This window comes from Tsukamurella tyrosinosolvens (assembly GCF_900104775.1).
In the GTDB taxonomy this organism is placed as follows: Bacteria; Actinomycetota; Actinomycetes; order Mycobacteriales; family Mycobacteriaceae; genus Tsukamurella; species Tsukamurella tyrosinosolvens.
Genome location: NZ_FNSA01000003.1, coordinates 171288 through 1071084, shown reverse-complemented (window position 1 = coordinate 1071084; position 899797 = coordinate 171288). Strand labels below are relative to the sequence as shown.

Annotated in this window: 879 protein-coding genes, 9 tRNA genes, 6 pseudogenes and 4 riboswitches (2 of these 898 only partly in view); of the genes and pseudogenes, 360 read left to right on the top strand and 534 right to left on the bottom strand. The window is 71.7% G+C overall.

Going from position 1 to position 899797, the window contains the following annotated elements; translation table 11 throughout:
- Both BLW32_RS06770 and BLW32_RS06765 read right to left on the bottom strand, forming a co-directional pair.
- A protein-coding gene (locus tag BLW32_RS06770) for a cystathionine gamma-synthase (protein ID WP_068741035.1) crosses the window boundary here: on the bottom strand, window positions 1-222 show its 5' end (the start). 951 nt of this gene lie to the left of the window's left edge; 222 of the gene's 1173 nt are visible here — the first part of the coding sequence; its start codon is at window positions 220-222; the stop codon falls past the left edge of the window.
- 13 nt (window positions 223-235) lie between these two features.
- Window positions 236-1618, bottom strand: a complete 1383-nt coding sequence (locus tag BLW32_RS06765) for a cystathionine beta-synthase (protein WP_068741034.1) — start codon at window positions 1616-1618, stop codon at window positions 236-238.
- Window positions 1619-1688: 70 nt separating this feature from the next.
- Here BLW32_RS06765 and BLW32_RS06760 point away from each other — a divergent pair, with 70 nt between their 5' ends.
- Window positions 1689-2606, top strand: coding sequence for an SGNH/GDSL hydrolase family protein (locus BLW32_RS06760; protein WP_068524406.1), 918 nt, complete (start codon window positions 1689-1691; stop codon window positions 2604-2606).
- 60 nt (window positions 2607-2666) lie between these two features.
- On the opposite strand, the gene BLW32_RS06755 is transcribed toward BLW32_RS06760, so the two are convergent.
- The 3 genes from BLW32_RS06755 to BLW32_RS06745 form a co-directional block, all read right to left on the bottom strand.
- Window positions 2667-3581, bottom strand: coding sequence for a Bax inhibitor-1/YccA family protein (locus tag BLW32_RS06755; RefSeq protein WP_068524751.1), 915 nt, complete (start codon window positions 3579-3581; stop codon window positions 2667-2669).
- Between the two features lie 127 nt (window positions 3582-3708).
- Complete coding sequence (locus BLW32_RS06750) at window positions 3709-4248, bottom strand: Clp protease N-terminal domain-containing protein (protein ID WP_068524405.1); 540 nt, start codon at window positions 4246-4248, stop codon at window positions 3709-3711.
- A gap of 18 nt (window positions 4249-4266) precedes the next feature.
- Window positions 4267-4473, bottom strand: a complete 207-nt coding sequence (locus BLW32_RS06745; protein ID WP_068524404.1) for an RNA polymerase subunit sigma-70 — start codon at window positions 4471-4473, stop codon at window positions 4267-4269.
- 84 nt (window positions 4474-4557) lie between these two features.
- Here BLW32_RS06745 and BLW32_RS06740 point away from each other — a divergent pair.
- Window positions 4558-4631 (top strand) — tRNA-Leu (locus BLW32_RS06740).
- Between the two features lie 75 nt (window positions 4632-4706).
- On the opposite strand, the gene BLW32_RS06735 is transcribed toward BLW32_RS06740, so the two are convergent.
- From BLW32_RS06735 to BLW32_RS06720, 4 genes are all read right to left on the bottom strand, one after another.
- Complete coding sequence (locus BLW32_RS06735) at window positions 4707-5003, bottom strand: YciI family protein (RefSeq protein ID WP_068741033.1); 297 nt, start codon at window positions 5001-5003, stop codon at window positions 4707-4709.
- Window positions 5004-5129: 126 nt separating this feature from the next.
- Window positions 5130-5696, bottom strand: a complete 567-nt coding sequence (locus BLW32_RS06730) for a dihydrofolate reductase family protein (protein WP_068524402.1) — start codon at window positions 5694-5696, stop codon at window positions 5130-5132.
- 56 nt (window positions 5697-5752) lie between these two features.
- A complete protein-coding gene (locus BLW32_RS06725; RefSeq protein WP_068524401.1) occupies window positions 5753-6730 on the bottom strand; it encodes a mechanosensitive ion channel family protein in 978 nt (325 codons plus the stop codon).
- Between the two features lie 60 nt (window positions 6731-6790).
- A complete protein-coding gene (locus BLW32_RS06720; protein ID WP_068741032.1) occupies window positions 6791-7372 on the bottom strand; it encodes a dihydrofolate reductase family protein in 582 nt (193 codons plus the stop codon).
- A 68-nt stretch (window positions 7373-7440) separates the two neighbouring features.
- A riboswitch (guanidine-III (ykkC-III) riboswitch) is annotated at window positions 7441-7507 on the top strand.
- Between the two features lie 18 nt (window positions 7508-7525).
- On the opposite strand from BLW32_RS06720, the gene BLW32_RS06715 reads away from it, so the two are divergent.
- Window positions 7526-7840, top strand: a complete 315-nt coding sequence (locus tag BLW32_RS06715; RefSeq protein WP_068524399.1) for a DMT family transporter — start codon at window positions 7526-7528, stop codon at window positions 7838-7840.
- Here BLW32_RS06715 and BLW32_RS06710 read toward each other — a convergent pair.
- The 6 genes from BLW32_RS06710 to eno all read right to left on the bottom strand — a co-directional run bounded on the left by BLW32_RS06710 (window position 7824) and on the right by eno (window position 12613).
- Complete coding sequence (locus BLW32_RS06710) at window positions 7824-8957, bottom strand: DUF418 domain-containing protein (protein ID WP_068741031.1); 1134 nt, start codon at window positions 8955-8957, stop codon at window positions 7824-7826. The two genes, BLW32_RS06715 and BLW32_RS06710, sit on opposite strands and share 17 nt — an antisense overlap.
- Window positions 8958-9027: 70 nt before the next feature.
- Window positions 9028-9306, bottom strand: coding sequence for a hypothetical protein (locus tag BLW32_RS06705; RefSeq protein ID WP_068524397.1), 279 nt, complete (start codon window positions 9304-9306; stop codon window positions 9028-9030).
- Window positions 9307-9396: 90 nt separating this feature from the next.
- Window positions 9397-10350, bottom strand: a complete 954-nt coding sequence (locus BLW32_RS06700) for a Ppx/GppA phosphatase family protein (RefSeq protein WP_068741030.1) — start codon at window positions 10348-10350, stop codon at window positions 9397-9399.
- Window positions 10347-10871 carry a DUF501 domain-containing protein gene (locus tag BLW32_RS06695; protein ID WP_068741029.1) on the bottom strand — a complete coding sequence of 175 codons (525 nt, stop codon included), beginning with the start codon at window positions 10869-10871 and terminating at the stop codon, window positions 10347-10349. Before BLW32_RS06695 ends, BLW32_RS06700 begins: the two co-directional genes overlap by 4 nt.
- Complete coding sequence (locus tag BLW32_RS06690; protein ID WP_068524395.1) at window positions 10871-11290, bottom strand: FtsB family cell division protein; 420 nt, start codon at window positions 11288-11290, stop codon at window positions 10871-10873. The genes BLW32_RS06695 and BLW32_RS06690 overlap by 1 nt, the downstream gene beginning before the upstream one ends.
- A gap of 39 nt (window positions 11291-11329) precedes the next feature.
- Window positions 11330-12613: a phosphopyruvate hydratase gene (gene eno / locus BLW32_RS06685; protein WP_068741028.1), complete on the bottom strand. Its 1284-nt coding sequence runs from the start codon at window positions 12611-12613 to the stop codon at window positions 11330-11332.
- 151 nt (window positions 12614-12764) lie between these two features.
- Between eno and BLW32_RS06680 the strand changes: the two genes are divergently transcribed.
- From BLW32_RS06680 to BLW32_RS06595, 18 genes are all read left to right on the top strand, one after another.
- Window positions 12765-13739 carry an isopenicillin N synthase family dioxygenase gene (locus tag BLW32_RS06680; RefSeq protein ID WP_068524749.1) on the top strand — a complete coding sequence of 325 codons (975 nt, stop codon included), beginning with the start codon at window positions 12765-12767 and terminating at the stop codon, window positions 13737-13739.
- A gap of 28 nt (window positions 13740-13767) precedes the next feature.
- A complete protein-coding gene (locus BLW32_RS06675; RefSeq protein ID WP_068524393.1) occupies window positions 13768-14163 on the top strand; it encodes a response regulator in 396 nt (131 codons plus the stop codon).
- A gap of 142 nt (window positions 14164-14305) precedes the next feature.
- Entirely contained in the window at window positions 14306-14668 is a 363-nt protein-coding gene (locus BLW32_RS06670) for an NADH-quinone oxidoreductase subunit A (protein ID WP_068524392.1), read from the top strand.
- Window positions 14659-15213 (top strand): NuoB/complex I 20 kDa subunit family protein, encoded by a 555-nt coding sequence (locus BLW32_RS06665; protein ID WP_068524391.1) that lies wholly within the window; start codon window positions 14659-14661, stop codon window positions 15211-15213. The genes BLW32_RS06670 and BLW32_RS06665 overlap by 10 nt, the downstream gene beginning before the upstream one ends.
- Window positions 15210-15929: an NADH-quinone oxidoreductase subunit C gene (locus tag BLW32_RS06660; RefSeq protein ID WP_068524390.1), complete on the top strand. Its 720-nt coding sequence runs from the start codon at window positions 15210-15212 to the stop codon at window positions 15927-15929. Before BLW32_RS06665 ends, BLW32_RS06660 begins: the two co-directional genes overlap by 4 nt.
- Window positions 15930-15955: 26 nt before the next feature.
- On the top strand, window positions 15956-17215 hold the full coding sequence (locus BLW32_RS06655) for an NADH-quinone oxidoreductase subunit D (protein WP_068741238.1): 1260 nt from the start codon (window positions 15956-15958) through the stop codon (window positions 17213-17215).
- Window positions 17212-17934 carry an NADH-quinone oxidoreductase subunit NuoE gene (gene nuoE, locus BLW32_RS06650; protein ID WP_068741027.1) on the top strand — a complete coding sequence of 241 codons (723 nt, stop codon included), beginning with the start codon at window positions 17212-17214 and terminating at the stop codon, window positions 17932-17934. Before BLW32_RS06655 ends, nuoE begins: the two co-directional genes overlap by 4 nt.
- Entirely contained in the window at window positions 17931-19271 is a 1341-nt protein-coding gene (gene nuoF, locus BLW32_RS06645) for an NADH-quinone oxidoreductase subunit NuoF (RefSeq protein WP_068741026.1), read from the top strand. The genes nuoE and nuoF overlap by 4 nt, the downstream gene beginning before the upstream one ends.
- The gene (locus BLW32_RS06640; RefSeq protein WP_068741025.1) at window positions 19268-21610 is read left to right on the top strand and encodes an NADH-quinone oxidoreductase subunit G; all 2343 of its coding nucleotides are present in this window, start codon (window positions 19268-19270) and stop codon (window positions 21608-21610) included. Before nuoF ends, BLW32_RS06640 begins: the two co-directional genes overlap by 4 nt.
- Window positions 21607-22923, top strand: a complete 1317-nt coding sequence (gene nuoH / locus BLW32_RS06635; RefSeq protein WP_068524386.1) for an NADH-quinone oxidoreductase subunit NuoH — start codon at window positions 21607-21609, stop codon at window positions 22921-22923. The genes BLW32_RS06640 and nuoH overlap by 4 nt, the downstream gene beginning before the upstream one ends.
- Complete coding sequence (gene nuoI / locus BLW32_RS06630) at window positions 22916-23419, top strand: NADH-quinone oxidoreductase subunit NuoI (RefSeq protein ID WP_068524385.1); 504 nt, start codon at window positions 22916-22918, stop codon at window positions 23417-23419. Before nuoH ends, nuoI begins: the two co-directional genes overlap by 8 nt.
- The gene (locus BLW32_RS06625) at window positions 23416-24189 is read left to right on the top strand and encodes an NADH-quinone oxidoreductase subunit J (protein WP_068524384.1); all 774 of its coding nucleotides are present in this window, start codon (window positions 23416-23418) and stop codon (window positions 24187-24189) included. The genes nuoI and BLW32_RS06625 overlap by 4 nt, the downstream gene beginning before the upstream one ends.
- Window positions 24186-24485 carry an NADH-quinone oxidoreductase subunit NuoK gene (gene nuoK / locus BLW32_RS06620; RefSeq protein WP_068741024.1) on the top strand — a complete coding sequence of 100 codons (300 nt, stop codon included), beginning with the start codon at window positions 24186-24188 and terminating at the stop codon, window positions 24483-24485. Before BLW32_RS06625 ends, nuoK begins: the two co-directional genes overlap by 4 nt.
- A 3-nt stretch (window positions 24486-24488) precedes the next feature.
- Window positions 24489-26366 (top strand): NADH-quinone oxidoreductase subunit L, encoded by a 1878-nt coding sequence (gene nuoL, locus BLW32_RS06615; protein ID WP_068741023.1) that lies wholly within the window; start codon window positions 24489-24491, stop codon window positions 26364-26366.
- The gene (locus BLW32_RS06610; protein ID WP_068741022.1) at window positions 26363-27841 is read left to right on the top strand and encodes an NADH-quinone oxidoreductase subunit M; all 1479 of its coding nucleotides are present in this window, start codon (window positions 26363-26365) and stop codon (window positions 27839-27841) included. Before nuoL ends, BLW32_RS06610 begins: the two co-directional genes overlap by 4 nt.
- Window positions 27838-29283, top strand: coding sequence for an NADH-quinone oxidoreductase subunit NuoN (nuoN, locus tag BLW32_RS06605; protein ID WP_068741021.1), 1446 nt, complete (start codon window positions 27838-27840; stop codon window positions 29281-29283). Before BLW32_RS06610 ends, nuoN begins: the two co-directional genes overlap by 4 nt.
- Window positions 29284-29298: 15 nt before the next feature.
- The gene (locus BLW32_RS06600) at window positions 29299-29619 is read left to right on the top strand and encodes a hypothetical protein (protein WP_068741020.1); all 321 of its coding nucleotides are present in this window, start codon (window positions 29299-29301) and stop codon (window positions 29617-29619) included.
- On the top strand, window positions 29616-30308 hold the full coding sequence (locus BLW32_RS06595) for a TetR/AcrR family transcriptional regulator (protein ID WP_068741019.1): 693 nt from the start codon (window positions 29616-29618) through the stop codon (window positions 30306-30308). The genes BLW32_RS06600 and BLW32_RS06595 overlap by 4 nt, the downstream gene beginning before the upstream one ends.
- On the opposite strand, the gene BLW32_RS28095 is transcribed toward BLW32_RS06595, so the two are convergent.
- The 3 genes and pseudogenes from BLW32_RS28095 to BLW32_RS06585 all read right to left on the bottom strand — a co-directional run bounded on the left by BLW32_RS28095 (window position 30309) and on the right by BLW32_RS06585 (window position 32305).
- Window positions 30309-31040 (bottom strand): lipase family protein, encoded by a 732-nt coding sequence (locus BLW32_RS28095; protein ID WP_254779360.1) that lies wholly within the window; start codon window positions 31038-31040, stop codon window positions 30309-30311. It lies immediately after the preceding gene.
- Window positions 31041-31159: 119 nt separating this feature from the next.
- Window positions 31160-31210, bottom strand: a pseudogene (locus BLW32_RS28090) (hypothetical protein); the annotation flags it as partial.
- A gap of 708 nt (window positions 31211-31918) precedes the next feature.
- Window positions 31919-32305, bottom strand: a complete 387-nt coding sequence (locus BLW32_RS06585; RefSeq protein ID WP_068741018.1) for a DUF1761 domain-containing protein — start codon at window positions 32303-32305, stop codon at window positions 31919-31921.
- Between the two features lie 69 nt (window positions 32306-32374).
- Between BLW32_RS06585 and BLW32_RS06580 the strand changes: the two genes are divergently transcribed.
- From BLW32_RS06580 to BLW32_RS06565, 4 genes are all read left to right on the top strand, one after another.
- A complete protein-coding gene (locus BLW32_RS06580) occupies window positions 32375-33034 on the top strand; it encodes a TetR/AcrR family transcriptional regulator (RefSeq protein ID WP_068524376.1) in 660 nt (219 codons plus the stop codon).
- Between the two features lie 123 nt (window positions 33035-33157).
- On the top strand, window positions 33158-36736 hold the full coding sequence (gene mfd / locus BLW32_RS06575) for a transcription-repair coupling factor (RefSeq protein ID WP_231857353.1): 3579 nt from the start codon (window positions 33158-33160) through the stop codon (window positions 36734-36736).
- Window positions 36733-37695 (top strand): nucleoside triphosphate pyrophosphohydrolase, encoded by a 963-nt coding sequence (locus tag BLW32_RS06570; protein WP_074850397.1) that lies wholly within the window; start codon window positions 36733-36735, stop codon window positions 37693-37695. Before mfd ends, BLW32_RS06570 begins: the two co-directional genes overlap by 4 nt.
- Before the next feature lie 43 nt (window positions 37696-37738).
- Window positions 37739-38467, top strand: a complete 729-nt coding sequence (locus tag BLW32_RS06565) for a lytic transglycosylase domain-containing protein (RefSeq protein WP_068741017.1) — start codon at window positions 37739-37741, stop codon at window positions 38465-38467.
- 3 nt (window positions 38468-38470) lie between these two features.
- On the opposite strand, the gene BLW32_RS06560 is transcribed toward BLW32_RS06565, so the two are convergent.
- The 5 genes from BLW32_RS06560 to BLW32_RS27430 all read right to left on the bottom strand — a co-directional run bounded on the left by BLW32_RS06560 (window position 38471) and on the right by BLW32_RS27430 (window position 40606).
- Window positions 38471-38773: a MerR family transcriptional regulator gene (locus tag BLW32_RS06560; RefSeq protein WP_068741016.1), complete on the bottom strand. Its 303-nt coding sequence runs from the start codon at window positions 38771-38773 to the stop codon at window positions 38471-38473.
- 142 nt (window positions 38774-38915) lie between these two features.
- Window positions 38916-39254 (bottom strand): hypothetical protein, encoded by a 339-nt coding sequence (locus BLW32_RS06555; protein ID WP_068524373.1) that lies wholly within the window; start codon window positions 39252-39254, stop codon window positions 38916-38918.
- Window positions 39255-39309: 55 nt separating this feature from the next.
- Window positions 39310-40140, bottom strand: a complete 831-nt coding sequence (locus BLW32_RS06550; RefSeq protein WP_068741015.1) for a DoxX family protein — start codon at window positions 40138-40140, stop codon at window positions 39310-39312.
- A 34-nt stretch (window positions 40141-40174) separates the two neighbouring features.
- Window positions 40175-40384, bottom strand: coding sequence for a CsbD family protein (locus tag BLW32_RS06545; RefSeq protein ID WP_068524371.1), 210 nt, complete (start codon window positions 40382-40384; stop codon window positions 40175-40177).
- Between the two features lie 48 nt (window positions 40385-40432).
- The gene (locus tag BLW32_RS27430; RefSeq protein WP_156486391.1) at window positions 40433-40606 is read right to left on the bottom strand and encodes a hypothetical protein; all 174 of its coding nucleotides are present in this window, start codon (window positions 40604-40606) and stop codon (window positions 40433-40435) included.
- A gap of 272 nt (window positions 40607-40878) precedes the next feature.
- Between BLW32_RS27430 and BLW32_RS06540 the strand changes: the two genes are divergently transcribed.
- On the top strand, window positions 40879-41094 hold the full coding sequence (locus tag BLW32_RS06540) for a hypothetical protein (RefSeq protein WP_068524370.1): 216 nt from the start codon (window positions 40879-40881) through the stop codon (window positions 41092-41094).
- Between the two features lie 57 nt (window positions 41095-41151).
- On the opposite strand, the gene BLW32_RS06535 is transcribed toward BLW32_RS06540, so the two are convergent.
- Window positions 41152-41523: a hypothetical protein gene (locus tag BLW32_RS06535; RefSeq protein ID WP_175546288.1), complete on the bottom strand. Its 372-nt coding sequence runs from the start codon at window positions 41521-41523 to the stop codon at window positions 41152-41154.
- A gap of 116 nt (window positions 41524-41639) precedes the next feature.
- Here BLW32_RS06535 and BLW32_RS06530 point away from each other — a divergent pair, with 116 nt between their 5' ends.
- Window positions 41640-42080, top strand: coding sequence for a pyrimidine dimer DNA glycosylase/endonuclease V (locus tag BLW32_RS06530; protein ID WP_068741014.1), 441 nt, complete (start codon window positions 41640-41642; stop codon window positions 42078-42080).
- Between the two features lie 12 nt (window positions 42081-42092).
- On the opposite strand, the gene BLW32_RS06525 is transcribed toward BLW32_RS06530, so the two are convergent.
- Window positions 42093-42164, bottom strand: a tRNA-Gln gene (locus BLW32_RS06525).
- 131 nt (window positions 42165-42295) lie between these two features.
- Here BLW32_RS06525 and glmU point away from each other — a divergent pair.
- From glmU to BLW32_RS06500, 6 genes are all read left to right on the top strand, one after another.
- On the top strand, window positions 42296-43747 hold the full coding sequence (gene glmU / locus BLW32_RS06520) for a bifunctional UDP-N-acetylglucosamine diphosphorylase/glucosamine-1-phosphate N-acetyltransferase GlmU (RefSeq protein WP_068524308.1): 1452 nt from the start codon (window positions 42296-42298) through the stop codon (window positions 43745-43747).
- Window positions 43744-44721 carry a ribose-phosphate diphosphokinase gene (locus BLW32_RS06515; protein ID WP_068524307.1) on the top strand — a complete coding sequence of 326 codons (978 nt, stop codon included), beginning with the start codon at window positions 43744-43746 and terminating at the stop codon, window positions 44719-44721. Before glmU ends, BLW32_RS06515 begins: the two co-directional genes overlap by 4 nt.
- A gap of 7 nt (window positions 44722-44728) precedes the next feature.
- A complete protein-coding gene (locus BLW32_RS06510) occupies window positions 44729-45031 on the top strand; it encodes a DUF1905 domain-containing protein (RefSeq protein ID WP_068741013.1) in 303 nt (100 codons plus the stop codon).
- 10 nt (window positions 45032-45041) lie between these two features.
- Window positions 45042-45383, top strand: coding sequence for an arsenate reductase (glutaredoxin) (arsC, locus tag BLW32_RS26665; protein WP_068524305.1), 342 nt, complete (start codon window positions 45042-45044; stop codon window positions 45381-45383).
- 9 nt (window positions 45384-45392) lie between these two features.
- Window positions 45393-46280, top strand: coding sequence for a LysR family transcriptional regulator (locus tag BLW32_RS06505; RefSeq protein ID WP_068524304.1), 888 nt, complete (start codon window positions 45393-45395; stop codon window positions 46278-46280).
- A 134-nt stretch (window positions 46281-46414) separates the two neighbouring features.
- Window positions 46415-47593, top strand: coding sequence for an NAD-dependent formate dehydrogenase (locus tag BLW32_RS06500; RefSeq protein ID WP_068524742.1), 1179 nt, complete (start codon window positions 46415-46417; stop codon window positions 47591-47593).
- Window positions 47594-47629: 36 nt separating this feature from the next.
- Here BLW32_RS06500 and BLW32_RS06495 read toward each other — a convergent pair whose 3' ends face one another.
- Together BLW32_RS06495 and BLW32_RS06490 are read right to left on the bottom strand one after the other, a co-directional pair.
- Entirely contained in the window at window positions 47630-48658 is a 1029-nt protein-coding gene (locus BLW32_RS06495) for an FUSC family protein (protein ID WP_068741012.1), read from the bottom strand.
- Between the two features lie 24 nt (window positions 48659-48682).
- Window positions 48683-48874 (bottom strand): hypothetical protein, encoded by a 192-nt coding sequence (locus tag BLW32_RS06490; RefSeq protein ID WP_068524302.1) that lies wholly within the window; start codon window positions 48872-48874, stop codon window positions 48683-48685.
- Window positions 48875-49029: 155 nt separating this feature from the next.
- Here BLW32_RS06490 and BLW32_RS06485 point away from each other — a divergent pair, with 155 nt between their 5' ends.
- From BLW32_RS06485 to BLW32_RS06470, 5 genes are read left to right on the top strand one after another with little or no spacing between them, the layout of a single operon-like run.
- Window positions 49030-50055: a Dyp-type peroxidase gene (locus tag BLW32_RS06485; protein ID WP_255304313.1), complete on the top strand. Its 1026-nt coding sequence runs from the start codon at window positions 49030-49032 to the stop codon at window positions 50053-50055.
- A 3-nt stretch (window positions 50056-50058) separates the two neighbouring features.
- The gene (locus BLW32_RS06480) at window positions 50059-50856 is read left to right on the top strand and encodes a family 1 encapsulin nanocompartment shell protein (RefSeq protein ID WP_068627163.1); all 798 of its coding nucleotides are present in this window, start codon (window positions 50059-50061) and stop codon (window positions 50854-50856) included.
- Window positions 50857-50904: 48 nt separating this feature from the next.
- Window positions 50905-53445, top strand: a complete 2541-nt coding sequence (locus BLW32_RS06475) for an ATP-dependent Clp protease ATP-binding subunit (RefSeq protein ID WP_068524300.1) — start codon at window positions 50905-50907, stop codon at window positions 53443-53445.
- Window positions 53442-53597, top strand: coding sequence for a hypothetical protein (locus tag BLW32_RS27425; RefSeq protein WP_156486390.1), 156 nt, complete (start codon window positions 53442-53444; stop codon window positions 53595-53597). Before BLW32_RS06475 ends, BLW32_RS27425 begins: the two co-directional genes overlap by 4 nt.
- Window positions 53598-53599: 2 nt before the next feature.
- Window positions 53600-54340: a hypothetical protein gene (locus tag BLW32_RS06470; protein ID WP_068741011.1), complete on the top strand. Its 741-nt coding sequence runs from the start codon at window positions 53600-53602 to the stop codon at window positions 54338-54340.
- On the opposite strand, the gene BLW32_RS06465 is transcribed toward BLW32_RS06470, so the two are convergent.
- The 4 genes from BLW32_RS06465 to BLW32_RS06450 all read right to left on the bottom strand — a co-directional run bounded on the left by BLW32_RS06465 (window position 54337) and on the right by BLW32_RS06450 (window position 57793).
- On the bottom strand, window positions 54337-55497 hold the full coding sequence (locus BLW32_RS06465; protein ID WP_068741010.1) for a GGDEF domain-containing protein: 1161 nt from the start codon (window positions 55495-55497) through the stop codon (window positions 54337-54339). The genes BLW32_RS06470 and BLW32_RS06465 overlap by 4 nt on opposite strands.
- Window positions 55498-55627: 130 nt before the next feature.
- Complete coding sequence (locus tag BLW32_RS06460) at window positions 55628-56470, bottom strand: dienelactone hydrolase family protein (protein WP_225536046.1); 843 nt, start codon at window positions 56468-56470, stop codon at window positions 55628-55630.
- A 20-nt stretch (window positions 56471-56490) separates the two neighbouring features.
- Window positions 56491-57309: an LLM class F420-dependent oxidoreductase gene (locus tag BLW32_RS06455; protein WP_068741009.1), complete on the bottom strand. Its 819-nt coding sequence runs from the start codon at window positions 57307-57309 to the stop codon at window positions 56491-56493.
- A gap of 37 nt (window positions 57310-57346) precedes the next feature.
- A complete protein-coding gene (locus BLW32_RS06450; RefSeq protein WP_068741008.1) occupies window positions 57347-57793 on the bottom strand; it encodes a limonene-1,2-epoxide hydrolase family protein in 447 nt (148 codons plus the stop codon).
- Between the two features lie 238 nt (window positions 57794-58031).
- On the opposite strand from BLW32_RS06450, the gene BLW32_RS06445 reads away from it, so the two are divergent.
- Genes BLW32_RS06445 through BLW32_RS06430 form a run of 4 tightly spaced genes read left to right on the top strand, consistent with a single transcriptional unit; the run spans window position 58032 to window position 61399 of the window.
- Window positions 58032-58628 (top strand): 50S ribosomal protein L25/general stress protein Ctc, encoded by a 597-nt coding sequence (locus BLW32_RS06445; RefSeq protein ID WP_068524295.1) that lies wholly within the window; start codon window positions 58032-58034, stop codon window positions 58626-58628.
- Between the two features lie 5 nt (window positions 58629-58633).
- A complete protein-coding gene (gene pth / locus BLW32_RS06440; RefSeq protein WP_068524294.1) occupies window positions 58634-59212 on the top strand; it encodes an aminoacyl-tRNA hydrolase in 579 nt (192 codons plus the stop codon).
- On the top strand, window positions 59209-59751 hold the full coding sequence (locus tag BLW32_RS06435) for a GNAT family N-acetyltransferase (protein ID WP_068524293.1): 543 nt from the start codon (window positions 59209-59211) through the stop codon (window positions 59749-59751). The genes pth and BLW32_RS06435 overlap by 4 nt, the downstream gene beginning before the upstream one ends.
- 43 nt (window positions 59752-59794) lie before the next feature.
- On the top strand, window positions 59795-61399 hold the full coding sequence (locus tag BLW32_RS06430) for a peptide chain release factor 3 (protein WP_068524292.1): 1605 nt from the start codon (window positions 59795-59797) through the stop codon (window positions 61397-61399).
- Between the two features lie 10 nt (window positions 61400-61409).
- Here the strand turns inward: BLW32_RS06430 and BLW32_RS06425 are convergent, their stop codons facing one another.
- Together BLW32_RS06425 and BLW32_RS06420 are read right to left on the bottom strand one after the other, a co-directional pair.
- Complete coding sequence (locus tag BLW32_RS06425) at window positions 61410-61748, bottom strand: hypothetical protein (RefSeq protein ID WP_068741007.1); 339 nt, start codon at window positions 61746-61748, stop codon at window positions 61410-61412.
- Between the two features lie 113 nt (window positions 61749-61861).
- Window positions 61862-62491: a TetR/AcrR family transcriptional regulator gene (locus tag BLW32_RS06420; RefSeq protein WP_068741006.1), complete on the bottom strand. Its 630-nt coding sequence runs from the start codon at window positions 62489-62491 to the stop codon at window positions 61862-61864.
- A 50-nt stretch (window positions 62492-62541) separates the two neighbouring features.
- Between BLW32_RS06420 and BLW32_RS06415 the strand changes: the two genes are divergently transcribed.
- On the top strand, window positions 62542-62985 hold the full coding sequence (locus BLW32_RS06415) for a PaaI family thioesterase (protein WP_068741005.1): 444 nt from the start codon (window positions 62542-62544) through the stop codon (window positions 62983-62985).
- A gap of 78 nt (window positions 62986-63063) precedes the next feature.
- Here BLW32_RS06415 and BLW32_RS06410 read toward each other — a convergent pair whose 3' ends face one another.
- Together BLW32_RS06410 and BLW32_RS06405 are read right to left on the bottom strand one after the other, a co-directional pair.
- Window positions 63064-63708 (bottom strand): LysE family translocator, encoded by a 645-nt coding sequence (locus tag BLW32_RS06410; protein ID WP_414929956.1) that lies wholly within the window; start codon window positions 63706-63708, stop codon window positions 63064-63066.
- Window positions 63709-63776: 68 nt separating this feature from the next.
- Complete coding sequence (locus BLW32_RS06405; RefSeq protein ID WP_068741004.1) at window positions 63777-64304, bottom strand: DUF6790 family protein; 528 nt, start codon at window positions 64302-64304, stop codon at window positions 63777-63779.
- Window positions 64305-64359: 55 nt separating this feature from the next.
- On the opposite strand from BLW32_RS06405, the gene BLW32_RS06400 reads away from it, so the two are divergent.
- Window positions 64360-64797 carry a MarR family winged helix-turn-helix transcriptional regulator gene (locus BLW32_RS06400; RefSeq protein WP_068524287.1) on the top strand — a complete coding sequence of 146 codons (438 nt, stop codon included), beginning with the start codon at window positions 64360-64362 and terminating at the stop codon, window positions 64795-64797.
- Window positions 64798-64914: 117 nt separating this feature from the next.
- Here the strand turns inward: BLW32_RS06400 and BLW32_RS06395 are convergent, their stop codons facing one another.
- On the bottom strand, window positions 64915-65922 hold the full coding sequence (locus tag BLW32_RS06395; protein WP_074850393.1) for an enoyl-CoA hydratase/isomerase family protein: 1008 nt from the start codon (window positions 65920-65922) through the stop codon (window positions 64915-64917).
- Between the two features lie 70 nt (window positions 65923-65992).
- Between BLW32_RS06395 and BLW32_RS06390 the strand changes: the two genes are divergently transcribed.
- Window positions 65993-67804: an ABC-F family ATP-binding cassette domain-containing protein gene (locus BLW32_RS06390; protein ID WP_068741003.1), complete on the top strand. Its 1812-nt coding sequence runs from the start codon at window positions 65993-65995 to the stop codon at window positions 67802-67804.
- A gap of 149 nt (window positions 67805-67953) precedes the next feature.
- Here the strand turns inward: BLW32_RS06390 and BLW32_RS06380 are convergent, their stop codons facing one another.
- From BLW32_RS06380 to BLW32_RS06355, 6 genes are all read right to left on the bottom strand, one after another.
- Complete coding sequence (locus BLW32_RS06380) at window positions 67954-70533, bottom strand: heavy metal translocating P-type ATPase (RefSeq protein WP_148673239.1); 2580 nt, start codon at window positions 70531-70533, stop codon at window positions 67954-67956.
- A gap of 32 nt (window positions 70534-70565) precedes the next feature.
- Window positions 70566-71528 (bottom strand): DUF8832 domain-containing protein, encoded by a 963-nt coding sequence (locus BLW32_RS06375; RefSeq protein ID WP_068741234.1) that lies wholly within the window; start codon window positions 71526-71528, stop codon window positions 70566-70568.
- Between the two features lie 145 nt (window positions 71529-71673).
- Window positions 71674-72588 carry a 4-(cytidine 5'-diphospho)-2-C-methyl-D-erythritol kinase gene (locus BLW32_RS06370; RefSeq protein ID WP_068627157.1) on the bottom strand — a complete coding sequence of 305 codons (915 nt, stop codon included), beginning with the start codon at window positions 72586-72588 and terminating at the stop codon, window positions 71674-71676.
- Between the two features lie 10 nt (window positions 72589-72598).
- Window positions 72599-73492 carry a 16S rRNA (adenine(1518)-N(6)/adenine(1519)-N(6))-dimethyltransferase RsmA gene (gene rsmA / locus BLW32_RS06365; RefSeq protein ID WP_068741002.1) on the bottom strand — a complete coding sequence of 298 codons (894 nt, stop codon included), beginning with the start codon at window positions 73490-73492 and terminating at the stop codon, window positions 72599-72601.
- A gap of 18 nt (window positions 73493-73510) precedes the next feature.
- Window positions 73511-75016, bottom strand: coding sequence for a resuscitation-promoting factor (locus BLW32_RS28300; protein ID WP_068741001.1), 1506 nt, complete (start codon window positions 75014-75016; stop codon window positions 73511-73513).
- A 106-nt stretch (window positions 75017-75122) separates the two neighbouring features.
- Window positions 75123-75971 (bottom strand): TatD family hydrolase, encoded by an 849-nt coding sequence (locus BLW32_RS06355; protein WP_068741000.1) that lies wholly within the window; start codon window positions 75969-75971, stop codon window positions 75123-75125.
- 119 nt (window positions 75972-76090) lie between these two features.
- Here BLW32_RS06355 and BLW32_RS06350 point away from each other — a divergent pair, with 119 nt between their 5' ends.
- A complete protein-coding gene (locus tag BLW32_RS06350; protein ID WP_068524281.1) occupies window positions 76091-77278 on the top strand; it encodes a DUF7373 family lipoprotein in 1188 nt (395 codons plus the stop codon).
- Window positions 77279-77325: 47 nt separating this feature from the next.
- Here the strand turns inward: BLW32_RS06350 and metG are convergent, their stop codons facing one another.
- Complete coding sequence (gene metG, locus BLW32_RS06345; protein ID WP_068524280.1) at window positions 77326-78876, bottom strand: methionine--tRNA ligase; 1551 nt, start codon at window positions 78874-78876, stop codon at window positions 77326-77328.
- Window positions 78877-79036: 160 nt separating this feature from the next.
- Here metG and BLW32_RS06340 point away from each other — a divergent pair, with 160 nt between their 5' ends.
- Window positions 79037-80329: a DUF998 domain-containing protein gene (locus tag BLW32_RS06340; protein ID WP_068740999.1), complete on the top strand. Its 1293-nt coding sequence runs from the start codon at window positions 79037-79039 to the stop codon at window positions 80327-80329.
- Here BLW32_RS06340 and BLW32_RS06335 read toward each other — a convergent pair.
- Window positions 80286-80558 (bottom strand): hypothetical protein, encoded by a 273-nt coding sequence (locus tag BLW32_RS06335; protein WP_068524278.1) that lies wholly within the window; start codon window positions 80556-80558, stop codon window positions 80286-80288. The two genes, BLW32_RS06340 and BLW32_RS06335, sit on opposite strands and share 44 nt — an antisense overlap.
- Before the next feature lie 172 nt (window positions 80559-80730).
- Between BLW32_RS06335 and BLW32_RS06330 the strand changes: the two genes are divergently transcribed.
- Window positions 80731-81834, top strand: a complete 1104-nt coding sequence (locus BLW32_RS06330; RefSeq protein WP_068741233.1) for an aminodeoxychorismate synthase component I — start codon at window positions 80731-80733, stop codon at window positions 81832-81834.
- A gap of 35 nt (window positions 81835-81869) precedes the next feature.
- Window positions 81870-82373 carry a hypothetical protein gene (locus tag BLW32_RS27420; RefSeq protein ID WP_175546287.1) on the top strand — a complete coding sequence of 168 codons (504 nt, stop codon included), beginning with the start codon at window positions 81870-81872 and terminating at the stop codon, window positions 82371-82373.
- Here the strand turns inward: BLW32_RS27420 and rsmI are convergent.
- Complete coding sequence (gene rsmI, locus BLW32_RS06320; RefSeq protein ID WP_074850391.1) at window positions 82346-83188, bottom strand: 16S rRNA (cytidine(1402)-2'-O)-methyltransferase; 843 nt, start codon at window positions 83186-83188, stop codon at window positions 82346-82348. The genes BLW32_RS27420 and rsmI overlap by 28 nt on opposite strands.
- 15 nt (window positions 83189-83203) lie before the next feature.
- Between rsmI and BLW32_RS06315 the strand changes: the two genes are divergently transcribed.
- Window positions 83204-84805, top strand: coding sequence for a dolichyl-phosphate-mannose--protein mannosyltransferase (locus BLW32_RS06315; RefSeq protein WP_175546286.1), 1602 nt, complete (start codon window positions 83204-83206; stop codon window positions 84803-84805).
- Between the two features lie 150 nt (window positions 84806-84955).
- Here BLW32_RS06315 and BLW32_RS06310 read toward each other — a convergent pair whose 3' ends face one another.
- The gene (locus BLW32_RS06310; RefSeq protein WP_068740997.1) at window positions 84956-85861 is read right to left on the bottom strand and encodes a sigma-70 family RNA polymerase sigma factor; all 906 of its coding nucleotides are present in this window, start codon (window positions 85859-85861) and stop codon (window positions 84956-84958) included.
- 73 nt (window positions 85862-85934) lie between these two features.
- Here BLW32_RS06310 and BLW32_RS06305 point away from each other — a divergent pair, with 73 nt between their 5' ends.
- A complete protein-coding gene (locus tag BLW32_RS06305; RefSeq protein ID WP_068740996.1) occupies window positions 85935-87572 on the top strand; it encodes an MFS transporter in 1638 nt (545 codons plus the stop codon).
- Window positions 87573-87618: 46 nt separating this feature from the next.
- Here BLW32_RS06305 and BLW32_RS06300 read toward each other — a convergent pair whose 3' ends face one another.
- Window positions 87619-88821 carry an MFS transporter gene (locus BLW32_RS06300; RefSeq protein ID WP_068740995.1) on the bottom strand — a complete coding sequence of 401 codons (1203 nt, stop codon included), beginning with the start codon at window positions 88819-88821 and terminating at the stop codon, window positions 87619-87621.
- Window positions 88822-88913: 92 nt separating this feature from the next.
- Here BLW32_RS06300 and BLW32_RS06295 point away from each other — a divergent pair, with 92 nt between their 5' ends.
- Genes BLW32_RS06295 through BLW32_RS06270 form a run of 6 tightly spaced genes read left to right on the top strand, consistent with a single transcriptional unit; the run spans window position 88914 to window position 96640 of the window.
- Window positions 88914-89003 (top strand): potassium-transporting ATPase subunit F, encoded by a 90-nt coding sequence (locus tag BLW32_RS06295; protein ID WP_074850389.1) that lies wholly within the window; start codon window positions 88914-88916, stop codon window positions 89001-89003.
- The gene (kdpA, locus tag BLW32_RS06290; protein WP_068740994.1) at window positions 89003-90661 is read left to right on the top strand and encodes a potassium-transporting ATPase subunit KdpA; all 1659 of its coding nucleotides are present in this window, start codon (window positions 89003-89005) and stop codon (window positions 90659-90661) included. Before BLW32_RS06295 ends, kdpA begins: the two co-directional genes overlap by 1 nt.
- Window positions 90658-92784, top strand: a complete 2127-nt coding sequence (gene kdpB / locus BLW32_RS06285; protein ID WP_197467584.1) for a potassium-transporting ATPase subunit KdpB — start codon at window positions 90658-90660, stop codon at window positions 92782-92784. The genes kdpA and kdpB overlap by 4 nt, the downstream gene beginning before the upstream one ends.
- 11 nt (window positions 92785-92795) lie before the next feature.
- Entirely contained in the window at window positions 92796-93377 is a 582-nt protein-coding gene (gene kdpC, locus BLW32_RS06280; protein WP_068740993.1) for a potassium-transporting ATPase subunit KdpC, read from the top strand.
- A gap of 24 nt (window positions 93378-93401) precedes the next feature.
- Window positions 93402-95969: an ATP-binding protein gene (locus BLW32_RS06275; RefSeq protein ID WP_068740992.1), complete on the top strand. Its 2568-nt coding sequence runs from the start codon at window positions 93402-93404 to the stop codon at window positions 95967-95969.
- A complete protein-coding gene (locus BLW32_RS06270) occupies window positions 95966-96640 on the top strand; it encodes a response regulator (protein ID WP_068740991.1) in 675 nt (224 codons plus the stop codon). The genes BLW32_RS06275 and BLW32_RS06270 overlap by 4 nt, the downstream gene beginning before the upstream one ends.
- On the opposite strand, the gene BLW32_RS06265 is transcribed toward BLW32_RS06270, so the two are convergent.
- Window positions 96622-97626 carry a hypothetical protein gene (locus BLW32_RS06265; protein WP_068740990.1) on the bottom strand — a complete coding sequence of 335 codons (1005 nt, stop codon included), beginning with the start codon at window positions 97624-97626 and terminating at the stop codon, window positions 96622-96624. The two genes, BLW32_RS06270 and BLW32_RS06265, sit on opposite strands and share 19 nt — an antisense overlap.
- Window positions 97627-97887: 261 nt before the next feature.
- The gene (locus BLW32_RS06260) at window positions 97888-98325 is read right to left on the bottom strand and encodes a PaaI family thioesterase (RefSeq protein ID WP_068740989.1); all 438 of its coding nucleotides are present in this window, start codon (window positions 98323-98325) and stop codon (window positions 97888-97890) included.
- 36 nt (window positions 98326-98361) lie between these two features.
- Here BLW32_RS06260 and BLW32_RS06255 point away from each other — a divergent pair, with 36 nt between their 5' ends.
- The gene (locus BLW32_RS06255; RefSeq protein WP_068740988.1) at window positions 98362-98934 is read left to right on the top strand and encodes a TetR/AcrR family transcriptional regulator; all 573 of its coding nucleotides are present in this window, start codon (window positions 98362-98364) and stop codon (window positions 98932-98934) included.
- Between the two features lies 1 nt (window position 98935).
- Here the strand turns inward: BLW32_RS06255 and BLW32_RS06250 are convergent, their stop codons facing one another.
- From BLW32_RS06250 to BLW32_RS06230, 5 genes and pseudogenes are all read right to left on the bottom strand, one after another.
- Entirely contained in the window at window positions 98936-99901 is a 966-nt protein-coding gene (locus BLW32_RS06250; RefSeq protein ID WP_068524269.1) for an RNA polymerase subunit sigma-70, read from the bottom strand.
- A gap of 1 nt (window position 99902) precedes the next feature.
- Window positions 99903-100328, bottom strand: a complete 426-nt coding sequence (locus BLW32_RS06245) for a VOC family protein (protein ID WP_068740987.1) — start codon at window positions 100326-100328, stop codon at window positions 99903-99905.
- 116 nt (window positions 100329-100444) lie between these two features.
- Window positions 100445-101719, bottom strand: coding sequence for an aspartate aminotransferase family protein (locus BLW32_RS06240; RefSeq protein WP_068740986.1), 1275 nt, complete (start codon window positions 101717-101719; stop codon window positions 100445-100447).
- Window positions 101720-101723: 4 nt separating this feature from the next.
- A complete protein-coding gene (locus tag BLW32_RS06235) occupies window positions 101724-102659 on the bottom strand; it encodes a phosphotransferase enzyme family protein (protein WP_068524266.1) in 936 nt (311 codons plus the stop codon).
- Window positions 102659-103089, bottom strand: a pseudogene (locus BLW32_RS06230) (Lrp/AsnC family transcriptional regulator). The gene BLW32_RS06235 and the pseudogene BLW32_RS06230 overlap by 1 nt, the downstream one beginning before the upstream one ends.
- An 82-nt stretch (window positions 103090-103171) precedes the next feature.
- Between BLW32_RS06230 and BLW32_RS06225 the strand changes: the two are divergent.
- Genes BLW32_RS06225 through BLW32_RS06215 form a run of 3 tightly spaced genes read left to right on the top strand, consistent with a single transcriptional unit; the run spans window position 103172 to window position 104918 of the window.
- Window positions 103172-103840: an AzlC family ABC transporter permease gene (locus BLW32_RS06225; RefSeq protein WP_068627155.1), complete on the top strand. Its 669-nt coding sequence runs from the start codon at window positions 103172-103174 to the stop codon at window positions 103838-103840.
- The gene (locus BLW32_RS06220) at window positions 103833-104159 is read left to right on the top strand and encodes a branched-chain amino acid transporter permease (RefSeq protein ID WP_068524263.1); all 327 of its coding nucleotides are present in this window, start codon (window positions 103833-103835) and stop codon (window positions 104157-104159) included. The genes BLW32_RS06225 and BLW32_RS06220 overlap by 8 nt, the downstream gene beginning before the upstream one ends.
- Before the next feature lie 15 nt (window positions 104160-104174).
- Window positions 104175-104918: an alpha/beta fold hydrolase gene (locus BLW32_RS06215; RefSeq protein ID WP_068741229.1), complete on the top strand. Its 744-nt coding sequence runs from the start codon at window positions 104175-104177 to the stop codon at window positions 104916-104918.
- 7 nt (window positions 104919-104925) lie between these two features.
- Here BLW32_RS06215 and BLW32_RS06210 read toward each other — a convergent pair whose 3' ends face one another.
- The 6 genes from BLW32_RS06210 to BLW32_RS06185 all read right to left on the bottom strand — a co-directional run bounded on the left by BLW32_RS06210 (window position 104926) and on the right by BLW32_RS06185 (window position 109958).
- Entirely contained in the window at window positions 104926-105801 is an 876-nt protein-coding gene (locus BLW32_RS06210; protein ID WP_372456804.1) for a 3-hydroxyacyl-CoA dehydrogenase NAD-binding domain-containing protein, read from the bottom strand.
- A 153-nt stretch (window positions 105802-105954) separates the two neighbouring features.
- Window positions 105955-106848, bottom strand: a complete 894-nt coding sequence (locus BLW32_RS27415; protein WP_068740985.1) for a hypothetical protein — start codon at window positions 106846-106848, stop codon at window positions 105955-105957.
- Between the two features lie 128 nt (window positions 106849-106976).
- The gene (locus BLW32_RS26960) at window positions 106977-107975 is read right to left on the bottom strand and encodes a DUF2189 domain-containing protein (protein WP_068627232.1); all 999 of its coding nucleotides are present in this window, start codon (window positions 107973-107975) and stop codon (window positions 106977-106979) included.
- Window positions 107976-108050: 75 nt separating this feature from the next.
- Window positions 108051-108824, bottom strand: a complete 774-nt coding sequence (locus BLW32_RS06195) for a lysophospholipid acyltransferase family protein (RefSeq protein ID WP_068524258.1) — start codon at window positions 108822-108824, stop codon at window positions 108051-108053.
- A gap of 64 nt (window positions 108825-108888) precedes the next feature.
- Entirely contained in the window at window positions 108889-109530 is a 642-nt protein-coding gene (locus BLW32_RS06190) for an NAD(P)-dependent oxidoreductase (RefSeq protein ID WP_068524257.1), read from the bottom strand.
- Entirely contained in the window at window positions 109527-109958 is a 432-nt protein-coding gene (locus tag BLW32_RS06185; protein ID WP_068740984.1) for a DoxX family protein, read from the bottom strand. The genes BLW32_RS06190 and BLW32_RS06185 overlap by 4 nt, the downstream gene beginning before the upstream one ends.
- 101 nt (window positions 109959-110059) lie before the next feature.
- On the opposite strand from BLW32_RS06185, the gene BLW32_RS06180 reads away from it, so the two are divergent.
- Both BLW32_RS06180 and BLW32_RS06175 read left to right on the top strand, forming a co-directional pair.
- The gene (locus BLW32_RS06180) at window positions 110060-110392 is read left to right on the top strand and encodes a winged helix-turn-helix transcriptional regulator (protein WP_068524255.1); all 333 of its coding nucleotides are present in this window, start codon (window positions 110060-110062) and stop codon (window positions 110390-110392) included.
- Window positions 110393-110422: 30 nt separating this feature from the next.
- Complete coding sequence (locus tag BLW32_RS06175; RefSeq protein WP_068524254.1) at window positions 110423-111199, top strand: dioxygenase family protein; 777 nt, start codon at window positions 110423-110425, stop codon at window positions 111197-111199.
- Between the two features lie 8 nt (window positions 111200-111207).
- Here the strand turns inward: BLW32_RS06175 and BLW32_RS06170 are convergent, their stop codons facing one another.
- The 7 genes from BLW32_RS06170 to BLW32_RS06140 form a co-directional block, all read right to left on the bottom strand.
- Entirely contained in the window at window positions 111208-111393 is a 186-nt protein-coding gene (locus BLW32_RS06170) for a hypothetical protein (protein WP_068740983.1), read from the bottom strand.
- A 13-nt stretch (window positions 111394-111406) separates the two neighbouring features.
- Entirely contained in the window at window positions 111407-111745 is a 339-nt protein-coding gene (locus BLW32_RS06165; RefSeq protein ID WP_068740982.1) for a DUF1801 domain-containing protein, read from the bottom strand.
- Window positions 111746-111876: 131 nt separating this feature from the next.
- Window positions 111877-111949, bottom strand: a tRNA-Ala gene (locus BLW32_RS06160).
- 42 nt (window positions 111950-111991) lie between these two features.
- On the bottom strand, window positions 111992-113236 hold the full coding sequence (sepX, locus tag BLW32_RS06155) for a divisome protein SepX/GlpR (RefSeq protein WP_139286093.1): 1245 nt from the start codon (window positions 113234-113236) through the stop codon (window positions 111992-111994).
- A gap of 142 nt (window positions 113237-113378) precedes the next feature.
- Entirely contained in the window at window positions 113379-114011 is a 633-nt protein-coding gene (locus BLW32_RS06150) for a GNAT family N-acetyltransferase (protein WP_068524250.1), read from the bottom strand.
- Window position 114012: 1 nt separating this feature from the next.
- Window positions 114013-115254: a molybdotransferase-like divisome protein Glp gene (glp, locus tag BLW32_RS06145; protein WP_068740980.1), complete on the bottom strand. Its 1242-nt coding sequence runs from the start codon at window positions 115252-115254 to the stop codon at window positions 114013-114015.
- 20 nt (window positions 115255-115274) lie between these two features.
- Window positions 115275-116177 (bottom strand): UTP--glucose-1-phosphate uridylyltransferase, encoded by a 903-nt coding sequence (locus BLW32_RS06140; protein WP_068524248.1) that lies wholly within the window; start codon window positions 116175-116177, stop codon window positions 115275-115277.
- 60 nt (window positions 116178-116237) lie between these two features.
- Here BLW32_RS06140 and BLW32_RS06135 point away from each other — a divergent pair, with 60 nt between their 5' ends.
- Window positions 116238-116768, top strand: coding sequence for a 5-formyltetrahydrofolate cyclo-ligase (locus BLW32_RS06135; protein WP_068524247.1), 531 nt, complete (start codon window positions 116238-116240; stop codon window positions 116766-116768).
- Between the two features lie 72 nt (window positions 116769-116840).
- Here the strand turns inward: BLW32_RS06135 and BLW32_RS06130 are convergent, their stop codons facing one another.
- A complete protein-coding gene (locus BLW32_RS06130) occupies window positions 116841-117392 on the bottom strand; it encodes a TetR/AcrR family transcriptional regulator (RefSeq protein ID WP_068524246.1) in 552 nt (183 codons plus the stop codon).
- 73 nt (window positions 117393-117465) lie between these two features.
- On the opposite strand from BLW32_RS06130, the gene BLW32_RS06125 reads away from it, so the two are divergent.
- The 3 genes from BLW32_RS06125 (at window position 117466) to BLW32_RS06115 (ending at window position 119242) form a co-directional block, all read left to right on the top strand.
- On the top strand, window positions 117466-117720 hold the full coding sequence (locus tag BLW32_RS06125) for an FmdB family zinc ribbon protein (RefSeq protein WP_068524245.1): 255 nt from the start codon (window positions 117466-117468) through the stop codon (window positions 117718-117720).
- Window positions 117717-118520: an acyl-CoA thioesterase gene (locus BLW32_RS06120; protein WP_068740978.1), complete on the top strand. Its 804-nt coding sequence runs from the start codon at window positions 117717-117719 to the stop codon at window positions 118518-118520. Before BLW32_RS06125 ends, BLW32_RS06120 begins: the two co-directional genes overlap by 4 nt.
- Before the next feature lie 89 nt (window positions 118521-118609).
- Complete coding sequence (locus BLW32_RS06115; protein WP_068740977.1) at window positions 118610-119242, top strand: SAF domain-containing protein; 633 nt, start codon at window positions 118610-118612, stop codon at window positions 119240-119242.
- A 2-nt stretch (window positions 119243-119244) separates the two neighbouring features.
- Here the strand turns inward: BLW32_RS06115 and BLW32_RS06110 are convergent, their stop codons facing one another.
- The 3 genes from BLW32_RS06110 to BLW32_RS06100 are packed head-to-tail and all read right to left on the bottom strand — an operon-like array spanning window position 119245 to window position 121509.
- A complete protein-coding gene (locus tag BLW32_RS06110) occupies window positions 119245-119934 on the bottom strand; it encodes a GNAT family N-acetyltransferase (RefSeq protein ID WP_068740976.1) in 690 nt (229 codons plus the stop codon).
- Between the two features lie 52 nt (window positions 119935-119986).
- On the bottom strand, window positions 119987-120973 hold the full coding sequence (locus tag BLW32_RS06105) for a PrsW family intramembrane metalloprotease (protein WP_170181088.1): 987 nt from the start codon (window positions 120971-120973) through the stop codon (window positions 119987-119989).
- A gap of 11 nt (window positions 120974-120984) precedes the next feature.
- Window positions 120985-121509: a hypothetical protein gene (locus tag BLW32_RS06100; RefSeq protein WP_139286092.1), complete on the bottom strand. Its 525-nt coding sequence runs from the start codon at window positions 121507-121509 to the stop codon at window positions 120985-120987.
- A gap of 69 nt (window positions 121510-121578) precedes the next feature.
- Between BLW32_RS06100 and mscL the strand changes: the two genes are divergently transcribed.
- The gene (gene mscL, locus BLW32_RS06095; protein WP_068740973.1) at window positions 121579-122049 is read left to right on the top strand and encodes a large conductance mechanosensitive channel protein MscL; all 471 of its coding nucleotides are present in this window, start codon (window positions 121579-121581) and stop codon (window positions 122047-122049) included.
- Window positions 122050-122686: 637 nt separating this feature from the next.
- Here mscL and BLW32_RS06090 read toward each other — a convergent pair.
- The 12 genes from BLW32_RS06090 to mrf all read right to left on the bottom strand — a co-directional run bounded on the left by BLW32_RS06090 (window position 122687) and on the right by mrf (window position 133963).
- Window positions 122687-123394, bottom strand: a complete 708-nt coding sequence (locus BLW32_RS06090; RefSeq protein WP_068740972.1) for an MspA family porin — start codon at window positions 123392-123394, stop codon at window positions 122687-122689.
- 222 nt (window positions 123395-123616) lie between these two features.
- Window positions 123617-124963, bottom strand: coding sequence for a hypothetical protein (locus BLW32_RS27410; RefSeq protein ID WP_068740971.1), 1347 nt, complete (start codon window positions 124961-124963; stop codon window positions 123617-123619).
- A gap of 157 nt (window positions 124964-125120) precedes the next feature.
- Window positions 125121-125831 (bottom strand): MspA family porin, encoded by a 711-nt coding sequence (locus BLW32_RS06080; protein WP_068740970.1) that lies wholly within the window; start codon window positions 125829-125831, stop codon window positions 125121-125123.
- A gap of 66 nt (window positions 125832-125897) precedes the next feature.
- Window positions 125898-126557 (bottom strand): MspA family porin, encoded by a 660-nt coding sequence (locus tag BLW32_RS06075; protein WP_068740969.1) that lies wholly within the window; start codon window positions 126555-126557, stop codon window positions 125898-125900.
- A 632-nt stretch (window positions 126558-127189) separates the two neighbouring features.
- A complete protein-coding gene (locus tag BLW32_RS06065; protein WP_068524732.1) occupies window positions 127190-127798 on the bottom strand; it encodes a MogA/MoaB family molybdenum cofactor biosynthesis protein in 609 nt (202 codons plus the stop codon).
- 14 nt (window positions 127799-127812) lie between these two features.
- On the bottom strand, window positions 127813-129111 hold the full coding sequence (locus BLW32_RS06060; RefSeq protein ID WP_068740968.1) for a S1C family serine protease: 1299 nt from the start codon (window positions 129109-129111) through the stop codon (window positions 127813-127815).
- A gap of 95 nt (window positions 129112-129206) precedes the next feature.
- Window positions 129207-130727, bottom strand: a complete 1521-nt coding sequence (locus BLW32_RS06055) for a HAMP domain-containing sensor histidine kinase (RefSeq protein ID WP_068740967.1) — start codon at window positions 130725-130727, stop codon at window positions 129207-129209.
- A 4-nt stretch (window positions 130728-130731) separates the two neighbouring features.
- Window positions 130732-131418 (bottom strand): response regulator transcription factor, encoded by a 687-nt coding sequence (locus BLW32_RS06050; protein ID WP_068524231.1) that lies wholly within the window; start codon window positions 131416-131418, stop codon window positions 130732-130734.
- A gap of 80 nt (window positions 131419-131498) precedes the next feature.
- Window positions 131499-132155: a trimeric intracellular cation channel family protein gene (locus tag BLW32_RS06045; protein WP_068524230.1), complete on the bottom strand. Its 657-nt coding sequence runs from the start codon at window positions 132153-132155 to the stop codon at window positions 131499-131501.
- 70 nt (window positions 132156-132225) lie between these two features.
- Complete coding sequence (gene rpmF / locus BLW32_RS06040; RefSeq protein ID WP_013127873.1) at window positions 132226-132399, bottom strand: 50S ribosomal protein L32; 174 nt, start codon at window positions 132397-132399, stop codon at window positions 132226-132228.
- A 74-nt stretch (window positions 132400-132473) separates the two neighbouring features.
- On the bottom strand, window positions 132474-132737 hold the full coding sequence (locus BLW32_RS06035) for a type B 50S ribosomal protein L31 (protein WP_068524229.1): 264 nt from the start codon (window positions 132735-132737) through the stop codon (window positions 132474-132476).
- Window positions 132734-133963, bottom strand: a complete 1230-nt coding sequence (gene mrf, locus BLW32_RS06030) for a ribosome hibernation factor-recruiting GTPase MRF (protein ID WP_068740966.1) — start codon at window positions 133961-133963, stop codon at window positions 132734-132736. The genes BLW32_RS06035 and mrf overlap by 4 nt, the downstream gene beginning before the upstream one ends.
- Window positions 133964-134009: 46 nt before the next feature.
- Between mrf and rpmB the strand changes: the two genes are divergently transcribed.
- The 7 genes from rpmB to BLW32_RS05990 all read left to right on the top strand — a co-directional run bounded on the left by rpmB (window position 134010) and on the right by BLW32_RS05990 (window position 137902).
- Complete coding sequence (gene rpmB, locus BLW32_RS06025; RefSeq protein ID WP_068524227.1) at window positions 134010-134246, top strand: 50S ribosomal protein L28; 237 nt, start codon at window positions 134010-134012, stop codon at window positions 134244-134246.
- Window positions 134247-134411, top strand: coding sequence for a 50S ribosomal protein L33 (gene rpmG / locus BLW32_RS06020; protein ID WP_013127877.1), 165 nt, complete (start codon window positions 134247-134249; stop codon window positions 134409-134411).
- On the top strand, window positions 134411-134716 hold the full coding sequence (gene rpsN / locus BLW32_RS06015) for a 30S ribosomal protein S14 (protein ID WP_068740965.1): 306 nt from the start codon (window positions 134411-134413) through the stop codon (window positions 134714-134716). Before rpmG (BLW32_RS06020) ends, rpsN begins: the two co-directional genes overlap by 1 nt.
- A complete protein-coding gene (gene rpsR, locus BLW32_RS06010) occupies window positions 134716-134946 on the top strand; it encodes a 30S ribosomal protein S18 (RefSeq protein WP_068524224.1) in 231 nt (76 codons plus the stop codon). The genes rpsN and rpsR overlap by 1 nt, the downstream gene beginning before the upstream one ends.
- Window positions 134947-135085: 139 nt before the next feature.
- Window positions 135086-136024 carry an AEC family transporter gene (locus BLW32_RS06005; protein ID WP_068740964.1) on the top strand — a complete coding sequence of 313 codons (939 nt, stop codon included), beginning with the start codon at window positions 135086-135088 and terminating at the stop codon, window positions 136022-136024.
- A 138-nt stretch (window positions 136025-136162) separates the two neighbouring features.
- Window positions 136163-137143 (top strand): hypothetical protein, encoded by a 981-nt coding sequence (locus tag BLW32_RS28460; RefSeq protein ID WP_068740963.1) that lies wholly within the window; start codon window positions 136163-136165, stop codon window positions 137141-137143.
- 156 nt (window positions 137144-137299) lie between these two features.
- Window positions 137300-137902, top strand: a complete 603-nt coding sequence (locus BLW32_RS05990; protein ID WP_068524221.1) for a DUF1707 SHOCT-like domain-containing protein — start codon at window positions 137300-137302, stop codon at window positions 137900-137902.
- Here the strand turns inward: BLW32_RS05990 and BLW32_RS05985 are convergent, their stop codons facing one another.
- From BLW32_RS05985 to BLW32_RS05970, 4 genes are all read right to left on the bottom strand, one after another.
- On the bottom strand, window positions 137903-139882 hold the full coding sequence (locus tag BLW32_RS05985) for a vWA domain-containing protein (RefSeq protein ID WP_068740962.1): 1980 nt from the start codon (window positions 139880-139882) through the stop codon (window positions 137903-137905).
- On the bottom strand, window positions 139875-141287 hold the full coding sequence (locus tag BLW32_RS05980; RefSeq protein ID WP_231857332.1) for a sigma 54-interacting transcriptional regulator: 1413 nt from the start codon (window positions 141285-141287) through the stop codon (window positions 139875-139877). The genes BLW32_RS05985 and BLW32_RS05980 overlap by 8 nt, the downstream gene beginning before the upstream one ends.
- A gap of 75 nt (window positions 141288-141362) precedes the next feature.
- Window positions 141363-142223 (bottom strand): SCO6745 family protein, encoded by an 861-nt coding sequence (locus BLW32_RS05975; protein ID WP_068740961.1) that lies wholly within the window; start codon window positions 142221-142223, stop codon window positions 141363-141365.
- 42 nt (window positions 142224-142265) lie between these two features.
- Window positions 142266-142733 carry an SRPBCC domain-containing protein gene (locus tag BLW32_RS05970; RefSeq protein WP_068740960.1) on the bottom strand — a complete coding sequence of 156 codons (468 nt, stop codon included), beginning with the start codon at window positions 142731-142733 and terminating at the stop codon, window positions 142266-142268.
- 16 nt (window positions 142734-142749) lie between these two features.
- Here BLW32_RS05970 and BLW32_RS05965 point away from each other — a divergent pair, with 16 nt between their 5' ends.
- Window positions 142750-143100 (top strand): ArsR/SmtB family transcription factor, encoded by a 351-nt coding sequence (locus BLW32_RS05965; protein WP_068740959.1) that lies wholly within the window; start codon window positions 142750-142752, stop codon window positions 143098-143100.
- Window positions 143101-143260: 160 nt separating this feature from the next.
- Here BLW32_RS05965 and BLW32_RS05960 read toward each other — a convergent pair whose 3' ends face one another.
- The 6 genes from BLW32_RS05960 to BLW32_RS05935 form a co-directional block, all read right to left on the bottom strand.
- Entirely contained in the window at window positions 143261-144025 is a 765-nt protein-coding gene (locus BLW32_RS05960; RefSeq protein WP_225535941.1) for a class II aldolase/adducin family protein, read from the bottom strand.
- 154 nt (window positions 144026-144179) lie between these two features.
- A complete protein-coding gene (purH, locus tag BLW32_RS05955; protein ID WP_068524216.1) occupies window positions 144180-145727 on the bottom strand; it encodes a bifunctional phosphoribosylaminoimidazolecarboxamide formyltransferase/IMP cyclohydrolase in 1548 nt (515 codons plus the stop codon).
- Window positions 145724-146374, bottom strand: a complete 651-nt coding sequence (purN, locus tag BLW32_RS05950) for a phosphoribosylglycinamide formyltransferase (protein ID WP_068740958.1) — start codon at window positions 146372-146374, stop codon at window positions 145724-145726. The genes purH and purN overlap by 4 nt, the downstream gene beginning before the upstream one ends.
- A 44-nt stretch (window positions 146375-146418) precedes the next feature.
- A complete protein-coding gene (locus BLW32_RS05945) occupies window positions 146419-147867 on the bottom strand; it encodes a cell division protein PerM (RefSeq protein WP_139286091.1) in 1449 nt (482 codons plus the stop codon).
- A 58-nt stretch (window positions 147868-147925) separates the two neighbouring features.
- A complete protein-coding gene (locus tag BLW32_RS05940) occupies window positions 147926-149050 on the bottom strand; it encodes a DUF5336 domain-containing protein (RefSeq protein ID WP_068740956.1) in 1125 nt (374 codons plus the stop codon).
- 88 nt (window positions 149051-149138) lie between these two features.
- Window positions 149139-150005, bottom strand: coding sequence for a LysR family transcriptional regulator (locus BLW32_RS05935; protein WP_068740955.1), 867 nt, complete (start codon window positions 150003-150005; stop codon window positions 149139-149141).
- A gap of 76 nt (window positions 150006-150081) precedes the next feature.
- Between BLW32_RS05935 and BLW32_RS05930 the strand changes: the two genes are divergently transcribed.
- Window positions 150082-151296, top strand: a complete 1215-nt coding sequence (locus BLW32_RS05930; protein WP_068740954.1) for an MFS transporter — start codon at window positions 150082-150084, stop codon at window positions 151294-151296.
- 83 nt (window positions 151297-151379) lie between these two features.
- On the opposite strand, the gene sucD is transcribed toward BLW32_RS05930, so the two are convergent.
- Together sucD and sucC are read right to left on the bottom strand one after the other, a co-directional pair.
- Window positions 151380-152282 (bottom strand): succinate--CoA ligase subunit alpha, encoded by a 903-nt coding sequence (sucD, locus tag BLW32_RS05925; protein ID WP_068524209.1) that lies wholly within the window; start codon window positions 152280-152282, stop codon window positions 151380-151382.
- A 16-nt stretch (window positions 152283-152298) separates the two neighbouring features.
- The gene (sucC, locus tag BLW32_RS05920; protein WP_068740953.1) at window positions 152299-153462 is read right to left on the bottom strand and encodes an ADP-forming succinate--CoA ligase subunit beta; all 1164 of its coding nucleotides are present in this window, start codon (window positions 153460-153462) and stop codon (window positions 152299-152301) included.
- A 272-nt stretch (window positions 153463-153734) separates the two neighbouring features.
- Here sucC and BLW32_RS05915 point away from each other — a divergent pair, with 272 nt between their 5' ends.
- The 3 genes from BLW32_RS05915 (at window position 153735) to BLW32_RS05905 (ending at window position 156190) form a co-directional block, all read left to right on the top strand.
- On the top strand, window positions 153735-154520 hold the full coding sequence (locus tag BLW32_RS05915) for an LppX_LprAFG lipoprotein (protein ID WP_068524207.1): 786 nt from the start codon (window positions 153735-153737) through the stop codon (window positions 154518-154520).
- Window positions 154521-154576: 56 nt separating this feature from the next.
- A complete protein-coding gene (locus tag BLW32_RS05910; RefSeq protein ID WP_068740952.1) occupies window positions 154577-154960 on the top strand; it encodes a DUF4189 domain-containing protein in 384 nt (127 codons plus the stop codon).
- Between the two features lie 75 nt (window positions 154961-155035).
- The gene (locus BLW32_RS05905) at window positions 155036-156190 is read left to right on the top strand and encodes an endo-1,4-beta-xylanase (protein ID WP_231857331.1); all 1155 of its coding nucleotides are present in this window, start codon (window positions 155036-155038) and stop codon (window positions 156188-156190) included.
- Between the two features lie 6 nt (window positions 156191-156196).
- On the opposite strand, the gene BLW32_RS05900 is transcribed toward BLW32_RS05905, so the two are convergent.
- Both BLW32_RS05900 and BLW32_RS05895 read right to left on the bottom strand, forming a co-directional pair.
- On the bottom strand, window positions 156197-157372 hold the full coding sequence (locus tag BLW32_RS05900) for a DUF7373 family lipoprotein (protein ID WP_068524205.1): 1176 nt from the start codon (window positions 157370-157372) through the stop codon (window positions 156197-156199).
- A gap of 12 nt (window positions 157373-157384) precedes the next feature.
- Window positions 157385-158548, bottom strand: coding sequence for a DUF7373 family lipoprotein (locus BLW32_RS05895; RefSeq protein ID WP_139286090.1), 1164 nt, complete (start codon window positions 158546-158548; stop codon window positions 157385-157387).
- Between the two features lie 158 nt (window positions 158549-158706).
- Here BLW32_RS05895 and BLW32_RS05890 point away from each other — a divergent pair, with 158 nt between their 5' ends.
- Window positions 158707-159951 carry a DUF7373 family lipoprotein gene (locus tag BLW32_RS05890; protein ID WP_068740949.1) on the top strand — a complete coding sequence of 415 codons (1245 nt, stop codon included), beginning with the start codon at window positions 158707-158709 and terminating at the stop codon, window positions 159949-159951.
- On the opposite strand, the gene BLW32_RS05885 is transcribed toward BLW32_RS05890, so the two are convergent.
- The 8 genes from BLW32_RS05885 to BLW32_RS05850 all read right to left on the bottom strand — a co-directional run bounded on the left by BLW32_RS05885 (window position 159952) and on the right by BLW32_RS05850 (window position 170256).
- A complete protein-coding gene (locus BLW32_RS05885) occupies window positions 159952-161814 on the bottom strand; it encodes an acetoacetate--CoA ligase (RefSeq protein ID WP_068740948.1) in 1863 nt (620 codons plus the stop codon).
- A gap of 4 nt (window positions 161815-161818) precedes the next feature.
- Window positions 161819-163444, bottom strand: coding sequence for an AMP-binding protein (locus BLW32_RS05880; RefSeq protein WP_068740947.1), 1626 nt, complete (start codon window positions 163442-163444; stop codon window positions 161819-161821).
- Window positions 163445-163467: 23 nt separating this feature from the next.
- The gene (locus BLW32_RS05875; RefSeq protein WP_068740946.1) at window positions 163468-164310 is read right to left on the bottom strand and encodes an HpcH/HpaI aldolase/citrate lyase family protein; all 843 of its coding nucleotides are present in this window, start codon (window positions 164308-164310) and stop codon (window positions 163468-163470) included.
- A complete protein-coding gene (locus BLW32_RS05870; RefSeq protein WP_068524199.1) occupies window positions 164311-164814 on the bottom strand; it encodes a MaoC family dehydratase in 504 nt (167 codons plus the stop codon).
- Window positions 164811-165959 (bottom strand): acyl-CoA dehydrogenase family protein, encoded by a 1149-nt coding sequence (locus tag BLW32_RS05865; RefSeq protein WP_068740945.1) that lies wholly within the window; start codon window positions 165957-165959, stop codon window positions 164811-164813. The genes BLW32_RS05870 and BLW32_RS05865 overlap by 4 nt, the downstream gene beginning before the upstream one ends.
- 1 nt (window position 165960) lies before the next feature.
- Window positions 165961-167949, bottom strand: coding sequence for an acetyl/propionyl/methylcrotonyl-CoA carboxylase subunit alpha (locus BLW32_RS05860; RefSeq protein ID WP_068740944.1), 1989 nt, complete (start codon window positions 167947-167949; stop codon window positions 165961-165963).
- A gap of 42 nt (window positions 167950-167991) precedes the next feature.
- Entirely contained in the window at window positions 167992-169524 is a 1533-nt protein-coding gene (locus tag BLW32_RS05855) for a carboxyl transferase domain-containing protein (RefSeq protein ID WP_068524196.1), read from the bottom strand.
- A gap of 117 nt (window positions 169525-169641) precedes the next feature.
- Window positions 169642-170256 (bottom strand): TetR/AcrR family transcriptional regulator, encoded by a 615-nt coding sequence (locus tag BLW32_RS05850; protein ID WP_068524195.1) that lies wholly within the window; start codon window positions 170254-170256, stop codon window positions 169642-169644.
- 59 nt (window positions 170257-170315) lie between these two features.
- Window positions 170316-170491: riboswitch (M-box (ykoK) riboswitch) on the top strand.
- A 286-nt stretch (window positions 170492-170777) separates the two neighbouring features.
- Here BLW32_RS05850 and BLW32_RS05845 point away from each other — a divergent pair.
- From BLW32_RS05845 to BLW32_RS05830, 4 genes are all read left to right on the top strand, one after another.
- A complete protein-coding gene (locus tag BLW32_RS05845; RefSeq protein WP_068524728.1) occupies window positions 170778-171482 on the top strand; it encodes an MgtC/SapB family protein in 705 nt (234 codons plus the stop codon).
- On the top strand, window positions 171479-173245 hold the full coding sequence (locus BLW32_RS05840) for an ABC transporter permease (RefSeq protein ID WP_082791299.1): 1767 nt from the start codon (window positions 171479-171481) through the stop codon (window positions 173243-173245). The genes BLW32_RS05845 and BLW32_RS05840 overlap by 4 nt, the downstream gene beginning before the upstream one ends.
- A gap of 38 nt (window positions 173246-173283) precedes the next feature.
- Window positions 173284-174591 (top strand): ABC transporter ATP-binding protein, encoded by a 1308-nt coding sequence (locus BLW32_RS05835; protein WP_068740943.1) that lies wholly within the window; start codon window positions 173284-173286, stop codon window positions 174589-174591.
- A 196-nt stretch (window positions 174592-174787) separates the two neighbouring features.
- Window positions 174788-175795, top strand: coding sequence for a M23 family metallopeptidase (locus tag BLW32_RS05830; protein WP_231857330.1), 1008 nt, complete (start codon window positions 174788-174790; stop codon window positions 175793-175795).
- Between the two features lie 72 nt (window positions 175796-175867).
- Here the strand turns inward: BLW32_RS05830 and pcrA are convergent, their stop codons facing one another.
- The 4 genes from pcrA to BLW32_RS05810 all read right to left on the bottom strand — a co-directional run bounded on the left by pcrA (window position 175868) and on the right by BLW32_RS05810 (window position 184378).
- Window positions 175868-178300, bottom strand: coding sequence for a DNA helicase PcrA (pcrA, locus tag BLW32_RS05825; RefSeq protein ID WP_082791298.1), 2433 nt, complete (start codon window positions 178298-178300; stop codon window positions 175868-175870).
- 164 nt (window positions 178301-178464) lie between these two features.
- Window positions 178465-180291 carry a hypothetical protein gene (locus BLW32_RS27400; RefSeq protein ID WP_068740941.1) on the bottom strand — a complete coding sequence of 609 codons (1827 nt, stop codon included), beginning with the start codon at window positions 180289-180291 and terminating at the stop codon, window positions 178465-178467.
- Between the two features lie 262 nt (window positions 180292-180553).
- Window positions 180554-182362 carry a hypothetical protein gene (locus BLW32_RS27395; RefSeq protein ID WP_068740940.1) on the bottom strand — a complete coding sequence of 603 codons (1809 nt, stop codon included), beginning with the start codon at window positions 182360-182362 and terminating at the stop codon, window positions 180554-180556.
- Window positions 182363-182554: 192 nt separating this feature from the next.
- Entirely contained in the window at window positions 182555-184378 is a 1824-nt protein-coding gene (locus BLW32_RS05810; RefSeq protein ID WP_139286089.1) for a hypothetical protein, read from the bottom strand.
- 43 nt (window positions 184379-184421) lie between these two features.
- On the opposite strand from BLW32_RS05810, the gene BLW32_RS05805 reads away from it, so the two are divergent.
- Window positions 184422-184706 carry a chorismate mutase gene (locus tag BLW32_RS05805; protein ID WP_068524189.1) on the top strand — a complete coding sequence of 95 codons (285 nt, stop codon included), beginning with the start codon at window positions 184422-184424 and terminating at the stop codon, window positions 184704-184706.
- Window positions 184707-184712: 6 nt separating this feature from the next.
- Here BLW32_RS05805 and BLW32_RS05800 read toward each other — a convergent pair whose 3' ends face one another.
- Window positions 184713-185840, bottom strand: a complete 1128-nt coding sequence (locus tag BLW32_RS05800) for an FAD-dependent oxidoreductase (RefSeq protein WP_068740938.1) — start codon at window positions 185838-185840, stop codon at window positions 184713-184715.
- A 73-nt stretch (window positions 185841-185913) separates the two neighbouring features.
- On the opposite strand from BLW32_RS05800, the gene BLW32_RS05795 reads away from it, so the two are divergent.
- The 7 genes from BLW32_RS05795 to BLW32_RS05765 all read left to right on the top strand — a co-directional run bounded on the left by BLW32_RS05795 (window position 185914) and on the right by BLW32_RS05765 (window position 191986).
- Window positions 185914-186576, top strand: a complete 663-nt coding sequence (locus BLW32_RS05795; protein WP_068740937.1) for a TetR/AcrR family transcriptional regulator — start codon at window positions 185914-185916, stop codon at window positions 186574-186576.
- Window positions 186577-186671: 95 nt separating this feature from the next.
- On the top strand, window positions 186672-187469 hold the full coding sequence (stf0, locus tag BLW32_RS05790; protein WP_068740936.1) for a trehalose 2-sulfotransferase: 798 nt from the start codon (window positions 186672-186674) through the stop codon (window positions 187467-187469).
- Window positions 187466-188407, top strand: a complete 942-nt coding sequence (cysD, locus tag BLW32_RS05785) for a sulfate adenylyltransferase subunit CysD (protein WP_068524185.1) — start codon at window positions 187466-187468, stop codon at window positions 188405-188407. The genes stf0 and cysD overlap by 4 nt, the downstream gene beginning before the upstream one ends.
- 61 nt (window positions 188408-188468) lie before the next feature.
- Window positions 188469-190358: an adenylyl-sulfate kinase gene (gene cysC, locus BLW32_RS05780; protein ID WP_068740935.1), complete on the top strand. Its 1890-nt coding sequence runs from the start codon at window positions 188469-188471 to the stop codon at window positions 190356-190358.
- Entirely contained in the window at window positions 190355-191284 is a 930-nt protein-coding gene (locus BLW32_RS05775; protein ID WP_074850381.1) for a formylglycine-generating enzyme family protein, read from the top strand. Before cysC ends, BLW32_RS05775 begins: the two co-directional genes overlap by 4 nt.
- A gap of 25 nt (window positions 191285-191309) precedes the next feature.
- Window positions 191310-191561, top strand: a complete 252-nt coding sequence (locus tag BLW32_RS05770; RefSeq protein WP_068524183.1) for a hypothetical protein — start codon at window positions 191310-191312, stop codon at window positions 191559-191561.
- Window positions 191558-191986, top strand: coding sequence for a PIN domain-containing protein (locus tag BLW32_RS05765; protein ID WP_068524182.1), 429 nt, complete (start codon window positions 191558-191560; stop codon window positions 191984-191986). Before BLW32_RS05770 ends, BLW32_RS05765 begins: the two co-directional genes overlap by 4 nt.
- A gap of 1 nt (window position 191987) precedes the next feature.
- Here BLW32_RS05765 and BLW32_RS05760 read toward each other — a convergent pair whose 3' ends face one another.
- Window positions 191988-193430 carry a sulfatase family protein gene (locus BLW32_RS05760; RefSeq protein WP_068741224.1) on the bottom strand — a complete coding sequence of 481 codons (1443 nt, stop codon included), beginning with the start codon at window positions 193428-193430 and terminating at the stop codon, window positions 191988-191990.
- Window positions 193431-193564: 134 nt separating this feature from the next.
- Entirely contained in the window at window positions 193565-195028 is a 1464-nt protein-coding gene (locus BLW32_RS05755) for an NAD-dependent succinate-semialdehyde dehydrogenase (protein ID WP_068524181.1), read from the bottom strand.
- 111 nt (window positions 195029-195139) lie between these two features.
- On the opposite strand from BLW32_RS05755, the gene pgi reads away from it, so the two are divergent.
- A complete protein-coding gene (gene pgi, locus BLW32_RS05750; protein WP_068524180.1) occupies window positions 195140-196798 on the top strand; it encodes a glucose-6-phosphate isomerase in 1659 nt (552 codons plus the stop codon).
- Window positions 196799-196807: 9 nt separating this feature from the next.
- On the opposite strand, the gene BLW32_RS05745 is transcribed toward pgi, so the two are convergent.
- On the bottom strand, window positions 196808-197605 hold the full coding sequence (locus tag BLW32_RS05745) for an IclR family transcriptional regulator (RefSeq protein WP_068740934.1): 798 nt from the start codon (window positions 197603-197605) through the stop codon (window positions 196808-196810).
- Window positions 197605-198657: a D-2-hydroxyacid dehydrogenase gene (locus tag BLW32_RS05740; protein ID WP_068740933.1), complete on the bottom strand. Its 1053-nt coding sequence runs from the start codon at window positions 198655-198657 to the stop codon at window positions 197605-197607. Before BLW32_RS05740 ends, BLW32_RS05745 begins: the two co-directional genes overlap by 1 nt.
- Before the next feature lie 56 nt (window positions 198658-198713).
- Between BLW32_RS05740 and BLW32_RS05735 the strand changes: the two genes are divergently transcribed.
- Window positions 198714-199610 (top strand): NAD(P)-dependent oxidoreductase, encoded by an 897-nt coding sequence (locus BLW32_RS05735; RefSeq protein ID WP_068740932.1) that lies wholly within the window; start codon window positions 198714-198716, stop codon window positions 199608-199610.
- A gap of 4 nt (window positions 199611-199614) precedes the next feature.
- Here the strand turns inward: BLW32_RS05735 and BLW32_RS05730 are convergent, their stop codons facing one another.
- The 3 genes from BLW32_RS05730 to yczE all read right to left on the bottom strand — a co-directional run bounded on the left by BLW32_RS05730 (window position 199615) and on the right by yczE (window position 201413).
- Window positions 199615-199842 carry a hypothetical protein gene (locus BLW32_RS05730; protein ID WP_068524176.1) on the bottom strand — a complete coding sequence of 76 codons (228 nt, stop codon included), beginning with the start codon at window positions 199840-199842 and terminating at the stop codon, window positions 199615-199617.
- Between the two features lie 162 nt (window positions 199843-200004).
- Complete coding sequence (locus BLW32_RS05725; RefSeq protein ID WP_068524175.1) at window positions 200005-200742, bottom strand: SDR family oxidoreductase; 738 nt, start codon at window positions 200740-200742, stop codon at window positions 200005-200007.
- Window positions 200661-201413 carry a membrane protein YczE gene (gene yczE / locus BLW32_RS05720; protein WP_231857329.1) on the bottom strand — a complete coding sequence of 251 codons (753 nt, stop codon included), beginning with the start codon at window positions 201411-201413 and terminating at the stop codon, window positions 200661-200663. Before yczE ends, BLW32_RS05725 begins: the two co-directional genes overlap by 82 nt.
- A 61-nt stretch (window positions 201414-201474) precedes the next feature.
- Between yczE and yczR the strand changes: the two genes are divergently transcribed.
- Both yczR and BLW32_RS05710 read left to right on the top strand, forming a co-directional pair.
- Window positions 201475-202920, top strand: coding sequence for a MocR-like transcription factor YczR (gene yczR / locus BLW32_RS05715; protein WP_068740931.1), 1446 nt, complete (start codon window positions 201475-201477; stop codon window positions 202918-202920).
- 87 nt (window positions 202921-203007) lie between these two features.
- Window positions 203008-203628 (top strand): DoxX family protein, encoded by a 621-nt coding sequence (locus tag BLW32_RS05710; RefSeq protein ID WP_068524173.1) that lies wholly within the window; start codon window positions 203008-203010, stop codon window positions 203626-203628.
- A 181-nt stretch (window positions 203629-203809) separates the two neighbouring features.
- Here the strand turns inward: BLW32_RS05710 and efeB are convergent, their stop codons facing one another.
- The 3 genes from efeB to BLW32_RS05695 all read right to left on the bottom strand — a co-directional run bounded on the left by efeB (window position 203810) and on the right by BLW32_RS05695 (window position 208031).
- Window positions 203810-205072, bottom strand: a complete 1263-nt coding sequence (gene efeB, locus BLW32_RS05705) for an iron uptake transporter deferrochelatase/peroxidase subunit (protein WP_231857328.1) — start codon at window positions 205070-205072, stop codon at window positions 203810-203812.
- Window positions 205062-207092, bottom strand: coding sequence for an iron uptake transporter permease EfeU (gene efeU / locus BLW32_RS05700; protein WP_068740929.1), 2031 nt, complete (start codon window positions 207090-207092; stop codon window positions 205062-205064). The genes efeB and efeU overlap by 11 nt, the downstream gene beginning before the upstream one ends.
- Before the next feature lie 66 nt (window positions 207093-207158).
- The gene (locus tag BLW32_RS05695) at window positions 207159-208031 is read right to left on the bottom strand and encodes a DNA-formamidopyrimidine glycosylase family protein (RefSeq protein WP_068740928.1); all 873 of its coding nucleotides are present in this window, start codon (window positions 208029-208031) and stop codon (window positions 207159-207161) included.
- A gap of 22 nt (window positions 208032-208053) precedes the next feature.
- Here BLW32_RS05695 and BLW32_RS05690 point away from each other — a divergent pair, with 22 nt between their 5' ends.
- A complete protein-coding gene (locus BLW32_RS05690; RefSeq protein WP_068740927.1) occupies window positions 208054-208806 on the top strand; it encodes a 3'(2'),5'-bisphosphate nucleotidase CysQ in 753 nt (250 codons plus the stop codon).
- Window position 208807: 1 nt separating this feature from the next.
- Here the strand turns inward: BLW32_RS05690 and cobF are convergent, their stop codons facing one another.
- Both cobF and BLW32_RS05680 read right to left on the bottom strand, forming a co-directional pair.
- The gene (gene cobF / locus BLW32_RS05685) at window positions 208808-209566 is read right to left on the bottom strand and encodes a precorrin-6A synthase (deacetylating) (protein ID WP_068740926.1); all 759 of its coding nucleotides are present in this window, start codon (window positions 209564-209566) and stop codon (window positions 208808-208810) included.
- Complete coding sequence (locus BLW32_RS05680; protein ID WP_068524167.1) at window positions 209563-210186, bottom strand: TetR/AcrR family transcriptional regulator; 624 nt, start codon at window positions 210184-210186, stop codon at window positions 209563-209565. The genes cobF and BLW32_RS05680 overlap by 4 nt, the downstream gene beginning before the upstream one ends.
- A 143-nt stretch (window positions 210187-210329) precedes the next feature.
- Here BLW32_RS05680 and BLW32_RS05675 point away from each other — a divergent pair, with 143 nt between their 5' ends.
- On the top strand, window positions 210330-211433 hold the full coding sequence (locus BLW32_RS05675) for a hypothetical protein (RefSeq protein WP_068740925.1): 1104 nt from the start codon (window positions 210330-210332) through the stop codon (window positions 211431-211433).
- 9 nt (window positions 211434-211442) lie between these two features.
- On the opposite strand, the gene BLW32_RS05670 is transcribed toward BLW32_RS05675, so the two are convergent.
- Window positions 211443-212042, bottom strand: coding sequence for a pyridoxamine 5'-phosphate oxidase family protein (locus tag BLW32_RS05670; protein ID WP_068740924.1), 600 nt, complete (start codon window positions 212040-212042; stop codon window positions 211443-211445).
- A 37-nt stretch (window positions 212043-212079) separates the two neighbouring features.
- Between BLW32_RS05670 and rnhA the strand changes: the two genes are divergently transcribed.
- The gene (rnhA, locus tag BLW32_RS05665) at window positions 212080-212523 is read left to right on the top strand and encodes a ribonuclease HI (RefSeq protein ID WP_068524164.1); all 444 of its coding nucleotides are present in this window, start codon (window positions 212080-212082) and stop codon (window positions 212521-212523) included.
- Here rnhA and BLW32_RS26645 read toward each other — a convergent pair.
- A complete protein-coding gene (locus BLW32_RS26645) occupies window positions 212520-212969 on the bottom strand; it encodes a DUF2510 domain-containing protein (protein WP_068524163.1) in 450 nt (149 codons plus the stop codon). The genes rnhA and BLW32_RS26645 overlap by 4 nt on opposite strands.
- An 18-nt stretch (window positions 212970-212987) precedes the next feature.
- Window positions 212988-214130 carry a metallophosphoesterase gene (locus BLW32_RS05655; protein ID WP_231857327.1) on the bottom strand — a complete coding sequence of 381 codons (1143 nt, stop codon included), beginning with the start codon at window positions 214128-214130 and terminating at the stop codon, window positions 212988-212990.
- Between the two features lie 78 nt (window positions 214131-214208).
- Here BLW32_RS05655 and BLW32_RS05650 point away from each other — a divergent pair.
- A tRNA-Arg gene (locus tag BLW32_RS05650) sits at window positions 214209-214282 on the top strand.
- Between the two features lie 14 nt (window positions 214283-214296).
- Here the strand turns inward: BLW32_RS05650 and BLW32_RS05645 are convergent.
- From BLW32_RS05645 to BLW32_RS05630, 4 genes are read right to left on the bottom strand one after another with little or no spacing between them, the layout of a single operon-like run.
- Window positions 214297-215883 (bottom strand): VWA domain-containing protein, encoded by a 1587-nt coding sequence (locus BLW32_RS05645; protein WP_068740923.1) that lies wholly within the window; start codon window positions 215881-215883, stop codon window positions 214297-214299.
- A gap of 30 nt (window positions 215884-215913) precedes the next feature.
- Window positions 215914-216120, bottom strand: a complete 207-nt coding sequence (locus tag BLW32_RS05640; protein ID WP_068524161.1) for an antitoxin — start codon at window positions 216118-216120, stop codon at window positions 215914-215916.
- A 10-nt stretch (window positions 216121-216130) separates the two neighbouring features.
- Complete coding sequence (locus BLW32_RS05635; protein ID WP_068524160.1) at window positions 216131-217231, bottom strand: MBL fold metallo-hydrolase; 1101 nt, start codon at window positions 217229-217231, stop codon at window positions 216131-216133.
- A 1-nt stretch (window position 217232) separates the two neighbouring features.
- Window positions 217233-217967 carry an enoyl-CoA hydratase gene (locus BLW32_RS05630; protein ID WP_068524159.1) on the bottom strand — a complete coding sequence of 245 codons (735 nt, stop codon included), beginning with the start codon at window positions 217965-217967 and terminating at the stop codon, window positions 217233-217235.
- A gap of 23 nt (window positions 217968-217990) precedes the next feature.
- Here BLW32_RS05630 and BLW32_RS05625 point away from each other — a divergent pair, with 23 nt between their 5' ends.
- Window positions 217991-219091: an NAD(P)-binding domain-containing protein gene (locus BLW32_RS05625; RefSeq protein WP_074850377.1), complete on the top strand. Its 1101-nt coding sequence runs from the start codon at window positions 217991-217993 to the stop codon at window positions 219089-219091.
- A gap of 649 nt (window positions 219092-219740) precedes the next feature.
- Here BLW32_RS05625 and BLW32_RS05620 read toward each other — a convergent pair.
- On the bottom strand, window positions 219741-220550 hold the full coding sequence (locus BLW32_RS05620) for an aldo/keto reductase (protein WP_139286087.1): 810 nt from the start codon (window positions 220548-220550) through the stop codon (window positions 219741-219743).
- A 66-nt stretch (window positions 220551-220616) separates the two neighbouring features.
- On the opposite strand from BLW32_RS05620, the gene BLW32_RS05615 reads away from it, so the two are divergent.
- Window positions 220617-222125, top strand: coding sequence for a carboxyl transferase domain-containing protein (locus BLW32_RS05615; protein ID WP_068524156.1), 1509 nt, complete (start codon window positions 220617-220619; stop codon window positions 222123-222125).
- Here BLW32_RS05615 and BLW32_RS05610 read toward each other — a convergent pair whose 3' ends face one another.
- Entirely contained in the window at window positions 222126-222650 is a 525-nt protein-coding gene (locus BLW32_RS05610; protein WP_068740920.1) for a DUF4333 domain-containing protein, read from the bottom strand.
- A 115-nt stretch (window positions 222651-222765) separates the two neighbouring features.
- Entirely contained in the window at window positions 222766-223968 is a 1203-nt protein-coding gene (locus BLW32_RS05605; RefSeq protein WP_082791295.1) for an Nramp family divalent metal transporter, read from the bottom strand.
- 139 nt (window positions 223969-224107) lie between these two features.
- Between BLW32_RS05605 and BLW32_RS05600 the strand changes: the two genes are divergently transcribed.
- Complete coding sequence (locus BLW32_RS05600) at window positions 224108-224908, top strand: HugZ family pyridoxamine 5'-phosphate oxidase (protein ID WP_068740918.1); 801 nt, start codon at window positions 224108-224110, stop codon at window positions 224906-224908.
- Window positions 224909-224924: 16 nt separating this feature from the next.
- Here BLW32_RS05600 and BLW32_RS05595 read toward each other — a convergent pair whose 3' ends face one another.
- Window positions 224925-226538 carry a hypothetical protein gene (locus BLW32_RS05595; protein WP_068740917.1) on the bottom strand — a complete coding sequence of 538 codons (1614 nt, stop codon included), beginning with the start codon at window positions 226536-226538 and terminating at the stop codon, window positions 224925-224927.
- A 144-nt stretch (window positions 226539-226682) separates the two neighbouring features.
- Here BLW32_RS05595 and BLW32_RS05590 point away from each other — a divergent pair, with 144 nt between their 5' ends.
- Window positions 226683-226931, top strand: a complete 249-nt coding sequence (locus BLW32_RS05590; RefSeq protein WP_068740916.1) for a FitA-like ribbon-helix-helix domain-containing protein — start codon at window positions 226683-226685, stop codon at window positions 226929-226931.
- On the top strand, window positions 226928-227356 hold the full coding sequence (locus BLW32_RS05585; protein WP_068740915.1) for a type II toxin-antitoxin system VapC family toxin: 429 nt from the start codon (window positions 226928-226930) through the stop codon (window positions 227354-227356). The genes BLW32_RS05590 and BLW32_RS05585 overlap by 4 nt, the downstream gene beginning before the upstream one ends.
- Window positions 227357-227470: 114 nt before the next feature.
- Here BLW32_RS05585 and BLW32_RS05580 read toward each other — a convergent pair whose 3' ends face one another.
- The 4 genes from BLW32_RS05580 to BLW32_RS05565 all read right to left on the bottom strand — a co-directional run bounded on the left by BLW32_RS05580 (window position 227471) and on the right by BLW32_RS05565 (window position 230915).
- Window positions 227471-227830 carry an FKBP-type peptidyl-prolyl cis-trans isomerase gene (locus BLW32_RS05580; protein ID WP_068524149.1) on the bottom strand — a complete coding sequence of 120 codons (360 nt, stop codon included), beginning with the start codon at window positions 227828-227830 and terminating at the stop codon, window positions 227471-227473.
- A 51-nt stretch (window positions 227831-227881) separates the two neighbouring features.
- Entirely contained in the window at window positions 227882-229174 is a 1293-nt protein-coding gene (locus BLW32_RS05575) for a citrate synthase (RefSeq protein ID WP_068524148.1), read from the bottom strand.
- 87 nt (window positions 229175-229261) lie between these two features.
- Window positions 229262-230149, bottom strand: a complete 888-nt coding sequence (locus tag BLW32_RS05570; protein WP_068740914.1) for an aldose 1-epimerase family protein — start codon at window positions 230147-230149, stop codon at window positions 229262-229264.
- Window positions 230150-230252: 103 nt separating this feature from the next.
- The gene (locus BLW32_RS05565; protein ID WP_068740913.1) at window positions 230253-230915 is read right to left on the bottom strand and encodes a TetR/AcrR family transcriptional regulator; all 663 of its coding nucleotides are present in this window, start codon (window positions 230913-230915) and stop codon (window positions 230253-230255) included.
- 113 nt (window positions 230916-231028) lie between these two features.
- Here BLW32_RS05565 and BLW32_RS05560 point away from each other — a divergent pair, with 113 nt between their 5' ends.
- The gene (locus BLW32_RS05560; RefSeq protein WP_068740912.1) at window positions 231029-231946 is read left to right on the top strand and encodes an SDR family NAD(P)-dependent oxidoreductase; all 918 of its coding nucleotides are present in this window, start codon (window positions 231029-231031) and stop codon (window positions 231944-231946) included.
- 91 nt (window positions 231947-232037) lie between these two features.
- Here BLW32_RS05560 and BLW32_RS05555 read toward each other — a convergent pair whose 3' ends face one another.
- Window positions 232038-232703 (bottom strand): DsbA family protein, encoded by a 666-nt coding sequence (locus BLW32_RS05555; RefSeq protein WP_074850375.1) that lies wholly within the window; start codon window positions 232701-232703, stop codon window positions 232038-232040.
- 20 nt (window positions 232704-232723) lie between these two features.
- Complete coding sequence (locus BLW32_RS05550; RefSeq protein WP_068740910.1) at window positions 232724-233950, bottom strand: MFS transporter; 1227 nt, start codon at window positions 233948-233950, stop codon at window positions 232724-232726.
- A gap of 64 nt (window positions 233951-234014) precedes the next feature.
- Here BLW32_RS05550 and BLW32_RS05545 point away from each other — a divergent pair, with 64 nt between their 5' ends.
- Window positions 234015-235427, top strand: coding sequence for an amidohydrolase (locus tag BLW32_RS05545; RefSeq protein ID WP_068741222.1), 1413 nt, complete (start codon window positions 234015-234017; stop codon window positions 235425-235427).
- Here the strand turns inward: BLW32_RS05545 and pdxH are convergent.
- Window positions 235424-236044: a pyridoxamine 5'-phosphate oxidase gene (gene pdxH, locus BLW32_RS05540; RefSeq protein WP_068524721.1), complete on the bottom strand. Its 621-nt coding sequence runs from the start codon at window positions 236042-236044 to the stop codon at window positions 235424-235426. The two genes, BLW32_RS05545 and pdxH, sit on opposite strands and share 4 nt — an antisense overlap.
- 46 nt (window positions 236045-236090) lie before the next feature.
- Between pdxH and BLW32_RS05535 the strand changes: the two genes are divergently transcribed.
- The 5 genes from BLW32_RS05535 (at window position 236091) to BLW32_RS27390 (ending at window position 240393) form a co-directional block, all read left to right on the top strand.
- The gene (locus BLW32_RS05535) at window positions 236091-237194 is read left to right on the top strand and encodes a citrate synthase 2 (RefSeq protein ID WP_068524142.1); all 1104 of its coding nucleotides are present in this window, start codon (window positions 236091-236093) and stop codon (window positions 237192-237194) included.
- Between the two features lie 3 nt (window positions 237195-237197).
- Entirely contained in the window at window positions 237198-238322 is a 1125-nt protein-coding gene (gene serC / locus BLW32_RS05530; protein ID WP_068524141.1) for a phosphoserine transaminase, read from the top strand.
- A 25-nt stretch (window positions 238323-238347) separates the two neighbouring features.
- Window positions 238348-239148, top strand: coding sequence for a septation protein SepH (gene sepH / locus BLW32_RS05525; protein WP_068524140.1), 801 nt, complete (start codon window positions 238348-238350; stop codon window positions 239146-239148).
- 3 nt (window positions 239149-239151) lie between these two features.
- Complete coding sequence (locus BLW32_RS05520) at window positions 239152-239904, top strand: DUF6928 family protein (RefSeq protein ID WP_068524139.1); 753 nt, start codon at window positions 239152-239154, stop codon at window positions 239902-239904.
- A gap of 345 nt (window positions 239905-240249) precedes the next feature.
- Window positions 240250-240393: a hypothetical protein gene (locus tag BLW32_RS27390; protein WP_156486389.1), complete on the top strand. Its 144-nt coding sequence runs from the start codon at window positions 240250-240252 to the stop codon at window positions 240391-240393.
- Window positions 240394-240432: 39 nt separating this feature from the next.
- On the opposite strand, the gene BLW32_RS05515 is transcribed toward BLW32_RS27390, so the two are convergent.
- From BLW32_RS05515 to BLW32_RS05505, 3 genes are read right to left on the bottom strand one after another with little or no spacing between them, the layout of a single operon-like run.
- Window positions 240433-241740, bottom strand: a complete 1308-nt coding sequence (locus BLW32_RS05515) for an MFS transporter (RefSeq protein ID WP_082791294.1) — start codon at window positions 241738-241740, stop codon at window positions 240433-240435.
- A 36-nt stretch (window positions 241741-241776) separates the two neighbouring features.
- Window positions 241777-242058 (bottom strand): DUF2537 domain-containing protein, encoded by a 282-nt coding sequence (locus BLW32_RS05510; RefSeq protein ID WP_068740909.1) that lies wholly within the window; start codon window positions 242056-242058, stop codon window positions 241777-241779.
- Window positions 242055-242861, bottom strand: coding sequence for a TrmH family RNA methyltransferase (locus BLW32_RS05505; RefSeq protein ID WP_231857326.1), 807 nt, complete (start codon window positions 242859-242861; stop codon window positions 242055-242057). Before BLW32_RS05505 ends, BLW32_RS05510 begins: the two co-directional genes overlap by 4 nt.
- Window positions 242862-242885: 24 nt before the next feature.
- Here BLW32_RS05505 and BLW32_RS05500 point away from each other — a divergent pair, with 24 nt between their 5' ends.
- A complete protein-coding gene (locus tag BLW32_RS05500; RefSeq protein ID WP_068740908.1) occupies window positions 242886-244037 on the top strand; it encodes a GNAT family N-acetyltransferase in 1152 nt (383 codons plus the stop codon).
- A 98-nt stretch (window positions 244038-244135) separates the two neighbouring features.
- Here BLW32_RS05500 and BLW32_RS05495 read toward each other — a convergent pair whose 3' ends face one another.
- A complete protein-coding gene (locus tag BLW32_RS05495) occupies window positions 244136-244576 on the bottom strand; it encodes a MarR family winged helix-turn-helix transcriptional regulator (RefSeq protein WP_068524720.1) in 441 nt (146 codons plus the stop codon).
- 55 nt (window positions 244577-244631) lie between these two features.
- On the opposite strand from BLW32_RS05495, the gene BLW32_RS05490 reads away from it, so the two are divergent.
- A complete protein-coding gene (locus BLW32_RS05490) occupies window positions 244632-244901 on the top strand; it encodes a DUF2530 domain-containing protein (protein ID WP_068627131.1) in 270 nt (89 codons plus the stop codon).
- Here BLW32_RS05490 and BLW32_RS05485 read toward each other — a convergent pair.
- Genes BLW32_RS05485 through BLW32_RS05475 form a run of 3 tightly spaced genes read right to left on the bottom strand, consistent with a single transcriptional unit; the run spans window position 244840 to window position 248682 of the window.
- The gene (locus BLW32_RS05485) at window positions 244840-245436 is read right to left on the bottom strand and encodes a phosphatase PAP2 family protein (RefSeq protein ID WP_068740907.1); all 597 of its coding nucleotides are present in this window, start codon (window positions 245434-245436) and stop codon (window positions 244840-244842) included. The two genes, BLW32_RS05490 and BLW32_RS05485, sit on opposite strands and share 62 nt — an antisense overlap.
- The gene (locus tag BLW32_RS05480; protein WP_068740906.1) at window positions 245430-247952 is read right to left on the bottom strand and encodes a sacsin N-terminal ATP-binding-like domain-containing protein; all 2523 of its coding nucleotides are present in this window, start codon (window positions 247950-247952) and stop codon (window positions 245430-245432) included. The genes BLW32_RS05485 and BLW32_RS05480 overlap by 7 nt, the downstream gene beginning before the upstream one ends.
- Window position 247953: 1 nt before the next feature.
- Window positions 247954-248682: a DUF3027 domain-containing protein gene (locus tag BLW32_RS05475; protein ID WP_068524133.1), complete on the bottom strand. Its 729-nt coding sequence runs from the start codon at window positions 248680-248682 to the stop codon at window positions 247954-247956.
- 86 nt (window positions 248683-248768) lie between these two features.
- Between BLW32_RS05475 and BLW32_RS05470 the strand changes: the two genes are divergently transcribed.
- Both BLW32_RS05470 and BLW32_RS05465 read left to right on the top strand, forming a co-directional pair.
- Entirely contained in the window at window positions 248769-250487 is a 1719-nt protein-coding gene (locus BLW32_RS05470; protein WP_068524130.1) for an MFS transporter, read from the top strand.
- Window positions 250480-251019: a DUF2771 family protein gene (locus BLW32_RS05465; RefSeq protein WP_082791293.1), complete on the top strand. Its 540-nt coding sequence runs from the start codon at window positions 250480-250482 to the stop codon at window positions 251017-251019. The genes BLW32_RS05470 and BLW32_RS05465 overlap by 8 nt, the downstream gene beginning before the upstream one ends.
- Before the next feature lie 14 nt (window positions 251020-251033).
- Here BLW32_RS05465 and BLW32_RS05460 read toward each other — a convergent pair whose 3' ends face one another.
- Window positions 251034-252425 carry a DHA2 family efflux MFS transporter permease subunit gene (locus tag BLW32_RS05460; RefSeq protein WP_074850372.1) on the bottom strand — a complete coding sequence of 464 codons (1392 nt, stop codon included), beginning with the start codon at window positions 252423-252425 and terminating at the stop codon, window positions 251034-251036.
- 35 nt (window positions 252426-252460) lie between these two features.
- Between BLW32_RS05460 and BLW32_RS05455 the strand changes: the two genes are divergently transcribed.
- Window positions 252461-253075 carry a TetR/AcrR family transcriptional regulator gene (locus tag BLW32_RS05455; protein WP_068740904.1) on the top strand — a complete coding sequence of 205 codons (615 nt, stop codon included), beginning with the start codon at window positions 252461-252463 and terminating at the stop codon, window positions 253073-253075.
- On the opposite strand, the gene BLW32_RS28295 is transcribed toward BLW32_RS05455, so the two are convergent.
- Complete coding sequence (locus BLW32_RS28295) at window positions 253072-253497, bottom strand: cold-shock protein (RefSeq protein ID WP_068524124.1); 426 nt, start codon at window positions 253495-253497, stop codon at window positions 253072-253074. The genes BLW32_RS05455 and BLW32_RS28295 overlap by 4 nt on opposite strands.
- 79 nt (window positions 253498-253576) lie before the next feature.
- Between BLW32_RS28295 and BLW32_RS05445 the strand changes: the two genes are divergently transcribed.
- The 5 genes from BLW32_RS05445 to BLW32_RS05425 all read left to right on the top strand — a co-directional run bounded on the left by BLW32_RS05445 (window position 253577) and on the right by BLW32_RS05425 (window position 257192).
- Window positions 253577-253798: a hypothetical protein gene (locus tag BLW32_RS05445; RefSeq protein ID WP_068524121.1), complete on the top strand. Its 222-nt coding sequence runs from the start codon at window positions 253577-253579 to the stop codon at window positions 253796-253798.
- The gene (gene moaA, locus BLW32_RS05440; RefSeq protein ID WP_068524119.1) at window positions 253795-254784 is read left to right on the top strand and encodes a GTP 3',8-cyclase MoaA; all 990 of its coding nucleotides are present in this window, start codon (window positions 253795-253797) and stop codon (window positions 254782-254784) included. The genes BLW32_RS05445 and moaA overlap by 4 nt, the downstream gene beginning before the upstream one ends.
- A 4-nt stretch (window positions 254785-254788) precedes the next feature.
- Window positions 254789-255028 (top strand): MoaD/ThiS family protein, encoded by a 240-nt coding sequence (locus BLW32_RS05435; RefSeq protein ID WP_068524117.1) that lies wholly within the window; start codon window positions 254789-254791, stop codon window positions 255026-255028.
- A 150-nt stretch (window positions 255029-255178) separates the two neighbouring features.
- Window positions 255179-255340: riboswitch (cyclic di-AMP (ydaO/yuaA leader) on the top strand.
- Window positions 255341-255350: 10 nt separating this feature from the next.
- Window positions 255351-256013 (top strand): transglycosylase family protein, encoded by a 663-nt coding sequence (locus BLW32_RS05430; RefSeq protein ID WP_068524115.1) that lies wholly within the window; start codon window positions 255351-255353, stop codon window positions 256011-256013.
- A 204-nt stretch (window positions 256014-256217) separates the two neighbouring features.
- Window positions 256218-257192, top strand: a complete 975-nt coding sequence (locus tag BLW32_RS05425) for a hypothetical protein (protein WP_068740903.1) — start codon at window positions 256218-256220, stop codon at window positions 257190-257192.
- A gap of 74 nt (window positions 257193-257266) precedes the next feature.
- Here BLW32_RS05425 and BLW32_RS05420 read toward each other — a convergent pair whose 3' ends face one another.
- The 4 genes from BLW32_RS05420 to BLW32_RS05405 are packed head-to-tail and all read right to left on the bottom strand — an operon-like array spanning window position 257267 to window position 258863.
- Window positions 257267-257707 carry a molybdenum cofactor biosynthesis protein MoaE gene (locus BLW32_RS05420; protein WP_068740902.1) on the bottom strand — a complete coding sequence of 147 codons (441 nt, stop codon included), beginning with the start codon at window positions 257705-257707 and terminating at the stop codon, window positions 257267-257269.
- The gene (locus BLW32_RS05415) at window positions 257700-258200 is read right to left on the bottom strand and encodes a MogA/MoaB family molybdenum cofactor biosynthesis protein (protein ID WP_068524110.1); all 501 of its coding nucleotides are present in this window, start codon (window positions 258198-258200) and stop codon (window positions 257700-257702) included. The genes BLW32_RS05420 and BLW32_RS05415 overlap by 8 nt, the downstream gene beginning before the upstream one ends.
- On the bottom strand, window positions 258193-258672 hold the full coding sequence (gene moaC / locus BLW32_RS05410) for a cyclic pyranopterin monophosphate synthase MoaC (RefSeq protein WP_074850370.1): 480 nt from the start codon (window positions 258670-258672) through the stop codon (window positions 258193-258195). Before moaC ends, BLW32_RS05415 begins: the two co-directional genes overlap by 8 nt.
- Window positions 258669-258863 (bottom strand): hypothetical protein, encoded by a 195-nt coding sequence (locus BLW32_RS05405; RefSeq protein WP_068524106.1) that lies wholly within the window; start codon window positions 258861-258863, stop codon window positions 258669-258671. The genes moaC and BLW32_RS05405 overlap by 4 nt, the downstream gene beginning before the upstream one ends.
- 39 nt (window positions 258864-258902) lie before the next feature.
- Between BLW32_RS05405 and BLW32_RS05400 the strand changes: the two genes are divergently transcribed.
- A complete protein-coding gene (locus BLW32_RS05400; protein ID WP_068740900.1) occupies window positions 258903-261080 on the top strand; it encodes a helicase-associated domain-containing protein in 2178 nt (725 codons plus the stop codon).
- A gap of 1 nt (window position 261081) precedes the next feature.
- Here BLW32_RS05400 and BLW32_RS05395 read toward each other — a convergent pair whose 3' ends face one another.
- Together BLW32_RS05395 and BLW32_RS05390 are read right to left on the bottom strand one after the other, a co-directional pair.
- Window positions 261082-262293 carry an RNA polymerase sigma factor gene (locus BLW32_RS05395; protein WP_068740899.1) on the bottom strand — a complete coding sequence of 404 codons (1212 nt, stop codon included), beginning with the start codon at window positions 262291-262293 and terminating at the stop codon, window positions 261082-261084.
- Window positions 262290-262652, bottom strand: a complete 363-nt coding sequence (locus BLW32_RS05390; RefSeq protein ID WP_068741220.1) for a YciI family protein — start codon at window positions 262650-262652, stop codon at window positions 262290-262292. The genes BLW32_RS05395 and BLW32_RS05390 overlap by 4 nt, the downstream gene beginning before the upstream one ends.
- Window positions 262653-262844: 192 nt before the next feature.
- Between BLW32_RS05390 and BLW32_RS05385 the strand changes: the two genes are divergently transcribed.
- From BLW32_RS05385 to BLW32_RS05370, 4 genes are read left to right on the top strand one after another with little or no spacing between them, the layout of a single operon-like run.
- A complete protein-coding gene (locus tag BLW32_RS05385) occupies window positions 262845-263264 on the top strand; it encodes a DUF6069 family protein (RefSeq protein ID WP_068740898.1) in 420 nt (139 codons plus the stop codon).
- Window positions 263265-263299: 35 nt separating this feature from the next.
- A complete protein-coding gene (locus BLW32_RS05380; protein WP_068740897.1) occupies window positions 263300-263881 on the top strand; it encodes a TetR/AcrR family transcriptional regulator in 582 nt (193 codons plus the stop codon).
- Window positions 263878-264579 carry a YqeB family protein gene (locus BLW32_RS05375; RefSeq protein WP_068740896.1) on the top strand — a complete coding sequence of 234 codons (702 nt, stop codon included), beginning with the start codon at window positions 263878-263880 and terminating at the stop codon, window positions 264577-264579. The genes BLW32_RS05380 and BLW32_RS05375 overlap by 4 nt, the downstream gene beginning before the upstream one ends.
- A complete protein-coding gene (locus BLW32_RS05370) occupies window positions 264580-266247 on the top strand; it encodes a DNA repair helicase XPB (RefSeq protein WP_068740895.1) in 1668 nt (555 codons plus the stop codon). It abuts the gene before it with no gap.
- A 1-nt stretch (window position 266248) separates the two neighbouring features.
- On the opposite strand, the gene BLW32_RS05365 is transcribed toward BLW32_RS05370, so the two are convergent.
- From BLW32_RS05365 to BLW32_RS05350, 4 genes are read right to left on the bottom strand one after another with little or no spacing between them, the layout of a single operon-like run.
- Window positions 266249-267400: an HNH endonuclease gene (locus tag BLW32_RS05365; protein WP_331710746.1), complete on the bottom strand. Its 1152-nt coding sequence runs from the start codon at window positions 267398-267400 to the stop codon at window positions 266249-266251.
- 43 nt (window positions 267401-267443) lie between these two features.
- A complete protein-coding gene (locus tag BLW32_RS05360; protein WP_074850368.1) occupies window positions 267444-268913 on the bottom strand; it encodes an MFS transporter in 1470 nt (489 codons plus the stop codon).
- A complete protein-coding gene (locus tag BLW32_RS05355) occupies window positions 268910-269482 on the bottom strand; it encodes a TetR/AcrR family transcriptional regulator (protein ID WP_068740894.1) in 573 nt (190 codons plus the stop codon). Before BLW32_RS05355 ends, BLW32_RS05360 begins: the two co-directional genes overlap by 4 nt.
- 42 nt (window positions 269483-269524) lie before the next feature.
- Window positions 269525-269803, bottom strand: a complete 279-nt coding sequence (locus BLW32_RS05350) for a hypothetical protein (protein ID WP_139286081.1) — start codon at window positions 269801-269803, stop codon at window positions 269525-269527.
- A gap of 164 nt (window positions 269804-269967) precedes the next feature.
- Here BLW32_RS05350 and BLW32_RS05345 point away from each other — a divergent pair, with 164 nt between their 5' ends.
- Entirely contained in the window at window positions 269968-270345 is a 378-nt protein-coding gene (locus BLW32_RS05345; protein ID WP_068740893.1) for a hypothetical protein, read from the top strand.
- 1 nt (window position 270346) lies between these two features.
- Here the strand turns inward: BLW32_RS05345 and BLW32_RS05340 are convergent, their stop codons facing one another.
- The 6 genes from BLW32_RS05340 to BLW32_RS05315 form a co-directional block, all read right to left on the bottom strand.
- Window positions 270347-270892 (bottom strand): hypothetical protein, encoded by a 546-nt coding sequence (locus BLW32_RS05340; RefSeq protein WP_068524092.1) that lies wholly within the window; start codon window positions 270890-270892, stop codon window positions 270347-270349.
- A complete protein-coding gene (locus BLW32_RS05335; protein ID WP_074850366.1) occupies window positions 270889-271170 on the bottom strand; it encodes a helix-turn-helix transcriptional regulator in 282 nt (93 codons plus the stop codon). Before BLW32_RS05335 ends, BLW32_RS05340 begins: the two co-directional genes overlap by 4 nt.
- Window positions 271171-271244: 74 nt before the next feature.
- Entirely contained in the window at window positions 271245-272432 is a 1188-nt protein-coding gene (locus BLW32_RS05330; RefSeq protein WP_068740892.1) for a PucR family transcriptional regulator, read from the bottom strand.
- Between the two features lie 108 nt (window positions 272433-272540).
- On the bottom strand, window positions 272541-273311 hold the full coding sequence (locus BLW32_RS05325; RefSeq protein ID WP_170181090.1) for a helix-turn-helix transcriptional regulator: 771 nt from the start codon (window positions 273309-273311) through the stop codon (window positions 272541-272543).
- Window positions 273312-273373: 62 nt separating this feature from the next.
- Entirely contained in the window at window positions 273374-274072 is a 699-nt protein-coding gene (locus BLW32_RS05320; protein ID WP_082791291.1) for a sensor domain-containing protein, read from the bottom strand.
- Window positions 274069-277233: a DUF2156 domain-containing protein gene (locus BLW32_RS05315; RefSeq protein WP_231857325.1), complete on the bottom strand. Its 3165-nt coding sequence runs from the start codon at window positions 277231-277233 to the stop codon at window positions 274069-274071. Before BLW32_RS05315 ends, BLW32_RS05320 begins: the two co-directional genes overlap by 4 nt.
- Before the next feature lie 219 nt (window positions 277234-277452).
- On the opposite strand from BLW32_RS05315, the gene BLW32_RS05310 reads away from it, so the two are divergent.
- The 5 genes from BLW32_RS05310 to BLW32_RS05290 are packed head-to-tail and all read left to right on the top strand — an operon-like array spanning window position 277453 to window position 281044.
- Window positions 277453-278250, top strand: coding sequence for an LppX_LprAFG lipoprotein (locus tag BLW32_RS05310; protein ID WP_170181091.1), 798 nt, complete (start codon window positions 277453-277455; stop codon window positions 278248-278250).
- A gap of 22 nt (window positions 278251-278272) precedes the next feature.
- Window positions 278273-278638: a DUF4189 domain-containing protein gene (locus BLW32_RS05305; protein WP_068740889.1), complete on the top strand. Its 366-nt coding sequence runs from the start codon at window positions 278273-278275 to the stop codon at window positions 278636-278638.
- 35 nt (window positions 278639-278673) lie between these two features.
- On the top strand, window positions 278674-279615 hold the full coding sequence (locus BLW32_RS05300) for an alpha/beta hydrolase family protein (RefSeq protein WP_170181092.1): 942 nt from the start codon (window positions 278674-278676) through the stop codon (window positions 279613-279615).
- A 4-nt stretch (window positions 279616-279619) separates the two neighbouring features.
- Complete coding sequence (locus tag BLW32_RS05295) at window positions 279620-280486, top strand: DUF4436 family protein (RefSeq protein ID WP_170181093.1); 867 nt, start codon at window positions 279620-279622, stop codon at window positions 280484-280486.
- Window positions 280487-280540: 54 nt separating this feature from the next.
- Window positions 280541-281044: a hypothetical protein gene (locus BLW32_RS05290; RefSeq protein WP_068740886.1), complete on the top strand. Its 504-nt coding sequence runs from the start codon at window positions 280541-280543 to the stop codon at window positions 281042-281044.
- Between the two features lie 12 nt (window positions 281045-281056).
- Here the strand turns inward: BLW32_RS05290 and BLW32_RS05285 are convergent, their stop codons facing one another.
- From BLW32_RS05285 to BLW32_RS05270, 4 genes are all read right to left on the bottom strand, one after another.
- Window positions 281057-282826: a helix-turn-helix domain-containing protein gene (locus BLW32_RS05285; RefSeq protein WP_068740885.1), complete on the bottom strand. Its 1770-nt coding sequence runs from the start codon at window positions 282824-282826 to the stop codon at window positions 281057-281059.
- Window positions 282827-283990 carry a polysaccharide deacetylase family protein gene (locus BLW32_RS05280; protein WP_068740884.1) on the bottom strand — a complete coding sequence of 388 codons (1164 nt, stop codon included), beginning with the start codon at window positions 283988-283990 and terminating at the stop codon, window positions 282827-282829.
- Between the two features lie 259 nt (window positions 283991-284249).
- Complete coding sequence (locus tag BLW32_RS05275) at window positions 284250-284648, bottom strand: GlcG/HbpS family heme-binding protein (RefSeq protein ID WP_068740883.1); 399 nt, start codon at window positions 284646-284648, stop codon at window positions 284250-284252.
- Entirely contained in the window at window positions 284641-285417 is a 777-nt protein-coding gene (locus BLW32_RS05270) for an SDR family oxidoreductase (protein WP_068740882.1), read from the bottom strand. Before BLW32_RS05270 ends, BLW32_RS05275 begins: the two co-directional genes overlap by 8 nt.
- Window positions 285418-285536: 119 nt before the next feature.
- On the opposite strand from BLW32_RS05270, the gene BLW32_RS05265 reads away from it, so the two are divergent.
- Window positions 285537-286106 (top strand): TetR/AcrR family transcriptional regulator, encoded by a 570-nt coding sequence (locus BLW32_RS05265; RefSeq protein ID WP_068740881.1) that lies wholly within the window; start codon window positions 285537-285539, stop codon window positions 286104-286106.
- A gap of 4 nt (window positions 286107-286110) precedes the next feature.
- On the opposite strand, the gene BLW32_RS05260 is transcribed toward BLW32_RS05265, so the two are convergent.
- Window positions 286111-287418 carry a phytoene desaturase family protein gene (locus BLW32_RS05260; protein WP_068740880.1) on the bottom strand — a complete coding sequence of 436 codons (1308 nt, stop codon included), beginning with the start codon at window positions 287416-287418 and terminating at the stop codon, window positions 286111-286113.
- A gap of 38 nt (window positions 287419-287456) precedes the next feature.
- Here BLW32_RS05260 and BLW32_RS05255 point away from each other — a divergent pair, with 38 nt between their 5' ends.
- A complete protein-coding gene (locus BLW32_RS05255; protein ID WP_068740879.1) occupies window positions 287457-288629 on the top strand; it encodes a pyridoxal phosphate-dependent aminotransferase in 1173 nt (390 codons plus the stop codon).
- On the opposite strand, the gene BLW32_RS05250 is transcribed toward BLW32_RS05255, so the two are convergent.
- Window positions 288626-289612: an LLM class F420-dependent oxidoreductase gene (locus BLW32_RS05250; protein ID WP_068524078.1), complete on the bottom strand. Its 987-nt coding sequence runs from the start codon at window positions 289610-289612 to the stop codon at window positions 288626-288628. The genes BLW32_RS05255 and BLW32_RS05250 overlap by 4 nt on opposite strands.
- A gap of 60 nt (window positions 289613-289672) precedes the next feature.
- Between BLW32_RS05250 and BLW32_RS05245 the strand changes: the two genes are divergently transcribed.
- Window positions 289673-290266: an alpha-ketoglutarate-dependent dioxygenase AlkB gene (locus BLW32_RS05245; RefSeq protein ID WP_068740878.1), complete on the top strand. Its 594-nt coding sequence runs from the start codon at window positions 289673-289675 to the stop codon at window positions 290264-290266.
- A gap of 36 nt (window positions 290267-290302) precedes the next feature.
- A complete protein-coding gene (locus BLW32_RS05240; protein WP_068524074.1) occupies window positions 290303-291028 on the top strand; it encodes a GntR family transcriptional regulator in 726 nt (241 codons plus the stop codon).
- A 9-nt stretch (window positions 291029-291037) separates the two neighbouring features.
- Here the strand turns inward: BLW32_RS05240 and BLW32_RS05235 are convergent, their stop codons facing one another.
- The gene (locus BLW32_RS05235) at window positions 291038-291742 is read right to left on the bottom strand and encodes a MerR family transcriptional regulator (RefSeq protein ID WP_068740877.1); all 705 of its coding nucleotides are present in this window, start codon (window positions 291740-291742) and stop codon (window positions 291038-291040) included.
- Window positions 291743-291795: 53 nt separating this feature from the next.
- Here BLW32_RS05235 and BLW32_RS05230 point away from each other — a divergent pair, with 53 nt between their 5' ends.
- Window positions 291796-293046 (top strand): DUF418 domain-containing protein, encoded by a 1251-nt coding sequence (locus tag BLW32_RS05230; protein ID WP_068740876.1) that lies wholly within the window; start codon window positions 291796-291798, stop codon window positions 293044-293046.
- Here BLW32_RS05230 and BLW32_RS05225 read toward each other — a convergent pair.
- From BLW32_RS05225 to murQ, 3 genes are read right to left on the bottom strand one after another with little or no spacing between them, the layout of a single operon-like run.
- Window positions 293024-294067: a MupG family TIM beta-alpha barrel fold protein gene (locus BLW32_RS05225; protein WP_068524071.1), complete on the bottom strand. Its 1044-nt coding sequence runs from the start codon at window positions 294065-294067 to the stop codon at window positions 293024-293026. The genes BLW32_RS05230 and BLW32_RS05225 overlap by 23 nt on opposite strands.
- A gap of 21 nt (window positions 294068-294088) precedes the next feature.
- The gene (locus BLW32_RS05220) at window positions 294089-295570 is read right to left on the bottom strand and encodes a PTS transporter subunit EIIC (RefSeq protein ID WP_068740875.1); all 1482 of its coding nucleotides are present in this window, start codon (window positions 295568-295570) and stop codon (window positions 294089-294091) included.
- Window positions 295571-295591: 21 nt separating this feature from the next.
- Window positions 295592-296491 (bottom strand): N-acetylmuramic acid 6-phosphate etherase, encoded by a 900-nt coding sequence (murQ, locus tag BLW32_RS05215; RefSeq protein ID WP_068740874.1) that lies wholly within the window; start codon window positions 296489-296491, stop codon window positions 295592-295594.
- Between the two features lie 114 nt (window positions 296492-296605).
- On the opposite strand from murQ, the gene BLW32_RS05210 reads away from it, so the two are divergent.
- Window positions 296606-297478 carry a MurR/RpiR family transcriptional regulator gene (locus BLW32_RS05210; RefSeq protein ID WP_068524067.1) on the top strand — a complete coding sequence of 291 codons (873 nt, stop codon included), beginning with the start codon at window positions 296606-296608 and terminating at the stop codon, window positions 297476-297478.
- Between the two features lie 9 nt (window positions 297479-297487).
- On the opposite strand, the gene BLW32_RS28065 is transcribed toward BLW32_RS05210, so the two are convergent.
- From BLW32_RS28065 to BLW32_RS05190, 4 genes are all read right to left on the bottom strand, one after another.
- Window positions 297488-298324 carry an Abi-alpha family protein gene (locus BLW32_RS28065; RefSeq protein WP_225535889.1) on the bottom strand — a complete coding sequence of 279 codons (837 nt, stop codon included), beginning with the start codon at window positions 298322-298324 and terminating at the stop codon, window positions 297488-297490.
- Window positions 298321-299595, bottom strand: coding sequence for a DUF445 domain-containing protein (locus BLW32_RS05200; protein ID WP_068524065.1), 1275 nt, complete (start codon window positions 299593-299595; stop codon window positions 298321-298323). Before BLW32_RS05200 ends, BLW32_RS28065 begins: the two co-directional genes overlap by 4 nt.
- Before the next feature lie 159 nt (window positions 299596-299754).
- Window positions 299755-300210 carry a PTS sugar transporter subunit IIA gene (locus BLW32_RS05195; RefSeq protein WP_068524063.1) on the bottom strand — a complete coding sequence of 152 codons (456 nt, stop codon included), beginning with the start codon at window positions 300208-300210 and terminating at the stop codon, window positions 299755-299757.
- Complete coding sequence (locus BLW32_RS05190) at window positions 300207-300434, bottom strand: PTS sugar transporter subunit IIB (protein ID WP_068524062.1); 228 nt, start codon at window positions 300432-300434, stop codon at window positions 300207-300209. Before BLW32_RS05190 ends, BLW32_RS05195 begins: the two co-directional genes overlap by 4 nt.
- A gap of 183 nt (window positions 300435-300617) precedes the next feature.
- On the opposite strand from BLW32_RS05190, the gene BLW32_RS05185 reads away from it, so the two are divergent.
- Window positions 300618-301775, top strand: a complete 1158-nt coding sequence (locus BLW32_RS05185) for a PTS transporter subunit EIIC (RefSeq protein ID WP_231857350.1) — start codon at window positions 300618-300620, stop codon at window positions 301773-301775.
- Window positions 301772-302926 (top strand): N-acetylglucosamine-6-phosphate deacetylase, encoded by a 1155-nt coding sequence (locus BLW32_RS05180; RefSeq protein ID WP_068740873.1) that lies wholly within the window; start codon window positions 301772-301774, stop codon window positions 302924-302926. The genes BLW32_RS05185 and BLW32_RS05180 overlap by 4 nt, the downstream gene beginning before the upstream one ends.
- A 105-nt stretch (window positions 302927-303031) precedes the next feature.
- On the opposite strand, the gene BLW32_RS05175 is transcribed toward BLW32_RS05180, so the two are convergent.
- Genes BLW32_RS05175 through BLW32_RS05160 form a run of 4 tightly spaced genes read right to left on the bottom strand, consistent with a single transcriptional unit; the run spans window position 303032 to window position 306621 of the window.
- Window positions 303032-303862: a PhzF family phenazine biosynthesis protein gene (locus BLW32_RS05175; RefSeq protein WP_068740872.1), complete on the bottom strand. Its 831-nt coding sequence runs from the start codon at window positions 303860-303862 to the stop codon at window positions 303032-303034.
- 5 nt (window positions 303863-303867) lie between these two features.
- A complete protein-coding gene (locus BLW32_RS05170; RefSeq protein ID WP_082791288.1) occupies window positions 303868-304389 on the bottom strand; it encodes an MSMEG_1061 family FMN-dependent PPOX-type flavoprotein in 522 nt (173 codons plus the stop codon).
- A 31-nt stretch (window positions 304390-304420) separates the two neighbouring features.
- Window positions 304421-305176, bottom strand: coding sequence for an amino acid ABC transporter ATP-binding protein (locus tag BLW32_RS05165; RefSeq protein WP_068740870.1), 756 nt, complete (start codon window positions 305174-305176; stop codon window positions 304421-304423).
- A complete protein-coding gene (locus tag BLW32_RS05160; protein ID WP_074850364.1) occupies window positions 305173-306621 on the bottom strand; it encodes an ABC transporter substrate-binding protein/permease in 1449 nt (482 codons plus the stop codon). The genes BLW32_RS05165 and BLW32_RS05160 overlap by 4 nt, the downstream gene beginning before the upstream one ends.
- 161 nt (window positions 306622-306782) lie before the next feature.
- On the opposite strand from BLW32_RS05160, the gene BLW32_RS05155 reads away from it, so the two are divergent.
- From BLW32_RS05155 to BLW32_RS05140, 4 genes are read left to right on the top strand one after another with little or no spacing between them, the layout of a single operon-like run.
- Window positions 306783-307130: an ArsR/SmtB family transcription factor gene (locus BLW32_RS05155; protein WP_068740869.1), complete on the top strand. Its 348-nt coding sequence runs from the start codon at window positions 306783-306785 to the stop codon at window positions 307128-307130.
- Window positions 307127-307612 carry an SRPBCC family protein gene (locus BLW32_RS05150; protein WP_068524048.1) on the top strand — a complete coding sequence of 162 codons (486 nt, stop codon included), beginning with the start codon at window positions 307127-307129 and terminating at the stop codon, window positions 307610-307612. The genes BLW32_RS05155 and BLW32_RS05150 overlap by 4 nt, the downstream gene beginning before the upstream one ends.
- 16 nt (window positions 307613-307628) lie before the next feature.
- Window positions 307629-308402 carry an enoyl-CoA hydratase gene (locus tag BLW32_RS05145; RefSeq protein ID WP_068740868.1) on the top strand — a complete coding sequence of 258 codons (774 nt, stop codon included), beginning with the start codon at window positions 307629-307631 and terminating at the stop codon, window positions 308400-308402.
- A 20-nt stretch (window positions 308403-308422) separates the two neighbouring features.
- Window positions 308423-310045 carry an adenylate/guanylate cyclase domain-containing protein gene (locus BLW32_RS05140; protein WP_068740867.1) on the top strand — a complete coding sequence of 541 codons (1623 nt, stop codon included), beginning with the start codon at window positions 308423-308425 and terminating at the stop codon, window positions 310043-310045.
- On the opposite strand, the gene BLW32_RS05135 is transcribed toward BLW32_RS05140, so the two are convergent.
- From BLW32_RS05135 to BLW32_RS05125, 3 genes and pseudogenes are all read right to left on the bottom strand, one after another.
- Window positions 309943-310479 (bottom strand): GNAT family N-acetyltransferase, encoded by a 537-nt coding sequence (locus BLW32_RS05135; RefSeq protein WP_068740866.1) that lies wholly within the window; start codon window positions 310477-310479, stop codon window positions 309943-309945. The genes BLW32_RS05140 and BLW32_RS05135 overlap by 103 nt on opposite strands.
- Before the next feature lie 11 nt (window positions 310480-310490).
- A pseudogene (locus tag BLW32_RS05130) lies at window positions 310491-310832 on the bottom strand (RNA-binding S4 domain-containing protein); the annotation flags it as partial.
- 2 nt (window positions 310833-310834) lie between these two features.
- On the bottom strand, window positions 310835-311047 hold the full coding sequence (locus BLW32_RS05125; protein ID WP_068524038.1) for a hypothetical protein: 213 nt from the start codon (window positions 311045-311047) through the stop codon (window positions 310835-310837).
- 40 nt (window positions 311048-311087) lie between these two features.
- Between BLW32_RS05125 and BLW32_RS05120 the strand changes: the two genes are divergently transcribed.
- From BLW32_RS05120 to BLW32_RS05110, 3 genes are read left to right on the top strand one after another with little or no spacing between them, the layout of a single operon-like run.
- On the top strand, window positions 311088-311540 hold the full coding sequence (locus BLW32_RS05120; protein WP_068524035.1) for a SixA phosphatase family protein: 453 nt from the start codon (window positions 311088-311090) through the stop codon (window positions 311538-311540).
- A 10-nt stretch (window positions 311541-311550) separates the two neighbouring features.
- Window positions 311551-311982: a SixA phosphatase family protein gene (locus BLW32_RS05115; RefSeq protein WP_068740864.1), complete on the top strand. Its 432-nt coding sequence runs from the start codon at window positions 311551-311553 to the stop codon at window positions 311980-311982.
- Between the two features lie 9 nt (window positions 311983-311991).
- The gene (locus BLW32_RS05110; RefSeq protein ID WP_068740863.1) at window positions 311992-313626 is read left to right on the top strand and encodes a dihydroxyacetone kinase family protein; all 1635 of its coding nucleotides are present in this window, start codon (window positions 311992-311994) and stop codon (window positions 313624-313626) included.
- A gap of 15 nt (window positions 313627-313641) precedes the next feature.
- Here the strand turns inward: BLW32_RS05110 and mftG are convergent, their stop codons facing one another.
- The 7 genes from mftG to mftA are packed head-to-tail and all read right to left on the bottom strand — an operon-like array spanning window position 313642 to window position 319956.
- Window positions 313642-314913 (bottom strand): mycofactocin system GMC family oxidoreductase MftG, encoded by a 1272-nt coding sequence (gene mftG / locus BLW32_RS05105; protein WP_068740862.1) that lies wholly within the window; start codon window positions 314911-314913, stop codon window positions 313642-313644.
- Window position 314914: 1 nt separating this feature from the next.
- Entirely contained in the window at window positions 314915-316327 is a 1413-nt protein-coding gene (mftF, locus tag BLW32_RS05100; RefSeq protein ID WP_068740861.1) for a mycofactocin biosynthesis glycosyltransferase MftF, read from the bottom strand.
- Window positions 316324-317040: a mycofactocin biosynthesis peptidyl-dipeptidase MftE gene (gene mftE, locus BLW32_RS05095; RefSeq protein ID WP_068740860.1), complete on the bottom strand. Its 717-nt coding sequence runs from the start codon at window positions 317038-317040 to the stop codon at window positions 316324-316326. The genes mftF and mftE overlap by 4 nt, the downstream gene beginning before the upstream one ends.
- Window position 317041: 1 nt before the next feature.
- Window positions 317042-318259 (bottom strand): pre-mycofactocin synthase MftD, encoded by a 1218-nt coding sequence (gene mftD, locus BLW32_RS05090; RefSeq protein ID WP_068740859.1) that lies wholly within the window; start codon window positions 318257-318259, stop codon window positions 317042-317044.
- Between the two features lie 19 nt (window positions 318260-318278).
- A complete protein-coding gene (gene mftC, locus BLW32_RS05085) occupies window positions 318279-319517 on the bottom strand; it encodes a mycofactocin radical SAM maturase (protein WP_068740858.1) in 1239 nt (412 codons plus the stop codon).
- A 5-nt stretch (window positions 319518-319522) separates the two neighbouring features.
- Window positions 319523-319864, bottom strand: coding sequence for a mycofactocin biosynthesis chaperone MftB (gene mftB, locus BLW32_RS05080; protein ID WP_068524019.1), 342 nt, complete (start codon window positions 319862-319864; stop codon window positions 319523-319525).
- Window positions 319864-319956, bottom strand: coding sequence for a mycofactocin precursor MftA (mftA, locus tag BLW32_RS05075; protein ID WP_114515824.1), 93 nt, complete (start codon window positions 319954-319956; stop codon window positions 319864-319866). Before mftA ends, mftB begins: the two co-directional genes overlap by 1 nt.
- 152 nt (window positions 319957-320108) lie before the next feature.
- On the opposite strand from mftA, the gene mftR reads away from it, so the two are divergent.
- Window positions 320109-320735 (top strand): mycofactocin system transcriptional regulator MftR, encoded by a 627-nt coding sequence (gene mftR / locus BLW32_RS05070; RefSeq protein WP_068740857.1) that lies wholly within the window; start codon window positions 320109-320111, stop codon window positions 320733-320735.
- On the opposite strand, the gene BLW32_RS05065 is transcribed toward mftR, so the two are convergent.
- Complete coding sequence (locus BLW32_RS05065; RefSeq protein ID WP_068524014.1) at window positions 320736-321671, bottom strand: alpha/beta hydrolase; 936 nt, start codon at window positions 321669-321671, stop codon at window positions 320736-320738.
- A 132-nt stretch (window positions 321672-321803) separates the two neighbouring features.
- Here BLW32_RS05065 and BLW32_RS05060 point away from each other — a divergent pair, with 132 nt between their 5' ends.
- A complete protein-coding gene (locus BLW32_RS05060; protein WP_068740856.1) occupies window positions 321804-322649 on the top strand; it encodes a helix-turn-helix domain-containing protein in 846 nt (281 codons plus the stop codon).
- Between the two features lie 6 nt (window positions 322650-322655).
- Here BLW32_RS05060 and BLW32_RS05055 read toward each other — a convergent pair whose 3' ends face one another.
- Window positions 322656-323519: an SDR family oxidoreductase gene (locus BLW32_RS05055; protein ID WP_068740855.1), complete on the bottom strand. Its 864-nt coding sequence runs from the start codon at window positions 323517-323519 to the stop codon at window positions 322656-322658.
- Between the two features lie 124 nt (window positions 323520-323643).
- On the bottom strand, window positions 323644-324918 hold the full coding sequence (locus BLW32_RS05050) for a PucR family transcriptional regulator (RefSeq protein WP_068524010.1): 1275 nt from the start codon (window positions 324916-324918) through the stop codon (window positions 323644-323646).
- Between the two features lie 177 nt (window positions 324919-325095).
- Here BLW32_RS05050 and BLW32_RS05045 point away from each other — a divergent pair, with 177 nt between their 5' ends.
- Genes BLW32_RS05045 through BLW32_RS05035 form a run of 3 tightly spaced genes read left to right on the top strand, consistent with a single transcriptional unit; the run spans window position 325096 to window position 329887 of the window.
- Entirely contained in the window at window positions 325096-326559 is a 1464-nt protein-coding gene (locus BLW32_RS05045) for a class I adenylate-forming enzyme family protein (RefSeq protein ID WP_068740854.1), read from the top strand.
- 38 nt (window positions 326560-326597) lie between these two features.
- A complete protein-coding gene (locus tag BLW32_RS05040; protein WP_068740853.1) occupies window positions 326598-328427 on the top strand; it encodes a DUF3556 domain-containing protein in 1830 nt (609 codons plus the stop codon).
- Entirely contained in the window at window positions 328424-329887 is a 1464-nt protein-coding gene (locus BLW32_RS05035; RefSeq protein ID WP_068524005.1) for a phytoene desaturase family protein, read from the top strand. Before BLW32_RS05040 ends, BLW32_RS05035 begins: the two co-directional genes overlap by 4 nt.
- On the opposite strand, the gene BLW32_RS05030 is transcribed toward BLW32_RS05035, so the two are convergent.
- From BLW32_RS05030 to BLW32_RS05020, 3 genes are all read right to left on the bottom strand, one after another.
- Window positions 329877-331325: an acyltransferase gene (locus BLW32_RS05030; protein WP_139286077.1), complete on the bottom strand. Its 1449-nt coding sequence runs from the start codon at window positions 331323-331325 to the stop codon at window positions 329877-329879. The genes BLW32_RS05035 and BLW32_RS05030 overlap by 11 nt on opposite strands.
- Before the next feature lie 134 nt (window positions 331326-331459).
- On the bottom strand, window positions 331460-332179 hold the full coding sequence (locus tag BLW32_RS05025) for a 3-hydroxybutyrate dehydrogenase (protein ID WP_068741216.1): 720 nt from the start codon (window positions 332177-332179) through the stop codon (window positions 331460-331462).
- 5 nt (window positions 332180-332184) lie between these two features.
- Window positions 332185-333546 carry an MFS transporter gene (locus tag BLW32_RS05020; protein WP_068740852.1) on the bottom strand — a complete coding sequence of 454 codons (1362 nt, stop codon included), beginning with the start codon at window positions 333544-333546 and terminating at the stop codon, window positions 332185-332187.
- A gap of 121 nt (window positions 333547-333667) precedes the next feature.
- Here BLW32_RS05020 and BLW32_RS05015 point away from each other — a divergent pair, with 121 nt between their 5' ends.
- Complete coding sequence (locus BLW32_RS05015) at window positions 333668-334609, top strand: LysR family transcriptional regulator (protein ID WP_068523999.1); 942 nt, start codon at window positions 333668-333670, stop codon at window positions 334607-334609.
- A gap of 15 nt (window positions 334610-334624) precedes the next feature.
- Window positions 334625-337861 carry a DEAD/DEAH box helicase gene (locus BLW32_RS05010; RefSeq protein ID WP_068740851.1) on the top strand — a complete coding sequence of 1079 codons (3237 nt, stop codon included), beginning with the start codon at window positions 334625-334627 and terminating at the stop codon, window positions 337859-337861.
- Between the two features lie 17 nt (window positions 337862-337878).
- Here BLW32_RS05010 and BLW32_RS05005 read toward each other — a convergent pair whose 3' ends face one another.
- Genes BLW32_RS05005 through BLW32_RS04990 form a run of 4 tightly spaced genes read right to left on the bottom strand, consistent with a single transcriptional unit; the run spans window position 337879 to window position 340025 of the window.
- A complete protein-coding gene (locus BLW32_RS05005) occupies window positions 337879-338388 on the bottom strand; it encodes a GNAT family N-acetyltransferase (protein WP_114515002.1) in 510 nt (169 codons plus the stop codon).
- Between the two features lie 57 nt (window positions 338389-338445).
- The gene (locus BLW32_RS05000; protein ID WP_068523995.1) at window positions 338446-338820 is read right to left on the bottom strand and encodes a VOC family protein; all 375 of its coding nucleotides are present in this window, start codon (window positions 338818-338820) and stop codon (window positions 338446-338448) included.
- Window positions 338821-338853: 33 nt separating this feature from the next.
- Window positions 338854-339450 carry a dienelactone hydrolase family protein gene (locus BLW32_RS04995; RefSeq protein WP_068740850.1) on the bottom strand — a complete coding sequence of 199 codons (597 nt, stop codon included), beginning with the start codon at window positions 339448-339450 and terminating at the stop codon, window positions 338854-338856.
- Window positions 339447-340025 carry a TIGR03086 family metal-binding protein gene (locus BLW32_RS04990; protein ID WP_068523991.1) on the bottom strand — a complete coding sequence of 193 codons (579 nt, stop codon included), beginning with the start codon at window positions 340023-340025 and terminating at the stop codon, window positions 339447-339449. The genes BLW32_RS04995 and BLW32_RS04990 overlap by 4 nt, the downstream gene beginning before the upstream one ends.
- A gap of 63 nt (window positions 340026-340088) precedes the next feature.
- Here BLW32_RS04990 and BLW32_RS04985 point away from each other — a divergent pair, with 63 nt between their 5' ends.
- The gene (locus tag BLW32_RS04985; protein WP_068740849.1) at window positions 340089-341006 is read left to right on the top strand and encodes a helix-turn-helix transcriptional regulator; all 918 of its coding nucleotides are present in this window, start codon (window positions 340089-340091) and stop codon (window positions 341004-341006) included.
- Here BLW32_RS04985 and BLW32_RS04980 read toward each other — a convergent pair.
- From BLW32_RS04980 to BLW32_RS04910, 14 genes are all read right to left on the bottom strand, one after another.
- The gene (locus tag BLW32_RS04980; protein ID WP_211132814.1) at window positions 341003-341716 is read right to left on the bottom strand and encodes a FadR/GntR family transcriptional regulator; all 714 of its coding nucleotides are present in this window, start codon (window positions 341714-341716) and stop codon (window positions 341003-341005) included. The genes BLW32_RS04985 and BLW32_RS04980 overlap by 4 nt on opposite strands.
- A gap of 35 nt (window positions 341717-341751) precedes the next feature.
- On the bottom strand, window positions 341752-343473 hold the full coding sequence (locus tag BLW32_RS28060) for an SDR family oxidoreductase (protein WP_231857324.1): 1722 nt from the start codon (window positions 343471-343473) through the stop codon (window positions 341752-341754).
- Window positions 343470-344777 (bottom strand): enolase C-terminal domain-like protein, encoded by a 1308-nt coding sequence (locus tag BLW32_RS04965; protein ID WP_068740848.1) that lies wholly within the window; start codon window positions 344775-344777, stop codon window positions 343470-343472. The genes BLW32_RS28060 and BLW32_RS04965 overlap by 4 nt, the downstream gene beginning before the upstream one ends.
- A gap of 1 nt (window position 344778) precedes the next feature.
- Entirely contained in the window at window positions 344779-345630 is an 852-nt protein-coding gene (locus BLW32_RS04960) for a fumarylacetoacetate hydrolase family protein (protein WP_068740847.1), read from the bottom strand.
- 349 nt (window positions 345631-345979) lie between these two features.
- On the bottom strand, window positions 345980-347335 hold the full coding sequence (locus BLW32_RS04955; protein WP_068740846.1) for an alpha-L-fucosidase: 1356 nt from the start codon (window positions 347333-347335) through the stop codon (window positions 345980-345982).
- A 65-nt stretch (window positions 347336-347400) separates the two neighbouring features.
- Window positions 347401-348819 (bottom strand): hypothetical protein, encoded by a 1419-nt coding sequence (locus tag BLW32_RS04950; protein WP_068740845.1) that lies wholly within the window; start codon window positions 348817-348819, stop codon window positions 347401-347403.
- Window positions 348820-348830: 11 nt separating this feature from the next.
- Window positions 348831-350489, bottom strand: a complete 1659-nt coding sequence (locus BLW32_RS04945) for an ABC transporter substrate-binding protein (RefSeq protein WP_082791286.1) — start codon at window positions 350487-350489, stop codon at window positions 348831-348833.
- Window positions 350489-351592 carry an oligopeptide/dipeptide ABC transporter ATP-binding protein gene (locus BLW32_RS04940; RefSeq protein ID WP_074850362.1) on the bottom strand — a complete coding sequence of 368 codons (1104 nt, stop codon included), beginning with the start codon at window positions 351590-351592 and terminating at the stop codon, window positions 350489-350491. The genes BLW32_RS04945 and BLW32_RS04940 overlap by 1 nt, the downstream gene beginning before the upstream one ends.
- On the bottom strand, window positions 351589-352581 hold the full coding sequence (locus tag BLW32_RS04935; protein WP_068740843.1) for an ABC transporter ATP-binding protein: 993 nt from the start codon (window positions 352579-352581) through the stop codon (window positions 351589-351591). The genes BLW32_RS04940 and BLW32_RS04935 overlap by 4 nt, the downstream gene beginning before the upstream one ends.
- Window positions 352565-353440, bottom strand: a complete 876-nt coding sequence (locus tag BLW32_RS04930) for an ABC transporter permease (protein WP_161499520.1) — start codon at window positions 353438-353440, stop codon at window positions 352565-352567. Before BLW32_RS04930 ends, BLW32_RS04935 begins: the two co-directional genes overlap by 17 nt.
- A gap of 67 nt (window positions 353441-353507) precedes the next feature.
- Window positions 353508-354476, bottom strand: a complete 969-nt coding sequence (locus BLW32_RS04925) for an ABC transporter permease (protein ID WP_068740841.1) — start codon at window positions 354474-354476, stop codon at window positions 353508-353510.
- Window positions 354477-354773: 297 nt separating this feature from the next.
- Entirely contained in the window at window positions 354774-355472 is a 699-nt protein-coding gene (locus BLW32_RS04920; RefSeq protein WP_068740840.1) for an MspA family porin, read from the bottom strand.
- Window positions 355473-355533: 61 nt separating this feature from the next.
- Window positions 355534-356154 carry an MspA family porin gene (locus BLW32_RS04915; protein ID WP_074850360.1) on the bottom strand — a complete coding sequence of 207 codons (621 nt, stop codon included), beginning with the start codon at window positions 356152-356154 and terminating at the stop codon, window positions 355534-355536.
- 263 nt (window positions 356155-356417) lie between these two features.
- Window positions 356418-356648, bottom strand: a complete 231-nt coding sequence (locus tag BLW32_RS04910) for a hypothetical protein (RefSeq protein ID WP_139286075.1) — start codon at window positions 356646-356648, stop codon at window positions 356418-356420.
- Window positions 356649-356657: 9 nt separating this feature from the next.
- On the opposite strand from BLW32_RS04910, the gene BLW32_RS27385 reads away from it, so the two are divergent.
- Genes BLW32_RS27385 through BLW32_RS04900 form a run of 3 tightly spaced genes read left to right on the top strand, consistent with a single transcriptional unit; the run spans window position 356658 to window position 357996 of the window.
- Entirely contained in the window at window positions 356658-356813 is a 156-nt protein-coding gene (locus BLW32_RS27385; protein ID WP_156486388.1) for a hypothetical protein, read from the top strand.
- The gene (locus BLW32_RS04905; protein WP_068740837.1) at window positions 356810-357136 is read left to right on the top strand and encodes an L-rhamnose mutarotase; all 327 of its coding nucleotides are present in this window, start codon (window positions 356810-356812) and stop codon (window positions 357134-357136) included. The genes BLW32_RS27385 and BLW32_RS04905 overlap by 4 nt, the downstream gene beginning before the upstream one ends.
- Window positions 357133-357996: an amidohydrolase family protein gene (locus BLW32_RS04900; RefSeq protein ID WP_068740836.1), complete on the top strand. Its 864-nt coding sequence runs from the start codon at window positions 357133-357135 to the stop codon at window positions 357994-357996. The genes BLW32_RS04905 and BLW32_RS04900 overlap by 4 nt, the downstream gene beginning before the upstream one ends.
- 12 nt (window positions 357997-358008) lie before the next feature.
- On the opposite strand, the gene BLW32_RS04895 is transcribed toward BLW32_RS04900, so the two are convergent.
- A complete protein-coding gene (locus BLW32_RS04895; RefSeq protein ID WP_068740835.1) occupies window positions 358009-358344 on the bottom strand; it encodes a hypothetical protein in 336 nt (111 codons plus the stop codon).
- Between the two features lie 34 nt (window positions 358345-358378).
- Between BLW32_RS04895 and BLW32_RS04890 the strand changes: the two genes are divergently transcribed.
- Window positions 358379-358753, top strand: a complete 375-nt coding sequence (locus BLW32_RS04890) for a YccF domain-containing protein (RefSeq protein WP_068524709.1) — start codon at window positions 358379-358381, stop codon at window positions 358751-358753.
- A 15-nt stretch (window positions 358754-358768) separates the two neighbouring features.
- Here the strand turns inward: BLW32_RS04890 and BLW32_RS04885 are convergent, their stop codons facing one another.
- The 10 genes and pseudogenes from BLW32_RS04885 to BLW32_RS04840 all read right to left on the bottom strand — a co-directional run bounded on the left by BLW32_RS04885 (window position 358769) and on the right by BLW32_RS04840 (window position 373548).
- Window positions 358769-359194, bottom strand: a complete 426-nt coding sequence (locus BLW32_RS04885; RefSeq protein WP_068740834.1) for a DoxX family protein — start codon at window positions 359192-359194, stop codon at window positions 358769-358771.
- 787 nt (window positions 359195-359981) lie between these two features.
- Window positions 359982-363938 carry a DNA-directed RNA polymerase subunit beta' gene (locus BLW32_RS04880; protein WP_068523974.1) on the bottom strand — a complete coding sequence of 1319 codons (3957 nt, stop codon included), beginning with the start codon at window positions 363936-363938 and terminating at the stop codon, window positions 359982-359984.
- Between the two features lie 30 nt (window positions 363939-363968).
- Window positions 363969-367519, bottom strand: a pseudogene (rpoB, locus tag BLW32_RS04875) (DNA-directed RNA polymerase subunit beta).
- 435 nt (window positions 367520-367954) lie between these two features.
- Window positions 367955-369118: an ABC transporter ATP-binding protein gene (locus BLW32_RS04870; protein WP_068740832.1), complete on the bottom strand. Its 1164-nt coding sequence runs from the start codon at window positions 369116-369118 to the stop codon at window positions 367955-367957.
- Window positions 369119-369307: 189 nt separating this feature from the next.
- Window positions 369308-369700, bottom strand: coding sequence for a 50S ribosomal protein L7/L12 (gene rplL, locus BLW32_RS04865; RefSeq protein WP_068523969.1), 393 nt, complete (start codon window positions 369698-369700; stop codon window positions 369308-369310).
- Between the two features lie 99 nt (window positions 369701-369799).
- Window positions 369800-370330, bottom strand: a complete 531-nt coding sequence (gene rplJ, locus BLW32_RS04860) for a 50S ribosomal protein L10 (RefSeq protein ID WP_068523967.1) — start codon at window positions 370328-370330, stop codon at window positions 369800-369802.
- Between the two features lie 272 nt (window positions 370331-370602).
- Entirely contained in the window at window positions 370603-371088 is a 486-nt protein-coding gene (locus BLW32_RS04855) for a TIGR04338 family metallohydrolase (RefSeq protein ID WP_068740831.1), read from the bottom strand.
- On the bottom strand, window positions 371085-372005 hold the full coding sequence (locus BLW32_RS04850) for a hypothetical protein (protein ID WP_068740830.1): 921 nt from the start codon (window positions 372003-372005) through the stop codon (window positions 371085-371087). The genes BLW32_RS04855 and BLW32_RS04850 overlap by 4 nt, the downstream gene beginning before the upstream one ends.
- Complete coding sequence (locus BLW32_RS04845; RefSeq protein ID WP_139286073.1) at window positions 372002-372733, bottom strand: hypothetical protein; 732 nt, start codon at window positions 372731-372733, stop codon at window positions 372002-372004. The genes BLW32_RS04850 and BLW32_RS04845 overlap by 4 nt, the downstream gene beginning before the upstream one ends.
- Window positions 372730-373548, bottom strand: coding sequence for a DUF2786 domain-containing protein (locus tag BLW32_RS04840; RefSeq protein ID WP_068740829.1), 819 nt, complete (start codon window positions 373546-373548; stop codon window positions 372730-372732). The genes BLW32_RS04845 and BLW32_RS04840 overlap by 4 nt, the downstream gene beginning before the upstream one ends.
- A 150-nt stretch (window positions 373549-373698) precedes the next feature.
- On the opposite strand from BLW32_RS04840, the gene BLW32_RS04835 reads away from it, so the two are divergent.
- Entirely contained in the window at window positions 373699-374091 is a 393-nt protein-coding gene (locus tag BLW32_RS04835; protein WP_139286071.1) for a hypothetical protein, read from the top strand.
- Window positions 374092-374180: 89 nt separating this feature from the next.
- Window positions 374181-374549, top strand: coding sequence for a DUF4190 domain-containing protein (locus tag BLW32_RS04830; RefSeq protein ID WP_068740828.1), 369 nt, complete (start codon window positions 374181-374183; stop codon window positions 374547-374549).
- A gap of 72 nt (window positions 374550-374621) precedes the next feature.
- Here the strand turns inward: BLW32_RS04830 and rplA are convergent, their stop codons facing one another.
- The 11 genes from rplA to BLW32_RS04775 all read right to left on the bottom strand — a co-directional run bounded on the left by rplA (window position 374622) and on the right by BLW32_RS04775 (window position 379151).
- Entirely contained in the window at window positions 374622-375335 is a 714-nt protein-coding gene (gene rplA / locus BLW32_RS04825; protein ID WP_068523955.1) for a 50S ribosomal protein L1, read from the bottom strand.
- A 94-nt stretch (window positions 375336-375429) separates the two neighbouring features.
- A complete protein-coding gene (rplK, locus tag BLW32_RS04820) occupies window positions 375430-375861 on the bottom strand; it encodes a 50S ribosomal protein L11 (RefSeq protein ID WP_068523954.1) in 432 nt (143 codons plus the stop codon).
- Window positions 375862-375921: 60 nt separating this feature from the next.
- Window positions 375922-376752, bottom strand: a complete 831-nt coding sequence (nusG, locus tag BLW32_RS04815; RefSeq protein ID WP_068523953.1) for a transcription termination/antitermination protein NusG — start codon at window positions 376750-376752, stop codon at window positions 375922-375924.
- A 42-nt stretch (window positions 376753-376794) separates the two neighbouring features.
- A complete protein-coding gene (gene secE / locus BLW32_RS04810; protein WP_068524708.1) occupies window positions 376795-377184 on the bottom strand; it encodes a preprotein translocase subunit SecE in 390 nt (129 codons plus the stop codon).
- A 76-nt stretch (window positions 377185-377260) separates the two neighbouring features.
- Window positions 377261-377333 (bottom strand) — tRNA-Trp (locus BLW32_RS04805).
- Window positions 377334-377480: 147 nt separating this feature from the next.
- Entirely contained in the window at window positions 377481-377906 is a 426-nt protein-coding gene (hadB, locus tag BLW32_RS04800; RefSeq protein WP_068523951.1) for a (3R)-hydroxyacyl-ACP dehydratase subunit HadB, read from the bottom strand.
- On the bottom strand, window positions 377893-378459 hold the full coding sequence (hadA, locus tag BLW32_RS04795) for a (3R)-hydroxyacyl-ACP dehydratase subunit HadA (protein WP_068523949.1): 567 nt from the start codon (window positions 378457-378459) through the stop codon (window positions 377893-377895). The genes hadB and hadA overlap by 14 nt, the downstream gene beginning before the upstream one ends.
- Before the next feature lie 94 nt (window positions 378460-378553).
- Complete coding sequence (rpmG, locus tag BLW32_RS04790) at window positions 378554-378721, bottom strand: 50S ribosomal protein L33 (protein WP_013125415.1); 168 nt, start codon at window positions 378719-378721, stop codon at window positions 378554-378556.
- A gap of 34 nt (window positions 378722-378755) precedes the next feature.
- Window positions 378756-378829, bottom strand: a tRNA-Met gene (locus tag BLW32_RS04785).
- 32 nt (window positions 378830-378861) lie between these two features.
- Window positions 378862-378934, bottom strand: a tRNA-Thr gene (locus BLW32_RS04780).
- A 132-nt stretch (window positions 378935-379066) separates the two neighbouring features.
- Window positions 379067-379151: transfer RNA gene (locus BLW32_RS04775), tRNA-Tyr, on the bottom strand.
- A 94-nt stretch (window positions 379152-379245) separates the two neighbouring features.
- Here BLW32_RS04775 and BLW32_RS04770 point away from each other — a divergent pair.
- Window positions 379246-379737: a YajQ family cyclic di-GMP-binding protein gene (locus BLW32_RS04770; RefSeq protein ID WP_068740827.1), complete on the top strand. Its 492-nt coding sequence runs from the start codon at window positions 379246-379248 to the stop codon at window positions 379735-379737.
- A gap of 425 nt (window positions 379738-380162) precedes the next feature.
- Here the strand turns inward: BLW32_RS04770 and BLW32_RS04765 are convergent, their stop codons facing one another.
- From BLW32_RS04765 to BLW32_RS04730, 8 genes are all read right to left on the bottom strand, one after another.
- Entirely contained in the window at window positions 380163-381077 is a 915-nt protein-coding gene (locus BLW32_RS04765) for a type IV toxin-antitoxin system AbiEi family antitoxin domain-containing protein (RefSeq protein WP_074850915.1), read from the bottom strand.
- A gap of 238 nt (window positions 381078-381315) precedes the next feature.
- Window positions 381316-382176: a M48 family metalloprotease gene (locus BLW32_RS04760; RefSeq protein ID WP_225535887.1), complete on the bottom strand. Its 861-nt coding sequence runs from the start codon at window positions 382174-382176 to the stop codon at window positions 381316-381318.
- Window positions 382177-382188: 12 nt separating this feature from the next.
- On the bottom strand, window positions 382189-383181 hold the full coding sequence (locus BLW32_RS04755) for a polyprenyl synthetase family protein (protein WP_068740825.1): 993 nt from the start codon (window positions 383179-383181) through the stop codon (window positions 382189-382191).
- A gap of 4 nt (window positions 383182-383185) precedes the next feature.
- A complete protein-coding gene (locus BLW32_RS04750) occupies window positions 383186-383875 on the bottom strand; it encodes a demethylmenaquinone methyltransferase (protein WP_068740824.1) in 690 nt (229 codons plus the stop codon).
- 10 nt (window positions 383876-383885) lie between these two features.
- Window positions 383886-385040, bottom strand: coding sequence for a glycosyltransferase family 4 protein (locus BLW32_RS04745; RefSeq protein ID WP_068523940.1), 1155 nt, complete (start codon window positions 385038-385040; stop codon window positions 383886-383888).
- Between the two features lie 38 nt (window positions 385041-385078).
- Window positions 385079-385531 carry a DUF3592 domain-containing protein gene (locus BLW32_RS04740; RefSeq protein WP_068523938.1) on the bottom strand — a complete coding sequence of 151 codons (453 nt, stop codon included), beginning with the start codon at window positions 385529-385531 and terminating at the stop codon, window positions 385079-385081.
- On the bottom strand, window positions 385528-387213 hold the full coding sequence (gene menD / locus BLW32_RS04735; RefSeq protein WP_068627210.1) for a 2-succinyl-5-enolpyruvyl-6-hydroxy-3-cyclohexene-1-carboxylic-acid synthase: 1686 nt from the start codon (window positions 387211-387213) through the stop codon (window positions 385528-385530). Before menD ends, BLW32_RS04740 begins: the two co-directional genes overlap by 4 nt.
- A 21-nt stretch (window positions 387214-387234) precedes the next feature.
- A complete protein-coding gene (locus BLW32_RS04730; RefSeq protein WP_068627121.1) occupies window positions 387235-387648 on the bottom strand; it encodes a MarR family transcriptional regulator in 414 nt (137 codons plus the stop codon).
- A 74-nt stretch (window positions 387649-387722) separates the two neighbouring features.
- Between BLW32_RS04730 and BLW32_RS04725 the strand changes: the two genes are divergently transcribed.
- Both BLW32_RS04725 and BLW32_RS04720 read left to right on the top strand, forming a co-directional pair.
- On the top strand, window positions 387723-388808 hold the full coding sequence (locus BLW32_RS04725; protein WP_068740823.1) for an AbrB family transcriptional regulator: 1086 nt from the start codon (window positions 387723-387725) through the stop codon (window positions 388806-388808).
- Window positions 388805-390073, top strand: a complete 1269-nt coding sequence (locus tag BLW32_RS04720; RefSeq protein ID WP_068740822.1) for a saccharopine dehydrogenase family protein — start codon at window positions 388805-388807, stop codon at window positions 390071-390073. The genes BLW32_RS04725 and BLW32_RS04720 overlap by 4 nt, the downstream gene beginning before the upstream one ends.
- Here BLW32_RS04720 and BLW32_RS04715 read toward each other — a convergent pair.
- On the bottom strand, window positions 390070-390330 hold the full coding sequence (locus tag BLW32_RS04715; protein ID WP_068523933.1) for a metal-sensitive transcriptional regulator: 261 nt from the start codon (window positions 390328-390330) through the stop codon (window positions 390070-390072). The two genes, BLW32_RS04720 and BLW32_RS04715, sit on opposite strands and share 4 nt — an antisense overlap.
- Window positions 390327-390719, bottom strand: coding sequence for a DUF302 domain-containing protein (locus BLW32_RS04710; protein WP_068740821.1), 393 nt, complete (start codon window positions 390717-390719; stop codon window positions 390327-390329). The genes BLW32_RS04715 and BLW32_RS04710 overlap by 4 nt, the downstream gene beginning before the upstream one ends.
- A gap of 126 nt (window positions 390720-390845) precedes the next feature.
- Between BLW32_RS04710 and BLW32_RS04705 the strand changes: the two genes are divergently transcribed.
- Both BLW32_RS04705 and BLW32_RS27380 read left to right on the top strand, forming a co-directional pair.
- Complete coding sequence (locus BLW32_RS04705) at window positions 390846-391214, top strand: carboxymuconolactone decarboxylase family protein (protein WP_068740820.1); 369 nt, start codon at window positions 390846-390848, stop codon at window positions 391212-391214.
- Between the two features lie 10 nt (window positions 391215-391224).
- The gene (locus tag BLW32_RS27380) at window positions 391225-391386 is read left to right on the top strand and encodes a DUF8730 family Cys-rich protein (RefSeq protein ID WP_170181094.1); all 162 of its coding nucleotides are present in this window, start codon (window positions 391225-391227) and stop codon (window positions 391384-391386) included.
- Window positions 391387-391476: 90 nt separating this feature from the next.
- On the opposite strand, the gene BLW32_RS04700 is transcribed toward BLW32_RS27380, so the two are convergent.
- Window positions 391477-392913, bottom strand: a complete 1437-nt coding sequence (locus tag BLW32_RS04700; protein ID WP_068740819.1) for an amidase — start codon at window positions 392911-392913, stop codon at window positions 391477-391479.
- A 108-nt stretch (window positions 392914-393021) separates the two neighbouring features.
- Between BLW32_RS04700 and BLW32_RS04695 the strand changes: the two genes are divergently transcribed.
- Window positions 393022-393654 carry a TetR/AcrR family transcriptional regulator gene (locus tag BLW32_RS04695; RefSeq protein ID WP_068523925.1) on the top strand — a complete coding sequence of 211 codons (633 nt, stop codon included), beginning with the start codon at window positions 393022-393024 and terminating at the stop codon, window positions 393652-393654.
- On the opposite strand, the gene BLW32_RS04690 is transcribed toward BLW32_RS04695, so the two are convergent.
- A complete protein-coding gene (locus BLW32_RS04690) occupies window positions 393651-394127 on the bottom strand; it encodes a hypothetical protein (protein WP_068523924.1) in 477 nt (158 codons plus the stop codon). The two genes, BLW32_RS04695 and BLW32_RS04690, sit on opposite strands and share 4 nt — an antisense overlap.
- 97 nt (window positions 394128-394224) lie before the next feature.
- Between BLW32_RS04690 and BLW32_RS04685 the strand changes: the two genes are divergently transcribed.
- A complete protein-coding gene (locus BLW32_RS04685; protein ID WP_068740818.1) occupies window positions 394225-394689 on the top strand; it encodes a C40 family peptidase in 465 nt (154 codons plus the stop codon).
- Between the two features lie 90 nt (window positions 394690-394779).
- On the opposite strand, the gene BLW32_RS04680 is transcribed toward BLW32_RS04685, so the two are convergent.
- Complete coding sequence (locus BLW32_RS04680) at window positions 394780-395754, bottom strand: o-succinylbenzoate synthase (RefSeq protein WP_068740817.1); 975 nt, start codon at window positions 395752-395754, stop codon at window positions 394780-394782.
- A 24-nt stretch (window positions 395755-395778) separates the two neighbouring features.
- Between BLW32_RS04680 and BLW32_RS04675 the strand changes: the two genes are divergently transcribed.
- From BLW32_RS04675 to BLW32_RS04655, 5 genes are all read left to right on the top strand, one after another.
- Window positions 395779-396705 (top strand): 1,4-dihydroxy-2-naphthoyl-CoA synthase, encoded by a 927-nt coding sequence (locus BLW32_RS04675; protein WP_068523919.1) that lies wholly within the window; start codon window positions 395779-395781, stop codon window positions 396703-396705.
- 6 nt (window positions 396706-396711) lie between these two features.
- Window positions 396712-397131: an HIT family protein gene (locus BLW32_RS04670; RefSeq protein ID WP_139286069.1), complete on the top strand. Its 420-nt coding sequence runs from the start codon at window positions 396712-396714 to the stop codon at window positions 397129-397131.
- Window positions 397132-397175: 44 nt separating this feature from the next.
- Window positions 397176-397625 carry an SRPBCC family protein gene (locus BLW32_RS04665; RefSeq protein ID WP_068740815.1) on the top strand — a complete coding sequence of 150 codons (450 nt, stop codon included), beginning with the start codon at window positions 397176-397178 and terminating at the stop codon, window positions 397623-397625.
- A 115-nt stretch (window positions 397626-397740) separates the two neighbouring features.
- Window positions 397741-398184: a hypothetical protein gene (locus BLW32_RS04660; RefSeq protein WP_068740814.1), complete on the top strand. Its 444-nt coding sequence runs from the start codon at window positions 397741-397743 to the stop codon at window positions 398182-398184.
- A gap of 40 nt (window positions 398185-398224) precedes the next feature.
- Window positions 398225-398686 (top strand): Rv1443c family protein, encoded by a 462-nt coding sequence (locus BLW32_RS04655; RefSeq protein WP_068740813.1) that lies wholly within the window; start codon window positions 398225-398227, stop codon window positions 398684-398686.
- A 9-nt stretch (window positions 398687-398695) separates the two neighbouring features.
- Here the strand turns inward: BLW32_RS04655 and BLW32_RS04650 are convergent, their stop codons facing one another.
- Together BLW32_RS04650 and BLW32_RS04645 are read right to left on the bottom strand one after the other, a co-directional pair.
- A complete protein-coding gene (locus BLW32_RS04650) occupies window positions 398696-399040 on the bottom strand; it encodes a VOC family protein (protein WP_068740812.1) in 345 nt (114 codons plus the stop codon).
- 20 nt (window positions 399041-399060) lie between these two features.
- Window positions 399061-400200 carry a BTAD domain-containing putative transcriptional regulator gene (locus tag BLW32_RS04645; RefSeq protein WP_068740811.1) on the bottom strand — a complete coding sequence of 380 codons (1140 nt, stop codon included), beginning with the start codon at window positions 400198-400200 and terminating at the stop codon, window positions 399061-399063.
- Between the two features lie 206 nt (window positions 400201-400406).
- Between BLW32_RS04645 and BLW32_RS04640 the strand changes: the two genes are divergently transcribed.
- From BLW32_RS04640 to BLW32_RS04605, 8 genes are all read left to right on the top strand, one after another.
- Window positions 400407-401654, top strand: a complete 1248-nt coding sequence (locus tag BLW32_RS04640; protein WP_068523903.1) for an inorganic phosphate transporter — start codon at window positions 400407-400409, stop codon at window positions 401652-401654.
- Window positions 401655-401666: 12 nt separating this feature from the next.
- Window positions 401667-401969, top strand: coding sequence for a hypothetical protein (locus BLW32_RS04635; RefSeq protein ID WP_068523901.1), 303 nt, complete (start codon window positions 401667-401669; stop codon window positions 401967-401969).
- An 11-nt stretch (window positions 401970-401980) separates the two neighbouring features.
- Window positions 401981-402292, top strand: coding sequence for a DUF3349 domain-containing protein (locus tag BLW32_RS04630; RefSeq protein ID WP_068523899.1), 312 nt, complete (start codon window positions 401981-401983; stop codon window positions 402290-402292).
- A gap of 146 nt (window positions 402293-402438) precedes the next feature.
- A complete protein-coding gene (locus tag BLW32_RS04625; RefSeq protein WP_068523897.1) occupies window positions 402439-402798 on the top strand; it encodes a DUF3349 domain-containing protein in 360 nt (119 codons plus the stop codon).
- On the top strand, window positions 402795-403937 hold the full coding sequence (gene menE / locus BLW32_RS04620) for an o-succinylbenzoate--CoA ligase (protein WP_068740810.1): 1143 nt from the start codon (window positions 402795-402797) through the stop codon (window positions 403935-403937). Before BLW32_RS04625 ends, menE begins: the two co-directional genes overlap by 4 nt.
- A gap of 34 nt (window positions 403938-403971) precedes the next feature.
- Window positions 403972-405117 carry a DUF3089 domain-containing protein gene (locus tag BLW32_RS04615; RefSeq protein WP_068740809.1) on the top strand — a complete coding sequence of 382 codons (1146 nt, stop codon included), beginning with the start codon at window positions 403972-403974 and terminating at the stop codon, window positions 405115-405117.
- 103 nt (window positions 405118-405220) lie between these two features.
- Window positions 405221-407014: an acyl-CoA dehydrogenase gene (locus tag BLW32_RS04610; RefSeq protein ID WP_082791282.1), complete on the top strand. Its 1794-nt coding sequence runs from the start codon at window positions 405221-405223 to the stop codon at window positions 407012-407014.
- 20 nt (window positions 407015-407034) lie between these two features.
- Entirely contained in the window at window positions 407035-407910 is an 876-nt protein-coding gene (locus BLW32_RS04605; protein WP_068740808.1) for a 1,4-dihydroxy-2-naphthoate polyprenyltransferase, read from the top strand.
- A 1-nt stretch (window position 407911) separates the two neighbouring features.
- On the opposite strand, the gene BLW32_RS04600 is transcribed toward BLW32_RS04605, so the two are convergent.
- Entirely contained in the window at window positions 407912-408751 is an 840-nt protein-coding gene (locus BLW32_RS04600) for a helix-turn-helix transcriptional regulator (RefSeq protein ID WP_068523889.1), read from the bottom strand.
- A 119-nt stretch (window positions 408752-408870) separates the two neighbouring features.
- On the opposite strand from BLW32_RS04600, the gene BLW32_RS04595 reads away from it, so the two are divergent.
- Complete coding sequence (locus tag BLW32_RS04595; protein ID WP_068740807.1) at window positions 408871-409809, top strand: SDR family oxidoreductase; 939 nt, start codon at window positions 408871-408873, stop codon at window positions 409807-409809.
- Between the two features lie 33 nt (window positions 409810-409842).
- On the opposite strand, the gene cds1 is transcribed toward BLW32_RS04595, so the two are convergent.
- On the bottom strand, window positions 409843-410943 hold the full coding sequence (gene cds1 / locus BLW32_RS04590; protein WP_068740806.1) for an L-cysteine desulfhydrase Cds1: 1101 nt from the start codon (window positions 410941-410943) through the stop codon (window positions 409843-409845).
- On the bottom strand, window positions 410940-411239 hold the full coding sequence (locus BLW32_RS04585) for a DUF4229 domain-containing protein (RefSeq protein ID WP_068523883.1): 300 nt from the start codon (window positions 411237-411239) through the stop codon (window positions 410940-410942). The genes cds1 and BLW32_RS04585 overlap by 4 nt, the downstream gene beginning before the upstream one ends.
- 177 nt (window positions 411240-411416) lie before the next feature.
- Between BLW32_RS04585 and BLW32_RS04580 the strand changes: the two genes are divergently transcribed.
- Window positions 411417-411578, top strand: a complete 162-nt coding sequence (locus BLW32_RS04580) for a BldC family transcriptional regulator (RefSeq protein WP_074850913.1) — start codon at window positions 411417-411419, stop codon at window positions 411576-411578.
- Between the two features lie 82 nt (window positions 411579-411660).
- On the opposite strand, the gene ccsB is transcribed toward BLW32_RS04580, so the two are convergent.
- From ccsB to hemL, 6 genes are read right to left on the bottom strand one after another with little or no spacing between them, the layout of a single operon-like run.
- Window positions 411661-412659 (bottom strand): c-type cytochrome biogenesis protein CcsB, encoded by a 999-nt coding sequence (gene ccsB / locus BLW32_RS04575; RefSeq protein ID WP_068523879.1) that lies wholly within the window; start codon window positions 412657-412659, stop codon window positions 411661-411663.
- A gap of 2 nt (window positions 412660-412661) precedes the next feature.
- A complete protein-coding gene (gene resB, locus BLW32_RS04570) occupies window positions 412662-414254 on the bottom strand; it encodes a cytochrome c biogenesis protein ResB (RefSeq protein ID WP_068740805.1) in 1593 nt (530 codons plus the stop codon).
- Window positions 414254-415039, bottom strand: a complete 786-nt coding sequence (locus BLW32_RS04565) for a cytochrome c biogenesis CcdA family protein (protein WP_068523875.1) — start codon at window positions 415037-415039, stop codon at window positions 414254-414256. The genes resB and BLW32_RS04565 overlap by 1 nt, the downstream gene beginning before the upstream one ends.
- Window positions 415039-415629, bottom strand: a complete 591-nt coding sequence (locus BLW32_RS04560) for a TlpA family protein disulfide reductase (RefSeq protein ID WP_068523873.1) — start codon at window positions 415627-415629, stop codon at window positions 415039-415041. The genes BLW32_RS04565 and BLW32_RS04560 overlap by 1 nt, the downstream gene beginning before the upstream one ends.
- A complete protein-coding gene (locus tag BLW32_RS04555; protein ID WP_068523871.1) occupies window positions 415626-416255 on the bottom strand; it encodes a histidine phosphatase family protein in 630 nt (209 codons plus the stop codon). Before BLW32_RS04555 ends, BLW32_RS04560 begins: the two co-directional genes overlap by 4 nt.
- A 10-nt stretch (window positions 416256-416265) precedes the next feature.
- The gene (gene hemL / locus BLW32_RS04550) at window positions 416266-417591 is read right to left on the bottom strand and encodes a glutamate-1-semialdehyde 2,1-aminomutase (RefSeq protein WP_068740804.1); all 1326 of its coding nucleotides are present in this window, start codon (window positions 417589-417591) and stop codon (window positions 416266-416268) included.
- Window positions 417592-417716: 125 nt separating this feature from the next.
- On the opposite strand from hemL, the gene BLW32_RS04545 reads away from it, so the two are divergent.
- The 5 genes from BLW32_RS04545 (at window position 417717) to BLW32_RS04525 (ending at window position 422941) form a co-directional block, all read left to right on the top strand.
- Window positions 417717-417920 (top strand): ribbon-helix-helix protein, CopG family, encoded by a 204-nt coding sequence (locus tag BLW32_RS04545; RefSeq protein WP_068523867.1) that lies wholly within the window; start codon window positions 417717-417719, stop codon window positions 417918-417920.
- Complete coding sequence (locus BLW32_RS04540; RefSeq protein WP_074850356.1) at window positions 417917-418342, top strand: type II toxin-antitoxin system death-on-curing family toxin; 426 nt, start codon at window positions 417917-417919, stop codon at window positions 418340-418342. Before BLW32_RS04545 ends, BLW32_RS04540 begins: the two co-directional genes overlap by 4 nt.
- Before the next feature lie 11 nt (window positions 418343-418353).
- The gene (locus BLW32_RS04535; RefSeq protein WP_068740803.1) at window positions 418354-419772 is read left to right on the top strand and encodes a WS/DGAT/MGAT family O-acyltransferase; all 1419 of its coding nucleotides are present in this window, start codon (window positions 418354-418356) and stop codon (window positions 419770-419772) included.
- Between the two features lie 2 nt (window positions 419773-419774).
- Entirely contained in the window at window positions 419775-421265 is a 1491-nt protein-coding gene (locus tag BLW32_RS04530) for a carboxylesterase/lipase family protein (protein WP_068740802.1), read from the top strand.
- A 101-nt stretch (window positions 421266-421366) separates the two neighbouring features.
- Window positions 421367-422941 (top strand): alkaline phosphatase D family protein, encoded by a 1575-nt coding sequence (locus BLW32_RS04525; RefSeq protein WP_068740801.1) that lies wholly within the window; start codon window positions 421367-421369, stop codon window positions 422939-422941.
- Between the two features lie 10 nt (window positions 422942-422951).
- Here the strand turns inward: BLW32_RS04525 and BLW32_RS04520 are convergent, their stop codons facing one another.
- On the bottom strand, window positions 422952-424334 hold the full coding sequence (locus BLW32_RS04520) for an aminotransferase-like domain-containing protein (protein ID WP_068740800.1): 1383 nt from the start codon (window positions 424332-424334) through the stop codon (window positions 422952-422954).
- Window positions 424335-424412: 78 nt separating this feature from the next.
- Here BLW32_RS04520 and BLW32_RS04515 point away from each other — a divergent pair, with 78 nt between their 5' ends.
- Window positions 424413-425051 carry a pyridoxamine 5'-phosphate oxidase family protein gene (locus BLW32_RS04515; protein ID WP_225535882.1) on the top strand — a complete coding sequence of 213 codons (639 nt, stop codon included), beginning with the start codon at window positions 424413-424415 and terminating at the stop codon, window positions 425049-425051.
- Window positions 425052-425102: 51 nt separating this feature from the next.
- On the top strand, window positions 425103-427076 hold the full coding sequence (locus BLW32_RS04510) for an acyl-CoA dehydrogenase family protein (RefSeq protein ID WP_068523856.1): 1974 nt from the start codon (window positions 425103-425105) through the stop codon (window positions 427074-427076).
- Between the two features lie 48 nt (window positions 427077-427124).
- On the opposite strand, the gene BLW32_RS04505 is transcribed toward BLW32_RS04510, so the two are convergent.
- The 9 genes from BLW32_RS04505 to BLW32_RS04465 all read right to left on the bottom strand — a co-directional run bounded on the left by BLW32_RS04505 (window position 427125) and on the right by BLW32_RS04465 (window position 436402).
- The gene (locus BLW32_RS04505; protein ID WP_068740799.1) at window positions 427125-428045 is read right to left on the bottom strand and encodes a MetQ/NlpA family ABC transporter substrate-binding protein; all 921 of its coding nucleotides are present in this window, start codon (window positions 428043-428045) and stop codon (window positions 427125-427127) included.
- The gene (locus tag BLW32_RS04500) at window positions 428042-428752 is read right to left on the bottom strand and encodes a methionine ABC transporter permease (RefSeq protein WP_068740798.1); all 711 of its coding nucleotides are present in this window, start codon (window positions 428750-428752) and stop codon (window positions 428042-428044) included. Before BLW32_RS04500 ends, BLW32_RS04505 begins: the two co-directional genes overlap by 4 nt.
- Window positions 428749-429744, bottom strand: a complete 996-nt coding sequence (locus BLW32_RS04495; protein ID WP_068740797.1) for a methionine ABC transporter ATP-binding protein — start codon at window positions 429742-429744, stop codon at window positions 428749-428751. Before BLW32_RS04495 ends, BLW32_RS04500 begins: the two co-directional genes overlap by 4 nt.
- A gap of 92 nt (window positions 429745-429836) precedes the next feature.
- The gene (locus BLW32_RS04490) at window positions 429837-431249 is read right to left on the bottom strand and encodes a purine-cytosine permease family protein (RefSeq protein WP_068740796.1); all 1413 of its coding nucleotides are present in this window, start codon (window positions 431247-431249) and stop codon (window positions 429837-429839) included.
- Between the two features lie 131 nt (window positions 431250-431380).
- Window positions 431381-432082: a TetR/AcrR family transcriptional regulator gene (locus tag BLW32_RS04485; protein ID WP_068740795.1), complete on the bottom strand. Its 702-nt coding sequence runs from the start codon at window positions 432080-432082 to the stop codon at window positions 431381-431383.
- A gap of 4 nt (window positions 432083-432086) precedes the next feature.
- Window positions 432087-434252 (bottom strand): MMPL family transporter, encoded by a 2166-nt coding sequence (locus BLW32_RS04480; protein WP_068740794.1) that lies wholly within the window; start codon window positions 434250-434252, stop codon window positions 432087-432089.
- Between the two features lie 111 nt (window positions 434253-434363).
- Window positions 434364-434987 carry a CYTH domain-containing protein gene (locus BLW32_RS04475; protein ID WP_068523842.1) on the bottom strand — a complete coding sequence of 208 codons (624 nt, stop codon included), beginning with the start codon at window positions 434985-434987 and terminating at the stop codon, window positions 434364-434366.
- 14 nt (window positions 434988-435001) lie between these two features.
- On the bottom strand, window positions 435002-435208 hold the full coding sequence (locus tag BLW32_RS04470; RefSeq protein WP_068523840.1) for a heavy-metal-associated domain-containing protein: 207 nt from the start codon (window positions 435206-435208) through the stop codon (window positions 435002-435004).
- 69 nt (window positions 435209-435277) lie between these two features.
- Window positions 435278-436402, bottom strand: coding sequence for a serine hydrolase domain-containing protein (locus BLW32_RS04465; protein ID WP_068740793.1), 1125 nt, complete (start codon window positions 436400-436402; stop codon window positions 435278-435280).
- Between the two features lie 40 nt (window positions 436403-436442).
- On the opposite strand from BLW32_RS04465, the gene BLW32_RS04460 reads away from it, so the two are divergent.
- The 3 genes and pseudogenes from BLW32_RS04460 (at window position 436443) to BLW32_RS26940 (ending at window position 437952) form a co-directional block, all read left to right on the top strand.
- On the top strand, window positions 436443-436919 hold the full coding sequence (locus BLW32_RS04460) for an NUDIX hydrolase (RefSeq protein WP_068740792.1): 477 nt from the start codon (window positions 436443-436445) through the stop codon (window positions 436917-436919).
- Window positions 436920-437092: 173 nt separating this feature from the next.
- Window positions 437093-437224: pseudogene (locus BLW32_RS28420) on the top strand (type IV toxin-antitoxin system AbiEi family antitoxin domain-containing protein); the annotation flags it as partial.
- 533 nt (window positions 437225-437757) lie between these two features.
- Window positions 437758-437952 carry a putative endonuclease domain-containing protein gene (locus BLW32_RS26940; protein ID WP_139286065.1) on the top strand — a complete coding sequence of 65 codons (195 nt, stop codon included), beginning with the start codon at window positions 437758-437760 and terminating at the stop codon, window positions 437950-437952.
- Between the two features lie 68 nt (window positions 437953-438020).
- On the opposite strand, the gene BLW32_RS04450 is transcribed toward BLW32_RS26940, so the two are convergent.
- On the bottom strand, window positions 438021-439715 hold the full coding sequence (locus BLW32_RS04450) for an FAD-dependent oxidoreductase (RefSeq protein ID WP_068740791.1): 1695 nt from the start codon (window positions 439713-439715) through the stop codon (window positions 438021-438023).
- A 138-nt stretch (window positions 439716-439853) separates the two neighbouring features.
- Here BLW32_RS04450 and BLW32_RS04445 point away from each other — a divergent pair, with 138 nt between their 5' ends.
- Window positions 439854-440432 (top strand): TetR/AcrR family transcriptional regulator, encoded by a 579-nt coding sequence (locus tag BLW32_RS04445; RefSeq protein WP_225535879.1) that lies wholly within the window; start codon window positions 439854-439856, stop codon window positions 440430-440432.
- A gap of 3 nt (window positions 440433-440435) precedes the next feature.
- Here BLW32_RS04445 and mce1N read toward each other — a convergent pair whose 3' ends face one another.
- The 7 genes from mce1N to BLW32_RS04410 form a co-directional block, all read right to left on the bottom strand.
- Window positions 440436-440933, bottom strand: a complete 498-nt coding sequence (gene mce1N, locus BLW32_RS04440) for a transport-regulating membrane protein Mce1N (protein WP_068523828.1) — start codon at window positions 440931-440933, stop codon at window positions 440436-440438.
- Window positions 440930-441508 carry a hypothetical protein gene (locus BLW32_RS04435; protein WP_139286063.1) on the bottom strand — a complete coding sequence of 193 codons (579 nt, stop codon included), beginning with the start codon at window positions 441506-441508 and terminating at the stop codon, window positions 440930-440932. Before BLW32_RS04435 ends, mce1N begins: the two co-directional genes overlap by 4 nt.
- Window positions 441505-442497, bottom strand: coding sequence for a porphobilinogen synthase (hemB, locus tag BLW32_RS04430; RefSeq protein WP_068523824.1), 993 nt, complete (start codon window positions 442495-442497; stop codon window positions 441505-441507). The genes BLW32_RS04435 and hemB overlap by 4 nt, the downstream gene beginning before the upstream one ends.
- A 10-nt stretch (window positions 442498-442507) precedes the next feature.
- The gene (locus BLW32_RS04425; protein ID WP_225535878.1) at window positions 442508-444220 is read right to left on the bottom strand and encodes a bifunctional uroporphyrinogen-III C-methyltransferase/uroporphyrinogen-III synthase; all 1713 of its coding nucleotides are present in this window, start codon (window positions 444218-444220) and stop codon (window positions 442508-442510) included.
- Window positions 444221-444246: 26 nt separating this feature from the next.
- On the bottom strand, window positions 444247-445188 hold the full coding sequence (gene hemC, locus BLW32_RS04420; protein ID WP_102101070.1) for a hydroxymethylbilane synthase: 942 nt from the start codon (window positions 445186-445188) through the stop codon (window positions 444247-444249).
- A gap of 1 nt (window position 445189) precedes the next feature.
- Complete coding sequence (locus BLW32_RS04415; protein ID WP_068740790.1) at window positions 445190-446527, bottom strand: glutamyl-tRNA reductase; 1338 nt, start codon at window positions 446525-446527, stop codon at window positions 445190-445192.
- Between the two features lie 148 nt (window positions 446528-446675).
- On the bottom strand, window positions 446676-446933 hold the full coding sequence (locus BLW32_RS04410; protein WP_068740789.1) for a glutaredoxin family protein: 258 nt from the start codon (window positions 446931-446933) through the stop codon (window positions 446676-446678).
- An 83-nt stretch (window positions 446934-447016) separates the two neighbouring features.
- Between BLW32_RS04410 and BLW32_RS04405 the strand changes: the two genes are divergently transcribed.
- Window positions 447017-447910: an HAD family hydrolase gene (locus BLW32_RS04405; RefSeq protein ID WP_372456780.1), complete on the top strand. Its 894-nt coding sequence runs from the start codon at window positions 447017-447019 to the stop codon at window positions 447908-447910.
- 459 nt (window positions 447911-448369) lie between these two features.
- On the opposite strand, the gene BLW32_RS04400 is transcribed toward BLW32_RS04405, so the two are convergent.
- From BLW32_RS04400 to BLW32_RS04360, 9 genes are all read right to left on the bottom strand, one after another.
- The gene (locus BLW32_RS04400) at window positions 448370-449437 is read right to left on the bottom strand and encodes a lysophospholipid acyltransferase family protein (protein WP_068740788.1); all 1068 of its coding nucleotides are present in this window, start codon (window positions 449435-449437) and stop codon (window positions 448370-448372) included.
- Window positions 449438-449441: 4 nt separating this feature from the next.
- Complete coding sequence (locus BLW32_RS04395) at window positions 449442-450524, bottom strand: NAD-dependent epimerase/dehydratase family protein (protein ID WP_068523816.1); 1083 nt, start codon at window positions 450522-450524, stop codon at window positions 449442-449444.
- A 75-nt stretch (window positions 450525-450599) separates the two neighbouring features.
- Window positions 450600-450701, bottom strand: a complete 102-nt coding sequence (locus BLW32_RS04390) for a 30S ribosomal protein bS22 (protein WP_003402602.1) — start codon at window positions 450699-450701, stop codon at window positions 450600-450602.
- Window positions 450702-450862: 161 nt separating this feature from the next.
- Complete coding sequence (locus tag BLW32_RS04385) at window positions 450863-451108, bottom strand: helix-turn-helix domain-containing protein (RefSeq protein WP_068523814.1); 246 nt, start codon at window positions 451106-451108, stop codon at window positions 450863-450865.
- Window positions 451109-451236: 128 nt separating this feature from the next.
- A complete protein-coding gene (gene proC, locus BLW32_RS04380; RefSeq protein WP_068627104.1) occupies window positions 451237-452046 on the bottom strand; it encodes a pyrroline-5-carboxylate reductase in 810 nt (269 codons plus the stop codon).
- Window positions 452047-452078: 32 nt separating this feature from the next.
- Complete coding sequence (locus BLW32_RS04375; protein WP_068740787.1) at window positions 452079-452906, bottom strand: thioesterase family protein; 828 nt, start codon at window positions 452904-452906, stop codon at window positions 452079-452081.
- Between the two features lie 43 nt (window positions 452907-452949).
- Window positions 452950-453801, bottom strand: a complete 852-nt coding sequence (locus BLW32_RS04370; protein ID WP_068740786.1) for a sugar phosphate isomerase/epimerase family protein — start codon at window positions 453799-453801, stop codon at window positions 452950-452952.
- Between the two features lie 14 nt (window positions 453802-453815).
- Window positions 453816-455159, bottom strand: coding sequence for an Rv0497 family membrane protein (locus BLW32_RS27375; protein WP_068740785.1), 1344 nt, complete (start codon window positions 455157-455159; stop codon window positions 453816-453818).
- Window positions 455160-455320: 161 nt separating this feature from the next.
- Window positions 455321-456280, bottom strand: a complete 960-nt coding sequence (locus BLW32_RS04360; RefSeq protein ID WP_068523806.1) for a Ppx/GppA family phosphatase — start codon at window positions 456278-456280, stop codon at window positions 455321-455323.
- Window positions 456281-456328: 48 nt separating this feature from the next.
- Between BLW32_RS04360 and BLW32_RS04355 the strand changes: the two genes are divergently transcribed.
- Window positions 456329-457144 carry a DUF3109 family protein gene (locus tag BLW32_RS04355; RefSeq protein ID WP_068524698.1) on the top strand — a complete coding sequence of 272 codons (816 nt, stop codon included), beginning with the start codon at window positions 456329-456331 and terminating at the stop codon, window positions 457142-457144.
- Here BLW32_RS04355 and BLW32_RS04350 read toward each other — a convergent pair.
- From BLW32_RS04350 to BLW32_RS04315, 8 genes are all read right to left on the bottom strand, one after another.
- On the bottom strand, window positions 457141-457830 hold the full coding sequence (locus BLW32_RS04350) for a sterol desaturase family protein (protein WP_068740784.1): 690 nt from the start codon (window positions 457828-457830) through the stop codon (window positions 457141-457143). The two genes, BLW32_RS04355 and BLW32_RS04350, sit on opposite strands and share 4 nt — an antisense overlap.
- Window positions 457827-458552, bottom strand: a complete 726-nt coding sequence (locus BLW32_RS04345; protein ID WP_068740783.1) for a FadR/GntR family transcriptional regulator — start codon at window positions 458550-458552, stop codon at window positions 457827-457829. Before BLW32_RS04345 ends, BLW32_RS04350 begins: the two co-directional genes overlap by 4 nt.
- A gap of 144 nt (window positions 458553-458696) precedes the next feature.
- Entirely contained in the window at window positions 458697-459689 is a 993-nt protein-coding gene (locus BLW32_RS04340; protein ID WP_068740782.1) for an NAD-dependent epimerase/dehydratase family protein, read from the bottom strand.
- A 59-nt stretch (window positions 459690-459748) separates the two neighbouring features.
- The gene (locus BLW32_RS04335) at window positions 459749-460438 is read right to left on the bottom strand and encodes a response regulator (RefSeq protein WP_068740781.1); all 690 of its coding nucleotides are present in this window, start codon (window positions 460436-460438) and stop codon (window positions 459749-459751) included.
- A complete protein-coding gene (locus BLW32_RS04330) occupies window positions 460435-461631 on the bottom strand; it encodes a sensor histidine kinase (RefSeq protein WP_082791280.1) in 1197 nt (398 codons plus the stop codon). Before BLW32_RS04330 ends, BLW32_RS04335 begins: the two co-directional genes overlap by 4 nt.
- 63 nt (window positions 461632-461694) lie before the next feature.
- Window positions 461695-461991, bottom strand: coding sequence for a GNAT family N-acetyltransferase (locus tag BLW32_RS04325; RefSeq protein ID WP_068740780.1), 297 nt, complete (start codon window positions 461989-461991; stop codon window positions 461695-461697).
- Between the two features lie 96 nt (window positions 461992-462087).
- Window positions 462088-462834, bottom strand: coding sequence for a phosphoglyceromutase (locus BLW32_RS04320; RefSeq protein ID WP_068523796.1), 747 nt, complete (start codon window positions 462832-462834; stop codon window positions 462088-462090).
- Entirely contained in the window at window positions 462831-463400 is a 570-nt protein-coding gene (locus BLW32_RS04315) for a TetR/AcrR family transcriptional regulator (RefSeq protein WP_068523794.1), read from the bottom strand. Before BLW32_RS04315 ends, BLW32_RS04320 begins: the two co-directional genes overlap by 4 nt.
- 66 nt (window positions 463401-463466) lie before the next feature.
- Between BLW32_RS04315 and BLW32_RS04310 the strand changes: the two genes are divergently transcribed.
- Complete coding sequence (locus tag BLW32_RS04310; RefSeq protein ID WP_068740779.1) at window positions 463467-464312, top strand: class I SAM-dependent methyltransferase; 846 nt, start codon at window positions 463467-463469, stop codon at window positions 464310-464312.
- Here BLW32_RS04310 and ctaD read toward each other — a convergent pair.
- The 4 genes from ctaD to BLW32_RS04290 all read right to left on the bottom strand — a co-directional run bounded on the left by ctaD (window position 464309) and on the right by BLW32_RS04290 (window position 468640).
- On the bottom strand, window positions 464309-466018 hold the full coding sequence (ctaD, locus tag BLW32_RS04305) for an aa3-type cytochrome oxidase subunit I (RefSeq protein ID WP_068740778.1): 1710 nt from the start codon (window positions 466016-466018) through the stop codon (window positions 464309-464311). The two genes, BLW32_RS04310 and ctaD, sit on opposite strands and share 4 nt — an antisense overlap.
- Window positions 466019-466085: 67 nt before the next feature.
- A complete protein-coding gene (locus BLW32_RS04300) occupies window positions 466086-466499 on the bottom strand; it encodes a pyridoxamine 5'-phosphate oxidase family protein (protein WP_068523788.1) in 414 nt (137 codons plus the stop codon).
- A 123-nt stretch (window positions 466500-466622) separates the two neighbouring features.
- Window positions 466623-467399 carry an LLM class F420-dependent oxidoreductase gene (locus BLW32_RS04295; RefSeq protein ID WP_068523786.1) on the bottom strand — a complete coding sequence of 259 codons (777 nt, stop codon included), beginning with the start codon at window positions 467397-467399 and terminating at the stop codon, window positions 466623-466625.
- 14 nt (window positions 467400-467413) lie between these two features.
- Complete coding sequence (locus tag BLW32_RS04290; protein WP_068740777.1) at window positions 467414-468640, bottom strand: MFS transporter; 1227 nt, start codon at window positions 468638-468640, stop codon at window positions 467414-467416.
- A 71-nt stretch (window positions 468641-468711) separates the two neighbouring features.
- On the opposite strand from BLW32_RS04290, the gene BLW32_RS04285 reads away from it, so the two are divergent.
- A complete protein-coding gene (locus BLW32_RS04285) occupies window positions 468712-469611 on the top strand; it encodes a LysR family transcriptional regulator (RefSeq protein WP_068740776.1) in 900 nt (299 codons plus the stop codon).
- Here the strand turns inward: BLW32_RS04285 and BLW32_RS04280 are convergent.
- On the bottom strand, window positions 469593-470366 hold the full coding sequence (locus BLW32_RS04280; RefSeq protein WP_068740775.1) for a methyltransferase domain-containing protein: 774 nt from the start codon (window positions 470364-470366) through the stop codon (window positions 469593-469595). The genes BLW32_RS04285 and BLW32_RS04280 overlap by 19 nt on opposite strands.
- 36 nt (window positions 470367-470402) lie before the next feature.
- Between BLW32_RS04280 and BLW32_RS04275 the strand changes: the two genes are divergently transcribed.
- Together BLW32_RS04275 and BLW32_RS04270 are read left to right on the top strand one after the other, a co-directional pair.
- Window positions 470403-471203, top strand: coding sequence for an ABC transporter ATP-binding protein (locus BLW32_RS04275; RefSeq protein ID WP_197467582.1), 801 nt, complete (start codon window positions 470403-470405; stop codon window positions 471201-471203).
- 38 nt (window positions 471204-471241) lie between these two features.
- Window positions 471242-471475, top strand: coding sequence for a hypothetical protein (locus BLW32_RS04270; RefSeq protein ID WP_068740773.1), 234 nt, complete (start codon window positions 471242-471244; stop codon window positions 471473-471475).
- Window positions 471476-471517: 42 nt separating this feature from the next.
- Here BLW32_RS04270 and BLW32_RS04265 read toward each other — a convergent pair whose 3' ends face one another.
- Window positions 471518-473191, bottom strand: coding sequence for an HNH endonuclease signature motif containing protein (locus BLW32_RS04265; RefSeq protein WP_068740772.1), 1674 nt, complete (start codon window positions 473189-473191; stop codon window positions 471518-471520).
- Window positions 473192-473405: 214 nt separating this feature from the next.
- Here BLW32_RS04265 and BLW32_RS04260 point away from each other — a divergent pair, with 214 nt between their 5' ends.
- From BLW32_RS04260 to BLW32_RS04245, 4 genes are all read left to right on the top strand, one after another.
- Window positions 473406-473990: a DinB family protein gene (locus BLW32_RS04260; RefSeq protein ID WP_068740771.1), complete on the top strand. Its 585-nt coding sequence runs from the start codon at window positions 473406-473408 to the stop codon at window positions 473988-473990.
- 74 nt (window positions 473991-474064) lie between these two features.
- Window positions 474065-474586 carry a MerR family transcriptional regulator gene (locus BLW32_RS04255; RefSeq protein ID WP_068740770.1) on the top strand — a complete coding sequence of 174 codons (522 nt, stop codon included), beginning with the start codon at window positions 474065-474067 and terminating at the stop codon, window positions 474584-474586.
- Window position 474587: 1 nt separating this feature from the next.
- Complete coding sequence (locus BLW32_RS04250) at window positions 474588-475571, top strand: aldo/keto reductase (RefSeq protein WP_068740769.1); 984 nt, start codon at window positions 474588-474590, stop codon at window positions 475569-475571.
- A 95-nt stretch (window positions 475572-475666) separates the two neighbouring features.
- On the top strand, window positions 475667-476077 hold the full coding sequence (locus BLW32_RS04245; RefSeq protein WP_139286061.1) for a hypothetical protein: 411 nt from the start codon (window positions 475667-475669) through the stop codon (window positions 476075-476077).
- A gap of 11 nt (window positions 476078-476088) precedes the next feature.
- Here the strand turns inward: BLW32_RS04245 and BLW32_RS04240 are convergent, their stop codons facing one another.
- Genes BLW32_RS04240 through BLW32_RS04220 form a run of 5 tightly spaced genes read right to left on the bottom strand, consistent with a single transcriptional unit; the run spans window position 476089 to window position 479913 of the window.
- Window positions 476089-476580 carry an SRPBCC domain-containing protein gene (locus BLW32_RS04240; RefSeq protein WP_068740768.1) on the bottom strand — a complete coding sequence of 164 codons (492 nt, stop codon included), beginning with the start codon at window positions 476578-476580 and terminating at the stop codon, window positions 476089-476091.
- Window positions 476577-476906 (bottom strand): ArsR/SmtB family transcription factor, encoded by a 330-nt coding sequence (locus tag BLW32_RS27880; protein WP_231857323.1) that lies wholly within the window; start codon window positions 476904-476906, stop codon window positions 476577-476579. Before BLW32_RS27880 ends, BLW32_RS04240 begins: the two co-directional genes overlap by 4 nt.
- Window positions 476903-477364, bottom strand: a complete 462-nt coding sequence (locus BLW32_RS27875; RefSeq protein WP_068740767.1) for a VOC family protein — start codon at window positions 477362-477364, stop codon at window positions 476903-476905. The genes BLW32_RS27880 and BLW32_RS27875 overlap by 4 nt, the downstream gene beginning before the upstream one ends.
- A gap of 32 nt (window positions 477365-477396) precedes the next feature.
- The gene (locus BLW32_RS04225; protein WP_068523762.1) at window positions 477397-478521 is read right to left on the bottom strand and encodes a YbfB/YjiJ family MFS transporter; all 1125 of its coding nucleotides are present in this window, start codon (window positions 478519-478521) and stop codon (window positions 477397-477399) included.
- A gap of 9 nt (window positions 478522-478530) precedes the next feature.
- Window positions 478531-479913, bottom strand: coding sequence for an MFS transporter (locus tag BLW32_RS04220; RefSeq protein ID WP_068523760.1), 1383 nt, complete (start codon window positions 479911-479913; stop codon window positions 478531-478533).
- 60 nt (window positions 479914-479973) lie between these two features.
- Between BLW32_RS04220 and BLW32_RS04215 the strand changes: the two genes are divergently transcribed.
- Window positions 479974-480633: a TetR/AcrR family transcriptional regulator gene (locus BLW32_RS04215; RefSeq protein WP_082791277.1), complete on the top strand. Its 660-nt coding sequence runs from the start codon at window positions 479974-479976 to the stop codon at window positions 480631-480633.
- Window positions 480634-480640: 7 nt separating this feature from the next.
- On the opposite strand, the gene nagB is transcribed toward BLW32_RS04215, so the two are convergent.
- Entirely contained in the window at window positions 480641-481420 is a 780-nt protein-coding gene (gene nagB, locus BLW32_RS04210; RefSeq protein ID WP_068740766.1) for a glucosamine-6-phosphate deaminase, read from the bottom strand.
- A 65-nt stretch (window positions 481421-481485) separates the two neighbouring features.
- Entirely contained in the window at window positions 481486-481986 is a 501-nt protein-coding gene (locus BLW32_RS04205) for a hypothetical protein (RefSeq protein WP_068740765.1), read from the bottom strand.
- A 139-nt stretch (window positions 481987-482125) separates the two neighbouring features.
- Here BLW32_RS04205 and BLW32_RS04200 point away from each other — a divergent pair, with 139 nt between their 5' ends.
- Complete coding sequence (locus BLW32_RS04200; RefSeq protein WP_068740764.1) at window positions 482126-483613, top strand: MFS transporter; 1488 nt, start codon at window positions 482126-482128, stop codon at window positions 483611-483613.
- On the opposite strand, the gene BLW32_RS04195 is transcribed toward BLW32_RS04200, so the two are convergent.
- Genes BLW32_RS04195 through BLW32_RS04185 form a run of 3 tightly spaced genes read right to left on the bottom strand, consistent with a single transcriptional unit; the run spans window position 483561 to window position 486265 of the window.
- Window positions 483561-484067, bottom strand: coding sequence for a type III secretion system chaperone family protein (locus BLW32_RS04195; RefSeq protein ID WP_372456793.1), 507 nt, complete (start codon window positions 484065-484067; stop codon window positions 483561-483563). The two genes, BLW32_RS04200 and BLW32_RS04195, sit on opposite strands and share 53 nt — an antisense overlap.
- A gap of 5 nt (window positions 484068-484072) precedes the next feature.
- Window positions 484073-485386, bottom strand: a complete 1314-nt coding sequence (mshA, locus tag BLW32_RS04190; protein ID WP_068523749.1) for a D-inositol-3-phosphate glycosyltransferase — start codon at window positions 485384-485386, stop codon at window positions 484073-484075.
- A gap of 24 nt (window positions 485387-485410) precedes the next feature.
- Window positions 485411-486265 (bottom strand): alpha/beta fold hydrolase, encoded by an 855-nt coding sequence (locus BLW32_RS04185; RefSeq protein WP_170181095.1) that lies wholly within the window; start codon window positions 486263-486265, stop codon window positions 485411-485413.
- 170 nt (window positions 486266-486435) lie between these two features.
- Here BLW32_RS04185 and BLW32_RS04180 point away from each other — a divergent pair, with 170 nt between their 5' ends.
- Window positions 486436-487407, top strand: a complete 972-nt coding sequence (locus tag BLW32_RS04180; RefSeq protein ID WP_068740763.1) for a pirin family protein — start codon at window positions 486436-486438, stop codon at window positions 487405-487407.
- Window positions 487408-487421: 14 nt separating this feature from the next.
- On the opposite strand, the gene BLW32_RS04175 is transcribed toward BLW32_RS04180, so the two are convergent.
- The 4 genes from BLW32_RS04175 to BLW32_RS04160 form a co-directional block, all read right to left on the bottom strand.
- Window positions 487422-488168: a DUF305 domain-containing protein gene (locus tag BLW32_RS04175; protein WP_068740762.1), complete on the bottom strand. Its 747-nt coding sequence runs from the start codon at window positions 488166-488168 to the stop codon at window positions 487422-487424.
- Window positions 488165-489718, bottom strand: a complete 1554-nt coding sequence (locus BLW32_RS04170) for an LVIVD repeat-containing protein (RefSeq protein WP_068523738.1) — start codon at window positions 489716-489718, stop codon at window positions 488165-488167. Before BLW32_RS04170 ends, BLW32_RS04175 begins: the two co-directional genes overlap by 4 nt.
- A gap of 155 nt (window positions 489719-489873) precedes the next feature.
- Window positions 489874-490680, bottom strand: a complete 807-nt coding sequence (locus tag BLW32_RS04165) for a hypothetical protein (protein ID WP_068740761.1) — start codon at window positions 490678-490680, stop codon at window positions 489874-489876.
- 77 nt (window positions 490681-490757) lie between these two features.
- Window positions 490758-491315 (bottom strand): PadR family transcriptional regulator, encoded by a 558-nt coding sequence (locus tag BLW32_RS04160; protein WP_068523734.1) that lies wholly within the window; start codon window positions 491313-491315, stop codon window positions 490758-490760.
- Window positions 491316-491385: 70 nt separating this feature from the next.
- Between BLW32_RS04160 and BLW32_RS04155 the strand changes: the two genes are divergently transcribed.
- The 5 genes from BLW32_RS04155 to BLW32_RS04135 all read left to right on the top strand — a co-directional run bounded on the left by BLW32_RS04155 (window position 491386) and on the right by BLW32_RS04135 (window position 495218).
- Window positions 491386-491805, top strand: coding sequence for a nuclear transport factor 2 family protein (locus BLW32_RS04155; protein ID WP_068740760.1), 420 nt, complete (start codon window positions 491386-491388; stop codon window positions 491803-491805).
- Between the two features lie 107 nt (window positions 491806-491912).
- Window positions 491913-492809, top strand: a complete 897-nt coding sequence (locus tag BLW32_RS04150) for a metal ABC transporter solute-binding protein, Zn/Mn family (protein ID WP_068523730.1) — start codon at window positions 491913-491915, stop codon at window positions 492807-492809.
- On the top strand, window positions 492806-493561 hold the full coding sequence (locus tag BLW32_RS04145) for a metal ABC transporter ATP-binding protein (RefSeq protein WP_068740759.1): 756 nt from the start codon (window positions 492806-492808) through the stop codon (window positions 493559-493561). Before BLW32_RS04150 ends, BLW32_RS04145 begins: the two co-directional genes overlap by 4 nt.
- Window positions 493561-494463: a metal ABC transporter permease gene (locus tag BLW32_RS04140; protein ID WP_068523727.1), complete on the top strand. Its 903-nt coding sequence runs from the start codon at window positions 493561-493563 to the stop codon at window positions 494461-494463. The genes BLW32_RS04145 and BLW32_RS04140 overlap by 1 nt, the downstream gene beginning before the upstream one ends.
- Window positions 494460-495218, top strand: a complete 759-nt coding sequence (locus BLW32_RS04135; protein ID WP_068740758.1) for a LamB/YcsF family protein — start codon at window positions 494460-494462, stop codon at window positions 495216-495218. The genes BLW32_RS04140 and BLW32_RS04135 overlap by 4 nt, the downstream gene beginning before the upstream one ends.
- A gap of 14 nt (window positions 495219-495232) precedes the next feature.
- On the opposite strand, the gene BLW32_RS04130 is transcribed toward BLW32_RS04135, so the two are convergent.
- The 3 genes from BLW32_RS04130 to cysS are packed head-to-tail and all read right to left on the bottom strand — an operon-like array spanning window position 495233 to window position 498253.
- Complete coding sequence (locus BLW32_RS04130) at window positions 495233-495844, bottom strand: hypothetical protein (RefSeq protein WP_068740757.1); 612 nt, start codon at window positions 495842-495844, stop codon at window positions 495233-495235.
- 25 nt (window positions 495845-495869) lie between these two features.
- Window positions 495870-496835, bottom strand: a complete 966-nt coding sequence (rlmB, locus tag BLW32_RS04125; RefSeq protein WP_068740756.1) for a 23S rRNA (guanosine(2251)-2'-O)-methyltransferase RlmB — start codon at window positions 496833-496835, stop codon at window positions 495870-495872.
- 11 nt (window positions 496836-496846) lie between these two features.
- The gene (gene cysS / locus BLW32_RS04120; protein ID WP_068523718.1) at window positions 496847-498253 is read right to left on the bottom strand and encodes a cysteine--tRNA ligase; all 1407 of its coding nucleotides are present in this window, start codon (window positions 498251-498253) and stop codon (window positions 496847-496849) included.
- An 85-nt stretch (window positions 498254-498338) separates the two neighbouring features.
- On the opposite strand from cysS, the gene rarD reads away from it, so the two are divergent.
- Window positions 498339-499262 (top strand): EamA family transporter RarD, encoded by a 924-nt coding sequence (rarD, locus tag BLW32_RS04115; RefSeq protein WP_082791274.1) that lies wholly within the window; start codon window positions 498339-498341, stop codon window positions 499260-499262.
- Between the two features lie 403 nt (window positions 499263-499665).
- On the opposite strand, the gene ispF is transcribed toward rarD, so the two are convergent.
- Genes ispF through BLW32_RS04100 form a run of 3 tightly spaced genes read right to left on the bottom strand, consistent with a single transcriptional unit; the run spans window position 499666 to window position 501283 of the window.
- Window positions 499666-500133 (bottom strand): 2-C-methyl-D-erythritol 2,4-cyclodiphosphate synthase, encoded by a 468-nt coding sequence (ispF, locus tag BLW32_RS04110; protein ID WP_074850906.1) that lies wholly within the window; start codon window positions 500131-500133, stop codon window positions 499666-499668.
- A gap of 2 nt (window positions 500134-500135) precedes the next feature.
- The gene (gene ispD, locus BLW32_RS04105; protein WP_068740754.1) at window positions 500136-500798 is read right to left on the bottom strand and encodes a 2-C-methyl-D-erythritol 4-phosphate cytidylyltransferase; all 663 of its coding nucleotides are present in this window, start codon (window positions 500796-500798) and stop codon (window positions 500136-500138) included.
- Complete coding sequence (locus BLW32_RS04100; protein WP_068523712.1) at window positions 500795-501283, bottom strand: CarD family transcriptional regulator; 489 nt, start codon at window positions 501281-501283, stop codon at window positions 500795-500797. The genes ispD and BLW32_RS04100 overlap by 4 nt, the downstream gene beginning before the upstream one ends.
- A gap of 282 nt (window positions 501284-501565) precedes the next feature.
- Between BLW32_RS04100 and BLW32_RS04095 the strand changes: the two genes are divergently transcribed.
- Genes BLW32_RS04095 through disA form a run of 3 tightly spaced genes read left to right on the top strand, consistent with a single transcriptional unit; the run spans window position 501566 to window position 504664 of the window.
- Entirely contained in the window at window positions 501566-502156 is a 591-nt protein-coding gene (locus tag BLW32_RS04095) for a copper chaperone PCu(A)C domain-containing protein (protein ID WP_068740753.1), read from the top strand.
- A 21-nt stretch (window positions 502157-502177) separates the two neighbouring features.
- Entirely contained in the window at window positions 502178-503581 is a 1404-nt protein-coding gene (radA, locus tag BLW32_RS04090; protein WP_068740752.1) for a DNA repair protein RadA, read from the top strand.
- A gap of 9 nt (window positions 503582-503590) precedes the next feature.
- Window positions 503591-504664 carry a DNA integrity scanning diadenylate cyclase DisA gene (gene disA / locus BLW32_RS04085; RefSeq protein ID WP_068523707.1) on the top strand — a complete coding sequence of 358 codons (1074 nt, stop codon included), beginning with the start codon at window positions 503591-503593 and terminating at the stop codon, window positions 504662-504664.
- 21 nt (window positions 504665-504685) lie between these two features.
- Here the strand turns inward: disA and BLW32_RS04080 are convergent, their stop codons facing one another.
- Both BLW32_RS04080 and BLW32_RS04075 read right to left on the bottom strand, forming a co-directional pair.
- Window positions 504686-505495, bottom strand: coding sequence for a BsuPI-related putative proteinase inhibitor (locus tag BLW32_RS04080; RefSeq protein ID WP_068523705.1), 810 nt, complete (start codon window positions 505493-505495; stop codon window positions 504686-504688).
- 69 nt (window positions 505496-505564) lie between these two features.
- On the bottom strand, window positions 505565-506218 hold the full coding sequence (locus BLW32_RS04075; protein ID WP_068523704.1) for a carbonic anhydrase: 654 nt from the start codon (window positions 506216-506218) through the stop codon (window positions 505565-505567).
- Window positions 506219-506236: 18 nt separating this feature from the next.
- Here BLW32_RS04075 and BLW32_RS04070 point away from each other — a divergent pair, with 18 nt between their 5' ends.
- Genes BLW32_RS04070 through BLW32_RS04060 form a run of 3 tightly spaced genes read left to right on the top strand, consistent with a single transcriptional unit; the run spans window position 506237 to window position 508976 of the window.
- Window positions 506237-507148 carry an HhH-GPD family protein gene (locus BLW32_RS04070; RefSeq protein WP_231857322.1) on the top strand — a complete coding sequence of 304 codons (912 nt, stop codon included), beginning with the start codon at window positions 506237-506239 and terminating at the stop codon, window positions 507146-507148.
- Window positions 507149-507193: 45 nt separating this feature from the next.
- The gene (locus BLW32_RS04065) at window positions 507194-508123 is read left to right on the top strand and encodes an oxygenase MpaB family protein (protein WP_068740750.1); all 930 of its coding nucleotides are present in this window, start codon (window positions 507194-507196) and stop codon (window positions 508121-508123) included.
- Window positions 508124-508133: 10 nt separating this feature from the next.
- Window positions 508134-508976 (top strand): SDR family NAD(P)-dependent oxidoreductase, encoded by an 843-nt coding sequence (locus BLW32_RS04060; RefSeq protein WP_068740749.1) that lies wholly within the window; start codon window positions 508134-508136, stop codon window positions 508974-508976.
- Here the strand turns inward: BLW32_RS04060 and BLW32_RS04055 are convergent.
- Entirely contained in the window at window positions 508960-509967 is a 1008-nt protein-coding gene (locus BLW32_RS04055; RefSeq protein ID WP_068740748.1) for an NAD-dependent epimerase/dehydratase family protein, read from the bottom strand. The two genes, BLW32_RS04060 and BLW32_RS04055, sit on opposite strands and share 17 nt — an antisense overlap.
- Window positions 509968-510018: 51 nt before the next feature.
- On the opposite strand from BLW32_RS04055, the gene BLW32_RS04050 reads away from it, so the two are divergent.
- The 6 genes from BLW32_RS04050 (at window position 510019) to BLW32_RS04025 (ending at window position 514567) form a co-directional block, all read left to right on the top strand.
- Window positions 510019-510573, top strand: a complete 555-nt coding sequence (locus BLW32_RS04050; protein WP_068740747.1) for a TetR/AcrR family transcriptional regulator — start codon at window positions 510019-510021, stop codon at window positions 510571-510573.
- A 107-nt stretch (window positions 510574-510680) separates the two neighbouring features.
- A complete protein-coding gene (locus BLW32_RS04045) occupies window positions 510681-511046 on the top strand; it encodes a hypothetical protein (RefSeq protein WP_074850352.1) in 366 nt (121 codons plus the stop codon).
- 33 nt (window positions 511047-511079) lie between these two features.
- Window positions 511080-511721: a vWA domain-containing protein gene (locus tag BLW32_RS04040; protein ID WP_068740746.1), complete on the top strand. Its 642-nt coding sequence runs from the start codon at window positions 511080-511082 to the stop codon at window positions 511719-511721.
- The gene (locus BLW32_RS04035; RefSeq protein ID WP_068740745.1) at window positions 511718-513286 is read left to right on the top strand and encodes a GIY-YIG nuclease family protein; all 1569 of its coding nucleotides are present in this window, start codon (window positions 511718-511720) and stop codon (window positions 513284-513286) included. The genes BLW32_RS04040 and BLW32_RS04035 overlap by 4 nt, the downstream gene beginning before the upstream one ends.
- A 114-nt stretch (window positions 513287-513400) precedes the next feature.
- The gene (locus tag BLW32_RS04030; RefSeq protein WP_139286059.1) at window positions 513401-513805 is read left to right on the top strand and encodes a hypothetical protein; all 405 of its coding nucleotides are present in this window, start codon (window positions 513401-513403) and stop codon (window positions 513803-513805) included.
- A 54-nt stretch (window positions 513806-513859) separates the two neighbouring features.
- The gene (locus tag BLW32_RS04025) at window positions 513860-514567 is read left to right on the top strand and encodes a DsbA family oxidoreductase (protein WP_068740743.1); all 708 of its coding nucleotides are present in this window, start codon (window positions 513860-513862) and stop codon (window positions 514565-514567) included.
- 17 nt (window positions 514568-514584) lie between these two features.
- Here BLW32_RS04025 and BLW32_RS04020 read toward each other — a convergent pair whose 3' ends face one another.
- The 4 genes from BLW32_RS04020 to BLW32_RS04005 all read right to left on the bottom strand — a co-directional run bounded on the left by BLW32_RS04020 (window position 514585) and on the right by BLW32_RS04005 (window position 517726).
- On the bottom strand, window positions 514585-515178 hold the full coding sequence (locus BLW32_RS04020; protein ID WP_068740742.1) for a TetR/AcrR family transcriptional regulator: 594 nt from the start codon (window positions 515176-515178) through the stop codon (window positions 514585-514587).
- Complete coding sequence (locus BLW32_RS04015; RefSeq protein ID WP_068740741.1) at window positions 515162-516097, bottom strand: SDR family oxidoreductase; 936 nt, start codon at window positions 516095-516097, stop codon at window positions 515162-515164. The genes BLW32_RS04020 and BLW32_RS04015 overlap by 17 nt, the downstream gene beginning before the upstream one ends.
- A gap of 75 nt (window positions 516098-516172) precedes the next feature.
- On the bottom strand, window positions 516173-516964 hold the full coding sequence (locus tag BLW32_RS04010; protein WP_068740740.1) for a DNA-formamidopyrimidine glycosylase family protein: 792 nt from the start codon (window positions 516962-516964) through the stop codon (window positions 516173-516175).
- A gap of 3 nt (window positions 516965-516967) precedes the next feature.
- Window positions 516968-517726: an alpha/beta fold hydrolase gene (locus BLW32_RS04005; protein WP_231857321.1), complete on the bottom strand. Its 759-nt coding sequence runs from the start codon at window positions 517724-517726 to the stop codon at window positions 516968-516970.
- A gap of 349 nt (window positions 517727-518075) precedes the next feature.
- On the opposite strand from BLW32_RS04005, the gene BLW32_RS04000 reads away from it, so the two are divergent.
- The 3 genes from BLW32_RS04000 to BLW32_RS03990 all read left to right on the top strand — a co-directional run bounded on the left by BLW32_RS04000 (window position 518076) and on the right by BLW32_RS03990 (window position 520070).
- Window positions 518076-519098 (top strand): CPBP family intramembrane glutamic endopeptidase, encoded by a 1023-nt coding sequence (locus BLW32_RS04000; RefSeq protein ID WP_068740738.1) that lies wholly within the window; start codon window positions 518076-518078, stop codon window positions 519096-519098.
- Window positions 519099-519372: 274 nt separating this feature from the next.
- Entirely contained in the window at window positions 519373-519708 is a 336-nt protein-coding gene (locus tag BLW32_RS03995) for an antibiotic biosynthesis monooxygenase family protein (protein ID WP_068523688.1), read from the top strand.
- A gap of 56 nt (window positions 519709-519764) precedes the next feature.
- A complete protein-coding gene (locus tag BLW32_RS03990) occupies window positions 519765-520070 on the top strand; it encodes a hypothetical protein (protein ID WP_231857320.1) in 306 nt (101 codons plus the stop codon).
- A gap of 54 nt (window positions 520071-520124) precedes the next feature.
- Here the strand turns inward: BLW32_RS03990 and hsaB are convergent, their stop codons facing one another.
- The 3 genes from hsaB to BLW32_RS03975 all read right to left on the bottom strand — a co-directional run bounded on the left by hsaB (window position 520125) and on the right by BLW32_RS03975 (window position 522205).
- Window positions 520125-520676 (bottom strand): 3-hydroxy-9,10-secoandrosta-1,3,5(10)-triene-9,17-dione monooxygenase reductase subunit, encoded by a 552-nt coding sequence (gene hsaB, locus BLW32_RS03985; RefSeq protein WP_068523685.1) that lies wholly within the window; start codon window positions 520674-520676, stop codon window positions 520125-520127.
- A 127-nt stretch (window positions 520677-520803) separates the two neighbouring features.
- Window positions 520804-521592, bottom strand: a complete 789-nt coding sequence (locus BLW32_RS03980; RefSeq protein ID WP_068740737.1) for a phytanoyl-CoA dioxygenase family protein — start codon at window positions 521590-521592, stop codon at window positions 520804-520806.
- A gap of 67 nt (window positions 521593-521659) precedes the next feature.
- Entirely contained in the window at window positions 521660-522205 is a 546-nt protein-coding gene (locus tag BLW32_RS03975) for a hypothetical protein (protein ID WP_068740736.1), read from the bottom strand.
- A 135-nt stretch (window positions 522206-522340) separates the two neighbouring features.
- Between BLW32_RS03975 and BLW32_RS03970 the strand changes: the two genes are divergently transcribed.
- On the top strand, window positions 522341-523105 hold the full coding sequence (locus BLW32_RS03970) for a potassium channel family protein (RefSeq protein WP_068740735.1): 765 nt from the start codon (window positions 522341-522343) through the stop codon (window positions 523103-523105).
- A gap of 29 nt (window positions 523106-523134) precedes the next feature.
- Here the strand turns inward: BLW32_RS03970 and BLW32_RS03965 are convergent, their stop codons facing one another.
- The 15 genes from BLW32_RS03965 to ftsH form a co-directional block, all read right to left on the bottom strand.
- Window positions 523135-525717 (bottom strand): ATP-dependent Clp protease ATP-binding subunit, encoded by a 2583-nt coding sequence (locus BLW32_RS03965; protein ID WP_068523677.1) that lies wholly within the window; start codon window positions 525715-525717, stop codon window positions 523135-523137.
- Between the two features lie 286 nt (window positions 525718-526003).
- Complete coding sequence (locus BLW32_RS03960; protein ID WP_068523676.1) at window positions 526004-526348, bottom strand: histone-like nucleoid-structuring protein Lsr2; 345 nt, start codon at window positions 526346-526348, stop codon at window positions 526004-526006.
- A 184-nt stretch (window positions 526349-526532) separates the two neighbouring features.
- Window positions 526533-528305, bottom strand: a complete 1773-nt coding sequence (lysS, locus tag BLW32_RS03955; RefSeq protein WP_068740734.1) for a lysine--tRNA ligase — start codon at window positions 528303-528305, stop codon at window positions 526533-526535.
- Between the two features lie 36 nt (window positions 528306-528341).
- Window positions 528342-528716: a rhodanese-like domain-containing protein gene (locus BLW32_RS03950; RefSeq protein WP_068523672.1), complete on the bottom strand. Its 375-nt coding sequence runs from the start codon at window positions 528714-528716 to the stop codon at window positions 528342-528344.
- A 163-nt stretch (window positions 528717-528879) separates the two neighbouring features.
- Window positions 528880-529710: a type III pantothenate kinase gene (locus tag BLW32_RS03945; RefSeq protein WP_068523670.1), complete on the bottom strand. Its 831-nt coding sequence runs from the start codon at window positions 529708-529710 to the stop codon at window positions 528880-528882.
- Entirely contained in the window at window positions 529710-530117 is a 408-nt protein-coding gene (panD, locus tag BLW32_RS03940) for an aspartate 1-decarboxylase (protein WP_068523667.1), read from the bottom strand. Before panD ends, BLW32_RS03945 begins: the two co-directional genes overlap by 1 nt.
- Window positions 530117-531010, bottom strand: a complete 894-nt coding sequence (gene panC, locus BLW32_RS03935; RefSeq protein ID WP_068740733.1) for a pantoate--beta-alanine ligase — start codon at window positions 531008-531010, stop codon at window positions 530117-530119. The genes panD and panC overlap by 1 nt, the downstream gene beginning before the upstream one ends.
- Window positions 531007-531969, bottom strand: coding sequence for a Rossmann-like and DUF2520 domain-containing protein (locus BLW32_RS03930; RefSeq protein ID WP_068740732.1), 963 nt, complete (start codon window positions 531967-531969; stop codon window positions 531007-531009). Before BLW32_RS03930 ends, panC begins: the two co-directional genes overlap by 4 nt.
- 110 nt (window positions 531970-532079) lie before the next feature.
- On the bottom strand, window positions 532080-533336 hold the full coding sequence (locus BLW32_RS27370; protein WP_156486387.1) for a DUF6779 domain-containing protein: 1257 nt from the start codon (window positions 533334-533336) through the stop codon (window positions 532080-532082).
- A 36-nt stretch (window positions 533337-533372) separates the two neighbouring features.
- Window positions 533373-533900, bottom strand: coding sequence for a DUF3180 domain-containing protein (locus BLW32_RS03920; protein WP_068740730.1), 528 nt, complete (start codon window positions 533898-533900; stop codon window positions 533373-533375).
- Window positions 533897-534385, bottom strand: a complete 489-nt coding sequence (gene folK, locus BLW32_RS03915; protein WP_068523657.1) for a 2-amino-4-hydroxy-6-hydroxymethyldihydropteridine diphosphokinase — start codon at window positions 534383-534385, stop codon at window positions 533897-533899. Before folK ends, BLW32_RS03920 begins: the two co-directional genes overlap by 4 nt.
- Complete coding sequence (folB, locus tag BLW32_RS03910) at window positions 534382-534762, bottom strand: dihydroneopterin aldolase (protein WP_068740729.1); 381 nt, start codon at window positions 534760-534762, stop codon at window positions 534382-534384. The genes folK and folB overlap by 4 nt, the downstream gene beginning before the upstream one ends.
- Window position 534763: 1 nt before the next feature.
- Window positions 534764-535573 (bottom strand): dihydropteroate synthase, encoded by an 810-nt coding sequence (gene folP, locus BLW32_RS03905; RefSeq protein WP_068741208.1) that lies wholly within the window; start codon window positions 535571-535573, stop codon window positions 534764-534766.
- 26 nt (window positions 535574-535599) lie between these two features.
- Entirely contained in the window at window positions 535600-536196 is a 597-nt protein-coding gene (folE, locus tag BLW32_RS03900; protein ID WP_068523654.1) for a GTP cyclohydrolase I FolE, read from the bottom strand.
- On the bottom strand, window positions 536196-538634 hold the full coding sequence (gene ftsH, locus BLW32_RS03895; protein WP_068740728.1) for an ATP-dependent zinc metalloprotease FtsH: 2439 nt from the start codon (window positions 538632-538634) through the stop codon (window positions 536196-536198). The genes folE and ftsH overlap by 1 nt, the downstream gene beginning before the upstream one ends.
- A gap of 159 nt (window positions 538635-538793) precedes the next feature.
- Between ftsH and BLW32_RS03890 the strand changes: the two genes are divergently transcribed.
- The gene (locus BLW32_RS03890; RefSeq protein ID WP_231857319.1) at window positions 538794-539357 is read left to right on the top strand and encodes a DUF2628 domain-containing protein; all 564 of its coding nucleotides are present in this window, start codon (window positions 538794-538796) and stop codon (window positions 539355-539357) included.
- A gap of 96 nt (window positions 539358-539453) precedes the next feature.
- Here BLW32_RS03890 and BLW32_RS03885 read toward each other — a convergent pair whose 3' ends face one another.
- Genes BLW32_RS03885 through dacB form a run of 5 tightly spaced genes read right to left on the bottom strand, consistent with a single transcriptional unit; the run spans window position 539454 to window position 544663 of the window.
- Window positions 539454-540764, bottom strand: a complete 1311-nt coding sequence (locus tag BLW32_RS03885; protein WP_068740727.1) for an amidase — start codon at window positions 540762-540764, stop codon at window positions 539454-539456.
- Window positions 540761-541327: a hypoxanthine phosphoribosyltransferase gene (gene hpt / locus BLW32_RS03880; RefSeq protein WP_068524691.1), complete on the bottom strand. Its 567-nt coding sequence runs from the start codon at window positions 541325-541327 to the stop codon at window positions 540761-540763. Before hpt ends, BLW32_RS03885 begins: the two co-directional genes overlap by 4 nt.
- Complete coding sequence (gene tilS / locus BLW32_RS03875; RefSeq protein WP_068740726.1) at window positions 541324-542277, bottom strand: tRNA lysidine(34) synthetase TilS; 954 nt, start codon at window positions 542275-542277, stop codon at window positions 541324-541326. Before tilS ends, hpt begins: the two co-directional genes overlap by 4 nt.
- A complete protein-coding gene (locus BLW32_RS03870; RefSeq protein ID WP_068741206.1) occupies window positions 542256-543287 on the bottom strand; it encodes a zinc-dependent metalloprotease in 1032 nt (343 codons plus the stop codon). The genes tilS and BLW32_RS03870 overlap by 22 nt, the downstream gene beginning before the upstream one ends.
- Before the next feature lie 5 nt (window positions 543288-543292).
- Window positions 543293-544663 (bottom strand): D-alanyl-D-alanine carboxypeptidase/D-alanyl-D-alanine endopeptidase, encoded by a 1371-nt coding sequence (gene dacB / locus BLW32_RS03865; RefSeq protein ID WP_068740725.1) that lies wholly within the window; start codon window positions 544661-544663, stop codon window positions 543293-543295.
- A 107-nt stretch (window positions 544664-544770) separates the two neighbouring features.
- Here dacB and BLW32_RS03860 point away from each other — a divergent pair, with 107 nt between their 5' ends.
- Window positions 544771-545274, top strand: a complete 504-nt coding sequence (locus tag BLW32_RS03860; protein ID WP_068523642.1) for an inorganic diphosphatase — start codon at window positions 544771-544773, stop codon at window positions 545272-545274.
- 75 nt (window positions 545275-545349) lie between these two features.
- Here BLW32_RS03860 and BLW32_RS03855 read toward each other — a convergent pair whose 3' ends face one another.
- The 7 genes and pseudogenes from BLW32_RS03855 to BLW32_RS03830 all read right to left on the bottom strand — a co-directional run bounded on the left by BLW32_RS03855 (window position 545350) and on the right by BLW32_RS03830 (window position 551908).
- Window positions 545350-546024: a hypothetical protein gene (locus BLW32_RS03855; protein ID WP_068523640.1), complete on the bottom strand. Its 675-nt coding sequence runs from the start codon at window positions 546022-546024 to the stop codon at window positions 545350-545352.
- Window positions 546025-546059: 35 nt separating this feature from the next.
- A complete protein-coding gene (locus tag BLW32_RS28055) occupies window positions 546060-547370 on the bottom strand; it encodes a tRNA-guanine transglycosylase (protein ID WP_269451233.1) in 1311 nt (436 codons plus the stop codon).
- Between the two features lie 93 nt (window positions 547371-547463).
- Window positions 547464-549125: pseudogene (locus BLW32_RS28050) on the bottom strand (MDR family MFS transporter); the annotation flags it as partial.
- On the bottom strand, window positions 549122-549598 hold the full coding sequence (locus tag BLW32_RS03845; protein WP_068740724.1) for a MarR family winged helix-turn-helix transcriptional regulator: 477 nt from the start codon (window positions 549596-549598) through the stop codon (window positions 549122-549124). The gene BLW32_RS03845 and the pseudogene BLW32_RS28050, both read right to left, overlap by 4 nt.
- 104 nt (window positions 549599-549702) lie before the next feature.
- On the bottom strand, window positions 549703-550185 hold the full coding sequence (locus BLW32_RS03840) for a YbaK/EbsC family protein (RefSeq protein ID WP_068740723.1): 483 nt from the start codon (window positions 550183-550185) through the stop codon (window positions 549703-549705).
- 23 nt (window positions 550186-550208) lie between these two features.
- The gene (locus tag BLW32_RS03835; RefSeq protein ID WP_068523634.1) at window positions 550209-550592 is read right to left on the bottom strand and encodes a hypothetical protein; all 384 of its coding nucleotides are present in this window, start codon (window positions 550590-550592) and stop codon (window positions 550209-550211) included.
- Between the two features lie 14 nt (window positions 550593-550606).
- Window positions 550607-551908 carry an aminotransferase class V-fold PLP-dependent enzyme gene (locus BLW32_RS03830; protein ID WP_082791271.1) on the bottom strand — a complete coding sequence of 434 codons (1302 nt, stop codon included), beginning with the start codon at window positions 551906-551908 and terminating at the stop codon, window positions 550607-550609.
- A gap of 52 nt (window positions 551909-551960) precedes the next feature.
- Window positions 551961-552073: riboswitch (SAM riboswitch) on the bottom strand.
- Window positions 552074-552157: 84 nt separating this feature from the next.
- On the opposite strand from BLW32_RS03830, the gene BLW32_RS03825 reads away from it, so the two are divergent.
- Window positions 552158-552943 carry an HAD-IIA family hydrolase gene (locus BLW32_RS03825; protein WP_068740722.1) on the top strand — a complete coding sequence of 262 codons (786 nt, stop codon included), beginning with the start codon at window positions 552158-552160 and terminating at the stop codon, window positions 552941-552943.
- Window positions 552944-552965: 22 nt separating this feature from the next.
- On the opposite strand, the gene BLW32_RS03820 is transcribed toward BLW32_RS03825, so the two are convergent.
- The gene (locus BLW32_RS03820) at window positions 552966-554132 is read right to left on the bottom strand and encodes an RtcB family protein (RefSeq protein ID WP_068740721.1); all 1167 of its coding nucleotides are present in this window, start codon (window positions 554130-554132) and stop codon (window positions 552966-552968) included.
- 242 nt (window positions 554133-554374) lie between these two features.
- Here BLW32_RS03820 and BLW32_RS03815 point away from each other — a divergent pair, with 242 nt between their 5' ends.
- Window positions 554375-555049 carry a copper homeostasis protein CutC gene (locus BLW32_RS03815; protein ID WP_068740720.1) on the top strand — a complete coding sequence of 225 codons (675 nt, stop codon included), beginning with the start codon at window positions 554375-554377 and terminating at the stop codon, window positions 555047-555049.
- Window positions 555050-555086: 37 nt separating this feature from the next.
- Here the strand turns inward: BLW32_RS03815 and BLW32_RS03810 are convergent, their stop codons facing one another.
- The 3 genes from BLW32_RS03810 to BLW32_RS03800 are packed head-to-tail and all read right to left on the bottom strand — an operon-like array spanning window position 555087 to window position 557176.
- Window positions 555087-556289: an O-succinylhomoserine sulfhydrylase gene (locus tag BLW32_RS03810; RefSeq protein WP_068740719.1), complete on the bottom strand. Its 1203-nt coding sequence runs from the start codon at window positions 556287-556289 to the stop codon at window positions 555087-555089.
- Window positions 556290-556298: 9 nt separating this feature from the next.
- Window positions 556299-556712 (bottom strand): rhodanese-like domain-containing protein, encoded by a 414-nt coding sequence (locus BLW32_RS03805; protein ID WP_068524689.1) that lies wholly within the window; start codon window positions 556710-556712, stop codon window positions 556299-556301.
- Window positions 556709-557176, bottom strand: coding sequence for an Rv0361 family membrane protein (locus BLW32_RS03800; protein WP_068523620.1), 468 nt, complete (start codon window positions 557174-557176; stop codon window positions 556709-556711). The genes BLW32_RS03805 and BLW32_RS03800 overlap by 4 nt, the downstream gene beginning before the upstream one ends.
- A gap of 145 nt (window positions 557177-557321) precedes the next feature.
- On the opposite strand from BLW32_RS03800, the gene BLW32_RS03795 reads away from it, so the two are divergent.
- Entirely contained in the window at window positions 557322-558710 is a 1389-nt protein-coding gene (locus tag BLW32_RS03795; RefSeq protein WP_068740718.1) for an FAD-dependent oxidoreductase, read from the top strand.
- 568 nt (window positions 558711-559278) lie between these two features.
- On the opposite strand, the gene BLW32_RS03785 is transcribed toward BLW32_RS03795, so the two are convergent.
- Window positions 559279-559587, bottom strand: coding sequence for a winged helix-turn-helix transcriptional regulator (locus BLW32_RS03785; RefSeq protein WP_231857318.1), 309 nt, complete (start codon window positions 559585-559587; stop codon window positions 559279-559281).
- An 80-nt stretch (window positions 559588-559667) separates the two neighbouring features.
- Here BLW32_RS03785 and BLW32_RS03780 point away from each other — a divergent pair, with 80 nt between their 5' ends.
- Window positions 559668-560393 (top strand): SDR family oxidoreductase, encoded by a 726-nt coding sequence (locus BLW32_RS03780; protein ID WP_068740716.1) that lies wholly within the window; start codon window positions 559668-559670, stop codon window positions 560391-560393.
- Here the strand turns inward: BLW32_RS03780 and BLW32_RS03775 are convergent.
- Entirely contained in the window at window positions 560382-562223 is a 1842-nt protein-coding gene (locus tag BLW32_RS03775; protein ID WP_068740715.1) for an ABC transporter ATP-binding protein/permease, read from the bottom strand. The two genes, BLW32_RS03780 and BLW32_RS03775, sit on opposite strands and share 12 nt — an antisense overlap.
- A 114-nt stretch (window positions 562224-562337) precedes the next feature.
- On the opposite strand from BLW32_RS03775, the gene BLW32_RS03770 reads away from it, so the two are divergent.
- Window positions 562338-563060, top strand: a complete 723-nt coding sequence (locus BLW32_RS03770) for a siderophore-interacting protein (protein ID WP_074850346.1) — start codon at window positions 562338-562340, stop codon at window positions 563058-563060.
- Window positions 563061-563270: 210 nt separating this feature from the next.
- Window positions 563271-564047, top strand: coding sequence for a 23S ribosomal RNA methyltransferase Erm (gene erm / locus BLW32_RS03765; RefSeq protein WP_068740713.1), 777 nt, complete (start codon window positions 563271-563273; stop codon window positions 564045-564047).
- Here the strand turns inward: erm and purT are convergent.
- Window positions 564044-565822 (bottom strand): formate-dependent phosphoribosylglycinamide formyltransferase, encoded by a 1779-nt coding sequence (gene purT, locus BLW32_RS03760; RefSeq protein ID WP_231857317.1) that lies wholly within the window; start codon window positions 565820-565822, stop codon window positions 564044-564046. The genes erm and purT overlap by 4 nt on opposite strands.
- A gap of 32 nt (window positions 565823-565854) precedes the next feature.
- Here purT and BLW32_RS03755 point away from each other — a divergent pair, with 32 nt between their 5' ends.
- From BLW32_RS03755 to BLW32_RS03745, 3 genes are all read left to right on the top strand, one after another.
- The gene (locus BLW32_RS03755) at window positions 565855-567369 is read left to right on the top strand and encodes a sugar porter family MFS transporter (protein ID WP_331710744.1); all 1515 of its coding nucleotides are present in this window, start codon (window positions 565855-565857) and stop codon (window positions 567367-567369) included.
- A 1-nt stretch (window position 567370) separates the two neighbouring features.
- Entirely contained in the window at window positions 567371-568321 is a 951-nt protein-coding gene (locus BLW32_RS03750; protein ID WP_068523604.1) for a PfkB family carbohydrate kinase, read from the top strand.
- Window positions 568322-568428: 107 nt separating this feature from the next.
- Entirely contained in the window at window positions 568429-568788 is a 360-nt protein-coding gene (locus BLW32_RS03745) for a hypothetical protein (RefSeq protein WP_068740710.1), read from the top strand.
- Window positions 568789-568870: 82 nt separating this feature from the next.
- Here the strand turns inward: BLW32_RS03745 and BLW32_RS03740 are convergent, their stop codons facing one another.
- Window positions 568871-570157, bottom strand: coding sequence for an adenylosuccinate synthase (locus tag BLW32_RS03740; RefSeq protein WP_068523601.1), 1287 nt, complete (start codon window positions 570155-570157; stop codon window positions 568871-568873).
- A gap of 83 nt (window positions 570158-570240) precedes the next feature.
- On the opposite strand from BLW32_RS03740, the gene BLW32_RS03735 reads away from it, so the two are divergent.
- Window positions 570241-570885: a hypothetical protein gene (locus tag BLW32_RS03735; RefSeq protein ID WP_068740709.1), complete on the top strand. Its 645-nt coding sequence runs from the start codon at window positions 570241-570243 to the stop codon at window positions 570883-570885.
- A 9-nt stretch (window positions 570886-570894) separates the two neighbouring features.
- Here the strand turns inward: BLW32_RS03735 and BLW32_RS03730 are convergent, their stop codons facing one another.
- Window positions 570895-572073 carry an FUSC family protein gene (locus tag BLW32_RS03730; RefSeq protein WP_068523598.1) on the bottom strand — a complete coding sequence of 393 codons (1179 nt, stop codon included), beginning with the start codon at window positions 572071-572073 and terminating at the stop codon, window positions 570895-570897.
- A complete protein-coding gene (locus BLW32_RS03725) occupies window positions 572033-572452 on the bottom strand; it encodes a DUF3151 domain-containing protein (RefSeq protein ID WP_068523596.1) in 420 nt (139 codons plus the stop codon). Before BLW32_RS03725 ends, BLW32_RS03730 begins: the two co-directional genes overlap by 41 nt.
- A 98-nt stretch (window positions 572453-572550) precedes the next feature.
- On the opposite strand from BLW32_RS03725, the gene BLW32_RS03720 reads away from it, so the two are divergent.
- Both BLW32_RS03720 and BLW32_RS03715 read left to right on the top strand, forming a co-directional pair.
- Window positions 572551-574737 (top strand): Rv0361 family membrane protein, encoded by a 2187-nt coding sequence (locus BLW32_RS03720; RefSeq protein ID WP_068740708.1) that lies wholly within the window; start codon window positions 572551-572553, stop codon window positions 574735-574737.
- The gene (locus tag BLW32_RS03715; RefSeq protein ID WP_139286057.1) at window positions 574734-575240 is read left to right on the top strand and encodes a flagellar biosynthesis protein FlhF; all 507 of its coding nucleotides are present in this window, start codon (window positions 574734-574736) and stop codon (window positions 575238-575240) included. Before BLW32_RS03720 ends, BLW32_RS03715 begins: the two co-directional genes overlap by 4 nt.
- An 8-nt stretch (window positions 575241-575248) precedes the next feature.
- Here the strand turns inward: BLW32_RS03715 and fbaA are convergent, their stop codons facing one another.
- Window positions 575249-576277, bottom strand: coding sequence for a class II fructose-bisphosphate aldolase (gene fbaA, locus BLW32_RS03710; RefSeq protein ID WP_068523591.1), 1029 nt, complete (start codon window positions 576275-576277; stop codon window positions 575249-575251).
- A 47-nt stretch (window positions 576278-576324) separates the two neighbouring features.
- Between fbaA and BLW32_RS03705 the strand changes: the two genes are divergently transcribed.
- From BLW32_RS03705 to BLW32_RS03685, 5 genes are all read left to right on the top strand, one after another.
- Window positions 576325-578196, top strand: a complete 1872-nt coding sequence (locus BLW32_RS03705) for a Na+/H+ antiporter (protein ID WP_068740706.1) — start codon at window positions 576325-576327, stop codon at window positions 578194-578196.
- Window positions 578197-578215: 19 nt separating this feature from the next.
- Complete coding sequence (locus BLW32_RS03700; RefSeq protein WP_225535871.1) at window positions 578216-578938, top strand: DedA family protein; 723 nt, start codon at window positions 578216-578218, stop codon at window positions 578936-578938.
- Between the two features lie 9 nt (window positions 578939-578947).
- On the top strand, window positions 578948-579583 hold the full coding sequence (locus BLW32_RS03695; protein WP_068523587.1) for a DedA family protein: 636 nt from the start codon (window positions 578948-578950) through the stop codon (window positions 579581-579583).
- Window position 579584: 1 nt separating this feature from the next.
- The gene (locus BLW32_RS03690) at window positions 579585-581231 is read left to right on the top strand and encodes an ABC-F family ATP-binding cassette domain-containing protein (RefSeq protein ID WP_068740705.1); all 1647 of its coding nucleotides are present in this window, start codon (window positions 579585-579587) and stop codon (window positions 581229-581231) included.
- A 197-nt stretch (window positions 581232-581428) separates the two neighbouring features.
- A complete protein-coding gene (locus tag BLW32_RS03685) occupies window positions 581429-582319 on the top strand; it encodes an oxygenase MpaB family protein (protein ID WP_068740704.1) in 891 nt (296 codons plus the stop codon).
- On the opposite strand, the gene BLW32_RS03680 is transcribed toward BLW32_RS03685, so the two are convergent.
- Complete coding sequence (locus BLW32_RS03680; RefSeq protein ID WP_074850344.1) at window positions 582316-582783, bottom strand: sigma factor; 468 nt, start codon at window positions 582781-582783, stop codon at window positions 582316-582318. The genes BLW32_RS03685 and BLW32_RS03680 overlap by 4 nt on opposite strands.
- A 111-nt stretch (window positions 582784-582894) precedes the next feature.
- On the opposite strand from BLW32_RS03680, the gene BLW32_RS03675 reads away from it, so the two are divergent.
- Window positions 582895-583428, top strand: a complete 534-nt coding sequence (locus BLW32_RS03675; protein ID WP_068740702.1) for a PadR family transcriptional regulator — start codon at window positions 582895-582897, stop codon at window positions 583426-583428.
- Here BLW32_RS03675 and BLW32_RS03670 read toward each other — a convergent pair.
- The 6 genes from BLW32_RS03670 to BLW32_RS03645 all read right to left on the bottom strand — a co-directional run bounded on the left by BLW32_RS03670 (window position 583425) and on the right by BLW32_RS03645 (window position 588029).
- Window positions 583425-584279 carry an alpha/beta fold hydrolase gene (locus BLW32_RS03670; protein WP_068740701.1) on the bottom strand — a complete coding sequence of 285 codons (855 nt, stop codon included), beginning with the start codon at window positions 584277-584279 and terminating at the stop codon, window positions 583425-583427. The genes BLW32_RS03675 and BLW32_RS03670 overlap by 4 nt on opposite strands.
- A gap of 28 nt (window positions 584280-584307) precedes the next feature.
- Entirely contained in the window at window positions 584308-585423 is a 1116-nt protein-coding gene (locus BLW32_RS03665) for a glycoside hydrolase family 76 protein (protein ID WP_068740700.1), read from the bottom strand.
- 185 nt (window positions 585424-585608) lie between these two features.
- Entirely contained in the window at window positions 585609-586316 is a 708-nt protein-coding gene (locus BLW32_RS03660; RefSeq protein WP_068740699.1) for a TrmH family RNA methyltransferase, read from the bottom strand.
- The gene (gene pyrE / locus BLW32_RS03655) at window positions 586313-586861 is read right to left on the bottom strand and encodes an orotate phosphoribosyltransferase (protein WP_068523577.1); all 549 of its coding nucleotides are present in this window, start codon (window positions 586859-586861) and stop codon (window positions 586313-586315) included. Before pyrE ends, BLW32_RS03660 begins: the two co-directional genes overlap by 4 nt.
- On the bottom strand, window positions 586858-587553 hold the full coding sequence (locus tag BLW32_RS03650) for a TtfA family protein (protein WP_139286055.1): 696 nt from the start codon (window positions 587551-587553) through the stop codon (window positions 586858-586860). Before BLW32_RS03650 ends, pyrE begins: the two co-directional genes overlap by 4 nt.
- 32 nt (window positions 587554-587585) lie before the next feature.
- Entirely contained in the window at window positions 587586-588029 is a 444-nt protein-coding gene (locus tag BLW32_RS03645; protein WP_139286053.1) for a hypothetical protein, read from the bottom strand.
- A 118-nt stretch (window positions 588030-588147) separates the two neighbouring features.
- Here BLW32_RS03645 and BLW32_RS03640 point away from each other — a divergent pair, with 118 nt between their 5' ends.
- From BLW32_RS03640 to BLW32_RS03630, 3 genes are all read left to right on the top strand, one after another.
- A complete protein-coding gene (locus BLW32_RS03640; protein ID WP_068523574.1) occupies window positions 588148-588534 on the top strand; it encodes a YidH family protein in 387 nt (128 codons plus the stop codon).
- Complete coding sequence (locus BLW32_RS03635) at window positions 588531-588797, top strand: DUF202 domain-containing protein (RefSeq protein ID WP_068740697.1); 267 nt, start codon at window positions 588531-588533, stop codon at window positions 588795-588797. The genes BLW32_RS03640 and BLW32_RS03635 overlap by 4 nt, the downstream gene beginning before the upstream one ends.
- Window positions 588798-588859: 62 nt before the next feature.
- Window positions 588860-589780 (top strand): phosphotransferase, encoded by a 921-nt coding sequence (locus tag BLW32_RS03630; protein WP_068741203.1) that lies wholly within the window; start codon window positions 588860-588862, stop codon window positions 589778-589780.
- On the opposite strand, the gene BLW32_RS03625 is transcribed toward BLW32_RS03630, so the two are convergent.
- On the bottom strand, window positions 589777-590151 hold the full coding sequence (locus tag BLW32_RS03625) for a PPOX class F420-dependent oxidoreductase (protein WP_068523572.1): 375 nt from the start codon (window positions 590149-590151) through the stop codon (window positions 589777-589779). The two genes, BLW32_RS03630 and BLW32_RS03625, sit on opposite strands and share 4 nt — an antisense overlap.
- Window positions 590148-591173, bottom strand: a complete 1026-nt coding sequence (locus tag BLW32_RS03620) for an alpha/beta hydrolase (RefSeq protein ID WP_068740696.1) — start codon at window positions 591171-591173, stop codon at window positions 590148-590150. The genes BLW32_RS03625 and BLW32_RS03620 overlap by 4 nt, the downstream gene beginning before the upstream one ends.
- Before the next feature lie 65 nt (window positions 591174-591238).
- Between BLW32_RS03620 and BLW32_RS03615 the strand changes: the two genes are divergently transcribed.
- Window positions 591239-592708, top strand: a complete 1470-nt coding sequence (locus BLW32_RS03615; RefSeq protein WP_068740695.1) for an FAD-dependent oxidoreductase — start codon at window positions 591239-591241, stop codon at window positions 592706-592708.
- Between the two features lie 59 nt (window positions 592709-592767).
- On the opposite strand, the gene clpB is transcribed toward BLW32_RS03615, so the two are convergent.
- From clpB to BLW32_RS28290, 3 genes are all read right to left on the bottom strand, one after another.
- Window positions 592768-595320: an ATP-dependent chaperone ClpB gene (clpB, locus tag BLW32_RS03610; protein WP_068740694.1), complete on the bottom strand. Its 2553-nt coding sequence runs from the start codon at window positions 595318-595320 to the stop codon at window positions 592768-592770.
- A 198-nt stretch (window positions 595321-595518) separates the two neighbouring features.
- The gene (locus BLW32_RS03605) at window positions 595519-596160 is read right to left on the bottom strand and encodes an SGNH/GDSL hydrolase family protein (RefSeq protein WP_082791270.1); all 642 of its coding nucleotides are present in this window, start codon (window positions 596158-596160) and stop codon (window positions 595519-595521) included.
- A gap of 182 nt (window positions 596161-596342) precedes the next feature.
- On the bottom strand, window positions 596343-597194 hold the full coding sequence (locus tag BLW32_RS28290) for an SGNH/GDSL hydrolase family protein (protein WP_068740692.1): 852 nt from the start codon (window positions 597192-597194) through the stop codon (window positions 596343-596345).
- A 189-nt stretch (window positions 597195-597383) separates the two neighbouring features.
- Here BLW32_RS28290 and BLW32_RS03595 point away from each other — a divergent pair, with 189 nt between their 5' ends.
- On the top strand, window positions 597384-598532 hold the full coding sequence (locus BLW32_RS03595) for an FAD-binding oxidoreductase (protein WP_068523566.1): 1149 nt from the start codon (window positions 597384-597386) through the stop codon (window positions 598530-598532).
- Window positions 598533-598689: 157 nt separating this feature from the next.
- Here BLW32_RS03595 and BLW32_RS03590 read toward each other — a convergent pair whose 3' ends face one another.
- From BLW32_RS03590 to dnaK, 4 genes are read right to left on the bottom strand one after another with little or no spacing between them, the layout of a single operon-like run.
- Window positions 598690-599085: a heat shock protein transcriptional repressor HspR gene (locus BLW32_RS03590; RefSeq protein ID WP_068523565.1), complete on the bottom strand. Its 396-nt coding sequence runs from the start codon at window positions 599083-599085 to the stop codon at window positions 598690-598692.
- A 2-nt stretch (window positions 599086-599087) separates the two neighbouring features.
- Window positions 599088-600323 (bottom strand): molecular chaperone DnaJ, encoded by a 1236-nt coding sequence (gene dnaJ, locus BLW32_RS03585; RefSeq protein WP_068740691.1) that lies wholly within the window; start codon window positions 600321-600323, stop codon window positions 599088-599090.
- 15 nt (window positions 600324-600338) lie between these two features.
- Window positions 600339-600890 carry a nucleotide exchange factor GrpE gene (gene grpE / locus BLW32_RS03580; RefSeq protein ID WP_068740690.1) on the bottom strand — a complete coding sequence of 184 codons (552 nt, stop codon included), beginning with the start codon at window positions 600888-600890 and terminating at the stop codon, window positions 600339-600341.
- Window positions 600890-602734 carry a molecular chaperone DnaK gene (gene dnaK / locus BLW32_RS03575; RefSeq protein WP_068523562.1) on the bottom strand — a complete coding sequence of 615 codons (1845 nt, stop codon included), beginning with the start codon at window positions 602732-602734 and terminating at the stop codon, window positions 600890-600892. The genes grpE and dnaK overlap by 1 nt, the downstream gene beginning before the upstream one ends.
- A gap of 296 nt (window positions 602735-603030) precedes the next feature.
- Between dnaK and BLW32_RS03570 the strand changes: the two genes are divergently transcribed.
- Window positions 603031-603345 carry a hypothetical protein gene (locus BLW32_RS03570; RefSeq protein ID WP_068740689.1) on the top strand — a complete coding sequence of 105 codons (315 nt, stop codon included), beginning with the start codon at window positions 603031-603033 and terminating at the stop codon, window positions 603343-603345.
- A 240-nt stretch (window positions 603346-603585) separates the two neighbouring features.
- On the opposite strand, the gene lon is transcribed toward BLW32_RS03570, so the two are convergent.
- Window positions 603586-605925 carry an endopeptidase La gene (gene lon, locus BLW32_RS03565; protein ID WP_068523560.1) on the bottom strand — a complete coding sequence of 780 codons (2340 nt, stop codon included), beginning with the start codon at window positions 605923-605925 and terminating at the stop codon, window positions 603586-603588.
- A 239-nt stretch (window positions 605926-606164) separates the two neighbouring features.
- Complete coding sequence (locus BLW32_RS03560; RefSeq protein WP_068740688.1) at window positions 606165-608174, bottom strand: heavy metal translocating P-type ATPase; 2010 nt, start codon at window positions 608172-608174, stop codon at window positions 606165-606167.
- A 68-nt stretch (window positions 608175-608242) separates the two neighbouring features.
- Between BLW32_RS03560 and crtI the strand changes: the two genes are divergently transcribed.
- Entirely contained in the window at window positions 608243-609691 is a 1449-nt protein-coding gene (gene crtI / locus BLW32_RS03555; protein WP_068740687.1) for a phytoene desaturase family protein, read from the top strand.
- A 78-nt stretch (window positions 609692-609769) separates the two neighbouring features.
- Here crtI and BLW32_RS03550 read toward each other — a convergent pair whose 3' ends face one another.
- On the bottom strand, window positions 609770-612265 hold the full coding sequence (locus BLW32_RS03550; protein ID WP_068740686.1) for a polynucleotide kinase-phosphatase: 2496 nt from the start codon (window positions 612263-612265) through the stop codon (window positions 609770-609772).
- On the bottom strand, window positions 612262-613656 hold the full coding sequence (locus BLW32_RS03545) for a 3' terminal RNA ribose 2'-O-methyltransferase Hen1 (RefSeq protein ID WP_068740685.1): 1395 nt from the start codon (window positions 613654-613656) through the stop codon (window positions 612262-612264). The genes BLW32_RS03550 and BLW32_RS03545 overlap by 4 nt, the downstream gene beginning before the upstream one ends.
- An 83-nt stretch (window positions 613657-613739) precedes the next feature.
- Between BLW32_RS03545 and BLW32_RS03540 the strand changes: the two genes are divergently transcribed.
- On the top strand, window positions 613740-614522 hold the full coding sequence (locus BLW32_RS03540) for a nucleotidyltransferase domain-containing protein (protein ID WP_068740684.1): 783 nt from the start codon (window positions 613740-613742) through the stop codon (window positions 614520-614522).
- Between the two features lie 62 nt (window positions 614523-614584).
- On the opposite strand, the gene BLW32_RS03535 is transcribed toward BLW32_RS03540, so the two are convergent.
- Window positions 614585-615064, bottom strand: coding sequence for an SRPBCC family protein (locus tag BLW32_RS03535; protein ID WP_068740683.1), 480 nt, complete (start codon window positions 615062-615064; stop codon window positions 614585-614587).
- Between the two features lie 11 nt (window positions 615065-615075).
- Window positions 615076-615414, bottom strand: a complete 339-nt coding sequence (locus BLW32_RS03530; protein WP_068740682.1) for an ArsR/SmtB family transcription factor — start codon at window positions 615412-615414, stop codon at window positions 615076-615078.
- A 157-nt stretch (window positions 615415-615571) separates the two neighbouring features.
- Here BLW32_RS03530 and BLW32_RS03525 point away from each other — a divergent pair, with 157 nt between their 5' ends.
- From BLW32_RS03525 to BLW32_RS03510, 4 genes are read left to right on the top strand one after another with little or no spacing between them, the layout of a single operon-like run.
- On the top strand, window positions 615572-616468 hold the full coding sequence (locus BLW32_RS03525) for a metal-dependent hydrolase (protein WP_068523555.1): 897 nt from the start codon (window positions 615572-615574) through the stop codon (window positions 616466-616468).
- Window positions 616465-617601: a PDR/VanB family oxidoreductase gene (locus tag BLW32_RS03520; protein ID WP_068523554.1), complete on the top strand. Its 1137-nt coding sequence runs from the start codon at window positions 616465-616467 to the stop codon at window positions 617599-617601. Before BLW32_RS03525 ends, BLW32_RS03520 begins: the two co-directional genes overlap by 4 nt.
- A 10-nt stretch (window positions 617602-617611) precedes the next feature.
- Window positions 617612-618508 carry an alpha/beta fold hydrolase gene (locus BLW32_RS03515; protein WP_068627081.1) on the top strand — a complete coding sequence of 299 codons (897 nt, stop codon included), beginning with the start codon at window positions 617612-617614 and terminating at the stop codon, window positions 618506-618508.
- Window positions 618505-619377 carry an alpha/beta fold hydrolase gene (locus BLW32_RS03510; RefSeq protein ID WP_068740681.1) on the top strand — a complete coding sequence of 291 codons (873 nt, stop codon included), beginning with the start codon at window positions 618505-618507 and terminating at the stop codon, window positions 619375-619377. The genes BLW32_RS03515 and BLW32_RS03510 overlap by 4 nt, the downstream gene beginning before the upstream one ends.
- A 219-nt stretch (window positions 619378-619596) precedes the next feature.
- Here the strand turns inward: BLW32_RS03510 and BLW32_RS03505 are convergent, their stop codons facing one another.
- The 3 genes from BLW32_RS03505 to BLW32_RS03495 all read right to left on the bottom strand — a co-directional run bounded on the left by BLW32_RS03505 (window position 619597) and on the right by BLW32_RS03495 (window position 621921).
- Complete coding sequence (locus BLW32_RS03505; RefSeq protein ID WP_068523552.1) at window positions 619597-619923, bottom strand: PadR family transcriptional regulator; 327 nt, start codon at window positions 619921-619923, stop codon at window positions 619597-619599.
- Window positions 619920-620924 (bottom strand): hypothetical protein, encoded by a 1005-nt coding sequence (locus BLW32_RS03500; protein ID WP_068740680.1) that lies wholly within the window; start codon window positions 620922-620924, stop codon window positions 619920-619922. Before BLW32_RS03500 ends, BLW32_RS03505 begins: the two co-directional genes overlap by 4 nt.
- A 178-nt stretch (window positions 620925-621102) precedes the next feature.
- On the bottom strand, window positions 621103-621921 hold the full coding sequence (locus BLW32_RS03495; RefSeq protein ID WP_068740679.1) for a phytoene/squalene synthase family protein: 819 nt from the start codon (window positions 621919-621921) through the stop codon (window positions 621103-621105).
- A 59-nt stretch (window positions 621922-621980) separates the two neighbouring features.
- Between BLW32_RS03495 and BLW32_RS03490 the strand changes: the two genes are divergently transcribed.
- Window positions 621981-622850 carry an exodeoxyribonuclease III gene (locus tag BLW32_RS03490; RefSeq protein WP_068740678.1) on the top strand — a complete coding sequence of 290 codons (870 nt, stop codon included), beginning with the start codon at window positions 621981-621983 and terminating at the stop codon, window positions 622848-622850.
- A 70-nt stretch (window positions 622851-622920) separates the two neighbouring features.
- Window positions 622921-624177: an oxygenase MpaB family protein gene (locus BLW32_RS03485; RefSeq protein ID WP_068523548.1), complete on the top strand. Its 1257-nt coding sequence runs from the start codon at window positions 622921-622923 to the stop codon at window positions 624175-624177.
- On the opposite strand, the gene BLW32_RS03480 is transcribed toward BLW32_RS03485, so the two are convergent.
- The 3 genes from BLW32_RS03480 to BLW32_RS03470 all read right to left on the bottom strand — a co-directional run bounded on the left by BLW32_RS03480 (window position 624178) and on the right by BLW32_RS03470 (window position 625990).
- A complete protein-coding gene (locus tag BLW32_RS03480) occupies window positions 624178-624672 on the bottom strand; it encodes an FBP domain-containing protein (protein ID WP_068740677.1) in 495 nt (164 codons plus the stop codon).
- A 296-nt stretch (window positions 624673-624968) separates the two neighbouring features.
- Complete coding sequence (locus tag BLW32_RS03475; RefSeq protein WP_231857316.1) at window positions 624969-625487, bottom strand: TetR/AcrR family transcriptional regulator; 519 nt, start codon at window positions 625485-625487, stop codon at window positions 624969-624971.
- Entirely contained in the window at window positions 625484-625990 is a 507-nt protein-coding gene (locus BLW32_RS03470) for an SRPBCC domain-containing protein (RefSeq protein WP_068740676.1), read from the bottom strand. Before BLW32_RS03470 ends, BLW32_RS03475 begins: the two co-directional genes overlap by 4 nt.
- Window positions 625991-626122: 132 nt before the next feature.
- Between BLW32_RS03470 and BLW32_RS03465 the strand changes: the two genes are divergently transcribed.
- The 3 genes from BLW32_RS03465 to BLW32_RS03455 are packed head-to-tail and all read left to right on the top strand — an operon-like array spanning window position 626123 to window position 629392.
- Window positions 626123-627631: a flavin-containing monooxygenase gene (locus BLW32_RS03465; RefSeq protein ID WP_068740675.1), complete on the top strand. Its 1509-nt coding sequence runs from the start codon at window positions 626123-626125 to the stop codon at window positions 627629-627631.
- Between the two features lie 49 nt (window positions 627632-627680).
- Entirely contained in the window at window positions 627681-628349 is a 669-nt protein-coding gene (locus tag BLW32_RS03460) for a TetR/AcrR family transcriptional regulator (protein WP_068523544.1), read from the top strand.
- A 5-nt stretch (window positions 628350-628354) separates the two neighbouring features.
- Window positions 628355-629392: a DUF6670 family protein gene (locus BLW32_RS03455; protein WP_068740674.1), complete on the top strand. Its 1038-nt coding sequence runs from the start codon at window positions 628355-628357 to the stop codon at window positions 629390-629392.
- A gap of 4 nt (window positions 629393-629396) precedes the next feature.
- Here BLW32_RS03455 and BLW32_RS03450 read toward each other — a convergent pair whose 3' ends face one another.
- Together BLW32_RS03450 and BLW32_RS03445 are read right to left on the bottom strand one after the other, a co-directional pair.
- Window positions 629397-629753 (bottom strand): hypothetical protein, encoded by a 357-nt coding sequence (locus BLW32_RS03450; protein ID WP_068740673.1) that lies wholly within the window; start codon window positions 629751-629753, stop codon window positions 629397-629399.
- Between the two features lie 56 nt (window positions 629754-629809).
- Window positions 629810-630385: a SanA/YdcF family protein gene (locus tag BLW32_RS03445; protein ID WP_082791268.1), complete on the bottom strand. Its 576-nt coding sequence runs from the start codon at window positions 630383-630385 to the stop codon at window positions 629810-629812.
- Window positions 630386-630578: 193 nt separating this feature from the next.
- On the opposite strand from BLW32_RS03445, the gene BLW32_RS03440 reads away from it, so the two are divergent.
- Window positions 630579-633986 carry a (Fe-S)-binding protein gene (locus tag BLW32_RS03440; RefSeq protein ID WP_074850899.1) on the top strand — a complete coding sequence of 1136 codons (3408 nt, stop codon included), beginning with the start codon at window positions 630579-630581 and terminating at the stop codon, window positions 633984-633986.
- Window positions 633987-634032: 46 nt separating this feature from the next.
- On the top strand, window positions 634033-634704 hold the full coding sequence (locus tag BLW32_RS03435; RefSeq protein ID WP_281191562.1) for a hypothetical protein: 672 nt from the start codon (window positions 634033-634035) through the stop codon (window positions 634702-634704).
- Between the two features lie 72 nt (window positions 634705-634776).
- On the opposite strand, the gene BLW32_RS03430 is transcribed toward BLW32_RS03435, so the two are convergent.
- Entirely contained in the window at window positions 634777-635358 is a 582-nt protein-coding gene (locus BLW32_RS03430; protein WP_068740670.1) for a TetR/AcrR family transcriptional regulator, read from the bottom strand.
- A gap of 100 nt (window positions 635359-635458) precedes the next feature.
- Here BLW32_RS03430 and BLW32_RS03425 point away from each other — a divergent pair, with 100 nt between their 5' ends.
- The 3 genes from BLW32_RS03425 to BLW32_RS03415 are packed head-to-tail and all read left to right on the top strand — an operon-like array spanning window position 635459 to window position 639604.
- Window positions 635459-636490: an ABC transporter permease gene (locus tag BLW32_RS03425; RefSeq protein ID WP_068740669.1), complete on the top strand. Its 1032-nt coding sequence runs from the start codon at window positions 635459-635461 to the stop codon at window positions 636488-636490.
- 3 nt (window positions 636491-636493) lie between these two features.
- Entirely contained in the window at window positions 636494-637750 is a 1257-nt protein-coding gene (locus BLW32_RS03420) for a pyridoxal phosphate-dependent aminotransferase (protein ID WP_068523538.1), read from the top strand.
- A 9-nt stretch (window positions 637751-637759) separates the two neighbouring features.
- Complete coding sequence (locus BLW32_RS03415; RefSeq protein ID WP_068627079.1) at window positions 637760-639604, top strand: YibE/F family protein; 1845 nt, start codon at window positions 637760-637762, stop codon at window positions 639602-639604.
- Between the two features lie 78 nt (window positions 639605-639682).
- Here the strand turns inward: BLW32_RS03415 and dcd are convergent, their stop codons facing one another.
- Window positions 639683-640249, bottom strand: a complete 567-nt coding sequence (dcd, locus tag BLW32_RS03410) for a dCTP deaminase (protein ID WP_068524682.1) — start codon at window positions 640247-640249, stop codon at window positions 639683-639685.
- 80 nt (window positions 640250-640329) lie between these two features.
- Between dcd and BLW32_RS03405 the strand changes: the two genes are divergently transcribed.
- Window positions 640330-640914 (top strand): hypothetical protein, encoded by a 585-nt coding sequence (locus BLW32_RS03405; RefSeq protein ID WP_068740668.1) that lies wholly within the window; start codon window positions 640330-640332, stop codon window positions 640912-640914.
- Window positions 640915-640989: 75 nt separating this feature from the next.
- Window positions 640990-641063: transfer RNA gene (locus BLW32_RS03400), tRNA-Gly, on the top strand.
- A gap of 68 nt (window positions 641064-641131) precedes the next feature.
- Here BLW32_RS03400 and BLW32_RS03395 read toward each other — a convergent pair.
- Together BLW32_RS03395 and BLW32_RS03390 are read right to left on the bottom strand one after the other, a co-directional pair.
- Window positions 641132-641962, bottom strand: coding sequence for a hypothetical protein (locus tag BLW32_RS03395; RefSeq protein ID WP_068740667.1), 831 nt, complete (start codon window positions 641960-641962; stop codon window positions 641132-641134).
- 50 nt (window positions 641963-642012) lie between these two features.
- Window positions 642013-642384 carry a PLD nuclease N-terminal domain-containing protein gene (locus BLW32_RS03390; RefSeq protein WP_068523535.1) on the bottom strand — a complete coding sequence of 124 codons (372 nt, stop codon included), beginning with the start codon at window positions 642382-642384 and terminating at the stop codon, window positions 642013-642015.
- Between the two features lie 77 nt (window positions 642385-642461).
- On the opposite strand from BLW32_RS03390, the gene BLW32_RS03385 reads away from it, so the two are divergent.
- Together BLW32_RS03385 and BLW32_RS03380 are read left to right on the top strand one after the other, a co-directional pair.
- A complete protein-coding gene (locus BLW32_RS03385) occupies window positions 642462-642785 on the top strand; it encodes a hypothetical protein (RefSeq protein WP_068740666.1) in 324 nt (107 codons plus the stop codon).
- Window positions 642782-643561, top strand: a complete 780-nt coding sequence (locus BLW32_RS03380; RefSeq protein ID WP_068740665.1) for an S-methyl-5'-thioadenosine phosphorylase — start codon at window positions 642782-642784, stop codon at window positions 643559-643561. The genes BLW32_RS03385 and BLW32_RS03380 overlap by 4 nt, the downstream gene beginning before the upstream one ends.
- Window positions 643562-643632: 71 nt before the next feature.
- Here the strand turns inward: BLW32_RS03380 and BLW32_RS03375 are convergent, their stop codons facing one another.
- Together BLW32_RS03375 and BLW32_RS03370 are read right to left on the bottom strand one after the other, a co-directional pair.
- Window positions 643633-644124 (bottom strand): SRPBCC family protein, encoded by a 492-nt coding sequence (locus tag BLW32_RS03375; RefSeq protein WP_068523532.1) that lies wholly within the window; start codon window positions 644122-644124, stop codon window positions 643633-643635.
- A gap of 25 nt (window positions 644125-644149) precedes the next feature.
- Entirely contained in the window at window positions 644150-645535 is a 1386-nt protein-coding gene (locus tag BLW32_RS03370) for an aspartate aminotransferase family protein (RefSeq protein ID WP_068740664.1), read from the bottom strand.
- A 172-nt stretch (window positions 645536-645707) separates the two neighbouring features.
- Here BLW32_RS03370 and glsA point away from each other — a divergent pair, with 172 nt between their 5' ends.
- Complete coding sequence (gene glsA, locus BLW32_RS03365; RefSeq protein ID WP_068740663.1) at window positions 645708-646976, top strand: glutaminase A; 1269 nt, start codon at window positions 645708-645710, stop codon at window positions 646974-646976.
- A gap of 13 nt (window positions 646977-646989) precedes the next feature.
- Here glsA and BLW32_RS03360 read toward each other — a convergent pair whose 3' ends face one another.
- From BLW32_RS03360 to BLW32_RS03340, 5 genes are all read right to left on the bottom strand, one after another.
- Complete coding sequence (locus BLW32_RS03360; protein ID WP_068741201.1) at window positions 646990-648537, bottom strand: molybdopterin-dependent oxidoreductase; 1548 nt, start codon at window positions 648535-648537, stop codon at window positions 646990-646992.
- Between the two features lie 132 nt (window positions 648538-648669).
- Complete coding sequence (locus tag BLW32_RS03355; protein WP_231857315.1) at window positions 648670-650313, bottom strand: long-chain fatty acid--CoA ligase; 1644 nt, start codon at window positions 650311-650313, stop codon at window positions 648670-648672.
- A gap of 44 nt (window positions 650314-650357) precedes the next feature.
- The gene (locus tag BLW32_RS03350; RefSeq protein WP_068523529.1) at window positions 650358-651128 is read right to left on the bottom strand and encodes an SDR family oxidoreductase; all 771 of its coding nucleotides are present in this window, start codon (window positions 651126-651128) and stop codon (window positions 650358-650360) included.
- 105 nt (window positions 651129-651233) lie between these two features.
- The gene (locus BLW32_RS03345; protein ID WP_068740662.1) at window positions 651234-651611 is read right to left on the bottom strand and encodes a VOC family protein; all 378 of its coding nucleotides are present in this window, start codon (window positions 651609-651611) and stop codon (window positions 651234-651236) included.
- Between the two features lie 73 nt (window positions 651612-651684).
- Entirely contained in the window at window positions 651685-652524 is an 840-nt protein-coding gene (locus BLW32_RS03340) for a helix-turn-helix domain-containing protein (protein WP_068740661.1), read from the bottom strand.
- Window positions 652525-652601: 77 nt separating this feature from the next.
- Between BLW32_RS03340 and BLW32_RS03335 the strand changes: the two genes are divergently transcribed.
- Entirely contained in the window at window positions 652602-654050 is a 1449-nt protein-coding gene (locus BLW32_RS03335; protein WP_068740660.1) for an alanine/glycine:cation symporter family protein, read from the top strand.
- Between the two features lie 49 nt (window positions 654051-654099).
- Here BLW32_RS03335 and BLW32_RS03330 read toward each other — a convergent pair whose 3' ends face one another.
- Window positions 654100-654651: a TetR/AcrR family transcriptional regulator gene (locus BLW32_RS03330; RefSeq protein ID WP_068740659.1), complete on the bottom strand. Its 552-nt coding sequence runs from the start codon at window positions 654649-654651 to the stop codon at window positions 654100-654102.
- Window positions 654652-654742: 91 nt separating this feature from the next.
- On the opposite strand from BLW32_RS03330, the gene BLW32_RS03325 reads away from it, so the two are divergent.
- The gene (locus BLW32_RS03325; protein WP_068740658.1) at window positions 654743-656293 is read left to right on the top strand and encodes an MFS transporter; all 1551 of its coding nucleotides are present in this window, start codon (window positions 654743-654745) and stop codon (window positions 656291-656293) included.
- A gap of 192 nt (window positions 656294-656485) precedes the next feature.
- Here the strand turns inward: BLW32_RS03325 and BLW32_RS03320 are convergent, their stop codons facing one another.
- Window positions 656486-657616 carry an alpha/beta hydrolase gene (locus tag BLW32_RS03320; protein WP_068740657.1) on the bottom strand — a complete coding sequence of 377 codons (1131 nt, stop codon included), beginning with the start codon at window positions 657614-657616 and terminating at the stop codon, window positions 656486-656488.
- Between the two features lie 400 nt (window positions 657617-658016).
- Here BLW32_RS03320 and BLW32_RS03315 point away from each other — a divergent pair, with 400 nt between their 5' ends.
- The 6 genes from BLW32_RS03315 to BLW32_RS03290 all read left to right on the top strand — a co-directional run bounded on the left by BLW32_RS03315 (window position 658017) and on the right by BLW32_RS03290 (window position 665442).
- On the top strand, window positions 658017-658787 hold the full coding sequence (locus BLW32_RS03315) for a deoxyribonuclease IV (RefSeq protein WP_068523522.1): 771 nt from the start codon (window positions 658017-658019) through the stop codon (window positions 658785-658787).
- Window positions 658784-659497, top strand: coding sequence for a class I SAM-dependent methyltransferase (locus BLW32_RS03310; RefSeq protein WP_068740656.1), 714 nt, complete (start codon window positions 658784-658786; stop codon window positions 659495-659497). The genes BLW32_RS03315 and BLW32_RS03310 overlap by 4 nt, the downstream gene beginning before the upstream one ends.
- 115 nt (window positions 659498-659612) lie before the next feature.
- Window positions 659613-661445, top strand: a complete 1833-nt coding sequence (locus BLW32_RS03305; RefSeq protein WP_068523520.1) for an acyl-CoA dehydrogenase — start codon at window positions 659613-659615, stop codon at window positions 661443-661445.
- A 188-nt stretch (window positions 661446-661633) separates the two neighbouring features.
- Window positions 661634-662302, top strand: coding sequence for a hypothetical protein (locus tag BLW32_RS03300; protein ID WP_068523519.1), 669 nt, complete (start codon window positions 661634-661636; stop codon window positions 662300-662302).
- A gap of 83 nt (window positions 662303-662385) precedes the next feature.
- Window positions 662386-664344 carry a YhgE/Pip domain-containing protein gene (locus BLW32_RS03295; protein ID WP_068741199.1) on the top strand — a complete coding sequence of 653 codons (1959 nt, stop codon included), beginning with the start codon at window positions 662386-662388 and terminating at the stop codon, window positions 664342-664344.
- Window positions 664345-664350: 6 nt separating this feature from the next.
- Window positions 664351-665442, top strand: a complete 1092-nt coding sequence (locus tag BLW32_RS03290) for an acyltransferase family protein (RefSeq protein ID WP_074850338.1) — start codon at window positions 664351-664353, stop codon at window positions 665440-665442.
- Window positions 665443-665618: 176 nt separating this feature from the next.
- On the opposite strand, the gene BLW32_RS03285 is transcribed toward BLW32_RS03290, so the two are convergent.
- From BLW32_RS03285 to BLW32_RS03275, 3 genes are all read right to left on the bottom strand, one after another.
- A complete protein-coding gene (locus tag BLW32_RS03285) occupies window positions 665619-666119 on the bottom strand; it encodes a hypothetical protein (RefSeq protein ID WP_068740654.1) in 501 nt (166 codons plus the stop codon).
- Window positions 666116-666538 carry a CoA-binding protein gene (locus tag BLW32_RS03280; RefSeq protein WP_068523516.1) on the bottom strand — a complete coding sequence of 141 codons (423 nt, stop codon included), beginning with the start codon at window positions 666536-666538 and terminating at the stop codon, window positions 666116-666118. Before BLW32_RS03280 ends, BLW32_RS03285 begins: the two co-directional genes overlap by 4 nt.
- A 61-nt stretch (window positions 666539-666599) precedes the next feature.
- Window positions 666600-667883 carry an acetyl-CoA C-acetyltransferase gene (locus BLW32_RS03275; protein ID WP_068523515.1) on the bottom strand — a complete coding sequence of 428 codons (1284 nt, stop codon included), beginning with the start codon at window positions 667881-667883 and terminating at the stop codon, window positions 666600-666602.
- A gap of 105 nt (window positions 667884-667988) precedes the next feature.
- On the opposite strand from BLW32_RS03275, the gene BLW32_RS03270 reads away from it, so the two are divergent.
- The 3 genes from BLW32_RS03270 to BLW32_RS03260 all read left to right on the top strand — a co-directional run bounded on the left by BLW32_RS03270 (window position 667989) and on the right by BLW32_RS03260 (window position 670994).
- Window positions 667989-669347, top strand: a complete 1359-nt coding sequence (locus BLW32_RS03270) for a 3-oxoacyl-ACP reductase (protein ID WP_068740653.1) — start codon at window positions 667989-667991, stop codon at window positions 669345-669347.
- A 2-nt stretch (window positions 669348-669349) separates the two neighbouring features.
- On the top strand, window positions 669350-670240 hold the full coding sequence (locus tag BLW32_RS03265) for a MaoC family dehydratase (protein WP_068740652.1): 891 nt from the start codon (window positions 669350-669352) through the stop codon (window positions 670238-670240).
- A 190-nt stretch (window positions 670241-670430) separates the two neighbouring features.
- A complete protein-coding gene (locus BLW32_RS03260) occupies window positions 670431-670994 on the top strand; it encodes a hypothetical protein (protein ID WP_068740651.1) in 564 nt (187 codons plus the stop codon).
- Between the two features lies 1 nt (window position 670995).
- On the opposite strand, the gene BLW32_RS03255 is transcribed toward BLW32_RS03260, so the two are convergent.
- The 3 genes from BLW32_RS03255 to BLW32_RS03245 all read right to left on the bottom strand — a co-directional run bounded on the left by BLW32_RS03255 (window position 670996) and on the right by BLW32_RS03245 (window position 673786).
- Window positions 670996-671592 carry a TetR/AcrR family transcriptional regulator gene (locus BLW32_RS03255; protein ID WP_068523511.1) on the bottom strand — a complete coding sequence of 199 codons (597 nt, stop codon included), beginning with the start codon at window positions 671590-671592 and terminating at the stop codon, window positions 670996-670998.
- 79 nt (window positions 671593-671671) lie between these two features.
- A complete protein-coding gene (locus BLW32_RS03250; protein ID WP_068740650.1) occupies window positions 671672-672835 on the bottom strand; it encodes a glycoside hydrolase family 3 N-terminal domain-containing protein in 1164 nt (387 codons plus the stop codon).
- A 27-nt stretch (window positions 672836-672862) separates the two neighbouring features.
- Window positions 672863-673786 (bottom strand): SMP-30/gluconolactonase/LRE family protein, encoded by a 924-nt coding sequence (locus BLW32_RS03245; protein ID WP_068740649.1) that lies wholly within the window; start codon window positions 673784-673786, stop codon window positions 672863-672865.
- Between the two features lie 143 nt (window positions 673787-673929).
- Here BLW32_RS03245 and BLW32_RS03240 point away from each other — a divergent pair, with 143 nt between their 5' ends.
- The 3 genes from BLW32_RS03240 to BLW32_RS03230 are packed head-to-tail and all read left to right on the top strand — an operon-like array spanning window position 673930 to window position 678917.
- Window positions 673930-674430, top strand: a complete 501-nt coding sequence (locus tag BLW32_RS03240) for a universal stress protein (RefSeq protein ID WP_068524678.1) — start codon at window positions 673930-673932, stop codon at window positions 674428-674430.
- Window positions 674431-674440: 10 nt separating this feature from the next.
- Window positions 674441-674641, top strand: a complete 201-nt coding sequence (locus BLW32_RS03235) for a DUF2613 family protein (RefSeq protein WP_068740648.1) — start codon at window positions 674441-674443, stop codon at window positions 674639-674641.
- Window positions 674628-678917: an alpha-(1->3)-arabinofuranosyltransferase domain-containing protein gene (locus tag BLW32_RS03230; RefSeq protein ID WP_139286051.1), complete on the top strand. Its 4290-nt coding sequence runs from the start codon at window positions 674628-674630 to the stop codon at window positions 678915-678917. The genes BLW32_RS03235 and BLW32_RS03230 overlap by 14 nt, the downstream gene beginning before the upstream one ends.
- A gap of 189 nt (window positions 678918-679106) precedes the next feature.
- Here the strand turns inward: BLW32_RS03230 and BLW32_RS03225 are convergent, their stop codons facing one another.
- Both BLW32_RS03225 and BLW32_RS03220 read right to left on the bottom strand, forming a co-directional pair.
- A complete protein-coding gene (locus tag BLW32_RS03225) occupies window positions 679107-679784 on the bottom strand; it encodes a hypothetical protein (RefSeq protein ID WP_068740647.1) in 678 nt (225 codons plus the stop codon).
- 54 nt (window positions 679785-679838) lie between these two features.
- Entirely contained in the window at window positions 679839-681065 is a 1227-nt protein-coding gene (locus tag BLW32_RS03220) for an acyltransferase family protein (protein WP_068740646.1), read from the bottom strand.
- Between the two features lie 164 nt (window positions 681066-681229).
- Between BLW32_RS03220 and pgfA the strand changes: the two genes are divergently transcribed.
- Complete coding sequence (pgfA, locus tag BLW32_RS03215; protein ID WP_074850336.1) at window positions 681230-682579, top strand: cell envelope lipid trafficking protein PgfA; 1350 nt, start codon at window positions 681230-681232, stop codon at window positions 682577-682579.
- On the opposite strand, the gene BLW32_RS03210 is transcribed toward pgfA, so the two are convergent.
- Window positions 682509-683675: a polysaccharide biosynthesis protein gene (locus tag BLW32_RS03210; RefSeq protein WP_225535851.1), complete on the bottom strand. Its 1167-nt coding sequence runs from the start codon at window positions 683673-683675 to the stop codon at window positions 682509-682511. The two genes, pgfA and BLW32_RS03210, sit on opposite strands and share 71 nt — an antisense overlap.
- Before the next feature lie 62 nt (window positions 683676-683737).
- Between BLW32_RS03210 and BLW32_RS03205 the strand changes: the two genes are divergently transcribed.
- Complete coding sequence (locus BLW32_RS03205) at window positions 683738-685450, top strand: MmpA family trehalose lipid delivery protein (protein ID WP_068740644.1); 1713 nt, start codon at window positions 683738-683740, stop codon at window positions 685448-685450.
- Window positions 685451-685626: 176 nt separating this feature from the next.
- Entirely contained in the window at window positions 685627-687066 is a 1440-nt protein-coding gene (locus BLW32_RS03200) for a condensation domain-containing protein (protein ID WP_068740643.1), read from the top strand.
- Here BLW32_RS03200 and BLW32_RS03195 read toward each other — a convergent pair.
- The 9 genes from BLW32_RS03195 to BLW32_RS03155 all read right to left on the bottom strand — a co-directional run bounded on the left by BLW32_RS03195 (window position 687053) and on the right by BLW32_RS03155 (window position 695285).
- Entirely contained in the window at window positions 687053-687742 is a 690-nt protein-coding gene (locus tag BLW32_RS03195) for a hypothetical protein (protein WP_139286014.1), read from the bottom strand. The two genes, BLW32_RS03200 and BLW32_RS03195, sit on opposite strands and share 14 nt — an antisense overlap.
- Window positions 687743-687781: 39 nt before the next feature.
- The gene (locus tag BLW32_RS03190; RefSeq protein WP_068740641.1) at window positions 687782-688408 is read right to left on the bottom strand and encodes an MBL fold metallo-hydrolase; all 627 of its coding nucleotides are present in this window, start codon (window positions 688406-688408) and stop codon (window positions 687782-687784) included.
- Window positions 688405-689490 carry an S-(hydroxymethyl)mycothiol dehydrogenase gene (locus tag BLW32_RS03185; protein ID WP_068740640.1) on the bottom strand — a complete coding sequence of 362 codons (1086 nt, stop codon included), beginning with the start codon at window positions 689488-689490 and terminating at the stop codon, window positions 688405-688407. The genes BLW32_RS03190 and BLW32_RS03185 overlap by 4 nt, the downstream gene beginning before the upstream one ends.
- A gap of 68 nt (window positions 689491-689558) precedes the next feature.
- Window positions 689559-689909 (bottom strand): UBP-type zinc finger domain-containing protein, encoded by a 351-nt coding sequence (locus BLW32_RS03180; RefSeq protein ID WP_068523498.1) that lies wholly within the window; start codon window positions 689907-689909, stop codon window positions 689559-689561.
- On the bottom strand, window positions 689906-691390 hold the full coding sequence (locus BLW32_RS03175; RefSeq protein WP_068740639.1) for an ATP-binding protein: 1485 nt from the start codon (window positions 691388-691390) through the stop codon (window positions 689906-689908). Before BLW32_RS03175 ends, BLW32_RS03180 begins: the two co-directional genes overlap by 4 nt.
- Window positions 691387-693066 carry an NAD(P)/FAD-dependent oxidoreductase gene (locus BLW32_RS03170; protein ID WP_068523496.1) on the bottom strand — a complete coding sequence of 560 codons (1680 nt, stop codon included), beginning with the start codon at window positions 693064-693066 and terminating at the stop codon, window positions 691387-691389. The genes BLW32_RS03175 and BLW32_RS03170 overlap by 4 nt, the downstream gene beginning before the upstream one ends.
- Before the next feature lie 4 nt (window positions 693067-693070).
- Entirely contained in the window at window positions 693071-693706 is a 636-nt protein-coding gene (locus tag BLW32_RS03165; protein ID WP_139286049.1) for a hypothetical protein, read from the bottom strand.
- On the bottom strand, window positions 693706-693900 hold the full coding sequence (locus BLW32_RS03160; RefSeq protein ID WP_139286047.1) for a hypothetical protein: 195 nt from the start codon (window positions 693898-693900) through the stop codon (window positions 693706-693708). The genes BLW32_RS03165 and BLW32_RS03160 overlap by 1 nt, the downstream gene beginning before the upstream one ends.
- 242 nt (window positions 693901-694142) lie before the next feature.
- Entirely contained in the window at window positions 694143-695285 is a 1143-nt protein-coding gene (locus BLW32_RS03155; protein WP_068740636.1) for a glycosyltransferase family 4 protein, read from the bottom strand.
- 25 nt (window positions 695286-695310) lie between these two features.
- On the opposite strand from BLW32_RS03155, the gene BLW32_RS03150 reads away from it, so the two are divergent.
- On the top strand, window positions 695311-696075 hold the full coding sequence (locus tag BLW32_RS03150; protein WP_068740635.1) for a class I SAM-dependent methyltransferase: 765 nt from the start codon (window positions 695311-695313) through the stop codon (window positions 696073-696075).
- A gap of 71 nt (window positions 696076-696146) precedes the next feature.
- On the opposite strand, the gene BLW32_RS03145 is transcribed toward BLW32_RS03150, so the two are convergent.
- The 5 genes from BLW32_RS03145 to BLW32_RS03125 form a co-directional block, all read right to left on the bottom strand.
- Window positions 696147-698249 (bottom strand): magnesium transporter MgtE N-terminal domain-containing protein, encoded by a 2103-nt coding sequence (locus tag BLW32_RS03145; protein WP_068740634.1) that lies wholly within the window; start codon window positions 698247-698249, stop codon window positions 696147-696149.
- A 387-nt stretch (window positions 698250-698636) separates the two neighbouring features.
- A complete protein-coding gene (locus BLW32_RS03140; protein WP_068740633.1) occupies window positions 698637-699506 on the bottom strand; it encodes an RNA polymerase sigma-70 factor in 870 nt (289 codons plus the stop codon).
- Window positions 699503-700543 (bottom strand): NAD(P)/FAD-dependent oxidoreductase, encoded by a 1041-nt coding sequence (locus BLW32_RS03135; RefSeq protein ID WP_068740632.1) that lies wholly within the window; start codon window positions 700541-700543, stop codon window positions 699503-699505. Before BLW32_RS03135 ends, BLW32_RS03140 begins: the two co-directional genes overlap by 4 nt.
- Window positions 700544-700697: 154 nt before the next feature.
- Window positions 700698-703271: an ABC transporter permease gene (locus tag BLW32_RS03130; RefSeq protein WP_068740631.1), complete on the bottom strand. Its 2574-nt coding sequence runs from the start codon at window positions 703269-703271 to the stop codon at window positions 700698-700700.
- Window positions 703271-704050 carry an ABC transporter ATP-binding protein gene (locus BLW32_RS03125; protein WP_068740630.1) on the bottom strand — a complete coding sequence of 260 codons (780 nt, stop codon included), beginning with the start codon at window positions 704048-704050 and terminating at the stop codon, window positions 703271-703273. The genes BLW32_RS03130 and BLW32_RS03125 overlap by 1 nt, the downstream gene beginning before the upstream one ends.
- 106 nt (window positions 704051-704156) lie before the next feature.
- Here BLW32_RS03125 and BLW32_RS03120 point away from each other — a divergent pair, with 106 nt between their 5' ends.
- The gene (locus BLW32_RS03120; protein WP_068740629.1) at window positions 704157-704639 is read left to right on the top strand and encodes a hypothetical protein; all 483 of its coding nucleotides are present in this window, start codon (window positions 704157-704159) and stop codon (window positions 704637-704639) included.
- Between the two features lie 81 nt (window positions 704640-704720).
- Window positions 704721-706391, top strand: a complete 1671-nt coding sequence (gene eccA / locus BLW32_RS03115) for a type VII secretion AAA-ATPase EccA (RefSeq protein WP_068740628.1) — start codon at window positions 704721-704723, stop codon at window positions 706389-706391.
- A gap of 1 nt (window position 706392) precedes the next feature.
- On the opposite strand, the gene BLW32_RS03110 is transcribed toward eccA, so the two are convergent.
- A complete protein-coding gene (locus BLW32_RS03110) occupies window positions 706393-706923 on the bottom strand; it encodes an FAS1-like dehydratase domain-containing protein (protein WP_074850891.1) in 531 nt (176 codons plus the stop codon).
- 166 nt (window positions 706924-707089) lie between these two features.
- On the opposite strand from BLW32_RS03110, the gene BLW32_RS03105 reads away from it, so the two are divergent.
- The gene (locus BLW32_RS03105; protein WP_225535850.1) at window positions 707090-708241 is read left to right on the top strand and encodes an FAD-dependent monooxygenase; all 1152 of its coding nucleotides are present in this window, start codon (window positions 707090-707092) and stop codon (window positions 708239-708241) included.
- 51 nt (window positions 708242-708292) lie between these two features.
- Here the strand turns inward: BLW32_RS03105 and BLW32_RS03100 are convergent, their stop codons facing one another.
- A complete protein-coding gene (locus BLW32_RS03100) occupies window positions 708293-709342 on the bottom strand; it encodes a hypothetical protein (protein ID WP_139286045.1) in 1050 nt (349 codons plus the stop codon).
- Between the two features lie 579 nt (window positions 709343-709921).
- Between BLW32_RS03100 and BLW32_RS03095 the strand changes: the two genes are divergently transcribed.
- Window positions 709922-710920: a phosphatidylglycerol lysyltransferase domain-containing protein gene (locus tag BLW32_RS03095; protein ID WP_068523483.1), complete on the top strand. Its 999-nt coding sequence runs from the start codon at window positions 709922-709924 to the stop codon at window positions 710918-710920.
- A gap of 15 nt (window positions 710921-710935) precedes the next feature.
- On the opposite strand, the gene BLW32_RS03090 is transcribed toward BLW32_RS03095, so the two are convergent.
- The 5 genes from BLW32_RS03090 to BLW32_RS03070 are packed head-to-tail and all read right to left on the bottom strand — an operon-like array spanning window position 710936 to window position 715006.
- Window positions 710936-712096 (bottom strand): TetR/AcrR family transcriptional regulator, encoded by a 1161-nt coding sequence (locus BLW32_RS03090; protein ID WP_068740625.1) that lies wholly within the window; start codon window positions 712094-712096, stop codon window positions 710936-710938.
- A gap of 20 nt (window positions 712097-712116) precedes the next feature.
- Window positions 712117-712947 (bottom strand): SDR family NAD(P)-dependent oxidoreductase, encoded by an 831-nt coding sequence (locus tag BLW32_RS03085; protein ID WP_068740624.1) that lies wholly within the window; start codon window positions 712945-712947, stop codon window positions 712117-712119.
- 24 nt (window positions 712948-712971) lie between these two features.
- Window positions 712972-713370, bottom strand: a complete 399-nt coding sequence (locus tag BLW32_RS03080) for a MaoC/PaaZ C-terminal domain-containing protein (RefSeq protein ID WP_068740623.1) — start codon at window positions 713368-713370, stop codon at window positions 712972-712974.
- Window positions 713367-713828: a MaoC family dehydratase N-terminal domain-containing protein gene (locus BLW32_RS03075; RefSeq protein WP_068740622.1), complete on the bottom strand. Its 462-nt coding sequence runs from the start codon at window positions 713826-713828 to the stop codon at window positions 713367-713369. The genes BLW32_RS03080 and BLW32_RS03075 overlap by 4 nt, the downstream gene beginning before the upstream one ends.
- A complete protein-coding gene (locus BLW32_RS03070; protein ID WP_068740621.1) occupies window positions 713825-715006 on the bottom strand; it encodes a lipid-transfer protein in 1182 nt (393 codons plus the stop codon). The genes BLW32_RS03075 and BLW32_RS03070 overlap by 4 nt, the downstream gene beginning before the upstream one ends.
- Window positions 715007-715125: 119 nt before the next feature.
- Between BLW32_RS03070 and BLW32_RS03065 the strand changes: the two genes are divergently transcribed.
- Complete coding sequence (locus BLW32_RS03065) at window positions 715126-716658, top strand: long-chain-fatty-acid--CoA ligase (protein WP_068740620.1); 1533 nt, start codon at window positions 715126-715128, stop codon at window positions 716656-716658.
- A 79-nt stretch (window positions 716659-716737) separates the two neighbouring features.
- Here BLW32_RS03065 and BLW32_RS03060 read toward each other — a convergent pair whose 3' ends face one another.
- The 7 genes from BLW32_RS03060 to BLW32_RS03030 form a co-directional block, all read right to left on the bottom strand.
- The gene (locus tag BLW32_RS03060; protein ID WP_068523476.1) at window positions 716738-718582 is read right to left on the bottom strand and encodes a phosphoenolpyruvate carboxykinase (GTP); all 1845 of its coding nucleotides are present in this window, start codon (window positions 718580-718582) and stop codon (window positions 716738-716740) included.
- 93 nt (window positions 718583-718675) lie between these two features.
- Window positions 718676-729070: a non-ribosomal peptide synthetase gene (locus BLW32_RS03055; protein WP_068740619.1), complete on the bottom strand. Its 10395-nt coding sequence runs from the start codon at window positions 729068-729070 to the stop codon at window positions 718676-718678.
- 46 nt (window positions 729071-729116) lie between these two features.
- Window positions 729117-729452 carry a DUF6802 family protein gene (locus tag BLW32_RS03050; RefSeq protein WP_068740618.1) on the bottom strand — a complete coding sequence of 112 codons (336 nt, stop codon included), beginning with the start codon at window positions 729450-729452 and terminating at the stop codon, window positions 729117-729119.
- Entirely contained in the window at window positions 729442-730497 is a 1056-nt protein-coding gene (locus BLW32_RS03045) for a hypothetical protein (RefSeq protein WP_068740617.1), read from the bottom strand. The genes BLW32_RS03050 and BLW32_RS03045 overlap by 11 nt, the downstream gene beginning before the upstream one ends.
- A complete protein-coding gene (locus tag BLW32_RS03040; RefSeq protein WP_068523472.1) occupies window positions 730494-731213 on the bottom strand; it encodes a hypothetical protein in 720 nt (239 codons plus the stop codon). Before BLW32_RS03040 ends, BLW32_RS03045 begins: the two co-directional genes overlap by 4 nt.
- A gap of 40 nt (window positions 731214-731253) precedes the next feature.
- Window positions 731254-732888 carry an MFS transporter gene (locus BLW32_RS03035; RefSeq protein WP_068523471.1) on the bottom strand — a complete coding sequence of 545 codons (1635 nt, stop codon included), beginning with the start codon at window positions 732886-732888 and terminating at the stop codon, window positions 731254-731256.
- Window positions 732885-733613, bottom strand: coding sequence for an LppX_LprAFG lipoprotein (locus tag BLW32_RS03030; RefSeq protein ID WP_068740616.1), 729 nt, complete (start codon window positions 733611-733613; stop codon window positions 732885-732887). The genes BLW32_RS03035 and BLW32_RS03030 overlap by 4 nt, the downstream gene beginning before the upstream one ends.
- A 37-nt stretch (window positions 733614-733650) precedes the next feature.
- Between BLW32_RS03030 and trmB the strand changes: the two genes are divergently transcribed.
- The 3 genes from trmB to BLW32_RS28285 are packed head-to-tail and all read left to right on the top strand — an operon-like array spanning window position 733651 to window position 738180.
- The gene (gene trmB / locus BLW32_RS03025; RefSeq protein WP_225535846.1) at window positions 733651-734460 is read left to right on the top strand and encodes a tRNA (guanosine(46)-N7)-methyltransferase TrmB; all 810 of its coding nucleotides are present in this window, start codon (window positions 733651-733653) and stop codon (window positions 734458-734460) included.
- A complete protein-coding gene (locus tag BLW32_RS03020) occupies window positions 734457-735119 on the top strand; it encodes an NYN domain-containing protein (RefSeq protein WP_068523468.1) in 663 nt (220 codons plus the stop codon). The genes trmB and BLW32_RS03020 overlap by 4 nt, the downstream gene beginning before the upstream one ends.
- A 34-nt stretch (window positions 735120-735153) precedes the next feature.
- Complete coding sequence (locus BLW32_RS28285; protein ID WP_068523467.1) at window positions 735154-738180, top strand: MMPL family transporter; 3027 nt, start codon at window positions 735154-735156, stop codon at window positions 738178-738180.
- A 95-nt stretch (window positions 738181-738275) separates the two neighbouring features.
- Here BLW32_RS28285 and BLW32_RS03010 read toward each other — a convergent pair whose 3' ends face one another.
- On the bottom strand, window positions 738276-738896 hold the full coding sequence (locus tag BLW32_RS03010; RefSeq protein WP_068740615.1) for a TetR/AcrR family transcriptional regulator: 621 nt from the start codon (window positions 738894-738896) through the stop codon (window positions 738276-738278).
- Window positions 738897-739043: 147 nt separating this feature from the next.
- Here BLW32_RS03010 and BLW32_RS03005 point away from each other — a divergent pair, with 147 nt between their 5' ends.
- Window positions 739044-740183, top strand: coding sequence for a DUF3089 domain-containing protein (locus tag BLW32_RS03005; protein WP_068740614.1), 1140 nt, complete (start codon window positions 739044-739046; stop codon window positions 740181-740183).
- 48 nt (window positions 740184-740231) lie between these two features.
- Here BLW32_RS03005 and BLW32_RS03000 read toward each other — a convergent pair whose 3' ends face one another.
- Complete coding sequence (locus tag BLW32_RS03000) at window positions 740232-740981, bottom strand: IclR family transcriptional regulator (protein ID WP_068740613.1); 750 nt, start codon at window positions 740979-740981, stop codon at window positions 740232-740234.
- Window positions 740978-742432 carry an APC family permease gene (locus BLW32_RS02995; RefSeq protein ID WP_068740612.1) on the bottom strand — a complete coding sequence of 485 codons (1455 nt, stop codon included), beginning with the start codon at window positions 742430-742432 and terminating at the stop codon, window positions 740978-740980. Before BLW32_RS02995 ends, BLW32_RS03000 begins: the two co-directional genes overlap by 4 nt.
- A gap of 374 nt (window positions 742433-742806) precedes the next feature.
- Here BLW32_RS02995 and BLW32_RS02990 point away from each other — a divergent pair, with 374 nt between their 5' ends.
- Together BLW32_RS02990 and BLW32_RS02985 are read left to right on the top strand one after the other, a co-directional pair.
- Window positions 742807-744279, top strand: a complete 1473-nt coding sequence (locus BLW32_RS02990) for an APC family permease (protein WP_068740611.1) — start codon at window positions 742807-742809, stop codon at window positions 744277-744279.
- Window positions 744276-746237 carry a primary-amine oxidase gene (locus tag BLW32_RS02985; protein WP_068740610.1) on the top strand — a complete coding sequence of 654 codons (1962 nt, stop codon included), beginning with the start codon at window positions 744276-744278 and terminating at the stop codon, window positions 746235-746237. The genes BLW32_RS02990 and BLW32_RS02985 overlap by 4 nt, the downstream gene beginning before the upstream one ends.
- Before the next feature lie 86 nt (window positions 746238-746323).
- Here BLW32_RS02985 and BLW32_RS02980 read toward each other — a convergent pair whose 3' ends face one another.
- The 4 genes from BLW32_RS02980 to BLW32_RS02965 all read right to left on the bottom strand — a co-directional run bounded on the left by BLW32_RS02980 (window position 746324) and on the right by BLW32_RS02965 (window position 749541).
- On the bottom strand, window positions 746324-746848 hold the full coding sequence (locus tag BLW32_RS02980; protein WP_139286041.1) for a hypothetical protein: 525 nt from the start codon (window positions 746846-746848) through the stop codon (window positions 746324-746326).
- A 95-nt stretch (window positions 746849-746943) separates the two neighbouring features.
- Window positions 746944-747264: a hypothetical protein gene (locus BLW32_RS28030; RefSeq protein WP_074850332.1), complete on the bottom strand. Its 321-nt coding sequence runs from the start codon at window positions 747262-747264 to the stop codon at window positions 746944-746946.
- 24 nt (window positions 747265-747288) lie between these two features.
- On the bottom strand, window positions 747289-748461 hold the full coding sequence (locus BLW32_RS02970; protein WP_102100944.1) for a fatty acid desaturase family protein: 1173 nt from the start codon (window positions 748459-748461) through the stop codon (window positions 747289-747291).
- Window positions 748462-748488: 27 nt separating this feature from the next.
- Window positions 748489-749541, bottom strand: a complete 1053-nt coding sequence (locus tag BLW32_RS02965) for a flavin reductase family protein (RefSeq protein ID WP_068740608.1) — start codon at window positions 749539-749541, stop codon at window positions 748489-748491.
- Window positions 749542-749682: 141 nt separating this feature from the next.
- Here BLW32_RS02965 and BLW32_RS02960 point away from each other — a divergent pair, with 141 nt between their 5' ends.
- From BLW32_RS02960 to BLW32_RS02930, 7 genes are all read left to right on the top strand, one after another.
- Window positions 749683-750342, top strand: a complete 660-nt coding sequence (locus BLW32_RS02960; RefSeq protein WP_068523459.1) for a TetR family transcriptional regulator — start codon at window positions 749683-749685, stop codon at window positions 750340-750342.
- Window positions 750343-750733: 391 nt separating this feature from the next.
- Window positions 750734-751114: a guanyl-specific ribonuclease gene (locus BLW32_RS02955; RefSeq protein WP_068740607.1), complete on the top strand. Its 381-nt coding sequence runs from the start codon at window positions 750734-750736 to the stop codon at window positions 751112-751114.
- A 3-nt stretch (window positions 751115-751117) separates the two neighbouring features.
- Entirely contained in the window at window positions 751118-751423 is a 306-nt protein-coding gene (locus BLW32_RS02950) for a barstar family protein (RefSeq protein ID WP_068523457.1), read from the top strand.
- A gap of 47 nt (window positions 751424-751470) precedes the next feature.
- Window positions 751471-752928, top strand: coding sequence for an aspartate ammonia-lyase (locus BLW32_RS02945; protein ID WP_068523456.1), 1458 nt, complete (start codon window positions 751471-751473; stop codon window positions 752926-752928).
- A 105-nt stretch (window positions 752929-753033) separates the two neighbouring features.
- Window positions 753034-753735, top strand: a complete 702-nt coding sequence (locus tag BLW32_RS02940) for a GAF and ANTAR domain-containing protein (RefSeq protein WP_082791265.1) — start codon at window positions 753034-753036, stop codon at window positions 753733-753735.
- Window positions 753736-754006: 271 nt separating this feature from the next.
- Window positions 754007-754312, top strand: coding sequence for a GlsB/YeaQ/YmgE family stress response membrane protein (locus BLW32_RS02935; protein WP_068523454.1), 306 nt, complete (start codon window positions 754007-754009; stop codon window positions 754310-754312).
- A gap of 13 nt (window positions 754313-754325) precedes the next feature.
- Window positions 754326-754607 carry a hypothetical protein gene (locus tag BLW32_RS02930; RefSeq protein ID WP_139286039.1) on the top strand — a complete coding sequence of 94 codons (282 nt, stop codon included), beginning with the start codon at window positions 754326-754328 and terminating at the stop codon, window positions 754605-754607.
- 111 nt (window positions 754608-754718) lie between these two features.
- Here BLW32_RS02930 and BLW32_RS02925 read toward each other — a convergent pair whose 3' ends face one another.
- Together BLW32_RS02925 and macS are read right to left on the bottom strand one after the other, a co-directional pair.
- Entirely contained in the window at window positions 754719-755378 is a 660-nt protein-coding gene (locus BLW32_RS02925; protein WP_170181048.1) for a response regulator, read from the bottom strand.
- Entirely contained in the window at window positions 755375-756577 is a 1203-nt protein-coding gene (macS, locus tag BLW32_RS02920; protein WP_231857314.1) for a MacS family sensor histidine kinase, read from the bottom strand. Before macS ends, BLW32_RS02925 begins: the two co-directional genes overlap by 4 nt.
- A gap of 34 nt (window positions 756578-756611) precedes the next feature.
- Between macS and BLW32_RS02915 the strand changes: the two genes are divergently transcribed.
- Both BLW32_RS02915 and BLW32_RS02910 read left to right on the top strand, forming a co-directional pair.
- Window positions 756612-757862, top strand: a complete 1251-nt coding sequence (locus tag BLW32_RS02915) for a lysylphosphatidylglycerol synthase transmembrane domain-containing protein (protein WP_082791264.1) — start codon at window positions 756612-756614, stop codon at window positions 757860-757862.
- A gap of 209 nt (window positions 757863-758071) precedes the next feature.
- A complete protein-coding gene (locus BLW32_RS02910) occupies window positions 758072-758500 on the top strand; it encodes a DUF3054 domain-containing protein (RefSeq protein ID WP_068740606.1) in 429 nt (142 codons plus the stop codon).
- 21 nt (window positions 758501-758521) lie between these two features.
- On the opposite strand, the gene BLW32_RS02905 is transcribed toward BLW32_RS02910, so the two are convergent.
- Complete coding sequence (locus tag BLW32_RS02905) at window positions 758522-760153, bottom strand: NTF2-like N-terminal transpeptidase domain-containing protein (protein WP_139286037.1); 1632 nt, start codon at window positions 760151-760153, stop codon at window positions 758522-758524.
- Between the two features lie 79 nt (window positions 760154-760232).
- On the opposite strand from BLW32_RS02905, the gene BLW32_RS02900 reads away from it, so the two are divergent.
- Window positions 760233-760967: a pirin family protein gene (locus BLW32_RS02900; RefSeq protein ID WP_068740605.1), complete on the top strand. Its 735-nt coding sequence runs from the start codon at window positions 760233-760235 to the stop codon at window positions 760965-760967.
- Between the two features lie 28 nt (window positions 760968-760995).
- Here BLW32_RS02900 and BLW32_RS02895 read toward each other — a convergent pair whose 3' ends face one another.
- Window positions 760996-763065: a CocE/NonD family hydrolase gene (locus BLW32_RS02895; protein ID WP_068523448.1), complete on the bottom strand. Its 2070-nt coding sequence runs from the start codon at window positions 763063-763065 to the stop codon at window positions 760996-760998.
- Window positions 763066-763223: 158 nt separating this feature from the next.
- On the opposite strand from BLW32_RS02895, the gene BLW32_RS02890 reads away from it, so the two are divergent.
- From BLW32_RS02890 to BLW32_RS02880, 3 genes are all read left to right on the top strand, one after another.
- On the top strand, window positions 763224-765248 hold the full coding sequence (locus BLW32_RS02890) for a M13 family metallopeptidase (RefSeq protein WP_068740604.1): 2025 nt from the start codon (window positions 763224-763226) through the stop codon (window positions 765246-765248).
- A 90-nt stretch (window positions 765249-765338) separates the two neighbouring features.
- Window positions 765339-766103 carry a GAF and ANTAR domain-containing protein gene (locus tag BLW32_RS02885; RefSeq protein WP_082791263.1) on the top strand — a complete coding sequence of 255 codons (765 nt, stop codon included), beginning with the start codon at window positions 765339-765341 and terminating at the stop codon, window positions 766101-766103.
- 257 nt (window positions 766104-766360) lie between these two features.
- The gene (locus BLW32_RS02880) at window positions 766361-767008 is read left to right on the top strand and encodes an HdeD family acid-resistance protein (protein WP_068523446.1); all 648 of its coding nucleotides are present in this window, start codon (window positions 766361-766363) and stop codon (window positions 767006-767008) included.
- 107 nt (window positions 767009-767115) lie between these two features.
- On the opposite strand, the gene BLW32_RS02875 is transcribed toward BLW32_RS02880, so the two are convergent.
- Together BLW32_RS02875 and BLW32_RS02870 are read right to left on the bottom strand one after the other, a co-directional pair.
- On the bottom strand, window positions 767116-769308 hold the full coding sequence (locus tag BLW32_RS02875; RefSeq protein WP_068740603.1) for a 3-hydroxyacyl-CoA dehydrogenase NAD-binding domain-containing protein: 2193 nt from the start codon (window positions 769306-769308) through the stop codon (window positions 767116-767118).
- A 30-nt stretch (window positions 769309-769338) separates the two neighbouring features.
- On the bottom strand, window positions 769339-770550 hold the full coding sequence (locus BLW32_RS02870) for an acetyl-CoA C-acetyltransferase (protein ID WP_068523444.1): 1212 nt from the start codon (window positions 770548-770550) through the stop codon (window positions 769339-769341).
- A gap of 157 nt (window positions 770551-770707) precedes the next feature.
- On the opposite strand from BLW32_RS02870, the gene BLW32_RS02865 reads away from it, so the two are divergent.
- Window positions 770708-771892, top strand: a complete 1185-nt coding sequence (locus BLW32_RS02865; RefSeq protein ID WP_068523443.1) for a TetR/AcrR family transcriptional regulator — start codon at window positions 770708-770710, stop codon at window positions 771890-771892.
- An 87-nt stretch (window positions 771893-771979) separates the two neighbouring features.
- Here the strand turns inward: BLW32_RS02865 and BLW32_RS02860 are convergent, their stop codons facing one another.
- The 17 genes from BLW32_RS02860 to BLW32_RS02780 form a co-directional block, all read right to left on the bottom strand.
- On the bottom strand, window positions 771980-772636 hold the full coding sequence (locus BLW32_RS02860; RefSeq protein WP_068740602.1) for a nitroreductase family protein: 657 nt from the start codon (window positions 772634-772636) through the stop codon (window positions 771980-771982).
- Window positions 772637-772658: 22 nt separating this feature from the next.
- Window positions 772659-773297 (bottom strand): hypothetical protein, encoded by a 639-nt coding sequence (locus BLW32_RS02855; RefSeq protein ID WP_068627037.1) that lies wholly within the window; start codon window positions 773295-773297, stop codon window positions 772659-772661.
- A complete protein-coding gene (locus BLW32_RS02850) occupies window positions 773297-775369 on the bottom strand; it encodes a serine/threonine-protein kinase (RefSeq protein WP_139286035.1) in 2073 nt (690 codons plus the stop codon). Before BLW32_RS02850 ends, BLW32_RS02855 begins: the two co-directional genes overlap by 1 nt.
- 66 nt (window positions 775370-775435) lie before the next feature.
- Entirely contained in the window at window positions 775436-777655 is a 2220-nt protein-coding gene (eccE, locus tag BLW32_RS02845; RefSeq protein WP_068740600.1) for a type VII secretion protein EccE, read from the bottom strand.
- Window positions 777655-779076 (bottom strand): type VII secretion-associated serine protease mycosin, encoded by a 1422-nt coding sequence (gene mycP / locus BLW32_RS02840; protein ID WP_068627035.1) that lies wholly within the window; start codon window positions 779074-779076, stop codon window positions 777655-777657. Before mycP ends, eccE begins: the two co-directional genes overlap by 1 nt.
- A 14-nt stretch (window positions 779077-779090) precedes the next feature.
- Complete coding sequence (eccD, locus tag BLW32_RS02835; RefSeq protein WP_068523438.1) at window positions 779091-780659, bottom strand: type VII secretion integral membrane protein EccD; 1569 nt, start codon at window positions 780657-780659, stop codon at window positions 779091-779093.
- A 6-nt stretch (window positions 780660-780665) separates the two neighbouring features.
- On the bottom strand, window positions 780666-782378 hold the full coding sequence (locus BLW32_RS02830) for a MinD/ParA family ATP-binding protein (protein WP_139286033.1): 1713 nt from the start codon (window positions 782376-782378) through the stop codon (window positions 780666-780668).
- 78 nt (window positions 782379-782456) lie between these two features.
- Window positions 782457-783326, bottom strand: a complete 870-nt coding sequence (locus BLW32_RS02825) for an ESX secretion-associated protein EspG (protein WP_068740598.1) — start codon at window positions 783324-783326, stop codon at window positions 782457-782459.
- A gap of 67 nt (window positions 783327-783393) precedes the next feature.
- On the bottom strand, window positions 783394-783699 hold the full coding sequence (locus BLW32_RS02820) for a hypothetical protein (protein ID WP_068740597.1): 306 nt from the start codon (window positions 783697-783699) through the stop codon (window positions 783394-783396).
- 29 nt (window positions 783700-783728) lie between these two features.
- Window positions 783729-784034 carry a hypothetical protein gene (locus tag BLW32_RS02815; protein WP_068523434.1) on the bottom strand — a complete coding sequence of 102 codons (306 nt, stop codon included), beginning with the start codon at window positions 784032-784034 and terminating at the stop codon, window positions 783729-783731.
- 53 nt (window positions 784035-784087) lie between these two features.
- Window positions 784088-785464 carry a PPE family protein gene (locus tag BLW32_RS02810; protein WP_139286031.1) on the bottom strand — a complete coding sequence of 459 codons (1377 nt, stop codon included), beginning with the start codon at window positions 785462-785464 and terminating at the stop codon, window positions 784088-784090.
- A gap of 13 nt (window positions 785465-785477) precedes the next feature.
- Complete coding sequence (locus BLW32_RS02805) at window positions 785478-785753, bottom strand: PE domain-containing protein (protein WP_225535932.1); 276 nt, start codon at window positions 785751-785753, stop codon at window positions 785478-785480.
- Window positions 785754-785847: 94 nt separating this feature from the next.
- A complete protein-coding gene (eccCa, locus tag BLW32_RS02800; RefSeq protein WP_068523431.1) occupies window positions 785848-790068 on the bottom strand; it encodes a type VII secretion protein EccCa in 4221 nt (1406 codons plus the stop codon).
- Window positions 790068-791663: a type VII secretion protein EccB gene (gene eccB, locus BLW32_RS02795; protein ID WP_068740596.1), complete on the bottom strand. Its 1596-nt coding sequence runs from the start codon at window positions 791661-791663 to the stop codon at window positions 790068-790070. The genes eccCa and eccB overlap by 1 nt, the downstream gene beginning before the upstream one ends.
- The gene (locus BLW32_RS02790) at window positions 791656-793590 is read right to left on the bottom strand and encodes an AAA family ATPase (protein ID WP_068740595.1); all 1935 of its coding nucleotides are present in this window, start codon (window positions 793588-793590) and stop codon (window positions 791656-791658) included. The genes eccB and BLW32_RS02790 overlap by 8 nt, the downstream gene beginning before the upstream one ends.
- Window positions 793587-797096 (bottom strand): hypothetical protein, encoded by a 3510-nt coding sequence (locus tag BLW32_RS02785; protein ID WP_068740594.1) that lies wholly within the window; start codon window positions 797094-797096, stop codon window positions 793587-793589. Before BLW32_RS02785 ends, BLW32_RS02790 begins: the two co-directional genes overlap by 4 nt.
- Before the next feature lie 54 nt (window positions 797097-797150).
- Window positions 797151-797453 carry a hypothetical protein gene (locus BLW32_RS02780; RefSeq protein ID WP_068740593.1) on the bottom strand — a complete coding sequence of 101 codons (303 nt, stop codon included), beginning with the start codon at window positions 797451-797453 and terminating at the stop codon, window positions 797151-797153.
- 493 nt (window positions 797454-797946) lie between these two features.
- Between BLW32_RS02780 and BLW32_RS02775 the strand changes: the two genes are divergently transcribed.
- Window positions 797947-799149, top strand: coding sequence for a DUF7373 family lipoprotein (locus BLW32_RS02775; RefSeq protein WP_139286029.1), 1203 nt, complete (start codon window positions 797947-797949; stop codon window positions 799147-799149).
- Window positions 799150-799153: 4 nt separating this feature from the next.
- On the opposite strand, the gene BLW32_RS02770 is transcribed toward BLW32_RS02775, so the two are convergent.
- Entirely contained in the window at window positions 799154-800464 is a 1311-nt protein-coding gene (locus BLW32_RS02770) for an ROK family transcriptional regulator (protein WP_068523425.1), read from the bottom strand.
- A gap of 445 nt (window positions 800465-800909) precedes the next feature.
- Between BLW32_RS02770 and BLW32_RS02765 the strand changes: the two genes are divergently transcribed.
- Together BLW32_RS02765 and BLW32_RS02760 are read left to right on the top strand one after the other, a co-directional pair.
- Window positions 800910-802445 carry an ATP-binding cassette domain-containing protein gene (locus tag BLW32_RS02765; RefSeq protein WP_068740591.1) on the top strand — a complete coding sequence of 512 codons (1536 nt, stop codon included), beginning with the start codon at window positions 800910-800912 and terminating at the stop codon, window positions 802443-802445.
- Between the two features lie 104 nt (window positions 802446-802549).
- Window positions 802550-803347 (top strand): Fic family protein, encoded by a 798-nt coding sequence (locus tag BLW32_RS02760; RefSeq protein WP_068740590.1) that lies wholly within the window; start codon window positions 802550-802552, stop codon window positions 803345-803347.
- Here BLW32_RS02760 and BLW32_RS02755 read toward each other — a convergent pair.
- Together BLW32_RS02755 and BLW32_RS02750 are read right to left on the bottom strand one after the other, a co-directional pair.
- Window positions 803335-804492, bottom strand: a complete 1158-nt coding sequence (locus tag BLW32_RS02755) for a winged helix-turn-helix domain-containing protein (RefSeq protein WP_068740589.1) — start codon at window positions 804490-804492, stop codon at window positions 803335-803337. The two genes, BLW32_RS02760 and BLW32_RS02755, sit on opposite strands and share 13 nt — an antisense overlap.
- Window positions 804489-804893 (bottom strand): NUDIX hydrolase, encoded by a 405-nt coding sequence (locus BLW32_RS02750; protein WP_068740588.1) that lies wholly within the window; start codon window positions 804891-804893, stop codon window positions 804489-804491. Before BLW32_RS02750 ends, BLW32_RS02755 begins: the two co-directional genes overlap by 4 nt.
- Before the next feature lie 57 nt (window positions 804894-804950).
- Between BLW32_RS02750 and BLW32_RS02745 the strand changes: the two genes are divergently transcribed.
- A complete protein-coding gene (locus BLW32_RS02745) occupies window positions 804951-805685 on the top strand; it encodes a hypothetical protein (protein ID WP_139286028.1) in 735 nt (244 codons plus the stop codon).
- A 25-nt stretch (window positions 805686-805710) separates the two neighbouring features.
- Here BLW32_RS02745 and BLW32_RS02740 read toward each other — a convergent pair whose 3' ends face one another.
- Window positions 805711-807087: an L-serine ammonia-lyase gene (locus BLW32_RS02740; RefSeq protein ID WP_068740586.1), complete on the bottom strand. Its 1377-nt coding sequence runs from the start codon at window positions 807085-807087 to the stop codon at window positions 805711-805713.
- A gap of 31 nt (window positions 807088-807118) precedes the next feature.
- On the opposite strand from BLW32_RS02740, the gene BLW32_RS02735 reads away from it, so the two are divergent.
- On the top strand, window positions 807119-808192 hold the full coding sequence (locus tag BLW32_RS02735; protein WP_068740585.1) for an adenylate/guanylate cyclase domain-containing protein: 1074 nt from the start codon (window positions 807119-807121) through the stop codon (window positions 808190-808192).
- A 1-nt stretch (window position 808193) separates the two neighbouring features.
- Here BLW32_RS02735 and BLW32_RS02730 read toward each other — a convergent pair whose 3' ends face one another.
- Window positions 808194-808511: a helix-turn-helix domain-containing protein gene (locus BLW32_RS02730; protein ID WP_068740584.1), complete on the bottom strand. Its 318-nt coding sequence runs from the start codon at window positions 808509-808511 to the stop codon at window positions 808194-808196.
- Window positions 808512-808521: 10 nt separating this feature from the next.
- On the bottom strand, window positions 808522-809922 hold the full coding sequence (locus tag BLW32_RS02725) for an MFS transporter (protein ID WP_231857313.1): 1401 nt from the start codon (window positions 809920-809922) through the stop codon (window positions 808522-808524).
- Between the two features lie 86 nt (window positions 809923-810008).
- Here BLW32_RS02725 and BLW32_RS02720 point away from each other — a divergent pair, with 86 nt between their 5' ends.
- Window positions 810009-811367: an MFS transporter gene (locus tag BLW32_RS02720; RefSeq protein WP_068740583.1), complete on the top strand. Its 1359-nt coding sequence runs from the start codon at window positions 810009-810011 to the stop codon at window positions 811365-811367.
- Here BLW32_RS02720 and BLW32_RS02715 read toward each other — a convergent pair.
- Window positions 811354-812259 (bottom strand): LysR substrate-binding domain-containing protein, encoded by a 906-nt coding sequence (locus tag BLW32_RS02715; RefSeq protein WP_068740582.1) that lies wholly within the window; start codon window positions 812257-812259, stop codon window positions 811354-811356. The two genes, BLW32_RS02720 and BLW32_RS02715, sit on opposite strands and share 14 nt — an antisense overlap.
- An 84-nt stretch (window positions 812260-812343) precedes the next feature.
- On the opposite strand from BLW32_RS02715, the gene BLW32_RS02710 reads away from it, so the two are divergent.
- Window positions 812344-813300 carry a DMT family transporter gene (locus BLW32_RS02710; RefSeq protein WP_068523414.1) on the top strand — a complete coding sequence of 319 codons (957 nt, stop codon included), beginning with the start codon at window positions 812344-812346 and terminating at the stop codon, window positions 813298-813300.
- On the opposite strand, the gene BLW32_RS02705 is transcribed toward BLW32_RS02710, so the two are convergent.
- Window positions 813203-813976, bottom strand: a complete 774-nt coding sequence (locus BLW32_RS02705; protein WP_068740581.1) for an alpha/beta fold hydrolase — start codon at window positions 813974-813976, stop codon at window positions 813203-813205. The two genes, BLW32_RS02710 and BLW32_RS02705, sit on opposite strands and share 98 nt — an antisense overlap.
- Window positions 813977-814028: 52 nt before the next feature.
- On the opposite strand from BLW32_RS02705, the gene BLW32_RS02700 reads away from it, so the two are divergent.
- The 3 genes from BLW32_RS02700 to BLW32_RS02690 all read left to right on the top strand — a co-directional run bounded on the left by BLW32_RS02700 (window position 814029) and on the right by BLW32_RS02690 (window position 817341).
- Entirely contained in the window at window positions 814029-815789 is a 1761-nt protein-coding gene (locus tag BLW32_RS02700; RefSeq protein ID WP_068740580.1) for a GNAT family N-acetyltransferase, read from the top strand.
- 91 nt (window positions 815790-815880) lie between these two features.
- The gene (locus BLW32_RS02695; protein ID WP_068740579.1) at window positions 815881-816765 is read left to right on the top strand and encodes an SDR family oxidoreductase; all 885 of its coding nucleotides are present in this window, start codon (window positions 815881-815883) and stop codon (window positions 816763-816765) included.
- A gap of 9 nt (window positions 816766-816774) precedes the next feature.
- Window positions 816775-817341 carry a TetR/AcrR family transcriptional regulator gene (locus BLW32_RS02690; protein ID WP_068740578.1) on the top strand — a complete coding sequence of 189 codons (567 nt, stop codon included), beginning with the start codon at window positions 816775-816777 and terminating at the stop codon, window positions 817339-817341.
- On the opposite strand, the gene ku is transcribed toward BLW32_RS02690, so the two are convergent.
- On the bottom strand, window positions 817342-818154 hold the full coding sequence (gene ku, locus BLW32_RS02685) for a non-homologous end joining protein Ku (RefSeq protein WP_068740577.1): 813 nt from the start codon (window positions 818152-818154) through the stop codon (window positions 817342-817344).
- A 90-nt stretch (window positions 818155-818244) separates the two neighbouring features.
- On the opposite strand from ku, the gene BLW32_RS02680 reads away from it, so the two are divergent.
- From BLW32_RS02680 to BLW32_RS02660, 5 genes are read left to right on the top strand one after another with little or no spacing between them, the layout of a single operon-like run.
- Complete coding sequence (locus tag BLW32_RS02680) at window positions 818245-820623, top strand: ATP-dependent DNA ligase (RefSeq protein WP_082791259.1); 2379 nt, start codon at window positions 818245-818247, stop codon at window positions 820621-820623.
- A 47-nt stretch (window positions 820624-820670) separates the two neighbouring features.
- On the top strand, window positions 820671-821129 hold the full coding sequence (locus BLW32_RS02675; protein WP_068523408.1) for a MarR family winged helix-turn-helix transcriptional regulator: 459 nt from the start codon (window positions 820671-820673) through the stop codon (window positions 821127-821129).
- Window positions 821126-821512 (top strand): DUF5313 family protein, encoded by a 387-nt coding sequence (locus BLW32_RS02670; protein ID WP_068523407.1) that lies wholly within the window; start codon window positions 821126-821128, stop codon window positions 821510-821512. The genes BLW32_RS02675 and BLW32_RS02670 overlap by 4 nt, the downstream gene beginning before the upstream one ends.
- A gap of 44 nt (window positions 821513-821556) precedes the next feature.
- Window positions 821557-822414 carry a P1 family peptidase gene (locus BLW32_RS02665; RefSeq protein ID WP_068740576.1) on the top strand — a complete coding sequence of 286 codons (858 nt, stop codon included), beginning with the start codon at window positions 821557-821559 and terminating at the stop codon, window positions 822412-822414.
- A 17-nt stretch (window positions 822415-822431) separates the two neighbouring features.
- Window positions 822432-823259, top strand: a complete 828-nt coding sequence (locus tag BLW32_RS02660; RefSeq protein ID WP_068740575.1) for a chymotrypsin family serine protease — start codon at window positions 822432-822434, stop codon at window positions 823257-823259.
- Window positions 823260-823269: 10 nt separating this feature from the next.
- Here the strand turns inward: BLW32_RS02660 and BLW32_RS02655 are convergent, their stop codons facing one another.
- Window positions 823270-824757, bottom strand: a complete 1488-nt coding sequence (locus BLW32_RS02655; RefSeq protein ID WP_068740574.1) for a bifunctional phosphatase PAP2/diacylglycerol kinase family protein — start codon at window positions 824755-824757, stop codon at window positions 823270-823272.
- Window positions 824758-824797: 40 nt separating this feature from the next.
- Entirely contained in the window at window positions 824798-825670 is an 873-nt protein-coding gene (locus BLW32_RS02650; RefSeq protein ID WP_068740573.1) for a LysR family transcriptional regulator ArgP, read from the bottom strand.
- Window positions 825671-825741: 71 nt separating this feature from the next.
- On the opposite strand from BLW32_RS02650, the gene BLW32_RS02645 reads away from it, so the two are divergent.
- The 3 genes from BLW32_RS02645 (at window position 825742) to BLW32_RS02635 (ending at window position 828068) form a co-directional block, all read left to right on the top strand.
- Window positions 825742-826353: a LysE/ArgO family amino acid transporter gene (locus BLW32_RS02645; RefSeq protein ID WP_068523402.1), complete on the top strand. Its 612-nt coding sequence runs from the start codon at window positions 825742-825744 to the stop codon at window positions 826351-826353.
- 106 nt (window positions 826354-826459) lie between these two features.
- On the top strand, window positions 826460-827329 hold the full coding sequence (locus BLW32_RS02640) for a DUF559 domain-containing protein (RefSeq protein ID WP_068740572.1): 870 nt from the start codon (window positions 826460-826462) through the stop codon (window positions 827327-827329).
- A gap of 88 nt (window positions 827330-827417) precedes the next feature.
- Window positions 827418-828068 (top strand): NAD(P)H-binding protein, encoded by a 651-nt coding sequence (locus BLW32_RS02635; RefSeq protein ID WP_068740571.1) that lies wholly within the window; start codon window positions 827418-827420, stop codon window positions 828066-828068.
- A gap of 57 nt (window positions 828069-828125) precedes the next feature.
- Here BLW32_RS02635 and pntB read toward each other — a convergent pair whose 3' ends face one another.
- From pntB to BLW32_RS02615, 4 genes are all read right to left on the bottom strand, one after another.
- Entirely contained in the window at window positions 828126-829574 is a 1449-nt protein-coding gene (gene pntB, locus BLW32_RS02630; protein WP_068523399.1) for a Re/Si-specific NAD(P)(+) transhydrogenase subunit beta, read from the bottom strand.
- A 7-nt stretch (window positions 829575-829581) separates the two neighbouring features.
- A complete protein-coding gene (locus BLW32_RS02625; protein ID WP_068524670.1) occupies window positions 829582-831108 on the bottom strand; it encodes a Re/Si-specific NAD(P)(+) transhydrogenase subunit alpha in 1527 nt (508 codons plus the stop codon).
- A 314-nt stretch (window positions 831109-831422) separates the two neighbouring features.
- Entirely contained in the window at window positions 831423-831887 is a 465-nt protein-coding gene (locus BLW32_RS02620; protein WP_068523398.1) for a MarR family winged helix-turn-helix transcriptional regulator, read from the bottom strand.
- Window positions 831887-832807, bottom strand: a complete 921-nt coding sequence (locus tag BLW32_RS02615; RefSeq protein WP_068523397.1) for a D-isomer specific 2-hydroxyacid dehydrogenase family protein — start codon at window positions 832805-832807, stop codon at window positions 831887-831889. The genes BLW32_RS02620 and BLW32_RS02615 overlap by 1 nt, the downstream gene beginning before the upstream one ends.
- A 110-nt stretch (window positions 832808-832917) precedes the next feature.
- On the opposite strand from BLW32_RS02615, the gene BLW32_RS02610 reads away from it, so the two are divergent.
- Window positions 832918-833535 carry a hypothetical protein gene (locus BLW32_RS02610; protein WP_068523396.1) on the top strand — a complete coding sequence of 206 codons (618 nt, stop codon included), beginning with the start codon at window positions 832918-832920 and terminating at the stop codon, window positions 833533-833535.
- An 80-nt stretch (window positions 833536-833615) separates the two neighbouring features.
- Here the strand turns inward: BLW32_RS02610 and BLW32_RS02605 are convergent, their stop codons facing one another.
- The 4 genes from BLW32_RS02605 to BLW32_RS02590 form a co-directional block, all read right to left on the bottom strand.
- Window positions 833616-833873 (bottom strand): HPr family phosphocarrier protein, encoded by a 258-nt coding sequence (locus BLW32_RS02605; protein WP_068523395.1) that lies wholly within the window; start codon window positions 833871-833873, stop codon window positions 833616-833618.
- A 67-nt stretch (window positions 833874-833940) separates the two neighbouring features.
- Window positions 833941-836007 carry a PTS fructose transporter subunit IIABC gene (locus BLW32_RS02600; protein WP_068740570.1) on the bottom strand — a complete coding sequence of 689 codons (2067 nt, stop codon included), beginning with the start codon at window positions 836005-836007 and terminating at the stop codon, window positions 833941-833943.
- Between the two features lie 38 nt (window positions 836008-836045).
- Window positions 836046-837005, bottom strand: coding sequence for a 1-phosphofructokinase family hexose kinase (locus BLW32_RS02595; RefSeq protein WP_068740569.1), 960 nt, complete (start codon window positions 837003-837005; stop codon window positions 836046-836048).
- On the bottom strand, window positions 837002-837775 hold the full coding sequence (locus BLW32_RS02590) for a DeoR/GlpR family DNA-binding transcription regulator (protein ID WP_068740568.1): 774 nt from the start codon (window positions 837773-837775) through the stop codon (window positions 837002-837004). The genes BLW32_RS02595 and BLW32_RS02590 overlap by 4 nt, the downstream gene beginning before the upstream one ends.
- Before the next feature lie 102 nt (window positions 837776-837877).
- Between BLW32_RS02590 and ptsP the strand changes: the two genes are divergently transcribed.
- The 3 genes from ptsP (at window position 837878) to BLW32_RS02575 (ending at window position 840656) form a co-directional block, all read left to right on the top strand.
- Window positions 837878-839560, top strand: coding sequence for a phosphoenolpyruvate--protein phosphotransferase (gene ptsP, locus BLW32_RS02585; RefSeq protein WP_068740567.1), 1683 nt, complete (start codon window positions 837878-837880; stop codon window positions 839558-839560).
- 75 nt (window positions 839561-839635) lie between these two features.
- Window positions 839636-840004 carry a VOC family protein gene (locus BLW32_RS02580; protein ID WP_068740566.1) on the top strand — a complete coding sequence of 123 codons (369 nt, stop codon included), beginning with the start codon at window positions 839636-839638 and terminating at the stop codon, window positions 840002-840004.
- A gap of 115 nt (window positions 840005-840119) precedes the next feature.
- Window positions 840120-840656: a YceI family protein gene (locus BLW32_RS02575; protein WP_068740565.1), complete on the top strand. Its 537-nt coding sequence runs from the start codon at window positions 840120-840122 to the stop codon at window positions 840654-840656.
- Window positions 840657-840739: 83 nt separating this feature from the next.
- Here the strand turns inward: BLW32_RS02575 and BLW32_RS02570 are convergent, their stop codons facing one another.
- The 3 genes from BLW32_RS02570 to BLW32_RS02560 form a co-directional block, all read right to left on the bottom strand.
- Window positions 840740-841681 (bottom strand): HpcH/HpaI aldolase/citrate lyase family protein, encoded by a 942-nt coding sequence (locus BLW32_RS02570; RefSeq protein ID WP_068740564.1) that lies wholly within the window; start codon window positions 841679-841681, stop codon window positions 840740-840742.
- Window positions 841682-841795: 114 nt separating this feature from the next.
- Window positions 841796-842758: an alpha/beta hydrolase gene (locus tag BLW32_RS02565; protein ID WP_074850322.1), complete on the bottom strand. Its 963-nt coding sequence runs from the start codon at window positions 842756-842758 to the stop codon at window positions 841796-841798.
- Window positions 842759-843058: 300 nt separating this feature from the next.
- The gene (locus BLW32_RS02560) at window positions 843059-844036 is read right to left on the bottom strand and encodes an alpha/beta hydrolase (RefSeq protein ID WP_082791257.1); all 978 of its coding nucleotides are present in this window, start codon (window positions 844034-844036) and stop codon (window positions 843059-843061) included.
- A gap of 363 nt (window positions 844037-844399) precedes the next feature.
- On the opposite strand from BLW32_RS02560, the gene BLW32_RS02555 reads away from it, so the two are divergent.
- On the top strand, window positions 844400-844885 hold the full coding sequence (locus BLW32_RS02555) for a GAF domain-containing protein (RefSeq protein ID WP_068523385.1): 486 nt from the start codon (window positions 844400-844402) through the stop codon (window positions 844883-844885).
- A 10-nt stretch (window positions 844886-844895) separates the two neighbouring features.
- Here the strand turns inward: BLW32_RS02555 and BLW32_RS02550 are convergent, their stop codons facing one another.
- On the bottom strand, window positions 844896-845264 hold the full coding sequence (locus BLW32_RS02550) for a nuclear transport factor 2 family protein (protein WP_068523384.1): 369 nt from the start codon (window positions 845262-845264) through the stop codon (window positions 844896-844898).
- A 29-nt stretch (window positions 845265-845293) separates the two neighbouring features.
- A complete protein-coding gene (locus tag BLW32_RS02545) occupies window positions 845294-846070 on the bottom strand; it encodes a maleylpyruvate isomerase family mycothiol-dependent enzyme (RefSeq protein ID WP_068740562.1) in 777 nt (258 codons plus the stop codon).
- 98 nt (window positions 846071-846168) lie between these two features.
- On the opposite strand from BLW32_RS02545, the gene BLW32_RS02540 reads away from it, so the two are divergent.
- Together BLW32_RS02540 and BLW32_RS02535 are read left to right on the top strand one after the other, a co-directional pair.
- Entirely contained in the window at window positions 846169-846822 is a 654-nt protein-coding gene (locus BLW32_RS02540; RefSeq protein WP_068740561.1) for a TetR/AcrR family transcriptional regulator, read from the top strand.
- Between the two features lie 12 nt (window positions 846823-846834).
- Window positions 846835-847719 (top strand): LLM class flavin-dependent oxidoreductase, encoded by an 885-nt coding sequence (locus tag BLW32_RS02535; RefSeq protein ID WP_068740560.1) that lies wholly within the window; start codon window positions 846835-846837, stop codon window positions 847717-847719.
- A gap of 131 nt (window positions 847720-847850) precedes the next feature.
- On the opposite strand, the gene BLW32_RS02530 is transcribed toward BLW32_RS02535, so the two are convergent.
- The 5 genes from BLW32_RS02530 to BLW32_RS02510 all read right to left on the bottom strand — a co-directional run bounded on the left by BLW32_RS02530 (window position 847851) and on the right by BLW32_RS02510 (window position 859108).
- Entirely contained in the window at window positions 847851-849200 is a 1350-nt protein-coding gene (locus tag BLW32_RS02530) for an FAD-binding oxidoreductase (protein WP_068740559.1), read from the bottom strand.
- Window positions 849201-850775, bottom strand: coding sequence for an acyl-CoA carboxylase subunit beta (locus BLW32_RS02525; RefSeq protein WP_082791255.1), 1575 nt, complete (start codon window positions 850773-850775; stop codon window positions 849201-849203).
- A gap of 19 nt (window positions 850776-850794) precedes the next feature.
- Window positions 850795-855909, bottom strand: a complete 5115-nt coding sequence (gene pks13, locus BLW32_RS02520) for a polyketide synthase Pks13 (protein WP_068740557.1) — start codon at window positions 855907-855909, stop codon at window positions 850795-850797.
- Between the two features lie 81 nt (window positions 855910-855990).
- Window positions 855991-857901 carry a long-chain-fatty-acid--AMP ligase FadD32 gene (gene fadD32, locus BLW32_RS02515; RefSeq protein ID WP_068523377.1) on the bottom strand — a complete coding sequence of 637 codons (1911 nt, stop codon included), beginning with the start codon at window positions 857899-857901 and terminating at the stop codon, window positions 855991-855993.
- Between the two features lie 226 nt (window positions 857902-858127).
- A complete protein-coding gene (locus BLW32_RS02510) occupies window positions 858128-859108 on the bottom strand; it encodes a TIGR03621 family F420-dependent LLM class oxidoreductase (protein ID WP_068740556.1) in 981 nt (326 codons plus the stop codon).
- Window positions 859109-859514: 406 nt separating this feature from the next.
- Between BLW32_RS02510 and BLW32_RS02505 the strand changes: the two genes are divergently transcribed.
- Complete coding sequence (locus BLW32_RS02505; RefSeq protein WP_068740555.1) at window positions 859515-860630, top strand: agmatine deiminase family protein; 1116 nt, start codon at window positions 859515-859517, stop codon at window positions 860628-860630.
- Between the two features lie 21 nt (window positions 860631-860651).
- Here BLW32_RS02505 and BLW32_RS02500 read toward each other — a convergent pair whose 3' ends face one another.
- The 4 genes from BLW32_RS02500 to BLW32_RS02485 form a co-directional block, all read right to left on the bottom strand.
- Window positions 860652-861605, bottom strand: coding sequence for a cutinase family protein (locus BLW32_RS02500; protein WP_068740554.1), 954 nt, complete (start codon window positions 861603-861605; stop codon window positions 860652-860654).
- A 19-nt stretch (window positions 861606-861624) separates the two neighbouring features.
- Window positions 861625-862635: a cutinase family protein gene (locus BLW32_RS02495; protein ID WP_068740553.1), complete on the bottom strand. Its 1011-nt coding sequence runs from the start codon at window positions 862633-862635 to the stop codon at window positions 861625-861627.
- A gap of 4 nt (window positions 862636-862639) precedes the next feature.
- Window positions 862640-863092 (bottom strand): DUF732 domain-containing protein, encoded by a 453-nt coding sequence (locus tag BLW32_RS02490; RefSeq protein WP_082809503.1) that lies wholly within the window; start codon window positions 863090-863092, stop codon window positions 862640-862642.
- Between the two features lie 80 nt (window positions 863093-863172).
- A complete protein-coding gene (locus BLW32_RS02485; protein WP_068740552.1) occupies window positions 863173-864804 on the bottom strand; it encodes an alpha/beta hydrolase-fold protein in 1632 nt (543 codons plus the stop codon).
- A 94-nt stretch (window positions 864805-864898) separates the two neighbouring features.
- Between BLW32_RS02485 and BLW32_RS02480 the strand changes: the two genes are divergently transcribed.
- On the top strand, window positions 864899-865789 hold the full coding sequence (locus BLW32_RS02480; RefSeq protein WP_068740551.1) for an alpha/beta fold hydrolase: 891 nt from the start codon (window positions 864899-864901) through the stop codon (window positions 865787-865789).
- A gap of 2 nt (window positions 865790-865791) precedes the next feature.
- Here the strand turns inward: BLW32_RS02480 and BLW32_RS02475 are convergent, their stop codons facing one another.
- From BLW32_RS02475 to BLW32_RS02425, 11 genes are all read right to left on the bottom strand, one after another.
- Window positions 865792-866754, bottom strand: a complete 963-nt coding sequence (locus tag BLW32_RS02475; protein ID WP_068740550.1) for a GGDEF domain-containing protein — start codon at window positions 866752-866754, stop codon at window positions 865792-865794.
- 78 nt (window positions 866755-866832) lie between these two features.
- Window positions 866833-868227 carry an FAD-binding oxidoreductase gene (locus tag BLW32_RS02470; RefSeq protein ID WP_068740549.1) on the bottom strand — a complete coding sequence of 465 codons (1395 nt, stop codon included), beginning with the start codon at window positions 868225-868227 and terminating at the stop codon, window positions 866833-866835.
- Window positions 868227-870233 carry an arabinofuranosyltransferase AftB family protein gene (locus BLW32_RS02465; protein WP_068740548.1) on the bottom strand — a complete coding sequence of 669 codons (2007 nt, stop codon included), beginning with the start codon at window positions 870231-870233 and terminating at the stop codon, window positions 868227-868229. The genes BLW32_RS02470 and BLW32_RS02465 overlap by 1 nt, the downstream gene beginning before the upstream one ends.
- Complete coding sequence (locus BLW32_RS02460) at window positions 870211-871131, bottom strand: decaprenyl-phosphate phosphoribosyltransferase (protein WP_068740547.1); 921 nt, start codon at window positions 871129-871131, stop codon at window positions 870211-870213. The genes BLW32_RS02465 and BLW32_RS02460 overlap by 23 nt, the downstream gene beginning before the upstream one ends.
- Window positions 871131-871685: a phosphatase PAP2 family protein gene (locus tag BLW32_RS02455; RefSeq protein ID WP_068524669.1), complete on the bottom strand. Its 555-nt coding sequence runs from the start codon at window positions 871683-871685 to the stop codon at window positions 871131-871133. Before BLW32_RS02455 ends, BLW32_RS02460 begins: the two co-directional genes overlap by 1 nt.
- Before the next feature lie 35 nt (window positions 871686-871720).
- Window positions 871721-873619: a glycosyltransferase gene (locus BLW32_RS02450; protein WP_068523365.1), complete on the bottom strand. Its 1899-nt coding sequence runs from the start codon at window positions 873617-873619 to the stop codon at window positions 871721-871723.
- Window positions 873616-874824, bottom strand: coding sequence for a UDP-galactopyranose mutase (gene glf / locus BLW32_RS02445; protein ID WP_068523364.1), 1209 nt, complete (start codon window positions 874822-874824; stop codon window positions 873616-873618). The genes BLW32_RS02450 and glf overlap by 4 nt, the downstream gene beginning before the upstream one ends.
- Window positions 874825-874882: 58 nt before the next feature.
- Window positions 874883-877027 (bottom strand): SpoIID/LytB domain-containing protein, encoded by a 2145-nt coding sequence (locus BLW32_RS02440; protein ID WP_068740546.1) that lies wholly within the window; start codon window positions 877025-877027, stop codon window positions 874883-874885.
- Window positions 877028-877253: 226 nt separating this feature from the next.
- The gene (locus BLW32_RS02435; RefSeq protein WP_170181047.1) at window positions 877254-878144 is read right to left on the bottom strand and encodes a type IV toxin-antitoxin system AbiEi family antitoxin; all 891 of its coding nucleotides are present in this window, start codon (window positions 878142-878144) and stop codon (window positions 877254-877256) included.
- A gap of 82 nt (window positions 878145-878226) precedes the next feature.
- The gene (locus BLW32_RS02430; RefSeq protein WP_068524668.1) at window positions 878227-879048 is read right to left on the bottom strand and encodes an HAD family hydrolase; all 822 of its coding nucleotides are present in this window, start codon (window positions 879046-879048) and stop codon (window positions 878227-878229) included.
- A gap of 76 nt (window positions 879049-879124) precedes the next feature.
- On the bottom strand, window positions 879125-879889 hold the full coding sequence (locus tag BLW32_RS02425) for a lysophospholipid acyltransferase family protein (protein WP_068523361.1): 765 nt from the start codon (window positions 879887-879889) through the stop codon (window positions 879125-879127).
- A gap of 100 nt (window positions 879890-879989) precedes the next feature.
- Here BLW32_RS02425 and BLW32_RS02420 point away from each other — a divergent pair, with 100 nt between their 5' ends.
- The gene (locus BLW32_RS02420) at window positions 879990-881579 is read left to right on the top strand and encodes an MBL fold metallo-hydrolase (protein ID WP_068740544.1); all 1590 of its coding nucleotides are present in this window, start codon (window positions 879990-879992) and stop codon (window positions 881577-881579) included.
- Complete coding sequence (locus BLW32_RS28025) at window positions 881576-883174, top strand: hypothetical protein (protein WP_231857311.1); 1599 nt, start codon at window positions 881576-881578, stop codon at window positions 883172-883174. The genes BLW32_RS02420 and BLW32_RS28025 overlap by 4 nt, the downstream gene beginning before the upstream one ends.
- Here BLW32_RS28025 and BLW32_RS02410 read toward each other — a convergent pair.
- Complete coding sequence (locus tag BLW32_RS02410; protein WP_068740543.1) at window positions 883171-884157, bottom strand: MBL fold metallo-hydrolase; 987 nt, start codon at window positions 884155-884157, stop codon at window positions 883171-883173. The two genes, BLW32_RS28025 and BLW32_RS02410, sit on opposite strands and share 4 nt — an antisense overlap.
- A gap of 47 nt (window positions 884158-884204) precedes the next feature.
- Here BLW32_RS02410 and BLW32_RS02405 point away from each other — a divergent pair, with 47 nt between their 5' ends.
- Complete coding sequence (locus BLW32_RS02405; protein WP_068740542.1) at window positions 884205-884603, top strand: MerR family transcriptional regulator; 399 nt, start codon at window positions 884205-884207, stop codon at window positions 884601-884603.
- Here the strand turns inward: BLW32_RS02405 and serS are convergent.
- Window positions 884575-885828, bottom strand: a complete 1254-nt coding sequence (serS, locus tag BLW32_RS02400) for a serine--tRNA ligase (RefSeq protein ID WP_068740541.1) — start codon at window positions 885826-885828, stop codon at window positions 884575-884577. The two genes, BLW32_RS02405 and serS, sit on opposite strands and share 29 nt — an antisense overlap.
- An 87-nt stretch (window positions 885829-885915) precedes the next feature.
- On the opposite strand from serS, the gene BLW32_RS02395 reads away from it, so the two are divergent.
- From BLW32_RS02395 to deoD, 3 genes are all read left to right on the top strand, one after another.
- Complete coding sequence (locus tag BLW32_RS02395) at window positions 885916-886920, top strand: septum formation family protein (RefSeq protein WP_068523356.1); 1005 nt, start codon at window positions 885916-885918, stop codon at window positions 886918-886920.
- Window positions 886921-886923: 3 nt separating this feature from the next.
- Window positions 886924-887268, top strand: coding sequence for a metallopeptidase family protein (locus tag BLW32_RS02390; protein ID WP_068523355.1), 345 nt, complete (start codon window positions 886924-886926; stop codon window positions 887266-887268).
- A 72-nt stretch (window positions 887269-887340) separates the two neighbouring features.
- Entirely contained in the window at window positions 887341-888048 is a 708-nt protein-coding gene (deoD, locus tag BLW32_RS02385; protein ID WP_068740540.1) for a purine-nucleoside phosphorylase, read from the top strand.
- A gap of 6 nt (window positions 888049-888054) precedes the next feature.
- Here deoD and BLW32_RS02380 read toward each other — a convergent pair whose 3' ends face one another.
- The gene (locus BLW32_RS02380; RefSeq protein WP_068740539.1) at window positions 888055-888684 is read right to left on the bottom strand and encodes a histidine phosphatase family protein; all 630 of its coding nucleotides are present in this window, start codon (window positions 888682-888684) and stop codon (window positions 888055-888057) included.
- Window positions 888681-889613 (bottom strand): prephenate dehydratase, encoded by a 933-nt coding sequence (gene pheA, locus BLW32_RS02375; protein ID WP_068740538.1) that lies wholly within the window; start codon window positions 889611-889613, stop codon window positions 888681-888683. Before pheA ends, BLW32_RS02380 begins: the two co-directional genes overlap by 4 nt.
- An 87-nt stretch (window positions 889614-889700) precedes the next feature.
- On the opposite strand from pheA, the gene BLW32_RS02370 reads away from it, so the two are divergent.
- Window positions 889701-890681, top strand: coding sequence for a hypothetical protein (locus BLW32_RS02370; protein WP_068740537.1), 981 nt, complete (start codon window positions 889701-889703; stop codon window positions 890679-890681).
- 1 nt (window position 890682) lies between these two features.
- On the opposite strand, the gene BLW32_RS02365 is transcribed toward BLW32_RS02370, so the two are convergent.
- A complete protein-coding gene (locus tag BLW32_RS02365; RefSeq protein ID WP_068740536.1) occupies window positions 890683-891078 on the bottom strand; it encodes a hypothetical protein in 396 nt (131 codons plus the stop codon).
- 87 nt (window positions 891079-891165) lie between these two features.
- On the opposite strand from BLW32_RS02365, the gene BLW32_RS02360 reads away from it, so the two are divergent.
- Window positions 891166-891900, top strand: a complete 735-nt coding sequence (locus BLW32_RS02360; protein WP_068740535.1) for a DUF2470 domain-containing protein — start codon at window positions 891166-891168, stop codon at window positions 891898-891900.
- A 172-nt stretch (window positions 891901-892072) separates the two neighbouring features.
- Window positions 892073-893038, top strand: a complete 966-nt coding sequence (locus BLW32_RS02355) for a type IV toxin-antitoxin system AbiEi family antitoxin domain-containing protein (protein ID WP_068740534.1) — start codon at window positions 892073-892075, stop codon at window positions 893036-893038.
- A 44-nt stretch (window positions 893039-893082) separates the two neighbouring features.
- Here BLW32_RS02355 and BLW32_RS02350 read toward each other — a convergent pair whose 3' ends face one another.
- The gene (locus BLW32_RS02350) at window positions 893083-894612 is read right to left on the bottom strand and encodes an MFS transporter (RefSeq protein ID WP_068523346.1); all 1530 of its coding nucleotides are present in this window, start codon (window positions 894610-894612) and stop codon (window positions 893083-893085) included.
- Complete coding sequence (locus BLW32_RS02345) at window positions 894609-895175, bottom strand: TetR/AcrR family transcriptional regulator (protein WP_068523345.1); 567 nt, start codon at window positions 895173-895175, stop codon at window positions 894609-894611. Before BLW32_RS02345 ends, BLW32_RS02350 begins: the two co-directional genes overlap by 4 nt.
- Before the next feature lie 78 nt (window positions 895176-895253).
- On the opposite strand from BLW32_RS02345, the gene BLW32_RS02340 reads away from it, so the two are divergent.
- Entirely contained in the window at window positions 895254-896093 is an 840-nt protein-coding gene (locus BLW32_RS02340; RefSeq protein WP_068523344.1) for a hypothetical protein, read from the top strand.
- Window positions 896094-896099: 6 nt separating this feature from the next.
- Here the strand turns inward: BLW32_RS02340 and BLW32_RS02335 are convergent, their stop codons facing one another.
- Window positions 896100-897563, bottom strand: coding sequence for an NCS2 family permease (locus BLW32_RS02335; protein WP_068523343.1), 1464 nt, complete (start codon window positions 897561-897563; stop codon window positions 896100-896102).
- A 64-nt stretch (window positions 897564-897627) separates the two neighbouring features.
- Between BLW32_RS02335 and BLW32_RS02330 the strand changes: the two genes are divergently transcribed.
- Both BLW32_RS02330 and BLW32_RS02325 read left to right on the top strand, forming a co-directional pair.
- Window positions 897628-898407 carry a CPBP family intramembrane glutamic endopeptidase gene (locus tag BLW32_RS02330; RefSeq protein ID WP_068740533.1) on the top strand — a complete coding sequence of 260 codons (780 nt, stop codon included), beginning with the start codon at window positions 897628-897630 and terminating at the stop codon, window positions 898405-898407.
- Window positions 898408-898473: 66 nt separating this feature from the next.
- A protein-coding gene (locus BLW32_RS02325; RefSeq protein ID WP_231857310.1) for an LCP family protein crosses the window boundary here: on the top strand, window positions 898474-899797 show its 5' portion. Its footprint extends 134 nt past the window's final position; only the first 1324 of its 1458 coding nucleotides appear in the window; its start codon is at window positions 898474-898476; the stop codon falls past the right edge of the window.

The following is an 899797-nucleotide window of genomic DNA, read 5'->3' as shown; positions in this document are numbered from 1 at the left end:
GGCGAGGTTCGCCTCGTACGCGCGACGCGTCGGGTTGCCGGTGCGGGCGTACTCGAAGCCGCCGCGCATGCCGCCGACGCCGTCCTGGGCGAAGGTGGAGCTGGCGTAGATCGGGACGTTGACCGCGCCGGTCAGCGGGTCGGGCTCGTAGCCGGCGTGGATCGCGCGGGTGGAGAAGCCCTGCGCCGCATGCTTGTCGATCGCGCTCTTCTGCTCGCTCATGGTGCGGCCCTTTCTACTTGCCGTGGGAGAGGAAGTTCAGCACGTCGTGCCGGGTGATCACGCCGACGGGCTTGCCGTCGTCGATCACCATGAGGGCGTCGGACTCGCGCAAGGCGGTGTTGGCGGCCGAGATCGGCTGGCCCGCACCGATGAGCGGGAACGCGGGGCCCATGTGCTTGCTCACCGGGTCGGCGAGGTTCGCGCGGCCCTCGAAGACCGCGGAGAGCAGCTCGCGCTCGGTGACGGCGCCCGCGACCTCGCCCGCCATGATCGGCGGCTCGGCGCCGACGACGGGCATCTGCGAGACGTTGTACTCGGCGAGGATCTCGATGGCGTCGCGGATCGTCTCCGACGGATGCGTGTGCACCAGGTCGGGCAGCTCGCCCTTCTTGCCGCGCAGGATGTCGCCGACGAGGGCCTCCTGCTCCTTGGGGTCGAGCGGCGCGCGCAGGAAGCCGTAGCTCGACATCCACTTGTCGTTGAAGATCTTCGACAGGTAGCCGCGGCCACCGTCGGGCAGCAGCACGACGACCACGGCGTCGGGGTCGCGCTCGGCGACGCGCAGCGCGGCGACGACTGCCATGCCGCACGAGCCGCCGACGAGCAGGCCCTCCTCGCGGGCGAGGCGGCGGGTCATCTCGAAGGAGTCGGCGTCGGAGACGGCGATGATCTCGTCGGGGACGTCGGGGTCGTAGGCGGTGGGCCAGAAGTCCTCGCCCACGCCCTCGACGAGGTACGGGCGGCCGGTGCCGCCGGAGTAGACGGAGCCCTCGGGGTCGGCGCCCACGACCTTGACCGTGCCGCCGGAGATCTCCTTGAGGTAGCGGCCGGTGCCGGTGATGGTGCCGCCGGTGCCGACGCCCGCCACGAAGTGGGTGATCTTGCCCTCGGTGTCGCGCCAGATCTCCGGGCCGGTGGTCTCGTAGTGCGACGCGGGACCGTTGGGGTTGGAGTACTGGTTCGGCTTCCAGGCGCCGGGGATCTCGCGCGTGAGGCGATCGGAGACGTTGTAGTACGAGTCCGGATGCTCGGGCGCGACGGCGGTCGGGCACACGACGACCTCCGCGCCGTACGCCTTGAGGACGTTGCGCTTGTCCTCGCTGACCTTGTCGGGGCAGACGAAGACGCACTTGTAGCCGCGCTGCTGCGCGACGATCGCGAGGCCCACGCCGGTGTTGCCGGACGTCGGCTCGACGATGGTGCCGCCGGGCTTGAGCTCGCCCGACTCCTCCGCGGCGTCGATCATCTTCACCGCGATCCGGTCCTTACTGGAGCCGCCGGGGTTGAGGTACTCGATCTTGGCCGCGACCAGGCCTGATCCGGGCTTCACCACGGAGTTCAGTCGCACCAGTGGGGTGTCGCCGATCAACTCGCTGACGTGTCCTGCGATACGCATGCCTCCATGGTCCCATTCACGCTCCGCGGGGCGCGCGCCCGGTGCCCGCCTCGGTGGGTAGATTGGCGGCATGGGGTACTCCCGGAGCCGGCTCGCCCGTGACGCGCTGTACACCTCGGCCGCCGCCGTCAGCGGCGCCGGAGCCACCTGGGGCGCCTACGCGCTGCTGACCAAGCAGGCGCGCACCGCGCGCACCGTCATCCCCCACCGCACCGACAAGGCACCGTCGAAGGACGGGATCTACGCCCCCGGCACCGCCGTGGTCGAGCGGCCCGGACCGCACCAGCCCGCCGACGTGAGCCTCATGGTCTTCGGGGACTCCACGGCCGCGGGCCTCGGGGTCGACGATGCCGAGCACACGCCCGGCGTCCTGATCGCGCGCGGCGTCGTGGCCGAGACCGGCCGGACGGTGCGGCTCGCGGTGAAGGCGATCGTGGGCGCGACGTCGAAGGGCCTGGCCGCGCAGATCGAGGCCGCATTCATCGCGAAGCAGATCCCGGACGTCGCGGTGATCATCGTCGGCGCGAACGACGTGACGGCGCTCAACGCGATCGAGCCCTCCGCACGGCGGCTCGGCGCGGCCGTCGCCCAGCTGCGCGGCGCGGGCGCCGAGGTCGTGGTCGGCACCTGCCCCGACATCGGCGTGGTGCAGTCCATCCCGCAGCCCCTGCGCTCGGTGATCCGGCGGTACGGGCTGCAGCTGGCGGCGCGGCAGCGGGCGCACGTGCTCGCCGCCGGCGGGCACCCCGTGCCCTTCGCCGACACCCTGACGCCCGAGTTCCTCGAGGCGCCCGAGCGGATGTTCTCGCCGGACAACTTCCACCCGTCGTCGGCCGGCTACGAACTCGCGGCGCGCCTGCTGCTCCCCGAGGTGCTGGCCGCCCTCGGCGAGTGGCACGGCCCGCTCCCGTCGCCGCCGGAGGTCTCCGAGGCCGCCGACGCGAACCGGCTCACGGCGCGCCTGTCGCGCGCGCTGCGCCGGGACTGACCTCCCCGAAACGCCGAACGCCCCGCAGCCGGGGCTGCGGGGCGTTCGGACGAGTGGAACCTAGTCGCTGCTGTAGAAGTAGCTCAGCAGGCGCAGGATCTCGACGTACAGCCAGACCAGCGTGACGGTCAGGCCCAGGGCCACGCCCCACGCCGCCTTCGACGGTGCGCCGGCGCGGATCAGCTGATCCGCCTGGTCGAAGTCCAGCAGGAAGCTGAACGCCGCGATCGCGATGCACACCAGCGAGAAGATGATCGCGATGGTGCCGCCGCCGCGCAGGGGGTTCGAGTCACTGAACAGCGCGATGACCATGTTGCCGAGCGCCAGGACCAGTACGCCGATCATGGCCGCGAAGAGCATGCGGGTGAAGCGCGGCGTCACGCGGATCGCGCCGGTCTTGTAGACCACGAGCATGCCGACGAAGACGCCGATCGTGGCGAGCACCGCCTGGCCGATGAGCGCGGACGCGCTGACGGATCCGCTGACCCGATAGGAGATGGCCATCGAGATCGCGCCGACGAAGAGGCCCTCGAACGCCGCGTAGGACAGCACGATCGCCGGGTTGTCCTGCTTGCGGCCGAAGCTTGCGACGAGCACCAGAATGAGGCCGCCGATCGCACCCACGATCGCGAGGGGACCCGCGAGGCCGGGGTTCGAGTCGGCGAGGAAGAACGAGCCGATCGCGAAGACGATGAGCACGCCGAGCGTGGCAGCGGTCTTGGTCACGACGTCGTCGATGGTCATCGAACGCGCGCCCGTGCCCTGCTGGTACGGGGCCTGCGGCGGCTGCTGGTACTGCTGGAACTGCATGCCCTGGGCGGCGCCTGCGGCACCCATCCCCAGGTTCATGCCCTGCGGGTATCCCTGCTGCTGACCGAAGCCCTGCTGCGGGTAGCCCTGCTGATAGCCGGCGGGCGCCTGCTGGCGGTTCTCCTTGGTCAACCCGCGGAAGATCGGGTTACTGCTTTCGCGCACCGTGGGGTCCTTTCCCTGGTCGTGCACCTGTACGTATTGTTCAACGCTCGAGTCCGCGGATGCGTTCCCGGTTTCGGCGACGTTCTTTACGAACAGCTTAACCGTGTCGGGCCGGATGCGCAGGTGCCTATGCCGCGGGACGGTCGAGCAGGTCGTAGAGGCGGCTCCGCAGCTCGTCGCGCGGCACGACGGACTCCACGGCCGCGAGCGAGTCGGCGTCGTCGCTGCGCAGTACCCCGAGCAGCATGTGAGCGCTCTCGATGCTCCTGTCCTTGCGGTGCGCCGCCTCCCGCACCGCGAGCTGCAGTGTCTTCTTCGACGCTGGGTCGAACGGGATGTGCCCCGCCCGGAACTTCTTGCGGATGGGGCGCAGGATGTCGAAGCCGAAGCGCTTCTCGACGGCGTCCGCGACAGCGCCCACGTCGATGCCGATGCCGCGCAGCGCCTCGGCGTCGTTGTCGGTGAGCACCCGGCCGGCCGCGGAGGCGCGCACCGCCTCGGGTGTGAGGCCCACGTCGGTCAGTTCGTGCTGCAGCGGACCGTCGACGGTGCCGAGCACCCCGAGCAGTAGGTGGGTGGGCGTGATCTTGTCGGCGCCGCCGTCGCGCGCCTCCTCCTGAGCGAGCACGACCGCGACGCGGGCGCTCTTGGTGAACCGTTCGAACACAGCAGTCCTGTTCCCGGCTTACTTGCCGTACTTCTTGTGCACCGCTTGGCGGCTGACCGCGAGGTGTTCCGCGATGTCCTGCCAGGACCAGCCGAGATTCCTGGCGTTGGACACCTGGACCGCCTCGAGTTGGTCGGCCAGCTTCCGCAGTGCGACGACGGCGCGGAGCCCCTCCGCGGGGTCCTCCGATGCCGCCGATCCGACGAGGGTGGGTGGTGAGCTCACACCCGTCAATCTACGTTGACAGCGTCCGGATGTCAACGCATGTTGACAGATTCGACGGTGCGCCGCGCGCTACGCTTCCCCCGCGCCCCTATAGCCCAATTGGCAGAGGCAGCGGACTTAAAATCCGCCGAGTGTCGGTTCGAGTCCGACTGGGGGCACCGCGCCCGCCGAACCACACCGGACGACGCCGGCCCCGTCGCCCTCGCCGGACGGCTGGGCCGCATCACGCAGGACTACATCCCCGGCATCGGCAGGAACTCGAGCACGTCGATCGTGCCGACCTGGAGATGCGGATGGCCTGTCAGCAGAGCGTCGAGCGTCTCTCGAGTGTCGGCCTGGAGCACGGAGTAGCCGCCCACGGTGCCGTCCCCACCCGCGACGGGCGAGCCGCCGTCGACGATGGCTTCGCCCACCTTGCCGAACCACTCCATCCAGGCCGCCATGCCTGCCTGCTGCTCCTCGGGAGACGCCTGAGCCATCTGCTCGGCCGCCGACTGATCGGCGCGGTAGAGCACGAGGTACTTCGTCATGAGTTCCTGCTTCCGTTGCTGGCTGGCTCCGTGTTGAACCGTTCGTATCGTCGGCAGCAGCAACAGGATATGCAACTATACATGTAAGAACTCGAACAGTGCGGGAGATATCGATCGCCGATCCCGTCAGCGCAGCACGCGGTAGTGCACGAAATCGACACCGCACGTGAAGGATCGGCCCCCGACCCGCTCGAGCGCGGTCGACGCACCCTGCTGCGGGAAGTACGGGATACCGCCGCCCACGAGCACCGGGTAGACGCGCACGCGGTACTCGTCGAGCAGGCCGAGCCGCGCCGCCTCGGCGGCCAGGCCGGCGCCGCCGACGCCGATGTTCCCGCCGCCGGGTTCGGCGCGCAGCCGCGCGACCTCCTCGGACAGGTCGCCGTCGGCGAGGCGGGTGTTGGCGCCCTGCACCTCGGTGAGCGTCGTGGAGAAGACGACCTTCGGCAGGTCCTTCCAGAGCGCCGCGAAGACCCTCTCGTCGGCGTCCAGCGGCTGGGTCTCCGCAGCGGTGTCCCAGTAGAGCATCGTCTCGTAGAGCTTCCGCCCCATCAGGTGCACGTCCAGCCCGCGCACCTCGTCGGTGGCGAAGCGGAACACCTCCTCGTCGGGCTGCGACCAGTCGAAGGCCCCGTCCGGCCCCACGATGTACCCGTCCGCCGACGTGCTCAGGGAGTAGGTGACACTGCGCATCCGTCCATGATGACCGAATCGTCCGGTCCCCGCGGCACTCCCGGCAGAGACCCAGGTCAGTCCTGCACCCCTGCGGCCACCGGGAGTCCGCTGCGGTAGGGCGGGGCGATGTCGTGCTCGTCGAAGGCGCGCAGGATGCGGCGGCGCAGTTCGCGCTCCACCGCCCACTGCCGGTTCGCGCGCACACGCACGGTGAGGCGGATACTCACCCGGTCGGCGGTGGCTCCGTCGACGCCCAGCATGTCCGGGGCACCGAGGACGTCGTCCGACAGCGGCTCGTCGGCGACCGCCTCCAGCGCAGCTTCGAGGGCGACGCGGCACGCCAGATCCACATCGGCGGAGTACGAGATCGGCAACTGCAGGAAGGCCACCGCGTAGTCCTGGCTGAAGTTGGCGACGCGCATGATCTCGCCGTTGCGGACGTACCAGAGCGTGCCCTGCACGTCGCGGACCGTCGTGATCCGCATCCCCACGGTCTCGACGGTGCCGGTGACCTCCCCGAGGTCCACGACATCGCCCACGCCGTACTGGTCCTCGATCAGCATGAAGATGCCGGAGATGAAGTCCCGCACCAGGTTCTGCGCGCCGAAACCGAGCGCGACGCCGACCACGCCGGCGGAGGCGATGAGCGGGGCCACGTTCACCCCGAGGATCGCCAGCGACTGGATCACCACCCAGATCAGCACGAGGAACGAGACCGCGGACTTGAGCACCGAGCCGATGGTCTCGGCGCGCTGCGCCCGCCGGGCCCGGGCCTCCCGGTCCCGCTGCGCCTTCGCGGGATCGTCGACGGTACGCCGCCGCACGGCGGGCAGGCGGCTGCTGCCGAGCCTGCCGCGGAGTCGGTCGAGGCCGAATCGTCGTGGGGCCGAGTCGGCATCGCGCCCGCTGCCGCCGCGGACGAGGCGGTCGATCGCGCGATGGAGCACCCACCGCAGGACCACGGCCAGCACCACGTAGATGCCGATCTCCAACGGCTTGTGGATCAGCCACTGCTGTCCCGACACACTGAACGGAAGGGCTAGATCGGACATGCCTCCGACGGTACGGACGCTCGCGCCAGGCGCAAGTTCCGTCAACGGCGGATGGTCGGATCAGTGTTGGTGCATCACGTCGTAGATCACCTTGAGCACCCCGTTGGGGTACGTCTGCGATTCCCGCAGCCGCAGCGCAGTGGCGTCGCGGTCCTCACGGCCGAAGATGCTCTTGCCCGCACCCAGCAGGTAGGGGAACACCAACAGGTTGTACCGGTCGATGAGGCCCGCGTCGGCGAGGTTGCGCGCGAGCTCACAGCTGCCGTGGATGAAGATCGAGCCGCCGTCGGTCTCCTTGAGAGCGGCGACGTCCTCGGCCGACCGCAGGATCGTGGTGCCACCCCACCCGTCGATGAGGTCGCCCTCGCCGATCGTCGTGGACACGACGTACTTCGGCAGGTCGCGGTACGCGGCGTGATCCTCGGACTGCGGCCACACCGCGCCGAAGGCCTCGTAGCTGCGCCGCCCGAACAGCAGCGCCGTCGTGTCCGCCAGTTCCTCCCCCTTGAGCGAGAAGGCCTCCGGGAGGAAGTCGTGCCGCGCCACCCAGCCGCCGCTGCGATGCCCCTCGACGGTCCCTCCGGGCGAGTCCGCCACCCCGTCGAGCGAGATGAATCCCGTGTACACCAGTTCGCGCGTCATACCGCCCACACTAGTGCGCGGGTCAGATTCGTCACCGCCACTTGACCATCGAACACCGTCGAGTAATCTGGTTGTCGTCGCAAAGGACATCCGGACGAGGCGCACCGTACCCGGCGAGCGAAAAGACGGTGCGAACCTGAGGAGGTTCGCATCATGGCATGGATCGTTCTGATCGTCTCCGGCGTTCTCGAGGCCGTCTGGGCCACCGCGCTCGGCAAGTCCGAGGGCTTCTCCAAACTCACCCCGTCGATCGTCTTCGGCGTCGCGCTCGTCGCCAGCATGGCCGGGCTCGCGTACGCCATGCGCGATCTGCCCACCGGCACCGCCTACGCGGTCTGGGTCGGCATCGGCGCCACCCTCACGGTGGTCTACGCGATGGCCACGGGCGAGGAGTCCGCATCGCTGGTCAAGGTCGTCTGCATCATGGCCATCGTCGGCGGTGTCGTCGGACTCAAGCTGGCCCACTGACCGTCGCGCGGGCGTGCGCCCGCATGCGGCCGGTGCCGCCGTACGTCGCCACCCGCAGCACCCATTCGACGGGGCCGTACCGGAACCGTTCCGTGTACCACCGCGCGGCCACGAGCTGGAGGGCGAAGACGCCCACGGCGAAGGCGAGTACCGCACCGTCGGAACACATCCCGGCCTGCGCGAACCCGTAGCCCGTGAAGACGATCGCTGCGATCAGCGACTGCGACAGGTACACCGTGGCACTGATCCGCCCGGCCGGCGCGAAGGCGGCGGACACCGCAGGCCGGGCGTGGATGATCCGCAGGAAGGTGGCGGCGTACGCGGCGGCGAGCAGCGGCCCGGAGAGGTAGCCGAGCGCCTCGGTGTTCGGAATGCGCAGCAGCACCGGGATCGCCGCGATCGGTAGGCCGAGACCGAACCCGATCGCCTGCACGCGCGGCAGGTGGGGCAGGTAGCGGGCGGGATCCTCGAGCAGGCGGACCTTTCCGGCGGCGAGGCCGACGAGGAACAGCGGCAGGACGTTGAGCAGCCCGAAGACCACCATCGGGGCCAATCCCGAGAACCAGTAGTCGAACCGGTACGCGGCGGCCCGCCCCCATCCCGCGCGGATCGCGTCGAGCGCTGCGGCGTGCCCCGGTTCCGCAGGGGCGGTGACGACGCGGGCCACCGTGAGGCCCGTGAGCAGGAGCAGGCAGCCCGCGTACAGCGCCGTCGCCAGGCGGAGGGCGGAGCGCGGCCGGATTCGGCTCAGCGCCAGCAGGGCGATCCCGATGACGCCGTAGCCGAACAGCACGTCACCCGTGAACAGCAGGACCGCGTGGAGAGCGCCGATCACCGCCAGTGCCGCGAGCCGGCGGGCCGTGCGGGCCCGTGCACTCGCCCCGTCGCGCTGCGCCGACCGGAACTGCAGGGTCAGCGAGTACCCGAACAGGAAGGAGAACAGCACGTAGAACTTGTGGTGGAAGAGCACGTCGACGAGGTCGCGAACGACACCCGGTCCGAAGCCCTCGGGGTCCGCCATGAGGCCGATGTTGACGACGAAGATGCCACCCAGGGCGAAACCGCGCAGCGCGTCCAGCGGCGCGATGCGGGTGCCCGCCTCGGTGATCGTCGACATGCCGTGACCGTACGGTCCGGCAGGCGGGTGCCGCCTCCGTGAAGACCCGGAGATCGACCCCCACGTCGGCTCAGGCCGCGCGCGCCGCCAGCCGGCCGGCCGGGTCGAGCACCGTGTCGACGGTGCCGTGCCGCGCCTCGGCGCGGCACACGGCCGTCGCCCACTGCTCGGGGTCGGCGAGGTCCGCGACGAGCGCGTAGACCTCGCCGGAGAGTACGGAGACCACGTCGCGGAAGTTGGTGCCGACCGCCGTCACCCGGTTCCCCGCAGCGGAGAGCTCAGCGACCAGTCGTGCCGTCGCGTCGGTGCCGTCCAGCACCACGATCACGCATTCGGTTGCCTTCGTCATTGTCGACTTCCTTTCGCCGTCTGCAGAAGACGTTAGGCTGCCGAACCGCTTCGTGCGCTGCCGAAAGGCTGTGAGTTCGTCAACAGTGCGTTAATTCCCGGGTTCGGCCAGCCCCATGGCGACGCCGTCGAGGATGTCGTGCTCGGAGACGGTGAGCTCGGTCACGCCGACGGCCCCCAGTCGCTCCGCCAGCCGCATCGCCACGAGCGCGCCGCCACCGATGACGTCGGCGCGTCCGGGGTGCATCGGCCCCAGCGCCAGGCGCTCCGCGGAGGTCATGCCCACGAGCCGGCGGCACAGCGCGATCAGGTCGTCGAGCGGCACCCGCGAGCCGTGGATGAGCGCGGGGTCGTACTCGGCGAGTCCGTGCGCCAGCGCGGCGAGAGTCGTGAAGGTGCCGGCGACGCCGATCCAGGTGCACACGCCGTCGAGCGGCACCACGGCGGTCGCCCCGTCGAGCGCGGCGTCGATGTGGGAGATCGCGTCCGCCACCTCGGCCTCGGTCGGCGGGTCGGTGGGCAGCGCGCGTTCGGTGATCCGAACGCAGCCGATGTCGGCGGAATGGGCGTGCGCGACGGTGCCCGCCGAGCCCACGACGAGCTCCGTCGAGCCGCCCCCGAGATCGACGACGAGCGCCGGGTCGGCGGCGTCGAGGCCGGCGGTGGCGCCGCGGTAGGAGAGCTCCGCCTCCTCGGTGCCGGCGATCACCTCGGCGCGGGCACCCGGGGTGATCCGGCCCAGTGCCGCGGCGGTGAGGTCGAGGAAGGCCTCGCGGTTGGCGACGTCACGGGCCGCGGAGGTCGCGACCATGCGCACCCGCGTCGCGCCCAGTTCGAGTGCGGTGGCGACGTAGTCGTCGAGCGCCGCGCGGACCCGCTCGAGGGCCTCGGCGGCGAACTCCCCCGTGGCGTCGACGCCCTGCCCGAGCCGGACGATCCGCATCTCGCGATGCAACTCGACCAGGCCGGCCTCGGAGGATCGGGCGACGTACAGGCGGATGCTGTTGGTACCGCAATCGATCGCCGCGACGACGAGGGAGGTCACTCACCACCCCAGGGGAACTGCGGCTCGGGCCAGTCGGCCGGGATCGCGCTGCCACGCAGGCCGGCCGCCGCGGCGAGCGCGACGGCCTCGTCGCCCAGCCGGACGACGCCGGGGCCCTCGGCGAGCGCATAGGCGATGAGCACGTGCAGGCACTTCACCCGGTCCGGCATGCCGCCGCCGGTGAAATCGGTGCCCAGGTCCTCCAGAGCGTTGCGGGATTCGAGGTAATGACGGTGCGCCGCGCGGTAGTTCTCGGCGATGGCCTCGTCGGAGGCGAGGAGCGCCTCCATCTCCCGCATCACACCCGCGCTCTCCTGGCGGCTGGCCTCGGCGGTGAGCCGCGGATCCGTCAGGTAGTAGAGCGTCGGGAAGGGCGTGCCGTCGGGCAGCTGCGGCGCGGTCTTGACCACGGCGGGCTCGCCGTCGGGCGTGCGGTAGGCGATGGCGAGCACGCCGCGGGGCGCGCGGCCCAGCTGCGCGGCGACCCGGTCCAGATCTTCCTGGGCGACTGCGTCACTCATCAGTGCGGCACCGCGATCGTGCGCCAGACATTGGTGTACCAGGGGTTCTGCTTGGCCTGCTCGGCCTCGACCTGCTCCGGCGTGGGCTTCGGGGCGCCGGGCACCTGCACGCGATACGGCGTCTCGCCGGGCATCACGTACTGCAGCCGGATCCGGGCCTGCGCCTTGATGTACTCCGGGTCGTCCTGCAGGCGTTTCTGCTCCTCGAGCCGCGCGATGTCGGACAGCAGCTGGGCGTGCTCGGCCGCGACCTTCTCCTCGCGGGCCTGCTCGGACATGTAGGTCCGAACGGGCACCGCGAGGGTGAGGGCGAGGACGCACAGCACGAGGAACAGCACGACGGTCCGCCCGGCGCTCCGTCCGTCCGCACGGGCTTCGCCGCCCGACGGGCTGCGCACGAGGCGGGACCTGCTGCTCACTTCGGCTGTGCTCCTTCGACTCTCGGTGTACTACGGCGTCTAGCTGGTGAACTCGAAGCGGGGGAAGGCGGTGTCGCCGGCGTACCGCGCGGCGTCACCCAGCTCCTCCTCGATGCGCAGCAGCTGGTTGTACTTCGCCACCCGCTCCGACCGCGCCGGCGCACCGGTCTTGATCTGCCCCGAACCGACGGCGACCGCCAGATCGGCGATGGTGGTGTCCTCCGTCTCACCGGAGCGGTGGCTCATCATGCTCTTGTAGCCGTTGTTGTGCGCCAACGCCACCGCATCGAGGGTCTCGGTGAGGGTGCCGATCTGGTTGACCTTCACCAGCAGGGCGTTCGCCGCGCCCCGGGCGATGCCGTCCTCGAGCCGCTCCGGGTTCGTCACGAACAGGTCATCACCGACCAGCTGCACCTTGTCACCGATCGCATCGGTCAGGTCGACCCAGCCCTCCCAGTCGTCCTCCGAGAGCGGGTCCTCGATCGAGACCATCGGGAACTCCCCGATCAGACCCCGGTAGAACTCCCCCATCTCCGCCGCCGAAAGGACCTTGCCCTCGAACTTGTAGCCCTGCGGGGTGTAGAACTCCGTCGCCGCCACATCCAACGCCAGCGCCACATCGGAGCCCAGCTGCAGACCGGTCTTGCCGATCGCCTCCGAGATCAGCTCCAACGCCTCCCGCGTCCCCGCCACCGACGGCGCGAAACCACCCTCATCACCCAGGCCCGTATTCAGACCCTTGGCCTTGAGCACCGACTTGAGCGCGTGGTAGACCTCCGCGCCCCAGCGCAGCGACTCCTTGAAGGTCTCCGCACCGATCGGCGCGACCATGAACTCCTGGACGTCGACGCCGCTGTCCGCGTGCGCGCCGCCGTTGAGGATGTTCATCATCGGCACCGGCAGAATGTGCGCGTTCGGCCCACCCAAGTACCGGAACAGCGGCAGCGCCGCCGACTCCGCCGCGGCCTTCGCCGCCGCCAAAGACACACCCAGCAGGGCGTTCGCACCCAGGCGGCTCTTATCCGGCGTGCCATCCAGATCCAACAGCGTCTGATCGATGACCCGCTGCTCATCAGCCGGGATACCGATCACCTCCGGGGCGATGACCTCCAGCACACCCTCGACAGCCTTCGTCACACCCTTACCGAGGTACCGGTCACCGCCGTCCCGCAGCTCCACCGCCTCGTGCTCACCGGTCGACGCACCCGAAGGCACCGCCGCACGCGCGAAGCTGCCATCGGCCAGCACGATCTCGACCTCCACCGTGGGGTTACCACGCGAATCGAGGATCTCGCGGGCGCCTACCTGGATGATTTCGGACACGGTCTCTCCTTATGCACTGGCCGAGCTCGGGGGCAACTCAGCCGCCAGCCTAGTGCCCGGCACCCACGACACGAAGCCCGGCGCGCACGAAGTCCCGATCACACCGATCGGATCTCCTCATACCGGCGTCGCGCGGCGCTACCCTGCGGTCATGTCCATCCCGGTGCTCGACCTCGCCCTCCTCGACACCGCCCCCGCGCGGTTCGACGATGCGGTGCGGGCCGCCGCACACGACGTCGGCTTCTTCTACCTGACGGGGCACGGCCTTCCGCCGGAGCGCAGCGACGAGGTCCTGGCCGTGGCCCGCGCCTTCTTCGCGCTGCCGCAGGCGGAGAAGGACGCGATCGCGATGACGAACTCGCCGCACTTCCGCGGCTACACCCGCCTCGGCGGCGAGCTCACCCGTGGCGAGGTCGATTGGCGTGAGCAGATCGACCTGGGCCGGGAGGATCCGGCACCGCCGGGCCCCGGGCCGGACTACCGGAACCTGCTCGGCCCGAACCAGTGGCCGACGTCGCTCCCCGCGCTGCGCGCCGTGATGGAGCGGTGGGACGCGGACCTGTCCCGGATCTCGCTCGCGCTGCTGCGGGCGTGGGCACGATCGCTCGGCGCCGACCCGCACGTCTTCGACGAGGCCTTCGCGGAGCAGCCGGCGACGCTGATCAAGATCGTCCGCTATCCCGCGGGAACGGCGTCGGAGCAGGGCGTGGGCGCGCACAAGGACTCGGGGGTGTTGACGCTGCTGCTCGTGGACCCCGCCTCGCAGGGCCTGCAGGTGCTGCCGCCGGGTGCGACCGCCTGGATCGACGTGCCGCCGCTGCCCGGCGCCTTCATCGTGAACATCGGCGAGATGCTGGAGGTGGGCACGGACGGTTACCTGCACGCCACCGAGCACCGCGTGCTCAACCGCAGCGCGGGTGCCGACCGGATCTCGGTGCCGTACTTCTTCAACCCGTCGGTCACCGCGCACATGCCGCACCTGCCCCTCCCCGCGGAGCTGCGGACGGGTGTCACCGTCGACCCGGACAACCCGATCTTCGACACCTACGGCGAGAACGCCTGGAAGAGCCGCCTGCGGGCGCACCCGGACGTGGCGGCGCGGCACTACCCGCAATCCGCTTCGTAACCCGACCCGCGTCCCTATCGTGGGGACCATGACCGGCGCAGCCCCGCTCGTCCTCGTCTACAGCTCCAACGCGCGGCATCGCGCGGAGATCACGGCCGCCCTGGGGACGCGCCCCGCGCCGGACAGACCCCCGATCACCGTCCTCGAGGCCGCGACGGCGCCCGCCGTGATCGCCCGGCTGGACGAGGGCGGGGTCGCCCTGGTCGTGCTCGACGGCGAGGCCGCCCCGGCGGGCGGGATGGGGCTGGCCCGGCAGGTGCGCGACGAGATCGAGCCGTGCCCGCCCCTACTGGTCATCACGGCACGGCGTGCCGACGGCTGGTTGGCACGGTGGTCCCAGGCGGACGACTGGGTGAGCCACCCGCTCGACCCGTTCGAACTCGCGGGCGCCGCGGGGCGGCTGCTGGCCACGGCGACGCTCTGAGAATCAGACACGCTCGCGCCGAAAAGCCCACCCCGATCAGAGGTTGGACATATAGTCGTGATGTAGCTCACAACTCCACTCAGGGGAACCTAACCGGTTCTGCTGAATGGGATTTCGCATACACCGCGGAAGGAGCATCGCCGTGAACCTGTACGTGCCCATCCTCGTACTGGGGGCGATCGCGGCCGCCTTCGCGGTGTTCTCCGTCGGTGTCGCCCGGTTCGTGGGGCCGCGCCGGATCAACCGGGCGAAGCTCGAGGCGTACGAGTGCGGCATCGACCCGTCGCCCACACCCGCGTCCGGTGGCGGCCGGTTCCCGGTGAAGTTCTACCTGACGGCCATGTTGTTCATCATCTTCGACATCGAGATCGTCTTCCTCTATCCGTGGGCCGTGCACTTCGACGTGCTGGGCACGTACGGCCTGCTCGCGATGGCGCTGTTCCTGGTGAACGTCACGGTCGCCTACGTCTACGAGTGGCGACGAGGGGGACTGAGTTGGGACTAGAAGACAAGGTTCCGGGCGGATTCCTGCTGTCGACGCTGGAGGTGGTGGCGGGGTACGCGCGGAAGGGATCGCTCTGGCCCGCCACGTTCGGCCTGGCCTGCTGCGCCATCGAGATGATGGCGACCACCGGCCCCCGGTTCGATATCGCCCGGTTCGGCATGGAGGCCTTCCGCGCCTCGCCCCGGCAGGCCGACCTCATGATCGTGGCCGGCCGCGTCAGCCAGAAGATGGCGCCCGTATTGCGGCAGGTGTACGACCAGATGGCAGAGCCGAAATGGGTGCTGGCCATGGGGGTCTGCGCCAGCTCGGGCGGCATGTTCAACAACTACGCGGTGGTGCAGGGCGTCGACCACGTGGTGCCCGTGGACATCTACCTCCCCGGCTGCCCGCCCCGCCCGGAGATGCTGCTCAACGCCCTGCTGGCCCTGCACGAGAAGGTCGCGGAGACGCCGATGGGCGTGAACCGCGAAGCCGCGCGCCGGGCCGCGGAGGAGGCCGCGCTCGCGTCGCGCCCCACCATCGAGTTCAAGGGCCTGCTGCGATGACCGACTCCCCCGATCTGCCCGAGCCCGGCGGCACCGTCGAGCCGTCGGCGCCGCAGCCCGACGTGGTGCGCACCCGCACCGGCATGTTCAGCGGGGGCACCGGCGACACCTCGGGCTACGGGCGGATCGCCCGCCCCGTCGCCATGCCGGGACCGGGCGAGGAGCCGCTGCCACCGGGCTACGACGGGGTCGTCGCGGTCCTGCGGGACGCGCTGGACCGTTCCGACGGTGCGCCGTCCGCCGAGGCGATCCGCGCAGTGGTCGTGTACCGCGGCGAGGTCACGCTGCGCGTGCCGCGCGAGCACGTGGTGGCCGTGGCGCGCCTGCTGCGCGACGAGCCCGCCCTGCGCTTCGAGATGTGCCTGGGCACCTCGGGCGTGCACTTCCCGGAGGACGCGGGCGCGGAGCTGCGGGCGGTCACGCACCTGCAATCGATCACGCACGGCCGCCGGCTTCGCCTCGAAACCTCCTGCCCCGACGCCGATCCGCACATCCCGTCGCTGTTCCCCGTCTACCCGACCACGGACTGGCACGAGCGGGAGACGTACGACTTCTTCGGCATCGTCTTCGACGGGCACCCCTCGCTGACCCGGATCGAGATGCCGGACGACTGGGAGGGCCACCCGCAGCGCAAGGACTACCCGCTGGGCGGCATCGGCGTCGAGTTCCACGGCGCCGAGGTCTCGGCACCCGACACCCGGAGGTCGTACTCGTGACCACCGACTACAGCGAGTTCACCGCCATGGGCTCCGACTGGGACGACATCGCCGCCGAGGCGATCGGCCAGGAGCGGATCGTGGTGAACATGGGCCCGCAGCACCCGTCCACGCACGGCGTCCTGCGTCTGATCCTCGAGCTCGACGGGGAGACGGTGACGGAGGCGCGCTGCGGGATCGGGTTCCTGCACACGGGCATCGAGAAGAACCTCGAGTTCCGCACCTGGACGCAGGGCACCACGTTCGTCACCCGGATGGACTACCTCGCTCCGCTGTTCAACGAGACCGCCTTCTGCCTCGCCGTGGAGAAGCTGCTCGGCATCACCGACGAGATACCCGAGCGCGCGACGGTGATCCGCGTGCTGCTGATGGAGCTCAACCGGATCACCAGCCACCTCGTCGCGCTCGCCACCGGCGGCATGGAGCTGGGCGCGGTCTCCCCCATGCTGCGCGGCTTCGAGATCCGCGAGCAGATCCTCGATGTCTTCGAGACCATCACCGGGCTACGGATGAACCACGCCTACATCCGCCCGGGCGGCGTCGCGGCCGACCTGCCCGACGAGGCGATCCCGCAGATCCGCGAGCTGCTGAGGACGCTGCCGAAACAGTTGGCGTCGATGTCGTCGATGCTCACCGAGAACCCGATCTGGATCGCGCGCACCAAGAACATCGGCTACCTCGATCTCACCGGGTGCATGGCACTCGGCATCACCGGTCCGGTGCTGCGGTCGACGGGCCTCCCCCACGACCTGCGCCGCAGCGAGCCCTACTGCGGCTACGAGGACTACGAGTTCGACGTGATCACCGACAGCGGGTGCGACTGCTACGGCCGCTACCTGATCCGGGTGCTGGAGATGACCCAGTCGCTGCGCATCGTCGAGCAGTGCCTCGACAAGCTGACGCCCGGGCCCGTCATGGTCGACGACGCCCGCCTCGGCTGGCCGGCCGACCTCACGGTCGGGCGCGACGGACTCGGCAACTCCCGCGCCCACATCGCCGAGATCATGGGCGAGTCGATGGAATCGCTGATCCACCACTTCAAGCTGGTCACCGAGGGCTTCGCCGTCCCCGCCGGGCAGGTCGCCGTCTCCGTCGAGGCACCGCGCGGCGAACTCCTGGTGCACGCCGTCAGCGACGGCGGCACCCGCCCCTACCGGGTGCACTTCCGCGACCCGTCGTTCACGAACCTGCAGGCGGTGGCGGCGATGTGCGAGGGCGGCATGGTCTCCGACGTCATCGCGGCCGTCGCCAGCATCGATCCTGTGATGGGAGGCGTGGACCGATGAGCGAACCCGTCTTCCTCGCGTTGGGCGCACGGCCGCAGGAGGCCGTGCAGCTGTACCGGCCCGGGGCGCCGACCGAGTACCCGGCGGCCGTCGCCGAGCGGCTCGCCGCCGACGCGGCGCAGCTCGTCGCCCGCTACCCGGAGAAGCGGTCCGCGCTGCTGCCGCTGCTGCACCTGGTGCAGTCCGAGGACGGCTACATCACCCCCGCCGGCATCGAGTTCTGCTCCGCCGCACTGGACCTCACCGCCGCCGAGGTGGTCTCCGTCGCCACCTTCTACTCGATGTACCGGCGCGGCCCCACCGGCGAGTACCTCGTCGGCGTCTGCACCACCACGCTCTGCGCGGTGCTCGGCGGCGACGCGATCCTCTCCTCGCTGTGCGAGCACCTGGGGATCGCGCCGGGCGGCACCACCGACGACGGGAAGGTCACCGTCGAGCGGATCGAGTGCAACGCGGCGTGCGACTACGCCCCCGTCGTCATGGTCAACTGGGAGTTCTTCGACGACCAGACGGTGGCGAGCGCGCGCGAGGTCGTCGACGCGCTGCGCTCCGGCCGGCCGCCGTCGCCCACGCGCGGCGCGCCGCTGGGCACCTTCCGCGAGACCGCCCGGCTGCTGGCCGGTTTCGACGACACCCGGCCCGGCGCCGTCTCGGCGTCCGGCGCCGGCGGCGCCCCCACGATGGCCGGCCTGCAGGCCGTCCGGGAGGCGGAGTCATGACCGCGCACCTCACGCCCGTGCTCTCCGCGCGCTGGGGCGACCCGGAGCCCTGGACCCTCGCCTCCTACCGCGCGGCGGGCGGGTACGACGGCCTCGAGCGCGCGCTGACGATGACGCCCGACGAGGTGATCGCGCTGGTGAAGGACGCGGGCCTGCGCGGCCGCGGCGGCGCCGGCTTCCCGACGGGCCTGAAGTGGAGCTTCATCCCGCAGCTGCGCGACGGCGAGGAGCCCAAGCCCGGCGCCGACAAGCCGCACTACCTCGTGGTGAACGCCGACGAGTCCGAGCCGGGCACGTGCAAGGACATGCCGCTCATGTTCGCCACGCCGCACACGCTGATCGAGGGCGTCATCATCGCCTCCTACGCGATCCGCGCACGGCAGGCCTTCATCTACGTCCGCGGCGAGGTACTGGGCGTGCAGCGGCGGCTGCGGGCCGCCGTCGCCGAGGCGTACGCGGCCGGCTACCTGGGCAAGCCGATGGGCCCCAGCGGATTCAGCCTGGAGCTGGTGGTCCACGGCGGCGCCGGCGCGTACATCTGCGGCGAGGAGACGGCGCTCCTGGACTCGCTGGAGGGCCGCCGCGGGCAGCCGCGGCTGCGGCCGCCGTTCCCCGCGGTCGCGGGCCTGTACGCCTCCCCGACGTGCGTGAACAACGTCGAGTCGATCGCCAGCGTGCCCGCGATCCTGGCCCGCGGCGCCGAGTGGTTCCGCACCATGGGCAGCGAGAAGTCGCCCGGCTTCACGCTCTACTCCGTCTCGGGGCACGTGGTGCGGCCCGGCCAGTACGAGGCGGCGCTCGGCGTGACGCTGCGCGAGATGCTGGAGCTCGCCGGCGGCGTCCGCCCCGGGCACGAACTGAAGTTCTGGACACCGGGCGGCTCGTCCACGCCCCTGCTCACCGCGGAGCACCTCGACGTGCCGCTCGACTACGAGGGCGTCGCGGGCGCCGGCTCGATGCTGGGCACCAAGGCGCTGCAGATCTTCGACGACACCGTCTGCGTCGTCCGGGCCGTGCTGCGCTGGCTCGAGTTCTACGCCCACGAGTCCTGCGGCAAGTGCACGCCGTGCCGCGAGGGCACCTACTGGCTCGTGCGACTACTGCGCCGGCTGGAGGAGGGCGAGGGCCGCGCTGAGGACCTGGACACGCTCGCCGAAGTGGCCGACGGGGTCCTCGGCAAGGCCTTCTGCGCGCTCGGCGACGGTGCCGCCAGCCCCATCCAGAGCTCGCTGCAGTACTTCCGCGAGGAGTACGAGCGGCACGTCGCCGAGGGCGGCTGCCCCTTCGACCCCGCGGCGTCGATGCGCGAGGCCCCGGTCCCGGGGGGTGCGCGATGACCGCCCCCGAGCCGGTGAAGGCCACCATCGACGGCATCGAGATCGAGGTCCCCCCGGGCACTCTCGTGATCCGCGCCGCCGAGGACCTGGGGATCGCGATCCCGCGGTTCTGCGACCACCCCCTGCTCGCCCCGGCGGGGGCGTGCCGACAGTGCCTCGTGGAGGTGGAGGGCCAGCGCAAGCCGCTCGCCTCCTGCACCACGACGGTGACCGACGGCATGGTCGTGCGCACGCAGGCCACCTCCGCAGCCGCGGCCGGCGCGCAGCGCAGCGTGATGGAGCTGCTGCTGGTGAACCACCCGCTGGACTGCCCCGTGTGCGACAAGGGCGGCGAGTGCCCGCTGCAGAACCAGGCCATGTCCGCCGGCCGCGCCACGTCGCGCTTCCCGTCGGCCGACAAGCGCACCTACCCCAAGCCGATCCCGCTCTCGGCGGAGATCGTGCTCGACCGCGAGCGCTGCGTGCTCTGCGCCCGGTGCACCCGCTTCTCCGACGAGATCGCCGGCGACGACTTCATCGAGCTCATGGATCGCGGTGCGCTGCAACAGGTGGGCGTCGCCGGCGATCAGCCGCTCGATTCCTACTTCTCCGGCAACACCGTGCAGATCTGCCCGGTCGGCGCGCTCACCACCACCTCCTACCGGTTCCGCGCCCGGCCCTTCGACCTGACCTCCACCCCGTCGGCCTGCGAGCACTGCGCCAGCGGCTGCGGCCTGCGCGTCGACCACCGCCGCGGCGAGGTGCTGCGGCGCCTGGCCGGCGACGACCCGGAGGTCAACGAGGAGTGGAGCTGCGACAAGGGCCGCTGGGCCTTCACCTACGCCTCCGCGCCGGACCGGCTCACCACGCCGCTGGTCCGCGGGGCCGACGGTGCGCTCGTCCCCGCCTCGTGGCCCGAGGCGATCGCGGCCGCCGCGCAGGGGCTCGCCGGCCGGGCGGCGGGCGTGCTCACCGGCGGGCGCGGCACCGTCGAGGACCTCTACGCCTACTCGGCCTTCGCCCGCATCGCGCTGCGCACCAACGACATCGACTTCCGGATCCGGCCGCACAGCGCGGAGGAGGCGTCGTTCCTCGCCTCCGGCGTGGCGGGCGACGTGACCTACGCCGATCTCGAGACCGCGCCGGTCGTGCTGCTCGCGGGCTTCGAGCCCGAGGAGGAGTCGCCCATCGTGCACCTCCGGCTGCGCAAGTCGGTGCGCGCCGGCGGCACCCGGGTGCTGTCGATCGCCCCGTTCGCCTCCCGCGGCCTGGGGCGTCTCGACGGCGCACTGCTCGCGTGCGCGCCCGGCGGCGAGCCCGCCGCCCTCGCGGATCCCGGCCTCGCGCAGCAGCTCTCCGTCCCCGGCGCGGTGATCCTCGTCGGCGAGCGGCTCGCCGAGATCCCCGAGGCGCTCGCCGCGGCGGCCGCGCTCGCGGCCACGTCCGGCGCGCGGCTCGCCTGGATCCCGCGCCGCGCGGGCGAGCCCGGCGCGGTCGCCGCGGGCGCGCTGGCGGGGATGCTGCCGGGCGGCCGCCTGACCGCGAACTACGCCCACCGCATGGAGGTCGAGGCGCTGTGGGGCGTGACGCTGCCCGACGGTCCCGGCCGCGACACCGCGGGCATCCTGGCCGCCGCCGCATCGGGCGAGCTGCCCGCCCTGGTCTGCGGCGCGGTCGACGTCGGCGACCTCCCCGATCCCGGGGCGGCCCGCCGCGCACTGGATTCCGCCTTCGTGGTGAGCCTGGAGCAGCGGGAGTCCGAGGTGACCGCCCGGGCCGACGTGGTGCTCCCCGTCGCGACCGTGACGCAACGTTCCGGGACCTTCCGCAACTGGGAGGGGCGCGACCGATCCTTCGCCGCCGCGCTCCCCTCGCCCGGTGCTCTCGCGGACGCGCGGGTGCTCGCCGTCCTCGCACAGTCGATGCGCGCCGACCTCGGGTTCACCGACACCGACGGTGCCGCCGCCGCCCTCCGCACGCTGGGCTCGGTCCGCCCGCCGCGCCGTCCCGTCACCGGGCGTCCCGGCACCGTCGGCGTCCCCGGCGACGGCGAGGCGCTGCTCGCGACGTGGCGGCAGCTGCTCGACCTCGGCCGGGGGCAGGACGGGGAGCCCGATCTCGCGGCGACGGCGCGGCGGCCCGTCGCGCGGATGTCGGCCGCCACCGCGACCGGGATCCTGGCCGCGGACGGCGCCGACGTCTCGATCTCCACCGGCCTCGGCACCATCACCCTGCCGCTGGAGGTGACCGACATGCCCGACGGCGTGGTGTGGGTGCCGCGGAACTCGCCGGGGTCCACCGTCGCCGCGACGCTCGGCGTCGGGTGGGGCGCGGTGGTCGGGATCGGGGTGGCGCGATGACGCTCGCCCTCGGACCGCACGACCCCGTCGACCTCTCCGCCTTCGGCCGGGACCCGTGGTGGCTGATCCTGATCAAGGCCGTGGCGATCTTCGCCTTCCTCGTGCTGACGGTGCTCGCCGCGATCCTCATCGAGCGCAAGGTCATGGCCCGGATGCAGCACCGGTACGGGCCGAACCGGCTGGGCCCGTTCGGCGTCCTGCAGTCCCTCGCGGACGGCATCAAGTTGGCCCTCAAGGAGGGCATCACGCCCGCCGGCGTCGACAAGCCCGTCTACCTGCTGGCCCCGATCATCGCCACCATCCCCGCGTTCATGGCCTTCGCCGTGATCCCGTTCGGGCCGCAGGTGTCCGTGTTCGGGACGTGGACGCCGTTGCAGCTCACCGATCTTCCGGTCGCGGTGCTGTACATCCTGGCGATCACCAGCATCGGCGTCTACGGCATCGTGCTGGCCGGCTGGTCGTCCGGCTCCACGTACCCGCTGCTCGGCGGGCTGCGCTCCACGGCCCAGGTGATCAGCTACGAGGTGGCGATGGGCCTCTCGTTCGCCGCCGTCTTCCTCTACGCGGGCACCATGGCCACGTCGGGGATCGTCGCCCGGCAGGAGGGCACCTGGTACGTCTTCCTGCTGCTGCCCTCGTTCGTCGTCTACGTGGTCTCCATGGTCGGCGAGACGAACCGAGCGCCGTTCGACCTGCCCGAGGCCGAGGGCGAGCTGGTGGGCGGCTTCCACACCGAGTACAGCTCGCTGAAGTTTGCGATGTTCATGCTCGCGGAGTACGTGAACATGACCACGGTCTCGGCCCTCGCGACCACCCTGTTCCTCGGCGGCTGGCACGCACCCTGGCCGCTGAACCTATGGGAGGGCGCGAACACCGGATGGTGGCCGGTGGTCTGGTTCGTGGGCAAGGTGTGGTGCTTCCTGTTCGCCTTCATCTGGTTGCGCACCACGCTGCCGCGCCTGCGGTACGACCAGTTCATGCGGTTCGGCTGGCAGCTGCTGATCCCCACGGCGCTGGCGTGGGTCCTCGTCGCCGGGGCGGTGCAGGCCTGGGCGCTCGCCGGGCACTCGACGACGGTGCTGGCCCCGGTGGTCTCGCTGCTCTTCACGCTCGCCGTGCTCGCCGTCCTGGTGGCGCGGCACCGTCGGCAGAAGGCGCCCGAGCCCGGCCCCGATCCGGAGACGTTCTCGCTGCCCTTCGATCCGATGGCCGGCGGCTTCCCGGTGCCGCCCATGCCGGGCCAGTACCTGTCCGAGCCCGCGCGGCGCGCCCTGCCGCGCGAGGCCGATGCGAAGGAGGCGTCCCATGGCTGATCCCCTCGGCCTCGCCGGGTTCGGCGTGACCCTGCGGACGATGTTCACCAAGCCGGTCACCGAGAACTATCCGGAGGAGAAGTCGGAGACCGCCGGCCGCTATCACGGTCGGCACCAGCTGAACCGGTACGCCGACGGGCTGGAGAAGTGCATCGGTTGCGAGCTGTGCGCGTGGAGTTGCCCGGCGGACGCGATCTACGTGGAGGGCGCCGACAACACCGAGGAGGAGCGGTACTCGCCCGGCGAGCGCTACGGTCGGACGTACCAGATCAACTACCTGCGGTGCATCGGCTGCGGCCTGTGCGTGGAGGCCTGTCCGACGCGCGCGCTGACGATGACGAACGACTACGAGATGGCGGACCGGGACCGCGGCGCGCTGATCTACGACAAGGACGACCTGCTGGCGCCGCTGCACGAGGGCGAACAGCCTCCCCCGCACGCGATGCGCGAGGGCCTCACCGCGGCCGACTACTACCGGGGTTCGGTGGACTCGTGACGGGCGAGGAGTGGGCGTTCTGGATCGTCGCGGTGCCCGCCGTCGTCTTCGCCCTGGGCGTCGTGCTGGCCTCCAAGGCCGTGTACTCGGCGCTGTGCCTGGCCGCCACCATGATCCTGCTCGCGATCCTCTACATCGCGCAGGGCGCGACCTTCCTCGGCGTGGTCCAGATCGTGGTCTACACGGGGGCGGTGATGATGTTGTTCCTGTTCGTCGTGATGCTCGTCGGCGTCGATTCCTCCGACTCCCTCGTCGAGACGCTGCGCGGGCACCGGATCGCCGCCGCCGTCGCGGGACTCGCCTTCGGGATGCTGCTCATCGGCCTGGTGGCTCGGGCCTCGCTGCCGGGGCCCGGCGCACCGTCGGGCGAGTACCCGCCGAATTCGGTGGAGGCCCTGGCGGACACCGTCTTCGTGCGCTACCTGTGGGCCTTCGAGCTCACCGCGGCGCTGCTCATCACCGCCACCCTGGGCGCGATGATCCTCGCGCACCGGGAGAAGCTCGCCACCGCGCTCAGCCAGCGCGAGCAGTCGATCCGCCGGTTCCGCGAGGGCCGCCGCGCCACGCCGCTGCCCAACCCCGGCGTCTACGCGCTGGGCAACGCCGTCGACCTGCCGGCCCGCCTGCCCGACGGGTCGCCCGCCCTCGATTCGGTCAACCACACGCTCGCGCCGCGTGTGCCCGGGGAACGGCGGGCGCTGCCCGACCGCGCGCCCTCGCTCGACGACGAGGTCCCGCACGTGCACCGCGACGAGGAGGTGTCGCCGTGAACCCGCACCTGTACCTGTACCTCGCCGCGCTGCTGTTCGCGATCGGCTCCGCCGGGGTGCTGCTGCGCCGCAACGCCATCGTCGTGTTCATGTGCGTGGAGCTGATGCTCAACGCCGCGAACCTGGCGCTGGTCACCGCGGGGCGGATGCACGCCGTCCCGCACGGGCAGGTGCTCGCCTTCTTCACCATGGTCGTGGCCGCCGCCGAGGTGGTGGTGGGCCTGGCGATCATCATCGCGATCTTCCGGGTCCGCAAGTCGGTGTCCGTCGACGAGCCGCACCTGCTGAGGCGGTGACCGGTGACCGTACTCCTCGCGGCTCTGCCGCTGATCCCCCTCGCCGGAGCGGCGGTGCTGCTGCTCGGCGGTCGCCGCACGAACGCGTGGGGGCACCTGTTCGGGACCGCCGTCGCGGCGCTCTCCTTCGTCGTCGCGGCCGTCGCGTTCGGCCTGCTCCTGGCCCGCGATCCGGCGGACCGGTCGGTCGGCACTGTTCTCTACCACTGGTTCTCGGGCGGCGACCTCTCGGTGGACCTGGCCCTCCGGCTCGATCAGCTGTCGGTGTGCTTCGCGCTGCTGATCACGGGCGTGGGCACGCTGATCCACGTCTACTCGATCGGCTACATGGAGGCCGATCCGGGCCGGCGCCGGTTCTTCGGCTACCTCAACCTGTTCCTCGGCGCGATGCTGATCCTGGTGCTGGCCGACGACCTGGTGGTGCTGTACCTCGGCTGGGAGGGCGTGGGCCTCGCCTCGTACCTTCTCATCGGCTTCTGGCAGCACAAGCCCTCGGCGGCGACGGCGGCGCGGAAGGCGTTCATCGTCAACCGTGTGGGCGACATGGGCCTGGCCCTGGCCGTGGCCGTGACCCTGACGACGTTCGGCACCACCACCTTCGGCGAGTTCCTGCCGCGCACCGGTGAGGCCGGCGAGGGCGTGCTCACCTGGCTCGGGCTGCTCCTGCTGCTCGCCGCGTGCGCCAAGTCGGCGCAGGTGCCGCTGCAGAGCTGGCTCGGCGACGCGATGGAGGGCCCCACCCCCGTCTCCGCGCTCATCCACGCCGCGACGATGGTCACCGCGGGCGTCTACCTCATCGTGCGCACGGGCCCGGTCTTCGAGGCGGCGCCCGTGGCGCAGGGCTTCGTGCTCGCGGTCGGCGCGGTGACGCTGCTCTTCGGCGCCGTGATCGGCTGCGCGAAGGACGACATCAAGAAGGCCCTGGCCGCGTCGACGATGAGCCAGATCGGCTACATGGTGCTCGCCGCCGGCCTCGGTCCCGCCGGCTACGCCCTGGCGATCGCGCACCTGTTGGCGCACGGCTGTTTCAAGGCCGGGCTGTTCCTCGGCGCGGGCTCGGTCATGCACGGGATGAACGACGAGACCGACATGCGGCGGTACGGCGGACTGTCGAAGATCATGCCGGTCACCGCGGTCACCTTCGGCCTCGGCTACCTCGCGATCATCGGCGTCCCGCCGCTCTCGGGCTTCTTCACCAAGGACGGGATCATCGAGGCGGCGCTGGGCCGCGGCGGCTTCTGGGGCGTCGTGCTCGGCGGCGCCGCGATCCTCGGCGCGGGGATCACCGGCTTCTACATGACGAGGGTGATGGTGCTGACCTTCTTCGGCGCGCCCCGCTGGCGCGAGGGCACGCATCCGCACGAGTCGCCGCGAGTGATGACGGCGCCCATGGTGGTGCTGGCGCTGGGCAGCGTCGGCGCGGGCGCGCTCCTGGTGATCGGCGGCACGCTATCCGACTTCCTCGCCCCCGCCGTCGGATCCGCGCCCGAGGCGCATCACGCGATCCCCGCCTGGGCGGTCACGCTGCTGGTCCTCGGTGCCGTCGCGATCGGCGTGGCCCTGGCGGTGCGCCTGTCGCGGACGGTGCCCGTGGAGGCACCGTCGGCGGTGAGCGCCCTGACCCGCGCGGCCCGGAGGGACCTGTACGGCGACGCCCTCAACGAGGCAGTCTTCATGCGGCCCGGACAAGCCGCCACCGAGGCACTGCTCGTCGCCGAGCGCAAGGGCATCGACGGTGCGATCGACGCGATCCCCGCGGGCGTGCATCTCGGCTCGCTCCTGCTGCGGCGCTCGCAGACCGGGTACGCCCGCAGCTACGCGCTGACCATGCTGGCCGGGACGGCGGTGCTGATCGGCGCCGCGGCGGTGTGGCTCTCATGAGCGGGCCCTGGCTGACGCTGCTGTGGGCGGCACCCGCGGTCGGCGCGGTCGCCGCGGCGGCGGTGCCCCGCGCGGCGCGGTGGATCGGGCTGGCGGCGGCGCTCGTCGCGCTGGTGATCGGCATCGGGCTCGCCGTCGCCTTCGACCCCGCGGGCGGCTTCCAGTTCGTCGAATCGCACTCCTGGATACCGTCGTTCGGGGCGGGCTACCGGCTGGGCCTCGACGGCACCGGGCTGGTGCTCGTTCTGCTCACGGCCGCGCTCCTGCCCGTCCTCCTGCTCGCCGCGTGGCGCGAGACCTCCCCCGACAGCGAGCGGGCCGGGACCTACGTCGCGCTCACGCTGGCCGTCGAGGCGATGGTGCTGGTCAGCTTCGTCGCCACCGACGTGCTGCTGTTCTACCTCGTCTTCGAGGCCATGCTGATGCCGCTGTACTTCCTGCTCGCCGGGTTCGGCGGCACGGGAGGCGAATCCGGCGCCCGCACGCACGCCGCGGTGAAGTTCCTGCTCTACAACCTGGCCGGCGGGCTCGTCATGCTCGCGGCGGTCGTCGGGCTGTACGCCGCGTCCGGCACCTTCGACCTGCGGGCCCTGCTCGACGGTGCGCGGCCCGGCCCCGGGATCGCGCAGGACCTGATGTTCCTGGGCTTCCTGTTCGCCTTCGCCGTCAAGGCGCCGCTGTGGCCGCTGCACACGTGGCTGCCGGGCGCGGCGGTGCAGACGAATCCGCCGACGGCCGTGCTGATGATGGCGATCGTCGACAAGGTGGGCACCTTCGCGATGCTGCGCTACTGCCTCACCCTGTTCCCCGACGCGGCGGCCCGCTTCGCGCCGTGGGTCGCGGCGCTGGCGGTGGTGGGCATCGTCTACGGCGCGATCCTCGCGATCGGCCAGTCCGACGTGATGTCGCTCATCGCGTACACGTCGATCAGCCACTTCGGCTTCATCATTCTCGGCGTCTTCGCGCGCACCGGCGACTCCCAGGCCGGCTCGGTGCTCTACATGGTGAACCACGGCGTCGCGACGGCCGCGCTGTTCCTCACCGCCGGGGTGCTGGTGGCGCGCCGCGGGAGCCGCCGGATCGGCGACTTCGGCGGCGCCTGGTCGCGGGCGCCGAAGCTGGGCGCGATCTTCCTCCTCGCCGGCCTCGCGACGCTCTCCCTGCCCGGCCTCGGCCCGTTCGTCTCCGAACTGCTCGTCGTGGTCGGCACCTACCCGCGGTGGGCGCTCGCCGCGATCGTCTCCGTCCTCGCCCTCGTGCTGTCGGCGATGTACGTGCTGTGGACCTACCAGCGCATGTTCACCGGCCTCGCGCCGGAGGCGGTGGTGCGCACCGTCGACGACGCGCGGCCGCGGGAGCTGCTCGTGCTGGTCCCGCTGGTCGTCGCGCTGTTCCTGCTGGGCCTCTTCCCCGGCCCCGCGCTGGACGCGATCAACCCGTCGGTCTCGCCCACGGTCGCGGAGGTCGCGCGATGAACCCGTCGATCGAGTACTCGCAGATCGCGCCGGCCATCATCGTCTTCACGGCGGCGATCGTCGGCGTGCTCGTCGAATCCTTCGCGCCCGCGGGGGTCCGCGCGAAGGTGCACGCCGTCCTCGGCGGCGGAGCCGTCGTGGCGGCGCTGATCGCGGTGGCGGTGCTCGCGGACGCCGGGTCGCGCCCGCGAGCGGTGCTGGCCGGGTCGGTCGCCGACGACGGCCTCTCCCTCGCGCTGCAGGGCCTGCTCCTGATCTCGACGCTGCCGGCGCTCGCTCTGATGGTGGCGCGGTACGACTCGCTGACGCACACGGAGGCGGTGCCGCTCACCCTGTTCGCGCTCGGCGGCATGCTGGCCTTCGTCTCGGCGCAGGACTGGCTGACGCTGTTCGTCGCGCTCGAGGTGTTCTCGCTGCCGCTGTACCTGCTGTGCGCGCTGGCGAAACGGCGCGGGCTCCTCCCCCTCGAGGCGGCGCTCAAGTACTTCCTGCTGGGTGCGTTCAGCTCGGCGATCCTGCTGTTCGGCGTCGCCCTGCGCTTCGCGGCGACGGGCTCCACGTCGGTCGCGGCGGCGCCGCAGGACGCGGTGCTCGGCACGATCGGCGCCGCGCTGATCGGCGTGGGCCTGCTGTTCAAGGTGGGCGCGGTGCCCTTCCACTCGTGGGTGCCCGACGTCTACCAGGGCGCGCCGACGCCCGTCACCGCGTTCATGGCGGCGGCCACGAAGATCGCGGCGTTCGGCGTGATCGTGCGGCTCACCCTGGTCGCCTTCCGCGACGTGCCGTGGCGGCCGGTGATCGCCGCGGTCGCGGTGGTGACGGTGGTCGTGGGCTCGGTCATCGCGGTCACACAGTCGGACGTCAAGCGGCTGCTGGCCTACTCGGCGATCGCGCACACGGGTTTCCTGCTCATCGGCGTCTTCGCGGGGACGGTGCGCGGCACAGGCGCGGTCTGCTTCTACTTGGCGGTCTACGGGATCAGCACCGTCGGCGCCTTCGCCGTCGCCGCGGCGGTCCGCGAGACGCGGCCGGACGGGACGAGCGCCGAGGTCGCCGAGCTGGACCGCTGGGCCGGGCTGGGCCGGAGCCGGCCACTGCTCGCCGGGGCGATGGCGCTGTTCCTGCTGTCGTTCGCCGGGATCCCGCTGACCGCCGGATTCGTGGGCAAGTTCGCGGTCTTCGCGGCGGCGGCGCAGCGCGGCGGCGCGTGGCTGGTGGTGGTCGGCGTTCTCGCGAGCGCGCTGGCCGCGGTGTTCTACATCCGCGTGCTGATGACCATGTACTTCGCGCCGGCGCACGAGTTCGCGCCCGACGTGCCGCGGGTGGATCCGCTCACCGGCTTCGCCATCGCCCTCGGCGTCGTGACGGTGATCGCGCTGGGGATCTTCCCGCAGCCGCTCCTGGACCTGTTCGCCGATCTCACGGTGTTCACCGGGCGGTAAGTAGACTCGTCACCCATGAGTGACAAGCCGCTTCCGTTCAGCAACGGCCTGCAGTTGAAGTCGATGGGCGCAGTCCTGCTGCTGGTGCTCGGTGTGCTGATCTGGCGGCTGACCGACGCGACCACGACGACGGCGCGCGTGCTGTACATCGCGGCCATCGTCTTCGAGCTGCTGTTCTTCGTCGGCCTGGTCTTCGCGAGCCGCTTCATCAAGAACCAGCACGACAAGGCCGAGGCCGCGTATCGGGCGCAGGTGGCCGCGCAGGCCGAGGCCGCGCGCAAGCCGTCGGGCGACGACGGTGCCGCGCCCGCGCCGGGCCCGACGGACGCGCCGTGACCTCCTCCGCCAAGGCGCACCGCGCCGCCGGAGTTCCGGTGCGCAAGCGGATGACCGCGGCCGAGCGGCGCAATCAGCTGGTCGACACGGCGCGGTCGGTGTTCGCCGACCGCGGTTACGAGGCGGCGACCATCGAGGAGGTCGCCTCGAAGGCCGGCGTCTCCAAACCGGTGGTCTACGAGCACTTCGGCGGCAAGGAGGGCCTCTACGCCGTGGTCGTGGACCGCGAGATGGAGATGGTCCTCGAGGTCTTCTCCCGCGCCATGCGCGAGGACCGGTCCAAGACCCGCATCGAGCAGATCGCCCTCGCGCTGCTCACCTACGTCGAGGAGCGGGCCGACGGCTTCCGCATCCTCACGCGCAACAGCTCCGCGGAGCACTCGGGCGGCTACTCGACGCTGCTCAACGACCTCGTCGGGCAGGTCGAGAGCCACCTCGAGGGCGAGTTCCTGAACAAGAACCTCGACCCCGAGCTCGCGCCGCTGTACGCGCAAGCCCTGGTCGGCATGGTCGCCATGACGGCGCAGTGGTGGCTCGAGGTGCGCACCCCGCCCAAGGAGGCCGTGGCCGCGCACATCGTGAACCTGTCCTGGTACGGCCTCATCGGCCTCAAGGAGAACCCCGTCGCGATCGAGCCGAGCCGGCTGGGCGGGCCCGACGACACCGTCGAACCCGCCCCCGGAGACTGACTACCGGGGCCCGGCCCCGATCGGCGCGCCGACCAGCGAGGCGAGGACGGTGCCGATGGCCTGCCCGAAGGTGCCGATCGCCGCGGGCTCGAGGCCGCTGCTGAAGACGGTGCGGATGTCGCAGCCCGACGGTGCCGGGCCGGTCGAGTTCATGCGCTGCTTGAGCCAGTCGAACGCGCCGCCCGCGCCGGTCACCACGACGGTCCCGTGCGTGGTCATGAGCTGCTTGACCGGGTTCGGCGGGAACTCCTCGCGGCGGTAGGTCACGGAGGCGCCGCCCTGGCAGTACGAGTTCACGAGCTTGTCGGTCCCGGTGATCGGGGCGACCTCCTCGGTGATGCCGTTGTAGACGTACGCGGGCACCGTCGGGACGCGGCCGCTGACGCCGCGCTCGCGGATCGTCTTGGCGATGATCGGGATCCGCAGCACCTCGTCGACCGGCTTGGTGAGCAGGCGGTTGTAGTCGAACCACAGGTTGGCGACGACGTTCTGCGGCATGCAGTGCCGACGGGTCTCGTTCACGCGCGCCCGGCCCTCGGGGGTGAGCACCTTGTCGAGGGCGACGCGGAACTCCTCGGAGTCCTTGCCGAGCGCGGAGAGCGCCAGGGGGATGAGGCCCGCGAGCAGCGAGGTGTTGACTGCCTTGAGCGACGCGGCGAGGTCCCGCTCGGGCGCGCCGAAGGCGGCGCCGCGGATGTTGAGCTCCGGCGCGTAGGTCGGGTGCTCCTCGATGGTCCAGCTGCTGGCGATCGCGCCGCCGGAGTAGCCCCAGAGCGTGACGGGGTCTTCGCGTTCATCCCGAGGCGGGAGAAGTTCTCGACCGCGCGGATCCCGTCGAGCACGGCCCAGCCGGGCTGGCGCGGCGTGAGGAAGCGGTCCTCGCCGCCGCCGTGGTCGGGCATCGCGACCGCCCAGCCCTCCTGCACGCCGAGGCCGGCGAACAGCAGCTCGGCGCCGGGCATACCGAAGGTGAGCGGGCCCTCCTTCGCCGCGAGGTCGATGGGGCCGCCCTTGGTCGTCGCGTACGAGGACTGGCAGATCCGCAGCGTCGAGTCGGCGGCCGCCTGGTACGAGAGCAGTTTCGTGGGCTTCTTCCCGCGCGGCACCATCACGGTGGTCACGCTGAGATCGGGCTCGCCGTTCATGCCCGTGGTGCGGTAGGCGAGCTGCCAGGCGTCCACGTTGAGCGGCATGACCTGCAGCGACCGGATCGACGTCGTGCGGGTGCGCACGATCTCGCCGGGCTTCAGCGACGCGAGGTCCGCCGGCCGGTCGTAGAAGGCGTCGGCCGGCGGTGCGGGTTCGACGATCGGCGGCAGCGCCTGGGCGCTGGGGGCGGTCACGATGCCCGTGGCGATCACGACGACGGCGCTGATCAGCGCCGCGAGGACACGCGATCCAATCCGGAACGCTGATGTTTCATTCACCATAAGCAAGGAACTTAAAGTGACCCCCGTCACCTGTCAAGACCCGGGGCGACCCGGCTCACGCGTGATCGGCGGCGCGGGCCCACTGGACGCCCCTAGCGGGACGGCCACCTCCCCAGGCCCATGGACGTGGGGAATGCACGACACGCGAGGGCGGTGCACGCCCCGCTAGGGACGGCCGGGTCAGTGCAGGAGCCCCAGCACCACCGCGACGAGCACCAGCTTGAGGAGCCAGTCGCCGGCGTGGATCGCCGCGGTCTGCCAGGGGACGCGTTCCCAGATGATCGAGCCCGTGAGCAGGACCACCGGGAACGCGAGCCAGAGCACCAGGGCGAGCGTGAGAGACGCCGGGAGCGCGAGCAACTCGGCGCGGTCGGCGATCCACGCGAAGCCCGCGGCGACGACGGCGGTGCGGACCAGCTCCGCGACGACCTTCGCGGGCCCCGGCTTCCCGCGGTCGAGGACGCGGTCGCCCAGCGCACGCTGCTCGACCGGGGACAGGAGCACGTAGTAGACCGAGCTCAGAACGAATGCCGCGAGGGCGGCGACGGCGATACCTGCGACGATCATGACGTCCTCCTTTTAGTACCAATGAGTACTCTACGTCCGCACCCGAGTACTGTCCAGTACTATTTCGGCATGGACACCGCACCCGACGCGCCCCGGCTCCGCGGCCGCCCCGGCGGCAGCAGCGGCGCCGACCTGCTCGCCATCGCGCGGGACCTGCTCCTCGACCGGGGCTTCGCCGGCACCACGATGGACGCGGTCGCCGCCGGCGCCCGGATCTCCAAGCAGACGCTCTACCGGCAGTACCCGTCGAAGGACGACCTGTACGCGGCGGTCGTCCGGGACTGGGTGGACCGCGGCCGCGACGCCATGCGCCCGCACCTCGACGCCCTGATCGCGACCGACGACGCCCGGCGGGGGCTGCGCGCACTCGCCGGCACGCTGCAGGCGGGCGTCCTGAGCGGCCCCGTCCTGCGGATGCGCACCCTCGTCGCCGCCGAGGCGCAGCGCTTCCCCGACGTGGCCGACGATTACGTGCGGCGCAGCTGGGACCGCAACCAGGGACTCCTCGCCGACGCGCTCGCGCGCCTCGCCGCCCGGGGCCTGCTCCGCGTCGACGATCCGGCCGCCGCCGCCGAGCAGTTCACGTGGCTGGTGCTGGCCGCGCCGCTCAACCGGCTCACGCTCACGGGCGGCCGGACGGGCGGTACGCAGGAGGAATCGGACGCCGTCGCCGACGAGGCGGTCGCGACCTTCCTGGCCCGGTACGCCCCGCGGGGCGCGGGCGGCTGAGCGCGCTCGGGCCCGTCGGCGCGTGTCGGACCGCGCCAATACACTGGATCGGTGCCTGACGCCGCCCCCTCCCCCGTCCCAGCCCTCTCCGGACTGACCAGGGCGGTCGCCGCAGATCCGGACATCACCGCCTTCGCGGAGGCAGCGGGCAGGCCCGACCTCACCGTCACCGCGGTCGACGGTGCGCGTCCCTTCCTCGTCTCGGCGCTCGCCGACCGCGCGCCCGTGCTCGTCGCCACCGCCACGGGGCGCGAGGCCGACGACCTGACCTCCGAGCTGCGGGAGATGCTGGGCGACGGTGCCGTGGCCCAGTTCCCCAGCTGGGAGACGCTGCCGCACGAGCGCCTCTCCCCCGGCGCGGACACCGTCGGGCGGCGGCTGCAGGTGCTGCGCCGCCTGGCCCACCCGGAGGACGCGCAGTACGGCGAACCCCTGCGGGCCGTCGTGGCGACGGTCCGCTCCCTGGTGCAGCCGATGGCGCCCGGCCTGGGCGACGCCCCGTCGATCACGCTGCGCGAGGGCGTCGAGCACGACTTCGACCAGCTGATCGAGACCCTCGTGGAGCTCGCCTACACGCGGGTCGACATGGTGGGCAAGCGCGGCGAGTTCGCCGTCCGCGGAGGCATCCTCGACGTCTTCCCCACGACCACGGATCTCCCCGTGCGCGTGGAGTTCTGGGGCGACGAGATCACCGACCTCCGTGCCTTCTCCGTAGCCGACCAGCGCTCGCAGCCCGAGGTCGAGGTCGGCACCGTGCACGTCTACCCCTGCCGCGAACTGCTGCTCACCGCGGAGGTCCGCGAGCGCGCGGCGGCGCTGAAGGCGGAACACGAGTCCGACGCCGCCCTGGTGGAGATGCTGGAGAAGCTCTCCCAGGGCATCCCGGTGGAGGGCATGGAGGCGCTGATCCCCGCGCTCATCCCGGGCGAGCTGCAGCTGCTCACCGACGTCCTCCCCGCGGGCGCGCACACCCTGCTCCTCGACCCAGAGAAGATCCGCACCCGCGCAGCGGATCTCGGTCGCACCGGCCAGGAGTTCCTCGAGGCCTCGTGGACCGCGGCCGCGCTCGGCTCGGCCGCTCCGCTCGACCCGTCGGGAATGAACCTGGGCGCCAGCGCCTACCGCTCGCTCGACGAGGTGCACGACTCCGTCTCCGCCGCCGGACGGCCCTGGTGGACCGTCTCCCCGCTGGCGACGGGTCCCGACGAGGGACCGGACCACCTGACGGTCCGCGCCGAACACGCGCCCGCGCCACGGGGTTCCGAGGCCGAGGCGGAGAAGCTCTTCGCGACGCTGCGCGCCCACGCCGCGTCCGGCGGCACCGGTGTGATCGTGGTCGCCGGCCAGGGCACCCGCGCCCGCATTCTGGAGCGGCTGCGCGACGCCGAGGTCCCGGCCACCGAGCTGGACGCGGGCGCCGCCCCGAAGGCGGGCACCGTCGGCGTGCTGCGCGGCAGCCTGCAGACGGGCCTCACCGTGACCGCCGAGAAGCTCGTCCTGCTCGCCGAGCCCGACCTCACGGGTAACCGCGTCGCGGGCGTCGGCGACGGCCGGCGGCTTCCGGCCAAGCGCCGCAACCAGGTCGACCCGCTGGCTCTCACCGCCGGCGACCTCGTGGTGCACGACGAGCACGGCATCGGCAAGTTCGTCGAGATGATCGAGCGCACCGTGGCCGGCGCCCGCCGCGAGTACCTGGTGATCGAGTACGCGCCGGGCAAGCGGGGGCAGCCGGGCGACAAGCTCTTCGTCCCGATGGAGTCGCTGGACCAGCTCTCCCGGTACGTCGGCGGCGAGATGCCGGCGCTGTCGAAGATGGGCGGCAGCGACTGGCAGAACACCAAGCGCAAGGCGCGCAAGGCCGTCCGGGAGATCGCGGGCGAGCTGGTGCAGCTCTACGCGGCCCGCAACGCCGCCCCGGGCCATGCCTTCGCGCCCGACTCCCCGTGGCAACGCGAGATGGAGGACGCCTTCCCCTTCACCGAGACCGTCGACCAGATGACGGTGATCGGCGACGTGAAGGCCGACATGGAGAAGGCCGTTCCGATGGACCGCGTCGTGATCGGCGACGTCGGCTACGGCAAGACGGAGATCGCCGTGCGCGCCGCCTTCAAGGCCGTGCAGGACGGCAAGCAGGTCGCGGTGCTCGTGCCGACGACCCTGCTCGCGCAACAGCATCTGAAGACCTTCGAGGAGCGGATGCAGGGCTTCCCGGTCACGGTGAAGGGTCTGTCCCGGTTCACGGACAAGCTGGAGACCCGAGCGGTGCTCGAGGGCCTCGCCGACGGCAGCGTCGACGTGGTGGTCGGCACCCACCGGCTGCTGCAGACCGGCGTGCGGTGGAAGGACCTCGGCCTCGTCGTGGTCGACGAGGAGCAGCGCTTCGGCGTCGAGCACAAGGAGCACATCAAGGCGCTGCGCACCAACGTCGACGTGCTCACCATGAGCGCCACCCCGATCCCCCGCACGCTCGAGATGAGCATGGCCGGCATCCGCGAGATGTCGACCATCCTCACCCCGCCCGAGGAGCGCCACCCGGTGCTCACCTACGTGGGCGCGTACGACGACAAGCAGGTGGCCGCGGCCATCCGCCGCGAGCTGCTGCGCGACGGCCAGGTCTTCTACGTGCACAACCGGGTCAGCTCGATCGACCGGGCCGCCAAGCACATCCGCGACATGGTGCCCGAGGCGCGGGTCGTGGTGGCGCACGGGCAGATGGGCGAGGAGGCCCTGGAGAGCACGGTGCAGGGCTTCTGGAACCGCGAGTTCGACGTGCTGGTGTGCACCACCATCGTCGAGACCGGCCTGGACATCTCCAACGCCAACACCCTCATCGTGGAGCGCGCCGAGAACCTCGGCCTGAGCCAGCTGCACCAGTTGCGCGGGCGCGTGGGTCGCTCCCGCGAGCGCGGCTACGCCTACTTCCTCTACCCGTCGGAGAAGCCGCTCACCGAGACCGCCTACGACCGGCTGGCGACCATCGCGCAGAACAACGACCTCGGCGCCGGCATGGCCGTGGCCATGAAGGACCTCGAGATCCGCGGCGCCGGCAACGTTCTCGGCGCCGAGCAGTCCGGCCACGTCGCCGGCGTCGGCTTCGACCTCTACGTGCGGCTCGTCGGAGAGGCCGTCGAGGCCTACCGCGCCGCCGCCGACGGCAAGCCGATCACCGTGCCCGAGGAGCAGAAGGAGGTGCGCATCGACCTCCCGGTGGACGCGCACATCCCGCCCGACTACGTCACCAGCGACCGGCTGCGCCTGGAGGCGTACCGCAAACTGGCTGCCGCGCACGACGATACGGCCGTCGCCGAGGTGCTCACCGAACTCACCGACCGGTACGGCCCGCCTCCGGTGGAGGTGGAGCGACTCGCGGCGATCGCGCGGCTGCGCTCGCTCGCGCGGGACGCGGGCGTCACCGAGATCACCGTGACCGGCACCAATCTGCGCATCGCGCCGATGGAACTGCTGGACTCGCAGCAGATGCGGCTCAAGCGGCTCTACCCCGGCGGCTCCTACCGCGCCGCGACCCGCACCATCACCTTCCCGCTCCCCCGGGTCGGCGGGGGCGGCGTCGGCAGCGAACGGGTGCGCGACATCGAGGTGCTGCAGGCCGTCGCCGACTTCCTGGCCGCGATGGCCGGCAAGGGCGCCGGCTACTGGCGGCTCGATCAGCCGCCCCGCGCCGTCGCGGCGGAGGCCCCGTGAGCGGGGCGCGCGGCACCGTCGTCCTGCTCGATCCCGCGCTGCCCACGCTGCTGCCCGTCGCGGCCCTGGGCCGGCTCACCGGCCCCGTGTACTACACGGAGGAGCTGCCGGTGCGGCTCGCGTGGCACCTGCCCGACGGGCGCCCCACGCTCGGCGCGGAGCTGCCCGACGGGGCGACGCTGCTCACCACCGACGAGCAGCACCCGGCCGCCGCCGCGCTGCGGGCCGCCGGCGCCGATGTGATCGCCGCGCCCCGGCCCGCCGGGCTGGCCGTCCTCGACACCGTCGAGCTGATCGACCGGCTGCGGCGCGAGGGACCGTGGGAGTCGGAGCAGACGCACGCGAGCCTGCTGCGGTACCTGGTGGAGGAGACGTACGAGGTGGCCGACGCCGTCGCCGCACTCGACGCGCCCGAGGGCGGGGCCGCCGCCGCGGACGAACTGCGCAGCGAGCTCGGCGACCTCCTGCTGCAGGTCGTCTTCCACGCGCGGATCGCGGAGGAGGGGGCGCACCCCTTCGGCATCGACGACGTCGCCCGCACCCTTGCGGCCAAGGTCCGCCGGCGCACGCCGCACCTGGCCGACGGTGCCGAGGTCGACGTCGCGACGCAGGCCGAGAACTGGGAGCGGCAGAAGCGGCTCGAGCGCGGCGACCGCGCCTCCGTCCTCGATTCGATCTCGCTCGGCCAGCCCGCGTTGGCGCTGGTGGCGAAGGTCTTCGAGCGGCTGCGCACCGTCGGCTTCCCCGCCGAACTGGTGCCGGAGGACGTGCGCACCGTCACTGTCGACCCGGCGGAGCCCGACGCGGCCTACGAGCTGGACTACCGGCGACGGGTCCTCGCGTTCATGGACCGCGTGCGCGAGGCCGAGGCGCTGATGGCCTCCGACGGGGTAGAATCATGGGTCACCGCCTGGGGGGCCGGTCACGCCGGGAACCCCGAGGCACGATCCGGACGTTGAGATCGCGTCCCCAGTTTTCGGCGAGAGAGTTCACGGCAAAGTCATGGTCAGTTCCCGCATGCGCGCGGCGTTCGTCGTCGGCGTCGCGTCGACGGTGCTCGCCGGCTGCGGCGCGATCGACCCGCGCCCGGAGATCCCGCAGGGCATCCCGCCCGGCGCGGGCGCTCCCGTGCCGCTGATCAACGTGAACGGTCCGGGTCGCACGTCGGACCTGCTCCGTGATTGGGCCACCCCGATCAGCGTGGCCACGGGCATCCCGGTGATCTCCCTGGAGGCCTACGGCAACGCGGCCGAGGCGCTCCGGCAGCGCACGCCGGAGTGCGGGATCGCCTGGACCACGCTCGCCGGCATCGCCTTCATCGAGAGCAAGCACGGCACGTACCACGGCGCGACGATCGCACCGGACGGCAAGGTCTCGCCGCCGATCCGTGGCGTGCCGCTCGACGGCACGAACGGCAACCAGGAGATCCTGGCGACCGGCACCGATCCGCACCGGCCGAACGCCAAGTTCGACGCCGCGATGGGCCCGTTCCAGTTCATCCCGGAGACGTGGCAGCGGTTCGGCGTGGACGCCAACGGCGACGGCAAGGCCGACCCCGACAACATCGACGACGCCGCCATGACCGCGGCCCGCTACCTGTGCGTCTCGGGCAAGGACCTGACCACGGCGAAGGGCTGGGAGAAGGCCGTCATGGTCTACAACCAGTCCCGCAAGTACGTTCTCGATGTGCGCGACGCCGCCGCCGCGTACTCGATCAACGTGCAGCCGTAGCCGCTACTCGGTACCGGCGCGGCACGCGTCGAGCTCCGCGCGCAACGATGCGCACTCGTCCTCCAGGGCCAGGATGCGCTCCACGCCCGGGAGATTGACGCCGGTGGCGACGAGTTCCGTGATCCGGCGGATCCGCGCGATGTCGTCCTCGCTGTACCGGCGGGTGCCGCCCGCGGTCCGCTGCGGCCGAATCAGATGCCGTCGTTCGTAGAGGCGGAGCGTCTGGAGGCCGACCTGCGACAGCTCGGACGCCACCGAGATGCTGTACACGCCGAGATCGGAGCGCACACGGTGTGACTGCGTCATCGCACTCCTCCTTCGCGCCCGTCCCGTTCGCCGCCCTGCTGCGTCGCCCGGGAGCGAAAATCTGATCCTTCCACTGTAGATCCCGTCGCCGTCGGGCGTGGGACCACCCGCCGTCCCCGCGGATCCGCGTCCGCGGGGACGGTCAGGTGTGCGGGACCTCGGCCAGGGGCGGCAGATCCCCGACGGCGGCGTCGTAGGCGTCGATCAGCCAGGCCGCCGACCGGTCGGCGATCAGCACGGCCGCGCCGTCGTCGAGGGCACCGTCGAAGAACCGGACCCGCCACGGCGCTCCGGCGTCCTCGTCGGCGAGGCCGGTGACGGCGTCCGTGTTGGTCGCGAGCAGGTACCGCCCGAGTTCGAAGTCGACCCGGAGTGCGTACTGCCCGTCGAGGTTCTCGACCCGGGCGCTCCGCTGCGTCGACACCTCCAGCGCGTGCAGCGCGTCGGTGTACCGCCCGGTGAACTCTGGCCTGCGGGGCACGGCGTCTCGATTCTCGTCGACCTACCGCGGCCGCGATCCGGCCGGGCGGCCCACGTTACGCGATGCGCGCCCGCTTCTTCCTGTCCGCCACCGCGGCGGACGCCTCGTCGCGCAGGGCGTGCAATCGGTCCCCCGCCTTCTCGGCGAAACCGGCGGCGGCGTCCGCCGCGTCGGCGAGGACCGGTCGCGCGCGGTCCACCGCGTCGTCCACGACCGGCTTCACCTTCTCCGCGGCGTCGGCGATCGCGGGCTTGGCCCGCTCGACGGCGTCACTGATCGCCGGCTTCGCCGTCTCGACCGCACCCACTACCGCGGGCTTCGCCCGGCCGATCGCGGTGGCGCCGTACTCCTGGGCCGCGTGGGCCCGCTCCTGCCAGGTCGCCGCGCCGTCGTGATGACCGGGGGTGACGGCCGCGACGGTGTCGGAGACCCGCTCGGAGGCGCGCTCCGCCGCGCGCCGGGCACGCCAGGTGAGGCCGGGCTTGCCCTCGGTGTCGAAACCCGCGATCAGCAGGCCGCCCAGCAGCGACAGGTTCTTCACGAAGTGCAGCTGCTGCTCGCGGCGGGCCTCGGGGTCCGACTCCGCCCAGAACGGATGGTCGACGACCGTCGCGGGCACGAGGGTGCCCGCGAGGGCCAGCGAGGCGGCCCGCGGAGCCCGCCCGGTGGCGAGCAGCAGGCCGCCGCCGAGCTGGACACCCGCGTTGATCCGTACCCAACTCCGGGCGCTCGTCGGAATCGCCGTCGAATCGGGCAGGGCCTCAGTGGCCTTCTCCACCAGCGGGGCGACGGTGTCCGCTTTCCGCCCCGGGTCGCTCGTCAGGCCGGTGTAACCGGTGTAGACGAAGATCGAACCGAGCAGGGGTCGCGCGATCCGTCGAATCATGTCCAGCTCCCATCGTCGTCGGGTCTCGGGCGGATCAGTTGCCCGAGAGCTTGTCCTTCACCTCGTCGACGCCCTCCTTGACCTTGTCGGCGGCGCCGGCGATCTTGTCCTTGATCGAGGCCTCGGCCTGGTCGCCGCGGCCCTCCTCCTTGAGCTGGGGATCGTCGAAGGCGGTGCCGACGGTCTCCTTGGCCCGGCCCTTGATGTCCTGAGCCTTGTTCTTGGCGTCATCGGTGAAGCTCATGGTGCTCTCCTTCGCGTCGGGGTTCGCCTGTGCTGCTCGACGGCCGGATCAGCCGATCGGTACACCCGCGAGGTGCAGGACGAGGGGCGCCAGCATGAGGCCCGCCATCAGCACCAGCAGGGTGACGATCACGACACCACCGCGAGGGTGGAGGACCAGCGGCGGAGCCGCTTCGACGGGGCGGCGCGGGATTCGGGCCGGTGTGGCTCGGGTGTCGTTCATCTCGCGCTCCCATCGAAAATCTATGTCGTTTCGAACAGATTTCACGCTATGGCCGATGACTATTCCTGTCAACGGTCGCGCCAGAAAAGACGTTGCAGAGCCAGCAGAACGCCCCGCTGCCTGCACGTTGTCGGTGATGTGCGCCTCGTCACACTTGATTGTGCAGGCCGGACCGCCGGCCGTCTCACGACTGACGACGGATGCGGAGAATCCGCAGCGAAGGCGCACCCGGCTGACACCGGATCCCCAGGTTCGCGGCGCACCGTCGAATCATGACCATCAGCCGAAAGACCCTCGCCGCAGCCGGATTCCTCGCGATCTCGGCCTTCGCCCTCACCCCCGCCATCGCCTCCGCCGCCACCCCGCAGATGTACGACTCGTGCAGCGCCACCCAGGAGGGGCAGCGCATCACCACGCCGAACGGCGACACCCTCGAATGCGTGGAGGTGGACACCGGCACCGGCTACGACTGGGAGGAGCCCAACTGAGACCCGATCGCCGCGCTCCCCTCCCCCGGCGCGCGCGATCCGCCGAGGCGCGGGCCGCTAGACCTCGAGTCCGGCGGCCCGCGCCTGCTGCTTGATGCGACTCATCTCGGAGACATTGCCGAGGAGGGCGATCCAGTTGTAAACCAACAGCGAGATCAGGCCCCACCAGCCGGCGAGCAGGTTGTGGGTCTGCGCCGCGCGGTAGGCGGCGCGGATCTGCTGGTAATCGCCCGTGGCGTAGGAGTCCTGCCACTGGGCCAGGATCAGCAGCCCCGTGTGCCTGCGGAACTTCGCCTGGAAGACGGGCCCCTGCGGGTACGGCTGCGGCTGGACATAGGGGTGCCGCGGATGGCCCTGCTCCGCGTAGGGCTGCTGCGGGTAGGACGGGCCGGCAGGCTGCTGCGCCGGGTTCTGCTCGTACGGGTTCATGCCGTCAGTCAGCCACCGCGATCTTGTCGTCGCCTTGCACCCCGGTTGGTGCGCGGGACATTTCGGGCGAACCGGCACAGGCGACGGTTCCAGACCCGGCCGGATAGCGTGGGGGCATGCGCATCTGGTCGGTACACCCCCGCTACCTCGATCGGCAGGCGCTGATCGCCTGCTGGCGCGAGACGCTGCTCGCGCAGGCGGTGCTCGCGGGCCGCACGAAGGGCTACACGCAGCATCCCCAGCTGGAGCGCTTCCGCGCGACGCCGGAGCCGCTCGCCGCCGTCGGCGCGTACCTCGCCGCCCTCGCCGACGAGGCCGACGCCCGTGGCTACAACTTCGACCGCACCCGCATCGACGAGCCGACCGCGACCGTCGCACCGATCGACGTGACCGACGGGCAGCTCGACCTGGAGTGGGCGCACCTCAGAGCCAAACTCGACGCGCGGAGCCCGGACGTGGCGGAACGGTGGCGCACCGTCGAGCGGCCGGATCCGCACGGGAGCTTCCGGACGGTGCCGGGCCCCGTCGAGCCGTGGGAGCGGGCGCAGAAGCCCTGATCCAGGGCGTTGCTCTCCCGCCAGGACTCGAACCTGAAATGTCTGAACCAAAATCAGAAGTGTTGCCGATTACACCACGGGAGACCGGGCCCGGGCTGGCGCTCGGAACCGTCGCCCAGCATTGTGCCACGGACGCTCGACCGCGGCGGTTCTCGTAGGATTGCGCCGACTCTCGACGCGAAACGCACGACACCGACGACACCTCAGGAGCAGCGATGGCGAACGGAACAGCGGTGGTGATCCTCGCCGCGGGCGCGGGAACGCGCATGCGATCGAAGACACCGAAGGTGCTGCACGCGATCGCGGGCCGCACCCTGCTGGGGCACGCGCTGCACGCCGCCGCGGGCACGACGCCGGAGCACCTCGTCGTGGTCGTCGGCCACGACCGGGACCGGGTCTCCGCGGCCGCGCTGGCCACCGCGGGCGAACTGGAGCACGAGATCCTCGTCGCCGTGCAGGAGCAGCAGCGCGGCACCGGTGACGCCGTGCAGGCCGGGCTCAGCGCTCTGCCCGCGGACTTCGCCGGCACCGTCATCGTCACGGCCGCCGACGTCCCGCTCCTCGACGCCACGACGCTGCGCGAGCTCCTGGACACGCACACCGGCGGCGACGGCGCCGCGGTCACCGTGCTCACCACCGCCGTCGCCGATCCGACCGGCTACGGCCGCGTGCTGCGCACGCAGGACGGCCAGGTCACCCAGATCGTCGAGCAGAAGGACGCGACGCCCGAGCAGCTCGCCATCACGGAGATCAACTCCGGCGTGTACGCCTTCGACCACGCGCAGCTCGTCGCCGCGCTCGCTCAGCTGCGGCCCGACAACTCGCAGGGCGAGCTGTACCTCACCGACGTGATCGGCATCGCCCGCGCGGCCGGCCAGCTGGTGCGCGGCGACCACGTCGACGACGAAATGCTCGTCGCGGGCTGCAACGACCGGATCCAACTCTCCCAGCTCGGCCGCGAGCTCAACCGGCGGATCGTCGAGCGGCACCAGCTGAACGGGGTCACCGTCGTCGACCCCGCGAGTACCTACATCGATGTGGACGTCGAGATCGCGCCCGACGTCGTGATCCAGCCGGGCACGCACCTGCGCGGCGCCACCGTCGTCGCCGAGGACGCGGTGATCGGCCCCGACACCACGCTGGTCGACACCGAGGTGGGCGCCGGCGCGACGGTGCTGCGCAGCGAGGTGCACCTGTCGGTGATCCGCGAGAATGCGACCGTCGGGCCGTTCAGCTACCTGCGGCCGAACACCGACCTCGGACCGAAGGGCAAGATCGGCGCCTTCGCCGAGACCAAGAACGCGCAGATCGGAGCGGGCAGCAAGATCCCGCACCTGAGCTACATCGGCGACGCGACCATCGGCGAGGGCAGCAACATCGGCTGCGCGACGGTGACGGTGAATTACGACGGGGTGAACAAACACCGAACGGTGATCGGCGACCACGTGCGCATCGGATCCGACACGATGCTCATCGCGCCGGTGGAGGTGGGCGACGGGGCGTACAGCGGAGCGGGTACCGTGATCAAGCGCGACGTGCCGCCGGGAGCCCTGGCGGTCTCCGCCGCGGATCAGCGGAACATCGAGGAATGGGTCCTCCACCGGCGTCCGGGCACGAGCTCAGCCGAGGCGGCCCAGCAGGCTATCGCGAGGATTGACGAGCAGTGAGCAACTGGATCGATAACCAGAAGAACCTGATGCTGTTCTCGGGCCGTGCCCACCCCGAGCTGGCGCAGCAGGTCGCCGACGAGCTCGGTGTGCAGGTCACCCCGCAGACGGCACGCGATTTCGCCAACGGCGAGATCTTCGTGCGCTTCGAGGAGTCGGTGCGCGGTAGCGACGCCTTCGTCCTGCAGAGCGCGCCGTACCCGGTCAATCAGTGGATCATGGAGACGCTGATCATGATCGACGCGCTCAAGCGCGGCTCGGCGAAGCGGATCACCGCGATCCTGCCGTTCTACCCGTACGCCCGCCAGGACAAGAAGCACCGCGGCCGCGAGCCGATCTCGGCGCGCCTGGTCGCGGACCTGTTCAAGACCGCGGGCGCCGACCGGATCATCACGGTCGACCTGCACACCGATCAGATCCAGGGCTTCTTCGACGGCCCCGTCGACCACATGCACGCGCAGACCATGCTGGCCGACTACGTGCGCGAGCACTACGGCACCGAGAACATGGTGGTGGTCTCCCCCGACGCCGGCCGCGTCAAGGTGGGCGAGAAGTGGGCCGACGCCCTCGACGGTGCGCCCCTGGCCTTCGTGCACAAGACCCGCGACCCCAACGTCGCGAACCAGGTCAAGAGCAACCGCGTCGTCGGTGACGTCGCGGGCCGCACCTGCGTCCTGATCGACGACATGATCGACACCGGCGGCACCATCGCCGGCGCCGTGGGCGTGCTCAAGGAGGCCGGCGCGAAGGACGTGATCATCGCGACCACGCACGGCGTCTTCTCCGAGCCCGCCACCGAGCGCCTCGCGAACTGCGGCGCGCGCGAGGTCATCGCGACCAACACGCTGCCCATCCCGCCGGAGAAGCACTTCGAGACGCTCACCGTGCTGCCGATCGCGCCGCTGCTGGCCCGCACGATCCGCGAGGTCTTCGAGAACGGCTCGGTCACGAGCCTGTTCAACGGCAACGCCTAGCCCCCGCATGGCGGGCGTCCGGGGAGATTTCCGGGCCGAGATCTGGCTCTCGGAGGTCTTCGCCGCCTGCCGCTTCGTCGCGCTCCCGAACCACCTGGCCGACGAGATCGCCGACACCGTCGACGGCTCGAAGCCGGGGTTCGGGAGCGTTCGCGTCTCCGTGACCATCGGGGCGACCACGTGGGCGACGTCGATCTTCCCGGACTCCGGGCGCGGTACCTACGTGCTGCCGCTGAAGAAGGCCGTCCGCGCCGCCGAGGGCGTCGACATCGGCGACACCGTCGAGGTGCACCTGGCGGTCAGAGACTAGATTGGCCCGTATGGACGCGACGATCTACCACAACCCCCGCTGCACCAAGTCCCGCCAGGCGCTGGCCCGGCTGGAGGAGGCCGGCGCGACGGTGACGGTGGTCAAGTACCTCGACCAGGTGCCGTCGAAGGCGGAGCTGACGAAGCTCATCGACGACGCCGGGCTCACCGTCCGGCAGGCCGTCCGCACCCGCGAGGCCGAGTACAAGGACCTCGGGCTCGCCGACGCCTCCGATGACGCGCTGCTCGACGCGATGGTCGCGCACCCCAAGCTCATCGAGCGGCCCTTCGTGGTGACGGCCAAGGGCACCCGCATGGCCCGCCCCACCGAGGCCGTCGACGAGATCCTGTAGCGAAGGGCGATGCTCTTCCGGCAGCTCGAGTACTTCGTCGCCCTCGCGCGCGAGCAGCACTTCGCCCGCGCGGCCAGCGCCTGCTACGTCTCGCAGCCCGCGCTGTCCGAGGCGATCCGCAAACTCGAGCACGAACTCAAGGTGCCCCTCGTCCTGCGCGGCTCCTCCTTCGAGGGCCTGACCCCCGAGGGTGAGCGGCTCGTGCCCTGGGCCCGGCGCATCCTCGCCGACCGCGACGCCCTGGAGCTCGAGGTCACGGCCCTGCGCACCGGGCTCACCGGAGAGCTGAGCCTCGGCGTGATCCCCGCCGCCGCCACGTCCGCCGCGCTCCTCACCGACCCGTTCTGCGCCGCCCACCCGCTGGTCCGGGTCCGGGTGTGGGCGGGCCTGCGCTCCGCCGACGTGGTCGAGCGGATCCGCCGGTTCGAGTTGGACGCGGGCATCGTCTACCCCGAGGGCGTCGACGTCGACGGGTTGTCGGTGACGCCGCTGTACACGGACCGGCTCGCACTCATCGCGCGCGAGGACCTCCTGCCCGACGGTGACGGCCCGCTCGCGTGGGCGGACGCCGCGCAGCTGCCGATGTGCCTGCTGCACGAGGGCATGCACGGGCGGGACCTCGTCGACGCGGCGGCCCGGGCGCACGGGGTGCGGCTCACGCCGCGCCTGGAGGCCGACTCGGTGGCGACGCTCCTGGCGATGGTGGGCGCGGGGCGGTGGGCGTCGATCGTGCCGCGGGCGTGGATCGCGACGTACCGCGCACCGTCGGGCACGCGGACCGTCGAGCTCGAGGGCGCGGGCGAGCTCGCCACCTCCGTGGCCCTCGTGCGCGGCGCCGGCGATCCCGAATCGGTGCTCGCCCGGGCCCTCGCGGAGAGCGCGCAGCGCGCGGACTGAGCCCCTGCCCTGCGGTGATCGGCACCGCCTATCGGGCGAGCGGATCCCCGTATTGGACGCGCACGACGGGACGCGCGACAGTGGATGCAGAGGGACGAAATCCATTCTCCCCCTCGTCCATTCAAGGAGTGATCATGGCGAAGATCCTGTGTGTCCTGTACCCCGACCCGGTGACGGGCTACCCGCCCGAGTACGCCCGCGACTCCATCCCGCTGATCGAGGCCTACCCCGGCGGGCAGACCATCCCGTCCCCCGCCGCGATCGACTTCACACCGGGCGAGCTGCTCGGCTGCGTCTCCGGCGAGCTGGGCCTGCGGAAGTACCTCGAGGCGGCCGGCCACGAGCTGATCGTGACGTCGGAGAAGGACGGCCCCGAGTTCGAGCGCCACCTCGCCGAGGCCGAGGTCGTCATCTCGCAGCCCTTCTGGCCCGCCTACCTCTCGGCCGAGCGCATCGCGAAGGCCCCGAACCTCAAGCTCGCGCTCACCGCCGGCATCGGCTCGGACCACGTCGACCTGGACGCGGCGATCAAGGCCGGGATCACCGTCGCCGAGGTCACCTACAGCAACTCGATCAGCGTCGCCGAGCACGCCGTGATGCAGATCCTCACGCTGGTCCGCAACTTCGTCCCCTCGTACAAGTGGGTGGTCGAGGGCGGCTGGAACATCGCCGACTGCGTCGAGCGCGCCTACGATCTCGAGGGCATGGACGTCGGCATCATCGCCGCCGGCCGCATCGGCCAGGCCGTGATGCGACGCCTCGCCCCGTTCGGCGTGCGGCTGCACTACTTCGACACCCGCCGCCTGCCGCTGGAGCTCGAGCAGGAGCTGAACCTGACCTACCACGAGTCGGTCGAGTCGCTGGTCCGCTCGGTGGACGTGGTCGACATCCACGCCCCGCTGCACCCGAAGACCTACCACATGTTCGACGCCGACCTGCTGTCGACGATGCGCCGCGGCTCCTACATCGTGAACACCGCGCGCGCCGAGATCGTGGTCCGCGACGACGTCGTCGCCGCGCTCGAGTCCGGGCAGCTCGCGGGCTACGCCGGCGACGTCTGGTTCCCGCAGCCGCCGGCCGTCGACCACCCGTGGCGCACCATGCCGCACCACGCGATGACCCCGCACGTCTCCGGAACGACGCTCTCCGCGCAGGCCCGGTACGCCGCGGGCACCCGCGAGATCCTCGAGGACTTCTTCGCCGGTTCGCCGATCCGCGACGAGTACCTCATCGTGGACGGCGGCGCGCTGGCGGGCGTGGGCGCGAGCTCGTACACCTCCGACGGCTCCGCCAGCCCGGGCGCGCACGTCTGATCGCCGACGGTGCGCGGTCCCGGCACCCACGGCGCTTCAGCGGCGCCGCTCGGCCGGGCTGCGCACCAGGAGCGCGACCGCGACGCCCACCACCACCCCGATCACGGTGTCGACGCCGCGGTAGAGCAGCATCCGCACCGGATCGGTGGGGTCGGCCAGCTCGGTCATGAGCATGATCAGCGGGGTGAAGAAGCCGATCGCGACGGCGTAGTGCCGCGCCGTGTACAGCTCCGTCGGGAACAGCAGCGCGATCGCCACGAGCGCCAGCGCGGTGGGCCCGGGGTCGAGCGCCAAGAGCGCCGCGGCCACGGCGAGCCCGACGAAGGTCCCGATGGTGCGGTGCGTCGCGCGGGTGATCACCAGCCCGGTCTCCGCGTCGGACGGCCGGCCCGCGTCGATCACAGCGAGCGGGACCGCCGCGGCCGCCATCGCCCAGTTCGCGTGGTCGACGCCGATCAGCACCCCCGCAGTGCCCGCGATGCCGACGGCGAGGGCGTAGCGCAGCGCATGGATGCCCACGCCGGGCGCCGGGCGGCGCAGCACCATCGCGATGCCGTCCCACCAGGGCCGGCCCCGGAAGGGGTCGGGCCGGCCGATCGCGCCGACCACGATGGCGAAGACCACCGTCGCGGCGCAGATCGCGAGCGCCTGCCAGGGCGGGGCCAGGCCCGCGGGCAGTGTCGCGGTCGCGCCCATCGCGAACAGGAAGAAGAACGGCCCGGCGGGGCGCAGCCGCACCGCGTCGGACAGGACGGAGCAGACCATGGCGAAGACCACGCCGACGGCCACGAGCACCCAGGGCGGCGCCTGATGGTGCGCCAGCGTGATGCCGAGCGCCTCCCCCGCGATGAGCAGGCCGCCCGCCTGCACCTGGTGCACGATCCGGGGCCGGCCCTGCTCGCCCCGCCCGTACATGCCGGCGAAGGCGCCGAACTCGGCGTAGATCAGCAGCTCGGGGCGCCCCCAGGCGATCAGCACCAGGCCCGGGACGAGGAGCGCGATCGCGACGCGCAGCGCGTGGCCGCCGTCGCGCAGGTCGGGGCGGTAGCGCTCGGGGAGGCTCATCCCCACCGGACGCCGCACGCGGGACTAGGCGTACGCGGCGAACACCGCGGCGAGGATCGCGCACACGGCGGCGCCGCTGACCGCGCCGGCGGCGAGGAGCGCGTTGGTCGTGTAGGTGGCGTCCGAGGCGGGGCGGCGCGGTGCGGAGATCACGCACGCGGCGACGACGCCCGCGAGGGCCGCTACCGCCAGTACCACCACTGCGATCCACGTCATGTCCGACTCCTTCCGTCCCGTGCACGACGCCCGTCGCCGTCGAATCGACACCGACGACCCGGGCACGGACCATCATCGCACGCGCGGCATTTCGCGTCCCGCCGCACCGATCCCTCGTCCCCCGTCGCGCCGTCCAGACCTGAGTTAGGGTGAAAATCGTGGTCCCGAATCAAGGTGTGATCTCGCCGTTGACCCAGGCCGCGATGTTCGTCGTCGCGACCGTCGACCCCGGGCGGGAGGACCGCGTCCACGACGCGCTCGACAACCTCTCCGGGCTCACCCGCTCGGTCGGCTTCCGCTACCCCGAGAAGCAGTTGTCGCTGACGACCTCCTTCGGCTCGGACGCCTGGGACCGGTTGTTCTCCGGTCCCAAGCCGAAGGGCCTGCACCCGTTCGTCGAGCTCGACGGTCCGCGGCACCGGGCACCGTCGACCCCCGGCGACGTCCTGTTCCACGTCAAGGCGAGCACCCTCGACATGTGCTTCGAGCTGTCGTGGCGCATCCTCGAGGCGCTCGGGGACGCGGTCACGGTGGTCGACGAGGTGCACGGCTTCCGGTTCTTCGACGACCGCGACCTGCTCGGCTTCGTCGACGGCACCGAGAACCCCGCGGGCGCCGCGGCCGTCGCCGCCACGGCGATCGGGGACGAGGACCCCGACTTCGCCGGCGGCAGTTACGTGCACGTGCAGAAATACCTGCACGACATGTCCGCGTGGCGCGCGCTGTCGGTCGAGGAGCAGGAGCGGGTGATCGGGCGGACCAAGCTCGAGGACATCGAGATGTCCGACGACGTGAAGCCCGCGAACGCGCACATCGCGCTCAACGTGATCGAGGACTCCAGCGGCGAGCAGCTGCAGATCATGCGGCAGAACATGCCGTTCGGCGAGCTCGGCAAGGGCGAGTTCGGCACCTACTTCATCGGCTACTCCCGCGACCCCGGCGTCACGGAGCAGATGCTGCGCAACATGTTCCTCGGCGATCCGCCCGGCAACACCGACCGGATCCTCGACTTCTCGACGGCCCTGACGGGCGGCCTGTTCTTCACCCCGTCGGGCGACTGGCTCGACGCGCCGCCCGATCTCCCCGCCGCCGACGGCGCACCGTCGGCGGAACCGACCGGAACGACCATCCCCGCGCCGGCCGACGGCTCGCTCGGCATCGGCGGCCTCAAGGAAAGGTAAGTCATGAACAACCTGCACCGTCACCTCGCACCGGTCACCCCCGCCGCCTGGGAGGAGATCGAGACCGAGGCGTCCCGCACGTTCAAGCGGAACATCGCCGGCCGCCGCGTCGTCGACGTCACCGGCCCGGACGGTCCCGAGGCCGCGGCGGTCGGCACGGGTCGCCTCCTGCCCGTCGACGGCCCCGCCGAGGGCGTGCAGGCGCAACTGCGCGAGAGCCGCCCGCTGGTGCGGCTGCGGGTGCCCTTCACCGTCTCCCGGGACGCGGTGGACTCGGTGGAACGCGGCGCACAGGACGCGGATTGGGATCCCGTCAAGGCGGCGGCCAAGCAGCTGGCGTACGCCGAGGACCGCGCCGTCTTCGAGGGCTACGCCGCGGCGTCGATCGCCGGCCTGCGGGCCTCGTCGTCGAACAAGGCGATCGTCCTGCCGAGCGACCCGATCGACGTGCCCGACGCCGTCGCGAGCGCGCTCGAGGACCTGCGGCTCGCGGGCGTCGACGGGCCGTACTCCGTGCTGCTCTCCGCCGACGTCTACACCTCGATCAGCGAGACCACCGATCACGGCTACCCGATCCGCGAGCAGCTCAAGCGCCTCGTGGACGGCGAGATCATCTGGGCGCCCGCGATCGACGGCGGCTTCGTGCTCACCACCCGCGGCGGCGATTACGAGCTGCGCCTGGGCACCGACGTCGAGATCGGCTACCTCAGCCACGACGCGACCTCGGTGGAGCTCTACCTGCAGGAGACCTTCACGTTCCTGGCCTACACCGCGGAGGCGTCGGTCCCCCTGACCTCCTAGGACGCTCGCTCCACCCCTCCCCTCCGATAACCGAAGAAAGGCATCCCCATGAGCGAACTCGACGGCGTTTTCGACGACATCTTCCAGCGTTTCTTCGGCAACTCGGTGGGCCGGCCCGCGACGGCGCGGGTCGACCTGAACCGCCTCCTCACCGAGCAGGCGAAGACCCTGCTCGCCGAGGCCCAGGTCGCAGCATCCGACTGGGACAACCCGGAGATCACACCGGAGCACCTGCTCTACGCGGCGGCGATGAACGAGCCCACCCGCGACGTGCTCGTCCGGCTCAAGCTGGATCCGGACAAGGTGGCGGCCGCGATGCAGGCCGCCGCGCAGGCGAGCGCGAACCCGGCCGCCATGGACGGCGCACCGTCGCTGAGCCCCGCCTCGCGGCGCGCACTGCGGGTGGCGCAGCAGCACGCCGCGCAGAACGGGCAGTCCTACGTCGGGCCCGAGCACATCCTGCTCGGCATCGCCGACAACCCGGACACCGTGGCGGCGCAGGCACTCTCGGGCGGCGGGATGTCCGCGCCGTCGGCGGGTGGCAAGCCGGTCAAGCCCGGCAAGACGGGGACCTCGGGCCAGGCCCCGCAGCAGCAGGAGAGCACGACGCCGACGCTGGACGAGTACGGCCGCGACCTCACCGCCGAGGCCCGCGCGGGCAAGGTCGATCCGGTCGTCGGCCGCGCCGAGGAGATCGAGCAGACCATCGAGATCCTCTCCCGCCGCCGCAAGAACAACCCAGTGCTCATCGGCGACCCCGGCGTCGGCAAGACGGCCATCGTCGAGGGTCTGGCACAGCGCATCGTCAACGACGACGTGCCGAAGACGCTCGCCGGGCGCCGCGTGGTCGCCCTCGACGTGAGCTCCATGGTCGCGGGCAGCAAGTACCGCGGCGAGTTCGAGGAACGCCTGACCAAGGTGCTCGACGAGGTGCGGGAGCACTCGGACGAGCTCGTGGTCTTCATCGACGAGCTGCACACCATCATCGGCGCGGGAGGCGGCGGCGAGGGCTCCATGGACGCCGGCAACATGCTCAAGCCGGCGCTCGCGCGCGGCGAGCTGCACGCCATCGGCGCCACCACCATCGACGAGTACCGCAAGTACATCGAGAAGGACGCCGCCCTCGAGCGCCGCTTCCAGCCGGTGATGGTGAGCGAGCCCTCCGTGGACGACACGATCGAGATCCTTCGCGGCCTCATCGACGTCTACGAGGAGCACCACCAGGTGCGCTACGAGGACGCCGCCCTCGTCGCCGCCGCGGAGCTCTCGGACCGCTACATCACCGACCGGTTCATGCCGGACAAGGCGATCGACCTCGTCGACCAGGCGGGCGCGCGGGTCCGCCTGCGCACCAAGACCCCCGACGCGGACACCCGCTCCATCGAGGACGAGCTGGGCGCGCTGCGCCGCGAGAAGGACAGCGCCGTCGAGGGCGAGGACTACAAGGCCGCCGACGAGCTCAAGGAGAAGATCGCCGACGCCGAGGGGCGGCTCGCGGCGGCGGGCGGCGGCGAGGCCGAGCCCGAGGTCACCGTCGTCGACATCGCGGAGGTCGTCTCGCGACGCACCGGCATCCCGGTGGCGGACCTGACCTCCGAGGAGCGGGAGAAGCTGCTGCGCCTCGAGGACGACCTGCACGACCGCGTGATCGGCCAGGACGAGGCCGTGCTCGCCGTCTCCGAGGCCGTGCGCCGCGCCCGCGCCGGGCTCAAGGACCCGGGCCGGCCCATCGGCTCGTTCCTGTTCCTCGGCCCCACGGGCGTCGGCAAGACGGAGCTCGCGAAGGCGCTGGCCGCCACCGTCTTCGGCGACGAGGACCGCCTGATCCGGTTCGACATGAGCGAGTTCCAGGAGAAGCACACCGTGTCGCGGCTCGTGGGCGCCCCTCCCGGGTACGTCGGCTACGAGGAGGCCGGGCAGCTCACCGACAAGGTGCGCCGGCAGCCGTACTCGGTGATCCTCTTCGACGAGGTGGAGAAGGCCCACCCGGACGTCTTCAACGTGCTCCTGCAGTTGCTCGACGACGGCCGCGTGACGGACGCGCAGGGGCGCACCGTCGACTTCAAGAACACCATCGTGATCCTGACCTCGAACATCGGCGCCGACCTGATCCTGGACGCGCCGGAGGACGACTTCGAGTCGGTGATCCCCCAGGTCAAGGATCGGCTCCGGGCCCACTTCCGGCCCGAGTTCCTCAACCGCATCGACGACACCGTGATCTTCCACCGCCTGGACAAGGCGCAGCTGCGCAACATCGTGGAGCTGATCCTCGACGGCACGCGACGCCTCCTGCGCGCCCAGGACGTGGAGCTGGACGTGACGACCAAGGCGGAGGACTGGCTGGCCGACGAGGGCTTCCAGCCGCAGTTCGGTGCCCGGCCGCTGCGCCGCACCGTGCAGAAGGAGCTCGACAACCGGCTGTCGTCGATGCTGCTGCGCGGCGACGTCCGTGCAGGCGACACCGTGCGCGTGGACGCGGACGATGACGGCCTCGTCCTGTCGGTCGTGGAGAAGCACGCCGACGGTTCGGTGTCCGAGGGCTCCCTGCCCGCGGACGACGCGACGGAATCGGAGAAGGAGAAGGCATGAGCGACAACGACGATCCGTCCTCGCTGGCCGAGACGCCCGACGAGGCCGCCGCCGAGGCACGGCAGGCGGAGCTCGACGCCCGCGAGGCCGTGGGCGCGGACCTCGACGACGACGGCGAGGACGTCATCGCCGAGGAAGAGGGCATCTCCTAGGCGTGCACCGGTTCGACGAGTGGTGGCGGCTCGAGGTGATCGACGCACAGAAGGGTCCGCTGCTCCTGAGCTTCGTCGCGTTCGTGGTGACCTTCCTCGCGACGCGCACGATCACCCGGACGATCCGCGCCGGGCGCGGCCCCTTCCACGACGTCAGCGCCGGAGGGGTGCACCTGCACCATTCGACGCCCGGCCTGATCCTGCTGGTGGCGGGGGCGTTCACGGCGGTCGGCGCGGCAGGGCGGGCACCGTGGTCGTACCTCGCGGCGCTGCTCGTCGGCGTCGGGGCCTCGCTCGTGCTCGACGAGTTCGCGATGCTCTTCCACCTCAAGGACGTGTACTGGTCGCAGGAGGGGCAGCTGTCCGTCGACGTGGTGACGCTCGCGGCGGCGTGCATCGGGCTGGCCGTCGTCGGGGTCTCCCCCGCGAACGTCGCGGGGCTGGGCGACACCGAGCGGTGGGTGCGCGGCGGAATCGCCACGCTGCTCGTCGTGCACCTCGTGGCCGTCGCGGCCACCGCGCTCAAGGGCAAGTACCCGACCGCCCTCGTCGGGCTGTTCGCCTGGCCGGTGGCGTGGGTCGCCGCGATCCGGCTCGCCCGCCCCACCTCGCCGTGGGCGCGCTGGTTCTACGCGCCCGCGAAGCGGTCCCGCGCGGACCGCCGTCAGCAGGACGTCGACGCCCGCTGGGGACCCGTCCGGCGGCGCTGGGACGACCTCGTCGGCGGGCGGCCGTCGCGCTAAGCGCCAATCCGAGGGCCGCCCTCGGGATGAACGGTCGTGCGGCCGCCACCCGCCTCCTTACTCCGCCGGAGGCAACCGTCCGCCGATTCGATGACCGCGTAGAAGAACCTGCTCCGGTCGTCGAAGGTCCGCAAGAGCCCCGGCTCCGGGAGGACCACCGATGCGATCCCCGCGCTGATCGAGATCCGCTCACCGTCGGCCGGCGTGGGCAGACGCTCCCGCGCGGATCGCAGGGCCGCCTCGAGCTCGGCCGCGTTCGTCGGCGAGACGATGGCGAACTCGTCCCCGCCGACTCTGGCGACCAGCCACTCCGGGGAGACGGACCGTCGCAGCGCGGTCGACACCGCCCGGAGTGCGGCATCACCGGCCAGGTGACCGTAGGCGTCGTTGATGTGCTTGAACCGGTCGACGTCGATCATGCCGACCGACGCGCGACCGTCCGTCGACCGCAACAGCTCGTCGACCGAGTCCCGGAAGCCGGTGCGGTTGAGCAGCCCGGTCATCGCATCGGTCGATGAGGCGGTCAGACTCGCCCTGATCAGCTGCTTGAGCTGGAGGGTGTAGAGGTAGTTGAGGACCACGACGCCACCGATGCCGAGAATGCTGACGGCGACCTGCGCGAAGACGGCGAGCGGGGTCGCCCCGTACACCTGAATCACCCGGACTCCCAGGTGGACGATCACGGCGCTCGAGAAGACGAGGTGCAGCGTCACCGCGTGGGTGGTCAGGAAATGCGCCGCGTAGGCGCCGACCGTCGCGAACAGGACCGTTCCGGCGAGCGCGGCGGCCGGGCTGTTGTACAGCACCAGAATGCTGGTCACCACGACGTCGGCGTAGAGGACGAACAGCGTGCTGATCAATCTGCGCCGGCGGCACGGATTCCACCACAGCGATGTCATTGGAAGGCGGCTCACCGCGATGGCGGCGGGAATCCCCGACCCGCACAGGAGCGCGAGCGCGAGCGTTCGCGCCGTGGAGTCCGCCGCCCCCTCGGGGGTGAAGATCATGACCGCCCCGAAGAGTCCGACGCTCAGCGTGAATCCGGCGACGGAGTAGCGCCAGACGATCTCGCTGACGACGGCATGCCGCTTCAGCCGGTTGAACGCCAGGCCGAGTTCGTCGCCGTGACGGTCGGGGTGTCTCCCAGGGGTCTCCATGATGGCGCCGAGAGTAGCAAGAGTAAATGCTTGGTAATGACACGCAAAAGTTCTCTTGACCGTTATGGGAAGATCGGGCTGAGCAGCGGAAACCCGCCCGCCGGCCGGAGAGCGGCGGTCCGCCCCCGCGTCAGGACGCGGGGGTCAGGGTGTCGCGGAAGAGCTGGATGACGTCGTCGAGTGCCTGGCGCGTGGGCTGTCCGGGCTCGTCGATGAGGTGCTCGGTGAGCACGGAATGCGGCGGCGTCAGAGCCTCGGGGTTGGCGTCGGCGTCGTCGATCTCCACGGCGATGAAGCCGTCACCCAGCTGCTCACGCAGGAAGTCGAAGCGCTCCCCGGGCACCATGAAGTCGCCCTTGAAGCGCAGGCCCATGACCTTGAGCCCTTGCTTCGCGCAGCGCACCTTGACGGTGTCCAGGTCGTGCGGCGAGATGTCGATGGTGCGGCCCGTGCCGGGGATCGGCCGGAACGGCAGCGAGGGCTGGCTGAGCACCGGGGCGAGCATGACGTCGTCGACGGCCATGCCGAGCGCGAAGCCACCGGTGAAGCACATGCCGACCGCGCCGACGCCCCGGCCGCCGCAGCGCTCGTGCTCCTGGCGCGCGAGGGCGCGCAGCCAGGTGACGACGGGCGAGGACTTGCCCGTGGCGAGGATCGTGAACTCACGGCTCACGCACAGCGAGCCGACGAGTTTCGCCATGCTCTTCGCGGTCCCCGCGTAGCCGATGGCCTTCGGGTTGCCCGCGTCCAGTCCGGGAGTGCCGAACAGGTGCGGCAGCACGGCGGTGAAGCCGGCGTCGACGACCTTCCGGGCGAAGTCGAGCACCTTCGGGGTGATGCCGGGGATCTCGGCGATGACGATCACCGCCGGGCCCGATCCCTTCCGGTACAGGTCGTGGGTCACGCCGGCGTCGGTGAACGACTCCTTCGTGAAGTCGGTGAGGTTGGCGGCGGCTACGGCTTTCAGGTCCACCGCACCATCGTGCCCGACCGTCAGAGAAGGCGCTGCGCGACGGCCTCCAGCGCGGGCCACGGATCGTCGCCGAGCGCTTGCACCGCGACGTGGTCGGCGCCCGCGTCGAGGTGCGCGCGCACGCCCGCGGCGACGGCGTCCCCGTCGCCGTGCACGGCCAGGACGTCGACGAGGCGGTCGCTGCCGGGTCGCTCGAGGTCGGCGTCGTCGAAGCCGAGGCGCCGCAGGTTGGCGACGTAGTTCTGCAGGCGGAGGTAGAAGTCGACGGTCTTGCGGCCCAGCTCACGGCCGCGGGCGGCGTCCTCGTCGAGCACGATCTTCTGCTCGGGCGCGAGGAGGACCCCGTCGCCGAGGATCTCCCGTGCGCTCCGGGTGTGCTCCGGCGAGGTCAGGTACGGGTGCGCACCGGCGGTGCGGTCGGCGGCGAGGCGCAGCACCTTGGGGCCGAGGGCGGCGAGCACCGTCCGCTCCTGCGGCACGCCCTCCGCGGCCAGGACGTCCAGGTAGTCGACGAGCGCCTGGTACGGCGTCCGGTAGTCGGCGGAGGCCTCGCGGTGCCCGGCGCCGATGCCGAGCACGAACCGGCCCGGGAACAGCTTCTCGATGCGGTGGAAGGCGGCGGCGGCGGACCGGGCGTCGTCCTGCCAGATGTTGAGAATGCCCGTCGCGACGACGAGGTTCGTCGTCGCCTCCAGCAGCGGATCGACCACCGCGAGGTCGCCGCCGGGCGATCCGCCCAGCCACAGCGTGCCGTAGCCCAGCTCCTCGGCCCGCGCCGCGAAGGCGCCGTCGACCAGTGTGGCGCCGCGCCAGATCCCCAACTCTCCGAACGTCGTCATGGCCCGTGCAACATCGTCCACCGCGCGATCCTTCCCGTCAGATCACGGCGCGCGGAAGGGTGGGCCGGGCGGGCGCGTAGACGACGCCGGCGACGGCTCGCGCCGCGGCCCGGGCGACCGCGCGCACGTCGGCCTCGTCGCGCCAGGCGACGATGCGGCCACCGTCGACCTCGAAGGTGCCCCGGACCTGGAACTGGAGCCGCAGCGGGCCGTAGACGAGGGCGGTGACGCGGTCGGTGACCGCCACGGCGCAACCGGACTGCTCCGAGGCCAGGAGGACCGCCTGCATCGCGACGCGCGTGCGCGCGTGCCAGCGGAAGTGGCGTGCGATCGCGGCGCGACCGCGCAGGGGGCGGCCGCCGGTGCGCCGGTACACGACGTCCTTCGCCAGCAACTGCTCGGCGATCTCGTAGTCGCCGCTCCCCAGGGCGTCGACGAAGCGCTCCGCGACGTCCTGCGGCGACCACAGCGGGGCGTTGTTCACGTGATCGATGGTGCCGATGTGGCGTGGACGCCGCGCGAACTGGACATGACGGAATGGCGAAGCTTCGATTTCGCTCCTGAGCGGGCGGTTCGGTAGACTGAGCGGCGACCTTCTCGGCGAGGGCGGCTCCGGCCGCCGTGATCGACGCGAACGGCACTCCCTCCCGCGGGATCCGCGTGGCGCAGTGCGGACCGCCTCGGCAACGCCGGGGCCGCTACACCGCACCTGAAGGAGTCTCATGTCCGAGACCAACAAGCTCGCCGCCACCGTCCGCACCGAGTTCGGCAAGGGCGCCGCGCGCCGTGCCCGCCGCGACGGCCTCGTGCCCGTCGTCCTCTACGGCCACGGCACCGAGCCGCAGCACTTCACCGTCGTCGCCCGCGACTTCGCCGCCATCCTGCGTAAGGACGGCACCAACGCCGTGCTCAACCTGGACATCGACGGCACGGAGCAGCTCGCGCTGACCAAGCAGGTCGTCGTGCACCCGCTGCGCAACTACATCGAGCACACCGACCTCCTCGTCATCAAGAAGGGCGAGAAGGTCACCGTGTCCGTGCCCGTCGTGATCGAGGGCGAGCCCGCCGGCGGCACCCAGGTGGCGCAGGACCTCAACGAGGTCGAGGTCGAGGCCGACGCGCTGAACATCCCCGAGAACATCGTGTTCAACGTCCACAACCTCGAGGCCGGCACCCAGATCACCGCGGGCCAGCTCGAGGTCCCCGCGGGCGCCACCGTGGTCACCGACGCCGACGCGCTGGTCATCAACATCACGGAGATCGCCGCGGCCCAGACCGATGAGGACGAGGCCGAGGCCGCCGACGAGGCTGCCGAGTAACTGCCATGACCGACCGGCCACTCATCGTCGTGGGGCTGGGCAACCCCGGCGAGAAGTACGCCGGGACCCGGCACAACATCGGCTTCGACGTGGTCGACGAGCTCGCATCGCGCGCCCGCACCTCCTTCTCCCGGCACAAGAAGTCGGGGGCGGAGGTCGCGGGCGCGCGGCTCGTCGGCCGCCAGGTCTACCTGGCGAAGCCGCAATCCTTCATGAACCTCTCCGGGCAGCCCGTCGCGGCGCTCGCCCGGTTCTACTCGGTGGAACCCACCGACGTGATCGCCGTGCACGACGAGCTGGACATCGACTTCGGTCTCGTCCGGCTCAAGCGCGGCGGCGGCGAGGGCGGCCACAACGGGCTCCGCTCGCTGACCCAGCACCTGGGCACGAAGGACTACCTGCGGGTGCGTGCGGGGATCGGGCGGCCCCCGGGGCGCCAGGATCCCGCCGACTACGTGCTCAAGCCCTTCGCCAAGGCGGAGAAGCCCGAGGTGCCGCTGCTGGTCACCAACGCCGCGGACGCCGTCGAGCTGCTGATCCGCGACGGCCTCGAGCCCGCCCAGAACACGGTGCACGCCTGGTGATCACCTTCCGGCGGGTCACGCGCGAGGACTTCCCACTCCTCGCGTCGTGGCTCGCCGAGCCGCACAACCGGCGCTGGTGGCACCACGAGACCTCCCCCGAGGCGATCGAGCGGGACTTCGGGCCGTCCGTCGACGGGGAGGAGCCGTCCCTCGACTTCCTCGGGCTCGACGGTGCGGGGGTCCCGTTCGGGCTCATCCAGCGGCAACGGTGGATCGACTACGCGGACGAGCCCGAGACCACGGGGGTCGCGTCGCTCGTGCACCTGGGCCCGGCCGACTACGGCATCGACTACCTGATCGGCTCGCCGTCGGCGACCGGGCAGGGCCTCGGCACGGCGATGATCGCGGCGATGTGCGAGGTGATCTTCACCGAGCTGGGCGGCGAGCGCGTGGTGGTCTCCGTCGCGGCGGGCAACCGCCGTTCCTGGCGGGCACTCGAACGCGCCGGCTTCGTCCTCGTCGGCCGCGTCGACATCCCGCCCGACAACCCCGTCGACCCGCCGGACCACGTGGTCTACGCGCTTTCGCGCCCCGCCTGACCGCGACACGGTCTACCTGCGGATACGGGTACACTGGTTCCCCGTGAGTTCCATTGCCGACGAGGTCTCCCGCCGCCGCACCTTCGCCATCATCAGCCACCCCGACGCGGGTAAGTCGACGATGACGGAGGCCCTTGCGCTGCACGCCCGGGTGATCAACGAGGCCGGCGCCATCCACGGCAAGGCCGGCCGCAAGTCGACGGTCTCCGACTGGATGGAGATGGAGAAGGCCCGCGGCATCTCCGTCAGCTCGACCGCGCTGCAGTTCAACTACACCTCCTCCGGCGCCGCCGAGGACGCCGAGCCGTCGGTGATCAACCTCGTGGACACCCCCGGGCACGCCGACTTCTCCGAGGACACCTACCGCGTGCTGACGGCCGTCGACGCCGCGGTCATGCTCATCGACGCCGCGAAGGGCCTGGAGCCGCAGACGCTCAAGCTCTTCCAGGTGTGCCGCCACCGCGGGATCCCCGTGATCACGGTCATCAACAAATGGGACCGGCCGGGCCGCACCCCGCTGGAGCTGCTCGACGAGATCTCCGAGCGCATCGGCCTGACCCCCACTCCCCTGTTCTGGCCCGTCGGTATCGCGGGCGATTTCCGCGGCCTGCGCGACGTGCGCAAGGACGAGTACGTGCACTTCACCCGGACGGCCGGCGGCGCGAAGATCGCTCCGGAGGAGCATCTTTCGACCGACGCCGCGCTGGACCGCGAGGGCGACGTGTGGGCCGAGGCGGTCGAGGAGACCGAACTCATGACCGAGATGGGCCAGGGCCACGATCAGGAGATGTTCCTGGCGGGCCAGACCTCGCCGGTGATCTTCACCTCGGCGATCCTCAATTTCGGTGTGCGACAGCTGCTGGAGGCGCTCGTCGAGCTGGCCCCCGCCCCGCATTCGCGGACCGCTATCGACGAGTCGGAGCGCGCGGTGACCGACCCGTTCAGCGCCGTGGTCTTCAAGGTGCAGGCCGGCATGGACGCCGCGCACCGGGATCGCCTGGCGTTCATGCGGATCGTCTCCGGCGAGTTCGAGCGCGGCATGGTCGTGCAGCACGCGCAGACCGGCAAGCCCTTCGCCACCAAGTACGCGATGACGGTGGTCGGCCGCGACCGCGAGACCGTCGAGACCGCCTACCCCGGCGACGTGGTGGGCCTCGTCAACGCCAACGCGCTCGCGCCCGGCGACACGCTGTACGACGGCGCCAAGGTCCAGTTCCCGCCGATCCCCTCGTTCGCGCCGGAGCACTTCGCGGTGGTCCGCGCCGACTCCGCGGGCAAGTACAAGCAGTTCCGCAAGGGCATCGAGCAGCTCGGCACCGAGGGCGTGGTGCAGTTGCTGCGCAACGACGTCCGCGGCGACGCCTCCCCCGTCATGGCGGCCGTGGGCCCCATGCAGTTCGAGGTCGTGGTCGCCCGCATGAAGACGGAGTTCAACGTCGACGTGCAGGTCGAGCGCCTGGGCTACTCGGTGGCGCGCCGCACGGACGCGGCGAGCGCGGACGAGCTCAACCGGCAGCGCGGCGTCGAGGTCTTCGAGCGCAACGACGGTGCGCTGCTCGCCCTGTTCTCGGACAAGTGGCGGCTGCAGTACATCGAGAAGGAGCACCCCTCCCTGTCGCTCGAGCCGCTGGTGGCCGCGGCCGACTGACCCCGTCCGGTCAGGACCGGGGGCTGTCGGCGCCCGGTGCGTCGCGCGGGTGATCGCCGGGGTCGATGGGGGCCGCGGAGTTCGGACCCGCATCGCGGGCCGACCCCGAATCCGCCTCCGGATTCATGTTTCCGGGCCACAGCGCGGACCCGGGCGGCACGTTCGAGTGGTTGGCGCCGCCGCCGGGCATGCCGCCGGGTGCCACTGCCGACGGGCTCACCACGTGGTCGCTGGGCTGCGCGGCGACGGGGCCGGCCGCGAGGAGCGCCGCGCCGGCGCCGGCGGCTATCAGGCCGACGACGAACCGTCGTGCGAGCGTCGGGATTTCGGGGTTTCGTTTCTCATCCATACTTCGAACGTACCGATGGATCACATGAAAACGTCTGCCCGTGAGCAGCTTTCATGAACTCGACACAATGCGCCGGTGTTCACGGATCGGGCGGGCGGACCGTCGCGATTCCTTCACATCGCTGTGCTTCCCCGCGATGAGGCGGCAAGGCCGGCCGCACATCGGGCGCGGACCTCGCCGACGAGACGGTCGGACTCGGCGGTGTCGATCAGGCCGCGGGCGGCGAGGGCCAGCAGCCCGTTGATGCCCGCCCAGCACTGGATCACCTCGCTGCGGGCCGTGTCGGCGGGCTCGCCGACGGCGGCGATGACGGCCTCCAGCGCCTGCGCGAGGTAGCCGCGCACCTCCGCCCGCGCGGCGCGCACCGTGTCCGAGTCCTCGCCGTGCACGTCCGTGAGGCCCAGCAATCGGAAGGCGATCGGCTCCCGTCGGTGGAAGTCGAGGTACTCGTCGAAGGCCCTGCGCGCGGCCTCCTCCCCCGCGCTCCCGGTGACCGCCGCCTCCATCGCCGCGACGTGTTCGCTCCCCACGCGGCAGGCCAGCACGGCGTAGAGGTCCGCCTTTCCGCCGGGGAAGTTCGAGTAGATGCTGGTCAAGGCGACGTCGGCGGCGGCGGCGAGCTCGTCGACGGAGGTGCCGCGGTATCCCTGCGGCCGGGCGTACAGCGCGTGCGCGGCGTCCAGCAGCGCGGCGCGGGTGCGGCGGCGGCGCTTGTCGGAGGGTTCCGTCAGCAGCGATTCCATGGCACTATCCTAGTCATACTTCGTTTTCATAGTTGGACTAGGAGAGCCGGATGACCATCTCGCCCGATCAGCTCGACGCCGGGGTCGCCGACGGCTCCGAGATCATGAAGCAGTTCGTGCCCGCATCGCCGTTCGTGGCGCTGCTCGGCGTGCAGCTGGAGGAGATCTCCGACGGCGCCGCGACGCTGCTCGTGCCGTACCGGCCGGATCTGACGACGGTCGGCACGATGATGCACGGCGGCCTCATCGCCGCCGCGGCGGACATCGGCGTGATGGTCGCGGCGTGGGCCGGGCGGCCCGTGCCCGACAAGCTGCGCGGCGTGACCGCCTCGCTGTCGCTGAACTTCATCGCGCCGCTGATCGAGGACGGCCTCCGGGTGCGGGCGCACCGTCTGTCCACCGGCCGGAGGACGAGCCACGTGCGGTGCGACATGTTCTCGCAGACCGGCGACGCGCTGGTCGCGAGCGCCACCGGCACCTACCAGGTGGGGTGACGTCCGAAACCGGGCCTGAATTCGATCAGGATCCGAATGCTTCGCCCCGACGCAATCTGCGGCCGGTTTTCGGGACGCTCACACACGGGCGCGCTGCGGAACCTCGCGGGCGAGGAGCAGGGCGACGGCGCCGAGCAGGGTTCCGGTGATCCGGCGCTGCCACGCGGCCCACGACGGGCGCCGCACGATCAGCGCCGCCACCGCGCCGGCCGCGACCACGATCGCGGCGTTGGCCAGCATCGACACCGTGATCTGCACGCCGCCGAGGAGGAAGCCCTGCGCCGCGGTGTGCCCGCGAGCAGGATCGATGAACTGCGGGATCAGCGCGAGGTACATGATCGCAGCCTTGGGGTTGAGCAGGTTGGTGAGCAGTCCCATGCGGAAGAGCTTCCCGGCGGAATCGCGCGGAAGGTCGGCGGTCTCGAACAACCCGCGCCCTCCGGGACGCAGCGCCTGCCACGCGAGGTAGCCCAGATACAGCGCCCCTGCCGCCTTGAAGCCCATGAACAGCCACGGCACCGCGACGAAGACCACGGCGAGCCCGACGTTCGCGAGGGTGAGGTAGGCGAGGAAGCCCACCCCGGTGCCGGCCAGCGAGATCAGGCCCGCCGTGCGGCCCTGGCTGATGCTGCGCGAGACGAGGTAGATCATGTTCGGCCCCGGCGTGAGCACCATCGCCCCCGCCGTCACCACCATTCCCGCCATCGCGGTCCACGAAACGATCATGGAATCGATCCTGGCCGCGAGGCGACGGCACGGTACAGAGCCAGTCGAGTGTGACTGGCCTGCACTCAGGCCGCCGCAGCGACGGCCTCGGGCGAACCGTGCGACCGCGCACGTCGACGGTCCGCGATCGCCAGGGCGATGATCGCTGCCGGGACGAGGACGTCGACGATGAGGATGCCGCCGGTGTTGCCGGGCTGGTGATCGCCGTGCGCGAACCACTGGTCGAGATGCCCGAACGCCGCGCCCCACAGGAAGATCGCGTATCCGACGCCGTACGCGAGCCGGAACTCCCGGTGCCGGCGCACCAGGACGAAGGCCATCGCCGCGAAGCCGAGGTTGGTGAAGGCGATCTCGAATTGGAAGGGGTTGCCCGCGGGGAAGCCGATCTCGTTCGCCATCGTGTCCGGCGCGATGAGGAAGAAGACACCCACCCAGGCGGCGCCCAGACCGGCGGCGACCAGCATGGCCCGCTGCCAGGTCTCGAGGCGCTCGCCGGGCCGGCGGGCGGACCGGAACGCCGCCCAGATCGCCGCGGCGACCGGGAAGATCAGCGGGGTGGAGGTGTGGATGAGGAATTCCGTCGATGCGTTCATGACTCAGTCTTAACATGTTAATATTAACAGGTCAAGACTCCTGTAGTCTGGGGGCATGAACGAACCCGACGAGGGCCTGGGCGACGTGCTCAACCACATCACCATGCTGCTCGGCGTCGTGACGCGTGAGTACGGAGCACCCGGCGCGCTGAGCTACAGCCGGATGCGACTCCTCGGCACCCTCGAGGAGGTGCAGCCCGCCACGCAGCACGAACTCGCGCAGGCGATGCTCGTCTCCGACGCCGCCGTCAGCCGCATGCTGACCGCCCTCGTGCCGGAGGGTCTGGTCACCGTCGAACCCGATCCCGAGCACGCCCGACGGCGCCTGGTGCGCCTGACCGAGAAGGGCGCGGCGCAGTTCCACGCGTCGAGCACCGACTACGCGACCCAGCTCGAAAAGGCCCTCACCGCACGGGACTTCCCGTACGAGCGCTACCTCCGCGACAGCATCGCGCTGCGCGACTTCCTCGCGACCGCGGCCGGCCGCGGCTGATCCGCCGCGCCTCCCTAGCGGGACGTGCTGCGCCTCCGCGTGTCGTGCACTCCCCACGTCCATGGACCTGGGGAGGTGGCCGCCCCGCTAGGGAGCGCCACGAGCGCAGCGAGCGGATCAGGCGCCGAGGAGGGCCTCGATCTCGCGCTCCTCGACGTCGTTCATCGACGCGGGTGAGAACTTCGGGTCGCGGGTCTTGTCGATGAGCACCGCGCGGATGCCCTCGACGAAGTCGGGGCGGCGCACCAGGCGGGCGCCCACCACAGCCTCCTCGGCGAGGCACTGGGCCAGGGTGCGGTCGCGCGAAGCCTGGATCAGGTCGAAGGTGACGAACACCGAGGTGGGGCACGCCGTCGACAGCTGCTCGCGGGCGGTGTCGGCCCACGCACCGGACGTGGTGGCGAGGCCCGCGAGGATCTCGGTGACCGAGTCGCGGCCGAACACGTCCGCGATCTCGTCGAGCGGCAGCGTCGAGGCGGGTGCGGTGTCGCCGAAGCGGGCGAGGACACCGTCGAGCTCCTCCCCCGCGAGCAGGGCGGCCTTGACGTCCGGCATGGCCGACGACGGCACGAAGTGCGTCGCGAGCCCGACGGCGAGCGCGTCGCCGGCGCCGATCCGGGCGGCGGTCATGCCCATGAGCTCGCCGAAGCCCTTGGGCAGGCGGCCGAGGATGTGCGTGGCACCCACGTCGGGGAGGAAGCCGATCGCGACCTCGGGCATCGCGATGAGCGCCTTCTCGGAGACGACCCGGTGCGACCCGTGGATCGAGACGCCCACGCCACCGCCCATGTTCACGCCGTCGATGAGGGCGATCACGGGCTTGGGGAACTCCGCGAGCCGCAGGTTCATGTCGTACTCGTCGCGGAAGAACGGGGTGAAGTCCTCCCCCGCCACCACCTGGTCGCGGATGGCGCGGATGTCGCCGCCCGCGCAGTACGCCTTGGGCGACGCGGAGGTGAGGAGCACGCGGGTCACGGCGTCGTCGGACTCCCACGCCTGCAGCGCGGCGTCGATCGCGTGGACCATGTCCACGGTGAGCGCGTTGAGCGCCTTCGGACGGTTCAGCTCGATGTGGCCGGTGCCCCCGACCACGGTGGTGATGATGTCCGTCTCGATCTCGCTCACGCCGGCTCCTCGTTTAGTCGCATATCCAACTAAATCAGTATGGCAGGTGCCCGCGTAACCTGGACGCGCGATGGCGAATCTTCTCGGCGCGGACGCGCTGCACCTCGAGTACCCGACCAAGACGGTCTTCGATTCGGTGTCCCTCGGCGTCAACGAGGGCGACCGGATCGGCATCGTCGGCCGCAACGGCGACGGCAAGTCGAGCCTGCTCGGCATGCTCGCCGGCACCCGCGAGCCCGACTCCGGCCGCGTGACCCGACGGGGCGGCGTCCGGGTGGGCGTGCTCACCCAGACCGACCTCTTCGACGACGAGGACACCGTCGGCCACGCCGTCGTCGGCGATACCCCCGAACACGTCTGGGCGGGCGACCCGAAGGTGCGCGACATCCTCGCCGGCCTGCTCACCGACCTACCGTGGGACGCGCGCCTGGGCGAGCTGTCGGGCGGGCAGCGCCGTCGCGTGCAGCTGGCGCAGCTCCTCGCGGGCGAGCACGACGTGCTGATCCTCGACGAGCCGACCAACCACCTCGACGTCGAGGCCATCGAGTGGCTCGCCGGCCACCTCAAGACCCGCTGGCCCGCGAACCAGGGCGGCCTGCTCATGGTGACCCACGACCGGTGGATCCTCGACGAGGTCTGCACCGCCACCTGGGAGGTGCACGACCGCATCGTCGAGCCCTTCGAGGGCGGCTACGCCGCGTACATCCTGCAGCGCGTCGAGCGGGACCGGCAGGCGGCGTCGATCGAGCAGAAGCGGCAGAACCTCGCGCGCAAGGAGCTGGCCTGGCTGCGCCGCGGCGCCCCCGCCCGCACGAGCAAGCCGAAGTTCCGGATCGACGCCGCGAACGCCCTCATCTCCGACGTCCCCGAGATCCGCGACAAGACGGAGCTGCAGTCACTCGCGGTCTCGCGGCTCGGCAAGGACGTCGTCGACATCCTCGACGTCGGCGTGGCGTACGGCGACAAGCAGGTGCTCAGCGACATCGAGTGGCGCGTCGCGCCCGGCGAGCGCACCGGCATCCTCGGCGTCAACGGCGCCGGCAAGTCGACGCTGCTCGGGCTCATCGACGGGAGCACGGAGCCGACGACCGGCACCGTCAAGCGCGGCAAGACCGTCAAGGTGCAGACGCTCACGCAGCGGCTCGACGAGCTGGAGCAGCACTGGGACGATCCCGTGCGGGTGGTGCTGGCGAACCTCGCCACGAGCTTCACCGTGGGCAGCGGATCCAAGGCGCAGGAGCTCACCCCGTCGCAGCTGTTGGAGCGGCTGGGCTTCGCGAGCGCGCAGCTCTCGACGCCGGTCAAGGACCTCTCCGGCGGGCAGAAGCGGCGGCTGCAGCTGCTGCTCATCCTGCTGGACGCGCCGAACGTGCTGATCCTCGACGAGCCGACCAACGACCTGGACACCGACATGCTGGCCGCGATGGAGGACCTCCTCGACTCGTGGCCCGGCACGCTCATCGTCGTCTCGCACGACCGGTACTTCCTCGAGCGCGTCACCGACCAGCAGTACGCCATCCTCGAGCGGCGCCTGCGCCACCTCCCCGGCGGCGTCGACGAGTACCTCGCGCTCCGGCGCGCCCAGCACGGCGCGGCTTCCGGATCCGGCTCGGGCGGCTCCGGTGCGACGGCACCCGACGCCCCCGCCGAGTCCGGGCTCAGCGGCGCCGAGCTGCGCGCGGCGCAGAAGGAGGTCACGGCTGTCGAGCGCCGGATGACCAAGCTGACGGAGCAGGTCGAGAAGGCGAAACTGGCGCTGGCCGAGCACGATCAGGGCGACTACGCGGGCCTCGCGGAGGAGATGAAGAAGATCTCCGCACTGGAGGACGAGCTGGCCGAGCAGGAACTGCGGTGGCTGGAGCTGTCCGAGGCGCTGGAGTAGGGCTCGCTCACGGAATTCCACTCCTCGTGGCAGGCACGACGCATATGTCCGCGCCGCGCCGCTCACGTGGACATCGGTGACGACCACACGACGAAGCGCCGGCCGAGGCGCGGATGATCCGCGCGCCGACCGGCGCTTCATGGCTCGCTTCAGGCGACGTTCGCCGCGTACTTCGCCGGATCCGCGTCGAACTTCGGGGCGCACGAGGGGCAGCAGAAGAAGTACCGCTCGCCGTCGTAGTCGCGGAACAGCCCGCGCGCCTCGGCGGTGGATTTCACCACCGGGTTGCCCACCATGACCGGGCAGGTGGTCTTCTCGTCCGAGACCGGCCCCGCCGGTGCGGCGCTCGTGGGCGCTGCGCTCAGCCGGATGTCCTCGGGCCCGCTGGAGTTCGTGCTGCAGCAGCTCATGTCGGTGGTGTCCTCTCGATCGATGGAAGGGATCCTGTCCTCGGGGGCGGCCGCGGCCGGCCCCGCCGCGCTGCGGAATCCACGCAGGCGCAAGCTGTTCCCGACGACGAAGACGCTGGAGAAGGCCATCGCCGCCCCGGCGAGCATCGGGTTGAGCATGCCCAGGGCCGCCACCGGGATGGCCGCCACGTTGTAGGCGAAGGCCCAGAACAGGTTCGTCTTGATCGTCCGGAGCGTGGTGCGCGACAGGCGGATCGCGTCCACCGCGGCGCGCAGGTCCCCGCGAACCAGGGTGATGTCCGCGGCCTCGATCGCGACGTCGGTGCCCGTGCCCATGGCCAGCCCGAGGTCGGCGGCGGCCAGCGCGGGGGCGTCGTTGACCCCGTCGCCGACCATCGCCACCACGCGGCCCTCGGCCTGCAGGCGGGTCACCACGGCGACCTTGTCCTGCGGCATGACCTCGGCGATCACCTCGTCGATGCCCACCTCCGCGGCGATCTGCCGGGCGGCGGCCTCGTTGTCGCCGGTGAGCAGCACGGGCGTCAGGCCCAGCGCGCGCAGTTCCCGGATCGCCTCGGCGCTGGTCGGTTTCACGGTGTCGGAGACCACGAGGATCCCCCGCGCCGCGCCGTCCCAGCCGACGGCGACGACCGTCGCGCCCTGCGCCTCCGCGGTCGCCTTGGCCGCGGCGAGCTCGTCGGACAGGCGCAGTGCCCAGTCGGCGAGCAGCGACTCCCGGCCGACGATCACGCCGTGGCCGTCGACGACGCCCTGCACGCCCTGCCCCTCGATGTTCGCGAAACCCTCGACGGGCGACAGCGTTCCCACCTTCGCGGTCGCCCCCTTGGCGATGGCCTGCGCGATCGGGTGCTCGGAGGCGTCCTCGAGAGCGCCGGCGTAGCGCAGCACGTCGAGCGCGTCGACTCCCTGCTCGGTGATCACGTCGACCAGGGTCATCCGGCCGGTGGTCACGGTGCCGGTCTTGTCGAGCACGACGGTGTCGACGCGGCGGGTCGATTCGAGCACCTCGGGGCCCTTGATCAGGATGCCGAGCTGGGCGCCGCGGCCGGTGCCGACGAGCAGCGCCGTCGGCGTCGCCAGGCCCAGCGCGCAGGGGCAGGCGATGACGAGGACCGCGACCGCGGCGGTGAACGCCGCGGAGACGGGGAAGCCGGCGCCGAGCCAGCCGCCCAGGGCGATGGCGGCGATCGCGATGACGATCGGCACGAAGACGCCGGAGATCCGGTCGGCGAGGCGCTGGACCTCGGCCTTGCCGGTCTGTGCCTCCTCCACGAGCCGCGCCATCTGCGCGAGCTGCGTGTCCGCTCCGACGCGGGTGGCCCGCACCACGAGGCGTCCGCCCGCGTTGACGGTGGCACCCGTGACCGCGTCGCCGGGACCGACCTCGACGGGCACCGACTCGCCGGTGAGCATCGAGGCGTCGACCGCGGAGGTGCCGGAGACGACGACGCCGTCGGTGGCGATCTTCTCGCCGGGCCGCACGACGAACTCGTCGCCCGCGCGCAGCTCGTCGACGCCGATCTTCACCTCGGCCCCGTCGCGCAGGACGGAGACCTCCTTGGCGCCGAGCTCGAGCAGCGCGCGCAGCGCCGCCCCGGCCCGCCGCTTGGAGCGCTTCTCGAAGTAGCGCCCCGCGAGGATGAACATGGTGACGCCGGCGGCGACCTCGAGGTAGATGTTCGCGGCACCGTCGGACGGCGCGAGCGTGAGGCTGAAGGGGTGCTTCATCCCCGGCTCCCCCGCCGTGCCCAGGAAGAGCGCGTACAGCGACCACAGGAACGCCGATAGCGTGCCCATGGAGATGAGCGTGTCCATCGTGGCCGTGCCGTGCTTGAGGTTGGCCCACGCCGCCTTGTGGAAGGGCCATGCGCCCCACAGGATCACGGGCGCGGCCAGCGCGAGGGACGCCCACTGCCAGTAGGTGAACTGCACCGCGGGGACCATCGCCATCGCGATGACGGGGACGCTGAGGACGACGGCGCCCAGGAGCCGGGTGCGCAGCGACGCGAGCTCGACGTCGGCGGGGCTTTTCTCCTCGCCGCCCGGGCCCGACGGTGCCGCCGCCCCGGACAGCGTGGCGCTGTAGCCGGTGCCGACGACCTCGTCGATGATCCGCTGCGGGTCGACGCCCTCGGGCGCGACGACCTTCGCCTTCTCGGTGGCGTAGTTGACGGTGGCGCTCACGCCCTCGATCTTGTTGAGGCGCCGCTCGATCCGGTTCGCGCACGAGGCGCAGGTCATGCCACCGATGTCCAGTTCGATGTGCGCGCCGCCGGTGGTGCTGCCGGGTGTGCTCATGGTCGATTCCTCCTCTTCTTCGGTGGTGGTGGTCAGTGCCCGCCGTGGCCGGCGGCCGGCGGGACGGATGCGGTGGGGGCGGTGGGGTTCTGCGGCGACGCAGACGCGCCCGCGTCGACGACGAAGCTCGCGGTGCGGACCACCCCGTCGACCTGGAAGTCCAGGTAGAGCAGGTAGCGCCCCGCGGTGGGGGCCTGCGCCTGGAAGGCGATCGCGGGCCCGCCGGTGTCGCCCGGCTTCGGCTCGGCGCCCTCGGGGTGCACGTGCAGGAAGGCGAGGTCGCCCTGGCGGAGCGCGACGAGGTGGCCGAAGGCGCCGAGGTAGGGCTGCAGCGCGGTGACGGGCGCGCCGTCGCGGCTCACGCGCAGCGTGACGGGGCTCGAGGCGCCGGCGACGAGGTCACCGTCGAGGGTGACGGTGAAGCCGTCGACCTGCGCGGTGCGCGAGGGCGCCGGGTCGGCGGGCGTGTAGCCGCCCGCGACCTCGACGGTGCGGGTGAGCGTGACGGCGGAGCCCGTCGCGGGGGCGAAGTCGGCGTAGAGGCGGTAGGTGCCCGCCTCGGCCCAGCTCCACGGCAATGACCAGGTGCCCGTGGCGCGGTCGAGGACGGGGTGGACGTGGCGGAACAGGCTGCCGTCGGACCGCACGGCGATGAGGTGCAGATCCTTCTCGTGCGTCGTCGTGTAGGCGGTCACGGGGGCGCCGGTGGCGTCCTCGATGCGGAAGCTCAGGGTCCCGGCCTCGCCCACCGCGCGCGGCGCGCTGACGGGGGCGAAGGTGAGCCCCTCCGCGCTCAGGGAGACGCCCTTGAGCGCCGCGGTCGCCGCGGGGGCGGTCGCGGCCGGCGCGGCGTGCCCGCCGTGCCCGTCGTCCGCCTGCGCGTTCCACTGCGCGACGGTGCTGTCGGGCACCACGGCGCCTGCGATGCCGTAGGCCCCGCCGAAGGCGACCACGAGGCCGGCGCCGTAGACCGCCAGTTTCGCCGCCGGGTTCATCGAGCGCCGCGTCGTCGTCCGGCCGTCCATGGTTCCTCCTCGGTCAGGGGTACCCCCAGTGGGTATCTGACTTGAATCTATACCCCTGGGGGGTATCCCGCAAGGCCGCGGCGGCCCCGATTCCGAGAAGGGTGGAAGGTCGCGCCTACGGCACGACGGTGGCGCCCGGCACCGGGCCGGAGGCGACGCGCACCGTCCGGCAGACGCCTGCGCCCGCGAGCTCGGTGCCCACGTCGACGGCGTCGTCCGCGCTCGCGCAGAGGAACGCGCAGGTGGGGCCGCTGCCGGAGACGATGCCGGCGAGCGCCCCCGCCTCCATGCCCGCGCGCAGCGTGCGCCGCAGGCCGGGCTGCAGCGAGAGCGCGGCCGCCTGCAGGTCATTGGCGAGCAGCGGCGCCAGGCGGTGCGGATCGCCGGAGGCCACGGCGGCGAGCAGCGCGTCCGGGCTGCCGGCGCGCGGCGGGTCGCCGGCCTCCCGCAGCCGGTCGAGCTCGCGGTACACCGCGGGGGTACTCAGGCCCTCGCGGGCGAGCGCCAGGGTCCAGTGGAACTCGCCGCGGGCCAGCGCGGGGATGAGCCGCTCGCCGCGACCGGTGCCGAGCGCGGTGTGGCCGTGCAGCGAGAAGGGGACGTCGGAGCCGAGCGTCGCGGCCACCTCGTCGAGCTCGTCGCGGCCGATCTCGAGGCCCCACAGGGTGGCGGCGCCGAGCAGCGCGGCCGCCGCGTCCGCCGATCCGCCCGCCATACCGCCCGCCACCGGGATGCCCTTGGCGATGTCGATCCGCATGTTCGGGTCCCGGCCGTACCGCTCCGCGAGCGCGACCACGGCGCGCGCGGCGAGATTGGTGGGGTCGGTCGGCACGTCGCGGGCACCCTCGCCGGTCACGTGCAGCGACAGCGCGTCCGACGGGACGAGGGTCACGTCGTCGTGCAGGGAGAGCGCCTGGAAGACTGTGACCAGCTCGTGGAAGCCGTCGGGCCGCACGTCGCCCACCCCGAGGTGGAGGTTCACCTTGGCGGGCGCCCGCACGGTCAGAGGGGTCGGAACCACGGAAAGCACGCGGTCCAGACTACGGGGCCGGTGCCGCGGGACGGGCGGCGGCGAGCGCAGCGAACTGCTCGACGGACAACTTCTCCCCTCGCTCGCGGGGGTCGATACCGGCCGCGACCAGGATCTCCTCGGCCGCCGTCGGCGAACCGGCCCAGGTGGCGAGCGCGGCGCGCAGGGTCTTGCGGCGCTGCGCGAAGGCCGCGTCGACGGCCGCCCAGAGGCGGGCACGGTCCACATCGGGCCGGTCACCGGGGCCGTGCAGGTCGATCCGGACCAGCCCGGATTCGACGTTGGGCTCCGGCCAGAAGACGGCCCGCCCGACGGTGCCGGCCTTGCGCACGCGCCCGTAGTAGGCCGCCTTGACCGACGGGACGCCGTAGACGCGGGAGCCCGGAGCGGCGGCGAGGCGGTCGGCGACCTCGAGCTGCACCATCACCAGCACCGTGCGCAGCGTCGGGACCTCGGCCAGCAGGTGCAGCAGCACCGGCACCGAGACGTTGTAGGGGAGGTTCGCGACGAGCACCGTCGGGGACCCGGCGACCGACACCTGCGCACCGGACACCTTGAGCGCGTCCTCGCCGATCACCGTGAGGTTTCCGGCGAGCTCGGGCGCGCGTTCGGCGACGGTCTTCGGAAGCTGCTCCGCGAGAACAGGATCGATCTCGATGGCCGTCACGGAGGCGGCGGCGTCCAGCAGCGCCAGGGTGAGCGAGCCGAGGCCGGGGCCCACCTCGAGCGCGACGTCGTCGGGGCGCACGTCGGCGGCGGCGACGATCTTGCGGACCGTGTTCGGGTCGTGCACGAAGTTCTGCCCCAGCGTCTTCGTGGGACGAACGGACAACTGCCCGGCCAGCGCGCGGATCTCCGCGGGGCCGAGCAGTCGTGCCTGATTCTTGAATTCGGCGCCGGTCACCGGTGTGACTCTACCGAGCTACTCCGAGTTGCCGGACAATCCGAGGCGCGCGGAGCAGGACGGCCACGCGCCCCAGCCCTGCGCCTTGAGCGTCTTGCGGGCGATGTCGATCTGCTCCTCGCGGGTGGCGAGGTCCGCGCGCGGCGCGTACTTGCCGCCACCGTGACGCAGCCAGGTGCCGTAGTCGAACTGGACGCCGCCGTAGAAGCCGTTGCCCGTGTTGATCGACCAGTTGCCGGTCGACTCGCACTGGACGAGCCGGTCCCACACGGAGCCCGGCGCGACGAACGGCGCGCCCGGGGCGGTGCCCACGGCCGTGACGCCGGCGACGCCCGCGTCGAGGACCTTGGAGCCGACCTTCTCGCGGGAGACGACCTTGCCGTCCACCACGTGCTCGCGGTACTGGACCTCCTGCTTGCCCGGCTTGCCCGGATCCTTGATCTCGGTCTTGCCGTTGGTGAGCTTCGGGTCGTCGATCTTCTTCGGCGGCGCGGTGTACGGCTCGGTGACCGTGACGGTCGACGTCCGGTTCCGGTTGACCGAGATGGTCATGCCGGGGGTGACCGGAGTGTTGGCGCTCGGCTTGACGGAGTCCTGCTGGATCAGCGGGACGCCCATCTTGGCGAGGTACTCGCCGACGGTGCGGCCGGCGGCGTTGGCGACGACCTTGCCGCCCGCGTCGAGGACGGTGGCGGTGACGGGCGTGACCACCGAGACGGCGGCACCGTCGAGCGGGACCTGCGCGTCGAGCGGGAGGGAGACGAAGTTCTTCGCGTCGCCGAGGCCGGCCGAGGCGAGGGCGGCGCCCATCGTCAGGTCGGTGGTCTTGACGGTGCGGACCTTGCCGTTGACGTTGACCGCGACGTCGCGGGCGTGCTGCACGGTGATCGGCTGGCCGGGCTTGACGGACTCGCCGAGGGCGGGACTGACCCGGTCGGCGGCGTCGGCGTCGATGCCGGCGGAGCCGAGGATCGACTTCACCGAGCGGCTCATCGTGGAGACCTCGTGGGTCTGGCCGTCGACGGTGACCGTGAAGTCCTGGTACAGCGCGGCGGCGGTGCCGCCGGTGGCCATGAGGGCGACCAGCATGGCGCCGGTGACGGCGCGCACGGGGGTGTTCTCGAGCTTGGCGGTCAGGCCGTCGAGGACACCGGGCTTGTCGTCGTCGGACTCCGTCTGCGCGGCGGGCTCCGGGGCCTCGTCGGCATCGGCGTCGAGGACGGCGGGCTCGGGGAGCGCCTCGGCCTGCGGGTGCTCCGCGGCGTACTGCTCCTCGGCCGCGAGGGCCAGGCTCTCGGCCTCCGCGACGGCGTCGTCGCCGTAGACCTCGGCCTCGAGGTCGATGATCTCGCGATCGGCCTCGGGGTCGAGCGGCTTGCCCTCGATGTCGGTGAACCGGGCGAAGACCTGGGTCACGTCGAACTCGGCGGTGCGCTCCCGGGTGGAACCGAAGGCACCGCGGCGCGGGTGCGAGGTGGGCTGATCCACCGTGGTGGTGTTGTCGTCTGCGTCGAGCTCAGGCACTGGTGACTTCCCATGGGTGGACTGCAGGTGTGGCGCTCGGCGACGTTTCGGTCGCCGTTACATCACAGTACGGTAACGGAGAAGTGGGAGGCGTGCCAGCTTCTGTTCATTTCGCGCCCGCGAATGTGGCGCCGAACACACGATCCGCCGTCGCGGTGGTGGTCGCAGCGAGCTCCTCCGGCGCGACTCCGCGCAGGTCAGCGAGGTAGCGGGCGGTGTACGGGACGCAGTACGACTCGTTGGGCGTACCCCGGTACGGGTGGGGTGTGAGATACGGCGCGTCGGTCTCGACGAGCAGTTGACCGTCCGGAACGAGGCGCGCGGCCTCCTGCAGCTCCGTCGCGTTGGTGAAGGTGACGGTGCCCGAGAAGCTCAGGACGTAGCCGCGGTCGACGCACTCGCGCGCCATCGCCGCGTCGCCGGAGAAGCAGTGGAAGATCACCGTCTCCGGGGCGCCCACGCGCTCGAGGTCCTGGAGGATGTCGGCGTCCGCCTCGCGGTTGTGGATCATCAGTGGCTTGCCGAGCCGCTTCGCGAGGTCGATGTGCCACTCGAAGGCCGCGTGCTGCTGCGCCGGCGTCGCCACGTCCTCGCGCTTGCCGAGCCAGTACCAGTCCAGCCCGGTCTCCCCGATCGCCACGCAGCGCGGGTCGGCGGCCAGGCGCTCGAGCTCCGCCGGCGCACCGTCGACCTCGAGCTGGTGGGCGTCCGTCGGGTGCAGGGCCACAGCGGCGAAGACCCGCTCGTCCCAGCGACTCGCCTCGATCACGTACCGCGCCTGCTCGAGATCGCAGGCGACGGTGACGACCCGGTCGACGCCGACCGACGCCGAGCGGTCGACCAGCTCCCGCACGGCCTCGGGCGTGCGGGCACGGCAGCCGTCCAGGTGGGTGTGCGCGTCGACGAGCCCGGGCAGCGGCGCGGGCAGCGGAGGCGGCGGCTTCTTCTTCCCCATGCGCTCCATTGTCCCGGTACCTCCGCGCGGCCCGCGCCGGGGACCGTACTTAATACTTCGTTAAGCAGCCGCGAAGGCGCACCTGGTGTGCTCGTGCGGTGACCGACCGAGGAGAACGCATGAAGAAGTCCGTCCAGGCCTGTGCCGTCGTCGCCGGCGTCGCCGTGCTCGCCGCCTGCAATACCACCGGCGGGGAGCCCGTCGCCGCGCCCTCGTCGGGTTCGCCCGCCGTCTCGTCGTCGGCGGCACCCAGCGCGCCCGCCGGTACGACGGTGCCGGTCCCCGCCGGCCTGGACTACGGCGCCTTCCCGTCGAAGACCCGCACGATCACCGCCTCCGAGAACCGGTCCTGGGTCGTGGAGGGCAACCGGATGGGCGACGAGGCGCTGATCCAGGCCAACGAGGTCGACCCGCGGCTCATCATCGGCGGCGCGGGCCTGCGGTCGTACCCGGTGCTCGTCGGCGACGGCCTCCGCAGCCGCGTGCCCGACGCGACGGCCCGGGCGTTCCAGGCGAACAAGATGCGCGTGGGCATGACGACCACGCGCGGCGACGCGCTCGATAAGCCGACCGTCGCCGTGCGCATCGGCCTCTACCGCTTCGAGACCCCCGATGCCGCGAAGCAGGCCGTCGACGCCATCCGCACGGCCACCGCCGCCGCGCCGAAGGTCCGGGTCACCGTCGACGGTGCGCCCGAGGTGCTGGCCTCCGAATTCAAGCCCGGCACCGTCGACGCCTACGTCGCGCAGGGGCCCTTCGTCGTGAACGTCAGCGGCACCGGGCCGACCACGGACCAGGGCGCGCAGTTCGTGACCAAGGCCTACGGTCTGGAGCTGCCGAAGCTCAAGGCCTTCACGCCCACCGCCGTCGACCAGATCCGCAAGCTCGACGTCGACAAGGACGGCATCCTCTCGCGGGCCCTCCCCGCGACCGACTCCCAGGATCCGACCCTCCAGGAGAACTGGTACACGTGGAACGGGCAACTGCACCGGATCCCGGACATCACCAAGACGGAGACCTATCGCGCCGCGGGCATCGACCTGTTCGGCAACACCGGCAGCGGCAGCATCGTCCACCGCACGCGCGACGCGGCGGCCGCGACCACGATGGTGCAGACCATCGCTGGCAAGAACCCCGCCGTCGCGGGCATTCCCCAGCTGCCCACGGTGAAGTGCATGACGGGCGGTGAGCTCACCTACTGCTGGATCCCCGTCGGGCGCTACGTGGCCTCGGTCTACGACAGCAACGCGTCCGTCGCCCGGCAGAAGGCCGCCGCGCAGTTCGCCATCCTCGCGACCACGCCGTAGCTTCGCCGCCGGGCGCGGAAGACCCGCGTCCGGCGGAGGTTCCGCGGCTACTCGGGCTCGGGCTCGACGTACCGCGGGAACACGCCCTGCGGCTTGGGCAGCGCGGTGCCCGCGGCCAGACGGGTGCCGACGGCCTCGAACGTGCGCCGGTCCTTGGGCTGCTCCAGCAGGGTGAGCAGCTCCTCGGCCGACTCCGGCATCACCGGCTGCAGCAGCAACGCGACCTGGCGGACCACCTCGGCTGTCGTGTAGAGCACCGTCCCCATGCGCTCGGGGTCGCTCGCCTTGAGCTTCCACGGCTCCTGGGCCGAGAAGTACCGGTTGGTCTCGGCGAGGACCTCCCAGATCGCCTCGAGGTAGAGGTGCAGCGCCTGGTCGCCGACGTGCCGGCGGGACGTCGCCAGCAGGCCGTCGGCCCGGGCGAGGAGGGCCTCGTCGGCGGGCGTGAACGGGCCCGGGGTGGGGACCGTGCCCGCGCAGTTCTTGTTGATCATCGACAGCGAGCGCTGCGCGAGGTTGCCGAGCTCGTTCGCGAGGTCGGCGTTGATCCGTCCGACGATGGCCTCGTGGCTGTAGCTGCCGTCCTGGCCGAAGCTGACCTCGCGGAGCAGGAAGAAGCGCAGCGCGTCGAGGCCGTACTCGGCGATGAGGGCGTGCGGATCGACGACGTTGCCGACCGACTTGCTCATCTTCTCGCCCTTGTTGAACAGGAAGCCGTGGGCGAAGACCCGCTCGGGCAGCTCGATCCCGGCGCTCATGAGGAACGCGGGCCAGTAGACGGCGTGGAACCGGATGATGTCCTTGCCGATGATCTGCAGCTTCGGCGGCCAGAAGCGCTGGAACTGCTCGGACTCCGTGTCGGGGTAGCCGGCGCCGGTGAGGTAGTTCGTCAGCGCGTCGACCCAGACGTACATGACGTGGTCGGGGTCGCCGGGGACGGGCACGCCCCAGTCGAAGGTGTCGCGGCTGATCGACAGGTCCTTGAGGCCGCCCTTGATGAAGCTGACGATCTCGTTGCGGCGCGTCGCGGGCTCGAGGTAGCCGCCCTCGCGCTCGAGCAGCGCGAGCAGCCGGTCCTGGTAGGCGGACAGCTTGAAGAAGTAGGACGCCTCCTCGGTCCACTCGACCTCGGTGCCGGTGTCGGTGGAGACGCGAGTGCCGTCCTCGGTGACGGTGGTCTCGTCCTCGGCGTAGTAGGCCTCGTCGCGCACGGAGTACCAACCCGAGTACTTGCCCAGGTAGATGTCGCCGGCGTCGACCATCTTCTGCCAGATGGCCTTCGACGCCTCGTAGTGATCGGCGTCGGTGGTGCGGATGAACCGGTCGAAGGTCGAGCCTACGGCGCGCTGCAACGCCTCGAAGGCGGCGGCGTTGCGGTCGGCGAGGGCCTTGGTCTCGATGCCCTCCTTGGCCGCGGTCTGCTGCATCTTGAGGCCGTGCTCGTCCGTGCCGGTGAGGAAGAAGACCTCGTGACCGTCGAGTCGCTGGAACCGCGCGATCACGTCGGTGGCGATGTACTCGTACGCGTGCCCGATGTGGGGCACGCCGTTCGGGTAGGCGATCGCCGTGGTGATGTAGAAAGCCTTGTCTGCAGCCATGGTGCGCCCAGCTTATCGGTGCACCGCAAGCGTGTTCCGGGCGGAATCGCCGACCGCGGGGAGCCGCGCGGGCGATCTCCTCCTTCCGGGTGATTCCGTCCGGCACCGCGGAGGGGGCACCATCCGGAGGGAACCTCAAGCGCACGCAACGGAATCGGACATGACACTCAGCTTCCTCTACGGACTCCTCTTCCTCGCCTCCTGGCGGATCCTCCGGCTCGCACCTCCGGCGCGGCGACCACGCCCGCGGTGGCCGGCGGCTCTCATCGTCGTCGCCGTAGCCGGGTCGGCGGCCCAACTCCTGCTTCCCGGCCTCAAACGGGCCTGGGAACGCTCGGCCTCCGCGATCGACGGTGGCGAGCTGTGGCGGATCGGGACGTCCTTTCTCATCCAGGGCGGCGGCGCCTGGGGCATGGGCTTCAACCTCGTCACCCTCGTGGTCACCGCGCTCCTCGCGGCCCGCGTCTTCGGCGGCGGTACCGGCGTCCCGGAACGAGCGGGCGGCGCGGCCGCGCTGCCCGCCGTCCTCGGGCCGGTGGTCTGGGTCGCCGGCGGCGTGCTCGGGAACCTGCTGGCGCTCGCGGTCGGTTTCCCCGACGGCGCGGGCAGCTCGCTGGCGACGATGACGCTCGCGGTCACGGCGGCGGTCGCGGCGGCTCCGCTGTCCGCGCGGACCGGCCGCATCGCGATAGGCGTCCTGGCCGCGGTGGCGGTCGCGCTGCTGGCACTGCACGACGAGCACGCGATCGCCGCGGTGCTCGGCGCGGTCCTGGGGCTGGGGCTGCGCTGGGGCGGCCCGCCGGACCGGGTCGTCGCGGGCGCGGCCTGCTGGGCGGGCGCGGCGGTCTTCTTCGTCGGGCAGGGGATCGCGATGGCGGGCGTGACGAACGGCTACAGCCCGGTGCGGCACATGGTCAGCGACCTCGGGATGGTCGGCTGTGCCCCGGCCGACGTGGGTGGTTACCACACGGAAGTGTGCTCGCCCTGGCACCTCGCGATGAACCTCGGCTTCGCCGGAACCGGCGTGGCGCTCCTCGCCGGCACCGTCCTCCTGCGGCCGCTGCTGCCGCCCGGCCGGCTCGCGGCCACGGGCGCGACGCTCCTCGGCGTGGGCGGACTGGGCAAGATCGGGGCCGCGCTGACGCCGGGCGACCTCTACCCCGCGGCGCACATGGCGGTCGCGGTGTTCAGCGGCCCTGCGCCGACGGTCGGCGTGCTCCTGCTCGGGCTGTCGCTCCGCGCGACGCACCGGACGGCGGGCCGCGCCGCGGTGCTGTGCGGCGCCGTCGGGATCGCGGGCTTCGCGGCGACGTCGGTGGCGATGACCGCCGGCTGGGCCGGACTGGCGGAGCGGATCGCGATGTACCCGGTGATCGCGTGGGTGATCGGCGCCGGGGTCGCGCTGCTCGTCAGCCGGCGAGGACGGAGGCCGGCACCGCGTCCAGCGCGATGACGGCGCCGGACTCGTCGAGGCGGAAGCGCGCGATGTCGCGGCCGTAGCGCACGTAGACCACGTCGTAGTCCACGCCGATGACCTCGGTGTCGACGGTCGGCAGCGCAGTGGCGGTACCCGCGTACTCGCCCTCCGCGTAGAACCGGACCTGGCTGCGCTCGCCGTGGGCGACGTGCACCCAGGCCAGTCGCCCGCCGAGGTCCGTGCCGCCGTCGATCACCGGGTTCATCGCTCCTCCTCCGTGGTTCGGGTGGCGGGCGGATCGGGTGGGTGGGAGAGATCCGCCGGCCGAGACCCACTCTTCCGGCCCGACCCGTCCGGGCACATCCGGTGAAACCCCCATTCCTCCCCGAGATCGCCGCGCGGGGCCGTGACAGGATGGCGCGGTGCAACCGGTCGACATGCTGCGGGCGCTCCGCGAGCGCGGCCACCGGCCCGCCGCGCTGCTCGGCGCGTGGGGCGGCTTCCGCGCCGTGATCGCGCCGTCGCCGCGGTTGGCTCCCGGCGTCGCGCCCGACGGTGCGCCGTGGCTCGGCATCGTCGGATACCCGGACACCACCGACGAGCCCCGCCTCGTCCCGGAGATCCTCGGCGGCGACCCCGGGCCGCTGCTTCTGCTGGACGGCGACGGCCGGTGGACCTGCACGGACCCGGCGTTCCCCCTCCCCCACGCCGCACCCGCCCCGCGGCCGTGGGCCGCCACGTGGACCCCGCCCGACCGGGCGGATCATCGCGCCGCCGTGCTCGCCTGCCAGGACGCGATCCGCGCGGGCGACGTCTATCAGGTGAACGTGTGCACCCGGTTCGACGGCGCCCTCACCGGCGACCCGCTGGACCTGTTCGCCGACATCGCCGCCGCCACCCGCCCCGGCAAGGCCGCCTACCTCGAGGGCGACTGGGGCGCCGTCGCCTCCTTCTCCCCCGAGACCTTCCTCACCGAGCGCGACGGCGTCCTGGTCGAGCGGCCCATCAAGGGCACGCTGCCGCTGACCCGGCCGCCGGAGGACCTGCGCGCGAGCGTCAAGGACGTCGCGGAGAACGTGATGATCGTCGACCTGGTGCGCAACGATCTCAGCCGCGTCGCCGCGACCGGCACCGTCCGGACGCCGGAGCTGCTGCGCGTCGAGCCCGCGCCCGGGGTCTGGCACCTGGTGTCGACGGTGACCGCGCGGCAGCGGCCCGGCACCACCCGGGCGGACCTGCTCGACGCGACCTTCCCGCCCGCGTCCGTCACCGGCACCCCGAAGCTCTCCGCCCGCGCCCGGATCACCGCGTGGGAGCGGCACACGCGCGGCACCTACTGCGGCGCGATCGGCATCGACCACCCGCTGACGGGCCTGGACCTGAGCGTCGCGATCCGCACCGTCGAGGCGCGCGGCGGCGCCCTGCGGCTCGGCGTGGGCGGCGGTATCACCATCGACTCCGAGCCCGACGCGGAGTGGCGCGAGTGCCTCGACAAGGCGGCGTCGATCGTCGGTCACCGCGGATCTCCCTCGCACGGGTGACGCCGCCCCGCGCCGCGGGCCGCGACACTGGCCGCATGATCGACCTCCGCTCCCCCGCACTACGCCGCTTCCTGCTGGCCCTGGCGGTGGCCTTCGCCGCCGGGCTCGCCGTCGGCGGGTACCTCTACACCCGGCGCGACCCGGTCGTCGCCGGCTTCGTGCCGTGGACCGCGGCGTGGCCGCAGCACGCGGTGGTCGCGGTGGTCGGGGCGTTCCTCGTGCTCGGGATCCGGGTCCGACGGTGGCCGCCCCGCAGGCCCGCCCTCACGCCGGCGCGGCTGCTGCTGGCGGCGCCGCTGCTGTTCCTCCTGGTCTTCGCCGCCTTCCGGGCGGGCGTGCAGGTGCTGGCCGGGCTGGACCCGAACTTCACCGTCAACGCGTGGGGCGGCCCCACCTACCTCGGCGCGATGGCCTGCCACTACCTCGACCTCGCGGTCGGCGGCATCGTCGTGGTCGGGTTGCTGCGCCTGATCCTGACCCGGCCGGCGTCGGCGCCCGGGACGGACGGGGTTCAGCGGGCGGCGAGCGCCGCCTCGTAGAGCTCCCGCTTGGAGGCGCCGGTCTCGGTCGCGACGGCGGCACAGGCGTCCTTGAGCCGCTCTCCCGCCTCGACGCGGCGCAGCACCGCGGCGACGTGGTCCTCCGGGTTCGCCGAGACCGCGGCGGCGCCCTCGACCACGACGGTGATCTCGCCGCGCACCCCGTCGGCCGCCCACGCGGCGAGCTCGCCCAGCGTGCCCCGGCGGACCTCCTCGTAGGTCTTGGTGAGCTCGCGACACACCGCGGCGCGACGCTCGGTTCCGAGGACCTCCGCGGCGTCGGCGAGGGTCTCGGCGAGGCGGTGCGGCGACTCGAAGAAGACCGCCGCGCGACGTTCCGTCGCCAGCTCGGTGAGCCACGACCGGCGGGCACCGGACTTGCGCGGGGCGAAACCGTCGAACAGGAACCGCTCGACGGGCAGCCCGGAGAGGGCCAGCGCGGTGGTGACGGCCGATGGCCCCGGTAGGCACGTGACCCGGTGCCCGGCCTCGACGACCGCCGCGACCAGGCGATACCCGGGGTCGGAGACCGACGGCATGCCGGCGTCGGTGATGAGCAGGACGGTCTCTCCGGCGTCGAGCGAGGCCAGGAGCTGCGGGATGCGGCCGGCCTCGTTGTGGTCGTAGAAGCTGAGGATCCGGCCGCGCGGTTCGACGTCGAGGGAGGCGGCCAATGAGCGGGCCCGGCGGGTGTCCTCGGCGGCGATGACGTCGGCATCGCCGAGCGCGGAAACCAGCCGCGCCGTGGCGTCACCCGGGTTGCCCATCGGCACCCCGGCGACGATCAGTGCCCCGCGCGCGTCCTCTGCTCCCACAGCACACACCCTACGATGGGTCGCGTGACAGCTGTGGCGATGCCCGAGGGGCGTAGCGAGGACCGCGAGATGGTGAGCCCGGGCCCGCGGCTCCCGCCCGCCGTGTTCGGCGCCACCGACCGCGCCTTCGGCTGGACCGTGACGCTCGTGTTGACCGCCGTCGCGGCGGCCACGCGGTTCTTCAACCTGGGCTACCCCAGCAACACCGGCTTCATCGGCAGCACGCCGGTGCAGACCCCGGTCTTCGACGAGAAGCACTACGCGCCGCAGGGCTGGCAGGTGCTCTCCGGCGGGCAGTGGATCGAGGACAACCCCGGCTTCGGATTGATCGTGCATCCGCCGGTGGGCAAGTGGATGATCGCGATCGGCGAGTGGCTGTTCGGCTACAGCCCGCTGGGCTGGCGGTTCATGTCGGCGGTGTGCGGCACGCTGCTCGTCTTCCTGGTGATCCGCGCGGCGCGGCGGCTGTCGCGGTCGACGCTGATCGGCGGCCTCGCCGGCCTGTTCCTCATCTGCGACGGCCTGACGATGGTCTCCTCGCGCGTCGCGCTGCTCGACATCTTCCTCGTGTTCTTCGGCTTCGCCGCCTTCTCGATGATCCTCGTGGACCGCGACCAGATGCGGGAGCGGCTGCACCGCGCGGCCCTCGAGGGACGGATCACCGATTCGCTGTACGGGCCGCGGCTGGGCTTCCGCTGGTGGCGGTTCTCCGCCGCGATCATGGTGGGCCTGGCGTGCGGCGTGAAGTGGTCGGGCCTCTACTTCCTCATCGGCGTCCTGGCGCTGTCGCTGGCCTTCGACGTGGCGAACCGCCGCGAGTACGGCGTGCTGCGCCCGTGGCGGGGAGTGCTGCTGCGCGACCTGATCCCGTCGGGCATGTCGCTCGGCGTGGTCCCGGTCCTGGTCTACCTCGGCACCTTCTGGCCGTGGTTCTCGTCGGAGACGTCGGTCTACCGGTACGCGGTGGGCAGCCAGGTCGGCGAGGGCGGGCCGTTCGGCTGGATACCCGCGGCGCTGCGGTCCCTGTTCTTCTACGAGACCACGATCCTCGACTTCCACGACGGCCTGACCAACTCCGCCGGCAACCACCACCCGTGGGAGTCGAAGCCGTGGACCTGGCCGATGGGTCTGCGGCCGATGCTCTACCACTACACCGCGGACCAGTCGGGCGGCATGTGCGGCGACGGGCCGTGCGTGCGCGCGGTGATGGCCGTGGGCACGCCGGCGCTGACGTGGATCGCGCTGCCGGTGGTGCTGTGGGCGCTGTGGAAGATGTTCGTCAAGCGGGACTGGGCCTACGCGGCGCCCGTGACCATGTACTTCGCGACCTACCTGCCGTGGTTCGTCAACCTCGACCGGCAGATGTACTACTTCTACGCGCTCACCCTGATGCCCTTCCTGTGCATCATGATCGCGCTGATCTGCCGCGAGGTGCTGGGCCTGGACGGCCGCGCCCGCTACTTCGGTTTCGAGCGGTTGCAGCTCGGCCGCTGGCTGGTGGTGCTCTACGCGACGATCGTGGTGCTCAACTTCGCCTGGCTCTGGCCGATCCTCACCGCCACGCCCATCCCCATGTGGTGGTGGCGCCTCGAGCTCTGGCTGCCCAGCTGGCAGTAGGGCCGGAGGGCGGGGGGGGCGGCGGCCCGGCAGGCCGGGGCGGAGGTCCACGTCCACGCTGCAACGGGACTCTCGAATTCTGTCCGGTTCGGACACGGGCGTCGGGACCGGGACAGGTTCCGGGAGTGCCACACGCCGAGTTTCGTCGGGCTACGACCGATGGTCGTGCGGCAACGTCGCCACCAATTCCGCCACACGCACAGCGTCGAGTAGCGAGTAGATCTGAAATATCCGCCCGCCCAGCACTGTGAAAGCCATCGCGGCGAGCGGAACCGCATTCCGCCTGACGACCACCCCGCAACAACCGTTGATGACGACGGCCTCGAGCTGTGCGTCGGGGACTGCGAATGCCGCCGCGCGGCGTGACACCGCTCCACGGCCCTGAAGATTCGCGTTCATGTCGGGGCGCGACGTTCCGCCGTCAGCATGGAACGTGACCTCAGGATGGAGCACCTCGACCAACGCTGCGAGATCGCCTCGGGCCGCAGCACCGAAGAATGCGTCGACGACGCTGCGCCGCGCGGCAGGATTCGTCTCGAGTTCCGAAGCGTCCAGCGCGTGAACCTGTGATCGTGCGCGACTGGCGAGCTTACGAGTCGCGTCCACCGACCTGTCGAGCAGTTCCGCGATGTCCCCGAAGGGAACTCCGAACGAGTCGTGCAGGACGAACGCGACACGCTCGGGCGGCGTCAAAGTCCGCAGCACGAGTTCGAGCGCGAAAGCGACCTGCTCCGCTATGACCGCGTGATCCTCAGGGGATGCCGAACCCTCATGGCGTATTGCGAGGTCTTCGCCGAATCCGCCGACGAGGTCCTCTGGCCGGGCACTACGCGCTCGGAGCGCATTGAGACTCGTCCGGACGACGACCGTCGTCATCCAACCGTCGAGATTGACGATGGTGCCCAGTTCGGTCGCACCGGGACGGCTCAACCGCACCCAAGCCTCCTGCACCACGTCCTCAGCCGCGCTGCGGTCGAGGAGGATCCGGGCGGCCAGCGCAGTCAGCCGGGTACGGCTGCTCTCGAAGTGTGCGGCGAGCTCGGCGTCTGCATCCATCGGTCACGTCCTCGGTGGTCGGTGTGTCACCTCCTATGACACCCGATCATCACAGGACGTGACAGGAGCGAACATGCAGCGCCTCGACGTAGCCCCCGCGCAGACAATGGACACCAGCCGCCGCATTCCCGGTTTGATCGCGCTGAGCCTCGCCGGATTCCTCATCCAGCTCGACGTGACGATCGTGAACGTCGCACTGCCGACGATCCAGCGAACCCTGGGGACATCCCCTGCCGCTCTCGAGTGGGTGGTCACCGGCTACGCACTCGGGCTCACCGTGTTCATCCCGATCGCAGGCGCGGTCGGAGACCGCGCAGGCCGTCGAACGAGTCTGCAGGCAGGACTCGCGGTGTTCGCCGCCGGTTCCATCGGGGCCGCGTTGTCCGCTTCTGCGGCTGCCCTGATCGCGGCTCGAATCGTGCAAGGCGCGGGCGGCGGCGCCGTAATCGCCCTGGCCCTCGCCCTCCTCACCGAGATCCATCCCGAGCAGCAACGCCGGGCTCGGGCGATCGGCTGGTGGGCGGCCATCGGTGGCACCGGGTTCGGGGCGGGGCCAATCGTCGGCGGATTGCTCCTGGCTGTGAGCGGGTGGCCTGTGATCTTCTGGATCAACGTCCCGATCGTGGCGCTAACGACCTTGCTCGTCCACCTCGCGGTGCCATCCCGCCACGTGGCGAAGGCGCGTGGAGCATTCGATGTCGTGGGGCTGGCTCTCCTCGCGTGCAGCCTCGGGCTGATCACCTACGGGCTCACGAGTGTCGCCGGCCCCACGAGTTCTCGCCCGGTAGGGCTGTCCTGGTCTCTCGCGGGCTTCTGCGTCCTCGTCTGCTTCGGAATTCAGCAGCACTTCGCAGAGTCACCATTCGTACCCCGGGCACTCCGCATCCGTCGCTCATTCGTCGGCGCGTGCATCGCCTACCTTCTCGCCTACGGCGGATTCAGCGGTGCGCTGTTCTACGTAACGCTGTACTTCCAGAACGTGGAGGGCTGGTCCCCTGTACGCACGGGGCTGTCTTGGCTGCTGATGAACGCTCCTTTCCTCGTGGTCGCGCAAGCCGCGGGGCGGATTCAGCGGCTGATCGCACCGCGTACGACCATCGCATGGGCCGGGGGGCTCGGGGCCGTGGGCTTCGCCCTCCTCGCGAGCACGGTCAGTGTCGGCAGCTTCTCGGTCGCGGCCGCCGGGTACGTCTTCGCCGGCGTCGGGTTCGGACTGATTGTTCCCGGAGTCACGCAGATCGCGATGCGAGGAATTCCCACCGAGGCCACTGGGACAGCGTCCGCCTTGGTCAACTCGTCCAGACAACTGGGGACTGTCCTAGGCCTCACCGGGATCGGTATGTTGGGCGCGTCGATGACGCGCTCACAATGGAGTATCCCGGTCGATTCCTTGCGCGGAGTCGACACAGGCGCCCCAGTGAGCGGGCTGATCCGCAACCTCCCCCATTCCCTGCAGGGCAGCGCGTCGGCCGCCTTCGCCGCCGGATTCGAGGTCGCACTTCTGACATGCAGCGCTGCGCTGCTGCTCGTGAGTGCCGTCGCGTGGTGGGCCTTCCAGCCTGCGAACGAGTCGAGCAGTCCCGATTCCTGCGACGCGATCGGGCTCTCGGAAGCTGTCCGGTCCGGACCCGGTGTCCGGACCGGACAGAATTCGAGAGTCATCGCTTCGTTGCACCGAGGCCGCACAGAGGCACGGCGGACGCGACCGTGAAGACGGCTCCGCTGAGCTTGCGTCCGGGCTGCGAGGGCGACGCGCGTCAGACCGTCGCGGCGACGCGGGTCTCGCGGGCCAACATCCAGGCGATGGCGGCGAGGACGCACAGGGCCGCGGTGATGGCGAAGGCCCAGGTGAAGCCGAGGTACTGGGCGATCGCGCCGGCGAGCAACGGCCCGGAGATGGTGCCCGCGTCCTGCGCCATCTGATACGCCGAGAGCGCGCCGCCGCTGCGGCCCTTGCCCTGCAGCACGTCGGCGAGCGAGGCCTGCATCGTCGGCGCGACGAGGCCCGTCCCGATCCCGGCGACGACGGTGACGAGGAAGGCCACCAGCACCGAATCGGTGAAGCCCAGCGCCACCGTGCCCACGGCGATGACGAGCATGCCGGTCACGATGAACGGCCGGCGGCCGTACCGGTCGGACGCGCGGCCAGCGGGGAACATGGCGAGCACGTCGCCGGCGGCGTACGCGGCCAGCGCGTAGCCGGCGATCGCGGCGGGCTGGTCCAGCACCGCGGCGAAGAACAGCGGCAGCAGCGAGACCCGCATCGAGTAGACCCAGCCGAACACCACCGACGTGAAGAGCGCGGCCCGGTAGGCGGAGTCCGCGAGGGCCTCGCGCACCGTCGTGCCCGGTTCGGAGGAGGCCTCCTCCCGTCCCGCGAGGGTGCTGCCGCGCAGTGCGATGCCCACGACGAGCGTCGCGACGACGAGCGCGATGGCGTAGACGACGAACGGCACCCGCAGGCCGAAGCCGACGAGCGCGCCGCCCAGCAGCGGGCCGCAGATGCCGCCGAGCACGAAACTCGACGAGTACACGCCGCTCACCCGGCCGCGGATCTCGGCGGGCGCGATGCGGATCATCAGGCCCATCGCCGAGACCGTGAACATCACCGAGCCGACGCCGCCCAGCCCGCGGAACAGCATGAGCTGCCAGTAGCTCTGCGCGAAGGCCACCGCGAGGGTCGACGCCGCGACGATGAGCAGACCCGTCATGTAGATCCAGCGCTCGCCGAAGGCCTTCACCAACGGTCCGGTCGCCGGGGCGAAGGCCAGCCGCATGATCGCGAACGCACTGACGACCGCGGAGGCGGCGCCGATGCCCACGTCGAAGGTGCGGGCGAAGGCCGGCAGCGCGGGCGCCACGACGCCGTAGCCGAGGGCGATCACGAAGCTGGCGGCCACGAGGACCCAGACCTCCGGCGGTACCCGCTGCGGCGCGGGCGCGGAAGCTGCTGAGTTCACCGAATCATCATCCGCTAAGAACGCGTCAAGACCCGCATCGGGGGCGTTAACGCGGCGTTGATCCGGCCCCGAACGGTGGTCCAGTGGAGCCCATGGACATCTCCAACGCGCTGGCGCTCGCCGCGACGATCCTCACCCTGGCGTACCTGCTGTACGCCCTGCTGCGCCCGGAGCGCTTCTGATGAGCGGCACCCTCTCCGGGCTGCTGACGATCGGCACCCTGGTCGCGGCGCTGGCGATCGCGTACCGTCCGCTCGGCGACTACATGGCGCACGTCGTCACCACGCCGAAGCACTGGCGCGTCGAACGCGTCGTGTACCGCCTCGTCGGCGCCGACCCCGAGGCCGAGCAGGGCTACCGGGTCTACGCGGTGGCCGCGCTCGCCTTCAGCGCCGTCAGCATCGTCGCGCTCACGATCCTGCTCCTCGTCCAGGGTTGGCTGCCCGGCGTCGAGCCGAAGCAGTGGCGCTTCGACGAGGCCCTCAACACCGCGATCTCCTTCGTCACCAACACCAACTGGCAGTGGTACTCCGGCGAGAGCGCCATGAACCTCATCGCGCAGGCGATCGGCCTCGCGGTGCAGAACTTCGTCTCCGCGGCCGTCGGCATCGCCGTCGCGGTCGCGCTGATCCGCGGCTTCGTCCGCTCCCGCACCGACCGGCTCGGCAACTTCTGGGTGGACCTCACCCGCATCACGCTGCGCGTGCTGCTGCCGATCGCTGTGATCGGCGCCGTCATCCTCATGGCGCAGGGCGTCGTGCAGACGCTGTGGCAGCGGCACGAGATCGTCGGGCTCGACGGGCAGAAGCAGGTGCTCACCGGCGGCCTCGTCGCGAGCCAGGAGGTCATCAAGCTCCTCGGCACCAACGGCGGCGGCTACTTCAACGCCAACTCGGCGCACGCCTTCGAGAACCCGACGGCCGCGACCAACCTGTTCCAGATCTTCCTCATCCTGCTCATCCCCGTCGCGATGCCCCGCATGCTGGGCAACCTCGTCGGCAACCACCGGCAGGGGTACGCGATCCTCGGCTCGATGACGGTGATCTTCGCCGTCTCCACGGCGATCTCCATCGGGGCCCAGCTGGGCAACCAGGGCGCGGCGGGCAAGGCCGCGGGCGCCGCCCTCGAGGGGCAGGAGCTGCGGATCGGCCAGTGGGGCACGGGGCTGTTCGCCACCGCCACCACCAGCACGTCCACGGGAGCGGTGAACGCCGCACACGACAGCCTCACCCCCGGCGCCGGCGGCGCCGCCCTGGTGAACATGCTGCTCGGTGAGATCAGCCCAGGCGGCGTGGGATCCGGCCTCTACGGCATGCTCGTCATCGCCGTCCTCACCGTCTTCCTCTGCGGACTCATGGTGGGCCGCACCCCCGAGTACCTGGGCAAGAAGATCGGCCGCACCGAGATCACCCTCGCCGCGCTGTACATCCTGGTGATGCCCGCGCTGGTGCTGGTCGGCACCGCCGCCACCGTGGTCCAGGAGCAGGGCGTCGCCGCCATGACCAACGACGGTGCGCACGGGCTCAGCGAGGTCCTCTACGCCTACGCCTCGGCGGCGAACAACAACGGCAGCGCCTTCGCCGGCCTCGCCGTCGACACCCCGTGGTTCAACTACACGCTCGGCGCCGCCATGCTCTTCGGCCGGTTCGCGCCGATGGTCGCGATCCTCGCCCTGGCCGGCGCGCTCGCCAAGCAGCACCCCGTGCCCGCCACCGCGGGCACCATCCCCACCCACCGCCCGCTGTTCGTGGGCCTCACCGTGGGCGTCGTGGTCCTGGTGGCCGGATTGACCTTCGTCCCCGCCCTCGCGCTCGCACCGATCTCGGAGGTCACCCAGTGACGCACACGCTGACCGGCACCCCCACCCCGTCGGACCCGAAGGCCGTCACCCCGGAACCCAAGCGGCGCTCCGCCTTCTCGCTCGCCGAGCTCAAGACGGCGCTGCCCCGCGCGGCCGCCAAGCTGGACCCGCGCACGCAGATCCGGCAGCCCGTCGTCTTCGTGGTCTGGATCGCCTCGGTCTACACGACCGCGCTGGCGATCGTGAACCCCTCGGTGTTCGCGTGGTCCGTGGCCGTCTTCCTCTGGGCGACGGTGCTCTTCGCGAACCTCGCGGAGGCCGTCGCCGAGGGCCGCGGCCGCGCGCAGGCCGATTCGTTGCGCAAGGCCAAGACGGAGACGATCGCGCGACGGAGGACCGCGTCCGGCGAGGAGCAGGTCCCCGGCTCACAGCTGCACGTGGGCGACCTCGTGATCGTCGAGGCCGGCGAGGTCATCCCCGGCGACGGCGACGTCGTCGAGGGCATGGCGACCGTCGACGAGTCGGCGATCACCGGCGAGTCCGCCCCCGTCGTGCGCGAGTCCGGCGGCGACCGCTGCGCCGTCACCGGCGGCACCCGCGTGCTCAGCGACCGCATCGTGGTCGAGATCAAGACCGAGCCCGGCAAGAGCTTCATCGACCGGATGATCGGCCTCGTCGAGGGCGCGAACCGGCAGAAGACGCCGAACGAGATCGCCCTGAACATCCTGCTCACGGTGCTCACGATCATCTTCCTGCTGGCCGTCGCGACCCTGCAGCCGATGGCGATCTACTCGGGCGGCGCCGTCGACGTGGTGGTGCTCGTGGCGCTGCTCGTCTGCCTCATCCCCACGACGATCGGCGCGCTGCTCTCCGCGATCGGCATCGCCGGCATGGACCGGCTGGTGCAGCGCAACGTGATCGCCAAGTCGGGCCGCGCCGTCGAGGCCGCGGGCGACGTGTCGACGCTGCTGCTCGACAAGACCGGCACCATCACCTACGGCAACCGCCGCGCCACGTCGTTCCACCCCGTGGCGGGCGTCGACGAGCACACCCTCGCCGGGCACGCGCTGCTCGCCTCGCTGGCCGACGAGACGCCCGAGGGGCGCTCCATCGTCGACCTGGCGACGGAACACGGCCACGAGGTCCCGACGGTCCGCCTCGGCACCGTCGTGCCCTTCACCGCCCAGACGCGCATGTCCGGCGTCGACCTGCCCGACGGCACCCGCATCCGCAAGGGCGCCTCGGCGGCCGTGCTGGCCTGGGTCGCCGCCGAGCACCGGGGCGACGCGGCGGGCGAGACCCTGGGCGAGGCCGTCAGCGAGGCGATCGGCGCCGTCGACGTGCGGCTGGCCGTCGACGAGATCTCCGGCTCCGGCGGCACCCCGCTGGTCGTGGCCTACGCCGAGCCCGGCGCGGCCCCGACGCTGCAGGGCGTCGTGCACCTGAAGGACGTGGTCAAGGCGGGCATGCGGGAGCGCTTCGCGCAGCTGCGCGAGATGGGCATCCGCACCGTCATGATCACGGGCGACAACCCGCTCACCGCGAAGGCCATCGCCGAGGAGGCCGGCGTCGACGACTACCTCGCCGAGGCCACCCCCGAGGACAAGCTGGCGCTGATCAAGCAGCAGCAGGAGGGCGGCCGCCTCGTCGCGATGACCGGCGACGGCACCAACGACGCGCCCGCGCTCGCGCAGGCCGACGTGGGCGTCGCCATGAACACGGGCACCTCCGCCGCGAAGGAGGCCGGGAACATGATCGACCTGGACTCCGACCCGACGAAGCTCATCGACATCGTGGAGATCGGCAAGCAGCTGCTGATCACCCGCGGCGCGCTGACGACGTTCTCCATCGCCAACGACATCGCGAAGTACTTCGCGATCATCCCCGCGATGTTCGTACCCCTGGCCCCCGGCCTCGACGTGCTCAACGTGATGCGGCTGCACAGCCCGCAGTCGGCGATCCTCTCGGCGGTGATCTTCAACGCGCTCATCATCGTCGCGCTGATCCCGCTGGCGATGCGCGGCGTGAAGTACACCGCCAAGTCGGCCGACAAGCTGCTGGCGCGCAACCTCACCATCTACGGCCTCGGCGGCATCGTCGTCCCCTTCCTCGGCATCAAGCTGATCGACCTCGTCGTGCAGCTCCTGCCCGGCCTCTCCTGAAAGGCTCTGACATGTTGAGTTCCTCACCGCGCCAGCTCCTCGCCGGCCTGCGCATGCTGGTCGTCATGACCGTCGTCCTCGGTGCGCTGTTCCCGCTCGTGATCTGGGGCGTCGGGCAGGTCGCCTTCAGCGCCAAGGCGAACGGCTCGCAGATCGAGCGGAACGGCGCTGTCGTCGGGTCCGAGCTGCTGGCCCAGAAGTTCGACGGTCCGCAGTGGTTCCATCCGCGCCCGTCCGCCGGCGAGTACGACACCCTCGCCTCCGGCGGCACCAACCTCGGCCCGAACAGCGAGAAGCTGGTGGCGCTCATCGCGGAGCGCCGCGCGGCCGTCGCGCGGGAGGACGGGGTGGCACCGTCGGACGTCCCGACCGACGCGGTCACCGCGAGCTTCTCCGGGCTCGACCCGCACATCTCCCCCGCGTACGCGCGGCAGCAGGTGGCGCGCGTCGCGAAGGCCCGCGGCCTCGCGCCGGAGCGGGTGACCGCGCTGGTCGCCGCTCACACCGACGGGCGTCAGCTCGGCTACCTGGGCGAGGAGCGGGTTAACGTGGTGACCCTGAACGCCGCGCTCACCGACCTCGCCGCGACGTAGCCCGGGCGGAGAAGGAGGGGACACATGCCGAAGGGGCTTCTTCGCGTCTACCTGGGCGCCGCACCCGGCGTGGGCAAGACCTACGCCATGCTCACCGAGGGTGCGCGGCGCGCCTCCCGCGGGACGTCGGTCGTGGTCGGCTACGTGGAGACCCACGGGCGGCCGCAGACGGAGGCCCAGGTCCAGGGACTGCAGGTGATCCCCCGCCGGCGCGTCGAGTACCGCGGCGCGGTGCTCGAGGAGATGGACGTCGACGCGGTGATCGCCGCGCACCCGACGGTGGTCCTCGTCGACGAGCTGGCCCACACGAACGCCCCCGGATCGAAGAACGAGAAGCGCTGGCAGGACATCGCCGAGCTGCTCGACGCCGGGATCACCGTGGTCACCACGGTCAACATCCAGCATCTCGAGTCCCTCGGCGACGTGGTCGAGTCCATCACCGGCGTGCGGCAGCGCGAGACGATCCCCGACACCGTCGTCCGCCGCGCCGAGCAGGTGCAGCTCGTGGACATGACCCCCGAGGCGCTGCGGCGGCGCATGGCGCACGGCAACATCTACGCCCCCGACAAGGTGGACGCGGCACTGTCGCACTTCTTCCGCATCGGGAACCTCACGGCGCTGCGGGAACTCGCGCTGCTGTGGCTCGCGGACCGCGTGGACGAACGCCTCGAGCAGTACCGCTCCGAACAGGGCATCTCCGCGGCCTGGCCCACGCGCGACCGCACCGTCGTCGCGCTCACCGGCGGCCCCGAGGGCGGCACGCTGCTGCGCCGGGGCGCCCGGATCGCCGCGAAGGGCGCGGGCGGCGAGCTGCGGGCGGTGTACGTCGCGCGCAGCGACGGCCTCTCGGGGGCCTCCCCCGCCTCGCTGGCGCAGCTGCGGCAGCTCACCGAATCGCTGGGCGGCACCTTCCAGGTCGTCACCGGCGACGACGTGGCCGCCGCGATCCTGCAGTACGCCACCTCGGTGAACGCCTCCCGGATCATCCTCGGCAAGTCCCGGCACCGCGCACTCACCTCGGTGGTGCGCCGACCCGTCTCCGACGCGGTGATCGAGGGCTCCGGCGACATCGACGTGCAGGTCGTCACGCACGAGCGGGCGGCGGGCGCCGGCCGCCGCCGGCTGCTGCCCCGCATCGACGGCCCCGACCCCGTGCTGCTCGGCAAGCGGCGCACCATCGCCGGCTGGGTGCTGGCGATCGCGGGACCGGTGATCCTCACGGCGCTGCTCGCGCAGACCCGCCAGTGGCATTCGCTGCCCACGGAGCTGATGCTCTTCCTCATGCTGACGGTGGCGGTGGCCCTGGTCGGCGGGATCCGGCCCGCGGTGCCCGCGGCGATCCTCGGATCGGTGCTGCTCAACTACTACTTCGCCCCGCCCCTCTACACGTTCACGGTCGCGTCGGGCGAGAACGTCTTCGCCGTGGCGATGTTCGTGCTCACCGCGATCGCGGTCGCGTCGGTGGTCTCCCTCGCGGCCCGGCAGACCGCCCGCGCCGCCCGCGCCCGCGCCGAGGCCGACGTCCTCAGCGGCCTCGCCGACACCCTGCTCGCGACCGAGAACGCCGACGACGAGATCCCCGCGCTGCTCGACGAGGCCATCGTGACCTTCGGGCTGCGCGGCGCCTCGCTGCTGCGGCGCGACGACGCCGACTCCCCGTGGCAGCTGGTCGCGGGGCGACGGGAGTCCCCGCTCACGCCCGAGGCCGGCACCGACGCGGCGATGGTCGGCGACAACGTGGCCCTCGTGGTCGACGGCGACAGCCTCAGCGCCTCCGAGCACGGGCTGCTCGTCGCCTTCGCGGCGCACGCGGCGGCCCGGCTGGACCGGGAGGAGCTCAGCGCCGAGGCGAAGCAGGCCCGGGCGCTCGCCGAGGGCAACCGCGCGCGGACCGCCCTGCTCAGCGCGGTCTCGCACGACCTGCGGACGCCGCTGGCCGGGATCAAGGCCGCGGTCTCGTCGCTGCGCAGCGACGACGTGGAGTGGTCCGACGAGGACGAGGCCGAGCTGCTGGCGACCATCGAGGAGAGCGCCGACCGGCTGGATTCGCTGGTGGGGAACCTGCTCGACATGTCGCGGCTGCAGTCCGATTCGCTCACCCTGCTCACCCGCGAGGTGGGGATCGAGGAGGTGCTGCCCGCGATCTGGACCGCCCTCCCCGACGCCGACCTCGCCTTCGACTTCGCGTGCGACGACACCGATGCCACGCCGACGGCCCTGGCCGACCCGGGCCTGCTGGAGCGGGTGCTGGCGAACCTCGTGGAGAACGCCGTGCGGCACTCGCGGGGCGGGCCGGTCACCGTCGGCGTCTCCGGGGTGCACACCCCCGACGGGGACCGGCTGCAGGTGCACGTCCGCGACCACGGGCCGGGCGTGCCGCAGGAGCAGCGCGACGCGATGTTCAAGCCCTTCCAAAGGATGGGCGACGCCCCGGCCGGCAACGGCGTGGGCCTGGGGCTCGCGGTGGCCCGCGGACTCACCGAGGCGATGGGCGGCACGCTCACCGCGGAGGACACCCCGGGCGGCGGCCTGACGATGATCGTGGACCTGCCCGCCGCGCAGCCGGTGTCGAGTGATGAGGTGATCTCGTGACGTTCGTTCTGGTGGTCGACGATGAGCCCGCGATCCTGCGCACCCTGCGGATCAATCTCAAGGCCCGCGGGTACGAGGTGGAGACGGCCGCCGACGGCCGGTCGGCGCTGCAGATCGCGCGCGAGCGGACGCCCGACGTGGTGGTCCTCGACCTGGGGCTGCCCGACATCGACGGGACCGCGGTGCTGGCGAAGCTGCGGGAGTTCTGCACCTCGCCGGTGATCGTGCTCTCCGCGCGGCACGGCAGCGACGACAAGGTGGAGTCGCTGGACATCGGCGCCGACGACTACGTGACCAAGCCCTTCGCCATGGACGAGTTCCTCGCCCGCGTCCGGGCCCAGGTGCGGCGGACGGGCCTCGTCGACGCCCCGGCCCCCGCGAAGACCGAAGCCTTCGAGGTGAACTTCGAGGCGCGGACGGTGACCCGCGACGGCACGACGGTGCGCCTGACCCCCACCGAGTGGAAGATCGTCGACGTGCTGGTCCGTAACGCCGACCGCCTCGTCTCCCAGCAGACCCTGCTGCACGAGGTGTGGGGGCCGTCGTACTCGCGCGAGACCAACTACCTGCGGGTGTACATGGCGCAGCTGCGCCGCAAGCTGGAGCCGGACCCGTCCAACCCGCGCTACTTCGTGACCGAGCCCGGGATGGGTTACCGCTTCATCCCGTAGCGCCCGGCCCGGTTCGGGAGCGCCGAGTACATCCCGCCGGGTACGACGGTGCTCCTGCCGCGGGGCTCTCGGATTCTGTCCGGAACGGACACGACGGTGGCGAGCGCGTCGAACGCGCGAGCGCGGGCGGCGGCCAGGTCTGTCTCGGCCGATGTGGCTGCCGCGACCGGTCCCGCGCCGCGCGCGGCGCGGTGGTGGACGGCGCCGAGTTCGCCGACCAGCGGCGCGAGCTCCCGCGCCACCGCGCCGAAGGCGGCTGCCGCGGCGGCTCCCCCGGTCGCGTCGAGGTCGAAGACGCGGGCGATGGTCCGACCCAGGGATTCCGCCCACGCCGCCTCCGCGACCGCGAGCCACGCCGCGACCTCCGGCCGCTCCTCCCGCAGGTCGAGGATCCAGGGAAGGTTCGCCGCCCATCCGGTCGCGATGAGGTGGCCGGTGAGCACGGCGTGCAGATCGTGGAGCAGGTCTCGGAGGGTGATCGGCTCCGGCGAGGCGTGGGCGAGGTCCCCGAGGGGATCGTCGAGGCCGGCGGCGGTGAAGAACGCGGCGTCCGGCCACGTGTCGTCGGTGCGCCCGTCCTCGCAGGCGCACCACGCCGGCCGATCCCGTAGATCGGGAGCGGGGACACCTCCCGCACAGCGGCAGTCGTCGACGACGGCCGACGCCGCCTCGGCCGTCGGCCCGCTCGGCCACACCGGGCCCTCGGTGCGCCTCGGGCGCGGGGCGAGCACGACGCGCACCGCGTCGGCGGGCTCCGGCAGCCACCACGGGGTACCGAACAGGAGCCGCGCGGTGCTGCCGTACTTCCGGCGCAGCGTGCGCTCGGACACCCGCTCCTCGCCCGGGAGGCGCAGGCGGCGCGCGAGCTCCGTCAGGGTCGCGCGGTCGAGCCCGTCGAGCGCGACCAGCTCCAGCGCGACCCGGACCGCTGCCTCATGGAGCGCCCGATCGCGCAGCGGCATCACCCGTTCCTGGAAGTTGTGCATGGCTCCCCCCGAAGCTCACGTATCCCGACGTCGACGCTACGGCGGCCGGCCGCCGTCCGGGCGAGGACTGCGAAACCCACGGCGAGTGGGGGCCGGCGGTGCGGATGCAGCGCGGCGCGGGCTCGGGCACGGCGCTGTGCATTGCACTGCAGCAATCTCGGGACTCTCGGTTTCTGTCCAGTTCGGACGACGTGTCCGTGGCGGACAGAATCCGAGAGTCGACGGGAAGGCGCACCATCGCACCGCCGCGAACGCGTGGGCTCAGCCGGCGGGGGCGCTGAGCGGGCGGTCGAGGGCGGTGGCGGTGTAGAGGCCGGTGAGGCAGCGGGTGCCGTCGAGGGTGTCGGTGAAGACGTCGGCGGCGGCGATCATGGTGCGGCCGGGAGGGCCGACGAGACGGCCGACCGCGACCAGGCGCTCCCCGCGCGCGGGCCGGAGGTTGTGCGAGTTCATCGCGGTGGTCGCGGCGACGCGGCCGGAGTCGTGGATCGCGGCGTACGCCGCGCCGACGGCCGCGATGTCCGCCAGCATGGCAACGATGCCGCCGTGGCAGTGCACGCCGTCGAAGGTGACGTCGGGGACGACCGGCATCGAGAGGACGGCGCGGTCGGGTGTGACATCGTCGACCGAGAGCTGGAGCCAGCGGGCGACGGGCATGGAATCGAGGACGCGGGTGAGGACGTGATCCAGGATCGTCATGGCCGAAACATATCACTGATACGATTGCCGGGGAAGATGCCGAGACAGAGAACCAGGACACCCGAGGTCGCGAACGGGATCGCCGCCGCCGCACTGGAGATCGTCCGCGCCGAGGGCGCGGACGGGCTCACGACGCGGCGTGCCGCGGCGGCCGCGTGCACGAACATCGCCGCGCTGAACCAGTTGTTCGGGAACCGCGACGGCCTCGTGAACGCGGTCGCGCTGCGCGGCTTCGCCCTGCTCGTCGAGACCCTGCCGCAGGCGGAGGGCCCGCCCCGCGAGGTGCTCGCCGCGTGGGCCGACGCCTACCGCCGCTTCGCGGCCGACGAGCCCGCCCTGATCGACGTCATGTTCGCGCGCCCGCTGACCGGGCCGATCCCGCCCGATCATCCCGTCCACGAGTGCCGCCGCGTCCTCGTCGACGCCTTCGCCGCGCACACGGGCAGCACCGACACCGCGGACGTCGAGGCGCTCGCGCTCGGCTTCGGCGCGCTCCTCGAGGGCCTGGCGACCAAGGACCGGCACGGACTCCTCGGCCCGACCGCCGACGCGCGGGACCGGGCGTGGCGCCTCGCTCTCGCCGCCTACGCCGACGGCGCCGCCCGCTGACTCAGCGCAGCTCGGTCGGCAGGCCGGCGAGGGCGAACAGCTCCGCCGGGTCGAGGAAGGCGGAGACGTGCGTGAGCGCGCCGTCGGTGAAGGTGAGCACGTCCAGCTGGAAGGGCAGCCAGACGTCGCCGCCCGCGACGGCGTCGCGCAGGTACATCGCGGCCGCGGGCAGCCCGTTGCACACCGTCGGGATCATGCGCAGATCCCCGGCGACCTGCGCGGGACACTGCGTCCGCGAGAGCTCGCCGATGGCCTCCGCACCGCGGTACCAGCCGGGGATCGGCGGCATCTCCCAGGTGGCGTCGGCGGCGAGGATGCGCACCACGCCGTCGATGTCGTGCCGCTCGAAGGCGGCGCAGAACTCGTCCCACACCCGCTTCTCGTGCTCGGACAGCTCGGCGGCCCTACGGCCGTCGCGGGCGGCACCGTCGCCGATGGAGGCCCGCGCCCGCTGCAGCGCGCTGTTCGCCGACGCGACGGAGGTCTCGAGCGCCGCGGCGGTCTCGGCCGCGGAGAACTGCAGGACGTCGCGCAGGATCAGGGCGGCGCGTTGCTTGGCGGGCAGCACCTGCAGCGCCGCGACCATCGCCAGCCCGATGCCCTCCCGCGCGACCGCCGCCTCCCCCGGATCGCCGAGCGCACGGTCCGGGAGGGGCTGCAGCCACAGCACCTCGGTCGACGGCGTCACCGGCTCCAGCGGATTCGACGGTTCGCCGCCGAGCCCGACGGGGAGCACCCGCCGGGCCGTGGCGGCGGTGAGGCACACGTTGGTCGCGATGGAGTACATCCACGTGCGCACCGACGACCGGCCCTCGAAGCGGTGGAACGCCTTCCACGCGCGCAGGTAGGTCTCCTGCACCAGGTCCTCCGCGTCGGACGCGGAGCCCGACATGCGGTAGCAGTGCGCGAGGAGCTCCGCACGCAGCGGGGCCGTGGCCCGATCGAAGCCGGCGTCGGCGACGGTCATGTCAGCCCTGCGCGCCGACGTGCTCGGGGCCCGCCTCGGCCGCCGCCGGATCCATCCACATGATCTCCCAGCCGTGGCCGTCCGGATCGTCGAAGGAGCGGCCGTACATGAAGCCGTGGTCCTCGGAGCGGCCCTCCTTGCCGCCGGCGGCGACGGCGCGGCCCACGATCTCGTCGACCTCCTCGCGGCTCTCGGCGCTGAGCGCGATGAGGGTCTCCTTGACGCCGGGGGCGGCGGTGGTCGACTCGTGGAAGGTTCCGAAGAAGTCGGTCTTGAGCAGCATCGCGGCGATGTTCTCACCCAGCTCCACCGAGATGGCGTTCTCGTCGCTGAACTTCTCGTTGATCGTGTAGCCCACGGCGGTGAAGAAGTCACGCGAACGCTGGACGTCGGCGATGGGAAGGTTCACGAAGATCATCTTGTGCATGGCGTCGCTCCTGGGGTCTGCGGCATCCGTCTCTCGAACACCGTCACATGGTGAGACGGGCCTCGGCGCCGGAACTCATCGGTTCCGGCGAAACTTTTTTTCCGATCTCCTCGGACCTACCCCCGCAGCGCCCCGTCGAGGATCTCCAGGCCCGCGTCGATCTCGGCGTCCGTGGCGGTGAGCGGCGGCGCGATCCGGAAGATCGAGCCCATGCCGGGCAACTGCACCACGTTCATGTGCAGGCCCCGCTCGTAGCACCGTTGCGTCACCGCCAGGCCCAGCTCATTGGCCGGTTCCTTCGACTCGCGGTCGCGGACCAGCTCGATGCCCTGCATGAGGCCGCGGCCCCGCACGTCGCCGATCGCCTCGTGCCGCTGCGCCAGCTCGTCGAGCCCGGCGCGCAGCCGCGCCCCGCGCGTCGCGACCGCGGCGGCGACCCCGTCGTCCAGCACGTCGAGCACCGTCGTCGCGACGGCCGCGACCATCGGGTCGCTGACGTGCGTCGTGAAGAAGAGGAATCCCCGCTCGTGGCAGACCCGCTCGATCTCCGCTGAGGTCACGACCGCCGCGATCGGCAGGCCCGCGCCGAGCGTCTTCGAGAGCGTCAGGATGTCGGGCACGATCCCGTCGCGCTCGAAGGCGTAGGCGGCACCGGTGCGCCACAGGCCGGTCTGCGCCTCGTCGACGATGAGCAGCATGCCCCGCTCCTCGCACTTGCGCTTGAGCGCGGCGAGGTAGCCGACGGGCACGTCGATGATCCCGCCCGAGCTGAGGATCGGTTCCACGAGACAGGCCGCCAGCGAGCCCGTCGACTGCGCGTCGATGAGCTCGAAGCCGAAGTCCAGCTCGGATTCCCAGTCGTACTTGCCCGCGGCGTCGACGAACCGGGAGCGGTACGCGTTCGGCGTCGGCAGCGCGAAGTTGCCTGGCGCGGTGGGGCCGTAGCCCTTGTGCCCCGACGAGTAGGTCGCCGCCGCAGCGCCGGCCGTCATGCCGTGCCAGGACTTCGAGAAGCTGACGACCTCGTGCTTGCCGGTGTACAGCTTGGCCATCCGCAGCGCGGCCTCGTTGGACTCGGCGCCGGTGGTCAGCTGCAGGACGTGGCTCAGCGGCTCCGGCAGGGTGGCGGCCAGCCGCTCGGCGAGGGTCACCACCTGCGGCGAGAGCATCCCCGAGAAGAGGTGGTCGAGCGTCGCGATCTCGCGCTGCACGGTCTCCACGATCGCCGGATGACTGTGCCCCAGAATGGCGCTCATCTGACCCGAGGTGAAGTCGAGCCAGCGGCGGTCACCGCTGTAGACGTAGGTGCCCGCGGCGCGGTCGATGGGCAGGGGCGCGAAGGTGCCGCCGTAGCGCACGACGTGCGCGGCGACCGAATCCGAGAAGCTCACGCGCTCACAGTAGCCGCCCGGCCCGGTACGCCTGCGCCAGTTCGACGGTGCCGTCGGCGAATCCGGGATCCGCCTCCAGTGCATGCCCGTGCGTGCCGAGCCAGCCGAGGAGTTGCAGCCGCCGCAGCAGCACGAAGTCGGGCAGGAGCGCGGCGTGCGCGTCGGGCAGTGCCCGACGGTGCCGGTACGCCGCGGTCCACGCCTCCGCCCACTCCGGCAGCCGCGGGTCCGTCTCCACGAAGGACGCCGCGGCCGCGAACTCGAAGAGGTGCCAGCCGAAGCCGGCGTCGTCGAAGTCGATGACCGTGAAGCCGGTGCCGGGCGTGATGAGGTTGGCGGCACGCAGGTCGCCGTGGATGAGGCCGAACCGGTCGGCGGTGCGGCCGAAGGCGTCGATCCGGGCCGCCGCGCGGTCGGCCGCCGGCGCGATGGCCCGACGGTGCGCCTCCCCCACCGCGAGCCCGTCGCGCCAGGAACCCCAGCGGGGCCGCGGCCCGATCGTCTCCGCGACGCCCCAGGTGAACCGCGTGAAATCCGCGGGGCGCCGCCAGGTCTCGGCGTGCTGGTGGAACACCCCGGCGATCTCGCCGAGCGCGGCGAAGTGCGCGACGTCGAGCGCCGCATCGGGCACCGGACCGCCCGGCAGTTCCGCGAACAGCACCGCGCGGCGCCCCGTCGGCGGGTCGACGAGGACCCCGCTCAGCGGCTCGACGACGGGGACCGCCGTATCGCGGCGCAGGGCGGCGATCCACGCCAGCTCGGAGGCGATCGCCGCGTCGCCGACGTACCCGGGTCGGTGCAGCCGCAGCACCGCCGGCCGCGGTCCGCCGCGCACGCGGAAGGTGGCGTTCTCGCTGACCAGCAGGGGCAGGGCGGTCGCGCCGGGGAGGGCACCGTCGACGATGCGCTGCGCGACCCGGGAATCGGAGTCCCCCGCCATCACTTGACCACCTTCATCGTCATGCGGGAGTCCACGCGGACGATCGCCGGATCGCCATGAGATGCGTGGTGACCCAGCGCTCGTACGTCGCGAGGTCCGCGACGCGCACCCGGATCAGGTAGTCGGGCAGGCCGAACATGCGCCGCACCTCGATCACCTCGTCGAAGGACGCGATCCGCGCCTCGAAGGCCTCGACGGAGGTGCGGTCGTTGGCCCCGAGGTCGGCGTTGATCACGACCTCGAAGCCGCGGCCCAGCGCCGCGGGATCGAGGACGGCCGTGTAGCCGGTGATCACGCCGTCGGCCTCCAGGCGTCGTACGCGGCGCAGGCACGGCGCGGGCGTGAGCCCGACGCGCTGCGCCAGCTCCTGGTTGGTGAGCCGCCCGTCGCGCACCAACTCATCGATGATTGCTCGATCGAGTGCATCCACATCGGAGATATTGCCACACCGCCCCTCGGTCGGCGCATTTACGCAAGCACATTGCGCGAGATGCGAAATAGAATTGTCTCCCATGGGAGTTCCGTCGAAAGTCGCCGTGGTGCAGCTGGGCCTGTTCGTGCTCGGCATCGGCCTCGGCGTGGTGGTCACGGGCCACGGCCTGCCCTGGTGGATCGCGCCGGTGCTGTCGATGGCGGTCTACGCGGGCTCGGTCGAGTTCCTGCTCGCCGGCCTGCTGGCCGCGGCGACGCCCCTCGCCGCGATCGCCGCCACGACCTTCCTCGTGAACTCGCGGCACCTGTTCTACGGCCTCACCTTCCCCCTCGACCGGATCCGCAGCCGCGTGGGTAGGGCGTACGGCGTCTACGCCCTCACCGACGAGGCCTACGCGCTGGTGAGCACGGCACCGTCGGCCACGATGACCGGAAAGATGATCCTGCGCACCCAGGTCGGCCTGCACGTGGCGTGGGTGGCCGGCTCCCTCGTGGGCGGCCTCGCCGGCGGCGCCTTCCTGCGCGACGTGCCGGGCGTCGACTTCGTGCTCACCGCGCTGTTCGTGGTGCTCGCGATGGACGCGTATCCGGACCGCACGACGCTGGCGCTCGCGCTGGCCGCGTGCGCGGTCGCGCTGGCGGTGGCGCCGGGCGCGATGCTGCTCGTCGCGATGGGTGGCTTCGCGGGCCTGCTGGTGGTGCGGCACCTGGTGGCCCGCCGGAGCGCGAAGGAGGCGGCGCATGCCTAGTACCGGATACCTGCTGGCGGGGATCGCCATCGCGGCGGCGGTCACCGTCGCGCTGCGGCTCGCGCCCTTCGGCCTCGCCTCGGTGCTGCGCGATTCGCCGCTGCTCGCCGACTTCGGGCGGTGGATGCCCGCGGGCGCCGTGGTGGTGCTCGCCGTCTACTGCATGGCACAAGTGGACTACGCCGCACCGGCGCACGGGATCCCGCAGATCGCGGGCGTCGCGGCCACGGCGCTCGCGCACCTGTGGCGGCGCAACGCGGTGCTCAGCATCGTCGCGGGCACGGCGGTGTGCGTCGCGCTGAGCTACGCACTGGCCTGATGGCACCATGAGGTGATGCACGAGGAGACCATCGCCGCCGGCGACGTGCGCCTGGCGGTGCAGCACCGCCGCGTGCCGGCGCCCACGGGCCCGCCGGTGCTGCTGATCCACGGCATGGCCGCCGACCACCGCACGTGGCGGCGCACCGTCCGCGCGCTGCACGCCGCCGGCCGCGACACCGTGACCTACGACCAGCGCGGCCACGGCCGCAGCGACCACAGCCCCGCGTACCTGCTCGACGAGCTCGCGGAGGACGCCGAGCGGGTCGCGCGGCACGTCGGGCTCGAGACCTTCGACGTCGTCGGGCACTCCCTCGGGGGCCAGGCCGCCCTGCGGCTCGCGTGGCGCCTGCCCGACGGTGTCCGCCGCCTCGTCCTCGAGGAGATGCCTCCCGTGGCACTGGAGGAGGGACAGATCGCGGAGACGATGGACCTGCCCCTCACGCCGCGACGGGTCTGGCTGGGGATCAAGCAGGTGGTGCAGACGCCCGGTGCCCTGTCGCGCTTCGACAAGACGATGATGGACTCGGTCTCGCCGCAGTTCCAGCCCGATCCGGCGTGGTGGGAGCGGCTGTCCGCGACGCCGCAGGAGACGCTGGTGATCTCCGGCGGCCCGCGCGACTTCCTGCGCCCCGAGTACCTGCGCCTCGTCGCCGACGCCCTACCGCGCGGTGAGTACGTCGAGCTCCGCGGCGGGCACACCGTGCACCGCGAGTCGTCGGCGGCGTTCGCCCGCGCGGTCCTGGACTTCCTGCGCTGACAGCGGGTCAGGCCCCGTCGTCCACGGACCGGAGCGCGTCGAGCACGGCGCGGGTGCGGCGGTCGCGGCGGGCGAGCAGGCGCTCGTAGTTCTCCTGCCCCGTCCCGTAGGCCGCGTCGACCTTCTCGATGAGGGCCTCCGTCGATTCGGGGGTGGTCGACGGCGTGCCGAGCGGGATCTTGCCGACCTCGGCGCCGATGCCCGTGAACAGGTGCCGCGCCCCCTCGGGGCCGCCGCCCAGCGCGTTGCCCTCGAAGAGACCCGTCGCGGCCCAGCGCAGGCCCAGCGAGTTGCTCAGCGCGACGTCCAGGTCCTCGACGCTCACCACGCCGTTCTCGACGAGGTAGCGGGCCTCGCGGCTGATCGCCACCTGCAGCCGGTTCGCGACGAACCCCTGGATCTCCTTGCGCAGCACCACCGGTGCGCGGCCGAGCTCCCGGTAGAGCGCCACGGCCCGCTGCACGGTGTCCTCCGACGTGCGCTCGCCGGGCACCACCTCGACCAGCGGCATGAGGGCGGGCGGGTTGAACGGGTGCCCGACGATCACCCGCGACGGATCGTCGAGGTCCGCGGCGATGGGCGTCGCGGGGATCGAGGAGCTCGACGTGGCGAGGACCGCGTGGGCGGGGGCCGCGGCGACGATCTGCGCGAACAGGTCCTGCTTGATGGGCAGCCGCTCGGGGCCGTTCTCCTGCACGAGGTCCGCATCCGCGACGGCTGCCGCGAGGTCGGCGGCGACCTCCACCTCCGCATCGCCGGGGAACTCCCCCGCGACGAGGTCCGCCAGGTCGGGGCGGGGATCGGTGAAGGCGACGCGCCACCCGTGTGCGCGGGCGAGCTCCGCCCAGGACAGGCCGATGACGCCGGCTCCGATGATCGCGATCTTCCGGGTATCGGCCACGGTCCCACTCCTTCTCGGCGTGCGCCGCACTCCGGCGGGCGGCGACGGTTCCAGGTCTACTCCTGTGGGCGCCGTTTGTCACAGCAAAAGGCCCGCCCCACCGGATGGTGGGACGGGCCTTCGCGGGAGCCGGTGTTACGGGGTGGGCGGTGCCACCCGGCCCCCGGAGATCAGGCGGTACGCGTTGATCACCACGAGCGACGCGACCGGGGCGGCGACCAGCAGGCCGACGCCGCAGAGCGCCGCACCGACGATGCCCATCAGGGCCACGACGATGTACACGAGGATCGAGTTGCCCACGTCCTTCTGGAAGACGGCGAAGCCCTGCTTGAAGCCCTCCCCGACCCCGAGCACGCGGTCGACGACGATCGGCAGGACGAACATCGTGACCAGGCCGACGACGACCGAGGCGATGTAACCCACGTAGGGGATGGCCGAGACGAGGCTCGTGAGCAGCGCCAGGAGGAACGCGGTGAGCAACGCGGGTCCGGCGTTGCGCGGCGCGAAGAACGATCCGATGCTGACGGGCTTCCCGTCGGCGATGTCCAACAGGCCCGAGATGTACGCGACCAGGCAGGCGTAGGCCACGAGCGCGAAGACGAAGGAGAAGATCGCCGAGGCGACGCCGCCCGCCGCGGTGAGGTCGACCGTGGTCGATCCATCGGCGTCCTGCGTCACGTCGGCGACGCCGAACTGGGCGACGAGGAAGTAGGCGAGGGCGGAGGTGGCGGCCAGTGCTATCGCGTAGACGAGGATCGGGACGATGAGCGCAGCCGCGTTCTTGGTGAACTTGTTCCACGCCCAGGAGATCGCGTCACCCAGGTTGAATCGCGCCTGCGGCGGGAGGGGCGACCCGGGCGGGCCGTAGCCCTGCGGCGGACCCGCCGGCGGAATGCCCCCGGCGGGCGGGAAGCCCTGCCCCGCCGGTGGAGGGAAGCCCTGCCCCGCGGGCGGCGGGAAGCCCTGCCCGGGTTGCTGGGCTCCGCCCGGAGACTGGTCGTCCCCCGGGTGGTTCGGTGGCTGCGTCACGTGTACCTCCAGTACGGCCGGGGGCACGGAAGTACCCGCTTGCGGTTGCACCCATTTAACGACACACGACGAGGGCCCGTTCACCGTTCGGTGAGCGGGCCCTCGTGTCGTTGTTCGTCGGAACGGCGCTACGGCGTGAGCGGGGCCACCTGGCCGCCCGAGAGGCGACGCCACGTGTACACGATGACCAGCAGGCCGAACGGCAGCGTCACAAGGATGCAGATGCCCATGATCAGCCAGGTGAGGAGCCACACGAGGAACGAGTTCCCGGCGTTGTTCTTCGCGGTCTCGAAGCTGGTGCGCAGCGCGTCGCCGAGCCCCAGGTTGCGGTCGATGGTCGCGACGACCGCGAACATGAACAGCCACGCGGCGACGAGGCCGGGAATCAGGCACAGCAGGGAGCCGATCGCAACGACGATCGACACGACGAGCGCCGTGAGGAGGGCAGCGCCGGTGTTGCGCGGCTTGAAGAACGAGCCGAGGGAGACCTGCTTGCCGTCCGCGAGATCGAGCAGGCCCGAGAGGAGCGCGGTGTGGATCAGGTACTGCACCACGAAGACGAGCAGCATGAACAGCAGCGTGCCGCCCAGGCTCGCACCGAGCGAGACGTTGTCCGCGGTGTAGGTGTTGGTGTCGGGATCGTACGTGGTGTCGCTGGTGGCGAGCACGCCGCCGAGGAGCAGCGCGTAGCCGATGCCGATGACGACGTAGAGGATCACGCCGTAGATCAGGCCGGCGACCACGACGGAGCCGGCGTTCTTGCTGAACTTGTTCCAGGCCCAGGAGAAGGCGTCACCGATGTTGAACGGGGGCTGGCCGCCGCCGAACTGCGGGCCGCCGAATCCGCCGGGAGGAGGAGGCGGGAAGCCGCCCTGCGGCGGGGGCGGGAAGCCCTGCCCGCCCTGCGGCGGCGGAAAGCCCTGGCCGCCTTGCCCGTAGCCGGGGTCCTGCGGCGGCGGGAAGCCACCGGCGGGCGGGGGCGGGAAACCGCCCTGCTGCCCGTAGCCCGGCTGCTGCGGGGGCTGCTGCGGGTATCCCCCCTGCTGGTATCCGCCCTGCTGCGGATCCTGCGGGTTCTGCGGGTAGCCGCCCTGGTTGTCACCAGGGAAATTCGGCGGCTGCGTCATGGACTCCTCCTCCTCGCGCATGAACGATCCCGGCAAACCTACCAACAGCAGGTGACGCGCACCATAGCCGGATGTTCAACCGCCGTTGGCGTGTCGCTTCGCCTCGCGCTTGGCCTTCCGGAGGGCGAACTCCTCCTGTTCGAGCCGGAGCGCCTCCTCGGGCGGAGGGGCGCCGCCCCCGAGCCGCGCCGGCACCCAGTCCTCCCCTGCGGGAGCGGGGAATCCGCGCTGCGCGGCGAGGAGCGTCTCCCCCATGGCGGCGCGCAGCCGGGCGGTCAGGGCGACGGGGTCGTCACCGTCGGGCCGGATGGCCGGACCGGCCTCCACGACGACCGGGAACCGGTGCCGGCCGATACGGCGCTGCGTGCCCTTGGACCAGATGCGCTGGGTGCCCCAGACGATGAGAGGGACGATCGGCACGTCGGCCTCGATGGACATGCGAGCCGCACCGGACTTGAACTCCTTGAGCTCGAAGCTGCGGCTGATGGTGGCCTCGGGATAGACGATCACGGCCTCGCCGGCCTCCAGTGCGGCGACGGCCTCGTGGTAGCTCTCGGCGCCGTGTTCGCGGTCGACGCCGATGGCGCCGCAGTGCTTGATGAGGAAGGCCATGACCCTGATCTTCTTGAGCTCGGCCTTGAGCATGTAGCGGGGCCATCGCCCGGCGCGGCGGGCGGCCAGGCCGGCTTCGAGGAAGTCGACGTAGCTCGTGTGGTTGACCGCCAGGAGGACGCCGCCCTCGGTCGGGATGTTCTCCAGCCCGCGCCATTGCACCCGCAGGCCCTGCGCGCCCAGGATGCTCCTCGCCAGTACCTGGACGACCTCGTAGACGGGTTCACGCCGCGCCATCGCACCCCCTTGTGCTCGCTGCTTGAGCCGAGGATACGACGGCGCGGCGCAGGCCGCGACGGGATCAGTAGGCGACCGAGAACCGCTCCCGCTCGTGCGCGGGGGTGAGGACCTCGTCGACGAACGCGGTCGCGTAGTCGGCGCCGGAGATCTCGGAGTTGCCGTCGGCGTCGGTGAGCAGCACGTCGCCGCCCACGCGGTGGGTGCCGCGCTTCTCGCCGGGGTTGAAGGAGCCGTAGCTCGCGGCGGGGCTCAGGTAGAACCAGTCCACGTCGTCGATCGTGCGCAGGTAGTCCAGCGCGCGGTCGTGCTCCTGGGCGATCGGCTTGACCGCGTCGGGGAACGACGGGGTGTCGACCAGCTTGGGTCCGTCCTCCGCGACCAGCAGGCTGCCCGCGCCGCCCACGACGCCCAGGCGGGCGCCGGTGGAGCGCGCGGCGGCGACCAGCGCCTCCAGGGCGGTGCGCAGCTCGGTGCCGGTGTCCGACGGTGCCGCGGTCGGCAGGGCGGAGACGATGACGGCGGCGCCCTCGACGGCGCGGGCCACGAAGGCCGGATCCGTCACGTCGCCGGCCTCGGCGGTGGCGCCGGCCGGGACCTTCGCGACGTCGCGGGCGACGCCGACGACCTCGATGCCGCGGTTCAGCGCTTCAGTAGCGATGTGGCCGCCGGAGTATCCGGAGGCTCCGAAGACGGTGATCCTCACTTGGCGCCCTCCAGCTTGTTCTTGAGCAGCAGCGCGTCGATGCCCAGCGAGGTCTGCGGCACCGCGGCGACGGCGAGCAGGCCGGCGATCAGCACGAGTGGCAGCTCGATGCCGCCGCCGGTGGCGAAGAAGCCGCTGTCGATGTGCACGGTGAAGATGGCGCCGAGCATGTCGATGATGAGCACGATCGCGACGATCGGGACCGCGAACCCGACGATGAGCAGCGCGCCGCCGAGGAGCTCGGCGAGGCCGGCGAACCAGGCGGACAGGGTGGGCGCGGGGACGCCCATCTTCTCGAAAGCACCGGCGGTGCCACTGAGGCCGTTGGTCACGACCTTCTGCCAGCCGTGCGCGAAGAAGACGACGCCGAGGATGACCCGGGCGACCGTGAGGAGGGTGAACTGGGTGGTGACCAGTTTCTTGACCATGCGATCTCCTAAGATGGTTGAAGCTTCAAGCTTTTGCCGTTACCATAGAAGCACAGACGATTCGTAAGCGCAATACTTCCGTACGTGTAAGGTTTTCCGACATGGCTGATTTCGACGTCTTCGCGAAGGACTGCCCTTCGCGCGAGGTGTTCGCACACGTCACCGGACGGTGGGGGGCGCTCGTCCTGGGACGCCTCCGGACGGAGCCGCAGCGGTTCGGCGAGATCCGCCGCCAGGTCGAGGGCATCAGCGACCGCATGCTCACGCAGACCCTGCGGGCCCTCGTCGACGACGGACTCGTCAGCCGCTACTCGGCCGACACCAATCCCCCGCGTACCGAGTACCGCCTCACGCCCGCGGGTGCGGACGTGGCGGAGGCGGTGCTACGGCTCGCCGAGGCCGTGCAGACGGCGATGCCCGCGGCGCGGTCGTAGCGCGCTCACTCGATCCCCGGGAGGGAACCCATGACCACCATGCCCGCGCTGTTCCTCAGCCACGGCGCGCCGCCGCTCGTCGACGACGAGCGCTGGGTAGCGCAGCTGCGCCGGCTCGCCGCCGACCTGCCGCGGCCAGAGCAGATCCTCGTGGTCTCCGCGCACTGGGAGGCGGCACCGCTCACCGTGGGCGCCACCGATTCCCGGGTGCCGCTCACCTACGACTTCGGCGGCTTCCCCGAGCGTTACTACCGCACCGTCTACCCCTCCCCCGGCGCGCCGGAGCTGGCGGACCGGATCGCGGCCATGGCGCCCGACGATCAGCCCGTGCACCGGGACTCGGAGCGTCGCCTGGACCACGGCGCGTACGTGCCGCTCACCGTGATGTACCCGGAGGCCGACATCCCGACGCTGCAGGTCTCGCTCCCCACGCTGGAGCCGGAGGCACTGTTCGGGCTGGGCCGGCGGCTCGCGGAGCTGCGTGAGGAGGGCGTGATGATCATCGGCTCCGGGTTCACCACGCACGGCCTGCCCTTCCTCACCGACCCGAGCGCCGACGCCGTCGCGCCCGGCTGGTCGGTCGAGTTCGATGCCTGGGCGCACGAGCGGTTCGCCGCCGGGGACGTGGACGGGCTCATGCGGTTCCGCGAGGAGGCGCCGGGCATGCCCTACGCACACCCGCGGATCGAGCACTTCTCCCCGTTGTTCGTCACGCTGGGCGCGGCGACGGATCCCGAGGTCGCGCCCGAGGAGCCGATCGACGGCTTCTGGATGGGGCTGGCCAAGCGCAGCATCGTCGCGGCCTGAGGCGCGCGTCAGGTCCCGTCGGGCTCGGTGACGTAGGCGAGGAGGGCGGCGTCGTCGGACTCGAGCCGGTCGACGATCTCCCCACCGTCGCAGCGCAGCAGCGCGACGACGGCGTGCCCGCCCGATCGGCTCAGCACCGTCCAGGTGCCGCCGGAGTCCTCCCAGCGCCGCAGCTGGTCGAGCGAGGTCGTCACGACCGGGCGCCGATCAGGCGACGGCCTTCGCGACAAGGGCCGCGATCCGCGCCTCGGTCTCGGCGTCGAGCGCCGTGACGTTCCAGACGATGGGGTGCATGCTCGCACCCTCCTCGAAGGCGGGGTTCACCGTCTCGCCGAAACCGAAGGCCACGTACGTGTCTCCCGGCTTGATGTAGCAGACGTCCTCGCCGCCGCCGACGTAGAACGGCAGGCCCCAGCGGACCACCGGCTCGAGCCCGGGCGCGTTCTCGCGGATGATCGCGTGCAGGCGCTCCCCGATCCCGTCGTACGGCGCGGGCATGGCACGGAGCTTGGCGAGAACGGCGGCGTCGCCCTTCTTGGTGAACATGATGCGCGGGCCTCCTCGGCGTGGATCGACCCGCTCACGCTACCTCGGGGCCGCCCTCGGCGACGCTCCGGAAACGAGACCGGGCGGGGTTCTGATTTCTCAGAACCCCGCCCGGTCTGCGGTTTCCTCTGTGGAGCTAAGGGGAATCGAACCCCTGACCTCCTCGATGCGAACGAGGCGCGCTACCAACTGCGCTATAGCCCCTTGCGGAACTCGAATACCTTAGCAAGCCCCGCGGCCAAACTGTTAACCGACCTTGCGCTCGTACGGTTCCCGCACGTCAGCGGGGCGATCGAGGAAGTCGAACTCCTCGGCGCGGTACCGCGGCAGGTGGTCGAAGGCGGGGTCCTCGTCGTCGATCTCCATGACGATGCAGCCGCCCCGACGCAGGTGCGCGGGCACTCCGTCGCGCACCTCGGCCTCGCGGGCGCGCTCGCGGCGGGCACGCTCCAGCCGGGCCATCCGGCGCCGACGGATCTCGGTCTCGATCCGCACCGTCCGGCGCAGGTAGGCGAGGTAGGCCACCAGCGCGAGCACCACGGCGCCGAGGCCGTACCAGGCGAAGGGCACGTTCATCAGGCCGGCGCCGAGCGCGACCACGGCGAGCACGCCCAGCACCAGCGTCACGCGCTGCCGGAACCGGAACCGCGCCTCGGTGATCCGGGCGTCGTTCTCGGGGTCGTAGCCGCCGCGACGGCGGCGCGGCTCGGCGTCGAACTCGTCGTCGTGCTCCGCGGCGGGGCGCTCGACGGGGTCGAACTCCTCGGTGAGCTGCTCGTCCGCCGGGACGTCGTCCACCTCGTCCACGTCCTCGTCGGCGTCCTCGTCATACGCTGAGGCCTCGACGATCTCGTCGTCCTCGAGGTCGAGCTCCGCCTCGATCTCGGCGTCGGCCTCAGCGGCGGGCGCGTGGGCCGGCTCGGCTTCGGGCTCGGCGACGGGCGCGGTCACGCGGCGCACGATCGGCGCGGCGGCGTCGGCGGTCGCGTCGTCGGCGGTCGCGTCGTCGGCGGTGGCGTCGTCGGCGGGTGCGTCCAGGCGGTCGAGGTCGACGATCTTCGTCCGCTTCGCCATCGCGGCCCGCTCGACGGTAGGGATCGGCGTGGTGTCGCCGTCCATCGGGCTGGATCCGTGCAGGTCGTCGACGTCGGAGTCGACGTACGCGTGCGCCTCGGCGTCCTCGTCGGCGATGTCGTCCTCGGCCACGGCACCGGTCTTCCCGAGCACGATCCGCCCGTCCTCGATGTCCTCGACGTCGTCGTCGAGCTCGGCGTCATCGCGCTCGGCGGGACGCTCCTCGGCGACGGTGGCCGCCGGGCGGATGCGGCGCCGCACGGCGCGGGTGGCCGAGCCGCCGCGGTGCAGCAGCCGGGTCTTCAACGTCGCGTCGGACACCTGGTTCACCTTGGGGTGCCGCGCCGCGAGCATCGGAACGAGTACCACCAGCCACGCGACGATCAGCCCCACCCAGAGCAGTGTCTGCGGGATCATGTCGGCTCCCTCCGGCATTCAGCGAGCACGGATCACATCCGTGTAAGTCGCCTAGAAGGCTATTTCAACTGCGCGATTCAGCACGTCCGACGCGCCGTAGTCAAACCCCAAAAATCTCAATCAGTCACTTCAGTCACACGGGTCAGAACCGGGCGCGGCCCGATCGGACCACCCGCGCGACCATCGAATCCGCGACCTCCTCGGCCGTGATCGCGACGAGCAGGTGGTCGCGCCAGCCACCGTCGACGTGCAGGTACCGGCGCAGCAGGCCCTCCTCGCGGAACCCCGAATTGCGGAGCACGGCACGCGATCCGGCGTTCTCGGGACGCACCGTCGCGTCCACGCGATGCAGGCGCAGCGCCCCGAAGCAGTGATCGACGGCCAGCGCGACCGCCGCCGTCGCGACCCCGCGGCCGGTGACCTGCCGGTCCACCCAGTAGCCGACCCAGGCGCTCTGCAGCTGCCCGCGCGTGATGTTCCCGATGGTGATCTGGCCGGCGTAGGCACCGTCGACCTCGATGACCAGCGGAACGATGGTGCCGGACCGGGCCTGGGAGCGGAGTGACGCGCACAGCGGCGTCCACTGCGATGCGGTGTGTCGGCGCTGCCAGTTCACCTCGCCCGACGGTTCCCACGGCTCCAGCTCGGCGCGGTTGAGCAGGCGCAGCCGCGACCACTGGCGGCCGTCGCGGGCCCGGATGGGGCGCAGGCGGACGACGCCCGCGGCGGTCGTGAGGGGCCCGAGCTCGACCTGCCAGTCCGTTCCGAACAACACGTCAGCCGCGCTGGGCGAGGAACGCGACGACCACGTCGTCGCCCGCGCGGACCTCGGTGACCTCCGGGTCCACGACGATGAGGCAGTTCGCCTCGGCCAGGCTCACCAGCAGGTGGGATCCATTGTCGGGGATCGGCGCGACCATGAACTCGCCGGTGTCCTCGTCGCGCATGAGCTGGCCGCGGACGTACTCGCGGCGGCCGGCGGGCGACTGATGGGACGCGGCGCTCTTGGCGGTCACCAGGCGGCGCATCGGCTGCCGCTTGCCCAGCGCGATGCGGATCAGCGGCCGCACCATGACCTCGAACGCGACCAGCGCGCTCATCGGGTTCGAGGGCAGCAGGAAGGTGGGCACCTGGTCGCCGCCGAGGGTGCCGAAGCCCTGCACCGACGCGGGGTGCATCGCGATGCGCTCCACCGCGAGGTCGCCGAGCTCGGTCAGCGCGGCGGTGATGTCCTCGGACGCGCTGCCGCCGAGCGCGGAGGTCACGATCACGACCTCCGAGCGCTGCAGCTGCGCCTCGACCGCCTCGCGCACCCCGTCGGTGGTGACGATGCCCACGCGGTGCACCTCGGCGCCGCAGTCGCGGGCGGCCGCGGCCAGCGCGTAGGAGGCCACGTCGTAGACCTGGCCCGCACCGGTGTCCCGGTCGATGTCGACGAGCTCGCGGCCGACGGAGATCACGGCGACGCGCGGCCGCGGGTGCACGGAGACCTTGTCGCGCCCGACGGCGGCGAGCAGGCCCACCTGCGCGGGCCCCACGACGGTGCCGCGGCGCACGGCCACGTCGCCCGGCTGCACGTCGTCACCGGTGCGGCGAACGTACTGACCCGATCGGACCGAGTGTCCGACACGGACTTTCGACAGGCCACCGTCGGTCCACTTGTCGGGGAGGACGGCGTCGGCGAGCGTGGGCAGCGGCGCGCCGGTCTCGACCTTGACGGCCTGCCCGGGCTGCAGCCGGATGGGCTGGCGGTTGCCCGCGCGGACCTCGCCCACGACGGGCAGGCTCACGACGATCTGCTCGCCGGTCTCCTCATCGGTCTCGCCGGCGGTCGCCACGTCGACGGAGCGCACGGCGTAACCGTCGATGGCGGCCTGGTCGAAGGCGGGGAGGGCGTTCTCGACGACCACTTCCTCCGCGCACATGAGGCCCTGCGCCTCGGAGATCCCCACGCGCACCGGCCGCGGCGCCACGGCCGCCGCTGTGACCCGTGCCAGATGGTCCTCCACGGAGCGCATGCTCTCGGCCTCCTACAGCGTCAGTCTCGGTTCAGGCGATCCTGCAGCCACGTGCGCAGGTCGGGACCGTAGTCGTCGCGGTCCAACGCCAAGTCAACCGCAGCCTTGAGGTAGCCCCCGGGATTTCCGAGGTCGTGTCGGGTTCCGCGGTGCACGACGACGTGCACGGGATGCCCCTCGCTGATGAGCAGCGCGATGGCGTCGGTCAGCTGGATCTCGCCGCCGGCCCCCTTGTCGATGCGGCGCAGCGCGTCGAAAACGGCCCGGTCCAGCAGGTAGCGGCCGGCAGCCGCGTAGTTCGACGGCGCGTCCTCGGCCTTGGGCTTCTCGACCATGCCGTTGACCTTGAGCACGTCGGGGTTGGCGGCGTCGGGCACGATCTCGACGTCGAAGGCGCCGTAGCTGCTGATCTGCTCCGGGGAGACCTCGATCGCGCACAGCACCGAGCCGCCGCGCTTCTCGCGGACCTTCGCCATCGTGGTGAGGACGCCGATGGGCAGCACCAGATCGTCGGGCAGCAGGACGGCGACGGCGTCCTCGTCGTCGTCGAGAACGGGCTCGACGCAGGCCACCGCGTGCCCCAGGCCCAGCGGCTTCTCCTGGATGACGGCCTCGGCGTGGATCAGATTCGGTGCGCGGCGCACCTTGTCGAGCATCGCGGTCTTGCCGCGCTTCTCCAGCGTGCCCTCGAGCACGAGGTCCTCGACGAAGTGGGCGACCACGCCGTCCTTGCCCGGGCTGGTCACGATGCAGAGGCGTTCCGCGCCGGCGGCCGCGGCCTCCTCGGCCACCAACTCGATGCCCGGGGTGTCGACCACGGGGAGCAGCTCCTTGGGCACCGTCTTCGTCGCGGGGAGGAAGCGGGTGCCGAGGCCGGCGGCGGGGACGATCGCGGTCTTCGGGATGGACGGCGCGTTGCTCATTCCCCCACCTTAGGCTAGGTCACGTGAAGGTAACGATCCGAGTGGCTGGGAGTTCGCTGCGTGAGCGCTGACACCAAGGCCGCCTGGCGCGCACGGTTCCGGCGCGGTCGCGCCGCGATGACGGGCGCTCAGCGGGCGGACGCCGCGGCGGCGCTGACCGCCGTTCTGGCCGCATCGGACCTGGGTGACGTGGTCGCGGCGTACGTGCCGGTGGGCTCCGAGCCCGCCTTCACACTGGACCGGGAGGTGTTGCTGCCGGTGACCCCGCCGGAGCCCGGCCCGCTGGACTGGGCGTGGTCGGGCTCACTCGCCCCGGGCCCGTTCGGCCTCCTCGAACCGGCGGGGCCGCGGCTGGGCGCCGATGCTGTGGCCTCGGCGTCGACAGTGCTGCTGCCCGCGCTGGGCTGCTCCCGCGACGGTGTGCGGATGGGCCGGGGAGCCGGCTACTACGACCGGTCCCTGCGGCCGGGACCTCGGCTGATCGCAGTGGTCTACGACGACGAGCTGGTCGACTGGTTGCCGTCGGAGCCCACGGATGTGCCGGTCCATGCGGCACTGACCCCGTCGGGGTTGGTGGACTTCGCGTCGTGAATCCGCGGCTGAGAGCGTCGGGAGGCCGAATCCGGCTTCGTGACGCTGTGGGCCGTGGATTCACGGCGCCGGTCACACCAGGAGGCGGGAGATGTACTTCTCGCCGTAGGTGCGCAGGGCGGCGGTGTCGCTGATGTCCAGGCCGGTGGGCGAATTGGAGAGCAGGGAGCCCGTGATCCGCAGCATGAGGTCCACCACGGAGCAGAGGTCGGCGTAGTCCTGCTCGGCGCCGGAGTTGCGCAGGCGGATCACGATGCCCTGGATGAGCAGGTCCCACACGCCGCGCGGGATGCGCAGGAAGTACTCGGGCTCGGCGGCCAGCACCTTGGACACGGCCATGTTCGACTCGGCCTGCTCGATGCTCAGCACGAACACCTCGACCAGCGTCTGCTGCGGCGTGTACCCGACGATCGTCTTGTCGAGCTTGCGGCGCAGCGTGCGGATCTCGATGGCCACGACGCGGGCGATCAGCTGGTCGCGGTTGGGGAAGATCCGGTACAGCGTGCTGCGGGAGACGTGCGCCTGCTTCGCCACCTGGTCCATGCTGACGCCGGGGATGCCGTTCGCGGCGATCACCTCGCGTGCCGCGTCCACGATCCGCCGCGCAGGTGAGGGAACCGTCATAGCGGTATCGTATCCGCTCACATCCTTGGCACTCGAATCGCAGGAGTGCTAATTCGAGGGGTAGAATCAACAGGTGCCTACCTATTCGTATCAGTGCAAGGAGTGCGGCGAGGCCTTCGACGCCGTCCAGTCCTTCTCCGACGATCCGCTGACCGTGTGCCCCAACTGCGGCGGCCCGCTGCGGAAGCTGTTCAACTCCGTCGGCGTCGTCTTCAAGGGCAGCGGCTTCTACCGCACCGATTCCCGCAGCTCCAAGGCCGATACGACGGCCAAGTCGGAGAAGAAGTCGGACACGGCGACGAAGGTCGACAAGGCCACCAGCTCGTGACCCACGCCTTCGACGAGGCGACGGCCCTCGAGCCGATCGACGGCGGTTTCCGCGCGCAGACGCACCCGGCCTACAACAACATGGTCGGGCCGTTCGGCGGGATCACCGCCGCCACCGTCGTCGCCGCGCTGCAGGCGCATCCCGAGGCGCAGGGCCACCCCCTGAGCCTCACGCTCAACTTCGCCGCCCCGATCAAGGACGGCGCCTGGGACGTCGCGATCACCGTGCTGCGCACGAATCGCACCAACCAGCACTTCACGTACGTCATCAGCCAGGGCGACGGTGCCGTCGCCTCCGGTACCGCGGTGTTCGGCACCCGCCGCGACACCTGGAGCGACACCGAGCTCGCCTTCCCGCCCGTGCAGGGCCCCGAGGGCTACGCCGAGCTGTCCATGCCGGAGTTCGTCGAGTGGGCGAAGAACTACGAGACCCGTTTCGTCGAGGGCAGCCTCGAGATGGACGGCCCGCAGGACGGTTCGACGACCACCATGTGGCTGCGCGACAAGCCCGCGCGCCCGCTGGATTATCCCGCGCTCGCGTCGATCTCCGACTCCTTCTTCCCGCGGGTCTTCCTGCGCCGCGGAACGTACGTCCCGGCGGGCACGATCTCGCTGACGACGTACTTCCACGCGAGCCCCGCGGAACTCGAGCAGCAGGGCGCCGACCACCTGCTCGCCACGGCCCGCGCGGCCCGGTTCGGCCACGGTCACTTCGACCAGTACGGCCAGCTCTGGGGCCGGAACGGCACCCTGCTGGCGACCACGCATCAGATCGTCTACTACAAGGATCCGAAGGCCTGATCGGGGGCGTTCCTCCACAGGTTCGGGGTTATCCACAGGCGCCCGATCTCCGACGGTGCGGGGGTGCGGCACCGTCGTAGCCTCCGGGCATGGACTCCTTGCAACCGACCGGGGCGGAACGGATCCGCGCCGCGCTGCGGCCCGGGTGGGCGCGCACCCTGACGGCCCGACGGTCCGCCGCCGCGGCGCTCGCCGTGCTGGCTCTGATCGTGGCGCTCACCAGCCGTCCGAGCGGGCCGCAGGCGCAGGTCCTGGTGGCCGCGCGGGAACTGGGGCCGGGCGGCCGGCTCACCGGTGCGGACCTCGCGGTGCGCACCGTACCGGCCGAGCTCGCCCCGCAGGACGCGCTGACCGGGCCCGACGATGCCGTCGGCCGGTCGGTGACGGGTCCGGTGGGCGCGGGCGAGATCCTCACCGGACGTCGGGTCCTGACCGATCGCACCGCCGGGCACATCCGCCCCGGTTCCCGCCTGGTCCCGGTCTCGCTGCAGGACTCGGCGACGATGGACCTGCTCCGCGCGGGCGACGTGGTCGACGTGGTGGCGCAGCGCAAGGACGACTCCCCCGCCGTGCTGGCCCGCTCGGCGACGGTGGCGGTCGCCGCGGCCCCGCAGGCCACGCGGCAGCAGGCCCGCACCGCGATGCTCGCGATGTCGGAGGCGGAGGCGCACGCGGTGGCGGCCGCGGCCCTCAGTTCCCCACTGTCGGTGGTGTTCCGGTGAGGTCAGCGCTCGACGACGTCCCAGTCGCCGAACCGCACGAAGCCCGCCGTCCCGGCGAGCGCGATCGACGCCGCGTTGTCGGTCTGGCAGCGGTACTGCGGCTCGCCACCCGCCTCGAACGCCGCCTGCGCCAGCGCGTTCACCACTGCGAGCGCGTAGCCCCTGCCGCGGGACGCGGGCAGCGTGAGCACGCCCAGGTCCCACAGGTTCGAGCCGCGGAACGGGTAGGAGCTTCCGGCGGCGACCAGGCGGTCACCGTCGAACACGCCGACCGCGAGGTCGTCGTCGAGGTCCACCAGGGCCGCATCGACGTCCTCACGCGATGCCGCCGCCTCGAAGGCGTGGAACGCGGCGAGGTCGTCGCCGCCGAGCGTGCGGACGGCCGGGTGCAGGCCTCGTGCCCGACGGTCCGCGTGGCTCGCCTCGGGCAGGTAGAAGACGTGGTCGGCGCCGTGCAGCCGCATCCCGGCCGCAGCGAGGGCGATGTCGAGCGCGGAGGCGTCCGCGGGCTGTCCGATCGCCGCCGCGGCGGCGGGCGTCGCGGCGGCGGCCACGGCACCGTCGGGCGACGTGAGGGTGGCGAGGTGCAGCCCGTCCTCCAGCCCGGGGCTTACCACGTAGCGGAACGGGGAGCCGGCGTACGGGCCGGAAAACACGGAGCGCCAGTAGCCGTCGACGGCGGAGGAGAACATGCCGGGATCCTCTCCCGCCCCGTCGGATTCGGACAACCGAATTCCGGTGACGTCAGCCGACGCGGTAGGTCAGCTCGCGGATCAACCAGACCTGCCGCTGCCGCGCGACGTCGGCGTACGCGGGTCCGTAGTAGTAGCGCAGGTACTGCTGGCCGGCGCGCCGCTGGGCGCGGGTGGGCAGCGTGGCGAGTTCGGCGGGTGGGGCGAGCTCCGCCGCTTCGGGGGTACGGATGGCGCCCTGCAGCCACCGTCGTTGCTCGAGGATCATCCACCACCACGCACCGCCCAGCAGGGTGAGGGTGACGGCGCACTTGAGCAGGATCAGCGCGAACGCGATCATCGGGTCGTCGCCGCTGGGCGCGTTCCACCAGAAGTGCAGAAGATAGGACAGGGCCACGGCCAGGGCGGCCGCCGCGAGGCGGCTGCGCAGCAGTGCGAGGCCAAGCGCGAAGAACGCGGTGTACACCCAGTGCGACTGGAAGCCGAAGAGCGCGCGCAGCAGTGTCACGGTGAGCGCGCCGGCGACGTCGGACTGGGCGTCCCTCAGCGCGAAGGTGATGGCGTAGGTGAGGTTCTCCACCACCTGGAAGCCGAGGCCCGCGAAGGCACCGACGGCGAAGATCTGCAGGGGGCGGCGCAGCCGGTCGCGGAACATCACCAGGAGGAGCGCGACGCCGGCCCCCTTGATCGTCTCCTCGTTGAGCGGGCCGACGAGGGCGGCGCCCCAGTGCGTGGCGCCCGGATCGTCGAGGACGTCGTTCACGGCGTCGGAGGCGAAGCCGTTGATCTGCAGCGACAGCCCGCAGGCGCCGATCGCGCCCCAGGCGAAGGCGAGTGCCCACGCGCTGCGGACCTGCGCGTGGGACCGGTCGAGGGCCCAGATGATCACCGCGATCGCGGCCGCCGCGAGCACGATGATCGGCAGCGCCGCGGCGAGTCCGGCGCCGGACTCAGCGAACCGCGGCACCATGTCGCGCGCGAGCACGTAGCCGCCGCACACCAGGCCTGCCGCGAACACCCAGAAGGAGATCGTGGTCATCCGCGCGCGCATCAGACCTCCCGCATCGATCGCACGAGCGCGGCCAGGTCGGGCACGGCACCGTCGGGCGGGCGCAGGGTGAGGACCGTGACCAGGAGCGTGTCCCGCCCGACGACCGCGCACTCCCCCGCCCGGCCGCCGCCCGTGGCGGTACAGCTGCGGCCGGTGAACTGCGCGTCGCGGAGGTCGCCGGTGAAGCGCGCGTCGACGCCGCCCGCCTCGAACTCGCGCAGGCGGCGCGGCGCGGCGGTGTCGAAATCGGTCAGACCGGTGGTGAGGCGCACGGAGAGCGAGCTGCCGCTCGAGTGGACGAAGCGCACCACGTCGGCCCTGCCCGACGGCACCTTGTCCCAGCCCGACGGTGCGCGGAAATCGACTCCGGCGTACTCGTTCCCGACGCGATAGGCGTGGTCGGCGACGGGCGTCTGCGGCGTCGGCACAGCGCGTTCGATCCCGAACCACCCCGCGGCGAGGCCGCCGACGACCAAGATCACACCGGCCGAAACGCCCGCGTCCACTGCGCGGATTCGATTCATACGGCTAGCATAAGTCCGAAATTGCATCACGCGTCACTGGCGTTACAACCTCACGAAGGACACTCGATCATGCTCAAGGGATTCAAGGATTTCCTCCTCAAGGGCAACGTGCTGGACCTCGCGGTCGCCGTTGTCGTCGGCGCCGCGTTCACGGCGATCGTCACCGCGTTCACCGAGCACATCGTGCAGCCGCTCATCGCCTCCATCGGCGGCGACCAGAACGTGCAGGGCCTCGCGTGGGCGCTGAGGAAGACCGCCGATGGCAAGCCCGTCGAGGGCACGGTCATCGACCTCGGCGCGGTGATCACGGCGGGCATCAACTTCGTCCTCGTGGCGGCCGTCGTCTACTTCGTGCTGATCCTGCCGTACGAGACGCTGAAGAAGCGCGCGAGCGGTCCGGCCACCGAGGACGAGGTGGACGTGCTCGTCGAGATCCGCGACCTTCTCGCCGCGCAGGCCGCGCAGCCGCAGGGCGGCGCGCACTCGGTCACCGAGCTTCCGCCCACGGGGCAGTTCCCCTCGCAGAAGCCGCAGGTCTGACCCCCAGGAACGACGAATCCGGCCTCCCCTGTTGGGGAGGCCGGCTTTCGTTTCGGGGTCCGACGGTGCCATCAGTTCACGTTCGGCTCCACCGCCGCGGCATCAAACTCAGCCATCACCCGGACCGACGAGAATCTACTGACCAATGGGCGACGCTACTCGCAGCTACCGAACTCCCAGAAATCGAGAACGTAGTGCTTGAACGCACCATCAACTAGCGGCGTCCACGTGCCTTCGTTGTTTGTCTCCGTAAACATGCTTACGTCGACCTTGGTGCCCGGCCACAAAGTCGTCGACGGGGAAGACTTGGACGGCTCCCAATGGCCGGTCACCATGGTCTTGAGAGTGCACGGGCCGCTGGCGTTCGCAGCAGGCGCCGCTCCCACCGCACCCCCAACGGCCAGGACGACAGCGACTCCCGACGAGATCAGTGCCTTTTTCATGAGCCACCTCCACAGGGCGTGTATTTACCGACGCTAGCTTAGCTTTTACCTCGCTCGCCCGCGATGGGATCGTGAAATCGCCGTCGCAGTGACGGAAAGACTGTTCCGGCCGGATCCGCCGACAATGACGAAGCCGGCCTCCCAACAAGGGAGACCGGCTTCTGCGCAAGTTCGACGAGTGCGCGTCGGCCCCGTCAGCCGAGGGTGAAGCGGTCGCCCCAGAGGATCACGGTGTTCTTGGAGTCGCCGACCTGAGCCTTGACGATGACGTACAGACGGGCCTGCGCGTAGCCAGCGCAACCGTCCACACCGATGGTCTGGTCGCTGTAAGTGAAGCTGCCGCTTGAGCCTGTGAAGTCGAAGCTCGTCGACGGCGCATACCAGTCAGGCGCGACCTCGTCGCCCGGCTTGGGCCAGGTCGAGCGGTCGTACGTGAGCGATTGCGTGCCGACGGATCCGGCGGCGAGCTTGATCGACCCACCGGTCGTACCACTCACGGACGGCGATACCCCCGTCCCCTTGTCGGGGTCATTGAAGGTCGCGCCGGTTTCAGCGCCCGCACCGAGGTCGATACTCGCATCACCGACATCGATTTGGCAGCCGACGGCATACCCGGCCTCGATCGATCCGCCGTCCGCGTCTGCCCCATTGATCTTGGCGCTCACGACGCCCGACACCCACGCGTTCCGCGTGGTCGGCAAAGCAACCATTCCCGGGGAGAGCTTGGCGCGCTGGCCCTTAACCGTAATGGTGATCGTGCTGGAACCGGCTTTGACGGTTTTCACGGAGTCACGCAGCGGGATCACGGTGTCAGCCGCCGCGGTAGCGGGGGTGAGCAGCCCAACGGTTAGCGCGCCTGCTGCGGCGAACGCCGCTGCCGCGAGGGAGATTCTCAGGGTCATGTACCCAGTCCTTTCAGTACGCCGGCTGAGCTTCGCCCGCGATTGAGAAGGAAAACTACCAGCCGGAAATCGCCCAAACCGCCCGTGGAAACACTGAGTTAACACTGACGGGAAGCTGTAACAGGATAGGCACCTCCCGGCGGACTCCGGGGGATTTCGAGCCGCAAAACACAGGATCGCCCACCCCGAGCGGGGCGGGCGATCCTATGTGCCGGGCGCGAGCTACTTCGATCCGGCGCCCTCCGCAGACTCGGTCGTCTCGACCGTCTCGGCGGCCGCGGGCTCGGATGCAGCAGGCTTCGACTCCGGCGCAGCAGCGTCGGTCGCGGGCGCCGAATCCTTCGCGCTCGTCGCCTCCGCGATGGGCTTGCTCTCCGCCGGTGCGGCATCGACCGCCTTCGCAGGCGACGCCTCCACCTCGCCGACGGTCGTCTCCACCGGCTTCACGGGCTCGGCGACCGGCTCCGTCGCCACCGGCTTGGAGGGCTCCGCAGCGGGCCCGGCGGTCTCGGCCGCGACGACCGGCTTGGTCTGCTCAGCAGCGGGCTTGGAGGTCTCCACGACCGCCTGAGAAGCAGGCTTCTGCGAATCAGCAGTCTTGTCAGCAACGGAGGTCGTGACCGAATCCTCTTCGGTCGCCGCGGCGGTCCGCGTCACCGACAGCGCGTCGGCGCCAGTAGTGGCCGGCGTCGCCGCAGGCGGCGTCAACGACGCGATCAGCTTCTCGATCTTTTCCGAAGCCGCCTTGATCTGCGCCCCCGGGAAATCGGCGATCGTCGTGATCGACTTGGCGACCGCGTCGATCACCAGGGTGGGGATCTTGCCCCAGTTGCCGGAGATGAGTGCGTTCGGCACGGTCGACACGAGGCTGGTGAAGTTCGTGTACACCGTGTTCGCAGCCTGGAACGTCGCCCACGCAGTCGCGACCGGGATACCTGCGACGTTCAGTGCATTCGTGACCACCGAGGGTACCGCCGTGACCGACGGCGCGGCCGGGACGGTGGCCTTGGGGGTGGTCCCCGTATCCGGCGCCTTCGGGCCGGCGCCGGTCGTGATCCAGGTGAGCGAATCCTTGACAGCGGTCTCGAAGGCGGTCGGGATCGAGCCCCACTGGCCCTTCAACAGCGCGTTCGGAATGGTGTTGAACGCGAGCTTGTAGAAGACGGTGTAGATACCGTTGCCGGTCTGGAAAACCCGCCACACGGCGGCGACGGGGAGGCCCGCGATGTCGAGCGCGGACTGCACCGACGCCGGAACCGACGAAAGAGCGACGGGTTCGGAGGTGGCAGACACTCCGGCGGCGGCCGCACCCGCCTTCGCGGACTCGTCGGTGACGACGACCAGGGGCGCGACCTCGGTCGCCCGAGCCGCCGAAGTCAGCCCGGCGGGGAGGGTAGCCGCGCCGGTTGCGCCGGAGACGGTCTGCAGAACCTGCGCGGGTGACGGCGCGGCGGTCCCGGCCGCGTGGACCGCCGGTGCCGCGGTCGCGGCAGCGGCTCCGGCGGCGGGCGCAACGGCGACTGTCGCCGCGGCGACCAGAGCGATGAAAGGAGTTGCCTTGCGATTCATTTCTTCAGCTTCCTTTGAGGACAGGGTGTTCGGTGCGGCGTCCGAGAAGGTCAGCGAATCGGATGACGCCGGGTCCGACTTGCACGTTGGTACCAGTCCTGCGAGACACGAAAGGCGGCGCCCGTATGGACACCGCCGTTTCGCGTGTTGGTGACGATCAGCCCAGAGTGAAGGCCTTGCCCCACAGGATCACGGTCTGCTGGGTGTTGCCCGACTTCACCTTGACCTTGGCGAAGAAGCGTGCCTGCGCGTAGCCAGCACAGCCGTCGACGCCGATGGTCTGCTCGGCGTAGCTCAGCGAGCCCGACGAACCCTTGAACTTGAATCCGGTGCTGGGGTCTGCCCAGTCGGGCGCGACCTCGTCGCCGGGCGACGGCCAGGTGGCGCGGTCGTAGGTCAGCATCTGCGTACCGACGCTGCCCGCAGCAAGCTTGATGCTGCCACCGGTCGAACCCGAGACAGACGGCGAACCAACCCAGCCGCTGCTGTCGAACGCCACGCCGTCCTTGTTGTTGACGCCACCCTTGGCGCCCAGGTTGATGGCGGCAGAGCCGACATCAACCTGGCAGCCGACCGCGTAACCGGCCTGGATCGAGCCGCCATCAGGCTTGCCACCGGAGATCTTCGCGGACACCAGACCCGACACCCACGCGTTGCGGGTGGTGGGCAGGGCGACCATGCCCGGCGACAGCTTGGCACTCTGGTTCGTCACAGAGACAGTGACGGTGGAGTCGCCGACCTTGGCGGTCGTGGTGGCGTTGGGCAGCGGGATGAACGTGTCGGCGTTGGCAGCACCCGTGGAGAGTGCACCCATCGCCACGCCAGCCGCGGCGGCAACGGCGGCACCGCGGATCGCGATCTTCTTCATGTGAATTCCTTCAGGATTCGCCGCCCCACGGGGCGGACAAGAGAGTCAGGTCAGTCGGAGTGTGGATCAGCCCAGCGAGAAGGGCGCGCCGTACAGGAAGCCCTGGATACGGTTGCTGCCCTTGATCTCGACCCAGGTTGCGACCCGTGCCTGTGCGTAGCCCGAGCAGAACTTGATGTCGACGTTCTGATCCTTGATGTTCACGGTGTATGTACCCGGCTTGGTGAACTTGATCGAATCCGTCGAGCCCGGCTGATCAGTTCGACTGAAGCCGGTGACACTGTTCGTGGCACCCGGGGTCAGCGGAATACCAAGCGACCCCGACACACCACCGACGCCGAGGCTCGGGCCCGACATGCCGAGACCCGCGCTGGGGCCCGTGACATCGACGCCGCCACCGATCTGGCCGGGGAACTGGCAACCGACGACCACGCCCACACCCAGCTTGCCCTGGATGTCCTTGGCGTCGGCGGGAGCCTTCACCGTGACGGAGCCGCTCGACGTGTACCAGGCACTCCGGGACTGCGCAGTCGCCAAGGACGGCTGAATCGCGAACGAGTTCCCCGTCGACTTCAGGACGACACTCCAGCCCGCGGGAGCCGCGACGGTCTTCTGACCGCTGGGCAGCGGGCCGGCGTTGGCCGATCCAGCAGCGACCGAGGCGGCCGCGGCCACCGCGATCGCAACGACGCCAGCGCGCCCTGCAACCTTGCTCATCTTGCTCATTCGTTCCCCTCACCAGGAATCATGGTGTGACGCTCCGGTAGGAGCGCCGACCCGGCGGCTCACCCAGCCTCGGGTCGAATCCCGGCCGTTGTCTCAGGCCGAGATCACTATCGGTTCCCCGGAAGTCTTCGCTGACCTTCGGTTCTCGCGGAGCATATCCTCAGTTTTCTAGGTCGCGCAACGCTTTCGATCTTCGTAAATGATGAATTCGTGAACCTATCCATCAAGATCGCGAACCTCGGACTCATGCGTCAACCAGCACTTATTAGGCTGCACTCATCGAAAACGCCCACCTACCTGCGCGAAACTTAGGGTGGGCTTCCTACTTAGAGTTCACTCAGATAGACCAGAGCCGTAACCTGACCGTTTCACAAGGCATCTGTGTCCTTAGTCACACTACCAGCAGGTTTGCCCGATCCGCGGCATTCAGCCGCCGTGGTGCGGCGGCCGGTTCTCGCGGTACCACCGCTCGGTCGGGTCACCGTCGGACCCGGAAACGGGCGACGCCGCACCCGGGCGGGGTGCGGCGTCGTCGGGCCGATCATCCTTGGTCTGCGAAGGCAGAACGTCCCCGAAGATCCGTGCGATATCGCGCGCGGAGTACTTCCGAGGGGTGGAATCTCCGGACGTCATCAGCGGGCCTGGTCGTCCCCGCCCGCGATGTGGCGGATCACGTGGGTGGCGAGCGGCGTCAGCGTCGCCATGCCGTCGCGGATCGCCGCGCGCGAGCTCGCGAGGTTCACCACCACGGTGCTGCCGGAGACGCCGGCCAGGCCGCGGGAGAGGCCCGCGTCGGTCGCGCCGGCGGCGAGGCCCGACGAGCGCAGCGCCTCGCAGATGCCGGGCAGCTTCTTGTCGAGGATCTCCTCGGTGGCCTCCGGCGTCACGTCGCGGGCGCCCACGCCGACGCCGCCGATCGTCACCGCCAGATCGACGCCGCCGATCACCGCGGTGTTCAGCGCGTTGCGCACGTCCACCTCCTCGGCGGGCACCACGACCACGGCGTCCACCTCGAAGCCGGCCTCCTCGAGCAGCTCCGTCACCAGCGAACCCACCGACTTCCCGGCACCGGACGCGCGGGAGGCGCCGGGCTGCAGGTGGTCGTCGACGACGATCACGAGCGCGCGGCCGATCACGCCGGCCCCGTCGAGGGCGGCATCGTCGAGGGCGGGCACGTCGAGGACCTCGTCCTCCAGCCACTCGGCATCGGCGGCTCGGCTCTGGCTCATCTCCGCGGTCATCTTCGACTCCTCAGTCACTTGTCCAACTTATCGAGCGTCACCTGCTTGGTCACCGGACTCGTACTACTCGGGCTATCGAGGTAGGTAACGGTCACGGTAGCCCCCGGCGGGTAGGCACGCACGGCGCCGATCAATCCGTACCCGTCGGTGATGTTCAGATCGTCGACCTTGGTCACCAGCGCCCCCTTCGGGATGCCCGCGCGCCCGAAGCCGCCCGTCGCCGAGACGTCGACGACGAGCGCGCCGGGCCGGCTCACCGACGCCCGCGGGTCCACCGTGATGCCCACGGCCGCGTGCGTCGCCGAGCCCGAGTCCATCAGCTCCTTGCTGATCCGCTGCACCTGGTTCGACGGGATCGCGAAGCCCAGGCCGATGCTGCCGCCCTGCTGCCCCGTCGCCTTCGAGCCGCCGAGAGTGGCGATCGACGAGTTGATGCCCACGAGCCGCCCGGTCATGTCGACCAGCGCGCCGCCCGAGTTGCCCGGGTTGATCGCCGCATCGGTCTGCACCGAGTTGATCACCGTCGCCTGGTCGGAGTCCTTACCGCTGGTCGCCACCGGGCGGTTCAGCGCGGAGACGATGCCGCTGGTCACCGTGCCCGCGAGGCCCAGCGGGGCACCGACGGCCACGACCTCCTGGCCGACGGTCAGCTTGCCGCTGTCGGCGAAGGACAGCGGCTTGAGGCCGCGCTTGTCCGTCTGGATCACCGCGAGATCCGTGATCGGGTCGGCGCCCACCACCGCGGCGTTGCTCACGCTGCCGTCGGAGAAGGAGACCGTCAGCTTGCCGTTGCCGGCGACGACGTGATTGTTCGTCACGACCTTGCCGTCCGCGCTGATCACGACGCCCGACCCCGACGTCTCCGAGGTCCCCGCCTGATTGTCGATCGACACGACGGCCGGCAGCACGCTCTGCGCCACCTCCTGGACCGAGCCCTTGACCACCGGCGGCGCGTCTCCCCCGGACACCGTCACCGTCGGGGAGGCATCGCCCTTGCCCCACACCAGGTAGGCACCGGTCACCGAGAGCAGGGACGCGATCAGCGCGATCGCCACCCCCATCGCCACGAGGGCGCCCATCCTGGGGCCGCGCGTGGGCGTCGCGGTCGCCGCGGGCGGGCCGCCCGGCCCCGGGTAGCCCGACGGTCCGCCGCCCGGCGCCGGGTAGGCGCCCGAGTACTGCTGCGTGGGCCGGTACTGCCCCGCCTGCGCCGCCGCCTGCGCGGGCTGCCCCGGTTGCGGCTGCCCCGGCTGCTGGCCGTACTGCCCGGCCGGCTGCCCCTGCTGATAGGGATTCTGCGGACCCTCGGTCATGGAGCCCCCTCCTTCGTGTTCTTCCCCGCCAAGACTGCATACGCCTGCTGTGAAGTGCCTGTGAGCACATTGTCACTTCCCCGGAAGCAACTCCATCATTTGCCTCGCAGCAGGCGCAGGCGCGGTTCCCGCTGCACGACCTGCGGGGCGCGGCCGCCCGCGACGGGGCTGCCGGGGATCTCGAGGCGCACCAGCGCGCCGCCACTGTCGGCCGTGCCGACCGCGACGGAACCGCCGTGCCGCTCCACCACCTGTTTGACGATCGCGAGGCCCAGGCCGGAGCCGGGCATCGAGCGGCTCGCCATCGAGCGGTAGAAGCGCTCGAAGACCAGCTCCCGGTCCTCCTCCGGGATGCCCGGCCCGCTGTCGGCGACGCTGAGCGCCGCGCGGGAGACGCCGATCTCGGCGAGCTCGACGCGTACGACGGAACCGTCGGGCGAGAACTTCGCGGCGTTGTCCAGCACGTTCACCACCGCGCGGCCCAGGCCGCCGTTGTCGCCGTAGACGTACCAGGGCGCACTCGTGACATCGAAGCGGACCGTCGGGCGGCGGCGCTCGACGCGCTCGACCGCCTTCTGCAGGATCTCCTCGAGGTCGACCTCCTCGTTGACGGCCTCGGGCGCGTCCTCGCGGGCGAGGTCGACGAGGTCGCCGACGAGCGTGGTCAGCTCCTCGACCTGGGCGAGGACGTCGTCGGAGAGCTCCTTCATGTCGTCCTCGGGGATGGGCGGGGCGCCCGGCTGGTTCGCGGCGACGAGCAGCTCGACGTTTGTGCGCAGGCTCGTGAGCGGGGTGCGCAGCTCGTGTCCGGCGTCGGCGACGAGGCGCGCCTGCCGGTCGCGCGAATCGGCGAGGGCCTGGAGCATCGCGTTGAAGCTGGTGGTCAGGCGCGCCAGCTCGTCGCGGCCCACGACGGGGATCGGGGTCAGGTCGTCGGTGCGGGCCACCCGTTCCGCGGCCTCCGTGAGCCGCTGCACCGGTCTGAGCCCGCCCCGGGCGACCGCGGTGCCCGCGATCGCGGCGAGCACGATCCCGCACGCACCGACCACGATGAGCACCGTGCCCAGCTCGCTGAGCAGGTTCTTCGTCGGGGTCAGGTCCTCGGCCACGATGATCGTGACGCCGTTGTCGAGGCGCCGCGCCATCACGCGCGTGTCGCCCTCGGAGCGCAGCGACTGCGCGAGCTTGCCCGCGATCACCTCGCGCTCGGGCTCTCCGATGGGGACCTGGCCCGACGGGCCCGAGTGGTACGGCGTCCCGTCGGGGTAAACGACCATCGTGCGGTTGACGGACATGTCCGGCCGGAACATCAGCATCATCATCACGGTCGTGAACTGCGTGACGGGCGAGCTCATCGCCGGCGCCACCGAGTCCACCTGCTGGTGCAGCCGGTTGTCGACGTCCGCGTACATCGCCCGCTTGACCACGAAGAACGCCGATGCCGCCATGAGCGCCACCGTGATGCCCACGACGGCCGCGGCCAGCAGCGTGACGCGCCAGCGGAAACTGACGTTGCGCGTGACCGGGTTCGGGTCGCGCATCGGGCGCCGGTCCCGGACCTCCGGCCGCGCGTGCCGCGGCAGAGGACCGGACACCGTCGGGACGCGCCCCGTCATCGCGTCACGGCGGGGTCTCGCGCAGGACGTAGCCCACGCCCCGCACGGTGTGGATCAGGCGGCTCTCCCCCTCGGCCTCGGTCTTGCGGCGCAGGTAGCCGACGTAGACCTCGAGCGCGTTGCCCGAGGTCGGGAAGTCGTAGCCCCACACCTCCTCGAGGATGCGGCTGCGCGTCAGCACGCGGCGCGGATTGCTCATGAGCATCTCGAGCAGGCTGAACTCGGTGCGGGTGAGGCTGATGTTCCGCTCGCCGCGGAGCACCTCGCGGGTGGCCGGGTCGAGGCTGAGGTCCTCGAACTTGAGCACCTCGTTGTCGGCGCCCGCGTCCGGCGCGGCACGGCGCAACAGCGCTCGCATGCGCGCCAACAGCTCCTCCAGCGCGAAGGGCTTGGGCAGGTAGTCGTCGGCGCCGGCGTCGAGGCCGCTCACCCGGTCGCTCACGGCGTCGCGGGCGGTGAGCACGAGGATCGGCAGGTCGTCGCCCGCGCTGCGCAGGCGGCGGCACACCTCCAGACCGTCGATCCGGGGCATGTTCAGGTCCAGGACCAGCGCCTCCGGACGGTTGCTCGCGATGTGATCGAGCGCGTCCTGCCCGTCGACGGCGGTGTCCACCTGGTACCCGTTGAAGGTCAGCGAGCGACGCAGGGACTCCCGCACCGCCCGATCGTCGTCGACCACCAGAATTCGCATAGTCCACAGTCTTACCGAAGTCGGGTGTGAATTGGCTTAAGGGGTCCTTGTCGGCGCTCGGCCCTGAGCGAACAACCGGTTCAGCGGCGGCGGAAGCCCCGCCTGCAGGCGGTGAAGAACCGTCCGGCGACGTCCTCGGGCGCGACGGGCACGCGCCAGCCCTGCCACAGCGCCAGCAGGCGGAAACCGGAGGCCAGCACGGCGCCGACGAGCAGCGCGCGGGAATCGGTGGCGCCCCACGAGGCGGCGAGCACCGTCGCGCCCGCACCGGTGAGGGCGGGGATGGCGTAGAGGTCGCGCTCCTGGATGAGCAGCGGCACCTCGTTGACCAGGATGTCGCGCAGCACGCCGCCGCCGAGGGCGGTGGTGATGCCGATGAGCGCGGCGGCGAACGGCGAGGCGTCGTGGTGCAGCGCGGTGAGTGCACCGGTGGCGGAGAAGACGCCCATGCCGATCGCGTCGAGCACGAGCACCGAGTTCTTGAGCCGCCCGAACTGCGGGTGGAACACGAAGACGAAGGCCGCCGCGATCGACGCGGTGGTGATGTTCTCCCAGCCCTGGAAGGAGGCGGGCGGGTGGATGCCCAGCAGCACGTCGCGCGCGACGCCGCCGCCCACGCCGGTGAGCGCGGCGAGGGTCCACACGCCGAACAGGTCGAGCCGCTTGCGGACGCCGATCAGCGCGCCGGAGGCGGCGAAGACCGCGATCCCCGCGTAGTTCAACACCGCCAGCAGCACGCGTGCCCCCTCGGATACACCTCAAGAGCGGGCCGGCACCAGGCCGACCCGCTCTTGGGGGAAAGATCAGTTAGCGGCGGTCGAGATCGACCAGGCCCAGCTTCGCGGCGCGCACGAGGCGACGCGGAACCAGGTGGGTGCGGCCGCCGACCTGCACGGCCTGCAGCTCGGGGTTGTTCGCCTTCCACTGCGAGCGGCGAGCATGCGTGTTCGCCCGCGACATACGGCGCTTCGGTACAGCCATGATTCTTCCTAACGGTCCTCGGAACAAGTCTTCGACGCGAGCCCGAGGGCTACCAACGTCACAAGCATTGAAGTCTACCGCCCCGCGGCCCGCCCGCCAAAACGCGCGTACTTCTCCTGGAACTTCTGCACGCGCCCGGCCGTGTCCATGACGCGCTGCTTCCCCGTCCACAGCGGGTGCGAATCGCTGGTCACGTCCACGACGATCAGCGGATAGGACACCCCGTCCACGTCGACGGTCCGCTCCGACGTCGCCGTGCTGCGGGTGACGAACAGCTTCCCGGTGGACGCGTCCTGGAACGCGACCGGGCGGTACTCCGGGTGGATTCCCTGCTTCATGACATCTCCTCATCGATCTCGGTGTCGGCCGCGTTCGCGGATGCGGGCGCGGCCAGGTCCTCGCACGGGTCGGCGTGCATCGCGCCGAACGGGTCGTGCCAGCCCGCCCACTCCCCCGGCCCGGCGGCCAGTTCCGCGGGGGTCAGCTCGGCCCACCGCAGGGTCTCGGCGATGCGGGCGGGGTCGGCCCCGGCGGCGAGCACCACCAGGTCGGTCCGACGGTCCCCGTGCGTCTCGTCCCAGGCGGCCGACGCCATCGCCCACCGCTCGGGCGAGCCGTCGCCGCCCGCGGCGAGCCACCGGCCGGCAGCGCCGACGCGCAGCCCCGCGCCGGCCGACTCCAGCCAGAAGGCCTCGTCGGGGGTCGTGGCGAGCCAGAGCCGCCCGCGAGCGTGGACGACACCGTCGAGCAGCACGTCGATCGCCTCGTGGAAGCGCGCGGGATGCAGTGGGCGGCGGGCGCTGAACTCGATGAGCCGGACGTCGCCGTCGGCGTCGAGCGGCGGGCACCCGGGGAGCAGCGGGCCGAAGGGCTCGATGGGCGGCCGCGGCGCCCCCAGTCGCGGGAGCAGGCCGTCGAGCGGCACACGCTCGCGGGCGATCGGGGCGCCGGGCGCGAGGCGCCGCAGCACCGCGCGCAGTCGGGCGGGGTCGGGGCTGTCGCCGGTCACGACCAGCAGGTCGGCGCCCTGCGCGTGCCCGACGGCCAGCTGGGCGACGGTGCGCTCGTCGTCGTCCGGGACGGGGAAGCGCTCACCGAGGTCCTCCTCGCCGAGGGCGTCGTCGAGCCAGGTCGCGCCGTCGACGAAGCCGATCGTGCCGGTCACCTCGACATCGCGCGCGGCGGGGCCGGGCACCGCGCCGACCATCTCCACGACGACGTGCTCGATGGCGTGGCGCACCGCGTCGGCCTCGAGGATCGGGTCGAGCCGCACGACGATGCGGCGGACGCTCGCCCGGCGGTGCAGCGTGCGCAGCAGCGGCAGCAGGTCCTCGCGCAGGGTGCACGAGACGCAGCCGTGCGCGAGTTCGAGCAGGGCGACGCGCTCCTCCGCGGTCCCGTCGGGCCGGACGGTCGCCTCCGACCGCACGACCAGACCTTCGCGGAGGCCGGACAGGTCGTGGTGCACGACGACGGTGCCGGGTTCGGCCAGCTCGAGCGCGCGCTCCTGCCCGCCGAAGCCGGTCAGCAGCAGGACCGGGGTTCTCTTGGAAATGATTCCCATTTCCAGTACGTTACCTTATCGACAATCATTCGCAAGAAGGAGAAGCATGTCCGCACACTGCCAGGTGACGGGTCGGGCGCCCGGCTTCGGCAAGCGGGTCTCGCACAGCCACGTGCGCACGAACCGCCGCTGGAACCCGAACATCCAGCGCCGCCGCTACTACGTGCCCTCGCTCGGCCGCACCGTCGTGCTCCGGGTGTCCACCAAGGGCATCAAGACCATCGATCGCCGCGGCATCGACGCCGTGGTCGCCGACATCCTGTCCCGAGGGGAGAAGCTGTAAATGGCCCGCAACGAAATCCGACCCATCATCAAGCTCAAGTCCACCGCCGGCACCGGGTACACGTACGTGACCAGGAAGAACCGCCGCAACGACCCGGACCGCATGGTGCTGCGCAAGTACGACCCCGTGGTCCGGCAGCACGTCGATTTCCGGGAGGAGCGCTGATGGCCACGAAGGCGAAGATCGCCGCCAACGAGCGGCGCAAGGCCCTGGTGGCGCGGCACGCCGAGCGTCGCGCCGAGCTCAAGCGGGTCATCGCGCACCCGTCGACCGACCCGGACGACCGCGCGGCCGCCGTGCGCGCGCTGGCGAAGTTGCCGCGCGACGGTTCGGCCACCCGCGTCCGCAATCGCGACTCCGCCGACGGCCGCCCGCGCGGGCACCTGCGCAAGTTCGGGCTGTCGCGCGTGCGGGTGCGGCAGATGGCGCACGACGGTCAGCTGCCCGGCGTCCGGAAGTCGAGCTGGTGATGGCACGTCGATCCCTGCGCACTCCGCCCGCGCGACGCGGCCTCGTCCGCGTGCCCGAGGGCGCCCTCGACTACAAGAACGTCACCTACCTGCGCACTTTCCTCAACGACCGCGGCAAGCTGCGCTCCCGCGCGATGACCCGGTTGTCGCCGCAGGATCAGAAGAAGCTGGCGGCGGCGGTGAAGAACGCCCGCGAGATGGCGCTGCTCCCCTACTCCACGAAGCGGTAGCGCCTCACGATGTGGGGTTCTGCGGGCCTCGACGTGCACTGGAACACGCGCACCCCCGCAGAACCCCACATCGTGAGCGCAGCCGCGCCGCAGTCACCGCCCGGCGACGAAATACTTCGGTCGCGTAACCTTCTGGCACGTGACTTCCGTGCTGGCCGGCTTCGCCGTGATCGCGATCATCATCGCGGCGGGGTGGTTGCTCGGCAGGCTCGGAGTGCTGGGCGAGCAGCCGGAGAAGCAGCTGTCGCTGCTGGTGTTCTACCTGCTCACCCCCGCCCTGCTCCTGCACGCGCTGGCCACCACCGATCTGACGGTGCTGTTCAGCTCCCGACTGTGGGTGAGCGCGGGATCGGCACTGACCATCGCGGCGGTGTACTACCTGATCGCCCGCGTCTTCTGGCGGCGGACGATGGGCGACGCCACCATCGGCGCACTCGCCTCGAGCTACGTGAACTCGTCGAACCTGGGCATTCCGATCGCGGTCTTCGTGCTCCACGACACCTCGTACGTGGCGCCGCTGTTGCTCTTCCAGATCCTCGTCTTCTCGACGATCGCGTTGACCGCCCTCGACCTCGCGGAGTCCCGCGAGCGCACCGGTCCGAAGCAGCCGCTGTGGCGCACGGTCGCGACCCCGCTGCTGAACCCCATCGTCGTGGGCGCGCTGATCGGGCTCGCGATCTCGCTGACCCGGTGGCACCCGCCGGACTGGCTGATGAGCCCGGTGAAACTGCTCGGCGACGCCTCCGTGCCGATGGCTCTGATCGTCTTCGGCCTCTCCCTCGGCGGCGTGCGGGTGATGCAGAAGGGCGAGGCGCCCCGCCGGGACATCGCCCTGGCGACCGTGCTCAAGATGATCGCAATGCCCGTACTGGCGTGGGCGATGGCGCGCTTCCTGTTCGGCCAGTCGGGCCACGCGCTCCTCGCGCAGACGGTGACCGCCGCCCTCCCGACGGCGCAGAACGTGCTGGTCTACGGCCTGCGATACAACCGGGGCGTGGTCCTCGCGAGGGATTCCGGGCTTATCACAACGGCCCTGTCGATTCCGGCGATCATGCTGATCGCGGTCCTTCTCACCTGATCAATGTGACGTACGACCCGGTCACATTACGCCTGTGACGCCCGTTTCGGCTTGGGTTGACGAAACTACTCGTGGGTTAATGAACTCACGAGTAGGGCGCTGAACGGCGCACTACGAACCGAACCCAGGAGAGACCCCATGGCTCAGACCGCCGCACAGCGCGCCGTCGACCTGTTCGTCTCTGCCGTTGAGGCCCGCGGGGGCAAGGCAGAGGTGACCACGAAGGGCAGCACGACCCTCGTCACCGTGACCGCAACCGACGGCCGCACCGAGACGCTCCGCGTCAAGGCCACCACCGGCGATGCGTGGCAGGCCCGCAAGAGCGAGGCCGTCGCGAAGGCCCCCGTCACCGCGTGGGCCCTTGTGGACCTGTCCGACGGTGCGCCGATCGCGCTCGCCCCGGCCGCCGATTACGCCGCGCACGTGGCCAAGCTCGCCGCCGCGTGGGAGGGCAAGAACGCCGGCAAGACGCTGACTGCCAACACCAACCTCGCCGTGACCGCCGACGCCGTCGCGGCGTGGGAGGACGCCTGGGCCGTTCTGGGCCTCGACGGTGCCGCCAAGGCCGCGCCCGCCGAGAAGGCCGCTGCGGAGAAGCCCGCCGCCAAGCCCGCTGCTGAGAAGCCGGCCGCCGCCAAGGCCCCGGCCAAGAAGCCTGCCGCGAAGACCACGCCGGCCGCGAAGAAGGCCGCTCCGGCCACGAAGACCCCCGCGAAGAAGGCTCCGGCGAAGTCCGCCGCCAAGCCCGCCGCGGCGAAGAAGGCCACGGCTGCGAAGAGCACCGCCTCGAAGCCCGCCGCCGCGAAGCCGGCCGCGACCAAGCCCGCTGCGAAGCCGGCCGCCGCGAAGAAGGCGCCGGTCAAGGCGTCGGAGGCGAAGATCACGCCCATCGCCGCACAGAAGGACGCCGCTTCGAAGAGCAAGGCGCCCGCCTCGATCGACGCGAAGAAGCCCACCGCCAAGGCGGACGCGAAGGCCGCGCCGAAGGCGAAGGCGGACGCGAAGGCACCGTCGAAGACCGTGGCGAAGGCCGACGAGAAGGCGGCTCCGAAGAAGGGCCAGCCCTCGGGCATCGCCCTGCTGCTCAAGCGCCTCCCCGTGGTGGGCCGCCTGCTCTGACGCAGCACCGAACACCCCGCTCCCCCGCAGGAGCACGACGTCCCCAGGTCTCCGGACCTGGGGACGTCGGCGTTCCGGGACGAAAACGCAGCCCTGCTGGGGAGCTCCGACCTTTTCGGAGGCGAAGGGACGGCCGATTCGCCTAGAGTCGGGGGCATGTCCGACGAGTTGGAACCCCTGCGCCGCGACGTCCTGCGAGCCTCCGATCTCGACCGCAACCGCGTCGTGGAGATGCTCTCCGAGGCGCTCGGCCTCGGCCAGATCACCCTCCCCGAGTACGAGGACCGCTCGCACCAGGCGGTGGCAGCGCGCACGTTCGCCGACCTGGACCGCCTCGTCGAGGACCTGCCCGCCGTGCAGAACCTGCCGGCGACGGCGGCCCCGGCGTACCGCGCACCGTCGACCGCCCCGGCGGGCGTTCCGCGCATGGGCGAGACCAAGTGGGCCGTGATGTCGGAGACCAAGGTGCGCGGGCCGGTCGCCGTGGGCCCGGAGCACACCGCGATCGCGTTCTGGGGCGGCGTCTCGCTGGATCTGCGTGAGGCGACGTTCCTCGTCGGCGACGTGACACTGAACGCCTACGCCGTGATGGGCGGGGTGAAGATCATCCTGCCGCGCGGCGCCAACGTCCACGTCGAGGGCGTGGGCGTGATGGGCGCCTTCGAGCACAAGAATCCGCAGACGGGCGATCCCACCGGTCCGCGGATCGTGGTGAAGGGCTTCGCCTTCTGGGGCGGCGTGGACGTGGAGATCAAGTAGTCACCGACGCTTGCGGCTGCCCAGGTAGTCGCTGACCACGGCCGCGCCGAGCCCGTCGAGGTCCGGCGAGACCAGCCGCCCGCCCACGCGCCGCACGACCGCGGTGAGGAACCGGGTGAGGCCCGGGTCGTCGCCGAGCTGGAAGACGGTGATCTGCGCGCCCTGCGCGGCAACGGCATCGAGTCCGCGCACCGTCATCGCGATCGTCCGCGGGTGCGGCGGATAGTCGAAGAAGGGCTCGCCGTTCCGCTCGAGGTGGGCGGTCGGCTCGCCGTCGGTGACCACGAGCAGCACCGGCTGCGCGTTCGGGTGCGCGCGGAAGTGCTGCTGCGCCAAGGCGAGTGCGTGGTGCAGGTTGGTGCCCTGCTCGTAGACGCCGTCCAAGCCGGTCAGCTCGCCGACGCCGAGCGTGCGCGCGTACCGCCCGAAGCCGATGAGCGCCAGGTCGTCCCCGCGGAAGCGGGTCGAGATCAACTGGTGCAGAGCCAGAGCCGTCCGCTTCATGGGCAGCCAGCGGCCTTCCATGACCATGGAGAAGCTGGTGTCCACGAGGAGCGCGACGGCCGCGCGGCTGCGCGCCTCGGTCTCGGTGACCTCGATGTCCTTCGCGTCCAGCGCCACCGGGCCCGACTCGCCGGAGGCCGCCTGGCGGAGCACGCCGTTGAGCACGGTGCGGGTGGCGTCCCAGGGCTCGGTGTCGCCGAACCTCCACTCGCGGCTCGCGCCCGTGGCCTCGCCGGTGGCGCCGGCCCGCGCGGTGTTCCGCTCGCCCCCGCGAGAGGTCAGACGGTCCGCGACGTCCCGCAGGATCGACTGGCCCAGCTGCCGGATCGCCTTGGGCGACAGGCGCAGCGCGCCGTCGGGATCGCGGGAGAAGTAGCCCTGGTCCTTGAGCGCCTTCTCCAGCTCGGCGAGCGTCCGGGCGTCGGCGACGGCCTCGTCGCCGAGCTGCCGCTGCAGCGCCTCGAGGTCGATGTCGTCGAGCGCGGCACCGTTGTGCTGCTGGCTCAGTTGCTCCGCGAGGGACTCCAGGTCGGCGATGTCCTGCATGGCCTGCGTCGCATCCCCCAACCCCATCCCGGAATCGCCCTCGAACTCCTGGCTGCCGTACCAGTCCTCGCCGGGGCGGGCGTCCATGAGCTTGCCGGTCAGGTCGCTCAGCGCCTGGGAGAGCTGCGGCGAGCCGAAGGCCGCCTGCGACAGCTCCTCCAGTTCCGCGCGCTGCTCGGGGGTGAGGCTGTTGTAGAGCCGCTGGGCGGCGGCGGACCGCTGGGCCAGGGCGTCGATGAGCTCGTCGATGTTCCGCGGGTTCTCGGGGAAGTAGGCGCCGTGCTCGGCCATGAAGGCGTCGAAATCGTCCTGGGTGGCCTCGCCGGCGTTGTGCTTGTCCAGCAGGGTGTTCAGGTCGTCGAGCATCTTCTGGATCGCCGCGCGGTCCTCGTCGGTCGCGCCCTCGAGGGCCTGCTTGATCCCCGCGAACTGCTGGTCGAGGAGCTCGCGGCCGAGCAGGTCCCGGATCTCCTCGTACTTCTGCGCGGCCTCGGGCGAGCGCCACGCGTAGTCGCCCAGCTCGCGCACGGCCTGCGCCGCCGACGGCGGCAGGTTCGAGATCCGCATCTCCTGGAACCGGGCGTCGTCGTCCAGCGCCCGCGCGAGCTCCTTGCGCTCCGCGAGCACGGCCTCGTCGAGCAGCTTCTGCACGTCCTCGAAGGTCTTGCCGAGATTGTTGCGCTGCAACAACTCCTGTCGCCGGCGATTCGCCAGCTCCGCGAGCTTGTCCAGGCCCCGCCGGTTCTCGCCGCCGCGACGCAGGTACTCCTGCAGCGCGCGGCGCGGGGAGACGCCGCTCATCACGTCGCGGCCGATCTCGTCGAGCGCGTCCCGCAGGTCCACCGGCGGGGCCAGCGGATCGGGCCCGCCGGTGTAGCGGCGGTACCGGGCCAGATGCCCCCGCCGTCCCTCCCGCGAGCCTCTAGCCATAGACGGTCTGCCCCTCGTCGTCGGACTCCTTGCCGATCCGCCGGGCCAGGTACAGGCCCTCGAGCGCGAACTCTGCGGCCGCGGCCCGCTCCCCCGGCGACTCGGCCTCGAGCCGGCGGTAGACCTCGGCGAGCACGGGCACCTCGGGGAGGTTCTCCAGCAGCTCGGCGGCGGTCACGTCGTCGCCCGTGACGATCGGCCCGCCCGCCTCGATGGCCTCCACGAGCGGCCCCAGGTCGACGCCCAGCAGGTACTCGCTGATCGTCTCGGCGGTCGCGCGGCGCAGCAGGTGCACGAGCGTCGCGATCTCGCGGCCTTCCTCGCCCGCCTCGAACTCGACCTTGCCGCGCAGCACGTCGGGCACCGTCATCAGGTCGACGGGGCGCGCGACGGGCAGGTCCTCGCCGCCCACGGCCGCGCGGTGCAGCGCCGCCGCGGCGATGGTCTCCTGCGCCGCGATGGCGAACCGGGCGGAGACGCCGGACCGCTGGTCGACGGCGGGCGACTCGCGCAGCTCGCGGGTGAAGCGGGCCAGCACCTCGGTGAGGTACTGCGGCACGGACGCGACGACGTCGGCCTCCTGCTCGATGACCGCGACCTCGTCCTCGAGGTCGAGCGGGTAGTGCGTGCGGATCTCGGCGCCGAAGCGGTCCTTGAGCGGCGTGATGATGCGGCCGCGGTTGGTGTAGTCCTCGGGGTTGGCCGACGCGAGGAGCAGCACGTCGAGCGGGAGGCGCAGCGTGTAACCGCGCACCTGGATGTCGCGCTCCTCCATCACGTTGAGCATCGCGACCTGGATGCGTTCGGCCAGGTCGGGCAGCTCGTTGACCGCGACGATGCCGCGGTGCGCCCGCGGGATGAGGCCGAAGTGGATGGTCTCGGGATCGCCCAGGCTGCGGCCCTGCGCCACCTTGACGGGGTCCACGTCGCCGACCAGGTCGCCGACGGAGGTGTCCGGCGTCGCCAGCTTCTCCGAGTAGCGCTCGTCGCGGTGCTTCCACGCGACGGGCAGGTCGTCGCCCAGCTCCTGCGCGCGGCGGATCGAGGCGGGGGTGATCGGGTGGTACGGGTGCTCGCCGAGCTCGGCACCGTCGATCACGGGGGTCCACTCGTCGAGCAGGCCGACGATGGTGCGGATCAGGCGCGTCTTGCCCTGGCCGCGCTCGCCGAGCAGGACCACGTCGTGGCCGGCGAGGAGGGCGCGTTCGAGCTGCGGGATGACGGTGTCGTCGAAGCCCTGGATGCCGTCCCACGGGTCGGTGTCGGCGCGCAGCGCGGCGAGCAGGTTGTTGCGGAGCTCGTCCTTGATCCCGCGGTAGACGTGGCCGGAGGCCTTGAGTTCGCCGAGCGTGGCCGGGAGCTCGGCGGGCAGATCGGTGCGTACATCAGCGCGTGCAGTGCTCACGGAGACAACGCTACGCCGATCCGCCGCCCCCGCCCTAGCGAGTACGCCCGCAGCGAAACCGGGAATACGAAGCAGCTAGGCCTTCTTGGACCCGGGGAGGACGCCCGCGTCGATCACGGCCTTGCTGACCGGCCGCATCCGCTCGATGAGCCCCTCCGCGGCGTCCGTGAACGCGGCGCCGCTGACGGCGTCCGTGCCCGCCTCGATCTCGTCGTACAGGGCCATGCCCTCCGGGGTCAGACGGTGCGCCTCCGGCTCGCCCTCGACGAGGCCGCGCGCGGTGAGCCGGGCGACGGCCTCGCCCCACTGCTCCTCGCTCCAGCCGCGGGTGATGCGGAAGAACCGGCGGCCCATGACGCGGCGGCGGACCGCCGGGTCGGGGAGGTCGGCCTCGTGGAAGACGCCGGCCTCGAGGCCCGTGAGGCCGTGCCCGATGAGCTCTGCGAGGTGGTTGTCGCCGCGCCATTCGCGCAGGACGGAGACGTGGTGCCAGAGCGCGAGGGCGGGCGCATCGGGGACGGGCGACGCGGCCCACGCGGAGGCCAGCGCCCGGCCGGCCAACGGCAGCCCGTCGACGACGGTGCCGAATCCCTGAGCGAGCGCCTCGATCTCGGCGGGGTCGATGCCGGCGAGGATCGTGCCGTACTGCTCGGCGAGCATCGCGTAGCGGCGGTCGTCGATCTCGGCGAGCCCCGCCTGCAGCGCCTGCGACCAGCCGTTCTCGATGACGGTGGGCGAGAAGTTGTAGAACGCCGCGGTGACCACCGCGGCGTTGGCCTCACCCATCGGTGCCGCGCGGGCGCCGACGTAGAACGCGTGCTGGTCGATCCCGAGATCGCTGCACGCCTCCCGGATGCCGGGGTTGAAGTAGGCGACGACGTGGAAGGGCTCGACGGTCTCGTAGGCGCGACGGGCGAGGGCGGCTGTCTCCGACATGCCCTCACCCTGTCAGGGCGCGCGCCGGATGTCGACGGTGGGCTACTTGTAGAAGCCCTCGCGCAGGTTGATGCCGTGCTCGACCCAGGCCTTCATGGCGGCGAGCATGCCGGTCCAGCCCATGCAGTTGCCGAAGGCGCCCTTGGCGCCGGCCTCGGTGGCGGTCCACGCCGACTCGGTGATGGTGACGAGCGTGCGGGTGTCGCCGTCGATCGGGGCGAACTCGAAGGTCGTGGTGGTGTGGCCGTCGCCGGCGACGGCGTCCTCGGCCTCCCAGCGGATCACGATCTTCGAGTGCGGGTCCGCCTCGAGCACCTGCACGGGGAAGGCGCCGGGGAAGTCGGCGAAGTCCCAGGTGACCTCGGCGTTCGGCTCCAGCCGGCCGCGGGCGCCGCCGGTGGTGAAGTACTTGGACAGCTGCTCCGGGTCGGCGACGGCCTCGTAGACCTGTGCGGTGGGACGCGCCACGTAGCCGGAGACGGTGAAGGAGAGTTCGTTGAGTTCGGACATGTGATAAAACTACAACATGTCTACGAGCGATCGCAAGGGCTCCGCGGAACCCGCCGGCGACGAGGACGCGGACGACGCCGTGTTCAAGGCGCTCGCCAACGCCACGCGCCGCCGCATGCTGGACGTGCTCAAGGAGTCACCCCGCACCACCGGCGACCTGTGCGCGCAGTTCCCCGACCTGGATCGCACCACGGTGCTGCAGCACCTGCGCGTCCTCGAACGCGCGGAACTCGTGATCGGCCGGAAGGTAGGGCGCGAGCGTCACCTCACGCTGGCGCCCGTCCCCATCAAGCGCATCCACGACCGCTGGATCGGCGAGTACGCCCGCGCGGCGGTGTCCCTCCTCGACGACCTCACCCGCGACTGAACCGGCTGGCTGGGGGGGTGGCGGCCGCACAGGGAGACGTCGTCCCCCACGCGGCGTCGACGGGGCGCGCGCCACGTTCCCTCCCCCACCGGAAGCCGCTCGTTTCATGGGGGACGAACCCTCCCCCACGCGGCGTCGACCTCCCCCACGCCGCGTCGGCCTAGTCGAAGACGTCCGGAGAGGAGGCGACCGTCTGCTCCCACAGCGGGCGGAACTGGAACCAGCCGGCGATGTCGCCGCCGACCTGCGAGTGGGTGAGCCGCGCGGTCGCGGGATCGATCTCGTGCGGCGTCCCGGCGGCCATGGCGAGCAGCTGGGCCTGGCAGGAGCGCTCCATCGTCACGAACCACCAGGCCGCGGACGACACCGAGCCGCCGACGGTGATGAGCCCGTGATTCTTGAGGATCGCGGCCTTGTAGTCGCCGATCGCCGCCGCGACCCGCTTGCCCTCGACGGTCTCGTTGACCACGCCCGCGTAGTCGTCGTAGATGCCGTGGTCCTCGTAGAAGGCGCAGGCGTCCTGCGTGAGCGGCGCCAGCGGGATGCCCAGCGACGAGAACGCCTTGCCGTGCACCGAGTGCGCGTGCGCCGCGGCCACGGCGTCGGGCCGCGCGTCGTGCACCTGCGCGTGGATGACGAACGCGGCCCGGTTCACCGGCCGCCGCCCGTGCACGACGACACCGTTGTGATCCACGCAGATCAGGTCGGAGACGCGGATCTGGTTGAAGCTCATGCCGAACGGGTTCACCCAGAACAGCCCCGGATCCTCGGGGTCGCGGGCGGTGATGTGCCCGGCGACGCCCTCGGAGAAGCCCAATCGCCCGAAGACGCGGAAGGCCACGGCGAGGTCGCGCTTGCGCTGCTCGCGCTCCTCCGCCACCGACAACCCCATGGGCGGCAGCGGCAACTCGGCGTTCTCGGGCATCGGCCCGACGGCGGCCTCGAGCAGCGGTAGGTATTCGGCGGGCACCTGCATCGACATCTCCTCCGGCGGTCCGGCGCGGCGCGCGCCGAGGGAGCGGAAACGGCGAACGCCCCCGGGGTCATGATTCACCCCGGAGGCGTTCGCTACGCGCGGATCAGTGGAAGAAGTGGCGCGTCCCGGTGAAGTACATCGTCACGCCGGCCTCGGCGGCCGCCTCGATGACCTCCTTGTCGCGGATGGAGCCACCCGGCTGCACGATGGCCTTCACGCCCGCGTCGATGAGGATCTGCGGACCGTCGGGGAACGGGAAGAAGGCGTCGGACGCGGCGACCGAGCCCAGCACCCGGTCGCCCGCGCGGGTCACGGCGAGCTGCGCCGAATCGACGCGGTTGACCTGCCCCATGCCCACGCCCACGGAAGCACCGCGCGACGCCAGCAGGATCGCGTTCGACTTCACGGCGCGGCAGGCGCGCCAGGCGAATTCGAGGTCGGCGAGGGTGGCCTCGTCGGCGGGCTCGCCCGCGGCCAGCGTCCACTCCTCCGACGCATCGCCCGCGGCGTCGATCGCGTCGGACTGCTGCACCAGCAGGCCGCCCGTGATCTGCTTGATCTCGGTGCTCAGCACCGGCGGCTCCGCGAGCAGGACGCGGATGTTCTTCTTGCGCTGCAGTACCGCGACCGCACCGTCGGCGTACGCGGGCGCGATGATGACCTCGGTGAAGATCTCCGAGACCTGCTCGGCCATCTCCAGGCTGACCTCGCGGTTGGCGGCGATCACGCCGCCGTAGGCGGAGACGGGGTCGCACGCGTGCGCCTTGCGGTGCGCCTGCGCGACGTCCTTGCCGATCGCGATGCCGCACGGGTTGGCGTGCTTGATGATCGCGACGGCCGGCTCGTTGAAGTCGTACGCGGCGCGCCAGGCGGCGTCACCGTCGGTGTAGTTGTTGTAGCTCATCTCCTTGCCGTGCAGCTGCTGCGCCTGCGCCAGCCCGGACTTCGCGCCGCCCACGTAGAGCGCCGCACCCTGGTGCGGGTTCTCGCCGTAGCGGAGCACGGCCTCGCGGGTCCAGGTGCCGCCCATCCACGACGGGAACTTCTGGTCGGGTTCGGGCGCCACGACGCTCGTCATGTACGAGGCGACGGCCACGTCGTAGTCGGCGGTGTGCCGGAAGGCCTTCGCGGCGAACGCCTTGCGCTGCTCCAGCGAGAAGCCGAGGCGCGCGCTGTCGATCACGGAGCCGTAGTCGTCGGGCGACACCACGACCGCCACCGACGGGTGGTTCTTGGCGGCGGCGCGCACCATCGACGGTCCGCCGATGTCGATCTGCTCGATGCACTCGTCCTCCGAGGCGCCGGAGGCGACGGTGTCGGTGAACGGGTAGAGGTTCACCACGACCAGCTCGAACTTCTTCACGTCCAGCTCGCGCAGCTGCTCGACGTGCTCGGGCAGGCGGGTGTCGGCGAGGATGCCGGCGTGGATCTTCGGGTGCAGGGTCTTCACGCGGCCGTCGAGGCACTCGGGGAACCCGGTGACGTCCTCGACGCGGGTCACGGCGACGCCGGCGTCGGCGATGGTGCGCGCGGTCGAGCCGGTCGAGACGATCTCGACGCCCGCCTGGGCCAGGCCGGTGGCCAGCTCCACCAGGCCCGACTTGTCGTACACGCTGATGAGCGCGCGCTTGATCGGGATGTTGCTGCTCATGGAATGGTGACCTTTCGTCCATCCGTGCTGTAGCCCTGGCGGGCGACTGCGGCGACGACCTCTGTCAGAAGCCGGCGCTCAACGACCTTGATCCGTTCGTGCAGGGTCTCCTCTGTGTCCCCCGGCTGCACCGCGACCGCCTCCTGCGCGAGGATCGGTCCGGTGTCGAGCCCCGCGTCGACGAGATGCACGGTGGAGCCGGTGAGCTTGACTCCGTGCTCGAGGGCGGCGGGAACGGCGTGGGCGCCCGGGAAGGCGGGCAGCAGCGCGGGGTGCGCGTTGATGACGCGGCCTCCGAACGCGGCGAGGAAGGCGGGGCCGAGGATCTTCATGAAGCCGGCCGCGACCACCAGGTGCGGCTCCAGCTCGCCGACGGCGGCGGTCAGCGCCTCGTCCCATGCGGCCCGGTCGTCGTAGGCGCGCACGGGCACCTCGGCCGACTCGATGCCGGCGGCCGCGGCGATCTCCAGGGCGCGGCACGACCGGTCCGCGACGACGCCGACCACGGATCCGGGGTACCCGGGTGCCGCCGCCGCGGCGAGCAACGCCTCGAGCAGCGAACCGGTGCCGGACGCCAGCACGACGATCCGGGCGGGCGCGCACGGCGGCACGACCGTGGGGCTGGGCGTGGTCAGGATGCACTCCATCGCAGAGGGACGATTCGGCAACAGCCTAGCGCCGCGCCCGGGTACTACTGCCCGAAGGTGTAGCTGTCGAGTTCCTCGATGTCTGCTATGTCGCGCTCGCGCTTCGTGGCGGCGGGCCCGACGGGCTGCCGGGAGACCGGCCGCACCTCCTCGGTGGGCTGGTCGGCGAGGGCGTCGAAGTCGCCGGTGTCGGCCGCGTCGTCGTCGGATTCGGGCCGGTCGTCGTCGTGCTCGTCGCGCTCCGCGGGCTCGATCTCCACGGTCACGCCGTCGTCGATCACGTCCGCCTCGTCGGCGTAGGTGGTGTAGCCCGACGGTGCCTCCTCCTCGGCGCGGCGCGCGGCGCGCACGGCGCGGGACTCGCCCGCCTGCTGCAGTACCAGCGCCGCCAGCACGCCGACGAGGCCGATCCAGCCGAGGGTGAAGCCGAAGACCTGCAGCAGGTCGGCACCGGCGTAGCCGAAGCCGCCGAGTTCGCCGCCGGCGAGGAACGCGGCCACGGCGAACCCGGCCGCCGAGAGCGCCGCGGTCGCGGCGACGGCGGTCACCGTCGGCCCGAGGTCGAGGGAGCGGGCGGCGCACCGTCGGCCCACCCGGACCGCCACGAAGGCGGGCACGGCGAGCAGGGGCAGCAGGTACCAGGGCGACGGGCCCTGGGGCAGCACCGCGAGGATCGGGATGCCGGGCGCGCGGCCGGGGACGGCGGAGAAGACGCTCATCGAGATCGGGCCGAGGTCCACGGTCGCGCCGAGCGGCAGCGCGGCGGCGCTGATGACCGCGTTGGGCAGGTACAGCAGCGAGAGCAGGACCAGCGAGACCATGCCGACGCCGTCGTTGCCGGAGCGGACGAGCTCGAACACGGTCTCCCAGCGGATCACGAGGCGGACCACGACGATGGCCAGCCCCACGGCGCCGAAGGTGAGCAGCGCGCGGCCGGCGAGGCGGGCGCAGTCGTCGACCCATGTGGGGACGTGGAGGAAGCGCGCGACGTCGCGCCAGTAGGCGGGTGCGAGGCCGATCAGAGCGGCGCCGAGGTGCACCGCGACGGTCGCGACGAAGGCGGTGAGCGGCGGCGGTGTGCCGATCGTGAACCGCCCCGCGGCGTCGTTGACGACGGCCAGCGCGATGGCGGTGAAGAGAGCGGGTCCGGCGATCGCGCACAGCAGCACGGAGCGCAGGTCCGCGAGCGGGCGGCCCTCGCCGCCGGCGCGGCGCGCGGCCCGGGCGACGCCCGCGACCAGCGCGATCGTGGGGATCAGGGGCAGCACCCCGAGGGTGATGTCGCTGATGGTGACCGGCACCTGGTGCACGGCCAGCCACAGTCCGGCGACGGTCGGGGCGATGGCCCCGAGCCCCGTCGACGTGGTGAGCAGGACCACCACGCCCACCAGCAGGGTGGACGCGAGGGTCACGAGCGACGGCCCGAAGGCCATCACGAACAGCGGCCGGGTCTCGCTCGGGCCCGGCCCGGCGGCGCGCGCTGAGTCGATCATCTTCACCACTGTGACATCGCAGTGGCCGATGGTGGCTCAGGCGCGCCGCTGGCGGGGACTACTGACCCTGCGGCTTGTTCTCGTCCTCGGACGAGTGCGAGCCGTACTGCGGCGTCGACGGGCTGCCGAACGCCTGCGTGCTGGCGGTGGAGGCCTGGCCGAAGGCGGTGGTCACCTCGTCGCCGGAGGCCGAGGCGCCCGGGTTGGACGGTGCGCTCGACGGGAAGCCCGTCGTGGCCGGGGCCGCGGGGGTCGACGGGGTCGAGGCGGGAGCCTGGTAGCCCGACGAGGCCGGCGCCTGGTAGCCGCCGTAGGAGGGCCACTGCGACTGGCCCTGCGCCTGCGGGGCCTGCTGCTCCTGCTGAACCGGGGCCGCGGTCGGGACGGCCGGGTTCGACGGGGCCGACGGCGCGTCGGTGGCCGGAGCAGCGGTCGCGGCGGGGGTCGCGGCGGCGTCAGCCGTCGCGGTCTCCGCGGCGGCCGGGTTCTTCACGATGCCCGCGTCAACGAGCACCAGCACCACCGCGGCGGCCGCGGTGAACAGGGAGAACGCGAAGGCGATCCAGAATCCGTAAGCGAGATCGGTCCAGGTGAAGAGGCCGAAGAGCAGCGAAACGAAGGCACCGAGCGCCAGCGCCGCGGCCGGCGTGCGGCCGGTGTTGCCGCGGGCGATGAGACTCAGCCCCGCCGAGATGCCAGCGACGAGCGCCAGGGTGAGACCGATCAGCGCGCTGTGCTCGAAGCCGTTGACGCTGATCGTGGTCGAGCCGAGGCCGATCTCGCGCTCGGCGAACGTCAGGAAGCCGAGGAGGAAGGTGATGACACCCAGCGCGGCGGTGGCGATGGACAGCACCAGCGCAAGGTCCAGCGGCTTCGACGGCGCGGCCGGGGCCTGCGGGAAGCCGCCGTACTGCTGGCCGTAGCCCTGCTGCTGCGGGTAGCCCTGCCCGTACCCCTGCTGGCCGTAGCCCTGCTGCGAATAATCGGGCTGCTGGCCGTAGCCCTGCTGCGCGGGCTGCTGACCGTAGCCGCCCTGCTGGGCGGGCTGCTGCGCCGGCTGGCCGTAGCCCTGCTGGCCCGGCTGACCGAATCCTTGCTGGCCGTAGCCCTGCTGCGAGTAATCCGGCTGCCCGTAGCCCCCCTGGCCCGGCTGCTGCCCGTACCCTCCACCTGAGTAGGTCATGTTCTTCTCCCCGAAGGTCGACGCGGCTCCGCACGGAGCCAGTACGCCACCACCCTATACACGGACTCCGACGTCAACGGGATTCAGCTCATCGAGTGTGCTGGTCCACGACGGTGAGCAAGGCGCGCGCCGCCGGGCTCAGCAGCTTCGAGTGCACCAGCAGCTGGGAGCGGGTGGGGCCGTCGACGAGCGGCACGACGGCGAGCCCGGCACCGTCGGGCACCGTCTCCCGCGCGGCCGTCCCGACGCACAGCCCCGCGGCGATCAACTCGAGCATGGTCTCGGACCGGTCCACCTCGAAGGCGACGGTGCGCCGCACGCCGGCGCGCTCGAAGGCCTGGTCGGATTCCGCGCGGCCGGCGCCGCCCGCGGGGTAGTCGGCGAACGGGCGGTCGGCGGTCGCGGCGAGGGTGAGGGGACCGTCGACCCGCTCGGCCTCGGGCACGACGAGGACGAGGTGGTCGACGGCGAGCCGCCGGGCGACGACGCCGGCGGTGGAGAAGCCGTCCGGGACGCCGAGAAGAGCCAGGTCGACGGTGCCGGTACGCACGTCCTCGATGAGGGTCTCGCTGGCGCCGCTCCGCAGCCGGACGGTCGCGTCGGGGTAAGCGGCGCGGTACGTGCGCAGGACGTCGACCACGTCGAAGGCGGTGAAGGTGGGGATCATCCCGACGGTGACGGTGCCGCGGACGCCGCCGAGCGTGGCGGCCACCTCGTCGGCGGCGCGTTCGGTGGCGGCGAGCGCGGCGCGGGCCTGCGGCAGGAAGGCCTCCCCCGCCCTCGTGAGCCGGACGGACCGGTTGGTGCGGTCGAACAGCCGCGCACCGAGCTCCTTCTCCAGCGCCGCGACGCGGTGGCTGAGCGCGGACTGCACGACGTGGCAGCGCTCGGCGGCGCGCGTGAAGTTCAGCGTCTCGGACACCGCGATCACGTACCGCAGCTGCTGCAGCTCCATCGACCATCTCCCTGACAGATCATTCGATCGAAATCATACGTTGGACGCATGATGCGCGGGCGACGACAGTAGAGACATGACCACCACGTCACCCCGCCCCACGACAGCCGGCAGCGGACTCCTCCGCCTCATGGCGGTCGCCACCGGACTGTCGGCGGCGAGCCTGTACGTCGCGTACCCGATCCTGGACCTGCTGCGGGACCACTTCGGGATGTCCGACACCACCGCGGGCCTCCTCGTGACGGTGGCGCAGGCGGGCTACGCCGCCGGGCTCGTCTTCCTGGTGCCGGTGTCCGACGTCGTGCGCCGCCGCCCGCTCGCGCTCACGCTGCTCGCACTCACCGCCGCGGCGCTCGTCGTCGCGGGCGCGGCACCGTCGGGGTCGGTGCTCCTCGCCGCCTCCGCGCTCGCCGCGATCACCGCCGTCGGCGCGCAGGTGATCGTGCCCTACGCTGCCGAGCTGGCGGGCCCCCGGGAGCAGGCCCACGCGGTCGGCGTCGTCATGAGCGGCGTGATCCTGGGCGGCCTGCTGAGCCGGTTCCTCTCCGGTGTCCTGACCGACGCGTTCGGCTGGCGGACTCCGTACTTCGTGCTGGCGGGCGCGCTCGTCCTCGCCGCGGCCGGCCTGGCGCGCACCATGCCACGGCACGATCCGGGGCGCCCCGGGCTCACCGCCGAGAGGTACCGCGGCCTGCTCGTCTCGATGGTCGCGCTGATCCGCGAGTTCCCGGCGCTGCGCCTGCGGTCCGTGCTCGCGGCCCTCACGCTCGCCTCGTTCGTCGTCCAGGGCGCCGCGGTCACCTTCCTCCTCGCGGGCCCGCGCTTCGGCTGGACCCCGACGGCGATCGGCACCATCGGACTACTCGGCGCCGTGGGCGCCCTCTCGGGCCCGACGATCGGCCGGATCGTCGACCGCGGGCACGGTCCGCTCCTCACCCTCGGGGGGTTGATCGCTCAGCCGATCGCGTGGACGGCGATGCTCCTCGCGGACGGTCCCGTCGGCCTTCCCGCACTGATCGTCGGCCTCGTGGTGCTCGGCATCGGCCAGCAGGCGGTGCTCAATTCGTCGCAGGCGGTGATCTACTCGCTCCGGCCGGAGGCGCGCGGACGCATCAACGCGGTCTTCATGGGCACGTTCTTCCTCGGCGGCACACTGGGGTCCGCGGCGACGGCCGCGCTGTGGCCGCTCGCGGGCTGGACCGGCGCGTGCCTACTGGGCGCGGGCCTCGCCGCCGCGGCCCTCGTGCTGTACCTGGTGTTCCGGGGCGTCGAGCGCGCACCGTCGGCCTAGGCCCCGGGCACCGTCGGGCCCGAGAAACGGGACGACCCCGCCTCCCTGACGGGAGACGGGGTCGTGGACCGAATGCGCTGCGGTTACAGCGACTGCAGGATCTCGCGAGCGAGAGCGGCGGTCTCGGACGGGGTCTTGCCCACCTTGACGCCGGCGGCCTCGAGGGCCTCCTTCTTCGCGGCGGCCGTGCCAGAGGAGCCGGAGACGATGGCGCCGGCGTGGCCCATGGTCTTGCCCTCGGGAGCGGTGAAGCCGGCCACGTAGCCCACGACGGGCTTGGTGACGTTGGCCTGGATGTACGCCGCGGCGCGCTCCTCGGCGTCGCCGCCGATCTCGCCGATCATGACGATGACCTTGGTCTCGGGGTCCTTCTCGAAGGCCTCGATGGCGTCGATGTGCGTGGTGCCGATGACCGGGTCGCCGCCGATGCCGATGGCGGTCGAGAAGCCGAAATCGCGCAGCTCGTACATCATCTGGTAGGTCAGCGTGCCCGACTTCGACACGAGGCCGACGGGGCCGGTGCCGGTGATGTTGGCCGGGGTGATGCCGACGAGGGCCTCGCCCGGGGTGATGATGCCGGGGCAGTTCGGGCCGATGATGCGGGTCTTCTGGCCCTTCTCCACGTTGTAGGCCCAGGCGTACGCCGAGTCCTGCACGGGGATGCCCTCGGTGATGACCACCAGGAGCGGGATCTCGGCGTCGATGGCCTCGACGATGGCGTCCTTGGAGAACGCCGGCGGCACGAAGGCGATCGACGTGTCGGCGCCGGTCTTCTCCATGGCCTCGGCGACGGAGCCGAAGACGGGGAGCTCGATGTCGTTGCCGTCCTTGTCGACGTGCTTGACGGTGGTGCCCGCCTTGCGCGCGTTCACGCCGCCCACGACGTTCGTCCCGGCCTTGAGCATCAGCGCGGTGTGCTTGGTGCCCTCGCCGCCGGTGATGCCCTGGACGATGACCTTGTTGTCCTTGGTCAGGAAGATAGCCATTTTTCTGTTGTCTCCCTTACTTGTTCGCCAGCTCGGCGGCCTTGTCGGCGCCTTCGTCCATGGTCTGCGCGAGGGTCACCAGCGGGTGGTTCGCAGCGGCCAGGATCGCCCGGCCCTCCTCGACCTTGTTGCCGTCGAGACGCACGACGAGCGGCTTGGAGGCCGTGTCGCCCAGCGTGTTCAGGGCGCCGACGATGCCGTTGGCGACCGCGTCGCACGCGGTGATGCCGCCGAAGACGTTGACGAACACGCTCTTGACCTGCTCGTCGCCGAGGATGACGTCGAGGCCGGCGGCCATGACCTCGGCCGAGGCGCCGCCGCCGATGTCGAGGAAGTTGGCGGGCTTGACGCCGCCGTGGTTCTCACCGGCGTAGGCGACCACGTCGAGGGTCGACATGACCAGGCCCGCACCGTTACCGATGACGCCGACCTGACCGTCGAGCTTGACGTAGTTGAGGTCGTTCTCCTTGGCCTTGAGCTCGAGCGGGTCGGTGGAGCCGGCGTCGGCGAAGGCCGCGTGATCGGGGTGGCGGAAGTCGGCGTTCTCGTCGAGCGAGACCTTGCCGTCCAGCGCGAGGATCTGGTCGTCCGGGGTGCGGACGAGCGGGTTGACCTCGACCAGGGTGGCGTCCTCGGCGACGAAGACCTCCCACAGCTTCTGGATGGTCACGGCCGCGGCGTCGAGCACCTCGGCGGGCAGCTTGCCGGCCTCGGCGATCGCGCGGGCGGCGGCGAGGTCGACGCCCTTGGTCGCGTCCACGGCGATCTTCGCCAGCGCGTCCGGGTTCTCCTCGGCGGTGACCTCGATCTCCACGCCGCCCTCGACCGAGCACATGGCCAGGTAGGTGCGGTTCGCGCGGTCGAGCAGGAAGGAGATGTAGTACTCCTCGGCGATGTCGCTCGCCTCGGCCACGAGCAGCTTCTTGACGACGTGACCCTTGATGTCCAGGCCCAGGATGGCCTCGGCGTTGGCCTGCGCCGCATCGGCGTCGGCGGAGTACTTCACGCCGCCGGCCTTGCCGCGGCCACCCACCTTGACCTGCGCCTTGACCATCACCGGCTTGCCGATTTCCTCGGCGATCGCGCGGGCGTCGGCGACATTGTCCGTCACGCGGCCGGCCGAGGTAGGCACGCCGTGCTTGACGAACAGTTCCTTCGCTTGGTATTCGAAGAGATCCATCAGCTCACCATCTGTCTGGTTACTCGGTCCACCCGCATTCTTCACGGGTCCGGGGTCGACTCTATGCCTCCGCGAATCCGCCCGGGCGCCGACCCTTGTTCAATGACGTATCTCACTTGACCTGCGGTTATCAGTCCCGGCAACCTACCCGTCGGTAAGTTTTGGATCGGCGCAGGCAAAGGACCCCCGAAGTCCGCTTCAGGCAGTTGCAAGCGCGGGTTAAGCCCGGCCGTCGAAGCTCTCCTCAGTCCCACTGAAGGAGAACCACACCCATGAAGCGCACTTCCCGTCCCGCCCTCATCGCGGCCTCGGCAGCCGTCGCGCTGAGCGTCGTGCTCACCGGCTGCGCCGACAAGGGCACCACGACCGCCGGCTCGGACACGCCCGCCGCCTCCGCCTCGACCGCGGACGCCCCCGCGCTGCTGTCCTCCGCCGCCGAGGCCTCGAAGAAGGTCACGAGCGCCCACTTCACCGTCGCGGTGGACGGCAAGGTGCCCAACCTCCCCGTCACCAAGGTCGACGGTGACCTCCAGGTCAAGCCCGTCACGCAGGCCACCGGCACCGCCACCATCGACATCGGCGGCGCGTCCGAGGGCAAGTTCACCTACATCGACGGGAAGATGTACGCCGCGATCCTCGGCGACAAGTACGTCGACTACGGCGACGGCGCCTCGATCTACGACGTCTCGGCGCTCTTCGACGAGAAGCGCGGCATCCCGAACATCCTGACCAAGGTGACCGGCGCGAAGGCCGCGGGCACCGAGACGATCGACGGCCAGGAGACCACCAAGATCACCGGCACCGTGCCCGCCACCGAGATCGCCGCGATCTCCGGCTCCCGCGTCGACCCCGACAAGAGCGTCCCGGTCCCGACCACCCTGTGGATCCAGAACTCCGGCGACAAGCAGCTCGTCCGCATCGAGGTCAAGCCCTCCACCGAAGGCACCATCACGCTCACGTTCTCGAAGTGGGGCGAGAAGGTCACCGTCACCAAGCCGAACGTGACCCCGATCGAGGCCACCGACAAGCCCGAAGCCGGCGAGTCCCTGCCGCGCTGATCACCCACCAACGATGTCCCCACCTCTCCCCCGAGAGTCCTGAGAAAGGCACCACCATGAAGACGTTCACCCCGAAGGCGTTCGTCGCCGCCGTCGCCACCGCGAGCATCGCTGGCGGGATCCAGGTCGCCGCCGCGGCCCCGGCCGCCAACGCCGCGGTCAACTTCGGCGCCATCGCCGTCGCGAGCAACGGCGCGTCGGGCCGGGCCTGGGACTACCCGTCCCGCGCCGCCGCCGAGCGCGCCGCCCTCAACTCCTGCGGCTGGGGCAGCTGCCGGGTCCTGGCCTCCTTCGCGAACGGCTGCGGCGCCGTCGCGGAGACCCGCACCCGCTTCCAGGGCGGCACCGGCCGCTCGCTGTACGCGGCCCAGCGCAGCGCGACCTCGCTCGCCGGCGGCGGGTACATCAAGGTGTGGCAGTGCACCTCCGGCCACCTCTGACCCGGGTCCGGTAGCGCGGGGGCGGCATCGTCGTACGACGGTGCCGCCCCCGCCGTTCTCGGTACGCTCGCGGAAGTGACGCCCAGAACCGTGCTGCCCGGCCTGCTCGTCGTCGCCCTCGCGGCCGCGGGGTGCGGCAGTGCGCCGGAGCCCGCCGGGCCGTCACCGTCGATGTCCGACGGTGCCTGTCCGCTCCCCTCGCCCAGCCTGCGGGAACACGCCGCGGCGCGCGGAAAGACGATCGGCACCGCCTATCGCTCCACCTTCGCCGCGGGAGATCCCTGCTACGAGGAGGTCGCCGGGCGCGAGTTCGGTTCGCTGACCACGGAGATCGGCACGATGACGAACACGGTCGCGCCGGAGGCGGGCCGGTTCGACTTCCGCGAGGCCGACGCGGTCGCGGACCTCGCGCGGCGGCACGGCCAGGATTTCCAGATCCACTCCCTGATCTGGGATCCGCTCGATCAGCAGGGCTGGGGCATCGTGCCCGAGTACGTGCGGACGCTGTCCGATCCGCAGCGGCACCGGTTCATGACGGATCTGGTCACGCGGGTGGTGCAGCGGTACGCGGGGCGCGCGAGTGCTGTGACGGTGGTCAACGAGCCGTTCGATCAGCGCGGCGTGCTGCAGCGGAACGCGTGGTGGCGCACCACCTCCGGGGAGCGGTACATCGTGGACGCCTTCCGCGCGGCGCGGCTGGCCGCGCCGTCGATGAAGCTGTACCTCAACGAGCACAGCGCGGAGACGGTGAGCGACAAGTCGACCGCCCTGCTCGCGCTGGCGCGGACGCTGCGCGACGAGACCGTCGAGGTGACCGTCGACGGGCGGACCGAGCGGCGCCCGCTGCTCGACGGCGTCGGCTTCCAGGCGCACATGCTGGGCGGGGCCGACCAGCAGCCGAGCACCGAGGACATGCGGAAGAACCTGCGCCGCTTCACCGACCTGGGCCTCGACATCCGGTTCACCGAGCTCGACGTCCGGATCCCCACGGACAAGGGCCGCGCCGCCGACGCCGACCTGCAGCGGCAGGCACGCGTGTACTCCACGATGGCGGGCCTGTGCCTCGAGCTGGACCGTTGCATAGGGATGACGGTGTGGGGCTTCACCGACCGCCGCTCGTGGATCACCGACTACCCGGACACGTTCTCCGGCTACGGCAGCGCCAACCTCCTCGACCGCGACTACCGGCCGAAGCCCGCGTGGGAAGCGCTGCGCGCGGCCTTCTCCTGAGCGCGCCTACGCGTGCCGCAGGATGAGGTACCCGGCGGAGGTCACCTGCTTCACCCGAGCGATCTGCGTGTCCGTGTACTCGGACACGTAACGACCGCTGGTCACGTAGCAGGTGTGCCGGGATTCCATGTCGAGCAGTACCTTCACCTTGTACGAGCGGCACGTCGCGGTCGGCAGACCGTCGATGGAGAACTCGGTCGCGCCCTCCTCCGTGCCGACCAGCTTGATCGCTCCGTCAGCGAACCGGTCGGCCGCCGACGCATCCTTCGCCCGGTAGACGTAGTTGCGGCCCACGCCGGTCAAATCGACGCCGGAGTCCTCGAACAGACGCGCCGAGGCGATGGGCTCGCTGTCCCAGTGCAACGGCGCACGCCCCTCCCGGAATCCGTATTCGAGGGTCATCGTGCCCTGCTCCAGCGCATCCGGTGCGACCGTGCGGCTCACGATCCCGTCCTTGTCGGCCGGCAGAGACGCAATGCGATCTCCTCCGGGAGAGGCGAACCCGGCGAGCAGATCTCGCTGCCTGTCCGCTGCCGCGACCGCCCGGTCGCGCGCCTTGCCCGCGTCCTTCGCCTTGGCGTTGATCACGATGAGGTGCGCCCCGGCGACGGCTTGCGCCTGGTAGCGGGTGGCCGTGGCGGAGCCGCTCGGCGCGACCCTGGTCACGACGATGTCGGACCGGTCGCCGATCTTCTCGGCCGCGTCACCCACACGCGTCCGGTGGTCGTCGAGAGCGCCGCGCGCCGCTGCGTCATCGGTCATTCGAAGTACTGCCGAGGCGAGTCCGTCCCACTCGCCCGCGGCATCGTCCGTCCTGCCGGAGACGAAGCCGTACAGCAGACCCCGCCTGTCGAGCGCGGCGCTGTCCGCCTCGTCCACCGTGTCCGACAGGTTGGACGCCAGGGCGACGGCGCGCACTCCGAACGACCGGAGCACGACGAAGGTCGGATCGATGTCCCAGGCGTACAGCGCCTTCTGCGCCAGGATGTTCGACGCCAGAACCTTCTGCTGTCCCTCCGAGGTCTCCACCGTGCGCGGCTCGGTGGAGATGCCGCCGGTATCCAGCTTGACCACCGGATCGTTCGGATCCGGCACGGCGTTGCCCGCCACGGTCGAGCTGCAGCCCGCGGCAAGGGCAGCGGCCACCGCGATCGAGAGCGCCGTGCGACTGCGTCGGCTCATGATGTGGTCCTCCTACGGATTCCTGGTCAAGATGACCCATTGCGCTGCAGCGGCTTCCCTGGCGAACGTCAACGATCCCGCCGGTATCCGGGCGAAGTACCGTCCGACGACGACGTCGCAGAACGGGTCACCTGCCTGCTGCGAGTAGCAGGCCACCGCGTCGCCGAGCTGCGGCACTCCGCCGACCGCGGTGATCGCCGGATTCCGCGAGGGATCCGGACGCAAACCGCGGGCCGCCGCCTCATCCCGTGCCCGGTAGAGCCGGCCGATGTTCCATCCGACGGCGTCCACCCCGGCCGCGCGGAGCTTCTCCACGCCGGCGGGATCGCCCACCCTCCGCTCGTACATCGGCATCGTCATCGCGCCGATCCACCGAATCGCGACGTCGGGCGCGCCGGTCATCCACACCGTGCGCCGCAACACTCCGGGCTCGTCGACGGGGAGGGCCCCGATTCGTTCCACCGGAGTCGGCGTGAACACCCGCAGCACGGGCATCTGCCGGGCCACGGCCCGCTCCGCGAGCACCGCGGCCGATGCGGTGTCCTTCGCCCGCGCGTGGATGTGCACGACGAGGGGGCCGAACGCCACGAACGCATCGACGGTGCCCGGCGTGGTCTCGGCGGCGGCGCCCTCCCCCACTCCGGCGAGGGTCACCCGGGGCAGAGGACGCTGCTCGAAGGCCTCGGAGTCGAGGACCTGGCGCGCGATCGAGGAGTCGTCGAACCGGTACAGCCCGATCCGCAGCTCCTTCTCCGCCCCCTGAGGGCGGTCCGCCCTGGACAACGCGACCCCGACCTTCATCCGAGTCAGCGGCGAGCGCAGAGCGTCCGGCACGGATGTCACGTCGGACGTCGTCAACGCGGGCGCCGCCTCCTGCCCGGCCACCTCCGCCACGAGCGCCGGGTCCACGTCCGACGGCAGAACGATGGCCGCCAGCATCCGGCTGCCCTCGGTGATCCACGCGGTGTCGCCGTCGCCCTGGAGCACTGTCGCGGGCTCGGTCGGGAAGTCCCCCGTGTCCAATCCGGACGGAATCGGAGAGGATGACGAGATCGACGCCGGGGCGGTCGCGGTCCCGTCGACAGTGGTCGCACACCCCGCGAGCAGCAGGGCCGCGAGCGTGGCGATCACGAGTGGGGCGCGGTGCACAGTCCGTATTGCGCCCTGATCGGGCATTCCGCCGCGAGCCTCTGGCACCAGGCGTGCAAGCCGGACTTCAGCGTGCCCCAAGGCCTGACAGGCGCACTGTTGCGATTCGAACACGAATGTCCGGCTCCCCGGGCGCCCTCGGTCGCCGGCCCGAATACTCGATGTGTCCGAGTTCCGGGGGGACCATGAACACACGTCTCGGCGCCGCACCGGCCGCCATCGCTCTCGCTGCCGCGCTGCTGTCCGCCTGTTCCACCGTGGTGGCGGGCACGCCGGTCGCCGAGACCACCGTGTCGAAGATCGACCCGGGGAACTTCCCGACGACGCCCCGCACCGTCACGGCGCAGTCCGCGGCCGACGCGTGGCAGCAGGAGGGCATGATCCTCGCGGACTCCGTCATCGCACCGTCCGACATCGACGCCGCCCTGACGGCGGTGGTCACGGACGAGTTCGAGGGTGCCGGCGGGCCGCTCCTGAGGATCGGCCAGCTCGTCGAGCGGAACAACGCGCGCGGTGTACCCACCGGCGGGATCCCGCCGGCCAAGGCCGCGCAACTGGAACTGAACACCAAGTTCGACGTCGGATTCATGAGTACCGCGGGCGACGCGCCGACCACGCCGAAGACGCAGTTCTCGGCTGCGCTCCTCCGCTTCACCACCGATGCGGCGGCCGAGACGGCGATGACGACGCTCCGCGCGGACGCGCCCCCGCCCGCCCGGCTCACGCGGATCCCCGGCGCCGTCCTCGTGTCGAGCACGAGCGGGGGCGGGGGCGGGGTGACCAAGACCGTCGTCGCGGCGCCGGTGAACAACCTCGTCGCCCTCGTGTGGGCGACCACCCGCGGCACCGACAGCGAGGACCTGGCGATCCGCGGGCTCACCTCCCAGCTGGAGCGCGCCCGCACGTATCGCCCGTCGATCGCGCTCTCGGCTCGCGCGATCCCGGCCATTCCGATGGACCGCGACGGGATCATGTCGCGCACGATCGAGTCGCAGAACGACAACCAGCACAGGACCCGGACGGCCTACGGCTTCTCCAGCGGCTTCGAGCACGGCGACGGATACTTCACCGCGCGCACGGCGTACCTGATCAACCGCAATCCGCGCTGGCTCACCGCAGCCACCCGCAGCGGTGTCGATCTCATCGGCAAGACGAACCGCACCGGTGTGCTGCGGGCACGCGACCGGGCCGCGGCGACGTCGTACGTGGTCGAGATCCGCAACGGCCCCTACTCCACCTTCGCCTACAGCGTGCCCGGGTTGTCCCCGGACCAAGCCGGCTGCGACTACGACTCCGGCGCGCAGACGCCGTACACCTGCTACGCCACCGTCGGCCGGTACGCACTGCACGCGAGTTTCGTATCGCTCGAACTCGCCCGCCAGGCCATCTCCGCCTCGTACCTGATCAACAAGGCTGTCGGCGAGAACTGATCACCACGCGTGGGCGCGGCCCTGCTCCTCGTACCAGCCGAGCAGGTCCGGGTCGTCGACCGACTTGGGGTCGACGTTCACGTCGCGGCCGGCGAGCATGCCGGTCACGGGGATCTCCAGCTTCTTCCCCGTCTTGGTGTGCGGGATGCCCGGCGCCAGAATCACTTCGTCGGGGACGTGCCGCGGGGAGAGCCGGGTGCGGACGTCGGTGCGGATGCGCTGCACCAACTCGTCCGTCAGCTCCTTGCCGGGGACGAGGGTGAGGAACATCGGCATCCAGTACTTCGCGTCCGGCCCGTCGACGCCGACGACCATGGCCTCCGCGACCTCCGGCACGGCCTCGACCACCTCGTAGATGTCGGCCGAGCCCATGCGGATCCCGTTGCGGTTCAGGGTCGCGTCGCTGCGGCCGTGGATGGTGATCGACCCGCGGTCGGTCAGCTCCACCCAGTCGCCGTGCCGCCACAGGTTCGGCGCGATGCCGTCCGTCCACTCGTGCTCGAAGTACGCGGCGCGGTACTTGGCATCGCCGGGGTCGTTCCAGAAGTTCGTGGGCATCGACGGCATCGGCACGGTGATGACCATTTCGCCGACCTCGTCGATCAGCGGCGTCCGGTCCGGGGCCCATGCCTGCAGCGCGCAGCCGAGGTAGCGGACCGTCAGCTCGCCCGGCACGTGCGGCACCGAGGCGGTGCCGCCGCAGAAGGCACTGCACACGTCGGTGCCGCCGGAGACGGAGCTCACCGGCAGCCCGGCGGCGACGTGCTCATCGACCCAGGTGAACAGGTCCGGCGCCAGCGGCGAGCCGGTGCTGCCGATCGTCTTGAGCACCAACGAGTGCTCGGTGCCCGGGTTCAGGTCGGCCTTGCGGGAGGCCTGCAGCTGGCCGGGGCTGGTGCCGAAGAAGGTGACCTTCTCGTCCTCGCACACCTGCCACAGACGGTCCGCCGTCGGCGCCAGCGGGTGCCCGGAGAAGGTGACGATCGTGGCGCCCACCAGCAGCCCCGCGACCTGGTAGTTCCACATCATCCACGACAAGGCGGTGTGCCAGAAGAAGACGTCGCCGGGGCCGATCTCGTTGTGCAGGCCCAGCACCTTCACGTGCTCGACGAGGATGCCGCCGTGGCCCTGCACGATGCCCTTCGGCTTGCCCGTGGTGCCCGACGAGAACAACACCCACAGCGGGTGATCGAACGGCACCTGGACGGGCTTCAGCTCGGGGGTGTCCGGGCCCGGCTCCGGCAGCTCCGTGATGACGTGCGAGGCCGGAACCCCCAGCAGTCCGGCGAGTTCGGCCGTGTCGGCGCGCTTGTCGACCTGCTTATCACCGAAGGCGTAGCCGTCGCGGGCGAAGAGCACCTTCGGCTCCAGCTGCGCCATTCGGCCGGCGGCGCCCTCCGGCGCGTAGTCCTGCCCGCACCCCGACCACACGGCGCCGATCGACGCCGTCGCGAGGAACGCGAGCACCGCGAACGGCTCGTCCGGCAGGTACGCCGCGACCGTGTCGCCCACTCCCACGCCCAGCGAGCGCAGCAGCTCCGCGATCGCGGACACCCGCGCCGGCAACTCCGACCACGGGATCTCCACCCGCGCACCGTCGTCCGAGAGGCCGACGATCGCGTTCCCCGGGAGCGACGCGAACCGCAGCACGCGGTCGACGTAGTTCAGTTCCACCTCCGGGAACCAGCGGGCGCCGGGCATCTCCCGCGCCGCCAGCACCGGACCGGTCCGCTCCCCCAGCTCGAAGAAGTCCCACACCGCTCCCCAGAACGCCTCGGGCTCGGACACGGACCACTGGTACACGGCGTCGTAGTTCCCCGTGGGGAGGCCGACGGATTCTGCGAAGCGATCGATCGAATGCACCCCGTCAGCCTTCCAGACCGAGCAGCGTCACGGACTCTTCTCGCATCTGCACCTTGCGGATCTTTCCCGATACCGTCATAGGGAAGGCCGATACCACGTGCACGTAGCGCGGGATCTTGTGGCGCGCGATCTTCCCGTCCGCGAAGGCTCGGAGGTCGTCGACGGTGAAGGACTGCACGCCCTCGCGGAGCTGGATCCAGGCCATCAGCTCCTCGCCGTACTTCTCGTCGGGCACGCCGATCACCTGCGCGTCGAGGATGTCCGGGTGGGTGTAGAGGAACTCCTCGATCTCCCGCGGGTAGATGTTCTCGCCGCCGCGGATCACCATGTCCTTGATCCGGCCGGTGACCCGCACGTAGCCGTTCTCGTCCATCGTCGCGAGGTCGCCGGTGTGCATCCAACCGTCGGCGTCGATGGCCTCGGCGGTCTTCTCCTCGTTGTTCCAGTAGCCCTTCATCACGGAATAGCCACGGGTGCACAGCTCCCCGACCTCGCCGCGCGGCAACACGGTGCCGTCGAGCGGGTCGATCACCTGGATCTCCAGGTGCGGTCCCACCCGCCCGACGGTGCCGACGCGCAGCTCGAGCGCGTCGTCGACCCGGGTCTGCGTGGACACGGGCGAGGTCTCCGTCATGCCGTAGCAGATCGAGACCTCGCTCATGCCCATCCGGTCGACCACCTTGCGCATGACCTCCTCCGGGCACGGCGAGCCGGCCATGATGCCGGTGCGCAGGCTGGACAGGTCGTAAGTGTCGAAGGTCGCGAGGGCGAGCTCGGCGATGAACATGGTGGGCACGCCGTAGAGGCTGGTGCACTTCTCCGCGGCGACGGCGGCGAGCGCGTCTTCCGGCACGAAGGCGGGACCGGGGATCACCATGGCGGCGCCGTGGGTGATGGCCGCGAGGTTGCCCATCACCATGCCGAAGCAGTGGTAGAAGGGCACGGGGATGCAGATCGAGTCCTGCTCCGTGTAGTCGAGCAGCTCACCCACGAGGTAGCCGTTGTTAAGGATGTTCCCGTGGGTCAGCGTGGCGCCCTTGGGGAATCCGGTGGTTCCCGAGGTGTACTGGATGTTGATCGGGTCGTCCGCGCGCAGCTCGTCGCCGAGGTCGGCGAGGGCGTCGAGCTCGTCGTCCGACGGTGCCGCCAGGTACGCCTCCCACTCGGGCGAGCCGAAGGTCACCACGTCCCGCAGCGCGGGCGCCTCGGGGCGCGCGGCCTCCAGCATCGCCGCGTACTCGGAGGTCTTGAAGCTGGTCATCGTGAACACCGCCACGATGCCCGACTGGTTGAGGGCGTACTCCAGCTCGCGCTGCCGGTAGGAGGGGTTGAGGTTGACCAGGATCACGCCGGCGAGCGCCGTGCCGAACTGCACGATGACCCACTCGGGGGTGTTGGGCGCCCACACGCCCACGCGATCGCCGCGGCGGATCCCGCCCCGCAGCAGTCCCGCCGCGAACGCGCGGGAGTCGGCGAGCAGCTCGTCGTAGGTCCAGCGGCGGCCCGAGGGCACGTCGACGAGCGCGGTACGCTCGCCGAACCGGTCGGTCGTCATCTCGAGCTGGGCACCGATCGTGGCGGTCAGCAGCGCGGGCTCGGCCTCGCCGCGATCGTAGGACGGGGTGGTCATCTCTTCACTCCTACTGATTTTCTTCAGTCGGCCCGGGCGACGATCGCGCGGGCCTGGGCGAGCAGCGGCGCGTCGATCATCCGACCACGCACCTGGTAGACACCGTTGTTGCCGGCCTCGGCCTCGAGTACCTCGCGGGCCCAGGCGATCTCGTCGTCCGTGGGCCGGTAGGCGGCCCGGATCACGGCCGACTGCGAGGGGTGGATGCAGACGGTGGCGGCGAAGCCGAGTGCCACCGCGTCCTCGGCCTCCGCGGCGAGGCCCTCGGTGTCGGCGATGTCGATGTGCACCGCGTCGAGGGCGAACTTGCCGTGCGCGGCGGCCGCGAGCCGGGTCGCCGAGCGGACGTGCCGCGGGACGTCGCGGTAGGTCGCGTCGGCGAATCGGCTGGACCGCCCGCCCATCGCGGCGACCAGGTCCTCCGCGCCCCACATGAGGCCGATGCACCGCGGGTGCGCCGCGATCTCGTTCACGTTCACCGCGCCGAGGGGCGTCTCGATGAGCGCGATCACCTGCAGGCCGTCGACCTGCGCCAGCTTGTCCAGCTGGTGCGCCGACTCGGTCTTGGCGAGCATGACCACACGATAGGCCGTGCGGCGCAGCGCCTCGATGTCTTCGGCGAAGTCGTAGGTGCCGAAGGCGTTCACCCGCACGATCGTCGTCGCCGGGTCCAGGTCGTTGTCGATCAGCGCCTCGCGGGCCGCGGGCCGCGCGTCGGCGGTGACGGCGTCCTCGAGGTCGAGGATCACGGCGTCGGCGCGCTCGGCCGCCTTGGCGTACCGCTCGGGCCGGTCGGCGGGGCAGAACAGGATGGCGGGGCCGGGCGGCTGCCAGGCGGGGGCGTCGCGCCCGTCGTGGTGGAACATCTACTCCCCCTCGCCCGACGGTGCCCGGCGCACCAGCGTGGACCGCTCGGCCACGGCCACGACGGCGCCGTCCTGGTTCCGCGCGACGTGCCGCAGGTTGACGATGCCCTCGCCCGGCCGGGACTTCGACTCCCGCTTGCCCGTGCACAGCGTCTCCGCGTACAGGGTGTCGCCGGCGAAGACCGGTGCGGGGAAGGCGATCTCGGAGAAGCCCAGGTTCGCGACCAGCGTGCCCTGGGTGAGCTGCGCGACGGACAGGCCCACCAGGGTGGAGAGCGTGTACATCGAGTTCACCAGGCGCTGACCGCCGAAGCCGGGCTGCTGCGCCGACCAGTGGGCGTCCAGGTGCAGCGCCTGCGTGTTCATGGTCAGCTTGGTGAACAGCATGTTGTCGGCCTCGGTCACCGTAACGCCGGGCCGGTGCTCGTAGAGCACGCCGTCCTCGAACTCGTCGAACCACAGGCCGCGCTGGGTGACCCGCCGCACGGGCTCCTGCTCGCTCACGAGTTCAGCCCCAGCGAGCGGGCGATCAGCATGAGCTGGACCTCGGTGGTGCCCTCGCCGATCTCGAGGATCTTCGAGTCGCGGTAGTGCCGCGCGACGGGGTACTCGTTCATGAAGCCGTAGCCGCCGTGGATCTGGGTGGCCATGCGCGCGTTGTCCATCGCCGCCTCCGAGGAGATCATCTTCGCGATGGCGGCCTCCTTCTTGAAGGGCTTGCCGGCCAGCATGAGGCGGGCCGCCTCGTAGTAGGCGACGCGCGAGGTGTGCGCCCGCGCCTCCATCCGCGCGATGGCGAACGCGATCGACTGGAACTCGCCGATCGGCTTGCCGAAGGCGTTGCGCTCCTTGGCGTACTTCACCGACTCGTCGACGCAGCCCTGCGCGGCGCCGGTCGCGACGGCGGCGATGGCGATGCGCCCCTCGTCGAGGATGGAGAGGAAGTTCGCGTAGCCGCGGCCCTCCTCGCCCAGCAGATTCTCCTTCGGCACGCGCACGTCGGAGAAGCTCAGCGGGTGCGTGTCGGAGGCGTTCCAGCCCACCTTGTTGTACGCGGGCTCCACGGTGAAGCCGGGCGTGCCGCTGGGCACGATGATCGTGGAGATCTGCTTGCGGCCGTCCGGCTTGGTGCCGGTCACCGCGGTCACCGTCACCAGGCTGGTGATGTCGGTGCCCGAGTTGGTGATGAACTGCTTGGAGCCGTTGATGACCCACTCGTCGCCGTCGACCTTGGCGGTGGTCTGCGTGCCCGAGGCGTCCGAGCCGCAGCCGGGCTCGGTGAGGCCGAAGCCGGCCAGGTTCTCGCCCGCAGCCAGGGAGGGCAGGTACTTCTGCTTCTGCTCCTCGGTGCCGAACTTGTAGATCGGCATGGCACCGAGACCGACGCCGGCCTCGACCGTCATGGCGACCGACTGGTCGACGCGACCGAGCTCCTCCAGAGCGAGGGCGAGGGCGAAGTAGTCGCCACCCATGCCGCCGTACTCCTCGGGGAAGGGCAGGCCGAACAGGCCCATCTGCCCCATCTGCTTGACGACCTCGTACGGGAAGGAGTGCTCCTCGTCGTGCTTGGCCGAGACGGGCGCGACCACCTGGTTCGCGAAGTCGCGCACCGTGTCCCGCAGGTCGGCGTAGTCCTGAGTCAGTTCCATGTCAGCTCTCTTCCGTTTCCGTGGCCGTGACGGTCGCGAGCACCTGGGCCGCGGTCACCTTGTCTCCTGCGCGCACCGCGATGGACACGACACCGTCGTGCGGCGCGGTCAGCGGTTGCTCCATCTTCATCGCCTCGATGATCACCAGGGTCTCGCCCTTGGTCACCGCCTGGCCGTCCTCCACCGGCACCGCGACCACGGCGCCCGGCATGGGGCTCACGACGTCGCCGCCGTGGGCGCCGTCGCGGTCCTTCGACGTCGACTTCGCGAGCGGCAGCTCGTACGTGCCGTCCTCCCCACTGACCCAGTAGGTTCCGCGATCGAGCGCGACGGTGACCGGCGTGGAGAAGCCGTCCACCACCAGGCGCTCGCCGACGATCCGGGCCGTGCCCGACCAGTCCAGGCGGGGCTCGTCGCCGGTGCTGCGCACCGTCACCGCGTCGCCCAGGACGGACGCGTCGACACCGTCGAACCGGACGACGGTGGGCCGCGCGCCCCCGATGCGCCAGCCGGTCTCCGTGCCCCACGGGCCCTCTCCGCGGGAGGCGGCGACCGCCGAGACCGCGGCGGCGGCGTACGCGCGGACCGTCGGCTCGGGGCGGGTGTAGGTGGGCGCCAGGCGATCCAGGAGTTCGGTGTCGAGCCTGCCGGAGACGACGTCGGCGTCGGCGAGGACGAACCGGCAGAAGTCGACGTTGGTGCGCAGGCCCGTCAGCTGGGTGCCGGCGAGCGCCTCGTCGAGCCGCCGCAGGGCCTGCTCGCGGTCGTCGGCGTGCACGATCACCTTGGCGAGCATGGGGTCGTAGTCGCTGCCGACGACACTGCCGGACTCGATGCCGGTGTCGACGCGGACGGGGCCCCGGCGGTCGCTGCGCGGGTACCGCAGCGCCGTCACGGTGCCGCCGGTGGGCAGGAAGCCCGATGCCGGATCCTCGGCGTAGACGCGGGCCTCGACGGCGTGGCCGGTGAGCACGATGTCGTCCTGCGTGAGCGACAGCTCCTCGCCGTTGGCGACGCGGATCTGCTGCTCCACCAGGTCGACTCCGGTCACCAGCTCGGTGACGGGGTGCTCGACCTGCAGGCGGGTGTTCATCTCCATGAAGAAGAAGGCGTCGGGACGCTTGGCCGAGACGATGAACTCGACGGTGCCCACGCCGGTGTAGCCGACGGAACGCGCGGCGTCGCAGGCGGCGCGGCCGATCTCGGCGCGCGTGGCCTCGTCGAGGAGGGCCGACGGGGCCTCCTCGATCACCTTCTGGTGGCGGCGCTGCAGCGAGCACTCGCGCTCGCCCAGGTGGATCACGTTGCCGTGCTTGTCCGCCAGCACCTGCACCTCGATGTGGCGCGGCGTGTCGACGAAGTGCTCCATGAAGAGCGTGTCGTCGCCGAACGCGGCGGCGGCCTCCCGGCGGGCCGCGGCGACCGCGGCGGGCAGGTCCGCCGGGTTCTCCACCCGGTGCATGCCCTTGCCACCGCCGCCGGCGCTGGGCTTGATGAGGACGGGGAAGCCGATGCCCTCGGCCGCGCCGATGAGGTCGGCGTCCGTGAGGCCCGGGCGGCTGATGCCGGGGACCACCGGCACGTCGCGCTCGACGACCGCGGCGCGCGCCGTGATCTTGTCACCCATCGTCTCGATGGATTCGACGGGCGGGCCGAGGAATTCGATGCCCGCCTCCGCGAGCGCCCGCGCGAAGGCGGCGTTCTCGGAGAGGAAGCCGTAGCCGGGGTGCACGGCGTCGGCGCCGGTGGCACGGGCGGCCTCGACGACCTTGTCGATGCGCAGGTAGCTCTCGGTCGCGGCCGCCGGGCCGAGGCGCACGGCCTCGTCGGCGAGCTTCACGTGCCGGGCGTCGGCGTCCGCGTCGGAGTACACCGCGACGCTGGCGATGCCCAGGGTGCGCAGGGTGTCGATGACGCGGCAGGCGATCTCGCCGCGGTTCGCGATCAGGACCTTCTCGATTTTTCTGCCACGTGCCACATCAGTGCGCATGTCGGTTCCTCTTGTTTCGTGCCCTCTGCTCATGGACATGCCTCACATCCGGAAGACGCCGTAGGAGACCTCGGCCAGCGGCGTCCGGGACGCCGCCTCCAGCGCGAGGCCGAGGACCGTGCGGGTGTCGGCGGGATCGATCACGCCGTCGTCCCACAGCCGGGCCGTGGAGTAGTAGGCCTGCGACTGCCGCTCGAACTGGTCGCGCACGCCCTGCTTGAACTCCTCCATGCCCTCCTGCTCGCGGCGGACGGAGCCGAGCGTGTCGGCGGCCTGCGGGCCGCCCATCACGGAGATCCGCGCATTGGGCCACATCCACAGGAAGCGCGGCGAGTAGGCGCGGCCGCACATCGAGTAGTTGCCGGCACCGAACGAGCCGCCCACGATCACGGTGAACTTGGGGACGCGGGCGCAGGCGACGGCCGTGACCATCTTGGCGCCGTGCTTGGCGATGCCGCCCTCCTCGTACTGGCGGCCCACCATGAACCCGGTGATGTTCTGCAGGAACAGCAGCGGGATGCGGCGCTTGTCACACAGCTCGATGAAGTGGGCGCCCTTCTGGGCGGCCTCGGCGAAGAGCACGCCGTTGTTGCCGATGATGCCCACCGGGTGGCCGTGGATCCGCGCGAAGGCGGTGACCAGTGTGGTGCCGAAGAGCTCCTTGAACTCGTCGAACTCGCCTCCGTCGGCGATGATCTCGATGACCTTGCGCACGTCGTAGCCGATCTTCGGATCGGTCGGCACCACGTCGTACAGGTCGGTCTGCGGGCGGGCCGGCGGCAGCGCGGGGCGCACGTCCCACTGCACCTCGCCGACGGGGCCGAGGCGTCCGACGATCTGCCGGACCTTCTCCAGCGCCTCGTCGTCGGAGTCGACGAGGTGGTCGGTGACGCCCGACTTGGTGGAGTGCATGAGGCCGCCGCCGAGGTCCTCGGCTGTGACGTCCTCGCCCGTCGCGGCCTTCACCAGGGGCGGGCCGGCGAGGAAGATGGTGCCCTGATCCCGGACGATGATCGTCTCGTCGCTCATGGCCGGCACGTAGGCGCCGCCCGCGGTGGAGCTGCCGAGAACGGCGGCGATCTGCGGGATGCCCGCGGCGCTCATGTTCGCCTGGTTGTAGAAGATGCGGCCGAAGTGCTCCCGGTCGGGGAAGACCTCGTCCTGGTTGAGCAGCATCGCGCCGCCCGAGTCCACGAGGTAGACGCAGGGCAGCCGGTTCTGCATCGCGATCTCCTGCGCGCGCAGGTGCTTCTTCACGGTGACCGGGTAGTACGTGCCGCCCGAGACCGTCGCGTCGTTGGCGACGATCATCACCTGCCGGCCGGCGACCGTGCCGATACCGGCGACGGCGCCCGCGGAGGGAGCCTTGCCGTCGTACATGTCCTCGGCGGCCAGGGGCGCCACCTCGAGGAACGGGCTGCCGGTGTCGAGCAGCCGCCGGATCCGCTCGCGGACCAGCAGCTTGCCGCGGCCCTCGTGCCGGGCGCGCGCCCGCTCGCCGCCGCCCTGCGCCACCCTGTCGAGCCGTTCACGCAGCTCGGCGACGTTCGCCTCGTGTTCCTCGCGGAATGTCACGCCCGCTCCTTTGGGTTATTCACCATTAACTGAAAACGAGAGTATGTGACCCCGGCCACCGTGTCCAGTCTTACTCGGCGGTAGCTTCCGCGAGGCGGTTTGCGAAGGTCGGCGGACTCAGACGCCGAGGGCCGCGAGGGCCTTGTCGCGCAGCAGCGCGCGGAGCCGCGGCTGCGGCAGCGCCGGGAGGCTCGGGGCCGCGTTGATCAGCCCGAAGACGGCGTGCACGACGGCGCGGTTGTCCACGGGGTCGCCGCCGAGGGCGGTGAGCGCATCGGTCCAGATCTCCACGTACTGCCGCTGCAGCCGTCGCACGCGACGCGCCGATTCCGGCGCCAGCGACCACATGTCGCGGTACTGCACGCGGATCAGGTCGGGCTCGGAGGCCGCGAAGTCCACGTGGAAGTCCACCAGGTCGTGCAGCGCCTGCCGCGGGTCCCCGGCACGCTCCTCCGCGACCCGGCGGCCACCGTCGTACAGGTACTCGGAGATCTCGACCAGGAGCGCGGCGAGCACGTCCTGCTTGCCCGCGAAATGGCGGTACATGGCGGGGCCGGAGACGCCCGCCGCCGCGCCGATGTCCTCGAGGCGCACGCCGGCGAAGCCGCGCTCGGCCATGAGCGCCGCCGCGGCGGCGAGCAGTTCGCGGCGGCGGGCCGCCTTGGCACGCTCGCGCGCCGTCCCCGCCTCGGGCCCTGCCGTGCCGGCCCGGCCGGTCGTCGGTACCTCCATGGCGGGCCACACTACTCGGCTTGCCCCGCCCCAGGACGCGTGTCATGCTTGTTCGGTAAGGCGCCATTCGTTCGCTGAGGCTCCTTCGCGGAAACAGGCCAGCGACCCCGAACGTCGAGAGACGCCCCGGGTCAGGACAGGCGCATCCGGCTTAAGGGTGCTCCCCGATTGGCTCCCGTACTGCTCGTACGGGTTCACGCCGCGAAGTGCTGAAGGTCTGACGTGGAGGGGCGCTCAGTCTTCACCCTCCCTCCATCGGCGCGTGGTCTTCCCGACACGGAGGTGATGCAATGCCCGACGACAGTCATAGTCTCCCGCTCGGCGTTTCCCGCATCGCTCCGGAGATCCGCTGAGCCCCAACCCCTTCGGGTAGCACGACACCGCCCCGGCGACGACCCGCCGGTGGCCGCGCGCTGCCCTCAGACCGCGCTCATCACACGCAGTGGCACGCCGCGACCCGTCGTCGTGGTGCGATCCCGCGTGTCCCGACGAGGGAGAGAACCATGCACGCCACCTCGACCATCACTCAGCTCGACATCCTGTTGCGGATCGCCGCGGGCGTCGGCTTCGGCACCCTGATCGGCCTCGAGCGGCAGTACCGCGCCCGCATGGCCGGCCTGCGCACCAACGCGCTGGTCTCGGTCGGCTCCGCGCTGTTCGTGGTGTTGTCCGCCTTCGGCTTCGAGGGCGGCGACCCCACCCGCGTCGCGGCGCAGATCGTCTCGGGCATCGGCTTCCTCGGCGGCGGCGTGATCCTCCGCGACGGCCTCACGGTGCGCGGCCTCAACACGGCCGCCACCCTGTGGTGCTCCGCCGCGGTGGGCGCCCTCGCCGGATCGGGGCTGTACTTCGCCGCCGCCGTCGGCACCGCCGTCGTGATCGCCGTCAACACGGCGCTGCGGTCGGTCGGCCACGTCGTCGACAAGGCGCCGGACACCGGCAAGGAGGCACCGAGCCGCTACGAGTTCGTCGCCGTGACCCGCGACGAGAACGAAGCGCACGTGCGCGTCATGCTCGTGCAGGCTTTGAGCCGCACCGTCTTCCACCTCCAATCGATCAGCAGCAACAACGTCGACGACGGTCTCGTCGAGGTGCGCGCCACCCTGGCCGCGGACGGCCGGGACGACCGCGCCCTCGAATCCGCGATCAGCCAACTGAGCATGGAACCGTCGGTCACCGCCGTCCGCTGGAACGTCCTCACGGAGCCCGAGGAGGCGGACCTGTGACCACCACTCCCCTTGCGGGCGGCGTGCTCTCGGCACGCGGCCGCGCCGGGCGCACGCGCGGGGCGGGCATCGCCGCCGACGTCCTCGTCGTCCTCGGGGCGGCCGCCCTGATCTGGCTCGTGATCCGGGTCGGGCAGGGCATGAACGCCCCCGTCGACCTGTCCCACGCGCAGGCCGGCATCGACACCGACCCCGCGCAGCTCCCCTACTACGCGGCCCGATCGCTGCTGCGGATGTTCCTCGCGCTCGCGGCGTCGCTCGTCTTCACCTTCGTCTACGCCACGCTCGCCGCGCGCTCACGCCGGGCACGGGCCGTGCTCATGCCCCTCCTCGACGTGCTGCAATCGGTGCCGATCCTCGGCTTCCTGTCGGTCACGGTGACGCTGTTCATCGCGCTGTTCCCGGGCTCCACCCTGGGCCTCGAGTGCGCCGCGATCTTCGCGATCTTCACCTCGCAGGCGTGGAACATGACCTTCGCCTTCTACCAGAGCCTGATCAGCCAGCCCCGCGAGCTCGGCGAGGCGGCCGAGAACCTCGGCCTGTCCCGGTGGCAGCGGTTCTGGCGCCTGGACGTGCCCGGCGGCATGATCCCCCTGGTCTGGAACGCGATGATGAGCTTCGGCGGCGGCTGGTTCTTCCTCACCGCCTCCGAGGCCGTGTCGGTGGCGGGCAAGGAGTACGCGCTCCCGGGCATCGGCGCGTACGTCGCGTCCGCCTCCACCGACGGTGACCTCGGCCGCGTCGGCTGGGCCGTCCTCGCGATGATCGTGGTGATCGTCGCCGTCAACCTCCTGTTCTGGAGCCCCCTCACCGCCTGGGCCGAGCGTTTCCGGCTGGAGGACTCGGCGACGGGGCGCGAGCCGAAGTCGGCGGTGCTCACCCTGCTGCGCCGCTCGCACGTCAGCGCGGTCGTCGGGCGCGCGCTCGCGCCGGTCGTCGCGGTCTGCGACCGCGTCTTCGGGTCCCTCGGCGGACGGTCCGGGACGGCGACCGTCGTCGCACCGGCCCGGCGCCGCCTCGGCGACCTGCTGTTCGCCGCCGTCGTGCTCGCGCTCCTCGGCTACGGCCTCTACCGGTGCGTCGAGGTGATCCTGCGCGACGCCGGCCTCGCCGAGGTCGGCCACGTCCTGTTGCTCGGCCTGGCGACCCTGTCGCGCGTCGCGGTGGTGATGCTGGTCGCGACCGTCGTGTGGGTACCGATCGGCGTGATCATCGGCCTGAACCCGGCGCTGAGCCGCGCGCTTCAGCCGTTCATCCAGATCTTCGCGAGCTTTCCCGCGAACTTCCTGTTCCCCGTGGTCACGGCCGTCTTCGTCGCGTGGAGCATCCCCCTGAACGTCGGCGGCATCGTGCTCATGGCGCTCGGCACCCAGTGGTACATCCTGTTCAACGTCATCGCCGCCGCCAGCGCGATCCCCGGCGACCTGCTCGAAGCCGCCGACGACATGCGGCTGCCGCGGCTGATGACGTGGCGGTACGTGCTGCTGCCCGGCGTCTTCGCCGGCTACGTGACCGGCGGCATCACCGCCGCCGGCGGCGCGTGGAACGCCTCGATCGTCGCCGAGGTCGTCTCCTACGACGGCCGGGAGTACCACGCGTACGGCCTCGGCGATTACATCGCGCGGGCCACCGCGGCGACCGGCGTCGAGCACACGGCACACCTGCTACTGGGCATCGTCGTCATGTGCCTGTTCGTGGTCGGGACCAACGCCGCCCTCTGGCGCCGCCTGTACCGCCTGGCCGAGCGCCGCTACTCCCTCTAGACCTCTTTCTCCGACCCCTTATTACTAGGAGGCATCCCATGACCACCGTGACCCGTCCCGGCGACCGGCCTCTGATCCACCTCTCCGGCCTCACCAAGAGCTTCGAGGGCGCCACCGGCGAGGCCCTCACCGTGCTCGACGACATCGAGCTCACGATCCGCCCGGGCGAGATCGTCGCCCTGCTGGGCCGCTCGGGCTCGGGCAAGTCGACCCTCCTGCGGATCATCGCCGGGCTCATCCCCGCCACGTCCGGCACCGTCGAGGCCGACGGGGCCGCCCTGTCCGGCCCCAACCCGGGCACCGCGATGATCTTCCAGTCCTTCGCGCTCATGCCCTGGCTGACGGTGCAGGACAACGTGGAGTTGGGGCTGATCGCCCGGAACGTCGCGCACGACGACCGGCGGGCCCGCGCGCTGGCGGCGATCGACACGATCGGCCTGGACGGCTTCGCGTCGGCCTACCCCCGCGAACTGTCCGGCGGGATGCGCCAGCGCGTCGGATTCGCGCGCGCCCTCGTCCTCGAGCCCGACCTGCTGCTCATGGACGAGCCCTTCTCCGCGCTGGACGTGCTGACCGCCGAGAACCTGCGCAACGAGATCGTCGAGCTGTGGGGGCAGGACGACTTCCCGACGCGCAGCGTCTGCATCGTGACCCACAACATCGAGGAGGCGGTGCTGCTGGCCGACCGCGTCGTGGTCCTCGGCTCCAAGCCCGGCCGCATCGTGCACGAGACCTCCATCCCGCTCGCCCGGCCCCGCGACCGGACCGCACCGGAGTTCGAGGCCGTCGTCGACGAGCTGTACGAGGCCCTGACGGGGCGCAGCGCGGAGATCGAGCACGCCCCGGACCCGAGCGACGCGACGCCCGTGAGCCGGCCCCTGCCCGACGCCACCGTCGGCGGGCTGGCCGGCCTCGTCGAACTCGTGCACGCGCACGACGACCACGCCGACCTCCCGGACCTCGCGGCGGACCTGAACTTCGAGCTCGACGACATCATGCCGCTGGTGGATGCGGCGGCGATGCTGGGATTCGTGGTGGTCGAGGGCAACGACATCAGCATCACCGACGAGGGCCGCACCTATGTGACGGTGCCGCTCACCGAGGCGAAGGAGGTCTTCGCGCGACAGGCCGCGGCTCGCGCACCGCTCGTGCGGACGGTCCTCCGCACCCTGCGCGCGGCGAAGGACGGGGCGGTCCGGCTCGGCTTCTTCGTCGACCTGCTCCGCCGCGGCTTCGGCCCGGAGGACGCCGAGCGCCAGATGCGGCTGGCGATCGATTGGGGCCGGTACGCGGAGCTCTACGACTACGACGCCGACGCCGATCGGATCCGGCTCGACCAGCGATGACACCATCGTGATCCACAGCTTTGTGATCGCATTGTGACCAAGCACACAATCATCCGAACCGCCCCCCTAGAGGTTGTCTCGCCGCAATCATTTCGTTATCGTCGACGGGACGCGGATCACGAAGCGGTCACGATGAGGACATCGTCGGATCACCACGTGGTCCGAAGTGCGGTTTTACGGTTGGAGTAGGCGAGATATGACACGGAGTCGCGAGAACCACGTGCGCTGGCAAGGCGGCACGCAGGTCCTCGATGATGAGTCGATCACCGCGATCATCCCGCTGGATGAGCTCGAGACACGTCTCGAGGAGGCCTATTCCGAGACCTGGACCGACGCGCCGGACGACACCGCGCTGGTCTACCGCCCCTCCAGCTCCGAGGTCACGCAGGACCTCATGATCCCCGAGGTGCTGTTCACCGGGGACACCGAGCTCGACGAGCCCGACCTGGACGAGCTCGAGGAGACCGCACTCCTCGGCTCGCCGGAGGCCGCCCCCGAGCTCCTCCCCACGCCCGTCCGCAAGGTCGGCAAGCACCGGGTCCCCACCGCGCCGCACGCCCTCAAGGGCCGCGCCGCCCTGCTCGCGCTCGCCGCGGGCGCCAGCGTCGCCGGTGCCGCCGTGGTCAACGCCACCGGCAGCGACGCCCCGTCGACCTCGCAGCAGCCGATCGTCCCGCCCGCCGGGCCCGAGTTCAACGCCGGCCGCCAGGCGCCCCTGCCCGCCGCGCAGGACACCGAGCAGTTCGCCGCCGGTCTCGCCGGCGGCAAGGCCCGCAAGGACGCGGACGACAAGCGCATCATCGACTCGATGCGCCCGAAGGTGACCGCCCCCGTGAACGGCGCCACCCTCACCTCGAACTTCGGCACCCGCTGGGGCGCCATGCACGGCGGCCTCGACCTGGCCGCCCCGCTCGGCACCCCGCTGTTCGCGGCCGCCGACGGCGTGGTCACCGACGCCGGTCCCGCCTCGGGCTTCGGCATCTGGATCAAGATCCGCCTCTCGGACGGCACCGTGCTGGTCTACGGCCACATGTACAACGTGAACGTCCAGGCCGGCCAGACGGTCAAGGCGGGCGACCTCATCAGCTGGGTCGGCAACAACGGCTACTCCACCGGCCCGCACCTGCACTTCGAGGTCCACGGCGCCGGCGGCGCGAAGCTGGATCCGCAGGCTTGGCTCGCCGAGCGCGGCATCCGCGTCTAGCTCGCACCCCACGAACGCTGAAAGGCGCCCCGGATCACCGGGGCGCCTTTCGCGTCGTTCGGGGTGGGACGACTACAGCTTCTCCATCGGCAGGCCGCCGAAGGTCATCAGGGTGACGGTGCCCGACGAGCCGAAGTCGAACGTCGCGCGCTCCATCGGCCCCGCACCCGTGACCGCGGTGACCGTGCCGAGTCCGAACGAGTCGTGCGAGACCCGGTCGCCCACCGCGAGCGAGAGCTTGTTGGCGCGGCGCGTGGGCTTGGGAGCCCGCTTGGGCGTCCAGCCACCGTCGGACCCCGAGGACCGGCCCCGGCCGCCGTACTGGCCGCCCCCGTTCTGGCCGCCCCAGGACGGGCGGTCCTGCCCGAAGACGCCGCGGGAGCCGCCGAACTGGCTGCGCTTCGGTTCGAGGCGGCGCCAGTCGATGAGGTGCTGCGGGATCTCGGCGAGGAACCGCGACTCCGGGTTCTGCATCGGATCGCCCCAGGTGGCGCGGATCATCGCGCGGGAGAGGTAGAGGCGCTCGCGGGCGCGGGTGATGCCGACGTAGGCGAGGCGCCGCTCCTCGGCGAGTTCCGCCTCGTCGCCGAGCGCGCGCATGTGCGGGAACTGCCCGTCCTCCCAGCCGGTCACGAAGACCACGGGGAACTCGAGGCCCTTCGCGGTGTGCAGGGTCATCATGGTCACGACGCCCGCGTCGCTGTCGGGGACCTGGTCGGCGTCCGCGACCAGCGAGACGCGCTCCAGGAAGGCCGCCAGCGAGCCGGGCTCGGGCGCGCCCTCGTCGACGACGACGTCGGTGAAGTCCTGGGCGGAGAACTCCCGCGCGACGCTGATGAGCTCCTCGATGTTCTCCAGGCGCGCGCCGTCCTGCGGGTCCGACGAGCCCTCCAGCTCGGCCCGGTAGCCCGTCTTCTCGACGACGGCCTCGAGCAGGTCGCCGAGGTCCTGATCCTCGTCGGCTGCGGTGCGACGCAGGTCGGCCATGAGGCCCGCGAACGTGGCGATCGCGTTGCGCGAGCGCGGGTTCAGCATGGCGACGGTGCCGTCGACCGCGTCCTCGATCGCGGTGCTGAACGTTCCCCCGCGGTTCTCGGCGTGCACCGTGAGGCAGGCCTGCGCGCGGTCGCCGATGCCGCGGCGCGGGGTGTTGACGATGCGCTGCAGGCTGACGGTGTCGTTCGGGTTGTCGATGGCGCGCAGGTACGCGACGAGGTCGCGCACCTCCTTGCGCTCGTAGAAGCGGACGCCGCCGACCACCTTGTAGGGCACGCCGTGGCGGATGAAGACCTCCTCCAGCACGCGCGCGGCGGTGTTGGTGCGGTAGAAGACCGCCACGTCGCTGTACTTGACGCCCTTGTCGGCCAGCGCGTCGATCTCCGAGACCACAAAGCTCGCCTCGTCGTGCTCGTTGTCGGCGACGTAGCCGGTGATGAGGTCACCGTCGCCCTGGTCGGTCCACAGCTTCTTCTCGCGGCGGCCGGCGTTGCGGGAGATGACCGCGTTGGCCGCGGAGAGGATGGTCTGGGTGGAGCGGTAGTTCTGCTCCAGCAGGATGGTCTCCGCGTTCGGGAAGTCCCGCTCGAACTCCTCGATGTTGCGGATCGTCGCGCCGCGGAAGGCGTAGATCGACTGGTCCGCGTCACCCACCACGCACAGCTCGCTGGGCTCGACGCCGTCCGCATCGGTCTCGAGGCCCACCAGCTCGCGGACCAGCACGTACTGGGCGTGGTTGGTGTCCTGGTACTCGTCGACCATCACGTGGCGGAAGCGGCGGCGGTAGTACTGCGCGACGTTGGGGTGCGACTGCAGCAGCGCCACCGTCTCCCCGATGAGATCGTCGAAGTCGAAGGCGTTCGCGCCGCGCAGGCGGGACTGGTAGGTGCCGTAGACCTCGGCGACGGTGACCGCGAACGGCTCCCCCGTCTTCGCCGCGTCCGCGGAGGCCTGCTCCGGATCGATCAGCTCGTTCTTGAGGTTGCTGATGTGGGTGGCAAGCGCCCGCGGCGCGAACTTCTTCGCGTCCAGTCCCATGTCCTTGACGATCATGGTGAGCAGGCGGCGGGAATCGTCCGCGTCGTAGATGGAGAAGTTCGAGTTCATGCCCGGCAGCAGGCCGGCCTGCGCGCGGAGGATGCGCACGCACGTGGAGTGGAACGTGGAGACCCACATGATCTTGGCGCGGTTGCCGACGATGCCGGCGACGCGCTCCCGCATCTCCGCGGCCGCCTTGTTGGTGAAGGTGATCGCGAGGATCTGGCCCGGGTGCATGTTGCGGGCGGCCAACAGGTAGGCGATGCGGCGCGTGAGCACGGCCGTCTTGCCCGAGCCCGCGCCCGCGACGATGAGGAGCGGCGAGCCCTCGTGCAGCACCGCCGCACGCTGCTGCGGGTTCAGCCCCTCCAGCAGTTCCTGGCCGCGTTCCTTCCGCTCCACCTGCGCTTTCGGGCGGGAGAAGGGCTGGCGCTGGCGGAGTCCGGACTGCTGCGGTGCTGGGTTACTCATCTCCCGTCCAGAGTAGCCGGGAGGCCTGACAGTTTCGTGCGCCGCGCTCCGCGGGAGAGCGAGGCGAGGACGCGAGCGGCGTGGCCGACGGCGAAACATTCGAAGCGTTCTGCGAGATTCCAGCGCGGGAACCTCGCAGAACGCTTCGAAAGATGTGCCCTGGCTCAGGCGGCGGCGGGAGCCGCCTCCCCGGTGTCGGCGCCGGCCGACTCCTCGGTGTCCGACGCGTCCGCACCAGCGGTGGCGTCGGTGCCCGCGGCGCCCTCGGACGCGGCGGTTTCGTCCGTCGCCTCCTCGGCGGGCGTCTCCGCCGGAGTCTCCGTGGCCGGCGTCTCGGCGGCCGGTGTCTCGGCGGCCGGGGTCTCGGCGGCCGGGGTCCCGGCGGCCGGGGTCCCGGTTGCAGGTGTCTCGGCGGGAGTCTCGGCCGGGGCCTCGGTGGTCGGCGTTCCGGCCACCGGAGCGTCCGCGTCGGGCACCGTCGGGGACGAGGGCTGGGCGGCGCCACCCGTCGGCGCCCCGGAGGCGCTGCCGTCCGAGGTCTTCACGACCGAGGTCTCGACCGCGGCCTTCGCCGGCGCGTCAGCGAGGCTCGTGGCATCGGCCGACGGCGCGGTCTTGCCGGTGAGCCCGTCGAGGAAGCCGGTCCCGACGCCCAGCAGGCCCGGGAGCAGGCCGATGGTGAACGGGTTGTCGGAGAACAGCGCGTCGTTGCCGGCGGTCAGCGTGCTCCCCAGCCCCGCCACCGCGGCGTTGATCGCGGCGATCGGGTCGCCGGTGCCGAGCGCCTTCACGACGTTCTCGAGACCGGTGAAGGCCGTCGACGGAACCATGCGGGTGGCGTTGTACAGGCCGAGGGTCAGGTACAGCAGGGGCTCCGCGGCACCGTCGAGCCCCTTGCCGAGCGGGCCGAGGATCGGGTTGATGATGTCGCCGGTCTGGAGCACGGCGCCGCCGAGCTCGAGCAGCGGCGCGGCCAGGATGCCGTGGATGACCTCGTAGGAGTCGGCCCACGTGCCGGCCGGAACGCCGGTGAGCAGGGTACTGAGGATCCGCTGCACGCCGTCGGGTCCGGCGAGGTTCGTCACGATCCGGGTCAGCGTGTCCGTCCAGATCCCGCCGATCGCACCGAAGTCGGGCAGCGCGGTCGGCGACGCCGCGAGCGTGGACGCGGATGCGGACGTGAAGGTGACCTTGGTGCCCGTCGGCAGCGTGAACGGTCCCGCGTTCGCCCAGTCCGAGCCGGCGATCCCGCCGAGGATCGTCGGGAGCAGGTTGATCAGGCTGGGGATCGCGCCGTACTCGCCGAACAGCGCACCGATCGCCTTCTCGTTCACGGCGGACGCCGTGCCGAACAGCGACGTCAGCGCCGCGGCGGGGCCGCCGGTGCTCAGCGCCTTGAGGGCGGCGGTGACGCCGTCGGCGAGGAGCGCCGGCACCTCGACGCCCGCCTGGAGTGGACCGAGCGCGAGCCCCAGGAGCGGCCCCAGCGCGGCCGTCAGCCCGTCGCCGATCGGCCCGAGCTGGCCGCCGATCGCGTCCATCACGGGAAGCAGGCTGATCGCGGGCGTGAGGATCGCGCCGGTGATCGTCGTGGCGAAGGTCGTCCACGCGTCGCCCAGTTTGCCCGCGGCGAGATCGGCCTGGATCTTCTCCAGGTTCACCAGCAGATTGTCCTCGAGGTATTCGAAGAAGGCCTGGCCGGCGTCGCCCGCCGCGCCGGCGACGGTGCCGGCGGTGGCGAGCTGGTCCTGCACCAGCTTCGTCAGGCCGGTGACCGGGTCCGTCACGAACTTCAGGCCCATCGCCGTGGCCCAGTTCGCGACGGCACTGGCCGCGCCGCCGAGGTCCTGGACGATCGGCGGGAGCGACGGTGCCGTCACCGCGCCCATCGACGTGGCGACGGGCGCGACCGCGACGGCCGCCGCCGCGGCCAGGGCGACGGCGGGTGCGGCGTAACGACGGTGGGAGGACCGAGGATCTGCTGCGAGCATGGAGAAACACCCTTCAACTGGAGTGAGCCGGATCACACACGAACCGGACGAACGGAACATACGCCCACGCCGTGGATATTCGGACCGCTTTCGAAGAAGCTTTGCGACACCACACGTCAATCTGTCTCAATGCGGTCTGCACGTTTCTGAACATGCCAGGTCACGGGCATGTTTCTCCGCCGGAGACGAGTCCGCTCCCCAGCGGCGACGTCGTGGCCGGTAGTTCCACGGGTCGGCGCTGGGGAGCGGAGCGCGAGCGCCGTCAGGCGCCGGTGGTGGCCTCCGAGGCCGCCGTGGCGTCGTCCGCGCCGGCGTCCGACGAGTCCTCGCCGGCACCCGTCGATGCGCCCGCCTCCGACTCCGCCGGATCCTCGGCCGTGGGCTCGGCGGGCGCAGTCGGCTCGGCCGGGGTCGTCGGCTCCGCCGGCGCGGTCGGCTCCGCGGGCGTGGTCGGCTCCGCGGGGGTGGCCGGCTCCGCGGGGGTGGCCGGCTCGACGGGGGTCGACGGCACCGTCGGCGCAGGGACGTCGTCGACGACGGTGCCGCCCGTCGCCGGGGTACCGACGGCGGGAGTGCCGGCGGTGGGAGTGCCGGCGGACGGCGTCGACGCCTCGACGGCGACGTCGGTCGTCGCGGGCACGTCGGTCGTCGCGACGGTGTCGGCGGCGGGCTTCGGCGACTCCGCGGCGGGCTTGAACGCGTCGAGGATGTTCTTGCCGATGTTCGCCAACCCCGGGAAGACCGCGTTGTCGAACGGATTGTCCTTGGCGACGAACAGGCGGTCGTTGAGGAACGTCGTCAGCGCGCCGACGTCCGTCGCGAGGCCGGTGAGCGCCTTGGCCGGATCGCCGGAGAGCAGCGCGGTCACCAGGTTCTGGCCGATCGCCACCACCTTGCCCGGGGTGTCGAAGAGCACCGCCAGCGCCGAGTTCCCGAGGCCGATGAAGTCCGCCTGGGAGTTCGTGAGACCGACGCCGATCGGGCCGAGGTAGGGGTTGACGAGGTCGGTGATCGGCATGATCCCGCCCAGCAGCACGATGATCGACAGCGCCTTCGCCTTGTCGGCGACCTCGCCGATCGCACCGGCCGGGTCGCCCTTGCCGAGCTTGCCGAACGCGTCGGTGATCGTCTTCAGGACGCCGGGCGTCCACTGGTCGCCCTTGACGCTCGCGGCGAACATCTCGAAGCCCGCCTTCCAGGCCTCGAACAGCGTCGCGAAGTCCGGCATCCCGAGCGCCGGCGCGGAGGCTACGGCGGCGCGGGCCGCCATGGCGTCGGCCTGAGCGGAGGCGGGCAGCTTCGGGATCAGCTCGCCGAGCACCGCGGAACCGGCCTTGACCAGGTTGGGAATGAGCCCCGTCGCCGCGTTGGTGATGTTGGCCTCGAGGAACTTCCCGATGCCCGCGACGCCGGCCGAAACCGCCGCACCGATCTTCGTGACGTCGCCGGAGAGCATCGCCTTGACGATGCTCTCGCCCGCCGCGAGCACCTCGTAGGGCAGGCGCGTGGTGAGCGCGAGCGCGGACTGGCCGAGCGGAATGAGGTACGGGAAGGCGGCGTCGAGGCCCTTGCCGAGCGCTCCGAGCTTCGGATTGAACTCCCCCGAAATGGGGAACAGGACGGCCATCATCCCGATCATCGCGGTGGTCTCGACCAGGCTGCCGATCGGCCGGTACGCGCCGGCGACACTGCCGGCCTTGAGCGCCTCGAGCGCCTGCTCGAAGGACTTCTGCACGCCGCCGCCGAACTCGCCGGCGAGGCTGGCCTGGACCTGCTTGAAGGCCTCCTGCAGCGTGTCCGCGAGGAAGGTCACGTCGCCCCAGCCCCACGTCGGAGCGGCCGCAGCAGCGGTGGGTCCGGCTGCGCGGGGCAGGAGGTTCGCGACGGAGCCGGCGACCTGCGTCTGCAGGTTCACGAGCTTCGCGGGGTTCACGAGCACGGTGGAGGCGGGCGCGGTGACGGCGCCGACGGAGGCGGTCACGGGCGCGACGGCGATCGCGGCGGCGGTGACCATGGCGAGGGAGGCACCGGCGTAGCGGCGCGAGACGGATCGACGGACGACGGCTTGCATTTCAGGCAGCACCCTTCGGCTGGAGTGAGTCCGATCACAGGAGATCCGGACCAGCGCACCATACAACCCACACCGTGGATTTACGCCCGAATTTCGGAAACTTTGCGACATCAGACGTTGATGTGTCGCACCGAAGAATCCACGCTGTGGGTAAACCGCAGGTCACGTCTCGTCAGACGGGGCGACGAGGGATCAGCGGGCGGCCGACGCCGGGACCAACAGACCGACCGGACCGCTCCCCACGCACGCGACCAGCCCCGGCGTCTCCGCGCGCGCGACGAGGCCGTCGCCGGTGCCCGTCACCCGGGCGTAGACGGTGTGCGCACCCCTGCGGACGGGCACCCGGACCGGTGTCGCGCCGCGCTGCTGCTGCAGCACGACCACCCCGTCGGACGAGGCGAGGTAGTTGAGCTCCACGACCCAGTCCCAGAACGCCAGCGGCCCCTCGTACGCGAGGACGGCCGAAGCGGTGTCATCGACGCGGGTGCCGCACGGGAACGGTCCGAGCGGCAGGCTCCGCACGCGGGTGACCCGGCCGGGCTGGAAGCGTCCCTGCTGGTCGACGACCGTCGTCTCCCCCGCGTACTCCGCGAACCGCGGGTGCGCGGGCTGCGTGGCGAGGATCCGCGAGAGCCGGTTGTTCGGGGCGGCGAGCCGGGCCAGGATGTCGCCGTGGACCTCCTGGTCGAGCACCTCGCGATCCGCGTAGGCGGCGGCCCCGGCGCGGAGGTTCTGCAGGTAGGGGCCGGTCGGATTGTCGTGCCACGGGGGCGCGAAGCGGACGGCGGAGACGGTGCCGCTCAGCGCGAAGACGACCACGACGGCGGCCCGCAGGCGACGGTCCGTCGTGAATCCGGCGACTGTCGACCTCACGAGGCCGAATCCGGCCTCGCGACCCCGAATTCCGCCGGTTTCACAACGCAGCACGATGGCCGCGGCGAGGGTGAGCACCCACGCGAAGTCCGCGAAGTAGCGCAGCGAGAGCGGCAGCAGCGCCGACGTGTACTCGGAGCTGCGCAGGAAGAAGACCGTCGACGAGGCGCCGAGGAAGTAGGCGGCGGCCGCGCCCCACACCGCGAGCCCCCGCGGCGTGCGCCACCAGGTGACCGCCAGGATCGCGACGATCGCGACCAGCCCCACGACCGTGATCGTCACGTCGGTGACCACGAGCGGCGGGCCCGGGTTCTCGCGTCGCCACGTCCACGGCCCGCCCACCGCGGCGGGCGCGAGCACCGCGTTCACCGACCGCCACAGCACCCGCGCCGTGAACCCGACGGTGTGCGTGCCCGGCCGCGACGCCGTGACCGACAGCCACAGCACCATCCAGGCCACGACCACCAGGGCGAACGCCGCCCACAGCCACCGGCCGCGGCGCAGCACCGTCCGGACGGGCCGGCGGTGCCCGCGCACGTACGGCAGCAGGCAGGCCGCCGCGAGCGCGACGAACGGGATGACCAGCGCCTTCTCGAAGAAGAGCAGCGAGGCCAGCAGGGCCGCGACGGCGTACGCGCCGGAGCGCCGGCGGCCGCGCAGATACCGCACCGTCTCGGCCACGACCACCGCGAGCCCGATCTGCAGCGGCAGCGCGTTGAGCGCCGAGGCCCACCAGGCCGTCGCCGTGAGCGTGAGCGGGCTGAACAGCAGGAAGACGAACGGGACCAGCACCACCGGGCGACGTCCCGCGACGATCACGAGCGTGCGCAGGGTGAGCACCGAGGCCGCCAGCTGCAGGACGAGGATCGACGCGGCGGCCGCCGGCCAGCTCAGCGGCGCGACCTTGGTGATCGCGGCGGCCGCGACCAGCGTGCCGGGCATGAAGTGGCCGTCGTAATCGACGAACCACGCTCCGAGGTCGGTGAGCGGGCGCGACGCCCGGCCGATGAAGGCCACGTCGTCCCAGTAGAAGTTCCCGCGCGCGAGCACGTACCCGCGGACCGCGAGCTGGAGGACGACGAGCACCGCCGCCCCGATCCACAGCTGTCGCCGCGGAGCGGGGAGTCGCGACGTACGGAGCACGGTGCTCGATGGTAGATCCCGCGGCTGTGGAAAACTTGAACCCATGAGCACACCGGACGACACCGGCGCCGAGACGCCGCTCGCCGACGAGGAGATCCAGGCCCTGCGCGAGGAGATCGACCGCCTCGACGCGGAGATCCTGGCCGCGATCAAGCGCCGCAGCGAGGTCTCGCAGATCATCGGCCGCACGCGCATGGCGTCCGGCGGCACGCGCCTGGTGCATTCGCGGGAGATGAAGGTGCTCGAGCGGTTCTCCGAGCTCGGCCGCGAGGGCCACACCCTCGCGATGCTCCTCCTGCGCCTCGGCCGGGGCCCGCTCGGCCGGTAGCGGCCCTCAACCCCGACCGACCCCCGCGAAGAACTCCAGCAGGCTGTTCGGCGCGTCGTCGCCCAGCATCAGGGTCGCCATCTCGTCCGCGGACGCCGCGGATTCCTCCGCGCGGTCGAACATCTCCCGCTCGTAGGCGGCGAGCGCGCCGTCGAGGTCGCCGGGGTTCTCGACGATGTGCCGGGCCAGCTCGGCACCGTCGAACAGCGCGATGTTGGCGCCCTCACCGGCGGGCGGGCTGACGTGCGCGGCGTCGCCGACCAGCGTGACGCCGGGGACGTGCTCCCAGCGCAGCCCGACGGGCAGCGTGTGGAGCCGCCGCGGCACGAGCGGCGTATCCGACTCGCCGATGAGCCGGATCAGGTCCTCCGACCAGCCCGGATACTCGGCGATCACGCGCTCGGCCGCCGCCGGGTCCGACCAGTCGATCCCGTCCGCCCAGTCCTCGGGGACGTGCAGTTGCGCGTAGGTGTGGACGATGCCGCCCGCCTCCGCGTGCGTGCTGATCCCGCGGCCGGGCGCGAGGGCGAACATGGCGCCCTCCCCCACCAGCTCGGCGATGCCGGGGTGGCGACGCTCCACATCGTGCAGGTAGGTCTCGACGTAGGTGGTGCCGTAGTACGACGGTGCCGCCTCCGTCACCAGGGCGCGCACCTTGGACCAGGCACCGTCGGCCCCGACCAGCAGCCCGGTCGCGACGGTGGCCCCGTCGGCGAAGGTGAGCGCGTGCCGCCCGCCGCCGAGCGCGCGGACCGCCGTGACCTTCGCGCCCCAACGGATGGCGCCTTCCGGCAGGGAGTCGATGAGGAGCTGCCGCAGCTCGCCGCGGAGCACTTCGGGGCGGCCGCCGTCGCCGTCGTCCGGGAGGTCGAGCAGGACGGTGCCGTCGCGGCCGAGGGCGCGGGTGGCCTCGCCGCCCTCGTGGATCAGCGCTCGGAACTGCGCGGTGAGGCCGGCCGCCTCGATGGCGGCCTGGCCGTCGGCCTCGTGGATGTCGAGCTGGCCGCCCTGCGTGCGCGCCATGGGCGTCGGCTCGGCCTCGTGGATCACGGCGTCGATGCCGTGGACGTGCAGGACGCGGGCCAGGGCGAGGCCGCCGAGTCCGGCGCCGATGATCGTGATGGGTGTCTCCATGGCGCTCCCCTTTCGTTGGAACGATGTTCCATACGAGTTTGGAACATCGTTCCAGTCGTGTCAAGATGGAGCCGTGCCACCCCGCAGCCGCCGCACCGACGCCCTCTCCCGCGACCGCATCGTGGACGCCGCGATCGACCTGCTCGACGCGAGCGGCGCCGACGCGCTGACCTTCCGCGCGCTCGGCGGCGCCCTCGACACGGGAAGCGGGGCGATCTACCACCACGTCGCCGGCAAGGACGAGCTCCTCGCCGCCGCCACCGACGCCGTCCTGCGGCCGATCCTCGCGGCGGCCGCGGGAGGCGACGATCCCCGCGCGGCGATCCGCGCGCTGGCGCTGGCGCTGTTCGACACGGTCGACGAGCACCCGTGGCTCGCCGCGCAGGTGATGGCCGATCCGGGCCGGCCGGCGAACCTGCTGCTGAGCGAGCGGATCGGCGGGGCCGTGCTGGCGATGGGCACTCCGGAGGAGGCCCTGTTCGACGCCGCCACCGCGATCGTCGGCTACGTGCTCGGGTCGGCGGCCCAGAACGCCGCGAACGCCCGCTCGCCGCTCGCCCGCAGCGGCCCCAGCCGCGAGGAACTGCTGGGCGGCGTCGCGGCCCGCATCGAGCAGCTGGATCCCGACGAGTTCCCGTACCTGCGCCGCATCGCCGCGACCATGGCGGACCACGACGATCGCGCCCAGTTCCTCGCCGGGCTCGACCTCCTCCTGGCGGGAATCGACACCCTGTAGCGGCCGCACCACACCGGCCGCGATCCGTCAAGGATCACGTTCACGCTGCCATCGAACCCCAGGTCGGAAGGCCTTTCTGCGCCAGACTGACGGGCATGCCCAGCCCTGACGACTATCTCGTGTGCGCCAGCCAGCGCAGCGGGAGCACCCTCCTCGTGGAGTCGCTCGCGGCCACCGGCGTCGCCGGGCGGCCGCAGGAGTTCTTCCAGTACTACCCGTCCTCGTCGCTGTCGCCGCAGCCGCGCGAGTGGTTCGCCGGCGTCGACGATCCGTCGCTGCTCGACCTGCTCGACCCGATCGATCCGGGCACCGTCGACCCGCGCGGCCCCGCGCAGTGGCGCGACGACGTGCTGCGCGAGGGCCGGACGCCGAACGGCGTCTGGGGCGGCAAGCTCATGTGGAACCAGACGCCCGTCCTCGTGACCCGCACCCGGATCGCCTCGGGGTCGGTGCGGACGGCCATCCGCTCGCTGTTCGACGGTGCCGACCCCCTGTACGTCCACGTCCACCGGCCCGACGTGGTCGCGCAGGCCGTGTCGATGTGGCGCGCCGTGCAGACCCGCGTCTGGCGGGACGACCCCGATCACGACCGTGAGCGCGACGAGCGCGCCGTGTACCGCGCCGATGGGATCGCCCACCTGGCCGGGATCCTGCGCGAGCAGGAGCGGTCGTGGCGGGCGTGGTTCGCGTTCGAGGGCATCACCCCCCTCGAGATCGACTTCCACGAGCTGACCGCCGACCCCCGGAAGACGACGGCCCGCGTCCTCGACGCGATCGGGCAGGACCCGGACCTCGCGCCCCCGCCGCCGCTGAAGCCCCAGTCCAACGACCGCTCCAAGGAGTGGGCGGAGCGCTACCGCGCCGACGCCGCCGAGAACGGATACCCCCTATGAGCACAGTGACGCCCGAACCGATCGCCGCCGTCGACGAGCTGCGCGTCCTCGAGGCCGAGGCCGTCCACATCATCCGCGAGGTGGCCGCCGAGCTGGAGCGCCCGGTACTGCTGTTCTCCGGTGGCAAGGACTCGATCGTGCTGCTGCGGCTCGCGGAGAAGGCGTTCCGGCCGTCGCCGCTGCCCTTCCCGATCCTGCACGTGGACACCGGCCACAACTTCCCCGAGGTGATCGACTTCCGCGACCGCCGGGTGGCCCCGACGGCGGAGAACCCCGACGGGATCGAGCTCATCGTCGCGTCGGTCCAGGAGTCGATCGACAGCGGCCGCGTCGCCGAGTCGACGGAGTCCTCCGGCTCGCGGAACCGGCTGCAGACCCGCACCCTGCTCGACGCGCTGGAGGCCGGGAACTTCGACGCCGCGTTCGGCGGCGCCCGGCGCGACGAGGAGCGGGCCCGCGCCAAGGAGCGGGTCTTCAGCTTCCGCAACGAGTTCGGCCAGTGGGACCCGCGGGCACAGCGCCCCGAGCCCTGGTCGCTCTACAACGGCCGCATCCGGCGCGGCGAGTCCGTCCGGGTGTTCCCCCTGTCCAACTGGACCGAGCTCGACATCTGGCGCTACATCGAGCTCGAGGGCCTGGAGCTGCCGCCGATCTACTACGCGAGCGAGCGGGAGGTCTTCGAGCGCGACGGGATCCTGCTCGCCGTCTCGGAGTTCACGCGGCCGCGTGACGGCGAGACGGCGCGCCGGGAGTGGGTGCGGTACCGCACCGTCGGCGACCTGACCATCACCGGCGCGGTCCGCAGCCGCGCCACCGAGATCCACGACGTCATCGCGGAGATCTCCGCCGCCACGGTCTCCGAGCGGGGCGAGACCCGCGCCGACGACCGCACGTCCGCCGCGGCCATGGAGGACCGGAAGAAAGAGGGCTACTTCTGATGAATCGCGTTCCGAACCCCGCGACCGGATCGGTCGCGGACACCGCTGCGGGGTGCGTCCGATGACCGACGTACTGGCACCACCGACCACGCGGCAGCTGCTGCGCCTCGCCACGGCGGGGTCCGTCGACGACGGCAAGTCGACGCTCATCGGCCGGCTGCTGCACGACACCGGCAGCCTCCCGACCGACCATCTGGACGCCGTCACCGACGGCGACGAGGTGGACCTCGCGGCGCTCTCCGACGGCCTGCGGGCCGAGCGCGAGCAGGGCATCACCATCGACGTGGCCTACCGCTTCTTCTCCACCGAGTCCCGCAGCTACGTGCTCGCCGACACGCCCGGCCACGAGCGGTACACCCGCAACATGTTCACCGGCGCCTCGAACGCGCACGTCGCCATCCTGCTGGTGGACGCCCGCAAGGGCGTCCTGCGCCAGACCCGCCGGCACGCCCGCATCGCGACGCTCCTCGGCGTGCCGCACGTCATCGCCGCGGTGAACAAGATCGACCTCGTAGGCTTCTCCGCGGAGCGGTTCGCGGAGGTCGAGGCGGAGCTCGCCGAGCTCGCGGTCCGGCTCGGGCTGGACGCGATCCCCGCGATCCCGCTGGCCGCCAAGCTCGGCGACAACGTGGTGCACCGCTCGGAGCACACCCCCTGGTACGACGGGCCCACGCTGCTCGAGCACCTGGAGGCCGTGCCGCTGCGGGCACCGTCGGCCGTGGCCACGGAACTGCGCCTGCCGGTCCAGTGGGTCTCCCGGCCCACCGCCGAGCGGCGCCGACGGTACGCCGGACGCGTCGCCGCCGGCACGCTGACGGTGGGCGACGAGGTGCTGGCGCTGCCGTCCGGGAGCAGGTCGACGGTGACCGCGCTGGACACCCTCGACGACGACCGCGCCACGGCCGTCGCGCCGCTGTCGGTGTCGGTCGAACTGGCCGACGACATCGACGTGGGCCGCGGCGACGTCCTCGTCTCCGGCGCCGAGGGCGCGCACCTGCCGGTGAGCGCCCGCGAGCTGGAGGTCACCGTCTGCTGGCTGGCCGAGAAGCCGCTGCGTGCCGGGGACCGCGTGGCCCTCAAGCACGCCACGGCGACGGTCCGCGCGACCGTGCAGTCGCTGGAGCGGCGCCTGGACCCCGAGACGCTCATCGAGCAGGTCGGCCCGAGCGAGCTGGCGCTCAACGACATCGGGACGGTGACCCTGCGGACCTCGTCGGTCGTCGTGGCCGACCCCTACGCGCAGAACCGGGACACCGGCGCGCTGATCCTCATCGACGAGGCGAGCAACGACACCGTCGGCGCGGGCACGATCGCCGTCGCCCGCGAGGTGGTCCCGGGGCAGGCCACCCGCAACGACATCCGCTGGCACCCCAGTTCCCTGGGCCGCGCCGAGCGCTGGGCCCGCACGGGGCAGCGCGGCGCGACGGTGTGGTTCACGGGCCTGCCCGCGTCCGGCAAGTCGACGGTGGCGGTCGCGCTGGAGCGGGCGCTGGTCTCGCGGGGCCGCGTCGCCTACCTCATCGACGGCGACAACATCCGCCACGGCATCTCCGACGACCTGGGCTTCTCCCCCGGCGACCGGGCCGAGAACATCCGCCGCGTGGGCCACCTGACGCGCCTGTTCGCCGACGCCGGGGTGATCTCGATCGCGTCGCTGGTCTCGCCGTTGCGCTCGGACCGGGAGATCGCCCGGGAGCTGAACGTGGCGGCGGAGATCGACTTCCTCGAGGTGCACGTCTCGACGCCGGTCTCGGAATGCCGCAAGCGCGACCCGAAGGGCCTCTACGCCCGCGCGGACCGCGGCGAGCTCCGCGGCCTCACCGGCGTCGACGGGCCGTACGAGAAGCCCGAGGACCCGGACCTGCGCTTCGACACCACCGGCGCCGACACCGACGAGCTGGCGCAGCGGGTGATCGCGCTGCTCGTCGAGCGGGGAATACTCGAGGCGTGAGCTGCTGCACGCCCGACGGCCCGGACCTGCCGCCGCACGCCGGCGCGGTGCCGGGCGGCGGCGCGGTGCCGGGCGGCGGCGCGCACCCGATCCCCCAGGCCCGCGTCCCCGCCGGCGCGTTCGCCATGGGGGATCAGCACGGCGACGGCTACCGCGCCGACGGCGAGCTGCCCGTGCACCGGGTCGTGCTGCCGGGCTTCGCGATCGACGCGACGACGGTGACCGTCGCCGCGTTCGCGGCCTTCGCCGACGCGACGGGGCACGTCACCGACGCCGAGCGGTTCGGCGCGTCCGCGGTCTTCCACGCCTGCGCCGCGGACCCGTCCGCGGGCGTGCCGGTCCCCGGCACGCCGTGGTGGCTGACGGTGCCGGGCGCGACGTTCCGCGCGCCGGGCGGGCCGGGCACCGTCGCCCTCGACGACCATCCCGTCGTGCACGTCTCGCACGCGGACGCCCTCGCCTACTGCGCGTGGGCCGGCCGGGCGCTGCCGACCGAGGCGCAGTGGGAGTACGCGGCACGCGGCGGCCTCGACGGCGCCCGCTACCCCTGGGGCGACGAGCACCCGGTGCCCGGCCGGGACTGCAACGTCTTCGTCGGCGCCTTCCCCGAGCCCGCCGGCCCCGTCGGGACGGTGCCGGCCGCAGAGTACGAGCCGAACGGCTACGGCCTGTACCAGGCGGTGGGGAACGTGTGGGAGTGGTGCGCCGACCGGTTCTCGGCGCGCTACTACCGTGCGTCACCGGAGGTGTCGCCGACGGGGCCCGACCGCGGCACCGCCCGAGTGCTGCGCGGCGGGAGCCACCTGTGCCACGACTCGTACTGCTACCGCTACCGCACGGCGGCCCGTAGCCACAACACCCCGACCTCGACGGCGAGCAACATCGGATTCCGCACCGTGTCCGATTCTGATATCGTGATCCCATAGATCTGATATACACCGGAGGTGCGACATGTCCGTATCGCTACCTGAGTTCCGCGACGCTCCACTCAAGCTGACGTCCCTGCGCGCGCCCGAAGGGCTCTTCGACCGGGCGCGGGAGGAGTTGGGCTACGCCTCCAATCAAGACATGGTGGTCAGCCTCGTCGAGCTGGCGCTCAAGCAGAAGCTCCAGCGGGACATGATCAAGCGGATCGCTTCGAACCCGGACGGTCCCTACGCCGCACTGGCGGATCCTGAGTTCCTCAAGGAGGTGAGGCGGTGACACTCCCCTTCGACGAGCGACCGGTTCCCCACATCGTCGACAACTCCGTATGGTCGAGGATCCAGATCGGCCAGATCCGCGGGACCGCCCTGGAATCATTCACGGTCGGCGGGAACTTCCTCGCGGCATGCGCGCCGCAGCTCCTCGAAGCGCTCTACTCCACACGTTCTCCTCGCGAGTGGGAGTCCGAATACGCCACGAACTGGGAGTTCCTCGACGTGCTGCATCCTGGCGTCGAAACTCACGCCGTCTCCGTCGAGCTGCAGCGCCGACTCTGGCACTCCGGCAAGGTACGCGCGGCCGGCCCCGTCGACACGATGATCGCGGCGATCGCGATCCGTCACGACGCCGTGGTGGTGCATCGCGACAGCGACTACGAGCGGATCGCGGAGGTCGCGCCGGAGTTCCGGCAGGTGCGGGTGTAGATCAGGCGTTCGCGGCGTCGGCGCGGGCCCGCGCGGCCGACTCGCGCACGTCTACCTCGGACGGGGCCAGCTCGCGGCGGGCGCCCTGTGGGCGGCGCGAGGGCAGAGGTGTCTGGTCGGCATCGGGCTGCGCGCGGCCGGCGAAGAACGCGGCCATGAAGGCCTCGGCGATCGCGGTGCCCTCGGCCTCGGAGGGCAGCACGTCGCCGGTCTCCTCGCGCCACGTCGCGAGGACGCCGGCGAGGCGGCGGGCCACCCACTGGTAGGCGGGCTCGTCGACCACGTTGTGCCGCTCGTACGGGTCCACGACCAGGTCGTACAGCTCCCGACGGGGCCGCGGCGCGGCCGTCTCGTAGGGGTCGAGTGAGGCGGCGGAGGAGCTGTCCGCGATGTCGAGCGGGAGCAGCAACGCGGGCCGGTCGGCGTAGTTCTCGATGTAGCTGAACTGCTTGGTGCGCACGGCGCGGATCGGGTCGTAGGCGTCGTGGTAGGTCTTCTGCGTGAACAGCCCGGCGCGCACCTGCTCGCCCGTCGGCTCGAGGAGTTCGGCCGCGTGGGTCTCGCCGTCGACGTCCTCCGGCAGGGGCAGGCCGAGGAGGTCGAGCACCGTCGGGGTCAGGTCGACGCCCGAGAACAGGTCGTCGTAGACGCGCGGCGCGAGGCCGAGGGCACGGGGCGGGCGCGCGATGAACGCGACGCCGGTGCCCTCGCCGTAGAGCGTGGACTTCGCGCGCGGGAAGGCGAGGCCGTGGTCCGTGATGAAGAGGATCCACGTGCTCTCGGCCAGTCCGAGCTCGTCGACGGTGTCGAGCAGCCGCCCGACCGCGGCGTCGGCCTGCGTGATGCTGCCGTGCAGCCCGGCGAGGTCGTCGCGGACCTGCGGGGTGTCGGGCAGGAAGCCGGGCACGCCGATGGCGTCCGGGTCGGCGGGCGCGTACTGGTCCGCGGGGTACGGGCGGTGCGTCTCGAAGAAGCCCGCGGTGAGGAAGAAGGGCTCGTCGCGCGTGGCAGCGTCGGCCAGCCACTCCTGCGACTGCGCCACGACGTAGTCGCACAGGGAGTCCGAGACGTCGGCGGTGTCGAAGCCGAGCCTGGTCGGGTCCGCACTCTCGTGCTGCATGCCGAACAGGGCGCTGCGGTAGCCCGCCTCGCCGAGCAGCGTCGGCAGGGTGCGCACGTGATCGCGGTACTCGAAGCCGTGGTGCGCCAGCCCGACGAGGCCGTTGCGGTGCGGGTGCAGGCCCGTGAACAGCGAGCCGCGCGCGGGCGAGCAGAGCGGCGCCGTCGCGTGCGCGTCGGTGAACCGGATGCCCTCGGCAGCGAGCCGGTCGAGGTTCGGGCTGATCACGCCCTCCGCGCCGTAGCAGGCGAGGTGGCGGCCCAGGTCGTGCCAGTGCACCAGGATCACGTTCTCCCGCGTGCCGCTACCCGCCTGCTCGTCCACCACACCCCGACGCTGCCACAGACCGCCCCGCCGCGGCGAGCTTTGCGATCACCCCGACTGCAATTGAACACTGTTTCCGACAGAGAAACCGCAGGTCGCGGTGATCGTAAACGGTGTTCAATTCCGATGGGCGGTCACTGCAGGGCGATGTAGCGGGTCTCCAGGTACTCCTCGATGCCCTCGCTGCCGCCCTCGCGGCCGAAGCCGGAGGCCTTGACGCCGCCGAACGGGCCGGCGGGGTCGGAGATGACGCCGCGGTTCACGCCGACCATGCCGGCCTCGATCCGGTCGGCGACGCGCAGCGCGCGGTCCAGGTCCTTCGTGAAGATGTACGCCGCCAGCCCGTACTCGGTGGCGTTGGCGGCGGCGACGCCCGCGTCCTCGTCCGCGAAGGAGACGATGGGCGCGACGGGGCCGAAGACCTCCTCGGTGAGGATCCGGGCGTCGGCGGGGACGTCGGCGAGCACCGTCGGCGGGAAGAAGTGGCCGGGCCCCTCGGGCGCGACCCCGCCGAGCCGCAGCGACGCGCCCTTCGCGACCGCGTCCTGCACCAGCTCGGAGACGGTGGCCTGCTGGTCGGCGGAGACGAGCGGCCCGATGGTCACGCCGTCGTCGATGCCGCGGCCCAGGACGTACTTCGCCATCCCGTCCACGAGCTTCGTGGTGAACTCCTCGAGCACCGACTCGTGCACGTGGAAGCGGTTGGCGGCGGTGCACGCCTCGCCGCCGTTGCGCAGCTTGGCGAGCAGGGCCTGCGCGACGGCGTGGTCGACGTCGGCGTCGTCGAAGACGACGAACGGCGCGTTGCCGCCCAGTTCCATCGACGTGCGCAGGATCCCGGGCGCCGACTGCGCGACGAGCGCGGCGCCCACCTCCGTCGAGCCGGTGAAGGTGAGCTTGCGCAGCCGCGGGTCGGCGAGCAACGGCCCCGTCAGCGCGCCGGACTTCGAGGTGGGCAGCACCGAGATCACGCCGTCCGGGACGCCGGCCTCCTTCAGCACCTCGGCGAGCAGCAGCATCGTCAGCGGCGTGAGGCCCGCGGGCTTGACCACCATCGTCGCGCCGGCCGCGAGCGCGGGCCCGATCTTGCGGGTGCCCATCGCGAGGGGGAAGTTCCACGGGGTGATCGCGAGGCACGGCCCGACGGGGGCCTTGCTCACCAGGATCCGGCCGGTGCCGGCCGGCGCGGGCGTGTACCGGCCGGCGATGCGGACGGCCTCCTCGGAGAACCAGCGGAAGAACTCGGCGCCGTACTTGAGCTCGTTGGCCGATTCGGGCAGGGCCTTGCCCATCTCGAGCGTCATCAGGAGCGCGAAGTCGTCGGCGCGGGCGTGGAGGCCCTCGTAGGCGGCGCGGAGGATCTCGGCGCGCTCGCGGGCGGGCGTCGCGGCCCACGCCGGTCCCGCCGCGACGGCGGCGTCGAGGGCGGCGGCGCCGTCCTCGGGCGTGGCGTCGGCGACCTCGACCAGGACCTCCTCTGTCGCCGGATCGTGCACCGGAAAGGTTGCGCCCGAACTCGAATCGCGGAACGCACCGTTCACGAAGATCCCGGTGGGGATGCGGTCGAGGAGGTCACGGACGCGCTGCTCGGTTGCCATACCGCCACCCTAGCTCCGCGCCGAGGGCGCGCGCAGGGCCTTGTCCCGGCACCCGCTGTGACCTCGCCCGTGAACCGCCCGCGCGAGCGCTCCGGACACTAGGCTGACGCCATGAGCGACAGCGACATCACCGCGTCCACCGCCTGGCGGAACCTCCTCGATCACCACCGCGAGATCGCCGGGACCACGCTGCGGGAGCTGTTCGCCGCCGACCCCGACCGCGGCTCCGAGTTCGTCTTCCGGGTGGGCGACCTCTACATCGACTACTCCAAGCACCGCGTCACCCGCGAGACCCTCCGCCTGCTGACGGCGCTCGCCGACGAGGCCGGGGTCGCCGCCCGGCGCGACGCCATGTTCGCGGGCGAGCACATCAACGCCACCGAGGACCGCGCGGTGCTGCACACTGCGCTGCGCGCACCGTCGAGCCTGGACCTGCAGGTCGACGGGCAGGACGTCACCGGCGACGTGCACGACGTGCTGGAGAAGATGGGCGCCTTCAGCGACGAGGTGCGCTCGAAGCGGTGGCGCGGCGCAACCGGCGAGCCCATCACCGACGTGGTGAACATCGGCATCGGCGGCAGCGACCTCGGTCCGGCGATGGTCTACAAGGCCCTGCGCGCGTACGTGCAGCGCGGCCTCACCTGCCACTTCGTCTCCAATGTCGACCCGGCCGACATCTCGGCCACGCTGGCGCAGCTCAACCCCGCGACCACCCTGTTCATCGTCGCCTCGAAGACCTTCTCCACGCAGGAGACGCTCACCAACGCGCACGCGGCGAAGGCCTGGCTGCTGGAGAAGCTCGGCGTCGGCGAGGAGGCGGTCGCGAAGCACTTCGTCGCCGTCTCCACCAACGCGGAGCGGGTCGCGGCGTTCGGCATCGACACCGCGAACATGTTCGGCTTCTGGGACTGGGTCGGCGGCCGCTACTCGGTGGACTCCGCGATCGGCCTGTCCGTGATGATCGCCGTCGGCCCCGAGCGGTTCGCCGAGTTCCTCGCCGGATTCCGCACCGTCGACGAGCATTTCGCCACCGCACCCGCCGAGGCGAACGCGCCGCTCATGCTCGGGCTCATCGGGCTCTGGTACTCGGACTTCTTCGGCGCGCAGTCCCGCGCGGTGCTCCCCTACGCGCAGGACCTGGCCCGCTTCCCCGCCTACCTGCAACAGCTCACCATGGAGTCCAACGGCAAGTCCGTGCGCGTGGACGGCACGCCCGTCACCGTCGACACCGGCGAGATCTTCTGGGGCGAGCCGGGCACCAACGGCCAGCACGCCTTCTTCCAGCTGCTGCACCAGGGCACCCGGCTCGTGCCGGCGGACTTCCTCGGCTTCGCGCAGTCCACCGATGACCTGCCCACCACCGACGGCGTCGGCACCATGCAGGACCTGCTCATGAGCAACCTGTTCGCCCAGACCAAGGTGCTGGCCTTCGGGAAGACGGCCGACGAGATCGCCGCCGAGGGAACCGATCCCGCAGTGGTGCCGCACAAGGTGATGCCCGGTAACCGGCCCACCACCACGATCCTCGCGCCGAAGCTCACCCCGTCCGTCGTGGGCCAGCTCATCGCGCTCTACGAGCACCAGGTGTTCACCGAGGCCGCGGTCTGGGGCATCAACGCCTTCGACCAGTGGGGCGTCGAGCTGGGCAAGGTGCAGGCCAACGCGCTGCTGCCGGTCATCGCGTCCGACGGTGCCCCCGCCGCCGACCTCGACTCGTCGACCGACGCGCAGGTGCGCTGGTACCGCGGGCAGCGCGGCCGCGCCGTCTAGGCCGCAGGTCTAGGGCCGTTCGGTGGCCGCGCGCTCGCGCCACGGGTTGGTGAGCCGTCCCGCGGCCTCCGCCAGCGCCTCGGCGACGGTCGCGACCCGCGCCTCGTCGGCCTGCTCCGACGGAACGGCGACGCCCAGGGCCAGCGGCGGGTCGCCCGGCGCCCACGCGGGCAGCGCGACGGCGATGCCGGTGAGGCCCAGCGTGCCGCTGCCCGGATCGAGCGCGTAGCCGCGCTCGCGGACACGCGCCAGGTCGGCGCGGAGCGCGGCGCCGGTGATCTCGGTGCCGTCGACGGCGCTGCGCGCGGGCACGGCGGTCGCGAGGATCGCGTCGAGCTCGTCGTCGGGCAGGCCGGCGAGGAGCGCCTTGCCGGACGCCGTGAAGACCGCGGGCAGCCGGGAGCCGAGCGGCGTGCCGAACCGGTACGGCACGCGGCCCTCGTGTCGCGCGAGGTAGAGGGCGTGGGCCCCGTCGAGCATGGTGATCTGGACCAGCTCGCGGTGCAGCACCGGCGATGCGGAGATCACCGGGAAGAACTCGCGGACCTGGTTGAACTGCAGCGCGTAGGCGCCGCCGATCTCCGCGGTGCGGCGGCCCAGGGAGAAGCCGCCGGGCACGCGGCGGATCATGTCGCCGTCCTCGAGGGCCTGGCACAGGTTGGCGCACGAGGACTTGGCGATGCCGAGGCCGCGGGCGAGGTCGCTGAGACTCAGGGCGGGGCTCTCGGACTCGGCGAGCAGCGCGAGGATGCCGATCGCGCGGGTCACGGCGGGCGCCGGGGCCCGCGTCCCCTCCGGCGAGGCCATCAGTAGAACTCCACCGTGTCGACGACGTTCGCCATCGGCGCACCGTCGAGCAGGGCGGTGGCGTTGCGGGCGAAGAGGCGGGCGATGCGGGTGCCCTCCTGCCGGCTGAGCGCCGCGGTGTGCGGGCTGGCGAGCACCCGCGGGTGGCCCCAGAGCGGGCTCTGCTGCGGGAGCGGCTCGGTCGCGAAGACGTCGAGGGCGGCGAAGGCGATCCGCCCGTCGTCGAGGGCCGTGAGCAGCGCGTCCTCGTCGATGACGGTGCCGCGGCCCACGTTGGTGAGCAGGGTGCCGGGGCGTACGCCGGCGAGGAGCTCGGCGCCGATGAGCTTCTCGGTGGCGGCGGTCCCGGGCAGGGTCACGACGATGGCGTCGGCCTGCGCGGCCGCGGCGGCGAGCTCGTCGAGCGGGATCACGCGGTCGACGCCGTCGACGGGGCGGCCGCTGCGGGAGGTGCCCCAGACCGTCGATCCGCAGGCCTTGAACCGGGCGGCCGTCGCGGCGCCGATGCCGCCGAGGCCCACGATGAGCACCGTCATCTCGTCCAGGTGGCGCATCGCCCAGCGCTCGGCGGGCCAGTGCCGGGCGGCCTGGTCGGCCTCGAGGCGGCGCAGGTCCTTGGCGCCGGCGAGGATCCCGAACAGGGCGAACTCGGCGAGGGTGGAGCCGTGCACGCCCGCACTGGTGGTGAAGGCGACGCGCTCCAGCTCGGCCGGGGTCAGGCCCGCGGCGCGGACCTGGGCGCCGCCGCCGGCCGCGGTCGCGTGCACCCAGCGCAGCGACGGGTTGGCGCGGACGGTCGCGGCCAGCCGCGCGGGCTGCACGTCGGGGATGCCGAATAGGGCGTCGGCGCCGTCGAGGAGGGCGGTGAAGGCCTCCTCCTGCGCGGGGGTGCGGGCGAACGCGGGGTCACCCTCCCAGTCGGCGTCCCACCGGGCGGGCCGGTTGAGCGTGTGGTCGCGCAGCAGCTCGACGCGGGGTTCGAGCCGCTCGATGAGCTGGCAGTCGTCCTCGGGCAGGTCGACTGCGAGCGCGACGCGGAGCGTGGAGGTCATGCCGCGAGTCTAGCCAATCGGCCAATATGTTGAACGCAATTCGCTAGGTTGGACGAATGACGGAGGTTTCGATCCCCTTACGCGGGGTGACGGTCGGCGTGATCGGACTCGGCGCCATGGGCGCCCCCATGGCGCGACACCTGGCCCGCGGGCACGGGAGCGTGCACATCACCGCCCGGCGGCCGCGCCCCGACCTCGTCGCCGACGGGGCCGTCCAGCACGACGACGCCGCGGCGCTCGCCGCCGTCGCCGACGTCGTGCTCCTCATGCTGCCAGATCTGCCCGAAGTGGAGGAGGTCCTCGCGGACGGGCTGCTCGCGGGCGACCGACCCCTGCTGCTCCTCATCGGGTCGACGTCCTCCGCGCCCGGCGTCCGGGCGCTCGCGGAGCGGCTCGACCGGGAGACCGGCGGCCGGGTCCGCGTCGTCGACGCCCCCGTCTCGGGCGGCGACGACGGCGCGATCGCCGGCACCCTGTCGATCATGATGGGCGGCGCCGAGGAGGACTGCGCCCTCGCCGCGGCGGTGCTGGCGCCCTGCGGCACCCCGGTGCGGCTCGGGCCGCTCGGGGCGGGGCAGGTCGCGAAGGCCTGCAATCAGTTGGTGGTCGCCGCGACGATCGCCGCCCTGGGCGAGGCGACGGTGCTGGCCGACCGGTCGGGCATCGACCTGGGCACGATGTGGGACCTGCTCGGCGGGGGCTACGCCGCCTCGCGCCTGCTGGACACGCGCAAGGAGAAGCTGGTCACCGGCGACGACGCCCCGTCGGGGATGGCGAAGTACCTGCTCAAGGACCTGAAGTCGGGCGCGGAGGTCGCGGCCGCCACCGGTACGGAGGCGGCGCTGCTGCCCGCCCTGTTGGCGGAGTTCGAGGAGATCGTCGCCGCCGGGCTGGGCGAGCGCGACATGTCCGTCACCCGGCGGTTCGTGGCCGAGCGTCGGGCACCGGAGTAGCGGCTCACGGCTCCTTGGGGATCTGCCAGGTGCCGTTGGCGTTGCAGCTGAGCACGAAGCCCTGGCTGCGCTCGAGCGCGAGCTTGCCGACGGCGTATCCGGCGCAGCTCTCGCCGATGCTGCCGCGGGCGTAGTCGCTGATGTCCGGGTCAGCGTGGGCGGGGGCCGCGGCGACGATGAGGGCGACTCCGGCTGCGGAGGCGATCGTGGCTGTCTTGATGAATGTGCGCATTTCGCACCACCTTTCGTCCCTGCTAACGCTAGGAACTGCGGTGTCGCGGCACATCCGGGCCGGGCCCCCACGTTTGCGGGCGGCCTCTCAGGGCTCACCCCCTAGTCCTTCCGGGGGACCCCTCGCGGCGCACGTGGCGCGGGCGGCGCCGACGGCGCGGACTCAGATCAAGCGGCGAGTGAGCTCGTCGGGCGCGTGGCGCAGCACGGCGCCGAGCGGGGTCCACGGCCACGACGGGACGGCCGCCTCCTTGGGCTCGCGGTCGATGGCCTTGACGAGCGCCTTCACGCCGTCGTCGAGCGAGGACTTCATGGACGTCTTCACGCCCTTGTTGATGTCGGTCTCGATGAAGCCGGGCTTGATGACGGTGACCGTGATGTCGCTGCCCGCGAACTCCGCCTGCAGCCCCTCACCGAGGGCGGTGAGACCGGCCTTGCTGGCGGAGTAGGCGGCCTGCGCCTTCGGCATGCCGCGCTGTCCCGCGATGGAGCTGATGAGGACGAGGTGGCCGCGGCCCTGCGCGCGGAAGACCTCGAGCACCGCCTCGGCCTGCGCGAGCGCGCCGGTGAGGTTGGTCTGCACGGTCTCCAGGTTGGCGTGCGCCTTGCCCGTCCCGAGCGGCGCGCCCTTGCCGACGCCGGCGTTGATGATCGCGCGGTCGAGGCCGCCGAGCCGCTCCACCACGTCGGCGATGGCGACGGGAACGGCGTCGAAGTCCGTGACGTCGAGCCGGCCGATCTCCACGGCGCCCGCCTTGGGGCAGGAGCTGAGCTCGGCGCGCAGGGCCTCCAGCCGGTCGAGGCGGCGGGCGAGGAGCCCTACGTCCTCGCCGCGCTCCGCATACGTCCGAGCCATGCCTTCGCCGAGACCGGAGCTGGCTCCGGTGATGAGGATCCGCATTCCCCCACCTTATCCACGGCGTGGGCGTCCGCGCCGGTGGCGGCGTCGCCGTGCGCGTCGTCACGGTCCGCGCCGTGCGCGTCGCCGCGGGCCAGGGCCGGGCCGCCGAGGCCCGTCCGCGCGAACAGCTGGATCAGCGGGCCGACGCCCACCGCGTACAGCACGGTGCCGATGCCCAGCGTCCCACCGAGCAGGAAGCCCACGAGCACGACCAGGACCTCCATCGACGTGCGCACCACCCGCACCGAGCCGCCGGTCCGGGCGACGAGCCCCGTCATCAGGCCGTCGCGCGGGCCGGGGCCCATGCCGGCCCCGATGTAGAGCACCGTCGCGAAGGCGTTGAGCACGATGCCGCCGAGCATCATCGGGACCGCGACGACGAGCGCGGGATTCTCCGGGAACAGCGGCGCCATGGTGTCGAAGGCGACGCCGATGACGATCACGTTGGCGACGGTGCCGAAGCCCGGCTTCTGCCGGATCGGGATCCACGCGAGCAGCACCAGCGCGCCGACGACGATCGACGTCACCCCCACCGACAGGCCGACCTTTGCCGCGAGTCCCTGGTGCAGCACGTCCCACGGCATGTTGCCGAGGCCGGCGCGCAGGATCGCGACCATCGCCGTGCCGTACAGCCACAGGCCCACGAACAGCTTCACGAGTCGAATCATCATGACACCCACCTTGGCGCCAAGTGGCATGGCAATCCATAGCCAGTTCTGAGATACTGGCCTCATGTTCCCCTCAACTGGCACTGTCGGCGCGGCCGCCCTGGTCCGCCAGCTCGGCTCCTGGAAGCCCGACGGTCCGCGCCCGGCCTACCTCGCGCTCGCCGAGGCGCTGCGCCTGCTCGTCCTCGACGGCCGGGTCCCCGTCGGGACGGCGCTGCCGAGCGAGCGCGCCCTGGCCGCGCACCTCGAGGTCAGCCGCACGACCGTGACCACCGCCTACGCCGAACTGCGCGACAGCGGGCACCTGCAGTCGCGGCAGGGCGCTCGCAGCGTCCTCTCGCTGCCGCACGCCGTGCCCGCCGAGCCCGCGGACACCGGGCCCGAAGCCGACCTGATCCGGCTGAACATCGCGGCACCGTCGGCCCCGGACCAGATCGTGCACGACGGCTACCGGCACGCCCTCGAGTGCGCGCCGCCGTACCTCGCCGGGATCGGCCTCTACCCCGGCGGCGTGCTGGCGCTGCGCGAGGCGATCGCGCGGCGGTACACCGACCGCGGGCTGCCGACGTCGTCCGAGCAGGTGCTGGTCACCTCCGGCGCGCAGCACGCGCTGCGCGTCGTGCTGGACACGCTGGTGCACCCCGGCGACCGCGTGGTCATCGAGCAGCCGACGCACCACGGCACCATCCTGGCGCTGCGCCGGCACAACGCGCGGCCCGTCGCCGTGGGACTGCACCCGGAGCACGGCTGGGACCTCGACCAGTTGGAGGCCGTCGTGAAGCAGCAGAATCCGCAGATCATCTTCACCATCCCCGACTTCCACAACCCGACGGGACTCCTCCTCGACGAGGCCGGACGGCGGCGGCTCGGCGAGATCTCCGCGCGCTACCGGGTGCCCGTGGTGGTCGACGAGACGATGTCCGAGCTGGCCCTCGACGTTCCCGCTCCCCCGCCCGTCGCGTCCTTCGCGCCTCGCGGCGCCCGGATCATCACGCTGGGGTCCGCGAGCAAGACCATCTGGGCGGGCCTGCGGGTGGGCTGGATCCGCACCGAGACCTCCCCCGATTCGCTCACCGCCGCCCGGTACGACATGGACCTCGCCGGCGCCGTCTTCGAGCAGCTCGCGGCCGGCTACGCCCTCGACCACCTCGCCGACTTCCTGCCCGGGCGGCTGGATTCGCTGCGGGCTGCGCGGGCGGTCGCGCGGGACGCGGTCGCGGAGCACCAGCCCGGCGCGACGATCTCCCCCGGCGTGGGCGGGCTGTGCCTGTGGGTGACGCTGCCGCGGCCCGTCGGGACCGCGACCGCCGCGGCCGCCGCCGGGCTCGGCGTGCGCATCGCCGCCGGCTCCGCCTTCGGGGTCGACGGTGCCCTCGAGCGCAACATCCGCATCCCCTACTCGCTCCCGCCCGACCAGCTCTCCCAGGCCATCGAACTGGTGGGCACCGCCTACCGTCGCGCGACCGGCGGCGCGACCATGCCGGACCTGGAGGGCCAGCTCGTCGTGTGAAGTGGGCCACTCCGCGGAATCATCGGGACCACGGTCCGGTTGAACGTCTGCAGAACCGACGACCTCCGCTGGAAGGGACCACCCGACATGGGACAGAACAACACCGCACGTGACCTCGGACTCCTCGCCCTGCGTACCGCCGTCGGCGGTGCCCTCGCCTACCACGGCTCGCAGAAGCTGTTCGGGTGGTTCGGCGGCCACGGCCTCGAGGCGACGGGCCAGGGCTTCGAGTCCATGGGCTTCGCACCCGGCAAGCCCAACGCCGCCCTCGCCGGCGCCGGTGAGCTGGCCGGTGCCGCCCTCGCGCTGGGCGCCGCGACCCCGCTGGCCGCGGCCGGCGGCGTGGGCGCGATGCTGGTCGCCGCCGAGGTGCACCGCCCGCAGGGCTTCGCCGCGCAGAGCGGCGGCAACGAGTACCCGATCACCCTCGGCGTCGCCGCCGCCGCGCTGGCCCTCACCGGTCCCGGCCGCTTCTCCGTCGACCACGTGCTGGGCGACCGCCTGAACAAGCCGTGGCTCGCGGCCGTCGCGCTGGGCGGCGCCGTCGCCGGCGGCGCGGTCACCATCGCCCGCCGCAACGCCGCGCTCGCGCAGGCCGAGGCCGTCTCCCAGGAGATCGAGGACGAGGCCGCCGAGGGCGACTTCCTGCTCGGCGACTACGACCCGGAGACGGGCACGAACGACGGCGCGGACAAGCTCATCAAGTAGTCCCCGCCGCCGCGGCACTCACCGGCCGCGAAGAGCGAATGCCGCCGGACCCCTCACCCAGGGTCCGGCGGCATCGTCATCGATGAGGGCACCCGGCTCAGAATTTCCAGTTCTGCGGGGCCACACGTGTTCCAGCGCACGCGCGACCCCGCAGAACTCGACATCGTGAGCCGAGCCGCCGCTACCGGAACAGCCCGGCCCCCAGGAAGTCGTCCGCACCCCGCACCCCGGGGACGGCGAAGAAGTAGCCGCCGCCGAAGGGCGTCACGTAATCGGTGAGCGGCTCGTCGATCAGGCGCTTCTGCACCTCCTCGAACTGCGCCTCGACGTCCTGCTGGAAGCACAGGAAGACGTGGCCGCAGGCCATGTTGCCGTTCATGTCGAGGCCGAGGTCGTAGTTGTACGACCGCCGCACCAGGCGCTGCTTCTCCGTCTTCTCGCCCTCGCGCGGGTTCGCGAGGCGGATGTGCGAGTCCATGGGGATCACGTCGCCCTCGGGGTCGGCGGCGAAGTCGGGCTCGTCGGTCTCGGCGGCGCCGTCGAGCGGGGCACCTGAATCACGACGGCGGCCGAACATGCCCTCCTGCTCCGCGATCGAGACGCGGTCCCAGAACTCGACCATCATCCGGATCAGGCGCACCACGAAGTACGTGCCGCCGGTCGCCCAGGCGGGCTCGCCGCCGCCGATCACCCAGATCAGCTCCTCGGCCTGCGACCCCACGGGGTTGGCGCTGCCGTCCTTGAAGCCCATGAGGTTGCGCGCGGCGCCCTCGGGCCGCGGCGGCGCGCCGTAGCCCTGCATCTTCCACCGCAGCTGCATCGCGCCGCGGGTGTGCTTGGCGATGTCGCGCAGCGCGTGGTGCACGGTGTCGGGGTTGTTCGCGCAGAACTGCAGCACCAGGTCGCCGTGCATCTGCGCGGGATCGGGCTGGTCGTTGGGGAAGACCGTCATCGGCTTGAGCTTCGCGGGCTTGCGCCCGCCCAGCCCGAACCGGTCGTCGAACAGCGACGAGCCCACGCCGAGGGTGATCGTCAGCCCGTCGGCGGGCACGACGGGCCCCAGCACGGCGCTGTCGGCGGGCGGCTTGCCCACGCCCAGGTTCGCCGGGGTGCCGCCCGCGGTGAGGAATCGCGCGCGGTCGGTGATGGTCCGCAGCAGCTTCTCCAGGCCCGCGCGGTCGGTGATCACGTCGAACGCCGCGACCATGAGCGCGGCCTGCTTCTCGGCGGGCGCGGGCGTCAGGATCCCGGCCTGGTGCTCGCCCTCGAACGGGTAGGAATCGCGCACCGTCGGGCCCGACGACTGCGCCGCGTCGCTGCGCGCGCCCCCGGCCAGCACGCCGCCGACGGCGGCCACGCCCACGGCGCCGACCGCCGCGCCCTGCAGGAACTTCCGCCGCCCGGTCCCGGACTCCTCCGGCGCGGTCATCTGCTCATCGCTCATGCTTGGGGATCTCCAGGAGGTTGGGCACGGCGGACAGGGTCTCGAGAGCCTGCCCGACCGTGCCGTTGATCTTCTGCCGCAGCGCCAGCGCGGGCTGCTCGAGCGGCGGGTAGGTGCCGTCGGGCCGCTTGACGGCGTCGAGGGCCTTGGTGATGTCGTCCAGCTCGCGACGCGCCGTGGGCAGCAGGTCGGGCACGCGGGGCGCGAGCAGCGGCTCGAGGACGCGGAGCACGGCGCGGGTGGCCTCGACGTCGGCGGCGGTCGCGGCGTAGCCGGCGTGCGCGCCCTGGTCGCTGACGCCCGTGAGGTGGTCACGCAGCGCGTCCTCGAGGATCTCCTGCGCGCGCTTGGTGAGCGTGATCGGGTCGCCGGCGATGTCGTCGGTGCGCAGGTCGTCGCGGACCTTGGTCAGACCCTCGAGGGTCTTGTCGACCTGCGCGGTGAGCGCGGCCGACGGTTCGCCGGTCCACAGGCCGTACTCGATGCGCCGGATGCCGGAGAACTCCGGATCGCGCACACCGTCGGCGAAACCGTCGGGCAGGCCCGCGACGGCCGTCCCGGCCTCGCCGAAGCTGTTGTACGAGGCGCCGACCTTCTCCCACGCGGTCATGGCGTCGAGCCACGCCGCCTTGGCGCCCGCGGTGTCGCCGCCGCCGAGCGCGCCCTTCAGGCGGTTCAGCGCCGACTCGACCGCGGGGAGCACGGTCAGGACGTAGTCCTGGTACTTCGCGTTGGCGCCGTCGAGGTCGTCCTTGGTCACGCGCGCGACGGCCTTCGGGGCCTCGCCGCCGCCGGTGACGGTGAACTGCTCGGAGCGGGTCTCCTTCTGGCCGGCGAGGTAGCAGACGAACTGGTAGCCGCCGTTGCCGAGCGTCGCCGACAGGTCGGCGGTGGTGGCCGGCCCGAGGGTCTCGATCTCGCCGACGACGGCGTCGCCGCTGTCGACCAGGGTGATCTCGCCGGACTTGCCGGACTTGTTGGTGACGGTGATCCGCTGCTGCCCGGCGGAGGCGCCGGTGAAGCCCTTGGCGCAGTCCGCCTCGGTGACGGTGACCGCCCCCGCAGCGGCGGGCTTGGCCGGCAGGACCGCGATGATGAGGCCCGCGACGAGCAGCGGCACCAGCACGACGACGGCGGCCGCGAGGCCCGTGCGCGTCCCGGCGAGGCGCGCGGCCCAGGCCTCGAAGCGGCCCTTCTCCTCGGGCGTCGCCGGCGCGGGCTTCGTGCCGAGGAAGATCCCCAGCACGACCACCAGGTAGGCGAGCCACGCGAAGACCTGCAGCACCGTCATCTTCGGCGCGAGGTTGGTGATCCCGCCGATGAGCGCCACCCACCACGAGTCGGTGCTGATGCTGCCGGACAGGTCGAAGGCGACCCAGGTGCGGCCGGGCAGGACGCCGGCGTTCTGCAGGTCGCCGAGGCCGTAGGCGAGGACGCCCGCGGCCACGACGATGAGCAGGATGGCGGTGTACCGGAAGAACGTGGCGAGGTTGAGCCGCACGGCCTGCCGGTACAGCAGCACGCAGATGCCGAACGCGACCGCGAGGCCGAGCGCCGCGCCGACGGCCGGGGCCACCGCGTCGCCCGACGCGCGGGCCGCGGTCCACAGGAACAGCGTGGTCTCGAGGCCCTCGCGCGCGACGGCGAAGAACGCGGTGAGCACGAGCGCACCCGCGCCGAGCACCATCGCGGTCTCGACATCGGCGCGCAGTCCCTTGGACAGCGACGCCGCGGTGCGCCGCATCCAGAAGATCATCATCGTCACGAGCAGCACCGCGAGCACGCTCAGCGTGCCCGCGACGACCTCGCGTGCGGTGGCCGACAGCTCCGACGTGGTGAAGGTCAGGATCGCCCCGAAACTCACCGACAACGAGGCCGCGCCCAGCGCACCCAACCACACCGGCACCCGCGAACCGCCCGACTTCTTCACGGCGGCGAGCAGGATGCTCACGATCAGTCCGGCTTCCAGGCCTTCACGCAGGCCGATGAGGAAGTTCGGGACGGCATCACCCCAGTTCATGTGTAGAAGGTAAGGCACGCCTTCAATCGACTATGCAGCGATGCCTAACCTCAGGGCGGTTTGGGCTCATTTCAGCAGTTTCGACATCCGCCGGTCCGCCAGCACCTTGCCGCCCGTCTGGCAGGTGGCGCAGTACTGGAAGGAGCGGTCGGCGAAGGAGACCTCGCGCACGGTGTCGCCGCAGACGGGGCACGGGCTGCCGGTGCGGGCGTGCACCTTCATCCCCGAGCGCTTCTCCGCCTTGAGCGTGGCGACGTGCTGCCCGACGGACCGCTCGACCGCGTCCTCGAGCTCGGACCGCATTGCGGCGTACAGGGCGTCGGCCTGCGCCTCGTCGAGCGATTTCGCCGCCGCGAACGGCGAGAGCTTGGCGGTGTGCAGGATCTCGTCGGAGTAGGCGTTGCCGATGCCGGCGAGCGTGCGCTGGTCGCGCAGCAGAGTCTTGAGCTGCGCCCGCGAGCCGGCGAGGATCGCACCGAACTCGTCGCGGGTCACGGCGAGCGCGTCGGGGCCGAGCGTCGCGACCATCTCGATCTCCTGCGGGTCGTGCACGATCCACACCGCGAGCCGCTTCTGCGTGCCCGCCTCGGTGAGGTCGAAGCCCTCCCCCTCGGGCCCGACGTGCACGCGCAGCGCGATGGGCGACTTCCCGCCCGGTCTGAGCGGCGTCGGGGAGAGCTTGTCGGACCAGCGCAGCCACCCCGCACGCGAGAGGTGCACGACGAGGACGAGGGCCTCGTCGCCCTTGCGCGCATCGAGGATGAAGTACTTGCCGATCCGGCGGGTGCCGGTCACGGTGGCCCCGACGAGGTCGTGCGGGCCCGGCGCGTAGGTCTTGAGCACGGACAGCGCCGCCACGTCGACCCGCCGGACCTGCGTGCCGACGGCCTTGGCGCCCACGTAGTCCGCGATCGCGGTGATCTCGGGAAGCTCCGGCATACCTCCAATCTAGTGTGGGGGTATGACCTTCTTCGGCCGTTCCGACGGTGGCGCCCTGTCCGACATCGAGCTCGCGGCCGAGATCGCCGACGGTGCCGGGCGGATCCTGCAGTCGATCCGGCACGGTTCCCTGCTCGACGACGGGGTGCTGGGCGACACCGGCGACCGGCTCGCGCAGGCCTGGATCGCGCGCGTCCTGCGCCGGCACCGGCCGCACGACGCGGTGCTGTCCGAGGAGGCGCCGGACTCCACGCACCGGCTCACCGAGGACCGGGTGTGGGTCATCGACCCCCTCGACGGCACCCGCGACTACGCGGCGCACCGCCCCGACTACGCCGTGCACGTCGCCCTGACGCAGGGCGGGCAGCCGGTGCACAGCGCGGTCTCGCTGCCCGCGATGGGCCGGGTGTTCCGCTCCGACACCGTGACCGCCCCGACGGGCGCGCTGACGGGCAACCTCGCCCTGTCGCGCAGCCGCGCGACGCCCGGCATGTTCCGCGTCGCCGACCAGTTGGGGCTCACGCCCGTCTCGCTCGGCTCCGCGGGGGTGAAGGCGATGGCCGTCGTCACCGGGCAGGTCGACGTCTACCTGCACGCGGGCGGGCAGTACGAGTGGGACTCCTGCGCGCCCGTCGGGGTCGCGCGGGCCGCGGGCCTGCACTGCTCGCGCCTCGACGGCAGTGAGCTCACCTACAACAACCCCGACCCCTACCTCCCCGACCTCGTCGTCTGCCGGCCCGAGCTGGCGGAGAAGGTCCTCGCCGCGCTGAACTGAGTCAGGGGCGGCGGAGCAGGTAGACGTCCATGATCCAGCCGTGCTTCGCGCGGGCCTCGGCGCGCGTGCGGGCGATCAGGTCGCCCACCTCGCCGACGGGGCCGTCGAGGAGGATCTCGTCGGGCGTGCCCAGGTAGGCGCCCCAGTAGATGTGGTCGGTGGGCTCGGCGGTCTCACGGAAGGTGCAGTCGGCGTCGAGCATGACGACGGTGTTGCGGCCGTCGTCCTCGTGCAGGCGCCGGCCGGTGGTGATGTGGATCGGCTCGCCCACCCGGTTGAGCAGGATCGCGTGCGCGGCGGTGAGGGCCTGGACACTGGTGATGCCGGGGATCACCTTCGGCGCCAGCGGGAGTGAGTCGGCCACGCGGTCCAGGACCCGCAGGGTCGAGTCGTACAGCGACGGGTCGCCCCACACCAGGAAGCCGGCGTTCCCGCCGTCGGGGACGTGCTCGGCGATCGCCGCCGCCAGCGCCCGCGCCCGCGCGTCGTGCCAGTCGGCGACGTTGGCGGCGTAGGCACCGTCGGGCCGGGAGGCGCCGCGCTCGGCGGACCGGTCCCGCGGCGGGTCGGGCACGAGCACGACGGGGGTGTCGGGCGCGAACCGGTCGACGATCTCCTGCCGGATGCCGGTGAGCGTGCCCGCGTTCGGCTTGTCGAGGACGAACAGGGCGTCGGCGGTGCGCATCGCGTCGATCGCGCCCACGGTGACGTGCCCCGGGTCGCCGGCGCCGATGCCGATGACCAGAGCGCTGCGGGTCACTGCATCGGCTCGCTGTACATGTTGAGCGTCGCGGTGAGCAGGTCGATGCGGTTCTGCTTGAGGGTCTCGCTGTCCGGGTCGATGACGCAGTACGACGCGGTGCCCTCGTGCACGGCGAGGAGCGCGTAGCCGAGCGCCTCGGGCTTGGTGACGCGGCGGCCGGCGGCCTCCAGCACGTGCATGACGGTGGGGATCATGTTCGCCAGGAGCATCTGCTGCGCGTCGCGGACCGTCTGGTTGAGCTCGGGCGTGCGGGTGCACAGCGCCACGAAGTCGCCGTTCACGCGCTGCCAGCGCTCATTGACGGGGATCGCGCGGACGGCCATCTCGATGAGCTTGCCGTAGTCGGCGCCCTGCACCACGTAGGTGTCGACGACCTTGGCCATCACGTCCATGATCCACTGCACGTGGAACCGCCAGACCTCGATGAACAGCTCCTCGAGGCTGGTGAAGTTGGAGTAGAAGGCGCCGCGGGTGAAGCCGGCCGCCTCGCACACCATGGTGACGTTCGTCGAGCCGTAGCCGTGCTGCGCGAACACCAGGTATGCCGCCCGGATCAGCCGCCGACGGGTCTTCGCGCGACCCTTGGGATCGTCCGTCGGTTGCAGCGCCGCGGTCATCCGGCCGTCCCCGTGGGACAGAATGTGCGTCGCTGTGTCATCGGCTCAGTGTACCCGTCGGTAGCCTCGGCTTCAGCGGTACTTCAGCGACCGCCAACCGCGACGTCCTAGCGTTGTGGACATCACGTCGTAGGAGGTCCGCAATGCCCGATTCACCGCCCGCATCCGCATCCGGTGCGACCCGGATCACCGGGCTCGTCCTCGCCGTGGCGGGCGCCGTCGGCTTCGCCGTCGCGGCCTTCGCGACCTGGTACCGGGTGACCGCGCCCCTGCCCGACATCGCCCGGCTGGGCGGCCTGCCCTCCGAGATCGAGGCGCGGATCAACGGCATCGGCACCGTGACCATGCCCGCCTACGACAACCTCGACGTCTCCTCGTCCGTACCGAACGACGTCGCCTGGGGCGGCTGGGCGGCCATCGCGCTCGCCGTCGCGGCGGTGGTCGCCGCGTCCGCGGCGGCTTTCGGCCCGGCGACGTGGCGCGCCGTCGGCGCCTGGGGCGCGCTCGCCTGCGGCGTCCTCGGCGCCGCCCTGGGGCTGTACGCGCAGCTCGTCCCCGTCGGTTCGCAGCCGGTGTCCGTCGGCGGCTTCACCCTGCAGGTCGACACCGCCGCCTCCGTCGGACCGCCCATCGTGTGGATCGCGGCCCTGCCCCTGCTGCTCGGCGCCGTCCTGCTGGACCGTGCCCGACGGTCCGCCCCTGCCGCCGCGGCGCCGGCCGCCCCGCAGGCACCACAGCTGCCGGCGTCGCCCTTCGTGCCCGCCGCCCAGATCCCCGGTGCCCCGCAGCCCAGCGCCCCGCGGCCCAGCGCAGCGCAGCAGCCCGGCGCCCCGCAGCCCGGCCCGCCGATGCAGCCGGGCGCGCCGATGCCGCCCGCACCGCTCCCGCACGGGGCCCCGGCACCGTCGAACCAGCAGTTCCCGCAGGCCGATCCCACCTGGGCCCGCCCCGTCCCGCCGCCGATGCCGGCGCACACACCTCCGCCGCTCCCCGCACCCACACCCGCACCCGCACCCGACGAGCACACCCGGACGGCCGTGGCGCCGGTCGCGCGGCGCCGGCCGCAACCCGACTGGGATCGGGACTGGCCGGGCACGGTGCCGCCCAAGCCGGGCCCGGTCACCCCGTCGGAACAGCACACGCAGGTGGTGAAGCGGCCGCCGCGGCCGGTGCGGGTCTCCCCCAAGCCCGAGACCGAGGCGCTCCCGCGGCGCGATCCGCGCTTCGACAGCCCGACGCAGCCCTGACCGGCCCGGTCAGCCCTCCAGCTCGGCGACGCGGGCGCGCAGCCGGTCGATCTCGGCCTGCAGCTCGGCCTCGCGCTCGGCGGCGACCTTCTGGTACGCCTCCCCCAGCTGCTTGAGGTACTCGCGGTCGAAGCGCGGGATGATGCTGCGCTGGCAGTTCCAGTCGTAGGCCTCGACGGCGATCTCGATCACCCGGCGATCCTCGGTCTCGCGCACCGTTCCGCGGCCGAAGACCTTGAGCCGCACGCGCCGCGGGTAGTCGACGAAGAACATGGCGAGCCGGTCGTCGTCCGCGAGGTTGCCCAGCGTGACGAACTGGTTGTTGCCCGGCACGTCGATGAAGCCGAGCCGGCCCGTCGCGGGATCGTGCTGCACGAAGCCCGCCGGGCCGCTGCGGTACTGCAGGTAGGGCCAGCCCTGCGGGGTCACGGTGGCTAGGCAGAACTGGTCGGCACGGGTGATCATGAGCAGTTCGCGGTCGGTGAGTGCCTGCGGCCCGTCGTCGCCGCGCTCGAGCTGCCGACCGTAGGCCACGTAGCTGCCGTTGCGGCGCTGGCGATCCAGGGCGTCGTCGCCGAAGACCAGGTGGTGGTAGTGATTGTTCGGCACGGCTTCACGGTAGCGCGCCCCGCTAGGATGGCTCCCCGTGGCGGACGAGATCGTGATCTACACCGACGGCGCGTGCTTGGGGAATCCCGGGCCGGGAGGCTGGGGCGCGGTGCTGCGCTTCGGCGAGCACCAGAAGGAGCTGTACGGCGCCGAGAAGGACACGACGAACAACCGCATGGAGCTCATGGGCGCCATCTCGGCGCTCGAGGCGATCACGCGGCCGATGCCGGTGGTGCTGTACACCGACAGCTCGTACGTGAAGAACGGCATCACCAAGTGGATCGCCGGCTGGAAGCGCAACGGCTGGAAGACCTCCGCCAAGCAGCCCGTGAAGAACGCCGAGCTGTGGCAGCGCCTGGAGCAGGCCGCGGCGCAGTACGAGATCGACTGGCGCTGGGTGAAGGGGCACGCGGGCAACGAGGGCAACGAGCTCGCCGACCAGCTGGCCTCCCGCGGCGCGCAGGAGGCGCGGGACAACTAGTCGCGCTCCGAACGTCGAGTTCTGCGGCGTCGGACAGGTCCCTGCGCACCTCGAGGCCCCGAGAACTCGACGTTGGGAAGCAGGCGACGCTTCGTGGGCCGGCGCGCGGGGCGCAGCCGCGGCGGGGCGTCGGCCGTGCGGGCGCGGACCCGCGTGCCCGGGGCGGCGGCCGGCGTCGCGCCGGGGTCGGCGAACCGGCGGGTCCACTTCGTGCCGTTCCACCAGCGCATCCGCGCGGCGTCCTCGGGATCGGGGTACCAGCCCGCGGGCGCGACCGGCGGCGGCAGGTCGGCTCGCCGCGGGAGCGCGAATCCCGCGGGGACGCGGGTGGCGGGCAGCTTCAGCACGGGAACGCGACGGGCGGGCGCGGGTGTGCGCCGGGCGCGCGTCGAGGGCGCCACACTCACCCTGACCGGCCCGACGTCGGTGCTCGCGCGAATCGCCATGCCCCGATCATGCGCCGGTCAGGCCGCGGTCAGCTCCAGAATCGCGATCTCCGGCGGCGCGGCCACGCGTACCGGCGGGCCCCAGGCCCCGGCGCCGCGACTGGTGTAGACGGGCATCCCGTCGACGGATTCCAGCCCCTGCAGGGCCGGCTGCTGCAGCCGGACGAAGTACCGGAAGGGCCAGATCTGGCCGCCGTGCGTGTGCCCCGCGACCTGCAGATCCGCGCCGCGCTTCGCGAACTCCCGCCCCTGCAGCGGCTCGTGCGCGATGGCCACGGTGAAGCCGGCGGGATCGACGCCGGCGAAGGCCGCGTCGTAGTCCACCTCGTGGGGCGCCTTGCCCGTGCGGTCGTTGGCGCCCACGAGCGTCACCGTCGCGCCGCCCCGCTCGAGGCGGGCGGAGGCGTTGGTGAGGGGCGTGACCCCGACGTCCCGCCAGCGCTGCACCCAGTTCACGACGTCGCCCGCGTAGTACTCGTGGTTGCCGGTCACGGCGAAGACGCCGAGCGGGGCGCGCAGGTCGCGCAGCGGCGTCAGGTCGTCGCCGATCTGCGCGACGGTGCCGTCGATGAGGTCGCCGGCCATCAGCACCAGGTCGGGCCGCTCGGCGTTGGCCCGGTCGACGACGCCCTGCACGAACCCGCGGGTGCGCACCGGGCCGGCGTGGATGTCGGTGATCAGCGCGACCTTGAGCGGGCCGAACGCGGCGGGCATCGACGCCAGCTTCACCTGCGTGTGCGTGACGCGCGGCGTCGCGGCCTCCACCAGCCCGTACAGCGTCGCGGCGACCGCGCCCACCACGCCCACGAGCGCGACGGCGCGACGCAGCGGCGCACCGTCGAACCCGGGACGGACGAGCCGGACCAGCCGGGTGAGCACCCACAGCACACCGAGGACCAGCAGGGTGAGCAGCAGGTAGAAGACCGTCGCGAGCCAGGTGAGGCCCGCGGCGCTGATCCAGCGGACGCGGTCGGGGTCGATGCGGCCGTTGCCGGCGAGCAGCCCGACGGGCGCGGCCAGCGTGAGGAGCGCGGCGACGACCACCGCGACGGTGCCCGCGATGCGCGCAGCGCGCGAACTCCAGCCGCGCACGACGCGCCACTGGACGAGGGCCAGCGAACCCAGTGTGACGATGAGAACCCCGATGACGCCGGTGGGCACGCGTCTCCCCCTTGGTGGTGCAAACTCGGACATCCGAATGTACCCGGCGGGGTCCGCGTGGCTAAACTCGTGCCGCACGCCCTCGTAGCTCAGTCGGATAGAGCGGATCTCTCCTAAAGATCAGGTCGCAGGTTCGATTCCTGTCGGGGGCACTCCCGCGTCGCGTCTACTTCGCGCGCTTGGCGACGGCGTTGACGAAGTCCGCGAGCATCTGCTGCTCCGTGTCGGCCGACTGGGCGGTGCCACCGGTGGCGTCCGCGATCTTCTTCAGGGCGGGCAGGTCGGCGTCCTTGCTGATGCCGACGGTGTGGATGTTCACCGGCCGCGCCGGGTCCACCAGCTTCTTCAGCTCCGCCACCAGCTCGTCGAGGGTGGTGCCGCCGTTCTTCTCGTTGCCGCCGTCGGACAGCAGGATCAGCGAGTTGGAGTAGGCGGGGTCGAAGTCCTTGACGGCCTGCCGGTAGGCGGCGAGCGTCGTGTCGTAGAGGCCGGTGCCGCCGCGGACGCGGCCGGGCAGGGAGTTCACCCCGTCGAGCAGCGCCTGCCGCTGGGTCGTCGGGCCGCGCTTGTCGGACAGCCGCGCGGTGGGCACGACCTCGGTCCAGTCCTTGCCGCCGTTCGTCGCGAGAGCGAAGGTCCACAGGCCGACGGCGTTGGCCTCGGGGATCTGGGTGACCACCTTGGTGAAGCCGGAGGCGAGCATCCCGATGCGGGTCGTGTCGCCGACCTTCTCGTTCATCGAGCCGGAGGTGTCGACCACCACGAGCGCCTTGAGCGGCACGGCGAGGGTCGAGTAGGTCTGCTCCGCGCGGGCCAGCCGGGCGCGGTCGGGGTCCGGGAGCGCGGTCACCGCGCCCACGCCGCCCGACGGTGCCTCCGCCAGCGCGGTGCCGCGCAGGCCGTCGCGGGCGAGGGCCGCGAGGCCGTCGGCGGAGGTGAAGGCCTTGGTGAGGCGCTCGCCGGCCGCGGTCGCCGCGGCCTTGCGGTCGCCGGTGGCGGCGACGGCGAGCAGGAGCTCGTCGCGCGGGGCGCCGGTCTTCGGCACGACGGCGGCGAGCTCGCCGCGGCCCTTCTTCTCCGCGAGGTAGGCGTACTCGGGCACCGCCACGACGCCGCCCTCGGCGGCCGCGGCCGCGACGGGCTCGCCGCTCACGCGCTTGGCGGCTTGCGCGTACTGGGCCAGCACCGCGTTGAGCGCCTGATCGTCGCCGGCGCCGGCGCCGGGCCGGGAGGACTCGGCGACGGCCGCCGCGACGGGTGCGTCGGCGTACGGGGAGTCCGCGGGGACGGCGCGGATCGTCGCCTGGGTCATGGCCTCGGACCAGCTCGCGGGCTGCGGGATCGCGGTGCCCGCCAGCACGATCGGGGAACCGGCCACGACGGTGGTCGGCAGCTCGCGGCCGAGCTGGGCGGAGACGGCGTCGGCGCGCAGCCGCGACGGGGCGAGCCAGAGGTCGGCCCCGCCGCCCGCCAGGCGCCCGGCGGACTCGCGGTCGGGTGCCTCGGTGACCGCGATGGTGGTGCACCTGTCTGAGGCGAGCGACGCCTGCGACCGCGCGGCCGCGGCGAGCGCCGGATCGGCCATCACCGTGACGGTGTTCGTCGCGCCGCAGCCGGCGAACTTCCCGCCGACGATGGCGACGATGCCGGCCACGAGGATCGCGACCAGCCCGGCCCCGAGCAGAAGCCGCGCGAGATTGCGCCCGCGCGGCTTCTCCGGCGCCGATTCACCCGGCGCGTCATGACGACCCATGAGAGCAGTGTCGCCCTTTCTGAAGGTGTATTACTGCTGCTGGCCCTGGGGGCCCTGCTGATCCTGCTGGCCCTGCTGGCCGCCGGCGAACTTCTTCGCGGCGTCCTGCGCCTTGTCCACCTGCGCGGAGTACTTGCCGTCGGTCTTGCCGTCGATGAAGTCACCGGCCTTGTCGATGATGTTCGGGTTCTTGCCGAGGGCGTCCTTGGCCTTGTTCGCGAGATCCTTGAAATCCATGCGTGCCAGGCTAGCGGACCGTCGACCACCAGTCGCCCGTACCAGGCGTGATCGCCCCGCCGGCACCGTCGACCCGGCCGCCCGGCATGGGGATGATCGTGGCGACCCCGGCCTCCTCCGCGGCGGCGAGGAGCCGCTCGACGGGCTCGGACCAGTCGTGGAAGGCGAGGTTGAACGTGGCCCAGTGGACCGGCACCAGCGGGGCGCCGGGCTTGGCGATCATCGCGTGGATCGCGACGGCCTCCTCCGGGTTGGTGTGCACGTCGGGCCAGAGCGGGTCGTAGGCGCCGATCGGCAGCAGCGTCAGGTCGAACGGGCCGAAGTGGTCGCCGACCAGCTTGAACCGCTCCGTGAAGCCGGTGTCGCCGCCGAAGAAGACGGCGTGCTCCGGGCCGACGAGCGACCACGACGCCCACTGCGTGGAGTTGCGGGTCAGGCCCCGGCCGGAGAAGTGCCGGGCCTCGGTGCAGACCACCTTGACGCTCCTGCCGTCGCGGGTCAGGGTGTGCGCCTGGTCCCAGTCCAGCTCGACGATCCGGTCCTCCGGCACGCCCCACGCGCGCAGGTGCCCGCCGACGCCGACGGGCACGCAGAAGGGCACGTCCCGGTCGCGGGTGAGCTCGTCGATGGTGGGCAGGTCGAGGTGGTCGTAGTGGTCGTGGCTGATGATCACCGCGTCGATGTGCGGCAGCGCGCTCAGCGCCACCGGCACGGGGTGCAGGCGCGCGGGGCCGATCGTCGGCGACGGGGACACCCGCTCGCCCCAGACCGGGTCGGCGAGGATGCGGAAACCGTCGACCTCGATGAGCACCGACGAGTGCCCGAACCAGGTCACGGCCAGGTCGGAGGCCTGCTCGGGGCTCGGGTCGGCCGCCAGCGGGATCGGCCTCGACGGTGCCCCGAGCCCGTGCCGCGCCCGGCCCACGACGCCGCGGGCGATCTTGGCAGCGTCGAACCGCTGGTGCGGGCTGTCCGGGTCGGTGTTGGTGTACACCGTGTCGACCTGCGCGCCCATCGACCGCTTCAGGCCGTCCGCGGCGCGGAGCCCCGCGGCGCCGGCGATCCCGGCGGCCGCGCCCGCGGCGAACGTGACGACGGTGCCCAGCCGCATCTCAGCGCCCCTGGAAGCGCGGATCGCGCTTCTCGATCCGCGCCATGATGGCCTCCTTGAGGTCCTCGGAGTCCCACACCGCGTGCAGCCGGGCCTCCTCGGCCTCGGTGAGCGGCTCGACGGCGACGTCGCTCTTGAACAGCGCCTTGTAGTTCTGCAGCGACAGCGGCGCGAGACCCGCGACGCCGCGGGCGAATTCGAGGGCGGCCTCGCGGTCACCGATCGCGTTGGCGAAGCCCAGGTCCAGCAGCTTCTCGGCACCGATCTTCTGCGCGGCCATGAGCACCCCGCGGGCATGGCCGCCGCCGACCAGGTCCTCGAGGCGGCGCAGCGTCCACTTGTCGATCGTAACGCCGAGTTTGGCGGCGGGGATCGCGATGGTGGCGCTGGGGTCCAGCACGCGCAGGTCCGCGAGCATCGCCATCTGCACGCCCGCCCCGACGGCCGGCCCGTTGACGGCGGCGACCAGGATCTGCTTCATCGCCTCGACCCGGCGGTAGAACCGGATGACGCGCTCCATGAAGTTCTTGTCCAGCACCGCGCCCGATCGCAGATCCGCCCCCGCGGAGAACACGGTGCCCTGCCCCGTGAGCACGATGACGAAGACCCCGTCGGCCTCCGCGCGGTCGAACGCCGCCTCCAGGCCGTCCATGATCTCGGGGTTGAGAGCGTTCCGCGCTTCCGGGCGCTGGAACTCGATGACGGCGACCTTCTCCTCCAGCGTGTAACCAATCATGGCCCGCAATCTACGCTACGGGGGTGAAGGATGTCGTCGTGGTCGGTGCTGGCCAGGCCGGTCTCTCGGCCGCTTACTTCCTCCCTCGGTTCGGTATCGAGAATTCGATTGTTCTCGATCACAACGCCGGTCCGGGCGGCGCGTGGCGGCAGCGCTGGCCGTCACTGACGCTCCGCTCGGCGAATCATGTGCACGACCTGCCCGGCTGGGGCCTCCAGGACGCGCTGGGCACCGAGTGCGATGACATTCCGGCCGCCACCGGCGTCGCGCAGTACTTCGGCGAGTACGAGAAGCGGTTCGGGATCGACGTGCATCGGCCCGCCCACGTCGCGTCGGTCTCGCGGTGCGACGGCGGCTACCTCGTCGCCGGGCACGGCGCCGACGGCCCCTTCGAGTACCGTGCCGCCGCCGTCATCAACTGCACAGGCACATGGGACCGGCCCTTCTGGCCGACGGTGGCGGGCGCACCGTCGTTCCGCGGGACCCAGCTGCACGCGCACGACTACCGCACCGCCGAGCCCTTCGCCGGCAAGCGGGTCGCCGTCGTCGGCGCCGGGATCACCGCGGTGCAGCTGCTGCTGGAGATCGCCGAGGTCGCGGAGACGGCCTGGTTCACCCGCCGCGAGGTGCAGTGGGACACCACGCCCTTCGATCCCGACAAGGGGCGCCGCGCCGTCGCGCGCGTCGAGGAACGGGTGCGGGCGGGCCTGCCGCCCGGATCCGTCGTCTCGGTGACGGGCCTGCCCATGACCGACGCCATGCGCCGCGGCATCGAGGCCGGGGTGCTGGTCCGGCGCCCGATGTTCGCCTCGCTCTCGCCCGACGGTCCGCTGCTGGCCGACGGCACGCTCGTCCCCGCCGACGTGATCCTGTGGTGCACCGGTTTCCGCTACTCGATGGACCACCTGGCGCCGCTGAACCTGCGCTCCCCCGGCGGCGGCATCGTCATGACCGGGCGGCTGGCGACCGAGGTCGCCGGCGAGCCGCGGCTGCACCTGCTGGGCTACGGCCCGTCCGCGTCGACGATCGGCGCCAACCGCGCGGGGCGGGAGGCGGCGCGGGCGATCGCCGAGGCTGTCGGCGTGGACGCGTCCGGCGCTGAGGGCCGGCCGGCGCGGGAATGACCCGGCTCGCTTAGACGTCAGCCCCTCGCCTAGCGGCTCGGGGCCTCCGATGCGCTCGACCGCGTCATTCCCGCCCCACCCTCGTTTCGTTCGTGGTCGCGTCCAGTACGGCCGTCGTCTCACCCGAGTCCTTGGGGACCGGGGTTCGGTGTGCGGGCGGCTCTCCGATCGTGTCCGAGACGGACAGGCCCGGTGCCCATCATCTTTCGAAGGGTTCTGCGACGTTCGGCGTCGTATTCGTCGCAGAACGCTTCGAAACGTGTCGGTGGGCGTGGTGGCGTGGCGTCGTCCCCCGCGCCGCGCCGAATCCCCACCCCGGCGTTCCGTCCCCCATCAGGCGCCGTTCCTCCGGTGGGGGCTCGAACGTCCCCCGCGCGGCGCCGAATCCCCCACCGCACGCCAGCTTCTCCCCTACTGCGCGTTCACTCCCCTCCTGAACGCCGGGTCTCCCCCACCTGCGACCGATTCCCCTGCGGGACGCTGCGTCTCCCCCACCCGAAGCCGAATCCCCCACCGCACGCGAGCGCCGACGCCGGCGGTGAGAGGCGCCAGCACGGGCTGTCCGATCCGGACAGGATCCGAGAGTCGGCCGCAGGGCACCATCGCACCCCGGCCGCCGCATCGCGGCGCCCGGGGCTGGACGGGGAAATCAGTGCAGGTTGAACACGGCCGGGTCGGGGCCGATGCGCTTGCCCTCGATCGCGCTGATGCGGGCGACCTCGTCGTCCGACAGCGTGAAGCCGAAGACGTCGAAGTTCTCGGCGATGCGGGCGGGCGTCACGGACTTGGGGATCACGACGTTGCCGAGCTGCAGGTGCCAGCGCAGGATCGCCTGCGCGGGGGTCACGCCGTGCGCCGCGGCGACCTCGACGACGGCGGCGTCGGTCAGGGACTCGCCCTGGCCCAGCGGCGACCAGGCCTCGGTCGCGATGCCGTGCTCGGCATGGAAGGCGCGCAACTCGTCCTGGGGCAGGCCGGGGTGCAGCTCGATCTGGTTGATCGCGGGGGTCTCGCCGGTCTCGTCGATCACGCGCCGCAGGTCCTCGACCCGGAAGTTGCTGACGCCGATGGCCTTCGCCCGCCCGGAGTCCCGGATCTGCTGGAAGGCCTTGAAGGTGTCGACGAAGCGGTCGTACTCGGGCACGGGCCAGTGGATGAGGTAGAGGTCCACGTAGTCGGTGCCGAGACGCTCGAGCGAGGCGTCGAAGGCGCGCAGCGTCTCGTCGAGACCCTGGTCCGAGTTCCACAACTTGGTGGTCAGGAAGACCTCGTCGCGGGCGAGGCCACTCTCGGCGATCGCGCCACCGGTGCCGGCTTCGTTCTCGTAGACCTTGGCCGTGTCGATGGAGCGATAACCGACGCGCAACGCCTCGGCGACCGCGTCGCGGGCACCGTCGTCCGGCACCTGCCAGACGCCGAAGCCGAGCTGGGGGATCGAGGTTCCGTTATTGAGCTTCACGTTCGGTACGGTCATGGCCCGAACAACGCGTCCGCGCCGCCCGGTGTTCCCAGTAGCCTGAATTCCATGGCGATCACGGCGCAGGACCTCATCGATGCGATCCTCGACCGCGGCACCTTCACCAGCTGGGACGGCCCGCTGCCGGATGTCGCGCCGGACGCGGAGTACGCCGCCGCGCTGCAGCGCGCGCGGGAGCGCTCGCACCACGACGAGGCGGTCATCACCGGTGAGGGCCGCATCCGCGGGCAGCGCGTCGCGCTCATCGCGTGCGACTTCGGCTTCCTCGGCGGCTCCATCGGCGTCGCCGCAGCGGAGCGGATCGTGACCGCGGTCGAGCGCGCGACCGCGCTGCGGCTGCCGCTCCTGGCGACGCCGACGTCGGGCGGCACGAGGATGCAGGAGGGCACCGTCGCCTTCCTGCAGATGGTGAAGATCTCGGCGGCCATCACGCTGCACAAGCAGTCGGGCCTGCCCTACCTGGTGTACCTCCGCGACCCCACGATGGGCGGCGTCTTCGCGTCGTGGGGGTCGCTGGGGCACGTCACCATCGCGGAGCCGGGCGCGCGGATCGGTTTCCTCGGCCCCCGCGTCTACGAGGCCCTACGCGGTGAGCCCTTCCCCGACGGGGTGCAGACCGCCGAGCACCTCTTCGAGCGCGGCCTCATCGACGGCGTGGTGCCGCTCCGGTTCGTCCGGCTGCTCGCGCACCGCACGCTGCGGGTACTCGCCGGCGCGCAGGACGCCGACCCCCTCGCGCCGCACCTCGGCGTGCGCGAGGAACTCGCCGCCGCGGACGACGACACCCCGGCGTGGGACTCGGTGCGGATCAGCCGCGAGCCCGGGCGGCCCGGCGTGCGCGCCTTCCTCCGGCATTCGGCCACCGACCGTCTGCCGCTCTCGGGCACGGGTGAGGGCGAGACCGACCACACGCTGCTGCTCTCGCTCGCGCGGGTGCAGGGCTATCCGTGCGTCGTCGTCGGGCAGGACACCACGCGCGCCGACGGTGCCGCTCCCCCGCTACTCGGCCCCGCGGCGCTCCGCGCGGCCCGGCGCGGCATGCGGCTGGCCGCGGAGCTCAACCTGCCGCTCGTGCTCGTCATCGACACCTGGGGCGCGGCGCTCTCCCCCGAGGCGGAAGAGGGCGGCCTCGCCGGCGAGGTGGCGCGCAGCCTGTCCGACCTGGTCACCCTCACGGTCCCGACGGTGTCCGTCCTGCTCGGGCAGGGCACGGGTGGCGGGGCACTGGCGATGCTGCCCGCCGACCGGGTGCTGTGCGCGCAGCACGCCTGGCTCGCGCCGCTCCCGCCGGAGGGCGCGAGCGCGGTGATGTACCGCGACGCCGAGCACGCCGCGGAGATGGCGGAGCGGCAGCGGATCCGCGCGGCCGACCTGCTGGAGGACGGCGTCGTCGACCGGGTGATCCCGGAACGGCCGAACGCGGCCGACGAGCCGACGGAGTTCTCCCGCCGGGTGGGCCTGGCGGTGAGCGACGCCCTCGCGGAGCTCTCCCTCATCCCCGATTCGATCCGGATCAGCCGGCGCCTGGACCGCTACCGCTTCCTCGGCGGCCGCTGATCACTTCCCGACGGTCACGCCCCACTGGACGCGGGCGGGATCGACGGTGGTGACGGTGACGGTCACGTCGTGCCGGTGACCGCTGGCGGTCATGGCGCAGGTCTGCCGCGCCCCGACGGTGCCTGCCAGCCCGCCCTCGCAGGTCACGGCGTCGACGCGCCGCTCGCGGGCGAGCACCTCGCGGGTGCGCTGCTCGAGCTCGCCGACGGCTACCCGCGGACCGGACCGCGGCACGCCGGAGACGGTCGAATCCCAGTGCACGCGGTCCCCGTCGACATCGGTGACGCGCAGCTGGACGGCGAACTCCTCGCCGCCGCGGTGCAGCACGCAGGACTGCGCCGCGCCCACCTCCGCCTCGAGGCCGCCGTCGCAGTGCAGGTGATCCGACGGTGCCGCCGCCACCTGCGCGAGAGTGCCGGATTCGACCTGGTCCTGCGCGACCTCGGTGGGCGAGAGCATGGTCCAGCACGCGGCGACGGCGACGCCGGCACCGCCGACGACGACCGCCACCGCCCGCAGACCCATCGCGACTCGTTTCCGTGACTAAACTCCGTCTTCACGACATGTGAATTGCGTTTATTGAATCACGGTGAGATTGCGATCTCAACAGAGAAGTGAGCCGTGTCGCAGTATTCGCGCCTCAGCCGGCGCCGGTGACAGTGAGGTAGATCAGCGCGACATTGAGGGCGACGATCAGCGCGCCGGCGGCGGCGGACGCCCAGCGCAGGGGCGCCCGGTCGGCGAACTCCCCCATCAGGGCACGGTCGGCGGTGAAGCGGCGCAGCGGCAACAGCGCGAAGGGGATGCCGAAGCTCAGCACCACCTGCGAGATCACGAGCGCCTCCGTGGGCGGGACGCCGATCGCGAGCACCCCGATCGCGGGGATCATCGTGATGAGCCGGCGCACCACGACGGGGATCCGCTTGCGCAGCAGCCCGGCCATGATGGTGCCGCCGGCGTAGCTGCCGACCGACGTCGACGCGAGGCCCGACGCGAGCAGCCCCACGGCGAACAACCCGGCGACCACCGGACCGAGCGCGTCCCGCACCGCGGCGTGCGCACCCTCGATGGAGTCGGTGCCCTCGCGCCCGTAGAGGCTCGAGGCGGCGAGGACTAGCAGGGCGATGTTCACGGCGCCCGCGATGATCAGGGCGAGGACGACATCCACCCGGGTGACCTTGAGCAGCCGCCGCGCGCGCTCGACGGCACCCTCGGCGGGCGGGGCGCCGTGGCGGTCCACGACCAGCGCGGAGTGCAGGTAGATCGCGTGCGGCATGACCGTGGCGCCGAGCATCGACGCGGCGAGCAGCACCGTCTCCGTGCCCTGCAGGCGCGGGACGAGCCCGCCGAGGACGGCGGCACCGTCGGGCGGCGCGACGATGAGTCCCGCGAGGAAGCCGACCACGATGATGGCGAGCATCCCGATGATGACCAGCTCGAACCGGTACTGGCGGCGGCCGTCGGCGAGCACGAGCAGCGCCGTCGAGATCACGCCGACGATGAGCCCGCCCCACACCAGCGGCACCCCGAACAGCAGGTTCAGGGCCAGGGCGCCGCCGATGACCTCGGCGATGTCGGTGGCGGCGGCGACGAGCTCGGCCTGCCCCCAGAAGGCGAGACGCGACCGGCGCGGCAGCCGGTCACCGAGCACCTGCGGCAGCGAGCGGCCGGTGACCACGCCGAGCTTCGCGGACTGGTACTGGATCATCACGGCCATGACATTGGCCAGCACGAGCACCCAGACCAGCAGGTAGCCGTACTTCGCGCCCGCGGTGACGTTCGCGGCGACGTTGCCCGGGTCGACGTAGGCGATCGCGGCGACGAACGCCGGGCCGAGCAGCATGAGCGCTCGAACCGGGGGCTGCTTCGTCGGGGCGGCGGTATCGGTCAGCACACAGCGAGGCTATGCGAAGAAGAGTTTTCGGTCAACCGAAACTTCTGGTGCGGGGCGACGGGAACCGGAGCGGCCCTAGGCTGCTCCCATGACCACGCGCGACCACGGCGACCCCGGCGACGCCCCCACCATCGCCCCGCCCCTGACCGACGTCGCCGAGCCGCGGCGCCCCTCCGCTGCCGAGGAGGCCCGGACGGTGGCGGCGTCGACCAACACCGCGACGCTCGGCAGCCTCTCCTCCGACGGCGGCCCGTGGGCCTCGCTCGTCACCTACGGGCTGCTCGGCGGCGACCCGGTGCTGTGCGTCTCACACATGGCCGAGCACGGGCGGAACCTGGCGCGCGATCCCCGTGCGAGCGTCTCGATCGTGGCGCCCGACGCCTCGTCGGATCCGCTCGCGAACGCGCGGATCACCCTGGCGGGCACCGTCCGCCGCCCGGAGGGCGAGCAGCTCGCGGCGGCCCGGGAGGCGCACCTGGCCGCCGTGCCCGCGGCGAAGTACTACATCGACTACAGCGACTTCACCGTGTGGCTGCTCGAGGTGGAGCGCGTGCGCTGGGTGGGCGGCTACGGGCGGATGGACTCGGCGTCGCGGACGGATTACGCCGCCGCGCAACCGGATCCGGTGACCCCGCACGCCGCGGGCGCCGTGCGCCACCTCAACGACGACCACGCCGCGGCGCTGCTCGACATGGCGCGACAGCTGGGCGGCTACCCCGACGCCACCGCGGCGCGCTGCGAGCGCGCCGACCGGTACGGCCTCGACCTGCGCGTGGACACGCCGCGCGGCTGGGCCGTGACCCGCGTGGGCTACCTCGAGCCGCTCGGCGCCCCCGCGGAGCTGCGGCAGGCCACCGTGGCGCTCGCCCGGCTGGCCGCCGGGCGGTAGCCCACCGGACCGCGCGTCAGTTCGGCGGCGGGGTCGTCGTGGTGGTCGGGATCGGCACGGCGACCGTCGGCTTCGGCGCCACGGGCTTCGGCGCGACGGTCGTGGTCGGCACCGGCGCGACCGTGGTGGTGATCCTCGGCGGCGTGATGACGGGAGCCTGCGTCGTCGGCGGCGGCGTGACCACCGGCGCCTGCGTGGTCGCGGGCGGCGTCACCCGCGGCGGGGTCGTCGGTGCCGGTTCGGCGACGGTCGGCTTGGGCGCGACGGTGGTCGTCGGCGGGGCGACGGTGACCGGCGGCGCGACTGTCGTGGGCGCCGCTGTGGGAGCCTGCGTGGTCGGCGCGACCGTCGGCGGCGTGATCGTCGTCGGCGGAACGGTCGGTGCGGCGGAGGTCGGCGGGATCGTCTGCGGCGAGGTCCCGGACGTCGCGGTCGGGGCGGCCGACGACGTTCCCGTGGGGCGGGTCACCGTGCCGCCCTGGGTCGTGCCGGCGCCGGCGGCGGCCGAGGTCCCGGCGGTGGTCGTCCCCGTCGCGTCCCCGGCGCGCGGCGCCGTGGTCGTCGGGCTCGCGACGGCGACGGAGACGCTGGTGCCGATCGCGTCCTCGACCGACGAGCGGCTACCCGCCTGGACGGTGGCGCCCTGCAGGGCCGCGGCGACGGGCGCCGTGACCGCGGGATCCGTGTTGACGTTGCCGGGCACGGCCTGGCCGGGCAGCGCCACCAGGGGCGTGATCCGCGCCGACGTCGGCAACGGCTGCAGCACGACGCCGGGCGCGACGGGCGCGGTCACGGTGGTGGTCGTCGTGGTCGTGGTGGTCGACGTGACGGTGTACACCGGCGCGAGGATGCGGCCCTGGTCGCGGACGTCGACGACGCGGCCGGGCGTGACGGCCCACACCGGGTAGTACGGGTCGGTGAAGCGCGGGGGCACCCGGCGGTAGGGGTTGCTGACGATGTTGATCGTGATGGACACGGAGATGATCGGCTGCGGCCGCGGCCGGGTCCAGTTGCGCGGGTAGACCCAGATGATCGGCACGTCGGCACGGAAGCCGGGGTCGAACCAGGGCCGGGGGTAGTCGGGCCGGTGCCACGGCCGGGGCTGGTCCGGCGTCCACGGCCGCACGCCCAGCTGGCGGCCGTACAGGGTCCAGCACGTCTGCGTCTGCGCCTCGACCCCGGCGATCCACGAGCCCCAGCGGCCCGTCTCGCAGATGGCGCGGTAGGCGTCGATCTGCGGCTGCGTGTACTGCCACGGGCGGGTGTTCGCGGGCCGCGACAGCGGCGCGGGCGGCGCGACCTGCGGCGCCACCGCGAGCCCCGGAACCGCCGGCGGCGGCGGGTAGTAGACGGTCGTGTTGTTGGTGGTGGAGGTGATGGTGCCCTGCGGCAGGCCCGCGTTCACCGCCGCCTGCGCGGGGATCGGGTCGCCGACCATGATGACGTCCTTGGGCGGGACCACCACGCCGTCGGTCTGGAAGGCGCCGGGGTTCTCCGTGTACTGGTCGCCCGTGACCGGGCTGAACGCGACCGGCGAGTCGTCGCTCGCGGCGTCCTTGCCGCACCCGGCGAGCAGCCCCGCCACCGAGAGCACCGCGACCGCCGCAGTTCCGGCCTTCACCCTGTTCATCTGTCCTCCGACCCCGCTCGCCGGCGCGATTCGCGGCGATATCCACCCATTCTTATCGGCCCGACGGTGCGCGCGCCATCGCCGGGACGGGATCGGGACCGTATCGAGACCGACAGCAGTGACTGCATTGCTAGCATTGCTGTCATGGCGACGCTGACGATCCGCAACCTCCCCGACCACGTCCGGGACCGGCTCAGAGTGCGCGCCGCGGAGAACGGCAGGTCGATGGAGGCGGAGGCGCGCATGATCCTGGAGGAGTCGCTGGTCGAACCAGGGAAGGTCGATCTGAGCTGGGTGGAGGCGTTCATCGAGATCGGGCAGAAGTACGGCCCCATCGAGCTGCCCATTCCACCGCGCGAAGTGGAGCCCTTCAAGACCTTCGACGAACTGTGATCATCCTCGATACGAACGTGCTCACCGCTCTCATGCAGGTCGAGAACACCGAGCGGAGAGTCGAGCGATGGTTGCGCGGAGTCGCTGAGCAATCCACGGTCACGTCGATCACGCGTGCTGAGATCCTCTCCGGGATCGCACTCCTCCCTCGCGGGAACCGCCGGACCGCGCTCCGCGACGCCGCCGACCGGGCGTTCGCCTCGTTCCCCGAGGCCCTCTCCTTCGATCACAGCAGTGCCGCCGAGTACGCAGCGGTGCTCGAGATCCGCAAGGCCGCGGGCCGGCCGATCAGCGTGCAGGACGCGATGATCGCGGCGATCGCCCGGCAGACGGGGGCTGGCCTGGCCACGCGCAACACCAAGGACTTCGACGGCCTCGGCCTCCGCCTCGTCGACCCCTGGACCGCGGGCCCGACCGGGGCCTGAGAAACGCGAGGGCCCCGCACCGTCGAACGACGGTACGGGGCCCTGAAGCGCTGAACTACTTGACGCCGAGCAGCTCATCACGGGGACGAGGCCCCGCGCCCGACGGAGGTGGAACTACTTGACGCCGAGCAGATCGATCACGAACACGAGCGTCTTGCCCGACAGCCGGTGTCCGCCGCCGGCGGGGCCGTAGGCGAGCGCGGGCGGGCAGATCAGCTGGCGACGGCCGCCGACCTTCATGCCCGGGATGCCCTCCTGCCAGCCGGCGATGAGGCTGCGCAGCGGGAAGTTGATGGACTCGCCGCGGCTCCACGAGGAGTCGAACTCCTCGCCGCTGTCGAACTCGACGCCCACGTAGTGCACGTCCACGACGCTGCCGGGCTGGGCCTCGGCACCGTCGCCCACCACGATGTCCTTGATGACGAGCTCGCTGGGCGCGGGGCCCTCGATGAACTCGATCTCGGGCTTGGTCATAGAGACTCCTTTGATCAGGCGGTGCAGATTGTCGCGCCGGATGGGCGGCATCTACGCGCCGGGGTAGTCACGGGCGGTCGAGCCCGTGTAGATCTGCTGAGGACGGCCGATCTTGGTGGTCGGGTCCTCGTGCATCTCACGCCAGTGGGCGATCCAGCCGGGGAGCCGGCCGAGCGCGAACAGGACCGTGAACATGCGCGTCGGGAAGCCCATCGCGCGGTAGATCAGGCCGGTGTAGAAGTCCACGTTCGGGTAGAGCTTGCGCTCGATGAAGTAGTCGTCGTGCAGCGCGACGTCCTCCAGGCCCTTGGCGATGTCGAGCAGCTCGTCGGATACGCCGAGCAGCTCGAAGATGCGGTCCGCGGTCTGCTTCACGATCGCCGCACGCGGGTCGTAGTTCTTGTAGACGCGGTGCCCGAAGCCCATGAGCTTCACGCCGTCTTCCTTGTTCTTGACCTTGTTCATGAAGGCGGTGGTGTCGCCACCGGAGGCCTTGATGTCGTCGAGCATCTCGAGGACGGCCTGGTTGGCGCCGCCGTGCAGCGGGCCCCACAGGGCGTTGATGCCGCCCGAGATCGACGTGAACAGGTTGGCGTTCGACGAGCCCACCAGGCGCACGGTCGACGTGGAGCAGTTCTGCTCGTGGTCGGCGTGCAGGATGAGCAGCATGTCGAGGGCCTTGACGATCTCCGGGTCCACCTCGTAGGGCTCGGCCGGGAAACCGAAGGTCATGCGCAGGAAGTTCTCCACCAGCGACAGCGAGTTGTCCGGGTAGAGGAAGGGCTGGCCGACCGACTTCTTGTAGGCGTACGCACAGATCGTCGGGAACTTGGCGAGCAGGCGGATGGTCGAGAGCTCGACCTGCGCCGGATCGTTGTGGTCCAGCGAATCCGGGTAGTACGCCGAGAGGGCGTTGACCGCCGACGAGACGACCGGCATCGGGTGCGCGTTGCGGGGGAAGCCGTTGAAGAACAGCTTGAGGTCCTCGTGCAGCAGGGTGTGCCGCTGGATCTTCGCGGTGAACTCGGCCAGCTGCTCCGGCGTCGGCAGCTCACCGTGGATCAGCAGGTAGCTGACCTCGATGAACGTCGACTTCTCCGCGAGCTGCTCGATCGGGTAGCCGCGGTAGCGCAGGATGCCCGCGTTGCCGTCGATGTAGGTGATCGCGGACTTGCACGAGGCCGTGTTGACGAAGCCGTTGTCGAACGTGCTGTAGCCCGACTGCGCGAGGAACTTACCGAGCGCGATGCCGTCTGCACCCTCGGTCGCCTTGACGATCGGCAGCTCGATCTGGCCGCCGGGATAGGCGACCGTAGCGTTCGCGGTGTTGTCATCAGTGGACAATGTTCGTATCCCCTCGCTGTGGTCGGCGGATAAAAGCTACCTGGCTAGAACCTAGCGGTATCGCGGTTCCCCGGGAAAATCGGGCCTTCACCGGATGCCCCATTCGGTGCCCCACCGGGCGCCCGGAGCCAGCCGGATCACGTCGGTCCCCGTGTGGAGGGCGTTGCCCGGGGCGGACATCGGCTCCACCGCCACGGCCCGGCCGCGACCGGGGTATCCGTTCCCGTTCACCGGGTCGGCGATGAACACCTGGGCCCACGGCAGCGACGGTGCCGTCCACAGTTCCGTCTCCCCCGTCGGGCCGCGCACCACAGTGCTCCGGGCCACGTCGGTGAAGGGAGTGTCGATCTGCACACCGTCGAGGGCGCGCGGGGCGCGGTAGTCGTACGCGGTTCCGTCGACGGTGTGCGGCGGACCGTCGGGCAGCAGGCGCCCGTCGAGCGGCTGCCACCGCCCGGCGCCGAGCTCGAGGGTGCAGGCGTCGACGGGGTCGTCGCCGACGCGGAGGTAGGTGTGGAAGCCGACGGCGAACGGCAGGTCGCGGTCGCCGTCGTTGCGGGCCTCGAAGGTGCAGGTCAGGCCGTTCTCGGCGACGGAGTACCGGATCCGCAGGTGCAGGTCGAAGGGCCAGCCGGGATGGTGCCCCACATCGAGGACCAGCGTGACTGCGTCGCCGGCGATCTCGACGTCGTCCCAGTCGACGGCGCGCACCAGACCGTGATTGGCGGTGCCGGTGTCGGGGTGTGTGACCGCGAGCCGGTAGACCTCGCCGTCCCAGGTGTAGAGGCCGTCCTCGGTGCGGCCGGGCCAGGGGGCGAGCACGAGCCCCGCCGACAGCGGCGGCTTCTCCCCGAGCGGCCACTCCTCCGTGAGGGCGACGCCGTCGCGGCGGAGGCCGCGCAGGCCCGCGCCGGTCCGTGCGATCTCCGCGACGTAGCCGCCGGCCGCGATCGTGAACCCGGGTTGCACCGACATGGGCGCAATAGTACGGGCGGCGACGGGTGCGGCGAGCACCGTCGGCCGGACCACCGCCCGATGCAACCCTCCGCAACGTCGGGGGACGGCGCCCGCGCCCGGGTCAGCGCGCGAGCGTCCCCGCGATCGCGGTCGCGACGGCGGACTGCAGCGCGGGCACGAGCTCGACGCGGAAGACCGCGAGGGCCGGGTCCACGAGGTAGGCCGACTCGCACAGCCGCGACTGCTCGGACTGCGCGTAGACCGCTCCGGAGAGGGTGAGCATCAGCGAGCCGACCGCGGGGGCGTGGTCGCCCAGCTCGGGGATCGCGCGCGCGAGGACGCCGCCCAGCACGTCGAGGCCGGCGAGGGCGGCGCGCTTGAACCGGACGATCGCGTCGGTGGAGACGTTGCGTTCGAGCACGGAGGCCTGCGCCGAGACGAGGTCGAGCAGGTCGGGGTGCGCGGCGGCGACGCGGGCGTAGACGGCGGCGAAGGCCTCGATCCGCTCAGGGAGCGGCGCGTCGCCCAGCCCGTCGGCGGCCCATGCCTCGTCGAGCTCGACGATGCAGGCTGTCGCCGAGCGCATGAGCACCTCGAGCAGCACTTCCTCGCGGGACTCGAAGTAGCGCAGCACGTTCGACTTGGCGAGGCCCACGCGGCGGCTGAGTTCGCTCAGCGTGAGGGCGGCGACCGGCATCTCGCGGAGCATGCCCGCCGCCGCGGCGAGGATCGTCTCGCGCCGCTCCTGCCGCTGCTCCGCACTGCGCGCCCGTTGGAAACCCACGCACCGATTTTACAGACCGTCGGTCTATTGACAGCAGAACAGCGGTCTTTTACCGTGGAGTCATTCAACAGACCGGCGGTCTCTTAACCGCCGTGGACCACCGAGGAGAAGCCATGAGCTGGACCGAGAACGACGCCCCCACCCAGGCCGGACGGGTCGCCGTCGTCACCGGCGCCAACACCGGACTCGGCTTCGAGACCGCCCGGGTGCTCGCGCAGAAGGGGGCCGAGGTCGTCCTCGCGGTCCGTGACACCGAGAAGGGCGCCGACGCCGCCCGGCGCATCACCTCCGTCGCCCCGGGCGCGACGGTGCGCGTCCAGCGCCTCGATCTGGGCTCGCTCGCCTCGGTGCGCGAGGCGGCCGCGGAGCTGCGCGAGAGCACCCCGCGCGTGGACCTGCTGATCAACAACGCCGGCGTCATGTACCCGCCGAAGCAGACCACCACCGACGGCTTCGAGCTCCAGTTCGGCACCAACCACCTGGGCCACTTCGCGTGGACCGCGCAGGTGCTCGACCTGCTGCTCGACGTGCCCGGCTCGCGCGTGGTGACCGTCGCCAGCATCGCGCACCGCATCCGCGCCGCCATCCACTTCGACGACCTGCAGTGGGAGCGCTCCTACGAGCGGGTCGCCGCCTACGGGCAGTCGAAGCTGTCGAATCTGCTGTTCCACTACGAGCTGCAGCGCCGGCTCTCCGCGCGCGCATCGGGCGAGAACAGCACCGTCGCGCTGGCCGCGCACCCCGGCATCGCCGACACCGAGCTGGTCCGCAACCTCCCGTCCGTGCTGCAGAAGGCGCAGGCCCTCGCGCCGCTGTTCTCGCACGACGCGCAGCACGGCGCCCTCCCCCAGCTGCGCGCCGCGACGGACCCCGGCGCCCTCGGCGGCCAGTACTACGGCCCCGACGGCCTCGGCGAGCGCCGCGGCGCCCCGAAGGTCGTGGCCTCCAGCGAGCAGTCCTACGACCTGGACCTGCAGCGCCGCCTGTGGGCGGTGTCCGAGGAGCTCACCGGCGTCGCCTTCCCGGTGTAGTCACACGATTTCCCTTCCTGCGGGCCGGCGCGACACATATCGTCGCGGCGGCCCGCTGGAGTGAAGTTTCTGACTGGAGTGAAGTTTCTGATCAGCCGACGATCTTCTGCAGCCAGGTGGAGTCGGTGAGGGGGACCTGCGCGCCGTCGTGCAGCACGGTCGGTGTGCCGGTGCCGCCCGCTGCGGTGAGCAGCTTCAGGTTCGCGGCGCCCACGGCCTTGCCGTCGATGCCGGTCGTACCCTCGCGGATCTTCGCGACCGCCGCGTCGACGGTGCCGGACGCGCCGGCGATCGTCGCGATCTCGGCGTCGGTGAGATCGCTCGTGCCGCCCTCCTGGGGCTGCGACAGGAACATCGACGTGAGGAAGCCGAGGGTCGCGTCGGTCCCGCCGCGGCCCACCTGGAGGAACGCCGCCAAAGCCCGCGAGGAGTAGTCGCCGCTCGCGGACCGCCGGTCGAGGAAACTCACGGGCCGGTACTCGACGGTGAGGCGCCCGCCCCGGACGGCGGCGGTGATGTCCGCGCCGTACGTCGTCTCGAAGTTCTTGCACGCGGGGCACAGGAAGTCGAGGTAGACGGTGATCGTCGGCCCGCCGGTCCCGACGCGCACCGCGCCCTGGTCGGCCCCGGCGGTCGTGCCCGCGTCGCCCGACGGCGCGGCGACCGCCGTGCCCGCGACGGTCCGCGCGCACCCGGAGAGGGCGAGCAGAGCGACGAGCACGGCCACGACGACGGAGATCCCCCGATGCATCCTCATGCGCAGAGGATACGGGCGGCTCAGCGCAGGACGCGGTAGCGGACGAAGGCGGGGACGGCGAACGCCGCGAGCACGGTGAAGACGATCACGAGCACGCCGCCGCCGGCCGCGGCCATCGCCGCACCGGCGGACGCGGCGGCCGCGCCGTGCAGCGCGTCGCCGATGCGCGGCCCGCCGGCCACGACGACGGTGAAGACGCCCTGCAACCGGCCGCGGACGTCGTCGGTCGCGGCCTCCTGCAACATCGTCGTGCGGAACGCCGCGGAGAACATGTCGGCCGCGCCGCCCAGCGCGAGCAGCACGAGCGCCGCCCACAGCCAGCCGAAGTGCGCCGCGACGCCGAAGCCTCCGATCGCCAGGCCCCACAGCACGATCATCACGATCACGGCGAGCCCCTGCCGGGCGACGCGCGACGTCCACCCCGACAGCACGCCGCCGAGCACCGCGCCCACCGACATCGCCGCGAACAGCGCGCCGAACACCCAGCCGCCCTCGATGGGGTCGCCGAAGTTCTCGTGCGCGATCTGCGGGAACAGGGCGCGCGGCATGCCGAAGACCATCGCGATGATGTCGACGACGAAGCTCATGAGCAGCACCTTGTGGCCCGCGAGGTACCGGAAACCGTCGATCACGGAGCGCAGTCCCAGCGACTGGCCCTTGTCCTCCGCCTTGATCGACGGCAGCTTCCACACGGCCCAGAGCGTGACCATGAGCGAGGCCGCGTCGAGGGCGTACAACCAGTGCACACCGATGATCGGGATGAGCGGCGCGCCGAGCATCGGGCCGGCGATGGCGCCGAACTGCATCACGGTCATGTTGAGCGAATTCGCCGCGGGAAGCTGCGCGGGCGGCACGAGCCGCGCGTAGATCGCGGAGCGGGTCGGCTGGTTGACGCCGAAGAAGGCCTGTTGCAACGAGAAGGCGCCGAGGATCAGCCAGACGTTGTCGGGCAGCAGCGCGAGCATCAGGGCTGTCCCGGCGAGGCCGAGAGTCGTGCCGATGATGACCAGCCGCCGGTCCAGCGCGTCGGCGATCGCGCCGCCCCACAGGCCGAAGATCACCAGCGGGACCAGGCCGAAGACGCCGGTCAGGCCCACGTACGCCGACGAGCCGGTGATCGCGTAGATCTGCGCGGGGACCGCGACGGCGGTGAGCTGCGCACCGATGACGGTGACGATCCCGGTCCACCACAATCGCCGGTAGTCGGGGTTCTGCAACGGCCGTGTATCGGCCAGGAGTCTCGGCACTCGAAAGATCCTACGACTTCCTCACGATCTCCCGCGATTCGGCGGACCCGCTACCGTGGCGCCGATGAGGCTCGCGCGCGCACGCATCGACGGTGACGCCCTCGTGGACGTCGACGTCGACGGGGGCCGCATCGTCGCGCTCTCCCCCACCGGCGCCACCCGCCCCGCGGGCGACGTGCTCGACCTCGACGGCCGCCGCCTGATCCCGGGCCTGTGGGACGAGCACGTGCACGTGCGCACCTGGGCCGTGTCCACGCGCCGCATCGACGTGCGGTCCGCGACCGGCCCGGAGGAGGTCGCCGCGCTGGTCCGCGCCGCGCTCCCCGCGGCGGAACCGGGCCTGCCCGTCGTCGCCGCCGGCATGCGCGACGGGCTGTGGGGCGGCGCACCGTCGCGCCGGCTGCTCGACGAGATCGCCCCCGACGTGCCCGTCATGGTCGTCTCCTCCGACCTGCACAGCTCCTGGTCGAACGCGGCGCTCGGCCGGCTCCTCGGCATCGAGCTCGACGAGACCGGCGTGCTCCGCGAGGCGGCGAGCTTCGCGGCGGCGACCCGCGTCGAGTCACTGGTCGCGGACCGCGCCGACGCCTGGGTGCTCGAGGCCCTCGGGCGCCTGGGCAGGCGGGGCGTCGTCGGCCTCGTCGACCTGGATTTCGACGATGCCGTGGGCGCCTGGGAGCGACGGCCCGCCCCGCCGGTGCGGATCGACGCGGGCGTGTACCCGCAGCACCTCGAGGCCGCCGAGGCCCGCGGGGCCGGCACCGGCGCCCCGATCAACGGGCTCGCCCGGGTGGGCCCGCTCAAGGTCATCACCGACGGTTCCCTCGGCACCCGCACCGCGTACTGCCACGCGCCCTACCCGGGCACGACGGGCCGCGGCGTGCTGGAAGTGCCGCCGGACCGCCTCGTCGAGCTGCTGCGCCGCGGCGCCGCACTCGGCCTGACCCCCGCGATCCACGCGATCGGCGACGCCGCGAACGCGTTGGCGCTGGACGCCTTCGCCGAGGCCGGGGTCCGCGGCCGCATCGAGCACGCGCAGCTGCTCACCGAGACGGACCTGGCGCGGATGGCGGCGCTGCGGATCGGCGCCTCGATCCAGCCCGAGCACATGCTCGACGACCGCGGCCTGGTCGCGCGGTTCTGGGGCGACCGCGCCGCCGATGCCTTCCGCGTCGGCTCGCTCGTGGCGGCGGGCGTCGACGTGGTCCTCGGCTCGGACGCGCCGGTCACGCCGCTCGACCCGTGGTTCGCGATCTCCGCCGCCGTCACCCGCAGCCGCGACGGGGACCCGCCGTGGCAGCCGTGGGAGGCGATCGACGCGGAGACCGCGCTGCGCCTCTCCGCGCGGACCCGGATCGCGGTCGGCGAGCCCGCCGACCTGGTGGCCCTGGGCGCCGACCCGACGCCGGAACGCCTGCGCGCCATGCCCGTCGACCTCACGATGGTGGCCGGCGGGATCACCCACGCCGGGTTCTAGGGCTGCAGCCGCACCGCGACGTACTCGGGCGCGACGAGCCGCACCCGGTTGTGCACCCGGTTCTCCCGGCCCTGCCAGAACTCGACGACCTGCGGCGCGATGCGGTACCCGCCCCACTCGGGCGGCACCGGGACGTCCCGCCCCTCGAACCGGGCCTCGACCTCGGCGAACCGCTCCGCCATCGCGGCGCGGGAGGCCACGGGCCGGGACTGGTCCGACGCCCACGCCCCGAGCTGCGAACCCCGCGGCCGCTCGGCCCAGTAGGCGGCGGTCTCCGCCGGGGTCACCTTCGTCACGGAGCCGCGCACGTGGACCTGCCGGTGGATCGCGATCCACGGGAAAGTCACGGCGGCAACCGGGTTCGCCTCGACGGCGCGGGCCTTGTCGGAGCCGTAGTTGGTGTAGAAGACCACGCCCCGCTCGTCGAGGCCCTTGCACAGCACGGTGCGGGTGGCGGGGAGCCCGGTCTCGTCGACGGTGGCGAGCACCATCGCGTTGGGTTCGGGCGCCCCGGCGGCGACGGCCTCGTCGAACCAGGACTGCCACAGCGGCACCCAGCCTCCCGCCAGGTCCTCGGGCCGGAGGTCGAAGGAGTCGCCGTCGTACTTCTCGCGCATCGCCGTCAGGTCCACGGAGCCGAGACTACTCACTAGGCTGCACACCATGACTGAGATTCCGGGCGGGCTCGAAGGCGTCGTCGCGTTCTCGACGGAGATCGCGGAGCCGGACAAGCAGGGCGGGGTGCTGCGGTACCGGGGCGTCGACGTGGCGGACCTGGTGCGCGACCGGGTCACCTACGGCCAGGTGTGGGGCCTGCTGGTGGACGGGGAGTTCGGCAACCCGCTGCCCGCGGCGGAGCCCTTCCCGCTGCCGATCCACAGCGGCGACGTCCGCGTGGACGCGCAGGCCGGCCTCGCGATGCTGGGCCCGCTGTGGGGCTTCGAGCCGCTGCTCGACATCGACGACGCCACCGCCCGCGAGAACCTGGCGCGCGCCTCGGTGATGACGCTGAGTTTCGTCGCCCAGTCGGCGCGCGGCCTCGAACGCCCGGCGGTGCCGCAGCGGATCATCGACCAGTCCCCCACCATCACGCACCGGTTCATGACCCGCTGGCACGGCGAGCCGGACCCCGATCACGTGCGCGCGATCGACGCCTACTGGGTGGCGGCCGCCGAGCACGGCCTCAACACGTCGACGCTCACGGCGCGGGTCATCGCGTCGACCGGGGCCGACGTCTCGACGGCCCTCTCGGGTGCGGTCGGCGCGCTGTCGGGCCCGCTGCACGGCGGCGCACCGTCGCGCGTGCTGCCGATGCTCGACGAGGTGGTCCGCACCGACGACCCCCGCGGCGTGGTCACGGCGCGGCTGGACCGGGGCGAGAAGATCATGGGCTTCGGCCACCGCATCTACCGCGCGGAGGACCCGCGCGCCGGGGTGCTGCGGTCGGTGGCGCGCGACCTGCACGCGCCGCGCTACGAGGCCGCGGCCGCCCTGGAGCGGGAGGCGAACGCGCTCTTCGCGGAGCGCCGGCCGGACCGCGCGATCTCGACGAACGTCGAGTTCTGGGCGGCGGTGATCCTCGACTACGCGGGCGTCCCGCCGCGGATGATGCCGGCGATGTTCACCTGCGCCCGGACCGCCGGTTGGTGCGCCCACATCCTCGAGCAGAAGCGCGCGGACAAGCTGATCCGCCCGTCCGCCCAGTACACCGGGCACGGCCCGCGGCAGCCGGAGGACGTGCCCGGGTGGGACACCATTAGGATTTAGGGCATGACGATCGAGATCCCCGCCGCGCTCAAGCCCGTCGACGGCCGCTTCGGCTGCGGCCCGTCCAAGGTCCGCCCCGAGCAGCTGCAGTCGCTCGTCGATACCGGCGCCTCGGTGTTCGGCACCAGCCACCGCCAGGCTCCGGTGAAGAACGTCGTGGGCCGCGTGCGCGAGGGCCTGAAGGACCTCTTCAGCCTCCCCGAGGGCTACGAGGTCGTGCTCGGCAACGGCGGCACCACCGCCTTCTGGGACGCCGCCGCCTTCGGCCTGATCCGCGAGCGCAGCCAGCACTTCACCTACGGCGAGTTCAGCAACAAGTTCGCGAGCGTCGCCAAGGGCAACCCGTTCATCGGCGACCCGGTCGTCGTCTCGAGCGACCCGGGCTCGGCGCCCGAGCTGGTCGCGGACGGTGCGGTCGACCTCATCGGGTGGGCGCACAACGAGACCTCGACGGGCGTCGCGGTGCCGGTCAGCCGCCTCGCGGGCAGCGAGAACGCGCTCATCGCGATCGACGCCACGTCGGGCGCCGGCGGCCTGCCGGTGAACGTCGCCGACACCGACGTTTACTACTTCGCGCCGCAGAAGTGCTTCGCCGCCGACGGCGGCCTCTGGGTCGCGCTCATGAGCCCCGCCGCCCTGGCGCGGGTCGAGGAGATCAAGGCCTCGGGCCGCTACACCCCCGAGTTCCTCTCGCTGCCCATCGCGGTGGACAACTCGAGCAAGAACCAGACCTACAACACCCCCGCGCTGGCGACGCTGCTGCTGTTCGCGGACCAGATCGAGTGGATGAACGGCAACGGCGGCCTGGACTGGGCCGTGGGCCGCACCAAGGATTCGAGCGACCGCCTGTACCAGTGGGCCGAGGCCAGCGAGTTCGCGACGCCCTTCGTCGCCGACCCCGCGCTGCGCAGCCAGGTCGTCGGCACCATCGACTTCGACGAGAAGATCGACGCCGCCGCCGTGGCCAAGACGCTGCGCGCGAACGGCATCGTCGACACCGAGCCGTACCGCAAGCTGGGCCGCAACCAGCTGCGCATCGGCATGTTCCCGGCGATCGACCCCGACGACGTCACCGCTTTGACCAAGTGCATCGATTTCGTGGTCGAGCGCGTGTCGGCCGACGCGTAGCGAATCGACCAACTACCCTTGCACCATGCAGGAGCTGCGGGTTGTGGGACTGGACGACGACGGGACGTCGGTGGTCTGCGAGGGCCCCGCGGGACGTTTCCGCCTGCCGATCGACGACACTTTGAAGGCAGCCGTGAGCGGTGAACTCGGAAGCGGCACACAGACGGAGCTCGAACTGGGCGCCGATCTGTCGCCGCGGGAGATCCAGGCCCGCATCCGCGCGGGCGCGACGATCGAGGAGATCGCGGAGTTCACGGGCGCCCCGAACCACCGGATCAAGCGCTTCGCGGGACCGGTGCTGCTGGAGCGTTCCCGCGCGGCGGAGATGGCGCAGCTCGCGCATCCCGTGCGCGGCGACGGCCCGATGCACGCCACCCTCGCCGAGGTGATCCGCTCCGCGCTGGCCGAGCGCGGTCACGCCGACACCACCGAGTGGGACGCCTTCAAGGGCGCCGACAACCGCTGGGTGGTCTCGATCAGCTGGAGCGTCGGCAAGTCGCGCAACCAGGCGCACTTCAAGTACGCGCCGGGCGCGCACGGCGGCACCGCCAGCCCCGTCGACGAGACGGCCCGCGGCCTGCTCGATCCCGATGCGCGGCAGGGGTTGCGGAGCATCGACCGCTCCGCCGACGAGCCGCTGCGCGCGGTCCCCGGACCCGTGGCCCCGGGCCCCGTCGTCGAGGGCACCGTCGAGGAGCGCGCCGAGCGTCGTCCCGCCCAGGCCCCCGCGGCTGCGGCCGCGGCGGGCCAGCACGGCCGCCGGCATCCGGAGATGCCGTCCTGGGAGGACGTGCTCCTCGGCGTCCGCGGCGGGAAGAACGGGTAGGTCGTGGGCGCTACAGCTGCGACGCTCTGGTTCATCGACGTCGCGGAGCCGAAGGGCATTCTCGCGATCGTCGGCCGGCCCGACGAGGCCGCGTCCCGCGCGATCGCCGAGCAGGTGCTCGGCGAGCCCGTGGTGGGTCGCCCCGAGTCCCTGGCCCGCGCCGCGGATCCGCTGCCCGGGCACGTCTACGTGGCCGCCTGGGGCGGGCTGACCGTGGTGACGCACGCGGGCCTGCGCGTGGACAAGCCGAGCGAGCTCGACGAGTCCTGGTGGAACCTGATGCCCGCGCATCGCGCGTTCCTGCTGGTCGCGGCCCCGGAGCGGGCCGTCGGCGGGTTCGCCCTGCGCGCCGACGGTGCCCCCAAGCGGTCGTTCTCGGCGCACCCCGTCGACATCCTCGAGGACGAGGGCCTGCCGGAGCTCTTCGAGGGGCCGTTCTGGGCCGGCGAGCACCCGCTGACCTACGCCGAGGGCGTCGTCCCCGACCCACGGGCGCTGCCCTTCCACCCGATGGAGTTCGCGGAGCAGGCGAACCGCGAGATCCTCGGCTTCCGCTTCACGCACCCGCTCGCGCCCACGGACCTCGACCCGGCCCGCATCCAGGTCATCGACTTCGTCCCCGCCTCCGGCGTCCCCGGTCCCGCCCCGCAGCAGGCCCAGGCCCTCGGTCCCGACGGTGCGCCCCAACCCCCGGTCGAGCAGCAGGACCCCGGCTACGAGGACCGCGGCAAGGTCCGCAGCTTCTTCGGTTTCTGAGTCGCTCGCCGACACCGCAGAGCTCGACTGGCGCTGTGAATCCACGGCTCATCTCGACACGAGGCCAGATCTGGCTTCGTGCGCCTTTCAGCCGTGGATTCACAGGCCCTCCGGGACGCGAGCACCGCATGGCTCGCGTTCTGCGCGGCCCATTCAGAAACTGAATACCCCAGGACGCCTGGCCTACGGCGAACGGTCTGACGCCACCTAGTAACTGACGTCCTCCAGGCTGCGGACGTCCGCATGATGGGTGCGACCGAGCCCACCAGGTGCGGCGTGCGCGCCTCAATCGCCAGAGCTCGCCGTCTGATCGTGAATACGCAGTTCGGTGTCTAAGCTCGCGCTATGGGAGCCGATCCGTCGACGAACAGCGAAGAACTCATTCCGCTGCCATCGCCGCCAGGCCACGTGATCACCAACGACATGGTCGCAAACGCTCTGCACGAGGATGAGACGACCACCGGCAATCGCGAAGAGCCGGATCGCTGACCAGGCATTATGCGCGGGACGCATCGCTGTTCCGCGCGACTACTGCTCCCCGCGCGCAGCCGCTTCACCGCCCTTCGCTCCCCGGCCCGCAGCGCCGGCGGCCGCGCCGGCGCCCCGCGCCCCGTCCTCCCGCAACGCCTCGGCGGCCGCGGACCGTCGCAGGGCGTAGGCGCCGCACAGGGCACAGGTGACCGCGGAGATCACGCCGCCCACCAGCAGTGGCGCGGCGGGTGTGGTCACGTCGGCGATGGCGCCGAGCAGCGGCGCACCCAGGGGCGTGCCGCCGAGGAAGGCGAGCATGTAGATGCCCATCACGCGGCCGCGGTACTCGGGGTCCACGGACAGCTGCATGATGCTCATCGCGGAGGTCGTGAAGGCCATCTGCAACAGCCCGACGAGCGTCAGCAGCACCGCCACGAGCCAGAACCACGGCGCCAGACCCGCCAGCACGGACGCCACGCCGAAGGCGCAGCCGCCCACCAGGCAGGTGCGCAGCGAGGCCATGCCCGTCCGCTTCGCCGCGAGCAGCGCCCCGGTGAGCGTGCCGACGGCGAGCAGCGTCGACAGCAGGCCGTAGGCGTCGGCGCCCAGCCCGAATCCCTGGCGCGCCAGCAGCGAGAGCGCCAGCGGGAAGTTGATGCCGAAGGTGGAGACGAAGAAGACCGCGATCATCACCAGCGTCAGCTCGCGCCGCCGCCGCACGTACGCGAACCCGGCCCGCAGCTGTCCGCGGGCGCGCTCCACGGGCGGCGACGGGAACAGCTCCCCCACGCGCATCGCCAGTAGGGCCGCGACGATGGCGCCCGTGAACACCGCGTTCACCGCGAACACCCAGCCGGTGCCGACGCCGGCGATGAGCAGGCCGGCGATCGCGGGGCCCACGATGCGGGCGGCGTTGAACACCATGGAGTTCAGGCCGATCGCGTTGGGCAGCAGCTCCGGCCCCACCATCTCGATCGTGAAGGCCTGCCGGAAGGGCCCGGCGATCGCCGTCACGCAGCCGAAGACGAACGCGAGCACGAAGACGTGCCACAGCGCGACCACCCCGGTGAGCGTCAACACCGCCAGGACCGCCGCACACGCCGCCGCCGCGGTCTGCGTGAACATGAGCACGCGGCGCTTGTCGTAGCGATCCGCCAGCAGGCCCGCCCAGGCGGAGAGGAACAGCGTCGGCCCGAACTGCAGGGCCATCACCACGCCGAGCACCCAGCCGCGGCCGTGCGCGAGGTCGAGCACCAGCCAGTCCTCGGCGACGCGCTGCATCCACGTGCCCACCAGGCTCACCGATTGGCCGCCGGCCCAGAGTCGGTAGTTCCTCGTTCGCAGGGAAACGAAGACGCTCGGCACTCGTCCGATAGTAGTCCTAAGTTTTCCGCGGGGGTTTCAGACGAGACCGCTCGACAGCGCCACGACGGCCCCGAGCCACGCGATCGCGATCGCCCCGGCGAAGCCCGCGCAGAACCACCGGGCCACGGGGCGCAGACGGTACGCGGACAGCACCGGCACGGCGCCGGCCGTCCCCAGCGCGAGCAGGAACAGCCCCAGCCACCGGTTGACCGCCATCACCGCCACGAACAACCCGGACAGCACGCCGCCCGCGAGCAGCGCGACCACCACCGCGACCGCGGTGCCGGTGATCCACGGCGTGTAGCGGGGCCCGGTCACGTGCGCGCGCGCTCGTACAGCGCCAGCGCGGCGGCGGTGGCGACGTTGAGCGAATCGGTGCCGCGCGACATGGGGATCCGCGCGCGCACGTCGGCCGCGGCCATCGTCTCGGGCGTGAGTCCGGGGCCCTCGGCGCCCACGAGGTAGGCGACCCGCGAAGGCCCGCCCGCGACGGCCTCCGCCACCGTCGCCTCCCCCGACGGGGTGAGCGCCACCGTCCGGAAGCCGTGCTCCGCCAGCACGCCCAGCCCCTCCGCCGGCCACCCGGACGCGGGCAGGTGCGCGAAGGGCACCAGCAGCACGTGGCCCATGGACACCCGCACGGCGCGCCGGTACAGCGGGTCGGAGCAGCGCGGCCCGAAGAGCACGGCGTCGGCGCTCAAACCCGCGCCGTTGCGGAAGATCGAACCGAGGTTCTCGTGGTCGTTGACGCCCTCGAGCACGACGACGGTGCGCGCACCGTCGAGCAGTTCCCCCGCTTCCAGGGGCGCGGGCCGGCGGGCGGCCGCGAGCACGCCGCGGTTGAGGTGGAAGCCCACCACGCGCGCCATCAGGTCGGCGGTCACGAGGTAGCGCGGCACGTCGAGCGCCAGGCCCTCGAGCCGCGCCAGCTTGGATTCGACGCCCATGATCGCGTGCGGCACGAACCGCGAGGCGAGCATCCGTTCCACCACGGGGACGCCCTCGGCCAGGACGACGCCGCGCGCGAGGTCGGGCCGCTTGTCCGCGGCGGACAGGTCGCGGAAGTCGCTGAGCCGCGGGTCATCCGCGTCGCGAATCGGATAAATCGGTTGCGCCGGCACCCCACCAGCCTAATATCGAACTACGTGATCGAGATCCGTACCGCCACCGAAGCCGACTGGCCCGAGATGTACGCACAGGACGTGCACGCCTTCGGCTCCCCCTTCGAAGCCGAAGCCGCACCGCTCATCCGGCGCACCCTGGACCTGGACCGGTTCGTCGTGGCCCGCGACACCACCGACGGCGCGCTCGTCGGCGTGGCGGGATCCTTCGCCCTCACACTGACGGTGCCCGGCGGCGCGCAGCTCGATGCGCCCGGCGTCACCTGGGTCTCGGTGGCGCCCAGCCACCGTCGCCTCGGCGTACTGCGGACGATGATGGACGAGTTGCACTCCCGCTACCGGGCCGCCGGCAACGCCGTCGCGATCCTCACCGCCAGCGAGGGCACCATCTACGAGCGCTTCGGCTACGGCGTCGCCACCCACATCGACGAGGTGACCATCGCCCGCCGCACGGCGCGCCTGCGCGCCCCGCTGCCCGGCCCGTTGCGGACCCGCATCACCGAGGCCTCGGCCGCGCGCGGGGCCGTCGAGGACCTCTACCGCCGGTGGCACGCCGCCACACCGGGATCCGCCTCGGCGGAGCAGTTCTGGGAGCTCTTCCACGCCGACCCCGAATGGGCGCGGTGGGGCGGTTCCGCGCGCCGGCTCCTGCTGCATCCGGACGGTTACGTGACCTACCGGGTGGACGAGAAGGACAGGGCCCAGCTCGACGACGTCAAGGCCCTCACCGACGAGGCCGCCGCCGACCTGTGGCAGACGGTGCTCGGCCTGGACACGTTCGACGAGGTGACCGTCGACCTGCCGCCGGACCACCCGCTGCGGGAGATGCTGGTCGATCCCCGCTCGGTGAAGGTCACGGCCCGCACGGACCGGCTGTGGCTGGCGTTCCTCGACGTGCCCGCCGCGCTCGTGGCCCGGACGTACGAGAGCGACGGCGACGTCGTGCTCGGCGTCGACGGCACCGCGTACCGGCTCACCGTGCGCGGGGGCGTCGCGCGGTGCCGGGCGACGGAGGAGGCACCGTCGGTCGCGCTGACCGGGCCGACGCTGGCCGGGCTGTACCTCGGCGCTGTGACGCCGGACACGATGGCGCGCGCCGGCCGGATCACGGGCGATGTCGGCGCACTGTCGGTTTTCCTCACGGGTCGGCAGCCGGAACTCGGGACGTCGTTCTGAAAGAACGGGCACTGACGAATCAATGCCGGAAAAGGAACGGCCCTCTCGGAATCAATCCGAGAGGGCCGTTCGATATTCGATCAGGAATCGCGGAGGATTCAGCTTTGCTTCTCTTCGGCGGCGATGAGGCCGTTGAGAATTCCCACCGCGTCGCCGAGGGTCGCGCGCTGCTCGGGAGAGAGCTCGTCGAGCTTGCCGCGCAGCCACGCCTCGCGGGCCGCGGCCTCGCCCGTGATGATCTGTTCGCCCTCGTCGGAGAGGCTGACGATCACCTGACGGCCGTCGGTGGGGTGCGGGGCGCGCCGGACCAGCCCCAGGTCGGCGAGGGACGCGATGACCCGGGTCATCGACGGCGGCTGCACGCGTTCGCGCGCCGCGAGTTGCCCCGGAGTGAGGGGTCCGTCGTTCGCGAGCGCGTTGAGCGCGGAGAGCTGCGTCAAAGAGACGAGCGAATCGCGACGCCGGCCGCGAAGGTGGCGGGCGAACCGCACGGTGGCGAGAGCGAGATCTCCCGCCAACCGATCGTCATTGTCAGTCACGGCGTTAGAGTACATCTGCTAAGTGCAATTCCGCGCATGAACCCCGGGAGTACCGATGAACCTTCAAGGGAACGAGCCGGGAAACGCCGTCTCGGCGCCCGAACTGCCCCGCGCCGCGACGGAGCCCCGGCCCGTCGTCATCGCCGGGACCATCGCCTTCGCCGTGGCTCTCGTCGTCGCCCTGCTCGCGCGGGAGACGTTCGGCGACGCGTGGGTCGTGTGCGCCTGCGGCGTCGGCGTGGGGATCTTCGGCGCCACGGTCCTCACCCTGCAGCGGCGGGCGGCCCTGCGCGGCGATCGGGGAGCGCAGCGCGGCCTCGTATGAGCCGCAGCACCAGCAGCCCCGCCGCGACCACGACCGCCCCGATGACCCAGCCCGCCAGCACGTCGAGCATCCAGTGCGCCGCCAGGTACACCCGGCTCAGGCCGATCGCGAGCGATCCGGCCAGCGCCGCCACGAGGGGCCACCTTCGGCCCGTCAGGGCGTAGGCGGCCACGCCGAAGGTCCCGAGGACCACCATCGAGTTCAGCGCGTGCCCGGACGGGAAGCTCTCCGAGGAGATCACCACGAGCCGGGGCGGTATCGGCGGCCGCTCGCGCCCGAAGACTTCCTTGAGCACGACCATCAGCCCGAGCCCGAACAACTGGGTCAGGCCGCAGTACAGCGCCCATGCCCGATCCCCGCGGCGTAGAAGTAGGTACAGGAAGCCCGCGATGCCGATCGCCCACATCGACGCGGTGTTCCCCACGGTCGTGATCACCCGCATCACCACGGTCAGCGCGTCACCGCGGATCGAGAGCATCCAGTCGAGCGCGCCCTGATCGACGGGATTGGGCCATGCGTCGCCGTCGGTCACCACCGTCCCGACTGTACGTGCAGGACACCGTCGACGACCACGTACGGGACCCGGCGCTCACCGCCCGCGGCCGTCACGACCAGGTCGTCGTGGACGTGCACCTCGACGGCGTCCGGCAGCTCGCCGAGCGCCTGGGCGAGCGTGACACCCGGGTGCGCGCCCCGCGCGAACCGCTCTCCGCCGCCGGGGATCCCCACGGGCTCGGCGCCCGCGAGCGGCAGGTCCAGGGTGTCGGCGAGCGCCGCCGCGACGTCCAGCCCGCCGAACACCAGGCCCGACGCCGTGAACCGGGCGTGCGGCACGTCGAGCACCGCGGCGTCGTCGGCGTCGAGCACCGCGCCGTCGATCCCCCGGACCCGGGCCGGCAGTGCGGCGAGCCGGTGCCCCGCGATCGCCCGGTGCGCGGCGATCACCACGGCGGGCGCGGGCGTGCGCTCGGGGTCGGCGAGGGCGTCGGCCAGCACCTGCGCGTCGGCGTCGGTGCGGACGGCGTGCAGCAGCGCGGCCCGCAGCGCCGGCGCGGTGGGGTGCGTGCAGGGCTCGAGCAGCCCGGCGAACGTCTCGTCGTCCGGGGACCGCAGGCCTCCCAGGTCGGTGCGGGTGTGCAGCCACCAGGCGGTGTAGCCGTCCGGATCGTCCAGCACGCCGGGCAGATCCGCGAGCAGGGTGTACGCGGGCTCCCAGTGTTCGACGAGGTCCAGGTCGCGCACCGCGAGCAGTTCGTCGGGTTCGGCGGGGAGCTGCGCCCACCACTCGTCGGCGCCGTCGAGGCTCGCGTCGGGCCCGGTCGGCAGCGGCTCGCGGAGCACCCCGAAGGACCAGCCGACGCCGATCGCCCGCAGCGCCGCCGCCGGGTGCCGCGCCTCGAAGTCCGGGTCGACGGTGCCGTACGGGTGGTCCTCCCCCAGCGCCTCGCGCAGCGGCGCGGCCGCGGCGAGGAGTTCGTCCGCGGGGTACAGCGCACCGTCGTCGCCCGGGACGGGCAGCGCGCCGAGCCACGTGGGCCCGACGGTGCCGCCGTCGCCGAGCAGGCCCAGCACGGCCTCGGTGAGCTCGACGTCCTCGTCGCCGGCGCCCGCCTGCCAGTCGATGCGGCCCACCTCCTCGCGCAGCGCGGGATCGCCGAGCAGGTCGGCGGCGGCGAGCGTGCGGGCGCCCGCGCGCTCCAGCAGCGGGTGGGCGGCCGCGGGGTGCACGATCCGCGCCCACGTGACCAGTGCCAGCGCCGCGGCGTCGCCCGCGACCATTGCCGCGCCGCGCGCGCCGGTCACCACCCGTCCGTCGGCGAGCGGCACCGGCAGCGCGCCCAGGTCGTCGGCCGGGAGCCGTGCGGCGTCGAGCGCGGCGTACAGCTCGCCGTACCAGGCCGGGTCGCGGTCGCGGGGCACCGCATCGGCGAGGTCCGCCGCGGTCAGCTCGCGGGCGCCGAGGGCGACCAGGCGCGCCGCGTCCGGCGCCGAGGAGTACGCCGGGGGCACGAGCGGAAGCGCCTCGCACAACAGAGCATTCAGCTCGGCGGTGAGCCCGGGCAGCACCGCGGCACGGTCCGGGCGCAGCCGCGCACCGTCGGGCCCGGGAACCCAGGCGTGCCCGCGCAGCTCGTCGTCGACCGCCTCGCGGAGCAGGGCGTCGACGGGGCCGGCGGGCGGCCGGCGCGGCGGCAGCAACGGCAGGGGGTCGGGCTGTGCGGCGACGAACGCGGCGTACCCGCGGGCCGCGAGCGCGACGTCCGCGTCGGGATGCAGGCGGCGCCGGTCGGGTGTCGTCGGCAGGTCGGCGATGACCCGCACCGGCAGGGTCAGCGGCTCGTCGGTGCGCGTGGGCGCGTGGAGGAACCGCGCGTCCGCGCCGATCACCCAGCGCGCGTGGGGCCCGCGCCCGGTCACGAGATCGGGCGCCGCGAACCGCTCCTCGCCGACGGTGATCGCGACGAGCGCGGGCAGATCCAGCAGGAGGTCCCCGGCCTGGTCGGCGAACTCGGCGAGCAGCGCGGGATCGGCGCCGACGAGCACGACCTCGGTGGCGTAGCCCGCGCGCGGCGGCGTGGCGACCGGGTAGGGCAGGCGCATCGCGGCGACCTCGTCCGACCCGGCGTCCGCGCGGGAGCGCTCGGCGGAGAAGGCGACACCGCCGTCGGCGGAGCGGATCTCGACGTGGTCGGTCACCGTCAGGACGGCGGCGAAGCCGACCCCGAACCGGCCGACGGAGGCACCGTCGGACTTCGGGGACACGCGCAGCGCGGCGAGGGAGGCGACCCCGGCCTTCGACAGCGGCGCGCCGGTGTTGGCGACGTGCACCCCGTCGGGCTCGGACCACACCGCCAGCTCGCCGGGGATCCCGGCGGCCGTGGCGGCGTCCGCGGCGTTCTGCGCCAGCTCCACGGCGACGCGGTCGCGGTAGCCGACGGTGACCAGGTCGCGCTCGGCGGCCAGATCCTCGGCGGCGCGGGTGGGCGAATCGCGCCAGGAGGTGAGGGTCGCGCGACGGAGCGCGGCGGTACCGAACGGATCGGCGGCCATGTCAGGCCTGCTCGGCGGGGACCTTCTCGACGGCGCCGTCGTCGTAGGGCTCGTACGCGGGGCTCCCCTGGCCCGACGGTGCCGTGACCGACGAGTGCGCGCCGCAGCCGTAGTGCGCGTGCACGACGTGGCCGTCGGCCGAGTACTCGTTGCCGCAGGCGCCGAAGGCCGCGCCCAGGGCGCCGGCCAGCGGCAGGAAGAAGGCGCAGTCGCCGCAGTGGTAGCGGGTGGAGCGGGCCATCTCGGACTCGGGGCCGAAGTCGCCGGCCAGCCAGCGCTCGGCGGCGTCGATCCGGCCGAACCGCGACATCACGCGCTCGAGGTTCACGCCGATCTCGCCGGCCACGTCGTCGAGCGCCGGGTCGCCGGAGAGGGCGTGGCCGGGCTCGATGCGCGCGTCGTTCTCGCGGGGCGGCAGCGTATCGCCCGGGGCGAGGTCGCCGGCGCGGATGCGCTCCTCCCACGGCACCCACTCGGGCGCGGTGAGGGACCCGGGGCCGGGCAGCAGCGCGGTCTCGGACACCGTGAGCTCACCGCCGGGGGTGGCGGCGATCACGGCGCACCACTGCCAGCCGCGGTACGCGGGCAGGTCGGCCTCGAAGTAATGGGCCACCGCGAACTCGTCCTCGACCACGGTGGCGACGTGCGCGCCCACCCGGGCGCCCTCGTCGGCTTCCAGTACGGCGCGCGCGAGGTCGACCGCGGCGCCTGACTGCAATGCGGAACTCACCCGTCCGATTGTGCCGGATGGCGGGCGCGCAGGTGCAGGCGGGCGGCACACGCCCCCGAAGACGGCACCGCCGCGGATGCGGAACAATGGTCCGTGTGAGCGGTCATCCGGGGCAGCAGCAGTATCCCCCCGACGAGCCCCGGCGCCGTCCGGGGCCGACGCCGCGTGCCCGAGTCCCGTCGAACGCGGGGCAGCGCGACGGCGGGGACCACGGAGCAGGACGCGGCCCGGAGCGCCCGCAGTACACCTCGAACCACCACCTCCCCCCGCTCGAGGACACCCCGTCCGCCGCCGATCGGCGCGCGGCCGAGGAGGAGCAGCGGCGGATGCCGCGCAAGATCACCGTCACCCGGGTGGCGGCCATGCGCAGCCGCGAGATCACCGAGGCCGGGATCGCCAAGTGGCATCAGGCCACCAAGGCCGACGGGGCCGACAAGTCGGGCCTGACCGCGCTCACCTATCCGGTGATCCTCAACAACGCGGTCGACGCCGCGATGATGGTCGCCCTGGCCAACACGCTCTTCTTCGCGGCGGCGCAGGCCGAGTCCAAGTCGAAGGTCGCGCTGTACCTGCTGGTGAACATCGCTCCCTTCGCGATCATCGCGCCGTTCATGGGGCCGCTGCTGGACCGCATCCAGCACGGGCGCCGCGTCGCGCTGGCCGCGTCCTTCGGGATCCGCGTCGCGTTGGCGGTGCTGCTCATCACGAACTGCGAGTACGACCCGATCGCGAACACGGTGAACTTCGACCCGTGGGTGCTCTATCCGTGCGCGCTCGCGATGATGGTGATGAGTAAATCGTTCTCGGTGCTCAAATCCGCGGTGGTCCCGCGGGTGCTGCCCCCGTCGATCGATCTGGCCCGCGTGAACTCGCGACTCACCCTGTTCGGTCTGGTCGTCGGCTCGGGTGTGGGCGGCGCGATCGCCTCCGGCGCGGAGTTCGGGCTCAGCCGGATGCTGCACATCCCGGGCGGCATGTACGCACTCATGGTCTTCGCGGTGCTCGGCGCCGTGCTGTGCATGCGCATCCCGAAGCGGGTGGAGAGCACGGCGGGCGAGGTGCCGACCACCCTCTCCTACACCGGCGCGATGGCCCGCGACGCGGAGCGGCAGGCGGACCGCGGGCAGGACGCCGAGAGCGGCCGCGCGAAGCTCGGCGCGGCGTTCAAGAACCTGCGGGTGCCGCTCGGCCGCAGCGTGGTCACCGGCCTGTGGGGCAACACCACGATCCGCGTACTCACCGGCTTCCTCACCCTGTACATCGCCTTCTACAGCAAAGCCCAGCAGGCGGCGGGCGGCTCCGCCACCGAGTCCCTGTTGATGATCGGCGCCGTCGGCGCGGCCGCCGGCATCGGCAACTTCATCGGCAACGGCATCGGCGCGCGGCTGCAGCTGCCGCGGCCCGCGCGCATCGTCGTGCAGGCGACGGTCGCGGCCACCGTCGGCGCGATCGTCGCGGCGGTCTTCGGCAACCTCGTCGTGGTCGCGGCCGTGACCTTCATCGCGTCCGGGGTGTCGGCGCTCGGCAAGGTCTCGCTCGACGCGTCCATCCAGGACGACCTGCCCGACGAGTCCCGCGCCTCCGCCTTCGGCCGGTCCGAGACGGCGCTGCAGCTCGGCTGGGTCGGCGGCGCCGCACTCGGCGTGCTGCTGCCGCCCACGCTGTGGATCGGCTTCGCGACCGTCGCCGCGATCATGGTCGTCGGCACCGTGCAGACGGTGCTCACCTACCGCGGCGGCTCGCTCGTCCCGAACTTCGGCGGCAAGCGGCCGGAACACGTCCCACCCACGATGAACGGTGTCTGAATTGATCAAGCCCAGCCCGAAGCTCCTCCTCGCCGGCGCGGTGTTCGCCGTCGCCGCGGCGGTGCTGTTCGCCTTCACCATCGTCGCCGGGCTCGAGAAGCGGGATGAGCCGAAGCCCCGCCCCACGCTGCAGGCGACCGTCGGGGACCGCATGCTGAACGTCGCGCCGATGCAGTTCTGCACCAACGTCCAGGCGTCGGCGTGCGACACCGCGCAGCGCCCCGTGAAGCTGCCCGTGGAGTTCGGCCAGGCTGTCGTCATCTCGCTGCCCGAGTACATCACCGAGCGCCCCTGGTTCCTGACGGTGCAGCGCTACGACGCGAAGCGCGGCCAGGCGAAGCTCGACACGATCACCCACGTCGATCCGGCCGAGGCGACACTGGTCCTCAAGTCGACTGAGGACCTGTGGGTCGCGGCCGTCGAGATCAACGTCCCGTCGCAGTACCAGGACGCGTCGGGCAACCTCATCGCGCAGGCCGTCTGGGGCATCGACACGACGCCCAAGGACTTCGCGCTGGTCCAGAAGCCGTGACCGCGTACTGAGCCTCACCCGGTCCGGTCCGCCCGTCCCGGCAAGCGGAGCGCGGGGACGACGCCGAGCGCGGTGACCACCGCCATCACCCAGAACGCGGGGTGCAACGCGGCGTCGGCGGGCCCGTGGGCGAGCCCCGCCTGCAGCACGACCGCGACCGCGGCGACGCCGATCGCTCCGCCGAGCTGCTGCGCTCCCCGGGTGAACATCGAGGCGTGCGGGAACTGATCGCGCGAGAGCCCGGTGTACGCCGACGACAGGATCGGGACGAGCACCGCGCCGAGGCCCAGCCCACGCACGAACAGCACGAGCGCGAGCACGACCGGGCTCGTCCCGGCCGTGACGAAGGCGAAGGGCACCGTCGCGGCCGCCATCAGCGCGAGCGCCGAGACGGCCACCGGACGCGGACCGAAGCGGTCCACCAGCCCACCGACGAAGAACCGCGGCACGAACGCCCCGACGGCCTGGGGCGCGAGGAGCAACGCGGTGGCGAGGGCACCGTCGCCGCGGACCGTCTGCCAGTACAGCGGCAGCAGGAACATCGTCCCCATGAGCGCGCCGCCCACGACGAGACCGGCCAGCGTCGACGCGGCGACGGTCGGGATCCGGAGCAGCCGCACGCGCACGAGCGCGCGATCGCCGACCCGCAGCGCGTGCGCCCCGAACGCCGCGATCAGCGCCGCTCCCACCCCCACCGCCAGGAGGACGCCGACCGACGCGCCGGCCCCTGCCAGTTCGGCGAGTCCGTAGAACGTGAGGACGATCCCCGGCGCGAGCAGCGCCAAACCGGTGCGGTCGAGCGGCGGAGCACTCCCCGCCACCGGCGCGTCGTCGGGCAGGACCCGCAGCGCCGCGACGACGGCGGCGACGCACAGCGGCACGTTGATCGCGAACATCCAGCGCCAGTCGGCCCAGTGCAGCAGCGCGCCGCCCAGGACGGGCCCGATGAGCGGCCCGAGGGCGATGGGCACCCCCAGCGCCGCGGTGACCCGCGCGACGGAGCCGCCGCCCGCCGCGCGCACCGCGATCGTCTGCATGTTCGTCATGAGCACCCCGGCCGCGGCGCCCTGCAGCGTGCGGAACGCGACGAGACTCATCGGACTCCAGCTCAGCGCGCACAGCGCGGAACCGGCGGCGAAGACGGCGAGCGCCGCGAGCCACGTCCGTCGTCCGCCGAGGCGCGCGTCGAGCCAGCCGCAGAGTGGAATCGAGACGACGAGCGCGAGCAGGTACGCCGTGCTCACCCACTGGATCGTCGCGACGTCGGTGTGCAGGTCGACGACCAGTGTGTGCACCGCGATGGTCAGCATCGTCGTGTCCAGGATCGGGGCGAACGCACCGAGGACCAGCGTCGCGATGAGCGCGCGCATGGGTCGCGTCGCCACCGCTTCATTAGATACAGTCATGTATCTAATGTGCGCCATGTTGATAAGATACGCAAGTGGACTCAAACGTTGAGGCGCCCCGCACCCGCCGTCGGGGCGCCGCCCTGGAGGCGGCGATCCTGGACGCCGCGTGGGACCAGCTCACCGACGGGGGCTACGGCGACTTCACCCTCGAGGCGGTCGCCGCCCGCGCCGGGACGTCACGCTCGGTGCTGTACCGCCGGTGGCCGGGCCGGGTCGAACTCCTGCGGGCCGCGCTGGCGCACCGCGGCGACACCCTCACCGCCCACCCGTCGGACACCGGCACCCTGCGCGGCGACGCGATCGCGCTCCTGCGCGCCATGTCGGACCACCGCGTCGAGCTGATGATCCTGCTGCAGACCCGGCTCGGCGAGTTCTTCGCCGAATCCGGGGACTCGCCCGCCGACCTTCGAGAACTCATGGTCGGGCCGCGCGGCGGATCGATGCACGACGCCGTCGCCCGGGCCGTCGAGCGCGGCGAGATCGACCCGGCGCGGGTCACAGACCGGATCGTGCGACTGCCCGCAGACCTGGTCCGCCACCAGATGGCGATGACCCTGCGGCCGGTGCCGATCGAGGACATCACCGAGATCGTCGACGACTGCTTCCTGCCGCTGCTGGCACCCCGGGAGCCCCGAGCGGGGACCTAGGAGTCGAGCTCGCGGGCGATCTCGCGCAGCACCTTGGCGATCTGCTCGGAGGCCTTGCGGTCCGGGTAGCGGCCCTTGCGCAGCTCGGGCTGCACGCCCACGTCGAGCAGCTGGATCATGTCCTCGATCAGCACGTTCAGATCCTCAGCGGGCCGACGGTTCGCGGCCGGCCGGCGGCCGCGCTGGCCACCCGCGGCGGCACCGCGCGAGACGCTCGGGGCGGGCTCGAGCACGGTCACCGTCAGCGCCTGGGGGCCGCGACGCCCCGCGGCCATGCTGAACTCGACCCGCTGGCCCTGCTTGAGCCCGTCGGCACCGTCGGGCAGCGCCGACGACCGGACGTACACGTCCTCGCCCTCCTCCTGGGAGAGGAAGCCGAAGCCCTTGTCCGCGTCGTACCACTTGACCTTGCCGGTAGGCACTTCTCGTCACCCGCTCTGCACTAAGAACAACAAAACGCGCCCCGCGAACGGCGAGACGCACTGGGACTAGTCTAGAGGAATGGGCAAGCTCGTTTCCGGCGCCGTCTCCGTCTCGATCGCACTCTTCGCGATCGGGCTGATCGCGATCGCCGCCCTGTTCCTCACGCCGCTCCTCGCGGACGGCACCACCGCCCCCACCTGGGTGTACGCGCTGACGCCGCTCGCGCCCGTCGGCTTCCTCGTGGGCGTGATCGCGGTCATCCTCGGCGGGCGGGCCGGGGACGGCGAGCCGCGGCCATGAAGCCGCTGGTCGACCGCTACGGGCGCGTCGCACGCGACCTGCGGGTCTCCCTCACCGACCGGTGCAACCTGCGGTGCACCTACTGCATGCCCGCCGAGGGGCTGCCCTGGCTGGCGAACGAGCACGTGCTGACGGGGCCGGAGATCGACCGGCTCATCACCATCGGCGTCCGCGACCTCGGAATCACCGAGATCCGATTCACCGGCGGCGAGCCCCTGCTGCGCGCCGACCTCGACCGCATCGTCGCGCACGCCGCCGCTCTGGAGCCGCGGCCCGAGATCTCGCTGACCACGAACGGCCTGTCGCTGGCGCGGCACGCGGCGAAGCTCGCGGGCGCGGGCCTGGACCGCGTGAACGTCTCCCTCGACACCGTCGATCGCGAGGAGTACGCCAAGGTCACCCGGCGCGACCGCCTCGACGACGCCCTCGCCGGCCTGCGGGCCGCCGCGGACGCGGGCCTCACCCCGGTGAAGGTCAACGCCGTCCTCGGCCCCGGACGACTCGGCGACGCGCGGCCGCTGCTGCGACTGTGCCTGGAGGCCGGCTACGAGCTGCGGATCATCGAGCACATGCCGCTGGATGCCGACCACACGTGGGACCGCGGCACGATGATCACCGCCGAGCAGATCCTGGCCGAGCTGCGCCGCGAGTTCACCCTCACCGCGCACGGCGAGGCCCGGGGCAGCGCGCCCGCCGAGCGCTTCACGGTCGACGGTGGCCCCGCGACGGTCGGCGTGATCGCCTCGGTCACGCGGCCCTTCTGCGGCGACTGCGACCGCGTGCGGCTCACCGCCGACGGCCAGATCCGCACGTGCCTGTTCGCGGCCGACGAGACCGACCTCAAGCCCCTGCTCCGCGGCGGCGCGACGGACGAGGAGATCGCCGACGCGTGGCTCGCCGCGATGCTCGGCAAGCAGGCCGGCCACGGCATCGACGACCCGTCCTTCCTGCAGCCGGCGCGCCCCATGAGCGCGATCGGGGGCTGACGGCGTGCTGATCCGCTACTTCGCCGCCGCCCGGGCCGCGGCGGGGGTGCCCGAGGAGACGGTGCCGGTGCCCGACGGCGCCACGGTCGCCGAGGTCGCCGACCTGCTGGCCGCGCGACACCCCGAGCTGGGCCGGGTCCTCACGCGCTGCAGCTTCCTGCTCGACGAGGTGGCGGTGCGGGACGTCGCGGCGCCGGCGTCGGGCGCGATGCTCGACGTGCTGCCGCCGTTCGCCGGCGGCTGATCCGTCCCGCTGTCCGAGTGACATCTGTCACACATCGCAAAATCACGGTCCGGTAACGGTTGGGCCACGGGGCGGGGTCTGTTACCGTCGCTGAGGGCCGCAGCAGCAGCCACCCGATCGATCGCAGCGCAGAGCTTCGTCCAGCGTTCGATTCGGGACATGCACCACGATCTACACCTGGACGAAGGCGGAGGAACCATCCGCGGCCGCGAGGCCGCAGGGCACACGCCCTAGGGGTCAAGCCGGGCAACCGGCCGAGCAGCCTCTCGCTCGAACCCGACAGCTAACTTCGCACGCGCGTAGAGAGGAAAGACTTCACACGATGACCGGTCGTCACCGCAAGCAGTCCACCACCAGCCTGAGCGCCGCGAAGGTCGCCGCCGCGGGCGCGATGCTCGGTGGCGCGGGTCTCGCGCTCGCCGCCCCCGCCGCGAACGCCGCCCCCGATTCCCAGTGGGACCAGGTCGCCGCGTGCGAGTCCGGCGGCAACTGGGCCATCAACACCGGCAACGGCTACCACGGCGGCCTGCAGTTCAGCCCGTCCACCTGGGCCTCGTACGGCGGCACGCAGTACGCCCCCACCGCCAACCAGGCCAGCCGCGCACAGCAGATCGCGATCGCCGAGAAGGTCCTCGCCGGCCAGGGCAAGGGCGCATGGCCCTCCTGTGGCACCGGCCTCGGCTCGGCCACCCCGCGCACCGTCTCCCCGACGGACACCGGCACCACGAAGCCGGTCACCAAGCCCGTGAGCAAGCCCGCCGCCAAGCCGGCCGCGAAGCCCGTCGCCAAGCCGGTGGCCAAGCCCGCCGCGAAGCCCGTCGCCAAGCCGGTTGCGAAGCCGGCCGCCAAGCCCGCCGCGCAGGCCGGTCAGTCGGTCAACTCGCAGTACATCAACCAGGTCATCTCGCAGGCCCAGAGCGGCGGCCAGCAGGTCGACCCCGCCGTGCTCGCCATGCTGCAGCAGGCCGCGGCCAAGGGCTACTGAGCCCACCGCTCCACGCACGTCCCGAGAGGGGCCTCCGGCATCACGCCGGAGGCCCCTCTCGGCGTTTCGGGCGCGTGATCCGATCACAGAAATGCGACACCCCGGCCGATCACGCAACGGTAACGTTTTGCATTCGCACACATTCTGCTACGTTCACTTCGACGTATTCGTGAATGCAAAGTTCTGCAGGAAAGAGAGCACCGGATGATCGCTCGCCACCGCACCTCGCGCACCGCCGGCAGGGTCGCCGCGCTCAGCGCCCTGATCGCCGCCGCGGGCCTCGTCGTCGCCGGTCCCGCCGGGGCGGTCCCCGGCTGCCCCTGCAACCCCCTGGTCCCCGTCCCGACCCCGGCCGCGCCCGCGAAGCCCGTGGCCGCGAAGCCCGCGCCCGACAAGCCCGCCGCCGCGAGGCCCGTGGGCGCGCAGGGCGGCAACGGCGCGGTGACGGTGCCCGGCGTGGGCCCCGTCGCGGTGCCCGGCGCGGTGCCCGGCGTGGGCGGCGGAGCCGGCACGGGTGCCGTCGCGCCCGGCGGCCGCACCGGCGGCGCGGCCGTCCCCGTGGGCGCGGCCGTCCCCGTCCCCGTGGGAGTCGGCGGCGTCCCGGTCGGTACGGGCGCCGCGCGCGTCCCCGTCGGCACCGGCGCCGCACGCATCCCGGCCGGCACCACTGGCCTGCCCGCCGGCATCGGCGGGGCCGCTGTGCCGGCCGGCATCGGCGCCGCGGCACTGCCCGCGGGCATCGGCGGCGCGGCCATCCCCGCCGGCATCGGAGGCGCGACGCTCCCCACCGGCGTCGGCGGCGCGCGCGTCCCGGCCGGCATCGGCGGCGCGCGCGTCCCGGCCGGCATCGGCGGCGCGCGCGTCCCGGCCGGCATCGGCGGCGTGCTGCCGGTCGGCGTCGGCGGTACGGGCTTCCCGATCGCCACCGCGAACGGCATCGGCAGCACCGGCGGCGTCACGACGAACGGCGCCGGCGCACGCGGCGTCGGCAGCGCGGCGGGAGTCGGCACGAACGGCATCGGCACGGGAGCGGGTGCGCGCGGCGTCGGCAGCTCGGCCGGCGTCGGCACGAACGGCATCGGCGCGCAGGGCCTGACCGCCGCGGTCGGCGTCCCCGGCATCGGTGCACCGGTCGTGCCCGGACGCCTCGGTGTCCCCTTGATCACTCCGCGTCCGTAAGACCCCACGAAGGTCACGACGTGCGCGGAGTACCGGTCACTCTTGGACGAACCGGCTGAAGGGTGGGTCGGCGGCTACGCGCTGCCGACCCACTCGTCTGTTCCGTCCCGGAACAGCTGGTGCTTCCACACGGGGAGCGCTTCCTTGACCGCGTCGACGAGACGCGCGCACGTCGCGAACGCCGCGGCGCGATGATCGGCCGCGACCGCGACGACGAGCGCCGCGTCCCCGATCGCCAGCGGGCCCACGCGGTGCGAGACCGCGACCGCCCGCACGCCCTCGGCGGCGTCCGCCTCACGCTGCACGACCTCCGCGATGACGCGCTCCGCGGTGGGGTGCGCCGAGTACTCCAGACCCGTCACGCCGCGGCCACCGTCGTGATCGCGCACGGCCCCGATGAAGCCGACGACAGCGCCCGCCTCGGGCCGCGTCACGGCCGCCTCGTGCGCGGCCAGGTCGATCGGCTCCTCGGTCACCCGGGCGAAGACGACCTCCGCCGCGGGCTTCTCAGCCATGGTCGCCGCCGCGGATCTGGTCGAGCGCGTGAACGAGGACGCCGTCGAGCACGGCGAGGCCGTCGCGGACCCCGCCCGACGAGCCCGGCAGGTTCACCACGAGCGACGAGCCGGCGACGCCCGCGAGTCCGCGGCTGAGCACCGTCGTCGGGACGTCGGGCAGGCCCGACGTGCGGATGGCGTTGGCGAGGCCGGGGATCTCGAAGGTCAGCGCGCCGCGCGTCTCCTCGGGTGTGCGGTCGGAGGGCGTGAGCCCGGTGCCTCCGGTGGTGAGCACGACGGCGTCGCCGCGGCGGACGGCGGAGCGGATCGCGGCGCCCACCTCCTCGCCGTCGGGCACGACGACGGGCCCGTAGACCTCGAAGCCGCGCTCGCCGAGCCACGCCGCGATGGCGGGGCCGGTGGTGTCCTCGCGCTCGCCGAGGGCGGCACGGGTGGAGGCGACCACGACGGTGGCGCAGCGGTCGCGGGACGGGCGGAGCGGTTCAGTCATCTGATCTCTCCCAGTGGCCGGTCTTGCCGCCGTCCTTGGTGAGCACGCGGACGTCCGTCATGACGGCGGCGGGGTCGAGTGCCTTGACCATGTCGTGCAGGGTCAGTCCCGCGACCGCGACGGCGGTGAGCGCCTCCATCTCGACGCCCGTCCGTCCCGTGCAGCGCACGGTGGCGGTGACGGCGATCTCGGCGCCCGACGGTTCCAGGTCGACGGTCACGCCGGAGATCGGCAGCGGGTGGCACAGCGGGATCAGGTCGGCCGTGCGCTTGACCGCCATGATGCCCGCGATGCGGGCGGTGGCGAGCACGTCGCCCTTGGGGACCGCACCGTCGGCGATCGCGGCGACGACCGCCTCCGTCGTGCGGAAGATTCCGGCCGCGACCGCCGTGCGGGCGGTGACGGCCTTGGCGGACACGTCGACCATGCGGGCGGCGCCCGCATCGTCGATGTGTGTCAGCTCTCCGGTCAGCGGTTGATCCGGGTCGACGGGTGCACGTACGGGATGTGCTGCTGCGGGAACTCCAGCTCGCCGAACGGCGACAGCGCACCGACCACCGGAGCGGCCAGCTCGTTCACGGCGTGGTCGGCGTGGCCGTCGGCACCCTGCGGCCAGCCGTTGTCGACGTAGCCGGGCTTCTTCGCATTCGAGGTCTCAGACACGCCGCTATTCTGACATGCCCCGGTGTCTACGCTGTATCGGTGAGCAGTAATACGTCGTCGACGGGCCCCGCGGCGTGGCTGCGGACGCGCACCGACGCCGAGATCGCGGCGCTGCTCGACGCCCGGCGCGACGTCGCGACGCCCGTCCCCGCCGGCTTCGCCGTCCTCGCGAGCCGCCTGGGCAGCCCGTCCTCGCTGGGCCGCGTCGCGGAGCGACTCACCCTGCCCGACCTGGCCGTTCTCGAGCTGCTCCTCGCCGAGCCACTGGATGCGGACGCACTGGCCCGCCGGCTCCGGGGCCGGGCGCTCAAGAAGCAGGTGCTCGCGTCGGCGGAGAAGCTCCGCGATCTGGCGCTGGCCTGGGGCGACGACATCCTGCACACGACGGCCGCCGCCCGCGAGGCGCTGCCGTGGCGCTCGACCCAGCTGACGACCCCGCCCGACCTCGGCGCCATCGACGCCGCCCTCGCCGCCGCGGGCCCCGACGAGCGCGCGCTGCTGGACCGCCTCGCGGAGGGCTCACCACTGGGCCGCACGGCCGCCGCGGGTCCGGGCACGTCCCCCGACCATCCGGTGCAGCGCATGCTCGCGTCCGGCCTGCTGGCGCGCGTCGACCACCAGACCGTCGAGCTGCCGTGGGAGGTCCGCGCGCGATTGCGGGGCGAGCTCCCCCTGGGCGCGTCCCTCAAGCAGCCCGTGCTCGACGGTCCGCCCGTCCCCGGCGCCGACGGGGCCGGCGCGGTCGCGGCGCTGGAGCTGCTGCGGCACGCCGACGACGTGCTCGACGTGCTGGGCGCGGTCCCGGCGCAGCGGGTGAAGGCCGGCGGCATCGGCATCCGCGAGCTGCGCCGGGTCGCCAAGGCCGCGGGCCTGGCCGAGGACCGCGCCGCGCTGCTGTTGGAGCTGCTCGCGGCGGCCGCGCTGATCTCCGAGGGCGAGCTCGACGGTGAAGAGGACTCGGTGTTCGCGCCGACCGTCGCGGTCGACGAGTGGCAGCGGTCCGCGCCCGCCGAGCGCTGGGCGCTGCTGGCCCGCACCTGGCTGGAGCTGCGCCGGCAGCCGGCGCTCATCGGCACCCGCGGCGAGGAGGGCATCGTCGGGCCGCTGCACCGGGCGGCACGCAGCACCGTCGCCCCGCAGGACCGCGCTGCCGTGCTCGACGCCCTGGCCCTCGCGCCGCCCGGCACCGCCCCCGCCGTGCCCGACCTGCACGCCGCCGCCCGGTTCGCGCATCCGTCCTGGTACCGCAGGCTCACGCTGGACGCGATCGCCGGCATCGTCGACCAGGCGCAGATCGTCGGCCTGGTGGCGGGCGGCGCCCTCACCTCCGCCGGCCGCGCGGCCCGCACCACCGACCCCGCACAGGCCATGGCCGCGGCGCTGCCGAAGCCCGTCGAGGAGTTCCTGCTCCAGGCCGATCTCACGCTGACCATTCCCGGTCCCACGACGCACGATTTCGCGGCGGCGGTCGCGCTGGTCGCGGACCTCGAGTCGGCGGGCGGCGCCGCGGTGTACCGCGTGACCGACGCGTCGGTACGGCGCGCACTGGACGCCGGCCGGACGTCGGCGGAGGTGCACGCCTTCTTCGTCGCGCACTCGGTGACGCCGGTGCCGCAGGGCCTGACGTACCTGGTCGACGACGTCGCGCGGCGGCACGGCGCGCTGCGCGCGGGCGTCGCCGGCTCCTTCCTCCGATCGGACGACCCCGCGCTCATCGCCGCGGTCCTCGCCTCCCCCGCCGCCGAGGCGCTCGCGCTGCGGGCCGTCGCGCCGACGGTGCTCATCGCCCAGGTCCCCCTGTCGGACCTGGTCGCGGGGCTCGCGGCCGCAGGCTTCAACGCCGCCGCCGAGGACTCGCGGGGCGTCGTCGTCGACCTGCGGCCCGCCGCGATCCGGTTGCCGTCGCCGCGCCCCCGTCCCCCGGCGGCGCAGCCGACGCTCGAGCAGCTCGCCGATGCGGCGGTGCAGATCCGGCGGCAGGACGTCCCGTCGGACGACGGTCCCCGCACGTCCGGCCCGGAGCTGATGGAGCTGCTGCAGTCCGCCGCGGGCGAGGGCCGGGCGGTAAGGCTGGGCTACGTGGACGCGAACGGCGTGTTCACGCGGCACGTCGTCGTGCCCGAGTCGGTGCGACACGGGCAACTCTCCGCGCTCGACGGTGACGCGACCCGCCGGTTCGCCCTGCACCGCGTGACCACCGCGGAGCCGGTGGAGTAGCTCAGACCAGTTCGCCGCGCTTGCGGGTGAGGTAGGCGCGCTCGGCGGTGTTGCAGGTGGCGGCGATCGCCGCGTCGTAGGCGTCCTTGGCCTCGGCGGTGCGCCCGAGTTTGCGCAGCAGGTGCGCGCGGGTGGCGTGCCAGGGGTGGTAGCCGTCCAGGGGCAGCGGGTCGATGAGCGCGAGCGAGACCTCGGGCCCGTCGAGTTCGGCGACGGCGACCGCCCGGTTGAGTCGCACGATCGGGGATCCGTCGATCATCAGCAGCTGGTCGTACAGCGCGACGACCTGCGCGTAGTCGACGGCGTCGGCGCTCGGGGCGTCGGTGTGGACGGCGCCTATCGCGGCGAGGATCTGGTACCGGCCGGGGCGGTTGATCGCGAGGCATTCGCGGACCAGGCCGTGGCCCTCGGCGATGGCGGCGCGGTCCCAGCCCGCGCGGTCCTGTTCGTCGAGCGGGACGAGCTGCCCGCCGCGCACCCGCGCCTCGCGGCGGGCCTCGGTGAGCAGCATCAGGGCGAGCAGGCCCGTGACCTCGGGATCGTCGGGCAGCAGCCCGCGGACCAGGCGCGTCAGCCGGATCGCCTCCGCGCTGAGCTCCTCCCGGATCGGCGCGCCGTCGCCGCTGGCCAGGTATCCCTCGTTGAAGACGAGGAAGAGCACCGTCAGCACTCCGTCGACACGATCGGGCAGGTCGGCGGCCGCCGGCACGCGGTAGGGAATCCGGGCGGCGGCGATCTTCTTCTTGGCGCGGGTGATGCGCTGGCCCATCGTGGTCTCGGCGACGAGGAAGGCGTTCGCGATCTCGGGCACCGTCAGGCCGCCGAGCAGGCGCAGGGTGAGGGCGACCCGGGCCTCGGGCGCGAGCGCCGGGTGGCAGCAGGTGAAGATCAGCCGCAGCCGGTCGTCCTCGACCGCGCCGGTCGGCTCGGGGCCGGAGTCGTCGTGGATCATCTCGGCCGCCCTGTGCTTGTTGTCGCGTTGGTTCTCGCGCCGGATCCGGTCGATCGCGCGGTTACCCGCGGTGGTGGTGAGCCAGGCACCGGGGTTCGGCGGGATGCCGGATTCGGGCCACTTCTCCGCGGCGGCGAGGATCGCCTCGCCCGCCGCGTCCTCGGCGATCGTGATGTCGCCGAAGCGGCGGACGAGCGAGGCGATGACCCGGCCGTACTCCTCGCGGAAGACCCGGTCGAGCGCGGTGCCGGCGTCGGTCACGCCAGCCCGTCGAAGGCGCGGACCTCGACGGTGCCGCCGCACGTCTTGGAGCCCTCGGCCGCGAGCCGGAGCGCGACGTCGAGGTCCGGGGCGTCGACGACCCAGAAGCCGCCGATGAGTTCCTTCGACTCGAGGTACGGGCCGTCGGTGATGATCGGCTTGTCGCCGCGGCCGTCGACGACGGTGGCGGTGGTCGCCTCGGCGAGCCCGCCCGCGAACACCCAGTAGCCGTCTGCCTTGAGCTGCTCGTTGAAGGCGTCGGTCCGCGCGAACGCCTCCTCCATCGCCTCCTTGGTGCCGTAGTCGCCGAAGTCGCCACGCTCGACGGGGCCGTGCACGGAGAGCAGGTAGTGCGTCATGATCTCGTTCCTCTCGGTCGTCGGGCGGCCCCGGTGGCCGCCCTTCACCCTCACTACGAACGCAGGCGTACCGATACGACACCACCCCGGGAAATTCTTCGCAGCGCCGATGTCGAAATCCGTCGACCCCGTTCGTGGAAGGGGTAGGACGCGCCCACCCCGGGCACCGTCACCACCGCTGAGGAGCACGCCATGAGCACCACCGCCACCACCACCGCACCCGTCCGCACCGACCGCCTGCCCGTGTGGAAGCACGGCATCGGCGCCGCCGTCGTCGCCTCGGTCGCCACCACCGCGATCGCCGCGGTCGCGTCCACCGCGGGCGTCAGCTTCGCCGGACCCGACGGTTCCGCGATCCCCCTGCTCGGGTTCGCGCAGCTCACGATGATCTTCTCGCTGATCGCCGTGGGCATCGCCGCCGTGCTGGCGCGGCGCGCCCGGCACCCGCGCTCGACGTTCGTGCGCACGTGCGTCGCGCTGCTCGTGCTGTCGATCGTGCCGGACCTGACCTTCGGCTTCGACGCGGCGTCGGCCGCGGTCCTGATCCTCACGCACGTCGCCGCGGCCGCGATCGTGGTGCCGGTGCTCGCCCGTCGCCTCGCCGACAATTGATTGACTGATCGCTCAGTTATATATATTCTCGGGGCATGGCCCGCACCGTCGACCCCGCTCTCACCGCCCGCCGCCGCGCCGCCATCCTGGACGCGGCGGCCGCGGAGTTCTCCGCCGCCGGCTTCGAGCGCGCCCGCGCCGCGGACATCGCGACGCGCGCCGGCGTCAGCTCCGGCACCGTCTTCTACTACTTCACCGACAAGGCAGGCCTCTTCCGCGCCCTGTTCGACGCCGACGTCGAGCGCAACGCCACGCTCCGCGACCGGGCGCTCGCCGAGCCCGATCCGCGCGCGGCCATCGCGATCGTGGTCGACGCGCTCGCCGAGTCGGCCGTCGACCCCGTCGCCCCCGGCCTCGTCGCCGAGATCATCCGCCGTGTTCCCGCCGATCCGGCGCTCGCCGAGATCGTCGCCACAGCGGACGGGCTGGTCCGGGGCGCCCTCGCCGAGATCATCGCGCGGGGCCAGGCCGACGGGGCCTTCGACCCCGGCCTCGATCCCGCGCACGCCGCGGCCTTCCTCGTCGCCCTGACCGACGGCGCGCACCTCGCGGACGGCGACGTCCGGCCCGATGTGCGCCGCGCCGCCCTCGCCTACCTGCGAACGGAGAACGCATGACCACCACCGCCGCCCCCACCAGGACGATCGGCGTCTCCCGCGCGCTGCAGCTCGCGACCGTCTCCGCGACCACCGCGCTCGGCGCCGTCCTCGGCCTGATCGTGCGCGGCCTGGTCGGGTGGCTGGAGCGCACCCTCGACGGCTCCCCCGGGCCGCTGCGCATCGCCGCCCAGCTGCCGGTCGGCGTCGCCGCCGGGGTACTCACGGTCGTCGGCCTGATCGGCGGCATCATCCTGGTCGCGGCGTGGCAGCACGAGGTCGCGGCGCTGACCGTGGCCGACGATCGCGTGGAGCTCGCCGCGGGCGGCCACCGCCGCTGGATGGCGCGCGACGAGATCGGCGAGGCCTTCCTCGGGCGGGGCGGCGAGCTGACCTTCCTGGACCGACGGGGCCGCCTCCTCGCGGCCGCGGGCACCGACGGGGTGCCCAAGGCCGGGATCGCCAGGGCCCTCACCGACGCGTGCTACCCGTGGCGCGGCGACGCGGATCCGTACGAGGCCGAGTACACGCGGTTCGTGCAGGGCCGCGGCGACGTGGATCCGGACGTCGAGGCGCTGCTGCGCGAGCGCGCGGTGGCCCGGGCCGAGAAGCGCGCGCCCACCGCTCGCGACCTGCGGCTGCGGCTCGGCGAGGCCGGCGTCGTGGTCCGCGACAACGGCGACGAGCAGGAGTTCCGCCCGGCGCGGCACAATGGATAGATGACCGACGGACCCCTCATCGTCCAGTCCGACAAGACCCTCCTGCTGGAGGTCGACCACGAGCTGGCCGGCGCCGCACGCGCCGCGATCGCGCCCTTCGCCGAGCTCGAGCGCGCGCCGGAGCACGTGCACACCTATCGCGTGACACCGCTGGCTCTGTGGAACGCGCGCGCCGCCGGGCACGACGCGGAGCAGGTGGTGGACGCCCTCGTCAGCTTCTCGCGGTACCCGGTGCCGCAGCCGCTGCTGGTGGACGTCGTGGACACCATGAGCCGGTACGGACGGCTGCAGCTGGTGAAGAGCCCCGTGCACGGCCTCACCCTGGTCTCGCTGGACCGCGCGGTGCTGGAGGAGGTGCTGCGGCACAAGAAGATCGCGCCGATGGTCGGCGCCCGCATCGACGACGACACCGTCGTCGTGCACCCGTCGGAGCGCGGCCACCTCAAGCAACTGCTGCTCAAGGTCGGCTGGCCCGCCGAGGACCTCGCCGGCTACGTGGACGGCGAATCGCACCCGATCGCACTGGACACCGAGTCCGACCCGTGGGAGCTGCGCGACTACCAGAGGGTCGCGGCGGACTCGTTCTGGCTGGGCGGCTCCGGCGTCGTCGTGCTGCCCTGCGGCGCGGGCAAGACCATGGTCGGCGCGGCCGCGATGGCGCGGGCGCAGGCCACGACGCTGATCCTGGTGACGAACACCGTCGCGGGACGGCAGTGGAAGCGGGAGCTGCTGGCGCGCACGTCGCTCACCGAGGAGGAGATCGGCGAGTACTCGGGTGAGAAGAAGGAGATCCGCCCGGTCACCATCGCCACCTACCAGGTGCTTACGCGGAAGTCGAAGGGCGAGTACAAGAACCTCGACCTGTTCGACTCGCGCGACTGGGGCCTGATGATCTACGACGAGGTGCATCTGCTGCCCGCGCCGGTGTTTCGGATGACCGCCGACCTGCAGTCGCGCCGGCGGCTCGGCCTCACGGCGACGCTGGTGCGCGAGGACGGCCGCGAGGGCGACGTCTTCTCGCTCATCGGGCCGAAGCGCTACGACGCACCGTGGAAGGACATCGAGGCGCAGGGGTGGATCGCGCCCGCCGACTGCGTCGAGGTGCGGGTCACGCTCACCGAGAACCAGCGCATGCAGTACGCGACCGCCGAGCCCGACGAGCGGTACCAGCTGGCGTCCACCGCCCCGACGAAGGTGGCGGTCGTGAAGTCGATCCTGGAGCGGCACAAGGGCGCTCCCACGCTGGTGATCGGCGCCTACCTGGACCAGCTCGAGCAGTTGGGCCGCGAGCTCGACGCCCCCGTCATCACCGGCTCCGTCAAGAACAAGGAGCGCGAGGCGCTGTTCGACCGCTTCCGCGCGGGCGAGATCTCCACACTGGTGGTCAGCAAGGTCGCGAACTTCTCCATCGACCTGCCGGAGGCCTCCGTCGCCGTGCAGGTCTCGGGCACGTTCGGCTCGCGGCAGGAGGAGGCGCAGCGCCTCGGCCGACTCCTGCGCCCCAAGCACGACGGCGGCACGGCGCACTTCTACTCCGTCGTCTCCCGCGACACCCTCGACGCCGACTACGCCGCGCACCGCCAGCGCTTCCTGGCCGAGCAGGGCTACGCCTACCGCATCGTCGACGCCGACGACATCCTCGGCCCCGCCATCGGCGAGGCCGGCTGACTCACGCCGCCTGGTCCGGCGCGGTGGACCGGTGCGCATGTCCGCTCGGTGTTCGGGTCTCGACGGTGTGCCGCCCGCTCGGATCCTCGACGACGGCGCTGGCCCAGCCGGCGGCTTCCTTGGCGTAGTTGCACGCCGCGCACAGGCCCTGCCCATTCGCGAACTCCGTCGCTCCTCCCTTCGCATGCGGAACGACGTGATCGGTGTGCGCGATCGGCGCGTCGCAATACGGGGTGCGGCAGTACCGATCCCGCGCCCGGATCATCTCCGCCAACCCGTCCGGGAAGCACCGCTGCCGCGAGTCCATGCCGACCACCGCACCGGATTCGGGTGCGATGTAGAGCCGTTTGACCCAGGCGACCCCGGCGGCGGTGGCCCTGCCGATGAGGTTGCGGGCGATCTCCGCCGGCACCGTCCCACCCCCGTCCACGTGCGCAGTCCCGGGCCGATCGCCGAGCAGGACCATTGCGGGCATCGTCAGATTCACCGTGACCGGCTGCCCTTCGGCGGCCTCACGCCCGGTGATCCGCGCGAACGCGGTGTCGGCCATGATCTGCCCCCGCGTCCGCAGATCCGCGCCGATCCCGATCAACGTGGTGGCGTGCTTGCGCAGCGCCGCGTACACCCCGACGCCCTGCGCCACCGGCAACAGCAACGACACCCTGGCCATCCCCTCAGGCAGCGGGCGGATCGTCACCGTCCGGTCCTTCTCCGCCGACGCGTTCCGATCCACGGTGCCCTGCGCGTCCAGCTCGTAGGCCATCTTCTTGACCAGGTCAGCGATTCGGCGCAACCCGCACCCGGCGAGCGTGCCCGGGTCGGCACACAACAGCTCATCCGCCTGCCGCCGATCCGACGCATCCAGATGCGCCAGGCTGCCGACGATGACCGGGATCGCCTCTGGCGACAGATCACCGTCCTGCAGCCGCGCACGGGTGCACGGCAGGGTCTTCTCCAACTCCACCGCGCGGTTCACGAACTTCGCGGCGGTGTTCGGCGCCATGTGCAACGCCAGCCCCACCTCCGCGGCCACGCCCTGCTGCCACCGATCCTGCGGCAACCCCGCCGCGACCCGCTCGCACACCCGCTCCCGCAGCAGCTCCGCCGCCAGCCGGTACTGCTCGAACACCGTCCGGCACCGCTGCCGCTCCATCGAACGTAACCGATCCGCGACGCCACCATCGGGTGGCCGATCCTCATCTATGCCAGCGTCTTCGTCCATGCTTCGACGCTACGCCGTCCCACCGACAAATTTTCGACATCGCAACACAACATCGAACAATGATCCGGGTGGTCACGTCGCGCGCGCCGGCACCGCCCCCCCTGCGTGCACCCATCAGGATCACCGCACTCGCGACCGCCGGCACCGTCGACCACAGCGCGACGGCGACGTACCCGCCCTGCGCGGGCAGGAGCGCACCGTCGGGCGTGGCGCGCGTCAGAAGGAGCCCGGCGAGCGCGCTACCGACGGAAAAGCCGACCGCACGGGCGATCTGGTTGACCGCCATGACGCTGGCGGTCTCCGACTGCGGGACACCGTCGAGCACGAGACGGGGCATCACGGCGGACACACCACCGACGCCGAGCCCCAGGACCGCGAGCGCCACCAACACCGCCGGAAGGCTGTCGCGGCCGACGACGAACACCCCCGCCGCAGCGACGACACACGCCGATGACGCCGCGAACGCCCCACGCGGACCCAGCCGCGCCGAGGCTCGCGGCGCCGCCCGCCCCGCAACGAAACCGAGCACGGAGAACGGGATGAGCGCGGCTCCCGCGGCGACGCCGGGGAGCGCGAAACCGTACGGCGCCCCGGCGGGCACCTGGACGTAGCGCGTGAGATCACTGAACAGCAGGTACATCCCGACGCCGGCGACGAGCATCGCCGCGTTCGCGGCCGCCACCGAAGGGCGCGCGACGAGCCGCAGGTCCACCAGGGGCTCGGCGACGCGGAGCTCGACCATCACCCACGCCGCGAGCACTACCACGCTGCCACCGAGCACACCCACCGCGACGGCGGGCCGACTCCACAGCGCGGGCTCCGCGACCAGGAGCAGCACGCCCAGGGTGCCCACACCGAGCAGCGCGGCCCCGGGGACGTCGAGACGCGGGCGCGACCCGGGCGCGTCGACGGGAACCGTGCGCCACGCGACCGCGAGCGCGAGCAGCGTGATCGCGAGGCCGGTCCCGTAGGCGGCGCGGAGGCCGAGCACCTGGTCCACGAGCCCGATGAGGGGATAGCCGACGCCGATACCGACGGTGGAGGCGACGGACAGGGAGGCGATGGTGCTCGCCGCCCGTTCCGGCGGGAGGGCGCTGCGCGCGACGCTGACCAGTAGCGGCACCAGGGCGATGCCCACACCCTGCAGCGCGCGCCCGACGAGCAGCACCCCGAACGGCAGGGGCAGCACCGTCAGCACCCCGCCCACGGCGACCGCGCCCAGCGTGCCCAGGATCGTGCGGCGACGCAGAGGCCCTGCACCGAGCCGGCCGAGCACCGGCCCCGCGATCGCGCCCGTGAACAGCGTGATCGTCAGCGTCCACTGCGCGGCGCCCAGCGTCACGTGCTCCGAGCGCGCGACCGCCGTGATGAGCGGTGCGCCGACGCTCCCGATCACCGCCGCGCAGAGGGCGACGGTGACCAGCGCGCCGGACAACCGGTTCACGACGACGCCGGTCCGTTCGTCGCGGTGGTGATGTGCTCGAACAGCCCGGGCCGGATGAGGGTGCGGACCCCGTCGGCCCAGGGCTCGTCGACGTCGGCGACGTCGAGCGCGGCCCCCGCGTTGAGCAGCATGCCGAACGCCAGGAAGGTCTTGACGGTGACGGGATCGAGCCCGGTGCCGCGCGCGGTGGTGTCCCACAGGCGCGCGAAGCAGCCACGCACGACGGCGCGGACCTCGGGGTCGCCGCAGGCGGCGAATCCCTGGAGCTGAAGGCGGAGCGCTGTGTCGTCGCCGAGGTTCTCGTAGTACTCGGCACCCATCCGCGCGAGCGCGTCGATGCCGACGGTGCCCTCCCCCGCCCGCGCCATCGCGTCGACGAGCCCGGAGAAGGCATCGGTGACGAGCTCGAGGAACAGCGCCTTCTTCGTGCCGAACATCCGGAAGACGTACGCCTGGGTGATCCCCGCCTCCCGGGCCACCTCCTCGATCGACGCACCGTGGAGTCCGTGCGCGCCGAATTCGCGCGCGGCGATGCCGAGTATCTGCGCCCTGCGTTCGGGTCCGCTCATCCGAGATGCCACCCGGATAGATTAGTAGTTACTAACTACAAACTACAAGCCCTCCGGGCAGCGACCTTCCACGTCGGAGACGCGGCTCGCGTCGCCGGCCGCGTCGAGCGGGCGGCACGGGCACCACCCGCCGCGGGTCACGGGCGGACGCGCGCGATCCGCGACGATGCTGCCGTGCAGCGTCCCGTCCGCGCCCCAGTGCATGATGTCGTGCGTCCACGGTTCGAGCAGAATGTGATGCCGTTCGTACATCTCGACGTGGTTCCGCCGGAATTCGCCGAACCGCGCCACCAGCGCAGCCAGGTAGTCGTGGAATCGCATGGTCACCCGCCTCTTTCACTCGATCGCAGCGTCTCCCACGATCCTGGGCGACGGCGCCCGAGAGGTCCAGCGAGTATTTCTACCGCCATCCGGTGGCTCTGCTGAACGGTCTACCCTGGGGTCGTCCACCCGAGCGGGAAACCCCAGAACGGAGAAGACACACCATGTTGTTCAAGCGAAGGCTCGCGAGCGCGGCCGGCATCGTCGCCCTGCTCGCCGCCGGTGCGGGATGTTCCGACGACGGGGCCGAGACCGCGCCCACCGCACCGTCGAGCATGACCGTCACGGAATCGGCCACGCACCATCAGGATCCGCCGGCGCAGACGGTGCAGCCGACGAAGACCGTCACCGCCCCGCCCACGCGCCCCGTCCCGCCGACGGCGCCGCGCCCCACCAAGCCCACCGGCCCGGGCAGCGAGTACGACGTGACCTGCACCGGCGGGCCCGGCGAGGGCACCATCTGCACCAACCCGAACCACGGGGCCGGCGACGACCCGTACGGCACCGGCACCGCCGCCCCGACCACGACGAAGCCCCGGTGACCTAGCCCGCAGCGTCCTCCGCGTCGGCGTCGGGCCGGGTCCAGGCGAGGATCATCGCGGGCGTCGTCATGCCGATCAGCAACGCGACCAGGGTGAACAGCCCGGAGGCGTAGTGCCAGGCGTTGTTCCCGTCCGGCTTCGCGATCACGGAGGTGATCACCGTGTACGCGACGGCCAGCAGCACCAGGCTCGAGGTGACCGAGAAGCCGATGGAGCGAGCCTCGTTGCGCTGCTCCGCCTCCCACTCGTCCAGCACAGCGGCAGGGGCGTCACCCTGCCGGCCCGAGACGATCTGGACCGCGATCCAGATCGGGAACAGCGCCAGGCACGCGGGCAGCCACAACAAGGGTGCGTTCGGCACATCGAAGTGGCAGAGGACCGCGACGACGAACATGAGGAGGTAGTCGACGAGCAACGCGGCGACCAGCATTCGTCGCCGCGACCTGGTGCGCCACGACGGCAGCATCGTGGACCACCGCTCCTCGTTCTCCCGGAACTTCCGGGCGCGGCGCTCCTGGTAGCGGGTGATCATGCTCGTGGTCGTCATCGTGCTCCGCCTCTCTCGTTGCGTCCGTACAGCTCTGTCGACAAGGGCCCGAATTCACTGCGGGAGAACACCGCCTCCACCGGCAGGTCGAACACCGCGCACACGCGGAACGCGAGATCGAGACTGGGATAGTGATCCCCGCGCTCCAGCGCGCCCACGGTCTGCGGGTTGACGTCGATCGCCGCCGCCAACTCCTTCCGGCTCATCCGGCGCTCGGCGCGCAGCACACCGATGCGATTGAAGATGGGGAGCGATCCCTCCCGCCTCACCGGACTCATGCAGCCTATTGTTGGGAAAACCCAACAATCTGTCAAGAACGACAATATCCAACTGGATCGCCGATGTCGTCGGTTCACCCGCGAGGATCGGCGGCGAGCCCGTCGATACTCAGCGCAAGTCGCAGGCTCACCGCGCCCGAGCCGTCCGCCCATTCGCCGCCGAGCAACTCGGACACGCGTCGCAGGCGTTTGATCACCGTGTTGGGGTGCAAGCCGAGCCGCCGGGCGGTCGCCGCCGTATTCATGTTCTCGTCGAAGAACACCCTGAGCGTGCGCACCAGCTCGGAGGACGTCGCCCCGTCGAACTCTCGCAGTGGGCCGAGTTGCGCGTCGACGAACCCGTCAACCTCCGACGCAGTGAGTGATCTCAACAGGGGCAGGTAGGCGGGCAAACTCGCCACATCCACCGCTCCGCACCGTCGACCAGCGGTTCGCAGTACGCGCACCGCCTCCATCGCGGTCGCGTGTGCACGCGATAACCCGCCCGATGCGCCGTCGTTCGTCGAGGCGGCGCACACCAGCGCATCGAAGCCGACGACCCGTCGAATGTCCGCGGCGACCTCCGCCGCGGTGCCCGCCGAATCACCCACCTCATGCATCACCGCGACCGCACCCCCGAAGACCGTGACGTAGTCGAAGCGGGCGCCCGCGGAATCAGACATTCTGCGCAGATCGGCTCTGGGCGAGGGGCCGACGACGCCGACCACCCATTCGGCCGTGACATCGATACCGGCCCGTTCGGCCCGCGTGCGAAGGTCGGCGTCCACCGCCCCCTGGTGCGCCAGCAGGTCTCGGACCACGGGAAGGTCAACACCCCCTCCCGGTCTCAGCAGCGCGAGATCTCGGGCCGCGAGAAGGGCGTACAGGCCCGCGAAGCGCCCTATCGTTGCAATGAACCCGTCACCGAATCCCGCCGGGGTCAGGACGAGGATGCCGCCCACGTACCGTCCGGCCACCGCAGTCGGATAGTAGATCGCGGTCGTGTCGCCGCGCGAAACGACGACCGGCCGGCCGGTTCGACGTCCCTGGGTCGCGACGTCGAGGACCCATCGGTCGCGTCGCGGGTCGAGCGTGGACGCCAGCGGCGCCCGCGCCACCTCGCAGTCGGAGCCGTCGACCACGAGTGCCTCAGTGACGGCGGCACAGCCGGTCACCATCGCCTCCACGACCTCGTTCGTGGAAGCCCCCGACAGAACACGTGCGAACAGTTCGTCGTAGAGGCCCACCGTCCGCTTCATCGGCTCGACGCTCTCGGCGGACACTGCCGATTCCTCTCCGTTCGGCTCGACCCATCGCGAGCGACGTTCCGAACGATATGCGCGCGCCCACATCGCCGCTTCCACGAAATGTCGCGACTTCACGAAACCGCGTCAGGGCGCCGCTCGATAGGCGGAAGGGCTCCGGCCGACGCGGCGCTTGAACGTCGTCGCGAAATGGCTGGGGCTCGCGAATCCCAGCGCTTCGCTGATCTCGGTGATCGACAACGTCGTCGTCACCAGAAGTCCTTTCGATCGCGCGATCCGACGGTCCATCAGGTAGCGGTGGGGCGTGGTGCGGAATGCGCGGGCGAATGCACGACGAAATGCATCGGGCGACATTCCCTCGGCCTCCGCCAGTGCACTGAGATCGAGTTCGGCCTCGGTGCCGTCGTTGATCCGCTCGAGGACCCTCCGTTGCGCGGAGGCGTCGAGCGAACGCGTCGAGCACCGGGGCTCGGTCCTGACGCCGTACTGGTCGAGAATGTGTAGACGCACGACGTCGAGCAGAGAATCGACCAGCAGACGGGAGACGACGTCATCGCGGCCCGCCGCGCTCGCGACCCGCTCGACGACGTTGTGCAGCAGCGGATCTCGCCGTGCGACCACCGGTTTCAATATCGTCGACTCCGACATGACCACGGGAAGCGAGACCCGAGCGAAGTCGTACTCGGCGTGCTGAGCCGACGCAGTGGACTTGTCACCGGCCGGCACCACCCAGACGCTGCTCACCTTCGGCTCAATCCGACCCGACGCCCCACTCTCGAACGCGAATTCCTTCGAACGTGCCGTTCCGGAACGCCAGATCAGAACCTCGTGACGCTGCGCCGCGATCGTCCACTCGGCAGTCTCCGCGAAGTCCTGGCGGAAGAACTGGATGTCCATGCCTCGCATTAGATGATCCTACTGCGGTCGTGCACCGGTACGAACCTGAACGGACCGGAGGTTCATGCGCTCGCGATCCTCCGCGCCAGCGCGTTCAACAGCGCCGATACGTAATTGGATCCCGTTCCGCATTGCAGCGCTCGCACCACGAAACGCCCCTCCGAACGAACCCCGGCAGCGCAGTACCAGTTGCCTTCACGAGGGACGACGGGACGCAGATACCACTCGCCCGCCGACTGTTGGACCCGCCAATCATTGGCCTCGCGGTCCTCGCGGACGAAGAAGCTCTGCGCGCATCTCGCGACATCGTTGTTGATCCGATCGACCACCGACTGCGCCGCCGTCTCGTCGGAGAACCGGGCCACCCCCAGCTCGACCTGGGGCCGCTCGGAGGACCCACTGTCGTAGGTCCGGTCCGCCGTCACGGCGGTGCCCACGACCACACCCCGCAGGGGCTGCCATGCGGTCCGGCATACGTCGGCTCCCCGGAACTCGTCGGGCTCCTGGCGGGGATCGTCGTCGGTCTCGTCGGCGAAACCCACCTTCGTCACCCGTTCGACGTCGGGCTTCGACAGGAGCACTGCTGCGGGCTGCGGCCCGGTTTCAGCAGGTGGCTCATCGGTCAGCACGACCCATCCCACGAACGTCGCGAGCAGGAGAACAACCACGCCGAACGCGCCGGCCAGGGCCCACGGCCATCGCCGGCGCGGCCGCGGCGCGGCCGCGTGTCCCTGGAAGTTTCCGTACGAAGGATTGCTCATGAAGGGCCTTTCACTCCAGTCGAACTCGTCCGGTTCGCGCGAGAGGTGATCCGCGCGAGCTCGCGGAGGCCGACCCCCGGCAGGTACGCGGCGGTGAGGCCGAGTCCGATCCGCGGGAGATCCGCCTCTTCGCGATAGCACAGGAAGATCGGCTCGGTCCGCGGCCGGAACTTCGCCTTGAAGGCGTGCAGCGACCGGAAGCCGTAGACCGGCTCGAGAGCTGCGCCGACGGCGTCCAGCGCCTTGTCGACCGCGCCGTCGAGCGCACCGTCCGATCGCGCCAGGGGTGCGCCGGAGAGCGAGACGAACTCCAGCCCGTCGTCTGCGAACGCCCGGCACGACGACGCTATGAGGAACTCGACAACGGGCCCGAAACCACCGGGGCGGCGCCGCATCACATCGAGCGTGCGCCCGCGCAACCGGCCGCCCGGGGCGTAGACGGGAAGCCAACTGGTCACCCCGTGCACGTCGCCGTCGCGGTCGACGGCGATCCCGACGACGACCTCCGGGTCCATGGCCTCCTCGACACCGCCGAGTGTGAACCCCATCTCCGGTAGTCCCTTCTCGCCCATCCACGCCTCGGAGATCGCTCGTACCTGCGCGACGATCGAGAAGGGCTGTTCGGACAGACGGACGAGACGGAACTCGATGCCGTCGCGCTGCGCGCGATTGAGTGCCGTGCGGACGTCCTGCCAGGCCTTACCGGTGAACGCGAGCCCCTCCAGGTCGACCAGCGTGTCCTCCGCGATGCGGACCGATGACATTCCGAAGGAACGCGCGACCTCCGCGACGCGCCCGGTCACCGAGAACAGACAGGGCACCGTTCCCCGGTCCTCGGCAGCCCGGAGGAATCCCGCGATCTGCCCCCGCATCGCCTCCGGCGGACCGATCGGGTCCGCCAGGGCGATGTCGACCCCCCGATACCGTTGGTAGGCCTGGATCCCGCGCCCTCCGGGGCCCGGCAGATACCGATTACCCGGCCAGGTGACCATCCACCCCATTGTCGAGCAGCCGTACTCGACTACGGCCGCGCGCGCCGCGGCGGGTTCGCCGTCTCCGTCGCGGTCGCGGCCGACGGCGAAGGCGGCCCGATCGCGGACGAGAAGCACCAGAACGGGCACCCACAGGAACGCGGTTCCCACGGCGAGCACAGCGTCCGGCTCGGAGAGCATGCCCGCGCCACCGAGCCAGACCGCGACCACGGCGGCCACGACCGCGAGGCCGCCGAGCACCAGGGCCGTGTATCGGGCCCACCGCCGGCCCGTCCTCAGCCGGTCCGCGATCACGGCGATCACCGCGACCTGCGCGACGGTCGACCACAGCACGGTGCCCGAGCCCGCAGTCGCACCGAGCGGGCCGCTTCCCGGGTCGACCACCACGAGAATCCTGACCGCGGCGATCACCAGCACGCCGGTGAACGCCAGGAGCCGCACCTCGCGCCGGGTGCGCGGCCGCCATCCGCGTTCCACCGTCGACAGGAACCGCTCCCCCAATACCAACCACATCCCGACCGCCACGATATGAGTGACATCCGCGAACGTTCCCCAGAACAACAGGGAAACCACAACGTACGCCGTCAGAGCAGACCTCGCACGGAACCGCCATGGACTCCGGAGCGTCGCGGTGCACGCCGCAATGGCCCCCATCGCAGCCGTCGTACAGCCCAGGTCACGGACCGCGGCAAGTTCTGCGGCCCAGTCACTTCCGAGCGCGCGTAGTCCTGCGACAATCGCGATCGCACCCACCAGACCAGCTACCTGCGCGGTGACTATGACGAACAGCACCCGCCCCGAACCGAGGCGTCGCTCCGCCCACCCGACTGCCAGCGCGAACGCAAGGACCCCGGTCAGGTACTGCCCTGGGCTGATCGCGAAGAAGCCCGCGGTGAACACCGTCCACCACCGCCCCTCCTCGATCGCGGGCACGCCGACCGCGAGCTCGGAGAACCAGGGGATCCGCCCCGCAGGCCGCCAGAGAGCACCGGTCACGAGACCGAAACCGAGGATCAGGACCACGCCGATCGCCGTTATCACCGGGAACGACCCGTGTTCCGGCACGGCGCCCGGCACCGGCGACTGAGGCGCTGCGGTCCCGACCACCGCTGGCTGCTCATCTGCGACAGTGTCATCGGGTGCGGGCGCGGGCCCGAGGACCAGGACCGAGACGCGGTGAGAGAAGACAGCGATCGAGACGAGTCCGAAACCGAGCGGGACGAGAGCGACGAACTGCTCCTGAAGGAAATGCACCTCCGCACCCAGGAGCGTCGAGATCAGCGCGGATAACCGCATGTTCTGGACGCGGCGCACCGGATCCGGACCTCGCCCGAGCAACGCGGGGACGTTGAGTGCCAGGGTCACGACGGCGGCGACGAAGAGCAGGCCGTCCGCAACACCCATGGGCCCGAGGAAGGGCGTCGAATCAGAGTGGCGCGGGAGGAGTCCCGCCGTCGCGAGCTGTGCAGCTCCTGCGATCGCGACCGGCACTGCCAGCGCCACCTGCAACCATCCGAACACAGTCACCCACACCGAGCTCCGAAGGCCCGGCGGTATCGCAGCAACCATGCGGCGACCGAGCGCCCACAACCAATCCGGGCGCCTTCCCGCCCGGTCCAGCAGCGAACCGACGGACGCGATCACCGCCGGATCGCCCTGCAGCTCGCGAGCGCGGTCGAGGAGGCCGCGCGCGGCCCGAAGTCGATACTCGGTGAGCCCGCCCGACAGGCCGAGCGCGGCCTGGTGCGCCGCGTTCGCGAGGCACTCCTCGACGGAGAGACCGCGCAGGGTCCGCACCGATCGCACTGCCACGACGAGGACGAGGACGCTCGTGTACATGATCGCGGCGCCGGGCCGGAAGAAGTAGTCGTTGTCCTTGGTGACGAACTTGCCCACCTCGTCGAGGAACAAGCCGAATCCCACCCCGCCGAGGAGTACTACCGCCACCTGTGCGACCTGGGTGAACAGGATCCAGCCCGTTACGAGCGCCACCATCATGAGGGCGCCGCCCCACAACGCGTGGGCGATGTGCAGACTCCCGCCGCCGATCTGCGGATACCCCGTCAGCGCGAGATAGCCGCGCGTGAGGAGCACCGTCACCACCGCGACGATCAGTGCGGTCTCCGCGTGACCGGAGCCGAAAACGTCCCGCCGTAGGCGAACGGACACCGCTCGCTCCTTTCCCCCCGGCGACCACTCCGTCGGACCACCGGATCTGCACCCTAACGCGGCCGCAAGTCACCGGGGAGTGTCCCGTTCCACCACCATCGAGCAGGTGCGGTGTAGGCCTCCAATACTCTCGAAATTTGCAGCCGCACAATAGATCTGCAGATTCCGAGAGTGCTTCAGAATGTGGTTAGCATGAGGCGGATCCGGACGGACCCACCAATGGAACGGAGCGACATGAGGTCCTTTTCCCGAACGGCCATCCTCACGCTCACCGCCGTATCGGCGGTCGGCGTGACCGCCTGCGGCGGCGGTGGCGACGGTGCGGCAGCGCGCAGTTCCGCAGCCGGCTCGGATGCCGCCACCGCACTCGTCGCCTCCGCCCTCCACACGGCGAGCGCAGTCGATTCGGTGCGCTTCGTCCTGAGTACGTCCGGACGGCTCGATCGTCAGCAGGTGGTCTCCGCGCAGGGCGAACTGATCGTCCGGCCGAGGCCGACCGCGCAGGGAACGGCCATCGTGCGCGCGAGCGGGGACAAGCCCGCCGCTTTCGTCCTCGTCGACGGCACCATGTACGCCGACATTGCCGGCGCCGGCTTCATCGCACACCGGGCCGGAACATCGTTCTACGACGTGGGCGCCCTGTTCGACGCGAAGGACGGCATCCCCGACATCCTCCGAACCCTCAGGGACGCCACGATCGCCGGCGAGGAGCAGGTCGACGGAGTGGCGACCACCAGGGTCACTGGCACTGCGACGTCCTCCGACGTCGCGGAATTGGCAGGCATACGAGCAACACACGGTGCCGCCTCCGGTCCGGCGCCGGTGACCGTCTGGATCCAGACGTCGGCTCCGCACAACGTCGTCCGGATCTCCGGGACTCCACAACCGAATTCCGAAGTGAGAATCGCGCTGTCGAACTGGGGCAACCGCCCCTCGATCGCTGCTCCCACGACCCGTGCGGTCCCATCGGAACCGACTTCCACTCCGTCCGGCGCCCGCGCCAAGCCGGCGAAGTGACCGCTCAAGACGAGGACACTCCATGAAGCAACGCATCATCACTCTCGTCGTCGCAGCGGCCGCCACGATCACCTTCGCGGCACCGGCGCCGGCTCAGGCGGCGACCCTCTGGGGCGCGATCGCGGTCGATGACGACGGCACCGCCTGGCCCACGACGAACCATCCGAGCGCAGAGGCCGCAGAAGCGGACGCGAAGGCGTACTGCGGCGGCCGCAAAGGTTGCGACGTGCTCGTGACCTTCTACGACGGGTGCGGCGCGGTCGCCTGGAACGACCAGCAGTGGCACGGCGGGCACGGCGCGACACTCTCCGCGGCGCAGGAGTCGGCGCTCCGGCTCAACGGAGGCGGAGCCATCCAGGCGTGGGTCTGCACGGACGGCCACGGATGACACTCCCGCAGAAGGGCCCCCGCGAAGAGCGACGCATGATCAGCCCGCAACGATGGGCCACGATCGCGGTCGTCGCTTCCCTATTGCTCGCCGCAGCCATCGTTGCCGCGTTCGGTCGCACGTCGTCGGACGATCCGCCCGCCCCCTCGAGCTCGGTCGAGGAGACGAAACACCGGTACCTCACCATCCCCGGCGTCGAGCCGGACACGTTGAGCGGCTTCCTTTTCCGACCGTCGGCGCGAGGCGGGACCGGTACGATGCCGACGATCGTGCTCATTCACGGCGGGGGCTGGCTGAAGGGCGCGACCGCCGAGTACGTCCGCCCCGCGGCGGAAGCGCTTGCGGCGCGTGGATTCGTGGTGTGGAGCCTGAACTACCGCCGTGTCGGCGACGGTGGCGGGTGGCCGACGACCTTCACCGACCTCGCCGCCGGCGTCGATCACCTCACCCGGCTGCAGTCGGATGCGCCCGAGATCGATCTGACGCGCGTCACGGTCGTCGGGCATTCCGCCGGTGGGCAACTCGCAGCATGGACGGCCGGCCGCGGCACCCTTCCCGATGGAGCCCCGGGTGCGAACCCGGCGGTTCGACCGCACGCCGCCGTCTCGCTGGCGGGCGTCCTCGACATGCGACTGTCGTTGACCAAGAACGACCACGTCCTGCGGGTCATGGGTGGCACGCCCGAGCAGTACCCGGACCGCTATCTGCTGGTGGATCCGCTCGAGCGGATGGACCCACGTGTGCCGGTGGTGGCAATCACGGGGACGGACGACACCGTAGTACCGCCCCGCGAGGCGGCGGAGTACGTCGAGGCGCTCCGCCGCAAGGGCGGCAGCACTGCTCTGATCGAGATCCCCCAGACCGGTCACGGCGACGTCATCGACGTCCGTAACGCATGGTGGCCGATGATCGTCAGCGCGATTTCGACGGTGGCCGAGCACGGGCCACGTGCGGTTCCGATCGGGTCGGGGGCGTGACATCGTGATAGCGCGGCGGCTCGCACTCGTCGCCGGCGCCCTGCTCGTCGTCCTGACCACCACCACGGTCCTCTTCCTCATCGACCGCGCGCACAGCGATACGGGCGCAGCCGCCGGCCCCACCGACGAGGAACTCGAACGGATCGATGCAGCGCGGGTCACGGTCCTCCTCAAACGGGTGGACACCACGTCGAGTACCGCCGTCGCCGACATCCTTATCGAGCCGGTCGGCACTCTCGCCGATCAGCGAGGGAGATTCGCCCGCGCCACCTCGATCGAACTGTCCACCTACCGCACTGACCCGATCACCGCGCCCGTCGGCGGGATCCCGTCGGTCGAGGAACGCCGCATCGCGGTCACGGGAACCGCCATCGACTACCCCTTCGACCGGTACCGGATCGCGGTGACCGCGACCGCCACCTCGACCGATGACGGCCGAACGATCCCCGTCGCACTTGTCGTAGGAGATTCCGCCGACTCGTTCTCGATCACGCCGGAAGCTCAGAATTCCGACGGGGGCGTGCTCGAGATCGACCTGATCGCGAAGCGCACTGTTCCGGCCATCGTCTTCGCCGGGTTCGTGATGTTGTTGATGTACGGCGTCGCGGCCGCCGCCGCCGCGGCTGCGTACTACGTCCTTCAACTGCACCGCGGTCTCCTGTTCCCGGCGTGCTCGATGCTCGCCGCGATGCTCTTCGCCCTGCCTCCCCTGCGACATCAGGTCCCCGGCGACCCCCCGCCCCCGATGGGCTCGTTCATCGACTTCATCTCCTTCTTCCCCGCGGAGGCAGTGGTAGCCACGTCCCTCATCTCGGCGGTCCTCGGAGGGTTCGTCCTCGAGCGGCGGGGCCGTACGGCTGAGAGCGGGTGATAGCCGGGAGACACACTGACCGACCACGAGATCACCACCTCGAGAAGGAGAACAATGGTGCGTAAGCACAAGACCGCGATGTTCGCGAGCATCGCCGCGCTCGCTCTGTTCGGTGCAGGTTGCACGAACGACTCGAAGCCCGCTTCGACGACGTCCTCGGCGACCTCGTCCAGTTCCACAGCTACGGCCCACCACCAGACGCCGGCGGCCGAGCAACCGGGCAAACCGGCGGCCGGGAACAGCGGCCCCACGAAGACCGTCACGCAGAAGCCGGGGCCGACTCGCACTGTGACTGCGAAGCCCGGCACGACCAAGCCGCAGGCCCCCGACAACGGCGGCCAGCAGGAACCGGACTGCAACGGGCCCGACCGAGGCAGCATCTGCAACCCGAACCACGGTGCAGGTGACAACCCGGAAGAGAACGGCACAGCTCCGACGACGACCGCGCCGCAGGTCCGCGACGACGACCCGGGCGGGAAGCCCTGCACCACCGGCATGGGCGTCTCCGGCGTCTACGTCGCCGACGACAGCGGCGGGTGGGTCTGCCAGATCAGCTGATCCGCCGCGGCATCAGGCACGGTCGTCATCGGTGCCGACTGCGAGGGAGTGGAGGTTCAGGGCGATCCGGATCGCGAGTGATTCCGGGTCGCCCTGCCACCGCGGCCCGAGGAACTCAGTCACGCGGCGGAGCCGTTTGATGATCGTGTTGGGGTGCAGGTCCAGCGCCCGCGCGGTGGCGGCGGTATTCATGTTCTCTTCGAAGAAGACCTGCATCGTCCGCACCAGCTCCGACGAGCTGTGGCGGTCGAACTCGACGACCGGACCGATGATGTCGTCGAGAAAGCGCACGACCGTGTCGACCGTCACCGATCGTAGGAGCGGCAAGTGCGCCGGGAACTCGTCGACGTCGAACGCGCCACTGGAACGGCCCAGCGACTGCAGCAACTCCAGCGCGGCCCCGGCCGCCCGGTGCGCGTCGGCGAGTCCGCCGCCCACTGGGTCGCTCACGGCGGCGGCACAGACGAGTGGCGCGACACCCGTCCGGCTCCGCACCGTCGCCGCGACCTCGTTCGCGACCCACTTCACGCCGACACACTCCGTGAGGATCACCACCTTGTGATCGAGCACGAAGACGGCGTCGTGCGCTTGGCCGCCCGCGCGGAGCGCACCGGCGACCTGTTCGGGGGCGATCCGCTGGGGCACGGCGACGACCGCGACGACGCGATCGGCATCCAGAACGAAACCCCGGCGCGCGAGGCGCGCTCGCGCCGCATCACTCACCGGACCACGTCCGGTCACCAGTCCGCGCAACTGGACCTCGTCGATGTCCCCGTTCGGTGCGTCGGGCGGCTCGAGCCGCCGCACTGCCACAAGCGCGAACAGCGTCACCAAGCGCTGCACTGCTCGGATGTCGGTGTCGTCGACGGGGCGTTCGAAGACGGCAACGACGGCACCGACGTACTGATCGGCCGCCCGGGCCGGCACGAAGAGCGCGATCCCCTCGCGGTGCTCGACGAGCGCGCTGCCCTGAGTCCGCCGCACATCTGCGATGCCATCCAGGATCCACCTGTCCCGCAGAGGATCCAACTCCGACTCCTCCGGGGCCGTGGCGACCGCGCGATCAGCGGCGTCGACGCCGAGCGCTGCCACGACCCCCTCGCACGTGTCGACGATCGTGTCCACCACCTCGGCCCGGCCCACCCCGCGCAGGATTCGCGCAAGCAGGGCGTCGTGCGCGGCGATCGAGCGCGTCAGCCGGTTCCGTGTGGCAGCGATGCCGGACACCGCAGCCTCCAGTCGCGCCAGGGACGCGGCACTCTGAATGACAGGTGCTGCGGCGTGCGCGATCTCCGCCAGCCGCGTCGTGTCGCCCTCGTCGAACATGTCGGGGGCGCGACCGTTCGTGAACACCGCGCCGATCGCGGCTCCACCCACCACGAGTGGTGCGCACATCGCGGAGACGATGCCATCCGCCCGGCATGCGTCGTCGAGCAGTTCGTCGTGCTCGAACGACAGGTCGGCCGCGTAGTCGCCGGTGCGAACCGGAAGGAGCTGCTCAGCGGCCTTCCCCCACAGTCCGTGGCCGTGCGGCGCCCTCCCGAACCGGAATTCCGGCGAGATCAGGCCCGTCGACGCGGCGACGGCCAGATCGCCGGTCTCGGCGGATGCCAGAGCCACGAAGACGATCTCGGCGCGCGGAACCGCTCGGGACGCCGCCTTGACGAGGGCGCGGCAGGCTCCTTCAACGCCGTCCGCAGCGCTCACCTCACGGATGGCGTCGACGATGGCGCCGAGCTCCGCGATGCGCCGCGCGGCGCTGTCCACCTGCCGTCCGACCACTCATCTCCTCCCGTCGACAGCGGACAACGGCGCCCGCGCGAGCGCAGCGAGGACCGCGGGGTCCTGGAGTTCGAGCCACGCGACGAGGTCCGTGTGCGTGACGCACAGGGTGCCGGTGCGACCGCAGACGTCCGCCATGAAATCGGCCGTCGCCGGATTGAAAGCGTTGCCGTTCCATTCGTTGAAATGGTTCGCGATCACGAGGGGAGCACGGTTGCCCGCATGGGCTCTATCGTACATGTAGCGGTAGGTCTCCCTGACGATACGCCGCAGACGTGGCGAGTCGCCCGGCACATTCTTCGCCCCATTGACCGAGACCCAGAAATTGAAGTCGAGAGCAGTCTGTGCGCGCTTCAACGGTGGCGAGTAGACGTAGGGGATCGCGAATTCCCAGATCCCCCGGATCTTCTTCGGCCAAGCCAGACCCCTGACCGCTGCCGGCTGCGAGGAATCCCAGGTCATGCCGTGTTCGACCATGGCCGGCAACAGCTTATCGGGAGCCCCCTCGAGGCACTGTGTCCGACCGCCCTTCACAACCGTACGAGGAAAGGCGAGGTCCGGTCCGTGGAAGATTCCGGTGTTACGCCTCCAGTTCTGCATCAATGCGAAGAATTGGTCCAATTCGTGATTCCAGTCCCGGGTGGACCACCGTTCTCCTGGGTAGCGATCACCGCGGCAGAAGTGCCCAACGTAATGCGTGCCGAGCTCGTGTCCACCGAACCACGTCCGATTGAGATAGTCGACCTGCTGAACCACCTCGGCCTTGCTCCCACCGAAGCCGATCGCCGCCTCTCCTGGTCGATGTCCTGGCCCCCGATAGTGCCGCCGGGCCTCGTCGGTGAGGAAGTAGAGGCCCGTCATCAACGCGGTGAAGCGCGCATTGCTCCGCGCCGCCGTACGGAGGAAGAGGTCCCAGTTGGGGCTGGCGCCAACGCCGTCGAAGGAGAACAGGACGAATTGGGGCGGGCGCTCACCCGGCGCGAGGCGCCGCATCGGGAGATTGCTCGGCGGCCTGGCCTGTGCCGCACCGGACGGCGCCGCCGCTTCCATCGATGCCGACGGCTCGGGGAAAGCGATACCGGGTACGGCACACCCAGCAGTCGCCATCGCGATGAGGAGCGCGCCGACGAAAATCCCGCATGCACCCGCGCGCGCCTGCTCCACAGCACCCCCATCCCGAAACCACAGCCGCGAGTCGGGTCCTCCCCCCATCCCGCCGTGAGCAGCCTATTGCCAGGATTCACTTCAACGCATCGTCAGAATCCAACACCACAGAACCGGTACGGTAGTGGGTCCCCCCACCAAGCAGTGGCGAATCTTCGTCGAAGGCAACAGTGTTCAGCGATGGGCGGGCCGCAGTGACGCTCCGCGCGACCTCAGGCGACATGGCGATGCCGGCAACGAGCCAGCCGACACCTCCACCTCAGGCGACCGCGACCTCCGCGATCGCGGCGTCCTGCTCGGGTGCGCCGCCGGAGACGCCCAGCCCGCCGAGCAGCTTTCCGTCGGCATCGAATACCGGCACGCCACCGCCCACGAGGAGCAGGCCGCCGGCATGGATGTGATCGAAGTGCAGCGCGGGCTGCCCGATCTGGATCGGCGCGGCGAGCCCGGCCGTCGGGGCCTCGAACATCACCGAGGTCCTGGCCTTGGCGACGGCGAGTTCATTGGACGCGAGCCAGGCCCCGTCGGTGCGGGCGAAGGCGACCAGGTTCGCGCCCTTGTCGAGCACCGCGAAGACGGCCTTGACGCCGGCCTCCCGGGCGGCACGATCGGCTGCGGCGATCAGTTCCTGGGCGTGCGCGAGGGTGATGTCAGGCATTCTGGGTCCACTCCGTCTCCTGCCACTGCTTCGCGGCATCGATGGTCGCCAGCGGCCGCATGGTGCGGTACAGGTGCTCGTCGGCGGGGATGATCTCGACCATCGCGTCGATCATCTCCTGCGGATCCGCCTGGTCGGCGAGGCTGTCACCGAAATCGGGCATCGGCACGACCGCGGAATCGGCGTCGTACCACTGGACGTAGCTCTCCGCGCCGGTGTCGTTGAAGCCGGTCCCGAAGACGCCGGGATTCACCGTTGCGACCTGGACGCCGTGCGGCGCCAGCTCCGCCTTCATCGAACCCGCGATCGCCTCGATGGCGTGCTTCGTCGCACAGTAGGCACCGAGGAACGGCACCACCAGGATCCCGCCCATCGAGGAGGTCCACACGACCTTGCCCGACTTCCGCGCAACCATCTTCGGCACGATCGCCTGCACGAGGGCCAGGTGACCGAAGACGTTGATCTCGAACGACTCCCGCACACGCGCGAGCGGCACGTCGACCATCGAGCCGCCCTCCATCACACCGGCGTTGAGCACCAGCACGTCGGGGTCGAACGACGAGGCGTGCTTGATGTCGATCTCGTCGGTCAGGTTCAGCTTGATCACCTCCAGCCGCACGCCCGCCTCGGTCGCTGCGGCGCGGAGGCTGCGCACCTGCGGCCAGGTCTCCGCGGCGGCAACCACCTCGTGCCCCTGCCGCGCCAGCTCGAGGGCTGCGCCGGCACCGAAACCCGAACTGGCCCCGGTGATCAGAATCTTCTTCGGCATCGTCTCTCCTTCGTTCCGCCCGCACGCCGCGGGCGCCACCACCGAGAGTGCAGCAGCGCCTCGCGTTTGTCAATAACTAGTTAGTTACCTTAGGTCGAACAGAGCGGTACTCTCCTCCTGTGCCACCCGACGCCACGGAGACGAAGCGGCGGATCCTCGATGCAGCGCGCCGGGAGTTCGCCGAGTTCGGGCTGGCCGGAGCACGGATCGACCGCATCGCCGACCAGGCGTCCGCCAACAAGCGCTCGATCTACGTGCACTTCGGCCCCAAGGAGGACCTGTTCGACCTGATCGTCGTGGATTCCCTTCGCACCATGGCCGACGCGGTCCGGTTCGACGCCGACGACCTCCCCGGCTACGCGGGTCGGTTGTACGACTACCTGCTCGCCGAGCCTTCGACCCTCAGGCTCTCGACGTGGGCCAACCTCGAGCGGCCGTCGAGCACCGATGACGAGGGCACCACGTACCGCGAGAAGGTCGACGCGCTGCGGCCGCGGTACGGCGACGGTGCCGTCGACGCGCTCGTGCTCACACTGGGCCTGATCACGGCGTGGCCCTCCGCCTCCCCCGCACTGACCTCCCTCGCCTCGCCCGACGATGCCGCCGGGGACACGATCGCGGCGCGCCGGGCGATCGTCGTCGCGGCGGTCGCCGCCGTCGCGGCGACGCTGGGCACCCCTCCGAGATAGCGGGTCAGAGCGACCGCAGCGCGGATTCCGCGGCGTGCCAGCCGACCATGCCGTGCACGCCGGGCGCGCCGGCGGCGGACGAGCACAGGAAGACGCGGTCGGTGAGGCGATAGGGATCCACGATCTTCGGCCGGCGCACCAGTTGCGCAGGCAGGGCGGCACCGGCGGCGATGTCGCCGCCGACGAGGTTGGCGTTCCCCGCCTGCAGGGTCGCCGGCCCGACCGACCGCGTCAGGGCGATCCGCTCCCGCACGCCGGGCGCGTGCCGCTCGACCTCGGCGACGATCGACTCCGTGAGGTCGCCCGGGAAACCGTTGGGGCAGTGCGCGTACATCGAGACGGGCACGAGATCGCCGTGGCACCGCGACGGGTCGGCGAGATACTGCTGCGAGAGGATGATCACGGGCCGCTCGGGCATCCGGCCGCGGTTCACCATGAGCTCCTTGTGCGCGATCTCCCGCGCCGTGCCGCCCAGGTGGACGAAGGCGGACCGTCGCAGTTCCTCGTGCACCCAGGGGATCCCGCGGTCGAGCACCAGGTCGACCTTGAAGGCCGCGGGACCGAACCGCCACTGCCGGGCGCGGCGCCGCAGCCACCCGGGCGCGCCGTCGCCGAGCAGGTCCCGCGCCGCGGGCAGGCCGGTGTCGAGGACGACGAGGTCCGCGTCGGGCAGGGCGGTCACCCGCTCCCCTGTCCGGATCGTCCCGCCGTGCGCCACGACGAGGGCGGCGAGCGCGTCCGAGATGCGCTGGGAGCCGCCGATCGGCACCGGCCACGGCCGTACGCCGGAGAGCAGGTATCCGATCGACGACGTCATCGGCAGGTGCTGCGGCGAGATGGAATGCGCCGCGACCCCGGCGAAGACGGCGCCGCCGGTCCGCCCGAGCGCGGCCGCGGTGACCGCCGCTGGTAGAAGGAACCTCGGTCCCCACCGCGTCGCGGCAACGGGGTGCCGCGGTACGTCCGTCATGGGGCCGAAGAAGACCGGCATGACGTCCGGCCCGCAGTCCGGCACGTCGGCCAGGGTGCCGACGACATCCTCCGAGTCCGGCGACAGCGGGTGCGCCACGTCGATCTCCGCCGTGCCCCAGTCGATCTCGACGCCCACGTCCCGTAGCGCGGGCGAGGCGTACGCGAGGGGGTGCCCCGTCGAGAACCGGTCCACGACGGTGCCGCGCAGCGAGTCGGAGCGGCACGCGCCGCCGAGGGTGGTCGACGCCTCGAGCACCGTCACGTCGAGGCCCGCGCGGGCCAGGGACGCGGCGGCGGTGAGCCCGTTGGGGCCGGATCCGACGACGACGGCGGAGGTCATGCCCCCACGGTAGCCGCGCGGGCCACTAGGCTGCGGACATGCGCACCGTCCGACGCCTCCAGCCGTTCACGTCGACGATCTTCGCGGAGATCTCGACGCTCGCCGCCGAGACCGGCGCCGTCAACCTGGGGCAGGGCTTCCCGGACACCGACGGGCCGGCGGGCATGCTGCAGGTCGCGAAGGACGCCATCGACGGCGGTCTGAACCAGTACCCGCCGGGCGACGGCCTGCCCGAGCTGCGCCGCGCGGTGTCCGCGCAGGTGGAGCGCGAGTACGGCCTGCACTACGACCCCGACGGCGAGGTACTGGTCACCGTCGGCGCCTCCGAGGGGATCGCTGCGGCGGTGCTGGGCCTCGTCGAGCCCGGCCGCGAGGTGATCCTCATCGAGCCCTTCTACGACTCCTACGCCGCAACGGTGGCGATGGCGGGCGCGCACCGCGTCGTCGTGCCGCTCGTCGAGGACGGCGGGCGGTACGCCCTCGACCCCGACCTGCTGCGCGCCGCGGTCACCGAGCGGACGGCGGCGATCATCGTGAACTCGCCGCACAACCCCACCGGCACGGTCCTCTCGGACGCGGACCTGCAGCTCATCGCCGACGTGTGCGTGGAGCGCGACCTACTCTGCTTCACCGACGAGGTCTACGAGTACCTGCTCTTCGACGGCCGCGTGCACCGCCCGCTCGCCGCCTTCGACGGGATGCGCGAGCGCACCGTCCGGATCTCCGGCGCCGCCAAGGCGTTCAACGTCACCGGCTGGAAGGTCGGCTGGATCACCGCGCCGCGCGAGCTGGCCGACGCGTGCCGCTCCGCGAAGCAGTGGCTCACCTTCACGGGCGCGACGCCGCTGCAGCACGCCGTCGCGCACGCCCTGGACAACGAGTCCTCCTGGCTCGAGAAGCTCGCACCCGCGCTGCAGGACAACCGGGACCTGCTCACGGATGCGCTGCGCGACACCGGGTTCACGGTACACCCTTCGGAGGGCACCTATTTCGTGGTCGCCGACGCGCGCGGCCTCGGCTTCGAGGACGCCGGCGCCCTCTGCCGGGAGATGCCCGCACGGATCGGGGTCGCGGCGGTGCCGGTGAGCGCGCTCGCCGACGACCAACAGCGCTGGGGACACCTGCTGCGCTTCGCTTTCGCCAAGCGCGAGCACGTGCTCACCGAGGGCGCGCAGCGGCTCCGCGCGCTCGCCCCCGGCGCCGGCGGCTAGGCGAACGCGGGGATGACCTCGCGCTCGAACAGCTCGAGTCCCGACGTGTCGTAGGCGATCTCGGGGAAGTAGCAGATCGCGTAGGTCATCCCCTCGGCCTCGAGGCGCTTGAGGTTGGCCACGATGTCGCCGGGCGTGCCCACGCCGGGCATGCCCAGGTAGGCGCCCATCTCGGCGTCGACCGCCGCCTCCGGCACGTGCTCGAGCAGCCGGTTGCGGGTCTCGTCGAGCCGGGTCTGCACGTCGCGGGCGGCCTCGCCGATCGTGATGTTGTAGTTGGCGGAGCGGGTGATCGCATCGAAGTCGGTGCCCACGTCCGCGCAGTGCTTCCGCAGCACCTCGGACTTGTGGGCGAAGCCCTCGAAGGTGCCGTCGAAGTTGGTGTACTGCGCGTACTGCGCCGCGATCCGCAGCGTCTTCTTCTCGCCGCCGCCCGCGACCCACAGCGGGATGCCGCCGTCCTGGAGCGGCCGGGGCTCGCAGACGGCACCGTCGACCTGGTAGTACTTCCCGTCGAGCGTGGCCGAGCCCTCGGTCCACGCCTGCCGCAGGATCTGGATGCCCTCGTCGAGGCGGCCGAGCCGCTCCCCCGCCGACGGGAAGCCGTAGCCGTAGGCCCGCCATTCGTGCTCGTACCAGCCGCCGCCGATGCCCATCTGCGTGCGGCCGCCGGAGATCAGGTCGACGGTGGCGGCGACCTTCGCCAGGTAGGCGGGGTTGCGGTAACTCATCGCCGTGCACATCTGGCCGAGCTTGACCCTGTTCGTCGTCGCGGCGAGCGCCGACATCAGGGTCCACGCCTCGTGGGTGGCCTCGCGGCTCGGGACCGGGGTGGTGTGGAAGTGGTCGTACACCCACACCGAGTCCCACGGGCCGGTGTCGGCGCGCTGGGCCAGGCCGTTCATGACGGACCAGTGGTCCGCCGGGTCGATGCCGACGAGGTCGAAACGCCAGCCTTGCGGGAGGAAGAGTCCGAATCGCACCCCTCAACCCTACGGAGGTCGCGCGGAACGTGTCAGTCGGTCGTCGTAACGTCGCGGGCGATGCAGGATTCGCTGTTCGACGACGCCGCACCGCTGGCCCCGCACCGCCGGGAACTGTCCGACGGTGCGTGGCTCGACGTGCGCGCCGGCTGGCAGTCCGGCGCGGACGAGCTTTTCCTCGCGCTGCAGCGCGACGTGCCGTGGGTCGAGGAGCGCCGCCGCATGTACGAGCGGACGCTGCCCGTGCCCCGGCTCCTGCGCTACTACGGCGACGGGGCCGCCCTCCCCCACCCGGCACTGGGCGCGGCGATGGCCGAGCTCACGGAGCTGTACTGGCCGGACCTGCGCGAGCCCTTCACCTCCGTGGGCCTGTGCCTGTACCGGGACGGCGCGGACTCCGTGGCCTGGCACGGTGACACGATCGGCCGGGGCGGCACGCACGACACGATCGTCGCCATCGTCTCCCTCGGCGCCACCCGCCCCTTCCTGATGCGCCCGCGCGGCGGCGGCGCGTCCACCAGGTTGACGGTGGGCCACGGCGACCTGCTGGCCATGGGCGGCTCCGCGCAGCGCACCTGGGAGCACGCGGTGCCCAAGGTGCCGCACGCCGGGCCGCGGATCAGCGTGCAGTTCCGCGCCTCCGGCGTCCGATAGCCCACTGGTCATGACCTGGTGTGACAAGATGCAGTCATGATCTCGGACGGCCCGATTCCGAAACACGAGCAACTCCGGGCGCTCCTCGAGCAGCGCTGCACCGATGGGCTCGAGCCCGGCGCCGCGCTTCCGAGCGAGCGCCAGTTGTGCGAGGAGTACGGCGTCTCGCGGATCACGGTGCGCGAGGCGCTACGGCAGCTCGTCGCCGAGGGCACGCTGGTGCGGATCCGCGGTAAGGGCACGTTCGTCGCGGACCGGCCCGCGCGGTCGCGGCTGCACCTCGCGTCCTTCCACGAGGACATGCGCCGGCTCGGCCGCAACCCGTCGACCGTGGTCCTGCAGACCGAACTGCGCGTGCCGCCACCGTCGACCACCTCGGCCCTGCAGATCCGCGCGGCCGACAAGGCCTACCACGTCAAGCGGCTGCGCCTCGCCGACGGCGTGCCGATCTCCGTCGACGACGCCTGGTACCCGCAGGCGATCGCGCCCGGCCTCGACGCGCACGACCTGACGCAGTCGATCTACACGCTGCTGCGCACCGAGTACGGGCAGACGATCGACCGGGCCGAGCAGTCCATCGGCGCCATCTCCTCCGACGGCGAACTGGCCCGCGTGCTCGGCGTCCCGTCGGGCACACCGCTGCTCGCCTTCGACCGCGTCGCCTTCGCCGGCGCCACCCGCGTCGAGCACAGCTACTCCTGGTACCGCTCCGACCGCTACCAGGTGCAGATGACGGTCACGGAGACCGCCGACGCGCCGTAGCCGCGCGCGTCACTCGTCCAGCAGCGCCGCGGCCCGGGCCAGGACGCGCATCTGCGCCGGGTTGTACAACTCGAGGAACGCGGCGCCCAGGGCCCGCTCCGCGGCGTTCCGCCCGCGGACCGACACCGCGTTCGGGTCGGCCATCCACGGGAACCGCGCGTGCTGCTCGCGGATCGTCGCCGCCAGCCGGCCCGCCAGGTCCTCGATCGCCGCGGCGTCAGCGTCGGGCGGCAGCGCATCGAAGAGCTCGTCGGCGTCGGTGGACTCCGCCATGAGCGCGCTGAGGTCGCCGAGGGCGGCGTCGTCGAAGACGCCGCCGAGCACCGTCGCGAGGGCGCGGTCGCGGTCGGAGAAGGACTCGGCCACGGCGTGGAAGGCCGCCGGGGTGTCGAGCGGGGCGTTGTGTTCCAGCGCCGTCGCGAGCTCCGCCCGGGTGCGCTGCAGCCGGGTGATCCGCTCCGCGAGTTCGCCGTCGAGCGCGCGGATCGCGGTCGGCAGGTCCTCCGCGGCGTCGGTGCGCATCGCCGCGAGCGGGACGCCGAGTTCCTTGAGGCGCGTGATCCGCAGCAGCCGCACGAGGTGCGCGACGCCGTACTGCTTGTAGCCGTTGGACAGGCGTTCGGGCTCGTCGAGCAGGCCGATCTCGTGATAGTGCCGGACGGCCTTGACCGTCGTTCCGGCCAGCTCGGCCAGCTCTCGCGTGCTCCAGGGCATGCGCCGAGCCTACGTCTTGACCCTGCCCTTGGGGCACACCTTAGGTTCTGCGCATGACCTCCACGCCGGGCGCCGAAACGCCTTCCTCCGTCGCGGCGCCGACGCCGATCCACGGCCGCCGCAGCATCGCGCCCGACCTGGCCCGCGGCATCATGCTCGTGCTGATCGCCGTCGCGAACGCGCCGTTCTTCCTCTGGGGCCGGGCGACGGGTACCGGTGCGCACAGCGCCGACGGTTCCGTCGCCGACCGCATCGTGCAGACCGTTGCGATCACCGGCATCGACAGCCGCGTGTACCCGATGTTCGCCTTCCTCTTCGGCTACGGCATCGTCCAGCTGTACACGCGCCAGATCGCAGCGGGCACCGAGCCCGGCGTCGCGCGCCGGATCCTGCGGCGCCGGCACTGGTGGATGCTGGCGTTCGGCTTCGTCCACGCCGCGCTGCTCTGGTACGGCGACATCCTCGGCGCCTACGCGATCACGGGGCTCGTCCTGGTGTGGCTGTTCCTCCGGCGATCGGACCGGACCCTCGCGATCTGGGCCGGGATCCTGGTCCTGGTGTCCGCCGCGTTCTCGGCGCTCACCCTCCTGGGCGCGCGGGCCCTCGCCGACGCCGACACCGGGACCCCGACCCCGCACCTCACGGATGCCAACGCGATCCCCGGGTACTGGGACGCGATGGCCGAGCGCATCACGACGTGGGCCGGGACGATGCTGCCGACGGTGGTTCTCGGGCTGATCGTCCCCGCCGCGGTCCTGCTCGGCATGCTCGCCGCCCGGCACCGGGTCCTGGACGCGCCGTCGGCGCACGTCGCGCTGCTCCGACGGTGCGCCGTGGTCGGGATCGCGATCGGCTGGGGCACGGGAGTGCTGCTCGCGCTGCAGAACCTGGGCGTCCTCGCGATCGGGCGCGACGCGGACTGGGGGCTGCTGCCGCTGCACACGCTGGGTGGACTGTTCGGCGGCGTCGGGTACGTGGCGGTCTTCGGGCTGCTCGCGGTGCGCCTGGAACGCACCGGTGCCGGGACGTTCGCCACCGCGGTGCAGGCGCTGGGCAAGCGGTCGATGAGCGGGTACCTCGCGCAGTCGGTCGTCTTCTCGCCGCTCCTCGCGGCGTGGGGACTGGGTGTCGGCCGGCACCTCTCAAGCTGGTCTGCGACGCTGCTGGCGATCGCCGTCTGGGCGGCCACCGTCGCGATCGCGGTGCGGCTGGAGCGCGCAGGCCGACGCGGGCCGGCGGAGCGGCTGCTGCGCCGCCTCGCCTATCCACGGGCCGCCGCGGTCACCCCGCCGCGGGATCGATGACGAAGCGGACCGCCTGTCCGGGCCGCAGCAGGTCGACGAGATCGACGTAGGGTCCGGCGATCTCGCCGACCCGGACCTGCGCGGCGGTCAGCGGGAGGTCGGCGCGCATCAGGTGGACCTCGCCGCCGTATCGCCCCATGGACGCGACGTCCACCTGCAGGCTGCCCCGTGCGCGCCGCGTCCCGTTGACCGCGTCCGGCGGGATCGCCCCGCCGCGCGTGCCCTCGATGCGGTGCGAGGCCGCGGCGCCTTCCGGCCGGAGGCGCAGCGGCGCGTCGAGCAGGTGCCGCATCGCCCCGGGGACCGAGGCGAGCGGCACCACGATCTCGCCGTGCCGCTCGCGTCGTTCGATCCACTCCTCGTGCTGCGGCAGCACCGTCCCCTCCGCGCAGGCCACTGCGGTGTCCGGGCAGGCGGCCAGCGCCCGCGCGTGATTGACGTAGGCGTTGGCGTGCCGGTGCGATTCGAGCGTCGGCAGCCCGAGGTGCAGCGGCGCGCGGAAGTCGCGCTCCCCCGGGATGAACGTCACCACGTCGTGCCCCCGCCCGCGCAGAAGAGCATTCTGGCCGGTGTAGAACTCCTCGGTGAGGCCGGTCTCCGGTCGCGGGTAGTAGTTGTGCCAGCCGATCAGGTCGAGCCCGGCGAGCCCGTCCAGGTCGTCCGGCGTCACCGTGCTGGCGTTGACCGCGATCCGGAAGGGGCCCGCGGCCGCGATGGCGCGCACCTCCTCCGGTGCGAAGCCGAAGTCGATGCGGACCGTCGTGACGCCCCAGTCCCGGAGCATCCCCAGCCCCGCGAGGTCCACCCCGAGCAGCGCGAGGGCCTTCGGTGAGACGTCGGCGCAGAACTCGATGCCGAGCTCGCGGTGCAGGCCCGCGAGCTCCGCGCCGAAGGCCCGCAGTCCCGAACTCTCGGGGATGTGGAGGGAGGTGAAGACGAGCGGCCGTCCGGCACGGGCGGCGGCCCGCGCCACGCTCCGGCGCAGAGCGGGATCGTCCGTGGGATAGAGCGAGTGGAGCATGATCCTCCTCCGGTGCGCCGCTCAGGCCAGGCGGGCTTCCATCGATTCCTTGAATCCGAACAGGTACGTGAGCACGAACCCGGCAAGGGCACCGATCGCGATACCCCCGAGGTACCAGAGCCACCCGCCGGCCGAGATGACGCCGGTCATCAGGACGCCCGACAGCCCGATGGTCTGCGCGCCGAACCCGCCGCTGACCTCCATCCCCCAGGCCACGAAGGCGCCGCCGAAACCGGCTCCGAGGCAGGCCGTGATGAACGGGTAGAACAGCGGGAGCGAGACGCCGTAGATGAGGGGCTCGCCGATGCCCACCAGGCCGAGAGGCAAGGCGCCCTTGATGATCCGCTTGAGCTTGGGATTGCGGGTCTTGAGCCAGATCGCGATGGCCGCGCCGTCCTGCCCCGCACCCGCCATGGCGAGAATGGGCAGCAGCGGCGTGTAGCCGAGATCCGCGATCAATTGGACGTGCACCGGCGTCAGCCCGTGGTGCAGGCCGAGCATCACCAGCGGCAGGAACAGCGCCGACATCAGGAAGCCGCCGAAGACGCCGCCCTGTTCGAGGGCGAAGTCGACGAGGAACCACGTGACCCCGCGCATCACCAGCGCCGCGATCGGCATGATCACGAACAGGCTCACCGCCGCGCCCACCAGGACGGTGAGCACGGGCACCACGAACAGGTCCAGGCTCGCGGGTACCCTTGCGCGCAGCCGCTTCTCGATCGCCGCGAACAGCCACGCCGTGGCCATCACGCCGATCACGCCGCCGAGGCCCGGGCTCAGCTGGCCGACCACGGGGATCGTCAGCGGGATCGCCTCGGCGCCGGTCTTGGGGTTCGCCGCGATGCCGGCGAGTGCGGGCAGGTAGGGCAGGCCGCCGGCGACGAAACCGAGCACAGGCGAGCCGCCGAACTCCTTGGCGGTGTTCAGGCCGACGATCAGGTTCAGGCTGCCGATGAGCAGCGTGCCCATCGCCGCGAACACCAGGAACCACGGATTGCCGGTGACCGACGGGTCGATCAGCTTCCAGATGTTGGCGATCGCCGCGATGATGCCGCAGGCGATGAAGCCCGGGAAGAGCGGGATGAAGATGTTGCCGACGTGCTTGAGCGCGACCTGCAGGCGGCTCGTCTGGCGCGCCTTCACCTTCGCCTGCGTGCGCGTGGCGAGGGAGTCCAGCTCGGCCTCGCGCACGTCGTCGGCCACGGTCGCGGCCGCCACGACGGCGTCGGCCTCCGATCCGGACTCCGCGGCCCGGGCCGCGGCGAGCACGTCACCGAAACCCTCCCGCAACCGTTCGGCGTGGCCGGGCCCCACGACGATCTGCAGCTGGGGACCGTCGACGACGCCCTGCACACCGTCGAGTCCGCGGATGCCGGCGACGTCGACGGCCGCCTGATCCTCGACGTTGATCCGCAGGCGCGTCATGCAATTGGTGTGCGAGGCGACGTTGCCAGGTCCACCGACGAGTCCCAGAATCGTCTCGCCGAGCTCGGTGTAGTTCATCGGAGCGGTCCTCCCTGCGGATCAGGATTCGGTGGAGCGGATGGCGGCGCGGACGAAGCCGTCGGCCGCGGCGAGCCGCGCGCGGGCGGTCGGCGCGTCCACGTCGGCGAGGATCATGACGATCGCGGTCTTGGCGTGGCCGTCCGCCGCGTCGGCGGCCGCGCGGGCCGCGGCCTCGTCGCAGCCCGTGGCCTCGCCGATGATGCGGACCACGCGGTCCGCGAGTTTGACGTTGCTCGGCGCCACGTCGACCATCAGATTCGAGAAGGCCTTACCCATCCGCACCATCGCGGCCGTCGAGATCATGTTGAGGACCAGCTTCTGGCTGGTGCCCGCCTTGAGCCGGGTGGAACCGGTGAGGACTTCGGGGCCGTTGTCGATCTCGATCGCGACCTCCGCGTGCGCGGAGATCGCCGCCCCCGGGTTGCACGAGAGGGCCACCGTCGACGCTCCGACCGAGCGCGCGTAATCCAGGCCGCCCAGGACGTACGGGGTGCGGCCGGAGGCCGCGATCCCGATCACGACGTCGGCGGCGGTGAGGCCGAGGGCCGCAAGATCGTCTCGCCCGCGCTCGGCGGAGTCCTCCGCACCCTCCTCCGACCGGAACATCGCGGCATCGCCGCCCGCGAGGACCCCGAGGACGAGGCCCGGCGAGACGCCGAACGTCGGAGGACACTCGGCCGCGTCGAGCACGCCGAGCCGCCCACTCGTGCCGGCGCCCTGGTAGATCAACCGACCACCCGAGCGCAGGGCCGACACCGCGAGGTCGACGGTGCGCTCGACGGCGGGAAGCACGCGACGGACCGCGTCCGGGACCAGGCGGTCCTCGTCGTTCATGGCCGTGAGCAGCTCGTGGACCGTGAACTCGTCGAGGTCCATGGTCCGGCTGTTCCGGCCCTCCGTGGTGGCCATCTCGTGCATGTCGTTCCTTCCACACCGAGCGATGTGACGAAAGATTACGCGCGATCGATATTTTTGGAAGAATATTTTCAGAACTCGCTGTGCGATACTCGCCCAGACGCCGGAAGGGGAGCTGTGGACGGCACGATCGACCGCATACGTTCCGTGGTTCCGACCCTGCGCCCGGCGGAGGCCAAGATCGCCGCGACCGTGATCGCCGATCCCGCGCGCGCGGTCGCCGCGACGATCACCGAGCTGGCGGAAGCCGCGGGCGCATCCCAGGCCAGCGTCGTCCGGTTCGCCCGCGCGCTCGGCTTCGGCGGCTACCCCGACCTCCGGATCGCCCTGGCGCAGGAGCTCTCCCGGCGACAGGTCGAACTCGAGCGGTCCGACATCGCCGAGGGCGCGATCAACGACGAGGACGACCTCGCCGGCGTGGTCGCCAAGATCGCCTTCCACGAGGCCCGCTCCCTCGAACAGACCGCACGACTGATCGACCACGACGCCCTCGAAACCGTCGCGCAGGCGATCGCCGAGCACGGGCGCTGCCACGCCTTCGGCGTCGGTGCCAGTGGCCTCGCTGCGCTCGACCTGTCGCAGAAGCTCCAGCGGATCGGACTGTCCTGCCAGTACTCCCCGGACACGCACATGCAGCTCGTCCACGCCGCGCTGGCGACGCCCGACTCCGTCGCCGTCGCCGTGTCGTTCAGCGGGACCACCGTGGAGGTGCACCGCGCCCTGACGCTCGCCAGGCAGCGCGGCGCCCTCGGCGTGGCCGTGACCAACGCGCCCGAGTCCCCTCTCGGGCGGGCGGCCGACCGCATCCTGCTCACCGTCGCGCAGGAGTCACCGCTGCGGGCGGCGGCGCTGGCCAGCCGCCTGACGCAGCTCGCCGTCGTCGACTTCCTGTTCATCCGCATCGCCCAGCTCCGCTACGGCGACCTGGAATCGGCGCTCGCGATCACCCGCGAGGCGGTTCTCCCCCAGCACCTTCCGCCGACGAGCTGAGCGCGGCCCCTAGTCGGAGAAGCCGGACGAGGGCGAGAAGCAGGTGCCGTAGAAGGCGCGGCCGAACGGGGTGATCTCGATCCGGCGACGGACCGTCTTCGCGTACCGGCCCGCGCTGCTCATCGCGTCGATCACCTGCGGCTGCACCTGCAGCAGCTCGTATCGCCGCACGTCCACCTGCTCCTTGGAGAACCAGATGAGCCCGAGGCGGTGCAGGTTGCCGAGGTACTCGGCGATCCGGTCCGGGTTCCGGCAACCGGCGACCTCGGGGATCATCGACACGCCCGCGGCCACGGTCTCCGCGCCGACGCCGAACGGGCGGTTCGTGCGCACGTCGATGGCGGGCTGGGCACCGTCGTTGGCAAGGAGCCGCAGGATCCGGGCCTCGTCGGGGCACAGCTCCTGCAGGAGGTGCTCGTAGGCCGGGTGCGGCGCCTGCGCGCCGGCCGGCTCGGCGGATTGGGCGAGGAGGCGATCGCCCATGCGGCGCAGCTCCTCCGTGGTGGCGACGGGCTCGGGCGCCTGCTCGAGCAACTCGTCGACGACCTCGCCGTGCACGACGATGCGCGGCGCGACCTCCGTGGTCAGCGCGACGTCCACGAGGTGCCCGGCCTCGCTGACGAACTGCTGGGTGAGACGCTGCGCCGAGCCGCCGAGCTCACGGGTCACGCTGAACGCCGAGTTGGAGACGCGCCCCAGCCGGCCGAGGAGCCCGCCGGACTCCTGCTTGTCCTTGTCCGCCGCCGCGACCTCGCCCCCGTCGCGGACCGCGACCTCGCGGTTCTCGTCGGCGTCCGCGTCGCCGGACGCCGCAGAGGAACGGGACTTCTCACTCACGTCTGTCACACCCCGAATATCGCTAGATGGAGGAACCCGGCGAAGGAACCGAGCACCGCGCCGTGCAGGAACAGCAACCACTCGTCCTGCTTGATGGCCGACCGGAGCAGCTCGCTGAGATCCTCCGGGCTGAGCTTGCTCATCCGCTCGATGACGAACTCGCGGACCTTGGACTGCTGCTCGGCGACGAACTTCGGCTCGCTGACCGTCGCCTGCGCGACCTTGAGCGCCTCGGCGCCCACCAACTGCGGCACCCGGTCGTAGGCCTCGGACCCCACGGACAGCTTGACGAAGCCGCGGGCCCAGCCGGCGGCGTTGTCGATCGAGTCCCGCAGCACCGACTCGACGGTGGCGCGCGTGCGGTCGGACCGCGGGCCGTGCAGCAATTCGTCGCAGATGTTCTCGATGGTGATGACCTTGTCGGCCATGACGATCGCGTACTGCTCGCCGATCTCCTTCTTCCGCTTGAGGAAGAGGCCCTGCTTCCACGGCACCCACCAGGTGGGATGGATCGGCTCGAAGATCATGAGGATGCCGATGTAGTTCACCACGTAGCCGATGACGATCCCGCCGAGCGGCAGCAGCCACCAGTACGGGAAGAAGTGAAGCAGCGCCACGAGGAGGAAACCCATGGGGAAGCCGAAGTAGAAACCGAAGTTCTGCATGAACTTCAGCTCCTTGCGACCCATGTTGTAGAAGATGTCCTTGAGCACCGACGGGTTGTTCGTCAGGTACCGGATCACCAGCAGCTTGGCGTCGATGTAGTCATCGATGTTCTCGCCGATGGTCGACGTGATCTTCCGGACGTCCTTGGGCAGCGACGCGGAGACGCGGCGAAAGACCAGGAGCTTGACGTCCTCGGGCAGCGAGTACCACAGGCGCGGGTTCTCCCGCTGCATCACGGATTCCACGATCGACGGGATCATCGGCAGCGACGCGCGGGTGAGCACCTCGGAGACGTGCTCCGGATCCATCACCTCGTAGAACTCGGCGATGCTACCGACCTTGTTCAACGACTTGTCGACGGCGATGCTCGCCATCTTCTCCGCGCGGGAGGGCACGATCCCCTGCCACCCGACGCGGCCGTCGGGCATGATCGCGGGGATCACCTGAACCCGGCGGGGCAGCAACGGATACAGGGTCGCCATGCCGGGGACCTTGATGCCGTAGAACTTCTTCGGCTCGAACAGCATGAGGATGCCGGTCCAGTTGGTGATGTAGCCGATGATGCCGGTGAACAGCGGAACGGTGATGAGGTGCTGGATCAGGTTCGCATCCATCGCACGCCCCCCTCACCGAGGCGTCCCGTCGAGCTCACCACAGGCCATCCACCTTTCCCCAACCGACAACGTTCGCGCTCACGGTACTCAAAATAGTGAGAGGATTACGCCTCCATTCGATCACTGTGACCAGATGAACACGCCGGGGCGACGTGTCATTCACACAGTAAAGATCCAATCCCCCGCCGCCACATCACGTTCTTCAAGATTCGTAATGGACCCGGGTTGGGAATCCATCACCACCACGGGGCAGATCGCACTCAGACCCCGATCCCGAATACCCGACGGAGAGAAGGAGATCAGCGGATCTCCCACGGCCACTTTCGCCTTCTCCGCAGCCAGTAGCGTGAAGCCCTCGCCATTCAGATTCACAGTGTCGATTCCGACATGTACCAGAACGCCGATACCCCCGTCCGCGAGCACGATCGCGGCGTGCGGATGCAGCTTGAGCACCGTCCCGGCCACAGGCGAGACCACCACGGCCTCGGCACCGTCGGCGGGGACGGACGGCTCGATGGCCACCCCCGAGCCCACCATCTCCCCCGCGAACACCTGATCCGGAACGGCCGAGAGCGGCACGAGCCGCCCCGCGACGGGTGCCGACACCTCGGTCACAGGAGGTCCTGCACTTCCTCGGCGAGCGCATCGGCGGTCGGGCCGACGACGACCTGTACGGCGGAGCCGGCGACCATCACGCCGTGCGAGAGCTTCTTCAGGGCGGCCTGGTCGACGAGGCCGGTGTCCTTCACCTCGCAGCGGAGGCGGGTGATGCAGCCCTCGACCTCTTCGATGTTGTCGGCACCGCCGAGTCCGTTCACGATGTCCTGCGCTTTCGACATTCCTGCCGCCTTTCGGAGAGGTTCGGGGAAACCGACTCGCGCCGGACCGAACTGGTTATAACCTGTCGTCACCCTAGTGGACTCGTCCCTCGACAGGAGCGAAAAGTGAGTTCCTCATCCGGATCCGGTATATCAGCACGACGGCTCGATCTGAGCGGTCTCCAGAAACTCGGCCGCAGCCTCATGCTGCCCATCGCGGTGCTGCCCGCGGCGGGCCTCCTGCTGCGGCTCGGCCAGGACGATCTCCTCGGCCGGTTCGACTCCATGAAGACCGTCGCCGCGGTGATCGGCGGCGCCGGCAACGCCCTGATCTCGAACCTTCCGATCCTCTTCGCCGTGGGCATCGCGATCGGCTGGGCGAAGAAGGCGGACGGCTCCACCGCGCTCGCGGCGCTCGTCGGCTACCTCTCCTTCCAGGCGGTCGAGAAGGCCATGTCGCCCGTCGTGCTCGCGGGCAAGGTGGACAAAGCCGGCGATCCGGCGGTGGTCGACTTCGGCGTCCTCGGCGGCATCGTCATCGGCATCATGTCGGCGGTGCTGTGGCAGCGGTACTACAAGACCAAGCTGCCCGACTACATCGGCTTCTTCTCCGGGCGGCGCCTGGTCCCGATCCTCACCGCGTCCGGCGCGATCGTCGTGGGTGTGCTCATGTCGTTCGCCTACCCGCTGTTCAACTGGGCCCTCACCGGCCTCGGCAACTGGGTCGCGGAGCACTCGGTCGTGGGCGGCGGCGTCTTCGGCGCGGTCAACCGGCTCCTGCTCCCCCTCGGGCTGCACCACATCATCAACTCCGTCGTGTGGTTCATCCTGGGCGACTACACCGCCGCGAACGGCGAGGTCGTGCACGGCGACATCTCGCGCTTCCTGCAGGGCGATCCCACCGCCGGCACGTTCATGACGGGCTTCTTCCCCATCATGATGTTCGGCCTGCCCGCCGCGGCCTTCGCCATCTACCGGTGCGCGAAGCCGGAGAACCGCAAGACCGTCGGCGGCATCATGCTCTCGGTCGCGCTGACCAGCTTCCTCACGGGCATCACCGAGCCGCTCGAGTTCTCGTTCATCTTCGTCGCGTGGCCGCTCCTGTTGGTGCACGCGCTCCTGACCGGCAGCTCACTGCTCATCGCGAACTGGCTCGACATCCACCACGGCTTCACGTTCTCCGCGGGCGCGATCGACTACGTGCTCAACTTCGGCAAGGCGACCAACCCGTTGTGGCTCATCCCGATGGGCCTCATCTACGCCGTGATCTACTACTTCTCGTTCAGCTTCATCATCAAGCGGCGCAACCTCAAGACACCCGGTCGCGAGGACGAGGACATGGAAGCGGAGGCCACGGCTTGAGCGAGCTCCTGCGCGGCACCGTCGTCACGCCCTCCGGGACCATCGACGACGGTGTCCTCGCCCTCGCCGACGGCCGGGTCGCGGAGGTCGGGCCGGCCTCCGCGTTCCCGGCCGCGACGCTCCCGGCACCGTCGGACCGCGTGTACCTGCCCGGCATGATCGACGTGCACTGCCACGGGGGCGGGGGCTTCGGCTTCCCCGACTCGGACGCCGACGGTGCCCGCGCGGCCGCCGTGCACCACCTCGGCCGCGGCACGACGACACTGCTGGCCTCGCTGGTCTCGGCGGCGCCGGAGAAGCTCCTCGAGCGGATCGCCACGCTCGCGCCGCTCGTCGACGACGGCACCGTCGCCGGCCTGCACCTCGAGGGGCCGTTCCTCGCGCAGGAGGTGTGCGGCGCGCAGGACCCGCGGTACATCATCGACGGCGACCCGGCGCTGCTCGCGACGCTCCTCGACGCCGCGGGCGGGCGGATCCGGTCGATGACCCTCGCCGCCGAGACGCCGCACTTCGCCGACCTGGCGCGGCAGCTCACCGACGCCGGTGCCGTCGTCTCCGTCGGACACACCGCCGGTGACTACGACACCGTGGCCGCCGCGCTCGGCACGCCGGACGGTCCGGTGAGCATCACGCACCTGTTCAACGGCATGCACCCGATGCACCACCGGCACCCCGGCGCCGTGGGCGCCGCCCTGAAGGTCGCGGGCGAGGGCCGCGCGGTCGCGGAGATCATCGGCGACGGGGTACACCTGGCCGCCGGCACGGTCGCGATGGTCTTCGCGACCGTCGGGCCGGACCACGTCGCGCTGGTCTCCGACGCGATGCAGGCCGCGGGCATGCCCGACGGCCAGTACTCGCTCGGGCCGCTCGAGGTCACCGTCGGGGGCGGCGTCGCGCGCCTGACCACGCCCGACGGGACGCCGGGCGCCATCGCGGGCGGCACCTCGTCGGTGCTCGACGTGGTGGTGCGCGCCGTCCGGCACTCGGGGGTGCCGCTTGCCGACGCCGCGCGCGCCGGCGCCACCACCCCGGCCCGGTTACTCGGGCTGAAGGACCGCGGCGAGCTGTCCGCGGGCCTGCGCGCCGACGTGCTGGAGCTATCCGCCGACCTCGAGCTCCTGCGGGTTCTCCGCGGCGGCGAGCAGGTGTAACTCCTGCACTTCCGGTGTTGCACTCGGGTATGCCCACGCCCCGGCCCGCCACGCGATCACGGAGACCCCCGAGATCACGTGCGCGCTGGAGGAGGACTGAGCGGCTCAGGACACGGAGACTTCACCACAGATCGTGGTGCTCGTGGCGCCGCCGATCCAGATCGCGTCGCCGTCCCGCTCGACGTGCACGCGGCCGCGGCGGCCGAGCGCGGTGCCCTGGGACGCGGTGTAGCGGTCCGGCAGCTCGCCAGTACCGATCAGCCACTGCGCGATGCCCGCGTTCAGCGACCCCGTCACGGGGTCCTCGGGCACCGCGAGCGAGGGGCAGAAGGCGCGGATCTCGACATCGGCGTCACCGCCCGCCGGGTACGCGCCGACGACGCCGACGTTCAGCTCCCCCATCGCCGCGAAGTCCGGCCGCAGCGCGAGCACGGCGTCCGCGTCGCGCAGCCGCGCCGCGACCCAGCCGGGCCCGTTGTCCACCCACTCCGCGGCGAGGATCTCCGCGGCGGGGACGCGCAGGCCCGCGGCGATCCGGTCGACGACGGCCGCGTCCGCGGGCCCGGAACGGACCAGGGGCGGCGCCGCGAACGCGAGAGCCGCACCGCGGCGCAGGCGCACCAGGCCGGCGCCGCACTCCTGCACGACGGTGCCCGCCGATGCCGGGACGCCGCCGTCCTCCAGCCACGCGTGCGCGCTGCCGAGCGTCGGGTGCCCGGCGAAGGGCAGCTCACCGCCGGGCGTGAAGATCCGGAGCCGGTAGTCCGCCGCCGGATCGGTGGGGCGCAGCAGGAAGGTGGTCTCGCTCAGGTTGGTCCAGCGCGCGAACGCCGCCATCTGCTCGTCGGTGAGGTCGTCGGCGTCGTGCACCACTGCCACCGGGTTGCCCAAGAGCGGTGCGGAGGAGAAGACGTCGACCTGTCGGAAGCGGTACATGCCGCTCACTCTGCCATCGCCCACGTCGACGGGTCCCACGCCTCCGAGCGCAGGAAGGCCTTGCTGCAGTGGAAGAAGACCTCGTCGATCGCGACTTCGGTGATCATCAGCGGAAGCGTGCCCTGCACGGCCATGAGCGGCGCGTACTCGGCGTCGGCGAGCACCGTCGCGGTGCCGTTGATGCGCAGCGTCTCGCCGCGGCCGGGGATCACGAATTCGATGGCGATGTGCGGGTTCTGCAGCAGGTTCTTCAAGCCGTCGAGGCGCCGGTTACCGGGGCGGTCGGGAAGGGCGATCGTGCGCCCGTCGAGCACCGTCACGGCCCCTGCGGGATCGCCCTTGGGGGAGACGTCCAGGTCGCCGCCGGCGTTCGAGGTGGCGACGAAGTACAGGCGCGACGCGGCGAGGAACGCGCGATGGATGTCCGCGAGCTCGGTGACCACCTTGTCGCGCACCCGGTCGATCGGCTCCGCGATCAGTTCGCGGAGCTGCGCCTCGGTGGTCACTCGCCGGCGGACGTGATCCATGGCCCCACGATAGGCGGCCCGCGCTGCGGCCCTACAGCGGGCGCAGGATGCGGTCGAGGAACTCCCGCGTGCGCGCGTGCTGGGGCGCGCCGATCACGTCGGCGGGGCGCCCCGCCTCCAGCACGGTGCCGCGGTCGATGAACAGCACCTGGTCGGCGACCTCGCGGGCGAACGACATCTCGTGCGTCACGACCACCATCGTGCGGCCCTCGGTCGCGAGGTCGCGCATCACGGTGAGGACGTCGCCGACGAGCTCGGGGTCGAGCGCCGACGTCGGCTCGTCGAACAGCACGACCCGCGGCCGTAGCGCCAGGGCCCGCGCGATCCCGACGCGCTGCTGCTGCCCGCCCGAGAGCTGGTGCGGGTACTTGTCCGCGTGGTCCTTGAGGCCGACGCGCGCCAGCAGATCGCGGGCCTCCGGCTCGACCTCGGCGGCGGGGCGCTTCTGCACGACGATCGGCCCCTCGGTCACGTTCCGCAGGGCGGTGAAGTGCGGGAACAGGTTGTGCGACTGGAAGACCATCGCGCTCTGCGCGCGGTACCGTGCCAGCTCCGCCTTCCCGGGCGTCGCCGCGCCGAAGTCCACCGTCGCATCGCCGACGGTGACGGTGCCCCCGTCCGGGAGTTCGAGCGCGTTGAGCGAACGGAGCACCGTCGTCTTGCCGGACCCGGATGGCCCGATGATGACGGTGACGGAGCCCTCCGGGACGGCGAAGTCGATGCCGCGCAACACCTCCACGTCGCCGAAGGACTTGGTGAGGCCGTGCACCGAGATCAGGTCGGTCATCGCGCCACGTACCTTTCGAATCGATCCTCGAGCCGGGACTGCACCAGGCTCAGCGCCTGGCAGATCACCCAGTAGTAGCAGGCGGCCACGACGTACATGATGAAGAAGTCGTAGGTGGGCGCCGCTGCGATCTGGGCCTGGCGGAACAGCTCGGTGACGAGGATCGCGGATGCCAGCGACGTGTCCTTGACGAGGGAGACCAGGGTGTTGGCGAGGGGCGGGGTCGCCGTGCGCGCCGCCTGCGGCAGGATGATCCGGCGCAAGGACGTGCGGTAGTCCATGCCGATCGTGGTGGCGGCCTCCCACTGCCCGCGCGGCACCGCCCCGATCGCCGCACGGATGATCTCCGCCGCGTAGCCGCCGACGTTGAGCGAGAAGGCGATGATCGCCGCGAGGAACGGGTCGAAGACCACACCCGCCAACGGCAGTCCGTAGAAGATGATCACCAACTGCACCAGCAGCGGCGTGCCGCGGATGATCGAGATGTAGGCACGGGCGGGCCCGCTGACCGCGCGCCGCTTCGACATCCGCGCCAGCGCGACGCCCAGCGCGATCGCGAGCCCGATCGCGAAGCTGATCGCCGTGAGCGGGATCGTCTTGGTCACCGTGGCCTCGAGCATCGGGACCAGGTTGCGCCGCACCATGTCCCACGTGCTGGAGCCGTGCTGTTCCTGCGCTCCCGCGCCGAAGAACCGGTCGGAGATGCGTTGCGCCGTGCCATCCGCGCGGATGTCGGCCAGGCCGCGATTGATCTCGGCGATGAGTCCGGAGTTCTTGCGGGCCGCGAACACCGAGTCGGCCTTGTCCGGCGTCTCCGCGGCGATCTCGACGGGTGCGCCGGGGTTCACCGTCAGGTAGTTGCGGACGACGCCCGTGTCGTTGACGACGACGTCGACCCGGCCCTGGGCCAGCACGTTGACGGCGTCGGTGAAGCTGTTGACCGCCTCGATCCTCGCGCCCGCCTTCTCGGCGACGCCGGACCAGCTGCTGGTGATGCTCTGCGCGGCCGTCTTCCCGCGAATGTCGGCGAGCGAGCGCACCGAGGTGTCGCCCTTGCGCACCAGGATCGATCCGCCGGTCTGCAGGTACGTGTCCGACAGGTCGTACTTCGCCGCCCGCTCGGGGCTCGCGGCGACCTGGTTGGCGACCAGGTCGAAGCGGCCGGCCTCCAGGCCCGCCATCATCGAGTCCCACGGGGTCTCGACGAATTCCACTCGCCGCCCGATCTTCTCGGCGATGGCGGTGATCATCTCCACGTCGTAGCCGGTGAGCTTCCCGGCGTCGTCGTGGTAGCTGTACACCTGGTAGACCCCCTCGGTGCCCACCCGCAGGACACCGCCCGCCGGCGGAACCGGGTCGGCCTGCGCGGGCAGTGGCGCCGCGACGACGACCATCGCGAGCAGCACGAGGAGGACGCGGGACGCGGTGCGGACGGCTGATCGCATGCGTCGTTCTTAGCACCGGCACGGGTCGGGCGCGCCACGGACGGCCATGTCGAACCTTTTTCAACTCAGGGGTTGAACACCCCGGCGCAAGGGCGTACCGTCTTATTCAACAGATTGGTTGAACACGAAGGAGGTGCACCACGAACGACGACACCGACGACCTGTCCAAGGCGTTCGCGGCACTCGCGGACCCCACGCGCCGCGACATCGTCGCCCGCCTCTCGGACGGCGACGCCACGCTCACGGAGATCGCGGAGCGCTACGACGTGAGCATCCAGGCCGTCTCGAAGCACCTCACCGTGCTCGAGAACGCCGGCCTGATCAGTAGGACCCGCCGCGCCCAGGCGCGGCCCGCCCACCTGGAAGCCGAGGTCTTCGACCTCATGAACGGGTGGATCGAGCGGTACCGACGCCGCGCCGAACAGCGCTACCAGCGCCTCGACGCGGTGCTGGCCGAAATGAACGCACAAGAGAACCCCAACCCCACCGAAGAAGGAGCAGCATCATGACCAACGTCAACGCCGAGGCCGCCATCGAGGCCTCCGCCACCCTCCCCAGCATCACCATCACCCGCGACTTCCGGGCGACCCCGGCGCAGCTGCACCGCGCGCACACCGACCCCGAGCTCTACGCGCGCTGGGTGGGACCGTCGGACATCGCCACCGAGATCGTGCACTGGGACGCGCGCACCGGCGGCAGCTGGGCGTACAACAACACCCGCGGCGACGAGCGCTACTCGTTCCACGGCAGCTTCCACGACGTTCGAGAGGACCGGATCGTGCAGACCTTCACCTTCGACGAGTGGCCCGACGCGGTGTCGCTCGAGACCATGACCTTCGAGGACCTCGGCGACGGCCGCACGCGGATGCACTCGGTCTCGCTGCTCGACAGCTTCGAGAGCCGCGACGGCATGCTCGCCAGCGGCATGGAGAAGGGCGTCAACGACGGCTACGCCAAGCTCGACCGACTCCTCGCGGACGGCGAGGTGTAGTGGTTACCGTCGAGGTATGACGGAGCTCGCACCGGTACGCACGCACATCGCCGACGACCTGGGGGTCCTCACCCTCGGCGCCGCCGGCCGGCGCAACCCCCTCTCGCTCGCCACGATGCGGGCGGCCACCACCGCGCTCGACGGCTTCGACGCCGACCCCGCGGTGCGGGTCATCGTGATCCGCGCCGAGGGGCCGGCGTTCTCGGCCGGGCACGACCTGAGCGAGATGGTGGGCCGCACCCTCGACGAGGAGCGGGAGATCTTCGCCGCCTGCACCGACCTGATGGCCGCGGTGCACCGCGCGCGGCAGCCCGTGATCGCCCAGGTGCAGGGCATGGCGCTGGCCGCCGGGTGCCAGCTCGTCGCGACGTGCGATCTGGCGATCGCCGCCTCCGACGCGCGGTTCTCGACGCCGGGCGTGAAGATCGGGCTGTTCTGCTCGACGCCGATGATCCCGCTCTCCCGCGCCGTCGGCCGCAAGCGCGCGATGCAGATGCTGCTCACGGGCGAGATGATCAACGCCGAGACCGCCGTCGAGTGGGGCCTGATCAACGCCGCCGTCCCCGCCGACCAGCTCGAGGCGACCGTCGCGGACCTCGCGCAGCGCATCGCCGCATCGAGCGGCGAAACGCTCGCGATCGGCAAGCGCGCCTTCTACGACCAGATCGACCGCACCGAGCCGGACGCCTACGCGGCCATGTCCGAGGTGATGGCGACCAACGCGATGATCCCGGACGCGCAGGAGGGGATGACGGCGTTCCCGGAGAAACGCGCCCCCGTCTGGCGGTGATTACCCGGTAACTTAGCAGCATGAAGCTGCCTCGGCTCCGCGCCGACTACGGGTCGATCCTCCTGGGGTCCGCCGACGACAGCTCGCGCCTGACCCGCGTGCGGGTGCAGCTGGTCATCACGATCGGCGTGATCGTCGCCAACCTCATCGGCGTCGGCCTGGCGATCGCGCTGGCCACGGTCGGCATCCCCGAACCGTCGATCCCGTGGGACGCCTGGTGGATGAACTACCTGGTGGTCCCGCTGTACATCGCGATCGCCTTCGTGCTCGGCGCGACGATCGGCACCGTCCGCCTCGTCCGGTCCCTGCGCTGGTCGATCCGCCGGGAGGAGCCGAACGCCGCGCAGGCGAAGGCGGCGATCGTCGGGCCCTGGCGCCTGACCGCCCTGCAGGCGCTCCTGTGGGGCGTCGGCACCGTCGTGATGACCGTCGGCTACGGCACCATCAACCCCGATCTGATCCCGAAGATCGCGCTGGTCACGGGCCTGTCCGGCGTGGTGGTCTGCGCGATCTCGTACCAGATCACGGAGTTCGCGCTCCGGCCCGCGGCCGCGCAGGCGCTGGAGGCCGGCTATCGCGCGCCCCGCAAGGGCAGGCTGCGGATGCGGGCCGCGACGGCCTGGGCCATCGGCTCCGGCGTCCCGATCCTGGGCATCTTCCTCGTGGTGCTGTTCGGCACCTTCCGCGACGACACCACCAAGCTCGACATCTTCGTCGCCGTCGCCGCCCTGGCCGCGATCGCGCTCCTGACCGGGCCCCTCATCTCCCTGCTCAACGTCGACGCCCTGATCGCTCCCCTGCGCGTGCTGGGCGGCGCGATCCGCCGGGTGCGCGACGGCGAGACCGACGTGGCCGTCCGGATCTTCGACGGCTCCGACATGGGCGAGCTGCAGGCCGGGTTCAACGAGATGACCTCCGGGCTCGCCGAGCGGGAGCGCCTGCGCGACCTGTTCGGCCGGCACGTGGGCCGCGACGTCGCCGAGTCGGCGCTGGGCCTCGGCGTGCAGCTCGGCGGCTCCGAGCAGGTGGTGGGCGTGCTCTTCGTCGACGTCGTCGGCTCCACGACGCTCGCGCGCCAGCGGCCGGCGACCGAGGTGGTCGAGCTGCTCAACCGGTTCTTCGAGGTCATCGTGACGGCCGTCGAGGAGAACGACGGCCTGGTCAACAAGTTCGAGGGCGACGCGGTGCTCGCGGTCTTCGGCGCGCCCCTGCCGCACCCGGACCCGGCGGGCGGCGCCCTGCGGGCCTCGCGGCTGATCGCGGACCGTCTGCCCGCCGCGGTGCCCGACCTGCGGGCCGGGATCGGCGTCTCCTACGGCGTGGTCGTCGCGGGCAACGTCGGCGCGATCGAGCGCTACGAGTACACCGTGATCGGCGACCCGGTCAACGAGTCCGCGCGCCTGTCCGAGGTCGCCAAGCGCGACACCTCGCTGCCGGTGGCGTCGGAGCCCGCGATCATGGGGGCCCGGGAGGCCGAGTCGCAGCACTGGCGGTTCACGGACGAGCTGGAGCTGCGCGGCCGCGACGAGTTCACCCGCCTCTACGCCCCGCTGTCGTCGAGGACGAGCACGTCGTCGACGAAGGTCGTGCCGCCGACGGTGAACTCCCGCACCCCCGCGGTCACGAAGCCCGATTTGGCGTAGAACCGCTTGGCGCGGGCGTTGTCGGCGTTCACGCCCAGCCACACCGGCAGCCCCGCGGCGTCGGCGCGGACCGCGTCGAGCAGGGCGCGGGCGACGCCGCCGCCGTGGTGGTCGGGGTCCACGTAGAGCTTGGACAGGTAGGCCGACGGTGCGCCGCGCAGCGCCTCCGGCCCCTCGTCGTGCGCGCCGTGCAGCACCAGGGCGTATCCGACGGGGCCGCCCGGCCCGTCGACGACGAGCACCCGGTGCGCGGGATCGGCCAGGTGCCGGTCGAACTCGGCCTCGCTGAGCTGCGTCGCCACGAACGCCGCGATGTGCTCGCGCGGCAGCGTCGGCGGGCAGGCCAGCGGGAAGGTCCGCGCCGCGAGCGCTGCCACCGCCGCGGCCTCGCCGGGCTCGGCGCGACGCACACGCGCCTGCATCGGGGCGGTCATTCGCGCCCCAGCAGCCGGTCGGTCTCGCGTCGCTCGCGTTTGGTCGGGCGCCCCGCGCCGCGGTCGCGCTGCGGCATGGACAGCACGATCTCCCGCGGCGGGGGCGGCGGGCTGTTGTCGATGTAACAGGTGGCGGCGATCGGGGCGCCGACCCGCTTCGGGATGAGCGTGGCGACCTCGACGATCCGCTCCCGGCCTGCCAGGCGCAGCCGCACCTCGTCACCCACCACGATGTGCTGGGCGGGCTTGACGGTGGCTCCGTTCACCCGCACGTGCCCGCCGCGGCACGCCGTCGCGGCGGCCGACCGGGTCTTGGTCAGCCGCACCGCCCACAACCAGGCGTCGACCCGCACGGCTACCGCGCGCGGAGCAGCCGCGACAGTCCGACGGCGCCGAGCACGCCGAACGCCACCAGCAGCAGCAGGCCGAGGCCCGCGCCACCGATGAACCAGCCGACCGCGACGACCACCAGCGCGGGGGCGGCCATGGCGGCGACCATCCCCGGGTGCTGCTTCACGACGTCCAGCGCGGCCTTCTTGCGCGCGGGATCGAGCTCTTTTCCTGCCATGTCACCAATGTACGCATTCCCGGCAGGGCAAGATCGGGGCATGACGGTGCTGGCGCTCATGCGACACGGCGAGTCGGGCATGTCGATCCCCGACGAGGCCCGCCCGATCAGCGCGAACGGCCGGGATCAGGCCCGACGGTCCGCGGCCTGGCTCGCCGAGCAGGGGCTCGCGCCGGGGCACGCGCTCGTCTCGTCGGCGCGACGCACCGTCGAGACCTTCCACGCGATGGAGCTGCGCTGCCCGATGACGGCGACCGAGGAGCTCTACGAGTGCCCCGGCCGCCGTGTTCTGGACGAGATCAACGGCGTGCCGGGCGACGTCGACGTGCTGCTGGTGGTGGCGCACTTCCCCGGCCTGCCGGAGGCGGCGGCGCAACTCGATCCGGGCGCCGAGCTCCCCGGCTTCGCGCCCGGCACCGTCGTGCTGCTGGAGCTCGACGACGGTCCGGCGGCGCCCGGTTCGGGCCGGATGCTGGCCTGGTTCACCCCGTAGGATGTCCGATATGGACACCCTGATCCTGCTGCGGCACGGAAAGTCCGCGTACCCCGACAAGGTCAAGGATCACGATCGCCCGCTGGCGCCGCGCGGCGTCCGGCAGGCCGGGCTCGCCGGGAAGGCGATCCGCCGCTTCGGTCACGACGTGGACCTGGTGCTTTGCTCGACGGCCGAGCGCGCGCAGGCGACGCTGGCGCAGGCCGCCGTCGACGCGCCCGTCCGGCACCTCCCCGCGCTGTACGGCGCGACGGGCACGGAGATCCTGAAGATCGTCGAGGCGGAGCGGGGCGACGCGGCGACGGTGCTGGTCGTGGGCCACGACCCCGGGCTCGCCGAGGCGGCGCAGATCCTCGACCCCACCTTCACCTTCGCCAAGTTCCCCACCTCGGCGTTCACGGTCATCCGGGAAGGCCACGCGGAGTTGCACATCCCTCGCTAACGTGAAGTCGTGACTCATCGCGCGCGCTTCGAGAACTCCGCAGGTTCCCTCTTCACCGACGGGCTGCGGGGCGTCCTCGCCGCGCACCCCGACGCGGCCTGGCACGACGCGGGTTTCGTCGCCCGCCGCACGCCCCGCTCCTCCGGCGTCGCCGTGGTCTCGGGCGGCGGCTCCGGGCACGAGCCGATGCACGTCGGGCTGATCGGCGCGGGCCTCCTCGACGCCGCCTGCCCGGGCCTGATCTTCACCTCCCCCAACGCCGTGCAGGTCGCCGCGGCGACCCGCGCCGTGGACACGGGCGCCGGCGTCGTGCACGTGGTGAAGAACTACACCGGCGACGTGATGAACTTCGCCGTCGCCCGGCGCCTCGTGGGCGCCCCCGACGGCGACGCCCCGGCCGTCTCCACCGAGTTCGTGCTGGTCGACGACGACGTCGCCACCGAGGACACCTCCGGTCCCGGCCGCCGCGGCACCGCCGCCACCGTCGTGGTGGAGAAGATCTGCGGTGCGGCGGCGGACCGGGGGCTGCCGCTGGCGGACGTCGCGGCGGTCGGCCGCCGTACCGCGGCCCGGGCCCGGTCGATGGCCGTCTCGTTCTCGGCGTGCAACGTGCCCGGCGCCGACGCTCCCTCCTTCGACCTGCCCGACGGGCAGATGGCCTTCGGCGTCGGCATCCACGGCGAGCGCGCCCGCGACGAGCGGTCCGCGACCGCCGCCGAGGAGATCGTCACCGACCTGCTGGCGCGGATCCTGCCGGGCACCGGCCTCGGCTCCGGCGACCGGGCGCTGGTGGTCGTCAACAACCTCGGCGCCGTCACCGACCTCGAGACCGGCGTGCTCTTCGCCGAGGCCGTCAAGCAGCTGGCCGAGCGCGGGATCGAGGTCGCACGCTCACTGGTCGGCCGCTTCGTCACGGCGCTCGACATGGCCGGCGCCTCGCTCACGGTGGTCCCGCTGGACGACGAGCTCATCGCGCTGTGGGACGCGCCGACGGCCGCCCCGGGCTGGCCGCACGCGGCGACGGCACCGTCGAACCTGGACCCGCTCGCACACGCCCGGCCGGACGACTCGGCCGACATCGGCGAGCCGAACGCCTGGCTCTCGGACTTCGTCGGCCGCGTGCAGCGCTCGGTGGACGAGCTGACGGAGCTGGACCGCAAGGCCGGGGACGGCGACTTCGGCACCAACATGGAGGCCGCGCTCGCCCACTTCCCCCTGCCGCTACGCGGCACCGACGGCGAGGTCCTCGAGGCCATGGCGACCTCCTACCTGGTGCGGGCGGGCGGCACCTCCGGCGCCGTCTTCGGGACCTTCTTCACCGAGCTCGGGCGGGCCCTGCAAGCCGACGGCGCCGCCTTCGGCCGCGGGGTGCGGGCCGGGCTCGACGCCGTGGTCGAGCTGGGCGGCGCGCGGGTGGGCGACAAGACCGTGGTGGACGCGATCTCCCCCGCCGCCGACGTGCTCGACGCCGGGGGCTCGCTCGCGGACGCGGCCGCCGCGGCGGCGCAGGGCGTGGCTGCGACCGCAGACAGCACCGCCTCGCGCGGGCGGGCCAGCTACCTGGGCGACGCCGTCATCGGCGTGCCGGATCCCGGTGCGCTGGTGATGTCCTGGCTGTTCGAGGCCGCGGCGGCCGGCCGGTAGCTCCCCCGCTCCGGATCATTCGGCGCGGATCGTCTCGGCGATCAGCGACGCCGCGGCGAGGATGCTCGCGTGCGGGCCGCTCCGCAGGAGCGCCGGGAGCACCGAGCCGTCGACGACCCGCACGCCGTCGAGCCCGTCGACCCGCCCGCCGGCATCGGTGCGCTCCCCGAGGGGGAGCGTGCCCCACGTGTGCGAGGACATGCCGATCACGGGGTCGACGGCGATCGACCCGGGTTCCACGAGATCGGCGAACGCGGGAGAGCGCAGCATGGCCACGACGTCGTCGACGCCGAGCGCCAGACGCGTCCTGGACTCCTCGTCGGGCTCGCCGAGGTCGAGGGCCCCGTTCGCCGCGAGGACGCCCCGCGTCGGCCGGCTCATGTCGGCGACCCCGATCGGCACCCCGCGTCGCTCCACACCCGGGATGTAGGACGCGAAGTCGTCCGAATAACAGCGGAATTCGAGCCCGTCGTCGGTGTGCAGCACGGCCTGCAGGAGCGGGACCGGCGACAACGGGGTGCGCGGCGCGAAGCGGACGACGCGTTCCGGGTGCTCCAGCGTGGTCAGTGGTCCCGTCCACGGCGCGAGCAGCGCGCCCGATCCCAGCGTGCCCGCCGCGAGGATGATCTCGGGGGCGTCGATCCGTCCCGCCGTCGTGTGCACGCCCACGATCGCGCCCCGGGCTTCGATCAGTGCGGTCGCGGTGGCGCGGAGGAGGGTGGTGCCGTCGGCGCGGGGCGGGAAGGCGTCGGCCACGGTCCAGCGCGCGCCGGCCCGCCGGTTGGATCGGACGCGATGGAGTCCCGCACCCGCCCACGGCGCGGTGCGCGCCGAGTCGATCCCGCTTGTACGCCAATGGGACTCGAATCCAGCCGACACCGGCCCCAGTTCGGCGTCCCGGCACGCCGAGACCCGCATGGTGCCGCCGCCGGCGGCTCCGCCGTCCAGGCGGTCGAACGTCGCGGCGATCCGCTCGTGCGGCCACGGCCAGTCGGCGTAGTCGTCCCGGTGACCGCGGAGGAAGTAGCCCCCGTTGACGGCGGCCGAGCCGCCCAGTCCCCTACCCCGCACCACGTCTCGGCCGCGGGCCTCGGCGTACCGGCGGGCGCGGTCGCCGCCGAGAGGCAGGGTGGTGAGGCGCCGCGTCGCGGCGGAGGGAGCGGCGAGGGGGCCTCCCTCCAGGAGCACGACGTCCCGGTCGTGGCTCAGGGCGTGCGCGACCGCGAGGCCGGCGCTGCCCGCGCCGACCACGACCGCGTCCGCGGTGCGCCGCGCGCCGCCCGCCATGTCAGCGGGTGATCCTGGGCCGCAGGGCCCCGAGGTCGCGACGCGCCAGGGCGCCCTGCCAGACGCCGAGGCCGTACGCGAGGTCGTCGAGGCGGTGCAGCACGGCCCACGTCACCGGGTCCGGGTGCGGCGCCGACGGTTCCCGGTGCACCGCCGCCGCCCACGTCACGACGGGTTCCACCGCGGCCGCGATCACCACTCGGCGCCGGACGCGGCGCGAGAGCAGCGCCGCCGCCGCGGTCGCCGGCCAGTAGTGCCGGAGCAGCGCCGCGAGGCCCTGGTGCACGCCGAACCAGGCTGCGCGGGCGACGATCCGGGCCGCGACCGCGTCGGCGCCGGGCACCTGGCCCAGGCGGCCGCGCAGCCGCGCGAACATCCAGGCGTAGGTCGCCACCGCGCCGGCGGCCCCGGCGCGCGTCCCGGAGAGGACGCCCGCGGCGGCGAGCGCCGAGGGGATCGAGGTGACCACGGGCGCGGCGTGCGGTCCGTGCCGATGGGCCAGTTCGGCCGCACCGGTGCCGTAGAAGCGGCGGCGGTTCAGCAGCGCTCGCGCGGTGGTCCGGTGGTCGTGCCCCACGCGCGCGGCGGGCTCGTAGCGCACCGTCCATCCGGCGTCGGCGAGGCGCCAGCACAGGTCGACGTCCTCGGCGACGCGCAGGTCGGGATCGAACCCGCCGACGGCCTCGAAGGCGCCACGCCGCACCAGCATCGCCGCCGACGGCACGTAGGCCACGGGGTTCCCCGGCTGCGCGGCGCCGGGCCGCGGGCCCAGGTCGAGGCTCGAATGCAGGCCCGCGTACCGCGCGACGGGCCGCGTCCACGGCGCGTCCTCGAGGCCGACGATGCGGGGCGCGGCGACCGCCACCGTCGGGTCGGCGAACCGCGCGCGGAGCACGTCGGCCCAGCCAGGCCGGGGCACGGTGTCCGCATCGAGGAAGGCGACGAGGCCGGTGTCCGCGAGCGCGGCTCCGCGGTTGCGGGCGTGGGCCGGTCCGCGGTTCTCCGGCAGGCGCAGCAGCCGCACCGCGGGGTCGTCGGGCACGCGGATCGGGACCGCGGAGCCGTCGTCGACGACCACGACCGGCAGGCCGCGCACCGCCCGCAGCAGGCGGTCGACCCCGGCCTGGTCGTCGCGGACGGGTACCACGACGGTGATGTCGCCGGTTCCGTTCTGCGCCGCGGGGACCGGCGCCGCGACGCCGGAATCCAGCAGCCGCCGGGCGAGCCCCGCGGTCGCGGCGTCGTCGACGGTGACGGTGCCGGCGCGGTCGATGAGATCCACGGCGGCCGGCGACAGGGTGAGCAGTCGCATCGGGGAGCCGCCGAGCAGGTGTCGCGGGCCGGGCCGCAGGCACGCCGGGTCGAGCCGGACGGTGAATCCCCGCGGCAGGACGGCGGATTCGGGCGCGGTCATCGCAGCCGCCCGTCGTCGTCGACGGCCCACCGGCCGAGCGCGCCCACGAGGCGGTCGACGGCACCGTCGAGCAGCGCCGCGCCGCGCTCGGCGGTGGCCGTGGTCGGATCGCCGAGGACGCCGGTCGGCGCGACCGCGGCCACGCCCTCGGCGCGAAGCCGGTCGAGGAGCGCGCCGATCGGTGCCGTCTCCCCCGGCGCGAGCCGGTCCTCGCGCACCGCCTCCGGGTCCTCGGCGAGCAGCACGGACGTCTCGGTCTCCCCCGCGTGGGCGTCGCCGCCCGGGAAGACGCACGGGAACCAGGCGGCGTCGCGGCCCTCGGAGCGGAGCAGTGCCACCGCGGCGCGCAGGGCGTCGAGGTTGCCGCCGTGCCCGTTGACGAGGGCGATCCGCGCCGCCCACCGGGATGCGCTGCGCCCCACCTCCACCAGCACCCGTTCCAGCGCGGCCGTGCCGATCGAGATCGTCCCCGGGAAGGCCTCGTGCTCGCCGGAGGCGCCGTAGGGCAGCGCCGGGGCGAGGACGACGGCACCGTCGGCGCCGGGCGCGGTGGCGCACCGCTCGACGGCTCGGCGCGCGATCACGGCGGCGACGCGGGTGTCGGTGTCCAGGGGAAGGTGCGGGCCGTGCTGTTCGACGGAGCCGACGGGCACGACCAGCACCGGCCTGGCCGGAGGCACCTCCGGCCAGGTCAGCGCGGCGAGCTCGGTCATCTCACGCGCCGAGGACGCGGTCGAAGCCCTCGGGGATGATCAGGTCGTCCCGGCTGAGCTCGGCGACGTCGCCGCGGCCCAGGCCCATGAGGGTCGAGTCGACGCCCATGCGCAGCAGGTCGAGGACGTTCTCGACGCCCGCCTGCCCGTTGGCGGCGAGGCCCCAGAGGTAGGCGCGGCCGATCATGACGGCCTTCGCGCCGAGGGCGAGCGCCTTGACCACGTCGCTGCCGCGGCGGATGCCGCCGTCGAGCAGGACGTCGAGGTCGGCGCCCACGGCGTCGGCGATGGGGCCGAGCGCGCGGATCGAGGCGGGCGTGCCGTCGAGGTTGTTGCCGCCGTGGTTGGAGACGGAGATGGCGGTGGCGCCGATCTCGACGGCGCGGCGCGCGTCGTCGAGGCGGGTGATGCCCTTGACCATGAACTCGCCGCCCCACTGCTCACGGAGCCACTGCAGGTCCTCCCAGGTGGGCGGCGGCGTGTTCATCCACTGGCCGTAGGCGCCGAAGAACGTGGGGCCGGTGGCGCCGCGGTCCACGAGGTTGGGCGTGGTGAGGTCGGGAACGATGATGCGGCCGTCGCGGATCCAGTCGAGGGCGTACCGCGGCTTGAGGGCGATCTCGGGGGCGAGGCGTGCGAGGGCCTTGAGGTCCACCTTCTCCGGGATCTCGGGGCTGCCCCAGTCGCGGCCGATGTTGAAGACCCAGTCGGTGGTCACGATGAGGCCCGTGCAGCCGGCGTCCTTGGCGCGCTGTGCGCGGGCGAGGATCTCCTCGCGGCTGCCGAGCCAGTAGATCTGGAAGAAGACCTTGTCGTTGACCGCGGTCACCTCCTCCACCGGCTTGCTGGCGAAGCTCGACAGGCCCATTGCGGTGCCGCGCGCGGCGGCCGCCCGGGCGACGGCCACCTCGCCGTCGGGGTCGACGGCCTGGACGCCCGTCGGGGAGATCATCACCGGGAACGAGAGCTCCTGCCCCATCACCTTGGTGGTGAGGTTGCGCTCGGCCTTCGCGCCGACCACGTGCGGCGCGAAGCCCAGCTCGGTGAAGGCGCGGGTGTTGTCGTCGAGGGTGACGCCGCCCTGCGTGCCGGCGATGAGCGACGAGTAGACGGTGCGGGGCAGGCGTTTCCGCGCGCGGTTCTGCGCCTCGTGCACGGACTCGAACCAGGGGTTGCGCCGCCAGGGGTTGTGCTCGGCGAGTGCGGAGAGTCGGGACATGGTGGTGGTTCCTCGGTTCTCAGGAGCAGCCGGTGGCTGAGCAGCCGGTGGCGGTGGTGGGGGCGAACCCGGCGAGCGGGTTCTCGTCGCAGTCGCGCGACGGCGGCCGGGTCATCAGCGTGAGCGGCACGCCGCGCGAGTGGTCCTTGTTGGCGGTGGGTTTCGTGCGCTCCCCCGCCAGCAGCGATTCGCCGTAGCCCTGCACGCACTCCGGATCCGGCCCGTCCATGGGCAGGCCGGTGAAGAACTTGGCGGCCATGCAGCCGCCGCGGCAGGAGTCGAAGAAGCTGCACTGCGTGCACGCGCCGGCGCTCTGCGGCTCGCGGAGGGAGCGGAACAGCTCGGAGCGCTGCCACACCTCCTGGAAGCCGCCGTCGCCGGTGACGTTGCCCGCCAGGAAGTTCTCGTGAATCGCGAAGGGGCAGGCGTAGACGTCGCCGACCGGATCGATGAGGCAGACGACGCGGCCCGCGCCGCAGAGGTTGAGTCCGGGGAGGGCCCCGGCACTGTCGTTCCCGCCGAACGCGGAGAGGTGGAAGAACGAGTCCCCGGTGAGCACGCCGTCGCCGTGGGCGACGAGCCAGTCGTAGAGCTCGCGTTGCTGCTCGGGCAGGGGGTGCAGGTCGTCCCAGACGTCGGCGCCGCGGCCCGACGGGCGGAGGCGGGTGATGCGCAGGGTGGCGCCGTAGCGGTCGGCGAGGGCCTTGAAATCGTCGAGTTGGGCGACGTTCTGCCGGGTCATGACGACGCTGATCTTGGCGTCGCGGAAGCCCGCTGCGGCGAGGTGCTCGAGGGCCGTGATCGCCATGGCGAAGGAGCCGGGGCCGCGCACGGCGTCGTTGACCTCGGCGGTGGCACCGTCGAGCGAGATCTGCACGTCGACGTAGTCGGAGGCGGCGAGGCGCTGCGCGACCTTCTCATCGATGCGCAGGCCGTTGGTGGAGAACTTCACGCCGACCTGGTGCGCAGTGGCGTAGTCGACGAGCTCCCAGAAGTCGGGGCGCACGGTGGGCTCGCCGCCGCCGATGTTGACGTAGAATACCTGCATGCGCTGCAACTCGTCGATGATCGCCTTGCACTGCTCGGTGCTGAGCTCGCGGGGGTCGCGCTTGCCGGAGCTGGAGAGGCAGTGCACGCACGCGAGGTTGCAGGCGTAGGTGAGCTCCCAGGTCAGGCAGATCGGGGCTTCGAGGCCGCGTTCGAACTGGTCGACGAGGCGGCCGACGGGGGCGGGGCGGGGCCTTTCGAGGGTGGTCATCTCTGTCACTCCTGGTCGGCGGCCGGGACGATCATCCCGGATCGGGCGAGCGCGTCGAGCGCGCTGAGGTACGGGGGGCGGTCGTCGGCGGCGATGCCCGCGGCGTCGAGCGCGGCTGCGGCGCTTCGATGCTCGTGCAGGGACCGCACCACGTCGACGACGACGAGGTTCTTGAGGAACGAGAGCTTCCGGGTGCCGAAGTGGTAGAGCAGCGCGCCGAAGGGCTCGGGGCGGACCGCGACGCGGGGGTTGATCGCCCAGGCGGTGTCGGGGTCGAAGGACACGGTGGGGGCGTCGGCCCCGGCGGCCACAGGGCCGCCGGGAGCCGGCGCGTGCGCGGTCGTCATCAGTACACGCCGCACATGCCGTCGATGGATACTTCCTCCACCAACGATTCCGTCACGAGCTCGTCCTGCGTCGCAGTCTCCTTGTCGGACATGTGAACCAACCTCCTCAGGCTTGCCGTTGTGGTTCCCGTCACACAGTAATGGCACTCAGTGCAAAATCATAGAGATTCGGCGGAATCAGTCCTGACGTACGATCGCGAACAGTCCCCGACCGGCGGGAACGCGCAGAAAGTAGGCAGCGACGATGGCCCCTCGCGGACGTAGCGGACCGCTCGGCGGGCGCCCCTCCGCGACGACGCGCGGCCACCTCAGCGGCATCGCCATCGACCTGTTCATCGAGAACGGATTCGACGAGACGAGCGTCGACGACATCGCGGCCGCGGCGGGGATCGCCCGGCGCACGCTGTTCCGCTACTACCCGTCGAAGAACTCGCTCGCGTGGGGCGAGTTCGACGATCACCTGGACGGGCTGCGCGGGCTCCTGGACGAGGCGGACGGCACCGGCACGCTCGGCACCGAGCTGCGGGACGCGATCGTCGCCTTCAACCAGGTGCCCGAATCCGAGCGCGAGCACCATCGCCGCCGGATGCACCTACTCCTGACCGTGCCCGCGCTGCAGGCGCATTCGATGCTCATGTACGCGGACTGGCGGCAGGTGATCGCCGAGCACGTCGCGCGCCGCCTCGGCCTCTCCCCGGAGAACCACACCCCGCAGACGCTCGCGTGGATGGCTCTCGGCGTCGCGCTCGCCGCCTACGACCAGTGGCTCCGGCGGCCGGAGGCTGATCTCGAGGAACTCCTCCGCAGCGGCTGCGAGCTCCTCATCGCGGCCGCCGACGCACCGGCGGAACGGGTCGAGCCCGGTCCGTGATCAGCCCAGGCGGGCTCGGAAGAACGGTACGAGGTTCTCGAGCGCGACGCCGGTCGGGCCGGGGCGGTCGTAGAGGTCGTAGTGCGAGGCGCCGTCGACCACGACGAGGTGCTTGTCCTTCGACGCGGCGCGGCCGTAGAGCTCCATGCTCAGCCGTTGCGAGGCGAAGGCGCCGGGCTGGTCGCCGATCACGACCATCAGGGGCTGCGTCAGCAGGGTCTCGACACGGTCGTAGGCGTCCCAGTCCGCCAACGCGCCCTGATACGCGAAGTTGAAGCTCGTCTTCCCGCCGGGCGCCTGGCCGCGGTCGGTCTTGTAGTAGGCGGTGGCCTCGAGAACGTCGATGTCGCCGACACCGGCCGCCTTCGCCGTCTCCACCGACGGAGGCAGCAGGTCGTTGATCTGCTCGGCGGCGCCGCGCGCCTGGGCGGTGCGCTGCGCGGCGATCTCCTCGAGCATGCCGATCGGGTCGTACTCGGCGAAGCCCTCCCGCATGAGCCGGCCCACGTTGCTGCCGACGACGGTGCCCAGCGCCTTGATCCGGCGGTCGATCTTCGTCGCCGCCACCGCGTACCCGGCGCCGCCACAGATCGCCAGCACGCCGATGTTGTCGGCGTCGACGTAGGGCAGCGTCACCAGGTGGTCGATGACGAAGCTGAAGTCACTGGTTCGGAAGCCAGGATCCTCCACCGATCGCGGATCGCCGCCGCTGTCGCCCTGGAAGGACGCGTCGAAGGCCGCGACCACGAATCCCGCCGCCGCCAGCGCCGCGCCGTAGACGTTGCCCGAGGTCTGCGCCTTGCAACTGCCGGTCGGATGGGCCGAGACGACCGTCGGGTAGGTCTTCGACTCGTCGAACCCGGGCGGGAAGTGGAGATCGACGGCGATGTCCCACGCCCACCCCTTGGCCGTGACGGTGGTGATGTTCTCTGCCATGACGTTTCCTCTCGTGTGTGGTGGCTGTGAAAGCCACGTTAGGGAGGGGCGCCGCACCCGGGAAGGACAGGATTCTGCCTAGGAAGAATCTTTCCCAGGCAGACGATGCAGGTCCGGGACTAGCCTGGCGACATGGCTGGATCCACGAGCGCCACACCGCACCTGAAGGAACTCGGCGACTTCCTGCGCACCTGCCGCGGGCGCCTCGCGCCCGCCGACGTCGGCCTCGCGAACACCGGCACGCGCCGCGTCTCCGGGCTGCGGCGGGAGGAAGTGGCGCAGCTCGCGGCGATCAGCACCGACTACTACACGCGCATCGAGCAGGGCCGCCTGAGCCCGACAACGCACGTCCTCGACGCCCTCGTGCGGGCTCTCCGGCTCGACCCGGACCAGGCGGACTACGCGGTCAGCCTCCTCGACCACGCCGCGCAGGCGCCGGCGAAACAGACCAGGCGCCGCCCGTCGCGCGTCCGACCGCAGGTCCTGCGGCTGCTCGACCAGCTCTCCGAGACCCCCTCGCTCGTGCTCGGGCCACGCACCGACATCCTGGCGTGGAACCCACTGGCCGCCAAGGTCTACGCGGACTTCGACACGATGGATCCCCGCGAGCTCAACTACGTCCGCCTCATCTTCACGAACCCGGCGATGCGCGAGCTCTTCGTGGACTGGCCGTCGGTCGCCCGTTCGTGCGTCGCGATCCTGCGCCGCGAGGCGGCCGCGAACCCGGCCGATCCGGCGCTCTCCGCTCTCGTCGGCGAGCTCACGATCGCCGATCAGCAGTTCGGCCAGTGGTGGGCGATGCGCAACGTCGCGCGGCAGGACTTCGGCACTAAGATCCTCAGCCACCCCGAGGTGGGCGAACTCGTCCTCGACTGGGAGATCTTCCGCTACGCGGGCGCACCCGACCAGCAGCTCGTACTCAACTCCGCAGACGCGGACTCCCCCACCCGCGAGCGCCTGCGCCGCCTCCTCCCCTGACCGCGCTCACGCAGGCGGATCGACGAACAGGTCGTAGTCGATCGGCTCCGCGCCACCGTACGGGCGCAGGTCCGCAACGCCCGCGCCGCGCACCAGCTCGGCGTCGAGGAAGCACCGCCCGGTTACCGAGAGCGGCTGCGCCAGCAGCACCGCCGCGGCGTCGGCCATGATCTGCGGGCTGCGGGCGTGCGCCGTCGCCTCGTCGCCGCCGAGCAGGTTCTGCACCGCGGCCGTGGCGATCGTCGTCTCCGGCCACAGGCAGTTGGCCGCAATTCCGAGATCCGCGAACTCGGCCGCGAATCCCATGGTGAGCAGCGACATCCCGTACTTGCCCAGCATGTACGCCGGGTAGCGTCCCAACCAGTCCGGCGACAGGTTGAGCGGTGGCGACAGCGTGACCACACGGCCCTCCTCGGCGCGCTCCAGGTGCGGCAGGCACGCCTTGGTCAGCGCGAAGGTACCGCGCGTGTTCACCTGTTGCGTGAGGTCGTACCGATTCATGGTGATCTCCGCGGTCGGGATGGTGCTCAGCACGCTCGCGTTGTTGACGCACACGTCGATCCCGCCGAACCGCTCCACGGCGGTGCTCACGAGCCGGGCGATGTTGTCGTCGGAACGCAGGTCGCCGACCACACCGACCGCAGCGCCCTTCCGCCCGGCCGCGGCGTCGATCTCCGCGACCGCGGTGTGGATCGTCCCGGGCAGGCGGGGGTCGGGATCGTCGGTCTTGGCCAACAGCACGACGTTCGCGCCCCGCTCGGCGAGCGCGACCGCGACCGCGAGGCCGATGCCCCGGCTGCCGCCGGACATGACGACGGTGCGGTCGGCGAAGGCCCCCGGGCCCGGATCGGTGATGAGGGTGGCGGACATGGCTTTCCTTCCGTGGCGCGGACTGCTCTGCGGCTCACGGTAGGTCGCGGACGGCCATCGCGACCATGTCCGCTGCGCACCGAACCGGGGCGCGGCTTTGTCGCCCGCGACGAACCGATGCGCCTCAGCGCCAGTTCGGTTCGAGGATCGCGGGGAACCGCCGGCACAGGAGCAACGCGATCTCGACGTCGAGCCTGCCGTCCTCGAGCGGGCGACCGCGTCGCTCGATGGCCTTGCGCACGCGGTACTTCACGGTGTTGGTGTGCAGGTGCAGGACGGGCGCGGCGGCGGTGAAACTGGACCCCGCCTCGAGGAAGACCTGCAGAGAGTGGCGCAGATGGGCGTCCGACTCGGTGGGCTCGGCGAGAGGTCCGAGCACCTCGCGGACCCAGACGTCGGCGGTGGACAGGTCGCCACCGAGCATCGCCGCGATCACCACGCCGGTGTCGTCACTCGCGACCGTCACGCGGTCCTCACCCGCGGCGCGCAGCGCCACCGCCCGGGCGTCCTCGGCGAGCTCGTGCGACCGGACGAAGCCGCCCACACCGCGGCGCGGCGCTCCGATCCCGAGCGACGGGGCGTTGCGGTCCCCGTCCGCCAGGCGACGCAAGGCGGGCACGGCACCGTCGACCGCCGTGGGTGCGAGCGGGATCCAGCCCCAGGCCGTCTGCCGGTCGTGCGCCATGAACAACGGCGAGGAGACGGCGCCCAGGTGCTTCGCCGCGAGGTGCAGGAACCGTTCCATCCCGATGAGCTCGCCCCGCTCCAGCACGGGCTGCGGGTACCACATCACGACGGCGAGGCTGTGTTCACGCAGCGGGTAGCGCAGCGCCGAACTCAGCTCGTCGACGCCGCGGGAATCCTTCGTGCGGGCGAGGATCCGTCGGATCTGCTCGCCGCGGATCCGTTCCCGGCTCTCCCGCCACCGGTCCAGCTCCTGCCGGTACACCTCGACCACCTGCTCGGAGATCCAGTCGATGTACTGCGAGGTGGCGGTGAAGGTCGCCTCGAAGACCGCCAGAGCGGTGTCCGAGTCGAGGCCGCCCGCGCGGACCTCCACGAAGACGAGCCGCAGCAGTTCCTGCTGACCGAGGCGGTACGCGCGGACCAGGGCGTTCGGCGTGACGTCGTGCTGCGCGAGACGGCGCGCGTATTCGAGAGCCGCGACCGGCGCCGTCACGCCGGCCACGTCGATGCCGTGCCGGATGGCGGCGAAGATCGTCGCGATGTTGCCCTCGACGCTGGCGCGCAACAGCTGCACCAACTGGGCATCGCCGCGCAGCTCCGGGATCTGCGCCAGGATCACGTCCCGCACCGCGTCGGTCACCTCGGCGGCGCGGGGCTCCATCCGCACGATCACGGCCGACGCGGCGGAGGACACGCCCTCGGTACCCGACATGACGCCTGAGCGTAGCCACCGCGGTCCGCCCCGGCGGGGCGATCGGCGAAACCCGTCGTTGTTCGTCGGAGACAAAGCAGGGCGAAACCTTGGGTCGCGCGGACGATGTGACGTCGGTCACGCGCGCCTAGATTTCTTCGCATCAGCAGCCGCGTCACGATTCCCGAAAGGCCCCCGATGCACTTCGCCCTCCTCCCCGCACACCGGGCCCGCACGGCACCGTCGGCACCCGCCGTCGCGGACGACCTCCGAAGCCTCGACAACGCCACGTTCGAGCAGGTCATCGCACACGCCTCGGGTACCCTGGCCTGTCGCGGCGTCGGCCCCGGCGACGTGGTCGCGGTGCTGCTGCCGAACACCGCAGATCTGATCGTCACCCTGTTCGCAGCGTGGCGTCTCGGCGCGGCGGTGACGCCGATCAACCCCGCGCTCACGGCCGACGAGGTGCGCTACCAGGTGACCGACGCGGGCTCGTCGGTGTTGGTCACCGACAACGACCGCGGCGACGGTCTCGGCGCTCCGCCGCTTCTCACCCGCGATCTGGGCGAGGCTCGCACCGCCCCCGTCGTCGCCGCGCACGACGACGACCTCGCACTGCTGATCTACACCTCGGGCACCACGGGCCGCCCGAAGGGCGTCCGCCTCGACCACGCCAACCTGAGCGCTCAGTGCGACTCCGTGGTGGCGGCGCTGGGCCTCACGCCGACGGATCACAGCCTGCTCATCCTGCCCCTGTTCCACGCGAACGGGATCATCGCCGGGACCCTCTCGCCGCTCTTGGCGGGCGGCCGGACGACGGTGGCGGGCCGGTTCCGCCCGGAGACCTTCTTCGCGCAGGTCGAGCAGGCGCGGCCCACCTACTTCTCCGCGGTGCCCACGATCTACCAGATGCTCGCGGACCTCCCCGCCGACGTGCGGCCGGACACCTCGTCGATCCGCTTCGGCGTCTGCGGCGCGGCCCCGGCGAGCGTCGAGCTGCTCGCGAAGGTCGAGCAGCGCTTCGGTTTTCCGCTGGTGGAGGGCTACGGCCTCTCTGAGTGCACGTGCGTCGCCACGGTCAATCCGTTCGACGGCGTCCGCAAGCCCGGCACCGTCGGGCCCGCCATTCCGGGCGTCACCGTCGAGGTCCTGGACGCCGACGGCGCCCGGCTGCCGGCCGGGGAGGCGGGCGACGTGGTGATCTCGGGCCCGAACGTGATGCGCGGCTACCTGAACCGCCCCGACGAGACCGCCGCGACGCTCGTCGGCGGCAGGCTCCGGACCGGCGACATCGGATTCCTGGACGAGGACGGCTACCTCACGCTCGTGGACCGGGCCAAGGACATCATCATCCGCGGCGGGGAGAACATCTACCCCAAGGAGATCGAATCGGTGGTCTACCAGCTGCCGGGCGTCGCCGAGGCAGCAGTCGTCGGACGTCCCGACCCGAAATTCGGCGAGGTGCCCGTCCTGTTCGTCGCACTGAGCGAGGGCACGCCCCTCGAACCCGACGAGATCCTCGCGCACGCCGCGCAAAAGCTCGCCAAGTACAAACTGCCCGTGGAGATCACGACTCTCCCGAGCCTCCCCAAGAACGCCGTCGGCAAGCTCGACAAGCCCACCCTGCGCACGCGCACCTCACCCCCGGTCGCCGTGTCCTAGCCATCACCCCACGCATCACCCGAACAAGGAGAGTCATCATGGGATTCAAGGATCCGGTGTTTCCCGCAGTGGAACCCGAGGAATTCCTCCAGCGCCCCCTCATGGAACGCATCCGCGTCCTCAGCACGCAGTGGGCCGAATTCGGCTTCGGCACCCCGTACATGATCCACGTGATCTACGTCGTCAAGCTGTTCGTCTTCTACGGCCTCGGCGGCGTGGCGCTGGCCACGCTCACCTCCGGGATGCAGCCCTTCGCCCTGGGCGAATGGTGGAACCAGCCCATCGTGTACCAGAAGCTGGTGCTGTGGACGGTGCTGCTGGAGGCGATCGGGGTCGCGGGCTCGTGGGGCCCGCTCGCCGGCAAGGCGAAACCGATGACCGGCGGAATCCTGTTCTGGGCCCGGCCCGGCACGATCCGGCTGCGCCCTTGGAAGTGGGTCCCCGGCACGAACGGTGATCGCCGCACTCCCTTCGACGTCGTCGTGTATCTCGCGATGCTGGTCTCGCTCCTGGTGGCCATCGCGCTGCCCGGGGTGCGGGGCCTCGGCGGTTTCGACGGCGCGATGGCCGCGCTCGGCATCGACGCCTCGCACGGCCTGATGCGCCCCGAGTTGCTGATCGCACCGGTCGCGCTGCTGATCCTGATCGGGCTGCGCGACAAGACGATCTTCCTCGCCGCGCGCGGCGAGCAGTACCTGCCGCCGATGCTGGCCTTCGCGATTCTGCCGCTCCTCTTCGGCGAGCACGGCTTCGTGAACATGATCATCGCGCTCAAGCTGGTCATCGGCGTGGTCTGGGTCGGCGCGGGCCTGTCCAAGTGCAACCACCACTTCACCATGGTCATCCCGCCCATGGTCTCCAACAGCCCGCTCGTGCCCGGCAGTTGGTTCAAGAAGCTGCAGTACAAGGACTTCCCGCAGGACATGCGCCCGTCCGGCTTCGCGCGCTTCATGGCGCACGGCCCCGGCGTGGTCGTCGAAATCATCGCGCCGCTGATCCTGCTGTTCTCGACCAACCGCACCGTGACCGTCGTGGCGGCCGTGTTCATGTGCCTCTACCACCTGTTCATCATCTCCACCTTCCCGCTCGCCGTGCCGCTGGAGTGGAACCTGCTGTTCGGCTACACCGCGATCTTCCTGTTCATCGACTTCCCCGCCGACAGCGGCTACGCGCTGTGGGACATGAACCCCGCCTGGCTCACGATCGTCATCACCGCGGGCCTCGCTTTCTTCCCGATCCTCGGCAACTTCCGTCCGGACAAGGTCTCGTTCCTGCCGTCGATGCGCCAGTACGCCGGCAACTGGGCCACCGCGCTGTGGACCTTCACGCCGGGTGCGGAGGAGAAGCTCAATCGGGTCACCCGGTCCGCACCCAACCAGATCGACCAGTTCATCGCCGCCGGCTATCCGCCGCTGTGGGCGGAGATCACATTGCAGATGACCATCGGCTGGCGCTCGCTGCACAGCCAGGGGCGCGGCCTCTTCTCGGTGCTGCTCGCCACCCTGCCCGACATCGACAGCCGCACCGTCCGGGAGGCCGAGTTCCTCTGCAACTCGATCCTCGGCTTCAACTTCGGCGACGGACATCTGCACGACGTGGACATGATCCGCGCGGTGCAGGACGAGGCGCGGTTCGAGCCCGGCGAATGCGTCATCGTCTGGGTCGAATCCCAGCCGGTGCACAAGAAGACGCAGGCGTACAAGGTGATCGACGCCGCCCTGGGCGTCGTCGAGGAGGGCACCTGGAACGTGCACGAGGTCACCGAGACGCAGCCCTGGCTGCCCGACGGCCCCACCCCGCACACCCCCACCTGGTCGAAGATGCGCACCGGCACGCCCAGCGGCGATCGTCGGGCGGTCGGGGCATGAGCACCGCCACCGTCGTCGGCGCCGGCCCCAACGGCCTCGCCGCCGCCATCACCCTGGCCCGTGCGGGAGTCGACGTCACGGTCCTCGAAGCGGCCGGCACCGTCGGCGGTGGCATCCGCTCCTTCGAAGGCATCGTCCCGGGACTGATCCACGACCACTGCGCCGCCATGCATCCCATGGCCGTGGGCTCGCCGTTCCTGAGGTCGCTCGACCTCGCGCGGCACGGCCTGCGGTGGCGCTCCGCCGACATCGATTGCGTGCAGCCGCTCGACGACGGCACCGGCGGGGTGCTGCGGCGGTCCGTCGCCGAGACCGCCGTCGGTCTCGGGGCCGACGGTGCGCTGTGGCGGGGATTGTTCGCCCGCACTGTCGAGAACATCGACAAGGTGGGTCCGGCGATCCTCTCGCCCCTGCTCCGCGTGCCGAAGCACCCGATCCTCCTGGCGCGCTTCGGGGCGGCGGCCCCGCTGCCCGCGTCGCTGCTGGCCCGCGCGTTCCGCACCCCGCAGGCGCGAGCGCTGTGGGGCGGCATCGCCGCGCACACCTTCCGGCCGCTGCATCAGCCGATGACCTCGGCGATCGGGCTGGGCCTGCTGTCGGCCGGCCACGCCTACGGCTGGCAGGTGGCCGAGGGCGGCTCCGGGGCGATCGCCACGGCGCTGGCGGCGGAGCTCACCGAGCTCGGCGGCGATATCGAGACCGGTGCCCGCGTCACGTCGCTCGGCGACCTGCCGGGCAGCGATCTCGTGCTCTTCGACCTGGATCCCGCGCAGGTGGCCGGCATCGTCGGCGATCGGCTGCCGAACCGGGTGCGACGTGCCTTCGAGCGCTTCCGGCGCGGGCCCGGGGCGTTCAAGGTGGATTTCGCCGTGCAGGGCGGTGTCCCCTGGAGCAACGACGATGCGCGGCGCTCCAGCACTGTCCACCTCGGGGGCGAGTACGCCGAAACGGCGGGGAGCGAACGGGAGATCGCCGCCGGGCGGATGCCGGAGCGGCCCTTCGTCCTCGTCGGCCAGCAGTACCTCGCCGACCCCACGCGCAGCGCCGGGGATGTGCACCCCGTCTGGTCCTACGCCCACGTGCCGAACGGCTACACAGGCGACGCCACCGAGGCCATCATCGCCCAGATCGAACGCTTCGCCCCCGGCTTCCGCGAACGCATCGTCGGCACCGCCGTGTGCTCCACCACCGAGATGTCCCGCTACAACGCCAACTTCGTCGGCGGCGACATCAACACCGGTTCCAAAGACCCGCTCCAGCTCGTCTTCGGGCCGCGGATCACCCTGCAGCCCTACGACCTCGGCGTGCCCGGCATGTACATCTGCTCCGCCGCAACACCACCCGGCCCCGCCGCCCACGGCATGTGCGGATACCACGCCGCAACCCGCGCGCTGGCGGGATTGCGCCGGGCGGAGGGACGGCGGCAGACGGGCGGGTGGCGCGCGAGCGCTAGGACGTGACGACCGCGGGGCGGGCGCCCGCAGGGCCGGCGAAGACCGTGCGGCCGAGGGCCTGCCAGAGCAGCAGGACCGCGCCGAGGGTCACCGAGACCGCGCCGGCGGGCACGTCGAGCGGCCAGTAGAAGAGCGCGCCGATCACGATCATCGCGACGCCGATGCCGATCGAGACGTTCCGGCTCTGCTTCGCCATCGGGATCATCTTGCGGCCGGTGGTCCACAGGCTGACCGGCGTGCGGCGCAGCACCTCGCTGATCGCGACGGTGAAGAACGCGGTGACGATGAACGTGCCGATGGTGAGGATCGGGGCGTAGACGTCGAACCGGAAGCGCTGGATCGTCGGCGCAAGCTCCTGCAGCGCGAAGGCGTGCACCAGGAAGATGCCGAAGGAGCGGTCGGAGGCGGTCTTGAGGAACTTGTCCCAGAAGGAGCCCGCGGTGCGGTAGTCGGACCAGTAGGTGCCGGCCGCGTAGAGCGCCAGGATGATCATCACGAACATCACGGCGGCGTAGGGGCGGAAGACGTTCGCCGCGTCCGTGGGGAACATCCCGACCATGCTGGTCTTATAGCCGTACGCGATCAGGGTGACGATGACGACGCCGATCGCGATCGTGATGACGCGCCCGCGGAAGCGCGAGAACCAGGCCCGCACCTCCTCGATGTGCATGGCCGCGACACAGCCGAGCAGGGTGAAGAACTGGTACGGGAAGATCGTCGCCGGCAGGTGGTTCCACAGCTTCGCGAGCAGCCCGTAGTTGAACATCTCCGGGCGCGCGGTGGTCATGTAGTGCAGCAGGATCAGGTGGAAGACGAAGCTCGCCGCCAGCAGGTACTTGTGGTACCCCATCGTCCAGCGGAGGAACTTCAGCAGGAACGGGAAGATCAGGTACACCTGCATCGTCACGAAGACGAAGTAGAGGTGGTACCAGGCGTCGCCGGTGAACAGGTCGTAGGCGAGCACCTTGAGCGCGGCCTTCGTCGACTCCCACGTCTCGAACGTCCGCGTGACGTTGGAGAACGCGGGCGGCCACATCACGTACATGTGATAGAGCCAGTAGAAGACGCTCCAGGTCAGGAACGGCAGGCCCACCGCCTTGTACCGGCGGCGCCAGAAGTCGATCGGGTCGAGCTTGCGATCGCGGTACTGGTACACCAGCACGAAGCCGGTCAGCGCGAAGAAGGCGTTGCGCGTGTAGTGGAAGATCGTCTGGATCGCGTTCGAGGCGACGCTGAACGGGAACGTCGTGCCGGAGACGCAGTGGTCGAAGATGACGCCCGCGAAGGTCACGATGCGCACGATGTCGAGCTCGTACAGGTGCCCGCCGGCGCGCTTGGGCTTCGACGGTGCCGCCGCCGCTGGTGCACTCGCGGGCGCGGGCTGCTCGGGCGCGGGCGTCACCGCCACGGGCTCAGGCGTCGGCTCGACGCCGCGTTCGCTCATCGTCTGGTCCACACCCACTGATCAACAATCCTGACTACAGCACAGCAATACCTGGTCACAGGCCCTTCGTACGGTAGCCGTTGCGACTGCGGCGTTCCAACTCAGGCGCGCATTGCCAGGAGACTGCCAGGCGATCAGTTGGCCGTCCAGCCGCCGTCCATCGTGTACGCGGCGCCCGTGACCATCGCGGCGGCGGGGCTGCACAGCCACGCGACCAGGCCCGCCACCTCGTCGGGCTCGATGAGGCGCTTGATCGCCGGGCGGGCGAGGAATACCTCGTCGGTCACCCGCTGCTCGCTGATCCCGTGGGCGGCGGCCTGCTCGGCGATCTGCTTCGCGACCAGCGCGGTGCGCACGTAGCCGGGGTTCACGCAGTTGCTGGTGACGCCGCGCTCGCCGCCCTCGAGCGCGGTGACCTTGGACAGGCCCTCCACGCCGTGCTTCGCCGCGACGTAGGCGGCCTTGTACTTCGAGGCGCGCAGCCCGTGCACGGACGAGACGTGGACGATCCGGCCGAAGCCGCGCTCGTACATGCCGGGCAGCGCGGCGCGGGTGAGAAGGAACGGCGCCTCCAGCATCAGGGTCAGGATGCGGTGGAACCACGCCGGGTCGAAGTCCTCGATCGGCGCGACGTGCTGCACGCCCGCGTTGTTGACCAGCACGTCGACGTCGAGGCTCAGGTCCGCGAGGGCGGCGGTATCGGTGAGGTCGAGCGCGAGCGCGGTGCCGCCGATCTCCCCGGCGAGGTCCGCGGCCGCGGCCCCGTCGCGATCGACGACGGTGACGGCGGCACCGTCGGCGGCGAGGCGGCGCGCGACGGCCGCCCCGATCCCCGCGGCGCCGCCCGTCACCATCGCCTTCACGCGCGCGCCCCGGTGGCCCGCTCCGCCCGCAGGGCCGCCCGGTCCTCCTCGTCGATGGTGGCGAGGTCGATGCCCTTGGTCTCCCGGACGAAGAAGACGGCCAGGAAGGTGATGCCGCAGGCGATGGCGAGGTAGACCGCGACCGGCACCGACGAACCGAAGTCCTTGAGCAGCTTGGTCGCGATGATCGGCGCGAGCGAGCCGGCGACGACCGAGGTGACCTGGGCGGCGACCGAGACGCCCGAGTAGCGCATGCGGGTCGGGAAGGACTCCGCCATGATCGCGGGCTGCGGCGCGTACATCAGCGCGTGGAACATGAGGCCGATCGTCACGGCGGCGACGACCACGACGCCGTGGCCGGTGTCGAACATCGGGAAGGCGAAGAAGCCCCACGTCGCGGCGAGCGCCGCGCCCAGCCAGTAGACGGGGCGGCGGCCGACCCGGTCGGTGAGCGCACCCGCCAGCGGCATGACCGCGAAGTGCACGGCGTGCGCGATGAGCAGCCACATCAGGATGTCGGAGGTGTCCATCTTCACGACGGTCTTGAGGTACGTGATCGAGAAGGTGACCACGAGGTAGTAGAAGATGTTCTCGCCGAAGCGCAGGCCCATGGCCGAGAGCACGCCGCGGGGGTAGCGCTTGACGACCTCGACGACGCCGTACGAGACGGCCTTCTCCTTCTCGATCTCCTGCTGGGCCTCCTTGAACAGCGGCGACTCGTCGACCTGGGTGCGGATGTAGTAGCCCACCAGGACGATCACGGCCGACAGCCAGAACGCGACGCGCCAGCCCCAGGCGAGGAAGTCGGCCTCGGAGAGGACGTTGGTCAGGATCAGCAGCACGACGGTGGCGGCCAGGTTGCCGCCCGGAACGCCGGCCTGCGGCCACGACGCCCAGAAACCGCGGGACTTGTTCGGGCTGTGCTCCGCGACGAGCAGTACCGCGCCGCCCCACTCGCCGCCCACGGCGAAGCCCTGGATGAAGCGCAGGACCACGAGCAGGAAGGGCGCCCAGTAGCCGATCTGGTCGAAGGTGGGCAGGCAGCCCATGAGGAAGGTGGCGACGCCGACCATGAGGATCGAGACCTGCAGCAGCTTCTTGCGGCCGAGCTTGTCGCCCAGGTGGCCGAAGACGATGCCGCCGATCGGCCTGGCCGCGAAGCCCACCGCGTAGGTCACGAACGCCGCGATGATGGCGTCGTACTCGCTGGCGCCGGCCTTGAAGAAGATCTTGTTGAACACCACCGTGGCGGCGATGCCGTAGAGGAAGAACTCGTACCACTCGACGACCGTGCCGGCCATCGACGCGGCGACGATCTTCCGGAGCCCGCGCGGCTGCTCCAGGTCGGTCTGCGTCATATCCACTCCTTGTGCGACGGATCACGGCGCCGAACGGATGTGACGCACGCCATGCTCAACGCAGTATGTATGGATAAAATCGCACACACAATGCCCACATCCGCGGATCGGATCTGCATCCATGCACACTCCTGAGCCGAGCGCCGACGGCCTGCTCACCCTGCTGGCCGTCGCGCGGACCGGTCGCTACACCGCCGCGGCCGACCTCCTGGGCATCAACCACACCACCGCCTCGCGCCGGGTGGCGGCACTGGAACAGGCGCTCGGCGGGCCGCTGCTGGCCCGCGGCGCCGCCGGGTGGGAGCTCACCGAGCTGGGCCGCTCGGGCGTCGCCGCGGCGGAACGGATCGAGGCGGTGCTCCACGGCCTCGACGCCGACACCGCCGACGACCTGCACGGCAAGGTCCGCATCGCCGCGACCGACGGCTTCAGCGCGCGCGTCGTGGCGCCCGCGATCGCGGAACTGGGGCGCGCGCACCCGCGGCTGTCCGTCGACCTGCTGACCGTGACGCGCCGCGCACCGTCGACCCGCTCCGGCGTGGACATCGAGGTCGTGGTGGGGCGGCCCGAGACCTACCGCGTCGAGCCCGAGCTCCTCGCGCCCTACCGGCTCGGCCTGTACGGCTCGCGGGAGTACCTCGCCGCCGACGGGACCCCGGAACGGTCGCGCGACCTGGCCGGGCGGCCCCTGGTCTACTTCATCGACTCGATGCTCACCGTCGACGACCTGGACCTCGCCCGCGTCCTCGTGCCCGACATGACCGACCGGCTCAGCTCGACGAACGTCCTCGTCCACGTCGAGGCCACGTGCGCCGGCGCCGGGCTGGGCCTGCTCCCCTGCTTCCTCGCCGACGCCCGCCCCGACCTGGTGCGGGTGCTGCCCGACGAGGTCTCCGTGCAACTCGAGTACTGGATGGTGGTGCGGCCCGAGGCGACGCAGCGGCGCGAAGTGGCCGCGGTCGTCACCGCCCTGCGCGCGCAGGTGGCGTCGATGCGCGGCGTCCTCCTGGGCGATCCGGGCCCCCGCCGCACGGCGCTGCGGGGGTTCACCGACCCGCGCTAGACTGTCCGCTTGACCATGAGCGCATCGACTGCCGGCGGAGGGCCCTCGTTCACCCCCGAGGACCTGATCGGATTCTTCGGGGGGCCGACCGTGCGTCGCGCCGGCGAGTACGTGGGCACCGGCCTCATCGGCGACCTCGAATGGGACGACGAGAAGCGCCTCGTCACGGGCGTCGTCGCCGGCACGTTGGAGTACGACACGCAGGTCTCGATCGCCCCCACCGCACACAGGTGGCGACCCGTGCGGAGCATCTGCACCTGCCCGGTCCAGATGAACTGCAAGCACGGCGCCGCGCTGCTGCTCGAACTCACCGCGGAGGACGTCGAGGAGAGCGAGATCCCGCAGCCGGATCCGTGGGAGCGCCAGCTCGCCGCCCTGCTGCCCGAGGCCCCGCGCGCCAGCGCCGCCGTGCTGCCCGTCGCGCTGCAATTCGACGTCGACGAGCGCGGCGTCGTCTCCGGCCAGCGCCTGCAGGTGCGGCTCGCGACGCCCGGCATGCGCGACGGCTCGTGGGTGGCGGGCGACGTCCGCTGGCGCACCATCGCCACCGCGCCGCGCGTCGCGCCCGCGCAGCGCGACGTCCTCGCGCCGCTCGCGCAGCTCATCACCTGGTCGCTGTACGGCGTGGACGCGTGGGCCGACCTCGGCATGGTCGACACCCCGCTGCTGTGGGACCAGCTGCGCGCCGTCCGCGACGCCGGCGTCCCGCTGCTGAACAAGAAGGCGCGCGGCAGCGTGATCCTCGGCCCGCCGACGCGACTCGGCCTCGTCACCCGTTCCGTGGGCGGAAGCGTCGAGCTGGACCGGGAGGTCGACTTCGGCGACGGCCCGCGGCCCTTCACCGGCGGGCTGCTCGGCGCCCACCGCGCCCTCGGCGTCTTCCAGCAGGACGGCGACGTGCTGCGGCTCGCCCCGCTCGACCCGCCGCTGACCGCGCAGCACACGACCGCGCTGCGCCGCTTCACCCCGGTGCAGGTGCCCGCGGAGGCGGTGCCGGAGCTGCGCGAGAAGTACCTGCCCTACCTCGCGGCCGTCGCACCTGTCCGGGATCCGGACCAGTTGGTCGGCGAGGTGGAGGTGTCGGGCCCGGAGTTGCTGTGCACGGCCCGCTACTACCCCGAGGCCGCCGAGCTCGAGGTCGACTGGAAGTGGCGGTACACCGTCGGCGGCGAGACCCGCGACTTCGTCCTCGGGCGCGAGCCGGCCGGCCTCGCGGACGCCGTCGGGCAGCAGCGGATCACCCGGGCGATGGCCGTCGCGCTGCGCGAGGCCGCCGTCGGCGTGGACCACTCGCAGGGCTTCTACCGGGGCACCGAGGCCGCGGTGTGGCTGGCCGAGGTCGCGCCCGTGCTGCGGTCGGTGCCGTCGGTCGTCGTGGAGGTCGCCGACGATCCCGGCTTCCGCTGGGCGCAGAGCTCGGCGTCGGTGTCCGTGCGGGTGCGGTCGGAGTCCGACAACGCGTCGACGGACTGGTTCGACCTCGAGGTCGCCGTGGAGGTCGACGGCGAGGAGGTCCCGTTCCGGGACGTCTTCACCGCCGTCGCCGCGGGCCACGACACCCTCGTCACCCCCGGCGGCGTGCTCGCCCGCATCGACGGCGAGCGCTTCGACCGGCTGCGCGAGCTCATCGGCGAGGCGCGGGACCTGCCGGCCCGCGGTGCGCGCCGCGGCGCGCGGTCCGGCACGCCCGGCTCCGACGACCGGGGACTGCGGATCAGCCGGTTCCAGGCGGGCCTCGTCGACGACCTCGCGGACCTCGCCGACGCCACCGACTTCGACGGTGACTGGTCCCGCCGGGTGGGCGCCCTGACGGCGGGCGACCTGGCACGGCAGGAGGCACCGTCGACCCTGCGGGCCGAGCTCCGGCCGTACCAGCGCGACGGCCTGGACTGGCTGTCGTTCTTGTACGACAACGACTTCGGCGGCATCCTCGCCGACGACATGGGCCTCGGCAAGACCGTGCAGACGCTCGCGCTGATCTGCCGCGCGCACGAGCGCGCGCCGGAGCGGCCCGGCCCGTTCCTGGTGGTGGCGCCGACGTCGGTGGTGAGCAACTGGGCCGCGGAATGCAGGCGGTTCGCGCCGCACCTGTCGGTGGCGGTGGTCTCCGAGACCGCTCGGAAATCGGGCACGTCGATCGCCTCGGCGGTCGCGGGCGCCGACCTCGTGCTGACCTCGTACACGCTGCTGCGGCTTGACGCCGAGGAGTACGCGGCGGTCTCGTGGGCGGGCGTGATCCTCGACGAGGCGCAGTTCGTGAAGAACCCGCGGTCGAAGGCGTTCGCCGCGGTCTCGCTCCTGGACCGGGCGTTCACGCTCGCCGTGACGGGCACCCCGATGGAGAACCACCTCGAGGAGCTGTGGGCCCTCACCGCGCTGACGGTGCCGGGGCTGTTCCCCGGGCGGTCGTGGTTCGCGGAGGAGTACCGGCGGCCCATCGAGCGCGGCGGCGACGACGACCGGCTGGCCCGCCTGCGGCGGCGCGTGCGCCCGTTCATGCTGCGCCGCACCAAGGACCTCGTGGCGAAGGACCTGCCGGAGAAGACGGAATCCGTGGTGCAGGTGGAGCTCTCGGAGGAGCACCGCCACACCTACGACCGGGTGCTCGCGGACCAGCGGGCGAAGCTGCTGGGCCTGCTCGACGACTTCGAGGGCAACCGGTTCGAGATCCTGCGGTCGCTGACGATGCTGCGCCGGCTCGCGCTCGACCCGTCGCTGGTGGACGAGGAGCTGGCGGTGGAGGACGTCGCCAAGCTCGACTACCTCACCGACAAGCTGGACGAGCTGCTCGAGGAGAAGCACGCGGTGCTGGTGTTCAGCCAGTTCACCGGATTCCTGCGCAAGGCCGCCGAGCGGCTCGACGAGGAGGGCGTGGAGTACGCCTACCTCGACGGCTCGACCACCGATCGGCCTGCGGCGATCGAGAAGTTCACCTCCGGCGAGGTGCAGGTCTTCCTCATCTCGCTCAAGGCCGGCGGCTTCGGCCTGAACCTGGTGCAGGCCGACTACTGCTTCCTCCTGGACCCGTGGTGGAACCCGGCGGCGGAGGCGCAGGCCATCGACCGCGCACACCGCATCGGTCAGACGCGCAGCGTGATGGTCTACCGGCTGGTCTCCGCCGACACCATCGAGGACAAGGTCATGGCGCTCAAGGAGCGCAAGGCCGCGCTGTTCGAGTCCGTCGTCGGCGGCGAGGGCGGCTTCGACGCGCGCCTGGCCGCTTCCGACATCCGCGCGCTGTTCGAGGACTGAGCGGGCCGCGCCCGCCGTCAGGCGGGCGACCGAGCAGGTACGAGAAGCCACGCCCAGAGCGGACCGTCCTCGGATTCGACGACCTCGCCCGCGCGCTCGAACCCGAGGGCGGCGAGCACCCCGGTCGACGGCGACGGAGCCGCGAGGGTGTGCGCGACGATTCGCTCGGCACCCGCCGCGAGAGCCCGCGCGGCGAGGGCGCGCGCCGCGCCGACCGCGAGGCCGCGCCCGCGGTGTTCCGGCGCGATCTCGTAGCCGATCTCGACGGTGCCGCCGACCGGCGGCCCGTGGTAGCCGCCCGACCCGACGAGATCACCCTCCTCGGAGAAGAACAGGTACATCGACCACTCCGCCGGGACGCCGTTCCGGAGGACGGCCAGCGTGTGCTCGATCGCCTCGGGGAACTCCGGCCAGCCGTCGGGGATCGGCGCTCCGATCAACCGCTCGAACTCCGCGGGTCCGCGGTGCAGCGCCTCCAGCTGGGTCACGGTCGCGGGAACCACACGCACGGTGGGAGTCGACGTCATCCGTCGAGGATCCACCGCCGCGGCCGCCTCGGGCAACCGATTTCGCGGCCCGCGGCCTCAGGCAGCGGTGAGAGCCTCCAGGGCGTGGCCGTCGGGCGAGCGGAAGTAGACGCCGCGGCCGCCGAAGCGGTGGTTGATCTCGCCGACCCCGGAACCGTCGGGCTGGGCGTAGAAGCCCAGGCCGCGCTCGGTGATCCGCGCGAAGATCTCGTCGAACTCCTGCTCCGAGACGAGGAAGGCGTAGTGCTGCGGGTGCACCGGCCCCGGCACGGTCATGACGTCGAGGACGACGTCGTTCGCGAGGCGGACCTGCTGGAAGTGGCCGCCGCCCACGTCCACCGGATCCTCGAGACCGAGCAGTTCGGTGAGGAACCGCGCGGTCTCGAGGTTGTCGGTGGCAGCGACGATGGTGTGGTTCAGTTCGATGCTCATGCCTCGACGCTAGGACCTCAACCGGCGTTCATGTCAATGGCTAACGGCCGAATTCCCGCCGCCGATGAACCGCAGCACCGCGCCCCAGAACGCCGCGGTGGCGGCACCGTCGAACTCCGCCGGGAGCGACGGATCCGTGAAGAGGTGACCGGCGCCGGGGTACTGGAGGTACTCCCCGATCGCGCCCGCCTCGCCGACGGAACGCAGCACCGACTCGACGGAGCCGGCCTGCAGGAACGGGTCGTCGAGCGCGTAGTGCAACTGCGCGGGCACGCCCTGCGGCCAGTGATCCTGGCCGATCACGTCCAACGGCAGGGCTCCTGAGCAGAGCACCGCCCTCGCGACGGGCCGATTGCCCGCGACGTAGGTGGCCATGCCTCCACCGTTGGAGAAGCCCATGACCACCAGGTCCTCCGGCAGGCCCTCGACCGCGGCGAGCGCCGACGCCATGAGCGCCGGGTAGCCGATCCCCTCGGCGAACGCCGAGGCCTCCTCGTACGAATCGAAGACGCGGCCGTCGTACTGATCGACGACGTGCACCACGTGCCCGGCGGCCCGCAGACGATCCGCGGCGTCGCGGACGCCCGGGCGCACGCCGAGCACGGAATGGAACAGCGCGACGGTGCTCATGCGGTGGCCGCCCAGTGGTGGCCGTTCCAATTGGCGAGGCGCTCGGTGGGGCCGGCGCCCTCGCGCGGCTCGACGACCGGCCCGAAGGGCACGTCGCCGCCGCGAACGGCGGGCAGCACGTTCTTGACCACCGCGAGCACGCCCTCGGGCAGCGCGGGCTCGGGGAACTCGGCGTTCTGACCGGTGGCGACCGCGAGGTCCCAGCCGTGCACGAGGGTCTCGTTGACGTACATACCGAGCGCCGCGAACCCGGGGACGACGCCCCACGGCACCGTGACCTCGCGCTCGAGCGGGGCGGCGTCCCAGGCGGCGAGTGCGCGCTCGCGGGTGGCCCCGTAGGTGGCGGCGTCGTGGTCCTCCGCGAGGAAGGGCTGGCCCTCGACGGTGGCGGATTCGGCGAGGGCGACGGCGCGCAGGCCGACGGCGTTCATGTGCTGGGCCAGGGCGCGGACGTCGAACTCGTCGCAGGGCGTGGGCAGCGCGAGCTGCTCCTCGGTGATGTTCGCGAGCAGGGACTGCACCCAGGCGGAGACGGCGGCGTAGGAGGGGCGGGGATCAGTGGCTGTGTTCGTCATGGGAACGATTCAACCGGCCTAACATGACACCTTCTGTCATCTTTGTCTGGCAATCTGAGGTCCATGCGCGCCGACCGTCTCCTGTCCGTCCTCATGCTGCTGCGCCACCGCGGCACCATGACGGCCGCGCAGATCGCCGCGGAGCTGGAGGTCTCCACCCGGACCGTGCTGCGCGACGTCGAGGCGCTCGGCGTCGCGGGCGTCCCCGTCTACACCGATCGCGGGCGGGGCGGCGGCATCAGCCTGCTCCCCGGCTACCGCACCGACCTCACGGGCCTCACGCTCGACGAGGCGAAGGCCCTGCTCGCGGGGGCGCCCGACTCCCCCGCCTTCGCGGGCGCGATGCGCAAGGTGGCGGCGGCGCTGCCGGAGGCGCACCGTCGGGAAGCGGCGGCCGCCGCCCAGCGGATCCACGTGCGCCCCGACGGTTTCGCCCGCGCGCCCGAGCCCGACCCGCACCTCGGCGAGCTGCAGCGCGCGGTCATCGACGGGCTGCGGGTGCGGGCCGTCTACCGGCCGCGCGGCGGCGCCGCGGCGGAGCGCACGCTGGACCCCGTCGGGCTGGTCCACGCCGGGCAGGCCTGGTACCTCATGGCCCTGCGCGACGGCGAGCGCCGCACGTACAAGACCTCGCGGTTCACGTCCGTGAGCGTGCTCGACGAGCCCGCCCGGCGCCCGGCCGACGTGGACCTGGCCGCCGAGTTCGAGGAGTCCCGCGCTTCGTTCCGCTCCGGGCACGAGGCGGTGCTCGTCGAGCTGCGCGCCGACGAGTACGGCTGGACCAAGCTGTCCGGGTTCGGGACGGTCGTCACGCCGCCCGGGCCCGACGGTGCCGGCACGCTCGGCTTCAGCGACATCGGTCGCGCGGTCTGGACGCTGTGGGGCGCGCTCCCGCACGTCGACGTGCTGGGGCCGCCGGCGGTGCGCGCCGCACTCGCGGCCCGGCTCGCCGAGACGGCCGCGGTACTGGGCGCCGGTTAGGGCGCGTCGTCCGCCATCGCGCGCCGGATCCATCCCTCGACGCCGGCGATGTGCACCGTCGCGCACGCACAGGCGACGTCGGCCTGCCCGGCGACCAGTGCGTCGTAGATCTGCCGGTGCTCGGCGATGGTGCGAGCGCGGGCGTCCTCCTGCTCGGTGCCGCGCCAGATCCGGGCGCGCAGGGTGGGCGCGGAGAGACCCGAGATGAGCGCCCGCAGTACGGGATTGCCGGACGCCTCGGCGATGGTCTGGTGGAACAGGATGTCCTGCTGCACCAAGGTCTCCACCGACGCTTCGGGTCCGCCCAGCGCCAGCGTCCCCTCCAGGACGGCGAGCGCCTCGTCCGTGATCCGGTGCGTCGCCATCGCGGTGGCGGCCGGCTCGAGGATGCGCCGCACCTCGAAGAAGTGCAGGACCGAGTCCTCCTGCTGGAAGTCGACGACGAACCCCATCGTGTCGAGCAGCAGGGTCGGCTCGAGGCTGGTGACGTAGGTGCCGTCGCCCTGGCGCACATCGAGGATCCGGAGCATCGCCAGCGCGCGGATCGCCTCCCGGAGGGAGTTGCGCGACAACCCCAGTCGCGCGGCGAGGTCGGCCTCGCGCGGCAGGCGACTCCCGGCGGGCAGCTCCCCGTCGGTGATCATCTCCTTGAGCTTGAGGATCGCGTCGTCCGTCCGCGAGATCCGCCCTGCACCCTCGTTGGTCGACATCGATCAATCGTAGCGGCGAGAGAGTGCGGGCGGCCTCACAACGCGGCCTCGAGGTCGGACCAGAGCGCATCGGGCGGGGGCGCCGCCAGCAGGTCGAGGTCGGCGCGGACCTCGTCCGCCGACCGCATGCCGAGCAGCACGGTTCGCACGGCGGGGTGCCGCAGCGGGAAGTGCACCGCGGCGTGCGGCAGCGTCGTACCGTGCTCACGACACACCGCGGCCAGCCGGCGCGCCCGGTCGAGGACGCGGAGCGTCACCGGCGCGTAGTCGTACGTGGCGCCGGGCCGCGGGTCGGCCGTCGCGGTGATACCCGAATTGAACACGCCACCCGCGGCCACCGAGACGTCGCGCTCGAGGCAGGCGGGCAGCAGGTCGTCGGCCGCGCTCCGGTCGAGCACCGTGTACCTGCCCGCTATGAGGACCGCGTCGAGGTCGGTCTCCCGGACGAAGCGGGTGAGCATCGCCGACTGATTCATCCCGGCGCCGTAGGACGCGATGACGCCCTGCCTGCGCAACTCGTCCAGCGCCGGGAAGGCGCCGTCCATGGCCTCGGCGAAGTGCTCGTCGGGGTCGTGGACGTAGACCACGTCGATGCGGTCGCGGCCGAGCCGTTCCAGGCTCGACTCGATGGAGCGCAGCACACCGTCGCGGCTGAAGTCCCATACCCGCTCGACATCCGCAGCGACGGCGAAGCCCTCCACGTCGCCGTCGCCGCGATGCTCGGTCGCGGGCTGGAGCAGGCGGCCGACCTTGGTGGAGATCACCACGTCCGTTCGGTCCTCCAGTGCCGCACCGAGCCTGCGCTCGGAGAGGCCCAGGCCGTAGTGCGGCGCGGTGTCGTAGTAGTCGATGCCGGCGTCGGCGGCGGTCCGCACCGCCTCCGTCGCCGCGGCGTCGTCGACAGCGGTGAACAGGTTCCCGATCGCCGCGGCACCGAAGGAGAGCGGCGCCACCTTCAGGCCCGCACGGCCGAAGGGTCGGGGCGCCCTCATGCCCCCCCTCCGCGGAGGGATCCGGAGGCCGCTCATGCCGCCGTCGACAGCGAGCGAGGTACCGGTGGTGGCGGAGGAGCCGGGATTGAGCAGGTAGCAGATCGCGCCCGCCACTTCGGCGTCCGTGACCAGTCGGCCTGTGGGCTGGCGTTGCCGCAGCTGTTCGGCCTCAGCGTCCGGGTCGGTCGCCGCCTCGAGCAGCCGGCGCACCCACGGGGTGTCGACGGTGCCGGGGTTGACGCAGTTGAACCGGATCCCCTCGCGGACGTGGTCCGCCGCCATCGCGCGGGTCATCGCCTCGACCGCACCCTTCGATGCGCTGTAGAGCGCGCGGCCGGGAAGGCCGGCGGTCGCGGCGATCGAGCAGGTGTTGACCACGGCGGGATTCTCCGACCGGCGCAGGTGCGGCAGCGCCGCCCGGGTCACCCGGACCGTCCCGAGGACGTTGACGTCGAGCACCTTCCGCCAGTCGTCGAGCGTTCCCGCCTCGACGGTGCCCTGCGCGCCGATCCCGGCGTTGTTCACCACACCGTCGATCCCGCCGAGGTACTCGGCCGCGGTGGCGACGGCGGCGATCACCGACTCGTCGTGGGCGACGTTGCAGGCGACGCCCATGGCGTCGGGCGGCGCGTCGTCCGGCTGGAGATCGAGCACGGCCACGACCGCTCCACGCACCATCAGCTCCTCCGCCGTCCGCCGACCGATCCCCGAGGAGCCGCCGGTCACGACGGCGCGGAATCCCGCGAATTCGTCTGCGTTGCTCATTGTGCTTCCTTCCATGCCTCCCCGTCGGGGAAACCGAATCGCACGAGCGTCTCCGACCGGATCTGCGCCGAGAAGCCGGGCGCCGCGGGGGCCGCGTAGGCGCCGCGCACGATGCGCACCGGGTCGAGGAAGTGCTCGTGGAGGTGGTCGACGTACTCGATGTTGCGGTCCGTGGTCGTCCCGGAGACGGCCACGAAGTCGAACATGGCGAGGTGCTGCACCAGTTCGCACAGTCCGACACCGCCCGCGTGCGGGCACACGGGGATGCCGAATTTCGCCGCCAGCAGCAGGATCGCGATGTTCTCGTTGACCCCGGCGACACGGGTGGAGTCGAGCTGGAGCACGTCGATCGCCTCGGCCTGGAGGAACTGCTTGACCAGCACCCGGCTGTGAGCGTGCTCGCCGGTCGCGATGCGGACCGGTGCCGCGCGGCGCCGGATCGCGGCGTGCGCCAGCACGTCGTCGGGCGCCGTGGGCTCCTCGACCCACCACGGATCGAATTCGCGCAGCCGCTCGATCGCGGCGACCGCTTCGTCGACGTCCCACCGCTGGTTCGCGTCGACGGCGATCCGCACGCCGTCGCCGACCACGGAGCGCGCGAGGGCGAACCGCCGGACATCGTCGTCGATGTCGGCGCCGACCTTCAGTTTGATCTGCGTGAACCCCTCGGCCACCGCCTCTTTCGCCAGCCGCGACAGCTTCTCGTCCGAATAGCCGAGCCAGCCGGGCGACGTGGTGTAGGCCGGGTAGCCGTTCGCGCGCAGCGTCGCCGCACGCTCCGCGCGGCCCGGCTCGACGGCCGTGAGGAGCGCGAGCGCCTCGTCGGGCGTGAGGGCGTCGGTGAGGTAGCGGAAGTCGACGAGGTCGACGATCTCCTGCGGGCTCAGTTCGGAGAGGAGCTGCCACAACGGCAGACCGGCGCGCTTGGCACGCAGGTCCCAGAGGGCGTTGATCACGGCGCCGATCGCCATGTGCATGACGCCCTTCTCCGGGCCGAGCCAGCGGAGCTGCGCGTCGTAGACGAGTTCGCGCCACATCCCCCCGAGGTCGGCGAGCACGGCGTCGACGTCCCGCCCGAGCACGTACTGCCTCAGCGCCTCGATGGCGGCGCGCTGCACGTCGTTGCCGCGGCCGATGGTGAAGACGAAGCCGTGGCCCTCGAGGCCGTCGCCCGCGTCGGTCTCCAGGATCAGGTAGGCCGCCGAGTAGTCGGGGTCGACGTTCATCGCGTCGGATCCGTCGAGGTCGGCCGAGGTGGGGAACCGGACGTCGAGCGTGCGGAATCCGGTGAAGACGCCGGGCATCTCAGGCCTCCTCGAGTAGGGATCGGTGTCCGCCGAGCAGATCGATGTAGGTCTCGATCACGTCTCCGCGACGGAGGTAGGGCTTCGGGTCCGGATAGCCGAAGGCCACGCCGGCGGGGGTGCCGGTATTGACCACGTCGCCGGGCTCGAGAACCATGAAATGGCTGAGGTAGCGAATGATCTCGCCGACACCGAAGATCATCTGCGCGGTGCTCGCCTTCTGGCGGATCTCACCGTTGACGGAGAGGCGGATGTCGAGCAGCTGCGGGTCGGGGATCTCATCGGCCGTCACGAGCTCGGGTCCGAGCGGGTTGAACGTCTCGCAGTTCTTGCCCTTGTCCCAGGTCCCGCCGCGGTTCATCTGGAAGTCCCGCTCGGAGACGTCGTCGGAGACCGTGTATCCGGCGACGCACGCGAGCCCCTGCTTGGCGTCGTCGAGATACCTTGCAGTACTTCCGATCACGGCGGCGAGCTCCACCTCGTAGTCGGTGGCCGACGAGCCGCGCGGAATCAGCACCTCGTCGTACGGACCGACGATCGTCGCCGAGGTCTTGAGGAACATCACCGGCTCGGCCGGCTCCTCGTGCTGCGTCTCCTGCGCATGCGCGAGGTAGTTGACGCCGATGCAGACGATCTTCCCCGGGCGAGCGACGGGCGCGCCGACGCGCAGCCCGGCGGGATCGAACTCCGGCAGCCGTCCGGCCCGGAGCGCGTCGGAGAGCAGGCGCTGCGCGTCTCCGAGGGTCGCCGGGTTGTAGTCGGGGACCACGGCGGAGGCGTCGAACCACCGCCCGTCCCCCGTGGACACGATCGGGCGCTCGGCACCCGTCTCCCCGACTCGTCGCAGTCTCATCGACTTCCCTTCGTGGTGATGGCGGCGGGTGGTCGATCACGACCCCGGCCGGCGGACTGTGGATCTCTAGCACCGGACATCCGCGACCGGTACGCGCGGTGCGGACTCGGCCGCACTGTGATGTGGGCTACAGGTTTCAGTTTAAAGATCGGATGTCTGTGGGTCAATACCCGCGGACTTCCCGGAAGGATTCGCGAACAACCGGGTGTTCACCCAGACATCATTGGATGATTAGCGACGAAGCGCACCCCCGCCGAATCTTCCTCGCAAGAGCGAGCGGGGCCGTGGCACCCCGTGCCACGGCCCCGCCTCGACGACGGCCCGCCGCGAACACGCGGGCCGGCACGGGTCACCCGTCGACGGCGTCGAACACGACGACGTGAGGGCCGATCGCGGGCACATCCGGGAGACGGACCAGCATCCCGCTCTCCGTCGCCACACAGGGGACGGCCGTGCCGTCCATCAGGGCCGCGGAGTCCGGGACGACGGTGTGTGCCGCCACCGCGAGGGGGACCTCCCCCGACGCGTCGACCACGGCGAAGAGACGGGAGTCCTTCGCGGTCCATCGCACCCACGGGGCGTCCGAAGGGGCGGCCCGGTCCTCGGCGACCGGCCGGGTGCCGAACACCGCGTCGCCGTACACCGCGTTCCACCCGCCCAGAGCGGACAGGACCTCCCGCTGCTCCTGCGGTACCGTGCCGTCGGCCTTCGGACCGATGTTGAGCAGGAGGTTCCCTCCGCCGGCGACGATGTCGACGAAGTACCTGATCAGGTCCGGCCCGGAGATCCGGTGCTCCGCGGTCTCCTGCGCGTTGTATCCGAAGGAGTAGCCGATGCCCCGACAGTTCTCCCAGGCCTCTCCCGGCACGTGGGTGTCCAGCTGGTACTCGGTGGTCCGGAAGTCCCAGTGGGTCCTCCCCCACCGGTCGTTGACGACCCCGTCGGGGGCCGCCGCGTAGAAGCGGTCGAAGAGGTCGATCAAGCTGTGCGGCCCCGGGGTCTTACCCTCGTCGGGCCAGTCGATGTCTCCCCACAGCACGTCCGGCGCGTACCGGTCGATGAGGTCCACCACGTGGCGATACGCGTACTCCGCGTACTCGGCCCCCGTGGACCGGCCCTTGACCTCGTCCTCGGGCGAGTCCGGCTTGTCGATCATCGGCGGCGCGGGGACCGCGTGCCAGTCGATACCTCCGGAGTAGTAGGCACCGAAGCGCAGGCCCTTCCGCCGGACGGCGTGGGCGAGCTCGCCCACGATGTCCCGCTTCGGTCCGCGCCGGACGGTGTTGAAGTCGCCGGATCCGGGCGCGTCCCACAGGGCGACACCGTCGTGATGCTTGGCGGTGGGGATGAAGTAGCGCGCTCCGGTCGCTCGCGCGAGCTCCGCGATGTCGTCCGGGTCGAACGATTCCGCCCGCCATCGGTCGAGAAGGCTCTCATAGGGGAGGTCGCCGTACGTCTCGCGGTGGTGGCGCTCCGCGGTACTGCCCTCGATCCGGATCGAATTGGCGTACCACTCCGCGTAGGGATGCCGCTCGAACGTGGGAGATTCGTCCGGGGTTCCGAATTCGCCGGACGGCTCCGCCCAGGCGGGCACGGCGTACACGCCCCAGTGCATGAAGATCCCCAGTTTGGCATCGAGAAACCACTGCGGGACGTCGCGGTGCAGGTGCTCGTACTCGGTCGGTGGTGCGGTCTTCGTGGACATGGTCGTCCTTCACTCTTCCCGGTGTCGGTGGGTGTTGTTGGTGTGCGCGGAACAGGGATCGGGCATTAGAGCGCTCGCGAATCGAGCTGCGCGATAACCTCTTCGGCGACAGGATCGAGCACACCGGGGTACCACATGAGGATGTCGAGCGTCACGGCGACGGAGTGCCGCCGCGCCTCCTCGACGAAGTCACGCAGACCGCCCCGCGCCCAATCATCGACGTCGACGCGCTGGTCCGGATCGTGCACGCCCCATTCGGGCTGCAGAGTCGGCATGGCGTGCGCGACGAGTCCCGCGTACGAGCCCGCGCGATGCGTTCCGTCGGCGGCGATGTCGGTTCCCTCGACCTCGCGCGCGCCCTCACCGAAGTGGATGTCCTGGAAGTCGGTCAGCCGCGGCAGGATCCACGAGTTGACGCTGAGCAGTCGCCCCGGATTCCCGGCACGCGCCGCGACCGCCAACTCCTCGAAGTCCATCGGGTAGTAGCAGACCCCGTCGTCCAGGAACCACCCGTCGAGGTTGCCGCCGTACCGTTCGCCGAGTTCCCGGAGCACCCGGCGCGTGTTCCCCAGCGCGGCGGAGCGGTCGCCGATACCGTTCCGAGTGAACGAGTCCGGCCAGTTCTGTTCGCGCCACCACTGGGTCGTGGCGTACCCCTTGTGCTCGTCGTGGCCGAGGTGGAAGTACAGGAAGAACATGATGCCGCGGGCCTGCAGGGCCGCCGCCAGTTCGCCGATCAGGTCGCGTCGCGCCGTGAGTCCCTCGCCGGCGACCTCGTCGACCGCCGTGCACGGAGCGGCGAGGAGGAAGCTCCACCACGTCGCGGACCAGACCACGTGGCCGGCGCCCAACTCCTTCATCCGGTCGGCGAAGGCCTCGACGTCGAAATCGTCGACGTGACGGTCCAGCGGCGGGAGGTCGTCACCCGACCGCGGGTAGGACCACGGACCGTACTGGAACATGATCCCGAAGTCGGACTCCCGCCATCGGCGCCGGGTCTCCGCGGACGCGGCCCGGAAGGCCTCGACCCGGTCCGCGAGGGCATCGGCGTCCGCCTCGTGCACGAGCTCGACGCTCCTGATCGCCACCGTGTCCGAACCGTCGGCCTCGACGGCGATGGACAACTCGTGAGGTCCGGGCGTCAGGGCGACGGTGCCGACCGCGACCCGCTGCCAGCCGTGCTCGTGGCCCGCTTCCCCGTCGACGCGGACCGCGGGCTGCGGCCGACCGTCGACCGCGATCGTGACACCCGCATCGGTGTGCACCCGGATCACGGCATGAACGGCGTACTGCCCGGTGCGCTGCACGTCGATCGGCCACACGGCGTCCATGTTCCCGGACGCCTCCGCCCAGAAGAACTTCGGTCGCACCGAGTGCTCGCTCATCCGGGCCGTGTCGGGAACGTTGGGAGCGCCGGCGAGGAGCACCTCGACCACCCCGTGGGTGTGGTCCCCGACGGGCAGGCGCTCTGGGTTCTGTTTCACTGTCGATGATCTCATTTCGATTCGGAGACGGGGGTCAGATTGAGGATGGTCGAGGTCAGGTCCCCTCGTCCGTTCGGCGGCACGTTCTGCGGATCGTCCTGGTTCGGCCAGCCGGTCCACTTCTTCGACGTGTAGGCCACGGGCCAGGCGTACGGGCTGATCGGAGCGGTGAACCGCTCCGATACCAGGATCCGCTGCAACTCGAACGCCTTCTGGCGCTGCTTCTCGACGTCGGCGGTACTTCCCATCTGCGCCAGAAGCGCCTGGCCCGCCGGAGAATTCGCGCGAGACCAGTTGGACGAGGCGGACTCACCGATGGCCGTCGGTGCGGTCAGGGCGAACCGCAGACCCGTGAGGGCACCCTGACCGAGGATGTCCGGCCCCAAGGTGAGCGTGTAGTCACCGGTCGAGCCGACGGAGGAGTTCTGCACCGAACTGTCGACGATCGCTTCGACACCGAGCGTTTCGAAGATCTGCTGCTTGATGCCGTTCGCCCAAGGGGAGGTGGCCTGCGTCGGTTCGATCTTGAGGGTGATCGGGTAGTCCCGGCCGTCCTTCGTGAGAGTGCCGTTGCGCACCGTGTACCCGCTGGCCCGCAGGGCCTCCCGCGCGGCATCGGCGTCGTGGGTCTGCCGCTTACCGCGGAATTCCGGAGCGATCCAGTCGGTGTAGGTCGGCTCGTTGAGACCGGTCACGTTCGCGGCCTCGTCGGTCGCGCCCGGCGTGAGCCGGACCAGCTGGCCGGCGTCCAGACTGGCGTAGATCGCTCTTCGGATGTTCACATCGTCGGTGGGCTTCACCGCGTTGTTGAACAGCAGGGCGTTGCCCGCTCCTGCCTTCGCGAGCCAGAAGTGGTTCGTCGGGGACTTGTCGACGAAGGTCTTCTTCGGGTCGCCGATGAGCGGGCTCTGGGCGTAGTCCGCCTTGCCCGTGAGCAGATTGTTGAGGATCGCGTTCGGTGTGGCGGCGGCGTTGTAGGTGACCGTGCGAACGCCCTTGGACTCGGCGCCCCAGTAGTCCGGCCGCAGGCTGTAGACGATGCGCTGCACACCGACCGTCGACAGCAGGAAGGGGCCGGTCCCGATCGGGTCGACGTTGTGGTCGGTCGCCGCATCCCGGTGGGCCCACACATGTTCGGGGACGATCTTCACGGCGTAGTACGAGACGAAGCTCGCGAAGGCTGGCTCGCTGTACCGGACCACGACCCTGGTCGGAGTCGGCGCCTCGACGCCGACGATCTTGCCCGTGTTGCCCATTCGCAGCTGCGCGTTCTTCATCCCCAGCTCGAGCGTGAAGGCCACATCGCGTGACGTGAACGGGGTTCCGTCCGACCAGGTGACGTCGTCGCGGAGCGTCCAGGTGAGCGTCTTCCCGCCGTCGCTCCACGCCCACGAGGCCGCCAGCCAGGGCTTGGGTTCGTACCCTTCGCTGGGACTGAGCCGGATGAGCGGCTCGTAGACGAGATCCGACCCCGGCGGTTCGCCCGGATTGGTCGGACTCAGGAAGTTGAAGTTCTTGACGAACGCCGTTGTGGCGAAGTCGATGCTGAGGTTGCGCCCCGGATCGGTGGACAGGTACTCGGTCCGGGAACAGCCCACCGCGGAGGCCGCGGCGACGAGGAGGCACAGGGCGGCCCGCGCCGCCCTGATGCGCACGGAGCTTCTGCTCATCACGAATCCTTACGAGTAGATGCGGGGTCATCGGTCGCCGAGGGGGCACCAGCGTGCTCGCTGGGCGCCGCGGCGTGCCGGGGGCCGGAGGGGGCTCGATCGCCCTGGCCCGGCGCGTAGAGCCAACAGCGCACCAGATGCCCGTCGGCCACCTCGATGGTCTGCGGATCCTCGCCGCCGCACACCGGCAGTGCGTGCGGGCATCGCGCCGCGAACCTGCATCCCGGCGCCGGGTCGATCACGACCGGGATGTCGCCGATCTCGTTCTCGACGGAGAACCGCTCCGCGCGGGTCGTCGATCCGATGCGTTCCGGGTCCGGCGAGGCCTCGATCAGCAGGTCGGTGTACGGGTGACGCGGGTTGCGCACCACCTCGTCCGCCGGCCCCTGTTCCACGATCTGCCCCGCGTACATCACGATGATCTCGTCGCACAGGTACCGCGCGCTGGCGATGTCGTGGGTGATGTACAGGAGCGCGAGACGGTGCTCGTCGCGCAGTTCGGCGAAGAGGTTGAGCATCTCCGCGCGGATCGACACGTCGAGCATGGAGATCGGCTCGTCGGCGAGCAGCAGCCGCGGCTGGACCGCGAGCGCGCGGGCGAGGACCACGCGTTGCCGCTGGCCGCCGGACATCTCGTGCGGCTTCTTGTCGATGAACTCCTCGGCCGGCTCCAGCTTGACCCGCCGCAGCAGGTCCAGCACCGCGGTCTCGAGGCCGGCGCCCCGGGGCGTTCCGTGCAGCTGCAGGGTCCGGCCCAGGACGTGCCGCACCGAGTGGATCGGATTGAGCGAGGCGAACGGATCCTGCATCATCAGCTGGACCTGCTCGCGATACGCGTTGGCCTCCTTGCCCGAGGCCTTCGTGGGCGCGGCCTCGCCGTTCACCAGGATCTCGCCGCCGGTCGGCGTGTAGTAGAGGGCGAGCAGCCTGGCGAGTGTGGTCTTGCCACTGCCGCTTTCGCCGACGAGTCCGGTGATCGTGGCGGGCATGATCGTCACGTCGGCATCGTCGACCGCGTGCAGCGTTCCGCTTCCGGCGTCGGTGCGAACGGTGAACATCCGCGTCAGGTTCTTCGTCTGGACGAGCGGTGTCTCAGTCGTCATTGCGCACTCCTGGTCGTGGCGGGGAGGTGACATGCGACGGATCGATCCGACTCCGGATACTGCTCGAGCTCGGGACGCTCGACGGTGCAGCGATCGATCGCGACCGGGCACCGCGGGCTGAACGCGCAGCCCGGCATCGGGATCCGCGGATCGGGAGGCGCCCCCGGGATGCCCCTGAACTGCTTCTCCGACGACCGGAGGGGCGGAAAGCTGTCGCGGAGCCCGCGGGTGTACGGGTGCAGCGGTGCATCGTAGATCTGCTGCGCCGGTCCCACTTCGACGACGCGGCCGCCGTACATGATCGCCACCCGGTCGGCGAACTCCAGCAGGAGCGTCAGGTCGTGGGTGACGAAGACCACCGCGAACCCCAACTCCGCCTTCAGTTTCAGAACCTGGGAAAGGATGGTCCGCTGCATGACGACATCGACGGCCGTCGTCGGCTCGTCCATCACCACGAGCTTCGGCTTGCACGCGAGCGCCAGCGCGATCGACGCACGTTGCCGCTGCCCTCCGGACATCTCGAAGGGGTAGGAACCAATCCGGTCGCCGCTGATACCGACCATCGACAGCAGTTCCTTGGCCCGATCGTAGGCCGCCGATCGACTGAGGTTCGGATCGTGAGTGCGGAGCACGTCCACGAACTGCGCCCCCAGGCGCATGACGGGGTTCAACGCGTCCATGGCGCTCTGGAAGACCACCGAGAACTCGGACCACCGCATGTCGCGCAGCGTCTTCTCGTCGGCGGTGTTCAGATCGATCGGGCCGGCGTCCGACGCGAACGTCACCGTGCCGGCCACCGTCTCCGCGGGTGGGCGTTGCAGGCGGACGATGGCGGCGAGCAGGGTCGTCTTCCCCGAGCCCGATTCGCCCGCGATCCCGAGGATGGAGTTCTCCTCCACATCCAGGTTCACGTTCCGGCACGCCGGCACCACCGCGTCGGGCGAGACGTAATGGACGTCCAGTCCGCGGATCTCAAGCACGTTGGGCATCGTTGCCACTCCTGTCGCTGTGAGAGGGGGACGGCGTGGCCGAGGAACCGCCGCCGACCGGGGTGACGCGACGCCGGCGACGCGTCCGCCGTGCGCCCTGCAGGCGCGGATTGGTGTACTCGTCGATGCCGAAGTTGATCAGCACGAGCGACATCACGATCAGCACGATGGCCAAACCCGGTGGGAGGAACCACCACCACTGATTCTGGGTGAATGCTCCGCCCTGCTGCCCCTCGGCGATCATCGTGCCCCAGGTGACCTGCCCGCCGCCGAGTCCGAGCAGGGCCAGGCCCGCCTGCGAGACGATGCCCGCACCCACGGCCCCGATCGCGGTGGACGACAGGATCGGGACCAGATGCGGCAGGATCTCCGAACGCATGATCCGGAACGGCTTCTCGCCGACCATCTTCATCGCGATCACGTATTCGCGGCTTCTCAGGCTCAGAGTCTGTGCTCGAATGGCGCGCGCCGGGCCCGGCCAACTGACCACGCCGATCGCTACCGCCGTCCCGAGCACACTGACGTTCGGGATGTAGGTCGCGATCACGACGAGGAGAGGGAAGCCGGAGATGGTGAGCGCGATGTTGGTCAAACTGCTGACGGCGGAGTCGACCCGCCCGCCGGCGTATCCGCCGGCGAGGCCGACGATCGTCGACAGCACGACGACGAACAGGGCGACCAGTAGCCCGGTCACGAACGAGGTCCGCGCTCCGAAGACCAACTGGTTCAGCACATCCCCACCGGTCTGCGTGGTCCCGAGCTCATGCTCCATCGAGGGCGGCGCGCCGAGCGCGGAGTAGTCGACCTGGTCCGCAGTCCGCCCGAGCGCGGACAGGACCGTCGGGCCGATGAAGGACATGATCGCGAAGAGGACGAGGATGACGACGCCGATGCGCGCCTTGGTGTTCTGCAGGACGGTGCGCATCTCACTCCCTCGATTCCCGGGTACGCGGGTCGATGTATCCGTACACCGAATCCGCGATGAAGTTCATCAGGAGCACCGAGCACGTGACGATGAGGAACACGCCCTGGATCAACGGATAGTCCCGGCCGGCGAGCGCCGTGCCGAGCAGACTGCCGAGCCCCGGGTACGTGAAGATGACCTCGATGAGCAGGACGCCACCGATCGCACCTCCGATCGTCTGTGCCAGTGCGGCGAAGCTCGGCAGGATCGAGTTCCGCACGCCGTACCCGACCATGACCCGTACCGGCGACAGGCCCTTCGCCTGCGCCAGGAGCACGGAGTCCTCGGCCGCGGTCTGCGCGAGCACGTTCCGCATGGTGAACATGTAACCGGCGAACGAGATGACCGCCAGGGTGATCCCGGGCAGGGCTCCGTACTTGAGGCAGCTGAGCACGAAGCCCGAACTGAACCCGGGCACGAGGTCCGGGTCGTACGCGCCTCCGGGCGGGAGCCAGCCGAGCCGGTATCCGAGGAAGTACTGCAGCATCAGCGCCGCCCAGAAGCTGGGCACGGCGATGAGTACCGCGCAGACGATGCCGATCACCGTGTCGATCGGGCGTCCGCGCCACCAGCCCGCGATCGCGCCCAGCGAGACGCCGACGAGCCACGCGACGATCATCGACACGACCACCAGACCGAGCGTCCAGGGCAGTGCACCGAGCAGGAGATCCTTCACGGGGAGCGGGTAGTAGCTCGTGGACAGACCGAAGTCTCCCCGAAGGAGGTTGCGCCAGTATGTGAAGTACGCGGCGACGAGGTTGTCGTCGTTACCGCCGAGCATCGCCCGGATCGCGGCCTCGGTCTCCGGCGCCACCGGTTGGCCGGTCTGCACCTCGAGTCGCTGCACCGTCTCCTGAGTGGGATCGCCGGGCATCACGCGCGGGATGATGAAGTTGACGGAGACCGCGCCCACCAGCGTCAATGCGTACATTCCGATTCGCTGAACGAAGGGACCGCTGAATCTCCGCCGCCACGTCGGCGTGGGGGCGGCCCGCGTCGCTCCGCCGGCCGGACTCGTCGCCGTCGTCATCGTTCGTCCCGCTCCGCGGCGGGACCGGCGTCCGCGCGGTGGCGATCACCGACCGCCGTGGTCGTTCGTTCGTGCGTCGTTCTCTGGACCATTCCTACTACCTTCGCCTGATAGATATCCATCGCAGTTGTCGGCCGGAACGTCACCGCTCCGGTGAGGCGATCCGGCCCCCGCCATGCGGAGCGGACCGCCGGTCGCCTATCCGAGGCTGAACGGCACGCTCCACAGAACCACCGTGCGCCTCGAGTTTCCGGCAGATGCGGTGACTTTGACGAAGAATCGCGCCTGTGCGTAACCGGCGCATCCGTCGACGCCGATGGTCTGATCCGAGTAGGTCAGCGATCCGGACGAGCCCGAGAACTTGAAGTTGGATGCGGCGTACTGCCAGCTGCTGGAGAACTCGTCGCCGGGCTTCGGCCAGATGGCGCGGTCGTAGGTGAGCATCTGCGCCCCCACCGAGCCGGCGGACAGCGCGATCGACGCGCCCGTGGTCGCCTTGACCGACGGTTTGACGGTCGTGGCGCCGGCGTCGAAGGACGTGCCGCTGTCCACGGGGGTGTCCGCCGACACCGAAGCGGTGCCCACGTCGATCTGGCACCCGACCATGTAGCCGGCGGCGATCGCTCCGCCGTCGCCCGTGCCACCGGTCACTTCCGCCTTCACGACGCCCGACACCCAGGCGTTGCGGGTGGTCGGCAACGCCACCATGCCCGGCGAGAGTCTTGCGCTCTGCTTGGTGATCGAGATGGTGAGGGTCGCGCTGCCCATCTTGGCGGTGGTGGAGGCGTTGGGCAGGGGGATGAACGTATCGGCGTGTGCCGCGCCCTGCGACGTCGCGCTGATGGCGAGTCCCGCCATGACGGCGGTCGCGGCAGTGCGGATCAGCTTGGTGGTCATGCAATCTCCTAGTGCGTCGCGACACGCGACGGGTGGTGGGGCGGATGGAAGGACGCGGCGCTCATCCCAGCGAGAAGGGCGCGCCGTAGAGGAATCCGTGGAGGCGATTGCCTCCCTTGAGCTGGACCCAGGTCACGAGCCGCGCCTGGGCGTAGCCGCTGCAGTGCCTGATGTCGATGTTCTGTCCCTGGATCCCGACGTCGAACGTGCCGGACTTGCCGAACCCCGTCTCCTCCAGTGCACCGAGGGTGTCCGCGCGCTTGTAGCCGCTGACACTGTCCGTGGCACCCGGCGCGAGCGGCACCGAGAGCGACGGAGTCACGCCGCCGAGACTCGCGCTCAGGCCCTCCGTCGAGGCGCCGGCGCTCGGACCGCTGACGCTGATGCCGACGCCGATCGGGCCGGGGAACTGGCATCCGACGATCACGCCGATGCCCAGCTTCCCGTCGATGTCCTTGGTCCCCGCGGGGGCCTGTACGTCGACGGACGCGGTACTGCTCACCAGCGCGCTGCGCGTCTGAGCGGTCGCGAGAGACGGCTGAACCACGACGGAGTTGTTCGTCGACGTCACCCGAATACTCCAGCCGGGCGGCGCTGGAATCGTTTTCGACCCGTTCGGCAGCGGCGCTCCGTGCGCCGCGCCCGCCAGGCTCACCGACGCCGCGGCACCGATCGCGGCCACGACACCGACGCCTCCCAGGCGCCTGCAGAACCGACTCATTGTTCGTCCTTTCTTCGGGGGTCTCGCGCCTGACATGACGCTCTCGACCGTGGGCGCACCGGCGCGCCGCGGGGTCCGTCTTCAAAATGAGGTCTGGATCACATGGACCCTAAATCCTCGGATGTCTCTCGGTCAAGAGGTCGCATCGAACTGGCTTTTTCGCGTATCTTCAAAGCTGAATCAACCTAATGATCGGAGGACTTATGAAGCGTCACTTCCCCAGGTCACGCGACCTCGAACCAGGTCCACAGGCGGATCGGCCACGCTCGCACCGGCGGATCACGCAGGGGAGGCGCGACGAACAGCGTTGCCGCCCCGTCGGATTGCGCTGCGGCGACCGGATCCAGCAGCCTGGTGCGCTCGTGACGAAAGGCGTCCGGATCGTCCCCGATGCGAGGTACTGTGCCGTGGCGGGCGCGCACGACGCCGCGCTTTCCCAACACGGTGGTCAGCATCGGGACCTCGTGCCCATCCCGCCCCACCAGGGCCCCGCCGCGGCCGCGGAGCCGAACCACGCGACGGAGGCGCTCATGAACGTCGACACCGGCCCCGGCGGCCATCCACCCCTCCCCCTGACCGGCCGGAGGGCGCCGCTCTCCCGAACGGCGGTACCCGCGTGACCGAGACCATCGCCCTGCACACGCGCCTCAAGGCCGGCGCCGAGGAGGAGTACGACCGGGTGCACGCCGTGATCCCCGTCGAGCTCGACGGCGCGCTCCGCGAGGCCGGCGTCCGCTCATGGCGGATCTGGCGGGACGGAACTGACCTCTTCCACCTCGTCGAAGTCGACGACTACCGGGCCATGCGGCACCGATTGGCCGACCACCCCGCGAACGTTCCGTGGCAGGCACGCATGGCAGAGCTGCTCGATGTGCCCGACGACTACTCGGGCGACGACCGCGGCATCCCGCTGGTGTGGGCCCTCCCCCTGGGGCCGGCATGATCGTCGACGCGCACCATCACCTCTGGGACCGCGCGCGACAGGATCACGGATGGCTCGCCACCCCCGGCCTCGAGGCGATCGACCGCGATTTCACCGTCGCCGACCTCGCGGCGGCGGTGACGTCGGCGACGACGGCTGCACCCGGGGCAGCGGATGCGGTGGGCACGACGGTGGCGGTGCAGGCGCTGAACTCGTCCGCGGAGACGCACGACCTGCTCGCCGCCGCCGGCTCGGCGGGCGCGGTCGTCGGATGGGTGGACCTGATCTCGGCGCGGTGCGGCACCCGCATGGACGAGCTCGCCGCGGCACCCGGCGGCGGGAGCCTGCGCGGCCTGCGGCACCTCGTGCAGGACGAACCCGATCCGCGGTGGCTCGTGCGCCCGTCCGTGCTGCGCGGCCTCGCGTCCGCCGCCGAGCGCCGGCTCGCCTTCGATCTCCTCGTCCGCGGCCCGCAGCGCGCCGCGGCACTCGACGCGGTCCGACAACTGCCGGGGACGTCGTTCGTGATCGACCACGCGGGCAAGCCGAACATCGGTGCGGGCGAATGGGAGCCGTGGGCGGCGTGGATCACCGCGATGGCGGCGCTCCCCAACGTCGTGTGCAAGCTGTCGGGGCTCGTGACCGAGTGCCCGCCGCAGCCGTGGAGCCGCTCCCTCCTCGCGCCGTACGCGCAGCACGTGCTCGACGCCTTCGGCGCGGACCGGGTGATGTTCGGCTCCGACTGGCCCGTCTGCCTCCTGCAGGCCACGTACGCGCAGGTGCTCGGGCTCACCGTCGACCTGCTCGACGGTGCGTCGCCGGCCGAACGCGAGGCGGTGCTCGGCGGGACCGCGCGGCGGGTGTACCGGCTCGGAACCTGACGGGCTCCGCGGTCAGGCCAGGGCGACCCGGACGACGGTGCCGCCCTCACCACTGGAGGCGACGGCGCGGCCCGTGCGGTCACCGTCGGGGAAGTGGAGCGTGAGGTCGGCGCCCTCACCGAGGAAGTTGCGCCACCACTGCTTCTGCTCCGGCATCGCGACGCCGATCACGACCTCGTCGCCGCGGCGCTGGTACGCGACCGGCAGGGAGACGTGCTTGCCGGACCTACGGCCGGTGTAGCTGACGGTGACCATCGACTTCCCGAGCGCGGGCCCGACGACCGGCAGGGACAGCAGCGGCGTGAACGCGGCGTTGAACAGCTTGGCGGTGCGCTGGAACAGGTTCATGCCACCACGGTAGCCGCGTCGGCATACTGGGGTGGTGAAGCTGATCCTCAACATCATCTGGCTGGTGCTGTGCGGGTTCTGGATGGCCGTCGGGTACGCGGTCGCCGGGATCATCTGCTGCCTGCTGATCGTCACGATCCCGTTCGGGCTCGCGTCGTTCCGCATCGCCAACTACGCGCTGTGGCCGTTCGGGCGGACCGTCGTGGACCGCCCGGATGCCGGCGCGGCGTCGCTGGTGGGGAACATCATCTGGCTGCTCGTCGCGGGGATCTGGCTCGCGATCGGGCACATCCTCACCGGGATCGCGCTGTGCCTGACCATCATCGGCATCCCGCTGGCCGTCGCGAACTTCAAGATGATCCGGCTGTCGCTGCTGCCGCTCGGCTCGGAGATCGTGCCGACCTCGTAGGCCTGGCCGCGGCGATCAGCGGCCGAGGATCGCGCGACGCAGGTCGGGGCGGCGGAGGATCATCGCCAGCCAGATCAGCAGGCCCACGTAGACGCCGGAGAGCACGTAGCCGGCGATCGGCTGCTCGGCGCGCAGGTTGATCGCGACGGCGCCGCCGAGGTAGCCGGTGAGATAGATGGCGCCGATCACCGCGGTGCGCGGGATCGTCCACAGCACGACGCCGACCAGCAGTACCAGCCCGATGACCAGGATGTGCTTCTCCTGGAAGCCGAGCTTCAGCGTGCCGTCGATGACCGCCTGCGGCTTGGTCAGCTTGCCCACGACGTCGAAGACCAGGAACGCCCAGACCAGCACGGTGATCACCATGCCCGCGATCCAGGACTTCGAGCGGGTGGCGGCGGCGCCTCCGGAGGTGGTGGACGCAACGTCGGCTGCAGTCATGGCGGTCTCCTCGATTCCGTGTTCACGGCGTGAACATCACGCGAATGTTCACACCGTACACACAACCGATCGGTTGCGTCAATAGTCCTGCAGTGCGGCGTCCCGTGGGGGAATCGGCGTTCGGTGCGGGAATCGGCGTTCGCTGTGGGAGGAGCCGGCTCCTCATGGGGGAATCGGCGCCGCGTGGGGGACGGCGCCTCCCCCACCACACGAGCGGCGTTTCATGGGGGACGGGACGCCGGGGCCGCGGATCGGCGCGGCGCGGGGGACGGAATGCGGCGCGGGGGACGAGCAGCGCGGCGGACTGCGACGCGGTGTGGATCTCGCCGCGCGGGACGAACACGCCGCGTGGGGGACGGCGCCTCCCCCATCGGACGCCGGTCGCCTCATGGGGGACCGACTCTCCCCCACGCCCCGTCGACGCCGCATGGGGGACGACGCCGGCGACCCGGTTCCCAGCGACTTGTGCGTTGGAATCGCAGGTAGCCGCCACAAAGTACTGGAAACCGCGTCGAACCACACCGCCGGTTCTCGCTGCCGGTATCCGCGAGCGCTGCCGCCTACCGGCAGCGGCGATAACCATCGGCAGCGTCGGGAGCCGACTGCCGGACGAGGGGCGGTGGGAGGGGGCTCGGACGAACGATTCTGCAGCGCCTGAGCCGCTGGGCGAAGGTGCGAAGCCTAGTGAGCCCGAGCCCCCTCCCACCGGCCCGGCCGACAGTCACCGTCGGACATGAAAACGGCCCCCGACCTGCATACGCAGATCGGGGGCCGAGTTCAGGACTGGCTACCGGTAACCGTCGGAGAAGCCGTAGTCGTCGAGCGGCACCGCAGCGCCGGACGGGGCGCCGAACGCACCCTCCGGGCCGTAGTACTGGTCGTCGAAGGTCGGCACCGAGTACGCGGCCGCGCGGGCCTCCTCGGTCGGCTGCACCTGGATGTTCCGGTACTTGTTGATGCCCGTACCGGCCGGGATGAGCTTACCGATGATGACGTTCTCCTTGAGGCCCACCAGCTTGTCGGAGCGGGTGTTGATCGCGGCGTCCGTGAGCACGCGGGTGGTCTCCTGGAAGGAGGCCGCCGACAGCCACGAATCGGTCGCGAGCGAGGCCTTCGTGATGCCCATGAGCACCGGACGGCCGGCCGCGGGCTCGCCGCCCTCGGCCACGACGCGACGGTTCTCGGACTCGAACTCGGACCGCTCGGTGAGCGAGCCGGGCAGGAACTCCGTCGAACCCGAATCGATGATCGTCACGCGACGCAGCATCTGGCGCACGATGGTCTCGATGTGCTTGTCGTGGATGGACACACCCTGCGACCGGTACACCTCCTGGACCTCGTTGACCAGGTGCACCTGCACCTGACGCGGGCCCATGACGCGCAGCACCTCGTGCGGGTCGGCAGCGCCCTCGAGGAGCTGCTGGCCCACCTGCACGTGGTCACCGTCGGCCAGCAGGCGCTCGGAGCCGTCCTCGTGCTTGAACACGCGGAGACGCTGGCGCTTGCTGATCTTGTCGTACACGACCTCTTCGCTGCCGTCGTCCGGCGTGATGGTGATCGTGTAGAACCGGTCGTCGTCCTCCAGGCGGATGCGGCCGGAGACCTCGGCGATCGGGGCCTTGCCCTTGGGGACACGGGCCTCGAACAGCTCGGTGACTCGCGGCAGACCGCCGGTGATGTCGTCACCGACGCCACCCTGGTGGAAGGTACGCATGGTCAGCTGGGTACCGGGCTCACCGATCGACTGCGCGGCGACGATACCGACGGCCTCGCCGATGTCGACGAGCTTGCCGGTCGCCATCGAGCGGCCGTAGCAGGTGGCGCAGACGCCGGTGCCGGTGGTGCAGGTGAGCACGGAGCGCACCTTCACCTCGGCGATGCCGGCCTCGAGCAGCGCCTCGATCTGCGGGTCGCCCAGATCGTGACCGCGCTCGACGACGACGGTGCCATCCTTGGCGACCGCGTCCTCGGCGAGGGTGCGGGCGTACGCCGAGGTCTCGACGTGCGCGTCGCGGATCAGCGAACCGTCCGCCTGCACCTCCGCCAGCGGGACGATGATGCCGCGGCTGGTGCCGCAGTCGGTCTCGCGAACGATGACGTCCTGCGAGACGTCGACCAGACGACGGGTCAGGTAGCCCGAGTCGGCGGTACGCAGAGCGGTATCGGCCAGGCCCTTACGAGCGCCGTGGGTGTTGATGAAGTACTCCAGCACCGTCAGGCCCTCGCGGAACGAGGACTTGATCGGACGCGGGATGAACTCACCCTTCGGGTTCGTCACCAGGCCCTTCATGCCCGCCAGGTTGCGCACCTGGGTCATGTTGCCGGTGGCGCCCGACTTCGGGATCATCGTGATCGGGTTGTCTTCGGGGTAGAAGTCGTCGATCGCCTTACCGACCTCGTCGGTGGCCTGCTTCCAGATCTCCACCAGCGCGTCGCGACGCTCGCCCGAGGTGAGGGCACCGCGGGCGTACTTGCGCTCGATGCCGTCGGCCCGCTCCTCGTACCGGTCGAGGATGTCCTTCTTGCTCGGCGGAACGAGCACGTCGGACATCGAGACCGTCACGCCCGAACGCGTGGCCCAGTAGAAGCCGGCGTCCTTGAGCTTGTCGACGGTCTGCGCGACCACGATCATCGGGTACCGCTCGGCCAGGTCGTTGATGATCACGGCCTGACGCTTCTTCGGCATCTGCTCGTCGATGAACGGGTAGTCCGCCGGGAGCAGCTCGTTGAACAGCACGCGGCCCAGGGTGGTCTCGGCCGTCCAGGCCTGACCGCGGGTCCACGCACCGTCGAACAGCTCCGCCTCGACCTCGGCCGCCGGGCGCTGCTGCGTGAGCCGCACCTTGATCGGGGCCTGGATCGACAGATCGCCCAGGTCGACGGCCATGATGGCCTCGGCCGGCGACGAGTACACACCGGTCTCCGGCTGGTCCTTCGCGGCGGGCGTGTACGCGCCCTTGGCGTCGGCCTTCTCGGTGGTCAGGTGGTACAGGCCGGTCACCATGTCCAGACGGGGCATGGCGAGCGGGCGGCCCGACGCCGGCGACAGGATGTTGTTCGAGGACAGCATCAGGATGCGGGCCTCGGCCTGCGCCTCCGCGGACAGCGGGAGGTGCACGGCCATCTGGTCACCGTCGAAGTCGGCGTTGAACGCCTCACAGACGAGCGGGTGCAGCTGGATGGCCTTGCCCTCGACGAGCTGCGGCTCGAAGGCCTGGATGCCCAGGCGGTGCAGCGTGGGGGCACGGTTGAGCAGCACGGGGTGCTCGGCGATGACCTCTTCGAGGACGTCCCACACCTGCGGCCGCTGCCGCTCGACCATCCGCTTGGCCGACTTGATGTTCTGCGCGTGGTTGAGATCCACCAGGCGCTTCATCACGAACGGCTTGAACAGCTCGAGTGCCATCAGCTTCGGCAGGCCGCACTGGTGCAGCTTGAGCTGCGGGCCCACGACGATGACCGAACGGCCCGAGTAGTCCACGCGCTTGCCGAGCAGGTTCTGGCGGAACCGGCCCTGCTTGCCCTTGAGCAGATCGGACAGCGACTTGAGCGGGCGGTTGCCCGGTCCGGTGACCGGACGGCCGCGGCGGCCGTTGTCGAACAGCGCGTCGACGGACTCCTGCAGCATCCGCTTCTCGTTGTTGACGATGATCTCGGGCGCGCCGAGGTCGATCAGTCGCTTGAGGCGGTTGTTGCGGTTGATCACGCGACGGTAGAGGTCGTTGAGGTCGGACGTGGCGAACCGGCCACCGTCGAGCTGGACCATCGGGCGCAGCTCCGGCGGGATCACCGGCACGGCGTCGAGGACCATGCCCAGCGGCGAGTTGCCCGACTGCTGGAACGCCGCGACGACCTTGAGCCGCTTGAGGGCGCGGAGCTTCTTCTGCCCCTTGCCCGAGCGGATGGTCTCGCGCAGCGACTCGGCCTCGGCGTCGATGTCGAAGTTCTCGATGAGCTTCTTGATCGCCTCGGCGCCCATGGCGCCCTTGAAGTACTCGCCGTAGCGGTCCTGCAGCTCACGGTAGAGCTTCTCGTCGACGATCATGTCCTTCGGCGCGAGCTTGACGAAGGTCGACCAGATCTCGTCGAGCTCGTCGATGGCGCGCTGCGCGCGGTCGCGGATCTGCCGCATCTCCCGCTCGCCGCCGTCCTTCACCTTGCGGCGCTGGTCGGCCTTGGCACCCTCGGCCTCGAGGACGGCCAGGTCGTCCTCGAGCTTCTTGGCACGGTTCTCGAGGTCCACATCACGCTGGTCCTCGAGCACCTTCTTCTCGGAGGTGATCTCGGCCTCGAGCGTGGACTGCTCGTTGTGGCGCTGCTCCTCGTCGACCTCGGTGATCACGTAGGCGGCGAAGTAGATGATCTTCTCGAGATCCTTCGGCGCCAGGTCCAGCAGGTAGCCCAAGCGCGACGGGACGCCCTTGAAGTACCAGATGTGGGTGACGGGCGCGGCGAGCTCGATGTGGCCCATCCGCTCACGACGCACCTTGGCGCGAGTGACCTCGACGCCGCAGCGCTCGCAGATGATGCCCTTGAAGCGGACGCGCTTGTACTTGCCGCAGTAGCACTCCCAGTCGCGAGTCGGGCCGAAGATCTTCTCGCAGAAGAGGCCGTCCTTCTCGGGCTTGAGCGTGCGGTAGTTGATGGTCTCGGGCTTCTTGACCTCGCCGTAGCTCCAGTTACGGATGTCATCGGCGGTCGCCAGACCGATCTTCAGTTCGTCGAAGAAGTTGACGTCGAGCACTTCTCTCCTAATTCGTTCGGTTGGCGTGGACTAGTTCGCGAGATCTTCGGCGGAGGCGTTCTCGTTGCGCGAGAGGTTGATGCCGAGGTTGGCAGCAGCGCGCTCGAGGTCCTCGTCGTCGCCGTCGGCCATCTCGATGGCGGCACCGTCGGACGACAGCACCTCCACGTTCAGGCAGAGCGACTGGAGCTCCTTGAGGAGCACCTTGAACGACTCGGGGATGCCGGGCTCGGGGATGTTCTCGCCCTTGACGATCGCCTCGTACACCTTCACGCGGCCGACCACGTCGTCCGACTTGATGGTGAGGAGCTCCTGCAGGGTGTAGGCGGCGCCGTACGCCTGCATCGCCCAGCACTCCATCTCGCCGAAGCGCTGGCCACCGAACTGCGCCTTACCACCCAGCGGCTGCTGCGTGATCATCGAGTACGGGCCGGTGGAGCGGGCGTGGATCTTCTCGTCCACCAGGTGGTGCAGCTTGAGGATGTACATGTAGCCGATGGCCACCGGGTACGGGAAGGGCTCACCCGAGCGGCCGTCGAACAGCGTCGCCTTGCCGTCGGCCTGGACCATCACGTCGCCGTCGCGGTTCGGGAGCGTCGAGCCGAGCAGGCCGGCCAGCTCCTCGTCCCGCGCACCGTCGAAGACGGGGGTGGCGGTGTTGGTGTCCTTGGGCTGGCTGTACATCTCCTCGGGCAGTGCCGACGCCCAGTCGGGGATGTTGCCCTTCTCGTCGCGCACGTCCCAGCCGGTCTTGGCGACCCACCCGAGGTGCGTCTCCAGGATCTGGCCGATGTTCATACGACGCGGCACGCCGTGCGTGTTCAGGATGATGTCGACCGGGGTGCCGTCGGGCAGGAAGGGCATGTCCTCGGCGGGGAGGATCTTGCCGATGACGCCCTTGTTGCCGTGGCGGCCGGCCAGCTTGTCGCCGTCCTGGACCTTGCGCTTCTGGGCCACGTACACGCGGACCAGCTCGTTCACGCCGGGGGCCAGCTCGTCGTCGTCGTCGCGCGAGAAGACGCGGACGCCGATGACCTTGCCGGTCTCGCCGTGGGGCACCTTGAGCGAGGTGTCGCGGACCTCGCGCGCCTTCTCACCGAAGATCGCGCGGAGCAGGCGCTCCTCCGGGGTGAGCTCGGTCTCGCCCTTCGGGGTGACCTTGCCGACCAGGATGTCGCCGTCGCGGACCTCGGCGCCGATGCGGATGATGCCGCGCTCGTCGAGATCGGCCAGCACCTCGTCGGAGACGTTCGGGATGTCCCGGGTGATCTCCTCGGCGCCCAGCTTCGTGTCGCGCGCATCGATCTCGTGCTCCTCGATGTGGATGGACGTGAGCACGTCCTCCTCCACCAGGCGCTGCGAGAGGATGATCGCGTCCTCGTAGTTGTGGCCCTCCCACGGCATGATCGCCACGAGCAGGTTCTTGCCGAGCGCCATCTCACCGTTGTCGGTGCAGGGGCCGTCCGCCAGGACCTGGCCGGCCTCGACGTGCTGGCCGGCGTTCACGATCGGACGCTGGTTGGCGCAGGTGCCCTGGTTCGACCGCGCGAACTTGCGCAGCTTGTAGGTCTTGCGCGTGCCCTCGTCGGCCATGACGGTGATGAAGTCGGCGGAGACCTCCTCCACGACGCCCGGCTTCTCGGTGATGACGACGTCGCCGGCGTCGACCGCGGCGCGCAGCTCCATACCGGTGCCGACCAGCGGCGACTCGGAACGGACCAGCGGCACGGCCTGACGCTGCATGTTCGCGCCCATGAGGGCACGGTTGGCGTCGTCGTGCTCGAGGAACGGGATCATCGCGGTCGCGACCGAGACCATCTGGCGCGGCGAGATGTCCATGTACTCCACGGCGGAGACCGGGACGAACTCGACCTCGGAGCCGCGCTTACGCACGAGCACCTTCTCGTCGGTGAGGCGACCGTTCGCATCGGTGGCCGCGTTGGCCTGCGCGATGTAGTAGCGGTCCTCCTCGTCGGCCGTCATGTAGACGACCTCGTCGGTGGTCTGGCCGTCGACGACCTTGCGGTACGGCGTCTCGATGAAGCCGAACGGGTTGACCCGCGCGTACACCGAGAGCGAGCCGATCAGGCCGATGTTCGGGCCCTCAGGGGTCTCGATCGGGCACATGCGGCCGTAGTGCGACGGGTGGACGTCGCGGACCTCGAGGCCGGCGCGCTCACGCGACAGACCGCCGGGGCCGAGCGCCGACAGGCGGCGCTTGTGGGTCAGGCCCGACAGCGGGTTGTTCTGATCCATGAACTGCGAGAGCTGCGAGGTGCCGAAGAACTCCTTGATCGCCGCCGAGACCGGGCGGATGTTGATCAGGGTCTGCGGGGTGATCGCCTCGACGTCCTGCGTGGTCATGCGCTCACGCACGACGCGCTCCATGCGGGACAGGCCCACGCGGAGCTGGTTCTGGATCAGCTCGCCGACGGTGCGCAGGCGACGGTTGCCGAAGTGGTCGATGTCGTCGACCTCGACGGGGACCTCGTCGCCGTCCGGCACGGTCATGTAGGTCAGCTGCTCCGACGGTGCCTCGTGCAGGCGCACGAGGTACTCGATCGTCGCGACGATGTCCTCCTCGGTGAGCACCAGCGGCTGCGTGCCGTCGGAGTTCGCCGGGAGACCGAGCTTCTTGTTGAGCTTGTACCGGCCGACGCGGGCCAGGTCGTAGCGCTTCTCCTTGAAGAACAGGTTCTCCAGCAGGGTCTGCGCCGACTCCTTCGTGGGCGGCTCGCCCGGGCGCAGCTTGCGGTAGATGTCGAGCAGCGCCTCGTCGGTGCCGGCCGTGTTGTCCTTCTCCAGGGTGGACCGCATGATCTCCGAGAAGCCGAAGCGCTCGAGGATCTGCTCGCTGGTCCAGCCGAGCGCCTTGAGCAGCACGGTGACGGGCTGGCGACGCTTGCGGTCGATGCGGACACCGACGGTGTCGCGCTTGTCGACGTCGAACTCGAGCCACGCGCCGCGGGCCGGGATGACCTTCACGCTGTGCAGCGGCTTCTCGGTCGACTTGTCGATGTTCTCGTCGAAGTACACGCCCGGGCTGCGGACGAGCTGCGAGACGACGACGCGCTCGGTGCCGTTGATGATAAACGTGCCCTTGTCCGTCATCATGGGGAAATCGCCCATGAAGACGGTCTGCGACTTGATCTCGCCGGTGTTGTTGTTGATGAACTCGGCGGTGACGAACAGCGGCGCCGCGTACGTCATGTCCTTGTCCTTGCACTCCTCGATCGAGGCCTTGACCTCGTCGAAGCGCGGATCGGAGAAGGAGAGAGACATCGAGCCCGAGAAGTCCTCGATGGGCGACAGCTCAGCGAGGATGTCCTCCAGACCGCCGGTGGGCTGTGCCTCGCCGCGCGCTGCGGCCTTCTCCCGCCAAGCGGGCGTACCGACGAGCCACTCGAACGAATCGATCTGCAGGTCGAGCAGGCCCGGTACGGGAAGGGGCTCGGAGATCTTCGCGAACGACACGCGCTTGGGCGCTCCGGGCACCACGGCGTCGTTCTGATCGTTCTGAGTCTGGCTGGAGACGGAGACTGCCAAGATGCGTCCTCTGCTGTGACTAGTAACGTTGCCAAAACTGTGCTGACGGCAACCCGCAGAGTACGGCCCCTACGAAGGGCGAATATTCAGATGGGCAGGAGGCAGCCAGCGCAACGTCCAACATTAACAGAGGAATGACCACCCCGCAAGGGGCAGTCCAGACTAAGCCCCGAGAGGCTTGGGCGCAAGCATGACGCGCGCCGTTCTTCGAACACCTGCATCGTCGGTCGGCTACGCCGTCGGCCCCGGCCGCGGGCTGGCTGCCGTGCGGGCCGGAGGCACCCGAGGATGCTCTCACGTGGACACGAGCGCATCGCGTCCTGCCGATAACTGTGACCCGTATCCGCCCGGACGTCAAGCGAAACCGCCGATTTCCTTCGAATATCGGGAACGATGTCGGCCCGGAGACGACGACACCGGCCCGGGAGTGGTTCCCGGGCCGGTGTCGGTCAGCTCTGACGACGGTGCGGTCAGCGCCCGTCATCCACCTTCGGCAGGTGGTCGGTGGGGTTCTCGTCCGCCTGCGTGACCTGGTAGGCCGAGGTCGGGGACTCGTCGCCCGCGTACTCCTTCTGGATCGAGACGGGCGCCGTCTCGGGGACCTGCTGGTACTGCTGGGCGGCGGCCGCGGGCGCCGTCGTGGCGTAATCGGCCGGGTCGTCGCCGAGGTCCTTGCGGATGGCGATCTGCGCCTTCTCCGGCAGCGTCGGCAGGATCTGGCGGACGCGGGCCTTGCGCCGCTGCTCGCCCTTGCGGGGCGGCATGCCCGGCGTGGGCTGCATCTGCGGGGCGATCTCGTCCGGAACGTCGACGCCACCGTCGGAGTGGCCGGCGGCGACGCGGGCCATCTCGGCCTCCATCTGCGCCGAGTCCTTCTCCTCGGACATGCCGATCGGGCCGATCATCGAGCCGGAGAGGAACTGCTTGACCACCGGCTCCTCGGAGGTGAGCAGCACCTCGCGGGGGCCGAACATCACCAGGTGCTTGAGGAACAGCATGCCCATGTTGTCCGGCACCGTGCGCGCGATGTTGATGTTGTGCGAGACGATCAGCGTCGTGCAGTCGATCTGCGCGTTGATGTCCATCAGCAGCTGGCTGGTGTAGGTGGTACGCACGGGATCCAGGCCCGAGTCCGGCTCGTCGACGAGCATGATCTGCGGATCCATCACCAGCGCGCGGGCCAGGCCGGCGCGCTTACGCATACCACCGGAGATCTCGCCCGGGAGCTTGTCCTCGGCGCCGATCAGACCGACCATCTCGAGCTTCTCCATCGTGATCTGACGGATCTCGCTCTCCTTCTTCTTCGTGTGCTCACGAAGCGGGAAGGCCGTGTTGTCGTACAGGTTCATCGAGCCGAACAGCGCGCCGTCCTGGAAGAGCACGCCGAACATCTTGCGGATCTCGTACAGCTCCGAGGACGTACAGGTGAGGATGTCCGTGCCGTCGATGATGATCTCGCCCTCCTCGGGGCGCAGCAGACCGATCAGGGACTTCAGGAACACCGACTTGCCGGTACCCGACGGGCCGAGCAGAACCGAGACCTCGCCCGCGGGCAGGGTCAGCGAAACGTCGGACCAGATGTTCTGGGACCCGAACGACTTCGTCAGGTTCTTGGTAGTTACTTCGACACCCACTGTCGAGACCTTTCGTCGCTTCCAGGTGTGGCTCGCGCCACAGACCGCTGGGAGCACAGTACCCCAGTCGCCGCTGGTGGCGGTACCGGACCTGTTCTATTCGGCACCCCGCGGCACCGTCGGATACGAGAACCGCCCCGTCGCACTGGGCGACGGGGCGGCCTAAAGCACTGACGTGCGGTTCGGCTATTACTTGACCGAAACCGAAGCGCCGGCCTCCTCGAGCTTGGCCTTGGCGGCCTCGGCGGCCTCCTTGTCGACCTTCTCCAGGATCGCCTTGGGGGCGCCCTCGACGAGGTCCTTGGCCTCCTTCAGGCCGAGGCCCGAAACCAGCTCGCGGACGACCTTGATGACCTGGATCTTCTTGTCGCCGGCACCCTCGAGGATGACGTCGAACTCGTCCTGGTCGGCAGCAGCGGCGTCGCCGCCGGCAGCCGGGGCAGCGCCGGCAGCCGCGACGGCGACCGGAGCAGCAGCGGTGACCTCGAAGGTCTCCTCGAAAGCCTTCACGAACTCGCTGAGCTCGAGCAGGGTCAGCTCCTTGAAAGCATCAAGCAGCTCGTCGGTGGTGAGCTTCGCCATGGTGGCGTCCTTCCGTTCAGTCTTGCTCGCTGATCCGCGAGGCAAGGTGGTGATGGTTCCCGCGAGCGGTGCGCGCGGGGGTTCGCTGGATCAGCGGTCTTACGCGGCAGCCTCGTCGGCGGCCTTCTTCTCCTGCAGCGCGGCGGCCAGGCGGGCCACCTGCGACGCGGGAGCGTTGAACAGGCCAGCGGCCTTCGCCAAGTTGCCCTTCATGGCGCCGGCGAGCTTGGCCAGGAGCACCTCGCGCGACTCGAGGTCGGCGATGCGCTCGACCTCGGCCACGGACAGCGCACGGCCGTCCATGTAGCCGCCCTTGATGACCAGTGCCTTGTTGTCCTTGGCGAACTTCTTGATCGCCTTGGCGGCCTCGACCGGCTCACCCTCGATGAAGGCGATAGCGGTCGGGCCCACGAACAGCTCGTCCAGGCCCTCGACGCCAGCATCCTTGGCGGCGAGCTTGACCAGGGTGTTCTTGGCGACGGAGTAGGTAGCACCTTCTCCGAGCGAACGACGCAGCTCGGTGATGGAACCGACCGACAGCCCGCGGTACTCGGTGACCACGGTGGCCGTGGACTTGGAGAACTGCTCAGCGATCTCAGCGACTGCTGCGACCTTCTCGGCGTTTGCCATACTTCGCCTCCTCTCTACGTGTCATCCGTCGAGATGAAGGTTCAGTCCTGAAACGACGAGAACCCCGGCGCAGGGCGCACGGGGTTCATGAAGAATCCTCGTCCTCCTGCGTGGGTCGCCGGCTCGGGGCCGGACCTTCGATCAGGCTCGCGCCTGATGACCGACGGTCTTCGGTGGAACGATCCGGTTGTCACCGGATTCCAGAGGACCAGAGTACGCGAGTGCTGGTCCGTCGCCAAATCGTGGTTCGACGGTGCGGCCGGCCGGGCCCCTCAGCCGACGGCGACGCCGGATTCCGTGTAGACGATGCGCAGGGCCAGGCCGGCCTCCGGCCCCATGACGCGGGCCGCGAGGTCGACGAAGGCGGCGGTGAACGACGGGCCGTGGGCGGCACCGTCGGCGCCGGTGGAGGCGACGGCGTGGTGCGCGAGCTCGTGCAGGACGACCAGCTCGCGGAGGGCCCAGGCACCGTCGCGCCCGGCGGGGACGGCGACGACCGGACCGGCGGGGCCGCTCTCGTAGTGCGCGCCCGACGAGCCGGAGCGGGCCCGCACCCGCACCGCCCCGGCCCCGACGACGCGGTCGGCGTACGCCTGCACGGAGTCGACGGAGGCGAACCGCGTCTCGGGCGGGAGCGTCAGCGGCACGCCCAGCACGTCGACGGTGCGCCCCGCCGCGGCGTGCTCGAACAGGCCGCGGACCAGTTCCTCCGCGCGGTAGACCGCGGCCCGCTGGGCGTCCCTAGCCGGCGTGGTCACACATCCTTCGCGACCTTGAGCTGCTCGATGATCGTCTTGCCCGTCGCGGCCATGTCGTCGCGGCCGATCGGGATGACCAGCATCGCGTAGGTCTGCGGCGCGGAGGCGATGACGATCACCGTGATGTCGTCGCCCGCGACGGTCAGCTTCTCGCCCGTGACCAGGATCTTGCCGGTGACCTTGGCGGCCGGCACGCCGTCGACGGTGATCGACTCGGCCGCGGACTGCTCGACCCGCTTCGACGTGACGTTCAGGTACCCGGCACCGTCGGCGATGCACTGGATCATGCGCGACGCGGCGTCCTTCGGATCCAGCTTGGAGTTGAAGTTGGTCTGGCCGACCTCGGCGCCGGCCTGCCAGGGCTGGCCGTCGTCCATCGACTTCTGCAGGCCCGCGGCGGCGATGCTCTGCGCGTACACGGTGTAGCTCTCCTGCTCCCAGCCCGGCGCGGCCGCGACGGGGAAGGACAGCGGCCCGGAGGCGACCCGATCGGTGATCGGCGAGGCGAGGCCGGTGCCGGGCACGCCGCAGTCGCCTCCCGTGCTGGGCGTGACCGAGCTGGGGCCGGCGCTGGGCGCGGCGGTGCGATCGCTCTCGTCGGAGCCGGAGTTCACGACGAGCAGGACGGCGGCGACGGCCACCGCGATCACCAGCACCACCGCGATGCCGATCGCGGCGTACAGGCCGGTCCGGTTCGGCTTCTGCGGCGGCTGCCCCTGCCCGGGGTACTGCGGCTGGCCGGGGTACTGCCCCGGGTACTGATAGCCCTGCTGCTGGTATCCCTGCTGGTACGGCTGCTGCTGGCCGTACGGATTCGTCTGCTGCCCGTACCCGTACTGGTAGCCGCCCTGCGCGTACGGGTCGGGCTGTGCGTACGGATCGGGCTGCTGCCCGTTCGGATCCTGCGGGTTGCTCATACGTCCCTCGCCACCTTGAGCTGCTCGAAGACCTGCTGGGCCACCGCCGCGAGGGCGGTGTCCCCGATCGGGGTGTCCGACTCGAAGTATGCCTGGGGCGCCGAGTCGATGACCACAACAGTAACCACGTCCCCCGGAATCGCGAGGCCCTCGCGGCTGACGAGGATACGGCCGACGACCCGGGCGGCGGGCACCCCGTCGACGGTGATCGCCTCCGGCTCCGACAGTCCGTCGAGCCGCGGGCGATAGGAGTCGTAGCGGCTGCTCGCGACGATGCACGGGATGATCCGCCGCGCGGCCTCCGTGACGGGGACCTTGGGCGCGAACGTCGTGAGCCCCACCTCGACGTGCGCGTCCCACTTGTGGCCGGGCACCGTCGTGCGCAGGCCCGCCGCCTGCGCCCCCGGCGCGAACAGCTGGTAGCGCTGCTCCGTCCACCCCGGCGCCGCGGAGACCGGGAAGGACACCGGGCCGGAGACCACGCGCTGAGCGATCGGCGTGGTCGAGCCGGCGCCGGGGAGGCCGCAGGTGCTCGCCTTTCCGGAGGCTGCCGCCGAGGGGCCCGCCACCGTCGACGAACCGCCGGATCCCCGCGCCAGCAGGACCGCCGCGAGCGCAGCGACCAGCACGACCGCGAGGACCGCTCCCCCGATCGCCCACCACACCCCCGTGTTCCCGCGCGCCGGTGGAGGCGGCGGGGCCTGCGGGGACGGCGGGTACGGGGTCACGGCGCGCCCTGCTCCAGCGCGCCGCGGCTGCCGCCCAGCTCGGAGTGGGTGCCCAGGCGCGCGGACCGGCCGGCGCGGTCGCCCGCGCGGCGGGCACCGTCGGAGTACCCGGCCGACGCGGTGGACCCGCGCCACCGGCCCCGCGCCGTGGACTCGCCCTGATAGAACGACGTGAGCTCGATCTCCTTGTCGCGCAGCGCGACCGCGGTGCCCGGCTCGCCCTGCTCCGTGGCCTGCGCCGTGGCCTCGGCCCGGGCCTCCGCGAGCCGCGCCCCGATACGGGCGGCGAACGCGGACTGGAAATTGATCCGGGCGGTGACTCCCGAGACCGGCTTGGTCTCCACCCAGCGGCGGCGGGTGCGCCGGTCCTCGTAGAGCTGCTGCACCGTCTCCGACTTGTGGGCGCCCGACCGCAGGTAGGCGTCCGACGCGCGGACCATCTGGATGACCAGGGACGCGTACAGCGCCTCGCAGGCGTCGATGTCCTCCGCGAAGCCGTAGGCGAAGACGAAGGTGGAGTTGGAGGCCACGTCGCACCGCACGTCGTTCGACTGGGCGATCGCGACGAACAGCTCCACGAAGGTGCGCAGGCCGCGACGGCCCGCCTCCCCGATCCGGACGGTGCGCTGCTCGGGGACGACGCGGGCGCGCTCGGCGCCGCGCTGGTGGGCGCGGGCCACGGCGAGATCGATCGACGCGGCCGTGGCGAGCCGCTGCGCGGCCTCGGTGAACGTGGCGGCCTCGTGCTCGTTGTCGGTGCCCTCCGCCTGCCGCAGCAACGCCCCGATGCGGGCGAGCAGCCTGTTGTCGTCCATGGGCGCGAGAATACCGGCGCCGACCGACACGTTTCCGACGCCGCGAGCCGGCCGGAGGCTCCGCGCCCCAAGCGAACGACAAGCGGATCGCCGTGTCCCGAGGAATACCGTCGACCTCAGTCACCCGGATCCCCGTCGAAGGAGACGTCAGTGTCGGTTCGCCCTCCCGCACCCGGTCGGTATCAGCCGTACCCGCGCTACCCGCAGCCCGCTCCGGCGCACCCCTTCGGCCGGCCGTACGCCCCGGTCCCACCCCGGCCGCGTCCTGCCGGCGATCCGGGCTTGATCACCGCGGTGGTCGGCCTGGTGCTGTTCTTCGTCGTCACGCTGCCGATCTTCGTGATCGGCACGGTGATGGAGCTGAATCCTGTGATCACCCTGTCGTCGACGACGTCGACACTGTTCCTCTCGGTCCGCGCGTTCTGCATCTCGAAGCGGTACGGCCACACCAACGTGATCGCCGTCATCACGATGACCCTGTGCATGCTGCTCCTGCTGTCCGGACTCGCGTCCGCCGTCATCCGGCTCCTGCTCATCCTCTGAGCCGGGTCCGCCGCACGCCGTCCCTATCCGCGCGCTCGGCTACGCTCGGCGCACACCGATCTCCGCAATGACGAGGGGGAACGTTCACGATGTCGACGCCCAACGATCCGTACGGCTACGACCCGTACGGGCAGCCACCGTCGTACCCCGCCCAGCCCTACCCGGCCTACCAGCCCTACCCCGGCTACCCGCCGCCGCAGGGCCTGCAGGACCCGGACCAGGCGATGGGCATCGTCGGGCTGATCCTGTCGGTGCTGGGTTGCTACCCCGTGGGCCTGCTCGTCAGCTGGATCGCGCACCGGCAGTCGCGGGACCGCGGCTACAAGAACACGCTCGCCACGGTCGGCATGATCATCGGCGGTGTGTTCACCGGGCTGACGCTCCTCGCGGTCCTCGCGTACGGCGGCTTGTTCCTCCTGATGTTCCTCATCGCGGGCTCGGGGACCGCGCTGATCTGACCCCGGACACGACGAAGCCCCCGGCCGCTCGAAGAGCGATCGGGGGCTTCGTCAGGCCCTGATGGGGAAGGCTTACGCCTCCTCCTCCGCGAGGTTGCTCACCCGCGACGGGTCCACCTGGATGCCCGGTCCGGTGGTCGTCGAGACGGTGACCTTCTTCAGGTACCGGCCCTTGGCCGCCGACGGCTTCGCGCGCAGGATCTCGTCCAGCGCGGCGCCGTAGTTCTCCACCAGCTGCTTGGCGTCGAAGGACGCCTTGCCGATCACGAAGTGCAGGTTCGCGGCCTTGTCGACGCGGAAGGTGATCTTGCCGCCCTTGATGTCGCCCACGGCCTTCGTCACGTCGGGGGTGACGGTGCCGGTCTTCGGGTTCGGCATGAGGCCACGCGGGCCGAGCACGCGAGCGATCCGGCCGACCTTGGCCATCTGGTCCGGGGTGGCGATCGCGGCGTCGAACTCGAGCCAGCCGCCCTGGATCTTCTCGATCAGGTCCTCGGCGCCCACCTCGTCGGCACCCGCGGCCTTGGCCTCCTCGGCCTTGTCGCCGACGGCGAAGACGATCACGCGGGCCGTCTTACCGGTGCCGTTCGGCAGGTTGACGGTGCCGCGCACCATCTGGTCGGCCTTACGGGGGTCGACACCGAGGCGCATCGCGACCTCGACGGTGGCGTCCTGCTTGGTGGAGGAGGTCTCCTTGGCGAGCGTGACGGCCTCGAGCGGGCTGTACAGCTTGTCCTTGTCGACCTTCTCGGCAGCGGCCTTGTAGGCCTTGCTGTTCTTGCTCATGTGTAACTCTTTCGTTCTTGCCCAGCGAGCGGGCAGTGAGTGGTTCTGCGGGCCGAGCCGGCCCTCCCACGGGAAGCCGAAGCCTCCCGGCGACTTACTCGACGGTGATGCCCATCGAGCGAGCAGTGCCGGCGATGATCTTCGCGGCCTGATCGATGTCGTTCGCGTTCAGGTCTTCCTTCTTGGTCTCGGCGATCTCGCGCACCTGATCCCAGGTCACCTTGGCGACCTTGGTCTTGTGCGGCTCGCCCGAGCCCTTCTGCACGCCCGCTGCCTTGAGCAGCAGCTTGGCGGCCGGAGGAGTCTTCAGCTTGAAGTCGAAAGAACGGTCCTCGTAGACCGTGATCTCGACGGGGATGACGTTGCCACGCTGCGACTCGGTCGCGGCGTTGTACGCCTTGCAGAACTCCATGATGTTGACGCCGTGCTGACCAAGCGCGGGACCCACGGGCGGAGCAGGGTTGGCCTGCCCGGCCTGGATCTGCAGCTTGATGAGCCCGGCGACCTTCTTCTTCTTCGGGGGCATCCTCAGTTTCCTTTTTCTTCACCCCGCGCCCTTGCGGTGGCGCGGGAAGCATGTGTCTCGCTAGGAGATCTTCTCGACCTGGTTGAAGGCGAGCTCGACGGGCGTCTCACGACCGAAGATCGACACCAGCACCTTGAGCTTGCGCTGCTCGGCGTTGATCTCGCTGATGGACGCGGGCAGGGTGGCGAACGGGCCGTCCATGACGGTGACCGACTCGCCGACCTCGAAGTCGACCTCGACCGCGGGGCCCTGCGAGACCGCGCCACCGGACGTGGCGGCGGCACCGTCGGCCGCGGCTCCCTTGTCCTTGGCGGGCTTGGTCCGCGCGCTCTCGGGGAGCAGGAACTTCACGACCTCGTTCATCGTGAGCGGCGAGGGCTTGCTGGTCAGGCCGACGAAGCCGGTGACGCCGGGGGTGTTGCGCACCGCGCCCCAGGACTCGTCGTTGAGGTCCATGCGCACCAGGATGTAGCCCGGCAGCACCTTGCGGTTGACCCGCTTCTGCTGGCCGTTCTTGATCTCGGTGACCTCTTCGGTGGGGACCTCCACCTGGAAGATGTAGTCGCCGACGTCGAGGTTCTGGACACGGGTCTCGAGGTTGGCCTTGACCTTGTTCTCGTAGCCCGCGTAGGTGTGGATCACGTACCAGTCGCCGGGGGCGGTGCGCAGCTGCGCCTTCAGCTCCTCGACGGGGTCGATCTCCTCCTCGGGCTCCTCCTCCGCGACGATCTCGGCGCCGTCGCCGGGCTCGTCCGCTCCGAGGACGCTCTCCTCGACCTCGATCAGCGCCTCGTCCTCGGCCGACTCGACCTCGGTCGCCACGGCAGCGTCATCGGCCTGCACGTCCTCCTGGACGTCCAGCTCTGCCTCGTTGTGCTCCGGGGTGCTCACAGCGCCGAAGTTCCTTCCGTCTCGTCTACTCGTGCGGTCCGGCTACTTGCCGAACGCCCACAACATCAGCTTCGCGAAGCCGAGGTCGAGGAGGCTGATCATCGCGGTGAGGACCACCACGAACACCAGCACGATGATCGTGTAGTTGATCATCTGGCTCCGGGTCGGCCAGATGACCTTCCGCAGCTCCGCGACGACCTGGCGGATGAACAGCCAGATGGCGGCGAACGGATTGCGCGAGCGCTTCGCGTCCGCGGACTTCTTCGCGGCGCCGGACTCGACCGCCGAACCGGGCTCCGGAGCCTCGGCCAGCGCGGTGCGGCCGCGACGGCCGCTGGAGCGCTTACCGGAGGGACGGGCCTGCTGGGCGTCTTCGGCGACGCTGTCGCCGGCGGTCTCGCCGGTGGTCGCGTCGTCCTTCTCGTCGCTCACGCACATCCCTCCGCTGGATCTTCCAGCGGGCGTCGGCCCGCCGATTTCGACAGCCGGGCCGGGGGCCCGCGCTATGCAGGGGCGACAGGACTCGAACCTGCGACCTGCGGTTTTGGAGACCGCTGCTCTACCAACTGAGCTACACCCCTTTGCGGAGCCTTCCGGCCCCGCACCCGCACCGTTCGATGGGCGCGCTTTCGCACGCCCGCCGTTTTGTGCGGACAGTTCAGTGTACGGCACATCGGTGCCGCACCTCAAAACGCACCGGTCATGCGGCCCGAGCGGGCCGCGGACCGTCAGGCGAACTGGACGGTGGCGACCGGCTTGCCGAAGATCTTGCGCTCGCCCTGCTTGACCGTCAGGAAGACGACGCCCGTCTTGGTCTCCTCGTCGAGCGACTTGATCTTGCCCGAGTACAGGAGCTCCGCCTTCTGGTCGGCCGGGACGAACACCGGCGCGGTGAAGCGGACGCTGTACTCCTTGAGCGCGCCCGGATCGCCCAGCCACTCGGTGATGTAGTTCGAGCCCAGGCTCATGGTGAGCATGCCCTGCGCGACGACGTCCTCCATGCCGGCCAGCTTCACGATGTGATCGGACCAGTGGATGGGGTTCGGGTCGCCGGTCACGCCGGCGTAGTTCACCAGGTCGCCGCGGGTCAGCTCGAAGGTGCGCTCCGGGAGCTCCTCGCCCACCGTCACGTCCGCGAAGTTACGAAGCGCCATACATCATCACCTTTTCCATTGCACCGACGAATTCGGCGTCCTCGTCCTCGCCCGACCGGCCGGCCAGGGTGGTCCAGGACGTGACGAGGGGGTTGCCGTCCTGGTCGGAGATCTCGTTGCGGGTCACGATGAGGTCGGCGCCCGCGGCCTGCCGGAAGGCGTCGAAGTGCACGTGAGTGGTCAGTGTCATCCCCGCGACGATCGGCGCGTGGAACTTGACCTCCTGCGCCGACTGCACGACGGGGCGACGGCCGTAGCCGACGATCGCGTTCTCGAACAGCGGGCGGTGGGCGATGATGCCGATCAGGGAGAACATGATCGGGGGCGCCACGATGTCGGCGTACCCGGCCGCGCGCGCAGCCTCCACGTCGTGGTGGACGGGGTCGGTCAGCTGGGACGCGTTCGCGAACTCACGGACCTTCTCGCGGCTGACGTAGTACTTCTCGTCGTACTCGTAGTTGTAACCGACCGCGGCGCGCGTGCGCTCCGCGACTTCTTCGGGGCTGAGCTGCTCGGTGACCGGTCCACCCGGCACATCGATGTCCTTGCTCACGTGACGAACCTACCTATCGTGAATGGGCTGAAGGGCAGTATGCCAAAAGGGAGGGCATCCGCTGTGGATGCCCTCCCCCTTGTCGACGTCTACGTCAGCGCGACTCTCGGTGCGCCTGGTGCGATCCGCAGTTCGGGCAGAACTTCTTCAGCTCGAGGCGATCGGGATCGTTGCGACGGTTCTTCTTGGTGATGTAGTTACGGTGCTTGCACACCTCGCACGCCAAGGTGATCTTGGGGCGGACATCTGTCGATGAAGCCACGACGGTCCCTCTTTCGCAAATCTCTTGTCAGTTGTAGCGGTGGGGGGGCTCGATCCCCCGACCTCACGATTATGAGTCGTGCGCTCTAACCAGCTGAGCTACACCGCCCTGAGCTATCAGCACATTGCACTGGTCTAGCGAGCCCCCTGACGGAATCGAACCGTCGACCTTTTCCTTACCATGGAAACGCTCTGCCGACTGAGCTAAGGGGGCGTGCCTCGGTTCGCCGTTCCCGGCGCTCCAAGAGCCTCAACGAGATTACACACCGCGGCGGAGTTCATCCAAATCCGCAGGTCAGCTCGTTATCGCTGCGGCCCCCGACGGATGAACGCCGGGGGCCGCAGCTGGTGGCACGTGTAGGATTCGAACCTACGTAGGCTAAGCCGACGGATTTACAGTCCGCTCCCATTGGCCGCTCGGGCAACGTGCCTTTCGCTGCCGGTGAAGGCAGCGGACGATAGACTACAACGCCCCCGTGGGGGGCGCGCAAACCCGCAGGTCAACTGATTAGGAGTCCAGCCGAGATGGCCGATTCGTCGTTCGATGTCGTGAGCAAGATCGACCGCCAGGAGGTCGCCAACGCCCTCAACCAGGCTTCGAAGGAGCTCAGCCAGCGGTACGACTTCCGCGGCACGAACACCACCGTCGAGTCCTCGGGCGAGGACAAGATCGTGATCACCTCCGACGCCGAGGAGCGCGCCAAGGCCGGCCTCGAGGTCTTCCAGGAGAAGCTCATCAAGCGCGGCCTGTCGCTCAAGGCCTTCGACGCCGGCGACCCCGTCGCCTCGGGCAAGACCTACAAGATCACCGGCACCCTGGTCGAGGGCATCACCAGCGAGAACGCCAAGAAGATCAGCAAGCTCATCCGCGACGAGGGCCCCAAGTCCGTCAAGGCGCAGATCCAGGGCGACGAGCTGCGCGTCTCCAGCAAGTCGCGCGACGACCTGCAGTCCGTCCAGTCGCTGCTCAAGAACGCCGACCTCGACATCGCGGTGCAGTTCGTCAACTACCGCTGAGTCCTCTGGTTCGACGGTGCGCGCCCTGCGCGCTGGTTCGACGGTGCCGTGCGGCCGGGCCGGGCGTCGGGCACTCCATCGGCTGTGGGTTTCCTCACGTCGAGAGCGGGCGGCGGATGTGGTCACGCCGCGGGGACAGTGGCATCGTCCCCCGCGCCGCGCCGATTCCCCCGACCGACGTTCGGTCCCCCATCAGACGCCGCTCGTGGGGTGGGGGTTCGACTGTCCCCCGCGCGGCGCCGAATCCCCCATGAGAAGCCGACATCTCCCCCACCAGTCGTTCGGTCCCCCATGAATCGCCGCCTCTCCCCCGGCAGGAGCCGACTCCCCCACTGAGCGCCGATTCCCCCACCGGACGACATGTCTCCCCCACGCAAAGCCGAGTCCCCCGCCGCACGCCGACTCCCCCGCTGAACGCCGGCGCTCTACGCGGAGAGGAGGCCATGGCGGGCGAGGGTGGGCGTCAGCCTGCTGCGGAGGCGGGTGTCGTCGAGCAGGTCGTCCCAGTCCCACCGCACGACCTCGAAGCCGGCGTTCACGAACAGCGCGTGCCGAACCTTTTCCGCCTCGAGGGCCGCGGCGCGCTCGGCATCGGTCGTGCCGTACTTGCCCTTGCCGTCGAACTCGCCGATCAGCGAACCCCAGTCGAAGTCGGCGAACACCCGGCGCCCACCGAGGTCGAACGGAGTCTGCAGTCGCGGCGCCGGCAGACCCCACGAGTGGATCAGTACCCGCGACCAGGATTCCCCCGGCGATTCGGCGCAGTCCACGGACATCGCCAGCGCGCGGCGGGCTGTCGCCGACCCGCGCCGCCGGCCCAATCGGTCCAGGCACTCGATCAGCGATGCCAGTGGCCCGGGCGTCGGATCCGTCGGCCTCGGGAATCGCGGCACGAGGCGCACCGCGTCGATCGCAGCCACCCCGCGGATCAGGTCGCCGGTCATGGCGACGTCGATCGGCGTGCGCGCCCGCGATGTCACCCGCACGCCGTCGACCTCGACGATCTCGTCGGCGGCGAGGGGCCGCGGGTGCACGTGTATCCCCGGCCGACGGCCGCCGCCGTGCACCCTGTCGACGGTGAAGTGCACGTCCTTCCGCGCCGGTCGGAGGTACGGGATGTCGTGCAGCGCGGCGGCGCTCTCGTGGCTGAGCACCCCGCCGCACGACGTCGCCGCCGCTACCACTCGCATCCGGTACAGGACGTGCGCCGGATATTCGCCGGCGAGCGCGTACATCGCGGTGGCGAGCCGGATCAGCTCGCCCGATTCCACAGCGCGGCTGATCGCCCCGCTCGTCCATCCCGTGGCCAACAGATAGTCGCGACTCAGTAGCTCCCCCATGGGCACATCCCACCAGCCGAACCTCGCGCGACTCCGCTCCGTGAGGCCGTTCATCCACAGCTACCAGCGGGTATCCACAACTTTTCGTCCCCCGCGCCGCGCCGATTCCCCACCGCGGCGTCGCGTCCCCCACCAGACGCCGCTCCTCCGGTGGGGGCTCGGCCGTCCCCCGCGCGGCGCCGAATCCCCCACGAAACGCCGGCGCCCGCCCCCCCGCGGCGGGAGGCGGACCGTCGGGCTACGACGTGAGGGCCTGCAGGCGCTCGACCCGGCGCTCCACGGGCGGCTGGGTGCGGAAGATGCGGCCCATGCGGTCGCTGTCGAGGAACGGGCACACCAGCATGGTGTTGGCGTGCACGGCGATCTCGGGCTCGGGTGGCAGGGGTGCGCGGGCGGCACCGTCGGACGCCTTCTCCAGGGCGCTGACCAGCGCGGACGGGGACCCGGTCAACAGCGCCCCGGTGTGGTCGGCGCGGTAGTCGACGGTCCGCGAGACGCCCAGCCGGATCAGTGCGCCGGCGATGGGCGCGAGCACGGACAGCATGGCGTCGACGACCCGGCTGCGTCGCGCGCCGCCGTCACCGAAGCCGAGGAGGTAACCGAACCCGGCGAAACCGCAGATCACGGCGCCGAGAGCCCCGGCGACGGACGCGGTCAGCGTGTCCCGGGAGCCGATCCGCGCGAGCTGGTGCGCCAGGACGGCCCGCAGCTCGTCCTCCGAGAGGAGTTCCAGGAGGCCGATCGTGACGCACACCGCGGAGTGCGTGGGGCCGTGGCCGGTGGCGAAGGCGGTGGGCGCCGCGGTCGGCGAGACGTAGATCGCCGGCATGGGCAGCCGCGCGGAGGTCGAGAGCTCGCGGATCATCCGGAACAGGGCGGGTTGCTGCAGCTCGGAGACGCTGCGGGCGTGCATGGCGCGCAGGGGCAGCGACGGTCCGCTGACGTACAGGTAGGCGCACACGCCGGCCGCGAGCACGATCGAGAGCACGAAGGCCGTCTGCCCGAAGATCGCGCCGGTGGCCATCAGGAAACCCGCGACCAGCGCCAGCAGCAGCGCGGTGCGGATCTGATTGCCCGTCCGACTCCCCAGGCCCTGCACGAGAACGGAACCTCAGCCCAGGCGCGCGACCGTGAAGGTGACCAGGGATTCGAGCGAGGAGCGGGGCTCGGACTCGGGCAGCTCGGCGAGCTCGGCGCGGGCGTCGTCGGCGTAGCGGGCCAGCGTGGCCTGCGCCTCCTTCATGCCCGCGGAGCGGCCCAGCAACTCGATGGCCTCGTCGACGAGCGCGTCGTCGGTGACGGGACCGACGAGGATCTCCCGCAGCCGGTCCGCCTCGGGCCCGGAATCCCGCAGGGCGTAGAGCACCGGCAGCGTGAAGACGCCCTCGCGCAGGTCGGTCCCCGGCGTCTTGCCGGAGTCCTGCGCGACGGAGCTGATGTCGATGATGTCGTCGCTGATCTGGAAGGCCATGCCGATGGCGGCGCCGATCCGGTACATCCGCTGCGCCGTCTCCTCGGAGGCGCCGCCGTGCAGCGCGCCGAGCAGGCCGCAGGTGGCGATGAGGCTGCCGGTCTTGCCCCAGATGGTGTCCAGGTAGTGCTGCACCGGGTCGCCGTCGCCGGCACCCTTGAGCTCCAGCATCTGGCCCGTGACCAGCTCGCCGAAGCACTTCGCGATCACGCCGACGGCGCGGGGGCCGAGGTCGGCGCCGTACGCCGAGGCGCGGGCGAAGAGGTAGTCGCCGGCGAGGATCGCGATCGAGTTGCCCCACCGCGCGTTGGCCGACGGTGCGCCGCGGCGCGTGTCCGCCTCGTCCATCACGTCGTCGTGGTACAGCGTCGCGAGGTGCGTCAGCTCCATCGCCGCGGCGGCGGTGATGACCTGGTCCGACGGGGCGCCGCCGATGCGGCCGGAGAGGACCGTGAACATGGGCCGGAAGCGCTTGCCGCCGGCCTGGAAGAGGTGCAGGGCCTCCTCGATCACGCATCCGTCGGCCTCGGCGATGCCGTCGGCGATGACCTGCTCCACGCGGGCGAGGTCCGCGCGGATCCCCGCCGCGAACTCGTCGGATCCCAGCGAGACCCCGGCTACCGTCTTCTCCACGCGTTCAGCCTAGCGGGCGGGTCGCGGTGTGCAGCGCGACGATGCCGCCGGTCAGGTTCGTCCAGGCCACGTCGCCCCAGCCCGCCTCGCGGACGAGGTCGGCGAGCTCCGCCTGCGCCGGCCAGTTCCGGATCGACTCCGCGAGGTAGGTGTAGGCCTCCGGATTCGACGATCCCTTCGCCACCACCTGGATGGCCTCGAGCGCGACCTTCTCGTACAGCGCGCGGAAGGCGCCGTTGGTGGGGGTGGAGAACTCGCAGACCACGAGGCGGCCGCCGGGACGCACGACGCGCGCCATCTCCCGCAGCCCCGCGACGGTGTCCTGCACGTTGCGCAGGCCGAAGGAGATGGTGGCGGCGTCGAAGGAGTCGTCGGCGAGTGGCAGCGCCATGGCGTCGCCCGCGACCATCGGCACCCGCCGGAAGGAACCGGCCTGGAGCATCCCGGTCGAGAAGTCGCAGGCGGCGACCCACGCGCCGGACCGGGCCAGGTCGACCGTCGAGACGCCGGTCCCCGCGGCGAGGTCGAGCACGCGGTCCCCCGGCGTGAGGTCGAGCGCGCGCCGGGTGCGGGCGCGCCAGTACCGGTCCAGCCCGCCCGTCATGAGCGTGTTGGTCCGGTCGTACCGGCGCGCGACACCGTCGAACATCGACGCGACGTCGCCCGGTTTCTTGTCGAGGGAGGCCCTTGCCATGCCCCGAAAGCTACACGACGGCGCGGACCGACCGGCCCGCCGCAGGTCCGGCGATCACGCCGGCGTAGTGGTCGAACAGCTGGTCGCACAGGGCCGGCCAGGTGCGGGCCAGGACGGACTTGCGGGCGGCCTCGCCGAACCGGGCGCGGAGGGCGGGATCGGCCAGGGTGTCGATGACGCCGGGCAGCAGGTCGGCGAACTCCGCGGTCGGCAGCAGGTAGCCGTTGCGGCAGTGCGCGACGAGGTCGCGGGGCCCGCCCTGGTCGGGCGCGATCGACGGGACGCCTGACGCGAGCGCCTCCTGGACGGCCTGGCAGAAGGTCTCGTGCTCGCCGGCGTGGACGAAGACGTCGAGCGAGGCGTAGGCGGCGCCGAGGTCCGCGCCGCCGAGCTGGCCGGTGAAGACCGCTCCGGGCAGCAGCGATTCGAGCCGCGCCCGCTCGGGGCCGTCGCCGACGATGACCAGCTGCACGTCGTCGCGGTGCGCGAGGCCGGCGAGCCGCTCGACGTGCTTCTCCGCCGCGAGCCGCCCGACGAAGCCGACGATCAGCCGGTCGGGACGGTCCCCCAGCCAGGAGGAGCGGAGCGCGGCCGAACGGTGCGACGGGGCGAAGCGCTCCGCGTCGACGCCGCGCGCCCAGGTCTTCACCCGCGGGATCCGGTGCGCCTCGAGGTCGGCCACCGAGGCCGAGGACGGCGCGAGCGTCAGATCGCACTGCTTGTGCATCTGCCGGGTCCACCACCAGGCGGCGCGTTCGAGGGGCCCGAGGCCGTAGGAGCCGGCGAACCCGGCGACGTCGGTCTGGAAGATCGCGACGGTCGGGATGCCGAGGCGCTTGGCCGCCGCGAGGCCGCCCGCGCCGAGGAAGTAGGGCGAGGCGAGGTGCACGACGTCGGGCCGGAAGTCGCGCAGCACGTCGACGATGAGCATGTTCGGCTGCCCGATCGGCAGCGACGAGATCTTCGGCAGCATCCGCGCGGGCACCCGGTACACGGGGAATCCGAGGTGCTCCAGTGGGGCCGGCTCCTCGCCGGCGACCGCGTCCGGCGCGATGACGATCGCCTCGCTCCCCGTGCGGCGGCAGTGCTCGAGGACCCGGAGCACCGAGTTGGTCACTCCGTTGACGTTCGGCAGGAAGGACTCGGCCACGATCGCGATACGCACGTCAGCAGTGTCGCCCGGGGCGGTGACCGTGAGGTTCTCTACCGGTCGACGGTGCGCGGAACGTCAGGTGAACTCTCACCCCGGTGGTAGCCGGCGGCGATGAGCAGCATGATCGCGCCGACCACCAGCCACGTCCCCGCGGCGACGGACGCGGCGGGCAGGATCGCGACGACGGCAGACCGTCCGGCGACGCGCACCAGCTCCGGGTCCGAGCGGCTGTACTCGACCTGGATCCGGTCGCCGACGTTGAGCTCGCTGGGATACAGGACGCCCAGCGGAGGATTGTGGTTGACGCCGTCTGTCGTGTAGAAGCTGATCGTCGAGCGGCGGGGCCCGGCGGAGAGCACCTCCGCGGTCGCGGTGCCGCGGTCGGCGTCGATGGTGCGGTCGTCGCGCACGGCGGCCGCGACGAGCACCACGCACAGCCCGGTGATGAGGATGGCCGCACCCAGCAGGACGATCTGCACGCGGCGCAGCGCCGTGCGGCTCATCCGCGGTCCTCCGAGCCCGACGGTCCGCCCGGGGCCGCGCCCGGCACGGCGGCGCTGATCCGCGCCCGCATGCCGGCGTGCAGGGCGCGTAGACCGGTGCGCTCGGTGCGCACCTCGACGACGCGCAGGCCGTCGGCGCGGGTCGCGTCCGCGAGGTCGCCCAGGTCGGCGCGCACGTATTCGACGCCGTAGGCGGCGCAGAGGGAGCCGATGTCGGTGCCGTGCGGCGTGCCGAAGACGCGGGCGGCGGCACCGTCGTACTCCGCCCCGGAGTACCGCTCCTCGCCCTGTTCGAGCAGGTTGAAGATGCCGCCCCCGTTGTCGTTGGCGACGACGATGGTGAGGTTGGCGGGCCGGGGCTCCTCGGGGCCGATGAGCAGGCCGGAGGCGTCGTGCACGAACGTGAGGTCGCCCATCAGGGCGACGGTGCGCCGGTCCGGGTGCGCGAGCGCCGCGCCGACGGCCGTGCTGACGGTGCCGTCGATGCCCGCGACGCCGCGGTTGGACAGCACGCGGACGCCGGGCGGGACGTCGCCGGCGAGGGCGACGTCGCGGACGGGGTTGGACGCGCCGACCACCAGCTGGTCGCCGGTGCGCAGCGCCGCGCAGACGGCGCGGGCGACGTGCAGGCCGGTGACGGGTTCGGCGTCGAGGCCGTCCGTGACGGCCTCCCGCGCGGCGGCGTCGGCGGCGGCGGCGCGCTGCAGCCAGGCGTCGTCGGGCTCGCCGACGGGCAGCACCCGCGTGCCCGTCGCGGCGACGTTGCCGGAGACGTCGGGCCAGCGCGGCCCGGTCGTGACGGCGTAGACGGTGACCTCGGGGTCGGCGAGCAGGGCGCTCACCTCGCGGTGCAGGGTCGGGCGGCCGCAGATGATGGCCTGCCGCGGCTTGAGGGCCGGGAGCGCCCAGGGGTGCAGCGGGTTCGCGGGGTGCGGCGCCGTCGGCTCGGCGACGGTGGGCAGCCCGGCGAGCGCGGGGTTCTCGCCGGCGCCGTGCCCGGAGATGACGACGGTGTCGGGGGTCAGGTCGATCGGCAGCGGCACGTCGAGGGTGGCGACCGGCGCGACGGTCCACGGGCCGCCGTCGGGCCGGCCGTGGGCGAACTCGGGCGACGGGTCGTCGGGGACGAGGGGCTCGCGCAGCGGGATGTCGAACTGGACGGGGCCGGCGTTGCCGGTGCGGGCGCCGCGGGCGGCCGACAGCGCGCGGCAGACGGCGCTGCGCCACTGGGAGTTGCGGTCGAGGCCGGGCTCGGCGAGGCCGAGGGACAGCGACGCGCGGACCTGCGTGCCGAAGATCCCGAACTGCTCGACGGTCTGGTTCGCGCCGGAGCCGAGCAGCTCGTAGGGCCGGTTCGCGCTCACGACCAGCAGCGGGACGCGGGCGTAGTTGGCCTCGTAGACGGCGGGCGCGAGGTTCGCGACGGCCGTGCCGGAGGTCATGATGATCGCCACGGGGCGGCGGGCGGCCGCCGCGAGGCCGACGGCGAGGAAGCCGGCGGTGCGCTCGTCGATGCGCACGTGCAGCCGCAGCTCACCGCGCGCGTCCGCCGCGTGGACGGCGAAGGCGAGCGGCGCGTTGCGCGAGCCGGGGCACAGCACCACGTCGGTGACGCCGCCGCGGACCAGCTCGTCCACGATCACGCGCGCCTGGAGCGTGGACGGGTTCGGCGGCTTCTGCATGCGGACCACCTTACGACCGCATCATCCGTCCGCGAGCTTCGCCAGGACCGGACCTGCGAGCAGGAGCACGCCGCGTTCCAGGTCGGTGAGCCGTTCGGCCATGGCCGTCTCGAGCCAGGCGTTGCGGATCTCCCGGTCCTCCTCGATCACGGCGCGGCCCGCCGCGGTCAGCTCGACGTACTGCCGGCGACGGTCCGTCTCGTCCCGGCGGCGGCGCACCAGGCCGGCGTCGGCGAGGGCGTTGAGCGCGGGGGTGAGGGTCTGCGCGCGGACGTGGTGCGCCTCCCCCAGCTCGGCCGGCGTGGCCGGTCCGCCGCGGTCGAGGCTGCCCAGCACGAGGTACTGGGTCTCGGTGAGCGCGCCGGGGCGGCGGTGGGCGCGGATCTCCCGGCTCAGGGAGTGCACGCCGTAGCGGAGGTCGCTGACATCGGACATAGCAAGAGTTTACTTCATACTTTTGCGCATTTCGCGAGTTGCATGCCGTGTTCCGCAAGCAGATACTTGTAGTCATGCGAAGCGAGCTGACGAGATGGACCGGCCTGATCGTCGCCTCCTGCGCCCTCTCCGCCGCACTGATGGCGGCCGGCGTGCCGAGCGCGCCCCTGTTCGCGGCGCTGGCGTGCGCGGTGGTCGCGGCGCTCGCGGGCCGGGCGCCGGGGCCGATCCCGCGGCCGGTGCAGTTGGCCGCGCAGGGCGTGCTCGGCGCGTACATCGGCACGCTCATGCAGGCGCACACGGTCGCGGCGCTGGGCTCGCGGTGGCCGGCGGCGCTGCTCGTCGGGTTCGCGACGCTGCTGTTGTCCGTCGGCGCCGGGGCGCTGCTGGGCCGGCACCGCGACACCGATTCGATCACCGGCTCGCTGGCGCTGGTCGCGGGCGGCGCGTCCGGGCTCGTCGCGATCGCGCGGGAACTGGGCGGCGACGAGAGGGTGGTCGCGGTCGTCCAGTACCTGCGCGTCGGGCTGGTGACGGTGTCGCTCCCCCTGGTCGCGGCGCTGTACCCGCACACGCCGGGCTCCTCGTCGACGGACTCGGGACCCGCGCGGCCCTGGTGGTTCGACCTCGGCTTCACCGCGCTGTGCGTGGGCGGCGGCCTGGCCGTCGGGCTCGCGACGCGGCTGCCCGCGGGCGGACTGCTCGGCCCGCTCGTCGCCTCCGCCGCGCTGTCACTCTCGGGCGTCGCCGCCGGGGCGACGGTGCCGGTGGCAATGGTCCTCGCCGGCTACCTGGTGATCGGCTGGCAGGCCGGCGTCGGATTCACCCGCGAGTCCCTCACGGCGATGGCGCGGCTGCTGCCGTGGGCGACGCTGCTCATCGTCGGCGTCGGGATCGGCTGCGCCGGCCTGGGCTTCGCACTGTCGGCGATGACCGGCGTCTCCGCCCTGGACGGCTACCTCGCGACGACGCCCGGCGGGATCTACGCGGTGCTCGCCGTGGCCGCCTCGTCGAACGTCGACATCACCTTCGTCGTCGCGGCGCAGCTCATCCGCGTGCTGCTCATGCTCTTCCTCGCCCCCGCCGCGGCCCGCGCCTTCCAGAAGTGGCGCGCGATGCGCGAGCGCGACCGTGCGAACACTGCTAACATCGCGGCATGACTGCGGGTACCAGGGAATTCAACCTCATCGTCTTCGGTGCGACCGGCTTCGTCGGCGTGCTGACGGCGCGTCACCTCGCGAAGCACGCGCCCGACGGTGTGCGCATCGCGCTGGCCGGCCGCACGCAGGCCAAGCTGGAGAAGGTCCGCGCCGAGCTCGGCGAGCGGGCGAAGGACTGGGGCATCGTCGTCGCCGACGTCGACAAGCCCTCCACCCTCGATGCGATGGTCGCCCGCACGACGGTCCTGTGCAGCACCGTCGGCCCCTACGCCCTGTACGGCGAGACGGTCGTCGGCGCGTGCGTCAACGCCGGCACGCACTACACCGACCTCACGGGCGAGGTGCTGTTCGCGCGGCGCTCGATCGACAAGTTCCACGAGCAGGCCGTCGCCAACGGCACCAAGATCGTGCACTCCTGCGGCTTCGACTCCATCCCGTCCGACCTCGGCACGTTCCTCGTCTACGAGAAGGCCCGGGCCGACGGTGCCGGCACGCTCGGCTCCACGACGCTGGTCATCCGCTCGATCCGCGGCGGCGCGAGCGGCGGCACCATCGCCTCCGCGATCGGCCTCGCCGACGAGGTCAGCGCCGACCGGGACGCGCGCCGCGTCGCCGGCCGCCCGCACTCGCTGAGCGTCGACCACACGCGTGAGACGCCGAAGCAGCCCGGCGACCTGTCCGTCGTCGACGCGAAGACCGTCGATCCGTCGCTGACCGGCCGGCTCGCCCCGTTCTTCATGGCCAGCTACAACACCCGCGTCGTGCGCCGCTCCAACGGCCTGCTCGACTTCGCGTACGGCCCCGACTTCACGTACCGGGAGACGATGGCCGTGCCCGGCCCGCCCGTCGTCAAGGCCGTGGCCGCCCACGCCGTGCAGGGCGCGCTCGCGGTGGGCATGGCCGCGCTCGCGATCAAGCCGCTGCGCCCCGTCCTCGACCGGATCCTCCCCTCGCCCGGCGAGGGCCCGAGCGAGTCCTCGCAGGCCAAGGGCTCGTTCATCGCCGACGTGTACACGCGCACGACGAGCGGCCGCCGCTACCGGTCGACCATCGGTGCGCGCCTGGACCCCGGCTACAGCGGCACCGCCGTGATGCTCGGCGAGTCCAGCCTGGCGCTGGCGCTCGACGGCGACACCGCCCGCGGCGGAGCGGCGCTCCCCGACCGCGCGGGCGTGCTCACGCCGGCCGTCGCGCTGGGCGACGTGCTCGCGGACCGCCTGCGCGCGCAGGACTTCACCGTCACCGTCGAGGAGCTCACCGCCTAGGCGAGGGCGAGGAAGAGCTTCTCCAGCTTCTTCTGGTCGACGTTCTCCGGCCCCTCGGTGGCGATGCAGTGCTGCAGGCCGGTGGCGACGAGGGCGTAGCCGCTGCGGCCGAGCGCCTTGTTCACCGCGGCGAGCTGGGTGAGCACGTCCTCGCACTCCTCCCCCTCCTCGAGCATGCGGATGACGGTCGCGAGGTGGCCGTGGGCCCGCTTGAGCCGCGTCACGATGGGCTTCGCGCCCTCCTCGGGCAGCTTCATGCGCGGAGCCCGTCGAGCATCCCGGCGAGTCGCTGCCGCGCGTCGGCCGCCACGCCCGCGAGGGCATCGGTCCCGGTGAACGAGGGCATCACGTTCGGGTCCATCACCTCGACGAGCGCACGGTCGCCGTCCGCCGAGACCACGACGTTGCACGGCAGCAGCGCGGCGACGCGCGGGTCGATGCCCAGCGCCTCGTGGGCCAGCTGCGGCCGGCAGGCGCCGAGGATCACCTTCGGCGGCACGTCGACGTCGAGCTTCGCCTTGAGCGTGGCCGTGAGGTCGATCTCCGTCAGCACGCCGAATCCGGCCGCCGCGAGGCCCTCGCGCACCCGCGCCACCGCCTCGTCGTAGGGCGCGTCGATCGCTGCGCTCATCGTGAATTCCGCCATGGGTCCGTTCCTTCCGTCGCTGACGCGACCGTCGATGTCGCCGTCCCACCCATGGTGGCACATCCCCCCAGGGGGATGCTAGGTTCGTGACGAACATCCCCCCAGGGGGTTACCGGAAGGACGACGATGAGCACCCACGACCACCCCACCGACGGCGCCGCGACGCTGCGCGCGCTCCAGCCCCAGCACCGCGACCTGCGTCGCGCGATCCCCGACGTCTACGCCGGCTTCGGGGCGCTGAGCAGCGCCGCCTTCGCCGACGGCGCGCTCGAGCGGAAGACCAAGGAGCTCATCGCCTTCGCCATCGGCGTGGTCGAGGGCTGCGACGGCTGCATCGCCTCCCACGGACAGGCCGCGGCGCGCGCGGGCGCCACCGAGCAGGAGGCCGCCGAGGCCATCGGCGTCACGTTCCTCATGCACGGCGGCCCGGCGACGATCCACGGCGCGCGGGCCTTCGAGACCTTCCGCGGCCTCGTCGCCGGCGCGAGCGCGTAGGGTCCGGCCCATGTGCAGTGCCATCACCTGCCGCGTGTGCGGCAAGACCACCTGGACCGGCTGCGGCTCCCACGTCGACGCCGTCCGCGCCACCGTCCGCCCCGAGGACTGGTGCGGCGGTCACGCCGCGTCCGCCGAGCAGCCCGCCAAGCGCGGCTGGTTCCGCCGCTGAATCGTCGGTCCGCTCCACGATTTCCCGTTCAGCTCGGCGGCACGGCACATATCGCCGCGCCGCCCGGCTGAACGAGAGTTTCGGCGACCGCTACCCGTCGATCCGCGCGAAGGGGCGCAGCTCCTCCACCTCGTAGGCCAACTCGAGCAGCGTCGCCTCCATCCCGGCCGGGCCCGCGAACTGGGCGCCCAGCGGGAGCCCGGCGCCGTCGAACCCGCACGGCACGGAGATCGCCGGGCCGCCGGAGACGTTGTTGAGCGGGGTGATGCCGACCATCGCGATGGTGCGGGACATGAACTCGTCGAAGGGCAGGGTCGGGTCGAGGTGGCCGATCCGCGGGGTCGTGTTCGTCATGGTCGGCGAGAGCATCGCGTCGACGCCGCGCTCGACGAACATCCGCTCGTAGTTCCCGGTGACCCGCCGCAGCCGCGCGATCGCGCCCGGGATCGACGGTGCGCCGCGCACCCCGGACCACAGCAGGCTGCGCGTCACGGGATCGAGCGCCGAGAAGGAGGCACGGCCGCGCGCCTCGACGGCGGTGGCGGCCACTTCGATCCCGGCGAGCAGGCCCCAGTAGTGCAGGAAGTCGTCGACGAAGCCGCCGTCGACGCGCAGGTCCGTCATCGAGAGCTCGACGATCTCGTGCCCCTGATCCGCGAGCTCGTCGGCGAGGGTGCGGACGGGCGCGAGGCATTCGTCGGCGATGCCGAACTCGGTGACCGACTCGGTGACCAGCCCGATCCGGCGGCGCCGACCCGGCCCGCGCACGTGCCCGACGGGCGGCAGCGCGGGATTCCGGCGGTGCCGCTCGGCCGCGGCGACGTACCGCGCGGTGTCGCGGACGGTGCGCGTGAGCACGCCCTCGCAGACCACGTTGACCGGCAGCACCTTCAGCTCCGGCATCTCCGCGAGCCGGCCGCGCGTGCCCTTGAGCCCGACGAGGCCGTTGAGCGACGCGGGGATCCGGATCGAGCCGCCGCCGTCGTTGCCGTGCGCGATGGGCAGCGCGCCCGAGGCCACCAGGGCCGCGGCGCCCGATGAGGAGCCGCCGACGGTGTAACCGGTGTTCCACGGGTTGCGGGCCGGCGCGCGGTCGGCGAACTCGGCGCTCGCGGTCATCCCGAACTCCGGCATCACCGTCGAGGCCAGCACGTTCATCCCCGTCGCCGCGAACTGCTCGCCGACCGGCCCCGACCGCGTGGCGGGCGTGGCGGGCAGGGCCGTCGAACCCATCGTCGTGGGCAGGCCCGCGAAGGCGGTGTTCTCCTTGATCGCCGACGGGACGCCGTAGAAGGCGGCGTCCGCCGGGGCCTGCGGCCCGGTCCCGCCCTCGGGGAGCCACCAGCGCACCGCCCGCGTCGCGGGGTCGACGGCGCGGATCCGCTCGGCCGCGGCCGCGGCGGCCTCGGCGACGCCGAGGGTGCCGGCGGCGATCGCCTCCGCGACGCCGGTGGCGTCGAGGGTGCCGAGCGCGTCGTCGGTGAAGGCGTTCGCCCGGGTGGCGGCGTGGGTGATGTCCGTGGTCATGGCTGCTCCTCCGGCGTGCGCGCCGAGTTTGTACAAACTTACAGAAATGGACGATAGCCCGAGTCTGGAACTTTGTACAGACTTTGTTCGCGGCCTAGACTGCGAGGCGTGGAGGAGCGCAGACACCGGCGGAGCACGCTCGAACGCAGGCGCGCGCTGCTCGAGGCGACGGTCGAGACCGTCGGCGAATCCGGGTACGCGTCCGTGACCCACCGCGCCGTGACGGCCCGCGCGGGCCTGCCCACGACGACCATCGGCTACTTCTTCGCCTCGATCGACGACCTGACGCACGAGGCCATGCGCACCTTCGTGGCCGAGGAGTTCGAGCGGCTCGCCGAGCTGTCGACGTTCCTCGAGAACACCTCGGCGAGTCCCGACGAGGTGATCGCCGCCTTCGCCGCCTCCTCCGAGGCGCGCGGCAACGAGTCGCTCGCGCTCATCGAGGCGTACCTGCGCGCGGCGCGCGATCCCGCGTCGCGGGTGCTGGTCGAGGACTACCTGCGCGCCGCCGACGCGGTGGCGCAGGGCGCGACCGCCCTGGCGGGCGCACAGATCGACCCCGCGACCGCGCGGGGCGTGGTGGCCCTCATCAACGGCTTCACGGTGCTGGACTCCGCCCTGCCCGACGCCGCCGACATCACGATCAAGATCCGCGCGCTCCGCACGATGCTGATCGGCGCCCTGTTCGAGCAGGGCCACGAGGACGCGGCCCGCGCGCTGCGGGACGGGGCCGAGACCTAGCTGGCGCCCGGCGCCAGGGTTCCCGTGCTGTCGTTCGCGGCGATGCGGGCGGCCATCCGCTCCTGCGCCTCGCGGATCCCGGTGGCGTAGGCGGGATCGATCGCCGAGTCCAGGGCGAAGTCGAACTCGCGGCTGGTCTGCAGCCGATCCGCGGCGTCGGTGAAGCGGCCCTGGCGGCGGTAGCCCTCCGCGAGGTTGAGGTGCAGCGACGGCATGAAGCCGGCGACGCTGAGCGACGGGTGCACGGCTTGCAGCTCGGCGTCCGAGACGTGCGCCGACTCCGCGAGGGCGACCTCGTCCCACTCCACCTCGGCGTCCAGCTCCTCCTGCACGTCGGCGATGTAATGCGCCGCGATGCACCGCGCGGCGTGATCGCCGGGCGCGATCCGCGCCCACGTCGACTCGAGCTTCTGCTTCCGCTCGGCGGGCTCCCCCGTCATCGCTGCGCCGAGCTCGGTCATCAGGTTCTCCATGCCCCGCACCCTAGTGCCCACCCCCGACAGGAAACTCCCCGCGGACTCCGGCCGCGAAATCCCCCGTCGACGGCATGCGTAGGACTACAAAGAAACGATGAGACGCACGCTGGTGGCCGCCGTATCCGCGCTGATGCTCGCGCTGGTGGGCGCGCCGCCGGCCCAGGCCGCCGATGTCGAGGCCGCCATCGCGCGCGGCATGACGCTCGTCGGCACCGACACCTTCGGCGAGTACGGCTGCGAGGACTTCGTCGACTTCGCCTACGGCAAGACCACCACCACCGGCATCCCGCGCGACCACGCCCGCTCCTTCTACGAGGCACTGAAGGCCAAGGGCCTCGGCCACTCCTCACTCCCCGCGCCGCGCGGCGCGCTCGTCTTCTCGCAGAGCGACTACGGCTACCACGTGGACATCTCCCTCGGGAACGGCACGTATCTCAGCGGCGGCGTTCAGGGGCTGTCCAACGGCTGGGGCGACGGCTCGCAGATCCAGATCATCCCGGAGCCCGACATCGCACCCAACTCCAGGCTGCTGGGCTGGGCCTACGCCCCGTGGAAGTAGCTCTCAGGGCCGGCGCCTCACGATGTCGACTTCTGCGGTAGCGGACGTGCGCAGGCGCACCTCTGCCGCACCAGAACACGACATCGTGAACTACCCAGCGAGCGCGTGGCACCGTCGCAGGCGATCGAGCCACCACTGCCGGCGCTCCCCCGTCACCTCGACCGCCGCCAGCTGCGCCTCGGTCGGCGCGACGGTCCGCACCCGCAGCGCGCCGTCGACGAGGGGGTGTTCGCCGAGGTCGGCGGTGAAGAAGCCGCCCGTGCCGAGGCCCGCGGCGTTGCCGTCGGGGACGCACGCCGCGGCCACGATCCCGGCCGACAGCCCGACCGCCGTGTCCAGCGCGGAGGAGACCGTCACCCGCACGCCCGCAGCGGCTTTCAACGCGGCGGCAACGTCCAGCACCGCCCGTACCCCGCCCAGCGGGGCCACCTTCACCACCGCGACGTCGGCGGCGCCGAGCTGCGCGACGCGCATCGGATCGTCCGCGCGGCGGATGGATTCGTCGGCGGCGATGTCGCAGGCGCCGCCCAGCCGGCGGCGGACCTCGGCGAGCTCCTCGACCGTGGCGCAGGGTTGTTCGGCGTAGTCGAGCGGGCCGCCGTCGAGCAGCCGGGTGAGAGCGCGCTCCGCCTGGTCGACGGTCCAGCCGCCGTTCGCGTCGACGCGGATCGCGGCGCCCGGCATCGCCGCGCGCACGGCCGCCACCCGCGCGACGTCCTGCGCCAGCGTCTGCCCCGTCTCGGCCACCTTCACCTTCGCGACCCGGCAGCCGGGGAAGCGCGCGAGCACCTCGGGGACGCGGCTCGGCCCGACGGCGGGCACGGTCGCGTTCACCGGCACCGCGGCGCGCAGCGGCTCCGGGAAGCCCTGGTAGGCGGCCTCGATCCCGGCCCGTAGCCAGTGCGCCGCCTCGGCGTCGTCGTACTCGGGGAAGGGCCCGAACTCGCCCCAGCCGGCCGGCCCCTCGAACACGACGGCCTCGCGCGCCGTGATCCCGCGGAACCGCACCCGCATCGGCAGGCGCACCACGCGCGCCGCGGCCACCAGTTCGTCGACGTCCACCACGACCCCAACAGTAGAGTCGGCTGCGTGACTTTCAACCCCGAGCTGTGGCAGCCGGTCCCCGGATTCGAGGACCTGACCGACATCACCTACCACCGGCACATCACGCAGGGCACCGTCCGCGTCGCCTTCGACCGGCCGGAGGTGCGCAACGCCTTCCGCCCGCACACCGTCGACGAGCTGTACCGCGCGCTCGACCATGCGCGACGGTCCGCCGACGTGGGCGCGGTCCTGCTCACCGGCAACGGGCCGGCCCCGAAGGACGGCGTGTGGTCGTTCTGCTCGGGCGGCGACCAGCGCATCCGCGGGCGCTCCGGCTACCAGTACGCGACGAGCCACGACGCCGACGTCGAGGCCGCCACCGCGGACGGCGTCGACGAGGCCCGGGTCAAGGCCGAGGGCGGCCGCCTGCACATCCTCGAGGTGCAGCGGCTCATCCGGTTCATGCCGAAGGTCGTGATCGCGCTGGTCAACGGCTGGGCCGCGGGCGGCGGTCACTCGCTGCACGTCACGTGCGACCTCACCCTCGCCAGCCGCGAGCACGCCAAGTTCAAGCAGACCGACGCCGACGTGGGCAGCTTCGACGCGGGCTACGGCAGCGCCTACCTCGCCAAGCAGGTGGGCAACAAGTTCGCGCGCGAGATCTTCTTCCTGGGCGACGTCTACAGCGCCGAGGACATGCACCGGATGGGCGCCGTGAACCGCGTCGTCGACCACGACCGGCTGGAGGACGTCGCGCTGGAGTGGTCCGCGAAGATCCTCGGCAAGAGCCCGCAGGCGCAGCGGATGCTCAAGTACGCGTTCAACCTCCCCGACGACGGGCTGGTCGGGCAGCAGCTGTTCGCCGGCGAGGCGACCCGCCTGGCGTACATGACCGACGAGGCCGTCGAGGGCCGCGACTCCTTCCTGGAGAAGCGCGCCCCCGACTGGTCGCCCTTCCCCTACTACTACTGAGTCCTGGTGGCGCAGTGCGTGTTCTGCGCGATCGTCGCGGGTGAGGCGCCCGCGGCGGTCGTCGCCGAGACGGACGAGGTGATCGCCTTCCTCGACGTCCGCCCGATGAGCGAGGGGCACACCCTCGTGGTCCCGAAGCGGCACGCGGCGCGCCTCGCCGACCTCCCCGCCGACGACGGCGCGCGGATGTTCGCGCTCGGGCACCGTATGGCCCGGGCGGCACGCGACGGCGGGCTCCGGGCGGACGGCGTGAACCTCGTCGTCAACGACGGCCGCGCCGCCTTCCAGACCGTCGATCACGTTCACCTGCACGTGATCCCGCGATTCGCGGGCGACAAACGCGCGGTGCTCGGCCGGTTCCTCCGCCGCAAGCCGCGCACGTCCGACGGTGCCGCCGCCCTCCTCCGCGCGGCCCTGCCGGACTGACACCGGACGCTGACATCGGGCACCGCCGCGCGTATCGTGCTCGCATGGACGTCGATGTAGTGGTCGAGCGCGTGATTCCCGTTGCGCGCGAGCGGGTCGCGGGGTTCGCGGGCGATCCGTCGAACGCCCCGCGGTGGTACGCGAACATCCGCTCCGTCGCGTGGCGGACGGAACCGCCGGTGGCGATCGGTTCGCGGATGGACTTCGAGGCGCGGTTCCTGGGGCGGCCGCTGGCGTACACCTACGAGGTGACGGAGCTCGTCGCGGGCGAGCGGATGGTGATGCGCACCGCCGACGGCCCCTTCCCGATGGAGACCACGTACACGTGGGAGATGGTGCCCGGCGGCACACTCATGCGGCTGCGGAACCGCGGCACCCCCAGCGGTTTCGCCCGGGTCGCCGCTCCGGTCATGGCGCGGGCGATGCGGTCCGCGATGACGAAGGACCTCGACCTCCTGAGCCGTCTCCTCGTCGACGGCGACCCGCGCACCTGACGTGACAGCGCGCATCCGGCACACCATGTCGGTGCCTTGGGTAACGAATTCGATCGGCCTCCGCGATAGTCCCCGTGTCAGACACGACGCACCTTCACCGAGGAGCACTGATCGCATGACCGCACGCACCACCCGCATCGCCCTGGCCGCCGGCGCCTGCGCCGCACTCGCGCTCGGAGCGCTGCCCGCCACCGCGAACGCCGACACCGTCGTCCGATTCGACGGCTGGGTCACCACTCCGGGCTTCGCCGATCCGATGCCCTTCCCCACCGTGCACTACACCGGCGCCGTCGACGCGAAGGGCTGGATCACCGTGCGCCCCGACTGCATCAAGGGCGCGCTCGGCGGCCCGACCGCGCCGTGCGTCGACAACCCCGGCACCCGCGCGCAGATCGCCACGCGCACCCTGAGCTGGTGGAACGACGGCAAGCGCTACGGCGGCGAGGTCACAGCCCGACCCGACGGCTCCTTCACCACGCTGATCGGCGAGAAGAAGGTCACGTTCACCGTCGGCGGGCCGGGCACCGTCGGAAAGGCCGTCGGGCACTACTCCGCCTGACCCCTTCCCAGACATCTCCGCACCGGGTAGCGTCGACAATATGGGAATCATTTCCATTAGCACCGACCTTCCGCTGCCCGCCGCCCGCGCCCGGACGATGGCGGCGACGCCCGAGGTCATGCTCTTCGTCCTCGCGCCCGTGCTGTCCTTCGACCTGGCCGGGGCCCCGCCCGCGGGCGTTCCCGTCGAGGTGGGCTTCTCGGCGCGCAGGCGCGTGCGCTGGCTCGGCGTGCTCCCCAGCTGGACCCACGAGATCACGGTCCGGCGGCTCGACGACCTCGAGATCTACACCAACGAGCACGGCGGCCCCATCCGGGTGTGGAACCACCGCCTCACCTTCGAGCCGCTCGGCCCGGACCGCTGCCGCTACACCGACGCGATCGAGATCGAGGACGGTGTCCAGGGCCTGCTCACGGGCCTGTTCGTGCGCGCGATGTTCCGGCACCGGCATCGACGGTGGCGCGTCCTGGCGGCCACCGTCGCAGCGATCGACGCGGGTTAGCGGCGCCGGTCAGCCGTGCGCACGCTGGTGCCGCGGCTGGTACAGCCCGATCGCACCGCCGCCCGGGAGCGTCAGCGACGTGAGCAGGCCCCAGCCCTGATCGGTGATGGGCGCCGCCTCGACACCCTTCGCCCGCAGCGCCGCGACCTCCGCCTCGACGTCGTCGCACATCAGGTACAGCTCCTGCTTCGGCGGCCCGTCCGTCGGATGAACCGCGACCTCCGACGCGGGCAGCGGCAGGATCAGCCACCCCTGGCCGGCGTCGACCCCCTCGACGCCGAGGACGTCGCGCAGGAACGCACGGTCGGCGTCCGCATCGGCGGAGTAGTGGATGATGTGCGCCCCGTTGATCATCCGCCTACCGTAGCGCCTCGCTACTCCTCGATCACGCGGAAGCGGAAGGTGGTGCGGCCGAGGGTGAGCTCGTCACCGTCGGACAGCGGGTGCTGGCCGGCGACGCGTCGCTCGCCCACGTAGGTGCCGTTGGAGGACTGCAGGTCTCGCACGGCGAAGCCGCTCACGGAGCCGGTGATCACGGCGTGCTCCCGGGAGACCTTGGTGTCGTCGATGCTGATGTCGTTGTCGGGGAGGCGGCCGAGCCGGACCTCGCCGCGTACCGGGTACTCCGTGCCGTCCTCGGCGGTGAGCGTGCCGCGGGGGCCGGCGCCGTCGATGGTCACGTCGGTCTCGGTCTTCTCGAAGGCGCGGCCGTCGCCCGGCTGCGCGGCGGGGCGCGCGACGGTGAACGCCAGCTGTTCCTGCCGCAGCACCTTGCCCTCCAGCTCGACGAGGGCGGGCGTCGGATCGGCGCCGAGCTCGTCGGCGAGGGTGCGGCGCAGGTCGCGGGCGGCCTCGAGGGCGTCCGCCTGGCGGCCCGTCACGTAGAGCGCGGTGATGAGCTGACCCCACAGCGGCTCCTGCAGCGGATGCTCGGAGACGAGGCGGCGCAGTTCCCCGATGACCGACGCGGCGCGGCCGGCGGCGATCTCCGCGTCGTACATCGCGGACTGCACCGCGGCACGCTCCTCGGCCATGCCGATGGCGAAGTTGTCGGCGAACTGCAGGCCCCGCAGATCGGCGACGGCGTCGCCGCGGAACTCCGACAGCGCGGAGGCGAACGCCAGCGAGGCCTGGTCGTAGCGGCCGGCCGCGGCGAGCTCGGCGCCGCGCCGGCGGGCCGAGTCGAACCGGCCGATGTCGGACTGCTCGGGCTCGAGGTCGAGGCGATAGGTGGACCCGGAGGTGACCAGCAGGCCGTCGAGGCCCGAGCCGGCGCCCGGGCCGCGCAGCGCCTTGCGCAGGCCGCTGACGAAGACCTGCAGGCTGGCACGCGCGGAGGCGGGCGGGTTGCCGTCCCAGACCTGCTCGCTGAGCGAGTCGACGGTGACGGCGCGGCCGCGGTTCATCACCAGCAGCGCGAGCACGGAGCGCGGCTTCACGCCCGAGACCTCGTTGGGTGCGCCGTCCACGGAGAGCGAGACCTGGCCCAACACGCGGATATCCAAAGACGCCATGCGCAAATAGTAGTCACGGCGCATCAGTCGGCCTGCGGACACCGTTGAAAGGGCATAAATCGGACAGCGTCGGGGGATTCTGAGAGCGTCCTGAATGAACATTGGGTGAACGCTCGCCGGACGAGCGCGAACCTGCAGGTCAGAAGGATGTCGGACCCGTCTCACCCGTTTGGTGGAACGGGACCCTCGGCCTCAGTATTTTCACCATGAACAGCGAACTCATCATCCTGCTGTTGGTGATCGTGACGGCCCTCGCCTTCGACTTCACCAACGGCTTCCACGACACGGGCAACGCGATGGCCACCTCCATCGCGACCGGTGCCCTGAAGCCGAAGACGGCCGTGAGCCTGTCGGCGATCCTGAACCTGGTGGGTGCCTTCCTGTCCGTCGAGGTCGCTCTGACCGTGACCAACGCGGTGATCAAGATCCAGAACAAGGACGGCTCGCCGAAGCCCGAGCTCATCGAGAACGGCGGCCGCGCGCTGCTGATCATCGTGCTGGCCGGCCTCATCGGCGGCATCATCTGGAACCTGCTGACCTGGCTGCTCGGCCTGCCCAGCTCCAGCTCGCACGCGCTGTTCGGCGGCATGATCGGCGCCGCGATCGCCGCCCTCGGCGTCAGCGGCGTCGTCTGGAACGGCACCGCCAAGCTCGACGGTGTCATCGGCAAGGTCGTCCTCCCGGCGCTGTTCGCCCCGGTCGTCGCAGGCATCGTCGCCGCCGTGGGCACGTTCCTGGTGTTCAAGATCGTCGCCGGCGTCGCGGAGCGGTTCACCGAGGAGGGCTTCCGCTGGGGCCAGATCGGCACCGCCTCGCTCGTCTCGCTGGCGCACGGCACCAACGACGCGCAGAAGACCATGGGCGTCATCACCCTCGCGCTGATCGGCTACAGCCAGGGCAACCCCGGCAGCAGCGGAAGCCTCCTCTTCTGGGACGACACGCACGGCGTCCCGCTGTGGGTGAAGTTCTCCGCCGCCGCCGCGATCGCCCTGGGCACCTTCCTGGGCGGCTGGCGCATCATCCGCACCCTGGGCAAGGGCCTGATCGAGATCAGCTCGCCGCAGGGCATGGCCGCCGAGGCCTCGTCGGCCACCATCATCCTCGTGTCGAGCCACCTCGGCTTCGCGCTCTCGACGACGCACGTCGCCACGGGCTCGATCCTCGGCTCGGGCGTCGGCAAGCCGGGCGCGACGGTCCGCTGGAACGTCGCGCTCCGCATGGTCGCCGCCTGGGTGATCACGCTGCCCGCCGCCGCCCTCGTCGGCGCGGTGATGTACTTCGTGGCCGCGAAGATCCCGACCCTGGCGGGTCCGATCGTCGCCTTCGCCATCCTCTGCGCCCTGTCGGGCTACATGTACTGGCGCGCCCAGCAGCAGAAGGTCGACTCCAACAACGTCAACGCCGAGTGGGACGACGAGACCAACGCGGTCGCGCCCACCGAGGCCAAGGTCTAAGGGGACCAGAGCATGCATACGATTTCCCTCGCCCTCGACGCTGTGTGGAAGGTCCTCCTCGTGGGCCTCATCCTCGGCGCCGGTCTGCCCGCCCTCTTCGCTGTGGGGGTCCGCGGTCTCGCGATCGGCAACGGTCACGAGCGGGAGGACGGCACCGTCCACAAGCCCAACCCGGTGGGCAACGCGCTCGCCGCGATCGCCTTCCTCATCGTGATCGTCGCGGTCGTGCTCGGCGTCTCGATGATCGTGGCCTCGGGCTTCAAGTACGAGCTCACCTTCGACAACATCTACCCGTGGTTCGAGAAGAAGAAGTAAGGGCCGACGACATGACCACCGAGAACTCCCAGGACGGCGTCCTCCAGCAGGTCCTCGACTGGCTCCGCGCCGGTTACCCCGAGGGCGTGCCGCCGAAGGACTACTTCCCCCTGCTCGCGCTGCTCACCAAGCAGCTGTCGGAGACCGAGGTCGACGCGGTGATCGGCCGCATCCTGGCCCAGCGCCCCGACGAGGTCCACAAGGACGAGATCGAGGCCGCGATCACCAAGGTGACCCAGGCCGAGCCCAGCGACGAGGACCTGCGCCACGTCGCGAGCAAGCTGGCCGCCGGCGGCTGGCCGCTCACCGGTTTCGCCAGCTGAAACACGTTCTCTTCGCTGTCGCTCTCCCGAGCCGCGGACGGCCCCCTATCCTGGAGTCCGGATAGGGGGCCGTTCCCGTATCGGTGCCCGTATCGACGGCACTACCGCGCCCCAGGGCGCACCCTCGCACCGGAGGTGGGGTCTTCATGAGTTCGAGTTCGAGTCCGGGCTTCCTGGCCAGGATCGTCGATTGGCTGCGTGCCGGGTATCCCGACGGGGTGCCCAGCACCGACTACCAGCCGCTCCTCGCGCTGCTCGACCGACAGCTGACGAAGGAGGAGCTGCGGGAAGTCACGCGCGAACTGATCGACGACGCGCACCTCTCCCCCGAGGGGCTCGAGCCGATCACCCGCGTCGACGCGGGCGTCGCCATCAGCGGCCACACCCACGAGATGCCGCTCGAGAAGGACATCACCCGCGTCCGCGAGCGCCTCGAGCGCAAGGGCTGGCCCTTCGACGACGCCCCGCTCAACCCCGGCGGCTGCCCCAAGACGCACGGCGAGTGAACCTCGAACCGCTGCGGATCGACACCGTCGCATCCGCCCTGCCGCAGTTGACCGCCCTGTTGGAGGGCACGGCGCCCGCGTGGCTGCCGGTGCCCGCGCACGATCCGCGCGAGGCCGAGCGGCTCACCGGCGCGCTCGCCGCGGGCACCCCGATCGACGAGCGCGTGGCCCTCGTCGTCGCCACGTCCGGCACGACCGGCACCCCCAAGGGCGCGATGCTCACCCGCGAGGCCCTCGCCGCCAGCGCCGCGGGGACGCACGCGCGGCTCGGCGGCCCCGGGCAGTGGCTGCTCGCCATGCCGCCGCAGCACGTCGCGGGCGTACAGGTGATGCTCCGCTCCCTCGCCGCGGGCCACGCGCCCGCGGAGCTCGACGTGCGCGCCGGCTTCGACCCGTCCGCCCTCGCCGCGGCCCACGCCCGGATGACCGCGGACCGTCGGTACGTCTCCCTCGTCCCCACCCAGCTCGTGAAGGTCCTCGCGGACCCCGCCGCGACGGAGGCCCTCGCCCGGTTCGACGGGGTGCTCATCGGCGGCGCCGCCTGTCCCGCCCCGGTCCGCGAGGCGGCGCTCGCCGCCGGCGTCCGCATGGTCCGCACGTACGGGATGAGCGAGACCGCCGGAGGCTGCGTGTACGACGGTGCGCCCCTCCCGGGCGTCGAGATCCGCCTGGACGGCCCCGCATCGCGCGTCGTCCTCGGCGGCCCGACGGTGGCCCTCGGCTACCGGAACCTCCCCGAGCACCCCGCCTTCGCCGAGCCCGGCTGGTTCCGCACCGACGACGCGGGGACGCTCACGGACGGCGTCCTCGCCGTCACGGGCCGCCTCGACGAGGCCATCTCCACCGGCGGCCTGACGGTGCTCCCGCAGGTCGTCGAGGCCGTGCTCGCCCGGGTGCCCGGCGTGGCCGAGGTCGCCGTCTTCGCCCAGCCCGATCCGCGGCTCGGCCAGCGGGTGGCCGCGGCGGTCGTGCCGGGGCCGGGGGCGGACGTCACCGTCGAACTGCTGCGGGAGGCCGTCGAGGCCGAGCTGGACCGGACGGCGGCCCCGCGGGCGCTGTACCTCCTCGACGCGCTGCCCCGGCGCGGGCCCGGCAAGGTCGACCGGCGGGCGCTGGTCGACCGATTCTCCGAATACTGAGAGAATTCCAAAACTTCCGGTATATCGTCGCCGCATGATCCTCCGGCGCGCCCTCGGGCGACTCGCAGCGGTAACGGCGACCCTCGCGCTCGGCGCGGGCCTGGCGGCGGGCGCGGCCCAGGGCGCACCGTCGACGACGTGGATGTGCCGGCCGGGCACGGCGAACCCGTGCACCCTCCCCACCGACACCACCGACCTCGGCACCGGGAAGAGCACACCGGCGCGGAAGGTGACCGACGCCGAGAAGGCCGTCGACTGCTTCTACGTCTATCCGACGGTGACCAACCAGGTGGCGCTCAACGCCAACCCGGTCCGCATGCCCGAGGTGGACTCGATCGCCCGGTTCCAGGCGGCGCGGTTCGGGTCGATGTGCCGAGTCTTCGCGCCGGTCTACCCGCAGATCACGCTGACGGGCCTCGCGCCCACGATGCTGATGCACCTCCGGCCGGTCGTGGACACCGCGTACGACGCCGTGCGGACGGCCTGGCGCGAGTACCTGGCGCGCGACAACGGCGGCCGCGGCGTCGTGCTCATCGGACACTCACAGGGAACGATGATGCTGCGCAAGCTGATCCGCGAGGAGATCGACGGCAACGCGGCGGTCCGGAACCGCCTCGTCGGCGCCTTCCTGATGGGCGGCAACGTGACCACGGCGACGGGAAGCACGACGGGTGGCGACTTCCGGAACATCCCGCTGTGCACCCGCCGCGGCGAGTTCGGCTGCGTCGTGGCGTACTCCACCGACACCGCCGCGCCGGTGATCTCGATGTTCGGCAACACCGACCTCGACCTGCTCTCCCAGACGATGGAGCTCCCCGTGGGCGCGGGCAAGCACGTCGCCTGCACCGACCCCGGCCCGCTGTCCGGCGACTCCGGTCCCGTCGGCGTGACGGTGCCGAGCGAGCGCTACGCGTTCGGGATCATCTCCGTGCTCATGGACTACACGACGTTCCCCAAGGCCCTGCCCACGTCGGCGAGCACGTGGACGGTGAGCAGGAGCCGCGGCGTGGGCGGCTGCTCGGAGGTCAACCGGCACAGCATGTACCGGATCCGCCTGACGGTGCCGCAGCCGATCAACGAGCTGCCGCTGATGGGCACGCACCTGCTGGACGTGAACTTCGGGCTGGACCGGCTCGTGTCGATCGCGACGCAGCAGTCCGCGGCGTGGCGCGCCCGCTGACCGCAGGTTGACGGACGTCACAAATATTCATGGTTGAAGGAATTTCGGGTAAGGTTACCGCCGAGTAAGATCGCTCCGCAGTATCAGCCCGGATCGGAGAACCGTGAAGCAGAACATCGCAGCGCAGACCCCGCTGCTCAATCCCCGTGACGTCGACTTCCTGCTCTACGAGTGGCTGAACGCGGAGGAGCTCACCAAGCGCGACGTCTTCGCGGACCACTCGAAGGAGACCTTCGACGCCGCGCTCGACCTGGCGGCCGACATCGCGGTGCAGAAGCTGTCGAACCACTACAAGGACGCCGACGCGAACGAGCCGACGATCCAGCCCGACGGCACCGCGAAGACGCTCCCCGCGACCAAGGCCGGGCTCGACGCGATCGCGGCCTCGGGCCTGACCTTCGGCGAACTCCCCGCCGAGGAGGGCGGCATCGGCCTGCCCTCGCTGATCAGCAAGGCCGCGTTCGCGTGGATGCAGGCCGCGAACGTCTCCACCACCGTCTACTCGGGCCTCACCCTGGGCAACGGCAACGTGATCCGCTCCTTCGGCACCGACGAGCAGAAGCGGCTGTTCCTCGAGCCGATGATCGAGGGCCGGTTCACCGGCACCATGTGCCTCTCGGAGCCCGACGCCGGCTCCGCGCTCGCCGACATCAGCGCGAAGGCCGAGCCGCGCGAGGACGGCAGCTACGCCATCACCGGCACCAAGATGTGGATCACCGGCGGCGACCACGAGATGTCCGAGAACATCGTCCACCTCGTGCTCGCGAAGGTCCCCGGCGCGCCGGACGGCGTCAAGGGCATCTCGCTGTTCATCGTGCCGAAGTACCTGGTGAACGACGATCAGTCGGTCGGCGAGCGCAACGCCGTGACGCTGGTCAGCCTGAACCACAAGATGGGCAACAAGGGCACCACCAACTGCCTGCTCTCGCTCGACGGTGCCACCGGCTACCTGGTGGGCACCGAGAACCGCGGCCTGGTCCAGATGTTCCAGATGATGAACGAGGCGCGCGTCGCCGTGGGCCTCGCGTCGTCGGCGATCGGCTACACCGGCTACCTGCAGTCGCTGGAGTACGCCAAGACCCGCGTGCAGGGCCGGCCCGTGACCGCCCCGACGGGTCCGCAGGTCCCGATCATCGAGCACCCCGACGTGCGCCGAATGCTGCTCGCGCAGAAGAGCTACGTCGAGGGCGGCCTGGCGCTCGCGCTGTTCGGGGCGCGCCTCGTCGACGACGCGGACACCGCACCGTCGGAGGAGGAGCGGACCGCCGCCGGGCAGCTGCTCGACTTCCTCACCCCGATCATCAAGAGCTGGCCCAGCGAGTGGGCGACGAAGGCCAACGACTACGCCATCCAGATCCACGGCGGCTACGGCTACACGCGCGAGTTCAACGTCGAGCAGCTGTACCGGGACAACCGGCTCAACGCGATCCACGAGGGCGCCAAGGCGATCCACGGCCTGGATCTGCTGGGCCGCAAGGTGCCGCAGCACGGCGGCGCGGCCTTCGGCGCGCTGCTGGGTCGGATCGAGGCGACGGCCGCCCGCGCCGACAAGGTCGACGAACTGGCGCCGCACGCCACCGCGCTGCGGACGGCCGCGCAGCGCGCCGTGGAGGTCACGATGGCGCTCGGCGGCACCGGCGATCCCGCGCTGTCGCTGGCGAACGCGACGTCCTACCTCGACGGCCTCGGGCACGTCGTGGTGGCGTGGCTGTGGCTGGACCAGGCGCTCGCGACCTACGCGGAGGACGGCACCGCGCGCGAGGACGCCTTCTACCGCGGCAAGCGGGCGGCGACGCAGTACTTCTTCGTCTACGAGCTGCCCAAGGCGCACACCGAGTTCGACCTGCTGGCCGCGCTCGACCGCACCACGCTCGACCTGGACACCTCCGTCCTGTAGCGACTGCATAGGCTGGGTGCATGGCAACCGCAGCGCAGTGGCTCGAAGGGGCCCGCCCCCGCACGCTCCCGAACGCGATCGCCCCGGTGATCGCGGGTACGGGGGCGGCGGGCTTCCTGGGCGAGGCGGTCTGGTGGAAGGCACTCCTGGCGCTGGTGGTATCGCTGTCGCTGATCCTGGGCGTGAACTTCGCCAACGACTACTCCGACGGCATCCGCGGCACCGACGACGACCGCGTCGGGCCGCTGCGCCTCGTCGGGTCGGGGCTCGCCTCGCCCGCGGCGGTGAAGCGCGCGGCGTTCGCCTGTTTCGGCGTCGGCGGCGTCGCCGGTGTCGTCCTGTCGCTCACGTCGGCGCCGTGGCTGATCCTCGTGGGCCTGGGGTGCGTGGCCGGGGCCTGGTTCTACACGGGCGGGAAGAAGCCGTACGGCTACCTGGGCTTCGGCGAGATCGCGGTCTTCGTCTTCTTCGGGCTGGTCGCGGTGCTCGGCACCGAGTTCGTGCAGGCCGGGCGGATCGACGCCTCGGGCGTGCTCGCGGCGTGCGCGGTGGGCTCGTACAGCTCGGCGGTGCTCGTCGCCAACAACCTGCGCGACATCCCCACCGACCGCGAGTCCGGCAAGATCACCCTCGCCGTCCGGCTGGGGGACTCCCGCACCCGAGTGTTGTTCTCCGTCCTCGTCGCCGTCCCGACGGTGCTGGGCCTGGCCCTCGCGGCCGTCGCCACCCCGTGGGCGCTCCTGTCGCTCGCCTCGGCCCCCCTCGCCGTGCGCGCCGCGCTGCCGGTGAGCCGCGGCGGCCAGGGCCCCGCCCTGATCCCCGCCCTCGCCCAGACCGGCCTCGCCATGCTCGTCTGGTCCATCGGCGCCGCGATCGGCCTGTTCCTGGGCGCGTGAGTCAGCCGCGTGCCGCGGCACCCACGACGGAGAGCAACTGCAGCTTCTCGTAACTCTCCGATCCGGGCTGCGCGGTGTACACGAGCAGCAGGTGCGACTGCTCCGGGTCCACGAGGTGCTGGCAGTCCAGCTCGAGCGTCCCCACCTCCGGGTGGATGAAGCGCTTCACCGCGTTCGGGCGGATCCCCACCGGATGCGCCTCCCACAGCGCCGCGAACTCCGCGCTGCGCTCGAGCAGCAGCTCCGCGTACTCCGCCGCGCGGGAGCCGGGCCCGCGGAGCGCCGCCACCCCGCGCAGGCCCGAGACGAACATCGACGACAGGAACGCGTGGTCGTCCGGATGGTGGATCGCTCGGCTCGCCGGATCGGTGAACCACCGGTATCCGACGCTGCGCTCGGGGCCGGTGTAGCCGGTGGTGTCGCCCGTCAGCGCCACCGAGAGCGGCGTCTGCCGCAGGGTCTCCCCCAGCTCGGTGACGATCTCCGCCGGGGTGTCGGACAGGCGGTCCAGCACGCGGGCCAACCCCGGACCGATGTGATCGCCGGTCGCGCCCCGGGGCGGCGCGTGCTGCCCCGCCAACCGGAAGAGGTGGTCGCGCTCGTCGAGGCTCAGGTGCAGGCCCTGCGCGATGGCCGCGATCATCTGCGGCGACGGGTGCGGGCCGCGCTGCCGTTCGAGCCGGGTGTAGTAGTCGACCGACATGTGGCACAGCGCCGCGACCTCCTCCCGCCGCAGGCCCTGCGTCCGCCGCCGCTGCCCCCGCGGGAGCCCCACGTCCTCCGGCTGCAGGGCCTCCCGCCGCCGGCGGAGGAACTCCGCGAGCCCTTCCCGGTCGATCATCCGCACCTCCTGCCGACGACGGTACTGGGGCCGGACCGATCGCGACGCCCGCTGGGCACTCTCATCCGGGGATCGGCGGTCCCTGGATGAGCTTCCGCGGCACTGCGAGGCTGGCAGCCATGAACCGAGCACCGATCGACCTCCCTCTTCCCGATCTCACCGGCAAGCGCGCCGTCGTGACCGGCGGCACCGACGGCATCGGCCTCGGCATCGCGCGCCGCCTCGCCGCGGCGGGCGCGGACGTCATCCTGCCTGCGCGGAACGCCGCGAAGGCCGAGGCGGCGGTCGCCGCGATCGGCGCCGCGGCGCCGGCGGCGACCGTCTCCACGCACCCCCTCGACCTGTCGTCCCTCGCATCCGTGGCGGCGCTCGGCCGCACGCTGCTCGACGACGGCCGCCCCATCGACCTGCTCATCAACAACGCCGGCGTGATGACCCCGCCCACCCGGCAGACGACCGCCGACGGCTTCGAGCTCCAGTTCGGGACCAACCACCTCGGCCATGTCGCGCTGGTCGCGCACCTGTTGCCGCTGCTCCGCGCGGGGCGGGCCCGCGTCACGTCGCAGATCAGCATCGCCGCCAATGAGAGGTCCATCAACTGGGACGACCTGAACTGGGAGCGGTCCTACAACGGCTCCGGCGCCTACAGCCAGTCCAAGATCGCCTTCGGCCTGTTCGGCCTCGAACTGGATCGGGTGAGCCGGGAGCGGGGCTGGGGCATCACCAGCAACCTGTCCCACCCCGGCGTCGCCCCGACCAGCCTCCTGGCGGCGCGACCGGAGATCGGCCGCGACGGTGACACGCTGGGGGTGCGGGTCATCCGCCGGTTGTCGGCGCTGGGACTCGTGGTCGGTACCGCGGAGACCGCCGCCCTCCCCGCGCTCATGGCCGCGACGGCGCCGGACGGCGCGGGCGGGTTGTACGGACCCAAGGGCTTCATGCACCTCGGGGGCCCGCCCGCCGAACAACCGCTCTACAGCAGGATCCGCAGCGAGGAGGAGGCCCGTCGCATGTGGCGGATCTCGGAGAGCATGACCGGGGTCGCCTTCCCGGACTGACCCCCGTCGACCGCGGGCGGCGGACCGTCGGCCCTACTCCCGCCAGGACCCGTCGGCGAGGAAGCGCTCGACGGTCAGCGTGGGCGGGATGAGGTCGAAGCCGCTCGACGTCACCCAGGCGTCGTCGAAGTAGGTGTCGAGGTAGCGGTCACCGTCGTCGGCGAGGAGGGTGACGACGCTGCCCGACCGGCCGGCCTGCAGCATCTCGGCGATCACGCCGAACGCGCCCCACAGGTTGGTGCCGGTGGAGCCGCCCACGCGCCGTCCGAGCATCGAGGAGGCGATGCGCGCCGCGGCGATCGACCCCGCATCGGGGACGCCGACCATGCGGTCGACGATCTCCGGGATGAACGACGGCTCCACGCGCGGCCGGCCGATGCCCTCGATGCGGGAGGACCGCCCCGTCTGCACCGTGCAGTCGCCGGCGACGTAGCCGGGCAGGAAGCTGGAGTTCTCCGGGTCCACGACGCACAGGCGGGTCGCGTGCCGGCGGTAGCGGATGTAGCGGCCGATGGTCGCCGACGTACCGCCGGTGCCCGCCCCGACCACGATCCAGGCCGGCTCCGGATGCTCCTCGAGCGAGAGCTGGGAGAAGATCGACTCGGCGATGTTGTTGTTGCCGCGCCAGTCCGTCGCGCACTCGGCGTGCGTGAACTGGTCCATGTAATGGCCGCCGCGCTCGTCGGCGAGCCGCGCGGCCTCGGTGTACACCTCGTCGGCGCGGTCCACGAAGTGACAGGTGCCGCCCTCGCGCTCGATGAGCGCCACCTTCGCGGGCGACGTCGACTTCGTCATGACCGCGACGAAGGGCAGGCCCAGCAGCTTCGCGAAGTAGGCCTCGGACACCGCGGTGGAGCCCGACGAGGCCTCGATCACCGTCGTGCCCTCGCGCACCCACCCGTTGCACAGGGAGTACAGGAACAGGGACCGGGCCAGACGGTGCTTGAGGCTGCCCGTGATGTGGGTGGTCTCGTCCTTGAGGTACAGGTCGATCCCCGCGTCCCGCGCCCACTCCCCCAGCGGGAAGCGCAGGAGGTGCGTGTCGGCGCTGCGGCGCGCGTCGGCCTCGATCAGCCGGACGGCGTTGTCGACCCAGGACCGGTCCGCGGACCGGTCGTGGACGATGGTCGTCACTCGTCCACGCCCTGCAGCCGCCGCCGGAAGTCGTCGCGCTTCGCCTTGCGCGCCTCGTCGATCACGGCGGCGCTCTCGTTGACGCGCGTGCGGAGCTTCTTACCGAGCACCATCGACAGCGGCAGCGAGACCACGAGCGCGAAGAGGAAGACGGGAACGGGCGGCACCTCGTCGAGGACGAGGTACCCGATCCCGTAGAGCACCGCGAAGACGGCGACGACGAGTCCCAGGCGGAACAGCGTATAGAAAAAAATGTCGCGAGCCAGGGCCTTCTTGGCCGCACCCGTATCGGTCATGACCAAGAGCCTACTCCCCGTCCGAAATGCGACTTTACCAATTCTTGGCACTCGGATAGAGGTTCGAGTACTCGGGCAAATCGCTGCATACTGGGCATCATGACCACGGCACACCCGAACCTCGCCCAGCGCGCAGCGGACCCCCGGGCCGCTGCTCCCCGTCAGCCCGAGCGCCTCATGACCCCAGGCCAGGTGGCCGCGTTGTTCAACGTGAACCCCAAGACGGTCACCCGGTGGGCCGGTGCGGGCCTCCTCGGCTCCGTCCGGACGCCCGGCGGGCACCGTCGCTTCCGCGCATCGGAAGTCTTTGCTTTGCTGAACCAGAACACCACGGCGTAGTCCCGAACGGCGAAGGGCGCCGCTCCACCGAGATCCTCGGCGGTGCGGCGCCCTTTCGCGTACGCGGGTACCCGGCGCGGACTCAGCCTGCGTAGGAGTGCAGGCTGCCCGTCGCGAAGTAGTTGATGATGAACAGGTTGAAGACGATCACGGCGAAGCCGAGCAGGTTCAGGTAGGGCGCGGCCTTGCGCCACACCGACGTCGCGCGCGCGTGCAGGTACGCGGCGTAGAGGACCCACGCGATGAACGAGGTGGTCTCCTTCGGGTCCCAGCCCCAGGGCCGGCCCCACGCCGCCTCGGCCCAGACCGCGCCGCAGATGACGCCCGCGCTGAACAGGGGGAACGCGACGATCACGGTGCCGTACGCCACGCGGTCGAGCACCTGCGTGGACGGGATGGCCTGCAGCAGCCGCCCGCCGACACCGGAGGTGACGGTGACGGAACCGTCGGGCAGCTCGAACCGGCGGCGGATCAGGTACAGCAGGCTGGCGACGCCGGACACCAGGAAGATGCCGGCACCGATCGACACGATCGAGACGTGGATCGCGAGCCAGTACGACTTCAGGGAGGGCACCACGGGACCGGCGGTCGTGTACAGCACGCCCTCGGCGACGAACATGAAGATCAGGATCGGGACGAGCACGAAGCCGAGGATCGGGCGGGCCTCGGGCTTGCGCAGCAGCACCAGCGAGGCGAGGACCGCGCCCGCGCACATGATCGACATGAACTCGTACATGTTGCCCCAGGGCATGCGGCCCGTGGCGACGCCGCGCAGCACGATCGAGGTGACGTGCACGAGCAGCCCCGCGACCACGAGGGCGTAGCCCATGCGGCCGATCCGCTCGGACTTCGTGCGACGGGGGCCGTCGTCGAGGACCCGGCCCGGGGTGGAGTCGGTGGCGATCGGGCCGCCGCCTGCGGCGACGAGCTCCCGCTTGCGGTCGCGGGCGGCGGTCGCGTCCACGCGCGACGTCGCGAGCTCGATGACCATCAGGACCAGCGCGAGCGCGTAGATCCCTGTCGCGCTGGTGAACAGCACGTCGGCGAAGTTCGCCAGGTCGACGTTGGTCTCGGTTCCCATGGTCACGCCACTTTCTCACCGTCGGGACCGACCAGGCGGTCGGCCAATGCTTCGAAGTCCTCGGTCCAACCGGCCTGGTCGGTGCGGGCCAGCCCGGCGATCTCCATCACGGTACCGCCGCCCTCGCGCGGGGTCAGCCGCACGAACACCCGCCGGCGCCGCACCGTGAGCGAGACGATGAGCCCGCCCAGCATCCCGATCGCGAAGACCAGCGTCCAGTTCTGCGCCGGGTTGTGGCTGACCTGCAGGGCCGCGAAGTTGGTGACGCCGTCGAACCGCACCTGGGTGCCGTCCTCGATCGTCGTCGACTGTCCGACGGACAGGTTCACGCGGGCCTTCTTCGACAGCCGGCCGGAATCGATCTGGTCGCGGCTGAGCGAGAAGATGTTCTGCGGCTTGCCGGTGTCGAGGCCGGTGTCGCCCTCGTAGATGTCCACCGCGACGGCCGGATCGTTCGGTGCGGGGAACCGCGAGGTGAGCAGCGTCCCGTCGAGCTGCTTGGTGGGGGCGAGCAGCCCCTCGATCCCGATCTGCTTGGTGCGCCGCTCGTCCTCGGTGCGGTAAAGCTCGGCGGGCGGGTCGAAGCGCAGCGCGCCCGAGGAGAGGAAGTTGATCTTGTCCTGCGGCGCGAACTGCATGGTCTGCGTGCGAACGGCGCCGTTCGGGTAGGTCACCGTGAACGTGCCGGCGTAGCCGTGGCCGAGCATGTAGATGCGCACGCCGTCCATGCGGAGCGGCTTGTTCACCTCGATGTCGTACTTCTTCCAGGTGTCGTCGCGCAGGCCCTCGCCGTCCTGGTACGACGCCAGCGTCCGGAACATGTCCGGCTGGGCGTTCGGCAGGAAGGTGGCCTGCACCTCGTCGGCCTTGAGGCAGAAGGGCGCGAGCCCGGTCCCGTCGACGAGGTTGCCGGCGCGGAAGTTGTCGTAGTTCGACGAGGTGTTGCAGAAACCGTCGTCGCCGGCGATGACGATGCGCGAGCCCTCGTAGGAGAACTGCTGGCCCACGCCGATCGCGATGAGGATGCCCACCAGCGAGATGTGGAAGATCAGGTTGCCCGCCTCGCGCAGGTAGCCCTTCTCGGCGGAGACGGTGACGGTGCCCTCGGCCTCGTTCGCCCCGCCGGGCCGGGCGATCTTGCGCCAGCCGCGCAGGCCGGCGAGCACCGTCTGCGCGGCGGCCTCGGGATCCTCGTCGCTCTCGCGGGTGGTGTGCCGCGGCAGGCGCGACAGGTTGCGCGGGGTCGCGACGGGCGGCGTCCGCAGGGCGCGGAAGTGCTCGACGGTGCGCGGGAGGATGCAGCCGACGAGCGAGACGAACAGCAGCGCGTAGATGGACGTGAACCACACCGACTTGAAGACGCCGAAGAACTGGAGCTTGTCCATGATCTCGCCGAGCGTGCCGTGGTCGTCGATCCACTTCGCGGTGGCGGCGGAGTCGACGTCGCGCTGCGGCAGCAGCGCGCCGGGCATGGCGGCGACGGCCAGCAGGAACAGCAGCACGAGTGCGGTCTTCATCGACGTGAGCGAGCGCCACGTGTTGCGGACCGCGGCGAGGGCGCGCCGGAGCGTGGACTGCTTGACGGGGGTAGTCATCAGATCGGCATCACTGTGTTGGAGACGAAGAGGCGGCGGACGAGGTCGATGAACTCGGCCCAGTAGCCGGTGACCAGGGCGACGCCGACGGCGATCATCAGCACGCCGCCGAAGACCTGGATGCGGCGCGAGTTGCGGCGCAGCCACCCGACGGCGCGGACGGCCACCGTCGACCCGAGGGCCAGGACGATGAAGGGCAGCCCGAGCCCGGCGCAGTAGGCGACGATGAGGATCGCGCCGCGGGCGGGTTCGGCGTCGGTGCCGACGACGATGGACAGGATCCCGGCGAGCGTGGGGCCGATGCACGGGGTCCAGCCGAGCGCGAAGACGCCGCCGAGCAGCGGCGCGCCCGCGAGGGTGGTCCACTGCCGCGGCGCGAACCGGACGTCGCGCTCGAGCAGGGGGACCAGGCCGATGAAGGCGAGGCCCATGACGATGGTGACGACGCCGCCGATCCGCATGAGGGTGTCGGCGTTGAGCCGGATCGACGTGGCGAGCCCGAAGACCGACATCGTCATCAGCAGGAAGACGGCGGTGAAGCCGGCGACGAAGAGGATCGCGGCGCCCATGACGCGCCAGCGGCCCGCCCGCGCGCCGGCCTTCGCCTCGTCGACGGTGGCGGCCGGAGCCTCGGCCCCGACGAGCCCTGCGAGGTACGACAGGTAGCCCGGCACGAGCGGGACGATGCACGGCGAGGCGAAGGAGACGAGCCCGGCGAGCAGGCACGCGCCGAGCGCGAGCAGCAGCGGGCCCGAGACGGCCGCGGTGGCGAAGGCCTCTCCCATCAGCCCTCCCCCAGGACCTTCTCGATCGTCGCGGTGAGTTCCTTCTCGCCGACGGTCGTGAGGTAGGAGGCGGCCACGCGGTGCTGCCGGTCGAGCACGAAGGTCATCGGCACGACGGTGGTCGGGTACTCCTCGCCGATGGCCAGAAGGGTCTTGCCGGGCGGGTCGTAGATCGACGGGTAGGTCAGGCCCTGCGAGCCGATGAAGTCGCGGGCGGCGTCGTCTCCGGCGGTCTCGCGGACGTTGATGCCGAGGAACTGCACGCCCTTGTCCTTCGTGGCGAGGAACGTGCGCTCGAGCTCGGGGGATTCGATGCGGCACGGCGCGCACCAGCTGCCCCAGACGTTGACGACGACGACCTTGCCCGCGTAGTCGGAGAGCTTCAGCGTGGTGTTCGGATCGGTCACGCTGCGCCCGGACAGGTTCTCGACGGTGCTGCGCTGCCCGGGCTCGTAGAACTGCCGGACCTTGCCGCCGGGGGCGATCACGCCGCCCTTGCTGGCCTGGTCGGAGAGCTGGACGCAGCCGGACGTGCCGAAGGCGACCGCGCCGGCGATCAGGAGGGCGGCGGCGCGGCGGGCGAGCGTCACGCGCCGCGCACCAGCGGGTCGGTGGCGCCCGCCGGCTCGGAGTACACGAGGTCCACGAGCTCGTCGCCGTCGTAGACGAGGCTGGTGAGCGAGGCGAGGGAGCACTGCCGGTTGCGCGGGTCGTGCCAGAGCCGCTTGCCCTCGAGGTGGCGGCGCAGGGTCACGACGGGCAGCTGGTGGCTCACGAGCACGGCCTCGTGGCCGCGGGCCCGCTCACGCGCGATGTCGACGACGCCGACCATGCGGTGCGCGATCTGCAGGTAGGGCTCGCCCCACGACGGGGTGAAGGGGTCGCGCAGCTTGGCCCAGTGCTTGGGCTGGCGCAGCGCGCCGTCGCCGACGGCCACCTTGAGGCCCTCGAACTGGTTGCCCGCCTCGATGAGCTCCTCGTCGGTGATGATCGGCAGCCCGTGGGAGGCGGCGATGGGGGTCGCGGTCTCCTGGGCGCGCTGCAGCGGCGAGGCGAAGACGGCGGTGATGTCGTGGTCGGCGAGGGCGTCGGCCACCGTCTGCGCCTGGGCGCGGCCCGTGTCGGACAGGCGGAACCCGGGCAGGCGCCCGTAGAGGATGCCGTCGGGGTTGTGCACCTCGCCGTGCCGCATGACGTGCACGATCGTCTGGGTCATCTGGGGTCTCCTACTGCGTCGCCGCGGCGGCCGCGCGGGCGGCGGCGGGCAGTGCCGCCTCGATGGATGCGAAGTCGTCGTCGCTGAGCGCGGCGGAGACGAACCACGCCTCGAAGGCGCTGGGCGGCGGGTAGATCCCCTGCTCGAGCAGGGCGTGGAAGAAGGGCGCGAAGCGGAAGGTCTCGGCGGCCTTGGCCTGCGCGTAGTCGGCGACGGGGCCGTCGGTGAAGAAGACGGAGACGAGGTTGCCGGCGTACTGGACGTGGTGCCGCACGCCCTCCGCGGTGAGGGCGTCGCCGATGAGCCCGCCGAGGCGGATCGAGTTGGCGTTGAGCTTGGCGTACACCTCGTCGGTGGCGTTCTGCAGCGTCGCGAGGCCCGCGGCGACGGCGACGGGGTTCCCGGACAGGGTGCCCGCCTGGTAGACGGGGCCGAGCGGCGCGAGATGGCCCATGACCTCGGCCGAGCCGCCGAAGGCCGCGGCGGGCAGACCGCCCGACATGACCTTGCCGAAGGTGAACAGGTCGGCGTCCACGGGGGCGAGGCCGTACCAGCCGGCCTTGCTGACGCGGAAGCCCGTCATGACCTCGTCGAGGATGAGGAGGGCACCGTCGGCGCGGGTGATCTCGCGCAGGCCCTCGTTGAAGCCCGGGAGCGGCGGGACGGCGCCCATGTTCCCGGCGGCGGCCTCGGTGATGACGGCGGCGATCTGCCCGGGGTACTGGGCGAAGGCCTCGCGCACGGCGGCGAGGTCGTTGTAGGGCAGGACGACGGTGTCGGCCGCCTGCGCGCCCGTCACGCCGGGGCTCGTGGGCAGGCCCAGCGTGGCGACGCCGGAGCCGGCGTCGGCGAGCAGCGCGTCGACGTGGCCGTGGTAGCAGCCGGCGAACTTGATGATCTTGGCGCGGCCGGTGACGCCGCGGGCCAGCCGCACGGCGCTCATGGTGGCCTCGGTGCCGGAGTTGACCAGCCGCACCCGCTCGACGGGCGCGACGCGGGCGATGATCTCCTCGGCGAGCGCGACCTCGGCCTCGGTGGGGGCGCCGAAGCTCAGGCCCGTGGTCGCGGCGCGCTGCACGGCCTCGACGACGGCGGGGTGGGCGTGGCCCAGGATCATCGGGCCCCAGCTGGAGACCAGGTCGACGTAGGTGTTGCCGTCCGCGTCGGTGAGCTGCGAGCCCGCGGCGCTGGTGATGAACCGCGGGGTGCCGCCGACGGCCGAGAAGGCGCGCACCGGGGAGTTCACCCCGCCGGGGATGGAGCGGGCCGCGCGCTCGAAGAGGGCCGCGCTGGCCGGGGCCGCTGTGTCGCTACCGGGGGCGATGGGGGAACTCACGACCTCCAGTCTCCCAAACGAGGGCAAGTCGTCAACTACAGGGTGTAGGAGTTCCGCGGAATCCGCCCCGTCGGGCGGTTCGAAAGGCGATACCACTTCGATACCACCGCGCGTATCGTCGGGGTATGGCCATGACCCTCCGCCTCACCGACGATGACGACGCCGCCCTCTCCGCGCTCGCCGCGGCGGAGGGCGTGAGCAAGCAGGAGGCCGCGCTCCGCGCGATCCGCGAGAAGTCCGCGCGCCTGGACCGCGACTCCGAAGTCCGTCGGCTCACGCGGGACGCGGTCGCGCGGTACGGCCCGCTGCTCGACCGGCTCGCGCAGTGACGGTCCACCTCGATCTGGAACTCCTGCTCACCATCATCGACCAAGCCGGGTTGCCCGGCGTTCGGGACCACGGCCTTCTGGAGTCGGCCGCGCTGCGTCCGCAGACCTCGGTGTTCGGCGACGACGCGTACCCGACGCTCGACGAGCAGGCCGCCGCACTCATGGAGTCGATCGTCCGCAACCACCCGCTCGTCGACGGGAACAAGCGGCTCGGCTGGCTCGCGACGGTCGTCTTCTACGGCCTCAACGGCGTGCCGCTCGACGCCCCGGAGGACCCCGCCTACGACCTCGTCATCGCCGTCGCCGAGGGCCGGATCGACTACCACGCCGGCGCCCGCCTGCTGGCGTCATGGACCACGTCGCAGTGGCCGCACCCTATAGTGAAACAGGTTCCACTTCCGGGGCCGCGCCGCGCACGGTAGGAGTTAGAGCCATGGAACGACTCAGCGGACTGGACGCCTCCTTCCTGTACCTCGAGTCCCGCTCCCAACTGATGCACGTCAGCGGGCTGCTCGAGCTGGACCCCGGCACCGTCGAGGGCGGCTACCGGTTCGAGGACCTGCGCAGCGAGCTCGCGCGGCGCATCACGGCGATGCCGGCGTTCCGGCGCAAGCTGCACGACTCGGTGGCGAACCTGGACCATCCGGTGTGGGTGGAGGACGAGTCCTTCGACATCGAGGCGCACGTGCACCGCATCGCGGTCCCCGCTCCCGGCGGCGAGCAGGAGCTCGCGGACCTGTGCGCGCACATCGCGGGCCAGGCACTGGACCGCAGCAAGCCGCTGTGGGAGATGTGGGTCATCGAGGGCCTGGCCGACGGGCGGATCGCGATCATGATGCGCATGCACCACGCGGGCGTCGACGGCGTGACCGGCGCCGGCCTCATGGCCCAGCTGTGCTCCCTGACCCCCGAGCCGCCCGCGCTCGACCCGTCGATGGTGGACAAGTCGACGGGCGGCGCTCCCCTGCTCGCGCTCGCCGCCGACGGCGCGAAGAACGTCCTGCTCCGGCCGCTGTCACTGGTCTCGCTGCTGCCCCGCACCGTCCCCGTGCCCGTCCGCTGGTGGACCCGCTCGCGCCGGGGCGCGGCCATGCCCGCCCCGTTCAGCGCGCCCCGCACCTCGCTCAACAGCTCGATCACCGGCCACCGCGCCATCGCCTTCGCCTCGGTGCCGCTGGCCGACGTCAAGAAGATCAAGGACCACTTCGGCGTCAAGGTCAACGACGTGGTGCTGGCGGCCTGCTCCGGCGCGATGCGCGAGTTCCTGCACGACCGCGGCGAGCTCCCCGAGCAGCCGCTGGTGGCGATGATCCCCGTCTCAGTGCACGAGGCCGAGATCGGCGCGACGCTCACCGAGGGCACCAACAAGGTCACGGGCATGTTCACGCGGATGACCACGGACATCGACACCCCCGTCGCGCGCCTGGAGGCGATCCGCGAGCGGGTCGCGACGTCGAAGGAACACCACGGCGAGCTCGACGACAACCTGCTCCGCTCCTGGGCGCAGTTCGCGCCGGCGTCGATCATGCAGCTCGGCGCCCGGCTCTACGGCGACAACAACCTGCCCGAGCTGCACCCCGTGATCTACAACCTCGTGATCTCCAACGTGCCGGGCCCCGACATCCCCCTGTACTTCCTGGGCGCGCGGATCCACTCGATGTACCCGCTGGGCCCGGTCTTCCACGGCGCGGGCCTCAACGTGACGGTCTTCTCGCAGGAGGGCACACTGAACATCGGTGTGATCGCCTGCAAGAAGCAGGTGCCCGACCCGTGGCCGATCGTCCGCGCCTTCGAGCGCGACATGGCGGCGCTGGTCGCGGCCGTCGACGCGGCGGGCACCGAGGAAGGCTGAGCATGACCGACGGTCCGCGCGTGCGCATCGACAGCGGCGAGATCTCCGGCCGCGACCAGGGGACGGTGCACGCCTACCGCGGCATCCCGTACGCGCAGCCGCCCGTCGGGCCGCTGCGCTACCGGGCGCCGCGGCCGGTGGAGCCCTGGGACGGGGTCCGCGCGGCGACGGAGTTCAGCGCCGCGGCACCGCAGAACAAGAAGTACACGCTGGTCGGCTTCCGCGAGTACCAGCCGACCAGCGAGGATTCGCTGACCCTCAACGTGGTCGCCCCGGCGCGGGAGGCCACGACGCCGCGCCCGGTGATGGTGTTCATCCACGGCGGTGCGTATCTCATGGGCAGCTCGGCGACGCCGCTGTACTACGGGAATTCGCTGGTCGAGCGGGGCGACGTCGTCTTCGTCTCGATCAACTACCGCCTCGGCGCCCTGGGCTACCTGGACCTGACGGACTTCTCCACCGCCGAGCGCCCGATCGACGGGAACCTCGGCCTGCGCGATCAGGTCGCGGCGCTGGAGTGGGTGCACCGCAACATCGCGGCCTTCGGCGGCGACCCCGACAACGTCACCATCTTCGGCGAGAGCGCGGGCGGCAACGCCGTCACCACGCTGCTCGCGACGCCCGCCGCGCGGGGCCTGTTCCACCGCGCCATCGCGCAGAGCTCGGCCCCCGAGCTCACCGTCGACGCGGTCACCGCGCGCGGCTGGGGCAAGCGCTTCGTCGAGATCGTCGGCGGCCCCGAGCACATCGACACCGCCACCTCCGAGGAGCTCGGCCGCGCCGGCAACCGGCTCATGGGCGAGCTCAACCGGGAGCAGCTGGGCGTGGTCCCCTTCGGCCCCACGGTCGACGGTGACTACCTCCCGGAGGATCCGGAGGTCGCCATCGCGGCCGGACGGGGCGCGCAGGTGCCGCTCATCATCGGCACGAACCGCACCGAGGCCACGCTGTTCACGAAGATGCCCGGCATGGGCAAGCCGTCGGCCGAGCGGGCGGCGCACACCGTCGGCGGCACGCCGGAGGCCTTCGCCGCGCTGTCCGTGGCGTACCCCGGCTTCCCGGACGTCGCCTCGCTGAACCGGATCATCGGCGACTTCATGTTCTGGGCGCCTTCGCTGCGGATCGCGCAGGCGCACGCCAAGCACGCGCCGACGTACTTCTACCGCTACGACTTCTCCCCGAAGACCCTGGATCTGTTGGGCTACGGCGCGACCCACGCCTCCGAGCTGATGGCGGTGTTCGGCGTCTACCACGGCACGACGGGGTGGGTCCTCGGCGCGCTCGGCGACCGCCGCATCGCGATGCGGGTCTCCGACGGCATGCAGCGCGACTGGATCACGTTCGCCCGCACCGGCCGTCCCGCCGGCGAGTGGCCGACGTACAACGGCACCTCGCGCGCGACGCTGGTGATCGACGACCGCAACCGCATCGTCTACGACCCCTCCCCCGAGATCCGCCGCGCCTGGGACGGCTTCGAGGCCGCCCGCCGCTGAGCCCTGCCGCGGCGAGCCCGGCGCAGCCCCCGGGCGACGCGTTCACCGGGTGCTCATGTCGGCGACGTGCCCGCGTCACCCCGGGAGGGCACGGTGCAGGCATGCCCTCACCGTTCGTTTCCCGTCGTACCTTCCTCCTCGGCGCCGCGGGCGCGGCGGCGCTCGCGGGCGCCGGCTGCGCCCCGGGCGGCGATCCCGCCCCGGGCGCCTCGTCCAGCGCGACGCCACGCGGCGATCTGTTCGCGCTCGGCGTCGCCTCGGGCGATCCCACGCCCGACGGTGCCGTGCTCTGGACCCGGCTCGCGCGCGATCCGCTGGCCGACGACGGCATGGGCGGCATCCCGGCGCGGGCGTTCCCCGTGCAGTGGGAGGTGGCCGAGGACGAGCGGTTCACGAAGGTCGTGCAGCGCGGCGATGCGACCGCGGCGCCCGAGGCCGGCCACAGCGTGCACGTCGAGCTGGCGGGCCTGCGCCCCGGCCGGGAGTACTTCTACCGCTTCCGCGCCGAGGGCGCGCTGTCGCAGACCGGGCGCACGCACACCACGCCGGAGCCCGGGTCGATGACGCCGCTCGCGATGGCTTTCGCGAGCTGCTCGCAGTACGAGCACGGCTACTTCACCGCGTACCGGCACCTCGCGGAGGAGCGCCCGCACCTGATCCTGCACCTCGGCGACTACCAGTACGAGTACGAGGCCGGCGGCTACGAGCTCAAGACCGGGAACGTGCGCGACCACCGCGGCCCGGAGACCGTCACGCTGGCGAACTACCGGCAGCGGTACGCGCAGTACAAGTCCGATCCCGACTTGCAGCTCGCGCACGCCGCCGCGCCGTGGGTGGCCGTGTGGGACGACCACGAGGTCGACAACAACTGGGCCGGCGAGGTCTACGAGAAGCCCGAGAAGCCGCAGCCCGACTTCCTGGAGCGCCGCCGCGCGGCGTTCCAGGCGTACTACGAGAACATGCCGCTGCGCCGCGCGCAGGTGCCGAACGGGCTGTCACTGCGCCTGTTCCGCCGCGTGCAGTGGGGCGACCTCGCCACCTTCCACATGCTGGACACCCGGCAGTACCGCGACGACCAGGTGGGCAACGACAAGGTGCCCGCCACCGACCCCGAGAACCGGAATCCCGCGCGCAGCCTCACCGGCGCCGAACAGGAGCGGTGGCTGCTCGACGGGCTGCACGCCTCGCGGGCGCGCTGGGACGTGCTGGGGCAGCAGGTGATGTTCGCCCCCATCGACTACGACCCCACCGAGGCCGCCGGGTACAACCCCGACGCCTGGGACGGGTACGTCGGCTCGCGCGACCGGGTGATGGACGGCTGGCAGGCGGCGGGCACGCGCAATCCGGTGGTGCTCACGGGCGACGTGCACACGCACTACGCCAACGACATCCGGCGCGGCGACGCCGTGGTGGCCTCCGAGCTGACGGCCACGTCGATCACCAGCGGCGGCGACGGCTCCGCGGAGCACAGCGAGAAGGAGAAGGCGCAGCTGCGCGACAACCCCCACATCCGGCTGCTGCGCAACCAGCGCGGCTACATCAGCACCCGGATCACGCCCGAGTCCATTCGCGCGGATTACCGTGTGCTGCCGTACGTCTCGAAGCCCGGGGCACCGGTGGAGACCGCGGCGTCGTTCGACATCCGCGACGGGGTGCGCGGCCTGCAGCAGGTCTGACCGGCCGCCGTCAGGCGCCCAGCAGCGCGATGACCGCGGCGGCGCGGGTCTCGGGGATCAGCGCGAAGGACAACAGGAGCGCGGTGTCGGCGACGTCGCCGTCGGTCAGGGCGTGTTCGGCGAGGGTCGTGACGCGGTGGCGGTGCCGGGCCAGCGTCGCCGTCGCCGCGCCGAGCGCCGCCTCGGACCCCAGGTCCACGGTGAGGTGCAGCCCGGCGTCGGCGCCGAGGACGAGCGCGTCCGGGAGGTGCTCCGCGAGCGCCCGCCGCACGGCGGCACGCCGCGCGCCGTAGGTGCGGGCGGCCCGCGCGACGTGGGCGTCCCAGGCGCCGGAGTCGAGGAAGTGGGCCAGCATCGAGGCCGCGGCGCCGTCGACGCCCGCGCTCGAGCCGTGCCCCGCGTGCGGCAGCCCGCGCAGCGACTCCGGGACCGCGGCCCACGCGAGCCGCAGCTGCGGGGTCAGCGCCTTCGAGGCGGTGCCGAGGTAGACCACGTGGTCGGGCGCGAGGGTCTGCAGCGCGGGCAGCGGCGCCACGTCGTAGGAGAACTCGCCGTCGTAGTCGTCCTCGACGATCACCCCGCCCGTCTCCCGCGCCCAGTCCACCAGATCGAGCCGACGGGCCATGGAGAGCCGCACGCCGGTCGGGTACTGGTGCGCCGGCGTGGTGTAGACGAGGCACCTGCGGCGCGGCAGCCGGTCGACGACGAGGCCGTCGGCGTCGACGGGCACGCCCACGACCTCGTTCCCGGTGGCGCGGAAGGCGTCGAAGGCCCGACGGTAGCCGGGCGTCTCCACCGCGATCGGGGCGCCGAGCTCCCCGGCGATCGCGGCCAGGGCCGGATTCACGCCCGGGAACAGGCGCAGGTCATGGGGCGAGGCACGCACCGCGCGCCGCCGCCGCAGGTGCACGGCGAGCGCCTCCTGCAGCGCCGCGACATGCGGCGCCGCCGACGTCGTGGGCGGGAGGGCGGTCGCGTGCCGCCACGACCGCCGCCACCGCCGCTCGTCGATGAGGGTCACGTCGGGCACGCCCGGCACCAGGCTCGTCTCCCAGGTGTCCGACGGTGCCTCCTCCTCGCGACGCGGGGCGGGCGCGGCGTGCATCGCGTGCGCGAACCGGTCGGTGCCCGGGGCGATCCGGGTGCCGCTGCCGGGGACCGTGGCCGTGACGCCCATGGCGGCGAGGGTGTCGTAGGCGGCGATCACCGTGTTCCGGGCGACGCCCAGACCGGCGGCGAGCGCCCGCGAGGAGGGCAGCACGTCGCCGGGGTGCAGGGCGCCGCCGTCGAGGCCGTCGATGACCGCGTCGACGATCGCGGCGCTCGGAAGCGGGCCGGCGGCGTGCGCGAGCGCGGTCCAGAAGTCCGGGAGGGTCGCGGGTGGGCGGGGCACGCACGCAGAATACTGGTTCTTGCCACTGGCCGATTCTGGACCTTCCAGTGCACCGGTATCCGGTTCAGGATGGACGGCATGGACACGCTCACCCGATACCCCCAGCGCGGCGGCGACCGCCGCCTCCTCGACGAGATCCTGGACGAGGGCGTGGTCGCCGTGCTGTCGACGGTGGCCGACGGCCTGCCGTGGTCGGTGCCGATCGCCTACGCCCGCCTCGGCGACCGGATCGTCCTGCACGGTTCGACGGGGGCCGGGGCCCTCCGCCACGTCGCCGCCGGCGCCCCGGCGACGCTCACGGTGACCCACGTGGACGCGCTGATCGTCGCGGACACCGCCTTCGACCACTCGATGAACTACCGCTCGGCGGTGCTGCGCGGCGCGCTCACGACCGCGGCGGTCGACGGCGCGGAGCTGCTCGACGCGTTCACCGACAAGCTCCTTCCCGGCCGCAGCGCGGAGCTCCGCGCGAACACCCGCAAGGAACTCGCCGCGACCACGGTGCTCACCTTCCCCATCACCGCGGACAACTGGATCGCCAAGGCGCGCACCGGCGGAGCGTCCTCGAGCGAAGGCGGCTGGTCCGGCGTGCTGCCGCTCCGGAAGGGCTACGCGCGCATCGAGCCGACGCCCGGCCAGGAACTGCCCGTGCCGGCGTCGGTCCGCGCCGCGCTCGCGGCGGGCGAGCCGGAGGCGTGCTGCGCGCCGGTCTCGTGATTCGGCTCTCGGAACCGGCACTTTTCGCCCGCGCTGGGTACGGTTGAGGCCATGAGTGCTCCGACCTCGCCGGCATCGTCGCCCGAACTGACCGCAGCGCTGCGCGCCATCCTGGACGGCCGGTGGGCCGCCACGAGGGACGTCGTGCGGGAGCAGATCCAGGACGGGAACGCCGTCCCGCAGGCGGGCCTGAGCCTCGACGAGTACCGCGAGCTGATGCTCGGCCAGATGAAGGCGATGGTGCCGCTGGGCTTCCCGGCCGACGGCTTCAAGACCGAGCACGGTGGCACGGGCGACGTGGGCGCCGCGGTCACCGCGATCGAGACCCTCGGCTACGGCGACCTCTCGCTCATGGTCAAGGCGGGCGTGCAGTGGGGCCTGTTCGGCGGCGCGGTGGAGAACCTGGGCACGCAGTACCACCACGACACGTACGTCAAGGGGCTCATCGACCTCGACGTGCTCGGCTGTTTCGCGATGACCGAGACGGGCCACGGCTCCAACGTGCAGGAGCTGGAGACCACCGCCACCTACCTGCCGGAGACCGACGAGTTCGAGATCCACTCCCCCACCTCCAGCGCCCGCAAGGACTACATCGGCGGCGCGGGGAAGCACGCGCGCTGGGCCTCGGTCTTCGCGCAGCTCATCACCGGCGGCCCGGGCGAGGAACCGACCGGGCGGGGCGTGCACTGCTTCGTGGTGCCGATCCGCGACGAGAACGGCGACGACCTGCCCGGCGTCACCACGTCCGACTGCGGCTACAAGGGCGGCCTGCCCGGCGTCGACAACGGGCGCATCGTCTTCGACCGCGTGCGCATCCCGCGGCGCGAGCTGCTGAACCGGTACGCGGACGTCGCGGAGGACGGAACCTATTCCAGCCCCATCGAATCCGATAACAAGCGCTTCTTCACGATGCTCGGCACCCTGATCCGCGGCCGCGTGACCGTGGGCGCCGCGGCGGGCGCCGCCGGGCGGCTCGGCATCACCCTCGCCACCAAGTACGCGCTGGTGCGGCGCCAGTTCGACGCGCCGGGCGGCGACAACGAGCTGCTGCTGCTCGACTACCGCACGCACCAGCGCCGGCTGCTGCCGCTGGTCGCGCGGGCCTACGCCTTCGCCATCGCGCAGAACGAGCTCACGGCGGAGCTGCACGAGCTGCAGACCGGCGACCCCGATGCGGTGGATCCCGCCTACGCCCGCGAGATCGAGGGCAAGGCCGCCGCGATCAAGGCCGGTCACACCCGGCTCGCCTCGGATGCGATCAGCGCGGCCCGCGAGGCCTGCGGCGGTGCCGGCTACCTCTCGGAGAACCGGCTCCCGTTGCTGCGCGGCGACATCGACGTCTTCACCACCTTCGAGGGCGACAACCTGGTGCTCACCCAGCTGGTCGCCAAGGAGCAGCTCACCGCCTACGCCGGCGACGTCCAGGGGCTCGACGCCGTGGGCTGGGTGCGCTTCGTGGCGAACATGGCCAAGGACGTGGTGCTGGAGAAGACCGCCGCCCGCCAGGTGGTGCAGACGCTGCTCGACGACTCGGACGAGGACACCGAGGAGAGCGACCTCACCCACCCGGGCACGCAGCTGCGGCTGCTGCGCAACCGCGAGGACCACCTGTTGCGCACCGCGGCCGCCCGCATGCGCCGCGCGAAGGAGCCCGACGAGGATCCGCTCGAGGTCTTCACCGAGACGCAGGACCACCTCATCAAGGTGGGCGAGGCGCACATCGAGCGGATCGTGCTCGAGGCCTTCGTCGACGCGATCACCGACGTGCAGGACCGGCAGACCCGCGACGCCCTCAAGCTCATGCGCAACCTGTACGTGTACTCGCTGCTCGAGCGCGACCTGGGCTGGTACCTCATGCACCGGCACGTCTCGGTGGAGCGCGCGAAGGCCATCCGCCGCGGCGTGAACGAGCTGTGCGGCAAGGCGCGCCCGCTGGCCGAGTCGCTCGTGGACGCCTTCGGCATCCCCGCCGCCGCCCTCGACGTGCCGATGCTGGACCCGGCCAACAGCGTCGCCGTCCGGTAGCCCGTCGGCGCCGCCCCGCTCGGGCGGGGCGACGCCGGAGCCGCTGCGCTACAGCGGCAGCAGGATGTCCTTCACCCGCGGGTCGGTGCGCAGGAACTCCTGCACCGCGGGGTCCTTGAACGCCGCGACCAGGTTCTTGATGTTCTCGGTGTCCTTCCAGCGGGTGCCGATGGTCAGCTGGCCGGCGAACTCGTCGGGGGCGGGCGGCGCGAAGATCTCCTTCTCGATGCTCACACCCGCGGCCAGGTAGTACTCGGTGTAGCCGACGGCGGCGTCGAGGTCGGGCAGCGCGCGGGTCTGCGCGGCGAAGTCGAGCAGCGTGAACTGCAGGTTCTTCGGGTTGGTCGCGATGTCCTTGACGGTGGCCTGCCACTTGTTCACGCCCGGCTTGAGGGTGATGAGCCCGGCGCGCTCGAGGAACCAGAGGCCCTGGGCCTCGTTGGCCGGGTCGGAGTACAGCGAGACCTTCGCGTTCTGCGGCAGCTGCCGCGGGTCGGTGTACTTGTCGGAGAACAGCCCGAAGCCCCACCGGAAGACGGGCGTCGCGGCCTCCTCGCGGAAGTCCGGGTTGGCCTGCAGGACCTGGCCGAGCCACAGCTTGTGCTGGTAGACGGTGGCGGCGACCTCGCCCTCGCTGACGGCGCGGTTGATCGTCGTGGAGTCGGCGAGGCCCTTGAACGCGACGGTGATGCCGTGCTTGGGGGCCACCTCCTTCGCCACGAACTCGATGAGCGCCTGCTCCGCCGCGTTCCCCTCGGTGGTGGCGACCAGCAGGGTGGCGCCGGCGGTCTCGTTGGCGGCCTTCGCGTCGGACCCGCCGAAGGCCCGCCAGCCGACGAATCCGGCGACCACGAGCACCACCAGGACGACGACGCCGATGATCAGGGGGCGGCGCGAGCCGCGCGTGGTGAATCCGTGGTCGTCGTCTGCGGGAGGCGCAGTCGGCGTGGGGGTTTCGGTGTCGCTCATGCGAGGGCCTTTCGGAGGACGGTCTGTTCGGGGGTGAGGTGGCGTACGAGCGCGTCGCCGGCGAGCTGGATGGCGGTGACCACCACGATGAGCACGAGGATGGTGGCGATCATGACGCCGTGGTCGAAGCGCTGGTAGCCGTAGGTCACGGCGACGTAGCCGAGGCCGCCGGCGCCGATCGTTCCGGCGATCGTCGAGTACTCGATCATGGCGATGGTGTTGATGGTGAGGCCGCCGACGATGCCGGGCAGGGCCTCGGGGATCTGTGCGCCCCAGATGATCTGGGCGTTGGACCCGCCCGACGCCTTGGCCACGGTCACCACGTCGGGCGGCAGGGCGCGCAGGCTGTTCTCGACGATCCGGGCGAAGAAGGCGATGCCCGCGCTGGACATCGGGACGACCGCGGCGGCGATGCCGATGTTGGTGCCGGTGAGGAACCGGGTGAACGGGATGATCGCCGTCATGAGCACGAGGAATGGCAGCGAGCGGCCGATGCTGATGACCCACGTGAGGGGTTGGTGCAGCGCCGGTCTCGCGAGCAGTCCGCCCGGCGCGAGGTTGTGCACCAGCGCGCCGAGCGGTACGCCCACGACGAGCACGATCACCATGACGAGGCCGACCATGATCACCGTGTCGCGCAGCGCGGGCAGCACCAGGTCGGGGATCTCGGTGAGCGGCACCGTGATCCCGGAGGCGAGGAGGGTCATGCCGCCACCGCCTCGCGCGCGGCGGTGTCGGTGCGCAGCCCCAGGGCGCGCGCGGCGCCGAGGACGCGCGTGAGGGCACCGTCGTCCACGCCGATCGTGACGGTGCCGACGGTGACGCCCCCGACGGCCTGCACGGACGCCGAGAGCAGCGCGACCGCGGCCCCCGTCTCGAGGGTCACGCGGCTGAGCCAGTCGGCGGGCACCGCGGTGTCGTAGGTCAGGCGCACCGTCGCCTGGCCCGACGGTGCCGTGGCCGCCGGCCCGGCGGCGCGGAGAGCCTCGCCGAGCACCGATGCCGGTGCGGTGAGCAGGTCGACGAGGGCGCCCTGTTCGGCGAGGACGCCGTGGTCGAGGCGCGCGGCGCTGTCCGCGACGCGGACGATCGTGTCCATCTCGTGCGTGATGAGCACGACGGCGAGGTCCAGCTCGTCGCGCACGTCCCGGAGCAGCTCGAGGTACTGCGCGGTGGCCTCCGGGTCGAGGCCCGAGGTGGCCTCGTCGGAGAGCAGGACCTTGGGCCGCAGCGCCAGCGCGCGGGCGATCCCGACGCGCTGGCGCTGGCCCCCGGAGAGCTGGTGCGGGTAGTGGCCGGCCTTGTCCGCCAGGCCCACCCGGTCGAGCAGCTCGGCGACGCGGGCCCTCGTCTCCCCCTTGGTGACACCCAGGTACTCCAGCGGGAGCGCGACGTTCTCGGCCGCCGTGCGGCGGCGCAGCAGGCTCGACGCCTGGAAGACGGTGCCGATCCGGCGGCGGGCCGACCGCAGCTGACTCTCGGGCAGGGCCGTCAGGTCCTGTCCCCCGATGACGACGGTGCCGCTCGTCGGCCGTTCCAGCAGGTTCAGGCACTGCGCGAGCGTCGACTTGCCGGCGCCGCTGGGGCCGACGACGGCGAAGATCTCGCCCGCGGCCACGGTGAAGCCCACGTCGCGCAGCACGGGCGTCGCCGCCGCGCCGGTCCCGTAGGTCTTGGTGAGGCTGTGCACCTCGATCATCTGTCCTCCTCGGAATGTGAGGAGAACAGTGCGGCACGCGGCCCGGTGAGAGAACGGTTGCGGTCACCCTGATCCGAGCGACCGACGCCGGCTCAGGAGTCGGAGGGCGGGTAGATCATCGCCGCCGGCGCGCGGGAGGTGCGCTTGGCGAGCGGGTAGTAGATCGCAGCGGTGCCGACGAGGCCGACGATCCAGGAGATGTCCGCGCCGCCGAGCAGTTCGGTGACGGGGCCGGTGTACAGCTTCTGCGCGAGGAACGGGATTTGGATGACAATGCCTGCGGCGTACGCGAACAGCGCCGCCCACTGCCACGATCCGTAGCGGCCGGCCGGGTCGTAGAGCGCGGGGATGTCGATGCGCTCCTTGGAGATCACGTAGTAGTCGATCAGGTTGATCGCGCTCCACGGCGTGAACACCATGAGCAGGACGAGGACGAAGTTCTTGAAGTTCTCGAGGAAGTCCGCGCTCGCCGCGATCGCGATGATCACGGAGACGGCGACGAAGCCCACGATGTACAGCGTGCGGGCGAGCGCCGAGATCCGCGAGCCGCCGCCGAACGCCGTGACGGTGGTCAGCACCGACATGAACCCGCCGTAGGCGTTGAGCACGTTGACCGTGAGCTTGCCGACGACGATCACCAGGTACACCACCGCCGCCGCGGCGGCGGGCCCGGCCAGGTCGCCGAGGAAGCCGACCTGGTTGCTGAGGAAGACCTTCGAGGCGCAGGCGGCCACGAGGGCGCCGAAGGTCATCGAGATCTGCGAACCGATCACGCTGCCCGCGAACGTCGCCCAGAAGGTGGTGCGCTCCGGCGTCGACCGCGGCAGGTACCGCGAGTAGTCCGCGACGTACGGGCCGAAGGTGAGCTGCCAGCCGGCACCCAGGGAGATCGCCAGGAGGAAGGTCACGACGTCGAAGCCCTTGACCCCCACCACGGCCCCCACGTCGTACGCGGCGAACAACCGGACCACGAGGTACCCGATGCCGACGATCCCGACCACCGTGGCGATCCGCCCGACGATGTGGATCAGCCGGTAGCCGACCACGGCCACGACCGCTGTCAGGGCGCCGAAGATCACGATGCCCACGGCGGGTTCGTCCACCCCGATGAGGCGGTTGATCGCCTGCCCGGAGAGCACGGTCCCCGTGGCCGCGAAACCGAGGTACATGAGGATCACGAGCACCAGGGGCACTGCGGCGCCCTTCACCCCGAACTGCGCCCGGCTCGAGATCATCTGGGGCAGGCCCAGGCGCGGCCCCTGCGCCGCGTGCAGCGCCATCACGACACCGCCGAGAACGTTGCCGATCAGCACGCCGAGGATCGCCCACAGCGCGTCCGCGCCGAAGACGACGGCGAGGGCACCGTCGACGATGGCGGTGATCTGCAGGTTCGCGCCGAACCACAGCGTGAACTGGCTGCGGGGCGTGCCGTGCCGCTCGGCGTCGGGCACCACGTCGATCGTGCGGCGCTCCCGCAGGGGTGCCTTCGCGTTCGTCGTCGCCATCGGGGTCCTTCGTTCTGGAGCGGAACTGCCGCGCGGCAGTGACGAGGATCACCCCGGTCGTTCGTATAGTGCTGTCTATACAAATGTTTGTCAAGCGGTTGCAGCTGCGAACGGGCAGGTCACGGGTGTTGTCACCCGGCCGCGGGGCCCGCCGTTCCGTGGCCGCGGAGCTCGCGGACCAGGGCGAGCGCCCCGGCACCGTCGGGCAGCTCGTCCATCCCGGCCGTGAGCGCGATGCCGAGGCAGGCGCCGCTGATCACGCGGTCGGCGTACTCCATCGGATCGCCCCACGGCAGGAAGGGCTTGGCGACGAGCAGCGAGGCGACGCCGTGCACCACGGTGAGCATGCGCAGCGCGATGGGCTGCGGGTCGCCGGGCGGGTAGTAGCCCACATCCTGCAGGTCGCGCACGTTCTGCTCGAGGTGCGCGAAGGCCGCGGTGTTCAGGACGATGTCGACGTCGGAGGCGTAGTCCGACGGGGTCATCGCCGCGAGCCGGTACAGCTCGGGGGTCGCGAGCGCGAACCGCACGAAGGCGAGGCCCTGCGCCCGCGCCGCGTCGAGCGGGGTGGGCGCACCGGCCTCGGCCTCCGACAGGGCGTCGTCGAGCTGCCCGAGGTAGCGCGCGACGACGGCGGTGAGCAGCGCGTCCTTGTCCGGGTAGTGCAGGTAGATCGACGGCGGCGTGACGCCGGCGCGCTGCGCCACCGCCCGGATCGACACCGCGTCGGCACTGCCCGTCTCGATGAGCAGATCCGTGGCGGCGTCGAGGATCTCGGCGGCGAGGCGTTCCCCGTCGCCGCGCTTGTTACGCCGCCGTCGTCCCTGTTCCATTGCCCTACGATTCTCGCAGACCGACGCGGTCGTACAGCCGCTTCAGCGGCGCGGGCGCCCACCAGTTCCACACGCCCGCCACGCGCATGAACGCGGGCACGAGCAGCATGCGGATCAGAGTGGCGTCCAGCAGCACCGCGATCATCATGCCCACGCCGAACATCTTCATGAAGGAGACGCCCGCGAAGCCGATGGCGGCGAAGACGATCGCCATGAGCAGCGCGGCGGCGGTCACCACACGGCCGGTGCGGGTGATGCCCATCGCGACGGCCTCGTCGTTGGCGGCGTGATCCTTCGCCTCGGAGTGGTCCCAGAACTCCTTGATCCGGGAGAGCAGGAACACCTCGTAGTCCATCGACAGACCGAAGGCGATGCAGAACATGAGCACCGGCATGTTCGCGATGATCGCGCCGGTCACCGTGGTGTCGAGTCCGCCGAGCCAGCCCCACTGGAAGATCGCGACCAGCGCGCCGAACACCGCCGACAGCGAGATCACGTTCATCACCAGGGCTTTGAGCGGCAGCACCAGGGAACCGGTGAGCAGGAACAGGAGGATGAAGGTGGTCACCGCGATGACGATGAGCACCGTCGGGAGCGTATCGAGGATCGACTGCACCGAGTCGCGGTTGAGCTGCGCGGAGCCGCCGAAGGTCGGGGGCGCGGGAGCCTGCACCTCGTGCAGCCGGTCGAGCTGGTCGGACGCGGCCTGCGACAGCGGGTCGAGCTTCGACGAGACCAGCAGCAGCGCAGTCCCGTTCGCGGCCCGTGCGGTCGGGTCACCGTCGGCCACCCGTTGCCCGGCGAGGTACGTGCCCGACGGGGCCACCACCGCCCCGGTGTCCGGGACCTGCGAGAGGCGCACGGCGTAGTCGGCCACGGCACCGTCGTCGACGGGACTGGTGAGGACGACGCTGACCTGGCCCGCGGCGTCCTCGGCGAAGTCGGAGCGGATGGTGTCGCCCACCTGGTGCGAGGTCGAGGACTTCGGCAGGACGCGGTCGTCGGGGAAGCCGAAATGGATGCTCAGGAACGGGGTCCCGAGGATCAACAGCAACGCGACGAGGGCCAGCCCGATGGGCACGGCGCGACGCAGCACGCCGCGGGTGAAGCGGTAGAAGAGGCTGTCCTGCGGCGCGGGTTCGGCGCGGCGGCGGCCGATCTTCAGCGCGTCCACGCGGTCGCCGAGCACGGTGAGGATCGCGGGCGTGAGGATCAGCGTCGCGAGCGCCGCGAAGACGACCACGGCGACGCCGGCGTAGGCGAAGGACCGAAGGAAGTACATGGGGAAGATCGCCATCGCGGCCAGCGAGAGGCCGACGATGACCGCGGAGAAGAGGACCGTGCGGCCGGCCGTGTTCATGGTGCGGCGCAGCGCCTCCGGGCGGTCGCTGCCCGCGGCCACCTCCTCGCGGTAGCGGGAGATCACCAGCAGCGTGTAGTCGATCGCGAGGGCGAGACCCATGGCGGTGGTGAGATTGAGCGCGAAGATCGACACGTCCGTGAACGTGGTGAACGCGCGCAGGATGCCGGTCGTCGCGATGATCGCGGCGATGCCGATGAGCACAGGGATCGCCGCGGCGACCAGGCCGCCGAAGACCCACACCAGCACGAGGAACGTGATGGGGATGGCGACCGCCTCGGCGAGCAGCAGGTCGCTCGAGGACTGGTCGTTGATCTGCGCGTAGCTGTAGGCCTGGCCGCCGGGGGTCATGGTGACCGACGGGGGCGGCTGCGGCAGGTCGCCGACGATGGCCTTCGCGTTGAGCGGGGCCTGGGACTCGCCGCCGGCGATCGACGCGACGATGAGCGCGGTGCGCTTGTCCTCGCTGAGCAGCATCGGCGTCGGGGTGGCGAAGCCGTCGACGACGCTCTCGACGCGGCCGTCGGCCTTGAGCCGGTCGACCAGGCCGCGGCCGTAGGCGCTCGCGGTGGCCTCCTGCCCCTCGGGCGCGGAGACGGCGAGGACGAGCGGCAGCCCGCCGCGGTGGAAGTCGTCGGCCATGCGGTTGTAGGTCTGCATGGCCTCGGCCTGCGGGTCGACGTAACCACCGGCCTGCAGCTTGTCGGCGACACCGGCGCCCGCGAAGCCCAGCGCGGCGAGCAGGATCACGGCCAGCAGCAGCACGGCCTTCGCGCGGCGCGCGACGAAGCGGGTGAGTGCGTCGATCATCGTGCGTCCCCTTCCGATTGTATTAACGACGTTAAGTTAACAGCGTTAATACATAGCGCGTCAACCGCCCGGAGACGGAGATCTCCGCCACCCTGAGGGCCGGGAGGGGTTTCAGACGCCGCCGAGGCGGTTCTCGCCCAGGCTGTGCACGAAGCGCGGGCCGAGCAGTGCGAGCTCGCGGGCGTAGGTCTCGGACCAGCCCCCGAAGGGGACGTGCGCGAGGTACTCGTTGCGGAAGCGCTCGTCCTCGGAGACCTCGGTGGCGCAGAAGTCGGGGATCGCGAGGTCGACGACGGGGCCGCCGCGCTCCACCTCCGCCATCACGAGCGGGGCGTTGGCGCCGAGGAAGTCGTCGATGATCCAGCCGTCCTCGCCGAGCCACATGGAGTAGCGGACCTTGGCGACGACGTGCTCGGCCCGGCGCACGATCTGGCCGGCGACCAGGGCGTCGAGCTCGCGCTCGGCCTCGTACCGGGTGCCGCTCACCGCGGGCCCCTTGGCGGTCATGGTGCCGGTGGTCACGCCGTCGAGGGCGTCGACGAGCGCGCCGGGATCGTCGGTCAGCTCCGACGGTGCGGGCCCCTGCACCCGGACCCGGACGGCGTACCCGTCGGCGGCGAACAGGTAGGCCTGCACGATGAGCGTGGGCGTGGGATCGAGGGCAGCGGCCTCGGGGACCTCGCGCACGAAGAACTTGCGCTCGAACTCGAAGTCCCCGAAACCCTGCTCAGACATGCCCCCACCGTAGCTCAGACCAGCGTGTAGCCGGCCTCCTTGACGGCGGCCTCGACGGCGTCGCGCGTCAGCTCGGCGTCGCTGGCCACCGTGACGGCACCGGTCTCGACGTTCACCTCGACGCCCGTGACGCCGCCGATCTCCGAGATCTCCTCGCGCACCGAGGACGCGCAGTGCCCGCAGGTCATGCCGGTCACGGTGTAGGTGGTCTCCACTGCCATATCTCGCTCCTTCAACAACTGACGCGAACGCCGATCGTCGCGCACCATCGATAATACCCCCTAGGGGTATCAATTCGCTATCGCGGCGGTGCAGAACCGCTCGATCGGTCCACCCTCGGCGGGGCCGGCGAGCTGCAGCTGCCCGAGCCACACCGCGATCCTGCCCGAGTCGGGGTAGAAGTAGAACGCCGTCCCCGAGCCGCCGACCCAGCCGTACCGCCCCGGCACGCTCCACGGCCGGGCACGGTCGACGTCCACCGCGCCGCCGTAGCCCCACGCGGCGCCGTCGAGGAAGACGTTGCCGGGCTGCGGCGGCACCTGCACCGACATCATCGCCGCCACCGACTCCGGACTCAGCACGCGCACCCCGTCGGACTCCCCCGCGCCGCGCAGCATCCGCCCGAAGCGCAGCAGGTCGTCGAGCGTCGAGAGCAGGCCGCCACCACCGGATTCGAAGACCGGCTCGGCGAGGAAGGCGCCGTCGGCGGGGTCGACGATCGCGAGCCCCTCCGGCGTCGACATCACGGCGTCACCGAGCCGCGGCCGCATCGCCCCGGTCGCCCGGAAGGCGGTGTCGGCCATGCCGAGCGGGTCCAGCACGGCGTCGCGCAGCACCTCGCCGAGCGTGCCGCCGGCGGCGCGGGAAAGCAGCACGCCGAGGAGGTCGGCGCCGGTGTTGTAGGTCCATCCCTCCCCCGGCTGGTGCGCCAGCGGGAGCCGCGCGGCGGCGGCGAGCCACTCGTCGGGCGGCGGCGTGCCGAGCGGGTCGGCGGGTCCCTGGTGCAGGGTGCCGAACAGCGCCTCCATCAGGGGTGCGGAGAAGTCGGAGACCATGCCGAGGCCGCCGGTGAACGAGAGCAGGTGCCGCACGGTGATGGGACGGACAGCGGGGACGGTGTCGTCCAGCGGGCCGCTCGGATCGCGGAGCACGCGGAGTTCGGCGAGTTCGGGCAGCCAGCGCGTCACCGGATCGTCGAGGCCGACGGTGCCGCGTTCGACGTGCACGAGCGCCGCCGCGGCGAGGATCGGCTTGCTCAGCGACGCGATGCGGAAGACGGTGTCGCGGGTCATCGGCGCACCGGTCGCGCGCTCGCCCCCGGCGGCGATCTCCAGGCCCGCCGGATCGTCGAAGGCCGCGACGGCGCCCGGCAGCGGTCCCTGCGCGACCTCCCGCTCGATCAGCTCGCTCAGCATGTCGCTCCTTCGCCCGGATCGGTACGTACCCTCTAGAAGCATGCCCGTTCCCGAGTACGTGCGCAGCATCCGCGAGAAGATCGGCACCGACCTGCTGTGGCTGCCCGGTGTCGCCGCGGTGGTCGTCAACGAGGCCGGCGAGGTTCTGCTGGGCCGTCGCGCGGACACCGGCGAGTGGGCGTCGATCGCGGGGATCCTCGAGCCCGGTGAGCAGCCCGCCGAGGCCATCGTCCGCGAGATCCGTGAGGAGGCGGGCGTCGACGCGGAGGTTCTCGACCTGCTCGCGATCCGCACCGACGAGCCCGTCCACTACCCGAACGGCGATGTCGCGCAGTACCTCACGCTCCTGTTCCTGTGCCGCTACGTCGCCGGCGAGGCGCACGTCGCCGACGACGAGTCGCTCGAGATCGCGTGGTTCCACCCCGCGGCGCTGCCCACCATGTCGCCGCGGCAGACCGAGCGGGTGCGCCGCGGCCTCGCCGCCCTGCGCGGCGACACCCAACCCGCCTGGCAATAGCCGTTCCGAACGTCGAATCGAGCCCGGCGGGACGTCGATATGCGCCGCCCCACCTCGCTCGATGGGAGTTTCAGGAGCGGCTCCGTCCACAAGTGTGCGTACGAAACCTTTTTCGTCCACAGGCGAGCGGTTTTCGGGCCCGAAGCGCTGTCGGCTGCGACGACGCTCTGAGTATGAACGAACTGATCGCGGAGGTCGCCGCGCAGAACGGCGGCGTCGTGGGCCGCCGCCACCTGGTCGGGCTCGGCGTCGATCCCGCCGACGTCGTCGAGCTCGTGCGGGCCGGTGCGCTGATCCCGATCCGGCGCGGCTGGTACGGGACCGCGACTGCGAGCCCGGAGGTCGTCACGGCGGTCAAGGCCGGGGCGACACTGACCTGCCTCTCGGCACTGGCTCTCACACCCGAGATCTGGATACCGCCGGTCGCCAAGCGCACCCATGTGCGGTGGCCCGCGCACCGCCGCACGTCGCTCAGGACACAGAAGGGGTGTCGCGCCCACGTCTCGCTGAACACCTCGGTGCGGGCGGTCGATCCGCTGCACCTCGCTCTGCAGTGCGCCGTCAACTGCATCGATGAGGACTACTACGTCGTGGCCGTCCTGGATTCGCTTCTCCGATCGCCCGATCCGCACACCGTGCAGGAGATTCGCGATGTCTTCGACGGTGCACCGTTGCGGATCCAGCGGCTGCTCGGCGACCTGGATCCGGCCGCGCAGTCGGGCACCGAGTCCGTGACGCGCCATCGACTCCGGTCGGCGAACATCCGCGTGCGCAGCCAAGTGACGATTCCCACGGTGGGACGGGTGGATCTCCTCGTCGGCGACCGGCTGATCATCGAGTGCGACAGCACGGGATTCCACAACGACGCGCACCAGCGCAGAGAGGACGCGCGGCGCGACCGGAGTCGACCGTCGGCGGCTACCACGTCCTGCGTATCGACTACGCCGACGTCATGTTCGGCTGGGACAGCGTGTTCGCCGACATCACCGACATGGTGCGCTCCCGGCGACACCTCGGAGCGGTGCGGATCTGAAACTCCACTCCATCAGGGCGGGGCGAGGAATATCGCCGCCCCGGCCCGATGGAGTCTACGTTCGGAACTCAGACCACGTACAGCGGCAGGCGCAGGGCGCCCGGGGCCGTGGCGGGCACCACCGGGTGCTGCGGCGCGACGGGGGCGATGCGGCGGTAGGGCTCGCCCTGCGGGGCGCGCTGATCGACCTCGCCCTTGTTCGGCCACAGCGCCGCGGCCCGTTCCGCCTGCGCGGTGATCGTCAGCGACGGGTTCACGCCGAGGTTCGCGGAGACGGCAGAGCCGTCGACCACGCTGAGCGTCGGGTAGCCGTGGACGCGGTGGTAGGCGTCGATGACGCCGGTGGACCGGTCCGCGCCGATCGCGCAGCCGCCCAGGAAATGCGCGGTCATGGGGATGTTGAAGACCTCGCCCCAGGTGCCCGCGGGGGCGCCGCCGATCTTGTCGGCGATGCGCCGCGTCGCCTCGTTGCCCAGCGGGATCCAGGTGGGGTTCGGCTCGCCGTGGCCCTGGCGGCTCGACATCTTCCGGCCGAACAGGCCGCGCCTGGTGAACGTGGTGATCGAGTTGTCGAGGTTCTGCATGACCAGGGCGATGATGGTGCGCTCGCTCCAGCCGCCCACGAGCAGCACGCGCAGGAAGGCCAGCGGATGCCGCACGACGGTGCCGAGGAACCGCAGCCAGCGCGGGGTGCGGCCGCCGCCGTCGGTCATCAGGGTCTGCAGCATCCCCATCGCGTTGGAGCCCTTGCCGTAACGCACCGGCTCGACGTGGGTGTCGCCGCTCGGATGGAACGACGACGTGATCGCGACGCCGCGGGTGAGGTCGAGCTCCTTGTCGACGGTCATCCGCACCGCGGAGAGGATCGACTCGGAGTTGGTGCGGGTGAGCACACCCACCCGATCGGACAGCCCCGGCAGCGAGCCGTTGTCCCGGAGCCGGTGCAGCAGCTGTTGCGTGCCCCAGGTGCCGGCGGCGAACACCACGTGCTGCGCGGTATAGGTGCGGCGGCGCTTGCGGAGCTTCGCGCCGGAGCGGACCGTCGAGACCTCCCAGGTGCCGTCGCCGCGCTGCTGGACGTCGGTCACGGTGGTGAGCGGGTGCACCTGCGCCCCGGCCCGCTCCGCGAGCCCGAGGTAGTTCTTGACCAGCGTGTTCTTCGCGCCGTGGCGGCAGCCGGTCATGCACTCGCCGCACTCGATGCAGCCGGTGCGGTCGGGGCCCGCGCCGCCGAAGAAGGGGTCGGGCACCGTCTTCCCGGGCTCGCCGAAGTAGACGCCGACCGGGGTCTGGATGAAGGTCTCGCCGGCGCCCATGTCGTCGGCGACCTGCTTGACGATCTCGTCGGCCGGGGTCATGTGCGGGTTCTGGACGACGCCCAGCATGCGGCGGCCCTGGTCGTAGAACGGCGAGAGCTCGTCGAACCAGTCGGTGATGCCGGCCCACTGCTCGTCGGCGAAGAACGAGGCCGGCGGCTTGTACAGCGTGTTGGCGTAGTTCAGCGAGCCGCCGCCCACGCCCGCGCCGGCCAGGATGAGGCAGTCGCGGAGCATGTGGATGCGCTGGATGCCGTACAGGCCCAGCGCCGGCATCCAGACGAACCTCCGCAGGTCCCAGCTGGTCTTCGCGAAGTCCTCGTCGGCGAACCGGCGGCCGGCCTCGAGGACGCCCACGCGGTAGCCCTTCTCCGTGAGGCGCAGGGCGGTGACGGACCCGCCGAAGCCGGATCCGATCACCAGGACGTCGTAGTCGGTCGCAGGCATGGCGTTCTCCCTTCGGGTGAGCGCTCCGCACCGGGCTGAGGCGGGGTGACACAACTCACCTTCATGTCCTAGTTGATTACAACTATGGCCATGTTGTCAACCATCGGGACGGAATCGGCGACCTGTACCGTGGGCGAGGTGACGCAGCCGAACTTCCAGGCCGAGGTGCGCCTGCTCCTGCGCGACCGGGCCCTCGACGCGGCCCGCGAGCTGGTCGTCGCGCAGGGCTGGGACGCGGTGAACATGTCGCTCATCGCCAAGCGCGTCGGCGTGAGCCGCACCGCGCTGTACAAGGAACTCGGCGCCAAGCAGGACCTCGCCACGGCGCTGATCCAGCGCGACGCGGACCGCTACCTCGACGCCGTGACCGCCGCGATCACGGCCGCCGGGACGACCGTCGCGGGACTCGGCGCGGGGGCGCGGGCCGCGCTCGTGCACGGCGCCGACAACACGCTGCTCAAGTCGATCCTGGCCGGCGTCCCCGGCGCGGGCGCCGAGCTACTGCCGCTCCTCACCACCGACCCGGAACCCGTGCTCGGCCGTGCCATCGGGGCGGTGCGCGCGGCGCTCGACGCCCGGCCGGACGGTGCCGCCGTCGACGACGCGACGGTCGAGGTCTTCGTGCGGCTCACCGTGAGTCACCTGCTGGGGCCGCGCGGCACCGTCGACGAGGCGGCGGCGCAGATCGAGCGCACGGCCGCCGCCCTCATCGGCTGAGGATCAGTTCCCGGATCGCGCCGCGAGCAGCGGCTCGAGGGCCGCGCGCAGCGCGTAGTCGTTGCGCGCCCAGGCCTGCACGGTCGAGCCGTCGGCGAGCTGGATGCCCATGCCGTACCGGCGCCTCGGCACCGTCCGCAGCCGCCCCATCGCCCGCGCGCTGGACCAGGCCGGGAAGTCCTCCGGCTTGGCCTTGCGCGGATGGTCGGGGGCCTTGCCGGGCAGGATCCGCGCGATCTCGGCGACGGGGATCGTCTCCTCGCCGCAGCGCAGCTCCTCGGGCGTGATCGCCATCGAGACGTGGGTGCGGCCCGCCGTGACCTGCAGCCACACGAAGCCCTGCGTGGCGAGGCCCAGCAGCAGCCAGATCCACCACTCGGAGGTGCGGCCGGCGAGCAGCCACTGGGTGAGGATCATCGCCACGGTCGCGACCGGCACGATCAGCAGCCAGACGCGCGACAGCCCCCGCTCGGCGTAGAGCGGTGCCACGGGCGCGGTCACCGGCGCGCCGCCGCGGAGCCCGGACTGACGTAGGCGAGCGAGTCCCGGCTGTTCGCGCAGATGATCGCCCCCACCACGGCGATCGCCGCGAGGATGGCCGGCACCGCGATCGTGGCGTTGCCGGAGAAGAAGGCGAGCACGCCCTGCACCAGCACGAACGCGGCGACGAACTGCAGCACCAGCCGCGCCCAGTTCTGCCCGCGCCACAGGAAGTAGACGAGGCCGGCCGCGATCGCGACGCCCACGACCACCATGACGATGGCGAGCACGAAGGTCGTGGTGTCGTACTGCTCGAAGGTCTTGTACTGCTCCCGGGAGGTCCGCGCGATGATGCCGTCGCCCTCGCGCATCCGGTCGAACTGCTCGCGCAGCTCGTCGGAGCCGCGAGTCGAGAACGCCTGCGCGACGCGGGAGATCGCCGAGGTGATGATCACGAAGATCCACAGCTGCACGGACAGCTTCACGTCGTCGGGCCGGGGCCCGCGCTCGGGCTTCGGCACGGGCGGCGGCGCGGGCCACGTGGGCGGCTGCGGGCCGGGACCGGGCCAGACGGGGCCCTGGTGGTGCATGCTCACCACGTACCCCTCTGCAGCCAGGTGGCGGCCTCGGTGGCCCAGTAGGTCAGCACGATGTCGGCACCCGCGCGGCGGATCGACAGCAGCGACTCGCGGATCGCGGCGTCGCGGTCGATCCAGCCGTTCTGCGCCGCGGCGGTGATCATCGAGTACTCCCCCGAGATCTGGTACGCGGCAACGGGGACCGGCGAGGCAGCGGCCACGTCGGCCAGCACGTCGAGGTAGCTCATGGCGGGCTTGACCATCACAATGTCGGCGCCCTCCGCGATGTCGAGCTCCAGCTCGCGCAGCGACTCCCGCCGGTTCGCGGCGTCCTGCTGGTACGTCCGGCGGTCGCCCTGCAGCGACGAGCCGACGGCCTCACGGAACGGGCCGTAGAAGGGCGAGGCGTACTTCGCGGTGTAGGCGAGCAGCGAGACGTCCTGGTGGCCGGCGGAATCCAGCGCGGAGCGCAGCACCCCGATCTGGCCGTCCATCATCCCCGACGGTCCCAGCATGTGCGCGCCCGCGTCGGCCTGCGCGACGCCCATGAGGGCGTACCGCTCCAGGGTGGCGTCGTTATCGACGCGCCCGGCACCGTCGAGCACGCCGCAGTGGCCGTGCGAGGTGAACTCGTCCAAGCACGTGTCCGCCATGATGACCGTCGCGTCGCCCAGGTCGTCCCGCAGGGCCCGCAGGCCGCGGTTGAGCACCCCGTCGGGATTCCACGACGCGCTGCCCTCGGCGTCCTTGTCGGCGTCGTCGGGGACGCCGAACAGCATGATCCCGCCGACACCCTCGCGCACGGCCTCCTCCGCGGCGGCGCGCAGCGAATCGAGCGTGTGCTGGACGACGCCCGGCATCGACGAGATCGGCAGCGGCGCGTCGATCCCGTCGCGCACGAACATCGGCAGCACCAGCTGCCGCGGCTCCACCGACACCTCGGCGACGAGCCGCCGGACGGCGGGCGTGCTGCGCAGCCTGCGGGGACGGACGTGAGGAAAACTCATGCCGCCCAGTCTACGAGCGCGAGCGGCGCGGCTTCTTCCGCGGCGGGGGCAGCGCGCCCTCCGCGCGGAGCCGGGAGGCGTGCGCGGCGAGGGCCTCGACGAGGTCCTCCACCGACGCGGTCTCCGGCTGCACGTCCACCCGCAGGCCGAACTCGATCGCGGTCTCGGCCGTCTTCGGGCCGATGCACGCGACGATGGTGCGGGCGTGCGGCTTGCCGGCGATGCCGACCAGGTTGCGCACCGTCGAGCTGGAGGTGAAGCAGACCGCGTCGAAGTCGCCGGACTTGATCATCTCGCGGGTCGAGGCGGGCGGCGGCGCGGCGCGCACCGTGCGGTACGCGGTCACGTCGTCGATCTCCCAGCCACGGTCGCGCAGGCCCTCGGCGAGCGTCTCGGTGGCGATGTCGGCGCGCGGCAGCAGGACGCGGTTGACCGGGTCGAAGACGTCGTCGAAGGGCGGGAAGACCTCGAGCATGCCCAGGCTGGACTGCTCGCCCGTGGGCAGCAGCTCCGGCTCGATGCCGAAGGCGCGGACCTTGGCGGCGGTCTGCTCGCCGACGCAGGCGATCTTCACGCCGGAGAAGGCGCGGGCGTCCAGGCCGAACTCGATGAACTTCTCCCACACGGCGCGCACGGCGTTCGTGGAGGTGAAGACCACCCACTGGTAGCGGCCGTCGACGAGGCCCTTGACCGCGCGCTCCATCTGCGCGGGGCTGCGGGGCGGCTCGACGGCGATGGTCGGGACCTCCATCGGGATGGACCCGTGGGCGCGCAGCCGGTTCGACATCTCGGCGGCCTGGTCCTTGGTGCGGGGCACGAGCACGGTCCAGCCGTACAGCGCGCGCGACTCCCACCAGGAGAGCTTGTTCCGCTGGCCCACGACCTTGCCGACGGTGACCACGAGCGGGCCGGGCAGGCCCGCGCCGGCCTCGTTCAGCGTGGCCAGGGTGGCCTCGACGGTCTTCTGCTTGCAGGTCGAGCCCTGCGCGGTCACGGCCACCGGGGTCTGCGGCGCGAGGCCGTTCTCGACCAGCGCGGAGGCGGTGTCGGCGAGGTGCTCGGCGGTCGCGCTCAGGACCAGGGGCGACGGGGCCGCGGCCAGCGCCGCCCAGTCGACCTCGCCGCGCACGTCGGCCTCGGTGTGCGCCGAGCCCAGCGCCATGCCGGCGTAGGTGGGGACGGCCGTCGCGGGCGCCAGGCCCGGAACGATCTCGAAGGCGATCTGCGTGCGGGCGACGGCGTTGACCTCGGCCAGCACCGCGTCGGACGACAGCGGGTCACCGGCGACGAGGCGCACGACGTCGAGGCCGTGGCGGGCCTGCGCCAGCAGGGTCTTGGCGACCTCGGCGGGCTCGCCGAGCGCGGGCGCGACGGTGGCGGGGTTGCGCACGGCGGGCTCGCCCTTGCGGCCCTTGGCGGCGGTGCCGTCGGCGGCGTCCTCGTCGGCCTCGACGGGCTCGGCCGGCAGCGCGGTGCCCACCATGTCGACGACGGTCTGCGGAACGTCGGGGTCGGTGTAGACCGTCCGGGCGCCCGCGATAGTCTGCTCTGCGCGCAGGGTGAGGAGCCCCGGATCTCCCGGGCCGGATCCCACGAAGGTGATGCGGCCCGGTGCCACCGCCCGGCCCCGGGCGGGCTTGTTCGTCTTCGCGGCGACGCGCGCGGACACCGTGTCGGTGTCGGCTGCCGTGTCGGCCTTCGCGGACTGTGCAGTGCGGCTCATGTATCGGCTCCCAGTAGTTGCGGGTGCTACGCGAGCAGGTCGCGTGCGCCCAGGTCGAGCAGCTCCCGTGCCAGCGCGATGCCCAGCGCGCCGGCGTCGCCCACCGGGCCGACCACGGAGGCGCGGACCGAATCGGAGCCGTCCGCCGCGAGCGCGATGCCGCGCAACGACAGCTCCTCGAAGATCCGACCGTCGTCGTCGAGGGACTCGACGACTTCCGCGATCGCACCGACGGGTGCGGTACACCCGGCCTCCAGCTCGGCGAGGAGGGCGCGCTCGGCGGTGACCGCCGCGCGCGTGACCGGATCGTCCAGGCCGGAGAGCACGGAATGCAGTTCCGCATCGTCGCGTCGGCACTCCACCGCGAGTGCGCCCTGTGCGGGCGCCGGCAGCATCTGCACCGGATCCAGCGCCTCCGTCACCTCGTTGTGGCGACCGATCCGCTTGAGTCCGGCGAGGGCGACCACGATCGCGTCGAGTTCGCCGTCCGCTACTTTGCGTAACCGAGAGTCAAGGTTGCCTCGTAGGGGGCGGATTTCCAAACCAAGACCCAGTGCGTTAAGCTGTGTGGCTCGCCGCGGGCTGGAGGTACCGACCACGGATCCCGCCGGCAGCTCCCCCAGGACCAGGCCGTCGCGCGCCACGAGGGCGTCGCGCGAGTCCTCGCGGGGCGGCACGGCGGGCATCGAGAGCCGGTCGTCGGGCGCGGTGGGCAGGTCCTTGTACGAGTGCACGGCCACGTCGACCTCGTCGTTCGCGAGCGCGTCGCGCAGCGCGGAGGTGAAGACGCCGACGCCGATCTTCTCGACCGGATCGGAGCTCAGGTCGCCCGGCGTGGTCACGATGACCAGCTCGGCGGGGTGCCCCGCCGCGATCAGCGCGTCGCGCACGGTGCCGGCCTGCGTGGTCGCCAGCAGCGAGCCGCGGGTGCCGATGCGGATGGGGTTCGGAACGGATGGCGTGGTCACTTCAGACACTTCGGTCGTCGGATCCTTCGGTCGCGGAGACGGCGCCCGTGGCGCCCGGCTTGAGTTCGAAGAGCTCGCGCAGCGCCTCCGCGTAGGAGTCGCCCCCCGGGGTGGCGGCCAGTTGTTTGACGCGCACCGTCGGGGCGTGCAGGAGCTTGTCGACGACGCGGCGCACCGTCTGCGCCACCTCGTCCCGGTCCGTGCCCTCCAGGCTCGGGAGGCGCGAATCCAGCCGCAGCAGTTCGGCTTCCACCACCTCGGCGGCGCGGCGGCGGAGCGCCGTCACGGTCGGGGTGACCTCGGCGGAGCGCTGCGCGGAGAGGTACTCGGCGAGCTCGTCGGAGACGATCCGGCGGGCCTTCTCGGCGTCCTCCTCGGCGGCCTGCGTACCCGGCTCGCGGGAAAGCGCGTCGATGTCGATGACGGCCACGCCCGGCAGCCCGGCGACGGCCGGGTCCACGTCCCGGGGCAGGCCCAGGTCGCACACCACGAGATCGGTGCCGACGGTGCGCTGCGCCAGCGCGGAGTGCACGTCGGCGAGGCTCACGACGCTGCCCACGGCGCCCGTGCAGGCGATGAGCACGTCGGCGGCGGCGAGGGCGGCCACGAGGCCGTCCATGGCGACGGACCGCGCACCGTCGACCCCGGCGTCGAGGGCGGCCTGCGCGAGCCGCGCCGCCTTGTCCTCGGTGCGGTTGGCGACGGTGACGTCGACGGCGCCGGCGCGGGCCAGGTGCGCGACGCCGAGGCCGCCCATGGCGCCCGCGCCCACGACGACGGCGCGCTGCAGCGAGCCGCCCTGCGCGCCGAGGATGGCCTGCGCGCGGTCGAGGGCGACGGAGACGACGGAGGCGCCGGCCTTGTCGATGCCGGTGTCGGTGTGCACGCGCTTGCCCACGTGCAGGGCGCGCTGCGCGAGGTCGTGGACCACGCGGCCCGCGACCTGGTGCTCGTCGGAGGCGGCGTAGGCGCCGCGGATCTGGCCGAGGATCTGCTGCTCGCCGACGACCATCGAATCGAGGCCCGAGGCCACGGAGAAGAGGTGCTGGACGGCGGCCTCGGAGTAGCGCACGAAGGCGTGCTTGCTGAGCTCGTTGATGGTGAGGCCGGAGCGGGCGGACAGGACGTCGGAGACGGCTTCCAGGGCGGGGTGGAAGGCCTCGACGACGGCGTAGATCTCGACGCGGTTGCAGGTGGTGACGACCATGACCTCGTCGATGTGGGGCGACTCCATGAGCTGCGCCAGCACCTTGGGACGATCGGTCTCGGTGATCGCCAGTTTCTCGAGGACCGACACCGGCGCGCTGCGGTGCGACGCGCCGAACAGCAGAACCGACACCCTCGCTGCTCCTTCGAAGATCATGACGAGTGAACTACAGTCCGTAGTTTCCCGTTAAGGCACGGTACCCCGCATCCCCTGAAATGGGAAAACGCGCACAGCCTCACCTCACCCGTGCAGGTGACGGCACGTCACCCGCGAGGGTCGTTCACCCGAGGATATCCGCCCGGAGCTGCGGAATGTCCGCTTCCCAGTAGCTGTGCTGTTCCCCGTCGAGCAGGACGACCGGCAGCATGTCGCCGTACTCGCCGCGGTACTCGGTGTTGCCGGGCGCGTCGACGTCGAGCTGCCGGTAGTCGACGGGGCGTTCGGCGGCGCGGAGTTCGTCGACGAGTGCGGTGAGCTCGTCGTGGGCGCGGGCGCACATCCCGCACCCCTCCCTGGTGAGCAGCGTGATCACGGACATGTGCCGAGTGTCCCACCCCGAGGGCGGCGCGCGCCGCTAAGGTTGAGGGGAGATCACGCACGTGGGATCACGCGAGTGGGGAGGTGTTCTTGTCCGACCAGGCCAGCGCCGACGAACAACGGCAGAGCGCGGCGGGCGAGGCGAGCGCTGACGCCGCCCATTCGCTGCTGCTCGAGAAGGAGGGCCGCGAGGACGGCCAGGTGCCGCCGGACCTCACCGCCGCCGCCTTCTTCGACGTCGACAACACGATGGTGCAGGGCGCGTCGATCGTGCACTTCGCCCGCGGCCTCGCCGCGCGCAACTACTTCTCCTACTCCGACCTGGCCTCGGCCGTGTGGGCACAGGCCAAGTTCCGGCTCACGGGCAAGGAGAACAGCGAGGACGTCGCCGCCGGGCGCGAGAAGGCGCTGTCGTTCATCGCCGGCCGGTCCACCGAGGAACTCAAGGCCGTCGGCGAGGAGATCTACGACGAGATCATCGCCGACAAGATCTGGCCGGGCACGCGTGCGCTGGCGCAGATGCACCTCGACGCCGGCCAGCAGGTGTGGCTGGTGACCGCCACCCCCGTCGAGCTGGCGCAGACCATCGCCGACCGGCTCGGGCTCACCGGCGCGCTCGGCACCGTCGCGGAGTCGCAGGACGGGGTGTTCACCGGCAAGCTCGTCGGCGACATCCTGCACGGCCTGGGCAAGGCGCACGCCGTCCGGTCGCTGGCGATCCGCGAGGGCCTGAATCTCAAGCGCTGCACCGCCTACAGCGACTCGCACAACGACGTGCCGATGCTCTCCCTGGTGGGCACCGCCGTCGCCATCAACCCGGACTCCGACCTGCGCGACGTCGCGCGCGTGCGGGGCTGGGAGATCCGCGACTACCGCACCGGCCGCAAGGCCGCCAAGATCGGCGTCCCCACCGCCATCGGCGTCGGCGTCGCCGTCGGCGGCGCCGCCGCGCTGATCAAGCACTTCAGCGACGACTAGTCCCTCGAGTTCGACGGTGCCCGCCATCGCGGTTGGTGTCATCGCGCGATGCCCATACAGATACTGAATAACGCCAGTTCGCCGCCGGGTGATGGCTCGCCGTTCGGAGAGACGGCCGCCGGACCGGCGATTGTTAGCGGATTCGGCGACCAAATCGCAGGTCGCCTCCGGCGAAACCGCAGGCAACTCCGGCGGTAGCCGGTGTGCCGTGGGGGAATCGGCGTGGAGCGAGGGAGAGCCGGCGTCCGGTGGGGGAATCGGCGCCGCGTGGGGGACGGCCGCTCCCCCACCGCACGAGCGGCGTCTCATGGGGGAACGAACGTCGGAGTCGCCTTTCGGCGCCGCGCGGGGGACGAACACGAAGCAGTACTGGCGCCGCGCGAACCCGACGAGCCGACAGCCCGACGTGGGCACCCCTGCCGCCCTGCCCCGCCGGACCGGACCGACGGTGCCCGACGCTCAGAAGTCCTGGAAGATGTTCTTCCGGCGCGCGAGGATGCGGTAGAGGGACTGCTGGATGGTCTCGCGGACGTTGTCGGTGAGCTCGAAGACGACCATGGGGTCGTCGGCGTCGGCCTCGGTGAAGCGGTCGGTCGCGATGGGCTCGCCGAACTCGATGTGCCACTTCGACGGCAGCGGCACCATGCCCAGCGGGCCGAGCCACGGGAACAGCGGCGTGATCGGCGCGTAGGGCAGGCCCAGCAACCGGGCGACGGGCTTGACGTCGGCCAGCATCGGGTAGATCTCCTCGGCGCCCACGATGGACACCGGGATGATCGGGACGCCGGCGCGGATCGCCGCGGTCACGAAGCCGCCGCGGCCGAAGCGCTGCAGCTTGTAGCGGTCGCGGTAGAGCTTGCCGATGCCCTTGAAGCCCTCGGGCCACACGGCGACGAGCTCACCGCGCGTGAGGAGCGCCTCGGCGTCGGCGTTGCAGGCGACGGTGGCGCCCATCTTGCGGGCGACCTCACCGATGAACGGGTACTCGAAGGCCAGGTCGGCGGCCAACAGGCGCAGGTGCCGCTGGTCGGGGTGATTGTCGTGCACCGCGACGGCCGACATCAGCCCGTCGAGCGGGATGACGCCGGAGTGGTTCGCCACCAACAGCGCGCCGCCCTCGCGGGGCAGGTTGTCGGCACCGGTGGTGTCCACCCGGAACCACTTGTCGTAGACGGGCCGCAACGCCGGCAGGAAGAGCGCGTCGGTCAGGTGCGGATCGAAACCGAAGGGGTCGATGTCGTAGTCGCCGGTGAGCCGCTCGCGGACGAAGGCGGCACCGTCGACCACCGAATCCGCGGCGCGCTCGCGCCAGCCCGGACCGGGCTCGCCCGGCTGCGCGGCGGCGATGTAGTCGGGGTTGAGGGCGTGCACCGTGGCCTCGCGGCGCGGGGCCGGCGGTGCCGGGGTGCCGGTCAGCGCGGACGGGTGCCGCTGCTGCGCGCGCTCGCGCCCCTCGGTGCGAGCGGTGTCGATGGACACGGGCAGCTGCAGCACCTTCGCGTGCTGTGAGCCTGAAGCGTTGGTCATGTGTCTACCGTCCAGCCGTGCCGTACTCGGAACCGATTCCCGCGAGGCGTCGTGCCAGCGAGGCGACCCGCTGCTCGACGCCCACGATCGAATCCACACCGATTGTAGGTTCTGTGCGGCCGTGGCGTGCGGCGTCTTCCATTGCCTGCCGCGTGGTGAAGCGCGGCTCGAAGCCGAGCTCCTTCCGCATGCGCGTCGTGTCGAAGGCGTTGCCGAAGCTCAGGTAGGCGAGCTGTACCTTGTCCGTCGTGCCGCGGCCCCGGCCGCGGATCGCGGCGACGGCCGGCCCGAAGGCGGGCTTCACGACGGGCAGCGGCACCCGGCCGGACAGGCGGATGGCCTGCGACATGGCGATCGCGCCGTCGCCGGCGATGTTGTACGTGCCCGGCTTCCCGGCCACCACGGCGTGCTCGAGGGCCCCGAGGGCGTCGTCCTGGTGCAGCAGTTGCAGCCGGGCGTCGCGGCCGATGATGGAGGGCACGACGGGCCGCTCGAACAGCGAGCCGAGCAGCGTCTCGATGTTGGGCCCCAGGATCGGCGCGAGGCGCAGGATCGTGAGGTCGATGTCGGTGCGGCGGCGGGCCATGCTGCGGGCGTAGGCCTCGGCGTCGAGCAGGTCGCGCGGGTGGCCGCTGGCCGCGGCGCCGCTGACGAGGTCCTCGGTGATGAGCGCGGGGTTGCGGGAGCGCGAGCCGTAGACCTGCGTCGCCGAGCGCATGATCACCCGCTTGACCGTCTCCGACTTCTGGCACGCGGCGAAGACCCGCATGGAGCCGAAGACGATCGCGTCCTTGGTGGACCCGGACGGGAAGTGGTTGTCGGTGACCGACGTCGAGCAGTGCACGACGGTGTCGACCTCGTTGGTCGCCATGATCTTGCCGAAGATGTGGCTGCGGTAGTCGACGCGGATGAACTCCGCGGGCTCCATCCGCCGGTGCATCGCTTTGGTCGGCGGCACGGCGTCCACACCGATCACTCGCTCGATGTCGGGGCGCTGCGCGAGCCGGCGCACGAGGTAGCCGCCCACGAACGTGGAGGCGCCCGTCACCATGACGACGCGCGGCGCGCTGACGACCGACTCACCCATTACTGAAGAGTAACCGGAAACACGAAAGCCCGCCCAGATCCTGGGCGGGCTCTCATGAAAGTGTGACCAGAAGGCCTACTTGCCGAGCTTCCTACGCTGCACCCGGGTGCGGCGGAGCAGCTTGCGGTGCTTCTTCTTCGACATGCGCTTGCGGCGCTTCTTGATCACTGAACCCATGGGTTCCTCACGTCTCTCTATCGAATTGCCATGTTCGGTGCGCGGCGGCCGGGTACCGATGAGCCCCCGCGTCCACGCAGCAGGCTTCTACCTTACCCGTCGCAGCGACCCAGGCGAAATCCGCCCGTGCCGCCGCCGCGGCTGACGTCCTCCGACGGGGCCTAGCCCGCGTCGAAGAACGAGGTCTGCAGGTAGTCGTGGACCGCCTTCTCGTGGACCCGGAAGGACCGGCCCACGCGCACCGCGGGGAGCTCCCCGTTGTGCACCAGGCGGTAGACCGTCATCTTCGACACCCGCATGAGGGTGGCGACCTCGGCCACCGTCAGGAACGACGAGCCGGCTGCCTGGGGAGCCTGAGCTCCGGCACCGATCTCGGCGGGCTTGGTGTTCTTGTTTGCAGACGCCATGTAATCCCTAACCTCCGGCACATGTCGCGCCGCCGGCTTCCCCTCCGGCGGACCTGACACGCACGTGCTTCGAGCAGCTTAGCGGTACCAATGGGAATAATGCGACGGGAGTGAGCTAACCGAACCTTCTAGGCGAGACGCCCGAGCTCGGCCGATCGTTCCGCGCACGCCCGCGTCGCCGCGTAAAATGCAGGTCGGAGGCCATTTTTCTCCAGCTCGCGGATCGCGGCGGCCGTCGTACCGCCCGGAGAAGTCACCGCCGCCCGAAGCTCGACGGGCGACGTGGAAGTCTCAACCATTAGTGCACCCGCGCCCGCGATCGTGTGCGTGGCGAGGGTCGTCGCCTGATCGCGGGTGAGCCCCAGATCCACCCCGGCATCGATCAACGCCTCCGCGACGAGGAAGGCGTAGGCGGGCCCGGAGCCCGACAGGGCGGTGAGCGCGTCGAGCTTCGCCTCGGGCACGACGAGGGTCTTCCCCACCGCGTCCATGACCTCCCGCACGAGCGTCACGTGGGCCTCCGTCGCCTCCCGGCCGCCGGAGATCCCGCTCATCGACCGGCCGACGAGCATCGCCGTGTTCGGCATGACCCGCACGACGGGCGTCCCGTCGGGCAGCGCGGCCTCGTAGACGGTCGTGGGAACGCCCGCGGCCACCGAGGCCACCACGGCGCCCGGCCGCAGTGCGGAGGCCACGTCGGGCAGGATCGCGGACACCACGTCGGGCTTGACGGCGATCACCACGAGGTCCGCCGCGTCGACCGCCTCGGCGACGGTGGTCACCGTCGCCACCCCGTAGCGCTCGGCGAGCTCCCCGCCGCGGCCCGCGTGGGGCTCCGCGACCGTGAGCGCGCCGGGCTCGTGCCCGGCCGTGATCAGGCCGGCGAGCAGGGCCTCGCCGATCCGTCCGCCGCCGATCAGCGCGATACGACCATCCATCTCGGGTACTCCTCGATCAGTTCTTCGGTTCTTCAGGACTTCGGGGGCCGCGGCGCCGGCATCATCGCCATCTGCCGGGACGTCGCGACGACGTGCCCGGACTCGTCGACGAGGACGTGGTCCTCCTCGAACCACCGCTGCCCGACAACGGGCGCGGTCGCCCGGAACCGCAGCCAGCCGTCGACGGGCTCGCGGCGCACGGAGGCGGTCAGCGTGATGGTGGGCGCCCAGCCGACGCCGCCGAGGTTCGCGACCACGGGCAGCGAGATGTCGGTGGCGAGCAGCGCGAACAGGCCCGAGAGCGGCTCCTCGCGCAGCCGCACCCAGCCGCGGGTCTCGGCCGCGCCGGTGCGGCCCTCGATGACGGGCAGCGTCGAGGCGTCGTAGTGCACCTCGGCCACACGACCCACCTTGAAGATCTTCGCCGCGGGGTGCTCGGGGTCCCAGGCCAGCGCGTCCGCGGGCGGCGTGGGCGGCATGGCGTCCACCGGCAGGGTCTCGGCGTACCGCTCCTCGCCCTCGTCGCGGCGGGCGAGGGTCACGGCCGCCTGCACGTAGACGCGGTCGCCCTGCACGGCCTCCACGTTCACGAAGGACGTCGTGCGGCCGCGCTTGCGCACGTCGGTCCGCAGCTCGACGTGGCCGGGGTCGGGCGCGCCGAGGTACTCCGCGGAGATCACCACGGGCGTCACGTCGGGGTCTCCCCCGTCGTCGAGGTAGGCGGCCTGCGCCGCCGAGGCGATGACGGCCAACAACGCGCCGCCGTGCACCTTGCTTCCCACCGACCAGGTGGGGTCGATGTCGGCGGTGTACCCGCCGGGGGCCTTCGTGACGGAGATGAGCTCCGCGAACAACGCCATCTGTGCGCTCTCCTTACCAGGCACCCGCACGGGTGCTTCGACGTCAGGCGGCCGGGTCGGCGCGCAGGTGCTCCCGCGCGAATCCCAGCGCCTCCGTGAGCATCGCACGCCGCTCCTCGGGCGTCTTCGCCGAGCCCGTCGCGATCTCGAGGATCACGTGGCCGTCGAAGCCCGACGCGGCGAGCCGGCGGCACACCTCGGCGGCCGGCTGGGTGCCGTGACCGGGCACGAGGTGCTCGTCGACGGCGGCGCCGAGGCCGTCGGTGAGGTGCAGGTGCCGCAGGCCGTCGCCCATGCGGTCCATGAGCTCGAGGGCGTCGACGCCCGCGGTCGCGGTGTGCGAGAGGTCCAGGGTGTAGTTCGCGTAGCCGACGTCGGTCGGGTCGATCGACGGTGCGAACGCCGAGACCGCGGTGCCGGGGTGGCCGCGCCGCTTGAGCCGCTCCACGGACTCGCCGCGGCGGCCGAAGAAGGCGTCGAGCCGCATCGGGAACATGTTCTCCACCGCGATCGCGACGTGGCTGTCGTCCTCGAGCTCGCTGACCAGGTCGACGAAGTTCTCGGCGTAGCGCCGCTGCCACCGGAACGGCGGGTGCACGACGACGGTGTCGGCGCCGAGGTCCTCCGCGGCCGTCACGGCGCGCCCGAGCTTCGCCATGGGATCGGGGCCCCACACGCGCTGGCTGATCAGCAGGCAGGGCGCGTGGACGGACAGCACGGGCACGTCGTACCGCATGGACAGGCCGGCGACGTTCGCGATGTCCTGGCTGGCGCCCTCGTGCCAGACCATGAGCTCGACCCCGTCGTAGCCGGTCTCCGCGGCGTACCGGAAGGCGTCCTCGAGCTTCTCGGGGTAGACCGAGGCCGTCGACAGTCCGACCGGTATCCCGCTCACACCGCCGAGCGTACTCAGTTGGAGCCGAGCGCCATCAGCAGCGGGCCGAAGGTGATCACCAGGCCCACGAACAGCGCGAGCCCCAGCGTCAGGTAGTCGGTGGTCTTGCGCAGGTAGTGCGTGAAGGTGACGATGCCGATGATCACGATGAACGCCAGCACGACGGTCAGCGCGATGGTCGCCTTACCGCCGCCCCAGTTCCACAGCTTGAAGAAGCCGTAGAACAGGCCGGCGCCGGCCACCAGGCCGAGCACGACCTCGGCGGCGAGCGCGAGCCAGCCGCGGCCCCTGCCCGGCGTGGCGTCCTCGTCGTCGGCGTCCTCGTCGAGCTCGGCGTCGCCCGGCTTCGCGAGGAAGTCGGGGGCGGCGTCGGCGCGCGCGTCGTCGATCTGCTGGGCGCTCATCGACGCGGTGTCGGGCGCGGCCGCGTCGGCGTCCAGGTCGGCTGCCGGCACCGCGACGGGCTTGACGTCGACGGTGTCGTCGGCCTCGACCTCGGCGAACCGGGACTGGCGCTCGCGGACCTGCGCGGTGTTGAAGTCGGCCGTCGCCATGATCGGGGCCTCGGCCTGATCCCAGCGCGACCACGCGTAGTCCTTGCCGTCCTCGGCCGGGGCGTCCGCGGACGCGGCAGCGGCAGCGGCAGCGGCAGCGGCAGCGGCAGCGGCAGGAGCCTGCGCAGCAGGAGTCTCGGCAGCCGGGGCCTCGGGAGCCTGAGCTTCGGCCTGCGCGGCGGGCTCATCGGCCGGGGCCTGTTCCTGGGCCGACTCGGCGGACCGCGAACCGCGGCCCCAGCGGAGCAGCCCGGAGCGGCGCCCCTCGCGCCCGGCGGGAGCCTCCTCGGCGGGTGCCTCCGGGACAGCGGCCTCCTGGGCCTCGGGCGCCTGGTCCGCGGGTGCCTCGGCGGTGCCGGGATCGGCAACGGCGGCGGCGAGGAAGGACGAGGTGATCGGCTCGTCATCGTCGGCCTGCTCGCTCTGCTCGACCGGAGCGGCCTGCTGCGGGGCCTCCTGCTCGGCGGCCGCGGGTGCGGCCGGAGCCTCGGGCTCGACGACCTCGGGGGTCACGACCTCGGGCTCGTACGCCTGCTGGGCCTGCGCCGCCGGCGCTGCCGGCGCGGCCGGCGCGGCCGGAGCCTGGGGTGCGGACGGAACCTCGGGTGCGGGCTGCTCGTCGGCCTGGGCGCCCGGCGGCGGGGTGTCGTCGCGGACGACGGGGATCTCGCCGGTCAGCTCGGCGACGGTGATCGAGTTCTCGCCGCCGCGATGGCGTCGACGGCGTCCGCCCGCGGGTGCGGCCGGGGCGCCGCCTTCCCTGGCGAGCAGCTCCGCCAGCGAAATCCTTCGCTCCTCGCTCATGCACGTCACCGTCCTGTGGCTCGTCGGCCTCGTGGGCCCCGCGCGTGCCGGAATTGTCACACCCGCCACTCACGCCCTGTGTGGTCTCAGAAGATTCTACTTGTACACCGTCGCGCAACCGTGGCGGCACACGCGGCGGTCCGTTATGTTACTTCGTACCTTTAATGGCCTTTACCGCTGCTCTCCGGGGTGAAGCCCGCCTGCGTGTCCAGATACCGCAGGATCACGCCCTCGCGCAGGGCCCACGGGCAGATGTCGAGTTCCTCGACCTTCATCGCCCGCATCGCGGCCTCGGCGACGAGCGCCCCGGCGACGATCTGCCCCGCGCGGTCGGAGCTGAGCCCGTCCAGTTCGCGGCGGTCGGACTCCGTCATCCGGCTGATGAAGGCGATCAGCTGGCTCAGCCCGCGCGCCGTCAGGGTCCGCTTGACGCGCGGCCCGGCCGACGAGGGCGCCGCACCCGTGAGGCGGGCGAGGGTGCGCATCGTCTTCGACGTGCCCGCGACGAGGTCCGGCGTGCCGACGGCCTGCAGTCGTGCTGCGGCGGGCGCGATCTCGGCGTCGAGCCAGTCGCGCAGCATGGCGACGCGGCGGCGCCCGGGCGGATCGTCGGGCAGCCACTCGCGCGTGATCCGGCCGGCGCCCAGCGGCAGCGAGAGCGCGACGTCCGGCTCCTCGTCGACGCCGTTGCTCATCTCGAGCGAGCCGCCGCCGATGTCGATGTTGAGCACGCGGCCCACGCTCCAGCCGTACCAGCGGCGCACCGCGAGGGCGGTGAGCCGGGACTCGTCGGCGCCGGAGAGCACCTCGACGTCGACGCCGGTGGCCTGCTTGACGTGCGCGAGCACGGTGTCGGTGTTGCTGGCGTCGCGGACCGCGGAGGTCGCGAAGGCCATCACCTCGGAGCAGCCGGAGCTGCGCGCGATCTTCGTGAACTCCTCGACGGAGTCGACGAGCGCGTCCTCCCCGGCCTGGCTCAAGCGGCCGCTCGGTTCGATCTTCTCGGCGAGCCGCAGCGTGGCCTTGGTCGAGCTCATCGGCGTCGGGTGCGCGCCCCAGTGGGCGTCGACCACGAGCAGGTGCACCGTATTGGACCCGATGTCGAGGACTCCCAATCTCACCCCGTCAATCTAGACCCGACTACGGTGGCCCCTGTGACCGACCTTCCGATGCCCGGCCTGCGGCGTCCCGTCCCGGAAGTCCCCCTGGACTTCCCGCGCGAGTGGCTGGAGTTCACCGATCCCGCGGACCCGCAGCACCTGATCGCCGCGGACCTGACGTGGCTGCTCTCCCACTGGACCTGCGTGTTCGGCACCGAGTCGTGCCACGGGATCGAGCCGGGCCGGGACACGGACGGCTGCTGCAGCCACGGCGCGTTCCTCTCCGACAACGACGACCGCAAGCGCCTGAAGAAGGCCGTCGCGAAGCTGACGGACGACGACTGGCAGTTCCGCAGTAAGGGATTGGGCAAGAAGGGGTACCTCGAGGAGGACGACCTCGATGACGAGCCCGCGCTGCGGACCCGCCGGTACGACGGTGCCTGCATCTTCCTCAACCGCCCCGGGTTCCCGGGCGGGGAGGGCTGCGCCCTGCACGCCATGGCCCTGCGGACCGGCGTGGAACCGCTCACCGTCAAGCCCGACGTCTGCTGGCAGCTGCCCGTCCGGCGCACCCAGGAGTGGATCGAGCGCCCCGACGGCGAGCAGATCCTGCGCACGACGATCGGCGAGTACGACCGGCGCGGTTGGGGCGCGGGCGGCCTGGACCTGCAGTGGTACTGCTCCGGCTCGCCGGAGGCGCACGTCGGCGCGCAGCAGGTGTGGCAGAGCTACGCCCCGGAGCTGACGGAGCTCCTGGGCGAGCAGGCGTACGCCGCGCTGGCCCGCGAGTGCGAGGCCCGCAAGGATCGCCTGGTCGCCGTGCACCCCGCGACCGCGGCCGCGACGGAGCGGCAGAGCTACGACATGAAGTACGTGGAGCTCTAGGACCCGAGGCCGTCCAGGCCGTGCAGGTTCTTGGCGGTCGGGCTGGTCTCGACGGTGCCGGGGTCCGGGTAGGTGCCCAGCACCCGGTCGGAGGTGCCCGACGTGGTGACCGAGAACCAGTAGTGCTCGTTCTTGAAATGGTGCAGGCGGTGGCTGCGCCACACGGCCTTGTAGGCGCGGCCGCGGGGCTTGTAGTCGGTGTGCACGAGGTAGTGGGTCCACTCGTAGCCGAGCAGGAAGAGCGCCTCGACCAGCATGAAGGTCAGCGTCGCGTGCACCGGGGCGCCGATCAGCGCACCCACGCCGAGCGGCGCGGCGATGCCCAGGCCGACGATCACCCACGGCAGCGCGCGGGTCGGGATGAACACCAGGTCCACGTCGCGGGGCGCGGCGTGATGCCGCCGGTGGTCGCGCGCGAGCAGGGTGTCCAGCGTGATCGGCCCGACGGTGCGCGGCCGCCAGTGCAGCACGAAGACGTGGATGACCCACTCCAGGAACGGGAACAGGGCCACGAAGACCAGGGGTGCCCACAGGTCGACGAGCCCTCCCCCGCCGACGGCGACGCGCGCGGCGACGGTGCCGGCCAGGAAGGCCAGGATCATCCACGGCGTGGGATGGCGGAGGAACTCGCGGGCGGCATCGCCGAGGGTGACACCGCGGCGGGCCGCGCGATCGGTCGTGGTCATGACTGCTCCATCCGGTCGAGGAATCCGCCGAGGACGCCGGTGGCGCCGCCGAGGACGGCGCGCGCGGCGGCGCGGGCGGCGGTGGCGTCGCCGTCGAGGACGGCCGCAGTGAGGGCGCGGTAGCGGTCCGCGGGTTCGGCCGCTGCGACGGCGTCGGCGACGACGCCGAGCATCGGCTCGTAGACGCGCCGCATGCCGTTGAAGATGAGGGTCATCGCGATCGAGTCGGCCCCGCGCACGAGGTGCTCCCAGTAGCCGAGGGCGGCGGCCTGCTGCTCCGCGCCCGATCCGGCGGCCTCGATCGCGGCGAGCGCCGCGGTCAGCGGGCCGGCGAGGTTCTCGGCCGAGCGCGCGGCCGCTTTCTCCGCGATCCACGGCCCGAGGTGTTCGCGCACCTCGAGGACACTGCGGACCACGGACGGGTCGACGACAGCACCGTCGGGCGCGGCGACGAGCAGGTGCGGCAGCAGGTCGAGCCCGCCCGTGCGGGTGATGTCGTTGACGACGGCCCCGTCGCCCTGCCGGACCTCGACATGGCCAGACGTGGCGAGGCGGGCGATCGCCTCGCGGATGACGGGCCGCGAGACGCCGAGGACCTCCGCGAGCCGGCGCTCGCTGGGCAACCGCGAGCCCACCGGCGCGGCGCCGCTGACCAGCTGGTTCAGCAGCTGGTCGTGCACCTCGTCGGCGGCGGACCGCTTCGTGACCGGGCTCAGTTCCATGCCGGAACCGTAGCGCCGCGCGGTCCGGTGGTCAAGTGGTATTACCAGCATTCCGATGACTTACCAGCGTTAGCCCAGTCAGCCACCTGGAGAAACGTCTGCAGCGAGTGCTCACTACCTCCGAGTAGCAGCATCGGCTGCTACCTACTCAGCGGTCCGTGCGCGGATCAGGGCGCGTTCGTCGTCTCGAGTCATGCCGACCGCCAGAGCATCGCCCGCAGTCCGGAGCCACTCCGCGGTATCGCGTGCCGTCTCGTCGAGGGGCCTGACCCTGAGACCGCGCTCTGCGGCAGGCCCGGCGTCGTGATCGAGCATTCCGTCGAAGTCGGGGCGTGGCAGCCACAGCGGCAGGGGCCGTTCCCCCGCCCACGGCTCGACACCCCGTGCGAGTAGGAAATCGTCGGGAGCCCACACCCATCGAGGCCGCACCCCGAGGCCGACCGCCATCCGCTGCACGAACTCGACCATCGGAAAGGCCGGTGCGACCGCGTCGAACGTGCCGGCCGTACGCCGTTCGGCCAACAGCACGAGCCACGCCGCGAGGTCGCGCACGTCGAGCACTTGCACACGAGCCCCGGGAGCGCCGGGAGCGAGCACGAGGTCACCGTCGGCCGCGGACGCGAGCCGACCTGGCCAGTAGGAGAACCGCCCCGTCGGATCACCGGGCCCCACGATCAACCCGGGCCGGACCACCGCCGCGTCGGCACACGCGTCGCGCACGAGCTCCTCACAGGCCACCTTCATGGCACCGTACGCTTCAGGCCTCGTGTCGAGCGCGACATCGTCGTGCAAAGCCGGAAGCAGAGGCAGGTTCGACGGTCCGCCGCCGGGCGTCGCGGTGTCGGCGTAGACGCTGATGGTGGACACGAACACCCAATGTGCGGCCCGGATCGCGGCGACTGCGTCCCGAACCCAGGACGGCGTGCGGGCGACGTCGATGACGGCGTCGAAGGCTCCGTCGGACAGCCCGGGCGGAACAGGGTCGGCAGAACGGTCCCACCGGACCAGGGAGGCGCCGTCGGGGACCGGCCCGGACGTGCCGCGGGCGGCGCAGGTGACGTCGTGGCCCGCGCGGACGGCCACGACCGCGATCTCGCGCGAGAGGAAGGCAGTACCACCGAGCACCAGGAGTCGCATGGCCTCAGCGTGTGCTCGCCGGCGCGTCCCGGCAAGGCGGCGCTGCTCGGAGCAGCGCGCTAGGGCTCGAGCTTGTAGCCGAGGCCGCGGACGGTGACCAGGTGCTTCGGGTTCGCCGGATCGGACTCGATCTTGCTGCGCAGGCGCTTGACGTGCACGTCGAGCGTCTTGGTGTCGCCCACGTAGTCGGCGCCCCAGACGCGGTCGATGAGCTGCCCGCGGGTGAGGACGCGGCCGCTGTTGCGCAGCAGGTACTCCAGCAGGTCGAACTCCTTGAGCGGCAGGGTCACCGCCTCGCCCCCGACGGTCACGACGTGCCGCTCGACGTCCATGCGGACGGGCCCGCCCTCGAGCACCCCGTCGTCGAGGCCGTCCGCGGCGGCGGTGTCGGCGCCGCGGCGCAACACCGCGCGGATGCGGGCGATCAGCTCCCGCGCGGAGTAGGGCTTGGTGACGTAGTCATCGGCGCCCAGCTCCAGGCCCACGACCTTGTCGATCTCGCTATCGCGCGCGGTCACCATGATGACCGGCACGGACGAGCGGGCGCGCAGCTGCTTGCACACGTCGGTGCCGCTCATGCCGGGCAGCATGAGGTCGAGCAGGACGATGTCGGCGCCGGCGGAGTCGAAGTGCCGCAGGGCCTCGGCACCGTCGGTCACGACGGTGGTCTCGAAGCCCTCCTTGCGGAGCAGGAACGCCAGGGGGTCGGCCAGCGACTCCTCGTCCTCGACGATCAGTACGTGTGTCACCGCAGTACATCCTCACTGTGGTCATCGCGCTCTGCAGGTCCCGCGCCCGGCTCGACCGGCGCCGGCAGCACCAGCGTGAAGGTCGAACCCATGCCCGGTTTGCTCCAGAGCCTAATGGTGCCGCCGTGGTTCGCGGCGACGTGTTTGACGATCGCGAGACCGAGTCCGGTCCCGCCCGTCATCCGGGACCGCGCCTTGTCGACGCGGAAGAAGCGCTCGAAGACGCGCTCCTGGTCTTCGGGGGCGATGCCGATGCCCCGGTCGGTGACCGCGATCTCGACCGACGCGGCACCGTCGGGCCCCGTGGCGGGGCGCAGGCGGCGGCTGATCGAGACCTGGGTGTTCTGCGGCGAGTAGGCGATCGCATTGGAGATGAGGTTCGACAGGGCCGTGAGCAGCAGCGTGTCGTCGCCGCGGATCTCGAGGCCGGAGGGCTCGTCGACGATGAGCGAGATGTTGTTCGCCTCGGCCGAGACCTGGGCGCGCGCGACGGCCTCGCCGACCACGTCGTCGACCTCGACGCTGCCGAGGTCGGGCAGCTTCTCCGCGCCCTGCAGGCGGGAGAGCGCGATGAGCTCGTTGACCATGTTGCCCATCCGGGTGGATTCGACGAGCACGCGGGAGCCGAAGTGCCGCACCGCCTCCGGGTCGTCGTCGGATTCCAGCAGCGCCTCGGCGAGCAGCCCGATCGCGCCGACGGGGGTCTTGAGCTCGTGGGAGACGTTCGCCACGAAGTCGCGGCGCGTGGCCTCCATGCGCTGGTTCTCGGTGTCGTCGTCGGCGTAGACCACGGCGTACCGCTCGTCGGGCTCGTTGCCCTCGATGAGGTCCACCCGGCAGCGCACCGCGATGCTCGCCCGGTCGGACCGGCGCGAGACCGTCAGTTCGACGGCGCGGGGCGTCCCCGTCTCGAGGACGAGCGAGGCGGCCTGCCACACGCGGTCGTCGAGGAGCTGTTCGCGGACGAGGGAGAACTCCTCGGCGCGGGCGTTGCACGCGATGACGTCGCGGAACCGATCGACGACGACGAGCCCCGTGGGCGAGTCGCGGATCACGGCGCGGTTCAGTTCCGCCACCGTCATGCGGGTCGGGGTCGCCGGTTCGGCGGTGATCACCCGCTGCCGGACGCGCCGCGCGAGCCATCCGATGAGGGCGCCCGCCAGGGCGGACACCACACAGAGGGCCACAGTCACGCGGTCAGTGTACCCAGGTTCCCGATCGATATTTCACATCGGGAACGACTGGTGAACAACGGGTTACCGGTCGGCGGCCACCTCGACAACGGAGGCGTACTCGGGGTGCTTCGTGACGTAGTTCGCGACGTACGAGCACACGGCCCGCGCCTTCGTGCCCGACGCGACGACGTCGTCGAGGGCGGCCTTGGTGAGCACCGCGGCGTAGCCGTTGCCGCCGTACTCCGCGTCGACCACGGTGTGGGTGAGCAGGCGCACGTCCACCTCGTCGACGTAGTCGAGGTAGCCCGCCTGCTCGCCGTCGACGGTGAGCACGTAGCGCTCCTGTTCCGGGGAGTGGGTCACAGTCACGTCAGCCATGTGATCCAACCTATCGCCTCCACGGCCCCGGAGCCTGAGGAAAAACTTAAGGGGCGGTACCGATTTCTCGGTACCGCCCCGTCGTCGTCCGTGGGACTACTTGGCGCCCTGGTTGGCGACCGCGGCGGCGCCCGCGGCGGCGGCCTCGGGGTCCAGGTAGGTGCCGCCGGGGTTGGCGACGGCGCCGTCCTCGGTGAAGGAGTAGGTCAGCGGGATGCCGGTGGGGATGTTCAGCGCGGCGATGTCGGCGTCGGAGATGCCGTCGAGGTGCTTGACCAGCGCGCGCAGCGAGTTGCCGTGCGCGGCGACGAGCACCGTCTTCCCCTGCGCGACCTGCGGCTCGATGACGGCCTGGTAGTAGGGGATGAAGCGCTTGACCACGTCGAGCAGGCACTCGGTGAGCGGCACCTGCGGCAGGTGGGCGTACCGCGGGTCGCCGGTCTGGCTGTACTCGTTCGCGGGGTCGATCGCGGGCGGCGGGGTGTCGTAGCTGCGACGCCACAGCATGAACTGCTCGTCGCCGTACTTCTCCTTGGTCTCGGCCTTGTTGAGGCCCTGCAGCGCGCCGTAGTGGCGCTCGTTGAGGCGCCAGTCGCGGACCACGGGGATCCAGTGCCGGTCGGCGGCGTCCAGCGCGAGGTTCGCGGTGGTGATCGCGCGGCGCAGCAGCGAGGTGTACAGGACGTCCGGCAGCAGGCCCGCCTCCTTGAGCAGCTCGCCGCCGCGAACGGCCTCGCCGCGGCCCTTCTCCGTCAGCGCCACATCGACCCAGCCGGTGAACTGGTTGGACGCGTTCCACTCGCTCTCGCCGTGACGGAGCAGGATCAGGGTGCCGTAGGTCATGCGCCGTAGTTTAACGCCCGCCGGATCGGCCCACGCAGGTCCGCGATGCTCTCCGCCTCGGACTTCGTGGGCCCGAGCGAGCGGGCGCCGTAGAGCCGGTCGAACAGCAGGCCCTCGAGCAGGCTGACCAGGTCGGCCGCGGCCCGGTCGGGGTCGACGGTGCCGAGCGCCGCGAACAGGCCCGACGCCAGCGGGACGGAGAACAGGCAGGTGGCGAGGTCCGCCGCCAGCTCCTCGGCCGCCGCGTCCGGGGCCAGCGCGTAGCGGGCGAGGGCGTCGCGCCGGCGGTCCGTGAGCAGAAGGTGCAACTGCGCGGCCATCGCGTCCGCCGCGGTCTCTGGGTCGACGGCCCGCGGCACGGCGCGGTCGAATTCCTCGCGCGATCGCTCCCGCAGGCGCCCGATCGCGGCGGCGAGCAGGTCCGCGCGGGTGCGGTAGTAGTACGACGTCGACCCCTTGGGCAGGTCCAGCCGCTTGTCGACGGCGCCGTGCGTCACCGCGCGATTGCCGCCCTCGGCCGCGAGGTCCAGCACGGCCTCGCAGATCGCCGTCCGCCGCTCGTCCACGCTTGCCCTCCCGCCGCCTGTTGCTCTATAACCATAGAGGACTCTACGTTTATAGAGGGAGGCGACATGGGCGACCACCGCATCGGCACCGTCGACGACACCGCGCGGTGGGTCGCGCACCACCGCGCACTCGAATCCGCCCGGCCCGACGCGCTCTTCCACGACCCGTTCGCCGCCCGCCTCGCCGGTTCGACGGGCCGCGCCATCGCGGAGGGCGCGGCGCCGGCCGCGGGTGGCGGCGACGGCTGGTACCTCACCGCGCGCACCGTCCTGATCGACGAGGCGGTGGCCGCAGCGATCGCGGGCGGCTGCGACACCGTCGTCAACCTCGGCGCGGGCCTCGACGCCCGCCCCTACCGGCTCGACCTGCCCGCCGGCCTGGAGTGGATCGAGGTCGACCTGCCCGCGATCCTCGACCACAAGGCCGCGGTCCTCACGTCGGAGACGGCCCGCTGCCGGCTGCGGCGGGTGCCGCTGGACCTGGCCGGAGAGGGCCTCGCGAACCTGCTGGACGGGCTCGCGGACCGTCGGGTCCTGGCGCTGGCCGAGGGCCTGGTCATGTACCTCTCCCCCGACGAGGCCGACGCCCTCGCGGACACGCTGCTCGCCGCGGGCGTCGAGCGGTGGTGCCTCGACCTCAGTGCCGCGGGCGTGGGCTCGGTGATGGCCGAGCGGAACCGGGGAATCCTGCGGCGCGCCCCGTGGCGGTTCCTGCCCGCCGACGGGGTCGCCCACATCGAGGACCGGGGCTGGCGCGCGGATCGGATCGAGCCGCTCTTCCCGGCGGCGGTCCGGCTGGGACGCCTGGATTCGCCGGAGGCGCACCGTCGGGCCGCGGGGCCCCAGCCCGATCCCCGGAACCCGGGCGACGCGCCGTGGAGCGGCGTCGTGTCGGTCGTCCCGGCCCGCTAACGCGCGGTGTGCTTCTCCGCCCGCATGCGCCCGACCATGTGCGGGTAGTGCAGCTCGAACGCGGGGCGCTCGGAGCGGATGCGCGGCAGCTCGGTGAAGTTGTGCCGCGGCGGCGGGCAGGTGGTGGCCCACTCGAGGCTGTTGCCGAAGCCCCACGGGTCGTCGACGGTGACGACCTCGCCGTAGCGGTAGCTCGTGAAGACGTTCCACACGAAGGGCAGGACCGAGGCGCCCAGGATGAACGCGCCCACGGTCGAGATCCGGTTCAGGCTCGTGAAACCGTCGCTCGCCAGGTAGTCCGCGTACCGACGCGGCATGCCCTCGGCGCCCAGCCAGTGCTGCACGAGGAACGTGGCGTGGAAGCCGATGAAGGTGAGCCAGAAGTGCCAGCGCGCGAGCCGCTCGTTCAGCATGCGCCCCGTCGCCTTCGGGAACCAGAAGTAGATGCCCGCGAACGCCGCGAAGACGATGGTGCCGAACAGCGTGTAGTGGAAGTGGGCGACCACGAAATACGTGTCGGAGACGTGGAAGTCGAGCGGAGGCGACGCGAGCAGCACGCCGGTCAGGCCGCCGAAGAGGAAGGTCACGAGGAAGCCGATCGAGAACAGCATCGGCGACTCGAAAGTCATGTTCCCCTTCCACATCGTGCCGATCCAGTTGAAGAACTTCACGCCCGTTGGCACCGCGATGAGGAAGGTCATGAAGCTGAAGAAGGGCAGCAGCACCGCGCCGGTGGCGTACATGTGGTGCGCCCACACCGCCATAGAGATCGCGGCGATCGCGAGCGTCGCCATGACGAGGCCGCTGTAGCCGAAGATCGGCTTGCGGCTGAACACCGGGAAGATCTCCGAGACGATGCCGAAGAAGGGCAGCGCCAGCACGTACACCTCGGGGTGGCCGAAGAACCAGAACAGGTGCTGCCACAGGAGTGCTCCGCCGTTCGCCGGGTCGAACAGGTGGGCACCGAACTGCCGGTCCACCTCCAGCCCGACCAGCGCGGACGCCAACAACGGGAAGATCATGAGCGCGAGCACGCTCACCACGAACATGTTCCACGTGAAGATCGGCATCCGGAACATCGTCATCCCGGGCGCACGCAGGCAGAGCACCGTGGTGACCATGTTCACCGACGCGAGGATCGTCCCGAGCCCACCGACCGTGAGCCCCATCAACCACAGGTCGCCGCCGACGCCCGGGCTGTGCGCGGCGTCGGACAGCGGGGTGTACGCGGTCCAGCCGAAGTCGGCCGCGCCGCCGGGGACCATGAAGCCCGCGGACGCGGTGAGGCCGCCGAACAGGTACAGCCAGTACCCGACGGCGTTGAGCCGCGGGAACGCGACGTCGGGCGCGCCGATCTGCAGGGGCACGAGGTAGTTGGCGAAGCCGAACGCGATCGGGGTCGCGTACAGCAGGAGCATCACCGTGCCGTGCATGGTGAACAACTGATTGAACTGCTCGGTGGAGAGGAACTGCAGGCCGGGCTCCGCGAGCTCACCGCGCATGATCAGCGCCATGAGGCCGCCCACGAAGAAGAACAACATCGACGTGACGATGTACATGACACCGATCGTCTTGTGATCCGTCGTGACCACGAGGTCCCGGATCCAGCCTCCGACGGGCCTGCCGCGCGCGGGTTCGGGGCGCGCGGCACGCAGCCGCCGCTCGGGTGCCACATCCGTGGCGGTCGTCCTTGTTCCACCGTCCATGGATCGATCGTCGGCCGCGAGGCCGCCCCGCGGCAGCGGCGGACGTCCCGACCGATGTCCCGACGGTTCAGGACCAGGTGCGGCCGAAGCCGCGGGCGCTGACCCGTTCGGCGAGGACCTCCACGACCTCGTACTTACCGTCGTCGATGAACGGCCGCAGCGACAGTGCGTCCGTCACCGACAGCGCGGACGAGTCCGTGCGCACACGCGCGGGCCCGCGCACGATGACGCTCCAGGCCTGGTCCCCTCCGACCTCGTCGACCTCGAAGGCGACCTCGTGCGCCACGACGGCCGAGGCGAGCTTGCTACCCGGGCCGGTCCGGAACAGGATGTTGCAGCCCTCGCCGAGCACGTAGTTCACGGGAAAGATCTCGGCGTCACCCCCGAGCGCGATCACGACGCGCCCGACGTCCTTGCGGCCCAACAGCTCGGTCGCCTCTGCGCGATCGAGGACGGTGGTGCCGGCGGTGAATCGTTCCATGACGCGCTCCTGGGGTCGGGGCGGGCGGGTGCCCGCCGCCCCACTCTCATCCCGCCCGACGGTGCCCGCCAGGGACCTTCGTCGGGTCGCACGTCCCGGGATCGCCGGGAGCGGAGGCCTCGCCTACTGCGCGTCCCGCCAGCGCAGCAGGGCCTCGATGATCGTGTAGTCGAAGCCGGGCGCGGAGAGCTCGGCGGTGAACTGCGTGGCCCCCTCGGCGACGAGCTGGTCGGCGAAGGCGAGGGCGTCGTCGGGTCCGGTGCCGCGCGGGATCGCGACGTTGTGCGCGATCTCCTTCGGGTCGCGGCCGATCTTCGCGCAGGCCTCGGCGAGCACCGCCGACTTGTGCCGGTAGGTCTCCAGGTCCACGAAGTAGTGCCACACCGAGGCGTACTGCGCGACGAGGGGCAGCGTCTTCTTCTCGCCGCCGCCGCCGATGAGGATCGGGATGTCGCGCGTGGGAGCGGGATTGAGCTTGCTCCAGCGCTCGGTGATCCGGGGCAGGGCCGTGCCCAGGTCGTCGAGGCGCGAGCCGGCCGTGCCGAACTCGTAGCCGTACTCGTCGTAGTCGCGCTGGAACCAGCCCGAGCCGATGCCCAGGATCAGGCGGCCGTTCGAGATGTGATCGACGGTGCGCGCCATATCGGCGAGCAGGTCCGGGTTGCGGTAGCTGTTGCACGTGACCAGCGCGCCGATCTCGATCCGCGAGGTCTGCTCCGCCCAGGCGGCGAGCATCGTCCAGCACTCGAGGTGCGTGCCGTCGGGGTCGCCCGAGAGCGGGAAGAAGTGGTCCCAGTTGTAGACGATGTCGACGCCCAGGTCCTCGAGCTTGGCGACGGCGTCGCGGAGCTGCTGGTACTCGGTGAAGTGCTGGGGCTGAAGTTGGACTCCGATGCGCATGGCGTCGACGCTACTCAGCGCTCCGCGGACCCGCTCGCCGAACCGGGAAGGACCGCGACGACCAGCACGAACGCCGCGGCGACGGCGACCGAGACCGCCACCACCAGCCCCGTCCATCCGAGCGCCGCGAACGCCGCCCCGCCCGACGCCCCGAGCACCGACGAGCCGGCGTAGTAGCAGAACAGGTACCCCGACGAGGCCTCGGCGCGGTGCTCGGTGGCGAGTCGCCCGACCCAGCCGCTGGCGACGCTGTGCGCGGCGAAGAAGCCGGCGGTGAAGACGGCCATCCCGGCGAGCACGGCGGGCGTCGAATCCGGCAGCGTCACGATCAGGCCCGCACCCATCGTCGTGATGGAGGCCAGCAGCACGCGGCGGCGTCCGACCCGGTCCGCGAGCCTGCCCGCCGCGCCGGAGGAGAACGTGCCCGCGAGGTAGATCAGGAAGACCAGCCCGACGACGCCGGGTGCGAGCGCGAAGGGCTCTGCGAGCAAACGGAATCCGAGGAAGTTGTAGACGCTGACGAAACCGCCCATGAGCAGGAAGGCGAGGACGAACAGCGTCGCGAGCTCCGGCCGGCGGAGGTGGCCGAGCATGCCGCGCACCGTCGTTCCCACCGAGACCGGCTTCGGCACATGGAACCGCGACGCCGGCAGGGTGCGGATCATCACCACCGTGAGCACCGCCGCGGCGACGGCGAAGACCTCCATGGCGCCGCGCCAGGCCATGACGTCGAGCCCGACCGCCGTCACGACGCGGCCGAGCAGCCCGCCGATCGTCGTGCCGGCGACGTACCGCCCCATCGCCCCACCGAGGTCGCGCCCGTCCACCTCCTCGGCCAGGTAGGCCATGGCGACGGCGGGCACGCCGGCGAGCGCGATCCCCTGCAGCGCACGGAGTATCAGCAGGACGGGCAGGGTCGGCGCGAGCGGGATCACCAGGCCGAGCAGGACGGCGGCGACGGCCGACACGGTCATCACCCGGGTCCGGCCGAAGCGCTCCGACAGCGCGCTGACGGGGATGATCGCGAGCGCGAGCAGGCCGGTCGTGACGGAGACCGCGAGCGCGGACACGGCGGGCGCCGAGCCGAAGACGCGGGTCAGTTCGGGGAGCACGGCCTGCGTCGAGTACATCGAGCCGAAGGTGGTCAGGCCCGCCACGAACAGCGCCAGGGTGGTCCGACGGTACGCGGGCGTCCCGGCCCGGAGCGGCGCGGTCCCGATGCTGTCGACGGTGGCGGTCATGGTGCTCACCCTGCTCCGGAAACGACGATGTGTGAAATGCATGGATCTGCCGATCCTGATAGAAAGAACGCATGACCGCAGCTGGTAGGCCCGTTCCGAGCACGTCGGACGACCTCGCGCGGTTCATCACGCTCGCCGAGACCGAGCACATGACCGACGCGGCGGCGGCGCTGCGGATCACCCAGCCGACGCTCTCGCGCACCCTGGCGCGGCTGGAGGCGGACATCGGCGCGCCGCTGTTCGACCGGCGGCACGGCCGGCTGGTCCTCAACGCGAGCGGCGAGATCTACCTCGACCACGCGCGGCGGGCGCACGCCGAGCTGGAGGCCGCCCGGGCGCAGATCGCGGACCTGCGCAGCCCGTCACAGGGCACGATCCGACTCTCGTTCCTGCACTCCTTCGGCGTCGCGCTGGTGCCGCGGTTGGTCTCGGGCTTCCGGGAGCGGGAGCCGCGGGTGACGTTCGAGCTGTCGCAGTTCGCCGCCGGGACGGTCACCGAGCGGGTGCTCGCCGACGAGGCCGACCTCGCGATCGTCTCGCCGCGGCCCGCCACGAGCGCCGTCGCCTTCGGGTTGCTCGCGGTGCAGCGCCTGGCGCTGGCCGTGCCCGCGGGGCACCCGCTCGCGGAGCGCGCGTCCGTGCACCTCTCCGAGGCCGCCGACGCGGACTTCATCACGATGCACCCGGAGTTCGGCCTGCGGCGCATCCTCGAGGAGCGCTGCGCCGCCGCGGGTTTCCGGCCCCGGATCGCTTTCGAATCCTCCGAGTCGTTCACCGTGGCCGGCCTGGTCGCGGCGGGCCTCGGAGTGGCGCTGCTGCCCGTCGACGAGGACCCGCTGTGGCCGCCCGGCCTCGTGCTGGTGCCCATGTCCGGGCCCGCGCCGACCCGCGAGGTGGGCCTGATCTGGCGGCCCGATACGGCTCTGCCGCGCGCGGTGCGCGCGTTCCGCGACTACGCCCTCGACGCCTGATCACGGCTCGCGACCGCGAAGATCCGTCGGAACGGCAGCACCGTCCCGAAGCCCCTTGGTGGATAGGCGAGGTTCAGCTCCGCCTTGTACCGGGCGACGAAGTCCTCGCGCTCGGCACCGTCGAGCCGCGCGAGCACGGGTCGCGCGCCGGTGCCGGAGACCCATTCGAAGACGGCGTCGGGCCCCTGCAGGACGTGCAGGTACGTGGTCTCCCAGACGTCGACCGTCCAGCCGGGGCGCTGCAGCGCCGCGAGGTATTCGGCGGGGTCACGCACGTCGATGCGGCGGAAGTCGGTGATGCCGTACTCCGCGGCCAGGCGCCACAGCAGCGCGTGCGAGGGCGCGTCCTGGTTGCCCGGCACCTGGAAGGCGAACGCGCGGGCGGCACCGTCGGCGGTGGCGGGGAGGAGGTCGATGTGCCGATCGACCCACTGGTACATGGCGTTCGAGACGATCACGTCGGGACGCTCGCCGTCGGGACGCCACGCGGCCGCGTCGCCGACCGCGAAGGTCGCGCGGGGGTCGGCGACGTCGGCACGGGCGCGGTCGATCATCTCCGCGCTGGAGTCGACGCCGTGGATCGCGGCCTCGGGCCAGCGGGCGCGCAGCGGCTCGACGTCGTTACCCGGGCCGCACCCGAGATCGACGACGGTGCGCGCGTCGCCGGGGACGCGGGCGAGCAGGTCGAGGAACGGCCGCGTCCGCTCGTCGCCGTATCGGAGGTACTGGGATGGATCCCACCGATGGGAAGTCATACAATCATCCAATCAATTTGAGTGGAGAGGTGGACTGTGACTGATACCGCGACGAACGATCCGCACGTGCTGAGCATCGACCACGTGGACCTGGTCCGCACCGGTCGCAACCTCCTCGACGACGTCTCCCTCACCGTACGCCGGGGCGAGCACTGGGTCCTGTTGGGCGCGAACGGGGCCGGGAAGTCGACGCTGCTCGGCCTGTGCGGCGCGGTCACCCACCCGACGCGCGGCACCGTCGACGTGCTCGGCAAGCGCCTCGGTCGCGTCGACATGCGCGAGCTGCGCACGCACATCGGGCACGTCAACCCGCGCCACCGCCTCGACGCGCCGCTGACGGTGCGGGACGTGGTGATCACCGGCGTGACGAACACGCCGGAGTTCCCGCCGCGCTGGGCGCCGACCGAGGGGCAGCGCACCAGGGCGGACGAGCTCGTCGAGACCCTCGGGATGTCGCGCCACATCGAGTCGCGGTGGCCGACGCTCTCCCAGGGCGAGCGGGGTCGGGCGCTCATCGCCCGCGCGCTGATGGGCGATCCGGCCCTCCTGCTGTTGGACGAACCCGCGACCGGGCTCGACCTCGCCGCGCGCGAGCGGCTGCTGACCACGGTCGACGGTGCGCGGCGCGCCCACCCCGAGCTCGCCTCGATCCTGGTGACCCACCACCTCGAGGAGATCCCGGTGACCACGACCCACGCCGTGCTGATCCGCGACGGGCGGATCACCGCGGCCGGCGCGGTCGACGACGTGCTGACCACCGACGCGATCAGCCACGCCTTCGACCACCCGATCTCCATCGCGCGGCGGGACGGTCGCTGGACGGCGCGCTCCCACTGACGGAGCGCATCGCGGCGGCAGCGCTCCATACTGAAGACATGGATGCAGGTGCCGCGGTGATCATCGTCGTCGCCATCGCGGTCACGATCGTTCCCATCATCCTCATGGTCGTCGTGCGCCGCCGACAGAAGCGCGGTGAGTGGTCGGGCGGCTTCACCCCCGGCTTCCGGAAGTGGACGCTCGACGAAGAGGACGAGTGGAGAAACGTGCCGCCGTCCAGTCACCACATCGGCAGCAACGACCACAGGCCTCCGCCTGGAGGCCAGACCTGATCCCCGGCGCGACAGGACTTTCACGGCAACCCGTTTCGTCGCTCAGAAGGGCGGCGGCGCGAGGGGCTGCGTGTCGTCGTAGACCAATCCGGCGGCGAGCGCCTCGGCGCGCTCCCGCTCCCGGGCACGTTCCTCCGCCACGGCGGTGCGGTGTTCGCGGTGTTCTTCGCGCAGGAGGTGGTTCTCCGCGCGGAGGGCGCGGCGGGCTTTCGCGCGTCGCTTTGCGGCGGATGCGAGGCCGTCGGGGTTCTTGAGTTTCGGTGGCGTGGGTTCGGGGGCGTCCCAGATGATCCGGTCGAGCCCCGGTAGGAGTTCCCGGGCGGTGCCGGGTGGGACGGTGTGCACCCCTCCCGCGGGGTGCCGCCATTCGACGGTGCCGTCCGGTAGGAGGTCGGAGAGCCAGCCGGTTTCCGTTTTGATCCGGTGGTGGAAGCCGCACAGCGGCACGAGGTTCCCCGCAGTGCCCTCGCCCGCGACCGTCGTCGCCCCGCCGTCGGCGGGCTGGTGGTGGTCGTATTCGGTGACGTGGTCGGCCTGGCAGCGGTCGGAGGGCACGGTGCAGCCGGGGAAGACGCAGGTGGCGTAGGTCAGGCGCATGACGAGCAGCTGGTACCAGGTGGGCCGGTACCCTCCGGCGCCGCGGGCGTGCACCTCGCCGGTCGCGGGGTCGCGGCGGCCGAGCACCCGCCACTGCGTCCGCGTCGCGGCGATCAACTCCCTGGCCTGTTCGACGGTGACCGGGCCCGTGATCCCCGGATCCCCCGTGAGGACCACCGCTCCGCGGTCCGCACCGACACCATTGTCGGGATCGCCCGCGTCAGCATCGGCGCCGGAATCGGCCGCGAACAGGTCGGATTCGGGTGGGGCTGCGTCCACATCGGCGGCGTCAGCGAGATCGGCGAGATCGGATTCGTTGAGCACGATCACCGCCAGCGCCCGAACCTCCTGCGACACCGCACCGGTCCGCGGCCTGGCCTCGCGCAGGTCACACGCGTCCGTGCCACACCGGCAGCCCAGGCTCTCGTAGCCCTCGGCCAAGGCGACGAGCGCGGCGACCTGCCGCTGCCCCATCGTGCGGCCGTCCGCCCGGCACACCGACTGCGCCAGCGGGCCGACCAGCGCGGACAGCCGCAACGCCTGATCCTTGGGCATCACCGCCTCCAGATCGACCAGCCCGTCGGCGCGGGCATGGAACTCCACGCGCTCGCGCGGCTCCGCCGGCGGCGTCTCCCGCGCCGCCGCGGGGTCCAACCCGACCAGGACGCCCTTCGCCGCCTCCGCCACCGCCCGCACCGACAGCGACTGCCCGCTCCGGGCGGCCAACCACTCCGTGATCCGCGCATCGAAGACGACCGCGACCCGATCGTCCAGGACGGCCGCCGATGCTCGCAGGACCTCGCGCACCACCGCCGGACTCACCGTCCCGGCGGCGAACAACTCGAACAGGCGCGGGCACCGCTCCCGCAGATCCAGTCCACGATGCACCGCCGACGCCGCGGCCGTGCGACCCGTGCCCAGCGCGGCACCGACCTCCGCGACCAACTCGTCCCAGTCGTCCACGAACCGGCGCGACGACTCCTCCCGCACCCGACGGGCGTCATCACGCAGCTCGTAGAGCCTGGTCAGCACGGCCGACCGTTCCGCCTCCAGCCGGTTCTGCTCGGCGGTCAACACCCGCAGGCGAGTCAACGCACCCGCCGCGCTGAGCCCGGACACCGCACCATCGAACACTCGCGGCAGAGGGGTGCACACCCGCCTGCCCAGTGTGAATGCGTCATCCGAATAGCTCATGTCTTCTATTCTACGAAGCCATTTTCGAACGAAGATGGGTCTTGACACCACTTTTCCAGGGCGACATCGTGCACCGGCGATCCCTGTCAGTGGCACACGGTTCACTGCACTCATCCGCACCATCAGCTAGGAGATCCTCATGCCCTTCATGGCACCACCGGCCGATTCCGAGCGCGCGGGCCTCCGCGGTTTCCTCGCGCAGCAGCTCGACGGCCTGCGGCACACCGCGTTCGGTCTCACGGAGGCGCAGATCCGCCTCTCCCCCGCCCGCAGCACGCTCACCGTAGGAGGGCTGCTCAAGCACGTCACGCTCACCGTGAACGCCTGGTCCGCGCGGGCCGAGGCGGCGCCGGAGCTGTTCTCCGACCCTCGGCTGGACGCCATGGCCGAGGGCGACGACTTCCGGGTCCGTGAGGATGAAACCCTCGCCTCCCTGCTCGCGGCCCACGACGCCGCCACCGCGCGCGCCCTGGCCGTCGCGGACACCGCGGACCTCGACGCGGTCGCCCCCGCGCGTCCCGCGCCGTGGTTCCCGGACGGATTCGAGGGGTGGACAGTCCGCTGGATCCTGCTGCACGTCATCGAGGAGGTGGCCCGTCACGCCGGCCACGCCGACATCCTCCGCGAGGAGATCGACGGTGCCACCGGCTACCCGCTCATCGCCGCCGCGGAGGGCCTGGGAGACCTGGGCTTCGTCCAGCCGTGGACGCCCGACAGGGACTGACGCGTCGCTGGTGACGCGGGCATCGCGGGAACGGTGTTGACTTCGAGTGCGCTCGAAGGCCTAGCGTTGCTCACGTGGTCGCACGCACGGAAGAACTCGCATCCATCGTCCGCTCGCGCGGGCCGCTGCCCAGCGCGGCGGAGATCCTCGCCGGACCGGCCCAGGAGGGGCCGCTCACCGTCGCCGAACTGGCGGAGCTGGTGGGCGTCTCGGGCCACACGCTGCGCTACTACGAACGGGTCGGGCTCGTCACCGTCGACCGCGACGGCGCAGGGCACCGCCGGTACGGCCCGCAGGCGATCGCGCGGGTCATCTTCCTGACCCGGCTCCGCCTGTCCGGCATGCCGATCGCGGACATCACGGAGTACGTGCACCTCGTGGACGGCGGAGACGCGACGGTCCCCGCCCGGCTCGCGCTCCTCAAGGCGCACCGCGCCCGCACGGCCGCGCAGATCGAGGAACTGCAGTACTCGCTCGCGGTCATCGACTACAAGATCGCGACCTACGGCGGCGCGCTCGGCGACTGCACCGCCCCCGGCGGCCCCGGCGGGGCGCCGGGCACCGTCTCACCCGACAAACTCGACCCGGAGGACTGACATGATCCCCACCCGCACCCTCGGCGACCTGCGCGTCTCCGCCCTCGGCCTCGGCTGCATGGGCATGAGCCATGCTTACGGCACCGCCGACCCCGACGAGGCCCGCGCCACCCTGGAGGCCGCGCTCGCCGCCGGCGTGACGCTCTACGACACCGCCGACATGTACGGCAACGGCGCCAACGAGGAGTTCCTCGCCCCCTTCGTGCAGGCCCACCGCGACGAGATCGTGCTCGCCACCAAGTTCGGTTTCGTCAACGACGAGAACGCCAAGCCCGTCGGCCTCGACGGCCGCCCGGAACGCGTGGCGGGGTGCGTCGACGGCTCGCTGCGCCGCCTCGGCGTCGACGTGATCGACCTCTACTACCTGCACCGCGTCGACCCGCAGGTCCCCGTCGAGGAGACCGTGGGCGCGATGGCCGAGCAGGTTGCGGCGGGCAAGGTCCGGGCGCTGGGGCTGTCCGAGGCCACCGCGGAGGACATCCGCAAGGCCGCCGCCGTGCACCCGATCGCGGCACTGCAGTCCGAGTACTCGATCTTCACCCGGGACGTCGAGGACGGTCCGCTGCAGGCCGCGCGCGAGGTGGGCGCCGGCCTGGTGCCGTTCAGCCCGCTCGGCCGGGGCCTGCTCACGGCCGACCGCAAGGCCGTCGCCGCGGCGCTGGGCGGCGACGACTTCCGCCAGTCGATCCCGCGCTGGCAGGGCGAGAACCTCGAGGCGAACCTGCGACTCGTCGACCGGATCGACGCCATCGCAGCGGATCTCAGTTCCGACGGTGCGCAGGTGACCGCCGCGCAGGTCGCGCTCGCCTGGGTGCTGGCGCAGGGCGACGACATCGTCCCGATCCCCGGCACCACCCGGCGGAAGCACCTCGGAGACAACCTCGGCGCCGCGACGGTGACGCTGACCGCAGCGCAGGTCGCGGAGCTCACCGCGCTCTCCGCCGTCGGCGAGCGCTACCCGGAGCGCCTGCTACGGCGGCGCTGACGGCAGCACCAACCGTCCGGCAAGTCCACGCCAAGGGACGGCACCGATCCTGGGTTCCGGCAAGGAGATTCCTCGCCGGGATCCAGGAGGAAGCGGTGCATCCACAGCGGACGAACACCGGGCACCCGACGGGCCAGATCCGGCTCCACTGCCAGCGGGGTCGACGCGGGTTCTGGCAGCGATTCGACCGAGTGGAGCGGATCGTCGACTTCCTCTGGACCCGCGACCCGACGGATCTCATCAACCTGGGCGGTAACGGCCCGGAGGTCTGGGCCACCGTGGACGGCCTCGTCAAGCAGTGGCCGCTGGCGACGATGTGGCGGACGAACACGCTGACGGTGGAGGCGGGCGATCGATTGCTACGCGTCGCCTGCAACACGGACAAGGTCACCTTCACCTGGCAGTACCTGCCCGTCCGCGTGCTCCCCGGACAGACGGTGGACGTCTACTACACCGCGCCCCGGGCCAAGAACCGCGCCGCCACGCTCAGCTTCGCCCCGTCCTGACGCGCCGCCGATCAGCGGGCGCGACCGGCGAGCCCCGCGAGTTGGTCCCGCCACCACTGCGCGAAGCGGAGCGAGAAGACCGGGAGCGGGAAGCCGTGCCGCGCTGCGCTCTCCGGCGGAATCCGGTCCCACCCGAAATGCTCGACGGTGACCCGCGTCGACGGCGGGTGGGCCTGCACCGCGGCGAAGGAGACGTGCAGCTCGGTGTCCTGATCCGGCGTGAATCCGGCCTGGCGCCAGCCGATCACGAAGCCGTAAGGCGGATCCCAGGCGCGGACGGCGCCGATCACGAACTCGGTGCCGTCGTCGTACCGCTCCAGCAGCCGGCCCGACGGCCCGGTCTCGAAGACCATGGTCCCGGTGCGTCCACGCGTGAACTGGAACAGCCCGTTGTGCGCCCACCAGTCGTCGATCCGCTCGGTGAAGGTCGCGAACGCCCGCTCGGGCGTGGCCGGCACGCGCAGCGCCACCAACACGCGGGAGGCATCGGGCCGCGCGGTCACGATTCCTCCGCGAGCAGGTCCTGGAATGCGGTGAGCTGCTGCGCCCAGCCGCGCTCGGCAGCCTCGAGCCACCCGCGCAGCTCGGCCATCGGCGCCGACCGCAGCGTGTAGATCCGCACGCGCGCGTCGTGCACGGGGTGCTCCTCGGTCACCAGCCCGGAGGTGCGCAGCACGCGCAGGTGCTTGCTCAGCGTCGACGGGCTGGCCCCCGTCTCCTCGGCGAGTTCCCCCGGTCGACGGGGTCGGTCCGCGAGGAGTTCGACGACACGGCGGCGCACGGGATCGGACAGCGCCGCGAGGGTCGCGTCCAGCTGAGGTGCCGTCACGTCCAGTTCTTCGCGCGGATCGGCGTGCCGATGGCGGCCTCCGCCTCGGCCCGGCCGACGTCGCGGACGTGCTGGGAGAAGGTCCACACGTGGCCGTCGAGGTCGGCTGCCCGATAGGTGCGGTCGCCGTAGAACTGGTCCTCGGGCTCCTGCACGATCGCGGCGCCGGCGGCGCGGGCGCGCTCGCAGTGCGCATCGATGTCCGCGGCGAGCCCGACGTGCAGCGACTGCGTGTTCACGCCGCCGACGCTCGCCGGGCTGCGCGCCGACTCGGTCCACTCCGAGCCGACCATGATGCGGCCGCCGCCGCAGTCCATCTCGTAGTGGCCCATCGTGGGCTGGTCCGGCGGCGAATCGATCGCCATCGTCGTCTCGAAGCCGAACGCCCGCTCGAGCCATTGGAGAGCCGCCGGGGCGTCGCGGTAGATCACTGCTGCTGCGAAGTTATTCCCATCCATACCTCGCAATTATTTCCCTTTTTGGAAAATAGTCAAGACCCGGCGGCCACTCGATCAGGTGCGGTCCGGCGCGCGACCGCGGCGAGGACCGCGGAGGCGACGAGCACACCACCCGCCGTGAGGAACGCCGCGTCGTAGCCGTCGCCGAGCATCGGCGCGACGACGAGCGGGCCGACGATCTGACCCACGCCGTATGCGGCGGTGAGCACCGCGGCCGAGCGCGGGATGCCGATCCGCGCGCCCGCCTCCATCGACAGCATCACCGCGCCGATGAACGTGCCGCCGAACAGCACCGCGGACACCGCTGCTGCCGCCGGCCCGCGGACCAGCGCCGGCAGCACCGCCGAGACCACCTGCAGCAACAACGCGATCACCAGCAGCGATTCGGCGGAGCGGTACCGGCGCAGCCGCGCCCAGATCAGCGGCGAGACCGCCGCGGCCAGCCCCACGATCACCCACGCCGCGGGCCCCTCCCAGCGTTCGCCGCCGACCGCGACCGCCGCGACCAGGAAGGTCCCGAGCACGATGTAGCCGAGCCCCTCGAGGAAGTAGCTGGTCCCGAGCGCCCACGCGGCCACGCCGGGCCGGGACGGGGCGGCACCGTCGGGCCGGGCGACGGTGCCGGCACCGCCCGGCGGGAGCCGCCACGCGAACAGCCCGAACAGCGCGGTGGCGAGCGCGGCCACCCACCAGAGCGTGCGCCAGCCGACCGCCTCGCCGAGCGCGACGACGAGCACGCCCGAGGCGGCGATGCCCACGCCCACGCCGCAGAAGGCGACGCCCGCCGCCGCGGTCCCGGCGACCGCGCCCGCGCAGTAGACGAAGACGACGGCGCTGGCGAGGCCCGCGATCAGCCGTACCCCGGACCACAGGGGCACGTTCACGGCCAGCACCATCGCGATCTCGCTGGCGACCAGGGCGAGCAGTGAGGCCCGCAGCAGCGCCGTGCTGCGCGCCAGCCGTGGATGGATCGCCAGCGCCAGGGCGCCGAGGAAGTAGCCGAGGTAGTTGAACGTGGCGACGATCGCGGTGGAGCCGGGCGAGATGCCGGTCTGCTCCTGCATGAGCGGCAGGATCGGCGTGTAGACGAACCGGCCGAGCCCCATCGCCGCCGCGAGTCCGGCCAGGGCGCCGAAGCCGAGCTGCCGCGTATTCACTACGCCATTCTAACGAGCGGCCGGTTCCTGCTTCGCGGGCAGGAGCAGCGCGATGGCGAAGGCCGCCGCGACGAGGCCGGCGCTCACCAGCAGCGCGCCGCGGTAGCCCGGGAGGACGGCGGCACCGTCGTTCAGCGCGGCCGCCACCGTGACCAGGATCGCCAGCCCGAGGGCGCCGCCCACCTGCCGGAAGGTGTTGAGGACGCCCGAGACCATGCCCGCCGCGGACGGGGCCACCGCCGCGGTCGCCACGGCCGGCAGCGGCAGGAAGACCATGCCGATGCCCACCGACGTCACGAGCGACGGGATCAGAACGGCGGTGAGGAAGCCCCCGTCGGCGGGGAGCGGGGCGAACAGCAGGAAGCCGACGGTCGCCAGCGCCGTGCCGATCGCGACCACGCGGCGGGCGCCGATCCTCGGCACGAGGCGCGTCGCGATCTGCACGGCGGCCACGATGCCGAAGGAGAAGGGCAGGAACATCAGACCGGTCTTGGTGGCCGAATAGCCCAGTCCCATCTGCAGATACAGCGAGACGAAGTAGAACGCGCCGAACTGCCCCGCGACCACGAAGGCGAACACCAGGCACGGGACCAGCACCTCGCGGCGCCCGAGTACGCGGAAGTCGACCAGCGGCACCGTCGTTCGCCGTTCCACCACGACGAACGCCGCGAGCAGCACCGCGGACACGACGAACCAGCCGAGCGTGCGGGCGCTGCCCCATCCGTGGTCGGTGGCGGCGACGATCGCGTACGCGAGCACCGTCAGGCCCGCGGTGGCGAGCACGCCGCCCGCCCAGTCGGTACGACGGTCCGCCCCCGCCACCGGCCCGGGAGCCGCGTACGTGAGCGCGAGACCGAGCGCGGAGACCACGGCGCCGCAGGCGATGACGGTGCGCCAGCCGAACGCGTCGGTGAGCACGCCCGAGAGCACGACGCCGACCGCGCCGCCGACGGAGGCGCCGATCGCGATGGCGGCGAAGCCCTTCGCGCGCTGCGCCGGCTCGCGGAAGGTGAGGGCGACCGACGTGATCGCGGCGGGCGCGATCGCCGCGGCGCCCACGCCCTGCAGCACGCGCACCGCGATCACCTGCCAGGGCTCGTGGCACAGGTAGGCCCCGAGCGAGGCGACGGTGAACACCGCGAAGCCGAAGCGCAACAGCGCCCGCGGGCCGAACCGGTCGGAGAGCCGGCCCGCGAGGAGCAGCAGCCCGCCGAAGACGATCGCGTAGGCGTTGACCACCCACGACAACCCTTGGGGACTGAAGTGCAGATCGTCGCGGATCGCCCGGAGTGCGACGTTGGTGACGGAGGCGTCGAAGGCGACGAGGAACTGGGAGAGCGCGGCGAGGAGGAGCGCGGCCCGCACCGGAGTTTTTTGTGTATCAAGTAACATAAATCAGAAGGGTAGCCTCAGTCACGGGCGCCCACAAGCCCCCTCCGACAGAATGTGGGCATGCGTCAGATCACGCCGCGCCGCGGCCGCCCGCCCAGCATCACGCGGGAACGGATCGTCGAACGGGCTCTCGTCCGGCTCGACGAGGCCGGCGTCGACGGACTCACCATGAAGGAGCTCGCCGGCGACCTGGGCGTGACCACCATGGCGCTGTACCGGCACGTGAACGACAAGGAGAACCTGCTCGCGCTGGCGCTCGACGCGATCGCGGAGCCGTTCGCGGCGATCACCTTCCCCGAGGATCCGCGCGCCTGCATCCGGATGGCGATGACCACGCTCTACGAGGCGCTCACGGCGCACCCGTGGGTGCCGGAGGCGCTCATCCGGCCGCAGCGGATCGGCCGCGGCGCGCTCCTGCTCACCGACGCCGTGATGGGCGCGGCGTACGAGCTCACCGGCGACCGCGCCGCCGCCCTGGCCGCCTACCGCGCGCTGTGGAGCCTCACCCTGGGCAGCGTGCTCTCCCACCTGCGTCAGCGCGCGGAGGGGACGCCGCTCACCCACGAGCGCATGGACGAGATCGTCGGGACGATGCCGCGGGACACCGTGCCGAACCTGCGCGCGAGCGCGGAACTGGACGCGAAGGCCGCCACCGTCGACGACTTCGCCGCCAGCCTCGCGGCGCTGATGACGGGCCTGTTCGGGCCCGAGGACTCCTAGCGGGGGATCAGAAGGGCTGGTCCGCCGGCTTGTTGGCGAGCACGTGCACGTAGTAGTCCCGCAGGCGCAGCTGCGACGCGGCGGCCTCGTCGATCACGACGGTGACGTGCGGGTGGAACTGGAGCACCGACGCGGGGTTGATCGCGGCGACCGGCCCCTCGACCGTCGCGGCGATCGCCTCGGCCTTGCCCTCGCCCGTGGCGAGCAGCAGCAGGTGCTCCGCCTCGGAGATGGTGCCGAGGCCCTGCGTGAGCACGTGGATCGGCACCTCGTCGATCGAGGCGAAGAAGCGGGCGTTGTCCTCGCGGGTCTGCGTGGTGAGCGTCTTGATGCGGGTGCGCGACGCCAGCGACGAGACGGGCTCGTTGAAGCCGATGTGGCCGTCGGTGCCGATCCCCAGCAACTGCACGTCGACGCCGCCCGCGGCCTTGATCGCGTCCTCGTAGCGCGTGGCCTCGGCGGCGATGTCGGCGGCCGTGCCGTCCGGGCCCTCGACCTTCGCATCGGGGATGTCGACGTGCGAGGTGAACGCCTTGCGGATCACCTCGCGGTAGCTCTCGGGGTGCCCCTTAGGCAGCCCGACGTACTCGTCGAGGTTGAAGGAGACGCAGTCCGCGAAGCTCAGCCCCTCGTCGCGGTGGCGGCGGATGAGCTCCTGATAGGTGGCGAGCGGGGTGGAACCGGTGGCGAGCCCCAGCACGGTGGGGCCGCGGCGCACGTGCTCGGCGACGATGTCGGCGGCGGTGACGGCAACGTCGGCGGGAGTCGGGCGGATCACGATTTCCATGCGGCCAGTCTAAAGCCCTGTGGCGTCGAATACCCGCAGATCAGCGAAACTGGTCATAACCAACTTCAGGCGGTGCGCGACCGGCCCCGCAGGCCCCCGACGACCAGCACCAGACCCGGCCCGCCGACCAACAGCGCGAACCCGAAGGCGCCGAAGATGCCGCCGAGCAGCCGCGTCATATCGGGCCGTTTGCCGAGCACGACCTCCGTGTAGCCCGGCGTCGGCGGGCAGGCCGCCGTGACCACGCCGCTCCCCGTGTCGAAGACCCGCAGCACCATCCGGTTCTCCACCGTGACACCCCCGGACACCTCGCGCAACGGGATCGGCGCACCGTCGGGCCCGGTCAGCACGCACGACGGCGCGCCCTCCTTGGTCCGCGTCGCGGCGAGGACCGCGTACTCGGCGCCGGCCGGCAGTTCGACCGCGTGCGGCGCACCGTCGAGCGGGATCGACTGCGCGTCGAGCCGGAACTGCGGCAGCGTGAGCGTGAGGACCAGGAGGATCGGCACCACGACGGCCGCGAGGAGCAGCGCGGCGCCGGCGCGGAGCTTCGTCGTGGAGTTCATGCCCTCGACCCTAGGGCCGGAAAGCCCGATTCGTGGCGGTTCGCGGCCCCACATTAATGCACGTCACAGTGCCCCCGGCCGGGGTGACGCTCACCGCATCCGGTTGCTTGAGTTGTATTCTGCAACTACCGTCTGCGCCATGACAGACATGCTCCGAAAGACCCGTGCCGGGGCCCCGTCGGACGGGATCCTCATCGCCGTCCTGTGCCTCGGCGGACTCCTCGCCTCCCTCATGCAGTCGCTGGTGGTGCCGCTCGTCGGCCAGCTGCCGCACCTGCTGAACACCTCCGCCGACAACGCCTCGTGGGTCATCACCTCCACGCTGCTCGCCTCGTCGGTCGCCATGCCGATCGCCGGCCGGCTCGGCGACATGTACGGCAAGCGGCTGATCCTGCTCACCAGCCTGCTGAGCCTCATCGCGGGCTCGCTGATCTGCGCGCTCTCGCACACGCTGCTGCTGACCGTCGTGGGCCGCTCGTTCCAGGGCTTCGCCATGGGCCTGGTGCCGGTGGGCATCTCTCTCATGCGCGACGAACTGCACGCGAAGAAGATCCCCGGCGCCGTCGCGCTCATGTCGGCGATGCTCGGCGTGGGCGGCGCGATCGGTATCCCGTTCGGCGCCTACATCTCCGAGCACTTCGACTACCACACGCTGTTCTGGTTCTCGCTCGCGCTGGGCGTCATCACGCTCGGCCTGGTGTACGTCGTCGTCCCCGAGTCGCCGAACCTCAACCCCGGGAAGTTCGACGTGGTCGGCACCGTCGGCCTCAGCGTCGGCCTGGTCTCCGTGCTGCTGTCGATCACCAAGGGCCAGAGCTGGGGCTGGACCTCGGCGGCCACGATCGGCTGCGCCGTCGGCGGCGTCCTCGTCCTGCTGGCGTGGGGGTGGTGGGAGCTGCGCACCCGCGAATCCCTGGTGGACCTGCGGATCTCGGCGCGCCGCCCGATCCTGCTGACCAACCTCGCCTCGATCATGGTCGGCTTCGCGATGTTCTCCCTCATGCTGACCATGCCGCAGCTGCTGCAGATCCCCGAGGCCACCGGCTACGGACTCGGCCTGACCATGCTCAACGCGGGCCTGTGGATGGTGCCCGGCGGCCTGGTCATGATGGCGCTCTCCCCCGTCTCCGCGCTGCTCACCAAGCGGATCGGCGCGCGCCTGACCCTGGCGATCGGCGCCACCATGTCGGCCGCCGGCTACTTCGCGCTGCTCGGCCTCACCGACGCGACGTGGAAGATGTCGCTCGGCTCCATGATCGTCTTCGGCGGTGTGGGCGTGGCCTACTCGGCGATGCCCGCGCTCATTATGGGGAACGTCCCCGAGACCGAATCGGCCGCCGCGAACGGCCTCAACTCGCTCATGCGCTCCATGGGCACCGCCGTCGCCTCCGCCGTGATGGCGACGGTGCTGACCCGCACCACCATCACCCTGGGCGCCGGCACCCCGCGCGCCGTCGAGCTGCCCGCGGAGTCCGCGTTCACCAGCTCCTTCGTGATCGCCGGCGTCGTCGCCGCGGTCGCCGCCGTGGTGGCCCTGGCGATCCCACGGACCCGGCCCGAGACGACCGGAACCGCTACTGCGGAAGATCTTCCGGAAACTCCGGCAGTAGGTGCTCGAACGGCTTGAGGTTCCACAGCGGTTCGCCGCGGGAGACGCGCCAGTCGAACTCGCGGCGGATCGCGGTGGAGAAGCCCAACTCCAGCAGGGTGTTGAAGTCACCGTCGGCGGCCTCGAGGACCTGCCCGAGGATGCGGTCGAGCTCGTCCTCGGTGAGCTCTGCGAACCGGCCGGTCAGGTAGATGTCGCCCGCCTTGTCGAGGGTGTACGCCACCCCGTAGAGGCGCCGGTTGCGCTGCAGCAGATAGCGGTACACGCCCTCGAAGTTCTCGTCGACGTGCCGGCAGACGAAGGCCTCCACCCGAGCGCCGTGCCTGCCCAGCGTCAGCAGCGTGGTGGTCTTCAGCTTCTTCTCGCCGGGCAGCTCGATGACGAAATGGGCGTCGTCCTTGCCCGTCTCCTCCTTGCGCGTGAACTCGAGTTCCCGGTCGGTGAGCGCCTTCTCGATCTGCTCCGGGGTCATCGTCGTCATGCCCTCACTCCCGTCCGGCGCCGGCGGCGGCGCACCGTCTGCACCGCGACGTTCCGCGCCTCGATCGCCTTCGCGTAACTGTCCAGCAGGCCGTCGGCCGTGCGCGCCCACGAGAACTGCCGGGCGTGAGCCGCGGCACCGTCGGAGAGCCGCTGCCGCAGTGCGGGATCCGCGGTGAGCTCATCGAGGACGGCGGTCCACACCGGCGGCTCGTGCCCGTCGACGAGGCGGCCCGAGACACCGTCGGCGACGGCGACCGGAAGCCCGCCGACCTGCGCGGCCACGACGGGCGTGCCGCACGCCTGCGCCTCGACGGCGACGAGGCCGAAGGACTCGGAGTAGCTGGGGACGACGACCACGTCGGAGGCGCGGTAGACCTCGGCGAGCCCCGCGGGCGGGCGCGGCGGGCCGAACGTGACCGCGTGCTCGATGCCGAGCTCGCGGGCGAGCGCGATCAGGGCGTCGGGGCGCTCCAGGCCCGTGCCCGACGGTCCGCCGATCACCAGCACGCGGATGCGGCGCTCCGGGTGCGCGTGGATCAGCGGCGCGGCGGCGCGCAGCAGGAGGTCGGGCGCCTTGTGCGGCTGGATGCGACCGACGAAGGTGAGGACCAGCTCGTCGGGCGCGATACCGAGCTCGGCGCGGGCGGCGGCGCCGTCGCCGGGCGTGTAGGTGTTCAGGTCGGCGCCGGGGTAGACGACGTCGATGCGGCCGGGCGGGACGTCGTGGATCCGGGCGAGCTGGCCGGCCTCGACCTCGGTGTTGACGATGAGCCGGTCGGCCTCGTCGGAGACCTGCTGCTCGCCGATGAGCCTGGCCTGCGGCTCCGCGGTGTCGCCGATCGCGAGGGCGTCGTTCTTCACCGCGGCCAGGGTGTGCGCGGTGTGCACGAGCGGCACGCCCCAGCGGTCGCGGGCGAGCCAGCCGACCTGGCCCGAGAGCCAGTAGTGCGAGTGGATGAGGTCGAAGTAACCGGGTTCCTCGCGGGCCTCGGCGCGCTGCACGCCCGCGGCGAAGGCGCACAGCTGCGCGGGCAGGTCCGTCTTGTCCAGGCCCTCGAACGGGCCGGCGACGATGTTGCGCACCCGGATGCCCGGCGCGGCCTCGACGACCGGCTGGTCGGCCGAGGCGGTGGCACGCGTGAAGATCTCGACCTCGATGCCGCGCTTGGCGAGCTCGAGGGAGGTCTGCCAGATGTAGACGTTCATCCCGCCCGCGTCGCCCGTACCCGGCTGGGCCAGGGGCGACGTGTGCACCGACAGCACCGCGATCCGGCGCGGCACGAAGGCCGCGGACTTCCCAGTAGGCACGCCGTCCAGCTTAACCCCGGCCGATCAGCGCGCCAGTGCGAGGAGTTCGCGGGCGCTGCGCGCGGGATCGACGACGAAGGGGGCGTGGCCGCCGCCGTCCCACCAGGACAGCGTCGCGTTCGGCAGGATCCGCGCGTGGTGCTCCGCGGTCGACGGTGCCACCACCTCGTCGTCCCGCCCGTGCTGCACCAGGACCGGGAAGGTCCAGGCGGCGAGGTCCGCGTCGTGATCGACGGTGCGCCGGAACAGGCCGCCGCGGACGGCCGGGGGCGTCGACAGCGCGATCCCGAACTGCTGCTGGGCGACGGGGCCGAGCGCGTCCTGGTCGAAGCCGTGCGGCAGCATCCGCAGCTTGGCGAGCGCGGTGATCGCCTTGCCCGCGTGCGCGGACAGTGCTGCCGGCAGGGCTGCGTTCATGGACTCGCCGGTGACGCCGCCGGGGAACGGGCCGGTCTCCTTCGAGCCGCCGATCGAGGTGATGGCGCCGACGAGGCCGACGCCGCGCACGCCGTCCGTGCCGTGGGTCGCGAGGTGGTCCGCGATGATCAGGCCGCCGTACGACCAGCCGACGAGGATCACGTCGGTCAGTCCCAGGTCGCGGCGGATCACGGCGAGGTCGTCGGCGAAGCGCTCCGTCGAGTACGGGTGATCGGAGTCCGGGACCGAGCTGCGGCCGTGACCGCGGTTGTCCACGGCGACCACGCGGTGGCCGGCGCCGGTCAGCTCGGCGAGGAACGGCACGCCCCACGAGTCCGAACTCGCCGACCAGCCGTGGACCAGCAGGAACGCCGGCTTCGCCGGGTCCGCCCCGTCCGCGTGATCGGCATAGAAGATCTCCGTGCCGTCGTACGAGACGGCCAAGCCCACTGATCGAGTCACGGCTCCGAGCGTATCCGTCGGGAAATCGGCCGATTTCCGCGCCACACCGGATATGCACGACCCCACGCGAGAATCGCCCGGTTCCTCGACGGGCACACCCCCGGGAATCAATCGGACCACGGTCCGGTTGATGGTAATGTCAGCGTCACCAGCCAATCGAGGAGGACGACATGCCCGCCGTCACCGCAGACACCCTGACCCTGCCCCGCATCGCCGCGGCGGCACCGTCGGACACGCAGCGCCCCGTCCGGAAGATCACCACCGGCCCCCGCGGCCACGAGGGCGAGGGCTTCCCCGTGGTGCGCGCCTTCGCCGGCGTGCACCCGCGCGACCTCGACCCGTTCATCCACATGGACCAGATGGGCGAGGTCGAGTACGAGCCGGGCGAGCCCAAGGGCACCAACTGGCACCCGCACCGCGGCTTCGAGACGGTCACCTACATGATCGACGGCCTGTTCCAGCACCAGGACAGCCACGGCGGCGGCGGACTGATCCAGGACGGCGCAACCCAGTGGATGACCGCCGGCTCCGGCATCCTGCACATCGAGACCCCGCCGGCCGAACTGGTCGAGTCGGGCGGCACGTTCCACGGGATCCAGCTGTGGGTGAACCTCCCCAAGTCGGAGAAGTTCACGACCCCCGCCTACCAGAACCTCGAGGGCGGCCAGACCACCCTCGTGACGACCCCGGACGGCGGCGCGCTGATCCGCATCGTCGCGGGCGAGGTCGACGGGCACGCCGGTCCCGGCTCCACGCGGACGCCGATCAACTTCGTGCACGCCACCATCGCCCCCGGCGCCGAGGCCTCGCTGCCGTGGAACCGCGACTTCAACGCGCTGGTCTACGTGCTGAGCGGCAAGGGCACCGTCGGGCCCGTGGGGCACCCGATCCACCAGGGCCAGCTCGCGCAGCTCGGCCCCGGCGACCGGATCACGGTGGCCGCCGACGCGTCGCAGGACTCGCACCGGCCCGCGATGGAGGTACTGATCCTGGGCGGCCGCCCCATCCGCGAGACCGTCGCGCAGTACGGCCCGTTCGTGATGAACACCAAGGCCGAACTGATCCAGGCGCTCGAGGATTACAACGCAGGCAAGTTCGGCGTGATCCCGCCCGACGCGCTCATGCCGCACGTCGTGCGGTAACCGGATCCCGGGCGTCAGGGGTAGGGCAGCGAGGTCGCGTTCCGCGCGGTGAGCTGCACCAGCATCATCGTGATCTCGTCGCTCTGCTCCTTGGCCATCGCCGTCGCGCGTTGTCGGACCGCGGGGGACTCACTGCCGCGCTGCGCGTAGCCGGCCATCTCGACCCCGCCCTGGTGGTGCCGCAGCATCAGCTGCAGGAACTGGATCTCCTGCTGCACCCCGGAGGCGGTGGCGAGCGCCGTGAGCTCCGCGCTCGTCGCCATCCCGGGCATCGCGTGCTGCGTCGCCGCGGAGGCGGACGACGCCGCCGCGGTCGTGGACGGCATCGGCATCGCGTGCCCGCCGTGTCCGCCGGCGACCGCGACACTCGTCCCGGCGGCCGAAGGAGCACCGGTCATCCCCGCCATCCAGGCCATGGGGTCCGGGTTCTGCAGGGGCTTCCCCAAGACTTCCAGCCAGCCCATCATCACGCCGATCTCCCGGTTCTGGGACTGCTGGATCTGCGCCGCGGCCCCGCGGACGTCGGCGCTGAGGTCGGGTTTGAGCAGCTCGACCATCTGCAGCGCCTGCTGGTGGTGCGCCATCATGTCCTGCGCGAAGCCGACGTCGGACGCGCTGAGCCGCTGCGGGCCGCCCGGCTCCTGCGCGGGTCGGTCCGGCTGCGCGCCCTTGCCGATCACCAGCCCGATGACGACCGCGAGGGTCAGCGCCAGCACCGCGGCGGCCGCGCGGACGGACCGCCGTTCCGTGAACGCCGTCATCGCGGCGAGTACACCGTCGGATCGATGCGCAGCCGCAGGAACCCGTTGTCCATGCAGCTCACCATGAGGTCGTTGCCACGGAACTCGGGCGGTGACATGCACCAGTCGGCGGAGAGGTCCGCGCCGAGCAGCCTGCTCTGGTCGTTGATGAGCCCGTTGACCGGCGCCTGCCCCTGCAGGATCGACTGCGCGATCGACAGGGTGCCGATGATCGGGGGCGCGATGATCGAGCCGATCATCGCGTGCGTCGAGTTCGGCAGCTGCAGGTTCTTACCGGTCTGCGCCGGCGGGTTGAAGTACGCGATCTCGCGGATCCGGTCGGGGTCGCGGATGTCGAAGACGCGGATGCCGGACTGGATCCATCCGCAGGCCATCGCCGTCGGCTGCTCCGGCCGGTCGACGGTGCAGTAGTGGGCGTCGTAGCCGAAGACGCCGTTCGAGGTGGCGCTCGACGCCCACTTCGCGGCGTTCTTCGGCAGGTTGATCTCGAGCTTGATCTGGTTGCGCAGCTTCAGGTCGCTGAGATCGCTGAGGCTGAGCAGCTTCACCCCGCCGGATCCGCCCTCGTCGACCACGTAGACATAGGGCTTGCCGCCGTAGGTGACGTGGATGCTGTGCTGGGTCAGCTGACCGTCGATCCAGAACTTGCGCCCGACGTGCGGCACCGGCGCAGTCACCACCGTGCGGGGCTTGCGGTCCTGGACCGCGGTGACGTCGAGGACAGTGATGCCGGCGAGCGTCGAGGCGTAGAGCCGGCGGCCGTCGGGCGAGAAGCCCACGCCGTGCCCCGATATCCCGGTGATGCCGGACCAGACGACCATCGGGTTCGCGGGGTCCGTCAGATCGATCGCGCTGAGGTGGCCGCCGACGACGCCGGACGCCCAGTACGTCCTGCCGTCCGGCGAGAACGCTCCCTCGTGCGTGGTGATCGGGATCGGCATGGCCAGGTTGCTGCCCACCCCCGGGTTCAGGAGCCGTGGACGGGCGCAGTCCTTCGAGATGTCGTAGATCGCCACGTACCCGAAGCCCGTGCCGATCGGCACCGACGTCCCGACCAGCAGTCCGCGCTTCTCGTTGACCTTGAGCGACTCCCACGTCCCGGTGACGACACCGAGCTCGTTGAGGACCGCCGTCTGCTTCGGGTTCCTCGGGTCGGAGTTGTCGACCACCCGCACGCCCGGCCCGCGGCTGCCGGCGAAGTTGGTGGGGAAGCTCGTGGAGATGTACGAGCAGTGCTTGTAGCTCGGGCTGACGATGCCGGCACCGTCTCCCTGGTACTGGCCGACGAGGTCGATGTTGCAGTTGTAGCCCTTGGTGCTGCGGCGATTCTTGCGGTCCTCCAGCGGGACGTCGCCCTGGATCCCGGTCTCCACGCGGTCGCCGTCGCGGCAGTCGGCGCGCGGCACCGCCTTCTCCCACCGGTCGACCGACGGGATGTACGAGGGGTCCGCCTGCGCGACGCCGGGCGCTCCCACCACCCCCACCGCGACGAGGACGGCGACGAGCAGGTATCGCAGCGGGGCCGACGCCCCGGATCGGGTGGTCTTCATCCGTCCTCCAGCACTCCCGTTGGCCCGGACGTTCCGAAGCCGATGCGCGCGCACACCGCATCCCCACACGGGTTGTTCTTTCCAGGAGGATAGAGAACCGTCGATAACTTCTCAGCTGATCGGAGGAATTGAACGAATCCGACGTCAGAAACCCTTCAGCGAAGGGTGAAACGCCTGATGCAGTAGCCGTTCGGCCCGCGATCGAGGACGAAGCCGGCCGATTTCCGGATTCCCGATCGCGTCGCCACCTGAGCACTCACCGAGGTCACGGTGGTCGACCCCGTCTTCACCACCTGGGGCGCACCCACCTGAGCCGCGTCGAATCCGGTGACCTCGGCGAGACCGGGGGCGCCGTCGCCCGCCGGGCAGAGCAATGGATAGTCCGCCTCGACGTCGGCCGGGTCGACGGGCTTTCCGACGTGCCGCCCCAGGTACCGCACGACGGCGTACCGCGCCTTCTCGAGCGGGATCGAGCCGTTCGCCGCATAGACGTCGGGGCATCCGTAGGAGGAGGCGACCTCACTCGGGCGCAGCTGCACGGTGGTGGTGGCACTCTTCCACGTCGGGCCGAACTGCCCCAGGACGCCGGGCCCGGAGACGGCCTCGGTGATCCTGCCCGCGTCGCCGTACATCTCGCCGATGACACTCGGCGGCTGCGTCCAGCACTTCGAGGTGAGCGCGGGGAGGTCCTTCGCGGTGACGTCGGCGAGCCAGGGCCGCAAGGCCTTCGCCGCGCCGGCGCTGCCCGGCACCTCGCCGATCGCCGGGGCGGGAGCACCCGTCCCGCGCGTCGCGGGCGGCGCACTCCCCGCCGAGGACACGGCCTGCGTCGCCGTCACGGTCTCCGTTGTCGTGGTCGTCCCGCCGCCACCGCAGCCCGCCGCCGCGAGCAGCGCACACAGCGCAACCCCACCCCCGGCCGTCGTGGTGATGCGTGCGCGCAGTCCCCGGTCACCGTGCATGTCGAGCTCCTCCCCAGAAGCGTTTCCCCGAATCGTGACACAACCACGGCGACCCGGCACGGGAAACGCGGAGCGCGTCAGGCGATCCGGGCGCGCAGCACCGGCAGCGCGAGTTCCGCCCAGTCGACGTTCTCGCGCTCGAACCGCAGGCCCCGCAGCAGCGTCAGATAGGGCCCGCCGAGGTGCGGGTCGGCGAGCAGCTCGTCGCGCGTGCGCCCGCCGAGCCAGGAGCGCTCGATCCGCTCGTAGTAGACGAGTTTCGCGGCCGCGGCATCGCGGAGCGCGCCCACGGCCTCGCACACCGCGGCCGGGTCGCCCACCTCCACGGCCTGCACCCGCACCATCAGCTCGTCCCGGATCGCGGTCGCGCGCGGCGCGGTCGTCGTGAACGAGGCGAGCTCGGCGCGGCCGGCGTCGGTGAGGCGGAAGACGCGCTTGGTCGGCCGCTTCTCCTGTTCGACGGTCCGCGCGACGATCGCACCGTCGGACTCCATGCGCTCGAGCTCGCGGTAGAGCTGCTGCGGCGTGGCGACCCAGAAGTTGGCGCGGGCACCGTCGAACTCCTTGGACAGGTCGTACCCGGACGCCTCCCCCAGCACGAGGAGGGTCGATTCGATCGCGTGCCGCAGCGCCATGCCTTCCATTCTAGTCAATTAGTTGCCTATACTCGTCGACACCTACTCAACTAATTTACTAGGAGTTGCCATGCGTGAGTTCCGTGCCGCCGTCGAGGCCCGCGACGGCGGGGCCTTCGACGGCCTGCTCGCCGACGACGTGACCTTCACCAGCCCCGTCGCGTTCAAGCCCTACGAGGGCCGGCACATCACTGCGGCGATCCTGCGCGGCGTGCTGCGGGTCTTCGAGGACTTCCGCTACGTGCGCGAGATCAACGACGGCGACGATCACGCCCTCGTCTTCGAGGCCGCGGTCGACGGCAAGAAGATCACCGGCTGCGACTTCATCCACGTCAACGCCGAGGGCAAGATCGACGACTTCATGGTGATGGTCCGCCCGCTCTCCGCCGCGCAGGCGCTGTCCGCAGCCATGGGCGCGCAGTTCGCCGCGATCGCCGAGGAGGCCACCGCGACCGCGCAGGCCGAGGCCGCCGGAACCGTCGGCGCCTGACCACGCCGAATGCGCCGATACATGCGCATTCGCCTATTCGACAGTGCAACCGCGTCGCCGCTACTCTAAATGACAACGATTCCCATTGCTGTCAGAGGAGCTCCGCCGTGCGCAACCGCCTTCGTCTCACCCGGGTCGCCGGCGCCGTCGCCGCCCTTGCCCTCGCGCTCACCGCGTGCGGGACCGCCTCCTCGGATTCGAGCGACGGCAAGCCCGCGGTCGTGGCCTCGACCGACGTCTACGGCGCGATCGCGACCGCCGTCGCGGGCGGTGACGCGACGGTGACCTCGCTGTTCGCCAACCCCACCGGCGACCCGCACGAGTTCGAGCCCTCCGCCCAGGACACCCTCAAGGTCAAGAAGGCCTCGGTGCTCGTCTTCAACGGCGGCCACTACGACGCCTACATGGAGAAGGCCGCCGAGGGCGCCGCCGCGGCCAAGGTCGACGCGGCCGCGCTGCAGGACCCGAAGAGCGAGAACGAGCACGTCTTCTACGACCTGCCGACCATGCAGAAGGTCGCGACCGCCGTCGCGAAGGCGCTCGCCGAGAAGGACGACGCGCACCGCGCCGGCTACGAGAGCCGCGCCGCCGCCTTCTCCACGAAGCTCGACACCGTCATCGGGCAGGCCCGCGCCATCGGCCATGCCAACCCCGGCGCCAAGGTCGCCGCGACCGAGCCCGTCGCCGGCCACCTGCTGACCCTCGCCGGCCTGACCGACGTCGCGCCCGCCCGCTACACCGCCGCCATCGAGTCCGGCACCGACCCGGCGCCCGCCGAGATCGCCGCCGCGAACGCGCTGGTCAGCGGCAAGCAGGTGCGGGCCGTCGTGCTCAACGCCCAGACCGAGAGCCCCGTGACCTCCGCGCTGGCGAAGACCGCCGAGACCGCCGGCGTGCCCGTCGTCCGGGTCACCGAGTCGCTGCCGGCCGGCGTCGACGACTACATCGCGTGGCAGGCGGGCAACGTCAAGGCGCTGTCCGACGCGCTCGCCCCGCGCCCGTGAGCGCACCGTCGGACCCGGTCATCCGCCTGCGGGACGCCGGACTGCGGTACGGCGACCGCACGCTCTGGGACGGACTCGACCTCGACATCGCGCCCGGCGAGTTCGTGGCCGTGCTCGGCCCGAACGGCGCCGGCAAGACCTCGCTGCTGCGCATCCTCCTGGGCCAGAGCCACCTGTCCGCCGGCACCGTCGAGGTGAACGGCCGGATCGGCTACATCCCGCAGCAGCGCGCGCTCGACGGGGCCGTGCCCCTGCGCGGACGCGACCTCGTGGGCCTGGGCTTCGACGGTGCCGCCTGGGGCCTCGGCCTGCGGAACCGCGCGGCCCGACGGTCCGCCGTCGACGAAGCGCTCCGGCAGGTGGACGCCGAGGCCTTCGCCGAGGCACCCATCGGCTCGCTGTCCGGCGGTGAGCAGCAGCGGCTGCGCGTGGCGCAGGCCCTGGCCTCGGACCCGACGATCCTGCTCTGCGACGAGCCGCTGCTCTCCCTGGACCCCGGCAACCAGCAGCTGGCCGTCTCGCTCATCGAGCGCCGCCGCCGCGAGCACGACACCGCCGTGCTCTTCGTGACCCACGAGATCAACCCGGTGCTCCCCTACTGCGACCGCGTCCTCTACCTGGTGGACGGGCGGTTCGAGGTGGGGCCGACGGCCGAGGTGATGACCTCGGAGCGGCTGACCCGGCTGTACCGCACCCCGGTCGACGTGCTGCACGTGCGCGACCGGCTGGTCGTGGTGGGAGGGGATCACTGATGGACCGGCTCGAGAACCTGACGAACTTCTCCCTCACCTGGGAGCTGCTGCAGCAGCCCTTCGTCCAGCAGGCCCTGCTCGCGGCGGCGCTGCTCGGCGTGCTCGCCGGCGTGATGGGCCCGCTCATCGTCTCGCGGCAGATGGCCTTCAGCGTGCACGGCACGTCCGAGCTGTCGCTCACCGGCGCCGCCTTCGCCCTGCTCATGGGGTGGAGCGTGGGCTCGGGCGCGCTGCTGGGCGCGCTCGTCGCGGGCCTGCTGTTCGGCCTGCTCGGCGTCTACGCGCGCGAGCGGGACTCGGTGATCGGCGTCATCATGGCCTTCGGCCTCGGCCTGTCGGTGCTGTTCCTGGCGCTGCACGAGGGCCGGCAGGGCACCGCGTTCGCGCTGCTCACGGGGCAGATCGTGGCCGTCGGGATGAGCGGCGTGACGCTCATGGCCATCACCACCGTCGTGGTGCTGCTGATCCTCGCGTTCATCTACCGGCCGCTGCTGTTCCTCTCGACGGACCCCGACGTGGCCGCCGCGCACGGCGTCCCGGTGAAGACGCTGTCGGTGGTCTTCGCGATGCTCGTGGGCGCCGCTGCCGCGCAGGGCGTGCAGATCGTCGGGGCGCTGCTGGTCATGAGCCTGCTCATCACCCCGGCCGCCGCGGCCGCGCGAGTCACCAGCTCGCCGGGGAAGGCGACGGTGCTCTCGCTGATCTTCGCGCTGGTCTCCGCCGTCGGCGGCATCATCCTGTCGCTGGCCCCCGCGCTGCCGGTGTCGGTGTTCGTCACGTCGATCTCGTTCCTGATCTACATGGTCTGCCGCCTCCTCGGGCAGCGCGGCCGCCGCGGCACCGTCGCGCCGGTCGACACCCCCGCGCACGACTGCCAGCACGCGCTACCGTCGAGGTCGTGAGAATCGACCTCAACGCCGACTGCGGCGAGTCCTTCGGCGCCTGGCGCCTCGGCGACGACGCCGCTCTGCTCGACGTGGTGACCTCGGCGAACGTGGCCTGCGGCTTCCACGCCGGCGACCCGACGACGCTGCGGGAGACCTGCGCCGCGGCGGTGGCCGCCGGGGTCGCCATCGGCGCGCAGGTCGGGTACGCGGACCTGCGCGGCTTCGGCCGCCGGTCCATGGACGTCCCCGCCGCCGACCTCACCGCCGACGTGATCTACCAGATCGGCGCGCTGCAGGCGGTCGCGCGGAGCGTCGGCGGCACCGTCGACTACGTCAAGCCGCACGGCGCGCTCTACAACCGGATCGTCGCCGACGAGGCGCAGGCCGCGGCCGTCGTGGAGGGCGTGCTCGCGGCCGCGCCGGACCTGCCGGTGCTCGGCCTGCCCGGCTCCGCCTTCCTGCGCATCGCCGCCGAGCGCGGGTTGCGCACGGTGCGGGAGGCGTTCGCCGACCGGGCCTACCTGCCCGACGGTGCCCTCGTCCCCCGGTCCCGGGAGGGCTCGGTGCTGCACGATCCCGACGAGATCGCCGCGCGCGTGCTGCGCATGGTCGGCGACGGGACCGTCGAGGCGATCGACGGCAGCGAGGTGGACCTCACGCCCGATTCGGTGTGCGTGCACGGCGACAACCCGTCGGCGGTCGCCGTCGCGCGTCGCCTGCGCACCGTGCTCGACGGTGCCGGCGTCGCGATCGCGCGCTTCGCCGGGTAGTACGGCTCGTACCGCTAGTCGACGAACCGGTCGGGGGCGGTGGCGATGAGGCGCACGCAGTGGGCGACGAGCCGCTCCCGGGTCACGTCGAGCCGACCCGCGATGTACTCGGTGAACAGCGTCGTCAGCGCACCGACGAGGCCCATGGCGACGAGCCGGCGCGTGGTCTCGTCGACGGTGCTCGGCAGCGCGGCGGCGAGGACGTCGAAGAACGCGGGCATGCTGATCAGGCCCCGCTCGGCGAGGGCCGGCTCGCGGTGGGGCGCGAGCAGCAGGATCCGGCCGACGTCGGGCCGGTCGACGACGAACTCGACGAATCCCGAGACCGCGGCCTCCGCGACGGCGGTGGCCGTGATCGGCGCCTCCGCGGCCGCGGCCGCGTCGTAGACCTGCCGGACGCTCCGCACCAGCACGTCCTGGGTGCGGCGGGCGATGTCATCGTAGACGGCGTGCGCGAAGCCGTCGCGCGTGCCGAAGGCCTCGTAGAAGTAGCGCTCGGTGATGCCCGTCGAGCGGCACACCGCGCGGACACCCAGCGCCCCGGCCTCGGGGCCGCCGAGGAGCGCGATCCCGGCGTCGAGCATCTGCCGGCGCCGCGACTCCCGTCGCTCCTCGAGTGAGGTCATCTCTTCAGGCTAACGCAGATGATCTTTACTGACGTCGCTGTCGGGCGAACTCGGCGAGGACGACGCCCGCGGCGACCGAGGCGTTCAGCGACTCCACCGACGACGCGATGGGGATCGACAGGATCGAGTCGCAGTTCTCCCGCACCAGGCGCGAGAGCCCCTTGCCCTCGGAGCCGACGACCACGACGACGCCGGTGTCGGCGCGGTAGTCGTCGAGGTCCACATCGCCGCCCGCGTCGAGGCCGACGACCTGGAGGCCCGCGGCCGCGTAGTCGGCCAGCGCCCGGTTGAGGTTCGGGGCCTGCGCGACGGGAAGCCGCGCCGCCGCGCCCGCGGACGTGCGCCAGGTGACGGCGGTGACCGCGGCGGACCGTCGGCCCGGGATGACCACGCCGTGCCCGCCGAACGCGGCGGTCGAGCGGATCACGGCGCCGAGGTTGCGGGGGTCGGTGATGTTGTCGAGCGCGACGATGAGCGGCGCCTCGCCGCGGTCCTGCGCGCGGGCGAGCAGGTCCTCGGGGTGCGCGTACTGGTACGGCGGGATCTGCAGGGCGATGCCCTGGTGCAGGCCGTTGTCGCTGAGCCGGTCCAGCTCACCCTTCTGCACCTCGAGGATCGCGATGCCCGTGTCGGCCGCGATCTGCACGGACTCGGTGAGCCGCTCGTCGTTCTGCGAGCCGATCGCGACGTACAGCGCCGACGCGGGGACACCCGCGCGGAGGCACTCGACGACGGGGTTGCGGCCGAGGACGTACTCGGGCCCGTCGTCGGCGGCGCGGCCGGCGACCTTCGGACGGCGCTGCGGCGTCGCGGCCGCCTTCGCCGCGGCCCGCGCCTTCTTGTGCGCGGGGTGGTACGGGCGATCCTTGGCGGCCGGCGTAGCGCCGCGCCCCTCGAGCCCGCGGCGCCGGACGCCGCCCGAGCCCTGGACCTGCCCCTTCTTGGTGCCCGCCTTGCGGACCGCGCCGCGGCGCTGCGAATTGCCTGCCATCAGTCCGCCTCCTACTTGTTCGTCTTCAGGGTCCAGGCGGAGCCGTCGGCACCGTCGGTCACCTCGATACCCGCGGCGTGCAGCCGGTCGCGCGACGCGTCGGCCTCCGCCCAGTTCTTCTCGGCCCGAGCGGCGGCGCGCCGCTCGAGCTCGGCCTGCACCAGCACGCCGAGGGCGTCCATGGCGTGACCGTCGCCGGCGTTCTCCGTGACCCAGTGCGGGTCCAGCGGATCGACGCCGAGGATCGCCGTCATGGCCCGCACCGCGCCCGCGAGCCGCCGCGCCTCGTCGAGATCGCCCGACTCGAGCGCCGCGTTCCCGGCCCGCACGGTCCCGTGGACCTCCGCCAACGCCGACGGTACGCCCAGATCGTCGTCGAGCGCGGCAGCGAAACCGTCGGTCCACTCCCCGACGGGCACCTCCCCCGCCCGTTCGACGGTGCGCCGCACGAACGCCTCGATCCGGCCGTACGCCGTGACGGCCTCATCGAGGGCGCCCGCGGAGTACTCCTGCATGGACCGGTAGTGCGCCGAGCCCAGGTAGTAGCGCAACTCGACGGCGCGGTACTGCGTGAGGAGGTTCGGGATCGAGACGACGTTGCCGAGCGACTTGCTCATCTTCTCGCCCGACATGGTGACCCAGCCGTTGTGCAGCCAGTAGTTCGCGAACGGATCGCCGGCGCCGTGCGCCTGCGCGATCTCGTTCTCGTGGTGCGGGAAGACGAGGTCCATGCCGCCGCAGTGGATGTCGAACTGCGCGCCCAGGTAGCTCGTGGCCATCGCGGAGCACTCGAGGTGCCAGCCCGGCCGGCCGTCGCCCCACGGGGAGGGCCAGCTCGGCTCGCCCGGCTTCGCGGCCTTCCACAGGGTGAAGTCCAGCGGGTCGCGCTTGCCCTCGGCGAGGGTCTCGCCCTGCTGCACGTCGTCGACCTTCTGCCGGCTCAGCTCGCCGTAAGTCGGGAGGCTGCGGACGGAGAAGTACACGTCGTTGCCCGCGCCCGACGGCGCGGCGTAGGCGTGGCCGCGCTCGATCATCCGCTCCATGTACGTGACCATCTGGGTGATGAACCCCGTGGCCCGCGGCTCCGCCGACGGGGGCAGCACGCCCAGGGCGTCGTAGGCGCGGGTGAACTCGCGCTCGTGCGTCGCGGCCCACTCCCACCAGGGACGGCCCGCCTCGGCGGCTTTGCGCAGGATCTTGTCGTCGATGTCGGTCACGTTCCGCACGAAGGCCACGTCGAGGCCCTTGGCGATGAGCCAGCGCCGCAGTACGTCGAAGGCGACGCCGCTGCGGATGTGGCCGATGTGGGGAACGCCCTGGACCGTCGCGCCACAGAGGTAGATGCCCGCCTTGCCGTCCACGAGGGGCACGAAGTCACGGACCTCGCGGGTCAGGGAGTCGTAAAGGCGCAGCGTCACGTCGACTGATTCTACGGGTCGCGGTGCGCGCGCCTCGCAGGTCAGGGGCTTCGACGGTGCGCGCCCAAAAAGGTAGGATCATTCGGTGCCCGAACGCGACGTCTCCGAGGTGACCCGCGGCACCGCCATGGGCGTCGCCGCGTACCTGCTGTGGGGCCTGTTCCCCCTGTACTTCGACGCGCTCAAGCCCACCGGCCCCTGGGAGATCCTGGCCCACCGCATCCTGTGGACGCTGGTGCTCTGCGGCGCCGCGCTGCTGATCCTGCGCGACCTCGGCTGGATCCGGCCGGTGCTGCGGCAACCGCGGCTGCTCGCCGGGGTGACGATCGCCGCGCTGCTCATCTCCACCAACTGGATCGTCTACATCGTGGCGGTCACGTCGGGCCACACGTCGGACGCGGCGCTCGGCTACTTCCTCAACCCGCTGGTCACGGTGGCGCTGGGCGTCGTCGTGCTGCGCGAGCGGCTGCGACCGCTGCAGTGGGTCGCAGTCGGCATCGGCGTCCTGGCCTTCGTCTACCTGGCCGTGGTCGCCGGGACGTTCCCGGTGACAGCGCTGGCGCTGGCCTTCTCGTTCGGCCTGTACGGGCTGGTGAAGAACAAGGTCGGCGTGCACCTGAACGCGCTGCAGGGCCTGACGCTGGAGACCGCGATCCTCGCGCCGATCGCCGCAGCGGTACTCGTGGGCATCGCCGTGTGGGGCGGCGGGCTCGACTTCGCCCGCCACGGCGCCGGCCACGCCGCGCTGCTCGCCTTCGCGGGCGTCGCGACCGCCGTGCCGCTGCTGCTCTTCGCCGCGGCCGCGCGCCGGATCCCGCTCGTGACCGTCGGGCTGATCCAGTTCGCGACGCCGATCATGCAGCTGCTGTGCGCGGTGCTGTTCCTGGGCGAGCACGTCTCCCCCGAGCGCTGGATCGGCTTCGGCATCGTCTGGGTCGCGCTGACCCTGCTCACCGTCGACACCGTGGTGACGCTGCGTCGCGCGCGGGCCGGCCGGCTCGCCGCGTAGCTCCGCGCCAGCACTCCTGCGGCTCGTGTGTTGCCGCGCGAAGCCATGCCCGGGACGCATACCCCCGGGCCACGGTCAGACTCACGTCCGGCGGAACGCTCGCGGCGTCGAGTGGGGGACCGAACGCCGCGCGGGGGTCAGCCGGTCCCTCACCATAAGCGCGGCTTCTGGTGGGGGTTCGAACGTGGGGCGGGCGGATCGGCGTCGCGCGGGGGACGAACGCCGGTTGGGGCAGCAACCCGCGGAACCGACACATGCGGAACGGCTGCGCCGGGGCCAACACAGGGAGTGACAGCCCGCCGGGGGGCAGTCCGCGTTTCGAGCCCGCTGACGGGAGGGTATGCGTGCAGCGCATGGCTACCGGGAACGACACTTGCGCCTCGCGTCGGCGCCGGACCGGAGTTCAGCCGGCGGCGTAGACCAGGGCCGTCGCCACGGCGGCGACGCCCTCGCCGCGGCCGGTGAGACCCAGGCCGTCGGTGGTGGTGGCGGAGACGGAGACCGGGGCGCCGAGCAGACCGCTCAGCACCTGCTGCGCCTCGTCCCGCCGCGGCCCGACCTTGGGCCGATTCCCGATCAGCTGCACCGCGGCGTTCCCCACCGTGAAGCCGGCGGACTCGAGCAGCGACCGCACGTGCGTGAGCATCTCCGCGCCCGTGATCCCGACGTTGTCGGAGCGCCCAACACCGAAGACGGTGCCCAGGTCGCCGAGGCCGCCGGCGGAGAGCAGCGCATCGCACAGCGCGTGCACGGCGACGTCGCCGTCGGAATGGCCGGAGCAGCCGTCACTGTCGAAGAGGAGCCCGAGCATCCAGCACTCGCGACCGGGCTCGAACGGGTGGACATCGGTGCCGATGCCGACGCGGGGAATGATCATCTCTGCTCCTGCGCAAGGACTTCCGCGACCCGCAGGTCGAAGGCGGTGGTGATCTTGAGGGCGAGCGGGTCGCCGGGAACGGTGACGACGGTGCCGCCCGCCCGCTCGACGAGGCCGGCGTCGTCGGTGGCGAGCGCGCCGGGCGCGGCGTCGTACGCCGCGCGCAGTGCGGCGGCCGTGAAACCCTGGGGCGTCTGCACGGCCCGCAGGTCGGAGCGGTCGACGGTGGCCTCGACGGCACCGTCGGCGCCCACGCGCTTGATGGTGTCCGCGACCGGGAGGACGGGGATGACGGCGGAGGCGCCGGCGCGCAGCGCGGAGACGACCCGCTCGATCATCGAGCCGGGGGTCAGCGGGCGGGCCGCGTCGTGCACCAGGACGAAGTCGGCCGACCCGGCGGCGGCGAGGCCGGCCCGCACCGAATCGGTGCGCTCCGCCCCGCCCACGACGACGCGCGCCCGCGGCACCAGCTCCCGGGCCCGGTCGATCATGTCCGGCGGGACCATCACGACCACCTCATCCACGACCCCGGACGCCAGAAGACCGTCCACTGCCCTTTCGAGCAGTGAACGGTCTTCCAGAGTCACGAAGGCCTTGGGGATGTTCAGCCCCAGGCGCGTCCCCTGCCCAGCGGCGGGGACCAGCGCAACGACGGTCAGGAGGCCGCCGCCAGCGCCTCGTCCAGGCGGGACTCGGCGTTGCCGTCGTCCGTCGCCTCGGCGAGCGCGAGCTCACCCACGAGGATCTGGCGAGCCTTCGTCAGCATGCGCTTCTCGCCGGCCGACAGACCGCGATCCTGCTCACGACGCCACAGGTCGCGAACGACCTCGGCCACCTTGTTCACATCGCCCGACGCGAGCTTCTCGAGGTTCGCCTTGTACCGGCGCGACCAGTTCGTGGGCTCCTCGGTGTGCGGCGCGCGCAGTACCTGGAAGACCTTGTCCAGGCCCTCCTGGCCGACCACGTCACGAACGCCGACGACCTCGGCGTTCTCAGCGGGAACCTTGACCGTCAGATCACCCTGTGCGACCTTGAGCACGAGGTACTCGCGCTCACGTCCACCGATGGTCTTGATCTCGATAGCTTCGATCAGTGCGGCACCGTGATGGGGGTAGACAACGGTGTCTCCGACCTTGAAAATCATCTGATCCTTGCCCCTTTCGATATGACCAGGATAACACGGGGCGAATTCGGGCTGCGAGGCAACGTCGCAGGTCAGGACTCCTCCCGGGCTTGACAAACGAAGCCGCGGATGTTCTCCGCAGGTTCCGGCAACCGGCGGCGCACACGACGATGCGTAGTACTTGCGCCGTAGATGCCGCCCGGCGGCACGGGCCGACCCGCCTTCTACTACGCTGCGTGGTGACATACTCAGCACCGTCCGCACGCGGGTGTCGCCGCGCACGGGGAGGAAACTGGAGGAACCGTGTCCGCACGCACCGTCTCGACCCGCCGCACCGCCACCACCGTCGCGGGCGCCCTGCTCGCCGCCGGCGCCCTGCTCTCGGTGTCCGCCTGCGGCGCGGGCCAGATCTCGCAGACCGCGAACCAGGTGGCCGCGATCAACGGCGCCAACCAGACCTTCGTGGACCAGAAGATCGCGCTCAGCGACGTGCACGTCCTGTTCCCGGTGTCGGGCAGCCAGGGCAAGCTCGCCTTCGTGCTCACCAACCTGAACCCGCACCAGGCCGACAAGCTCAAGGGCATCTCGGACGAGAAGGGCCGCTTCGCCACCATCAGCGGTGACACCACCCTCGCCGCCAGCGGCTCGCTGTACGGCACCGCCCCCGCGGGCAGCGACACCAAGGCGGCCGGCATCACCCGCCTCACCGTCTCCGTCCCCGTCGACGCGAACTGGCGCCCCGGCCTGACCAACAAGCTCTGGTTCCACCTGGAGAAGGCGGGCTCGCTGCCGATCGACGTCCCGATCGACGCGGGCGCCGCTCCGGCCTCCGTCGCCGGGATCACCCCCACCGCCGGCGAGCACGGTGCCGGCGAGGGCACCGGCGGCCACTAGGCCCTCACCGGTCGCGAGAACATGGCGAAAGCCAAGGTGCAGTACACCTGCACCGAATGCGGCCACACCGTGGCCAAGTGGGTCGGGCGCTGCCCGTCGTGCGGCGCCTGGTCCACGATGGAGGAGGGCGCTCCGCTCCGCGCCGCGGGCTCCGGCTCGGCCGCCAACGTCGGCCTGACGCTGCCGAAGACCCGCGCCGTCCCGATCACGAAGATCGACCCGAACTCGACGCGCGCGCTGCCCGTCGGCATCGGCGAGCTGGACCGCGTGCTCGGCGGCGGCATCGTCCCCGGTTCGGTGATCCTGCTGGCCGGTGAGCCCGGCGTCGGCAAGTCGACGCTGCTCCTCGAGGTCGTGCACCGCTGGGCCACGACGGGCCGCGGGAAGTCCCTGTACGTCACGGGCGAGGAGTCCGCGGGCCAGGTGCGGCTGCGCGCCGAGCGCACCGGCGCCCTGTCCGACCAGCTCTACCTGGCCGCCGAGTCGGACCTCGGGACGGTGCTCGGGCACGTCGAGCAGATCTCCCCCACCCTCATGGTGGTCGACTCGGTGCAGACCCTGTCCGCCTCGGGCGTCGACGGGGTGCACGGCGGCGTCACGCAGGTCCGCGCGATCACGGCGACCCTGACGTCGCTGGCGAAGGCGTCCGGCATCGCGGTGATCCTGGTCGGCCACGTCACGAAGGACGGCGCCGTCGCCGGCCCCCGGTCGCTCGAGCACCTCGTGGACGTGGTGCTCAGCTTCGAGGGCGACAAGCACTCCACGCTGCGCATGGTGCGCGGCATCAAGAACCGCTTCGGCGCGTCCGACGAGGTGGGCTGCTTCGAGCAGCGCGAGTCCGGCATCGTCGAGGTCACGGACCCGTCGGGCCTGTTCCTGCACCACCGCGACCAGGCGGCGGCCGGGACCGCGGTCACCGTCGGCCTGGACGGCAAGCGGCCCATGCTGGGCGAGCTCCAGGCCCTCGTGACGCCCACGCCCCTCCCCTCCCCCCGGCGCGCGGTCTCGGGCCTCGACTCGGCCCGCGTGGCGATGGTCCTGGCCGTGTTGAGCAAGCACGGCGGCATCGAGAACCTGCCGCAGAAGGACGTCTACGCGGCGACCGTCGGCGGCATGAAGATCACCGAGCCGGCCGCCGACCTGGCGTTGGCCCTGGCCGTGGCGTCCGGCGCGGTGGAGAAGGCGCTGCGCCCGAACACCGTCGTGCTGGGCGAGGTGGGCCTGGCCGGCGAGGTGCGGCGCGTGACCGGCCTGGAGCGGCGACTCGCGGAGGCCGCGCGGCTCGGCTTCACCCACGCCATCGTGCCGCCCTCCCCCGACGGCCAGAAGCTGAAGGTCGACGGGATCCACATCGGCGAGGCGGCGACCCTGGCCGACGCCCTGCGTCTGGGCTCCCTTGCTCCCACGGGCGCGAAGGAGCGCTAACCTACCGCTATGAATCTCGAAGCCGCGTTCGTCGGGAACGCGCCGCTGCGCGACACCGTGATCCGGGTGGCCCCGGGCACGCCCCTGCGCGACGGGATCGAGCGGATCCTCCGCGGCCGCACCGGCGCTCTCATCGTGCTGGGCTACGACGACGCGGTCGAGGGCATCTGCGACGGCGGCTTCCACCTGGACGTCGAGTTCGCGCCGACCCGCCTGCGGGAGCTCGCCAAGATGGACGGCGCGGTGGTCCTCTCCACCGACGGCAGCCGGATCGTGCGGGCGAACGTCCAGCTCGTGCCCGATCCGGCGATCCCCACGCAGGAGTCGGGCACGCGGCACCGGTCGGCGGAGCGCGCCGCCATCCAGACCGGCTACCCGGTGATCTCGGTGAGCGCGTCGATGTCGATCGTGCACGCCTACGTCGGCGGGGTGCGGCACCTCGTCGACGACGCCGCGCCGATCCTCTCCCGCGCCAACCTCGCCATCGCGACGCTGGAGCGCTACGCCCACCGCCTCGACGAGGTGCTCGCCCAGCTCTCCCGCGCCGAGATCGAGGACGTCGTGACGGTCCGCGAGGTCGCGCACGTGGTGCAGCGGCTGGAACTGGTGCGGCGCTTGGCCGTCGAGATCGAGCAGCACGTCCTGGAGCTCGGAACGTCGGGCCGGCAGATCGCCCTGCAGCTGGAAGACCTTCTGGGCGAGTCGATCTCGCTGCGCGAGCCGGTGCTGCGCGACTACCTCGGCGACGACGACACCGTGGACGCCGCCGTCGTGCGCATCGACGCGCTCACCGACGCCGACCTGCTCGCCGCCACCACCATCGCTGCGGCGCTGGGCTTCTCGGGGACGGTCGAGGCGCAGGACGAGCCCGTCTCCCCGCGCGGCCACCGCCTCCTCGGTTCGATCCCGCGGCTGCGCGCCACGCAGGTGGAGGCGCTGGTCGGCACGTTCGGCTCGCTGCAGACGCTGCTCGCCGCCTCCGCCGCGGACCTGCAGGCCGTCCCCGGTATCGGGTCCGACGGTGCGCGGCAGGCCCGCGAGGGCCTCTCCCGCCTCGCCGAGGCCTCGGTCGAGCGCTTCTGAGCCGCTGCGGATTCCGAGCGACTAGTTCCCGGTGCCGGTCCCCGCGTCCGCGCCGGCCTCCGGCGTGGGCGCGGCCCGGACGATGTTGAAGGTCACCGGCGCGCTGCGCTTGGCGCCGAGCTGCGCGACCACCTGGTAGGCGCCGGGCGCGACGGCGACGCGCTGGGTCTGGCAGCCGGGGGCGGAGGTGGTGCCGGCCCACTGCAGCTTGTAGCGCAGCTGCTGACCGGGCTGGAGAACCTCGTTCTTGATGCCGGGCTGGAAGGTGCAGTCGAAGTTCGTCCACAGCTGCTTGCTGCCGTCGAGGGTGAGCACGATCAGCTGCTGCTGCCCGGTGCCGATGTCGCGCGAGCAGGGCACGGGTCCGGCGTTGGTGATGGTCGCCTCGAACGTCGGCTGCTCGCCGAGCGCGTACGTCGCCTTGTCGGCGCCGACCACGACGGAGATGTTCGCATCGGGGCACGGCCCGCCGGCGACGACCGCGCCGGGCGTCGGGACGCCGCCGCCCGAGGAGCTCGCGGACGCCGAGGCCGCACCCGAACCGGCCGCGCCGGACTGGGGCGCACCGGAGCCACCGGCACCGCCCGTGCCGCCGTTGTTGTTCGCGGCCGAGGGGTCGGCACCGTCGGGCGCCTGCGACGGGGGCAGGCCGCTCGTGGTGACCGGCGTGGTCGACGAGGCGGTCGCGGCGTTCTGCGACGAGTCCTTGCCGCCGCCGACGAAGACGATCAGGAGAACCACCACGAGCACGGCGAACAGCGCCAAGACGGCGGCCAGCACGCGGCGGCGCCAGTAGATCTCGGGCGGCAGGGGTCCGTGGGGTTCAAGCACGCCTCAACGGTAGCGTTCCCCGGGCCTCACGCCGCTGACCTGCGGCGGCGTGTCACGGATCGGTACGGATCACTCCGGCCGGACGGCCTGGAACGGCGAGGTGGCGGCCTCGCCGATGTCGCCGACCGAGCCGCGCAGGTGCACCTTGCCCTCGGCGAGCTCGTAGGTGAGGCCGACGATCGCGACCCGGCCCTCCTCGACGCCCTTGGCGATGATCCGCGAGCGCTCCATGAGCAGCCAGCCGGTCTCCATGACGTGCTGCGCGGTGATGTCGTTGACGTCCGACAGGCCCTCGCGGCGGCCGGCGAGCACCGACGGGGTGAGCCGCTCGACGATGTCGCGGATGTAGCCGGGGGGCATGGTGCCGGTGTCGATCGAGTTCACGGTGGCCGCGACGGCGCCGCAGCTGTCGTGTCCGAGGATCGCGATGAGCGGCACCTTGAGCACCTCGATGGCGTACTCGATGGAGCCGAGGACGGCCGCGTCGATGATGTGCCCGGCGGTGCGGACGACGAACATGTCGCCGAGGCCCTGGTCGAAGATCACCTCGGCCGCTACGCGGGAGTCGCCGCAGCCGAACAGCACGGCGGTGGGCTGCTGCCCGCTCGCCAGCTCGGCGACGCGGCTCGCACCCTGATTCGGGTGCGCCGGAGTGCCTTCGACGAAGCGCCGGTTGCCGTCACGGAGGGCGCGCCAGGCGCCGGGAGGAGTCGAAGTGGGCATGGGTCCATAATGCACGTCGTGACGTCGACGCGAGACACCAGAGCGGATTCTGTCCCGGATTTCACACCCGTGCTCGCGTGGTTCGACGCCGCGGAGCGCGCCCTGCCGTGGCGCGCGCCGGACGCCGGGGCGTGGGCGATCCTGGTCAGCGAGGTGATGCTGCAGCAGACGCCGGTGGTGCGGGTCGAGCCCGTCTGGCGCGCGTGGATGGAGCGCTGGCCCACCCCGGCCGATCTCGCCGCCGCCACCGGTGCCGATGCCGTGCGCGCCTGGGGCAAGCTCGGCTACCCGCGCCGGGCGATGCGGCTGCACGCGTGCGCGCAGGCCCTCGTCGAGCGGTTCGACGGTGCCGTCCCCGCCGACGTCGACGAGCTGCTGTCGCTGCCCGGCGTGGGCGACTACACCGCGCGGGCGGTGGCCTGCTTCGCCTTCGGCCAGGACGTCCCCGTCGTCGACATCAACGTGCGGCGGGTCCTCGCCCGCGCCGCGGACGGCGACTCGGACGCCGCGGCACCGTCGGCGAAGCGCGACCTGGCGGCCGCGACGGCGGCGCTCGGCACCGTCCCCGCGGACCGGCGGACGCGGCTGTCGGCCGGCCTGATGGAGCTGGGCGCGCTGGTCTGCACGGCGCGGTCGCCGCGCTGCGGGGAGTGCCCGATCCACGCGGACTGCGCCTGGCTCGCGGCCGGGGCACCGTCGGGCACGGTGGCGCCGCGGAAGGTCCAGAAGTACGAGGGCACCGACCGGCAGGCGCGCGGGCGGCTGCTCGACGTGCTCCGCGGATCGAGGAGCGCCGTCCCCCGCGCGGCGCTCGACCTGGCGTGGGAGCGCGATCCGGCACAGCGCGACCGCGCGCTGGACTCGCTGCTGGTCGACGGGCTGATCGAGCAGACGGACGACGGCCGGTTCGCGCTCGCGGGCGAGGCGTGACGCCTGTTTATTCACAGATGTAGGAAATGGTGATAGATTCGGGCCATGATGCTCTCAGACGGCCCGCTGCGCGTCACCGACCAGGGATTCTTCGGTTCGGACTCGCCCACGTGGAAGGTGTGGGCCTCGCCCACCGCGCTCATCGGATTCCAGCGCTCGGTGGTGTTGGAACACTTCGACCCGAACCTCACCGCCGCGGTCGCGGACTCGGCGGGGATCTACACCGACCCGTTCGGCCGGCTCGACCGGACGCTCGCCTACTTCCTGCTCGTCGCGACCGCGGACTCGAAGACCGCGATCGAGGCGTCCGAGCACCTCATGGACGTGCACCGCAAGGCCACGGGGATCGAGCCGATCACGGGTAAGCGGTACAGCGCCAACAACCCCGCCTCGCAGCTGTGGATCCACGTGACCGGCTGGCACTCGGTGCTCAAGTGCTACGAGATGTTCGGGCCCGGCCCGCTCTCCCCCGACGAGGAGGCGCGGTACTGGCGCGACTGCGTCGTCGCCGCCGAGCTGCAGACCTGCGACCCCGCGGACGTGCCCGCCTCGCGCGACGAGGTGCGGGAGTACTTCGCGGGCGTCCGGCCGACGCTCGCGCTCACCGAGCGCGCCCGCACCGGCATGCACTACCTGCTGCGCACCCGCGACCGCGGGCTGAAGCTGCGCGTCGGCAGCTCGCTCATCGCGCCCGCGACCGTCGCGACCCTGCCGGCGTGGATGCGGGAGATGGGCGGCTTCGACCAGCCCGGGATCGTCGACGGGGCGTACCCGCTCGCCGTCCGCCTCGCGGTCCACGCCGCGTCGGCCCAGCACGCCGCGGGCACCGTCCGCCTCGGCGCGCTCGTCGCGCCCATGACGGGCGGGATCCTGCGCCGTCACTTCGACCAGGCCGACGAGCCGTCGGGCACCGTCACGCCCGCGGAGGCGCGGGAGCGCTACGGCCGCGCGGCGCGTCCCGCGAGCGCCTCGTAGGCTGGCCGCCATGACCACCACCTATGTAGTGACCGGCGCGAACGGGGGCCTCGGCGAGGTCGTGACGCGCCACCTCGCCGCCACCGGCGGCCGCGTCGTGATGGCGTGCCGCGACGTCGCGGGCGCCCAGCGCATCGCCGACGGGATCGACGGCGACGTGACCGTCGAGGCCCTGGACCTGGCCGACCTGGATTCGGTGCGCGCCTTCGCGGATCGCACCGGCGAGGTCGACGTGCTCGTCAACAACGCCGGCCTGATGAACATCCCGCTGCGCCGCACCAAGCAGGGCTTCGAGATGCAGTTCGGCGTCAACCATCTCGGGCACTTCGCGCTGACCGGCCTGCTGCTGGACCGGCTGACGGACCGCGTCGTCGCGGTCTCGTCGGTCGCGCACCGGCAGAACTACCGCTGGCGCATGGACGACCCGAACTACGAGAACCGCAAGTACCTGCGCACCGAGGCGTACGGGCAGAGCAAGCTCGCGAACATGATGTTCGCACGCGAGCTGCAGCGCCGGTTCGAGGCCGCCGGTTCGGAGAAGCGGGCGTACTACGTGCACCCCGGCGTTTCGGCCACCGGCCTGTTCGCCCGTACGGACACCCCGCTGGATCTCGTGATGAAGCCGGCCGTGGCGCTGCTCAACAACCCGCCGGAGAAGGCCGCACAGTCGCTGATCCTGGCCGCGACCGACGCCGACCTCGACCCGCACCCCTGGTGGGGCCCGACCCAGCTCTTCCAGTCCCGCGGCCCGGTGGGCAAGTGCTCCACCACCGCGGTGTCCAAGGACAAGGCCAAGTGGGCCGAGCTGTGGGCCGTCTCGGAGAAGCTCACGGGCGTCACGTACGCGGTCTGAGCTCCAGCAGGCTCTCGGCGGAGGCGGTCACCGCGTCCTGCCAGGCGCGGGGCCGCCAGCCGAGCTCGTCGCGGGCCCGCGCGCTCGACGCGGAGCGGGTCTGTCCGAGGAGCGGCACGAGATCGCCCACCTCGGGGTCGAACCGGCCGACGACGCGCAGTACCACGTCGGGGATCGCGCGGGTAGGCACCCGCTTCGCGCGATCGCCGAGGCGGACGCGCAGCTCGCGGGCGATGTCGAGCATGGAGATCACGCCGTCCGTCGCGGCGATGTAGCGACGGTCCGCGGCCAGGTCGGCGTCGGCGGCCCGCAGGTGCAGGTCGACGACGTCACGCACGTCCACGACGTTCAGATGAACGTTCGAGACGGCCGGCGGGCGACCGGACAGCAGGCCGTCGATCAGCCGCAGCGACGAGGTCGCGTCGGCGGAGCGGGCCGGTCCGAAGATGCCGGTCGGACAGACCGTCGTGAGTGCGAGGTCGCCGCCCTCGCGGTCCATGAAGTCCCAGGCGGCGCGCTCGGCGAGCGCCTTGGACTTCACGTACGCGCTCATCGGCCCGCCGTCGACGTCGGTCCAGTCCGTTTCGTCGAACGGCTCCGCCTGCGGCGGGTGGCCGTAGTACACGGCGCCGCACGACGAGGTCGCCACCACGCGCGGCACGCCGGAATCCCGTGCGGCCCGGAGCACCCGGAGCACCCCGTCGACCGCGGGGCGGATCACCTGCTCCTCGTCTCGCGTGGCGGTGAGCGGCGAGGCGACGTGGTGCACGACGTCGCACCCGGCGGTCGCCTCGGCCCAGCCGTCGTCGCCGAGCAGGTCCGCCCGGACGACCGTGAGCCGCCCGTCGGCATTCGGGAACGGCGCGAGAACGGCGTCCGCCTTCGCCGCGTCGCGCACCGTCGTGCGCACGGTGTCGCCGCGGTCGAGCAGCGCCGCGATCGTCCATCCAGCGACGAAGCCGGTGCCACCGGTGACGAGTGCTGTGGCCATGGTCTTCCCTCTTTTGTTAGCCGATCGGCTAACCAAAGGTAACATGGGAGCGTGAGCAGGCGAGCGGAGCAGGCGGAGCGGACCCGGGCGGCGATCCTGGCGGCCGCCGAGGCGCTGATCGCGGAGCAGGGCTTCGACCGCACCTCCCTGCAGCAGGTCGCGGACCGCGCCGGCGTGACGAAGGCGAACGTCTACTACTACTTCCGCACGAAGGAGTCCATACTCGGCGGCGTCGTCGCGCCGCACGCGCAGGCGCTGCGCGCACTCGTGGACGACGCCGCGGCACTCCCCGACCCCGCCGCGCGCCGCAGCGCGCTCATTGCGGGCTACGTCGACCAATCGGTCCGCACCTTCCGGCGCATCGGCGCCGTCGGCATCGGTGGCGACCCCGCGCTCCGGCGCGCGGTGGCGGGAACCGCGGACCTCGACGCCATCGCGGCCGAAGCCCTTCCGCTCCTCCTCGGCCCCGAGCCTTCGCCGCGACAACTCGCGGGCTGGCTGCAACTGAGCGACCTGGGCCCCGCGCTGCGCGGCCTGGGCCATCTGCCCGACCCCGAGCTGCGGGACGCGCTCGCCGACCTCTGTGAGCGCGCAATCGCCAAGTGAACGCTTGCAGCGGCCCGAACGTATCGATTCCCTCGCGAGTCCGCCGCCACCAGTATCGCATGTCCCGCAGTTATTGCGGATGCGCAGTTACTGAGATACGGTGAGTCATGCCACCTGAACCCGACGCCTTGCAGCGAATCATCGCGTTACTCTCTGCTGCCGCCGGCAAGTCCGACACTGACGCGCTGATCCCTCTTCGAGAGGGAATCAACGAGCTCACCGCACTCATCGACGAAACCATGGCTCGCGCAGTCGTCGACGAGGGCACGTCGATCCGCGCCGCCGGGGCGGGCGCAGGACTCACCGAGAATGCCGTTGGTCCCCGCCTCGCGAAGACTCGCACGCTCGGCGGCTATGCGAATAGCGCCGGTCGCGTGACCGCCGCGGGCGTCGAACGCGCGCGGTACGACAAAGAACGCGACGAAGATATCCCAACTCCCGCTTTACAGTTCACGCCCCGCCGCCGAAAATAGAACAATCAACTACCTCAAGAAGTGGGGAACACAATGACTGATGCCCGCAAGACTCACATCTATTTCCTTCTTGATCGCTCCGGTTCGATGGCATCGATCAAGAGTGCCACCGAGGAGGGTTTCGACGCCTTCATCGAAGAACAGCGCGCCGGCGACGGGACTTGTTTCGTCTCGCTAGCCCAGTTCGACGAAGCGTACGAGATCGTCTATACCTCAACCTCTATCTGCGATGTCCCGCATTTGGATCTTCATCCCCGCGGCCGCACCGCTTTGCTCGACTCCATGGGAAGACTGATCCACGATGCTGGCATCGAACTCGCAGCGTTGAACGAGAGTGAGCGGCCAGGAACCGTCATCGTCGCAATCATGACCGATGGTCACGAGAACGCCAGTACCGAGTACTCACACGCCGCGATAAAGGCGATGGTCGAGCACCAGACCGAGAAATACGACTGGCAGTTCCTGTACATGGGTGCGGACCAGGACGCGATCGAGGTTGGCCGCAGTATCGGCGTACATGGTGACTACGCGGTCACCTACGCGCGCGACAAGGCGAAGTACACGCAGGAGATGGTAGGCCGCAAGGTTCGGGACTACCGATCTGCGAAGCTCGACGATATCGGAGCCTCCATGCCAGCCTTCGCCCCGTCCGAGCGCCGCGAGGCCGCAGAATGAGTATCCGAGCAGCCGTCGACCAGTGGGCCGACGCCGAGGGCTTCCGCCCGGCGGTCCAATTCGAGGGATCCAAGTCAGAGATCGGAGGGAAGCCGGGCGCCCGATACTCGGGCTTCTACCTCCTCATTTTCACCAACGATACCTACTACCTCGGAGAATCCGTCGATCTCCGATCTCGGATGGGCGGCCACATGCGCCACTGGGGCGACGAAGTCGCCGAAGTTCGATTCCTCCGCAAAACGCTCTCCAAGCCGCAGCTGCGTGCTGCCGAACGGGGACTGATTTATCGGCTCAACCGGGTCGTACCGAAGCAGTGCCGCAACACCACCCACGCGAGCTATACCTCGCACAAGAACGAGCTCATCGACCTCCTCGACGACGAGGAGCAGGCCGCCTGGGTCTCAGATGCTGCGTCGTTCAATGAGAACGACCCGTCGCCCTTGAAGCCGATCGCGGTTCAGCAGTCAATGAAATACCACACCGCGGCGAAACGCTTCCGATCCCGGCCGGACCACACACGTATCGTCTCGACGTTGCGAACCTATTTGGAGACCTGCATCCCGGCACCGCGTAGGACCGAATTCCACGGGTGGAATGTGAGCACTGGCGCATCGGGGGGCGATCGACTCCTGTGCGTCTCCGTGGGGCGTATGGAGACCTTCGTCGTCTTCAAAGACAACCACGGCTTCATCAACGTTCCAGCGGAGTCCGCTGGCATCACGGAGCGGCGGCGGCTAACCCAGCTGCACCCAGACGTCCTGCGCGTGGACATCCGCGGGTACGACGACTTCGGGGACGTCGCGATCATTCGCGCCACATCCCTGGCGGCAGTCGACGCTCTCCTCGCCGACGATGCCGTACGACGCGGTGCACAGACACTGGCGTACAGCGTGATGCGCAAGCACCCGAGCGTGTACACGCGCTACCACTGCCCACAGGTGGTCGAAGACGTCTACCAGGCTCGCGGTTTCACTAGACCCGCAGCAGCGGAAGACGATTCGCCGATCGGGCCCGATGAGAGTGTGGCCGAAGAGAACGCGACGGCGCAGCCACTACCGTCCGAGCCGGCACCCGAACTCGTCGAGTCCGTTCCTGATGACATCGAGATCGATTGGTTTGTCAACGCAGGTCCAGTCTCATCTCGTCGGAACATGCCCGAAGAATTCCGAGCCAACGGGGAATGGCGAATGGACCCAGACCCGAAGTACGAGCACAAGGTTCAAGAGATGCTCGCCGGCGAGCGCATTGCGGTTCGGCGACGACGCAATGTCAGCGAGGGCGTTCCCTTCGATGCACGCGGCAACCTGGTTTCCGCGATGGACATCTTGATGACGGGGACTGTCGTGAGCAACCCCGGCGACGGTGTCTCGGTACGCGTGAGATGGGATTCTCCCATGCCGCCTCGACGCTGGTACCTGTACACCAGCCAGGACACCGTTTGGTCCGTCCCTCGAGGTGTGGGCCGTCACCTCGACAGCCTCAGCGCGTTCACATTCGACGGGGCCGCCCAAGATGTCGACTACTGGCGCAACCTGCCCTTCTGGACGGCGCGGTTCGGCGACTGAGGGTCGAACCGCTCCGCAGTTCGGAACGCTTCCTATCAGTTTAGGGTCTGGAGCCACATGTTCGTTCAGTACGTGGAACCGCGCAGTGAGCGGTGGTCTCGCTTGCAGGAGACCATGTCCTTCCCCACTGACACGTGCACCGCGCTCTTCGTCGAGGCCACACCATCGGAGGCCGCAGCAATTGTCGAGAGGTTCGACCTACACGCCGAATCGGATAGGTTCGAACCGCGGCGCTTGCTGCACCGCAGCGATGGCATCGAACGCCTCACCTTCCTCGTCTCGAGCGATCTGACGCACGCGGCGCAGGAGGTAGGGCACCACCCCTATCACCAGCTCTACAACGGCCACTCTCCGTGGTGGAAGTTGGCGGACCCGCTCGCGTTCGCCGACCTCGACGACCTCGCGGGATTCGTGCTCCCACCCGCCGAGCAGATGATCCCGGTCGGATTCGTGTCCAAGTACCGCTGGCCCAACGATCGTCCGGATGAGGAGCAACTGCGCCGCGATTGGGTCTTCTGACAGCAGTCGCCCAGCCGACGGAATCTCCACGCACCTCCGTACGTTGCACCCTCCATGCGCGTGGACGTCTGGACCGATATCAACTGCCCCTTCTGCTACATCGGGAAGGCCCGCTTCGAGGAGGCGCTGGCCGCGTTCCCGCAGCGTGATCAGGTCGAGGTGATCCACCGCTCGTACGAACTCGACCCCACCGCCGGCGATTCGGAGCCCGTCATCCCGCGGATCGCGGCCAAGTACGGCATCAGCGAGGCGCAGGCCGCCGCCAACGAGCGAGGCCTCGGCGCGCAGGCGCAGCAGCTCGGCCTGAGCTACCAGGTCGACGGCCGCGACAGCGGCAACAGCTTCGACATGCACCGCCTCCTCCACTGGGCGCTGGAGCTCGGCCGCCAGGAGGCGCTGCTGGACGCGCTCTACGCGGCGAACTTCGCCGAGCCCGAGCCCGCCTTCGGCAGCCGCGACCGCCTCGTCGCCATCGCCGAGTCCGCGGGGTTCGACGCTGCCGCCGCCCGTGCGGTGCTCGACGATCCGACGGCCTACGCGGACGCCGTCCGCGCCGACGAGGAGACCGCGAAGCGCATCGGCATCGGCGGCGTCCCGTTCTTCGTCTTCGACGGCAAGTACGCCGTCTCGGGCGCGCAGCCGCCCGAGGTCTTCGCCGAGGCGCTGGCGAAGGCCCGCGGCGAGGAACCGCTCACCGTCATCGGCGGCGACGACGCCGAGGCCTGCGGCCCCGACGGCTGCGAGCTGCCCCCGCGCCCCTGAGCCGCTGCGCCTGAGCGCTACGGCGCGGCGAGCCGCCGCACGGCGGCGGCGAGGGCGTCGTCGTCCAGCGCCACCTCGGCGGCCTCGCTACCGCCGGACAGGATGTCGCCGTGGATCAGCGCGATCACCTCAAGGAGCAGCGCCGGCGCGGACGTCCCCGCGGTGATCGCTCCCGCATCCTGTGCCGCCCGGATCGCGGCGATCTTCTTCGCGTTCGAGTCCGATGTGAACTCGAGCGCCAACAGCTCCCCCGGGCACTCCAAGGTGTGCCACAGCACCAGCCGCATCAATTCGGGGTGGGCGCGGTTGAAGGCGCGCAGCCGCACGGCGTATCCGGGCAGGTCCTCGGCCGTGAAGGGCACCGTCTCCAACAGTTCCGCGACGCGGCCCTCGATGACGGCGTCGAAGAGCTGCCGCTTGTTGCCGAAGTAGGCGTAGATCAACTGCTTGTTGGCCTCGGCGGCAGCGGCTATCCGGTCGACGCGCGCGCCCGCGAGCCCGTGCTCGGCGAACTCGACGGTCGCGGCGTCGAGCAGCCGGGCACGGGTCGCGGCAGCGTCGCGCTGCCCTTTGACGGAGGGCGGCCGCTGTTGCTTAGGCGCGGGCGGCATCGCGCGGCAGGTCGGTTCCGGTCACCTCGGCAGCGTACTTCCACAGCTCGGCGGCGACGTCGGCGTCCCGCATCCGCGCGTTCTTCTTGGTCACCCCCGGCGCCCCGACGAGCCCGAATCGTCCCTGCGGGCCGTAGTACTCACCGTTGCGGGCCTCCGGATCGCTCGCGGCGAAGAGAAGCGGCTCCGCGCCCTGCTCGGGCTGCTGGGAGGGCAGGAAGCGGCCGGCGAAACGGGTGACCACGGATTCGCGCTCACTGCCCGCGCCGAGGCTCGCGCCCGCGGTCTGGAGGTTGGTCTGGGTGTAGCCGGGGTGCGCCGCGTCGCTGAGCAGGCGCCAGCCGCGGCGCTCGCTCTCGGCGGCGAGGTGGTTCGCCATGAGCAGGTCGGCGAGCTTCGACTGGCCGTAGGCGCGGGTCGGAGAGTACTTCCGCTGGGACTGCGGATCGTCGAAGTCGATGCGGCCGAAATTCGCCACGCCGGAGCTCATCGTCGTGACGCGCGGCGACGCCGACTGCAGCAGCACCGGGAGCAGCAGATTCGTCAGGGCGAACGGCCCGAGGAAGTTCGAGCCGAACTGCAGCTCGAAGCCGTCGGCGGTCTCGAACCGCTCGGGCGGCGTCATCACGCCCGCGTTGTTGACGAGCGCGTCGACCGCCACCTCGTCGGCGACGATGCCGTCGGCGAAGGCCCGCACGGACGCCAGGTCCGCGAGGTCGAGACGCCGGACGGTGAGGTCCGCACCGGGTACCTGCGCGAGGATCTCCCGGCGCGCGGCCTCCCCCTTCTCCACCGTGCGGACCGCCATGACGACGGCGGCGCCCGCGGCGGCGAGCCGCTTGGCGGCCTCCTTGCCCGTTCCGCTGTTCGATCCGGTGACCACGAAGGTCCGTCCCGTCTGATCGCTGACCTGGTACATATCGATCTCCCTTGCATTCAACTAACTGGTTAGTTGAAAGAGTAGGGCGGACTTGCGCGACTGTCAACCAACTAGTTAGTTAGCGCTCTGCGGTTGGCATCGCGGGCACCACCAGATCGCCCGCTCGGCGTCCCCCGCGCCGCCGAGCGCGCCCGCGACGATGGCCGTCCCGCAGCGCAGGCAGGGCCGTCGCGCGCGGTCGTAGACGAAGGCCCGCATGCCGTTCCGGTCGACGCCGGTCGTCACCCTGCGCGTCCGCCCGAGGTTGGCCCGCAGGAGCCGCGCGGCACCGTCGGCCCAGGTGAGCGGGTCGCCGCACTCCCCGACCGGCGTCGCCGGGTGCGCGCCGCGCAGGAAACAGAGCTCGTTCCGGTAGACGTTGCCCACCCCGGCCAGGACGGTCTGGTCCAGGAGCGCCAGCCCGACGGGGCGGCCGGGTGCGGCCGCGAGGTTCGCCGCGGCGCGGTCGGCGTCCCAGTCGGGTCCGAGCGGGTCTGGCCCGAGGTGCGCGAGGGCACCGTCGGCCTCGGCGGGCGTGAGGATCTCGAGCGTCCCGAGGGAGAACCCGACCACCTGCGCCCCGTCGACGGCGAGCACGGCGCGGGCCGTGTGGGCGGGGCGGCGCCACCGCTCGCCGGGGCGGTACACGTGCCACTCGCCCTCCATCTTGAGATGGCTGTGGATCACCGCGTTCCCGGCGTTGATCAGCAGGTGTTTCCCGCGCGCGGTCACGGATCCGACCGTGCGACCCGTCAGGTCGACGGCGGCGTACCGCGGCACCCGGATGTCGCAGGCGGTGAGCACCTCCCCCTCGAGCACCGGCCGCAGTCGCGCGGCCAGGTTGTGGACGGTGTCCCCCTCCGGCACCGGTCAGTCCAGACCGGAGAGAAAGGCCTCGACGGCGCCGCGGAACACGCCGGGGGCGTCGTCGTGGACGAGGTGGCCGGCACCGTCGACCTTGAGATACCGCAGGTCGGAGCCGGAGTAGGAGCTGACCATGCGCTCCCCCACCCCGGGCGGCACGACGGTGAATTCGGCCTCGACGAGCAGGGTGGGCGCCTGCACGGCGCGCCACTGCGGCCAGTGATCGCGCGGGCCCCAGTGGTCGGCGATGGAGCGGAAGACGTCGAGCTCGCCGTGCAGCGCACCGTCGTCGAAGGCCTCGTAGAAGTAGCGCCCGGCGACCGGCCCGAACAGCGCCGCACACTCGGCCTGCGAGGCGAACCGCTCGGGCCAGCTCGCGAACCACGGCGCCCAGGCATCGGTGGACTGGCCGGTGAACTCGGGCGACATGTCCTCGACCACGAGGGCGCGCACCAGCTCGGGGTACTCGGCGGCGGTGCACCAGGCGTGGAGGCCGCCCATGGAGTGGCCGATCAGCGTCGCCGGGCCCTGGTCGAGGCAGGTGAGGATCTCGGCGACGTCGGCGACGAAGCGCTCGGTGCTGATGTCGTCCGGCGGCACGGGAAAGCCGGGGCCGCGGTGGAATTCGGCGTCGAACGTGAACACCCGGCCGTAGCGGCGCAGCCACGGGATCTGCCGGCGCCACGTGCGCCCTCGGCCCATGAGACCGTGCAGCAGCACGATCGGGCCCGCCCCCTCGCGGCCACCCCAATCTCTCAGGCCCACACACTCATCCACGCGGCCCAACCTACCGGTTCGGGCGGCGGTACCGTCGGGCGTATCGGCAGTCGATCGCGCCCCTGCCGACGAGCGCCGCGGCGGCGACCGCCACCTCGTCCCCGGATGGGGGTCTCCATGGGGGATTCACCTGATTCGGACTGGTCGTGGCTCCACTAGCGTGCGTCGGAGGAAGCCTCGGTCGCCGTTCCGGACGGTGCGAAAGCCCGGTCACCGAGTCACTGCCCATGGGGAGCGCGTGCGGTTGCTCCGATTGCTCCCACGATGAGGCCTCGCTGAGCGGCTCGCCCCGGTGACGCGGCGGTCCCGGAACCGAGACGATCATCGATGGGAGCAAATGGTGCCGCACGAAGACGACGTCACCGAGGTGACGACTGACGGGCCCAGCAACGCCGGCCGCTCGGTCACCACCGCCAGGGATTCGACGCGGCGCGCGCCGTCGCGCCGGCACGTCCGTCGGGTCGATGTCCCCGTTCCCTGCCGGGTACCGGTGCGGGAACTGGTCGTGTTCCTCGCCGTCACGTTCGCCGGAGTGTCTGCGGTGGGTGTCGCCTGGGGAATGCTCGGGGATATCCACGACGCCGGAGACCAGCTCCGGTTCGGTGGCGTCGCGATGTTCACACCAGCGGTGGGGATGCTCGCGGCTGCCGCGAGTTCGGGGCAATTACGCAGCCCGCGTGACTTCCTCGAGCTGACCGGACTCGTGCCGCATCGACCGCTACGCCGACTCGCCGGCCATCTGCTGCTCGGCATCGCGATCCCCCTGGGAATCGTGGCGACCGCGCTGGCCCTCGCGGTGGCCCTCGGCCGGTTTCAGCTGCACCAACCGTTCCCTGTCGCCGGCCTGATGAGCGCGATGGCGATAGGGCTGGTTTCCCTCGTACCAGCAACCGTTCTCGTCCTCGGGGAGGAACTGGGCTGGGGATATCTACTTCCTCGACTGCTCCCCCTCGGCTTGTGGCCGGGAATGCTCGCGGCCGGACTCCTGTGGGGGCTCTTCCACGCGCCATTGACCATGCAGGGCTACGGGTATCCGGGCCTCGACGGGCTGCGTGCGACGGTGATGTTCACCACCGCCCACGTTCTTCTCGGCATCGTCATGGCGTGGATCCGGCTGTCCTCGAACAGCATCTGGCCGGCCGTCGCGCTGCACGGCTCATCGAACATGATCGCCAACCAGATCCCGGCCGCGGTGGGCATCACCGACCCCACTCCCGGCTTCACCGTCCTCGTGCCGACATCGTGGCTCACCTGGTTGGCGATGCTCGCTCTCATCGCAGCCATCGCCGCTGTGGGCGGATTCCGCAGGCTGTCTCTCATCCCGTTCCACCCATGCTCCGACCCGCCACGCTCACTGTGAGACCGCATCGTCGGCATCGCGCGAAGGCGTGGCGTCCGCGATCCTTCCCGTGGCGGAGCGGGTCCCGACCGGCTCCCCACCGGCTCGGGGTCAGTGCCACGGATGCAGAGCGCAGCCGTCGAGGATCGCGCGGTCAGGACGCCGCAATCGAGGCTTCGCGTATTACTGTGACCAGCAGTGGGCGAGATCGCACAGCAGGGAATCTGGCGCACAGAGGGCACGCATCGCGCAGCCACCAAGAAGAACACCATCTGACCTGCAAGAATCGAGTGTCATGAGCGTAGTGAAGATCAATGCCATCCACGTCCCCGAGGGCGCGGGCCCCGAGCTCGAGAAGCGGTTCGCGCAGCGCGCGCACGCCGTGGAGAACTCGCCCGGCTTCCTCGGCTTCCAGCTGCTGCGCCCGGTCAAGGGCGACGACCGCTACTTCGTCGTCACGCAGTGGGAGTCGGAGGAGGACTTCGCCGCGTGGCGCGACGGGCCGGCCCGGCAGGCGCACGCCGGCGAGCGCAGCCCCGGCGGCGGCGAGGGCCGCAAGCCCGTCGCCTCGGGCGCCGACCTGTTGGAGTTCGAGGTCGTCCTCGACGTCGCCGGTCAGGCCGCGCAGTAGCCGGCTCGCACGAGATCGCCTCGCGGCGCCGGAATCTTCCGGCGCCGCCGCGTGTCGTGTGCGCGGACCTGGCCGCGCCCGCGCCGCGCACCGTCCGGCATTGGCTGCGACTGACGGACGACGAGGTCGCCCCCACGGTGCTCCAGGTGGAGGCGCCGTCGCGCGTGGAGTGGTCGTCGTTGTGGCCGGACCGACCGGACCTGCGCGTGGTCTTCTCGCTGGAGCCCGGCGACGGTGGCTCCGACGTGCACTGGGCGCTGTACGCCGACGCCCCCCTCCCCGGCCCCGAGCACACCCGCCACGTCGCGCGACGGGTGAGCACGCTGGTCTTCGCCGACCTGCGGTACACGTACGGGCAGTGAGCGCCACCCTTCTGACCGGGGCGGGGAGCTACCGGGCGGAGCCGCGGGAGCCGATCAGAGCCAGGCGCCCGAGTCCCAGGTGAGGAACGACTCGAGGCTGGACGCGGGGTGCTGCTGCGGGTGATTGGTGGAGAGGTACGCGCCGCGGTAGAACAGGAGCGGCTTCGCGTCGTCGACGTCACCGAGATGGTGCACCCGGCCGATGGCGATGTGGTGGTCGCCGCCGTCGAGGACGTTCTCCAGCGTGCAATCCATCCATGTGAGGGAGCCGTCGATGGTCGGATTGCCGAGCGGCGACGGCGTCCACCGCAGCCCGTCGAACTTGTCGTCGACCGACCGACCGAACGCGGCGCTCACCGACTCCTGCTCCTGCCCCAACACGGAGACGGCGAACTTCCCGGACGCCTCGATGTGCTTCCAGGTGCGCGAGGTCTTCATCGGGCAGAACAGCACGAGCGGCGGGTCCAGCGACAGCGCGGCGAACGACTGGCACGCGAAGCCGACCGGCTTCTCCGCGGCGTCGGACGTCGCGATGATCGTGACGCCGGTGCAGAACTGCCCCATCACATGTCGGAACGTGCGCTGGTCGAATCCGGCCTCGGTCATGCTGCCAACCTACTCCCGCCGATTCCGACGGTGCGCGCCCCACCACCGCCCGGCACGCCGCGCGGCCGGGTCCACCGAGCGTGCGCACGGCCGACGCGCGGCGCCACCGATCCGCTCTCTGTGATCGTTACCCGCGGCAACCCAGGACGATCGCCCGCGCCACCGGGGTGAGCTCCTCGTCGGGCCGGTCCAGGTCTGCTGGCGGCCCGAGCAGCGCGGGCTGCGCCAGGAACCGCGCGCCGCGCCCCGGACCGGGCAGCAGTGCCTGCGCGGCGTGCACGAGGAAGGGATGGCAGAGGTAGACGTCGCCGGCGGCGCCCGTCGCCCGCACCTCCGGCAGCCCCTCGGTCGCCGCGAACTCCGGGACGAGCGCGCCCATCTCCGCTCCCTCCTCCCCGTACGGCTGCAGCATCGCTGCCAACGCGCGGTGCGAGCCCACGCGCAGCCGCGTCGGGGCATCGTCGTCGCCGATGTCCGAGAACAGGTACAGCATGAGCAGCGCGCGGCCCTTGCTGCGCACGTTCACCCGCCAGTGCAGGAACGCCTCCGGCTGCTCGCCCGGGAAACTCGCGTCGACGTGCCAGCCGTCGTCGCCGGGGCCGTCCTCGCACGGGAAGCGGACGGGGAAGGTGCCGATCGAGACGCGCGGCACCCACTTCCCGGGCCCGGCCAGACGGTCCGCCGCCGCCGCGACGAGCGGCGAGGCCGCCGCCTCCCGGAACGGGGGCTCGTCGTGCTCGCCCAGGCGGATCACGGGCCGGTCCCAGGTCGACGGGTCGTCCCGGTCGATGCCCGACGACGCCATCTCCGCCCACAGCACGTCCCGGGCCGCGGCCGCCGTCGCGGCGCTGAACGCCCCGCGGAGCGCGACGTACCCGTCGCGGACGAAGTCCTCCACCTGCTCGTCGGTCAGCACGCCCCGAGCGTCGCACCCCGTCGGTTCGAGCACCAGCGGTTTTCCGACCCGGCCCGCACCGACCAGGTCACGGCGTTCCCGCCTCCACGGGCTCCGGGGTACTCCGCGGCTCCTCCGCCTCGGGAGAGACCTCGCACAGCACCACCGCCACGAGCGCCGCCACCATCGCGACCGCGACCGATCGATCGTGGATCACCGGGAGCGGGAGCAGGCTCGCCGTGACCCCCGCCAGCAGCGGGATCGCGGCCCAGCGGGCCGCCCGCGCGAACGAGTCCGTGCCGAGGCACCAGATCAACGTCGCGAGCGCCATCAACGCCGTCATCCCGATCGTCACCGCGGCGTCGCGCCACCCCCAGTGACCGCCCGCGCCCGCGCGGTGAGGGCCGATCGTGACCGCCACCAGGATCACGACCAGGATCAACGCGAAGCCCACCGCATAACAGATCGCGAGCGGGAACAAGCGGGACCGTCGCCGGCAGTGCACGACGGTCGCCGCGACGAACAGGAGCACGCCCACCAGGAACAGGGACCCGCCGAGCTCGTCCTCGTCGATCAGGATGCCCATGGTGGCGAGCGAGGTCAGCGACGCCAGCCCCAGCAGGACCCACGACATCCGCCTCCGCACCGCCCAGCGCATCCCTCACCCCCATCCTCAACACATGATTCCGATCCGATGCTATTGCATATAATCGAGGGGGCGCAGCCGGTTCCCCAGCGGAGACCGGCCCGCGCGGAGTACCTTTCGCCGGTGACCCGCAGGCAACTCTGGGAGCGTCGGACGAATCCCGTGATGATCGGCCTGGCCCTGGCCTTTCTCGCCGTCTACGCGGTGCAGGTCCTCGACGTCGCGCCGAGCCCGCTGGTGCGCCGCCTCGTCGACGCCGGCGACATCGCGATCTGGGCCGCCTTCGTCGCCGACTACGCGATCCGGGTGCGCCTGTCGACGGACCGCTGGCGGTTCGTGCGGACGCACCCGATCGACCTCATCGCGATCGCGCTGCCGCCCTTCCGCCCACTGCGGGCACTGCGCGCCGCCCCGCTCCTCATCGGCGGACTCCACCGGGCGCGGCTCAGCCGGGCCCGCCTCGCGGTCTTCGTGGGCACCACGTCGGTGCTCGTGGTCTTCCTGTGCAGCCTGGCCTTCCTCGACGCGGAGCGCGGCGCCCCGGATACGAAGGTCACCGGCTACGGCGACGCCCTGTGGTGGGCCGCCGTCACCGTCACCACCGTGGGCTACGGCGACATCTATCCGGTCACCGTCGAGGGCCGCATCGTCGCGCTGCTGCTCATGGTCGTCGGCATCGGCCTCATCAGCTTCGTGATCGGCACCGCGACCAGTTGGGTCGTCGACCAGCTCAAGTCCGTCGACGCCACCGCGCGCCGCACCGACCGGGAGGTCGACGAGCTCACCGCGGAGGTCGGCGCCCTGCGCGAGGAGATCGGCAGGCTCCGGACCTCCACTGCGCCGGCGGAGGCCACGGAGAACGCGAGGAGCCGCCACCCCGAAGGGTGACGGCTCCTCAACGGGCTCTGTCGGCCGCGTTACGCGGTCTCGCTCGGCGTCGTCCCGGACGAGGCGTCGGCCACCAGGGCCGGCACGCCGTCGTCGGACTTCTCCAGGTCGATCGCGGGCTTGGGCTTGCCGGCGAAGGTGAACTTCGCGTCCTCGCCCTTGCCCTCGCCGTCCCAGCCCTCGACGTCGACCTCGACGATCTGGCCCGCGGCGATCTCACCGAACAGGATCTTCTCGGACAGCGCGTCCTCGATCTCCCGCTGGATGGTGCGGCGCAGCGGCCGGGCACCGAGGACCGGGTCGAAGCCGCGCTTGGCCAGCAGCGACTTGGCCTGGTCGCTGACCTCGAGCCCCATGTCCTTGTTCTTCAGCGCGTTGCCCACCCGGTTCAGCATGAGGTCGACCATCTCGATGATCTGGTCCTGCGTGAGCTGGTGGAAGACGACGATGTCGTCGATGCGGTTGAGGAACTCGGGCCGGAAGTGCTTCTTGAGCTCGTCGTTGACCTTCTGCTTCATCCGGTCGTAGTTGGCACCGTCGGAGTCGCCCGACGTGAAGCCCAGGCCGACCGCCTTCGAGATGTCGCCCGTACCGAGGTTCGACGTGAAGATCAGCACGGTGTTCTTGAAGTCGACCGTGCGGCCCTGGCCGTCCGTCAGGCGGCCGTCCTCGAGCACCTGCAGCAGCGTGTTGTAGATCTCGCTGTGCGCCTTCTCGATCTCGTCGAAGAGCACCACGGAGAACGGCTTGCGGCGCACCTTCTCGGTGAGCTGGCCGCCCTCCTCGTAGCCCACGTACCCGGGAGGGGCACCGAACAGGCGCGAGGCGGTGAAGCGGTCGTGGAACTCACCCATGTCGATCTGGATGAGCGCGTCGTCCTCGCCGAACAGGAAGTTCGCGAGCGCCTTCGACAGCTCCGTCTTACCCACGCCGGACGGGCCGGCGAAGATGAACGAGCCCGACGGGCGCTTCGGGTCCTTCAGGCCCGCACGCGTACGACGGATCGCCTTCGAGACCGCCTTGACGGCGTCCTCCTGGCCGATGATCCGCTTGTGCAGCTCGTCCTCCATGCGGAGCAGACGGGTGGTCTCCTCCTCGGTGAGCTTGAACACGGGGATGCCGGTCCAGTTGCCCAGGACCTCCGCGATCTGCTCCTCGTCGACCTCGGCAACGACGTCGAGATCGCCCGCACGCCACTGCTTCTCGCGCTCGGCGCGCTCGCCGATGAGCTGCTTCTCCTTGTCGCGCAGCGACGCGGCCTTCTCGAAGTCCTGCTCGTCGATCGCCGATTCCTTCTCGCGACGCGCGTCGGCGATCTTGTCGTCGAAGGCGCGCAGGTCCGGCGGCGCGGTCATCCGGCGGATGCGCATGCGCGCGCCCGCCTCGTCGATGAGGTCGATCGCCTTGTCCGGCAGGAAGCGGTCGTTGATGTACCGGTCCGCCAGGGTGGCGGCGGCGACCAGCGCGCTGTCCGTGATGGAGATGCGGTGGTGCGCCTCGTACCGGTCGCGCAGACCCTTGAGGATCTCGATGGCGTGCTCGACGCTCGGCTCGCCCACCTGGACGGGCTGGAAGCGGCGCTCCAGCGCGGCGTCCTTCTCGATGTACTTGCGGTACTCGTCGAGGGTGGTCGCGCCGATGGTCTGCAGCTCGCCGCGGGCCAGCTTCGGCTTGAGGATCGACGCGGCGTCGATCGCGCCCTCGGCGGCACCCGCACCGACGAGCGTGTGCAGCTCGTCGATGAACAGGATGATGTCGCCGCGGGTGTCGATCTCCTTGAGGACCTTCCGCAGGCGCTCCTCGAAGTCACCGCGGTAGCGCGAGCCGGCCACCAGGGACCCGAGGTCCAGGGTGTAGAGCTGCTTGTCCTTGAGCGTCTCGGGCACGTTGCCGTTGACGATCGCCTGCGCGAGGCCCTCGACGACGGCCGTCTTGCCGACGCCGGGCTCGCCGATCAGCACCGGGTTGTTCTTCGTGCGCCGCGAGAGCACCTGCATGATGCGCTCGATCTCCTTGGAGCGGCCGATGACCGGGTCCAGCTTGCCCTGGGCCGCCGCGGCGGTCAGGTTCCTGCCGAACTGGTCCAGGACCAGGGAGGTCGACGGGGTGCCCGCCTCGCCACCGCCGCTCGTCCGGGCCCCGGCGCCGGCCGGCTCGCCGCCGCCCTCCTTGCCCTGGTAGCCGGAGAGCAGCTGGATGACCTGCTGGCGGACGCGGTTGAGATCGGCGCCCAGCTTCACGAGGACCTGGGCGGCGACGCCCTCGCCCTCGCGGATCAGGCCGAGCAGGATGTGCTCGGTGCCGATGTAGTTGTGGCCGAGCTGCAGCGCCTCGCGCAGCGAGAGCTCCAGGACCTTCTTGGCACGGGGCGTGAAGGGGATGTGGCCCGACGGGGCCTGCTGCCCCTGCCCGATGATCTCCTCGACCTGGCTGCGCACTCCCTCCAGGGAGATGCCCAGCGATTCGAGGGCCTTGGCCGCCACGCCTTCACCCTCATGGATCAGGCCCAGGAGGATGTGCTCGGTGCCGATGTAGTTGTGATTGAGCATCCTGGCTTCTTCTTGCGCCAGGACGACGACGCGGCGAGCGCGGTCGGTGAACCTCTCGAACATGGCCATTTTCCTCACATCCCGGTTACTTCGGGGAACGGCCGAGGCCGGACCCGCAGATAGCCGTCTGCAATCAACGTCTTCTCACTGTAGTTCGGACCGGTCAGCGGTGGTGTCGGCAGTGCCCCGCTGTCGGGGCCCACGGGCACCGTCGCCCACTGGTCCGTTCCTGATACACCAGGTCAAACGCGCCTCCGGCGGGTTTTGATCCCCGTTCCGCCGTGAGCGAAACGGCCCCGGATACGACTCACCCCGGCGCACCGGGCGCCGGGGTGAGGTCGAGGTGCCGTCAGTTGGCGGCGTTGTACGCGTCGATCACGTCCTGGCTGATGCGGCCGCGGTCGTTGACCTTCATCCCGGACTTGCGGGCCCAGTCGCGGATCGCGGCGCTCTGCGAGCGGTCGATCGGCGTGCGGCCACGCGGGGCGGCGAGCGCGCGGGTACCGCGCTTACGGCCGCCGGCACGCCGGGCGTTCGCGACCCATTCCTCCAGGGACCCGCGCAGCTTCGCGGCGTTCTTGGTCGACAGGTCGATCTCGTACGTGACGCCGTCCAACCCGAATTCCACGGTCTCGTCAGCGGTCTGCGTATCGTCCACGTCGTCGACCAGCGTAACGGTGACCTTGCGCGCCATAGTATTGGCCCCTTCTCGAAGTAATGATTCCATTGGTCGTTCAAATCGAGTGTATACACATCAATCGTATTGATTCGATTCGAACATCGCCGAAATCTGTCGCAATCGGGTAACGATCACGACGGGGACCACGCGGAATTCCGGCGAAACGCGCGAGTGACGCGCTATTCGCCGATACCCGGTACTACCCGGGCTGCACCAGTGAACGGACCCGATCCGCGCCGATCGCGAGTAGCAGTGTGGGCAGGCGGGGACCGGTATCGCTGCTCACCAGGAGGCGATAGAGCAGAACGAAGAATGCGCGCTGGGCGGCGGCCAGCTCCTTATCGCCCTTGACGATCTGATCCGCGCCGAGCCCGCGCTGCACCTTCGCGACGCCGTACACCTGGTGGGTGATACCCGCGAGCGACCAGTCGTCCTCGAGCCGGCCCAGCCCCGCCGGGGCGGGGGTGCCGGACCCCTCCAGGAGCAACCGCAGGCCCTCGCGCTGCTCGTCGGTGAGGGACGCCAGGAGCTCGGCGTCCGGCTCGCTCCGCACGACGGTGCGCTCCTCCGCCGGCATCTGCTCGGCCACCCAGGCGGTGGCGCGGTCCAGACGGGGCCGCAGGGGGGCCAGCGCGTCGAGCGGCTGGTCGGGCTCGAGGGCCGCCAGGATCCGCAGGGTCTGCTCGTCGTCGCCGGTGGTGATGTCGACGACCGAGGCCAGCGTCTTGTAGGGCATCGGGCGCGACGTCAGCGGCAGCTCGCGGACCTGCTGCGACGCCGTGTCCAGCACGGATGCGGCCCGCGCGTGCGCGGCGATGTCGCCGGGCTGCGCCTTGTCGCCCCCGATCTTGCGCACCAGCGCGTCCCACTCGTCGTAGGTGCGGGGCAGGTCGCCGTCGAGCGCCACGTCGAAGGACTGGTTGGGCTTCTTCCGTCCGTACAGCCAGCGCAGCAGCGGCGGCTCGAGGTAGCGCAGCGCGACCGCGGCGGTCGGCACGCCGCCCTTCGAGGACGACATCTTCGCCATGCCGCGGATGCCGACGAAGGCGTACATCGGACCGAGGGGCCGCTTCCAATCGAAGATCGGCGCCACGTCCTTGCCCACCGCGAACGACGAACCGGGCGATTGGTGATCGACACCGGACGGCTCGAAAGTGATCTTCTCGAAAGCCCAGCGCATCGGCCAATCGACCTTCCACACCAGTTTTCCGTCGGTGTGATCGCGAAGCACCACCGTTTCGGTATGACCGCAACGGCAAACGTACGTGAGATCCGTCGTTTCGTCGTCGTACGCCGTTACGGTGGTGAAATCGGTCCCGCAAACGGAGCAGTAGGGCTTGTACGGGTAGTAACCCGAATCACCCGAGCCGTCCGCGTCCTCCGCTGCACCCGACGCCGCATCGGCGCCGGATTCCGTGTCCGTTTCCGCCGCATTCTCCGGCGCCGCGGGCGTTTCTCCGCGATCGAGCGTCCGATAACGCTCCAGGATCGCGTCAATGCGCCCGCGCTGCGCCATCGCGTGCAGCACCTGATCCGAATACGCACCAGAGGTGTACATCTGCGTCTGGCTGATTCCGCGGTACTCGACGCCCAGATCCTCCAGCGCGCCCTGCAATTCGCGACGGAAATGCTCGGCCCAGTTCTCCGCATCGGAGCCGTGCGGGGCCGGGACGCGCGTCAGTGGTTTACCGATGTGCTGTTCCCAGGACGGATCGACGCCGGGGACGTTCGGGACCTTGCGGAAGCGGTCGAAGTCGTCCCAGGAGATGATGTGCTCGACCTGCAGCCCGCGGCGGCGCAGCTCGTCGGCCACCAGGTGCGGCACCATCACCTCGCGGAGGTTGCCCAGATGGATCGGGCCCGACGGGGAGATCCCCGAGGCCACCTTCACGGGTGTCCCGTTCCGCTCGGCGAAGGCCACGGCCTCATCCGCGAGGCGGGAGACCCAGTCGTCCAGGGGTGCAGTAGTCACGGGCCGTCATTCTACCGGCGGACCGTCGACGCGAGTTCAGGCCTCGTGGGCGGCGAACTGGGCCAGCGCCCGCTCGTAGGCCTCGGAGGAGCCGGTGCGGCCGGAGCCGGGCGCGATGCCCAGGGCGAGGGCCCGGAAGCCACCGTCGACCGACGAGGCCTGCACGCCGCGGTCCCGCAGGCGCGTGGCGATGGCGGCGGCGGTGGCGCCGTTGCCGCTGACCAGCAGCCAGTGGGCGTCGGGACCCGCGGCGGCGAGGCTGGTGGGGAGGCCGGGGACGAGCCGCGCGGCGACGGCCGCGGCGTCGAGCGCGACGGCGCCCGGGAGGATGCCGTCGCGGTTGCGCTCGGACTGGTCGCGGACGTCGACGACGATCTGGCCGGCGGCGGGGGTGAAGTGCACGGGGTGCATCGGGGAGTCTCCAGGAGGGAGGCGGAGCGCGCGGTGAACGCGTCCGGGCAGCGGAAGGGGGCCGGGTTCCTAGCGGACCCGACAACACTCCATGCAGCTGCGCACCTGGCTCATGACAGCGAAGCTAGCACCCCGCCACGGGCGGCGGCAAGGGTTGCGATCATCAGTGACGCGAATCCCGGGCACGCTTCTCCCGCTGCGCCCGGTTGGCGCTCTCCCGCAGGTACACGGCCCGCAGGCCCTGCAGCGTGAGATCGGCGCGGTGGTCGGTGACCGTCGAGCACTCGGGCGCGATGCCCTCGTCGAAGCCGCCGGTCGCGACCACCCGGGCCCCGGGGACCACGTCGAGCGCCCGGCCGACGAGCGCGTCCACCATGCCCGCGAAGCCGTAGATGATGCCGGACTGCAGCGCCTCGACGGTGTTCTTCCCGACCACCGACCGGGGCGCGACCAGCTCCACGCGGCGCAGCGCGACGGTCCGCTCGGCGAGCGCGTCCAGCGCGCTCCCCACGCCGGCGGCGATCGCGCCGCCGAGGAATTCGCCCTTGGCGCTGACCACGTCCACCCGCGTCGACGTGCCGAAATCGACCACGACGCAGGGCGTACCGGCGCCCCGGCCGATCAGCTCGAAGGCGCCGGCGGCGTTGGCGACGCGGTCGGTGCCCACCTCGCGCGGGTTGTCCACGAGCAGCGGCACCCCGGTCTTCACGCCGGGTTCGAGGATCACGTGCTCCGCCGCCGGGTAGTAGCGGGGCATCACGGCGCGCAGCGAGCGCAGCAGCTCGGGCACCGTCGACAGCACGCTGACGCCAGTGACCCCCGCGGGGTCGACGCCCGCGCCGGTGAGGAAGCCGTTCAGGATGAGCGCCAGCTCGTCCGAGGTCATCCGCGGGTCGCTGCGCAGCCGCCAGGTGCCGAGGAGCTCCTCGCCCTGCGCGGACGCGAACAGCCCGACGGTGACCGAGGTGTTGCCGGCGTCGATCGCCAGCAGCACTAGACGCGCCCCGTGACCAGGCCGTAGCCGTCGGGCACGTGCGCCGCGTCCGTGGTCAGCTCGACGGGCCTGTTGGCGGAGTCGACGAAGACGACGCTGGGCGCGTAGGTCTTCAGCTCCTCCTCATTCAGCTGGCCGTACGCGATGAGGATGACGATGTCGCCCGGGTTGACCAGATGCGCGGCGGCGCCGTTGATCCCGATGACGCCGCTCCCCCGCTCGCCCGCGATGGTGTACGTCTCGAGGCGTGCGCCGTTGGTCACGTCGACGATGGCGACCTGTTCGCCCTCGAGGAGGTTCGCCGCGTCCAGCAGGTCGGCGTCGACGGTGACCGAGCCGACGTAGTGCAGGTTCGCCTCGGTGACGGTGGCGCGGTGGATCTTGCTGGTCATCATGGTGCGCAGCATTACTCCGCCTCCTCCAGGAATCCGGTGCCGATGGCGATGCCCACGTTGTCGAGCAGGCGGGTCGTGCCGAGCTTGGCAGCCACCAGCAGCCGGCCGTCGCCCTTCTCCGGCGCGACGCCCAGGTCGGGCGCGCGCAGCTCCAGGTACTGCACCTGGATGTCGGGCCGCGAGGCGAGCACCTCGTTCGCGGCGGCCAGGATGGCGGGCTCGCCGCCCTGCGCGGCGTAGGCGCCGGCGAGCAGCGCCGCCGAGAGGGCGGTCGCGGCCTCGCGCTCGGCCTCGGAGAGGTAGACGTTGCGCGAGCTCATCGCCAGGCCGTCGGCCTCACGGACGGTGGGGACGCCGACGATCTTCACGTCCATGTCGAGGTCCGTGACCATCTGCCGCACCAGCACGAGCTGCTGGTAGTCCTTCTCGCCGAAGTAGGCGGTGTGCGGCCGCACGATGTTGAGCAGTTTGTTGACGACGGTGAGCATGCCCGCGAAGTGCGTCGGCCGGCTGTCCGCCTCGAGCCCGACGCCGGCGGGGCCGGGCTGGATCGTGGTGCGCGGGCCGTTCGGGTACATGTCGGCGGCCGACGGCGCGAAGACCAGCTCCACGCCCGCGGCGCGCAGCTTCTCGACGTCCGCGTCCAGGGTGCGCGGGTAGGCGTCGAGGTCCTCGTTCGCGCCGAACTGCAGCGGGTTCACGAAGATCGAGACCACGACGACCGCGCCGTTCAGCTTCGCGGCGTGCACCAGCTCCAAATGGCCGGCGTGCAGCGCGCCCATGGTGGGCACGAACGCGATCTGCCGGCCGGTGGACTTCAGCGCGCCGGTGACCTTGGTCAGTTGCGCCGGATCGTGGTGCACCGTCAGCTGACCGGGGGTGTACGGACGGGTGGGTGCGCTCATCGGTTTTCCTTCTCGAGGACGGGGTCGATCATGGCTGAGGTTCCGGATTGGGCTGCCGCGCGCCGGGATTGGGCGCGGTAGGCGTCGGTGATGGCGGGCTCGACGGCGTCGATCGCGGCCAGGTGGCGGGTCACGGCCGCGGCGTCACCGCGGGCTGCGGGCCCGGTGAGTGCGGACGGTCCGCGGGCGAGCGCGTTCTCGAGGGCTGCGCGGGCCAGCGGCGCGAGCACCCGCTCGGCCAGCGCGTCGACGGAGCCGCCGCCCAGGAATTCGGGATCGTCCAGGCCGACCCCGCCGGCGAGGGCGGCGCGCAGCGCGACGACGGCGTCGTCGACCAGGGCGACCAGGTGGTTCGCGCCGTGTGCGAGCGCCGCGTGGTACAGCGGCCGGGCCGATTCCGGGACGCGCACGGGCTCGGCGCCGATCTCGAGCGCGAGGGCCTGGCCGACGGCGTGGCCGATCTCGTCGGCGGCGGTGATGCCGACGCAGCAGTCCGCGAGCCGGGCGGTGTCGTCGGGATCGTCGACGAAGGTCATGGCGGGGTGGAACGCGATGGTGGTGCAGCCGAGCCGCGCGAGCGGTGCGAGCACCGCGACGCCGAGCGCGCCGGAGGTGTGCAGCACGATCGCCGACGGATTCACGCGGTCGGCGAGCTCGTCGACCAGCGCGGGGAGCTGGGTGTCCGGCACGGCGAGGATCAGGAGCTCGGCCTTCTCGGCGATGACGGCGGGGGCGTCGACGCGGGCCTCGGGCAGGCGGAGCGCGGCGCGGTCACGGGAGCGGTTCGACGGTGCGGACGCGGCGGTGACGATGTGGCCGGCCCGCTCGAGGGCGGCGCCGAGGGCGGTGCCGACGCGGCCGGCGGAGATCACGCCCACGGACAGTCGCGCGGGGGTGGGGGGATTGGGGATGCCCGCCAGCTGATCCACAGCATCGGGCGAGTCCGAGAACTCGGGCATGGGCGTACGCCTCCAGGGGGTCGTTCCAGTCCCGCGTCGCGGGTACCAGACGGTCACCGAAAGGCTATGCCCGTGCAGGTGGCGCGAGCAACGACGTGTGAGCTAGATCATCACTCCGGCTTGCGGCGGCGGCCGCCGCCGGAGCGCTCGGTGTCGGCGTTCATCCGCGCGATCAGGTCGGCGACGGTGCTGCCGGACGTGTGCTGGCCGGCGTGACCGCTCTCCACCTGCTGTTCCTCGCGGTCCTCCGGCGCCTGCTGCGGCGGGGTGCGCTGCTGATCCTGCGCCCACGGCCGGCCCTGCGGGCCCGACGCCGCGGGCCCCTGCTGCGGACCGCCCGGGAACTGCTGGCCCTGGTACTGCGGGGCCTGCGGCGGCGCGGACTGGAACGGGGAGTACGGCGCCGCCGGAGGCGTCGACGGCGGGGTAGCCGGGGCGTCCGGCGTGTACGGGCGGGGCGGCAGCGGCGAGCGGTACCCGGACTGCGGCGCGAGCGGCACGAAGGGCTCGTCGTCGCCCGCGACGTGGTCGACGTGCTCGACGTCGACGGGCGGCTGCGAGTCCGGGGCCGTCGCGGCGGCGGGCGCGGCGGGAGCCGCGGGCGCCTCGTCCGTGACGACGTGGAAGACGGTGGTCGGCGACTCCTCCTGCGGCCGGTCCGCGGCGGGATTGCTCGCCGGGCCGGACGGCACCGTCGGCCCCGAGGGACCGGGCGGGACGGGCGCAGCGGGCACGTCGGTCACGGTGGCCTCGTCGATCGGCTCGTCCGCGACGGACGCGGCGCCGTAGTAGTCGTCGACGGCGGCGTCGGGCTCGGGCACGCCCGCGAAGTCCTGCTGCGCGCGGAACCGGTCGTCGTCCTCGAAGACGGACTTGGCGCGCTGGGCGTCCAGGGCGCGCTGCTCCGCGGCGGCGTACAGCTCGGTGTACGACGGGCCCAGGTCGCGGCCCAGGAGCTCCTCGAGGTTGGCGCGCAGGGCCAGGACCTCGGCCTTGAGGGCGGTGAGTTCCTCGTTCGACTCGGTCTTGAGTTCGGCGCGGATGTCGCGCTCGACCTGCAGCTCGTACTCGCGGCGCGCGCTGATCTCCCGCTCCAGCTGCAGCCCGTAGACGGTCTTGAGGCCGCTCTCCTTCGACTCGGCGGCGCGCAGGTCGCGCGAGTAGCGCGCGATGAGGAAGGCGGCGATGACGAGGCCCCAGACCAGCAGGATCAGCGAGACCAGGCCCCAGCGGCGGTCCTCGGAGAAGACCCACATGCCGGTCCCGACGACCGCCAGCAGGATCACCGCGCCGAGCATCCACTGCCCCGCACCCGAGGAACGTCGCGGGACACGCTTTCGTGAACTCGGGATAGGCGGTTGCGTCATATCCGCGACCTTACCTTTTACCTGAGGTCTGATTCCTCAGGCTGGCGATGTGTCAGCGGGCTGGTCGTCGGGATCGTCGGGTGTGCGACAGCAACGCTCGAGCCACAGCGCGGCGGCCAGGAGCAGGACCGCGCCGGCGGCGCCGATCCACGCGCCCGGACGGTCGGCGTGGGTGGCGGTCAGGCTCGCGCCCTCGGTGAGGAGGAAGACGAGCATGCCGCCGAAGAAGCCCAGGGCCACGGCCCCGAGGTAGGCGGACGCCTTGGCGAGCGCCACGGCGCGGGCGACCGCGATCGGGTGGATCCGCCCGGGCCCCCAGCCGACCTCGCCGCGGCTCAGCCGCGAGCGCACGAGCTGCGCGATGTACAGGTCCGCCGCGGCGACGCCGTACAGCAGCGCCCCCGCCCACACGGGGACCACCGGCACGACGTTGCGCACGAGGAGGTACGAGCCGAGGCCCACGCCCAGCACGATCACCACCAGCTCGACCCAGCCGGTCGCGCGCACCGTCGGGCCGCCCGGCTCCTCGGGCTCGCGGTCCGGTCCGTTCGACGGTCCGCTCACAGGCGCGTCACCTCCGCGGTCTCGTCGGCGGGCAGGGCCCGCAGCAGGTCGTCGACGGTGCCGCGCCCGGGCAGCTGCGCCGCCGGGTCGGCGTCCCGCCAGGGGACGAGCACGAAGGCGCGCTCGTGTGCGCGGGGGTGCGGCAGGGTCAGCTCGGGATCGTCGGAGAGCACGGGCTCGTCGCCCTCCCACACGGCGATGACATCGACGTCCAGCGTGCGCGGCCCCCACCGGACGTCGCGGACGCGCTGCGCCGCGGCCTCCCGCTCGCGGGCGAAGGCGAGCCAGCCGGCGGCGTCGCGGGCCGGGTCATCGACGAGGACGGTCGCGTTGACGAAGTCGTCCTGCTCGACGCCGCCCCACGGCGGGGTGCGGTACAGCGCCGAAGCGCGGACCAGCGCCGGGCCGAGGGCGTCGATGGCCGCGCGGACGGCGACGTCCGCGGCGCCGAGATTCGCGCCGAGCGAGAGGACGGCGCGGCTCACGGCACACTCCGCGCGCCGGAGCGGGACCGTCGGGCGATCACCGCGACGTCGGCGAACGACAACGGGATCGGGGCGGACGGCTTGTGCACCGTGACCTCGACGGCGTACACCTTCTCGTCGGCCGCGATGTCGTCGGCGATCTCCGCGGCGACGGTCTCGATGAGGTTGCGCGGCTCCCCCGCGACGATGTCGTGGGCGCGCTGCGCGAGCGCCCCGTAGTCGACGGTGTCGTTCAGGTCGTCGGACGCCGCCGCGGGCCGCGAGTCGACCCACAGCACGAGATCGACGACGAACTCCTGCCCGTCGCGGCGCTCGTGCTCGAAGACGCCGTGGTTGCCCCGCACCCGCAGGCCGGTGAGCTCGATCCGGTCCGCCATGTCAGGCACCGCCTTTCGTCCAGGCCTCGGTCACGGCGATGGCGTCCGCCGTCGACCGCACGTCGTGCACGCGCACGCCCCACACGCCGGCCTGCGCGGCGAGCGCGGAGACGGCGGCGGTCGCCACCTCGCGGCCCGCGGGTTCGCGGCCGCCGAGGAGCTCGCCGAGGAAGCGCTTGCGGGAGGCGCCCACGAGGACCCGGAAGCCGGTGTCCTGCAGGGTCGGCAGCCCGCGCAGCAGCGCCCAGTTGTGGGTCGCGTTCTTCGCGAAGCCGAGGCCCGGGTCCAGCACGATCCGCTCCGGGGCGATGCCCGCGGCGATCGCGGCGTCCGCCTGGTGCAGCAGCTCGTCGCGCACCTCGGCGACGACGTCGTCGTACTCGGTGATCTCGTGGTGGATGCCGGCCCACATCGGTCCCGGCGCGCCGGGCGAGGGCCGCCAGTGCATGAGGATCCACGGGGCGTCCGAGTCGGCGACGACGCGGGTCATGTCCGGATCGGCCCGGCCGCCGGAGACGTCGTTGACGATCGCGGCGCCCGCGTCGAGCGCGGCGGCGGCCACGGAGGCACGCATGGTGTCGACGGAGACGGCGATCCCCTCGGCGGCGAGCGCCGAGATCACGGGCACCACGCGGTCCCGCTCGACGTCGGCGGGCACGCGGTGCGCGCCGGGCCGGGTCGACTCCCCGCCCACGTCCACGATCGCGGCACCGTCGGCGACGAGGTCCCGCGCCCGCGCGACGGCGGCCCCGGGGTCGAGGTAGCGGCCCCCGTCGGAGAAGGAGTCGGCGGTGACGTTGACGACGCCCATGATGAGCGTGCGGCCCGGCTGCTCCGTCACCGGCGCAGGATCAGCTCGAGTGCCTCGGCGCGCGAGGTCGCACTGTCCTTGAAGGCGCCGCGGACCGCCGACGTCGTGGTGCTCGCGCCGGGCTTGCGGATGCCGCGCATCGCCATGCACAAGTGCTCGGCCTCGATCACGACGATCACGCCGCGGGGGTCGAGCTTGCGGACCAGCGCGTCGGCGATCTGCGCGGTGAGCCGCTCCTGCACCTGCGGCCGCTTGGCGTAGAGGTCCACGACGCGGGCCAGCTTGCTCAGGCCCGTGACCCGGCCGCTCGTGCCGGGCAGGTAGCCCACGTGCGCGACGCCGTGGAAGGAGACGAGGTGGTGCTCGCACGTCGAGTACATGGGGATGTCCTTGACCAGCACCAGCTCGTCGTGGTCCTCGCCGAACGTGGTGTTCAGCACGTCGTCCGGGTCCGTGTGCAGCCCACCGAACATCTCCGCGAAGGCCTTCGCGACCCGCTCGGGGGTCTTCTGCAGGCCCTCGCGGTCCGGGTCCTCGCCGACGGCGATCAACAGTTCACGGACCGCGGCGGCGGCGCGCTCGTGATCGAACGGGGCCACTGCGGCCCCGCTGTCCTTGCCCATCAGCTCTCGCTCGATCGGTCCGGGCCGGACTGCTCCCCGCCCTGCCGACCGTCCTCGCCCGGGGCCTGCCCCTGGGGCTGCTGGCCCTGCGGCGGCTGACCCTGCGGGGGCCACCCGGGCGCCGACCAACCCGCGGGCGCGCCGTAGTCGGGGCGGCTGCCCTGCTGCGGCGGCTGCTGGCCGTACTGGCCCTGCGGCTGGCCGCCGTAGGACCCGGGGGCCGGGTACTGCGGGCCGGGGTAGGCCTGCTGCCCGCCCCACTGGTAGCCGGGCTGGCCGTAGGCGGGCTGGGGCTGGCCCTGCTGGCCGTAGCCCGACGGTGCGCCCGGCGTGGGCCAGGGCTGTCCGGTCGGCGCGGGCACACCCCACTGGCCGTTCTGCCCACCGTGGCCGTTCTGCGCGGGCTGGGCGGCGGCGAGGGCCGCGGCCTTCTCCTGCTCGGCCTTGCGGCGCTCGGCCTCCTCGTCGACGGGCGGCCAGGGCTCGCCCTTCTCGATCGCGATCTCCTTGGGAGTCTTGATCGGCGGCTTGGTCGACGGGACGCGGCCGCCGAAGTCGTCGAACTGGGTGATCAGGGGCCGCTTCTCGACGGACTCGAAGATCCGCTCGAGATCCTTGCGGACCAGCGTCTCCTTCTCCAGCAGCTCACCGGCGAGGACGTCGAGGACGTCGCGGTACTCGGTGAGGATGGCCCACGCCTCGGTGTGCGCGGCCTCGATGAGCGAGCGCACCTCCTCGTCGATCTGCGCGGCCACGGCGTCGGAGTACTGCGCCCCGCTGCCGAATCCGCGGCCCATGAACGGGTCGCCCTCATCCTGCCCGTACTTCACGGCGCCGAGGCGCGCGCTCATGCCGTACTCGGTGACCATCGCGCGGGCGATCTTCGTGGCCTGGTCGATGTCGCTCGACGCGCCCGTGGTGGGCTCGGCGAAGACCAGCTCCTCCGCGGCGCGGCCGCCCATGGCGAAGATCAGCCGGCCGATCATCTCGTTGCGGGTGTACATGCCCTTGTCGTTCTCGGGCACGGCCAGCGCGTGGCCGCCGGTGCGCCCGCGGGCGAGGATGGTGACCTTGTACACCGGGTCGAGGCTCTTCGTCGCCCACGCGGCCAGGGTGTGCCCGCCCTCGTGGTACGCGGTGACCTTCTTCTCGTGTTCGGAGATGATCCGGTTCTTGCGGCGCGGTCCGCCCACCACGCGGTCGACGGCCTCCTCGAGCGTGGGCGCCGTGATCACGGTGCCGTTCTCGCGCGCCGTGAGCAGCGCGGCCTCGTTGACCACGTTGGCCAGGTCAGCGCCGGACATGCCGGGGGTGCGCTTGGCCAGGCCGTCGAGATCGGCGTCGGGCGCCAGCGGCTTGCCCTGGGCGTGCACGCGCAGGATCGCCTTGCGGCCGGCGATGTCCGGGTTCGTCACGGGGATCTGCCGGTCGAAGCGGCCCGGGCGCAGCAGCGCGGGGTCCAGGATGTCGGGCCGGTTGGTGGCCGCGATCAGGATGATGCCCTGGCGATCGCCGAAGCCGTCCATCTCGACGAGCAGCTGGTTGAGCGTCTGCTCGCGCTCGTCGTGGCCGCCGCCCATGCCGGCGCCGCGCTGGCGGCCGACGGCGTCGATCTCGTCGACGAAGATGATGCAGGGGCTGTTCTCCTTGGCCTGCTCGAACAGGTCGCGCACGCGGGAGGCGCCGACACCGACGAACATCTCGACGAAGTCCGAGCCGGAGATCGTGAAGAAGGGCACGCCCGCCTCGCCCGCGACGGCGCGCGCGAGCAGCGTCTTACCGGTGCCGGGCGGGCCGTAGAGCAGCACGCCCTTGGGGATCTTCGCGCCCAGGGACTGGTAGCGGGCCGGGTTCTGCAGGAAGTCCTTGATCTCGTACAGCTCCTCGACCGCCTCGTCCGCGCCGGCGACGTCGGCGAAGGTGGTCTTGGGCATGTCCTTGGTGAGCTGCTTGGCCTTGCTCTTGCCGAAGCCCATGACGCCGCCGCGGCCGCCGCCCTGCATGCGGTTCATGAGGAAGAAGAACAGGCCGACCAGCAACAGGATCGGGAGCAGGGTGAACAGGAGCATCGAGATCCACGGCGATTCCTGCGTCACGTTCGTGGTGTACGTGACGGGCTTGCCGTCGGGGTTCTGCGCGTCCTGGACGAGGCCGAGGATGTCGCGCGAGGTGCCCGCGGGGTACTTCGCGAAGACCTTCGTCGACCCGTCGGTGCCGTTCTCGCCGTCGACGGCCTTCGCCAGCGTCACGCGCAGCGTCTGCTCGCGGTCGTCGATCTGGACGTCGGTGACGTTCTTCGCCTCGAGCTGCTGCACGACCAGCGAGGTGGACGCGGGCTTGTAGTCGCGGTTGCCGCCGCCGACCATGGTGAACGCCCAGACGAGCAGGACGAATCCGGCGATGATCGCCAGCGTGCGGATGAGTGATTTCCGTTTCATATGGCTTCGCCTCGCGGCTCGTCAGTCCTTCTTCTTCCGGCGCGCGGCGGGCCGCGCAGGGTCGACTTCCCAGGTTACCGTGCAACGCCGCGGCCGAGCCGGTCGCGTGGGTGCGCCCTGAGCGAACAACGCCCGATTCGCGAAGATTAAGCTGCTCCGGTGACCGACAACAGCGTCCCTCCCCCGTACCCCACCGGCCCGCAGGATCCGCAGAACCCGTACGCGCAGCAGCAGTACGGACAGCAGCCCTACGCGCAGCAGCCGTACGACCAGACCGCCTTCGGCCAGCAGCAGCCCTACCCCGGTGGCCCGGTGCCCGTCGACGTGCCGGAGCGCTGGCGCAGCCGCTTCGAGTTCTTCGGCCGGTACGGGCAGCCGGCGTCGTCGCCCGAGGCGGCCGCCGCGTTCAAGCAGCTCCCCTTCGGGCAGCGCTTCCGCCTGGGCTTCAACGGTCCGGCCTTCTTCTTCGGCCCGATCTACTACGCCATCAAGGGTCCGTGGCGGAAGGGCGTGAGCCTGTTCGGGATCGCCGTGGTGATCAGCCTCCTGATCAGCCTGGTCGAGATCGCCCTGGACATGACCTTCCCGCCGACCGCCTACGGCGTCGCGATCGGCCTGCTCTACTCGAGCGTCGCGAACTGGGCGTACTTCCTGCACGTCGCCCGCGGCAGCACCAGCTGGAACCCCTTCGAGGGCACGCCGCTGATCCGCAAGCGGACCTGACCCGGATGGACACATCTTTCGAACCGTTCTGCGACGAGAACGCGCGGTGACGTCGCAGAACGCTTCGAAAGATGTTCGCTCCGACGAACCTGATCCTCAGACCTCGATCTTCGCCGCCAACGCCAGCAGGTCCGCCTCGCCGCCGGGCCGGGCGACGAGTTGCACGCCCTCGCCGAGGAAGGGCACCGTCATCGCGGGCCAGCCGACGAGGTTCCACAGCGGCGGGAACGGCGCGTAGGCGAGGCTCGGGATCGCGCTGGCCGCCCAGGGCAGCTCGGCGTAGGGCCGCGCGGGGGCGGGCCGCCGGGCCAGCGCGGGCGTGACGAGCACGTCGACGCCTTCGGCCGCGAAGAACCGCTCCAGGGTGCTCTCGAGGCGTGCCGCATCGGCGGGCCGGACCAGGCCGCGGCGCGCGACGGCGCGGCCGAGCGCGGCGTGCCGACGGGTCCGGGCCTGCAGCAGGGCCGGATTCGCGCCGCGCGCGACGATGTCGTCGGCGTCGGTCGCGGCGGCCTCCGCCCAGCGGGCGAGCAGCGGGAGCGGCGAGGCCGGGTACGGCACCTTCACGTCGCGGACCGCGTGCCCGCGCTCGGCGAGCCGGTCGGCGGCGCCGCGCACGGCGCGCGTGATCGCGCGCGAGGTGAAGGTCAGGGCCGTGGGCCGGTTGAGGCCGAGTCCCACGCGGAGGCCGGCACCGTCGCCGATCGTCGCGAGCTCGGGGCGCTCGGCGAGGACGGAGAGGCCCAACGCCGCGTCCTCGACGGTCCGCGTCATCGGCCCGTTCTCGGACATGCCGAACCAGTTCGTGGGCCCCAGCTGCGCGGGTACGACGCCGCGGCCGGGCTTGATGGCGACGATCCCGGTGCACGCGGCGGGGCCGCGGAGCGAGCCGAGGCCGTCGTTGCCGTGCGCGAGCGCGACGTGGCCCGCGGCGACGACGGCCGCGCTGCCGCCGGAGCTGCCGCCCGCGGTGCGGCCGGGCCGGTGCGGATTGCCGACGATCTCGCGGGCGTCGTCGGTCATGGCCCACAGGCAGAGCTCGGGGACGCGGGTGAGACCCACCACGACGGCGCCGGCGGCACGCAGCCGCTTCACGACGGGGTGGTCCGCCTGCTCGACGGGCAGGCCCGCGCCGCAGGCCTCGGAGACCCCGTCGAGCATCCGGTGGCCGGAGACGGCGACGTTGTCCTTGATCGCGATGGGCACGCCGGCCAGCGGGAGCGAGTACCGGTCGGGCCGGGTGTCGACGGCGGCGGCCTCGGCGAGCGCCTGCTCGGGGCGCAGCACGCGCCAGCCGTGCACCGCGTCGTCACCGATGCGGGCCAGCGCCTGGCGGGTGGCGTCGACGGCGGTGAGCCGGCCCGATCGCACCCGCTCCGCGGTGGCCGCAGCGGTGAGCAGGGTCATTCGCTGTAGACCTTGGGCTCCAGCACGCCGATGTACGGCATATCGCGGTAGCGCTCGGCGTAGTCGAGGCCGTAGCCCACGACGAACTCGTTGGGGATGTCGAAGCCGACCCACTTCACGTCGACCTCCACGCGCACCGCGTCGGGCTTGCGGAGCAGCGTGACCACCTCGAGCGAGTTGGGCTGCCGCGTCGCGAGGTTGCGCAGCAGCCAGCTCAGGGTGAGGCCGGAGTCGATGATGTCCTCGACGATGAGCACGTCGCGGCCTGCGATGTCGCGGTCGAGGTCCTTGAGGATCCGCACCACGCCGGAGCTCGACGTCGACGAGCCGTAGCTGGAGACCGCCATGAACTCGAGCTGGGTGGGCACGGGCAGCGCCCGGGCCAGGTCGGTGACGAACATGACCGCGCCCTTGAGCACGGTGATCAGCAGGAGGTCGGTCTCCCGATCGCCGTACTCCTCCGCGATCTGCGCCGCGAGTTCCGCGGTCCGCTGCTTGATCTGCTCCTCCGAGAGGACCACCGAGGCGATGTCTCCCGCGTACAACTCACCAGTGCCGTTCACCACGCTCTCAGAATGCCACCTGCCCGGTGCACCTGCAGCCGCCGCCCCGCACTTCCGCCCGGGATCGCCGTCGGCCCCTGCCCGTGCCAGTCGGTGACGAGGGCGTCCACGGCCGCGAGATGGGCACCCGTCAGCGCCCGTGCGCCGCGGCTCGCGAGCCACATCCGGAGGGCCCGGATCCGCAGGGCGGCAGGCAGTCCCGCGAGCTCCTCCACCGGCAAGTCGGGGCCCGACGGTGCCGGCGCGAGGCCGTCGAGCGCGTCGTTGTCGGCGCGCAGCGAGGCGGCGGTGCGGGCGAGCGATTCGGCCACTCCCCCGCCGAGGACGTCCTCGAGGAGCGGCAGCACCTCGGTGCGCACGCGCACGCGGGTGTACCTCGGGTCGAGGTTGTGCGGGTCCTCCCACGGGGTCAGCCCGAGTTCCGCGCAGGCGGCGCGGGTGTCGGCGCGGCGCACACCCAGCAGCGGCCGCCCGTACGGCGCCGCCCAGGCCACCATCCCGGCGAGTGACCGCGCGCCGCTGCCCCGGCCGAGGCCCAGCAGCACGGTCTCCGCCTGGTCGTCGAGCGTGTGCCCGAGCAGCACCGGGGCGCCGTCGCGGGCCGCGTCCAGCGCCGCGTACCGCGCGGCACGGGCGGCGGCCTCGGGTCCACCCGGGCCGCTGACCGCGACCGTCAGCACCGTCGCCCGCGCGCCCAGCTCGCGCGCCGTGGCCGCCGCCCGTTCGGCGACGGCGGCCGAGCCCTCCTGCAGCCCGTGGTCGACGGCGAGGGCGACCACGTCGAGCCCCTCGGCGAGCGCGCCGGTGAGCAGGGCGAGCGAATCGGCGCCGCCGGAGAGCGCCACGGCCACCGTCGGGCCCGATCCGTGGGCGGTCCGCCAGGCCCGGACCGCGTGCCGCACCCGCAGCGCCGCCGGCCCGGGGCGGTTCACAGGACCCGGGCGATCCATCGTTGCGGCTCGTCGAGCTCGTCGGGCAGCGGGAGCGTCTCGGGGCCGGTCCACACGCGGTTGAACCGCTCCATGCCGACCTCGGCGATGACGGCGTCGACGAACTTCTTGCCGCGCACGTACTGCGCGATCTTGGCGTCCATGTCCATCAGGGCGCGCAGCAGGCGCTGGAACGGGTTCGACGGTGCCGCGCGCCGCCGATCGAACGCGGCGCGGATGGTCGCGACCGTGGGGATCACGTCGGGCCCGGCGGCGTCCATGACGTGATCGGCGTGGCCCTCGAGCAGGGTGCCGAGCATGAGCAGCCGCTCGACCGCCGCGAACTGCTCGGGCGGGGCGGCGATCTCGAGAACGCCGATGATGCCGCTGTGCCGCCCGTCGCCGGACAGGGCCTTCCGCGTGCGGCTCAGGAGGTCGCCGACGGAGCCCGCCCCGCCGACCCCGGCGAGCGCGGCGACGTTCTCCCGCATGTAGTCCCGCAGCCACGGGTTCGCGGCGAACTGGACGCGGTGAGTGACCTCGTGCAGACACACCCACATGCGGAAGTCCTCGGGGTGCAGCCGCAGCGCCCGCTCGACGGCGAGCACGTTGGGCACCACGAGCAGCAGCTCACCGCCGTCGACGCCGAAGGGGTCGTACTGGCCCAGAACGGATCCGGAGACCATCCCGAGCATCGCGCCCGCCTGCACGCCCGCGAGGCGGGCGCCGAGGCCGGGGTGCCGCGCGTTCTCGGGCTCGATCAGCGCCTCCATCGACCGGGCGGCCGCGGAGACCCACTCCCGCCGGTCCACGGTGCGCGCGGGAGGCACCGATCCGGGGGTGACGAGTCCGGTGACGCGCAGGACGTGCTCCTCCGCGGCGGCGGCGTCCGCGAGCAGTTCCTCGGCGGCGCGCCGCCGCGTGTAGGCGGTGGTGGCCGGGCCGTCGCCGAGGACGCGCACGACGCGGCGGCCGGACGCGGCGGCGACCGCCCAGTCCACCTGCGCGCGTACCGTCTTCGGCTCGTCCATGGCGATCAGCGGCACCCGCAGCCGCGGAGCGCGGCGGTCACGGCGTCCATGGCCGGCCGCGCCACGTCGACCGGCGTTCCGGAGGACATGAGCGTGAAGGTGAGGACGGCACCGTCGCGCCCGGGGACGTACCCGGCGAGCGTCGAGACGCCCGACAGACTGCCGGTCTTGGCGCGCACGTAGCCCGCGCCGGGCCGGTTGACGGTGGTGTACCGGTCGGCGAGGGTGCCGGTCGCGGCGGCGACGGGCAGCAGGTCCAGCAGTGGCCGCAGCTGCGGCTTGCCGTTCCCGGCCGCGGCGGTGACGATGCCGTCGAGCACCGTCGCGGGGATGCGGTTGGCGTTGGACAGGCCGCTGGTGTCCGAGAGCTCGACGCCGGTGAGGTCGAACCCGGCGTTCCGGAGCGCGGCGACGACGGCGCGGGCGGCACCGTCGAAGGAGGCGGGCTGGTTCGTGGCGATCGCCACCTCGCGGCCGATGGCCTCGGCGAGCACGTTGTCGGAGTGCACCAGCGCGTCGTGCAGGCGGGTGCTGAGCGGGGCGCTGCGGACGGCGGCGAGTTGCGGGGCGCCCTGGGGCGCAGTGCCCTCGACGACGGCGGTCGGCGGAAGGCCGAGTGCGGTGGCCAGCGCGCGGCCGGCGGTCAGCGCGGGGTCGGTGACGCGGGGCGAGTAGTCCTCGGCCGGCCGGATACGGCCGGAGTCGGCGATGAGCGACTGCAGCGGCGTGATGTCGCCGCCGGCGATGTCGGCGCGCTCCCAGCCACGGGCGAAGTCGGTGCCGGTGAACAGCGAGGTGTCGACGACGATCTTGGTGATCGGCGTTCCGGCGCGGCGGAGCTGCGCGGCCAGGTCCGCGATCTTCGGTGCATCGGTGAAGAGCGACTGCCCGCCCGCGCGGAGCGTGGGATCGCCCGCGCCGACGAGGACGGCTTCGCCGGGCACCGTGCCCGCGACCACGGTCGTGGTGATCCGCTTGTCGGCGGGCAGGGTGAGCAGCGCGGCGGCCGCCGTGAGCACCTTGGTCGTCGACGCCGGGGTGCGGGGGCGTGTGGCGTCGCGCTGCCACAGCACCTGCCCGGTGCCCGCGTCGGCGATCACGCCGGTGAAGTCGCCCAGGTCGGGGTTGCGCAGGGCCGCCTCGATCTGGGTGGTGACCCCGGCGGCGCTGGGGGCGACGGTGCCCGCGACCTGCGCGATCGCGGGGCGGTACGGCTGTTCGACGGGGCGCTGCGGCACCGTGTCCGCGACGGCCTGCCGGTCCCGGTAGACGCCGTAGCCCAGAGTGGCTGCGACGGCGCCGCCGACGACCAGCGCCAGCACGACCACGGTGATCGCGAGGCGCAGGAGGGTCCGTCGAATCCGCGAGCGTCGCACCGCACCACCCTAACGGCAGCCCGGAACCGGGAGCGGAGTGAGCGGGTCGGACCGGGTTCGCAAAGGGTATCCTCGTCGTGCATGGTTGACGCGAGCGAAGGGAAACAATGAGCGTCGAATTCGAGGTCACCGTCGAGATCGCCAAGGGCTCGCGGAACAAGTACGAGGTGGACCACAAGACCGGTCGGCTCAAGCTGGACCGGTATCTGTACACGGCCTTCGGCTACCCCACCGACTACGGCTACATCGAGGACACCCTGGGTGAGGACGGCGATCCGCTCGACGCGCTCGTGCTGCTGCAGGAGTCGGTGATCCCCGGATCGCTGGTCGACTGCCGCGCCGTCGCCATGTTCAAGATGGAGGACGAGAAGGGCGGCGACGACAAGGTGCTCGTCGTGCCCGCCGGCGATCCCCGCTGGGACTCGGTCCAGGACATCGGCGACATCGACAAGTTCGAGCTGGACGCCATCGAGCACTTCTTCGTCCACTACAAGGACCTCGAGCCCGGCAAGTTCGTCAAGGGCTCGACGTGGGTGGGCAAGAAGGAGGCCGAGGAGGAGATCGCCCGGTCGATCGCCCGCGCCGAGACCGCCGGGTCCGACGCGCACTGACGCTCTGAAACAGACGGAAGCGGCGGCGAGGATTCCTCGCCGCCGCTTCCGTCTGTCGGGGTCACCCGGCCGGAGTCAGAGCTTTCCGGCGACGCGCCCCAGGATCTCCTCGAAGCCGGCCTGGTCGATCTTCCCGTCGGCGCCGGGGTTGGCGGTGACCATCGCGACCACGCCGCCCTTGCTGAAGTAGGCGGTGCGGGCGCCGGCGGACTGCCCGCCGATGGTGCGGGTCATCTCGAGCACGAAGCCCGTGCCGCCGACGTTCGCGGGCAGGTCCTTCCGGACGGCGGTCTGAGTGAGCGAGTCGCCGTACTTCACCGTCGCGCACTCACCGGTACCTGCGGCCTCGAAGACCTCGAGGCGGGCGGAGCCCGGCAGCAGCGTGACGCCGTAGACCGCGGCGGCGTCCTTCGCGAGGTTCTGCTGGACGCCGAACTTGATCGTCTCCGCCACCTCCTGCTGCGCGGCGACGTTCTTGTCCTTGCAGCCCGCGGGCGTGATCTCCGCAGCCTGCACCTGGCCGACGGAGTTCAGTGCGCCCTTGAAGGCGTCGTCGGGGGACGCGGTGGTGAGCGTCAGCCCCGCCGGCAGGTCCGCCTGGACGAGAGCCTTGGACGGTACGTCGACGTCCGGTGCGGCGGACGACGGTGCCGCCTCGTCGCCGCCCCCGCCGCAGCCGGCGAGCAGGAGGCCCGACGCGGCGAGCGCCGCGAGGATGCCGAGGGAACGGGTCGGGTCACTGCGGCGCAACGGCTTTCTCCTGCCGATCGGGGTAGCGGATCGGGCTAGACCTTACCGAACCGCCGCAGGAACGACGCGGAGAAGGCCGGGTAACCCCCGTCGCGGATCGCGCGGCGCGCGGCCCCTGCCAAGGAGACGAAGAAGTGCTCGTTGTGCAGGGTGCACAGCGTCACGGCGAGGCCCTCGTTCGCGGCGAAGAGGTGGTGCACGTAGGCGCGGGTGAAGGCGTCGGTCCGGTTGGTCCCGCCCGGCCGTCCCTCGGCGGGGTCGAGCGGCCGGAAGTCGGCGCGCAGGGCGGGATCGGTGACGTCGAGGACGCCCGCCGAGGTGTAGACGCGGCCCTCGGCGCCGGCCCGCGCGGGCTCGGTGCCGTCGAGCAGGTCGACGCCCGCCTCGATCGCGGCCAGGAGGTCCTCGGGGCCGGTGATCCCGCCCAGGTAACGCGGGCGGTCCGTCTCGAGCTCGCCCACGGCGGCGCACAGCAGCGCGGTCTCGTGCGCGGGGGCGCCGACGCCCTCGATCCGGTAGCCGCCGAAGCCCAGTCCGCCGGCGCGGCGGTCCTCGTCGGCGAGCCTGCGCAGCGCGCGGGCCGCGGACCGTCGACGCTCGGGGTCCGCGCCGCCGGTCACCACGGCCCACAGCGAGAGGGCGTCGTGCCGGTCGGCGGTCTGCCAGGCGTGCTCGGCGAGCGCGCGGCGGGCCCACCGCTCGGTCCGCGCGGGATCCTCCGGGTCGGCGAGCGCGAAGGCGACGTCGAAGCCCATGCGGTGCGCGAGGCGCACCGTCTCCTCGGGGTCCCAGCGGTGCGGCGAGCCGTCGAGGCGGCCGCGGAAGGCGATGCCCTCGTCGGTGATCCGCGTCTTGCGCTGCTCCGCGACGGCGGCGACGCCGGTGTCGGCGATCGTGGGTGCCGCCCACGCCATGGCGGCGCCGATGCCGCCGGCTCCCTCGATGACGTCGACGCCCGGCTGCAGGTACAGCTCGTGCAGGTCGACGGTCAGCGCGACCGCGCCGAGGCCGGTCAGCTCGCGCGGGGTGAGGCCGGCGATCGCGCCACGGCTCGCGACGGGGATGTACGCGGGCGTCGCGATCTCGCCGCGGGGCAGCACCATCCGGCCGGACCGGGCCCCACCGGGGCCCGTGGCCTCGACGGCGAAGCGGACGGGGTCGGTAGTGCCGGAGGCGCGCAGCCGCGTGTTGCCGGCGATCGCCCGGTAGCCGGTGCGCAGATCGGCGAGTTCGGCGGCGAGCGATGCGTTCTGGGCACGCAGCTCGTCGATCTCGGAGCGGGAGGCCGCGGCCTGCTCGGGCGTGGGCGACGGCGTGGGGACGGGGCCGGTGGGCGGTTCGGTCACGATGTCCTCCGTCGCTGCTGTGCCCGCCACGGATTCCGCGGCGGCGCTGATCTCCGCGGTCTCGATGCTGTCAGGCGTCGCGACGGCGCCGGACTCCGGGGTGGTCGCCTCGATGGCCGGCGCGGTGCGCAGGGGCACCGCCTTCCAGAACAGGACGAGGACCAGGCCGATCGCCGCCAGCACGGTCACGGCGAGGAAGACGACGTCCATGGAGTCGGCGAACCCGGCCTTGAGCGGGTGGACCAGGGTGTCGGGCAGCTTCTGCAGGGCCGAGGTGTCGGACATGACGTCGCTGACGGCGCTGGAGTCGCCGTGCACGAGCTTGGCGGCGAAGTCCTGTGCGGCCGGGCCGTCGTGGCCGGCGGCGGCGCGCTGGACGGCGGCCGTGTACTCGGGGTCCGCGGCGGCGTCGCTCATCCGCGTGCTCATCTTGTGCGGCATCTGCGAGAACAGCACGGAGAGGAAGACCGCGACGCCGAGGGTGCCGCCGATCTGCCGGAAGAAGGTCGCGGCGGCGGTGGAGACGCCCATGTCCCGCGGCGGGAGGATGTTCTGCAGCGCCAGGGTGAGCGGCTGCATCAGGTTGCCGAGGCCGAAGCCGATCACGGCCGCACCCGCCATGACGTAGCCGATCTGCACGTCGGCGCTGATGTAGTGCATGCCGAACATGCCCGCGGTGAGCAGCACCGCGCCGATGATCGGGAAGACGCGGTAGCGGCCCGTGCGGGAGATCATCTGGCCGGCCAGGATCGAGCCGAGCATGAGGCCGGCGACCATGGGCAGCATGAGGAAGCCCGCCTTGGTCGGGCTGGCGCCGCGGACCACCTGGAAGTACTGGGGCAGCAGCGAGATGCCGCCGAACATGGCGGCGCCCACGACCATCGAGATGAGCACGCCCTGCGCGAAGATGACGTTCTTGAAGATGCGCAGGGGGATGATCGCGTCCTCGCCCATGTACTTCTCGATGGCGACGAACGCGAGGACGCCGATCGCGCCGATGGCGTAGCAGGCGATGGCCCGCGTCGAGCCCCAGCCCCACTCCTGGCCCTGCTCGGCGACGATGAGCAGCGGGACCAGGCCGACGGAGAGGGCGACGGCGCCGAACCAGTCGATGCGCACACCCTCGCGGCGGGTGTGCGGCAGGCGCAGCACGCGGGAGACGACGGCCAGCGCGACGATGCCGATCGGCACGTTGACCAGGAAGACCCAACGCCAGCCGGAGATCCCGAGGATGTTGTCGGCGCCCGAGAACAGGCCGCCGAGCACGGGGCCGAGCACCGAGCTGGTGCCGAACACCGCGAGGAAGTAGCCCTGGTACTTGGCACGCTCGCGGGGCGGCACGATGTCGCCGATGATGGTGAGCGCCAGCGACATCAGGCCGCCGGCGCCGAGGCCCTGGACCGCGCGGAACGCCGCCAGCTCGTACATCGACGTGGCCGTACTGCACAGCAGCGAGCCGATGACGAAGACGGTGATGGCGAACATGAAGAAGGGCTTGCGCCCGTAGATGTCCGACAGCTTGCCGTACAGCGGCGTGACGATCGTCGAGGTGATGAGGTAGGCCGTGGTGACCCAGGCCTGCAGCTTGTAGCCGTTGAGATCGTCCGCGATGGTGCGGATCGCGGTCGAGACGATCGTCTGATCGAGCGCGGCCAGGAACATGCCGGTCATGAGCCCCGACAGGATGTACAGGATCTGCTTGTGGGTGAGGCCGGCGCCCGCGGTCTCCTCCTGCTCGACCGTCGCGGCGGTCACTCGCCGTCCCGCATCAGCTTCAGGGCATGCTCGAACTGCACCAGCGCCCGGTTCCCGAGCGTGACGAACTGGTCGATCTCCTCATCGGTCCACTCCTCCATGAGGGGCCGGAGCTTCTCGTTGCGCTGCTGCCGGATGAAGTCGACCTTGGCCTGCCCCGCCTCCGTGGCGGAGACCAGCGCCGCCCGGCGATCCGAGGGGTCCGCGGTGCGCTCGGCGTAGCCGAGGTTGGTCAGGGTGGTCACGTACCGGCTCGCGGTGGAGGGGTCCGTATGGATCTGGTCCGCGAGCACGGACGAGCGCATGGGCCCGTCCTTCACGAGCGCGAAGAGCGCGGTGTACGCAGCGAGTTCGACGCCGTCGGGCGCGACCGCGTGCCGCGTCATCACCGCGTGCCGCTCCTTGAGCCGGGTGAGCTCGGCGATCACGCCGACGATCCCCTCGATCCGGTCCGCACGTTCCTCGTCCGTCATCACGCCTCCGCAGGTCCCGTCCGTCCACGTCGCCGTGTTCGGACATGCAAAACTACGTGCAGCCTACAACTATTAGGAGAACTAGTCGACTCGGGCGAACCGGCCTATGACGCCGATGTCGTGACGATTCTGGCACCTGTGAGCGCCACGAGCGCGGCGAAGTCGGTGCGGAAGATCGTGTCGTGGGTCCCCGCCGCGGCGTACAGGTCCGGATAGCCGGCGAGCGACTCGTCGATCACGGTGACCACCGGCCGCGGATGCCCGACGGGCGAGACGCCGCCGATCACCTGGCCGGTCGCGGCGGCCACGTCGTCGGGCTTCGCGCGGGTGATCGCGCCGTAGCCGAGCCGCTGCGCGAGGCCGTCGGTGTCCACGCGGTGCCGCCCGCTCGAGAGGACGAGCAGCGGCGCACCGTCGGCCAGGAAGACGAGGCTGTTGGCGATCGCGCCCACCTCGCAGCCCAGCGCCGCCGCGGCCTCCGCGGCGGTCTTGGCACCGTCGGGCACCAGGCGGACGGTGTCCGGATGCCCCGCGGCGGCCAGCGCCGCGCGGACGGTCTCGGTGCGGGCGGAGTACTGCTCGGTCACGCCGACCAGTATGCCCGCGGGCGCTACGCCGCCAGCAGGGTGGCGATCAGGTCCTTGGTGCGGGCACCGCCCACGGGTCGCAGGACCACCGCGTCGGCGACCTCGGCCGCGTAGACGTCCTCGATCAGGGACTTCAGGCCCGACGGGGTGCCGATGTACGTGATGCCCTGCGGCGCGGCGCCGCTCGGGGCGTAGCTGGCGCGGGCGTCCGCGGCGCGCTCGTCGATCACGACGTCGACCTCGAGCGCGACCGCGGCCGGCTCCCGCCCGGCGCGCTCGGCCTCGGCGCGCAGGTAGCCGCGCTCCCGCTGCGCGAGGCGCAGGTCGGCGGCGCGGACGCGCGTCAGACTGGTCGCCGCGGGCTCACCGTCGACGGTGACCACCAGTGCGGGGCGGGAGACGGTCATGGGTTCCTCCGGGTTCACTTCGCTCGTGCGGACAGGTCTTCGAGGGCGTGCGCCAGGCGACGCACGTCGTTCTCGCTCGTGCCGAGGCCGATGCTCGCGCGGACGGCGCCGTCGTAGCATCCCAATCGGTGAACGACGGGGTGGGCGCAGAACTTCCCGTCGCGCACGCCGATCCCGTGCTCGGACGAGAGGAACTCGGCGACCTCGCGGGGCGTGCGGCCGGCGACGGTGAAGGCCACGATGCCCACCCGCTCGGTGGAGTCGGCCCAGATCTTCAGCGTGCGGACCCCGTCGACACCCTCGAGCGAGCGCAGCAGCAGGTCGGTGAGGAACCGCTCGTGGCGGGCGATGGCGTCCTCGCCGAGGCGCTCGATGGCCTCGCACGCCGCGGCGATCGCGACGGCGCCCAGGACGTTCGGCGAGCCGGCCTCGTGCCGCGCGGGCCCGGTGTGCCAGGCCACCTCGACGGACTTCGAGACGGGCGTGCCGATCACCTCGTAGCTGGCGCCGCCGCCGCAGCGGACGGGCTCGGCCTCGTCGAGCCAGTCTGCGCGGCCGACGAGCACGCCGGAGCCGAAGGGCGCGTACAGCTTGTGTCCGGAGAAGGCGAGGTAGTCGACGCCGCTCTCGCGCAGCGAGATCCGACGGTGCGGCACCAGCTGGGCGCCGTCGACCGCGATCCGCGCACCGTGCCGGTGCGCGAGCGCGGCGAGCCGGCGGATGGGCAGCACCTCACCCGTGACGTTGGAGGCGCCGGTCACGCTGACCAGGGCCGCGGGACGCGCGCGCAGCTCCTTCTCGAGCACCTCGAGGGTGCCCTCGATCGACAGCGGCGCGGAGATCACGCGGGCGCCGATCCGCTTCCACGGCAGCAGGTTCGCGTGGTGCTCGCAATCGAGGACCACGACCTCGCCGGGCACGCAGCCCGCCAGCAGGTTGATCGAGTCGGTGGTGTTGCCGGTGAAGATGACGTGGTCGTCGGCGCGGGCGCCCACGAACTCGGCGACCACCTCGCGAGCCCGCTCGTAGCGGGAGGTGGAGCGCTGAGAGAGGTAGCCGGCGCCGCGGTGCACGCTCGCGTACTCCCCCAGCGCCTCCTGGACGGCCGCCTGCACCTCGACCAGGGCGGGAGCGCTCGCGGCGTAGTCGAAGTTGGCGTAGCGGACCGTCGCACCGTCGTTGAGCGGGGCGTACTCGTCGGCACCGGTGACCGAGGCGAGGGGGCCCAGCGAGAGCGGCGTGCTGCGGACGGCGGTGACGGGCGACGTGACGGTCGGGGTGAGGCAGACGGTGCGCTCGGTGGTGGCGATGCTCATGAGAGATGTCCTTCGGTATCAGGACGCACGGCACCGAACGATGAGTGCCGCGAATCCGCGCTTGCCGTGCACGGTTCGGCACGGCCAGGTCGTCACCCGGAGCACCCCACCGCGGAGGAGGGTTGCCGACCAGCGAGCCGGGGCTTGTCACTGGCACTCATGACCTGCGTCGAGAATGCCCTGTCGCGCGGCCCGGCGTCAAGGTTCGAATCACGGCGACGCCAAACCTCCGGGAGTAGATTCGCGGGCATGAGCGAGTGGACGTACCTGATGGACATGGACGGGGTGCTGGTCCACGAGGAGCACCTGATCCCCGGCGCCGACGCCTTCATCGCGGAGCTGACGGCCGGCGGGACGCCGTTCATGGTGCTCACCAACAACTCGACGCGCACCCCGCGCGACCTGCGCGCCCGCCTGGTCGCCACCGGCCTCGACATCCCCGAGTCGCGGATCTGGACCTCCGCGCTCGCCACCGCGAAGTTCCTCCAGGACCAGCGGCCGAACGGCACCGCCTACGTCGTCGGCGAGTCGGGCCTGACGACGGCGCTGCACGACGCGGGCTACGTGCTCACCGACAACGATCCGGACTACGTGGTGCTCGGCGAGACCCGCACGTACTCGTTCGAGGCGATCACCACGGCGATCCGCCTGATCGACCGCGGCTCGCGCTTCATCGCCACGAACCCGGACCCGACGGGGCCGTCGCGCGACGGCCTACTGCCCGCGACCGGTGCCGTGGCCGCCCTGATCCGCGAGGCCACGGGCCGCTCCCCCTACTACGTGGGCAAGCCGAACTCGCTGATGATGCGGTCGGCGCTGCGTGCCCTCGGGGCGCACTCCGCGGACACTCTGATGATCGGCGACCGGATGGACACCGACATCGTGTGCGGCCTGGAGGCCGGCCTCCGCACGATCCTGGTGCTCACCGGCATCTCCACCCGCGAGTCGGTGACCGCCTACCCGTACCGCCCCACCCGCACCATCGACTCCGTCGCCGACCTCGTCGGTCACACGGAGGAGCCGTTCCCCGGCTGAGGGTTCCCAGCCGGAGAACGGTTCACTGCCCCTTGACGTTCACGATCTGGCGCAGGACGGCGCGGACCGTGACCAACTGCTCCGCGTCGGCCATGACGCGGTCGATCGGCTTGTAGGCCTGCGGGATCTCGTCGATGAAGTCGGGGCTGTCGCGGAACTCGATGCCCGCCATGGCCTCCCGCAGCTGCTCGTGCGTGAAGGCCTTCCGGGCCGCGGACCGGGAGTACTCCCTGCCCGCGCCGTGCGGCGAGCTGTTCAGCGACGGGGCGTAGCCCTTGCCCTCGACGATGTACGACGCGGTGCCCATGGAGCCCGGGATGAGGCCGAGCCTGCCCTCGGTGGCCTCGATCGCACCCTTCCTCGAGACCCACACCTCCTTGCCGAAGTGCTTCTCGCGCTTGGTGAAGTTGTGGTGGCAGTTGATCCGCTCCGCCTCGACGACGGGCGTCCCCACCCACTCACCGAGCTGCCGGATCACCCGGTCCATCATCTCCTCACGGTTGAGCAGCGCGAAGTGCTGCGCCCACGTGAGCTCCGCGATGTACCGGCGGAACTCGGGCGTCCCCTCCACGAGGTAGGCCAGGTCCCGATCCGGCAGCTCGATCCACCACTGCGCGCACAGGCGGGTCGCCACGGCGATGTGGTGCTGGGCGATCTTGTTGCCCACGCCGCGGGAGCCGGAGTGCAGGAACGCCCAGACCCGCTGGTCGCCATCAATACTTAGCTCTGCAAAGTGATTCCCTCCGCCTAGCGTGCCCAGCTGGAGCTTCCAGTTCCCCGCGTACTGGGCCGGGTCGAAATCGGCCCGCTCGGCGAGCGCCGTCAGCTCCGCGATCCTCGGCTCCGCCGTGGCCACGACCTTCTTGTTGTAGCGGCCCGGCGAGAGCGGGATCGCCCGCTCGATGGCCTCGCGGACCGTCGCGCGGTCGTCGGGCAGGTCGGCCAGCGTGAACTGGGTGCGGACCGCGATCATGCCGCAGCCGATGTCGACGCCGACCGCCGCGGGGATCACCGCGCCGAGGCTCGGGATGACCGAACCGACGGTGGCGCCCTTGCCCAGGTGGGCGTCGGGCATCAACGCGATGTGCGGGTAGATGAACGGCAGCTTCGCCGTGGTGATCGCCTGCTCGCGGGTCTTCTCGTCCAGGATGGACGCCCACGAGACCAAGGACTTACTGATCTTCTCCATGTCTTTCTCGTCTCGATGTGATGGTCACCGGTCCGAGAAGCCATGCGTGTGAGGCATGGGCACCGGGCCGGCGGTGAAGCGACGGCCCGGGTTGCCGCAGGTTATGCGGGCACGCCGAACCGACGGCAGTAGCACTGCCGCAGCGATTCGGGGAGCTTGCGCATATCCATGCACGGCAGCGTATTCGGCCGCAACACTTCGGTCCATCGGATTTCCAGCAGCGCCTTTGGGAGACTGGTTTCATGCCGTTGCTCGAAGTGATCGCTCTGGATGCCCGGGACGCGGTCGCCGCGCAGGAGGGCGGCGCGGACCGGGTGGAGCTCGTCGCCGACATGGCGGCGGACGGGCTGAGTCCCTCCCCCGACACCGTCGCGGAGGTCCGTGCCGCCGTGGACATCCCGGCGCGCGTGATGCTCCGGGTCACCGACGGTTTCGCGGCCGGGGACGTCGACGAGCTCCTGCGGCGTACAGCCGACATGCGGAGTGCGGGGGCGGAGGAGTTCGTGCTCGGCTTCCTCACGCCCGCCGGGACGGTCGAGCTGCAGGCGGTCACGCGCATCGTCGAGGCGATCGACGGCGCGCCGTGGACGTTCCACCGCGCGATCGATCACTGCGCGGACCGCGCTGCGCTGCGGGCCGCCGTGGCGGAGCTGCCGGGGCTCGACGGGTTCCTCACCGCGGGTGCGGCCGCCGGCGTCGACGACGGGATCGCCACGCTCATCGCGGAAGCCGCAGGACCGCACCGGATCCTGGCCGGCGGAGGGCTGCGCCTCGGCCACCTGCCGCGGCTCATGGGAGCAGGAATCGACGCCTTCCACATCGGCTCCGCCGCGCGGCCCCACGGATGGGGCGCGCCGGTCTCCGAGGATGCCGTCCGGCGGTGGCGAGCTGGGGTGGATGTGCGGTCATCCGGCTGAGCGATCGTGAGTACGAACGACCGCACATTCCGGCGGGTCAGCCGAGGGCGCGGTCCAGGTCGGCGATGAGGTCGGCGACGTTCTCCAGCCCCACGGACAGGCGCAGCATCGAGTCGGTGAGCCCGATCTTCGCGCGCCCCTCCGGCCCCGTCGCTCGATGCGTCGTGGTGGCGGGGTGGGTGATCAGCGACTTGGCGTCGCCGAAGTTGTTGGAGATGTCGATGACCTGCAGCCGGTTGAGGAACTCGAAGGCGCGCTCCTTGCCGGCCAGGGCACCGTCGGCCAGCTCCAGGGTGATCACCGTGCCCCCGGCCTTCATCTGCCGCTTCGCCAGCTCGTGCTGCGGGTGCGAGGGCAGGAAGGGGAAGAGCACCTTCGAGACGCGCGGGTCGGCGTCGAGGAACTCGGCGACCTTCTGCGCGTTCGCGCTGACGCGCTCGGCCCGCAGGTCCAGCGTCTCCAGCGCCTTGAGCAGCACCCACGCGTTGAACGGCGCCATCGCGGGACCGGTGTGCCGCATCAGCTGCTTCACCGGGCCGTCGATGTAGTCGAACCGGCCGAGGATCGCGCCGCCCATGACGCGGCCCTGGCCGTCCATGGTCTTGGTGGAGGAATGGACGATCACGTCGGCGCCCATGCCGAGCGAGTCCTGGTAGCCGACGGGCGTGAAGCCGGCGTCGAGCACCACCTGCGCGCCCGCGGCGTGCGCCAGCGAGGCCACGGCGCGCACGTCGACCAGGCCCTGCATCGGGTTCGCGGGCGTCTCGAAGAACACCGCCTGGGTGGGGACGCTGAGCGCCTCCTCCCACTGCGCGAGGTCCTCGCCGTCGACGAAGACGGTCTCGATGCCCCAGCGCGGCAGGATCTCGTTGCACACGACGTAGCAGGAGCCGAACAGCGAGCGGGCCGCCACGAGCCGGTCGCCGGCCTTGAGCAGCGCGCCGAGCGCGGTGAAGACCGCCGACATGCCGGAGGCGGTCGCGAAGCACGCCTCAGCGCCCTCCAAGAGGCGCAGGCGCTCCTGGAACATTGCCACCGTCGGGTTGCCGTAGCGCGAGTAGACGAACCGGTCGATGTCGCCGTTGAACGCGGCCTCGGCGGCCTCGGCGCTCTCGTAGGTGTAGCCCGAATTCAGGAACAGCGCCTCGGAGGTCTCCTCGTAGTTCGTGCGCAGGACTCCGCCGCGCACGGCGTACGTCTCGGGCCGCAGGCCGTCGGGCAGGGGGCTGAACTCCGTCATGGCTTCAGCCTAGAACTGCCGCCAGGGCAGGCCGTCGGCGCGCCAGCCCGCGACGCCCCGATGTCCGAGTGCGTCGATGGGGCCTTCGAAGCCGTCGAGCACGTTGTAGGCGCGCTGCACGCCGGCGGCGGTCGCGGTCTCCGCGGCGCCGATCGAGCGGTGCCCGGAGCGACAGAGGAAGACGACGGGCGCGTCGTCGGTGACGCCCTTGGCGCGGAGCTCCTCGACGAACGTCGGGTTGAGCGCACCGTCGGGGTAGCGCTGCCACTCGACGAGCACGGGGTTCCGCCCGACCTGGGAGAGCTCGGGGATGCCGACGTAGTTCCACTCGGCCTCGGTGCGGCAGTCCACGAGGACGGCCGACGGGTCCTGTTCCAGCAGCTCCCAGGCCTCGCGGGGCGTCAGGTTTCCAGCGTAGTTCACGAGCACTTCTTCCACTTGCCGTCTTCGCGGACGAACTTCGCCTGCTCGGTGCGCTCGCCCGCCTTCTCGTACCGCACCGTGAGATCGGCGGACGCGGAGTCGCCGTTCACGGTGAGGTTCTTGACGTCCTTCTCCTCCAGTTTCGCCTCGCCGTCGCGCTCGACGGCGGCCTTGCGCGCGTCGGGGAAGCCGGCCTCCTTCGGGAAGTCGGCGGCGGAGCGGTCCTTGGCGCACGTATTGGCGACGAGATCCGAGTACCGCCCCTTGTTCAGGGCGCCGTAGTACTGGCCGATCGTGACCTGGACCTGCGCGGAGTCGCTGAGCCGCTCGTCGGAGGGGCGGATCGCGTTCCAGGCGAGGACGCCGCCGATCAGCACGACGGCGACCACGAGCGCGATGACGAACGGGGTCGCCGTGGTGCGGCGTTCAGGCGGCGGTCCGGCGGGGGTCTTGTCTGCGCTCACTGAAGTCTCTACCCTCTGCTACTAGAACACGTTCCAGTTCCTGGCCGGGGTGGGATGGACCACCCGCACTAGGAACAGTTGATAAGTCCGCACTAACCTGGTGGGGAACTTCAACCGCGTATGCAGACAAGGTAGCCGACTTCACATGACCGAACAGAACCGCCCGTTGCGCGTCGCGATCGTGGGCGCGGGCCCCGCTGGTATCTACGCGGCGGACGCCCTCATGAAGTCCGACGAGGCGAAGGACCCCGGCGTCAGCATCGACCTCTTCGAGAAGATGCCGGCCCCGTTCGGCCTGATCCGGTACGGCGTCGCGCCTGATCATCCGCGGATCAAGGGCATCATCACCGCGCTGCACAAGGTGCTCGACAAGCCGCAGGTGCGCCTGCTCGGCAACCTCGACTTCGGCAAGGACTTCACCCTCGAGGACGTGCGTCGCCACTACGACGCCGTGATCTTCTCCACGGGCGCCGTCGCCGACCGCAACCTGGAGATCCCCGGCATCGACCTGGACGGCAGCTACGGCGCCGCCGAGTTCGTGGCCTGGTACGACGGGCACCCGGACTTCTCCCGCGAGTGGCCGCTGACGGAGGAGAAGGTGGCCGTCCTCGGCGTCGGCAACGTCGGCCTCGACGTGGCCCGTGTACTGGCCAAGACCGCCGACGAGCTGCTCCCGACGGAGATCCCGCCGAACGTCTATGAGGGCCTCAAGGTCAACAAGGCCAAGGAGGTGCACGTCTTCGGCCGCCGCGGCCCGGCGCAGGTGAAGTTCACCCCGCTGGAGCTCAAGGAGCTCGATCACTCGCAGACCATCGAGGTCGTCGTGAACCCCGAGGACATCGAGTACGACGAGGGTTCGGCCAAGGCCCGCCGCGAGTCGAAGATCACCGACCAGGTCGCCACGATCCTCGAGAACTACGCGATCCGCGAGCCCAACAACCGCCCGCACAAGCTGTTCATCCACCTCTTCGAGTCGCCCGTCGAGATCCTCGGCGAGAACGGCAAGGTCACGGGCCTGCGCACCGAGCGCACCGAGCTCGACGGCACCGGCAACGTGCGCGGGACCGGCAAGTTCACCGACTGGGAGATCGGCGCCGTCTACCGCGCCGTCGGCTACCTGTCGAACGACCTCCCGGAGATCCCCTTCGACGATCAGGCCGGCGTCATCCCCAACGAGGCCGGGCGCGTCGTCGACGCAGGTCAGCACATCACGGGCGTGTACACCACGGGCTGGATCAAGCGCGGCCCCGTCGGCCTCATCGGCCACACCAAGGGCGACGCCAACGAGACCATCGCATGCCTGCTGGAGGACTTCCACGCCGGCAAGCTGAACGCCCCGTCGGACCCGTCGACCACCGGCGTCACCGACTGGCTGGACGACCACGACACCCCGTACACCACCTGGGACGGCTGGTACCGCCTCGACGAGCACGAGCGCAGCCTGGGCGAGGCCGAGGGCCGCGAGCGCGTGAAGGTCGTCGAGCGCGGCGACATGCTGGCCGCCTCCGAGCCGGGCAAGGTCCAGCAAGACTAGTCACGAGCCCTAGTACGACGGTGCCGCCGTCCCGATTTTTCGGGGCGGCGGCACTTTTCGCTCATGATGATTCTAATTCGGTGGCCGACGCACTACTCGCGGCGCCACGTGCCGCCGCGGCATTCCAGCCCGCGGCCCCTATCGCTCATCGACGGCCTGCACGGTTCGCCGACCTCCGGCGTCGTATCCGCGCGCCAGCGACCGGCTCGGCACACGAGCCCGGGCGCCTTGTCGAAGGTCTCACACGCCTTGCCCACCCGAGGCGGCGAACGGTCGATGCGCCACTCCCCGAACCGGCACTCGTAGCCCGGCTTCATCTCGAACATCCGGCACTCCCGCCCGACAGTGGGATCGCGGATGCTGCGCCCACCCCGACCACGCCGGGCACCACCAGCGCCATCGCCGCCGCGGCGAACACGCCAGGAAAGGTCCGAATCGTCCGCTTCTGCATGCGCAACATCCTAAGCGAGTGTCACGACCGACGCGCCGCGATCGGCACGCTCGTTCAAGGCGCATCCTGTGTCGGATTGTGGTCGCTCAGCGGTCACCATCCGACACGGAGTGCGGCTCAGCCCGCGGCCCAGTCCCAGACCGGCCACAGGGCGCGGCCGAGCGCCTCGCCGCGGGGCGTGAGTTCGTACTGCTTGTCGGGGAGTTTGCGGGCGATGCCCTTCTCGACCAATTGCGCGAGCCGGGTGGCGAGCACGCTGGAGCTGCAATTGCCCATGCGCCTGCGCAATTCGAGGAAGCCCAGCGAGCCGGGCTCGAGTTCCCAGACGATGCGCAGCACCCAGCGCTGGCCGAGCAGATCCATCGCCGCGACGACCTCGGAGTCCGGGTCCTCGCGCCGCTGGGGCACCACATCACGCACTGACACGGAACAGAGCCTACTTGCGCTTCTGAATTCGAAGCGTCATGCTGACCGCAGTTCGAAATCAGAAGCACGGAGGTTCGGCGATGGCGGTCGTAGTGGTGACCGGGGCGTCCCGCGGGGTGGGCGCCGAGACGGCGGTGGCGCTCGGCGCGCGCGGGCACGACGTGGTGGTGAACTACCGGGAGAAGGAGCGTCGCGCCGAGAAGGTGTGCGCGCTGGTCCGCGAGGCCGGCGGGCGGGCGATCGCGGTGGGCGCGGACGTGACCACCACCGACGGCCCGACCCGCCTGCTCGATGCGGCGGTCGCCGAGTTCGGCGGCATCGACGCCGTCGTCCTCAACGCATCCGGCGGACTCGAGCTGGGCGCGGACGCGGACTACGCGATGCGGCTGAACCGGGACGCGCAGGTCGCGGCCGCCCAGGCCGCCGCGGAGCGGCTGCGGCCCGGCGGGCGGATCGTCTTCGTGACCAGCCACCAGGCCCACTTCTCCGAGACCCATCCCGTGCCCGCCGGCTACGAGCCGATCGCGGCCAGCAAGCTCGCCGGAGAACGGGCGCTGCGCGCGCTCGCGGCGGACGAGGACCTCGACCTGCGCGTGGTGTCCGGCGACATGATCGAGGGCACGATCATCGTTCGCCTCCTGGAGCGCCGCGACCCCGCCGCCGTCGAGGAACGGCGCAGCCACGGCCCCCTGCCGACGGTCAGCGAATTCGCCGCCGCGATCGCCGGAGCCGCGGATTCCGGGACCCCGCCGGGGCGGACGGTCTACGTCGGCGGCCGCGACCTCGTACCGGGCCTACAGGGCTGAGTACTCCCACGATCCGCTCCCGTCTAGTTCGAGACGGTGCGCGTGATGCCGGTCGACGGTGCTGCGGTGGGCGACGCTCACGAGCACGGCCTCGGGCACATCGGCGCGGATCAGGGTGTACAGCGCGTGCTCGAGCCCCTCGTCGACCGCGGACGTGGCCTCGTCGAGGAACACCGCCTGCGGCCTGATCAGGAGGATGCGCGCGAACGCGATGCGCTGCTGTTCCCCCGGGGAGAGCACGGCGGCCCAGTCGTCCTCGTCGTCGAGTCGGTCCGCGAGGTGCGGCAGGAAGACCTCGCCGAGGGCCTCCCGCAGCGCGTCGTCGCTGAACGCGCCCAGCTCCGCCGGGTAGCTGAGCGCGGTGCGAAGGTCTCCGAGCGGCAGGTACGGCAGTTGGGACAGGAACAGCGTCTCGGACCCGGCGGGACGCCCGATCTCCCCGTCCGCGTACGGCCAGATCCTCGCGAGCGCGCGGAGCAGCGTCGTCTTACCGGAGCCCGACACCCCCTTGACGACCACGGCGTCGCCGGGCTGCAGCCGCAGCCGGAGGTCCTCGACGAGCACGGCGCCGTCGGGCTTGCGGACCTCGATGCCGTCCAGACGCACGGAACGATCCTCGTCGGTTCCCTTGATGCGCGGCAGTTTCCGGGACTCCTCGTCGGCCGCGAGGAGGCCGTCCAGACGGATGAGGGACGCGCGGTACTCCGCGAAGTCGTCGTACGACAGGCGGAAGAAGGACAGCGAGTCGTGCACCTGCCGGAACGCACTCGCGGTCTGGCTGACGTCACCGATGGTGAGCTCGCCGGAGAACACCCGCGGCGCCTGGATCGCCATCGGGAACACCTCCGCCGTCTGACTCACCGTGAGGTTCCACCCACTGAACTTCAGGGAGCGGAACACGATCGCCCAGGTGTTCGCGATCACGGCCGAGAAGCGGCCGAGCAGGGTGCGCCGCTCCACCTGCTCGCCCTGGTAGAACGCCACCCGCTCGGCGTTGTCCCGGAGCCGCACGAGCGCGTACCGGTAGGCGGCGGTGAGGCGCTCGTTGATGAAGTTGAGATTGATGAGCGGCCGGCCGATCCAGAACGCGATCACCGTGCTGATCAGGACGTACGCGAACACCAGCCACAGCATCGCCCGCGGAATCGTGACGCCGAGGATCGTCATGGGCGCGGACAACTCCCAGAGGATCTTCGTGAAGGAGATGATCGACGCCACCGCGCTGACCGCCCCGAACGACAGGGACACCGACGTGCCCACGAACGCGGTGATGTCCGCCTGGATCCGCTGGTCGGGGTTGTCGATCGTGTCGTCGATGAATCGGTTGCGGTAGTACGCCTCACCGTCGAGGTAGTCGTCGACGATGCGCTCGGTGAGCCAGATCCGCCAGTCGATGACGAGCCACTGGTTCACGAGGTAGTCGATCAGCGCCCGCGCCACCCACAGCACGGCGAGCAGCGCGAAGATCCGCATCGACAACCAGAATCCGTCCTCGGCCGCCTGCAGCGCCGGCGAATCCCCCTTCGACACCGCCTGCACGGCGTACTGCAGCGCCGTCTGCGAGTCGTTGTAGAAGTACGTGAACAGCACCGACAGCCGGACGGCCGCCAGCGTCGACACGATGAGCAGCAGGATCCGGGCGTAGACGCGCCAGGAGTCGCGGCCCGTGAAGTAGGCGCCGGAGACGCGCCAGAACTGCCGCCCCCACCGCGTGCTCACGAAGCAGATAGCGAGCACGATCACGAAGATCGGCGTGGTGATCGCGACTGCCTTGAGCAGCCACCACGCGCTCGCGGCCCACTCCGCACCCCAATCGTTGGACATCTCCATCCCGCGGCTCCTCTGCTGGACCGTGTGAAAAATTGAGGAAGCTTAACCCGTATCGCCCCAGCGCACGTGGCATGTGCTCGCGATGATCGGGTTGATTAGGGTAGCCTCAGCTTCATGGGTAGAGGAGTGACCGGCCTGATCCTCAAGGCGATGCGGGCGGACGACTACGTTTTCACGGTGCTGTCGACGGAGGCCGTCAGCGAGCACTACCACCGGATCCGTTTCGACGGCGGCGACTTCCTGCAGGAGAACCCGTGGTTCCCGACCATGTGGGTGCGCCTGTGGGTGCCGAAGAGCGGTGCTGCCACCACCGATGCGGACGAGGGGACGCTCGTGCAGCGCGGCTACACGATCGTCGCGCCGGAGGGCTCGGAGTTCACGATCGAGTTCGCGATGCACGAGGGTCCCGCGCCGCGCTGGGCCCTCGACGCCGAGCCCGGCGACCGCATCGCCGCCACCATGATGGGCGCCGACCTGACGGTCCCGGAGGAGCCGGCACCGTCGGAGTACGTGCTCGTGGGCGACGCCGCCTCGATCCCCGCCATCAACAGCATCCTCGGCACCGCGCAGGCCCCCTGTCGCGTGTACCTGGAGTACCAGCACGACGCCGAGCGGGAGCTGCCCGTGCAGAGCGAGGCCGTCACCTGGGTGCCGCGCGAGAACCGCGGCGCCACACTGGTCTCCACCGTGATCGGCGGCGGAATCGGTTCGGACGCCTTCCTGTTCGTCGCCGCCGAGACCAAGGCGACGCGCGAGATCACCAAGGCCGCGAAGCGCGACTTCGGCCTGCCCAAGGACCGGATCAAGTCGCAGGCCTACTGGCTGCAGCGCGGATAATCCGCTGGCATCCCGCCGCTCCGGCACCTAGGGTGCACCTCGTGAGTTCTTCGGCAGCAGCCGCCGCAGCAGCGGCGGCAGTCGTGGACCGCGGCCGCGCGTAGCGGCGGCGGAGCCCACCACACCATCTCGGCTTCACCGCCCCAGCATCCTTCCGCTGGGCGGCGATTCGCGCTGCCCGGGTGATCCTCGACCCGGAGAACTCCCTTCATGCCCACCCATCACGGGGGCCGTCACGAGCACGGCCAGAACTTCCTCACCGACGGTGCCGTCATCGGCCGCTTCGTCGACCTCGCCCGCCACACCGACGGGCCCATCATCGAGATCGGCCCCGGCGCAGGCGCCTTGACCGATCCGCTCCTCCGACTGGGCCGCCCCGTCACCGCCGTCGAGATCGACGGCGGCCACGCCCGGCGCCTGCGTGGGCGACTGCCGGCGGTGACCGTCGTGCACGGCGACTTCCTCCGACACCGGCTACCGGCGGAACCTCATGCGGTGGTGGGGAATCTGCCCTTCCACCTGACCACCGCCGTGCTGCGCAAGCTGCTGCACGCGCCGCACTGGACCGGGGCGGTCCTCATTGTGCAGTGGGAGGTCGCGCGACGGCGGGCCGGCGTCGGCGGAGCGACGATGATGACTGCGCAGTGGTCGCCCTGGTACGACTTCGGACTCGCGGGACGGATCCCGGCCTCCGCCTTCACCCCTCGCCCCTCCGTGGACGCGGGCCTGCTGACGATCACCCGCCGCGACGCGCCACTGATTCCCCCGGCTCGGCGACGCGACTACGCCGCCTTCGTCCATGCCGTCTTCACCGGCCGCGGCCACGGGCTGCCCGAGGTCCTGGCGGGCGTGGCGCCGCGGCACCGTCGGGCGGAGGCACGGAGGTGGGCCGCCGGGCGCGGCCACCGCGGCACACCGCTCCCCCGCGACCTCTCCGCGGAGGCCTGGGTGGAGGCCTTCGAGCGTTTCGCCCAGTCCGCTACCTAGTCCTGCGGGCGCTGCGGGGGCAGGCCCAGCGAGGTGGGCGGATTGTGGTCGTACTCCTCGGTCTTCGGCGTCTTCGGCCGCGTCGCGGTCTCGCCCGTCGCGGGCCGCGGGGCGGGCTGGATCGGGCGCGGCGGCGCGGGCCGGCGGGCGGCGACGGGGTGCATGCTCGTCGGGGCGATCGGCTCGCCGGGGCCGGCCTGGGGCGGGGCCACGCGCGGCGAGCCCTGCTGCGGCGGCACGACCGGCGAGGCCGCGGTCGGCGGGGCGGGCGGTACGACGGGCGACGCCGCCGTGGGCGGTGCGGGCTGGACCGGCGGCTGTCCCGCCGGGCCCTGCGCCGGGCCGGCCTGGGGCGGCGCGGACTGCGGGGGCGCCTTCTGCACCGGGATCTGTTGCGCCGGAGGCTGCTGAACCGGGGGCTGGGCAGGGCGCTGCGCAGGCATCGCGCGGGTGGACGGATCGTCGAGCGGCGGCTGCGGGCGCTGGATCGGCACCGCGGTCGTCTCCGGCGCGCCCTGCTGGACGGGATCCTCGCTGTCGACGACGACCACCCGGCCCGCCGCCTCCGCGGCGTTGGCGCGCGCCACCTCGACGGTGTCGGCGGTCGCGACCGCGACGCCGAGCCGACGCTTGGCGTACCCCTCCGGCTTGCCGAACAGGCGCAGGTCGCTCTCGGGTACGTCGAGCGCACGCGTGACGCTGTCGAAGGCGACCGAGCTGCTGTCCTTCGTCCCGTAGATCACCGCGGACGCCGCGGGCGACATGAGCGAGGTGTCCACGGGCAGGCCGAGGATCGCGCGGGCGTGCAGCTCGAACTCGGAGAGCCGCTGCGAGCCCAGGGTCACCAGGCCGGTGTCGTGCGGTCGGGGCGAGACCTCGGAGAAGTAGACGTCGTCGCCCTTGACGAAGAGCTCGACCCCGAAGACCCCGCGGCCGCCGGTGCCGCCGTCGCCGAGGGCGGTGGTGATGCGGCCCGCGACGGAGGTCGCCGCGTCGTAGGCGGCCTGGCTCATCGCCTGCGGCTGCCAGGACTCGACGTAGTCGCCGTCCGACTGCCGGTGCCCGATGGGCTCGCAGAAGCGGGTGACCACCTTGCCGCGCTCGGCGTCGTAGACGCGCACCGTGAGCAGCGTGATCTCGTAGTCGAAGTCGACGAAACCCTCGACGATCACCCGCTCGTTGCGGACGCGACCGCCCTCCACGGCGTACTCCCAGGCACCGTCGAGCTCCTCGACCGACCGGACCACCGACTGGCCCTTGCCCGAGCTCGACATCACCGGCTTGATGACGCACGGGAAACCGACCTCGCGGGACGCGGTCCGCACCTCGTCGAGCGACGAGGCGAAGGCGTACGGCGAGCACGGCAGGCCCAGCTCCTCCGCCGCGAGCTTGCGGATGCCCTCGCGGTTCATCGTCAGCGCGACGGCCCGCGCCGTCGGGATGACCTCGGCGAGGCCCTCCTCGTCGATGGCGACCAGGGCGTCCGTGGCGAGCGCCTCGATCTCGGGGACCACGAAGTCGGGCTTCTCCTCCTCGATGACGCGCCGCACCTCGGCCGCATCGGTCATGTCGATGACGTGGCTGCGGTGCGCGACCTGCATCGCGGGCGCGTTCGCGTAGCGGTCGACGGCGATCGTCTCGACGCCGAGGCGCTGGAAGGCGATCACCACCTCCTTGCCCAGCTCGCCCGAACCCAGCATCAGCGCCTTCGTGGCACCGGGGGTGAGCGCCGTGCCGATCCGGGGGTTGCCGCCGGTCTCGCTGAGGTTCGTCATGGGGTCCATTCTGGCAAACGCGACGGCCCGCGGTGCGGCTGCCGACCAGTCGATTCGTGTTTGCTTCCGATCGTTCTGCGGTGGTGAGCGTTTCAGTTGTTATCGCTCGGGGTGCCGCGGCGGGCGCCTACGTTCGGAGCATGAAGGCACTCGTGATCAGGAGCGCCGTCGTCGCGGCGACCGGCGGACTCATCTTCGGATTCGACACGGCGGTGATCTCCGGCGCCGAGGAGCAGATCCAGGAACAGTTCCACCTGTCCGACGCGGCGCTCGGCTTCACGGTGACCACCGCGCTCATCGGGACCATCGTCGGTGCGATCGTGTCCGGCCGGCTCGCGGACCGATTCGGGCGGAAGAAGGTGCTGTACGCGATCGGCGTGCTGTACGTCGTGAGCGCCGTGGGCTGCGCGTTCGCCCCCACCTCCTCGGTCGAGGTGCTACAGGCGTTCCGGTTCCTCGGCGGCCTCGGCATCGGCGCGTCGAGCGTGTGCGCCCCGATCTACACCGCCGAGATCGCGCCGCCGAAGTTCCGCGGACGACTCGTCGGCCTGGTGCAGTTCAACATCGTCCTGGGCATCCTGGTGGCCTACGCGTCGAACGCGATCATCCGCACGATCCTCGGCGACGACCCGAACGCCTGGCGCTGGATGCTCGGGGTCATGGTCGTGCCGGCGGTGCTGTTCCTGGTCATGCTCCCGACGGTGCCGGAGACGCCCCGCTGGCTCGCCGGCCACGGCGACCTCGCGGCGGCGCGCGCCACTTCCGAGCGGCTCTGCTCCACGCCGGCGGAGGCCGACGCGCAGATGGCGGAGATCCAGGAGACGCTCGCCGCCGAGCAGGGCACCGAGAAGTCGAAGTTCTACACCCGCGGCCACCGCAAGGTGATCCTCCTCGCCGTCGCGATCGCCTTCTTCAACCAGATGTCCGGCATCAACGCGATCCTCTACTACGCGCCGCGCGTCATGCAGGACGCCGGCGCCAGCACCAACGCGGCGTACCTGATGTCCGTCGCGGTCGGGGTGATGAACCTCGTCGCCACGATGGCCGCTCTGACGGTGATCGACCGGCTCGGGCGCCGCCGGCTCATGCTGGTCGGCTCGGTGGGCTACCTGGGCTCCCTCGGCTTCATGGCATCGGTGATGTTCTACTACGAGAGCGACGGCCGCTCGTTCGACAGCACCTCGTCGATCCTGGTCCTCCTGGGGCTGATGGTCTTCATCGCCTCGCACGCCTTCGGCCAGGGCGCCGTGATCTGGGTGTTCCTCTCGGAGATCTTCCCCAACAGCATCCGCGGGCGCGGGCAGGCGCTCGGTAGCCTCACGCACTGGGTGTGGGCCGCCATCACGAGCTTCGCGTTCCCGCCCATCATCGGCGCCTTCGGCGGCGGCGTCGCCTTCTCGATCTTCTTCGGGTTCATGGTGCTGCAGCTGCTCTGGGTGATAAAGGTGATGCCGGAGACCAAGGGCATTCCGCTCGAGGAGATGGCCGAGCGGCTGGGCCTCGAGGCGGACGAGACCGCCCCGCCACCGGCCACGAAGGGGAACTGAGATGACCGATCGGACGCTGTGCCTGGGTGAGGCACTCGTCGACGTCGTACTGCGCGACGGTGCCGAACCGTCCGAGCACGTGGGCGGGAGCCTGTTCAACGTCGCGTGCGGGCTGGCGTCGCTGGGCGACCCCACGTCGATCCTGTCCTGGTGGGGGCGGGACGTGCGCGGCCACCGCATCGCCGAGACCGCCGCCCGGGCGGGCGTGGACGTCGTCCCCGGGTCCGACGGTGCCGCCAACACCCCGCTCGCCTACGCGCACGTCGACGCCGAGGGCCGCGCGACGTACGAGTTCGACCTCACGTGGGAGGTGCCGCCCACCTCGTCGCTGGAACGCTACGGACACCTGCACACGGGCAGCTTCGCCGCGACGCTCGCGCCGGGGTCCGACGGCGTCGCCGACGTGGTGCGCCGGATCCGGGACCATGCCACCGTCTCCTACGACCCGAACATCCGGCCCGCGCTGATGGGCACGCCCGCCGAGGTGCTGCCGCGGGTGATGGAGATGATCGCGCAGGCCGACGTGGTGAAGGCCAGCGACGAGGACATCGCCTGGCTGCACCCCGACGAGCCCGTCGAGGACGTGATGCGCCGCTGGATCGCGGCCGGCCCGGCGATGGTGGTGCTGACCCGCGGCCCCTGGGGCGCATACGCGCTGCTCGCCGGCAACCGGGACATGCTGCACGTCGACCAGCTGACCGTCGAGGTGGGCGACACCGTCGGCGCGGGCGACTCCTTCATGGCGGGCCTCGTGTCCGGCCTGCTCGACGCCGGGTACCTGGGCTCGCGGTACGCCGCCCGCCGGCTCCGCGCCGCACAGTGGAGCGACGTGCAGCCGGCGCTGCACCGCGCCGTCATCACCTCCGCGCTCACCGTGAGCCGGGCCGGCGCCTACGCACCGTCGATGGACGAGGTGCACGCCGTGCGCGCGCAGGACCCCACGCTGCGCTGACGGCGCGGGTCGGATTCGCAGCGGGCTGCCAGCCGATCCCCAGGGAGGCGTCGCATCATCGGTGCCAGCGCGGTCACGGTGACCGCACCGACCGAAGCGAGAATCCCATGACCGAGCCCACCGATCCGCAGCCGACGCCCACCGCGCCGATCCCGCCCGCGGCTCCGCCGGCCGCCGCGAGCCCCGCCCCGCCGGAGGCGGCACCGTCGACGGCCGGGCCGTCGAGGAAGCTGCTCATCGCGGCGATCGTGTTCGGGCTCATCGGGATCAGCGGCGTCAGCTTCACCGCGGGGTACTGGGTGAACGAGGTCGCGGGGTCGCACAAGGGCCACTCGATGCAGCACCGCGGGCCCGGCGGCAACGACGCCCAGCGGCACGGTCCCGGCCGCGGCGAGGGGCCGCGGATGTACCGCGTGACCCCGACCGCCACCCCCTCGGCGACGCCGACCCCGGCCCCGACGCCCTAGGACTCGTCCGAAACCGAGCCTGAGCGGAGCGACGATGGAAATGCTTCGCCGCGGCCTCGAACAGGCTCGGTTTCAGAACACCTCAGACGATGGCGCGGCGGACGATCGTCTCGTCGCGGCCCGGGCCCACACCGATGCAGGAGATGTGCGCGCCCGAGAGCTCCTCGAGCCGCAGCACGTAGTCCTGCGCGTTCTTCGGCAGGTCCTCGAACGTGCGGCAGCCGGAGATGTCCTCCCACCAGCCGGGCATCGTCTCGAAGATCGGCTTCGCGTGATGGAAATCGGTCTGGTTGGGCGGCATCTCGTCGTACCGCACACCGTCGATCTCGTAGGCCACGCAGATCGGGACGTTCTCGATGGAGCTGAGCACGTCGAGCTTGGTGAGGAAGTAGTCGGTGATGCCGTTGACGCGGGTCGCGTAGCGGGCGATCACGGCGTCGAACCAGCCGCAGCGACGCGCGCGGCCGGTGGTGACGCCGACCTCGCCGCCGTGCTTGGCGAGGTACTCGCCCCACTCGTCGAAGAGCTCCGTCGGGAACGGGCCCGAGCCGACGCGGGTCGTGTACGCCTTGAGGATGCCCAGCACCGTCGTGATGCGGGTGGGGCCGATGCCCGAGCCCACCGACGCGCCGCCGGACGTGGGGTTCGACGAGGTGACGTACGGGTACGTGCCGTGGTCGACGTCGAGCAGCGTGCCCTGCGAGCCCTCCAGCAGCACCGTCTCGCCGCGCTCCAGCGCGAGGTTCAGCTCGAGGCGGGTGTCGGCGATGCGGTGCTTGAAGCTCTCGGCGAGCTCCAGCGTCTCGTCGACCACCTGGCGCGCGTCGAGGGCGCGGCGGTTGTAGATCTTGGTGAGCACCTGGTTCTTGAACTCCAGTGCCGCTTCGACCTTCTGAGTGAGGATCGACTCGTCCAGCACGTCCTGCGCGCGGACGCCGACACGGGCGATCTTGTCCTGGTAGCAGGGGCCGATGCCGCGGCCGGTGGTGCCGATCTTCTTGTTGCCGAGGAAGCGCTCGGTGACCTTGTCGATCGCCACGTGGTACGGCATGAGCAGGTGCGCGTCGGCCGAGAGCAGCAGGTTCGACGTATCGACGTCGCGCGCCTCGAGGCCGTCGAGCTCGGCGAGCAGGACCGACGGGTCCACCACGACGCCGTTGCCGATGACGTTCTTCACGCCGGGGGTCAGGATGCCCGACGGGATGAGGTGGAGCGCGAACTTGTCGCCGTTCGGCAGGACCACCGTGTGGCCGGCGTTGTTGCCGCCCTGGTAGCGGACCACCCACTGGAGCTTCTCGCCCAGCAGATCCGTGGCCTTACCCTTGCCTTCGTCGCCCCACTGGGCGCCGATCAGAACGATCGCGGGCATGACAATTCCCCTTCCGGCTCGGTACTCACCTGAAGAATCACCTGGATAACGTCGAGCCGTGCCGCAACCTTACAGTAGGTGCGGTGAGCTCCGTGACCCAGAGCACCGTCGTGGTGCGCGCCCCCGATGTCCGCATCCCGGGCAGCCTCCGCGACCTCGAAACGATCACCGTCGACCTCGACTCCGCCAAGGCGGAACTGAAGCAGAAGCTGACGTTCCCGAAGCGGATCGTGGTCGCGGGGCCCGATGACCTGCTGGCGGCGGTGATCGCCCGGCTCATGGCGTCGGAGCGGCTCGATGTGGAGGTGGCGTACGTGCCCACCGAGAACTCGCACGCATCGTCGATCTACCCGCCGGGCGATCCGCTCACGGGTACGCCCCGCGCCGTGCCCCTGATCCGCGACGACCGCGGGTTCGTCCTGGTGGGCAAGGCCAAGATCACGGGTCCCGACGGCGGGCCGCTGACCGGCGAGACCTTCGTCGACTCGGAGAAGCTGTTCACCGGGCAGGCGAAGGCCGTGATCGTGGAGCCCTTCGGCGCGGCGGGCGAGACGGGCGGGGTCCGCGCCCGGCTCGCGAAGGGCGTGCGCCGACGGTGGCTGTCCGGTCGCGCCGCGCAGACCGGCGGGCTGGAGCTCGTCGTGACGCGCGACGGCCGCACCGATCCGAGCGTCGTGACCCGCGCGACCTTCTACCGCAACACCGACGACTGGCTGCTCATCAGCTGAGCCCGGGCGTCACTCGGGCGGCTTCGGGGCGTCCTTCTTCTTCGGCACGTCCCGCATCTGCGCGACCGCCGAGGTGCGGGAGAGGCCCGCGACCTGCAGCAGGTCGACGATCGTCGAGCGCAGCTGGCCGTAGATCATCACCTCGTTGAGCGTCTCGCTCTCCTCCAGGTGCAGGGCGTTCGCGCGGCGCGCCGAGGACCGCAGGACGCGCGCGGCCTCAGCCTGGTCCGGCTGCATCCCGGGCTCGGCGAGGACCACGTCGCGCAGGGTCTTGAACGCGTCGGCCAGCCTCCCGATCTCGGTGACCAGCGCCGGGTCGATCTTCTCGCCCGCCTGGTTGGAACCGAGTGCCCGCCGCGCCATGACCCGGATGTTGCGCACGGCGTTGTCGAGAGGGTCGGCGATGGCCTGCAGCTTGTCCATCCGCTGCCGCGAGCTCCAGAACATCGGCGAGACCTTGGTGATCTCGATGCCGCCGGCGAGGTCGCTGGAGAGCTGGTCCAGGTCGGGTTGGGTGGCGCGGGCGGTCTCCAGCGCCCATTCGAGCGAGGAGATGTCGCGGTCGGTCAGACCTGCGGCGACCGAGGCGACGACGCGGCGCATGGTGTCGAGGACCTTCGCGGCGTCCTTGCGGGGCCGCCGCGCGGGATTGTTCGGGATGAGCGCCACGATCACCACGCCGACGAGGCCGCCGATGAGGGCGTCGAGCATGCGGGTCCAACCGCCCGTCGAACCGGGCGGCAGCAGCGTCGCGACCAGCACCGCCGACGACGCCGCCTGCATCGGCACGAGCGGGCCGCGGTCGGCGAGCACGGCGACGGCCATCGCGATCGCCACGACGAGGGCCAGCTGCCACGGCCCGGTCCCGATCACCGAGATCAGCAGGTCGCCCACGCCGATGCCGACGGTGACGCCGCCCACCAGTTCCAGCGACCGACGCAGCCGCTGGTTGAGCGAGAGCCCCAGCGAGATGATCGCGGCGATCGGCGCGAAGAACGGCGAGACGTGGCCGATCACGTCGTTCGCGATGAACCACGCGATGCCGGCGGCGACCGCGCACTGCAGAATCGGCAGCTTGGCGTTCCAGAGCCGCTTGGTGCGGCTCTGGATCACCTGCGGCAGCGCATTGTGCCGCCGGAGGAGTCGGCTACGCGCCGAGTCCGAGGGCGCCGGCGGCTTCGGGGTCACAGTCGTTCAACAGGTCCAGGCAACGGAGGTACTCGTCTTCCTCGCCGATCGACTGCGCGGCGCGGGCCAGCGCGGCCACCGCCCGCAGGAATCCGCGGTTGTTCTCGTGGCTGTAGGGCACCGGGCCGAAGCCGCGCCAGCCCTGGCGGCGCAGCTGGTCGAGGCCGCGGTGGTAGCCGGTCCGCGCGTAGGCGTAGGCGGTGACGGCCTCGCCCGCGTCGAGCGCGCCCTCGGCGAGCACGGCCCACGCCAGCGACGAGGTGGGGGTGTCCGCCGCGACCTCGACGGCCGGGCGGCCTTGGTTCAGCTGGAGTTCCGGCTCTTCGTCGATGTCGAGCAGGACCGGGGGCGGGCCGAGGAGATCTCCGAAGGACGTCATTGCTCCAGTCTTCCACGCGACGCCCGGAGAAGGGCGGACGACGTGCGTGCCAGCGCAACGCGGGGGTCGCGCCGGGTTCGCGCCCGCTAGGGTGTCAGGTGTTCCGCGTGCGGCGCGCCGCCGCGGAGGAGGAACGATTCACGAACGAGGGGATGGCGGAAGCGATGGCGCGGGATGACAACCGGGGACCACTCTCGCGACTTCGTGACCTGCGTGGACGCCTCGCCTCCTGGCCCGCCGCGCCCCTGCACGACCACCACCCCGAGACCGCCGGCTCGCTCGGCAGCGCGCCCGCCGACGCCGTGACGCCGTCGCACTCGGACTCGCTCGCCAAGCTCGTCGAGGACACCGCGCCCGCGCCGACCCCTGGCGAGGCGGAGACCGTCGCCATCCCCGTCGACGGTGCCGCCGCGTCCGCCGGGGCCGACGCCGAGAGCACCGACGAGGCCGGCGGGGCGCCGTCCGAGGCGGAGACGCGGGTGCTGCCCGCCGCCGGTCGCGCACTGGACGACGAGGAAGGGCCGGTCGAGCACGACGCCGACGAGGATGCCGCCGCCGAAGCCGACGAAGCGGACGAGGACGACGCCGAGGCCGACGCTGCGGATGCCGGGAGCGACGAGGCCGCGGGGGCTGCGGCGTCGCCGCTCCGGACCGTCGGGCCGGTGGTGACCACCTCGCCCGCCGCCGACGAGTCGGAGACCACGGTGCTCCCCGTCGTGCAGCGGCCCAGCACCGCCGAGACCACCGCCTTCCCCGCGCAGAGCCGCCCGGCCGAGGAGACTCCCGCGGAACCCGCCGAGGATGAGGCGAGCGCTGACGAGGCCGTCGCCGACGAAGGCGCGCAGGAGGCGGACGAGGCTGCGGCGACGTCCGAGACCGACGAAGCCGACACCGACACGGACACCGATCAGGTTGCGGCCGACGCGGTCGCGGCCGACGCAGACGGCACCGACGAGGACGGCCCGGAGCGCGCGGACGGGTCCGACAGCGCCGAGGACGCGGACGGTGCGGACGGCCCCGGTGGCGCAGATGCGGCTGACGGCGCGGACAGTGCGGACGGGTCCGACGACGCCGACGACGACGGCCCCTCGGTCGCCGCCGCGGCCGCCGGGGTTGCGGGAGCCGCTGCCGTCGTGGCAGGCGCTGCCGCGGTCGCCGACGAGGATCAGGACGACGACGCCTCCGCCGAGGACGACGCGACCGCGGACGACGCCGTCGACGAGGACGATGTCACTTCCGAAGCCGCCGAGGACGCCGACGAGGACACCGCGAGCGACGACGAGCCGGAGCCCACTGCGGACGACGCGCCCGTCGCCGACGACGCCGTGGACGACGAAGCCGCCGCGGACGACGACGAGCAGGATCCCGCCGTCCAGGACGAGACAGCCCAGGACGACGCGGACCAGGACGAGGCGGCCGACGAGGGCGACGCGGAAGCCTCCGACGAGGACGGCGCCGACGAGGCGGCGTCGCCGCTGCGCACCGTCGGACCGGTCGAGACCGAGGCGCCCGCGCCGGAGGCGACCGCCGAGGACGAGGCGGACGGGGCCGCACCCGACGAGGCCACCGCGGCCGACGACGCAGGCGACGTCGACGAGGCGGACGCGGCTGCGACGACGGCGATCCCCGTCGCGGAGCGGCCCGACCAGGCGATCATCGACACGGAGCAGAACGAGCTGCCGGACGCGACGCCGGCCACGGAGGCGATCCCCGTCGCGCCGCTCGCTGCGCCCGCAGCGCCCGGTCCCGACCTCGCGAAGCCCCGGGCGCCGCAGGAGAGCGCGGGGCGGCAGTCGCCCGAGTACTACGCGCCGGCCGGCGGGCAGGACGCACCGTCGAAGGGCAAGCGGACGCTGTGGATCGTCGCGGCCGCGGTGGTGGCGGTCGTGGTGATCGTCGCGGCCATCGCACTGCTGGTGCCCAAGTCCGGTTCCGGCTCGTCGAGCGACCCGCGGCAGCAGGCGGCCAACGCGACGACGTCGTTCATCGACGCCGTGGGCCGCGGCGACCTCGCCGCCCTGCGTGCGCAGACCTGCGGCAACGCCAAGGCCTACTACGACGGTCTGGGCGACGACCAGTGGCAGCGCGTCTACGGCAACGCCAAGGCCGACGGCCTGCTCCCCGAGCTCGACGGCCTCCAGGCCGTGGACGTGCGGGGCGAGAAGGCCGAGGTGCAGGTCGAGGTGCACTACGCCAACAAGCCGAGCGCGAAGGTGCGCAACACCCTCACACTGGAGAAGGACGCGGACACCTGGAAGGTGTGCACCCGCGTCGGGGCGCGATGAGCACCCCGTCGGAGGACCCCACCCTCCGTAACCCGAAACCCGTGCCGAAGCCCGAACCCGCGGCCCCCGCGCCGCGGCCGGCACCGTCCGAGCCCAAGCTCGCGTACTCCGAGGTCCCCGACCGGCCCACGCCCCGGACCGACCGGATCGCGCGCGGCGCGGGCCGCGTGACCCCGCCCCGCCGCACGGCGACCCCGCCGATGGCGGCCCCGCACCGGATGGCGCCGCGACCGCACCCGACGCACGGCGCGCAGCAGCACCGTCCGCCCGCACAGCAGGCCCGCGCACAGCAGGCGAACCAGGCCCGGCCGCCGCAGGCGCAGTCCCGTCCCGCCCGGCCCGCCGGGCCGGCGCAGGGCGCACCGTCGAACCCGCCGGCCCCGCAGGCGCAGAACCCGGCCCCGGAACGCGCACGGCCGCGGCTCACCGGCCCGGAGTGGGCGGCGGCCGCGGCCATGATCGTGCTCGTGCTGGCCGTCCTCCTGGGACTGGCGCTGGCCTGAGCCGCTCGTTACTTCGCGCTGATGGACTTGCCGGCGGAGTGCAGGTCGTTGCAGGCCTCGACGACGCGCTCGGCCATCGAGGTCTCGGCCTTCTTCAGGTAGGAGCGGGGGTCGTAGACCTTCTTGTTACCGACCTCACCGTCGATCTTGAGGACACCGTCGTAGTTCGACAGCATGTGCCCGGCGACCGGACGGGTGAACGCGTACTGGGTGTCGGTGTCGACGTTCATCTTCACCACGCCGTAGGACAGCGAGTCCTCGATCTCCGACTTCAGCGACCCCGACCCGCCGTGGAAAACGAAATCGAACGGCTTGCTCCCCGCCGGCAGCCCCAACTTCTCGGAGGCCACCGCCTGACCGTCCCGCAACACCTCCGGACGCAGCTTCACATTCCCCGGCTTGTACACACCGTGGACGTTGCCGAACGTCGCCGCCAGCAGATACCCCTCCGCACCCAGCGCGTCGACGGTCTTCGCGAAATCCTCATCCGAGGTGAACAGCTTGTCGTTGATCTCGTTCTCGACGCCGTCCTCCTCACCACCGACCACACCGATCTCGATCTCCAGGATGATCTTCGCCGCCTTCGCCTTCGCGAGCAGCTCCTGGGCGATCTCGAGGTTCTCCTCCAGCGGCACCGCCGACCCGTCCCACATGTGCGACTGGAACAACGGATTGCGGCCGGCATCGACGCGTTCCTGCGAGATCGCCAGCAGCGGCCGCACATACGAATCGAGCTTGTCCTTCGGGCAATGATCGGTGTGCAGGGCGACGGTCACGTCGTACTGCGCCGCCACCACATGCGCGAACTCCGCCAACGCGACCGCACCGACCACCATGTCCTTGACCCCCAGACCGGAACCGAACTCGGCGCCGCCCGTGGAGAACTGGATGATCCCGTCACTGCCCGCATCGGCGAAACCCTTGATCGCCGCGTTGATCGTCTCACTGGACGTGCAGTTGATCGCCGGGTAGGCGTAACCGCCCTCACGGGCGCGGTCCAGCATCTCCCGGTAGGCCTCGGGGGTGGCGATGGGCATGTCTGTCCTCCTGAGCGGTTCGGCGTTTCAGTGAAAGACTATCGCCCATGGAGCTCGCTGTTGGGCTGGTCGCCCTCGTCGCCACGGTTCTGGTGGTCAGTGCATTCTGTGACCGTCTCGGTCTCGCCGCGCCGTTGGTGCTGACGGTGGTGGGCATCGGGGTGTCGTTCATCCCCGCGGTGCCCGACGTGCCGCTCAATCCCGACGTGGTGCTGCTGGGTCTGCTGCCACCGCTGCTGTACGCGGCGGCGTCGAAGGCCTCGCTCGTCGATTTCAAGGAGAACATCCGGCCCATCGGGATGCTGTCGGTCGGGCTGGTGCTGTTCACGGCCGCGGCCGTCGGCGTCGTGACCTCGTACCTCCTCGACATCCCGTTCGCCGCCGGGCTGGCGCTCGGCGCCATCGTCGGGCCGCCCGACGCGGTGGCCGCGACCGCGGTGGGCCGGCGCATCGGCCTGCCCCGCCGCGTGACGACCCTGCTCGAGGGCGAGTCCCTGTTCAACGACGCCACGTCGATCGTGCTGCTGCGGACCGCGATCGCGGCGGTCGCGGGCACCATCGGCTTCTGGCAGGTCCTCGGCTCGTTCGCGCTCAGCGCGGTCGGCGGCGTGGTCGTCGGCGTCCTCGCCGCCCTGCTGATCCGGTTCGCGCTGCGCCGACTGACGGACCCGGTGCTCACCACCGGTATCAGCCTGATCAGCCCCTGGATCGCCTACCTGCCGGCCGAGCACATCCACGCCTCGGGTGTGGTGGCGACGGTCGTCGCGGGACTCATCGTCGCGTACCGGGCACCCACCGATCAGACGGCCATCGGCCGGATGTCGGCGCGGATCAACTGGAGCACCATCCAGTTCCTGCTGGAGAACGCCGTCTTCCTGCTCATCGGCCTGCAGATGCGAACGATCTTCGAGGGGGCGGACAACTCGCCGATCGGGTGGCCGCTCATCATCACGACGTGCATCGCGGTGATGCTCACGGTGATCCTCGCGCGGATGGTGTGGTGCGCGCCGTCGGCCCTCATCGCGATCAAGGTGGACGACGCCGACGAGCGGCTCACGGCCGGCGAGACGACGGTGCTGTCGTGGGCCGGGATGCGCGGCGTGGTCACGCTGGCCGCGGCGTTCATCCTCCCGCTCGACTTCCCCGACCGCGAGGTGCTCGTCTTCGCCGCCATGGTCGTCGTGGCCGGCAGCCTCCTGATCCAGGGGTCGACGCTGCCCGCGCTCGCCAGGCTGCTCAAGGTGCAGGGGCCGAACGCCCGCACCGATGCGCTGCAGCAGGCCGTCGTCATGCGGGCCGCCCTCAACGCCGGCCTCGCGCGACTCGACGAGATCGCGGCGAGCCCGGAGAACACCGTGCCCGCCACCGTGCTCGACGGGGTGCGGGAGCACACGATCAACCGCGAGCGCGCGTTCTGGGAGCGGCTCGGCCCCGACTCCGCGAACACCCCCGCCGCCCAACTCCGCGCGATCCGGCTGCAGATGATCGCCGCCGAGCGCGAGGAGGTGTTGCGGATGCGCGACGCCGGCCAGGGCGACCACGAGGTCCTCGAGCAGGTGCTGTCCAACTTCGACGTCGAGGAGGCGATGCTGGAGGTCTCGGCCGTCCGCAGCGAGCGCATCGCGGTGGCCGAACTGCTCACCCCGCCGTGGGCGCAGGACGAATGTGACCATCTTCGCGTTTCGGACGATTTCGCCGACCCGGTGCCGCTCAGCGAGACCTGTCTCGAGTGCATCGCGGCGGGCCAGAACCCCGTCGCCCTGCGACTGTGCCTGACCTGCGGACACGTCGGCTGCTGCGACTCCTCCGAGGGCAAGCACGCGACCGTCCACCACGAGCACACCAATCATCCCGTGATCCGCAGCTTCCAGCCCGGGGAGTCCTGGCGGTGGTGCTACATCGACGAACTCCTGAAATAGAGCCGGTATCCTGGTCGGCGTGCCTCTCAACGACCTGACTCTGGCCGCCTCGACCACCATGCAGGCGTTCGCCCTCAAGGACATCACCGATCCGGTGGCCGTCCTCAACGCCTTCGGCGGCATCGCCCTGGTGGGCCTGCTGCTCGTGGTGTTCATCGAATCCGGCGTGCTGTTCCCGGTGCTCCCGGGTGACTCGCTGCTGTTCGTCGCCGGCCTGCTGACCGCGGCCGGGACCGGCACCGCCGTCGGCGAGGCGACGTACACGGGCTCAGCGATGTCGCTGCCGGTGCTGTTGATCGCGACCCCGATCGCGGCGATCCTCGGCTCGCAGGTGGGCTATTTCATCGGCCGGTTCGGCGGCGAGAAGTTCTTCAAGCCCGACGCCCGCTTCCTCAAGACCAAGTACCTCGACGAGTCGCACGAGTTCTTCGAGAAGTACGGCCCCGCCACGCTGATCCTCGCCCGCTTCGTCCCGTTCGTGCGCACCTTCGCGCCGATCGCCGCCGGCGCCGCGAAGATGAGCTACGCCAAGTTCGTCATCTGGAACGCGATCGGCGCCGTGATCTGGGCCGACGGCATCCTCCTGCTGGGCGTGTGGCTCGGCAAGATCGACTGGGTCCGCACCAACATCGACAAGATCTTCATCGGCATCGTGCTGGTCTCCGTGCTGCCCATCGTGTGGGGCGTCGTCAAGAAGTACCTCGCGGGGCGGCGCGCCACCGCCGCCGATACCGGCGCCTAGGCCCCATCCGTGCTCGAATTCGTCCAGACCGCCGGGCCGGTGATGATCTGGCTCGTCGTGGCCGGATTCGTGTTCTGCGAGTGCGCCTTCATCATCGGGCTGTTCCTCCCCGGCGATTCGCTGCTGCTCACCGCCGGCCTGGCCATGGCCACCACCGGCCACTCCGCGATGTCCGTGTGGGGACTCGCGCTGGCGGCCTTCCTCGCGGCGATCGCCGGCAACCACGTGGGCTACGGCATCGGCGTCAAGATGGGCGATCACGTGCTCGCCAAGCAGGACGGCCGCTACCTCAACGCGCACAACCTGCACCGGGTCAAGGAACTGATGGACAAGCACGGCTTCTTCTCCGTGCTCATCGCCCGCTGGATCCCCTGGGTCCGCACGCTGTGCCCGCTGGTCGCCGGCGCGGTCGGCATGGACAAGCGGAAGTTCACCATCGCCTCGGTCCTGGGCTCACTGATCTGGGCGCCGTTCCTGTTGCTCGTGGGCTACTACGCCTCCTCGGCGCTGCAGGACTACAAGTGGATCCTCGACTGGGCGCTGCGCGGCATGATCGTCATGCTCGTCGCCGGCACGATCGTCGGGATCGTCGGCTACCGGCGCGAGATGCGCAAGCCGAACGTCACCGTCGACCTCGACGACTGACATGACCGTCCTGCAGACCCGCGACCTGTCCGTCGCGTACGCCGACCGCACCCTCTTCTCGGGCCTCGACCTCGTGATCGCGCCGGGCGACGTGGTCGGGCTGGTCGGCGCCAACGGCGCCGGGAAGTCGACGCTGCTCAAGCTCCTCGCCGGGGTGGGCGCGGACGGCGGGCCCGACGTCACCGGCACCGTCGACCTCTCCCCCGCCGACGCGGAGGTCGGATACCTGGCGCAGGAGCACGAGCGCCGGCCCGGCGAGACCGTCGCACAGTTCGTCGCGCGACGGACCGGCGTCGCGGCGGCGCAGGAGGCGATGGACGCGGCCGCGCTCGCCCTCGGCGACGATCCCGACACCGACCTCTACACTCCCGCGCTGGACCGGTGGCTCGCCCTCGGCGGCGCCGACCTGGAGCAACGCCTGGAGGCGATCCTGTCCGACGTGGGGCTGGACAGCCCGGACGCGGCGATGACGGGTCTGTCCGGCGGGCAAGCCGCCCGCGCGGGCCTCGCGGCGGTGCTGGCCTCGCGGTACGACGTACTGCTGCTCGACGAGCCCACCAACGACCTGGACCTCGCCGGCCTGGAGCTGTTGGAGCGCTTCGTCGCGGAGGCGGCGACCGCGATCGTCGTGGTCTCGCACGACCGCGAGTTCCTGGCCCGGACGGTGACCACGGTCGTGGAACTGGACCTCGCGCAGCAGCAGATCGGCGTCTACGGCGGCGGTTACGAGGCGTACCTGACCGAGCGCGAGGTCGCGCGGCGGCACGCGCGCGAGGAGTACGAGGAGTATTCGGGCAAGCTCTCCGACCTGCAGGATCGCGCGCAGATGCAGCGCAACTGGATGGAGCACGGCGTGCGCAACGCGCGCCGCAAGATGAAGAACGGCTCCGATCCCGACAAGGCCGGCCGCAAGGCGCGGCTCGAGTCGACGGAGAAGCAGGCCTCCAAGGCGCGGCAGACCGAGCGCGCGATCGAGCGCCTCGAGGTGGTCGCCGAGCCGCGCAAGGAGTGGGAGCTGCGGATGTCGATCCTCGCGGCGCCCCGCAGCGGGACGGTCGTGGTGACGGCGTCCGGGGCCTCCGTGGCGTATCCCGGCCTGACGGTCGGGCCGGTGACGGTGAGCGTCGAGTACGGCGACCGGATCCTGCTCACCGGCCCGAACGGGGCCGGCAAGTCCACGCTGCTGGGGCTGCTGCTGGGCCGCCTGACGCCCTCCGCCGGATCGGTCGTCCACGGGTCCGGGGTCGAGGTGGGCGAGGTCGATCAGGCCCGCGGCCGCTTCCTGTCCGACGGTCCGCTGCTGGACGCGTTCTGCGCGGAGGTGCCGGAGACGCCGCCCGCCGACGTGCGGACGCTGCTCGCGAAGTTCGGGCTGCGCGGGCACCACGTGCTGCGCCCCGCCTCGTCGCTCTCCCCCGGCGAGCGGACCCGCGCCGCGCTGGCGCTGTTGCAGGCCCGCGGCGTGAACCTGCTGGTCCTCGACGAGCCGACCAACCACCTCGACCTGCCCGCGATCGAGCAGCTGGAGCAGGCCGTCGAGTCCTTCGACGGCACGGTCATCCTGGTCACGCACGACCGCCGGATGCTCGACACCGTCCGCGCGACGCGCCGCTGGCGCATGGCCGACGGTGCCCTGACCGAGGACTGAGTCCGGTCGGCGCCGCTGCGCGCCCTGTTCGTCCGGCGCGCTCTCGGATTCTGTCCGTTGCGGACACGATGTCCGTCGTGGACAGGATTCGAGAGTCACGCCGTCGCTCCCCACGCCCGGTCTCGAGCGATCGATGTGACCTCTTGCACATGTGTATAAGTCGACTTACAGTGAGGGCAGCCCACCGAGGAGACGTCATGCAGAAGATCGACCGCAACCGCGGCCTCAACCCCGAGACCGACTACGTCGAGATCTCGCGCAACCTCGGGACGTACGACTTCCCGTGGGACATCACCCAGGCGCTGAGCTTCGCGCTCTTCCGCACCTACGCCGTGCCCAGCATCGGCCGCCTCCTGGCGGACACGGGCGAGTTCACCGAGCGGGTGCAGAAGCGCTACGACGACACGGCGCTCCTCCTCGAGGTGCCGCTGCTCAAGGGCTTCGCCAGCCCCGAGGGCAAGGCCGCCGTCCGGCGCATCAACCAGATGCACAAGATGTACGACATCTCCGACGACGACATGCGGTACGTGCTGTGCACCTTCGTCGTCGTCCCGATCCGGTGGAACGCCGACTACGGCTGGCGCGCTCTCACCGAGGCGGAGAAGCTCGCGACGGTCCGCTACTACCAGGCCCTCGGCAAGCACATGGCGATCCCGGACATCCCCGCCACGTACGACGAGTTCGCCGACTACATGGACACCTACGAGGCCGAGCACTTCGCCTTCGACGAGGGCGCCCGCCGCGTCGCCGACTCCACCCTCGAGCTGCTCAAGAGCTTCTACCTCGCGCCCGTGCGCCCTGCGATCGGCGTCTTCAGCCGGGCGCTCATGGACCCGCCGCTGCTGGCCGCCTTCCACTACGACGATCCCGGGCCCGTCGTGCGCCGGATCTCCGTCGGCGCGATGAAGCTGCGCGCCCGGCTCCTGGCCGTCCTGCCGTCGCGGCGCACGCCCGCCCTCGTGCGGAACAACCACCGGATCCGCAGCTACCCGAAGGGCTTCCGCACCGAATCGCTGGGCACCTTCGCGCCCGGCTGCCCCGTGCACCGGGCGCCCACGGGCGACGCCCCCAGCCTCGAGGCGTCCTAGGCCTCGCCTCCCGCGCCGCCGTCCGTGCGGGCGCGCAGCTCCGGCAGCGCGTGATGCTGGCCGAGGCGGATCGCCGCCGCGGTACAGCCGAGCGCGGACGCCGCCTCCTCCGCGGACAGCCCCACCGCCACGCGCAGGATGAGGATCTCCCGGTGGCGCGCGGAGAGAAGGGCGACGGGCGAATCCTCCGGCACCCTCTCGCCGGTCACGACGCCCGCCGCGATGCCGTACACGAACGCCGCGAAGGACTCGTCGCGCGGCCGGTAACGCGGGAGGGCCGCCACCACCTCCCCGCACACCGCGTGCGCGAGGTCGTCCGCGCGTCCACCCGAGGCCGACACCCGGGCGCGGCAGTAGCGCACCACCGTCGGGCGGACCGAGTCGAGCACGTCGCGGACCGCGCGCCTGTCGCCGCCCCGCGCGGCCTCCACGGCACCCGCGAGATGCACTCCGCTCCGCTTCATCCTCCCCCGCATCTCCCTCTCGGCTGTGCAACACCTCGACGTGGGTTCCCCCGCGAATGACACTACATTCCTATTCAGACATGTCAATTGTGAAATGTTAGATTTCTCGCTATGAGTCTCCGCTACGCAGCGCTCGGGCTGCTGGCCCAGCAGCCCGGCAGCGGCTACGACCTCCTGCGGCGATTCGACCGGTCGATCGGAAACTTCTGGGTGGCGACGCAGAGCCAGCTCTACTCCGAACTGGGGAAGCTCGAGAGGGACGGGTACATCGAGATCGTCGACACCGGCCCCCGCGCACGGAAGGTGTACTCCGCCACCGCCGCCGGACGGGCCGACCTCGCGGCGTGGCTCGACCAGCCGGTCATCGACACACCGCCCCGCAACACCAAGCTCCTCCGTGCCTTCCTCCTCACCGAGGCCGACGACGCGGTGGCGCGCAGGTTCTTCGACACCGTCATCACCCACGCGCGCACCCGCATCGACGTTCTCACCGCCATCCGCGAGGGGCTGAAGGATCTCGACTACGTGACGCCGTTCGACCGGATCGCCATCGACCACGGCCTACGGCACAACCGCACCGACATCGAATGGGCCACAGCCGCCCTCGCTTATCTCGCGGACCAGGGCGGCACGCCGCCGGCCTAGGGCCCGGCCACCCCGTCGAGCACCTGACGGCGCAGTTCCGGGATCACGACGTCCCACGTCGCGGGCGGCGGAATCTCGTGGCCGGGCCCGCGCAGGGTGAGCAGCCGCGCGCCCGGGATCATCCGTGCCAGGGCCTCGCCGTGCGGCAGCGGGAAGAGCGGGTCGTCGGCGCTGTGGATCACCAGCGTCGGGGCCGCTATCGCCGCGGGATCGACCGGCGGCGCCGGCTCCGCGAGGAAGTGGTTGTTCAGCGACGCCTCCATGGTCCGCGTGCGGCGCACCTCGCGGGTCGCGATGGCCCGCGTCCGCTCCTCGTCGAGGCCGCCCGGGCCCGCGTAGGGCCGCTCGACGTCCACGCGGTAGTCGATGACGGCCGCCTCATCGGACCAGTCGATCTCGGGCGGCGGCTCGGTGAAGGTCGCCGCCACGGCGGGCGTCGGGCCGGGCAGCGGGTCGTGCTCGCCGCCCGCGGGGCTGGATTCGATCAAGGTCAGCGACAGCACCCGCTCGGGTGCGCGGACCGCGAGCGTCTGCCCGATCCCGGCGCCCATGGACATCCCGACGACGTGCGCCGCGTCGACGCCGAGGGCGTCGAGGATCCGCAGCGGATCGGCCGCGAGGTCGGCGCCGGTGTAGCTGGGCGCACCGGGCGGCGACGTCGACGATTCGCCGCTGTCGCGGTGGTCGTAGCGGATCACCCGCAGGTCGTCGCCCGCGAGCCGGGCGCAGAACTCCGGCGTCCACCAGTCCATGGACTGCCCACCGCCGGCGACGAGCAGCACCGCCGGACCGTCGGCGCGCCCCGTCACGTCGACCGCCAGGGCGGCCCCGTCGACCTCGATGACCCGCATGGCGACCTCCTCGGTCCCGGTGCCCGGCTCAGCTCCGTGCGAGCGCGGCCGCGGCCTCCATCGCCATCCAACCACCGACCTGCACGGACAGGTCGCGTTCGGGCGTCTCGCTCGAGCGGACGGTGCCGCCGGTGAAGTACGCGGGCGCATCGGACGTGCCGGGGATGCGGGCGTCGCGGGTCCAGTCGGCGGAGAACAGCACCCGGCCGTCCAGCTCGCGGGTGCCGTGCCAGGCCGCCTCGGCGGAGGCGAAGACGATCTCCGACGCCATCGCGCGCGCGTCCTCGGCGTCCGGACCGCGCAGGGCGCGGGCCGCGACCGCGAGGTACCGGATGAGAATGCCGTTGAACAGGCCGCCGTCGCCCCCGTCCCCGCCGGTGATGACGGCACCGTCGGTCATGTGCTCCGCGACCGCGGCGATGAGGCCCGCGGCGCGAACCGCGTGCGTCGGCGCCAGATCCGAGGAGAGCTCCGCGTCCAGGCCGATCGTGACGCCCTGGTTGTAGGAGTACTTCTCCGGGTAGATCTTCCCGACCTCGGGGCTGTCGTAGTCGCCGTCGACCCCGTCGTTGATGAGGCCCGTCTCCAGGTCGAGCAGCCGCCGGTACAGCCAGTCGGAGGTCTCCTCCGCGCGCTCGAACCGGCCCATCCGCGCCAGGAAGATGCCGGCCGGGCCGTTGGCGGGAGCGTTGAGGAACAGGCCCTTGGTGCGCCAGGTGATGCCGCCGCCGGCGTCGGGCACCCACGCGTCGTACAGGGTGTCGCGCAGCACGCGCAACCGCCGCGCCGAGTTCAATCCCGCGTGCCGCTGCGCCCGCTCCAGCGCGAGCCCCATCCACGCCATGTCGTCGTTGTACGAGTTGGTGACGCGGAACAGGTTCCGCACGCGGTGCCCGCGGGCGATGCGCAGCACCAGTTTCCGGGTCGACGGTGCGCCGTCACGGACGTAGGCGTCCACCGCCACGTCGAGCAGGTGGGCCTGCCACCAGTAGTTCCAGCTGACGAACAGCGAATCACGGCGGGTGGCCGGGTAGGCGGGCGTGCCGAGCAGGGTGCCGGGGATGCCCCACACGGGTTTCAGGTGCCGCTCCACGACCGCGGCCTGCGCCGCGGCCGCGCGCTGATTCCACTCGACCGAACTCATGCTGACATCACATCACGGGTCACCGACGAGTGCACGTCGCCGCAGGTCAGAGCGAGCCACAGGAGTCGGCGTCACCGACGAGTGCACGTCGCCGCAGGTCAGAGCGAGCCACAGGAGTCGACCTCCCCGCCCGACACCATCTGGTCAGACCTGACCAACACACTCGCTGAGTCGGCGCGGCTGCGTCACCAGGCGGCGTCGAGGTCCGCGTGCTCGCGGACCCAGGCGTGCATGGCGATCCCGGCCGCCACGCCGACGTTGATCGAGCGGGTCGAGCCGAACTGGGCGATGGACACCGTCGTACCCGCGACGTGCCGCGCGCCCCCGGAGACGCCCGGCCCCTCCTGCCCGAACAGGAGCAGGCACCGTCGGGGCAGGGAGGCGCGCTCGAGCGGCACGGAGCCCGGCAGGTTGTCGACGGCGACGATCGGCAGGTCGCGCTCGGCGCACCACGCGGCGAGCGCGTCCGTGTCCTCGTGGTGGTGCAGGTGCTGGTAGCGGTCGGTGACCATGGCGCCGCGCCGGTTCCAGCGCCGTCGCCCGACGATGTGCACGGCGCGCGCGCCGAACGCGTTCGCCGTCCGCACGACGGTCCCGATGTTGGCGTCGTGCCCGAGGTTCTCGATGGCCACCTCGAAGGGGTGCCGGCGGGCGTCCAGGTCGGCGACGATCGCCTCGCGCGTCCAGTACCGGTACGCGTCGACGACGTTGCGGCGGTCGCCGTCGGCGAGGAGCTCGGGGTCGTACCGGGAATCGGTCGGAGCCGGGACGCCCGGATTCTCCGTAGCCCACGGACCCAGCCCGACGGTGTGCGGTCCGGGCAGGCCCGTCACCCACTCGGTCGGCCCGAGCTGCTCGTCCGGGCCGCCCTCGGCGTCGGACGAGGAGGTCACAGCCCCAGGTCGGCGAGGCCGAGCACCGAGCGGTACTCGAGGCCCTCGGCGGCGATGACGTCGGCCGCGCCGGTCGCGCGGTCCACGACGGTCGCGACGCCGACGACCTCGGCGCCGATGTCGCGCAGCGCGCGGACGGCGGTGAGCGGCGAGTTGCCGGTCGTGGTGGTGTCCTCGACGACGAGGACGCGCTTGCCGACCACGTCGGGGCCCTCCACCTGGCGCTGCATGCCGTGCGCCTTGGCGGCCTTGCGGACGACGAAGGCGTCGATCGGCCGGCCCGGCGCGTGCATGACGGCGGTGGCGACGGGGTCGGCGCCCAGGGTGAGGCCGCCGACGGCGGTGAAGTCCCAGTCGGCGGTGAGCTCGCGCAGGAGCGCGCCGATCAGCGGGGAGGCCTCGTGGTGCAGGGTCGCGCGGCGCAGGTCGACGTAGTAGTCCGCCTCGCGGCCGCTGGAGAGCGTGACCTTGCCGTGCACGACGGCCAGCGCGCGCACCAGCTCGGCGAGCCGGGCCTTGGCGGCCGGGTCGAGGGGTGCGGTCACCGTCCGGATTCCTTGCCCGAGCGGACGGGGACGGGCTGGCCCGGGTCGCGGGGCCCACCCGAGGTGACGACGCGGGCGTGGCCCTCCGGCGGGAGGACGCGCAGCAGGTCGCCGAAGCGGCGGACGGCCTCGAGCGCCTCGTCGAGGTCCTCGGGGTCCTCCGTGAGGGCCATGGACGCCAGCGCCCACTCGCCCTCGTTCCACAGCGACTCGATGTAGTCGGGCACGTGCTCGGCGAAGGTGATCATGCGACGGTCGGCGACGCGGCGCGCGACCTCGGCGTTGTTCGTGTACAGCACGCGCGGGCCCAGGGCTCCGAGCGGCTCCATGCCGGGCTCGCCCGGGGCGTGCCGGTGCTCGGGCCGCAGGTCGAGCAGCGCGCCCGACGAGGCGCCGCGGCTGACGGCCACGATCGTCGCGGTCTCCTGCAGGTCGAAGACGTAGGCGGCCGCACCGAAGTAGGCGCCGTGGGCCACGTCGACGATCGCGGGATCACCGGGGACCGCCATGCCGCCGCGGTGGAACTCGTCGTGCAGCGACGGGTCGGCAGCGCTGTAGACGAACTCGCGCTGGGCGGCCCAGTCGGCGCGTTCGGAGTTCATGGCGGGCGAGTGGTTGCGCTCATACCAGATGAGCGCGGCGGCCAGCGCCGCGCAGACCACCGCGAGGATCAGGAACACTACGTACGACATCGCCACCTACAGTAGCGCGTCGACCGGGGAGTTCACCCGACAGACGGACTTCCGGCGACCGAGATCTGACCGGCGTAGATCGCGAGCGCCGACTTCCCGTCCGCGCTCACCTGGATCATGACCACGTCGCCGACCTCGAGATCGGACAGCGTGCTGCCGTGCGTCGTGGTCACCTGGGTGGTGGGGCCGGTGCGCAGGACGACGGTGCCGCCGTCGGGCGCCGAACGCACCGTGATCGCCGCGTCGCCGACGGCGGTGATCGCGCCGATGACCTCCCGGCCGGGTGTGATGGCGACGCTCCGCTGGTCGTTGACCGAGACGCCCGCGGACTGGGCCGCGGGGAGCACGCGTCGAGCGCTGCCCAGGTCGGCGGACATGTGCAGCGCGTACGCGATGCCCGCGCCGACGACGCCGATGCCCAGCAGGCACAGCACGACGGCGGGCCAGGGGCCGCGGGAGCGAGCGTCACCACCCACGGCGGCCACCTCCTCGCATAGCGTTCCCGGTCTTCATCGTGCGCCTCGTCGAGCGCGCCCTGCGCGAAACTATTCGTCGTGTCTGAGACGGGCCTGTGAATGTGACGGGCCAATGTCTATGCACCCCGCTAACGTTGTCGGCGTGGGACGACTGTGGCCGCCGCGCGCCCTCACCGACGGTGAGGCGCCGGACGAGCGCTTCACGTTGGCGAACGAACGCACCTTCCTCGCGTGGATCCGCACCTCGCTGGGGCTCGTCGCCGCGGCGGTCGGCCTGGAGGCGTTCGCCCCGCACGTCGTGCCCGGGCCCGTGCGGACGCCGATCGTGGTGGTGCTCCTGCTCGTGGCCGCCGCGCTGGCGGGATACGCGTTCCGGCGGTGGCTGGCCGTCGAGGGCGCGTTACGCACCCGCCGCGAGCTGCGCGGCACCCCGGCGACCCTGGTGCTGGCGGGCCTCATCGTCGTGGCCGCGGTCGCCCTCGCCGTCTCCCTGCTGGTGACGTGAGCGGCGCCGCGGGCGCACCGTCGACCCAGGCGGCGGAGCGGACCCTCCTGGCGCGTGTACGCACCGCCGTCGCGCTGGTGCTGACCTGCGCGATCGTCGCGCGCGCCGCCCTCGACGTGCGGCCCGCCGCGGCGCCGGTGTGCCTCGTCGTGGCAGTTGCCGCCGTCGTGACGCTGCGGACCCGGCCGCCGCTGTCCCACCTCGTCCTCGCCGTCGCGGTGGTCGCGCTGGCGGCGGTAGGCGTCCTCACCGCCGTGCGCTGACGGTTCGCGCAAATCCGTCGACATCGCGCCGCGAATCGGACACCATGGCCCGCGTGAACGACATGACCGGCACCGAACGCACCGCCCGCACCGCCGCCGCCGTCGACGCCGCGACCGGAGCGGCCCGCGAGCTCGGCCTCGCCGTCACGGGCACGACGGTGCTGCACGACCTGTTCTCCGTGGTGGTGCGGCTCGAGCCGGCGCCCGTCGTGGTCCGCATCCCGACGGTGCTCCCGGCGTCCGAGACGGCGGAGAGCGTCGCGCGACGGCAGGCCGACGAGCTGGCCGTCACGGCCTGGCTCGCCGCGCAGGGCGAGCCGGTGTTGCGCCCGTCGCCGCTGGTCCCTGCGGCGCCGGTGCAGCGCGACGGGCTGTCGATGACCTTCTGGGAGTACGTCGAGGAGGATCGCGCCGCCGAGCCGGACTACGCCGCGAACGCGGAGAGCACGGCCCGGCTGCACGCGGTGCTGCGCGACTACCCGGGCGAGCTGGGCTTCCTCGCGACGGCCGACCCGGACGGCGTCGCGGCCCACCTGGATCTGCTCGACGGCCGCCCCGACCTGCTCCCCGCCGCCGACGTCGCCCGCGCCCGCGCCGAGTGGGCCGCGCTCGAGCCGGCCGTCCGCTCCCGCGCCGAGTTCGAAAGCCGCTTCCCCGGCGCGGACCTGCAGCCGATCCACGGGGACTGCCCGCCGGCCAACATGTTCGCCGCGGTCGACGGCCTGCGGTACGCGGACTTCGAGCTGGTCACGCTGGGCCCCGTCGAGTGGGACCTCGCCGCGCTGGGCCCCGACCTGGAGGCCGCCTACGATCGCGGCGCGGCCGCCGCCGGCATCCGCGGGCTGCGCCCGGACGTGCTGGAGTTCGTCAACGCCGTCGGCGTCCTGCGCGCGATCACCACGCTGGCGCTGGTCCCGCAGCTGCCGGAACTCGCGCAGTACCTCCAGCCCGTCGTCGAGCAGTGGCGATCGGCGGACGCCTAGGCGGCGTCGCGGACCCGGATCCCGACGGTGCCGTCCGCGCCCCGGCGGAGCTTGGAACCGGTGACGGTGAGCCAGCCGAGCACGCCGTACTTCTTCGCGATCTTCGACCCGGCCTCACCGCCGTCGACGACCTCGCCCGTGCCCGCGACCTCGGGGCCGGTGGTCTTCTTGCCGCGGGCGTCGCAGGCCTGGACCAGCACCGACGGGTTGCGCCGCAGTCGCTTGACCTTCCAGGAGTCGGCGACGGTCCACACCACGAGGTCGGCGCCGTCCCGCACCGCCCAGATCGGGGTCGCGACGGGCGTGCCGTCCTTGCGGAAGGTGGTCAGCAGGACGTACTTGGCGTCGGCGACGTCAGCGACGGTGGTCATAGCCCCAGCGTAACCGGGTAGGACGCGGGCACGCTGCGGGCGATCCAGCCCGCGATGGCGGCGCTGACCTCGGCGGGCTTCTCCTCCCCCATCCAGTGCCCGGAGTCGACGATCACCTCGGTGAGGTCGGTGCACGCGGCGCGCATCGGGTCGGCGAGGCGCGTCCCGACGGTGTCGAGGGTCGCGTCGTAGCGGCCGTGCAGGAACAGGGCGGGCTTGTCGATCCGTCCGCCGTCGAGTTCGGTCGCGGCGTAGGCCATGTCCGCCGGGGTGTTGACGTACCAGGAGTTCGGGCCGGCCATGCCGTTGCGCTCGAACGCGGCGACGTAGACCGCGTGGTCCTCGGGGGTGAGCACCGCCGGGTCGAGCGGCAGCTGCGGCACGGGGCCGCCGCCGAACCAGCCGCCGTTCCGGGTGACCAGGGCGGTGGGCGCCGGGCCGTCGAGGTGCCGCGGGTCGCCGCTGCGGAAGAGCGCGGCGACGAGGCCGGGCAGGTCGCTCTCGAACTGGGCCGTCGCCTCGTCGAACGACTTGAGGTAGTGCACCTGGTAATCCCACTGGCCGTACGGGTACTCGTCGGCGGGGTACTTCTCGCGGTCGATGAGGTCGAACGGCGAGGGCCCGCTCGACGGGAAGTGCGGCACGTTGAGCGAGGCCACGGCCTCGACCACCTGCGGATGGTGGGTGGCGATGTTCCACACGACGGGTCCGCCCCAGTCGTGGCCGATCCACACCGCGGAGTCGCGGCCGAGCGCGGCGAGCAGCTCCAGCATGTCGGTGACCGCCTCCTCGCGCCGGTAGGCGTCCTTCTCGGAGTGCACCGTCGATTGGCCGTAGCCGCGCATGTCGGGCGCGACGCACCGGAAGCCGAGGGCGCCGAGCGCCCGCAGCTGGTGCCGCCAGGTATAGCCGAGCTCGGGCCAGCCGTGCACGAAGACCAGCAGCGGACCGTCGACCGGCCCGGACGCGAGGTAGGCGGTGGTGTGGCGCTCGGTCCGGACGACGTGCGGCGAGAGGGTCATGCCTCCACCCTGACACGCGGCGCGATCCCTTGCCCGCGCGCGGTCCACGGCCCAGTATCGAAGGCATGCCCCACGTGATCGTCCAGAACTGCTGCAACGACGCGTCGTGCGTCCCGGAGTGCCCCGTCGACTGCATCCACCCCACGCCCGACGAGCCCGACTACGCCACCGCCGAGATGCTCTACATCGACCCGGACGTGTGCATCGACTGCGGCGCCTGCATCGACGCCTGCCCCGTCTCGGCGATCACCACCGACTACGAGCTCAGCACGGAGATGGCCCCGTTCGAGACGATGAACGCGGACTACTACGAGGCTGTGGGCTCCTCCGCGGACCGCGATCACCCGTTCACCGACCCGCGGATCGGCCGCAAGCGCCCGGCGTCCGACGCCGAGACGCTGAGCGTCGCCGTCGTGGGTGCCGGGGCCGCGGGGCACTACGTGGTGAGCGAGCTGCAGCACCGCATCGACGTCCGCGCGACGATCGACGTCTACGAGCGGCTCCCCGAGACGGGCGGGCTGGTGCGTTTCGGCGTGGCCCCCGACCACGCCGACACCAAGAAGGTGCAGGAGCAGTTCGCGAAGTCGCGCGCGCAGGCGGGCGTGACGACGCATCTGGGCGTGCGGATCGGCGAGGACGTGACGGCGGACGAGTTGTCCCGCACGCATCACGCGGTGGTGTACGCGGTGGGCTCGCTGCACGGCCGCGACCTGGGCCTGCCCGGCGCCGACCTGCCCGGCGTCACCGCCGCCGCGGACTTCGTGGCCTGGTACAACGGCCACCCCGACTTCGCCGGGCTCGCCCCCGATCTCACGCACGAGCGGGTCGTGGTGCTGGGCAACGGCAACGTCGCGCTCGACGTCGCGCGGATCCTCACCGCCGACCCCGCGACGTTCGAGGGCACCGACATGACCGAGGAGGCCCTGGCCGCGCTCCGGGATTCGCGGGTGCGGGAGGTCGTGATCCTCGCCCGACGGGGCCCGGGGCACGCCGCCTTCACCGCGCCGGAGCTGGTGGGCTTGGCCCGCGCGGTGCCCGTAGTGGTCGAGCCCGCTGATCTGGAGGACGCCGGCGACGAGCCCGCCGACGAGCAGTCCCGCTTCTACCGCGCCCAGAAACTCGCCCTGCTGCAGGCGCTTCCGGCGGCGGACTCCGCCCCGGACGGCCGGCGGGTGGTGCTGCGGTTCGGCACGCCGCCCACCGCCGTCGCCGCGTCCGACGGCGGGCTCACCGTCGCCTTCGACGACCACGGCGCTCCGTCGGAGCTGGCGTGCGGCCTGGTCCTGCCGTCGATCGGGCTCCGCGGGACGTCGGTCCCGGGCGTGCCCTACGACGAGGCCACCGGCACCATTCCCAACGCCGACGGGCGCGTCCTCGGGCCCGACGGTGCCGCCCTCCCCGGCGTGTACGTGGCCGGCTGGTGCAAGCGCGGCCCGACGGGGGTCATCGGCACCAACCGGTTCGACGCCCGCGGCACCGTCGACGCCCTGGTCGCCGACTTCCACGCCGGCGCGCTCGCGGGCCCGCCCGCGTAGACGCGAGACGCCGAAGGGCGGGCGCGACCAGATCGGTCGCGCCCGCCCTTCGTGTCGTATCAGCCGACGATGAGCCGGTCGCCGTCCTCGCTGACGGTGACCTTCACCGTGTCGCCGTCGCGGACGTCGCCCGCGAGCAGCGCCTTGGCGAGCTGGTCGCCGATGGCCTGCTGTACCAGGCGGCGCAGCGGCCGAGCGCCGTAGAGCGGGTCGAAACCGCGCTCCGCGAGCCAGCCCTTGGCCTCGTCGGAGACCTCGAGCTCCAGCCGGCGCTGCGACAGCCGCTTGCGCAGCTGGTCCAGCTGGATGTCGACGATGCCGGTCAGCTGGTCCGAGCTCAGTGAGTCGAAGATCAGCACGTCGTCGAGCCGGTTGATGAACTCCGGCTTGAACTTCGCACGCACCGCGGCCATCACCTGCTCGGGCGTGCCGCCCGCGCCGAGGTTCGACGTGAGGATCAGGATCGTGTTGCGGAAGTCGACGGTGCGGCCCTGACCGTCGGTGAGCCGGCCCTCGTCGAGCACCTGCAGCAGCACGTCGAAGACATCCGGGTGCGCCTTCTCGACCTCGTCGAACAGCACCACCGTGTAGGGGCGGCGCCGGACGGCCTCGGTCAGCTGGCCGCCGGCCTCGTAGCCGACGTACCCGGGAGGGGCGCCGACGAGCCGTGCGACGGAGTGCTTCTCGCCGTACTCGGACATGTCGATGCGCACCATGGCGCGCTCGTCGTCGAAGAGGAACTCCGCGAGCCCCTTGGCCAGCTCCGTCTTGCCCACACCGGTGGGGCCGAGGAACAGGAACGAGCCGGTGGGCCGGTTCGGGTCCGCGACGCCGGCGCGGGTGCGGCGCACCGCATCCGAGACCGCGGTGACCGCGGCCTCCTGGCCGATCACGCGCTTGCCGATCTCCGACTCCATGCGCAGCAGCTTCGCCGTCTCGCCCTCGAGCATGCGGCCGGCGGGGACGCCGGTCCAGGCGGAGACCACGTCGGCCACGTCGTCGGGGCCGACCTCCTCCTTGAGCATGACGTCGCCGTCGGAGGCGGCACCCGAGGAGGCGACCGCCTCGTCGAGCTGCTTCTCCAGCGCGGGGATCTGGCCGTAGCGCAGCTCCGCGGCGCGGCCGAGGTCGCCGTCGCGCTCGGCGCGCTCCGACTCGCCCTTCAGCGTCTCGAGCTGCTCCTTGAGGGAGCGCACCGAATCGATGGCGCCCTTCTCGTTCTGCCAGCGGGAGGTGAGCTGGGCCAGCTTCTCCTTGTGATCGGCGAGCTCGCCGCGCAGCTTCCCCAGCCGGTCGACGGACGCGGCGTCCGTCTCCTTCGACAGCGCCATCTCCTCGATCTCGAGGCGGCGGACCAGCCGCTCCTCGGCGTCGATCTCCTCGGGACGCGAGTCGATCTCCATCCGCAGGCGCGAGGCGGCCTCGTCGACGAGGTCGATCGCCTTGTCGGGCAGGAACCGCGACGTGATGTAGCGATCGGAGAGGGACGCTGCGGCGACCAGCGCGGAGTCGGTGATGCGCACGCCGTGGTGCACCTCGTACCGCTCCTTGAGGCCACGCAGGATGCCGACGGTGTCCTCCACCGACGGCTCCCCGACCAGCACCTGCTGGAACCGGCGCTCGAGCGCGGCGTCCTTCTCGATGTACTGGCGGTACTCGTCGAGCGTGGTTGCGCCGACGAGCCGCAGCTCGCCGCGGGCCAGCATCGGCTTGATCATGTTGCCCGCGTCCATGGCGGAGTCGCCGGTGGCGCCGGCGCCCACGATGGTGTGCAGCTCGTCGATGAAGGTGATGATCTGGCCGGAGCTGGCCTTGATCTCGTCGAGGACGGCCTTGAGCCGCTCCTCGAACTCGCCGCGGTACTTCGCCCCCGCGACCATCGATCCGAGGTCGAGGGAGATCACCGTCTTACCGCGCAGCGACTCGGGCACGTCGCCCGTGACCACGCGCTGGGCCAGACCCTCGACGATGGCGGTCTTGCCGACGCCGGGCTCGCCGATGAGCACCGGGTTGTTCTTCGTGCGGCGGGACAGCACCTGTACGACGCGGCGGATCTCGTTGTCGCGCCCGATGACCGGGTCGAGCTTGCCCTCGCGGGCCCGCGCGGTGAGGTCGGTCGAGTACTTCTCGAGCGCCTGGTACTGGCCCTCGGGATCCTGCGAGGTGACCTTCGCGCTGCCGCGGACGGCTGTGAAGGCCTCGCGGATCTCCTGCGGCGTGGCGCCGGCGGAGGTGAGGACCTGCGCGGCCTCACCGCCCGCCTCGGCGAGCCCGTACAGGACGTGCTCGGTGGAGACGAACTGATCGCCCATCTCGGTCGCGAGCTTCTGCGCGGCGCTGATCGACGCGATCGACTCGCGGCTGAGCTGCGGCGTGGTGGTGGAACCGCTGGCCTTCGGCTTGCGGTCGACGATCTCCTGCGCGCGATTGCGCACGGTGACGGGATCCACGCCCACCGCCTTGAGCAGCGGCGCGGCGATCCCGTCGGTCTGGTCGAGCAGCGCCACCAGCAGGTGCGCCGGAGAGATCTCCGGGTTCCCCGCGGCGGACGCCGCCTGCAGAGCCGAGGTCAGCGCGGCCTGCGTCTTGGTGGTGGGCTGGAACGAATCCACGTACTTCCTCCTGGGTCGTCTCGAACAACTGTCGTGCACCCTGAGCCTTCTCCGCTCAAGTATGCCTTCTGTTGTCCTCAACGCGCAGAACCTTGAGTCTGTTCCGCTCAACTCATGGATTCCGCGTGACCCATGCCACACTGCGCCGGCGGCGACGCGACGAGGTTCGACGGCGCGCTGCGCCGCCCGTCGCGACGATCAGGCCAGGGCGGCGACGCGCTCCGCGAGCTTCTGGTGGGCGGCGGCGTCGGGGTGGCCGTCGCTGCTGGTGCCGTAGACCCAGCCCTCGCTGAGCGGGGAGATGACGGACACCGAGGGGTCGACGGCGCGGGCGGCGCCCACGATGGCGGCCTCGGTGGCGCGGGCGTTCGGGCCGCTGCCGTGCACCGACGGGAAGACCGTGATCAGCGCGACCTTGGCCTTCGGCGCCTGCGAGCGCACCGTCGCGATCACCTGCCGCACCTGGCCGTCGATCGCGGACGTCGAGGCGCCCACATCGTTGGAGCCGGCCTGCACCACGACCAGGGCCGGGTCACGCTCCGCGATCTTCGCGGCCCGGGTCAGCCCGGCGATGGCGCCGTCGTTGTAGCCCGCGCCGCTGCGGGCACTGAGATACACCGACCGCCCGGCGATGGCGCTGATCATCCGCGGATACGCGACGACGCCCTCGACCTCGTAGCCGGTGGAGATCGACGCACCGATCACGACGATGGGCCGGGAATCCGCGGTGCGCACGACGGTGCCCGGGTCAGCGGCGACGACGCCGGCGGACGCTCCGCCCACCGACGCGATCACCACGGCTCCGATTCCGACCATTGCACCGAAACGCGACACGCTCATGCCGACATCTTGACACAACAGCTGTCACATGCATAACTTCCGCGACTTTCTTCACACAAATACCGTGCGCACCACAACACCGCGGGCCGGACCGGCGGGACTTCTCACGATGTCGAGTTCTCGTGCCTCGGACGTGCGTCAGCGCACCTCGGACGCCGCAGACGTCGAATTCGTGAGCCGCGTCAGACCAGGCCGGAGACGCGCTCGGCGATCCGCTCGTGCGCGGCGGAACCGGGGTGGCCGTCCTCGGCGGAGCGGTAGGTCCACCCCTCGCTGAGCGGGGAGATCACGACGACGCTCGGATCGACGGACCGCGCCGCACCGATGATCGCGGCGTCCGTGGTGCGGGCCGCGGCGCCGCGGTGGATCGACGGGAACACCGTGACCACGGCGATCTTCGCGCCGGGCGCCTGCTGACGGACGGTCGACACGACCTGGCGCACCTGGCCCGCGACCAGCGCCGGCGGCGCACCGACGTCGTTGGTGCCGGCCTGCAGTACGACCAGCGACGGGTTCTGGGCGGGCAGGTTCGCGGCGCGGGTGAGGCGCGCGATCGAACCGTCGGCGTAGCCGGCACCCACCCGCGAGCTGACCCGCACCGGATGCCCCGACAGCGCGGCGACCCGGCTCGGGTACGCCTGCGAGGCCGACACCTCCTTGCCCGACGAGACGGAGGCGCCGATCACGACGACCGAACCGCGGTCGGTGGAGCCGCCCCGCTGGGCAGCGACGGGCTTCCGAGCAGCGGGCTTCGCGGCGGGCTTCGCCGCCAGCGCCTTCCCGGCGACGGGCTTGGCCACGGGGTTCGCGGCCACCGCCTTGGTCACGGACTTCGCGGCGACGGGCTGCACGGCGGGCTTGGGCACGACGACCGGCTTCACGCGCTGCGCCGCGGAGGAGGAGGGGGCGTCGGCGACCGGCCCGGTGTCGGCGGAAGCGGCTCCGGCGGCGATCGGCGCGAGCGCGATGCCCGCTCCGAACGCGATCCCGTATCCGATGCGGCGCACACGGCGGCTGACTCGCACAGCGATCATGGCGGTGGAACCCTCTCTTCGAGCTCGTCGATCCCCTCGGCACGATGTGCGCGCCCGGGAGAAAGATACTCGACGGAAGGGATCGGCGCCGCACCGGGCGCGCCGTGCGCGTGACGATGTGACTGTCGCAAAGCCGCAGGTAGGATGGGCCCGTCAACGCAGGGTTCGGAAGGCAGGAGCGGAGCGGCAGTGGGTGCGCATGCACGGCACGGTCTCGCGCAGATCGCGGCCGATATCCGGCCGGTGGCGGATGAGTTCACCAAGGGCCTGTTCGCGCGGCTCTTCGCCATGGACCCGTCGCTGCGCGACCTCTTCCCCGCCAACATGACGGGGCACCGCGCGACGTTCCTGCGCGTCCTCGATCACGTCTTCACCACGATCCCGAAGACCGACGGGCACGACGAGCTCATCGAGTTCCTCGCCCAGCTCGGCCGCGATCACCGCAAGTACGGCCTCACCGAGGCGCACTACGCGACGATGTCGGCGGCGCTCATCGCCGAGGTCCACGCCGTCTACACGCCGCACGGCGGGCTCGACGAGGAGGACGCCGCGGTGCTCGAGCAGGGCGTCCAACTGCTCACCGGCGTGATGCGCGGCGGCGCGCACTCGGACCCGACGCCCGCCCGCCGCACCGCCCGCGTGGTCGACGTCCTGCGGCCGCACCCCGGGCTGTCGGTGGTGCGGCTCGTCGCCGACGAGCCGCTGCTCTTCCGGCCCGGCCAGTACGTCGAGACCCAGATCCCGCAGGTGCCGCGCGTGTGGCGCCCCCTGTCGCTGGCGATGCCGCCGAACACGCAGGGGCAGCTGGAGTTCCACATCCGCGCCGTCCCCGGCGGCTACCTGTCCAGCACCGTCTTCGGCGAGAGCCGCCCCGGCGACGTGTGGCAGTTCGGGCAGGTCCACGGGCTCCTCCGGCCCGACGGTGACCGCCCCGTCACGATGATCGCCGGGGGCACCGGCCTCGCGCCGATGAAGTCGATCCTGCTGGCGATGTCGATGAACGCCGACAACCCCGACGTGCATCTCCTGGTGGGGACGCGATCGCCGGGGTTGCTGTACGACTCGGAGGCGCTGGCACCGCTGGCGGCCACGAATCCGTGGCTCAAGGTGACGCAGGTGACGGACGCGCGGCGGGATCCGTGGTGGCTCAAGCATCCCGCCACCGCGTACCGCGCCCTGCCGCTGCGGCACGGCTCGCTGGTCGACGCGATGGACGGCCTGGACCTCACCGGACACCGGGTGCTCATCGCCGGCCCGAAGGGCCTGCTGCGCGCCGCGAGCGAGAAGGCGGTGGCGCGGGGCGCCGCGCCCGAGGACGTGGTCCACGACCCGCTGTGAGCGGTACCGCACCCGCGCCGCTCAGGACGTGCGCCGGCTCAGGACGCGCGACGGCCCCGGGGTCGTCGGACTCCCGGGGCCGTGGCACGGCGATCGCCTCAGCTCTGGCGGCGGCTCCGCGGTTGCCGGACTCCCGGGGCAGCGGACAGGGCCGCCCTTAGCCGCCGCGGCGGCTCCGCGGCTGCCACACCACCATGGCGCTGGATTTCGGCACGTGCACGAGTTCGCCTCCGCGGCGGACGTTCTCGACCTGCGCCGCGAGTTCCTCGACCCGCCGCTGCAGGGCGTCGACCTGGTTGGTGAGGTCGATGATCCGCTTGATCCCGGCGAGGTTCACGCCCTCGTCCTGCGAGAGCCGCTGCACCTCCCGGAGCAGGTCGACGTCGCGGGAGGAGTAGCGCCGGCCCCCGCCCGCCGACCGCTCGGGCGTCACGAGCCCGAGGCGGTCGTACGTGCGGAGGGTCTGCGCGTGCATCCCCGCGAGCTGCGCAGCCACCGAGATCATGAACACGTGGGCGTCCGGATCGTCGGGGAACTGCTGGTCGACGTTCATCACTACGCCCCCGTGGTGCTTCCGGCGCCGGCCCATCCGCCCCGCGGGTCGAAGCCCCCGGCGCGTTCGGCCTCGACGTAGTCGCGCAGCGCCTGCTGCGCCCGCTCGTTCAGCGACGGGGGCACCGCGACCTGCACCTTGACGAGCAGGTCGCCGTGGCCGCCGGCCCGCTTCGGCACGCCACGACCGCGCACCCGGAGGGTGCGACCGTCGGTGGTGCCGGCCGGGATCTTCACGCCCACCGGCTGTTCCAGCGTGGGGACGGTGACGGTGGCGCCCAGTGCCAGTTCCGCGAAGCTCACGGGCAGGGTGACGAGCAGGTCGTCGCCGTTGCGGGTGAAGACGTCGTCGGCGCTGACGTGGACCGTGACGAACAGGTCGCCCGAGGGCGCCCCGCGCATACCGGCCTGGCCTTGACCTGCCAGTCGGATGCGCTGGCCGTCCTTCACGCCGGCGGGGATCTTCACGTTCACCGTGCGGGTGCGCACGGTGACGCCGGTGCCGTTGCAGTCCGTGCAAGGATCGTCGATCACCGAGCCGGTGCCGCGGCAGTCCGGGCACGGCTCGGAGAAACTGAACGCCCCCTGGTTCCGGCTCACGAGTCCGGATCCGTTGCAGGACTGGCACACCCGCGGGCTGGTGCCCGGCTTGGCGCCGGACCCGTGGCAGGTGGTGCACGGCGACGGCGAGGTCAGCGTGATCGGCGTGGTGACGCCCAGCGTCGCGTCCCGGAAGCCCAGCGTCAGCTCGGATTCCAGGTCGCTGCCCCGACGGGGCCGCGTGGGCTGCGGGCCGGGCGCCTGCCCGGCACCGCCGCCGCGGTTGAACAGGCCCTCGAAGATGTCCCCGAAGCCGCCCCCGCCGTTGCCGGAGGCGGCACCGTCGAAGATGTCCGAGAACGAGAACCCGCCCGCGCTGCCGCCGGTGTTGCCGAAGCCGCCGGAGCCGAAACCGCCACCGCCGCCGTAGCCGCCCGCGCCGCCGGAGCCGAAGCGACCGGCGCCGAACAGGCGCCGCGTCTCGTCGTACTCCTTGCGCTTGGCCGGATCGGAGAGCACGGCGTGCGCCTCGGAGACCCGCTTGAACCGCTCCTCGGCCTGCGTGTTGCCCGGATTCGCGTCCGGGTGCAGCTCGCGGGCCAGCTTGCGGTAGGCCTTCTTGATCTCGTCGGCACTCGCGCTGGAGCTGACGCCCAGCTCCTTGTAGAAGTCCTGCTCAACCCATTCCCTCTGTGCCACTGGGCATCACCTCCTTTATTGCTCGTCCTGGCTCGGGGCCTCCGCCGGACGGTCGACCACTGCGACCATCGCGTTACGGATCACCTTGCCATCGATCTGATATCCCTGGCGCAGGACCGCTCCCACAACGGGATCGGCACCGTCGCCCTCGTGCTGCACGGCCTCGTGAATGGCGGGGTCGAACTCGTCGCCCTCCACGCCGAACGACTCGAGACCCAGGGTCTTGAGCACGCCGTCGAGCTTGTCGGACACGGACTTCAGCGGCCCGGCCTCGAGATCGCCGTGGTTGCGCGCCCGCTCGAGGTCGTCCAGGACCACGAGCAGCTCGCCGACCACGAAGGCCTTGCCCGCGGCGCGGGCGTCCACCACGTCGCGCGCGGTGCGCTTGCGGTAGTTGGCGTACTCGGCGGTCACGCGCTGCAGATCGGCGGTGAGTTCCGCCTCCTTGTCGGGCGCGGCCTCCTCCACGATCTCGGCGTCGGCCGGGGCCGCGGCGGATTCCTCCGCCGCGACCTCCGCCTCCGGGGTCACCTCATCCGGTTCCACCGGATTCTCGGGACTCGTCATTACTTGGCGTCCTTCGGGTCCTCATCGACGACCTCGGCGTCCACGACGCCGTCGTCCTGCTGGGCGCCGGCGTCGGCACCGTCGGCCTGCGCCTCAGCGGCACCGGCCTGCGCGTACAGCGCCTGGCCCAGCTCCTGCGACTCGGTGGAGAGCTTCTCGACCGCGGCCTTCACGGCGGCGATGTCGGTGCCCTGGAGCGCCTCGTTCGCCTCCTTGATGGCGGCCTCGACCTTCTCCTTGTTCTCGGCCGGGACCTTGTCCTCGTTCTCCTTGAGGAACTTCTCGGTCTGGTTGACCAGCGACTCCGCCTGGTTGCGGGTCTCCGCCTCCTCGCGACGAGCCTTGTCCTCCTGGGCGTGCGCCTCGGCGTCCTTGATCATCCGGTCGATCTCCTCCTGCGACAGGCCGCTGCCGTCGGAGATCTTGATGGTGTTCTCCTTGCCGGTGCCCTTGTCCTTCGCGGTCACGTGCACGATGCCGTTGGCATCGATGTCGAAGGTGACCTCGATCTGGGGCACGCCGCGCGGCGCCGGCGCGATGCCGGTGAGCTCGAAGCTGCCGAGCAGCTTGTTGTGCGCGGCGATCTCACGCTCGCCCTGGAAGACCTGGATCTGCACGGACGGCTGGTTGTCGTCGGCCGTGGTGAAGGTCTCGGACCGCTTGGTGGGGATCGTGGTGTTGCGCTCGATGAGCTTGGTCATCACGCCGCCCTTGGTCTCGATGCCGAGGGACAGCGGGGTGACGTCGAGGAGCAGCACGTCCTTGACCTCGCCACGCAGAACGCCGGCCTGCAGGGCGGCGCCGACGGCGACGACCTCGTCCGGGTTGACGCCCTTGTTGGGCTCCTGGCCCCCGGTGAGCTCCTTGACCAGCTCGGTCACGGCGGGCATACGGGTGGAACCACCGACGAGCACGACGTGGTCGATGTCGCCCACGGCGATGCCGGCGTCCTTGATGACCGCCTGGAAGGGCTTGCGGGTGCGCTCGAGCAGATCGTTGGTGATCTTCTGGAACTCGCTGCGCGAGAGGTTCTCGTCGAGGAAGAGCGGGTTCTTGTCCGCGTCCACCGTGATGTACGGCAGGTTGATGGACGTGCTCTGGCCCGAGCTCAGCTCGATCTTCGCCTTCTCAGCGGCCTCGCGCAGACGCTGCATGGCCATCTTGTCCTTGGTCAGGTCGATGCCGTGCTGCGCCTTGAACTTCTCGACGAGCCAGTCGACGATGCGCTGATCCCAGTCGTCACCACCGAGGTTGTTGTCGCCCGAGGTCGCGCGGACCTCGACGACGCCGTCGCCGATCTCCAGCAGCGAGACGTCGAAGGTGCCGCCACCGAGGTCGAAGACCAGGATGGTCTGCTCCTTCTCACCCTTGTCCAGGCCGTACGCGAGCGCGGCGGCGGTGGGCTCGTTGACGATGCGGAGCACGTTCAGGCCCGCGATCTGGCCGGCCTCCTTGGTGGCCTGGCGCTGCGCGTCGTTGAAGTACGCGGGCACCGTGACGACGGCGTCGGTGACGTCCTCGCCCAGGTACGCCTCGGCGTCGCGCTTGAGCTTCATCAGCGTGCGGGCGCTGATCTCCTGGCTGGTGTAGTCCTTGTCGTCGATCTTCTGCGACCAGTCGGTACCGATGTGGCGCTTGACCGAGCGGATGGTGCGGTCGACGTTCGTGACGGCCTGGTTCTTGGCGGGCTGACCCACCAGGACCTCACCGTTGCGCGCGAAGGCGACCACCGAGGGGGTGGTCCGCGAGCCCTCGGCGTTCGCGATCACGACCGGGTCGCCGCCCTCGAGGACAGCGACGCACGAGTTGGTGGTGCCGAGGTCGATGCCTACTGCACGTCCCATATTGATTTGCCTCCTGATAGTTCTGCTACAGATCCAGACTTCAGCGCCCCCGGCTCAAGGGGCGAACACTTCAGTTCTACCCCATTGAGCGGAGCACGCTCAAGTAGTACGTCATGTCCAACGGACGGTCGGACGGGAATGTTCCCGATTTCCGGAAAAAGTTGAGCGCGGGTCGCTCAAGGCGCGTTCTCCCAGGTCGCGCAGTCCGACGGTGTCGCGCTCTCACGGGGAATCCCCGGGGTCGACTGGGTAGTTCCACGGATCCGCAGGGCGCCGGCATCGAGTGGACTGGATGCATGACGAACACGGTCTGCACCGAACACCGCGACGCACTGCGCACCCGTATCGGCCGCGCTGCGCTCGTCGCCTGCGGCGGGACGTACGTGTGTTTCCTCCTGCTCGTCGCCGCGATGCTCAGCGACAGCCTTGCGAACTTCGACGAGTTGTTGGGCGCTGCCGCCATCGCGGCGCTCACGACTCCGTTCCTCGCCGCGATCGGCAGCATCTGGGGCCGCGGCCCGTGCCGGATCGCCTGCACCACCGTCCTCGCCATGACCGGCCCCGTCGTCGCGACCCTCCTCCTCACCGTGCTCGCGGCCGCGTCGAACTGACCGCGGCCGAGCACGCGCGGGCACGCCGGGCATGAGGCTCGTCCCCCGCGCCGCACCGAATCCCCTCGGATCCGTTCACTCCCCCACGAGAAGCCGCTCCCCTGATGAGGGAGCGGCCGTCCCCCGCGCGGCGCCGATTCCCCCACGCAACGCCAAGCTCTCCCCCACCCGACGCCGGCTCCCCCACGCAACACCGAGCGGGCGGGCCGCCGAAGCGACCCGCCCGCACCGTCGAACCCGCTACGCGGCGACCTGAGCGCCCTCCGACACCGGCTCCAGGGCCAGCGCGACGATCTCGGCGACGTCGACCATCGGCTTCACGTCCAGGGCATCGAGGACCTCGGCCGGGACGTCGTCCAGGTCGGGCTCGTTGCGCTGCGGGACGAAGACGGTCTTCAGGCCGTTGCGCTGCGCGGCCAGCAGCTTCTGCTTGACGCCGCCGATGGGCAGCACCCGGCCGTTCAGCGTGACCTCGCCGGTCATGCCGACATCGCTGCGCACGCGCCGCCCCGTCAGCATCGAGACCAGCGCGGTGACCATCGTGACGCCCGCCGACGGCCCGTCCTTCGGGACGGCGCCGGCCGGGAAGTGGATGTGCACCGTGCCGTTCAGCGCGTCCGGCGCGATGCCGAACTCGGCGGCGTGCGCCTGCACGTACGACAGCGCGATCTGCGCCGACTCCTTCATCACGTCGCCCAGCTGGCCCGTCAGCTTCAGCTCGGGGCCGGAATCGCCGGGCGTGTGCAGCGCCTCGATGAACAGGACGTCGCCGCCCATGCCCGTCACGGCGAGCCCGGTCGCGACGCCCGGCACCTCGGTGCGCTCGGCCGTCTCCGGAGTGAACCGGGGCCGGCCGAGGTAGCCCTTGAGGTCCCCGACGTCGACGACGGTGCGCTCGCCCTCCGACGAGGAGGACTGCTCCACCGCGACCTTGCGCAGCGCCTTGGCGAGCAGCCGCTCGAACTGCCGCACGCCCGGCTCCCGGGTGTAGTTCGCGGCGATCTCGCGGAGCGCGTCGTCGGTGACGGTCACCTCGTCGGCGGTCAGTGCCGCCCGCTCGAGCTGCCGCGGCACCAGGTAGTCGCGGGCGATCGCGACCTTGTCGTCCTCGGTGTAGCCGTCGAGGGTGACGAGCTCCATGCGGTCGAGCAGCGCCGACGGGATGTTCTCCACCACGTTGGCCGTCGCGAGGAAGACCACGTCGGACAGGTCCAGGTCGAGGTCGAGGTAGTGATCGCGGAAGGTGTGGTTCTGCGCGGGATCGAGCACCTCGAGCAGCGCCGCCGCGGGGTCGCCGCGGTAGTCGGAGCCCACCTTGTCGATCTCGTCGAGCAGCACCACCGGGTTCATCGACCCGGCCTCGCCGATCGCGCGCACGATCCGGCCGGGCAGCGCGCCGACGTAGGTGCGACGGTGCCCGCGGATCTCCGCCTCGTCGCGCACGCCACCGAGGGCCACGCGGACGAACTTCCGCCCGAGCGCCCGGGCGACCGACTCGCCGAGGGAGGTCTTGCCGACGCCGGGAGGCCCGGCGAGCACCATGACGGCGCCCGAGCCGCGGCCGCCGACCAGCGACATGCCGCGCTGCGACCGGCGCGACCGCACGGCCAGGTACTCGACGATGCGGTCCTTCACATCGTCGAGCCCGTGGTGGTCGGCGTCGAGGATCGCCCGCGCGCCCGCCAGGTCGTCGGAGTCCTCGGTGGTGACGTTCCACGGCAGGTCGAGGACGGTGTCGAGCCAGGTGCGGATCCAGCCCGCCTCGGGGCTCTGGTCGGTGCCGCGCTCCAGCTTGCCGACCTCGCGCAGCGCCGCCTCGCGGACCGTCTCGGGCAGGTCGGCCGCCTCGACGCGGGATCGGTAGTCGTCGGCACCGTCGGGCTCGTCCTCCCCGAGCTCCTTGCGGATGGCGTTCAGCTGCTGCCGGAGCAGGAACTCCTTCTGCTGCTTCTCCATCCCGTCGCGGACGTCGGAGGCGATCTTGTCGCTCACCTCGGTCTCGGCGAGGTGCTCGCCGGTCCAGTCGATGAGCCGCTGCAGGCGCGCGTCGACGTCGCCGGTCTCCAGCAGTTCGCGCTTCTGCTCGTTGGTCAGCCACGACGAGTAGCCCGACGTGTCCGCCAGCGCGGCGGGGTCGGTGAGCCGGTTGACGGCGTCGATGACCTGCCACGCCTCGCGGCGCTGCAGCATCGCGAGCACGACCTTCTTGTACTCGGCGGCCAGCTCGCGGGTTCGCTCGGTGACCGCGGTCTCGTCGACGAGGTCGACCTCTACCCACAGCGCCGCGCCGGGGCCGGTGGTGCCGGAGCCGATGTGGGCGCGCTGCTCGCCGCGGAGCACCGCGACGTACGCGGACTGCCCGGGGACCCGCCCGACCTGCACGATCGACGCGACGACGCCGTGCGTCGGGTAGCGGTCGTCCAGGCGCGGGGCGATGAGGAGTTTGCCGGCGTCGCTCGCGCGGCCGGCGTCGACGGCCGCCTGCGCGGCGGCGTCGTCGAGGGGGATCGGCACGACCATGCCGGGGAGCACGACGAGGTCGGGGACGAAGAGAACGGGCAGCGAGATCTGCTCAGACATGGGACCTCCAAAGTTCAGTCTGCCCCGCTCAACGCCGACGTACGGCCGGGTTGTTCCGAGCGTTCGCCGTCGGCGAAAGCGATCCGGGACAGACCCTTTCGAGGGTCCGGGCGGCCGAGCGAAAATGTCCGGTCGTTCGTTCTCATGGTCCTGAGGACGAACGACCGGACATCGGCTGCGATCAGGCCGCGACGGGCTCCCGCTCCGGGCGCGCCTCGTGCTCCCCTGCGCCTCCCCGATCACGCTGCCGCGGGCTCTCGCTCCGGGCGCACCTCATGCTCCACCCCTTCGTGCTCCCGACCCACCTCGAAGCGCAGCAGCCGCAGCGCGTTGGCCACGACGATGAGCGTCGAGCCCTCGTGGATGAAGACCACCGGCCCCATCGGCATGCCGAGGAAGGTGACGATCACCAGAAAGACGACGATGCCGAGCGCGGCGATGAGGTTCTGCCGGATGATCCGGCTCGTCTGCCTGCTCAGCCGCACCGCGAAGGGCAGGCGGCCCAGGTCGTCGCTCATCAGCGCGACGTCGGCGGTCTCCAGCGCGACCGCGGAGCCGGCGGCGCCCATCGCGATGCCCACGTCGGCCTGCGCCATCGCGGGGGCGTCGTTGACGCCGTCGCCGACCATGGCGCACCGTCGGGCATCCGGCCCGGCGCCGGAGAGGCCCCGGACGTGGGTCACCTTGTCCTCGGGCAGCAGCCCGCCCAGCGCCCGGTCGACGCCCACCTCGCGGCCCACGGCCTCCGCCACCCGCTGGTGGTCGCCCGAGATCATGACGATGTCGGTCATGCCGGACTCGCGCAGGCGGTCGAGCACCTGCCCGGCCTCCCGACGGGGCGTGTCCATCACGCCGATCACGCCGAGGAAGCGGCCGCCGCGGCGCACGATCATGAGGGTGCGGCCGCCCGCCTGGAGCCGCTCGACGTCGGCGGCGACGGCACCGTCGAGCACGATGGCGGCGTCCGTGAAGAGGCGCTCGTTGCCGATCTCGACGCTCTCCCCCTCGACGACTGCGCGGACGCCGCGCCCGGTGACGGACTGCAGGTCGGAGGCGGTGAGCACAGTCGACGTGCGGGCCGCGGCGACCGCGGCCGCGAGCGGGTGGTCCGAGAGCTTCTCGACGGCGAGGGTGGTCGCGAGCAGCTCGTCGAGCTCGACCCCGGGCGCGGCGACGGTGTCGGTGACCCGCGGCTCGCCCCAGGTCAGCGTGCCGGTCTTGTCGAAGGCGATCGACGTCACGCGGCCCAGCGTCTCGAGCGGGGCGCCGCCCTTGACGAGCACGCCGGCGCGGGCCGCGCGGGCCACGCCGGCCAGCACGGCCGACGGGGTGGCAAGCGCCAGCGCGCAGGGGCTCGCGGCGACGAGGACGGCCATCGCGAGGTAGAAGGCGTCGTCGAAGGGGTTGCCGAGCGCGAAGTAGCCGACGGCGAAGGCGCCGATGACGAAGGCGATCACGGCCGGGACGTAGATGCGCTGGAACCTGTCGAGGAAGCGCTGCGTGGGCGACTTGGCCTGGTCGGTGGACGCGACGAGCTCGACCACCTTGCTCAGCGTGGAGTCCTTCGCCAGCGCGGTGACCTGCACGACCAGCGCGCCGGAGCCGTTGACGGTGCCCGCGAAGACCTTGTTCTCGTCGGCGACGCGACCCGTGCGGGTGGGATCGAGGGGCTCCTTCTCGACGGGCATCGACTCGCCGGTGACGGCGCTCTGGTCGATCGCGGACCGGCCGTCGACGACCACGCCGTCGGAGCTGACGCGGGCGTTGGGGCGGATCAGCACGAGGTCGCCGACGGCGACGTCCTCCACCTGCCGGTCGACGAACTCGCCCGCCGTGGTCGACGGTCCGCCGATGTGCACCAGCGCGGTGCGGGGCGCGAGACCGGCGAGCGCCTCGATCGACTTCGAGGCCCGGGCCAGCGCGAACTCCTCCAGCGCGTGGCCGAGGCTGAACAGGAACAGCAGCACCGCGCCCTCGGCGAACCGCCCGATCGAGGCGGCGCCGATCGCCGCGACCAGCATCAGGAAGTCGACCTCGAACTTGCCGTTCAGCGTGGACTTGATGGCGGAGCGGATGGTGAAGAAGCCGCCGAAGAAGTAGGTGGCGAGGAAGAGGGCGGTGCCGACGTCGGGCAGCTTCAGTGCGTACTCGGCGATCATGCCCGCGGTGTAGGTGACGCCCGAGGCGATGGCGAAGCCGATCTCCCGCCGCGCCGAGTGGCCGGACTCGTGGTCGTGTTCTGCGCTCATGGCCTGAGCGTATGCCACATATGCATACATTGCAATATATTGCTCCGCGGCCTTTCTAGACTCGTCCCGTGCACATCGGAATCATCGGGGCGGGGCTGTCCGGGCTGTCGGCGGCGCTGCACCTACTCGGGGCGGGCCACGAGGTCACCGTCGTGGAGCGGTCGGCGCAGGTCGGCGGGCGCGCGGGGACGGAGCGCCTCCGTGGGCACCTCGTCGATCCGGGTGCGAGCGTGCTGACCATGCCGGAGCTCGTCTTCAACGCCCTCGCCGCCGCCGGCCTCGACCGGCTCGCCGCCGAGGACGAGCTGGACCTGTTGCCCGTCACGCCGGCGTACGCGGGCCGCTTCCCCGCACTCGACGGACTACCGCCGAGCGTCCTGCACGTCCCCGACGACCTCCTGGTGGACGAACACATGCGCTGGCAGGAGGCGATGTTCGACGCCGCCTACGAGCGGTTCATCGACGGCGACGCCGCGTGGGGCTCGTACGCGAATCCGCGCGACCTCGCCGCCCTCGGGCGGCTGGTGAAGCTGGGTGCGCTGCGCTCGATGCAGCACCAGGTGGACCGCCGCGTCGACGATCCGCGCGCCCGCCGCATGCTCACCTTCCAGGCGCTGTACGCCGGGGTCGCGCCGTCGGCGGCGCGGGCGGTGTACGCGGTGATCTCACACATGGATGTCGGCCTCGGCGTCTGGTACCCGCGGGCCGGGATGGGGCACGTCGCCACCGTCATGGCCCGGCAGGTGCAGCGGGCCGGGGGCAGACTCCTCCTCGAGCACGAGGTGATCGGCCTGGACGGCCGACGGGGCCGCGTCACGGGGCTGCGGGCCCGGACATCGGCGCGCGTGCACCAACTGTCGTTCGACGGGGTGGTGCTCACCGCCGACGCACCCGTCACCGACCAGCTCATCGCGCCGCTCGGCGGGCGGGCGCCGCGGCGGGTGCGGCTGTCGCCGTCCGCGGTGGTGGCCCACCTGGACGTGGATCCGGACCTGCAGGACCACTGGCCGACGCAGGCGCACCACACGCTGGACTTCGGCGCGGCATGGGAGCAGACCTTCGCGGAGATCACCGCGACGCGGGGCCGCGGGCGGCTCATGAGCGACCCGTCGTTCCTCATCACCCGGCCGTCGGTCACGACGGGCGAGCCCGGCCCGGTGAGCGTGCTCGCGCCCTGCCCGAACCTCGAGTCGGCGCCGCTGGACTGGGACGAGATCGGCGGCGACTACGTGCGCGACGCGCTGCGGACGCTGGCGGGACGCGGCTACCGCGGCATCGATTCCGCGGAGATCCTGCGGGTGGACACCCCCGCCGACTGGGCCCGGCAGGGCATGTCCGCCGGCACCCCGTTCGCCGCGGCGCACACGCTCACCCAGACCGGGCCGCTCCGCCGCCCGCAGCGCGTCCCCGGCATCGCGAACGCAGTGCTCGCCGGGTCGATGACGCACCCCGGCGTCGGGGTGCCACCGGCATTGATCTCCGGCCGGCTGGCGGCGGAGGCGATCAGTTCCTCGTGAAACCGGCCGATTCCTCGACGGGAACGCTCATGGCGATCGCCGACGCGAAATCGGCCGATTCGTCACGAGCACGCCCGCCTACAGCCGCGGGTCCACCGGCTCCGACTCCTGCGCCAGCACCGCGAACACCGACCGGTGTACGCGCCACAGCGGCTCGCCCGCGACGAATGCAGCGAGGGCGTCGCGGCCCAGAGCGTGCTCCGCGAGCGCCATCTTCCGCTTGCGGCCGAGATTCCGGTCGCGCAGCACGTCGAGCGAGTCCAGGTAGTCCGGGCCGTAGATGATCCGCAGGTACTCGCGGCCACGGACCTTCAGGCCCGGCTGTACCTTCCGCCCCGCGTCGCCCAGCGGCTTGACCACCATGCCCTCTCCACCGGCGTCCGTCAGCTCGGTCCACCACCGGCTCGCCTCCGCGCGGTCCGCCTCCGACGCCAGGTCGACGACGCGGTGGCGCGTGCGCGTCAGGAACGGGTCGTCCAGCTCCCCGAGCAGCTCCATGTGCCACTCGTGCGACTCCTCGGCGAGCACCCGACCCTCCGCCGCCAGCACCTGGAACGGCGCGACGGTGACCCCATCGAGCCCGTCAGTCGGCCGGTAGTACCGGACGTAGGCGTCCCGGAAGGCGTTCGCGTTCACGGCCCTCCGCGCGGTCCGCTCGCGGAGCGCCGCGACGTCGAGGCTGCGCGTCGCAGCCGCGTCGAGGCCGGCGAGCGCGGCCGGGAACACCTCGCGCGCCGCCGCGCCCACGGCCGCGTACTGCGACCGAATCAGTTCGCCCGCCTTCGCGGACCACGGCAGCAGTTCGCAGTCCAGCGCGAGCCAGTCCGTCTCGAGCCGGTCGAACAGCGGCGCGACCGCCCGCCGGAGGCGATCCACCAGCGGCTCGACGTCGTCGAAGAACGCCCGTCCGGTGCGCGTGTACACCGTGCCGGTGCCACCGTCGGCGACGCCGAACCGTCTTGCCGCCGTGCCGGAATCACGCGCGATCACCGCGACGGCCCGCGAGCCCATGTGCTTCTCCTCGCAGATCACGCGCTCCACGCCCCAGCCCGCGAAGTCCTCGAACGCGCGGGACGGGTGCTCGAGGTAGCCGTCCTCCCGCGACACCGATGCCGGCGACATGGTGGGCGGCAGGTACACCAGCCACCGCGGGTCCACGGCGAACCGACTCATCACCTCGAGCGCCGCCGCCGCGTTGTCGCCCTCCACCTTCACACGGCCCGCCGTGCGCGTGGACAGCCAGCGGGTGCCGGCGACGTCGTCGTACCGCAGGACAGAGGCGGCCCGGTCGTCCGACGGTTCCTCCACCGCCGGCCGCGCCGGCGCGTACCACTCCGACCGCGCCGGTACGGAGACGATCTCGCGCTCCGGGTAGCGCAGCGCGGTGAGCGCCCCGCCGAACACCGCACCGGTGTCGATGCACAGTGTGTTGTTGATCCACTGCGGCTCGGTGACCGGTGTGTGTCCGTAGACCACGGCCGCGCGACCGCGGTAGTCCCGCGCCCACGGGTAGCGCACCGGCAGCCCGACCTCGTCGGTCTCGCCTGTGGTGTCGCCGTAGAGCGCGAACGCGCGAACCCGCCGCGACGCCCGGCCGTGATACTCCTCCTTGAGCCCGGCGTGGGCGACGACGAGCCGCCCGCCGTCGAGGACGTAGTGACTGAGCAGCCCGTCCATGAACGCCTGCGCCGCGGAACGGAATTCCTCGGACTCCGCGGCCAGCTGGTCGAGCGACTCCTGCAGCCCGTGCGCGACGGTGACCGGGTTGCCCTTGAGTGCGCGCACCAGCTTCGCCTCGTGGTTCCCGCTGACGCACAGCGCGTTCCCCGCGGCCACCATGCCCATGACGAGGCGCAGCACGCCGGGCGTGTCCGGCCCACGGTCCACGAGGTCGCCGACGAAGACAGCGGTCCGCCCGTCCGGGTGGTCCGCACCGTCATCGCGCACGCTCCAACCGAGATCCGTGAGCAGCGCGCGCAACTCGGCCGCGCAGCCGTGCACGTCGCCGATCACGTCGAACGGCCCGGTGAGCTCGGTCCGGTCGTTCCACGGCCGCTCGCGGACGATCGAGGCACCGTCGACCTGCGCGGTGTCGCGAAGGACGTGAACGCGGCGGAAGCCCTCCTTCTTGATCCCCTTCAGGGAGCGGCGCAGCTCCCGCGACTGACGCGTGACCACCTGCGCGCCGAAGGAGCGATCGGCGCGCAGTCGGTTCCGCTCGATCGCGACGTCGTCGGGGAGATCGAAGACGATCGCGTCGATGAGGACGTCGTGGGCGCGTGCGAGTGCTACGAGCGAGGCCCTGGACGACCGCTGCACGTTGGTCGCGTCGACGACGGTGAGCAGGCCTCGGCGCAGGCGGATGCCCACCAGGTGGTGCAGCAGGTCGAAAGCGTCGGCCGTCGCGGCCTGGTCGTTCTCGTCGTCGGCGACGAGACCGCGACAGACGTCGCTGGAGACGACCTCGGTCGGGCGGAAGTGCGTGCGCGCGAACGTCGACTTGCCGCTGCCCGAGGCGCCGACCAGGAGGATCAGCCCGCGCATCGGGACGGTGACGACGGTGTCGATGCTCATCGGCCTGACTCCTTCCGGGTGAAGACGGCCATCTGGGTGGGGGTTCCGCGCTCGGGATCGCTGTCGCCGATGCCCTCGTGCCGCACGGCGTAGCCGTGCCGGGTCGCGACCCCGCCGGCCCACGCGGCGAACTGCGCGCGGTCCCACTCGAAACGGTGATCGGCGTGCCGCATCCCGGTGAGCTCGAGGTAGAGCGCGTTGTACTCGCTGTTCGGGGTCGTCACCACGACGGTGCCCGGGCGCGCGGCCCCGAAGACGACGTGCTCGAGGGCGCCGAGCCGCGACGGGTCGACGTGCTCGATCACCTCCATGAGCACTGCCGCATCGAAACCGGCGAGACGGTCGTCCTCGTAGGTGAGGGCGGCCTGGAACAGGTCGATGCGACTTCGCTGCCGCTCGGTCATGTCGTCGAGGCGCAGCCGCTGCGCGGCGCGGTGCAGCGACCGGACCGAGGCGTCGCAGCCGGCGACGCGGTCGATCCCCCGCGTCGCCAGGAGCCGGCCCACGAACTGCCCCGGACCACAGCCGAGGTCGATGACCGAGGCCGCGCCGCTCGCCGCCACTGCAGCGAGCACGGCGTCGTGCCGCAGAAGGTTCAGCGGCTTCGTCGGCTCGTCGGCGGAGGCGGCACTGTCGTCCTGCACCCCGGGCGGGAGGCCCTCGACCTCCGCGAGGCGCTCGAGCGCCTGCGCGGCGAGGCCCGGGCCGCGGCCGAGGTACCGGCGGGTGATGAGTTCCCGGTCCGGGTGGGTCTCGAGCCAGCCGGCACCCGAGCGCAGCAGCTTGTCCACCTCGTCAGGGCCCTGCCAGTAATGCTTCGACTCGTCGAGCACCGGCAGCAGCACGTAGAGGTGGTTGAGAGCGTCCGCGAGCCGCACGTCGCCCGCGAGGTGGAGGCGCAGGTAGCGCGAATCGCCCCACTCGGCGATCGCCTCGTCGAGCGGGAGCGGATCGGTCTGGACCGTCCAGCCGAGCGGGCCGAAGAGCCGCCTGGCCACGTCCGGCCCGCCGCGGCACGGCAGTACCGGGATCTCGATCTCCAGCGGGATCGCCCCGTCGGCGACGTCCTGGCGGCTGCCGCCGCGGCCGCCCCGCGCGCTGCGGAACACGTCCGCGAGCGCCGCCGCGAGGAGCGACGTCGCGGCGTACGGGCGATCGTTGACGTACTGCGCGAGGGCGAAGTCGGGGGTGGACCGGCGGCGCCGTGCGAGGGCGATCGGATCGACTTCCAGCAGCAACGCCGCGGTGCAGCGCGTCTCGGTCGCCTCCGGGTAGAAGACGGTGGCCGTGCCGAAGGGCTGGGTGAACTCCTGCACGCGGTCGGGGTGCTTGTGCAGGAGGTAGCCCAGGTCGGTGGCTGGCACGTGCGTGGTCGAGACGGTCAGATACACCCCGTCATTCTGCAGTGGAGCGCATCGGTCGCCAACCGAAATTCAATTGAGCGCACGGCGGGGCGCGCTTACCGTCGTCGACCATGACTGATCGGCAGAACGTCGAGTACGGCGACCGCGACACGGCAGTGCGAGGCGAGATCCTCCGCACCGTCGTGGGTTCCGGCGTGCACGGCATCGCGATCGCGGGCACCGACGACCACGACGAGCTCGGCGTCTACCTCGAGCCCCCGGAGCACCTGCTCGGCGTGGAACCGCGTCGCGAGGACTACATCTGGCGGACGCAGCCCGAGGGCGTCCGCAGCGGCCCCGGCGACACCGACCTCGTGATGTACGGCCTCCGCAAGTACCTCCGGCTCGCCGTCAAGGGGAACCCCACGGTGCTACTGCCCCTGTACGCGCCGCAGGAATCCGTGATCACCATGACCGACCTGGGACGGTCGCTGCGGGTCATGCGATCGGCATTCCTGTCGCGGCGGGCCGTGGAACGGTTCCTCGGCTACATGCACTCGCAGCACGAGCGCATGATGGGCCGCGCGAGCGGCGTGCCGAACCGGCCGGAACTGGTCAGCCGCTACGGCTGGGACGTGAAGTACGGCAGCCACGCGCTGCGACTCGCGTACCAGGGGCACGAGATCGCCGCGCGCGGCACGCTGACGCTGCCGATGCCGGAGGCGGAGCGCGAGCACGTACTTGCCGTCAAGCGCGGCGAGATCCCCCGCGACGACGTCTCCGAGGAGATCGCGCGCCTGGAGGCCGCGGTCCGGGTGCTGCTGGACGGCGACTGCACGCTTCCCGAGCGCGCCGACGTGGAGCGGATCGATTCCTGGGCCGTCGCCGCACAGCGCACGTTCTGGGGATGGTGACGCCTCCGAGATCGACGTGCGGTGGATAGTGCCCGCTGAGCGGGCACTATCCACCGCACCGCTCACAGCAGGGCGTCGATCTGGTTCATCGCCTGGGTCATGCCCTCCTCCATACCCATCTCGAGGACCTGCTCCAGCTGCTCGAGCGATCGGTGGGTGGCGGTGAGGGTCATGTGGGTGACGTCGCCGTCGGACGTGATGACGACCGTGGTCGTGGAGTGGTCCTCGGGGTCGACGGGCTCGCCGTCCTCGCCCGCGAAGCCGTCGCGGAAGGTGAAGGTCGACGGGGCGTCGGTGGACACCGTCGAGAACCAGCCGCCGGCCCTGGTGCCGTCCGGGCCGGTCATGTAGTAGCGGGACTCGCCGCCGGGCCGCAGCTCGTGGCGGACGAAGGTGGCGGGCCATCCGGGCGGGCCCCACCACTTCTCCAGCAGCCGGGGGTCCTCCCACAGCTGCCAGACGCGCTCCGGGGAGGCGGCGAACTCGGCCTCGAGGGTGAAGGTGAGCGCCTCGCGATCGGCGCCGGTGGTGAGCACGGGCATGACGGAACTCCTCATTCGGTCGGGGGGTCGAGCAGCGCGTCCATGCGCGCCACTCGTCCCCGCCACAGGTCCTCGTAGCCGCGCAGCAGACGGGTGCCGCGCGCGATGGTCTCGACGTCCGGGCCGACCAGGACCTCGCGGCCCCGGCGGGTCTTGACGACCAGGCCGGCCTTCTCCAGCACCGCCACGTGTTTCTGCACCGCCGCGAAGCTCATCTCGTAGCCGCGGGCGAGCTCCGAGACGGAGCACTCCCGCCCGATCACCCGGACGACGATGTCGCGCCGGGTGCGATCCGCGAGGGCGTGGAAGAGGCGGTCCGCCTCGTCCGGTGCCAGTTCATCTACAACCATCAGGTTGTACGTTAGCGCCGTCACATCCGGCCCGCAAGAGCTTCGGCCCGGCCACCCGAAAGTGATAGGTTCCGTGCCGAGTGCTCTCACCGCCGGTAGCGCTCACTGGACATCAGGGTGTTGAATGTCAAGACACCCACGTGGAAGGAGTCGGACGATGAGTTCGCGTACATCGGCTCAGCAGCACGAGCCCGCGGAGGTCGAGATCCACGCCCGGAACGTGGAGTTCGACTGGGACAACGTGCCGCTGGAGTGGATCCCCGGCGAGCCCGTGGCCAGCGACATCATCAGCAGCATCCTGCACTCCGTGCTCCCCGAGGGCGAGCGCTGGTTCTGCGAGGTCTACACCGAGGCGCTGCCCTTCGTGAAGGACGAGAACCTCGCCCGCACGATGCGCGGCTTCATCGGCCAGGAGGCCATGCACGCCGAGTCGCACGACCGCGCCCTCTCCGAGTACCTGCAGCGCTGCGGTATCGATACGCAGCCCGTGGCCCGGCAGTTCGAGTACATCTTCCGCAAGATCCTCGCGCCGCGGACCTACCACTCGGACCGCGCCCAGTACAACGACATGGTGCAGCGGCTCTGGCTCATCGCGGCGGTCGAGCACTACACCGCCATCCTCGGCGTCTTCGCGCTCAACAACGCCTGGGACGACTTCGACGTGGATCCGACGATGGCCGACATCTGTCGCTGGCACGGCGCCGAGGAGGTCGAGCACCGGTCCGTCGCGCACGACGTGGCGAACTACTTCGACCCGAGCTACTTCCACCGCTGTCGCGCGATGATCGTGGGCATCGTCTTCCTGATCCTCGCGCTGCACCGCACGTCGGGCTACATGCTGCGCAAGGATCCGAACTTCAGCTACTCCTACCCGCGCCTGTGGTGGGAGTACCTCAAGGGCTCGCGCAAGAACATCCTGCCGAAGCTGCGCGACGTCGTGAAGTTCACGCTCATCTACTTCAAGCCGAGCTTCGATCCCGCCTCGATCGGGTCGACCGCGCAGGCCGTCGCGTACCTCGCGAAGTCGCCGGCCGCCCGGGCGGCGAACGGATGACGGGCGAGCGCAAGGCACCGTCGGTCTTCCGGCCCTGGGGCGAGCCCGTCACCGAGATCCCCCCGCACCTGTACGGCCGCTGGAAGCGGGATCCGCTGCTGCGCTTCGCCAACGCGTTCTTCGGGGTGACCATCCCGGCGTTCGCGCACCTGATGAAGCCGCGGAACCTGGCCGAGCCCAGCACCAGCCGCGACCTGCGGGTGGTCTCGCGCGAGATCGTCGCGCACGACAAGGACGTCGTCGCCCTCACGTTCGTCTCGGCCGACGAGTCCCCGCTCCCCCGCTGGACGCCCGGCGCGCACCTCGACCTGCTGCTGCCCTCGGGCCGCATGCGCGAGTACTCGCTGTGTGGCGACCCCGCGGACTCCGACACCTACCGGATCGCGGTGCGCCGCATACCGAACGGCGGCGGTGGCTCCGTCGAGGTGCACGAGACCCTGCACGTCGGCGCGACGGTGACCGTCAAGGGGCCCCGCAACGGCATGCCCATGGCGGTGCCCGGCCACGGCTCCTCGGCGGAGCACCTGCGCTTCGTCGCGGGCGGCATCGGCATCACGCCGATCCTGCCGATGATGATCGCCGCCGAGCGCCTGGGCCTGAGCTGGTCGATGCTCTACTCCGGTCGGTCCACCGACACCATCCCGTTCATCGCCGAGGTGGCGCGGTTCGGCGACAAGGTGGAGATCCGTACCGACGACGAGCACGGCATCCCCACCGCCGAGACCCTCATCGGCGAGACGCCCGGCCCGACGGCGCTGTACGCCTGCGGCCCCATCCCCATGCTGGAATCCCTGCGGGTGGGCCTGATCGGCCGCACCGACGTCGAGCTGCACTACGAGCGCTTCTCGGCCCCGCCGGTGGTGGACGGGAAGCCCTTCACCGCCACGCTGGCCCGGTCCGGACAGACCCTGGACGTGGCCGCCGACGAGACGCTGCTGGCCGCGATCCTCAAGGCCAAGCCGGACGCCCCGTACTCCTGCAAGCAGGGCTTCTGCGGCACCTGCCGGATGACGGTGACCGAGGGCACCGTCGACCACCGGGATAGGACCCTGACGCCCTTCGAACGGGAGCAGGGCCAGATGCTGACCTGCGTCTCGCGCGCTGCGGGCGATCATCTGACCATCGATCTGTAAGGCGCACACCATGACTGATCAGCACCGCTTCGACGTGACCACGTCCGACGGCCTCACCCTGGCGGGCTTCCGCTACGGCAACCATGACGCGGCGCGCCCGACGGTGCTCGCGATCCACGGCTACCCCGACAACCACCACGTGTGGGACGGCGTGGCCGCGGCCCTCGACGGTCGCGCGAACGTCTACACCTTCGACGTCCGCGGCGCGGGCGACTCGGAGGCGCCGGCGGGCAAGGCCGGGTACCGGTTCGACCGCCTCATCTCCGACATCTCGCGGGTCATCGACGCGGTGCGCGAGGTCAGCGGCGACCGCTCCAAGCTGCACCTCATCGGCCACGACTGGGGCTCGATCCAGGGCTGGCACGCCGTGGTCGATCCCGCGGTGGCCGACAAGACCGCCTCGTACACCTCGGTATCCGGCCCGAACCTGAACCACGCGGGCGAGTACCTCCAGGGCGTCCGCAGCGCGAAGGACCTGCCGGCGCGGCTGCGCCAGGCGGCGGGCTCGACGTACATCCCGTTCTTCCTCGTTCCCGGACTGGCGGATTCGCTGTACAAGCGCGGCTGGGGCCAGAAGCTCATCGAGACGCTGGAGAAGCGCGGCACCGGCGGCAAGGTCGCCGAGGGCTACACGCGCAGCGACCGCGACTTCACCAACGGCCTGAACCTCTACCGGGCCAACATGCCCGCGCCGTTCCTCAAGCCGGCGGACGCCACCACCTCGGTGCCCGTCCAGGTGATCACGCCCGAGGGCGATCTGTTCGTGACGCCGCCGCTGCAGCTGGCCGGCCTGGAGAAGTCGCCGAAGTCGCGGCACGTCTCGGTGCCCGGCGGGCACTGGGTGGTGGCGCAGAACCCCGGCCCCCTGGCCGACGCGACCTTCGAGTGGGTCGAGGCGAACCGGTGACCCGCAGCATCCCCGTCCGCGGCCGCTGGGTGCGGGTCCGCGAGTCGGGCGACGCCTCGCTGCCCACTCTGCTTCTGCTGCACGGCATCACGCGCAGCCTGGAGGACTGGGACCCGACCTTCGAGGCACTCGAAGGTGAGTACCACCTCATCGCGCCCGACCTCGCCGGGTACGGCTGGTCCGCTCCCCATCCCGACGGTGCCGGCCTCGCCGCGCTCGCCGACGGGGTGGCGGAGACGCTCGCCGCGCTGAACGTCGCGGGCCCCGTGCACGTCGCGGGCAACTCGCTGGGTGGCGCGGTGACGATGACGCTGCTCGCCCGGCACCCGGAGCTGGTCGCGTCGATGACTCTCGTGGATCCCGCGGGCTTCGGCAAGGAGGTCACGCCGCTGCTGCGCCTGCTCGGGGTTCCCGTGCTGGGCAAGCTGATCGCGACCACCCCGAGCCGCCCCGGTGCGATCGTCCAGGAACGGCTGATCTTCGCCGACAAGTCCTACGCCACCCGCGCGCGGATCGACCACGCGATGGCCATCGCCCGCGAGACGGACGCCGGCCTCACCGCGTGGAAGACCGCCGACGCGCTCGGCTCCGTGCTGGGCGGCGTCCGCCAGGACTGGCGCGACGAGTTGCACCGGACCATCGCTCGCACGCCGCGGCCGACCATGGTGCTGTGGGGATCCCGCGACAAGGTGCTGCCGCCCGCGCACCTGGACAACGCGCGGGCGCTCATCCCGCACGCCGAGACGCACCTCATTCCGGGCGTCGGCCACATGCCGCAGCTCGAGTGCACGCGCGAGTTCGCCGCGCTGATCACGTCTTTCCTGCAGCGGAATCCCGTCGCGGAGCTGCCGAAGGCCGCGTCGCAGTAGATCGCGGCGCCGGGGTGGTGGTAGTCGTTCACGGAGGGTATGCGTTCAGCGCATACCCTCCGTCTCGGAGTGCCCCATCTGTGTCGGCACAGGCGGCCGCTTGGGAGTTCGGACCGCACTCCCGCCGGACCGCGGTCCTCAGCCCGTTTCCTCCTCTTCATCCCGTTGCAACGCCATGAAGAAGCGGAAACGCTAGCGGGAGTGCCGGATCGCGGTGGCTCAGCGGGCGGGCGCAGCCCCGAGCGCGGCGGCGGCCGCGGTGAACTCGCGCCATTCGTCGCGAAGGCGGGCCAATTCGGTACGGCCGGCGTCGGTGAGCTCATAGACCTTGCGGGCGGGGCCGGACTCGCTCTGCTCCCACTCGGCGACGATGCAGCCGTCGTTCTCCAGCTTCACCAGCGCCGGGTACAGCTGCGCGCCCTTGATCGGCTGCAGCCCCACCTCCACCAGCGCCGCGGAGACGCCGTACCCGTGCCGCGGCGCCGATTCCAGCACGCCGAGGATCAAGAGCGGCAACGTCGCCCGCTGCCACGCCGCGGTGCTCACGCCGGAGTCTTCGACGACGATGCGGGCCGTGCCCGCCGCGCGCGAAGCACACTGCGACCCGCCAACGCGAGAAGGAAGACCGTGAACGCCACGCGGAACACGAGCCACGCACCGGTCTCGCCCGGGATGAAGGTGGCCTGGAGCAGAGCGAATACCATCCAGCCAGCCGCACCCCACCACATGCGGCGACTCTGCGCCGCCGGATCCGCGGCGACGAGCTGGAGCGCCAGGGAGTCGGGGCGTCCGTATTCGTCCGCCGCCGTGCTGGTCAGACCCTCCCGAAGCGAACGCTCGTGCTCACGCACGACGGTGCCCGGCGTGCCCTTCGAGATCAGGACCCCGCGGAACCGCGCGAACCACTCCTCGTCGCTCCACGTCGTTTGCGGGGCCCGCCGCGGAACGCGGCGGGCGATCAGGATCGCGAGCACACCCGGGACGAGGAGAGCGAGGGCCGCCCCCCACCGCGGCAGATCCGCGACCACGACCACACCACGTCCCGACCAGGTGACCTGCGACCCACCGACGAGAACCGCGCCGATAGCGACGGCTGCCAGGTACGCCGCGATCCGCAGCCGCCCCGCGACGAACTGCATCGCCGCCGCACCGCCCACCACCAGGGCCGTGACGATGGCGAAAGTCACGGCGAGCATGCCCACGGTGACGTCCACGGGTCCGCCGCCCCCGATCAGGAGCATGGCCGCCGCGATCACGCCGATGAAGATCAGAGCCGTGCCACCGTAGGCGAGCGCCTCTCGCGCGCCGGCCCCGTCCGCATCCTCTGCAGTGGCGTCGGCGTCGTTGAGATCCGGTGCGTCGGCTGCGGCCGCTTCGGCGGGGTCGCCGAACAGGTCCGCGGCGGGCACCCCCGCATCGCGGGCAGCGGCGATGAGCTCGTCTTGCCGGGCGTCCGTGGAGGACAGCGGAACCCCCAACCGGGCCAGCCCGAGGACGTATCGCCCGGCCCACGCCCGATCCTGCTCGGGCCAATCGTCGACAGCCATCGCGACTCCTACCTAGATCCGATTTGTATCTAGGTATAGCAGTCGATGCTCCGGCGATCAACGCCATCGGCGAGGAAATGATGCGAATACCGCATACCTCTGCCGCGCGCAATGCCTCCTAACCAGCTAGTTCAGGAGGTATGCGGCGGACGCATGGCTGTTCTGGACGACTACAGCATCATCGGGACGTCGCCAGCGCGCGGGCGATCACAGCGGCCTTCGCTGCGGTGGGGACGCGGACGCGACCGGACCGCGCACCGTCGAGCCCGGCGGCGCGGAGGCGGCGCAGGAGCTCGCCGTAGAGGTCGGCGGCGGCACGGACGCCGCGCTGCACGTCCCGCGGGAGCCGCTCGATGCCGGCGCGCCCGGCGGCGAGGTCGGCGGCGGCGTCATCGAGGGCCTCGTCGTAGGCGCGCTGCGTGAGCTCGGGGAGGTAGGCCCGGCCGAGACGCAGTTCGTCGTCGGTGAGGTCGCGGAGGAAGTTGACCTTCTGGAAAGCGGCACCGAGGCGGAGGGCGTCGGGCGCGAGCCGATCGTAGTCCGACGGTGCCACCCCCACCAGGTAGGCGCGCAGGCACATGAGCCCGACGACCTCGGCGGAGCCGTGGATGTACGCCGCGAGCGACTCGGCGGTGTGCGGGGCGGGCGTGAGGTCCGCGCGCATCGAGGCGAAGAAGGGCCTCGTCAGTTCGGTGCCGAAACCGGTCTCGCGGGCGGTGCGGGCGAAGGCGTGCACCACGAGGTTCGCGCTGAAGCCCTCCTCGATCGCCCGCTCGACGGCCTCCTCCAGCGCGTCGAGGTGACTGCGCGGGTCAGTCGGGCAGGCACCGTCGACGACCTCGTCCGCGACCCGGACCAACCCGTAGATGGACGTGATGTGGTCGCGGACGCGGCGCGGCATCAGGCGGGCGGCGAGGGAGAACGACGTGGAGTAGTCGCGGATCACCACCGCGGAGGCCGCGACGGCGGCGCGGCTGTACCGCTCACTCGGATCCATGCCTCCAGTGTCCCGACCGCCCCGCCGGGCCTGTCAGGGCACCCCGATACGGTGGGTGCATGCGCGTCGCCACCTGGAATGTGAACTCGGTCAAGCAGCGGCACGGCAGGCTGCTGGAGTGGCTGGACTCGCGCCGGCCCGACGTCGTCTGCCTGCAGGAACTCAAGCTGACCGACGACGCCTTCGCCACCCTCATCGGCCCGGACCTGGAGGAGCGCGGCTACGAGTTCGCGACCGCGGGGCAGCCGCAGTGGAACGGCTCGGCGCTGCTGTCCAAGGTGGGGCTCGAGGACGTGGTGATCGGCATCCCCGGCGCGCCCGCGTTCGACGGGATCGTCGAGGGCCGCGCGATCTCGGGCGTGTGCGACGGGATCCGCGTGCACTCGCTGTACACCCCGAACGGCCGCGAGATCGGCTCCGACCACTACGACTACAAGCTGGAGTGGCTCGCGGCCCTCGCCGCGCAGGTGAAGGCCGACACCGTCCCGCAGCTGGTCTGCGGAGACATGAACATCGCGCCCACGGATGCGGACGTCTTCGACCCCGCGGCCTTCGTCGGCCACACCCACGTCACCGCGCCCGAACGGGGCGCCCTCGCCGCGCTCGCGGACCTCGGCCTGCGCGACGTGGTGCGCGAGCACTGGCCGGACGAGCAGGTGTTCTCGTACTGGGATTACCGCGCGGGCATGTTCAACAAGAACCTCGGCATGCGCATCGACCTCATCCTGGCCAGCGGCGACGTGGCCGATCGCACCGCGGCCGCGTGGATCGACCGGCAGGCCCGCAAGGGCAAGGGCCCGTCGGACCACGCCCCCGTGATGCTCGATCTCGATACCGCACCCGACGGCGACGTCGGCCCGATGGTGCCGCCACCGTCAGCCGGGCGGGTCTCACCCAAGGGGGCGAAACTGCCCCAGGCCAAGGACTGACAGCTTCATGTTGCAATAGCAACAGTTCACTCGCTACTCTTCGCCGGGATCACAGGCGAGAGGGAGTGGCGTGGGCAGGTTCGCGGGACAGGACGGCATCACCAGGCGGGACGCGTTGCGGGCTGCCGGCGTCGGCGCGGCGGGCGCCGGGGTGGCAGCACTGGCCGGCACCCTGGGCACGGGGCTCGTCTCCGCGGCGCCCGGCGTCCGCACCGCGGACACCCCGGACGCGAAAGACCGCTGGGACCCGGAGTGCGACGCGCTGATGAAGTCGGTGCTCGAGCGGGGAGACGCCGGGAAGGTCAATCGCGCCCTCGCCCAGTGGGAGACGAACAACCAGCCCGTGCCGGCGGGCGTACCGTCGGACGTGCGGGACTTCATCGAGGAGGCACGCAAGCTCCCCGACTGGCTCGATCCGCGCCTGATGAAGGGCGCCGACACGTTCTACACGACGCGCAGCTTCTATCTGTCGGTGATCATCGGCTTCACCGGCGGCGTGATGATGTCGGTGATCCCCCGCGAATCGCGGGCCGTGTACTGGTCCGCGGGCGGAGCGAACATGAAGGACCGCATCGCCAAGACCTACCGGCTGGTCTACGACCAGATCGCGGTCGGTGCGTACGGTCCCAGCGGCCGCGCGGCGACGACCGCGGTCAAGGTCCGCCTCACCCACGGCGCCGTCCGGCACCTGCTGCCGCAGTCGCCGCACTGGAAGAAGGTCGCCGACCAGCCCAAGCCCATCTCGCAGGCGGACATGATGGTCACCTGGCACAGCCTGGCCACCATGGGAATGCGGATCATGCGCAACTGGGGCGTGCACCTGCCGCAGGACGAGGTCGACGGGCTGCTGCACTCCTGGCAGGTCAACGGGTACATGCTGGGCATCGACGAGGCGTACATCCCGTCGAGCTGGGAACAGGCGGAGAAGCAGGCCCAGGTCGACCTCGACTCGATCATGGGTCCCACGCCCGAGGGCGTGAAGATCGCGAGCATGTTGATGGACCTGGGCCGCTCCGCCGACGGCACGCTGCTCTCGCGCCCCGTGCTCGAGGCCTTCACGCGGTACTCGTTGGGCGACAAGCTGACCGACTGGATGCAGCTCCCCCGCCAGCCGCTGTGGCAGCCGCTGATCGAGGCGTCCTGGCCGACCGCGGTGGCGATCCGGGAGGGCGTCCTGACGCAGACCGCCCTCCCGCCGGAGCTCTACCACCTGACGGATTCGATCGCGAACACGCTCGAACTCGTCTACCTCGGTGAGTTCCGGCCGATCAGCATCGAGATCCCCACCGGCAACAACCCGAACTACGGCAAGCCGCGGTACCGGTGATCAGTCCTCGGTGCTGAGCACCTCGGCGACGAAACCGTTCACCCGGCGCCGCAGGTCGGCGAGGTTCTGCTCGCGGATCTGCTCGGTATCGGTGCCCTTGTGGAAGGCCGGCGGCAGCTTGCGCGCGTTGGCGGCGCACCGGAAGTCCTCGCACACGAGCACGCCGATGGTGTCGCCCTTGCGGCCGGCGGAGCCGCCCCGTCGGACGGTGAACAGGACCGCCTGGCTGGTGATGTTGACGTCGCGGCACCAGGTGCACATGGCCTTCGCCTTGGGCTTGGCCTCGGCCTGGGTGAGCAGGATCGTGACGAGCCCGTCGTCGGTGGGGACGCTGACGTAGGCGCGGCGCGGGATCTTCCTGTCGCGCCAGCCGACGAACTCGAGGGCGGCGAAGTCGAGGTCGTCGAAGTCCTGCGGGAACGTGACGCGCTTGACCTCGCTCTTGGTGGCGCCGCGGAAGGCGTCGATGATCTGCTGCTGGGATACGGGATCCATGAGTGAACCGTTCTGTGTGCTGCCCCGAGCGGACGCGCCGCGGGGAGAGGGAGTGTGAAGGCAGGGCTGCGCAGCCGGTCCGGTGGATCGGCTGCGGGGCGGGTTCATCTGCCGTGGCGCAGGGCGCCGGACACTCCTCCTCGGTTCATGCGCCCAACCCTACGCTGCGTGTCACGCGAGTTTTTCGAGTCCGGTGTGCGTCGCGCGGTGGAAGCCGCCTGTGAATCCACGACTCACAGCGACAGGAGGCCATATTCGGCTTCGTACCGATCTCAGCCATGGATCCACAGACGCTTTCACGTGAACCGGCGTGCGAGTTCCCCCCACGTCAGGTCCAGCTCACCGGCGGGAAAGCGACCGTCGATCTCCAGAATCGCCATGCCGTGCGCGGCCGCCCAGAGGGCTTGCGCCGCATGCTCATCCCCGGTGACCTCGAAGAACGGTGCCCCCGACCACTCCTCGAGACCGCCCGGAAGCGCTTCCCGGTCGAGCGGCCCGACGGTGGCGAGCCGGTACAGGTTCGGGTTGCTCCGGGCCACCGCGCGGTAGTCCCGGAGCAACGCTGCGACATCGGTCACGGGCCGCAGCGCAGCACCGGACTCGGCGAGCGCCACCCCGACCAGCGCGGACTTCACGGCGTCCTTGCTCGCGAAGTGCTTGTACAGCGACGGTGCGCGTATGCCGACCTCGTCGGCGAGGTCGCGCATGGTGATCCGCTCCCAGCCATCACGTTCCAGCAGCGTTCGGGCGGTCTCGACGATCTGGCGCGCCCGCGGGGAGGCAGCGCGCAGGAGGTCCAGCTCGTCGGGGATCACCGGGCGATCGTAGCCAGCACGCGGTCGCGGAGCGCGGCGTTCATCGCGTCGAAGCCGCCCCCGACGTCGAGTGCCGAGCCCACGACGGGCACGAGCACCCCGCGGAACCGCTCGCCCTGCGTGAACCGCGTCCCGCCGGCGACGGCCTCCAGCCGGAAGGAGTGCTCGCCGTCGAGCACGCCGGGGATCAGGACGCGGCCCACCCACCGCAGCTCGCGTTCCGGTTCCACCGCCTGCACCTCCGGCCGGAAGCCCGTCTCGGAGCCGCCGTTGCTGATCCGCACGTCGAGGTCGCGACCCACCTCCAGCCCGTCGGGCGCGGCCGCGCGGACCACGAACGGGTTCCACTGCGGATAGGCGCCGAAGTCGACGAGGACGCGCCACACCTCGGCCGGCGGCGCAGCGATCTCGACCGATCGCTCCACCGTGCGCTCTCGGTACAGCACGGCGGCCAGACCCACCACCAGCACGATCACCCCGCCGATCGCCAGAATCCACTTCATCGTTCCCCCTTGGCTAACGTTGTTAGCTTCGACGGTAGGCGAACGGTGTTAGCCGCGCAACGCGGGCAATTGACCCCCGGGTCAATCCGTGTTTATATGACTCGACAGTCATATTGATGAAGGGACGGGGACATGGCCTCTGTCATCGTGGTCGGCGCCGGCTTCTCGGGCATCGCGGCCGCCATCGAGTTGCTCCGCGGCGGGCACGACGTGATCGTGCTGGAACGCGGACTCGACGTGGGCGGTGTGTGGCGGGAGAACGACTACCCCGGCGCGGCCTGCGACGTCCCGTCCGCGTACTACTCCCTGTCCTACTCCCCGAACCCGCGATGGAGCCGGCGGTACGCCCCGCAGCGGGAGATCCTGGACTACCTCCGGGACAACGCCGACAAATACGGCCTGTACGAACGGATCCGGTTCGGCGTCACGGTCCGCGAGGCGCGCTTCGACGACGCCACGCACCGCTGGACGGTGCGCTTCGACGACGGGGACGACCAGGACGTCGTCGCCGAGCTCGACGCCGACTTCCTGGTGCCCGCTGTCGGCCAGCTGTCCACTCCCGTCCTCGCGGACCTGCCCGGCCACGACGGATTCACCGGCGCCGCTTTCCATTCCGCGCAATGGGACACGTCGGTCGATGTCAGGGACAAGAAGGTCGCGGTGATCGGCACCGGCGCCAGCAGCATCCAGATCGTCCCCCGGATCGCGGAGGTCGCGCGGTCCGTCACCGTCTATCAGCGGTCCGCCCCGCACATCCTGCCGCGCCCCGACTCCCGACTCACCCGCGCGCACGCGATGCTCGCCCGCCGCGTCCCCCTCACCCTTCGCGCGCAGCGCCTGCTGTGGCTGGGCGTGACCGAGGGGTTCACGGCGGCACTGCATTACGCGCCGCCGGTGGCCCGCGTCCTCGAACTCGCGTGCCTCGCCTTCATGCGGGCGCAGGCCCGCGACGGCGAGCTGTACCGCGCCATCGCGCCCGACTACCCGCTCGGATGCAAGCGAGCCCTGTTCTCCAACACCTACATCCCGGCGCTGCGGCGGCCGAACGTCGAGCTCGTGACCGAGCGCGTCGCTCAGGTCGGGGCCACCGGGATCACCACCGCCGACGGCGTGCAGCGGGAGACCGACGTCATCGTCCACGGCACGGGTTTCGCCGCCGGCACCTTCCTGGACCACGTGTCGATCCGCGGCACGGGCGGCACCGAGCTCGGCGCCGCGTGGGCCGACGGTCCGCGCGCCCACCTGGGCATCACCGTCCCCGGCTTCCCCAACATGTTCCTCATGTACGGGCCGAACACGAACCTCGGATCGGGCTCGATCGTCGCGATGCTCGAGTGCCAGGCGCACTACATCCGTGAGGCTCTCGCCGCGATTCCCGACGGTGCCGCCGCCGACGTCCTCCCCGAGGTCGAGGCGGCCTACGACGACGCCCTGCAGCGCCGGCTCGCGAGCAGCGTGTGGTCCCGGTGCGACAGCTGGTACGTCACCGAATCGGGTCGCGTCGTGTCGAACTGGCCGGGCACGGTGCGCGAGTACCGTCGGCGGACCGACCGGTTCGACGCGTCCGAATACACCCTCCGCCCCGCAGCGTGGGACGCCGGCCAGGACGCCCGGCGCGACGACGCGACGACGCGAGCTTGACCGCCCGGTGAGCAGTCTCGAAGATGAACGGCGTGAACGGGGTAGCGCGGTGACGCAGGAGGCGACGCGCCCGCGCACCGGCACCCGCGGGGTGCCGCGCGAGGTGCGGGCGGCCGAGATCGTCGAGGCCGCGGCCGCCGAGTTCGGCGCCCGCGGTTACGCCGCGGCGCAGGTCACCGCCGTCGCCGAGCGCGCGGGCGTCTCGAAAGCCTTGGTGTTGGCCTACTTCGGCTCCAAGGAGAAGCTGTACATCGCGTGCGTCCAGAAGGCCGGACCGCTCGTCTTCGACGCGGTGCGCGACGCCTTCGCGCTGCCCGACCCCGATCCGCTGCCCGGTTCGCTGTTCAGCCGCGCCGCGGTGCGGGTGCTCACCAGCATCGTGACGTCGCTGGAGGGCCGCACCGGGTACTGGGCGCTGCTCTACGACCGATCCGTGCCCGAGGGCGACGGCCGGACCGTCGCCCGCGGGCAGCGGCACCGGCTGCGCGAGCAGTCCTCCTCCGCCGTCTCCGGCGTGGTGCGCGCCGCCGGGCTCACCGATCCCCGCGACCAGGCGGCCGCCGTGATCGTCTGGGAGTCGATGATCTCCGGCGTGATGCAGTGGTGGCGCCTCAACCCCGACATGTCGGCCGCGGAGATCGCTGCGAGCTCGACCCGCATCCTCGCGGCCTGGTCAGTCCCGGCCCCGTCCCCCTCTCGCGAAACGGAGACCCCGTGAGCCACATGATTTCCAGCCTGCTGTCCCGCGCCGTCGTCGACGGTGCACTGCCCCTCCTGGACCGCCGGATCGACGCGTCACGCCGGCCCTTCGACCAGCCGGAGATGCTGCGGCCGCACGCCACCTCGAAGGTCTGGTCCACCACGCACTACGGCGTCTTCGTCCCCGACCTGCCGGAGCCCTACCGGTACGTGAACACGATGACGCTGATCGGCGCGTCGGGCGCGGAGCTGTTCGATCAGGACCACCTGTCCGCCGCGGATGCGCGGAACACCACGACGGTGCTCTCCTCCACCGCGTACGCGGACCAGCACTTCTACCGCGCCTACGATGCGTCGACCGAATGCCGTTTCGCCGCCGACGGTTCCGAGCTGCGCTGGGGAGACGAGCTCGCGATCGACGTGGATCTGCCGCGCGTCACGGTGCGCGGCCGCTACCCGGGCTTCGACGTGGACCTCGAACTCGAGGTCAGCGACCAGGTCTCGTACTTCGTCAAGACGCCGATCTACGACCACCTGAGCCTGACCGCGCCGTACACCGGCACCGTCGACGGTGATCGGGTCGAGGGCGTCGGCACCTTCGAATACGCGCGCATCCGCAGCCATCAGGGACTGTCCCGCAAGGTGATTCCGGCGGCACTCAAGCTGCCCATCGACTTCTTCACGTATCAGATCATCGACATCGACCCCAGCACGCAGATCCTGCTCACCGACGTCCGCGCGCGAGGCCGCATCGCCTGCCGGCTCGCCCACGTGCGGCGCCTCGGCGAGCCCGCGGAGGTCTACGAGGACGTCCGGATGGACGTCGTCGAGACGCGCGAGGTCGTCGACGACCAGGGGCGCACGATGACGGTGCCGGTCCTCGTGAAATGGACGGTCCGCGACGGCGACGACGAGATCCTGACCATCGACGGCTCCGTCGACAGTGAGCTGCGGTACGGACACGGCCGCGGCTACGTGGGCGCGTACACCTACATCGGGACGTACCGCTCCACGCCCGTCGCCGGCAGCGCCTACCTGGAGTGGGTCGACACCCAGCCGTGAGCGCTCAGCGGCCGCCCGGGAAGCGCCCCGCCGGGGGAATGCCCTCGCACACCCCTGTGGCCAGCAGTGGAAGTGCGACGGTACCGACGACGAAGATCACGAGCGCCACGTAGCCTCCGGCTCGGACCGCGCGCCGGCGACCGCGAAGAAGGGCCCCGGCCGTCGCCATCAGGATGACGCTCGCGGCGACCCAGAGAACGCCGAGGGCGTTCATCCCGACGCGTTCGGCCACCCCGTAGGCCATGCCGCAGACCCGTCGCCCCACCAGTTGCGCGACCTGCCACGCGCAGACCGCGGCGACGGCACCGACGACGGGCAACGCCACGTAGGCGATCTCCCCCGGAAGTCGGCGTCCGCGCACACCGGCCGGGCGGACGATCGAGCGACCGGGCGATGCAACACCCGAATCCTCGCGCATCAGCGATCGCGGGCGATGTCGAGGGCGGCCTTGGGTCGCGACAGGAGGTACTCGCGGGCGAGGTTGCGGACCCACGCGCGACGGGTGCACCCGCAGGGAGCGCGGACGGCGTCCGCATCGAGGCCGAGGTGCCGGGCGAGGGCGGCGGCCCGTCGGGCATGGAAGAACTGGGAGACGAGCAGCACACGCCCCACCCCGAACTCATCGCGCGCGCGGAGGCACGCGAGGTACGTGTCGAGCCCGGCACCGTCGGTCAGCAGGGCCGAATCCGGTACGCCGCGGGCGCGCAGCCACCCCGTCATCACGGCGATCTCGTCGCCGGAGGTGCCGCCGGCGTTGCCGGAGACCAGGATCTTCTCGACCTTCCCCAGCCGCAGGAGCTGCAGCGACGCCTCCAACCGACCCTCGACGAAGGACCCCGGCCGGCCACCCCGCACCGACGCGCCGAAGGCGATCGCGACAGGGGCGGGCGGCGCCGTCTCGGGCGCGTACAACGGCCCCGCGCCCGTGACGCCGGTCACCACGGAGCGCAGCCGCCCGGGCGGGCGGACGCTCGACGACGCAACGGAACTCATGAGCACATCTTACTGAGCAGGTAGTTAGGTGAACCTTCGCGCGAAGGCCTGCAGGTCCGCGATCTACCGTTAGGCCAGACGCAGTGGTTTCGCCCTGATATTACCGACGAGTAACATCAGGCGTAAGCCCAGCCCGCGAGGCAGAAAGGTGCACGACGTGGACCAGACGTATTTGGCCGCCGCCGAGTCCGACATCACCCCGCTGAACATCACCCTCGGCACGATCGGCGCAGTCGCGTTCGTCGTCGCATGGGCGATCTTCTTCCGCGGCGCATTCCGCATGGTGCGGATCATCGCCCAGGGCCAGTCCGCGAAGGACCGCTGGCTGCCCTTCATCCCCCGCGCGGCCGAGGTCGTGGTCGAGTTCCTCGCCCACACCAAGATGATCAAGAACCGCACGGTGGGCATCGCCCACTGGTTCGTCATGGTCGGCTTCCTCGCCGGCATGATCCTGTGGTTCGAGGCGCTGCCGCAGAGCTTCGACCCGTCGTTCCACTGGCCCGTGATCGGCTCCTGGCCGTTCTACCACCTGCTGGACGAGCTGCTCGGCATCGCGACCTTCCTCGGCATCCTCGTGCTCATCGTCGTGCGCCAGGTCAAGCACCCGCGCAACCCCGCCCTGTTCTCGCGCTTCTCGGGCAGCAAGTTCCTGCCGGCCTACACGATCGAGGCCATCGTCCTCTTCGAGGGCCTCGGCATGATCATGGTCAAGGCCGGCAAGATCGCCATGACCGGCGAGTCGAGCCCCGTCACCGACTTCTTCACCCGCCACGTCGCGACGCTGCTCCCCGCGAGCCCGACGATGGTCACGATCTTCGCCTTCATCAAGCTGATGTCGGGCGTCATGTTCCTCATCCTGGTGGGTAGCAACCTCACCTGGGGCGTCGCGTGGCACCGCTTCTCGGCCTTCTTCAACATCTACTTCAAGCGCGAGCTGGGCAGCCGCCGCGCGCTGGGCGCCGCCAAGCCGATGGTCTCCAACGGCAAGGTCCTGACCATGGAGAACACCGATCCCGACGTCGACAACCTCGGCGCCGGCAAGATCGAGGACTTCTCCTGGAAGGGCTGGCTGGACTTCACGACCTGCACCGAGTGCGGTCGCTGCCAGAGCCAGTGCCCCGCGTGGAACACCGGCAAGCCGCTGAGTCCGAAGCTGCTCATCATGGGCCTGCGCGACCACGGCTACGCCAAGGCCCCGTACCTGCTGGCCGGCGGCCGCACGGACCCGTCGGGCGAGCAGACCGGCCTGGTCGACGCCGAGGGCAACCCCGACGAGGCCGAGCTGGAGAAGATCCCCGCCGAGGCCCGCGCCGAGGCCGAGCGCGCCCTCGTCGGGCCCGCGGGCGAGGACGGTGCCCTGGGCGGCGTCATCGATCCCGAGGTCCTCTGGTCCTGCACCACCTGTGGTGCGTGCGTCGAGCAGTGCCCCGTCGACATCGAGCACGTCGACCACATCGTCGACATGCGCCGCTACCAGGTGCTCATCGAGTCGGAGTTCCCGCACGAGCTGGCCGGCCTGTTCAAGAACCTCGAGAACAAGGGCAACCCCTGGGGCCAGAACGCGAGCCAGCGCACCGCCTGGATCGACGAGATGGACATCGACATCCCGGTCTACGGCCAGGACGTCGAGTCGTTCGACGGCTTCGAGTACCTCTTCTGGGTGGGCTGCGCCGGCGCCTTCGAGGACCGCGCCAAGAAGACCACCAAGGCCGTCGCCGAGCTCCTCGACGTGGCCGCCGTGAACTTCCTGGTCCTGGGCCAGGGCGAGACCTGTACCGGTGACTCCGCCCGCCGCGCGGGCAACGAGTTCCTGTTCCAGATGCTCGCGCAGCAGAACATCGAGCAGCTCGACGAGGTCTTCGACGGCGTGCCCGCGAAGCAGCGCAAGATCGTCGTGACCTGCGCCCACTGCTTCAACGCGCTCGGCAACGAGTACCCGCAGGTCGGCGGCGACTACGAGGTCGTGCACCACACGCAGCTGCTCAACAAGCTGGTCCGCGAGAAGCGCCTCGTGCCCGTCGCGCCCCCGTCGGAGGACGTGACCTACCACGATCCCTGCTACCTCGGCCGCCACAACCAGGTGTACGAGGCCCCGCGTGAGCTGATCGGCGCCTCGGGCGCCACGCTCAAGGAGATGCCGCGGCACCTCGAGCGGTCCATGTGCTGCGGCGCCGGCGGCGCGCGCATGTGGATGGAGGAGCAGCTCGGCAAGCGCATCAACATCGACCGCGTGGACGAGGCCCTGAACACCCTCTCGTCGTCGCCCGAGGCCACCCCGAAGAAGATCGCCACCGGCTGCCCGTTCTGCCGCGTGATGCTCTCCGACGGCGTGACCGCGCAGACCGCCGACGACGAGGCCGCCGCGCCCGAGGTCGTCGACGTCGCCCAGATGCTCCTCGAGTCCGTCAAGCGCGGCCTCCCCGAGGGCATCGTCGTCGGCAACCCGAACCGCAAGGTGTCCGACGGTGCCACCGCGCTCGCCGAGGCACCTGCCGCGGCGGCTCCCTCGGCTGCTCCGGCGGCCGCCGCGACCGCGACCGCCCCGGCGGAGCCCGCGGAGAAGAAGGACGCGAAGCCGACGGTGGGCCTCGGCCTGGCCGGCGGCGGCAAGCGCCCCGGCGGGCCGAAGAAGCCCGGCGGAGCGAAGCCCGCAGCCGCTCCCGCTGCCGAAGCCGCTCCCGCTGCCGAGGCTCCGGCAGCCCCCGCCGCACCCGCGAAGCCCGCGGTCGGCCTGGGCCTGGCCGGCGGCGCCAAGCGCCCCGGCGCGAAGAAGCCCGGTGGGGCGGCTCCGGCCGCACCTGCTCCCGCTGCCGAGGCCGCTCCCGCGGCGGAGGCTCCGGCGGCTCCCGCGGCGCCGGCGAAGCCCGCGGTCGGTCTGGGCCTGGCCGGCGGAGCGAAGCGCCCGGGCGCGAAGAAGCCCGGCGCACCCAAGCCCGCGGCCGCTCCCGCCGCTGAGGCCCCCGCAGCCGAAGCACCCGCCGCCCCGGCGGAGGCACCGGCCGCCGCGTCCGCACCGGCCGAGGACCGCACCCTGAGCACCGCGGGCGAGTCCAAGGCCGCCGGCTTCGGCATCGCCGCGGGAGCCAAGCGCCCCGGTGCGAAGAAGCCCGGCGCGCCCAAGCCCGCAGCGGCCGCAGCTCCTGCTGCCGAGGCCCCTGCCGCCCCGGCGGCCGAGGCCCCCGCGGCTCCCGAGGCCCCCGCGGCTCCCGAGGCGCCCGCCGCGCCCGCGGCTCCGGCCGCACCCGCGGCCCCCGCCGAGGACCGGACGCTGACCACCGCGGGCGAGTCCAAGGCCGCCGGCTTCGGCATCGCCGCGGGCGCCAAGCGCCCCGGTGCGAAGAAGCCCGGCGCGCCGAAGGCCGCCGCCCCGGCCGCACCCGCGGCTCCGGCGGAGACCGCGGCCGCTCCCGCCCCGGCTTCCGAGGCCCCCGCGGCCGAGGAGGCTCCCGCGGAGAGTGCGCCGTCGGCGCCGGAAACCGCAGCTCCTGCGGCTACGGCACCGTCGGCCGGCAGCGACCGGACGGTGACCACCGAGGGTGAGTCGAAGGCCAAGGGCTTCGGGATCGCGGCGGGCGCGAAGCGCCCCGGCGGCCGGAAGTGATCGGTTCACGACGAATCCCTATCGCCCATAGGGCAGGATGGTCCGCGTGCCTGAGTACGTGAGTTACGAGGAGTTCGGGCGGCGGTTCTTCGAGATCGCCGTGAACGAGGAGCGTGTGGGCTCCGCGTTCGCCGACATCGCCGGCGGTGATTTCACCGTGGGCCCGATCCCGTCGGGCCCCGGTGGGATGGCCAAGGTGTGGGCGCAGGTCGAGATCGACGAGCCGCAGCTCACCCGGCAGGTGGGCGAGCTCATCACCTTCACGGTGAAGATCCCGCTGCGCATCGGCCTGCTGATCGACCTCAAGGTGGACCGGATCCGCTACGACGTGGCCGGCCTCATCACGCTGCCGCTCACGGTGCGCGCCGCGGCGCCGCTGGAGCTGCGCATCGAGGTGGATCCGCCGCGGCCGAAGGACGTGTGGGTCGACGTGGAGTCGCGCACGATCCGCGGGTCGATCGTCCGCGTCGTCGCCAGCGTCGACTCGGAGATCCGGCGGTTCATCGCGCAGTACGTCGCCGAGGAGATCGACAAGCCGGAGATCAAGAAGGCGCGGATCATCAACGTCTCCGAGGAGTTGGGGCGCGCTTTCCACAACCTCGGAGACGAGGACGACCCGCAGGTCGCCACCCCCGCGGCACCGGCCGCGCCCTCCGCCCCGGCGGCCGAGGCCATCGAACCCACCGAGATCCTGCCCGCACCGGGCGATCGGCTCTAGAAACCGCTCGATGTCCGGCGCACGACGACGTATGTCGATCGTCGGCCGGAGAACCGCCGGTGTCGGGACGCGTCAGCCGGCGTCGCCGTCGACGATGCGTTGGATCGCGGCGCCGTACGTCGCCACTAGCTCCTCGGACGACGGCTCGACGAACAGCGGCGCACCGATCAGGTAGCGCATGAAGGCCAGCCCGAACATCGCGCTGGCGACCACGCGCGCCGTCTCGATGGTGATCCCCGAGTGCTTCGTCAGCGTCGGGATCATCACCGACGACAGGAACTCGCCGAACGTCTTGGACGCCCCCTCGTCCGCGTCGACCGCGGCGCGGAGCAGCGCCCGGAAGGCCTCCGAGGTCTCCGGTCCCTCCCAGACGGCGAGCGCGGCCCGGACCAGCCGCTCCCCCACGCCCTCGCGCGGACCGTCGAGCGCGGCGGTGAAGATCTCCTCCGGGTCGACGGGCATGCTCATCACGCCCCGGAACAGACCCTTCTTGTTGCCGTAGTAGTACGACACCAGCGCCACGTCGACGCCAGCGCGCGCCGCGATGGCGCGGATCGTGGCGCGGTCGTAGCCCACCTCGGCGAAGAGCTCGCGCGCCGCCTCGAGGATGTCCGCCTTCGCGGTGCTGGTGCCCGCTCGCCTGCCCGTCGTCATGCGCCGATCCTAACAGGATTTCAACGCCTGTTGACTTCTCTCGCGGTCCGGTCGTACCCTCGGATTCATCACACGTTGAATTACCTGGAGGTGCTCCACCATGAGCAAGTCCCACGCTCAGCTCGCGGCGGTCTTCGCCGGGCTGGCGATCGCCATCCCGCTGATCGTCCTGCTGTTCACCGGCCCCGCCTCGCACGGCAAGCCGCACGACCTGCCGATCGGCGTCGTCGGGCCGGCGGCCGCCGCGCAACAGGTCGAGCAGCGGCTCGACGCGCAGCAGCCCGGCGGCTTCGCAGTGCACGCCTACGAGTCCGAGGCCGCGCTGGTCCAGGCCGCGAAGGACCGCGAGGTCTACGGCGGCATCGTCCCCGCGAACCCGGCCACCCCCGGCGCGCAGACCAGGGCCGTCGTCGCCAGCGGCGCCTCGCCCGCCGTCGCGCCCATGATCACGCAGATGGCGACCGCGCTGGCGCAGGGCCAGAAGGTGCAGACCGTCGAGGTCGCGCCGCTCTCGGCCGACGACCCGCGCGGCGCCGGCTTCGGCTCCATCGTGATGCCCGTCTTCCTCTCCGGCATGGTGCTGGCGCTGGCCACGGTGATGATCGGCGGCCACCCGAAGATCGTCGCCGTGGCCCTGCCCATCGGCGCCGCGATCATCGGCGCCGCCGCGGTCGGCGCGGCCATGTGGATCGGCGTGCTGCCCGGCGGCTTCTGGGGCCAGTGGCTCGCGATGAGCGCGGGGATGCTCGCCATCGGCGCGACGGTGGCCGGACTGGTGCAACTGGCGGGCACGAAGGGCATCGGCCCCGCGGCGCTGCTGTTCATGCTGGTCGGGATGCCGCTCGCCGGGATCGCGATGCCGCCCGAGTTCCTGCCGCACGTGTGGGCGGTGCTCGGCCAGAGCCTGCCGATCGGCGCCACGGGCACGGCCCTGCGCAGCGCGGCCTTCTTCGCCGACGGTTCCCTCATCGGCGCCGGCGCCGGTGCGACCTTCGCGGTCCTCGGCGCGTGGATCGTCGTGGGCTACGCCCTGCTCGTGATCGGCGCGGCCAAGCACCGGGCGCAGGGTGGCGCACCGTCGGACAACGGCGAGGTGGAGGAAAAGGATTTGCTGCAGCCTGCGACGATATAGCCCATGAGCCGACCGCATGTGCCCCACATCCGCACCGAACTCAAGCCGCTCGAGCAGTCCGCCAAGCTGCAGAACGTGCTGTACGAGATCCGTGGACCCGTGGTGGCACAGGCGGCTCGGCTCGAGGCGCAGGGGCACCGCATCCTCAAGCTCAACATCGGCAACCCGGCGACGTTCGGCTTCGAGGCGCCGGACTCCATCGTCCGCGACATGATCCACGCGCTGCCCACCTCGCAGGGCTACAGCGAGTCGCAGGGCATCGCCTCCGCGCGACGGGCCGTGGTGACCCGCTACGAGGAGGTCCAGGACTTCCCGTACTTCGACATCGGCGACGTCTACCTCGGTAACGGCGTCTCCGAGCTCATCACCATGACGCTGCAGGCGCTGCTGAACAACGGCGACGAGGTGCTCATCCCCGCGCCCGACTACCCGCTGTGGACCGCCATGACGTCGCTCTCCGGCGGGACGCCCGTGCACTACCTGTGCGACGAGGACAACGGCTGGAACCCGTCCGTCGAGGACATCGAGGCGAAGATCACACCGCGCACCAAGGCGATCGTCGTGATCAACCCGAACAACCCGACGGGCGCCGTCTACTCCCGCGAGACGCTGCAGCAGATCGTCGAGGTGGCGCGCAAGCACTCGCTGCTGGTGCTGGCCGACGAGATCTACGACCGGATCCTCTACGACGACGCGCAGCACATCTCGATCGCCGAGCTCGCGCCCGATCTCCTGGTGTGCACGTTCAACGGCCTGTCCAAGGCCTACCGCGTGTGCGGGTACCGCGCCGGCTGGATGGTGCTCACGGGCCCCAAGGACCACGCCTCCGGCTTCATCGAGGGACTGACCCTGCTGGCGTCGACGCGCCTGTGCCCCAACGTCCCCGCGCAGCACGCGATCCAGGTGGCGCTCGGCGGCTACCAGTCGATCAACGACCTCATCCTGCCCGGCGGGCGGCTCCTGGAGCAGCGCGACGTGGCCTTCGAGAAGCTCAACGCCATCGACGGGGTGAGCTGCGTCAAGCCGAAGGGTGCGCTGTACGCCTTCCCCAAGCTGGATCCCAACGTGCACGAGATCCGCGACGACGAGCAGATGGTGCTGGACCTGCTCAACGAGGAGAAGATCCTCCTGGTGCAGGGCACCGGCTTCAACTGGCCCACGCCCGACCATCTGCGCGTGGTGACCCTCCCCTGGGCGCGCGACCTCGCGGAGGCCCTCGATCGTTTCGGCAACTTCCTGAGTTCCTACAAGCAGAAGTAGGGTGTCGGCGTGACAGCCGACCACGACCACGACGTGCACGACGACCCCGCAGCGCACGTGCACAGCCACTCGCTCACCAACATCTCCCTCGGGAGATGGGCGTCGCGGGTCGTGGTCGGCCTGCTCGCCGTGATCGGCGTCCTCGTCGTGGCGGGCGTGATCCTGCTCTGGCCGTCCCAGATCCGCGTCAGCGTGCCCTCGGGGCCGCAGACGCCGACGCTGGCCAAGGGCGAGGTCTCCGAACAGATGGTCGGCGACTGCGACTTCTCCCCGTCGGGGAACGGCCAGCTCAGCGACACCGAGCCGCATCCGGTCCTCAACCCCGACGGTGGCTGCCTCAACAGTTCCGTCAAGATCACCAGCGGCCAGGACGCCGGCAAGTGGACGATGTTCTCCATCGGCACGCAGCGGATGAACGTCTCCGCCGTGCCGGGGAAGGCCTCGCCGGACGCGGCACCGTCGGGCATCGACCTGTCCCGTCCCGCCACCCCCGGCACCGGCCAGCCCGACCTCGCGCCCGGCACGAAGATCATGATGAGCTGGAACGGCGGGGGCGTGGCCGGCTCGCCGTCGAACTACGCCTTCTACGACTACGCGCGCGGCGTCTCGCTGTGGGTGTGGGGGCTGGTGTTCGCGGCCGTCGTGATCGCGGTCGCGCAGTGGCGCGGCCTGCGGGCGCTGCTCGGCCTCGCGCTCTCGGGCGTGGTGATCGTCTTCTTCGCGCTGCCGTCGATCCTCGACGGACATTCGGCCGTGTGGGTGGCGCTGGTGGCGTCGGCGGTGATCCTCTACCTGGTGCTGTACCTGGCGCACGGCGTCTCGCTGCGCACGTCGGCGGCGCTCTTGGGCACGCTCTGTTCGCTCGCGGTGTGCGGTGTGCTGGCCTGGCTCGCGACGGCCACCACCCAGGTCACGGGCCTGAGCAGCGAGGACACCACCAACCTGCAGGCGTACGCCGCGACGGTCTCGACCTCGGGCGTGCTGCTCGCGGGCTTCGTCATCGGCGCGCTGGGCGTGCTCAACGACGTGACGATCACGCAGTCGTCGGCGACGTTCGAGCTCGCGAAGCTCTCCCCCAAGTCCTCGCGGCGGCGCACGTTCCTCTCCGCGATGCGCGTGGGCCGCGACCACATCGCGTCGACGGTGTACACCCTGGTGTTCGCCTACGTCGGTACGGCGCTGCCGCTGCTGCTGCTCTTCTCCATCGCGGGCCGGCCGCTGGGGCAGGTGCTCACGTCGGACTCGGTGGCGATCGAGCTGGTCCGCGCCTTCGTCGGCGGCATCGGCCTCGCCCTGTCCGTGCCGCTCACCACCGCCATCGCCACGCTGCTCGCCAAGCCGAAGCGCGTCGCCGTGAGCGCCGAGGCCGCGAAGCGCTACGCCGACAGCCACCCCGACGCCGATCCGTCGGAGATCCGGGTGCGGGAGCGTCGCGCGGCGGCCAGGGCGGCGGCGCCCTCGTCGTCGTCCGACGGTGCCGCGGCCGGGGCCCCGGCGCGCCGGGCCGCCGCCGAACGTCCCGTCGAGGGCTCGGACGCTGCGAGCCCTGCACGGCGGCCCACGGCCGCCGCGGAGCCGCAGCCCGAGACCGGGCAGATGCCGGTCGCGCCGCCGACGGGGCAGTTCCCCGTCGCGCCGCGCCCCGCGGCACCCCGCCCCGAGGCCCGAACTGAGGCACGTCCCACGTCGCAGCCGCTCACGCCGCCCCCGGCCCCGTCCCCGCGGCCGGGCCGGCGACGCCTGCCGGACGAGCCGATCCCCGCGCCCCCGCGGCCCCAGCCGCGGCCGCCGGTGCTGCCGGATCCGCCCGTGCAGGACCCGCCGTCGCGTCGGGGCCGGCACTCCGCCGACTGAGACGAGAATGTCCGGTCATCGGTACTCACGATCGTGAGAACCGATGACCGGACATTCGGCGGCGAGTCCGCCGGGCGCTCAGCTCTGGAAGTTGAGGTACGCCTTCGAGGGCGTCGGGCCGCGCTGGCCCTGGTACTTCGACCCCACCGACGAGCTGCCGTAGGGGTTCTCCGCGGGGCTGGTGAGCCGGAACAGGCAGAGCTGGCCGATCTTCATGCCCGGCCACAGCGTGATCGGCAGGTTCGCGACGTTCGACAGCTCCAGCGTGATGTGGCCGGAGAAGCCGGGGTCGATGAAGCCGGCGGTCGAGTGCGTGAGCAGGCCGAGGCGCCCCAGGGAGGACTTGCCCTCGAGGCGTCCGGCGAGGTCGTCGGGCAGGCTGCACACCTCGAGGGTGGAGCCGAGCACGAATTCACCGGGGTGCAGCACGAAGGGCTCGCCCTCCGCCGGCTCGACCAGCGAGGTCAGCTCGTCCTGCCGCTGCTTGGGGTCGATGTGGGTGTAGCGGGTGTTGTTGAACACCCGGAACAGGCCGTCGAGCCGCACGTCCACGCTGGACGGCTGCACCATCTGCGGGTCGAAGGGATCGATCCCCAGGCGGCCGGATTCCACATGGGCGCGAATGTCGCGATCGGAGAGCAGCACGGGTTCAGCGTAGGGCAGGCCGCGCGGGGCGCGAGCGTTGCCACGGGTAACGATCGCGGGCCGCGCGCCGACCACAGGGCATGAAGCCCGCACGGATCGTGCTCCCCGCCCTCCTGGCCGTCGCCCTCTCCGCCTGCGGTTCCGGGTCCGACGGTCCGCCGACCGGCACCGTTCCGCCGCCGGTCACCGCCTCGGACCCGACGACCTCCGTGCCGGTCACAGCCTCGGACACCGTCGCTCCCCCGAGTTCGGCTGCCCCGCAGCCCGCGGCGCTGGCCGACCCGCCCGACCAGTACCGACCGCCCACCGGCCGCGGCGTCTACTTCTTCACCCCGAGCCGCAACATCGCGTGCGGGCTCGACTCCGGGACGGTGGGCTGCCAGGTCTTCAAGACCAGTGTGATCCCGCCCGGCGCCGACTGCGATCACGGCACGATGCCGCGCGACGAGATGTCGAAGGGGTACTACTCCGACGACGGCGGCGCGTTCACCCCGTCGTGCTTCAACCAGGGCCTCTTCTTCATGGTCATCGAGCAGAAGACGCTGCAGTACGGGCACAGCGTGACCGCGGGCGGCATGACCTGCCTCTCCGAGGCCAAGGGCGTGACGTGCCGCCGCGGCGAACGCGGATTCTTCGTCTCCGCGCAGAGTTTTCAGCAGTGGTGACGGCCCGTCGCGCCCGACGGGGCCCGTGCTACTGTTGCCGGTACGTGCGACGCCGTCGATGATGGTGCCGCAGCTGCCGATGTAGTTCAATGGTAGAACTCCTGCTTCCCAAGCAGGTAGCGCGGGTTCGATTCCCGTCATCGGCTCCACGCTTCGTCCCCGGCCCGCCGATGCAGGTTCCGCCGCGCGGCACCGAGGCCTTTCCCACCACGCATCCCTACGTCGTCACGGACGTCCCGCATCGCGCGACCTGATCGGCGTAGAACTGGGCGTTGGTGACGATGAGGAACGGCAGGACGCAGACCTGCCCGATCACCCAGCCGACGGTGGAGAGCAGCAGGCTCGCGACGGTCTGGGAGGCGATGTCCTCACCCGGACCGCTGACACCGGCGGCGAGCGAGAACGGCAGGCTCACGACGGTCGAGACGACACTCAGCAGCAGGTAGGTGCAGGCCACCCGACCGAGCAGGCGCCAGTACCCGCGCCGCTGCAGGGCGACGGCGCGCCACAGCGCATCGACGGGGCGCAGCTTCTCGAGGACGAGCATCGGGCCGGCGATCACCAGCGTCGGCAGCACGGCGAGCACGGCGACGGCGGCGACGGCGAACAGCGCCGTCGTGGTCAGGCGCGCGGACTCCGGCCCGGCGCGCACCGCGAGGGCGATCGCGAGCGCCGCCGCGCCGACGATCGGCGCCAGGACCACCACCACGTCGAGGACACCGAGCCCCAGGGCGGCAGCAAGGCGGGGCCGCGCCTGTCGCCACGCGAGGCGGAGCGGGGTCCGCTCGCCTGCGAGGTGCCGGATCGCGACGATGGAGCCGATCGCCGTCACCGCGATGCTGGCCAGCATCCAGACGATCATCACGAGGAACGTGCCCGCCGGGTACAGCCCGAGCGCCACGGCGACCTGGAGGCTGTCCCGGTCGGCGGTGGGCGTCCACCGCGGGTCGCCGATGAGCGGCAGCCGGGCGAGCACGCCGAGGACCGCGATCGTGCAGAGGACGACGGCCGAGACCCCCAGCGTGGAGCCGGGGTTCGCGCGGAGCACCGCGAGGGAGGAACGGTAGATGCTGCCCAGTCCGCGCGGCGGGGCGGCGTTCAGTCCTTGTCCTCAGGGGCGTCGGGGTGATTCCGGGCGTCCATCTCCTTGGCCTTGCGGCGCTGCTGCTCCGCGCGCTCGCGGCACTGCCGCAGGAACTCGTCGTCGTCGTCCGGGTACTGGGCGATGTGCCGGCCCGGGCGTTCGTACTCGGGGAAGCCCGTGGTGCGCGACGGTGCGCCGCCGCCCGCGACGGCCCCGACGGGCCGGCCCAGCAGGAACCAGATGAGCGAGCCCGCGAGCGGGATGAGGATGACGATGATGAGCCAGCCGCCCTTGGGCAGGTGGCGCACCCGGTACTCGTCCGAGACGATGACGTCGATGAGCGCGGCCACCCACAGCAGCATCACGATCGCGCCGAAGTACGGCATCTTGAACCCCCACCCCTAGTAAAACGGATAGCCGATGCTACCGCGAACCCCATTCCGAATCGACCTATTGTGGCAGCGTGAGTGATCTCAGCTGGCCGGCGACCCGTGTCCTCAGCATCGGGAAGCGCTCCGGCGCCGTCCCCGGGCACCTCGAACTGACCGACACGCACGTGCGATTCCGCCCGGCGGGCATCGCGGCGAAGGTGGGCGGAACGCCCTTCTCGGTCCAGCTCAAGCACGTCGCGGCGGCCGGGATCGTCGAGGAGACGGTCGGCCTGTTCAAGCGCACCCGGCAGCGGCTGTGCATCACGCTCGGCGACGGCTCCGAGCAGTACTTCGAGGTCGGCCGGCCCGATGAGGTCGCCGAGGCCGTCCGCGTCCGGCTCGGGAACGTCGCGTGATCGGCGTGATCGGCGGGACCGGGCTGTACCGGTTCCTGCCGGGCGGGAGCGAGCAGCGCACCGTCGACACCCCGTACGGGCGGCCGAGCGCCCCGATCACGGTCGGCGAGGTCGCCGGCCGCGAGGTGGCCTTCCTCCCCCGGCACGGCCTGGGCCACGAGTTCTCGCCGCACACCGTGCCCTACCGGGCGAACCTGTGGGCGCTGCGCAGCCTCGGGGTGCGCAAGCTGCTCGCGCCGTGCGCCGTCGGGAGCCTCGACGGTGCCGCCGGCCCGGGAACGATCGCGATCCCGGAGCAGCTCGTCGACCGGACCTTCTCCCGTCCGTCCACGTACTTCGACGGTGGCGGCGTGCACGTGAGCTTCGCCGATCCGTACTGCCCGACGCTGCGGGCTACGGCCGCACCGCACGCGGACCGGGCCGATTCGACGATGGTCGTCATCGAGGGGCCCCGGTTCTCGACCCGCGCCGAGAGCCGCTGGTTCGCGGCGCAGGGCTGGGACCTGGTGAACATGACCGGCCTGCCCGAGGCGGCGCTGGCCCGCGAACTCAAGCTCTGTTACGCCTCGATCGCGCTCGTCACCGACCTGGACGCGGGCATCGAGTCGGGCGAGGGCGTGCGCACCGAGGACGTGCTCGCCGAGTTCCGCGCGAACCTGCCGCGACTGACCGACGTGCTGACGAAGACCATCGCCGCCACTGATCCCGCCGCGCCGTGCGACTGCGCCGCGGGCGATCACGACCTTCCCGCGGGCCTGGACCCGATCCGCGTCTGAGGCTCAGCCGTCCGCGGAAAGCAGAATCCGCACGACCTGATTCGGTCGTGCGGATTCTGTCGTGCGTGCGGTTACGCCGAGCCGAGGTAGCGCTCCGTGTCGCGCTGCAGCCACTTGACGATCAGCCCCACCGGCAGGCCGCTGAGGCCGATCACGCGGTCGCCGCCGATCGGCTCGATGAGCAGCGTCCAGGTGAACACGGAGCCGCCGTCGGGGTGCGCCTCCACGCGGTACTTCTCCGCGAGCCGCGCCAGCCCGGGGGCGGTGGCGGACTGCACGTAGAAGGCCTTCTCGCACAGCGTCTCCGACTCCTCCCAGGAGTAGAAGAGCTCGTCGGCGCTGACGCCGGGGCCGAGGTGCACCCGGCGGGTGGAGCCGGCGGCGAAGGGCCGCGGGCTGGTCCACTCGATCTTCCGGATCCCCTTGCACCAGTGCAGGGGACGGTCCGAGGTCAGCTCACCCCACACCCAGGAGACGGGGCGCGCGGAGCGCACCGAGAACTCGTACACGCCGGGACGCCCGGCCTGCAGTTCGGCGGGGAGAACGGGCTTGAGAGCGGGCATGTCGGGCTCCTGGCTACTTCGGGGGTCAGACGGTGTGCGCGTCCGCGACGTTGAGCGCCTCGTCGATGATGGCGAGTCCCTCGCGGGCCTCCTCGGCGGAGATGTTGCACGGCGGGACGACGTGGATGCGGTTGTAGTTGGCGAACGGCAGCAGGCCGCCCTTCTTCAGCGCGGCGACGGTCTCGTTCATCGCCGGGCTGCTGCCGCCGTAGGGCGCCAGCGGCTCGCGGGTCTCCTTGTCGCGGACGAGTTCGATCGCGAAGAAGACGCCCTCGCCGCGCACGTCGCCGACGGACGGGTGCGCGGCCTTGAAGCCCTCGAGGGCGGGCCGGATGATGTCGTTGCCGATCGTCGCGGCGTTCTCGACCATGCCCTCGTCGGCCATGGCGTTGATCGTGGCAACCGCGGAGGCGGTGGCCAGCGGGTGGCCCGAGTAGGTGAGGCCGCCGGGGTAGGGCTTGTCGGCGAAGGTGGCGGCGATCTCGGCGCCGATGGCGACGCCGCCGAGGGGAACGTAGCCGCTGTTCACGCCCTTGGCGAAGGTCAGCAGGTCGGGCACGACGGGGCCGGCGGCGGTGGCGCCGTGCTCGATGGCGAACCACTTGCCGGTGCGGCCGAAGCCGGCCATGACCTCGTCGGCGATCATGACGATCCCGTACTTCGTGCACAGCTCGCGGACGCCGGCCAGGTAGCCGGGCGGCGGCACCATGATGCCGGGCGTGCCGGGGATCGACTCGAGGATGATCGCGGCGATGGTGTTCGGGCCCTCGAGCACGATGGTGCGCTCCAGGTGCTCGAGCGCGCGCTGGCTCTCCTGCTCCTCGGTCTCCGCGTAGAAGGAGCTGCGGTAGAGGAAGGGACCGTCGAAGTGGGCGACGGACTCGCCGCCGAAGTCGCTCGCGAACCGGCGGGTGTCGCCGGTGACGTTGATCGCCAGCTCGGTGCCGCCGTGGTAGCTGCGGTAGCGGCTGAGCACCTTGCGGCGGCCGGTGTGGACGCGCGCCATGCGGATGGCGTGCTCCACGGCATCGGCGCCGCCGTTGGTGAAGAAGACCTTGTCCAGGTCGCCCGGGGTGCGCTCGGCGATGAGCCGCGCGGCCTCGCTGCGGGATTCGTTGACGTGCTGGGGCGCGATGGTGCAGATCTTCGCGGCCTGCTCCGCGATGGCCGCGACGACCTTCGGGTGCTGGTGGCCGATGTTGGTGTTGACCATCTGCGAGCTGAAGTCGAGGAGCTTGCGCCCCTCGCCGTCCCACACGTACGAGCCCTCGGAGGCGAGGATCGTCATGGGGGTGATCTGCGCCTGCGCCGACCACGAGTGGAAGACATGGGCGCGGTCGAGCTCGTAGGCGCGGGCTCCTGCGGCGACGGCGTCGTCGAGGGTCCGGCCGTCGGGCAGCGTGTTCGTCATAGCTGTTACTCCAAGAAATGTCTGCGGCAATGCCGACTGGCGATATCCGCGGGTATGCGCTGCTCACCTGGTCACGTCACGGTGACTGCAACGATACTCGCCGCGTCGCGCCCCCTCGCGTCGGCTTCGGACGGCCCCGGCACGACCGGCCACCGTCGGATAGCTTTGCAGTATGAGCCAGACGAGCACGGACCGACAGCCCGGCGGACTCACCGGGTTCACCGACAACCCCGTCAACGCGGCGATGGCCCGCGTGCTCGACGACGTGCGCCGCGAGGAGCACCCGGGCGCCGTCGCCGACTACATCCCGCAGCTGGCGACGGCCGATCCGGAGGCCTTCGGCGTGGCCTCGGTGTCGGTGCACGGCCACAGTTACGGCGCCGGCGACTACCGCGTTCCCTTCACCATCCAGTCGATGAGCAAGCCCTTCGTGTACGCGCTGGCCCTGGAGGCGTTGGGGACCGAGGCGGTGCTGGAGCGGATCGGCGTCGAGCCGAGCGGCGAGGCGTTCAACGGCATCAGCTTCGACCCCTCGGGCCGGCCGGAGAACCCGCTCATCAACGCGGGGGCGATCGTCTCGACGTCGCTGATCCCGGGCGCGGACGGTGCCGAGCGGTTCGCCGCGATCCGGGAGGGACTGTCGCGCTTCGCCGGCCGCGAGCTGGAGCTGGACGAGGCCGTCTACCGGTCGGAGTCGGAGACCGGCTTCCGCAACCTCGCCCTCGCCGCGCTCGCCCGCTCGACCGACGCGCTGCGCGTCCCCATCGAGGACGCCCTCGATCCGTACTTCCGGCAGTGCTCGCTGCTGGTGGACGCGCACGACGTCGCGGTGATGGGCGGCACCCTCGCCAACGGCGGCGTCAACCCCGTCACCGGCGAGCGGGTGGTGAGCGCGGCGGTCGCGCAGCACACGCTCTCGGTGATGACGGGGTGCGGCATGTACGACCGGTCCGGCGCGTGGATGGTCTCCGTGGGGATTCCCGCCAAGTCGGGCGTGGGCGGCGGCATCGTCGCCGCGACGCCGGGCGAGTACGGCATCTGCGTGTTCAGCCCGCCGCTCGACGAGGCCGGCAACTCCAGCCGCGGTGTCGCGGTGCTGCAGCGGATGAGCAGCGAGTTCGGCCTGCACCTGCTGAACCGGTCGATCACCCCGGTGAGCGCCGTCGCCTCCGTGACCACGGACCCGTCGACCGGCAGGACGGTGCTGCGGCTGCGCGGCGAGGTCGACTTCGTCGCCGTGGAGGAGGTCGTGCACGAGGCCCTGAGCCTGGGCCGCGCGCAGAGCGGCAGCACCATCGTCCTCGACCTCACCGACGTCACCCGCATCTCGACGGTGGCGGCCTACCTGCTGACCCAGCTGGCCTCCGACGTGGGCTACGGCGTGCGCGTGGTGATGGAGGACCCGTCCAGCTTGTGTGCGGTGAAGCCCCTGGGGGACTGAGGATTCCGCGTCGTCACCGCGCGGTGACGACGACGCGGTGCCAGCCGGTGGCACCGTCGGGGGCGGGCGGCGCCGTCGCGTCGGTCTGGACCGTCCCGTGCGCGTCGGTGGCGCGCACCTCGAGGGTGTGCTCGCCGCGATCGAGCGGGAGGGAGACGCTCCACTGCCGCCAGGTGTCGGGGCCGACGGTGTCGGCGAGGCGGGCCGGCACCCACGGGCCGGAGTCGGCCCGGACCTCGACGCCGCCGATGCCGGTGTGCTGCGCCCAGGCGACCCCGGCCACCGTCACCGCCCCGGCGGGGACGGAGCCGCGCGGGACGTCGATGCGCGACTGGACCTTGATCGGGCCGAGCGCCGACCAGCCCCGCGGCGTCCAGTAGCCCTGATCCTCCGCGAAGGTCGTGACCTTGAGCGAGGTCACCCACTTGGTCGCCGAGACGTACCCGTACAGCCCCGGAACGACGAGCCGGGCGGGGAAGCCGTGGATCACGGGCAGCGGCTGCCCGTTCATGCCGATCGCGAGCAGCGACGCGCGGGCGGGATCGCGCAGCACGTCCAGGGGCGTGCCCGCGGTGAAGCCGTCGGAGCTGCGCGAGAGCACCATGTCGGCGCCGGGTTGCGGCCGCGCCCGCTCCAGCAACGCCCGGATCGGGTAGCCGAGCCAGAGCGCGTTGCCGATGAGGTCGCCGCCGACCTCGTTGCTGACGCAGGCGAGCGTGGCGTGATGCTCCTCCAGCGGCAGCGCGAGTAGCTCGTCCCAGCTGAGGGTGAAGGGCGCGTCGACCATGCCGTGCACCTGCAGGGACCAGTCCGCCGGGTCGAGCTGCGGCACGCGGAGGGCGGTGTCGATGCGGTAGAAGTCCGCCGTCGGCGTGACGTAGGGGGTGAGCCCGGCGATGGGCGGGTCCGCCGGGGCCGGTGGCGCGACGGTCCGCGGTACGGGCAGGCGGAGCGTCTCCCGCGCCGCCTTCACCGCCGTCGCGCCCGCCGAGAGCAGGCGGGCCCCGGCGAGGGCCAGCACCGTCGTCCCGGCGGCTGCGCCCGCGACGAGGAGGAAGCCGCGCCGGTCCATCCCGGCGGCCTCCTCCCGGGCCCCGAGGGCGGGACGGAGGCTGCGGATCGCCAGGCGCAGGACGAGGATCGCCGCGGCGACGCCGACGAGACTCGGGACCGCCCACATCGCCGTGGCGTCCGGGCGCAGGAGCGCGATCAGCGCGCCGACGATCCCGACGAGGCCGAGCAGCGCAGCGCCCCAGGGCGGACGGCGCAGTTCGAGCAGGCCCGCGGCTGCGGCACCCAGGGCGAGGACGACGCCCATCGAGCCGAGGAGGACCGCCTTGTCGGCGGTGCCGAAGGACTCGACTGCGAAGTCCTTGAGCCACGGCGGCGCGGCGTCGATGACCGCCGCCCCGCCCGCGAACAGCGTGCTGGCTCCCGGCGCGACGACGGCTGCGACGAGCTCCGCCACGGCCAACCCGGCGGCGCCGGCGAGGACGCCCGCCAGCGCGGCGGCCCATCCCGGCGGGCGGCGCTCAGCAGGGCTCGCGGTCTCCTCGGTCATGGATCCAGCGTGGCACGCGGCGGCGACGCAGGCGAGGGTCGTCCGCATACCTCACGGAATCGTAAGAATCGCGGCAAAAGACAAGGGCCGCCGCAGCCTTCCGGCTGCGACGGCCCCGTCGTCGATCGGTGATCAGCCGCGGGAATCCACGACGGTGTAGGTCCCGTCGGCGTACTCGGCGCGGATGAGCTTCTTGTCGAACTTGCCGACCGAGGTCTTGGGGACCTCGGCGACGAACGCCCAGCGCTCGGGGATCTGCCACTTGGGCAGCAGGTCCGTGAGGAAGGCCCGCTGCTTCTCGGCGTCCGCGTCGGCGGCATCCTTGACCACGGCGAGCACGAAGGGGCGCTCATCCCACTTCTCGTCGGGCACGCCGACGACGGCGGCCTCGGCGATGGTGGGGTTGCTCATGACCGTGTTCTCGAGCTCGACGGAGCTGATCCACTCGCCGCCGGTCTTGATCATGTCCTTGGTGCGGTCGCGGATGGTCATGAAGCCGTCCGGGCTGATCGACGCGACGTCGCCGGTGCGGAGCCAGCCGTCGTGGAACTTCGACTCGTCGGAGACGTTGCCCTCGGGCGAGTAGTACGCGCCGGTGATCCAGGGGCCGCGCACTTCGAGCTCGCCGGCGGCCTCGCCGTCCCAGGGCTGCTCGTTGCCCTCGTCGTCGATGAGGCGGGCCTGCACCGACGCGGGGAAGCGGCCCTGCGTGACGCGGTAGGCGAACTCCTCAGTCTCGTCCTCGATGCCGAAGGGCGGGCGCGAGACCGAGCCGAGCGGCGAGGTCTCCGTCATGCCCCAGGCGTGGACGATCCGGGTGCCGAGCTTGTCGAAGGCGCGGATCATCGACGGGGGCACGGCGGCGCCGCCGACGACGACCTCGCGCAGGTGCGAGATGTCCTGCGGCTTCACGGCGAGCTGCGCGGCGACGCCGGCCCAGATGGTGGGCACGGCGGCGGCGAAGGTGGCCTTCGTGGCGTCGAGGATCTGCAGCAGGGGCTCCGGCTGCAGGAAGCGGTCGGGCATGATCAGCGTGATGCCGCCCATCATCGCCGCGAAGGGCAGGCCCCACGACATGACGTGGAACATCGGCACGATCGCGAGCACCGAATCGGCGTTGCCGAGCGCCATGCCCGAGGACGAGTTCACCTGCATCGAGTGCAGCCAGATGCTGCGGTGGCTGTAGACGACGCCCTTGGGGTCGCCGGTGGTGCCGGAGGTGTAGCACATGACGGCCGGGTCGCGCTCCGAGATCTCGGGCCACGCGAACGTGGTCGGCTCGCCCGCGATGAGCTCGTCGAAGGAGTGCACCGTGATGCCCTCGGGCGCCTCGAGCGCCTCCTTCGGACCGTTCGCGACGATGACGTGCTGCACGTTCGGGGTCGCGGCCAGGTACTTGCCGAGCAGCGGTGCGACCGAGGCGTCGACGAGGATCACCTTGTCGTCGGCCTGGTTGATGATGAACACGGCCTGCTCGGGAGACAGGCGCAGGTTCAGCGTGTGGAGCACGGCGCCCATCGCGGGCACGCCGGCGTAGGCCACCTGGTGCTCGTTGTTGTTCCACATGAACGTCGCCACGCGGTCGCCCCGCTGCACGCCCAGCTTGGTCAGGGCGTGGGCCAGCTGCGCGGCCTTGTCGCCGACCTCGGCGAAGGACAGATCGCGCAGGCCCTCACCGGTCCACGTGGTGATCTTGGCCTCGGGGAAGACGCGGCGGCTGTACTCGACGAGACGGGCGATCGTCAGCTCGCCGTCCTGCATCGTGGTCTGAATCACGGTGGTGGAGACTCCTTCTCGGATGGGAAATGCGGCGGCAGTGGCTACTGGCTGGTGATCTGGTTGATCAGGCGCACGACCGACCTCGGGGCGAATTTACTCGAATTGGACAACAGCGTGGTGAGGGTTCCGACGGAATAGTGGATCCGGGGCAGGAAGGGCACCCGGATCCCGGGGTGCACCGAGCTCCACACCTGCTCCGCGACCTCCTCCGGCGTGATGTTCACGCCCAGGGTCCGCGTGCTCTTGGCGTCGGTCTCGGCGAGGGCCGTCTTCGCCCACAGCGGCCAGATCGCGACGACGCGCACGCCGTGCTTCTCCCACTCCAGCTCCAGCGCCTCGGTGAAGCCGGAGACGTAGAACTTGGCGGCACTGTAGGTCGCGATGCCGGGCTGGCCGTAGATGGCCGAGGCCGAACTGATGTTCACCAGGTGCGCGTCCGGCTGCCCCTTGAGATAGGGCAGCGCCGCCTTCGCGCCATAGGTCACGCCGAGGGCGTCGATGTCGATCTGCAGCTTGATCTGCTGCGGCGTGATCTCCTCGAGGTCGCCGCCGAAGAGCACGCCCGCGTTGTTGTCGAGCACCGTCAGGCCGCCGCCGGTGTGCTGCGTGAAATCGGCGAGCGCAGCCTCCCACTGGTCGTAGTCGGTCACGTCGAGCGTGCCCGTGACGATCGCCGGATGCTCGGCCTTCAACTCCTCCAGCGCGGCGGCGTTGACGTCGTAGACGCCCACCGTCCACCCCTCGGACAGGAAGCGCAGGGCAGTGGCCCGGCCGATGCCCGAGGCACCGCCGGAGATGAAGATCGATGGCATGGCGTCCAACCTACCCGCTGGTCAGGCCGGGGTAAAGACCCTACTGAGGGTCACTCAATTAGGTTCGAGCAGTACCCTGGACGGCCGCTTGGAGTTCCGCCCGGTTCAGCTCTCCGCGTCGCCGGGAACGACCTCCTCCGCGAACGTGATCGTGTTCCCGGCGGGATCGACGGCGTCCGCGGTCCTGACGACTCCGTAGTCGTTGACCTCGCCCCACGGCGTGCCCGCGGCCAGGCACCGCGCGCGCTGCGCTTCGAGGTCGGCGACGCCGATCACCACGGTCGTCCGACCCGAGGCCTCCGGCTCGGCCGTGACCTGGATCCACGCGTTCTCCGCGACCCGCCACTCGGCGACACCCTCCACGGGCTCGACGTCCGGCCGCCGCCCGATCCAGGTCGCGTACCACGTGAGAGCCCCGTCGAAGTCGGTGACGGGGAGGACCGCGATCACGCTGGTCAGTCCGGAGCCATCGGTCGGTGTCATGGTGCTTTCCCTTCGCCGTCGCACTGACGTCGACCGTACGAGGCGCTTGCGCGGTCGTCTTGGAGAAAAGGGCTCAGGCGACGATGCCCTCGGATCCCGGGCGGCGGGCGGTGGCGCGGAACCGGCCCGGGGGCATCCCGGCGAATGCGCGAAACTCGGCGCTCATGTGGGCCTGGTCGAAGTAGCCGTGCGCGGCCGCCACTTGCGGCAGGGGCACCGCCGAGCGAGCGAGGAGATCGGCGGTGCGCCGGAACCGGACGATCCGGGCGAAAGTCTTCGGTCCGACGCCGACGTTCTCGACGAACCGCCGCCGGAAGGACTTCGGCGATGCGCCGACCAGGTCTGCGACCGCGAGCGCGCCCTGCCGACGTTCGATCTCGGACACGGCGCGGGTGACGGCCGTCTCGGTTCCGATCCCCGCCGTCATGCGGGCGGAGACCCAGCGCGCCAGGAGCCGGAGCCGATCCGCGTGCGATCCCGTTTCGTGGAGTCGTTCCCCGATCCGCGCGCCTTCCGCGCCGATCAGCTCGTCCAGACGGACGGCGGTCCCGGTGAGCTCGTTCAACGGGACACCGAACAGAGCGGCTGCGCCCGCCGGGCGCAGCCGCACACCGACCATCGACGTGGTCTCCGCCGGGGTCTCGATCACGAGCGGCTTCAGCAGCAACCCGGCCATGCAGGCCTGCGGGCAGTGCTCCGCCGGCTGGCCGTCGACGATGCGGAAGCCGGTGGACGATCCGTCCAACTGGATCAGCAGGTCGAGGGTCCCCGTCGGATAGAACTGTTCCCGCCCGGCGATCGCACCGTCGAACGACCACACCGACTCGATCATCGATCCGTGCGTGCGCGGGCGCAGCTCGAGGTGCGTCCACGCCCCCAGCTCCGAGTCGTTGCGCAACACCCGAACGGACATGTCACCACGATAAGACCGAAGAACCCCGGCACGACCCGTTCCGGCCGACGTCCCGCACCCGTGAAACGATCGGCCATATGGATCACGTCAACACCGCCATCGGCTGGCTCAGCACGAACCTCTACAACTACGTGCTGATCTACCTCCTGCTGGGCGTCGGCGCCTACATGACGATCCGCACCCGGTTCGTGCAGGTCCGCTTGCTCCCCAGCATGATCCGCGCCATCGGCTCGTCCCGCTCGGACGCCGAGGGCGGCATCTCGTCGTTCCAGGCGTTCTGCGTGGGCCTCGCCTCGCGGGTCGGCACCGGCAACATCGCGGGCGTGAGCGTGGCGCTCGTGCTCGGCGGGCCCGGCGCGGTGTTCTGGATGTGGGTGGTGGCGCTCGTCGGCATGGCCACGGCCTTCGTGGAGGCGACGCTGGCGCAGATGTTCAAGGTGCGCAACGCCGACGGCAGCTTCCGCGGCGGGCCCGCGTACTACATCCAGCGCGGACTCGGCTCGCGCCGGTGGGGCATGGTCTTCGCCGTGCTGCTGATCTTCGCCTTCGGCTTCGCCTTCAACATGGTGCAGGCCAACACGATCGGCGGCTCCCTCGCGGCCACCTTCCACGTCGACACCGCGTGGATCGCCGTCGGCCTCATGGTGATCACGGCGCCGATCCTCTACGGCGGGGTGCGCCGCATCGCGCGGGTCGCCGAGGTGATCCTGCCCGTCATGGCGCTCATCTACGTCGGCATCGCGCTCGTGATCGTGGCCCTCAACATCACGGCCTTCCCCGAGGTGATCCGGCAGATCGTGGCCGGGGCGTTCGGGCTCGACGAGGCCCTCGCCGGCACCGCCGGCGGCATCCTGGCCGCCCTGCTCAACGGCGTGAAGCGCGGCCTGTTCTCGAACGAGGCCGGCATGGGCAGCGCGCCCAACACCGCGGCGACCGCGACCGTCTCGCATCCGGTGAAGCAGGGGCTGATCCAGTCGTTCGGCGTCTTCGTCGACACCATCGTCGTGTGCACCGCGACCGCGTTCATCGTGCTGGTCTCCGGCGTCTACACGCCGGGCAGCGAGCCCGAATCCGGTGGCGCCGTGCTCACGCAGGACTCGATCTCGGCCGTCCTCGGTACCTGGACGACGGTGCCGATGGCCCTGTTGGTCTTCGTCTTCGCGTTCTCGTCGATCATCGGCAATTACTCGTACGCCGAGATCAACCTCAACTTCCTCGGCCTGGAGGGGCAGCGCCTGCGGATCCTGCAGACCCTCGTGCTCGCCGCCGTCGGCGTCGGCACCCTCGCCGAGCTCGACACCGTCTGGATGCTCGCCGACGTCGCGATGGCCCTCATGGCCACGGTGAACCTGGTCGCGATCGCTCTGCTCGGCAAGTGGGCCTTCGGTGCGCTCCGCGACTACGACGCGATGACCAAGCGCGGCGTCGACGACCGGTTCGTCGGGCGCGGCAATCCGAACCTCCCCGGCGACCTCCCGGGCGACGTGTGGGACCCCGTCGAGGACGGGACCCCCGCCGCACGCTGATCCGCCGTCCGCGCGGACCGCTCGGCCATCGCGGCCCGACGGTCCGCCGTCAGGGCGCCCCGTCGACCATGCGGGCGACGACGGCGAGGAGGCCCGCCATCTGTGCGTCGGTGGCGCGGCGGCGCCCGCCGCTGAGGGCGGCGTCGTAGTAGAGGCCGTCGCCGAGGAGGAGGACCGCGCGGGCGGTGGCCTCGTCGGGCACCTGCTCCTGCACGGTCGCGAGGAAACGGTCCTGCATCGTGCGGATCGCGCGCTCGGCGCGGTCGTTGGCGGCCTGGCTCAGCCGCATCACCGCGACGATCGCGCGGTCGAGCTGCGAGTCGTCGTAGTTCGACGTGCGCACGTAGTACTCCACGGCCCCCTCGGGCGCGGCGGCCATCAGCTCGACGTCGGTGGCGACGAGCTCGTCGAGCCAGTCGCACAGCCCGTCGACCAGGGCCTTCTTCGACCCGAAGTGGTAGAGCAGCCCACCCTTGCTGACGCCGGCCTCCGCGGCGACGGCCTCGAGCGTCGCGGCGCGTTCGCCGTGCTCGATGAGGATCTTCACGAAGGCGTCGAGCAGTTTGGCGCGGGCGGCGGGAGGGGGTGGCACACCTCGCATCGTAGGGGTGATCGCGGTCTCTCGTTTCTATACCGTCCAGCTGGTACAGTAACGATGTCCTCGAACCCACGACACCTCAGGAAGTGCCGCCATGACCACCACACTCACCACCACGACCGCGTCGTCCGCGCGCGCCACGGTGCGCGACTGGGGTGCACTCGCGGTCCTGATGCTCCCCGTCCTCCTGGTCTCGATCGACGGGACCGTGCTCGGCTTCGCACTGCCGTCGATCGCCGCCACGCTCGGCCCGACGGCGGCGCAGCAGCTGTGGATCATCGACGTCTACCCGCTGGTGCTCGCCGGCCTGCTCGTCTCCATGGGCAGCCTCGGCGACCGACTGGGCCGGCGCCGCCTCCTCCTACTGGGCGCGACGGGCTTCGCCGCGATGTCGGTCGTGGCCGCCTACGCCCCCACCGCGGGCGCGCTCATCGCCGCCCGCGCGGGCCTCGGCTTCTTCGGCGCGATGCTGATGCCGTCCACGCTCTCCTTGCTGCGCAACATCTTCACCGATCCGCAGCAGCGGCGGCTGGCGATCGCGGTGTGGGCGTCGTGCTTCGCCGCGGGCGCCGCGCTCGGCCCCATCGTGGGTGGCTTCCTGCTGGAGCACTTCTGGTGGGGCTCGGTCTTCCTCATGGCCGTGCCCGTGCTGATCCCGCTGCTGGTGCTCGCCCCGGTCTTCGTGCCCGAGTCGCGCGACCCGAACCCGGGCCGCATCGACCCGGTGTCGATCGTGCTCTCGCTCCTCGCGCTGACCCCGATCGTCTACGCGGTGAAGACCCTCGCCAAGGGCGGCGACCTCGTGGTCGTCGCGTCGGCGCTGGCGATCGGCGTGACGGCGACCGGCCTGTTCCTGCGCCTGCAGCTGCGGCGCCCGGACCCGATGCTCGACGTGCGACTGTTCGCGGACCGTCGCTTCTCCGGCGCCGTCGCGGTGAACCTGCTCAGCGTCTTCTCGCTGGTCGGCTTCATGTTCTTCGTCTCGCAGCACCTCCAGCTGGTGGTCGGGATGAGCCCGATGGACGCCGGGTGGGCGCTGGTCCCGGGGCTGATCACGATGATGGTCGCGGGCCTCTACGTGGTGCGGGTCGTGCGGTGGATCGCCCCGTCGACCGTGGTAGTGGGCGGCATGCTCGTCTCCGCCGCCGCGTACGCGGTGGTGATGGCCTTCGCCTCGCCGGATTCCACGCTCGCCGTGCTCATCGCCTTCGCGATGCTCGGCGTGGGCATCGGCGCCGCCGAGACGCTGTCGAACGACCTCATCGTCTCGTCGGTGCCCGCCGAGAAGGCGGGTGCGGCCTCGGCCGTCTCGGAAACCGCCTACGAGCTGGGCTCTGTGCTCGGCACCGCCGTCCTCGGCTCGATCCTGGCCGGCGCCTACGCCGCGAAGCTCGTGCTGCCCGCGGGCCTCACCGGCGAGCAGGCCGCCGACGCCGGCGAGACGCTCGCCGGGGCGCACCACGTCGCGACGCAGCTGCCCGCCGAGGCGGCGGATGCCCTGGTCCGGGCCGCCGGTCATGCGTTCGACGCCGGCGTCTCCGTGACGTCCGCGATCGGCGTGGTGCTCATGCTGGCCGCGGCCTGGATCGCGCACCGCACGCTGCGGGCGCCGTCCTCGTCCGTCGCCACCACCGTCGAGCAGTAGTCCCGCAGCCGCTGCGCCGCGGCGCTCGCCGCCTCCGCATGGCCGGCGAGCGTCGCGGCGGCACGGGCGGCGAAGGCCAGCACCTCCGGCGGCCCCGTCGCCGCCCGCCACCGCGCGGCCTGCTCGGCGAAGCCCTCGGCCGCGGTCTCCCAGCCCGCGGCGACGCGTTCCAGCTCCTCGATGTCCACTTCGTCACCGGGCATCGATTCCCCCTCTCGTCAGGATCGCCGCGAACGCGTCCAGCGCCCGCGAGCCCTGGTCTAAGTACCCCGAGTGCGCACCCATGCCGAAGGGCGTGGGCCCCTCGGCGTCCACCGCCGTCGCCCCGAACGACGGCGCCGCAGGGTCGGCCCCGAGCCCCAGCTCCACACCGAACCATCGGCGAAGTCCCTGCGCGGCACGGTCGGTCGCACCGACCCGCGGGATCGGATCATCGGAGTCGCGCGCCACGTACACCGGCATCCCCAGCTCCGCGGCGGAGCGCACCGGGCCGGCACCCGGGGAGCCGAGCAGAACCATCGCATCGACGGTGCCCGCCAGCGCCCCACCCGCGCCCGCCGTGGCCACCGTCGTGGCGCCGTAGCTGTGTCCGAAGACCACGACCCGCGGATCGTCGGATCGCATCCGCGCGAGGTCGGCGAGATCGGCCCGCAACTCGGCGGCGCCCCGTCGGGCATGGGCGCCGGTGAGGACCTGCGCGACGGCCGCCCGGCCCGACGGGGCGTCGTACCCGATCCAGGCCAGGGTCGCCGTCGCGGTCGTCGGGTCCGCGCGACGGGCGGCGACCTGCAGGTTCGCGGCGTTGCGGGTGACCGCTCCGATCGACGCCGCCGTCGTGCCCATGCCCGGAACGACGACGCCGATGGCGCGGGCCGTGTCGAGATCGCCGATCGCGACCGTCACCGCGCCGTCGCCGCCGAAGGCGTCCGGGTCGTACTCGAACAGCTGCACAGTCTCGCCGCCACTCCCGAGTTCGCGCAGCCGCGCGTCGATCGTCTCGAGCATCCGCCGCCGCGGCCCGGGCGGCGCGGCTCTCAGATCGGCCGCGAGGCGGGCGCGGTTCTCCCGGTCCCGCTCCGCCGCGGACAACAGTCGGGTCGGCACCGGGGTCGACGGCGCCCGCGCGCCGCCAGGCGGCACGGCGGCGGGGAGGTCGATCGCGGCGAGCCGGACCGCGAGTTCGCCTCCTCCACTGCGGATCTCCGATGCCGCGCGCTCGAGGGCTGCATCGAGCTCCTCCGCCGCGCGGGCCTCCAGACACGCCCAGCGCTCGTACGCATCGGCCGGTTCACCCCGCCACGCCGTCGTCCGCACGACCATCATGGCGTCACGCTAGGCCGCCGCACTCCCGCGATCGGGCCACGACGGTGCCGAACCGCCGCCGTCATCCACAGGACCGCGGTCCTCCACAGGAACGAAGACAGCAGTCCGCGGGATGGCGGGCGGAAGGGGCGCCAGGCAGCCCGCCCGACGCCTGCGCCGCCACAACTTCCGAAGCGTTCTGCGACTCAGCCGGACCGATTCGTCGCAGAACGCTTCGGAAGATGTGCGCACCGTCGGATCGCGGAGGTCTGGGGGCGAAGAGCCATGTGCCCGACGCATGACCGACTCCCGAATCCGCGTCTCTGACCAGGGAGAACAGAGCCATGCGCCCGGCGCATGGCTTTCCCGAACAACACACCGACCCGACGCCCCGCGGGCGCGGACGCACTAGGCTGGGCGCATGCGCATCGGTGCCCATGTCCGCAGTGACACCCACCCCGTCGAGACGGCCGAACAGCTGGGGGTGGACGTGATCCAGATGTTCGTCTCCGACCCCCAGAGCTGGAAGAAGCCGGAGCCGCACCCGCAGACGCAGGCGCTCAAGGACTCGCCGCTCGAGATCGTCGTGCACTCGGCGTACGTCATCAACGTCGCGAGCCTGAACAACCGGCTCCGGATGCCGAGCCGCAAGGCCGTCGAGCAGCAGGCCGCCGCGGCCGCCGACCTCGGCGCCTTCGGGCTGGTGGTGCACGGCGGACACCTGCGCGACGGCGAGGACCTGCAGGCGGGGATCGACAACTGGCGCAAGCTCTTCACGCGCCAGGAGGAGAAGGGCGGCTTCGGCGTACCGATCCTCATCGAGAACACCGCGGGCGGCGACGGGGCGATCGCTCGCCAGTTGGAGACCATCGACCGGCTGTGGGACGCCGTCGGCGACCAGGGCGCCGGCTTCTGCCTCGACACCTGCCACGCCTGGGCGGGCGGCGAGGAGCTGATGGGCATCGTCGAGCGGGTCCTGGCGATCACCGGCCGCATCGACCTCGTGCACCTGAACAACTCCCGCGACGAGTTCGACTCGGCGCGCGACCGGCACGCCAACCTGCAGGACGGCACCATCGACCCCGACCTGCTGGCCGACGTGGCCCGCGCGGCCGGGGCGCCGATCATCCTCGAGACCCCGTCGGACGGCCTCGCCGATGACGTGGCCTACCTCAAGGAGGCCCTGCTGTGAGCACGCCCGACACCACCCCCGACGGCATCGACCGGACCGACGAGGAGCGCGAGGAGGGCGGCATCGGCCCCCTCTCCCCCGCCGAACTCGCGCACGGGGAGAAGCAGCTGCGCGGCGCGAAGGAGTGGGACGCCCGCTACCGCGCCACCGAACTGGTGTGGGGAACGCCACCCGACCCGTGGATCGTCGAGCAGGTGACCGTGCTCCCGCCCGGCCGCGCCCTCGATGTGGGCGCCGGCGAGGGCCGGCACGCGCTGTGGCTCGCGACCCGCGCGTGGGACGTGACGGCCGTCGATTACTCGCGCGTCGGGCTCGACAAGGCGGCGACGGTGGCCGCGCGGTCGCCGCGCACCGTCCGAGCCCGGCTGCAGTGGACCCCGCTCGACATCACCGTCGACGCGATCCCCGACCAGCCCTACGACCTGGCCGTCTGGGCGTACGTGCATCCCGATCCCGAGGACCGGGCCGCCGCGATCGCCAAGGTCGCGCACGCGCTGGCGCCCGGCGGGCTGCTCCTGCTGCTGGCGCACGAGAAGGCGGACTCGCACCCCGGCCTGCCCACCTTCGGAGCCGCCGAGCTGTCGGAGGCGCTGCCCGAGGACATGGTGGTGGAGCACGTGGAATGGCGCGAGAGTGATCCGTACCACGGCACGGGCACTGACCTGGCTGTTCGCGCACGTCGTCGCCGTGAGGAGGCGATCGCGCCGTAGGGGTGCTTGCACTTGTTCGCACGCGGCGAGCGCGTTATCCTATTCATATTACCGAGCGGTAACTTACCGGCAGGTAACAGTCCGACAGCCTGATCTGAGAAGGTGGAACAGCCCCATGGGCCATTACAAGAGCAACGTCCGCGACATCGAGTTCAACCTCTTCGAGGATCTCGGCGTCGGCGAGGTGCTGGCTTCCGGTGCGTACGGCGACCTCGACGAGGACACCGCCAAGGAGATGCTGCGCGAGGCGGCCCGTCAGGCCGAGGGCCCCATCGCCGAGTCCTTCGCCGAGGCCGACCGCAACCCGCCGGTCTTCAACCCGGAGACCCACGAGGTCAAGATCAACGAGGCGTTCAAGAAGTCGCAGGCCATCTTCGCCGACGGCGGCTGGGCGTACCTCGGCCTCAACGACGAGCTCGGCGGCACCGACGTGCCCCGCTCGCTGTACTGGGGCATCGGCGAGCTCTTCCTCGGCGCCAACCCGCCCGTCTTCATGTTCGCCGCGGGCCCCGGCTTCGCGCAGATCCTCTTCGACGAGGGCACCGACGAGCAGAAGAAGTGGGCGAAGATCGCCGCCGAGCGCAACTGGAACGCCACCATGGTGCTCACCGAGCCGGACGCCGGCTCGGACGTGGGCGCGGGCCGCACCAAGGCCATCAAGCAGGAGGACGGCTCCTGGCACATCGAGGGCGTGAAGCGCTTCATCACCTCCGCGGTGATGGACGGCATGTTCGAGTCCACCTTCCACCTCGTGCTGGCCCGCCCCGAGGGCGGCGCGCCCGGCACCAAGGGCCTGGGCCTGTACTTCGTGCCGAAGCACCACTTCGACGAGCAGGGCAACCTCGGCGAGGAGAACGGCGTCTACGTCACCGGCGTCGAGCACAAGATGGGCATCAAGACGTCCACCACCTGTGAGGTCACCTTCGGCGGCCACGGCAAGCCCGCCAAGGGCTGGCTCGTGGGCGAGGAGATCAAGGGCATCGCGCAGATGTTCAAGGTCATCGAGCACGCCCGCATGATGGTCGGCACCAAGGCCATCGGCACCCTCTCGACCGGCTACCTCAACGCGCTCGACTACGCCAAGCAGCGCGTCCAGGGCGCCGACCTGACCCAGATGGCCGACAAGACCGCGCCGCGCGTGACCATCACGCACCACCCGGACGTGCGCCGCTCGCTGCTCACGCAGAAGGCGTACGCCGAGGGCCTGCGCGCCGTGTACCTGTACACCGCCGCGCACCAGGACGTCCGCACCGCGACCCCCGTCTCGGGCGCCGACGAGGAGATGGCGTTCAAGGTCAACGACCTGCTGCTCCCGATCGTCAAGGGCGTCGGCTCCGAGCGCGCGTTCACGCTGCTCGGCACCGAGTCGCTGCAGACCTTCGGCGGCTCCGGCTTCCTGCAGGACTACCCGATCGAGCAGTACGTCCGCGACTCGAAGATCGACTCGCTGTACGAGGGCACCACCGCCATCCAGGCGCAGGACTTCTTCTTCCGCAAGATCCTCCGCGACCGCGGCGCCGCGCTGGGCCATGTGGCCGGGCAGATCACCGCGTTCATCGAGGCCAACGCCGGTGGCGCCTTCGCCGCCGACGTCGCGCTGCTCAAGACCGCCGCCGAGGACGTGCAGGCCATGGCCGCCACGCTCACCGGTTTCGCGCTCGCCTCGCAGCAGGAGCCCAAGGAGCTGTACAAGGTGGGCCTCGGCTCGGTGCGCTTCCTCATGGCCTTCGGTGACCTGATGGTCGGCTGGCGCCTGCTGCACCAGGCCGTCGTCGCGCAGGCCAAGATCGACGGTGGCGCCACCGGTGCCGACAAGTCCTTCTACGAGGGCAAGGTCGGCGTCGCGAAGTTCTTCGCCGCGAACATGCTGCCGCTGCTCACCGGCACCAAGGACATCATCGCCGCGATCGACAACCAGGCGATGGACCTCGACGAGGCCGCGTTCTGATCGTCGCCTCGTAACCACGAGCACCCCGAGGGCGCTCCGACCACCGGTCGGGGCGCCCTCGCCCGTTCCCGGGGCCGACGGTGCGCCCGACCGTGCGGCCGCCGCGCGCCCGACGGTGCGCGCCGCACCCTCGCGCCGCCACCGTAGGATTGCTACCGACCTGCGCCGACGACCTCCGGAGAGCCCGCATGGATGACGACCAGCCGAACGACGTACAGCTCGCGGCGGTGAACATCGGCGTCGACGGGGAGCACGGCCCCCTGTTCCAGGGCATCGACCTGGAGTTCGGGCCCGGCCTGCACGCCGTGCAGATGCCCGCGGGCCGCGACCAGGACGCGCTGCTCCTCACCCTCGCCGGGCGGCTCAAGCCGAACCACGGCACCGTCAACGCCCTCGGGGCGACCACCCCGGGCGCGATCCGGAAGAAGTGCGCCATCGCGGCCTTCGAGGACATCGACGACCTGGACGACTCGGTCACCGTCGAGACCGTGCTCGCCGAGCAGCGGCGCTGGCTCGCGCCCTGGTACTCCATGGTGCCGCTCAGCGCCGGCAGCCTCGAGATGGACCAGGTCTTCGGTGACGTCGACCGACCCGGGCCGAAGACCCGCATCGTCGAGCTCAGCGACCTGCAGCTGTTCCTGCTGCGGATCACGCTGGCGCTGTTGGGGAACCGGCCGATCCTCATCGTCGGCGACCTGGAGCAGGTCCGCGACAACCCAGGACGCGCCGAGGCCGTACAGCGGCTCGGCGCGGTCTCCACCCGCTACACCGTGATCGTCGGGGTCACCAACCCCCTCGGCGGCACCGCCCCGCAGCACACCCTGCACGACCGCCGCGCCCTGACCCGGAAGGACTGATCCCGATGTCCGACAAGAACTCCGACGACACGCCCGCGAAGACGCCCGCGAAGAAGGCCTCCTCGAAGGGCAGCCTGGTCCCCATCGCCGCCGGCCTCGCCTTCGGATCCGAGATCAAGCGCTTCGGCCGCAGCCGGCTCACGCGCGCCGCGATCGTCGTGATGATGCTGCTGCCGCTGGTCTACGGCGCCCTGTACCTGTGGGCGTTCTGGGATCCGTTCGGCCACGTCAACAAGATGCCGGTCGCGCTCGTCAACGCCGACAAGGGGACCGAGGTCAAGGGCCAGAAGATCAACGCGGGCGCCGAGGTCGAGAAGTCGCTCGCCGACGACAAGAGCCTGGACTGGAACATCGTCTCCCCCGCCGAGGCGCAGCAGGGCGTCAAGGACGGCACCTACTACTTCATGCTGGAGCTGCCGGAGAACTTCTCCGCCGCCATCGCCTCCCCGATGAGCGGCAAGCCCGAGAAGGCGCAGCTGCAAGCGGTGTACAACGACGCCAACAACTACATCAGCTCCACCATCGGCCAGACCGCGATGTCGCAGGTCCTCAACGCCGTCTCCACCCGGGTCTCCGGGCAGGCGGTGAACCAGGTGCTGTCGATGATGATCACCGCCGGGTCCGGGATCGAGCAGGCCGCCGACGGGGCCGGGAAACTCCACGACGGTCTCGTGACCGCGAACGACGGTGCCGCCCAGCTCGCCTCGGGCCTCGGGACCGCGAAGACCGGCTCGGCCCAGCTGCGCGCGGGCTCGCAGCAGCTCTCCGACGGGATCACCCAGGCCACGGATCCCCTTCTCGCCGTGACGAAGGCGCTGTCCGGGCTGGGCGGGAACACTGCGCAGCTGCAGCAGAGCGCAGCCGCACTCGTCGAGGCCGCCGACAAGGCCGGCGTCTTCGTCAAGACGCAGGACACCGCGCTGGCGGGGATCGACGCCGCGATCAGGCAGCTCGCCGCCAGCCCCGACCCGGTGGCACGGCAGTCCGCCGAGGGCCTGCGCGCGGTTCGCGCGCAGCTCGCGCAGGCGTCGGTGACGCCCGCGGCCAAGCAGCAGATCACCGCAGCGGCCGGTGCCGCCGCGACGATGACCGAGCAGCTCCGCACGCCCGGCAGCCCCCTGCAGACGGTGCTCGCCCAGGTCGGCGCCACCGGCGGGGACCTCACCGCCAAGCTCACCGAACTGCGGTCGGGCGCGCAGCAACTCGCCGCGGGCAACGCCACGCTCGACGACGGCATCACGCAGCTGTCCGACGGCGCCACCCGGCTCTCGGCCGGTACGGTGCAGTTGCGCGACGGCAGCCAGGAGCTGTCGACCAAGCTGCGCGAGGGCGCGGGCGCCGTGCCCAAGTGGTCGCAGGAGCAGACCTCGCAGGTCGCGCAGACCATCGGCGGCCCCGTCCAGCTGGACGCGCAGCACGAGAACCGCGCCCCGAACTTCGGCACCGGCATGGCGCCCTTCTTCCTCACGCTGGCACTGTTCTTCGGCGCGCTGGTGCTGTGGATGGTGTTCCGGCCGTTGCAGAACCGCGCCATCGCCGCCGAGGTGCTGGCGATCCGCGTGGTCATGGCGAGCTACCTGCCCGCGGCCGCGATCGGCCTGTTCCAGGCGGCGATCCTGTACTGCGTGGTGCGCTTCGGGCTGGGCCTCGAGGTGGCCCATCCCGTCGCGATGGTGTTCTTCATGATGGGGGTATCGCTGTCCTTCATCGCGTTCACCCAGGCGGTGAACGCCTTCGTCGGGCCCGCCGTCGGCCGCGTGCTCATCATGGCGCTGCTGATGCTGCAGCTGGTGAGCTCCGGCGGCATGTATCCGGTGGAGACCACCGCCAGACCCTTCCAGATCCTGCACAAGTACGACCCGATGACGTACGGCGTCAACGGTTTGCGGCAGCTGATCCTGGGCGGCATCGACAACCGCCTCTGGCAGGCGATCGCGGTGCTGGTGTTCCTGTGGGTCGCGTCCGTGACGGTCTCGTGCCTCTCCGCCCGGCGGAACCGGCTCTGGAACCTCGACCGGCTCATCCCCGCGATCAAGATCTGAGGCACCATCGCACCCGCTTCGCGCTCCGGCCACGTCCCCGCCCTCACGGGCCTGCGGGCGCTGGCCGCGTTCGGGGTGTGCGTCACGCACGCCGCGTTCTGGGGCGGTGACTTCACCCCGGATGCGCTCGGCGCCGCCTACGCGCGGCTCGAGACCGCGGTGCCCGTGTTCTTCGCGCTGTCGGGGTTCCTGCTGGTGCGGCCGTGGATCCGCGCACGGGCCGGGGGCACGCCTCCGGACGTGCGGCGGTACGCCGTCTCGCGGGCGTGGCGGATCCTGCCCGCGTACTGGGCGGTGGTCACCGTCGTGTACGTCATCTACCTCTGGCGTCCCGACGGTTCGCCGCACGGGCACGGGTGGGGCGACTACCTCCGGCACCTGAGTTTCACGCAGATCTACGGCGTCGGTCACGTGCACACGGGCCTGACGCAGATGTGGAGCATGTGCGTGGAAGTCGCCTTCTACCTGGCACTTCCACTCCTGGGGCTGTGGCTGCTGCGCGCCCGCCGGGCGTGGACGGTGCCGGCGGCGATGGTCGCCCTGTCCGTGGGCTGGCTGGTGCTGGTGACCGCGACGGAGGTCTTCGGGAAGACGGCGCGGTCGTGGCCGCCCGGGTTCGCCGCCGCGTTCGCCGCGGGCATGGCGGTGGCGCTGCTGGTCGACCGGGTGCGGCTGCCGCGGTGGCCTCTGCTGCTCGCCGCGGCGGTCGCCTACGGCGTGCTGCTGACCCCGGTCGCCGGGCCGATCGACCTCCGGCTGCCGACCCCGGCGCAGGGGGTGACGAAGTTCCTGCTGGAGGCGCTGATCGGCGGGCTGCTGGTGGCCGCGTTCGCGACCGGGCCGTCGCGCGTGCTGGGTTCGAGGCCGATGGTGTGGCTCGGCTCCATCAGCTACGAGTTCTTCCTCCTCCACGTGATTGTCATGGAGTTCGTGGTGTTGGACCTGTTCGGCTGGTCGCTGTTCACCGGTTCCACGTGGCCCATCGTCGTGGTGACCACCGCGATCACCATCGTGCTGTCGTGGGGGCTGCACGTCGGGGTGGAGCGGTTCCGCGCGGCCGTGAGTCGCCCGCGGGCGGCGGAGGTCATCGGGCGCTGATATGGGGGCGGGCCAGATCGCCGTGGCGGGCGGCGGACCGTCAGGCTGGAGGACGAGGGTATGCGCCAGACGCATGGCCCGGCCCGAAGAAGACAGCGTCTAGCTGCGGGGTTCGGGGGTATGCGTGGGACGCATAACTGCTCCGAGCAACACCCCGCCCCGCGCGGGCGACGAGCTCAGCGGAGGAGCGTAGCGGTCACGCCGTCGATGAGGGGGCGGCGCTGGGCCGACGGGGCATCCCAGAGCTTCCCGGTGAGGCCTTCCAGAGCCGCGACCTTGGGTTCCAGCTCGCCCAGGGCTTTCGTGCGCTCCTCGCCCGAGAGCTGCGCGGCGGCGATGATGCGGTCGTCGAGGGCGAAGACGGCGTCGTCGAGGGCGGCGAGGTCGGACTCCGAGCCGTTGATCGCGGAATCCGCGGGCGGCGGGACGGCTGGGGCGAAGGCGCCGCGGTGCACGTCGGCGATGGCGTAGCGGGTGCGCTGGTGCAGGAGCGCCTCGGTGGAGGTGGCGTTCGCCCACTCGGCGGGCGCGCGGCCGGGACGGCCGGGGATCAGATCGCCGGAGTTGGCGAAGTCCTTGATCCGCTTGTTGGAGTCGCGGAGGAACCACACGACGCCGATCAGCATGAGGACGGCCACGACCGCGACCACGGCGACGACGACGATGCCGAAGGTCATGCGCTCCTCCTGGAGATCTGCGTGCGGCGCTGTTCGATGATGAGGCAGCGGTCCTCGACGTAGAGCAGCCCGGCGGACTCGGCGATCTCGCGCGCCTCGGCCGAGCGGATGCCCAGCTGCAGCCACAGCGCCGTCGCCCCGGCGGCGACGGCCTGCCGGGCGATGTCGGGCGTGAACTCGGCGGGCCGGAAGACGTCGACCAGGCCGACTTGTTCCGGGACGTCGGCCAGGGTGCGGTACACCGGCTCGCCGAGTATCTCGTCGGCGTGCGGGTTCACCGGGATGATGCGCCATCCGCGGTGCTGCATGTAGGCGGGCACGTCGTGGGCCGCCTTCGCCGGATCGACGCTGGCCCCGACCACCGTGATGGTGTCGTAGTCGCGCAGGATCCTCTCGATCAGATCGTCCGTCGCGGTCATGACACCAGCTTAGGCGGCCGGGGCCGGCAGCATCAGTCCTCGGGGCGCGCGCCCCGGGGCATCAGCCCTCGATGATGGCGGTGATGCCCTGACCACCGGCGGCGCAGATCGAGATCAGCGCGCGACCGCCGCCGTTCTCCTTGATCTGCTTCGCGGCGGAGGCCACGATGCGGCCGCCGGTCGCGGCGAACGGGTGGCCCGCCGCCAGCGACGAGCCGTTGACGTTGAGCTTGCTGCGGTCGATCGAGCCGAGCGGCTTGTCCAGGCCCAGGCGGTCCTTGCAGTACTCGGGCGACTCCCAGGCCTGCAGCGTCGCGAGCACGACGGAGGCGAAGGCCTCGTGGATCTCGTAGAAGTCGAAGTCCTGCAGCGTGAGGCCGTTGCGGGCCAGCAGCTTCGGCACGGCGTACGTCGGCGCCATGAGCAGGCCGTCCTTGCCGCCGACGTAGTCCACGGCCGAGTACTCCACGTCCTTGAGGTACGCGAGCACGGGCAGGCCGCGCTCGGCCGCCCACTCGTCGGAGGACAGCAGCACCGTCGACGCGCCGTCGGTAAGCGGCGTCGAGTTGCCGGCCGTCATCGTCGCGTCGCCCAGCGAGACGCCGAAGACGGGCTTGAGCGTGGCGAGCTTCTCGACGGAGCTGCCCGGGCGCAGGTTGTCGTCGCGGGTCAGGCCCAGGTACGGGGTGATCAGGTCCTCGAAGAAGCCGCGGTCGTAGGCCGCCGCCATGTTGGTGTGACTGAGGTAGGCCAGCTCGTCCTGCTCGGCGCGGGAGACGCCCATCTCCTTGGCGGTGATGGCGGCGTGCTCGCCCATCGACATGCCGGTGCGGGGCTCGCCGTTGCGCGGGATGTCGATGCCCAGGTTGGCCGGGAGCTTGCCGACCAGCTTGAGGCGGTCGACGGTGCTCGACGCGCGGTTGAGCTCGAGCATCACCTTGCGCATGCCCTCGGAGACGCCGATCGGCGCGTCGGAGGTGGTGTCGACGCCGCCGCCGATGGCCGCCTCGTAGCGGCCGAGCTGGATGCCCTGGGCCGCGGCGTTGATCGCCTGCAGGCCGGTGGCGCAGGCCTGCTGCACGTCGAAAGCAGGGGTGTAGGGGCTGAGCGGGCTGCCGAGCACCGACTCGCGGATCAGGTTGAAGTCGCGGCTGTGCTTGAGCACGGCGCCACCGACCACGGCGCCCAGCTGCTCGCCCTGCAGGTTGAAGCGGCTCACGAGACCATTGAGGGCGGCGGTGAACATGTCCTGGTTGCTGGCCTTCGCGTACGCACGGTCCGAACGCGCGAAGGGGATCCGGTTGCCGCCGAGGATGGCGACCGGACGGGTTTCGATGTTTGCCACGGGTTTCTCCCAGTGATCGAGGGTTGCTACTACCGAGTATTCTTACTCTGGAGTAAGTTGCTTGTCGATAGCCTATCGGAACCCCACACGGATGAGGTACCTCACATGCCTGATGCACCCAGCACGGACTTCTACGCGGCCTTCGTGAAGTCGGGCCCCGGCTCCTTCCTGGCCAGCCGACTCGGCCTGCCGCAGCCGCCGGTCCTGCGCCGCTACCAGGCCGGCAAGCCCGCGCTCGCCGGCCCCGTCCTCCTCGGCGGCAAGGGCCGCCTCGTCGAGCCCGTGCGCGAGCTGCTCGCGGACTACGACCTCGTCGTCAACAACGGCGGCGCCCGCGGCGCCGAGAAGCTGGGCGGCGCGGTCTTCGACGCCACCGGCATCACGTCGATCGACGAGCTCGTCGGCCTCTACGAGTTCTTCGGCCCGCAGATGCGCACGCTGGGCAACAGCGCCCGCGTCGTGGTGCTCGGCACCACGCCCGAGCTGATCGAGGACCTCGACGAGCACATCGTCCAGCGCGCCCTCGAGGGCTTCACCCGCTCCGTCGCCAAGGAGCTCCGCGACGGCGCCACCGCGCAGCTCGTCTACGTGCACCCGGACGCCGCCACCGGCGCCTCGGGCCTGGCCTCGACGCTGCGCTTCCTCCTGTCGGGCAAGTCGGCCTACGTCGACGCGCAGGTCATCCGCATCACCGACAAGGACGCCGCCGCGCCCGCCGATTGGGACAAGCCGCTCGCCGGCAAGGTCGCGCTGGTCACCGGCGCCGCCCGCGGCATCGGCGCCACCATCGCCGAGGTCCTCTCGCGCGACGGCGCCCATGTCATCGCCGCCGACATCCCCGCCGCCGGCGAGGCCCTGTCCGCCGTCGCGAACAAGGTCGGCGGCACCGCGCTGCCCCTCGACGTGACCGCAGAGGACGCGGGCAAGAAGATCGCCGAACTGGTGAAGTCGCGCCACAGCGGCCTCGACATCATCGTCAACAACGCCGGTATCACCCGCGACAAGCTGCTCGCCAACATGGACGAGGGTCGCTGGAACTCGGTCATGGCCGTCAACCTCAAGGCGCCGAAGCAGCTGGTCGACGCCCTGCTCGCCGAGGACGCCCTGAACGAGGGCGGCGCCGTCGTCGACGTCTCGTCGATCGCCGGCATCGCGGGCAACCGCGGCCAGACCAACTACGGCGCGACCAAGGCCGGCGTCATCGGCATCGTCGACGCCTACACCCCGGTCCTGGCGAAGAAGAACATCACCATCAACGCCGTGGCGCCCGGCTTCATCGAGACCGCCATGACCGCCGCGATCCCGCTGGCCACCCGCCAGGCCGGCCGCCTCATGAACTCGCTGCAGCAGGGCGGCCAGACCGTCGACGTCGCGGAGACCATCTCCTACTTCGCCGCGCCGTCCTCGGCCGCGGTGACCGGCAACGTCGTGCGCGTCTGCGGTCAGAGCCTGCTGGGGGCCTGATCATGGCCGCCAAGACCACCGTCCTGCAGGCGCCGCCGTCGAGCCTGTCCGTGCTCACGCGCGGGCTGCGCGGCATCCTGCCCGTGATCGGCAAGCAGGGCCCGCTCAAGCCGGAGACCCCGCTGCCGGACCGGACCGTCGAGCTCGCCGTCGACGTGGATCCCGTGCGGGTCGGCGAGTACTGCGAGGTCGTCGGGCTCAAGAACACCGGCGAGGTACCCGTGATGTACCTCTACGTGCTCTCCTTCCCGCTGATCATGGACCTGTTCCTCGCCGACGACTTCCCCGCCGCGGCGGTGGGGTCGGTGCACGTGGAGAACACGATCACGCGGCGCCGCCGGGTCGAGCCGGGCGAGAAGCTCACGCTGCGCACCTCGGTGGGCAACCTCCGCGAGCACCGCAAGGGCATGCTCATCGACTTCACCACCGAGTTCACGGACGCGTCCGGCGCGTCGGTGGCCTCCGAGGTGTCGACGATGCTGATCCAGCAGCGGACGTCCCTGTCCGGCGAGCCGTCGGGGCCCGCGCCGAAGGAGGGCCGCCCCGGCGCCCCCGACGCGCTGCTCTCGGCCGACGGCGGCCTGATCCGCCGCTACGCCGGCGTCAGCGGCGACCGGAACCCGATCCACATGTCGCCGATCGGCGGCAAGGCGTTCGGCTTCCCGTCCTCGATCGCGCACGGCGCGTGGACGGCCGCGGCGATGCTGCGCGTCGTCGAGGGCCACATCCCCGACGCGGTCGTGCACCACGTGCGCTTCGGCCGCCCGGTGATCCTGCCGGCGAAGATCGGCCTGTACGTCTCGCGCGACGAGGCGACCGGCGGTACCGAGATCGTCGCGAAGGACCTCAAGAAGGGCTTCCCGCACGTGACGGCCACCGTCACGCCGTTGTAGCCCTGTTCTCCGACGGTGCCCGCCCGGCTTCGGCCGCGGCGGGCACCGTCGTCTCCGGGTGCGGGCGCGCGGGCCGCGGGGGTGCAGTAGTCGTTCAGAAGAGCGATGCGCGGAACGCATACCCGTCACTGGACGCAGCGGCGTCGACATTCCCGCGCTCGGGCCATGCAGCATCTCGTAGTGTCGATGCATGACGGCAGATCGTGAGGCGCAGCGCAATTGGACCCACTTCGGGTACGGACTGGCGGTCTTTCTCGTCCTCGACGCCGCGGCGCTCCTCTGGGCAGGCACCTTCCCCGGCGACCCCGGCCTGGGCGTGCTGTCGCTCCTCGGCGGTGTGGTTCTGTTCCTGGGCTGGCTGGTGTACCTGGTGGCCTGGGCGCGCACGATCCGCCGGTTCGCGTGGCGGTTGCTGATCATTCCGCTGATCGGGGCGATCGCGATCGGGCTGGGCGTGACGAACGCGGTGCCCGAGGCCCGGTGGAACTACGACGAACCCCGGTTGCGGGCCGTCGCCGAGCAGATGCTCGCCGACCCGCGGGCGGACGTCGTCGACTACGAATCACGGAAGATCGGAACTCAGCAGGTCTACTCGGCGTACAAGACCGACAGTGTCGTGCGGTTCCACATCGCCGGCCCGTCGATCAGTACCACGCGCCTGGCCTACCACCCCGACGGCGCGACCCCGACCGACGCGGCTCGGACCAGGGTCACGCACCTCTCCGGCCGGTGGTGGCAAGAACTGTCCGACTGACTCACTCCGGGCGTTCGCCGCGGATGCCGCCCCAGAGGAACGAGGTCATGATCTCGACGGCGCGGTCGAGCTCGACCTTGCCGGTGGCCAGACGGTCCGCGATCGCCTCGCCGGAGCCGACGAGGGCGACGGCGTAGAGCTCGAAATCCGTGTCCTCCGGCGCGTACTTGGCGGCCTCGCGGAGCAGCACCGCGGTCATCTCGACGACCCGCTCGCGGCTGTTCTCGGAGAGCGCGGCGAAGGCGGCCTGGCCGGTGGTCTCGCGGTACATCACGCGCCAGGCGTCGCGGTTCTGGTCGACGTACTTGAGGAAGCCGGCGATCACCGAGCGCAGGCGCTGCGACGGCGGCAGCGTGGGGCTGGCGTCGAACTCGATGCTGCGCATGAACTTGCCCGCCTCGCGCGTGACGCACGCGGCGAAGAGTTCGTCCTTGGACCCGTAGTACAGGTACAGCATCGGCTTGCTGATCTGCGCCTCACGGGCCACCGCGTCCATCGACGTCTCGTAGAAGCCGTTGCGCGAGAACACCTTGATGGCGGCGTCCAGCATCTGCTGCTCGCGTACCGCGCGCGGCAAACGCTTCGTCCCACCGGCCATCGGCGTCCTCCTTACTCTCGAGTCAGATCCTAGCCCACGAGGTTACTCGCAAGTAAGTTCCGGTGAAATCCGTTCGGAATCAGCAGCGTACGGCGTGCTTCACCCGCGCCACGCGGAGCACGGAATCGTCGAGGCGCCGCATCGTGATGCGCTTCGCCTTCACCGAGGCCTCCACGGCGTCGAGCGCCGCGCCCAGCTGATCGGTGGAGATCCACAGCGCGACGTCGGCGCCCGCCTCCAGCGACTTCGCGACGGCCTGCGGCACGCTGAACCGGTCGGTGATCGCCTTCATCCCGGAGAGATCATCGGTGAAGATCGGCCCGTCGAAGGGCTTCGCGCCGTACCCGGCACCGTCGCGCAGGAGGCGCATCGTCGCCGGGCTGAGGCTGGTCGGCAGGCCCGGCTCCGTGAGGCCGGGCACCGTCAGGTGGCCGACCATGACGCCCGCGTCGCCGGTGTCGACCGCGGCGCGGAAGGGCACGAGGTCCTTGGCCTTCAAGGCGTTCAGCGGCGGCACGCTCACCCCGCCCTGGTGCGAGTCGCCCGACGAGCTGCCGTGCCCCGGGAAGTGCTTGAACACCGGGTACACGCCACCGTCGCGCAGGCCCGCGGCGAAGGCCTGCGAGTACTTCACGACCACGGCCGGGTCGTTCGAGTACGAGCGGTCGCCGATCACGGAGTCGTCGGACTGGGCGGAGACGTCGGCGTCGGGGGCGAAGTCCACGGTGATCCCCATCGACTTCAACAGCTTGCCGACGCGCGCGCCCTCGGCTCGCGCCTGCGCGACGGTCTTCGTGCGCGCCAGCTCGCGCGCCGAGACGAGGTTCGCGCCGGGCACGCGGGAGACGCGGCCGCCCTCCTCGTCGACGGAGACCATCGCCGGCACCTTCCCGGCCTTCGCGACGCCCTGCAGCGTCCCGCCCGAGAACACGGATTTGTCGGTCCAGCTACCGATGAACACGCCGCCCACGCCCTGCTGCACGGCGCGCCGGGCGTCGGCCGCGTCCTTCACGCCGACCATGAGCAACTGCCCGGCCTTCTCCCGCACCGAGAGCTTCGCGAGGAAGTCCGAAGCGCAGGTCACCGGGCGTCCCGGGCCCGACGACGGTGCCGCGGACCTCGTCGCCGACGGGGCCTGCGCCACGGTCGTCGTGGACAGCGCGGCGTCGGGGTTCGACGGGCCGCACGCCGCGACGCCGGCCGCGGCGATCACCAGGATCGTGAGGTTCCGAAACTTCTGCATCGGGGCCAGTCTGTCAGATCGCCGCCGCTACCGGGCCAGCCGAAGCAGCTTGCCGGTGAGGGTCGTCGCGTACAGCGCGGCGCCGTCCCAGCCCGGGCCGCGGCCGAACCGCACCGACGTCACGCCGCGGTGACCGGTCGCGATCGTGCACTGCGCGCCGGTCGCCGGGTCGAGCCGCACGACGGTCCCCGGCAGGTCGAGCGCGGCGTAGACGGCACCGTCGGGCCCCACGGTGAGGTCGTCGGCGAAGTGCCCCGGCCCGAACCCGGGCACCTCGTAGCGGCGCGGCCGGTCGGGATGCGCGGGATCGATGGCGTAGAGCCGCGTGGTCGCGGTGGTGGCCGTCGAGGCCCAGAGGCGGCCGGAGGCACCGTCGAACCAGAGGCCGTTGACGGGCTCGCCGCGCAGCGCGAAGGGCACGGGCACGCCGCCGGGCGCGGTCGCGACGATCCCCTGCCGCGGGCCGAGGACGGTGCTGGTCACGGCGCGGCCGTCGGGCAGCAGCGCGAGGCCGTTGGGCATGGTCAGCCCGGACGCGACGATGCGGGTCGCGCCGGTGGCCGGGTCCACGACGGTCACCGTGCCGTCCGGCTTCCCCAGCAGCCCCGACGGCGCGCTGTTCGCCGTCGCGACGTGCACCGCGCCGCCGCGGACCACGATCCCGCCGGGGTTCGGCAGGTCGACGACGGTGCGCAGCGCGCCGGGCGCGGCGCCCGCGAGCAGGCTCCCCTTCCCGGTGAGCACGTTCTGCCGGGACAGGTAGACGGTGCCGGTGCCGTCGAAGGCGAGGTTCTCGAGGGCGCCCATGCCGGACCGCAGGACCGTCGTGCGCCAGCCCCCGCAGGCCTGGTTCGACGGTGCCGCTCCCGCGGTCGCGGGCGTCACGGCGAGGGCGGCGAGCACGGCCGCGGCGAGGGCGACGGGACGGAGCGGGGTGCGGTTTCTTCGCATGCGCGCAGTCTGGCAGGCGCGGGAAAACCAGCCCGGGGGCGCGTTCGCGGCGCGCCGGACTCGCCCGGACTTGCATCTTGCAACCGAGGCGTTTCGGCGTAGCCTGGAGGCATCAGGTAACCGTGAAGATCGAGGTGATCCGCATGAGTGTCCCCGTCAAGGTTCTGATCGCGTACGACGGCTCCGAGTCCTCCCAGCGCGCCGTCAAGTACGCCAGCAAGGTCCTCGCGCAGGGCCGCGACGCCGAGGCGATCGTCGTCACCGCGTGGGAGTCCACGATCCATCAGGCCGCCCGCCTGTCCGCCATGTCCGGCGTCGCGGGGGCCGGTGCCGCCGAGACCGCACTCACCCGCGAGAGCGACGTCGTGCACGCCGAGGCCAAGAAGACGAACCAGCAGGGCGTCGACCTGGCGGCCGCCGCCGGCTTCACCGCGCACGGCGAGCTCATCGAGGTGTCCACCACCGTGTGGACCGCGCTCATCGCCGCGTCCGACACGTTCGACGTGGACGTCATCGTGTCCGGGAGCCGCGGCGTCTCGGGCATCCGGTCGCTGTGGCATTCGTCCGTTTCCGAGCACGTGCTGCGCGGATGCAAGCGGCCGGTGATGATCGTGCCGTCGGGCTGCGCCGAGCTGGACCTGTAGACTTTCCCGCATGGACCGCACCTCGATCATCGCCAGCGCCACCGCCGCGCTCGCCGGCATCGTCGTCGCCGTGGCCCTCGCACTGGTGAGCGGCGCGGCCGTCGCGCAGACGTCGCCGACCACCGACGTCAACACCGTGTCGAAGGACAAGGGCTTCCTGCAGGGCTCGTCGAACTACGGCGAGCGCGACGACTCGGGTGCCAACAAGTAGCCCCCACTTCTCCGACGAACCCCTGACCCGCCGCGCAGGCGCGTGGGCGTTCGTCGCCCTGCTCGCGCTGAGCTTCCTCAGCGCGCCCGGGAAGGTCGTCGCCGACACCAAGCTCGATCTCACGGCGAACCCCATCGGCTTCCTCGCCCGCGCGGCCAACGTCTGGTCCAGCCAGTCCCCGCTCGGCCAGGTGCAGAACCAGGCCTACGGCTACTTCTTCCCGCACGGCGCGTTCTTCGCGCTGGGCCAGTTCCTGCACGTCCCGCCGTGGGTCACGCAGCGCCTGTGGTGGGCGCTGCTCCTGTTCGCCGGCTTCTGGGGGATCATCCGGCTCGCCGAGGCACTGCGCACCGGCTCGCGCGGCAGCCGGGTCGTCGCGGCCGCGGCGTTCGTGCTGGCCCCGCAGGTGCTCACGACGCTGGGCGCGATCAGCTCCGAGACCGCGCCGGTGATGCTCGCGCCGTGGGTGCTGCTGCCGCTGGTGCAGCTCCTGCAGGGCGCGGACGTGCCGCTGCGGAACCTGGCCGCCCGCTCGGCGGTCGCGGTCGCGCTCATGGGCGCGGTCAACGCCGTGGCCACGGGCTTCGCGTGCGCGGTCGCCGCGCTGTGGTGGCTGCTGCACGTGCGCTTCGGCGCCGGGACCCGCCGCTTCTGGACGTTCAGCGCCTGGTGGGCGGTGTGCGTCGCGCTGGCGACCACGTGGTGGATCGTGCCGCTGCTCATCATGGGCCGCGTCAGCCCGCCGTTCCTCGAGTTCATCGAGTCCTCCCGCGCGACCACGCAGTGGGCGTCGGTGCCGGAGGTGCTGCGCGGCACCACGTCGTGGAGCCCGTTCATCTCCGACGAGCGCGGCGCCGGCGCCATGCTCACCACCTCCCCCGCCGCCGTCGTCGTCACCGGCCTGGTCGCGTGCGCCGGCATCGCCGGGCTCACCATGCGCCGCATGCCCAAGCGCGGGGTCTGGGCGACGGTGCTGCTCGTCGGCCTGGCGGGGATCGGCGCGGGCTACGCCAGCGGCCTCGGTTCGCCGTTCGCCGAGCCGGTGCGGGTCTTCCTCGACAGCGTCGGCGCGCCCCTGCGCAACGTCTACAAGCTCGAGCCCTTCCTGCGGTTGCCGCTGGTCCTGGGCATGGCACACCTGCTGGCCCGGGCGCCGCTGCCCGGCACCGTCGGCCTCGCGAAGGTCCGGCGGGCCCTGGCGCACCCCGAGCAGGACCGGCTCGCGGCGGGTGCCCTGGCCGTGGTCGTGGTGCTCGCGCTCGCGGGCGGCATGGCGTGGACGGGCAAGCTCGCGCCCCGCGGGCCGTACGACAAGATCCCCGACTACTGGTCGCAGGCCGCGGACTGGCTGTCGGCGCACGCCGCCGGGACCGCCCCCGGCCAGGCCCGGGCCGAGCGCGCGCTCGTCGTGCCCGGCGCGCCGTTCGGTGCGCAGCTGTGGGGCCTCACGCGCGACGAGCCGATCCAGCCCCTGGCCGAGACGCCGTGGGCGGTGCGCGACGCGATCCCGCTCAACCCGCCCGGCGCGATCCGCGCCCTCGACTCGGTGCAGCGGCTGTTCAGCGCCGGTACCCCGTCGGCGGGCCTGGCCGCGACGCTGCGCCGCCAGGGCATCTCCTACCTCGTGCTGCGCGCTGATCTCGATCCCGGAACGTCGCGCTCGGCGCGGCCTGCGCTGGCCCGCGCCGCGATCATCGGCTCGCCCGGGATCAGCGAGGTCGCCCGGTTCGGCGCGGACATCGCCCCGCCGACCGTCGAGAAGGTGGTCGTCGACTCGGGGCTGCGGCCGCCGCTCCCCGCCATCACGATCTACCGGGTCGACGGTGCCGCCCCCACCGGGCCGTACGTCGCCGACCTGGCGTCGATGCCGCGCGTCGCGGGCGGGCCGGAGGCGCTGCTGGGGCTGCAGGCCGACGCCGCCGCGTCGGGCCGGCGTGAGCTGGGCGCGGCGCTGCTCGCCTCCGACGCGAAGGACGCGGGGCTGCCCGACGGCCCGCTGACCGTCACCGATACCCCCAAGCGCCGCGAGACCGACTACGGCCGCGTCGACGACCACAGCTCCGCGATCCGCACAGCCTCCGATCCCCGTCGAACGCTGAACCGGCTGCCCGACTACCCGGCGGCGGGGCTGGTCGACGGGACGTGGCAGGGCGCGACGGTGTCCGCCTCCAGCTCCGCCGCCGACGCCACGCAGCTCGGCACCGTGCTCCCCGGCGCGGGCACGGCCGCCGCGGTGGACGGCGACAAGAACACCGCGTGGGTGTCCTCCGGCCTCGACCACGCCATCAACCAGTGGATGCAGTTCACGCTGCCCGAGCCCCGCGCGGACCTGTCGGTGACGGTGACCGTCGGGCGGGCGCTGGGTCCCGCGGTGACGCGCCTCCTCATCACGACGGAGGCGGGCACGGTGTACTCCGATCCCGTCACGGCGGGGACGCCGATCACGCTGGTCGCGCCGTCGGAGCCGACGCGGTGGGTGCGGATCACCGCCGCCGAGACCGCCGACCGCACGTGGGGCAACCAGTTCGCGATCACGGAGGCCGAGCTCGCGGACACGCGGTCCGGCGCGACGATTCCGGCGCGGCACGACGTGGCGCTGCCCGCGTCCGGTCCCGCGCAGCGCTGGGTGTTCGGGCAGGACACGATGGGCCGGTCCGGCTGCGTCGTCACGCCCGGCGAGAACGGCGCGCCCGGGCCGGTGCAGTGCGCCGACATCGCGATCGGGCCGGAGGAGCCCGGGCCGCTGCGGCGGACCGTCGACGGGCCCGGTGCCCCTGCGGTGACACCGTCGCTGACGGTCCGCGCGCGCCCGGGGCAGGCGCTGTCGGCGCTGCTCGGGGCGCCGGGCGCGCCGTCGGCGTTCGCGGAGTCGGCGGTGGGCGACGGCCGGGCGAGCTCGGCCGCGGCCGTCGACGGGGACCCCAACACGGTCTGGTCGGCGCCGCAGTCGGTCACGGAGCCGACGTCGCCGAAGCCGGTGCTGCGGCTGCGGCTGCCGTCGCCGCAGGTCGTGGGCGGCCTGACGCTGCGGCTGCCGCGCGGCGAGGCGCCCGCGCGGCCCACGCGGATCGGCGTCGACCTGGGGACCGGCAGGCAGGTGCGCGAGCTGCCCGCGGGCGATTCCGTCACCGTGAAGGTCGACCCGGCCGTGACCGACTCGATCTCGATCTCGCTGCTCGACTGGGACGAGCGGATCAACATCAACGACTTCGGCTTCCCGGAGAAGATGGCGCCCGGGCTGGCAGAAGTGCGGGCCGTCGGCCCCGACGGTGCGCCCGTCCCCGGCTCGGAGCCCGCGCCCGCGGACCGTCCGGTCGTGGTGCCGTGTGAGACCGGTCCGACGGTGCGGATCGGCGACCGCGTGCTGCGCTTCCGGATCGAGGCGGGAGCGCGGGAGATGCGCGACGGCGCGCCCGTCCGCGCGGTGGCGTGCGATCCCGCGCCGGTGCCGCTGCCGGCCGGGAAGGCGCAGGTGGTCGCGACGCCGGGGCTCGCGTTCAGCGTGGACTCGCTGGCGCTGGACACGCCCGCGGCCGCCGAGGCGTCGCCGCGGGACGAGAGCGTGAAGGTGCAGAGCTGGACCCCGGATCGCCGCGTCGTGACGGTGAGCCGCGCCGACGCCGACCAGGTGCTCGTGGTGCCCGAGAGCCGCAACTCCGGCTGGGCGGCGACGGGCCCGGACGGCGCGCCGCTGAAGGCCGTGACCGTCAACGGGTGGCAGCAGGGCTGGGTGGTGCCGCAGGGCACCGACGGCGCCGTCACCCTGCGGTACGCCCTCAACGCGCCCTACCGGATCGGGCTGTTCGGCGGCCTCGCGCTGCTGGCGATCCTCGCCGCGCTGGCACTGGTCCCGGGATCGCGGCCGCGGGGTTCCGGAGGACCGGTGCGGGCCTGGCAGCCGGGTATCGCAGCGGGCCTCGGGATCGGCGCGGTCGCGTTCGTGCTCAGCGGGTGGCCGGGGCTCGCGCTGTGGGCGGCCTCCGGACTCGCGACCTGGGTGGTCTCCGGACTGCACGTGTCGGCGGACCGTCGGGCGGCGTTGCGCGTGTTCGGCTCGTCCGGCTTCGTGCTGGCCGGGATGCTGCTGCTGGCGACGGGCCCGTGGCACGCCGAGGCCGGCTACGTGGGCCACGGCCCGTGGCCGCAGGGCCTGGCGCTGGTCGGCGTGTTGCTGATGGCCTGGTCGACGGTGCCGCCCGTGCGGCTCCTGCACCGCCGCGGCGGTGGCGCGCCGACGGCCGATGGTGACGATGGGACCGGCGAGGCCACGGACTGAGCCGCGAAGGAGGAGTGTGGTCGCACTGAATAGCTATGCGCGCCACGCATACCCCCTGAAATCCCAGTTCAGAGCCGTGTTTTGCCGATCGGGCGATGCGTGGGGCGCATACCCACCGGATCAGCCCGGCACCGGATCCTGCTGCTGTGATCCGCCCCGACGACGCCCCCGCGCCTGCTCGAGCGGCGGTTACCGGGATGGTGGGAGATAGCGCGGGGCCCGGTCGAACCAGCCGCGGGATTCGTCGTTCCGCCACAGCAGGAGAGGAACGGCGATCGTTGCGACCAACCCCACGCAGGTGAGGCCGAAGATGCACGCCGCGACGGTCGCCACCACCCGGCCGCCGCGACCGCGCAGCAAGCGGATTCCGGCGACGACACCGAGGATCACCGCGCTCCACACGATCGCCGCGACCGTGAGCGCCGCGGCCACTTCGGCCGACGAGGTGGCCGGAGGTCGATTCGGGTTCGAGTTCGACGCGAGGAAGCCGAGCAGGACGAGACCGGACAAGACCAACAGAATGACAGCGGCCGCGGTCACCGACGAAGGCCTCGACCACACTGGCGGAGCGGCGAAGGTGAACGCGTACTCGCCGTCCTCGTCCATGAGCATCCTCGCTGAGAACCAGACGGGTCTCCCGGGAGACGCCATCGCGGTCCTGAGCTGTTCGAACAGTGGCGCGACTTCGGCGACGGTGTGCCCGTGATCAGCTCCACCGTCGACTCGTAGCACGAGCGACCCGACTCCACCCGTGACGGATGCCATGTACACGAGCTCCACATCCGACCAGCCGCGTCGACCGGCCTCGACCTGGTCGAACACCACATCGGCGATCCGCTGCTCGACCGCCTCCACCGTTTGCACCATCCGATTGCCCCCTCATTCGACGTTCACGAAGGTAGCGATCAGGCAGGCAAATCATCAGTGTCTTGTGACAGAAAACACCAATCCCGGTTGGCTGTTCGGCGCCTCGCGGGGAGGCGCGGCGGCGGGCCGTCGGGCCTCGCGACGCGCGAGCCGGCGGCGGGCCGGCTCCTCCACCCAGGCGTAACTCAGCGCCGCGACGGCCACGGAGAAGACCAGCGTCAACAGGGTCACCTTCCCGAAGGCGCCGTTGAACGGCACGATCGCGAACAGCGGGAAGATCGCGGTGAGCACCACCAGGTGCCAGATGAAGATGCCGTACGACCAGCGCCCCAGCGCCAGCATGAAGCCGGACCCCAACCACCGCGCCGACTCCCCCGCGGGCGCCAACACGAGCGGCGCCAGCAGCAGGAAGCCGAGCACCCCGCCGAGGCCCATGCGCACGGCGAACTGCCAGGACTCGGGACTGTCGAGGGTCACGGGGCCGCCCAGCGGCGTGCAGATCACGGCGAACACCACGAGCGCCGCCGGCCAACACACGCGACGCCGCGCCAGCCGCCGCACCGGACCGAACCGGGAGACCGGCGCGCTCACGATCTCGGCGAGGACGATGCCCGCGACGAACCAGGGGACATACGAGGGCAGCCAATTGTGGTGGTTCACCCCCGGCGGCAGGGGCAGCGCCGCGCCGACCCACGCCCAGCTCAGCGACACCGCCGCCGCGGCGAGCAGCAGCGGCACCCGCCACCGCGCCGCGTCCCCGCGCAGCCGCACCAACGCCAGCGCGGCCAGCGGCAGCAGCAGGTAGAAGAGCATCTCCACCGACAGCGACCACATCTGGGTGAGACCGTCGGTGAGCGAGTACGGCACGAAGACCTGGGTCAGCGAGAGGTTGGCGAGCCAGGTGGAGCCCGACGGGGCCGTCGACCGCGGCAGCAGGGCCAGCGCGACGAGGGCGACCACGAGGTACGCGGGCATGATCCGCACGATCCGGGACCGGTAGTACCGCCCCGTCGACGGACCGTCGGACGAGGTCCACGCGGCGCGGGCGTGCGCGCGCCACAGCAGGAAACCCGACAATCCGAAGAACAGGGCGACCGCCATGTCGAAGCGGCCCCAGACCCGTCCCACCACCGAATAGCCCACCTGACCGGTCTGGAAGGCGGTGTGGGTCAGCATCACGGCGATGGCCGCGCACGCGCGCATGCCCTCGAGTGCGGGCACGAATCCGGCCGCACCCGCGGGCTTTGCAGCTGCGAAATCGCTGGTACCGGCGGCGCTCATCGTCCACCGAATCTACCCGCGAATCGGTCTTCGCCCGCGCGCGTGGCCCGTGCCACCCCGACACCACCTGTAGGCTCGGGTACTTGGAAGGGAGCGCGACCGCGTGCCCCGACGGCGTGTGCGAACCGCGCACGCGCCCCACAGAGATGTGAGGAGACACTTCGATGGCGGTAGGCCGTAGCCGGCTGGCGCGCGTTATCGGTCCGATCCTGATCTTCTTGGGCGCGCTGCTGATCACCGCCGCGATCGCCGGACCGGCGTACGTCGCGGGCAAGCTGACGACGATCCCGCTGGACATCGACACCACGACGGTGGCGAAGTCCGAGAAGGTCGCGGATTCCCAGGCCGACGCGGAGTTCCCCGCGAAGTCGCTGGACATGTGCTCGATCGACAAGGGCAAGGCCGTGGTCAACGAGGTCTCGGTGACCACGCAGACCCGCACGCTGGTCACCACCCCGTCGGACAAGTCGACGATGACGGTGCAGTCCGGCAGCTCGATGGTGGTCCCGTCGATCAAGACCAAGGGCGAGCCGCGGCACCCGGAGCTGACCGGCGCCGTGCAGGACAAGCGTCCCTGCGACGACGGCCTGGTGCAGGCGTGGCTCGACCGCGTCTCCCTGGACCGCGAGACCGGTAAGCCGACCGGCAAGACCTCCGAGGCCACCTACCAGCCCGGCGAGAGCACCCCCGCGGTGAAGATCGCCGACCGCAAGGGCCTGCAGTACCGCTTCCCCGCCGGCACCACGCAGGACGGGAAGTACGAGTTCTTCGACCTCGTCACGCGCAGCAACGTGGGCCTGAAGTTCGTCGAGGAGAAGGAGGTCAGCGGCACCAAGACGCTGCACTTCCAGGGCCAGCAGAACTGGGTGGACCTCTCCACCATCCGCGACAGCAACGACCCGACGCTCGGCACCGTGCTCACCATGCCCGCGGGCTGGTGGGGCATCGGCGGCGTCGACCCCAAGGACGACATCACGCTGAACCGCTGGGCGAAGACCGACGTGGACCTGTGGGTCGACCCGACCTCGGGCGTCATCGTCGACCAGTCGCTGCACTACACGCAGCAGTTCCGCCTTCCGGGCCAGGTCGCCCCGAACACGCCGAAGCCGGTCCGCGACTTCAAGCTCGACGTCTTCGACGCCAAGCAGCGCTGGGTCGATGCGACGGTCCGCTCGCAGGCGGAGGTCGCGAAGTCGGCGCAGAACAAGATCGCCGTCGCCAAGTACGTGGCGCCGGTCGCGGGCGGCGTCCTCGGCCTGATCGCGCTGGGTCTCGGCGTCTTCGCGCTGTTCCTGGGCCGCAACCCCGCCACCGCGGGCGGGCCCGGCACGGGCGGCCGCGGACGGGCGAACGCCGGTTCCGGCGATGCCGCGCCCACGGCCCCGCTCGACGACGAGCCGATCACCACCCCGGACGTGGGCGGCGATCCGGCGACGGAAGCGTTCAGCGCTCAGCCGCGGCCGGACGAGTCGCAGACCGAGGCGATCGACTTCCGGAAGCGCGACGAGCGCTGACGGTCACGACCGCACCGATCACCATCACCGCCGCGAGCGCACACAGCGCCGCGGCGGTGATCATTTCGGCGGGGGTGTGCGGCAGGGTGAGCAGGATCGCCGCCTCGGCCGCGACCACCACCCAGGCGAACAGCGCCATCCGGGTCCGTTCGATGGCGATGGCGTAGAGCAGCAGCCCCTGCAGCAGGGCGAGCAGCGCGCCCTGCGCGGCGAACAGCCACAGCAGTCCCTGGACGGGCCGGTAGTCCTCGCCGGCCAGCAGCGTCGCGAGCGGGGCGCACACCGCCGCGCCGGCGATGCAGGCCAGGCCGAGCGCGGTCAGCAGCCCGACGACGGTGCGCAGGGCGCCGCGGGCACGGCCGGGGGTGGCGAGCTGCGGGTAGAAGACGACGCCGACGGCCTGCGGCAGCCAGAACGCGACCTTCGCGGCCACCGCGCCGAGGGCGTAGGTGCCGGCCGCGGCCGCTCCGAGCACGGGCCGGGAGAGCAGCAGGTCGAGCGAGGCGAAGACGACGAGCACCAGCTGCACGGAGCTGGCGCCGAGCACCGCGCGCACCCCCGCGTCCGGCCCGGCCGCGTGTCCCGACGGGGCCCCGGCCAGCGCCCGGCCGACGACGGCCGCGACCAGGGCGCCCACCGTCGTGCCGAGGAGCGCCGGCCCGGGGCCCAGCAGCAGCCCCGGCACGGTGAAGGCGAGCTTGCCGACCCCCGCCAGTGCGAGGAGCGCCGCGAGCCGCCCGAAGCGCCGCTCGCCCTGCAGCAGCCCCTGCTCGACGGCGAGCAGCACGAGCGCGGGCGCGGCGGCCAGCGCGGCGGCGGCCGTGATCGCCCGGGTGTGCAGGCCCGCAGCGGCCAGCGGCACCGCGACCAGCGCCAGCACACCCGCGCCGAGGGCGATCCGGTAGCCCAGCGCCCGCATCTGCGCGGCCCCGGCGCCGCGGACGACCTGCCGCGCGACGACGGTCTGCAGCGCGAGCGCGGGCACCGCGAGGATCAACGACAGCTGCAGGAGGGCGGCGAACTCGCCGTACCCGGCGGGCCCGAGCCAGCGGCTCGCGGGCAGGTGCACCAGGTAGGAGCACAGGTTCGCCGCCATCGAGCCGATCGTGACCCACGCCAAACCTCGCACCCGGCCATTGTGTCAGTAGGCTCGGGTCGATGAGATCGCGCGACCTGGCCCTCGCCGCCTGGTCCGCCGTGCTCGCCGCCGTGATCCTGGGCCCGCTGGCCGTCGGCGGCCGCTATCTGTTGCTCCGCGACGCCGTCTCGACGCCCCGCTCGTACCTCACCGACACCGCGCTCGGCCTCGGCGACAACGCCGCCCGCGCCACGCCGCAGGATTGGCTGCTGGCCGTCGGTTCGCAGGTGGTCGACGGTGGCCTCCTGGTCACGGCCCTGCTGTTCGTCGCGCTGGTGGCGGCGGGGTGGGGATTCGGTCGCTGCGCGCTGGCGATCCTCGCCGCCGTGGGCCGCGACGCGGGCCTCGGCGCGGGCCTGGCCGCCGCGACGGTGGGCCTGTGGAACCCGTTCGTCGCCGAGCGGCTGCTGCAGGGGCACTGGAGCCTGCTTGCCGGGTACGCCGCGATCGGCTGGGCCGTCGTCGTCGGGCTGCGGTCGGAGGGCCGGCGGCAGCTCGGCGGCTTCGCGGCGTGCCTGGCCGCGGGCGGGCTGACGCCGACGGGCGCCGTCTTCGCGCTGATCGCGGGCCTGGTCGCGGCGCCCCGCCGGTGGGCCTGGCTGCTCGGACTGTTCGTGTGCGCGGCCGCGCCGTGGCTGTACCCGTCGCTGGTCTCGGGCAGCGGCGTGCGCGCCGATCCGGCGAGCGTCGCCGCCTTCGCGGTCCGCGCCGAGCCGGGGCTCGGCACGCTCGGCTCGCTCCTCGGGCTCGGGGGCATCTGGAACCGGCAGGCCGTGCCCGACGGTGCCCCCTGGCTCTGGACCGCGCTCGCCCTCGCGCTGCTGGCGGGCGGGGTGCTGGTGCTCCGCGCGCGGCTGCTCGCCCCGCCGCTGGGCCGGTTCGCGCTGCTGGCGCTGTGCGCCGTGGTGCTGCCCGCAGTGGCGGCGACGGGCCCCGGGACGGCGCTGCTCGAGGCCGTGGTGCAGGCGATCCCGGGCAGCGGGCTGCTGCGCGACGGGCAGAAGTGGGTGGCGCTGGCCTTGCCGCTGTACGCGGCGTGCGCCGCGGCGCTGGTGGCCGCGCTGCCAGCGGCCGCGCGGGCCGGGGGCTCCGTGATGGCGGTGGCGCTGCCGATCGCGGTGCTGCCGGGCCTCGCGTGGGGCGTGGGCGGCGCGCTCTCGCCGGTGACCTACCCGGCGGCGTGGCGCACCGTCGCCGAGGCCGTGCCCGCGGACCGCGGATCGGTCGCGGTGCTGCCGCCGGGCATGTTCCGGACGTACGCGTACGGCCCGGACGCGCCGGTCCTCGACCCCGCGCCGCGGATGCTGCGGGCGCCCGTCCTGCAGACGGGTGAACTCCGCGTCGGCGGGCGCTCCGTCGACCGCGTGCCGGGCGCGGCGTCCGACGCGGAGGACGCGCTGGCCGCCGGCGGCGACGCCCTGGCCGGTCGGCTGGCGGAGCTGGGCGTCGGGTGGGTGCTCGTGGAGGCCGTCTCCGTCGACGGCGCGACCGTCTTCCCGACGGTGCCGCTCCCCGGCCTGGAGCTCGCCGTCGACACTCCTGAACTGCGGCTCTACCGGGTGCCGGGCGAGGTCGCGACCGACTCGGCATCGTCCGCGGAGCGGGGCGGCGCATGGGCCGCGCATCTGCTGTGGGCGGCACTGCTGCTGGGCGGCGGGGCCGTGGCCGCGACCGGCGGGGCGCGCGGGTCCGCAAGGCCCGACGGTGCCGCCGCCCCGGCCCCGTCGGCGTGATCCCGTTCCCGTACGACGTGCGGGAAACCCACTGTTCATTTTGCAGGTCGAACGTCCCGTCAACCTGTATTACCTCATGCCGTAATTAGCACTGCGCATGATGCGTCATGCACGACAAAATGTGAACCCCCGGGAATTGTCGGGTTTCTCACTGTTCGCGCGTCTTTTGCTGCGCTATGGAGTTCGTCATCATGTTCTACATGATCTCGGGTTTCTCAGAGCAGTGGCAGTGCCCGGCGGGAGAGTGGGCCGTCTGGGCTCCGGACGCGACCACCAAGGAGGCGATGCGCACCGCCCCTGACCAGGACGTCTGCACGTCCTACGTGCAGGCCGACCACCTGCGCAGCGGCATCGACGGCGAGGCCTGCACCCGCCGGCTCGTTTTCACCACATTCACGATCCACGATGTTTTCGATCGAACAATCGTCGAATCGGTCTTCACCGAATTCGTCCGCGCGCACGGCGTTTTCCATACCGCTTTCCCGGTATCGGCGGCCCCGGATCCGCGCGGCCGCACCCTTTCTCCGGAACAGATCGATCTCGCCGTCGAGGCCACCTCGGAAACGCACCCCGGTGACACCGTCAAGGGCTACCTGATGGCGAACGTGCCGGAACTGCACGACTGGGCGGCGTTCGCCTTCGCCGTGACCGGCGTCGAGAACGCGCGCCCCGGGGCCGTCGAGCCGCACTTCCAGGTGGTGGTCTGCTCGGACCACCTGTACACCGACGGCGTGTCTCAGGCCGTGAGCTTCTTCGAGCTCGTGTCCCGGTACACCGCGGCCCGCAGCGGCGCCCCGTACACGCCGGTGCCGGTCCGCCCGCACCGCGAGTTCACCCGGGAGCAGCGCACGCTGGCCGCCACGCTGACGCCGACCCACCCGGACGTCGTGCAGTGGCGCGAGACGCTGCGCCGGTCGGGCGGCATGCCGCGCTACCCCCTGCCCCTCGGCCTGGCCGACGGCGAGGCCGCCCCGGGCCGCATCGCGGTGCACGCCTCGTTCATCGACGCCGACCGCACCGCCCGGTTCGGCGCGGCGGCCAAGCGGGCCGGCGCGAACATGAACAGCGCGCTCCTCGCGGTGCTCGGGCAGGTCCACCACAACCTCACCGGCGACGAGCTGTTCACCATGCTCATCCCCCGCGCCGACCGGTCCGCCACCGGCGACGCGATGGCGGTCGGTTGGTACGTGACGCTGGTGCCCGTCCAGTTCTCGGCCTCCGGGAGCTTCGACGAGGTCGCCCGCAACGCGCACGAGGCGGTCGCGACGGCGAAGCAGCTCGACCGCACGCCGGTGTTCCCGGTCATCGACCTGCTGGCCGACGATCCGGAGTTCCCCGTGGAGCACGGTTTCACCGCGCCGATGCTCTCCTACATCGACGTGACGCGGGTGCCGGGCGCGGAACTGGCTCGGCAGCACGACTTCTCGGTGTTCGCGAACGCCACGCCCTCGCGCGAGGTGTTCACGTGGATCAACCGCGACGAGTCGGGCCTGGACTTCAACGCGATGCACCCCGACACCACGCAGGCGACCCGCTCGGTGGACACCGTCTTCCGGCTGCTCCGCGACCGCATCATCGAGGTCGCCGACCGCTCCCCCGCCCTCATCTCGGCGTAGCGGCCGCCGCCGGCACCGGCGCGACGGTGCGGTCCTGCCGGAGGTCGGCGGGGAAGCCGCCGACGCGGGCGTGCAGCTCTGCCTGCAGCGCCCGTCGTCGGCGCCGGTCGAAGGCGGGCGCATAGGCGGCGGGGGTGACCCCGAAGGCGATCCACGGGCCGGCCGGGTCGACGGCCACCGCGGTCACCACGAGACGGGCGCGACGGTCGGCACCGTCGGGCAGCGGACCGTAGGGGACGGCGACGAGGACCGGGGCGCCGAGACCGCCGGGCTGGCGGTCGCGCGGGTAGCCGAGCAGCCGCTCGGCCTCCGGCACGGTGCGGCCGACGAGCTCCTCGGTGCGGATCCGGCCACCCGAGCCCTCGCGGAGCGCGAGCGGGACGAGCGCGCCCAGCACGAGGGCGGCCAGCACGCCGAAGGCGCCCCAGAACAGGTCACCGCCGGCGAAGGCGATCTCGGCGGAGAGCGCGGCGAACGCGCAGGCCACCACGTGCACCGCGAGCTGGAGCAGCAACGACCCGGCCGTCGTGACGAGGCCGGCCACGAGGATCGCCGCGACGAGTGCGGCGCTGCCCCAGCGCCGGTCCATCACGGCCCCGAGGAGCGCGGCGCCGAAGACGAGCAGGTAGGCGATCCACCACCTGCTCGCCCGCGGCCCCATCTGCACCCTGGTCATGCAAAGAAGATACAACCCGGGTTCCGATTCGGGCGGGGATCAGTGGCCCCGACGGATCCATTCCTCCAGGTGCGGGGATTCCGCGCCCAGCGTGGTGCCGTCGCCGTGCCCGGTGTTCACGACCGTCTCCGGCGGCAGCGCGAACAGCCGGTCCCGGATGGACTCGATGATCACGGAGAAGTCGCTGTACGAGCGGCCGGTCGCACCGGGCCCGCCGGCGAACAGGGTGTCGCCGCTGAACAGCTGCCCGGCCTCGGGCAGGTACAGGCACACCGACCCCGGCGAGTGGCCGGGCGCGTGGATCACGCGGATCTCGGTGCCGCCGACGGCGATCCGGCTGTCGGCGGCGAGATCCTCGTGCCCGACGCCCGGATGGGTCATGTCCCACAGGACGTCGTCGCCGGGGTGCAGCAGGATCGGCGCGTCGAGCCGCTCGGACAGCTCCGGCGCGACGGTCACGTGATCGTTGTGCCCATGGGTGCAGACGATTCCGCGCACGGTCCGCCCGCCGACGGCGTCGACGATCGGGTCGGCGGAGTGGGCGGCGTCGATCACCACCACCTCGCTGTCGTCGCCGACCAGCCAGACGTTGTTGTCGACGTCCCAGGTGCCGCCGTCGAGGCTGAAGGTGCCCGACGTGATGACGCGTTCGACGCGCAGCGTCACAGGACCACCACCGAGCGCAGCACCTCGCCGCGGTGCATGGTCGCGAAGGCCTGCTCCACCTCGTCGAGGCCGATCCGCTCGGTGACGAACTTCTCCAGCGGCAGGCGGCCCTGGCGGTACAGGTCGACGAGCTGCGGGAAGTCCCGCTCGGGCAGGCAGTCGCCGTACCACGACGACTTGAGAGCCCCACCGCGCGAGAAGAAGTCGATGAGCGGCATGTCGAGGGTCAGGTCGGGGGTCGGCACGCCCACCAGCACGACGGTGCCTGCCAGGTCGCGGGCGTAGAAGGCCTGCTTCCACGTCTCGGGGCGGCCGACGGCGTCGATCACGACGTCGGCGCCGAAACCGTCGGTGAGCTCCTGGATCGCATCCACCGCATCGCTTTCCGCCGCGTTGACGGTGTGCGTGGCGCCGAGCTCGCGCGCCCACTCCAGCTTCTTCGGGTCGCGGTCGACGGCGATGATGGTGCGCGCGCCGACGAGGCGGGCGCCCGCGATGGCCGCGTCTCCCACACCGCCGCAACCGATCACGGCCACCGTGTCACCGCGCGAGACGCCGCCGGTGTTCACGGCGGCGCCGAGGCCGGCCATGACGCCGCAGCCGAGGAGGCCCACGACGGCGGGGTCGGCCTCGGGATCGACCTTGGTGCACTGCCCCTGGTGGACCAGGGTCTTCTCCGCGAAGGCGCCGATGCCGAGAGCGGGCGAGAGCTCGGTGCCGTCCTCGAGGGTCATCTTCTGCGTGGCGTTGAAGGTGTCGAAGCAGTACTGCGGCTTGCCGCGCTTGCAGGCGCGGCACTGGCCGCACACGGCGCGCCAGTTGAGCACGACGAAGTCGCCGGGCACGACGTGATCGACTCCCTCACCGACGGTTTCGACCACGCCGGCGGCCTCGTGGCCGAGCAGGAAGGGGAACTCGTCGTTGATGCCGCCCTCGCGGTAGTGCAGGTCGGTGTGGCAGACGCCGCACGCCTGCACCGCGACCACCACCTCACCGGGGCCGGGATCGGGGATCACGATCGGGACCACTTCGACGGGCTCGCCCTTCGCGCGGGCGACGATTCCTCTGACGGTCTGCGGCACGGTTCTCCTCCTGGTCCGGATACGACTATTGCCATCCTCGCATTGATCGGGCCGACGAGGACTCGGGCTCAGTGCACGTGGTTCCGCCAGTCGGCGGGCACGCGTCCCGCGGGGCCGGGCACGGCCTGGTCGACGGGCCGGTTCTGCGGGTCGGCGAGCAGCGGACCGTCGTAGTAGTCCTCGGAGACGTAGTCCCAGAACCAGGCCTCGCCGGGCTCGAAGCTCTGCACGATGGGATGGCCGCTCGCGCGGGCGTGGGCGCTCGCGTGCTGCGACGGCGAGGAGTCGCAGCAGCCGATGTGGCCGCACTTCGCGCAGCGGCGCAGGTGCACCCACCAGCCGCCGGCGGCGTCGCACTCCACGCACCCGGCGCCGCTGGGCGGCACCGTCGGATCGATCGGGTCGGTCGGTTCGCTCATGGCTCCAGTCCTTCTCCCGGCTCGCCGGGATCGTCGATCACTGCTTCGCGCTGCGGCCCGTCGATGGGCAGTTCCACGGTGAACACGGTGTTCCCCGGCTCGGAGCGCACCGCCAGGTCGCCCTGGTGTTTGTTCACCACGATGCGCCACGAGATGTCCAGGCCCAGTCCGGTTCCCTCGCCGACGCCCTTGGTGGTGAAGAAGGGCTCGAAGATGCGGGGCAGCACGTCGGCGGGGATGCCGGAGCCGGTGTCGGCGACCTCGACGACCACCGCATCCTCCTTGCGGTGCGCCCGCAGGGTGAGGGTGCCGCGGCCGTCCATGGCCTGCACCGCGTTGTCGATGAGGTTGGTCCACACCTGGTTCAGCTCGGCGCCGTACCCCTGGATGTCGGGCAGGTCGGGGTCGTAGTCGCGGACCACGGTGACGCCGCCGTCGCCGATCTTGCGGCTGAGCATGACGACGGTGCTGTCGAGCAGTTCGCGGACGTCGAGCACCTGGAAGGGCGCGCGGTCCATCTGCGAGTACTGCTTGGCCGCCTGCACCAGGGTGGAGATCCGGCTCGTGGAGTCGGTGATCTCGTTCATGAGCAGCTCGGTCTCGACGGTGTAGTACAGCCAGCGCAGCGCGCCGGAGAGCACCGGCCCGTCGTCGAGCGAGCCCGCGACGCGGTCGAGGAAGTCGGTCTGCAGGCCCGCGGCCACGAACACGGGGGCCAGCACGTGGCCGTCGCCGATGTCGTGGTCGTCGAGCCAGTCCATCAGCTCGTCCTCGCGATCGGAGGCCTCGAGCGGACCGAGGTCGGGGGCGTCCGCCACCGCCTCGACGGCCTCCTCCTGGAACTTCACCAGGTCGACGAGGCGCGTCCGGTCGAGCTTGCCGCTGGCGATGCCGGCCAGCTTGTGCCGCATGCCGCCCACACGGGTGCGCAGCTCCGTGGCCGCGCGGGTGGCCGCGCCGGCGGGGTTGTTCAGCTCGTGGGTGAGGCCGGCGGAGAGCGAGCCCAGCGCCAGCAGCCGCTCGCGTTGCTCGACCATCTGCCGGGTGCGCTGCCCGCCGTAGAAGACGCCCTCCAGCAGGTGCACCGCCATCGGGAACCACTCGTGCATCGCCTCGTTGAAGTCCTCGGCGGGCAGCATGAAGAACTGCGCCTCGGTCACCGCGCGCATGGACGAGTTGTACTGCTTCTGCGCCGGCCCGCCCTTGCCGAGGAACGCCGACCACGCGCCGGAGTAGGCGCCGCGCTGATCGGAGCGGGTGGTCTCGACCTCCGCGTCGCCCACCTTCTGCGACAGCGCGATCGTGCCCCTGAGCAGCACGAACAGCCACTGCGCCGGATCGCCGGTGGAGTAGACGGGGCCGGCCGGGAAGGTCTCCACGTGGCCGCGTCGGCACAGCCACTCCAGTTGCTCGTCGCTGAGCTTCTCGAACAGAAACAGGGTGCGCAGTTCGTCGACGAAGCACGGGTCATGAGTGCTCACGAGTCGACTCCTTCCAGATAGCGGTGGACGAACATGACGGCCATCGCGCCCTCGCCCACCGCGGAGGCGACGCGCTTCGCCGATTCGGACCGGACGTCGCCGGCGACGAAGATGCCGGGGACGCTCGACTCCAGGTGGAACGGCGGCCGGTCCAATTCCCATCCCCGGGGCGCGGCACCGTCGAGCGCGAGATCCGGGCCCGTCAGCAGGAAGCCCCGCCCGTCCCGCGCGACGACGCCGTCGAGCCAGTCCGTGCGCGGTTCGGCGCCGATGAAGACGAACAGGAAGTCCGCCGGGACCTGCTCCGTCGCGCCCGACTCGGTGTCCCGCAGGGTGAGCTGTGTGAGGTGGTCGTCGCCGTGCGCCTCGACCACCTGGGTGTGCGGCCGCACGTGCACGTTCTCGATCGCGTTCAGCTGCTGGATGAGGTAATACGACATCGACGCCTCGAGCGACGGCCCCCGCACCAGCAGGGTCACCGAGCGCGCGCCCTTCGACAGGTACGCCGCGGCCTGGCCCGCGGAGTTGGCGCCGCCGACGATGTAGACGTCCTGGCCGGCGCAGGCCGGCGCCTCGGTCATCGCCGAGCCGTAGAAGATCCCGGCGCCCGTGAGCCGCGCCATGCCCGGCGCGTCCAGCTGCCGGTACGCGACGCCCGTCGCGAGGATGACGGTGTGCGCCCCCACGACGGTGCCGTCGGAGAACCGCACCCGCCGGCCGGAGCCCGTCACCTCGAGCTCGACGACGTCGGCGGCGGTGATCATCTCGGCGCCGAACTTGGTCGCCTGCCGCCGCGCCCGGTCGGTGAGCTGGGTGCCCGAGACCCCGTCGGGGAAGCCCAGGTAGTTCTCGATGCGCGAGCTCTGCCCCGCCTGCCCGCCGGTCGCGGACCGCTCGACGAGCACCGTCCGCAGCCCCTCGGACGCGCCGTACACGGCGGCGCCGAGCCCGGCCGGGCCCGCGCCGACGACGACCAGGTCGTAGAACTCCTCCGACGGGGTGGTGTTCAGGCCCACGTGGGCCGCCAGTTCGCTGTCCGACGGTGCGCACAGCGCGGTCCCGTCGGCCGCGGCGACGAGCGGGAGCTGCTGGCCGTCGCTGCCCGCGGCGGCGAGGAGGCGCTGCCCCTCGGGCGACTCGGCGGTGTACCAGCGGTACGGGATCTGGTTGCGGGCCAGGAACTCCCGAACCTCCGACGAGCGGGCCGACCAGCGGTGCCCGACGACCTTCGTCTCCGGCACGGGCCGGTGGTCGCTGCAGAGCCAGGCCTCCAGCTGCGCGTCGATGACGGGGTAGAGCTTCTCCTCCGGCGGGTCCCAGGGCTTGAGGAGGTAGTGGTCGAGGTCGACCACGTTGATCGCCTCGATCGCGGCGCCCGTGTCCGCGTACGCGGTGAGCAGCAGCCGCCGGGCGCCCGGGTAGACGTCCATCGCGGCCTCGAGGAATTCGAGGCCCGTCATCTGCGGCATGCGGTAATCGGCGAGGATCGCGGCCACCAGGTCGCCGCGGAGCTTGAGCTCCTTGAGCGCCTCCAGCGCCTGTTCGCCGCTCTCCGCGCGGACGATGCGGTACTCGTCGCCGTACTTGCGCCGCAGATCCCGCGCCACCGCGCGGGACACGCTCGGATCGTCGTCGACGGTCAGAATCGCAGGGCGCCGCCCTGAAGTTTCAGCCACCGTTTCAGATTACGGCGACCGCGGCCTCCGCGTCGGCGAGTGCAGCTGTGAGCGAACGCATCGGGTCGGGTCCGTACGAGACGCGGTGGATCGTGCCCTGTGGGGCGCCGTCGATCGACCAGTGCGTGATCCACCGGTCGGGCAAGCCCTCCGGCTGCGCGATGCGCACCTCCCGGTCGCCGCGGGCGGTTCGCACCGTCATCGCCGCGACCGGCGCCGCGATCTCGCCCTTGTGCCGCCGCCGGTCGCGGAAGTTGAGGACGACCAGCACGAACATCGCCGCAAAGAGCACGACGACTGCTGCGATGCGCCACGACGCCCACGCGCCGTAGTCCATCCACAGAAGCGCCATCGCCGGGATGAGGAGCGCGATGCCGCCCAGCATGTAGCGGGCGTCGCCGACACTCGTCACGGGCTCCATCCCGATCGCGGTCCGCCACAGCTGGCCCGCCACCGTCGCCAGGGTCAGGCCGATTGCGAGCAACAAGCCGTGCGCGATCCGCTGACTCGGCGGGCCGTCGAACGGCCAATCGAGCAGAACGAACGCCGCGAACAGCGCGAGCCACAGCAGAAACAGCACCCCGGCGAACGCCTTGAGCACCGCGACCGGCACCGTCCGCACCACAGGGGAGCGGCTCATCACCGGGACCTCACGAGGCCCACCGCACCCACCGCCGCGACGATCACGTAGCCCGCGATCATGCAGACGGCAAGGACGGTCCGAAAGCTCGGCCACAGCGCCCAGTCCACGAGGAGCATCGTCGCAGCCCCCAGCAGTCCGCTGAACAGCATCATCATCCACGCTATCCGCGGCACCTCACGTTGCCTCATCACGTATTCACGGTAACGGATACCGGTCGGGGCGCCGTCGAGCTTCGGTGCGATTCGTCGACGACACGCCGAAGCTCCGCCGCAGATTCCCACCGAAGCTCGCGGCGAGGCTCGATGCCGGGGCACGCCCGCCGCGGTCGACGACGTGCGGTGGATAGTGCCCGCCCAGCGGCAAGAATCCACCGCACGCCGTCCCGCCGGGCTCGGCGTCGCCGAAGACCGAGCAGCCCGGCCGGCCCCAGCGGTCAGACGAGCCCGCCGACGCGCTCCCCGGCGACGGACGCGGCCAGGACGCGGGAGACGCCGTCGGCGGTGGCGGGCCAGGAGAACTCCCCCGCCCGCTCCTGCGCCTTCGCGCCGAGCTCCTCCCGCAGCAGAGCGTCACTCAGCAGCGTGTACACCGATTCGGTGAGGCCTGCGAGGTCGCGGACCAGCAGCCCGGTGGCACCGTCGACCACGGAGTCGGTGAGCCCGCGCGACGAGACGTACCCGACGGTCGGCACCGCGTGCTGGGCCGCCTCGATCACCGTGATGCCCCAGCCCTCCTTGCGCGACGGCATGACGTGCACCCACGCGCGGGAGAGCAGCCGGTGCTTGCGCTGCTCGGTGACGTGGCCGTGGAAGGTCACGCGGTCGAGGACGCCGAGCTTCGCGGCGTGCGCGTACAGCTCGGAGTCCCACCAGCCGCTGCCGATGACGTCGAGGTGCAGGTCGGGGACGCGACGGCCCAGGCGGGCGAGCACGTCGAGGGCGTCCTCGATCTGCTTGTGCGGCACGAGCCGCGAGAGCACGACGATGCGCGGCGACGCGGACCGCACGTCCGCGACGCCCGGGGCCACCGCATCGATCCCGTTGCGCACCACGGCCACCCGCTCCGCGCCGACGCCGAGCAGCGCCAGCTCCTCCGCCGAGGGCAGCGAGACGGTGAGGTACTGGGAGCGCCGGTGCAGCCACGGCGAGAGCCGCGACTCGATGAACCAGCCGATCCGCGCCACGAGGCGTCCCGCGACGGGCCACTGCTCGCGATGGCAGTGGTGCACGAGCACCGTCACGGGCACGCCCGCGACGAGCCGCGCGAAGAACGGGATGCCGTTCTGGGTGTCGATCACCGCGTCGGGGCGGATCCCGCGCAGCGGACCGCGCCCGAACCGTGCGAGGAGGATGGCGATCAGCGCCAGGGGGTAGACGGTGAAGCGGCCGCCACCGCGGGAGAGGTGCACGCCGCGCACGGTCTCGGACCGGGCCGCGCCGGGGTACATCGCGGTCCGCAGCGTGACGCGCACCCCGCGGGCGGCCAGCTCCTCGCCGACGCGCTCGAGGTACAGCTCGCTGCCGCCGCCCTGAGGGTGGCGGGTGTCACGCCAACACAGCAGGAGGACTTCACGCACGCGTTCTAGGGTACCGTCCGGTCACGTGTACCCCTCTACCTGGAAGAACGCGACGGCACGGCTGCGGCGGCGCGCCACCCTGCGCCGCTCGGTCGGGCTGCTGTCCGACTTCCGGTTCGAGCAGTCCGAGCCCGCGCGCTTCTACGGCTCGCTGGCCCGCGACACCGTCGAGCTGACCGGCGACCTGTTCGGGGACCTCGACGGCGCCCTCGTCCTCGACGTCGGCGGCGGGCCCGGCTACTTCGAGGACGCCTTCGCCGAGCACGGCGCCGTCTACGTGCCCGTCGAGCCCGACGCGTCGGAGGCGCACGCCGCCGGCATCACGTCGTCGCGGGGCCTGCGGGGCTCGGGCCTGGCGCTCCCCATCGCCGACGGTGCCGTCGACGTCTGCCTCTCGTCCAACGTCGCCGAGCACGTGCGCGACTGGCGGGCCATGGGCGAGGAGATGCTGCGCGTCACCCGCCCGGGCGGCATGGTGATCCTGAGCTACACCCTCTGGTACGGCCCGTTCGGCGGGCACGAGATGGGACTGACCCACTACCTCGGCGGCGAGCGCGCCGCCCGGATGTACACGCGTAAACACGGGCACCCGCCGAAGAACCTCTACGGCACGTCGCTGTTCAAGGTGGGCGCGGCGGACGGGCTGGGCTGGGCCGCCACCGTCGACGGCGCGGAGCTCGTCGCGGCGTTCCCGCGCTACCACCCGTCGTGGGCGTGGTGGATGGTCCGCGTCCCGGGCCTGCGGGAGCTGCTCGTGTCGAACCTGGTCCTGGTCTTCCGCAAGCGCTGACCGGCCCGACGGTGTCGCACACGGCTCCGGCCCCCGCCGCGGGTGCGCGGAGGGGGCCGGAGAGTGGGGTGTCAGGCGGCGTCGGCAGTGGTGGACGCGTCCTCGTCGGCGGCGGCAGCGTCCGCAGCGTCCGCCGTCTCCTCGGCGGGTGCCGGAGCGGCGGTCTCCGCGGCGGCCGGCGTCTCAGCGGGGGCCGCCTCCTCCTCGGGGGCGTCCTCAGGGGCGTCCTCGGTCGCGGGAGCGGCCTCCGTGACGGTCTCCGGAGCGGATTCCGTCGCCGGGGCGGCGTCGGTCGGCTCGGCCGTCGTCGGCGCGACGGTCACCGGATCGGCCGCCTCGCTGTCGTCGGCGCGGTGCTTGCCGACGTAGGCGGTCTCGGCGTCCTTCGCCTTCTCGGCGGCGCCGGCTGCGGCGGCCTCGTCCTCCGCAGCGGGCGCGGCCGCGGTCGCGAGCAGCGATGCCGCCTCCGGCTTCGCGTCGGCGGTGAGCGACTTCGCGGCGACGTCGAGGGACTTCGCGGCGTCGGTTCCGGCGAGACCCGCGAGCCCCTTCGTCACCTCACCGAACAGGTCCGTCAGGCCGCCGCCTCCGATGACCGACGTCGCCAGAGAGACCGGCAGCGAGACGACGGTGGCGATCAGCGAGAACACCGGCTGCAGCAGGCTCAGGCCGAGGTTCACCGCGGGCACCACCACGGCGTTCGTGACCAGCTGGATCGGTCCGGCGATGACCGGGCCGACCAGCGGGATGTTCGCGACGAGGTTCGGCACGAGCTGCGCGCCGCCCGAGACGGCGCCGCTGACGACGCCGGTGAGCAGGTCGGGCAGCTTGGCGATGCCGCCCGGGGTGCCGAGGCTCGCGACGACCAGCGAGACCACGCGGCCGATGAGCTGGCCGTCCATGATGTCGAGCAGCTTGTCGTCGGGCAGGCCGCCGACGATCGCCTTGAGCTTCTCGGAGTCGATGGATCCGACCAGCTGGATGAGCTTCTCGGTCGGCAGGCCCGCGACGATCGGGCCGAGCTTCTCGACCGGGATGCCGTTGACCAGCTCGCTGAGGGTCTTGTCGTCGAGGCCCGAGACCACGGTGATGAGCTTCTCGACGGGGATCTGCTTGACCAGTGCGGTCAGCTTGTCGGCGGGCAGGCCGGCGACCACGGGGCCGAGCTTCTCGACCGGGATGAGGCCGACGATCTCGCCCAGCTTCTTCTCGTCGAAGCCCGAGACCACGGCGGCCAGCTTGTCGGTCGGAATGTAGCCGACCAGGGCGGCGAGCTTGTCGTTCGACAGACCGGCGACGGCGGGACCGATCTTCGCGGGGTCGACGGTGCCGATCACCTCGGTCAGCACGGACGTCGGCAGGCCCTCGACCAGCTTGGCGATGGTCGCGGGCGGGAGGGTCGCGACGACCGCGCCCAGCTTGTCGACGGGGATCTGCCCGACGAGTGCCGCCAGCTTGTCGTCCGGGAGGCTTCCGACCACGGGGCCGAGGACGTCGGCGGGAATGCCCCCGACGAGGTCCTTGAGCTTCTGCTGATCGAGGCCGGAGACGATGGTGACGAGGCGATCCGTCGGCAGCGCGCCGACGATCTTGCCGAGGGTGGCGTCGTCGAGGCTCTTGACCACCTCGATGAGCTTGGCCTCGGGGATCGCCTTGACCACCGCGTTGAGCTTGTCCTGGGACAGGCCCGCGACGATGGTGTTGAGCTTGTTCTGCGGCAGGCCGTTGACGATGGCCGTCAGCTTCTTCTCGTCCATCAGGTTCATGATCGCGACGACCTTGTCGGCGGGCATCGCCTCGAGGATCTTGGCGGTCTTGGCCGGGTCCATGCGCGACATGATGTCGGCGACCTTCGCCGGATTCGTCAGTGCCATCGCGTCGGCGAGCTTCTGCGAGCTGGTGTCCTCCAGCATCGCCGCGATCGCCCCTGGAGGCAGCAGGTCGATGATGCTCGTCATCTGCACGTCCATGCGCAGTGGGGCCGCCGCCGCGGGCACGGCGAGCACCTGCGCGGGGGACGGCAGCTGGAAGCTCGACGAGGGCATGGCGGTGAGCGTCAGCGAGCCGGCGAGGACGGTCGCGGCCAGCGCCTGGGTGATCACCCCCGTCCGGCTCCAGCTGAACGGGGTGCCTCCGACGGGCGCGGTGTTCGTGGGCAGGGTGGCAGCACGCATAGGTCTCTCCTGGGTTCTTCACGTGACGATCCACGCGCCTGGGGGTCGGCGGCGATCGGATGACTGAGGGAGTTCACTCGCTGATAAGGAACGGTGGTCACCCTCGATCACCGCGAAGATTAATCACAGGATTCACTACCTGGCAGTAGCAAATCCGTTTCGAAATGCAACCGTTATCGTTTCGTGACTGGCATCACAATCGCCAGCAAACATGCAGGTCGAGAGCCTTTAGTGGAGTAGCACGTCAGTCACAGGTTTGCGGTCGCACATTCATTAGCGCGCCGTTCGACTCAGACTTCGCGCGTACGGAATGCCGCAAAGGCGACAAAGTTAGTGAACGATTCCGTACCTCGGTGGCGGGAACCGCTGTTCACCGACCTACCGTAGTCATCCGATGACTCGCCGCAACTTGTCCGGATTGCGCACCGTGTACACGCCGGTCACCGCGCCACCGTCGACCTCGATGCAGGTGACCTGGTCGACCACCCCGTCGAACGTCACGACCATCGCCGGCATGCCGTTGTAGACCGCGAACCGCAGCCCGAGCTCCCCCATCGTGGCGCTCTTCCGGAACAGCCCAGCGACGAACCGGGCCACCCGGTCCGCGCCCTGCACCGGCCGCCGCGCGGCCGAGACCACCCCGCCGCCGTCGCCCAGGTACACGACGTCGGGCGCCAGGAGGTCCATGAGCGCCTGCACGTCCCCCGTCGCCGCCGCCAGCACGAACCGCTCGGCGACGCCCTGCGCCTGCGCCGGATCCACGACCTCCCGCGGTCGCCGGGCCCGCACGTGCCCGCGGGCGCGGTGCGCCGTCTGGCGCACCGTCGCCTCGCTCTTGCCGACGGCCTCGGCGATCTCGGGGTAGCCGAAATCGAAGACCTCCCGCAGCACGAAGACCGCGCGCTCGGTGGGCGTCAGCGATTCCAGGACCAGCAGCATCGCCGTGGTCACCGCCTCGCCCGTGAGCACGTGCTCGGCCGGCGCGTCGCCCGTCGGTGCCTCCAGCGGCTCCGGCAGCCACGGCCCCACGTACTCCTCCCGCCGCCGCGATGCGGCCCGCAGGGCGTTGAGCGCCTGCCGGGTCACGATGCGCGCCAGGTACGCCCGCGGGTTCTCGACGGTGTCGAGGTCCACCTCGCGCCACCGCAGGTAACTCTCCTGCAGCACGTCCTCCGCGTCCGCGACGCTGCCCAGGATCTCGTACGCCACGGAGAACAGCAGCGCGCGATGCCCGGCGAAGAGCTCCTCGGCACTCATCGCGGCGCGGGCAACCAGGCGTAGCGCGCGGTCCTGGCGGCTCCCTTGGCCACCCTGCAGACCTGCTCCTTGACCAGCGCCGCGGAGCGCCCGCCGAACTGGAGGCGGGTGGGGGTGTCGTCGCGCCGGGCGGCCTGGATCACCGCGCTCCTCCGGCCGATCGAGACGTTCTGCCCGGTGTAGCCCATCGAGTACGGCTTCGCCCGCTTCCCCGCGACCTCCCGGGCCAGGTTGTCCGCACCGTGCGCGCCCTGGGGCAGCGCGGTCTGGCAGCTCAACCGTGCGCCGGGGACGGCGGCACCGTCGCCCACCGCGACGATCCGCGGGTCGGAGACGCTGCGCAGGAACTCGTCGACGATCACGCGCCCGGCGTCGTCGACGGCGAGGCCGCTGCGCGCCGCGAGGTCGCTGACCTGGGTCGCGATGGCCCACAGCACGAGGTCGGCACCGTCGGCGCCGTCGAACCGGCCGCGCTCCACCACGACGCCGAGGCGGTCGAGCTCGCGCCGGACCCGCGCCCGCGCGCCGGGCCCGAGCGACGCCCCGACCTCGCCCTCGCTGAGCAGTCGTACCCGCAGGCCGGGGCGGGATTCGGCGACCTCGGCCGCGGTCTCGATGCCGGTCAGGCCCCCGCCGACGACGGTGACGCCGGCCCCGTCGGGCAGGGCGGACAGCGCCCGGTGCGCCTCCTCCGCCGTCTCGAGCGCGCCCACCGCGAAGGCGCCCGACGGTGCCGTCGGCGCCCCGCCCGCGGCGTAGATCGCGCGGTCGAAGGGGAGGGAGGTGCCGTCGGCGAGGAGCAGCGTGCCGTCGCCGATCTTGTCGACGGAGCCGACGACCAGGCGGATCCGCGGGTCCAGCATCTCGGTGAGCGGCGTGACGACCGTGCCGCTGCCCGCGATGTGCTCGTGCAGTCGCACCCGCTCGACGAACCCGGGCCGCGGGTTGACCACGGTCACCTCCGCGTCCGCCTTCTTCACCAGCCGATTCGCGGCGATGGTGCCCGCGTAGCCCGCGCCGATCACGACGACCTTCATGATTGCCTCCTCATGCGAATTCGAGTCTTCCGCACATGGGACACCGGCCGCGCGCGATCTGTGACACGCCTTCCGAAAGTCGAGTCCTGCGGCGCACGGCGACAGCATTCGGCGCGCCGCCCCGGAGAATTCGACTTTCGGAACGCGCGGGGACTCAACCCTCCGCGATCGCGGCGAGCGGGGGCGTGCGGGCGGCGCGGATGGCGGGCAGGATCGCCGCCCCGACGCCGACGAATGCGGACGCGACCAGCATGACGATCACCGTGGACCACGGCACCACCACGGAACCGAGGCCCTCGTCACGCAGCGCGTGCACGAGCGAGACGCCCAGCAGCACCCCGAGCACCAGCCCCAGCGCGGCGCCGAAGACCGCGATGAGCATGGACTCCAGGTAGATCGAGCGGCGCACCTGCGAGCGGATGAGGCCGATCGCGCGGAGCATCCCGATCTCGCGGCGGCGCTCGACGACCGACAGCGCCAGCGTGTTGACGATGCCGAGGATCGCGATCACCACCGCGAGGCCGAGCAACCCGTACAGCACGCCCATGAGCGCCGTGATCGCCTGCCCCGCCTGATCCTTGAGGTCGTCCTGGTCGTCGACGTTGACCACGAGCAACGGCTTCACGGCCTCACGCAGGCGCTCCTTGAGATCGCTCACCGACGTGCCGTCGGCGGCGTCGACGAACACCGACTGCGGCGAGACGAGCGGGGCGGTGGCGCCGCTCGCGGGCGGATACAGGGTGTTCATGTCGGCGGCGGTGATCACGGGGCCGGACAGCGAACCGCCGGTGGCGGAGTAGATCCCGGTCACCGCGAGCTTCGCCTTCGCGGCGCCGACGGCGGACGCCGGCTCGACCTCGGTGCCCACGTCCCAGCCGCGTTCGCGGGCCGTGCGGTCGTCGACGAGCAGCCCGCCCTGTTTCAGCGTCAGCTCGCCCGCCGTCCGGGTGAGGTTGAACGCGGTGGTGATGTCACCGTCGACCCCGAGGGCGCTGAGCCGGTCGCCGCCGATCCGCACCGGCACCCCGTAGAGGATGGTCTTGGTGCCGACGCCGGGGACGTCCTTGATCGCCGTGAGGGCGGCCGGCGGCATGCCGAGCGACGGCGCCTGCAACATGAGGTCGGAGCGGATGCCCTGATCGACCTGCGCGTCGACCGACTTCTGCATCGACGCGCCGAGTGTGCCGATGACGCCGACCAGCGCCACGCCGATCACCAGCGCGAAGGCGGTGGCGGTGGTGCGCTGCGGGTTCCGCATCACGTTGGTGCGGCCCAGCCGGCCCGCGGGCCCGAAGGGGGCGGCGATGACCTTGCCGATGCCGCCGAGCAGCGGCGCCACCAGCGCGGGGCCGCCGATCACGATAGCGAGGATCAACCCGAAGCCGGCGATGCCCACCTCGATCGCGGCGGTGGAGCCGACCTCGGTGGTCGCCACGAAGAGCAGCGCCAGCGAGCACAGCAGCAGGGCCGCGCCGACCGCGCCGCGGACGAGCAGCGACTGCGCGGAGCCACCGTCCTGGGCGCGCATCGCGGCGACGGGCGGCACCCGGGAGGCGCGCACGGCGGGGATGAGGGCGGAGATCACCGTGACGACGGTGCCGACCACCATCACCGTGATCACCACGGACGGGCTCACGGCGAGGCCGCCGTCGGGGAAGCCCGCGCCCGCGGCGGTGACGCCGGCGCGCAGCAGCACCGCGAGGCCGATGCCGACGGCGAGCCCCAGCGCGCTGCCGACCACGCCCACGACGAGCGCCTCCAGCACCACCGAGTTGCGCACCTGCTCGCGTCCGGCGCCGATGGCGCGGAGCAGCGCGAGCTCGGAGAGCCGCTGCGCCACGAGCATCGAGAAGGTGTTGTAGATGATGAAGACGCCCACGAGGAGCCCGATGAGGCCGAAGGCGACGAGGAAGTAGTTGAGGAAGCTCAGGCCCTGGTTGATCGTGTCCTCGAACTCCTGCCGCACCTCCGCGCCCGTCTGCACGTTCAGGTCGGGCAGGCGCTCGGCGAGGGCGTCGCGCAGCTGCTCTGGCGAGGTGCCCTGTGCGGCACCGACCTCGATGTAGGGGGCGGTCGCGCCGTCGCCGAAGAGCTTCTGCGCCTCGTCCTTCGCGAACAGCGCGCCCAGGTAGCCGCCGGAGTCGGTGGAGATCGTGTACAGCCCCACGATCGTCACGTCGGTCGGGCCGGGCGAGTGCGGCGCGACGATGGTGGTCTTCGCGCCCACGGGCAGCTTCAGTCGTTCGGAGGCGGATTCGTTGAGCACCATCTCGTTCGGGGCGGACGGCGCCCGCCCCGAGGTGATCTTCAGGCCGTCGGGGTCGAGGTTCTCGCCGGGCGGCAGGTACGCGCCGCCGACCTGCGGGGCGCCGGTGGGCGAGACGACGTCGCCGTTCCCGTCGCGCAGGGCGATGGTGCCGGTGACGGCCGGAACGACGACGCGCACGCCCGGCACCGCCTTCACCTGGTCCACGACGGAGAGCGGCACGCCCGGGCCGGCCGGGCCGAATCCGCCCTGGCCCTGGGCGTTCTCGGGCGAGATGCGCGCGTCGACGCCGACGGCGATCTTGTCGGAGATCCCGTCGAAGGCCTTCGACAGGGTGCCGGTGAAGACCATCGAGCCGGCGATGAACGACGTGCCCAGCAGCACCGAGAGCACCGTCAGGACGAGGCGCCCCTTGTGCGCCAAGAGGTTCCGCAGCGCCACCCGGCGCATCGGATTCGCCATCAGCGGGCGACGAGCTCGTCGAGGTGGATCATCTTCTCCAGCACCCGTTCCGCGGTGGGGCTGCGCATCTCGTCGACGATGCGGCCGTCGGCGAGGAAGACGACGCGGTCGGCGTAGGAGGCGGCGCGCGGATCGTGGGTCACGATGACGACGGTCTGCCGGAAGTCGTCGACCGCGGCGCGCAGGATGGACAGCACCTCGGCGCCCGAGCGCGAATCCAGGTTGCCGGTGGGCTCGTCGCCGAAGATGATCTCCGGCCGCCCGACGAGCGCGCGGGCGCAGGCGACGCGCTGCTGCTGGCCGCCCGACAGCTCGGTGGGCCGGTGATCGAGCCGGTCCCGCAGACCCAGCCGGTCGATCACCGCGTTCAGCCACTGCTCGTCGGGCTTGCGGCCCGCGATGTCGAGCGGGAGCGTGATGTTCTCGATCGCCGTGAGCGTGGGCACCAGGTTGAAGCTCTGGAAGACGAAGCCGATCCGGTCGCGTCGAAGCTGGGTGATCTGCTTGTCGTTCAGCGAGGTCAGCTCCGTGCCGCCCACCTGCACCGAGCCGCCCGAGGCGGCGTCGAGCCCGGCGAGGCAGTGCATGAGCGTCGACTTGCCCGAGCCCGACGGCCCCATGATGGCGGTGAACTCCCCCGCCCGGAAGTCGACGGTGACGCCCGCGAGCGCGTGCACGACGTTGTCGCCCTCGCCGTAGACCTTGGTGACGCCGACGGCGCGCGCGGCCACCGTCTCGGGCGTGGGCAGCGTCGCCGGCGCGTAGGGAGTCTGTGACATGTCACCGAGAATGCCAGAATCTCGTCACCTGCGGCATCGGGGCGATCCCCCACACCGAATCGGACACATCGGGTGCGGCTCCGCCCGCATCCGTCATGATGGACCGATGCGCCTCGAACCTCGGATCCTCACGCAGCTCTCCGGCGTGCTCGACCTGCGCGACGGGAAGTTCTTCGGCAGCTGCTTCGGGCACCGGGTACCCGACGACCTGCTGGCCGCCGTGACGGTGCACGGCGCCGCGACCAACCGGGCCACCGCCGGCTTCGCGTCCCCGTCCCGGGCGCAGGCGGCGATGCCCGTCGAGCTCGAGCACTGGGACGCCGTCCCGCCGGAGGACGGCGAGTGGGACACCGTGCTGCGCACCCAGCTGTGCGTCGACACCTCCGGCTCCGTCGAGTGGTTCTCCCCCACCGCGGACGGGCCCGGCGAGGTGCTGGAGTTCCCCATGGCCCGCGGCTACTACGAGGTCGAGGCCGCCGCGCGGCACGCCGGCGAGGGCGACGACCACTGGCGACTGCGATTCTGGTCGTCGCCGGAGTACGGCCCCGATCTGGCCGAGATCCGCGAGATCGCCGCACTGGCCCGCTGACCGCGCCGCCTCCCCCGAATCCGCCCGCGCCGCGCGCCACCCCGCTAGTGTGATCGCAACATCGGGGTCTGGGGGGACCACATGGCTACATCTGCGCTCCGCGCGTTCCAGGCGGGCGTCGCCGCGCTCGGGATCGGGATCGGCGAGTTCGAGGCGGGGCCGCCCGACCCCGCGCTCGCGCGCCGCGCCTTCGAGGCCGCCACCACCGCAGATCCGGGGATGGCCGACGCCTGGCTGGGCCGCGCCGCGGCCGGCGAGAACACCGCCGAGGTGCTCGCCGCACTGCACCGCCACGTCGAGGGGATCGGCGCCGCCGCCCGCCGCGTGGGTCTTGCGCCCGGCGCGCTGAGCTCCACCTTCGCCACCGGCCTCTACGTGGACTACCCGCTCCGCGACGCCGCGACCGCGCACGTCGCCTACGCCGCGCGCCTGCTCGCCGACGGTGCGCCCGACGAGGCCGAGCGCGCCCTCGACGGCGCCCCGCCGTGCCCGATCGCCCACTACCAGCGCGCGGTCGTCGCCGCCCGGACCCGACGGTGGCCGGACGCCCTGACCGCGCTCGCCGGGCACGCCGACTGGGACGACCCGGTGCTCGCCGCCGCGGCGGCCACGATCGCGGGATCCGCCGCGGCGCAACTCGGCCGGTTCGCCGAGGCCACCCGGCTGCTGACCGTCGCGGCCGAGGGCCCGGTGCCCGGCGCCGCCGCCGCGGCCCGGTACTGCCACGGCCTCGTCCTGCGGGAGCAGGGCGAGGAGGAGCGCGCGCGCGAACTGCTGGAGCGGGCGGCACCGTCGTACCCGCCCGCGGAGGCCGCGCTGCGCGACCCGGGCCACCGCCTGGTGCTCGACGCCCCGGACGCGCCCGCCCCCGACGACGCACCCGCCGAAGCCGGCGACGAGCTACTGGCCGCGGCCTCCGACGAGCTGGAGCGGCAGGTCGGGCTGCGCGAGGTGAAGGAGCAGGTCACCCGGCTGCGGACGACGATGCAGCTGGCCCGGGTGCGCGCCGACCGCGGGCTGTCGAGCGGGAGCCGGTCGCTGCACCTCGCCTTCACCGGTCCGCCCGGCACGGGGAAGACGACGGTGGCGCGCATCGTCGCGCGGATGTACCGCGGGCTGGGGCTACTGGCGACCGACACCGTGGTCGAGTGCTCGCGCCGCGACCTCGTCGGGCAGTACCTCGGCGCCACGGCGCAGAAGACCTCCGCGGTCATCGACTCCGCGCTCGACGGGGTGCTGTTCATCGACGAGGCCTACACGCTGGTGCAGGAGGGCCTCAGCGGCGGCGACGCGTTCGGGCAGGAGGCGATCGACACGCTGCTCGCGCGGATGGAGAACGACCGCGACCGCCTCGTCGTGATCGTGGCGGGCTACGACGCCGAGATCGACCGCTTCCTCGGCTCCAACGAGGGCCTGGCCTCGCGGTTCGCGCGCCGCATCCGGTTCCCCGGCTACAGCCCGGGCGAGCTCGCCGAGATCGGCGCGGCGATGGCCCGCTCGCGCGACGCGGTGCTCACCGGCGACGCGGCGGAGGTGTTGGAGACCTGCTGCGCCGGCGTCGCCGACCGGCTCGACCGCCTGGGCAACGGCCGGTTCGTGCGGAACGTCATCGAGGCGGCCGAGGAGGAGCGGGAGCTGCGGCTCGCCGACTCGGGCCTGGACCTGGCCGGGGTCGACGAGGCGGTGCTCATGCGGATCGAGGCCGCCGACATGGCGCGGGCGCTCGACGGGATCCTCGGCGCCGCGGTCTGATCTAGCGGGACCCGGCGACGTTGGCGGCGTAGGCGTCGCTGTTCGACGGCCCGGTGCCGGTCATCATCACCTCGTCGGCGAGCCGGTCGGCCGCCTCGAGGTCGATGCCGGTCTCGCGCTGGCTGTGCACCAGGAAGATCTCCGCGTCGAGCGACGGCTCGCCGTCCGAGTAGACCATGCACTCGACCACGATGAGGTCGGTCTCCGCCTTGACGATGTGCGACGTCAGCCGCACCCCCAGGCTGAGGACGTCGCCCACGTGCAGCGGCCGCAAGTAGGTGAAGGACTGGCCCGCGTGCATGATCGCCGCGAGGTTGCATCCGGGGATGGCCCGGCCGACCACCGCGGACGCCGCCTGCAGCATGGGTGCGCCGAGCATCGTCGCCGGCACGACCACGTCGTCCGGAAGCCGGCGGCTGACGGCGTAGGGGACGTCCCAGCTGCGGGTCGCGCGGGCGAACGACCGCACCGTCTCCGCGCCGATCTCGTAAGCGTCGGGGAACCACAGTTCCCATTCGTCGGCGACGGCCACGGTCACTCCTCGAGGGCTCTGCCCTCGTTTCAGCGTTGGAGGGACGCACAAGAATAACCACAGGTCGGGTGGGATCCCAAACGCAGGACAGCCCTATGACAACACGGCGTGTCACTCGGCGCACACCTCGGTGACACGGCGGCCGTTCCGCACTAGCGTCGAAGGCATGTGGAGGACCAACTCACTGCGCGTCGCCGTCGTCGGCGCCGGCATCGGCGGGCTGGCGGTGGCCTCCGGCCTGCAGCGCGCCGGTGCCGAGGTGATCGTCCTCGAGCAGGCCGCCCGTTTCCTCCCCCGGGGCTCCGGACTTTCGCTGCTCTCCAACGGTTTCGCGGCCCTCCGCTCGCTCGGCCTCGAGGAGCGGGTGCGGGAGGTCGTGGCCGACGGTCCGCCGTCCATCCCGTACGGCACCCGCCGCGCGGACGGCACCCGGCTCACCGAGTTCTCGCCGGCCACCCTCGCCGATCTGCGGGTGGTGGACCGCACCGACCTGCACCGGGCCCTGTTGCGGGACCTGGCCCCGGACACCGTCCGGCCGGGCATCCGGGTGGAGGGGCTCAGCCGCGAGACGCTGGACCTCGGACCGAGCGGGCTGCTCGAGGACTGGCACGTGCTGGTCGGCGCCGACGGGATCCGCAGCCGCGTCCGGGGCAGTCACGCCGGCGACCCCGGGGCCGCGTACTGCGGCTACGGGGCGTGGCGGGGCATCACCGACACCCCCGTCGCGCTGCCCGACAGCGGCGAGACCTTCGGCCGGGGCGAGCGGTTCGGGTACGTGCCGCTGCGCGACGGCCGCGTGTACTGGTTCGCGGTGCGCCCCGCCGCCGACGACGATCTGCCCGAACCCGGGGAGCTCGAGGAGCGGTACGGCGAGTGGCACGACCCGATCCCCGCACTCCTGGCCGCGACGGCCCCGGAACGCATCGGCTACCAGCCCATCGAGCGGCTGGCGCACCCGCTGCGCACGTACTCGCGGGGCCCGGCGACGCTGGTCGGCGACGCCGCGCACGCCATGCCGCCCACGCTGGGGCAGGGCGCGAACCTGGCGCTGGAGGACGCCGCGGTGCTGGTCTCGCTGCTCCGGCCGATCGCGCGGGACCACGACCCGCGGGACATCCCGACCAAGCTCGCCGCCTACGACAAGGCGCGCCGGCCCCGGACGCAGTCCATCGCGCGGCAGGCGTACCTGATCGGCGCGGCGTTGCAGTGGCCGACGCCGCTCTTCGTCCGCGGGCGGGACGTGGCGATGCGCGCCGCCCCGAACGCCATGATGGACCGGGTCTTCCGCAGCGCGCAGCGCTGGTCGCCGCCGGACTGACGGCCCGCCGACCCACCGCCGTGCCCCGCCGCGGGGGCACGACGGTCGTCGCTAGAGGAGCGGGATCGCGTCGAGGACGTCGCTGAGCAGGCCGCCTCCCGCGTCGGAACCCGACGAGGTGGACGCGCCCGGGACGGAGGCCGCGACGCCGGCGTCCGTGGACGACGCGGCGCCGCCCGCGCCCGACCCGCCGGTGGTGGAACCGCTCGCGCCGCCCGCGCCGGTGGACGCGGAGCCGCCCGAACCGTTTGAGGTCACGCCACCCGCGGTACCGGTGGTGCCCTCGGCCCGCGCGCCGGTGGATCCGGTCCCCGCGAGCGAGGCGGCGGTGTCGCGGTCCGCGCCGGGCGCCGAGGCGCTCGCGGCCGCACCCGTGCCCGCTGCCTGGACGGTCGAGTCGGAGTCGGGTGCGCCCGCACCCGTCGCGCCGCCGCCACCCGCGGCCGAGGGCGCCTGCGGGCCTGCGGCCTGCGGGGACGCACCCTGAGGTGCCACGCCCTGCGGCGTCGTGCCCTGCGGGGCGGTGCGGCCCGCGGTTCCGCCACCCGCGCCCGTGCCGGTACCGCGGGCGCCGGTCCCACCGGCGCCGCCGCCCTGCTGCGCCGTTCCGACCGGCTGTGCTGCTGCGCCCTGCTGCCCGGCGCCACCCTGGGCACCGCCGCCCTGTGCCGTGGCGGCCTGCGCACCGCCGCCACCGCCCGCGCCGCCCGCGCCACTCGTACGGCCCGAGGCGCCGGGAGCTGCGGCGCCCGTACCGTTCCCGCCCGCGCCCGCTCCGCTGGAGCCTTGCCCGCCCGCGGCCGCAGGCGCACCTGCGGAGCCCACCGGCGCACCGGGTTTCGCCGTCCCCGCCGTCCCGGCGGTCGACGCCGGACCGCCCGGCTTCGCCGGACCGGCGGGCTTCGCGGGGGCACCGGGCTTGCCCGGGCCCGCAGGCTGGACGGGAGCGGGAGGCTGCGACGGGTCGCCGCCGGCCTGCGCGGCGCCCGCGCCGAGCCAGATCGACCCCGCCGCGACGGCCGCGGCCGCCGATGCCGTCATCCGCGTCACCGACACGGCCGTCCGGACGTCCTTACGATGCCGTCCCTGATACCTGGACATGAATTCTCCTTCTCCCTCGCGCACGACCATTCCCTCGGCGGCCGACCCGGCGTCCACAGCGCAGCACCGATCACCGCGACACCGGCGATGTGCTCGCGACGCGCGGATGAGAAGCATTGATGTGAAAGAGAACTCGGAGGTGGTTGCTATGGCTACCGATTCGACCCATCTCCGAGCCAACACGAGTAACGAATCGGAATCCAGGGGACACAGGTAACAAAACCAACACGATGTGAACGCGACCACATGCGCGGAAAGCGTCTTCGGAAACTGTCTTGCCCACCGTGAAGGGCAGAGTGTTTCGCGGCGGTAATTTTTTCGATCACACCCCACAATCGCACCCGTCACGGCACCGAACCCTCGCCGACGGCGATTGCCGCCGCCACTTCCGACACAATCAGTACACCGTACGATTTGCCATCGCGTCCCGAGCCGTCCGGCGTGCGACATCGCGTCGCCCACTGTCTCGACGTTCCGCCTCAGCGGTCTCGTCGCGCGAACGGCGCTGCGGCCCCGTCGAAATCGCCGGGGCGGCCGCCCCACCGGGACCGGAATCGCGCGCGAGCGCATAATCGAACCATGTCCTTCGGCAACCGAAGCGTCTCGGACCTGGTCGGCCGGTCGGTCGGCGATCCCCTCGCACCGTTCGCCCTCCGGCCCGAGAAGGCCCACATCGCCTCCCCCGACGGGAACGCAGTGCTGGGCTACGCGATCCGGCTCGGCGTGGTCGTCGCGAGCGGCGACCCCGTCGGCCTCACCCCCGAGGCCCGCGCTGCCGCGGTCGCGGAATTCGTGCGGCGCGCCGGGCGCCGCCCGATCGCGGTGCTGGGGGCCGGGGAGGCCGCCCGCCCGCTGTGGGAGGCGCACGGCCTGCGGGCGGTGCCCATCGGCCGCGACGTCGTCGTCGACACCTGCTCCTTCGACCTCGTCGGACGACGGTTCCGCAACCTCCGCCAGGCCGTCTCCCGCACCCGCAACGCGGGCGTCACCGTCGAGATCGTGAGGGAGGCCGACGTCACCGACCTGGACCGGCAGGCCGTCCGCCGGATGGAGACCCTCGCGGGGCACGATCCCACCCGCGGCTTCTCGATGATCCTGGGACGCATGCTCGACGGCGCCACGCCCGACGGGGTCTTCGCCCTCGCCAGGACGGCCGACGGCACCGTCTGCGCCGCGCACCGGTACCTGCCCGCCGGACCCGAGGACCTCTCGCTCGACCTGCCGCTCCGCGCGCGCCGGGCGCCCAACGGCGTGGACGAGCGGCTCACGCTGGAGACCATCGCGTGGGCGCGCGACCACGGCTACAAGCGCGTCTCCCTCGCCTTCGCACCCTTCCCCGACCTGTTCGCCGACGACGCGACGGCCCTGCGGCATCCGTGGGCCCGCGCTGCGGCCCGGCGGGCCGTTCACGCCTTCGACCCGCTGCTGCACGTCGAGCGGCTGTACCGCTACCTGCGCAAGTACCGCTCCTTCGACCAGGAGCGCGCGGTCATGCTGCGCCCGCACCAGCTCGTGCGGGTCGCGGCCGCGCTGATCCTGCTCGAGTTCGGCCGGTACGGCCGCGGCACCCGGCTCTGAACCGGCGCCGCGCCGTCAGGCCCGTGGAAGCGGGGCCCGCGCCCCGTCGACACCGAGGATCCTGCGCCCGTACGCCGTCACCAGCGCAGCTCTTTCCGCTCCGCGCGGGGCCCCCGGCGTGCACGCGAGCTGATTGACCGCGGTGATCGCCGCCATCACCGCGACCCGACGCGCCGAGGAATCGGCGTGGTCGACGCTGCCGTACAGGTGGACCCATTCGCCCACGTAGGCCCGCTGAGCGTCGATCAGGACGGCGCTCTCCCGCTCGGTGAGCTCGCCGATCTCGGAGACGATGGCCTGGGTCATTCCGGGGTGGCGCACCGCGAAGCCCGCGTACCGCTCCACGATCGCGTGGAGCGCGAGACCGGGGTCGTCGGTGGCGGCGAGCACCTCGTCCAGATCCACCTGGACGAAACCGTTGGCGCGGTGCAGCGCCGAGGCGAGGATCTCCTCCTTGCTGGCGAAGTGGTTGTAGATGCTCGACGGTGCGAGGTCGACCGCGGCGGCGATGTCGTCCAACGCGACTCCGTCGTAGGTCCGGGCCGCGAACAACTCGACCGCGGCAGCGAGGATCTGCTCGCGCTTGGCGATCCGGGGCAGGCCGCGCGGCGCGACGACGGGGGCCCCGTCCGCCGCCAGTGGCCCCGCCGCCGCACGGGACACCAACGCGGAGAGGAGCGCCCGCATCGGTGGCACCGCCGATTCCGTGGCGTGCATCGCCGTACTGAGCAGGACGCCGAGCACGGCGATGGACCGCACCCGCGCTCCGGCACCGTCGCCCGGCGCCGCGACCACCGCATCGAGGTCCGCCAGGAGTCCCTCGCGAACCACGGCGACCGAGTCCGCCGGGAGGTAGCGGGCCTCCCGGATCCAGAGCCGGCCCGCGGCACGATGCGCCAGCGTCCGGTCGATCAGCGGCCCGAACCGGTCCCCTTCCGACCCCGCCGCGAGGGCCTCCCGCAGGTCCAGGACGTACCCCTCGAACGCCGCCGCGAGCATCGCCTCCTTGTTCGCGAAGTGCCGGTACAGAGCGGAGGGGCGCACTCCCACGGCCTCGGCGACGGCGCTCATCGCGACGTTCTCATAGCCGCGAGCCGCGAACGCCGTGGCCGCGGCCTCGATGATCAGCTCGCGCCGATTGGCCGGCCGCGAGCGCACCACCGATGTCGCCTCCATGGGGTCCAAGCCTAGGGCGCCTAGATCATGTAGCCGCCGCCGCACACCAGAGTCTGCGCGCTGACGTAGTCGGACTCCGGCCGGCACAACAGGTACACGGCGCCGGCGGCCTCCTGGGGAGTGCCCGCGCGGCCCAGCGGGATCTGGGCCGCCATCGCGTCGAGCAGCTGTGGATTGACGCCCACCTTGATCTCCCGTCCCGCGACGTCGATGCTGCCGTCGCCGCCGGCCGGGGCCTCGGTCAGGCGGGTCGTGATGAGGCCGAAGGCGATGGTGTTGACGGTGACGTTGTACCGGCCCCACTCCTTGGCGATCGTCTTCGTCAGGCCCGTGACGCCCGCCTTGGCCGCGGCGTAATTGGCCTGGCCCGCGTTGCCGCCGAGCCCGGCGATCGAGGAGATGTTGACCACCTTGCGACACGGCACCTCGCGGCCCTCCGCACGGGCGGCCTTCACGAGACCCGAGATCACCGGCTGGGCGGCGCGCAAGATCCGGAACGGGGCCTTGAGGTGCACGTCGAGAATCGCGTCCCACTGCTCGTCGGTCATTTTCTGCACGACCGAGTCCCACGTGTACCCGGCATTGTTGACGATGATGTCGAGCCCGCCGAGCTCATCGACGGCCGTGCCGACGAAGCGCTCGGCGAAGCCCTCCTCGGTGACGCTGCCGGGGCAGGCGACGGCACGGCCGCCCGCCGCCTCGATGTCGGCGACGGTCTGCGCGGCGGGCTCCTCGTCGAGGTCGTTGACCACGATCGCGGCGCCGTCGGCGGCGAGCTTGAGGGCGATCTCGCGGCCGATACCGCGGCCGGAGCCGGTGACGACGGCGATCTTGCCGTTCAGTGCGGACATGGTTGTGCTCCTTCGGGGTGGGGGTCAGAGATCGACGACGGCGGTGCCCGTGAGGGTCGTGGTGCCGTCGGCGAGGGTGACCGTGAGGTCCAGGATGGCGGTGCCGGCGGCATCGTCGACCGCGACGACCGTGCCCCGGCAGACCGGCTCCGCATGCACGGGCGTGATGGCGACGAACCGCACCGCGAAGCTGCGGATGCGCTGCACGCCGGCCCAATCCGTCACCATTCGGCCCAGGTGCGCCATGCCGAGCATGCCGTGGGCGAAGACGTCGTCGAGTCCGGCGGACCGGGCGACGTCCAGGTCGATGTGCATGGGGTTGTGGTCGCCGCTCGCGCCCGCGAACAGTGCGAGGGTGGTGCGCGTGATCTCACCGACGGCGAGCGGGGGCAGTTGGGTGCCCACGTCGATGGATGCGCTCATGCGGCGGCCTCCTGCGGGCGACGGACGACGATCGTCGAGGTGGCCGTGGCGACCGGCTCGCCGTCGCGGAGGAACTCGGACCGCTTGACCAGGAAATCGAGGGCGCCGCCGCTCTTGGCGTAGACGTCGACGATGCTTTCCCGCACGGTGATCCGGTCACCGGCGTACACGACGGCATGGTGGTCGAAGCGCTGCTCGCCGTGCAAGATGTGCCGCAGGTCGATTCCGAGGTCGCCGAGGTAGCCGAAGGGGTCCGGCGCCTCCAGCGCGAGGCTGAAGACGAAGGTCGGCGGGGCGGGCAGGTCGCGGTGGCCCGCGGCGCGGGCGGCGCCGAGATCGGTGAACACGGGATCGGTCTCGCCGATCGCCTGCGCGAAGAACCGCAACCGGCCGCGCTCGACGTCGACGGGGAACTCGGGCAGGGCGAGCGCCAGCGCGGCGTCGCGGTCGATGCTCATCGGTCTCCCCGCTCGTAGAGGGTCACGACGGCCGCACCGCCGAGCCCGATGTTGTGCTGCAGGGCGAGGGTGGCGCCGTCGACCTGGCGGGCCCCGGCCTCACCGCGCAGCTGCCAGGACAGTTCCGCGCACTGGGCCAGGCCCGTCGCGCCGAGGGGATGCCCCTTGGACAGCAGACCGCCCGATGGATTGGTGACCACCGCGCCGCCGTAGGTGTTGTCGCCGTCCTCGATGAACTTCTCCGCGGTCCCGTCCGGAGTGAGCCGCAGGGACTCGTACGAGAGGATTTCGTTCGCCGTGAAGCAGTCGTGCAACTCCACGACCCGCACGTCGCCCGGGTCGACGCCCGCGGCCTCGTACACCTGGTCCGCGGCCCGACGGCTCATGTCCGCACCGACGAGGTTCATCAGCGATCCGTCGAACGTCGCGGCACCGTCGGTGGTCATCGCCTGCGCGGCGATCGCGACCGTCGTGCGCAGGCCGCGGGCGCGGGCGAACTCCTCGCTGACGATGATCGCGGCGGCGGCCCCGCAGGTGGGCGGGCAGCACTGCAGGCGCGTGAGCGGGCCGAAGATCTGGGGAGAGGCCAGCACCTGCTCGACGGTGACCGGGTCCCGGAACACCGCGAACGGGTTGTTCGCGGCGTGGGTGCGGGCCTTGACCGCCACTTTGGCGAAGGTCTCCGGTGCGACGCCGTAGCGCTCGGCGTACTCGGCGCCCGCGCCGCCGAAGAGCTGAGCGGCGAACGGCGCTTCACTGGCACCGTTCCGCTCCTCCGCGATCGCCATGAAGTCGACGAACGGGCTCGGCCGGTCGGGCCACTTGATGGCGAGCGCGCCGCGCTCCATCTGCTCGAAACCGAAGGCGAGCACGCAGTCCGCGGCGCCGGACGCGACGGCCTGGCGCGCGAGGAAGAGCGCGGACGAGCCGGTCGAGCAGTTGTTGTTCACGTTGACGACGGGGATCCCCGTCGTTCCGACCCGGTACAGCGCGCGCTGGCCGCTCGTCGAATCGCCGTAGACGTACCCGGCGTAGGCCTGTTGTACGTCCGCGAGCTCGACGCCCGCATCAGTGAGGGCGGCCCGGATCGCGGCCGGAGCCATCACGTCGTAGGGCTCGGCCGTGCGCGGGGTGGCGAACGGCACCATCCCGACGCCGGCGACGAATGTGCGACTCATTTCTACCTCCGTACGATTGGATATTCACATTTATTGCACGGATCCATCCTGACATGCAATAGTCGATCTCGTTGTAGCCAGCATCACACTGGTAGCCGTTCACTCCTCGGAGGATTGCCGTGCAGATCACACAATCGCTGTCCCAGACCGCACAGGCCGTGCCCCAGCACGTGGTGACGGTGTACCGCGACCGCCGCCGCACGGCCGCCGAGACGGCCGACCGGGTCGCGCGGCTCGCGGGCGCGTTCCGCGGCCTGGGCGCACAGGACGGTGACCGGATCGGCATCCTGTCGCTCAACAGCGACCGTTACCACGAGGTCCTGCTCGCGACGCCCTGGGCGGGATGCGTGGTCAATCCGGTCAACGTGCGCTGGAGCGCCGCCGAGATCGCCTACTCCCTCGCCGACTGCGGGACGGACCTCCTGGTGGTCGACGACGCGTTCGCCCCCCTCGTCCCGGAGCTGCGTGCCCTCGCACCGAACGTGACGTCGGTGATCCACGCGGGCGAGGGCGCGGTCCCCGCCGGGATGCTCGGCTACGAGGCACTGATCGCCTCCACCGCACCGATCGAGGACGCCCGGCGTCACGGCGACGACCTGTACGGGATCTTCTACACCGGCGGCACCACCGGCACCCCGAAGGGCGTGATGCTCTCCCACCGCGCGTGCCTCACGTCGGCGATGGGCTCGCTGGTCACCACCGGCATGCTCAACCGCGGCGGTGTCCTCCTGCACGCGGCGCCCATGTTCCACCTCGCCGACCTCGCGGCGTGGACCATCGCGTGCCTCACGAGGGCCACGCACGTCATGGTCCCGTCGTTCACACCGGCGGGGGTGGCCGCCGCGATCGAGGAACACCGCGTGACGGACGCCCTGCTCGTGCCCACGATGATCCAGATGCTCATCGACTCCCCCGAGGGACGGTCCGCGGATCTGTCGAGCCTGACCCGGATCATGTACGGCGCCTCGCCGATCTCCGAGGCCGTGCTCGAGCGGACACACGCGCTGCTTCCGGAGGCGCGGCTCACGCAGGCCTACGGAATGACGGAACTGGCCCCCGTCGCCACCCTCCTCACCGCCGAGGACCACGACGACCCCGCTCTACGGCGCAGCTGCGGCCGCCCGGCAGCACACTCCGAGGTGCGGATCGTGGGCCCCGACGACGTCGAACTGCCGCGTGGCGAGGTGGGCGAGATCGTCGCCCGCGGCGACCACCTCATGGCGGGCTACTGGAACAAGGAGACCGAGACCGCCGAGGCGCTGCGCGGCGGGTGGATGCACACCGGCGACGCTGGCTACATGAACGAGGACGGATACGTCTTCGTGGCCGACCGCATCAAGGACATGGTGATCACCGGCGGCGAGAACGTCTACTCGGTGGAGGTCGAGAACGCGCTCGCCAAGCACCCCGCGGTCGCGCAGGTCGCCGTGATCGGCGTGCCCGACGAGGAGTGGGGCGAGCGGGTGCACGCCGTCGTCGTGCTAGCCCCCGGCGCGTCCGTCACCGGCGACGAGCTCCGGGACTTCGCGCGCGTGCACATCGCGAACTACAAACTGCCGCGGTCCGTCGCCTTCGTCGAGGCACTGCCCGTCTCCGGCGCGGGGAAGATCCTCAAGCGCGACCTGCGGCAGCGGGACTGGTCGCGCTCCTGACGCGGAGCGCCGTCTGCGGTAGCCCGGACAGCACTGCGCCCCCGCCGGTCTCGGCGGGGGCGCAGTGCGTGTCAGGGGATCAGCCCAGGCGCTGCTTGAGCGCGTCCAGCTCGTCCTTGAGGCCGGTGGGCAGCTTGTCGCCGACGAACTCGAACCACTCGTCGATCGACGGCAGCTCGCCCTTCCACTCGTCGACGTTCACGGCCAGCGCCTCGGCGACGTCGGCGACCGGGGTGTCCAGGCCGGTGAGGTCCAGCTCCTCCGGGGTGGCGACGATGCCGATCGGCGTCTCCTTGCCGGCGGCGTTGCCCTCGATGCGGTCGACGATCCACTTCAGCACGCGGCTGTTCTCGCCGAATCCGGGCCACAGGAAGCGCTTGTCCTCGCCGCGGCGGAACCAGTTCACGTAGAACACGGCCGGCAGCTTCGACTCGTCGGCCTGCTTGCCGATGGTGAGCCAGTGGTCGAAGTAGTCGCCCACGTTGTAGCCCAGGAAGGGCAGCATCGCCATCGGGTCGCGGCGGACGGTGCCCACCTTGCCCTCGGCGGCGGCGGTCTGCTCCGAGCCGACGGTCGCGCCCATGAAGACGCCGTGCTTCCAGTCGCGCGCCTGCGTGACCAGCGGCACCGTCGTCTTGCGGCGGCCGCCGAACAGGATGGCCGAGATCGGCACGCCCTGCGGGTCGTCCCACTCGGGGGCGATCGACGGGCACTGCGACATCGGGGTGGTGTACCGCGAGTTCGGGTGCGCGGCGACGGTGACGACGCCGTCCTCGTTCTCGGCGGAGGAGCTCTCCCAGTCGTCGCCGCGCCAGTCGGTCAGGTGCTGCGGCGCGGCCGACATGCCCTCCCACCAGACGTCGCCGTCGTCGGTCTTGGCGACGTTGGTGAAGATGGTGTTTCCGGCGTCGATGGTCTTCATCGCGTTCGGGTTCGAGTCCATCGACGTGCCCGGGGCGACGCCGAAGAAGCCGAACTCCGGGTTCACCGCGTACAGGCGGCCGTCCTTGCCGAAGCGCATCCAGGCGATGTCGTCGCCGACGGTCTCGGCGCGCCAGCCCGGCAGGGTCGGCTGGATCATCGCGAGGTTGGTCTTACCGCAGGCCGACGGGAACGCCGCGGCGATGTAGTAGACCTTGTCCTCCGGCGAGATCAGCTTGAGGATCAGCATGTGCTCGGCGAGCCAGCCCTCGTCGTGCGCCATGGCCGAGGCGATGCGCAGCGCGTAGCACTTCTTGCCCAGCAGCGCGTTGCCGCCGTACCCCGAGCCGTACGACCAGATCTCGCGGGTCTCGGGGAAGTGGGTGATGTACTTGGTCTCGCTGCAGGGCCACGCCACGTCGGCCTCGCCCGGCGCGAGCGGCTTGCCCACGGAGTGGATGGCCTTGACGAAGAAGCCCTCGTCGCCCAGCTTCTCCAGCACCGCGGTGCCCATGCGGGTCATGATCTTCATCGAGACCACCACGTAGGGGCTGTCGGTCAGCTCGACGCCCAGCTTCGGGTCGTCGGCGCCCAGCGGGCCCATGCAGAAGGGCACCACGTACATGGTGCGGCCCTGCATCGAGCCGCGGTAGAGGTCGGTCATCGTCGCGCGCATCTCGGCGGGACGGACCCAGTTGTTCGTCGGGCCCGCGCCCTCCTTGGTCTCCGAACAGATGTAGGTGCGCGACTCCACGCGCGCCACGTCCGCCGGGTCCGACAGTGCGAGGAAGGAGTTGGGCTTCTTCGCGTCGTTCAGCTTGGTGAACGTGCCCGCGGCGACCATCTCGGCGGTCAGGCGATCCCATTCGGCGTCCGAACCGTCGGCCCACACCACGCGGTCGGGCTGCGTGAGCTCGGCGACCTCGCGCACCCACTCGACGAGCTGGGCGTGCTTCGTGGGGACCGAATCCCCCTCGAGGCCGGGAATCGTGGCTGACGTCATAGGTGTCATCTCCAAAGTCGCATACGAACCTTTGAACCAGTGTCACACATCGGGCAAGGTCACAGAACCGAGGGTGACGTGCAACATCTCACATCACACCTCGGCCCCTTTCCCCACGCGCGGGAGGAAGCCGATGCGCACCAAGTAGTCGACGTAGACGTCGAGCCCGGCGTCCCCGACGGGACCCCGGTCACCGTCGAGCCCGATCCGCCCGTCGGCGGCGCTCGTCGGGGTCCAGCCGCCACCCTCGCCGACGGTCTCACGCTCCAGACCTGCACGGATGAGCAGAATGGCGCGCGCGAGCGCCCCCGCCACCTCCGGCCGGTCGCGGAACGCGGCGGTCTGCCGCTCCAGGAAGACGTGCCCCGGCACCGCCTCGACGGGATAGCCGCCGCGGCGCAGCGCCCCGACGATCTCCCGCCAGCTCACCCGCGAGCCGCTGCCCACCTCGAGCGTCCGCAGCGGCTCGTCGCCCGTGCGGAGGACCTCGACCATCGCCTCCGCGGCGCGGTCGACGGGGGTCATCTCGATCGTCTGGTCCAGCAGCTCCGACGGTGCCGCGCCGACCGTCGCGATCGACCGCACCAGGTTCCAGAAGGCGTCGTCCGTGTTCGTCGCGCCCGAGTCCAGGGCGCCCGTCAGGAGGCCGGGACGCAGGATCGTCGACGGGACGCCGCTCGCCGCCGCGAGCTCCACGACCCGCTCGGCCACCCACTTCGAGTGCGTGTACCCGGCGTCGGGGATCTCCTCGAAGGCGCCCGCGGCGGAGATGGTGGAGACGAACTGGAAGACCGTCCCCGGCCGCCGCGAGGCCAGCTCCAGCAGGAACCGCGTGGAGTCGACGTTGGCGGCCCGCAGCCGCGGGTAGGGCTCGACGTGGTTGACCCGCGCGCCGCAGTGGATGATCGCGTCGACCTGCTCGATGACGCGATCCCACACGGCCGCGTCCACGCCCAGGCCCGGCTCGGCGAGGTCGCCGGGGAGCGCGGTGATGCGGTCCTCGTAGCCGTCCGACCAGGAGCCGTAGCCCCGCATCGTCGCGCGGATCCGCTCCAGCCCCGACGCCTCGTCGCGGGCGCGGACCAGGGCCCGCACGCGCGCCGCGGGGTCCGCCTCGAGCACGGCCCGGATCAGGTGCCCGCCCAGCAGGCCGGTGGCGCCGGTGACGAGGACCTCGTGCCCGCTCGGCACCACGTCGGGCGTGGCCGGCGCGAACCGCACGTCGTCGACGGGGACCTCGACGCCGGCGCGCGCCCCTCCCGCCGCCGACAGCGACGCGAGCACCGACGCCGGGGTGGCGCTCTCGAACAGCCCCACGATCGGGACGCGGACCCCGAAGTCGACGTCCACGCGGTCCACGAGCCGCATCAGCGACAACGAGTCGCCGCCCAGCTCGAAGAAGGAGTCGTCCAGGCCCACGCCCTCGGCCTCGAGGACCGACTCGAACAGCGCGACCATGGCCCGCTCCTCCTCGGTCTCGGGGGCCCGGTACCCGGCCGCGGCGGCGAACACCGGCTCCGGCAGCGCAGCCCGGTCGAGCTTGCCGCTCGGGGTCAGCGGCAGCGCGTCGAGCACCACGACGAACGGGACCATCGCGGCGGGCAGCCGGCGGGCGACGGCGGCCGTCACCTCGTCGGGCGCGAGGCCGGGCGCGACGACGTACCCGACGAGCCGCGCACCGGTGGCGCCGTCGCGCACCGCGGCGACCGCGGCGCTCACGCCCGGGCAGGCGGCCAGCGCCGCCTCCACCTCGCCGAGCTCGACGCGGACGCCGCGGATCTTCACCTGGTCGTCGGCGCGCCCCACGTACTCCAGCGTCCCGTCGGGCAGCCACCGGACCAGGTCACCCGTGCGGTACATGCGGGTCCCGGCGCCACCGTACGGGTCGGCGACGAACCGGGACGCCGTGAGGCCCGGCCGGCCGACGTAGCCGCGGGCCACCGCGGCGCCCGCGACGTACAACTCGCCCACGACGCCGGGCGCGACGCGGCGGAGGGCGCCGTCGAGCACCCGGACCGCCATGCCGCGGACGGGGCGGCCGATGGGCACCGGGCCGGACTCGCCGGGGCGGATCCGCGCGAACGAGACCGCGATCGTGGCCTCCGTGGGGCCGTAGGCGTTGACCAGCCGGCGGCCGGGGCCCCAGCGGTCGACGAGCGCACGCGGCACCGCCTCGGCGGCGACCACCAGCGACGTCAGGCCCCGCATCCGCCTCTCCGGCACCGACGCCAGCACGGAGGGCGTGAGCACCGCGTTGGTGACCCGGTACTTCTCGACGAAGGCGGCGAGCTCGCGGCCCGCGCGCACCGTCGCCGAGACGACCAGCGTGCCGCCCGTGCCGAGCGCGCACAGCAGCTCCCAGACCGCGGCGTCGAAGCCGACGGACGCGTTGTGCAGCATCCGGGTCCCCGGCCCGAGATCCAGCTCGTCGAAGGTCCGCACCAGGTCGGCGAGGCCGGCGTGGGTGACGGTGACGCCCTTGGGCGTGCCCGTCGAGCCCGAGGTGAAGATGACGTAGGCCGCGTCCTGCGGGGTCAGGGGAGCACGCCGGTCGGCGTCGGTGACGGGCTCCTCGCCCGCGTCCCCGCCGGGCCCCGCGTCGAGCAGCGCACCGTCGACCTCGAGGACGGGGTGCGCGTCGGCGAACATGGCCTCGATCCGCTCCCGCGGCGTCGCGGCGTCGATGGGCAGGAACGCGCCGCCGGCCTTCGCGACGCCGAGCACGACGGCGACGAAGCCGATCGAGCGGGGCGCGGTCACGGCGACCACGTCGCCCGGGCCGACGCCCTCGGCGAGGAAGCGGCGCGCCCACCGGTTCGAGAGCGCGTCGAGCTCGGCGTAGGTGAGGGGCGTGCCCTCGCCCGCGACGGCCCGGGACTTCGGCCGGGCCGCGGCGCGGCGCGCGAACAGCTCGGGCAGGGTGCGGGCGGGCACGCCGCCGATCGCGCCGCCCCAGCGCCGCACCAGCAGCCGCTCGGTCTCCCCTGCGCCGTCGATGTCGGCGAGCCGGGCGTCGGGGCGCGCGACCGCGGCGGTCAGGATCCGGCGCCACCGGTCGAGGAGGTCCTCGACGGCCGCGCGGTCCACCGCGTCGGTGCGGAAGCCCGCGCGGACGTGCAGGGTCTCGCCCGGGACCACGGCGACGGACAGCGGGTAGTGGGTGGCGTCGTCGCCGCGCACGTCGACGACCTCGACATCGGTGCCGGGGATCGTCGCGCCCGCGGTCGACGGGTAGTTCTCCACCACGAACAGCGAGTCGAAGAGCTCGTCCCGCCCGGCCGCGCGGGCGATGCCCGTCAGCCCGAGGTGCTGGTGGTCGAGCAGGCGCACGTACTGCTCCTGCACGCCGAGCGCGACCTCGCGGACGGTGCGCCGCGGGTCCAGGTCCACCCGCACCGGGGAGGTGGTGATGAGGAGGCCGACCAGGTCCTCGACGCCGTCGAGCTGCGCGGGGCGGCCCGACTGCACGGAGCCGAAGACCACGTCGCCGCGGCCCGTCGCGCCGCCGAGCGCGATCGCCCAGGTGGCCTGCAGCACCGCCCCCGGCGTGGCGCCGAGGCGGCCCGCGAGGCGCGTGACGGCCGCGGTCAGGTTGGCGGGGATGGTCGCGCGGACCTCGTCCTGCTCCGGGCCCGACGGTCCGCCGTCGGCTCCGGGCCCGCGCGCGGCGCCGCTCGGGTGCGCGCGCGGGAGGTCGCGGGCGACGAGCGTCGGCTCGTCGAGGCCGTCGAGCTCGGCGGCCCACGCGGTGCGCGCGGCGTCGCCGTCGCGGCCCCGCAGCCAGGTGAAGTAGTCGCGCAGCGTCGCCCGCGGGACGCCGGCGGCGTCGGGGTCGAGGCCCGCGTAGCCGGCCAGCAGGTCGCGGAAGATCACCGGAGCCGACCAGCCGTCCCACAGGATGTGGTGGTTGGTCACCACCAGCCGGAAGTCCCGCTCCCCCACCCGGACCAGAAGGAACCGCATGCCGAGGTCGCGGTCGAGGCGGAAGCCGCGGCGCCGCTCGGCCGCGGCGAGTTCGGCGAACCGGCCCTCCGGGTCGTCGTCCGCGCGCACATCCTCGTACCGGTAGGGCGCGGGCCCGGGGGCGGCGATGACCTGGACGGGCGCGTCGAGGCCGTCGGCGACGAACCGGGCGCGCAGCGCCTCGCGGCGGGCCAGGAGCGCCGCGACCGACGCCGCGAAGCGGCCCTCGTCGAGGGCGCCCGCGAAGTCGATCACCGTCTGCACCACGTACGGGTCGGGCCGTTCGTCGTCGGCGTCGCCGAGCTCCGCGTGATACCGGAAGCCCTGCTGCAGCGCGGTCAGCGGCAGCACGTCCTGCAGGCCCGGGTAGCGCTCGTCGAGCCGCTCGACCTGCGCCGCGGTGAGGGCGACCAGCGGGAAGTCGGAGGGCGTGTGCCCGCCGGCGTCGTCGGCCGCGGCCACGACGCCGCGCAGGGCGTCGAACCACAGCGCGCCGAGGCGGCGCACCGCGTCCTCGTCGACGAGCGCGGGCGCCCACGTCCACGACGCGACGAGCTCCGGCCCGTCGGCGCCGTCGCGGGCGACCGCGTTCACCTCCACGGCGTGCAGCAGCGCGAGCCCGTCGGGCGCCGGGGAGAGGTCGGGGAAGCGGCGGTCGGGCGCCCAGTCGCGGTCGCTCGCGCCGGTCGTGCGGCCCAGGTAGTTGAAGCCGATCTCCGGCTGCGGCAGTCCCGCGAACTCCTGCGCCGCCGCGGCGCCGCCGAACCGCGCGAGGCCGTAGCCGATACCGCCGTCCGGGACGGTCCGCAGCTGCTCCTTGATGTTCTTGACCGCCGCGGCGGCGTCGGCACCCGCGCCCGGCCGCAGCCGCAGCGGGTGGACGTTGGTGAACCAGCCGACGGTGCGCGTGAGATCCAGGCCGGGGGCCAGGGTCTCGTCGCGGCCGTGCGTCTCCACCTCGACGAGCGCCGATTCGGCGTCGCGTCCGCGCTCGCCCGCCCAAGCGGTCACCGCGGTCGCGAAGGCCGCGAGGAGCACGTCCTGCACGCCCGCGTGGAACGCCTCGGGCACCGCGCCGAGCAACGGCGCGGCGACGTCGGCGGACAGGGTCAGTTCGGCATGGCCGGCGGAACCGTGGGTGTCGCGGGTCGGGTCCAGCGCACCGTCGACCAGGGACGGCGCACCGTCGAGCACGGACCGCCAGTACGCGAGCTCGTCCGGGCCCACCTGCCCGGCGCGGTCGGCGAGCACCGTCGCCCAGCGGCGGAAGGAGCTGCCCACCGGGGCCGTCACCACGGGCCGGCCCGTCGAGGCGGCGTGCCAGCCGGTTGCGAGGTCGGTGAGCAGGATGCGCCAGGAGACGCCGTCGACGACGAAGTGGTGCGCCGCGACCAGCAGCGCGCCCTCCCGCTCGGGGCCCAGGTCGAACCACACGACCCGTAGGAGCGACGGTGCGCCCGGGCGCAACAGGGCCGTCACCCGGCGGTGCTGGGCGGCGATCATCGCGCCGACCTCGTCGAAGGAGAGACCGGTGGCGTCGACGCGGTCCACCACGTCGGCGGCGGCGACCGCGCCGACGGGCCGCGCGGTGAGCGAGAGGCCCCCGCCGGGCGCCTCGCCGATCTCCGCGCGCAGGGCGTCGTGCCGGTCGAGGACGGCCTGGGTCAGCGCGTGCACCGTCGCGATGTCGACCGACGACGGGGTGCGGACCAGCACCGACTGGTGGAAGCCGTCCGGCGTACCGCCGCGCGCGGCGAACCAGGTGAGGACCGGCGTCGGCGGGATCTCACCGACGCCGTCGTCGGGCACGGCGTCCGCGGGATCGGCCACGCCGGCCACGGCGGCGAGCCCCGCGACGGTGCGGTGCGCGAAGACGTCGTGGGCGGTCAGCGTCAGGCCCGCGGCGCGGGCGCGGCCCACCAGCTGGATCGCCGTGATCGAGTCGCCGCCCAGTTCGAAGAAGGAGTCGTCGACGCCGACCCGCTCCACGCCGAGCACCTCGGCGACGACCCCGGCGAGGAGCTCCTCGGCGGAGGTGCCGGGGGCGCGGTAACGGGCCTCGTCGCCGGCGTCGGGCGCGGGCAGCGCCGCGCGGTCGACCTTGCCGTTCGCGGTCAGCGGCAGCGCGTCGAGCACCACCACGCGGGCGGGCACCATGTGCGCGGGCAGGCTCCGCGCCGCGAAGGCCCGGGCGTCCGGCTCGGTCGCCGTGCCGGTGACGTAGCCGACGAGGCGGCGGGCGGCACCGTCGCCCTGCACGACGACCGCGGCGGCGCTGACGCCGGGGCATGCGGCGAGCGCGGCCTCGACCTCGCCCGGCTCGATCCGGAAGCCGCGCAGTTTCACCTGGTCGTCGGCGCGGCCGACGTACTCGAGCTCGCCGCCGGGCAGCCAGCGCACGAGGTCGCCGGTGCGGTAGACGCGGTCGCCGTCGGCGCCGAGCGGGTCGGCGACGAACCGCGACGCCGTCAGGCCCGGACGGCCGCCGTAGCCGCGCGCGACGCCCGGCCCGCCGACGTACAGCTCGCCGACGACGCCCGGCGGCACGCGGCGCAGCCCCGCGTCGAGGACGTACGCGCGGGAGCCGCCGATGGGGCGGCCGATCGACACCACGTCGGCGCCGGGTTCGAGCCGCCCGACGGTCGTGGCGACGGTGAGCTCGGTGGGGCCGTACGCGTTGATCAGCCGGCGCCCGGGTGCCCAGGCCTCGATGAGCGGCCGCGTGACCGCCTCGGCGCCCACGGTGAGCGAGGTCAGGCAGGCCATCCGGCCCGGCGTGACCGCGGCCAGGACCGACGGGGTGATGAGCGCGTGCGTGACGCCGTGCTCCTCGACGAAGTCGGCGAGCTCGTCGCCGACGCGGGTCTCGGCGGAGATCCGCAGCGTGCCGCCGGTGGCGAGCGCGCTGAGCAGGTCCCAGAAGGAGATGTCGAAGCCCACCGAGAAGTTCGACAGCACCTGCGCGCCCGGGCCCGCCCCGGTTTCGGCGACGATCGCCGCGGCCAGGCCGGCGGCACCGGCGTGCGGCACCACGACGCCCTTCGGGGTGCCGGTCGTGCCGGAGGTGTAGACGACGTACGCGGCGTCCTCGGGTCGCAGGGGCCGGCCCCGCTCGGCGTCGGTGAGCGGCGCGCCGTCGAACCGCTGCAGGTCGGGGACGGTGTCGGCGCCGACCACGAGGCGGGGCGCCGCGTCCTCCAGCAGGAACGCGATGCGCTCCGCGGGGTACGCGGGGTCGATCGGCAGGTACGCGGCGCCGGCGCGCAGCACGGCCAGCTCCACGACGAGGAGCCGCGCCGAGCGGGGCACCGTCACAGCGACCACGTCGCCGGGGCGGACGCCCTCGCCGTGCAGGTGGCGGGCCCAGCGGTTCGCCTCCCGGTCGAGGTCGGCGTAGGTCAGCGACTCCTCGTCGTCGACGAGGGCGAGCGCGTCGGGGCTGGTGCGGATCCACTCGTCGATCAGGTCGGGCACGACGCGGGTGGGCTGCGGGCCCGACGGTGCGCCCCACGCCGCGAGGGTGGCGGGCTCGGCGTCGAGCAGCACGTCGAGGGCCGCGACGGGGGTCCGCGGCTCCGCGGCGATCTGCTCGAGCAGCCGCCGCCAGCGGGCGACCAGGGTCTCGATCGTGGCGCGGTCGAAGACGTCGGTGCGGTACTCGACGCCGCCGGCGAGGCCGTCGGCGGACTCGGTGATGCTGAACAGCAGGTCCGCGCGGGACGTGCCGGCGGCCATCGGCGCCACCTCGGCGCCGAGGACGTCCCGCACGTCGCCCCAGCCCGGGTCCTCGTTCCAGCCGAGGATCACCTGGAAGACGGGGTGACGGGCGGCCGAGCCGCGGGGCTGCATCGCGACGACCTCGCCGAACGGCACGTCCTGATTCGCGTAGGCGTCGAGGACCGTCGCGCGGGTGCGCCGCAGGTACTCCTCGAACGGGGCCGACCAGTCGACGGTGGTGCGCAGGGGCAGCAGGTTGACGAACATGCCGACCACGTCGTCGCACGACGCGGGGCGACCGGACGCGGCGGTGCCGATCACCACGTCGTCGCCCGCGCCGAGCTTCGACAGCAGCGCCGCGAGGGCGGCGTAGTGGACCATGAACAGGCTCGCTCCGGACGCGCGCGCGACGGTCCGCAGCGACGCGGTGAGCTCGGCGGGCCACGCGAGATCGACAGTGCCACCGGCGAAGCCGTTCTCCGCGGGGTACGGCCGGTCGACGGGCAGCGCGGTCTCGGCGGGCGCACCGTCGAGCGTGCGGCGCCAGAACTCGCGCTGCGCCACGACCGGGCCGTCGGGGTCCCGCAGCCGCGCGACCTGCCACGCGGCGACGTCGGCGTACTCGACGGCGGGGGCGCCGAGATCCGGCGCGACGCCCGAGCGGCGGGCCGCGTAGGCGGCGACCAGGTCGCGCAGCAGCGGCCCCACGGACGCGCCGTCGCCGGCGGTGTGGTGCAGCACGAGGACCATCCGCTGCGGCTCGTCCGGGTCGGCGTCCTCCAGCAGCCAGCCCCGGAAGGGCGGTTCCGCGGCGAGGTCGAAGGCGTACGCGGCGCACTCGCGGGCGGCGTCGTCGCGGTCGTCGGCGGCGACGGTGCGCCGCTCGAGCAGCCGGGCGTCGTCGACGGGAACGGTGAGGTCCTGCACCACGTCGTCGCCGCGCAGCCGCAGCACGGTGCGCAGCGCCCGGTGCTTGATCACCACGTCCCGCACGGCGAGGGCCATCGCGGCGGCGTCCACGGGCTCGTCGAAGTCGAGTACCAGCGGCATGTTGTAGACCGGCGAGGGCCCGGAGAGCTGGAAGTCGCGGAACAGGCCGGCCTGCGCGTGCGAGGCGGGGGCCTCCGGAACGTCGCCCAGGGACGGGATCACCGGGCCGGACGGGGCCGGGGTCGACGATGCCGCGGCGTCCTCGGACCCGGACGCCGGGACGATCGCGATGCCGCTCAAAGGGCTCGGCGCAGGCGTGGCGACGGGCGGCGCCGTCGCGAGCAGCGCGGCCAGGCCGCGGGGCGTGGGGTTGTCGAAGACGTCGACCGCGGGGATCTGGACGCCGCGCAGCTCGGCGAGCCGGTCGGTGACCCGGACCGCGACCAGCGAGGTGCCGCCCAGGTCGAAGAGCGAATCGTCGGGGCCCACGTCGGGCACGCCGAGGATGTCGCTCAGCAACTGCGCGACGAGCGCGACGTCGTCGCCGCCGACGGCGGTACCCACCGCGGCGGCGTCCGGGGTGGCCGGCTCCGAGGCGACAACGACCTCGCGGAGCGGGCCCAGCGGCGCGTCGGGGTCGGCGACGAGCGCGGCGATGGCGCCGCGCCACTCGGCGGCGAGGGCGGCGACCTGCTCGTCGTCGAAGACCCCGGCGCGGCCGCGGACGTCGAGGACGAGGCCGTCGTCCATCGCGAGCGCGACGAAGGCGAGGTGCCGGACGGGGCCGGCGTTGATCACCTCGGTGCCACCGGGCACGCCGGCGAAGTCCTCCGGGATCGGCTGCAGGTAGTTCACGACCAGGCCCGTCGAGCCGTGCTCGCCGTCGAGCGGGCGGCCGCGCTGGTGCAGGAAGGCCTGCCGGATGGAGGCGTCGACGGCGCGCAGGCACTCCCGCACCGTGCCCGCCGGCGGGAGGTCGACGCGCACGGCGATGGTGGTGCCCGCGGCGCCGTCGGTGTCGAGGCCGGTCTCGTCGATGCGGCCGGACACGGGCAGGTCGACCCGCACCCGCTCGGCGCCGGTGCGGCGCGCGGCGACGAGCGCTGCCGCGACGACGGCGACGGTGAAGTTCCGCACGCCCACGGCGCGGGCCTCGGCGTCGAGGCTGCCGACGAGCTCCGCGGGAACGGACAGCAACGGCGCCCGGACCTGGCCGTTCGGGGCGCCCGACGGTGCGCCGCCCGGAAGCGTGGTCGGGCCCGGGAGGCCGGCGGCGCGCCAGTACGCGGCGTCCTCCGCGCGGTCGCGGGAGGCGAGGTAGCCGGATTCGGCGTCGCGCAGCGCGCGCAGCGGACGGATCGGGTCCGCCTGCAGGGTGCGGCCCTCGACCAGGGCGGTGTAGGCGCGGGCGATCGCGGCGCGGACGCGGGCGGCGGTGTAGCCGTCGGCGACCGCGAGGTCGCATTCGAGCAGCAGCCGCACCCGGGTCGCGGAGGTGCGGACGAGGGCGAGGCGGACCCGGGGCGCGCGCGGGGGCGAGGCCAGACGGTCCGCGGCGAACCTGCGGGCCGCCTCCTCGGGATCGGCCGCGTGGCGCAGGTCGACCTCCTCCACGACAACCGTGGTACCGGCTCCGGTGACCTGGGTGTGCGCCTTCTCGTCGATCCGGACCACGAGGGGCTCGGCCGCCGTCGCCACGTACGCGGCGGCGCGGCGCAGCACGGCGTCGTCGACGTCCCCGTCGAGGACGATGTACTCGCTGATCGTCCAGAGCGGACCCTGCCCATCGGCCGCGCGCGCGGCGAGAACGTGCTCCTGCGCCCGGGTCAGCGTCACTCCGGCGCGCGCAGCGCGCCTCCCCTTGAACCGGTTCGCCATGGTCGCCTCTCCATCAGGTTTGCGATCGCAACCCTATCGAACCGTGTCAAGCAATGTCGCCCCTATCCAGGAGTCGCCACCGGCCGTCGCCGAAGCGCCAGGTCTCGAAGGTCCCGTCGGGCCGCACCCGGTGGTAGACGTCGGCCACCCCGTCGGCGTCGAGATCGGTGAACACGGCGGTGCCCTGGGCGTCGGTGAGGGTGCCCGTGTCGACCAGTCCGTCGCCGTCCGTGTCCAGGGCGTGCACGTCGTACCAGCCGTCCTCGGCGTGCACCCAGAGCCCGCCGGGCGAGGGCTCGGCGGCGGGGACGGCACCGTCGAACAGGCCCGGGCCGAACGCGTCCGCGTCCGGCGCCCCGAACAGCCCGAAATCAGGGTCCATACTCATTGGACGCACCAGCCTCCCGATCGGTTCCCGGTCCGCGCGCGAGCCGCAGCGCGGCATCGGCCTCCGCGGCGACCAGCGCCGCCGCCAGCTCGAACTCGACGCGCTGCCGGAAGCCGGCCGCGGCGGCGTCCGCCCAGCTCCGGCGGTCCGCCCGGACGGTCGAGCGGCGGCGCACCCGCAGCAGCCACACCGCCGCGGCGAGTCCGACGGCGAGGCTGATCGGCAGGGCGAGCCAGCGCAGCGCGCCCAGCGCCTCGAGCGGCGCGGCCACGGCCCGGCCGATGCCGAGCCCGGCGGACGCACCCAGGATCAGCACCGCCAGGTCCTCGGGCCGGCGACGGTGCGCGGGCGCCTCCGGCGGGTCGGGTCGGGGAAGCACCGGCACCGCGGGCTCCGGCGGATCGGGCCAGCCCGCGAAGGTGCCGCGGTAGGCCGCGCACAGCTGCGCGTACAGCGAGCGTTCGAGCGCCACGGCGACGCCGGTGAGCCGCGGCCGCACGTCGGCGCCGGGCTCGTCCTCGTGGCGCCGGAAGCCCTCCGCGGAGTCGGCGAGCAGCGCGGCCCGCACCCGCGCGATCGTCGAGCGCAGGTAGGCCGAACGGTCCGCCCGCTCCAGCGCGGGGTTCGGCGGCGCGGCGGGCGGGCCGGCGGGCGCGAGGGGCCGCGCGGGGAGCGGGTCGGCGAGGGCGGCGCGCAGCGCGTCGAAGCCGCCGCCCGAGTCGGGCTGGACGCTCACCACGTCGCCGCCCAACACGCGCCCGGACGCTGCGAGGACGTCCGCGGCGTCGGGGTAGACGTCGGCGCCGGTGGCGGCGAGCACCGTCGGCAGGCCGGCGCGGAGGCGGCCGAGCGCGGCGGCGTCGACCGCATCGGCGGGGACGCAGGCGTCGAGGACGTAGACCAGCACGTCGTGCTCGCCGCGGTGCTCGCCGAGCGGGACCGGCACGCCGTCGGCGCCGACGGCCGCGGCGTCCCCGCCCAGCCGGTCGGCGACCGCGGCCGCGCCGGCCGGGTCCTGCCCGGCCACCAGGACCGTCACGACGCCCGCCCCAGCCGGTCCAGCAGCAGCTGCTCGGCCTCGTCGCGGCGCGCGCAGTCCGTCGCGGCGACGGCGCGCAGCGTGCGGTCGAACTCCGCCTCGCGGCGCGCCTCGTGGCCCTGCAGGGCGGCGGCGAGCGGCGACAGCAGCGCGTCGACGCCGCTCAGGTCGCGCAGGCTCGCCAGCAGCACGTCGTCGGGCATCGACGGGGTCTCGCGCAGTGCGCCCAGCGCGCAGGCCAGCCCGTAGCCGCCGAACCGGCGCAGCAACGGGGCGTCCTCGCCGAGCGCCTCCGCGGCGGCGAGCGCCGATTCCGGCAGCGCGAGCCCGGACTCCGCGAGGCGGCGGATCGCGGGCAGGTCGCCGGGGTCCACGCCGTCGAGCAGCGCCATCACCGCGATCACCGGTCGGCCCAGCACCTCGCCGAGGCGGGCGGCGTAGTCGTCGGCGGCGCGCCACGAGCCCGCGGCGTCGGCCTTCGTCCACGCGATCACCGGCGGTCCCGCGGGGTCGGCGCTCAGCCCCTCGATCGCGGCGCGGTCGGTGGCGCGCAGGCCCCCGGCGAAGCAGTACAGCGCCGCGTCGGCGGCGCCGTCGTCCTCGACCGTCTCGACGGCGCGCGCCCGCAGCGCCGCGCCCAGCACCGTCCTCCCGACGCCGGCGCGACCGAGCAGCCGCACCCGTGGCGCGCCGCGGCGCACGGACAGATCCCCCATGAGAGCCCCCGCTCCCGATCACCGCCCCCGCGGCGATCGCCTACCGGGAGGGTACGAGCGCCTCGTCGTCCTCGGTGGGCGATTGCTCCGATTCGTGTCGGCCGCCCGCGACGAAGACCGCGATCACGGCGCCGACCAGGCAGATCACCGCGGTCACGCCGAAGACCTCGCCGAACATCCGGCCGTAGGCCTCCTGCGTCTGCCGGAACACGGCGAGTCCGGTCTCGACGAAACTCCCCTGCGGCGCGATCGGCGGCATCGAGTCCATGATCGAGTTCAGGCGGTAGAAGCCGAAGGTGGTCAGCGCGGCCACGCCGATCAGCATGCCGCTCATCCGCGCCACGACGAGCAGCGCGGAGGCGATACCCGCCTGCGAGAGCGGCACCGCGCGCAGCGCCGCCGACGACAGCGGGCCGATCACCACTCCGAGCCCGAAGCCCGCGATCGCGAGCGAGGTGTCGAGCGCGGGGAGGAAACCGAGGTACTGGGCCGAGAGCACATCGGTCGGCCAGTTCGCGATGAGCACGTACCCGCCCGCGGCGACGACCAGCCCCACGACGGAAACGATCCGGTCACCGAACCGCGTCGCCAGGAAGCCGCCGAGGATCGCGCCGACCGGCAGGGCGAGCAGGAAGCGGACCAGCGTGAGCACGGCGGCGACCCCGTCGCGCTGCAGCACCATGCGGGCGTAGATCTCGATGTCGACCAGGGTCACCATGAGCGCCGCGCCGGCGCACACCGAGGCGGCGCAGGCGGCGAGGAAGGGCGTGACCCGCATGCCGGCGGTGTCGATGAGCTTGACCTGCGCGAATCTCTCCCAGAGCGCGAACAGGACGAACGCGATGGCGGCGCCGAGGAGCAGCCACGCCCCGTTCGGCGGCAGGATGTGCTCGCCGTCGGGCTCCGGGTTGTAGAGGCCGATCACGGAGAGCCCCAGCGCGACGGCCAGCAGCAGCCCGCCGACCACGTCGACCTTCTGCTTCGACACCGCCCGCTTCGGGACCGTCAGTTGCAGCAGCACCATCGCGAGGAGCGCGAGCGGCACGTTGATCCAGAAGACGACGCGCCAGGCGTCGTCGCGGGGCACCGAGGAGAAGTGGTTGTGCACCAGCGTCACGACGCCCACGCCCACGACGGGGCCGAGCACGCTGCCCAGCTCCTGCGCCGCGCCGACCCAGCCGAGCACGGCGGCCCGTCGGCGCGCGGACCAGAGGTCGGCGGCGAGGGCGAGCGTCACGGGCAGCAGTGCGCCGCTCGCGACGCCCTGGACCACGCGGCCCACGAGCACCTGGTCGAGCGCCGTGACGTCGAGGTCGAGCCCGGTCAGCGGAACATGGAAGGCGATCTCCACCGTGCCGGCGAGCGCCGTCACTACGGACCCGACGATGAACAGCGCCAGGCTGGCCTGCAGCACCAGCCGGCGGCCGAACCGGTCCGAGAGGCGGCCGAGGAGCGGCATCGCCGCGATGTAGCCCAGCAGGTACCAGGTGATGATCGGGGTGGCCAGCTGGATCCGGTTGATGGGGATCTCGACGCTGCGCATGATGTCCTCGAGCACCGAGACCACCACGTAGGTGTCGAGCGCGCCGAGAAGTACGGCCAGTCCCGCGGCGCCCATCGCGACGCCGCGGCCGCGCACGCGGCCCGGCGCGGCCGGCGCCGCGGTGACGGTCACTTCGCGGTCTTCGGGTCGAGCAGGGTGACCTTCTTGCCCCAGTCCGAGAGCGTGACCGTCAGCGTTCCGGAATCGAAGCCGACGTTCGCGCGGACGAGGTTGTTCGGCGCGGCCTCCTGCACCCAGAAGGTCAGCGGGCGGTCGCCGAGCGCGGCCTTGGGGACGATGCCGGCGAGCGCGGTGCCGGGGATGATGCCGGAGATGCGCACGGCCTCGGTGCCGCCGATCTGCTCGCGGCCCTCGACCTTGGGCTCGCGGACGGAGGAGATGAGGTTGGCGATGCCCTTGTTCGGGTCGAGGATGGCGGAGGCGTCGTAGATGGCGGAGGCGAGGCCCATGTCCTGGTACGACTGGCCGGCGCCGAACTGCGCCCACAGGTGGGCGTCGACGACCACGAACTTCGCCTTGACCTGGGTGCCGTTGAAGGTCACCTCGGCATCGCCCTGGCCGGAGACCTTGGGCTGGTTGGTCAGATACGCGGAGACGCTCTTGACGGGCAGGTTCGGCACGGTGCCCTCGACGGAGAGGTCCAGCTGCACGTCGTGCAGCTCGCGGGCGGCCTTCGACGAGGCGTCGATCAGGGTCTTGGCGTCGGGCAGCGGCGCGTCGTTGACCTTCTCCCCGTCGCTCTTCGAGCAAGCGGCCAGAAGGCCGACGACGGCGAGCAGGGCCACCACCGTGGAGGCGAGGCGGAGCGCCGTGTGGCGAGAGTTACGCACGATCATGCGGCCAATGCTAAGTCACAACCGTGAAGCTGGGACGATGGAGAGCGTGCCCCAGTCCCAGGATCCCCGCGCCGAGCACCGTCGGCTGTACCCCCGCGTGACCAGTTTCCGCTCCCGCCGCGCCGCCCTCACCCCCGCCCAGCAGCTGGCGATGGACACGGGCTGGGAGACCCTCGGCCGCGACATCCCTCCTGCGTCGCCGCTTCCCGACGGTGCGCCCGACGGCGCGCCCGGGACGTTCCCGGCACCGTCGCACCCGCTGGACGCGGAGGCCTGGTTCGGGCGGAAGGCCCCGCTCATCGTGGAGATCGGCTCCGGCACCGGAACGTCGACCTGGGCGATGGCGCAGGCCGAGCCGGAGAACGACGTCGTGGCCGTGGAGGTCTACCTGCCCGGCATCGCGCAGCTCGTGGGCGCGGTGCAGCGCGCGGAGCTGACGAACGTGCGGGTCGTGCGGGGCGACGGGGTCGCGATGCTCGAGGACATGATCGCGCCGGGCACCCTCACCGGCGTGCGCGTCTACTTCCCGGACCCGTGGCCGAAGGCCCGCCACCACAAGCGCCGGCTGCTCCAGCCGCGCATGTTCTCCCTGATCGCGGACCGTCTGCGTGTGGGAGGGATTCTGCACGTGGCTACTGATCATGCAGACTATGCAGAGGCGATTGCGGAGACCGCACCCTCGGAGCCGTTGCTGCGGCCCGTGGTGCTGCCGCCGCGGCTCGCCGACGCCGGGCTGCCGATCTCCGTCGACCGCCCGGTGACCAAGTTCCAGGACAAGGCCGCGCAGGTGGGCCGCGAGATCCACGAGTTCGTATGGGAGCGCGTGGAGGAAGGAGAGGTGCGGTGACTCCGCTCGACGCACCCACCGACCCGCAGCCCGACGCGGCCAAGCGCGTCCTGCTCGTCTGGGACGCGCCCAACCTCGACATGGGGCTCGGCTCGATCCTCGGCGGCCGCCCGACCGCCGCGCACCGCCCGCGCTTCGACGCGCTGGGCCGCTGGCTCCTGGAGTACACGGCCGGCCTGGAATCGGACACGGACACCCGGCTCGAGCCCGAGGCCACCGTCTTCACCAACATCGCGCCCGGCACCGCAGACGTGGTCCGCCCCTGGGTCGAGGCCCTGCGCAACGTGGGCTACGCGGTCTTCGCCAAGCCCAAGATCGACGACGACAGCGACGTCGACGAGGACATGCTCGATCACATCGACGTCCGGCGGTACTCGCCGGGCCTCGGTGGGCTCCTCGTCGCCTCCGCGGACGGCCAGGCCTTCCGCGAGCCGCTGGAGGAGATCTCCGCAAGCGGTGTACCGGTTACCGTCCTCGGGTTCCGCGAGCACGCCGCCTGGGCGCTGGCGTCCCCTACTCTGGAGTTCGTCGATCTCGAGGACATCGCCGGGGTGTTCCGCGAGCCGCTGCCACGGGTGAGCCTCGATTCGCTGCCCGACGAGGGTGCGTGGCTGCAGCCGTTCCGTCCCCTGTCCTCGCTACTTTCGAGCCGGGCCTAGCCCTAGAACCGGTTCACCGGAAAGGAATTTTCGCTTGTTCGCAGCTATAGGACGCTTCACGTACGCGTTCCGATACACGATCATCGCGGTCCTCTTCGTGTCCATCGCCGCGACCGGCGTCTGGGGCTTCCTCGGGCTGGGTGCCAAGACCAAGATGAACGGCCTCTACGACGAGGCCAGCGACTCCGTCGCCGCCGCCCAGGTCACCGATAAGGCGAACGGCCGCGAGATGCAGCCCGACATCCTGGTGCTGATCAAGCCCGCGGAGGGCAAGAAGATCTCCGACGCTGACGTCGAGAAGGCGGTCGCGAAGACCCGCGAGGACGTCCTCGCGAAGTTCGCGACGGGCGACGACGCCAAGCTGAACCCGGTCAACGAGAAGGACCCGCAGGAGAGCTCGCTCAGCTACACGATGTTCGCCCCGGGTGCGCCCCAGGCGAACGACGCGCTGTACAAGAAGTTCACCCGCACCGACGCCGACGGCGGCACGTGGGGCTTCTTCACGCTGCCGATGAAGTCGGCGGACGACACCCAGCGCGGCAAGGACTGGGTGTCGATCCAGCAGCCGCTCATGGAGATCCTGCGGTCGGAGGCGAACAAGCCGGTCTTCGAGGCTCAGGTGGCCGGACTCGTGCCCGTGACCTCGGAGGTCACCGAGGGTGTGCAGAAGGACCAGAAGAAGGCCGAGATCATCGCGCTGCCGCTGGTCGCGATCGTGCTCTTCTTCGTCTACGGCGGCATCGTCGCCGCGGTGCTGCCGATGATCATCGGTGTGCTCACCATCGGCGCCGCCATGGCGGTCGCCTCGGTGATGGCCGATTTCACGGACGTCAACCTGTTCGTCGGGCCGATCATCTCGCTGATCGGCCTGGGCATCGCCCACGACTACGGCCTGTTCATGGTGTCCCGGTTCAGAGAGGAACTGGACGAGGGGTACGACACACCCACGGCGGTCAGACGCACGGTCATGACCGCCGGCCGAACGATCATCATGTCGTCGCTGCTCATCGTCGGAGCCCTGGCCTGTCTCTACATCTCGCCGCTGGGCCTGCTCACGTCGATGGCCACGGGCGCGCTGCTCGGCGTCTTCATCGCCGCGATCCTGTCGCTGACCCTGCTTCCCGCGATGCTGGCGGTGCTCGGCCCGCGGGTCTTCGCGCTGAGCTTCCACTGGTTCCTCACCATCTTCGACAAGTGGAACCTGCCGCTCATCGGCGGCATCATCCACTGGGCCGCCGAGAAGACGGGCCGCGCGAAGACGAAGGCCAACATCGAGGCCGGCATGTGGGGCAAGGTGACCGACGCGGTCATGAAGCGCCCGAAGGCCGCGATCGTCGGCGTCGTGACGCTGCTGCTCGCGATCTGCATCCCCATCGTCGGCCTGCAGTTCGGCGGCATCTCGCAGACCTACCTGCCGCCGACCAACGAGACCCGGCAGGCGCAGGACCAGTTCCAGGAGCTGTTCCCGGACAATACCGGCCAACCGGTCAAGATCGTCTTCACCAACGCCAGCGACGAGCAGATCAAGCAGGTGCTCGACGAGGCGAACAAGATCCCCGGCTTCACGCACTCGAACCCCGCGGACCCGAACTCCGCGCGGTTCAGCGCGGCGACCGACGCCGTCTCCACCGCCAAGGGCACGACGGACAAGCTCGAGGTCCGCGGCCAGGAGGTCTCGGTGCGGACGTCCAACGGCAGCATGCAGGACCCGAACGACACCAAGGCCGTCGGCGAGGCGGTGACGGCACTGCGCGGCATCACGATGGACGGGGCCGACCCGGATAAGGGCGTCGGCTTCCTGGTCGGCGGCATGCCGGTGCTGCAGTACGACTCGATCGACTCGATGCTGAGCCTGCTGCCGATGCTCCTGCTGCTGCTGGTCGTGGTCACCACGTTGATGATGTTCCTGGCCTTCGGCTCGCTGACGCTGCCGATCAAGGCCGTGCTGATGTCGCTCCTGTCGCTGGGCTCCACGCTGGGCTTCCTGACCTGGATGTTCGTCGACGGCCACGGCGGCGACATCTTCAACTTCACCGGCGGCCCGATGATGGCGCCCGTCCTGGTGCTGGTGATCGCGGTGGTCTTCGGCCTCAGTACGGACTACGAGGTCTTCGTCATCTCCCGCATGATCGAGGAACGCGCGGGCGGTGCCACGACGAACCAGGCGATCCGCGCCGGCACGGCCAACACCGGCCGGATCATCACCGCGGCCGCCGTGCTGCTCGCGTGCGTCGCGGCGGCGTTCGCGACGTCCGACCTGGTGATGCTGAAATACGTCTCCTTCGGCCTGATGTTCGCGCTGCTCATCGACGCGACCGTCGTCCGCATGGTGCTCGTGCCCGCGGTGATGAAGCTGCTCGGCGACGATTCCTGGTGGGCTCCGCTGTGGATGCGCAAGATCCAGGAGGCCGTCGGCCTGGGCGAGACCTCGCTGCCCGCCGAGACCCGCGACGGCCGCCCGCTGTCGTCGGTCAAGCCCGCCACCGCGGGGCCGGGCAAGGCCGCGCCGGAGCTCGTCGGGGCCGGTGCCCCGGTCTCCGCCACGCGCGCGCCCGCGGCGCCCGAGGACGGCAGGCTCCACCCGCCGTCGAACCTGCCCGACGTGCGTCCGGCCCGGCCGACCCCGGTCGGCCCCGGCCCGCGTCGTCCCGGCCCGCCGCCCGGCTTCTCGGGTCGGCTGGAGCTGCCGCCGCGCCCGTCGGCGCCCACGCAGCGCCCGCCGCAGGATCCGCGCAGCTACCAGCAGCCGGTTCCGGGCCGCGGCCCGCAGCAGGCTCCCGGTCAGCCCTCGCGGCACCGTCAGGGTCCGCCCCCCGGCCCGCAGGGCCCCGGCGGCCCCCAGGGACCGCGCCCGAGCGGTCCGATCGGCCAGGGACCGAGCGGCCAGCTGCCGCGGCAGCAGCGGCCGGGTGGTCCGCAGGGCGGTCCGCAGGGTCCGCGCCAGCCGTACCCGCCGCGTCCGCAGGGGCCTCAGGGCCCGGGTGGGCCGCAGGGTCCGCGCCCGCAGGGCCCGACGGGTGAGGGACCGCGCCCCCAGCAGCGTCCCCCGCACCAGGACTGATCCCGCACGCCGACGAGCCCCGATCCCCCTCCCGGGATCGGGGCTCGTTCCGTTTTCATCACCGCGGGGCGGGGGCGGCGGTCGGCTCGCCGGAGTCAGCCCGACAGCGCGTCACCGAGAAGTGGCAGGAGGTTGTCCCGCAGCTGATGCCACTTCTGTTCCGTCCGCTCGGTGTCGGGGTCGCCCAATGCGGTGACGACCAGTCCGCGGATCGCGTCCTGACAGGTGACGATGACGCTCGTCAGTCGCTGCGGATCGGAAACGCCAGGCAGTGCAGCGATGACCTCTGCCGCTGCCTCGGCGATCCGGTCGCGCAGGAGGTTGCTGTGGGCGGAGACGGCACGGTTCGTGCGACCGGCGACCCACAGTTCGATGCCCGCGGCCGACGTCGCTGTCTGGTTCCCCGCCCACATCACGTCCAGGACCATCGTCGCCGTGAGCGGCATCTCCGCCGGAAGACCGAGCACCATCTCCCGCATGAGGGAGATCTGCTGTCGAACGACGTGCTCCACCGCAGCGACGATGAGGGCGTCGCGCGTGGGGAAGTGGTGGGCCAATGCACCTCGAGTCAGCCCGGCGCGTTCGACGACACGGTTGGTGGAGGTGCCGGCGTAGCCGTGATCGATGAGGCAGTCGACGGTCGCCTCCAGGAGTGCCGTTCGGGTCGCCTCGGTCCGCTCCTTCTGGGTTCGTCTGGCGGGCGGCATCGCGCTCATTGCGGCAACGGTACCGGCCGTACGCACCGCCCCGACGGCTTCGTCGAATGTGGATTCCTCTGATGAGCAACTTACAGGCAGATCTGCATGTAAATTTCCCCTCGGCCCCGTTTGGGGCCCTCGCCGAACTCCGGAGGAAGCACCGCAATGACTGTTCTGGGCCGACTCGTCGCCGTCGCAGTAGCCGCCGCCTGCATCGTCTCCGGTGGCCTGACAACGGCGACCGCCGCGCCCAGGAGCGCGTGGCTGTGCCGCCCGGACCTGGCCCAGGATCCGTGCCACTCCCCCATGGACACGACCGATCTGGCGAACGGGCGCGTTGTCACACCGCCCGTCGGCTCGTCCCGCGACAAGGTCGACTGCTTCTTCGTCTACCCGACGGTGAGCAACCAGATCGTCGGCAATGCCACGGCGACGCCGGATCCCGAGGTCCGATCGATCGCGGAGTTCCAGGTGGCGCGGTTCTCGAACGCGTGCCGCGTCTACGCCCCGCTCTACCGCCAGGTGGCCGTCCCGGGGTTCCTCGCACAGATGGCAGGGCCGATCCTGCCACCAGAACTCGCGAATCCTGTCGAGCGCGGCTACGACGACGTGGTCCGCGCGTGGAAGGAGTATCTCGCGCGCGACAACCGGGGTCGGGCGGTGATCTTCATCGGGCATTCGCAAGGCACCCTCATGCTGCGCAAACTGATCCGGGAGCACGTGGACGGGAATCAGGCCGTGCGCGCCAGAGTCGCGGGCGCGTTCCTCATCGGCGGCAACGTCACGGTCGCACCGGGACGAACGACGGGCGGCGACTTCGACAACATCCCGATCTGCACCCGCACGGGCCAGAGCCGGTGCGTCGTCGCCTACTCCACCGACTTCGTCACGCCAGCGTTGTCACTGTTCGGCAATTCCGATGTCGACCTGCTCTCACGCCTGTGGGGCCTACGACACGGCCCCGCCTACCGAGTGGCCTGCGTCGATCCCGCTGTCATCGCCGGTGACGACCGACCGCAACCGATCACCGTGCCCAGCAAGCCCTACGCCCCCGGCGTCATCAAGCTCGCGATGGGAATCACGACCTTTCCCAGCGCGATGCCCACGAGCCGTTCGACCTGGACGCAGAGCGCACAGCGCGGCACCAGCCGCTGCAGCGACTCAGGCGGCTACCGCCTCCTGCACGTGAACGTGCCTGGAGCCAACGGGATCCCCCTCGTCGGCACCCACGTTCTCGACATGAACTACGGCCTCGATCGCCTGGTCGCGATCGCCGCGGCGCAGGGCGAAGACTGGCGGTCGTGACGGCCCGCGATCCGGACGTGGAGGTCGACGAGACCTGATCCACCGCTCTCACGCCAGCAGCGGCGCCAGCCGGTCCGCATGGCCCCGCAGCGCCTCGACCTGCTTGAGCATGACGGGCGCGTGCTCCGCCTGCCCGGACAGGGCGAGCGCGGCGACGAGCGCGCCGTCGCGCGACCGGATCGGCACGGCGACGCACGCGGTGTCCTCCCGCATCTCGCCGACCTGGGCGGCGTGACCGTTCGCCCGGACCGCGTCGAGCTCGCGCCGCAGCGCGTCGGCGGCGGTCACGGTCCTGCCCGTCAGCGCGCGCAGCGCGGGGCGCTCCTCCGCGAGCCCGTCCCGCTCGGCGAGCAGCAGTTTTCCGACGGCGCAGGCGTACAGGTGGTCGTTGAGGAAGCGCTCGGACTCCTGCGGCGGGTACTCCGGATCCAGGTCCGCGGCGCGCACGCCGCTGCCGGTGACGTAGAACAGCTGGACGCCGAAGCGCACGGACAGGCGGGCCTCGGCGAGCACGTCGCGGGCGGCCGCGCACACCGACGGCGCGACCGCCGCGTCGAGGATGACGCCGAGCCGGCGGCCGAGCGCGAAACCCGAGAGGTCCGGGACGCGCACGATGTAGCCCTCGCCCACGAGGATGGTGAGCAGCCGGTAGGTGGTGGCCGACGGCATTCCCAGCCGGGCCGTGATCTCCTTGGCGGTGATGCCCTCGCCCCCGCGCGCGACCTCCTCTAGCACCCGCAGCGCGCTGATGACGGCCTTCGGCTGCCGCCCGGACAGAGCGTTCTCGCGCGCCGTCACCGTCGCACCGCCCAGGGCGGGGAGGGCCCGAGGAGGTCCGCCTCGGTGGTCTCGTCGTAGACCCCGATCCGCTGCGCGATGGCCGGACGGGGCCGGATCCGGACCAGGTGCACGAGGGCGCCGGCCGCCATGATCGCCAGGTACACCGCGGTGGAGGTGCCCTCGGCGCGGCCCCACGAGGTGACGGCCACCCAGACGATGAGCCCCACCAGGCACGCGGCGGTGACGGTCCCGACCACGGTGGCCCCGCGGGTGGATTCGCCGATCCGCCGCAGGAACACCGGCGTCGCGACGCACACCAGCACGTACGCGACGATGTAGCCGTGCGCGGAGACCGCGAGCAGCCCGACGAGCGTCGCGCGGCTCGACCCGCTCACGAGCAGGCACAGCACGGGGACCGCGACGATCAGCGGCATCGTCGTCAGCAGCGCCGCGGCCGGTGTCCCGAACCGGCGGTGCGTGCGGCCCAGCCCGGGGAACACGCCCTCCCGCCCCATCGCGAAGAGCGTGCGCGAGAGCGCGGTGACGGAGCCGAGGACGCAGGCGAACCAGGACGCGGCGATCCCGGCCTCCATCAGGGCGGCGAGCACCGACGAGCCGCCGCCGAGCCGGTCCGGGAGGGTCAGCACGACGCGCAGCGAGTCCGTGCCCAGCCGCGCGGACTCGGGCAACTGCAGCACCGCGGCGAACAGGTACAGAACGCCGACGACGACCGGCGTCCACCGGATCGCGCGGGTGACGGTGACGAACGGGTGCCGGGCCTCCCGCGCGACGGTACCGGCGCTCTCGAAACCGACGAAGGCCGTGATCGCGAGGAGCACGGCGAAGCCCGCGGCGCCCGGGCCCGACGGTGCGCTCGGCGCCCCGCCGCCCGCGGCCCCGCCGCCCGCCGCGAAGGCCACGACGAGCACCGCCGACGCGGCGAGGATGGCGAAGACCTCGATCGCGAGCATGATCCGCGCGGAGAGCTGCACGCCGCGCAGCATGAGCAGCAGCGCGACGACCCCCGCCGCCGCGGACAGCGCGACGACGGTGGGCGTGCCCTGCGGCACCCCGGTCCGGCCGAGGAGCGCGGCCAGGTAGCTCCCCGCGCCGACGAGGCTCGCCATCGCTGCGGCGCCGTAGCCCACGAGCAACGACCATCCCGCGGCGAAGCCGGTCGTCGGGCCGAGTCCCTTGACGGTGTAGCTGTACAGCCCGCTCACGGCGGCCATGCGCGTCGCGAACTCGCGGATGCAGTAGCCCACCGCGGCGACGAGGAGCGTCGCGACCACGAAGACCGCGATCACGCCGCGGCCGACCTGCGCCATCACCAGCACCGGCAGTGTGACCATCACCGCGGAGGGGGCGACCGCGGAGACGGATTGCGCGAGCACCTGGACCTGTGTCAGGCGTCCCCGCGGCAGGCCGACGACCGGCGACCTCGCTCTGATGCCCGACGACTCCGCCATGCCACACCTGCTCTCCGGAACCCTGCGTGCACGCTAGCCGACGGCGCACCCGTTCGCGTCGAATCCCGATGAACTTCTTCGGGTCTCGAATGAGAATCCGGTCCGCGACGAGGGACGCCCGAGAACGGTCCGGGATGCCGCCGGACGGCGTGACGTGGCGCGATGTCCGCGGTTCGAATGAGAATCGCCCCGCTCGCGACTCCCGGTTCGAATGAGAATGCGCCGCAGCCGGATTCCCACCCGCGAAAAGCAGTGACACGCGCCACATCCCGTGCCTATGGTGAGTCCGGTGCGACCCCCTGGAGTCGCGGCTTCCAGGCCGACAGGGATTGCTGCGCACCGTCTTTCAACCATCGCAGGAGAGGACCCGGGTCATGTCGACGCCGTCCGAGGCCGCCGCCCCGCACCGCCTGTCCGGCGGCCTGGGCGCCGGGGCCATCGTCTTCATGGTCGTCGCGGCCGCCGCGCCGCTGACCGTGATCGCCGGGACGGTGCCGCTGGGCATCTCCGCCGGCAACGGCGCCGCCTATCCGGCGTCGTACCTCGTGTGCACGGTGATCCTGCTGTTCTTCGCCGTCGGCTTCACGGCGATGTCGCGGCGCGTGCCCGGCGCCGGCGCCTTCTACACGTACATCACGCACGGCCTGGGACGCCATGTCGGCCTCGGCGCCGCGTTCCTCGCGCTGCTCACCTACACCGCGGTGCAGGGCGCCGTGTACGGCTACATCGGCGCGGCGATCGACGTCTTCGTCGCGGGGCACGGCGGGCCGTCGGTGCCCTGGTATTTGTGGTCGCTCGCGATGATGGCGGTGGTGGGGCTCCTCGGCTACCGCCACATCGACCTGTCCGGCAAGGTGCTGGGTGTCCTGCTGGTCTGCGAGGTCGGGATCGTCCTCGCGATCGACGCTGCGGTCCTGGTGTCGGGCGGGGAGTCGGGGCCGTCGACGGCCGCGCTGCACCCCGCGGCCTTCCTGGCGGGTGCCCCCGGCGTCGCCCTGATCTTCGCGGTCGCCGGCTACATCGGCTTCGAGGCCACCGCCGTCTTCCGCGACGAGGCGCGCGATCCCGCCCGCACCATTCCCCGGGCGACGTACCTGGCGCTGCTCGTGATCGGCGGCTTCTACGCCCTCTCCAGCTGGTCGGTCGTCACCGCCTGGGGCGACGACGGTGCCGTCGCGCTCGCCGGTGCGAACCCCGAGGGCATGGTGGTGGAGACGGCGGTGCGCTACCTCGGCTCCGCCGCGGGGGACCTCGTCGAGATCCTCCTCATCACGAGCCTGTTCGCGGCGCTGCTCTCCTTTCACAACGTGCTCGCGCGCTACATCTTCTCGCTGGGCAACAGCGCCGCGCTGCCGTCGGGGTGCGGCCGCTCGCACGTGCGGCACTCCTCGCCCCACGTCGCGTCGGTCGTGCAGACGGTGTCCGCGCTGGTCCTGGTCGTCGTCTCGGCGGCGGTGGGCCTCGACCCCGTGACCGAGGTCTTCGCCTGGTTCGCCGGGATCGCGTCGGTCGGCGTGGTCGCCCTGATGACGCTGACGTCGATCGCGGTGCTCGTCTACTTCCGGCGGAACGCCGTCGACGACCGCCGCTGGAACACCCTGATCGCACCGGCTCTCGGCTTCGCGGGCCTCGCCGTCCTGTTGGCCATGACCGTCGCGAACATGCCCCTCCTGGTGGGCGGTTCCCGCCCGCTGGCCGCCGTCGTCGGGACGCTCCTGGTGGGCGTCTTCCTGGGCGGCGTCGCCATGGCGCTCCTGCGCCCCGCGGCGGCCCGGCCCCGCACCTCCCCGCCGTCCGGCGGAACAGCAATCACCCCCGAAGAACCCGAGAAGGAGATCGCACGATGAGTACCACCCTCGACCCGACGGACACCGGCGTATCGACGGCCGCGATCCCGGTCACGCACCCGCTGGTCCCGCTGCAGGCGGCCGAGATCCGCACCGTCAAGCAGGTTCTCGGCGATGCCGGCCTGCTCGGCGAGACCGTCCGGTTCGTCTACGTCGGCCTGGAGGAGCCGCACAAGCAGGTGGTCCTCTCCTTCACGGCGGGCGACCCGATCGAGCGCCGCGCCCGCGTGATGCTGCTCGACCGCGCCACCGGCGCCGGCTCCGACCACGTCGTCTCGATCACCGAGCGTGCCGTCGTCGGCTCGGTGCAGCTGGATTCCCGCACGCAGGGCCAGGTCCCGATCATCGATGAGGAGTTCGAGGACATCGAGAAGTACCTCCTCGACAGCGCCGAGTGGATCGCGGCGATGAGCAGTCGCGGCATCGATCCCGCGAAGGTCCGCGCGGTCCCCCTGTCCGCGGGCGTCTTCGGCCACGAGGACGAGGTGGGCCACCGGCTGTGCCGCGTGCTCGCCTTCCACCAGGACGACGGTGCCGACCTCCCCTGGGCGCACCCCATCGACGGTGTCGTCGCGTACGTCGACCTCACCGAGGGCCGCGTGACGAAGGTGATCGACGAGATCGAGCTGCCGGTCCCCGCGGATCGCGGCGAGTGGGACGCGGCGCCGCACGGAACGCCCGCGCCGCGCACCGACCTCAAGCCCATCGAGATCACGCAGCCGGAGGGCCCGAGCTACAGCATCGACGGCAACGAGATCACCTGGGCGGACTGGACGTTCCGGTTCGGCTTCGACGTGCGCGAGGGCCTGACCCTGCACACGCTCTCCGTCGCCGACGGCGGCGTGCAGCGCCCCGTCGTGTACCGCGCGTCGATCGCCGAGATGGTGGTGCCGTACGCCGATCCCTCGCCGGTCCGCTACTGGCAGAACTACTTCGACCAGGGCGAGTACCTGTTCGGGCGGTACACCAACGCGCTGGAGCTGGGCTGCGACTGCCTCGGCGAGATCCAGTACTTCGACGCCGTCATCGCCGACGAGCAGGGCGAGCCGCGCGTGATGAAGAACGCGATCTGCATGCACGAGGAGGACTTCGGCGTGCTGTGGAAGCACACCGACATGTTCAACGGCATGGCCGAGACCCGCCGCTCGCGCCGCCTGGTGATCTCGTTCTTCCTCACCATCGGCAACTACGACTACGGCTTCTACTGGTACCTCTACCTGGACGGCACGATCGAGCTGGAAGCCAAGGCCACGGGCATCGTCTTCAGTTCGGCCTACCGGGGCCCCGAGGGCTTCTCCACCGAGATGGCGCCGGGCCTGGGCGCCCCCTTCCACCAGCACATGTTCTCGGCCCGCCTCGACATGGCGGTGGACGGCACCACGAACACGGTGTCGGAGGTCGACGCCGTGCGCGTGCCGATGGGCCCGGAGAACCCGTGGGGCAACGCCTTCCGGCAGCAGAAGACGGTGCTCGCCACCGAGGCCGAGGGCGCCCGCCTCGCGGACAACCTCAAGGCCCGGGTGTGGCACGTGACCAACCCGAACAAGAAGAACTACCTGGGCCAGGAGGTGGGGTACGCGTTGCACCCCGAGGGGCAGCCGGCGCTGCTCGCGGACCCGTCGAGCTCGATCGCCGCGCGCGCCGCGTTCGCGACCAAGCACCTGTGGGTCACCCGGTACGACGAGGCGCAGCGCTACCCGTCGGGCGACTACGTCAACCAGAACCCCGGCGACGCGGGGCTGCCGTCGTACATCGCGGGGAACCGGCCGATCGAGGGCGAGGACGTGGTCCTCTGGCACACCTTCGGGCTGACGCACTTCCCGCGCCCGGAGGACTGGCCCGTGATGCCGGTGGACTACGCGGGCTTCAAGCTCAAGCCGGTCGGCTTCTTCGACCGCAATCCCGCGCTCGACGTGCCGTCGGGCACGAAGAAGTCGCACTGCTGCAGCGGCGACTGATCGCGAGAACGAGCGGATCCGGCCGTCCGAGCCCGCTGAGCGGCTCGTGGGGCCGGATCCGCCCGTTTCGCGATGGGTACTACTGGTCAGGCCTTCGGCGTGGGGTCCGCCTTCGGGGCCGCCGGTGCGGGCTTCGCGGCGGACTTCGGAGCGGGCTTCGGCGCGGCGGCCTTGGGCGACTCGGGTGCGGGTGCGGCTTTCGGCACCCCGGCCTTGGGTGTCGCAGTCTTCGGCGCCCCGGCCTTCGCACCGGCCTGGGGAGCGGCCGTCGGCGCGGCCGTGGCATCGGGCTTCCCCGTCGCCGTGGCGGTGGCCTTGGCCTCGTCCTTGGCCGCCGCCTTCGGTGCCTTCGCACCCTTGACGGCGGCGATGTCCGCGGAGACGTTCGCCGCGGTGGCCTTCACGTCCGCATCGAGCTTCGAGCCCGCGGTCTTGAGGTTGGACACGCCCTCGGTGACCTCTTTCCCCGCGGACTTCACGGCGTCGACGTCGGAGGTGATCTCGGACTTCTCGCCTGCGGCGCGCCCGGCCGCTCCTTTCGCCTGCGTCAGCCCGCCGATGATCCGGCGGATCGTCGTCACCACGGCCTTGCCCTGCTCCACTGCGCTCACGACCACACCTCTCCAGGAAGATTGTTGGATCGCAACCTTCTCACGGTGAGCGGTGGGCTGCCACCGTTCGCTTCACGATGGCTCGATCGTGCGGGTCAGGCGCGGTCGCCGGGGCCCGGCTCGTCGGCGGCCCCGGCGTCGGCGGCGCCTCCCGCGGCGTCCCCGGCTACGGAGTCCTCGGCTGCGGCGCCCTCAGCCGCGGCGGGACGGGACGTGCGCTGCTCGGTGCGGGCCTCGTCGGCGGCGGCGGCCTTGGCCGCCTGCCGCATCTCGAGGGCGTCGCTCACGGCGTCGCCGATCTCCCGCGCGACATCGGCCACCGCGGTGGTGATGATGGTCGCGATCCGGCCGACGCGGATGGCCGTCGATTCGACGGTCTCCTGCGCCGCGTCCTTGCGCCGCTCGAGCCTGCCCACGTCCGCGCCCTCCTGCCGTCGGTCCTAGACCGACACCATCTCACGCTCGACGGCGCGCTGCCAGCCCGCCTTGGCGAGGGCCTTCGACGCGGCCTCCTCGTGCCGGGCGCGCTCGATCGTCACGGCGAGCTCGGGCTCCTGCTTGGTCCACCGGTTCGGCAGCGAGAGCTTGGCGATCTTCTTCCACGTCGAGCCGAGCTGGCCCCGCAGCGAGCCGGTGTTGTAGGGCAGCCCGAACTCCTCGCACGTCGCGCGGACCTCGGCGGCGATCTCCGGGTAACGGTTGGCGGGGATGTCGGGGAACAGGTGGTGCTCGATCTGGAAGCTCAGGTTGCCGCTCATGATGTGGAACAGGCGGCCACCGTCGATGTTCGCGGAGCCCAGCATCTGCCGGACGTACCACTCGCCGCGGGTCTCGTCGGCGGTCTCCTCCTTGGTGAAGGTCTGCACGCCCGAGGGGAAGTGGCCGCAGAAGATGATGGAGAACGTCCACAGGTTGCGGATGAGGTTCGCGGACATGTTGCCCAGGAAGGTCAGCGGGAACAGCGGGCCGGTGAGCGCCGGGAAGATGACGTAGTCCTTGAGCACCTGCTTGCCGGCCTTCTTCCGCATGCCGGCGACGAGCTCCTTGATGTCGCCCCACTTGCGCTCGCCCTTGACGATCCGCTCGGCCTCGAGGTCGTGCAGCATGACGCCCCACTGGAAGAGCACCATGAGCGCGCCCGCGTAGGCGAGGTTGCCCAGGTAGTAGGGGTTCCACTTCTGCTCCGGCGCCATGCGCAGGATGCCGTAGCCGATGTCGCGGTCCATGTCGAGGACGTTGGTGAACGTGTGGTGCAGGTAGTTGTGGCTGTGCTTCCACTGGTCGGCGGGGCACACGGTGTCCCACTCGAACTCGCGGGAGTTCAGGCCCGGCTCACGCATCCAGTCGTACTGACCGTGCATCACGTTGTGGCCGATCTCCATGTTGTCGAGGATCTTCGACACGCCGAGGGAGCCGACGGCCACGGGCCACAGCGGCGGCAGGTACATCATGGCGCGCCCGGCGATCTCGAAGCCGCGCTGCGCCCGCACGATCTTGTAGATGTACTCGCGGTCCTTGGCGCCCAGGTCGTTCAGGACGCGGGTGCGGATGGCGTCGAAGCGTTCGCCGATGATCTCGACCTGCTCGGCGGTGAGGGTGATGTGCTCGGTCATGATGGACTCCCCTACGAAGATGGTGGGCTACAGCGCGATCTCGACGTCGCCGACGGGCGCGCTGATGCAGAGCTGGATGTGCTGATCGGGCTCGTCGTCGGTCTCGCCCGTGAGGATGTTGGTGGTGCAGCCGGTCTTGCGGACGGCGGTGCAGGAGAAGCAGATGCCCATGCGGCAGCCGCTCTCGGGGAACAGGCCGGAGGACTCGGCCTGATCGAGGATGCTGCGGCCGTCGTTGTCGACCGCGGTGCCGGCCTCGGTGAAGCGCAGGGTGCCGGTCGCCTCGCCCGACGGTGCCGCCGCCACGGGCGGGGTGAACTCCTCGACGCGGAGCTCGACGCCGGCGTCGGAGTACAGCTGTTTCGCGGTCTCGAGCAGCGGGGCGGGGCCGCACGCGAAGCCGATGTCGCCGAAGTCCTCGAGGTGCTCCGGGCCGAGGTGGCGGCCGCCGGCGCGGGTGTACACGTAGGTGACGGAGACGTTCCGCAGGCGGGCGAGGCGCTCGAGCTCCGCGCGGTACGGGTTATCGGCCGCGTCGCGGCAGAAGTGCAGGACGTCGATCGGACCGTCGTGGTTCTCGTCGACGAGCGTGCGCACGATCGAGAGTACGGGTGTGACGCCGCTGCCACCACTGATGAGGCGGATCCGCTCGGGGCGGTTCCCCGGCGTCCCGGGCAGGGTGAAGGTGCCGGCGGCCGGGGTGAGTCCCAGCACGTCGCCGACGGCGAGATTGTCGCGGAGATGCTTGCTGACGTGGCCGTCAGCGTCCGCGGTCACGGTGAACTCGAGCTCGCCGCCCTGATGCTGCGAGCCGGCGGGCGAGAAGCAGCGCGACTGACGGACACCGTCGATCACGACGCTGACCTGGATGAACTGGCCCGCCTCGAAGCCCTCGAACTGGCGGGTGGGCGTCACGGTGAACGTCACCGACCGGTCGGTGCGGCGGCTCACGGCGGTGACGCGTCCGCGGATGTCGGTCCACGTGACCATCGGATCGACGAGTTCGAGGTAGCGGTCGACGGCGTGAGGCGTCAGCACGGCCTCGACGACGGATCCGGCGAATCGAGTGAAGCGGCTCATGGCTGTGTTTCTCCGTTCAGTGCACGCTTGTACACTCACAGTATGCACGCAGCCGTCCGCTCCTCGTCAAGGAGTTGTTCCGTGACCTCGGCCACAACCTCCGCGACACCGCCCCGACGCAGGGGCGATAGACTCGACCCCATGCCCAGACCGTCCCCGCGCGCCGTCGAACGGCACACCCCGGGACCGTCGCGGGCGGAGGCCAAGGAGCGCACGCGACAGACCCTGCTCGACGAGGCGCTGGCCCTGGCCGGTGAACGCTCGTTCGCGAGCCTGTCGCTGCGCGAGGTCGCCAAGGCGGCCGGCGTGGTGCCCACCGCCTTCTACCGCCACTTCGCATCGATGGACGACCTCGGCGTCACCCTGGTCGAGGACGCGATGCGCGTGCTGCGCCGCATGCTGCGCGAGGGCCGGCGCGAGGGCGTGGCGCCGAGCGGCGCGGAGGCGATCCGCGTCGTCGCCAAGCAGGCCCGCGCCAACGACGCCGAGTTCCAGTTCCTCGTGCGCGAGCGCTACGGCGGCTCCCCCGAACTGCAACGCGCGATCGACGTCGAGCTGCGACTCTTCGCCAAGGAGCTCACCCACGACCTCTCGCGGATCCCCGCGCTGAGCGAGTGGAGCGTCGAGGACCTCGACATGACCGCCGACCTCTACGTCACGATCATGCTGGGCTTCGTCGCCGAGCTGGTGCGCATCGACGCCCGCAACACCCGCGACGAGGCGGAGCTCATCGAGCGCACCACCCGCCAGCTCACCGTCGTCGCCCTGGGCCTGGCGTCGTACACCCCCCGCGAGAGGTAGCCCCGGACGCGCTACCCCCACCACACGCTCAGTTCCCCGCCGATCGCCGTCTCCCCCCCCACCACACGTTCAGTCCCCCAACGATCGCCGTCTCCCCCACCCTGCGTTCCCGCCCCCACGGGACGCCGGTCGTGGAGCGGGGGAGCGAACGTCCCCCACGCGGCGCCGAATCCCCCACCAGAAGCCGGCTCCTCCCCCACCCAGCGTTCAGTCCCCCAGGAAACGCCGCCACGCCCCTCATCCGCCGCCGGCACCCCCCACCGGAAGCCGAGTCCCCCACCTGGCGCCGGCCATCGCCGGGTCCGGCGCCCGGCGACCCATCGGCGCAGCCGGTCCAGGACGTTCACCGCGCTGCCACCCGGCGATCATCTACTTCGGCTAACTTCTGATCATGCGCATCGCAACCCGCCTCGCGGGATCGGTCGTCGTGGCGCTCGGCGTCACGGTCGCGACCGTCTCCCCCGCCTCCGCCGCCCTGCCCTCCTGCGCGTTGTCGTCCCTGCCCGCGCAGGCGGCCGACACCGTCGACCTCATCCATCAGGGCGGTCCGTTCCCGTACCCGCGCAACGACGGGGTCGTGTTCCAGAACCGGGAGGGGATCCTGCCCGCGCAGGCCTCGGGGTACTACCACGAGTACACGGTGCCGACGCCCGGCTCGTCGACCCGCGGCGCACGCCGGATCGTCACCGGCGGAACGCCGCTCACGTCCCCGCCGAACTTGTACTACACCGGCGACCACTACGCCTCGTTCTGCATCGTGACGGGAGCCTGAGACGTGAAGACCTACACCGTGGACGGCAGCCGGGTGACCGGGGCGGCCGACTTCTACACCGAGCTCGGGCGCGCGGTGAACGGCCCCGACGGCTACTTCGGCAGCAACCTCGACGCCCTCGTCGACTGCCTGCGCGGCGGCTTCGGCACCCCGGAGGACGAGCCCTTCGGCTTCCGCCTCACGCACGCCGACGAGGTCCGCACCGCGCTCGGCGCGAAGCTCTACTCCGAGGTGCTGGACGTCTTCGCCACCGCGGGTGTCCCGGTCACCGCGGAACCGCACAGCGGGCGGGCCGGTCGCACAGGCTGATTCCGCAAATCCTCCGACGGAGGAGGGTGGTGCGGAAGGATGAGCGGATGACCTCTCCGCAGACGCGCAGCGAGCACGACCTGCTCGGCGACATCGACGTCCCCGCCGACGCCTACTACGGCGCCCACACCGCCCGGGCGCTGCTGAACTTCCCGATCACCGGCGTTCCCATCGCCATCCACACCCACCTGGTGCACGCGCTGGCCGCAGTGAAACAGGCCGCGGCGTCGGCCAATCGACAGCTTGGCCTGCTCGACGAGGAGCGGTCCGCGGCGATCGTCGCGGCGTGCGAGCGGATCCGCGGCGGCGGGCTGCACGAGTGGTTCGTCGTCGACACCATCGCGGGCGGCGCGGGCACGTCGACGAACATGAACGCCAACGAGGTGATCGCGAACGCCGCGCTGGAGCACCTGGACCGGCCGAAGGGCGACTACGCCGCGCTGCACCCGCTCGACCACGTGAACCTGGGGCAGAGCACCAACGACGTCTACCCGACCGCGATCAAGATCGCCCTCATCACCCAGCTCGCCGAGCTGGCCGAGGCGCTCACGGAACTGCGCGGCACCTTCGCCGCGAAGTCGGACGAGTTCGCGGGCATCCTCAAGATGGGCCGCACCCAGCTCCAGGACGCGGTGCCGATGACGCTCGGCCAGGAGTTCGGCGCGTTCGCCACCACGCTGGGCGAGGACATCGTGCGGCTGCAGGAGGCCACTCGGCTGCTGCACGAGCTCAACATCGGCGGCACCGCGATCGGCACCGCCCTCAACGCCCACCCCGGTTACCGCCGCAAGGTCATCGAGCAACTGCGCGAGGTCACGGGCATTCACGAACTGGTCGGCGCCACCGACCTCATCGAGGCGACCGCCGACGTCGGCGTCTTCGTCCAGCTCTCCGGCGTGCTCAAGCGGATCGCGGTGAAGTTGTCGAAGACCTGCAACGACCTGCGGCTGCTGTCGTCCGGCCCGCGCGCCGGCCTCGCGGAGATCCACCTGCCCGCGGTGCAGGCCGGGTCGTCGATCATGCCGGGCAAGGTCAACCCCGTCATCCCCGAGGTGGTGAACCAGATCGCCTACGAGGTGATCGGCCACGACGTCACCATCACCATGGCCGCCGAGGGCGGGCAGTTGCAGCTCAACGCCTTCGAGCCGATCATCGCCCGCTCGCTGGTCGAGTCGATCGCGCACCTCACGCGCGGCGCCCGCGTGCTCGGGGAGCGCTGCGTCTCCGGGATCACGGCGAACCGGGAGCGGTTGGAGCAGATGGTGAGCGAGTCCATCGGCGTCGTCACCGCACTGAGCCCCACCATCGGCTACGCCGCCGCGACCTCGGTCGCCGCCGAGGCGCTCGAGTCCGGGCGCGGGGTCGTCGAGATCGTGCGCGAACGGGCCCTCCTCGATGAGGCGACCCTCGCGTCGCTCCTCAGCCCCGAGTACCTCACCGGCCACCCGCCCCACGCCCTGCAGCCCCGTCCCGACGACGCTCCGGCGGGGGGACCCGGCGACTAGACAGCCCTGCCCTGCCCGGGCCTCGTCGGCTGCGAGGAGAGTCCGGGCGACCGTGCTACTTTCTCGCGGTAGACCGACCACCGCCGGCACCGGAGGACGAGCACAGTGACTGACGAGGGGTTCGAAAGCCTCCTGTCGACGATGGCGGAGATGTCCCGCAACATCGCGCAGACCAGTTCTCTCGACAGCACACTCGAGAGCGTCACATCGGCGTGCGTCCAGCTGATCCCCGATGTGGCGGGCGCCTCGATCCTGATCATCGAAGGACCGGAGAAGTACGGCTCCCTCGCACCCACGTCGGAACTGACGGAGAGGCTCGACGCGCTGCAACACCGGTTCCAGCAGGGGCCCTGCTGGGACGCGGCGACCACCAACCCCGCGACCCGCGCACCCGATCTTCGGGCCGACGAGCGCTGGCCCGAGTTCGCCCCCGCCGCAGTGGAAGCGGGGATCGTCAGCATGCTGTCCTTCCGGTTGTTCACCTTCGATTCCCGGGTCGGTGCGTTGAACCTGTTCTCGGAGAAGGTCGACGCGTTCAGCGATGAGTCGGAGACCGTCGGTGGGATGCTGGCGACGCAGGCCGCGACCGCCCTCATCGCCAACGACCGTGCGTTGCAGTTCCGCTCCGCCCTGGCCAGCCGTGACGTCATCGGTCAGGCCAAGGGAATGCTCATGGAGCGGTTCGACGTCGATGCGGTGCGTGCCTTCGAACTGCTGGCCCGGGTATCCAGCGACAGCAACGTTCCTCTGGCGACGATCGCGGAGCGCGTGGTGGAGAAGGGTTCCGCGAACCGCGATCCCGCGTGATCCGGCGAGGCCGTCCGCTGCGCATCGGAACGCTTCTCCCCAGCAGGCGCGCGTGCTAGTGTTCCGCCCGTACCGAAGCGATGATCGTTTCGAGTGCATTCCGCATTGAGACCACGGTGCGACCGCTCAACCGACCGGCGTCTTCACGCCCGTCGGTATGAACGCGCGCCGTCGGTCGCTTCCCCGCAGAGCATCACGGATCGCCGGTCCCCTTGCGCGTTCTCCGACTGAGTGGCCTCACCGAGGTGTCCCAGCAAGAAGGAGAAGACAGATGCAACTCTCAACAACGGTGGTCGAGGCGAGCCTCGGATTCGACGGCATCGGCTGGATCGCGTGGATCATCATCGGCGGCATCGCGGGGTGGCTCGCAAGCAAGATCATGGGAACCGATGCGCAGCAAGGCCTGTTCCTCAACATCGCGGTGGGCATCGTCGGCGGCGTCGTCGGCGGGATCATCCTCAGGATCCTCGGCGTCTCCACTGCCGGTGCCGGGTGGATCCTCACACTGCTTACCGCGCTCGCGGGATCATGCGTCCTGCTGTTCGTCGTGGGCCTGGTGACCGGGCGACGTGGCTGAGAGGCGATCGACGATGAGAATGCTGCAATCGATCCGGTCCGTGGTCGTGATCGCTGCGCTCGCAGTGTCGCTGGCGCTCGGCGGGTGCGCGAAAGCCGGCGCCGACACCACCTGCAAGGACTTCGTCGCGATGTCCGAGGCCGACCAGACCGAGCAGGTCCAGAAGATGTACAAGGACAAGCACGGCGAGGAGCCGGCAGCGGGTGCGGCGACCGCACTGCGCGCGGAGGCTATCGCCTACTGCAAGACCGCGGGCAAGGAGGACACCAAGATCAAGGAGGTCCCGATCTCCTGATCCACCGCGGCGAGCACGGGGCCGGGCCGCCGGCGGGCGAGGGCGATCCCGTCCGCCGGCGCGACGGCGCGGACTCCCGATCAGCTGCGCCGCGACCGGAACCGGGCGCCACTAGTCCAGCCCGTTCTCCAACGCGTAGCGCGCCAGCTCCACCCGGTTCCCGAGCTGCAGCTTCCGCAGCGTGGCCTGTACGTGGTTCTCGACGGTGCGGTGGCTCAGGTGCAGGCGGGTGGCGATCTGCTTGGCGGACAGTCCCTTCGCGACGAGCCGCAGCACCTCGGTCTCGCGGGCGGTCAACCCGGGACCGGCGGGCTCCGGCGCCGACGCCATCCGACGGAACTCGCCCAGCACCAGCCCGGCGAGGCCGGGCGTGAACACCGGCTGTCCCTCGGCGGTGGCGTGCACGGCCGCGACCAGCTCCTCCGCGGACGCGCTCTTGACCAGGTAGCCACAGGCGCCGGCCTTCACGGCCTCGACCACGTCGTCGCGCTCGTCGGAGGCGGAGAGGATCAGCACCTGTGCCGTCGGCGCCGCCTCCAGCACGAGCGCGGTGCCGGCGGCACCGTTCCCGTCGGGCAGCGACATGTCCATCAGCACGACGGACGGCTGCACGGCCTTCGCGATCCGCCCGGCGGCCGCCACCGAATCGGCGGTGCCGGCCACGACGAAGCCGCGCGCCTCCAGGTCGCGGGCCACCGCCTCGCGCCACATCGGGTGATCGTCCACCACCAGCACGGAGATGCCCGCCGGGTCCGCGTCCGGCCCGCTCACCGAGGTACCCACAGCTCCCACTCCACCCCTTCATCCACGTCCGTCGTCAGTTCGGCCCGGCCGCCCAGCGCCCGCATCCGCCCGACGATGGACTCCGACACCCCTAGTCTGCCCTCCGCGCGGGCGGCGTCGAGCCGTCCCGGCGCGATTCCGGTGCCGTCGTCGCGCACCGTGACCAGCACGGCGTCCTCGACGTCCTCGAGCAGCAGGTACGAACGGGCTCCCGGCCCGGCGTGCAACGCGGTGTTGTCGAGCGCGTTCCGCACCGCGGCGGCCACCTCGGCGGCCGGGCGCGCCGGGAGCAGCACGGGGCCGCCGGGCTCGGCGAGGGTGACCGTCGCCGACGCGAGGGGCCGCAGCAGGTCCCGCAGGTCGACGGCGCCGTCCCCATCGGGATCCGGGGCAGGACCCACCGGAGTCTCCGCGATGAGGTGCCGCAGCGCCCGCTCCTGCTGCGCCGCCAGTTCCCCCAGGGCGCCCAGCTCCGTGCCGGGCCCGCCGAGCTCGGCGCACCGTCGGGCGAGGAAGGCGAGGGCCTGCAACACCCCGTCGTGCACCTCCCGGGCGAGCCGCTCGCGGGCGCGGGCCTCGGCGGCGACGCGCTCGGCCTCGCGGAGCTGCTCCTGCGAGCGGATCGCGACGCGGGCCGCCACGCCGAGACCGAGGCCGACGGCCATGAAGACGGGGTAGTTGGCGTCGCGGACGATGGTCTCGGGGAAGGTGCCGCGGTAGATCGCGTTGATCACCGCGATCGCGATGCCGCCGGCCATACCGGCGACCGGCCCGCCGAGGATCGCGGCGGAGACCACCGGGTTGGTGAGCCACAGCGTGGTGGGCAGGGCCTGGTTGTGTGCGGTGAACTCGGGCGAAGCCACCCAGACGGTGCCCAGCGCCAGCACGGCGGCCGCCGCGAACTCGCCGATCACGAACCACCGGTTGCGCCCGAAGCCCCGCACGTAGCCGAGGCCGGCGATCACGCTGACCGCCACGACGGCGCCGATCATCACCCAGCTCCAGCCGATCCGCTGGTACCGGTCGGCCTCGTCGATCTGCCGGCCGACGGCGTACACGACGGACAGCGCACGGAACCACTGCGCGCCGCGCCAGAGCGGCGCGCGGGGGTCGCCGTCGGACGCGCCCACCCCGGCATCGTCGCCGGTGGGTTCGACGCGCCGCAGCCGCGATGCGAGGCCTTGCATGTGCCCACGTTAACCGCTGAGTAGGCTGGCGCCGATGCAGGCAGACGACGACGCGCCCTCCCCCGGCGCCGAGCCCTCCGGCGGCACGCCGCCCGAGGACGCGCCCCCGAAGGACCCCGCCGTGACCCGGCGGCGGCTCCGGTGGGTCCGACGGGCCCTGCTGCTGGTGGTCGCGATCGTGCTCGGCGTCGAGGTGTACCTGTTCGGCCCGACGGTCTCGAAGTCGATCCGCGAGCTGGAGCACATCCGCTGGGAATGGGTCCTGGCCTGCGTGATCGCGGTCTTCTTCTCGATGGACTCGTTCGCCCAGGTCACGCGGGTGCTGCTGCGCTCGGCGGGCGTGAAGGTGACGCAGCCGCAGGCCCTGGGCCTGCAGATGGCGTCGAACTCCGTCTCGCAGACGATGCCCGGCGGGCAGGTGCTCGCGCCGACCCTCGTCTACCGACGCACCCGCATGTGGGGCGCCTCGCGCGTCGTCGCGGCCTGGCAGATCGTGATGAGCGGCCTGCTCATGTCGGCCGGGCTCGCCGTCCTCGGCCTGGTGGGCGCCCTCATGGCCGGCGCCAAGTCGAGCCCGTACTCGGTCATCTTCTCCGTCGGCATGCTCGTGGTCTTCATCGTGCTCGTGCAGTACGTGGCCTCGCATCCCGACGGCCTCTACGTCGTGGGCGCGCGCCTCATCCGCTGGATCAACGACCTGCGCAACAAGCCGGAGGACACCGGCTTGGCCCGGCTGCGCGAGGTGATCGAGCAGCTCCAGGCCGTGAAGATGAGCCGCCGCTACGGCGCGGAGGCCTTCGGCTGGTCGATGTTCAACTGGATCGCCGACGTGGCCTGCCTCGCGTTCGCCTGCTACGCCGTCGGCGACGCCCCCGGGCTGGCCGCCCTCGCCGGCGCCTACGCGGCGTCCAAGGTGGTCAACTCCATCAGCCCGATCCCGGGCGGCCTCGGCCTCGTCGAGGCGGCGCTCGTGCCCGCCCTCGTGCTCGCCGGCATGCCCGCGAGCCAGGCCTTCACCGCGACCATCCTGTACCGCCTGGTCAGTTACGTCCTCGTGGTCGTCATCGGCTGGGTCGTCTTCTTCGTCTCGTACCGCAGCACCATGGACATCGACCCCGACGCCCCCGACAAGAACGGCGAGCGACCGTCCGAGAAGGCCGCCAAGGCGGCCGCGGACTCCACCGACGCCGACCCCTCCGCGCCGGAGCCCCCGCCCCGGCCCGACGGTCCGCCGGGCGAGAGCGGACCGTCGACCAGCGATACGGGCCCCGACCAGCGGATTTAGCGCGCCCCAACCGGCTCTCAAGGGCGTGCGGGCATCGTCTCCCTTGTGAGCGAGAGACCCGCAACGCTCACGGCGCCCCGGAGTGGAGGGGGGCGAGGGGGTCAGGCCCGGTCGGGGTCGCGGTTGGGAGGACCGCGCCCCGGCCGCGTGCCGTCACCGCCCTGCGATCCGATTCCCGGCAGGAGCCGCAGATCATTTACCGTTGCCGTATGCGTATACCGGTCATCGCCGCCCTCGACGTGGTCTTCGTCCTGCTGTTCGTGGTGATCGGCCGGTTCAACCACGACGAGGCCTTCTCGCCGGCCGGCTTCGCCGAGACCGCCTGGCCGTTCCTGCTCGCGCTGGCCGTCGGCTGGGCGTTCACGTACGTTCTGGCCGCGCTGCGCGGCCACGAGCCGGGTCGCGCCGCGACCTTCGCGCCGGGGCGCGTCTTCCCCGCCGGCGTCATCATCTGGGTGTCGACGGTGGCCTTCGGCATGACGGCCCGCGGGCTGCTCACGTCGAAGGGCGTCGAGGTCAGCTTCGTCATCGTCGCGACGATCGCCCTGGGCCTGTTCCTGCTGGGATGGCGCGCCGTCGCGGCCGCGGTCCTGTCGCGTCGGGCGAAAGCGACGGAGAGCGCCGCGACCGGCTCCTGAGCCCGGCGGGGCAGCGCCGGTCTACTTCAGGTACGCGCCCGCGACCTGCAGCGACCCGGCGCCGGAGCGCTCGCCCGAGACCATGATCGCGAAGGCCTGGTCGCCCCGGTAACCGATGAACCAGCCCGGCCCCTCCGGGCCGTTCGTGCCCACGAGCCCCTTGGCCTTGGTCGAGACGAGGTCGCTGCCGTCGCCCGACGGGGAGACCGTCGAGTCCATCTTCGCGCGCACGGCCTTGAGGATCTTGTCGTCGACGTCGCCGAGAGGCGCGCTGGGCTTCGCCGTCTGCCCCTGCACGACGTAGGGCGCGGTGGTCTTGCCCTTGGCGATCGCGGAGGCGAAGACGGCCATGCCGAAGGGGCTGGCCTTGACGGAGTCGGCGCCGAGCTCGGAGGCGCCGCGCCCGCCGGTACCGGGCAGTTGCGCGGTCGTGGTCTTCACGCCGGTCATCGCGAAGTCGGTGCCCATCCCCAGCGGGGCGAGCAGCTTCGACTGCTTCCCGGCGTCGTTCCCCGCGGCCGCGTTGACCTCGCTGTACAGGGGCTCCAGCACCGGCCCGGTGGTGGAGAGGCCGTTCAGCGCCCAGTCGGTCGCGATGCCGCTGGCCTGCGTGTTCTGCGCCGCCGCGAGCACGGCGCCGGTCGAGACGGAGAGCACCACCATCGCGGCGGGCTGCCCGAGCTGGACCACGGCGTTCTCGACGTCGAGCTGCACCTTGGGGTCCATCGACGTCCGCAGGTCGGGCCCGGGCGGGCCCTGGAAGCCGACGATCTTGGTGGGCGGCTTCCCGTTCGTGAGCAGCTGCACCTCCCAGCCGGCGGTCTCGTCGCGGTTCGCCTGCCAGGCGCCCTTGATGCCCTCGAAGAGCGGGGAGAAGAGCTGCCGGTTCGCGATGAGCAGGTCGCCGGCGGGGGTGTCCTGCAGGCCGGGGACGGCGGTGAGGGCGTCGCCCAGCACGCCGTAGTCGTCGTCGCGCAGGTCCACGACGGGGACCGGCTTGCCGGGGTCCGCCTTCGCCTTCGCGGCGAGGGAATCGGGCGTGACGAGCGGCGCGACCGGGGAGACGATCTTCGCGACCCGGGTCAGGCTGTCGGTGAGGTTCTTGGTCTTGTTCGGGTCGACCGTGAGCCGGTGCACGGTCCCGGCGAACATCAGCTCCGACTTGTCGGCGGCGAAGACCTTCGGCGGCTTCGCGTCGGTGCGGATCTGCCGGATCGACGTATCGGGGGTGAGGCCGGGCGCGAGCACCGCGGGATCCCACGAGATGCGCCAGCCGATCGACAGCTGCGAGGCGCTGCCCTTGGTGGTGTAGTCCCAGTCGCGGCCGTCGCCGAAGTTCCAGTGCGTCTTCACGTCGAACGTCGCGTTGCCGCCCGAGTAGCGCTGCACGTTGGAGGCCTTGACCTCCACGGACTTCGCGTTCATGTCACGCAGCGTGCGGCCGATGACGCCGCCGGCCGCGTCGGGCGAGGAGGTGAAGGCGGCCGCCGCGACGGCCTTCCCCTCGCCGAGCGCGGAGCCGTAGCCGTCGAGCATCTTCTGCACTTCTTCGACGGCGCTGTCGCCGCACGCGGCCAACCCGGAGCCCAGCGCCAGCAGGAGCGCGGAGGCCACCGCCGCGACGCCGTACCGTGTCCGGCCGCTGCGTCTCACGTGGTCTCCTCGCTGCTCATGGTGTGTTCGGCATCCCTGGCCGCGGAGTTTACCGGTCCTCACATGGCATCCTGGGGATATGGATCGGTTGGTTCGCTCATCCGACCGCGCAGCGTCGACGATGCCGGGCGTGCGGTCGCGCCATTGCTTCTCCTTCGGCGACCACTACGATCCGGACAATACGCACCACGGCGTCCTGCTCGCCTGCAACGCCGAGCAGGTCGCGGCGGGTACGGGCTTCGACACGCATCCGCACCGCGCGGTCGAGATCGTCACCTGGGTCCTGTCCGGTTCCCTCGTCCATCAGGACAGCGAGGGACACGCCGGGCTGGTCCATCCGGGCCTCGCGCAGCGGATGAGCGCGGGCACGGGCGTGCTGCACTCCGAGCGCAACGACCGCCCCGACCCCGCGGGCGCCGACGTCCGGTTCGTCCAGATGTGGGTCCTCCCGGACGAGCCGGGCGGCGCACCGTCGTACGAGCAGCACGAGGTCGACGCCGACCTCACCGCGGGCGGGCTGGTCCCCGTCGCGTCCGGCGACCCGGCCCAGGACGCCGCGATCCGGATCGGCAGTCGCGGCGCCACCCTGTTCGCGGCGCGGCTCGCGCCCGGCGACGCCGTCGACCTGCCGGACGCGCCCTTCGGGCACCTCTACCTGGCCGACGGTGCCGTGCTCGCCGAGTCCTCGACGGGGCCCGTCGACCTCGCCGACGGCGACTCACTGCGCACCGTCGGGGACGGACGGCGCGTGACCGCCGGCCCCGCCGGTGCCGAGTTCCTGTTCTGGCGCATGCGCACCCGCCTGGGCGGCTGACCGGCCCCGCCGGGCCGGCTGGCCGGCGCTACGGCAGCGGGCGGTCCGAGGGCACGACCAGGTAGCTCGGCTGCTGCGGGTCGATCACCACGTGCTGCGGCCGGAGCTGCGTCTCCGCGGTCACGGGCCCGACGGTCATCGCCTTGATGAGGTTCAGTGCGAAGACGTCGACCCGCAGCCGGTGCCCGGGCTTGAGCACGGCGCTCACGGCGTGGGTGGCGATGTCGAGCTGCACCACCTGGCCGGGCTTGACCAGCTCCCGGTCGTCGAGGTTGAGCTGGTAGTACGGGGCGGCGTAGTCGCCGCTCGCCGTCCGGATGCTGCGCGACTCGTCGATCTGCCGCAACGACGTGGTGAGCTGGCCCGCACTGATCTTCTCGGACCGGCCGTCGGGGCCGACGTCGGTGACGATCACGCTCCAGTAGGCGTCTCGCGCGTCCTGGGTGGTGTTGAGCCGCAGGTTGATCGGGCCGGAGATCACCGTGGACTTCCCGACCGGTTTCGAGGTGAAGGTGAGGGCGTTCATCTCCGCGACCCGTGTGTCCTTGGTGCAGCCGGTGAAGACGAGCAGCCCGAACATCGCCTGCCCTGTGTCGTTGGAGCACAGCGTCGACAGTCCGGGACCGACGGTGCGGCGGGCCGCGATCTTCGGCGGGGCGGTCTGGAGGCTGTTGTCCGAGAGCGCGGTCGGCGCCGTTCCGGACGGCAGACTGGAGAGGTACATGCGCTGGTACTTCTGCCCCGGCTCGGGGAAGGTGTCGCCCTGCCACCAGCCGCCGCCCATCCGGTGCACGGTGACCGGAGAGTAGTTGTCGATGCCGTTGTCGGCGTCCTTGAGCCACTTGTCGAACCAGGCCTTCTGCAGCACGTCGGCGCGCGTCGGCTGGTTCACGCCGCCCATGTCGCTGGTGACGGTGGCGTGCGCGGCATCGCCCATGATGAGCTTCTTCTTGCTGGTGGGCAGGGAGCTCAGGTCCTTCGGGAGACGCCATTCGGTGTTGGTGAACAGGTCGTTCCAGGCGCCGAGCGCGAACGTCGGCGCAGTGATCTTGTCCAGCGGCGTGCGGTACGCGGCGCGCAACGGCGAATTCTTGTCGATGAGTTGCTTGGTGGTGGGGGTGAGCCCTTCGACCGTGGGCGAGAAGACCCCTGAGAGCAGCTCGGGGAAGAAGACCGCCGGGTTCTGCAGTCGATCCTGCAGCCACTTCCAGTCGAAGGTGCCGTTGAGCAGCGAGCGCAGGTCCGGGATGAACTTGAGGACGTTGACGATGGCGAGCCACGGGCCGATGAAGCCGACCCCGAGGCCGCCGCCCGGGGCGACGATGTCGGCCGCGATGTCGGCGCCCGGCACGACCGGGAACAGCGCCTGCAGACCTTCGGGGTTCTTCGACGCGACCTGGAGCTGGTTGATCGCCGAGTAGGAGACCCCGGACATCCCGAGGCGGCCGTTGGTCCAGTTCTGCTTGCGGACCCAATCGAGCACCTCGACGGTGTCCTTCTGCTCGCGCTGACCGAAGACGTCCCACACGCCCTGCGAGTTGCCGGTACCCCGCACGTCGACCACGACCTGCGTGTACCCGTTCTGCACCAGCTTCTGGTCGACGGTGAAGGTGTTGATCAGACCGCCGTTGAGCACGTTGCGCAGGTCGTCGACGCCGCCGATCGGGGTGCCGGAGAAGTTGAACATGTTGAGGACGCCGACCAGCGCCGGGAACAGCACGGGCACGTTGGTCATCACGGTGGCGATGGTGCTGACGAACTTCGTGTAGGGCGTGACGTTGACGATCGTCGGGGTCTTCGTGGTGATCGCCCGGCCGGAGGCGTCCGCCGGCCGGAAGATGTTGGCCCGCAGCACGGTGCCGTCCGACATGCGGATCGGCACGTCCCACTCCGTGGCCATCTTCGGGTACTGCGTCGGGCCGTCGTGCGAGGCGATCCACTCGGGGTTGATCATGCCCGCGACGCCCGGCCCCGGCTTCCACGGTTCGGCGTTCGATCGTCCGACGAGTCCGGGCACGGTGATCGACGTTCCGATCAGCACGAGCGCCGTGAGCAGCGCGGCCAGCGCCAGCCGCAGTCGCGGGCGGGTCAGCGTCATCGAAGAATCCCCTTTAACTTCTCAGCGTCCCGTCAGAGTAACCCGGATAGCGGTATGGGACACACCGCACGCTAACCGTGTGCTACGCCATAGGGAATACTGACGAGTCAGTTCTCCCACTATGTGAGATCGTCGGCATCGGCTGGCAGGATGGACGGGTGACGACTTCTCCCGCTCTGGACCTCAGCCACGTCGACGCCGGCATCCGCGTGCAGGACGACCTGTTCGGGCACGTCAACGGCGCCTGGCTGGACACGCACGAGATCCCCGCCGACCGTTCCACCGACGGCGCCTTCTACGCGCTCCGCGACGCGGCGGAGGAGACGGTGCGCACGATCGTCGAGGAGTGCGCCGCCGACGCCGACGCGACCGGCGACACGGCGCGGATCGGCGCGCTGTACGCGAGCTTCATGGACACCGACGGCATCGCCGCGGCCGGGCTCGCGCCCCTGGCCGACGAGCTGACGGAGGTCCGGTGGGCGCAGACCCCGTCGGACCTGGTGACCGTCCTCGGGCGCCTGCAGCGCAGCGGCGTCAGCGGGCTGCTCGGCTACTACGTGGACACCGACGCCAAGCGCTCCGACCGCTACCTGGTGAACGTCGTGCAGAGCGGCATCTCGCTCCCCGACGAGGCCTACTACCGCGAGGACCAGTACGCGCCGGTGCGGGAGAAGTTCACGGCGCACGTCGCAGCCACGTTCCGGCTGGCCGCCGAGGTGCTGGAGGGCCTCGTCGCCCCGGGAGAGGAGGACGCCGCCGCCGCGCAGGTCCTCGAATTGGAGACCGCGATCGCCGCCGGGCACTGGGACGTCGTCGCCCGCCGCGACGCCGACAAGGGCTACAACCTGCGCACCTTCGCGGAGCTCTCGGCCGAGGCACCGGGCGTCGCGCCCGCCGCCTGGGTCGCGGCCGTCACCGGCGCGGAGGAGAGCACGGCGTTCGCCGAGGTGAACGTGCGCCAGCCGTCCTTCGCGACGCACGCCGCGAACCTCCTGGTCGACCGGCCGCTGGCGCAGTGGCGCACGTGGCTCGCATGGCGGGTCCTGCACGCGCGCAGCCCCTTCCTCACCGACGCCCTCGTCGACGAGCACTTCGCGTTCTACGGCACGGTGCTGACCGGCACGCCGGAGATCCGGGACCGGTGGAAGCGCGGCGTCACGCTGGTCGAGCAGTACCTGGGCTTCGCCGTGGGCGAGCTGTACACCGCGCGGCACTTCCCCGCGGACTCCAAGGAGCGCATGCAGGCCCTCGTCGCCGACCTGGTGGAGGCCTACCGCCGCCGGATCACGGACCTGCCGTGGATGACGCCGGCCACGCGCGAGCGCGCGCTGGAGAAGCTGGGCAAGTTCACCCCGAAGATCGGTTACCCGGACGTCTCCCGCGACTACTCGGCGCTGGAGGTCCGCCGCGACGACCTGGTGGGCAACCTGCGCCGCGGCGAGGCCTTCGAGCACGACCGCGAGTTCGCGAAGATCGGCGCTCCCGTGGACCGCGACGAGTGGTTCATGACGCCGCAGACCGTCAACGCGTACTACAACCCCGGCATGAACGAGATCGTCTTCCCGGCCGCGATCCTGCAGCCGCCGTTCTTCTCCCCCACCGCCGACGACGCCGTGAACTACGGCGGCATCGGTGCCGTGATCGGGCACGAGATCGGCCACGGCTTCGACGATCAGGGCGCGAAGTACGACGGTGACGGCAACCTCGAGGACTGGTGGACCGACGCCGACCGCGAGGAGTTCGGCAAGCGCACCACGGCGCTCATCGAGCAGTACGACGCGCTCGTGCCGCGGGAGCTGGCGGGCGAGCCGGGCGGTTCCGAGCACCACGTCAACGGCGGCTTCACCGTGGGCGAGAACATCGGCGACCTCGGGGGCCTCGGCATCGCGCTGGTCGCGTACGCGATCGCGCGGGAGCGCGCCGGCGGCACCGTCGACGACGATGCCACGCGGATCGACGACCTGACCGGCCTGCAGCGGCTGTTCTTCAGCTGGGGCGTGGTGTGGCGCGGCAAGTCGCGGCCCGAGGAGGCGATCCGGCGGCTCGCGATCGACCCGCACTCGCCCGCCGAATTCCGTTGCAATGCCATCGTCTCGAACCTCGACGAGTTCTACACCGCGTTCGGCGTCGATGCCGGGGATCGCCTGTTTTTGGACCGCGACCGCCGCGTCTCGATATGGTGAGAACCGATCAGTAACGACTTTCGAACGACCCGTCCAGCAACCGGCGGATACCCATGATGTGACCCCGTGTCGAAACGGCACGGAGAACGGGTGGCCGTGCACTCACGCAAACAGTCCGGTGAACAACTCCCCTCCGTCCTCGGCGTCGTCCACGAATCACCCGAGGTCCCGCTCGAGGAACTGACCCTGAGCGAGCGGATGGGCGAGATCGCGAGGCTGCTGCGGGAGCAGTCCGGGGACTCGGAATCGCTGCTGACGGCCGCCACGCAGTTCGCGGTCGACCAGGTGCCGGGCGCGGACTTCGCCTGCGTGACGCTCGTCGATCCCAAGGGCGGCATCTCGCACCCCGTGGTGATCGGCGAGGAGGCGCAGCGCGTCGCCGATGTGCAGCGCGACCTGGAGGAGGGCCCCAGCGTGGGCGCGACCTTCGAGTCGACGACGATCCTGCTGCTCGAGGACACCGCCACCGACGACCGCTGGCCGCGCTTCGCCGCGGCCGCGAAGTCCGCCGGCGTCGGATCGATCCTCTCGTTCTGCCTGTACGTGCAGAACGACGCCTACGGCACGCTCGACCTCATGGCGCGCGAGGCGCACGCCTTCGACGCCGAGTCCATCTCGATCGGGTCGCTCTACGCCGTGCACGCTGCGGTCGCCTTCTCCGCGGTGCGGGAGAAGGAGCAGATCCGCGCCGCCCTGACCACGCGCGACGTGATCGGCCAGGCCAAGGGCATGATCATGGAGCGGTACAAGCTCGACTCCGACGCCGCCTTCCGCCTCCTCGCCCGCCTCTCGCAGGACAGCAACGTCCGCCTCGCCGAGGTCGCCGAGCAGGTCATCGAGGCCGGGCCCGAGTAGCCCGACGGTCCGCCGGGGACGGGAGGTCCGTGGTCGGCTCGCCGTGAGCGCCGCCAGGGGAATGCGCTCGCGCGCATCTGCGCCCCCCCCCGCCGGGTGGCCCGCACGGGGTGGTTCCGGGTTCGAATTGCGACGATTCCCACCCGCTGTTCATATCGCAAAACCTCGTCTGGTGTGATTGTCTGTCGTCGGCGTAGAGACGAACACGGGTTCACCTCGATTCATCGCCGGGAACGTCTCACGAGAAGAGGGAGATCATGTCCACCAGTCCCACGAACAACCCCAATGCCCAGGGCGGCCCGCTCGGGCCCGGGCAGTCGATCTTCGACGAGGTGCGCGGTTTCGCCGCCGACGTCGCCAAGCGCTCCTGGCAGACGGCGATCGGCGTCGGCGCCGTGGCCGCGATCCTCGGCATCGTTCTGCTCGCCTGGCCGCAGCCGACGCTGCACGTCGTGGCGATCCTGTTCGCGCTCTACCTGCTCATCACCGGTGTGCTGCAGATCGTCGCGACCTTCGGCGTGCTCTCCTCGCAGAGCTTCTGGTGGCGCCTTCTGACCTTCCTGACCGGTGCGGTCTCGATCGTGCTGGCCGTCGTCGCCTTCCGTAACGTGGTCGAGTCGCTGGTGATGCTCGCCATCTGGATCGGTGTGGGCTGGATCTTCCGCGGCATCGCGGGCCTGTCGCTGTACACCGACTTCCCGAAGGGCGCCCCCGGCAAGGTGTGGGGCATCATCCTGTCGATCATCTCCATCGCCGCCGGCGCCTTCGTGGTCATCTACCCGTACGACTCGATCCCGTCGCTGGTGCTGGCCACCGGCATCGTGCTGATCGTGCTCGGCCTGGTCGAGATCTTCCACGGCATCCAGATCCGCTCCACCATCAACCGCATCCGCCCGCAGGTCTAGTCCGGACCCGCGGAGCAGCCGGCCTCGCTCCCGGCAGACGAAAGGGCCGGCACCGTCTTCTCGACGGTGCCGGCCCTTTCGGTGTTCACGCCGGGTGGCGGTGAGTCCTACTCGTAGGTCTCGCCGGCCTCGGCCTTGGCGACCAGCGAGGCGGGCGGGGTGAACTGCTCGCCGTACTTCGCGGCCAGGGCGTTCGCCTGCGCGACGAAGGCCTTCGGGCCGGTGATGCCCTCGGCCGGCGTGCCCGGGCGGCCCTCGTAGCCGTTGATGTACTGCAGCACGCCACCGGTCCAGGCGGGGAAGCCGATGCCGAAGATCGAGCCGATGTTGGCGTCGGCGACGGAGTCCATGACGCCCTCGTCGAAGCAGCGCACGGTCTCGATCGACTCGATGAAGAGCATGCGCTCCTGCAGCTCGGCGAAGTCCGGCTTCGTCGAACCCGACTTGAAGTGCTCCTGGAAGCCCTTCGAGAGGCCGGTGCGCTTGCCCTCGGCGTAGTCGTAGAAGCCCGCGCCGTCCTTCTTGGACGGGCGGCCGTTCTCGACCATCCAGTCGACCACGGCGAAGGCGCCGTGCTGCGGCACGTCCTTGCCCTCGGCCTTGAGCGCGGTCTCGGTGGCGAGGCGGATCTTCTGCATCAGGGTGAGCGTCAGCTCGTCCGCCAGCTGCAGCGGCGCCGCCGGGTAGCCGGCCTGCTGGCCCGCCTGCTCCAGGTACACCGGGTCGACGCCCTCACCGATGGCCGCGAGGGCCTCGTTGATGAACGTGCCGATGACCCGCGAGGTGAAGAAGCCGCGGCTGTCGTGGACGACGATCGGGGTCTTCTTGATCTGCAGCGTGTAGTCGATGACCTTGGCCAGCACCGCATCCGAGGTCTTGGCGCCACGGATGATCTCCACCAGCGGCATCTTGTCGACCGGCGAGAAGAAGTGGATGCCGATGAAGTCCTCCTGGCGCTTCACACCCTCCGCGAGGATGGTGATCGGCAGCGTCGAGGTGTTCGAGCCCAGGATGGCGTCGGGCTCGACGATGTCCTCGATCTCCTGGAAGACCTTGTTCTTGACCTCGACGGACTCGAACGCGGCCTCGATCACCAGGTCGACGCCCGCGAAGTCCTGCGGGTCGATCGTGGGGGTGATCCGGGCGAGCAGCGCGTCGGACTTCTCCTGCGTGGTGCGGCCCTTGGCCAGCGCCTTCGCCTCGAGCTGCTCGGAGTACGCCTTGCCCCGCTTGGCGGCGTCGAGGTCGATGTCCTTGAGGACGACCTCGATGCCGGCCTTGGCCGAGACGTACGCGATCGCCGCGCCCATCATGCCGGCGCCGATGACGCCGACCTTCTTGGCCGTGTACTTGTCGTAGCCCTCGGGCCGGCTGCCGCCGCCGTTGATGTGCTGCAGGTCGAAGAAGAACGCCTTGATCATGTTCTTCGAGACCTGGCCGGTGGCCAGCTTGGTGAAGTAGCGCGACTCGATCTCGAGGGCGGTGTCGAAGTCGACGTAGGTGCCCTCGAACGCGGCGGCCATGATGGCCTCCGGCGCCGGCATCGGCGCGCCCTTGAGCTGCTTGCGCAGGTTGGCCGGGAAGGCGGGGGCGTTGGGGGCCAGCGTCTTGTCGATCGGCGAGCCGCCGGGGATGCGGTGCCCCTTGACGTCCCAGGGCTGCACGCCGCCCTCGGGGTTGGCCTTGATCCACGCCTTCGCGGCGGGGAGCAGCTCGTCGACGGTGCCGACGACCTCGTTGACCAGGCCGGTCTGCTGCGCCTTGATCGGGTTCATCTGGGTGCCCTGGAGCAGCACGCCCATGAGCGCGCCCTGCAGGCCGAGCATCCGGACGGTGCGGGTGACGCCGCCTCCGCCGGGGAGCAGGCCGAGGCTGACCTCGGGGAGGCCGATCTTGCTGCCCTTGGCGTCCGCGGCGATGCGGTGGTTCGCGGCGAGGGCGATCTCGAGGCCGCCGCCGAGCGCGGCGCCGTTGATGGCGGCCACGACGGGCTTGGGCAGCTTCTCCAGGCGGCGCAGGTCGCGCTTGATCTCCTGGACGTTGTCGAAGACCTGCTGCGCGTCGGCCTTGGTGGCCTTGCGGATCTCGGTCAGGTTGCCGCCGGCGAAGAAGGTCTTCTTCGCGGAGGTGATGACGACACCGGTGATGGACTCGACCTCGGCCTCGAGGCGGTCGACGGTGGCGCGCATGGACGTGCCGTACAGCTCGTTCATGGTGTTCGCGGAGCTGGTCGGGTCGTCCATCGTCAGCGTGACGATGCCGTCGGCGTCCTGCTCCCAGCGGATCATGTTGTCAGACATGTTTCTTCAGTCTCCTGTTGTTCCGGCGGGTCAGACGCGCTCGATGATGGTGGCCGAGCCCATGCCGCCGGCGATGCACAGCGTGATGAGGCCGTAGCGGCCGCCCGTGCGCTCCAGCTCGTCGAGCACGGTGCCCACCAGCATGGCGCCGGTGGCGCCGAGGGGGTGGCCCAGCGCGATGGCGCCGCCGTTGACGTTGACCTGCTCGCGATCGAGCTTGAAGTCCTTCATCCACTTGAGGACCACGGAGGCGAAGGCCTCGTTGAGCTCCCAGACGTCGATGTCGTCCTTGGTCAGGCCGGCCTTGGCGAGCACCTTCTCGGTGGCCGGCGTGGGGCCGGTCAGCATGATCGTCGGGTCGGCGCCGGTCGACGCGGTGGCGACGATGCGGCCGCGCGGGGTCAGGCCGGCCTTCTTGCCGCCGGCCTCGTTGCCCACCAGGACCAGCGCGGCACCGTCGACGATGCCCGAGCTGTTGCCACCGGTGTGGACGTGGTCGATCTTCTCGACGGTGTTGTAGCGCTGCAGCGCGACGGCGTCGAAGCCGCCCATCTCGCCGACCACGGTGAACGCGGGACGCAGCTTGCCGAGGTCCGCGGCGGTGGTGCCGGGGCGACGGTGCTCGTCGTTGTCGAGCACGACGAGGCCGTTCTGGTCCTTGACGGGCACGACGGACTTCGCGAAGCGGCCCTCGTCCCACGCCTTCGCGGCGAGGTCCTGCGACTCGGCGGAGTACTGGTCGACGTCGTCGCGGGAGAAGCCCTCGATCGTCGCGATCAGGTCGGCACCGATGCCCTGGGGCGCGATGTAGTTGTCGTAGCTGTACTGCGGGTCGTAGAACAGGGCGCCGAAGTCGGAGCCCATCGGCACGCGGGACATCGACTCCACGCCACCGGCGAGGACCAGGTCGTCGCCCAGGGCCGAGCCGACCTTCTGCGCGGCGATGTTGGTGGCCTCGAGGCCCGAGGCGCAGAAGCGGTTGATCTGCACGCCCGCGACGGTGTCCGGCAGGCCGGCCACGATCGAAGCGGTGCGGGCGATGTCGGCGCCCTGCTCGCCCACGGGCGAGACGACGCCGAGCACGATGTCGTCGACGGACGCGGGATCGAGCTCCGGGTTGCGGTCCTTGATCTCGTCGATCAGACCGACCACGAGGTCGGTGGGCTTGATGGCGGTCAGCGAGCCGCCCTTGAGCTTGCCACGGGGCGTGCGGATCGCCTCGTAGATGAATGCGTCAGACACTTCGGTCTTCCCGTCCTTTCGAAGAAGGTGTTCCCGGTCCCCGCGGATACCACGGAGCCCGTCACCTCTACAGGCTAACCGCGTGTAGCTTATTTGGAAAGACCGCCAGGTAGATCCTGGTTCAAAACGCCCGTGATGGGCTATTGTGACGTTAATCATGGCAACAGCACCACGTACCGCGGGCACACGCCTGCGCCCCGCCGAGCGGCGCCGACAACTGGTCGACGCCGCCACCGAGCTGTTCCTGGAGCAGGGCTACGGCAAGGTCTCCGTCGCCGACATCGCGCGCGCCGCCGGTATCAGTGGCCCCAGCGTGTACCGGCACTTCCCGGACAAGGAGGCCATCCTCGCCGCTGCCATGCGCTCCGCTGTCGACGAGATGGCCGAGACGACCGCGCGGGTGCTCGCCCGCCCCGGCGCCACCTTCGAGGACCTCTCGTCCGCCGTCTTCGCGATGGCCGTCTCCCGCCCCGGCCCGCTGGCCCTGTGGCGGTGGAACCGCCGGCACCTGACGGCCGAGCAGGCGCGCGAGATGATCGCCGCCAGCGAGGGGGTCCTCGGCTCGTGGACCGAGGTGCTGCGCCGCGATCACCCCGAGCTCACCGACGACGACGCCCGCGTCCTCACGTGGGCGGTGCTCGCCGTCGGCGGCTCGGTGCCGCCCAGCCGCGGCCGCATCGGCATCCGCCGCTACCGCGCCGACCTCGAGGTGATCGCCCGGCGGGTGCTGCGCGCGGCACCGTCGACCGCGCCGGAGCTGCCCGCACCCCCGCCCCGTCGGGCGCCCGTCGTGCGCAGCGACGAGATCCTCGACGCCGCCTCGGAGCTCTTCTTCTCGCGCGGCTACAGCACCGTCAGCATGGACGACATCGGTGCGGCCGTGGGCATCTCGGGCCCCAGCGTGTACGGGCACTTCCCGTCGAAGGGGTCGATCCTGGTGGGCATCGTCGCCCGGGCGCGCGCGGCGCTGGAGATCGGCGTCGTCGGCGCGGCCGGGGTGTCCGACGGCGACCCCCTCGCCGAGTTGCGCGCGCTGGTGCGCTCCTACGCCGCCAACCTGGTCACGTCGACCGACCTCGCCGTCGCCTTCACGGTCGGCCGCGAGGTGGTCATCGAATCCGGCGGCGAGGCGCTGCTCGCCGCGCAGAAGGCCTACGTGGCGCGCTGGGTGGCCCTGCTCTCCGCCGGGTCCGACGGTGCCCTCGACGCCGCCGGCGCCCGCATCGCCGTCGGCGCCGCGATGACCATCGCCAACGACTTCGCCCGCACCCGCCGCCTCCGCGGCCGCCCGCGCTTCCACGACGAGCTCGTCCACCTCGTCGACGCCGCCCTCGGCCTCTGACCCTCCGATCTTCGGTGCGTGTCGGCGACGACACGCCGACGGCCGGCCGCAGGAATCCACCGAAGGTCCGAGCGGCGGACCGTCGGGCTACCAGCCGTTGACGTGCAGGACCGTCTCCAGCGGGGCGCGCTTGGCGGGCTTGAAGTCGGTGCCCTTGGTGTAGGCGACGGGCAGCAGCACGCCCTGCCGGACGGTGGCGGGGATGCCCAGCGCCTCCGCGACCTCGCGCTCGTACTCGAGGTGCAGCGTCGTCCACGCGGACCCGAGGCCGCGCTCGCGCAGCGCGAGTGCGAGGCTCCACGCCGCGGGGAGCAGCGAGCCCCACAGCCCGGCCTGGTTGCCCTGCGGCAGTTCGCCGCCGGGCACGTGGATCGCGCCGATGACGAGCGCGGGGACCTGCTCCATGACCTCGGCGAGGTAGGTGGCGCTGGAGGCCACCTTCTCGGCGGTCTCGAGATCCTTCGGCGGCTTCGCGGCGCGCGCGGCGGCGCCCGCCTCGGCGTAGGCGAAGTAGGACTTGCGGTAGTACTCGGCGACGATCTTCTTGGGCTCGGGATCGGTGAGCACGATCCAGTGCCAGCCCTGCGCGTTGCTGCCCGACGGTGCCTGCAGCGCCACCTCGAGCGCGTCGGTGATCACCTCGAGCGGCACGGGCTTCTCGAGGTCGAGGCGCTTGCGCACCGACCGGGTGGAGGTCAGTACCTCGTCGGCGGACAGGTCCAGGTGCGGGAAGTCGAGTGCCATGCTTCGACCCTAGCGAGCCGGGCTAACGGGCGCGGGCCGAGCCGCTCCCCCGCTTCGCGCGGTCGAGCGTCGCGAGCGACTTCTTCGCTGCGGCGAGCTCGGCCTGCAGCGCCGCGACGCGGTCGGCGGCGGCGTCGCGGGCCGCGGAAAGCACCTCGTCGACGGCGCCCTGCGCCTCCTTGTCGCCGAGCCCGGCCAGCGCCTTGTGCAGGGCGGGCAACGGGATCTCCTGCGCACCCGCGGGTTTCTGGGCGTTTCGCGTCACCTTGAGCGAAGCGGTGTTGTCGGCGCCCACGTACACCGTGATCGCGACGGACCGGGCCGCGCGGGCCGGCGCCCCGGCCGCCGCCTTCGCCGCCGGTGCGGTGTTCGCGGCGGGCTTGGGCGCGGGCTTCGCGGCCGCCTGCTTCGGCGCCCGCTTCACCGGCTTCGGCTGCTTGGTGGCGCGCAGTTCCCGTGCGTCGTAGGGCAACTGGTCGTCGACACCCGTCGGCTTGACGGTGACGACGGCACCGTCGACCTCGACGACCCGGGCGGACGCCCCGGCGTCCAGCCCCAGGCTCGGGACGCCCTCGACGAGGTAGACCAGCGGCTTCTTGCCCTCGGCGAGCGCCGCGGCGTAGCGCGCGAGGTCCTCCGCGGTCAGGGTCTGCTCGGCCATCACTTGACTCCCTTCGTCAGGGCGGGCACCACCGACTGCTCGATCGTGTCGATGGCGAGCGGCCCGCCGTAGAGGAGCGCGTCCACGCCGTTCGTCTTGTCCAGGATGATGATCGGCACGCCGTAGGTCAACGACGACGGGACGCCGTCGAAGCCGCCGTTGCCGCCCGCCGGGTCGGTGCGCGCGACGACCGTCCGGTCCACCTCGCTCGAGTTGACCGCCTTGTAGATGTCGCCGGACGCCAGGTTCAGCCAGGAACCGCTGCCGTCGACGGGGGTCTGCGTCGAGAAGCCCAGCAGTCCCAGCAGTTGGAGCGCGTTCGACGAGCGCGAGGCGAGTTTCGTCGACGTGCCGTCGTAGTGGACGACATCGATCTTCTTGCCCGAGAACTCGGGGTGCGCGGATCGCAGGGCGGTGATGCGGCCCTCGTAGGTCTTCGTCACGGCCGCGGCGCGGTCCTTCGCGCCGAGCGCCTCCGCGATGAAGGCGAGCTGCTGCTGCCACGTCCAGCCGGATTTCCCCTCCTCGGAGACCGCGATCGCGCGGCCGCCCGCGAGCGACTTGAGTTCCTTGACCTTGTCGGCCGCGTCCGGGTCGGTGTCGAGGATCAGGTCGGGCTTGGCCTTCTGGATCACGGACGTGTCCGGGTTGGTCGACGTGCCGGCGCTGGTCACCCCCGACAGCGCGGGCACCCACGACGGCAGTTCGGATTTCGGGCCGTTCGCGCCGGCGACCACCTCGAAGCCGAGCGCGGCGACGAGCTCGGCGTCACCCGCGCCGAGGGCGACGATGCGCTGCGGCCGGTCGGTGAGCTCCGTGGTGCCGTTGACGTCCGTGACGGTGCGGGCGCTCCACGCGTCGAGCGCGGGAGGGCCGTCGTCATCGCCACCGCCGCCGAAGACGACGATGCCCAGGACCGCCGCCAGGATCACGACGAGCGCGGCGGCTCCGCCGATCAGCAGCTTCTTCCGGTTCGACGACGCCGGCCCGCCCTGCACCGGCATCGACGGCGAGCTCGGCCCCATCGGGCCACCCGGACCGGCCGGTCCTCCGGGGCCGCGCGGCGGGCCCATCTGCCCGACGGGGCCGAGCAGCCCCGTCGGCGCGCCGGGCGGCAGGCTCTGCTGCCCGGGCAGGGGCTGGTTGTATCCGGTGGCGAGCGCCGGATTCGACGGCGTCCCCTGCCAATTGACGCCCTGCGGCGCCGTGGGCGGCGCGATACCCGCGGCGCCCGACATGCGGCGCGCGGCCGCGGCCAGCGCATCGGCGAACTCGCCCGCACTGTTGAACCGGTCCGCGGGGTTCTTCGCCATCGCCCGGGCGAGGACGTGGTCGATCTCCGGCGACAGGTCGGGCCGCTTGAGCCGGATGCTGGGCGGGTTCTGGCTGATGTGCGCCAGCATGAGCTGGCCCGAGATTGTGGTGGCGAACGGCGGCGCTCCGGTCAGCAGCACCACGGTGGCGCAGGCGAGCGAGTACACGTCGGCGCGGTGGTCGACGGGGTGCCCGAGCAGCGCCTCGGGCGCGGTGTAGGCGAGCGTGCCGACGACGGTGCCCGCCTGCGTGTTCTGCCCGACGTCGGTCTGGGCGGCGCCGATCCCGAAGTCGGCGAGCTTGACCTGTTCGCCGCGGCGGCCGCGGTCGACGAGGAAGTTGGCGGGCTTGACGTCGCGGTGGAGGATGCCGTGCTGGTGGGCGTAGTCGAGGGCGTCGGCGACCTGCTCGACGACGCCGACGGTGCGGTCCAGGCTGAACGGCCCCTCCCGCTGCACGCTCTCGGCGAGGTTGCCGCCCTCCACCAGCTCCATCGCGATCCAGAGGTGCCCGTCGGACTCGCCGCGGTCGTAGACGTCGACGATGTGCGGGTGCTTGAGCCCGGCGATCAGGTCGGCCTCGCGGTCGAACCGCGCGCGCACCGACGGATCGGCGGAGAGCTGGCTCTGCAGTACCTTGAGCGCGACGGACCGCGGCAGCGTGCGGTGCCGCACGCGGTACACCGTGCCCATGCCTCCGGTACCGAGGACCGACTCGATCACGTACCCCGCGATCGATTCACCGGGTTCCGACGCCACGAACACACCTCCGCTCCTGTACGTGTACAGCGGTATGAATCTACCGCGACGCAGGTTGCGCGCTGCTTAACGTGAAGTTGGCGGCTCGTCCGAGGGCGGTCGCTCGCCCGTCTTGCCCCACCGGGGCGCGCTCGGCGGCTGCAGCGGACGGCGCCGCGGGCCGCGGTCGCCCCCGCCCTGATCGGGCCGTACCCACCGGTCCCCGCCCTGTTTGCGCGGGGCGCCGGTGCCCCGCTCGTAGGGCGGCGGGGGCTGCGGCCGCACCGGCCGCGTCGGGCGCTGCGGCGGCGCGGGCGTCGGCGCGGGGTACTGCGGGCCCGGCTGCGGCGGCACCGCCTGCTGCGGTGGGACCGCCTGCGGGACCGGAACGCCGGGGGCCGCCGTGTGGGCGCCCGGGCCCTGCGCGGCGGGCGCCGGATGGGGCACGCCCTGCGGCTGCGGCGGCTGCGCGTGCCGGCCCCCGGGGCGGGCCGGGGCCTGCGGAACGGGTGCCTGCGGTACGGGCCGCTGCGCGGCCGAATGCGAGCCGGTCGAACCGGGCGCCAAGCGCGGCGGCGCCGGCACCTGGCGCGGCAGGCGCTGCGCGGGTTGCTGCGGCGATGCGGCCGTGATCGGCTGCGCCTGCACGTCGCAGTAGCGCAGCTCCTCGTCGGTGGGATTGAGGACCACGTCGAAGGGCGCCCGGCGACCGATCCGCACGCGCACCGCCGACGGGGAGACCTGCTCGACGATGAGGTCGGCGTTCGCCCGCTGCGGCGCGCTGCCCGGATCCCGCAGGGTGAGCATGGTGCGCTCGGGTACGGCATCGGCGTCGGCACCGTCGAAGACGGTGATGTCGGCCGGGCGTCCCCCCGGACCGTCGGCGATGCGGAATCGCGCCGGGTCGGCGAGCGTGGCGGCGAGCGTGGCCCACTGGGCGGGCCGGTCCGTGTGCACGGCGACCGAAGCGCCGGCGCCCACCGAACGCAGCAGCACGAGTTGCAGCGGGATCAGCTCGGTCGCGAACTCCACGACGAGCGTCTCGGGGACGGGCGAACCGTCGAAGAGGGGCAGCGCCACGGCGTCGGTGCCGGAGACGCCCCAGACGGGACCCGCCGGTCCGACGGGGATCTCGACGGCGCCGAGGCCGTCGAGCGGGGTGGACGGCAGGTCGACGATGCTGGAGCCGCCGCCGGGCAGCGTGGCACGCGCGAGCTCCAGCTGGCGGCCGGGCACGGGCACGAGCGCGTCGTCGAGGTTGTCGACGATCGGCACCGCGGTGTCGTAGCGGACCAGCCCGCTGATCTCCACCGGAGCCTGCGCATCGGCCTTGCGCATCCGCAGCACCACGGAGGTGCTGTCGCTGTCGAGCCCCCACCAGCGGTCGAGCTTCTCGGTGGAGGTGCGCACCGGGTCGACGAGGTAGGTGGTGGCGAACTCGGCGCCGTACTCGAGGTTCTGCCAGTTCTCGGTGCCGCCGAGCGGGTCCGCTCCGAAGGTCATGCGCGAATCCAGCAGGGCGAGTTCCGCGGCCGGCAGTACGCGGGCGCGGATCAGGCGCTCCTGCAGGCGCTGCTCGAGGCGCCGGGTCGCGGCCATGAGGGCCTGGGGGCCCGCCGTGCGCGACGGTCCGCGGCGCACGATGCCCTCGAGGTTGCGGCGGGTGTTCACCCGCAGGATCAGCCAGGTGGACCGCTCGGCCATCGCGGCGTAGAAGCGGACGCCCTGCGAGTAGGACGCGCGGTAGGCGGGGCCGGGCGGCACGCGGCGGCCGGCCGAGGCCACGTCGATGTCGACGTCGAGGCCGTACTGCGTCATCATCGTCGCGAGCAGGTCCAGCGGCACCGTCTCCGCGGCGAAGGCGCGGCCCTCGCGCAGGCGCGTCTCGGCGGGATCGGCGGTGAGCTCGATCGCCGAGACCAGCTCGAAGCCGTCGCCCTGCCGGACCCCGACCCCGTCGACGTCGATCACGCGACCGGGGATGCCTCCGGATGCACGCCGCCGGCGACGGACGTACCGGTACCGGGCGCCGATCTTCTCGCTGAGCACCGTGCCGTGCACCGAGACGAAGGCGACCAGCGCGCCGACGACGATGAGTGCGATCACCGCCCACAGCGGCCAGCGACCGCCGACCAGAGCGACCAGGCTCGCGGACAGCACCGCCCAGATCAGGGCGCGGCGCAACGAGATCCGGATGCCCACCGGGCGGCGCAGGCGCGCGATCGCGGGGTGCGTCGGGACCGCAGCGGCCGCCGGGGCGTCGGTCGGGACGCGCGTCGGGGCTCCCGTCGTCAGGGTCTCCGTCATCACGACCTCCGCTTCCGACCGGGCCGCGTCAGCGCGACCACGCCGCCGATCACCACGAGCACCACCGCGCCGGCACCGGCCACGATGGCGGCGGTGCGCCGCGGCCGGGTGTCGGGATCCGGCGGGGGCGGCGGGACCAGCAGCTTCTCCACCGACTGCGGGTCGATGTCCGCATCGATGTCGGGCACCTTCGCGGTGAGCGCAGCCACCGGGTCGATGAGCCCGCGGCCCACCTTGTTGTCCGTGCCGCGGCCGGGCGCGTGCGCCGTGGCGACGAGCCGCGCCGCCGCCTGGGTCGCCGACAGCTGCGGGTACCGCGAGCGCACCAGGGCCGCGGCGCCGGCGGCGTAGGCCGCCGCGAACTCGGGCCCGGCGAAGGGCATGAGAGTCCGTTCGAAGGGGGCGCCGTTGACCACGCCGTCGCCGCCGCGCGAGCTCAGCGAGACGATGCCCGCTCCGGGCGCGGACACGTCGAGCCACGGGCCGTTGAGCGAGCCCGGCAGGGGCGTGCCCTCGGCGGTGGTGGCGCCGACCGAGAGCACCTGCCCGTCGAACCAGTTGGGGGTCGCGACGGTGGTCACCTGCCGCCAGCCGCGCGGATCGTCGGGCTGGCCGGGGTCCGGATCGGGATTGGCCTTGCACTCGTTCGCGCCGACGGTGCCGCCCTGCCGGTCCGTCGCACCCGCGCCGACCACGACCAGCGCGTCCTTGGCGCGCAGCGCGTAGGCGACGGCGCCGCCGATCTCGCGCTGCCGGAACTGGTTGTCGGCGGCCATGCACACCGGCTCGGGCACGACGATGACCCGGGCGCCGCGGTTGGCGGCGCGCACGATGGCGCGGGCGATGCTGCGGGCGTTCACCGCGGCCCGGCCCAGGTTGGGGTCGGCGTCGTCCGCGGGGGTGTTCTGCAGGGAGAAGCCCGCGGAATCGACGCGGATCGAGAGGATCCGCGCGTCCGGGGCCACGCCCACGACACCATCGCCCGCCGCCGGCTGCGCGCCGATGATGCCCGCGACGAGCGTGCCCGTCGAATCGCAGTCCACGAGGCCGCGGTCCCCGGCCACCATGTTGTCGCCGGCACCGTCGAGGCCGCGCAGGCGCGCCTGCGGCCGTACGCCCGTGCTCAGCACCGCGACGGTGACCCCCGCACCGGTGGAGAACGTGTGCGCCTCGTCGATCCGCAGCGTGTTCGCCGGCGCGGGAGCCGCCGCGAGGTTCGAGTTCGGCAGGACCCCGGGCTCGACGCACCGCGGGTTGTTGAAGCGCAGCGGGCGCTCGGGGCCGTCGGTGTCGGGCGGCGCGCCGCCGATGTCGGCGACGGGCGGCACCACCGCGCCGGAGACGGCCGGAGCCCAGGCACCGGCCACGACGACGGTGGCGGAGACGGCCGCGATCGCGGCCGCCCTCGGGAAACGGAGCACGGACCCCAGCCCCTCTACTTCAGGAACGACAGGTCGAGTTCGCGCATCGCCGCGAACAGGCGGGTGCACCACAGCGCGAGCAGGACGACCGCGAAGATCGCCAGCTTCTCGCCGGCCTCGATGCGGCCGAGGAGCCGCGCCGAGAGCGGGCGGCCGTGGCCGCCGCGGTCGGTGGAGACGCGGTCCGCGAGGAGCAGGCCGCCCGCGCCGAAGCTCGCGAGCACCGCGGCGCTGAGCACGATCACGACGAGCCGGCCGAGATCCGAGTCGAGCGCACCGACGAGGACGACCGCGAGGCCCGCCGCGATGACGAAGCCCGCCACGAAGAAGACCGTGGCGTGCACCCGGTCGTCGAGGGTCCGGCCGCGCAGCACGCAGATCACCGAGGTCAGGGCGGCGATCGCCACCTCGCCCCAGAAGTAGTGGCTGTGCGGCACGATCACGGTCAGCGACGAGACCACGAGGATCCCCGCGATCGCGACGTAGAAGCCGGTGAGCAGCTTGGCCGCAGTGCGGGCCTTGCGCTCGAGACCGGTGTTCTCCTGCGCGCGCGCCAGCTCGGTGGTGCTCTCGTCGTCGAAGGTGTCGACGTGGTACGCCGCGTCGAGCTCGCTGCGGTCGATGTCCTCGCCGGGCGGCGGGAGCGGATCCGGCCGCACGCGGGCGAGCATGAGGGCCCACCCCTGCGCCCAGTTCGCCAGCAGGAGACCGCCGATCACGCCGATCGCGGGAATCGCGGGCCGGCCGAGCGGGGTGTACGCGAACAGCGCGCTCGCGACCACGGCGGCCGCGGCCGTGAGGCCGAGCGCGGCCAGCACCGTCGCGCCCAGGCCGCTCGCGCGGCCGAGCACGACGACGCCGATGAGCGCGAAGATCGAACCCGTGAGGACGTTCGCGGCGGTGAACGCACCGTCGACCCCGCCGTCCGGGGGGATGAGCACGAACCCGGCCGAGAAGAGCACGGGCACCGCGGCCAACTGCAGGGCGTAGGCGACCTGCGGGGCGCGGTACTGCCGGTCCGCCGACAGCGCGGCGAGGACCACGGCGATCGACGCGAGCGCCGCCACCGGGAACCACCACAGCACGCTGGAGTGCGCGAACCAGGCGAGCAGGACGAGCGCGGCGAAGACCGTCGCGCCGAGCACCAGCGCGAGCAGGCCCAGCGCGCGGGCCGTCGCCGACTCGAACCGGCGGAAGCGCTGCCGGCAGAACTCCTGGATCGCGTCGGCGGTGCTCTCGATGAGCGGGCGGAAGGTCTGCGCCGAGAAGGTCTCGGCGAGGATCAGCCGGTCGCCGTCGAGGACGCCGGCGTCGGCGAGCGACTTGTCGCGGGGCAGCGGGGTGCCGCCCTCACGGGCGAACGTCCAGGCACCGGTCGTCGCGAAGTCGTGGTCCGGGAAGATCTGCTCCAGCCCTGGGATCACGGAGTCCATCACGACGGACAGCCGCCGGCGGGCCAACAGGCTCCGCTCGACCGAGTTCTCGCCGACCTCGACCAGGACGCGCACCTGTTCGGGGACGGCGGATCGCCCGGGGCCCGCGTTGTCGGTTCCGGCGGGCTCCGGGGTGATCGGGAAGACCATCTGGCGTCAGCGTCCCTCTGTCGTGCGCACCTGCTGCAGCTCGGCGAGCTTCTGGGCGGCCGGCGGCTCGTACCCCGAGTTGAAGCCGTCCGCCAGATCCGCGGCCAACTCCTCGAAGGCGCGGACCGTGCGCTTGCGGAGCAGTGCCACGTCGATCGGCTGGTCCGAGTCGAGGTGCGGGTCGTACGGGATCTCGTGCACGCGGAGCTTCTGCCCGGCGCGGAAGAGCTCGTCGAACTGCTCGACCGAGACGCTGCCCCGACGCTTGGTGTGGTTGATGACCACGATGGTGTTCGCCAACAGGCCGTGCCAGCCGTGGTGGCGCAGCCAGTCGATCGTCGCGGCCACCTTGCGGACGCCGCGGGTGGTGGCCGAGGCGGGCAGGATCAGCGCCGAGGAGATCTCCAGCACGCCGGTCCCCGTCTGGGTCTGCAGGCCGCGGCCGGCGTCGACCAGCGCGAGGCTGTAGTGCGGGCGGAAGATCGAGTACAGGTCCAGGACGTCGTCGTAGTCGGTGACGTCGCGGCCGTTGAAGCGCCAGGGCGTGGGCAGCACGTGCAGGTTCGTCGCCGTCACGGCGAGGTGCTTGTCCACCTGGTTGCGGTCCGACAGGTCGCTCTGCTGGATCAGCGTGCGCGCCGTCGAGCCGCCCTGGTGCCACGCGGTCACCTGGTCGAGGTCGCCGCCGTCGGGATCGAGATCGAGCGCGACCACGTTGTCGGCGCGGGTCTGCTCGAGGATCTGGCCGAGCACGCCCACGAGCAGGGTGCCGCCGGCGTTGTCGGCGAAGACGCTGGTCACGTGGAACTTGTTCTTCGGGACGCGAATGCGGTGCACCAGCTCCGCATGCTCCTGGTCGTTCGCGCTGGGCCCCACGTCGAGGCCCATCTTGCGCAGCCAGGCGCGCCAGCCGGACACGCGCACGGCCGCGTCCGAGAACCGGATCTGCTGGTTGAAGGACGACGAGGCGGTCGACATCGGCGCGGCCAGCGACTCGCCCATCGGGCGCATCGGGGCCTGCTGGTGCTGCGGCACCATCGGGGCGGGCGCCCCCTGCACGGGCGCGGGCGCCTGGCCGAAGGGCTGCGGCGTGGCCGGCCGGTGGATCTGGCCGGACGGCTGCGCGGCCTGGAACTGGCCGGTGGGCGGGACGCCCTGGAACGGGGCCTGCGCGGCCTGGCCGTTCTGCGCCGCGGCGGGCACGAAGCCGTTCTGGCCGCCCTGCCACTGCTGCTGCGGCTGCGGCACGGGGGCCGGGGCCGGCACTGGCTTGGCCGCCTGGGGGGTCGACGGTGTCGCGGGCGCGTCGGCCTTGGGGGCGTCGTCCTTCGACGCGACGTCCTTGGGGGCGTCCGGCTTCGGGGCGTCCGCCTTCGGGAGATCGGACGTCGCGGCATCGCCCTTCGGGGCGTCGGCCTCGTCGTCGACGACGGCCGGCTGCTCGGCGGTGGGGCGCTCGTCCGCGGCGACGATCACCGGCGTGGTGGCGGGCGCGGTGGGCACAGCGGCGGATCCGTCGAGGTCATCGACCGCGGGGAGCTCCGGCTCCTCCCACTCGGCGCTCACGGGCTCGGAGAGCGGGCCGCCCGTGGGGACGGACGGTCGCACCACGGGGACGGCGGCGTCGGTCGAAGGCAGGATCGCCGCGTCCGCGTCGCTCTCACCCTGACTGTTTTGCGGTACAAAAGGCACCCGAACGTTAGTGGCTGCGTCGCTCATGGACTGCACCTCTCTTGCTGGAAGAATCTTTTGCAGACTAATACACACCCAGGTCAGACGCCTAGTCAGTGTGAGCTTTCAGTTTGATGTATCGAACCATCCGCGGCATCCGCGCCGCTCGACGAGCGCGGTGATCCCCTCGGCGAACCGCCGCCGGGTGCCGGGACTGAGGGTCACGTCGAGCACCCCCTGCGAGCCGCGCTCGGTGGTCGACAGGACCCGGCCGGCGACCGTGTCCATCACCCCGACGGCCCACGCCGCCTGCGTGCGAACACCACTGGAATCCGAACGGTGATAAACGATTTCAGCCCTGCGACCCGTGTACCGTGCGGCATCGAGGAGCACGTCGATCGTCTGCTGGGACAGGTCGTGCTCGCGCAGCCGGCTGCGCACCTCGCGCTCGCCACGCGCGCCCGTGACCTGCGGATCGAAGCTCGCGACGATCTCCGCCAGCTCGCCCTCGTCGACGGTGAGGGACTCGAAGTCCGCGGGATCGCGCGCGCCGAGAACCCGCCACAGGGGTTCGACTACCGTCGATTCGAAGTCCTCGCGGTCGGTGCGGAAGCCCTGGACGGTGAACTGCTCGTCGTTGCGGAAGGCGACGACCACCAGCTCCTCCCGCCGCACGACCGCCCCGCGGAGCACCGCGTCACCGTCGAAGACGCGGATCGCGACCTCGGCGGCCGGCGCCTGCAGGGCGCGCAGCCACTGCCCGACCTGCGGATCGACCGATCCGGTGGCATCCACCAGGCCGGCGTCGATCAGCCCGGGCAGGACGGCCAGGTCCACGACCAGCTGGTCGTCGGGCCGGTAGACATTGGGGTGCACCGCCAGGACCACCGGCGCCAGCTCGCTGACGTCCGAGAGCCGCATCAGCAGCAACAGCTCATCGATGTCGGCGGCGAACGCGGACAACTTCGCCGCGGGGCCGTCGGTCAACGCGGCCATGCGCCCCTCCTCTTCCGACGCGGCCCGGCCTCCGCACGCGCGGTGGCCGGGCCTCGTCCTCGTCGTTCTAGATCCCGTAGAGGCCCGCGGCCTGCGCCTGGCCGGCCTGGTGGATCGCGGCAGCCGTCTGCAGGTTCACGCCGGTCTTACGGATCGCCATGGCCAGGTTCTCGTTGGCCTTCAGGCAGATCTCGTGGACGTGCTGGTAGCTCTCCTGGTCGACGCCCACCCAGTTGCACGCGTTGAGGTTCGCGGTGTTGTTGGCGGTCAGCTCGGCGATGTTCGCATCGGCGATGGCCGAGGCCTTGGCGAGACCGGCCGAGGTCGCGTCGTAGCTGGCATAGGTGACTGTGATGCGCTCAGCGGAAGTCATGCTGGTTCCCCTTCGGTGTGATCTGCGGTCTAGACGACGTAGCCGGTGAACAGTCCGCCGGCGTCGCCGTCGGTGCTGGTGATGAGGCCGCCGTTGCGGCCCAGCGCCTCGGCCACTGCCTCGAGCTTCTGCTGCTCGGCGTTGCACACGGCGATGAGCTCCTCCATGTGCGCGGTGGCCTTGTTCGCGGTGTCACCGTTGTTGGCGGCGCGGTAGGCCTCCGCCGTGGTGCGGACGAACTTGATGTTGGCGAGGGTCGTCGCAGCGACGTCGTGGGTCTTCGCGGTACCGGCCGCGTGCGACACGGTGTTGAGATCGTAGATCTGCGGGGGCATGAGGGTTCCTCCAGTTCAAAGGTGGTCGTAGTGGGCCGAGCGGATGGTGGGGATCAGCGCCCCTCCCCACTCGACGGGACGTCGACGGGAACGGACTCGTACACGGGCTCCGAGTCCTGGTAGATGGGCATCGCCGCGGTATCGGGCACGACGATGCGCTCGCGCTGCTTGCCCTTCGACCGCGTGACCGGCGCACTCGTCCCGGTCGGGAGGACCGGGCGCAGCGGCTCGGCGGCGACGCGCGGGACCGGCGGGGGCGGCGGCGCGACCGTCAGGCCGTCGGTCGCCCAGTTCGCGGGGGCGGCGACCTGCGGCAGCGCGGCCGTCCCGGGCTCGACGCGGAGCGCGGACGCGGAGCGCTGCGCGGGCTCGCCGCGGGACATCCGCTCCAGGGCGGGCGAGCCCGGGCGGGCGCCGAAGTAGCCGACGGTGCCGGTGCGGTTCTCGGGGTTGACGTTCGCGAGCAGTGCGCTCATCGGCTGGTAGACCACGCCGCCGCCGGTCACGGCCGTGCCCACGCCGGTCCCGGTCTGCAGGGCCTGCCCGCCGCCGGCCAGGGCCACTCCGACCACGCCGCCGCCGACCCCGGCGGCCACCCCGCCGGCCCCGCCGATCTGTTGGACGAGGCTCTGGCCGAGCTGTTGCCCCGTCGTCGGGCGCGCGAGGCTGTTCTCGCGCGACTGGGACGCCGCGGTGGCGGCGTTGGACGCGGCCTGCTCGAACCGCTGCGCCTGAACGAGCAGAGTCTGGCCGAGCTTCGTGGTGGAGAGCACGCCGCCGGCGGTGCGCATCCACAGCATGCTGGCGACGGCCTGCGCGCCCTGTGCGGCGAGGGTCATCTTGGTCACCACCGCGTCGCCGACCGAGGCGGCGCCCGCGGCTGCGGCGGGGATCGGCACGCCGATCGCGGTGGCCATGGGCTTCGGCGGGATGAAGGGTTCGAACGTCATGTTCGCCGTCGAGTTCGCGAGGTAGGTCAGCATCATCGCGGCGTTCTGCGCCCACATCGCCGTGTACTGCGCCTCGTTCGCGGCGATCGCCGCGGTGTTGACGCCCAGGAAGTTGGTCGCCTGCAGGACGGCGTGCGTCACGTGGTTCGTCGCGATCTCGGGCAGTTGGGCCATGCCCGCCAGCGCGGCCGAGTAGTCGGCCGCCTGCTTGGTGTGCCGGGTGGACGCGAGCAGCGCCTGCGTCCGGAGCGCCTCGTTGTGCGCGAGGTAGATCGCGACGTTGCGTGTCATCAACGCCGTCTCCGGCGCCTGCCAGGACGCGGCGAGGCGCGGCAGTAGCGACTGCAGGAAGACCGACCGCGCGCTGACGGAGGCCGCGACCGAGGCCCACGCGGCGGCCGCGGCCGTCGCCGGCGCGGGGCCGGCGCCCGACATGAGGCGCCCCACGTTCACCTCGGGGGGAAGCGCTGGGAAAGTCACGACGTCACGCTCGTCAGAACTGCACGGCGTTGTCGGCCATGATGTACGTCGAGGCCACCGCCGAGAGGCTCACCGCGTACTGCGCGACCTCGGCGTGATCGACGACCGAGGTGGCCAAGAAGTTCGCCGCGTGCGCCGCGGAACTGGCCGAGACCAGCAGCGAGACGTCGTCGATGCCCGCCGGTACGACGGCGCCGATGGCGCCGGCCGCGCCACCGATCAAGCCCGAGGTGGTGGCGACATTCGCCATGACCTCGTTGGTTCCTGCCAAGAGTTGAATAGGCGCCACGTTCAGGCCCACCTGCTATCCCCTTTACTTGATTTTCAAGTTGCAACTAAAACAGAATTGTCAAATTTCGTCAATCCCTGGTTGTCCGAATTTCTCAACCCCAAACCTCCTCGTCGGACTCCGCTTCGTCCCTGCGTACGCCGTTCCAGGCGACCTGGACGATGTCCGACGGCGCCCCGCGTCCGGGGTGGAATCGGCCGCGGCCGGGGATGCCGAAGCGCTGGCCGCGTTCACCTGCGATGTTCACGTTGAACTTGTCCGCGGACATGGCCAGCGCCATCGAACTGTGGGTGTCGAGGTACTGGATCAGCGGGTCCGAGCTGGCCTTGTAGAGGTACTCGGAGTCGTTGAGCACCACGATGACGTGGAAGCCGCGAATGACACCGTCGTTCATCAGCTTCACCGTCTGGGTGAGCGGGTTGGTGCGGTCCCCGCGGGCGACGACGGCGTCGTAATCGTCGATGATGAGGAAGACCTCGGGCCCGGTCCACCAGTCGCGGCGCGCGAGGGCGGCGCTGTCGGCGGTGTCGGGCACCCGGCGATAGGTCACCTTGTCCGGGTCGGTCTCCCCCTCGCCCATCCAGTCCACGAGCTTGTCCTGCCAGCGGCGCAGGAAATCGTAGAGGTCGGAGCCGTGCAGCCCGAGGTTCTTCGGGTTGGGGGCGAAGGCACCGCGGTGCACGCGCTTGGGGTCGAGGAGGGCGATGGCACCGTCGTCGATGGACGGGTACCGGCGGCTGATCGCCTCGATGAGGGTGTGCACGAACGCGGACCGACCGGACCCGCTCTCGCCGACCACGTACATGTGCGCCTCGCGGCCGAAGTCCGCCATCGCGGGTCCGCCGTCGGTCTCGCGGACGCCGAACGGCAGCCGGACGCGCTCGCGGGCACTGGCCTCGGCGGGCAGCACCGAGAACAGGTCGCTCTGCAGGACCGATTCGGGCAGCGCCAGCAGCTTCGGCGCCTCCGCGCCGGACGTGTTGGCGCGGCGGATGCGATCCACGACCTCCTCGATGCCGACGCTGAGCGTCTCGGGCGAGACGTCGCCGTCGGCGCGGGGCAGCGCGACGAGGGCGAGCAGCTCCCGGTCCGTGGTGATGACGTGGCCGGCCTTGTCGGGCACCGCCTTGTTCCGCTGCGAGTTCACGACGGACATGTCGTAGCTGGCCGTCGAGACGCGGCCCTCGATGATCGTGTGCATGTGGCTCGCGAGGCCGCGGAGCACGGTGTTGCGGGCCGTGGTGATGACGAAGTGGATGCCGTAGTTCAGGGCGCCCGACGCGAGCGCCTCGAGCACGGCCACCTTGTCCTCGAAGACCCCGCCCTCGGTGACGGCGGCGTCGAAGCCGTCGATCACGATGAAGACGTCACCGAAGGCGTCCTCGGTGATGACCTCCGCGCCGGGGTCGCTGCGCAGCCGCCGGTACTCGGCCATCGAGTTGACCCGGTACTTGCGGAAGAGCTTGACGCGCTGGTCGATCAGGTCGGACATCTGGGAGACGATCCGGTTGATCGCGTCCTCCTCGGACCGGGTCGCGATCCGGGACACGTGCGGCAGGTCCTCGAGCCGCATCCAGCCGCCGCCGGTGTAGTCCACGACGAAGAACTGCACCTGCTCGGGCGAGTGGGTGAGCGCCAACGAGGTCACCAGCGTCATCGCGGCGGTCGTCTTGCCCTTCTGCGGTGCGCCGTAGATGAGCACGTTGCCCTGGCCGCCCGAGAGGTCCAGCTCCCACACCGGCTGCTGGTGCTTGGCCGGGTCGTCGAAGACGCCGAAGGGCAGCTTCAGCGTGGCGGGGGTGGTCACCTTCGGCGCGACCCACGCGTCCGCCGCGAGCGACGGTGCCAGGACGTCCAGCGTGGTCGACGTGAGCTCCGGGAGCCACGGCTTGTACGCGGGGCGCGCCGGCGCCGACGTGAGCAGCTCCTTGACCACGGTGAAGACGGTGGGCGCGGCGAGCAGTTCCTCCTCGGTGCGCACGATCTCGTCGTCCTCGACGATCTCGGCCTCGAGGTCCGGGATGTCGACCCGGCGCGCGGTGAAGCCGCGGGAGGAGAGGTCGTCGGCGGTGGGCTGCACGACCTCTCGCACGACGGGCTCCGGCGCCGTCTCCGGCGCGAAGTAGGGCTTGCCCGTGAAACCGGCGTAGAACCGGATCAGGTCGTCCTCGTGGAGCGTCTTGATGAGGCCGTTGCCGGGCTTGCCGGGAAGGTTCTTGGCATCGGGGACGCCGATCACCGCGCGCGAGTCGCCGGCGGTGCCGGTGCGAAGCGCGATGTGGTAGTGGATGTTCGACTCCAGGCCGCGCGAGCGCGCCATCTCCGCGTTCTGCGAGGCGAGCAGCAGGTGCACGCCCACGGACCGACCGACGCGGCCGATCTGGCTGAAGATGTTGACGAATTCCGGCTTGGCCTCGAGGAGCTCGGTGTACTCGTCGATGAGCACCAGCAGCGCCGGCATGGGCTCGAGGTCGGGGCAGTGACCGGACTCGCGGGCCTTCTCGTACTCGGTCAGGCCGATGATGTTGAACGACGGGTACCGGGCGGCGGCGCTGTCGAAGAGCTGCTGGCGCCGCTTGAGCTCGCCGGTGATGACCTCCATCATGCGGTCGACCATGCTCTCGGACTTCTCGAGGTTGGTGACCACCGCCGCGACGTGCGGGATGTCCTCCATGCCCTGATAGGTCGCGCCGCCCTTGAAGTCCACGAGCAGCAGGTTGAGCATCGACGGCGGGTGGAACAGGCAGGCGTCCAACACGAGGCAGCGGAGGAACTCCGACTTGCCCGATCCCGACGTGCCGATCATCTCGCCGTGCGGACCGGTGCCGCCCTGGCTCGCCTCGCGCATGTTGAGGAAGATGCGGGTCCCGTCCGGCGCGAAGCCGATCGGGAAGTTGAGGCGCCGCGGATCGTCGAACCGCTTGATGCGCTGCCAGAAGTCGACCACGTCGATGGCGCCGGGGTCGTCGACCTGCACGAGGTCGGCCCAATCGCGCCCGGTGTCCTTGCGCTCCTTGGACAGCAGCGAGGCCGTGGTCTCCAGCTCCCAGCGCGCGAGCTTGCGGGCGGTGGTGTGCGCGTCGACGAGGTCGAGGTAGTCGGCCCGCGCGATCTCCTTGGGCGCCTCCAGCGGGAGGTCCGAGTCCCAGCGGGTGACGATGCCCGCCCGGTCCACGTCGAGCAGGACCGCGTGCGGGAAGGAGTCGATCACGCCGTCGGGCGGCGACATCAGGATCCACGTGACGTCGGCGAGCGAGGCGATCGCCTGGTCCGTCATCCGCGCGCGCTCAGCGGATTCCACGATCACGACGGTATGGCGGGTGCGCCCGTTCACCTCGGACTCGGTGGTGAAGGGCCGCGAGTAGTCGACGATGCGATCGGCCTCGGCGGCGGGCTGCTCCTCGCTGCCGGCGAGCTCGTCGAGGAACTCGGTCCAGTTGCCGTAGATCATGCGGCGTGAGCCGAGCGCGTCGATCAGCGACGGATGCTGCACCTGCGGAAGCCATTTCAGGTACTCCCATCGGCCGCCGTCGGGCGTGTCCGCGACGACCGCGACGCGCAGCCGGTCGGGTCCGTGCGTGATGGCGAGGTGGTTGAGCATGGCGCGCACCATGCCCGCCGATCGTTCGGCGTCGCCGCCCACGCCGAGCACCGGCAGGTTGCGCAGGGTCAGGGCCAGCGGCATGTCCGCGATGGTCGAGTGGGTGTGCAGGAACTTCACGGTCTCGGTCCACTGCACGGGGTCGAGGAACTCGCCGTCGGGCGCCTCCGGAGTGAGCAGCTTCGCCTTCGGCACGATGCGGCCGCGGCCGTACCGCGCTGCGGTGAACCGGGTCTTGCGCTCGGAGTCGCCGCCGTTCACCTCCCACATCCGCTCGGTTCCGACGAGCGACGCCGCGACGGAGGGATCGGGGTAGGCATGGGCGAGCGCGTCGAAGTAGTTGCGCCCACGGGAGAGCGCCTTCTCGCGGGAGGCGCCGATCGAGCGGCTGGCCTGCTTGCGGTCGTGCAGCAGCTGCGCCTTGGACTTGCTGCCGCTGCCGCCGGGCCCACCGCCCATGTACGCGAACATGCCGAACAACAGCATCATCGGCATGAGCAGCATGACCGGGTTGAAGCCCCGGTTCATGCGGATCATCATGAACAGCATGCCGAGCACGGCGACCACCATGATGACGGGCATCATCACCGTGCGCCACTTGCCCGGAGGGTCGACCTCGTCGATGGTGTCCGGCGTGCGGACCTCCACCTCCTTCTTGACGACCCGGGGCTCCTTCTTCGGGTGGAGCGGGGGCTCGAAGACCTGCCTACTCACTACTTCCCCTTCGGGTCGAACTTCGCGACGACGGGGTCCTGCGCGCCACCGTCGTGCTTGATGGAGGCGCTGGCCCGCGACAGCGTCGGGCCCTGCGCGAACAGGCTGATGATCGTCCACGGCGCGGGCACCGGGTTGCTCAGCCCGAGCGCCTTCGCGGACGAGCCCGGCTCGTTCGAGCCCTGGTCGTCGATGCCGTACCGGATGCCGGTGTCGGCGATCCAGAACTCGCCGCTGTGCTCACGCGAGTCCTTCGCGGAGCCGGTGGCGTAGACGTAGCGCCCGCTGTTCGCCGGCAGATACACGTCGTCGGCGATGGTGCCCGCCGATCCCGGCGCGCCGATCAGTGCGATCCGGGCGGCGCTCTGCTCCGTGGTGAGCGGCAGCGTGCCCGCGACCAGCACCTTCTGTTCGGCGGTCGGCGCGTCACCGTCGTGCGACCACGTCATGCAGGTCACGGGATCGCTGGTGGCGTCCTCGATCCGCACTTTGCCCGTCGGCAGGTGGTCGACGGCGATCCGTCCGCCCACCTTGGGCCACTGGTTCGCCTTCGACGCCTCCGTCTCGACGACGCCGCTCTTCACGGGCGAGACGGTCTGCAGGATCGCCGCGGCGGTCTGGCTGATCTGCTGGATGCCGTCGGCGGCCACCACGTAGTAGGTCCAGCCCCCGTCGACGGTCGCGACGCGCAGCGTCGTGCCGATGAGCAGCTTCTCGGTGTTGGGGAAGCGCACGGGCTTACCGAGATCCGTGATCTGCGGAACGTCGATCGGCTCGCGCGCGGCGAGCGCGTTGAACAGGCCCGTCGACATCGGGATCACGCGCTGGTCGATGGAGATGCCCAACGCCTCGCGGATCGCGGAGTTGCCCAGGTCGAGCCGCGAGCGGGCCACCACCCCGTCGTCCGAGTAGACGAGCCAGGTCTGGTTGTCGAACGCCACGACGCGGGCGCGATCACCGGTCAGTTCGTCCGTGCCCTCGGCGGGCGTGAGCGCGCCGCCGACGACGGTGACCTTCACCGCGGAGGTCGCGGTGGTCGGCAGACCCGTCGTCGGGTCGAGCGGCACCGCCGAGCCGGTGGCGGTGGTGTCGCATACCGCCCACTGCGACAGCCGGCTCGTGGAGTTGCGGATCACCGTGGGGGCGTACGGGATACCCACCATCGGGCCACGGGGGAGCTTCTCGATCTCACCCGACTTCGCCAGCACCGGCTTCGCGGGCGAGCCGATGATGAGCTGGCCGGAGACCACGTTGGGAATCGGGCTGAGTGCGTCGCCGACCTTGACGTACAGGGCGCCGGTCTGGCTGTCCTGGATGATGTCGCCGTCGCCGACCTTGCCCGCCGGGAAGATCACGGCGGCGATCACGCACCCGAGCATCACCACCAGGCCGACGGCCAGACCGATGTACAGCGGCGATCCCTGGAACTTCTTGACGTCGTCGATCCAGCGCGTGTCGCGGCGGACCAGTGCCTCCTCGTTGCGCCGCTGCAGATAGGCCTCGCCCGACTTCTGGTACTTCGAGGTCAGGCGGAATCCGCGGACCCGCTCTTGCAGACCCGATTTCGGATTCGACGGGTCCGGAGTCTCAGCCATTCGATTCCTCCTCCCAACTCGTCTCCAAGAGGTGCCACTGCGACCACGGGAAGTTCGGCGACACGCGCAGGGTCTCCTCGTAGGCCAGGCGCACGTCATCGAGCTCGAGGGTCCGCAGCAGCGTCCGCTTCTCCTCGGACGACAGCGCCGAACGGTCGATCGCGCTGACCCGGAAGTCGCGGAAGCCGCGCGCGGACGAGATGACGGTGCGCATGAACCGGGCGTTCGACATGAGGTCGATGCCGGAGCAGAGCCGCCCCTTGAGATCGAGGGCGCTCACCTCGGCGAGCCGCTTGTTGTGCTCCTCCAGGTAGCCGCGCACGCCGACGCCCAGGTGCTCGCGACTCTTGGCGGCGACGGACTCCGCGATCTCCACCAGTTCCTCCGCGGTGAAGGAGCTGAACGAGATGCGCGTCGGGAAGCGCAGCGGGAGACCGGCGTTCACTTGGAGGAGGCGGTTCATGTCGTCGTCGTAGCCCGCGAGGACCACGACGACCTTGTCGCGCAGGGGCTTGTCGCCCTCGTTCTCGATCCGGGCGAGCAGCGCCTCGAGCGCCTCCCGGCCGAACCGGGACGCCTGGTCCTCGCCGTCGCCGGCGACGAGTCCGTAGGCCTCGTCGAGGAAGAAGAGGCCGCCCCGCGACTCGTCGACCAGCTTGTTGGTGCGGATGCCCGCCTGGCCCACGTAGCCGGTCATCATGTCGCTGGGCTGGTGCTCGTACACCTCGGGCTTGGCGACCACGCCGAGGCCGTAGTACAGCTTCGCGAGGATCCGCACGCCCGTGGTCTTGCCGGTGCCGGGCGGGCCCGTGATGATCGCGGAGAGGCGCATCTCCTCCTCGCTGTACTCCTCGCCGAGCTCCTCGCTGAGTTCCTTGCGCTCGCGGTCCATCTCGACCTTCGAGGCCAGCCGGCGGATCTGCGACTTGACGTCCGGGCTCCCGACGAGGGCGTCCAGCTCGCGCCACGCGTCGGCGAGAACCACGTCGCGCTGCCGGTCGAGGCTCTGCTGCTCGATCTCCTGCGCCGTCGTGCCCGAGGCGGGGTCCCACGGGTCGGTGCGGGTGTTCATCGACTGCGCGGTGACCACCTCGAGCGCGCCGCCGGCGGCGGCGTGGTCGAGGTCGGCGCGCGCCGAGATCCACGCGCGCGCGTCGCGGAGCAGTTTGGCGGCGGCCTCCTCCTCGCCCGTCGCCCGCAGCGCATAGGCCTGCGTCACCAGAAGGCTGGCCTGGACCAGCTTGAAGTCCTCGGAGGCGAGTGCGGTCTTGGTCGCCGAGAGTGCCTGGTGGGCGTCGCCGGTGCCGACGAGGGCGCGCGCGGTCAGCGCGGTGACGCCCAGCTGCCAGAAGCGGACGGCGCCGTCTGTCTCGGCGGACACCCAGAGGGGCTCGCGGCTGTCGGCGACCGTCGAGAGCACCTCGGGCCAGCGGTGCGCGAGGCCGAGCAGACAGATCCACAGGTAGCGCAGGTAGTTCCGCTGCGCCGGCGAGTCCGGACTCACCTCGCGCTGAAGCCGGGTCAACTCCTCGGCGGCCTCGGCGAGATGACCGGTCTGCGCCAGGATCACCGCGGCGCCGGCGCGGGCGTAGACCACGTCGGTGACGGGCATCCCGAGCTCGACGACGCCCATCTGGACGGGGATCTTCAGCCCGAGCGCGCCCTCGGCGGGGTCGACGACCATGCCGTTGCGGCGCAGCTCGGCGCCGAAGTTCCGGGCCGAGCTCAGCAGTCCGCGCGCGGCGGACGGGTCACTGAGCTGGGTCCGGTCGACGGCCATCAGGCCGATCCACGCGTCGCACATCGTGGGGTCGGCCTCAACGGCGAGGCGGAACGCCTGGGCCGGCTCACGGGTGTCTGTCCGCGCCGCGAGCGATCGCAGCCCGAGCGAGAAGTACCGCTGGGCAGTGGGATTCGAAGTCGTCATCGTGCTTGCGGGGCGTCCTGATCCTGGCTCGAGAGGAACCGAGCGTACGTCCAGGCGTACACCGCCGACTCGATGTCGTGGTACGCCGCGGCGAGCGTGGCGACGAGGATCGCCCGCTCCAACATCCGGTCGCGCAAGCGGGCCGCGTCCGGTGCGGGCGCCGTGAGGTCCTCGGCCGAGGCCGGCGTCCGGTCCAGGCTCAGGGCATCCCCCAGGGCCCGCTCGTCGGTGTGCAATTGGTCGAGGACCGGGGGCGGCACCTCGTCGCGCTCGTCGAGGAAGCACCGTGCGTCGATGCGCGCGGCCTCGATCCCGATGGCGTGTTCGGGCGCGATCGGCTGCGTCTCCAGGTCCCGGATCAGGGCGCGCGCCTGCCGCTCGGCCTGCTCGCGGTCGAGCGACCGGATGTGCTGCAGGCGCGCCGGAGACACCGTCGCCTCGAATCGGCTGCGGCCGCCGGGGAGCACCGCGCCGGGCCGGAGCACGCCGACGATGTTCTCCTCCCCCACGACGGGGGCGTACGCGCGGCTCGGGTGCGTGGTGGCGACAGCGGTGAGCGTGTAGCCCTCCTGCTCGGCGTACTCGATCAGCTGGCGCACCGGGTCGTCGACCGATGCCCAGCGGTAGCCGGTGGGCATGTTCCACAGCACCCGCACGCCGGCGGGGATCACCACGCCGGGCGGGAGCCAGCCGGCATCCGACGTGGTGACGGCCATGATCGTCTCCAAGTCCTTCACCAACAGGCCAGCGGCCCAGTGCAACCCGGACTCGGGCCCGTGGGGGCCGCCGCGCAGGGATCCGAGGATCGAGGCGACCGCGTCGTGCACCTGCTGCACGGCCGGCGATACCTTCTTGCGCAGCACCAGCGGTTCCGTGCGGCCCAGGATCGCGGGCCCCGTGGCGAGCACGGGGGCCTGCTTGGCAGGGGCCTCCGGCTGCTCCGCCGCGTCCGCGGGGATGTCGGATACTGCTGCTGCAGGCCCTGTCTCGTCGGCTGCGGATGCCTCGGGGTCGGGTTCCGGGGTCGCGACGGGCATCTCCGCCGACGCCACGAGCACCGCCGGCGCGATGTGCGCGGGGTCCACCTTGTTGGCGTTCGCAGCCTTGAGCAGGTCGGAGAACTTGACCGGGCCGGACTTGCGCACCGGCTTCGGCGCGGCGAACGCGGTCTTGTTCTCCCCGGCTGCGGGAGCCGCGGCGGGTGCGTCCGCCGGCTCCGGCTGTCCGGATTCCGTTGCCTCCGGTGTGGTCTCGGACTGCTCGTCCTTCTCGAGCGCACTGTCGGCCGGTACCGCGTCCGTCTCCTGGACCTGTTCGTCGGCATGCTCGTCGGCGGTGTGTTCGTCGGCCTCCGCAACCTCGACGTCGTCGGAATCGGCCGCGGACTCCTCGATCTCGGCCGTGGCGTCCTCGGTCGGGTCGACCTCGACCTCGGGATCATCGCTCGCCTCGTCCGCCTCCGCCCCGTCTGGCTCGGGCTCGGGCTCGGGCTCGGACTCAGATGTATCGACGATCCCGGTGTCGTCAGCTTCGGCCTCCGAGCCATCGGCCGGCTCCGCCTCCGCCGCAACGTCTTCAGCGGCGTCGTCGGCGTCGCCCTCGGACGGGGTTCCGTCGGCGTCATCGAGGTCGGATTCCGTCTCGTCGAGAACGTCGTCGAGCACGTCCTCGTCGGGCTCGTCGTGCGCCGGCTCGTCGGGCTCTCCGAGCTCGTCCGCCTCGGTATCCAGCTCGTCGGCGAAATCGACGTCGTCCGGACCATCGTCAATGGCCTCGTCATCGATGGCCTCGTCATCGATGGCCTCGTCATCGAGGTCCGCGACATCGTCGACGGCCTCGTCGTCGACGGCGTCGCCCGACAGGGCGTCGTCCGCAGGCTCGTCGGGCCTGGTGTCCTCCACCGCGTCGTCGAGTGCCTCCGTCTCCACCACGTCGTCGCTCTCCTCCGCCACGTCCTGGACTTCGTCGAGGTCGTCGACCTCGACGGCGGGCTCGTCAGCATCAGCGTCGTGGACTCCAGCGGGAGTCACACCGGCGGTGGCGGGCACCGTCGGAAGGACGCCCGAGCCACCCCACGCCCCGCCGGTGGGGACGCGCCCGAACGACAGGAATCCGTCATCCATCGCGTCCGCCCGGCCGTGCGGCGCGCGATCGGGCGACGGGCCGTCGGCGGATCCGGACAACGTCATCGGCGAGCCGAGTTCGAGGCCGTCGGTCGCCCCGAGATCGCCGGCCACGATCTCCGCGGGCGTCGTCGGGATCGGAAGGAACTGCGTGGGCGCGGCGACCGGGATCGGTCCGCTGCTGGGGCCCTGGATCGTGGGCTGGTCCGCACCCGGCGTGCGACCGAACGCCATGAAGCCGTTCACCAGCGGCTGGGGCAGCGCGGGCACCGCGACATCGTCGGCGGGCATGCCCAGCGACGGGGCCGGCCCCAGGCCGAGGAACCCGTTCCTGAGCACAGGCGCGTCGGCTTCGGAGTTCTCCTCCGCGGCTGCGTCGTCCGCGGCTGCGTCGTCCACGGCGGCGTCGTCCGTGACGGGCTCGTCGACGGTCTCCGGCGCGGCGTCCTCGATCGGGGAATCCGTGACGGCCTCGTCCGCGACGACGGACTCTGTCGCGACCTCGTCGGTGCGGGGAACAGGGGTCGACGGCGTGCGGCCGAAGCCCATGAACCCGGGGTCCATCGCAGTGTCGTCGGCGGAGTTCGCGAAGGCGTCCTGCGCCGCCGCGGCGGCGTTCGTCTCCGCGATCGCCGGCGGTTCGACGGTGTCGTGGCCGTTCGCGGCCTGCCCGGTGGCGGCCTCGTGACCGTTCGTGGCCGCACGGCCGTTCACCGCGTCGTGACCGTTCGTGGCGCCGCGGCCGTTCTGCTCAGCGCGGGTGTTGCGGATCGCGTAACCGTTGCGGGCGTGACCGTTCCGGGCGACGCGACCGTTGCGCTCGGTCGCCTCGGCGCTCGCGCCCGGCACCCGTCCGAACGCCATGAACCCGCTCACCAGGCCCGCGGCGGGCTTCTTCGTCTCACTGGAGGTCTCGGGCGTCACCATCTTCTCCGCCACCTCGGCGGCGCGCGCCCGGGCTCCGGCGATCAGCTCGGCGATCCGGTCCGCCGGGTCGACGCCCGCCTGAGCGGACTGCCGCTCCGCGGCCTCGATCTCGGCCTCCACCTGGTAGACGATCTCCGACTGCTCGAGGTTCACCTGCTGCAGACTGCGGGCGAGCTCGCCGAGCGCGTGCGAGACGTGGACGAGCGACTCGCCCACGCGGACGATGCCGATGAAGCTCTGCGCCCACTTGCCCGTCTCGGACTCGAGGAACTCGGCGACGTCGACCTCGCCCAGCTGGGCGGTCGCAGTGGTGCCCTCGCTGGCGACGCGGAAGGCGTACGACGACGCCTGGGCGGCGGACAGCGCCCGAGACGCGAGGTCGTCGGGCGTCACCTCGTCCTCCCAGATCCCTTCGAGGAGGACGTCGGCGTGGGGGGTATCAGGGCGATCGATCACTTCGACACCTCATTCAAGCCGGGCGCGGCGACACCGCCGCGACGATCGACGGGGTCACGACGAAGCGCTCGCGGTCGACGGGGCCTCGACCCACACCGAGGGACGCGACGCGGGGCCCGAGGCTCCCCGGCCGGCGGTGAGGGCCTCGGCGGCCTCGAGTTCGGGCATGACGTCGTCGATGAGGTCGTCGATCGTCTCGACGATCCGCTCGCCGTGCGAGCTGGTGCAGCCCACCGAGGAACTGATCGACGTCACGGTCGACCGCAACTGCGCCGTCGCTATCGCCGCGCGCGCCTCGATGGCGCGCGCACCGGCGCTCTGGCCGAGGTTCGCACCGGCGTCCTTGTCGGAACTCAATGCCACCCTCCCGTCTGCCCAGCCAGGCGGCACATACGTACCGACTGAATTCGTTGTCGCAAAAGAATGTACCACCCGCATTGCAACTGCACTTCTTTGAAGCCACCGTTGTCCGATTGCAAGACGACCAGGTCAGACCCCACAGGATCGCGATCGACAATTCCGGTTGTCGATCACGTTGTGCACGGTCACGGGCGTCGGTCGCGCACCGCGCGAGCCCCCACGACGCGCGCCCGCAGGCGCGGCCGACACCGGCCGACGAGAACATGTTGCACCGTATGCGGGTTTGCAACGAGCGACCTGGTGAGAACCGGATTCACGGACTCAGGCTCCAGGGATCCGCGGCGCGACAATCGCGGCGCACCAAAGTTTCGTAAGCATCTACATCGACTACGAGAATTCATTTCAGTAACTTTCGCCCGACTATTCGCAGCCCCCGCACACCCCCGGCCCGTCAACGCCGCAGCAACACATCCGTGCAATGCTGTCCGCTATGAGGGGATTCCGGCGGCACGGCATCGCTGTGATGCTGACCACAGCACTGGCGGCCACTGGCTGCGCGACCGTCGTGGACGGGACCGCCCAGCCCGACCCGAGCGCGACGAGCCGCCTCGACACCGGCGGCTACCCGACGGCCCCGCGCCAGGTGCCGGAGCGGACGGACTCCAATGACCGGCGCGTCCAGGCGAGCTACGAGCTGTCGGGCCACCTCATCGCGCCACCCGAATTGGACCGGACCTTCAACTGGCCCGCGCCGTCGACGACGCCGGTCCTCCCCTCCGACGTCGCGCTGGGGATGGTCTTCGGAATCCCGCTGATCTCCGGCCTATCACAGAACGGGAGCTACGTCGGCGGCGCCGTCTCGGCGCGGCAGACGGCGCTCGTCGAGCGTGCCCAGCCGAACACCGCGCGCATGACGACCGGCGTCATCCGGTACCGGACCAGTGACAACGCGGTCTCCGCGGCACGGGCCATCCGTGCGGCTGTGGGTTCCAACCCATCCCCACCCATCTCCGGCCACACCGACGCCTTCCTGGGGACCAGCCTGGCGAACCGCTCCCTCACCACGGTGTGGTGGATGCCGTTCCAGGACTACCTGCTCGTCATCGGCTTCAGCGAGGTCGCCGATGCGGTCGCCGAGGCCCTCGCGACGTCCTGGTTCGACCGGCAGACGGTGGCGATGCGCGCGCTCACCGCGACGCCGGATCAGATGCTCACGCTTCCGCCGGACCGCGACGGCATCATGTCGCTGACACTGCCGGACGTCATCCGTACGGGCGACGGGGCGCAGCTCGCCCTCGGCTACCTCACTCCCCAGGCCTGGGCGAACGCGGCGGCCGACGACTGGCTCGCCACGAAGACGCTTCACGAGCGCGCCGGCGTCGACCTGGTCGCCGCCGCCGGCTCGACGGTGACGCGCACGCGCAGCGCCACCAGTGCGCGCTATCTCGCCGATGCCTACCGGACGGGCGAGGGCGGCGGGTCCGGCAACGCCAGCGAGGAGCCGACCGTGGCGGGCGTCCCGGGATCCCGGTGCGCGTCGTCGATCACTCGCTCCAACGGAGCTCCCCGCAAGGCTTACAGCTGCAGTTTCGCGGCGGGCCGGTACTACGTCTCGACCAGCGGCGTGGGCACCCTCACGCAGGCACATCAGCAGGCGTCGGCGAGCTACCTCATGGTCAAGGACGCGAAGTGAGCGGTCAGGCGACCGCGCGGGAGACGGCACCGAGCGGGTCGGTGTAGACACCGTCGAGCGCGGCGGCACCGGCGGCCTGCTGCTGCACGCGCCCACCGGCCCCGCTGACCCGCACCGACCGGCCCGGCTCGGCCGAGGTGGCCTTCAGCGCGGCGGAGACGTGCGGGAGGATCGCGGTGTGGTCGGTGAAGGCCTGGCCGCCCAGGATCAGCCGGTCCGGGTTGAAGATGTCTGCCACCAGCGCGGCGGCCTCGCCCAGCACCCGACCGCGCTCGGCGACGACGGCCCGCGCGGTCTCGTTGCCGCCGTCGGCCAGCTTGTGCAGGTCCGCGATGGTCCGCACCGGAAGCTTCTGCGCGCGTGCGGCATCCACGACAGCGGTGTCGGTGACGGCGTCCTCGAGCCGGCCGGTGCGCTTCGGGTCGAGCAGCTCGACGTTGCGGGTCGGCAGGTGTCCGATGGTGTGCGGGCCCGACTTCGGCGAATGCACCGCGCCGTGCAGCGCGAGCGCGACGCCCACGGTCTCGCGGCCGTAGAAGTACAGGGTGGAGCCCTGCGACTCGTACTCCTCGGACAGATGCAGCTCGGCGGCGGCCATCGCCTCGACGTGCGGGGCCACCGTCACGGGCAGGCCGATCGCGCCCGAAAGGCGTTCGCCCAGAGCGACGTCCTTCCAGCCGAGGCGCGGATGGTCGGCGACCACACCGCGGTCGTCCACGCGGCCGCCGATCGCGACGCCGGCACCCAGAACGGTACGACCGTCCCAACGGGCGAGGAACCGCCGCGCGCTGGTGGCGATCACCGACAGCACCTCACCGGGCTCGCCGCTCTCGGGCGTGGGGATCTGGATCGCGCCGATGACCTTGCCGGCGACGTCGTGCATCGTCACCGTGCTCACGCGGAAGCCGATGTGGATGCCGAGGGCGACGGGGCCGTTCGGGTCGACCTCGAGCGGCAGGCGGGGCCGGCCGACGACGCCACTGGCCGCGCGGTCGGCGCGCTCGCGCACCAGGCCCGCCTCGATGAGTGCCGTGACCTGGCGGTTCACGGTCGCGGCGGACAGCTGGGTCTCGCGCACGATCTCGTCGCGGAGCACCAGGCCGCCGCGCCGGATGACGCGGAGCACGGCAGCGGCGGGCTTCTCCGAGACCCGCAACTGCGGGGCGAAGACGCGGGCGGGGGCGGCCGTACGGACCTGGCGCTCGGCGGCGGCGGGCCGGGCCAGCGGATTGCGCGGCCGGGCGGTGCGGGCCTGCGCGGGACGGGCCTGCGGGGCGCGAGTGGGGGAAACGGCGGGGAGATCAACGACGGTCATGGTTCCTCGAAGTGTGTGCGTACGCCGCGACCTCCGGAATCATCCCGGGCGCTGGCGTGGAAATGGAGTTGTCGAACGGATCAGCCCAGGTGGAAGGGCCGGCGAGAGTGCGAGCGGGAACGCTCAGCGGCAACACATTCGACAGTGCACGCGAACCATGGGGAGACGGCAGCCCAGCGCGACGGTCTCATAACCGACGCGCAGATGGGCCTCAAGACTCCCGGACATGGTTTGAAAGTAGCACCACACACCGCGCGCCGCACAAGCGCCACGGGCCGGAGTGGGACGCAGATCACACTCCTGTCCCCGTGAAATTCCGATGCGGAGCGCAAGCACCTGTGATTAGACTCGGCGCCATGCTGTCCTGAGACGTCCTCGGCCCTGCCGCACGCCCTGGTGTGACCATTCCACCGGCCGCGGCTCCTGACGACCTCAAGGAGCATTCATGGCTACCTCTCTCGCTGTCTCCGCACTCTCCCTCCGCTGGCCCGACGGCACCGTCGTCTTCGACGACCTGAGCTTCACCATCCCCGCCGGGCGCGCCGCCCTGGTCGGCGCCAACGGCGCCGGCAAGAGCACCATGCTGCGCATCCTCGCAGGTCGGATCACCCCGACGGCCGGCTCGGTGAGCGGCACCGGCGTGGTCGGCTACGTCCCGCAACACCCGCAAGCACGGCCGGAGGACACCCTCGCCGACGCGCTGGGCATCGGCGGCACCGTCGCCGCCCTGCGCCGCATCGAGGGCGGCTCGGCCGAGCCCGAGGACTTCGAGGCCGTCGGCGACGACTGGGACGTCGAGGAGCGCGCGACCGCGGTCCTCGACGGCCTCGGCCTGCGACTCGGCGCCCTGGACCGCACCGTCGGCACGCTGTCCGGCGGCGAGGCCACCCTCCTCGCCATCGCGGGTCAGCTGCTGCTCCGCCCCGACACCCTGCTCCTCGACGAGCCGACCAACAACCTCGACGAGCGCGCCCGCGGCCTGCTCACCGAGGCGCTGGAGCGATTCGGCGGGACGGCCGTCGTGGTCAGCCACGACCTCACGCTGCTCGACCGCATGGACTCGACCGTCGAGCTGTACCGCGGGTCCGTCCGCGTCTTCGGCGGGCCGTACTCGCACTACCGCGAGGTGCTCGACGCCGAGCAGGCCGCCGCGGAACAGGCCGTGACGTCGGCGAAGGTCGACCTCAAGGCGCAGCGCCGCGACCTGGTGGAAGCGCAGATCAAGCTGGATCGTCGCGCGCGGTTCGCCGCGAAGGCCGAGGCCGAGAAGCGGGTCCCGAAGATCATCGCGGGCCTGCGGAAGAACGCCGCCGAGGTCTCGGCGGGCAAGCACCGCGGCCTCCACGAGGACCGCGTCGACTCCGCGCGCGACGCGCTCGACGCCGCCAAAGAGGGCGTCCGCGACGACCGCTCCGTCCGGATCGCCATGCCCGAACCGGGCCCGGGACTGCACCGCACGCAGCTCGACGACGGTCCGCTGCAGGTCGTCGGTCCGGAGCGAATCGCGCTCGTGGGTCCCAACGGGGCGGGCAAGACGACGGTGCTGCGCCGCGCCATCGATGCCGCCCGGGCCGCGGAGCCGCCGACGGTGATCGGCTACGTCCCGCAGGACGTGCGCTTCGGGGCGGCTGAAGAAGGTTCGCTGCTCGACGCCGTGCGCGACGCCCACCCCGACCTCGACGCCCAGCACGCGCACGCCGCGCTCGCCCGGATGCTGTTCCGGGGACGGCAGTCCGAGCGGATCGTCAGCACCCTCAGCGGGGGCGAGCGCCTGCGGCTCGCCCTGGCGATCGCCCTGCTCGGGGATCCCGCGCCGTCGTTGCTGGCGCTGGACGAGCCGACCAACAACCTCGATGTCCCGTCGGTGGAGCTGCTGGTGGAGGCGCTGAAGTCGTGGGAGGGCGCGCTCGTCGTCGTCTCGCACGACCGCGCCTTCCTCGACCTGCTGGGCCTGACCCGCGAGGTCGAGATCACCCGCTGATCCAGTCGTGAAATCGGCCGATTCGGGTAGTAGGAGGCCCATATCGGCCGCGTACCGCAGGATTCGGCCGATGTCACGACGACCGGTCTCGATAAGCTGCGGGGATGGATCGAGCGACGGTGTTGGGCGCGATCGCCAACAGCGTGCTCGAGGGGTGGGCGCCCACGTCCCCGGACACCGAGCGACTGCTCGCACTGGCGGACGGCGCTGTCACCCTGGACGAGTACGTCGCCAGCGCGATCGACCGCGCGCTGGCCGGCGCCGAGGTCGGACCTCCGGAGTGCGCCGACGTCCCCGCCGCCTTCGCCGACACGCTGTATCCCGGAACGGGGATCCTGCGGAACCGCCTCGGGATCCGTGACGCGGGCGCGGTGCAGCAGCTCGAGTTCGAGATCGGCACGGCGCGGCAGTTCGGTATCGAGACGGGGGCGATCGACGTCCCGGCGACCTTCGACGGCGTGCACCTCATCGCGATCCACCGCGTCCTGTTCGGCGAGGTCTACCCGTGGGCGGGCGTCTTCCGCCGGTACGACATGGACCTGCGCCACCAGACCTTCCGCGCCGCATGGATCGAGCGGTACCTCGGCGACGCCGCAGGGATCCTCCGCAAGCCCGCCCACCACCTCGACCGCCGCGGCTACGCGCACCACCTCGCCGAGGCGTACGCCTATCTCAACTGCGCGCACCCGTTCCGCGAGGGCAACGGCCGCTCGTCGAAGACGTTGCTGCAGCTCCTGGCGGCGCGGCACGGCTACCACCTCGACTTCGCCGCGGTGACCAAGAAGCAGTGGGACGGCGCGTCCCGACGATCCGCCCCCGACTACGGGCACTACCGCCCGGATGCGCACGCCCTGTTCCGCGTCTTCACCGCGATCACGGTGCCCGCGGATCAGAGCCGGTAGCCGTCGAGCCCCAGCCAGCCGGCCATCTCGGCGACGGTCTGCTCCAGCGCTGCCTCGGACGCGGCGTCGCGGCCGCCGGGCTCCCAGGTGGTGGAGTGCACGAGCAGCTCCCCCGCCGCGCGGTCGGCCTTCACGTCGCAGCGCGCGACGATCCGGTCGCCGAAGAGGAAGGGCAGCACGTAGTAGCCGTGCACCCGCTTCTCCTTGGGCGTGTAGATCTCGATCCGGTAGAAGAAGTCGAACAGCGCCTCGGCCCGCTCGCGCTGCCACACGACGGGGTCGAAGGGCGAGAGCAGCGCCCGCGCCGACATCGCCCGCGGCCGCTTGGCCTCCGCGTGCAGGTAGACGGTGCCGGGCCACCAGTCGGCCTCCACCGGGAGGAGTTCGCCTGTTTCGACGAGCTTCTCGACGGCCGGCGCCGCCTGCGCGGTGGACAGCCGGAAGTAGTCGCGCAGGCAGCGCAGCGTCCCGATGCCGTGCGCCTTCGCCGACTGCCGCAGCAACTCGACGAACGCTTCCTCGTCGGATACCTCCCGCTCCGCGAGCGGGCCGAGCACCGTCGACGTGGGGGCGTACAGCCGCTCGAACTGGCTGGTGCGGCCGGCGCTGGTGACCTCTCCGGCGTGGAAGAGCACCTCCAGCCCCTCCTTCACCGACGACCAGTTCCAACCCCAGTGCGTCCTCTCCACCACCTGCTCGTGCTCCAGGTGCGCCTCGAGCGCGCGGGCGGTCAGCGGCGGCAGTTCGGCGAGCGCGCCGCGCAGCCGGTCCAGTTGGCCGGGGTGCCGATCGTCGTAGCTCGCGAACCGCTGCGACACCCGGTCCGCGGTCCGACGGTGCCGCAGCAGCGGCCAGGTCTCGGGCGGGACCAGCGAGGCCTCGTGGGCCCACGCCTCGACGAGCCGCCGCGGGTTCTTGTCGCGGGCGCGGTCGAGCAGCGCGGTGTCGTAGTCGCCGAGGCGCGCGAAGACCGGGAGGTACTGGCTGCGGGCGACCACGTTGACGCTGTCGATCTGGATGAGCTTGAGCCGGTCGATCGTCTTCTGCACCTGCCGCATCGTCGGCGCCGCGGCGCCGGCGAAGCCCGGCTCGAAGCCCTGGGCGGCGAGGGCGATCCGGCGGGCCTGCGGCTGGGTGATCCTCATGCGATGGGGGCGCCCGCCAGCCGCGGGAAGAGGTACTGCTCCAGCATCGGCGCGATGGTGACGTCGCCGTGGTCGGCCGGGTCCAGCCAGCGGGCCTCCGCGATCTCGGCCGCGGCCCGCGGCTCGACCCGCAGCGCGGTGGCGAACACCGTGGACTCGATGTCGGTGTTCGCCTCGTTCGCGGCGGGGCCGCGCCACGACACCAGGTGGGTGAGGTCCTCCGTCGTCAGCGCGACGCCGAGCTCCTCGTCGATCTCGCGGACCGCGCAGTCGACCGCGGCCTCCCCCGGCTCCAGCTTGCCGCCGGGCAGCATGAAGGCATCGGTACCGCGTTTGCGCACCGTGAGCACCCGCCCGGCCTCGTCCCGGAAACACACCGCAGCCACCGTGAGCACGTCCATGCCGCCACCCTAGCGACGGCCACTGACACGTTTCGCCGCAGCAGGTAGGGGACGCAGGTGGACGGTGGGATGCCGCCGCTGCGCGGCCGGTTCCACGTCGTGCACCGCTACCATGTCCGCATCGACGCGGTGCTCGCCGCACCGGCGCACGGGGAGGAACGCATGACACAGGGGCAGCAGCCACCGGAGGACCAGACGCCGCAGTCGGGGACGCCCTCGCAATTCCAGGGGCCGCCGTTCCAAGGCGCGCAGCCGGGGATGCCGCCCCAGTTCCCGCCACCCGCCCCTCCGAAGCGGTCGAGCAAGACGATCATCTTCGTCGTCATCGCGGTCGTCATCGCGCTCATCGCGGGTGCAGCTCTGACTTTCGCCCTCACGCGCTCCAGCGACACCTCGGGCACCGCCGCCCCATCCACCGCGGCCAGTTCGTCAGCGGCGGGCACCTCCGCCTACGACTACCGCTTACGAGGCACCATGACCTCCAAGGCGAGCGTTTGCGTCGCAGGAGGGCTGACGTCGCAGCAGTTGCCGAAATTCGAGACGCCGTTGGACTACTCTCGGCCAACGCTCGACGCAGATATCGCTAAGGCGCGCCAGTCTCTTTCGCAACTGGCCTCACGCATCTCGCCAAACGCCGCCGAACCCATTCGCAGCACGGTGCAGGACTGGATCACCGCGTTTGTAGCCATCCTGGACTCTTACGAACGCCGTGAACCGGCCGCCGACGTGAAGTTCCAAGGCGACCTGGTCGACAATCTCGCCGGTCAAATCAACGGCATCTGCAAAGACTGAGGCCAACGCCCTACATCGCGGTCCCTCAACACTCCGGCACGTTGACGGCGAGGCCGCCGAGGGAGGTCTCCTTGTACTTCGACAGCATGTCGGCGCCGGTCTGGCGCATGGTCTCGATGGCCTGATCCAGCGAGACGCGGTGCGTGCCGTCGCCGTGCAGGGCGATGCGGGCGGCGTTCACGGCCTTCACCGAGGCGATGGCGTTGCGCTCGATGCAGGGGATCTGCACGAGGCCGCCGATGGGGTCGCAGGTCAGGCCCAGGTTGTGCTCGATGCCGATCTCGGCGGCGTTCTCCACCTGCGCGGGCGTGGCACCCATGACCTGCGCGAGCGCGCCCGCGGCCATCGAGCACGCGGAGCCGACTTCGCCCTGGCAGCCCACCTCGGCGCCCGAGATCGACGCGCGACGCTTGTAGAGCACCGCGATCGCGGCGGCGGTCAGCAGGTAGTCGCACACCGTCTCCTCGCGGCGCTCGGCGAGGTGCGGCCGGAACTTCAGCGCGTAGTACAGCACCGCCGGCACGATCCCCGCCGCGCCGTTGGTCGGCGCGGTGACGATCCGGCCGCCGCAGGCGTTCTCCTCGTTGACGGCCATGGCCGCGACGTTGAGCCAGTCCATGGCGTCGGCACCGTCGGAATCGATGAGCCGGCGGTACAGCCCCGGCGCGCGCCGCTTGACCCCCAGCCCGCCGGGCAGCATGCCCTCGGCGCGGAAGCCCCGCTCGATGCAGGCCTCCATGACCTCCCAGATGTGCAGCAGCCCGGCGCGGACCTCCCGTTCCGCCACGTCCGACGGTCCGCCGTGCAGCGCGATCTCGTTCTCCAGCATCAGCTGAGGGACCGTGCGGCCGGTGCGCGGACACGTCTCCAGGAGCGCGGCGGCGGTGTCGAAGTCGTGGGGCACGCCGGGGGTTCCGGCGAGCGGATTCACGGTGTCGGCGCCGGACTCGCGCTCGACGAAGCCGCCGCCCACCGAGTAGTAGACGGCCTCGTGCACCGTGCCGTCGGCGAGCTCCGCCCGGAACCGGATGCCGTTGGTGTGCCGCGGCAGCACCGTGAGCGGGTGCAGCACGATGTCCTCGGCGCACAGCGGCACCTCGTCGCGTCTGCCGAAGCTCACCCTGCGGGTGGCCTCGATCTCGGCGCCGCGCTTCTCGACGTAGTCGGGGTCCACGGTCTCCGGGCGGTTGCCCTCCAGGCCCAGCAGCACAGCAGGTTGTGTGCCGTGGCCGCGCCCGGTCGCGGCGAGAGAGCCGTACAGGTCGACGACGACCGCGCGCACCGTCGAGGGAGAAGACCGCAGCTCATCGGCGAAATCCGCGCCCGCCCGCATCGGCCCCACGGTGTGGGAACTCGACGGGCCGATGCCCACCGAGAACAGGTCGAACACACTGATCGTCACCCGTCCAGCCTATGCCCCATACAGTGGATGCATGGGCGACGCCGAAGATCTGGACATCGACGGGCTGCTCCTCCCGGGCGAACGCAAGTACACCTTCCGCGAGCTCGCCGAGCAGGGCGGCATCGACGTGGAGGACCTCCGCGTCTGGTGGACCTCCGCGGGGTTCGCCGACCTGCGCGACGACGACCAGCCGGCCTTCACGGCGGACGACGTGGCCATCGTCAAGGACCTCGCCGACCTGTTCGCGCTGGACGTCATCGACCGCGAGGCCGTGCTGCCCGGCGCGCAGTCCCTCGGCCAGGCGATGTACCGGCTCGCCGAGTGGCAGGCCGGCATCGTCAAGGCCCACCTCGACACGGCGCACGACGCCGGCGTGAAGGATCCGTCGGCCGGCGTCGCGCAGGTCATCGACAAGATGGAGAACCTGCAGGCCCACGTCTGGCGGCGGCACCTGTCGACGGCCACCCAGCGCCTCGTGACCCACGACTCGTCCGACGCGATGACCGCCATGATGGCCGTCGGCTTCGCGGACATGGTCGGCTACACCCGGCTCAGCCGCGGGCTCGCGGTCGAGGAGCTCAACACCCTGGTCGCGACGTTCGAAGCGCGGATGCAGGCGGTGATCTACGGCGGCGGCGGGTGGATCATCAAGGGCGTCGGCGACGAGGTCATGTTCGCGGCCGAGGACCCCGCGGCCGCGGCCCGGATCGGCCTCGAGCTGCAGGAGCCCCACGAGTACCCCGAGCTGGACGTCATCGAGATCGAGTTCCCGCAGCTGCGCGTGGGCATGGCCTACGGCGAGGTGCTGCAGCGCTACGGCGACCTGTTCGGCAGCGTCGTGAACCTGGCGGCCCGGCTGACCAGCGCCGCGCGCCCGGGGACGGTGCTCATCGACGACAACTTCACGCAGGCGATCGCCGACGTGCCGGGGCTGGAGACCCGCAGTCTGCGCGCCTACCGGGCCCGCGGCTTCCGGGCCGTGCACCCGCACCTGCTGCGGTACGACAAGGACACCCGCGCCGCGAAGGAGGCCGAGGCGAAGGAGGCCGAGGCAGCCGACGAGGCGGAAGCGGCCGCAGCGGAGGCCGCCGCGACCGAGGAGTAGCTCAGGCCGCGGCGAGCGCCACCGGGCGCGTGCGCGCGCCGAGCAGCTCGCGGTGAACGCCGCCGACGAACTCGATCATCGAGCCGCCGAGCGCGTCGCAGACGCTGGCGAGGACCTCCGACGAGGCCTCCTTGCGCCCGCGCTCGACCTCGGAGAGGTACTGCGTGGAGACGCCGGCGTCCCGCGCGACCTCGGCGAGCGTGCGGCCCTGGCGGGTGCGCTCCTGCCGCAGGACGCGCCCGAACACCTCGCGCAGCAGCGCGGGGCGCGCGGCCTCCGCCGACTCGTGCGTCTCGATGCTCGCCACCCCGCTCGTCATACGTCTCAGCCTATCCGACGGTGCGTTCCCCGGGCGGAGCGTTCACGGTCGGCGAAACCGGCGCGTCGCGGGCGGCGTCCGCCCGGGCATCGGACCCGGGCTCGACGGTGCCGTCCCCATCGTCGTCCCCCGCGTCCTCGTCGTCCTCGCGCAGCGGGTGCTCCAGCTCGTCCTGCGGCATCCGCGCGGCGAGGATGGCGACCACCGCGAGCGGGATCGGGATCAGAGCGGCGAGGGCGAAGGTCGCGGTGAGGCCGATCGCCTGGCTCACCGGGCCCGCCACCGCGAAGGACAGGGGCATGAACACGAGTGAGACGAAGAAGTCCAGGCTGGAGACCCGGCCCAGCAACCGTCGCGGTACCCGGCGCTGTAGCAGGGTCCCCCAGATCACCACCGGCGCCTCGAACAGCACGCCGAGCACGAAGCCGGCGACCACCATGGGCCAGACGCTCTCGGCCAGGCCGAACACCAGCATCGGCAGCGACGCGACGCCCCAGATCCCCATCATCACGGTCAGGTAGCGCCGGGGCATCCGCCGGGCGGCCATGAACAGCGCGCCGGCCACGCCGCCGAAACCGTAGGCCGCCAGGATCATCGAGTGTTCACTCGCGGCGCCGTGCGCCTGGTCCTTGATCGCGAAGGGCAGCAGGACGTCGATCGGGCCCACGGTGACCAGCACCATCAGGCTCGCGAAGAGCAGGGTCGCCAGCAGCCACGGGGTCCGCCGCACGTAGCCGATGCCCTCCCAGAGGTCGCGCAGCGGCGAGCCGGACTCGGCCTCGTCGGCATCGTCGGCCTCCGGGACCCGGATGCGGACCACCCAGAGCGCGGCGAACAGGCAGATCCCGCCCGCTACCAGCAGCGCCGCACCGGGGTCGGCGACGGCGATGATCCACGCCGCGACCGCCGGTCCGACGGCCATCGCGGCCGCGGGACGGACGGCCGACTCGTAGCCGTTGACCGCGAGCAGCTCGGCGGCCGGCACGAGCCGCGGCACCAGCGCGGAGTAGGCGGGGAAGTAGAAGCCCGACACCAGCCCCAGCGCGAGGGAACCGGCCATGAGGATCGGCACCGTGATGGCGTCCGCGACGATCAGCGCGCCGATGCCGCCGATGACCGCGACCTTGAGCAGCTCCAGCACGAACAGGATGCGCTGCTGCGAGACCCGGTCCGCGAGCACCCCGCCCGCGAGGGTGGAGACGAGCAGGCCGATGGAGGCGGCGCCCGAGACCAGCGAGACGCTGGTGGCGGAGCCGCCCATGTCGATCACCTGCCACACGACGGAGACCAGCCACATGCCGTCGGTGGTCAGCGCGCAGAGCAACGTCACGAAGAGGAGGCGGTAGTCCCGGCGCAGCAGCGGCCGCAGCATGCGGGGCACGCGGCTGCGGGGGCTGGGGTCGGTATGCACCTTTCCACGATGCCGCTCGGGGACTGTGCGATCAACCGGTTTTCTCGGTTGACCTCAACCATGGTCGACGTATTAGCGTGCCGAGGATGACTACCGACGCGGACGCCCGGACGGCTCCCGATCGGGCCCGGCTGCGCTGGTTCCTGATCGGGTCTGTCGCGCTGATCGCGTTCTCCGCCTTCGAGACCCTCGCCGTCGGCACCGTGCTGCCGCGCGCCGCGGCCGAGTTCGGCGCGACCGCCGAGTACTCGGTGGCGTTCGGCGCCGCCTTCGCGGCGATGATCGTCGCGATCGCGTGGGTCGGTCCCTGGGTGGACCGGGCCGGCGTGAAGCCGCCACTGATCACGGGCGCACTGCTGTTCGCGGTCGGCCTGGTGATCGTCGGTGCGGCACCCGGCATGGGGGTGCTGGCGGTGGGTCGCGGCGTGCAGGGCCTGGGGAGCGGCCTGATCAGCGTCGTGCTCTACGCCATGGTCGGGCGGCTGGTACCGGAGGACGGGCGCCCGCGGGTCTTCGCCGCGTACTCGACGGCGTGGGTCGTGCCGTCGCTCATCGGTCCCGCCCTCGCGGGGCTCGCCGTCGACACGGTGGGGTGGCGCTGGGTCTTCCTGGGGCTGGCGGGGCCGTCGCTGCTGGCCCTCGCCGCGACCCTGCGCGCCACCGCCGGGTTCGACGAATCGGCCTACCGCCATGAGGATCCGCCGGATCGCGGGCTGTTGCTCGCGGCCCTCGCGGCGGGCACGACCATGGCCGTCGCGCAGTTCGCCGCACCGAAGGGCGGCGCCGTGCTCCTCGCGGTCGCGGTGGCCTGTCTGGCCGCCGCACTGGTGGCGACGCGGCGAATGTTGCCCGCGGGGTCTCTGACCGGCCGGGCGGGTATCCCGCGGCTCATGCTCGCGAACCTCCTCCTGGCGGGCGCCTTCTTCGCCGCGGAGATCTACGTTCCGCTGTACCTGGTGCACGTCGACCGGCTCTCGCCGTTCGCCGCGGGCTCGGTGATGACGGGCGCAGCCCTGCTGTGGGCGCTCGCCTCGCAGGTGCAGGCGCGGATCCCCGCGACGGGGCCGGTCCGCCGGCGCCTCCCACTGATCGGGTCCGGTCTGCTGGCGCTCGCCCTCACCGCCGTCGCGTCGGCGTTCGCGATCGATGCCCCGTGGCCGGTGATCTTCGTGGCGTGGGGGATCGGCGGGTTCGGCATGGGCCTGGCGCTGCCGACCCTGTCGATCCTTCTGCTCGGCCTCAGCGCGGACGACCAGCAGGGCGCCAACTCCAGCGCCCTCAAGCTCTCCGAAGCGGTGGGCACCGCCCTCGCGATCGCGTGCGCCGGTGGGATCTTCGCGCAAACTCTCGCGTGGGGGCACACGGGATTCGCCATGGCTCTACTGGTGCCACTCGCCTCGGCGGTGGCGACGGTCCTCGTCGCCACCCGCCTCACGGACGATTAGAACTCGCGGCGGCCTCGCGGAGCAGGTGCATGGCCCTGCGCACCACGGGGTTCCGGCACTCGGAGTCCTTGACGTAGGCGACGATGGTGCGCCGCGGCGCGGGGTTGCACACGTCGACGGCGACGGTGCCGGGCGGCAGCTCGGTGGCGCCGAGGCGCGGCAGGACGGTGACGCCGACGCCCCGGGCGACGAACCGCAGCGCCGACGGGTAGTCGGTGGTCTCGACCACGAAGCGGGGCGTGAACCCCGCTGCGGCGCAAGCATCGAGCACGGCCTGGCGGCACGCGCCGCGCCGCACGTCGTTGTCGATCCAGCGCTCGTGTTCGAGCTCGGCCATGTCCACCAGCTCCCGGCCCGCGAACGCGTGATCCGCGGGCACGACGGCGACGTAGGACTCCACCACGAGGTCCTCGTGGGAGAAGCCCTGCACCGCGGTCGTCTGCCCGTGCTCCTGGCGCACCGCGACGGCGAGATCCGGCCGGCGGGCGGCGATCTCGGTGACCTCGTCCTCGATCCGCAGGCGCAGGCGGGTATCGGGGAACTCGGCGCTGAGCGTCTGCACGACCGACGGCATCCAGTGCGTGCCGGCGGTGGCGAAGACGTTCATGGTGATCCGGTTGGCCTTGCCGGCCCGCAGGTCGTCGACGGTGGCGCCGAGGTCGTTGAGGCTGCTGAGCACCCCGTCGGCCTCGGTGGCCAGCACCCGCCCGGCGGGGGTGAGCTCGACGCCCCGTCCGACCCGTTCCAGGAGCTTGAGCCCCGTCTCACGCTGCAGGGCGGCGACGTGCTGCGAGACGGCCGACGGGGTGTAGCCGAGGCTGGCCGCCGCCGCGGCCACGGAACCCGTGGCGGCGACGGAGCGGAAGATCATGAGCCGGTGCGCGTCGAGCATGAGAAGCCTCCATTCAGTTCTACTGAATGATAGTGCAGAAATATGCGCTTGTGCTTACTCCGCTCCGATCGCAGAGTTGAGCTCATGACGAATCGACTCCCCGCCCTGGCACTCGTGGCCGTGATGTTCGCGTGGGCCTCGGCCTTCGTGGTGATCCGCGGGCTCGGCCCGCACGTCTCCCCCATCGCCATGGCGGAGGGACGCCTCTTGGTGGGCGCCGCCGTCCTCGGCATGATCTGGGGAATGAACGCCCTGTACAACGGCGGCGTCCGGCTGCCCCGCGGCCGCACCCTCGCGCTGACCATCGGCTACGGCGCGCTGTGGTTCGCGCTGTACACCGTGCTGGTCAACGCCGCGGAGCAGCACCTCGACGCCGGGACCACGGCGCTCCTGGTGAACATCGCACCGATCATCGTCGCGGTGCTGGCCGGCGCCTTCCTGCAGGAGGGCTTCCCGCCGCTGCTGGTGGTGGGCATCGCGATCAGCTTCGCCGGGGCCGCGATCATCGCCTTCACCGGCGACGGCCGGCGCGACGGTGCCGGCGTGGCGCTGGCGGTCGCCGCGGCGCTGCTCTACGGCATCAGCGTGGTGGCGCAGAAGCTGGTGCTGCGCACCGTCGACCCGCTGACCGCCACCGCGCTGGGTGCGGGCGTCGGCGCGATCGTCCTGCTGCCCTGGGCGCCCCGGCTCTTCGCCGAGTTGGCGACGGCGCCGATGTCGAGCACCGTCGGGGTGATCTACCTGGGACTCGTGCCGACCGCGCTCGCCTTCCTGCTGTGGGCCTACGCGCTGGCGCACACGCCCGCCGGGGTCACCGCCTCGTCGTCCTACGCGGTGCCGGGCCTGTCGATCCTGCTGAGCTGGGCGTTCCTGGCCGAGACGCCCACCGCGTGGGGCCTGCTGGGCGGCGTCCTGTGTCTGGTCGGCGTGGCGGTCTCGCGGCTCACCCCGCGACGTCCCGGCACAGGACCGACGGCCACTCCTGCACGTCCTGCGGAGTCCGAGCGACCGACAGCGACGCCCGCGGGAGCGCCCTGCTGAGCTCCTCGGCCGTCGAGACCGGGTGCGCCGGATCGTCGATCCAGGCCAGAACGGTGACGGGCACGTCGATGCGGGCGATCTCCCCGAGCGCGGGGAGATCGCTCGCGGCGGCGCCGCGGAAGAGCGAGGGCAGGAGCGATGCGGGGACGTCGGGCCGCGTCGGAGGGTGTTCGACGGTGGCCGGCGGCGGCGCGGCACCCTCCCCCGCCGCGAGGAACGCCTCCAGCCCGCGCTCCTCGATCATCGTTGCGGCGGAGCGGTATTCGGCGGCCTTCGCGACACGCGTCGCCCATGCGGTCGGCGGCACCATGAGGGTCAGCCCGCTGAACCGTTCCGGCTCGCGCACGGCGGCGTGCAGCAGCGTGCCGGTGCCCATCGACGGCCCGACGCCGTGCACCCGCTCCCCGGGGAACCAGTGGTCGAGGAGCCGCAGCAGGTCGTCGGCGAGGTTCGGCCAGCGATAGTCGTCGGGGACCGCGCAGCCGGTCGAGGAGCCGTGCCCGCGCGCGTCGTAGCGCAGGAGCCGCGTCCCGCTGAGGCCGCGTCCGAGGTCCAGGTCCAGCACGCGGTCCCGGGCGCGGCTGGAGGTGAGGCCGTGGAGCTGCACGACGGGGCGTCCGTGCTCGTCGCTGTACTCGGTGGCGAGCCGCGCCCCGGGGACGTCGAAGCTGGTCATCCGGCCTTCTCTCGCCGCGCGGAGGGTTCGTTGGAGGGCTAGGGTACCGCCCATGCGCCTGACCAACGTCGCCCACCTGCGCCTGCCGTTCGGCCGGCTGTACGGCTACGACGTCGCGGCGTCGGAGCCCGCCGCGGCGCTGCCGGTCTCCTTCGATCAGGCGCGGCACGTGGGCGGCGGGGACCGGCCGGGGTCGTGGATGGCGCTGTCCTTCCGGCTGCCCGACCCGGTGCCGCGCGAGCAGCTCGCCGCCGCCTGGCTCGCGGTGATCGCCCGGCACGGCACGCTGCGGACCGCGTTCCTCCCCGGACCCGCTGGGCCCACCCTGCACGAGATCTCGGTGCGGCCGGGGAACTGGGTGGAGCACGCGATCGGCCCGGGTCAGGCCGTCAACGACGCCCTTCGCGACGTGCTCGACGACGCCTGCTCCCCCTATCGCCGTCCCGCGCACCGGCTCTGCGTCCTGGAGACGGCCGCGGGCCCGACGGTGATCGTGGCCGCCGACCACTCGCACACCGACATGTGGTCGATGCTCGTGATCGCGCGCGACCTGCTCGCCGCGCTCGAGGACGTCCGCGCGGGGCGGGCACCGTCGACGGAGGTCGTCCCGCCGTTCGTCGACCACACCCGGGCCCTGGCGGACCGCCCCGCGGCACCCGAGGACGTGCGGCGCCGCTGGGCCGAGATCATCACCGCCAGTGGCAGAGTCATGCCTCTGTTCCCCCTGCCGCTGGGCACCCCCGAGGCGCACCGCGAGCGCGTGGAGGTCCGCGACGTCTTCGGCACCGACGAGGTCGCCGCGTTCGCCGCGGCCGCCCGGGAGGCGGGCGTGTCCACCCTGTCGGCGACGGTGGCGGCCCTGACCCGCGTGACCCTGGACCTCGCCGGCGCGCCGCTGCGCGCCGTGTTCCCCGTGCACAGCCGCTACGACGAGACGTGGCACGACTCGGTGGGCTGGTTCATCACCAACTCGGTGCTGGACTCCCCGTCCGCGGAACCGGCCGCGGCCGCCGAGGCCGTGAAGGAGGCGGTGCGGCTCGGCTCGTGGCCGCTCGCCGACGTCCTCGAGCAGTGGGGCGGGATGCCGGAGGCCCCCGGCATGTTCGCGATCTCGTGGCTGGACCTGCGCCGCCTGCCCGTCCGCGTGGACGCGACCCGGCTCGACGCGCAGTACGTCGGCGCGACCATCCGCACGGACGGGGTGATGCTCTGGTTCATCCTCGACGAGGCGGGGCTGCACCTGCGGTGCCGCTACCCCGACACCCTCGAGGCGCGCGCGAACGTCGGGGCCTGGCTCGACGGCGTGGTCCGCGAGTTGCAGGCCCGCGCCGCGGTCGGCGGAGTGCTCCGCGGCATCGGCGGCACCCCCTACCGGGTGGAGCGCGCGCGCCGCGACGACGTGCCCGCGATCGTCGCGCTGCTCGCCGACGACGAACTCGGCGCGACGCGCGAGGTGGGCGACGCCGCGGAGTACGACAGCGCCTTCGAGCTGGTGACCCGTGACCGCTCGCAGTACCTGGCCGTGATCCGGGACGACGCCGGCCGGATCGTGGGGACGATGCACCTCACCGTCATCCCGGGGCTGTCCCGCAGCGGGTCGACACGGCTGCAGATCGAGGGCGTCCGGGTGGCCCGCGGCCACCGGTCGCAGGGCCTGGGCACCGCGATGATCGAGTGGGCGCACCACCACGGCCGGACCCACGGCGCCGTGCTCTCCCAACTCACCACCGACGTCTCCCGCGACCGGGCGCGGGCCTTCTACACCCGGCTCGGGTACCGCTCCGAACACGTGGGCCTCAAGCGCACGCTGTAGTCCGCACACGGCAGTGATGACAGTTGCTGACATCAGGCGTATGGTCAGTGATGTCAGCAACTGACATCACATCGTTCAGGAGGTTCTCACCATGCGATTCTTCGTCACGGGCGCGTCCGGCTTCGTCGGCTCCGCAGTGGTCACTGAGTTGCTCGGCGCCGGCCACGAGGTCACCGGCCTCGTCCGGTCGGATCGCGGTGCCGACGCCGTCCGCGCGCTGGGCGCCGAGCCTGTCCGCGGCACGATCGAGGAGACCGCGGTGCTCCGCGCGGCCGCCGCGGACACGGACGGGGTCATCCATCTCGCGTTCAACCACGACTTCTCGCAGTTCGCCGAGTCGGCGCAGGTCGAGGTCGCGGCCATCGACGCGATGGGCGACGCGCTCGCCGGATCCGGGCGGCCCCTCGTCATCGCCTCCGGCCTCCTCGGGCTGACCAGCGGCCGCGACGCGCTGGAGACCGACCCGATGCCCCCGTCCCCGCGGACCGCCGGGTTCGCCGCCGCGCTCGCGCTCGCGGAGCGGGACGTCCGCTCGTCCGTCGTCCGGCTGGCACCGTCGGTGCACGACGACGTGCCCGCCGGTTTCGTCGGCCGCCTGGCCGCCATCGCGGGCGACGCCGGGCGTTCCGGGTACGTCGGCGACGGGGCGCAGCGCTGGCCCGCGGTGCACCGCCGCGACGCCGCGCGGCTGTTCCGCCTGGCCGCCGAGCGCGGAACCGCGGGATCCGTCTTCCACGCCGCCGGCGAGGCCGTCGCGGTGGCCGACATCGCCGCGGCCGTCGGGCGGCTCATGGGCGTCCCGACCGAGGTGGTCGAGCCCGGCGACGCCGAGGCCCGGTTCGGTTTCCTCGCACCGCTGCTCGCCCTGGACACCACGGCGTCGACGGAGCTGACCCGCGCCGCGCTGGGGTGGGCGCCCGACGGCGCGGGCCTCGTCGACGACATCGCGCGCTGGGATCCCGCGGCCGTTTCGTAGGCTCGACGCATGGCACGGTGGCAGCCGAACGCACAGGAGCGGCTCGAGGCGGCGGCGTTCGCGCTGTTCGCCGAGCAGGGCTACGAGGCCACCACCGTCGCGCAGATCGCCGAGCGCGCGGGGCTCACCGAGCGGACCTTCTTCCGGCACTACGCCGACAAGAAGGAGGTCCTGTTCTGGGGCCAGGGCCTCCTCGAGGAGATGCTCGCCGCACAGGCCGCCGAGGCGCAGCCGGAGGCCGCGCCGATCGACGTCGTCGCGGCCGCGTTCGGCACGATGGCGCGGATGATCGCCGGCCGCGGCGCCCTGCCGATCGAGCGCCAGCGCGTCATCGACGCGACGCCGGCGCTGCGCGAACGCGAACTGCACAAGATGGACTCCCTGGCGCGCGCCCTCGCGGCCGCGCTCGCCGTCCGCGGCGCCGCGCCGCGGACGGCCCGGGTCGCGGCGGGCGCGGGCGTCGCCGCCTTCACCGCGGCGTACGAGGAGTGGATCGCGGCGGAGGGCACCGTCGACCTGGAGGACGTGACCCGGCGCGCCTTCGCGGACCTGCGGGACGTCGCGAGCGGGCGGTGATCAGCTCGCGGTGCGCTTGCGCGCGGGCCGCTCGGGCTGCGCCTCCCGGTTCTTCACCGACGCCTTGAGCGCGGCGAGCAGGTCGGCGACCTCGTCGTCCTCGGCCTCCTCCTCGGGGGCCTCGGGGAACGCGGTGCCGCCGGTGGCCTTCGCCTCGATCAGCTGGCGCAGCTGCACCTGGTAGTCGTCCTCGTACTGCTCGGGGTCGAAGTCGGTCGCCATCGAGTCGATGAGTGAGGCGGCCATCGCGAGCTCCTGCGGGCGGATCTTCACGTCCTCGGTGAGCGCCGGGAACTCCGGCGTGCGCACCTCGTCGGGCCAGAGCAGGGTCTGCAGCACCATGACGTTGCCGACCACGCGCAGCGCGCACAGCCGCGTGCGGTTGCGCAGCGTGAACGTGCAGATCGCGAGCCGGTCGGTCTCCTGCAGCGCCTGCCGCAGCAGCACGTACGCCTTGGGCGACTTCGACGAGGGCTCCAGGAAGTAGGGCTTGTCGAACATGATCGGGTCGACGTCCTCGCGCGGCACGAACTCCGTCACCGCGATCTCCCGGTGCTTCTCCACCGGCATCGACTTGATGTCCTCCTTCGAGACGACCACCGTCTCGCCGCCGTCGGCCTCGTAGGCGTTCGCGATGTTCGCGAACTCCACCTCGTCGTCGGTGCCCTCGCGCACGCGCTTGTACCGGATGCGGACCCCGTCCTTCGAGTCCACCTGGTGCGACTTCGCGTCGTGGCTCTCGATCGCGGAGTACACCTTCACGGGCACGTTCACGAGCCCGAACGACAGCTCACCCGTCCATATCGCGCGCATGTGACCATTGTGACTGGTGAGGAGTCATTTAGCGAGGGCGCGAACGGGACGTTCCTCCCCGCTGCGGGCGCGGGGCCCGATAATGGGCCCGTGGCGCAGATCCGGGAGAACCGCGAGGTCGACGGCGTCGGTGTGCAGCTGACCAACCTCGACAAGGTGCTCTACCCCGCCACGGGTACCACGAAGGCCGAGGTCATCGACTACTTCCAGGCCATCGCCCCGTTCGCCCTCCCCCACCTGCGCGACCGGCCCCTCACCCGCAAGCGCTGGCCCAACGGCGTGGACAAGACCGCCTTCTTCGAGAAGCGGCTGCCGAGCCACGCGCCGGCGTGGATCCGCCGCGGCAGCCAGTTCCACTCCGACGGCGAGTCCCAGTACCCGGTCATCGAGAACGCCGCCGGCATGGTGTGGCTGGGCCAGCAGGCCGCGCTGGAGCTGCACGTCCCGCAGTGGGCGTTCGTGCCCGACGGTGCCGACCCCGACCGCCCGGAGGTCCCCGGACCGCCGAACCGCCTCGTGCTCGACCTCGATCCCGGCCCCGACGTCACCCTCGACGACTGCGCCGCGCTCGCCCTGCGCATCCGCGAGCTGCTCGCCGCGATGGACATGGAGGGCTACCCCGTGACCAGCGGCTCCAAGGGGCTGCACGTCTACGCGCCCCTGCCCGGCGGCATCTCGGCGAACGGCGCGCGCACGGTCGCGCACGCCATCGCCTCGCAGCTGGAGGTCGAATCGCCCGAGCTGGTCACCGCGTCGATGGCGAAGGTCCAGCGGGGCGGCCGCATCTTCGTCGACTGGTCGCAGAACAGCGCGTCCAAGACCACCGTCGCGCCGTACTCGCTGCGCGGACGGGACCATCCGTGGGTCGCCGCGCCGCGCACCTGGGACGAGCTCGCCCGCCCCGGCCTGCGCCAGCTCGAGTTCGGCGAGGTCCTCGCGCGCGCCCTGGCCGACGGCGACCTCCTCGCCGGGCTCTACGGTGCCGACGCCCGGCCGGACGGCGCCGAGGCACCGTCGGCGCCGCCGCCCGAGCCCGTCGACCTCGGCGAGTACCGCGCCAAGCGCGACGCGCGGAAGACGCCCGAGCCCTTCGGCGGCGCACCGTCGCAGGGCGATCCGATCTTCGTCATCCAGGAGCACCACGCGCGGCGCCTGCACTACGACTTCCGCCTGGAGCACGACGGGGTGCTCGCCTCCTGGGCCGTGCCGAAGAACCTCCCCGACGACCCCGACATCAACCACCTCGCCGTCCGCACCGAGGACCACCCGATGGACTACGCGGCCTTCGAGGGCAGCATCCCCCGGGGCGAGTACGGCGGCGGCGACGTGACCATCTGGGACCACGGCACCTACGAGCTGGAGAAGTGGCGCTCGAACGAGGTGATCGTGACGCTGCACGGGAATCGGCTGCAGGGCAAGCGGTACGCGCTGATCCGCACCGGCGACAAGAACTGGCTCGCGCACCTCACCAAGGACAAGTCCGCGCCCGCCAAGCCCGCCGCCGGCCTCGCGCCGGATCCCATGCTGCCCACCGAATCCGCGATCGACGGGCTCTCCGCCGCGGACTGGGCCTTCGAGGGCAAGTGGGACGGCTACCGCATGATCGCGACGGTGCGCGGCGGCACCGTCTCCCTGCGCACCCGCTCGGGCCGCACGGTGACCGGCGAGTTCCCCGAGTTCGAGTCCCTCGCCGCCGATCTCGACGGGATGGACGTGGTGCTCGACGGCGAGGCGGTGGTGCTCGACCCGAACGGCGTACCGTCGTTCCACCTGATGGCGGGCGGCGAGACCCGGTCCGGCGCGGTGCAGCTGTACCTCTTCGACGTGCTGTCGCTCAACGGCGTCGACCTGACGAAGCGCCCGTGGACGGTGCGCCGCCAGGTGCTGGAAGGCCTTGCGCCGCTGCTCGAACACGACACGGCGGTGAGCGTGCCGCCGCTCGTCGACGCGGCGACCGGAGCGGAGGCCGCGGCGCTCAGCGCGGAACTCGGCTGGGAGGGGATCATCGCGAAGCGCCGGGACTCGCCGTACCTGCCGGGGCAGCGGGTGCGCGCATGGCTCAAGCACAAGAACTGGCGCGACCTGCAGGTCGCGATCGGCGGCTGGAAGCCCGGCAAGGGCTCGCGCGGGGGCGGGATCGGCTCGGTGCTCGTGGGCCTGCCCGCCGAGACGGGGCTCGTCTACCTGGGGTCGGTGGGCTCCGGGTTCAGCGACCGCGACCTGGCCGCGCTGGCCGAAGAGCTGGAGCCGCTGCGGATGCGCCGCTCCCCGTTCACGGCGCCGATCGACGATCCCGAGGCCCGTGACGCCGTGTGGGTGCTCCCCAAGGTGATCGGCGACGTGCGCTACTCGTCGCTGCGCCGGGGCGGCCACCTGCGGCAACCGAGCTGGCGCGGCTTCCGGCGCGACCTGCTCCCCGGTGACCTGCCCTCCGCCGACGAGGCGCCGTGGGAGGGCCCCGAGGAATAGTTAGTGCACTATTGATTCGTGCACGACTAATCTGCTAGCGTCGAGGCATGACAGATCCCGATCCGCTCTCCCTGGAACGCCAGGTGTGCTTCGCGCTGGCCGTCGCCAACCGCGCGGTGCTGTCGGTGTACCGGCCGATCCTGGCGCCCATGGGCCTCACCCACCCCCAGTACCTCGTGATGCTGGCCCTGTGGGAGGAGTCGCCGCGGTCGGTGAAGGGGATCGCCGAGGCGCTGCAGCTGGATTCGCCCACGCTGAGCCCGCTGCTCAAGCGGCTCGAGGCACAGGGTCTCCTCACCCGCGGCCGCGCCGCCGACGACGAGCGCCGGATCGACGTCGAGCTCACCGCGGCCGGCCGGGACCTGCGCGAACAGGCCCTCGCCGTGCCGCCCGCCGTGATCGAGGCCCTGGGCGCGAGCCTCGACGAACTCGAGGACCTGCACCGCGTGCTCACCACCGTCAACGCCAAAGCGCTCGCCGCGGGCGCATTGAAGGAGTCCCGATGAACGCCGTCCACCGCCCCGATCCCCTGCATTACCTCGCCTGGGTCTACACCGGCTCGCTGCCGGAGCGGAACCGGGAATGGGTGCGCCGCACCCTGACCCGCCGCACCTGGGCGGCCCGGCACCTGATCCGCGGCCAGCTCGCGGTGCTCCCGGTGTACGCGCTGCTCATGCTGCTCCCCGGCCCGCTGGCGCTGCGCGGCGCCACGGTGCTGCTCGGCGCGCTGCTCGCCGTCTTCTACAACGCCGCCTACATGCGCCCCAATCGCGCCCGCCGGCTGGAGAAGAACGGCCTCGACCCCGAGCTGGAGAACCCCGCCGTGGCCGAGCGCCGCGACGCGACGCGCGCCGCCTACGAGGCCGCGTACGCCCCCACCCGCGCCTGACCCGCCGGCACCCGCGCCGGGCGGCACCGTCGTAGCCTGGGGACATGCCCGTCGTTCAGAGCGTGACCGTCCCCGGCGTCCGCGTCGGCCACTTCACCGACGCGGCCGCGCGCACCGGCTGCACCGTCGTGACCTTCCCCGACGGGACCGTCGGGTCCGGGGAGGTGCGCGGCGGCGCCCCCGCTTCCCGCGAGTTCGACCTGCTCTCCCCCGAGCGCTCCGTCGAGGAGATCCACGCCGCCGTGCTCACCGGGGGCTCCGCCTTCGGCCTCGCCAGCGCCGACGGGGTGATGCGCCGCCTCGAGGAGGAGGGCCGGGGCGTCGAGACCGTCGCCGGCCGCGTGCCCATCGTCCCCACCCTGGGCCTGTTCGACCTCATGGTCGGCGATCCGACGGTCCGCCCGACCGCCGAGAACGGCTACGCGGCAGCGGCTTCCGCGAGCGCCGACGCCGAGCTGCACGGCCTCATCGGCGCCGGCACCGGCGCCACCACGGGCAAGGCCCGCGGACTGGAGAACCTGCACGACGCCGGCCTCGCCTACGCCGAGGTCCGCGCGGGCGACATCGTCGTGGGCGCGCTGTGCGCCGTGAACGCCTTCGGCGAGATCCTCACCGGCGAGGCCGGGACCCCCGACTTCGGCGGCTACGAGCCCTTCGGCGGCAATCGGCAGAACACCACCATCGGCGTGGTGATCACCAACGCGAAGCTCACCAAGGTCGAGTGCCTGATCCTCGCGCAGGGCGCGCACGACGGCCTCGCCCGCGCTATCGACCCGCCGCACACGCGTTTCGACGGCGACGCCTTCATCTCCGCCGCGACCGGTGCCGTCGACGCGAAGGTCGACGTGGTGCGCGCGCTGGCGATCTCCGCCGTCACCGAGGCCATCCGCTCGCGCGCCTGACGCCCTACGCTGAGTCGATGACCGCCGCCCGACGCCCGCTGCGGGCCGCGGCGTGCGCGCTCGCCGTCGCGCTGCTCGGCGGGTGCGCGGTGATCCAGCGGGACGAGGTCGCCGCGCCCGAAGCGCCGCCGAGCACGTCGACCGTGGCGGTGACGACGCCCGTCGTGCAGCCCTACGACGTGGTGGCGCCGGACCTGAAGCCCGCGACGGCGCCGAAGCCCACGACCGGCGCCGGGATCACCACCTACGCCGACTCGTTCGGCGTCTACGCGAGCGTCTGCACGTTGGGCTTCCTGGCCCGCTACCCCGGCGGTGAGGTCGTGGCCTTCACCGCCGGGCACTGCGCCGAGCTGGCGGGGAAGGCGCGGCCGGGGCGCAGTCCCGTCGCCCGGTACCTCACGTCCGGCGGCGGCAGCACGCCGTTCGGTGAGTACATCAAGGCCACCCGCAGCACCCGCGGGCAGGACATCGCGATCATCCAGGTGGTGGGCGCCGACGTCGCGCCGATCGCGCGGTCGATCGGCCCCGTCCGCGGCGTCAGCAGCACCGAGGAGCTGCGCGCGGGGCGGCCCGAGATCTGCGTCGTCGGCGCCCGCACCGGCCGGCATTGCGGCGTGCTCGACGACGTCTCGGGCACCCGCGTCACCTGGGCCGGAATCCCCGCCGTCGAGGGGGACTCGGGCGGGCCCGTCTACGCCCGCTGGCCGGACGGGTCGTTCACCGCCGTCGGCGTGATCAACACGGTCCACACCCGCACCGACGGCACCGGGACCGGCGGCGGCACGGGCACGCTCATCGCCGCGGACATCGAGGCGAACGAGATGACGCTGCTGGGTGTCTCCTGAGCCGTGCGAGTCAGCGCGTGAGGCTGGTCCCGAAGACGCGCAGGGCGCGGTAGTCGACCCGGAACCGGGCGCGCGTGTGCAGTTCCCCCGCCTCGCCGTCGTGGGCCACGCGGAAGGGCTCGTCGGCCTCGAGGGTGACGACGGGGGCCTGCAACTCCCGGTAGACCTTGGAGTTGCGGATCCGGCCGCTGAGCCACGACCCGAACAGGCGGGCCGTGGCGTTGCCGTGCCCGTCCTCGAGGTACCGCACGTCGAGCACGCCGTCGTCGATCCGCGTGCGCCGCCCCGGCACGAAACCCGGTGCGCCGTACATGGAGTTGCCGAGGAAGAAGAAGGAGACGGTGACCGGCCGGCCCTCGATCCGCACCGCCACCGGGGCCGTGTGGCGGAGCACCCGGCGCAGCGCGCGCACCGTCGCCGTGACGCGGCCGATGCGCCGCCGCTGGTAGCGGGTGCGGGCGCGCACGAATTCCGGGTACGCACCGATGCTCGCCGTGTTGAGCAGCAGCTTCTCGTCGTTGAGCCACACCACGTCGACGTGCGCCAGTCGCCCGGCCCGGATCGACTCCACGACGGCGGCGACGGTCTCGGCGCCGATGTCCTTCGCGAAGTGGTTGAAGGTGCCCGCAGGGAAGACCGCGAGGGGCTTGCCCGCCGCGACGGCGTGCGCGGCGAGGGTCGCGACGGTGCCGTCGCCACCCGCGACGCCGAGATGTTCCGCCCGGCCGGCTGCCTCGGTGGCCACGGCCTCGATGTCGGAATCCTCGTCCAGCTCGATGATCTCGGCCTTCGGCAGGGCGCTGCGGATCTCCTCCGCGACGCGGGTGCCGGTGCCGTCGCCGGACGCGGGATTGAGCACGACGACGAGGCCGGCGCCGTCCGGATCCGTCGTGATCCGTTCGACGGTGGGCTCCGGCGTCATGGTGCGGCTGTCGTCGACGGGCGGCACGAGCCGGGCGCCCGCGACCGCGACGCCCGCGCCGACGGCGAACCCGGCCAGCACGTCGCCGGGGTAGTGCGCGCCCGTGGCGACCCGGGAGAAGCCCACCGCCCCGGCCAGTCCCGCGAGGGCGTACCCGGCGGTGCGGTTCTCCAGCCCCACCCCGATCGCGAAGGCCGCCGCGGCCGCGGAGTGTCCGGACGGGAAGGACGTCGACGTGGGCTGGCGGCGGGCCCGCTTGACCGGCACCCCGTCGTGGACGGGGCGGCGGCGCGGATAGATCCGCTTGAGCCCCTGGTTGACGATCAGGCTCGTCACCGCGAGCGAGGCCACGCCGCGGACGGCGCCCCGGCGCGACGACAGCCCGCCGAGGCCGCCGAGGCCCGCGGCGATCACCATCCACAGCTTCGAGTGGTCGGCGGCCGCCGACAGCGGCCGCATGGTGAGGTCGAGCAGCGGGCTGGGCGATTCGGCCACGGCGTCGAACAGCCGGCGATCGAGGTCGCTGAGGCCCTCGTGGAGCGTGCGGAGGGGGTGCGGCGCTGGGTGATCCGGCATGAGCGCCAACGTACTCGCGCTCCGGGGAGTCCGCGAGGAATCAGCGCAGGTGGACGGCGGCCGCGGCGTGGATCGCATCGGCGAGACGCTCCGTGGCCCGGGTGTGCAGCCGCCAGGACTGCCAGTACAGCTTCACGTCGACGGTGTCGTCCGTGAGCCGGATGAGCGCGCCGCGGTCGAGGGCGTCGCCGAGGTCGGCCTCGGGCAGGCTGCCCCAGCCCAGGCCGGCGCGGACGGCGTAGGTGAAGGCCTCGGACGACGGGATGCGGTGCATCGGCGGCGACTCCCGGATGCCGCGGCGGTGGAGCACCTTGGTCTGCAGCTCGTCCTTGCGCAGGTCGAACTGCACGACGGGCATCTCCCGCCAGCGCCAGCGCCCGCCGGCGCGCCATCGCTCCGCGTAGCCGGGCGTACACACCGGCACGTAGCGCATGGTGCCGAGGTACTCGACGGCGCAGCCCTGCACCGGTTCCGGGTCGGTGGTGATGGCCCCGAGGACCGAGCCCGCGCGCAGCAGGTCCGCGGTGTGGTGCTCGTCGTCGACGACGAGGCGCAGCAGCGGACCGTCGGGCAGGGCGGCGACGGCGGCGATCACGTCGCGGAACCAGGTGGCGAGGGAGTCCGCGTTCACGCCCACGTCGAGCACGGCCGACGGCGCCCCGCCCGCGAGCCGGCCCAGCGCATCGGCCTCGAGCGAGGCGACGCCGCGGGCGAGACCCAGCAGCTCCTCGCCCTGCGCGGTGGGGCGGCACGGGCCCTCGCGGGTGACGACCACGTGGCCCACCTGCTGTTCCAGCGCCCGGATCCGCTGGCTGACCGCCGACTGGGTGACGCGCAGGCGCGCCGCCGCCGCGCCGAAGCTCTCCTCCTCGACCACCGCGACGAGGGTCTCCAGGTGGTGCCCGCTCAGCATGAAGTGATTCTAATGGGTGATCGCCTTTTCGTATTGGCGCTAATGGACCGCGCGGCCCTAGCGTCGACGCCATGACCTCCGCACTCCTCGCCGGCCTCGGCCTCGGGCTCTCGCTGATCGTGGCGATCGGCGCCCAGAACGCCTACGTGCTGCAGGTGGGCGTGCGCGGCCGCGGGCTCGGCGCGGTGGTGGCGGTGTGCATCGCCTCGGACGTCGCGCTCATCCTCGCCGGCGTCGCGGGGCTCGGCGCCGCGGTCTCGGGCCGGCCGCTGCTCATGGAGGTGGTGAAGTGGGCCGGCGCCGTGGTGCTGGTGGGCTACGGCCTGCGGTCGCTGTGGTCGGCGCGTCGTTCCGAGGGGCTCGTCGCGGGCGGTGACGGCGCCGCCTCGGTCGCGGCTGTCGTGACCGGGGTGTTGGTGCTGACCTGGCTGAACCCGCACGTCTACCTGGACACCGTGCTGTTGCTCGGCTCCGCGTCCACGCGCTACGGCGCCGACCGCTGGTGGTTCGCCCTCGGCGCCGTCGTCGCCAGTGTCGCCTGGTTCTGCCTGCTCGGTTTCGGCGCCCGCCGCCTGTCCGGCGTGCTCGGCCGGCCGGGCGTGTGGCGGGCGATCAACCTCGCGATCGGGCTCCTGCTCCTCGTCCTCGCCGCGCGGCTGGCGACGATGCCCCTCGGCGGGTGAGTATGCGGTGGATTCTCACCGCTCAGCGGGCAATATCCACCGCACCCGCGGGCACGGGGAACCGCCGCCGGAGCCGGTGCGTCCAATGGATATGGGGACATCGACGGTGGCGAGGCTGGTCGCGGAGCATTTCGCGGACCACGACGGTGTCATCACGCGTGGCGCGGCGCTGAAGCTCGGGATGAGCTCATCCGCCGTAGCGAGGCGCGTCCGCGACAAACTGTGGATCCAGCTCAGCAGCGGCGTGTATCTCTCGGCGACGCACACCTTCACCGCGGAGGCGAGAATGCGGGCCGCCGTGGGAGCCACGGACGGCGCGGTCGACGGGCCGGCGGCGGCGTGGTGGCACGGGATCGTGGAGTCACCGCCGGACTCGGTGTCCGTCACAGTCCCGCGCCAGAACAAGCGGTCGCCCACCGTGCCGTACTCCTTGGAACTGCACCGGCGCGATCTCCTCCCTGCAGACCTGGAAGTGGTCCGCGGTCTCACCGTGACGACGGCGCCGCTGACCGCCCTGGAGGCGGCGTCGACGAACAGCGCCCACCTCGACCGCGCGCTGCAGGAGGGGATCGTCACGATCGACGGGCTCACCGCCGCGCTGACCCGCAACGCCGGCCGGCATGGGATGGCTGAGGCGCGGCGCCTGCTCGACGTCGTCGCCGGCGATACGGAGTCGGAAGCCGAGCGTCGATTCCAGTCGCTCCTCGAGTCGCATCACGTCACCGGGTGGTGCGCGCAGTTCCCGTTCGGCGTCTACGCGATCGACTTCGCCTTCCCCGAGCAGCGGGTCGCCGTGGAGATCGACGGATGGGCCTTTCACCGCACGGCCGACCGCGCCGCGAACGACGCCGGGAAGCAGAACCGGTTGACTCTCGCCGGGTGGCGGGTGTTGCGCTTCGGGTGGCACCGCCTCGACGGCGACGGCGAGGCCGTGATCACGGATGTCCTGACCGCGGTGAACGCCGCCGCCGCGTGAGCGCGCTCGCGGGCGGCAGCAGTGCGGTGGATAGTGCCCGCTGAGCGGCAAGAATCCACCGCAGGAGCAAGCGCGTACGTTGGAATGCATGGCAGCTGTCACGATCATCGGTGGACACGGCAAGATCGCGCTCATCCTGGCGCGCGTCCTCAGCTCCCGGGGCGACGCGGTCACCTCGTGGATACGGAACCCGGAGCACGCGGCGGACGTCGCCGCGACCGGGGCGAAACCCCTGGTCCTGGACGTCGAGCACGCGTCGCGCGAGGAGATCGCGGCCGCGCTCGCGGGCGCCGACGCGGTGGTCTTCTCCGCGGGCGCGGGCGGCGGGAACCCCGACCGCACCTACGCCGTGGACCGCGACGCGGCGATCCGTTCCGTGCAGGCCGCGGAGGCGGCCGGGGTGAAGCGCTACGTCATGGTCTCGTACCTCGGCGCCGCCCCCGACCACGGCGTCCCGGAGACGGACGCCTTCTTCCCCTACGCGGAGGCGAAGGCCGCCGCCGACGTCGCGGTGCGCGCCTCCGATCTGGACTGGACCGTGCTCATGCCGGGCCGCCTCACTCTCGACGAGCCCACGGGGCGGGTGGATCCCGTGGCCGTGCGGGCCGCGGACAACCCCGGCACGTCGCGCGCGAACGTCGCGCTGGTGGCCGCTTCGGTGCTCGACCGGCCGGACACCGTGGGGAAGGACCTGCCGTTCACCGACGGCGACGTCCGCATCGAGGAGGCCTGGACGTAGAGACGACTCGGGCCCGGCACCGTCGTTCGACGGTGCCGGGCCCGAGTGCTGTTCGCGTCAGCGCATCGCGGAGAGGATGTCCTGCACGCGGTCCTTGGCGTCGCCGAAGAGCATCGCCGAGTTGTCACGGAAGAACAGCGGGTTCTGCACGCCGGCGTAGCCGGCGGCCATCGACCGCTTGAACACGATCACGTTCTCGGCCTCCCACACCGTGAGCACCGGCATGCCCGCAATGGGGCTGCTCGGGTCCTCGGACGCGGCCGGGTTGACGGTGTCGTTGGCACCGATCACCAGGACCACGTCGGTCTCGGGGAAGTCGTCGTTGATCTCGTCCATCTCGAGCACGATGTCGTACGGCACCTTCGCCTCGGCGAGGAGCACGTTCATGTGCCCGGGCAGGCGGCCGGCAACGGGGTGGATGCCGAAGCGGACCTCGACGCCCTTCTTGCGCAGCTCGCTGGTCAGCTCGGCGACGCCGTACTGGGCCTGCGCCACGGCCATGCCGTAGCCCGGGGTGATGACCACGGACTTGGCGCCGGTGAGGAGCTCGGCGACCTGCTCGGCGTTGACCTCGCGGTGCTCGCCGTAGTCCTTGTCGTCGGCCGGGCCGGCCTCGATGCCGAAACCACCCGCGATGACGGAGATGAACGAGCGGTTCATCGCCTTGCACATGATGTAGCTCAGGTACGCACCCGAGGAGCCGACGAGCGCACCGGTGACGATGAGCAGGTCGTTGCTCAGCAGGAAGCCCGACGCGGCCGCGGCCCAACCGGAGTAGCTGTTGAGCATCGAGATGACGACGGGCATGTCGCCGCCGCCGATGGACGCGACCAGGTGCCAGCCCAGGAACAGGGCGAGCGCGGTGATGACGCCCAGCAGGATCATCGAGGTGTTGTCGCCGTGCGTGTCCCGCGAGACGTAGACCGCGGTGAGCACGATGAAGACGACGATCGAGCCGACGTTGATGTAGTTCTTGCCGGGCAGCATGAGCGGCGCCGACTTCATCTTGCCGGAGAGCTTGCGGTTGGCGACGATCGAGCCGGTCAGGGTGACCGCACCGATGAAGATGCCGATCGCGATCTCGGCCTCGTGAATGTTGGTGAGCGCGCGGACGTCGGCCGGGTTCACGCCGTCGGCGTGGAAGCCCTCGAGCGCGCCGTTCCAGCCGATGAGCACGGCCGCCAGGCCCACGAAGGAGTGGAGCAGGGCGATCAGCTCGGGCATGCCGGTCATCTCGACGATGCGCGCGCGCCAGAAGCCGATGAGCGCGCCGATGACGATGGCGCCGGCCATGAGCAGGACGGGCAGCCAGGTCAGGTCCAGCTCGGGCTTGAGGACCTTGTCGATGACCAGCGCGATGGTCGCCACCAGGGCGATGCCCATGCCGACGATGCCGTAGGTCAGGCCGCTCTTGGAGGTCTCGTGCTTGGACAGCCCGGCCAGCGAGAGGATGAACAGCAGCGAGGCGACGATGTACGCCGCAACGGAGATTGCAGTGATACTCATGGGTTACTCATGCCCCCTTGCTGAACATGGCGAGCATGCGGCGGGTGACCGCGAAGCCACCGAAGATGTTGATCGACGCGACCAGGATCGCGATCGTCGACAGCACCAGGACGGTCGTGGTGTTGGTGGCGATCTGCAGGAGAGCGCCCACCACGACGACGCCGGAAATGGCGTTGGTGACCGACATCAGCGGCGTGTGCAGCGCGTGCGCCACGTTGCCGATGACGTAGTAGCCGATGACGATCGCCAGCATGAGCACGGTGAAGTGCTGCGGCAGCGGGTTCGGCGAGAAGCTGATCAGCAGGCCGAAGAGGACGACGCCCACCAGGGTGAGCGAGACCTTCTTGGACGCCGACATCGGCTCCTTGACGGGCGCGGCCTCGACCTCGGCGGCGGGCGCGGCCTTCGGCGCGGCCGAGACCTGCACCGGCGGCGGCGGGAACAGCAGCTCGCCCGCGCGGGTCACGGTGATCGACCGCTGGACCGGGTCCTCGAAGTCGAGCACGAGCTGCCCGTCCTTCTCGGGGGTCACCAGCTTGAGCAGGTTGACGAGGTTCGTGCCGTACAGCTGCGAGGCCTGCGCGGGCAGACGCCCGGCGAGGTCGGTGTAGCCGATGATGGTGACGCCGTTGGGCGTGACGATCGCCTGGTCCTTGACGGTGCCGCCGACGTTGCCGCCGTTGGACGCCGCCATGTCGACGATGACGCTGCCGGGCTTCATCGACGCGACCATCTCCTCGGTGATGATCCGCGGCGCGGGGCGCCCGGGGATCAGAGCCGTGGTGATGATGATGTCGACGTCCTTGCACTGCTCGGCGTACAGCTGCGCCTCGCGGGCCTTGTAGTCGTCGCCCATCTCCTTGGCGTAGCCGGTGGCCGAGACCTCGGCCTCCTCGTTCTGCACGGAGAGGTACTCGCCGCCGAGCGACGCGACCTGGTCGGCCACCTCGGGGCGGGGGTCGGTGGCGCGCACGATGGCGCCGAGCGAGCCGGCGGCACCGATCGCGGCGAGTCCGGCGACGCCGGCGCCCACCACGAGCACCTTGGCCGGCGGGACCTTGCCGGCGGCCGTGACCTGGCCGGTGAAGAACCGGCCGAAGACGTGCGCGGCCTCGACGACGGCGCGGTAGCCGGCGATGTTCGCCATCGAGGACAGCACGTCCATCGACTGGGCGCGCGAGATGCGCGGCACCGACTCCATGGCGAACGCGGTCAGCTCGCGGCCGCGGAGGTCCTCGAGCAGCTCGGGGTTCTGCGCGGGCGCCAGGAGACCGGCGATGGTCGTGCCCGGCCGCATGCCGTCGAGCTGCGCGCTCGACGGGGCGTTGACGCCCAGCACGATGTCGGCGGCGCGAGCGTCACCGATCGACGCGCCTGCCTCCACGTAGGCCTCGTCCGCGAACGAGGACGCCGCACCGGCGCCCGAGTCCACGACCACCTCGTAGCCCAGCTTGATCAGCTGGGCCACCGTGGCGGGGGTTGCGGCGACGCGGGTCTCGCCCGGCTGCGCCTCTTTCAAAGCTCCGATGATCATGCGCAGCACTCCCACTGCCGACCCGCGGACGGGGTCATGGTCGGTCCACCGACGTTCATTGATTCGTTCCTGTCGTCCCTACCGGGCCGCGCGGGTGCACGCCCGGAAGTTCCGGCACCGAGGAGACTCCATGCGTGTACGACCCCGCCGCGGTGTGAACGGAGGCGAATTTACGCGGAAGGCCCGGGGTCGCCGGGCATCGCGAGGGCACGCTGGTCGCCTGATGCACAGAACAGTGGGCTGACCATAGCACGGCATAACTTACCGCTCGGTAGCCTCGTGAGCCGCATCACTCCACGGGATTCCGCCCGAGATCAGAGGCCTGCCGGGCGCTCCTCGCCGGGCAGATCGACGCTCATGTAGCGGTCGATCAGCGTGGCGAACGTGCGCAGTTCCTCGGGCGACCAATCGGCCGTCCGGGCCTCGATCCGGCGGCGCCATTCGCGGTCCGTCTCGGCCAGCACGCGCTCGGCCTTCTCGGTCAGCCGCAGCTGCCGGGAGCGGGGGTTGCCCGGGTCCACGTCGCGGGTGATGAGGCCCCGTCGTTCCAGACCCGCGAGCTGCCGGCTGGCGGTGGACTTGTCGATGGAGACGGCCTCCGCGAGGTCGACGGCGCGGATGCCCGGGGACTCGTGCAGGACGAACAGCAGCGTGAAGTCGACGTAGGAGACCTCCGCGCCCACGAACCGCGCGTCGCTGCGGATCCGCTTGGCCAGCCCGACGATGCCCCGGACGATGAGGTCGACCTCGTCGTGGGGCGCCGCCGGGCCGTCGGACATCAGTAGCCCCGGTCGGCGTCGATGACGGCGAGCGGCTCCATGTCGTTGGCGAAGCGGCGGACGTTGACCTCGACGCGGGCGAGCAGCGCGGGGCGCAGGTGCTGCGGTGGGTTCGCGACGTGCGGGGTGATGATCGCGTTGGGAATCGACCACAGCGGGTGGCCGTCGGGCAGCGGCTCGGGGTCGGTCACGTCGAGGCCGACACCGCCGATCGTCCCCTTCTTCAGCGCCGCGACCAGCGCGTCCGTGTCGATGAGCGAGCCGCGCGCGACGTTGATGATCCAGGAGTGCGGCTTGAGCTGCGCGAGGACCTTCGCGTTCACCAGGGCGCGGGTCTCCGCGGTCGACGGGGCCGCCAGGATCACGTGGTCGACGGCGGGCCACACCTCGTCGAGGCGGTCGGCGGTCACCACGACGGCGTCGGAGACGTCGGTGCCCGAGCGGTTCACGGCGACCACCTTGACGCCGAGGCCGCGCAGCGCGGGGATGAGGTCGCGGCCGATGCCGCCCGCGCCGACGATCGCCACCGTCGTGCCGCCGAGGCGGCCCGTGCGGGCGGCGGCGCCCGCGGCGTCCCAGGAGGTCTCGCGCCGCCAGAGGCCGCGCACGCCGGCGAGGAGCAGCGCGATGGCCTGTTCGGCGACGGTGCCGGAGTAGGCGCCGGCGGCGGAGGTGAAGACGACCTTCGGGTTGTCCGCGATGACGCCGCTGTCGAGGAAGCCCTCGACGCCGGCGAAGGGCAGCTGCACCCAGCGCACGCTCGGGGGCAGCGCGGGCAGGGTCGCGCGGGAATCGGTCCAGACCAGGCCGTCGGCCCGGGCCAGCGGGCCGGGTTCGCCGCCGCCCGCGGTGATCGCGGCGTCGAAATCGGGATCGGGCTTCGGCCCCACGGCGATGACGGGCGCGTCGTCGAATGACATGTCGCAAAGCCTAATGAGCCCGCGTCGGCGCCGTGGCCCAGCCGCGCCGATTCGATCTGTGAAAACTGAGACTTGTGTTACCTAGTGAGTCTCAAGTTAAGATTGAGACTATGTCGACGTCCTTCCTCCACCCCGCGCAGCCGCGTCTCGCCGCGCTCCGGCGTCGCCTCGAGGCGACCCCGGTGGGCCGGCGGCTCGACGAGGTGCGGCCGACCACCACGTGGAAGGTGGTCAGCTCCGTGATCTACTCCGGCCTCATCGCCGCGCTCGTGATGGGCGCCGCGGTGCTGCTCCTCGGCGTCAAGCCGTCGAGTCCCGAGGTCGCGCCGGTGAGCTCCGTCGAGGTCGGCGACTGCGTCACCGTCTCGGGCGGCAACGCCACCCGCACCGGGTGCGACGGCGACGGCTTCAGCTTCGCCGTCGCCGAGAAGGCCGCCGCCAAGACCGCGTGCAGCCAGCCGAGCTACGCCCGCGTCGAGTCCGCGGGCTCGGTCCTGTGCGTCGTTCCCAAGCTCACGCTGGGCAACTGCTACCAGGTCAAGCCCGATACGGCGGCGACCACGGACATCCGCCCGGTCGATTGCCCGTCCGCGACGGGCAGCGCACCGTCGAACGTGATCCGGGTGATCCAGCGCGCGGCGGGCGCCCCGCTGACCTGCCGCGGCTCGTCGGCGCTGAACTACGCCGCGCCGCAGCGCGTGAGCTACTGCATCGCGCCGGTCACCTAGACCGGAACACAAAAGGAGGGCGGCCGGGGATTCCGGCCGCCCTCCTTCGTGCGCCTGGTACCTCTCAGGCGTCGAGCTGCTCAGGCATCAAGGTCTTGCGCGACGAGGGCCGCGATCGCGTCGACGGTGCCCTGATCGGCGGATTCGACGGTGACCTCCACGCCCTGCTCGGCGCCGAGGGTCATGATCATCAGCGCCGAGCCGGCGTCCACGGGCTCGCCGCCGGCGACGGACAGAGTGACCTCGTGACCCGACTCGTTGACGGCGTTCGCGATCACGGCGGCGGGGCGGGCGTGCAGGCCGACGGCCGATCCGACGGCGACGGTGGTGCTGGGCATGTCTCTCCTCGTGGGGTGTGTTCGTCTGCGCGCCGCCGGTCGGCCGCGCGAGTGGTCAGGACCAGTATTACGCGGCGACGGCCGCGGGCTGGGCGGATTCGGCGGCGGAAGCGTCCTGGCGGCCGACGGACTTGGCCGCGACGACCGCCACCGCGCTCACCACGACGCCGGCGGCGAGGGCGATGAGGAACTTCCACCAGGTGCCGTTCATGGCGAACAGCACGAAGACGCCGCCGTGCGGGGCGCGCAACTGAGCACCGAGCGCCATGGACAGGCCGCCCGTGACGGCGCCGCCGAGCATCATCGACGGGATCACCCGCAGCGGGTCGGCCGCGGCGAACGGGATGGCGCCCTCGGAGATGAACGACGCACCGAGGAACCAGGCCGCCTTGCCGTTCTCCCGCTCGGGTTCGGTGAACAGGCCCGGGCGCAGGACGGTGGAGGCGAGGGCGAGCGCCAGGGGCGGCACCATGCCCGCGGCCATGACGGCGGCCATCATCTCCCACTGCGGCACGCCGGCGGTGCTGAGCCCGATCCCGGCGACGCCGAAGGCGTACGCGGCCTTGTTCACCGGCCCGCCCAGGTCGAAGCACATCATGAGGCCGAGGACCACGCCGAGCGCGATCTTGCTGCTGCCGCTCATCCCGTTGAGGGCGTCGGTCATCGACTCGTTCACCCAGCGCAGCGGCCCGGCGAGGACCATGTACATCAGGCCACCCGTGATGAGCGTGGCGAACAGCGGGATGATCACCACCGGCATGAGGCCGCGGGCCCACTGCGGCAGCTGCAGCTTGCCGATCCACAGCGCGACGACGCCCGCGAGCAGGCCGCCGACGACGCCGCCGATGAAGCCGGCGTTGACCGTCACCGCGAGCACGCCGGCGACGAATCCCGGTGCAAGCCCGGGCCGGTCGGCGATGGCGTAGGCGATGTAGCCCGCGAGCACCGCGACCATGAGGCTCATCGCCGCCTGGCCCGTCGCGAAGCTGACCGAGCCGAGGTACTGCAGTAGCCCGCCCGGAGGCAGGTTCCAGAGCGAGTTGTGCAGCGCGAAGTAGGCACCGTCGGACGTGCCCTCGGACACCGTGCTGTTCCCGATCTCGTACCCGCCCAAAAGGAAACCGAGCGCGATGAGCAGGCCGCCCGCCGCGACGAACGGGATCATGTAGCTGACGCCGGTGAGCAGCGCGCGCTTGAGCTGACCGCCCAGCCCCTGCTGTGCGGGTGCGGATTCGGCGCTCGCGGCGGCGTCCCCGTCGACGGTGGCGGCGTGCGGGTCGCTCGCCGCCGCGACGGCCTCGGCGATCATCGCGTCCGGCTCGTTGATGCCGCGCTTGACGCCCGACGTGATCACGGGCTTGCCGGCGAAGCGCTCGCGGCCCTTGACGCCCACGTCGGTGGCGAAGAGGACGGCGCCCGCGTCGGCGATGGTCTGCGCCGACAGCGGCGTGGAGCCGGAGGAGCCCTGCGTCTCGACGGTCAGCTCGACGCCCGCGCGCTCGGCGGCCAGCTTCAGGGCATCGGCGGCCATGTAGGTGTGCGCGATCCCCGTGGGGCACGCCGTGATCGCCACCAGCGAGGGCTTGCCCGACGGTGCCGGCTCCGCGGCCGGGGCCGGGGCGGCAGCCGCAGCGGCGGCGGGAGCGGCGGCGGGAGCGGCGGGCTTGGGTTCCGCCGGCTTCGGGGCGATGACCTCCTCGACGAGGGCGACCACCTCCTCCGGCGTGGCGGCGGCGCGGAGCGCGGCGGTGAACTCGGGTCGCACCAGCGCACGGGCCAGCGCGCTGAGCAGCTTCATGTGCTGCGAGCCGCCGGATTCCGGTGCGGCGATGAGGAAGACGAGGTCCGCACCGCCGTCGGGGGCGCCGAAGTCGACCTTCGGGTCGAGTCGCGCGAAGCCGAGGCTCGCGGCGGTGACGGCCGCGGCGCGGCAGTGCGGGATCGCGATGCCGCCCGGGAGGCCGGTGGCCGACTGGGCCTCGCGGGCGAGCGCCGCCTCGACGAGCCCGTCGACGGAGGAGGAACGGCCGGCGTCGGTGATGCGGCCGGCGAGGTAGGCGATCACCTCGGACTTGTCGGTGCCGGCCGAGACGTCGAGCGCGACCAGCTCGGGCGCGATGATCGATTCGGTCATGGGGGTGTTCTCCGGTTCTGCTGATGGATCGTCGGGAGCTACAGAGCGATGACCCGCACGTCGGCGACGGCGAGTTCCTCCGGTCGGGGCGCCTGGGTGCCCGGCAGTGCTGCGGCCGCGGCGCCGTACGCGACCGCGAGGGAAAGACGCCGCGGCGGCGTGGCGCCGCGCGCGTGGGCGATGAGGTAGCCGGCGAGGGAGCTGTCGCCGGCGCCGACGGTGCTGCGCACCGTGATCGGGGGCGGTGTCGCGGCCCAGGCGCCCTCGGCGGTGACGAGGAGCGCGCCCGCCGCGCCGAGCGTCGCGAGCACGGCACCGCCGGTGCGGCGCTGCAGTTCGCCCGCCGCGTCCCGGACGGGCGCGAGATCGCCCGCCGCCGCGCGGTTCTCGAACTCGGCGCCGGCCTCGGCGCCGCGGCCCACGAGCTCGGCCAGCTCCTCGGCGTTGGGCTTGAGCAGCGCGACGCCGCGCACCGCGGACGCCGCGAGCGCCGCGCCGGAGGTGTCGACGGCGATGCGCGGGCCGTCCGGCTGCCCGCTGAGGCGCTCGGCGAGACGGGCGTACCAGTCGTCCGGAAGACCGGGCGGCAGCGAGCCGCACAGGGCGAGCCAGGCGGCACCGTCGGCGGAGGTGACGATCGCGTCCTCGAGCGCCCGCACCGCCTCCGGCGCGAGCGGCGCCCCGGGCGCGTTGAGCTTGGTGGTGGTGCCGTCGGGTTCCGTGACGGTGATGTTGCTGCGCACCTCGTGGCCGACGGCGACCGGGATCGCCGGGACGCCGAGGCGCGAGAGCCCGACGAGCAGCGGATCCCCCTGATCGGCGGGGAGCAGGGCGACGGTGCCCTCCCCCGCGGCGTGCACCACGCGGGAGACGTTGACGCCCTTGCCCCCGGGATCGGCGGCGGCGCCCGCGGCGCGGTGCACGGCGCCTCGCTGCAGCGGCCCGCCGAGGACGACGAGCCGGTCGAGGCTGGGGTTGGCGGTGACGGTCACGATCATCGGGTGGCGACCTCGACGTTCACGCCGTGGTCGGCGAGCGCCGCCGCGAGCGGGCCGGTGGGTGCGGCATCGGTGACCAGCACGTCGATCGCGTCCAGTGCGGCGAAGGCGACGAGGCTCTCCCGCGCGAACTTGGACGAGTCGGCGACGAGGACCACGAAGTCGGCGGCGCGGACCATCGCGGTCTTCACCGCGGCCTCGTCGGCGTCGGGCGTGGAGAGGCCCCGCTCAGCACTGAGCCCGTTGGCGCCGAGGATGGCGACATCGGTCCGCAGTCCCGCGATCTCGGCGACGGTGCCGGCGCCGACCGCCGCCTGCGTGAGCCCGCGGACGCGGCCGCCGAGGAGCCGCAGCTCGACGGCCTCGCGGGTGGACAGGGTGGCCGCCACGGGCACGGAGTTGGTGATCGCGGTGATGTGCAGGTTCCCCGGGACCTCGCGGGCGGCGGCGATGGTGGAGGTGCCCGCGTCGAAGAGGACGGAGCCGCCCGCCGGCGGCAGGAAGCGGCGGGCGGCGGCGCCGATCGCGCGCTTGGCCTCGGCGTTGGTGCCCTCGCGCTCCCCCAGGCCCGATTCGGCGCCGGCGAGGACGCCCGCGGCGACGACGCCGCCGTGCACGCGGCGGACGCCGCCGAGGCGCTCGAGGGCGTCGAGGTCGCGGCGCACCGTCTCCGGGGTGACGTCGAACCGTTCGGCCAGCTCCATGACCGACGCGCGGCCGCGCCCACCGACCAGTTCACTGATCGCGCGCTGTCGTTCCTCCGCGTACATGACCCCTCCGAGTTCGTGGGTTTCTGTGGTTATGGATTTGATTTTTCTGTTTTTACGCCTGTTTGTGTTGACAAGTCAAGAGGATTTCGTAATCTGTGTCACATGACTTCGCAGCAGTCGACCGCGCCCGGCCTCGCCACCCTCACCGGCACCCCCGTGGTGCCCGGGGTCGCCTACGCCCCCGTCATGTGGCCCGGCGCGCGCCCCGAGGTGCCGCCGCCCGTCGACCTGCCCGAGGACGACCGCGACGCCGAGGCCGCCCGCTTCTCCTCCGCGGCGCAGGCCGTGGCCGACCGGCTGCGGACCCGCGCCGCGCAGGCACAGGGCGCCGCGGCGGAGGTCCTCGGCGCGAACGCCGGCCTCGCCTCCGACAAGGCCTGGATCGGCACCACGGAGAAGCTGATCCGGGCCGGCACCCCCGCCGCCAACGCCGTGGCCGCCGCGACCGACCAGTTCGCGGACATGTTCACCAAGCTCGGCGGCCTCATGGCCGAGCGCGTCACCGACCTGCGCGACGTACGCGATCGTGTCGTCGCCGAGCTGCTCGGCGGGCCGGAGCCCGGCGTCCCGGTGCCGGACGCACCGTCGATCCTGCTGGCCGACGACCTCGCCCCGGCCGACACCGCCGGCCTCGACCCCGCGCTCATCGTGGGGATCGGCACCCGGCTCGGCGGCCCGACCAGCCACACCGCGATCATCGCCCGCCAGCTCGGCATCCCCTGCATCGTCGGGCTCGCGGGCGCGGGCACCGTCGACGCCGGCACGCCCGTGCTGCTCGACGGCGGCGCGGGCACCGTCACCGTCGACCCGGAGGAGAGCGAGGCCCGGATGCGCGTCGCGGAGTCGGCCCGGGAGGCCGCCGAGGTCGCGCGGTGGCGCGGGCCCGGGCACACGTCGGACGGGGCCGCCGTCGCGGTCCTGGCGAACGTGCAGGACGGGGCCACGGCGCGCAGCGCCGCCGAGCGGCAGGTCGAGGGCGTGGGCCTGTTCCGGACCGAGCTCGCCTTCCTCGACCGCGCCGACGAGCCGTCGGTCGAGGAGCAGGCCGCGCTGTACCGCGAGGTGATCGACGCCTTCCCCGGGCAGAAGGTCGTGATCCGCACGCTGGACGCGGGCTCCGACAAGCCGCTGAAGTTCGTCGATCACGGCGAGGAGGAGAACCCCGCGCTGGGGGTGCGCGGCATCCGCATCGCGGAGGGCGACCCCGGGCTGCTGGACCGGCAGCTGGACGCGATCGCCGCCGCGGCCGAGGGTGCCACCGCGCAGCCGTGGGTGATGGCGCCGATGATCGCCACCGCCGCGGAGGCCCGGGACTTCGCCGCGAAGTGCCGCGCGCGCGGGCTGACCGCGGGCGTCATGGTGGAGGTCCCCGCCGTCGCGCTGTGCGCCGACGCCGTGCTGGCCGAGGTGGACTTCGCCTCCCTGGGCACCAACGACCTCACGCAGTACGCCATGGCCGCGGACCGGATGAGCACCGAGCTCGCCGCGCTCACCGACCCGTGGCAGCCCGCGGTGCTGCGGCTGATCCAGCTGACGGCCCGAGCGGGCATCGACGCGGACAAGCCCGTGGGCGTGTGCGGCGAGGCCGCGGCCGACCCGCTGCTCGCCTGCGTGCTCGTCGGGCTCGGGGTGACCTCGCTGTCGTGTGCGGCCGGCGCCGCCGCGGCCGTGGGCGCCCGGGTCGGCTCCGTGACGCTGCAGCAGTGCCGGTGGGCCGCCGAGGCCGCCGTCGCCGCGCCGGACCCGCAGGCCGCGCGGGAGGCGGCGCGCGCCGCATTGTCCTGAAACCTGTCGGTCCCCGGTGCTAGACCTGAGACGTCGCGGGTGCAGAGGGCGCCCGGCATCGGGCGAGGAGCCGACATGATCGACCACTTCGGGATCAACTGTGCCGACCTGGACGCCGCGAAGCGGTTCTACGACGGGGTGCTCGCCGTGCTCGGCTCGCGCCGGCTCATGGACTTCGACGTGGCCGTCGGCTACGGCGCCGAGCAGCCCGTCTTCTGGATCTCCGGCGCCGCCGAGGGCTCCTCGAATCGGGAGGCGCACATCGCCTTCGCCGCACCGGACACCGGCACCGTCGACGAGTTCCACCGCGTCGCGCTCGAGCTGGGGGCGGAGTCGCTGCACGCGCCGCGCCTGTGGCCCGAGTACCACCCGGGGTACTACGGCGCCTTCGTCCGCGACGCGGACGGCAACAACGTGGAGGCGGTCTTCCACGGGGCCGCGTAGAACCGGAATTCCAGGGATGTTCCGGTCGGGTTCACCCCGCCCGGAATACATCGGACCGCAGTCCGGTTATGCTCGATGAGTCGTGAGAGTTCAACCATCGAAGGAGCATTTCCCCATGAGCAACGTCCTCCCCGCCGGCACCTACGTCGTCGACCCGGTCCACTCGTCCGTCGAGTTCTCCGTGCGCCACCTGATGGTGAGCAAGGTCAAGGGCCGCTTCGACGAGTTCAGCGGCACGATCACGGTCGCCGAGGACGGCAGCGCGTCGCTCTCCGCCGAGGTCGACGTGACCTCCGTGAACACCCGCAACGCGCAGCGTGACGCCCACATCCGCACCGCCGACTTCTTCGACGCCGAGAACCACCCGAAGGCGACGTTCCTCTCGACCGGCGTCGCGGAGAAGGGCTCGAACTACGTGCTCACCGGCGAGCTGACCCTGCGCGGCATCACCAAGCCCGTGCAGTTCGACCTCGAGTTCCTCGGCACCAACCCCGGCATGGGCCAGGGCGAGGTCGCCGCGTTCGAGGCGTCCACCGTGATCACCCGCCAGGACTTCGGCATCTCGATCGACATGCCGCTGGAGACCGGCGGCAAGGTGATCGGCGACAAGATCACCCTCACGCTCGACATCGAGGCCCTGCGCCAGGCCTGATCCGCAGCGCGAACGAAGCCCCCGACCGCCGGTGCGCGGTGCGGGGGCTTCGTCGTCGAGCTCAGTGGTGACTCAGCAGCGACTCAGTAGTGGAAGGTGTCCGACGGTGCCGGGGCGTGCTCGCCGTCCAGGCCGTCGGCGACGACGATGCCGTAGGCGCGGGCCAGGTCGAGGATCTTCGTGGCGCGCGCGATACGCGGCAGGTCCGAGCCGTTGCGGATCTCGCCGCCGTCGCGGTCGAAGTCCGCGAAGAACTCCCGCGACCAGCGGATGTCCTCGGGCGAGGGGCTCAGGCCCTCGTTCACCGGGTGGCACTGGTCGGGGGTGAGGCAGATCTTGCCGGTCATGCCGAACTCGGCGGAGACCGCGGTGGCCTCCGTCAGCAGCAACCCCTTGGATCCGACGGTCGGCCCGTCGATCGCGCCCGGCAGGTGCGCGGCCTTGGCGGCGATGGTGAAGCGCGAGCGGGCGTAGGCCAGCGTCGTCGGGTCGCCGCCGAAGCCCGTGTCGCGGCGGAAGTCGCCGATGCCGAAGGCCAGGCGGAACGTGCCCTTGGCCGACGCGATCTCGCTGATCCGCTCCAGCCCGCGCGCGGTCTCCACCAGCGCGACGATGAGCGTGTCGGGCAGCCGCTTGGCCGTCTCGGTCACGTGGTCCATCGACTCGACCATCGCCAGCATGACCCCGCCGAGGTGCTTCGCCTCGCGCAGCGCCTCGAGGTCGTCGGCCCACCACTGCGTGCCGAAGCCGTTGACGCGGACCCAGCCGTCGTTCGGCGTCCCGTCGACCTCGCGGCTGAGCCAGTCGACCACGTTGTTCCGCGCGGCCACCTTGTCCTTGGGCGCGACGGCGTCCTCGATGTCCAGCACCACGATGTCCGCGCGCGACCGGGCCGCCGCGTCGAAGCGCTCGGGCTGCGCGGCGTTGACCAGCAGCCAGCTGCGCGCGAGCACGGGATCGATGCGGAAACCGAGGGGCTCGTCGGTATCGGCTGTCGTGGGGGTGAGCGGGGCCGGCGGGGTCATGAGGGCTGCAACCTCGACTCTCTCGTGTGGGTTCGCTGAAAAGCGTACCGATACGCCGGAAGGCCCCGGGCAGGTGCCCGGGGCCTTCCTTGCGATCGTTCGATCAGCGCGGGATCAGTTGAACCAACCCGTGCGCTGCATCTGCCAGACCTGGTCGCTCCAGTAGCCCCAGGTGTGGGTGCCCACCGACGAGAAGTCGTAGTGAGCGCTCACGCCGGCCTTGTCGGCGGCGGCCTTGAAGGCCTCCGACTGCGACTTGGCGAGGATCTCCAGCGGCACGCCCTGAACGATGTCGGCGGGCGACGGGTTCGGGGTGTACTTGCCGGGCTCACCGGTCGAGGCGGTGATCCAGAGCTTGGTGCCCTTCAGGCGACCGACCTGCACGGTCGGGTCGTTCTTCGCCCAGTTGGCGTCGAACGGGCCGCCCCACATGTCGAGGACGTTGTAGCCGCCCGCGTCCAGCATGGCGACGCCCACGGCGACCGGCATGCCGGGGGCCGAGGTGTTCAGGAAGCCCGACAGCGCGGCGGCGCGCTTGTAGACGCCCGGGTTGTTCGCGGCGTTGATGAGGGCGGCGCCGCCACCCATCGAGATGCCGACGAGCGAGAGGTTGCTCGAGAAGCCGCGCGACTTGATGTAGTTCGGCAGGCTCGACGCGAGGAAGTTGCCCCAGGTGGCCTTGTAGGTGCCGTTGCCGTGCTTGGAGGTGTTCGCCCAGTTCGTGTAGAAGCTGGCCGTGCCGCCGACGGGCATGACGACGTTGACGCCCTTCTGCGACAGGAAGGCGACGTTCGAGTCGCGCTCCCAGCCGGAGACGTCCTGCGTGGCGCGCAGACCGTCGAGCAGGACGACGGTCGGGGCCTTCGCCGGGTCGGTCGTGGTCGAAGCCCACGAACGCACCGTGACGGCCGGCATGCCGGCTCCGTCGACCTTCTCGGACTTGAAGCCCTTGGGCGGGTTCTTCGCCGACCCCGGACCCCAGGCGCCGGCGACGCCGGCACCCATACCGGCGAGGGCGGGCACCATGGCCGCGGTGAGAACCGCCGCACCCGCTCGCTTACCCCAGGCTGCTCGCATTGCTGACCTCTCCTTTTTCACACGGAATCTCCGCGCAGTAGCTGGTGGACCGGACGGATGGTCGCACTCGACCAGCCTTGTCACAGCCGTCACTCTAACATCGTTCGTCACACATGTCACATGTTTCACATAAGTCACATGAGCGACACTCTCCCTGGATCTCATCGAAATCACAGGGTAAGGCGTTACACACCCTCCCGGTTTCCTCAGGAAAGTCGTCCACCTCACAATACGACAAGCGGCCCCGTTCGTCCGAACGAGGCCGCCTGTCGTGTGATCTGTTCGTGCAATCGCGAAGGATTACTTCGAGAACCAGCCGGTGCGCTGCATCTGCCACACCTGGTCCTGCCAGTAGCCCCACGTGTGGGTGCCGGCCGGCGGGAAGTCGAAGTGCGCCTTGGACAGGCCCGCACGCTTGGCCGCACCCTCGAAGGCGCGCGACTGCGACAGCGCGAGCCACTCGAGCGGCACGCCCTGGATGACGTCGGCCGGGCCCGGGTTCGGGGTGTACTTGCCGAAGACGCCGTTGCCGGCCGAGATCCACAGCGGGATGTTCTTCAGGCGGTTCACCTGCACGGTCGGGTCGTTCTTCGCCCAGCGGGAGTCGAACGGGCCGCCCCACATGTCGAGGCCGGCGTTGTAGCCGCCCGAATCGAGCGAGGCGATGCCGACGGCGATCGGGACGCCGGGCGCCGAGATGTTGTTCAGGCCGGAGAGCGAGGCGGCACGCTTGTAGTAGCCGTTCGACTCGACGGTGTTGATGATCGCGGCGCTACCGGACATCGACAGGCCGACCAGCGAGACGTTGTCGCTGAAGCCGAGGCTGCGGATGTACTGCGGGAGGCTGTTCTTGAGGAACGACGCCCAGGTGTAGCGGTAGGCCTGGCGGTTCGTCGAGGACGGGCCCTGCCAGTCGGTGTACCAGCTCGAGGTGCCGCCGACGGGCGTCACGACGTTGATGCCCTTCTGCGACAGGAAGGCCACGTTGGAGTCGCGCTCCCAGCCCGAGACGTCCCAGGTGGCGCGCAGACCGTCGAGCAGCACGACGGTGGGGGCCTTCTTGGGGTCGGTGGTGGTCGAGGCCCAGCTGCGGACCTTGACGTTCGGCATGCCCGCGCCGTTGACGAAGGCCTGCTTGAAGCCCTTCGGCGGGTTCTTGGCGTTGCCGGGGCCCCAGGCGTTCGCGGCGCCCGTGCCGGCGATCGTCAGGGCCGGAATGGCAGCCACGGTGACCGCGGCGGCGGTGGCCTTCTTGGCCCAGCCGTTGCGCATACGCATACGAGACTCTCTTCCTCAGTGTTTCCGCCCGGTGGGCGCGTGCAAACCGCCTGCGCGGCGCCGGCGTACCGGCCCCGTCGGTACCACAGGAGGACCCCGTGGCACAGCAACGCGAGCGATTCAGTGCTCGTCAGGCACTGTATGCGAGATCTCAGTTCCTGACAAACTCTTAGTCGGAGCGCCGCGTCACCCTGTTACAACCACTGGTGAAGATCGATGCGCCGAGGCAGGTCAGCGCTGTACATGAGGTGTTTTTCGGTCTCGATCACGCCGGTTTCGTTTCCCCGATGCTCTCAGCTTCCGCCCAGACTCATGCCCTGCGGGAGGGTGTCGGGGCACCGTCGGACCCCGTACCGTCGGGGCGTGTCGTTCACGCTTCCCGACCTCTCCGATTCCCCCGCCGAGCGCTACGCAGAGCTCGCCGCCTACGCCCGTGCGCTCGTCGACGGCGAGCCCGATCGCATCGCCAACGCCGCGAACCTCTCGGCGCTCGTCAAGGCGACGGTGCCCGACCTCAACTGGGTGGGCTTCTACTTCTACGACGGTGCCGAGCTCGTCGTCGGGCCCTTCCAGGGACTCCCGGCGTGCATCCGCATCCCCCTGGACCGCGGTGTGTGCGGCGCGGCCGCGCGCACGCGGACCACGCAGCGGGTCGACGACGTGCACGCCGTGCCGGACCACATCGCCTGCGACGGGGCGACCAACTCGGAGCTCGTCGTGCCCCTGGTCCGCGACGGCGAGCTGATCGGCGTCTTCGACCTCGACAGCGAGCGGACGGCGCGGTTCACCGACGACGACCAGCGCGGCCTCGAGGCGGTCGCCGCGGTCTTCGTCGACGCGCTGCGGTAGGCCGATCCGGTCAGGCGTCGGCGAGCGGGCTGAACTGGATCCCGGCGATCCGCCACGCCCCGTCGCGCTGCACCCACGTCTGCGAGACGCGGGTCGCGATCCGCACGTCGTGTCCCGACGAGTCGGCGTGGTTGCGCTGCACGCACCGCACGATCGCGGCCGACGGGTACAGCCGCACGTCCATCTCGTCGACGTCGAGCTCGTGGTAGCGGAAGTGATCGTGGCGCGCGATCCACTGCGCCTTGTCGAGCACGAATCCCTTCGGCCCGATCGACAGGAAGTCGGCGTCGATCAGGTCGTCCAGGGCGGCTCGGTCGTCGCGGAGCTCGGCATCGTCGAATCGCTGCTGGGCGGCGACGACGGCGTCCCGGTCTGTCATGGGTTCCTCCTCGGGTCGGTGGGCGCGCCTCAGTCGGCGACCCAGTCCATGTGGTCGATCCAGTGGTCGAGCAGCGCCCGATCGCCCTGCACGACGAGTCCCTCGGCGGCGGCGAGCGGCCGGCGCCTGCTCAGCACGAGCAGCAGCTCGACGGCCGGGCCGCGCAGGGTGACGTCGGCCGGCGCGGCAGCGCGCTCCAGGCCGACCCCGTCCGGTCCGCGCCGTGCGAGCCAGCCGCCCGCCGCATCGGTGGGGGCGAAGCACAGGGTCTGGCCCGCGCCGCGCACGGCGGCCGCGAAATCCGGCCGGTTCGTCCAGTAGCCGGCGGAGGTGAGGGTGTCGAGCCAGTCGTCGACCGCGGCCGCGGCGTACTCGGGCCGCAGCGCGTAGGCCAGGTCCAGCGCGGCCGCGGCATCCGCGCGGTGCACGCAGGCCTCGCCGAACAGCCGGCGCGACCAGAAGGGCACGCCCGCGGCGGCGCCGGAGGGGTCCCACACGGGCGTGGTGTCGGTGACCGGGGCGAACGCGTCCCGCGCGGCGACCGCGTTGGCGTTCAGCCAGTCCCGCCAGGCGGCCGGGTCGGCGGGCGCCGGCTCCTGGTCGGCGAAGGCCGCCCCGGGGTCCGTGAGCCTCCCCGCGACGAGCAACCGGACCATGCGCTGCGTGGCGCCGACGTGCTCGACCAGGTCCGCGAGCGTCCATTTCGGTGCGGTCGGCACCGGCGTCGCCGGCTCCCGCGCGTGCACCCAGTCCGCGAGGATGCCGGTCTGTTCGACGACCGCGTCCAGGTAGGTCTCGGTGTGCATCGTCGCTCCTCCTGCGTTCGGGCCGGTGGTGGTGCGTCATCCGCCATGTTAGAGTAACTCTAACTTTAGAGCAACAGTAACTATTCGAGGAGGCGCGCGTGACGCAGCAGGTCGGTCTGCGCGAGCAGAAGAAGATCGACACGCGGCGGCGGATCCAGGACGTGGCCCTCACGCTGTTCGCCGACCGCGGCTTCGACGGCGTCACCGTCACCGAGGTGGCCCGGGAGGCCGGCGTCTCCCCCGCCACCGTCTTCAACTACTTCCCCACCAAGGAGGACCTGGTCCTGCACGGCATGGCGGAGTACGGCGAACGCCTGATCGCGACGCTGCGCGACCGCGCACCGGGCACCTCTGTGCTCGGTGCCTTCCGTGCGCACCTCCTCGAACCGCGCGGCCTGCTCGCGGACGACGATCCCCGCGCGACGGCGGGGCTGGTGCGCGTGCGCGAGATCATCGCCGCCAGCCCCGCGCTGCGGGCCCGCGAGCTCCTCATCGCCGAGGCCACGGCGACGGATCTCGCTGAGCTCCTCGCGGAGGACTCCCCGGGCGCGATCCGCGCCCGGGCCCTCGCGACCGCGGCGGTCGGCATCACGCAGGCGATGACCCTCGAGGTCCACCGCCTCGCGGCGACCGGGCTGACCGGTGCCGCGATCGCCACGATCGTGCTGCCCGAGGGGGCCGCGGCGGTCGACGTCCTCATCCGCGGCCTCGCACCCATTCCCGCCGAACCCGACGGAGACGGACCGACGTAGAAGGAGAGCCCCGTGAGAATCAGCCTGTCCGTGACGAATCCGTCGTTCCCCGAAGGCCCGCTGCCCGGCCTGCTCCGCGTCGCCGCGATGGCCGACGACGCGGCCTTCGACACGCTGTGGGTGGCGGACCACCTGCTGCAGGTCGACCCGACCGCGCCGCCCGAGGACCACGATCATCTCGAGGCGTACACGACCCTCGGTCACCTCGCCGCGCGGACCGAGCGGATCCGGCTGGGCGCCATGGTCTCCCCCGCGACCTTCCGCCCGCCGTCGGTGCTGATCGCGGCCGTCACCACGCTCGCCCTCCTCTCCGGCGGCCGCGCGTGGCTCGGACTCGGGGCGGGCCACCACGGCGCCGAGGCGGCCGACATGGGCCTGCCGTTCCCCGACGCCCGCACGCGGCTCGACGCCACGGAGGACACGCTGCGCCTCGCCCACCGGATCTGGTGCGGCGACGAATCCCCGTTCCCCGGTACGACGGTGCGCTGCGAGCGGCCCCGGCTGTCGCCGCTGCCCGCCGCCCGGCCGCCGATCCTGGTCGGCGGGGCCGGCGAGCGCCGCACCCTGCGGCTGGTGGCCCAGTACGCCGACGCCTGCAACGTCTTCGACATCCCCGACGAGGGCGCGACCGTCCGGCGCAAGCTCGCGGTGCTCGCCGGGCACTGCCGGGACCTCGGCCGGGCACCGTCGGACATCGAGACGACGCTGAGCACGCGGCTCGGCCCCGCGGAGACCGCGGCCGAGCTCGCCGCGCGCGCCCGGACCGCCGCGGGGTGGGGCGTCGATCACCTCGTGCTCGGCGTCTCGCGGCCGTGGACGCCCGACGCGATCGAGGTGGCCGCGGCCGCTGCGCAGGAGGTCGCCGACGTGTCCGCTGCCCCGTGGCACTCGGCCTGACCGTCGCGACGGCGCACCGTCGGCCCCTCCCTAGCGGGACGCGCACCGCCTCCGCGCGCCGTGCACTCCCCCTGTCCATGGACATGGGGGGAGCGCCGCCCCGCTAGGGACGGCATCGAGCGCAGCGAGGCCTAGAAGCCGCGGCCCGGGTTGAGGAGGTTCTTCGGGTCCCAGACGGCCTTGATGCCGCGGTGCAGCTCGAGGACGTCCTCGGACAGTTCCTCGCCCACCCAGCGGGCCTTGAGGACGCCGACGCCGTGCTCGCCCGTGAGGGTGCCGCCGAGGGCGAGGGCGGCCTGGAACACCTCGTCGGCGGCGTCCCAGATGGCCTGGGGCACCTCGCGCTCGTCCTTCGGATAGATCAGCGTGGGGTGCAGGTTGCCGTCGCCCGCGTGCGCGCACGTGGGAATGTCGACGTCGTACTTCGCGGAGATCGCCTCGATGCGGGCGAACATCTCCGGCAGCTGCGAGCGGGGCACGCCCACGTCCTCGGAGAAGATGTTGCCCGCGTGCTCGTAGGCGTGGAAGGCGGCGCGGCGCACGGCCAGCAGCTCGGCCGCTTCGACGGGATCGTCGGAGACCACGGTGTAATGCGCTCCGGCGGCCTCGAACTCGCGGGCCAGCACCTCGGCGTCCGCGGGCGTCGAGCCCTGGCCGATGAGCATCGCCCGGGTCTCGTCCTCGAGGCCGAAGGGGCGCAGCGCCTCCACGCACTCGAGCGTGCGGCGGTCCATGAGTTCCATGAGCGCGGGTACGACGCCCGTGCCGACCACGGCCGCGACGGCGGCCGCGGCGCTCACGACGTCCGGGAACGAGGCGGCGACGGTCGTCGGCGGGATCACCGGCGCCGGACGGAGTTTGACGGTGACCTCGGTGACGATGCCGAGGGTGCCCTCGCTGCCGACGAGCAGCTGGGTCAGGTCGTAGCCGGTGACGCCCTTGACCGTGCGCCGACCGGTCCGGATGATCCGGCCGTCGGGCAGCACGACCGTCAGCCCGAGCACGTACTCGCGGGTGACGCCGTACATGACGCAGCGCAGGCCGCCGGCATTGGTCGCGACGTTGCCGCCGATGGAGCAGATCTCGAACGACGACGGGTCCGGCGGGTACATCAGCCCGTGCTCACGGACCGCGCGGTCGAGGTCGGCGTTGAGGACGCCGGCCTCCGCGCGGGCGTACTGATCCGCCACGTTAATCTCGAGCATCGCGTTCATCTTCGCGAGCGAGATGATCACGCAGCCCTCGATGGCGCTGGCGCCGCCGGCGAGGCCGCTGCCCGCGCCGCGCGGCACGATGACCACGTCGTTGGCGTAGCACCAGGCCGCCGCGGCGGCGACGTCCTCGGTGGTCTCGGCGAGCACGACCGCGAGCGGGACGGCGCCGTGCACCGGCGAGCAGTGGTCGACGGCGTACGCCGCGGTCACGTCCGGGTCCGTGAGGACTGAACCCGTGAGCTGCGGAAAGCCTTCCAGCGACGCCATTTACATCGGCATGAGGTAGGTGCGGCGCGGCACGCGCTGCAGCTCCTTGTCGCGCAGCTGCGCGATCGACTTGCGGATCAGCAGGCGGGTCTCCTTCGGCTCGATCACGCCGTCGATGTACCCGCGCTCGGCCGCCAGCCACGGCGTCGCCATGAACTGGTTGTAGAAGTCGATGAAGGCCTGCCGGATCGCGGGGCCGTTCTCGCCGGCCTCCTCGATCTCGCGCCGCTTGATGATCGCGGCCGCGCCCTCGGCACCCATCACGGCCAGGCGCGCCGTCGGCCACGCGAAGACGAAGTCGGCACCCAGCTGCTTGGAGCCCATCACGGCCCACGCGCCGCCGTAGGACTTGCGCAGGATGATGGTGACCTTCGGGACGGCCGCCTCGACGTAGCTGAAGATGAACTTGCCCGACCGGCGGATGGTGCCGATCTTCTCCTCCTCGACGCCGGGCAGGATGCCGGGGACGTCCACGAGGAAGACGAGCGGGATGTTGAACGAGTTGCACAGGCGCACGAACCGCGCGGCCTTCTCCGAGGCCTGCGTGTCGAGCGTGCCGGCCATGTGCATCGGCTGGTTCGCGACGACGCCGACGGGCTGGCCGTCGACGCGGGCGAAGCCGGTCACGATGTTCGGCGCCCACAGCTCGGCGTACTCGAGGAAGTCGCCGTCGTCGAAGACCCGCAGGATCACGTCGTGGATGTCGTAGCCGGCGGTGTCGGCGTCCGGGATGATCGACTCGAGCGAGAGGTCCGAGTCGGTGAGCTCCGGCTCCAGCCCCGGGTTGACCAGCGGCGCGCGCTGGTGGATCGAGTCCGGCATGAAGCCGAGGTAGCGCTTGACCCAGTCGAAGGCCGCCGCCTCGTCGACCGCGACGTGGTGCAGGTTGCCCCACTGGGCCTGCTTGACCGCGCCGCCGAGGTCCTCCGCGGAGGTGGTCTCGCCCGTGGTCGGGCGGATCACCTCGGGGCCGGTGACGAACATGTAGGTGTTGTCCTGCACGCCGACGAGGACGTCGGTGTTGGCGGGCGCGTAGACCGCGCCGCCCACGCAGGTGCCGAGGATCATGGAGATCTGCGGGACCTGGCCGCACAGGCCGTCCTGGTGGCGGCCGAGCTCGGCGTACCACGCGATCGACGTGGCCGCGTCCTGGATGCGGGCGCCGCCCGAGTCGTTGATGCCGACCACCGGCAGGCCCGCGGCCGCCGCGAAGTCGTACAGCTTGACCATCTTGCGGCCGAACATCTCGCCGACGGTGCCGGCGCCGACGGTCTGGTCGTGGCTGAAGGCCGCGACCTTCCGGCCGTTGACCAGGCCGTAGCCGATGACCACGCCGTCCTTGATCTTGTCGTCGCCGGGCGACTTCGCGAGCTGATCCAGCTCGACGAAGGTGCCCGCGTCGAACAGCATGTTCATCCGCGCACGCGCGCTGGGCAGGCCCTTCGCGTCGCGGCGGGCACGCGCCCGCTCGCTGCCGGGATCCTTGGCCGCCTCGAGGCGGCGGTACAGATCCTCGAGCTTGCCCGCGGTGGTGCTGAGGTCGACCTGGTCCGATACGTCCGTCACGTCTGTCACCCTATCCCCTGCCCGGAGCTCACCGGCCGCCGTCGGCCCGGTTGAGCTCGTCCGCCATGTGCGTCGCGATCTTGCCGATGTACGGCTCGCCGATGAGCTGCAGGTGGTCGCCGCCGATCTTGACGATCCGCAGGTCCTCGACGACCGGACCCCAGCCGCCGTCCGGCGCGATGTCCGCGAAGTTCGGCTCCAGCTCGACGGCGCCGTCGTGCATGCGGTCCGCGCGGTACAGCGTGACCGTGCCGCCGAACTTCCCGTAGTCGGCCGGGTTCACCTTGATCAGCATGCGGTTGTCCACGAAGGACGTGCGCTGATGCTCGATCATCGACGTCGGGATCTTCTTGTCGGACAGCTGCACCAGCTCCATGATGATCCGGAACTGGCCCTCGTCGTCGGCCGCGTTGAGGCGGTCCATGGGCAGCTCGATCTCATCGCCGATGTCGTAGTTCTTGCGCGCGAACTTCTCCCAGCGCTCCAGGCGGGCCTTCTTCTCGGCGGGCTCGTCGGTGAGCGGGACCTTCGGCGCCACGACGTCGAGCAGGCCGACGTACGCCACCTCCTTGCCCTCGTCCTCGAGGGCGCGCGCCAGCCCGTAGGCGAAGGCGCCGCCCAGGCTCCAGCCCGCGAGCCGGTACGGCCCCTCCGGCTGGATCTCCTTGAGCTTGGGCAGGTACTCGGCGACGCGCTCCTCGATCTCGCCCTCGACGCGCTCGAAGCCGTAGATCGGAAGGTCCTCCGGCAGCTTACGCAGCAGCGCCTCGTAGGCGGTGGTGTTGCCGCCCGCGGGGTGGAAGAGGAAGAGCGGCGCACGGTCCGTGTTCTCCGGCTTGCGGAGCGTACGGACGAAGCCGTCCACCGGGGTCGCCTCGTTCATGACGGCGCCCACGTAGGTGGCCATCTCCTCGATGTTCTTCGAGTCGATGACGTCCTCGATGTCGATCTCGCCGCCGGCGCGCTCCGACAGGCGCGCGGTCAGCTTCTCCGCCACGTCCTCGGACAGCACGTCGAGCTCGTTGAAAACGCCGCCCGGGGACTTGCCCACGACGATCGCGTACGTCGCGAAGGTGAGGCGCTCCGCGGCGTCGCGCGGGGGCACGCCGTCACCCACGGCCGCCGCGACGGCGGCGCCGTCGAGCAGGTCGGGGGTGTCGGCCTCGGTGTTCTGGTCCGACGGTGCCGCTGCGGGCTCCGCGACCGGTGCGGCCTCGGCGGGCGCGGCGGCGGGGGCCTCGGCCTTCGCGGCGGCCTCCGCCTTGGCTGCCTTCATCATCTCGGCCAGCTGCCCGGCGTCGGCGAGTTCGCCACTGCCGGACTGGTGCTCGGCGAGGGCGTCCACCTGGTCGCGATGCTCGACCGCGTACTCGACGAACTGCACCACGTCGTTGAAGGAGGCGTCGCGCACCGCCTGGATCTGGATCGGCGGGATGTCGAACTCGTACTCGGCGCGGTTCTTGATGCGCATCGCGATGAGCGAGTCCATGCCCAGGTCGATGAGCGGGATCTCCTTGGGGAGGTCCTCGATCTCGAAGCCCATGATCTCGGCGATGATCAGGCCCAGCCGGTGCTCCACCGTCTCGCCCGACTCCGGGGACCAGCGGTCGCCGCTGCCCTCGGGCGCGGGGGCCTCGGTCTCCTCGGAGACGGTGATCTCGGGCTCGGACTCGTCGAGCTCGTCCATCTCCTCCACGGCGGGCGCGGCGGCCTTGGTGATGAGCGGGGCCGCGGCGGTGCCGGAGGCCTCGCCGCCCACGACGACGGCGTCGAGGAGCAGGCGGAAGCCGGTCCCGGTGTTCTCGTGCACCTGGATCGATGCGCCGCCGGGGTGCGGGGTCAGGGTGGTGGTGAGGGTGAGCCCGTCGCGCACCTCGCCGTGCTCGACGGCCGCGGTGACCGCGGCACCGTCGAGCACCTGGACGGCGGCGTGCTTCGCCAGGTCGACGAGCGGGATCCTCGTCTGGTCGCCGAGGGTGAGCGCGCCGGCGTCCAACTGCCAGACGTGCCGGCCGTCGGGCAGCGCGACGTGGCCGCCGGGGACCATCCCCGAGCCGCCGTCGGGCAGCTTGGTCTGGATCCAGATGTGCTTGCGCTGGAACTTCGTCCGCGGCACGGGCGCGTAGCGGCCGGGGCCGAACAGCGCGGCGACGTCGACGTGGTGGCCACGTGCGAAGACGGTGGCGAGCGCGGTCATGATCGTGCCCGGCTCGTCCTCCTTGCGCTTGAGCGTCTGCACCAGCGCGGCGTCCTGGATGCCGGAGCCGAACGTGACCGCGGCGACGGAGATCAGCGTGATCGGGTTCGGGGAGAACTCGATGAAGGTGCGGTAGCCGGCCTCGACGGCCTTCTCCACGGCCTGGGTGAACCACACGCTGTGGCGCAGGCCCTTGATCCAGTAGTCCACGTCGTGCACCGGCGCGTGGCCGGCCTTGTAGAACTCGTCCTTGTTCACGGTGGAGTACATCGGGTACTCCAGGGCGTGCGGCTCGATGCCCATGAGCTCGGCCTGCAGCTCGCCGAGCAGCGGGTCCATCTGCGAGGTGTGGGAAGCGCCGCGCGTCACCAGCTTCCGCGCCATCAGGCCCTTGGCCTCGGTCTCGGCGACGATCTTGTCGATGACCTTGCCGGGGCCGCCGAGCACGGTGTGCGTGGGCGCCGCGTAGACGCAGATCTCCAGGCCCTCGTAGTCGCCGAGCACGGTCTCGATGTCGGCGGCGCTGTACTCGACGAGCGCCATGAAGCGCTCCATCTCCTCGGGCAGCATCTCCTCGCCCTCGCCCATGAGGCGCGAGCGCTGGCAGATCACGCGCACCGCGTCCTCGAGCGAGAGGCCGCCGGTGACCCAGGCCGACGTGGCCTCGCCCATCGAATGCGGCAGCACCACACCGGGTTCGATGCCGTAGTGGCGGAACAGCCCGACGAGCGCGACCTGGATGGCGAAGATGCCCACCTGGCCGGTCTCGATGTGGAAGGTCTGCTCGTCGTCGGTGATCATGTCGGCGTAGTCGTTGCCCGACTCGTCGATGATGAGCGCGTTGACCTCGTCGAAGTAGTGCTTGAAGACGGGGTCCTCGAGATAGAGCTGCTTGGCCATCTTGCGGTGATGGCTGCCGAAGCCGGAGAAGATGAACGCCGGGCCGGCCGCGTCGGGCTGGTTGGCGGAGATGACGTTCGGGGCGTTCTTGCCCTCGGCGATCGCGCGGAAGCCCTTGATCGCCTCGTCGAGGTCCTTCGCCATGACCACCGAGCGGACGCGGCCGTGGTTGCGGCTCGCGAGGGTGCGGCCGATCTCGGCGAGCGTGTACTCCTTCGCCTCGTCGCTCTCGAGCCACGCGAGCAGCTCGGCGGCGGCGGCCCGTCGGCGCGACGGGACGTAGGCGGTGAGCACGAGCGGCACCGCGGTGCCCTCGACGGTGGCGGGGTGGAAGTCCGGCACCGCGTTCGACGCGGCCTCGTCGGACTCGGTCTCGCCCTCGACGACCTCGGGCGCCACGTACTCCTTGACCACGACGTGCGCGTTGGTGCCGCCGAAGCCGTTGCCGGTGACGCCCGCGAGACGGTGGCCGGAGTACTTGGGCCACTCCGTGTTCCGCGTCGCCATGAGCAGGCGATTGGCCTCGAACTGGATGTAGGGGTTGGGGCTGGTGAAGTTCAGCGAGGCGGGGATCTGCCCGTGCCGCATGGCGAGCAGCACCTTGGCGACGCCCGCGATGCCCGCGGCGGCCTCGAGGTGACCGAAGTTCGTCTTCGCCGAGCCGAGGAGCAACGGCTTCTCGGCGTCGCGGCCGCGGCCGAGGACGCGGCCGATCGCATCGGCCTCCAGCGGGTCGCCCAGGATGGTGCCGGTGCCGTGCGCCTCCAGGTAGTCGACGGTGCGCGGGTCGATACCGGCATCGATGTAGGCGTCGCGCAGGTTGATCACCTGCGCCTCGGGGTTCGGCGCGAAGATGCCGTTGGACTTGCCGTCGGAGGTGACCGCGGAACCCGCGATCACGCCGAGGATGTCGTCGCCGTCGCGCTCGGCGTCGGCCAGGCGCTTGAGCAGCACCACGCCGCCGCCCTCGGCGCGGATCATGCCGTTCGCATCGGAGCTGAAGGCCTTGATCTTGCCGTCGGGAGCCTGCGCGCCGAGGCTGTCGAAGCCCAGCGTCGCGGCGGGCACGATGAGCATGTTGACGCCGCCGGCGACGGCCATGTCGGTCTCGCCGTCCCGGAGGCTGCGGATCGCCTGGTGGATCGCGACGAGCGACGACGAGCACGCCGTGTCGATCGCGACCGACGGGCCGTGGAAGTCGTAGAAGTACGAGACGCGGTTGGCGACGATGGAGGTCGACGTGCCGGTCAGCGCGTACGGGTTGGCCTTCGTCGGGTCGGCGACGGCCAGCATCTGGTAGTCGTTGGCGGAGCTGCCCATCCACACGCCCGTACGAGTGCCCTTGACCGAGCTGGCGGGGATGTTGGCCTGCTCCAGCGCCTCCCAGGTGAGCTCGAGCGCGAGCCGCTGCTGCGGGTCGACCATCTCGACCTCACGCGGGGTCATCTGGAAGAACTCGGCGTCGAAGGAGGCCACGTCGTCGAGGTAGCCGCCGAAGGTGTTGGCCTCGTCGAGGACGGCCTTCAGGCGCGGGTCCTGCTTGAACTCGAGCCAGCGGTCCTCGGGTAGATCCGTGGTGCCGTCGCCACCCCCGATGAGGAACTCCCACGTCGACTCGGGGGTCTCGCCCGCCTTGGGGAAGCGGGTCGCGAGGCCGACGACGGCCACGTCGTGCACGCCGCGGTTGTTCTCGAACTCCTCGCCGCGGTCGTACTGCGCCGCCTCGGCCGCGAGGTCGTCGTCGGAGACCACCGGGTCACCGTCGATGATGCGCTGGCTGAGCAGGGCGATCGTCGGGTGCTGGAAGGCGACGGTGGCCGTCAGTTGCACGCCGGTGAAGTCCTCGATGTCCGACGCCATCGAGACCGCGTCGCGCGAACCCAGGCCGAACTCGTCGAGCGACTTGTCGTCCGTGATGTTCTCGACGGGCTGCTTGGTCGCATCCGCGATCCACTGCCGCATCCATGCGCGCAGTTCCTCGAGGCTCAGATCCTCGCGGGCCTTGCCGGTCGGGCCTTCATGGGGGGTGTACTCGTTCTCAGCCATGTTGTGTCTACCCTTCGCGTCGAGACCGTGGGTTACCCAGTCGCGGGTGATGAAGTTGTGGAGTGCGAGCGCCGGTGGGCGCTACTGGACGTCGTTGGCGTCGGCGTCGGGGAACGCCGTCTGCGTGTAGCCTCCGCGCAGGGTGCCGTCGATGTAGGCGGCGCGGCCCGCGCGCCGCGCGATCTTGCCCGAGCTGGTGCGGGGCAGCGAGCCGCCGGGGACCAGCAGGATGTCGCGGGCCAGCACGCCGTGCGCGGCGCCGACGGCCGAGCGGATCCCGTCGGCCAGGGCCTGCTGGTCCTGCTTGGCGCCGCCGGCGCCGAGCTCGGCGACGATGACCAGCTGCTCGCTCTGATCGTTCGGGTCGAAGGTCAGGCCCGAGTGGGCGTTCTCGAAGACCGCGGCCGGCAGCTCGTTGGCCGGCACCGAGAAGGCCGCCACGTAGCCCGTGCGGATGTACTTGGTGTTCGACTCCTGCGCCGTGAACTCCAGGTCCTGCGGGTAGTGGTTGCGGCCGTCGACGATGACCAGGTCCTTGACGCGGCCGGTGATGTACAGCTCGCCGCCGTGGTAGACGCCGAAGTCGCCCGTGCGCATCCACTTGGCCTTCTCGAGGTTCTTCACGCCCTCGGAATGGCTGCCCTCGGAGAGGGGCGTCAGGTAGTTCTGGAAGGTCTCGCGGGACTCCTCGTCGCGCTCCCAGTAGCCCGAGCCGATGTTCATGCCGTGGAGCCAGATCTCGCCCACGGAATCGTCGGGCACCTCCTTGCCGGTCTCCGGGTCGACGATGCAGGCCCACTGGCTCAGCGCGATGTCACCGCAGGAGACCTGCGGGACGGCGCCCTCGGCACCCTCCTCGGAGACGACGAAGGTGCCGGCGGCCAGCTGATCGCGGTCGACGTAGACCACGCGGGCCTCGTTCTCGACGGGGGTCGAGCTGACGAACAGCGTCGCCTCGGCCATGCCGAAGCAGGGCTTGATCGCCTTCGGCGAGAGGCCGTAGGGGGCGAAGGCCTCGTTGAACTTCTTCATCGACGAGACGGTGACCGGCTCGGAGCCGTTGATCAGGCCCTTGACGTTCGACAGGTCGAGGGTCTCGCCCTCCTTGGGCAGGCCGCGGGCGGCGGCGTGCTCGTAGGCGAAGTTCGGGGCGGCGGCGAAGGTCTCCGCGCCGTCCTCGACGGCGGCCAGCTCGTTGATCCAGCGGCCGGGGCGGCGGACGAACGCCGACGGGCTCATGATGGTGATGAACTTGCCGCCGAGAGCGGGGAGGATCACCGTGAGCAGGCCCATGTCGTGGAACATCGGCAGCCAGGTGACGCCGCGGGAGTTCTCGTTGAGGTCCAGCGCGTGGATCATCTGGATCACGTTCGTGCCGACGGCCTCGTAGGTGATCTGCACGCCGGCCGGGTTCCGCGTGGAGCCCGAGGTGTACTGCAGGTACGCGATGGTGTCGCGGTAGATCGGGAAGGGCTTGAGCGTCGAGCCCACCGAGTCCGGGATGGCGTCCACGGCGATGATGCGCGGGCGCTCCTTGGCCGGGAGGTGGCGGAAGAAGTTGCGGCAGGCCTCGGCGGAGCCGGAGCTCGTGAGGATGGCGGTGGGCTTGCAGTCCTCGAGGACGATGCGCAGGCGGTCCGTGTGGCCGGGCTCGTCCGGGCTGAACAGCGGCACCGCGATGTTGCCGGCGTACAGGGCGCCGAAGAAGGCGGTCACGTAGTCCAGGCCCTGCGGGGCCAGGATCGCGACGCGGTCCTCGCGCTTGGTGATGTGCTGCAGGCGGGCGCCGATGGCGCGCAGGCGGGCGCCGAACTGCGACCAGGTCAGCTCGTGGACGACGCCGTCGCGCTCGCGGCTGTAGTCGATGAAGCGGTAGGCGAGGGTGTCGGCACGCTCCCGTGCGTTGCGCTCGACGAAGTCGACCAGCGTGGTTCCGGGGCGGAAGAAGATGTTGCCGTCTTCGTCCAGAAACTGGTCAAACTCGTTGTTCATGCATTGCTCCTCGTCACCGACGCCGGGCGGCTGACGGTCATACAGTGATACATCGCGTGGCGGCGACGGCCCGTTGCGGGCCTGTGCGCCACCTCATAGTGCTTGATATCCGCAACATGTTTCACCCGTTCGGGGTGTTACCACGCTGTGAAAATCCGCAAACCCGACTATCGTACCGCGCACCGTCGGGCAGGACGAAAACCGTGAGGTCGGGCACGGACGGGACTCACTCGCCCTTGAGCTGCTCCAGGACGGGCGCGAAGGCCTCCATCTGGGTGGGGATCACGCCGACGTAGGACATGCCCGTCGCGGCGCGGGTGGCGCGCACCTGGTCAGCGATCTCGTCGAAGGTGCCGATCGCGAGGTAGGGCGAGCTCAGCACGTCGTCGATCGTCACCTCCTTGTCGACCTCGATGCTGGCCGAGAGGCCGCGCTCGATGGCCTTGAGCGCGAAGTCCGCGACCTGCTCGCGGTCGTCGGTGATCACGATGGTGGCGATCGACCAGGAGAGCTCGATGTCGGCGAAGCGCTCGCCCGCGGCGGCCTTCACGATCTCGACCTTGTTCTTCACGGCGTCCATGGACATGTCCGAGATCTTGAGCTTGCCCTCGGCCGAGCTGCGCGGGTTGATCGAGACGACGTCGGCGCGGCGCGCGGCCAGCTCCAGCGTGCGGCGGGCGCCGGCGCCGATCGCGATCGGCGGGCGCGGACCCTGCCGCGGACGCGGGTAGCCCTTGAGCTCCTTGACCTGGAAGACCTCGCCCTCGAACTCGGCCTCCTGGCCGCGGAGCAGCGCGTCGAGCACCGTCAGGCCCTCGTCCAGGCGCTGGAAGCGGCGGTCGGGGGACTCGAACTCGATGCCCGCCTGGTCGAAATCGTCCTTGAAGGCGCCGAGGCCGAGGCCGACCTCGAGGCGGCCCTTGGACAGCACGTCGATGGTGGTGAGCTCCTTCGCCAGCACCGCCGGGTGCCGGAAGGGCATCGCGAGCATCGAGGTGGCCAGGCGGATCGTGGACGTGCTCACCGCCAGCGCCCCCAGCGCGGCCAGCGGTCCCACCTGCGCGTCCAGGCGGTCCGGGATCGCGAAGGTGTCGAACCCCAGCTCCTCGGCCTCCTGCGCGAGCTTGACGAACTTGCGCGCGCCGCCCTCGTCGGCGTTGCCGGCGCCGCCGGCCGCGAACCGGAACTTGCGGGGCTCAGTGGTCACGTGTGGGTACTCCTGGTCGACGGTGGTGCGGTCGTGAAACGTTGCGCACAGCCTAACGGTTGCCCGACGGTGCCTCGGCCGCCCTGCGATTCCCGGCGCTCGTGACCAGCACATGACCGGGCCTGGCTGGGGACTTCGCCGCTCGCGCCGCGCCGATTCCCCTGCCCGGCGTTCAATCCCCCATCAGACGCCGTTCCGTCGCTCCCCGCGTGCCGGCCTCGGCACCGTCGTCCCCCGCGCCGCGCCGATTCCCCTGCCCGGCGTTCGATCCCCCACCAGACGCCGTTCCTCCTGTGGGGGACCGGCCGTCCCCCACGCGGCGCCGAATCCCCCGCCGAGCGCCGATGCGGGTGAGAATGAGCGGGCGGGGCCGGGTGGGCCGGCACCATCGAGACGAGGTGGCGCGATGCGACGACGGAATTTCCTGCTGGCGGCGGTGGCGGCGGCCTTGGCGGCGTGCGGCGCACCGTCGAACACCCCGGCCGAGAGGTCGCCCGTGGACCGGGGCGGGCGACGGTGGCGCATGCCCGACGAGGGCGACCGGCACGAGCGGACGTGGATGGCGCTGGCCGCGCGCGAGGACGTGTGGGGCGCGAAACTGCTGCCCGATGTGCAGCGGACCCTCATGCTCATCGCGACGACGATCGGCCGCTTCGAACCCGTGTCGATGCTGGTGCGACCCGACCAGCTGGACGCCGCCCGCGGGCTGCTCGGCGCCGCGCCGGGCGTCACGCTGGTGCCCGCCGAGCTCGACGACCTGTGGATCCGCGACACCGGCCCGACGTTCGTCACCGGCGACCGGGGCCTCGCGGGCGTCGACTTCAACTTCAACGGGTGGGGCAACAAGCAGACGCACGACGCCGACGCGAAGGTCGCCGGCTTCGTCACCGCGCAGGCGAAAGCGGAGGCGGTGCGCACGGACCTGGTGATCGAGGGCGGCGCGCTGGAGGTCGACGGCGAGGGGACCGCGATCATCACCGAGAGCTGCGTACTCAACGACAACCGGAACCCCGGCTGGACGAAGCAGCAGGTCGAGGCGGAGCTGGGCGAGCTGCTGGGGATCGAGAAGGTGATCTGGCTGCCCGGCATCAAGGGCAAGGACATCACCGACGGCCACACCGACTTCTACGCCCGGTTCGCCGCGCCCGGCACGGTGGTGGCGGCGCAGGACGACGACCCCGACTCCTTCGACCACGAGGTGACGAAGCGCCACCTCGAGATCCTCCGCGGCGCGACCGACGCGAAGGGGCGGAAGCTGCAGGTGGAGGCGCTGCGCGCACCGTCGACGGTCCGCGAGCGGTACGCCACCGACGACGACTTCGCCGCGGGGTACATCAACTTCTACCTCTGCAACGGCGCGGTGATCTGCCCGCAGTTCGGCGACGCCGAGACCGACGGCGAGGCGCGCGCGACGCTGCAGCGGCTCTTCCCCGGTCGCGACGTGGTGCAGCTCGACATCGACCCCGTGGCGGCGGGCGGCGGCGGGATCCACTGCGCCACGCAGCAGCAGCCCGCCCGCTGACGCGACGGCCCCGCGCGGCCCCTACTTCGTCTTCGGCGCCCGGTCGATGACGCCGGTAGCCCAGCCGGTGAGCCACTGCGTGGCGGTCTTGCCCTCGAGCGACCAGTTCGCGGTGGTGCCGTAGGCGGCGTGCGAGTTCTGCGTGATGGTGGAGATCACCTGCGGCAGGCCGGTGGCCAGGCCCAGGAGCCCGCCCTTGGGCTGGTTGCAGATGGGGTCGTTGGAGCCGCAGATCGTGACGACCCTGTCGTTCACGGAGCCGAAGCCGCCGTCGCGCTTGCCCTGCAGGTCGACGCCCGAGAAGCTGAAGCCGGCGAACGTGACCTCGACGCCCTCGCCCGCCGGGTCCGGGCCGATGGCCTTGCCCTGGCCCTGGACGCGGCGGCTGTCGGAGATCAGGCCCACGCCGAGCAGGCGCTCGGCGGCGATCGGGCCCTTGCCCGCGCCGATCTGGGCGGCGATGTTGCCGGCGATCGTCGCGCCCTGCGAGAAGCCGACGAGCACGAAGCCGGTGCGGGGGCACTTGTCCTTGACCGCGGTGATCTTGGCGATCGCGCGGTCGGTGCCCTGCTGCCGCGACGCCTGGTAGGTCATCTGGCCGTCCGGCGGCACCGCGACCGGGTTGTGGAACTGGGCCGCGTAGTTCACCGTCCAGATGTCGGCGCGGGCGTCGGTGTACCGCTTGTCCAGCGGGTTCGTCACCTGCAGCATCAGCGAGCGCGGGTTGAACTTCGGCGCATCGGTCGAGTCGGTCGCCGAGGACTCCCAGGTGCCCGGGAAGGAGATCAGCTGGACGTCGGGGCAGTCCGCGGCCTGCGGCCCCGTCGGCGGCCCGGGCGGGGTGATCTCCGGCTTGCGGATCATCGTGATGATGAGCGTGATCACGACGATGATCGCGATGATCGCCGCGATGATGACGGCGATGCCGAACACGCGCCCGGCCTTCCGCGCTCCCTGACTCTTCGTGCCTGCCATTCCTACGTGGATACCAGGGCTAGCTGTGGGGAGGCTTAGGCGCCTTGTCGATCACGCCGCGCGCCCAGGCCTGCAGCCACTGCGTGGCCGTCTGCCCGTTCGACGACCAGTCCGTGGTCGTGGCGTACAGCGCGTGCGAGTTGCCGGTGAGCACCTTCTGCAGCTCGGGCAGCGTCGTGGCGATGTTCCCGGCCTGGAAGATGTCCTTGGGCTGGTTGCAGATCGGGTCCTTGTTGCCGCACAGGGAGACGGTGCGGTCCTTGACCGCGCCGAAGCCGCCCTCGCGCTTGCCGCGCAGCGACAGGCTGCCGAAGCTGAAGCCGCCGTACGCGACCTCGACGCCGACGCCGGGCGGGTTCGGGCCCGCGGTCCGCGCGTCGCCGGGCTCGCGCCGGCCGTCGGAGATGAGGCCCACGCCGAGGATGTTCTCCGCGGGAACGACGCCCTTGCCTGCGCCGATCTCGCCGGCGATGTCGCCCGCGATCACGGCGCCCTGCGAGAAGCCCATCAGCACGAAGCCGGTGAGCTTGCACTTGTCGTAGACCTTCTTCATCTGCGCGACCGACTTGTCGTAGCCCTCGGTGCGCGACGTCTCGTAGGAGGCCTGCCCGTCCGGCGGGATGGCGACGGGGTTCGACAGTTGCGCGACGTACGGGGTGGTCCAGATGTCGGCGCGGGCATCGGGCAGCGCCGCGGCCAGCGGCGCGGTGATCTTGAGCATCAGCGAGTTCGGGTTGAACGTCGGCCGGTACGGGTCGTCCTTCGACGACGACTCCAGCGTGCCGGGCACCGAGATCACCTGCACGTCCGGGCAGTCCGCGGGCTGGGAGGTCGGCCGCGCCGCGGTGGCCGACGGGCTCGACGACGAGCCGTCCGGCGAGACGGGCGGCAGCTCCGGGCCGGGCCGCAGCCACGTGCCCACCAGGATCGCCAGCAGGACCAGCGCGACGATCACGACGACGCCGACGATGATCGTCACCGGCGAGAACCTGCGTCCGCCGCCCGGCTTTCCGGGCTCCTGATGCGTCACGGGATCACTTCTTGCAGTAGGAGGCCCGCGCCTCGGCGATGAACTTCTTCGCGTTCCCGGAGGCGGCGTCGCCGTCGTACGGGCCGAGGATGCCGACCACGAAGGGCTCGAGGTTCTTGGCGTCGCGGCCCGACTTGTCGTACTCGCACGCGAACTGCGCGGCGTTGATCACCACGTCGTCGGGGGCCTTCACGCCGTCCTCGCGGACCTTCGCGATGAACGCCTTGTCCTTCTGGGTCAGGGCCGGGTTCGCGGCGGAGCTCGCGCCCGGGTAGCCCGACGGTGCCGTGGCCGAGCCGGGGGCGGTCGCGGGCAGCGACGCGGGCAGCGACGTGGGCTCGCCCTCCACCGGCGTGGTGGGCGCCTCGACCGTCGAACTGCCGCCGCACGCGACGGCACCGAGCAGCACGCCGCCCGTCATCACTGCGGCCGCGAGGGCTCCCCGAAGTCCAGCCATGTCTTCTCTCCTTGAAGTACGTCCGGAACGCAACGGTGCCAGGCTACCGGCAGCGCCGAAGCGCAACCCTCGGCCGGGCGTCAGCGTGCGGTGGCAACACCGTTGACCAGGGCGATCACTCCGCGCTCGAAGCGCTGCTCGAAGCCGCCGGGGATGGGCGTGGAGTCGGCGACCGGGTAGCCGAGGCGGCCGCCCTCGTAGCCCTGGCGCCCCCACTCGGCGAAGATCGGCCCGTTGTTCACCACGGTCGCGGGGGTCTTCGGCGACCAGTAGACCTGCCCGCCCTGGAAACGCTGGAACGCGCCGCCGGCGAGCTTGGTCTCGTCGCCCAGGGGCAGGCCGAGCGCGGACCGCTCGTAGTTCAGGGCGGCGTACTTGTCGCGGATCGCGCCACGCACGGCGCGGGCACCGGTCTGCGGACTCCAGTACACGGTGCCGTGCTGGAACTGCTGGTAGCGGCCCTTCTTGTCGGGGAGGGCCTGCTCGGGCCCCGTCGGGTGGCCGAGCGGGCCGCCGGGGCCGCCCGTCCCGAGGTAGGCGCCGCCGATGGCGCCGCCGACGACCTGCGCGCCAGTGTCCGCCGACCAGAAGACCTGGCCACCGCGGAAGTCCTGGGCGCGGCCGCCGGGCACGGCGTACTCGACGGTGACGCACGAGCCCAGGCTCGGGACCTTGGGCGCGGCCTCACCGATCGCGCCGGCGACCCCGCACGGCTTCGGGTTGCCGACGCCGAGCGCCGACTGCACCTGCGGCCAGGCCTGCCCGTTCTCGAACTGCCAGTACGGCCAGCTGTGGTTGCCCGACGGCCGGTAGAGCGCGTTCGCGGGGATCCCGAGCCGGTTCAGCTCGATGGCGAAGGCCTGGTTGGACGAGCGGGCGAGCACCTCGAGGGCCATGGCCTGCAGATCCGTCGGCGCGCCGGTGCCACCGGAGCCGTTGCCGGAGCTGAAGTACAGGCTGATGCCGCGCAGCTTCTCCGCCAGCTTGAGCGGATCGTGCTGCGCCCAGGCGGGATCCGTGGGCGGGCCGTACATGGCGTCGGCGTTGAAGCCGCCCGCGTCGCGCATGGCGATGCCGATCGACTCGGGTGTGCCGGGGGTGCTGGTGGAGAGGATGCCCGAGTAGGAGCCGGCGAACCGGTACAGGCCCTTGTTGCGGGCGGCCAGCGTGAAGGCCGCGGTACCGCCCATGGAGACGCCGGCCGCGGCGCGCGCGTCGGTGGCGCGCCAGCCCTGCTGCAGCAGGGGCGGGAGTTCCTTCGCGAGGAAGGTCTCCCACTGGTAGTTCTTGCCGTTGTCGGGGCGCTTCCAGTCGGTGTACCAGCTGGACTGGCCGCCGACGGGCAGCACGACGGTGACGTTCTTGTCGCGGTAGAAGTCGGCGACGTTCGTCTCCAGCAGCCAGCCGTTGCGGTCCTCGCGCGCCCGCATCCCGTCGAGCAGGTACAGCGTGGGGAACTTCGCCTTGGGGTCGGCGTGCCAGTCGCGCGCGAGGAGCAGCTGGATCTTGATCGTGTCGTTCATCGCCGCGGAGTAGACGGTGAGGTCCACCTGGTGATCGCCCTGCCACTGCGCCTCGGTGATCCGGGACTTCGCGGGGGCCGGGTCGGCGTGCGCGGGTGCGGGGTTCAGGGCCGACGGTGCCGCCACGACGGTCCCCGCCGCCACGGCCCCGGCCACGAGCAACGTTCCGATTCGGCCCAGCGATGACATGGGACCAGTGTTACACGGGTGTGATTTCGGGTCCGGGTGCCGCGCGGAGGGTGGCCGGGGTCACCGTGGCGTCGGCGCGTGATAGGACTGTTCGATGACCGAAATGTACCCGTCCGAGGAGCCGTTCACCGTCGACGCGGCCGGCCTGACGATCGCGGGCGACCGCTGGCGCGGCGCGGACTCCGGCTCCGGCTCCGGCTCCGGCTCCGGGACCACGCTCGTGCTGCTGCACGGCGGCGGCCAGACGCGGCACTCCTGGGACCGCACCGCCGCGGCGCTCGCGCAGCGCGGGTACACGGTGATCACGCTCGACGCCCGCGGCCACGGCGACACCGCGTGGGCCGCCGACGGCGCCTACGCGCTGGGCGACTTCGTCGGGGACCTCCTGGGCGTGCTGCGCACGCTCGACGGTCCGCCGCCCGTGCTGATCGGCGCCTCCCTCGGCGGCATCACGAGCCTGTGCGCCGTCGGCGAGAACCCCGGCATCGCGTCCGCACTGGTGCTCGTGGACGTCGTCGTCGACGCCGAGAAGAAGGGCATCGAGCGGGTCACCGATTTCCTCGCGGCGCACACCGACGGCTTCGCCACGCTCGACGAGGTCGCCGACGCCGTGGCCGCCTACAACCCCACCCGCCGCCGCGCCCGCAACCTCGAGGGCCTGAAGAAGAACGTGCGGCTGCGCGCCGACGGCCGCTGGTACTGGCACTGGGACCCGTCGTTCATCCGCGGCGACGACCGGAACGAGGCCCGCATCCAGGACAAGGACCGGCTGGGCGCCGCGGCCACGCACGTCACCGTCCCCACCCTCATCGTGCGCGGCGGCAAGTCCGACGTGGTCAGCGACGAGGGCGTGGAGAAGATGCTGCAGCGAGTGCCGCACGCCGAGGTCGCCGACGTCAGCGGCGCGGGGCACATGGTGGCCGGCGACGACAACCAGGTCTTCGCCGCCGCCATCGAGGACTTCCTGGACCGCCACCGGCTCTGAGATCAGGCCCGCGAGCTCTCCTTCGCCCGGTACATCGCGGCGTCCGCCGCGGCGATCGCGTCACCGGCCGAGGCGTGCTCGGACACGAAGACCGCGCCCACCGTCGCGCTGACGGCGACGTCAGCACCGTCGACCGCGATCGGCGCGCGCCCGATCGCGGCACCCAGCCGCTCCACCAGCTCGTCCGGGGTGGCGTCCGCGCCCCGCGCGAGGACGACGAACTCGTCGCCGCCGACGCGGTAGACCTCGTCGTCCGGCCCCATCGCGGAGTCGATGCGGCGGGCGACGCCGCGCAGCACCTCGTCGCCGGCGCCGTGCCCCAGCCCGTCGTTGAACCGCTTGAACCGGTCCAGGTCGGCGTAGGCCGCCACGGTGATCGGCGCGGCCGCCTCGTCGGCGAGCACGAGCTCCAGGGCGTGCCGGTTCGGCAGCCGGGTGATCGCGTCGGTCGTGGCGGTGCTGTGCAGGGTGCGCGCCGCCGCGCGCAGCTCCAGAACGCTCATCGCCAGGTCCGCCAGGTCCTCCAGCCCGTGGAGCTGGCGCTCGCTCAGCTCCCGCGGCTCGGAGCCGTAGATCCGCACGGTGCCGACGGGGAGCCGGTCGCTGGTGCAGATCGGCGCCGCGGCGAACAGGTGGATGGGCGGGTCGGCGAGGTCGAGGAACTTCAGCCCCTGGAAGCGCGCGTCCACCTTCGCGTCGGGCGCGTACACGACCTTGTCGTCCGCCACCGCGAGGGCGCACAGCGAATCCGCCCGCGAGGCGTGGATCCGCGGAGCGCCGAAGGAGGCCGCCGTGTAGTGCCGGTCGAAGTCGATGATGTTCACGGAACCGAACGGGACACCGCACAGGACGGCGGAGAGCTCGGCGATCCGCTCCAGGTCCGGCACCGGCTTCGAGTCCATGATCCGCAGCGACTTCACCGCCGCGACGCGGTCGTGCTCACGGGGGTGCAGAGGCGCGGGCATCTCTTCTCTCCGATCGTCGACATCGACCTGTTGCGATGGCAAGGCGCCAATGTACGCCGCGCGGAGCCGCGACGCAGACTATTGCAAACGTCCGTTTTCTCCGGATGCGGCCCCGTCGACCAGGGCGCCGGGATTGAGCAGGCCCGCCGGATCCCACGCGGCCTTGATCCGGCGCATGAGCGCGACCTGCTCGGCGCCGCGCTGCCGTGGGAGCCAGGCCCGCTTGGCCCGGCCGATGCCGTGCTCGGCGCTGATGGTGCCGCCGGCGGCCAGCACCCGCTCCAGCACCGCCGCCTCCAACCGCGCGGCGAGCTCCTCCGGGAACCGCCGGTCCGGCACCGACGGGCCGGGCAGCAGGTTGACGTGCACGTTCCCCTCGGCGAGGTGCCCGAAGAGCACCGGCTCCACCGCGACCGCGGCGGCGTCGCCGGCGTCCCGGACGGCGCCGGAGATCGCCTCCAGCGCCGCCGCGAACCCCGCGAGCGGCACGCCCACGTCGAGCTTCACCGGGACGCCCGCGGCGTTGACGGCCTCGGTGGTGCGGGCCCGGAAGCGCCACAGCCGCGCGCGGTCCTCGGCCTCGGCGACGGCGATCCGGTCGTCGGGCAGCAGCTCCGCGAGCGCGGCGGCGTCCGACAGCGGCGCGTCGAGCTCGGCGAACACCCAGCAGCCGTCCGTCGGCAGGGGCGCGGGGGCGTCGAGGTGCGCGGCGACCCGGGCGACGGCGGCACCGTCGGACCACTCCAGCGCGAGGAGCCCGGGCAAGCCCCGCAACGCCGGCACCGCGCCGACGGCGTCGGGCACGGACGGGAAGGCCAGCGCGACGACGGTCCGCGCGCACGGCGCGGGATCGAGGCGCCAGGTGACGTCGGTGAGGACGGCGAGGGTGCCCTCCGACCCGACGAGCTGGCCGACGAGGTCGTAGCCCGTGTTGTCCTTCGGCGGCGGGCGGCGGCGGTCGAGGACGGCACCGTCGGGCAGGACGGCGCGGAGCCCGGCGATGCGGGCGCGCGCCGTGCCGTAGCGGAGCACCTCCGCTCCCCCGGCGTTCGTGGCGGCCGCGCCGCCGACGGTCGCGGACTCCCCCGACGCGAGCGAGAGCCCGCAGGTCAGGCCGCGCGCGGCGGCGAAGGACTCCAGCGCGGCGAGGGTGACGCCGGCGCCCGCGACGACGGCACCGTCGGCGACCTCCCCGATCGCGTCGAGACCGGTCAGAGAGAGCACCACCGCGCCGGCGGGCGGCACCGCGCCGGCGACGAGGCCCGTGTTGCCGCCCTGCGGCACCACCGGGACGCCCGCGGCGGCACACGCCCGCACGACCCGCGCCACCGCCTCGACGGTCCGCGGGCGCGCCACGATCGCGGGCCCGCCGCGCCACCGGCCGGTCCAGTCGACGACGTACCCGGCGACCGCGTCCGCGTCGTCGAGCACGGAGCAGTCCGCGATCGCCCGCAACGCTCCGCCGAGGTCCATCAGGGCTTCGGCATCGACTTCTGGTCGTCGGTGAGCGGCGGCGGGACGTCGAGGCGGCACATGCGCAGCGTGTACTCGGGCACCCGGTCGATGCGCAGCTTCATGTTCGCCAGCGAGAGCTTGAAGTTCCGCTTGAACAGGTCGAACGTGAGCGGCGCGGAGTACGAGTCCTGCAGCTGCTGGATCTGCGGGCAGGTCAGCGCGACGCGCGACTGGTTCACCCAGTCCGGGTCGATGAACGGCGGCAGCGCCGGCTTCTTCGGGTAGGCCTTCGCCTCGGCGACGGCCCAGTCCGGGAACATCTCCTTGTCGTGCCCGATGCGGCCGTCCTCGAGCCGCGCGGTGTGCGAGGCCATCGGCCAGGCGAGGCCGATCTGGTCCCACACGCGCACGTCGAGCGGCAGGTTCATGCCGGTCATGCCCAGGTTGGTGAAGAAGACGGTCTGCCGCAGCGGCACGTCGTCCGGCCGCGGGTAGGGCAGCGGATCGATGAACCACCAGTCGTAGTCGAACGACGGCAGGTAGACGCCGCCGCGCGGGGTCGCGCGCAGGATCTCCTGCAGCGACGTCATGCGCGGGTAGTCGAGGTAGTCGTCCGCGGTGAGCGGGTGCGCGTGGCCCGTCTGGAGCGAGTAGAAGGCCCGCTCGTCGACGATGCCGGTGGTGCCGATCGCGGTGCCGTCGGGCTGGCCGCGGAACGTCGTGGCGTGCAGCGCCCAGCCGAGCACCAGCACCCACAGCACGGCCGCGACCGCGGCCCCGGCGGTGCCGGTGGCGAGCCGGGCGATGCCGCGGACCGTCGAATCCTCGGGGCGGCGCGACGGGATCCGCAGCGGGATCACCATGACGGGCAGGAGCAGCAGGAACAGCGGCGCGAGCAGCACGCGGCCCGACATGAAGTCGCCGCCCTGGCGCAGCCAGTACAGCGTCTCGATGAGGCCGCCGAGGAACATCACGGCGACGATCACCGCGGGCCGCTGCAGGTGATCGCGCAGGCCGCGGACGCCGCCGCGCGGCAGCCGGAAGCGGCCGGTGAGCGGGGTGCGGGCGCCGCGCGCGGGCAGCAGGATGATCGGCATCGCGACGGCCAGCGCCAGCACGGGCAGCCACAACGAGTACGGCTCGACCAGATTCATCAGGTACGTGAAGCCCTGGCCCCACTTGGAGCCGCTGGCATCCTTGGCGACGGCCGTGTTCGGCACGGGCAGGCCGTAGTAGCCCATCCGGAAGATCTGGTACCCGACGGGCAGCAGGCCCGCGGCGGCGGTCAGCGCGAGCCGCAACTTCAGCCCGACGGGCGCGAGGAACATGACGATGAGCACGAGGCCGCCGACGACCGCCATCTCGGGCCGCACCAGCCAGGAGAGGCCGGCGACGAAGGCCGTCGCGCAGGTGAGGATCCAGTAGCGGACCTGCTCGCGCCGCTCGACCGGCGCGCGGTCGGCCTGCGACCAGCAGATCGCGAGGTACCACAGCAGCGCCACCCAGAAGATGGTCAGCGAGACCTCGAGACCGGACGTCGCGAAGTCGCGGGCCGGGGGCAGCGCCATGTAGACGAGGCCGCCGGCGGGCAGGAGCAGCAGGCCGGAACCGCGCAGCCGCGTCCAGCCCGGGCCGCCGCGGTACAGCCGGGCCGTGCCGAGCATGGCGAGGGGGATCGCGGCGACGGACAGCACCAGCGCGACGGTGAGCACCACGTACTCGGTCTGCACGCCGCTGATCCAGGAGAAGAACCAGATGATGTACGTCCAGGCGGCGGAGGTGTTGACCTCGACGCGCTCGCCCGCGTTGAAGACGGGGCCGTTCCCGGCCAGCAGGTTCCGGACGGTGCGCAGCACGATGAGCCCGTCGTCGGCGATCCACCGGCGCTGCCAGGCGCCGTAGCCGAACAGGACCGCGCACGCCGCCACCCCGAGCCAGAAGCTGACTCGGGGTGCGGAGAAGGTCGACGGCACGGTGCCGGCGGACTCGCCGGCCGGGGCGTCAGGCGAAGTAGACCGCGGCAACGACGGTTCCAATCCACGCGATCGCGAGCACCTGCAGCACGCGATCACCCAGGGCGATCTCCTCGGGCTCGCCCGCCTCGCCGCCGTCGACGTCGACCGCGTAGCGCAGGATCGCGACGGTGAACGGCACCATCGACAGGGCGTACCAGATGTTGTCCGGGTGCACCGTCTTGTCGAAGGCCCACAGGCCGTAGCAGAGGACCACGGCGGTGGCCGCGAGCGTCCAGACGAACCGCAGGTAGGTGGTGGTGTAGTACTCGAGCGACTTGCGGATCTTGGCGCCGGTGCGCTCGGCGAGCTGCAGCTCCGCGTAGCGCTTACCCGCGGCCATGAACAGCGAGCCGAAGGCCATCACCAGCAGGAACCACTGCGACAGGCCCTTGGGCAGCTCGGCGGCGAAGCCACCGGCCATCGCCCGGAGCAGGAAGCCGGAGCTCACGATGCAGATGTCGATCACGGCCTGGTGCTTGAGGCCGAAGCAGTAGCCCAGCTGGATCACGATGTAGACCGCGATCACGATCGCCAGGTCCTTGTTGGCGAGCAGCGAGACGCCGATCGCCGCGATCGCGAAGACCGCGGACAGCACGTAGGCCAGGTTCACCGGCACCACGCCGGCGGCGATCGGGCGGTAACGCTTGGTGGGGTGCTGGCGGTCGGCCTCGACGTCGAGGGCGTCGTTGATCAGGTAGATCGACGACGCGGCCAGGCAGAACGCGATGAACGCGAGCCCGACGTTCGCGAAGTTGACGTACTCGAGCTGGTCGCGCCCGGCGGCCAGCGGGGCCACCACGACGAGGACGTTCTTGACCCACTGCCGGGGCCGGATCGCCTTGATCAGTCCGGTGGCGAGGTTCGACGGTGCCTTCGGCTCGCCGTGCTCGATCGGCTCCTCGCTCATCAGCTGTTCGATCCCTTGCTCTTGTTCTTCGAGGCGCAGCGCGCCGCCCGGTCAGCCCACAGTCTCTCACCCTCGATCGCGGCCAACGCGGTCGCCGCTCCGATGGCGGCCCCGGCGGCGACGTCGGTCGGGTAGTGCACGCCCAGGACCATGCGCGAGGCGAGCATCGGCGGCACGATCGCGGCGGGCGCCAGCACGGCGCCACCGGGGACGCCGGAGGCGCGGCCCAGCAGGATCGCGCCGGCGGTCGAGCTGGTGGCGTGCGAGGACGGGAAGCTGAGCTTGCTCGGGGTGCCGACGCCGACCGTGATGTACGGATGGTCGGGGCGCTTGCGGCGCACGATCCGCTTGATCACGACGGACGCGGCGTGCGCGACGAACGCGCCGACGCCGGCCGTGACGTACTCCCTGCGGCGCTTCGGCTGCAGGACCGCGCCGAGCGCGGCGAGGCCGAGCCAGCCGAGGGAGTGCTCGCCGAAGTGGCTGAGGCCGCGGGCCGCCGGCAGCACGCCGGGGCGGCCGGCCAGCTGCGCCTGCACGCCGACGAGGATCATCTCCTCGGGGCTGAGCGCCTGCTCCGGGGCGTTGCTCACTTGCTCTCCTCCGGCTCGAAGATCTTCGACCAGGCCTCGCGGCTGGTCAGGTCGGTGTACGCGGCGCGGTAGCGCTGCTGCATCTCGGCGAACCGGCGGTCCACCTCGCGGTGCACGGCCAGGCTCTCGCGCATGAGCGCGAACATCTTCTCCCGGTCGCGCTGGCGGTAGACCACGCCGCGGCCGTCGGCCGTGGTGACCGTGACCCCGTCGACCCGGCCCAGGCTGAACCAGCGGGCCTCGAGCGGCGGGTAGTTGGCCTGCGGCACCTCGTGATTGTGCGGATCAGCGGGGCGCAGGTTGTTGCGCACGGCCTTGACCAGCGTCGACACCTTGGTGACGGGGTTCAGCGGGATCTTCGTGCCGAACGCCGTGGCCTGCCCGGAGGTGCGGGGCAGCTCGGTGGCGCTGGGCAGCACGACGGCGTCCGGGTACTCCTTGCGCATCGTCGCGATCTTCGGGAGCGCGGTCGGCAGCAGCTCGTAGAGCGCCTCGGGGCCGCGGAGGAAATCGCGCATGGCCTCGATCTGGATCGCGACCGTCGAGTACTCGAGGCACAGCAGGTGCTTCATGAGCGCCTTGATCGAGCTCTTGATGATGCCGCGGTGATCGCCCTCGTGGTGGATCGACGCGACGACGAGCCGGTTGCGCAGGTGGAAGTACGCCTGCCAGTCGATGGCGTCGTCCTTGTCGGACCAGGCCATATGCCAGATGGCGATGCCGGGCACGGTCGCCGTCGGGTAGCCGGCGCGGGCGGCGCGCAGGCCGTAGTCCCAGTCGTCCCACTTGATGAACAGCGGCAGCGGCAGGCCGATCTCCTCGGCGGCGACGCGCGGGATGAGGCACATCCACCAGCCGTTGCCGTCGACGTCGATGCGCCGGTGCAGGTTCTTGCTGTTCTCCTTGTCCTTCAGCGGGTACTCGGAGAAGTCGTGGTCGTACTCGACGAAGGGCGCCGCGGTCCACATGAAGGCGTTCCGGTCGATGACCTCGCCCATGCAGTGCAGGTGGCTGCGGTCCTGCAGGTTGAGCATCTGCCCGCCGACCAGCATCGGGGACTTGGCGAAACGGGCGAAGGCCAGCGCGCGCAGGATCGAGTCGGGCTCGATCGCGATGTCGTCGTCCATGTACAGCACGTAGGGGCTGTCGGTGAGGCGCAGCGCCTCGTACATGATGCGGCCGTATCCGCCGGAGCCGCCGAGGTTGCCCTGCTCGAAGCGGCGGTAGCGCTCGCCCAGCGGCGCGATCGCGGCCTCGTAGTCGGGGTGGTCGATGACCTTCTTGTTGCCCTGGTCGGGCATGAGCACGGCGTCGATCACCTCGTCGACCAGCGGATCGCTGGTCAGGGCGGCGATCGCGGCGACGGCGTCGTCGGGCCGGTTGAAGGTGGGGATGCCGACGGTGACGCGCTTGGCCGGCAGGCCCTCTTCGCCGACGGTGGCGTACCAGCCGGCGGAGATGATCTCGGTGTCGCTGTCGGCGGTGACGTCGAACCAGATCCAGCCACCGTCCTCGAACGGGCCGAGGTCGGTGGCGAACTCGGCGACGCCGTAGCCGGTGGCATCGGTCTGGACCAGCCCGCCGCCCAGGGCGATGCGGGCACCGTCGACCTTGGAGCGGTAGAGGTCGACGCGGGCCGTGCCCTTGAGCTCGATCCGCAGCACGACGTCCTGCAGGACCGTCCAGCGGCGCCAGTACGACGCCGGGAAGGCGTTGAAGTAGGTGGCGAAGCTGACCTCGGACTCGCCCGCGATGTTCAGGGACGTGCGGGTGGGCGCGTGCGAGCGGCGCGAGTTGGTCTCGGCCTCCTCGATGTACAGCGAGCGCACGTCGAGGGGCTCGCCCGGGCGCGGCAGGATGACGCGCTGCAGAAGGGTCTGGGCCTGATCGGTCACTGTGCCGTCTCCTCGGTGAGCGCGGCACCGGTTTCGAGATGCGGACGCAGGGTGTTGTCGAACATCGACAGCGCACTGGCGATGGCCATGTGCATGTCGAGGTACTGGTAGGTGCCGAGGCGGCCGCCGAAGAGGACCTTCCGCTCCGCGGCCTCGGTCTTGGCGAGCGCCCGGTAGGCCGCGAGCATCTCGCGGTCCGACGGGGTGTTGATCGGGTAGTACGGCTCGTCGTCGTCGTTGGCGAACCGGCCGAACTCGCGCATGATGACCGTCTTGTCGGTCGGGTAGCTCGTGCGCTCGGGGTGGAAGTGCCGGAACTCGTGGATGCGGGTGTACTGCACGTCGGCGTCGTTGTAGTTCATGACGGGGGTGCCCTGGAAGTCGCCGACCGGGAGCACCTCGGTCTCGAAGTCGAGGGTGCGCCAGCCGAGGCGGCCGGCCGAGTAGTCGAAGTACCGGTCCAGCGGGCCGGTGTAGACGATCGGGGCGTCCGGGGAGGCCGCGGTCAGCTCGTCGCGGACGTCGAACCAGTCGGTGTCGAGCCGCACGTCGATGAGGTCCGACGCGGCCATGTTCTCGAGCCAGGCGGTGTACCCGTCGACGGGCAGCCCCTCGTGGGTGTCGTTGAAGTAGCGGTTGTCGAAGGTGTAACGCACCGGCAGGCGGGTGATGTTGCCGGCGGGCAGGTTCTTCGGGTCGGTCTCCCACTGCTTGGCCGTGTAGTGCTTGATGAACGCCTCGTAGAGGGGGCGGCCGATCAGGGAGATCGCCTTCTCCTCGAAGTTCTGCGCGTCCTTGGAGTCGAACTCCGAGGCCTGCTCCTGGATCAGCGCCTTCGCCTCGTCGGGCGTGAAGTAGCGGCCGAAGAACTGGCTGACGAGGCCGAGGCCGAGGGGGAACTGGTAGGCCTGGCCCTTGTGCATCGCGAAGACGCGGTGCTGGTAGCCGGTGAAGTCGGTGAACTTGTTGACGTACTCCCACACCCGCTCGTTGGAGGTGTGGAAGAGATGCGCACCGTACTTGTGGATCTCGATGCCGGTCTCGGGCTCGGGCTCCGAGTACGCGTTGCCGCCGAGGTGCGGCCGTCGCTCGATCACCAGGACCCGCTTGCCGAGCTCCGCGGCGGTCCTTTCGGCGATGGTCAGGCCGAAGAAGCCGGAGCCGACGACGATCAGGTCATAGGTCGAAGAAGTTTCGGTCGCCACGGACGTTCAGGGTACCGGCCGGGCGGCGTGGATGACGCCACCCGGCCTGGGCCTGTGACTAAGCCGGGGCGTTCGGCACCGTCGGGACCGCGAGCGGGGTGGATCCCGCCGGGGCCGAGGGTGCCGCCGGGGCGGCGGGTGCGGTGGTCGCCGGGGCCGCGGGAGCGGCCGGCGCACCCGGGGTGGACGGGGCCGACGGCGCGGCGGGCGCCGCAGGCGTACTCGAGCCGGGGGTGGCGGCCGCGGACGTGTCGCCCGGGGTGACGGGCACCGCGGGGACGCCGGCCGGGGTGTCGGCGGCGGTCGGGTTGATGCCGACCACGTCGCCCCAGCCCGGGATCAGGTTGAGCAGCGGGAGCGGCGGCAGGCTCGGTGCGCCGCCCGCGGCGAAGGCCGTGGCCCAGTTGAGCAGCGTGGCGGGCGCGGAGACGCCCGACGGGACGACCTGGGCGCCGTTCGCCTTCGAGTAGTAGATGGTGCCGTTCTGGTACGACTGCAGGATCGAGCCGTCGGGGAACGCGATCGGGTTCGCGACGGCGCGGCCGAGCGTGCCCTTCTCGCCGCCGGCGGCGGCGTACGCGGCCTCGACCGCGGCCTTGCCGGTCACGGCCTGCACGCCGGCGGCCGCGACCGACGCGGCGGGCGGCGCCGGGATGCCGGGGATCGCGGGCGCTGCCGGCGCGGTGGGTGCTGCCGGGGCCGCGGCGGGCGCCGAGGGGACCGCGGGGGATCCGGCGGCCGCGACCGCCGGGGCGGCGCCGGGCACCGTCGGGACGGCGGGCGCCGCGGGGGCGGCCGGGGCCGCGGCGACGGTGCCGGCCGTCGGGGCCGCGGCGGTGGGGGTCGTCGCGCCCGTCGGGGCCGTCTGCGCGGCGTTCGGGGCGGTCGGGACAGGGTTGAACGGGTCGACGGGGGCCGCGACGATCGGCTGGTCCACGACGCGCCCGGGGACCGGCGCCTGCGTCGCGCTCGACGGTGCCGTGGCCGCGCCGGGGGCGCTCGGGGCGCCCGGTGCGGGGGCCGACGCCGGGGCCTGGCCGTCGATGGTGAACCAGTCCGAGCGCAGGCCGAGCTTCTTGCGGACCTCGTCGCCCTTCGCGGTGACGGTGCGGTTCGCGCCGACGATCTCGACGGCCTCGACGCGGCCGGCCTGCGCCGACTGCGTCTTGACCACGCGGATCGACTTGAACGCGCCGACGCCGAACTCCTGCGCGATCTTCGACGTGGGGACCTTCTGGGTCCAGTTCTTGAACGGCGAGACGACGTCGCCGTCGTCCTTGACCGCCGTGAAGTCGCCGCCCGCGGTGTAGCCGCCGGTGGAGCTGGAGAACTCGGTGGAGACGGCGTAGCCGTTCTTGGCCATGACCAGGCCGGCGGTGCTCGCGACGGCCTTGTCGGTGCGCGGATCCTCCTTGCCGGCGCCGCCGTAGACCTGCGAGTCCTGGGTGTCGTTGTAGCGGTCGCCGCGCTTGGCGCCCTCGGCCAGCGCGTACGAGCGGGCCGCGATGGCCTGCGCGCGCAGGGCCTCGTAGCCGCCCTGGTCGGCCCATTCGACCTTGCTCTCGACGGGGACCACGCCGCGGACGTAGTCCTCGATCGTGACCACGTTGAAGACCTTGCCGTCCTTGGCCGCGATCGCACCGCGGTAGGCGGCGTTGGAGCCGCAGAACGTCAGGAGCTCGCCGACGGGGCGGCCCGCCTCCGCGTTGAGCGGCGAGATCGTCGCGTCCTCGCCGGCGGGGACGGTCTTGACGACCGGGCCGTTGCAGCCGGTGGTGATGACGGCGTTCCCGCCCTCGAGGCGCACGGCCTGACCGGGCGCGACGGGCTGGTCGCCGATCTTGGCACCGGCCGGGGCCAGCACGTTCGCCGCCTTCTGGGTGGTGAGCTGGACGCGGACGGGCAGCTTCACATCGGCGCGGGCCAGCTGGGAGCCGCCGTAGTAGTGGGCGACGATCTGCTCGGCCTTCCAGCCGGCCTTCGCGTAGCCGAAGGCGCCCCACTGCCCCAGGCCGCGGCCGTGGCCGTTGCCCTGGCCGGTGAAGGTCACGTCGCTGCCGGCGGCCAGTTCGGGGTCGCCGACGATGTTCGTGGTGCTGAGCAGCGCAGCGGCGCCGCCCACGGCCAGGGCCGGGAGCAGCGCGAGCGCGACGGTACGCCGTCCGCGGCGGCGACGAGGACCGCCGTCGATCCACACGGGCATGGCTTCTCCTTAGCTCGACGCAGGTGAGCCGTGCCAGGGAACGGCAAAGCTCAACGTGAGGTCGAGACTAACACCATCTGCAACATTCGTCACGTAAGCAACATTTGTCACATCAGTCACACCCGGTGCCGGGTCGGCGCGGGTTCACGCACATGCAGCTCCACATCTTTCGAAGCGTTCTGCGACGAATCGTGCCCGGTTCATCGCAGAACGCTTCGAAAGATGTTCATGCCGCCGCGTGTGCACGCTCATCCAGGGCGGACCGCACCTGGCGGAGCATCTCGTCACGTCCCTCGGACAGGATCTTCGCGGTGACCACGATGACCTCCCAGCCGTAGTCGTGCCGCAGAGTGTTGCGACGAGTCGCGTCCAGACTCTGTTGCCCTGGATCGGCGTGATCGCGGCCGTCGTATTCGACGGCGACCTTGTACTCGTCCGCGCCGAGGTCGAGGCGGTAGCGGCCACCGTCGATGACGATCTGCGTGGCGAACATGGTGAGACCGGCCCGATGGAGTAGCAGTCGCAGATGCGTTTCGGGTGGCGATTCGGCTCCTCCGTCGGCCTCGGCGAGCACGGCGCGCACTCGACGCGACCGGTGCAGGTGCGCGTGGGCGTCGAGGTAGTCGGCGACGTCCTGCACCGTCGTGACGGACCGTCCGTCGTCGCGCACCCGCAGGCACTGATCCGCGCCGACGACGGCATCGTCACCGTCGGTGAAACGGGCGATGTCGACGAACGTGCGGGCGCCCGTCGTGAGCCGGAGGCCGTCGACGACGATCACGTCCGCATCGGGCATGGCGCCGCCGCGGATGACGATCCCCTGCCGTCGTCGGGGCAGCGGAAACCAGACCTCGATCGGCCTGTCGGCGCAGTACGCGACGCCGTGCAGGGCCGCGGCGGTCCACCCGCAGAACACGGCGTCGGGATACAGCAGCAGAGCCGCGTCGATCAGGTCGCGGAACGTCACCGGCCGACCCGCGGGCATGCGCACACCGCGGATCACCTGCTGGTATCGAGCACGGATCTCGTACGGCGTCGCGTACGGAACCAACTCTCGTGTGGGGACCCCCATACCCATTGGACGCACCAGCGCCGAGATCGGATCCCCCACCGACATCTTTCGAAGCGTTCTGCGAGGAACCGAGCGGGTTCCGTCACAGAACGCTTCGAAAGATGTGCGTCGCGCACCGTCGAACGGGCTAGAACCAGCGCTCGAGCACCCGGGCGACGCCGTCATCGAGGTTGGTCGCGGTCACCGTGTTCGCGGCGCCGCGGGCCAACGGGTGGGCGTTGCCCATCGCGACACCCATGCTCGCCCAGCGCAGCATCTCGGCGTCGTTGGGCATGTCGCCGAACGCGGCGGTGCGGAGGTCCCCGGTAAGGCCGAGGTGCTCGATCGCCAGCTGGATGCCGGTGGCCTTGGTGACGCCGGGGACGTGGAACTCGATGAGCCCGTTGTTCGTGGCGTAGGTGACGTCGGCGAGGCCCTCCAGGTGCGGGGCGATGCGGGCGTGCATCTCGTCGGAGGTCATGCCCGGCTGCCGGACCAGGAGCTTCACGGCGGGGTGGGCGAGGACCTCGGCGTCGGCGGCGGTGACGGTGTCGGGTTCGAGCCAGGCGTGCTGGTACCCGGTCGACGCGGCGAACCGCGGCGTCGCGGTGTCGTGCTCGCCGTGCGCGACCCGCTCGGCGGCGAAGCCGGCGCCGGGCAGCAGCCGGCGGACGAGGTCGGCGACGGTCTCCAGCAGCTCCGGCGACATCAGCGACGCCGAGACCACCCGGCCCGAACCGGTGTCGTAGAGCACCGCGCCGTTCGCGCACACGGCCAGCGGCGCGAAGTCGAGCTGGTCGGCGATCGGGTCAACGGCCCGCGGCGGGCGGCCGGTGGCGAGCACGAAATGGCCGCCGGCGTCGCGCACCGCGTTCACGGCGACGTGCGTCCGCAGTGTCAGGCGCTCATGGTCGTCGACGAGCGTGCCGTCGACGTCGCTCGCGACCAGGATCGGCGCCGCGCCGAGCACCTCGAGCCCCGGCGCCGCCGCAGCAGCGCCGGACCCCTCGGATGCAGCGACCACGCCGAACTCGGAACCGGCGCCCTCAGGCACCGTCGGCCTGACGTTCCTCCCGGGCGCGGCGACGCTCGTCGAGGTCGGCGGCGTCCATGGCGTCCGCCTCCTCCAGCGTGGGCGCGGTGCCGCCGAGGCGCGCGGGCACCCACGGCTCGCCCTGCGGGTGCGGGCCGTACAGATCCTGCAACTGCAGCAGCATGGCCTGCATCGAGTCCTTGAGCCGGGCGGTCAGCTCGTCGGGCGGCCCGACGGGATCCAGCGGGTCGCAGACGCCGATGACGATGCGGAACTTGTTCCGGCCGAGCTGCTTGGGGAGGCCCTTGGTCCAGATCTGCTGGGCGCCCCAGACCACGACGGGGACGATCGGCACGTTCGCCTCGATCGCCATGCGCGCGGCGCCGGACTTGAAACCCTTGAGCTCGAAGCTGCGGCTGTGCGTGGCCTCGGGGTAGACGCCGACGAGCTCGCCGGCCTTGAGCGCGTCCACCGCGGCCTGGTAGGCGGTCGCTCCCGCCTCGCGGTCGACGGGGATGTGCCGCAGCGCGCGCATGATGGGGCCGGTCTTCGAATTGTCGAAGACCTCCTGCTTCGCCATGAACCGCACCTTGCGGTGCCCGGCCTCGTCGGCGGGCTTGCCCGCGAACGGGAAGTCGAGGTAACCGGTGTGGTTGATCGCCACGACGGCGCCACCGGTGCGAGGGAACTTATGGAAGTCCACCTCGGTGAACTTGATGCCCTGATAGGCCCACATGCCGCGGGCCACCTTGATGATCGTTCCGTAGACGGGTTCCACACGGCCAGCGTAGCCGCGCGGCCGTCTCCACGGTGTGTCAGCCGGTACGCCGGGCGCCCATTACGCTGTAGCGGTAACGATCACGGCGAAAGGCTCCACAGTGCAGGTCACCAGCGTCGGGCACGCGGGTTTCCACATCTCCACCGCCGCAGGCACCATCCTGTGCGATCCGTGGGTGAACCCCGCGTACTTCGGCTCGTGGTTCCCCTTCCCGGACAACACGCAGCTGGACTGGAAAGCCCTGGGCGACGTCGACTACCTCTACGTCTCCCACCTGCACCGCGACCACTTCGACGCGAAGAATCTCGCCGAGAACGTGAGCAAGGACGCGACCGTCATGCTGCCCGATTACCCCGTGCCGGACCTGCGGCGCGAGCTGGAGAAGCTGGGCTTCACGAAGTTCTTCGAGACGCAGGACTCCGTCAAGCACACGGTCAGCGGCCCCAAGGGCGACCTCGACGTGATGATCATCGCGCTGCGCGCACCCGCGGACGGCCCGATCGGCGACTCGGGCCTCGTCGTCTCCGACGGCGAGACGGTGCTGTTCAACATGAACGACGCCCGCCCGGTGGACATGGAGGTGCTCGACGAGTTCGGCGGCATCGACGTGCACCTGCTGCAATACTCGGGCGCCATCTGGTACCCGATGGTCTACGACATGCCGAAGGGCTCCAAGCGCCGCTTCGCCGAGCAGAAGCGCCAGCGCGGCATGGACCGCGCCCGCAGCTACGTCGACCAGGTCGCCGGCACCTGGGTCGTGCCGTCCGCGGGCCCGCCCGCGTTCCTCGATCCCGAGCTGCGCTACCTCAACGACGAGGGCCGCGTGGACCGCGAGACGATCGGCGGCGACCCGTCGAACATCTTCCCGGACCAGATCACCTTCCTGGAGCAGATGAAGGCGAACGGCAACGACGGCGGCCTGCTGTTCATCCCCGGCACCGTCGGCGACTTCGCCGGCAAGGAGCTGAAGTCCCTCACGCACCCGGTCTCCGAGGCCGAGGTGATGGACATCTTCGAGAACAAGACGGCCTACCTGGACGCCTTCGCGGCCCGCCAGGCGCCGGTCCTCGAGGCCGAGAAGGCCACGTGGGCGAAGGACGACGGGCAGCCCCTGCTGCCGGCCCTCAAGGCCAAGTTCGAGCCGATCATGCAGGCGTCCGCGCTGATCAGCGACGGGATCGGCTACGCGGTCGGGCTCGAGATGGCCTCGCCCGACGGTGCCGTCGAGACCGTCGTGCTCGACTTCCCGAACCGCACGGTCCGCAGCCCGGAGGAGGGCGACGGCAAGTACCGGTACGGCTTCCGCATCGCCGCGGAGCTGGTGCGCACGGTGCTGCGCGACGACGAGCCGGACTGGGTGAACACAATCTTCCTGTCGACGCGGTTCACCACGTGGCGCATCGGCGGCTACAACGAGTTCCTCTACACCTTCTTCAAGTGCCTCACCGACGAGCGGATCGCCTACGCCGACGGCTGGTTCTCCGAGGCGCACGACGACACCGCGTCGACCGAGCTGGACGGCTGGGAGGTGCAGCGCCGCTGCCCGCACCTCAAGGCCGACCTGTCGAAGTTCGGCGTGGTCGAAGGCGGCAAGCTGACCTGCAACCTGCACGGCTGGCAGTGGGACCTCGAGTCCGGCCGCTGCCTGACCTCCAGCGGGCACGAGCTGCGCGCGAAGAAGCTGACATGAGCGGGCCGCGGCGTCCGCGCAACAACCGGCAGCGCGTCGAGGACTACTACGGCGTGCACGACACGGGCATGGGCTCGCGCCCGGCGCCCGCCGCACCGCCCGCTCCCCCGACGGTGCCGCCCACCGCTCCCCCGCAGGGGCCGCCGCCGGGACAGCAGGCTCCGCAGGGACAGCCGCCGCGCCGACCGCGCGTGATCCCGCCGCCCGAGGTGCAGGTCGCCGCGCAGGAGGCGGCCCGGGCCGCCGCGGGCGCGCCGCCGTCCGCTCCGGGCACGCCGTCCGCTCCGCGCGCCGCGTCCGTGCCCGGTGCCCCCGGGCCGGCACCGTCGGATCCGCTGGCCGGGGTGGCGGCACCGTCGTACCCGCAGCCCGGGAGCCCGGCGCCCGACGCGCCCCGCACCAAGCCCGACCCCCTGACCGACCCGCTGACCTCCGAGACCTTCCAGGGCGTGCAGCAGGCGTCGGACACCTTCGAGGCCGGGGTGGTCGGCGGCTTCGGCTACAGCGCGTCGACGGGGCCGCAGACGGCGTCGAACACGTCCGCCACCGCCTTCGACGGCGGCTTCGACCAGTTCGCGCCGCCCCGGTTCGAGCCCCGCGCCGAGGGCCGCGCGGACGACCTCTGGGTGGACGCCGCGCCGTCGGGGCACGACGATGCCGGCGAGACCCTCGAGGCGACGTTCGAGGCGCACCCGGAGTCCGAGACCCTCGACGAGCCCGACGAGTCGTACATCGACGTCGAGGTGGTGGACGTGGAGGTGCTCGAGCACGGGGCCCCCTCGGCCGCGCCCGCGGAAACCGCGAGCGAAGGCGTCGCTACCGACGACGTCGCGAGTGAGGACGAGCCGGCCGACGACGAGCCGTTCGACGCGCAGGCCGTGACCGACACGCGGGTCGTCGAGGACGAGCAGCCGACCCCCGCCGAGGCTCCGGTCGAGGAACCGGCCGCCGACGGGCAGGTCGCTGCCGAGGAGCCGGCCGCGGACGGGGAGGCCGGCGCCGACGACGGGGCCGACACCGAGCGGGCGACGCGCACCGAGGCCGCGACCGAGGAGACCGCGACGGACGCGGGCGCGGCGGAGCAGCAGGCGCCGCCGGCGTTCGACGAGCCGCTCGCGATCGATCCGTTCCCGTACACGCAGATCGATGAGACCTACGTCGATCCCGAGACCCTGCAGGGTCTGCAGAACCGCCAGGCACCGCACGAGCCGAAGGAACCCGGTGACATGACCGAATTCAACGAGTCCCTCCAGGAAGCCATGACCATCGACGGCGCGCTCGGCGTCGCGCTGGTCGACGCGAGCAGCGGCATGGCGCTCGCGACCGCCGGCGACCCCGCGGAGTTCAATCTCGAGGTCGCGGCGGCGGGCAACTCGGCGCTGGTGCAGGCCATGGGCCGCACGCTGGGCGATCTGGACCTCGACGACCACATCGAGGACATCCTCATCACCCTCGGCACGCAGTACCAGATCGTGCGCCCCATCAACCAGGGCACCGACGACCTGTTCCTCTACCTGGTGCTCGACCGCTCGCGCGCCAACCTCGCGATGGCCCGCTTCCGCCTCACCAAGCTGGCGGAGCAGATCGAGGTCTAGGCACCGCCCTCGTCCTTCGCCCAGCGCGCCGCGAGGTCGTGATCGTGGCACGGCACGACCGTGACATCGCCGGGGAGCGCCATGAGGCGCATCATCGTCGCGAAGGTCGCGTCGCGGTCGACGTCGACGAGCAGCCCCGGGAACGCCGCCTTCTGCGCGCCGTGCACCAGCTGCTCGGAGTGCCACACGGCGTCGCCGGCCATGAGCACGCGCCCGCGTTCGGTGTTCAGCAGCACGCCGACGCTGCCCGGGGTGTGCCCGGCCAGGTCGACGAGCACGACCGCGCCGTCGCCGAAGACGTCGTGGCTCGCCGGGAACGCCAGCACCGGCGGGCCGTCGAGGTCCCGCAGGTCCATCGTGCGGCCGGCGAGCGCGGGGCGCACCCCCGCGGCCGGCGCCAGCTCGCCGGCGACCGCCCACTCGTGCTCCCGACGGTGCGCCATCAGCGGCAGGGCGGGCAGGTCGAGTAGCCCGCTGACGTGATCCCAGTGGAGGTGCGTCGACAGCGCGAGGTCAACGCTCGCCGGATCCACCCCGCCGCGGTGCAGCGCCTCGACGGTGCTGAGGACGTCCGGGGACGGCATCACGGCGGCGCGGAGCATCGGCTGCATGGCGCCGAGCACCCGCTCGCGCACCTGGGAGGCGACCGACGGGTCGAGCAGGATCCGGGCGGACGGGTGGTCGATCACGTAGGTGCGCATGTCCATCCGGATCGTCGCCGGACTCCGCACGCCTTCCATCACCGTCATCGAGCGCACGACGCGCGGGATCTGAGGCAGCGCTCGCAGGCGTACCGTCACCGACGACGCCGGCGGCGCGACGAGCGCCTCGCGCAGCCGCGCGATCCGGGCGGGATCGGGCCGGCGCGGACGCACGGCACCCGCGAGCGACTGCCCGACCGCGCGGCAGCACGTGCTCAGGGCCGTCGGTGCGACGCGGTCGATGATGGGGTCGGTGGCGATCTGTCCGGTGGTGTCCGTCATGGCGTTACGGTAGAACTTCAGGTCGACCTGAAGTAAAGGCGGAACGCATGCGCATCGGAGACGCAGCGGTGGAGGTGGGCGTGGCCACGCACGTCCTCCGGCACTGGGAGGACGTCGGCGTACTCGTGCCGCCGCGGGAACCCGGCGGGCAGCGCAGCTACTCCGACGAGCACGTCGCGCGGGCCCGCCTGATCTTCCTGTGCCAGCGCGCCGGGCTCTCGCTCGACCAGATCAAGCAGCTGATCGTCGCCGATACGGCGGACCGCGCCGCACGCCTGCGCGAGCACCGGGCGGCGATCGCCGGACGCATCGACGAATTGCGGCGCGCCGATGCGTTCCTCGAGCACACGCTCACCTGCGCACACCCGGTCGTCACCCAGTGCCCGGAGTGCTCCGGCTTCGCCTCGGGCCGGGACCTTACGGCCGCAGCACGTCCGTTCCGATGAACGGCTGCAGCGCGGCGGGGACGCGGACGGAACCGTCGGGCTGCTGGTGGTTCTCCCAGATCGCGACGAGCCAGCGCGTCGTCGCCAGCGTCCCGTTCAACGTGGCCGCGACCTGCGGCCTACCGTCGGAATCGCGGTACCGGATGCCCAGGCGCCGCGCCTGGAACGTGGTGCAGTTCGACGTCGACGTCAGCTCGCGGTAACGGCCCTGCGACGGCACCCACGCCTCGCTGTCGTACTTGCGCGCCGCCGACGAGCCCAGGTCGCCCGCCGCCACGTCGATCACCCGGTAGGGCACCTCGACCGCCGCGAGCATCTCCTTCTCCCAGTTCAGCAGGCGCTGGTGTTCGGCCTCCGCGTCCTCGGGCTTGCAGTAGACGAACATCTCGATCTTGTCGAACTGGTGCACACGGATGATGCCGCGCGTGTCCTTGCCGTACGAGCCGGCCTCGCGCCGGAAGCAGCTCGACTGCGCGGCGTAGCGCACCGGGCCGTCGGACAGGTCGAGGATCTCGTCCATGTGGTAGCCGGCCAGCGGTACCTCCGAGGTGCCGACCAGGTACAGGTCGTCGGCCTCGAGGCGGTAGATCTCGTCGGCGTGCGCGCCGAGGAAGCCGGTGCCCGCCATGACCTCGGGCTTGACCAGCACGGGCGGGATCATCAGCGTGAAGCCGTTGGCCACGGCCTTCTGCACCGCGAGCTGCAGCAGCGCCATCTGGAACAGCGCGCCGTAGCCCTTCATGAAGTAGAACCGCGAGCCCGAGACCTTGGCGCCGCGCTCCATGTCGAGCAGGCCCAGGCCCTCGGCCAGCTCGAGGTGATCCTTGGGGTTCTCGATCTCGGGGATCTCGCCCACGTGCTCGAGCACCTCGAAGTCGTCCTCGCCGCCGGCGGGCACCCCGTCGATGATGACGTTGCCGATCTTCCGCGCGACCTCGTCGAAGACCTCGTCGGCGCGGCTCTGCGCGACCTCGGCCTCCTTGACCTTCGCGGCGAGCTCGCCCGCCGCGGCGACGAGGGCCTTGCGGTCCTCGGGCGCCGCCTTGCCGATCGACTTCGACGAGGCCTTGTGCTCGGCCCGCAGCGTGTCGGCCGCCAGCACCGCGGCCCGACGGTCCGCGTCGGCGGACAGCAGGGCGTCGACCAGCGCCGGGTCCTCTCCACGGGCGCGCTGCGAGGCGCGTACACGGTCCGGGTTCTCGCGTACCAGCTTGACGTCGATCACCCGACCAGCCTATTACGGCACCGTCGACCCGCCCCAACCGCTACACCGCCCACCCGTCCCGGCCCGGACCGGGCATGATGGAGGGCGATGGCCGACGACACCGAAACCCAGCCCGCACCCGCCTCGACGACGGGGCGCGCCGGCGCCCTCACCGTGCGCGCCGTCCTGGCCGCGGTGATCGTGGGCGCGCTCGCGATCGGCGCGGGCCTGTACTTCACGGGCGCGTTCGAACCGAAGAACGAGGAGAAGGCGCCGCGGCTCGCCGCCGCCGGCACCACCCTCGCCCGGTCCAAGCCCGGCACGTGCCTGACCTGGGACAAGGACCCCACGACGATGGCACCCGTCGACTGCCTGCAGCCGCACAAGTTCGAGGTCGCGGGCGAGCCCGCGCGCAGCCTGCCGGAGAACGCCCCGTACCCGACGCAGTCGGTGATCGCCGCGCAGCGCGACCAGCTGTGCCCGCCCGTCGTCACCGAGTACCTCGGCACCCGCCTCGACCCGAAGGGCCGGTTCCAGATGGGCCTGCTCGCGCCGGGCGAGAAGGCGTGGGCGTCGGGCGACCGGACGATGCGCTGCGGCATCCAGGTGTCCGACGGTGCCGGCAACCCCCTGGAGGTGCAGGGCAAGGTGGTGAATCAGGACAAGTCGCTGACCTGGCCGCCGGGCACCTGCATCGGGCTGGACGCGCGCGGCCAGTTCAGCGGCCCCGTCGGCTGCGCGCAGCCGCACGGCATCGAGGTGACCGCCGTGATCGACATGCGGCAGGCCTTCCCCGACGCGTCGTGGCCCACCGACCGGCAGCAGGAGGAGTACCTGAGCCGGATCTGCCCGTCGCGCACGACGGGCTGGTTCGGCTCGCAGGACGGGCTGCGCAAGTCGGGCCTGCAGCTGGCCTGGAACAAGCTCTCCCAGCCGTCGTGGACCGCCGGGTCGCGCTCGGTGATCTGCTTCCTCGCCTCGTCGAAGGACGGGAACACGTTCACCCCGATCACGGGCTCCGCGAAGTCCCCCGACCTGCTCATCGACGGCAAGAAGCCCGTCATGCCCACCTTGCCCGGCGCCCCCGCCCCGGCCCCCGCGCCCGGCCGGTAGCCCGTGCACGTCTCCCGCCGCGCCTTCCAGGAGTGGGTCTCGGACGCCCTCGACGACGTCCCGCCCGAGCTCGCCGAGGCCATGGACAACGTGGTGGTGCTGGTCCGCGACCGCAACGAGGACGAGCCGACGCTGCTCGGCCTGTACGAGGGCATCGCGCTCACCGAGCGCGACTGGAACTACGTGGGCACCTTGCCCGACACCATCACCATCTACCGCGAAGCGCTCATGGACATCTGCGACACCGAGGAGCAGTTGCGCCACGAGATCCGGGTGACCGTGCTGCACGAGATCGGCCATCATTTTGGTATCGACGACCACCGATTGCACGACCTGGGTTGGGCCTGACCGGACGGGCACATCCCTCCGGAATCGCCGCCACCGACTCCACGACCCGGGCTGGGCCTGAAAGGAATCCGCATGCCGACCCCGCACAACTCCGCCGCCCCCGACGCCTACGCGCCCGCCGTCCTCATGCCGGGCGACCCGCGGCGCGCCCGGCGCATCGCGGAGACGCTGTTCGACGACGCCCGCCTCGTCAACGAGGTGCGCGGCATGGAGGCGTACACCGGCACCGTCGGGGGTCGGCCGATCTCGGTGATGGGTTCCGGCATGGGCATGCCGACGATGACGATCTACGCCACGGAGCTGTACCGCGAGTACGGCGTCCAGCGGATCATCCGGGTCGGCACGTCGGGCGGCTTCCAGGACGACCTGGCGCTGGGCGACGTGATCGTCGCGACCGCCGCGCACACCGACTCCGCGATCAACGACCCGCGCATCCCCGGTGTGAAGTTCGCGCCCGCCGCGTCGTACCCGCTGCTCCGCGCCGCGGTGGACGCCGCCGAGCGGGCCGGGACGCCGGTGCGGGTGGGCCCGGTGTACTCCTCGGACCACTTCTACCTGGCGCGACCGGGCCTGCACGAGGGGCTGCGCGACCACGGCGTCCTCGGCGTCGACATGGAGACCGCCGCGCTCTACGCCGTCGCCGCGGCGGAGGGCCGCGAGGCCCTGACGGTGCTCACGGTGAGCGACCACCTCTTCCGCGAGGAGGCGATGCCGTCCGAGGACCGCGAGAAGAGCTTCGCCGCCGCCGCGACCATCGCCATCGAGGCCGCCTTCAGCTGACGGGTCCTAGCCCATCGGATCCAGGTGCGACGGGGCGTCGGCCCAGCTCACGAGCTCCCAGCGACCGCCGTCCACGGGCCGGAGCACGATCTCCCCGGTGTTGGGCAGGTGATGCTTGTGGGCGTAGGCACCGTCGACCCCGGACAGGTGGAAGCCGACGAGCCGGATGGCGGCCCCGTGGCTGACGAGGTAGGCGTCGCCCCGCGGGAGGTGCTCGGCGCGGATCGCGTCGACGGCGGGCAGGTACCGCGCGAGCAGGTCCTCGGCGCTCTCGCCGCCGGGCATCGCGGCGGTCGCCTCGCCGGAGTACCAGCGCCGCACGACGTCCTGGAAGACCTTGATGGATTCCTCGTCGTGGAACCCCTCGAGGTCGCCGGCCTGCACCTCGTGCACCCCGTCGATCGCGGCGGTCTCGACACCCCAGGCCTCGGCGATGTGCCCGGCCGTCTCCTGCGCGCGGCGCGCGACCGAGCTCAGCAGCACGGCGGGCGCGGCGTCGGGGCGCTCGACGCCGTACCGGCGCGCCTGCTCGGCGCCCTCGGGCGTGAGCGGTGCGCCGGGCGGGCGGGTGTCGAGGATCCGCGCGACGTTCGCGGTGGTCTGGCCGTGCCGGACCAGGTGCAGCAGGCCCGTCATCGTTCGCCCCTGCGCAGGCCGTCGAACCACTCCTCGGAGTCGCCGGGGTCGACGGGGGCCGTGCCCGGCCCGCCGGGACGCGGCCAGGAGCCGAGGAACCGGACGTCGTCGCACACGCGGTGCAGGGCGCGCAGCGCCTCACCGACCGCGGGATCGTCGATGTGGCCGACGCAGTCGAAGTGGAAGACGTAGCTGCCGAACACCGTTCGCTTGGGCCGCGACTCGATGCGGGTGAGATCGACACCGCGCAAAGCGAATTCAGCCATGGCCAGGGCCAGGGATCCGGGCCGGCTGGGCACGTCGATCACCACGGCGGTGCAGTCGCTGCCGGTGCGCGCCGGCGCCGGACCGGGCTTGCCGCACAGCACGAACCGCGTGCGGGCGTCGGCGACGTCCGCCACACCGGTGGCGGCCTCGGGCACGTCGTACATCCGGGCGGCGAGGGCGGTCGTGACGCCGGCGTCGATGCGCCCCTCGGCCACGTCCAGCGCGGCCGCGGCGTTCGAGGCGGCCGGAACCACCTGCGCCTGCGGCATGTTCGCGGCGAGCCAGGCACGCACCTGCGCCGCCGCCACGGGATAGGCGCCCACGGTGCGCGCCTCGTCGAGCGGCTTCGGGGAGGCGATGGAGAAGGCCACGGCCAGGTCGGTCTCGGCGAAGATCTGCAGCGGCGCACCGAAACCCAGGGTGTCCAGCGTGGGGGTCACGGGCCCCTCGACCGACGACTCGATGGGCACGCACGCGAGGTCCGCGGCACCGTCGGCCACCATCTCGAGGGCGGCCACCTGACTGGGGGCGCTGATCCGCTCGGCCCCGACGAGCTCGACGCCCGGCACCGCCATCACGCCACGGGCGGCGAGGTCCTGGCACTGGAGCAGCGCCATCTCGGTGAACGTCCCCTCGGGGCCGAAGTAGGCGATGCGCGTCACGCCACGAGCCTAGCGGGGTGACCGCGTCGGGGCGGGCCTCCGGTGATTCAGTACAGTCATTTCGTTCTTGCAGAAGCGGGAGGGCGCATGGCGGAGGACGAGAACCCACTGGACCGGATCAGTTCCGGACCGGCACCGACGGGCCCGAATCCGTGGCGCTCGGACCGGCTGCCCACCGGCAGCCCGTACACGAACGGCCTGTACGGCACCGGCGACGTGCGGAACCCGCGCCGCCTCGGACTCGCCGGCTGGCTGACGCTGGCCGTCGCCGTCGTCCTCCTCGCGGGCGCCGTCGGCTGGGCCGCGGTCTCGAAGTCCGGCCGGGACGATGCGGCGCCGCTGCCCGGGATCACCGGCGCGGCCACGCCGCCGCCCGCGCCCAGCATCGATCAGATCACCGCGAACAGCCTGTTCACGACGACTCTCACCGCGCCGGCGGCGTGCCCGCTCCCGGCGTGGTCGACCGACCAGGCCGCGATGGAGGCGTTCGCCGACGCCGCGGTCGCGTGCCTCGGCGGCATGTGGGGCCTGCCCGCCGTCCGGGTGGACGTCGTCGTCCCCGCGGCCGACGGCACCGTCGGCGGGGCGTGCACGGCGAGCCGGCGCATCGACAGCATCATCACCTGCGACGGCGTGACGTTCATGAACTACGACCGGGCCCGCGCGGGCATCGGCAACCAGGCGGGCGGCGCACTGATGTGGCTCGCGCTCGACGTGGCGGGGCGCACGGAGCGCCGCAGCGGCGTCGCCGCCGACGTCGATGCCCTCGTCCGCCTGGCGGGCGGACCGACCAGCCCTCAGGGCGGTGAGCACCTGCGTCGCCGCCACGTCCAGGACCTGTGTCTCGCGGGCGGCACGCTCGCGAAACTGGTGGGCCACGGCATCCAGGCGCGCGACCTGGACGAGGCCTCCGCCGAGTCCGCGTCGTGGACGATCATCTCCGCGACGTCGAACGAGCCCGTCCTGGCCCGCGGCACGGCGCAGAGCTGGTTCGACCGCGGCCGCCTCTCCCCCACCCTCGAGGTGTGCCGGACGGCCTGGACCGTCCCCGTCGACCAGGTGTCCTGAGTTACCGCAGGCCCAGCGCGTGCAGGCGGTCGGTGAGCGCCTGCGGGTCGGGCGTCACGACGTGGCGCAGTCGCTCACGCACCGCGTCCTGCGCCATGGGGTTGAGCGCGGCCAGCCGCGCCTCGTCGGGTGCGGCGAGGGCGGCCGGGATGTCGTCGCCGGTCAGCGCCGCGACGGTGGCGCACAGGACCGCCACGGCCTCGTCGGCGTTCGCCACCGCGATCTCGAAGCCGGGCCCCTCGTCGTGCACGCCGTGCACGAGGAACTCCGCGAGCGCCGTGGGATCGCCGGGCGCGTAGGTGCAGCTCGGGCGGTCCGACGGTACCGCCACAGCCAGACCGTCGACCAGGGACATCGGCTCGCGCGGGGGCGCGAGCAACTCCAGTTCGATCGCCATCACAGTGACCCTAACTCTTGCCCGGGGTTGCTCACCGCATTAGGTTAGGGTTACCTTCATGACAACCACCGAGCGAGAGGAGTCGTCATGAGCGCCCCGACCATCGCCGAGCCGACACCGGCCGAGCGCGTCCGCACCATCGCGGCCGTCCCCCATGCCGCGGTCCTCGCGGCGGACGGCTACGAGCCGATCACCGTCGCGCTGCACCACGTACTGGGCGACCGGCTCGTGGTGGCCGTCCCCGACGACGTCCCGTGGCTCGAGGGCGTGCGCGCCATGGTCGAGATCAACGACATCTCGCCGCTGCCGCTGCGCGAGCGCACCCGCTCCCTCGTCTGGCTCTCCGGCCGCCTGTCCGAGGTGGCCGACGGCGCGGCCCTCGCCGCCCGCGTCGCCGTGGACAACCCGCTCGAGGAACTGCTCGACGTGGGCAACGGCTCCCGGCTGCTGACCATGCCGATCGAGACGGCCGTCCTCGCCGACGCCGCGGGCGCCTCGTCGGTGACGGGCGAGGAACTGGCCGCCGCCGAGCCGGATCCCTTCGCGGGCTATGAGATCGCGTGGCTCGCTCACGTCGAGAGCGGCCACCCGGAGATGGTCGGGCAGCTCGCCCGCCGCCTGCCGGGCAAGCTGCGCAACCACCGGATCCGGCTGCTGGGCATCGACCGCTTCGGCATCCGCCTGCGCGCCGAGCACCACGAGCTCTCCGACGTCGACGTGCGGCTGAACTTCGCACAGCCCGCCCACGACATGGCCGCCCTGCAGCGCGGCATCCGCATCCTGCTGGGCTGCCCCTTCCTCAACGGCCTCCGCGCGAGCTGATCTCCTCACGATCTCGAGTTCTGCAGCGGTGGACGTGCTCCCACGCACACGCACCCTCGCAGAACTCGACATTGTGAAGTAGTCGGCGGCCGGACGAAGGTTTCGTACGCTTATTGGGGATGACCGCCCTCGGCCGGGCGGCCGCGCCCGTGCGGCGGGGCACCGTTGCGGCATGGACCTCATCGAGCTGATCGCCGCCCTTGCGGACGGCGGCGTCGTCTCCCGGGCACGGCTGATCGCGCACGGCGCCGATCCGCGGGAGATCAGCGCCCTGCGCCACGCCGGCACCCTCACGGTGATCCGGCGGGGTTGGTACGCGATCACGGGGGCGGATCCCGCGGTCGTGGCGGCGGTACGCAGCGGTGCCGCGCTGACCTGCGTCTCCGCTCTGCGGTTCGCCCCGGGCGTCTGGGTCCCGCCCGGCATCACCCGCAGCCACGTCCGCTGGCCGGTGCACCGCGCGCCGGCGGCAGCGGCGAGCCGCGCCAGGACGGGGCGGGCGCGCGGTCGAGCGGGCGGAACGCCGAGCACACCCGGCTCGACCGATCGCTCCGCCCGCTGCCACTCGCACCACGGGCTGGCTACGCCGGCCCGATCGGTCGATCCCCTTCCCGTGGCGCTGCAGTGCGCGGCCAACTGCCTGTCCGATGACTACCTGGTGGCGGTGCTGGATTCGACGCTGCGGATGCCGAATCCGTACTCCGAGGCCGACCTGCGGGAGATCCTCGACGGCGCGCCACAGCGCGTGCTGCGCCTGCTCGATCGCCTCGACCCGCTGGCGGGCTCCGGCACCGAGTCCGTGACCCGCATCCGGCTCCAGAACCACCACGTCCTGGTGCGCAGTCAGGTGGTGATCGAGGGGCTCGGCCGCGTGGACCTGCTCGTCGGCGAGAAGCTGATCCTCGAGTGCGACAGCCGGGAGTTCCACAACGATGCGCAGCGCACCGAGGACAACCGGCGGGATCGCGTCGCGACGATGAGCGGCTACCGCGTGCTGCGGATCGACTACGCCGAGGTGATGTTCGGCTGGGACGCGGTGTTCGCCGACATCATGGACCTCGTGCGCACGCGGCGCCATCGCGCGCCCCGGACGAGTCGGCTCAGGATCTCGAGTTCTGATGACACGGAGGTGTTCTGACGCACGTCCTCCTCACCGAAACCCGACATCGTGAGCCGCCCGGGTCAGTGCGCCTGCTGCGTGATGTCGGTGCCCTTCGGCGTGAGCGCGTAGACGCCCACGGCGACGGCGAGCAGGATGACGCCGCCGACGAGGCCGGTGGTCTGCAGCGACGCGGTGAAGCCGGTGGTCGCGTGCTCGGCGAGGGCGGGCAGGCCTGCCTGCTGGGCGATCGCCATCGCGGCGCCCAGTGACTCCCCGGCCGCGCCCGCCGTGGCGGCGTCGACCCCGGGGATCGAACCGAAGTCGGCGTCGGCGGTGTAGAGCATCGCCGCGACGCTGCCGAGGATCGCGACGCCGAGCACGTTGCCCAGGTCGTAGCTGGTCTCCTCGAGCGCGGCGGCGTTGCCCGCCTTCTCCTCCGGCGTGCCCGACATGATCATCGCGGAGGCCACCGTCATCGCGCCCATGCCGAGGCCCACGAGGACCAGCGGCGCCAACAGTCCCACGTAGTCCAGCTGCGCAGGGGCGGCGATGAGCACCATCCCGATCGCCGCCGCGACCAGGCCGCCCGCGAGCACCACCCGGGCACCCAGCACGTTCGCCAACCACGGCGCGGCCAGCGACGCGACGACCGCGGCCACGGCGACGGGCAACAGCCGCACGCCGGTCTCGATGGGCCCGTAGCCCGCGACGAGCTGCATCCACTGCGCGAGCAGCAGCAGGGCCGCGGCCATCGCGAACATCACGCCCAGCGCCGCGAGGATGCCCGCGGAGAACTGCCGGCGCTCGAACAGCCGCACGTCGAGCAGCGGGTTCGCGCGGCGCAGCGACCGCCGGACGAACAGTCCGAGCACGACGACCGCGAGCAGCAGCGCGAGGAGGCCCGGACCCGACAGCAACGTGTGATCCTTGGCGAACCGTTTGATGGCCCAGACCAGCGCCACCATCCCGGTGATCGACATGAGCGCGCCGAGCCAGTCCCACGCCCCGGTCGTCGCGACCTTCGACTCGGGGAGCAGGAAGATCCCGATGATCAGCACGACGGCCATGATGGGCACGTTGACCATGAAAGCCGCGCGCCAGGAGAAGTTCTCGAGCAGGACGCCGCCCACGATCGGGCCGACCGCGGCGCCGACGCCCGAGACCGCGGCCCACAGGCCGAGGGCCTTCGCGCGCTCCGCGGGATCGGTGAAGATCACGCGCAACATCGTCAGCGTGGTGGGCATGATCATCGCGCCGCCGACGCCGAGCGCCGCGCGCAGCGCGATCACCTGGCCGGGCGTCTCCGCCCACAGCACCAAGGCCGACGCGACGCCGAACACGACGTAGCCGAGGAGCAGCATCCGCTTGCGCCCGAAGCGATCCCCGAGCGAACTCGTCGACACGAGCAGGCCCGCGAGCACCAGCGAGTAGACGTCGATGATCCACAGCTGCTGCGCGGCGGTCGGTCGCAAGTCGGCCGCAAGATCGGGGACGGCGATGTTGAGGATCGTCATGTCCACGGTGATGACGAGCAGGCTCGCCGAGAGCAGGAGGGCCGCCGCCCACCGTCGCGTGGCGGACGCCACCGGCGGGGTCTGGATGTCGGTCATTCCGTCGTCTCCTGTCGTGGCTTCCAGAGCGCGGTGATCGCGCGGTCGAGCAGTCCCGGGTCGGCCGGCTGCCCGGTGAGGGTGGTGTGCATGGTCGCGCCGTCCGTGAACATGCCGACGGCGGCGGCGCTCTCGGGCGTGACGTACCGCTCGAGCGTCTCGGCGAAGTCCGCCGCCCACCGGTCGCTGAGCTCCTTGAGCCCGGGATGCAGGGGCGCGGCGCAGGTCAGGGCGAAATCAGCCCCGACGAGCTGGGGGTCGCACAGGTAGCGGTGCACCGCGGCCGCGTAGGCCGACGGCGAAGCCCCCTCCCGCACGAAGGTCTCCTCCAGCGCATCGAGCCATTGCTCCGCCTCGAGGATCAGGGAGGACAGTGCGGCGGCCCGCAGGTCATCGAGCGTCGCGAAGTACTGGGTCGTCGAACCGAGCGGCACGCCGGCGCGCGCGGCGACCTTGCGGTGGGTCAGCGCGTCGGGGCCCAGCTCCACGACGATCGCCGCGGCAGCCTCGACGATCTCGCGGCGGCGGCGCTCGGGGTCGCGGCGGCGGGGTGCTGCGGTCATCGTTCACTCCTTATGGACGTCTGTACATGTACAAACGTACACCATGTGCGTCGGCAAAGGACGGGATAGATTGGTGCGATGAGCGCCACACCGGACGATCCGACCCCCGACCAGCCCGAAGGCGAGTCGAAGCCCGCTTTCGCCGCGCGCGCGAAGACGCACGTCGACGACGCGGCGACCCGCGCGAGGACCCACGTCGACGACGCGACCACCCGCGCCAAGACCCACGCGGACGACGTGGCCACGCGAGCGAAGACCGCGGCCGGCGACGCCGCCACCCGCGCGGGCGATGCTGCGAAGAAGTGGCTCAAGCGCGCGATCGTCGCCGCGATCCTCGTGGCGGTGCTGATCGCCGCCTACTTCGCGCTCGCCGCGTACCTCCCGCGCAAGTGGGCGGACATGCTCGTCGGCTGGGTCGGCACCGACGGCGGCACCCTCAAGGGCACCGTCTTCGGGTTGGGCATCGGCTTCCTCTGCGCCGGGCTCCCCCTCCTGATCCTGTGGTCCGCAGCGAAGCGTGCGGCCAGCCACCCGAAGATCGCGACCGTCCTGGGGCTCATCGCCGTGGTCGTGGCGGTGCCGAACCTCATGACCCTGGCCGTCGCCATCGGCACCGGCAGCGGCGCGAACTACGCCCGCACCAAGCTCGACCAGAACGCCGCCGGCTTCCGCTGGTCCACGCTGATCGGCGTCGTCATCGGCGTGGTCGCCGCGATCGCTCTCGCGATCTTCCTCGAGGTACAGCGCCGCAAGCGTGCGAAGAAGAAGCAGCAGAAGGCCGTCGAGAAGGAGGCCAAGGCCATCGCCAAGCAGGCGGAGAAGGACGCGAAGGCCGCCGAGAAGGCGGGCCGCGGCCGCGCGCCGAGGCTCGACGATCAGGCACCGTCGGGCGACCCCTCCGGCGGCGACGGGAGGTAGCTCCCGTCAGATCCCGAACAGCACCTCGATCGGCTCCTTGGCGAAGTACAACAGGAACAGCCCGGAGACGATCCAGAGCAGCGGGTGGACCTCCTTGGCCTTCCCGCGCGCCACGGCCATCACGACCCAGGTGATGAAGCCGATGCCGATGCCGTTCGCGATCGAGTAGGTGAACGGCATCGAGACCACGGTGAGGAACACGGGCAGGACCACGTAGAACTTGGTCCAGTCGATGTCCTTGAGCTGGCCCAGCATCATGGCGCCCACGATGACCAGCGCGGGAGCGGCGGCCTCGGACGGGACCACCTCGTAGAGCGGGGTGAAGAACATCGCGGCGAGGAACAGCACGCCGGTCACGATGTTCGCGAGACCCGTCCGGGCGCCCTCCGCGATGCCCGAGGCGGACTCCACGAAGACGGTGTTCGACGAGGCCGAGGCGCCGCCGCCGACGATCGCGCCCGCGCCCTCGACGGCGAGCGCCTTGCCGATGTTGGGTACGGTGCCGTCCTCGCGCATCAGGTCCGCCTCCTTCGTCAGGCCCGTGATGGTGCCCATGGCGTCGAAGAAGTTCGACAGCACCAGCGCGAAGACCAGCACCGACGCGGCGAGCACGCCGATCCGCGTGAACGCGCCGAAGACGTCGACCTCGCCGACCAGCGACAGATCCGGCAGGCCGCCCAGCGAGGACGGGAGCTCGGGGATGTTCAGGCTCCAGCCGTGCGGGTCCTTGAACGACGGGCCTAGGCCGGCCACCTTCTGCACGATCAGGGCGACGATCGTGGTGATGACGATGCCCAGCAGGATCGCGCCGGGCACCTTGCGGACCACGAGCACGCCGATGAGCAGCACGCCGAAGACGAAGACCGCGGTCGGCCAGGCGGCGACGGAGTTGCCGATGCCGAGGCCGACGGGCACCGTCGTGCCGGCCGCGTCGGGGATGCGCCGGACGAAGCCCGCGTCGACGAAGCCGATGAACGCGATGAAGCAGCCGATACCGGCGGCGATCGCGGCCTTGAGCTCGGCGGGGATGGCGCGGAAGACGGCGGTGCGGAAGCCGGTGACGCCGAGCAGCACGATGATGATGCCGTCGATCACCACGAGTCCCATGGCCTCGGGCCAGGTGACCTGCGGCGCGATGCTCACGGCCAGGAGGCTGTTCACGCCGAGGCCGGCGGCGATGCCGAAGGGGTAGTTGACGATCGCGCCGAAGACGATGCACATCAGGCCCGCGGCGAGCGCGGTGACGGCGGCGACCTGCGCGGTGGGCAGCACGTTGCCGAGCACGTCGACGTTCTTGCTGTTGCCGACGACGCCGCCGATGATGATCGGGTTGAGCACCACGATGTAGGCCATCGTGAAGAACGTGACGAGCCCGCCGCGGAGCTCGCGGGGCACCGTCGAACCGCGCTCGGAGATGCGGAAGTACCGGTCGATGGGCCCCAGCTGGGGCTCGGTGGTGGGAGCGGACACGCTGGGACCCCTTCACTCGCTGCAGGACCGGGCAATCGTAACGGTGCCCGGTTAGGGTGTCCCGGTGAGCGCCCCCGAGCCCGTCCCGACCGCCGAGCGGCGCCCGCTGCGCGCCGAGGTCGCGATCGTGCTGCTGGTGACTTTAGCCTGGTCGGGACTGTATTCGACGGTCCGCCTCATCGGCTATCAGCTCGGCCCCGGGGTCCGCGGGACGACGGTGACGCTCAACCCCGTCCGCAGCCCGCACGCGGTGATCGACTTCCTGCTCCAGGTCCTCGGCGCGGTGCAGCTCTTCGGCTGGGCCGCGCTGGCGCTGTACCTGCTGTACCGCTCCGGGATCCGGTTCGCCGACATCGGCTTCGCGCTGCGCCGGCCGCGGCGGGAGCTGCTGCGCGACATCGGGCTGGGCACCGGCCTCGCGGCGCTCATCGGCATCCCCGGCCTGGCGCTGTACGCGGCCGGCCGCGCGCTGGGCGTCACCGCGAGCGTCGTACCGGCGTCGGGCGACGTGCAGTGGTGGCGGATCCTCACGTACGTCCTGCTCGCGGCCGGGAACGCCGTCGCCGAGGAGGTCGTCGTCGTCGGCTACCTCATGACCCGGCTGCGGCAGCTCGGCGTCGGGCGGGCCGGTTCCATCGCGGCGTCCTCGGTGCTCCGCGGCTCGTACCACCTCTACCAGGGCTTCGGCGCGGGTCTGGGGAACCTGGTGATGGGCGTGATCTTCGGCGCCGCGTACGACCGCTGGCGGAAGCTGTGGCCGCTGGTCGTCGCCCACTTCCTGCTCGATGTCGTGGCCTTCGTCGGCTACGCGCTGCTCCGCCCGCACCTGGGCTTCCTCGGCTGACCCGGCCTGCGACCCGGATCACGCGCTGAGACGATTTCTCAGTTGCGGCCCGTACAGTCGATGTGCGTGAACGACGAACGACCGCGCGACGAGCGGAACCTCGCCTGGTCGCAGGTCCCCGAGGGCGACCCGCGCTCCCGCGCGCCCCGGCACCCGCAGGGCATCCCCCGCCCGCGACCGGGCCAGCGGCCCGGCCCGCCCCCGCAGCCGCAGCCGCGCGCGGCGCAGCAACCGCCCCGTCGGCCCGGGCCACCGCAGGGGGCGCCGCAGCCGCCCGCGCCCGCCCAGCCCCGCGCCACCCGCGTCGAGCGGCCGCAGCCGCAGCCGCAGCCCCGCCGGGCTTGGGCGCCCCGTCAGGAACCCGAGCCCGTCCCCGCGAGCGAGGTCAAGCGCCCCGTCGGGGCCCGGGGCAGCAGCGACGGGCGCGTCCCCCCGCCCCCGCGCCCGCCGCGCACCAAGAACCGCAGCCGGGACCGGGAGCCCGGTCGACGGTCCGCCGCCCCCGCACCCCAGGCCCCCGCGCCGAAGAAGGTCCGGCGCAAGCGCAAGCTGCACCCCTTCCGCTGGCTGGGCGTCTTCCTCGTGCTTCTGCTCGTGGGCACGGTCGCGGGCACGATCTATTTCGACGGCAAGCTCACGCGGATCGACGCCCTCGCCTCGTACGCGGGCCGCGTCGCCGACACGCCGGGCACGAACTGGCTGCTCGTGGGCACCGACGCCCGCGAGGGCCTCACCCCCGCGCAACAGAAGGCGCTCGCCACCGGCGGCGACCTGGGCGGCGCCCGCACCGACACGATCATGCTGGTGCACGTTCCGAAGTCCGGCGACGCGACCGTGGTCTCGATCCCCCGCGACCTCTACGTGCAGATCCCGGGGCAGGGCGGGCACAAGATCAACGCCGCCTACTTCCTCGGCAGCACGTCGGGCAACGGCGACGCGGCCGGCGCGCAGCTGCTCGTGCAGACCTTCGAGAAGGCCGCCGGCCTGCGCATCGACCACTACGCGGAGATCGGTTTCGGCGGCTTCGCGACCATGGTCGACGCCATCGGCGGTGTCGAGATGTGCCCGAAGTACCCGATCAACGACCCGAAGGCGGGCCTGCGGATCAAGGCGGGCTGCCAGACGCTCGACGGCGCGCAGGCCCTCGGCTACGTCCGCACCCGCGCCACCCCGAACGCCGACCTCGATCGGGTGGTGCACCAGCGCGAGTTCATGTCGGCGCTGTTCAAGGAGGCGACCTCGCCGACGACGCTGCTGAACCCGTTCGAGATGTGGGGCCTGTCCAACGCGGTGGTCGAGGCGCTGTCTGTCGACAAGGACACGCACCTGTGGGACCTCGCGCGCCTCGCGTGGGCGATGAGCGGCAGCACCGTGACCACCACGACCCCCA

Coding starts and splice junctions, on each gene's coding strand:
- BLW32_RS06765 (WP_068741034.1), bottom strand. CDS start 1,618: ATGCGTATCGCAGGACACGTCAGCGAGTTGATCGGCGACACCCCACTG.
- BLW32_RS06760 (WP_068524406.1), top strand. CDS start 1,689: ATGGGGTACTCCCGGAGCCGGCTCGCCCGTGACGCGCTGTACACCTCG.
- BLW32_RS06735 (WP_068741033.1), bottom strand. CDS start 5,003: ATGACGAAGTACCTCGTGCTCTACCGCGCCGATCAGTCGGCGGCCGAG.
- BLW32_RS06730 (WP_068524402.1), bottom strand. CDS start 5,696: ATGCGCAGTGTCACCTACTCCCTGAGCACGTCGGCGGACGGGTACATC.
- BLW32_RS06725 (WP_068524401.1), bottom strand. CDS start 6,730: ATGTCCGATCTAGCCCTTCCGTTCAGTGTGTCGGGACAGCAGTGGCTG.
- BLW32_RS06720 (WP_068741032.1), bottom strand. CDS start 7,372: ATGACGCGCGAACTGGTGTACACGGGATTCATCTCGCTCGACGGGGTG.
- BLW32_RS06715 (WP_068524399.1), top strand. CDS start 7,526: ATGGCATGGATCGTTCTGATCGTCTCCGGCGTTCTCGAGGCCGTCTGG.
- BLW32_RS06710 (WP_068741031.1), bottom strand. CDS start 8,957: ATGTCGACGATCACCGAGGCGGGCACCCGCATCGCGCCGCTGGACGCG.
- BLW32_RS06705 (WP_068524397.1), bottom strand. CDS start 9,306: ATGACGAAGGCAACCGAATGCGTGATCGTGGTGCTGGACGGCACCGAC.
- BLW32_RS06695 (WP_068741029.1), bottom strand. CDS start 10,871: ATGAGTGACGCAGTCGCCCAGGAAGATCTGGACCGGGTCGCCGCGCAG.
- BLW32_RS06680 (WP_068524749.1), top strand. CDS start 12,765: ATGTCCATCCCGGTGCTCGACCTCGCCCTCCTCGACACCGCCCCCGCG.
- BLW32_RS06675 (WP_068524393.1), top strand. CDS start 13,768: ATGACCGGCGCAGCCCCGCTCGTCCTCGTCTACAGCTCCAACGCGCGG.
- BLW32_RS06660 (WP_068524390.1), top strand. CDS start 15,210: ATGACCGACTCCCCCGATCTGCCCGAGCCCGGCGGCACCGTCGAGCCG.
- BLW32_RS06655 (WP_068741238.1), top strand. CDS start 15,956: ATGGGCTCCGACTGGGACGACATCGCCGCCGAGGCGATCGGCCAGGAG.
- nuoE (WP_068741027.1), top strand. CDS start 17,212: ATGAGCGAACCCGTCTTCCTCGCGTTGGGCGCACGGCCGCAGGAGGCC.
- nuoF (WP_068741026.1), top strand. CDS start 17,931: ATGACCGCGCACCTCACGCCCGTGCTCTCCGCGCGCTGGGGCGACCCG.
- BLW32_RS06640 (WP_068741025.1), top strand. CDS start 19,268: ATGACCGCCCCCGAGCCGGTGAAGGCCACCATCGACGGCATCGAGATC.
- nuoH (WP_068524386.1), top strand. CDS start 21,607: ATGACGCTCGCCCTCGGACCGCACGACCCCGTCGACCTCTCCGCCTTC.
- nuoI (WP_068524385.1), top strand. CDS start 22,916: ATGGCTGATCCCCTCGGCCTCGCCGGGTTCGGCGTGACCCTGCGGACG.
- BLW32_RS06610 (WP_068741022.1), top strand. CDS start 26,363: ATGAGCGGGCCCTGGCTGACGCTGCTGTGGGCGGCACCCGCGGTCGGC.
- nuoN (WP_068741021.1), top strand. CDS start 27,838: ATGAACCCGTCGATCGAGTACTCGCAGATCGCGCCGGCCATCATCGTC.
- BLW32_RS06600 (WP_068741020.1), top strand. CDS start 29,299: ATGAGTGACAAGCCGCTTCCGTTCAGCAACGGCCTGCAGTTGAAGTCG.
- BLW32_RS06585 (WP_068741018.1), bottom strand. CDS start 32,305: ATGATCGTCGCAGGTATCGCCGTCGCCGCCCTCGCGGCATTCGTTCTG.
- BLW32_RS06580 (WP_068524376.1), top strand. CDS start 32,375: ATGGACACCGCACCCGACGCGCCCCGGCTCCGCGGCCGCCCCGGCGGC.
- BLW32_RS06565 (WP_068741017.1), top strand. CDS start 37,739: ATGGTCAGTTCCCGCATGCGCGCGGCGTTCGTCGTCGGCGTCGCGTCG.
- BLW32_RS06560 (WP_068741016.1), bottom strand. CDS start 38,773: ATGACGCAGTCACACCGTGTGCGCTCCGATCTCGGCGTGTACAGCATC.
- BLW32_RS06550 (WP_068741015.1), bottom strand. CDS start 40,140: ATGATTCGACGGATCGCGCGACCCCTGCTCGGTTCGATCTTCGTCTAC.
- BLW32_RS06545 (WP_068524371.1), bottom strand. CDS start 40,384: ATGAGCTTCACCGATGACGCCAAGAACAAGGCTCAGGACATCAAGGGC.
- BLW32_RS27430 (WP_156486391.1), bottom strand. CDS start 40,606: ATGAACGACACCCGAGCCACACCGGCCCGAATCCCGCGCCGCCCCGTC.
- BLW32_RS06540 (WP_068524370.1), top strand. CDS start 40,879: ATGACCATCAGCCGAAAGACCCTCGCCGCAGCCGGATTCCTCGCGATC.
- BLW32_RS06535 (WP_175546288.1), bottom strand. CDS start 41,523: ATGAACCCGTACGAGCAGAACCCGGCGCAGCAGCCTGCCGGCCCGTCC.
- BLW32_RS06530 (WP_068741014.1), top strand. CDS start 41,640: ATGCGCATCTGGTCGGTACACCCCCGCTACCTCGATCGGCAGGCGCTG.
- glmU (WP_068524308.1), top strand. CDS start 42,296: ATGGCGAACGGAACAGCGGTGGTGATCCTCGCCGCGGGCGCGGGAACG.
- BLW32_RS06510 (WP_068741013.1), top strand. CDS start 44,729: ATGGCGGGCGTCCGGGGAGATTTCCGGGCCGAGATCTGGCTCTCGGAG.
- arsC (WP_068524305.1), top strand. CDS start 45,042: ATGGACGCGACGATCTACCACAACCCCCGCTGCACCAAGTCCCGCCAG.
- BLW32_RS06505 (WP_068524304.1), top strand. CDS start 45,393: ATGCTCTTCCGGCAGCTCGAGTACTTCGTCGCCCTCGCGCGCGAGCAG.
- BLW32_RS06500 (WP_068524742.1), top strand. CDS start 46,415: ATGGCGAAGATCCTGTGTGTCCTGTACCCCGACCCGGTGACGGGCTAC.
- BLW32_RS06495 (WP_068741012.1), bottom strand. CDS start 48,658: ATGAGCCTCCCCGAGCGCTACCGCCCCGACCTGCGCGACGGCGGCCAC.
- BLW32_RS06490 (WP_068524302.1), bottom strand. CDS start 48,874: ATGACGTGGATCGCAGTGGTGGTACTGGCGGTAGCGGCCCTCGCGGGC.
- BLW32_RS06480 (WP_068627163.1), top strand. CDS start 50,059: ATGAACAACCTGCACCGTCACCTCGCACCGGTCACCCCCGCCGCCTGG.
- BLW32_RS06475 (WP_068524300.1), top strand. CDS start 50,905: ATGAGCGAACTCGACGGCGTTTTCGACGACATCTTCCAGCGTTTCTTC.
- BLW32_RS27425 (WP_156486390.1), top strand. CDS start 53,442: ATGAGCGACAACGACGATCCGTCCTCGCTGGCCGAGACGCCCGACGAG.
- BLW32_RS06465 (WP_068741010.1), bottom strand. CDS start 55,497: ATGGAGACCCCTGGGAGACACCCCGACCGTCACGGCGACGAACTCGGC.
- BLW32_RS06455 (WP_068741009.1), bottom strand. CDS start 57,309: ATGACGACGTTCGGAGAGTTGGGGATCTGGCGCGGCGCCACACTGGTC.
- BLW32_RS06445 (WP_068524295.1), top strand. CDS start 58,032: ATGTCCGAGACCAACAAGCTCGCCGCCACCGTCCGCACCGAGTTCGGC.
- pth (WP_068524294.1), top strand. CDS start 58,634: ATGACCGACCGGCCACTCATCGTCGTGGGGCTGGGCAACCCCGGCGAG.
- BLW32_RS06425 (WP_068741007.1), bottom strand. CDS start 61,748: ATGGATGAGAAACGAAACCCCGAAATCCCGACGCTCGCACGACGGTTC.
- BLW32_RS06420 (WP_068741006.1), bottom strand. CDS start 62,491: ATGGAATCGCTGCTGACGGAACCCTCCGACAAGCGCCGCCGCCGCACC.
- BLW32_RS06415 (WP_068741005.1), top strand. CDS start 62,542: ATGACCATCTCGCCCGATCAGCTCGACGCCGGGGTCGCCGACGGCTCC.
- BLW32_RS06405 (WP_068741004.1), bottom strand. CDS start 64,304: ATGAACGCATCGACGGAATTCCTCATCCACACCTCCACCCCGCTGATC.
- BLW32_RS06400 (WP_068524287.1), top strand. CDS start 64,360: ATGAACGAACCCGACGAGGGCCTGGGCGACGTGCTCAACCACATCACC.
- BLW32_RS06390 (WP_068741003.1), top strand. CDS start 65,993: ATGGCGAATCTTCTCGGCGCGGACGCGCTGCACCTCGAGTACCCGACC.
- BLW32_RS06380 (WP_148673239.1), bottom strand. CDS start 70,533: ATGAGCACACCCGGCAGCACCACCGGCGGCGCGCACATCGAACTGGAC.
- BLW32_RS06375 (WP_068741234.1), bottom strand. CDS start 71,528: ATGAACCCGGCGGCGAAACTGGCGGTCTACGGCGCCGGCCTCGTGGTC.
- BLW32_RS06355 (WP_068741000.1), bottom strand. CDS start 75,971: ATGGGGAAGAAGAAGCCGCCGCCTCCGCTGCCCGCGCCGCTGCCCGGG.
- BLW32_RS06350 (WP_068524281.1), top strand. CDS start 76,091: ATGAAGAAGTCCGTCCAGGCCTGTGCCGTCGTCGCCGGCGTCGCCGTG.
- metG (WP_068524280.1), bottom strand. CDS start 78,876: ATGGCTGCAGACAAGGCTTTCTACATCACCACGGCGATCGCCTACCCG.
- BLW32_RS06340 (WP_068740999.1), top strand. CDS start 79,037: ATGACACTCAGCTTCCTCTACGGACTCCTCTTCCTCGCCTCCTGGCGG.
- BLW32_RS06335 (WP_068524278.1), bottom strand. CDS start 80,558: ATGAACCCGGTGATCGACGGCGGCACGGACCTCGGCGGGCGACTGGCC.
- BLW32_RS06330 (WP_068741233.1), top strand. CDS start 80,731: ATGCTGCGGGCGCTCCGCGAGCGCGGCCACCGGCCCGCCGCGCTGCTC.
- BLW32_RS27420 (WP_175546287.1), top strand. CDS start 81,870: ATGATCGACCTCCGCTCCCCCGCACTACGCCGCTTCCTGCTGGCCCTG.
- BLW32_RS06315 (WP_175546286.1), top strand. CDS start 83,204: ATGGGTCGCGTGACAGCTGTGGCGATGCCCGAGGGGCGTAGCGAGGAC.
- BLW32_RS06310 (WP_068740997.1), bottom strand. CDS start 85,861: ATGGATGCAGACGCCGAGCTCGCCGCACACTTCGAGAGCAGCCGTACC.
- BLW32_RS06305 (WP_068740996.1), top strand. CDS start 85,935: ATGCAGCGCCTCGACGTAGCCCCCGCGCAGACAATGGACACCAGCCGC.
- BLW32_RS06295 (WP_074850389.1), top strand. CDS start 88,914: ATGGACATCTCCAACGCGCTGGCGCTCGCCGCGACGATCCTCACCCTG.
- kdpA (WP_068740994.1), top strand. CDS start 89,003: ATGAGCGGCACCCTCTCCGGGCTGCTGACGATCGGCACCCTGGTCGCG.
- kdpC (WP_068740993.1), top strand. CDS start 92,796: ATGTTGAGTTCCTCACCGCGCCAGCTCCTCGCCGGCCTGCGCATGCTG.
- BLW32_RS06275 (WP_068740992.1), top strand. CDS start 93,402: ATGCCGAAGGGGCTTCTTCGCGTCTACCTGGGCGCCGCACCCGGCGTG.
- BLW32_RS06265 (WP_068740990.1), bottom strand. CDS start 97,626: ATGCACAACTTCCAGGAACGGGTGATGCCGCTGCGCGATCGGGCGCTC.
- BLW32_RS06260 (WP_068740989.1), bottom strand. CDS start 98,325: ATGACGATCCTGGATCACGTCCTCACCCGCGTCCTCGATTCCATGCCC.
- BLW32_RS06255 (WP_068740988.1), top strand. CDS start 98,362: ATGCCGAGACAGAGAACCAGGACACCCGAGGTCGCGAACGGGATCGCC.
- BLW32_RS06250 (WP_068524269.1), bottom strand. CDS start 99,901: ATGACCGTCGCCGACGCCGGCTTCGATCGGGCCACGGCCCCGCTGCGT.
- BLW32_RS06245 (WP_068740987.1), bottom strand. CDS start 100,328: ATGCACAAGATGATCTTCGTGAACCTTCCCATCGCCGACGTCCAGCGT.
- BLW32_RS06235 (WP_068524266.1), bottom strand. CDS start 102,659: ATGGCGGGGGACTCCGATTCCCGGGTCGCGCAGCGCATCGTCGACGGT.
- BLW32_RS06225 (WP_068627155.1), top strand. CDS start 103,172: ATGGGAGTTCCGTCGAAAGTCGCCGTGGTGCAGCTGGGCCTGTTCGTG.
- BLW32_RS06220 (WP_068524263.1), top strand. CDS start 103,833: ATGCCTAGTACCGGATACCTGCTGGCGGGGATCGCCATCGCGGCGGCG.
- BLW32_RS06215 (WP_068741229.1), top strand. CDS start 104,175: ATGCACGAGGAGACCATCGCCGCCGGCGACGTGCGCCTGGCGGTGCAG.
- BLW32_RS26960 (WP_068627232.1), bottom strand. CDS start 107,975: ATGACGCAGCCGCCGAATTTCCCTGGTGACAACCAGGGCGGCTACCCG.
- BLW32_RS06195 (WP_068524258.1), bottom strand. CDS start 108,824: ATGGCGCGGCGTGAACCCGTCTACGAGGTCGTCCAGGTACTGGCGAGG.
- BLW32_RS06185 (WP_068740984.1), bottom strand. CDS start 109,958: ATGGTCAAGAAACTGGTCACCACCCAGTTCACCCTCCTCACGGTCGCC.
- BLW32_RS06180 (WP_068524255.1), top strand. CDS start 110,060: ATGGCTGATTTCGACGTCTTCGCGAAGGACTGCCCTTCGCGCGAGGTG.
- BLW32_RS06175 (WP_068524254.1), top strand. CDS start 110,423: ATGACCACCATGCCCGCGCTGTTCCTCAGCCACGGCGCGCCGCCGCTC.
- BLW32_RS06165 (WP_068740982.1), bottom strand. CDS start 111,745: ATGTTCACCAAGAAGGGCGACGCCGCCGTTCTCGCCAAGCTCCGTGCC.
- sepX (WP_139286093.1), bottom strand. CDS start 113,236: ATGATCCCGCAGACACTGCTCTGGGTGGGGCTGATCGTCGCGTGGCTG.
- glp (WP_068740980.1), bottom strand. CDS start 115,254: ATGCGCTCCGTGGAGGACCATCTGGCACGGGTCACAGCGGCGGCCGTG.
- BLW32_RS06140 (WP_068524248.1), bottom strand. CDS start 116,177: ATGAGCAACGCGCCGTCCATCCCGAAGACCGCGATCGTCCCCGCCGCC.
- BLW32_RS06130 (WP_068524246.1), bottom strand. CDS start 117,392: ATGACGGTTCCCTCACCTGCGCGGCGGATCGTGGACGCGGCACGCGAG.
- BLW32_RS06115 (WP_068740977.1), top strand. CDS start 118,610: ATGGACTCCTTGCAACCGACCGGGGCGGAACGGATCCGCGCCGCGCTG.
- BLW32_RS06110 (WP_068740976.1), bottom strand. CDS start 119,934: ATGTTCTCCTCCGCCGTCGACGGCTACTGGCGCTCCGTGTTTTCCGGC.
- BLW32_RS06105 (WP_170181088.1), bottom strand. CDS start 120,973: ATGACCACGATCTCCTTCTGGGTGTTCGCGGCAGGCCTGGTGTGCGGC.
- BLW32_RS06100 (WP_139286092.1), bottom strand. CDS start 121,509: ATGAATCGAATCCGCGCAGTGGACGCGGGCGTTTCGGCCGGTGTGATC.
- mscL (WP_068740973.1), top strand. CDS start 121,579: ATGCTCAAGGGATTCAAGGATTTCCTCCTCAAGGGCAACGTGCTGGAC.
- BLW32_RS06090 (WP_068740972.1), bottom strand. CDS start 123,394: ATGACCCTGAGAATCTCCCTCGCGGCAGCGGCGTTCGCCGCAGCAGGC.
- BLW32_RS27410 (WP_068740971.1), bottom strand. CDS start 124,963: ATGAATCGCAAGGCAACTCCTTTCATCGCTCTGGTCGCCGCGGCGACA.
- BLW32_RS06080 (WP_068740970.1), bottom strand. CDS start 125,831: ATGAAGAAGATCGCGATCCGCGGTGCCGCCGTTGCCGCCGCGGCTGGC.
- BLW32_RS06075 (WP_068740969.1), bottom strand. CDS start 126,557: ATGAGCAAGATGAGCAAGGTTGCAGGGCGCGCTGGCGTCGTTGCGATC.
- BLW32_RS06065 (WP_068524732.1), bottom strand. CDS start 127,798: ATGACCGCGGAGATGAGCCAGAGCCGAGCCGCCGATGCCGAGTGGCTG.
- BLW32_RS06060 (WP_068740968.1), bottom strand. CDS start 129,111: ATGACCGAGGGTCCGCAGAATCCCTATCAGCAGGGGCAGCCGGCCGGG.
- BLW32_RS06055 (WP_068740967.1), bottom strand. CDS start 130,727: ATGACGGGGCGCGTCCCGACGGTGTCCGGTCCTCTGCCGCGGCACGCG.
- BLW32_RS06050 (WP_068524231.1), bottom strand. CDS start 131,418: ATGCGAATTCTGGTGGTCGACGACGATCGGGCGGTGCGGGAGTCCCTG.
- rpmF (WP_013127873.1), bottom strand. CDS start 132,399: ATGGCTGTACCGAAGCGCCGTATGTCGCGGGCGAACACGCATGCTCGC.
- BLW32_RS06035 (WP_068524229.1), bottom strand. CDS start 132,737: ATGAAGCAGGGAATCCACCCGGAGTACCGCCCGGTCGCGTTCCAGGAC.
- mrf (WP_068740966.1), bottom strand. CDS start 133,963: ATGGGAATCATTTCCAAGAGAACCCCGGTCCTGCTGCTGACCGGCTTC.
- rpmB (WP_068524227.1), top strand. CDS start 134,010: ATGTCCGCACACTGCCAGGTGACGGGTCGGGCGCCCGGCTTCGGCAAG.
- rpmG (WP_013127877.1), top strand. CDS start 134,247: ATGGCCCGCAACGAAATCCGACCCATCATCAAGCTCAAGTCCACCGCC.
- rpsN (WP_068740965.1), top strand. CDS start 134,411: ATGGCCACGAAGGCGAAGATCGCCGCCAACGAGCGGCGCAAGGCCCTG.
- rpsR (WP_068524224.1), top strand. CDS start 134,716: ATGGCACGTCGATCCCTGCGCACTCCGCCCGCGCGACGCGGCCTCGTC.
- BLW32_RS28460 (WP_068740963.1), top strand. CDS start 136,163: ATGGCTCAGACCGCCGCACAGCGCGCCGTCGACCTGTTCGTCTCTGCC.
- BLW32_RS05990 (WP_068524221.1), top strand. CDS start 137,300: ATGTCCGACGAGTTGGAACCCCTGCGCCGCGACGTCCTGCGAGCCTCC.
- BLW32_RS05985 (WP_068740962.1), bottom strand. CDS start 139,882: ATGGCTAGAGGCTCGCGGGAGGGACGGCGGGGGCATCTGGCCCGGTAC.
- BLW32_RS05975 (WP_068740961.1), bottom strand. CDS start 142,223: ATGTCGGAGACAGCCGCCCTCGCCCGTCGCGCCTACGAGACCGTCGAG.
- BLW32_RS05970 (WP_068740960.1), bottom strand. CDS start 142,733: ATGTCCGAACTCAACGAACTCTCCTTCACCGTCTCCGGCTACGTGGCG.
- BLW32_RS05965 (WP_068740959.1), top strand. CDS start 142,750: ATGTCTACGAGCGATCGCAAGGGCTCCGCGGAACCCGCCGGCGACGAG.
- BLW32_RS05960 (WP_225535941.1), bottom strand. CDS start 144,025: ATGCCCGAGAACGCCGAGTTGCCGCTGCCGCCCATGGGGTTGTCGGTG.
- purH (WP_068524216.1), bottom strand. CDS start 145,727: ATGAGCAGCAACATCCCGATCAAGCGCGCGCTCATCAGCGTGTACGAC.
- purN (WP_068740958.1), bottom strand. CDS start 146,374: ATGGAGTGCATCCTGACCACGCCCAGCCCCACGGTCGTGCCGCCGTGC.
- BLW32_RS05945 (WP_139286091.1), bottom strand. CDS start 147,867: ATGATCGACTCAGCGCGCGCCGCCGGGCCGGGCCCGAGCGAGACCCGG.
- BLW32_RS05940 (WP_068740956.1), bottom strand. CDS start 149,050: ATGACCTACTCAGGTGGAGGGTACGGGCAGCAGCCGGGCCAGGGGGGC.
- BLW32_RS05935 (WP_068740955.1), bottom strand. CDS start 150,005: ATGGAGCTGCAGCAGCTGCGGTACGTGATCGCGGTGTCCGAGACGCTG.
- BLW32_RS05930 (WP_068740954.1), top strand. CDS start 150,082: ATGACCACCACGTCACCCCGCCCCACGACAGCCGGCAGCGGACTCCTC.
- sucD (WP_068524209.1), bottom strand. CDS start 152,282: ATGGCTATCTTCCTGACCAAGGACAACAAGGTCATCGTCCAGGGCATC.
- sucC (WP_068740953.1), bottom strand. CDS start 153,462: ATGGATCTCTTCGAATACCAAGCGAAGGAACTGTTCGTCAAGCACGGC.
- BLW32_RS05915 (WP_068524207.1), top strand. CDS start 153,735: ATGAAGCGCACTTCCCGTCCCGCCCTCATCGCGGCCTCGGCAGCCGTC.
- BLW32_RS05910 (WP_068740952.1), top strand. CDS start 154,577: ATGAAGACGTTCACCCCGAAGGCGTTCGTCGCCGCCGTCGCCACCGCG.
- BLW32_RS05900 (WP_068524205.1), bottom strand. CDS start 157,372: ATGAGCCGACGCAGTCGCACGGCGCTCTCGATCGCGGTGGCCGCTGCC.
- BLW32_RS05895 (WP_139286090.1), bottom strand. CDS start 158,548: ATGCCCGATCAGGGCGCAATACGGACTGTGCACCGCGCCCCACTCGTG.
- BLW32_RS05890 (WP_068740949.1), top strand. CDS start 158,707: ATGAACACACGTCTCGGCGCCGCACCGGCCGCCATCGCTCTCGCTGCC.
- BLW32_RS05880 (WP_068740947.1), bottom strand. CDS start 163,444: ATGACCACCCCGTCCTACGATCGCGGCGAGGCCGAGCCCGCGCTGCTG.
- BLW32_RS05875 (WP_068740946.1), bottom strand. CDS start 164,310: ATGTTCCACCACGACGGGCGCGACGCCCCCGCCTGGCAGCCGCCCGGC.
- BLW32_RS05865 (WP_068740945.1), bottom strand. CDS start 165,959: ATGGAACTGACTCAGGACTACGCCGACCTGCGGGACACGGTGCGCGAC.
- BLW32_RS05860 (WP_068740944.1), bottom strand. CDS start 167,949: ATGCGCACTGATGTGGCACGTGGCAGAAAAATCGAGAAGGTCCTGATC.
- BLW32_RS05850 (WP_068524195.1), bottom strand. CDS start 170,256: ATGGAGGTACCGACGACCGGCCGGGCCGGCACGGCAGGGCCCGAGGCG.
- BLW32_RS05835 (WP_068740943.1), top strand. CDS start 173,284: ATGACCACCGTGACCCGTCCCGGCGACCGGCCTCTGATCCACCTCTCC.
- BLW32_RS05830 (WP_231857330.1), top strand. CDS start 174,788: ATGACACGGAGTCGCGAGAACCACGTGCGCTGGCAAGGCGGCACGCAG.
- pcrA (WP_082791298.1), bottom strand. CDS start 178,300: ATGAGTAACCCAGCACCGCAGCAGTCCGGACTCCGCCAGCGCCAGCCC.
- BLW32_RS27400 (WP_068740941.1), bottom strand. CDS start 180,291: ATGCTCGCAGCAGATCCTCGGTCCTCCCACCGTCGTTACGCCGCACCC.
- BLW32_RS27395 (WP_068740940.1), bottom strand. CDS start 182,362: ATGCAAGCCGTCGTCCGTCGATCCGTCTCGCGCCGCTACGCCGGTGCC.
- BLW32_RS05805 (WP_068524189.1), top strand. CDS start 184,422: ATGAGCACACCGGACGACACCGGCGCCGAGACGCCGCTCGCCGACGAG.
- BLW32_RS05800 (WP_068740938.1), bottom strand. CDS start 185,840: ATGGAGACACCCATCACGATCATCGGCGCCGGACTCGGCGGCCTCGCC.
- stf0 (WP_068740936.1), top strand. CDS start 186,672: ATGCCCAGCCCTGACGACTATCTCGTGTGCGCCAGCCAGCGCAGCGGG.
- cysD (WP_068524185.1), top strand. CDS start 187,466: ATGAGCACAGTGACGCCCGAACCGATCGCCGCCGTCGACGAGCTGCGC.
- cysC (WP_068740935.1), top strand. CDS start 188,469: ATGACCGACGTACTGGCACCACCGACCACGCGGCAGCTGCTGCGCCTC.
- BLW32_RS05770 (WP_068524183.1), top strand. CDS start 191,310: ATGTCCGTATCGCTACCTGAGTTCCGCGACGCTCCACTCAAGCTGACG.
- BLW32_RS05755 (WP_068524181.1), bottom strand. CDS start 195,028: ATGGCAACCGAGCAGCGCGTCCGTGACCTCCTCGACCGCATCCCCACC.
- pgi (WP_068524180.1), top strand. CDS start 195,140: ATGAGCGACAGCGACATCACCGCGTCCACCGCCTGGCGGAACCTCCTC.
- BLW32_RS05745 (WP_068740934.1), bottom strand. CDS start 197,605: ATGGCCTCGCCGGAGGGGACGCGGGCCCCGGCGCCCGCCGTGACCCGC.
- BLW32_RS05740 (WP_068740933.1), bottom strand. CDS start 198,657: ATGACCTCCACGCTCCGCGTCGCGCTCGCAGTCGACCTGCCCGAGGAC.
- BLW32_RS05735 (WP_068740932.1), top strand. CDS start 198,714: ATGACGGAGGTTTCGATCCCCTTACGCGGGGTGACGGTCGGCGTGATC.
- BLW32_RS05730 (WP_068524176.1), bottom strand. CDS start 199,842: ATGCGCACATTCATCAAGACAGCCACGATCGCCTCCGCAGCCGGAGTC.
- BLW32_RS05725 (WP_068524175.1), bottom strand. CDS start 200,742: ATGCGGATCCTCATCACCGGAGCCAGCTCCGGTCTCGGCGAAGGCATG.
- yczE (WP_231857329.1), bottom strand. CDS start 201,413: ATGATGATTCGACTCGTGAAGCTGTTCGTGGGCCTGTGGCTGTACGGC.
- yczR (WP_068740931.1), top strand. CDS start 201,475: ATGTTCCCCTCAACTGGCACTGTCGGCGCGGCCGCCCTGGTCCGCCAG.
- BLW32_RS05710 (WP_068524173.1), top strand. CDS start 203,008: ATGGGACAGAACAACACCGCACGTGACCTCGGACTCCTCGCCCTGCGT.
- efeB (WP_231857328.1), bottom strand. CDS start 205,072: ATGAGCGATGAGCAGATGACCGCGCCGGAGGAGTCCGGGACCGGGCGG.
- efeU (WP_068740929.1), bottom strand. CDS start 207,092: ATGAACTGGGGTGATGCCGTCCCGAACTTCCTCATCGGCCTGCGTGAA.
- BLW32_RS05695 (WP_068740928.1), bottom strand. CDS start 208,031: ATGCCGGAGCTTCCCGAGATCACCGCGATCGCGGACTACGTGGGCGCC.
- BLW32_RS05690 (WP_068740927.1), top strand. CDS start 208,054: ATGACCTTCTTCGGCCGTTCCGACGGTGGCGCCCTGTCCGACATCGAG.
- BLW32_RS05680 (WP_068524167.1), bottom strand. CDS start 210,186: ATGACCGCGGCGCTGCAACCGACGGACGATCCCAAGGGTCGCGCGAAG.
- BLW32_RS05675 (WP_068740925.1), top strand. CDS start 210,330: ATGCCCGATTCACCGCCCGCATCCGCATCCGGTGCGACCCGGATCACC.
- BLW32_RS26645 (WP_068524163.1), bottom strand. CDS start 212,969: ATGGCGATTCGCGCGAGCACCGACGTCGGGCCGGTCAGGGTGAGTGTG.
- BLW32_RS05645 (WP_068740923.1), bottom strand. CDS start 215,883: ATGGGTCGTCATGACGCGCCGGGTGAATCGGCGCCGGAGAAGCCGCGC.
- BLW32_RS05640 (WP_068524161.1), bottom strand. CDS start 216,120: ATGGATTTCAAGGATCTCGCGAACAAGGCCAAGGACGCCCTCGGCAAG.
- BLW32_RS05635 (WP_068524160.1), bottom strand. CDS start 217,231: ATGCGGCTGGGCACCGTCGTCACGTTCGCCGCGGGCGCGGCCGCCGGG.
- BLW32_RS05630 (WP_068524159.1), bottom strand. CDS start 217,967: ATGATTGGTTACACGCTGGAGGAGAAGGTCGCCGTCATCGAGTTCCAG.
- BLW32_RS05615 (WP_068524156.1), top strand. CDS start 220,617: ATGGCGATCACGGCGCAGGACCTCATCGATGCGATCCTCGACCGCGGC.
- BLW32_RS05610 (WP_068740920.1), bottom strand. CDS start 222,650: ATGGGTCTGCGGGCGGTGGCGGTCGTCGTCGGCGGTGCCGGCGTCGCC.
- BLW32_RS05605 (WP_082791295.1), bottom strand. CDS start 223,968: ATGCTGCTCGGCCCGGCGTTCGTCGCCGCGATCGCCTACGTCGACCCG.
- BLW32_RS05600 (WP_068740918.1), top strand. CDS start 224,108: ATGACCACGCGCGACCACGGCGACCCCGGCGACGCCCCCACCATCGCC.
- BLW32_RS05595 (WP_068740917.1), bottom strand. CDS start 226,538: ATGAACAGGGTGAAGGCCGGAACTGCGGCGGTCGCGGTGCTCTCGGTG.
- BLW32_RS05590 (WP_068740916.1), top strand. CDS start 226,683: ATGGCGACGCTGACGATCCGCAACCTCCCCGACCACGTCCGGGACCGG.
- BLW32_RS05580 (WP_068524149.1), bottom strand. CDS start 227,830: ATGACCAAGCCCGAGATCGAGTTCATCGAGGGCCCCGCGCCCAGCGAG.
- BLW32_RS05570 (WP_068740914.1), bottom strand. CDS start 230,149: ATGTCGGTGCAACCCGGGTTCACGATCGCGGCCGGCGGCTACGTCGCG.
- BLW32_RS05560 (WP_068740912.1), top strand. CDS start 231,029: ATGAGCTGGACCGAGAACGACGCCCCCACCCAGGCCGGACGGGTCGCC.
- BLW32_RS05555 (WP_074850375.1), bottom strand. CDS start 232,703: ATGAGGATGCATCGGGGGATCTCCGTCGTCGTGGCCGTGCTCGTCGCT.
- BLW32_RS05545 (WP_068741222.1), top strand. CDS start 234,015: ATGAGGCTCGCGCGCGCACGCATCGACGGTGACGCCCTCGTGGACGTC.
- pdxH (WP_068524721.1), bottom strand. CDS start 236,044: ATGCGCGAGAAGTACGACGGCGACTCCTTCGACCTCCGGCCCGAGGAC.
- BLW32_RS05535 (WP_068524142.1), top strand. CDS start 236,091: ATGACTGAGATTCCGGGCGGGCTCGAAGGCGTCGTCGCGTTCTCGACG.
- serC (WP_068524141.1), top strand. CDS start 237,198: ATGACGATCGAGATCCCCGCCGCGCTCAAGCCCGTCGACGGCCGCTTC.
- sepH (WP_068524140.1), top strand. CDS start 238,348: ATGCAGGAGCTGCGGGTTGTGGGACTGGACGACGACGGGACGTCGGTG.
- BLW32_RS27390 (WP_156486389.1), top strand. CDS start 240,250: ATGGGAGCCGATCCGTCGACGAACAGCGAAGAACTCATTCCGCTGCCA.
- BLW32_RS05490 (WP_068627131.1), top strand. CDS start 244,632: ATGAACCTTCAAGGGAACGAGCCGGGAAACGCCGTCTCGGCGCCCGAA.
- BLW32_RS05480 (WP_068740906.1), bottom strand. CDS start 247,952: ATGGCCGCCGATCCGTTCGGTACCGCCGCGCTCCGTCGCGCGACCCTC.
- BLW32_RS05470 (WP_068524130.1), top strand. CDS start 248,769: ATGGTCCGTGTGAGCGGTCATCCGGGGCAGCAGCAGTATCCCCCCGAC.
- BLW32_RS05460 (WP_074850372.1), bottom strand. CDS start 252,425: ATGACTGTATCTAATGAAGCGGTGGCGACGCGACCCATGCGCGCGCTC.
- BLW32_RS05445 (WP_068524121.1), top strand. CDS start 253,577: ATGGGCAAGCTCGTTTCCGGCGCCGTCTCCGTCTCGATCGCACTCTTC.
- moaA (WP_068524119.1), top strand. CDS start 253,795: ATGAAGCCGCTGGTCGACCGCTACGGGCGCGTCGCACGCGACCTGCGG.
- BLW32_RS05430 (WP_068524115.1), top strand. CDS start 255,351: ATGACCGGTCGTCACCGCAAGCAGTCCACCACCAGCCTGAGCGCCGCG.
- BLW32_RS05425 (WP_068740903.1), top strand. CDS start 256,218: ATGATCGCTCGCCACCGCACCTCGCGCACCGCCGGCAGGGTCGCCGCG.
- BLW32_RS05420 (WP_068740902.1), bottom strand. CDS start 257,707: ATGGCTGAGAAGCCCGCGGCGGAGGTCGTCTTCGCCCGGGTGACCGAG.
- BLW32_RS05415 (WP_068524110.1), bottom strand. CDS start 258,200: ATGACTGAACCGCTCCGCCCGTCCCGCGACCGCTGCGCCACCGTCGTG.
- BLW32_RS05390 (WP_068741220.1), bottom strand. CDS start 262,652: ATGACGCACTACCTGCTCTCCGTGCACGGCCCCGTCGAGCGTGGCGAC.
- BLW32_RS05385 (WP_068740898.1), top strand. CDS start 262,845: ATGAGCACCACCGCCACCACCACCGCACCCGTCCGCACCGACCGCCTG.
- BLW32_RS05380 (WP_068740897.1), top strand. CDS start 263,300: ATGGCCCGCACCGTCGACCCCGCTCTCACCGCCCGCCGCCGCGCCGCC.
- BLW32_RS05375 (WP_068740896.1), top strand. CDS start 263,878: ATGACCACCACCGCCGCCCCCACCAGGACGATCGGCGTCTCCCGCGCG.
- BLW32_RS05370 (WP_068740895.1), top strand. CDS start 264,580: ATGACCGACGGACCCCTCATCGTCCAGTCCGACAAGACCCTCCTGCTG.
- BLW32_RS05365 (WP_331710746.1), bottom strand. CDS start 267,400: ATGGAGCGGCAGCGGTGCCGGACGGTGTTCGAGCAGTACCGGCTGGCG.
- BLW32_RS05355 (WP_068740894.1), bottom strand. CDS start 269,482: ATGAGCGGACCCGAACGCAGGGCGCAGATACTCGGCATCGCCGCGCGC.
- BLW32_RS05350 (WP_139286081.1), bottom strand. CDS start 269,803: ATGCGATTCCACGACTACCTGGCTGCGCTGGTGGCGCGGTTCGGCGAA.
- BLW32_RS05345 (WP_068740893.1), top strand. CDS start 269,968: ATGTTGTTCAAGCGAAGGCTCGCGAGCGCGGCCGGCATCGTCGCCCTG.
- BLW32_RS05340 (WP_068524092.1), bottom strand. CDS start 270,892: ATGACGACCACGAGCATGATCACCCGCTACCAGGAGCGCCGCGCCCGG.
- BLW32_RS05335 (WP_074850366.1), bottom strand. CDS start 271,170: ATGAGTCCGGTGAGGCGGGAGGGATCGCTCCCCATCTTCAATCGCATC.
- BLW32_RS05325 (WP_170181090.1), bottom strand. CDS start 273,311: ATGGACATCCAGTTCTTCCGCCAGGACTTCGCGGAGACTGCCGAGTGG.
- BLW32_RS05320 (WP_082791291.1), bottom strand. CDS start 274,072: ATGAGCAATCCTTCGTACGGAAACTTCCAGGGACACGCGGCCGCGCCG.
- BLW32_RS05310 (WP_170181091.1), top strand. CDS start 277,453: ATGGAACGGAGCGACATGAGGTCCTTTTCCCGAACGGCCATCCTCACG.
- BLW32_RS05305 (WP_068740889.1), top strand. CDS start 278,273: ATGAAGCAACGCATCATCACTCTCGTCGTCGCAGCGGCCGCCACGATC.
- BLW32_RS05300 (WP_170181092.1), top strand. CDS start 278,674: ATGATCAGCCCGCAACGATGGGCCACGATCGCGGTCGTCGCTTCCCTA.
- BLW32_RS05290 (WP_068740886.1), top strand. CDS start 280,541: ATGGTGCGTAAGCACAAGACCGCGATGTTCGCGAGCATCGCCGCGCTC.
- BLW32_RS05275 (WP_068740883.1), bottom strand. CDS start 284,648: ATGCCTGACATCACCCTCGCGCACGCCCAGGAACTGATCGCCGCAGCC.
- BLW32_RS05270 (WP_068740882.1), bottom strand. CDS start 285,417: ATGCCGAAGAAGATTCTGATCACCGGGGCCAGTTCGGGTTTCGGTGCC.
- BLW32_RS05260 (WP_068740880.1), bottom strand. CDS start 287,418: ATGACCTCCGCCGTCGTCGTCGGATCCGGCCCCAACGGGCTCACCGCC.
- BLW32_RS05255 (WP_068740879.1), top strand. CDS start 287,457: ATGCGCACCGTCCGACGCCTCCAGCCGTTCACGTCGACGATCTTCGCG.
- BLW32_RS05245 (WP_068740878.1), top strand. CDS start 289,673: ATGCAGGATTCGCTGTTCGACGACGCCGCACCGCTGGCCCCGCACCGC.
- BLW32_RS05240 (WP_068524074.1), top strand. CDS start 290,303: ATGATCTCGGACGGCCCGATTCCGAAACACGAGCAACTCCGGGCGCTC.
- BLW32_RS05235 (WP_068740877.1), bottom strand. CDS start 291,742: ATGCCCTGGAGCACGCGAGAGCTGGCCGAGCTGGCCGGAACGACGGTC.
- BLW32_RS05230 (WP_068740876.1), top strand. CDS start 291,796: ATGACCTCCACGCCGGGCGCCGAAACGCCTTCCTCCGTCGCGGCGCCG.
- BLW32_RS05225 (WP_068524071.1), bottom strand. CDS start 294,067: ATGCTCCACTCGCTCTATCCCACGGACGATCCCGCTCTGCGCCGGAGC.
- BLW32_RS05220 (WP_068740875.1), bottom strand. CDS start 295,570: ATGAACTACACCGAGCTCGGCGAGACGATTCTGGGACTCGTCGGTGGA.
- murQ (WP_068740874.1), bottom strand. CDS start 296,491: ATGCACGAGATGGCCACCACGGAGGGCCGGAACAGCCGGACCATGGAC.
- BLW32_RS05200 (WP_068524065.1), bottom strand. CDS start 299,595: ATGGATGCGAACCTGATCCAGCACCTCATCACCGTTCCGCTGTTCACC.
- BLW32_RS05190 (WP_068524062.1), bottom strand. CDS start 300,434: ATGTCGAAAGCGCAGGACATCGTGAACGGACTCGGCGGTGCCGACAAC.
- BLW32_RS05185 (WP_231857350.1), top strand. CDS start 300,618: ATGCTGCCCATCGCGGTGCTGCCCGCGGCGGGCCTCCTGCTGCGGCTC.
- BLW32_RS05175 (WP_068740872.1), bottom strand. CDS start 303,862: ATGTACCGCTTCCGACAGGTCGACGTCTTCTCCTCCGCACCGCTCTTG.
- BLW32_RS05170 (WP_082791288.1), bottom strand. CDS start 304,389: ATGGATCACGTCCGCCGGCGAGTGACCACCGAGGCGCAGCTCCGCGAA.
- BLW32_RS05165 (WP_068740870.1), bottom strand. CDS start 305,176: ATGACCGACCTGATCTCGGTGCACGGCCTCACCAAGTCCTTCGGCGAC.
- BLW32_RS05160 (WP_074850364.1), bottom strand. CDS start 306,621: ATGCGATCAGCCGTCCGCACCGCGTCCCGCGTCCTCCTCGTGCTGCTC.
- BLW32_RS05150 (WP_068524048.1), top strand. CDS start 307,127: ATGACCAACGTCAACGCCGAGGCCGCCATCGAGGCCTCCGCCACCCTC.
- BLW32_RS05145 (WP_068740868.1), top strand. CDS start 307,629: ATGACGGAGCTCGCACCGGTACGCACGCACATCGCCGACGACCTGGGG.
- BLW32_RS05140 (WP_068740867.1), top strand. CDS start 308,423: ATGAAGCTGCCTCGGCTCCGCGCCGACTACGGGTCGATCCTCCTGGGG.
- BLW32_RS05135 (WP_068740866.1), bottom strand. CDS start 310,479: ATGACCGCCCCGATGCAGGCGCGTGTGCGTCGCGCCGAGCCCGGCGAG.
- BLW32_RS05125 (WP_068524038.1), bottom strand. CDS start 311,047: ATGGCAGGAAAAGAGCTCGATCCCGCGCGCAAGAAGGCCGCGCTGGAC.
- BLW32_RS05120 (WP_068524035.1), top strand. CDS start 311,088: ATGACGGTGCTGGCGCTCATGCGACACGGCGAGTCGGGCATGTCGATC.
- BLW32_RS05115 (WP_068740864.1), top strand. CDS start 311,551: ATGGACACCCTGATCCTGCTGCGGCACGGAAAGTCCGCGTACCCCGAC.
- mftG (WP_068740862.1), bottom strand. CDS start 314,913: ATGGCGGGCGGCGCGCGGCGCACCGCGGACGCGGTCGTGGTCGGCGCG.
- mftF (WP_068740861.1), bottom strand. CDS start 316,327: ATGACCGCGCCCGAATCCGCCGTCCTGCCGCGGGGATTCACCGTCCGG.
- mftE (WP_068740860.1), bottom strand. CDS start 317,040: ATGACCGAGCTCGCCGCGCTGACCTGGCCGGAGGTGCCTCCGGCCAGG.
- mftD (WP_068740859.1), bottom strand. CDS start 318,259: ATGTCCCGACTCTCCGCACTCGCCGAGCACAACCCCTGGCGGCGCAAC.
- mftC (WP_068740858.1), bottom strand. CDS start 319,517: ATGACCACCCTCGAAAGGCCCCGCCCCGCCCCCGTCGGCCGCCTCGTC.
- mftB (WP_068524019.1), bottom strand. CDS start 319,864: ATGACGACCGCGCACGCGCCGGCTCCCGGCGGCCCTGTGGCCGCCGGG.
- mftA (WP_114515824.1), bottom strand. CDS start 319,956: ATGTCCGACAAGGAGACTGCGACGCAGGACGAGCTCGTGACGGAATCG.
- mftR (WP_068740857.1), top strand. CDS start 320,109: ATGGCCCCTCGCGGACGTAGCGGACCGCTCGGCGGGCGCCCCTCCGCG.
- BLW32_RS05065 (WP_068524014.1), bottom strand. CDS start 321,671: ATGGCAGAGAACATCACCACCGTCACGGCCAAGGGGTGGGCGTGGGAC.
- BLW32_RS05060 (WP_068740856.1), top strand. CDS start 321,804: ATGGCTGGATCCACGAGCGCCACACCGCACCTGAAGGAACTCGGCGAC.
- BLW32_RS05055 (WP_068740855.1), bottom strand. CDS start 323,519: ATGTCCGCCACCCTCATCACCGATCCGGGCCCGGGGGCCTTCGCCGAC.
- BLW32_RS05050 (WP_068524010.1), bottom strand. CDS start 324,918: ATGTCGGGTACCGAGGGCGTGTCCTCCGCCGCGTCGGCCGTGATCGTG.
- BLW32_RS05045 (WP_068740854.1), top strand. CDS start 325,096: ATGCACTTCGCCCTCCTCCCCGCACACCGGGCCCGCACGGCACCGTCG.
- BLW32_RS05040 (WP_068740853.1), top strand. CDS start 326,598: ATGGGATTCAAGGATCCGGTGTTTCCCGCAGTGGAACCCGAGGAATTC.
- BLW32_RS05035 (WP_068524005.1), top strand. CDS start 328,424: ATGAGCACCGCCACCGTCGTCGGCGCCGGCCCCAACGGCCTCGCCGCC.
- BLW32_RS05030 (WP_139286077.1), bottom strand. CDS start 331,325: ATGAGCGAACGCGGCGTCGAGCCGACGCCTGAGCCCGTGGCGGTGACG.
- BLW32_RS05025 (WP_068741216.1), bottom strand. CDS start 332,179: ATGGTGACGGGCGGCGCCGCGGGGATCGGGGCGGCCGTCGCGCGCCGC.
- BLW32_RS05020 (WP_068740852.1), bottom strand. CDS start 333,546: ATGACGCAGACCGACCTGGAGCAGCCGCGCGGGCTCCGGAAGATCGTC.
- BLW32_RS05015 (WP_068523999.1), top strand. CDS start 333,668: ATGCACACTCCTGAGCCGAGCGCCGACGGCCTGCTCACCCTGCTGGCC.
- BLW32_RS05010 (WP_068740851.1), top strand. CDS start 334,625: ATGAGCGCATCGACTGCCGGCGGAGGGCCCTCGTTCACCCCCGAGGAC.
- BLW32_RS05005 (WP_114515002.1), bottom strand. CDS start 338,388: ATGACGTCGACTCCCACCGTGCGTGTGGTTCCCGCGACCGTGACCCAG.
- BLW32_RS05000 (WP_068523995.1), bottom strand. CDS start 338,820: ATGAGCATCGAACTGAACCACACCATCGTCGCTGCCACCGACAACCTC.
- BLW32_RS04995 (WP_068740850.1), bottom strand. CDS start 339,450: ATGAGCACCGTCGCGCTGTTCCATTCCGTGCTCGGCGTGCGCCCGGGC.
- BLW32_RS04990 (WP_068523991.1), bottom strand. CDS start 340,025: ATGACGAACACAGCCACTGATCCCCGCCCCTCCTACGCCGCCGTCTCC.
- BLW32_RS04985 (WP_068740849.1), top strand. CDS start 340,089: ATGCGCGCCGACCGTCTCCTGTCCGTCCTCATGCTGCTGCGCCACCGC.
- BLW32_RS04980 (WP_211132814.1), bottom strand. CDS start 341,716: ATGTCGACCAACGAGGGTGCAGGGCGGATCTCGCGGACGGACGACGCG.
- BLW32_RS28060 (WP_231857324.1), bottom strand. CDS start 343,473: ATGAGCAACGCAGACGAATTCGCGGGATTCCGCGCCGTCGTGACCGGC.
- BLW32_RS04965 (WP_068740848.1), bottom strand. CDS start 344,777: ATGCCCGGCGTCTTCACCGGATTCCGCACGCTCGACGTCCGGTTCCCC.
- BLW32_RS04960 (WP_068740847.1), bottom strand. CDS start 345,630: ATGAGACTGCGACGAGTCGGGGAGACGGGTGCCGAGCGCCCGATCGTG.
- BLW32_RS04955 (WP_068740846.1), bottom strand. CDS start 347,335: ATGTCCACGAAGACCGCACCACCGACCGAGTACGAGCACCTGCACCGC.
- BLW32_RS04945 (WP_082791286.1), bottom strand. CDS start 350,489: ATGAGCAGAAGCTCCGTGCGCATCAGGGCGGCGCGGGCCGCCCTGTGC.
- BLW32_RS04940 (WP_074850362.1), bottom strand. CDS start 351,592: ATGACGACTGAGACACCGCTCGTCCAGACGAAGAACCTGACGCGGATG.
- BLW32_RS04935 (WP_068740843.1), bottom strand. CDS start 352,581: ATGCCCAACGTGCTTGAGATCCGCGGACTGGACGTCCATTACGTCTCG.
- BLW32_RS04930 (WP_161499520.1), bottom strand. CDS start 353,440: ATGTCCTTCATCGGCCCGACGGTCCTGTCCGCGCTCGGGCGGACTGCG.
- BLW32_RS04925 (WP_068740841.1), bottom strand. CDS start 354,476: ATGTACGCATTGACGCTGGTGGGCGCGGTCTCCGTCAACTTCATCATC.
- BLW32_RS04920 (WP_068740840.1), bottom strand. CDS start 355,472: ATGACCACCAAGCTGATCCGCACTGCCGCGACCGCCGTCATGGCGGGA.
- BLW32_RS04910 (WP_139286075.1), bottom strand. CDS start 356,648: ATGCTGACCACCGTGTTGGGAAAGCGCGGCGTCGTGCGCGCCCGCCAC.
- BLW32_RS04900 (WP_068740836.1), top strand. CDS start 357,133: ATGATCGTCGACGCGCACCATCACCTCTGGGACCGCGCGCGACAGGAT.
- BLW32_RS04895 (WP_068740835.1), bottom strand. CDS start 358,344: ATGAACCTGTTCCAGCGCACCGCCAAGCTGTTCAACGCCGCGTTCACG.
- BLW32_RS04885 (WP_068740834.1), bottom strand. CDS start 359,194: ATGACTGCAGCCGACGTTGCGTCCACCACCTCCGGAGGCGCCGCCGCC.
- rplL (WP_068523969.1), bottom strand. CDS start 369,700: ATGGCGAAGCTCACCACCGACGAGCTGCTTGATGCTTTCAAGGAGCTG.
- rplJ (WP_068523967.1), bottom strand. CDS start 370,330: ATGGCAAACGCCGAGAAGGTCGCAGCAGTCGCTGAGATCGCTGAGCAG.
- BLW32_RS04850 (WP_068740830.1), bottom strand. CDS start 372,005: ATGAGCAACCCGCAGGATCCGAACGGGCAGCAGCCCGATCCGTACGCA.
- BLW32_RS04840 (WP_068740829.1), bottom strand. CDS start 373,548: ATGGACGACAACAGGCTGCTCGCCCGCATCGGGGCGTTGCTGCGGCAG.
- BLW32_RS04830 (WP_068740828.1), top strand. CDS start 374,181: ATGTCGACGCCCAACGATCCGTACGGCTACGACCCGTACGGGCAGCCA.
- rplA (WP_068523955.1), bottom strand. CDS start 375,335: ATGAGCAAGAACAGCAAGGCCTACAAGGCCGCTGCCGAGAAGGTCGAC.
- rplK (WP_068523954.1), bottom strand. CDS start 375,861: ATGCCCCCGAAGAAGAAGAAGGTCGCCGGGCTCATCAAGCTGCAGATC.
- hadB (WP_068523951.1), bottom strand. CDS start 377,906: ATGGCGCTTCGTAACTTCGCGGACGTGACGGTGGGCGAGGAGCTCCCG.
- BLW32_RS04770 (WP_068740827.1), top strand. CDS start 379,246: ATGGCCGATTCGTCGTTCGATGTCGTGAGCAAGATCGACCGCCAGGAG.
- BLW32_RS04765 (WP_074850915.1), bottom strand. CDS start 381,077: ATGGGGGAGCTACTGAGTCGCGACTATCTGTTGGCCACGGGATGGACG.
- BLW32_RS04750 (WP_068740824.1), bottom strand. CDS start 383,875: ATGGCAAGGGCCTCCCTCGACAAGAAACCGGGCGACGTCGCGTCGATG.
- BLW32_RS04740 (WP_068523938.1), bottom strand. CDS start 385,531: ATGAGCCGCACGGCGCTGCGCCGCGTGCAGATCGTCCTGCTGGGTGCG.
- menD (WP_068627210.1), bottom strand. CDS start 387,213: ATGCAGAAGCCGCCGAACCCGTCCACGCTCCAGGCGCGCGTGATCGTG.
- BLW32_RS04730 (WP_068627121.1), bottom strand. CDS start 387,648: ATGTCCGATGTCAGCGACCTCCGCTACGGCGTGCACTCCCTGAGCCGG.
- BLW32_RS04725 (WP_068740823.1), top strand. CDS start 387,723: ATGCGAAGCGAGCTGACGAGATGGACCGGCCTGATCGTCGCCTCCTGC.
- BLW32_RS04720 (WP_068740822.1), top strand. CDS start 388,805: ATGACTGCGGGTACCAGGGAATTCAACCTCATCGTCTTCGGTGCGACC.
- BLW32_RS04715 (WP_068523933.1), bottom strand. CDS start 390,330: ATGAAGCTGCCCGAGGAGGGCGCGAAGCCCATCGTGACGCGGCTCAAG.
- BLW32_RS04710 (WP_068740821.1), bottom strand. CDS start 390,719: ATGGCGGAATTCACGATGAGCGCAGCGATCGACGCGCCCTACGACGAG.
- BLW32_RS04705 (WP_068740820.1), top strand. CDS start 390,846: ATGAGCACCCACGACCACCCCACCGACGGCGCCGCGACGCTGCGCGCG.
- BLW32_RS27380 (WP_170181094.1), top strand. CDS start 391,225: ATGTGCAGTGCCATCACCTGCCGCGTGTGCGGCAAGACCACCTGGACC.
- BLW32_RS04700 (WP_068740819.1), bottom strand. CDS start 392,913: ATGACCACGGACATCACCCACGCCGCCACCCGGGCGAACGCCTTCACC.
- BLW32_RS04690 (WP_068523924.1), bottom strand. CDS start 394,127: ATGGAGAACCTGATGACCGAGCTCGGCGCAGCGATGACGGGGGAGCCC.
- BLW32_RS04685 (WP_068740818.1), top strand. CDS start 394,225: ATGAGACGCACGCTGGTGGCCGCCGTATCCGCGCTGATGCTCGCGCTG.
- BLW32_RS04665 (WP_068740815.1), top strand. CDS start 397,176: ATGGACGTCGATGTAGTGGTCGAGCGCGTGATTCCCGTTGCGCGCGAG.
- BLW32_RS04660 (WP_068740814.1), top strand. CDS start 397,741: ATGACCGCACGCACCACCCGCATCGCCCTGGCCGCCGGCGCCTGCGCC.
- BLW32_RS04655 (WP_068740813.1), top strand. CDS start 398,225: ATGGGAATCATTTCCATTAGCACCGACCTTCCGCTGCCCGCCGCCCGC.
- BLW32_RS04650 (WP_068740812.1), bottom strand. CDS start 399,040: ATGATCAACGGGGCGCACATCATCCACTACTCCGCCGATGCGGACGCC.
- BLW32_RS04645 (WP_068740811.1), bottom strand. CDS start 400,200: ATGGCGTCTTTGGATATCCGCGTGTTGGGCCAGGTCTCGCTCTCCGTG.
- BLW32_RS04640 (WP_068523903.1), top strand. CDS start 400,407: ATGAACAGCGAACTCATCATCCTGCTGTTGGTGATCGTGACGGCCCTC.
- BLW32_RS04635 (WP_068523901.1), top strand. CDS start 401,667: ATGCATACGATTTCCCTCGCCCTCGACGCTGTGTGGAAGGTCCTCCTC.
- BLW32_RS04630 (WP_068523899.1), top strand. CDS start 401,981: ATGACCACCGAGAACTCCCAGGACGGCGTCCTCCAGCAGGTCCTCGAC.
- BLW32_RS04625 (WP_068523897.1), top strand. CDS start 402,439: ATGAGTTCGAGTTCGAGTCCGGGCTTCCTGGCCAGGATCGTCGATTGG.
- BLW32_RS04615 (WP_068740809.1), top strand. CDS start 403,972: ATGATCCTCCGGCGCGCCCTCGGGCGACTCGCAGCGGTAACGGCGACC.
- BLW32_RS04605 (WP_068740808.1), top strand. CDS start 407,035: ATGGCAACCGCAGCGCAGTGGCTCGAAGGGGCCCGCCCCCGCACGCTC.
- BLW32_RS04600 (WP_068523889.1), bottom strand. CDS start 408,751: ATGATCGACCGGGAAGGGCTCGCGGAGTTCCTCCGCCGGCGGCGGGAG.
- BLW32_RS04595 (WP_068740807.1), top strand. CDS start 408,871: ATGAACCGAGCACCGATCGACCTCCCTCTTCCCGATCTCACCGGCAAG.
- BLW32_RS04585 (WP_068523883.1), bottom strand. CDS start 411,239: ATGACCGATACGGGTGCGGCCAAGAAGGCCCTGGCTCGCGACATTTTT.
- BLW32_RS04580 (WP_074850913.1), top strand. CDS start 411,417: ATGACCCCAGGCCAGGTGGCCGCGTTGTTCAACGTGAACCCCAAGACG.
- ccsB (WP_068523879.1), bottom strand. CDS start 412,659: ATGGGAACCGAGACCAACGTCGACCTGGCGAACTTCGCCGACGTGCTG.
- resB (WP_068740805.1), bottom strand. CDS start 414,254: ATGACTACCCCCGTCAAGCAGTCCACGCTCCGGCGCGCCCTCGCCGCG.
- BLW32_RS04565 (WP_068523875.1), bottom strand. CDS start 415,039: ATGGGAGAGGCCTTCGCCACCGCGGCCGTCTCGGGCCCGCTGCTGCTC.
- BLW32_RS04555 (WP_068523871.1), bottom strand. CDS start 416,255: ATGACCCAGACGATCGTGCACGTCATGCGGCACGGCGAGGTGCACAAC.
- BLW32_RS04545 (WP_068523867.1), top strand. CDS start 417,717: ATGGCCATGACCCTCCGCCTCACCGACGATGACGACGCCGCCCTCTCC.
- BLW32_RS04535 (WP_068740803.1), top strand. CDS start 418,354: ATGGAACGACTCAGCGGACTGGACGCCTCCTTCCTGTACCTCGAGTCC.
- BLW32_RS04530 (WP_068740802.1), top strand. CDS start 419,775: ATGACCGACGGTCCGCGCGTGCGCATCGACAGCGGCGAGATCTCCGGC.
- BLW32_RS04525 (WP_068740801.1), top strand. CDS start 421,367: ATGCCCTCACCGTTCGTTTCCCGTCGTACCTTCCTCCTCGGCGCCGCG.
- BLW32_RS04515 (WP_225535882.1), top strand. CDS start 424,413: ATGGACACGCTCACCCGATACCCCCAGCGCGGCGGCGACCGCCGCCTC.
- BLW32_RS04510 (WP_068523856.1), top strand. CDS start 425,103: ATGAGTGCTCCGACCTCGCCGGCATCGTCGCCCGAACTGACCGCAGCG.
- BLW32_RS04505 (WP_068740799.1), bottom strand. CDS start 428,045: ATGAGCGACACCGAAACCCCCACGCCGACTGCGCCTCCCGCAGACGAC.
- BLW32_RS04500 (WP_068740798.1), bottom strand. CDS start 428,752: ATGACCCTCCTCGCCTCCGGGATCACGGTGCCGCTCACCGAGATCCCC.
- BLW32_RS04495 (WP_068740797.1), bottom strand. CDS start 429,744: ATGATCGAGGTGCACAGCCTCACCAAGACCTACGGGACCGGCGCGGCG.
- BLW32_RS04490 (WP_068740796.1), bottom strand. CDS start 431,249: ATGGCGACGACGAACGCGAAGGCACCCCTGCGGGAGCGCCGCACGATC.
- BLW32_RS04485 (WP_068740795.1), bottom strand. CDS start 432,082: ATGGAACAGGGACGACGGCGGCGTAACAAGCGCGGCGACGGGGAACGC.
- BLW32_RS04480 (WP_068740794.1), bottom strand. CDS start 434,252: ATGATCGACGCACTCACCCGCTTCGTCGCGCGCCGCGCGAAGGCCGTG.
- BLW32_RS04475 (WP_068523842.1), bottom strand. CDS start 434,987: ATGTCTGAGCAGGGTTTCGGGGACTTCGAGTTCGAGCGCAAGTTCTTC.
- BLW32_RS04470 (WP_068523840.1), bottom strand. CDS start 435,208: ATGGCAGTGGAGACCACCTACACCGTGACCGGCATGACCTGCGGGCAC.
- BLW32_RS04465 (WP_068740793.1), bottom strand. CDS start 436,402: ATGCTGAGCGAGCTGATCGAGCGGGAGGTCGCGCAGGGACCGCTGCCG.
- BLW32_RS04460 (WP_068740792.1), top strand. CDS start 436,443: ATGCCCGTTCCCGAGTACGTGCGCAGCATCCGCGAGAAGATCGGCACC.
- BLW32_RS04450 (WP_068740791.1), bottom strand. CDS start 439,715: ATGCCTGCGACCGACTACGACGTCCTGGTGATCGGATCCGGCTTCGGC.
- hemB (WP_068523824.1), bottom strand. CDS start 442,497: ATGAGTTTTCCTCACGTCCGTCCCCGCAGGCTGCGCAGCACGCCCGCC.
- BLW32_RS04425 (WP_225535878.1), bottom strand. CDS start 444,220: ATGAGCCGCACTGCACAGTCCGCGAAGGCCGACACGGCAGCCGACACC.
- BLW32_RS04410 (WP_068740789.1), bottom strand. CDS start 446,933: ATGTCCGTGATCACGCTGCTCACCAGGGAGGGGTGCGGGATGTGCGCC.
- BLW32_RS04400 (WP_068740788.1), bottom strand. CDS start 449,437: ATGACCAACGCTTCAGGCTCACAGCACGCGAAGGTGCTGCAGCTGCCC.
- BLW32_RS04395 (WP_068523816.1), bottom strand. CDS start 450,524: ATGGGTGAGTCGGTCGTCAGCGCGCCGCGCGTCGTCATGGTGACGGGC.
- BLW32_RS04390 (WP_003402602.1), bottom strand. CDS start 450,701: ATGGGTTCAGTGATCAAGAAGCGCCGCAAGCGCATGTCGAAGAAGAAG.
- BLW32_RS04385 (WP_068523814.1), bottom strand. CDS start 451,108: ATGGCGTCTGCAAACAAGAACACCAAGCCCGCCGAGATCGGTGCCGGA.
- proC (WP_068627104.1), bottom strand. CDS start 452,046: ATGGATGGTCGTATCGCGCTGATCGGCGGCGGACGGATCGGCGAGGCC.
- BLW32_RS04375 (WP_068740787.1), bottom strand. CDS start 452,906: ATGGCGTTGTTCGCGGAGCTCATCTCCGTCACGAAGGCCCCCGGCGGG.
- BLW32_RS27375 (WP_068740785.1), bottom strand. CDS start 455,159: ATGAGCGAGGAGCGAAGGATTTCGCTGGCGGAGCTGCTCGCCAGGGAA.
- BLW32_RS04355 (WP_068524698.1), top strand. CDS start 456,329: ATGCCCGGCCTGCGGCGTCCCGTCCCGGAAGTCCCCCTGGACTTCCCG.
- BLW32_RS04350 (WP_068740784.1), bottom strand. CDS start 457,830: ATGACCACGACCGATCGCGCGGCCCGCCGCGGTGTCACCCTCGGCGAT.
- BLW32_RS04345 (WP_068740783.1), bottom strand. CDS start 458,552: ATGGAACTGAGCCCGGTCACGAAGCGGTCCGCCGCCGACGAGGTGCAC.
- BLW32_RS04340 (WP_068740782.1), bottom strand. CDS start 459,689: ATGCGACTCCTGGTGCTCGGTGGTACTGCCTTCCTCTCGCGCGAGATC.
- BLW32_RS04325 (WP_068740780.1), bottom strand. CDS start 461,991: ATGGCTGACGTGACTGTGACCCACTCCCCGGAACAGGAGCGCTACGTG.
- BLW32_RS04320 (WP_068523796.1), bottom strand. CDS start 462,834: ATGACCTACGGCACCCTGATCCTGCTCCGTCACGGCGAGAGCGAGTGG.
- BLW32_RS04310 (WP_068740779.1), top strand. CDS start 463,467: ATGGGCGACCACCGCATCGGCACCGTCGACGACACCGCGCGGTGGGTC.
- ctaD (WP_068740778.1), bottom strand. CDS start 466,018: ATGGACGGTGGAACAAGGACGACCGCCACGGATGTGGCACCCGAGCGG.
- BLW32_RS04300 (WP_068523788.1), bottom strand. CDS start 466,499: ATGGAACGATTCACCGCCGGCACCACCGTCCTCGATCGCGCAGAGGCG.
- BLW32_RS04295 (WP_068523786.1), bottom strand. CDS start 467,399: ATGCGCATCGGAGTCCAACTTCAGCCCCAGCACTTCACCGAGTACCAG.
- BLW32_RS04290 (WP_068740777.1), bottom strand. CDS start 468,640: ATGACCGCCACCGTCGACAGCATCGGGACCGCGCCGCTCCGGGCCGGG.
- BLW32_RS04285 (WP_068740776.1), top strand. CDS start 468,712: ATGACCGCAGCTGGTAGGCCCGTTCCGAGCACGTCGGACGACCTCGCG.
- BLW32_RS04280 (WP_068740775.1), bottom strand. CDS start 470,366: ATGACTTCCCATCGGTGGGATCCATCCCAGTACCTCCGATACGGCGAC.
- BLW32_RS04270 (WP_068740773.1), top strand. CDS start 471,242: ATGGATGCAGGTGCCGCGGTGATCATCGTCGTCGCCATCGCGGTCACG.
- BLW32_RS04260 (WP_068740771.1), top strand. CDS start 473,406: ATGCCCTTCATGGCACCACCGGCCGATTCCGAGCGCGCGGGCCTCCGC.
- BLW32_RS04250 (WP_068740769.1), top strand. CDS start 474,588: ATGATCCCCACCCGCACCCTCGGCGACCTGCGCGTCTCCGCCCTCGGC.
- BLW32_RS27875 (WP_068740767.1), bottom strand. CDS start 477,364: ATGGATGGGAATAACTTCGCAGCAGCAGTGATCTACCGCGACGCCCCG.
- BLW32_RS04220 (WP_068523760.1), bottom strand. CDS start 479,913: ATGTTACTTGATACACAAAAAACTCCGGTGCGGGCCGCGCTCCTCCTC.
- BLW32_RS04215 (WP_082791277.1), top strand. CDS start 479,974: ATGCGTCAGATCACGCCGCGCCGCGGCCGCCCGCCCAGCATCACGCGG.
- nagB (WP_068740766.1), bottom strand. CDS start 481,420: ATGGAAATCGTGATCCGCCCGACTCCCGCCGACGTTGCCGTCACCGCC.
- BLW32_RS04205 (WP_068740765.1), bottom strand. CDS start 481,986: ATGAACTCCACGACGAAGCTCCGCGCCGGCGCCGCGCTGCTCCTCGCG.
- BLW32_RS04200 (WP_068740764.1), top strand. CDS start 482,126: ATGACAGACATGCTCCGAAAGACCCGTGCCGGGGCCCCGTCGGACGGG.
- BLW32_RS04195 (WP_372456793.1), bottom strand. CDS start 484,067: ATGACCCCGGAGCAGATCGAGAAGGCGCTCACCGACCGGGAACTCGAG.
- BLW32_RS04180 (WP_068740763.1), top strand. CDS start 486,436: ATGCCCGCCGTCACCGCAGACACCCTGACCCTGCCCCGCATCGCCGCG.
- BLW32_RS04175 (WP_068740762.1), bottom strand. CDS start 488,168: ATGACGGCGTTCACGGAACGGCGGTCCGTCCGCGCGGCCGCCGCGGTG.
- BLW32_RS04170 (WP_068523738.1), bottom strand. CDS start 489,718: ATGAAGACCACCCGATCCGGGGCGTCGGCCCCGCTGCGATACCTGCTC.
- BLW32_RS04165 (WP_068740761.1), bottom strand. CDS start 490,680: ATGCACGGTGACCGGGGACTGCGCGCACGCATCACCACGACGGCCGGG.
- BLW32_RS04160 (WP_068523734.1), bottom strand. CDS start 491,315: ATGGCGCTGCGGCACGCGATCGAATCGACCCTCCTCGTGCTGGGGGAG.
- BLW32_RS04155 (WP_068740760.1), top strand. CDS start 491,386: ATGCGTGAGTTCCGTGCCGCCGTCGAGGCCCGCGACGGCGGGGCCTTC.
- BLW32_RS04140 (WP_068523727.1), top strand. CDS start 493,561: ATGGACCGGCTCGAGAACCTGACGAACTTCTCCCTCACCTGGGAGCTG.
- BLW32_RS04130 (WP_068740757.1), bottom strand. CDS start 495,844: ATGACCTCACTCGAGGAGCGACGGGAGTCGCGGCGCCGGCAGATGCTC.
- rlmB (WP_068740756.1), bottom strand. CDS start 496,835: ATGGCAGGCAATTCGCAGCGCCGCGGCGCGGTCCGCAAGGCGGGCACC.
- BLW32_RS04100 (WP_068523712.1), bottom strand. CDS start 501,283: ATGATTTTCAAGGTCGGAGACACCGTTGTCTACCCCCATCACGGTGCC.
- radA (WP_068740752.1), top strand. CDS start 502,178: ATGGCGAAAGCCAAGGTGCAGTACACCTGCACCGAATGCGGCCACACC.
- disA (WP_068523707.1), top strand. CDS start 503,591: ATGAATCTCGAAGCCGCGTTCGTCGGGAACGCGCCGCTGCGCGACACC.
- BLW32_RS04075 (WP_068523704.1), bottom strand. CDS start 506,218: ATGCCCACTTCGACTCCTCCCGGCGCCTGGCGCGCCCTCCGTGACGGC.
- BLW32_RS04065 (WP_068740750.1), top strand. CDS start 507,194: ATGATGCTCTCAGACGGCCCGCTGCGCGTCACCGACCAGGGATTCTTC.
- BLW32_RS04060 (WP_068740749.1), top strand. CDS start 508,134: ATGACCACCACCTATGTAGTGACCGGCGCGAACGGGGGCCTCGGCGAG.
- BLW32_RS04055 (WP_068740748.1), bottom strand. CDS start 509,967: ATGGCCACAGCACTCGTCACCGGTGGCACCGGCTTCGTCGCTGGATGG.
- BLW32_RS04045 (WP_074850352.1), top strand. CDS start 510,681: ATGCCACCTGAACCCGACGCCTTGCAGCGAATCATCGCGTTACTCTCT.
- BLW32_RS04040 (WP_068740746.1), top strand. CDS start 511,080: ATGACTGATGCCCGCAAGACTCACATCTATTTCCTTCTTGATCGCTCC.
- BLW32_RS04035 (WP_068740745.1), top strand. CDS start 511,718: ATGAGTATCCGAGCAGCCGTCGACCAGTGGGCCGACGCCGAGGGCTTC.
- BLW32_RS04030 (WP_139286059.1), top strand. CDS start 513,401: ATGTCCTTCCCCACTGACACGTGCACCGCGCTCTTCGTCGAGGCCACA.
- BLW32_RS04025 (WP_068740743.1), top strand. CDS start 513,860: ATGCGCGTGGACGTCTGGACCGATATCAACTGCCCCTTCTGCTACATC.
- BLW32_RS04020 (WP_068740742.1), bottom strand. CDS start 515,178: ATGCCGCCCGCGCCTAAGCAACAGCGGCCGCCCTCCGTCAAAGGGCAG.
- BLW32_RS04015 (WP_068740741.1), bottom strand. CDS start 516,097: ATGTACCAGGTCAGCGATCAGACGGGACGGACCTTCGTGGTCACCGGA.
- BLW32_RS04000 (WP_068740738.1), top strand. CDS start 518,076: ATGGTGCCGCACGAAGACGACGTCACCGAGGTGACGACTGACGGGCCC.
- BLW32_RS03995 (WP_068523688.1), top strand. CDS start 519,373: ATGAGCGTAGTGAAGATCAATGCCATCCACGTCCCCGAGGGCGCGGGC.
- hsaB (WP_068523685.1), bottom strand. CDS start 520,676: ATGACCGAGGCCGGATTCGACCAGCGCACGTTCCGACATGTGATGGGG.
- BLW32_RS03975 (WP_068740736.1), bottom strand. CDS start 522,205: ATGTCGTGGGTCCTGCTGGGGCTGGCGTCGCTGACCTCGCTCGCCACC.
- BLW32_RS03965 (WP_068523677.1), bottom strand. CDS start 525,717: ATGTTCGAGAGGTTCACCGACCGCGCTCGCCGCGTCGTCGTCCTGGCG.
- BLW32_RS03960 (WP_068523676.1), bottom strand. CDS start 526,348: ATGGCGCGCAAGGTCACCGTTACGCTGGTCGACGACGTGGACGATACG.
- BLW32_RS03950 (WP_068523672.1), bottom strand. CDS start 528,716: ATGCACCCCGTGCACTTCACCCCCGCCGCCGGCCAGATCGTCGTCGAC.
- panD (WP_068523667.1), bottom strand. CDS start 530,117: ATGCTGCGCACCATGATGACCAGCAAGATCCACCGCGCCACCGTCACC.
- panC (WP_068740733.1), bottom strand. CDS start 531,010: ATGAGCGCACCCACCCGTCCGTACACCCCCGGTCAGCTGACGGTGCAC.
- BLW32_RS03930 (WP_068740732.1), bottom strand. CDS start 531,969: ATGCCCGAGTTCTCGGACTCGCCCGATGCTGTGGATCAGCTGGCGGGC.
- BLW32_RS27370 (WP_156486387.1), bottom strand. CDS start 533,336: ATGACGCAACCGCCTATCCCGAGTTCACGAAAGCGTGTCCCGCGACGT.
- folB (WP_068740729.1), bottom strand. CDS start 534,762: ATGGCGGACCGGATCGAGCTCACCGGCCTGCGGGTGCGGGGCAACCAC.
- folP (WP_068741208.1), bottom strand. CDS start 535,573: ATGGGCGTCGTCAACGTCACCGCCGACTCCTTCTCCGACGGGGGCCGC.
- folE (WP_068523654.1), bottom strand. CDS start 536,196: ATGGGCAAGGACAGCGGGGCCGCAGTGGCCCCGTTCGATCACGAGCGC.
- ftsH (WP_068740728.1), bottom strand. CDS start 538,634: ATGAAACGGAAATCACTCATCCGCACGCTGGCGATCATCGCCGGATTC.
- BLW32_RS03885 (WP_068740727.1), bottom strand. CDS start 540,764: ATGACCCTGCTCACCGCTGCGGCCACCGCGGAGCGGGTGCGATCGGGC.
- tilS (WP_068740726.1), bottom strand. CDS start 542,277: ATGGATCGCCCGGGTCCTGTGAACCGCCCCGGGCCGGCGGCGCTGCGG.
- BLW32_RS03870 (WP_068741206.1), bottom strand. CDS start 543,287: ATGGACGAGCCGAAGACGGTACGCGCGCAGGTGGACTGGGCGGTCGCC.
- BLW32_RS03860 (WP_068523642.1), top strand. CDS start 544,771: ATGAGCGTCGAATTCGAGGTCACCGTCGAGATCGCCAAGGGCTCGCGG.
- BLW32_RS03845 (WP_068740724.1), bottom strand. CDS start 549,598: ATGACGGACGAGGAACGTGCGGACCGGATCGAGGGGATCGTCGGCGTG.
- BLW32_RS03835 (WP_068523634.1), bottom strand. CDS start 550,592: ATGACCGTCTCCCGCCCCGCACTGGTGGTCACCGTCGACGGTGAGCCC.
- BLW32_RS03830 (WP_082791271.1), bottom strand. CDS start 551,908: ATGAGCATCGCCACCACCGAGCGCACCGTCTGCCTCACCCCGACCGTC.
- BLW32_RS03825 (WP_068740722.1), top strand. CDS start 552,158: ATGAGCGAGTGGACGTACCTGATGGACATGGACGGGGTGCTGGTCCAC.
- BLW32_RS03820 (WP_068740721.1), bottom strand. CDS start 554,132: ATGGAGAAGATCAGTAAGTCCTTGGTCTCGTGGGCGTCCATCCTGGAC.
- BLW32_RS03815 (WP_068740720.1), top strand. CDS start 554,375: ATGCCGTTGCTCGAAGTGATCGCTCTGGATGCCCGGGACGCGGTCGCC.
- BLW32_RS03810 (WP_068740719.1), bottom strand. CDS start 556,289: ATGACGGAGTTCAGCCCCCTGCCCGACGGCCTGCGGCCCGAGACGTAC.
- BLW32_RS03795 (WP_068740718.1), top strand. CDS start 557,322: ATGACCGAACAGAACCGCCCGTTGCGCGTCGCGATCGTGGGCGCGGGC.
- BLW32_RS03780 (WP_068740716.1), top strand. CDS start 559,668: ATGGCGGTCGTAGTGGTGACCGGGGCGTCCCGCGGGGTGGGCGCCGAG.
- BLW32_RS03775 (WP_068740715.1), bottom strand. CDS start 562,223: ATGGAGATGTCCAACGATTGGGGTGCGGAGTGGGCCGCGAGCGCGTGG.
- BLW32_RS03770 (WP_074850346.1), top strand. CDS start 562,338: ATGGGTAGAGGAGTGACCGGCCTGATCCTCAAGGCGATGCGGGCGGAC.
- erm (WP_068740713.1), top strand. CDS start 563,271: ATGCCCACCCATCACGGGGGCCGTCACGAGCACGGCCAGAACTTCCTC.
- purT (WP_231857317.1), bottom strand. CDS start 565,822: ATGACGAACCTCAGCGAGACCGGCGGCAACCCCCGGATCGGCACGGCG.
- BLW32_RS03750 (WP_068523604.1), top strand. CDS start 567,371: ATGACCGATCGGACGCTGTGCCTGGGTGAGGCACTCGTCGACGTCGTA.
- BLW32_RS03745 (WP_068740710.1), top strand. CDS start 568,429: ATGACCGAGCCCACCGATCCGCAGCCGACGCCCACCGCGCCGATCCCG.
- BLW32_RS03740 (WP_068523601.1), bottom strand. CDS start 570,157: ATGCCCGCGATCGTTCTGATCGGCGCCCAGTGGGGCGACGAAGGCAAG.
- BLW32_RS03725 (WP_068523596.1), bottom strand. CDS start 572,452: ATGACGTCCTTCGGAGATCTCCTCGGCCCGCCCCCGGTCCTGCTCGAC.
- BLW32_RS03715 (WP_139286057.1), top strand. CDS start 574,734: ATGAGCACCCCGTCGGAGGACCCCACCCTCCGTAACCCGAAACCCGTG.
- fbaA (WP_068523591.1), bottom strand. CDS start 576,277: ATGCCCATCGCCACCCCCGAGGCCTACCGGGAGATGCTGGACCGCGCC.
- BLW32_RS03705 (WP_068740706.1), top strand. CDS start 576,325: ATGGAGCTCGCTGTTGGGCTGGTCGCCCTCGTCGCCACGGTTCTGGTG.
- BLW32_RS03690 (WP_068740705.1), top strand. CDS start 579,585: ATGACCGTCCTGCAGACCCGCGACCTGTCCGTCGCGTACGCCGACCGC.
- BLW32_RS03685 (WP_068740704.1), top strand. CDS start 581,429: ATGCAGAAGATCGACCGCAACCGCGGCCTCAACCCCGAGACCGACTAC.
- BLW32_RS03680 (WP_074850344.1), bottom strand. CDS start 582,783: ATGAAGCGGAGCGGAGTGCATCTCGCGGGTGCCGTGGAGGCCGCGCGG.
- BLW32_RS03675 (WP_068740702.1), top strand. CDS start 582,895: ATGAGTCTCCGCTACGCAGCGCTCGGGCTGCTGGCCCAGCAGCCCGGC.
- BLW32_RS03670 (WP_068740701.1), bottom strand. CDS start 584,279: ATGCGGGTCATCGAGGTCGACGGGGCCGCCCTGGCGGTCGACGTGACG.
- BLW32_RS03665 (WP_068740700.1), bottom strand. CDS start 585,423: ATGAGTTCGGTCGAGTGGAATCAGCGCGCGGCCGCGGCGCAGGCCGCG.
- BLW32_RS03650 (WP_139286055.1), bottom strand. CDS start 587,553: ATGTCGTACGTAGTGTTCCTGATCCTCGCGGTGGTCTGCGCGGCGCTG.
- BLW32_RS03640 (WP_068523574.1), top strand. CDS start 588,148: ATGCACCCCGCTAACGTTGTCGGCGTGGGACGACTGTGGCCGCCGCGC.
- BLW32_RS03630 (WP_068741203.1), top strand. CDS start 588,860: ATGACCGGCACCGAACGCACCGCCCGCACCGCCGCCGCCGTCGACGCC.
- BLW32_RS03625 (WP_068523572.1), bottom strand. CDS start 590,151: ATGACCACCGTCGCTGACGTCGCCGACGCCAAGTACGTCCTGCTGACC.
- BLW32_RS03620 (WP_068740696.1), bottom strand. CDS start 591,173: ATGACCCTCTCGCCGCACGTCGTCCGGACCGAGCGCCACACCACCGCC.
- BLW32_RS03615 (WP_068740695.1), top strand. CDS start 591,239: ATGCCCCACGTGATCGTCCAGAACTGCTGCAACGACGCGTCGTGCGTC.
- BLW32_RS03605 (WP_082791270.1), bottom strand. CDS start 596,160: ATGAGCGTGTCGCGTTTCGGTGCAATGGTCGGAATCGGAGCCGTGGTG.
- BLW32_RS28290 (WP_068740692.1), bottom strand. CDS start 597,194: ATGATCGCTGTGCGAGTCAGCCGCCGTGTGCGCCGCATCGGATACGGG.
- BLW32_RS03590 (WP_068523565.1), bottom strand. CDS start 599,085: ATGAACGTCGACCAGCAGTTCCCCGACGATCCGGACGCCCACGTGTTC.
- grpE (WP_068740690.1), bottom strand. CDS start 600,890: ATGACGAGTCCCGAGAATCCGGTGGAACCGGATGAGGTGACCCCGGAG.
- dnaK (WP_068523562.1), bottom strand. CDS start 602,734: ATGGGACGTGCAGTAGGCATCGACCTCGGCACCACCAACTCGTGCGTC.
- BLW32_RS03570 (WP_068740689.1), top strand. CDS start 603,031: ATGACGAACACGGTCTGCACCGAACACCGCGACGCACTGCGCACCCGT.
- lon (WP_068523560.1), bottom strand. CDS start 605,925: ATGTCTGAGCAGATCTCGCTGCCCGTTCTCTTCGTCCCCGACCTCGTC.
- BLW32_RS03560 (WP_068740688.1), bottom strand. CDS start 608,174: ATGAGCGCAGAACACGACCACGAGTCCGGCCACTCGGCGCGGCGGGAG.
- BLW32_RS03550 (WP_068740686.1), bottom strand. CDS start 612,265: ATGAGCATCGACACCGTCGTCACCGTCCCGATGCGCGGGCTGATCCTC.
- BLW32_RS03540 (WP_068740684.1), top strand. CDS start 613,740: ATGACTGATCGGCAGAACGTCGAGTACGGCGACCGCGACACGGCAGTG.
- BLW32_RS03535 (WP_068740683.1), bottom strand. CDS start 615,064: ATGCCCGTGCTCACCACCGGCGCCGATCGCGAGGCGCTCACCTTCACC.
- BLW32_RS03530 (WP_068740682.1), bottom strand. CDS start 615,414: ATGGTTGTAGATGAACTGGCACCGGACGAGGCGGACCGCCTCTTCCAC.
- BLW32_RS03525 (WP_068523555.1), top strand. CDS start 615,572: ATGAGTTCGCGTACATCGGCTCAGCAGCACGAGCCCGCGGAGGTCGAG.
- BLW32_RS03520 (WP_068523554.1), top strand. CDS start 616,465: ATGACGGGCGAGCGCAAGGCACCGTCGGTCTTCCGGCCCTGGGGCGAG.
- BLW32_RS03515 (WP_068627081.1), top strand. CDS start 617,612: ATGACTGATCAGCACCGCTTCGACGTGACCACGTCCGACGGCCTCACC.
- BLW32_RS03500 (WP_068740680.1), bottom strand. CDS start 620,924: ATGGCTGTCGACGATTGGCCCGAGCAGGATCGGGCGTGGGCCGGGCGA.
- BLW32_RS03495 (WP_068740679.1), bottom strand. CDS start 621,921: ATGGATCCGAGTGAGCGGTACAGCCGCGCCGCCGTCGCGGCCTCCGCG.
- BLW32_RS03490 (WP_068740678.1), top strand. CDS start 621,981: ATGCGCGTCGCCACCTGGAATGTGAACTCGGTCAAGCAGCGGCACGGC.
- BLW32_RS03480 (WP_068740677.1), bottom strand. CDS start 624,672: ATGGATCCCGTATCCCAGCAGCAGATCATCGACGCCTTCCGCGGCGCC.
- BLW32_RS03470 (WP_068740676.1), bottom strand. CDS start 625,990: ATGAAGTGGATTCTGGCGATCGGCGGGGTGATCGTGCTGGTGGTGGGT.
- BLW32_RS03465 (WP_068740675.1), top strand. CDS start 626,123: ATGGCCTCTGTCATCGTGGTCGGCGCCGGCTTCTCGGGCATCGCGGCC.
- BLW32_RS03455 (WP_068740674.1), top strand. CDS start 628,355: ATGATTTCCAGCCTGCTGTCCCGCGCCGTCGTCGACGGTGCACTGCCC.
- BLW32_RS03445 (WP_082791268.1), bottom strand. CDS start 630,385: ATGAGTTCCGTTGCGTCGTCGAGCGTCCGCCCGCCCGGGCGGCTGCGC.
- BLW32_RS03430 (WP_068740670.1), bottom strand. CDS start 635,358: ATGACGACGGGCAGGCGAGCGGGCACCAGCACCGCGAAGGCGGACATC.
- BLW32_RS03425 (WP_068740669.1), top strand. CDS start 635,459: ATGAGCAAGTCCCACGCTCAGCTCGCGGCGGTCTTCGCCGGGCTGGCG.
- BLW32_RS03420 (WP_068523538.1), top strand. CDS start 636,494: ATGAGCCGACCGCATGTGCCCCACATCCGCACCGAACTCAAGCCGCTC.
- BLW32_RS03405 (WP_068740668.1), top strand. CDS start 640,330: ATGAAGCCCGCACGGATCGTGCTCCCCGCCCTCCTGGCCGTCGCCCTC.
- BLW32_RS03390 (WP_068523535.1), bottom strand. CDS start 642,384: ATGCCGTACTTCGGCGCGATCGTGATGCTGCTGTGGGTGGCCGCGCTC.
- BLW32_RS03375 (WP_068523532.1), bottom strand. CDS start 644,124: ATGCCCGCTCTCAAGCCCGTTCTCCCCGCCGAACTGCAGGCCGGGCGT.
- BLW32_RS03370 (WP_068740664.1), bottom strand. CDS start 645,535: ATGACGAACACGCTGCCCGACGGCCGGACCCTCGACGACGCCGTCGCC.
- glsA (WP_068740663.1), top strand. CDS start 645,708: ATGAGCCAGACGAGCACGGACCGACAGCCCGGCGGACTCACCGGGTTC.
- BLW32_RS03360 (WP_068741201.1), bottom strand. CDS start 648,537: ATGACCGAGGAGACCGCGAGCCCTGCTGAGCGCCGCCCGCCGGGATGG.
- BLW32_RS03350 (WP_068523529.1), bottom strand. CDS start 651,128: ATGCCATCGATCTTCATCTCCGGCGGTGCCTCGGGCATCGGCCGGGCC.
- BLW32_RS03345 (WP_068740662.1), bottom strand. CDS start 651,611: ATGACACCGACCGATGGCTCCGGACTGACCAGCGTGATCGCGGTCCTC.
- BLW32_RS03340 (WP_068740661.1), bottom strand. CDS start 652,524: ATGTCCGTTCGGGTGTTGCGCAACGACTCGGAGCTGGGGGCGTGGACG.
- BLW32_RS03335 (WP_068740660.1), top strand. CDS start 652,602: ATGGATCACGTCAACACCGCCATCGGCTGGCTCAGCACGAACCTCTAC.
- BLW32_RS03330 (WP_068740659.1), bottom strand. CDS start 654,651: ATGCGAGGTGTGCCACCCCCTCCCGCCGCCCGCGCCAAACTGCTCGAC.
- BLW32_RS03325 (WP_068740658.1), top strand. CDS start 654,743: ATGACCACCACACTCACCACCACGACCGCGTCGTCCGCGCGCGCCACG.
- BLW32_RS03320 (WP_068740657.1), bottom strand. CDS start 657,616: ATGATGGTCGTGCGGACGACGGCGTGGCGGGGTGAACCGGCCGATGCG.
- BLW32_RS03315 (WP_068523522.1), top strand. CDS start 658,017: ATGCGCATCGGTGCCCATGTCCGCAGTGACACCCACCCCGTCGAGACG.
- BLW32_RS03305 (WP_068523520.1), top strand. CDS start 659,613: ATGGGCCATTACAAGAGCAACGTCCGCGACATCGAGTTCAACCTCTTC.
- BLW32_RS03300 (WP_068523519.1), top strand. CDS start 661,634: ATGGATGACGACCAGCCGAACGACGTACAGCTCGCGGCGGTGAACATC.
- BLW32_RS03285 (WP_068740654.1), bottom strand. CDS start 666,119: ATGACCTTCGGCATCGTCGTCGTCGCCGTGGTCGCGGTCGTGGCCGTC.
- BLW32_RS03280 (WP_068523516.1), bottom strand. CDS start 666,538: ATGACCGCGACGGACGATCTGATCGAGAGGATCCTGCGCGACTACGAC.
- BLW32_RS03270 (WP_068740653.1), top strand. CDS start 667,989: ATGCCTGATGCACCCAGCACGGACTTCTACGCGGCCTTCGTGAAGTCG.
- BLW32_RS03265 (WP_068740652.1), top strand. CDS start 669,350: ATGGCCGCCAAGACCACCGTCCTGCAGGCGCCGCCGTCGAGCCTGTCC.
- BLW32_RS03260 (WP_068740651.1), top strand. CDS start 670,431: ATGACGGCAGATCGTGAGGCGCAGCGCAATTGGACCCACTTCGGGTAC.
- BLW32_RS03255 (WP_068523511.1), bottom strand. CDS start 671,592: ATGGCCGGTGGGACGAAGCGTTTGCCGCGCGCGGTACGCGAGCAGCAG.
- BLW32_RS03250 (WP_068740650.1), bottom strand. CDS start 672,835: ATGCAGAAGTTTCGGAACCTCACGATCCTGGTGATCGCCGCGGCCGGC.
- BLW32_RS03245 (WP_068740649.1), bottom strand. CDS start 673,786: ATGCGAAGAAACCGCACCCCGCTCCGTCCCGTCGCCCTCGCCGCGGCC.
- BLW32_RS03240 (WP_068524678.1), top strand. CDS start 673,930: ATGAGTGTCCCCGTCAAGGTTCTGATCGCGTACGACGGCTCCGAGTCC.
- BLW32_RS03235 (WP_068740648.1), top strand. CDS start 674,441: ATGGACCGCACCTCGATCATCGCCAGCGCCACCGCCGCGCTCGCCGGC.
- BLW32_RS03225 (WP_068740647.1), bottom strand. CDS start 679,784: ATGGTGCAAACGGTGGAGGCGGTCGAGCAGCGGATCGCCGATGTGGTG.
- BLW32_RS03220 (WP_068740646.1), bottom strand. CDS start 681,065: ATGAGCGCCGCCGGTACCAGCGATTTCGCAGCTGCAAAGCCCGCGGGT.
- pgfA (WP_074850336.1), top strand. CDS start 681,230: ATGGCGGTAGGCCGTAGCCGGCTGGCGCGCGTTATCGGTCCGATCCTG.
- BLW32_RS03210 (WP_225535851.1), bottom strand. CDS start 683,675: ATGGCGGCGAACCTGTGCTCCTACCTGGTGCACCTGCCCGCGAGCCGC.
- BLW32_RS03205 (WP_068740644.1), top strand. CDS start 683,738: ATGAGATCGCGCGACCTGGCCCTCGCCGCCTGGTCCGCCGTGCTCGCC.
- BLW32_RS03200 (WP_068740643.1), top strand. CDS start 685,627: ATGGAGTTCGTCATCATGTTCTACATGATCTCGGGTTTCTCAGAGCAG.
- BLW32_RS03195 (WP_139286014.1), bottom strand. CDS start 687,742: ATGACCAGGGTGCAGATGGGGCCGCGGGCGAGCAGGTGGTGGATCGCC.
- BLW32_RS03180 (WP_068523498.1), bottom strand. CDS start 689,909: ATGAGCGAACCGACCGACCCGATCGATCCGACGGTGCCGCCCAGCGGC.
- BLW32_RS03165 (WP_139286049.1), bottom strand. CDS start 693,706: ATGAGCCGCTCCCCTGTGGTGCGGACGGTGCCGGTCGCGGTGCTCAAG.
- BLW32_RS03145 (WP_068740634.1), bottom strand. CDS start 698,249: ATGCGTGCTGCCACCCTGCCCACGAACACCGCGCCCGTCGGAGGCACC.
- BLW32_RS03140 (WP_068740633.1), bottom strand. CDS start 699,506: ATGAGTGCCGAGGAGCTCTTCGCCGGGCATCGCGCGCTGCTGTTCTCC.
- BLW32_RS03135 (WP_068740632.1), bottom strand. CDS start 700,543: ATGAAGGTCGTCGTGATCGGCGCGGGCTACGCGGGCACCATCGCCGCG.
- BLW32_RS03130 (WP_068740631.1), bottom strand. CDS start 703,271: ATGGCGAATCCGATGCGCCGGGTGGCGCTGCGGAACCTCTTGGCGCAC.
- BLW32_RS03125 (WP_068740630.1), bottom strand. CDS start 704,050: ATGTCACAGACTCCCTACGCGCCGGCGACGCTGCCCACGCCCGAGACG.
- BLW32_RS03120 (WP_068740629.1), top strand. CDS start 704,157: ATGCGCCTCGAACCTCGGATCCTCACGCAGCTCTCCGGCGTGCTCGAC.
- eccA (WP_068740628.1), top strand. CDS start 704,721: ATGGCTACATCTGCGCTCCGCGCGTTCCAGGCGGGCGTCGCCGCGCTC.
- BLW32_RS03105 (WP_225535850.1), top strand. CDS start 707,090: ATGTGGAGGACCAACTCACTGCGCGTCGCCGTCGTCGGCGCCGGCATC.
- BLW32_RS03100 (WP_139286045.1), bottom strand. CDS start 709,342: ATGTCCAGGTATCAGGGACGGCATCGTAAGGACGTCCGGACGGCCGTG.
- BLW32_RS03095 (WP_068523483.1), top strand. CDS start 709,922: ATGTCCTTCGGCAACCGAAGCGTCTCGGACCTGGTCGGCCGGTCGGTC.
- BLW32_RS03090 (WP_068740625.1), bottom strand. CDS start 712,096: ATGGAGGCGACATCGGTGGTGCGCTCGCGGCCGGCCAATCGGCGCGAG.
- BLW32_RS03085 (WP_068740624.1), bottom strand. CDS start 712,947: ATGTCCGCACTGAACGGCAAGATCGCCGTCGTCACCGGCTCCGGCCGC.
- BLW32_RS03080 (WP_068740623.1), bottom strand. CDS start 713,370: ATGAGCGCATCCATCGACGTGGGCACCCAACTGCCCCCGCTCGCCGTC.
- BLW32_RS03075 (WP_068740622.1), bottom strand. CDS start 713,828: ATGAGCATCGACCGCGACGCCGCGCTGGCGCTCGCCCTGCCCGAGTTC.
- BLW32_RS03070 (WP_068740621.1), bottom strand. CDS start 715,006: ATGAGTCGCACATTCGTCGCCGGCGTCGGGATGGTGCCGTTCGCCACC.
- BLW32_RS03060 (WP_068523476.1), bottom strand. CDS start 718,582: ATGACGTCAGCCACGATTCCCGGCCTCGAGGGGGATTCGGTCCCCACG.
- BLW32_RS03055 (WP_068740619.1), bottom strand. CDS start 729,070: ATGGCGAACCGGTTCAAGGGGAGGCGCGCTGCGCGCGCCGGAGTGACG.
- BLW32_RS03050 (WP_068740618.1), bottom strand. CDS start 729,452: ATGGACCCTGATTTCGGGCTGTTCGGGGCGCCGGACGCGGACGCGTTC.
- BLW32_RS03040 (WP_068523472.1), bottom strand. CDS start 731,213: ATGGGGGATCTGTCCGTGCGCCGCGGCGCGCCACGGGTGCGGCTGCTC.
- BLW32_RS03030 (WP_068740616.1), bottom strand. CDS start 733,613: ATGATCGTGCGTAACTCTCGCCACACGGCGCTCCGCCTCGCCTCCACG.
- trmB (WP_225535846.1), top strand. CDS start 733,651: ATGGAGAGCGTGCCCCAGTCCCAGGATCCCCGCGCCGAGCACCGTCGG.
- BLW32_RS03010 (WP_068740615.1), bottom strand. CDS start 738,896: ATGAGCGCGATGCCGCCCGCCAGACGAACCCAGAAGGAGCGGACCGAG.
- BLW32_RS03005 (WP_068740614.1), top strand. CDS start 739,044: ATGACTGTTCTGGGCCGACTCGTCGCCGTCGCAGTAGCCGCCGCCTGC.
- BLW32_RS02995 (WP_068740612.1), bottom strand. CDS start 742,432: ATGGCGGAGTCGTCGGGCATCAGAGCGAGGTCGCCGGTCGTCGGCCTG.
- BLW32_RS02990 (WP_068740611.1), top strand. CDS start 742,807: ATGTCGACGCCGTCCGAGGCCGCCGCCCCGCACCGCCTGTCCGGCGGC.
- BLW32_RS02985 (WP_068740610.1), top strand. CDS start 744,276: ATGAGTACCACCCTCGACCCGACGGACACCGGCGTATCGACGGCCGCG.
- BLW32_RS02970 (WP_102100944.1), bottom strand. CDS start 748,461: ATGACCGAGCACATCACCCTCACCGCCGAGCAGGTCGAGATCATCGGC.
- BLW32_RS02965 (WP_068740608.1), bottom strand. CDS start 749,541: ATGAGCCGCTTCACTCGATTCGCCGGATCCGTCGTCGAGGCCGTGCTG.
- BLW32_RS02960 (WP_068523459.1), top strand. CDS start 749,683: ATGCCCAGACCGTCCCCGCGCGCCGTCGAACGGCACACCCCGGGACCG.
- BLW32_RS02955 (WP_068740607.1), top strand. CDS start 750,734: ATGCGCATCGCAACCCGCCTCGCGGGATCGGTCGTCGTGGCGCTCGGC.
- BLW32_RS02945 (WP_068523456.1), top strand. CDS start 751,471: ATGACCTCTCCGCAGACGCGCAGCGAGCACGACCTGCTCGGCGACATC.
- BLW32_RS02935 (WP_068523454.1), top strand. CDS start 754,007: ATGCAACTCTCAACAACGGTGGTCGAGGCGAGCCTCGGATTCGACGGC.
- BLW32_RS02930 (WP_139286039.1), top strand. CDS start 754,326: ATGAGAATGCTGCAATCGATCCGGTCCGTGGTCGTGATCGCTGCGCTC.
- macS (WP_231857314.1), bottom strand. CDS start 756,577: ATGCAAGGCCTCGCATCGCGGCTGCGGCGCGTCGAACCCACCGGCGAC.
- BLW32_RS02915 (WP_082791264.1), top strand. CDS start 756,612: ATGCAGGCAGACGACGACGCGCCCTCCCCCGGCGCCGAGCCCTCCGGC.
- BLW32_RS02910 (WP_068740606.1), top strand. CDS start 758,072: ATGCGTATACCGGTCATCGCCGCCCTCGACGTGGTCTTCGTCCTGCTG.
- BLW32_RS02900 (WP_068740605.1), top strand. CDS start 760,233: ATGGATCGGTTGGTTCGCTCATCCGACCGCGCAGCGTCGACGATGCCG.
- BLW32_RS02895 (WP_068523448.1), bottom strand. CDS start 763,065: ATGACGCTGACCCGCCCGCGACTGCGGCTGGCGCTGGCCGCGCTGCTC.
- BLW32_RS02880 (WP_068523446.1), top strand. CDS start 766,361: ATGTCCACCAGTCCCACGAACAACCCCAATGCCCAGGGCGGCCCGCTC.
- BLW32_RS02875 (WP_068740603.1), bottom strand. CDS start 769,308: ATGTCTGACAACATGATCCGCTGGGAGCAGGACGCCGACGGCATCGTC.
- BLW32_RS02865 (WP_068523443.1), top strand. CDS start 770,708: ATGGCAACAGCACCACGTACCGCGGGCACACGCCTGCGCCCCGCCGAG.
- BLW32_RS02860 (WP_068740602.1), bottom strand. CDS start 772,636: ATGGCACTCGACTTCCCGCACCTGGACCTGTCCGCCGACGAGGTACTG.
- BLW32_RS02855 (WP_068627037.1), bottom strand. CDS start 773,297: ATGGCCGAGCAGACCCTGACCGCGGAGGACCTCGCGCGCTACGCCGCG.
- eccE (WP_068740600.1), bottom strand. CDS start 777,655: ATGACGGAGACCCTGACGACGGGAGCCCCGACGCGCGTCCCGACCGAC.
- eccD (WP_068523438.1), bottom strand. CDS start 780,659: ATGGTCTTCCCGATCACCCCGGAGCCCGCCGGAACCGACAACGCGGGC.
- BLW32_RS02830 (WP_139286033.1), bottom strand. CDS start 782,378: ATGAGCGACGCAGCCACTAACGTTCGGGTGCCTTTTGTACCGCAAAAC.
- BLW32_RS02825 (WP_068740598.1), bottom strand. CDS start 783,326: ATGGCCGCGTTGACCGACGGCCCCGCGGCGAAGTTGTCCGCGTTCGCC.
- BLW32_RS02820 (WP_068740597.1), bottom strand. CDS start 783,699: ATGACTTCCGCTGAGCGCATCACAGTCACCTATGCCAGCTACGACGCG.
- BLW32_RS02815 (WP_068523434.1), bottom strand. CDS start 784,034: ATGCCCCCGCAGATCTACGATCTCAACACCGTGTCGCACGCGGCCGGT.
- eccB (WP_068740596.1), bottom strand. CDS start 791,663: ATGGCTGAGACTCCGGACCCGTCGAATCCGAAATCGGGTCTGCAAGAG.
- BLW32_RS02790 (WP_068740595.1), bottom strand. CDS start 793,590: ATGACGACTTCGAATCCCACTGCCCAGCGGTACTTCTCGCTCGGGCTG.
- BLW32_RS02775 (WP_139286029.1), top strand. CDS start 797,947: ATGAGGGGATTCCGGCGGCACGGCATCGCTGTGATGCTGACCACAGCA.
- BLW32_RS02770 (WP_068523425.1), bottom strand. CDS start 800,464: ATGACCGTCGTTGATCTCCCCGCCGTTTCCCCCACTCGCGCCCCGCAG.
- BLW32_RS02765 (WP_068740591.1), top strand. CDS start 800,910: ATGGCTACCTCTCTCGCTGTCTCCGCACTCTCCCTCCGCTGGCCCGAC.
- BLW32_RS02760 (WP_068740590.1), top strand. CDS start 802,550: ATGGATCGAGCGACGGTGTTGGGCGCGATCGCCAACAGCGTGCTCGAG.
- BLW32_RS02755 (WP_068740589.1), bottom strand. CDS start 804,492: ATGAGGATCACCCAGCCGCAGGCCCGCCGGATCGCCCTCGCCGCCCAG.
- BLW32_RS02750 (WP_068740588.1), bottom strand. CDS start 804,893: ATGGACGTGCTCACGGTGGCTGCGGTGTGTTTCCGGGACGAGGCCGGG.
- BLW32_RS02735 (WP_068740585.1), top strand. CDS start 807,119: ATGGGCGACGCCGAAGATCTGGACATCGACGGGCTGCTCCTCCCGGGC.
- BLW32_RS02730 (WP_068740584.1), bottom strand. CDS start 808,511: ATGACGAGCGGGGTGGCGAGCATCGAGACGCACGAGTCGGCGGAGGCC.
- BLW32_RS02720 (WP_068740583.1), top strand. CDS start 810,009: ATGACTACCGACGCGGACGCCCGGACGGCTCCCGATCGGGCCCGGCTG.
- BLW32_RS02715 (WP_068740582.1), bottom strand. CDS start 812,259: ATGCTCGACGCGCACCGGCTCATGATCTTCCGCTCCGTCGCCGCCACG.
- BLW32_RS02710 (WP_068523414.1), top strand. CDS start 812,344: ATGACGAATCGACTCCCCGCCCTGGCACTCGTGGCCGTGATGTTCGCG.
- BLW32_RS02705 (WP_068740581.1), bottom strand. CDS start 813,976: ATGACCAGCTTCGACGTCCCCGGGGCGCGGCTCGCCACCGAGTACAGC.
- BLW32_RS02700 (WP_068740580.1), top strand. CDS start 814,029: ATGCGCCTGACCAACGTCGCCCACCTGCGCCTGCCGTTCGGCCGGCTG.
- BLW32_RS02695 (WP_068740579.1), top strand. CDS start 815,881: ATGCGATTCTTCGTCACGGGCGCGTCCGGCTTCGTCGGCTCCGCAGTG.
- BLW32_RS02690 (WP_068740578.1), top strand. CDS start 816,775: ATGGCACGGTGGCAGCCGAACGCACAGGAGCGGCTCGAGGCGGCGGCG.
- ku (WP_068740577.1), bottom strand. CDS start 818,154: ATGCGCGCGATATGGACGGGTGAGCTGTCGTTCGGGCTCGTGAACGTG.
- BLW32_RS02675 (WP_068523408.1), top strand. CDS start 820,671: ATGACAGATCCCGATCCGCTCTCCCTGGAACGCCAGGTGTGCTTCGCG.
- BLW32_RS02670 (WP_068523407.1), top strand. CDS start 821,126: ATGAACGCCGTCCACCGCCCCGATCCCCTGCATTACCTCGCCTGGGTC.
- BLW32_RS02665 (WP_068740576.1), top strand. CDS start 821,557: ATGCCCGTCGTTCAGAGCGTGACCGTCCCCGGCGTCCGCGTCGGCCAC.
- BLW32_RS02660 (WP_068740575.1), top strand. CDS start 822,432: ATGACCGCCGCCCGACGCCCGCTGCGGGCCGCGGCGTGCGCGCTCGCC.
- BLW32_RS02655 (WP_068740574.1), bottom strand. CDS start 824,757: ATGCCGGATCACCCAGCGCCGCACCCCCTCCGCACGCTCCACGAGGGC.
- BLW32_RS02650 (WP_068740573.1), bottom strand. CDS start 825,670: ATGCTGAGCGGGCACCACCTGGAGACCCTCGTCGCGGTGGTCGAGGAG.
- BLW32_RS02645 (WP_068523402.1), top strand. CDS start 825,742: ATGACCTCCGCACTCCTCGCCGGCCTCGGCCTCGGGCTCTCGCTGATC.
- BLW32_RS02635 (WP_068740571.1), top strand. CDS start 827,418: ATGGCAGCTGTCACGATCATCGGTGGACACGGCAAGATCGCGCTCATC.
- pntB (WP_068523399.1), bottom strand. CDS start 829,574: ATGAGTATCACTGCAATCTCCGTTGCGGCGTACATCGTCGCCTCGCTG.
- BLW32_RS02625 (WP_068524670.1), bottom strand. CDS start 831,108: ATGATCATCGGAGCTTTGAAAGAGGCGCAGCCGGGCGAGACCCGCGTC.
- BLW32_RS02620 (WP_068523398.1), bottom strand. CDS start 831,887: ATGTCCGACGGCCCGGCGGCGCCCCACGACGAGGTCGACCTCATCGTC.
- BLW32_RS02615 (WP_068523397.1), bottom strand. CDS start 832,807: ATGTCATTCGACGACGCGCCCGTCATCGCCGTGGGGCCGAAGCCCGAT.
- BLW32_RS02610 (WP_068523396.1), top strand. CDS start 832,918: ATGTCGACGTCCTTCCTCCACCCCGCGCAGCCGCGTCTCGCCGCGCTC.
- BLW32_RS02605 (WP_068523395.1), bottom strand. CDS start 833,873: ATGCCCAGCACCACCGTCGCCGTCGGATCGGCCGTCGGCCTGCACGCC.
- BLW32_RS02600 (WP_068740570.1), bottom strand. CDS start 836,007: ATGACCGAATCGATCATCGCGCCCGAGCTGGTCGCGCTCGACGTCTCG.
- BLW32_RS02595 (WP_068740569.1), bottom strand. CDS start 837,005: ATGATCGTGACCGTCACCGCCAACCCCAGCCTCGACCGGCTCGTCGTC.
- BLW32_RS02590 (WP_068740568.1), bottom strand. CDS start 837,775: ATGTACGCGGAGGAACGACAGCGCGCGATCAGTGAACTGGTCGGTGGG.
- ptsP (WP_068740567.1), top strand. CDS start 837,878: ATGACTTCGCAGCAGTCGACCGCGCCCGGCCTCGCCACCCTCACCGGC.
- BLW32_RS02580 (WP_068740566.1), top strand. CDS start 839,636: ATGATCGACCACTTCGGGATCAACTGTGCCGACCTGGACGCCGCGAAG.
- BLW32_RS02575 (WP_068740565.1), top strand. CDS start 840,120: ATGAGCAACGTCCTCCCCGCCGGCACCTACGTCGTCGACCCGGTCCAC.
- BLW32_RS02570 (WP_068740564.1), bottom strand. CDS start 841,681: ATGACCCCGCCGGCCCCGCTCACCCCCACGACAGCCGATACCGACGAG.
- BLW32_RS02565 (WP_074850322.1), bottom strand. CDS start 842,758: ATGCGAGCAGCCTGGGGTAAGCGAGCGGGTGCGGCGGTTCTCACCGCG.
- BLW32_RS02560 (WP_082791257.1), bottom strand. CDS start 844,036: ATGCGTATGCGCAACGGCTGGGCCAAGAAGGCCACCGCCGCCGCGGTC.
- BLW32_RS02550 (WP_068523384.1), bottom strand. CDS start 845,264: ATGACAGACCGGGACGCCGTCGTCGCCGCCCAGCAGCGATTCGACGAT.
- BLW32_RS02545 (WP_068740562.1), bottom strand. CDS start 846,070: ATGCACACCGAGACCTACCTGGACGCGGTCGTCGAACAGACCGGCATC.
- BLW32_RS02530 (WP_068740559.1), bottom strand. CDS start 849,200: ATGGCGTCGCTGGAAGGCTTTCCGCAGCTCACGGGTTCAGTCCTCACG.
- pks13 (WP_068740557.1), bottom strand. CDS start 855,909: ATGGCTGAGAACGAGTACACCCCCCATGAAGGCCCGACCGGCAAGGCC.
- fadD32 (WP_068523377.1), bottom strand. CDS start 857,901: ATGAACAACGAGTTTGACCAGTTTCTGGACGAAGACGGCAACATCTTC.
- BLW32_RS02505 (WP_068740555.1), top strand. CDS start 859,515: ATGCGACGACGGAATTTCCTGCTGGCGGCGGTGGCGGCGGCCTTGGCG.
- BLW32_RS02500 (WP_068740554.1), bottom strand. CDS start 861,605: ATGGCAGGCACGAAGAGTCAGGGAGCGCGGAAGGCCGGGCGCGTGTTC.
- BLW32_RS02490 (WP_082809503.1), bottom strand. CDS start 863,092: ATGGCTGGACTTCGGGGAGCCCTCGCGGCCGCAGTGATGACGGGCGGC.
- BLW32_RS02485 (WP_068740552.1), bottom strand. CDS start 864,804: ATGTCATCGCTGGGCCGAATCGGAACGTTGCTCGTGGCCGGGGCCGTG.
- BLW32_RS02480 (WP_068740551.1), top strand. CDS start 864,899: ATGACCGAAATGTACCCGTCCGAGGAGCCGTTCACCGTCGACGCGGCC.
- BLW32_RS02475 (WP_068740550.1), bottom strand. CDS start 866,754: ATGCCCGCGCCTCTGCACCCCCGTGAGCACGACCGCGTCGCGGCGGTG.
- BLW32_RS02470 (WP_068740549.1), bottom strand. CDS start 868,227: ATGGACCTCGGCGGAGCGTTGCGGGCGATCGCGGACTGCTCCGTGCTC.
- BLW32_RS02460 (WP_068740547.1), bottom strand. CDS start 871,131: ATGAGCGAGGAGCCGATCGAGCACGGCGAGCCGAAGGCACCGTCGAAC.
- BLW32_RS02455 (WP_068524669.1), bottom strand. CDS start 871,685: ATGATCCTCGTCGGCGTGCAGGCGCAGCTGGCCGGCCGCCCCGGCGTG.
- BLW32_RS02440 (WP_068740546.1), bottom strand. CDS start 877,027: ATGCCCGTGTGGATCGACGGCGGTCCTCGTCGCCGCCGCGGACGGCGT.
- BLW32_RS02435 (WP_170181047.1), bottom strand. CDS start 878,144: ATGTCGGTGGGGGATCCGATCTCGGCGCTGGTGCGTCCAATGGGTATG.
- BLW32_RS28025 (WP_231857311.1), top strand. CDS start 881,576: ATGAGCGGGCCGCGGCGTCCGCGCAACAACCGGCAGCGCGTCGAGGAC.
- BLW32_RS02410 (WP_068740543.1), bottom strand. CDS start 884,157: ATGACGGACACCACCGGACAGATCGCCACCGACCCCATCATCGACCGC.
- BLW32_RS02405 (WP_068740542.1), top strand. CDS start 884,205: ATGCGCATCGGAGACGCAGCGGTGGAGGTGGGCGTGGCCACGCACGTC.
- BLW32_RS02395 (WP_068523356.1), top strand. CDS start 885,916: ATGGCCGACGACACCGAAACCCAGCCCGCACCCGCCTCGACGACGGGG.
- deoD (WP_068740540.1), top strand. CDS start 887,341: ATGCCGACCCCGCACAACTCCGCCGCCCCCGACGCCTACGCGCCCGCC.
- BLW32_RS02380 (WP_068740539.1), bottom strand. CDS start 888,684: ATGACGGGCCTGCTGCACCTGGTCCGGCACGGCCAGACCACCGCGAAC.
- BLW32_RS02370 (WP_068740537.1), top strand. CDS start 889,701: ATGGCGGAGGACGAGAACCCACTGGACCGGATCAGTTCCGGACCGGCA.
- BLW32_RS02365 (WP_068740536.1), bottom strand. CDS start 891,078: ATGGCGATCGAACTGGAGTTGCTCGCGCCCCCGCGCGAGCCGATGTCC.
- BLW32_RS02360 (WP_068740535.1), top strand. CDS start 891,166: ATGAGCGCCCCGACCATCGCCGAGCCGACACCGGCCGAGCGCGTCCGC.
- BLW32_RS02355 (WP_068740534.1), top strand. CDS start 892,073: ATGGACCTCATCGAGCTGATCGCCGCCCTTGCGGACGGCGGCGTCGTC.
- BLW32_RS02350 (WP_068523346.1), bottom strand. CDS start 894,612: ATGACCGACATCCAGACCCCGCCGGTGGCGTCCGCCACGCGACGGTGG.
- BLW32_RS02345 (WP_068523345.1), bottom strand. CDS start 895,175: ATGACCGCAGCACCCCGCCGCCGCGACCCCGAGCGCCGCCGCCGCGAG.
- BLW32_RS02340 (WP_068523344.1), top strand. CDS start 895,254: ATGAGCGCCACACCGGACGATCCGACCCCCGACCAGCCCGAAGGCGAG.